844 protein-coding genes, 16 tRNA genes, 3 rRNA genes, 1 other RNA gene and 21 pseudogenes (2 of these 885 only partly in view) are annotated in these 911,975 nt (G+C 69.4%); 445 read left to right on the top strand and 440 right to left on the bottom strand.

Annotation, left to right across the window (positions count from 1 at the left end; all coding sequences use genetic code 11):
• The 3 genes from QE416_RS14490 to QE416_RS14480 form a co-directional block, all read left to right on the top strand.
• Positions 1–880, top strand: partial view of a PHB depolymerase family esterase gene (locus QE416_RS14490; RefSeq protein ID WP_307317201.1) — the 3' portion only. 32 nt of this gene lie to the left of the window's left edge; 880 of the gene's 912 nt are visible here — the last part of the coding sequence; the start codon falls outside the window, past its left edge; it ends in the stop codon at positions 878–880.
• 27 nt (positions 881–907) lie between these two features.
• Positions 908–1,090, top strand: coding sequence for a hypothetical protein (locus tag QE416_RS14485; RefSeq protein WP_307317199.1), 183 nt, complete (start codon positions 908–910; stop codon positions 1,088–1,090).
• 92 nt (positions 1,091–1,182) lie between these two features.
• Positions 1,183–1,605: a hypothetical protein gene (locus tag QE416_RS14480; protein ID WP_307317198.1), complete on the top strand. Its 423-nt coding sequence runs from the start codon at positions 1,183–1,185 to the stop codon at positions 1,603–1,605.
• A 15-nt stretch (positions 1,606–1,620) separates the two neighbouring features.
• Here QE416_RS14480 and QE416_RS14475 read toward each other — a convergent pair whose 3' ends face one another.
• Genes QE416_RS14475 through QE416_RS14465 form a run of 3 tightly spaced genes read right to left on the bottom strand, consistent with a single transcriptional unit; the run spans position 1,621 to position 4,489 of the window.
• A complete protein-coding gene (locus QE416_RS14475; protein ID WP_307317196.1) occupies positions 1,621–2,394 on the bottom strand; it encodes an ABC transporter ATP-binding protein in 774 nt (257 codons plus the stop codon).
• Positions 2,391–3,395, bottom strand: a complete 1,005-nt coding sequence (locus tag QE416_RS14470; RefSeq protein ID WP_307317962.1) for an iron ABC transporter permease — start codon at positions 3,393–3,395, stop codon at positions 2,391–2,393. Before QE416_RS14470 ends, QE416_RS14475 begins: the two co-directional genes overlap by 4 nt.
• Positions 3,396–3,442: 47 nt before the next feature.
• Positions 3,443–4,489, bottom strand: a complete 1,047-nt coding sequence (locus QE416_RS14465) for an ABC transporter substrate-binding protein (RefSeq protein ID WP_307317195.1) — start codon at positions 4,487–4,489, stop codon at positions 3,443–3,445.
• A 202-nt stretch (positions 4,490–4,691) separates the two neighbouring features.
• Here QE416_RS14465 and QE416_RS14460 point away from each other — a divergent pair, with 202 nt between their 5' ends.
• From QE416_RS14460 to QE416_RS14445, 4 genes are read left to right on the top strand one after another with little or no spacing between them, the layout of a single operon-like run.
• The gene (locus QE416_RS14460; RefSeq protein ID WP_210074589.1) at positions 4,692–5,477 is read left to right on the top strand and encodes a DeoR/GlpR family DNA-binding transcription regulator; all 786 of its coding nucleotides are present in this window, start codon (positions 4,692–4,694) and stop codon (positions 5,475–5,477) included.
• A complete protein-coding gene (locus QE416_RS14455) occupies positions 5,474–6,439 on the top strand; it encodes a 1-phosphofructokinase family hexose kinase (RefSeq protein ID WP_307317194.1) in 966 nt (321 codons plus the stop codon). Before QE416_RS14460 ends, QE416_RS14455 begins: the two co-directional genes overlap by 4 nt.
• Before the next feature lie 18 nt (positions 6,440–6,457).
• On the top strand, positions 6,458–8,524 hold the full coding sequence (locus QE416_RS14450; protein ID WP_307317192.1) for a fructose-specific PTS transporter subunit EIIC: 2,067 nt from the start codon (positions 6,458–6,460) through the stop codon (positions 8,522–8,524).
• Between the two features lie 27 nt (positions 8,525–8,551).
• Positions 8,552–8,821 (top strand): HPr family phosphocarrier protein, encoded by a 270-nt coding sequence (locus QE416_RS14445; protein ID WP_055836516.1) that lies wholly within the window; start codon positions 8,552–8,554, stop codon positions 8,819–8,821.
• 169 nt (positions 8,822–8,990) lie between these two features.
• Here the strand turns inward: QE416_RS14445 and QE416_RS14440 are convergent, their stop codons facing one another.
• Complete coding sequence (locus QE416_RS14440; RefSeq protein ID WP_307317188.1) at positions 8,991–9,629, bottom strand: MBL fold metallo-hydrolase; 639 nt, start codon at positions 9,627–9,629, stop codon at positions 8,991–8,993.
• A 187-nt stretch (positions 9,630–9,816) separates the two neighbouring features.
• On the opposite strand from QE416_RS14440, the gene QE416_RS14435 reads away from it, so the two are divergent.
• Positions 9,817–9,892 (top strand) — tRNA-Glu (locus tag QE416_RS14435).
• A gap of 160 nt (positions 9,893–10,052) precedes the next feature.
• Here QE416_RS14435 and QE416_RS14430 read toward each other — a convergent pair.
• Both QE416_RS14430 and QE416_RS14425 read right to left on the bottom strand, forming a co-directional pair.
• Positions 10,053–11,120, bottom strand: a complete 1,068-nt coding sequence (locus tag QE416_RS14430; RefSeq protein WP_307317186.1) for a DUF4349 domain-containing protein — start codon at positions 11,118–11,120, stop codon at positions 10,053–10,055.
• Positions 11,117–11,671: an RNA polymerase sigma factor gene (locus tag QE416_RS14425; protein WP_307317184.1), complete on the bottom strand. Its 555-nt coding sequence runs from the start codon at positions 11,669–11,671 to the stop codon at positions 11,117–11,119. The genes QE416_RS14430 and QE416_RS14425 overlap by 4 nt, the downstream gene beginning before the upstream one ends.
• Positions 11,672–11,848: 177 nt before the next feature.
• Here QE416_RS14425 and QE416_RS14420 point away from each other — a divergent pair, with 177 nt between their 5' ends.
• Entirely contained in the window at positions 11,849–12,916 is a 1,068-nt protein-coding gene (locus tag QE416_RS14420; RefSeq protein WP_307317961.1) for a TerC family protein, read from the top strand.
• Between the two features lie 13 nt (positions 12,917–12,929).
• Here QE416_RS14420 and QE416_RS14415 read toward each other — a convergent pair.
• A pseudogene (locus QE416_RS14415) lies at positions 12,930–14,244 on the bottom strand (LLM class flavin-dependent oxidoreductase).
• Positions 14,241–15,551, bottom strand: coding sequence for an O-acetylhomoserine aminocarboxypropyltransferase/cysteine synthase family protein (locus QE416_RS14410; protein WP_307317182.1), 1,311 nt, complete (start codon positions 15,549–15,551; stop codon positions 14,241–14,243). Before QE416_RS14410 ends, QE416_RS14415 begins: the two are co-directional and overlap by 4 nt.
• A 306-nt stretch (positions 15,552–15,857) precedes the next feature.
• Between QE416_RS14410 and leuC the strand changes: the two genes are divergently transcribed.
• The 6 genes from leuC to QE416_RS14380 all read left to right on the top strand — a co-directional run bounded on the left by leuC (position 15,858) and on the right by QE416_RS14380 (position 22,236).
• Complete coding sequence (leuC, locus tag QE416_RS14405) at positions 15,858–17,339, top strand: 3-isopropylmalate dehydratase large subunit (protein WP_267787082.1); 1,482 nt, start codon at positions 15,858–15,860, stop codon at positions 17,337–17,339.
• Position 17,340: 1 nt separating this feature from the next.
• Positions 17,341–17,937: a 3-isopropylmalate dehydratase small subunit gene (gene leuD, locus QE416_RS14400; protein WP_307317180.1), complete on the top strand. Its 597-nt coding sequence runs from the start codon at positions 17,341–17,343 to the stop codon at positions 17,935–17,937.
• Between the two features lie 62 nt (positions 17,938–17,999).
• Positions 18,000–19,373 (top strand): UDP-N-acetylglucosamine 1-carboxyvinyltransferase, encoded by a 1,374-nt coding sequence (gene murA / locus QE416_RS14395; protein ID WP_144785342.1) that lies wholly within the window; start codon positions 18,000–18,002, stop codon positions 19,371–19,373.
• Between the two features lie 5 nt (positions 19,374–19,378).
• Positions 19,379–20,119 carry a 1-acyl-sn-glycerol-3-phosphate acyltransferase gene (locus QE416_RS14390; protein ID WP_307317177.1) on the top strand — a complete coding sequence of 247 codons (741 nt, stop codon included), beginning with the start codon at positions 19,379–19,381 and terminating at the stop codon, positions 20,117–20,119.
• Positions 20,109–21,251 (top strand): NAD(P)H-dependent glycerol-3-phosphate dehydrogenase, encoded by a 1,143-nt coding sequence (locus QE416_RS14385; protein ID WP_210074611.1) that lies wholly within the window; start codon positions 20,109–20,111, stop codon positions 21,249–21,251. The genes QE416_RS14390 and QE416_RS14385 overlap by 11 nt, the downstream gene beginning before the upstream one ends.
• Complete coding sequence (locus tag QE416_RS14380) at positions 21,151–22,236, top strand: D-alanine--D-alanine ligase family protein (protein WP_210074613.1); 1,086 nt, start codon at positions 21,151–21,153, stop codon at positions 22,234–22,236. The genes QE416_RS14385 and QE416_RS14380 overlap by 101 nt, the downstream gene beginning before the upstream one ends.
• Before the next feature lie 109 nt (positions 22,237–22,345).
• On the opposite strand, the gene QE416_RS14375 is transcribed toward QE416_RS14380, so the two are convergent.
• The gene (locus QE416_RS14375) at positions 22,346–22,855 is read right to left on the bottom strand and encodes a DUF3515 family protein (protein ID WP_307317174.1); all 510 of its coding nucleotides are present in this window, start codon (positions 22,853–22,855) and stop codon (positions 22,346–22,348) included.
• A gap of 25 nt (positions 22,856–22,880) precedes the next feature.
• Between QE416_RS14375 and thiL the strand changes: the two genes are divergently transcribed.
• Positions 22,881–23,885: a thiamine-phosphate kinase gene (gene thiL, locus QE416_RS14370; protein WP_307317173.1), complete on the top strand. Its 1,005-nt coding sequence runs from the start codon at positions 22,881–22,883 to the stop codon at positions 23,883–23,885.
• A 3-nt stretch (positions 23,886–23,888) separates the two neighbouring features.
• Here thiL and QE416_RS14365 read toward each other — a convergent pair whose 3' ends face one another.
• Positions 23,889–24,455, bottom strand: a complete 567-nt coding sequence (locus tag QE416_RS14365; protein ID WP_307317172.1) for an RsmD family RNA methyltransferase — start codon at positions 24,453–24,455, stop codon at positions 23,889–23,891.
• 81 nt (positions 24,456–24,536) lie between these two features.
• Between QE416_RS14365 and QE416_RS14360 the strand changes: the two genes are divergently transcribed.
• The 9 genes from QE416_RS14360 (at position 24,537) to QE416_RS14320 (ending at position 32,784) form a co-directional block, all read left to right on the top strand.
• Positions 24,537–26,711: an ATP-dependent DNA helicase RecG gene (locus QE416_RS14360; protein WP_307317170.1), complete on the top strand. Its 2,175-nt coding sequence runs from the start codon at positions 24,537–24,539 to the stop codon at positions 26,709–26,711.
• A gap of 41 nt (positions 26,712–26,752) precedes the next feature.
• Positions 26,753–27,250: a pantetheine-phosphate adenylyltransferase gene (gene coaD / locus QE416_RS14355; protein ID WP_103208883.1), complete on the top strand. Its 498-nt coding sequence runs from the start codon at positions 26,753–26,755 to the stop codon at positions 27,248–27,250.
• Positions 27,251–27,480: 230 nt separating this feature from the next.
• A complete protein-coding gene (locus QE416_RS14350; protein WP_307317168.1) occupies positions 27,481–27,975 on the top strand; it encodes a DUF177 domain-containing protein in 495 nt (164 codons plus the stop codon).
• A 2-nt stretch (positions 27,976–27,977) separates the two neighbouring features.
• The gene (gene rpmF, locus QE416_RS14345) at positions 27,978–28,187 is read left to right on the top strand and encodes a 50S ribosomal protein L32 (protein WP_013586329.1); all 210 of its coding nucleotides are present in this window, start codon (positions 27,978–27,980) and stop codon (positions 28,185–28,187) included.
• Between the two features lie 10 nt (positions 28,188–28,197).
• Positions 28,198–28,890: a ribonuclease III gene (gene rnc / locus QE416_RS14340; protein WP_267787088.1), complete on the top strand. Its 693-nt coding sequence runs from the start codon at positions 28,198–28,200 to the stop codon at positions 28,888–28,890.
• Complete coding sequence (gene mutM, locus QE416_RS14335; RefSeq protein ID WP_307317166.1) at positions 28,883–29,773, top strand: bifunctional DNA-formamidopyrimidine glycosylase/DNA-(apurinic or apyrimidinic site) lyase; 891 nt, start codon at positions 28,883–28,885, stop codon at positions 29,771–29,773. The genes rnc and mutM overlap by 8 nt, the downstream gene beginning before the upstream one ends.
• 385 nt (positions 29,774–30,158) lie before the next feature.
• Entirely contained in the window at positions 30,159–31,979 is a 1,821-nt protein-coding gene (locus QE416_RS14330) for an alpha/beta hydrolase (protein ID WP_373458861.1), read from the top strand.
• Positions 31,980–32,077: 98 nt separating this feature from the next.
• Positions 32,078–32,503, top strand: a complete 426-nt coding sequence (locus QE416_RS14325; protein ID WP_307317161.1) for a hypothetical protein — start codon at positions 32,078–32,080, stop codon at positions 32,501–32,503.
• A complete protein-coding gene (locus QE416_RS14320; RefSeq protein ID WP_307317160.1) occupies positions 32,500–32,784 on the top strand; it encodes a WXG100 family type VII secretion target in 285 nt (94 codons plus the stop codon). Before QE416_RS14325 ends, QE416_RS14320 begins: the two co-directional genes overlap by 4 nt.
• A gap of 42 nt (positions 32,785–32,826) precedes the next feature.
• Here QE416_RS14320 and QE416_RS14315 read toward each other — a convergent pair whose 3' ends face one another.
• Together QE416_RS14315 and QE416_RS14310 are read right to left on the bottom strand one after the other, a co-directional pair.
• Positions 32,827–33,906: a GNAT family N-acetyltransferase gene (locus QE416_RS14315; protein WP_307317158.1), complete on the bottom strand. Its 1,080-nt coding sequence runs from the start codon at positions 33,904–33,906 to the stop codon at positions 32,827–32,829.
• A gap of 67 nt (positions 33,907–33,973) precedes the next feature.
• A complete protein-coding gene (locus tag QE416_RS14310; RefSeq protein WP_267787094.1) occupies positions 33,974–34,261 on the bottom strand; it encodes a hypothetical protein in 288 nt (95 codons plus the stop codon).
• Positions 34,262–34,715: 454 nt separating this feature from the next.
• Here QE416_RS14310 and smc point away from each other — a divergent pair, with 454 nt between their 5' ends.
• The 8 genes from smc to QE416_RS14270 all read left to right on the top strand — a co-directional run bounded on the left by smc (position 34,716) and on the right by QE416_RS14270 (position 44,263).
• Positions 34,716–38,267 carry a chromosome segregation protein SMC gene (smc, locus tag QE416_RS14305; protein ID WP_307317156.1) on the top strand — a complete coding sequence of 1,184 codons (3,552 nt, stop codon included), beginning with the start codon at positions 34,716–34,718 and terminating at the stop codon, positions 38,265–38,267.
• 4 nt (positions 38,268–38,271) lie between these two features.
• On the top strand, positions 38,272–39,144 hold the full coding sequence (gene ftsY, locus QE416_RS14300) for a signal recognition particle-docking protein FtsY (RefSeq protein ID WP_115917976.1): 873 nt from the start codon (positions 38,272–38,274) through the stop codon (positions 39,142–39,144).
• A gap of 69 nt (positions 39,145–39,213) precedes the next feature.
• The gene (locus tag QE416_RS14295) at positions 39,214–39,714 is read left to right on the top strand and encodes a DUF2004 domain-containing protein (RefSeq protein ID WP_103208919.1); all 501 of its coding nucleotides are present in this window, start codon (positions 39,214–39,216) and stop codon (positions 39,712–39,714) included.
• A gap of 4 nt (positions 39,715–39,718) precedes the next feature.
• Positions 39,719–40,147, top strand: coding sequence for an MSMEG_6728 family protein (locus tag QE416_RS14290; protein WP_307317153.1), 429 nt, complete (start codon positions 39,719–39,721; stop codon positions 40,145–40,147).
• A gap of 196 nt (positions 40,148–40,343) precedes the next feature.
• On the top strand, positions 40,344–41,387 hold the full coding sequence (locus QE416_RS14285; protein ID WP_307317152.1) for an iron-siderophore ABC transporter substrate-binding protein: 1,044 nt from the start codon (positions 40,344–40,346) through the stop codon (positions 41,385–41,387).
• The gene (locus QE416_RS14280) at positions 41,377–42,420 is read left to right on the top strand and encodes an iron ABC transporter permease (RefSeq protein ID WP_307317151.1); all 1,044 of its coding nucleotides are present in this window, start codon (positions 41,377–41,379) and stop codon (positions 42,418–42,420) included. Before QE416_RS14285 ends, QE416_RS14280 begins: the two co-directional genes overlap by 11 nt.
• Positions 42,417–43,448 (top strand): iron chelate uptake ABC transporter family permease subunit, encoded by a 1,032-nt coding sequence (locus QE416_RS14275; RefSeq protein WP_307317148.1) that lies wholly within the window; start codon positions 42,417–42,419, stop codon positions 43,446–43,448. The genes QE416_RS14280 and QE416_RS14275 overlap by 4 nt, the downstream gene beginning before the upstream one ends.
• The gene (locus tag QE416_RS14270) at positions 43,445–44,263 is read left to right on the top strand and encodes an ABC transporter ATP-binding protein (RefSeq protein WP_307317145.1); all 819 of its coding nucleotides are present in this window, start codon (positions 43,445–43,447) and stop codon (positions 44,261–44,263) included. Before QE416_RS14275 ends, QE416_RS14270 begins: the two co-directional genes overlap by 4 nt.
• A gap of 81 nt (positions 44,264–44,344) precedes the next feature.
• Here the strand turns inward: QE416_RS14270 and lipA are convergent, their stop codons facing one another.
• Entirely contained in the window at positions 44,345–45,379 is a 1,035-nt protein-coding gene (gene lipA / locus QE416_RS14265; RefSeq protein WP_307317142.1) for a lipoyl synthase, read from the bottom strand.
• Positions 45,376–46,014, bottom strand: a complete 639-nt coding sequence (gene lipB, locus QE416_RS14260; protein WP_307317139.1) for a lipoyl(octanoyl) transferase LipB — start codon at positions 46,012–46,014, stop codon at positions 45,376–45,378. Before lipB ends, lipA begins: the two co-directional genes overlap by 4 nt.
• A gap of 63 nt (positions 46,015–46,077) precedes the next feature.
• On the opposite strand from lipB, the gene QE416_RS14255 reads away from it, so the two are divergent.
• The gene (locus QE416_RS14255; protein ID WP_267787104.1) at positions 46,078–46,626 is read left to right on the top strand and encodes a TetR/AcrR family transcriptional regulator; all 549 of its coding nucleotides are present in this window, start codon (positions 46,078–46,080) and stop codon (positions 46,624–46,626) included.
• A gap of 52 nt (positions 46,627–46,678) precedes the next feature.
• On the top strand, positions 46,679–48,223 hold the full coding sequence (gene ffh, locus QE416_RS14250; RefSeq protein WP_307317137.1) for a signal recognition particle protein: 1,545 nt from the start codon (positions 46,679–46,681) through the stop codon (positions 48,221–48,223).
• Between the two features lie 32 nt (positions 48,224–48,255).
• Here the strand turns inward: ffh and QE416_RS14245 are convergent, their stop codons facing one another.
• Positions 48,256–48,981 carry an SGNH/GDSL hydrolase family protein gene (locus tag QE416_RS14245; protein WP_307317134.1) on the bottom strand — a complete coding sequence of 242 codons (726 nt, stop codon included), beginning with the start codon at positions 48,979–48,981 and terminating at the stop codon, positions 48,256–48,258.
• A 50-nt stretch (positions 48,982–49,031) separates the two neighbouring features.
• Positions 49,032–50,195, bottom strand: a complete 1,164-nt coding sequence (locus QE416_RS14240; RefSeq protein ID WP_307317132.1) for a glutamate--cysteine ligase — start codon at positions 50,193–50,195, stop codon at positions 49,032–49,034.
• A 224-nt stretch (positions 50,196–50,419) separates the two neighbouring features.
• Here QE416_RS14240 and rpsP point away from each other — a divergent pair, with 224 nt between their 5' ends.
• Genes rpsP through trmD form a run of 4 tightly spaced genes read left to right on the top strand, consistent with a single transcriptional unit; the run spans position 50,420 to position 52,407 of the window.
• Positions 50,420–50,833, top strand: a complete 414-nt coding sequence (gene rpsP, locus QE416_RS14235; RefSeq protein ID WP_307317129.1) for a 30S ribosomal protein S16 — start codon at positions 50,420–50,422, stop codon at positions 50,831–50,833.
• Between the two features lie 5 nt (positions 50,834–50,838).
• Positions 50,839–51,069: an RNA-binding protein gene (locus QE416_RS14230; RefSeq protein WP_094736438.1), complete on the top strand. Its 231-nt coding sequence runs from the start codon at positions 50,839–50,841 to the stop codon at positions 51,067–51,069.
• Positions 51,069–51,716, top strand: a complete 648-nt coding sequence (gene rimM / locus QE416_RS14225; RefSeq protein WP_307317124.1) for a ribosome maturation factor RimM — start codon at positions 51,069–51,071, stop codon at positions 51,714–51,716. The genes QE416_RS14230 and rimM overlap by 1 nt, the downstream gene beginning before the upstream one ends.
• Position 51,717: 1 nt before the next feature.
• Positions 51,718–52,407, top strand: coding sequence for a tRNA (guanosine(37)-N1)-methyltransferase TrmD (trmD, locus tag QE416_RS14220; RefSeq protein ID WP_210074679.1), 690 nt, complete (start codon positions 51,718–51,720; stop codon positions 52,405–52,407).
• 201 nt (positions 52,408–52,608) lie between these two features.
• Here the strand turns inward: trmD and map are convergent, their stop codons facing one another.
• Positions 52,609–53,391: a type I methionyl aminopeptidase gene (map, locus tag QE416_RS14215; protein ID WP_210074681.1), complete on the bottom strand. Its 783-nt coding sequence runs from the start codon at positions 53,389–53,391 to the stop codon at positions 52,609–52,611.
• A 118-nt stretch (positions 53,392–53,509) separates the two neighbouring features.
• Between map and QE416_RS14210 the strand changes: the two genes are divergently transcribed.
• From QE416_RS14210 to QE416_RS14165, 10 genes are all read left to right on the top strand, one after another.
• Positions 53,510–54,001 (top strand): MFS transporter permease, encoded by a 492-nt coding sequence (locus QE416_RS14210; protein ID WP_307317120.1) that lies wholly within the window; start codon positions 53,510–53,512, stop codon positions 53,999–54,001.
• 186 nt (positions 54,002–54,187) lie between these two features.
• On the top strand, positions 54,188–54,535 hold the full coding sequence (gene rplS / locus QE416_RS14205) for a 50S ribosomal protein L19 (RefSeq protein ID WP_267787110.1): 348 nt from the start codon (positions 54,188–54,190) through the stop codon (positions 54,533–54,535).
• A 144-nt stretch (positions 54,536–54,679) separates the two neighbouring features.
• Positions 54,680–55,429, top strand: coding sequence for a signal peptidase I (gene lepB / locus QE416_RS14200; protein WP_267787111.1), 750 nt, complete (start codon positions 54,680–54,682; stop codon positions 55,427–55,429).
• Positions 55,426–56,079 (top strand): ribonuclease HII, encoded by a 654-nt coding sequence (locus QE416_RS14195; protein ID WP_267787112.1) that lies wholly within the window; start codon positions 55,426–55,428, stop codon positions 56,077–56,079. Before lepB ends, QE416_RS14195 begins: the two co-directional genes overlap by 4 nt.
• 85 nt (positions 56,080–56,164) lie before the next feature.
• Positions 56,165–56,488: a DUF2469 family protein gene (locus QE416_RS14190; RefSeq protein ID WP_055836674.1), complete on the top strand. Its 324-nt coding sequence runs from the start codon at positions 56,165–56,167 to the stop codon at positions 56,486–56,488.
• A 92-nt stretch (positions 56,489–56,580) separates the two neighbouring features.
• A complete protein-coding gene (locus tag QE416_RS14185) occupies positions 56,581–56,943 on the top strand; it encodes a YraN family protein (RefSeq protein WP_307317119.1) in 363 nt (120 codons plus the stop codon).
• On the top strand, positions 56,940–58,463 hold the full coding sequence (locus QE416_RS14180; protein WP_307317117.1) for a YifB family Mg chelatase-like AAA ATPase: 1,524 nt from the start codon (positions 56,940–56,942) through the stop codon (positions 58,461–58,463). The genes QE416_RS14185 and QE416_RS14180 overlap by 4 nt, the downstream gene beginning before the upstream one ends.
• On the top strand, positions 58,460–59,617 hold the full coding sequence (dprA, locus tag QE416_RS14175) for a DNA-processing protein DprA (RefSeq protein ID WP_307317115.1): 1,158 nt from the start codon (positions 58,460–58,462) through the stop codon (positions 59,615–59,617). Before QE416_RS14180 ends, dprA begins: the two co-directional genes overlap by 4 nt.
• 56 nt (positions 59,618–59,673) lie before the next feature.
• Positions 59,674–60,663 (top strand): tyrosine recombinase XerC, encoded by a 990-nt coding sequence (locus QE416_RS14170; RefSeq protein WP_307317113.1) that lies wholly within the window; start codon positions 59,674–59,676, stop codon positions 60,661–60,663.
• 114 nt (positions 60,664–60,777) lie between these two features.
• Complete coding sequence (locus QE416_RS14165; RefSeq protein WP_307317111.1) at positions 60,778–61,395, top strand: DUF3060 domain-containing protein; 618 nt, start codon at positions 60,778–60,780, stop codon at positions 61,393–61,395.
• Positions 61,396–61,402: 7 nt separating this feature from the next.
• Here the strand turns inward: QE416_RS14165 and QE416_RS14160 are convergent, their stop codons facing one another.
• Positions 61,403–61,900, bottom strand: coding sequence for a murein hydrolase activator EnvC (locus tag QE416_RS14160; RefSeq protein ID WP_267787117.1), 498 nt, complete (start codon positions 61,898–61,900; stop codon positions 61,403–61,405).
• Positions 61,901–62,215: 315 nt separating this feature from the next.
• Here QE416_RS14160 and rpsB point away from each other — a divergent pair, with 315 nt between their 5' ends.
• From rpsB to QE416_RS14115, 9 genes are all read left to right on the top strand, one after another.
• On the top strand, positions 62,216–63,094 hold the full coding sequence (gene rpsB / locus QE416_RS14155) for a 30S ribosomal protein S2 (protein WP_210074704.1): 879 nt from the start codon (positions 62,216–62,218) through the stop codon (positions 63,092–63,094).
• Positions 63,095–63,248: 154 nt separating this feature from the next.
• On the top strand, positions 63,249–64,076 hold the full coding sequence (gene tsf / locus QE416_RS14150) for a translation elongation factor Ts (protein ID WP_103208967.1): 828 nt from the start codon (positions 63,249–63,251) through the stop codon (positions 64,074–64,076).
• Between the two features lie 144 nt (positions 64,077–64,220).
• Entirely contained in the window at positions 64,221–64,940 is a 720-nt protein-coding gene (gene pyrH / locus QE416_RS14145; protein ID WP_210074706.1) for a UMP kinase, read from the top strand.
• Between the two features lie 75 nt (positions 64,941–65,015).
• Complete coding sequence (gene frr / locus QE416_RS14140) at positions 65,016–65,570, top strand: ribosome recycling factor (protein ID WP_210074708.1); 555 nt, start codon at positions 65,016–65,018, stop codon at positions 65,568–65,570.
• A gap of 5 nt (positions 65,571–65,575) precedes the next feature.
• On the top strand, positions 65,576–66,628 hold the full coding sequence (locus QE416_RS14135; RefSeq protein ID WP_210074709.1) for a phosphatidate cytidylyltransferase: 1,053 nt from the start codon (positions 65,576–65,578) through the stop codon (positions 66,626–66,628).
• Positions 66,625–67,200, top strand: coding sequence for a DivIVA domain-containing protein (locus QE416_RS14130; RefSeq protein WP_210074711.1), 576 nt, complete (start codon positions 66,625–66,627; stop codon positions 67,198–67,200). The genes QE416_RS14135 and QE416_RS14130 overlap by 4 nt, the downstream gene beginning before the upstream one ends.
• 235 nt (positions 67,201–67,435) lie before the next feature.
• Positions 67,436–67,963 (top strand): transglycosylase SLT domain-containing protein, encoded by a 528-nt coding sequence (locus QE416_RS14125; protein ID WP_267787120.1) that lies wholly within the window; start codon positions 67,436–67,438, stop codon positions 67,961–67,963.
• A 9-nt stretch (positions 67,964–67,972) separates the two neighbouring features.
• The gene (locus QE416_RS14120) at positions 67,973–68,260 is read left to right on the top strand and encodes a hypothetical protein (protein WP_210074716.1); all 288 of its coding nucleotides are present in this window, start codon (positions 67,973–67,975) and stop codon (positions 68,258–68,260) included.
• Positions 68,260–68,982 (top strand): alpha/beta hydrolase, encoded by a 723-nt coding sequence (locus QE416_RS14115; RefSeq protein WP_210074718.1) that lies wholly within the window; start codon positions 68,260–68,262, stop codon positions 68,980–68,982. The genes QE416_RS14120 and QE416_RS14115 overlap by 1 nt, the downstream gene beginning before the upstream one ends.
• Before the next feature lie 3 nt (positions 68,983–68,985).
• Here QE416_RS14115 and QE416_RS14110 read toward each other — a convergent pair whose 3' ends face one another.
• Positions 68,986–70,062 (bottom strand): AI-2E family transporter, encoded by a 1,077-nt coding sequence (locus QE416_RS14110; protein ID WP_210075358.1) that lies wholly within the window; start codon positions 70,060–70,062, stop codon positions 68,986–68,988.
• A gap of 169 nt (positions 70,063–70,231) precedes the next feature.
• Between QE416_RS14110 and QE416_RS14105 the strand changes: the two genes are divergently transcribed.
• Positions 70,232–72,043, top strand: coding sequence for a glycosyl transferase (locus tag QE416_RS14105; protein ID WP_307317099.1), 1,812 nt, complete (start codon positions 70,232–70,234; stop codon positions 72,041–72,043).
• Positions 72,040–72,990 carry a tetratricopeptide repeat protein gene (locus QE416_RS14100; RefSeq protein WP_307317096.1) on the top strand — a complete coding sequence of 317 codons (951 nt, stop codon included), beginning with the start codon at positions 72,040–72,042 and terminating at the stop codon, positions 72,988–72,990. The genes QE416_RS14105 and QE416_RS14100 overlap by 4 nt, the downstream gene beginning before the upstream one ends.
• Positions 72,991–73,125: 135 nt before the next feature.
• On the opposite strand, the gene glgB is transcribed toward QE416_RS14100, so the two are convergent.
• From glgB to glgX, 3 genes and pseudogenes are all read right to left on the bottom strand, one after another.
• Entirely contained in the window at positions 73,126–75,264 is a 2,139-nt protein-coding gene (glgB, locus tag QE416_RS14095; protein ID WP_307317093.1) for a 1,4-alpha-glucan branching protein GlgB, read from the bottom strand.
• Complete coding sequence (locus QE416_RS14090; protein WP_307317960.1) at positions 75,261–77,228, bottom strand: alpha-1,4-glucan--maltose-1-phosphate maltosyltransferase; 1,968 nt, start codon at positions 77,226–77,228, stop codon at positions 75,261–75,263. The genes glgB and QE416_RS14090 overlap by 4 nt, the downstream gene beginning before the upstream one ends.
• A gap of 185 nt (positions 77,229–77,413) precedes the next feature.
• Positions 77,414–79,493, bottom strand: a pseudogene (gene glgX / locus QE416_RS14085) (glycogen debranching protein GlgX).
• Between the two features lie 46 nt (positions 79,494–79,539).
• Here glgX and QE416_RS14080 point away from each other — a divergent pair.
• The 3 genes from QE416_RS14080 to ligA all read left to right on the top strand — a co-directional run bounded on the left by QE416_RS14080 (position 79,540) and on the right by ligA (position 84,338).
• Complete coding sequence (locus tag QE416_RS14080; protein ID WP_267787124.1) at positions 79,540–80,724, top strand: cysteine desulfurase family protein; 1,185 nt, start codon at positions 79,540–79,542, stop codon at positions 80,722–80,724.
• Between the two features lie 9 nt (positions 80,725–80,733).
• Positions 80,734–81,831 (top strand): tRNA 2-thiouridine(34) synthase MnmA, encoded by a 1,098-nt coding sequence (mnmA, locus tag QE416_RS14075; RefSeq protein WP_210074731.1) that lies wholly within the window; start codon positions 80,734–80,736, stop codon positions 81,829–81,831.
• A 65-nt stretch (positions 81,832–81,896) separates the two neighbouring features.
• Positions 81,897–84,338, top strand: a complete 2,442-nt coding sequence (ligA, locus tag QE416_RS14070) for an NAD-dependent DNA ligase LigA (protein WP_307317089.1) — start codon at positions 81,897–81,899, stop codon at positions 84,336–84,338.
• Between the two features lie 59 nt (positions 84,339–84,397).
• On the opposite strand, the gene QE416_RS14065 is transcribed toward ligA, so the two are convergent.
• Both QE416_RS14065 and QE416_RS14060 read right to left on the bottom strand, forming a co-directional pair.
• Positions 84,398–84,898, bottom strand: a complete 501-nt coding sequence (locus QE416_RS14065; RefSeq protein ID WP_267787127.1) for a hypothetical protein — start codon at positions 84,896–84,898, stop codon at positions 84,398–84,400.
• Between the two features lie 132 nt (positions 84,899–85,030).
• Complete coding sequence (locus QE416_RS14060; protein ID WP_307317087.1) at positions 85,031–86,710, bottom strand: long-chain-fatty-acid--CoA ligase; 1,680 nt, start codon at positions 86,708–86,710, stop codon at positions 85,031–85,033.
• A 73-nt stretch (positions 86,711–86,783) separates the two neighbouring features.
• Here QE416_RS14060 and gatC point away from each other — a divergent pair, with 73 nt between their 5' ends.
• From gatC to QE416_RS14025, 7 genes are all read left to right on the top strand, one after another.
• Positions 86,784–87,083 carry an Asp-tRNA(Asn)/Glu-tRNA(Gln) amidotransferase subunit GatC gene (gene gatC / locus QE416_RS14055; protein ID WP_210074739.1) on the top strand — a complete coding sequence of 100 codons (300 nt, stop codon included), beginning with the start codon at positions 86,784–86,786 and terminating at the stop codon, positions 87,081–87,083.
• Positions 87,080–88,600, top strand: a complete 1,521-nt coding sequence (gene gatA / locus QE416_RS14050; RefSeq protein ID WP_307317083.1) for an Asp-tRNA(Asn)/Glu-tRNA(Gln) amidotransferase subunit GatA — start codon at positions 87,080–87,082, stop codon at positions 88,598–88,600. Before gatC ends, gatA begins: the two co-directional genes overlap by 4 nt.
• Positions 88,600–90,117 (top strand): Asp-tRNA(Asn)/Glu-tRNA(Gln) amidotransferase subunit GatB, encoded by a 1,518-nt coding sequence (gene gatB, locus QE416_RS14045; RefSeq protein ID WP_267787129.1) that lies wholly within the window; start codon positions 88,600–88,602, stop codon positions 90,115–90,117. Before gatA ends, gatB begins: the two co-directional genes overlap by 1 nt.
• A gap of 120 nt (positions 90,118–90,237) precedes the next feature.
• A complete protein-coding gene (gene dinB, locus QE416_RS14040; protein WP_307317078.1) occupies positions 90,238–91,494 on the top strand; it encodes a DNA polymerase IV in 1,257 nt (418 codons plus the stop codon).
• Positions 91,495–91,595: 101 nt separating this feature from the next.
• Positions 91,596–91,916 (top strand): hypothetical protein, encoded by a 321-nt coding sequence (locus tag QE416_RS14035; protein WP_246078284.1) that lies wholly within the window; start codon positions 91,596–91,598, stop codon positions 91,914–91,916.
• Positions 91,879–92,484, top strand: coding sequence for a hypothetical protein (locus QE416_RS14030; protein ID WP_307317074.1), 606 nt, complete (start codon positions 91,879–91,881; stop codon positions 92,482–92,484). The genes QE416_RS14035 and QE416_RS14030 overlap by 38 nt, the downstream gene beginning before the upstream one ends.
• A gap of 25 nt (positions 92,485–92,509) precedes the next feature.
• Positions 92,510–92,857: a hypothetical protein gene (locus QE416_RS14025; protein WP_307317072.1), complete on the top strand. Its 348-nt coding sequence runs from the start codon at positions 92,510–92,512 to the stop codon at positions 92,855–92,857.
• A gap of 120 nt (positions 92,858–92,977) precedes the next feature.
• On the opposite strand, the gene QE416_RS14020 is transcribed toward QE416_RS14025, so the two are convergent.
• From QE416_RS14020 to QE416_RS13995, 6 genes are all read right to left on the bottom strand, one after another.
• Positions 92,978–93,460 (bottom strand): DUF2017 family protein, encoded by a 483-nt coding sequence (locus QE416_RS14020; RefSeq protein ID WP_267787133.1) that lies wholly within the window; start codon positions 93,458–93,460, stop codon positions 92,978–92,980.
• Positions 93,457–93,756, bottom strand: coding sequence for an ATP-dependent Clp protease adapter ClpS (gene clpS / locus QE416_RS14015; RefSeq protein WP_373458860.1), 300 nt, complete (start codon positions 93,754–93,756; stop codon positions 93,457–93,459). The genes QE416_RS14020 and clpS overlap by 4 nt, the downstream gene beginning before the upstream one ends.
• A complete protein-coding gene (locus QE416_RS14010; RefSeq protein ID WP_307317958.1) occupies positions 93,756–94,097 on the bottom strand; it encodes a metallopeptidase family protein in 342 nt (113 codons plus the stop codon). Before QE416_RS14010 ends, clpS begins: the two co-directional genes overlap by 1 nt.
• Positions 94,098–94,274: 177 nt before the next feature.
• Positions 94,275–94,350: transfer RNA gene (locus QE416_RS14005), tRNA-His, on the bottom strand.
• 36 nt (positions 94,351–94,386) lie between these two features.
• Positions 94,387–95,013, bottom strand: a complete 627-nt coding sequence (gene orn, locus QE416_RS14000) for an oligoribonuclease (RefSeq protein ID WP_307317067.1) — start codon at positions 95,011–95,013, stop codon at positions 94,387–94,389.
• 35 nt (positions 95,014–95,048) lie between these two features.
• Positions 95,049–95,124: transfer RNA gene (locus tag QE416_RS13995), tRNA-Arg, on the bottom strand.
• Positions 95,125–95,225: 101 nt separating this feature from the next.
• Here QE416_RS13995 and QE416_RS13990 point away from each other — a divergent pair.
• The gene (locus QE416_RS13990; RefSeq protein ID WP_210074742.1) at positions 95,226–95,435 is read left to right on the top strand and encodes a methyltransferase; all 210 of its coding nucleotides are present in this window, start codon (positions 95,226–95,228) and stop codon (positions 95,433–95,435) included.
• 41 nt (positions 95,436–95,476) lie between these two features.
• Here QE416_RS13990 and QE416_RS13985 read toward each other — a convergent pair whose 3' ends face one another.
• On the bottom strand, positions 95,477–96,085 hold the full coding sequence (locus QE416_RS13985) for a YitT family protein (RefSeq protein WP_307317066.1): 609 nt from the start codon (positions 96,083–96,085) through the stop codon (positions 95,477–95,479).
• A gap of 61 nt (positions 96,086–96,146) precedes the next feature.
• On the opposite strand from QE416_RS13985, the gene QE416_RS13980 reads away from it, so the two are divergent.
• The gene (locus QE416_RS13980; RefSeq protein WP_210074746.1) at positions 96,147–97,565 is read left to right on the top strand and encodes a PLP-dependent aminotransferase family protein; all 1,419 of its coding nucleotides are present in this window, start codon (positions 96,147–96,149) and stop codon (positions 97,563–97,565) included.
• Positions 97,566–97,617: 52 nt separating this feature from the next.
• On the opposite strand, the gene QE416_RS13975 is transcribed toward QE416_RS13980, so the two are convergent.
• Positions 97,618–97,875, bottom strand: a complete 258-nt coding sequence (locus QE416_RS13975; RefSeq protein ID WP_210074748.1) for a hypothetical protein — start codon at positions 97,873–97,875, stop codon at positions 97,618–97,620.
• Positions 97,876–98,080: 205 nt separating this feature from the next.
• On the opposite strand from QE416_RS13975, the gene QE416_RS13970 reads away from it, so the two are divergent.
• From QE416_RS13970 to QE416_RS13955, 4 genes are all read left to right on the top strand, one after another.
• Positions 98,081–98,614: a single-stranded DNA-binding protein gene (locus tag QE416_RS13970; RefSeq protein WP_307317063.1), complete on the top strand. Its 534-nt coding sequence runs from the start codon at positions 98,081–98,083 to the stop codon at positions 98,612–98,614.
• A gap of 91 nt (positions 98,615–98,705) precedes the next feature.
• Positions 98,706–99,203: a hypothetical protein gene (locus tag QE416_RS13965; RefSeq protein ID WP_307317060.1), complete on the top strand. Its 498-nt coding sequence runs from the start codon at positions 98,706–98,708 to the stop codon at positions 99,201–99,203.
• A gap of 56 nt (positions 99,204–99,259) precedes the next feature.
• A complete protein-coding gene (ettA, locus tag QE416_RS13960; protein WP_210074755.1) occupies positions 99,260–100,939 on the top strand; it encodes an energy-dependent translational throttle protein EttA in 1,680 nt (559 codons plus the stop codon).
• Between the two features lie 10 nt (positions 100,940–100,949).
• Positions 100,950–101,477: a thioesterase family protein gene (locus QE416_RS13955; RefSeq protein ID WP_267787140.1), complete on the top strand. Its 528-nt coding sequence runs from the start codon at positions 100,950–100,952 to the stop codon at positions 101,475–101,477.
• 137 nt (positions 101,478–101,614) lie between these two features.
• Here QE416_RS13955 and QE416_RS13950 read toward each other — a convergent pair whose 3' ends face one another.
• A complete protein-coding gene (locus QE416_RS13950) occupies positions 101,615–102,484 on the bottom strand; it encodes an acyl-CoA thioesterase II (RefSeq protein WP_267787141.1) in 870 nt (289 codons plus the stop codon).
• A 53-nt stretch (positions 102,485–102,537) separates the two neighbouring features.
• Between QE416_RS13950 and QE416_RS13945 the strand changes: the two genes are divergently transcribed.
• Entirely contained in the window at positions 102,538–103,206 is a 669-nt protein-coding gene (locus tag QE416_RS13945; RefSeq protein ID WP_210074759.1) for a hypothetical protein, read from the top strand.
• Positions 103,207–103,377: 171 nt separating this feature from the next.
• Positions 103,378–104,214, top strand: coding sequence for a cation-transporting ATPase (locus QE416_RS13940; RefSeq protein WP_307317053.1), 837 nt, complete (start codon positions 103,378–103,380; stop codon positions 104,212–104,214).
• On the opposite strand, the gene QE416_RS13935 is transcribed toward QE416_RS13940, so the two are convergent.
• The 5 genes from QE416_RS13935 to pepN all read right to left on the bottom strand — a co-directional run bounded on the left by QE416_RS13935 (position 104,215) and on the right by pepN (position 110,362).
• On the bottom strand, positions 104,215–104,664 hold the full coding sequence (locus QE416_RS13935) for a globin (RefSeq protein WP_307317050.1): 450 nt from the start codon (positions 104,662–104,664) through the stop codon (positions 104,215–104,217).
• Positions 104,661–105,905: a mechanosensitive ion channel family protein gene (locus tag QE416_RS13930; RefSeq protein ID WP_267787144.1), complete on the bottom strand. Its 1,245-nt coding sequence runs from the start codon at positions 105,903–105,905 to the stop codon at positions 104,661–104,663. The genes QE416_RS13935 and QE416_RS13930 overlap by 4 nt, the downstream gene beginning before the upstream one ends.
• Positions 105,906–105,971: 66 nt before the next feature.
• Positions 105,972–106,772: an ABC transporter permease subunit gene (locus QE416_RS13925; RefSeq protein WP_267787145.1), complete on the bottom strand. Its 801-nt coding sequence runs from the start codon at positions 106,770–106,772 to the stop codon at positions 105,972–105,974.
• Positions 106,769–107,680, bottom strand: coding sequence for an ABC transporter ATP-binding protein (locus tag QE416_RS13920; protein ID WP_307317047.1), 912 nt, complete (start codon positions 107,678–107,680; stop codon positions 106,769–106,771). The genes QE416_RS13925 and QE416_RS13920 overlap by 4 nt, the downstream gene beginning before the upstream one ends.
• Positions 107,681–107,812: 132 nt before the next feature.
• On the bottom strand, positions 107,813–110,362 hold the full coding sequence (gene pepN / locus QE416_RS13915) for an aminopeptidase N (protein WP_307317042.1): 2,550 nt from the start codon (positions 110,360–110,362) through the stop codon (positions 107,813–107,815).
• A 126-nt stretch (positions 110,363–110,488) separates the two neighbouring features.
• Here pepN and QE416_RS13910 point away from each other — a divergent pair, with 126 nt between their 5' ends.
• The 5 genes from QE416_RS13910 to QE416_RS13890 all read left to right on the top strand — a co-directional run bounded on the left by QE416_RS13910 (position 110,489) and on the right by QE416_RS13890 (position 115,482).
• Positions 110,489–111,676 (top strand): ferrochelatase, encoded by a 1,188-nt coding sequence (locus tag QE416_RS13910; RefSeq protein ID WP_210074771.1) that lies wholly within the window; start codon positions 110,489–110,491, stop codon positions 111,674–111,676.
• 89 nt (positions 111,677–111,765) lie between these two features.
• Positions 111,766–112,308 carry a ribose-5-phosphate isomerase gene (locus QE416_RS13905; RefSeq protein WP_210074773.1) on the top strand — a complete coding sequence of 181 codons (543 nt, stop codon included), beginning with the start codon at positions 111,766–111,768 and terminating at the stop codon, positions 112,306–112,308.
• Positions 112,308–113,300, top strand: a complete 993-nt coding sequence (locus QE416_RS13900) for an Fpg/Nei family DNA glycosylase (protein WP_307317039.1) — start codon at positions 112,308–112,310, stop codon at positions 113,298–113,300. The genes QE416_RS13905 and QE416_RS13900 overlap by 1 nt, the downstream gene beginning before the upstream one ends.
• Before the next feature lie 65 nt (positions 113,301–113,365).
• Positions 113,366–113,992, top strand: coding sequence for an FMN-binding negative transcriptional regulator (locus QE416_RS13895; protein WP_307317036.1), 627 nt, complete (start codon positions 113,366–113,368; stop codon positions 113,990–113,992).
• Positions 113,989–115,482: an amidohydrolase gene (locus tag QE416_RS13890; RefSeq protein ID WP_307317034.1), complete on the top strand. Its 1,494-nt coding sequence runs from the start codon at positions 113,989–113,991 to the stop codon at positions 115,480–115,482. Before QE416_RS13895 ends, QE416_RS13890 begins: the two co-directional genes overlap by 4 nt.
• Before the next feature lie 127 nt (positions 115,483–115,609).
• On the opposite strand, the gene QE416_RS13885 is transcribed toward QE416_RS13890, so the two are convergent.
• Entirely contained in the window at positions 115,610–116,095 is a 486-nt protein-coding gene (locus tag QE416_RS13885; RefSeq protein WP_210074780.1) for a Dps family protein, read from the bottom strand.
• 352 nt (positions 116,096–116,447) lie between these two features.
• Between QE416_RS13885 and QE416_RS13880 the strand changes: the two genes are divergently transcribed.
• The gene (locus QE416_RS13880) at positions 116,448–117,017 is read left to right on the top strand and encodes a gamma carbonic anhydrase family protein (RefSeq protein ID WP_307317029.1); all 570 of its coding nucleotides are present in this window, start codon (positions 116,448–116,450) and stop codon (positions 117,015–117,017) included.
• Between the two features lie 37 nt (positions 117,018–117,054).
• A complete protein-coding gene (locus QE416_RS13875; RefSeq protein WP_267787151.1) occupies positions 117,055–117,414 on the top strand; it encodes a hypothetical protein in 360 nt (119 codons plus the stop codon).
• Positions 117,415–117,453: 39 nt separating this feature from the next.
• Here QE416_RS13875 and QE416_RS13870 read toward each other — a convergent pair.
• Positions 117,454–117,527 (bottom strand) — tRNA-Gly (locus QE416_RS13870).
• 193 nt (positions 117,528–117,720) lie between these two features.
• Here QE416_RS13870 and QE416_RS13865 point away from each other — a divergent pair.
• From QE416_RS13865 to QE416_RS13825, 9 genes and pseudogenes are all read left to right on the top strand, one after another.
• Positions 117,721–117,794 (top strand) — tRNA-Pro (locus tag QE416_RS13865).
• A 73-nt stretch (positions 117,795–117,867) separates the two neighbouring features.
• Positions 117,868–119,370 (top strand): trigger factor, encoded by a 1,503-nt coding sequence (gene tig / locus QE416_RS13860; RefSeq protein WP_210074785.1) that lies wholly within the window; start codon positions 117,868–117,870, stop codon positions 119,368–119,370.
• Positions 119,371–119,620: 250 nt separating this feature from the next.
• Complete coding sequence (locus QE416_RS13855) at positions 119,621–120,109, top strand: tetratricopeptide repeat protein (protein ID WP_307317025.1); 489 nt, start codon at positions 119,621–119,623, stop codon at positions 120,107–120,109.
• A gap of 77 nt (positions 120,110–120,186) precedes the next feature.
• Positions 120,187–120,774, top strand: coding sequence for an ATP-dependent Clp protease proteolytic subunit (locus tag QE416_RS13850; protein WP_174799692.1), 588 nt, complete (start codon positions 120,187–120,189; stop codon positions 120,772–120,774).
• Between the two features lie 23 nt (positions 120,775–120,797).
• A pseudogene (locus QE416_RS13845) lies at positions 120,798–121,461 on the top strand (ATP-dependent Clp protease proteolytic subunit).
• A 362-nt stretch (positions 121,462–121,823) separates the two neighbouring features.
• Positions 121,824–123,092 (top strand): ATP-dependent Clp protease ATP-binding subunit ClpX, encoded by a 1,269-nt coding sequence (gene clpX, locus QE416_RS13840; RefSeq protein ID WP_267787156.1) that lies wholly within the window; start codon positions 121,824–121,826, stop codon positions 123,090–123,092.
• 42 nt (positions 123,093–123,134) lie between these two features.
• Positions 123,135–123,485, top strand: coding sequence for a hypothetical protein (locus QE416_RS13835; protein WP_307317024.1), 351 nt, complete (start codon positions 123,135–123,137; stop codon positions 123,483–123,485).
• A gap of 11 nt (positions 123,486–123,496) precedes the next feature.
• Positions 123,497–124,060, top strand: coding sequence for a hypothetical protein (locus QE416_RS13830; RefSeq protein ID WP_307317022.1), 564 nt, complete (start codon positions 123,497–123,499; stop codon positions 124,058–124,060).
• 22 nt (positions 124,061–124,082) lie between these two features.
• Entirely contained in the window at positions 124,083–124,592 is a 510-nt protein-coding gene (locus QE416_RS13825) for a GNAT family N-acetyltransferase (RefSeq protein ID WP_307317020.1), read from the top strand.
• A 51-nt stretch (positions 124,593–124,643) separates the two neighbouring features.
• On the opposite strand, the gene QE416_RS13820 is transcribed toward QE416_RS13825, so the two are convergent.
• Positions 124,644–126,695 carry a M3 family metallopeptidase gene (locus QE416_RS13820; RefSeq protein WP_307317018.1) on the bottom strand — a complete coding sequence of 684 codons (2,052 nt, stop codon included), beginning with the start codon at positions 126,693–126,695 and terminating at the stop codon, positions 124,644–124,646.
• A 79-nt stretch (positions 126,696–126,774) separates the two neighbouring features.
• Between QE416_RS13820 and QE416_RS13815 the strand changes: the two genes are divergently transcribed.
• Together QE416_RS13815 and QE416_RS13810 are read left to right on the top strand one after the other, a co-directional pair.
• Positions 126,775–127,371 (top strand): helix-turn-helix domain-containing protein, encoded by a 597-nt coding sequence (locus QE416_RS13815; protein WP_267787161.1) that lies wholly within the window; start codon positions 126,775–126,777, stop codon positions 127,369–127,371.
• Complete coding sequence (locus QE416_RS13810; RefSeq protein ID WP_267787162.1) at positions 127,368–127,580, top strand: hypothetical protein; 213 nt, start codon at positions 127,368–127,370, stop codon at positions 127,578–127,580. Before QE416_RS13815 ends, QE416_RS13810 begins: the two co-directional genes overlap by 4 nt.
• 211 nt (positions 127,581–127,791) lie before the next feature.
• Here QE416_RS13810 and QE416_RS13805 read toward each other — a convergent pair whose 3' ends face one another.
• Both QE416_RS13805 and valS read right to left on the bottom strand, forming a co-directional pair.
• Positions 127,792–128,040, bottom strand: coding sequence for a hypothetical protein (locus tag QE416_RS13805; RefSeq protein WP_115918078.1), 249 nt, complete (start codon positions 128,038–128,040; stop codon positions 127,792–127,794).
• Complete coding sequence (gene valS / locus QE416_RS13800; protein WP_307317014.1) at positions 128,040–130,607, bottom strand: valine--tRNA ligase; 2,568 nt, start codon at positions 130,605–130,607, stop codon at positions 128,040–128,042. The genes QE416_RS13805 and valS overlap by 1 nt, the downstream gene beginning before the upstream one ends.
• A 717-nt stretch (positions 130,608–131,324) precedes the next feature.
• Here valS and QE416_RS13795 point away from each other — a divergent pair.
• The 9 genes from QE416_RS13795 to ndk all read left to right on the top strand — a co-directional run bounded on the left by QE416_RS13795 (position 131,325) and on the right by ndk (position 143,850).
• On the top strand, positions 131,325–132,164 hold the full coding sequence (locus tag QE416_RS13795; RefSeq protein ID WP_307317012.1) for an endonuclease domain-containing protein: 840 nt from the start codon (positions 131,325–131,327) through the stop codon (positions 132,162–132,164).
• Between the two features lie 600 nt (positions 132,165–132,764).
• Positions 132,765–134,378, top strand: a complete 1,614-nt coding sequence (locus tag QE416_RS13790) for an ABC transporter substrate-binding protein (RefSeq protein WP_307317010.1) — start codon at positions 132,765–132,767, stop codon at positions 134,376–134,378.
• 28 nt (positions 134,379–134,406) lie between these two features.
• The gene (locus tag QE416_RS13785) at positions 134,407–135,384 is read left to right on the top strand and encodes an ABC transporter permease (RefSeq protein ID WP_307317008.1); all 978 of its coding nucleotides are present in this window, start codon (positions 134,407–134,409) and stop codon (positions 135,382–135,384) included.
• Complete coding sequence (locus tag QE416_RS13780) at positions 135,381–136,223, top strand: ABC transporter permease (protein WP_307317006.1); 843 nt, start codon at positions 135,381–135,383, stop codon at positions 136,221–136,223. Before QE416_RS13785 ends, QE416_RS13780 begins: the two co-directional genes overlap by 4 nt.
• Positions 136,220–137,767 (top strand): ABC transporter ATP-binding protein, encoded by a 1,548-nt coding sequence (locus QE416_RS13775; RefSeq protein WP_307317004.1) that lies wholly within the window; start codon positions 136,220–136,222, stop codon positions 137,765–137,767. Before QE416_RS13780 ends, QE416_RS13775 begins: the two co-directional genes overlap by 4 nt.
• Positions 137,768–138,233: 466 nt before the next feature.
• Positions 138,234–141,671: an isoleucine--tRNA ligase gene (ileS, locus tag QE416_RS13770; protein ID WP_307317002.1), complete on the top strand. Its 3,438-nt coding sequence runs from the start codon at positions 138,234–138,236 to the stop codon at positions 141,669–141,671.
• On the top strand, positions 141,668–143,020 hold the full coding sequence (locus tag QE416_RS13765) for a folylpolyglutamate synthase/dihydrofolate synthase family protein (protein WP_307317000.1): 1,353 nt from the start codon (positions 141,668–141,670) through the stop codon (positions 143,018–143,020). Before ileS ends, QE416_RS13765 begins: the two co-directional genes overlap by 4 nt.
• On the top strand, positions 143,017–143,430 hold the full coding sequence (locus tag QE416_RS13760) for a DUF4233 domain-containing protein (RefSeq protein WP_307316998.1): 414 nt from the start codon (positions 143,017–143,019) through the stop codon (positions 143,428–143,430). The genes QE416_RS13765 and QE416_RS13760 overlap by 4 nt, the downstream gene beginning before the upstream one ends.
• 3 nt (positions 143,431–143,433) lie before the next feature.
• Positions 143,434–143,850: a nucleoside-diphosphate kinase gene (gene ndk / locus QE416_RS13755; protein WP_210074824.1), complete on the top strand. Its 417-nt coding sequence runs from the start codon at positions 143,434–143,436 to the stop codon at positions 143,848–143,850.
• A 242-nt stretch (positions 143,851–144,092) separates the two neighbouring features.
• Here the strand turns inward: ndk and QE416_RS13750 are convergent, their stop codons facing one another.
• Both QE416_RS13750 and QE416_RS13745 read right to left on the bottom strand, forming a co-directional pair.
• Positions 144,093–144,689, bottom strand: a complete 597-nt coding sequence (locus QE416_RS13750; protein ID WP_307316996.1) for a vitamin K epoxide reductase family protein — start codon at positions 144,687–144,689, stop codon at positions 144,093–144,095.
• A 145-nt stretch (positions 144,690–144,834) separates the two neighbouring features.
• Positions 144,835–145,242 carry a hypothetical protein gene (locus QE416_RS13745; protein WP_307316994.1) on the bottom strand — a complete coding sequence of 136 codons (408 nt, stop codon included), beginning with the start codon at positions 145,240–145,242 and terminating at the stop codon, positions 144,835–144,837.
• A 516-nt stretch (positions 145,243–145,758) separates the two neighbouring features.
• Between QE416_RS13745 and QE416_RS13740 the strand changes: the two genes are divergently transcribed.
• Positions 145,759–148,347 carry an Rne/Rng family ribonuclease gene (locus tag QE416_RS13740; protein WP_307316991.1) on the top strand — a complete coding sequence of 863 codons (2,589 nt, stop codon included), beginning with the start codon at positions 145,759–145,761 and terminating at the stop codon, positions 148,345–148,347.
• A gap of 71 nt (positions 148,348–148,418) precedes the next feature.
• On the opposite strand, the gene QE416_RS13735 is transcribed toward QE416_RS13740, so the two are convergent.
• Positions 148,419–148,694: a DUF4031 domain-containing protein gene (locus tag QE416_RS13735; protein WP_307316989.1), complete on the bottom strand. Its 276-nt coding sequence runs from the start codon at positions 148,692–148,694 to the stop codon at positions 148,419–148,421.
• Between the two features lie 214 nt (positions 148,695–148,908).
• Here QE416_RS13735 and rplU point away from each other — a divergent pair, with 214 nt between their 5' ends.
• The 10 genes from rplU (at position 148,909) to QE416_RS13685 (ending at position 156,911) form a co-directional block, all read left to right on the top strand.
• Complete coding sequence (gene rplU, locus QE416_RS13730) at positions 148,909–149,217, top strand: 50S ribosomal protein L21 (RefSeq protein ID WP_055836929.1); 309 nt, start codon at positions 148,909–148,911, stop codon at positions 149,215–149,217.
• Positions 149,218–149,235: 18 nt separating this feature from the next.
• Positions 149,236–149,496 carry a 50S ribosomal protein L27 gene (gene rpmA, locus QE416_RS13725; RefSeq protein ID WP_055836932.1) on the top strand — a complete coding sequence of 87 codons (261 nt, stop codon included), beginning with the start codon at positions 149,236–149,238 and terminating at the stop codon, positions 149,494–149,496.
• A gap of 93 nt (positions 149,497–149,589) precedes the next feature.
• A complete protein-coding gene (gene obgE / locus QE416_RS13720; RefSeq protein WP_307316987.1) occupies positions 149,590–151,134 on the top strand; it encodes a GTPase ObgE in 1,545 nt (514 codons plus the stop codon).
• On the top strand, positions 151,131–151,976 hold the full coding sequence (gene proB, locus QE416_RS13715; RefSeq protein WP_307316986.1) for a glutamate 5-kinase: 846 nt from the start codon (positions 151,131–151,133) through the stop codon (positions 151,974–151,976). The genes obgE and proB overlap by 4 nt, the downstream gene beginning before the upstream one ends.
• Complete coding sequence (locus QE416_RS13710) at positions 151,973–153,232, top strand: glutamate-5-semialdehyde dehydrogenase (RefSeq protein ID WP_307316984.1); 1,260 nt, start codon at positions 151,973–151,975, stop codon at positions 153,230–153,232. Before proB ends, QE416_RS13710 begins: the two co-directional genes overlap by 4 nt.
• Before the next feature lie 50 nt (positions 153,233–153,282).
• Positions 153,283–153,507 (top strand): hypothetical protein, encoded by a 225-nt coding sequence (locus QE416_RS13705; RefSeq protein WP_210074846.1) that lies wholly within the window; start codon positions 153,283–153,285, stop codon positions 153,505–153,507.
• Between the two features lie 10 nt (positions 153,508–153,517).
• Entirely contained in the window at positions 153,518–154,114 is a 597-nt protein-coding gene (gene nadD, locus QE416_RS13700; protein WP_210074848.1) for a nicotinate-nucleotide adenylyltransferase, read from the top strand.
• Positions 154,111–155,196 carry a hypothetical protein gene (locus tag QE416_RS13695; RefSeq protein WP_307316981.1) on the top strand — a complete coding sequence of 362 codons (1,086 nt, stop codon included), beginning with the start codon at positions 154,111–154,113 and terminating at the stop codon, positions 155,194–155,196. Before nadD ends, QE416_RS13695 begins: the two co-directional genes overlap by 4 nt.
• Positions 155,193–155,573, top strand: a complete 381-nt coding sequence (gene rsfS, locus QE416_RS13690; RefSeq protein WP_210074852.1) for a ribosome silencing factor — start codon at positions 155,193–155,195, stop codon at positions 155,571–155,573. Before QE416_RS13695 ends, rsfS begins: the two co-directional genes overlap by 4 nt.
• A 90-nt stretch (positions 155,574–155,663) precedes the next feature.
• Positions 155,664–156,911, top strand: coding sequence for an LCP family protein (locus QE416_RS13685; protein ID WP_307316979.1), 1,248 nt, complete (start codon positions 155,664–155,666; stop codon positions 156,909–156,911).
• A gap of 280 nt (positions 156,912–157,191) precedes the next feature.
• On the opposite strand, the gene QE416_RS13680 is transcribed toward QE416_RS13685, so the two are convergent.
• The 5 genes from QE416_RS13680 to QE416_RS13660 all read right to left on the bottom strand — a co-directional run bounded on the left by QE416_RS13680 (position 157,192) and on the right by QE416_RS13660 (position 160,811).
• Positions 157,192–157,264 (bottom strand) — tRNA-Ala (locus QE416_RS13680).
• 40 nt (positions 157,265–157,304) lie between these two features.
• A complete protein-coding gene (locus QE416_RS13675; protein WP_307316978.1) occupies positions 157,305–158,213 on the bottom strand; it encodes a 3-methyladenine DNA glycosylase in 909 nt (302 codons plus the stop codon).
• Positions 158,210–158,920: an SOS response-associated peptidase gene (locus QE416_RS13670; RefSeq protein WP_307316977.1), complete on the bottom strand. Its 711-nt coding sequence runs from the start codon at positions 158,918–158,920 to the stop codon at positions 158,210–158,212. Before QE416_RS13670 ends, QE416_RS13675 begins: the two co-directional genes overlap by 4 nt.
• Before the next feature lie 173 nt (positions 158,921–159,093).
• On the bottom strand, positions 159,094–160,125 hold the full coding sequence (locus QE416_RS13665) for an App1 family protein (protein WP_210074856.1): 1,032 nt from the start codon (positions 160,123–160,125) through the stop codon (positions 159,094–159,096).
• A 5-nt stretch (positions 160,126–160,130) separates the two neighbouring features.
• A complete protein-coding gene (locus QE416_RS13660) occupies positions 160,131–160,811 on the bottom strand; it encodes a DedA family protein (RefSeq protein WP_210074858.1) in 681 nt (226 codons plus the stop codon).
• A 42-nt stretch (positions 160,812–160,853) separates the two neighbouring features.
• Here QE416_RS13660 and QE416_RS13655 point away from each other — a divergent pair, with 42 nt between their 5' ends.
• Positions 160,854–162,092: an anthranilate synthase component I family protein gene (locus QE416_RS13655; protein WP_307316973.1), complete on the top strand. Its 1,239-nt coding sequence runs from the start codon at positions 160,854–160,856 to the stop codon at positions 162,090–162,092.
• A gap of 65 nt (positions 162,093–162,157) precedes the next feature.
• Complete coding sequence (leuS, locus tag QE416_RS13650; protein WP_307316972.1) at positions 162,158–164,731, top strand: leucine--tRNA ligase; 2,574 nt, start codon at positions 162,158–162,160, stop codon at positions 164,729–164,731.
• 86 nt (positions 164,732–164,817) lie between these two features.
• Here the strand turns inward: leuS and QE416_RS13645 are convergent, their stop codons facing one another.
• A complete protein-coding gene (locus tag QE416_RS13645; protein WP_307316971.1) occupies positions 164,818–165,315 on the bottom strand; it encodes a DUF2087 domain-containing protein in 498 nt (165 codons plus the stop codon).
• 107 nt (positions 165,316–165,422) lie between these two features.
• Here QE416_RS13645 and QE416_RS13640 point away from each other — a divergent pair, with 107 nt between their 5' ends.
• The 3 genes from QE416_RS13640 (at position 165,423) to holA (ending at position 169,522) form a co-directional block, all read left to right on the top strand.
• Positions 165,423–166,124 (top strand): helix-hairpin-helix domain-containing protein, encoded by a 702-nt coding sequence (locus QE416_RS13640; protein WP_307316970.1) that lies wholly within the window; start codon positions 165,423–165,425, stop codon positions 166,122–166,124.
• Positions 166,125–166,198: 74 nt separating this feature from the next.
• Complete coding sequence (locus QE416_RS13635; protein ID WP_307316968.1) at positions 166,199–168,475, top strand: ComEC/Rec2 family competence protein; 2,277 nt, start codon at positions 166,199–166,201, stop codon at positions 168,473–168,475.
• Between the two features lie 9 nt (positions 168,476–168,484).
• On the top strand, positions 168,485–169,522 hold the full coding sequence (holA, locus tag QE416_RS13630) for a DNA polymerase III subunit delta (protein WP_267787185.1): 1,038 nt from the start codon (positions 168,485–168,487) through the stop codon (positions 169,520–169,522).
• Positions 169,523–169,595: 73 nt separating this feature from the next.
• On the opposite strand, the gene QE416_RS13625 is transcribed toward holA, so the two are convergent.
• Positions 169,596–170,372, bottom strand: coding sequence for an alpha/beta fold hydrolase (locus QE416_RS13625; protein WP_307316966.1), 777 nt, complete (start codon positions 170,370–170,372; stop codon positions 169,596–169,598).
• Entirely contained in the window at positions 170,372–170,899 is a 528-nt protein-coding gene (locus tag QE416_RS13620) for a phenolic acid decarboxylase (protein ID WP_267787187.1), read from the bottom strand. The genes QE416_RS13625 and QE416_RS13620 overlap by 1 nt, the downstream gene beginning before the upstream one ends.
• Before the next feature lie 61 nt (positions 170,900–170,960).
• Between QE416_RS13620 and QE416_RS13615 the strand changes: the two genes are divergently transcribed.
• Positions 170,961–171,410 carry a MarR family winged helix-turn-helix transcriptional regulator gene (locus QE416_RS13615; RefSeq protein ID WP_267787188.1) on the top strand — a complete coding sequence of 150 codons (450 nt, stop codon included), beginning with the start codon at positions 170,961–170,963 and terminating at the stop codon, positions 171,408–171,410.
• A gap of 105 nt (positions 171,411–171,515) precedes the next feature.
• On the opposite strand, the gene rpsT is transcribed toward QE416_RS13615, so the two are convergent.
• A complete protein-coding gene (rpsT, locus tag QE416_RS13610; protein WP_210074874.1) occupies positions 171,516–171,776 on the bottom strand; it encodes a 30S ribosomal protein S20 in 261 nt (86 codons plus the stop codon).
• Between the two features lie 119 nt (positions 171,777–171,895).
• Positions 171,896–172,618, bottom strand: coding sequence for an alpha/beta fold hydrolase (locus tag QE416_RS13605; RefSeq protein ID WP_307316963.1), 723 nt, complete (start codon positions 172,616–172,618; stop codon positions 171,896–171,898).
• A gap of 212 nt (positions 172,619–172,830) precedes the next feature.
• Between QE416_RS13605 and lepA the strand changes: the two genes are divergently transcribed.
• The 15 genes from lepA (at position 172,831) to QE416_RS13530 (ending at position 187,633) form a co-directional block, all read left to right on the top strand.
• Positions 172,831–174,675 (top strand): translation elongation factor 4, encoded by a 1,845-nt coding sequence (gene lepA / locus QE416_RS13600; protein ID WP_210074878.1) that lies wholly within the window; start codon positions 172,831–172,833, stop codon positions 174,673–174,675.
• 25 nt (positions 174,676–174,700) lie between these two features.
• Positions 174,701–175,345, top strand: coding sequence for a DUF1990 family protein (locus tag QE416_RS13595; RefSeq protein ID WP_307316961.1), 645 nt, complete (start codon positions 174,701–174,703; stop codon positions 175,343–175,345).
• A complete protein-coding gene (hemW, locus tag QE416_RS13590; RefSeq protein ID WP_307316960.1) occupies positions 175,345–176,562 on the top strand; it encodes a radical SAM family heme chaperone HemW in 1,218 nt (405 codons plus the stop codon). Before QE416_RS13595 ends, hemW begins: the two co-directional genes overlap by 1 nt.
• A gap of 84 nt (positions 176,563–176,646) precedes the next feature.
• Positions 176,647–177,687: a heat-inducible transcriptional repressor HrcA gene (gene hrcA, locus QE416_RS13585; protein WP_267787192.1), complete on the top strand. Its 1,041-nt coding sequence runs from the start codon at positions 176,647–176,649 to the stop codon at positions 177,685–177,687.
• Between the two features lie 62 nt (positions 177,688–177,749).
• Positions 177,750–178,874: a molecular chaperone DnaJ gene (gene dnaJ / locus QE416_RS13580; protein WP_267787193.1), complete on the top strand. Its 1,125-nt coding sequence runs from the start codon at positions 177,750–177,752 to the stop codon at positions 178,872–178,874.
• Between the two features lie 2 nt (positions 178,875–178,876).
• The gene (locus QE416_RS13575) at positions 178,877–179,611 is read left to right on the top strand and encodes a 16S rRNA (uracil(1498)-N(3))-methyltransferase (protein ID WP_307316957.1); all 735 of its coding nucleotides are present in this window, start codon (positions 178,877–178,879) and stop codon (positions 179,609–179,611) included.
• A gap of 147 nt (positions 179,612–179,758) precedes the next feature.
• Positions 179,759–180,106, top strand: a complete 348-nt coding sequence (locus QE416_RS13570; RefSeq protein ID WP_307316954.1) for an HIT domain-containing protein — start codon at positions 179,759–179,761, stop codon at positions 180,104–180,106.
• Positions 180,107–180,155: 49 nt separating this feature from the next.
• The gene (locus QE416_RS13565) at positions 180,156–181,178 is read left to right on the top strand and encodes a PhoH family protein (protein ID WP_267789409.1); all 1,023 of its coding nucleotides are present in this window, start codon (positions 180,156–180,158) and stop codon (positions 181,176–181,178) included.
• Positions 181,175–181,642: an rRNA maturation RNase YbeY gene (gene ybeY, locus QE416_RS13560; RefSeq protein WP_210074894.1), complete on the top strand. Its 468-nt coding sequence runs from the start codon at positions 181,175–181,177 to the stop codon at positions 181,640–181,642. The genes QE416_RS13565 and ybeY overlap by 4 nt, the downstream gene beginning before the upstream one ends.
• Positions 181,639–182,949, top strand: a complete 1,311-nt coding sequence (locus tag QE416_RS13555; RefSeq protein ID WP_267787196.1) for a hemolysin family protein — start codon at positions 181,639–181,641, stop codon at positions 182,947–182,949. The genes ybeY and QE416_RS13555 overlap by 4 nt, the downstream gene beginning before the upstream one ends.
• Positions 182,946–183,839: a GTPase Era gene (era, locus tag QE416_RS13550; protein WP_307316951.1), complete on the top strand. Its 894-nt coding sequence runs from the start codon at positions 182,946–182,948 to the stop codon at positions 183,837–183,839. The genes QE416_RS13555 and era overlap by 4 nt, the downstream gene beginning before the upstream one ends.
• A 70-nt stretch (positions 183,840–183,909) precedes the next feature.
• Complete coding sequence (locus QE416_RS13545; RefSeq protein ID WP_307316950.1) at positions 183,910–184,857, top strand: NADP-dependent oxidoreductase; 948 nt, start codon at positions 183,910–183,912, stop codon at positions 184,855–184,857.
• Positions 184,858–184,901: 44 nt separating this feature from the next.
• Positions 184,902–185,447 carry a GNAT family N-acetyltransferase gene (locus QE416_RS13540; protein WP_307316949.1) on the top strand — a complete coding sequence of 182 codons (546 nt, stop codon included), beginning with the start codon at positions 184,902–184,904 and terminating at the stop codon, positions 185,445–185,447.
• Between the two features lie 138 nt (positions 185,448–185,585).
• Positions 185,586–187,346 (top strand): 2-isopropylmalate synthase, encoded by a 1,761-nt coding sequence (gene leuA / locus QE416_RS13535; protein WP_307316948.1) that lies wholly within the window; start codon positions 185,586–185,588, stop codon positions 187,344–187,346.
• A gap of 119 nt (positions 187,347–187,465) precedes the next feature.
• Positions 187,466–187,633, top strand: a complete 168-nt coding sequence (locus tag QE416_RS13530; protein ID WP_307316947.1) for a hypothetical protein — start codon at positions 187,466–187,468, stop codon at positions 187,631–187,633.
• Positions 187,634–187,654: 21 nt separating this feature from the next.
• Here the strand turns inward: QE416_RS13530 and QE416_RS13525 are convergent, their stop codons facing one another.
• On the bottom strand, positions 187,655–188,353 hold the full coding sequence (locus QE416_RS13525; protein ID WP_307316945.1) for an SDR family oxidoreductase: 699 nt from the start codon (positions 188,351–188,353) through the stop codon (positions 187,655–187,657).
• Positions 188,354–188,421: 68 nt separating this feature from the next.
• Between QE416_RS13525 and QE416_RS13520 the strand changes: the two genes are divergently transcribed.
• Positions 188,422–188,961 carry a TetR/AcrR family transcriptional regulator gene (locus tag QE416_RS13520; RefSeq protein WP_307316944.1) on the top strand — a complete coding sequence of 180 codons (540 nt, stop codon included), beginning with the start codon at positions 188,422–188,424 and terminating at the stop codon, positions 188,959–188,961.
• A gap of 46 nt (positions 188,962–189,007) precedes the next feature.
• Positions 189,008–189,790, top strand: a complete 783-nt coding sequence (locus tag QE416_RS13515) for an MOSC domain-containing protein (protein ID WP_307316943.1) — start codon at positions 189,008–189,010, stop codon at positions 189,788–189,790.
• Between the two features lie 21 nt (positions 189,791–189,811).
• Here QE416_RS13515 and QE416_RS13510 read toward each other — a convergent pair whose 3' ends face one another.
• The gene (locus tag QE416_RS13510) at positions 189,812–190,510 is read right to left on the bottom strand and encodes a trimeric intracellular cation channel family protein (protein WP_307316942.1); all 699 of its coding nucleotides are present in this window, start codon (positions 190,508–190,510) and stop codon (positions 189,812–189,814) included.
• 298 nt (positions 190,511–190,808) lie between these two features.
• Here QE416_RS13510 and QE416_RS13505 point away from each other — a divergent pair, with 298 nt between their 5' ends.
• The 9 genes from QE416_RS13505 to QE416_RS13465 all read left to right on the top strand — a co-directional run bounded on the left by QE416_RS13505 (position 190,809) and on the right by QE416_RS13465 (position 199,085).
• On the top strand, positions 190,809–191,384 hold the full coding sequence (locus QE416_RS13505; RefSeq protein WP_307316941.1) for a hypothetical protein: 576 nt from the start codon (positions 190,809–190,811) through the stop codon (positions 191,382–191,384).
• Positions 191,385–191,447: 63 nt separating this feature from the next.
• Positions 191,448–192,176, top strand: coding sequence for a DNA repair protein RecO (recO, locus tag QE416_RS13500; protein ID WP_307316940.1), 729 nt, complete (start codon positions 191,448–191,450; stop codon positions 192,174–192,176).
• A complete protein-coding gene (locus tag QE416_RS13495; protein ID WP_210074916.1) occupies positions 192,173–192,976 on the top strand; it encodes an isoprenyl transferase in 804 nt (267 codons plus the stop codon). Before recO ends, QE416_RS13495 begins: the two co-directional genes overlap by 4 nt.
• Positions 192,977–193,025: 49 nt before the next feature.
• Positions 193,026–193,709 (top strand): DsbA family protein, encoded by a 684-nt coding sequence (locus QE416_RS13490; RefSeq protein ID WP_210074917.1) that lies wholly within the window; start codon positions 193,026–193,028, stop codon positions 193,707–193,709.
• 91 nt (positions 193,710–193,800) lie between these two features.
• Positions 193,801–194,955, top strand: coding sequence for a tRNA dihydrouridine synthase DusB (gene dusB, locus QE416_RS13485; protein ID WP_267789410.1), 1,155 nt, complete (start codon positions 193,801–193,803; stop codon positions 194,953–194,955).
• Positions 194,945–196,279 (top strand): deoxyguanosinetriphosphate triphosphohydrolase, encoded by a 1,335-nt coding sequence (locus QE416_RS13480; RefSeq protein ID WP_267787208.1) that lies wholly within the window; start codon positions 194,945–194,947, stop codon positions 196,277–196,279. The genes dusB and QE416_RS13480 overlap by 11 nt, the downstream gene beginning before the upstream one ends.
• A complete protein-coding gene (gene dnaG, locus QE416_RS13475; protein WP_210074924.1) occupies positions 196,279–198,117 on the top strand; it encodes a DNA primase in 1,839 nt (612 codons plus the stop codon). Before QE416_RS13480 ends, dnaG begins: the two co-directional genes overlap by 1 nt.
• 56 nt (positions 198,118–198,173) lie before the next feature.
• Positions 198,174–198,947 carry an ATP-binding cassette domain-containing protein gene (locus tag QE416_RS13470; RefSeq protein ID WP_210074925.1) on the top strand — a complete coding sequence of 258 codons (774 nt, stop codon included), beginning with the start codon at positions 198,174–198,176 and terminating at the stop codon, positions 198,945–198,947.
• 62 nt (positions 198,948–199,009) lie between these two features.
• Positions 199,010–199,085 (top strand) — tRNA-Asn (locus tag QE416_RS13465).
• A 218-nt stretch (positions 199,086–199,303) separates the two neighbouring features.
• On the opposite strand, the gene QE416_RS13460 is transcribed toward QE416_RS13465, so the two are convergent.
• Positions 199,304–200,920 (bottom strand): serine/threonine-protein kinase, encoded by a 1,617-nt coding sequence (locus QE416_RS13460; protein WP_307316935.1) that lies wholly within the window; start codon positions 200,918–200,920, stop codon positions 199,304–199,306.
• A gap of 263 nt (positions 200,921–201,183) precedes the next feature.
• Between QE416_RS13460 and QE416_RS13455 the strand changes: the two genes are divergently transcribed.
• The 6 genes from QE416_RS13455 to QE416_RS13430 all read left to right on the top strand — a co-directional run bounded on the left by QE416_RS13455 (position 201,184) and on the right by QE416_RS13430 (position 207,585).
• A complete protein-coding gene (locus QE416_RS13455) occupies positions 201,184–203,520 on the top strand; it encodes an acyltransferase (protein WP_307316933.1) in 2,337 nt (778 codons plus the stop codon).
• A 44-nt stretch (positions 203,521–203,564) separates the two neighbouring features.
• Positions 203,565–204,497, top strand: a complete 933-nt coding sequence (gene glsA / locus QE416_RS13450) for a glutaminase A (protein ID WP_307316930.1) — start codon at positions 203,565–203,567, stop codon at positions 204,495–204,497.
• A gap of 55 nt (positions 204,498–204,552) precedes the next feature.
• A complete protein-coding gene (locus tag QE416_RS13445) occupies positions 204,553–205,170 on the top strand; it encodes an SRPBCC family protein (RefSeq protein ID WP_307316927.1) in 618 nt (205 codons plus the stop codon).
• Positions 205,167–205,835: a DUF4166 domain-containing protein gene (locus tag QE416_RS13440; RefSeq protein WP_307316925.1), complete on the top strand. Its 669-nt coding sequence runs from the start codon at positions 205,167–205,169 to the stop codon at positions 205,833–205,835. The genes QE416_RS13445 and QE416_RS13440 overlap by 4 nt, the downstream gene beginning before the upstream one ends.
• A 71-nt stretch (positions 205,836–205,906) precedes the next feature.
• Positions 205,907–206,281, top strand: a complete 375-nt coding sequence (locus tag QE416_RS13435) for a tRNA-dihydrouridine synthase (RefSeq protein WP_210074937.1) — start codon at positions 205,907–205,909, stop codon at positions 206,279–206,281.
• Positions 206,281–207,585 (top strand): glutathionylspermidine synthase family protein, encoded by a 1,305-nt coding sequence (locus tag QE416_RS13430; protein WP_307316921.1) that lies wholly within the window; start codon positions 206,281–206,283, stop codon positions 207,583–207,585. The genes QE416_RS13435 and QE416_RS13430 overlap by 1 nt, the downstream gene beginning before the upstream one ends.
• A 24-nt stretch (positions 207,586–207,609) precedes the next feature.
• Here QE416_RS13430 and def (QE416_RS13425) read toward each other — a convergent pair whose 3' ends face one another.
• Positions 207,610–208,176, bottom strand: coding sequence for a peptide deformylase (def, locus tag QE416_RS13425; protein WP_103209299.1), 567 nt, complete (start codon positions 208,174–208,176; stop codon positions 207,610–207,612).
• A gap of 41 nt (positions 208,177–208,217) precedes the next feature.
• On the opposite strand from def (QE416_RS13425), the gene QE416_RS13420 reads away from it, so the two are divergent.
• Positions 208,218–209,180: a DMT family transporter gene (locus tag QE416_RS13420; RefSeq protein ID WP_267787217.1), complete on the top strand. Its 963-nt coding sequence runs from the start codon at positions 208,218–208,220 to the stop codon at positions 209,178–209,180.
• 84 nt (positions 209,181–209,264) lie between these two features.
• On the opposite strand, the gene QE416_RS13415 is transcribed toward QE416_RS13420, so the two are convergent.
• The 8 genes from QE416_RS13415 to QE416_RS13385 form a co-directional block, all read right to left on the bottom strand.
• A complete protein-coding gene (locus tag QE416_RS13415) occupies positions 209,265–209,747 on the bottom strand; it encodes a hypothetical protein (RefSeq protein WP_307316918.1) in 483 nt (160 codons plus the stop codon).
• Between the two features lie 6 nt (positions 209,748–209,753).
• Positions 209,754–210,158, bottom strand: a complete 405-nt coding sequence (locus QE416_RS13410; RefSeq protein ID WP_307316915.1) for a hypothetical protein — start codon at positions 210,156–210,158, stop codon at positions 209,754–209,756.
• Positions 210,159–210,252: 94 nt separating this feature from the next.
• Positions 210,253–210,708 carry a hypothetical protein gene (locus tag QE416_RS13405; protein ID WP_307316912.1) on the bottom strand — a complete coding sequence of 152 codons (456 nt, stop codon included), beginning with the start codon at positions 210,706–210,708 and terminating at the stop codon, positions 210,253–210,255.
• 424 nt (positions 210,709–211,132) lie between these two features.
• A complete protein-coding gene (locus tag QE416_RS13400) occupies positions 211,133–211,585 on the bottom strand; it encodes a hypothetical protein (RefSeq protein ID WP_307316910.1) in 453 nt (150 codons plus the stop codon).
• Complete coding sequence (locus QE416_RS13395; RefSeq protein ID WP_307317955.1) at positions 211,582–211,857, bottom strand: WXG100 family type VII secretion target; 276 nt, start codon at positions 211,855–211,857, stop codon at positions 211,582–211,584. The genes QE416_RS13400 and QE416_RS13395 overlap by 4 nt, the downstream gene beginning before the upstream one ends.
• 23 nt (positions 211,858–211,880) lie before the next feature.
• Positions 211,881–212,246: a YbaB/EbfC family nucleoid-associated protein gene (locus QE416_RS16530; protein ID WP_373458859.1), complete on the bottom strand. Its 366-nt coding sequence runs from the start codon at positions 212,244–212,246 to the stop codon at positions 211,881–211,883.
• A gap of 4 nt (positions 212,247–212,250) precedes the next feature.
• On the bottom strand, positions 212,251–213,840 hold the full coding sequence (locus tag QE416_RS13390) for a hypothetical protein (protein ID WP_307316907.1): 1,590 nt from the start codon (positions 213,838–213,840) through the stop codon (positions 212,251–212,253).
• A complete protein-coding gene (locus QE416_RS13385; RefSeq protein ID WP_307316904.1) occupies positions 213,837–214,127 on the bottom strand; it encodes a hypothetical protein in 291 nt (96 codons plus the stop codon). The genes QE416_RS13390 and QE416_RS13385 overlap by 4 nt, the downstream gene beginning before the upstream one ends.
• A 135-nt stretch (positions 214,128–214,262) precedes the next feature.
• Here QE416_RS13385 and QE416_RS13380 point away from each other — a divergent pair.
• A tRNA-Ile gene (locus tag QE416_RS13380) sits at positions 214,263–214,336 on the top strand.
• 60 nt (positions 214,337–214,396) lie between these two features.
• On the opposite strand, the gene QE416_RS13375 is transcribed toward QE416_RS13380, so the two are convergent.
• The 7 genes from QE416_RS13375 to QE416_RS13345 all read right to left on the bottom strand — a co-directional run bounded on the left by QE416_RS13375 (position 214,397) and on the right by QE416_RS13345 (position 220,558).
• Positions 214,397–214,759, bottom strand: coding sequence for a hypothetical protein (locus tag QE416_RS13375; RefSeq protein WP_307316900.1), 363 nt, complete (start codon positions 214,757–214,759; stop codon positions 214,397–214,399).
• A 448-nt stretch (positions 214,760–215,207) separates the two neighbouring features.
• A complete protein-coding gene (locus QE416_RS13370; protein WP_307316897.1) occupies positions 215,208–216,026 on the bottom strand; it encodes an SDR family oxidoreductase in 819 nt (272 codons plus the stop codon).
• A gap of 145 nt (positions 216,027–216,171) precedes the next feature.
• Positions 216,172–217,194: a CNNM domain-containing protein gene (locus QE416_RS13365; RefSeq protein WP_307316894.1), complete on the bottom strand. Its 1,023-nt coding sequence runs from the start codon at positions 217,192–217,194 to the stop codon at positions 216,172–216,174.
• Positions 217,191–218,594: a hemolysin family protein gene (locus tag QE416_RS13360; protein WP_307316891.1), complete on the bottom strand. Its 1,404-nt coding sequence runs from the start codon at positions 218,592–218,594 to the stop codon at positions 217,191–217,193. The genes QE416_RS13365 and QE416_RS13360 overlap by 4 nt, the downstream gene beginning before the upstream one ends.
• Positions 218,595–218,763: 169 nt before the next feature.
• On the bottom strand, positions 218,764–219,519 hold the full coding sequence (locus QE416_RS13355; protein WP_307316888.1) for a hypothetical protein: 756 nt from the start codon (positions 219,517–219,519) through the stop codon (positions 218,764–218,766).
• Positions 219,516–219,950, bottom strand: coding sequence for a DUF6114 domain-containing protein (locus QE416_RS13350; protein ID WP_267787227.1), 435 nt, complete (start codon positions 219,948–219,950; stop codon positions 219,516–219,518). The genes QE416_RS13355 and QE416_RS13350 overlap by 4 nt, the downstream gene beginning before the upstream one ends.
• Positions 219,951–219,961: 11 nt before the next feature.
• Entirely contained in the window at positions 219,962–220,558 is a 597-nt protein-coding gene (locus QE416_RS13345) for a DUF6230 family protein (protein WP_210074971.1), read from the bottom strand.
• A gap of 111 nt (positions 220,559–220,669) precedes the next feature.
• On the opposite strand from QE416_RS13345, the gene QE416_RS13340 reads away from it, so the two are divergent.
• The gene (locus QE416_RS13340) at positions 220,670–221,287 is read left to right on the top strand and encodes a TetR/AcrR family transcriptional regulator (protein WP_267787228.1); all 618 of its coding nucleotides are present in this window, start codon (positions 220,670–220,672) and stop codon (positions 221,285–221,287) included.
• A gap of 135 nt (positions 221,288–221,422) precedes the next feature.
• Complete coding sequence (locus QE416_RS13335; RefSeq protein WP_210074975.1) at positions 221,423–221,758, top strand: ATP-dependent DNA ligase; 336 nt, start codon at positions 221,423–221,425, stop codon at positions 221,756–221,758.
• Positions 221,759–221,772: 14 nt separating this feature from the next.
• Here the strand turns inward: QE416_RS13335 and QE416_RS13330 are convergent, their stop codons facing one another.
• Both QE416_RS13330 and QE416_RS13325 read right to left on the bottom strand, forming a co-directional pair.
• Complete coding sequence (locus QE416_RS13330) at positions 221,773–223,200, bottom strand: HAMP domain-containing sensor histidine kinase (protein WP_307316882.1); 1,428 nt, start codon at positions 223,198–223,200, stop codon at positions 221,773–221,775.
• Positions 223,197–223,871, bottom strand: a complete 675-nt coding sequence (locus tag QE416_RS13325) for a response regulator transcription factor (RefSeq protein ID WP_267787230.1) — start codon at positions 223,869–223,871, stop codon at positions 223,197–223,199. Before QE416_RS13325 ends, QE416_RS13330 begins: the two co-directional genes overlap by 4 nt.
• A 145-nt stretch (positions 223,872–224,016) precedes the next feature.
• Between QE416_RS13325 and QE416_RS13320 the strand changes: the two genes are divergently transcribed.
• The 3 genes from QE416_RS13320 (at position 224,017) to QE416_RS13310 (ending at position 226,162) form a co-directional block, all read left to right on the top strand.
• Positions 224,017–224,553, top strand: a complete 537-nt coding sequence (locus QE416_RS13320) for a hypothetical protein (RefSeq protein WP_307316880.1) — start codon at positions 224,017–224,019, stop codon at positions 224,551–224,553.
• Between the two features lie 76 nt (positions 224,554–224,629).
• Entirely contained in the window at positions 224,630–225,499 is an 870-nt protein-coding gene (locus tag QE416_RS13315) for a hypothetical protein (RefSeq protein WP_307316878.1), read from the top strand.
• A 159-nt stretch (positions 225,500–225,658) separates the two neighbouring features.
• Positions 225,659–226,162, top strand: a complete 504-nt coding sequence (locus tag QE416_RS13310; RefSeq protein ID WP_210074985.1) for a DUF3145 domain-containing protein — start codon at positions 225,659–225,661, stop codon at positions 226,160–226,162.
• A gap of 155 nt (positions 226,163–226,317) precedes the next feature.
• Here the strand turns inward: QE416_RS13310 and QE416_RS13305 are convergent, their stop codons facing one another.
• From QE416_RS13305 to aceE, 6 genes are all read right to left on the bottom strand, one after another.
• Positions 226,318–227,556, bottom strand: a complete 1,239-nt coding sequence (locus QE416_RS13305) for a beta-ketoacyl synthase (RefSeq protein ID WP_210074987.1) — start codon at positions 227,554–227,556, stop codon at positions 226,318–226,320.
• Positions 227,557–227,624: 68 nt separating this feature from the next.
• On the bottom strand, positions 227,625–227,873 hold the full coding sequence (locus QE416_RS13300) for an acyl carrier protein (protein WP_022880558.1): 249 nt from the start codon (positions 227,871–227,873) through the stop codon (positions 227,625–227,627).
• Positions 227,874–227,941: 68 nt separating this feature from the next.
• Entirely contained in the window at positions 227,942–228,946 is a 1,005-nt protein-coding gene (locus tag QE416_RS13295; protein ID WP_267787234.1) for a beta-ketoacyl-ACP synthase III, read from the bottom strand.
• Complete coding sequence (locus QE416_RS13290) at positions 228,943–229,863, bottom strand: ACP S-malonyltransferase (RefSeq protein WP_307316874.1); 921 nt, start codon at positions 229,861–229,863, stop codon at positions 228,943–228,945. The genes QE416_RS13295 and QE416_RS13290 overlap by 4 nt, the downstream gene beginning before the upstream one ends.
• 82 nt (positions 229,864–229,945) lie before the next feature.
• Positions 229,946–231,166: a CdaR family transcriptional regulator gene (locus QE416_RS13285; RefSeq protein ID WP_267789411.1), complete on the bottom strand. Its 1,221-nt coding sequence runs from the start codon at positions 231,164–231,166 to the stop codon at positions 229,946–229,948.
• Positions 231,167–231,242: 76 nt separating this feature from the next.
• Complete coding sequence (gene aceE / locus QE416_RS13280) at positions 231,243–233,969, bottom strand: pyruvate dehydrogenase (acetyl-transferring), homodimeric type (protein WP_307316871.1); 2,727 nt, start codon at positions 233,967–233,969, stop codon at positions 231,243–231,245.
• Positions 233,970–234,220: 251 nt separating this feature from the next.
• Between aceE and QE416_RS13275 the strand changes: the two genes are divergently transcribed.
• Positions 234,221–234,916: a hypothetical protein gene (locus tag QE416_RS13275; protein ID WP_307316869.1), complete on the top strand. Its 696-nt coding sequence runs from the start codon at positions 234,221–234,223 to the stop codon at positions 234,914–234,916.
• Between the two features lie 3 nt (positions 234,917–234,919).
• On the opposite strand, the gene QE416_RS13270 is transcribed toward QE416_RS13275, so the two are convergent.
• Positions 234,920–234,992: transfer RNA gene (locus QE416_RS13270), tRNA-Val, on the bottom strand.
• 262 nt (positions 234,993–235,254) lie between these two features.
• Here QE416_RS13270 and QE416_RS13265 point away from each other — a divergent pair.
• The 5 genes from QE416_RS13265 (at position 235,255) to QE416_RS13245 (ending at position 239,639) form a co-directional block, all read left to right on the top strand.
• The gene (locus QE416_RS13265; RefSeq protein WP_307316867.1) at positions 235,255–235,983 is read left to right on the top strand and encodes a zinc ribbon domain-containing protein; all 729 of its coding nucleotides are present in this window, start codon (positions 235,255–235,257) and stop codon (positions 235,981–235,983) included.
• A 12-nt stretch (positions 235,984–235,995) separates the two neighbouring features.
• Positions 235,996–237,702 carry a bifunctional 3'-5' exonuclease/DNA polymerase gene (locus tag QE416_RS13260; RefSeq protein WP_267787238.1) on the top strand — a complete coding sequence of 569 codons (1,707 nt, stop codon included), beginning with the start codon at positions 235,996–235,998 and terminating at the stop codon, positions 237,700–237,702.
• A 23-nt stretch (positions 237,703–237,725) separates the two neighbouring features.
• Positions 237,726–238,748, top strand: coding sequence for a hypothetical protein (locus QE416_RS13255; RefSeq protein WP_307316864.1), 1,023 nt, complete (start codon positions 237,726–237,728; stop codon positions 238,746–238,748).
• 38 nt (positions 238,749–238,786) lie between these two features.
• Positions 238,787–239,153, top strand: an RNA gene (gene rnpB / locus QE416_RS13250) — RNase P RNA component class A.
• Positions 239,154–239,348: 195 nt separating this feature from the next.
• Positions 239,349–239,639: a hypothetical protein gene (locus QE416_RS13245; protein WP_267787240.1), complete on the top strand. Its 291-nt coding sequence runs from the start codon at positions 239,349–239,351 to the stop codon at positions 239,637–239,639.
• Positions 239,640–239,642: 3 nt separating this feature from the next.
• Here QE416_RS13245 and ppgK read toward each other — a convergent pair whose 3' ends face one another.
• Positions 239,643–240,428 carry a polyphosphate--glucose phosphotransferase gene (gene ppgK / locus QE416_RS13240; protein WP_210075004.1) on the bottom strand — a complete coding sequence of 262 codons (786 nt, stop codon included), beginning with the start codon at positions 240,426–240,428 and terminating at the stop codon, positions 239,643–239,645.
• Between the two features lie 96 nt (positions 240,429–240,524).
• On the opposite strand from ppgK, the gene QE416_RS13235 reads away from it, so the two are divergent.
• From QE416_RS13235 to QE416_RS13225, 3 genes are read left to right on the top strand one after another with little or no spacing between them, the layout of a single operon-like run.
• Positions 240,525–240,728 (top strand): SPOR domain-containing protein, encoded by a 204-nt coding sequence (locus QE416_RS13235; RefSeq protein WP_210075006.1) that lies wholly within the window; start codon positions 240,525–240,527, stop codon positions 240,726–240,728.
• 25 nt (positions 240,729–240,753) lie between these two features.
• Positions 240,754–242,094 (top strand): type I glutamate--ammonia ligase, encoded by a 1,341-nt coding sequence (gene glnA, locus QE416_RS13230; protein WP_210075378.1) that lies wholly within the window; start codon positions 240,754–240,756, stop codon positions 242,092–242,094.
• A 10-nt stretch (positions 242,095–242,104) separates the two neighbouring features.
• On the top strand, positions 242,105–245,095 hold the full coding sequence (locus QE416_RS13225) for a bifunctional [glutamine synthetase] adenylyltransferase/[glutamine synthetase]-adenylyl-L-tyrosine phosphorylase (RefSeq protein WP_267787241.1): 2,991 nt from the start codon (positions 242,105–242,107) through the stop codon (positions 245,093–245,095).
• 46 nt (positions 245,096–245,141) lie between these two features.
• Here the strand turns inward: QE416_RS13225 and QE416_RS13220 are convergent, their stop codons facing one another.
• Positions 245,142–246,842 carry a long-chain-fatty-acid--CoA ligase gene (locus QE416_RS13220; protein ID WP_307316858.1) on the bottom strand — a complete coding sequence of 567 codons (1,701 nt, stop codon included), beginning with the start codon at positions 246,840–246,842 and terminating at the stop codon, positions 245,142–245,144.
• Between the two features lie 67 nt (positions 246,843–246,909).
• On the opposite strand from QE416_RS13220, the gene QE416_RS13215 reads away from it, so the two are divergent.
• From QE416_RS13215 to QE416_RS13195, 5 genes are all read left to right on the top strand, one after another.
• Positions 246,910–247,773: a GNAT family N-acetyltransferase gene (locus tag QE416_RS13215; RefSeq protein WP_307316856.1), complete on the top strand. Its 864-nt coding sequence runs from the start codon at positions 246,910–246,912 to the stop codon at positions 247,771–247,773.
• The gene (locus QE416_RS13210) at positions 247,770–248,105 is read left to right on the top strand and encodes a hypothetical protein (RefSeq protein ID WP_307316855.1); all 336 of its coding nucleotides are present in this window, start codon (positions 247,770–247,772) and stop codon (positions 248,103–248,105) included. The genes QE416_RS13215 and QE416_RS13210 overlap by 4 nt, the downstream gene beginning before the upstream one ends.
• Before the next feature lie 27 nt (positions 248,106–248,132).
• Positions 248,133–248,444, top strand: a complete 312-nt coding sequence (locus tag QE416_RS13205; protein ID WP_307316853.1) for a DUF2277 domain-containing protein — start codon at positions 248,133–248,135, stop codon at positions 248,442–248,444.
• 304 nt (positions 248,445–248,748) lie between these two features.
• Positions 248,749–249,528, top strand: coding sequence for a hypothetical protein (locus tag QE416_RS13200; protein ID WP_307316850.1), 780 nt, complete (start codon positions 248,749–248,751; stop codon positions 249,526–249,528).
• A complete protein-coding gene (locus QE416_RS13195) occupies positions 249,525–250,328 on the top strand; it encodes an SGNH/GDSL hydrolase family protein (RefSeq protein WP_307316847.1) in 804 nt (267 codons plus the stop codon). Before QE416_RS13200 ends, QE416_RS13195 begins: the two co-directional genes overlap by 4 nt.
• A 74-nt stretch (positions 250,329–250,402) precedes the next feature.
• On the opposite strand, the gene QE416_RS13190 is transcribed toward QE416_RS13195, so the two are convergent.
• Positions 250,403–251,284: a M23 family metallopeptidase gene (locus QE416_RS13190; protein WP_307316846.1), complete on the bottom strand. Its 882-nt coding sequence runs from the start codon at positions 251,282–251,284 to the stop codon at positions 250,403–250,405.
• Positions 251,285–251,583: 299 nt separating this feature from the next.
• Here QE416_RS13190 and QE416_RS16525 point away from each other — a divergent pair, with 299 nt between their 5' ends.
• Positions 251,584–252,114 (top strand): hypothetical protein, encoded by a 531-nt coding sequence (locus QE416_RS16525; protein WP_373458858.1) that lies wholly within the window; start codon positions 251,584–251,586, stop codon positions 252,112–252,114.
• An 81-nt stretch (positions 252,115–252,195) separates the two neighbouring features.
• Here QE416_RS16525 and QE416_RS13185 read toward each other — a convergent pair whose 3' ends face one another.
• The 3 genes from QE416_RS13185 to glnA (QE416_RS13175) form a co-directional block, all read right to left on the bottom strand.
• Entirely contained in the window at positions 252,196–252,555 is a 360-nt protein-coding gene (locus QE416_RS13185) for a hypothetical protein (protein WP_307316845.1), read from the bottom strand.
• Positions 252,556–252,667: 112 nt separating this feature from the next.
• On the bottom strand, positions 252,668–253,030 hold the full coding sequence (locus QE416_RS13180; RefSeq protein ID WP_307316844.1) for a helix-turn-helix domain-containing protein: 363 nt from the start codon (positions 253,028–253,030) through the stop codon (positions 252,668–252,670).
• Between the two features lie 214 nt (positions 253,031–253,244).
• Complete coding sequence (gene glnA, locus QE416_RS13175; RefSeq protein WP_103209374.1) at positions 253,245–254,669, bottom strand: type I glutamate--ammonia ligase; 1,425 nt, start codon at positions 254,667–254,669, stop codon at positions 253,245–253,247.
• 133 nt (positions 254,670–254,802) lie between these two features.
• Here glnA (QE416_RS13175) and QE416_RS13170 point away from each other — a divergent pair, with 133 nt between their 5' ends.
• A complete protein-coding gene (locus QE416_RS13170) occupies positions 254,803–255,231 on the top strand; it encodes an RDD family protein (RefSeq protein ID WP_307316842.1) in 429 nt (142 codons plus the stop codon).
• Positions 255,232–255,287: 56 nt separating this feature from the next.
• Here the strand turns inward: QE416_RS13170 and QE416_RS13165 are convergent, their stop codons facing one another.
• The gene (locus tag QE416_RS13165) at positions 255,288–255,998 is read right to left on the bottom strand and encodes a DUF4191 domain-containing protein (protein ID WP_307316840.1); all 711 of its coding nucleotides are present in this window, start codon (positions 255,996–255,998) and stop codon (positions 255,288–255,290) included.
• Positions 255,999–256,115: 117 nt separating this feature from the next.
• Here QE416_RS13165 and QE416_RS13160 point away from each other — a divergent pair, with 117 nt between their 5' ends.
• Positions 256,116–257,123: a hypothetical protein gene (locus QE416_RS13160; protein ID WP_307316839.1), complete on the top strand. Its 1,008-nt coding sequence runs from the start codon at positions 256,116–256,118 to the stop codon at positions 257,121–257,123.
• Positions 257,124–257,140: 17 nt separating this feature from the next.
• Here the strand turns inward: QE416_RS13160 and sucB are convergent, their stop codons facing one another.
• From sucB to QE416_RS13145, 3 genes are read right to left on the bottom strand one after another with little or no spacing between them, the layout of a single operon-like run.
• On the bottom strand, positions 257,141–258,856 hold the full coding sequence (gene sucB / locus QE416_RS13155; protein WP_307316837.1) for a 2-oxoglutarate dehydrogenase, E2 component, dihydrolipoamide succinyltransferase: 1,716 nt from the start codon (positions 258,854–258,856) through the stop codon (positions 257,141–257,143).
• Positions 258,857–258,909: 53 nt separating this feature from the next.
• Complete coding sequence (gene lpdA, locus QE416_RS13150) at positions 258,910–260,283, bottom strand: dihydrolipoyl dehydrogenase (protein WP_307316835.1); 1,374 nt, start codon at positions 260,281–260,283, stop codon at positions 258,910–258,912.
• Positions 260,280–261,746 (bottom strand): leucyl aminopeptidase, encoded by a 1,467-nt coding sequence (locus tag QE416_RS13145; protein WP_267787250.1) that lies wholly within the window; start codon positions 261,744–261,746, stop codon positions 260,280–260,282. The genes lpdA (QE416_RS13150) and QE416_RS13145 overlap by 4 nt, the downstream gene beginning before the upstream one ends.
• 84 nt (positions 261,747–261,830) lie before the next feature.
• Here QE416_RS13145 and QE416_RS13140 point away from each other — a divergent pair, with 84 nt between their 5' ends.
• The 3 genes from QE416_RS13140 (at position 261,831) to QE416_RS13130 (ending at position 265,035) form a co-directional block, all read left to right on the top strand.
• Positions 261,831–262,757: a PAC2 family protein gene (locus tag QE416_RS13140; protein WP_210075029.1), complete on the top strand. Its 927-nt coding sequence runs from the start codon at positions 261,831–261,833 to the stop codon at positions 262,755–262,757.
• 260 nt (positions 262,758–263,017) lie between these two features.
• Entirely contained in the window at positions 263,018–264,340 is a 1,323-nt protein-coding gene (locus tag QE416_RS13135; RefSeq protein ID WP_210075030.1) for an RNA polymerase sigma factor, read from the top strand.
• Positions 264,337–265,035, top strand: a complete 699-nt coding sequence (locus tag QE416_RS13130; RefSeq protein ID WP_210075033.1) for a coenzyme F420-0:L-glutamate ligase — start codon at positions 264,337–264,339, stop codon at positions 265,033–265,035. Before QE416_RS13135 ends, QE416_RS13130 begins: the two co-directional genes overlap by 4 nt.
• Positions 265,036–265,209: 174 nt before the next feature.
• Here QE416_RS13130 and QE416_RS13125 read toward each other — a convergent pair whose 3' ends face one another.
• Positions 265,210–266,232: a sugar-transfer associated ATP-grasp domain-containing protein gene (locus QE416_RS13125; protein WP_307316832.1), complete on the bottom strand. Its 1,023-nt coding sequence runs from the start codon at positions 266,230–266,232 to the stop codon at positions 265,210–265,212.
• A gap of 44 nt (positions 266,233–266,276) precedes the next feature.
• Here QE416_RS13125 and QE416_RS13120 point away from each other — a divergent pair, with 44 nt between their 5' ends.
• Complete coding sequence (locus QE416_RS13120; RefSeq protein WP_307316830.1) at positions 266,277–266,927, top strand: alanine racemase C-terminal domain-containing protein; 651 nt, start codon at positions 266,277–266,279, stop codon at positions 266,925–266,927.
• Complete coding sequence (locus QE416_RS13115; protein ID WP_267787252.1) at positions 266,924–267,967, top strand: alanine racemase; 1,044 nt, start codon at positions 266,924–266,926, stop codon at positions 267,965–267,967. The genes QE416_RS13120 and QE416_RS13115 overlap by 4 nt, the downstream gene beginning before the upstream one ends.
• A 58-nt stretch (positions 267,968–268,025) precedes the next feature.
• Here QE416_RS13115 and QE416_RS13110 read toward each other — a convergent pair whose 3' ends face one another.
• Complete coding sequence (locus tag QE416_RS13110; RefSeq protein ID WP_115918381.1) at positions 268,026–268,247, bottom strand: hypothetical protein; 222 nt, start codon at positions 268,245–268,247, stop codon at positions 268,026–268,028.
• Between the two features lie 162 nt (positions 268,248–268,409).
• Between QE416_RS13110 and QE416_RS13105 the strand changes: the two are divergent.
• A pseudogene (locus QE416_RS13105) lies at positions 268,410–270,483 on the top strand (type IIA DNA topoisomerase subunit B).
• A 279-nt stretch (positions 270,484–270,762) separates the two neighbouring features.
• On the opposite strand, the gene QE416_RS13100 reads toward QE416_RS13105, so the two are convergent.
• A complete protein-coding gene (locus tag QE416_RS13100) occupies positions 270,763–273,228 on the bottom strand; it encodes a DNA topoisomerase (ATP-hydrolyzing) subunit A (protein WP_307316825.1) in 2,466 nt (821 codons plus the stop codon).
• A 71-nt stretch (positions 273,229–273,299) separates the two neighbouring features.
• Between QE416_RS13100 and QE416_RS13095 the strand changes: the two genes are divergently transcribed.
• A complete protein-coding gene (locus tag QE416_RS13095) occupies positions 273,300–274,427 on the top strand; it encodes an alkaline phosphatase family protein (RefSeq protein ID WP_307316823.1) in 1,128 nt (375 codons plus the stop codon).
• Positions 274,428–274,515: 88 nt separating this feature from the next.
• On the opposite strand, the gene sepH is transcribed toward QE416_RS13095, so the two are convergent.
• Positions 274,516–275,544 (bottom strand): septation protein SepH, encoded by a 1,029-nt coding sequence (gene sepH, locus QE416_RS13090; RefSeq protein WP_307316821.1) that lies wholly within the window; start codon positions 275,542–275,544, stop codon positions 274,516–274,518.
• A gap of 221 nt (positions 275,545–275,765) precedes the next feature.
• Here sepH and QE416_RS13085 point away from each other — a divergent pair, with 221 nt between their 5' ends.
• Positions 275,766–276,059: a DUF4193 domain-containing protein gene (locus tag QE416_RS13085; RefSeq protein WP_055837222.1), complete on the top strand. Its 294-nt coding sequence runs from the start codon at positions 275,766–275,768 to the stop codon at positions 276,057–276,059.
• Here the strand turns inward: QE416_RS13085 and QE416_RS13080 are convergent.
• A complete protein-coding gene (locus QE416_RS13080; RefSeq protein WP_210075047.1) occupies positions 276,034–276,525 on the bottom strand; it encodes a DUF3093 domain-containing protein in 492 nt (163 codons plus the stop codon). The two genes, QE416_RS13085 and QE416_RS13080, sit on opposite strands and share 26 nt — an antisense overlap.
• A 12-nt stretch (positions 276,526–276,537) precedes the next feature.
• Between QE416_RS13080 and dut the strand changes: the two genes are divergently transcribed.
• The 5 genes and pseudogenes from dut (at position 276,538) to dxs (ending at position 283,472) form a co-directional block, all read left to right on the top strand.
• Complete coding sequence (dut, locus tag QE416_RS13075; protein WP_307316819.1) at positions 276,538–276,993, top strand: dUTP diphosphatase; 456 nt, start codon at positions 276,538–276,540, stop codon at positions 276,991–276,993.
• The gene (locus tag QE416_RS13070; RefSeq protein ID WP_267787256.1) at positions 276,990–277,628 is read left to right on the top strand and encodes a DUF3710 domain-containing protein; all 639 of its coding nucleotides are present in this window, start codon (positions 276,990–276,992) and stop codon (positions 277,626–277,628) included. The genes dut and QE416_RS13070 overlap by 4 nt, the downstream gene beginning before the upstream one ends.
• Positions 277,625–278,380 (top strand): DUF3159 domain-containing protein, encoded by a 756-nt coding sequence (locus QE416_RS13065; protein WP_307316817.1) that lies wholly within the window; start codon positions 277,625–277,627, stop codon positions 278,378–278,380. The genes QE416_RS13070 and QE416_RS13065 overlap by 4 nt, the downstream gene beginning before the upstream one ends.
• Positions 278,381–278,513: 133 nt before the next feature.
• Positions 278,514–281,355: pseudogene (gene acnA, locus QE416_RS13060) on the top strand (aconitate hydratase AcnA).
• 167 nt (positions 281,356–281,522) lie between these two features.
• Positions 281,523–283,472: a 1-deoxy-D-xylulose-5-phosphate synthase gene (gene dxs, locus QE416_RS13055; RefSeq protein WP_307316815.1), complete on the top strand. Its 1,950-nt coding sequence runs from the start codon at positions 281,523–281,525 to the stop codon at positions 283,470–283,472.
• A 240-nt stretch (positions 283,473–283,712) separates the two neighbouring features.
• Here dxs and QE416_RS13050 read toward each other — a convergent pair whose 3' ends face one another.
• From QE416_RS13050 to QE416_RS13035, 4 genes are all read right to left on the bottom strand, one after another.
• The gene (locus QE416_RS13050) at positions 283,713–285,851 is read right to left on the bottom strand and encodes a 3-hydroxyacyl-CoA dehydrogenase NAD-binding domain-containing protein (protein ID WP_307316812.1); all 2,139 of its coding nucleotides are present in this window, start codon (positions 285,849–285,851) and stop codon (positions 283,713–283,715) included.
• On the bottom strand, positions 285,848–287,056 hold the full coding sequence (locus QE416_RS13045) for a thiolase family protein (RefSeq protein ID WP_210075059.1): 1,209 nt from the start codon (positions 287,054–287,056) through the stop codon (positions 285,848–285,850). The genes QE416_RS13050 and QE416_RS13045 overlap by 4 nt, the downstream gene beginning before the upstream one ends.
• A gap of 71 nt (positions 287,057–287,127) precedes the next feature.
• Positions 287,128–288,324, bottom strand: coding sequence for an HRDC domain-containing protein (locus tag QE416_RS13040; RefSeq protein ID WP_267787261.1), 1,197 nt, complete (start codon positions 288,322–288,324; stop codon positions 287,128–287,130).
• Entirely contained in the window at positions 288,317–288,907 is a 591-nt protein-coding gene (locus QE416_RS13035) for a DUF3000 domain-containing protein (RefSeq protein ID WP_210075064.1), read from the bottom strand. Before QE416_RS13035 ends, QE416_RS13040 begins: the two co-directional genes overlap by 8 nt.
• Before the next feature lie 25 nt (positions 288,908–288,932).
• Here QE416_RS13035 and QE416_RS13030 point away from each other — a divergent pair, with 25 nt between their 5' ends.
• A complete protein-coding gene (locus QE416_RS13030; protein WP_307316804.1) occupies positions 288,933–290,138 on the top strand; it encodes a S9 family peptidase in 1,206 nt (401 codons plus the stop codon).
• Between the two features lie 33 nt (positions 290,139–290,171).
• On the opposite strand, the gene QE416_RS13025 is transcribed toward QE416_RS13030, so the two are convergent.
• Complete coding sequence (locus tag QE416_RS13025; RefSeq protein WP_267787264.1) at positions 290,172–290,612, bottom strand: SufE family protein; 441 nt, start codon at positions 290,610–290,612, stop codon at positions 290,172–290,174.
• 34 nt (positions 290,613–290,646) lie between these two features.
• Complete coding sequence (locus tag QE416_RS13020; RefSeq protein ID WP_307316802.1) at positions 290,647–291,549, bottom strand: sulfurtransferase; 903 nt, start codon at positions 291,547–291,549, stop codon at positions 290,647–290,649.
• Positions 291,550–291,667: 118 nt separating this feature from the next.
• Between QE416_RS13020 and zapE the strand changes: the two genes are divergently transcribed.
• The 6 genes from zapE to QE416_RS12990 all read left to right on the top strand — a co-directional run bounded on the left by zapE (position 291,668) and on the right by QE416_RS12990 (position 296,810).
• The gene (zapE, locus tag QE416_RS13015; RefSeq protein WP_267787266.1) at positions 291,668–292,705 is read left to right on the top strand and encodes a cell division protein ZapE; all 1,038 of its coding nucleotides are present in this window, start codon (positions 291,668–291,670) and stop codon (positions 292,703–292,705) included.
• A gap of 165 nt (positions 292,706–292,870) precedes the next feature.
• Entirely contained in the window at positions 292,871–294,145 is a 1,275-nt protein-coding gene (locus tag QE416_RS13010) for an ammonium transporter (protein ID WP_267787267.1), read from the top strand.
• Between the two features lie 73 nt (positions 294,146–294,218).
• Complete coding sequence (locus QE416_RS13005) at positions 294,219–294,734, top strand: type II toxin-antitoxin system PemK/MazF family toxin (protein ID WP_267787268.1); 516 nt, start codon at positions 294,219–294,221, stop codon at positions 294,732–294,734.
• Between the two features lie 132 nt (positions 294,735–294,866).
• Positions 294,867–295,247: a hypothetical protein gene (locus tag QE416_RS13000; RefSeq protein WP_307316796.1), complete on the top strand. Its 381-nt coding sequence runs from the start codon at positions 294,867–294,869 to the stop codon at positions 295,245–295,247.
• Positions 295,237–295,557 carry a type VII secretion target gene (locus QE416_RS12995; RefSeq protein WP_210075081.1) on the top strand — a complete coding sequence of 107 codons (321 nt, stop codon included), beginning with the start codon at positions 295,237–295,239 and terminating at the stop codon, positions 295,555–295,557. The genes QE416_RS13000 and QE416_RS12995 overlap by 11 nt, the downstream gene beginning before the upstream one ends.
• The gene (locus QE416_RS12990; RefSeq protein ID WP_307316791.1) at positions 295,557–296,810 is read left to right on the top strand and encodes a hypothetical protein; all 1,254 of its coding nucleotides are present in this window, start codon (positions 295,557–295,559) and stop codon (positions 296,808–296,810) included. Before QE416_RS12995 ends, QE416_RS12990 begins: the two co-directional genes overlap by 1 nt.
• Before the next feature lie 205 nt (positions 296,811–297,015).
• Here the strand turns inward: QE416_RS12990 and QE416_RS12985 are convergent.
• Positions 297,016–297,088, bottom strand: a tRNA-Val gene (locus QE416_RS12985).
• Between the two features lie 152 nt (positions 297,089–297,240).
• Here QE416_RS12985 and QE416_RS12980 point away from each other — a divergent pair.
• The 6 genes from QE416_RS12980 to QE416_RS12955 all read left to right on the top strand — a co-directional run bounded on the left by QE416_RS12980 (position 297,241) and on the right by QE416_RS12955 (position 300,837).
• Positions 297,241–297,313 (top strand) — tRNA-Gly (locus QE416_RS12980).
• 66 nt (positions 297,314–297,379) lie between these two features.
• Positions 297,380–297,450: transfer RNA gene (locus tag QE416_RS12975), tRNA-Cys, on the top strand.
• A 27-nt stretch (positions 297,451–297,477) separates the two neighbouring features.
• Positions 297,478–297,552, top strand: a tRNA-Val gene (locus QE416_RS12970).
• 428 nt (positions 297,553–297,980) lie between these two features.
• Positions 297,981–299,849 carry a PPOX class F420-dependent oxidoreductase gene (locus QE416_RS12965; protein WP_307316787.1) on the top strand — a complete coding sequence of 623 codons (1,869 nt, stop codon included), beginning with the start codon at positions 297,981–297,983 and terminating at the stop codon, positions 299,847–299,849.
• Between the two features lie 171 nt (positions 299,850–300,020).
• Entirely contained in the window at positions 300,021–300,404 is a 384-nt protein-coding gene (locus QE416_RS12960; RefSeq protein WP_267787322.1) for an ATP-dependent DNA ligase, read from the top strand.
• A gap of 7 nt (positions 300,405–300,411) precedes the next feature.
• Positions 300,412–300,837 carry a TIGR03618 family F420-dependent PPOX class oxidoreductase gene (locus tag QE416_RS12955; protein ID WP_267787323.1) on the top strand — a complete coding sequence of 142 codons (426 nt, stop codon included), beginning with the start codon at positions 300,412–300,414 and terminating at the stop codon, positions 300,835–300,837.
• A gap of 4 nt (positions 300,838–300,841) precedes the next feature.
• On the opposite strand, the gene QE416_RS12950 is transcribed toward QE416_RS12955, so the two are convergent.
• Positions 300,842–301,993, bottom strand: coding sequence for an SLC13 family permease (locus tag QE416_RS12950; protein WP_267787324.1), 1,152 nt, complete (start codon positions 301,991–301,993; stop codon positions 300,842–300,844).
• 82 nt (positions 301,994–302,075) lie between these two features.
• Here QE416_RS12950 and thrS point away from each other — a divergent pair, with 82 nt between their 5' ends.
• Both thrS and QE416_RS12940 read left to right on the top strand, forming a co-directional pair.
• Positions 302,076–304,061, top strand: coding sequence for a threonine--tRNA ligase (gene thrS / locus QE416_RS12945; RefSeq protein WP_307316784.1), 1,986 nt, complete (start codon positions 302,076–302,078; stop codon positions 304,059–304,061).
• Positions 304,062–304,168: 107 nt separating this feature from the next.
• Complete coding sequence (locus QE416_RS12940) at positions 304,169–304,681, top strand: HIT domain-containing protein (RefSeq protein WP_307317952.1); 513 nt, start codon at positions 304,169–304,171, stop codon at positions 304,679–304,681.
• Between the two features lie 57 nt (positions 304,682–304,738).
• On the opposite strand, the gene QE416_RS12935 is transcribed toward QE416_RS12940, so the two are convergent.
• On the bottom strand, positions 304,739–305,719 hold the full coding sequence (locus QE416_RS12935; protein ID WP_307316782.1) for an RICIN domain-containing protein: 981 nt from the start codon (positions 305,717–305,719) through the stop codon (positions 304,739–304,741).
• 442 nt (positions 305,720–306,161) lie between these two features.
• Between QE416_RS12935 and QE416_RS12930 the strand changes: the two genes are divergently transcribed.
• Positions 306,162–306,821 (top strand): hypothetical protein, encoded by a 660-nt coding sequence (locus tag QE416_RS12930; protein ID WP_307316779.1) that lies wholly within the window; start codon positions 306,162–306,164, stop codon positions 306,819–306,821.
• Here the strand turns inward: QE416_RS12930 and pdxY are convergent.
• Entirely contained in the window at positions 306,776–307,627 is an 852-nt protein-coding gene (pdxY, locus tag QE416_RS12925; protein ID WP_210075097.1) for a pyridoxal kinase PdxY, read from the bottom strand. The genes QE416_RS12930 and pdxY overlap by 46 nt on opposite strands.
• Positions 307,624–308,964: an aminotransferase class I/II-fold pyridoxal phosphate-dependent enzyme gene (locus tag QE416_RS12920; protein WP_267787328.1), complete on the bottom strand. Its 1,341-nt coding sequence runs from the start codon at positions 308,962–308,964 to the stop codon at positions 307,624–307,626. The genes pdxY and QE416_RS12920 overlap by 4 nt, the downstream gene beginning before the upstream one ends.
• A 116-nt stretch (positions 308,965–309,080) precedes the next feature.
• Here QE416_RS12920 and pdxS point away from each other — a divergent pair, with 116 nt between their 5' ends.
• The 10 genes and pseudogenes from pdxS (at position 309,081) to QE416_RS12870 (ending at position 319,279) form a co-directional block, all read left to right on the top strand.
• The gene (gene pdxS, locus QE416_RS12915; protein WP_210075101.1) at positions 309,081–309,965 is read left to right on the top strand and encodes a pyridoxal 5'-phosphate synthase lyase subunit PdxS; all 885 of its coding nucleotides are present in this window, start codon (positions 309,081–309,083) and stop codon (positions 309,963–309,965) included.
• Positions 309,955–310,572 carry a pyridoxal 5'-phosphate synthase glutaminase subunit PdxT gene (pdxT, locus tag QE416_RS12910; RefSeq protein ID WP_267787329.1) on the top strand — a complete coding sequence of 206 codons (618 nt, stop codon included), beginning with the start codon at positions 309,955–309,957 and terminating at the stop codon, positions 310,570–310,572. Before pdxS ends, pdxT begins: the two co-directional genes overlap by 11 nt.
• Before the next feature lie 10 nt (positions 310,573–310,582).
• Complete coding sequence (locus QE416_RS12905) at positions 310,583–311,341, top strand: YebC/PmpR family DNA-binding transcriptional regulator (RefSeq protein WP_210075105.1); 759 nt, start codon at positions 310,583–310,585, stop codon at positions 311,339–311,341.
• Positions 311,342–311,389: 48 nt separating this feature from the next.
• Positions 311,390–311,992: a crossover junction endodeoxyribonuclease RuvC gene (ruvC, locus tag QE416_RS12900; RefSeq protein WP_267787330.1), complete on the top strand. Its 603-nt coding sequence runs from the start codon at positions 311,390–311,392 to the stop codon at positions 311,990–311,992.
• 9 nt (positions 311,993–312,001) lie between these two features.
• A complete protein-coding gene (gene ruvA / locus QE416_RS12895) occupies positions 312,002–312,622 on the top strand; it encodes a Holliday junction branch migration protein RuvA (protein WP_210112820.1) in 621 nt (206 codons plus the stop codon).
• Positions 312,615–313,661, top strand: coding sequence for a Holliday junction branch migration DNA helicase RuvB (ruvB, locus tag QE416_RS12890; RefSeq protein ID WP_103209489.1), 1,047 nt, complete (start codon positions 312,615–312,617; stop codon positions 313,659–313,661). The genes ruvA and ruvB overlap by 8 nt, the downstream gene beginning before the upstream one ends.
• An 80-nt stretch (positions 313,662–313,741) precedes the next feature.
• A complete protein-coding gene (gene yajC, locus QE416_RS12885; RefSeq protein WP_307316770.1) occupies positions 313,742–314,185 on the top strand; it encodes a preprotein translocase subunit YajC in 444 nt (147 codons plus the stop codon).
• Between the two features lie 47 nt (positions 314,186–314,232).
• Entirely contained in the window at positions 314,233–315,942 is a 1,710-nt protein-coding gene (gene secD / locus QE416_RS12880; RefSeq protein ID WP_210075115.1) for a protein translocase subunit SecD, read from the top strand.
• Positions 315,942–316,928 (top strand): protein translocase subunit SecF, encoded by a 987-nt coding sequence (gene secF, locus QE416_RS12875; RefSeq protein ID WP_210075118.1) that lies wholly within the window; start codon positions 315,942–315,944, stop codon positions 316,926–316,928. Before secD ends, secF begins: the two co-directional genes overlap by 1 nt.
• Before the next feature lie 100 nt (positions 316,929–317,028).
• Positions 317,029–319,279, top strand: a pseudogene (locus QE416_RS12870) (bifunctional (p)ppGpp synthetase/guanosine-3',5'-bis(diphosphate) 3'-pyrophosphohydrolase).
• Between the two features lie 8 nt (positions 319,280–319,287).
• Here the strand turns inward: QE416_RS12870 and QE416_RS12865 are convergent.
• The 3 genes from QE416_RS12865 to QE416_RS12855 form a co-directional block, all read right to left on the bottom strand.
• Positions 319,288–319,830 carry a hypothetical protein gene (locus tag QE416_RS12865; RefSeq protein WP_267787332.1) on the bottom strand — a complete coding sequence of 181 codons (543 nt, stop codon included), beginning with the start codon at positions 319,828–319,830 and terminating at the stop codon, positions 319,288–319,290.
• A 64-nt stretch (positions 319,831–319,894) separates the two neighbouring features.
• Positions 319,895–321,520, bottom strand: coding sequence for a DUF349 domain-containing protein (locus QE416_RS12860; protein ID WP_373458857.1), 1,626 nt, complete (start codon positions 321,518–321,520; stop codon positions 319,895–319,897).
• A gap of 132 nt (positions 321,521–321,652) precedes the next feature.
• Complete coding sequence (locus QE416_RS12855; RefSeq protein WP_307316762.1) at positions 321,653–321,970, bottom strand: dioxygenase; 318 nt, start codon at positions 321,968–321,970, stop codon at positions 321,653–321,655.
• Positions 321,971–322,051: 81 nt separating this feature from the next.
• On the opposite strand from QE416_RS12855, the gene QE416_RS12850 reads away from it, so the two are divergent.
• From QE416_RS12850 to QE416_RS12800, 11 genes are all read left to right on the top strand, one after another.
• Positions 322,052–323,473, top strand: a complete 1,422-nt coding sequence (locus QE416_RS12850; protein WP_307316760.1) for a replication-associated recombination protein A — start codon at positions 322,052–322,054, stop codon at positions 323,471–323,473.
• Between the two features lie 186 nt (positions 323,474–323,659).
• Entirely contained in the window at positions 323,660–324,289 is a 630-nt protein-coding gene (gene rpsD / locus QE416_RS12845; protein ID WP_056231683.1) for a 30S ribosomal protein S4, read from the top strand.
• A 154-nt stretch (positions 324,290–324,443) separates the two neighbouring features.
• Positions 324,444–324,878, top strand: a complete 435-nt coding sequence (locus QE416_RS12840) for a hypothetical protein (protein WP_307316756.1) — start codon at positions 324,444–324,446, stop codon at positions 324,876–324,878.
• Positions 324,879–324,940: 62 nt separating this feature from the next.
• A complete protein-coding gene (gene alaS, locus QE416_RS12835) occupies positions 324,941–327,610 on the top strand; it encodes an alanine--tRNA ligase (protein WP_307316754.1) in 2,670 nt (889 codons plus the stop codon).
• Entirely contained in the window at positions 327,607–328,080 is a 474-nt protein-coding gene (gene ruvX, locus QE416_RS12830; RefSeq protein ID WP_210075131.1) for a Holliday junction resolvase RuvX, read from the top strand. The genes alaS and ruvX overlap by 4 nt, the downstream gene beginning before the upstream one ends.
• A gap of 562 nt (positions 328,081–328,642) precedes the next feature.
• Positions 328,643–330,049, top strand: a complete 1,407-nt coding sequence (mltG, locus tag QE416_RS12825) for an endolytic transglycosylase MltG (RefSeq protein ID WP_307316749.1) — start codon at positions 328,643–328,645, stop codon at positions 330,047–330,049.
• Positions 330,043–330,882 (top strand): shikimate dehydrogenase, encoded by an 840-nt coding sequence (locus tag QE416_RS12820; RefSeq protein WP_307316746.1) that lies wholly within the window; start codon positions 330,043–330,045, stop codon positions 330,880–330,882. The genes mltG and QE416_RS12820 overlap by 7 nt, the downstream gene beginning before the upstream one ends.
• A 4-nt stretch (positions 330,883–330,886) precedes the next feature.
• Entirely contained in the window at positions 330,887–332,113 is a 1,227-nt protein-coding gene (gene aroC, locus QE416_RS12815) for a chorismate synthase (RefSeq protein WP_307316744.1), read from the top strand.
• Positions 332,100–332,642, top strand: a complete 543-nt coding sequence (locus QE416_RS12810; protein ID WP_307316741.1) for a shikimate kinase — start codon at positions 332,100–332,102, stop codon at positions 332,640–332,642. Before aroC ends, QE416_RS12810 begins: the two co-directional genes overlap by 14 nt.
• Positions 332,639–333,715 (top strand): 3-dehydroquinate synthase, encoded by a 1,077-nt coding sequence (gene aroB, locus QE416_RS12805; protein ID WP_267787341.1) that lies wholly within the window; start codon positions 332,639–332,641, stop codon positions 333,713–333,715. The genes QE416_RS12810 and aroB overlap by 4 nt, the downstream gene beginning before the upstream one ends.
• Positions 333,712–334,248: a GNAT family N-acetyltransferase gene (locus tag QE416_RS12800; protein ID WP_307316737.1), complete on the top strand. Its 537-nt coding sequence runs from the start codon at positions 333,712–333,714 to the stop codon at positions 334,246–334,248. The genes aroB and QE416_RS12800 overlap by 4 nt, the downstream gene beginning before the upstream one ends.
• A 239-nt stretch (positions 334,249–334,487) precedes the next feature.
• Here the strand turns inward: QE416_RS12800 and QE416_RS12795 are convergent, their stop codons facing one another.
• The 3 genes from QE416_RS12795 to QE416_RS12785 form a co-directional block, all read right to left on the bottom strand.
• Positions 334,488–335,807 (bottom strand): MFS transporter, encoded by a 1,320-nt coding sequence (locus QE416_RS12795; RefSeq protein ID WP_210075144.1) that lies wholly within the window; start codon positions 335,805–335,807, stop codon positions 334,488–334,490.
• 14 nt (positions 335,808–335,821) lie between these two features.
• On the bottom strand, positions 335,822–336,715 hold the full coding sequence (locus QE416_RS12790; protein ID WP_307316734.1) for a shikimate dehydrogenase: 894 nt from the start codon (positions 336,713–336,715) through the stop codon (positions 335,822–335,824).
• 145 nt (positions 336,716–336,860) lie between these two features.
• Positions 336,861–337,493, bottom strand: a complete 633-nt coding sequence (locus QE416_RS12785; RefSeq protein ID WP_210075148.1) for a TetR/AcrR family transcriptional regulator — start codon at positions 337,491–337,493, stop codon at positions 336,861–336,863.
• A 62-nt stretch (positions 337,494–337,555) separates the two neighbouring features.
• Between QE416_RS12785 and QE416_RS12780 the strand changes: the two genes are divergently transcribed.
• The 39 genes from QE416_RS12780 to QE416_RS12590 all read left to right on the top strand — a co-directional run bounded on the left by QE416_RS12780 (position 337,556) and on the right by QE416_RS12590 (position 381,644).
• Positions 337,556–339,373, top strand: a complete 1,818-nt coding sequence (locus QE416_RS12780) for a sugar phosphate isomerase/epimerase and 4-hydroxyphenylpyruvate domain-containing protein (protein WP_307316731.1) — start codon at positions 337,556–337,558, stop codon at positions 339,371–339,373.
• 13 nt (positions 339,374–339,386) lie between these two features.
• Positions 339,387–339,845: a type II 3-dehydroquinate dehydratase gene (locus QE416_RS12775; protein ID WP_307316729.1), complete on the top strand. Its 459-nt coding sequence runs from the start codon at positions 339,387–339,389 to the stop codon at positions 339,843–339,845.
• Positions 339,846–339,917: 72 nt separating this feature from the next.
• The gene (efp, locus tag QE416_RS12770) at positions 339,918–340,478 is read left to right on the top strand and encodes an elongation factor P (protein ID WP_056231743.1); all 561 of its coding nucleotides are present in this window, start codon (positions 339,918–339,920) and stop codon (positions 340,476–340,478) included.
• A 2-nt stretch (positions 340,479–340,480) separates the two neighbouring features.
• Entirely contained in the window at positions 340,481–340,891 is a 411-nt protein-coding gene (gene nusB / locus QE416_RS12765) for a transcription antitermination factor NusB (protein WP_307316727.1), read from the top strand.
• A 241-nt stretch (positions 340,892–341,132) separates the two neighbouring features.
• Positions 341,133–344,081, top strand: a complete 2,949-nt coding sequence (locus QE416_RS12760) for a DEAD/DEAH box helicase (protein ID WP_307316724.1) — start codon at positions 341,133–341,135, stop codon at positions 344,079–344,081.
• Positions 344,082–344,179: 98 nt separating this feature from the next.
• Positions 344,180–345,763, top strand: coding sequence for a Rieske 2Fe-2S domain-containing protein (locus QE416_RS12755; protein WP_307316722.1), 1,584 nt, complete (start codon positions 344,180–344,182; stop codon positions 345,761–345,763).
• A 3-nt stretch (positions 345,764–345,766) separates the two neighbouring features.
• Entirely contained in the window at positions 345,767–346,177 is a 411-nt protein-coding gene (locus QE416_RS12750; protein ID WP_307316719.1) for a VOC family protein, read from the top strand.
• Positions 346,178–346,395: 218 nt separating this feature from the next.
• The gene (gene pyrR / locus QE416_RS12745) at positions 346,396–346,926 is read left to right on the top strand and encodes a bifunctional pyr operon transcriptional regulator/uracil phosphoribosyltransferase PyrR (RefSeq protein ID WP_210075161.1); all 531 of its coding nucleotides are present in this window, start codon (positions 346,396–346,398) and stop codon (positions 346,924–346,926) included.
• Positions 346,923–347,891: an aspartate carbamoyltransferase catalytic subunit gene (locus QE416_RS12740; protein WP_307316717.1), complete on the top strand. Its 969-nt coding sequence runs from the start codon at positions 346,923–346,925 to the stop codon at positions 347,889–347,891. The genes pyrR and QE416_RS12740 overlap by 4 nt, the downstream gene beginning before the upstream one ends.
• The gene (locus QE416_RS12735) at positions 347,888–349,210 is read left to right on the top strand and encodes a dihydroorotase (protein WP_267787351.1); all 1,323 of its coding nucleotides are present in this window, start codon (positions 347,888–347,890) and stop codon (positions 349,208–349,210) included. Before QE416_RS12740 ends, QE416_RS12735 begins: the two co-directional genes overlap by 4 nt.
• The gene (locus tag QE416_RS12730; protein WP_307316715.1) at positions 349,207–349,710 is read left to right on the top strand and encodes a hypothetical protein; all 504 of its coding nucleotides are present in this window, start codon (positions 349,207–349,209) and stop codon (positions 349,708–349,710) included. The genes QE416_RS12735 and QE416_RS12730 overlap by 4 nt, the downstream gene beginning before the upstream one ends.
• On the top strand, positions 349,707–350,879 hold the full coding sequence (gene carA, locus QE416_RS12725) for a glutamine-hydrolyzing carbamoyl-phosphate synthase small subunit (protein WP_307316714.1): 1,173 nt from the start codon (positions 349,707–349,709) through the stop codon (positions 350,877–350,879). Before QE416_RS12730 ends, carA begins: the two co-directional genes overlap by 4 nt.
• Positions 350,872–354,159 (top strand): carbamoyl-phosphate synthase large subunit, encoded by a 3,288-nt coding sequence (gene carB / locus QE416_RS12720; protein WP_307316709.1) that lies wholly within the window; start codon positions 350,872–350,874, stop codon positions 354,157–354,159. The genes carA and carB overlap by 8 nt, the downstream gene beginning before the upstream one ends.
• Positions 354,156–355,016: an orotidine-5'-phosphate decarboxylase gene (gene pyrF / locus QE416_RS12715; protein WP_307316706.1), complete on the top strand. Its 861-nt coding sequence runs from the start codon at positions 354,156–354,158 to the stop codon at positions 355,014–355,016. Before carB ends, pyrF begins: the two co-directional genes overlap by 4 nt.
• A complete protein-coding gene (gene gmk / locus QE416_RS12710; RefSeq protein ID WP_307316703.1) occupies positions 355,009–355,914 on the top strand; it encodes a guanylate kinase in 906 nt (301 codons plus the stop codon). The genes pyrF and gmk overlap by 8 nt, the downstream gene beginning before the upstream one ends.
• 128 nt (positions 355,915–356,042) lie before the next feature.
• A complete protein-coding gene (locus tag QE416_RS12705; protein ID WP_267787357.1) occupies positions 356,043–356,870 on the top strand; it encodes an ABC transporter ATP-binding protein in 828 nt (275 codons plus the stop codon).
• The gene (locus QE416_RS12700) at positions 356,867–357,910 is read left to right on the top strand and encodes an aliphatic sulfonate ABC transporter substrate-binding protein (protein WP_307316698.1); all 1,044 of its coding nucleotides are present in this window, start codon (positions 356,867–356,869) and stop codon (positions 357,908–357,910) included. The genes QE416_RS12705 and QE416_RS12700 overlap by 4 nt, the downstream gene beginning before the upstream one ends.
• The gene (locus QE416_RS12695) at positions 357,907–358,761 is read left to right on the top strand and encodes an ABC transporter permease (protein ID WP_307316695.1); all 855 of its coding nucleotides are present in this window, start codon (positions 357,907–357,909) and stop codon (positions 358,759–358,761) included. Before QE416_RS12700 ends, QE416_RS12695 begins: the two co-directional genes overlap by 4 nt.
• A gap of 103 nt (positions 358,762–358,864) precedes the next feature.
• Positions 358,865–359,119, top strand: coding sequence for a DNA-directed RNA polymerase subunit omega (gene rpoZ, locus QE416_RS12690; protein WP_055837405.1), 255 nt, complete (start codon positions 358,865–358,867; stop codon positions 359,117–359,119).
• A gap of 116 nt (positions 359,120–359,235) precedes the next feature.
• A complete protein-coding gene (metK, locus tag QE416_RS12685; protein ID WP_307316693.1) occupies positions 359,236–360,429 on the top strand; it encodes a methionine adenosyltransferase in 1,194 nt (397 codons plus the stop codon).
• Positions 360,430–360,505: 76 nt separating this feature from the next.
• Positions 360,506–362,488 carry a primosomal protein N' gene (locus QE416_RS12680; protein WP_307316690.1) on the top strand — a complete coding sequence of 661 codons (1,983 nt, stop codon included), beginning with the start codon at positions 360,506–360,508 and terminating at the stop codon, positions 362,486–362,488.
• Between the two features lie 50 nt (positions 362,489–362,538).
• Entirely contained in the window at positions 362,539–363,456 is a 918-nt protein-coding gene (gene fmt, locus QE416_RS12675; protein WP_307316688.1) for a methionyl-tRNA formyltransferase, read from the top strand.
• Positions 363,453–364,823: a transcription antitermination factor NusB gene (locus tag QE416_RS12670; protein ID WP_210075187.1), complete on the top strand. Its 1,371-nt coding sequence runs from the start codon at positions 363,453–363,455 to the stop codon at positions 364,821–364,823. The genes fmt and QE416_RS12670 overlap by 4 nt, the downstream gene beginning before the upstream one ends.
• An 82-nt stretch (positions 364,824–364,905) precedes the next feature.
• Positions 364,906–365,577, top strand: a complete 672-nt coding sequence (rpe, locus tag QE416_RS12665; protein ID WP_210075188.1) for a ribulose-phosphate 3-epimerase — start codon at positions 364,906–364,908, stop codon at positions 365,575–365,577.
• A 384-nt stretch (positions 365,578–365,961) separates the two neighbouring features.
• Positions 365,962–366,225 carry a phosphoribosyl-ATP diphosphatase gene (locus tag QE416_RS12660; RefSeq protein ID WP_094732978.1) on the top strand — a complete coding sequence of 88 codons (264 nt, stop codon included), beginning with the start codon at positions 365,962–365,964 and terminating at the stop codon, positions 366,223–366,225.
• A gap of 46 nt (positions 366,226–366,271) precedes the next feature.
• On the top strand, positions 366,272–367,114 hold the full coding sequence (gene hisG, locus QE416_RS12655) for an ATP phosphoribosyltransferase (protein ID WP_210075190.1): 843 nt from the start codon (positions 366,272–366,274) through the stop codon (positions 367,112–367,114).
• Complete coding sequence (hisF, locus tag QE416_RS12650; protein WP_307316682.1) at positions 367,114–367,878, top strand: imidazole glycerol phosphate synthase subunit HisF; 765 nt, start codon at positions 367,114–367,116, stop codon at positions 367,876–367,878. The genes hisG and hisF overlap by 1 nt, the downstream gene beginning before the upstream one ends.
• Positions 367,875–368,213, top strand: a complete 339-nt coding sequence (hisI, locus tag QE416_RS12645) for a phosphoribosyl-AMP cyclohydrolase (RefSeq protein ID WP_307316680.1) — start codon at positions 367,875–367,877, stop codon at positions 368,211–368,213. The genes hisF and hisI overlap by 4 nt, the downstream gene beginning before the upstream one ends.
• Positions 368,213–368,800 carry a Trp biosynthesis-associated membrane protein gene (locus QE416_RS12640; protein ID WP_210075195.1) on the top strand — a complete coding sequence of 196 codons (588 nt, stop codon included), beginning with the start codon at positions 368,213–368,215 and terminating at the stop codon, positions 368,798–368,800. The genes hisI and QE416_RS12640 overlap by 1 nt, the downstream gene beginning before the upstream one ends.
• A gap of 241 nt (positions 368,801–369,041) precedes the next feature.
• Positions 369,042–369,272 (top strand): DUF6704 family protein, encoded by a 231-nt coding sequence (locus QE416_RS12635; RefSeq protein ID WP_103209588.1) that lies wholly within the window; start codon positions 369,042–369,044, stop codon positions 369,270–369,272.
• Positions 369,272–370,051: an indole-3-glycerol phosphate synthase TrpC gene (trpC, locus tag QE416_RS12630; protein ID WP_307316677.1), complete on the top strand. Its 780-nt coding sequence runs from the start codon at positions 369,272–369,274 to the stop codon at positions 370,049–370,051. The genes QE416_RS12635 and trpC overlap by 1 nt, the downstream gene beginning before the upstream one ends.
• On the top strand, positions 370,048–371,391 hold the full coding sequence (gene trpB / locus QE416_RS12625; protein ID WP_267787367.1) for a tryptophan synthase subunit beta: 1,344 nt from the start codon (positions 370,048–370,050) through the stop codon (positions 371,389–371,391). Before trpC ends, trpB begins: the two co-directional genes overlap by 4 nt.
• Positions 371,388–372,179: a tryptophan synthase subunit alpha gene (gene trpA, locus QE416_RS12620; protein ID WP_267787368.1), complete on the top strand. Its 792-nt coding sequence runs from the start codon at positions 371,388–371,390 to the stop codon at positions 372,177–372,179. The genes trpB and trpA overlap by 4 nt, the downstream gene beginning before the upstream one ends.
• A gap of 10 nt (positions 372,180–372,189) precedes the next feature.
• Positions 372,190–373,194, top strand: coding sequence for a prolipoprotein diacylglyceryl transferase (gene lgt / locus QE416_RS12615; RefSeq protein WP_267787369.1), 1,005 nt, complete (start codon positions 372,190–372,192; stop codon positions 373,192–373,194).
• 52 nt (positions 373,195–373,246) lie between these two features.
• Positions 373,247–377,824: a glutamate synthase large subunit gene (gltB, locus tag QE416_RS12610; protein ID WP_210075205.1), complete on the top strand. Its 4,578-nt coding sequence runs from the start codon at positions 373,247–373,249 to the stop codon at positions 377,822–377,824.
• Positions 377,817–379,283 (top strand): glutamate synthase subunit beta, encoded by a 1,467-nt coding sequence (locus tag QE416_RS12605; RefSeq protein WP_267787371.1) that lies wholly within the window; start codon positions 377,817–377,819, stop codon positions 379,281–379,283. The genes gltB and QE416_RS12605 overlap by 8 nt, the downstream gene beginning before the upstream one ends.
• Before the next feature lie 54 nt (positions 379,284–379,337).
• Entirely contained in the window at positions 379,338–380,783 is a 1,446-nt protein-coding gene (gene pyk / locus QE416_RS12600; RefSeq protein WP_210075209.1) for a pyruvate kinase, read from the top strand.
• An 89-nt stretch (positions 380,784–380,872) separates the two neighbouring features.
• Positions 380,873–380,953: transfer RNA gene (locus tag QE416_RS12595), tRNA-Leu, on the top strand.
• Between the two features lie 70 nt (positions 380,954–381,023).
• The gene (locus tag QE416_RS12590) at positions 381,024–381,644 is read left to right on the top strand and encodes an ANTAR domain-containing response regulator (RefSeq protein WP_115918621.1); all 621 of its coding nucleotides are present in this window, start codon (positions 381,024–381,026) and stop codon (positions 381,642–381,644) included.
• Positions 381,645–381,787: 143 nt separating this feature from the next.
• Here the strand turns inward: QE416_RS12590 and QE416_RS12585 are convergent, their stop codons facing one another.
• Positions 381,788–382,219 (bottom strand): hotdog fold thioesterase, encoded by a 432-nt coding sequence (locus QE416_RS12585; RefSeq protein WP_307316672.1) that lies wholly within the window; start codon positions 382,217–382,219, stop codon positions 381,788–381,790.
• A gap of 60 nt (positions 382,220–382,279) precedes the next feature.
• Here QE416_RS12585 and polA point away from each other — a divergent pair, with 60 nt between their 5' ends.
• From polA to QE416_RS12555, 6 genes are all read left to right on the top strand, one after another.
• Positions 382,280–384,916 carry a DNA polymerase I gene (polA, locus tag QE416_RS12580; RefSeq protein ID WP_307316671.1) on the top strand — a complete coding sequence of 879 codons (2,637 nt, stop codon included), beginning with the start codon at positions 382,280–382,282 and terminating at the stop codon, positions 384,914–384,916.
• A 183-nt stretch (positions 384,917–385,099) separates the two neighbouring features.
• Positions 385,100–386,776 (top strand): DUF885 domain-containing protein, encoded by a 1,677-nt coding sequence (locus QE416_RS12575; protein WP_307316669.1) that lies wholly within the window; start codon positions 385,100–385,102, stop codon positions 386,774–386,776.
• A gap of 98 nt (positions 386,777–386,874) precedes the next feature.
• Entirely contained in the window at positions 386,875–387,945 is a 1,071-nt protein-coding gene (locus QE416_RS12570; protein ID WP_307316668.1) for an LLM class flavin-dependent oxidoreductase, read from the top strand.
• Positions 387,942–389,276, top strand: coding sequence for an MFS transporter (locus QE416_RS12565; RefSeq protein ID WP_373458856.1), 1,335 nt, complete (start codon positions 387,942–387,944; stop codon positions 389,274–389,276). The genes QE416_RS12570 and QE416_RS12565 overlap by 4 nt, the downstream gene beginning before the upstream one ends.
• Positions 389,277–389,393: 117 nt before the next feature.
• A complete protein-coding gene (locus QE416_RS12560) occupies positions 389,394–390,158 on the top strand; it encodes an SGNH/GDSL hydrolase family protein (RefSeq protein WP_307316665.1) in 765 nt (254 codons plus the stop codon).
• A 101-nt stretch (positions 390,159–390,259) separates the two neighbouring features.
• Positions 390,260–390,766: a hypothetical protein gene (locus tag QE416_RS12555; RefSeq protein WP_307316664.1), complete on the top strand. Its 507-nt coding sequence runs from the start codon at positions 390,260–390,262 to the stop codon at positions 390,764–390,766.
• A gap of 19 nt (positions 390,767–390,785) precedes the next feature.
• Here the strand turns inward: QE416_RS12555 and QE416_RS12550 are convergent, their stop codons facing one another.
• Positions 390,786–391,445 carry a hypothetical protein gene (locus tag QE416_RS12550; protein WP_307316663.1) on the bottom strand — a complete coding sequence of 220 codons (660 nt, stop codon included), beginning with the start codon at positions 391,443–391,445 and terminating at the stop codon, positions 390,786–390,788.
• A gap of 76 nt (positions 391,446–391,521) precedes the next feature.
• On the opposite strand from QE416_RS12550, the gene QE416_RS12545 reads away from it, so the two are divergent.
• Together QE416_RS12545 and QE416_RS12540 are read left to right on the top strand one after the other, a co-directional pair.
• Positions 391,522–392,331, top strand: coding sequence for an SDR family oxidoreductase (locus QE416_RS12545; protein WP_307316661.1), 810 nt, complete (start codon positions 391,522–391,524; stop codon positions 392,329–392,331).
• A gap of 29 nt (positions 392,332–392,360) precedes the next feature.
• On the top strand, positions 392,361–392,816 hold the full coding sequence (locus QE416_RS12540) for a DUF6578 domain-containing protein (protein WP_307316659.1): 456 nt from the start codon (positions 392,361–392,363) through the stop codon (positions 392,814–392,816).
• A 98-nt stretch (positions 392,817–392,914) separates the two neighbouring features.
• Here the strand turns inward: QE416_RS12540 and QE416_RS12535 are convergent, their stop codons facing one another.
• Positions 392,915–393,460: an AAA family ATPase gene (locus QE416_RS12535; RefSeq protein ID WP_307316657.1), complete on the bottom strand. Its 546-nt coding sequence runs from the start codon at positions 393,458–393,460 to the stop codon at positions 392,915–392,917.
• An 804-nt stretch (positions 393,461–394,264) separates the two neighbouring features.
• On the opposite strand from QE416_RS12535, the gene QE416_RS12530 reads away from it, so the two are divergent.
• Positions 394,265–394,915, top strand: coding sequence for a recombinase family protein (locus QE416_RS12530; protein WP_307316656.1), 651 nt, complete (start codon positions 394,265–394,267; stop codon positions 394,913–394,915).
• A gap of 765 nt (positions 394,916–395,680) precedes the next feature.
• On the opposite strand, the pseudogene QE416_RS12525 reads toward QE416_RS12530, so the two are convergent.
• Positions 395,681–396,861: pseudogene (locus QE416_RS12525) on the bottom strand (IS3 family transposase).
• A gap of 492 nt (positions 396,862–397,353) precedes the next feature.
• On the opposite strand from QE416_RS12525, the gene QE416_RS12520 reads away from it, so the two are divergent.
• The 6 genes from QE416_RS12520 to QE416_RS16520 are packed head-to-tail and all read left to right on the top strand — an operon-like array spanning position 397,354 to position 403,274.
• On the top strand, positions 397,354–397,968 hold the full coding sequence (locus QE416_RS12520; protein ID WP_307316655.1) for a GNAT family N-acetyltransferase: 615 nt from the start codon (positions 397,354–397,356) through the stop codon (positions 397,966–397,968).
• Positions 397,895–398,875: an arginase family protein gene (locus QE416_RS12515; RefSeq protein WP_307316654.1), complete on the top strand. Its 981-nt coding sequence runs from the start codon at positions 397,895–397,897 to the stop codon at positions 398,873–398,875. The genes QE416_RS12520 and QE416_RS12515 overlap by 74 nt, the downstream gene beginning before the upstream one ends.
• Positions 398,869–400,500, top strand: a complete 1,632-nt coding sequence (locus QE416_RS12510; RefSeq protein ID WP_307316653.1) for a radical SAM protein — start codon at positions 398,869–398,871, stop codon at positions 400,498–400,500. Before QE416_RS12515 ends, QE416_RS12510 begins: the two co-directional genes overlap by 7 nt.
• The gene (locus QE416_RS12505) at positions 400,493–401,266 is read left to right on the top strand and encodes a hypothetical protein (protein WP_307316652.1); all 774 of its coding nucleotides are present in this window, start codon (positions 400,493–400,495) and stop codon (positions 401,264–401,266) included. Before QE416_RS12510 ends, QE416_RS12505 begins: the two co-directional genes overlap by 8 nt.
• Positions 401,224–402,573, top strand: coding sequence for an MFS transporter (locus QE416_RS12500; protein WP_307316651.1), 1,350 nt, complete (start codon positions 401,224–401,226; stop codon positions 402,571–402,573). The genes QE416_RS12505 and QE416_RS12500 overlap by 43 nt, the downstream gene beginning before the upstream one ends.
• Positions 402,570–403,274, top strand: coding sequence for an aldo/keto reductase (locus tag QE416_RS16520; RefSeq protein WP_373458855.1), 705 nt, complete (start codon positions 402,570–402,572; stop codon positions 403,272–403,274). Before QE416_RS12500 ends, QE416_RS16520 begins: the two co-directional genes overlap by 4 nt.
• Here the strand turns inward: QE416_RS16520 and QE416_RS12495 are convergent.
• Positions 403,246–404,031 carry a phytanoyl-CoA dioxygenase family protein gene (locus QE416_RS12495; protein WP_307316650.1) on the bottom strand — a complete coding sequence of 262 codons (786 nt, stop codon included), beginning with the start codon at positions 404,029–404,031 and terminating at the stop codon, positions 403,246–403,248. The genes QE416_RS16520 and QE416_RS12495 overlap by 29 nt on opposite strands.
• Before the next feature lie 105 nt (positions 404,032–404,136).
• Here QE416_RS12495 and QE416_RS12490 point away from each other — a divergent pair, with 105 nt between their 5' ends.
• Both QE416_RS12490 and QE416_RS12485 read left to right on the top strand, forming a co-directional pair.
• A complete protein-coding gene (locus tag QE416_RS12490) occupies positions 404,137–404,289 on the top strand; it encodes a hypothetical protein (RefSeq protein ID WP_307316648.1) in 153 nt (50 codons plus the stop codon).
• Between the two features lie 16 nt (positions 404,290–404,305).
• Positions 404,306–405,502, top strand: a complete 1,197-nt coding sequence (locus QE416_RS12485; protein WP_307316647.1) for a JmjC domain-containing protein — start codon at positions 404,306–404,308, stop codon at positions 405,500–405,502.
• A gap of 646 nt (positions 405,503–406,148) precedes the next feature.
• Here QE416_RS12485 and QE416_RS12480 read toward each other — a convergent pair.
• Positions 406,149–406,922 (bottom strand): dienelactone hydrolase family protein, encoded by a 774-nt coding sequence (locus QE416_RS12480; protein WP_307316645.1) that lies wholly within the window; start codon positions 406,920–406,922, stop codon positions 406,149–406,151.
• A gap of 77 nt (positions 406,923–406,999) precedes the next feature.
• Complete coding sequence (locus QE416_RS12475) at positions 407,000–407,623, bottom strand: class I SAM-dependent methyltransferase (protein ID WP_373458885.1); 624 nt, start codon at positions 407,621–407,623, stop codon at positions 407,000–407,002.
• Positions 407,624–407,790: 167 nt separating this feature from the next.
• Here QE416_RS12475 and QE416_RS12470 point away from each other — a divergent pair, with 167 nt between their 5' ends.
• Positions 407,791–408,720 carry an AEC family transporter gene (locus QE416_RS12470; protein ID WP_210075236.1) on the top strand — a complete coding sequence of 310 codons (930 nt, stop codon included), beginning with the start codon at positions 407,791–407,793 and terminating at the stop codon, positions 408,718–408,720.
• A gap of 72 nt (positions 408,721–408,792) precedes the next feature.
• A complete protein-coding gene (locus tag QE416_RS12465; protein WP_210075238.1) occupies positions 408,793–409,341 on the top strand; it encodes an HdeD family acid-resistance protein in 549 nt (182 codons plus the stop codon).
• Between the two features lie 49 nt (positions 409,342–409,390).
• Here QE416_RS12465 and QE416_RS12460 read toward each other — a convergent pair whose 3' ends face one another.
• A complete protein-coding gene (locus QE416_RS12460; RefSeq protein WP_307316643.1) occupies positions 409,391–411,361 on the bottom strand; it encodes a S9 family peptidase in 1,971 nt (656 codons plus the stop codon).
• A gap of 2 nt (positions 411,362–411,363) precedes the next feature.
• Positions 411,364–412,128 (bottom strand): SDR family oxidoreductase, encoded by a 765-nt coding sequence (locus QE416_RS12455; RefSeq protein ID WP_307316642.1) that lies wholly within the window; start codon positions 412,126–412,128, stop codon positions 411,364–411,366.
• 142 nt (positions 412,129–412,270) lie between these two features.
• On the opposite strand from QE416_RS12455, the gene QE416_RS12450 reads away from it, so the two are divergent.
• The 4 genes from QE416_RS12450 (at position 412,271) to QE416_RS12435 (ending at position 414,947) form a co-directional block, all read left to right on the top strand.
• A complete protein-coding gene (locus QE416_RS12450) occupies positions 412,271–412,747 on the top strand; it encodes an NfeD family protein (protein ID WP_210075244.1) in 477 nt (158 codons plus the stop codon).
• Positions 412,744–413,688, top strand: coding sequence for an SPFH domain-containing protein (locus QE416_RS12445; RefSeq protein WP_210075246.1), 945 nt, complete (start codon positions 412,744–412,746; stop codon positions 413,686–413,688). The genes QE416_RS12450 and QE416_RS12445 overlap by 4 nt, the downstream gene beginning before the upstream one ends.
• Complete coding sequence (locus QE416_RS12440; protein ID WP_307316638.1) at positions 413,685–414,482, top strand: glycerophosphodiester phosphodiesterase family protein; 798 nt, start codon at positions 413,685–413,687, stop codon at positions 414,480–414,482. The genes QE416_RS12445 and QE416_RS12440 overlap by 4 nt, the downstream gene beginning before the upstream one ends.
• Positions 414,483–414,575: 93 nt before the next feature.
• Positions 414,576–414,947 (top strand): RNA polymerase-binding protein RbpA, encoded by a 372-nt coding sequence (locus QE416_RS12435; RefSeq protein WP_150956331.1) that lies wholly within the window; start codon positions 414,576–414,578, stop codon positions 414,945–414,947.
• A gap of 15 nt (positions 414,948–414,962) precedes the next feature.
• Here QE416_RS12435 and lnt read toward each other — a convergent pair whose 3' ends face one another.
• The 9 genes from lnt to QE416_RS12390 form a co-directional block, all read right to left on the bottom strand.
• Positions 414,963–416,555, bottom strand: a complete 1,593-nt coding sequence (lnt, locus tag QE416_RS12430) for an apolipoprotein N-acyltransferase (protein ID WP_307316635.1) — start codon at positions 416,553–416,555, stop codon at positions 414,963–414,965.
• A complete protein-coding gene (locus QE416_RS12425; protein ID WP_307316633.1) occupies positions 416,552–419,035 on the bottom strand; it encodes an RNA helicase in 2,484 nt (827 codons plus the stop codon). The genes lnt and QE416_RS12425 overlap by 4 nt, the downstream gene beginning before the upstream one ends.
• A complete protein-coding gene (gene tatC, locus QE416_RS12420) occupies positions 419,032–419,793 on the bottom strand; it encodes a twin-arginine translocase subunit TatC (protein WP_307317948.1) in 762 nt (253 codons plus the stop codon). The genes QE416_RS12425 and tatC overlap by 4 nt, the downstream gene beginning before the upstream one ends.
• Before the next feature lie 63 nt (positions 419,794–419,856).
• Positions 419,857–420,108: a Sec-independent protein translocase subunit TatA gene (gene tatA / locus QE416_RS12415; protein ID WP_094733007.1), complete on the bottom strand. Its 252-nt coding sequence runs from the start codon at positions 420,106–420,108 to the stop codon at positions 419,857–419,859.
• An 88-nt stretch (positions 420,109–420,196) separates the two neighbouring features.
• A complete protein-coding gene (locus QE416_RS12410) occupies positions 420,197–421,171 on the bottom strand; it encodes a WYL domain-containing protein (protein WP_267787393.1) in 975 nt (324 codons plus the stop codon).
• The gene (locus QE416_RS12405) at positions 421,168–422,160 is read right to left on the bottom strand and encodes a YafY family protein (RefSeq protein WP_267787394.1); all 993 of its coding nucleotides are present in this window, start codon (positions 422,158–422,160) and stop codon (positions 421,168–421,170) included. The genes QE416_RS12410 and QE416_RS12405 overlap by 4 nt, the downstream gene beginning before the upstream one ends.
• 88 nt (positions 422,161–422,248) lie before the next feature.
• Positions 422,249–423,196: an FKBP-type peptidyl-prolyl cis-trans isomerase gene (locus QE416_RS12400; protein WP_307316630.1), complete on the bottom strand. Its 948-nt coding sequence runs from the start codon at positions 423,194–423,196 to the stop codon at positions 422,249–422,251.
• A gap of 9 nt (positions 423,197–423,205) precedes the next feature.
• Positions 423,206–424,225, bottom strand: coding sequence for a tRNA (adenine-N1)-methyltransferase (locus tag QE416_RS12395; RefSeq protein ID WP_267787396.1), 1,020 nt, complete (start codon positions 424,223–424,225; stop codon positions 423,206–423,208).
• The gene (locus tag QE416_RS12390) at positions 424,222–424,920 is read right to left on the bottom strand and encodes an HAD family phosphatase (RefSeq protein WP_210075265.1); all 699 of its coding nucleotides are present in this window, start codon (positions 424,918–424,920) and stop codon (positions 424,222–424,224) included. Before QE416_RS12390 ends, QE416_RS12395 begins: the two co-directional genes overlap by 4 nt.
• Positions 424,921–425,048: 128 nt before the next feature.
• On the opposite strand from QE416_RS12390, the gene QE416_RS12385 reads away from it, so the two are divergent.
• On the top strand, positions 425,049–425,915 hold the full coding sequence (locus tag QE416_RS12385; protein WP_307316625.1) for a PAC2 family protein: 867 nt from the start codon (positions 425,049–425,051) through the stop codon (positions 425,913–425,915).
• Positions 425,916–426,015: 100 nt separating this feature from the next.
• Here QE416_RS12385 and QE416_RS12380 read toward each other — a convergent pair whose 3' ends face one another.
• Entirely contained in the window at positions 426,016–426,861 is an 846-nt protein-coding gene (locus QE416_RS12380) for an undecaprenyl-diphosphate phosphatase (protein ID WP_210075269.1), read from the bottom strand.
• Between the two features lie 8 nt (positions 426,862–426,869).
• Complete coding sequence (locus tag QE416_RS12375; protein ID WP_307316620.1) at positions 426,870–428,171, bottom strand: M20/M25/M40 family metallo-hydrolase; 1,302 nt, start codon at positions 428,169–428,171, stop codon at positions 426,870–426,872.
• A gap of 142 nt (positions 428,172–428,313) precedes the next feature.
• On the opposite strand from QE416_RS12375, the gene QE416_RS12370 reads away from it, so the two are divergent.
• The 7 genes and pseudogenes from QE416_RS12370 to QE416_RS12340 all read left to right on the top strand — a co-directional run bounded on the left by QE416_RS12370 (position 428,314) and on the right by QE416_RS12340 (position 433,181).
• A tRNA-Leu gene (locus QE416_RS12370) sits at positions 428,314–428,399 on the top strand.
• 212 nt (positions 428,400–428,611) lie between these two features.
• A pseudogene (locus tag QE416_RS16515) lies at positions 428,612–429,109 on the top strand (metal ABC transporter substrate-binding protein); the annotation flags it as partial.
• Complete coding sequence (locus tag QE416_RS16510; protein ID WP_373458884.1) at positions 429,018–429,557, top strand: metal ABC transporter solute-binding protein, Zn/Mn family; 540 nt, start codon at positions 429,018–429,020, stop codon at positions 429,555–429,557. The pseudogene QE416_RS16515 and the gene QE416_RS16510, both read left to right, overlap by 92 nt.
• Positions 429,554–430,342 carry a metal ABC transporter ATP-binding protein gene (locus QE416_RS12355; RefSeq protein ID WP_307316613.1) on the top strand — a complete coding sequence of 263 codons (789 nt, stop codon included), beginning with the start codon at positions 429,554–429,556 and terminating at the stop codon, positions 430,340–430,342. Before QE416_RS16510 ends, QE416_RS12355 begins: the two co-directional genes overlap by 4 nt.
• Before the next feature lie 5 nt (positions 430,343–430,347).
• On the top strand, positions 430,348–431,208 hold the full coding sequence (locus tag QE416_RS12350) for a metal ABC transporter permease (RefSeq protein ID WP_307317946.1): 861 nt from the start codon (positions 430,348–430,350) through the stop codon (positions 431,206–431,208).
• Complete coding sequence (locus QE416_RS12345) at positions 431,208–432,020, top strand: metal ABC transporter permease (protein ID WP_307317944.1); 813 nt, start codon at positions 431,208–431,210, stop codon at positions 432,018–432,020. Before QE416_RS12350 ends, QE416_RS12345 begins: the two co-directional genes overlap by 1 nt.
• 114 nt (positions 432,021–432,134) lie before the next feature.
• Positions 432,135–433,181 (top strand): isopenicillin N synthase family oxygenase, encoded by a 1,047-nt coding sequence (locus QE416_RS12340; RefSeq protein WP_307316612.1) that lies wholly within the window; start codon positions 432,135–432,137, stop codon positions 433,179–433,181.
• A gap of 67 nt (positions 433,182–433,248) precedes the next feature.
• Here the strand turns inward: QE416_RS12340 and QE416_RS12335 are convergent, their stop codons facing one another.
• Positions 433,249–434,328: a VIT1/CCC1 family protein gene (locus QE416_RS12335; RefSeq protein WP_307316610.1), complete on the bottom strand. Its 1,080-nt coding sequence runs from the start codon at positions 434,326–434,328 to the stop codon at positions 433,249–433,251.
• A gap of 319 nt (positions 434,329–434,647) precedes the next feature.
• Positions 434,648–436,843, bottom strand: a complete 2,196-nt coding sequence (locus QE416_RS12330; protein ID WP_307316608.1) for a DEAD/DEAH box helicase family protein — start codon at positions 436,841–436,843, stop codon at positions 434,648–434,650.
• Positions 436,844–437,126: 283 nt separating this feature from the next.
• Between QE416_RS12330 and QE416_RS12325 the strand changes: the two genes are divergently transcribed.
• Positions 437,127–437,987: an SGNH/GDSL hydrolase family protein gene (locus tag QE416_RS12325; protein ID WP_307316607.1), complete on the top strand. Its 861-nt coding sequence runs from the start codon at positions 437,127–437,129 to the stop codon at positions 437,985–437,987.
• An 80-nt stretch (positions 437,988–438,067) separates the two neighbouring features.
• Here the strand turns inward: QE416_RS12325 and QE416_RS12320 are convergent, their stop codons facing one another.
• From QE416_RS12320 to QE416_RS12285, 8 genes and pseudogenes are all read right to left on the bottom strand, one after another.
• Entirely contained in the window at positions 438,068–441,208 is a 3,141-nt protein-coding gene (locus QE416_RS12320; RefSeq protein WP_307316604.1) for an amino acid adenylation domain-containing protein, read from the bottom strand.
• A 55-nt stretch (positions 441,209–441,263) separates the two neighbouring features.
• Positions 441,264–445,994: a condensation domain-containing protein gene (locus tag QE416_RS12315; protein WP_307316601.1), complete on the bottom strand. Its 4,731-nt coding sequence runs from the start codon at positions 445,992–445,994 to the stop codon at positions 441,264–441,266.
• Positions 445,987–449,364 (bottom strand): amino acid adenylation domain-containing protein, encoded by a 3,378-nt coding sequence (locus QE416_RS12310; protein ID WP_307316598.1) that lies wholly within the window; start codon positions 449,362–449,364, stop codon positions 445,987–445,989. Before QE416_RS12310 ends, QE416_RS12315 begins: the two co-directional genes overlap by 8 nt.
• Positions 449,365–449,372: 8 nt before the next feature.
• Positions 449,373–450,191 carry a 4'-phosphopantetheinyl transferase superfamily protein gene (locus QE416_RS12305; protein WP_307316597.1) on the bottom strand — a complete coding sequence of 273 codons (819 nt, stop codon included), beginning with the start codon at positions 450,189–450,191 and terminating at the stop codon, positions 449,373–449,375.
• Complete coding sequence (locus tag QE416_RS12300; protein ID WP_307316594.1) at positions 450,188–450,955, bottom strand: thioesterase II family protein; 768 nt, start codon at positions 450,953–450,955, stop codon at positions 450,188–450,190. The genes QE416_RS12305 and QE416_RS12300 overlap by 4 nt, the downstream gene beginning before the upstream one ends.
• The gene (locus QE416_RS12295; RefSeq protein WP_307316593.1) at positions 450,952–452,625 is read right to left on the bottom strand and encodes a (2,3-dihydroxybenzoyl)adenylate synthase; all 1,674 of its coding nucleotides are present in this window, start codon (positions 452,623–452,625) and stop codon (positions 450,952–450,954) included. Before QE416_RS12295 ends, QE416_RS12300 begins: the two co-directional genes overlap by 4 nt.
• 67 nt (positions 452,626–452,692) lie before the next feature.
• A pseudogene (locus QE416_RS12290) lies at positions 452,693–452,737 on the bottom strand (hypothetical protein); the annotation flags it as partial.
• Positions 452,738–452,812: 75 nt separating this feature from the next.
• Complete coding sequence (locus QE416_RS12285) at positions 452,813–453,826, bottom strand: ABC transporter substrate-binding protein (RefSeq protein ID WP_307316591.1); 1,014 nt, start codon at positions 453,824–453,826, stop codon at positions 452,813–452,815.
• A 148-nt stretch (positions 453,827–453,974) separates the two neighbouring features.
• On the opposite strand from QE416_RS12285, the gene QE416_RS12280 reads away from it, so the two are divergent.
• The gene (locus QE416_RS12280; protein ID WP_307316588.1) at positions 453,975–454,790 is read left to right on the top strand and encodes a siderophore-interacting protein; all 816 of its coding nucleotides are present in this window, start codon (positions 453,975–453,977) and stop codon (positions 454,788–454,790) included.
• Here QE416_RS12280 and QE416_RS12275 read toward each other — a convergent pair.
• From QE416_RS12275 to QE416_RS12255, 5 genes and pseudogenes are all read right to left on the bottom strand, one after another.
• Positions 454,721–456,157 carry an isochorismate synthase MenF gene (locus tag QE416_RS12275; protein ID WP_373458883.1) on the bottom strand — a complete coding sequence of 479 codons (1,437 nt, stop codon included), beginning with the start codon at positions 456,155–456,157 and terminating at the stop codon, positions 454,721–454,723. The genes QE416_RS12280 and QE416_RS12275 overlap by 70 nt on opposite strands.
• Positions 456,070–456,312, bottom strand: a pseudogene (locus QE416_RS16505) (hypothetical protein); the annotation flags it as partial. The pseudogene QE416_RS16505 and the gene QE416_RS12275, both read right to left, overlap by 88 nt.
• Positions 456,200–456,733, bottom strand: a pseudogene (locus QE416_RS12265) (SDR family NAD(P)-dependent oxidoreductase); the annotation flags it as partial. The pseudogenes QE416_RS12265 and QE416_RS16505, both read right to left, overlap by 113 nt.
• A complete protein-coding gene (locus tag QE416_RS12260; RefSeq protein ID WP_307316586.1) occupies positions 456,730–458,043 on the bottom strand; it encodes a lysine N(6)-hydroxylase/L-ornithine N(5)-oxygenase family protein in 1,314 nt (437 codons plus the stop codon). The pseudogene QE416_RS12265 and the gene QE416_RS12260, both read right to left, overlap by 4 nt.
• Positions 458,040–458,690 (bottom strand): isochorismatase family protein, encoded by a 651-nt coding sequence (locus QE416_RS12255; RefSeq protein ID WP_307316584.1) that lies wholly within the window; start codon positions 458,688–458,690, stop codon positions 458,040–458,042. Before QE416_RS12255 ends, QE416_RS12260 begins: the two co-directional genes overlap by 4 nt.
• Positions 458,691–458,852: 162 nt before the next feature.
• Between QE416_RS12255 and QE416_RS12250 the strand changes: the two genes are divergently transcribed.
• On the top strand, positions 458,853–459,893 hold the full coding sequence (locus tag QE416_RS12250) for an iron ABC transporter permease (protein ID WP_307316582.1): 1,041 nt from the start codon (positions 458,853–458,855) through the stop codon (positions 459,891–459,893).
• Between the two features lie 120 nt (positions 459,894–460,013).
• Complete coding sequence (locus tag QE416_RS12245) at positions 460,014–461,081, top strand: iron chelate uptake ABC transporter family permease subunit (protein ID WP_307316580.1); 1,068 nt, start codon at positions 460,014–460,016, stop codon at positions 461,079–461,081.
• A 201-nt stretch (positions 461,082–461,282) separates the two neighbouring features.
• Here the strand turns inward: QE416_RS12245 and QE416_RS12240 are convergent, their stop codons facing one another.
• Both QE416_RS12240 and QE416_RS12235 read right to left on the bottom strand, forming a co-directional pair.
• Positions 461,283–462,089 carry an RNA methyltransferase gene (locus tag QE416_RS12240; protein ID WP_307316577.1) on the bottom strand — a complete coding sequence of 269 codons (807 nt, stop codon included), beginning with the start codon at positions 462,087–462,089 and terminating at the stop codon, positions 461,283–461,285.
• 152 nt (positions 462,090–462,241) lie between these two features.
• The gene (locus QE416_RS12235; protein ID WP_307316574.1) at positions 462,242–463,444 is read right to left on the bottom strand and encodes an amidohydrolase family protein; all 1,203 of its coding nucleotides are present in this window, start codon (positions 463,442–463,444) and stop codon (positions 462,242–462,244) included.
• A gap of 118 nt (positions 463,445–463,562) precedes the next feature.
• Between QE416_RS12235 and QE416_RS12230 the strand changes: the two genes are divergently transcribed.
• Positions 463,563–464,411 carry a Sir2 family NAD-dependent protein deacetylase gene (locus QE416_RS12230; RefSeq protein WP_307316571.1) on the top strand — a complete coding sequence of 283 codons (849 nt, stop codon included), beginning with the start codon at positions 463,563–463,565 and terminating at the stop codon, positions 464,409–464,411.
• Positions 464,412–464,538: 127 nt separating this feature from the next.
• Here QE416_RS12230 and QE416_RS12225 read toward each other — a convergent pair whose 3' ends face one another.
• Complete coding sequence (locus QE416_RS12225) at positions 464,539–465,378, bottom strand: PaaX family transcriptional regulator C-terminal domain-containing protein (protein WP_267787421.1); 840 nt, start codon at positions 465,376–465,378, stop codon at positions 464,539–464,541.
• A gap of 108 nt (positions 465,379–465,486) precedes the next feature.
• Between QE416_RS12225 and QE416_RS12220 the strand changes: the two genes are divergently transcribed.
• The 3 genes from QE416_RS12220 to QE416_RS12210 are packed head-to-tail and all read left to right on the top strand — an operon-like array spanning position 465,487 to position 469,267.
• Complete coding sequence (locus QE416_RS12220) at positions 465,487–466,977, top strand: FAD-dependent monooxygenase (protein WP_307316567.1); 1,491 nt, start codon at positions 465,487–465,489, stop codon at positions 466,975–466,977.
• Complete coding sequence (locus QE416_RS12215) at positions 466,974–468,638, top strand: (2,3-dihydroxybenzoyl)adenylate synthase (protein ID WP_307316565.1); 1,665 nt, start codon at positions 466,974–466,976, stop codon at positions 468,636–468,638. Before QE416_RS12220 ends, QE416_RS12215 begins: the two co-directional genes overlap by 4 nt.
• Before the next feature lie 17 nt (positions 468,639–468,655).
• Positions 468,656–469,267 (top strand): flavin reductase family protein, encoded by a 612-nt coding sequence (locus tag QE416_RS12210; protein ID WP_307316563.1) that lies wholly within the window; start codon positions 468,656–468,658, stop codon positions 469,265–469,267.
• A gap of 336 nt (positions 469,268–469,603) precedes the next feature.
• Here QE416_RS12210 and QE416_RS12205 read toward each other — a convergent pair whose 3' ends face one another.
• From QE416_RS12205 to QE416_RS12195, 3 genes are all read right to left on the bottom strand, one after another.
• Positions 469,604–470,389 (bottom strand): maleylpyruvate isomerase family mycothiol-dependent enzyme, encoded by a 786-nt coding sequence (locus QE416_RS12205; RefSeq protein WP_307316559.1) that lies wholly within the window; start codon positions 470,387–470,389, stop codon positions 469,604–469,606.
• Entirely contained in the window at positions 470,386–471,210 is an 825-nt protein-coding gene (locus QE416_RS12200; protein ID WP_267787425.1) for a fumarylacetoacetate hydrolase family protein, read from the bottom strand. The genes QE416_RS12205 and QE416_RS12200 overlap by 4 nt, the downstream gene beginning before the upstream one ends.
• Positions 471,211–471,346: 136 nt before the next feature.
• A complete protein-coding gene (locus tag QE416_RS12195) occupies positions 471,347–472,447 on the bottom strand; it encodes a cupin domain-containing protein (RefSeq protein WP_267787426.1) in 1,101 nt (366 codons plus the stop codon).
• 202 nt (positions 472,448–472,649) lie between these two features.
• Here QE416_RS12195 and QE416_RS12190 point away from each other — a divergent pair, with 202 nt between their 5' ends.
• Both QE416_RS12190 and QE416_RS12185 read left to right on the top strand, forming a co-directional pair.
• Complete coding sequence (locus QE416_RS12190) at positions 472,650–473,462, top strand: alpha/beta fold hydrolase (RefSeq protein WP_267787427.1); 813 nt, start codon at positions 472,650–472,652, stop codon at positions 473,460–473,462.
• A gap of 183 nt (positions 473,463–473,645) precedes the next feature.
• Complete coding sequence (locus QE416_RS12185) at positions 473,646–474,233, top strand: histidine phosphatase family protein (RefSeq protein WP_267787428.1); 588 nt, start codon at positions 473,646–473,648, stop codon at positions 474,231–474,233.
• Between the two features lie 52 nt (positions 474,234–474,285).
• On the opposite strand, the gene QE416_RS12180 is transcribed toward QE416_RS12185, so the two are convergent.
• The 5 genes from QE416_RS12180 to QE416_RS12160 are packed head-to-tail and all read right to left on the bottom strand — an operon-like array spanning position 474,286 to position 480,926.
• Positions 474,286–475,128: a CoA ester lyase gene (locus QE416_RS12180; protein ID WP_307316552.1), complete on the bottom strand. Its 843-nt coding sequence runs from the start codon at positions 475,126–475,128 to the stop codon at positions 474,286–474,288.
• Complete coding sequence (locus tag QE416_RS12175; protein WP_307316551.1) at positions 475,125–475,592, bottom strand: MaoC family dehydratase; 468 nt, start codon at positions 475,590–475,592, stop codon at positions 475,125–475,127. Before QE416_RS12175 ends, QE416_RS12180 begins: the two co-directional genes overlap by 4 nt.
• Complete coding sequence (locus tag QE416_RS12170) at positions 475,589–476,764, bottom strand: acyl-CoA dehydrogenase family protein (protein WP_307316550.1); 1,176 nt, start codon at positions 476,762–476,764, stop codon at positions 475,589–475,591. The genes QE416_RS12175 and QE416_RS12170 overlap by 4 nt, the downstream gene beginning before the upstream one ends.
• Positions 476,761–479,331, bottom strand: a complete 2,571-nt coding sequence (locus QE416_RS12165) for a biotin carboxylase N-terminal domain-containing protein (protein WP_307316548.1) — start codon at positions 479,329–479,331, stop codon at positions 476,761–476,763. The genes QE416_RS12170 and QE416_RS12165 overlap by 4 nt, the downstream gene beginning before the upstream one ends.
• 5 nt (positions 479,332–479,336) lie before the next feature.
• The gene (locus tag QE416_RS12160) at positions 479,337–480,926 is read right to left on the bottom strand and encodes an acyl-CoA carboxylase subunit beta (RefSeq protein ID WP_307316545.1); all 1,590 of its coding nucleotides are present in this window, start codon (positions 480,924–480,926) and stop codon (positions 479,337–479,339) included.
• Between the two features lie 124 nt (positions 480,927–481,050).
• Here QE416_RS12160 and QE416_RS12155 point away from each other — a divergent pair, with 124 nt between their 5' ends.
• Entirely contained in the window at positions 481,051–481,797 is a 747-nt protein-coding gene (locus tag QE416_RS12155; protein ID WP_307317940.1) for a TetR/AcrR family transcriptional regulator, read from the top strand.
• A 506-nt stretch (positions 481,798–482,303) separates the two neighbouring features.
• Here QE416_RS12155 and QE416_RS12150 read toward each other — a convergent pair.
• The 3 genes from QE416_RS12150 to pdhA are packed head-to-tail and all read right to left on the bottom strand — an operon-like array spanning position 482,304 to position 486,131.
• Positions 482,304–483,920, bottom strand: a complete 1,617-nt coding sequence (locus tag QE416_RS12150) for a 2-oxo acid dehydrogenase subunit E2 (protein WP_307316543.1) — start codon at positions 483,918–483,920, stop codon at positions 482,304–482,306.
• The gene (locus tag QE416_RS12145) at positions 483,917–484,945 is read right to left on the bottom strand and encodes an alpha-ketoacid dehydrogenase subunit beta (protein WP_307316541.1); all 1,029 of its coding nucleotides are present in this window, start codon (positions 484,943–484,945) and stop codon (positions 483,917–483,919) included. Before QE416_RS12145 ends, QE416_RS12150 begins: the two co-directional genes overlap by 4 nt.
• A gap of 49 nt (positions 484,946–484,994) precedes the next feature.
• Entirely contained in the window at positions 484,995–486,131 is a 1,137-nt protein-coding gene (gene pdhA, locus QE416_RS12140; RefSeq protein WP_267787436.1) for a pyruvate dehydrogenase (acetyl-transferring) E1 component subunit alpha, read from the bottom strand.
• Between the two features lie 173 nt (positions 486,132–486,304).
• Here pdhA and QE416_RS12135 point away from each other — a divergent pair, with 173 nt between their 5' ends.
• Positions 486,305–486,778: an Lrp/AsnC family transcriptional regulator gene (locus tag QE416_RS12135; RefSeq protein ID WP_307316539.1), complete on the top strand. Its 474-nt coding sequence runs from the start codon at positions 486,305–486,307 to the stop codon at positions 486,776–486,778.
• Positions 486,779–486,824: 46 nt separating this feature from the next.
• Here QE416_RS12135 and QE416_RS12130 read toward each other — a convergent pair whose 3' ends face one another.
• A complete protein-coding gene (locus QE416_RS12130; RefSeq protein WP_210076577.1) occupies positions 486,825–487,817 on the bottom strand; it encodes a DMT family transporter in 993 nt (330 codons plus the stop codon).
• 71 nt (positions 487,818–487,888) lie between these two features.
• Here QE416_RS12130 and QE416_RS12125 point away from each other — a divergent pair, with 71 nt between their 5' ends.
• Entirely contained in the window at positions 487,889–488,449 is a 561-nt protein-coding gene (locus tag QE416_RS12125; RefSeq protein ID WP_210076578.1) for a CGNR zinc finger domain-containing protein, read from the top strand.
• 52 nt (positions 488,450–488,501) lie between these two features.
• Here QE416_RS12125 and QE416_RS12120 read toward each other — a convergent pair whose 3' ends face one another.
• Positions 488,502–489,374 (bottom strand): alpha/beta fold hydrolase, encoded by an 873-nt coding sequence (locus QE416_RS12120; RefSeq protein WP_307316532.1) that lies wholly within the window; start codon positions 489,372–489,374, stop codon positions 488,502–488,504.
• A gap of 110 nt (positions 489,375–489,484) precedes the next feature.
• Here QE416_RS12120 and QE416_RS12115 point away from each other — a divergent pair, with 110 nt between their 5' ends.
• From QE416_RS12115 to QE416_RS12100, 3 genes are all read left to right on the top strand, one after another.
• Positions 489,485–490,219 (top strand): exonuclease domain-containing protein, encoded by a 735-nt coding sequence (locus tag QE416_RS12115; protein WP_210076583.1) that lies wholly within the window; start codon positions 489,485–489,487, stop codon positions 490,217–490,219.
• A gap of 875 nt (positions 490,220–491,094) precedes the next feature.
• On the top strand, positions 491,095–492,033 hold the full coding sequence (locus QE416_RS12110) for a DUF222 domain-containing protein (protein ID WP_307316531.1): 939 nt from the start codon (positions 491,095–491,097) through the stop codon (positions 492,031–492,033).
• A 1,445-nt stretch (positions 492,034–493,478) separates the two neighbouring features.
• Positions 493,479–494,303 carry a carbon-nitrogen hydrolase family protein gene (locus QE416_RS12100; RefSeq protein ID WP_307316527.1) on the top strand — a complete coding sequence of 275 codons (825 nt, stop codon included), beginning with the start codon at positions 493,479–493,481 and terminating at the stop codon, positions 494,301–494,303.
• A 543-nt stretch (positions 494,304–494,846) separates the two neighbouring features.
• On the opposite strand, the gene QE416_RS12095 is transcribed toward QE416_RS12100, so the two are convergent.
• From QE416_RS12095 to glgA, 3 genes are all read right to left on the bottom strand, one after another.
• The gene (locus QE416_RS12095) at positions 494,847–495,098 is read right to left on the bottom strand and encodes a type B 50S ribosomal protein L31 (protein WP_013586710.1); all 252 of its coding nucleotides are present in this window, start codon (positions 495,096–495,098) and stop codon (positions 494,847–494,849) included.
• Between the two features lie 131 nt (positions 495,099–495,229).
• A complete protein-coding gene (locus QE416_RS12090; protein ID WP_210076589.1) occupies positions 495,230–496,012 on the bottom strand; it encodes an ABC transporter ATP-binding protein in 783 nt (260 codons plus the stop codon).
• A 236-nt stretch (positions 496,013–496,248) separates the two neighbouring features.
• On the bottom strand, positions 496,249–497,439 hold the full coding sequence (glgA, locus tag QE416_RS12085) for a glycogen synthase (RefSeq protein ID WP_267787441.1): 1,191 nt from the start codon (positions 497,437–497,439) through the stop codon (positions 496,249–496,251).
• Between the two features lie 76 nt (positions 497,440–497,515).
• Here glgA and glgC point away from each other — a divergent pair, with 76 nt between their 5' ends.
• On the top strand, positions 497,516–498,760 hold the full coding sequence (gene glgC, locus QE416_RS12080) for a glucose-1-phosphate adenylyltransferase (RefSeq protein WP_210076594.1): 1,245 nt from the start codon (positions 497,516–497,518) through the stop codon (positions 498,758–498,760).
• A gap of 183 nt (positions 498,761–498,943) precedes the next feature.
• Here glgC and QE416_RS12075 read toward each other — a convergent pair whose 3' ends face one another.
• On the bottom strand, positions 498,944–499,417 hold the full coding sequence (locus QE416_RS12075; RefSeq protein ID WP_210076596.1) for an S-ribosylhomocysteine lyase: 474 nt from the start codon (positions 499,415–499,417) through the stop codon (positions 498,944–498,946).
• A 167-nt stretch (positions 499,418–499,584) separates the two neighbouring features.
• Positions 499,585–500,064, bottom strand: coding sequence for an Lrp/AsnC family transcriptional regulator (locus QE416_RS12070; RefSeq protein ID WP_307316517.1), 480 nt, complete (start codon positions 500,062–500,064; stop codon positions 499,585–499,587).
• A 122-nt stretch (positions 500,065–500,186) separates the two neighbouring features.
• Here QE416_RS12070 and QE416_RS12065 point away from each other — a divergent pair, with 122 nt between their 5' ends.
• The 4 genes from QE416_RS12065 (at position 500,187) to QE416_RS12050 (ending at position 502,271) form a co-directional block, all read left to right on the top strand.
• Positions 500,187–500,738 (top strand): alpha/beta hydrolase, encoded by a 552-nt coding sequence (locus tag QE416_RS12065; RefSeq protein WP_307316514.1) that lies wholly within the window; start codon positions 500,187–500,189, stop codon positions 500,736–500,738.
• Between the two features lie 96 nt (positions 500,739–500,834).
• Positions 500,835–501,476, top strand: coding sequence for a phosphoserine phosphatase SerB (gene serB / locus QE416_RS12060; RefSeq protein ID WP_307316512.1), 642 nt, complete (start codon positions 500,835–500,837; stop codon positions 501,474–501,476).
• Positions 501,477–501,594: 118 nt separating this feature from the next.
• Positions 501,595–502,059 (top strand): alpha/beta fold hydrolase, encoded by a 465-nt coding sequence (locus tag QE416_RS12055; protein WP_307316510.1) that lies wholly within the window; start codon positions 501,595–501,597, stop codon positions 502,057–502,059.
• A 20-nt stretch (positions 502,060–502,079) separates the two neighbouring features.
• Positions 502,080–502,271, top strand: a complete 192-nt coding sequence (locus tag QE416_RS12050) for an alpha/beta fold hydrolase (protein WP_307316507.1) — start codon at positions 502,080–502,082, stop codon at positions 502,269–502,271.
• A gap of 75 nt (positions 502,272–502,346) precedes the next feature.
• On the opposite strand, the gene fabG is transcribed toward QE416_RS12050, so the two are convergent.
• Positions 502,347–503,057 carry a 3-oxoacyl-ACP reductase FabG gene (gene fabG / locus QE416_RS12045; protein ID WP_307316504.1) on the bottom strand — a complete coding sequence of 237 codons (711 nt, stop codon included), beginning with the start codon at positions 503,055–503,057 and terminating at the stop codon, positions 502,347–502,349.
• A gap of 134 nt (positions 503,058–503,191) precedes the next feature.
• On the opposite strand from fabG, the gene QE416_RS12040 reads away from it, so the two are divergent.
• The 4 genes from QE416_RS12040 (at position 503,192) to QE416_RS12025 (ending at position 505,535) form a co-directional block, all read left to right on the top strand.
• Entirely contained in the window at positions 503,192–503,866 is a 675-nt protein-coding gene (locus QE416_RS12040; RefSeq protein ID WP_307316501.1) for a DUF4190 domain-containing protein, read from the top strand.
• Between the two features lie 113 nt (positions 503,867–503,979).
• Positions 503,980–504,351, top strand: a complete 372-nt coding sequence (locus QE416_RS12035) for a DUF3099 domain-containing protein (RefSeq protein WP_307316498.1) — start codon at positions 503,980–503,982, stop codon at positions 504,349–504,351.
• Positions 504,348–504,554, top strand: a complete 207-nt coding sequence (locus QE416_RS12030; RefSeq protein WP_210076610.1) for a hypothetical protein — start codon at positions 504,348–504,350, stop codon at positions 504,552–504,554. Before QE416_RS12035 ends, QE416_RS12030 begins: the two co-directional genes overlap by 4 nt.
• A 78-nt stretch (positions 504,555–504,632) precedes the next feature.
• The gene (locus QE416_RS12025) at positions 504,633–505,535 is read left to right on the top strand and encodes an SURF1 family protein (protein ID WP_307316497.1); all 903 of its coding nucleotides are present in this window, start codon (positions 504,633–504,635) and stop codon (positions 505,533–505,535) included.
• A gap of 151 nt (positions 505,536–505,686) precedes the next feature.
• On the opposite strand, the gene QE416_RS12020 is transcribed toward QE416_RS12025, so the two are convergent.
• On the bottom strand, positions 505,687–507,285 hold the full coding sequence (locus tag QE416_RS12020) for an ABC-F family ATP-binding cassette domain-containing protein (RefSeq protein WP_210076612.1): 1,599 nt from the start codon (positions 507,283–507,285) through the stop codon (positions 505,687–505,689).
• Positions 507,286–507,549: 264 nt separating this feature from the next.
• Here QE416_RS12020 and QE416_RS12015 point away from each other — a divergent pair, with 264 nt between their 5' ends.
• The 4 genes from QE416_RS12015 to QE416_RS12000 are packed head-to-tail and all read left to right on the top strand — an operon-like array spanning position 507,550 to position 511,556.
• Positions 507,550–508,587: an iron-siderophore ABC transporter substrate-binding protein gene (locus QE416_RS12015; protein WP_210076614.1), complete on the top strand. Its 1,038-nt coding sequence runs from the start codon at positions 507,550–507,552 to the stop codon at positions 508,585–508,587.
• 25 nt (positions 508,588–508,612) lie between these two features.
• Positions 508,613–509,659, top strand: coding sequence for an iron ABC transporter permease (locus QE416_RS12010; protein WP_267787450.1), 1,047 nt, complete (start codon positions 508,613–508,615; stop codon positions 509,657–509,659).
• Positions 509,656–510,732 carry a FecCD family ABC transporter permease gene (locus tag QE416_RS12005; RefSeq protein WP_373458854.1) on the top strand — a complete coding sequence of 359 codons (1,077 nt, stop codon included), beginning with the start codon at positions 509,656–509,658 and terminating at the stop codon, positions 510,730–510,732. Before QE416_RS12010 ends, QE416_RS12005 begins: the two co-directional genes overlap by 4 nt.
• Positions 510,729–511,556 (top strand): ABC transporter ATP-binding protein, encoded by an 828-nt coding sequence (locus tag QE416_RS12000; RefSeq protein WP_267787451.1) that lies wholly within the window; start codon positions 510,729–510,731, stop codon positions 511,554–511,556. Before QE416_RS12005 ends, QE416_RS12000 begins: the two co-directional genes overlap by 4 nt.
• Before the next feature lie 67 nt (positions 511,557–511,623).
• Here QE416_RS12000 and QE416_RS11995 read toward each other — a convergent pair whose 3' ends face one another.
• From QE416_RS11995 to sufB, 7 genes are all read right to left on the bottom strand, one after another.
• Positions 511,624–512,553 (bottom strand): siderophore-interacting protein, encoded by a 930-nt coding sequence (locus QE416_RS11995; protein WP_307316489.1) that lies wholly within the window; start codon positions 512,551–512,553, stop codon positions 511,624–511,626.
• A gap of 69 nt (positions 512,554–512,622) precedes the next feature.
• Positions 512,623–513,786, bottom strand: coding sequence for a MalY/PatB family protein (locus QE416_RS11990; protein ID WP_267787453.1), 1,164 nt, complete (start codon positions 513,784–513,786; stop codon positions 512,623–512,625).
• 118 nt (positions 513,787–513,904) lie between these two features.
• On the bottom strand, positions 513,905–514,234 hold the full coding sequence (locus tag QE416_RS11985; RefSeq protein WP_056232125.1) for a metal-sulfur cluster assembly factor: 330 nt from the start codon (positions 514,232–514,234) through the stop codon (positions 513,905–513,907).
• 9 nt (positions 514,235–514,243) lie between these two features.
• Complete coding sequence (sufC, locus tag QE416_RS11980) at positions 514,244–515,014, bottom strand: Fe-S cluster assembly ATPase SufC (RefSeq protein ID WP_056232130.1); 771 nt, start codon at positions 515,012–515,014, stop codon at positions 514,244–514,246.
• Between the two features lie 41 nt (positions 515,015–515,055).
• Positions 515,056–515,385 (bottom strand): non-heme iron oxygenase ferredoxin subunit, encoded by a 330-nt coding sequence (locus QE416_RS11975; RefSeq protein ID WP_115918788.1) that lies wholly within the window; start codon positions 515,383–515,385, stop codon positions 515,056–515,058.
• On the bottom strand, positions 515,382–516,575 hold the full coding sequence (sufD, locus tag QE416_RS11970) for a Fe-S cluster assembly protein SufD (RefSeq protein WP_210076624.1): 1,194 nt from the start codon (positions 516,573–516,575) through the stop codon (positions 515,382–515,384). Before sufD ends, QE416_RS11975 begins: the two co-directional genes overlap by 4 nt.
• On the bottom strand, positions 516,576–517,994 hold the full coding sequence (gene sufB, locus QE416_RS11965; protein ID WP_094734162.1) for a Fe-S cluster assembly protein SufB: 1,419 nt from the start codon (positions 517,992–517,994) through the stop codon (positions 516,576–516,578).
• A gap of 249 nt (positions 517,995–518,243) precedes the next feature.
• Here sufB and QE416_RS11960 point away from each other — a divergent pair, with 249 nt between their 5' ends.
• The 3 genes from QE416_RS11960 to QE416_RS11950 all read left to right on the top strand — a co-directional run bounded on the left by QE416_RS11960 (position 518,244) and on the right by QE416_RS11950 (position 520,642).
• A complete protein-coding gene (locus QE416_RS11960) occupies positions 518,244–519,230 on the top strand; it encodes a heme A synthase (protein ID WP_307316482.1) in 987 nt (328 codons plus the stop codon).
• A gap of 280 nt (positions 519,231–519,510) precedes the next feature.
• Complete coding sequence (locus QE416_RS11955; protein ID WP_267787455.1) at positions 519,511–520,002, top strand: dinucleotide-utilizing enzyme; 492 nt, start codon at positions 519,511–519,513, stop codon at positions 520,000–520,002.
• An 85-nt stretch (positions 520,003–520,087) separates the two neighbouring features.
• On the top strand, positions 520,088–520,642 hold the full coding sequence (locus tag QE416_RS11950) for a GNAT family N-acetyltransferase (protein WP_307316481.1): 555 nt from the start codon (positions 520,088–520,090) through the stop codon (positions 520,640–520,642).
• Between the two features lie 97 nt (positions 520,643–520,739).
• On the opposite strand, the gene QE416_RS11945 is transcribed toward QE416_RS11950, so the two are convergent.
• Positions 520,740–521,666, bottom strand: coding sequence for a heme o synthase (locus tag QE416_RS11945; protein ID WP_267787457.1), 927 nt, complete (start codon positions 521,664–521,666; stop codon positions 520,740–520,742).
• A 229-nt stretch (positions 521,667–521,895) separates the two neighbouring features.
• Here QE416_RS11945 and tkt point away from each other — a divergent pair, with 229 nt between their 5' ends.
• From tkt to QE416_RS11910, 7 genes are all read left to right on the top strand, one after another.
• Complete coding sequence (tkt, locus tag QE416_RS11940) at positions 521,896–524,025, top strand: transketolase (RefSeq protein WP_307316478.1); 2,130 nt, start codon at positions 521,896–521,898, stop codon at positions 524,023–524,025.
• Between the two features lie 19 nt (positions 524,026–524,044).
• Positions 524,045–525,166 carry a transaldolase gene (tal, locus tag QE416_RS11935; RefSeq protein WP_307316477.1) on the top strand — a complete coding sequence of 374 codons (1,122 nt, stop codon included), beginning with the start codon at positions 524,045–524,047 and terminating at the stop codon, positions 525,164–525,166.
• Positions 525,163–526,788: a glucose-6-phosphate isomerase gene (locus QE416_RS11930; protein ID WP_307316475.1), complete on the top strand. Its 1,626-nt coding sequence runs from the start codon at positions 525,163–525,165 to the stop codon at positions 526,786–526,788. Before tal ends, QE416_RS11930 begins: the two co-directional genes overlap by 4 nt.
• A 2-nt stretch (positions 526,789–526,790) precedes the next feature.
• Positions 526,791–528,341: a glucose-6-phosphate dehydrogenase gene (gene zwf / locus QE416_RS11925; protein ID WP_210076639.1), complete on the top strand. Its 1,551-nt coding sequence runs from the start codon at positions 526,791–526,793 to the stop codon at positions 528,339–528,341.
• Complete coding sequence (locus QE416_RS11920) at positions 528,338–529,285, top strand: glucose-6-phosphate dehydrogenase assembly protein OpcA (protein ID WP_267787461.1); 948 nt, start codon at positions 528,338–528,340, stop codon at positions 529,283–529,285. Before zwf ends, QE416_RS11920 begins: the two co-directional genes overlap by 4 nt.
• Entirely contained in the window at positions 529,282–530,073 is a 792-nt protein-coding gene (gene pgl, locus QE416_RS11915; RefSeq protein WP_267787462.1) for a 6-phosphogluconolactonase, read from the top strand. Before QE416_RS11920 ends, pgl begins: the two co-directional genes overlap by 4 nt.
• Before the next feature lie 230 nt (positions 530,074–530,303).
• Entirely contained in the window at positions 530,304–532,829 is a 2,526-nt protein-coding gene (locus QE416_RS11910) for a LuxR C-terminal-related transcriptional regulator (RefSeq protein WP_307316472.1), read from the top strand.
• A 114-nt stretch (positions 532,830–532,943) separates the two neighbouring features.
• Here QE416_RS11910 and QE416_RS11905 read toward each other — a convergent pair whose 3' ends face one another.
• A complete protein-coding gene (locus QE416_RS11905; protein WP_307316471.1) occupies positions 532,944–534,224 on the bottom strand; it encodes a glycosyltransferase family 2 protein in 1,281 nt (426 codons plus the stop codon).
• 289 nt (positions 534,225–534,513) lie between these two features.
• Between QE416_RS11905 and QE416_RS11900 the strand changes: the two genes are divergently transcribed.
• The 5 genes from QE416_RS11900 (at position 534,514) to QE416_RS11880 (ending at position 541,001) form a co-directional block, all read left to right on the top strand.
• Positions 534,514–535,845, top strand: coding sequence for a nucleotide sugar dehydrogenase (locus tag QE416_RS11900; protein WP_307316468.1), 1,332 nt, complete (start codon positions 534,514–534,516; stop codon positions 535,843–535,845).
• Complete coding sequence (locus QE416_RS11895) at positions 535,842–536,906, top strand: NAD(P)-dependent oxidoreductase (RefSeq protein ID WP_307316466.1); 1,065 nt, start codon at positions 535,842–535,844, stop codon at positions 536,904–536,906. Before QE416_RS11900 ends, QE416_RS11895 begins: the two co-directional genes overlap by 4 nt.
• A complete protein-coding gene (gene glmS / locus QE416_RS11890; protein ID WP_307316463.1) occupies positions 536,906–538,720 on the top strand; it encodes a glutamine--fructose-6-phosphate transaminase (isomerizing) in 1,815 nt (604 codons plus the stop codon). The genes QE416_RS11895 and glmS overlap by 1 nt, the downstream gene beginning before the upstream one ends.
• Before the next feature lie 83 nt (positions 538,721–538,803).
• Entirely contained in the window at positions 538,804–540,255 is a 1,452-nt protein-coding gene (locus QE416_RS11885; protein ID WP_307316460.1) for a polysaccharide deacetylase family protein, read from the top strand.
• 35 nt (positions 540,256–540,290) lie between these two features.
• Positions 540,291–541,001 carry a hypothetical protein gene (locus tag QE416_RS11880; protein WP_307316456.1) on the top strand — a complete coding sequence of 237 codons (711 nt, stop codon included), beginning with the start codon at positions 540,291–540,293 and terminating at the stop codon, positions 540,999–541,001.
• Between the two features lie 70 nt (positions 541,002–541,071).
• Here QE416_RS11880 and QE416_RS11875 read toward each other — a convergent pair whose 3' ends face one another.
• From QE416_RS11875 to QE416_RS11825, 11 genes are all read right to left on the bottom strand, one after another.
• Positions 541,072–541,425 carry an RNA polymerase-binding protein RbpA gene (locus QE416_RS11875; protein ID WP_055955187.1) on the bottom strand — a complete coding sequence of 118 codons (354 nt, stop codon included), beginning with the start codon at positions 541,423–541,425 and terminating at the stop codon, positions 541,072–541,074.
• A 2-nt stretch (positions 541,426–541,427) separates the two neighbouring features.
• Positions 541,428–541,676: a preprotein translocase subunit SecG gene (gene secG / locus QE416_RS11870; RefSeq protein ID WP_056232190.1), complete on the bottom strand. Its 249-nt coding sequence runs from the start codon at positions 541,674–541,676 to the stop codon at positions 541,428–541,430.
• Between the two features lie 112 nt (positions 541,677–541,788).
• Positions 541,789–542,577, bottom strand: coding sequence for a triose-phosphate isomerase (gene tpiA / locus QE416_RS11865; RefSeq protein WP_210076656.1), 789 nt, complete (start codon positions 542,575–542,577; stop codon positions 541,789–541,791).
• Positions 542,568–543,782, bottom strand: a complete 1,215-nt coding sequence (gene pgk / locus QE416_RS11860; protein ID WP_307316453.1) for a phosphoglycerate kinase — start codon at positions 543,780–543,782, stop codon at positions 542,568–542,570. The genes tpiA and pgk overlap by 10 nt, the downstream gene beginning before the upstream one ends.
• 6 nt (positions 543,783–543,788) lie before the next feature.
• Positions 543,789–544,799 carry a type I glyceraldehyde-3-phosphate dehydrogenase gene (gap, locus tag QE416_RS11855; RefSeq protein ID WP_094734144.1) on the bottom strand — a complete coding sequence of 337 codons (1,011 nt, stop codon included), beginning with the start codon at positions 544,797–544,799 and terminating at the stop codon, positions 543,789–543,791.
• Between the two features lie 103 nt (positions 544,800–544,902).
• A complete protein-coding gene (locus QE416_RS11850) occupies positions 544,903–545,529 on the bottom strand; it encodes a superoxide dismutase (RefSeq protein WP_307317937.1) in 627 nt (208 codons plus the stop codon).
• A gap of 243 nt (positions 545,530–545,772) precedes the next feature.
• A complete protein-coding gene (whiA, locus tag QE416_RS11845) occupies positions 545,773–546,750 on the bottom strand; it encodes a DNA-binding protein WhiA (protein WP_267787470.1) in 978 nt (325 codons plus the stop codon).
• A 39-nt stretch (positions 546,751–546,789) separates the two neighbouring features.
• Complete coding sequence (gene rapZ, locus QE416_RS11840) at positions 546,790–547,671, bottom strand: RNase adapter RapZ (protein WP_267787471.1); 882 nt, start codon at positions 547,669–547,671, stop codon at positions 546,790–546,792.
• A gap of 31 nt (positions 547,672–547,702) precedes the next feature.
• Complete coding sequence (gene uvrC / locus QE416_RS11835; RefSeq protein ID WP_307316447.1) at positions 547,703–549,646, bottom strand: excinuclease ABC subunit UvrC; 1,944 nt, start codon at positions 549,644–549,646, stop codon at positions 547,703–547,705.
• A 2-nt stretch (positions 549,647–549,648) separates the two neighbouring features.
• Positions 549,649–552,618, bottom strand: a complete 2,970-nt coding sequence (uvrA, locus tag QE416_RS11830; RefSeq protein ID WP_307316445.1) for an excinuclease ABC subunit UvrA — start codon at positions 552,616–552,618, stop codon at positions 549,649–549,651.
• Between the two features lie 104 nt (positions 552,619–552,722).
• Entirely contained in the window at positions 552,723–553,151 is a 429-nt protein-coding gene (locus QE416_RS11825) for a MarR family winged helix-turn-helix transcriptional regulator (RefSeq protein ID WP_307316443.1), read from the bottom strand.
• Between the two features lie 30 nt (positions 553,152–553,181).
• Between QE416_RS11825 and QE416_RS11820 the strand changes: the two genes are divergently transcribed.
• Positions 553,182–553,424 (top strand): hypothetical protein, encoded by a 243-nt coding sequence (locus QE416_RS11820; protein ID WP_210076670.1) that lies wholly within the window; start codon positions 553,182–553,184, stop codon positions 553,422–553,424.
• Between the two features lie 196 nt (positions 553,425–553,620).
• Here the strand turns inward: QE416_RS11820 and uvrB are convergent, their stop codons facing one another.
• A complete protein-coding gene (uvrB, locus tag QE416_RS11815; RefSeq protein WP_210076672.1) occupies positions 553,621–555,690 on the bottom strand; it encodes an excinuclease ABC subunit UvrB in 2,070 nt (689 codons plus the stop codon).
• A gap of 80 nt (positions 555,691–555,770) precedes the next feature.
• Positions 555,771–556,373, bottom strand: coding sequence for a dephospho-CoA kinase (gene coaE, locus QE416_RS11810; protein WP_307316438.1), 603 nt, complete (start codon positions 556,371–556,373; stop codon positions 555,771–555,773).
• A 112-nt stretch (positions 556,374–556,485) separates the two neighbouring features.
• On the opposite strand from coaE, the gene QE416_RS11805 reads away from it, so the two are divergent.
• Entirely contained in the window at positions 556,486–556,860 is a 375-nt protein-coding gene (locus tag QE416_RS11805; protein ID WP_210076674.1) for a response regulator transcription factor, read from the top strand.
• A gap of 9 nt (positions 556,861–556,869) precedes the next feature.
• Here QE416_RS11805 and QE416_RS11800 read toward each other — a convergent pair whose 3' ends face one another.
• The 11 genes from QE416_RS11800 to rpsA all read right to left on the bottom strand — a co-directional run bounded on the left by QE416_RS11800 (position 556,870) and on the right by rpsA (position 572,510).
• Positions 556,870–558,027, bottom strand: a complete 1,158-nt coding sequence (locus QE416_RS11800; protein WP_307316433.1) for a diguanylate cyclase domain-containing protein — start codon at positions 558,025–558,027, stop codon at positions 556,870–556,872.
• Complete coding sequence (locus QE416_RS11795; RefSeq protein WP_307316430.1) at positions 558,024–559,643, bottom strand: cell wall metabolism sensor histidine kinase WalK; 1,620 nt, start codon at positions 559,641–559,643, stop codon at positions 558,024–558,026. The genes QE416_RS11800 and QE416_RS11795 overlap by 4 nt, the downstream gene beginning before the upstream one ends.
• A gap of 90 nt (positions 559,644–559,733) precedes the next feature.
• The gene (locus QE416_RS11790) at positions 559,734–560,408 is read right to left on the bottom strand and encodes a hypothetical protein (RefSeq protein WP_307316427.1); all 675 of its coding nucleotides are present in this window, start codon (positions 560,406–560,408) and stop codon (positions 559,734–559,736) included.
• Between the two features lie 151 nt (positions 560,409–560,559).
• The gene (locus QE416_RS11785) at positions 560,560–561,111 is read right to left on the bottom strand and encodes a GIY-YIG nuclease family protein (protein ID WP_307316426.1); all 552 of its coding nucleotides are present in this window, start codon (positions 561,109–561,111) and stop codon (positions 560,560–560,562) included.
• Positions 561,112–561,144: 33 nt separating this feature from the next.
• On the bottom strand, positions 561,145–563,418 hold the full coding sequence (gene treS, locus QE416_RS11780) for a maltose alpha-D-glucosyltransferase (RefSeq protein ID WP_373458882.1): 2,274 nt from the start codon (positions 563,416–563,418) through the stop codon (positions 561,145–561,147).
• 47 nt (positions 563,419–563,465) lie between these two features.
• On the bottom strand, positions 563,466–564,764 hold the full coding sequence (locus QE416_RS11775) for an MFS transporter (protein WP_307316424.1): 1,299 nt from the start codon (positions 564,762–564,764) through the stop codon (positions 563,466–563,468).
• Positions 564,765–564,916: 152 nt separating this feature from the next.
• Positions 564,917–565,033 (bottom strand): 5S ribosomal RNA (gene rrf, locus QE416_RS11770).
• Between the two features lie 102 nt (positions 565,034–565,135).
• A 23S ribosomal RNA gene (locus tag QE416_RS11765) occupies positions 565,136–568,245 on the bottom strand.
• 415 nt (positions 568,246–568,660) lie between these two features.
• Positions 568,661–570,182: ribosomal RNA gene (locus QE416_RS11760) — 16S ribosomal RNA — on the bottom strand.
• Together the 16S, 23S and 5S rRNA genes form the textbook arrangement of a ribosomal RNA operon.
• A 594-nt stretch (positions 570,183–570,776) precedes the next feature.
• Positions 570,777–570,950, bottom strand: a complete 174-nt coding sequence (locus QE416_RS11755) for a hypothetical protein (RefSeq protein ID WP_307316423.1) — start codon at positions 570,948–570,950, stop codon at positions 570,777–570,779.
• A 105-nt stretch (positions 570,951–571,055) separates the two neighbouring features.
• On the bottom strand, positions 571,056–572,510 hold the full coding sequence (gene rpsA / locus QE416_RS11750; RefSeq protein WP_058622362.1) for a 30S ribosomal protein S1: 1,455 nt from the start codon (positions 572,508–572,510) through the stop codon (positions 571,056–571,058).
• A 467-nt stretch (positions 572,511–572,977) separates the two neighbouring features.
• Here rpsA and QE416_RS11745 point away from each other — a divergent pair, with 467 nt between their 5' ends.
• Entirely contained in the window at positions 572,978–573,973 is a 996-nt protein-coding gene (locus tag QE416_RS11745; protein ID WP_307316420.1) for a lytic transglycosylase domain-containing protein, read from the top strand.
• Positions 573,974–573,977: 4 nt separating this feature from the next.
• Here QE416_RS11745 and QE416_RS11740 read toward each other — a convergent pair whose 3' ends face one another.
• From QE416_RS11740 to QE416_RS11705, 8 genes and pseudogenes are all read right to left on the bottom strand, one after another.
• Positions 573,978–576,998: a DEAD/DEAH box helicase family protein gene (locus tag QE416_RS11740; RefSeq protein ID WP_307316417.1), complete on the bottom strand. Its 3,021-nt coding sequence runs from the start codon at positions 576,996–576,998 to the stop codon at positions 573,978–573,980.
• 288 nt (positions 576,999–577,286) lie between these two features.
• Positions 577,287–578,984, bottom strand: coding sequence for an AarF/ABC1/UbiB kinase family protein (locus QE416_RS11735; RefSeq protein ID WP_307316415.1), 1,698 nt, complete (start codon positions 578,982–578,984; stop codon positions 577,287–577,289).
• Positions 578,985–579,036: 52 nt separating this feature from the next.
• Complete coding sequence (locus QE416_RS11730; RefSeq protein ID WP_307316413.1) at positions 579,037–579,615, bottom strand: PadR family transcriptional regulator; 579 nt, start codon at positions 579,613–579,615, stop codon at positions 579,037–579,039.
• Between the two features lie 90 nt (positions 579,616–579,705).
• Positions 579,706–580,680 (bottom strand): phospholipase, encoded by a 975-nt coding sequence (locus QE416_RS11725; protein WP_307316410.1) that lies wholly within the window; start codon positions 580,678–580,680, stop codon positions 579,706–579,708.
• Between the two features lie 310 nt (positions 580,681–580,990).
• A pseudogene (gene pgi / locus QE416_RS11720) lies at positions 580,991–582,671 on the bottom strand (glucose-6-phosphate isomerase).
• A gap of 63 nt (positions 582,672–582,734) precedes the next feature.
• Positions 582,735–583,460, bottom strand: a complete 726-nt coding sequence (locus QE416_RS11715) for a CoA pyrophosphatase (protein ID WP_307316407.1) — start codon at positions 583,458–583,460, stop codon at positions 582,735–582,737.
• 37 nt (positions 583,461–583,497) lie between these two features.
• Positions 583,498–584,157, bottom strand: coding sequence for a G5 domain-containing protein (locus QE416_RS11710; RefSeq protein WP_307316404.1), 660 nt, complete (start codon positions 584,155–584,157; stop codon positions 583,498–583,500).
• Between the two features lie 112 nt (positions 584,158–584,269).
• Positions 584,270–585,223, bottom strand: a complete 954-nt coding sequence (locus QE416_RS11705) for an intradiol ring-cleavage dioxygenase (protein WP_307316402.1) — start codon at positions 585,221–585,223, stop codon at positions 584,270–584,272.
• Positions 585,224–585,388: 165 nt separating this feature from the next.
• Between QE416_RS11705 and QE416_RS11700 the strand changes: the two genes are divergently transcribed.
• Complete coding sequence (locus QE416_RS11700) at positions 585,389–585,700, top strand: hypothetical protein (RefSeq protein WP_210076205.1); 312 nt, start codon at positions 585,389–585,391, stop codon at positions 585,698–585,700.
• Positions 585,701–585,717: 17 nt separating this feature from the next.
• Here the strand turns inward: QE416_RS11700 and QE416_RS11695 are convergent, their stop codons facing one another.
• The 3 genes from QE416_RS11695 to QE416_RS11685 form a co-directional block, all read right to left on the bottom strand.
• Positions 585,718–586,092 (bottom strand): VOC family protein, encoded by a 375-nt coding sequence (locus QE416_RS11695; RefSeq protein WP_307316400.1) that lies wholly within the window; start codon positions 586,090–586,092, stop codon positions 585,718–585,720.
• A gap of 97 nt (positions 586,093–586,189) precedes the next feature.
• Positions 586,190–586,885 carry a YafY family protein gene (locus tag QE416_RS11690; protein ID WP_307316398.1) on the bottom strand — a complete coding sequence of 232 codons (696 nt, stop codon included), beginning with the start codon at positions 586,883–586,885 and terminating at the stop codon, positions 586,190–586,192.
• 59 nt (positions 586,886–586,944) lie between these two features.
• Positions 586,945–587,772 (bottom strand): SDR family NAD(P)-dependent oxidoreductase, encoded by an 828-nt coding sequence (locus tag QE416_RS11685; protein ID WP_307316395.1) that lies wholly within the window; start codon positions 587,770–587,772, stop codon positions 586,945–586,947.
• A gap of 187 nt (positions 587,773–587,959) precedes the next feature.
• Between QE416_RS11685 and msrB the strand changes: the two genes are divergently transcribed.
• Together msrB and msrA are read left to right on the top strand one after the other, a co-directional pair.
• Entirely contained in the window at positions 587,960–588,418 is a 459-nt protein-coding gene (gene msrB / locus QE416_RS11680) for a peptide-methionine (R)-S-oxide reductase MsrB (RefSeq protein ID WP_144781908.1), read from the top strand.
• Positions 588,419–588,456: 38 nt separating this feature from the next.
• A complete protein-coding gene (gene msrA, locus QE416_RS11675) occupies positions 588,457–589,011 on the top strand; it encodes a peptide-methionine (S)-S-oxide reductase MsrA (RefSeq protein ID WP_210113123.1) in 555 nt (184 codons plus the stop codon).
• A 48-nt stretch (positions 589,012–589,059) separates the two neighbouring features.
• Here the strand turns inward: msrA and QE416_RS11670 are convergent, their stop codons facing one another.
• Genes QE416_RS11670 through QE416_RS11655 form a run of 4 tightly spaced genes read right to left on the bottom strand, consistent with a single transcriptional unit; the run spans position 589,060 to position 591,254 of the window.
• On the bottom strand, positions 589,060–589,587 hold the full coding sequence (locus QE416_RS11670; protein ID WP_307316391.1) for a GNAT family N-acetyltransferase: 528 nt from the start codon (positions 589,585–589,587) through the stop codon (positions 589,060–589,062).
• A complete protein-coding gene (locus QE416_RS11665) occupies positions 589,554–589,988 on the bottom strand; it encodes a hypothetical protein (protein ID WP_307316390.1) in 435 nt (144 codons plus the stop codon). Before QE416_RS11665 ends, QE416_RS11670 begins: the two co-directional genes overlap by 34 nt.
• Entirely contained in the window at positions 589,939–590,850 is a 912-nt protein-coding gene (locus tag QE416_RS11660; protein ID WP_307316386.1) for an FAD-dependent oxidoreductase, read from the bottom strand. Before QE416_RS11660 ends, QE416_RS11665 begins: the two co-directional genes overlap by 50 nt.
• On the bottom strand, positions 590,847–591,254 hold the full coding sequence (locus tag QE416_RS11655; protein WP_103210809.1) for an arsenate reductase ArsC: 408 nt from the start codon (positions 591,252–591,254) through the stop codon (positions 590,847–590,849). The genes QE416_RS11660 and QE416_RS11655 overlap by 4 nt, the downstream gene beginning before the upstream one ends.
• Positions 591,255–591,354: 100 nt before the next feature.
• On the opposite strand from QE416_RS11655, the gene QE416_RS11650 reads away from it, so the two are divergent.
• Together QE416_RS11650 and QE416_RS11645 are read left to right on the top strand one after the other, a co-directional pair.
• Positions 591,355–591,705: a helix-turn-helix transcriptional regulator gene (locus QE416_RS11650; RefSeq protein WP_210076218.1), complete on the top strand. Its 351-nt coding sequence runs from the start codon at positions 591,355–591,357 to the stop codon at positions 591,703–591,705.
• A 49-nt stretch (positions 591,706–591,754) separates the two neighbouring features.
• On the top strand, positions 591,755–592,990 hold the full coding sequence (locus QE416_RS11645; protein ID WP_307316383.1) for an NAD(P)/FAD-dependent oxidoreductase: 1,236 nt from the start codon (positions 591,755–591,757) through the stop codon (positions 592,988–592,990).
• Positions 592,991–593,183: 193 nt separating this feature from the next.
• On the opposite strand, the gene QE416_RS11640 is transcribed toward QE416_RS11645, so the two are convergent.
• From QE416_RS11640 to QE416_RS11630, 3 genes are read right to left on the bottom strand one after another with little or no spacing between them, the layout of a single operon-like run.
• Positions 593,184–593,681 carry a GNAT family N-acetyltransferase gene (locus QE416_RS11640; RefSeq protein WP_210113119.1) on the bottom strand — a complete coding sequence of 166 codons (498 nt, stop codon included), beginning with the start codon at positions 593,679–593,681 and terminating at the stop codon, positions 593,184–593,186.
• The gene (locus QE416_RS11635; RefSeq protein WP_307316379.1) at positions 593,678–594,631 is read right to left on the bottom strand and encodes a dipeptidase; all 954 of its coding nucleotides are present in this window, start codon (positions 594,629–594,631) and stop codon (positions 593,678–593,680) included. The genes QE416_RS11640 and QE416_RS11635 overlap by 4 nt, the downstream gene beginning before the upstream one ends.
• A gap of 1 nt (position 594,632) precedes the next feature.
• Positions 594,633–595,370, bottom strand: coding sequence for a sulfurtransferase (locus tag QE416_RS11630; protein ID WP_307316376.1), 738 nt, complete (start codon positions 595,368–595,370; stop codon positions 594,633–594,635).
• Positions 595,371–595,481: 111 nt separating this feature from the next.
• Between QE416_RS11630 and QE416_RS11625 the strand changes: the two genes are divergently transcribed.
• From QE416_RS11625 to QE416_RS11615, 3 genes are read left to right on the top strand one after another with little or no spacing between them, the layout of a single operon-like run.
• A complete protein-coding gene (locus QE416_RS11625) occupies positions 595,482–596,231 on the top strand; it encodes a glycosyltransferase family A protein (RefSeq protein WP_307316375.1) in 750 nt (249 codons plus the stop codon).
• Complete coding sequence (locus QE416_RS11620) at positions 596,228–597,061, top strand: endonuclease/exonuclease/phosphatase family protein (protein ID WP_307316373.1); 834 nt, start codon at positions 596,228–596,230, stop codon at positions 597,059–597,061. Before QE416_RS11625 ends, QE416_RS11620 begins: the two co-directional genes overlap by 4 nt.
• 8 nt (positions 597,062–597,069) lie before the next feature.
• Positions 597,070–597,645, top strand: coding sequence for a hypothetical protein (locus QE416_RS11615; protein ID WP_307316371.1), 576 nt, complete (start codon positions 597,070–597,072; stop codon positions 597,643–597,645).
• 171 nt (positions 597,646–597,816) lie between these two features.
• On the opposite strand, the gene QE416_RS11610 is transcribed toward QE416_RS11615, so the two are convergent.
• Positions 597,817–599,346, bottom strand: coding sequence for a catalase (locus tag QE416_RS11610; RefSeq protein ID WP_307316369.1), 1,530 nt, complete (start codon positions 599,344–599,346; stop codon positions 597,817–597,819).
• A gap of 182 nt (positions 599,347–599,528) precedes the next feature.
• On the opposite strand from QE416_RS11610, the gene QE416_RS11605 reads away from it, so the two are divergent.
• Positions 599,529–599,744 (top strand): DUF2945 domain-containing protein, encoded by a 216-nt coding sequence (locus QE416_RS11605; RefSeq protein ID WP_210076235.1) that lies wholly within the window; start codon positions 599,529–599,531, stop codon positions 599,742–599,744.
• An 84-nt stretch (positions 599,745–599,828) separates the two neighbouring features.
• Here the strand turns inward: QE416_RS11605 and QE416_RS11600 are convergent, their stop codons facing one another.
• A complete protein-coding gene (locus tag QE416_RS11600; RefSeq protein WP_307316366.1) occupies positions 599,829–601,292 on the bottom strand; it encodes a cryptochrome/photolyase family protein in 1,464 nt (487 codons plus the stop codon).
• Positions 601,289–601,444 carry a DUF2256 domain-containing protein gene (locus QE416_RS11595; RefSeq protein ID WP_307316363.1) on the bottom strand — a complete coding sequence of 52 codons (156 nt, stop codon included), beginning with the start codon at positions 601,442–601,444 and terminating at the stop codon, positions 601,289–601,291. The genes QE416_RS11600 and QE416_RS11595 overlap by 4 nt, the downstream gene beginning before the upstream one ends.
• 112 nt (positions 601,445–601,556) lie before the next feature.
• Between QE416_RS11595 and QE416_RS11590 the strand changes: the two genes are divergently transcribed.
• Entirely contained in the window at positions 601,557–601,688 is a 132-nt protein-coding gene (locus QE416_RS11590; protein WP_267786789.1) for a hypothetical protein, read from the top strand.
• A gap of 49 nt (positions 601,689–601,737) precedes the next feature.
• On the opposite strand, the gene QE416_RS11585 is transcribed toward QE416_RS11590, so the two are convergent.
• Both QE416_RS11585 and QE416_RS11580 read right to left on the bottom strand, forming a co-directional pair.
• Positions 601,738–602,229, bottom strand: a complete 492-nt coding sequence (locus QE416_RS11585; protein ID WP_210076239.1) for a pyridoxamine 5'-phosphate oxidase family protein — start codon at positions 602,227–602,229, stop codon at positions 601,738–601,740.
• A gap of 50 nt (positions 602,230–602,279) precedes the next feature.
• A complete protein-coding gene (locus QE416_RS11580; RefSeq protein ID WP_210076241.1) occupies positions 602,280–602,630 on the bottom strand; it encodes a biopolymer transporter Tol in 351 nt (116 codons plus the stop codon).
• 230 nt (positions 602,631–602,860) lie between these two features.
• Between QE416_RS11580 and QE416_RS11575 the strand changes: the two genes are divergently transcribed.
• The 3 genes from QE416_RS11575 (at position 602,861) to QE416_RS11565 (ending at position 604,699) form a co-directional block, all read left to right on the top strand.
• Positions 602,861–603,148, top strand: a complete 288-nt coding sequence (locus tag QE416_RS11575; protein ID WP_103210781.1) for a hypothetical protein — start codon at positions 602,861–602,863, stop codon at positions 603,146–603,148.
• A 12-nt stretch (positions 603,149–603,160) separates the two neighbouring features.
• Positions 603,161–603,364 (top strand): cold-shock protein, encoded by a 204-nt coding sequence (locus QE416_RS11570; RefSeq protein WP_013583139.1) that lies wholly within the window; start codon positions 603,161–603,163, stop codon positions 603,362–603,364.
• Between the two features lie 150 nt (positions 603,365–603,514).
• The gene (locus tag QE416_RS11565) at positions 603,515–604,699 is read left to right on the top strand and encodes a fatty acid desaturase (protein ID WP_373458853.1); all 1,185 of its coding nucleotides are present in this window, start codon (positions 603,515–603,517) and stop codon (positions 604,697–604,699) included.
• 47 nt (positions 604,700–604,746) lie between these two features.
• Here the strand turns inward: QE416_RS11565 and QE416_RS11560 are convergent, their stop codons facing one another.
• A complete protein-coding gene (locus tag QE416_RS11560; protein ID WP_307316355.1) occupies positions 604,747–605,352 on the bottom strand; it encodes a M15 family metallopeptidase in 606 nt (201 codons plus the stop codon).
• A 78-nt stretch (positions 605,353–605,430) separates the two neighbouring features.
• Positions 605,431–605,934 carry a metallophosphoesterase gene (locus QE416_RS11555; RefSeq protein WP_307316352.1) on the bottom strand — a complete coding sequence of 168 codons (504 nt, stop codon included), beginning with the start codon at positions 605,932–605,934 and terminating at the stop codon, positions 605,431–605,433.
• A 108-nt stretch (positions 605,935–606,042) separates the two neighbouring features.
• Here QE416_RS11555 and QE416_RS11550 point away from each other — a divergent pair, with 108 nt between their 5' ends.
• A complete protein-coding gene (locus QE416_RS11550; RefSeq protein WP_307316349.1) occupies positions 606,043–606,711 on the top strand; it encodes a response regulator transcription factor in 669 nt (222 codons plus the stop codon).
• Positions 606,704–607,780, top strand: coding sequence for a HAMP domain-containing sensor histidine kinase (locus QE416_RS11545; RefSeq protein WP_307316347.1), 1,077 nt, complete (start codon positions 606,704–606,706; stop codon positions 607,778–607,780). The genes QE416_RS11550 and QE416_RS11545 overlap by 8 nt, the downstream gene beginning before the upstream one ends.
• 8 nt (positions 607,781–607,788) lie before the next feature.
• On the opposite strand, the gene QE416_RS11540 is transcribed toward QE416_RS11545, so the two are convergent.
• On the bottom strand, positions 607,789–608,226 hold the full coding sequence (locus QE416_RS11540) for a VanZ family protein (protein ID WP_307316346.1): 438 nt from the start codon (positions 608,224–608,226) through the stop codon (positions 607,789–607,791).
• 111 nt (positions 608,227–608,337) lie between these two features.
• Between QE416_RS11540 and QE416_RS11535 the strand changes: the two genes are divergently transcribed.
• Positions 608,338–608,721 carry a DUF3054 domain-containing protein gene (locus tag QE416_RS11535; protein WP_267786774.1) on the top strand — a complete coding sequence of 128 codons (384 nt, stop codon included), beginning with the start codon at positions 608,338–608,340 and terminating at the stop codon, positions 608,719–608,721.
• An 84-nt stretch (positions 608,722–608,805) separates the two neighbouring features.
• On the opposite strand, the gene QE416_RS11530 is transcribed toward QE416_RS11535, so the two are convergent.
• On the bottom strand, positions 608,806–609,315 hold the full coding sequence (locus QE416_RS11530; RefSeq protein ID WP_267786773.1) for a glycine cleavage system protein R: 510 nt from the start codon (positions 609,313–609,315) through the stop codon (positions 608,806–608,808).
• Positions 609,316–609,376: 61 nt separating this feature from the next.
• On the opposite strand from QE416_RS11530, the gene QE416_RS11525 reads away from it, so the two are divergent.
• Together QE416_RS11525 and QE416_RS11520 are read left to right on the top strand one after the other, a co-directional pair.
• Positions 609,377–609,655, top strand: coding sequence for a DUF6412 domain-containing protein (locus QE416_RS11525; protein ID WP_267786772.1), 279 nt, complete (start codon positions 609,377–609,379; stop codon positions 609,653–609,655).
• Positions 609,656–609,774: 119 nt separating this feature from the next.
• Positions 609,775–610,506 (top strand): membrane protein insertase YidC, encoded by a 732-nt coding sequence (locus QE416_RS11520; RefSeq protein ID WP_307316339.1) that lies wholly within the window; start codon positions 609,775–609,777, stop codon positions 610,504–610,506.
• On the opposite strand, the gene QE416_RS11515 is transcribed toward QE416_RS11520, so the two are convergent.
• From QE416_RS11515 to QE416_RS11505, 3 genes are all read right to left on the bottom strand, one after another.
• On the bottom strand, positions 610,442–611,743 hold the full coding sequence (locus QE416_RS11515; RefSeq protein ID WP_307316337.1) for an MFS transporter: 1,302 nt from the start codon (positions 611,741–611,743) through the stop codon (positions 610,442–610,444). The genes QE416_RS11520 and QE416_RS11515 overlap by 65 nt on opposite strands.
• Positions 611,744–611,878: 135 nt before the next feature.
• Positions 611,879–612,094 (bottom strand): SCO4848 family membrane protein, encoded by a 216-nt coding sequence (locus QE416_RS11510; protein WP_210076263.1) that lies wholly within the window; start codon positions 612,092–612,094, stop codon positions 611,879–611,881.
• Between the two features lie 55 nt (positions 612,095–612,149).
• Positions 612,150–612,491, bottom strand: a complete 342-nt coding sequence (locus QE416_RS11505; RefSeq protein ID WP_307316335.1) for a TraR/DksA C4-type zinc finger protein — start codon at positions 612,489–612,491, stop codon at positions 612,150–612,152.
• A 52-nt stretch (positions 612,492–612,543) separates the two neighbouring features.
• On the opposite strand from QE416_RS11505, the gene QE416_RS11500 reads away from it, so the two are divergent.
• The gene (locus tag QE416_RS11500; RefSeq protein ID WP_307316333.1) at positions 612,544–612,906 is read left to right on the top strand and encodes a DUF2834 domain-containing protein; all 363 of its coding nucleotides are present in this window, start codon (positions 612,544–612,546) and stop codon (positions 612,904–612,906) included.
• 41 nt (positions 612,907–612,947) lie between these two features.
• On the opposite strand, the gene QE416_RS11495 is transcribed toward QE416_RS11500, so the two are convergent.
• Positions 612,948–613,808 carry an SDR family oxidoreductase gene (locus tag QE416_RS11495; protein ID WP_307316332.1) on the bottom strand — a complete coding sequence of 287 codons (861 nt, stop codon included), beginning with the start codon at positions 613,806–613,808 and terminating at the stop codon, positions 612,948–612,950.
• 93 nt (positions 613,809–613,901) lie between these two features.
• Here QE416_RS11495 and QE416_RS11490 point away from each other — a divergent pair, with 93 nt between their 5' ends.
• The 3 genes from QE416_RS11490 (at position 613,902) to QE416_RS11480 (ending at position 616,064) form a co-directional block, all read left to right on the top strand.
• Complete coding sequence (locus QE416_RS11490) at positions 613,902–614,270, top strand: helix-turn-helix domain-containing protein (RefSeq protein WP_307316329.1); 369 nt, start codon at positions 613,902–613,904, stop codon at positions 614,268–614,270.
• Between the two features lie 2 nt (positions 614,271–614,272).
• Complete coding sequence (locus QE416_RS11485) at positions 614,273–615,328, top strand: aromatic acid exporter family protein (RefSeq protein ID WP_307316327.1); 1,056 nt, start codon at positions 614,273–614,275, stop codon at positions 615,326–615,328.
• Positions 615,329–615,410: 82 nt separating this feature from the next.
• Positions 615,411–616,064, top strand: a complete 654-nt coding sequence (locus QE416_RS11480) for an LON peptidase substrate-binding domain-containing protein (protein ID WP_307316324.1) — start codon at positions 615,411–615,413, stop codon at positions 616,062–616,064.
• Between the two features lie 120 nt (positions 616,065–616,184).
• Here the strand turns inward: QE416_RS11480 and QE416_RS11475 are convergent, their stop codons facing one another.
• The 4 genes from QE416_RS11475 to QE416_RS11460 all read right to left on the bottom strand — a co-directional run bounded on the left by QE416_RS11475 (position 616,185) and on the right by QE416_RS11460 (position 618,507).
• Positions 616,185–616,961, bottom strand: coding sequence for an isocitrate lyase/phosphoenolpyruvate mutase family protein (locus QE416_RS11475; RefSeq protein WP_210076275.1), 777 nt, complete (start codon positions 616,959–616,961; stop codon positions 616,185–616,187).
• On the bottom strand, positions 616,958–617,632 hold the full coding sequence (locus tag QE416_RS11470; RefSeq protein WP_307316323.1) for an SDR family oxidoreductase: 675 nt from the start codon (positions 617,630–617,632) through the stop codon (positions 616,958–616,960). Before QE416_RS11470 ends, QE416_RS11475 begins: the two co-directional genes overlap by 4 nt.
• Before the next feature lies 1 nt (position 617,633).
• Positions 617,634–618,017, bottom strand: a complete 384-nt coding sequence (locus tag QE416_RS11465; RefSeq protein ID WP_210076279.1) for a PPOX class F420-dependent oxidoreductase — start codon at positions 618,015–618,017, stop codon at positions 617,634–617,636.
• A gap of 91 nt (positions 618,018–618,108) precedes the next feature.
• A complete protein-coding gene (locus tag QE416_RS11460; RefSeq protein ID WP_307316319.1) occupies positions 618,109–618,507 on the bottom strand; it encodes a YchJ family protein in 399 nt (132 codons plus the stop codon).
• A gap of 48 nt (positions 618,508–618,555) precedes the next feature.
• Between QE416_RS11460 and QE416_RS11455 the strand changes: the two genes are divergently transcribed.
• A complete protein-coding gene (locus QE416_RS11455; protein ID WP_307316316.1) occupies positions 618,556–619,467 on the top strand; it encodes a 5'-3' exonuclease in 912 nt (303 codons plus the stop codon).
• Positions 619,468–619,473: 6 nt separating this feature from the next.
• Here the strand turns inward: QE416_RS11455 and QE416_RS11450 are convergent, their stop codons facing one another.
• Positions 619,474–620,466 (bottom strand): PHP domain-containing protein, encoded by a 993-nt coding sequence (locus QE416_RS11450; RefSeq protein ID WP_307316313.1) that lies wholly within the window; start codon positions 620,464–620,466, stop codon positions 619,474–619,476.
• A 2-nt stretch (positions 620,467–620,468) separates the two neighbouring features.
• A complete protein-coding gene (gene trpD, locus QE416_RS11445) occupies positions 620,469–621,530 on the bottom strand; it encodes an anthranilate phosphoribosyltransferase (RefSeq protein WP_307316311.1) in 1,062 nt (353 codons plus the stop codon).
• A 132-nt stretch (positions 621,531–621,662) separates the two neighbouring features.
• Between trpD and QE416_RS11440 the strand changes: the two genes are divergently transcribed.
• The 6 genes and pseudogenes from QE416_RS11440 to QE416_RS11415 all read left to right on the top strand — a co-directional run bounded on the left by QE416_RS11440 (position 621,663) and on the right by QE416_RS11415 (position 627,687).
• Positions 621,663–622,334: a heme-copper oxidase subunit III gene (locus tag QE416_RS11440; protein WP_094733763.1), complete on the top strand. Its 672-nt coding sequence runs from the start codon at positions 621,663–621,665 to the stop codon at positions 622,332–622,334.
• Between the two features lie 16 nt (positions 622,335–622,350).
• The gene (locus tag QE416_RS11435) at positions 622,351–623,163 is read left to right on the top strand and encodes a c-type cytochrome (protein ID WP_210076288.1); all 813 of its coding nucleotides are present in this window, start codon (positions 622,351–622,353) and stop codon (positions 623,161–623,163) included.
• A 39-nt stretch (positions 623,164–623,202) separates the two neighbouring features.
• A pseudogene (locus QE416_RS11430) lies at positions 623,203–624,262 on the top strand (Rieske 2Fe-2S domain-containing protein).
• Positions 624,259–626,100 carry a cytochrome bc complex cytochrome b subunit gene (locus QE416_RS11425; RefSeq protein ID WP_373458852.1) on the top strand — a complete coding sequence of 614 codons (1,842 nt, stop codon included), beginning with the start codon at positions 624,259–624,261 and terminating at the stop codon, positions 626,098–626,100. The pseudogene QE416_RS11430 and the gene QE416_RS11425 overlap by 4 nt, the downstream one beginning before the upstream one ends.
• Before the next feature lie 191 nt (positions 626,101–626,291).
• The gene (locus QE416_RS11420) at positions 626,292–626,699 is read left to right on the top strand and encodes a rhodanese-like domain-containing protein (protein ID WP_307316309.1); all 408 of its coding nucleotides are present in this window, start codon (positions 626,292–626,294) and stop codon (positions 626,697–626,699) included.
• Positions 626,700–626,736: 37 nt separating this feature from the next.
• A complete protein-coding gene (locus tag QE416_RS11415; RefSeq protein ID WP_210076296.1) occupies positions 626,737–627,687 on the top strand; it encodes an alpha/beta fold hydrolase in 951 nt (316 codons plus the stop codon).
• Positions 627,688–627,737: 50 nt separating this feature from the next.
• Here QE416_RS11415 and QE416_RS11410 read toward each other — a convergent pair whose 3' ends face one another.
• The 6 genes from QE416_RS11410 to QE416_RS11385 all read right to left on the bottom strand — a co-directional run bounded on the left by QE416_RS11410 (position 627,738) and on the right by QE416_RS11385 (position 633,596).
• Positions 627,738–628,529 carry a PP2C family serine/threonine-protein phosphatase gene (locus QE416_RS11410; protein ID WP_307316305.1) on the bottom strand — a complete coding sequence of 264 codons (792 nt, stop codon included), beginning with the start codon at positions 628,527–628,529 and terminating at the stop codon, positions 627,738–627,740.
• Between the two features lie 4 nt (positions 628,530–628,533).
• Positions 628,534–628,950, bottom strand: a complete 417-nt coding sequence (locus QE416_RS11405) for a cytochrome c oxidase subunit 4 (RefSeq protein WP_210076301.1) — start codon at positions 628,948–628,950, stop codon at positions 628,534–628,536.
• 2 nt (positions 628,951–628,952) lie between these two features.
• Positions 628,953–630,716 carry a cytochrome c oxidase subunit I gene (ctaD, locus tag QE416_RS11400; protein ID WP_056227796.1) on the bottom strand — a complete coding sequence of 588 codons (1,764 nt, stop codon included), beginning with the start codon at positions 630,714–630,716 and terminating at the stop codon, positions 628,953–628,955.
• 2 nt (positions 630,717–630,718) lie between these two features.
• On the bottom strand, positions 630,719–631,600 hold the full coding sequence (coxB, locus tag QE416_RS11395; protein ID WP_210076303.1) for a cytochrome c oxidase subunit II: 882 nt from the start codon (positions 631,598–631,600) through the stop codon (positions 630,719–630,721).
• A gap of 164 nt (positions 631,601–631,764) precedes the next feature.
• A complete protein-coding gene (gene erpA / locus QE416_RS11390) occupies positions 631,765–632,130 on the bottom strand; it encodes an iron-sulfur cluster insertion protein ErpA (protein WP_210076305.1) in 366 nt (121 codons plus the stop codon).
• A gap of 71 nt (positions 632,131–632,201) precedes the next feature.
• Positions 632,202–633,596: a dipeptidase gene (locus tag QE416_RS11385; RefSeq protein WP_210076307.1), complete on the bottom strand. Its 1,395-nt coding sequence runs from the start codon at positions 633,594–633,596 to the stop codon at positions 632,202–632,204.
• 46 nt (positions 633,597–633,642) lie between these two features.
• Here QE416_RS11385 and QE416_RS11380 point away from each other — a divergent pair, with 46 nt between their 5' ends.
• Positions 633,643–634,215, top strand: coding sequence for a DUF3043 domain-containing protein (locus QE416_RS11380; protein ID WP_210076309.1), 573 nt, complete (start codon positions 633,643–633,645; stop codon positions 634,213–634,215).
• Positions 634,216–634,415: 200 nt separating this feature from the next.
• Here QE416_RS11380 and QE416_RS11375 read toward each other — a convergent pair whose 3' ends face one another.
• The 24 genes and pseudogenes from QE416_RS11375 to QE416_RS11255 form a co-directional block, all read right to left on the bottom strand.
• Positions 634,416–635,441, bottom strand: a complete 1,026-nt coding sequence (locus QE416_RS11375) for a quinone-dependent dihydroorotate dehydrogenase (RefSeq protein ID WP_307316293.1) — start codon at positions 635,439–635,441, stop codon at positions 634,416–634,418.
• A gap of 10 nt (positions 635,442–635,451) precedes the next feature.
• The gene (nrdR, locus tag QE416_RS11370; protein WP_267786745.1) at positions 635,452–635,943 is read right to left on the bottom strand and encodes a transcriptional regulator NrdR; all 492 of its coding nucleotides are present in this window, start codon (positions 635,941–635,943) and stop codon (positions 635,452–635,454) included.
• Between the two features lie 12 nt (positions 635,944–635,955).
• Entirely contained in the window at positions 635,956–637,257 is a 1,302-nt protein-coding gene (gene hisD / locus QE416_RS11365; RefSeq protein WP_307316289.1) for a histidinol dehydrogenase, read from the bottom strand.
• Between the two features lie 63 nt (positions 637,258–637,320).
• A complete protein-coding gene (locus QE416_RS11360) occupies positions 637,321–638,604 on the bottom strand; it encodes a hypothetical protein (protein WP_307316285.1) in 1,284 nt (427 codons plus the stop codon).
• Positions 638,605–638,699: 95 nt separating this feature from the next.
• Positions 638,700–642,164: a DNA polymerase III subunit alpha gene (dnaE, locus tag QE416_RS11355; RefSeq protein ID WP_373458881.1), complete on the bottom strand. Its 3,465-nt coding sequence runs from the start codon at positions 642,162–642,164 to the stop codon at positions 638,700–638,702.
• 190 nt (positions 642,165–642,354) lie between these two features.
• Positions 642,355–643,278 (bottom strand): RluA family pseudouridine synthase, encoded by a 924-nt coding sequence (locus QE416_RS11350; RefSeq protein WP_307316280.1) that lies wholly within the window; start codon positions 643,276–643,278, stop codon positions 642,355–642,357.
• A gap of 1 nt (position 643,279) precedes the next feature.
• Positions 643,280–643,864 (bottom strand): signal peptidase II, encoded by a 585-nt coding sequence (lspA, locus tag QE416_RS11345; RefSeq protein WP_307316278.1) that lies wholly within the window; start codon positions 643,862–643,864, stop codon positions 643,280–643,282.
• Between the two features lie 9 nt (positions 643,865–643,873).
• On the bottom strand, positions 643,874–644,482 hold the full coding sequence (locus QE416_RS11340; protein ID WP_307316275.1) for a DivIVA domain-containing protein: 609 nt from the start codon (positions 644,480–644,482) through the stop codon (positions 643,874–643,876).
• Between the two features lie 133 nt (positions 644,483–644,615).
• Positions 644,616–644,918, bottom strand: a complete 303-nt coding sequence (locus QE416_RS11335) for a YggT family protein (RefSeq protein WP_094733641.1) — start codon at positions 644,916–644,918, stop codon at positions 644,616–644,618.
• A 2-nt stretch (positions 644,919–644,920) separates the two neighbouring features.
• Positions 644,921–645,391 (bottom strand): cell division protein SepF, encoded by a 471-nt coding sequence (locus QE416_RS11330; RefSeq protein ID WP_307316271.1) that lies wholly within the window; start codon positions 645,389–645,391, stop codon positions 644,921–644,923.
• 31 nt (positions 645,392–645,422) lie between these two features.
• The gene (locus QE416_RS11325; RefSeq protein ID WP_094733639.1) at positions 645,423–646,109 is read right to left on the bottom strand and encodes a YggS family pyridoxal phosphate-dependent enzyme; all 687 of its coding nucleotides are present in this window, start codon (positions 646,107–646,109) and stop codon (positions 645,423–645,425) included.
• Positions 646,110–646,174: 65 nt separating this feature from the next.
• Positions 646,175–647,362, bottom strand: coding sequence for a cell division protein FtsZ (ftsZ, locus tag QE416_RS11320; RefSeq protein WP_074694330.1), 1,188 nt, complete (start codon positions 647,360–647,362; stop codon positions 646,175–646,177).
• 151 nt (positions 647,363–647,513) lie between these two features.
• Positions 647,514–648,446, bottom strand: a complete 933-nt coding sequence (locus QE416_RS11315) for an FtsQ-type POTRA domain-containing protein (protein ID WP_307316267.1) — start codon at positions 648,444–648,446, stop codon at positions 647,514–647,516.
• 2 nt (positions 648,447–648,448) lie between these two features.
• Entirely contained in the window at positions 648,449–649,855 is a 1,407-nt protein-coding gene (gene murC / locus QE416_RS11310; protein WP_267786737.1) for a UDP-N-acetylmuramate--L-alanine ligase, read from the bottom strand.
• A gap of 247 nt (positions 649,856–650,102) precedes the next feature.
• Positions 650,103–651,177: pseudogene (locus tag QE416_RS11305) on the bottom strand (glycosyltransferase).
• A gap of 47 nt (positions 651,178–651,224) precedes the next feature.
• Positions 651,225–652,479: pseudogene (ftsW, locus tag QE416_RS11300) on the bottom strand (putative lipid II flippase FtsW).
• A gap of 10 nt (positions 652,480–652,489) precedes the next feature.
• Positions 652,490–654,022: a UDP-N-acetylmuramoyl-L-alanine--D-glutamate ligase gene (murD, locus tag QE416_RS11290; protein WP_373458851.1), complete on the bottom strand. Its 1,533-nt coding sequence runs from the start codon at positions 654,020–654,022 to the stop codon at positions 652,490–652,492.
• The gene (mraY, locus tag QE416_RS11285; RefSeq protein WP_210076338.1) at positions 654,004–655,110 is read right to left on the bottom strand and encodes a phospho-N-acetylmuramoyl-pentapeptide-transferase; all 1,107 of its coding nucleotides are present in this window, start codon (positions 655,108–655,110) and stop codon (positions 654,004–654,006) included. Before mraY ends, murD begins: the two co-directional genes overlap by 19 nt.
• Positions 655,107–656,519, bottom strand: coding sequence for a UDP-N-acetylmuramoyl-tripeptide--D-alanyl-D-alanine ligase (gene murF / locus QE416_RS11280; protein WP_307316259.1), 1,413 nt, complete (start codon positions 656,517–656,519; stop codon positions 655,107–655,109). The genes mraY and murF overlap by 4 nt, the downstream gene beginning before the upstream one ends.
• Positions 656,520–656,581: 62 nt before the next feature.
• Positions 656,582–658,375, bottom strand: coding sequence for a penicillin-binding protein 2 (locus QE416_RS11275; RefSeq protein ID WP_307316256.1), 1,794 nt, complete (start codon positions 658,373–658,375; stop codon positions 656,582–656,584).
• Positions 658,376–658,380: 5 nt separating this feature from the next.
• The gene (locus QE416_RS11270) at positions 658,381–659,004 is read right to left on the bottom strand and encodes a hypothetical protein (RefSeq protein WP_307316253.1); all 624 of its coding nucleotides are present in this window, start codon (positions 659,002–659,004) and stop codon (positions 658,381–658,383) included.
• Entirely contained in the window at positions 659,001–659,954 is a 954-nt protein-coding gene (gene rsmH / locus QE416_RS11265; RefSeq protein ID WP_307316250.1) for a 16S rRNA (cytosine(1402)-N(4))-methyltransferase RsmH, read from the bottom strand. The genes QE416_RS11270 and rsmH overlap by 4 nt, the downstream gene beginning before the upstream one ends.
• Before the next feature lie 100 nt (positions 659,955–660,054).
• The gene (gene mraZ, locus QE416_RS11260) at positions 660,055–660,486 is read right to left on the bottom strand and encodes a division/cell wall cluster transcriptional repressor MraZ (RefSeq protein ID WP_056227713.1); all 432 of its coding nucleotides are present in this window, start codon (positions 660,484–660,486) and stop codon (positions 660,055–660,057) included.
• Between the two features lie 336 nt (positions 660,487–660,822).
• Complete coding sequence (locus QE416_RS11255) at positions 660,823–661,200, bottom strand: DUF3040 domain-containing protein (RefSeq protein WP_210076348.1); 378 nt, start codon at positions 661,198–661,200, stop codon at positions 660,823–660,825.
• Between the two features lie 64 nt (positions 661,201–661,264).
• Here QE416_RS11255 and QE416_RS11250 point away from each other — a divergent pair, with 64 nt between their 5' ends.
• A complete protein-coding gene (locus QE416_RS11250) occupies positions 661,265–662,356 on the top strand; it encodes a polyprenyl synthetase family protein (RefSeq protein ID WP_307316246.1) in 1,092 nt (363 codons plus the stop codon).
• Positions 662,357–662,368: 12 nt separating this feature from the next.
• Here the strand turns inward: QE416_RS11250 and QE416_RS11245 are convergent, their stop codons facing one another.
• Positions 662,369–662,713, bottom strand: a complete 345-nt coding sequence (locus QE416_RS11245) for an Rv2175c family DNA-binding protein (protein ID WP_324289885.1) — start codon at positions 662,711–662,713, stop codon at positions 662,369–662,371.
• Between the two features lie 147 nt (positions 662,714–662,860).
• Between QE416_RS11245 and QE416_RS11240 the strand changes: the two genes are divergently transcribed.
• Both QE416_RS11240 and pknB read left to right on the top strand, forming a co-directional pair.
• The gene (locus QE416_RS11240) at positions 662,861–663,853 is read left to right on the top strand and encodes a LysM domain-containing protein (RefSeq protein ID WP_307316242.1); all 993 of its coding nucleotides are present in this window, start codon (positions 662,861–662,863) and stop codon (positions 663,851–663,853) included.
• A 67-nt stretch (positions 663,854–663,920) separates the two neighbouring features.
• The gene (gene pknB, locus QE416_RS11235; RefSeq protein ID WP_307316239.1) at positions 663,921–665,873 is read left to right on the top strand and encodes a Stk1 family PASTA domain-containing Ser/Thr kinase; all 1,953 of its coding nucleotides are present in this window, start codon (positions 663,921–663,923) and stop codon (positions 665,871–665,873) included.
• 123 nt (positions 665,874–665,996) lie between these two features.
• Here pknB and QE416_RS11230 read toward each other — a convergent pair whose 3' ends face one another.
• The 3 genes and pseudogenes from QE416_RS11230 to QE416_RS11220 all read right to left on the bottom strand — a co-directional run bounded on the left by QE416_RS11230 (position 665,997) and on the right by QE416_RS11220 (position 668,996).
• Positions 665,997–667,334 carry a class II 3-deoxy-7-phosphoheptulonate synthase gene (locus QE416_RS11230; protein WP_210076356.1) on the bottom strand — a complete coding sequence of 446 codons (1,338 nt, stop codon included), beginning with the start codon at positions 667,332–667,334 and terminating at the stop codon, positions 665,997–665,999.
• Positions 667,335–667,343: 9 nt separating this feature from the next.
• A complete protein-coding gene (locus tag QE416_RS11225) occupies positions 667,344–668,057 on the bottom strand; it encodes a 1-acyl-sn-glycerol-3-phosphate acyltransferase (RefSeq protein ID WP_210076358.1) in 714 nt (237 codons plus the stop codon).
• A 2-nt stretch (positions 668,058–668,059) separates the two neighbouring features.
• Positions 668,060–668,996: pseudogene (locus QE416_RS11220) on the bottom strand (ROK family glucokinase).
• A 156-nt stretch (positions 668,997–669,152) separates the two neighbouring features.
• Between QE416_RS11220 and QE416_RS11215 the strand changes: the two are divergent.
• On the top strand, positions 669,153–670,979 hold the full coding sequence (locus QE416_RS11215) for a long-chain fatty acid--CoA ligase (RefSeq protein WP_267786724.1): 1,827 nt from the start codon (positions 669,153–669,155) through the stop codon (positions 670,977–670,979).
• Between the two features lie 684 nt (positions 670,980–671,663).
• Here the strand turns inward: QE416_RS11215 and def (QE416_RS11210) are convergent.
• Genes def (QE416_RS11210) through QE416_RS11200 form a run of 3 tightly spaced genes read right to left on the bottom strand, consistent with a single transcriptional unit; the run spans position 671,664 to position 678,059 of the window.
• Complete coding sequence (gene def / locus QE416_RS11210) at positions 671,664–672,155, bottom strand: peptide deformylase (protein ID WP_210076364.1); 492 nt, start codon at positions 672,153–672,155, stop codon at positions 671,664–671,666.
• Positions 672,152–674,605 (bottom strand): MinD/ParA family protein, encoded by a 2,454-nt coding sequence (locus QE416_RS11205; protein WP_307316233.1) that lies wholly within the window; start codon positions 674,603–674,605, stop codon positions 672,152–672,154. Before QE416_RS11205 ends, def (QE416_RS11210) begins: the two co-directional genes overlap by 4 nt.
• Before the next feature lie 46 nt (positions 674,606–674,651).
• The gene (locus QE416_RS11200; protein WP_307316231.1) at positions 674,652–678,059 is read right to left on the bottom strand and encodes a pyruvate carboxylase; all 3,408 of its coding nucleotides are present in this window, start codon (positions 678,057–678,059) and stop codon (positions 674,652–674,654) included.
• A 68-nt stretch (positions 678,060–678,127) separates the two neighbouring features.
• On the opposite strand from QE416_RS11200, the gene QE416_RS11195 reads away from it, so the two are divergent.
• Positions 678,128–678,940 carry a ParA family protein gene (locus QE416_RS11195; RefSeq protein WP_055835478.1) on the top strand — a complete coding sequence of 271 codons (813 nt, stop codon included), beginning with the start codon at positions 678,128–678,130 and terminating at the stop codon, positions 678,938–678,940.
• A gap of 217 nt (positions 678,941–679,157) precedes the next feature.
• Here QE416_RS11195 and QE416_RS11190 read toward each other — a convergent pair whose 3' ends face one another.
• From QE416_RS11190 to QE416_RS11180, 3 genes are all read right to left on the bottom strand, one after another.
• Positions 679,158–679,703, bottom strand: coding sequence for a MerR family transcriptional regulator (locus QE416_RS11190; RefSeq protein ID WP_210076368.1), 546 nt, complete (start codon positions 679,701–679,703; stop codon positions 679,158–679,160).
• Positions 679,704–679,798: 95 nt separating this feature from the next.
• A complete protein-coding gene (locus QE416_RS11185) occupies positions 679,799–680,485 on the bottom strand; it encodes a MerR family transcriptional regulator (RefSeq protein ID WP_210076370.1) in 687 nt (228 codons plus the stop codon).
• Entirely contained in the window at positions 680,485–680,973 is a 489-nt protein-coding gene (locus tag QE416_RS11180) for an FHA domain-containing protein (protein WP_210076372.1), read from the bottom strand. The genes QE416_RS11185 and QE416_RS11180 overlap by 1 nt, the downstream gene beginning before the upstream one ends.
• Positions 680,974–681,268: 295 nt before the next feature.
• Between QE416_RS11180 and QE416_RS11175 the strand changes: the two genes are divergently transcribed.
• Positions 681,269–681,910 carry a copper resistance CopC family protein gene (locus QE416_RS11175; RefSeq protein ID WP_307316222.1) on the top strand — a complete coding sequence of 214 codons (642 nt, stop codon included), beginning with the start codon at positions 681,269–681,271 and terminating at the stop codon, positions 681,908–681,910.
• Between the two features lie 9 nt (positions 681,911–681,919).
• A complete protein-coding gene (gene lpdA / locus QE416_RS11170; RefSeq protein WP_210076375.1) occupies positions 681,920–683,317 on the top strand; it encodes a dihydrolipoyl dehydrogenase in 1,398 nt (465 codons plus the stop codon).
• Positions 683,318–683,535: 218 nt separating this feature from the next.
• Here the strand turns inward: lpdA (QE416_RS11170) and QE416_RS11165 are convergent, their stop codons facing one another.
• Together QE416_RS11165 and QE416_RS11160 are read right to left on the bottom strand one after the other, a co-directional pair.
• Complete coding sequence (locus QE416_RS11165) at positions 683,536–684,180, bottom strand: CYTH domain-containing protein (protein ID WP_307316217.1); 645 nt, start codon at positions 684,178–684,180, stop codon at positions 683,536–683,538.
• On the bottom strand, positions 684,177–684,404 hold the full coding sequence (locus tag QE416_RS11160) for a response regulator (RefSeq protein WP_267786713.1): 228 nt from the start codon (positions 684,402–684,404) through the stop codon (positions 684,177–684,179). The genes QE416_RS11165 and QE416_RS11160 overlap by 4 nt, the downstream gene beginning before the upstream one ends.
• 68 nt (positions 684,405–684,472) lie before the next feature.
• Between QE416_RS11160 and QE416_RS11155 the strand changes: the two are divergent.
• Positions 684,473–685,229 (top strand): annotated as a pseudogene (locus tag QE416_RS11155) (glutamine amidotransferase).
• 10 nt (positions 685,230–685,239) lie between these two features.
• Here QE416_RS11155 and QE416_RS11150 read toward each other — a convergent pair.
• From QE416_RS11150 to mug, 6 genes are all read right to left on the bottom strand, one after another.
• On the bottom strand, positions 685,240–685,971 hold the full coding sequence (locus QE416_RS11150; protein ID WP_307316212.1) for an NAD(P)H-hydrate epimerase: 732 nt from the start codon (positions 685,969–685,971) through the stop codon (positions 685,240–685,242).
• Complete coding sequence (locus QE416_RS11145; RefSeq protein WP_307316206.1) at positions 685,964–687,034, bottom strand: YihY/virulence factor BrkB family protein; 1,071 nt, start codon at positions 687,032–687,034, stop codon at positions 685,964–685,966. Before QE416_RS11145 ends, QE416_RS11150 begins: the two co-directional genes overlap by 8 nt.
• Positions 687,035–687,101: 67 nt before the next feature.
• Positions 687,102–687,575, bottom strand: a complete 474-nt coding sequence (locus QE416_RS11140; protein WP_307316203.1) for an A24 family peptidase — start codon at positions 687,573–687,575, stop codon at positions 687,102–687,104.
• Between the two features lie 9 nt (positions 687,576–687,584).
• Positions 687,585–687,881 carry a DUF1905 domain-containing protein gene (locus tag QE416_RS11135; protein ID WP_307316200.1) on the bottom strand — a complete coding sequence of 99 codons (297 nt, stop codon included), beginning with the start codon at positions 687,879–687,881 and terminating at the stop codon, positions 687,585–687,587.
• 90 nt (positions 687,882–687,971) lie between these two features.
• Complete coding sequence (locus QE416_RS11130) at positions 687,972–688,370, bottom strand: DUF2809 domain-containing protein (protein ID WP_307316197.1); 399 nt, start codon at positions 688,368–688,370, stop codon at positions 687,972–687,974.
• Positions 688,371–688,411: 41 nt separating this feature from the next.
• Positions 688,412–688,978: a G/U mismatch-specific DNA glycosylase gene (gene mug / locus QE416_RS11125; RefSeq protein ID WP_307316194.1), complete on the bottom strand. Its 567-nt coding sequence runs from the start codon at positions 688,976–688,978 to the stop codon at positions 688,412–688,414.
• A gap of 57 nt (positions 688,979–689,035) precedes the next feature.
• On the opposite strand from mug, the gene QE416_RS11120 reads away from it, so the two are divergent.
• Positions 689,036–689,827 (top strand): alpha/beta fold hydrolase, encoded by a 792-nt coding sequence (locus tag QE416_RS11120; RefSeq protein WP_307316192.1) that lies wholly within the window; start codon positions 689,036–689,038, stop codon positions 689,825–689,827.
• Between the two features lie 339 nt (positions 689,828–690,166).
• On the opposite strand, the gene QE416_RS11115 is transcribed toward QE416_RS11120, so the two are convergent.
• Positions 690,167–692,164 carry a glycosyltransferase family 39 protein gene (locus tag QE416_RS11115; protein ID WP_307316189.1) on the bottom strand — a complete coding sequence of 666 codons (1,998 nt, stop codon included), beginning with the start codon at positions 692,162–692,164 and terminating at the stop codon, positions 690,167–690,169.
• Between the two features lie 91 nt (positions 692,165–692,255).
• The gene (locus QE416_RS11110; RefSeq protein WP_307317928.1) at positions 692,256–693,857 is read right to left on the bottom strand and encodes a cellulase family glycosylhydrolase; all 1,602 of its coding nucleotides are present in this window, start codon (positions 693,855–693,857) and stop codon (positions 692,256–692,258) included.
• Between the two features lie 223 nt (positions 693,858–694,080).
• Between QE416_RS11110 and QE416_RS11105 the strand changes: the two genes are divergently transcribed.
• From QE416_RS11105 to QE416_RS11090, 4 genes are all read left to right on the top strand, one after another.
• Positions 694,081–696,057 (top strand): glycosyltransferase family 39 protein, encoded by a 1,977-nt coding sequence (locus QE416_RS11105; protein ID WP_307316186.1) that lies wholly within the window; start codon positions 694,081–694,083, stop codon positions 696,055–696,057.
• Between the two features lie 117 nt (positions 696,058–696,174).
• Positions 696,175–697,650 (top strand): DUF3375 domain-containing protein, encoded by a 1,476-nt coding sequence (locus QE416_RS11100; RefSeq protein ID WP_307316184.1) that lies wholly within the window; start codon positions 696,175–696,177, stop codon positions 697,648–697,650.
• A complete protein-coding gene (locus QE416_RS11095) occupies positions 697,637–698,383 on the top strand; it encodes a DUF4194 domain-containing protein (RefSeq protein WP_373458850.1) in 747 nt (248 codons plus the stop codon). Before QE416_RS11100 ends, QE416_RS11095 begins: the two co-directional genes overlap by 14 nt.
• Positions 698,380–701,730, top strand: a complete 3,351-nt coding sequence (locus QE416_RS11090; RefSeq protein WP_307316178.1) for an ATP-binding protein — start codon at positions 698,380–698,382, stop codon at positions 701,728–701,730. Before QE416_RS11095 ends, QE416_RS11090 begins: the two co-directional genes overlap by 4 nt.
• 82 nt (positions 701,731–701,812) lie before the next feature.
• Here QE416_RS11090 and QE416_RS11085 read toward each other — a convergent pair whose 3' ends face one another.
• From QE416_RS11085 to QE416_RS11065, 5 genes are all read right to left on the bottom strand, one after another.
• Positions 701,813–702,592, bottom strand: coding sequence for a hypothetical protein (locus QE416_RS11085; protein ID WP_094733595.1), 780 nt, complete (start codon positions 702,590–702,592; stop codon positions 701,813–701,815).
• A gap of 2 nt (positions 702,593–702,594) precedes the next feature.
• Complete coding sequence (locus tag QE416_RS11080) at positions 702,595–703,764, bottom strand: WXG100 family type VII secretion target (RefSeq protein ID WP_307316174.1); 1,170 nt, start codon at positions 703,762–703,764, stop codon at positions 702,595–702,597.
• A complete protein-coding gene (locus QE416_RS11075) occupies positions 703,764–704,060 on the bottom strand; it encodes a hypothetical protein (RefSeq protein WP_307316171.1) in 297 nt (98 codons plus the stop codon). Before QE416_RS11075 ends, QE416_RS11080 begins: the two co-directional genes overlap by 1 nt.
• Positions 704,057–704,341, bottom strand: coding sequence for an SAV_915 family protein (locus QE416_RS11070; protein WP_094733755.1), 285 nt, complete (start codon positions 704,339–704,341; stop codon positions 704,057–704,059). Before QE416_RS11070 ends, QE416_RS11075 begins: the two co-directional genes overlap by 4 nt.
• A 214-nt stretch (positions 704,342–704,555) precedes the next feature.
• Positions 704,556–704,972 (bottom strand): hypothetical protein, encoded by a 417-nt coding sequence (locus tag QE416_RS11065; protein ID WP_307316168.1) that lies wholly within the window; start codon positions 704,970–704,972, stop codon positions 704,556–704,558.
• A gap of 19 nt (positions 704,973–704,991) precedes the next feature.
• Here QE416_RS11065 and QE416_RS11060 point away from each other — a divergent pair, with 19 nt between their 5' ends.
• The 10 genes from QE416_RS11060 (at position 704,992) to QE416_RS11015 (ending at position 713,188) form a co-directional block, all read left to right on the top strand.
• Positions 704,992–706,434 (top strand): PLP-dependent aminotransferase family protein, encoded by a 1,443-nt coding sequence (locus tag QE416_RS11060; RefSeq protein ID WP_307316166.1) that lies wholly within the window; start codon positions 704,992–704,994, stop codon positions 706,432–706,434.
• A 112-nt stretch (positions 706,435–706,546) separates the two neighbouring features.
• The gene (locus QE416_RS11055; protein WP_307316162.1) at positions 706,547–708,643 is read left to right on the top strand and encodes a Na+/H+ antiporter; all 2,097 of its coding nucleotides are present in this window, start codon (positions 706,547–706,549) and stop codon (positions 708,641–708,643) included.
• Positions 708,644–708,781: 138 nt separating this feature from the next.
• Complete coding sequence (locus tag QE416_RS11050) at positions 708,782–709,177, top strand: YbaB/EbfC family nucleoid-associated protein (RefSeq protein ID WP_267786691.1); 396 nt, start codon at positions 708,782–708,784, stop codon at positions 709,175–709,177.
• Entirely contained in the window at positions 709,174–709,491 is a 318-nt protein-coding gene (locus tag QE416_RS11045) for a hypothetical protein (RefSeq protein WP_267786690.1), read from the top strand. Before QE416_RS11050 ends, QE416_RS11045 begins: the two co-directional genes overlap by 4 nt.
• A complete protein-coding gene (locus tag QE416_RS11040) occupies positions 709,488–710,603 on the top strand; it encodes an HNH/ENDO VII family nuclease (RefSeq protein ID WP_307316157.1) in 1,116 nt (371 codons plus the stop codon). Before QE416_RS11045 ends, QE416_RS11040 begins: the two co-directional genes overlap by 4 nt.
• A complete protein-coding gene (locus QE416_RS11035; protein WP_307316155.1) occupies positions 710,603–711,127 on the top strand; it encodes a hypothetical protein in 525 nt (174 codons plus the stop codon). The genes QE416_RS11040 and QE416_RS11035 overlap by 1 nt, the downstream gene beginning before the upstream one ends.
• Positions 711,114–711,455, top strand: a complete 342-nt coding sequence (locus QE416_RS11030; protein WP_307316152.1) for a DUF2185 domain-containing protein — start codon at positions 711,114–711,116, stop codon at positions 711,453–711,455. The genes QE416_RS11035 and QE416_RS11030 overlap by 14 nt, the downstream gene beginning before the upstream one ends.
• A gap of 18 nt (positions 711,456–711,473) precedes the next feature.
• Positions 711,474–712,040, top strand: a complete 567-nt coding sequence (locus tag QE416_RS11025; RefSeq protein WP_307316150.1) for a GAD-like domain-containing protein — start codon at positions 711,474–711,476, stop codon at positions 712,038–712,040.
• A 74-nt stretch (positions 712,041–712,114) separates the two neighbouring features.
• On the top strand, positions 712,115–712,678 hold the full coding sequence (locus QE416_RS11020; RefSeq protein WP_307316148.1) for a GAD-like domain-containing protein: 564 nt from the start codon (positions 712,115–712,117) through the stop codon (positions 712,676–712,678).
• A 48-nt stretch (positions 712,679–712,726) separates the two neighbouring features.
• Positions 712,727–713,188: an NUDIX domain-containing protein gene (locus tag QE416_RS11015; RefSeq protein ID WP_307316146.1), complete on the top strand. Its 462-nt coding sequence runs from the start codon at positions 712,727–712,729 to the stop codon at positions 713,186–713,188.
• 29 nt (positions 713,189–713,217) lie between these two features.
• Here QE416_RS11015 and QE416_RS11010 read toward each other — a convergent pair whose 3' ends face one another.
• Positions 713,218–713,613, bottom strand: a complete 396-nt coding sequence (locus tag QE416_RS11010; RefSeq protein WP_307316143.1) for a ribonuclease inhibitor — start codon at positions 713,611–713,613, stop codon at positions 713,218–713,220.
• Complete coding sequence (locus tag QE416_RS11005) at positions 713,610–714,401, bottom strand: AraC family transcriptional regulator (RefSeq protein ID WP_307316141.1); 792 nt, start codon at positions 714,399–714,401, stop codon at positions 713,610–713,612. The genes QE416_RS11010 and QE416_RS11005 overlap by 4 nt, the downstream gene beginning before the upstream one ends.
• Positions 714,402–714,450: 49 nt before the next feature.
• Here QE416_RS11005 and QE416_RS11000 point away from each other — a divergent pair, with 49 nt between their 5' ends.
• Both QE416_RS11000 and QE416_RS10995 read left to right on the top strand, forming a co-directional pair.
• Positions 714,451–714,885 (top strand): DUF2000 domain-containing protein, encoded by a 435-nt coding sequence (locus QE416_RS11000; RefSeq protein WP_307316138.1) that lies wholly within the window; start codon positions 714,451–714,453, stop codon positions 714,883–714,885.
• Positions 714,886–715,368: 483 nt separating this feature from the next.
• On the top strand, positions 715,369–715,581 hold the full coding sequence (locus tag QE416_RS10995; RefSeq protein WP_307316135.1) for an alternative tryptophan synthase beta-subunit: 213 nt from the start codon (positions 715,369–715,371) through the stop codon (positions 715,579–715,581).
• Positions 715,582–716,029: 448 nt separating this feature from the next.
• Here QE416_RS10995 and QE416_RS10990 read toward each other — a convergent pair whose 3' ends face one another.
• Together QE416_RS10990 and QE416_RS10985 are read right to left on the bottom strand one after the other, a co-directional pair.
• Positions 716,030–716,695: a response regulator transcription factor gene (locus tag QE416_RS10990; protein ID WP_307316133.1), complete on the bottom strand. Its 666-nt coding sequence runs from the start codon at positions 716,693–716,695 to the stop codon at positions 716,030–716,032.
• The gene (locus QE416_RS10985) at positions 716,692–717,900 is read right to left on the bottom strand and encodes a sensor histidine kinase (RefSeq protein WP_307316131.1); all 1,209 of its coding nucleotides are present in this window, start codon (positions 717,898–717,900) and stop codon (positions 716,692–716,694) included. Before QE416_RS10985 ends, QE416_RS10990 begins: the two co-directional genes overlap by 4 nt.
• Positions 717,901–718,034: 134 nt before the next feature.
• Between QE416_RS10985 and QE416_RS10980 the strand changes: the two genes are divergently transcribed.
• The 3 genes from QE416_RS10980 to QE416_RS10970 all read left to right on the top strand — a co-directional run bounded on the left by QE416_RS10980 (position 718,035) and on the right by QE416_RS10970 (position 721,791).
• The gene (locus tag QE416_RS10980; protein WP_267786679.1) at positions 718,035–718,742 is read left to right on the top strand and encodes an ABC transporter ATP-binding protein; all 708 of its coding nucleotides are present in this window, start codon (positions 718,035–718,037) and stop codon (positions 718,740–718,742) included.
• Positions 718,739–720,031 carry an ABC transporter permease gene (locus QE416_RS10975; RefSeq protein ID WP_307316128.1) on the top strand — a complete coding sequence of 431 codons (1,293 nt, stop codon included), beginning with the start codon at positions 718,739–718,741 and terminating at the stop codon, positions 720,029–720,031. Before QE416_RS10980 ends, QE416_RS10975 begins: the two co-directional genes overlap by 4 nt.
• 92 nt (positions 720,032–720,123) lie before the next feature.
• Positions 720,124–721,791, top strand: coding sequence for an FAD-binding dehydrogenase (locus QE416_RS10970; RefSeq protein ID WP_307316126.1), 1,668 nt, complete (start codon positions 720,124–720,126; stop codon positions 721,789–721,791).
• Here the strand turns inward: QE416_RS10970 and QE416_RS10965 are convergent.
• Positions 721,748–722,632, bottom strand: a complete 885-nt coding sequence (locus QE416_RS10965; protein WP_307316124.1) for a LysR family transcriptional regulator — start codon at positions 722,630–722,632, stop codon at positions 721,748–721,750. The genes QE416_RS10970 and QE416_RS10965 overlap by 44 nt on opposite strands.
• Positions 722,633–722,819: 187 nt before the next feature.
• Here QE416_RS10965 and QE416_RS10960 point away from each other — a divergent pair, with 187 nt between their 5' ends.
• Positions 722,820–723,788 carry an NADP-dependent oxidoreductase gene (locus QE416_RS10960; RefSeq protein ID WP_307316122.1) on the top strand — a complete coding sequence of 323 codons (969 nt, stop codon included), beginning with the start codon at positions 722,820–722,822 and terminating at the stop codon, positions 723,786–723,788.
• Positions 723,789–723,791: 3 nt separating this feature from the next.
• Here QE416_RS10960 and QE416_RS10955 read toward each other — a convergent pair whose 3' ends face one another.
• From QE416_RS10955 to QE416_RS16500, 9 genes are all read right to left on the bottom strand, one after another.
• Positions 723,792–724,727 carry an alpha/beta fold hydrolase gene (locus QE416_RS10955; protein WP_307316120.1) on the bottom strand — a complete coding sequence of 312 codons (936 nt, stop codon included), beginning with the start codon at positions 724,725–724,727 and terminating at the stop codon, positions 723,792–723,794.
• Between the two features lie 155 nt (positions 724,728–724,882).
• Positions 724,883–725,962, bottom strand: coding sequence for an acyl-CoA desaturase (locus QE416_RS10950; RefSeq protein ID WP_267789386.1), 1,080 nt, complete (start codon positions 725,960–725,962; stop codon positions 724,883–724,885).
• Positions 725,963–726,201: 239 nt separating this feature from the next.
• Complete coding sequence (locus tag QE416_RS10945) at positions 726,202–726,447, bottom strand: hypothetical protein (protein WP_307316118.1); 246 nt, start codon at positions 726,445–726,447, stop codon at positions 726,202–726,204.
• Positions 726,448–726,717: 270 nt separating this feature from the next.
• Positions 726,718–726,882 carry a hypothetical protein gene (locus QE416_RS10940; protein WP_307316116.1) on the bottom strand — a complete coding sequence of 55 codons (165 nt, stop codon included), beginning with the start codon at positions 726,880–726,882 and terminating at the stop codon, positions 726,718–726,720.
• Between the two features lie 4 nt (positions 726,883–726,886).
• Positions 726,887–727,174: a hypothetical protein gene (locus QE416_RS10935; RefSeq protein ID WP_307316115.1), complete on the bottom strand. Its 288-nt coding sequence runs from the start codon at positions 727,172–727,174 to the stop codon at positions 726,887–726,889.
• Between the two features lie 223 nt (positions 727,175–727,397).
• Positions 727,398–728,438, bottom strand: a complete 1,041-nt coding sequence (locus QE416_RS10930) for a ComEC/Rec2 family competence protein (protein WP_307316112.1) — start codon at positions 728,436–728,438, stop codon at positions 727,398–727,400.
• Positions 728,439–729,104, bottom strand: coding sequence for a hypothetical protein (locus tag QE416_RS10925; RefSeq protein ID WP_307316110.1), 666 nt, complete (start codon positions 729,102–729,104; stop codon positions 728,439–728,441). It abuts the gene before it with no gap.
• Positions 729,091–731,184 carry a sensor histidine kinase gene (locus tag QE416_RS10920; protein WP_307316108.1) on the bottom strand — a complete coding sequence of 698 codons (2,094 nt, stop codon included), beginning with the start codon at positions 731,182–731,184 and terminating at the stop codon, positions 729,091–729,093. Before QE416_RS10920 ends, QE416_RS10925 begins: the two co-directional genes overlap by 14 nt.
• Positions 731,172–732,293, bottom strand: a complete 1,122-nt coding sequence (locus QE416_RS16500; RefSeq protein WP_373458880.1) for an N-6 DNA methylase — start codon at positions 732,291–732,293, stop codon at positions 731,172–731,174. The genes QE416_RS10920 and QE416_RS16500 overlap by 13 nt, the downstream gene beginning before the upstream one ends.
• Here QE416_RS16500 and QE416_RS10915 point away from each other — a divergent pair.
• Entirely contained in the window at positions 732,231–732,560 is a 330-nt protein-coding gene (locus QE416_RS10915; protein ID WP_307316106.1) for a hypothetical protein, read from the top strand. The genes QE416_RS16500 and QE416_RS10915 overlap by 63 nt on opposite strands.
• Here QE416_RS10915 and QE416_RS10910 read toward each other — a convergent pair.
• A tRNA-Pro gene (locus QE416_RS10910) sits at positions 732,552–732,625 on the bottom strand. The two genes, QE416_RS10915 and QE416_RS10910, sit on opposite strands and share 9 nt — an antisense overlap.
• Before the next feature lie 123 nt (positions 732,626–732,748).
• On the opposite strand from QE416_RS10910, the gene QE416_RS10905 reads away from it, so the two are divergent.
• On the top strand, positions 732,749–733,327 hold the full coding sequence (locus QE416_RS10905; RefSeq protein WP_307316104.1) for a GNAT family N-acetyltransferase: 579 nt from the start codon (positions 732,749–732,751) through the stop codon (positions 733,325–733,327).
• 42 nt (positions 733,328–733,369) lie between these two features.
• Positions 733,370–733,753, top strand: coding sequence for an RNA-binding S4 domain-containing protein (locus tag QE416_RS10900; protein ID WP_307316101.1), 384 nt, complete (start codon positions 733,370–733,372; stop codon positions 733,751–733,753).
• 787 nt (positions 733,754–734,540) lie between these two features.
• On the opposite strand, the gene QE416_RS10895 is transcribed toward QE416_RS10900, so the two are convergent.
• Entirely contained in the window at positions 734,541–735,443 is a 903-nt protein-coding gene (locus QE416_RS10895) for an NUDIX hydrolase (protein WP_267786667.1), read from the bottom strand.
• Between the two features lie 164 nt (positions 735,444–735,607).
• Here QE416_RS10895 and QE416_RS10890 point away from each other — a divergent pair, with 164 nt between their 5' ends.
• Positions 735,608–736,021 (top strand): GNAT family N-acetyltransferase, encoded by a 414-nt coding sequence (locus QE416_RS10890; protein WP_307316096.1) that lies wholly within the window; start codon positions 735,608–735,610, stop codon positions 736,019–736,021.
• A gap of 165 nt (positions 736,022–736,186) precedes the next feature.
• Here the strand turns inward: QE416_RS10890 and QE416_RS10885 are convergent, their stop codons facing one another.
• The 29 genes from QE416_RS10885 to infC form a co-directional block, all read right to left on the bottom strand.
• A complete protein-coding gene (locus tag QE416_RS10885; protein ID WP_307316093.1) occupies positions 736,187–736,624 on the bottom strand; it encodes a DUF805 domain-containing protein in 438 nt (145 codons plus the stop codon).
• Positions 736,625–736,951: 327 nt separating this feature from the next.
• Positions 736,952–738,475 (bottom strand): ribosome biogenesis GTPase Der, encoded by a 1,524-nt coding sequence (gene der, locus QE416_RS10880; protein WP_056227518.1) that lies wholly within the window; start codon positions 738,473–738,475, stop codon positions 736,952–736,954.
• The gene (gene cmk / locus QE416_RS10875; RefSeq protein ID WP_267786664.1) at positions 738,465–739,208 is read right to left on the bottom strand and encodes a (d)CMP kinase; all 744 of its coding nucleotides are present in this window, start codon (positions 739,206–739,208) and stop codon (positions 738,465–738,467) included. The genes der and cmk overlap by 11 nt, the downstream gene beginning before the upstream one ends.
• A complete protein-coding gene (locus QE416_RS10870; protein ID WP_267786662.1) occupies positions 739,201–740,334 on the bottom strand; it encodes a prephenate dehydrogenase in 1,134 nt (377 codons plus the stop codon). The genes cmk and QE416_RS10870 overlap by 8 nt, the downstream gene beginning before the upstream one ends.
• Before the next feature lie 52 nt (positions 740,335–740,386).
• Positions 740,387–741,172, bottom strand: a complete 786-nt coding sequence (locus QE416_RS10865; protein ID WP_267786661.1) for a pseudouridine synthase — start codon at positions 741,170–741,172, stop codon at positions 740,387–740,389.
• On the bottom strand, positions 741,169–741,795 hold the full coding sequence (scpB, locus tag QE416_RS10860) for an SMC-Scp complex subunit ScpB (RefSeq protein ID WP_267786660.1): 627 nt from the start codon (positions 741,793–741,795) through the stop codon (positions 741,169–741,171). The genes QE416_RS10865 and scpB overlap by 4 nt, the downstream gene beginning before the upstream one ends.
• Positions 741,785–742,657, bottom strand: a complete 873-nt coding sequence (locus QE416_RS10855) for a ScpA family protein (protein WP_373458849.1) — start codon at positions 742,655–742,657, stop codon at positions 741,785–741,787. Before QE416_RS10855 ends, scpB begins: the two co-directional genes overlap by 11 nt.
• Positions 742,641–743,543, bottom strand: coding sequence for a ParA family protein (locus tag QE416_RS10850; RefSeq protein WP_267786659.1), 903 nt, complete (start codon positions 743,541–743,543; stop codon positions 742,641–742,643). The genes QE416_RS10855 and QE416_RS10850 overlap by 17 nt, the downstream gene beginning before the upstream one ends.
• Positions 743,544–743,827: 284 nt before the next feature.
• Positions 743,828–744,637, bottom strand: a complete 810-nt coding sequence (locus tag QE416_RS10845; protein ID WP_307316084.1) for a DUF4184 family protein — start codon at positions 744,635–744,637, stop codon at positions 743,828–743,830.
• Between the two features lies 1 nt (position 744,638).
• Positions 744,639–745,952, bottom strand: a complete 1,314-nt coding sequence (gene tyrS / locus QE416_RS10840) for a tyrosine--tRNA ligase (RefSeq protein ID WP_267786657.1) — start codon at positions 745,950–745,952, stop codon at positions 744,639–744,641.
• Positions 745,953–746,136: 184 nt separating this feature from the next.
• The gene (locus QE416_RS10835) at positions 746,137–746,850 is read right to left on the bottom strand and encodes a hypothetical protein (protein ID WP_267786655.1); all 714 of its coding nucleotides are present in this window, start codon (positions 746,848–746,850) and stop codon (positions 746,137–746,139) included.
• Positions 746,847–747,494, bottom strand: a complete 648-nt coding sequence (locus QE416_RS10830) for a SatD family protein (protein ID WP_307316081.1) — start codon at positions 747,492–747,494, stop codon at positions 746,847–746,849. The genes QE416_RS10835 and QE416_RS10830 overlap by 4 nt, the downstream gene beginning before the upstream one ends.
• Positions 747,495–747,545: 51 nt before the next feature.
• Positions 747,546–748,976: an argininosuccinate lyase gene (gene argH / locus QE416_RS10825; protein ID WP_307316078.1), complete on the bottom strand. Its 1,431-nt coding sequence runs from the start codon at positions 748,974–748,976 to the stop codon at positions 747,546–747,548.
• A 191-nt stretch (positions 748,977–749,167) separates the two neighbouring features.
• Positions 749,168–750,217, bottom strand: coding sequence for a heparan-alpha-glucosaminide N-acetyltransferase domain-containing protein (locus tag QE416_RS10820; protein ID WP_307316076.1), 1,050 nt, complete (start codon positions 750,215–750,217; stop codon positions 749,168–749,170).
• 59 nt (positions 750,218–750,276) lie between these two features.
• Positions 750,277–751,200, bottom strand: coding sequence for an ornithine carbamoyltransferase (gene argF, locus QE416_RS10815; RefSeq protein WP_210071848.1), 924 nt, complete (start codon positions 751,198–751,200; stop codon positions 750,277–750,279).
• Positions 751,197–752,414 (bottom strand): acetylornithine transaminase, encoded by a 1,218-nt coding sequence (locus QE416_RS10810; protein WP_307316071.1) that lies wholly within the window; start codon positions 752,412–752,414, stop codon positions 751,197–751,199. The genes argF and QE416_RS10810 overlap by 4 nt, the downstream gene beginning before the upstream one ends.
• Positions 752,411–753,313, bottom strand: a complete 903-nt coding sequence (gene argB, locus QE416_RS10805) for an acetylglutamate kinase (protein WP_210071850.1) — start codon at positions 753,311–753,313, stop codon at positions 752,411–752,413. The genes QE416_RS10810 and argB overlap by 4 nt, the downstream gene beginning before the upstream one ends.
• A complete protein-coding gene (gene argJ, locus QE416_RS10800) occupies positions 753,310–754,467 on the bottom strand; it encodes a bifunctional glutamate N-acetyltransferase/amino-acid acetyltransferase ArgJ (RefSeq protein WP_307316067.1) in 1,158 nt (385 codons plus the stop codon). Before argJ ends, argB begins: the two co-directional genes overlap by 4 nt.
• Positions 754,464–755,513, bottom strand: coding sequence for an N-acetyl-gamma-glutamyl-phosphate reductase (gene argC, locus QE416_RS10795; RefSeq protein WP_307316064.1), 1,050 nt, complete (start codon positions 755,511–755,513; stop codon positions 754,464–754,466). Before argC ends, argJ begins: the two co-directional genes overlap by 4 nt.
• Before the next feature lie 502 nt (positions 755,514–756,015).
• Entirely contained in the window at positions 756,016–758,526 is a 2,511-nt protein-coding gene (gene pheT, locus QE416_RS10790; protein WP_267786648.1) for a phenylalanine--tRNA ligase subunit beta, read from the bottom strand.
• Complete coding sequence (gene pheS / locus QE416_RS10785) at positions 758,526–759,566, bottom strand: phenylalanine--tRNA ligase subunit alpha (RefSeq protein ID WP_267786647.1); 1,041 nt, start codon at positions 759,564–759,566, stop codon at positions 758,526–758,528. The genes pheT and pheS overlap by 1 nt, the downstream gene beginning before the upstream one ends.
• A gap of 83 nt (positions 759,567–759,649) precedes the next feature.
• Positions 759,650–760,567 carry an amino acid ABC transporter permease gene (locus QE416_RS10780; RefSeq protein ID WP_210071855.1) on the bottom strand — a complete coding sequence of 306 codons (918 nt, stop codon included), beginning with the start codon at positions 760,565–760,567 and terminating at the stop codon, positions 759,650–759,652.
• On the bottom strand, positions 760,564–761,214 hold the full coding sequence (locus tag QE416_RS10775) for an amino acid ABC transporter permease (RefSeq protein WP_267786646.1): 651 nt from the start codon (positions 761,212–761,214) through the stop codon (positions 760,564–760,566). Before QE416_RS10775 ends, QE416_RS10780 begins: the two co-directional genes overlap by 4 nt.
• Positions 761,215–761,292: 78 nt before the next feature.
• Complete coding sequence (locus QE416_RS10770; protein WP_307316057.1) at positions 761,293–762,213, bottom strand: glutamate ABC transporter substrate-binding protein; 921 nt, start codon at positions 762,211–762,213, stop codon at positions 761,293–761,295.
• A 132-nt stretch (positions 762,214–762,345) separates the two neighbouring features.
• Complete coding sequence (locus QE416_RS10765) at positions 762,346–763,104, bottom strand: amino acid ABC transporter ATP-binding protein (RefSeq protein WP_373458848.1); 759 nt, start codon at positions 763,102–763,104, stop codon at positions 762,346–762,348.
• Positions 763,105–763,179: 75 nt separating this feature from the next.
• A complete protein-coding gene (locus QE416_RS10760) occupies positions 763,180–763,977 on the bottom strand; it encodes an RNA methyltransferase (protein WP_210071858.1) in 798 nt (265 codons plus the stop codon).
• 112 nt (positions 763,978–764,089) lie between these two features.
• Positions 764,090–764,473: a 50S ribosomal protein L20 gene (gene rplT, locus QE416_RS10755; protein ID WP_056227445.1), complete on the bottom strand. Its 384-nt coding sequence runs from the start codon at positions 764,471–764,473 to the stop codon at positions 764,090–764,092.
• 29 nt (positions 764,474–764,502) lie between these two features.
• Positions 764,503–764,697, bottom strand: a complete 195-nt coding sequence (rpmI, locus tag QE416_RS10750) for a 50S ribosomal protein L35 (RefSeq protein WP_013583375.1) — start codon at positions 764,695–764,697, stop codon at positions 764,503–764,505.
• A 47-nt stretch (positions 764,698–764,744) separates the two neighbouring features.
• Positions 764,745–765,389: a translation initiation factor IF-3 gene (gene infC / locus QE416_RS10745; protein WP_144782047.1), complete on the bottom strand. Its 645-nt coding sequence runs from the start codon at positions 765,387–765,389 to the stop codon at positions 764,745–764,747.
• Positions 765,390–765,616: 227 nt separating this feature from the next.
• Between infC and QE416_RS10740 the strand changes: the two genes are divergently transcribed.
• Positions 765,617–766,042 carry a DUF1844 domain-containing protein gene (locus QE416_RS10740; protein ID WP_373458847.1) on the top strand — a complete coding sequence of 142 codons (426 nt, stop codon included), beginning with the start codon at positions 765,617–765,619 and terminating at the stop codon, positions 766,040–766,042.
• Between the two features lie 265 nt (positions 766,043–766,307).
• Here QE416_RS10740 and QE416_RS10735 read toward each other — a convergent pair whose 3' ends face one another.
• Genes QE416_RS10735 through QE416_RS10710 form a run of 6 tightly spaced genes read right to left on the bottom strand, consistent with a single transcriptional unit; the run spans position 766,308 to position 770,634 of the window.
• Positions 766,308–767,108: an SseB family protein gene (locus tag QE416_RS10735; protein ID WP_307316053.1), complete on the bottom strand. Its 801-nt coding sequence runs from the start codon at positions 767,106–767,108 to the stop codon at positions 766,308–766,310.
• Positions 767,092–767,838 (bottom strand): bifunctional 1-(5-phosphoribosyl)-5-((5-phosphoribosylamino)methylideneamino)imidazole-4-carboxamide isomerase/phosphoribosylanthranilate isomerase PriA, encoded by a 747-nt coding sequence (gene priA, locus QE416_RS10730; protein ID WP_210071861.1) that lies wholly within the window; start codon positions 767,836–767,838, stop codon positions 767,092–767,094. Before priA ends, QE416_RS10735 begins: the two co-directional genes overlap by 17 nt.
• Positions 767,839–767,884: 46 nt before the next feature.
• On the bottom strand, positions 767,885–768,535 hold the full coding sequence (gene hisH / locus QE416_RS10725) for an imidazole glycerol phosphate synthase subunit HisH (RefSeq protein WP_210071862.1): 651 nt from the start codon (positions 768,533–768,535) through the stop codon (positions 767,885–767,887).
• Positions 768,532–769,146 (bottom strand): imidazoleglycerol-phosphate dehydratase HisB, encoded by a 615-nt coding sequence (hisB, locus tag QE416_RS10720; RefSeq protein ID WP_210071863.1) that lies wholly within the window; start codon positions 769,144–769,146, stop codon positions 768,532–768,534. Before hisB ends, hisH begins: the two co-directional genes overlap by 4 nt.
• Positions 769,143–770,237: a histidinol-phosphate transaminase gene (locus QE416_RS10715; protein ID WP_267786642.1), complete on the bottom strand. Its 1,095-nt coding sequence runs from the start codon at positions 770,235–770,237 to the stop codon at positions 769,143–769,145. The genes hisB and QE416_RS10715 overlap by 4 nt, the downstream gene beginning before the upstream one ends.
• A 46-nt stretch (positions 770,238–770,283) precedes the next feature.
• Positions 770,284–770,634 (bottom strand): LysM peptidoglycan-binding domain-containing protein, encoded by a 351-nt coding sequence (locus QE416_RS10710; RefSeq protein ID WP_267786641.1) that lies wholly within the window; start codon positions 770,632–770,634, stop codon positions 770,284–770,286.
• Between the two features lie 258 nt (positions 770,635–770,892).
• Between QE416_RS10710 and lexA the strand changes: the two genes are divergently transcribed.
• Together lexA and QE416_RS10700 are read left to right on the top strand one after the other, a co-directional pair.
• Complete coding sequence (lexA, locus tag QE416_RS10705) at positions 770,893–771,582, top strand: transcriptional repressor LexA (protein WP_210071866.1); 690 nt, start codon at positions 770,893–770,895, stop codon at positions 771,580–771,582.
• Positions 771,583–771,679: 97 nt separating this feature from the next.
• On the top strand, positions 771,680–773,566 hold the full coding sequence (locus QE416_RS10700) for a prolyl oligopeptidase family serine peptidase (RefSeq protein ID WP_307316045.1): 1,887 nt from the start codon (positions 771,680–771,682) through the stop codon (positions 773,564–773,566).
• A gap of 134 nt (positions 773,567–773,700) precedes the next feature.
• Here QE416_RS10700 and hflX read toward each other — a convergent pair whose 3' ends face one another.
• Positions 773,701–775,218, bottom strand: a complete 1,518-nt coding sequence (gene hflX / locus QE416_RS10695) for a GTPase HflX (protein ID WP_210071868.1) — start codon at positions 775,216–775,218, stop codon at positions 773,701–773,703.
• 86 nt (positions 775,219–775,304) lie between these two features.
• On the opposite strand from hflX, the gene QE416_RS10690 reads away from it, so the two are divergent.
• On the top strand, positions 775,305–775,949 hold the full coding sequence (locus QE416_RS10690) for a class I SAM-dependent methyltransferase (protein ID WP_307316043.1): 645 nt from the start codon (positions 775,305–775,307) through the stop codon (positions 775,947–775,949).
• A gap of 130 nt (positions 775,950–776,079) precedes the next feature.
• Here QE416_RS10690 and dapF read toward each other — a convergent pair whose 3' ends face one another.
• From dapF to miaB, 4 genes are read right to left on the bottom strand one after another with little or no spacing between them, the layout of a single operon-like run.
• Entirely contained in the window at positions 776,080–776,934 is an 855-nt protein-coding gene (dapF, locus tag QE416_RS10685; protein WP_307316041.1) for a diaminopimelate epimerase, read from the bottom strand.
• A gap of 38 nt (positions 776,935–776,972) precedes the next feature.
• A complete protein-coding gene (locus tag QE416_RS10680; protein ID WP_307316038.1) occupies positions 776,973–777,422 on the bottom strand; it encodes a GNAT family acetyltransferase in 450 nt (149 codons plus the stop codon).
• A complete protein-coding gene (gene miaA, locus QE416_RS10675; protein WP_307316035.1) occupies positions 777,419–778,348 on the bottom strand; it encodes a tRNA (adenosine(37)-N6)-dimethylallyltransferase MiaA in 930 nt (309 codons plus the stop codon). The genes QE416_RS10680 and miaA overlap by 4 nt, the downstream gene beginning before the upstream one ends.
• On the bottom strand, positions 778,345–779,892 hold the full coding sequence (gene miaB, locus QE416_RS10670; RefSeq protein WP_307316031.1) for a tRNA (N6-isopentenyl adenosine(37)-C2)-methylthiotransferase MiaB: 1,548 nt from the start codon (positions 779,890–779,892) through the stop codon (positions 778,345–778,347). Before miaB ends, miaA begins: the two co-directional genes overlap by 4 nt.
• Before the next feature lie 197 nt (positions 779,893–780,089).
• Here miaB and QE416_RS10665 point away from each other — a divergent pair, with 197 nt between their 5' ends.
• The gene (locus QE416_RS10665; protein WP_307316029.1) at positions 780,090–782,645 is read left to right on the top strand and encodes a LuxR family transcriptional regulator; all 2,556 of its coding nucleotides are present in this window, start codon (positions 780,090–780,092) and stop codon (positions 782,643–782,645) included.
• A gap of 30 nt (positions 782,646–782,675) precedes the next feature.
• Here the strand turns inward: QE416_RS10665 and QE416_RS10660 are convergent, their stop codons facing one another.
• The 10 genes from QE416_RS10660 to dapA form a co-directional block, all read right to left on the bottom strand.
• A complete protein-coding gene (locus tag QE416_RS10660) occupies positions 782,676–783,557 on the bottom strand; it encodes a regulatory protein RecX (protein ID WP_307316026.1) in 882 nt (293 codons plus the stop codon).
• Positions 783,557–784,609 (bottom strand): recombinase RecA, encoded by a 1,053-nt coding sequence (gene recA / locus QE416_RS10655; RefSeq protein WP_210071875.1) that lies wholly within the window; start codon positions 784,607–784,609, stop codon positions 783,557–783,559. Before recA ends, QE416_RS10660 begins: the two co-directional genes overlap by 1 nt.
• Before the next feature lie 285 nt (positions 784,610–784,894).
• On the bottom strand, positions 784,895–785,119 hold the full coding sequence (locus QE416_RS10650; RefSeq protein WP_307316021.1) for a DUF3046 domain-containing protein: 225 nt from the start codon (positions 785,117–785,119) through the stop codon (positions 784,895–784,897).
• A 9-nt stretch (positions 785,120–785,128) separates the two neighbouring features.
• Positions 785,129–785,437: a helix-turn-helix domain-containing protein gene (locus QE416_RS10645; protein WP_055835145.1), complete on the bottom strand. Its 309-nt coding sequence runs from the start codon at positions 785,435–785,437 to the stop codon at positions 785,129–785,131.
• Positions 785,438–785,608: 171 nt separating this feature from the next.
• Positions 785,609–786,136, bottom strand: a complete 528-nt coding sequence (locus tag QE416_RS10640) for a CinA family protein (RefSeq protein WP_210071877.1) — start codon at positions 786,134–786,136, stop codon at positions 785,609–785,611.
• Positions 786,133–786,720, bottom strand: coding sequence for a CDP-diacylglycerol--glycerol-3-phosphate 3-phosphatidyltransferase (pgsA, locus tag QE416_RS10635; RefSeq protein ID WP_307316015.1), 588 nt, complete (start codon positions 786,718–786,720; stop codon positions 786,133–786,135). The genes QE416_RS10640 and pgsA overlap by 4 nt, the downstream gene beginning before the upstream one ends.
• Positions 786,720–789,449, bottom strand: coding sequence for a DNA translocase FtsK (locus tag QE416_RS10630; RefSeq protein ID WP_307316012.1), 2,730 nt, complete (start codon positions 789,447–789,449; stop codon positions 786,720–786,722). Before QE416_RS10630 ends, pgsA begins: the two co-directional genes overlap by 1 nt.
• A gap of 50 nt (positions 789,450–789,499) precedes the next feature.
• A complete protein-coding gene (locus QE416_RS10625; protein WP_267786630.1) occupies positions 789,500–789,991 on the bottom strand; it encodes a GNAT family N-acetyltransferase in 492 nt (163 codons plus the stop codon).
• Positions 789,992–790,069: 78 nt separating this feature from the next.
• A complete protein-coding gene (locus tag QE416_RS10620) occupies positions 790,070–791,746 on the bottom strand; it encodes a ribonuclease J (RefSeq protein WP_307316007.1) in 1,677 nt (558 codons plus the stop codon).
• Positions 791,747–791,822: 76 nt separating this feature from the next.
• Positions 791,823–792,800 (bottom strand): 4-hydroxy-tetrahydrodipicolinate synthase, encoded by a 978-nt coding sequence (dapA, locus tag QE416_RS10615; protein WP_307316005.1) that lies wholly within the window; start codon positions 792,798–792,800, stop codon positions 791,823–791,825.
• A gap of 96 nt (positions 792,801–792,896) precedes the next feature.
• Between dapA and QE416_RS10610 the strand changes: the two genes are divergently transcribed.
• Positions 792,897–793,433 carry an NUDIX domain-containing protein gene (locus tag QE416_RS10610; RefSeq protein WP_267786628.1) on the top strand — a complete coding sequence of 179 codons (537 nt, stop codon included), beginning with the start codon at positions 792,897–792,899 and terminating at the stop codon, positions 793,431–793,433.
• A gap of 19 nt (positions 793,434–793,452) precedes the next feature.
• On the opposite strand, the gene QE416_RS10605 is transcribed toward QE416_RS10610, so the two are convergent.
• The 3 genes and pseudogenes from QE416_RS10605 to QE416_RS10595 form a co-directional block, all read right to left on the bottom strand.
• The gene (locus tag QE416_RS10605; RefSeq protein ID WP_307316000.1) at positions 793,453–794,205 is read right to left on the bottom strand and encodes an SDR family oxidoreductase; all 753 of its coding nucleotides are present in this window, start codon (positions 794,203–794,205) and stop codon (positions 793,453–793,455) included.
• Position 794,206: 1 nt separating this feature from the next.
• A pseudogene (locus QE416_RS10600) lies at positions 794,207–794,708 on the bottom strand (dihydrofolate reductase).
• Positions 794,705–795,514 carry a thymidylate synthase gene (locus QE416_RS10595; protein WP_307315997.1) on the bottom strand — a complete coding sequence of 270 codons (810 nt, stop codon included), beginning with the start codon at positions 795,512–795,514 and terminating at the stop codon, positions 794,705–794,707. Before QE416_RS10595 ends, QE416_RS10600 begins: the two are co-directional and overlap by 4 nt.
• 150 nt (positions 795,515–795,664) lie before the next feature.
• On the opposite strand from QE416_RS10595, the gene QE416_RS10590 reads away from it, so the two are divergent.
• From QE416_RS10590 to QE416_RS10575, 4 genes and pseudogenes are all read left to right on the top strand, one after another.
• Positions 795,665–796,102, top strand: coding sequence for a thioredoxin family protein (locus tag QE416_RS10590; RefSeq protein ID WP_307315995.1), 438 nt, complete (start codon positions 795,665–795,667; stop codon positions 796,100–796,102).
• A complete protein-coding gene (locus tag QE416_RS10585) occupies positions 796,095–796,667 on the top strand; it encodes a DUF4395 domain-containing protein (RefSeq protein ID WP_307315992.1) in 573 nt (190 codons plus the stop codon). Before QE416_RS10590 ends, QE416_RS10585 begins: the two co-directional genes overlap by 8 nt.
• Positions 796,668–796,774: 107 nt before the next feature.
• Positions 796,775–797,200 carry an OsmC family peroxiredoxin gene (locus QE416_RS10580; RefSeq protein ID WP_103210405.1) on the top strand — a complete coding sequence of 142 codons (426 nt, stop codon included), beginning with the start codon at positions 796,775–796,777 and terminating at the stop codon, positions 797,198–797,200.
• Positions 797,193–798,114, top strand: a pseudogene (locus QE416_RS10575) (TIGR01777 family oxidoreductase). The gene QE416_RS10580 and the pseudogene QE416_RS10575 overlap by 8 nt, the downstream one beginning before the upstream one ends.
• Positions 798,115–798,168: 54 nt before the next feature.
• Here the strand turns inward: QE416_RS10575 and QE416_RS10570 are convergent.
• The 5 genes and pseudogenes from QE416_RS10570 to QE416_RS10550 all read right to left on the bottom strand — a co-directional run bounded on the left by QE416_RS10570 (position 798,169) and on the right by QE416_RS10550 (position 803,729).
• Positions 798,169–798,621 (bottom strand): hypothetical protein, encoded by a 453-nt coding sequence (locus tag QE416_RS10570; RefSeq protein WP_267786620.1) that lies wholly within the window; start codon positions 798,619–798,621, stop codon positions 798,169–798,171.
• Entirely contained in the window at positions 798,618–799,430 is an 813-nt protein-coding gene (gene dapB / locus QE416_RS10565; RefSeq protein WP_210071891.1) for a 4-hydroxy-tetrahydrodipicolinate reductase, read from the bottom strand. The genes QE416_RS10570 and dapB overlap by 4 nt, the downstream gene beginning before the upstream one ends.
• A gap of 64 nt (positions 799,431–799,494) precedes the next feature.
• A complete protein-coding gene (locus QE416_RS10560; protein WP_210071892.1) occupies positions 799,495–800,097 on the bottom strand; it encodes a histidine phosphatase family protein in 603 nt (200 codons plus the stop codon).
• Between the two features lie 78 nt (positions 800,098–800,175).
• On the bottom strand, positions 800,176–801,201 hold the full coding sequence (locus tag QE416_RS10555) for an aldo/keto reductase (protein WP_267786618.1): 1,026 nt from the start codon (positions 801,199–801,201) through the stop codon (positions 800,176–800,178).
• A 229-nt stretch (positions 801,202–801,430) separates the two neighbouring features.
• Positions 801,431–803,729, bottom strand: a pseudogene (locus tag QE416_RS10550) (polyribonucleotide nucleotidyltransferase).
• Between the two features lie 304 nt (positions 803,730–804,033).
• On the opposite strand from QE416_RS10550, the gene QE416_RS10545 reads away from it, so the two are divergent.
• Positions 804,034–805,290, top strand: coding sequence for a hypothetical protein (locus tag QE416_RS10545; RefSeq protein ID WP_307315985.1), 1,257 nt, complete (start codon positions 804,034–804,036; stop codon positions 805,288–805,290).
• Between the two features lie 99 nt (positions 805,291–805,389).
• Here the strand turns inward: QE416_RS10545 and QE416_RS10540 are convergent, their stop codons facing one another.
• Positions 805,390–807,357: a GDSL-type esterase/lipase family protein gene (locus tag QE416_RS10540; RefSeq protein ID WP_307315984.1), complete on the bottom strand. Its 1,968-nt coding sequence runs from the start codon at positions 807,355–807,357 to the stop codon at positions 805,390–805,392.
• A gap of 133 nt (positions 807,358–807,490) precedes the next feature.
• Between QE416_RS10540 and QE416_RS10535 the strand changes: the two genes are divergently transcribed.
• Entirely contained in the window at positions 807,491–808,102 is a 612-nt protein-coding gene (locus tag QE416_RS10535; RefSeq protein ID WP_307315983.1) for a DedA family protein, read from the top strand.
• Between the two features lie 87 nt (positions 808,103–808,189).
• On the opposite strand, the gene QE416_RS10530 is transcribed toward QE416_RS10535, so the two are convergent.
• The 3 genes from QE416_RS10530 to QE416_RS10520 are packed head-to-tail and all read right to left on the bottom strand — an operon-like array spanning position 808,190 to position 811,712.
• Positions 808,190–809,974, bottom strand: a complete 1,785-nt coding sequence (locus tag QE416_RS10530; protein WP_307315980.1) for a VWA domain-containing protein — start codon at positions 809,972–809,974, stop codon at positions 808,190–808,192.
• Positions 809,967–810,902 (bottom strand): ATP-binding protein, encoded by a 936-nt coding sequence (locus QE416_RS10525; RefSeq protein ID WP_267786610.1) that lies wholly within the window; start codon positions 810,900–810,902, stop codon positions 809,967–809,969. The genes QE416_RS10530 and QE416_RS10525 overlap by 8 nt, the downstream gene beginning before the upstream one ends.
• A gap of 48 nt (positions 810,903–810,950) precedes the next feature.
• Positions 810,951–811,712, bottom strand: coding sequence for a fructosamine kinase family protein (locus tag QE416_RS10520; RefSeq protein ID WP_307315976.1), 762 nt, complete (start codon positions 811,710–811,712; stop codon positions 810,951–810,953).
• A gap of 46 nt (positions 811,713–811,758) precedes the next feature.
• Here QE416_RS10520 and QE416_RS10515 point away from each other — a divergent pair, with 46 nt between their 5' ends.
• Entirely contained in the window at positions 811,759–812,541 is a 783-nt protein-coding gene (locus QE416_RS10515; RefSeq protein ID WP_307315972.1) for a DNA/RNA non-specific endonuclease, read from the top strand.
• Between the two features lie 12 nt (positions 812,542–812,553).
• On the opposite strand, the gene QE416_RS10510 is transcribed toward QE416_RS10515, so the two are convergent.
• The 6 genes from QE416_RS10510 to efeU all read right to left on the bottom strand — a co-directional run bounded on the left by QE416_RS10510 (position 812,554) and on the right by efeU (position 819,489).
• The gene (locus QE416_RS10510) at positions 812,554–813,156 is read right to left on the bottom strand and encodes a bifunctional 2-polyprenyl-6-hydroxyphenol methylase/3-demethylubiquinol 3-O-methyltransferase UbiG (RefSeq protein ID WP_307315969.1); all 603 of its coding nucleotides are present in this window, start codon (positions 813,154–813,156) and stop codon (positions 812,554–812,556) included.
• An 821-nt stretch (positions 813,157–813,977) separates the two neighbouring features.
• Positions 813,978–814,622, bottom strand: a complete 645-nt coding sequence (locus tag QE416_RS10505; protein WP_210072650.1) for a CE1759 family FMN reductase — start codon at positions 814,620–814,622, stop codon at positions 813,978–813,980.
• Position 814,623: 1 nt separating this feature from the next.
• A complete protein-coding gene (locus QE416_RS10500; RefSeq protein WP_307315965.1) occupies positions 814,624–815,853 on the bottom strand; it encodes an LLM class flavin-dependent oxidoreductase in 1,230 nt (409 codons plus the stop codon).
• Between the two features lie 116 nt (positions 815,854–815,969).
• Positions 815,970–817,259, bottom strand: a complete 1,290-nt coding sequence (efeB, locus tag QE416_RS10495; protein ID WP_210071905.1) for an iron uptake transporter deferrochelatase/peroxidase subunit — start codon at positions 817,257–817,259, stop codon at positions 815,970–815,972.
• Entirely contained in the window at positions 817,256–818,485 is a 1,230-nt protein-coding gene (efeO, locus tag QE416_RS10490) for an iron uptake system protein EfeO (RefSeq protein ID WP_307315961.1), read from the bottom strand. The genes efeB and efeO overlap by 4 nt, the downstream gene beginning before the upstream one ends.
• Before the next feature lie 62 nt (positions 818,486–818,547).
• The gene (efeU, locus tag QE416_RS10485) at positions 818,548–819,489 is read right to left on the bottom strand and encodes an iron uptake transporter permease EfeU (protein ID WP_307315958.1); all 942 of its coding nucleotides are present in this window, start codon (positions 819,487–819,489) and stop codon (positions 818,548–818,550) included.
• 216 nt (positions 819,490–819,705) lie between these two features.
• Between efeU and QE416_RS10480 the strand changes: the two genes are divergently transcribed.
• Positions 819,706–820,722 carry an isopenicillin N synthase family oxygenase gene (locus QE416_RS10480; protein WP_307315955.1) on the top strand — a complete coding sequence of 339 codons (1,017 nt, stop codon included), beginning with the start codon at positions 819,706–819,708 and terminating at the stop codon, positions 820,720–820,722.
• Between the two features lie 418 nt (positions 820,723–821,140).
• Here the strand turns inward: QE416_RS10480 and rpsO are convergent, their stop codons facing one another.
• Entirely contained in the window at positions 821,141–821,410 is a 270-nt protein-coding gene (gene rpsO / locus QE416_RS10475; RefSeq protein ID WP_056227311.1) for a 30S ribosomal protein S15, read from the bottom strand.
• Positions 821,411–821,578: 168 nt separating this feature from the next.
• Here rpsO and QE416_RS10470 point away from each other — a divergent pair, with 168 nt between their 5' ends.
• Positions 821,579–822,913 carry an MFS transporter gene (locus QE416_RS10470; RefSeq protein ID WP_307315951.1) on the top strand — a complete coding sequence of 445 codons (1,335 nt, stop codon included), beginning with the start codon at positions 821,579–821,581 and terminating at the stop codon, positions 822,911–822,913.
• A gap of 99 nt (positions 822,914–823,012) precedes the next feature.
• Positions 823,013–823,930: a DMT family transporter gene (locus QE416_RS10465; protein WP_307315947.1), complete on the top strand. Its 918-nt coding sequence runs from the start codon at positions 823,013–823,015 to the stop codon at positions 823,928–823,930.
• Between the two features lie 101 nt (positions 823,931–824,031).
• On the opposite strand, the gene QE416_RS10460 is transcribed toward QE416_RS10465, so the two are convergent.
• The 3 genes from QE416_RS10460 to QE416_RS10450 all read right to left on the bottom strand — a co-directional run bounded on the left by QE416_RS10460 (position 824,032) and on the right by QE416_RS10450 (position 826,441).
• Positions 824,032–824,592 carry a YceI family protein gene (locus QE416_RS10460; RefSeq protein WP_210071910.1) on the bottom strand — a complete coding sequence of 187 codons (561 nt, stop codon included), beginning with the start codon at positions 824,590–824,592 and terminating at the stop codon, positions 824,032–824,034.
• Positions 824,593–824,742: 150 nt separating this feature from the next.
• Positions 824,743–825,108, bottom strand: coding sequence for an FKBP-type peptidyl-prolyl cis-trans isomerase (locus tag QE416_RS10455; protein ID WP_013583439.1), 366 nt, complete (start codon positions 825,106–825,108; stop codon positions 824,743–824,745).
• Between the two features lie 172 nt (positions 825,109–825,280).
• Complete coding sequence (locus QE416_RS10450) at positions 825,281–826,441, bottom strand: PrsW family intramembrane metalloprotease (RefSeq protein ID WP_307315942.1); 1,161 nt, start codon at positions 826,439–826,441, stop codon at positions 825,281–825,283.
• An 83-nt stretch (positions 826,442–826,524) separates the two neighbouring features.
• Here QE416_RS10450 and QE416_RS10445 point away from each other — a divergent pair, with 83 nt between their 5' ends.
• Positions 826,525–827,391 (top strand): fumarylacetoacetate hydrolase family protein, encoded by an 867-nt coding sequence (locus tag QE416_RS10445; protein ID WP_267786599.1) that lies wholly within the window; start codon positions 826,525–826,527, stop codon positions 827,389–827,391.
• Positions 827,392–827,451: 60 nt separating this feature from the next.
• Here the strand turns inward: QE416_RS10445 and QE416_RS10440 are convergent, their stop codons facing one another.
• The 4 genes from QE416_RS10440 to QE416_RS10425 all read right to left on the bottom strand — a co-directional run bounded on the left by QE416_RS10440 (position 827,452) and on the right by QE416_RS10425 (position 831,591).
• Positions 827,452–828,915 carry an aspartate ammonia-lyase gene (locus QE416_RS10440; protein WP_210071913.1) on the bottom strand — a complete coding sequence of 488 codons (1,464 nt, stop codon included), beginning with the start codon at positions 828,913–828,915 and terminating at the stop codon, positions 827,452–827,454.
• 184 nt (positions 828,916–829,099) lie between these two features.
• On the bottom strand, positions 829,100–830,002 hold the full coding sequence (locus QE416_RS10435) for a phosphodiesterase (protein ID WP_267786598.1): 903 nt from the start codon (positions 830,000–830,002) through the stop codon (positions 829,100–829,102).
• 42 nt (positions 830,003–830,044) lie between these two features.
• Entirely contained in the window at positions 830,045–830,374 is a 330-nt protein-coding gene (locus QE416_RS10430) for a peptidase (protein ID WP_267786597.1), read from the bottom strand.
• Entirely contained in the window at positions 830,374–831,591 is a 1,218-nt protein-coding gene (locus QE416_RS10425) for an inorganic phosphate transporter (protein WP_267786596.1), read from the bottom strand. The genes QE416_RS10430 and QE416_RS10425 overlap by 1 nt, the downstream gene beginning before the upstream one ends.
• A 209-nt stretch (positions 831,592–831,800) precedes the next feature.
• Between QE416_RS10425 and QE416_RS10420 the strand changes: the two genes are divergently transcribed.
• The gene (locus QE416_RS10420; protein WP_307315937.1) at positions 831,801–833,915 is read left to right on the top strand and encodes a S9 family peptidase; all 2,115 of its coding nucleotides are present in this window, start codon (positions 831,801–831,803) and stop codon (positions 833,913–833,915) included.
• 262 nt (positions 833,916–834,177) lie between these two features.
• Positions 834,178–835,023, top strand: coding sequence for an endonuclease domain-containing protein (locus QE416_RS10415; protein WP_307315935.1), 846 nt, complete (start codon positions 834,178–834,180; stop codon positions 835,021–835,023).
• 367 nt (positions 835,024–835,390) lie between these two features.
• Here the strand turns inward: QE416_RS10415 and QE416_RS10410 are convergent, their stop codons facing one another.
• From QE416_RS10410 to QE416_RS10395, 4 genes are all read right to left on the bottom strand, one after another.
• On the bottom strand, positions 835,391–836,419 hold the full coding sequence (locus tag QE416_RS10410; RefSeq protein ID WP_141375580.1) for a 6-phosphofructokinase: 1,029 nt from the start codon (positions 836,417–836,419) through the stop codon (positions 835,391–835,393).
• 138 nt (positions 836,420–836,557) lie between these two features.
• Positions 836,558–837,622, bottom strand: a complete 1,065-nt coding sequence (locus QE416_RS10405; protein WP_307315932.1) for a hypothetical protein — start codon at positions 837,620–837,622, stop codon at positions 836,558–836,560.
• Between the two features lie 89 nt (positions 837,623–837,711).
• Positions 837,712–839,871 carry a DEAD/DEAH box helicase gene (locus tag QE416_RS10400; RefSeq protein WP_210071919.1) on the bottom strand — a complete coding sequence of 720 codons (2,160 nt, stop codon included), beginning with the start codon at positions 839,869–839,871 and terminating at the stop codon, positions 837,712–837,714.
• Positions 839,872–840,138: 267 nt separating this feature from the next.
• Positions 840,139–842,529 carry a cation-translocating P-type ATPase gene (locus QE416_RS10395; protein ID WP_307315930.1) on the bottom strand — a complete coding sequence of 797 codons (2,391 nt, stop codon included), beginning with the start codon at positions 842,527–842,529 and terminating at the stop codon, positions 840,139–840,141.
• Positions 842,530–842,648: 119 nt separating this feature from the next.
• Here QE416_RS10395 and QE416_RS10390 point away from each other — a divergent pair, with 119 nt between their 5' ends.
• The gene (locus QE416_RS10390; RefSeq protein WP_307315927.1) at positions 842,649–844,016 is read left to right on the top strand and encodes an MFS transporter; all 1,368 of its coding nucleotides are present in this window, start codon (positions 842,649–842,651) and stop codon (positions 844,014–844,016) included.
• Between the two features lie 99 nt (positions 844,017–844,115).
• On the opposite strand, the gene QE416_RS10385 is transcribed toward QE416_RS10390, so the two are convergent.
• From QE416_RS10385 to QE416_RS10365, 5 genes are read right to left on the bottom strand one after another with little or no spacing between them, the layout of a single operon-like run.
• Positions 844,116–845,060, bottom strand: coding sequence for a bifunctional riboflavin kinase/FAD synthetase (locus tag QE416_RS10385; RefSeq protein WP_210071922.1), 945 nt, complete (start codon positions 845,058–845,060; stop codon positions 844,116–844,118).
• A complete protein-coding gene (locus QE416_RS10380) occupies positions 845,057–845,476 on the bottom strand; it encodes a hypothetical protein (RefSeq protein ID WP_307315925.1) in 420 nt (139 codons plus the stop codon). The genes QE416_RS10385 and QE416_RS10380 overlap by 4 nt, the downstream gene beginning before the upstream one ends.
• A gap of 51 nt (positions 845,477–845,527) precedes the next feature.
• On the bottom strand, positions 845,528–845,896 hold the full coding sequence (locus tag QE416_RS10375; RefSeq protein WP_307315923.1) for a hypothetical protein: 369 nt from the start codon (positions 845,894–845,896) through the stop codon (positions 845,528–845,530).
• Entirely contained in the window at positions 845,893–846,777 is an 885-nt protein-coding gene (truB, locus tag QE416_RS10370) for a tRNA pseudouridine(55) synthase TruB (protein WP_307315920.1), read from the bottom strand. The genes QE416_RS10375 and truB overlap by 4 nt, the downstream gene beginning before the upstream one ends.
• A complete protein-coding gene (locus QE416_RS10365; protein WP_307315918.1) occupies positions 846,777–847,253 on the bottom strand; it encodes a hypothetical protein in 477 nt (158 codons plus the stop codon). Before QE416_RS10365 ends, truB begins: the two co-directional genes overlap by 1 nt.
• A gap of 186 nt (positions 847,254–847,439) precedes the next feature.
• Between QE416_RS10365 and QE416_RS10360 the strand changes: the two genes are divergently transcribed.
• Complete coding sequence (locus tag QE416_RS10360) at positions 847,440–848,318, top strand: A/G-specific adenine glycosylase (protein WP_307315917.1); 879 nt, start codon at positions 847,440–847,442, stop codon at positions 848,316–848,318.
• A 189-nt stretch (positions 848,319–848,507) separates the two neighbouring features.
• Here the strand turns inward: QE416_RS10360 and rbfA are convergent, their stop codons facing one another.
• The 4 genes from rbfA to nusA all read right to left on the bottom strand — a co-directional run bounded on the left by rbfA (position 848,508) and on the right by nusA (position 853,335).
• A complete protein-coding gene (gene rbfA, locus QE416_RS10355) occupies positions 848,508–848,987 on the bottom strand; it encodes a 30S ribosome-binding factor RbfA (protein ID WP_210071928.1) in 480 nt (159 codons plus the stop codon).
• Positions 848,988–849,158: 171 nt separating this feature from the next.
• A complete protein-coding gene (gene infB, locus QE416_RS10350) occupies positions 849,159–851,966 on the bottom strand; it encodes a translation initiation factor IF-2 (RefSeq protein WP_267786573.1) in 2,808 nt (935 codons plus the stop codon).
• Between the two features lie 93 nt (positions 851,967–852,059).
• Positions 852,060–852,311 carry a YlxR family protein gene (locus tag QE416_RS10345; protein ID WP_210071930.1) on the bottom strand — a complete coding sequence of 84 codons (252 nt, stop codon included), beginning with the start codon at positions 852,309–852,311 and terminating at the stop codon, positions 852,060–852,062.
• A gap of 34 nt (positions 852,312–852,345) precedes the next feature.
• Positions 852,346–853,335 carry a transcription termination factor NusA gene (gene nusA / locus QE416_RS10340; protein WP_267786572.1) on the bottom strand — a complete coding sequence of 330 codons (990 nt, stop codon included), beginning with the start codon at positions 853,333–853,335 and terminating at the stop codon, positions 852,346–852,348.
• Between the two features lie 286 nt (positions 853,336–853,621).
• On the opposite strand from nusA, the gene QE416_RS10335 reads away from it, so the two are divergent.
• On the top strand, positions 853,622–854,632 hold the full coding sequence (locus QE416_RS10335) for a LacI family DNA-binding transcriptional regulator (protein ID WP_307315911.1): 1,011 nt from the start codon (positions 853,622–853,624) through the stop codon (positions 854,630–854,632).
• A gap of 92 nt (positions 854,633–854,724) precedes the next feature.
• Here the strand turns inward: QE416_RS10335 and QE416_RS10330 are convergent, their stop codons facing one another.
• From QE416_RS10330 to QE416_RS10315, 4 genes are all read right to left on the bottom strand, one after another.
• A complete protein-coding gene (locus QE416_RS10330) occupies positions 854,725–856,740 on the bottom strand; it encodes a sucrose-specific PTS transporter subunit IIBC (RefSeq protein WP_307315908.1) in 2,016 nt (671 codons plus the stop codon).
• A 136-nt stretch (positions 856,741–856,876) separates the two neighbouring features.
• Entirely contained in the window at positions 856,877–858,340 is a 1,464-nt protein-coding gene (locus tag QE416_RS10325) for a GH32 C-terminal domain-containing protein (RefSeq protein WP_307315905.1), read from the bottom strand.
• Positions 858,341–858,420: 80 nt separating this feature from the next.
• The gene (locus tag QE416_RS10320) at positions 858,421–859,023 is read right to left on the bottom strand and encodes an HD domain-containing protein (RefSeq protein ID WP_307315902.1); all 603 of its coding nucleotides are present in this window, start codon (positions 859,021–859,023) and stop codon (positions 858,421–858,423) included.
• Between the two features lie 138 nt (positions 859,024–859,161).
• Positions 859,162–861,657, bottom strand: a complete 2,496-nt coding sequence (locus QE416_RS10315; protein WP_267786567.1) for a glycogen/starch/alpha-glucan phosphorylase — start codon at positions 861,655–861,657, stop codon at positions 859,162–859,164.
• A 178-nt stretch (positions 861,658–861,835) separates the two neighbouring features.
• Here QE416_RS10315 and QE416_RS10310 point away from each other — a divergent pair, with 178 nt between their 5' ends.
• Complete coding sequence (locus QE416_RS10310) at positions 861,836–862,645, top strand: DUF1206 domain-containing protein (protein ID WP_307315899.1); 810 nt, start codon at positions 861,836–861,838, stop codon at positions 862,643–862,645.
• A 9-nt stretch (positions 862,646–862,654) separates the two neighbouring features.
• Here the strand turns inward: QE416_RS10310 and QE416_RS10305 are convergent, their stop codons facing one another.
• The 6 genes from QE416_RS10305 to ispG form a co-directional block, all read right to left on the bottom strand.
• Entirely contained in the window at positions 862,655–863,476 is an 822-nt protein-coding gene (locus QE416_RS10305) for an aldo/keto reductase (RefSeq protein ID WP_307315897.1), read from the bottom strand.
• Positions 863,477–863,555: 79 nt separating this feature from the next.
• Positions 863,556–865,352: a proline--tRNA ligase gene (locus tag QE416_RS10300; protein WP_307315895.1), complete on the bottom strand. Its 1,797-nt coding sequence runs from the start codon at positions 865,350–865,352 to the stop codon at positions 863,556–863,558.
• 164 nt (positions 865,353–865,516) lie between these two features.
• Entirely contained in the window at positions 865,517–866,701 is a 1,185-nt protein-coding gene (locus tag QE416_RS10295) for a benzoate/H(+) symporter BenE family transporter (RefSeq protein WP_307315893.1), read from the bottom strand.
• A gap of 100 nt (positions 866,702–866,801) precedes the next feature.
• Positions 866,802–867,731, bottom strand: coding sequence for a L,D-transpeptidase (locus QE416_RS10290; RefSeq protein ID WP_307315888.1), 930 nt, complete (start codon positions 867,729–867,731; stop codon positions 866,802–866,804).
• Positions 867,728–869,485, bottom strand: a complete 1,758-nt coding sequence (locus QE416_RS10285; protein WP_307315884.1) for a phosphatase PAP2 family protein — start codon at positions 869,483–869,485, stop codon at positions 867,728–867,730. The genes QE416_RS10290 and QE416_RS10285 overlap by 4 nt, the downstream gene beginning before the upstream one ends.
• A 215-nt stretch (positions 869,486–869,700) precedes the next feature.
• Entirely contained in the window at positions 869,701–870,831 is a 1,131-nt protein-coding gene (ispG, locus tag QE416_RS10280; protein ID WP_056228466.1) for a flavodoxin-dependent (E)-4-hydroxy-3-methylbut-2-enyl-diphosphate synthase, read from the bottom strand.
• Positions 870,832–871,073: 242 nt separating this feature from the next.
• Between ispG and QE416_RS10275 the strand changes: the two genes are divergently transcribed.
• Positions 871,074–873,053, top strand: coding sequence for a chorismate-binding protein (locus tag QE416_RS10275; RefSeq protein ID WP_307315882.1), 1,980 nt, complete (start codon positions 871,074–871,076; stop codon positions 873,051–873,053).
• A 70-nt stretch (positions 873,054–873,123) separates the two neighbouring features.
• Here QE416_RS10275 and QE416_RS10270 read toward each other — a convergent pair whose 3' ends face one another.
• On the bottom strand, positions 873,124–874,440 hold the full coding sequence (locus tag QE416_RS10270; RefSeq protein WP_307315879.1) for an RIP metalloprotease: 1,317 nt from the start codon (positions 874,438–874,440) through the stop codon (positions 873,124–873,126).
• A gap of 87 nt (positions 874,441–874,527) precedes the next feature.
• Between QE416_RS10270 and QE416_RS10265 the strand changes: the two genes are divergently transcribed.
• Positions 874,528–876,192, top strand: coding sequence for a Mur ligase family protein (locus QE416_RS10265; protein WP_307315876.1), 1,665 nt, complete (start codon positions 874,528–874,530; stop codon positions 876,190–876,192).
• Positions 876,193–876,433: 241 nt separating this feature from the next.
• Here QE416_RS10265 and dxr read toward each other — a convergent pair whose 3' ends face one another.
• Both dxr and QE416_RS10255 read right to left on the bottom strand, forming a co-directional pair.
• A complete protein-coding gene (gene dxr, locus QE416_RS10260; protein ID WP_307315873.1) occupies positions 876,434–877,516 on the bottom strand; it encodes a 1-deoxy-D-xylulose-5-phosphate reductoisomerase in 1,083 nt (360 codons plus the stop codon).
• 13 nt (positions 877,517–877,529) lie between these two features.
• Positions 877,530–878,522, bottom strand: coding sequence for an FKBP-type peptidyl-prolyl cis-trans isomerase (locus tag QE416_RS10255; RefSeq protein WP_307315872.1), 993 nt, complete (start codon positions 878,520–878,522; stop codon positions 877,530–877,532).
• Between the two features lie 191 nt (positions 878,523–878,713).
• Between QE416_RS10255 and QE416_RS10250 the strand changes: the two genes are divergently transcribed.
• The 4 genes from QE416_RS10250 (at position 878,714) to dhaM (ending at position 881,873) form a co-directional block, all read left to right on the top strand.
• Positions 878,714–879,415 (top strand): 1-acyl-sn-glycerol-3-phosphate acyltransferase, encoded by a 702-nt coding sequence (locus QE416_RS10250; protein WP_267789383.1) that lies wholly within the window; start codon positions 878,714–878,716, stop codon positions 879,413–879,415.
• A 102-nt stretch (positions 879,416–879,517) separates the two neighbouring features.
• A complete protein-coding gene (gene dhaK / locus QE416_RS10245; protein WP_210071950.1) occupies positions 879,518–880,513 on the top strand; it encodes a dihydroxyacetone kinase subunit DhaK in 996 nt (331 codons plus the stop codon).
• Positions 880,510–881,145, top strand: a complete 636-nt coding sequence (gene dhaL, locus QE416_RS10240; protein WP_307315869.1) for a dihydroxyacetone kinase subunit DhaL — start codon at positions 880,510–880,512, stop codon at positions 881,143–881,145. Before dhaK ends, dhaL begins: the two co-directional genes overlap by 4 nt.
• Before the next feature lie 8 nt (positions 881,146–881,153).
• Complete coding sequence (gene dhaM, locus QE416_RS10235; RefSeq protein WP_307315866.1) at positions 881,154–881,873, top strand: dihydroxyacetone kinase phosphoryl donor subunit DhaM; 720 nt, start codon at positions 881,154–881,156, stop codon at positions 881,871–881,873.
• Positions 881,874–881,892: 19 nt separating this feature from the next.
• Here dhaM and QE416_RS10230 read toward each other — a convergent pair whose 3' ends face one another.
• On the bottom strand, positions 881,893–882,858 hold the full coding sequence (locus QE416_RS10230) for a sugar-binding transcriptional regulator (protein ID WP_210071953.1): 966 nt from the start codon (positions 882,856–882,858) through the stop codon (positions 881,893–881,895).
• Between the two features lie 112 nt (positions 882,859–882,970).
• Here QE416_RS10230 and QE416_RS10225 point away from each other — a divergent pair, with 112 nt between their 5' ends.
• From QE416_RS10225 to glpK, 3 genes are all read left to right on the top strand, one after another.
• A complete protein-coding gene (locus tag QE416_RS10225; RefSeq protein ID WP_307315861.1) occupies positions 882,971–884,689 on the top strand; it encodes a glycerol-3-phosphate dehydrogenase/oxidase in 1,719 nt (572 codons plus the stop codon).
• A 121-nt stretch (positions 884,690–884,810) separates the two neighbouring features.
• Positions 884,811–885,566: an MIP/aquaporin family protein gene (locus QE416_RS10220; protein WP_307315859.1), complete on the top strand. Its 756-nt coding sequence runs from the start codon at positions 884,811–884,813 to the stop codon at positions 885,564–885,566.
• An 84-nt stretch (positions 885,567–885,650) separates the two neighbouring features.
• Positions 885,651–887,162: a glycerol kinase GlpK gene (glpK, locus tag QE416_RS10215; protein WP_210071956.1), complete on the top strand. Its 1,512-nt coding sequence runs from the start codon at positions 885,651–885,653 to the stop codon at positions 887,160–887,162.
• Between the two features lie 152 nt (positions 887,163–887,314).
• Here glpK and QE416_RS10210 read toward each other — a convergent pair whose 3' ends face one another.
• Both QE416_RS10210 and QE416_RS10205 read right to left on the bottom strand, forming a co-directional pair.
• A complete protein-coding gene (locus QE416_RS10210) occupies positions 887,315–887,794 on the bottom strand; it encodes a hypothetical protein (RefSeq protein WP_210071957.1) in 480 nt (159 codons plus the stop codon).
• Between the two features lie 47 nt (positions 887,795–887,841).
• On the bottom strand, positions 887,842–888,312 hold the full coding sequence (locus QE416_RS10205; RefSeq protein ID WP_307315854.1) for an OsmC family protein: 471 nt from the start codon (positions 888,310–888,312) through the stop codon (positions 887,842–887,844).
• 137 nt (positions 888,313–888,449) lie between these two features.
• Between QE416_RS10205 and QE416_RS10200 the strand changes: the two genes are divergently transcribed.
• Positions 888,450–889,433 carry an asparaginase gene (locus tag QE416_RS10200; RefSeq protein WP_307315851.1) on the top strand — a complete coding sequence of 328 codons (984 nt, stop codon included), beginning with the start codon at positions 888,450–888,452 and terminating at the stop codon, positions 889,431–889,433.
• A gap of 36 nt (positions 889,434–889,469) precedes the next feature.
• Here the strand turns inward: QE416_RS10200 and QE416_RS10195 are convergent, their stop codons facing one another.
• The 17 genes from QE416_RS10195 to prmC form a co-directional block, all read right to left on the bottom strand.
• Complete coding sequence (locus tag QE416_RS10195) at positions 889,470–891,002, bottom strand: APC family permease (RefSeq protein WP_307315848.1); 1,533 nt, start codon at positions 891,000–891,002, stop codon at positions 889,470–889,472.
• A 43-nt stretch (positions 891,003–891,045) separates the two neighbouring features.
• The gene (locus QE416_RS10190; RefSeq protein WP_267786544.1) at positions 891,046–891,819 is read right to left on the bottom strand and encodes a PP2C family serine/threonine-protein phosphatase; all 774 of its coding nucleotides are present in this window, start codon (positions 891,817–891,819) and stop codon (positions 891,046–891,048) included.
• A gap of 115 nt (positions 891,820–891,934) precedes the next feature.
• A complete protein-coding gene (locus QE416_RS10185; protein ID WP_307315844.1) occupies positions 891,935–892,915 on the bottom strand; it encodes an aldo/keto reductase in 981 nt (326 codons plus the stop codon).
• A gap of 65 nt (positions 892,916–892,980) precedes the next feature.
• Entirely contained in the window at positions 892,981–893,643 is a 663-nt protein-coding gene (locus QE416_RS10180; protein ID WP_210071963.1) for a large exoprotein, read from the bottom strand.
• A 100-nt stretch (positions 893,644–893,743) separates the two neighbouring features.
• Positions 893,744–894,493 carry a YaaA family protein gene (locus tag QE416_RS10175; RefSeq protein WP_307315841.1) on the bottom strand — a complete coding sequence of 250 codons (750 nt, stop codon included), beginning with the start codon at positions 894,491–894,493 and terminating at the stop codon, positions 893,744–893,746.
• Positions 894,494–894,563: 70 nt separating this feature from the next.
• Positions 894,564–894,824: a F0F1 ATP synthase subunit epsilon gene (locus tag QE416_RS10170; protein ID WP_058597269.1), complete on the bottom strand. Its 261-nt coding sequence runs from the start codon at positions 894,822–894,824 to the stop codon at positions 894,564–894,566.
• A gap of 1 nt (position 894,825) precedes the next feature.
• The gene (gene atpD, locus QE416_RS10165) at positions 894,826–896,274 is read right to left on the bottom strand and encodes a F0F1 ATP synthase subunit beta (RefSeq protein WP_210071965.1); all 1,449 of its coding nucleotides are present in this window, start codon (positions 896,272–896,274) and stop codon (positions 894,826–894,828) included.
• Between the two features lie 22 nt (positions 896,275–896,296).
• The gene (locus tag QE416_RS10160; protein WP_210071966.1) at positions 896,297–897,196 is read right to left on the bottom strand and encodes a F0F1 ATP synthase subunit gamma; all 900 of its coding nucleotides are present in this window, start codon (positions 897,194–897,196) and stop codon (positions 896,297–896,299) included.
• Between the two features lie 24 nt (positions 897,197–897,220).
• Positions 897,221–898,852 (bottom strand): F0F1 ATP synthase subunit alpha, encoded by a 1,632-nt coding sequence (atpA, locus tag QE416_RS10155; RefSeq protein WP_103210257.1) that lies wholly within the window; start codon positions 898,850–898,852, stop codon positions 897,221–897,223.
• Positions 898,853–898,914: 62 nt separating this feature from the next.
• Positions 898,915–899,703: a F0F1 ATP synthase subunit delta gene (locus tag QE416_RS10150; RefSeq protein WP_210071967.1), complete on the bottom strand. Its 789-nt coding sequence runs from the start codon at positions 899,701–899,703 to the stop codon at positions 898,915–898,917.
• Positions 899,703–900,260 (bottom strand): F0F1 ATP synthase subunit B, encoded by a 558-nt coding sequence (locus QE416_RS10145; RefSeq protein WP_103210253.1) that lies wholly within the window; start codon positions 900,258–900,260, stop codon positions 899,703–899,705. The genes QE416_RS10150 and QE416_RS10145 overlap by 1 nt, the downstream gene beginning before the upstream one ends.
• 35 nt (positions 900,261–900,295) lie before the next feature.
• Positions 900,296–900,529: a F0F1 ATP synthase subunit C gene (gene atpE / locus QE416_RS10140; protein WP_043360904.1), complete on the bottom strand. Its 234-nt coding sequence runs from the start codon at positions 900,527–900,529 to the stop codon at positions 900,296–900,298.
• Between the two features lie 44 nt (positions 900,530–900,573).
• Complete coding sequence (atpB, locus tag QE416_RS10135; RefSeq protein ID WP_373458879.1) at positions 900,574–901,386, bottom strand: F0F1 ATP synthase subunit A; 813 nt, start codon at positions 901,384–901,386, stop codon at positions 900,574–900,576.
• A 213-nt stretch (positions 901,387–901,599) separates the two neighbouring features.
• Complete coding sequence (locus QE416_RS10130; protein ID WP_307315833.1) at positions 901,600–902,088, bottom strand: hypothetical protein; 489 nt, start codon at positions 902,086–902,088, stop codon at positions 901,600–901,602.
• On the bottom strand, positions 902,085–903,257 hold the full coding sequence (locus tag QE416_RS10125; RefSeq protein ID WP_115920134.1) for an MraY family glycosyltransferase: 1,173 nt from the start codon (positions 903,255–903,257) through the stop codon (positions 902,085–902,087). The genes QE416_RS10130 and QE416_RS10125 overlap by 4 nt, the downstream gene beginning before the upstream one ends.
• Positions 903,254–903,991: an L-threonylcarbamoyladenylate synthase gene (locus QE416_RS10120; protein WP_210071969.1), complete on the bottom strand. Its 738-nt coding sequence runs from the start codon at positions 903,989–903,991 to the stop codon at positions 903,254–903,256. Before QE416_RS10120 ends, QE416_RS10125 begins: the two co-directional genes overlap by 4 nt.
• Before the next feature lie 39 nt (positions 903,992–904,030).
• Positions 904,031–904,924: a peptide chain release factor N(5)-glutamine methyltransferase gene (gene prmC / locus QE416_RS10115; protein ID WP_307315825.1), complete on the bottom strand. Its 894-nt coding sequence runs from the start codon at positions 904,922–904,924 to the stop codon at positions 904,031–904,033.
• A gap of 99 nt (positions 904,925–905,023) precedes the next feature.
• On the opposite strand from prmC, the pseudogene cysK reads away from it, so the two are divergent.
• Positions 905,024–905,963: pseudogene (gene cysK / locus QE416_RS10110) on the top strand (cysteine synthase A).
• Position 905,964: 1 nt separating this feature from the next.
• On the top strand, positions 905,965–906,534 hold the full coding sequence (epsC, locus tag QE416_RS10105) for a serine O-acetyltransferase EpsC (protein WP_307315823.1): 570 nt from the start codon (positions 905,965–905,967) through the stop codon (positions 906,532–906,534).
• Positions 906,535–906,586: 52 nt separating this feature from the next.
• Here the strand turns inward: epsC and QE416_RS10100 are convergent, their stop codons facing one another.
• Positions 906,587–907,840: an acyl-CoA dehydrogenase family protein gene (locus QE416_RS10100; RefSeq protein WP_307315821.1), complete on the bottom strand. Its 1,254-nt coding sequence runs from the start codon at positions 907,838–907,840 to the stop codon at positions 906,587–906,589.
• A gap of 215 nt (positions 907,841–908,055) precedes the next feature.
• Here QE416_RS10100 and QE416_RS10095 point away from each other — a divergent pair, with 215 nt between their 5' ends.
• Together QE416_RS10095 and QE416_RS10090 are read left to right on the top strand one after the other, a co-directional pair.
• Positions 908,056–909,042: a helix-turn-helix domain-containing protein gene (locus QE416_RS10095; protein ID WP_307315816.1), complete on the top strand. Its 987-nt coding sequence runs from the start codon at positions 908,056–908,058 to the stop codon at positions 909,040–909,042.
• A gap of 158 nt (positions 909,043–909,200) precedes the next feature.
• Complete coding sequence (locus QE416_RS10090; protein WP_307315814.1) at positions 909,201–910,601, top strand: amidase; 1,401 nt, start codon at positions 909,201–909,203, stop codon at positions 910,599–910,601.
• A gap of 97 nt (positions 910,602–910,698) precedes the next feature.
• Here QE416_RS10090 and QE416_RS10085 read toward each other — a convergent pair whose 3' ends face one another.
• Both QE416_RS10085 and prfA read right to left on the bottom strand, forming a co-directional pair.
• Positions 910,699–911,292, bottom strand: a complete 594-nt coding sequence (locus QE416_RS10085; RefSeq protein ID WP_307315812.1) for a GrpB family protein — start codon at positions 911,290–911,292, stop codon at positions 910,699–910,701.
• Positions 911,293–911,301: 9 nt separating this feature from the next.
• On the bottom strand, positions 911,302–911,975 hold the 3' portion of the coding sequence (prfA, locus tag QE416_RS10080; protein WP_267789382.1) for a peptide chain release factor 1. The gene runs 403 nt beyond the window's last position; the window shows 674 of its 1,077 coding nt (coding positions 404–1,077); its start codon lies beyond the right edge, outside the window — the gene reads right to left on this strand; it ends in the stop codon at positions 911,302–911,304.

The raw sequence follows: 911,975 nt of genomic DNA, 5'->3' as shown, positions 1-911,975 counted from the left end.
GATGCTCGGCGGGCTCGCCCTCTCGGGATGCAGCGCGAGCCCCGCGGAGCCGGCGCCGGCGTCGGGCTGCGGTACGGTCCCGTCGCTCGAGTCGGGCACGAGCACACCGCTCGCAGTGACCGTCGACGGAGCACCCCGTACGTTCAGCATGTACGTCCCGGCGGCCACGACGAACACCTCACCCACACCCCTCATCCTCGCCTTCGCCGGATACCGTATGCCGACCGGCGAAGTGGAGCGACTCAGCGCTCTCGACGACAGCGGCGCGGTCGTCGTCTACCCCCAGCCGGCAGACACCGCGGCAGGAAGCGGCTGGCAGGGCGCGCCCTACTCCTCGGGCGCCGACGACGTCGCCTTCGTCTCTGCGCTGCTCGACGACGTGGAGTCCCGTCTCTGCATCGACCGCGAGCGCGTCTTCGCCGTCGGTATCTCGAACGGCGGCGGGTTCGTCTCTCTGCTGTCGTGCGCTCTCCCCGAGCGCATCGCCGCCTTCGCCGTGGTGGCGGGGGCGATCTACCCCGCGACCAATCCGCCCTGCCCGAGCGGACCCCCTGTCCCCGTGATCGCGTTCCACGGCACCGCCGACGAGGTCATCCCGTACGACGGCGGTACGCGCCACGATGCGACCGTCGCGCCGGTGTCGCTGTGGCTGTCGCAGCTGGCGATCCGCAACGGCTGCGCGTCCGACCCGCGCCCGGAGACCGTCGCCGCGGGAGTCGAGAGGCAGACCTGGACCGGATGCCGAGACCCCGGCGCTCTCGTGCACTACCGGATCGACGGGGGCGGACACGTCTGGCCCGGCGCGGCCGGTTCGGGCTCGACGGCGGTCTCGGCCACCACCCTGATCGAAACGTTCTTCACAGCCCACCCTCTGCCGTGAACCGCGGAGCGGGGAGAGGATAGACCCATGGGACTCTTCGTACAGCGACCCGAAGAACCGAGCGAGTGGGCGGGGCTTCCCGGCGAGCCCGCGCGGCCGAAGACCCGGGCGGAACTGCTGCCGGACGACGAGCATCCCGCGGCGGTGCCGGGGCTGCTCGACCTCGACAGCTCGGCGGTCACCTCGATCGAGATCCCGATCGGCGACTGAGTCGGCGCGCGTTCGGCGTCGTCAAAGACTTCGAGGGCTAGCATCCGATCGAGAGTCGCGATCCGCGTCTCCGTTCGCGAAAGAAGGTCTTCGTGAAGCGCTCCCTCGCTTTCCGGCTCGCCGCGGTCGTCGCCGCGGGCGTGGTGCTCGCAGGCTGCACGCCCGCGGCCTCCGACGCCCCGGCCGTGCCCGCGGCCGAGGCCCCGAGTCCCGCCGCCTCGGTGGACGATCAGGCCTTTGCGCCGACGGTCGCCTCGCCCGAAGACCTCGACGGCAAAGAGGCGACGGTGAAGATCGGCACCTCGCTCGTGGTCGCGGTGCCCGACGGCACCGAGGCAAAGTGGACCGGGTCGACGGGCGATGTCGCGATCGCCGACTTCTCGCCGGGAGGGCCGTCCGAGGGCTCGGTCTTCCGGCCCGGGTTCCTGCCCCACGCCGTCGGCAAGACTCCCGCCACCCTCACGGGCCCCGACGGTAAGACGATCCGCTTCACTCTCTCCGTCGTGGCGCCCTGAGCCCCAGAAGAGGGGTCAGGATGCCAGCGGCCCGTCGAACAGGATCGTGGAGCGTCCGGTCTCGGCATCCGGGATCACTCGCGCCTTCACCTCGTAGACGTCGGCGATGAGCGCCGGGGTGAGCACCTCGGCGGGAGCCCCCGCCGCCACGACGCGGCCGGCGCGGAGCACGAGCACGCTGTCGCAGTAGGTCGCGGCGAGATTGAGGTCGTGCAGCGCGATGATGCTCGTCACGGGAAGGGCGGCCACGAGGGCCAGGACGTCGAGCTGATGACGGATGTCGAGGTGGTTCGTGGGCTCGTCGAGCAGCAGTTCGCGGGGCTCCTGGGCGAGAGCGCGGGCGATCTGGGCGCGCTGGCGTTCGCCTCCCGAGAGGGTGTGCCAGAGGCGATCGGCCTTGTCGGTGAGGCCCACGCGCTCGAGCGCCGCATCGATCGCGTCCTCGTCGCCGGTGGTGGAGCCGCCCCATACCGGACGGTGCGGTGTGCGGCCGAGGCGCACGACGTCGCGCACGACGATGTCGGCGTCGGTCTCGGCGTGCTGCGTGACCACGGCGACGGATCGCGCCACCTCGCGGCGACGCCACTCGCCCAGCGGTCGATCGTCGAGCAGCACCTGGCCCGAGTCGGGGCGCGCGGCCCCCTGCAGCAGACGCAGCAGCGACGATTTGCCCGAGCCGTTCGGACCGAGAAGGCCCACGGTCGAGCCGGGTTCGGGGCGAAGCGACACGTCGTCGACGACCAGGGCACCGCCCCGCGTCCAGCGGACCTCGCGGGTTTCGAGCGTCATGCGCGGCTCCTCCGTCGAACGAGCAGGGCCACGAACACCGGGACGCCGACCAGCGCCGTTCCGACCCCCACCGGCAGGGGTGTGGGGGCGAAGAGCGTGCGGGTCGCGGCATCCACCCACACCATGAACACGGCGCCGACGACCACTGCGAGCGGAACGACGCGCACGTGACGCTGACCCACCATCAGCCGGACCGCGTGCGGTACGACGAGTCCCACGAAACCGACCGCGCCGACCACGCTGACGAGCGCGGCCGTCATCAGGGCCGTCACGATGAGCAGGCCGATGCGCGTACGAGCGACCGGGATGCCGAGCGAGGCGGCCACATCGTCGCCGAACGTGAAGGCATCGAGGGCGCGCGCGGCGAACAGGCACACGGCGCCGCCGACGACGACCACGACGGCGCAGAGCGCGACCTTGTCCCACCGCATGCCCTCGAGCGAGCCGAGGAGCCAGAACATCACCCCGCGCGTCTCGTCGCTGTCGGCCACGGCGAACACCACGAGCGAGGTCAGCGCCGAGAAGAATTGCGTGCTGGCGACACCGGCGAGGATCACGCCGGAGGTGCCGCCCGAGGTGAAGCGCGAGAGCAGCAGCACGAGGCCGAAGGCCACGAGAGCGCCGACGAAGGCCCCGCCCGAGAGGCCGAGCACTCCGCCGCCGATTCCGAGCACACCGATCACGACGGCACCGGTCGATGCTCCCGACGAGACCCCGAGCACGAACGGCTCGGCGAGGGGGTTGCGCAGCAGCGACTGCATGACGACACCGCACAGGGCGAGTCCTGCGCCTGCGCACGCCGCGACGAGGGCGCGGGGGAGGCGCTCCTCCCACACGATCGCGTTCTTGGCGGTTTTGACCGGGATGTCGGTCAGACCCAGGTGGTTCAGCAGCACGTCGCGCACGTTGACCAGTGACACGTCGGCCGGTCCCAGCGTGACGGCGACGCCGACGGAGATCACCAGCACCACGAGCCCGACGAGGGCGAGCACGATGCCCAGTCCCGCGGAGCCCCGACCGAGCCGGGCTCGCGAGACGACGCTCGCGCTCAGAGCGTGCTCCCGTTCTCGTCCCACCACGCGCGGATCTTGTCGAGTGCGTCGACGAAGCGGATCGAGGGGTTGAGCTCGGCGCCGTGCAACGCGATGTAGCGCTTGTTCTTCACGGCGGTCATGGTGCTCGTCAGGGGGTCGCTCTCGAGGAAGGCGATCTTGTCGGCGAGCCGGTCGCCCGGGAAGCGGTCGCGCTGCAGGTCGCCGAGGACGAGAACGTCGGGGTCGGCCGAGACCACGCTTTCCCAGCCCACCGCGGGCCAGTCGCCCGTCTGCGACGCGAACACGTTGGTCATCTTGGTGGTGGATGCCAGCAGCGCCGCGTTCGAGAAGCCTCCGGCCACGTACGGGGTCTTGGTGTCGGCGAACCAGAAGGCCACGGTGTGACCTTCGAAGTCGATGCCCTCGGTCGCCGCCGCGGCCCGCTGCTGCAGTGACTGGACCAGCGCTTCGCCACGGTCGGACACGTCGAAGATGCGCGCGAGGTCGCGGATCTCGCCGTAGAGCGTGTCGACCGTGAGGGGCGTGGTGCGCTTTCCTCCGGCGTTGATGCTCACGTCGCCGTCGCAGTCGGTGGGGGAGAGGTACGAGGCGATCCCGGTCTCGGCGAAGCGATCGCGCGTGGCGACGCCGCCCTGGGCGAAGTGGCGACCGAACGAGGCGGTCACGAAGTCGGGGTCGGTGCCGAGGACGACCTCGTATGAGGGGGCGTTGTCGGACAGACGGGGGACCGCCGCGTTCGCCTCGGCGAGCGAGTCGAGCACCGGGTCGGTCCAGGATGCCGTGCCGACCATCCGGTCCTGCAGGCCCAGCGACAGCAGGATCTCGGTGGAGTCCTGGTCCAGGGACACGACACGGCTGGGCGCCTTGTCGACCGTGATCTCGCGCCCGCAGTTCTGAAGCGTCAGCGGGTATGCGGTGGCGCCTTCTCCGGTCGAGGAGGCCGAGGCTTCGGGGACGACCTCCGAGGCACCGCACCCGGTCAGCAGGGTCACAGCGGTCAAGAGGACGAACGGGAAGGCGAGGGCGCGGGCGCGTGGCATCCGGGAGCTCCGTAGGGATCGTGGAACGAGCGGCCCGACGGTGGACCACGGGTAAGGATAGCCTCACTTGCTGCGCGGGCCGGACCGGTCTCTTCGTTCGTGTGGGAGTCCCATCGCCTGTGGCGTCGTGTGCGGTGTCGCGAATCTGTTGCCGTGTGTGGTTTCGTGTTGTATCGTGTGGGAATCTTCGAAGGGGATCCCCGTGTACGCAATGGAGCGCCAGCAGCTCATCGAGCGCGAACTGCGCGAGATCGGACGTGTCAGCGTCGTCGATCTCGCTCGCCGCTTCGACGTGACCACGGAGACCGTCCGCCGCGACCTCGACCGGCTCGAGGGGCTCGGTTCTCTCCGTCGCGTCCACGGCGGCGCGGTCGACATCGGTCGTGCCAGTACGGCGGAGTCCCCGCTCACCGAGCGTCGGGAGCGTCACCGAGACGCGAAGCGTGCCATCGCCGCCGAGGCCGTGGCCCTGCTCGGCTCCGACTTCCGCGGCTCGATCTTCCTCGACGCCGGTACCACGTCCGCAGCTGTCGCCTCGCTCCTGCCGTCCGCTCTCGGTGCGGGTATCAGCGCCGTCGAGGTCGTGACGCACTCGCTCGAGGCCGCGCACCTGCTCGCCGGCGAAGAACGCCTGTCGCTCACCACGATCGGCGGGCGCGTCCGAGGCGTCACCGCGGCCGCGGTCGGCGCCCACACGGTGCGCACCATCGGCCAGCTCCGCCCCGACATCGCGTTCGTAGGGACGAACGGTCTGAGCGTGGAGTTCGGCCTGAGCACCCCCGACCCTGACGAGGCCGCCGTCAAGGCGGCCATCATCCAGTCCGCCCGTCGCGTCGTTCTCGTCGCCGACGCGGCCAAGTTCGGCGAAGAACTGCTCGTGCGCTTCGCCCGACTCGACGAGCTCGACGTGCTCGTCACCGATGCCGCCCCTCCCGCGGCGCTTTCCGAGGCCCTCGAGGCCGCTGACATCGAGGTGCGCGTCGCATGATCGTCACTCTGACCGCCAACCCCTCCGCGGACCGCGCCATCGTGCTGTCCGAGGCCCTCCAGCCCGGTGAGCTGCAGCGCGCTGTGTCCTCGCGCGAAGACGCCGGAGGCAAAGGCGTGAACGTCGCCCGCGTGGTCTCGGCCGCCGGCGCACCCGCACGCGCGGTGGTGCCGGTCAATGCCCACGACCCGTATCGCATGCTCCTCGAAGACACCGGTATCGCGCTCGACGTGATCGAGGTGGCAGGCCGCGCCCGCGCCAACCTCACCATCACCGATCCCGCTGGTGAGACCACGAAGCTCAACCTCCCCGGCGCCGAGCTCTCGGCCGCCGAGGCCGAGGCCGTCGTCGCGGGAGTCGTCGCCGCCTCCGAAGGGGCCACCTGGCTGGTTCTGGCGGGGTCGCTGCCTCCCGGCGTCCCGACCTCCTTCTACGTGGATCTCATCACCGCCGTGCGTGCGCGGTGGGGGAGCGCCGCTCCGCTCATCGCGGTCGATGCCTCGGGTCCCGCCCTTGCCGCGGTCGTCGAGACCGCGCACCCCGACCTCATCAAGCCCAACCACGAAGAACTCGCCGAACTCCTCGGAGAAGACCCGGCATCCGACGACGATGTCCTGGCCGCGGCGTCGCGCCGGGCACAGTCGCTGGTTCCGGATCGTGTGGCATCCGCCCTCGTGACCCTCGGCGCCGACGGCGCCCTGCTGTTCACGGCCGAGGGAACCTGGCGCGGACGCGCCCCCAAGATTCAGGTCGCCAGCACCGTCGGCGCGGGCGACAGCTCGCTCGCCGGCTACTTGCTGGCCGACCTCGAAGGGGCTTCGGCCCCCGACCGTCTCGCGCGCAGCATCGCCTACGGAGCGGCCGCCGCCACTCTTCCGGGCACGCAGGCGCCGACCCCCGACGATCTGCCCGCGGGTGCGATCGCCGTCACCGAATTCCCCACCCCCATCGCAACATCCTGACCACGGAGGTCACTGACAATGTCCGACATCATCACTCCGGAGCTCGTCACCCTCGACGTGCCCCTGGGCACCGACAAGCAGTCGGTGATCCGCGCTCTGGCCGAGCGCGTCGTCGCGCAGGGCCGCGCGCGCAGTGCGCAAGAGCTGTTCGACGACGCCTGGGCCCGCGAGCAGAAGGACGAGACCGGCCTGCCCGGCGGCATCGGCATCCCGCACGCGCGCAGCGCCTCGGTCACCGAGCCCACCCTCGCCTTCGCGCGGCTGACCCCGGGCGTCGACTTCGGCGCCCCCGACGGCCCCGCCGACATCGTGTTCCTCATCGCGGCCCCCGAAGGTGCCGACGAGGCCCACCTCTCGGTGCTGTCGCAGCTCGCGCGCAGCCTCATGAACAACGACTTCATGTCGGGCCTGCGTTCGGCGCAGACGCCCACCGAGGCCGTCCGGATCATCACGGATGCCATCGCCCCGGCCGAGTCGCCGGTCGCGGCTGAAGCCCCCGCCGCCGCGGCGCCGGCCGCGACGCGCGCCGAGGCCCGTACGGCCGTGAAGACGAAGAAGATCGTCGCCGTCACCGCCTGCGCGACCGGCATCGCGCACACCTTCATGGCGGCCGACGCGCTCACCGCCGCCGGCGCCGAGACCGAGGGGGTAGAGCTCGTCGTCGAGCCCCAGGGCTCCAGTGGCTACAAGGCGCTCCCGCAGAGCGTCATCGACGATGCCGACGCCGTGATCTTCGCGGTCGACGTCGACGTGCGCGAGCCCCAGCGCTTCGCCGGCAAGCCCGTCGTCCGCGCGGGCGTCAAGCGCGGCATCGAGCAGCCGAAGCAGCTCATCGCCGAGGCCCTCGCCGCGAGCGAGAACCCGAACGCCGCACGCGTGCAGGGCGGTGCCGCCGCGGCATCCGCGTCCGATGCTCCCGTGGCGCAGCAGTCGGTGGGCCGTCGCATCCAGCGGTGGCTGCTCACCGGTGTCAGCTACATGATCCCGTTCGTCGCCGGCGGTGGTCTGCTCATCGCCCTCGGCTTCCTGCTCGGCGGCTACGAGGTCACCAAGAACGCGTCGAACGTCATCATCCAGAACTCGCTCTGGGACCTCCCGACCGAGGGCATCACCTCGTCGTTCGGCCCGGTGGGGCAGTACCTCGGTTCGGTCGCCTTCATGATCGGTGCGACCTCGATGGGCTTCATCGTGGCCGTTCTCGCGGGCTTCATCGCGTACGCCATCGCCGACCGCCCCGGTATCGCCCCCGGCTTCGTCGCGGGAGCCGTGGCCGTCCTCATGAACGCCGGCTTCATCGGCGGCATCATCGGCGGTCTGCTCGCGGGCTTCATCGCCTGGTGGCTCGGTCGCTTCGACGCCCCGCGGTGGCTGCGCGGTCTCATGCCCGTCGTGATTGTGCCGTTCCTGGGATCGATCTTCGCCTCGGGCCTGATGATCCTCTTCCTCGGCCGACCGATCGCCGCCCTCATGGCCGCCCTCACCGACGGTCTGACCTCGCTCGCCGCCAGCGGCGCAGGTGCCATCGTGCTCGGTGTCATCCTCGGTCTGATGATGTGCTTCGACCTCGGCGGCCCCGTCAACAAGGTCGCATACGTCTTCGCCACGACCGGCCTGGCCGCCGCGACCCAGACGAACACCACGCCGTACCTCATCATGGCCGCGGTCATGGCTGCCGGTATGGTCCCGCCGCTCGCGATGGCCCTCGCCTCGACGCTGCTCGCCCGCAAGAAGTTCACCCCGGTCGAGCGCGAGAACGGCGCGGCCGCGTGGCTGCTCGGCGCCTCGTTCATCTCCGAGGGCGCGATCCCGTTCGCCGCTGCCGACCCGCTGCGCGTCATCCCCGCCTCGATGGTGGGCGGTGCGATCACGGGTGGTCTGAGCATGCTGCTCTCGGTGCAGTCGTTCGCCCCTCACGGCGGGATCTTCGTCTTCTTCGCGATCAACCCCTTCTGGGGTTTCGCCCTCGCAATCGTGGCAGGTACCGTCGTGACTGCGCTGATCGTCGTCGCCCTCAAGGGCATCGGCCGCAGCACGCAGGACGCCGCCGTCGCCGAGGCTGCTCCCGCAGCCACGGTCGCCGCGTAACACCCCGTCGAATCGGAAGGATTCACCATGGCAGAACGTCAGGCCACCATCGCGAGCGCCTCGGGCCTCCACGCACGCCCCGCGAAGCTCTTCGTGCAGGCCGTGCAGGAGAAGAAGATCCCCGTCACGATCGCCGCCGAGGGCGGTGCCGACCTCAACGCCGGCAGCATCCTCTCGCTCATGGGCCTCGGTGCCGGTCACGGCACCGTTGTGACGCTGAAGGCCGAGGGCGACGGCGCCGAGCAGGCGCTCGACGAGCTCGTCGCCCTTCTCGAGACCGATCTCGACGCGCAGTAAGCGCTTCTTCGCAGAACACCGGATGCCGCGGGCCCAGGGCTCGTGGCATCCGGCGTTTCTGCGAGATCGAGGCGAACGAAACTCCTGAGAAGTCGACGACGGACGCTGACCTTCGAAGGTTCGGGACGCACTCCCGCGAACTTCTCAGGAGTTCGGCACGCCGTGGCCGTCAGACCTCGACGGAGTCGCCCGGCTTCAGGTCGACGAACGAGCCGCCGTTCTGCTCGACGGCCCAGGTGAGGCGTGCGTCGCCCATCTGCTTGCCGGCGACCGAGAGGGTCATGTCGTGGGTGGCGAAGACGCGCTCCGGCTTGACCGCGAGCACGTAGTCGATGGCGTCGCCGACCTTGAGCCACGGGGCGCCGACGGGGGCGGCGAGCAGCTGAACCTTCTTGTGCTTGGGAACCGCGAACGAGTCGCCCGGGTAGTACACCGCGTCGTTGACGAGGACGCCGACGTTGTCGACCACGGGAATCGAGGAGTGGATGACCTCGTGCTTCCCGCCGAAGAACTCCAGGTGGAAGGGCCCGAGGTCGAGGGTGTCGCCCGGGTGGACCACGGTGACATCGAAACCGGCCGCGGCGTCGCGCACCCCTTCGGGGCCGTAGATCGGCACGCCGGGGTGGGCCTTCTGCAGGCGCGTGAGGTGATCCGGCGTCCAGTGGTCGGCGTGCTCGTGGGTGATGACGATGCCGTCGAGGTTCGTCAGCTCTTCGAGGGGCGAGGTGAAGCTGCCCGGGTCGATCACGAGCGAGTGACCGGATTCGGCGAGGACGAGGGCGGCGTGTTCGTGCTTCGTGAGGCGCATGAGACGAGTCAACTCCTGCACGCCGGAGCGGGGCAAGCGCTGGCGCGGGGGGTGAACAGCGTCTAACGGCTCTTCCGTGCGAGGCCATCTCGCGGTACCGTGGCCGGACACGCCCGAGAAGTCGGTGGCTCGGCCTCGATTTTGCGTGGGCGTCAACTGTCATGCATACTTGAATGGTTGACGACGCGGCCCCATCGTATAGCGGCCTAGTACGCCGCCCTCTCACGGCGGTAACGCGGGTTCGAATCCCGCTGGGGTCACCAACACGAAAATGCCTCGACCGAATGGTCGGGGCATTTTTCGTTGCCCGGGACCAGCCGGTCGTCGCAGGGGAATCTGAAACGTCGAGCGGAATCGGATGCCGGGACTACCGGCACCCGATTCCGCTGCTTCGATCCGAAGTCGGTGCGGGCAGAGGGCGACTCAGTCCTCGCGGGCACGGCGACGGAGCCGACGCGCTCGACGCACGCTCCATGTCACCGCGAGGATCACCGCCGCGACCGCGATCCACGGGAGGAGGAACCCGAGGCCGATCACGATCCCGTTGACGGTGGTGACCAGGCCGTGCCATCCGGCGCCGAGCCCATCGCCGAAGCCCGCCGGGTCGGCGACGACGGCGGGGGAGCGCTCGACGAGTCGCACGCTGAGCGACGACATCGCGACCTGAGACGCGACCGACTGCAGCACCTGGCGGTCCGCGTCGAGCTGCGCCTGACGCTCGGCCAGAGCGGACTCCGCGGTGATGAGGTCGGACACCGATCCCGCCTGCGCCAACAGTTCCGTCAGACGCGCCACCGAGGCCTCACCGGCCGCGACGCGAGCGCGCAGATCGACGGTCTGCTCGGTGACGTCGGAGCGGCTGACGGTCGTCGCCGTGACCTCTCCGACCTGACGCAGCCCGTCCATGGTGCTCGTGAGGGCTGCGGCGGGCACGCGGACGGTGATCGAGCCCGACGACGCCGCCGGCGTCGACGCCGATCCCTCGTAGGGAACCGCACCGATCGTGCCGCCGAGCTGCGATGACTCGACGTATCCGCCGGCCCCGGTCGCCGCGGCGCCGACCTCGTCTATCGCCCTCGCGATGTCGTCGACCTCGACCGTGCTCGAGCCGGTGGCGACGATGTCGCGGGTCGCGGCGTCACGCGCCGCCGCATCACCCGAGGCCGCATCTGACGACGACGACCCCGCGGCGTCCTGGGCGGGAACGAGGGGAGCGATCGGCGCGCTCTCGTAACCGCCGGAGTACTGGTTCGTCAGGCCCTCGCCGCTGGCGCCCGCGATCGCCGAGTCGCTCGCGCCCGAGGTCGAGGCCAGCGACGGTCCGATGACCGCGGCGATCACGACGACGGCCGCGGCCGCTCCGACACCTGTCCACATTCCCCGGCGTCGCCGACGCGTGCGCTCGCGCTCGTCGGCGATCCGGCCGAAGACGGCGGTCTCTATGGCATCCATCCGCTCGTCGGGGAGCGGGGGAAGCGTGGGCGTGGTCATGGGGACTCCGTCTCGATCGCGGTGGCGCGCACCCGGGAGCGGATGCGGGAGAGGCGGTTGCGAACGGTGCCGTGCGAGACGCCCAGCGAGGCGGCTGCGGCCGCGTACCCGTAGCCCTCTGCGGCGCACAGCCGGAAGATCTCGCGATCGAGGTCGCTCAGCCGGTCGACGGCGGCGAGGATCGCTGCCACGGTCTGGGCCTGCACCACCTGAGCCTCGACGTCGACGACGGACGGGATCTCGTCGTCGAGCGCTGCGTGTGATCCGTGGCGACGGCGCGCCCTCAGACGGTTCTGCGCCTGCAAGCGGCAGACGGTCGCGAGCCAGGGCAGCAGGGACTCGCCCTCGAGCCGCAGCGACGGGATCTTCCGCCAGGCGACCACGAAGGTCTCCTGCACGACGTCCTCCGCGTCCGCGGCTTCGCCGACGAGCCCGAGGGCGATCCAGTAGACCGGCCGCGCGTATGCCCGGTACAGCTCGCGATACGCGACCTCCGACCCGCCGGCGGCGCGCGCCACGAGGGCCCTGTCGTCGATGACTCCGTGGGTCATGGCATCCGTTCCGCCCTCCGGGTGAGCCCCGGATAAGCACTCTCTCACTCAGGGGTGTCCGGGCGCGCCGGATCGTCTCACGGATGTACGCACGCAATGAGCTCTACGTGCACAAGCCCCTGTGCGAACGGGGCCGACGGATAAACTCGAGCGTTTCCCCCGATGAAAGGCCCCGCGATGGAGCTGCAGCTCGACCCCCTCTTCCAGACGATCACGCTCGTCGTGCTCGTGCTGATCCTGGTCGCTGACCTGCTGATCATCCTCAAGCGCCCGCACATCCCGGCGGCGAAGGAGTCGACGCTCTGGGTCGTGTTCTACGTGGCGCTCGCGTTGATCTTCGCGGGTGTTCTGTGGATCGTGGCCGGGGGCGAGGTCGCGGGGCAGTTCGTGGCGGGCTGGCTGACCGAGTACAGCCTGTCGATCGACAACCTCTTCGTGTTCGTGCTGATCATGGGACAGTTCGCGGTGCCGCGCCGGTACCAGCAGGAAGTGTTGATGGTGGGCATCATCATCGCGCTCATCCTGCGCGGCGCCTTCATCCTGGTCGGCGCGACCATCATCGAAAACTTCAGCCCGATCTTCTACCTCTTCGGCGCGTTCCTCGTCTACACGGCGATCCGGCAGGCGTTCCCGGGCGACGACCACGATGACGACTCGCAGAAAGAGAACCTCATCGTGCGGACGCTGCGTCGCGTGCTGCCGATGAGCGACTCGTACGACGGCAAGAAGGTCATCACTCGGGTCAGCGGCAAGAAGCTCTTCACCCCGATGATCATCGTGTTCGTCGCGATCGGCGTGACCGACCTGCTGTTCGCGATCGACTCGATCCCCGCGATCTTCGGCATCACGCAGAGCCCGTTCATCGTCTTCACCGCGAACCTCTTCGCGCTGATGGGGCTGCGCCAGCTCTACTTCCTGCTCGGTGACCTGCTCGACCGCCTGAAGTTCCTGCACTACGGGATCGCGTTCATCCTCGCGTTCATCGGCGTGAAGCTGATCCTGCACGCGATGCACGTCAACGAGCTGTCGTTCGTCAACGGAGGCGAGCCGATCGAGTGGGCTCCCGAGATCTCGACGTGGGTGTCGCTCGCAGTGATCGTGCTGTCGATGGCGGTCGCGACGATCGCGAGCCTCATCGCCGCGCGCCGAGAGCCCGCGTCCGTCGAGGGGCCCCAGGATGCCGCGGCCGATGTCGCCGACGAGAAGGGGACGCCGCCGACGGTGGAGCAGCCCGAGCGCGACTGACGCGCCCCGGGACCTAGAACGCGCGCAGGTTCGCCTGCAGGCCACCGTCGACGAACTCCTCGCGGAGGATGCCGCGCCGGCGGAGGATCGGCACGAGGTCGTCGAGCACACGGTGCACGGTGACCGGGTGCAGGTCGCCCCACAGCAGCACGCCGTCGTTGCCCCATTCCCCGAGTTCCTCAATGCGGTCAGCGAACTCGTCGGCTGTCCCCACGAAGCCGGATCCGTCACTCAAGCGTCCGAGCGCGCGCGTGCGCGCCCAGCAGCGTCCGCAGCGGAGCGTTCTCGTCGTGCTTTCCGACGAGCCGCTTGATGCTGCCCTCCGACAGGTGCTCGCCGAAGATCGACCGGTCGAGAGGCTTGTCGAGGTCGAGGCCGGTGAGATCGGTCTCGAGATCGCTCGACTGCTTGCGCGCGATGGCGACCAGCGCGTCCTCGGAGGGGTTGGCGGATGCCGCGACCAGGCGATCGGCTTCTTCCGGGGAAGACACGAGCACGGGCTGGATCGCGAAGAGGATCTTGATTTCGGACGCGGCGCGCCCCGCAGCCTCGGCTGCCGCGTGGATGCGTCCGCGATAGGCCCGGATGCTCTGCTCGTCGAGAGGCGCGAGGGCCAACTGTACGTCGGAGTTGTGTCCCGCGAACGACAGGCCGCGACCGGATCCGCCGGGGGAGACGATCGCGGGCGCGCCGTCGGTGAAGGGCACCGCGTTCAGCGGTCCGTCGAAGCCGAAGTGCTCACCCCGGTGCTGCACCGCCTCGAGCTTCGTACCGTCGGCGTAGATCCCCGTCTCTTCGTCAGCGACGAGGGCGCCCTCGCCCCAGCTGTCCCAGAGCTTCCGGATGCCGTCGAGCCACTCCTCGGCCCGGTCGTAGGCCGCGTCGTGCCCGAGCTGCGGCGCGGTCGAGAAGTGGCGCGCGCTGCCGGTGTCGGTCACGACGTTCAGGCCGAGACGGTGGCCGCTCAGGTGCTGCAGCGTCGCGAACTGCCGGGCGGCGGTGTACGGCAGGTAGGCGGCCGGGTTGACCGTCGGCACCACGCCCAGGTGCTGCGTCGCCGCGAACAGGTACGGCGCGAGCAGCAGCGGGTCGTGCTTGGGCCCGCCGAAGGCGTGACGCACCCGCAGGTCGATCGTGTCGGCGCTGCCGAGCGAGGGCGCGTCCTCGATGATCAGCAGGTCGAAGCCGGCCTGCTCGAGCGTCCGCGCCGAGTCCTGATAGAGCCCCGGCTCGCTCCAGCGGTGGTTCCAGCGCAGGTAGGGGTGGCCCCATCCGTGCGGACCGAAGCCGCGCGCGAGGAACCAGCCGAAGTGCTGCAGACGGCTCACAGCACGACCGTCTCGCGCTCGACGACGGGGACGCCCACGAGGGCCTGCTCGAGGTCGGCGAGCAGGTCATCGATGTCTTCGATGCCGATCGACAGCCGGATCGTGCCGGGGGACACCCCCGCGCGCCGGCGTTCCTCGACCGTCCGGGCCGAGTGCGAGGTGCTCTGCGGGTGCAGCACGAGCGAGCGGACGTCGCCGAGGTGGGTCATGTGCGTGATGAGCTCCACCGACTGCACGACGTGGCGCGCCGCCTCGAGGCCGCCGCGCAGGGTCACGGTGAACACCGACCCGGCGCCGCGCGTGAGGTAGCGCCGACCGAGGTCGAAGTCCGGGTGCGACTCGAGACCCACGTGGTCGACGCGCTCGACCTCGGGGCGCTGTTCGAGCCATCGGGCGACGGCCAGGGCGTTCTGCGACTGACGTTCCACGCGCAGGCTCAGCGTCTCGATGCCCTGACCGATGAGGAAGGCGTTCAACGGCGACGGCGAGGGACCGAACCGCGGCGCGGCACTCTCGCGGATGTAGGCCCCGCGGGCGCGGGCGCCGTGCCGCTCTGCGAAGCTCGCCCCGCCGAGGCGGTCGGTCTGCACGAGATGGGGGAAGAGATGACCGGATGCCGCGGCGTCGAAGCGACCGTCGTCGACGATCACCCCGCCGAGCACCGCACCCTGCCCCGCGAGGAACTTGCTCGCCGAGTGCACGACGACGGCGGCGCCGTGCTCGAGGGGACGCAGGAGATAGGGCGTGGTGAACGTGCTGTCGACGACGAGGGGGATGCCGCGCTCCCGCCCGATCGCCGAGACGGCGGCGATGTCGAGGACGTCGTTGCGGGCGTTCGAGAGCGTCTCGGCGAACAGAGCGCGCGTGCGGGGGGTGATGGCATCCCGCCACGCGGCGAGATCGCCCGTGGGCACGAACGTGGTCTCGATGCCGAGCCGCGCGAGGTTGTCGAGGAGCAGGCCGCGCGTGCCCTCGTAGATGTGCTCCGAGACGACGACGTGGTCGCCGGCCCCGGCCAGGGCCAGCAGGGCGACGGTGACGGCCGCTTGCCCGCTCGAGACGAGAACGGCCTGGTCGCCGCCCTCGAGGCAAGCGAGGCGCTCCTCGACGGCCTGGATCGTGGGGTTGCCGGTGCGCGTGTAACCGAAGCCGGTGCCGGTGCCGAAGTGTTCGGCCGAGGCGTCGAGACTGTCGAAGGTGAAGCCCGCCGTGAGGTAGATCGGCGTGGCCCGCGGCGAGGCGTGGGCGGTGGCCGAGCCCGCGTGCACCTGACGCGTCGAGAATCCGATGTCGGCGTTCGCGGCCATGGGTCACGCTCCGTTTCGCGGGGGCGGGGCGGGCTCGCGGGTCGGGCCCGTTCCCGAGGGGTGTTCGGGATCGGCCCAGGCTCGCACGGGGGAGTCGTCGGCGACGAAATGTGCGGCGCTCTGTTACGGGCGGCACCCACGTCGCGGACGCCGTGGCGCGGCCGGCACGGGTGAGCCCGGTGGTATCGTGACCGGGTGCGGATCGCTCGCCTCCTCCTTAGCGGCCGCGACGAGACCTTGTCCTAGGCCTTTCTCGTCGCGGAGTTCGTCGCGGGCCTCACACCCCTTCCGAGGAGAAACGCAAACATGAGCAGCACCCCGATCGATGGCATCCGGATCCCGGACCGCCCCCGCACCCTGGCCGAGAAGGTCTGGGACGACCACCTCGTGGTCAAGGGCGAGAACGGCCAGCCCGATCTGATCTACATCGACCTCCACCTCGTGCACGAGGTCACCAGCCCCCAGGCCTTCGACGGTCTGCGTGCCGAGGGGCGCCCCGTGCGGCGGCTCGATCTGACGATCGCCACCGAGGACCACAACACCCCGACGCTCGACATCGACAAGCCGATCGCCGACCTGACCAGCCGCACGCAGATCGACACCCTGCGCCGAAACGCCGAGGAGTTCGGCGTGCGCATCCACTCGCTCGGCGACAAAGAGCAGGGCATCGTCCACGTCGTGGGCCCGCAGCTCGGGCTCACCATGCCGGGCATCACCGTCGTATGCGGCGACTCGCACACCTCTACCCACGGTGCGTTCGGCGCGATGGCGTTCGGCATCGGCACGAGCGAGGTCGAGCACGTGCTCGCCACGCAGACACTGCCGCTGAAACCGTTCAAGACGATGGCGATCACCGTCGAGGGCGACCTCAAGCCCGGCGTCACCGCGAAAGACATCATCCTCGCGATCATCGCCAAGATCGGCGCCAACGGCGGGCAGGGCTACGTGCTCGAGTTCCGCGGCAGCGCCATCCGCTCCCTCTCGATGGAGGGACGCATGACGATGTGCAACATGTCGATCGAGGCCGGCGCACGAGCCGGCATGATTGCCCCCGATGAGACGACCTTCGCCTACGTCAAGGACAAGCCCCACGCCCCGCAGGGCCGGGACTGGGACGACGCGGTCGCCTACTGGCGCACGCTTCCCAGCGACGAGGGCGCCGTCTACGACGCCGAGGTCTTCCTCGACGCGAACGAGCTCGAGCCCTTCGTCACGTGGGGCACGAACCCGGGCCAGGGTGTCTCGCTGTCGGACGTCGTTCCGACGCCGTCCGAGATCGCCGACCCCAACGAGCGTGCCGCCGCCGAGCGCGCCCTCGAGTACATGGACCTTCAGGCCGGCACGCCGATGAAGGACATCCCCGTGGATGCCGTGTTCATGGGCTCGTGCACGAACAGCCGTATCGAGGACCTCCGTGCCTTCGCCTCCGTCATCCAGGGCCGCACCAAGGCCGAGAACGTCCGCGTCATGGTCGTTCCCGGATCGGCGCGCGTGCGCCTCGAGGCCGAGGCCGAAGGCCTCGACAAGGTCTTCGTCGACTTCGGTGCAGAGTGGCGCTTCGCCGGGTGCTCGATGTGCCTGGGCATGAACCCCGATCAGCTGGCTCCGGGGGAGCGCTGCGCGTCGACCTCCAACCGCAACTTCGAGGGCCGCCAGGGCAAGGGCGGGCGCACCCACCTCGTCTCGCCGCTGGTCGCGGCCGCGACCGCCGTGCGGGGAACCCTGTCCAGCCCCGCGGACCTCGATCCCGTCCGCACCGAGACCGTTTCGACCGGGGCGGAGGCCTGACATGGAGAAGTTCACCACGCACACCGGTGTCGCCGCACCGCTGAAGCGCTCGGCGGTCGACACCGACCAGATCATCCCGGCCGTCTTCCTCAAGCGCGTCACCAAGACCGGCTTCGACGACGCCCTGTTCGCCAACTGGCGCCAGGACCCGGACTTCGTCCTGAACCAGGACGCCTACCGCTCGGCATCCGTCCTCGTCGCCGGCCCTGACTTCGGGACGGGTTCGAGTCGCGAGCACGCCGTGTGGGCGCTGCGCGATTACGGCTTTCAGGTGGTGCTCAGCCCCAAGTTCGCCGACATCTTCCGCGGGAACTCGGGCAAGCAGGGCCTAGTCACGGGCGTGATCACCGAAGACGAGGTCGAGCAGATCTGGGCGGTGATCGAGGCGAATCCGGGCATCGAGATGACCGTGGACCTTACCGCGAAGACCGCCACGGTGGGCGACCTCCAAGTCTCGTTCGATATCGACGATTACACTAGGTGGCGGCTTCTCGAAGGGCTCGACGACATCGGGCTCACGCTGCGTGACGAAGACAAGATCACGCAGTTCGAGGCGCGCCGCGAGGCATGGCGGCCGCGGACCCTCCCGGTCCGCTGAGCCCGATCGACCCGATCGGGTCGATCTGCCGCCCCTCGTCCACGAAGTGAGGTCCACCCCCCATGAGCACACTCGTCACCGATTCCGGAGATCAGAATCCCGGACAGCCCGATTGGGAGGCGGCAGAGACCCTCTCGATTCGCGGCGGCCGACCGCTGCGGGGGACCGTCGAGGTCAAGGGCGCCAAGAACCTGGTGACCAAGGCCATGGTGGCGGCCCTGCTGGGCGAGACCACGAGCACGCTGCGCGACGTGCCGATGATCAGCGACGTGAAGGTCGTGCGTTCGCTCCTCGAGGTTCACGGTGTCACGGTGACCGAGGGTGACGAGGAGGGCACGCTGCACCTCGATCCCTCGGGCGCCGTCGCCGCGCACTTCGAAGAGATCGATGCGCACGCGGGTGCGTCGCGCATCCCGATCCTGTTCTGCGGGCCGCTGCTGCACCTGCTCGGCGAGGCTCTCATCCCCGATCTGGGCGGATGCCGCATCGGCGACCGTCCGATCAACTTCCACATGGACGCGTTGCGCGCCTTCGGCGCCGTCGTCGACAAGAGCTACGAGGGCATCCGCATCACGGCCCCCAACGGGTTGCACGGTGCCAACATCACGCTGCCGTACCCGAGCGTCGGGGCGACCGAGCAGGTGCTGCTCACCGCTGTGCGCGCGAAGGGTGTCACCGAGCTGCGTAACGCCGCGATCGAGCCCGAGATCATGGATCTCATCGCGGTGCTGCAGAAGATGGGCGCGATCATCTCGTACGAGCCCAACCGCGTCATCTTCATCGAGGGCGTCGACAAGCTCGTCGGCTACGACCACCGCGCGATCTTCGACCGCAACGAGGCCGCCTCCTGGGCGTGCGCGGCCCTGGCCACCGACGGCGAGATCTTCGCCAAGGGTGCCCGCCAGCAGGACATGCTGACCTTCCTCAACGTCTTCCGGAAGGCCGGCGGATGGTTCGACGTCCGAGAGGACGGCATCCTGTTCCGTCGCGGTGAGGCCCTCAAGCCCGTGATGGTCGAGACGGACGTGCACCCGGGCTTCATGACCGACTGGCAGCAGCCGCTCATCGTCGCCCTCACGCAGGCTCCTGGCACCTCCACCGTGCACGAAACCGTGTACGAGAACCGCCTGGGCTTCACCGAGGCGTTGAACAAGATGGGCGCCGACATCGTCGTGCACCCCAAGGGCATCTCGAGCCCCGACCGCCGCGTTCCCCGTCGCGACCTCGAGCAGGCGGCCGTCATCAACGGGCCGACGCCGCTTCACGGCGCCGACGTCGAGGTGCCCGACCTCCGTGGCGGCTACAGCTACGTGATCGCGGCTCTCGCGGCCGAGGGCGAATCGACGGTGCGCAACATCGGCATCATCCGTCGCGGGTACGAGAAGTTCCTCGAGAAGCTCACGGCTCTCGACGCCGACTTCGACGTCGTGGGCTGACGCCGGTGGCTTCGAACCCCGAGAAGAGCCGGCCGAGCGCCTTCTGGCCGCTCGCGGCGATCATCGTCCCCCTCACGGGACTCTTCGCCCGGATCGAGATCCGCGGTGCGGAGAACCTCCCGCGCGAGGGCGCCTACGTTCTCGCTCCGAACCATAACTCGGAGTTCGATCCCGTGATCGTGGCGGTCGCCGTCTGGCGACTCGGTCGCGCCCCGCGGTTCATGGCGAAAGAGAGTCTCTTCAAGGTCCCCGTGCTCGGCGCCGCGCTCCGCGCGACGGGGATGGTCCCCGTGCCCCGGGCTTCGACGAGCGCGAACCAGTCGATGAAGGCCGCCGAGCAGATCGCCCGCGACGGCCGCGGCGTCATCGTCTACGCCGAGGGCACCCTCACGCGCGACCCCGAGCTATGGCCCATGCGCGGCAAGACGGGCGCGGTGCGCCTCGCCCTCGCCGGCGACCTGCCGCTCATCCCCATGGCGCAGTGGGGCGTGCAGCAGATCCTCCCTCGGTACGGGAAGCTGAAGTTCCCCCGCCGCTCGCACGTGATCGTCGAGTTCGGGCCCGCCATGGACATGAGCGCCTACACGGCGACGCCCACGCAGCCGGCCACGCTGACGAAGGCGACCGACGCGATGATGAACGAGGTCACGGCGATGCTCTCCGGCATCCGGGGCCTGCCCGCCCCCGCGGAGCGCTGGAACCCGTCGCAGCACGGGCAGAACGAGACGGGCCGCCTTGAGCCGTAAGAGCGCCCTGCCCGTCGCGGGCCCGAAGGTCGCCGTCGTCGGCGCCGGAAGCTGGGGAACGACGTTCGGCAAGATCCTCGCCGACGGCGGCGCCTCCGTCGTCATGTGGGCGCGTCGTCCCGAGCTCGCGGCCGAGATCACCGAGTCCAAGCGCAACAGCAGGTACCTCCCGGGTATCAACCTGCCGCGCACGATGACCGCGACGACGGACCTGGCCCAGGCGCTGAACGGTGCGGAGCAGATCTACCTCTCGGTGCCCAGCCAGTCGCTGCGCGAGAACCTCGCCGCCATCAAGCCGCTCGTCGAGCACACCGACGTGCCGATCGTCTCGCTCATGAAAGGCGTCGAGAAATCGACCGGCCTGCGCATGAGCCAGGTCATCGAACAGGTTCTGCAGTGCGACCCCGCCCGCATCGCGGTGGCATCCGGTCCGAACCTCGCCCTCGAGATCGCGCGCGAGCAGCCGACCGCAGCCGTCATCAGCTCGCTCAGCCCCGAGACCGCCGAGGCCGTCGCCCGTCGCGCGCGCAACCGGTACTTCCGCTCGTTCGTGAACACCGACGTGATCGGCACCGAGTTCGGCGGGGTGCTGAAGAACCTCATCGCGGTGGCGATCGGCATCGTCGACGGCGTCGGGTACGGCGAGAACACGAAGGCGTCGATCATCACGCGCGGGCTCGTCGAGATGACCGACTTCGCGGTCGCGCAGGGCGCGCAGCCCGAGACGCTCCAGGGCCTGGCGGGCCTCGGCGACCTCATCGCGACGTGCCAGTCGCCGCTGAGCCGCAACAACACCGCGGGGCGCCTGCTCGGCCAGGGCTACGGCTACAAAGAGGTCGTCGCCCAGATGCAGCAGACCGCCGAGGGGCTGGCATCCGTGGCTCCCGTGCTCCAGCTCGCGAAGCAGGTCGGCGTCGACATGCCCATCGTGCAGCAGGTGAAGATGGTGCTCGACGGGACGATGGATCCGCGGGACATCGCACCGCACCTGACGACAGACGACGACCAGCCGCAGGGCGAGAGGACGCAGAATGACCAAACCGGTGGTGGTGGTGCTCTTCGGCGGGCGCTCCAGCGAGCATTCGATCAGTTCCGCCACGGCGGGCGGGGTGCTGCGGGCGATCGACCGTGACCGCTTCCGGGTGATCCCGGTCGGCATCACCCGTGACGGCGCCTTCGTCCTCGAAGACGACGACCCCGACAAGTTCGCGCTCATCCCCGACGCGCTGCCCGAGGTGCGCGACAACGGCACGCGCGTGCGTCTGCCCGACTCGACGCTGTCGCGGGAGTGGACCGTGACCGATGGCGGGGGCACGCGCTCGCTCGGAGACGTCGATGTCGTGCTGCCGATCCTGCACGGGCGGTTCGGCGAGGACGGCACGGTGCAGGGTCTGCTCGAGCTGCTCGGCATCCCGTACGCGGGCGGTGGTGTGCTCATGTCGGCGATCGGCATGAACAAGCACGTGACCAAGCAGGTGCTCCGCGCGGCGAACGTGCCGGTCGTGCCGTGGGTCGCCGTCACCCGCGCCGACCTCGCTCGCGACCGCGAGCTGTGGCAGCGCCGTATCCGCGCCCTCGACCTGCCTGTGTTCGTCAAGCCGAACGAGGCCGGATCCAGCGTGGGCGTGACGAAGGTCTCGCGCTGGGAGGACCTCGATGCCGCCTTCGACACCGCCTTCGCGGAAGACGGCCTCGTGCTCGTCGAGCAGGCGATCGTCGGTCGCGAGGTCGAGTGCGGTGTGTTGCCCGGGCGCGACGGCGGACCGGTACGCGTGAGCGTGGCCGGCGAGATCGTTGTGACGGGCCGGGAGTTCTACGATTTCGAGGCGAAGTATCTGGGAGCGGCGGGCGTCGACCTGGTGTGCCCTGCCGATCTGAGCGACGGCGAGTTGGCCGCGATGCAGCGGATCGCCGCACAGGCGTTCGAGGCGATCGGCGGGCAGGGCCTGGCACGCGTCGACTTCTTCTACACCGGCACCGAGTTCTACGTGAACGAGGTGAACACCATGCCCGGGTTCACCCCGATCTCGATGTTCCCCACGTGCTGGATCGCGTCGGGACTGTCGTACCCCGACCTCATCAGCGACCTGCTCGACGCAGCGCTCGAGAGGGCCTGAGCCGCCACCCGGCGTGCCCGGCAGGTCGGCCGGTAAAAACGCCGTCGCCGGGGTCGATCGCGTCGGCGTGGCGGGATGGTCCCGCCCTCGTGCTGCGTCTCCGCGCCTGTCAGGGCGTGGGCGTCGGAGTCGGCGACGCCGTCGCGTCGGATGCCGAGGTGCACACCGCCCCGGTCGCGGGCAGATACGAGCGGATGAGGGGCCCGAGAGCCTGCGCGACGTCGGCGCTGCTCGCGGCCGAGTAGTCGAGATAGATCTGGACGGCGGGGCTGCGGCCGAAGGTCGTGAGCGTATAGCGGTTCTCGGACGCCTGTGACTCGTCGACGAGCCAGTCCACGCCGTCGAACGCTCGGCATGGCAGGGTCGAGGGGCCCGGCGTCTCGAGACCGCAGGTCATGAGGATCGCCGAGGGATCCCCCCACGCTCCGGTCGACTGCGCGTCGGTCCACCGCCGCTCCTGGCCGGAGATCGTCTTCGGCAGGCGCGAGGTGATCTCGGCGCAGGCGGGGTTGTTCGCGTCCTTCGCCGGCTGCATCGCGACCGTGGTGCTGCACGCCGCGAGTCCCGGGAGGAGAGCTGCGGCGGCGAGGAGCGCGAGGAGGCGGGAGGAGCGGGGCACCCCTCCAGGCTAATAGCGTGGGGGAGTGACCGACGCCGAGACCACCCGTGCAACCACCGTGGGCGACCTGAGCGAGGGGCAGATCCTGCGCGGCATCCTGGATCGCCTTCCGCCCTCGACCGCGTCGGTCGGCCCCGGCGACGATGCCGCGGTGCTGGCCGTCCCCGACGGGCGGGTCGTGGCGACGACCGACACCCTCGTGCACGGCCCGGACTTCCGCCTGGCATGGTCGTCGCCGTTCGACCTCGGCTTCAAGTCGGCGGCGGTCAACCTGGCCGACGTGGCCGCGATGGGCGCGCGACCCATCGCCCTGCTCGTCGCTCTCGCGATGCCCGACGACACGCCGATCTCCTTCGTCCGCGGGTTCGCCGACGGTCTCGCCGCCGCGTGCGCGGAGCTCGCCCCCGACTGCGCGGTCGAGGGCGGAGACCTCACCGTGTCGGACACGCTGACGATCGCCGTGACCGCCCTCGGCAGTCTCGACGGCCGCGACCCCGTGCGTCGATCGGGGGCGCGTGTCGATGACGGCGTGTACGTGATCGGCGAGCTCGGCGAGGCCGCACGGGGGCTGGAGGTGCTGTTCGACAGGTTCACGGATGCCGCGGGCACCCCGGTCGCTGTCACGACCGAGGCCCGCGGGGCTCTCGACGCCGACGACGCGCGCGGACTGGCACGTCAACTGACGCCCCGCCCTCCGATCGCCGAAGCCCTTCGGGCGGCGGACGCGGGGGCCACCGCGATGATGGACATCTCGGACGGCCTGGTGCTCGACGCCACGCGCTTGGCGGACGCGTCGGGCGTGACGATCGCCCTGGACTCCGCGACCCTCGGTGCGGACCCCGGACGCTCTCTCGGAGGGGGAGAAGACCACGGGTTCCTCGTCACCTTCCCGATGGATGCCGACCCGCTCGGTCGCCGCGTGGGGACGGTCGTGACGCGCGGGGACCACGCGCTGACCGTCGACGGCCGGCCGTGGACAGGTCGCTCGGGGTGGGACCCCTACCGCGACTGGGATGCCGGACGCGGCTGAGACTCACGCGCCTCGCGGCCGACCCCACCACATGGTCGTGTCGCCGTAGGCGCGGTCGCGCTCGGCTTCCAAGCCCGCGGCGGCCCAGTCGGGGGCGGCCGAGCGCTTCGCGCGTTCCACGATGACCGTCGCATCGGCACTGAGCCGAGGGGCGAGAGCGACCAGGGCTCTGGTGAGGTCGTCGTCGGAGAGGTCGTAGGGCGGATCGAGGAAGACGAGATCCCACTCGAGGCCGGATGCCGTGAGAAACGTCGTGACACTCGCGCGGTGCACCCGAGCGGGGGCGGCGACGCCGGCGGTTCGAACCCGATCGGCGTTGCGACGGATCAGGGTTGCGGCGGGGGCCGAGAACTCGACGAGGTCGGCGGAGGCGGCGCCGCGGCTCAGGCTCTCCAGCCCCAGCGCCCCCGACCCCGCGTACAGGTCGGCCACGCGCGCGTCGTCGAGGAGCCCGGCGGACTCGAGAGAACCGAACAGCGACTCGCGGACGCGGTCGCTCGTGGGACGAGTGCCCTTGGGTGGGACGTCGAGGACGGTGCCTCCGGCGCGGCCCGAGATGATGCGCGTCACCTCTTCAGCCTAGAGTCCCCGGCGCCGCGGCCCGGTGCGCGCACGCGCGGCGATGTCCGAGGGCCTGCCTAGACTCGGATCATGCCCGGATTCTTGCTCGCCTCGCGTCTGGACGGCGCCATCGGGGGCAAGACGGCGACGGCATTCGACAAGGCTTTCGGCGTGAAGACGGTGGGCGAGCTCCTCGAGCACTATCCCCGTCGGTATGCGCGGCGAGGCGAACTCACCCCCATCGACTCGCTGCCGCTCGGTGAGCCGGTCACGATCGTCGCCGAGGTCGTCAGCGCGAACGAGCGCCGCATGCAGAACCGCCGCGGCTCGCTCCTCGAGGTCGTCATCAGCGACGGCGACGGACGCATGTCGCTGACGTTCTTCAATCAGCCGTGGCGCTTGAAAGACCTCACGCCGGGCCGCCGCGGCATCTTCTCGGGCAAAGTGGGCGAGTACCGCCGGCAGACGCAGCTGACGAACCCCGACTACGAGCTGTTCGACGACATCGCCGAAGCCCGTGCCGAGGCTGAGGTCACGGCGAAGCGGCCCATTCCGATCTATCCCGCGACGAGTTCGATCCCGAGCACTCTCGTGCAGAAGACGATCTCCCTCGTGCTCGACGGACTCGGAGAGATCGAGGATCCTCTGCCCGACGACGTGCGGTCGCGCAGACGACTTCTTCCCGCCCGGGCGGCGTTCGAGCAGATCCACCGTCCCGAGAGCGACGACGACATCCCTCCCGCGATCGCGACGCTGCGCATGCACGAGGCCTTCGTCCTGCAGACCGCGCTGCTCCAGCAGCGGCAGTTCGTGCGGGCACTGTCGGCGACGAAACGCCGCGCTGCGCCCGGCGGGCTCCTCGAACGCTTCGACGCGATCCTGCCGTTCGAGTTGACTCCGGACCAGCGGAGCGTCGGTGCGCAGCTCGCAGCCGACCTCGTCGCGGACTGGCCGATGAACCGTCTCGTGCAGGGTGAGGTCGGCTCGGGTAAGACGCTCGTGGCGCTGCGTGCCATGCTGCAGGTCGCCGAGTCCGGCGGTCAGTCCGCCCTCATCGCCCCCACCGAGGTGCTGGCCGGCCAGCACCTGCGCTCGATCGCCCGCATGTTGGGGCCCGAGCTCGCCCCCGAGATCATGCCGACGCTCCTCACCGGGCAGATGCCCGCTGCCGAACGGCGAAAGGCCGCGCTGCGCGTCGCGTCGGGTCAGGCGCGCATCGTCGTGGGGACCCACGCGCTGCTGAGCGCGACCACCACCTTCGCCGACTTGGGCTTCGTCGTCGTGGACGAGCAGCACCGCTTCGGCGTCGATCAGCGAGAGGCGCTCCGCTCCAAGGGCAGCTCCCCGCACACGCTCGTCCTCACCGCCACTCCGATTCCTCGTACGGTAGCGATGACGGTGTTCGGCGATCTCGACGTCTCGACCATCCGCACCATGCCGGCCGGGCGTGCCGGCATCCAGTCCTTCGTCGCGCCGCTGGCCGAGAAACCCGCGTGGTTCGCCCGCGTGTGGGATCGCGTCGCCGAAGAGGTCGCGCTGGGCCGCCAGGCCTTCGTCGTGTGCGCCGCCATCGACTCCGACCAGCTCACCGCCGACGAGAAGACCGACGAACCGGCCGACGCGCCCGCCGCCGCGGCCGAGGGCGCGCGCACGCGCTGGGGGGTCGTGCAGGTCGAGGCTCTCCTCTCGCGATTGCCGACGTTCACCGGCATCCGAGTGCAGATTCTGCACGGCAAGATGCCCTCCGACGAGAAGGACGCCGTCATGCAGGCCTTCGCGCGCGGCGACATCGACGTGCTGGTCGCCACCACCGTGATCGAGGTCGGTGTCGACGTGCCGAACGCCTCGACCATGGTGATCCTCGAAGCTGACCGCTTCGGCGTCTCGCAGCTGCATCAGCTGCGCGGGCGCGTCGGCCGGGGCGGCCTCCCGGGCCTGTGCCTGCTGGTGACCGAGGCCTCGCCCGGGACGTCGGCGCGCGCGCGCGTCGAGGCCGTCGCCGCAACGCTCGACGGCTTCGCCCTCGCCGAGGTCGACCTCGACTTGCGCGGAGAAGGCGACGTGCTCGGCGGTGCGCAGTCGGGTGCGCGCTCTTCGCTGCGCCTGCTGCGGGTCGTCACCGACGCCGATCTCATCACCGAGGCCCGCGCCGAGGGCGAGCGGATTCTCGCCGACGACCCGGCCCTGCTGCGGCATCCCGGTCTCGCCGCCGCTCTGGAACGCCGCGTGGGTGTCGAGGAGCGCGCCGCTCTGGCGAAGTCCTGACCGGCGAGCCGCTCTGAGGGCCGCGTCGGTAGGCTGACGGCATGGATCCCCGGATCGCCGTCGTTCCCGGCTCATTCGACCCGCCCACCCTCGGCCACCTCGACGTCATCCGTCGAGCGGCCGGCCTGTTCGATCAGCTGCATGTGCTCGTCGTCCACAACCCGGGCAAAGAAGCGATGCTCCCCATCGCCCAGCGGCAGAGTCTGCTCGAGCGGTCGATCGCCGAGGCGGGCGTCGAGGGCGATGTGATCGTCGCCGCGTGGAGCATGGGTCTGCTCGTCGACTACTGCACCGAGGTGGGGGCGAAGGTGCTGGTGAAGGGCATTCGCTCTCAGGTCGACGTGGCCTACGAGACGCCGATGGCTATCGTCAATCGCGATCTCGCGCACGTCGAGACGGTGTTCCTCCTGCCCGACCCCTCCCACGCGCTCGTCTCGAGCTCGCTCGTACGTCAGGTGGCCGGCCTCGGCGGCGACGTGTCGCCCTACGTCCCGCCCGCCGTCGCGCGCTTCCTCGACACCGGCGCCCGCGGCATCTGACCCGCGCCGTCCCCCCACGCAGAAACGCGATCCGCGCATAGAAACGCGCGCTCCTCGCGTTTGTGGGCGCTGAGAGCGTTTATGCGTGATGTGAGTGCTCAGAGTGCGGCGCCGGCGCGTCCGCCCGGCCCTTGCTCAGGGGCGCACGGGTAGCATTGACGACCGTGAGAACTCGCCGACCCGGACCCTTCCAGCTCCCCGTACGCGACATCGAGCGCCACCCGGGCGAGATGCGCGAACACACCCTCGACATCCCCGCCCCCGAGAAATGGGGTGAGGGCCTGCTCTCCGTCCCCGAGGCTGAGATGCTCGAACTCGATGTGCGTCTCGAATCCGTCCACGAGGGGATCCTCGTGTCGGGCACGGTGGACACCAGCGCCACGGGAGTGTGCGGACGCTGCCTCATCGACATCGTCGAGCCTGTCGAAGTCGAGTTCCAGGAACTTTTCGCGTATCCTGGGGACGAAGCGAGTGACTTCGACGTTCAAGACGACCACGTGGATCTTGAAAATCTGGTCCGGGATGCCATTGTCCTGTCGCTTCCGTTCCAGCCGGTGTGTCAGCCGGACTGCCCCGGGCTCGACCCGAACACGGGCGAGAGGCTGACGGAAAGCCCCGGCACCACGGAGCAGGAGCCTGTCGATCCTCGATGGGCTGCGCTCCAGCAGTACACCCCAGACGACGGCGATGCGCTCCGCGCCGCCCCCAAGACAGAGAAGAGCTAGTCATGGCAGGTAACCCCCCGAAGCGGAAGGTCTCCCGCTCGAACACCCGCTCGCGTCGTGCGCAGTGGAAGGCTGAAGCCCCCGCGCTGGTCAAGACCATCGAGAACGGCAAGGTCGTCTACAGCCGTCCCCACCAGGCGAAGGTCGTCACCGACTCGCAGGGCACCGAGCTCTTCCTCGAGTACAAGGGCCGCAAGGTCGCCGACGTCTGATCGGCGATTCGTGACGCGGAAGAACGTCGAGCGCACAGCGCTCACCGAGAAGCTCGGGGTCGAGATCGACCCCGAGCTTCTTTCTCTTGCTTTGACGCACCGCTCGTTCGCCTACGAGAACGGCGGCATCCCGCACAATGAGCGTCTCGAGTTCCTCGGCGACTCGGTGCTGGGCCAGGCGGTGACGGTCCGGCTGTTCACACGGCATCCCGACCTCGACGAAGGAAGCCTCGCGAAACGTCGCGCGAGCGTCGTGTCGACGGTGGCGTTGGCCGAGGTCGCCCGCACGATCGGTCTCGGCGACCACGTGCGACTGGGTCGGGGCGAGATCCTCACCGGTGGGCGCGACAAGGATTCGATCCTCGCCGACACCATGGAGGCCCTCATCGGGGCGACGTTCTTGTCAGCCGGCCCCGACGCGGCGACCGGCATGGTGCTTCGCCTGGTCGAACCGCTCTTAGCCGACCCGGAGCGCTACGGCGCGGCGATGGACCCGAAGACGAGCCTGCAAGAGATCGCTGCCCGCCTGGGGCTCGCGGCACCCGTGTACGTGGTTGAGGCCACCGGTCCCGACCACGACCGACGCTTCACCGCCACGGTCACGACGGGCGACGTCGTCACTACGGGCGTCGGATCGAGCAAGAAGCACGCCGAGATGGCAGCGGCGCTGACCGCGTGGCGCGAGCTCGACGCGCGTGCCTGAGCTTCCCGAGGTCGAGGTCGTCCGCGCCGGCCTCGAACCCGCCGTGTCCGGTGCACTCGTCGCCTCTGTCGACGTGCGCGACGAGCGGGCGCTGACCCGGCACACCGGGGGAGCGGCGCACTTCGAGGCGGAGCTGACCGGCCGGCGCATCGCGTCCGCCGTGCGGCGAGGCAAATTCCTCTGGATGCCGATGGCCGACGATGAGGCCATCGTCACCCATCTCGGGATGAGCGGCCAGATGCTCCTGCGTACCCCCGGGGCGCCGGAGGAGCGGCATGAGCGCATCCGCATCGAGCTGGAGCACCCGGTGCACGGGCCGCTTTCGGTCGTCTTCGCCGACCAGCGCACCTTCGGCTCTCTCGCCGTCGATCGGCTCGTCGATACTCCCGATGGTGCCGCGGGCGGTCGAGGCTCGGAGCTCGCCCGCGTGCCGACGCAGGTCGCGCACATCGGTCGAGATCCCCTCGACCCTGCTTTCGATGTCGCGCGATTCCGCGCGCGATTGACGCGGACCTCCTCGGGAATCAAGCGCGTGCTGCTGGATCAGACGGTGGCGAGCGGTATCGGCAACATCTACGCCGACGAGTCGCTGTGGGCCGCGCGTATCCACCCTGAGACCGCGGCATCCGATCTTCCGACGCGTGCTGTCAATCGGCTACTCGGCGAGGTGCAGGCGGTCCTCGAGAAGGCCCTTGCCGAGGGTGGGACCAGCTTCGACGCGCAATACGTGAACGTGAACGGTCAGGCCGGCTACTTCGCCCACTCGCTGAATGCCTATGGGCGTACAGGCCAGCCGTGTCCGCGGTGCGGGCGCCCCATCGTGCGGGTGTCGTTCATGAACCGGTCGAGCCACTTCTGCCCGCACTGCCAGAAGCGGCGCTGAAAGTAGCACGGGCCGCCCGCTTCTGAGCAGCTGAGTCGTCGGGTGATTTTTATCATCGTGCTCGTCGGTGGCGTTGCGTAATCGGTACAGTGTTGGCGATGAACGGCTGGTCAGTGGATCCGTAAGGGCTGCGTTTCGCGGCTTCGGTCGTCCGGTATGCCGTACAGATCACTGAGCCGGAGACGGCAACGGCGGCGACCGCACGTGTCGGCGATGCTGAGCTCGCCGCGGCGTTGTCGGCGTTCATGCAGGCTCTGACAGGTGGGTGGATGCAGCGGGTGTCCGCGACCGAGGGTGTGTGTCAGACGTTGGCGGCCTCGGCGACGTTGTATGAGACAGCCGATGAAGAAGGTGTTCGTGACGTGCGCCAGGCGGACCATTTCTGATGGCGGAACTGGGGCAGACCTCCGATCCGATGTCCTTGGTGCCGGGCTCGGTCGGAGGCGTCCAGGCGATTGTCGAGCTGTGCGCCCGGCGCTCGCGTGTCGCACGGCAGGCCGCCGAGACGGTGGGCAGGAAGAAGAACATCGACGACTGGGTGGGACAGTCCGCCGACGCCTACACCGCCCGCGTGACCCAGGTGGCGACCGCGTGGTCCGACGCTGACGAGGCGCTGGCCCGTGTCGGCGCCGCGATGCGCGCATACGCGTCGGCGTTGGCGGGGGCACAGGCGAGAGCTGCCACCGCGATCGAGGGTTGGGATTATGCGCGGTCCCTTCAACGCACGGAGCAGACGGCCGGTGCGGAGTCGCCGGGCTTCGTCGAGCCGTTCTCCGGCGCGTGGCCCCTCGTGTTCGCCGGGGGCGCCGACACGAGTCCGCCGCGCACGAGTGCGGAGGCGTTCGCAACGGCTGACAGCTGGCTTGCCGAGGGGAGGAGATGGGTGGCCGATGCGGCACGCACCGCAACCGCGGCTGTGGCTGCTGCGACCGCGGTGCTCCGTGCCGACAGCGGATCCGTGTGGGCGTCGGCGAGCGCAGCCCTCGGAAGCGGGCCGGTGACGCCGGCGACGGCGCTGTCGGTCCTGAAGTCGTTGCGCGGCGACGACCTCACGTCGCTGTTGTCGGCGCGTCCCGACCTCGCCGCTCTTCTCTCGCAGGCGTCGCCCGCCGATGTCGCGAGCTGGTGGTCGGGTCTCGACGGTGACCAGCAGGAAGCGCTGGTCCACGCTGCCCCCGCCGTCATCGGCAACCTCGGCGGAGTGGCCTACCGCGCGCGTGATGAGGCCAATCGCATCGTGCTCGACCAAGCGATCGAGGATGCCAAGCGCAGCCCCCTCGACAAGTCGGAGCAGATCGCGGCGCTAGAGGCGTTGAAGAAGTCGGCCCAGAGTCACACGTTGGTGTCGGTTGTGCTTGACGAACCTCCGCTCGCGCAGGTCGCCGTCGGCGACGTGGATGCCGCGAGGAATGTGTCGTTCATCGTGCCGGGGATGAACTCGAACGTGGCGGGTGACATGCAAACATACGTCAACGCCGCTGCCAAACTACAGTTGCAACAGCAGCTCGTAGGAGGCGGTGATCTAGGTGACTATGCGGTCATCGCTTGGCTTGGCTACCACCCGCCGATGAACGATATGCCGGTGGACGTGGCATTCAACGGGAAGGCCGAGGCGGGCGCACCCGCCCTAGCGAGGGACCTCACGTCGATGGCTGCTGTTCACGATGCGTCTGGCGTTCCTGCCTCGGTTTCGGTCATCGCCCACTCTTATGGCACCGATGTCGCTGCACTCGCGCTCACCGACGCTCACGCGGACCACGTCGTCTTGCTCGGCTCGGCCGGTGTAGACAATGAGGTAGATAACGTCGCGGACCTGAATGTGCCTCCCGGACAGGTGTTCGCATCTCAAGCCCGTCACGACGGCTGGGCGCCTGTCGGGCAGATCACCTCGTACGTCGTCCTAGACGGACGCGTCGACCCGACAGCGGCATCGTTCGGGGCGCGCGAGTTCTCCTCGGAAGCGGGCATCGCTCCCGGCGGCGAGACGCTGCGCGCGGTTGACAAACACGGACCGTTCGGCGACGGGTCGGAGACATTCAGCTACTTCGATGCGAACACGACCGCGCAGTTCAACACGGCGTTGGCAACGACGGGCCGCGGGAACGAGGTCATCGTCGACCGCCCGCTGACAGAATCAGACCTGATCGGGCCGCGTCAGTCGAGCGGATCGAATGAGTACCCGGTCGGGTGGAACGGCATTCGTTGACTATGAATAGACGCACTTACATCGCAGTCAGCGTGCTGCTCGTCGGCCTGCTCACCGCTTGCTCACCCGGTGGCGAACAGAACTCGAAGGGACCCGAGATGACCCCCGAAGCAGTCGAAGCGCAAATAACCGACCTCTATGAGGCCAGCGCAGCGGCGATCGCCCCGGACGGCTGGAAGGTGGACGCGTCATGGTTGTCGTGCTCGGATAACTCGACAGGAGACGGTGTGAACCTCCTGTTCGCGGCTTCTCGGTCGGCGCCGCTGCCTGGTGATCCCGCGGAACTCATTTCGCAGGCACAGATCGTGTGGCAGAAGCACGGCCACGACGTCACCATCGAACGGGATACCAACCTGACTCCGCCCAGGTGGATCCTCTCGGATCCGCCGTACCTCACCGGCACTCATCCAGACGGCAGTTACTACCTGCTCGACGTGAGCGAGAGTGCGGTGTACTTCCGTGCTTACAGTGCCTGCGTACCCGGCGACATCTTCGAACTCACGAGCCCCACGCCGACCCCATGACCCTCAGGTTCGATCCCCAGCGGCACGCGGAGACGATCGCCGCTTTGCGACGGGTGATCGCTGGCATCCAGGATCAGCTGGACGGCCTCGATCGGGAGGTCACCGCACTGCGTGGGCAGTGGTCGGGTGCCGCGCAGGCGGCGTACGAGCGTACTCACCGAGAATGGGCGGACTCCCTCGGTCGCTTGCATTCCGCGCTGGCTGATGCGACGGGAGCGGCGCAGCACGCCGGTGACCGTCTCACCCAGACCGAGGCAGATGTGACCGCACTGTGGTCATGACGCGAGAGGGGCACGGGACGCCAGACCCGTCCCCCTCTCGCGTCACAGCACCTTCTTCCACACTCCCTCGTACGAGATCGGCGTGAAGCCGATGGCTTCGTTGATCGAGAGCATGGGGCGGTTCTCTTCGGCGTTGTAGGTCAGCACGCGGGGCGACTCCGGTGCGACGTCGTGCCACGCGAGGAGTCCCGCGCACTTCACGAGCATGCCGAGTCGGTGGCCGCGGTGGGCCGCGACGACGAGGGTGTCTTCCTGGCTGGTGGCAGCGGTGCGGTCCTTGCCGATGACGAGTTCGTTGAAGGCCGCAAGTTCGCCGGTGTCGACGTGCTGGGCGGCGGTGACGAGCATGTGCCGTCCGGCGTCGGTGTAGCCGGCTTCGTAGCGGCGCACTCGACCGGCATCCCACACCTCCTCGTCGAACTCGAGGTCCGCCGAGGGGGCGTCGGTCACCATGCGCGACTTCATCCACGCGAACGCGTCCACGAACTCGTCGGGCGTGGGCAGAGTCCACTGCACGATCCGGTAGCCCGAGGCCGCCTGTTCGGCCTCAGCGAACAGTTCCTCTAGGCGCGGTCGTGCTCCGGCGAGATCCAGCGAGCTCACGCGCACGATCTGTTCGAGCGAGAATCCGGATGCCAGAAGAAACCGCGCCGCGTGATCCCGCGGGATCGAGCCGAATCCCGTCGGTGCGTCGAGGCGCGGTCCGTCCGCGGCGGGATGTTCGGCCCACGACTGCAGGACGATACGCCCGTGCTCTCGTGCGGTGTTCTCGATGAGGGCGTAGGCGGCACGACCGATGCCGTTGCCCCATGCGGAGCGGCGCAGTTCGATGAGCCAGAACCCGGTGCGGGCGCCCTCCTCCTGCGGGAAGTCGAGACCCACGCGCCCGACGACCTCGCCGTGGTGGACGGCGATCCATGCGAATCGCTTCATCTCAGGTCGGGGTTGGTAGAGCGGGAGGAGCTCGTCGGCGGGCATGAACGAATCGTCGTGCCCCGAGATCTCGGCATAGACCAGGTTGCGGAGGCGGACCATCTCGCGGAAGTCCGCGGCATCCGGATCGTCGATGTGGGCGGGGATGTGAAGCGGGCGCAGCTCGAGGCCGGCGGGGAAGAAAGTCATTCGAAGGTCTTTCGTCGGATGAGACGGGGGAGGGGTGGGGCCGGCCGAGAGGCCGACCCCACCGGGATCAGAACGGCGGGCGGCTGAACGCCGCGGCGCTCTGCCAGGCCCGCTCGCGGCGGTCCCGCTCGGCGGCCGCGTCGCGAGCTCGCAGGGCTTCGACCGCGCGGTGGTCGAGGGCGCGGGCCCGGTTGGCGTGCCGGTTGAGCAGCCAGAGCCCCAGACGCAGCGACAGGCGGTCGAGCAGACCCAGCGGCCGGTAGGCCGTCGTGTCGAACGTGATCGTGGAGGGAGTGGGAGGGGTGGAAGGCGCGGCCGAGGAGTGCTGCGGCGCGCGCGTGAACAGGGCGTTCATGCGGAAGCTCCGTAAAGAAGATCTGGCGAGGAGGAAGCGCGTCGAGCAGACAGCTCACGCGGGGGCGGACGCAGAGGGTCCGGGTGGCCGACGTCGAGGAGACGGGCTCACGGGAAGCGGAGACGACAAGGCGTCTCGACGCGACGAACTAGCCCTGACGAGGGGGCATGCCGACGGCGGTGGTCACTCCCGTGGCGTATGCGGAGAGCACGGGGACGGCGATGAAGCCGGTGGCGGTGAAGCCGGTCGTGGTGCGAATCATGGAAGTAACCTCCTTTCGACGTCGGTTGCGACCTCAGACGCTAGCGAAGGCTGTCAGCGAATGTCAAGCTTCCGCTCAGATTGGGGCGGGTGCCGGGCGCGTCGAACCGCGCCCACCGGCCCGCCGCCGCGGAATCCTGCGGTTTCTCGGATACCGTGAACACGCGGTTCGATCGAGCGGAGGGCGGGTGACATGCACCTGAAGAGCGTGACGCTCAAGGGCTTCAAGTCCTTCGCGCAGTCGACCACCTTCGCCCTCGAGCCGGGCGTGACATGCATCGTCGGACCGAACGGGTCGGGCAAGTCCAACGTCGTCGACGCCCTGGCCTGGGTGATGGGGGAGCAGGGGGCGAAGACCCTTCGCGGCGGCAAGATGGAGGACGTCATCTTCGCCGGCACCTCGACGCGGGGACCCCTGGGGCGGGCCGAGGTCCAGCTGACGATCGACAACGCCGACGGTGCTCTGCCGATCGACTACAGCGAGGTGACGATCAGTCGCACGCTGTTCCGCACCGGCGCGAGCGAGTACGCCATCAACGGGCAGACGTGCCGCCTGCTCGACGTGCAGGAGTTGCTGAGCGATTCGGGCCTCGGGCGCGAGATGCACGTGATCATCGGGCAGGGCCGCCTCGACACCGTGCTCCAGGCATCGGCGGAGGACCGTCGCGGGTTCATCGAGGAAGCCGCAGGAATCCTCAAGCATCGCCGACGCAAAGAGAAGACCGTCCGCAAGCTCGAGGCGATGGAGACGAACCTCACGCGCTTGAGCGATCTCGCCGGCGAACTGCGCCGGCAGCTCAAGCCGCTGGGCAAGCAGGCCGAGATCGCTCGAGAGGCAGCGACGATCGCCGCGGTGGTCCGGGACGCGAAAGCGCGCCTCTACGCCGACGAGCTCGTGCGTCTGCGCGCGGAACTCGCCGACGCCGCTCGAGCCGAGAGTGAGCGCCACACCGAGCGGCTGGGCCTGCAGGAGCAGTCGGAGGGGCTGCGCGGTCGGGTGGAGCGCCTCGAGAACGATCAGCGCTCCGACGCCGTCGACCGCGCGCGCGGTGTCGCCTTCGCGCTCGAGCAGGTGCAGGAGCGACTCCGGGGGCTCTACACACTGGCCGGCCAGCGCCTGACGCTCCTCGGCGACGACGAGACGGACGGGTCGGGCTTCGCCCCCACGGTGACACAGTCGATGATCGACGACGTCCGCGCCGAGATCGACGACATCGCCGCGGGTCTCGGAGAGGCTCAGGATGCCGCGGCAGAGGCGTCCCGAGCGGTGAGGCGTGCCCGCGCCGACCTCGACGCGCTCGACGTCGACATCGCTGCGCAGAGTGCGCTGGTGTCGGAACACGACATGAAGATCACGAGCCTGCGGGGAGCGGCGGATGCGGCGAGCTCGGCCCTTGCCGCCGTGCGTGCCGGTGTCGACCGGCAGCAGCGGGCGCTCGACGCCGCGCTGATCCGACGGGCGGAAGCCGAGCAAGCCGTCGCCGAGCTGGATCCCGACGTGGTCCCCGAGGCCTCGACGGCCGAGCACGCGGCCGCCTACGAGCGCGCTCAGCGCGACGCCAACGACGTCGAGGCGCGCGTGTCCGGCCTGCGTGAACGCCTACACACCGCCGAGCGTGAGCGCGACGCGCTCACCGCGCAGACCACCGCTCTCGGCCGCGCCCTGGATGTCCGCAACGCGGCCGCCGATCTGATCTCGGCCGGGGGTTCCGGCATCCGGGGTCTCGTCGGCGACGACCTGAAGGTCAGGGCCGGATACGAAGCGGCGGTGGCCGCGGTGCTCGGAACCCTCGCGGAAGGGTTGCTCGTCGACGACGCGGAAGCGGCGTTCACCGCGGCCCGCACGGCCGCCGAGGCCGACCTGGGTCTGGTCGAGATCGCTCTGGCCGACGCCCCCGGGCCGGGGGAGTCCCTCCCGGCGCTCGACGGTGCGGTGCTCGCAGCGGATGTCGTCACGGCCTCGCCCGGGGTGCTCGGCATCCTGGCTCGCGTCCTCATCGTCGAAGACCTCGACGCCGCGCGATCGGCGCAGTCGAGTCTGGCGGACGGGCTCACGGTCGTGACCCGCTCTGGCGAGGTCGTGACCGCGCGGACCGTTCGCGCCGGCTCGGGCTCGGGCCGGTCGCGCCTCGAACTCGCCGCCGAGCGCGACGCCGCCGTGGAACGGCTCGACGAGGTCGTCGTGATCGTGGATTCGCTGAGAGAAGCCCTCGCCGACGAACAACGCCTGCAGGTCGATGCGCGCCAGCGCACGAAAGACGCCCTTTCGACCCTTCGCGCGCATGACGCAGCCCTGGCCGCTCACGCGGAGAAGGTCAACCGCGTGACCGTGCGCCACGAAGCCGCGGTCGCCGAGTGCGACCGTCTGGTCGCGGGGCTCGCGCAGACCGAGAGCGCGGTCGCCGAGGCGGAGGACGCGGCACGTCGGGCCGACGATGCGCTGGCCCGGGCCCTCGACGCGCCACGCCCGCTCCTCGATGCCTCGGCGCGCGAAGGAATGGCGGCAGAGGTCGACGCCGCGCGCGAGACCGAGATGCGCGCCCGCCTCGACATCGAGACGCTGAAAGAGCGCGTCCGTGCCGGTGAGGCTCGCATCGTGCAGCTCGAGCAGCAACGTGAGCGCGAGCGAACCGCGGCCGCCGAGGCGGCACGCCGTGCGGTGCTTCGCCGTGCGCAGCGTGAGATCGCGGCGGAGGTCGCGGGCCACCTCCCGGCCCTGCTCGACTCGGTCGATCGCTCGGTCAGTCAGGCGCGCGTCGAGCTGGCGGCCGCGGAGTCCGCCCGTACGGCGATCACGGAGGAGCTCTCTCGTGCGCGAGCCGACGAGTCCCTCGTGCGAGAGCGTCTGGCACGGCTCACCGAAAGCGTGCACGGGCTCGAGCTGCAGATGCACGAGAAGAAGCTCCACGTGACCGGTCTTCTCGAGCGTGCTCAGTCCGAGCTCGCGTTGGACGAGCACATTCTCGTTTCGGAATACGGCCCCGACCAGCCCATCCCCACCGAGAACGCGGAGGAGGGCATGCCCTTCGAGCGCGCCGCTCAGAAGCGCCGGCTCCAGGATGCCGAGCGCAAGCTGTCGCAGCTCGGCCGGGTGAACCCGCTGGCCCTGGAGGAATTCGCCGCGCTCGAGCAGCGCCACGCCTTCCTCACCGAGCAGCTCGCCGACCTGCAGCAGACGCGCGCCGATCTGCAGACGATCATCGCCGACCTCGACGAGCGCATGCAGACGATCTTCGTCGCGGCCTTCGAAGACACGCGTGCGGCCTTCACGGAGATCTTCCCGATTCTCTTCCCGGGAGGGGCCGGCAGCATCTCTCTCACCGATCCCGAGCACCCGCTGGCCACCGGCATCGAGGTCGCGGTGCGTCCGGTCGGCAAGAAGATCGAGCGGCTCTCGCTGTTGTCGGGCGGAGAACGCTCGCTCGCGGCGGTGGCGTTCCTCACCTCGATCTTCACGGCGCGCCCGAGCCCGTTCTACATCCTCGACGAGGTGGAGGCGGCGCTCGACGACGCCAACCTGGGTCGTCTGCTCGGGGTCTTCGAGAAGCTCCGCGCGAGTAGCCAGCTCATCGTCATCACCCACCAGAAGCGCACCATGGAGATCGCCGACGCGCTCTACGGGGTGTCCATGCGTCAGGACGGGGTCTCGGCGGTCGTGGGCCAGAGGGTCGGCGATCGCGCGATCGCGCGAGCGACGCAGGACCCCGTCGCGAAGACCTCCGACGAAGCCGCCCCCGTAAGCTGAAGCAATGGCTGAGAACTCCTGGTCGCTGGGCCGCGCGCTGCGCGGGCTGTTCGTCAAGCCCACGATCGACGAGACCACGTGGGACGACCTCGAAACGGCGCTGCTGACGGCCGATTTCGGACCCGATGTGACCGAGCGTCTGGTCGATGAGCTCCGCGAGAAGGTCGAGCGCTTCCGTACGACCGACCCGCGTGATCTGCAGCGCATGCTCAAAGAGACCCTCGAGGAGCACTTCGCCAAGTTCGACACGACCCTTCGCCTCACCGAGCGTCCGGCGGTCGTGCTCGTCGTCGGTGTGAACGGTGTGGGCAAGACCACGACCATCGGAAAGTTCGCGAAGTTCCTGCAGCGCTACGGTCGCACCGTCACGGTGGGGGCCGCCGACACCTTCCGGGCCGCGGCGGTCGACCAGCTCGCGACCTGGGCCGAGCGTGGGGGAGCGACGATCGTGCGCCCACAGCACGAGGGCCAGGATCCGGCATCCGTGGCCTTCCAGACCGTCGCCCACGCGAAAGAGACCGGTACCGAGATCGTGCTCGTGGACACGGCGGGTCGACTTCATACCAAGGGTGGGCTCATGGACGAGCTCGGCAAGATCAAGCGCGTCATCGAGAAGCAGGCGCCGATCGCCGAGGTCCTCCTCGTCCTGGATGCCACCACGGGTCAGAACGGGCTGATGCAGGCGCAGGCATTCCTCGACAGCGCGGGGGTCACCGGCCTCGTGCTGACGAAGCTCGACGGTTCCGCAAAGGGCGGTTTCGTTCTCGCGGTGCAGGAGCGCACCGGCATCCCGGTCAAACTCCTCGGCCAGGGCGAGGGCATCAACGACCTTACGGGTTTCACCCCGCACGTGTTCGCGGCTTCTCTCGTCGACTGACCCATACCGCACACACCCACCCGGGCGGGTCGTCTTCCCCAACACCGGGCGGAATGCTTACATGGAGCCATGGCCATCGAGCACGACTTCTTCGGACTCCTCGAGTCGGGCCCGGACGGGTCGATCTTCTGGAGCGAGAACGTCGAGTTCGGCGATCAGAGCGTCACGGTCGATCTGACGGCCCCCGATCAGGACGACGTGTCGGCCGAGGCGCTCGACGTCGCGGCATCCATGGTCTCGTCGCTCGAGGCCATCGACCTCGCCGCGCGGAACGCCATGGTCAACGAACTCGATTCGCGCACCAGCGAGGTGACCGAGTACATCCTCCAGCAGCAGGCCACCCTGGGTGAAGAGCTCGAGGACCTGCTCACGGACGTCTCGGGTGACACGCACATCGACGTCATCAAGGCGCTGCAGCTGATGAGCATGACGATCCTCGCCGACGAGCACGGGGGAGCAGACCCCTTCGCGGTGCTGGAGTACGCTCTCGACCCCGACGCGACCGACGACGTCCTTCTGGTCAACCTGGCCTCCGACGGCAGCGTCCAGTCGGTCACGAGCGCCGACTGAGCGCGTGCAGACCTTTCTGCCGTATCCCTCGTTCGTCGACTCCGCCCGTGTGCTCGATCCGAAGCGCCTCGGTAAGCAGCGGGTCGAGACCTTCCAACTGCTGCGCGCGCTGACGGTTCCTGACCACGGCTGGCGCCACCATCTCGCGGCCAAGATGTGGGACGGTCACCTCCCCGCCCTTGTCTCGTACGGTCTGGTGATGACCGACGAGTGGATCTCGCAGGGGCGCGCGGACACCGTCCGCGAGAAGATCCGCGACTTCGCGCCCGAGGTGGACGGCCTCGAACAGGGCGATCTCGACCTGCCGCCGTGGATCGGGGACGAGGCATTCCACCTCGCCCACCGCTCCAACCTCATCCGCAAGGACGCCGAGTTCTACGTACCGCGCTTCGGCGACATACGCGACGACCTCCCGTATGTCTGGCCGGCCTGAGGCGACCCCGTCGTTCGCTGTTCTCCGGGGGCGATCGACGCGCGCGACGTCGAGCGGGTCGAAGGCCGTCTGAGCTTCGCAGCCTTGCGGGAGCCGCCGTCGGTGGTGCCGACGTGCGAACCACGCCCCACTCCACTAAGGTGAGGCTGTCCTAACCTCAAGCTGTCGAGGTTTTCCCGACCCTCGAAGGAGTCCCATGTCCGTGCGCTCGCGCCGTCGCACCCGTCTCATCGGAGCCGCCACCCTCATCATCACCGGCATGATCGCCCTGGCCGGCTGCGCGGGCACGACGTCGTCGTCGCCGGAGTCCGCCGCCCCGGCCGCCGCGGGGTTCCCGGTGACCATCGACTCCTCCCTCGGGCAGACCGTCATCGACGCCAAGCCCGAACGGGTCGCCACGTGGGGCTGGTCGTCTCAGGATGCCGCGCTCGCGCTCGGCGTGGTGCCGGTGGCCATGCCCGCGTTCGCCTACGGCGGTGTGGACGGCATCCTCCCCTGGGACAAGGACGCCATCGACGAGCTCGGCGGCCAGACCCCGCAGCTGCTCTCGGGCGGCGACAACGGCACGCCGAACGTGGAGGAGTTCGTCCAGGCCAAGCCGGACGTGATCCTCGCCCCCTACTCCGGACTGACCCAGGAGCAGTTCGACGAGCTCAGCAAGATCGCACCCGTGGTGGCATACCCCGACAAGCCGTGGGCCACGTCCTGGCAGGACCAGACGAAGATCATCGGTCAGGCCCTGGGGCTGTCCGACGAGGCCGATGCGCTCATCGCTCGGACGAACGACGAGATCACGACGCTGGCCGCGAAGTACCCCGCGCTGCAGGGCAAGACCTTCGTCTACGGCGCGAACAACCAGCCCGAGACGTTCAACGTCTTCCGCGCCGACGACCCGCGCGTGCAGCTGCTCACGCAGCTCGGCATGGCCGTCGCACCCAGCGTCGAGGCCAACGTGCCCGCTTCCGATGCGTCGAGCTACTTCTACAAGGTCAGCTTCGAAAACCTCGGATCGTTGAGCTCCGACGTGCTCGTCGCCTACTTCGGAACACAGGATGCCGCCGACGCCTTCGTCGCAGACCCCCTCGTCGCCGCGATGCCGCAGGTGAAGGAGGGGCGGTTCGCCCCCATCGTCGGAGAATCGTTCGTGATGGCCTCGAGCGCGCCCACCGCGTTGTCGATCCCGTGGATGCTCGACCAGTACGTTCCGCAGCTGGCCGCCGTCGCCGAGCGTGTCGGCTGAGGTCGCCCTCGCAGACGGCGCCGCGCGAGTCCTCCTCGCGCGCCGCCGTCTCGCCGCCACCGGGATCGTCATCGGCGCGCTCGTCCTCGTCACCGGTCTCGGTATCGCCGTCGGCTCGGCCGACATCCGGCCGGAGACGGTCTGGGCGGCGTTGACCCACTACGACCCCGCCAACGCCGAGCACATCGCCATCGTCGACAAGCGCGTTCCGCGCACGGTGGTCGGTCTGCTGGTCGGGGCGGCCCTCGGCGTCGCCGGCGCGATCGCCCAGGGGGTGACGCGCAACCCGTTGGCCGACCCCGGCATCCTGGGCATCAATCAGGGTGCCGCCCTCGCGGTGGTGGTCGCCATCACCGTGTTCGGCGCCGTCGGCTCGGCCCAGTACATGTGGTTCGCGTGGATCGGCGGCGCGCTGGCCGCGGCGGTCGTGTGGGCGGTGTCCTCCGGCGGTCGCGACGGGGCGACACCCGCCAAACTGGCACTCGCCGGTGCCGCACTCAGCGCCGCCCTGGCCGGCCTGGTCTCGGCGGTCCTCCTCGTTCGACAGGATGCGCTCGATGCGCTGCGCTTCTGGCAGGTCGGTGCACTCGCGGGGCGCGGCCTCGACGTACTATTCCCGGTGCTGCCGGTCCTGGTCGTCGCGCTGCTGGCGGGGCTCGCGTCCGGCCGGGTGTTGAACCTGTTCGCCCTCGGAGACGACACCGCCGCGGGTCTGGGCGTGCGCGTCCGTCGCGCGCGGCTGATGGCCGGGCTCATCGTCGTGGCCCTCGCGGGCGGGGCGACCGCTGTCGCCGGTCCCATCGCGTTCGTGGGGCTGGTCGTGCCGCATGTCGTCCGGCTGCTGGTGGGGGTCGACTATCGCTGGATCCTCGCGTACTCCGCACCGGTGGGAGCGGCGTTCCTCGTCGCAGCCGACGTGGTGGCGCGGGTCGTCGCTCGACCGGGTGAAGTGCAGGTCGGGGTCATCGTCGCGGTGGTCGGTGCTCCCGTGTTCATCGCACTCGTGCGTCGCATGAAGGCGGTGGGTCTGTGACCGCGGTGACGGCGCGCCTGCGACGCGCCGAGCGGCGCCGCGTCCTGGCGGTGGTCGCGGGCGCGGTGGGCGTGGTGGTCGCGCTGTCGGCGGTCGCGTTGTCTCTGGGCGCCGCGGCCCTCACCCCGGCCGAGGTGTGGAGTGCGCTCACCGGCACGGGCAGCCGCATCGCGACCTATGTGGTCTGGGAATTGCGCATGCCCCGCGCCGCGGCGGCGGTGATCGTGGGCGCCGCGCTCGGCCTTGCCGGTGCGGTCTTCCAGGTCGTGTTGCGCAATCCGCTGGCGAGTCCCGACGTGCTGGGGGTGACCGCGTCGGCCGGTGCGGTGGGGGTGTTCGCCGTGCTGATGCTCTCCGTGAGCGGTGTGACCCTGACCGTACTCGTCGTGATCGGCGGCATCGCGGCGGCAGTCCTGATCGGCGCTCTGGCCTGGCGACGCGGCATCCACGCTCTGCGACTGGTGCTCGTGGGCGTGGGTGTGGCCGCGCTGGCATCGGCCGTGACGGGGTACCTGCTCACGCTGTCCGATCTCCGCGACGTCAGCGTGGCCTACACCTGGCTGGTCGGCAATCTCAGCGGAGCGGCGTGGCCGGTGGTCGGCTCGACCGGGGTCATCGCTCTCATCGGGACGCTGGTGCTCACGCTGCAGCGGCGCGGGTTGCGGGCGCTTGAGCTCGACGACGCGAGTGCGACCGCCCTGGGCTTCCGCGTCGAACGCATGCGAGTCGGCGTGCTCGCCACCGCGGTGGTCCTCGCCGCCGTCGCCGTTTCGGCTGCCGGCCCGATCGGATTCGTCGCACTCGTGGCACCCCAGTTGGCACGCCGGATCGGAGGCACCGGCCCGCTCTCGCTCTGGGCCGCCGCGGCCGTGGGAGCGGCGCTGGTGAGCACGTCCGACCTGCTGGGGCAGTACGCGATACCGGGGGTGGACCTGCCCGTGGGGGTCGTGACCGGCATCGTCGGCGCCCCGTATCTCGTGTGGCTTCTGGCACGAGGAACCCGAACCCGTCCGGGAGGACTCACATGAACGACGACCCCGTCGACCTGCGTGCCGAGGGCGTCTTCCTCGCCTACGATGCGCGACCCGTGGTCGAAGACCTCACTCTCGCGATCCCCCCGGGACGCATCTCCGTCATCGTGGGCGCGAACGCCTGCGGCAAGTCCACCCTGCTGCGGGCGATGGCGCGCCTGATCACGCCCTCCGCGGGGACGGTTCTCCTCGACGGCGCCGACATCAGATCCCGGCCCACTGCCGAGGTCGCGCGACGGCTCGGTCTGCTGCCGCAGTCGCCGATAGCGCCCGAGGGCGTCACGGTGGCCGACCTGGTCGGTCGGGGGCGGTATCCCCACCAGAGCTGGTTGCGACGGCGCGCGAGCGGAGACGATGAGATCGTCGACACGGCGATGGCGACGACCGGAGTGCTGGATCTGGCCCCTCGATCGGTCGACTCGTTGTCGGGCGGGCAGCGGCAGCGCGTGTGGATAGCGATGGCGCTGGCGCAGCAGACCGACGTTCTGCTGCTCGACGAGCCGACCACGTACCTCGACGTGAGTCACCAGATCGAGGTGCTCGACCTGCTCGCCGAGCTCAATCGCGAGCGGGGCGTCACCATCGTCATGGTGCTGCACGAGCTCTCTCTCGCGTGTCGCTACGCCGATCACCTCATCGCGATGAGAGACGGCCGAATCGTGCGCGAGGGAGCACCGGAACGGATCGTCGACGTCGACCTCGTGCGCGAGGTCTTCGGGATCGAGTCCGTCGTCGTGACCGATCCCGCATCGGGCATGCCGCTGGTGTCGCCGATCAGCCGATACCGTCGGCAGCCTGCTCGGGGCGACTGATCCCGAGCTCCTTCGTCTGAGGCCGGCACGGAGCGGGACGATCGCCGGCGGCCCCCGCCGGCAACGCAGCCGCGTGAGAGCTCAGACCGCCTGAGCGAACCCGGCGTCGGCTGCCGCGATGTCTTTCGCCAGGTGCCCCAGGTGGGGCGGGATCTCCCGCCCCTTCGACACCATCGACTGCGCCCACAGGCGCCCGGCGCGGTACGACGAGCGCACGAGGGGACCGGCGAGAACACCGAGGAACCCGATGCGCTCGGCCTCTTCCTTGAACTCGACGAACTCGGCCGGCTTGACCCAGCGCTGCACCGGCAGGTGTCGCGGGGTCGGGCGCAGGTACTGGGTGATCGTGATGATGTCGGTGCCCGCGGAGCGCAGGTCTTCGAGGGCCTGGACGACCTCCTCCGGCTCCTCGCCCATGCCGAGGATGAGGTTCGACTTCGTGATGAGCCCCGCGTCTCGGGCAGCGGTGAGCACCCCGAGCGAGCGCTCGTAGCGGAAGGCGGGGCGGATCCGCTTGAAGATGCGGGGGACCGTCTCGACGTTGTGCGCGAACACCTCGGGACGCGACGAGAAGACCTCGTCGAGGTGGGAGGGGTTCCCCGAGAAGTCCGTCGCGAGGATCTCGACCCCGGTGCCCGGGTTCTCGGCGTGGATGCGGCGCACCGTCTCGGCGTGCAACCACGCGCCCTCGTCGGGCAGGTCGTCGCGAGCGACGCCGGTGACGGTCGCGTACCGCAGCTGCATGCGCGTGACGCTCTCCGCCACCCGACGCGGCTCGTCGCGGTCGTATTCGGCGGGTTTGCCGGTGTCGATCTGGCAGAAATCGCACCGGCGGGTGCACTGCGAGCCACCGATGAGGAAGGTCGCCTCGCGGTCCTCCCAGCATTCGAAGATGTTGGGGCAGCCGGCCTCCTGGCACACCGTGTGCAGCTCCTCGGTCTTCACGAGGCTCTGCAGGGCGGTGTACTCCGGGCCCATCCTGGCCTTGGTCTTGATCCACTCCGGCTTGCGTTCGATCGGCGTCTCGGCGTTGCGCACCTCGAGGCGCAGGAGCTTCCGCCCGTTCGGGGCGGTGGATGCCGGGACGTCGGCGTTCCCGGTCCCGCAGGCGCTCATGCGGCCACCGCCGCGTACTCGGCGCGGAACACGCGCTCGATCGTCGGAACGAGATCGGCGGGGGAGACATCGGCCCCCAGCACCTCGCTGACGGTGGTCACTCCGGCATCCGTGATCCCGCATGGCACGATGCGCCGGAAACCGGCGAGGGTGTTGTCGCAGTTGACGGCGAAGCCGTGCATCGTCACTCCTTTTTCGACGCGGACACCGATCGCCGCGACCTTGTCGATGCCGAGGGGGCGGCGAACCCAGACGCCGCTGCGGCCCTCGACGCGGAAACCGTCGACGCCGAGAGGGGCGAGGGCGGTGATGAGCAGAGCCTCGAGTCGGCGCACGTGCGCGACGACGTCGAGGGGTTCGGGCAGACGCACGATCGGGTAGCCCACGAGTTGCCCGGGGCCGTGCCAGGTGATCTTGCCCCCGCGATCGACGTCGACGACCGGCGTGCCGTCGTCGGGACGCTCGTGCGCCTCGGTGCGCTTGCCCGCCGTGTAGACGGCCTCGTGCTCGAGCAGCAGCAGGGTGTCGGTACGCGCTCCCGCCACGACGTCGGCGTGGATGCGACGCTGGTGCGCCCAGCCGTCGAGGTAGGGGACGTAGTGCGGGGCCAGGCCCACGTGGTGGATGTCGATCATCGATGGCTCCGATGTTGGATTGGGTCCAACAATACACTGCGGGTGCGCCCCTAGGCTGGGGTCGTGACCGCCGAGCCTCGAAGTGGACGACCGCGCGCATCGTCGCGCGAAGTGCTCTCGGAAGCGGCCTGCGAGCTGTTCCTCGAGCAGGGGTACGACGCCACGAGCGTGTCGGAGATCACCCGGCGCGCGGGCGTCAGCCGCTCGAGCTTCTTCAACTACTTCTCGGCGAAGAGCGATGTCCTGTGGTCGGGGTTCGACGAGCAATCCGCCCGCGCGACCGCTCTGCTCCACGACGGCGTGGACGTGACCGCGGCACTCACGGCGATCGGCGACGAGCTCGCCCCCGATGCCCTGGCGCTGGCCATCACCAATGCCGAGGCGATGGGCATCGCGAGCGAACTCGATCGCGAACGCGCTATCCGCCAGTTCCGGTTGCAGAGCGAGATCTCGGCGCGACTCGTGCGCGATGGCATCCCTCCTCTGCTCTCGCAGGTGCGCGCGGGGGCGCTGTCGGCGGCGGTGCTGGCAGCGGTGTGGGCGTGGGCGGACCGTACGGCCGCGGGCCGCTCGCTCGCCGAGACGCTCGCAGAAGCGCTCTCCGCGGCGTGAGAGCGCACGGCGGGCGGCGAACGCGCCCTGCCCCGCGTAAACTCGACTCATCATGGCGACTTTCGGCACCCTCTCCGACCGGCTCACAGAGACCTTCCGCAATCTCCGGAAGAAGGGCCAGCTCACGCCCGCCGACGTCGACGGGACGGTGCGCGAGATCCGCCGAGCCCTTCTCGACGCGGACGTCGCGCTGCCCGTGGTCAAGGAGTTCACCGCCGCCGTCCGCGAGCGCGCCCTCGGCGACGAGGTCAATCGCGCGCTGAACCCGGCACAGCAGGTCGTGCAGATCGTCAACGACGAACTCATCGGCATCCTGGGCGGCCAGCAGCGTCGTCTGCGGTTCGCGAAGAACCCGCCGACCGTCATCATGCTCGCCGGCCTCCAGGGCTCGGGTAAGACCACTTTCGCGGGCAAGCTCGCCAAGATGCTCGAGAAGGACGGCCACACCCCGCTCCTGGTTGCGTGCGACCTCCAGCGCCCCAACGCCGTCAATCAGCTCCAGGTCGTCGCCGAGCGCGCCGGAGCCGCCGTGTACGCGCCCGAGCCGGGCAACGGCGTCGGCGACCCGGTGAAGGTCGCCCGCGACGGCGTCGCCTACGCGACGCGTCAGCAGCACGACATCGTCATCATCGACACCGCCGGCCGCCTCGGCGTCGATGCCGAGCTGATGAAGCAGGCTTCCGACATCCGCACCGCGACGCAGCCCGACGAGGTGCTGTTCGTCATCGACGCCATGATCGGTCAGGATGCCGTGAACACGGCCAAGGCGTTCCAGGACGGCGTGGACTTCACCGGCGTGGTGCTGTCGAAGCTCGACGGTGACGCCCGAGGCGGTGCCGCGCTCTCGGTGGCCTCGGTGACCGGCCGCCCCATCATCTTCGCGTCCACGGGTGAGGGTCTCGACGACGTCGAGCCCTTCCACCCCGACCGCATGGCGTCGCGCATCCTCGACCTCGGTGACATCCTCACCCTGATCGAGCAGGCGCAGTCCGCTTTCGACGAGGCCGAGGCGATGAAGGTCGCCGAGAAGCTCGCGACAGAGACCTTCACCCTCGAGGACTTCCTCGAGCAGATGCAGCAGATGAAGAAGATGGGCTCCATGAAGAAGATGCTCGGGATGCTCCCGGGCATGGGAAACATGAAGCAACAGCTCGAGAACTTCGACGAGCGCGAGATCGACCGAACCGAGGCGATCATCCGCTCGATGACGGTCGCGGAGCGCCGGAACCCCAAGATGCTGAACGGCTCTCGGCGCCTGCGCATCGCGCGCGGTTCGGGTATGACGGTCACGGACGTCAACCAGCTCGTGCAGCGGTTCGAGCAGGCGGCGAAGATGATGAAGACGGTCGCGCGCGGAGGTGTGCCCAACATCCCCGGCATGGGTCCCGTCGGTGGAAAGCCCGGCGCCTCGTCGAAGCGAGGCAAGCAGCAGAAGGCCAAGGGCTCGCGTTCGGGCAACCCGGCCAAGCGCGCGGCCGAGAACGCCGGCATCGCGGCCTCTGCCCCGGCCACCGGCTCGGGCTTCGGACTGGGCGGTCAGGCGGCTCCGAGCGAGGCCGACCTCGCCGAGCTGCAGAAGATGCTCGGTCGCGGCTGACCCGTGTCGCCGGGGTCGGCCCGGCATCTGCGTCAGGGCAGGACGTCTGCGTCCTGCAAGGCCGACATGACAGTCTGCTCGATCGCACGCTGGCCCCGCGGGGTGGGGTGGACGTCGTCCTCCTGCATCCACTCGGGGTGACCGGCGAGGGGCTGGCCGACATCGATGAAGGTTCCCCCCACCTTGTCGACGGCGTCCTTGAGGGCGTCGGAGGTGACTTTCGTGTCGCCGGGGACCTCGGGGTCATCGTTCCAGATGGTGCTGAGGCCGACGATGCGCGCATCGGGAGCGGCCGCGCGCAACTGGTGCACGGTGTCCGCGGTGTCCGTGCGGATCTCGTCTTCGTCTTCCCAGAAGTCGTTGCTCGAGGACTCGACGATGAGCAGCTGCGGCTGAAGGGCGGCGACCGCGGGCATGAGGCCGGCATAGGTCGTGCCGCAATCGCCCTGGACGACGAAGCCCATGCCCGGGCAGGCCAGGTTCGTGAGCCAGACATGAGCTCGCCCGGCGAGAAGCGTCGGCCAGGCCTGCTGCGGCTCCAAGCCGAAGCCCGACATGAGGGAGTCTCCGAGGGTCACCACGCGCAGCGGCGTCGAGGAGGTCGACGAGGGCGAGGGACTGGCCTCGAGGATGGGCGCGGCGAACGTGGGGGCGGCTGCGGTCTGAGGAAGATCGGACGCGCAGCCGACGAGCGTCGCGAGGACGCCCGCGGAGAGGGCTGTCAGCGCGGCCACCCTGATCCGGCGTCCGAAGGTCATGACGCGATCCTAGGAGTGTCCACCTATGAACGAGCGCCGAGGTTGGCTCCCTAGACGCGCAGGGCCGCGAGATGCTCGCGCAGGGTAGGGCCTCCGCGGAACTCGCGAATGAGGTGCCGGACGACCTCGCGCAGATCGCCGTCGGCGGCCTGTGCCACCGCGATCTGCCGCGCTGAGCTGCCGCCCGTGGCCAGGATCGTCTCGAGACTCGCGAACTCCTTCGCGCACTTCAGCTCAAGAGCGATGTCGGCGAGGTCCTCCATGGTCTCGCGCAAGTGATCGACGACGGGGCGCTGCGTGCCCTCACGATCGACGATCACTCGCGCATCGAGGCCGTACCGGGCTGCGCGCCACTTGTTCTCGCGGGCGTACCAGGGCGGGATGCCGGGCAGCTCCCGCCCCTCGTCGAGCAACCGAGAGAAGTGCTCGACCAGCGTCTGCGCGAGAGAGGCGACCGCGGCCAGCTCCGGGAGGGTCGACATCCCATCGCAGGCGCGGATCTCGACGGTGCCCCACTTGGGCGCCGGTCGGATGTCCCAGCGCACTTCGCTGGCATCCGCCATCACCCCGGTGCGGACCATGTCGTCGAGGTAGCTCTCGAAGTCCCCCCAGGACTCCAGCTGCCAGGGGAGACCTGCGGTCGGTAGCTGCTGGAAGACGAGGGCGCGATTCGAGGCGTAGCCGGTGCGCTCGCCCGCCCAGAACGGACTGGACGCCGAAAGCGCCTGGAGGTGGGGGAGGTACACGGTCAACGCGTTGACGATCGGCACGACCTTCTCGACGTCGTCGATGCCGATGTGCACGTGGATGCCCCAGATCATCATGTTGCGCCCCCACCACTGGGTGCGTTCGATGAGGGAGTGGTACCGCGTCTTGTCGGTGACCTCTTGGTCGAACCACTGCGCGAAAGGGTGGCTGCCGGCGCACAGGAGCTCGACGCCGCGCGGCTCGGTCTCTTCGCGCACCGCGCAGATGGCGTCGGCGATGTCGTCGACGGCCTCGGCGACGGTGTGGCCGACGCCGCTGGTCACCTCGACGGTGTTGGTCAGCAGTTCGCCCGTGACGGTGAAGCGCTCGAGGGCGGTCTTCTCCTCGAGCTGGTCGAGGATCTCCGGTGCGCGCGGGACCAGGTCGCCCGTCTCGCGGTCGGCGAGCATGAGCTCCCACTCCAGACCCACGGACGAGCGTGTCGATGCAGCGAACGGCAGCCTCATGCGGCTCAGTCTGACACGGGGGTCGGATGCCGGGATCTTCCGCTACGCTCCGTGTCGCGGCGCGTCGCGTGTCACCGCGGGGTCCGGGGATCTGGCAGAATAGAGGGCTGGACCCGCCACTCGACCCTCTATCCAGTGTCGGTCCACCCTTTTGAGCTTCCGCCGGGTGTGCACCCCACTCTCCAGGCGTTCGGTTCGTTCCTTTTTCATCATTTGGAGTCATCGTGGCTGTCAAGATCCGTCTCAAGCGCCTCGGAAAGATCCGTGCGCCCTACTACCGCATCGTCGTCGCCGACTCGCGCACCAAGCGCGATGGTCGTGTCATCGAGGAGATCGGCAAGTACCACCCGACCGAGGAGCCCTCGTTCATCGAGGTCGACTCGGAGCGCGCGCAGTACTGGCTCTCCGTGGGCGCCCAGCCCACCGAGCAGGTTGCCGCCATCCTCAAGCTCACGGGCGACTGGGGCAAGTTCAAGGGCGACAAGAACGCCGTCTCGACCGTCAAGGTCCGCGAGCCCAAGGTCGCGTTCGAGGCGGATGCCTCGAAGAAGTCGGTCGTCAAGCCCAAGGCCGAGAAGAAGGCCGAAGCTCCCGCCGAGGCGCCCGCTGAGGACGCCGCCGAGACCTCGGCCGAGTAATTCCCGTGCTGTCTGCCGCGCTCGAACACGTCGTCAAGGGGATCGTCGATCACCCGGATGCCGTGACCATCCGTTCCAGCTCTTCGCCTCGCGGTGACGTGCTGGAGGTTCGCGTGCACCCCGACGACCGGGGTCGCGTGATCGGGCGCGGCGGACGCACCGCCAAAGCACTGCGCACGCTCGTGTCGGCTCTCGCCGACGGACGCCGTGTGCGCGTCGATGTCGCCGACGACTGATGGCGAACGGCGACATCGCGGGCGCTCAGCCCGCCAAGACCCAGCTCCGCGTCGGCCGCCTCGTCAAGGCCCACGGCCTGAAGGGTGCGTTCAAGCTCGAGCTGTACACCGACGATCCCGACGGCCGTTTCACGCCGGGGAGCACCTTCACCCTGCAGGTTCCCGAATCCTCGCCGTGGCACGGCCGAGAGCTGACGGTCCGTGAGTTCCGATGGATGAACTCGCACCCGGTCGCCTTCTTCGAGGGTGTCGACGACCGCAACGCGGCAGAAGAGCTCGTCAAGGCGATCCTCTGGATCGACCAGGACTCCGAGGCTGCCCCCGCTGAAGACGACGCCTGGTACGACCACCAGTTGGTCGGTCTGGATGTCGTGCGCGACGGGGCCGTCATCGGTCGGGTCGCGCGTGTCGACCACTTCCCGGCTCAGGACCTCCTCATCGTCCGCATGGTCGGCGAGGACCGCGAGGTGCTCGTCCCCTTCGTCGGCGCCATCGTGCCCGAGGTCGACATCGCCGGTGGCCGTGTCGTCGTCACGCCCCCCGTGGGATTGTTCGAGGAGCTCCCGGCCGAGGCCGGCGACGAGCCCGAGCCCGCCTCGGTGTCGGACGACTCCGACGACGAGAACACCGATACCTCCGAGGACTGACGTGCGCATCGACGTCGTCTCGATCTTCCCGACGATCTTCGACGCTCTCGAGGTCTCGCTGCTCGGCAAGGCCCGGCAGAGCGGGCTGCTCGACGTGCGCATCCGGGATCTGCGCGCGTACACGCACGACCGACACCGCACGGTCGACGACACCCCCTACGGTGGCGGTGCCGGCATGGTGATGAAACCCGAGCCCTGGGGCGAGGCCCTCGATGACGTGACGCGCGACGCCGAGTCTCGCCCTGTCATCATCTTCCCCTCGCCCGCGGGCGAACGGTTCACGCAGGCGACAGCCCGCGAGCTTTCCACCGCACCGCACCTCGTGTTCGGTTGCGGGCGATACGAAGGCATCGACGAGCGCGTCTTCGATTACGCGGCCGAGCTCGGTGACGTACGCCTGATATCGCTCGGCGACTACGTGCTGAACGGCGGTGAGGTCGCCGTCATGGCGATGGTCGAAGCGATCGGGCGCCTCATTCCCGGTGTCGTCGGCAACCCCGAGAGCCTGGTCGAGGAGTCGCACGAGGACGGCCTGCTCGAATACCCCTCGTTCACCAAGCCGGCCGCGTGGCGCGGGCGCGAGGTGCCTCCCGTGCTTCTCAGCGGCAACCACGGCGCTGTGGCTACCTGGCGGCGTGAGCAGCAGGTGCAGCGCACCCGCGAGCGTCGGCCCGACCTGCTCGCCGACTGACGCTCGTCGGCGCGACGCTCCGCGGCATGCGGGATCTGCGGCACTGTCTCACGTTCGCCGAGCCCCCGGGTCGGCGCGCTCTCGCATTCTCCGCGGTGCAGCCGGAGAAGAGCGAGCGGTTCTTCGGAGGTCCGCCGCCGCAGGACGGGCCGGACATGACGGATGCCGCGACCTCGAGGCCGCGGCATCCGGAGACGTTCTTCAGTCGACGCCGAGGAACGAGCGGTCGGTGAGCACGATCGGGCCCTCGGCCGTGATCGCCACCGTGTGCTCGGAGTGCGCGCCACGCGAGCCGTCGGCGCTGCGAAGCGTCCACCCGTCCGGGTCGGTGACGAGTTCATCGGTGGTCTGCAGGAACCAGGGCTCGAGGGCGAGGACGAGACCCGCGCGCAGGGGGTAGCCGCGTCCGGCCTTGCCGTCGTTGGCGACGTGGGGGTCGCCGTGCATGGTGCGGCCGACACCGTGACCGCCGAAGTCGAGGTTGATGCTGAGGTCGTCCGCGTGGGCGACGGAGGCGATCGCGGCGGAGATGTCGCCGATCTTGTGCCCCACGGTCGCCGCCTCGATCGCCGCGGCGAGAGCGCGCTGGGTCGTGTCGATGAGTGCGAGGTCCTCGTCGCGCGCGGTACCCACGACGAATGAGACGGCCGAGTCGGCGACCCAGCCGTCGACAGACGCGGCGAAGTCGAGCGACACGAGGTCGCCGTCTCGCAGCGTGTAGTCGTGGGGGAGCCCGTGCAGCACGGCGTCGTTGATCGAGGTGCAGAGCACCTTGCCGAAGGGGCTCGCGCCGAACGAGGGGTGGTAATCGATGTAGCACGACTCGGCCCCCGCCGAGCGGATCATCTCGTGCGCGCGACGGTCCAGCTGCAGGAGGTTCGTTCCCACCTTCGTCTCGGCACGCAGCGTGGCCAGCACCTCCGCGACGAAGCGTCCGGCGGGGCGCATCGCGTCGATCTCGGCCGGGGTGCGCAGTTCGATCATGGGTGGTTCCTCTCGCGTCGAACCTCCATTCTCCCCGATGCGCGAGGCGGCCGCCCGACCGGACGTCGCCATAGGTTTCTCAGAGGCGGAGCACATGATGGAGCCCTAGCATCGGGTCATGGCGCTGCGAAGACTGTTCCTCCACTGGCTGTTCCCGGCCGCTTTCGTTCTGCCGCTGTGGTTGTTCGTCGGGTGGATCGTGTTCTCCGGGGGCAGCGCTTGGGGGCTGTTGTGGCTCTTCGTCGCGGTGCCGGCCGTGTTCATCTCGCAGCTCGTGCTGTCGTTGCTGATCCGTGCGCGCGGCAGCGTGCGTGAGAATCGCGCGGTGTCGTGGCGGGATCTGGCCGGTCTCGGACTCTGGCACGTCGTGATCGTCGCCCTCGGTCTGTTCGACTCCCGCGTCTTCTTCCCTCTCCTCGTGCTGTCGATCGTGGGCGCGCTCGTGTTGTTCTGGTCGACGCTCGCGCAGCTGTGGAGCGAGGCGCGCGGCGCGATGACCGTGCTGCACACGCCCGACGGTACGGCCTACATCCCGCCCGCGCGCGAGCGTACGACCCGGCCGACGGATGCCGAGGTCATTGTCGTGACCGAGTCCCGTCGCGCCGAGTGACGCGCGACTCCCGGATCCCGTCAGGCGAATCGTTTTGGCTGGTCGGCCCCGGCGTGGCAGAATGGTCGATTGTGCCCTGACCGGCTCTGCCTCAGGGGAGTCAGCCGCTCTCGCGGCTTCGGGTACGCCTCACCTTTTCCCTCTTATCGTGCGATCGACCTGTGGCGGTCGCAGGAAGTGATGATCATGCAGATCCTCGACTCCGTCGACGCGGCTTCGCTCCGCTCCGACATCCCCACCTTCGGCCCCGGCGACACCGTCAAGGTCCACGTCAACATCACCGAAGGCAACCGCTCGCGTATCCAGGTGTTCCAGGGCGTCGTCATCGGCCGCTCGGGCGACGGCGTTCGCGAGACCTTCTGCGTCCGCAAGGTCAGCTTCCAGGTCGGCGTCGAGCGCACCTTCCCGGTCCACAGCCCCGTGATCGACCACATCGAGGTCGTCACGCGCGGTGACGTGCGTCGCGCCAAGCTGTACTACCTGCGCAGCCTGCGTGGCAAGAAGGCGAAGATCAAGGAGAAGCGCGACCGCTGAGTCCGCTCTCTCGAACGCCCCGTGGGTCTCACCCCCGGGGCGTTCGGCGTTCTCACGGCGAGGCCGGTCACGGGGCGGCTCCGCGATGTGCGACCCTGGTTCCTGCGGTTCGGTCGGTGTGCGTCGGACCCGGTGAAGGAACACATGAGCGATCAGACCGCCTCGACCTCGGATGCCGTGGCATCCCGCCCCGCCGGACGACGTCGACGCGGATGGGGAGCGTTCTTGCGCGACCTCCTCGTGATCGTGCTGATCGCGCTCGTGGTGTCGTTCCTCGTCAAGACGTTCGTCGTGCGCTCGTTCTACATCCCGTCGGCGTCGATGGAGAACACGCTGATGATCAAGGACCGGATCCTCGTGGACGAGTTGACTCCGCGTTTCGGTCAGTACTCGCGGGGTGACGTCGTCGTGTTCCGCGATCCGGGCGGGTGGCTGCCCCCGAGCCCCTCCGAGCAGCGGTCGCCGGTCGTCGAGGGCGCGGACTGGGTGCTCTCGCTCTTCGGCCTGTCCGCTCCCGACAGCGACGACCACCTCATCAAGCGGGTCATCGGCACCGCGGGCGACCACGTGGTCTGCTGCAATGCCCTGGGGCAGACGACCGTCAACGGCGTGCCCATCGACGAGAGCTACGTGCGTCTCGCCCCCGGCGCTACCGCCCCCGAGCCCGTTCCGTACGACATCACGGTGCCCGACGGTTCGCTCTGGGTGCTCGGCGACAACCGCAACAGCTCGCGCGATTCGCGCTTCAACCAGGACCAGCCGGGGCAGGGCTTCGTTCCCGTCGACAACGTCGTGGGTCGTGCCTTCCTCATCACCTGGCCGTTCACGCGCTTCGGTCTGATCGACTTCCATCACGAGGTGTTCGCGGGGGTTCCCGCGCCGGCGGCGAAGTGATCGAACCCACTCTCACCCTCGAGCGTCGCCTGCTCAAGGAGCACGCGATCGTCATCGCGTGCGACGAGGTCGGGCGCGGAGCCCTGGCGGGTCCCGTCGCGGTGGGGGCCGCGGTGATCGATCCGACGCGCTCGCGCAAGAGGGTGCCGCAGGGGCTGCGAGATTCCAAGCTCGTGCCCGAGGCGCGTCGCCCCGACGTCGCCGCGCGCGCGGCAGCCTTCGTGCAGCACAGCGCCGTCGGATGGGCGAGCTCGGTCGAGGTCGACGAGATCGGCATCATCCGGGCACTGGGGCTGGCCGCGGTCCGTGCCATCGCCGATCTACGCGCGCACGGCGTCGTGCCCGAACACGCCGTGGTGATCCTCGACGGCAACCACGACTACATCACGCCCGCGGGGGAGTCCGGTCTGACCGTGCGTCCGATCATCAAGGCCGACCGTGACTGCGCGAGCGCCGCCGCGGCATCCGTCATCGCCAAGGTCGCCCGCGACACGCTGATGACGGGCTTGCACGACGACCATCCGGCGTACGGGTGGGCTCGGAACAAGGGGTACGCGAGCCTCGACCATCGCGACGCGATCACCGCGTACGGCATGAGCGTGCACCACCGGCACTCCTGGGCGATCGCGGCCGCCCCGACGCTCTTCTGACTCTCGTGAACGTCGCCCGCGGGACTCGCCCGAGCGAGACCACCGTGCGGCCGGGATGACGGCGCCCGCCTAGGATGGAACAACCATGGATGACGACGTCTTCGAGGACTACGACCGCGAACTCGAGCTGGCCCTGTACCGCGAGTACCGCGATGTCGTGCGCCAATTCACCTATGTGATCGAGACCGAGCGCCGGTTCTATCTCGCGAACGACGTCAATGTCGTCCGCCGCGACACCGAGCACGACTTCTACTTCGAGATCTCGATGACGGACGTCTGGGTGTGGGACATCTACCGCGCCGACCGGTTCGTGAAGTCGGTGCGCGTGCTCACCTTCAAAGACGTCAACGTCGAGGAGCTCTCGCGCCACGACTTCCAGCTTCCGGACGAGCTCTCTCTCGACAACTGAGGCTCCTCCACAGAGGGGCGGTTCACGCCGCTGTCCCCGGATAGCCGTTCGCGTGCCGCGGGCCGGGTGAGACGGATGCCACGCTCTCGGGCATGGCAACGAAAGACGAGCTCGGCAGGGCCGGCGAAGACCGCGCCGCCGCGTACCTGACGGACGACGGCTACCGCATCCTCTCGCGCAACTGGCGGTGCGCTCACGGCGAGATCGATATCGTCGCGGTGCGCGGCGAGACGCTGGTGGTGGTCGAGGTCAAGACCCGGCGGACCGAGGACTACGGTCATCCCTTCGAGGCGATCGACGCCCGCAAGGCGCAGCGTCTGTGGCGCCTGGCGATGGCGTGGCTCGCGGCCCACCCGGACGAGGCGCGAGGCCGGCGGCTCCGGGTCGATGCGATCGGTCTGATCGGAGCCGATCCCGCGCACGCTCGCCTCGAGCACCTCGAGGACGCGCTGTGACCCTCGCGCGCACCTGGGCCGTCGCTCTGTCGGGGCTGCACGGAGACCTCGTCGAGGTCGAGGCCGACGTGTCGTCGCAGACCCCGGAGTTCTCGATCATCGGGCTCGCCGACAAGGCCCTGGGCGAGGCCGGACGGCGCGTGCGCGGCGCCTGCACGAACCGCGGTCTCGACCTGCCGAAGCGGCGGATCACCGTCAACCTCTCTCCGGCGAGCCTGCCCAAGCGCGGGTCGGGATTCGACGTGGCCATCGCCGTCGCCGCTCTCGCCACGTCGGTGCGGATGGACGCCGCACGCGTCGCAGAGACCGTGCACATCGGCGAGCTCGGGCTCGACGGCCGTCTCCGACCCGTCCCCGGAGTGCTGCCCGCGGTGGTCGCGGCACAGCGGGCGGGACACCGGCAGGTGGTGGTTCCGGCGGCGAACGCCGCGGAGGCCGGACTCATCGACGGCGTCGAGGTGTTCGCGGCCGGCTGCCTCGCCGAAGTGGTGAGGTGGCACGGCGGGAACAGCGATGCCGTCGACCTCGAGCCGGTCGCGGCACCGGCGACGGGCGTGGCGGAAGACGAGTGTCTCGAACTCGCCGACGTCGTGGGGCAGAGGGATGCGGTCGACGCGCTGGTGGTCGCCGCCGCGGGCGGGCATCACCTGTTGATGAGCGGACCCCCGGGTGCGGGGAAGACCATGCTGGCGCGACGGCTCCCCGGCATCCTGCCGCCCTTGGACGACGAGGCAGCGCTGTCGGTCGCTTCGATCCGCTCGTTGTCGGGCGAGGCTGTGACGCGTCTGTCGAGGACGCCTCCGTTCGAGAGCCCTCATCACGGGGCGACCGCTGCGGCGTTGATCGGCGGCGGATCGGGCGTCGTGCGACCGGGGGCCATCGCCCGCGCGAGTGAGGGGGTGCTGTTTCTCGACGAGGGCGGCGAGTTCCCGGCGTCCGTTCTCGACGCTCTCCGGCAGCCGCTCGAGAGCGGTGTGATCCAGGTGCACCGGTCCGGGGTCTCCGCGACGTATCCGGCGCGGTTCCAGCTCGTCGTGGCGACGAACCCCTGTCCCTGCGGTCAGTACGGGGTAGCGGGCGGTTCGTGCGAGTGCGCTCCGCAGGCGATCCGGCGATACACGCGGCGTCTCTCCGGCCCGCTTCTCGACCGCATCGACATCGACCTGCGGCTGCAACGTGTGTCGACCGCCCGTCACGAGGGCAGCGCGCGGTCGATGTCATCCGAGGAGGCACGCGCCATCGTGGCGAAGGCGCGTGCGCGCGCCGCGCAGAGATGGGCGCAGACGCCCTGGCGTCGAAACGCCGACGTCCCGGGGACGTGGCTGCGCGGACCCGCGGCTCCTCCGGCCGCTGTGCTGCGGCCCCTCGACACGGCCCTGCGTCGCGGTGCCCTGACCTTGCGCGGGTACGACCGGCTGCTGCGCGTTGCCTGGACGGTCGCCGATATCGCCGGTCACGACGCGCTGCGATCCGAAGACGTCGGTCGCGCTCTGTTTCTGCGCCGGGGAGCGGTCGCGTGACGGCGTTCGTCGTCGATCCCGGGGAGGCTCGCCGGGCGCTCGCGGGGCTCAGGGGGAGCGACGCGGGGGTCGAGGAGGCCTACGCCCGGGCCGTCTGGAGCGTCCTCGCCGAACCGGGCGACGGATCGGCGGGTGCGCTCATCGCGACGCACGGGGCAGTGGATGCCCTACGCGTCGCCACCGACACGCAGGACGCGCAGTTCCGGGCCGCGAGAGCGCGCTGGCTTCCGCGCTTGCAGCCGGAGGCCATCACCGCGGTGCTCGACGCCGCGCGTCGCGCGGGCGCCTCGCTCGTCGTGCCGGGGGATGACCGTTGGCCCACGCGGCTCGACGACCTCGGCGATCACGCGCCGGCGGCTCTCTGGCGTCGTGGGGGAGACGTGGCGAGCGATCGTCCCGCCGTCGCCCTGGTGGGGGCTCGGGCGTCCACGGCCTACGGCGAGGGCGTGGCGGCCGACCTCGCCGCGGAACTGTCGGCCGCCGGCGTCGTCGTCGTCTCGGGTGCGGCCTACGGGATCGACGGGGCGGCCCATCGCGCCGCGTTGTCGGCGGGGGGTAAGACGCTCGCCTTCCTCGCCGGGGGTGTGGACCGCGCTTATCCCCGCGGGCACGAGGGCCTGCTGTCGAGGATCGCAAGCGAGGGCGCGGTGTGGAGTGAGACGCCCTGCGGTGCGGCACCCACCAAGTGGAGGTTCCTCGCGCGGAACCGTCTGATCGCGGCGATAGCCGACGCGGTCGTGGTCGTCGAGGCCGGCTGGCGGAGCGGCTCGCTCAACACAGCCGCTCACGCGGCGAGCCTCGGCCGCGCGCTCGGTGCGGTACCCGGGCCCGTCACGAGCGCCGCCTCCGCGGGATGCCACCGGATCCTCCGCGAGTTCGGCGGGGTGTGCGTGACGTCGTCGGCGGACGTTCTTGAGATGATCGGGACGCACGTGCAGGAGCCGCAGAACCCGACGGAGCGGACGGACGAGACGACGAGGGTGTTCGACGCGCTCTCCCCGCGCACGGCTCGTTCGACGGTCGAGATCGCACGCCGGAGCGGGTTGTCGGTCGATGAAGCGGGCGTGCTCCTCGGCTTCGCCGAGCTCGAGGGCAGAGTCCGCCGCGATGACGACGGTCTCTGGACGGCGGCGCGCTCGCGGGGGGAGCGATGAACGAGATCTCGCGCGTCGTCGAACCATCGAGGGCGATCGGCGGGCAGTCTGGATGAATGCACCTGACGGAAGCCGTGGAGGGCTACCTGGCCCATCTGTCCGACGTGCGTCGGCTTTCCGTCGCGACGGTGCGGTCGTATCGGTCCGACCTCGCCCACCTCGCCTCGGCCCTGGGCGACCGAGTCCTGGCGGACGTCGATGTCGAAGACCTGCGTGAGTGGCAGTGGCAGGCCGCGAAATCAGGGCAGTCGAAGGCGACCGCGGCGCGTCGGGCGTCGACGGTCAGAGGGTTCTTCGCGTGGGCGGTCGAGGAGGAAATCGTCGCCTCTGATCCCTCGCAGCGGCTCGTGTCACCCAAACGCGGACGAACGCTTCCCGTGGTGGCCACGGCGGATGCGATGGAGCGCGTGCTCGCCGCCACCGCCGAGCACGCGGCCGGCGGAGATCCGGTCTGCCTCCGCGATCATGCCCTGCTCGAACTGCTGTACGGCTCCGGCGCTCGTGTGTCCGAGGTGTGCGCGCTGGACCTCGACGACGTCGATCACGAGCGACGGACCGTCCTGCTGCGAGGTAAGGGCGACAAGGACCGAGTGGTCCCGTTCGGGCTCCCCGCGGCTCGTGCGCTGGAGGCCTATCTCGTGCGAGCACGTCCGGCACTGCGGGCTCGTGCGTTGGAAGCCTCCACGACTCCCGATGCGGGGGGCGACGGTGCCGCGACGCGGGGCCCGAACGGTCGCGGAAAGGCGCGCGAGGTGGCCCCTGGCGCTGGTCGCGCCGTCTTCCTCGGCGCGAGAGGGGCCCGGCTCGGGCCGCGGGCCGTTCACACGCTCGTCACGAGGACGGTCGCGCCGAGCGTCGGCACGGAGGTGCTCGGCCCCCACGCCCTCCGCCACTCTGCGGCGACCCACCTGCTCGACGGCGGGGCGGATCTGCGCGCCGTGCAGGAGATCCTCGGCCACGCGAGCTTGGGCACGACCCAGATCTACACGCATGTCTCGGCCGAGCGTCTGCGCGAGGCCTACCGTCTCGCCCACCCCCGAGCCTGACAGACGGGGTCTCGCGCGGTGTCTTCCGCGTACTCGGCCCGCGCAGCTCGGCAGCGCGCTCGCGTCGACGGCGCCTCGCGTGCGCACGTGCGCCCCACCCCTTAGCGTGGACTCGTGGACCTTCACCGTCTAGCGCCCGCCGCGATCGGCGTGATCGGCCTCGCCGTCGCGCTCAGCGCCTGCAGCCTGACACCCGAGCCGGTCGAGACCCGTCTGCCTCCCGGACTCGCCGTCTCGAGCCCGCCGCCCGCTGCGGCGGTTCCGTCTCCGTCCGTCGTGACGGCGTCTCCCGTGCCGGCCCAGATCGGTGTCTCGACCAGTCCTCCCGGGGACGCTCCGGCTGGCGCGCTTTCGTGCGGCGACGGCGGCAGCCAGTCGGTGTCAGGGGCCGAGCAGACCGTCCGCATCGTCGGCACCTGCTCCGAACTCACCGTGTCGGGCTCCGCCCTCTCGGTCGACGCTTCGGCGGCATCCATCCGCACCCTCCGCATCTCAGGAGACCGCGCTCGAGTGGATGCCGCGGCGATCGACGTGCTCGTCCTCCAGGGCAACGACGGTTCTGTCCGCGCCGCCGGAGCCATCGGCAGCATCGATCTGAGCGGAGATCGCTCGACGGTCGACGCGGGAGGCGCGGTCTCGTCCGTCACCGTCCGCGGTCAGGACAACGTCATCCGCGCCACGGGGGGAGTGAGCGCACAGACGGTCGAGGGTCGGGGCAACCAGATCGGCTGAGCGCGGCTCAGCAGCATGGCAGGAGCACGGCCCGCGGTACCCCACCCAGCAGCCTCAGAGGGTTGACGTAGTCGCTCTGGAACCGGACGCCGAAGTGGACGGTGCCGGGCGTCGCGTGACCGCCCGCGGAGACCCTGCCCACGAGCGCTGCCCGCGCGACCGTGTCGCCCACGGCGAGCTCGGTGACGACCGGCTCGAAAGTCGTCACGAGCCCGCCCCCGTGGTCGATCGTGAGGATGTCGCGACCGGCGACCATCCCGACGAAGGCGATCCGTCCATCTGCGGGGGATCTAACCGCGTCGGCGCGCAGATCGATGCCGCGGTGCCCCGGACCGTACGCGTGCGCGGGGGCGACGAACGCTCGAGTCACCTGCGCGGGTGTCGCCGGCCACACCCATCCGAGATGGGCGAGCGGATCGGTTTCCGCGGCCTCTGCTCGTGGCGGTACGAGCACGACCGCGATCAGGACGACCAGGCCCAGAGAGCGAAGCAATGTCGAAAACATCCCGGAAGTCTTCCGCGCTCCGCGTTCCGGCCGCGGGCGGGGAGGTGCCACCGGGGAGAGTCCGCGCCCCGCACGCGGCTGGGGAGGAGCAGTCCTGTATGCTGGACCCTGCATCTCGCTCGTCGAGATGACTCCGCGTGCCCACAGCGCAACGCGACGCCCCTCGGGGTGGCGCACCGCGCGGCATCCACACCCCATGGTCCTCCGCTTCGGCGGTCGGCGGGTGTGCGCCGGGCACCAGGCTCGTCAGACGGACCGTCCGACGCGAACAACCACAACCACGGCGCGAAAGCGCCCAGAAACAGGAGTACGACCATGGCCGTCGTCACCATCCGCCAGCTGCTCGACAGCGGCGTTCACTTCGGACACCAGACCCGCCGGTGGAACCCGAAGGTGAAGCGCTTCATCCTGACCGAGCGCTCGGGCATCCACATCATCGACCTGCAGCAGTCGCTCGGGTACATCGACAAGGCGTACGAGTTCGTCAAGGAGACCGTCGCGCACGGCGGCACCATCCTCTTCGTCGGCACCAAGAAGCAGGCGCAGGAAGTCCTCGCCGAGCAGGCGACCCGCGTGGGCCAGCCCTACGTGAACCAGCGCTGGCTCGGTGGCCTCCTCACCAACTTCCAGACGGTGTCGAAGCGCCTCGCCCGCATGAAGGAGCTCGAGGAGCTCGACTACGAGAACCCGGCCGAGAGCGGCTTCACCAAGAAGGAGCTGCTGCTCAAGAAGCGCGAGCTCGACAAGCTGCACAAGTCGCTCGGTGGTATCCGCAACCTGCAGAAGACCCCGTCGGCCATCTGGGTCGTCGACGCCAAGCGCGAGCACCTCGCGGTCGACGAGGCCAAGAAGCTCGGCATCCCCGTGATCGGCATCCTCGACACGAACGCCGACCCCGACGAGTTCCAGTACCCGATCCCCGGTAACGACGACGCGATCCGCTCCGTGAGCCTGCTCACGCGCATCATCGCCGACGCCGCCGCCGAGGGCCTGATCCAGCGTCACCAGCCCGCCGGCGAGGAAGAGGCCGCCGAGCCCCTCGCCGAGTGGGAGCGCGAGCTTCTCGAGGCGCCCGCCGAGTCGACCGAGGCTCCCGCCGCCGAGTCGACCGAGGCGCCCGTCGCCGAGTCGGCCGAGGCTCCGGCCGCCGAGTCGACCGAGGCCGCCGACGCCGAGGCCACCGACAGCAAGTAAGCCGCGAGGCAATCCGTTCGTCTACGTGTGAACGGTGCGTCACCCTCACAGGCTACGATCCGGCGGGGGTCGTGACAGCTCCCTCTTCGCAGGGCAGCGGCACGGCCCCGCCGGGCTCACATCGAGAACGAAAACGACAAGGAGACGCCACACCATGGCAAACTTCACGATCGCCGACATCAAGGCGCTGCGCGAGCAGCTCGGCACGGGCATGGTCGACACGAAGAAGGCGCTCGAAGAGGCTGACGGCGACGTCGAGAAGGCCGTCGAGATCCTGCGCCTCAAGGGCGCCAAGGGCAACGCCAAGCGCGCCGACCGTTCGACCAGCGAGGGCCTCGTCGCCGCTCGCGAGAACGACGGTTCCGTGACGCTGCTCGAGCTCGCCTGCGAGACCGACTTCGTCGCCAAGAACGAGCGCTTCATCGCGCTGGCCGACAAGGTCGTCGACGCGGCCGCCGCCGCCGGTGCCGACTCGGTCGAGGCCGCCCTGGCCGCCGACGCCGACGGCAAGACCGTCGAGCAGCTCATCTCGGACGAGGCCGCGATCATCGGCGAGAAGGTCGAGCTCCGTCGCGTGCGCACCATCTCGGGCGACAAGTTCGAGGTCTACCTGCACAAGACCAGCAAGGACCTGCCCCCGCAGGTCGGCGTGGTCCTCGCCTACTCGGGCGACGACGCCGAGACCGCTCGCTCGATCGCGCAGCACATCTCGTTCGCGAACCCCTCGTACCTCACTCGCGACGCCGTGCCCGAGGCCGACGTCGAGAAGGAGCGCGAGATCGTCACCGAGATCTCCCGCAACGAGGGCAAGCCCGAGGCCGCGCTGCCGAAGATCGTCGAGGGACGCGTCAACGCGTTCTTCAAGCAGGTCTCGCTGCTCGACCAGGACTACGCGAAGGACAACAAGCTGTCCGTCGCCAAGGTCGCGTCCGACGCCGGTCTCACGCTGACCGACTTCGCCCGCTTCAAGGTCGGCGCGTAACCCTTAGACAGGCTCAGGGCCCGTCATGAGGCCCGGGATGCCACGGCATCCCGGGCCTTTTCCCTGCCCGCTACCCATATCGGTTCCGTCGTATCGGTCGCAGGTGCGGGGGGATAGTTTGTTCAAGACGAGAGGACATCACACGTGATCGATGAATCCACCAAGCGCCGCCGAGTTCTGCTGAAGCTGTCGGGGGAGGCGTTCGGCGGCGGCCAACTGGGCGTGAATCCCGACGTCGTGGGACAGATCGCCCGCGAGATCGCCGAGGCGGTGGACCGCGTCGACATCGCCATCGTCGTGGGCGGCGGGAACTTCTTCCGGGGTGCCGAGCTCAGCCAGCGCGGGATGGACCGCGGGCGCGCCGACTACATGGGCATGCTCGGCACGGTGATGAACTCCCTCGCACTGCAGGACTTCCTCGAGCAGGCCGGTGCCGCCACCCGCGTGCAGTCCGCCATCTCGATGACGCAGGTGGCGGAGCCCTACATCCCGCGCCGCGCGGTGCGTCACCTCGAGAAGGGCCGCGTCGTGATCTTCGGTGCGGGTGCGGGCCTTCCCTACTTCTCGACCGACACGGTCGCCGCCCAGCGCGCGTTGGAGATCGGCGCGACCGAGGTCCTCGTCGCCAAGAACGGCGTCGACGGCGTCTACACCGCCGACCCGAACGTGGATCCGGATGCGACCAAGCTCGACCACGTCACCTACGGTGATGCGCTGCAGAAGGGACTCAAGGTCGTGGACTCCACCGCGTTCAGCCTCTGCATGGACAACGGTATGGACATGCGCGTGTTCGGCATGGAGCCCGCGGGGAACGTCACGCGGGCCCTGCTCGGCGAGACGATCGGCACGCTCGTCACCGCATGACGCGCCGCGCGAGCCCGGGGAGCCGGGCTCGCGCGCGACTAGACTGATCAGTCAGTCCCAACGAATGGAGTCACCGTGATTTCCGATGTCCTCGCCGATGCCGGAGCGCGTATGGATCGCGCCGTGGAGGCCGCCAAGGAAGACTTCGCGACGGTCCGCACCGGGCGCGCGAACCCCCAGATGTTCCAGAAGGTGATGGTCGACTACTACGGGTCGCCCACCCCTCTCGCCCAGCTGGCTTCGCTGAACAACCCCGAGGCACGCACTCTCGTCATCAACCCGTACGACAAGTCGGCGTTGAAGGCCATCGAGCAGGCCATCCGCGACATGCCGAATCTCGGGGTCAACCCGACCAACGACGGCACGATCGTGCGCGTCACGATGCCCGAGCTCACCCAGGACCGCCGCAAAGAGTACGTGAAGATCGTGCGCGGCAAGGGCGAGGACGCCAAGGTGCAGGTGCGCAACCTCCGCCGCAAGGCCAAGGACGACCTCGACGCGCTGAAGAGCGACGTCGGAGAAGACGAACTCGTTCGCGCCGAGAAAGAGCTCGACGCGGTCACGCGCACGCACGTCGACCTGATCGACGAGGCGCTCAAGCGCAAAGAGGCAGAGCTCCTCGAGGTCTGACACCCATGCCCGACGCCCCCGAAATCGGCGAAGGCGAGCCGGTCCACCCGACCGCCTCGCCTCGCCGGCTCGATCCGGCGCGCCGTTCGCCGAACACGGGCGAGGGTGTGAACGCGATCGAGTCGCAGCTGCGCGCCATGCGATCGGATGCCGAGCAGCACATCGCCAACGCCCGTGCGGAGTTCGATCAGGCGAATGAGCGGCTCAAGCAGCGCACCGGCCGCGACCTCATCGTCGCGACCCTGATCGGTGTGGGCATCGGTGCGATCGTCGTCGCCTCGCTGATCTTCATCAAGTGGTTGTTCGTGCTGTTCGCCGCGGCCGCCATGGTGCTCGGCGTCCTGGAGTTCTCGCGGGCCCTGCAGGTGTCGGGTCGACGCGTCGATGTCGTTCCCCAGCTCGTCATGGGCTTCCTGCTGCTGCTCAGCGGATTCTTCCTCGGGCCATGGGTGCACTGGGTCGCGACCCTGGCGGCCGTCGTCGTGGTCATCGTGTGGCGGCTCACCGCGCAGATGTTCGCCTCCGACGGGCGCGCGCACATCGAGGTCATCGGCGACGTGCTGGTCGCGAGCTTCGTTCAGCTGTACGTGCCGTTCCTCACGAGCGTCGCGATGATCCTGCTCGCACAGCCTCGCGGCGAGTGGTGGGTGCTCGCGTTCCTGATCCTTGCGGTGGCTGCCGATACCGGGGCCTACGTCTCGGGCCTGACGTTCGGCCGGGGTGGGCGGCATCCGATGGCCCCTCGCATCAGTCCGAAGAAGACCTGGGAGGGCTTCGCCGGCGCGTGCGTCGCCGCTCTCCTCGCCGGTGCCCTGCTCGCTGCCTTCATGCTGCAGGTGCCGTGGTGGGCCGGGCTCATCTTCGGTGCCGTCGTACTCGCGACGGCGACAGTCGGCGATCTCGGCGAGTCGATGCTCAAGCGCGATCTGGGAATCAAGGACATGAGCTCGTGGCTCCCCGGTCACGGGGGAGTGCTCGACCGGCTCGATTCGATTCTTCCGTCGGCGACCGCTGCCCTCGTGATGTTCTATCTGCTCGCCCCGTTGGGAGTGTCATGACCGAGACGCCGATCCACGACACCGCGGCCGCGACTCCGTTCCCGACGACCTCGGGTCGCACCAAGGGGTACGAGAAGCGTGCCGTGGACGTGTTCCTGGCCCGTGCCCGTGAAGCCTTCGAGGCCGATGATCTGGGTGCGTTGCGTTCGTCCGAGGTGCGCGCCGCCGCGTTCCCGCTCGTCAAGGGCGGGTACCGGGTGGAAGTCGTCGACGCCGCCCTCGGCCGCGTCGAAGACGCCTTCGCCGCGCGCGAGCGCGAGTACGCCCTGTCTCGTCTCGGTGCCCGCGCCTGGGTCGCCGAAACCCGCGACACGGCGCAGGTGGTCCTTGACCGACTCCGTCGACCGCGCGGTTCGCGATTCGACCGTGTGGGTGTTCTCCGTTACGGCTACCGCGTGGACGAGGTCGACGTCGTCGCGGAGCGTGTCGCGCGCTATCTCGCCGCGGGTGATCCGGTGACGCCCGAGCAGGTCCGCTCCGTCGCCTTCCGGATGCAGCGGGGCGGGTATCGCGAGACGCAGGTCGATGCGGTGCTCGACGCGGTCGTCGAAGTAATGCTCGCTGTCGGATGACTCCCGCGCGTGGCATCCTCGCTCGGGCCTCGGTAGAATCGGGCGCACTGTGACTTCTGGTTCGGAACTTTCGCGCGCATCCGCCTCCCGTGCCGCCCGCCGGGGCACGTGGGTCGACGTGGTCCCGCCGACGCTCCCTCGTCGTTCCGGTCCGCGGTGGTCGCGCCGTCGTGGGGTGGTCGGTGTCTTCGGAGCCGCCGCCGCCGTTCTGTTCGTGGGAGCCTACGTGGGCCCCATGGGGGCCTCACTTCTGCCCGCGCAGGCCGAGGAGCCGCACACCGTCACGCTGTACGCCGAGGGGCTCGGCGATACGCAAGCCGTCTCGACCTCGGGAGAGAAGCAGGCTCCGCAGCTCGATCGCGCGAGCTACAACGTCTACGTGAAGCCCAAGCCGACCCCGACGCCCACCCCGGCTCCGTCGCGCTCGAAAGACGCGGGCTCGGGTTCGTCGTCTGGCAACTCCGGCCCCGTGCTGTATTCCGGCGGCGGGGCTCCCGCCGAGTGGATGGCCGCAGCCGGCATCTCCGAAGCCGACATGGGCTACGTCGACTACATCGTCAGTCGCGAGAGCGGCTGGAACCCGAACGCGACGAACCGGTCGTCGGGAGCGTGCGGCCTGGTCCAGGCCCTGCCGTGCAGCAAGGTCCCCGGCAACGGCTACGACCCGGTCGACAACCTGCGTTGGGGAACCGGTTACGCCACCGGTCGCTACGGCGGCTGGGCCGGCGCGTACGCGTTCTGGACCGCCAACCACTGGTGGTGAGCGGCATCCATGCCCCGCTCCCGTAAGAGACGCCCCGATTCGTCGCGCAGCGACGACTCTCTCGACCGTTTGATCGCGGGGTGGAAGCGCACCGAGGTCAAACGCGGCGGCGAGTGGACGGTGCAGCCGATCTCCGCTGCCCAGGCGGTCAAGGACTACCTGTGTCCGGGCTGCGGTCGCACCGTCGAGGCCGGAACCGCTCATCTGGTCGTCTGGCGCGCCGATGGCGTTCTCGGAGACGCTGCCGACCTCGCCGCCCGGCGTCATTGGCACACGCACTGTTGGAGGATCGCCTGATGGAGATTCGCGGACCCGTTCTGCTGCCCGCCCGCCGTGAGGAGGTCGAGCTGCGCACGGTCGACGAGCTGACCCTCGTGGGCGAACTCGCTCTTCCCGCCGATGGCGAGCCGGTCGCGACCCTCGTCACTCTGCATCCGCTGCCCACCGCGGGCGGATTCATGGACTCGCACATCCTGCGCAAGGCCGCTGGCCGGCTTCCGGCGCTTGCGAACCTCGCCGTGCTGCGGTTCAACACCCGCGGCACCACGTCTGCGCGGGGAACGAGCGAGGGCGCCTTCGACGGGGGCGCGAAGGAGTGCTTCGACGTGGCTGCGGCCGTCGACTTCGTGCGGGAGCGCGGTCTTCCGCGCCCCTGGCTCGTGGGGTGGTCGTTCGGCACCGAGCTCGCCCTGAAGTACGGACGCGATCACGACATCGAGGGCGTCATCCTGCTCTCACCCCCGCTGCACCGCGCGACGGCCGAGGAGGTCGGCGCCTGGGCGGGCGATGCACGCCGGATGGTCGTGCTGGTGCCCGAGTTCGACGACTACCTGCGTCCCGCCGAAGCCCGTGAGCGTTTCTCATCCGTTCCGGATGCCACCCTCATCGCAGTCGACGGCGGCAAGCATCTGTGGGTCGGCGAGACGCAGACGCGCCGCGTGCTGACCGAGATCGTCGCTGCGGTGAACCCCGACGCCCTGCCGTTGCCGACCGAGTGGGACGGCGAGCTCGGGGGCTGAGGATCAGCGCTCGTTCTGTCGCGGGATGATGACCTCGCGGTAGATGATGAGGATGCTCGCCGCCACCGGGATCGCGATGAGCGCGCCCAGCAGGTTCAGCAGCGCGCCGCCGGCCAGTGCCGAGATGACCACGACCGACCCCGGCACCGACACGGCGCGGTTCATGATGCGCGGGGAGATCACGTACGCCTCGATCTGCATGTAGACGAGGTAGTAGATCGCCGCGGCCACGATCGCCCAGGTGGGTGTACCGAGGCCGGGGATGAGGCAGGTCAGGACGATGATCGTCGAACCCGTGAGCGTGCCGACGAGGGGGATCAGCGAGAAGAAGAACGCGATCACCGCGAGGACGGCGGGGAAGGGGGCGTTGATGATGGACAGGAAGATCGCGCTCAGCACGCCGTTGATGACGCCGAGGCTGACCTGTCCCATGACGTAATAGCCGACGGAGTCGGTGATCTTCTCGGCCAACTCGATGAAACGAGCACGTTTCGACGCCGGAACCAGCTGATAGACGGCCGACTTCAGCGAGGGGGTGGATGCCGTGAAGTAGATCGTGAGGATCAGCACGATGAAGGCGCCGCCGAGGCCGGCCGCGACCGCGCCGCCGATGGTCAGCAGACTGTTGCCGATCATGGTGGAGATGCTTCCGACATCCAGCGTCGAGAACCAGTGCTGGATACCCGCCCAGACCTCGTCGATCTTGAGCCAGGGGAGCGTCTGCGACACCCAGGTCTGCACGTCGGTGACGATCTCGTTCCATCGGCCGGGCTGCAGCAACTGCTCGATCTGCGTGACGAGCTGGGCGATCTGGCTGACGATGATGGGCACGACCATGAAGATGATGCCGGCGAAGACGCCGAGCACCGCCAGGATCGTGACGAGCACGGCCGCCCAGCGGGGGAGCCCGCGACGCTCGAGGAACGAGACCACGGGGTCCAGGCCCAGGGAGAGGAACAGCGCCGTTCCGACGTACAGCAGGATCGTCGAGAGGTTCTGCACGCTTCCGATGAGCAGCAGGCCGACTCCCACGCCGAGGGTGGCGAGCAGAGCGACCCGGAAGGGGTTGTGGATCTTCATGCCGAACGACTCCCGCATCAGCCGGGCAGGTGCGCCCGTGTCGTCAGGATACTGAGCCGACAGCCGTCTGAGCGCGCGACGGGCCTTGCCGAGAACTTTCAGGCACCCTCGGATAGTCTGAAATGTCGATTCGGTGGCGCCCGAGCCACCGGTGGGGATGGTGTGAAGCGTGAGATTCGTCTGGGCCGTGGTGGCATTCGTCATCGCTGCGGCCATGATCGGTGCCGGTATCGCTCAAAGGACCGTGTTCCACGGACCCTCGGAGACCTCGGCGAACGTGCAGACCGAGGGATCGACGGCGTTCACGTTGATCGACGGAGCGGTGCTGAACAGCGTCCCGGGTGCTCAGACGCTACGCGTCCAGGGCGACGGCGCCGTGTTCGCTTCGTACGGGCGCACCGCCGATGTCAAGGCGTGGCTCGCCGACGTCGCCTACACCTCCGTCACGCTCGACGGCGAGGGAACGGTGCAGACCTCCGAGGTCGAGCCGACGGTGACACCCGCCTCCGGCGCCGCGACGACCGGACGCTCTCCCGTGGACTCCGATCTCTGGCTCGATGAGTTCGAGCAGACCGGGTCGCTGTCGACCACCCTTCAGCTCCCGAGCGACATGAGCGTCCTCGTCGCCTCCGACGGGACCGCCCCGGCGCCCGCGAACATCAGCCTCACCTGGCCGATCGACGATTCCACGCCGTGGGCCGGTCCCCTCATCGTCGGCGGTGGGATCGTCCTGTTGATCGGCCTGATTCTCTACCTGCTGGGCATCCGCCATGTGCGTCGCCAGCGTCGTCCGCGCCGCAAGGGCCTGCCGCTGCCCGTGACCGAGCCGATCTCGACGATCGGCGCGGATGGCGAGAGCAAGGGGGTCGTGACCCAGAGCCCCGGGCGCCGGGCAGGCGCGCGCGTACGCGGCGCCCTCGGTGGTCGTCGTGCGCTGGTGGCCGTGCCGGCTCTGGGCGTGTCGGTGGCCCTTCTCGCGGGCTGCTCCGCCGATGCCTGGCCGCAGCTCGCCGCGACGGATTCGCCGAGCCCCACACCCACGGTGATCGTCCCGGAGGGACAGTTCCCGCCCGCGGTGACCGAGGCTCAGGCCCAGCGCATCGTCTCGAAGGTCTCGTCGACCGTTGCCCAGGCGGACGCCTCGCTCGATGCGAACGTGGTCGCCGAGCGCCTCTCGGGTCCCGCCCTGGCCGAGCGCCAGACCAACTACAAGCTGCGCGCCGCGATCGCCGATCGTCCGGCTCTGCCCGCGATTCCCGCGGAGCCCGTGCAGATCGTCCTCCCGCAGACCACGGGAACGTGGCCCCGCACCCTGATGACGGTGGTGGAGTCGGCGGATGCCGCGACCCCGACGACCACGATCATGATGATGACGCAGCAGACGCCGTGGGAGGAGTACAAGGCCTCCTACGTCGGCAATCTCGAAGCCTCCACCAACCTCCCCGAGCTGGCGGCTCCGTATGTGGGCGCGACCCAGGTCCCGCCGGACTCCTCGTTCCTGGTGATGGCGCCCGAGAAGGTCGCCGCGGCCTACGCCGACGTCATCAACAACGGTCAGAACAGCGCTTCGTTCGCGAAGTTCGACACGGCCAACGATCTCCTGCTGTCCGCGATCCAGGACAACAAGACCAAGCGCACCGACGAGCTGAACCAGACCGGTGCGGGAACGGCGGAGATCAGCTTCTCGGCTTCGGCGGGAGCGGCTACTCCGATCGCGCTGGCCACGCTCGACACGGGTGCCATCGTCGCCGTCAACGTGTACGAGAGCGACACGGCGAAGCCCACGAACAAAGACGCCGTGATCAAGCTGGACAACAACCCCGCGGTCAAGGCCCTCACCGGTGTCGACCAGTCCGCGACAGGCTTCACCACGACATACTCCGACCAGGTCTTCTTCTACGTGCCCAGCCAGGGCTCCGATGACCAGATCCGCCTGCTCGGCTACCGATCCAGCCTCCTCGAAGCGAAGGTGTCCCCGTGAGCACTCCCGCCCCCGGTTCCGTGATGCGCGGTGCCGTCGACCTCTCGTCGCTGCGTAACCGTCCGCAGCCGCCCGCCGCTCCCGCAGCCGGCGCCCCCGCCGCGCCGGCGGACGCGGTCGGCGCCCTGCCGCTCGTGTTCGACGTGACGGACGAGACGTTCGGCGAGGTGCTCGAGCTCTCGCGCACCGTGCCGGTGGTCATCGATCTGTGGGCCGAGTGGTGCGGACCGTGCAAGCAGCTCAGCCCCGTCCTGGAGAAAGTCGTCACCGAGCTCGCCGGTCGTCTCGTGCTGGCCAAGGTCGACGTCGATGCGAACCCGCAGCTCGCGCAGGGCTTCCGGGCGCAGTCGATTCCGATGGTGCTCGCCCTCGTCGCCGGTCAACCGGTTCCCCTCTTCACCGGGGCCGTGCCCGAGCAGCAGGTGCGCGACGTGTTCGCCCAGCTCCTGCAACTCGCCGCCCAGCACGGTGTGACCGGCACCGTGCCGGTCGAGGGGAGCTCCGCCCCCGACGCCCCCGTTGCCGAGCCGGAGCTGCCCCCGCTGCATGCCGAGGCCTTCGCCGCCATCGAAGAGGGCGACTACGCGCGCGCGATCCGCGCCTACGAGCAGGCCCTCGCCGATAACCCCCGCGATGCCGATGCCCGCGCAGGTCTCGGACAGGTTCGCCTTCTCGATCGCGTCCAGGGTGCCGACCTCCAGGCGGCACGCGCTGCCGCGGCCGCGGATCCGAAGGGTCTCGAGGCACAGTTCCTCGTCGCAGACCTCGATGTCGTGGGCGGCCACGTCGACGACGCCTTCGGTCGCCTGCTCGACCTGTTCGCCGCTCTGCCGACCGACGAGCGCGCTCCGGTTCGCGAGCGCCTGCTCGACCTCTTCGGGCTCGTCGGAGACGACGACGCCCGCGTCATCCGCGCGCGCTCGCGTCTGGCGTCACTGCTCTTCTGACGCCGGACGGTTTACGGCCCCGCCCTCCCGCAGGAGGACGGGGCCGTTCGTCGTTCGCGAAAGTGCACACGTGAGAGACCCCCGGGTACCGGGACACGGCTTGCGGTCCAGTACCCGGGGTCTGTCGTGCCGGTGTCAGCTTCCCGCGCGGTGGTGGAGCCAGAGAACGCCGAGGGGCGGGAGGGTCAGGGTGGCGCTTCCGCGACCGTCCGTGTCGACGGCGCCGAAGTTTCCTTGACCCGAACCGCCGAACACTTCGGCATCGCTGTTGAGGATCTCGCTCCAGGTCCCCGATTCGGGCAGATCCAGCGGGAAATCGGTCAGCGGGACGCCCGAGAAGTTGCAGACGACCACGATGGTGTTGCCGTGATGATCGCGGCGCGCGAACGCGAGCACGTTCGCGTTCCACGCGGGAGCGCCGAGACGCGAGAACGCCGCACCGTCGTGATCGCGCGACCAGAGGGCCGCCTGGTCCTTATAGACGCGGTTCAGCTCGGCGACGAAGGAGTGCAGCTGCTTGTGAGAGGGCTGGTCGAGCATCCACCAATCGATGCTGCGGGACTCCGACCATTCCGACATCTGGCCGAACTCCTGGCCCATGAACAGCAGCTGCTTTCCGGGATGGCCCCACATGTAGGCCAGGAACGCGCGCATGTTGGCGAGCTTCTGCCAGTGGTCTCCCGGCATCCGGCCGAAGAGGCTGCCCTTGCCGTGCACGACCTCGTCGTGACTGATCGGCAGGACGAAGTTTTCGCTGAACGAGTACACGAAGGAGAATGACAGCTCGCCCTCGTGATGGGAGCGGTACATCGGGTCGCGCCCGATGTACTGCAACGAGTCGTTCATCCAGCCCATGTTCCACTTGAACCCGAAGCCGAGGCCCGCGTGAGAGGTGGGGGCGGTGACACCCGGGAAGCTGGTCGACTCCTCGGCTATCAGGGCGATGCCCGGGTAGCGCTTGTATGAAGTCGCGTTGACTTCCTGCAGGAAGCGGATGGCTTCGAGGTTCTCACGTCCACCGAACTGGTTGGGCGCCCATTCACCGTCGTTGCGGGAGTAGTCGAGGTAGAGCATGGAGGCCACGGCATCCACCCGCAGGCCGTCGACGTGAAACTCCTCGAACCAGTACAGCGCGTTGGCGACGAGGAAGTTGCGCACCTCGTTGCGGCCGTAGTCGAAGATGAGCGTTCCCCAGTCCTTGTGCTCTCCGCGACGGGGATCGGGGTGCTCGTACAGCGCCTCGCCGTCGAAGCGCGCGAGGGCGAAGTCGTCCTTGGGGAAGTGTCCGGGGACCCAGTCCATGATCACGCCGATACCGGCTCGGTGCAGGCGGTCGATCAGGTAGCGCAAGTCGTCGGGGGAGCCGAAACGGCTGGTGGGGGCGTAGTAGCCCGACACCTGGTAGCCCCACGATCCGCCGAAGGGGTGTTCGGCGAGGGGCAGGAACTCGACGTGGGTGAAACCCTGAGCACCCACGTAGTCGATGATCTCGTCGGCGGCCTCGCGGTACGACAGGCCCTGCTTCCACGAGCCGAGGTGGAGCTCGTAGATCGACATCGGCCGGTCGATGGGCGCGGTGCGCGAACGCTCCTTGATCCACTCGTCGTCGGCCCAGGCATATTCCGAATCGGTGACGACGGATGCCGTGGCGGGAGGAACCTCGGCGAGGCGCGCCATCGGGTCGGCCTTCTCGATCCACTGCCCCGCGCGGGTGAGGATCTCGAACTTGTAGCGGGTGCCGACGCCGATACCGGGGACGAAGACCTCCCAGACACCGCTGCCGCCCATCGAGCGCATGGCGTGTCCGGCCCCGTCCCAGCCGTTGAAGTCGCCGATCACACGCAGGGCGCGCGCATCGGGGGCCCAGACGGTGAAAGCGGTGCCGGCCGAACCGTCGAGCTCTCGCACGTGCGCACCCAGGACGCGCCAGAGCTCTTCGTGACGGCCCTCGGTGATGAGGTGCAGGTCGAGCTCGCCGAGGGAGGGCGCGTGGCGGTACCCGTCGTCGGACACGTGCTCGGAACCGTCGTAGGACGCACGCACCGTGTAGGCGCCGGGGTAGGTCTCGACGGGCGCCTCCCAGATGCCTCCGCGCACGTGCTCCAACGCAACCGCCGTACCGTCGGCGAGCTCGGCGACCACCTCGCGGGCGAGGGGGCGCCGCGAGCGGATGACCCACCCGGCGCCCGTCTCGTGCACACCCAGCACACTGTGCGGGTCGTGGTGGGCGCCGTGGGCGACGGCGTCCAGGATCTCGGGGGGAAGAGAGGTCATCGGTTCTCCTTGACGTGCAGGATGTGCACCGGCTCGACGAAGGCGTCGAGGCGCACGAAGTTGTGGTCGGCCCAGGTCCAGACCTGGCCCGTCACGAGGTCCTCGACCTCGTACGAGACGCCGGGTTCGATGCCGAACACGGTCGTGTCGAGGTGCACGGTGCTCTCGCGGGCGGAATGCCTATCGACGTTCGCGACGACGATGATCGTGTCGCTGGAACCGGTGGGGGAGAGTTCTGCGGCCAGGTGCTTGGAGTAGACGAGAATCGAGTCGTCGTCACTCCAGTGGATGTCGAGGTTGCGCAGCTGCAGCAGGGCCGGGTGTGCACGGCGCGCCGCGTTGAGCATCCGAATGTACGGGGCGAGCGAGTCGCCCGCGGCCTCGGCGCCGGCCCAGTCGCGGAACTTGTACTCGAACTTCTCGTTGTCGATGTTCTCTTCGGCACCCGGGCGCGCGACGTTCTCGAACAGCTCGTAGCCCGCGTACACCCCGTAGGTGGGCGCCGCCGTCGCGGCGATCGCGGCGCGGATCTTGTACGCCGGGCGTCCGCCGAACTGCAGGTACTCGGTGAGGATGTCGGGAGTGTTGACGAAGAGGTTGGGCCGCAGGAAGTCGGAGGTCTCGTGAGCGAGGCCGCCGAGGAACTCCTCGAGCTCCTCCTTCGTGTTGCGCCACGTGAAGTACGTGTAGCTCTGCTGGAACCCGGCCATCGCGAGTCCCTGCAGGGGGGCCGGGCGCGTGAACGCCTCGGCGAGGAACACCGCTCCGGGTTCCTCGGCGCTGACGGTGGCGATGAGCCACTCCCAGAACTGCAGGGGTTTGGTGTGGGGGTTGTCGACGCGGAAGATCGTGACGCCCTGCGCGATCCAATGGCGCACGATTCGCAGGACCTCTGCGCGGATCCCCTCAGGATCGTTGTCGAAGTTGATCGGGTAGATGTCCTGGTACTTCTTCGGCGGGTTCTCGGCGAACGCGATCGAGCCGTCGGGCAGCGTCGTGAACCACTCGGGGTGCTCCGTGACCCAGGGATGGTCGGGCGAGGCCTGGAGCGCCAGGTCGAGAGCGACCTCGATGTCGTTCTCACGGGCGGCCTGCACGAAGGCGCGGAAGTCGTCGAGCGTTCCGAGGTCGGGATGCACGGTGTCGTGCCCGCCCGCGGCGGCGCCGATCGCCCAGGGCGAGCCCGGGTCGCCCGGCTCGGTGACGAGGGTGTTGTTCGGGCCCTTGCGGTTGGTCTGTCCGATCGGGTGGATCGGCGGGAGGTAGAGGACGTCGAAGCCCATGTCGGCGACGGCCGGGAGTCGCTCGGCGGCGGTGCGGAAGGTGCCGCTGATCACACTGCCGTCCTCGGCGCGACGCGCACCCTCGGACCGGGGGAAGAATTCGTACCAGGCGCCGACGCCGGCGCGTTCGCGTTCCACGAGCAGCTCGGCATCCCGTCCGACCGATACCAGGCCCATCATCGGGCGCGCTTCGAAAAGCGACGCGATCTCGGGATCGCGGACGATCTGGAGGGCGGTGTCGTCGTGCACGTCCGGGTCGCGTAGCGCGCGGGCGGCGTCGTAGAGACGGTCTTTGTCGCTGGCCGGGCGCTTCTTCTCGCCGCGAGCACGGTCGAACAGCTGCGCGCCCATCTCGCGCATGAGCGCGACGTCGACGCCTGCCGCGATCTTGAGCTCGGCGGCGTGCTCCCAGGTGGCGAAGTCGTCGGCGAAGGACTCGAACCGGAACCGCCAGACTCCCTGCTCGAGGGGTGCCACGAGTGTCGACCAGCGGTCGAAGCCGTCGTTCAGCGGGCTCAGACGGTGCAGCGATTCGTCGCCCGACGGCGAGAACAGGCGCAGCTGCACGCCGATGCGGTCGTGGCCCTCGCGGAACGCCGTGACGGTGAACGGCACGGCCTCGCCCACGTACGCGGAAGGCCGGAAGCGGCCACCCGGAACGCTCGGATGCGGCAGCGCCATGGGGATGCGCGGGGTGACCACGCTGCGCGAGGTGGGCGTCGGCTTGACCGGACGCACGGGAATCGAGGCGGCGCTGCGCCAGGGCAGCTCGGGCGAGGAAGTCGTCGTGGTGGCCACGGTCCGAACCTATCGCGGGCCACCGACGTTGCCGTACGGTTTCGCTCGGCCTTGACAGCGGGCCCGGATCAGTCGACGCGGAACAGGCGCATGCTGGCCTCGGCGACGGGGACCACGTCTCCGGGAGCGAAACGCTCGGCCTGGTCGGACGGTCTCTCGTCTGCGCTCGACCACAGCGAGACGTACCGGGCTCCCTCGAGCTCGGGGAGGACGATCTCGGTGGCTGCCTCGGTGCCGTGGACGACGAGCAGCACGCGGTTGGGCTCCTCGTCCTCGGGCGTCGAGGTCGCCAGATACTGCAGCGTTCGGTGCGCGGGGGTCGTTCCAGCCGTCGATCGACATCGTCTCGCCGCGTTCGTCGAACCACTCCATGACGGATGCCGAGGGGATGACCTCGCCGAGCCGGGCGAATCGTCGCGGGCGCAGCGCGGGGTTCTCGCGCCGGAGCTGCGTGAGCCGCTGCGTGTGCGCGAAGAGATCGCGCTGCCACGGCGCCAGGTCCCACGAGAGCCAGGTGAGCGCGGAGTCGTGGCAGTAGGCGTTGTTGTTCCCGCGCTGCGTGCGCCCCATCTCGTCGCCCGCCGTGATCATGGGCACTCCCGCCGAGAGCAGCAGGGTGCCCATGAGGTTGCGCATGGCTTTGCGTCGGGTGGCGAGCACGCGCTCGTCGTCGGTGCGCCCTTCGGCGCCGTGGTTGAAGGACCGGTTCGTGTCGGCCCCGTCGCGATTCTGCTCGCCGTTGCCGAGGTTGTGCTTGACGTCGTACGACACGAGGTCACGCAGTGTGAAACCGTCGTGAGCGGTGACGAAATTGACGCTCGCGAGCGGGCCGCGCTCCTCGCTGAAGGTGTTGGACGACCCCGCGAGCCGCGTGGCGAAGCCTCCGATCCCGACGGGGGCGGTGGCGGCCCGACGTGCGTAGTCGATGTCGCTCAGCCAGAAGTTGCGGACTCGGTCGCGGTACCGATCGTTCCACTCGAGCCAGCCCTCGCCGAAGTTGCCGGTCTGCCAGCCGCCCATCCCGACGTCCCACGGTTCGGCGATCAGCTTGGTGCTCGCCAACCGGTCGTCGTCGCGGATCGCCTGGAGCAGGGGATGCTCGGGCGTGAACGAATGGTGCTCGTCGCGACCGAGGGTGACCGCCAGATCGAAGCGGAAGCCGTCGATCTGGACCTCTTCGCTCCAGTACCTCAACGAATCCAGGATCAGACGCGCGGCGGCGTCCGTCGAGGTGTTCACGGCGTTGCCGCAGCCGGTCTCGTCGATGTACGCGCCCTCGGCTGTCTGCCGGTAGTAGGCCCTGTTGTCGAGGCCGCGCAGGCTCGTGCGGGGGCCGCCGATGCCCTCTTCCGCCGTGTGGTTGTAGACGACGTCGAGAAGAACCTCCAGGCCCGCCTCGTGGAGGAGTTTCACCATGCCCTTGAACTCGCGCAGCACCGCTTCGGGCCCCTCGGCGCGGCTCGCCGCTGTGGCGTAGGGAGCGTGGGGGGTGAAGAAGTTCAGCGAGTTGTAGCCCCAGTAGTTCGACAGTCCGAGCTGCAGCAGTCGCGGCTCGGTGGCGAAGGCGTGCACCGGCAGCAGCTCGACGCTGGTCACGCCGAGGGAGAGCAGGTGGTCGATCATCGCGGGGTGCGCGAGACCCGCATACGTTCCGTGGAGGGCGGGCGGAATGAACGGATGCCGCTTGGTGAGGCCCTTCACATGACCCTCGTAGATGACCGTGCGGTCGAGGGGCACGCGCGGCTTGGCCGAGCTGCCCCAGTCGAAGGATCCGTCCACGACCACCGAGCGCCAATCGCCGTAGCTGCCCGACACGAGCCCGCGGGAGTACGGCTCGATGAGAAGCGACTGCGGGTTGAAGGTGTGTCCGGGCCCGTGCGGTCCGCCGACGCGGATCGCGTACCGGGCGCCGGGGCGGAGCAGGGCGGTGGTCGCCTCGAAGACGCCCTCGCCGACGGGGTCCATGGTGATCGTCTCGGTCGCCCAGTCGAGGTCGAGGTCGTCGAAGACGAGCAGCTGCATCGCGTCGGCCGACCCGGACCAGACGCGCAGCGTGCCGCCGTCGGGACCGAGGCGCACCCCCAGATCGTCGAGGGACGAACTGAGCAGGGCGGGGCGGGCGGGCAGGACAGTCTCGGGTCGGGACATGCGTCTTAGGCTAGTGAAAGGCGCGGGAGATGCGGGGAGGGTGAGGATGCGGGTTTACCTCGATCACGCGGCGACCACCCCTCTGCGCCCCGAAGCGCGCGAAGCGTGGCTCGCTGCCCACGACGTGCTCGGCAACCCCTCGTCGATCCACGCCGCGGGGCAGGACGCCCGGCGTCTCCTCGAAGACGCGCGCGAGAGCGTCGCCGCGGTCCTGGGGTGCCAGCCCATCGAGGTGGTCTTCACCTCGGGTGGCACCGAGTCCGCCAACCTCGCCCTGAAGGGCCTGTGGTGGTCGCGTCAGCCGGCGACGGACGCGATCGTGCTGCCCGACGGGGAGCACCACGCGACGCTGGACGCCGTGGGGTGGCTCGCTGCGACGCAGGACGCGCAGGTGCGCGCCGCGCCCCTCGATCCGCTCGGACGCATCGACGTCGAGGCGTTCTTGACCGTTCTGCCCGGTGCTGCCCTCGCCACCGCGCTCGTGGCGAGCAACGAGGTGGGAACGATCCAGGATGCCGCCGATCTGGCCTTGCGCGCGCACGAGGCCGGAGTGCCGCTGCACCTGGACGCCGTCTCGGCGCTCGGCCAGATCACGGTGGACTTCGCCGCGTGGCGCGGGGCGGGCACCGATTCCTCCGGGCTCGTCGCGATGTCGGTGTCGGCTCACAAGGTCGGCGGTCCGGTCGGCGTCGGTGCAGCGGTCGTCTCGCGACACGCCCGCCTCACGCCCCTCGTCCACGGCGGCGGGCAGCAGCGCAGCCTCCGTGCCGGCACCCAGGACGTCGCGGGAGCCGCCGCCTTCGCCGCCGCGATCACGGCGGCCGAGCACGAGCGCCGCGACGAGGCCGTGCGTCTCGAGGCCCTGCGGGATCGCCTGGTGGCCGGCATCCGCTCGTCCATCCCTTCGGCCCGACTGCTCGGGCATCCCACCGAGCGTCTCCCCGGTAATGCGCACGTGCTCTTCCCGGATGCCGCGGGCGAGACGCTGCTCTTCCTGCTCGACATGGAGCAGATCGCGGTGTCGACGGGGTCCGCGTGCCAGGCCGGGGTCGCGGAGCCCTCGCACGTGGTTCTGGCTCTCGGGCTGGACGATCGTGCGGCGCGCTCGGTTCTGCGATTCACGCTCGGCCGCACCTCGACGGACGCCGACGTCGACGCGGTGCTCTCCCGTCTGCCCGATGCGTACGCCCGGGCCGTCGCATCCGGCGCCCGTTCGGACCGACGTTCGTAGACTGGGACGATGCGAGTTCTGGCGGCGATGAGCGGTGGGGTCGACTCCGCGGTGGCTGCGGCCCGCGCGGTGGAGGCGGGTCACGACGTGGTCGGCGTACACCTGGCGCTGTCGCGCGCCGGGGGGACTCTCCGCGCCGGTAGCCGCGGCTGCTGCACGATCGAAGACGCCATGGACGCACGGCGTGCCGCCGACAAGCTCGGCATGCCCTTCTACGTCTGGGATTTCTCGGAGCGGTTCCGCGACGACGTGATCGATGACTTCGTGGCGGAGTACCGTGCCGGGCGCACCCCGAATCCCTGCATGCGCTGCAACGAGAAGATCAAGTTCGCCGCGCTTCTGGAGCGCGCGCTGGAGCTCGGCTTCGACGCCGTGTGCACGGGTCACTACGCCACGCTCGTCGATACGCCCGACGGGCGCGAGCTGCATCGGGCTTCCGACAACGCGAAGGACCAGTCCTACGTGCTGGGCGTGCTCACGGCCGAGCAGCTCGCTCACACCTACTTCCCGCTCGGTTCGACGCCCTCGAAGGCGCTCGTGCGCGCCGAGGCGGAGGAGCGCGGGCTGTCGGTGGCGCAGAAGCCCGACAGCCACGACATCTGCTTCATCCCCGACGGCGACACGCGCGGCTGGCTCGCCGACAAGGTCGGTGCCGAGCGCGGAGAGATCCTCGATCGCACAGGTGCGGTGGTCGGCACGCACGAGGGGGCGCACGCCTTCACGGTCGGTCAGCGTCGCGGCCTGCAACTGGGGGTTCCCGCGGCCGACGGCAAACCGCGATTCGTGCTCGAGGTCCGCCCGATCAACAACACGGTCGTGGTCGGCCCCAAGGAGGCGCTCGCGTGCTCCGAGATCGCGGGGGAGCGCTTCACCTGGGCGGGTCGGGCACCCTCGTCGACCTCTTTCGCGTGTCACGCGCAGATCCGCGCGCACGCCGATCCCGTCCCGGCGACGGCCGAGCTCGTCGACGGTGTGCTGACGGTGCGTCCCGAGACGCCGTTCGACGGTGTGGCGCCCGGGCAGACCGCGGTGCTCTACGACGGCACGCGCGTGCTCGGGCAGTTCACGATCGATCGGACGGTGTCGGCGGTTCCGGTCGAGGCGTGACCGGTGAGGGACTTGGTGGTGCAAGGCCCTCCGAGGATGTCGGAACCCCTCCCTAAGCTGGATGAGTGACCGAGCACGATCAGCTTCCCGACCTCACCCTCGATGAGGCACGCGCCGAGGCGGGCGAACTCACGCAGCGCATCGTCGGCGCGCGCGACGCCTACTACGGGCGCGATGCCGAGGTCGTCGACGACGCGACCTACGACGGGTGGATGCACCGGCTCGAGGCGCTCGAACGCCTTCACCCCGAGCTGCAGGGGCAGGACAGCCCCACTCTGTCGGTGGGCGCGGCCGAGGCCACCGATCTCGCGACGATCGAGCACGCCGAGCGCATGCTCAGCCTCGACAACGTCTTCTCTCCCGACGAGCTTCGCGACTGGGCCGTCAAGACCGAGGCCGCCGCGGGCCGAAAGGTGCACTGGCTGAGCGAGTTGAAGATCGACGGGCTCGCGATCAGCCTGCGTTACGAGAACGGGGTGCTCACCTCGGCCGCGACGCGCGGCGACGGGCGGGTGGGCGAGATCGTGACCGAGAACGCGCTGCGTCTGGCCGACATCCCGCGTGAGCTCTCGGGTGAGGGCCACCCCGCGATCGTCGAGGTGCGAGGCGAGGTCTTCATCCCCGTCGCGTCCTTCGAGGACCTCAATCGCCGGCAGGGCGAGCTCCGGGAGCGCGTGCTGGCCGAGGCGCGCGAGCGTGCGGCCGGTCGTCGCGGTGGACGCGCGTTCGACGAAGAGAAGGCCGAGATCGCCGCGGCGCGGCGGTTCCCCGCCTTCGCGAACCCTCGCAATGCGGCCAGCGGCGGTCTGCGTCAGCAGATCGACAAGAAGAGCGGCCTCGAGCTCGAGGCGGGGCTTGCGCGGATCGCCTCGCTCAAGCTTTACGTGCACGGCATCGGAGCCTGGCAGAACCCGCCCGTCGCAGCGCAGAGCGAGATCTACGACCTGCTGGCTTCCTGGGGCCTGCCCACCTCGCCGTACAGTCGCGTCGAGTCGTCGATCGACGGGGTACTCGCCTTCGTGGCGCACCACGGCGAGCACCGACACGACGTCGAGCACGAGATCGACGGAGTGGTCGTCAAGGTCGACGAGCTCGCGCTGCACGACGAGCTCGGGGCCACCAGCCGCGCACCGCGCTGGGCGATCGCCTACAAGTACCCGCCCGAGCAGGTGAACACGAAGCTCCTCGACATCGTCGTCTCGGTCGGACGCACCGGTCGTGCGACGCCCTTCGCGGTCATGGAACCCGCCAAGGTCGCCGGCAGCGTCGTCCGCCAGGCCACCCTGCACAACCAGGACGTGGTGAAGGTCAAGGGCGTGCTCATCGGCGACACGGTCGTGCTGCGCAAGGCCGGCGACGTCATCCCCGAGGTTCTGGGGCCCGTGGTCGAGCTGCGCGACGGCAGCGAACGCGCATTCGTCATGCCCGCGGACTGCCCCGAGTGCGGCACCCCCTTGCGACCGGCGAAAGAGGGCGACATCGACCTGCGGTGCCCGAACGCTCGTTCCTGCCCCGCCCAGGTGCGTGGACGTGTAGAGCACATCGGCTCGCGCGGAGCGCTCGACGTCGAAGCTCTCGGCGAGGTCACCGCGGCAGCGCTGACCCAACCCGAGGTCCCCGACCAGCCACCGCTCGACACCGAGGCGGGGCTGTTCGATCTGACCGTCGACGAGCTCGTGCCCATCGAGGTGATCGTGCGCGACTCCGAAACGGGCGAGCGCAAGGTCGACCCCGACACCGGCGAGCTCGTGCGTCGCCTGCCGTTCCAGAAGCTCTCGCCCGCGACGTACCCCCCGGGCACCGAAGACCTCGATCCTGCGGAGCGCCGTCGGCGCGGCATCCGCAAGGACTATCGCGAGGTTCGCCCCTCCGAGCAGGCGACGAAGCTGATCGCCGAGCTCGACAAGGCCAAGACCAAGGACCTCTGGCGACTGCTCGTCTCGCTGAACATCCGTCACGTCGGCCCCGTCGCGGCCCGCGCTCTGGCCCAGTGGTTCGGGTCCCTCGACGCCATCCGCGCGGCGTCGCGCGAAGAACTCGCCGCCGTCGAGGGCGTGGGGGGGATCATCGCGGACGCCGTGATCGATTGGTTCGAGGTCGACTGGCACCGCGAGATCGTCGAACGGTGGGCCGCGGCCGGGGTGCGCTTCTCGATCCCGGGTCACCCCGGGCCGGGGGCCGCGGAGGCCGCGGGCGGAGTGCTCTCGGGCGTGACCGTCGTGGCCACGGGCTCGCTCGAGGGTTATACCCGCGAGGGCGCGCAAGAGGCGATCCTGTCGGCGGGCGGAAAGGCCGCATCGAGCGTGTCGAAGAAGACCGACTTCGTCGCCGCGGGGCCGGGCGCCGGGTCGAAGCTCGCGAAGGCCGAAGAGCTGGGCGTGCGGATCCTCGATGCCGCGCAGTTCCGCATCCTCGTCGAGCAGGGACCCGCGGCCCTGGACGGCGCGACAGACGGGGTCGAGGCGGGCAGCTCCGAGCCAGACGAGCGCGCCGCGTCCGCAGGCTGAGAGGACGAGAGAGGGCGGGAGCCGAAGCCCCCGCCCTCTCTGCTCGGTCGTGTCCGGCGTCAGCCGGCGCAGGCCGTTGCAGCCTCGGTGAAGCTCGACTGCAGAGTGCTGATCTGGTCGCTCAGCCCGCTGGCCTTCGACGGGTCCGCGACGACGGTCTCGAGGTACGCGGCGTAGTTGCTGAGCGCACCGCTGGCCTTCTGCGCCGCGGGCGCGATCTCTTCGTTGGTGATCGACGAGAACTGGGTGCCGACGTCGGATGCGAGCTGCTTGAACGCCGTGAGCGTCGCCTGCGGGTCGGAACTGTCGACCGTGCTGCCCGCACCGCTGACCGCCTGGAACTGCTCGCGGACGATGTCGCAGGCCTCCGCCTTCGACTGGTCGCCCGCGGGAGCGGCGGGCGTTGCGGGCGCCGTGGTCTCTTGCGTGGTGGTGGTACCGCCGTCGTTCGAGCTGTTGTCGCTCGACTCGGCGGTGTTCGACGCGCCGCCCGAGCAGCCGGCGAGTAGGAGCAGCGCAGAGGCTGCGACGAGAGCGAACGGAGTGCGCTTGATGATCATGTGATTCCCCCCAAGGTCACACCCGGGCACGACACGGCCCGGATTCGCCCACCGTATCGACCCCGTGGCCGGCCATGCCAATTCGACCCCTGCCCTTGCGCGACGAGCTCGGGTGTAGCAGGGACCGGGTCCTCAGCCCTCGAGGAGCCTGTCGCGCACCTGGCGCCGGAGCACCTTGCCGATGAGGGAGCGGGGGAGTTCGTCGACCACGACGATCCGCTTCGGCACCTTGTACGGCGTCAGGATGCCGCGGGCGAACGCCCGCACCGCCTCGCCGTCGAACTCGCCCGGCGACGACGGCACCACCGCGGCGATGACCTCTTCGCCCGAGTGCTCGCTCGGCACGCCGACGACCGCGACATCCACGACAGAGGGGTGCTGACGCAGCACGTTCTCGACCTCGGTGGGGGCGACGTTGAAGCCGCCCGTGATGATGAGCTCCTTGATGCGGTCGACGATCCGGACGAACCCGCCGTCGTCGATCGTGACGATGTCTCCGGTGCGGAACCACCCGTCGACGAAGACCGCCTCGGTCTCTTCGGGTTTGCCGTAGTAGCCGGAGAAGACCTGCGGACCGCGCACGAGCAGTTCTCCGCGCTCGACGTCCGTGCGGGGATCGTCGGGGTCGACCACGCGGCACTCGGTGCCGGGAAGGGGCAGGCCGACGGTGCCCGCGACCCGGTTGTCGGCCACGGGGTTGGCCATGAGCACGGGGGAGCACTCGCTCAACCCGTAACCCTCGACGAGGAACCCGCCGGTGGCCTGCTCGAAGGGGACGACCAGGGAGTGCGGGAGCGCCATGGCCCCCGAGATCGCGACATCCGTGCCGGTGAGGGACACCCCCTTCTCGTTCGCGGCCGCGAGCAGGCGCTCGGCGATCGGTGGCACCAGCGGAAGGAACGTCGCGGGGTGCTTCTTCGTGACCTCGAGCACGAGGTCGGGGTCGAACTTCGGGAACAGCACGAGACGCGCGCCCATCGACATCGCGAAAGTCAGGCACAACGTCAGGCCGTAGGCGTGGAACATCGGCAGCACCGCGTAGACGACGCAGCCCTCGCCGCGCACGATCTGCGGTACCCAGGCCCGTGCTTGCGCGGCATTGGCGAGGAGGTTCGCGTGGGTGAGCATCGCCCCCTTGGGGGTCCCGGTCGTGCCGCTCGTGTACTGGATGATCGCCAGATCCGTCGAGCCCGGCCGAGGGTGCGTCTCGGGAAGGGGCTGGTGGCGTGTCAGGTCGGCCCAGCGGTCGGCATCCTGGATCTTCGTCGTCAGGGCGGCACGGGCCTCGCGTGCCCTGGCGATCGGCAGACGCAGGGCGAGTCGGGTGCGCAGCGGCATGGCGGTGGTCACATCGACCGAGACGAGCGTGTCGACCTTCAGATCTGCGGGAAATTCCTGCACGGTCGCGACGACCTTGCTCCACACGATGGCGTGCTTCGCGCCGTGATCCTCGAACTGCTTGCGGAGCTCCCGCGGCGTGTAGAGCGGATTGTGCTCGACCACGACCGCACCCAGTCGCAGCACGGCGTAGAACGCCACGATGTGCTGCGGGCAGTTCGGCAATACGAGGGCGACCGGATCCCCCGCCTTGACGCCGCGCTCTGCGAGAGCACTGGCGACGCGGGCGATCTGGTCGGACATCTCGGCGTAGGAGGTCTCACGGCCGAAGAACTGCAGGGCCGGGGCGTCGGGGTAATCCCGCACCGAGGCGTCGACGATGTCGACGAGCGACCCGCCCTGGGGCGCCAGGTCTTCGGGCACCCCCGCGGCATAGCTCGAGGTCCAGGGGCGCGGCGGATCGAAGCTCGTCACCCCGCCAGCCTATGGGCGCGTACGCGGCGGGGTCGAGGCGGGCGCGGCACCGCGCGCGAACTAGACTTGCCGGGTGTCTGAAATCACTCCTGATCTCGTGCGCCATCTCGGTGTGCTCGCCCGGATCCAGTTGAGCGACGAGGAGGTCCAGAGCCTCACCGGTCAGCTGGATGCCATCGTCGACAACATCGCAAAGGTGTCCGAGGTGGCGACCCCCGAGGTCGTCGCGACGAGCCACCCGATCCCGCTCGAGAACGTCTTCCGCCCCGACGTCGTGCAGCAGCAGCTCACGCGCGATCAGGTGCTGCAGAACGCCCCCGACCAGGCCGATGGCCGATTTCGCGTGACCGCGATCCTGGGAGAAGAGCAGTGACCGACCTCACCCGTCTGACAGCGGCCGATCTGGCCGCCAAGATCTCGTCGTCCGAGGTGTCGAGCGTCGAAGCGACGCAGGCTCACCTCGATCGCATCGCCGCCGTCGACGGCGACGTGCACGCCTTCCTGCACGTGAGCGATCACGCCCTCGAGGTGGCCGCCGACATCGACCGCCGTCGCGCGGCGGGCGAGCAGCTCCACGAGCTCGCGGGCGTCCCGCTCGCCGTCAAGGACGTGCTCGTGACCACTGACATGCCCTCCACGAGCGGGTCGAAGATCCTCGAGGGGTACATGTCGCCGTACGACGCGACCGTCGTCGCGCGCTCGCGCGCCGCCGGTCTCGTACCCCTCGGCAAGACGAACATGGACGAGTTCGCGATGGGCTCGTCCACCGAGTTCTCGGCCTATGGTCCCACCCGCAACCCCTGGGATCTCGACCGCATCCCCGGCGGCTCCGGCGGCGGGTCGGCTGCGGCCGTCGCCGCTTTCGAGGCGCCGCTGGCCCTCGGCTCCGACACCGGCGGCTCGATCCGCCAGCCGGCGCACGTCACGGGCACCGTGGGAGTGAAGCCGACCTACGGCGGCGTGAGCCGTTACGGCGCGATCGCCCTGGCATCCAGCCTCGATCAGGTGGGGCCCGTCACACGCACCGTGCTCGATGCGGGGCTTCTGCACGACGTCATCGGCGGGCACGACGCGAACGATTCGACCTCGCTCTCCGACGCGTGGCCGTCGTTCGCCGCCGCCGCCCGCGAGGGCGCGACCGGAGAGGTCCTCAAGGGCCTCAAGGTCGGCGTCATCCGCGAACTCGACGACCGCGGCTTCCAGAAGGGCGTCTCGGACTCGTTCCGCGCCTCGCTGGCCGCCATGGAGGCGCAGGGCGCCGAGATCGTCGAGATCAGCGCTCCGCACTTCGAGTACGGCGTCGCCGCGTATTACCTCATCCTCCCCGCCGAAGCCTCGAGCAACCTCGCGAAGTTCGACTCGGTGCGCTTCGGGATGCGGGTGAACCCGCAGGGGGCAGCCACCGTCGAGAACGTCATGGCGCTCACGCGAGACGCGGGCTTCGGCCCCGAGGTCAAGCGTCGCATCATCCTGGGCACCTACGCCCTGTCCGCGGGCTACTACGACGCCTACTACGGCAGCGCGCAGAAGGTCCGCACGCTCATCCAGCAGGACTTCGACGCCGCTTTCGCGCAGGTCGACGTGATCGCGACGCCGTCGGCACCGACCACGGCCTTCCGACTGGGCGAGAAGATCGACGACCCGCTGCAGATGTACCTGAACGACGTGACGACGATCCCCGCGAACCTCGCGGGAGTCCCCGGCATCTCGGTGCCGAGCGGTCTCGCCGCCGAAGACGGCCTGCCCGTCGGCATCCAGTTCCTCGCCCCCGCTCGCGAGGACGCGCGTCTGTACCGCGTCGGTGCGGCGCTCGAGGCGCTGCTCGTCGACCAATGGGGCGGACCGCTGCTCGACAAAGCCCCTTCCCTCACGAACGGAGCGCCGCTCTGATGGCGAAAGACGCACTCATGGACTTCGACGAGGCGCTCGAGATGTTCGAGCCCGTCCTCGGTTTCGAGGTGCACGTCGAGCTGAACACGGCCACGAAGATGTTCTCGGCCGCACCCAACCCCGCGAACGAGGCCAACCACGGTGCCGAGCCGAACACGCTCGTCGCGCCGGTCGACATGGGTCTTCCCGGGGCCCTTCCCGTGGTGAACGCCGAAGCGATCCGCTCGTCGATCAGCCTGGGCCTGGCGCTGGGGTGCTCTATCGCTGCGTCGAGCCGGTTCGCGCGGAAGAACTACTTCTATCCCGATCTCGGTAAGAACTATCAGATCTCCCAGTACGACGAGCCGATCGCCTTCGAGGGCTCGGTCGAGGTCGAACTCGAAGACGGCACCATCGTGACCGTGCCCATCGAGCGTGCGCACATGGAAGAAGACGCGGGCAAGCTGACCCACATGGGCGGCGCGACCGGTCGCATCCAGGGCGCCGAGTACTCGCTGGTCGACTACAACCGCGCGGGCGTCCCCCTCGTCGAGATCGTCACCAAGCCGATCTTCGGCGCCGAGCACGCCGCTCCCGCTCTGGCGAAGGCGTACGTCGCGACCATCCGCGACATCGTGCGCGGTCTGGGTATCTCCGAGGCCAAGCTCGAGCGCGGAAACCTCCGCTGCGACGCCAACGTCTCGTTGCGCCCCCGCGGCCAGGAGAAGTTGGGCACGCGTACCGAGACGAAGAACGTCAACTCAATGCGTTCGGTGGAGCGTGCGGTGCGCTACGAGATCCAGCGTCAGGCGGCGATCCTCGCCAAGGGCGGCACCATCACGCAAGAGACGCGTCACTGGCACGAGGACACGGGTCGCACCTCGCCGGGTCGTCCGAAGTCGGATGCCGACGACTACCGTTACTTCCCCGAGCCCGACCTGCTGCCGGTCGTGCCCGCTCCCGAGCTGATCGAGGAGCTGCGCGCCGCACTGCCGGAGCCACCGGCGGCACGTCGTCGTCGGCTCAAGGCCGAGTGGGGCTTCACCGACCTCGAGTTCCAGGACGTCGCCAACGGCGGACTGCTCGACGCGGTGGCCGACACGATCGCCGCGGGTGCTGCGCCGGCTTCTGCTCGCAAGTGGTGGACGGGGGAGATCACCCGCGTCGCCAACGCGCAGGAGCGCGACGCCGCCGATCTCGTATCGCCCGAGAACGTCGCCGCCCTGCAGAAGCTGATCGACGCCGGGACCCTCACCGACAAGCTGGCGCGCCAGGTGCTCGAGGGTGTCATCGCCGGCGAGGGCACCCCGCAGGAGGTCGTCGACGCCCGCGGTCTCGCCGTCGTCTCGGATGACGGAGCGCTCATCGCGGCGATCGACGATGCCCTGGCGGCTCAGCCCGACGTACTCGCGAAGATCCGTGACGGCAAGGTTCAGGCCGCCGGCGCCGTCATCGGCGCGGTCATGAAGGCGATGAAGGGCCAGGCCGACGCCGCGCGCGTGCGCGAGCTCGTCCTGGAGCGCGCCGCCGCGCAGTAGGACTCCGGATGCCACGACCTCGGCCGTCTCGTGCGGCTCGGGGTCGTGGCATCCGTCGTTCGCGGTGTTCCCTCTGCGGGCCCGGATCCGATGTCGGAGGTCCGGGAGAGAATGGATGCCATGGGACGAGGTGATGGGACGGGACGCATCGTCTCGCGCCCCGACGCCGACGACACGGGTGCGGGTATTCTGCACGTCGACATGGACGCGTTCTTCGCATCCGTCGCGGTTCTCGACGATCCGTCGCTCGCGGGGAAGCCGCTGATCATCGGCGGCTCCGAGGGGCGCGGTGTCGTCTCGAGCGCCTCGTACGAAGCGCGCCGATACGGCGTCAAGTCGGCGATGCCGGTGGCCATCGCGCTGCGACTGTGCCCGACGGCGATCGTCGTGAATCCGCCGTATCACCGGTACACAGAGATGTCGCGACAGGTCATGGGGATCTTCCACGACGTCACGCCGATGGTCGAGCCGCTCTCGATCGACGAGGCCTTTCTCGACGTCCGCGGCGCGAGACGACTCTGGGGGAGCCCCGGCACGATCGCCCGCGACCTTCGCGCGCGGGTGAAGGCCGAGACGGGGCTCACCTGCAGTATCGGTGTCGCCGCGACCAAACACGTCGCCAAGATGGCCTCGACGATCTCGAAGCCCGACGGACTGCTGGTCGTCGCGGCCGCCGACACCGAGGCGTTCCTTCGCCCTCGGTCGGTGCGGGCGCTGTGGGGCGTCGGGCCGAAGGCCGCCGAGGCACTCGAATCGCGCGGCATCCGTCTTGTCTCCGACGTCCTCGACACCCCGCGGCACGCGCTCGACCAGGTCCTCGGTGCGGCGATGGGGGAGCGGATCTGGCAACTCTCGCGCGGGATCGACGCTCGCGAGGTGCACACGGGCCGCACCGAGAAGAGCATCGGGCACGAAGAGACGTTCCACACCGACATCTCCGACACGCGCCTGTTGCACGTGGAGCTGCGACGGCTGGCCGATCGGGTCGGGGCGCGTCTTCGCGGGCAGCAGTATGAGGCGTCGACGATCTCGATCAAGGTGCGCTTCTCGGACTTCACGACCCTCAGCCGTTCGCGCACGCTGAAGGAGCCGACATCGGTCGGCCAGCGCATCGGCGACGCGGCGATCGAGCTCTTCGACGGGCTCGAGCGCCGGCAGGCCGTGCGCCTCGTCGGAGTCCGTGGAGAGAAGCTGAAGCCCGCGGTGATGGCTGCGACCCTGTGGGACGACGACGCCGAGTGGCGCCGCGTCGAAGGCGCCCTCGACGGTGCCACGGCGCGCTTCGGTCGGGGGGCGGTGACACGGGGATCGCTTCTGGGGCCGTCGCGCGGAGGGGGAGCGCTGCCGACGAATCCCCGCCCGTCGTACGATCACTGACCCGCCACCTGTCGTGGAGCGCTCCGTCGGCTTCTGGTGCACGGCCGGACGCCGTATGCAACGCCCTGGGCCGGTCGCCGGCGGGCCGCTACGGTGGGCTCATGCCCAACATCGCATTGGAACTCGGCAAGCAGGCCACGAGCTTCGGCGTCACCTCCGCCTATGGCGAGCAGCAGGACGTCGACGGTGTGCGCATCGTCCCCGTCGCCCTCGTCTGGGCCGGGTACGGCGGCGGCTCCGACGAGCAGGGGAACGGCGGGGGTGGCGGGGGCGGTTACACCCTTCCGCTCGGCGCCTACATCCGTCGTGGCGACGATCTGCGGTTCGACCCGAACCTCGTCTCGCTCTTGGCCGTCGGCATCCCGTTCGTGTGGGTAGCAGGCCGTGCCCTCAGCCGTGTCATCCGCGCTCTCAAGAAGTAGCGCAGACCCGGTCGACGACGCTCTCACGGCGGCCCTCGCGGCGGTGAGAGCGCATATCGTCGCGGTCGGGGCCGCGAATCCGGTCGTCGCCCTCGACGGCCGTAGCGGGGCGGGGAAGAGCTCTCTGGCCCGACGGCTCGTTGCGGCGTGGCCCGGGCGCGGGCGCGTGCAACTGGTCGCGCTCGACGATGTGTATCCCGGGTGGGACGGGCTCGCCGCGGGCGTCGAGTACGCACGGCAGAGGATCCTGTCGCCGCACGCTCGCGGTCTCGTCGGCGTGTGGGAGAGATGGGACTGGGAGACCGGCTCGCGCGCGGAGGCGTACGCCGTCGATCCTTCGTTGCCGCTCGTCGTGGAAGGGGCAGGACTCCTGACGCCCGAGGTCGCCCGCCTCGCCGACGTCTCGGTGTGGGTCGATGCGCCGCTCCCGTCGCGCAAGGCGCGCGCCCTCGGGCGAGATGGCGACACCTACCGTCCGCATTGGGCCCGGTGGGCCGCCCAGGAGGACCGCCACCTCGCAGCTCACGACCCGGCGGGCCTCGCCGACCTCGTCCTGTCCATTCCCTGATCATTGGTGGCGAGTGGGGATGCCGGTGAGCGGGAAGAGACGTCTGTGGTTCGCCGCGTTCGCGACGATCGTCGTGGTGGCGTCGATCACCTCTCGGGCGGTTTCAGAGCCGCCCCGCCCGCTCCAGCGCGAGGGGGACAGGTCCGCGGCCGCCTTCGCAGATGAGACGGTGCTCGATCACCTGCGCTCGTTGGTTCGGGTCTCGGACCATCCCTCTCGCGAGGCGGCGGCGTTCCTCGCCCGCGCCGCAACGGAGCTGGGGGACCTCTTCCCGTTCGATCTCGTGCTGCTGTCGCAGAAGGGCGATACCTTCGTGGTGGCTTCGTACCGCTTCGAGGAAGGTTCCGACCTGCTGGGGCTGAGGGGCGCCTAATGGGTTCGAGCGTGCCGGGAGTACGTCGTGGCGACGGATCGCGTCACGACGTCCGCCGTCGCCTGCCCGCCAGGGACACCGGAACGGCCCCGCGGGCGCGGCGACTGACGACCTATCGCGTCAGGCCCTGCCGAGGGCGCCGATGAGCCCGTCCAGCCGGTAGCCGATCCAGTCGTACACGCCGAACCGGGGATCATCCGAGTCGTGGTCGTCGTCGTTCTGGATGCCGAGACGGGTCGCCATGACCAGCCGCAGCGCCGAGAGGGTCCGCATCCAGGCGAGCGCCTCCGTTTCGCCGAGGGCCACGGCGATCGCCGCGTCCGGGTCGCTCTCGGGGTCGAGGTCGGCCCCGTCCAGACCGAGCGTGTGCAGCACCGTCGCGACGTCCTGGGATCGGCGCTCCAGGAGGTCCTCGCCCGTGAGGCGGCGGAACTCACGGCTCGCGTCGGCGTCGTCGGGGTAGGCGTCGGGAAGCAGACGCTCGATGGCGGGGTCGGCTTCGGAGCGGGAGTCCGCCAGGAGGTCGCGGAACTGTCCGACGATGCCGGCCAGGTGCAGGGCTTCGAGGCCGCTGATCTCCAGCACGACGATTCGCTCGTTCACGCGGGGTCCTTCCTGAGCGTGGCCCACAGGCCGAAGTCGTGCATCGCCTGCACGTGCGCTTCCATCACCTCGCGGGGGCCGCGAGCCACGACCGCGTGACCGTCGTGGTGAACCGCGAGCATGAGTCTGTTCGCGGTGGGGGCGTCGAACCCGAAGTACGTGCGGAAGATGTGCGTGACGTAGCTCATGAGGTTGACGGGGTCGTTCCACACGACCGTCTGCCACGACGCCGGCGGTGCGGCAGTGAGGCTCGTGTCGAGATCGACGTCGAGATCGGGAGTGGCCAGGCCCGCCATCACGCCCACCCCAGCTCGTGCAGGCGCTCGTCGTCGATGCCGTAGAAGTGTGCGATCTCGTGGACCAGAGTGGTGTGGATCTCATCGCGCAGCTGGGTCTCGTCGTCGCACGCGGCGAGGTGAGGCTCGCGGTAGACGATGATCCGGTCGGGGAGTTCGCCGACCCCGTACCTCTCGCGCTCGGTGAGTGCCCAGCCGTCGTACAGGCCGAGCAGATCGAGAGACCCGTCCTCCGGGCGGTCGCCGACGACGAAGATCACGTTGTCCAGACCGTCGACCATGTCGTCGGGCAGCTGGTCCAGCTCATCGATCACGAGCTTCTCGAACGACGGTGCGTCCATCTCGAGCGTCGGGCGCGCGTCGACATCGTCGTTCACGGCGGGCCTCCCGGGGTCTCGAGCCGTCTGAGGGATGCCGGCGGCTCGCCGTGGCATCCTTCGTCGATTCTACGGCGCGGGGGAGTGCGGGGTTCGGATGACGAAGGCCCGGCGAGCGATGCTCTGCCGGGCCTTCGGGAATGGGGTGGCTAACGGGACTTGAACCCGCGACCCCCGCGACCACAACGCGGTGCTCTACCGACTGAGCTATAGCCACCATGTGCATGCCGAAGCAGACAACTGAACGATTATGTCATACGTCCAGCGCAAACGACGACACGGCCGTGGCCGAGACGGCCTTGGCCTCTTCGCTCGTCGGACCCGGCTGCGGCACGAAGACCGCGGCACGGTAGTAGGCGAGTTCGCGGATCGATTCGCGAATGTCGGCCAGCGCGCGGTGCCCGCCGTTCTTCGCCGGGGCCTGGAAGTAGGCGCGCGGGTACCAGCGGCGCGACAACTCCTTGATGCTGGACACATCGACATTGCGGTAGTGCAGCCAGCGATCGACCCGCGGCATGTACTTCGCCAAGAACATGCGATCCGTGCCGATCGTGTTGCCCGCGAGGGGTGCTTTGCCCTCGACCGGTGCGAAGCGCTGGATGTACTCGAGGGTCTGGAACTCGGCATCCGCCAGGCTCACACCGTTCGGGATCTCGTCGAGAAGCCCGGAGGAGCGGTGCATCTCGGTGACGAACTCGCCCATGTTGGCGAGAGCGAAGTCGTCGGGCTTGATGACGATCTGGAACCCCGGGTCGAGCACGTTCAGCTCGAAATCGGTGATGACGACCGCGATCTCTACCAGCTCGTCGACGCCGAGGTCGAGGCCCGTCATCTCGCAGTCGATCCAGACGAGCCGGTCGTTCTCGGAGGCGTTTACCATTCCCACATCCTACTGAGGGGTTCCGACACCGGTTCTGGTCCCCCAGACACGATTCGAACGTGTGACCGGCGGATTAGAAGGCCGCTGCTCTATCCACTGAGCTACTGGGGGTCGAACCCAGGATATCGCCCGGTCCCGCCACGCCGCGCCAGCCCCTGGCGCGTCCGTCGGGGCGGCGGTACATTCCGGGCATCGAGAGCAAAGGAGCGCTCATGTCCGAGACGGCGACACGACGAATCTGGGTGGCCTACGGGCCCAACGGAGTCGTGGGCAAGATCCAGAAGGATGCAGACGGCTATCGCGTCCACATGGCGGGTAAAGACGCCCCGTTGGGGGTGTACCCCTCGATGGAGATCGCGAAGAACGCGGTGCACTCCCACCTGAAGCCCGGGAGCGAGCGGCCGGAGTTCCGCGAGCACTGAGGGCGGCCGGCCCGGTCGCGTAGGGCTTCTCCCGCGCTGAATCAGGCGTTCGCCGCGGCGCGCGGACGACTCACGGGCTGCGGCGTGGCGAAGAGGGGCAGAGCGAGGTGGACCAGCGGTCCGATGCCCAGGGCGAACACGACGGTACCGATTCCCACGGTGCCGCCGAGGAGCCACCCCAGAGTCAGCACGGATCCCTCGACGCCGAGCCGGCAGGCCCAGATAGGCCAGCCGAAGCGCAGGTTCATGCCCGTCATGAGCCCGTCTCTGGGGCCGGGTCCGAAGTGGGCTCCGATGTAGAGCCCGGATGCCACGGCCACCAGCACGACCCCGGCGACCAGCATGAGCGCCTGGAGCCAGAATGCGTCGGGGTGGGGGAGGAACCCCAGGGCCAGCTGAAGGCTCGTGCCCACCAGCAGGATGTTGGCCACGGTTCCGACACCCGGCTTCTGACGCAGCGGGATCCACAGGAGCAGGACGCCCACTCCGACGATGTTCGTGATCCAGCCGATCCCGATCCCGGTGACGCGGGAGAGGCCCTGCGCGAACACGGTCCAGGGGTCGACGCCCAGGCCGGCGGCGACGGTGACGGCACAGCCGAGGCCGTACAACACGAGTCCGACGAGGAGGCGGGCGATCCGAGAAGGCATGGACAGATCCAATCACGCGATTGGCTTTTGGCAAGGATGCCAATTCGACTATGGTGGCCGCATGGACTCGCGCGTATCGGCTAGGACGCTCGCCTCGTCTCTCGGCGGATGGCGAGGCAAGGGCCCGGCGTACGAGGCCCTCGCCGATGGGGTTCGCCTGCTCTGTCTGGACAACCGGCTCGCTCCCGCCACCGCGCTCCCCGCCGAGCGCGAGCTCGCCGCAGCGCTCGGGGTGAGCCGGACGACGGTGGCGGCCGCCTATCAGAGCCTTCGCGATACCGGGCACATCGAAAGCCTTCGCGGCAGCGGCAGCGTGACCCTGCCCCTGCGCCGCACCGACCCCGGCCGTCACGAGCTCGATGCCGAAACGATCGACCTGCAGCAGGCGAGCCCGGCGGCGTGGCCCGGTCTGCCGGGCGTCATGGCCGAGGTCGTTCAAGACGCCCCCGCGCTCGTCGCGCGGATCGGCTACGACGTCGTCGGCGATCTCGGGCTGCGCCAGGCGATCGCCGAGCACTATCGCGATCGGGGGTTCCCGACCTCGCCCGATCAGATCCTGGTGACCACGGGCGCTCAGAGCGCCATCCATCTGATTGCCTCGGTCCTGCTCCACCGGGCGGATCGGGTCATGATCGAGACTCCCACCTACCCGCACGCCGCCGAAGCCTTCCGCCGTGTCGGCGCCCGCCTCGTGGGGGTGCCCGTCTCGCCCGCTCAGGGGTGGGATCTGGAGCGAGCGGAGCAGACGTTCGCGCGAGCCCTGCCTTCGCTGGCCTATCTCATGCCGGATTTCCACAACCCGACCGGCAGGACGATGACCGCCGCGGAGACCGAGGCGTTTCTCATCGGCGCGCGTTCGGTCGGCACGCTCCTGGTGATCGACGAGACCACCGCCCAGCTGGACATCGACCGCGCAGTCGGCCCGGCGCCCTTCACGGACGATGAGCGCGTCATCCGTGTCGGATCCCTCGGCAAGACGGTGTGGGGCGGATTGCGTATCGGATGGGTACGCGCGGCGCCCGACATCGTGCGTCGACTGGCGAGTGGTCGCCCCGTGCACGATCTGGGCACCCCCGAGCTCGAACAGGCTGTCGCCGCCCGGCTGATTCCTCGTCTCGGTGAGATCGCGGCGCAGCGTGGGACGCTCCTGCGAGCCGGTCGCGACTGCCTCGTTCCAGAACTGCGGCGGGTGTTTCCCGAGTGGGACGTCCCCGACGTGCACGGCGGCGTGTCGCTGTGGGTGGGGATCGGCGAGCCGCTCAGCACTCCATTGGTCATGTCCGCGCGTGCGCGCGGACTGGCCTTGTCGGCGGGGTCGCGGTTCGCGGTCGAAGGGGGGCATGACCGACGATTGCGCGTCCCGTTCACCGCGGCTCCGTCGACCCTGCAGCGGGCTGTCGCTCTTCTGCGCGAGGCATGGGACGACGTCCGCGGGGGAGGCGCGATTCCCTCGCGCACAGACTTCGCGACCGTGGTGTGAGCCCCGATATGACTTCGCGCGAGGAGCTGCGTCCTGAACCCGGCCCCGGGCCTCAGCGCAGGTAACGGAGGCACTCGACAGCGTCTGCGGAGGACCAGAACTCTCCGAGGCGCCGGAAGCTTCCGGAAGCGGTGTGAAACCGCTCCGCGGCGTATCGCCAGCCCCCGTCGGCGGCGATCGCGCGGATGTGGCCGACCACGATGCCGCGCGGATCGGCGATGCGCCACAGGCCCGCGGCGACATGCGTCGCCGCTCCCCACCCGGCCGGACGCGGGGCCGGAGCGAGATCGTTCCACAGTGCCGTGCTCATGTGACGACGGTAGAACCAACCTCCGACATTGACCGGGGCGAGCGAGTGAGTGCCTCCTCCCCAGGTGAGAAACCGCCCGATCCCTCCACAAAGTTGCGGAACCGCCTCGAAGGACCGGCCCGGTCCGGTCATTCTGGGCCTGGCTCCGGCATCCGTCGGGCACACGGATGCCGGAGCGCACACCACGTCGAGAGGAACCACGAACATGAGCGATCACATCACCCTGGTGGGCAACATCGTCGGAGAACTGGAGCAGCGCTCCACGCGCGGGGGAGGTCCCATCGCCGCGTTCCGCCTCGCAGTCGGAGAGCGCAAGCTCGACCGCGAGCGGGGGGAATGGGTGGACGGTCACACGAACTACTACAACGTCTCCGCGTTCGGTGACCTGGGGGCACACGCACTGCACTCGCTCAGAAAGGGCCAGCGGGTCGTTCTGACCGGTCGCTTGCGTCTGCGCGAGTGGGAGAACGAGGTCAAACGCGGCATCAGCGCAGACGTGGTGGCCGACGCCATCGGCCATGATCTGCGCTGGGGCACTACGCGCTTCGAGAAGGCGGCCAAAGCGCCGGGATCCTCCGCCGCGACAGGGGATGAGGCGGCGGATCCGTCGGCGGAGGAGGCCTGGGCGATTCCCGGTGGAGCAGACGAGGGTGCACCCGGCCTCGAGATGGCCGGTGCGGGTGCGGCCCCGGCCGACGGCGGTTCGTCGTCGGAGGCGGGGTCGAGCGGTCCGTTCTGACGCGGGTCTTCGAGGCGGCGCGGGGCCGGGGCCACGCACGTCCGCGTGCGGCAGCCAGGAGCAGCGCGGGAGGGTACGTAGACTCGGTCGCGTGTCTCGCCTTCTCGGTCGTCCCCTCGCCGCCCTGACCCTCGTCGCGGTGCTGGGCCTCGCGGGCTGCACCGGCCAGTCGCCCACCCCCGGTCCCGTCGAGACGACGGAACCGTCCGCCTCCGTCGTCGACACGCCCTCTTCGACCCCCACGGCCGCCGCGACGCCGACGCTGGTCGCGGGGGGAACGGCGGCAGAGAACCTGCCGTTCTTCACGCAGGTCGTCCGCGGCGTCTGGTCGGGGCCGAACCAGGTCGCCGGACGCGCCTACATCGACGCCCTGGCGGCGGCGGGCTTCGACAAGGCAGCGATGCAGGTCACTGCCGACCAGACGACCGTCGACAACCCCGCGGAGAGCATCGAGTTCTCGGTCCGGCTCGGCGACCAGTGTCTCGTCGGCCAAGTCGGTCCCTCGATCGGCAACCCCGTCACCGCGGTGCTGCCGGGCCTGTCGTCCGGCGGGTGCCTGATCGGCCAGACGAGGGCGATCGACTGGTGACGCAGGGCTGACGGCACGTCAGCGGAATGTCCCATCGCCCCTAGACTGAGAGGGTTATGGCGGAATACATCTACTCCATGGTCCGCGCTCGCAAGTCTGTGGGCGACAAGCTGATTCTCGACGACGTCACGATGTCGTTCCTGCCCGGTGCCAAGATCGGCATGGTCGGACCGAACGGTGCGGGTAAGTCGACGATCCTGAAGATCATGGCCGGGCTCGACGTCCCGTCCAACGGAGAAGCGCGGCTCAGCCCGGGCTTCACCGTCGGGATCCTCATGCAGGAACCCGAGCTCGACGACACGAAGACCGTGCTGGAGAACATCCAGGACGGCGTGGCGATCAAGCCCAAGCTCGATCGTTTCAACGAGATCTCGGCTCTCATGGCCGATCCGGACGCCGACTTCGACGCGCTCCTCGCCGAGATGGGCACGCTGCAGGAAGAGATCGACGCCGCCGACGGCTGGGATCTCGACTCGCAGCTCGCCCAGGCGATGGACGCCCTACGCACCCCGCCGGCCGACGCCTCCGTCGTTCCGCTCTCCGGTGGAGAGCGTCGTCGTGTCGCGCTGGCGAAGCTCCTGCTGCAGAAGCCCGACCTGCTGCTTCTCGACGAGCCCACCAACCACCTGGACGCCGAGAGCGTGCTGTGGCTCGAGCAGCACTTGAAGGCCTACAAGGGCGCGGTCATCGCGATCACCCACGACCGGTACTTCCTCGACAACGTCGCGGAGTGGATCGCCGAGGTCGACCGTGGTCACCTGTACCCCTACGAAGGCAACTACTCGACGTATCTCGAGAAGAAGGGTCAGCGCCTCGAGGTCCAGGGCAAGAAGGACGCCAAACTCGCCAAGCGCCTCAAAGAGGAGCTGGAGTGGGTGCGCTCCAACGCCAAGGGCCGCCAGGTCAAGTCGAAGGCGCGCCTCGCTCGTTACGAAGAGATGGCGGCCGAGGCCGAGCGCACGCGCAAGTTGGACTTCGACGAGATCCAGATCCCCGCGGGTCCGCGTCTCGGCGGCATCGTCATCGACGCCAAGAAGCTCGAGAAGAGCTTCGGCGACCGCTCGCTCATCAGCAACCTCAGCTTCAACCTGCCCCCGAACGGCATCGTCGGTGTCATCGGCCCGAACGGTGTGGGAAAGACCACGCTCTTCAAGACGATCGTGGGTCTCGAGCCGCTCGACGGTGGTTCGCTCAAGATCGGCGAGACCGTCAAGATCAGCTACGTCGACCAGTCCCGCGCCGCGATCGACCCCGAGAAGACTCTGTGGGAGGTCGTCTCCGACGGACTCGACATCATCACCGTCGGCAAGACGGAGATCCCGTCGCGCGCCTACGTGTCGAAGTTCGGATTCAAGGGACCCGACCAGCAGAAGAAGGCCGGGGTGCTCTCCGGTGGTGAGCGCAACCGCCTGAACCTCGCCATGACGCTCAAGGAGGGCGGTAACCTGCTGCTCCTCGACGAGCCCACCAACGACCTCGATGTCGAAACCCTGAGCTCGCTCGAGAACGCCCTTCTCGAGTTCCCCGGTTGCGCCGTGGTCATCACGCACGACCGGTGGTTCCTCGACCGCATCGCCACGCACATCCTCGCCTACGAGGGCACCGAGGATCACCCCGACCAGTGGCACTGGTTCGAGGGAAACTTCGAGGCGTACGAGGCCAACAAGATCGAACGCCTCGGCGCCGACGCGGCCAATCCGTCGCGGTCCTCCTACCGCAAGCTCACGCGTGACTGACGATTCCGCCGTGAGCACTCCCGACGAGGGTCCGGCCGCTGCCGGGCCCTCGCGGGTGCACGTGCCGATCCACCTCCGGTGGGGCGATCTCGATGCGCTCGGGCATGTCAACAACACCTCGATGCTGAAGCTGCTCGAAGAGGCGCGCCTGCGCGCCTTCTGGTTCAGCGACGGCGAAGGCGAGCCCCTGCCGACGGCAGTGTTCGACATGGACGTGCTCGAGAGCGGCGGCGACCGGGCCACGCTGATCGCGCGTCAAGAGATCGAGTACCTGCGCCCCGTGCCCTACAGCCAGCGTCCCCTCGACGTGCGGATGTGGATCGGTGCGATGGGCGGCTCCAGCGCCGACATCTGCTACGAGGTCTACAGCCCCGTCGGAGACGCCGAGCGCGTTCTCTACGCCCGGGCCACCGCTGTGACGGTGCTCGTCGACACGGCGACCGGTCGGCCGACCCGCTGGACCGAGGCGGAGCGTGCGGCCTGGGCGCCGTACACCGGAGACCCGATCGAGTACCGCCGCCGTTCCTCACGCGGCTGACGTCGACATCGCCCCAGAGCTTTGAGCTCGCCCGCCGTTTCTCCATCGGCGATCTCCCGGTTCTCGGCGGGTGCGTCGCACCGCCGGCCTCGAGCCTCGCCTCGCGAACGGAGTCGCCGGGGTGCCGGCATCCGGGATCAGTCTCGCGGGACGCGCACCATGACCTCTTGCGCGACACTGGCCAACAGGGCGCCGTCACGCGTGTAGATCCTGCCCGTCGCGAGACCGCGGCCACCGCGGGCGTTGGGGGACTCCTGCACGTACAGCAACCAGTCGTCGACACGGCCGGGGCGGTGCCACCACATCGCGTGGTCCAGGCTCGCGACCTTGAGCCCGGGGGCGTTCCACGCCACGCCGTGCGCGCGCATGATCGACTCCTGGATCGTGAGGTCGCTCAGGTATGCGAGAGCGGCGCGGTGAACGGCCGGGTCGTCGGTGATCGCGCGACGCAGCTTCATCCAGACCGCCTGCCGCGGAACCTGCGGACCGTCCGCAGACGCATAAAGCGGCGAGGTCACGTGTCGGACATCGACGGGGCTCTCCGAGAAGATCCGTCGGCTGACCGGGTGCAGGGCGTCGACGTCGAGGACGGGGGCGTCCTCGGGCTGCGGGATGCCGCCGGGCATCGGCTCGAAGTGCTCGAGACCCGGGTCCTCGTCCTGGAAGGACGCGATCATCGAGAAGATGGGCACACCCGACTGGAACGCCTGGGTCCGCCGGGTCGAGAAGGAACGACCGTCGTGGATGCGATCGACCGAGAAGGTGATCCCGTCCGTCGGATCCCCGGGGCGAAGGAAGTAGCCGTGCATCGAGTGCACGGATCGCTCGGGCGGGAGGGTTCGCGAGGCGGCCACGACGGTCTGTGCGAGAACTTGTCCGCCATAGACGCGCCCGGTCGGCATGGGCTGCGACACCCCCGTGAAGATGTCTTCGGTCGTGCGCGCTCCCGCGTCGCGCAGGTCGAGCACGGCGAGCAGCGACGCCACGGGATCGATGGCCTCGGACACACTGACTCCCGTTCCGGCGCGATGAACCCGCACCGCTTGATAGTTTAGGGCGGGTGTCCGCGCGCCTGTTGTTCCCCGACCCGCAGGCGGCAGCCGACCTGCTCACTTTCGCCGCCCGAACGATCCGCCTCGGTGACGGCACCGTGCGACTGCGCGCCGACGGGGGAGTACTCGTCGCGACGGCCGCACCGCTCGCCCCGCGGGGGCTGCTCGATGCGACCCCGACGGTCCTGGGCCTTCGCGTGTCGGCCATCGACCCCGAGCTCGAATGCGACGTGGTCGTCGACGCCTCGGCCCTGCTTCCCGCTCCCGACGACGCCTCCGCCGTCGTGCTGCCCGAGACCGCGACGTCTCCCGCCTGGGCCGGCATCTCGCCCCCTCGCGGAGGGTGGGAACAGACGGATGCCGTCGACGCGGCCGTTCTGGCATCCCGAGCCCAGTACGGCGTCGCCGCCGTCGCCGACGCGCTCCCCGCCGACGCGGGTGAAGACGTCGTGCGGCTCGTGCGGGCTCAGGTGTGGGGTCAGCCCGACGACGCTCTCGGCGGACTGCCGCTGGGTACGGCCTTCGCGGCTTTCGCCCTGGGTTTCATCGCCGGGTCCGAAGAAGCCCCCGTGCGTCGCAGCGGCGCCTGGACGCGCGTGAGCCTCGCGCGTGGCCACGTGCTGGTGCGCGGGCCGGTGCGTTCCGGACTCACCGCCGTCCGCGCGACGGGCAGCTGATCCAGCAAGCGCACAGCTGGCGTCATTACGCTGAAGAACAGCAAGGGGAGTACTCCCGTCGCGGCGTATCCGTCATCACGAGTCCACGGTTGGATTCCGGGTACGTCGGTCCGTAAGGGCGGAGGAGACCTTGACGTCGCGGCCGCGTGCCGCCCGTCGAGAGGTTCCTCCATGGTCTCGTTCTCCCGTCTGTTCGATCTCGCTTCCAAGGCTGCGGGCAAGGCCTCGTCGTCGCAGCGCACGCCGGGCGCCGCCGGCGGCAAGGACTGGCGCGACATGGTGCGCTCGGCGGCTGACGCGGTCACGGGCGATCGCCGCACGAATCCCCCGCACGCGGCGGCGCCGAACGGCTATGCCCCGCCCGCGTCGCAGGGCCGTTACGCCCCGCCGGCCTCTTCTCGTACGTCATCCACGCTGTCGACCGAGGACCGCGCGGCAATCGCCCGTTACGACTACCTCGTGCGCACGGCCGACCCCGATCGGGTGGAGCAGATGCACCGTGAGGCCTTCGCCCGCCTCACCCCGGCGCAACGCGCGCTGGTGAAGGAGCGGATGGATGCCGATCTGGCTCCGCACGAGCGTCCGCGCACCGACGCCGCCGATGATCTCGCGCGCACCGCTGCTCGGGCGGAGGCCGCGCGGCCCGGACGCATGTCGGGGCTGTTGGCCAAGGCCGGGCGCGGTGGCCTCGTCGGTGCCGGCATCGTGGGGGCCGGGGGACTGCTGGCCGCGGTGGCCGGCGGCGCGGTCGTCAGCGCCGTCGCCGGCCCGCTGCTGGCTCAGGCCGGGCAGTTGGGCGTCGACTTCACGGGGCTCGCGGAGGGCGTCGACCTGGAGGCCATGGCATCCGGAGTCGATCTCACCTCGCTCGCGGAGGGCACGGGGATCGGCGAGTGGGCGGGAGGCGCACAGGACGCCGTCTCGGGAGCGGGTGAGCAGATCAGCGGCTTCGGTGAGGGGCTGTCCAACCTCGACATCCCCGGATTCGGAGACTTCCTCGGGCGGTGATCAGTCGATCGCGCGGACCGGGAGCCCGGTATCGGGTCGCCCGCCTTGCTGCGGGCCGATACCGCGTGACTCGAAGGTGTTGACCATCGCGTAGGCCGCCCGTTCGAGGTAGTCCCACAGGGGTGCTTCGAACGCGGGCGGCAGGGCGATCTCGTCGACGGCCGTGCGCATGTGCCGCAGCCACCGGTCGCGGGCGTCGGGGTCGACGTGGAAGGGCATATGGCGCATCCGCAGGCGCGGGTGCCCGCGCGTCTCACCGTAGGTGGTCGGGCCACCCCAGTACTGCGCGAGGAACAGGGTCAGCCGCTCGGCTGCAGGGCCGAGGTCCTCCTCGGGGTACATCGGCTTCAGTACCTCGTCCGAGGCGACCCCGCGGTAGAACGCATCGACCAATCGACGGAAGGTGTCCATGCCCCCGACCTGGTCGTAGAAGTTCACAGTCTCGGTCATGTCTGGTCCTTGTCGTCGGCGCGCACGGCCGGGGGCGTGGGCTTGGGCGTGTCGGCTCCGGGGGCGGGAGGCAGGTCCACTACGGCGGTGGGCGTGTCGTCGCGGACGGTCTTCTTCTTCACCTTGGATGTCGAAGTGTCCGCCGCATGATCCTCCACGATCTCGGACACGTCCAGCTTGCTGCGGCGGGGCCGCCAGATGGGCCGGCTCGCGCCGACGGTGACCTGGGTCTCCTTGGTCTTGGGCGGGTGTGCGCCGCGCACGCTCTGTGCGCCCTCGGCGCCTGTCAGAACGATCGAGTTCAGCTGCGGGAGGGCGATGCCCATCGCGTCGATCGCCTTCTTCAGACGCGCGCGCAGCTCTCGGGCCACGTCGTCCTTCGCGCTCGAGCGTGTCTTCATCACGAGCCGGATGACGAGGGCATCGCCGCTGATGGATTCGAGGCCCCAGATCTCGGGCTGCTCGATGATGCGCGAGCGCCACTTCGTCTCTTTCGCCATCGTCTTCGCCGCGGTGAGCATGGCCTTCTCGACGTCGTCGATATCGGCGTCCACGGGCACGGCGAGGTCGATGATGACGCGGGACCAGCCCTGCGACATGTTGCCGATGCGGGTGATCTCGCCGTTGCGGACGTACCAGAGCGTGCCGTTGACGTCGCGGACGTGGGTGATGCGGACGCTGACGAACTCGACGATGCCCGTCGCGAGTCCGAGATCGACGACGTCGCCGATGCCGATTTGGTCTTCGGCGACGATGAAGATCCCGTTGAGGACGTCTTTGACGATGTTCTGCGCGCCGAAGCCGAGACCGGCGCCGATCGCCGCGGTGAGCAGGGTCAGCGAGGCGAGGGCGTTCGGAGCGACGATGCTGGCGATCCAGACGAGGGCGACGATCACGAGGATGACGTTCACGATGTTCTGCAGGATCGTGCCGAGCGTGCGCGTGCGCTGCACGAGGCGCACCGCGTTGAGCGGAGAGCGATCGAGGGCTTGCGTGTCGTCCACACGCGCCTTGCTCTTGGCCCCGTTGACGATGCGATCGACCACGCGCCGAATGATCAGGCGAAGCAGCCAGGCACCCACGGCCACACCCACGATGATCCCGAGGATCTGCAGCAGCGTGCCGCCGAAGCTCAGCAGCTGGCCGCCGATCCAGCCCCACGTGTCCGGGTTGGCGAGATCGCTCGGCGACGTGATCGAGGGCGACGGGGTCGGTTCGGGGTTTTCGGCGAGAACGAACATCGGCTTCAGCCTAACGACGGATGCCTCGGCGCCGGCTGAGCGTCGAGGCATCCGTGTGGACGACGCTCAGGCGTCGCGCGAGCGCAGGGCGACCCACCCCAGCAGCAGCGGGCCCACGACCCAGCCGGCCATCGTGAGGGCGGGCTCGAGGAGGTCTTGGGCACCGGGCTGCGTGAGGGAGCCCGCCGCGCTGACCGGGAGGTACTTGCCGGCCTCGACGACCCACATCCAGTCCGGACCGGCGATCGAGAACAGGCTGAGCATGATCGGCAGGACGAAGAGCACCCCCACGGTCACGGCGATCGCGCCGGCGCCGCTACGCAGCAGGAATCCGAATCCGACGCCCATGAGGGTGAAGCAGGCCATCGACAGCACGCCGAGGGCCAGTGGGACGAGGGAATCGGCCGGGCGCGCCCAATCGATGCTGGTGCCCGACAGGGGAGCGGTGGCCGCGATCGCGACGGCGTAGATGACCACCGTGGTCCCCATCATGGTGAGAGCCACGACGATCGCCTTCGCCAGCAGCACGGCGCCCCGGCGCGGCTGGGCGGTGAGCGTCGACCGGATCATCCCGGTGGAGTACTCCCCGGTCACCACGATCGCGCCCAGGATGCCGGCGACGAGCATCGTGAACTGGGTGGGCGCCAGGATGACGTTGGTTGGCGCCATGCTCCCACCCATGCCGCTGGTGGCCAGGGCGATCAAGAGCGAGATGCCGACGGACAAGGCGGCCGTGACCCCGAGCGACCACCACGTCGAGCGCAGGGTGAGGATCTTGATCGCCTCGCTCCGGAGGAGGTGGGCGAAGCTCAGACGGTGTCCGGTGGTGTGGGTGGCCCGGCGGGGAGCGGCGGCGAGAGCGGTCATGCGATCTCCTTGGTCTTGTACTCGACGGAGTCGTCGGTGAGGGCGAGGTAGGCGTCTTCGAGAGATCCGACGCGCGGGCTGAGCTCGTAGAGGGGGATGCCGTGAGCTGCGGCGATGTCGCCGACGGTCTTGGGGGTGATCCCGGTGATCTGGGCCGCGCCCGGTTCGACGGCCGAGATGGTGGCATCCGGGATCTCGAGGGCGGTGACGAGCTCGCCCAGGCGAGGAGAGCGCACGAGCAGTGTGGTCGTGGTCCAGGTGCGCACGAGTTCGGGCAGGGGCGCGTCGGCGAGCACGCGGCCGCGACCGAGGACGATCACGTGATCCGCGGTCTGCGACATCTCGCTCATCAGGTGGCTCGACAGCAGCACCGTGCGACCCTCGGCGGCGAGGTGCCGCACGAACTGGCGCACCCAGCGCACTCCCTCGGGGTCGAGGCCGTTGACCGGCTCGTCGAGGATGAGCGTGTGCGGGTCGCCGAGCAGGGCCGCTGCGATCCCGAGCCGCTGGCCCATGCCGAGCGAGAATCCGCCTGCGCGCTTTCCGGCGACGGTGCCGATACCGGTGAGCTCGATGACCTCGTCGACGCGCTGCGCACCGATGCCGTGCGTGGCGGCCATCGCGCGAAGGTGGTTGCGCGCTGATCGGCCGGTGTGGACGGCCTTCGCATCCAGCAGCACGCCGACCTCGGTGAGGGGGGAGCGCAGCTGACGGTAGTCCTGGCCGCCCACGGTGACGCGTCCCGCGGTGGGGCGGTCGAGCCCCACGATCATGCGCATCGTCGTCGACTTACCCGCACCGTTCGGTCCGAGGAAGCCGGTCACCCGGCCCGGGGCCACCGTGAACGAGATGCCGTCGACGGCGGTCTTGTCGCCGTATCGCTTGGTGAGGTTCTCTGCAACGATCATGCCTCCACGCTATGAAGCACGCCTCAGCCACCGCGTCCCTCGAAAGGATGACTCGCGCCGTCGCGAGGATGATCCCGAGAACGACGAATGCCCCCTCCCCGGAGGGAGAGGGCATTCGATCGGGGCGGACGCTCAGGCTGCGTCGCGCTCCTGCACGGCCAGCGCGCGCTCGACACCGGCGAGGTTCTCACCGACGAGGCGACGCAGCGCGGGCGCGGCGTCGGCGTTCTGCGACAGCCATGCGCGCGTCGCGTCACGCAGAGCCGTGTTCGCCAGCGCGGCCGGGTACAGCCCCACGATCAGGTAGTTCGCGATCTGGTAGCTGCGCGACTCCCAGATGGGCAGCAGCATCGCGAAGTACGGCTCGACGAAATCGGCGAGCACATCGACCGTCGCCGGGTTCGTGAAGCCGGCAGCCGTAGAGCGAACGATCGTGTTGGGGGCGTCGGTGCGCTCGATGAGCGAGTCCCAGGCCTCCTGCTTCGCCGCGTGCGAGGGCAGCGACGCCTTGGCCATGGCCGCAAACTCGCCGCCCTTGGCGGTGTTGTCGGCGGCGCGGGCTTCGTCGATGTCAGCGGCGGTTGCGGCACCCGCGGAGGCGAGCGACACCAACAGCTGCCACGACAGGTCGGTGTCGATCTCGAGGCCCTCGAGCGTCGTGTCGCCCTCGCGCAGGGCCCGCACCGTCTCGGCGTGCGCCGGGGTGGTGGCGGCCGAGGCGAAGGCGGTGACGAACTGCAGCTGGCTGTCGCTGCCGGCCTCCGCCGCCTGCGCGAGTGCCCAGAGCCCGTCGGCGACGCGCTCGCGCGCGGCCTCGCGGGTCGTCGGGGCGACGTAGGAGTTGGCGGCGAGCTGCAGCTGACCGAGGGTCGTGCGCACGGTGGTCGACTCGGTCTCGGAGCCGATGTTCTGCAGGACGAGGTCGAGGTAGTCGGTCGCGGAGGACTCGGCATCCCGGGTCTGATCCCACGCCGCGCCCCAGACGAGCGAGCGTGCGAGGGGGTCGGAGATGTCCTTCAGGTGCGCGATGGCCGTGGCCAGCGAACGCTCGTCGAGGCGGATCTTCGCGTAGGCGAGGTCGTCATCGTTGAGCAGCACGAGATCGGGGCGACGGATGCCGCGCAGCTCCGCGACCTCGGTACGGTCCCCGTCGACGTCGATCTCGACCCGGTGCACGCGCTCGAGCGCCCCCGCGTCGTTCAGCGAGTAGAAACCGACTCCGAGGCGGTGCGGACGAATCGTCGGGTAGTCCGCCGGGGCGGTCTGCACGATGGCGAAACGCGTGATCGTGCCGTCGGGGCCCTCTTCGATGAGCGGGGCGAGGGTGTTGACGCCCGCCGTCTCGAGCCACTTCTTCGACCAGTCGCCCAGGTCGCGACCGCTGGTGGCCTCGAGCTCGACGAGCAGGTCGCCGACCTCGGTGTTGGACCACTGGTGCTTCTGGAAGTACGCGGCGACACCGGCGAAGAACTGCTCGATGCCCACCCACGCGGCGAGCTGCTTGAGAACCGAACCGCCCTTGGCGTACGTGATGCCGTCGAAGTTCACCTGCACGTCTTCGAGGTCGTTGATCTCGGCGACGACCGGGTGGGTCGAGGGCAGCTGGTCCTGACGGTAGGCCCAGGTCTTCTCCATCGCGTTGAAGGTCGTCCATGCGGCCTCCCACTCGGTGGCCTCGGCGGTGGCGATGGTGGACGCCCACTCGGCGAACGACTCGTTCAGCCAGAGGTCGTTCCACCACTTCATGGTGACCAGGTCGCCGAACCACATGTGCGCGAGCTCATGCAGGATCGTGACGACGCGGCGCTCCTTGACGGCGTCGGTCACCTTGCTGCGGAAGACGTAGGTCTCGGTGAAGGTCACCGCGCCCGCGTTCTCCATCGCGCCGGCATTGAACTCGGGCACGAAGAGCTGGTCGTACTTCGCGAAGGGGTAGGGGAAGCCGAACTTGTCCTCGAAGTAGGCGAATCCCTGACGGGTCTTCTCGAAGACGTAGTCGGCATCCAGGTACTGCCACAGGCTCTTGCGGGCGAACACGCCGAGCGGGATGACGCGGCCGTCGGCGCTGGTGAGCTCGCTGTAGGTGGCCTCATAGGGGCCGGCGACGAGGGCGGTGATGTACGAGGAGATGCGCGGGGTCGCGGGGAAGTCCCAGCGGGCGGTGTCGTCGGACACGGGGACCGGGTCGGGAGTCGGCGAGTTCGAGACGACCTTCCAGCGCGCGGGGGCGGTGACCGAGAAGGTGAACTCGGCCTTGAGGTCGGGCTGCTCGAACACCGTGTACATACGGCGCGAATCGGGCACCTCGAACTGCGAGTACAGATACACCTCGCCGTCGACGGGGTCGACGAAGCGGTGCAGGCCCTCACCGGTGTTGGTGTACTCGCAGTCGGCCTCGACGACGAGTTCGTTCTGCGCGGCGAGGTCGTCGAGCGCGATGCGAGAATCGGCGAACACCGTGGCGGGGTCGAGCGAACGGCCGTTGAGCGTCACCGAATGCACCGTGCGCGCGACGAGGTCGATGAAGGTCGACGACCCCTCGGTAGCGGCGAAGGACACGACGGTGCGGGAGGAAAACACCTCTTCACCGCGGGTGAGGTCGAGCTGCACATCGTAGGAGTGCGTGTCGACGATCGCGCGGCGCTCCTGCGCTTCGATGCGGGTGAGGTTCTCTCCTGGCACTGGCGTACTCCCGGGGATCTGGGTGGAATTGTCGCGGGTGACGCGGTTGACGTCGCTGACAACCGTATAAGCCTAGTAGCGAGATATCTCGCCTCGCGCTCGTCAGCCAGGTGGGAAGATGTGATCGTGAGCACGACCGACACGGACACCAGCCCTGACACCGTCCTTTACGCGTCGTCCGCCGCAGCGTCCGGACCCAAGTGGGTCGAGACGCCGGTGGCATACGACGGCATCCTCCTCGCCGGCTTCGGCGGGCCCGAGGGCCAAGACGACGTCATCCCGTTCCTGCGCAACGTCACGCGCGGGCGCGGCATCCCCGACGAGCGCCTCGAAGAGGTGGCACACCACTACCGGCACTTCGGCGGCGTGAGCCCGATCAACCAGCACAACCGCGAGCTGAAGGCCGCGCTCGAAGCCGAGATCGCCGAACGAGGCCTGGGTCTTCCGGTCTACTGGGGCAACCGCAACTGGGAGCCGTATCTCGAAGAGGCCGTGACAGAGGCAGCCGAGGCCGGAGACACGACTCTGCTGGCCATCGCGACGAGCGCCTACAGCTCGTTCTCGAGCTGCCGCCAGTACCGCGAGGACTACGCGCGCGTTCTCGAGGCGACCGGCCTCGGCGAGACGGTGACCATCGACAAGGTCCGCCAGTTCTTCGACCACCCCGGCTTCGTCACCACGTTCGTGCGTGGAGTGACGGATGCCGTTTCGGCGTACGTCGCCGACGGAATCGCGCCCGAGAAGATCCGTGTGCTGTTCTCGACGCACTCCATCCCCACCGCCGACGCGCAGCGTTCGGGCCCCCGCGACGTCGACTTCGGCGAGGGCGGGGCCTATGAGGCGCAGCACAAGGCCGTCGCCGCGTTCGTCATGGCCGAGGTGGCCGCCGCCGTCGCCGACGTCGAGTGGGAGCTCGTCTACCAGTCGCGCTCGGGCCCGCCCACGCAGCCCTGGCTCGAGCCCGACGTCAACGACGTCATCGCGGAGCTGCCCGGGCGCGGCGCCGAGGCCGTGGTGATCGTGCCGCTCGGCTTCGTCAGCGACCACATGGAGGTGCTCTGGGACCTCGACACCGAGGCCATGGAGGCGGCCGAAGAAGCCGGTATCCGCGCGGTGCGCACGCCGACTCCGGGCATCGACCCGGCGTACGTCTCGGGCTTGGTCGACCTCGTGGAAGAGCGGCTGAAGGGCACGCCGAAGTCCGAGCGACCGCACCTCACCGACCTCGGTCCCTGGTACGACGTCTGCCGCCCCGGATGCTGCGAGAACATCCGTGCCGGCTTCAAGCCCGTCGCCGCGGGGCTGCGCCCCTGACCATCCTCGACGCCGCCCGTTCCTTTTGAGGAGCGGGCGGCGTCGTCATGTCCGCCCGCGATGTCGGACCCTCTCAATAGACTTGCCGCATGCGTATCCACATCGGCACCGATCACGCCGGTCTCGAGTTCTCCACCCAGATCCAGCACCACCTCGCCGAGCAGGGCCACGAGGTCATCGACCACGGTCCGATCGAGTACGACGCTCTCGACGACTACCCCTCGTTCTGCATCCGCGCAGCTCAGGCGGTCGTCCGCGACCAGGCCGCGGGCGTCGACGCCCTCGGGGTCGTGTTCGGCGGTTCGGGCAACGGCGAGCAGATCGCCGCGAACAAGGTGCTCGGAGTGCGCGCCGCGCTGGTGTGGAACATCTCCACGGCAGAGCTCGCCCGCGAGCACAACGACGCCAACGTCATCTCGATCGGTGCGCGTCAGCACACCTTCGACGAGGCCGCGTCGTTCATCGACCGTTTCATCGCCACCCCCTTCTCGGGCGAAGAGCGCCACGCGCGCCGTATCGGCCAGCTCGCCGCCTACGAGCAGGACGGGGTGCTGTTGCCCGACCCTCGCGCCGGCGAGAAGCCGAACACGATGACCGACGCCAGCGACTCGTTCGACCCCGAGGCAGGCTGATGCCCGAAGGGCATTCCGTCCACCGCATCGCGCGTCAGTTCCAGCGCAACATCGTGGGCCGGACCGTCGCGGCATCCAGTCCTCAGGGGCGTTTCGTCGAGGGTGCTGCGGTGATCGACGGTCGCGAGGCGCTCGAGGTCCGCGCCGTGGCGAAGCAGATGTTCCTCCGGTTCGACGGCGACGTGTGGTTGCGCGTCCATCTCGGCATGTACGGCGCGTGGGACTTCTCGGGTGAGGTGGTCGTCGACGCCACGATCGCCTCGGCCAACGGCCGGATGGGCCACACGAATCAGCGCGGCACCGTGCTCGACGACGAGCCCATCTTGGATGCGGCGGGCGAGAACTCGCTGAGCTCGATCGGGGCCCCGCGGCGTACTCGCGTGCGCATGTCGGAGCAGACGACCGGGCTCGAAGAGCAGACGGAGTGGCCGCCGCCGGTCGTCGGCGCGGTGCGGCTGCGTCTGCTGACCGAGACGACCTGCGCCGACCTGCGCGGACCGACCGCGTGCGCGCTGCAGACGCCCGACGAGGTGGCGGCGACGATCGCCAAGCTCGGGCCCGATCCGCTCGTCGACGACCTCGCCGAGGGCGAGGAGCAGTTCACGGCGACCGTGCGCAAGAAGCCCACGGCCATCGGCCTGCTGCTCATGGATCAGTCCGTCGTCAGCGGGATCGGCAACGTCTACCGCGCCGAGTTGCTCTTCCGCGCACGGCAGAACCCGCACACCCCCGGTCGCGACGTGCCGGAGGAGGTCGTCCGAGGGCTGTGGCGCGATTGGGCCCGGCTTCTGCCGATCGGCGTCGAGACCGGTCAGATGATGACGATGGACGACCTCGACCCCGAGGCCTACCGTCGCGCGATGGCCCACCGCGACGACCGGCACTGGGTGTACCACCGGGCGGGGCTGCCCTGCCGGGTGTGCGGGACGACAGTGCTGATGGAGGAGGCCGCGGGGCGCAAGCTCTACTGGTGCCCGAACTGCCAGGCGTAGCCGCGTGGGCGTCCGAGTCGTTGAGCCTGTCGTAGCGCCGGCTCCCCGCGTTCTAGGCTGATCCGGTGCGTCAGAACCCGAGCTTCGCGATGACCGACGTCGGTGAGATCCGCCGTCTCATCGATCTCAACCCGTGGGTCACTCTCGTCAGCCAGGGCGAGGAGGGCCTCGTCGCCTCGCACTACGCCGTCATGCTCGACGAAGACCGCGACGACCTCACGATCGTGGGGCACGTCGGCAAGCCCGACGACGCGATCCTGGGTCTCGGCGCTCGTGAACTGCTCGTCGTGGTTCAGGGCCCGCACGGCTACATCACACCGCGCTGGTACGGCGAGGTGGCGGCCGTGCCCACGTGGAACTTCGTGTCGGCCCATCTCCGTGGCATCCCGGAACTTCTTTCTCCCGAAGAGAACCTGCGCGTCCTCGACAGACTGGTCGACCGATTCGAAGGTCACGGAGACGACGCCCGCGGCCTCTACACGCTGCCGAACGACGTCACGTTCGTCGAGCGCCTCGAGCGGGGCACGGTGGGATTCCGCCTCACTCCGACGCACGTGACGGCCAAGCGCAAGCTCAGCCAGAACCGCACGGTCGAGGTCGTCGAGACGATCATCGACGGTCTGACCGCCGAGGGGCGCCACGAGCTCGCCGACGAGATGCGGCGCGCCGCCGACGCCCGGGTCCGTCCGTGATCGGCGAGGAGGCGGGGTTCGTCCGTGCGGTGCGGGTGGTCGGCCCGGGGCGGGAGTTCCTGCCCACCACCGAACCGGTCGACATCGTCGTCGCGAATGGGCGCATCGCCGACATCGCCCCCACGGGAAACCTGCGGCCCACCGGCTTCGTCGTCGACGGCGAGGGCGGGTGGCTCCTCCCGGGGCTGTGGGACCACCACGTGCACGTGTTGCAATGGGCTCTCGCCGCCGACCGCATCGCCCTCGGCGAGGTGGCGAACGCGCGCGACGCCGCCGCGATCATGGCCCTCGCTCCCGAGACCGACGGGCGCCGCATCGGCACGGGCTTCCGCGACGGCCTCTGGCCCGATTCGCCGAGCCTCGACGTGCTGGATGCCACGACCGGTGGCGTCCCCACCTATCTGATCAACGCCGACGTGCACAGCGTGTGGATGAACACGGCGGCCTTCCGCCGCGAGGGCTTCGAGCTCGTGGCATCCGGGGTCGTCGTCGAAGAGGACGCGTTCGAGATCTCGCGGCGGCTCAATGCCGTCGCCCCCGAAGTGGCGGACGCGGCCGTCGAGCGGATGGCGCACGCGGCGGCGGCGCGGGGCGTCGTCGGCCTCGTCGACCTCGACATGACCTGGAATGACGAGCCGTGGCAGCGACGTTCCGCACGCGGTTTCGACGCGCTGAGGGTGTCGTACGGAACGTATCCGCAGGACCTCGACCGCGCCATCGCCGAAGGACTGCGCACCGGCGACCCGGTCCGCGGGTCGACGAACGGGCTCGTTCGCGTGGGACCGCTCAAGGCCATCACCGACGGCTCGCTGGGGACCCGAACCGCCGCTTGCGCTCACCACTATCCGGGCGAGGTCGGCAATCACGGCCTGCTCACGGTGCCGCCGGACGAGCTCGTCGAGATGATGACGCGCGCGACGGCCGCGGGGCTGGAGTGCGCGATCCACGCGATCGGTGATCTCGCCAACGCCCACGCCCTCGACGCCTACGCCCGCACCGGCGCGGTCGGCACGATCGAGCACGCCCAGCTCGTCGCGCACGCCGACATTCCGCGCTTCGCCCGTCTGGGAGTCGCCGCGAGCGTGCAGCCCGAACACGCGCTGGATGATCGGGACATGACGGATGCCATCTGGGCCGAGCAATCCGCCCAGCCCTACCCGCTCCGCGCCGTCGCCGACAGCGGCGCCAACCTGCGCTTCGGCTCCGACGCGCCGGTCGCGCCCCTCGATCCCTGGGCAGCCATGGCGTCGGCGGTCTTCCGCACGCGCGACGGTCGGGACGCCTGGCAGCCGCACCAGCGGGTCGACATCCACACCGCCATCGCGGCATCCACCGCCGGGGGTTCGACGGCCCCGGCGGAGATTTCACCCGGCGCGGTCGCAGACCTGGTCATCGTCGGCGCGGATCCGCTCACGGCCGACGAGCGGGGCCTTCGGTCGATGCCGGTGCGCGCGACGCTCCTGGCCGGACGCGTAACGCACGGCGTCTGAACTCTTCCGCGCGGGGCTACTCGTCGCCTTGGCGCGTTCGCCGACAGGAGCCGACTCTCGGCGGCTCCCGCGTGCGGAAACGACGAAGGGGGCGATGCCGAAGCACCGCCCCCTTCGCAGAGACGTCTTACGCGGCGAGGTGCGCGAAGAGGAACCAGCGGTCCTTGTCGAGACCGCGCTTGATCTCGATCGCGACGTCCTGGCTCGACATGTCGATCTCGTCGAGGCCCTCGATGGCGGTCTCGATGTCGACGAGCACGGCGTCGATGTCGGCGATCACCGCGCGGATGACGACGTCGGACTGCGCGAAGCCGGCGGGAACCTCGGTGGCCTTGGCCTTGGCGGCGACCGTCGACAGGCGCGAGTCGATGGGAAGCCCCAGGGCGACGATGCGCTCGGCGGCCAGGTCGGCCCAGTCCTGCGCGTGGGCGACCACCGAGTCGAGCAGCTCGTGCACGCCGATGAAGTTGGAGCCGCGGACGTGCCAGTGCGCCTGCTTGCCGTTGACGACGAGGGCCTCGAGGCCGATCACGACGGGGGAGAGGAACTGGGCGGTGCCGGCGGCCATGGTGGGGTCGACGGTGGTGGCGGCGGGGGTCTGAACGGTGCTCATTTTTTTGCTCCTTAGGCGACGTTCGAAGTCTCGATGGATGCAACGCTACTCACGTGAGAGCATTCCGCAAGCAAGATGAGGCTCGGCTAAATACCTGGTGAATAGGCAAACCTCACCTACTTTCAGCACTTCCCGCGAGGGGTGCCGCACCCGGTATCGATTCGCCCAAGCCGCGTCCGCACCGGCGTCGGCGGGCGCGCAGCACGTCCGAGCAACGACCGTCGGGATTCGCTCGCGCGGGGATTGCTCGCTTTCGCACGTCGCGCCCAGCGGGTTCGTGTCGAACCCGACCCCTCGGCGGGCCGCCACACCGTTCGTCCGCGCCGAGCCTCAGACGCGTTAGCCTCGGCCCATGCCGATCGCCTCCGATGCCGCTGTCCTGGCCCTTCCCGACGCTGCTCCGAGCCTTCACGACACGGCTTTCGTGGCATCCGGTGCGCGCATCATCGGGGCCGTGACACTGCAGGAGGGGGCAAGCGTCTGGTACAACGCCGTCGTGCGCGGCGATAGTGCGTCGATCACGGTCGGACCCCGCAGCAACCTGCAGGACAACGTGTCTGTTCATGTCGACCGCGGACGGCCGGTCACCATCGGGGCCGATGTCTCGGTGGGGCACAACGCCGTCGTGCACGGCTGCACCATCGGCGACGGCACGTTGATCGGGATGGGCAGCGTCGTGCTGTCGGGGGCCGAGATCGGACCCGGATGCCTCGTCGCCGGGGGAGCGGTGGTGCTGGAGGGCGCCGTCATCCCCGCGGGCTCACTGGTCGCGGGCGTCCCCGGCAAGGTGCGTCGCGCCCTGACCGACGAGGAGCGCGACGGCATCCTGCGGAATGCGCAGACCTACCTCGCCCACACCGCTCGCCACGCCTCGGCGACACCGACCCCGGATGCCGACACCCCGCCGACATCGGTCAGCTGAGCTGTCTCGCGGCGCGCGGTCGGCGTAATCTCGCCGAATGCAGATTACGTCTCTGGAACCGAACGAGATCTTCGTCTTCGGCTCGAACGCCGCGGGCGCTCACGGGGGCGGGGCAGCGCGTTTCGCCCTGGACCGCTTCGGCGCGGTGTGGGGGCAAAGTGAGGGGCTCCAAGGCCGGTCGTACGGCATCGACACGATGTCGGGGCTCGGCGTTCTGGAAGAGCAGGCCCGGCGCTTCTTGGCGTTCGCGCGGACGCATTCCGAACTGCGGTTCCTCGTGACCGAGGTCGGATGCGGGATTGCCGGCTATCGTCCGCAACAGGTGGCGGCCTTCTTCGCGGGTGCGGGCGCGAACGTCGTGCTGCCGGAATCGTTTCAGGCTGCGCTGAGGGCGTGAGGAGAAAATCGCAACGACGAATCTCTCGCTCGCGGAATGTGGAGGGGCTGACGAGAATCGAACTCGCATCATCTGTTTGGAAGACAGAGGCTTTACCACTAAGCTACAGCCCCGGATTTTCGCGGATCTTTCGACGAACCGCGAAGTCGGACGACACCAACTCTACGACACGTCGACGCTCCTCGCGAACGCGCGACGAGACATCCAGGCGTCCTGGATGGCAAGGGGGCCGGTGAAATCGGCGGAGCCAGGGCTATCGACTAGACTTTCAGCGGTCGTTTCGTCGGCGCGTGCCGCGCGCCGCCCCGGGGCGTAGCTCAGCTTGGTAGAGCGCCCGCTTTGGGAGCGGGAGGCCGCAGGTTCAAATCCTGTCGCCCCGACGTCACGGCCCCACAGACCACAGGCCTAGCCGGCCCCCGCGTGCGCGCGGGCCACACGAGGAGAACGAACCGCATGGTCAACAGCACCGTCGAGAAGCTCAGCCCCACCCGGGTCAAGCTGCACATCACGGTTTCGCCCGACGAGCTCAAGCCGAGCATCGCCCACGCCTACGAGCACATCGCCCGCGACGTGCAGATCCCCGGCTTCCGCAAGGGCAAGGTCCCCGCTCCGATCATCGACCAGCGCATGGGCCGCGGTGCCGTCATCGAGCACGCCGTCAACGAGGGTCTCGACGGGTTCTACCGCGAGGCCGTCGAGGCCAACGAGCTGCGAGTGATCGGTCGTCCCAACGCCGAGATCGTGGAGCTCCCCGAGCTCAAGGACTTCTCCGGCGACCTGATCGTCGACGTCGAGGTCGACGTGCGTCCCGAGTTCGACCTTCCCGCGTACGACTCGATCACGGTGACGGTCGACGCCGCCGAGGTCGACGAGGCCGGCATCGACGCCGAGCTCGACCGCCTGCGCGCGCGCTTCGGCACGCTCATCACGGTCGACCGCCCCGCCAAGACGGGTGACTTCGTCGAGCTCGACCTCGTCGCCACGATCGACGGCAACGAGATCGACCGTGCCGAGGGCGTGTCGTACGAGATCGGCTCCGGCGAGCTGCTCGAGGGCATCGACGAGGCCATCGAGTCGCTCACGGCAGACGAGCAGACCACGTTCCGCTCGAAGCTGGTCGGTGGCGAGCACGCCGGTGAAGAGGCCGAGGTCTCGGTCACCATCACCGCCGTCAAGGAGCGCGAGCTTCCCGAGGCCGATGACGACTTCGCGCAGATGGCGTCGGAGTTCGACACCATCGCCGAGCTCCGCGAGTCGCTGAGCGAGCGCGTCTCGCAGCAGTCCGTGTTCACGCAGGGCTCCGCCGCGCGCGACAAGTTCATCGAGGCTCTCCTCGAGGCCGTCGAGATCCCCGTGCCCCCGCAGCTCATCGAGGACGAGGTGCACCAGCACCTCGAGGGCGAGAACCGTCTCGAAGACGACGAGCACCGCGCCGAGGTCACCGAGGCGAGCGAGAAGCAGTTCCGCACGCAGATGGTCCTCGACAAGATCGCCGAAGACGCCAACGTCCAGGTGTCGCAGGACGAGCTGACGCAGTACCTCATCCAGTCGGCCGCGCAGTACAACATGGCGCCGCAGGACTTCGTCAACGCGCTGCAGCAGGGCAACCAGCTGCCCGCGCTCGTCGGTGAGGTCGCCCGCAACAAGGCCCTCGCGATCGCGCTCGGTAAGGTTTCGGTCGTCGACACCAACGGCAAGCCCGTCGACCTGACCGGCTTCGTCGCCGTCGAGGGTGAAGAGCCCGCCGAGGGCGACGACGACGCCGACGAGGCTCCCGCCGCCGAGGAAGCTCCCGCGAAGGCTCCCGCCAAGAAGCGCGCCCCCGCCAAGAAGAAGGCCGCCGAGCCCGCCGCCGACGAGGCTCCCGCCGCCGAGGAAGCGCCCGCCAAGGCTCCCGCCAAGAAGCGCGCGCCGGCCAAGAAGAAGGTCGCCGACGAGGCCGCAGACAGCGAGTAAGTCGAGACGAGGGGGCGGATGCCGTGGCATCCGCCCCCTTTTTTTGTTCCCGGCAGCCGCGCAGGCCGCTGCGGCGTGTCGAGTGTCCAGAACACCCGGACCATCGTCGAATCGGTCCGGGTGTTCTGGACAGTCGACGGCGTGTCGGATCGGTGGCGGAGCCTGGAGCACGTGAGTGTCCAGAACACCCGGACACGTTTCAGAAGTATCCGGGTGTTGTGGACACTCAACAGGAGAGAGAGCACGTGCGATGAACGACTGGCAGAGCCGAGTGGATGCCGTCTGGGCCGACGAGGCGCTCAGCCCCGAGGCCGTGATCGAACGCATCGACGCGCTGGCTGCCGAGCGGCCCGCGGATGACGCGGTCGCGCTGTTCGAGCGAGCCGGAGCGCGTGACTCCGCCGGCGTCGAGGACGAGGCCGAGCAGCTCTATCGTCGCGCCCTCGAGCTCGGACTCGATGACGAGCGCCGCACGCGCGCGACGATCCAGCTCGCGAGCACGATCCGCAACCTCGGCAAGACCGCGGAGGCACTCGCGATGCTCGAGGCCGAGTACGAGCGCGAGCCTCATGGACCGCTGCACGATGCGGCCGCCGCCTTCTACGCGCTCGCTCTCGTGTCGAATGCAGAGCCCGAGCGGGCGGCATCCGTCGCTCTGCAGGCCCTCGCCCCGCACCTTCCGCGCTATACCCGCTCCGTGACCGGATACGCGCGAGAAATCGCCGAAGAACCGCGCTGATCCGCCCGCGGCGAACACGGCATCCCGCCCTGGAACGCGCCGGTAGATTCATTTCAGATCACGGAAGAGGAGCACACATGCCCGAACCCCTTATGGCAACGAGCGTCTTCGACAGACTGCTCAAGGACCGCATCATCTGGCTCGGTTCCGAGGTGCGCGACGACAACGCCAACGAGATCTGCGCCAAGATTCTGCTGCTTGCCGCAGAAGACCCGCAGAAGGACATCTACCTCTACATCAACTCGCCCGGTGGTTCGATCACGGCCGGCATGGCGATCTACGACACCATGCAGTTCGTGCCGAACGACATCGTCACCGTCGGTATCGGCATGGCGGCCTCGATGGGTCAGCTTCTGCTCACCAGCGGCACCAAGGGCAAGCGCTACATCACGCCCAACGCCCGCGTGCTGCTGCACCAGCCGCACGGCGGGTTCGGCGGGACGTCCAGCGACATCCAGACGCAGGCGCAGCTCATCCTCGACATGAAGCGTCGCCTCGCCGAGATCACCGCGGCGCAGACCGGCAAGAGCGTCGAGCAGATCAACGCCGACGGAGACCGCGACCGCTGGTTCACCGCCCAGGAAGCTCTCGAGTACGGCTTCGTCGACCACATGCGCGAGCACGCCACCGACGTCACCGGCGGCGGCGGAACCGCAGCGGTCTGAGCCGAGAGGAAAAGGACACCGACATGAACATCCCCACTTTCGGCGGCACCGCAGCGCACATGCCTTCGAGCCGCTACGTCCTCCCTCAGTTCGAGGAGCGCACGGCTTACGGCTACAAGCGTCAGGACCCGTACAACAAGCTGTTCGAAGACCGCGTGATCTTCCTCGGCGTGCAGGTCGACGACGCGTCGGCCGACGACGTCATGGCGCAGCTTCTCGTGCTCGAGTCGCAGGACCCCGACCGCGACATCATCATGTACATCAACTCGCCCGGTGGCTCGTTCACGGCCATGACGGCGATCTACGACACGATGCAGTACGTCTCGCCGCAGATCCAGACCGTCGTGCTCGGACAGGCAGCCTCCGCGGCATCCGTGCTGCTGGCCGCGCGGCGCCCCCGGCAAGCGTCTCGCCCTGCCGAACGCCCGCATTCTGATCCACCAGCCCGCGATGGGCGAGGCCGGTCACGGACAGGCGTCCGACATCGAGATCCAGGCGCAGGAGATCCTCCGCATGCGCACCTGGCTCGAAGAGACCATGGCGCGCCACACCGGCCAGGACGTCGCGAAGGTCAACAAGGACATCGATCGCGACAAGATCCTCTCCGCCGCCGAGGCGATGGAGTACGGCATCGTCGACCAGGTGCTCACGACCCGCAAGCGCACCCCGGCGGCCCTCACCGCCTGACGCGCTCGCGCCACGATCAGCCCCGCAGACCCGTTTCGGTCTGCGGGGCTTCGTCGTGTGGGCGGGCGCTTCGTCGTGTGCGGCGGGCCCCACGGATCGCGAGACGGCACCTCGCCGACAACCCGACGACAAGCTGCGGCGGAGATGTCGGCATGATGCAGTTTCTGGGCCGTCGGGCACCGCGTCGAGGTGGCGATCGCAGAGGTTCCGGGAGCGCGAAGATCCGGTGGGTGACCGGATGCCGTATGTCCGCCGTCGGCGATCATGACGCCGCCGCGCGCGCGAATGCCCGTGGATCACCCGGGCTCGGGTTAGGCTCGGGTAACACACCGGCGGGGGCCGGGTGACGGGAGGAACCGGCCATGGCACGTATCGGTGAGAGCGCCGACCTGTTCAAGTGCTCCTTCTGCGGCAAGAGCCAGAAGCAGGTACAGCAACTGATCGCCGGTCCGGGCGTCTACATCTGCGACGAGTGCGTCGAGCTGTGCAACGAGATCATCGAAGAGCGCATGGCCGAGTCGTCGGCCGGCGAGGTCGCCGAGTTCGACCTGCCGAAGCCGCGCGAGATCTTCTCGTTCCTCGAGGAGTACGTCGTCGGTCAGGAGCCCGCCAAGCGCGCTCTCGCCGTCGCCGTTTACAACCACTACAAGCGCGTCCGCTCGCACGGCACTCTGCAGCCCGCCGAGGCCCGTGCCGAAGAGATCGACATCGCCAAGAGCAACATCCTGTTGCTCGGACCCACCGGCTGCGGTAAGACCTACCTCGCCCAGACGCTCGCGAAGCGTCTGAACGTGCCGTTCGCGGTGGCGGATGCCACGGCCCTCACCGAGGCCGGCTACGTCGGTGAAGACGTCGAGAACATCCTCCTCAAACTGCTGCAGGCCGCCGACTTCGACGTGAAGCGCGCCGAGACCGGCATCATCTACATCGACGAGGTGGACAAGATCGCCCGCAAGGCCGAGAACCCCTCGATCACGCGCGACGTCTCGGGAGAGGGCGTGCAGCAGGCGCTGCTGAAGATCCTCGAGGGAACCGTCGCGTCGGTGCCGCCGCAGGGCGGCCGCAAGCACCCGCACCAGGAGTTCATCCAGATCGACACGACGAACGTCTTGTTCATCGTCGCCGGGGCCTTCGCGGGCCTCGAGGAGATCATCTCGGCCCGCGTGGGCAAGCACGGCGTGGGCTTCGGCGCCCCGCTGCAGCGCAAGGAAGACGCGCCCGACCTCTTTAGCGAGGCGCTTCCCGAAGACCTGCACAAGTTCGGTCTGATCCCCGAGTTCATCGGTCGCCTGCCCGTCGTGGCATCCGTCTCGCCGCTCGACCAGGACGCGCTGATGGAGATCCTCACCGCGCCGCGCAACGCGCTGGTCAAGCAGTACCAGCGCATGTTCGAGCTCGACGGGGTGCAGCTCGAGTTCGAAGAGGATGCTCTCCGCGCCATCGCCGACCTCGCCGTCCTGCGGAAGACGGGTGCGCGCGGGTTGCGTGCGATCCTCGAAGACGTCCTGGGTCCGATCATGTTCGACGTGCCCTCGGCTGACGACATCGCCAAGGTCGTCATCACCCGTGCGGCCGTCGAGGATCGCGCGCAGCCCACCATCGTGCTGGCGCAGAAGCGACGGAGCGCGTAACTCAGCTTCGCTGACATTCGACCTACGGACCGGGGGGACCGAGTGGATGTCGATACCGACCAGCTTTCGCTTGCGCAGCAGGTCTTGGAGAGGCAAGCCGGGCACGGGCAGGGGATCGGGGAACATCTCGAAACGTATGCCCGCCTGAAGGCGGGAGAACTGGGGCTGATTCTGCAGCTGTTCCAGCCGATCAGCGATGGCATCGTCGACGTCGGAAAGCGCGTCGCCGACATGTCTTCGCAGGCCTTCGTTATCGGCACCGAGCGGATGGGCGAGACCATCGACGCCTACCGCGCGGTCGAGCAGTCTGCGCGCTTGGCCGATGTCGGCCGCGCGGCCGCTGACGCAGCCCGGGCGTACCGCGAGGCCGACGAGGCCGTGGGGCGGGCGTAGTCGCTGTGATCATGCGCGGATTCGGTGAAGACGCCCACGTCGGTCCCGTCCGGTGGAACGGACTGACGCGGGGCGGGGCGCGGATGTTGGTGCACGACGACCCCGCCTCGACGGTACGCCGCGCGACCGACGCGCTCATCGCGGCGGGATTCTCCGACGGGGGTGACACCTTCGCCACGGCGATCCGGGACAGCGGGTCGGAGTGGGTCGCCCGCGACGTCCGCCTCGGCGACATCGCAAAGTCCCGGAAGCGCGGAGTCGTCGAATTCTTCGCGGACGGAACGGGCTTCGACTTCTTCCCCCGGTTCTGGAGGGGGGCCACCCCCACCGTGGTCGTTGCGTGCGCACGACGGACGCCCGAGGGCGCCGAATTGATCGTCTACCCTCATTACTCGGTGCGCGGCGGCGCGGATCGCAACGATGCGGCCCCCCTCGTCCGTCGCGCGGTGGAAGGCCTTTCGAACGCGTACAGCGCATCGGGGGCGCTCATCTTCAGCGAGAAGCTGCTGTCCATCAAGAACGACGGCTCACCGGCATCCCAAGCCGTCGTGCGCGAGGTGCTCGGCTGGCGCTGACGCACGCGGCAGGATGGAGATCATGCTCTCCGACCTCGATCTCCCCGCGACGCTGACCACCCGCATCGGCGAGGTGACCGTCCGCCGGGCGAGGCCAGCCGATCTGCCCGCGTTGATGGCGCTCCTCGCCGACGACCCCATCAGCGCCGCGCGCGGGGACCGCGCCGACGCCGGAGACGAGGCGACCTACGACACGGCCCTGCGGAGCGTTTTGGACGCCCCGCTGAACGACCTGCTCGTCGTCGACGACGCCGGGGGAGTGCTGATCGGCACTCTCCAACTGACTCTCATTCCCGGCATGGCACGTCAGGGGGCTACCCGCCTACTCGTCGAGGCGGTTCGGGTGTCGTCGAGCCGGCGGTCGGGCGGCATCGGCAGCGCCGTGATGCGCTGGGTCATGGACGTGGCTGCTCCGGCGACCGGCGCCACCCTCGTGCAGCTGACCTCCGACGCCGCGCGCGTCGATGCCCACCGGTTCTACACGCGGCTCGGCTTCGTCGATTCGCACATCGGGTTCAAGTACGCGCTGTGACGAGATCGGGCCCGAGCGCACGACGCGCCCGGGCCCGAGGTTCGACCGGCCTCAGCCCGTGAGACCGCGACGCTCCAGCAGCGGCTGGATCTCGGCATCCCGACCCCGGAAATCCCGGTAGGCGGCGAGCGGATCGCCCGAACCGCCGACCCCCAGCAGGCGCCGGCGGAAGCGGTCGCCGTTGTCACGCGTGAGTCCGCCGTTCTCACGGAACCACTCCACGGTGTCGGCGTCGAGCACTTCGCTCCAGATGTACGAGTAGTAGCCGGCGCTGTAGCCGCCCGAAAACACGTGGGCGAAGTACGTCGAGGCGTAGCGGGTGGGCACGGCGGGGTTGTCGAGCCCGATGTCGCTGAGGGCCGCTGCCTCGAACGCCGCGACGTCGATGTCGGCCGAGGCCTCGTCGACGGAGAGAGCGTGCCACGCCTGGTCGATCCAGGATGCCGCGAGGTACTCGCTCGTGGCAAAGCCCTGGTTGAACGCCTCCGACGCGTGCAGCCGCTCGACGACGTCGGCCGGGAGGGGTTCTCCGGTGTCGATGTGGCGGGCATAGTGCGCGAGGACCTCGGGCCAGAGGATCCACATCTCGTTGACCTGGCTCGGGAACTCGACGAAGTCGCGGTACACGGCCGTACCCGCGAAGTGCGGGTAGGTCACGGTGGCGAACAGGCCGTGCAGGGCGTGCCCGAACTCGTGGAAGAGGGTGGTGACCTCATCCAGGGTCAGCAGTGTCGGGGTGCCCGGGGCGGGCTTGTTCACGTTCAGGTTGTTGACCACGACGGGGGCCGTGCCGCGGAGGGCCGACTGCGTGACGATCGAGTTCATCCAGGCGCCGCCGCGCTTGGTGTCGCGGGTGTACAGATCGAGCAGGAACAGCCCGAGCTCACCGCCGTCGGCGTTGTGCACCTCGAACACGCGGACGTCGGGGTGGTAGCCCTGCAGGTCGTGACGCTCGGTGATGCGGATGCCATAGAGCTGCTCGGCCGCGTAGAACACGCCGTCGCGCAGTACGCGCTCCACTTCGAACCAGGGGCGCAGGGCTGCGCGGTCGAGGTCGTAGCGCTTCGCGCGCACCTTCTCGGTGTAGAACGCCCAATCGTGCGCCTCGATCCGGATGCCGTCGGCATCGGCAATCGCCTGGAGCGCCTCCTGCTCGGAGCGGGCATTGGCGGCAGCGGGGGCGGCGAGTCGACGGAGCAGGTCGCGCACGGCATCCGGGGATCCCGCCGTCTGGTCGGCGAGGACCGCGGCAGCGTGCGAGGGATAGCCGAGCAGGGCCGCGCGCTCGGCTCTCAGGCGCACGATCTCGCGAAGCACCGGGCGGTTGTCGTGGTCGTTGCCGCGGATGGCCCGCGAGCGCGAGGCCTCGAGAAGGCGGCGGCGGCTCTCGCGATTCTTCAGCGAGGCGAGGAGCGGGTGGCCCGTGTAGAGCGTGAGGGTGACGACGTAGCGGCCGTCGAGCCCGCGGTCGGTGGCGGCCTGGGCGGCGGCCGAGAGCTCGCCGTCGCTGAGGCCGTCGAGTTCCGCTGCGGTGTCGAAGACGACGGCAAGGTCGTTGGTATCGGCGAGGAGGTTCTTCTCGAATGCGTTCGTCAGCACGGACAGGCGCTGGTTGAGGTCGGTCAGGCGCTGCTTCTGTTCGTCGTCGAGTCCGGCGCCGGCGAGCGACATCTCGCGATGGTGGCGCTCGACGAGGTAACGGCTCTCGTCGTCGAGGGCGAGAGCGTCGAGCTGCGCGTGCACGGCGGCGACGCGGGCGAAGAGCGCTGCGTCGAGCTGGATCGCATCGCTGTGAGCCGCCATCAGCGGGGCGAGCTCTTCTTCGACGGCCTGGATCTCTGCAGTGCCGTCGGCGGACGCGACGGTGTAGAACGCACGGGCGACGCGATCGAGCAGCTCGCCGCTTCGTTCGAGGGCGATCAGGGTGTTCTCGAAGGTGGGCGCGTCGGTCTGGGCGGTGATGGCGTCGACCTCGGTCCGCTGCGTCGCGAAGGCGGCGCGGAAAGCGGGGAGGTAATGCTCGACGGCGATGCTGCCGTAGGGCGGCAGGTCGTAGGGGAGCGAGGGCGGCGCGAGGAGGGGATTGTTCACGGCATCCGTCATCGCTCCAGCCTATGCGCCACCACCGCTCCTGTGCAGAGAAAGGGTTGCAAACAATCCCTTGCAAAGATATCTTTGCAGTATGACCGATCAGTCGTCTCCGCGCGCCGAACGGGTTCTGGACGCCGGGGCGCTCCGAGCTCTCGCCCACCCTCTCCGCGTGCGGCTGTACGACATCCTCAGCCAGTACGGCCCCCAGACGGCGAGCAGCCTCGCCGAACTCACGGGCGAGTCGACGGGATCCACGAGCTACCACCTGCGCGCCCTGGCCCAGCACGACCTCATACGCGAGGTCACCGACCGTGGAACCGCGCGCGAGCGATGGTGGGAACGCCCGGCCGGAATGGTGACGCTCACCAACCCCGACATGCAGAACACCCCCGCGGGTCGAACCGTGATGGAGGCGGTGCAGTCCGAAACCCTCACCCTTCGTCATCAGCAGTTGATGCATTTCGCCAATCACGGCTGGGATGAAGCGGAGGAGTGGCGGGATGCCGCGATCATCTCGACCGCGACCGCCCGGTTGACCGCGGAGCAGTCGCAGGACCTCGTCCGGCGGATCCACGCGCTCGTCGACGAAACCGTGGCCCGCTACCGCGACCAGACCGGCGACGGCGTGCGCCCCGTCACGATCCGCAACGACATCTTTCCGCTTCCGACCGAGAGGGGCTCCGCATGAGCGCCATCACGCAGACCATCGCCGTCTCCGCCCGGCCGACGCTCCTCGAAAACGCCCTCCTCGTGAGCGCCCAGGCCATGTCGACCGTCGCCGAGCGTCGCATTCGCCGGCGCATCTCCCGCGTCGAGGCCGAGCCGGCTCGTCGTGCCGGGATCGCGGCATCCCGGGCGATGTCGGGCGACGTCGCGCGGTACCTGCTGCCCCGGTAGGTCGATTTCGGCGCGCGGAACCTGAGGTCGAGCGCGCTCGGGGAGAAGGGTCTGCCGGTGGGGGATCACCCGAGCGGACTCGTCCTCCGCAGCCCGGCTCTGCTCCGCCCCGGAGCACTCGCCATCCGGACATGCCGTCGTCGGCACGAAAGCACGGAGCCCGTCGGCGCACAAATGCGTCGACGGGCTCTGTGTTCCGAGGCGGTCCTCGTCAGGCGAACTCGGCGTCGTCGTCGTAGCGCACGACGACCTCGCCCGCGGCGTCCTGGGTGACGATGACGCCGGTGTCGAGCTCGGCGACGGGACGCCCCTCGAGGAACGTCAGCGTCCACCGCGGGGCGGGGGCGCTGAGGCCGTCGGGGTTGAGCGCGGCCTCGACGGCGGCGATCTGCGCGTGCAGCGCCTCGGGCACAGCCTTCGGCGGCTGCTCGCGGGCGGTCCAGCGGGTTCCGAGTTGCATCAGGCCTCCTGGGGTGCGAACACGATGTCGGTCACGGTGGTGGTGTCGGCTTCGGCGAACGAGATCGTCTCGATCCGGCCCACGGCGCGCAGGTCGCCCTCGGCGAGGCGCAGCGCCTCGACGTGCGGCCCCGACACGGTGAGCGAGGCGACCTTCGTCTTCTGCGAGGCCTTCGCCTCGGTCTTGCCGCGACGGATGCCGATTAGCGCGGCGCTCACGGCGGTGAGCACCGCGGGATCACCCTCGATGCCGAGCGGCTCGGGCCACGCGGCGGTGTGCACCGAGCCCTGCTCGAACCAGGACCACACCTCTTCGGACGCGAACGACAGCACGGGCGCGAACAGGCGCACGAGCGTCGACAGGGCCGTGCGCAGCGCAAGCGCCGCCGAGGCCTGGCCCACGTCGGTCTGGTCGTATGCGCGCTCCTTGACGAGCTCGAGGTAGTCGTCGCAGAACGTCCAGAAGAACGACTCGGTGATCTCGAGCGCCCGCGCGTGGTCGTAGGCCTCGAACGCGGTTGTCGCGTCGCGCACCACGGCATCCAGGGTCGCGAGCATCGACGCGTCGAGCGCGTGCGTCACCTCGGCACCCTCGGGCACGGGGAACGACAGCACGAACTTCGCCGCGTTCAGCAGCTTGATCGCGAGGCGCCGTCCGATCTTCACCTGCGTGGGGTTCTGCGGGTCGAACGCCGCGTCGGTGCCCAAGCGGCTCGACGCCGACCAATAGCGCACGGCGTCGGAGCCGTGCTGCTTGAGAATGTCGGCGGGCGTGACGACGTTGCCCTTCGACTTCGACATCTTCTTGCGGTCGGGGTCGACGATGAACCCCGAGATGGCGGCATCCGACCACGGGCTCCGGTCGTCTTCGAGGGCGCTTCGCAGCATGGTCGAGAAGAGCCAGGTGCGGATGATGTCCTGGCCCTGCGGGCGCAGGTCGAACGGCGCGACGAGGTTCCACAGCTCCTCGTCGCGCTGCCAACCGCCCGCAAGCTGCGGGGTGAGCGACGACGTCGCCCACGTGTCGAGGATGTCGCGCTCGGGGTCGAAGCCGCCGGGGACGCCACGCTGATCCTCGGTGTAGCCCGGGGGAACGTCGGTCGTCGGATCGACGGGAAGCGCAGCCAGGTCGGGGGTGAGCACGCGCGAGTAGTCCCGCTCGCCGTTGTCGTCGAGCGCGTACCAGACCGGGATCGGCACGCCGAAGAAGCGCTGGCGCGACACGAGCCAGTCGCCGGTGAGACCGTTCGTCCAGTTCTCGAAGCGCACGCGCATGAAGTCCGGATGCCACGACATCCCGCGACCGAGAGAGATCAGGCGCTCGCGCAGCTCGGCGTCGCGCGCGCCGTTGCGGATGTACCACTGGCGCGTCGACACGATCTCGAGCGGCCGGTCGCCCTTCTCGAAGAACTTCACCGGGTGGGTGAAGGGCTTGGGATCGCCCTCCATGGCCCCGGACTCCTGCAGCAGCTCGACGATGCGCTTCTTGGCGCTGAACACGGTCTTCCCCGCGAGCTCGTCGTACGCCGCCTTCGCGGCATCCGTCACGATCACGTCGGGAGCCTCGGCGACGATCCGCCCGTCCTTGCCGATGATCGTGCGGTTCGGCAGGTCGAGCTCGCGCCACCAGATGATGTCGGTCACGTCGCCGAAGGTGCAGATCATGGCGATGCCCGATCCCTTGTCCTTCTGCGCGAGGGGGTGCGCGAGTACCGGCACCTCGACGTCGAACAGCGGGGTGCGCACGGTCGTGCCGAAAAGCGGCTGGTAGCGCTCGTCGTCGGGGTTCGCCACCAGAGCCACGCAGGCAGGCAGCAGCTCGGGGCGGGTGGTCTCGATGAACACGTCGCCCGAGCCGTCGGTCTTGGCGAAGCCCACCCGGTGGTAGGCCGCGGGCTGGTCGCGGTCCTCGAGCTCGGCCTGCGCGATCGCGGAGCGGAAGTCGACGTCCCACAGCGTCGGCGCCATCGACTGGTACGCCTCGCCGCGCTCGATGTTGCGCAGGAACGCCAGCTGGCTCGTGCGGATCGAGTCGTCGGAGATGGTGCGATAGGTCTGCGTCCAGTCGACGCTCAGGCCCAGTTCGCGGAAGAGCTCCTCGAACTGCTTCTCGTCCTCGATCGTGAGCTGCTCGCACAGCTCGATGAAGTTGCGGCGGCTGATGGGCACCTGATCGGCGGCCTTGCTGCTCTTGTTGTCGCCGCCTGCGAACGGCGGGGTGAAGTCGGCGTCGTAGGGGAGCGAGGGGTCGCAGCGCACGCCGTAGTAGTTCTGCACGCGGCGTTCGGTCGGCAGGCCGTTGTCGTCCCAGCCCATCGGGTAGAACACCGTCTTGCCGCGCATACGCTCGAAGCGCACCTTCACGTCGGTGTGCGTGAACGAGAACACGTGACCGATGTGGAGGCTTCCGGATGCCGTCGGCGGCGGGGTGTCCACGGAGTAGACCCCCTTACGACCGGCCTCGGCGGCGCGGATCCGGTCGAACACATAGGTGCCGCGCTCGTTCCACGCGGCGTCCCACTTCTGCTCGAGGCCTTCCAGGGCGGGCTTGTCGGGAATGGTGGCCATAGGGGTACTCCTCGAGCGATATGGGCGGCACTGTGTGAGCGTGCCTGATGGGTGCGGCATCCAGGATACCGGGGCGATGCGAGCCGCGCGGCCTCCCGCGGGCCCGTGTTCGGCGCTCTTTCGGTGCGTCGCGCAGATTCAGTCCATCGGGGCGGATGCCGACGGAAGTTGTGCGGATCGCTGAGGGTGCGTGGGGGTGGTGTGCGGGTGGTTGCGCAAGCTCGGCGATTCGCGCGTGTTCAGTGGCGGCAGGTGGACGCCGGCGGAGGTTGTGCGGATCGCTGAGGGTGCGTGGGGGTGGTGTGCGGGTGGTTGCGCAAGCTCGGCGATTCGCGCGGGTTCGGTGGCGGCAGGTGGACGCGGGCGGAGGTTGTGCGGATCGCTGAGGGTGGGTGGGGGTGGTGTGCGGGTGGTTGCACAAGCTCGGCGATTCGCGCATGTTCAGTGGCGGGAGGTGGACGCGGGCGGAGGCTGTGCAGATCACTGACGTTGCGCGATGCGCCGAGATCGTGCGCCCTTTCGCCGCGCCTGTCGCGTGACCTCAGCGATTCGCGCAAGCTCAGCCCGCACGGGCGCATCTCGACGGATTTTGCGCGAGTCACGGAGGCTGTGCGGACGCACGCGATCCACGGTCGCCATTCCTCCCCAGGGTGTTTTTCGTCCACAGGTTCGTCCGCGAAGGGTTTTCACCTCGCCGCGCGGGCGACCATGGCGCCTATGCACAACGACCCCGCTCACGCCGTCGCGACCCGAACCGCTGAACTCGGGGGAGTCGTTCGCCCATCCCGTCTCGTCCGCGAGGGGCACAGCCGGCACCGCATCTCCCAAGCGCTCGAGCGAGGACTCGTTCTGCGGGTCCGGCGAGACTGGATCGCCCTCCCCTCCGCCGATGCGCACCTGGTGTCCGCGGCGCGAACGGGCGTCGTACTGTCGTGCGTCACGGCCGCCGAGAGGCGTGGTCTGTGGATCGCCGCACGTCCGGACAAGCCTCACGTCGCATATCCCGGTCGGGGGCGAGTCGTCGGTCCTGCCGCCGTCGTGCACTGGCAGCGGGCCATCGTTCCACGTCACCCGGATCTGCTCGAAGACGACATCGAGAACATCCTGCTCACTGTCGCCTCATGTCAGCCGTACGAGTCCGCACGCGCGATCTGGGACTCCGCGCTGAACAAGAAGGCGGTGGATATCTCCCACCTGCGCCGTCTGCCCTGGACCGGCTCCGCCAGACACCTGGTTCGGGAGGCGTCCCCGTGGGCCGACTCCGGTCTCGAGACCTTCGTCATCGTCCGGCTGCGGTGGCTGGGCCTGCCGATCCGCCCTCAGACCTGGATCTCCGGCCATCGCGTCGACTTCCTCATCGGAGATCGACTCGTCCTCCAAGTCGACGGCGGGCACCACGTCGGGGCGCAGCGCGCCGAGGACATCCGACACGACGTCGAACTTATGCTGCTCGGTTATCACGTCATCCGGGTGGGATACGACCAGGTGATGAACCGCTGGCCTGAGGTGCAGGAGAAGATCATGCATGCCGTGGCGCAGGGGCTGCACAAGGCGTGAGCGGGCGGTCCGAGCTCGCGCTGGCTCAGCGAGTTGCGAACCCTCAGGCGGGAGATCCTCGAGGCACTGCAGAAGACCCGTGAGATGACGGGCGCGGTGGCCGTGCCGATCACGCACGGCCGCAGGCGATGGCCGACGGAGGCCGTGCGGGTCGCTGAGGTTGTGCGGGGACGGGAGCGAGATGCCCGGCGCGCGAAGTCAGCGAACCGCGCAGTTTCAGACAGCAGAGACGGATGCCGACGGAGGTTGTGCGGATCGCTGAGGTTGTGCGGGGACGGGAGCGAGATGCCCGGCGCGCGAAGTCGCCGAATCGTGCAACCTCAGACAGCAGAGACGGATGCCGACGGAGGTTGTGCGGATCGCTGAAGTTGTGCGGGGACGAGCGCGAGATGCCCGACGCGCAGAGTCATCGAATCGCGCAACCTCAAACAGCACAGACGGGTGCCGACGGAGGTCGTGCGGATCACTGAGGTTGTGCGACGCCGGATCCCATCGGTCCCCATCCGGCCGCTGCCGACGCACGCCCCGGCGACTTTCCGCACTCGGTCCAGGAACGCGGGTAAGCTGAAGCTTCCCCACCAAAGACTTCGAGGTTTCGTCATGCCTTCACAGCTCTCCCGCCGCGTGCTCTCGGCGGTCGCCGTCGCGGCCGTCGCCGCCCTCTCGCTCTCGGCGTGCGCGGGCACCGATCCCGCCGCCCAGGGAGACGGCGAGATCGTCTGGGCGATTGAGGGTGCGAACCTCTCGGCCGGCCACATGGACCCGCAGACCAGCCAGCTCGACGTGTCTGCCATGGTGCAGCGCGCCGTGCTCGACTCGCTGGTGTTCCAGGAGGCCGACGGCACGTTCTCGCCGTGGCTCGCCGAGTCGTGGGACGTCGAGGACGGAGGTGCGAGCTACCTGTTCCGCCTGCGTACCGACGTGACGTTCCACGACGGCACCGCGTTCGACGCGGCCGCGGTCAAGGCGAACTTCGATCGCATCGCCGACCCCGACACCGCCTCGGCTCAGGCCGCGAGCATGCTGGGCGGAGAGCTGTACGCCGGCACCGACGTGGTCGACGAGCACACCGTGCGCGTGCGCTTCACCCAGGCCTACGCGCCGTTCCTCCAGGCGGCGAGCACCGCGCTGCTCGGTTTCTATTCGCCGAAGGTGCTCGAAGACAAGGCCGATCAGCTCAAGGCCGGCGGACCCGGCGTGAACGTCGGCACCGGGCCCTTCGAGCTCACCGAGTATACGCCCGACCAGGACATCGTGTACACCCGCAACGACGACTACACCTGGGGCCCCGACGGCGGCGGCAAGCCGGCGTTCAAGACCCTCCGTGTCGACATCCTCCCCGAGGCTTCGGTGCGCCTCGGCGCGCTTTCGAGCGGCCAGGCCGACGTCGTAACCAACCTCCCCCCGAACCTCGTCGGTCAGGTGCCCTCCGACGACACGGTCGAGTCGATCGCCTACCCCGGTCTGCCGTACTCGGTGTTCCTTAACGAGAAGTACGGCGTCTTCGCCGACCAGAAGGTGCGTCAGGCGTTCTCGAAGGCGATCGACGTCGATTCCGCGGTGCAGGAGATCTTCTACGGCCAGTACCCGCGCGCGTGGAGCATCCTCGGGGCCACGACGCCCGGCTACGACGCGAGCCTTGAGAAGACGTGGCCGTTCGACCAGGCGGCCGCCAACTCCCTTCTCGACGAGGCGGGCTGGACGGGACGGGATGCCGACGGCATCCGCACGAAGAACGGTCAGCGTCTCACCGCGCGCTGGATCGCGTGGACGCCGGTGCCCGACGACCGCGCTGCGCTGGCGAATGCCGTCCAGAGCGACCTGAAGGCCGTCGGCTTCGACCTGCAGCGCGAGGTGCTCGAGCCCGGCGCCTACAACGAGCAGTACGGTCCCAAGACCTACGACGTCACCGACTGGGGCTTCTCAGGCGTCGACGCCGACCTGCTGCGCAGCCACCTCGCCACCGATGGATTCCAGAACGCCTCCCAGGTGAGCGATCCGGCGATGGATGCCCTTCTCGAGCAGGGCGCCTCGACGACCGATCCGGCTGCGCGCAACGCGATCTACGCGCAGGTGCAGCAGTGGAACGCGCAGCAGGCCGCGATCGTGCCGCTGTACAGCCCCGCATTGATCAGCGCCGTCACCCCGAAGGTTTCGGGTCTGGCCTTCGACCTCTACGGTCGTCCGCTGTTCGCGACGGCGTCCGTCGGCTGAGACGCCGAGATTCGGACACACTAGGCGGATGCCACGTTCTCGCTCCCGCGCCCTTCTGAGGCGTCTCGGCGGGATCGTGGCATCCGTCGTTCTCGTGCTGTGGGGCGCGGCGACGTTGGCGTTCGTGGCGTTTCGGATCATCCCGGGAGACCCCGTCGACGTCATGCTGGGCCCGCAGGCGCAGGTGAGCGAGACCGTGAAGGCGGGGATCCGGAGCGACCTCGGTCTGGATCGCCCCGTGTTCGAGCAATACGCCGCATTCCTCGGGCGACTCTCTCGCGGTGACCTGGGGGAGTCGTACCAACTGCGCCTTCCGGTGTCCGAGGTGATCGGCCGCCAGCTCGGGCCCACTTTGCAGCTATCGGCGCTCGCGCTCGTGATCGCCGCGCTGCTGGCACTGGCGACGGCGCTGCTCGTACGCGGACGCCGCGGGCGGGCCGTTGCCTCGGGCGTCGAGCTCGTCGTCCTGTCGTCACCGGTGTTCTGGACGGGGCTCGTGCTGCTGAGCGTCTTCTCGTTCCAGCTCGGGTGGTTCCCGGTGGCGGGAGGGCGGGATGCCGCATCCCTCGTGCTGCCGGCGGTGACCCTGGCCCTGCCGGTCGCGGCGCTGCTGTCGCAGGTGCTGCGCGACGGGATCGAGGCGGCCGAGCGCGAGCCGTTCCTGCTCACCGTGCGCGCCCGCGGTGCCGCTCGGCGACGAGAGACCCTGCACCACACGCTGCGTCACGCGGCGGTCGGGGCGGTCACGCTCGCCGCCTATCTCGTCGGATCCCTCCTCGGTGGCGCCGTGCTGGTCGAGACGGTGTTCGCGCGGCCCGGCATCGGCCGCGTGACGCTCGCGGCGATCACCGACCGCGATCTCCCCGTGATCACCGGCGTCATCCTGCTGAGCGCCCTCGTCTTCGTCGTGGTCAACACGGTCGTCGACCTGGTCGCGCCCCTCCTCGACCCGCGCCTGCGGTTCGCCGGTGCGGCGCTGCGCGTGCGGAGCGGAGTGCCCGCGTGAGCGCCGCACTCACCGAGACGCGTCGGGCACGGCCGGGCAGAGTCGTCGCCCTGACGATCGCGGGCGCGGTGCTCTCGCTCATCGCCGCTGCCGCCGTGGCGCCGAGTCTTCTCGCAACGCACGACCCGCTGCTGACCGACGTCCGCGCCACCCTCCAGTCGCCGAGCGCAGCCCACTGGTTCGGCACCGATCAGAGCGGTCGAGACGTGTACTCGCGTGTCGTCTACGGAGCCGGCCCCTCGGTGGGGATCGGTCTGCTCGCGACGGGACTCGCCCTGGTGGTCGGCCTGATCGCGGGGTCGCTCTCCGCCGTCGCCCCGCGCTGGATCGACACCGCCGCGATGCGGGTCGTGGACGTGCTGCTGGCGTTCCCCGAGTTCCTCGTCGCCCTCCTGGTGGTGGCGGTGCTGGGGCCGGGATCCGCGAACATCGCCGTGGCCGTGACGATCGCGGCCGTTCCCGTGTACATCCGACTGGCGCGGGCGCAGACCCGATCGCTCGCGGCGGCCGAGCACGTCGAGGCCGCGCGCATCATCGGCGTCCCCGCGGTCGTCGTACATGTGCGGCACGTCCTCCCCGGCGTTCTGGGTGCGGTGAGCGTGCTCGCCACGATCGGCATCGGCACGAGCATCCTCGCAGCGGCGGGCCTGAGCTTCCTCGGCCTCGGCCCCACCGAGCCCGCACCCGAATGGGGGCTCATGCTCTCGGCGGGCCGCAATCTGCTCCTGCAGGCTCCGTGGGTCGCGGTGTTCCCGGGCTTGGCCATCACCGCGACCGTCGTGAGCGTGAGCGTCATCGGCCGCATCCTGCGCGCGCGATCAGAGGAGCGGGGCGCATGAGCGGCGTCCGCGTGCGCGGCTTGCGCATCGGCGGCCCCGAGGGGGCGATCGTCCGCCACCTCGACCTCGACGTCGCTCCGGGGGAGTGCGTCGCAATCGTGGGCGAGTCGGGCGCGGGCAAGTCGCTGAGCGCGCGCGCCCTGCTGGGACTCGTTCCCGACGGCCTGTCATGGTCCGCAGACGAGCTCGAGATCGACGGTACCGCCGCTCGGTCGCTGACGGAGCGGCAGTGGCGGACTCTTCGGGGGCGGCGCATCGCCCTCGTGTCGCAGGACGCGCTCGTCTCGCTCGACCCCCTCCGCCGGATCGGCGCCGAGGTCGCCGAGCCGGTGCGCATCCACGAGCCCTCGGTGCGCGGTGGCGCGCTGGCGGCGCGCGTGCGCGACAGCCTCGAGCGTGTGTCGATGCCCGAGCCCGACGAGCGCGCGCGCCAGTACCCGCACGAGCTCTCGGGCGGACTGCGCCAACGCGCCCTGATCGCCTCGGCCCTGTCGGCGAGGCCCACCGTCCTGGTGGCCGACGAGCCCACCACGGCCCTGGATGCCACCGTCCAGGCCCGCGTGCTCGAGCTGATTCGCCGTATCGCCGACGACGGCGTCGCCGTGGTGTTCATCAGTCACGACCTCGGAGCCGTGGCGCGGGTGGCCAACCGGGTCGTCGTGATGCACGAGGGACGCGTCGTCGAGACCGGCGTCACCGCCGAGGTGCTGGCATCCCCTCGCGATCCCGTCACGCGAGAACTCGTCGCGGCGGTGTCTCACGAGCCGCTCGGGCGCACCCCGCGCACCGATGCTCCGCTGTTCACCGCCCACGGCGTGACCAAGCGCTTCGGCGAACGGGTCGCCGTCGACGATGTCTCGTTCGAGATCCGCCGCGGTCGTACTCTCGCGGTGGTGGGGGAGTCGGGATCGGGCAAGACGACGCTCGCTCGTCTCGCGGTCGGCGTGACCATCGCGGATGAGGGAACGCTCGCGTTCGACGATCGCCCCTGGACGCCCGAGGTGGCCCGCGGGGCGGATCGACGCCGGGTACAGCTCGTGCAACAGAACCCGTGGGGTGCCCTCGACCCCCGCTGGAGCGTCGGTCGCACACTGACCGAGGCCGTCGCTGCGGGTGGGGTGCCGCGTCCTGAGCGACGGCGCGCCGTCACCGACCTTCTCGAGGAGGTCGGACTGTCGCCGGCGTTCGTCCGTCGCCGGCCCGCGCAGCTCTCGGGCGGCCAACGTCAGCGGGTCGCCATCGCCCGAGCCCTCGCCGTGTCACCGGATCTGCTCGTGCTCGACGAGCCGGTGTCCGCCCTCGACGCCTCGGTGCGCGCGAAGATCCTCGAGCGTCTCCTCGCCCTGCAGCGCGAGCGCGACCTGGCCATGATCTTCGTCACCCACGACCTCGACGTCGTGGCCGCGATCGCCGACGACGTGATCGTGATGAAGGACGGACGCGTCGTCGACTCGGGCACGGTGTCCTGCGTCTTCGCCGCGCCGCGGCATCCGTTCACCCGGGAACTGCTGGCGGCCGCGGGTGTCCGCCCGCCGGGCGCCTGAGTCCGCGTTCGCCGGGTTGCGGCCCGAACGGAGGGTCGAGTGTCCAGAACACCCGGACGATATCGGCCCTACGTCCGGGTTTCTTGGACACTCGAGGGCAGTTCAGGTCGCGCAGGATGGAGAGGACGTTCGGAACGCTCGGCGCGGCGGGATCCGTGCGGGGGGGCGAGTGTCCAGAACACCCGGACGACACCGGCCCCGCGTCCGGGTTTCGTGGACACTCGATCGTCAGGCATCGACCGCACCGCGCTCCGCGGGGCTGGCGTAGACTGGGTGCACACGCATCGATCCGGCCATCACCGGGGAGCTCGCGGAAGAAACGGGTCCAGGCCCGGAGTAGAACCGCGCGGGGCAGGCCCGTCACAGCCGCAGTGAGAGCGGCGCCCTCGTGAGAGGGCGCAATGCAGGGTGGTACCGCGGTCCGAAGGGATCGTCCCGGCGAGCGAACCTCGACCCGCGGAGAGACATGACCTACCCTCGCCCCTCATCCTTCGGCCCGGCCGCCGACGCGTCGAACGCGACCCCGGATGCCACGACTCCGGCATCCGGCCAGAGCGCCGCGTCCACGGCCTCCGTCGTCCCGAGCCCGCGCTTTCCGGCGATCGAGAACGACACGCTCGCGTTCTGGAAGAGCGATGACACCTTCCGCGCGTCGATCGCCAACCGCGAGGGCGCCGAGGAATGGGTGTTCTACGACGGGCCGCCGTTCGCCAACGGCCTGCCGCACTACGGCCACCTGCTCACCGGTTACGCCAAGGACGTCTTCCCGCGCTTCCAGACCATGCGCGGCAAGAAGGTCGACCGCGTGTTCGGCTGGGACACCCACGGCCTGCCCGCCGAGCTCGAGGCGATGAAGCAGCTCGGGATCACCGAGAAAGACGAGATCGAGCGCATGGGGGTTTCGACCTTCAACGCCAAGGCCCGCGAGTCGGTGCTCGAGTACACGCGCGAGTGGCAGGACTACGTCACGCGCCAGGCCCGCTGGGTCGACTTCGAGCGCGGGTACAAGACGCTCGACACGACCTACATGGAGAGCGTGCTCTGGGCCTTCAAGACCCTGCACGACAAGGGACTCGCGTACGAGGGCTACCGCGTGCTGCCGTACTGCTGGCGCGATGAGACGCCCCTGTCGACGCACGAGCTGCGCATGGACGACGACGTCTACAAGATGCGGCAGGACCCCTCGGTCACCGTGACCTTCCCCCTCGTCGGGGCCAAGGCCGAGGCGATGGGCCTGACCGGCGTCCGCGCGCTCGCATGGACGACGACGCCGTGGACCCTGCCGACCAACCTCGCGCTGGCGGTGGGCCCCGGCATCCGTTATGCCGTCATCGAGGGCGGACCGAACGGCGCCGCCGACGTGCACCGTGCCCCCGACGGCACGCCCGACGAGGCGTTCGAGGCCGTCGCGCACCGCTACCTGCTGGCGGAAGACCTGCTGCCGAACTACGCCAAGGACCTCGGGTACGAGAGCGCGGATGCCGCCCGCGAGGCCGTGCAGACCACGATCCTGGGCGCCGAGCTCGAGGGCGTGTCGTACGACCGCCTCTTCGACTACTACGCCGACGCGTCGGTGTGGGGGACGCAGGATGCCTGGAAGATCCTCGTCGACGACTACGTCACCGTCAGCGACGGCACGGGCATCGTGCACCAGGCCCCCGCCTACGGTGAGGACGACAAGCGCCTCGCGGATGCCGCGGGCCTGCCGACGATCATCTCGCTCGACGACGGCGGCCGGTTCCTGTCGGCGGTGACCGACGTCGCGGGGGAGCTGTGGCTGGACGCCAACCGCCCACTCATCCGCCTGCTGAAGCAGGAGGGCCGGTTGCTCCGCGAGGCGTCGTACGAGCACTCGTACCCCCACTGCTGGCGCTGCCGGAACCCCCTCATCTACAAGGCCGTGTCGAGCTGGTTCGTGCGCGTGACCGACATCAAAGACGACCTGCTGGCCAACAACCAGCAGATCACCTGGGTGCCCGAGAACGTCAAGGAGGGCCAGTTCGGCAAGTGGCTCGAGGGCGCGCGCGACTGGTCGATCAGCCGCAACCGCTACTGGGGCTCGCCGATCCCGGTGTGGAAGAGCGACGACCCGAACTACCCGCGCGTCGATGTCTACGGCTCGCTCGCCGACATGGAGGCCGACTTCGGTCGCCTGCCGCTGAACGCCGACGGAGAGGTGGACCTGCACCGCCCCTACATCGACGACCTCACGCGCCCGAACCCCGACGACCCGACGGGGCAGTCGACGATGCGCCGTATCGAAGATGTGCTGGACGTCTGGTTCGACTCGGGCTCGATGCCGTTCGCGCAGGTGCACTACCCATTCGAGAACCACGAGTGGTTCGACGAGCACGCCCCGGCCGACTTCATCGTCGAGTACATCGGGCAGACCCGCGGCTGGTTCTACGTCATGCACGTGCTCTCGACCGCGCTGTTCGACCGCCCGGCGTACACCGGCGTCTCGTGCCACGGCATCGTGCTCGGCAACGACGGACAGAAGATGTCGAAGTCGCTGCGCAACTACCCCGACGTGCGCGAGGTCTTCGACCGCGACGGCTCGGACGCCATGCGGTGGTTCCTGATGTCTAGTTCGGTGCTGCGCGGTGGGAACCTCGTCGTGACCGAGGAGGGCATCCGCTCGGGCGTGCGCGAGTTCCTGTTGCCGCTGTGGAACGCGTGGTATTTCTTCGCCACGTACGCCAACGCGTCGGGCCCCGAGGGCTACACCGCCGAGTGGCGCACCGACTCCGCCGACGTGCTCGATCGGTACATCCTCGCGCTGACCGGCGATCTGGTGCGCGAGGTCGCCACCGACCTCGAGGGCCTCGATTCCACGACCGCCGCCGAGCGTCTGCGCGACTTCGCCGAGGTGCTGACCAACTGGTACATCCGCCGTTCGCGGGATCGCTTCTGGGTGGGCGCGACGGACGATCCGTCGAGCCGCGAGGCCTTCGACACGCTCTACACGGTGCTCGAGACCCTCACCCGCGTCGCAGCGCCCCTGCTGCCGCTCGTCACCGAGCGCGTGTGGCAGGGCCTCACCGGCGGGCGGAGCGTCCACCTGACCGACTGGCCCGACGCGTCTGCGTTCCCCGCGGCCGAAGACATCCGCACCGCGATGGACACGGTGCGCGAGGTCTCGAGCGTCGCCAACGCACTGCGCAAGCGCGAGGGCAAGCGCGTGCGTCTACCGCTCCCGCGTCTGACGGTGGTGACCCCGGATGCCTCGGGTCTGGCGCAGTTCGACGACATCCTCCGAGAAGAGCTCAACGTCAAGAGCGTCGAACAGGTCGCGCTGCGAGAGGGCACGGCGGCGGAGTACGGCATCACGCACCGTCTGTCGGTGAACGCCCGCGCCGCGGGGCCTCGCCTCGGCAAACAGGTGCAGCAGGCGATCAAGGCCGCTCGTGAGGGCGATTGGAGCGAGACCGACGGTCGGGTCGTCGCCGGAGGCATCGCGCTCGAGCCCTCCGAGTACGACCTCGTCGTCGAGACCGCGGGACGCCCCGAAGGCGAAGCGCTGGCGGTGCTGGCCGGCGGTGGTTTCGTGCTGCTCGACACCGTCACCACCCCGGAGCTCGAGGCCGAGGGCTTGGCCCGCGACATGATCCGCGGCATCCAGGACACCCGCAAGGCTGCGGGCTTCGACGTGAGCGATCGGATCTTCCTGTCACTGACCTTCGTCGACGGCGCTGACGCGCGAGCCGTCGCTCAGGCGTTCGACGTGGCCGGGGTGGCATCCGAGACTCTCGCCGAGAGTGTCGTTCTCGCCGGAGCAGAGGGGCGGCTCATCCAGCGCGGCAGCGCGCTGCCGGCCGAGTTCGAGACGCAGATCGCTGCCAAGACCTACGCGAACGTCGGCGCCGTCACTGTGGCCGTCGCGCGGATCGGAGCCCCCGCATGAGCGACCGCACCAGGGCCGACGCCGTCTACAGCGCGCTGCTCGAGCGGCAGGGCGAGCAGTGGGTGCAGCCCCGCGTCGAGCGCACGCGTCGCGTGCTCGAGCTGCTCGCCGACCCGCAGCGGACCTACCGGGTGGTCCACGTCACCGGTACGAACGGCAAGACCTCGACCAGCCGCATGATCGAGAGCCTGCTGCGAGCGATGGGTCTGCGCACGGGGCTGTTCACGAGCCCCCATCTGGAACGCTTCACGGAGCGCATCCTCATCGACGGCGAGCCCGTTTCGGATGCCGCGATCGCCGATGCGTGGGACGAGATCCAGCCGTTCGTCGAGATGGTGGACGCCGAACTGACCGCGGCCGAGGACGCGCCGCTGACGTTCTTCGAGCTGCTGACCGTGCTCGCGTTCGTCGCGTGCGCCGACGCGCCGATCGATGTGCTCGTGCTCGAGGTCGGTATGGGAGGGGAGTGGGACTCCACGAACACCGCCGACGGCGATGTCGCGGTCTTCGCGCCGATCGACATCGACCACACCGACCGTCTCGGCACCACCATCGCCGAGATCGCCACGGTGAAGGCCGGGATCATCAAGCCGGGAGCCGCGGTGGTGTCGGCTGCGCAGACCGAGGACGCACTCCGCGTCATCCGCGCGCGCGCCGCGAAAGAGGGGGCGACCGTGGCCGTGGCCGGCCACGAGTTCGACCTGGTGGGGCAGACCCTCGCCGTGGGCGGGCAGCAGCTCGACATCCGCGGGGTCGCCGGGACGTATCCCGAGGTCTACCTGCCGCTGTACGGAGCACACCAGGGCGCCAACGCGGCGCTCGCGGTCGCCGCCGTCGAGTCGCTGATCGGCGGTGGCACCCAGCCCCTCGCGGCCGACGTGATCGCCGACGGTCTCGGCAACGCCACCTCGCCCGGCCGCCTTCAGCTCATCGGTACCGCTCCGACCGTCTTCGTCGACGCCGCGCACAACCCGCACGGGGCGCGCGCTCTGGTCGCCGCCCTCGATGACTCGTTCGACATCGACGAGTGGGGCGCCGTGGTCGGCATCCTCGACGGCAAGGATGCCGCCGGCATCATGTCGGCCCTCGTCCCGGGGGTCTCCCGTGTGTTCGCCACGGCTCCCGCCAGCGACCGTGCGACCGATCCCGACGTGATCGCCGACGTCGCTGAGGCGGCGGACCTCCCGGTCACCGTGCACCCGACGCTGGAGGACGCCGCCGACGCCGCCCGCTCGTGGGCCGCCGAGTCCGACCGCCGCGCCGTCGTCATCGCCGGTTCCGTCGTGCTCGCAGGCGAGGCGCTGCGTCTCGCCGACCTCGAGGACTGGAAGGCCGGGTGGCAGGGATGAGCCCCCGCGAACCTCGCGCCCCGCGCCCCCGTCGTCAACGCGGCGCTCAGGAGTCTCTCGGCGCCGTCGTGCTCGGCTTCGAATCGATCATCGTCTTCCTCGGCGGCCTCGTGGTCTACGGCCTCAAGGTGCTGCCCTTCGGCATCGAGCCCTGGTGGGGGATCGTCGGCGGCGTCGTCATGGCTGTTGCGATGGTCGCCGTCTCGGGCTTGCTCCGCCACCGGTGGGCGCTGTTCGCGGGGTGGGGACTCCAGATCGTGCTGCTGCTCGGCGGCTTCCTCGTGCCGGCCCTGGCCGTCGTGGCTCTCATTTTCGGCGGGATGTGGGCGTATGCGACCATCAAGGGAGCAGCGCTCGATCGACAGAACGCCCGACGCGCCGCTTCCCCCGACCTCTCGAACGGAGAATGACCCATGGCTACCGAAGAGACCCTTGTCCTCGTCAAGCCCGACGGCGTCGCTCGCGGCCTCACCGGCGCGATCCTCGCCCGCATCGAGGCGAAGGGCTACGCCCTCGTCGACATCCGCCTCGTCGAGCCCGACCGTGAAACCCTGGCCCACCACTACGCCGAGCACGAGGGAAAGCCGTTCTACGAGCCGCTGCTCGAGTTCATGATGTCCGGCCCGTCGGTCGCCATCCGCCTCGCCGGAAACCGCGTCATCGAGGGCTTCCGCTCGCTCGCCGGAACGACCGACCCGACCACCGCCGCCCCCGGCACCATCCGCGGCGACTTCGGTCGAGACTGGGGCCTCAAGGTGCAGCAGAACCTCGTCCACGGGTCCGACAGCGTCGAGTCCGCCGAGCGCGAGCTCGCGATCTGGTTCGCCTGATCCCGGATGCCGTGAAGGCCGCCGCCCCGAGAGGGTGGCGGCCTTCGTCGTTCGGCGTCGAGGCGGCTGAGCCTGTCGAAACGCCCGGCCCTGATTCTCATCCGCACACGGGCGAGCCGGGGGAGCCTGTCAGGGTCTTCTGCGCTTTGGAGCGCTTCACCCGCCCCGTGACTCGCGCAACCTCAGCGGCATCCAGGTCTATCTGGCGGAGGTTCTGCGAATCTCGGAGGATCTGCGCCGACTCAGAGCTGCGAGAGCACGTCCAGGCGCACCTGCGCCAGCACCGCGACGACGGCGAACGCGACGATCGTCATGAGCGGCACCCACGCCATGAGCCTGTCGGCGAACTCTTGCACGCGCGGGCGCGGGATGACCCCCTCGCGCAGAACGTGCAGCGTGACGACGAAGAACGACGGGATCACCACGGACCACGTCACCATGCACCACGGGCACAGCGTCGCCAGCACGAAGAGGCTCTGCCCGATGAGCCAGATCACGAAGCACAGGGCGAAGACGAAGCCGAGCCAGAACAGGGCCCAGAACCACCGCGCGAAGCGCGCGCCAGCCAGCAGCGCCATACCGACCACGATGGGTGCGATCCACGCAGCGAGTCCGATGATCGGGTTAGGAAAGCCGAAGACGCTGCCCTGGGCCGACTGCAGATTCGTCGAGCACTGGACCAGCACACTGAAGTCACAGGATGCCGCGGCCCCCGGGTTCATGAGCTGGTGGAAGCGTTCCATGGTGAGCGAGAACGCCGCCCACCACCCCACGATCCCGGCGAAGATCAGCCAGATCGCGACCACGACCGGACGACGGGGGGTGACGGTTTCGCTCATGCGGCGATTCTCTCATCGCGCCGCTATGCGGTCGCCTCGAACAGGTTCACTCGTGTGTTGTGAAGACGCTGTGCGAGGCGTCTTGCCAGTGCGGCCTGTTTTTTCCGTACGCCACCGTCGATCTCGACGAGTTGATCTGCTGCGGTCATCGTCCCGCCCCCTCGGAGATCGTCCTCGCCTCATCCATGGTGATGCTCGTGTTGTCGTAACTGGGCGCTGCGCCCAGACGGGTGAGCGCCGACTTCACGTCGATCTTCTGGTTGTCGCTGTCCCGGAAGGCCACATCGAGAGACCTCATGTTCAGAACGCGCCCGTCGAATGCGACTCTGATCACGTCGCGCACGAAGTCCGGCGATGCCTTCGTCTTCTCGGCGGCCGGGAGGTCGACGGTTTCACCGACCGTAAGCGTCTCGGTGAACCCGTCCAGGCTGACGTCGGCGTAGGCGTCGGAGATCCCGAGACTGGCCGCTTTCAGCGCGGCGGGGATGTCGGTCTTGTACGAATCGTCGTGAGACGGCAGTTGGCTGCACCCGGCCGCAAGGCTGGCGGCCAACGCAAGGCCAACGACCGCAGCGATCCGCCCCCGACGCGTCGTGCCGTCAGCCCCAATCCGCGCGCCCCGGCGAGATCGGCGTCGCTGTAAGCGGTCGCGAGGTCGTCCCGAGCCGCCTCGTGCGACAGTTCTCTCGCTTTCGCCGTCTGGGCTTGCACACGTGCGCGTGCCTGCTCCGAAGCGGTGAGTGGGCCGTCGGACAAGGTCATGGTGGCCCCCTTCGCCGGAGCTTCGACCATATCGAGGCCCCGCTTCGTGCGAGAAGTCTCTGTGGATAAGTGCAGGCAACCGCGACGGTCGTGGGCGTTCCCGGCACTTCGTGCGATAATGAAGGCTGATGTGACCGCGGCCGCGCCGCAGGAACATCACCCAGAAGACTTCGGGCGATGACCGCCCTTCGCAGCACGAGCCGCAGGCCGGCTGCAGACCGAGTGAGTTCGCGGCCCCGCCGGGTGCGGCGCCGCATGAGATTTCGTCGGACGACGCGCGGTGTCGTCCGCCAGGGAGTACCCCGACATGGCCGATGTGACAGACGAACAGAATCCCGCCGACGAGACGGCGATCTCTCCCGAAACCGAGGCTCCTTCCTCCGACGCGACGCCCGCGGTCGACGAAGAAGAGGCAGCGGTCCAGGATGCCGAGGACGCCGCCGCCGACGACACCGAGGCGCCCGCGGTGCTGGACGTGGAGGACATCCCCGCGGCCGACGGTGACGAGGAGACCGCACAGGTCCCCGCCCCCGAGCAGCAGGCTGCCGAGCCCGTCCCCGCCGCGGAGATCGACGCACCGCCCGCGGACGCCGAGAGCTCGGCATCCGGTGCCGTCTCTGACGACTCCGCTCAGGCCGAGAAGACCACGGCGGAACCCGCAGCCGCTTCGGAGCAGCCCGAGGCCCCCGCCGCGCCCGAGAAACCCGGCCGCCCGACCGCCGTGTCTCTGGGCCTGCTCCCCGAGAACTTCGTGTCCGCCGTCTCGACGGCCCTGCACTTCTACGCTCCCGCCCTCCCTCCCGTCGTCATCCGCGACGACTTCGACGACCGCGACGACGAGGGCCCCTCCGAGCGCGTCTCGGCCAACGCTCGCCGCCGCAACCGCCGCCGCGGAGGACCCAACGACAACCGCGACGAGCCCCTCGAGTCCCCGGCCGCACCTCCCGTGCGCCAGCGCGCAGTCGAGGTCATCACCGAGCCGCAGCGCATCAAGGGTTCCACGCGTCTCGAGGCCAAGAAGCAGCGTCGTCGCGACGGTCGCGAAGCCGGTCGCCGACGCCCCGTCGTCACCGAGGCCGAGTTCCTCGCCCGTCGCGAGGCCGTCGACCGCGTGATGGTCGTGCGCTCGAAGGCCGGTCGTATCCAGATCGCCGTCCTCGAAGACAACGTGCTCGTGGAGCACTACGTCGCGCGCAATCAGGACGCCTCTCTCATCGGCAACGTGTACCTCGGTCGCGTTCAGAACGTGCTGCCCAGCATGGAGGCCGCCTTCGTCGACATCGGACGCGGCCGCAATGCCGTGCTCTACTCCGGCGAGGTCGATTGGGACGGCGTCGAGACCAACAACCAGCCCCGACGCATCGAGCTCGCGCTCAAGTCGGGCGACCGCGTCCTCGTGCAGGTCACGAAGGACCCGGTGGGTCACAAGGGTGCACGACTGACGAGCCAGATCTCGCTGCCCGGCCGTTACCTCGTCTACGTGCCCAACGGCACGATGAACGGCATCTCCCGCAAGCTCCCCGACACCGAGCGTGCGCGCCTGAAGAAGATCCTCAAAGAGGTGCTGCCCGAGTCCTCCGGCGTCATCGTGCGCACCGCGGCCGAGGGCGCCACCGAGGAGCAGCTGACCCTCGACGTGCAGCGCCTCACGTCGCAGTGGGAGCACGTGTCGAGCCAGGTCAAGACCATCCAGGCCCCCGCCCTGCTGCACTCCGAGCCCGATCTTCTGGTCAAGATCGTCCGCGATGTCTTCAACGAGGACTTCACGCGCATGCTCATCCAGGGCGACGAGGCATTGCAGACCATCTCCTCGTACCTGCAGGGCGTCGCCCCCGACCTGCTCGAGCGGGTCGAGAAGTACGAAGGCGAGCAGGATCCGTTCGACGCGTTCCGGGTCACCGAGCAGATCGAGAAGGCCCTCGACCGCAAGGTCTGGCTGCCCTCCGGCGGTTCGCTCGTGATCGACCGCACCGAGGCCATGACCGTCGTCGACGTCAACACCGGCAAATTCGTCGGCTCCGGCGGCAACCTCGAAGAGACCGTCACCAAGAACAACCTCGAAGCGGCCGAAGAGATCGTGCGCCAGCTGCGCCTGCGCGACATCGGCGGCATCATCGTGGTCGACTTCATCGACATGGTGCTCGAGTCCAACCGCGATCTCGTGCTGCGTCGTCTGATCGAATGCCTCAGCCGCGACCGCACGAAGCACCAGGTCGCCGAAGTCACTTCTCTCGGCCTCGTACAGATGACGCGGAAGAAGCTCGGCCTCGGCCTGCTCGAGACCTTCAGCGAGGCGTGCGAGGTGTGCGCCGGTCGCGGAGTCATCGTGCACCACGACCCCGTCGCGAAGCACCGCCCCGCAGGCTCCTCAAACGGCGGCGGCAACGGCAACGGCTCCTCGAACCGTCGCGGTCGAGGCTCCAACAACGGCTCCAACGGCTCCAACGGCTCCAACGGCAATGCGGCGTCCGGCGGCGGCAATGCGGCGCAGAACGGCGGCAACGGAAACGGCGGGGGAGCGGCGGCCCAGGCCGGCGGCACCCACGTGATCACCGAGGGCGTCAAGTCGGCTCTCGCGCAGATCGCGGCATCGACCGTCAAGCCCACCATCGACGACCCCTCGATCGTCGAGGCGGCGGTCGTGGCATCCGTCGAGGCCGTTCTCGATGCCAAGACCGAGGCCGCTGCCGAGGCTCCCGCGCCGGTTCGCGAGAAGCGGCCGCGCAAGAAGCGCGAGCCCAAGGCTCCGCGCACCGAGAAGGACGCCCTGCTCGAATCGGTCTTGGAGGCCCTGCCCGAACCCAAGGCTCCGGGACAGGGGCGCTCGCGCCGCCGCGTGACCACCGCCGCCCTGACCGGCACGCCGGTGAACGCGCAGCCGTCGTCCGAGTCCTGAGTTCGCTTCTGATCGCTTGAGGGGTCATCTTCTGTCGCGGAGCTCTGCTCGCGGCGGCCGAAGATGGCCCCTCACGGCTGAGGGCGCCGTTCCCGAGCCGTGATCCGCAGTCCCGAGGCTCGCAGGCGTCGCGCGAGCTCCTTGCCGCCCACATGCTCGGCCCCCGCGCGAACGAGGTCGGCGTGCCGCTCGTCGGGCACGTCGTAATGATCGAGGTCGAACGCTCGGGAGGGGATTCCGGCTGCCGCGGCGAAGGCGTGGAGCTCCTCGAGATCGCTGTCGCTGACCAAATGAGCCCACAGTCGTCCGTGCGCGGGCCACTGCGGGTCGTCGATCAGAATTGCCATCCCGCGATCCTACGGTCGACACGCGGGTCGAATGCTTTTGCCGGATGCCGCCGGGTGAGCTAAACTTGACCCTTGGTGCGTCGCGTCCACTCCTGATAAGAGCGTGACCCCGCGGGTTCTGCCCGCCGGATCGCACCGAGACTTGGGTCTTCAGACCCTCCCGACGTCATCAGACAACCGGAGCTCCGCGCTCCCGAACGAAAACAGGTGTGAAGTGGTTTACGCAGTTGTGCGCGCCGGCGGCCGCCAGGAGAAGGTCCAGGTCGGCACGGTCGTCGTGCTCGACCGCCAGAAGGCGAAGATCGGCGAGAGCATTCAGCTGCCCGCCGTCCTGTTCGTCGACGGCGACGCGGTCACGACCGACGCCGACAAGCTCGCGAAGGTCTCGGTCACGGCCGAGGTGCTCGGCGAGGAGCGCGGTCCGAAGATCGTGATCCAGAAGTTCAAGAACAAGACCGGCTACAAGAAGCGCCAGGGACACCGTCAGGACCTCACGCGCGTCAAGATCACCGGCATCAAGTAAGAGCCAGGAGACGCAGAGATGGCACACAAAAAGGGCGCAAGCTCCACCCGTAACGGTCGTGATTCCAACGCACAGCGCCTCGGCGTGAAGCGCTTCGGCGGCCAGGTCGTCCTCGCCGGCGAGATCATCGTCCGCCAGCGCGGCACGCACTTCCACCCCGGCGCCAACGTCGGCCGTGGCGGCGACGACACGCTGTTCGCCCTGGCACCCGGCGCCGTCCAGTTCGGCGCGAAGGGCGGCCGCAAGGTCGTCAACATCGTCACCGCAGCAGCGGAGTAATTCCCGCGCTTCGGCGCACGAGGGGGTGGGCGCTGCCCACCCCCTCTTCTTTTTTCGAGTCGGCTCGGCCGGCCACACCCGGAAGGACCCGCCATGGTCACCTTCGTCGACCGCGTGACCCTGCACCTGCGTGCGGGAAAGGGCGGCAACGGCTGCGTCTCGGTGCGCCGTGAGAAGTTCAAGCCGCTGGCCGGTCCCGACGGCGGCAACGGGGGCAGCGGCGGCGACGTCGTGCTCGTCGCCGACCCGCAGACGACCACCCTGCTCTCGTACCACCACTCGCCGCACCGCTCCGCGGGCAACGGCGGGTTCGGCATGGGCGACCACCGCTCCGGCGCCCTGGGCGAGGACCAGGAGCTCCCGGTGCCGCTCGGCACGGTCGTGAAGGATCTCGACGGCAACGTCCTCGTCGACATGCTCACCCCCGGCATGCGCTTCGTCGCGGCGCCGGGTGGACTCGGCGGTCTCGGCAACGCGGCACTCGCCTCTCCGAAACGCAAGGCCCCCGGCTTCGCTCTTCTCGGCACTCCCGGTTACGAGGGCGATGTCGTCCTCGAGCTCAAGACCGTCGCCGATGTGGCATTGGTCGGCTTCCCTTCGGCGGGCAAGTCGAGCCTGATCGCCGCGGTGTCGGCCGCGCGCCCCAAGATCGCCGACTACCCGTTCACGACGCTGCACCCGAACCTGGGCGTCGTGCAGGCGGGCGACGCCCGCTTCACGATCGCCGACGTCCCCGGCCTCATCGAGGGCGCGAGCGAGGGCAAGGGTCTGGGTCTGGAGTTCCTCCGTCACGTCGAGCGCTGCACGGCCCTCGTCCACGTGCTCGACTGCGCCACGCTCGACCCGGGCCGCGACCCGCTGAGCGACCTCGACATCATCCTGGCCGAGCTCGCCGCGTACCCGGTTCCCGACGGGCAGATCCCGCTGCTCGAGCGGCCCCAGATCATCGCGCTGAACAAGGTCGACGTCCCCGAGGCGCACGAGCTCGCCGACTTCGTGCGGCCCGACCTCGAGGCCCGCGGCTTCCGCGTGTTCGAGATCTCGACCGTCAGTCGCGCCGGGCTCCGCGAACTCACCTTCGCTCTCGGCGAGATCGTCGAGCAGCACCGTCTCGCCACGATCGATCAGGCTCCCGCCGAGCGCGTCGTCATCCGGCCACGCGGCGCGGAGAAGGACTTCACGATCAAGGTCGAGGGCGGCACCTACGGTCCCGTGTACCGCATCCTCGGCGACAAGCCGGTCAAGTGGGTCCAGCAGACCGATTTCCAGAACGAGGAGGCTGTGGGCTATCTCGCCGACCGCCTCGCACGCCTGGGCGTCGAGGACGGCCTGTTCCGTGCCGGCGCGGTCGCCGGTGCGACCGTCGTGATCGGTCCGGGCGACGGCATCGTCTTCGACTGGGAGCCCACTCTCACCTCGGCCGCCGAGCTCATGACGGCCCCGCGCGGCACCGACCCCCGTCTCGTGCAGAACTCGCGTCGGACCTCCTCCGAGCGTCGCGCCGAGTATCACGAGCGCATGGATGCCAAGGCCGACGCCCGAGCCGAGCTCGAGGCCGAACGCCGCGCGGCGCGTGCCGTGGGCATCTCTCCCGACGGTGATTCGTCCCCGCTCTCGCCCGAGGACGAGGACCGGTGACCGCGACGACGCGCGCCGGCATCCCCGGCGCCGCTCGCGTCGTGGTGAAGGTCGGTTCGTCGTCGATCAGCGGAGACGGCGCGCACCGCATCGACACGATCGTCGAGGCACTCTCGCGCGCTCACGGCGAGGGTACCGAGGTCGTCCTCGTGTCGTCGGGGGCGATCGCGACCGCTCTTCCGCTCCTCGACCTTCAGGGTCGCCCGAACGACCTCGCCACCCAGCAGGCCGCCGCGGCGGTCGGACAGAACGTCCTCATGTGGCGGTATCAGACCTCGCTCGACCGCTTCGGTCTGCTCGCGGGGCAGGTGCTGCTCACCGCGGGCGATCTCGAGAACGCCACCCACCGCTCGAACGCGCGCCGCGCCATGGAGCGGTTGCTGGGGCTCGGAATCCTGCCCATCGTCAACGAGAACGACACCGTGGCCACCCACGAGATCCGCTTCGGCGACAACGATCGGCTGGCCGCTCTCGTGGCGCAGCTGATCGGGGCGGACGTGCTCGTCCTGCTCAGCGACATCGAGACGCTCTTCACCCTCCCGCCCAGCGAGCCGGGTGCACGTCCCATCACCGACGTCGCCTGGGGCGACGACCTGTCGGACTTCGAGTTCGGCGCGGGCGTCGTCAACGGCGTGGGCACCGGGGGAGCGGCCACCAAGGCCTCCGCGGCCAAGCTCGCCTCGACCGCGGGCGTGGGCGTCCTCGTCACGAGCGCCGACCTTGTGGCATCCGCTCTCTCGGGGGAGTCGGTGGGCACCTGGTTCGCCCCCAACCCCGACCCCGTGACCCTGTCCACCGGTCCCGTGGGCGCCCTGACGCGCGCCGGTACACTGAGCGCATGACCGTGATCGCCGCCTCCGTGGACGAGCGCCTGCGTCTGGCCAAAGACGCGGCGCGCGAGATCGGACTCCTCGACTCCGCTCGCAAAAGCGCGCTCTTGCACGCGGTGGCCGACCTTCTCGAGGCGTCGTCCGCCGAGATCGTCGCCGCCAACGCCGAGGACCTCGAAAGAGGGCGGGAAGATCGCATCGGCGAGGCGCTCCTGGACCGCCTCCGTCTCGACGACACGCGCGTGTCGGCCCTCGCCGCCGCGGTTCGCGACGTGGCTGAGCTCCCCGACCCGGTCGGTCGCGTGCTCGACAGCCGGACCCTCCCCAACGGCCTCTCGCTCGAGAAGGTCGCCGTTCCCTTCGGCGTCGTCGGGTCCATCTACGAGGCCCGACCCAACGTCACCGTCGACATCGCCTCGCTCGCGCTGCGCTCCGGTAATGCCGTCGTGCTGCGCGGAGGGTCGGCTGCGCAGAGCAGCAACGCGACGCTCGTGCGCATCATGCGCGACGCGCTGGCGAGCCAAGGCGTGAGCCCCGAGGCCATCCAGAGCGTCGACGATTTCGGTCGCGACGGCGCGAAGGCCCTCATGAACGCCCGAGGCCTGGTCGACGTGCTCGTTCCGCGCGGCAGCGCCGGACTCATCGAGACCGTCGTCACCGAGTCCACCGTGCCCGTCATCGAGACCGGTGCAGGCGTCGTGCACGTCTACCTGGACGCGACCGCCCGCGACGACTGGGCCCGCGACATCGTGCTCAACGCGAAGACGCAGCGCCCGAGCGTGTGCAATGCCGTCGAGACGGTGCTCGTGCACCGTGCGGCGGCCGGTCGACTGCTGCCGGAGCTGCTGGCGTCCCTGGCCGACGCCGGCGTGACCGTGCACGGCGACGACGACACGCGTGCGCACGATGCGCGCGTCGTCGCGGCGACCGACGACGACTGGTCGCGCGAGTACGGCACCCTCGACCTCGCGGTCCGTGTCGTCGACGACCTCGACGAGGCGTTGGCGCACATCCGCCGGTACTCGACGCACCACACCGAGTCGATCATCACCGCCGACCCCGCGGCGGCCGACCGCTTTCTCGCCGAGGTCGACTCCGCGGTGGTGCTGGTGAACGCCTCGACGCGTTTCACCGACGGAGGCGAGTTCGGCTTCGGCGCCGAGGTCGGTATCTCCACGCAGAAACTCCACGCCCGCGGACCCATGGGCCTCGCCGAGCTGACGAGCACCAAGTGGCTCGGGCGCGGCGACGGCCAGGTACGCGCCTGACCGCCTAAAATGGGACGCGCGCCTCGCGCAGACCTCTGATCGGAGCACTGATGACTTTCGTCGCACTTCTGGCCCACGCCGCAGAAGAAGGCGCCCACCACGGCGGCAACGTCCAGGCCCAGACCTTCTGGTATGGCGCCGTGGCGTTCCTGGTTTTCGTCGCCCTGAGCCTCGTGACGCTGTCGTACCGCAACGTGTCGAACCGTCACGCGCACAAGGCGGCGGCGTACACCCAGAAGCACGGGACGCCCACCCCCGAGGCGCACGGCCACTGAGGCCCACCGTATGTCGGTGACGCGCGCCCCTCGTATCGGGGTCATGGGTGGGACGTTCGATCCCATCCATCACGGTCACCTGGTCGCTGCCAGCGAGGTCGCTCAATCGTTCGACCTCGACGAGGTCGTCTTCGTTCCGACGGGTCGCCCGTGGCAGAAGGACGACGTCACCGAGAGCGAGCACCGCTACCTCATGACGGTGATCGCCACGGCATCCAATCCGCAGTTCACCGTGAGTCGCGTCGACATCGATCGCGCGGGACCCACGTACACGATCGACACCCTGCGCGACCTGCAGGAGCAGCGCCCCGGTGCGGAGTTGTTCTTCATCACCGGCGCCGACGCGGTCGCCCAGATCCTCAGCTGGCGCAATCACCAGGAGCTGTGGGATCTCGCGCACTTCGTCGCCGTCTCGCGACCCGGCCACGTCCTCACCACCGAGGGCCTTCCCGCCGAGAACGTGAGCCAGCTGGAGATCCCCGCCCTGTCGATCTCGTCCACAGACTGCCGCGCCCGTGTGCGCCGGGGCCACCCCGTGTGGTACCTCGTGCCCGACGGCGTCGTGCAGTACATCGCGAAGCACCACCTCTACCGGAGCACAGCATGAGCACTCCCGAGAACCCCGAGACTCCCGCGCTGACCCGTCGTCAGCTGCGCGAGCTCCGCCAGACCGGCGCGACGCCCATCATCGTCCCGCAGCGCGAGGGCGAGACTCCGGATGCCGAAACCCCGGCCGCCGCGGCCGGAGCCCCCGAGTCGGTGGTCGTCGATCGCGTTCCCGAGCCCGCTGCGGCGCAGGAGCCCCCGGTCGAGCCATCCGCGGTCGAGGAGTCCTCCACCGAGACGGAGCAGGAGCATCAGCCCGCCGTCTCGGAAGAGCCGACGCCCGCCGCCACGCGCGATGAGCCCTTCGCCCCTGCCCTGCGCCCGGGCTCCTTCGACGGAGCTTTCGGCGACGGCGACTTCGGTGTCACCGGCCTGACCCGTCGTCAGGTGCGCGCGCAGGAGAAGATCCGGACCGCCGCGGTACCCGTGATCAGCTCCGACCTCCAGTCGTCGATGTCCCACCAGAGCGCCGCGCCGGAGCCGCAGGTCGAGGACGAGTCCGCCCAGCCCGCCATCTTCCGTCCGGCAGCGCCAGACGCCGCCGACGCTCCGACCGCCGCGGACGCCGGTCCCGGCGCCTCGGTGGTGAACCCCGCCCTCGGTTCCGAGCTGCTCGACGGGGCGACTCCCGAGGTCACGCTGCCCGACTCGTTCGACCAGCTCCTTTCGCGCAACACCGCCGCCAGCGGTGCGGTGTCGACCCCCAACGCGCTCATTCTGTCGCAGACCCCCGCCGGCGTTCCGCTGGTCGGCCCCGTCACCGCGACCGGCGAGGTCATGATCACCGGCACCTTCGAGCTGCCCGAGGGCCTGGGCTCGGTCGGACACGCACCCGGCACCACCGACGGCCGTGACGCCGACGCGGTGCTTCTCGACGGCGAGCTTCCGCCCGCCTCGTCACCCACCCCGATCGCTGCAAGTGCCGCGATCAGCACGGTCAAGCAGCCCGGCGAGATCATTCGTCCGCCGGCGCCCGAGAAGGGCAGCAAGCTCCTCATCGGGCTCATCATCACGACCGGTGCTCTCTTCCTGGCGGTGGCCGTTACTCTCGGCCTCGCCTTCACGACAGGAGTCTTCCGATGACAGCCACCGACAACGGTCGCGAGATGGCGCAGATCGCCGCCCTCGCCGCCGACGCGAAGGGCGGCGACGATATCGTCGCCCTCGACGTCTCCGAGCCGCTTCCGCTCGTCGACATCTTCCTCCTCGTCACCGGTCGCAACGAGCGCAACGTCGCCGCGATCGCCGACGAGATCGAAGAGAAGCTCCTCGAGCACGGGCACAAGCGCGTTCGTCGCGAGGGCCGACAGGAATCCCGCTGGGTCCTGCTCGACTTCGGAGACCTCGTCGTCCACGTCTTCCACGAGGAAGAGCGCGTCTACTACGGCCTGGAGCGCCTCTGGAAGGACTGCCCGGTCGTTCCGATCGAGCTTCCCACGCCGGCCCACGCCGCCGACTGACACCGATCGCGTCGACGCCCTCTGCCCGATGGCAGGGGGCGTTCTCGTTCGTACGCCGGATTCATAGACGCCAGAGCGCATGCTGGGTCGGTGTCACCGACCTCGCACCGCGTCCGCCGCAACCGTCGCCGGCTCCTGCTCATCGTCGCCGCCATCGTCACCACGGCCGTCGTCGGCACCGTGGCCTTCGTCGCCGTCAACCTCGTCGGGGCGGCCGATGGCATCCATCATTCCGATGCGGTCCTGCCGACCGCCGCACCGGGCATCGCCCAGGACGAGGGAGAGCAGAACATCCTCATCATGGGGCTCGACAGCCGCGTGGACGAGGACGGGAAGCCGTACCCGCAGGAGATCTACGACGCGATCCACGCGGAGGACGCCTCGGTCGGCGGGTACAACACGAACGTGCTGATGTACGTGCACATCCCCGCCGGTGGCGGACAAGCGGTCGCCGTCTCCATCCCACGCGACGACTACGTCGATTACGCGGGAGCCCCCGGGGGAACGAAGAAGGGCAAGATCAAGGAGGCCTACGGGCGGGCTTTCGCCGCCAAGAACGACGAGCTCCGCGCGGCGGGTGTGTCGGACGACGAGGCTTACCAGCAGGCCCGCGACTCCGCCCGTACCGAGGAGATGCAGACGGTATCGCAGTTCCTGGGCGGTGTGCCGATCGACCATTTCGTCGAAGTGACGATGGCAGCGTTCTACCGGGTCGCCCAGGCCGTGCAGCCGATCTCGGTGTGCCTCAACCACGCGACCGCCGATACGTACTCCGGTGCGAACTTCGCGGCGGGGGCGCAGCAGATCGACGCCTCACAGGCGATGGCCTTCGTGCGTCAGCGTCGCGACACGGAATACCGCAACGTCTTCCTCACCGACCTCGACCGCACGCGCCGCCAGCAGGCGTTCATGGTGTCGCTCGCACTCAAACTCCGCGATGCTCAGACGTTCACCGACTTCGGACGCCTGCAAGATCTTCTCGACACCGCGAAGCAATTCGTCGCCGTCGACAAGGGCTTCGATCTGCTCAGCCTCGCCTCGACCGCCCAGCGCCTCGCCGGGGGAGACGTCACGTTCCAGACTCTGCCGGTCGAGCGTTTCGGCACGATCGACGGCGAGAGCGTGAACATCGTCGACCAGAAAGCCATCGCGGCCCAGGTCAGCACCTTGCTGCACCCCGCCCCGGCTGCGACCCCGGACGCCGGGACGGATGCCGAAACCCCACCGAGCGACGCTCCCTCGGCGTCCGCGCCGGCGGCATCGCCCAGTCCGACGTCGTCTGTGTACACCGACTCGCAGCAGCCGATGCGCGCGGGGTCGGTGCCTTGCGTTAACTGAGGCGGTTTCCTCCTGCCGCTCGCCGTGCCGCTCGCCAGGTCGACGCCCGGGCGCGGCGGAGGCCGATCGGCGAGGTGTCTGCGAGGTTCGCGGAGGCCGGGTACGAGATGCGAGCGCCATCGGGCGCTGGCAGCGCTACACGCGAGCGGACCCGGGCGAATGACGGAAACCGGATGCTCACCGCTGACACCCGAGAGGGGTGCCGCGCGGTGAACGCGAGGCGGGTGAGCCCGACGGAAACGAAGAAGGCCTCCGCCGAAGCGGAGGCCTTCTTTCGAGGTGGACCTGAGGGGACTCGAACCCCTGACCCCCTGCATGCCATGCAGGTGCGCTACCAGCTGCGCCACAGGCCCGTTTTTTGTTTTCCGCCCCGTTTGAGGCAACTCCATGAGCTTACAACACAGATTGCGACGGCAAGAAATCGGTGCAGCCGGGCGTGTCGTCGGGGCCCGTCACGGCCGTGATGACGGCGCGTCTGAGTGCCTGACCGCGCTCGCTCAACCCACGCTGCCGGGCGACGTACTCCGCCTTTCCCTCGGGCGTCTCGATGGCCACCGGAACATAGCCCCAACCGGTGAGGTCGTAGGGGGAGGCCTGCATGTCGAGCGTGCGGATATCGCGCGCGAGCTCGAAGGCATCGAGCAACAGGGCACCGGGGACCAGCGGCCCGAGCTTCACCGCCCACTTGTAGACGTCCATGCCCGCGTGCAGACACCCCGGCTGCTCGCGCGCGACCTGGTCGTCGCGACGGAGCGGCGTGCGGTTGAGCGGTACGGCCTCGGGAGTGAAGAAACGGAAGGCGTCGAAGTGCGTGCACTTGAGGTCGTGAGCCTCGACCACCGCGTCGGTGCCGTCACGTCCGAGACGCAGCGGTACGGCGTGCCGCACCTCGTCAGCGCGATACGCCATCGCCCACTCGTGCAGCCCGAAGCACCCGAACTGCGCCGGCCGGTCGCGGGTCGCCCGCAGCAGGTTGACGACACCGCGGTACATCGAACCTCTCTCGGCGCGGAAGCGCGCTGCGTCCACCTCGACGCCGTCGCCCTCCGCCCGGTACCAGCGCCAGCCGGCCCGTTCGTCGGCCTGTTCGAGCAGGACGCCCGGACCCGGGTGCCATCGCCGCAGGATGGCAGGTTTGTAGGAGTAGTACGTGAAGAGGAAGTCCTCGACCGGATGCTTCTGTGCCCGGCTCGCACGAGCGCGGTGATCGGCGGTGAGCGCGTCGGCGCGGAGCGCGTGTGCCTCGGCGTCCGCCGTCCACCGTTCGCGCGTCAGGACCTCCCGGGTCGCGAGCAGGGTCACGCGACCGGCTCGATGAGTTCGGGGGAGTCATTGCGCACGTTTCCGACCGCGGACGACACCACGTGATCGTCGAGAGTCTCGACCATGTCGGGTGCTGCGTCGATAGCGGCATCGAGGACGTCTCCGACGTTCTCGGTCGTCGGGTCGAGCCAGGCATCGGCGAAGTCGGGATCCATGAACAGCGGCATGCGGTCGTGGATGGACCCCAGTCGCCCGATCGCGTCGCGCGTGAGGATCGTGCAGCTCAGTACCCATCGCGCCGGGTCGTCGGCGGCGAGGGCGGGATTCTTCCACCACTCGTAGAGGCCCGCGAAGAACAGCGGCGACCCGTCGGCGGGGTGGATGTAGTGGGGGGTCTTGCCCTCTTCGGTGGTCTTCCATTCGTAGTACCCGGATGCCGGGATCACGGCGCGCCGTTTGATGAGCGCATCGCGGAACATCGGCTTGTCCTCGACGTCTTCGCTACGGGCGTTGAATGCCCGCGCGCCGACCTTGACGTCTTTCGCCCAGCCGGGAACGAGGCCCCACCGCGCGACCTCGAGGCGACGCACCGGGGGCTCGCTCTTGATCGAGTCGAGCACGATGCCGATCTGGGCGGTGGGCGCGATGTTGTACGAGGGCTGCGGCAACTCGTCGGCCTGGACGTCGACGCGCAGCACCCCCACGAGCTCTGAGGCCACGTTGGCTACGACGAATCGACCGCACATGTTCCCACCGTACGCGTCCCCTCCGACATCGGATCACGCCGGGAGCGGCCGCGTACGACGTCGACGGTGCACCACGTCCGCCGCACGACACCGGATGCCGTCGACACCGGATGCCGTCGACGACGCGCACGCCAGCGGGGTACGCACGGCGCCGGGCGCCGCGGCATCCGGAATCAGGCGTCGTTCGAGATGACGCCCGTGCTGCGGAGGCGGTCAAGAAGACCCGCACCGTCGGACTCGGTCACCCACGGCACCTCGGCAGCCGAATGGTCGTCGACCACCGTGCGGCCACCGGCGAGAACAGCTTCGGCAGGGAGGAGTTTGCGGATCGCGACCGCGGCGACGTTCTGCGGGTGCTCGATGGCGAACCCTGTGTAGATGGCGTCGTCGTGCTGGCCGTCGTCGCCCACCAGCAGCCACTTCACCCGCGGGAACTCCGCGGCGAGGCGTCGAAGGTTCTGCTCCTTGTGCTCTCGGCCGCTGCGGAACCACCGATCGTGGGTGGGGCCCCAGTCGGTGAGGAGGAAGGACCCCGAGGGGAAGAGGTGGCGTCGCATGAAACGCGTCAGCGTCGGTGCGACGTTCCAGGCGCCGGTCGAGAGGTAGATCACCGGAGTGCCCGGGTGCTCTCGGGTGAGCCGTTCGAGCATGACGGCCATGCCGGGCACGGGCTGGCGTGCGTGCTCGTCGACGACGAAGGAGTTCCACGCGGCGAGCAGCGGTCGCGGCAGCAGCGTGACCATGACGGTGTCGTCGATGTCGCTGACCACGCCGAACCGCACGTCCGACCCCACGATGAACACGCGCGTCTCGGCGGGCTCGCTTCCCTCCACCGACATCGTGATGCTCTGCCAGCCGGGGGAGAGGGTCGCGGGCAGCTTCGCATCGATCACCCCGCCGCGGTCCGCGACGACGCGGTGCGTGACGCCGTCGATGACGATGTCGACCTGGCCGAAGCCGACGGGTACGGCCGCGAAGCTCCGCCACCCGCGAAGGCTGGCAAATTCCCCCGTCGAGGTGCGCTTGATCGGCGGGGCGATGAGCACCCTGCCGAGGACGCGGACCCACTCCTCGGTGCCGTACCCCGGAAAGCCGGTGACGGCGGGGCGCAGGCCGCGCGCGCGCGCTCGACGTTCGCGCCAGCGGTGGAAACGGCGCTCGAGTCGGGCGAACCAGAGCACTTTGGCGCGAGGGGAACGAGGCATCGCCCTCAGTCTTTCACGTCACCGTCCACCGGTTCGAGGGGGGTGGCCTCGTCGGCCAGGTGTCGGCGCTCCACACGCTCGATGACCTTCTTGCCGATGAAGACCAGCACGAGGAAGACGACGAGGATGCCGACGAAGACGTAGCCCGCGTAATGGATGCGGTCGGAGAGCTCGCGGTAGGTGCCCGCGGCCGATGCCGCGACCGTGACGTACAGACCGGCCCACACGATGCACGCGGGCGTCGTCCAGGCGAGGAAACGACGGTAGCTGTAGCCGCTCATGCCCACCGTCAGCGGCACCAGCGAGTGCAGCACGGGAAGGAACCGCGACAGGAAGATGGCGGGTCCGCCGCGACGGCGCAGGTACCGGTCCGCGCGCTCCCAGTTGCGTTCGCCGAGCTTCTGCCCGACACGCGAGGCGCGGATGCGTGGCCCGAAGTACCGGCCGAGCCAGAACCCGAGGCTCTCGCCGATCAGGGCCCCGACCACGATCGCCGCGGCCAGCACGACCCCTTCGATCGGGGAGGCGACCGCGGTTCCCGCGACGATCACCATGGTGTCACCCGGAACGATGAGCCCCACGAGCACGCTGGTCTCGAGGACCATGGCCACGCCCGCAACCACCGTGCGCAGCACCGGATCGACGTCGCGGACCAGGTCGAGCAGCGACGTGAGAATCTCGTTCACCTCCGTCAGCCTAGGCCCGCCGCCTCGCTCTAGCCTGGGAGCGTGCCTCGATCCGTTCCGCCGCTCACCCTGACGCGGTGGATCGACCCCGAGGCGGTGTTCCTGCACGTCTTCGCCGCCGCGGGCGACGCGTTCTGGCTCGACGCGGGCGCAACGGCCTCGACGGGCTGGAGTTGGATGGGCACGGGACGTCTCGACGAAGCTCCCGGGGGTCTGCACCGCCGCGCCGCGGGGCCCGGCGACGCGGTCGACGACGCCGGTGCGTTCCGCGGCGGCTGGGTCGGCTGGCGCTCGTACGAGGGCCGGGACGCCTGGCTGCGCGTGGACACCTTCCTCGCTTTCGACCACGCCCGGCGACGCGTGCACGTCTTCGGCGATGCCGACCTCGCCGACCGGGTCGCCGCCACGCCGGCGGCTGCGGCGGTGGATGCCGCAGCGGACCGGGGCACGGCATCCGCCCGCGTGAGTCCCGAGCGGTACGTCGAGCTCATCGAGGCGTGCCGCGATCGGATCCGCGAGGGCGATGCCTACCAGTTGTGTCTCACCACGCGTTTCACGGTTCCCGGCGAAGTCGACGCGGTCGACGTGTTCCGGCGGCTGCGGCAGGTCTCTGCCTCGCACCATGCGGGCTTGATCCGCATCGGCGATATGACGCTGGTGAGCGCTTCTCCCGAGCGCTTCCTCGAGGTGCGCGGTGGCCGCGTGCACACCCACCCCATCAAGGGCACGCGTCCCCGATCGACGGATCCCGCTCGCGATCGCGCCCTCGCCGACGAGCTGCAGGCCGATGCCAAGGAGCAGGCCGAGAACGTCATGATCGTCGACCTGATGCGCAACGATCTCTCGCGCGTCTGCGAACCGTCGACGGTCGGGGTGGACCGACTGCTCGAGGTCGAGACGTACCCGACCGTGCACCAATTGGTGAGCGAGGTGTCGGGTCGGCTCCTGCCCGGCACGACGATCGAAGAGGTGCTGGCCGCAGCGTTCCCCGCCGGCAGCATGACCGGTGCACCCAAGCGGTCCGCGATGCAGATCCTGCGCCGCCTCGAGGGGGCCGAGCGCAGTGTCTACTCGGGCGCCTTCGGGTGGATCGGCGACGACGGGGCGGCGGACCTCGCGATGGTCATCCGCAGCGTCGTCGTGGAGCGGGATGCCGCCTGGGTCGGCGCCGGGGGAGGCATCACGTGGCGCTCGGTCGCGGCATCCGAGGTCGCCGAGGTGGGGATCAAGGCGCGAGCGCCCCTCGCCGCTCTCGGTGCCCGGGTGCCGCCCGGGTGGTGACGGCGGGTCCGATAGCCTGGGAGTTGGTCCCCGCGGCCTCCCGACCTTCACGATTGGCTTCACCCGTGTCTCAGAACTCCGCACCAGACCCCCGCGAGGGGGGCTTCGACACCCACGCCATCCAGGCGAAGTGGCAGCAGGCTTGGGCCGAGAAAGACCCGTTCCGCGCCGGGGGCGACGACGACACGCGCCCCCGCAAGTACGTGCTCGCGATGTTCCCGTACCCCTCGGGCGACCTTCACATGGGTCACGCCGAGAACTACCTCTACTCAGACATCGTGGCGCGCTTCTGGCGCCACCGCGGTTACAACGTGCTCAACCCCATCGGGTGGGACTCGTTCGGCCTGCCCGCCGAGAACGCGGCGATCAAGCGAGGCGCCGACCCCGTCGAGTGGACCTACGCCAACATCGCCCAGCAGAAGGCGAGCCTGAAGGACTACGGCGTCTCGTTCGACTGGAGCCGTGTGCTGCACACGAGCGACCCCGAGTACTACCGCTGGAACCAGTGGCTGTTCCAGAAGCTCTACGACAAGGGCCTGGCGTACCGCAAGGACGCGCTGGTCAACTGGGACCCGGTGGATCAGACCGTGCTCGCCAACGAGCAGGTCCTTCCCGACGGCACGAGCGAGCGCAGCGGCGCCGTGGTGGTCAAGAAGAAGTTGACGCAGTGGTTCCTGCGCATCACCGACTACGCCGATCGCCTGCTCGACGACCTGAACCAGCTCGAGGGCTTCTGGCCGAGCAAGGTCATCCAGATGCAGCGCAACTGGATCGGCCGTTCGGTCGGCGCCGACATCGAGTTCGAGATCGAGGGGCGCGACGACAAGATCACGGTGTTCTCGACCCGCCCCGACACCCTGCACGGCGCGACGTTCTTCGTCGTGGCGCCCGAGTCCGACCTGGCGGCCGAGCTCGCGGCATCCGCCGATCAGGGTGTGCGCGAGACGTTCGACGCGTACCTGGCACAGGTGCAGCGCGCGACCGACATCGAGCGTCAGGCGACCGACCGCCCCAAGACCGGGGTGTTCCTCGGGCACTACGCGATCAACCCCATCAACGGCGAGAAGCTGCCGATCTGGGCCGCCGACTACGTGCTGGCCGACTACGGTCACGGCGCGGTCATGGCCGTGCCCGCGCACGACCAGCGCGACCTCGATTTCGCCCGCGCCTTCGACCTGCCCGTCAAGGTCGTCGTCGACACCACGGCGCCCATCACCGGGGCCATTCCCGTCATCGAACTCGACGACGAGGGTGTGCCGATCGACCCGCTCGGCGACGTCGACGACCTGGATCCGGTGAAGACCGGCATCGCGCTGACCGGTGACGGCCGCATGATGAACTCGGGGTCGCTGAACGGTCTGTCCAAGCGCCACGCGATCGCGCGCATGATCGAGGAGCTCGAGGCGAAGGGCGTCGGCCGCGCCGCCAAGACGTACCGCCTGCGCGACTGGCTGATCTCGCGTCAGCGCTACTGGGGCACGCCCATCCCGATGTTGCACGGCAAAGACGGGTCGATCACGCCCGTGCCCGCCGACCAGCTGCCGGTGACGCTGCCCTCGGTCGAGGGCCTCGACCTCAAGCCGAAGGGCACCTCCCCGCTGGGGGCGGCGACCGAATGGGTGCAGGTCACCGATCCCGAGACGGGCCAGACGCTTCTGCGCGACCCCGACACGATGGACACCTTCGTCGACAGCTCGTGGTACTACCTGCGCTTCCTGTCGCCGAACAGCGAGACCGAGGCGTTCTCGGGTCGTGAGGCCAATAAGTGGGGCCCCGTCGACTTCTACATCGGCGGCGTCGAGCACGCGATCCTGCACCTGCTGTACGCGCGCTTCATCACCAAGGCGCTGTTCGACATGGGGCTGGTGGAGTTCACCGAGCCGTTCTCGAGCCTCATCAACCAGGGCATGGTCATCCTCGACGGCACGAAGATGTCGAAGAGCAAGGGCAACCTGGTGCTGTTCCAGGAGGAGCTCGACGCCCACGGCGCCGATGCCCTACGCGTCGCGCTCGCCTTCGCGGGCCCCGTCGAAGACGACAAGGACTGGAACGACGTCTCGACGACGGGAGCGGCGAAGTTCCTCGCCCGTGCCCTGCGTATCGCCCACGACGTCGACAGCGAGACCGACGTGGTCTGGGCCGAGGGCGATGCCTCGCTCCGCCGTGTCACGCACCGACTGCTGGCCGATGCCGCGAACCTCGTCGAGCAGACGAAGTTCAACGTCGTCGTTGCCCGCCTGATGGAGCTGGTCAACGCCACCCGAAAGGCGATCGACGGGAAGGCCGGCGCGAGCGACCCCGCCGTCCGCGAGGCAGCCGAGGTCATCGCCATGACCCTCGACCTGTTCGCCCCGCACACCGCGGAAGAGATGTGGGCGACGCTCGGTTACGACGGCTTCGTGGGACTCACGACCTGGCGCCAGGCCGACCCGACGCTGCTCGTGGAAGACACGGTCACCGCGGTCGTGCAGATCGACGGCAAGGTGCGCGGCACGCTCGAGGTCTCGGCCAAGATCGGCGCCGAGGAGCTCGAGGCCCTCGCCCGCGGCGACGAGCGCATCGTCCGCGCCCTGGGCGATCGCGAGATCGTGCGCGCGGTGGTGCGTCCGCCGAAGGTGGTCAGCTTCTCGACGAAGTAGCTTCTCGTTCCGGATGCCACGTCCTCGACGCTCTGCGGAGTGCGAGGGCGTGGCATCCGGCGTTCTCGGGGGCGGTGTCGCGGGATTCAGCGAGGGCGGGAGTAGATCGTTCCGTCGCGGGCGCGATCGAGAAGCCCGGCGTCGACGAGGTAGCGACGCATGGCCGCGACGTCGTCGACGACCTCCGCGAGCCGGTCGTTGAGGGCTCTCTCGCTCAGCGTCTCGCCGGGCTGCATCATCCGCTCGGCGATACGCGCGAGAACCTCGTCGCGATCGCCGGCCCGGGATGGGTACGTCACGAGCCGACCGTTGACGAAGAAGCGGTTCGCACCTGTCGGGCGGGGCGGCGAGGGTGCGGCGGCGAGAGCCACACGGAAGACGTCGGGCTCCATGCGCCACCCCGCCCCGTCGGGCGAGATGAGGCCCGCCTCACGCAGGGAGTCGAGGACGCGCCTCCGCTTTCCGGGCGACAGCGCGTCCAGCGTCGGCTCGACGGATGTGTCGAGCACGATCCGCGCGTAGACCTCGCGCGCGCTGTCGTCGGCGAGGGCGGAGACCAGGGCGCGCCAGGCGTTCGGAGACATCGCTCCAGGGTATGCGCGGGTTCTGCACATCGGGCGATAGCAACCGCCTGTCCACGGAACGGCAGTTTCCGCCCGCGCGGCGGGGCCCGTCTGCCTAGCGTCGTCGCGTGACCGATACGCCCCTTCCCGAAACCGCGATGGCCTCGCGTGCCGTGGGCGATGCGTCCCCGCAGGCTGCAGCGGCACCGGGGGAGCGCGGGGCCGAACCTCCGTCGAACGGCGCCCTGCAGCCGCGCACCCGCCTGGGGATCGGCGCGGTCATCGTGCTGGTGCTCCTCGCGTTCGCCGTGACGATCTGCATCGGGATGCTGCGGGGTGCGACCGGCGCGGAGGTCATCGAGCCCACGGCATCGCCCTCTTCCTCCTCCCGGGCGATACCGGCGGCGACGGGGCTGTACGCCCACGTCGCGGGAGCGGTCCGTGAGCCGGGACTGTATCGCTTGGACGCCGGTGACCGGGTTGCCGATGCGATCGCCCGAGCCGGGGGCTTCGCCGAAGACGCGCAGCGCGACGGGGTGAACCTCGCCCGTCCCGTGGCCGACGGCGAGCAGATCGTCGTCCCCGTCGTCGGGGCCGAGACCGCCGCTCCCGCGTCGGGCGCGGGCGGCGACTCGAGCGGGCCGCTCGACCTCAACACCGCGACCCGCGACCAGCTCGACGAGCTTCCCCGCGTCGGACCGGCGATGGCCGACCGCATCCTCGCGTGGCGCGAGGCGAACGGTCGATTCACCAGCGTCGACGATCTGCTCTCCGTGCCGGGAATCGGCGAGAAGATGCTCGCCGGGCTGCGAGACCTGGTGCGCGTGTGAGGGGTCGCCCCGGGGCGCGCCGGCGCTCTCTCCGTGCGGTCTCCGTCGCCGCGGCGACCTGGATCACGGCCGGCGTGGCCACCCTGATCCCGGATGCCGCCCCGCTCACGGTGGCCCTCGTTCTGGCGGCCTGCGTGGCCACCGCGCTCCTCGCGTGGCGAGGCGTGGCGCTGCTGGCCGTCGTTGCCGTGGCTCTCGCGTGCGCGTCCGCGACCGCGGGGGCCGTTGCGTCCGTGGGTCCGACCCGTTCCCAGATCGCTGCGCTCGAAGCCGGCGGGGGGAGGCAACTCGCCCTCGCGGTGATCGTCACCGGACGCATCGATGGGTCGCCCGACGGCGGCGCGTGGTTCGACGCGGTCGCTTCGAGCGTCCGCGCGGGAAAGCTGAGCGTGACGGGCACGATCCCCACGCGCGTCCTCGTCGACGCGGAGGGGCGGGCCGCGCTGGCCGTCGCGAGCATGGGCAGCGAGGTCCGGCTGACAGGGAGAGCCGTCCCTTCCGACCCGGGGGAGCGAGCCGCGCTCGTCGTGCGGGCGACCTCGATCGAGTCCGCCTCGACTCCGACAGGGATGTGGGCGTTCTTCGAGGGGCTCCGCGACGGACTCGTCGCCTCGACGCGCGGCCTTCCGCAGCCGGGGGCGGGTCTTGTGCCGGGTCTCGCGGTGGGTGATACCTCGAGCCTCGACCCCGCCACCGAAGCCGCGATGAATGCGTCCTCGCTCTCGCACCTCACCGCGGTGTCGGGGGCGAACTGCGCGATCGTCGTCGGTGCGGCGTTCGCTCTCCTGGCGCTCTGCGGTGCCTCCCGCGTCGTGCGGGTGGTCGGCGCGATGCTCGTGCTCACGGCCTTCGTCACCCTCGTCACACCCGAGCCGAGTGTCGTCCGCGCCGCCGCGATGGCAGCGGTGGCCATGCTCGCGCTGGCGCTCGGGCGCCCCGCGATCGGTGTCGCGGTGCTTTCGCTCGCGGTGACGGTGCTGCTGGTGGTCGACCCGTGGCTCTCCCGGTCCCTCGGCTTCGCCCTCTCCGCCGCGGCCACCGGTGCCCTGCTCGTGCTCGCCCGACCGCTGGCCGGCGGCCTGGAGCGCTGGATGCCACGCGCCCTCGCGCTCGCCCTCGCCGTGCCCACCTCGGCCCAGCTCGTGTGCGGACCGCTGATCGTGCTCATCGACCCGCACGTCCCCCTGCTCGGCGTCGCGGCGAATCTCGTCGCCGACCCTGCCGCCGCTCCGGCGACGATCGCGGGGGCCCTGGCCTGCATCGCCCCGTTTCCTTGGCTTCGGGACGGACTGACGGCCCTCGCCTGGGTTCCGGCGGCGTGGATCGCCGCGGTCGCGCACACCACCGCGGCGGTGACGGCGCAGAACCTGCCGTGGCCCGACGGGCTCGCGGGGGCCGCGCTGCTGGCCGTGGTGGGTGCGGCCATCAGCGTCTGCGTCGTGCGACCCCGGCGGCTTCCCCGGATCACCGCGCTCTCCTCTGCCGCCGTCGCCGTCGTCCTCGGCCTCGTGCTGGGCCAGACGGCCGTGCGCACGGTCGCGGGCCCCCTGACCGTACCCAGCGCGTGGCAGGTCGCGATGTGCGATGTCGGTCAGGGCGACGCGACGCTGTGGCGATCAGGCGACGCCGTCGCTCTCGTGGACACCGGACCCGAGCCCGAAGCCCTGACGCGGTGCCTGCAGACGTTCGGGGTGGACCGTCTGGCTCTCGTCGTCCTCACGCACTTCGACCTCGACCACGTCGGCGGATCGTGGGCAGTCGTGGGCCGGGCCGATCTCGTCGTCCACGGCCCACCCGATGGCGCGGCCGACAAACGGTTGCTCGACCGGTTCGCCGCCGCGGGGGCGCGGATTCGACCCGCCGGGATCGGGCTGACGGGATCCGTCGGCACGACGCGGTGGCAGGTTCTCGGGCCGCCGCCGAACGCCGACCCCGGCAACGACGCGTCCGTCGCCCTCGATGTGGTCGGAACGGGCTTTCCCCGCACCGTCCTGCTCGGCGATCTCGGTGAGCAGGCGCAGTCCGCCCTCCGGCGCCGTATCGATGTTCCGCGCGTGCAGGTGGTGAAGGTCTCGCACCATGGCAGCGCCGACCAGGATGCGCTGCTCTACCGAGGCCTTCTCCCGAGGATCGGGCTCATCGGTGTGGGCGCCGACAACGACTACGGTCATCCGACCGCGAAGCTCCTCGGCATCCTGACGTCTCTCGGCACCACCGCCGCGCGCACCGATCGCGACGGAGCCCTGGCCGTCTGGCTCGACGGTGAGGGGCGGGTGACACTGTGGCGAGAGCGGGCGGCTGCGGATGTCGGGAGTCCCGCGTCGACCGGCGATGTCGGAACCGATCGGTAGGCTGGGGGAGTGACCCCGGCTCCCCGACGCTCCGCGCCTGCCAAGGCGAAGTCGGCCATTCCGCAGGTGTCGTGGCGGTCTCCCCAGCCCGCGCCCCTCGTCCTGGTCTCCGGCCCCGAAGAGGTCTGCGCCGAGCGCGCGATCGCGGGCATCCGATCGATGTTGAAGAGCGAAGACCCGAGCCTCGAGGTCACCGACATCCGCGCCGACGACTACGCCGCCGGCACCCTGCTCAGCGTCACGTCGCCCTCTCTGTTCGGCGAACCCCGCCTCGTGCGGGTCAGCGGCGTCGAGAAATGCAGCGACACCTTCCTCACCGAGGCGGTGTCGTACCTCGCCCACCCGCAAGAGGGTGCCACGGTCGTCCTTCGTCACACGGGAGCCAGCGTTCGCGGCAAGAAGCTGCTCGACGGCATCCGCGCCGGTCAGGGCAGCGGCATCGAGATCGCCTGCCCCGCGGTCAAGCGAGACTCGGATCGCTTCGACTTCGCGGTCGGCGAGTTCAAGGCCGCGCAGAAGCGCATCGCCCCGGTCGCCCTCCGCTCGCTCGTCTCCGCGTTCGCCGACGACCTCACCGAGCTCGCCGCCGCCTGCCAGCAGCTCATCTCCGACGTCCCCGGCGACATCGACGAGCGCACGGTCGAGCGCTACTACGGGGGGCGCGTCGAGACCTCGGCCTTCACCGTGGCCGACACCGCCATCGCCGGGCAGTACGGGCCCGCTCTTCTCGCGCTGCGGCACGCGCTGGCATCCGGAGCCGATCCCGTGCCCCTCGTCGCCGCCGTCGCCATGAAGCTGCGCACCATGGCCCGTGTCGCGGGAACCCGGGAGTCGTCGTCGATGCTCGCGCAGCGCCTCGGCATGAAGGACTGGCAGGTCGACCGTGCCCGCCGCGACCTCGTCGGGTGGACCGGCAACACGCTGGGCATGGCGATCCACGCCACCGCACGCGCCGACGCCGAGGTCAAGGGCGCATCGCGAGATCCCGTCTTCGCTCTCGAGCGCATGATCACGATCATCGCGACACGGGCACCCTACGGCGGCTGATCGGCCGTCTGTGCGTGCGGATCGCTCCGACCCCGCCGCAGCGCGCCTGTGCGACGCTACGGCGGGGTCGGAGTCAGGTCGCAGATGCTATCCGCGCATCGAGGATCTCGAGCAGACGCCGACGCCACGGAGTCGCCGACCACCCGTGGTCCGCGCCGTCCACGACGGTGAGCGACGCGCCCGGCAGCAGGTCCGCGTATCGCGTGCCGTACTCCACCGGCACGATCCTGTCCTGCGTTCCGTGTACGACATCCGCGGGACCGGTGTACTTCGCGACCGGGCCGTACACGTCGAGCCCCGTGGTCACCTCGTCGATGAACGCCATGCCCAGCGGCATCCCCCCGAAATCGAACCAGCCCTGTTCGCGAGCCGGTGCGAGGGGCTGGCCCTGAATGGCGTCGTGCACCGTGATGTCGTCGACGACGACGCCCGCCGGAGACCACAGCGTCAACGTGCGAATCAGCTCGGGCACGTGAGCTGCGGCGAGAGCGGACTCCACCGCGCCGAGGCTGTGCGCCACGACATCGACGGGCCCCTCGACGGCGAAGGCACGGATCATGCCGACCACCTGATGGACCTCGTCGCCGATCGTGATGTCGGCGAAGTCCCCGTCGCTCATGCCCTGGCCGAGCCGGCTGTAGCTGCGAACCACGGCGCCACGATCGACGAGGTGACGCGCCGTCTGCACGAACAGCTGGTGCCCGCCCGTCGCGTCGGCACTGAAGCCGTGAACCAAGAGCACTCGCGGCGCGTCGGCGGAGGCGCCGGCGACGGGCTCCCACTGCCATCCGCGCAGAGTGCGACCGCCGTGGGAGAGGCTGAGGGGCGTGAGTCGCGGGTCGGCGGCCATCAGTTCGTCCGCTCCGACCAGCCGGCGGGCAGGTCGCCGGGGGCGGTGTCGATCACGGTCTCGTCGTTCTCGCCGACGTGCTCGAAGAGCGTAATGTGGGCGAACTCCGGAACGACGTAGATCGGATAGGTGGGACCCTCGTCGCGGTAGCGCTGCATGTCGTCGAGGTGGTCGTTCTGGAAGAGCACGGTCTTATGCCCGTCGAGCTCGATCCAGCGCGGGAAGAAGATGGTGCCGTGCAGCACTCGAGACGCGGGCAGCACGTTCACGACGACGCTCGTACCCGTCGGCTCGTTCCACGAGACCTTGTAGACACCCGGCGCGAGAGCGACGAGGTCCACCGTCTGATCCTTCACCCAGCGACCGCCGACGTGGCCGCTGTGGATGCGGTAGTCGATCGTCGTGGCGTTCTTGGCGTACATCTCGTACTGCCAGCCGTTGGCGTAGGTGTAGATGAAGCGGTGGCCGACGATGCCGGAAAGATCCTGGGTCGGCTCGGGGTGGGCGACGGTGGTGGTGATATCCATGCGATGATTTTGTGACCAAATTAGTTTTCTGTCAAACACTTCGGGCTCGTACACTTGCCCCATGGCTGAGGGCACCTCGATCACCGCGCGACTGCTGAGCGACCGGCTCGGCCCCCTCCGCCGCGCCGTCTCGCGGGCCTCCCGGTCGTCCGCCGCTCTGCCCGACATCCCCGACGCGCAGATCGAGGTCATGCGCTGCCTTTCGACGACCGGCACCCGCACCCCGTCGGAGCTCGCCGACGCGCTCGGTCTCGCGCGCTCGACCGTCAGCAACCTGCTGTCGCAGATGGAGCGGAGCGAACTCGTCGAACGCCGTCTTGTCTCGGGAGACGGGCGCCGCACCCAGGTCGGGCTGACCCCCCTCGCCGCCGCGCGACTGCGCGCCTTCGACGACGCCGCGACCGCGGTGCTCGTCGCCGCGCTCCAGGATCTCCCCGACGGTGATGCCGCGGCCATCGCCGCAGCGCTCCCCGCACTCGAACGCCTGCACGACCGCGTCGTCGACCGGTGAGCCGACGCGGCCGATGCGGGCCCCCGGAGGTCGAGCCGGATCAGGTCGACGCATAGCAAAAGGCCCGCCCCGCGCAATGCGGAGCGGGCCTCGAGAATCGGCGACTCAGAGAGCGGCGACCGACTTCGCGATGGCCGACTTGCGGTTCGCGGCCTGGTTCTGGTGGATGACACCCTTGCTCACGGCCTTGTCGAGCTTCTTGGTCGCGGTGGCGAGCGCCTTGAGGGCGGCTTCCTTGTCACCGGCGACGACGGCCTCGTTGGTGCGACGCACGTGCGTGCGGAGTTCGCTCTTGACGGCCTTGTTGCGCTCGCGCGCCTTCTCGTTGGTCTTGTTGCGCTTGATCTGCGACTTGATGTTCGCCACGTCGAGGGTCTTTCGTTTGAGTGAGTATGGGATTGTGCCGGGCGAGCGGTAGAGGGGCGCTGCACCGGCGATCGTGGAGGTCGGGAAAAACCCCACACGCAAGCCAAGGACCGAGTCTATCAGGTCGCTGCCTCGATCGTGGTGAGCGCCACCTCCAACAGCGCGTTGAACACGCGGGGTCGCATCGCCGTGACGAGGTGCGTCGTGCGCGGGACCACGACGAGCTCCGCGTGGCGCGCGACGGCGAGGAACAACCTCTCGTTCATCCGCAGTTGGTCCCATTGCCCGTTCACGAACCACAGGGGCACGTCGATCCGGCGGAGGGATGCCAGCAGGTCGAGCGTCGAAAGCGACGCCAGGGCCGTGTCCTGCGCGTCGAAGGCGTACCCGCCGGCTCCGAAATCAGGCCGCGTCTCCGGAGGGAGCGTGCGATCGAGCACGCGGTTCGTCAGGCCCAGGCCGCGATCGGGGAGGCTGTCGAAGCGTCGCGTGAAGAACCGGTAGGCAGAGAGCCCGATTCCGCGGGGGATCGAGGTGCAAGACGCCGCCACCAACCCCGCCACCGGAGGCCGATCCTCGCTGCCGACGTAATCGATGCCCAGCAGCCCACCCATCGAGTGCCCCACCAGCAGCACGGGGCCGAGCGTCGCGGCATCCCGAACCGCGCCATCGATCGTCGCGAACGCCGCATCGAGCGAGAACACCTCACCCCGGCGCGTCCCGTGCCCGGGGAGGTCGACGGCGGTGACGGGCGTACCTCGGTCTCGCAGACAAGCAACCTGTGCGCGCCACATCGTCGAAGACGTGCGGATGCCGTGCACGAGCACGACCCGGACCGCCACGGCATCCATCGTAGAAGCGCGAGAACCGCCGGGCGCCCAGGCCCCGCTGCGTCGAGATCACGTAGCCTCGCCCAGATCACACGACGTACCGTGTGGCTCTGCCCAGATCACGTGATCTCGCGTCAGAAGCAGGGCGCCAGAAGCTCCGGATGCCGGAACCCTGAGCACCCGCGGACGGGGATGTCGGCGCACCACCGTAGAATCGACGGAACATGTCACCGCGCGCCCTGAAGCCCCTCGAGCCGTCTGCCACTCCGCCGGAGCAGATCCGCAACTTCTGCATCATCGCTCACATCGACCACGGCAAGTCGACGTTGGCCGACCGCATGCTGCAGATCACCGGCGTGGTCAGCGACCGCGATATGCGGGCGCAGTACCTCGACCGCATGGACATCGAGCGCGAGCGCGGCATCACGATCAAGTCGCAGGCCGTGCGTATGCCGTGGTCGACCACCGACGGCACCTTCGCCCTCAACATGATCGACACGCCCGGGCACGTCGACTTCACCTACGAGGTCAGTCGGTCTCTCGCCGCCTGCGAGGGCGCGATCCTGCTGGTCGACGCCGCTCAGGGCATCGAGGCTCAGACGCTGGCCAACCTGTACCTGGCGCTCGAGAACGACCTGACGATCATCCCGGTGCTGAACAAGATCGACCTGCCCGCGGCCGACCCCGACAAGTACGCCGCCGAGCTCGCCGGTCTCATCGGCGGCGACCCCGCCGACGTGCTGCGCGTCAGCGGGAAGACCGGCATGGGCGTCGAGGAGCTGCTCGACCTGATCGTCGAGAAGATCCCGGCCCCGGTCGGCAAGGCCGACGCCCCGGCACGCGCGATGATCTTCGACTCGGTCTACGACGCCTACCGCGGCGTCGTCACCTACGTGCGCATGATCGACGGTTCGCTGCAGCCGCGCGAACGACTGCAGATGATGTCGACCGGCGCGACGCACGAGGCCCTCGAGATCGGCGTGTCCAGCCCCGAGCCGGTGCCCACCAAGGGTCTCGGCGTCGGCGAGGTCGGTTACCTCATCACGGGCGTGAAGGACGTACGCCAGTCCAAGGTGGGCGACACGATCACGACGCACCGGAAGCCCGCCACCGATGCGCTCCCCGGCTACACCGATCCGAAGCCCATGGTCTTCTCGGGCATCTACCCGATCGACGGCAGCGACTACGCCGAGCTGCGCGAGGCGCTCGACAAGCTGAAGCTCTCCGACGCCTCGCTGCAGTACGAGCCCGAGACCTCCGTCGCTCTCGGCTTCGGCTTCCGCTGCGGATTCCTGGGCCTCCTGCACCTTGAGATCATCACCGAGCGTCTCTCGCGCGAGTTCGGGCTCGACCTGATCACCACCGCGCCGTCGGTGACGTACGAGGTCACCACCGACACCGGTGAGACCGTGTCGGTCACCAACCCCAGCGAGTACCCCGACGGGCGCGTCGCCTCGGTCTCGGAGCCGATCGTCAAGGTCGGCATCCTGCTTCCGAAGGATTACGTCGGCACCGTCATGGAGCTCTGCCAGACGCGCCGCGGCACCCTGCTCGGCATGGAGTACCTCAGCGAGGACCGCGTCGAGCTGCGCTACCACATGCCCCTCGGCGAGATCGTGTTCGACTTCTTCGACCATCTCAAGTCGCGCACCCAGGGTTACGCGAGCCTCGACTACGAACCGGCCGGTCAGCAGACCGCCGACCTGGTCAAGGTCGACATCCTGCTGCAGGGCGACAAGGTCGACGCGTTCAGCTCGATCGTGCACCGCGAGAAGGCCTATGCGTACGGCACGCTCATGGCCGAGCGCCTGCGCAAGCTCATCCCGCGCCAGCAGTTCGAGGTGCCCATCCAGGCCGCGATCGGTGCGCGCATCATCGCGCGCGAGACGATCCGCGCCATCCGCAAAGACGTCCTGGCCAAGTGCTATGGCGGTGACATCACCCGAAAGCGCAAGCTCCTCGAAAAGCAGAAAGAGGGCAAGAAGCGCATGAAGATGGTGGGCCGCGTCGAGGTTCCGCAGGAGGCGTTCATCGCCGCCCTGTCCGGCGACGTCGAGACCAAGAAGTAACGCACCACACCGAGAGGGGTGAACCATGCGCAGGCAGAACTTCACCGATGACACGGTCGACTACGCGGCTGTCGGCGCCACCCAGGCGCATGATCTGATGCAGTACCCGCCCGAGAACTCCGTTCCCGCAGAGGACGCGTGGCGTATCGGCAGCGGTGAGGAGCGCTTCGCCTCGGCGAGCGAGCTGCTGCTGTCGTGGGCTCCGCTGCGCAACGGCGAGCTGAGCATCAGCGATGTGCGCCCGGCATCGGGCGAGGGGTACTCGGGCGTCGGCTTCGACGCCGACGGCGCACCCGTCGCGCCCAGCAGCCTCGAGGCCGAGCAGCGTTTCGCCGCCGACGGCACGCCCTTCGTCAGCCCTGGGACGGGTGTCCGCCTGCATGGCAAGGTCGACGGTCACCGCGCCGACGCCGAGCTGCGCGTCATCTCGGTCTTCGAAGAACCGCGCCGCGTCGGGTTCATCCTCGGCACGGTCGGTCACTCGATCGTCAGCGGCGAAGAGCTGTTCGCGGTCGAGTGGCGCGACAACGACGAGGTCTGGCTCGTGGTCCGCGCGTTCGATCGCCCCACTGCTCCCACCTACCGCCTCTTCACCAGCCGCGTGCGCCGCCGCCGCAAGGCGCTGTTCGCCCGGTACCTGCGCGCCATCTCGCCGCTGTACGCGTCCTGATGGGCGGTCCCCTCCCGCTCGGAGACCCCGCCCCCGTCGACGGACACCTGCCGACCGACCTCGACATCGACCCGGCGGCCGATTTCGGCGTGTACCTGCACGTTCCCTTCTGCCGGGTGCGCTGCGGCTACTGCGATTTCAACACGTACACCGCGAGTGAGCTGCGCGGCGCCCGGCAAGACGATTTCGCCGACACGCTCGCCGCCGAAGTACGCCTGGCGGGGGGAGTGATGGATGCCGCGGGCGGCCGCCGCCCGGCATCCACCGTGTTCTTCGGAGGAGGCACGCCCACGCTTCTGCCGCCGGGGGATCTGGCGCGGATGCTCGCAGCGGTGCGCGACGAGTTCGGGATCGACGCCGCTGCCGAGGTCACCGTCGAGGCGAACCCCGACACGGTCGACGACGCCGTCGCGCGCACGCTCGCCGACGCCGGAGTCACCCGCCTGTCGATCGGCATGCAGTCGGCGCGACCGCACGTGCTCGCGGTCCTGGACCGCACGCACGACCCCCTGAACGTCGCCACCGCCGTGGCCGCAGCTCGCCGGGCCGGCCTCGACGTGTCGGTCGACCTCATCTACGGCGCGCCGGGGGAGTCGCTCGACGACTGGCGTGCGTCGCTCGAGGCAGCCATCGCACTCGAACCCGACCACATCTCGGCGTACGCGCTGATCGTCGAAGACGGCACGAAGCTCGCACGCCAGATCCGCTCGGGCGTCGTGTCCATGCCCGATGACGATGTGCAGGCCGACATGTACGAGCTGGCCGACGAGCTGCTCGGTGCCGCCGGGTTCGACTGGTACGAGGTGTCGAACTGGTCGCGGGGCGTCTCGCACCGCTCGCGGCACAACCTCGCCTACTGGCGCGGGAGCGACTGGTGGGGGTTCGGCCCCGGTGCGCACAGTCACGTCGGCGGCCTGCGCTGGTGGAACGTGAAGCACCCCGCGGCGTACGCGCAGCGCCTGGCCGCGCTCGAGTCTCCGGCCGCGGCGCGGGAACGTCCCGACGACACGGCGCGCCGACTCGAGTCGGTGCTGCTGCGCAGCCGTATCCGCGAGGGGCTGGCGGTCTCGGAGATCCTCGGCGAAGGGCGTAAGGCGGTCGCATCCCTCATCGCCGACGGCCTGATCGAGGGCCGGGATGCCGTGCGGGGACGCATCGTGCTGACCCTGCGCGGGCGCCTGCTGGCGGATGCCGTGGTGCGAGCGCTCACGGTCTGATCCGCGAGCCCCCGGCACCGTGTCGGACCGATCCCGTAGAATTGGCACTCCGCAGATGCGAGTGCCAGACGGGAGGAGCAGCTCATGGTGTCGGAACGAGGCCTCCAGGTGCTCCGCGCAATCGTCCAGGATTACGTCGATACGCGCGAACCCGTCGGCAGCAAGGCGATCGTCGACCGCCACGCGTTCGGGGTGTCGGCGGCGACCATTCGCAACGACATGGCATTGCTCGAGGACGAAGAGCTCATCGTCGCCCCGCATACCTCGTCGGGGCGCGTCCCCACCGACAAGGGCTACCGCGTCTTTGTCGATCACCTCGCAGAACTCCGCCCGCTCTCGGGCGCCCAGCGCAGCGCGATCACCTCGTTCCTCGACGAAGCGGGCGATCTCGACGACCTGCTCGCCCGCACCGTCCGCGCGCTCACGCAGCTGACCGGACAAGTCGCGATCGTGCAGTATCCCTCGTTCGCCCGTGCCAACGTGACCCACGTCGAGCTCGTCGCCCTCGGCGGACCGCGCGTGCTGGTGATCCTCGTCACCGACACCGGCCGGGTGTCGCAACGGATCGCTCTCGTGCCCGCCGAGCCGAGCGAGGCAGACATCGTGCAGCTGCGCGCCCGCGTGGGGGCGGTGCTGGTCGGACGCAGCGTCGCCGACAGCTCGCACCAGGTGCAGGCGGTGCTCGCCGACGGACCACGGCCCGGTGTCGCCCTCGACGCGATCTCCGACGCGGTGCTGCGCATCGTGGGCGAAGAGCTCGAGGAGTTCCGCCAGGACCGCCTCGTCATGGCCGGGGCCGCGACGCTCGCCCGGCGCGAGTCCGACTTCCGCGGCAGCATCTACCCGCTGCTCGAGGCCATCGAGGAGCAGGTGACGCTCCTGCGTCTGATGAGCGAGATGGTCGCCGACGAGAAGGGCCTGTCGGCCAGCATCGGCCGCGAGAACGAGCCCTTCGGTCTCGTCGAGGCCTCGGTGCTGGCCAGCCGCTACGACGGCTCGACGGGCGGAGCGCGTGTCGGCCTGCTGGGCCCTACCCGCATGGATTACTCCTCCAATCTCGCGGCGGTCCGAGCCGTCGCGCACTATCTGACCCGGATGCTCGAAGACGACGACACGTCTCGCTGACGCCGAACTCACCGAGCACCCCACCCGAGAACGACCCCGCGCAAGCGGACAGGAAGGCGATTGTGGCTGACCACTACGAGGTCCTCGGCGTCGAACGCGACGCCAGCCCCGAAGACATCAAGAAGGCGTATCGCCGTCTGGCGCGCCAGCTGCACCCCGATGTGAACCCCGGAGACGACGCCTCAGAGCGCTTCAAGCTCGTCACCCACGCCTACGACGTGCTGAGCGACCCGGAGCAGCGTCGCCGTTACGACATGGGGGGCGACCAGAGCCCCTTCGGCGGCGGGGGAGCGGCCGGCTTCGGAGGCTTCAGCGACATCTTCGAGACGTTCTTCGGTGGCGGCGGTCAGGGCGGCGGCGGCCGCGGACCCCGTCCGCGTTCGCGTCGTGAGCGCGGCCAAGATGCCCTCGTGCGCGTCACCCTCGACCTGGGCGACGTCGTCTTCGGCACCCACCGCGACCTCGAGGTCGACACCGCCGTCCTGTGCGAGACCTGCCAGGGAGCCTGCACGCAGCCCGGCACCAGTGAGGTCACCTGCGACATCTGCCACGGCTCCGGCCACGTGCAGCGCACGGTGCGCAGCCTGCTCGGCAACGTCGTCACCAGCGCTCCCTGCAGTGTCTGCCAGGGTCACGGCACGACCATTCCGTACCCGTGCGGCACCTGCCAGGGGCAGGGGCGCGTGCGCGCTCGGCGCACGGTGTCGGTCGACATCCCCGCCGGTGTCGAGTCGGGCCTGCGCCTGCAGCTGCCCGGCTCCGGCGAGGTCGGGCCCGCGGGCGGTCCCAACGGCGACCTCTATCTCGAGATCACCGTCGAGACGCACGAGTCCTTCAGCCGAGAGGGCGATGATCTGGTCGCAACCCTCGAGGTGTCGATGCCGGATGCCATCCTCGGCACGAACACCACGATCCAGTCCCTCGACGGCAGCGTCGACCTCGAGGTGCGACCGGGCGTGCAATCGGGAGATGTCCTGACCATCAAGGGCCGCGGGATCACGCCGCTGCGGGGGAGCCAACGAGGAGACCTCCGCGTCGGCGTGCACGTCGTCACCCCCACCCGCCTCGACCACAAGGAGCGCGCCCTCATCGAGGAGTTCGCGAAGCGCACGAAGGCCCCGAAGCCCCGCCTGGCCGAGCACCAGCAGGGCATGTTCAGCAAGTTCCGCGACCGCTTCCGGCACTGATCGTGGCACTGCACTTCGTCACCGACGACGCCGGTCCCGCCCGTCCGGGCGACACCGTCGAGCTCACCGGCGCCGAGGCGCACCACGCCTCGGCCGTCCGGCGCGTGCGCGTCGACGAGGCGGTGACGCTCGGCGACGGTCGCGGTGTGTGGCTGTCGGGCATCGTGACCGCGGCGACCCCGAAACAGGTCGACGTGCGCGTCACCGGGCGCGACGAGCTGCCCGAGCCCTCTCCGCGCTTCGTGCTCGTCCAGGCCCTCGCCAAGGGCGACCGCGACGAACTCGCCGTGCAGGCAGCCACCGAGCTCGGTGTCGACGCGATCGTGCCGTGGCAGGCAGCGCGAAGCGTCTCGCGCTGGGATTCGAAGGCCGAGAAGGGTCTCGCGCGCTGGCGCGCCATCGTCCGCGAAGCGGCGAAGCAGGCTCATCGTGCCTGGATACCCGAGGTCCGGGCGGTTGCGCGCACCGCCGACCTCGTCGAGGCTGCGGGCACCGCTGTGATCCTGGTGCTCGAGCCGTCGGCATCCGCTCGCCTCACCGAGGTGGCCGCGGAGGCGTCGGACGGCCGCGAGGTGCTGCTTGTCGTCGGCCCGGAGGGCGGGATCGCGCCCGAGGAGCTCTCAGCGCTCGTGGCGGCCGGCGCGCGGCTCGTGCGCCTCGGAGACACGGTGCTGCGGACATCGACCGCGGGGGCTGCGGCGATCTCGGTGCTGTCGGCGGCATACGGGCGCTGGTGACGGCGTTCCGTCTTTCCGCTCCGGCGCTCGCGGGGATCGAGGCCCGACGTCTCAGCCCCGATCTCCGGGCCGTGCCGGCGCCTCGGAGAGCGACGGATGCCGGAACCCCCGACCTGGGTGTCGGAGGCCGTCACTAGACTGGATGCTATGAGCGAACCGTCGATCTTCACGCGCATCCTGCGGGGCGAGATCCCCGCCGAGATCGTGGCCGAGACCGAGAACGCCTTCGCGATCCGCGACATCGCGCCTCAGGCGCCGGTGCACCTGCTCGTCATCCCCAAGACGCAGCAGTACTGCAACGTCGTCGAGCTGGCCGCGGGCGATCCCGACCTGCTCGCCGAGATCATCGGGCTCGCCCACTCGGTTGCCGCCGCGCACGCCGACGGCGACTTCCGCCTCATCTTCAACACCGGCGAGGGCGCCGGCCAGACCGTCTTCCATGTGCACGCCCACGTCCTCGCGGGTGGCCTGAACGAAAAGAGCTTGGGTGGCTGATTCCGCCGAAGAAACCGTCTCCGACCACATCCAGGTCGACGGCGTGGCCATGGTGCAGCTTCTCGGCCCGCAGGATCGCCTCCTCCGCGTGGTCGAGAAGGAACACCCCGACGTCGACGTGCACGTGCGCGGCAACGAGATCACCCTGTCGGGCGCACCCGGTGCGGTGCGCGCGGCCCGCGGCCTCGTCGACGAGCTGCTCAGCATGACCCGCTCGGGGCAGGGCCTCGACCCGTCCGACGTGTCGAGCTCGAACCGCATGCTCTCCGACGGCGGTCCCCGACCCTCCGAGGTGATGGGCGAGGCGATCCTCTCGTCGCGCGGCAAGACCATCCGTCCCAAGACCGCGGGCCAGAAAGAGTACGTCGACGCGATCGACGAGAACACCATCGTCTTCGGCATCGGCCCCGCCGGTACCGGCAAGACCTATCTGGCCATGGCCAAGGCCGTGCAGGCGCTGCAGCGCAAAGAAGTCAACCGCATCATCCTGACGCGGCCGGCCGTCGAGGCGGGGGAGCGGCTCGGGTTCCTCCCGGGCACGCTCACCGACAAGATCGACCCGTATCTTCGCCCGCTCTACGACGCGCTCAACGAGATGATGGACCCCGACATCGTCCCCAAGCTCATGGCGACCGGCACGATCGAGGTCGCGCCGCTGGCGTACATGCGCGGTCGCACGTTGAACGACTCCTTCGTCGTGCTCGACGAGGCGCAGAACACCACTCCCGAGCAGATGAAGATGTTCCTCACGCGCCTCGGCTTCGGCACGCGCATGGTCGTGACCGGCGACATCACGCAGGTCGATCTCCCGCAGGGCGCCTCGGGACTGCGACTCGTCACGCGCGTACTCGACGACATCGACGACATCCATTTCTCCCGCCTCACCAGCGACGACGTCGTGCGCCACAACCTCGTGGGCCGCATCGTCGACGCCTACAGCGAGTACGACGAGAAGCGCCTGGCCGCACGTCGCGAACGCGACGAGGCATCCGAATTCGCCACCCGTGCGGAGCGACGCGGCCCGAGCGCCGCCGGTCCCCGCGATCACCTCCCGAGACGAAACCGCTCATGACGATCGAGATCAACAACGAGTCCGACCACCAGATCGACGAGCAGGTCCTGCTGCGTCTGATGGAGTACAACCTCGCGGAGCTGCACGTCAGCGCCGACGCCGACGTGGCCATCGTGCTCGTCGACGAGGGCGCCATGGAATCCCTGCACGTGCAGTGGATGGACGAGCCCGGCCCCACCGATGTGCTCAGCTTTCCGATGGACGAGCTGCGTCCCGGTTCCGAAGACGCCCCCACGCCCGCGGGCTTGCTCGGCGACATCGTTCTCTGCCCGGCTGTGGCCGAAACCCAGGCCGTCGCTGCGAAGCACTCCACACAGGACGAGCTGATCCTGCTCACGACCCACGGGCTCCTGCACCTCCTCGGCTTCGACCACGCCGAGCCCGACGAGGAGCGCGAGATGTTCGGCCTGCAGCGCGAGCTCATCACCGGCTTCCAGGCCGTCGAGCGCCAGCGCCGCGCATGACCGAGGCCCTGCTCCTCGTCGCCGCGTTCCTCCTCGTCGCCTTCGGCGGCCTGATGGCGGCATTCGAGGCGGCGCTGGGCGTGACTTCGCGAGTCGACCTGATCGAGCTCGGGTCGGGCGGCCGCAACGCGCGGTCTCTGCGTCGCATCGGCGACGACACGAACGCCCACGTCACCGCCGTCTCCTTCATCCGCGTCCTCGCCGAGACGACCGCGGCTGTGCTGGTCGCCGCGGCCTTCATGCTCATCTTCGACAACATCCTGCTCGCGGTCCTCGCGGCGGCCGTGCTGATGACGGGTATCTCCTTCGTCGCCGTCGGCGCGAGTCCGCGTTCCGTCGGACGGCAGCACGCTCGCGGGCTGCTCCGTGGGGGAGCGCCGGTCATCCGCGGCATGCGCATCCTGCTCGGACCCCTCGCCCACGGCCTTGTCGCGGTGGGCAACCGCGTGACGCCCGGTGTCGCCCACTCGACCTCGTTCGCGTCCGAGGAGCAGCTGCTCAGCATCATCGACGAGGCCGCCGAGAACGAATTGATCGAGCAGGACGATCGCGAGCTCATCCACTCGGTCTTCGACTTCACCGACCGCTACGTGCGCGAAGTCATGGTCCCCCGCACCGACATGGTGAGCGTGGATGCCGCGGCCACCTCCCGCGAGGCACTCGCGCTGTTCCTCGAGAAGGGGGTCTCCCGCATCCCCCTCGCCGACGACGAGGCGGACGACGTCGTCGGCGTGCTGTACCTCAAGGACCTCGTCCAGTTCGGCTTCCGTGACGAGGCCGGTTGGCGCGATGCCCCGATTCGGCGCATCGCGCGTCCGGCCGTCTTCGTCCCCGAGTCGATGAAGGCAGAGACCCTTCTCCAGCAGATGAAGAAGGACGCCGTGCACGTCTGCCTCGTCGTCGACGAGTACGGCGGAGTCGCGGGCCTGGTGACCCTCGAAGACCTGATCGAAGAGCTCGTGGGCGAGATCGCCGACGAGTACGACGCCCCGTCCACCGAGATCGTCGAGCTGGGCGACGGCCGTTACCGCGTCAACGCGCGCCTCGGCCTCGACGAGGTCGGCGACCTGTTCGGTCTCGAACTCGACGACGAAGACGTGGATTCCATCGGCGGCCTTCTGGGCAAGGCCCTGGGCCGCATCCCACAGCCGGGCGCGACGGCCGAGCACTCCGGTCTCGTCATGACCGGGGGCGCCTCGCGCGGTCGCAACCGCGGTATCGCCACGGTGATCGTGGAGCGGGCTGAGACGATGGACGAAGAAGACGCCGAGGCAGAGCCCTCGCCGCGTGAGAGGAACGACAGATGACCGACACCCGATCCGGCTTCGTGACCTTCGTGGGCCGGCCGAACGTCGGCAAGTCCACGCTGACCAACGCCCTGGTGGGCGAGAAGGTCGCCATCACGAGCGACAAGCCGCAGACCACCCGCCGCGCCATCCGCGGCATCGTCAACCGTCCCGGCGGTCAGCTCGTGGTCGTCGACACTCCCGGCATCCATCGTCCTCGCACCCTTCTCGGTCAGCGTCTGAACGATCTCGTCGAACAGGTGCTCGGCGACGTCGACGTGATCGCGTTCTGCGCCCCCGCGACCGAGAAGGTCGGTCCCGGCGATCGCCGCATCGCCGAATCGCTCTCGGGTTACCCGCGCGCGAAGAAGGTGGCCCTCGTCACGAAGACAGATGCCGCGACGCGCGATCAGATCACCGAGCGACTCATCGAGGTCGACACGCTTCGCGAGGACTGGGCTGCGGTCATCCCGCTCTCAGCCGTCACGAACGACCAGCTCGACGTGCTGAGCGACGAGCTCCTCGCCCTCATGCCGGTCGGCCCCGCGCTGTACGCAGACGACGTGGTCACCGACGAGGCCCTCGAGGACCGCATCGCCGAGATCATCCGCGAGGCAGCCCTTCACGGCGTTCGCGACGAACTCCCGCACTCGATCGCGGTGACCGTGGACGACGTCGCTCCGCGCGAGGACAGCGACCTCACCGACGTCTGGGCGAACATCGTCGTCGAGCGCGACAGCCAGAAGGCGATCATCATCGGCAAGAAGGGTTCGCGCCTGGCCGACGTGGGAGCGCGCGCCCGCGCCGGCATCGAGCCGCTCGTCGGCGGTCGCGTCTATCTGTCCCTGCACGTCCGCGTCGCCAAGGAATGGCAGCGCGACCCGAAGCAGCTCGGTCGCCTCGGCTTCTGACCGCCCCTCTCCGAACCTGTCGTGCCCGGTCGCGGCTCGGCGGCGAACACCCGCAACGAAAGGCGTGACCATGGCGATGAGGTGGACGGCCCCGGCTCCGGGCCCGATCGACACGTGGAGCTTCGACGAGGTCGAGCTCGCGCCTCCCGGCCCGGGTGAAGTGAGCGTCCGGGTGCACGCGGCGGGTGTCAATCCCGCGGACGCCAAGCACGTCGCCACCGCGCGGCCCGGCGCCGAGTTCCCCGTGCCGATCGGCTATGAGCTGTCCGGCGAGGTGATCGCCGTCGGCCCCGATGCCCTCGGCGGCTCGGGCCCGCTTCACGTCGGCGATGAGGTCGTCGCTTTCCGCGTGCACGGCGCCTACGCCACCGAACTCACGGTCCCCGCGCGCGACGTCTTCGCAAAGCCGGCGAACCTCTCGCACCCCGAGGCCGCGAACCTCCTGCTCGCCGGCACCACCGCCGCCGAGATGATCCAGGTCACCCGTGTCGTCGAGGGCGACACCGTCCTGCTCCATGCCGCCTCCGGTGCGGTGGGCGTCAGCCTGCTCCAGCAGGCGCGCGAACTCGGTGTCCGAGTCATCGGGACGGTGGGGCCGGATGCCGAGGACTCGGCCGACCGCGTCCGTCGCTACGGCGGCATTCCGGTGGCCTACGGCGTCGGTCTGCGCGAGCGCGTCGAAGCGGCGGCAGAAGGCGCCCCCATCGCCGCAGCGTGGGACGCCGTCGGCACCGACGAGGCGTTCGACGTCTCCCTCGCCCTCGTCGCCGAGCGCGACCGCATCGTCACGATCGTCGACCCCGAGCGCGCGAAGAAGGACGGCGTGCTGTGGATCGCCGGTTCGCGCCCCGAGAGCGCCCGCTTCCGTGACATCGCCCGTGCCCGGGTGCTCGAGCTGGCGGCATCCGGTGATCTCGAGGTCCCCCTCGCTCGGACGTACCCCCTCACCGAGGCGGTCGAGGCCGTCGGTTTCGTCATGGACGGCCACCCCGGCGGGAAGGTCGCGCTGCTGCCGTGAGAGGGTCACCGTTCTCTCTGCTCCCGGCGCCGGAATCGCTCCAGGTGGATCGCCAGCGCGTGCGTCTGCGTCCGTTCGAGGAGAGCGACCTCGAGGCTATGGCGACCTACCGCGGCGACGCCGACGTCTGTCGCTTCTTGCCGTTCGAGCCGCAGTCGCCCGACGACATCCGCCGCCGCAACGGCCACCTCATGGGAGGGACCTCGCTCGAGGGCGAGCGCGGCGGCGTCATGCTCGTCATCGAGCACGACGGCACGGTGATCGGTGACCTCGTGCTCTTCCACCTCGACATCGAGGCAGGATCCGCCGAGATCGGGTGGGTCGTGAGCCCGGCGGCATCGGGTCGCGGTCTCGCTACCGAGGCGGTGCGCGCGCTCATCGACACGGCGTTCGAGGTCTATGGCCTCCGGCGTCTCGTCGCCCAGATCGACGCCGACAATGCGCGTTCCGTGGCGCTGGCCGAGCGCCTCGGCCTGCGTCGCGAGGCGCATTTCGTCGAGAACGAGTGGTTCAAGGGACGGTGGAGCGACCTGCTCGTCTACGCCGTTCTCGATCGCGAGTGGATGTCCGGGGACGCGAGCGGCGCGTGAGGGACTGCTACGATCGCTGCATGCGCTTCGGTGGCCAGCTTCTTCTTAGTTGCCGCGACGAGTCCTCGATCTAAGGGCCTTCCTCGTCGCGGAGATCGTCGTCGGCCCCACCGAACGAATCTAAAGAAGCGACACATCATGAAGAACACCCAGAAGCCCACGTCCGCTCCGGTACACAAGTACCGTCCGTTCCACGAGCAGATCGCGGTCGATCTGCCCGATCGCACCTGGCCGTCGAAGCGGATCGAGGTCGCCCCCCGCTGGTGCGCCGTCGATCTGCGTGACGGCAACCAGGCGCTCATCGACCCGATGAGCCCGGAGCGCAAGCGCGTGATGTTCGATCTGCTCGTGAAGATGGGGTACAAGGAGATCGAGGTCGGGTTCCCAAGCGCGAGCCAGACCGACTTCGATTTCGTGCGTCAGCTGATCGAAGAGGATCTGATCCCCGAGGACGTCACCATCCAGGTGCTGACCCAGGCGCGAGAGCACCTGATCGCCCGCACGTACGAGGCGATCGCCGGCGCCAAGCAGGCGATCGTGCACCTGTACAACTCCACGAGCGTCTTGCAGCGCGAGGTGGTGTTCCGCACCGACCAGCAGGGCATCGTCGACATCGCCCTTGAGGGCGCGCGGCTGTGCAAGCAGTACGAGAAGACCATCCCGCAGACCGAGGTCTTCTACGAGTACTCGCCCGAGAGCTACACCGGGACGGAGCTCGAGTTCGCGCTGCGCATCTGCAACGAGGTGCTCGAGGTCTTCGAGCCCACTCCCGAGCGCAAGGTCATCCTGAACCTGCCGGCCACGGTCGAGATGGCGACTCCCAACGTCTACGCCGACTCGATCGAGTGGATGTCGCGCCACCTGAACCACCGCGAGAACGTCATCCTGTCGCTGCACCCGCACAACGACCGAGGCACGGCCGTGGCCGCCGCGGAGCTGGGGTACCTGGCCGGCGCCGATCGCATCGAGGGCTGCCTGTTCGGCAACGGTGAGCGCACCGGCAACGTCGACCTCGTCGCCCTGGGCATCAACCTGTTGACGCAGGGCATCGACCCGCAGATCGACTTCAGCGACATCGACCAGGTCAAGCGCACCGTCGAGTACTGCAACCAGCTGCCCGTTCCCGAGCGCAGCCCCTGGGCCGGCGACCTGGTGTTCACCGCGTTCAGCGGATCGCATCAGGATGCCATCAAGAAGGGCTTCGAGGCGATGCAGGCCCGCGCGGACGCAGAGGGTAAGAGCGTCGACGACATCGAGTGGGCGGTTCCCTACCTGCCGATCGACCCGAAGGATCTGGGGCGCTCGTACGAGGCCGTCATCCGCGTCAACTCGCAGTCCGGCAAGGGCGGGGTCGCCTACCTGCTGAAGGCCGATCACGCGATCGACCTGCCCCGCAAGCTCCAGATCGAGTTCTCCGGCGTCGTGCAGGCCCGCACCGATGCCGAGGGCGGCGAGGTCTCCAGCAGCCAGATCTGGGACATCTTCACCGACGAGTACCTGCCGTCGACGGACGACGACCAGCGTTGGGGCCGCTTCGAACTGCTCTCGACCCGCTCGGCGAGCGACATGTCGGGGGATGTGCACCTCGACATCACGCTGCGCGACGGCGACTCGAGCCACCCCGCGTCGGCTGTGGGAAACGGTCCGGTCGCTGCCTTCCTCGAGATCGTGCGATCGCAGGGTTTCGAGGTGACGCTGTACGACTACGTCGAGCATGCTCTCAGCTCGGGCGGTGACGCGCAGGCCGCCGCCTACGTCGAACTGCAGGTCGACGACCAGCGGTTGTGGGGCGTCGGCATCGACGGAGACATCTCTACCGCCTCGCTCAAGGCGATCGTCTCGGGTGTCAATCGCGCGATCCGCACGCGGCAGTCGTCCGACGCCCTCGCCGGCGTCTGACTCCGGTCCGGCGCGAACGGCCGTGGCCTACGCCCACGGACACCACGAAAGCGTGCTGCGCTCTCACGCCGCACGCACCGTCGCCGACTCGGCGGCGTACCTCGCGCCTGGTGGGGAGGATGTGGGCCGACCGAGTGCTCGCCTCCGCCTTCGCGGGCCACGCGAAGAGGCTCGGACTCGCCGATGACGAGACGTTGCAGCGGATCTCCAACGCGTGGCGCGAATGGGCAGCCGATTCCGACGGGTGGATCCTCCTCCCGCACGGCGAGGTGCTCGCCCGCTCGTGAATTCACCCGCGTGCGGCCGTGTCACCACGGCACGGTCGCACCGTGGCGGTCCAGGTACTGCAGTCCCGGTGTCCCGTGCTGAGCCTCTATCGTGTCGACGAGCGGGGGAATGGCCTCGGCGATGTCGAGACCTGCACTCTCGCCGCCCATGTCGGTGCGGATCCAGCCGGGTGCCAGCAGGAGCAGCGTCTTCGGTTCGGCGGCGTGCCGCGCGGCGTAGCTCCGCATCAGCTGGTTCAGCGCCGCCTTCGACGCGCGGTAGACCTCGAAACCGCCGGAGGTGTTGTTCGCGACGCTGCCCTGGCCGGATGACATCACCGCGATGGTGCCCGTCTGAGGGACGAGGGCCGCGAGACGCTCCACGACACGCATGGTGCCCAGCGCGTTCGTCAACATGGTCCGCGTGAATGCGTCATCGGCGATGTCGGACGCCGGTTCGTCGACGGGTGCGAGAGAAATGCCTGCGACGACGAACAGCAGGTCGAACTGATCTCTCCCCAGCCGGTGCGCCAAAGCCGATATCTGCAGGGCATCGGTGACGTCGACATGCTTGACGGCGACCGGGAACCGCTCGGTCAGGGCGCGAAGCGCCTCGCTCTCGGCATCACGGACCGTCGCGACGACCTCGACGCCCCGACGGGCGTACTCCTCGACGAGGGCGAGGCCGAGTCCCCGCGAGGCTCCGACGATCAACGCCCGGCGAGTGTGTGCTTCTGTCATGGCATCCTCCGCTCAACAAGTGATGAGCGAAACAGTACGCCTTCGCTCAACGTTTGTAGAGTGGAGATATGGAACGCACAGGGACGCGAGCCGAGAAGCGCGCCGCAACAGCCGACCGCATCCTCGAGGCCGCGCGCGAGGAGTTCGCCGAACGGGGGCCGGCTGGCGCGACGATCCGCCGGATCGCCGGTCGTGCGGGAGTCGACCCGTCGCTCGTGATGCAGCACTACGGCTCGAAGAGCGCTCTGTTCGCTCTGGCGGTACGACCCGTCGCCGAGCTCGACGAGGCGGACGGCAAGGTGGGCGTCCATCTGGAGCAGGTGCTGCTCGCTCGGTTCCATAAGCTCGACGCCCCCACCCGCGTGCTGATGCGCTCGATGCTGAGCTCACCGGAGGCCGCGGATGCGATGAGCGCCTATCTCGACGAGCGAGCCTCGGCCCTCGCCGCGGGCGGCGATCGAGACCGGCACCAGCGAGCGGCGATCCTCGTCGCATCGATCATGGGCGTGACCATGGCGCGGCACTTCCTCGACGTCCCCGCTCTTCGCGACATCGACGCGGAAACGGCGGCGCGGATCCTCGGAGAGATGCTTCCGGGCGGTGACTGAGCTCCGCTCGGACGCGTTCCGCGACGTCGGATGCCAGGATGAACAGGTGATCCGCGTCGACGCTCTCTACCGCTATCCCGTCAAAGGCTTCACACCCGAGAGACGCGACACGCTCGTCATCCAAGACGACGGCCGCGTGCAGGGGGACCGCTCGCTCGTGTTCCGCTTCGCCGACGCCCTCGAGCCGGCGGACGCGACGTTCCCGAAGAGCCGCGGTCTCGCGCTGATGACGTTCCCCACGCTCGCACGGGTCGATCTGACCTTCGACGACGAGTCGCAGACGCTCCGGCTGCGGGTCGACGACATCGACGTCGAGGCCGATCTCAGTGAGAGCGGGCGCGCACGTCTGTCCGAGGCGGTGACGGCGTACCTGCGCACGACGAGCGACGCGAAGTTGCTGGAGGCCGACGGCATCCTGCCCCTCGGTCTTCTGGGCGACGGCCGCACGGCGCGCTTCCAGGACCGCCCGCGCGGTTTCGTCTCGCTCCACGGCGCGGCCTCGGTCGCCGCCCTGGATGCCACGGTCCCCGCGCCGGTGGACGATCGCCGCTTCCGCTCGAACATCGTCGTCAAGGGCACCGCCGCCTGGGCGGAGCTCGACTGGAACGCTCGCGTGCGCATCGGTGAGGTGGTGTTCGAGGTGCAGAAGCCGATCGAGCGGTGCGCGGCGATCACCGCGAACCCCGACACGGGTGTGCGCGATGCGCGCCTGCTCCGCGTGCTCACGTCCGAGTTCGGCCAGGACGAGCCGACCCTCGGCATCCTGCTGCTCCCCGTCGACGGCGACGGCACGATCCGCACGGGCGACGAGGTTGTCGTCGACGCGTGACGCACGGCCCCGGTTCGGCGCTCAGGGCGCGTCGTCGGATCGGATGATCGGGATGCCGGTGGTCTCGACCGCGACCTTGCGGCGGTAGAGCTTGCGCTGCTCGGGCAGGGAGAGGTCGAAGATCACCGCGAGCACGCGGATGACGGTCGTCACGATAAGGCCGATCACCGCCGCCAGCGGAAGCGGGACGCCGAACGCCGCGGTCGTGGCGAGCACGACGCAGCCGCCCCCGGCGGCCACCGCGTAGAGCGAGCCGACGTGCATGATCGCGACCGGCAGACCCATGAGCACATCTCGCAGCACGCTTCCGCCCGCCGCGGAGAGAACCCCCACGAACACGGCGGGCACCGCCGGCATCCCCAATGCCAGGGCCTTGGACGTGCCGAAGGCGCCGAACAGACCGATCACGACGGCATCGAGCATGATGATCGCGCGGTTCAGCCGTTGGAAGATCCCCGACAGGAGCATTCCCACGATCGACGCGAGGGTCGCGGTGATGAGGTACCAGTTGCTCTGGAGCGTCGCGGGGGTGAGCCCGAGCAGCAGATCACGGATGAGACCGCCGCCCATCCCGAGCAGGATGCCGATGATCGCCACACCCAGCAGATCGAGGCGTCGCTGGCCCTGGAACCCCGAGGCGAACAGCGCCCCCTGAACACCGCCGAGGGCGACGGCGGTGAGATCCGCCCACAGGGGGATGACGAAGACCGAGGGGTTCACGGCATCCATTCTCCGGGAGTGACGCGAGCGGAGCGGACAGGCGCGTCAGAGTCTGCCGAGTTCGGCACGCTGCGGTCGCCGCGCTGGCTCCTCGGCCGCGCTCAGCCGGGCGGGCGACGCGACCGGGACCGCTGAGGATGCTGCGATATCACCGCACGCGGGTGCGCGTCCAGCGGCCGCGCGCGAGCGGTCGGTGAGGTTTCATCGTGACAGGGGGCCGTTTCGTGCTGCCAAGAACGTCGAGGCGGTCACGAACCGCAGAAGAGGTGTGCAGATGCACTGGGGGGCGAATTCGAGCGTGGCCGTGGCCGCTCTCATCGCGGGAGTGATCACGACCGTCGTCACGGCGATCATCCGACGATCACCGTCGCGCGCGACGGCCCGGGCCACACGAGAGGGCGTGCTCTTCGTGGTCTCGACGCGGATGTGGCAGCGCGTGCTGATCCGCACGGTCGGCATCGCGGTGCTTTCGCTCGGAGTGATCCTGCTGCTCGCGGCCGTCTTCGTGCGCGACCCCGAGATCGGCATGGTGATCGCGGGGGCGGCGATGCTGGCGGGAGGAATTCTGTTCCTCCTCCTCGCCCGGGGCATGAAACGTATGCGTCTGGAGGTCACTCCCGACTCGGTGTGGTCGTTCGGGCTCGTGCGCGGCCCCCAGCAGGTGCCGATCGCGGAAGTCACCGCTCTGGCCCCGAACCCGGGCGATCGGTTCGGGGGGATCCTCGCGCTGACGGGGAGCAAGACCCGCTTCGGGGCGACGCGCCTCATGCTGGGGTATCCGCAGCTCATCGACTTCCTGCAGCAGAGCCGCCCCGACCTGCCCGTCCCCGACGGTTCCTGGCCTCTTCAGGGACGGCAGAGTCCCGCTCGCTGACCGCGGGCGGCGCGTCACGGCCCCGCGCGGCCTCTTCTCGGGGGCCCGGGCGGATAATGGACTGTGCCCACCTACCGCGACGAGGTCGTGGTCCTGCGTACCCACAAGCTCGGGGAGGCGGACCGCATCCTCACTCTGCTGAGCCGTCGCAACGGCAAGATCCGCGCGGTCGCGAAGGGCGTACGACGCACCTCCTCGAAGTTCGGGTCTCGGCTCGAGCCGTTCATGGTCGCCGATGTGCAGCTGTCGACGGGACGCAACCTCGACATCGTGCAGCAGGCCGAGTCGCTCGGGTCGTACGGGGCCGACATCGTCGCCGACTACGACCGCTACACCACCGCCAGCGCGATGGTCGAGACCGCCGACCGACTGAACGAGGCCGAGGCGACCCCGCAGCAGTATCTCCTGCTGGTCGGCGGCCTGCGCTCACTCGCCCGCGGAGAGCACGCCGAACGCAGCGTGCTCGACGCGTACCTGCTGCGCGCCATGGCTCTCTCCGGCTGGGCGCCGGGGTTGACCGAGTGCGCGCGCTGCGGCACGGTCGGCGATCACGACTACTTCCTGCCCCAGCTCGGGGGTGTCATCTGCTCCACCTGCGCCCCGGCGGGCTCGCCCCGCGTGGCGCGCGACACAGTCGACGTGCTCCGCGCTCTCATGGCGGGGGAGTGGGAGGTCGTCGACGCCGCCCCGGGCCGAACGACCGCGGCGGCCTCCGGTCTCGTGGCGGCCTACGCGCAGTTCCACCTCGAACGTGGCATCCGTTCCCTCTCGCACCTGGAGTCGCATCGATGACCCCCAAACCCTTCACGCACCGCGACGCCGTGCCGTACCGCCCCCTCGACTGGACCGGCGAGTATCCGCCGAGCTACCCCAAGGGGTCCGTCCCCGAGCACGTTGCGATCGTGATGGACGGCAACGGCCGCTGGGCCAATCGGCAGGGCCTCACGCGCGTCGAGGGGCACCGGGCGGGCGAGGCCGCTCTGCTCGACGTCGTCGCCGGCGCCATCCAGGCGGGGGTGAAGCACCTGTCGGTCTACGCCTTCTCTACCGAGAACTGGTCGCGTTCCCCCGACGAGGTGCGCTTTCTCATGGGCTTCAACCGCGAGGTGCTGCACCGTCGCCGCGACCAGCTGAACGAATGGGGGGTGCGGATCCGCTGGTCGGGCCGGAAGCCCCGCCTGTGGGGTTCGGTGATCAAGGAGCTCCAGCACGCGGAGCGGCTCACCGAGGGCAACTCGACCCTCACGCTCACGATGTGCGTCAACTACGGCGGACGCGTCGAGATCGTCGATGCCATGCGCCGTATCGGCGACGACATCGCGGCCGGAAAGCTCAAGCCGTCCGCGGTGACCGAGAAGCTCATCCGCAAGAACCTGTATCAGCCCGACATGCCCGACGTCGATCTGTTCGTGCGCTCGAGCGGCGAGCAACGCACCTCGAACTTCCTCCTGTGGGAGTCGGCGTACGCCGAGATGGTGTTCCTGGACACCCTCTGGCCCGACTTCCGTCGCACGCACCTGTGGGACGCGATCGGTCTGTACCTCTCGCGCGATCGCCGCTTCGGCGGGGCGGTGGACACCCCCACCGCGTGACGGATGCCGCGAACGGAATAGATCGACTCATCGAACGGTTGCACGCGATATGACGGATGCCATCAAGATCGACGTGTGGAGCGACATCGCCTGCCCCTGGTGCTATATCGGCAAGCGGAACCTCGAGAACGGCCTGGCCGCGACCGCGTCGGATGACGACGCCCCGGTCGTCGAGATCGAGTACCACTCGTTCGAGCTCTCGCCCGACACCCCCGAGGACTTCGACGGGGGAGAAGTCGATTACCTCTCGCAGCACAAAGGCATCTCTCCCGAATCGGCGCGCGAGATGCTCGACCGCGTGACCGGCGTCGCCGCCGACGCCGGCCTCGAGTACCGCTTCGACATCCTCAAGCACACGAACACCGTCAAGGCGCACGAGCTGTTGCACTTCGCCAAAGAGAACGGCCGCCAGCTGGAGCTGGCCGAGCTGCTCATGTCGGCGTACTTCCTCGAGGGTCGCCACGTCGGCCGCGACGACGATCTCGTCGCTCTCGCCGTCGAGGCCGGGCTCGATGAGGATGCCGCCCGCGAGGCCCTCGCATCGCAGCGCTACCGGCCCGCGGTCCGCGCCGACCAGGCTCAGGCGCAGCAGTACGGCATCACCGGCGTTCCCTTCTTCGTCATCGACGGCAAGTACGGCGTGAGCGGCGCTCAGCCCGTCGAGGCGTTCACGCAGATCGCCCGCCAGGTGTGGGGCGAGCGCCGCGAGGCAGCCGAGACCGCCGACGCGTGAGGCTCCTCCCCAGCGGTGCCCGTTCCCGGTTCATCGGGATCGGGCACCGCTGTCGTTATCCGTCTGGGAGAATGGTGCAGTGAACACGGCAATGGCTCCGACGCGGTCGCTCCGCATCGGCAACATCGAACTCGACGCTCCCGTCGTGCTCGCCCCGATGGCCGGCATCACGAACACGGCGTTTCGTCGCCTGTGTCGCGAATACGGTGCCGGGCTCTACGTGAGCGAGATGATCACGACACGCGCACTGGTGGAGCGCAACGACACCACCATGCGTCTGATCCGCCACCACGAGTCCGAGACCCCGCGGTCGATCCAGCTCTACGGCGTGGACCCCGCGACGGTCGAGACGGCCGTGAAGATGATCGTCGACGAGGACCACGCCGACCATGTCGACCTCAACTTCGGCTGCCCGGTGCCCAAGGTCACGCGCCGAGGCGGGGGAGCCGCTCTTCCCTGGAAGACGTCGCTCTTCCGCGAGATCGTGGAGCGCGCTGTGACCGCCGCGGGCGACATCCCGCTCACGATCAAGATGCGAAAGGGCATCGACGCCGACCACCTCACCTACCTCGAGGCCGGACGCATCGCCGAGGGCGCGGGAGTGGCGTCCATCGCGTTGCACGCCCGCACGGCATCCGAGTTCTACTCGGGCCACGCCGACTGGGCGGCGATCACCAAGCTCAAAGAGACGGTCACGAGCGTTCCCGTCCTCGGCAACGGCGACATCTGGTCGGCGGACGACGCCGTGCGCATGATGGACGAGACCGGCTGCGACGGCGTGGTCGTCGGTCGCGGCTGCCTCGGTCGGCCTTGGCTGTTCGGCGACCTCGCTCGCGCGCTCGGCGGCCCCGACGCGGCGCACGGCGACCCCGTCGACGCCACCCTGGGCTTCGTGGCCCGCGCTTTCCGCCGTCACGCCGAGTTGCTCGTGGAGTTCTTCGACGACGAGGGGCGCGGATGCCGTGACATCCGCAAGCACGTCGCCTGGTACTTCAAGGGGTACCCGGTCGGTGGAGAACTGCGCGCAGCCCTCGCGACCGCCTCGACCCTCGACGAGATCGACGAACTCCTCGCCACGATGGAGCTCGACGCGCCCTACCCCGGGGCCGCGGCCGAGGGACAGCGGGGTCGCGCCGGTACGCCCAAGCGCCCCGCCCTCCCCGACGGGTGGCTCGAGTCCCGCGAGATCGGTCACGAGGCCGGCCGCGAACTGGCCGCAGCGGAATTGCACCACAGTGGCGGGTGAGCTCTCGCCGGCGGTCGCTCGACCGGTCGGCTACGACGACGCCGATGCGGCACGCTTCCACGTCGAGAACCACCGATCCCAGCGCGATGACTTCGCGCGCGACCGCGCGCGCGTGCTGCACTCGGCGGCTCTTCGGCGTCTGGCCGCGAAGACGCAGGTGCTGAGCCCCGCAAGCCCCGCCGACTTCGCCCGCAACCGCCTCACGCATTCGCTCGAGGTCGCCCAGGTGGGCCGCGAATTGGCCACCGCCCTGCAGCTGTCGCCCGACGTCGTCGACACCGCCTGCCTGAGTCACGACCTGGGTCACCCGCCCTTCGGCCACAACGGAGAGCGCGCGCTCAACGACTGGGCGGCCGACATCGGCGGCTTCGAGGGCAACGCGCAGACGCTGCGCATCCTCACCCGCCTCGAGCCGAAGACCTTCGGCGCCGACGGCGAGCCCTTCGGCCTCAACCTCACCCGCTCGAGCCTCGACGCCACTTGCAAGTACCCGTGGACCATCGACGAGCCCGTCCCCGACCCGGGTGGGCGCCTCAAGTTCGGCGTCTACCCCGACGACGAGCCCGTCTTCCACTGGATGCGCGGGGGAGCCCCCGCCCGTCGGCGCTGCGTCGAGGCCGAGGTCATGGATCTCTCGGACGACATCGCCTACTCGGTGCACGACTTCGAAGACGCCGTGGTCAACCGCTACGTCGATCCCGCTCGTCTGGCATCCCGCGTCGGACGAGAAGGATTGCTCGACGCGATCCAGAGCTGGGTGGGCTACGACTTCGTGCGCGACGACCTCGCGGCGGGTCTCGAACGGCTCATGGCCATGCCCGAGTGGATCCACTCCTTCGACGGCACGCGTCCCGCGCTCGCGCGGCTCAAGAACCTCACCTCCGACCTCATCGGTCGCTTCGCCCGCGCCGCGACCGCGGCGACCCGCGAGGCGTATCCCGCCGATCAGCTGACCCGGTATCGCGCGCACGTCATCGTGCCCGCCGAGGTCGAGGTCGAGATGGCGGTGCTTAAGGGCATCATCGGCGCGACGGTCGTCTCGATCGACGGCCGCAAGGTGCTGTATCGCGAGCAGCGCCACGTGCTCAAGCGCTTGGCATCCGCTCTGTGGGAGAACCCGGGTGCGCTCGACGCCCTGCACGCGCCCGACTTCGCCGCGGCGGTGGACGACCAGGCCCGGCGTCGGGTGGTCGTCGACCAGGTCGCGAGCCTCACCGACCAGCTCGCGATCGCGTGGCACGGACGACTTGTCGGAGAAGTGGATGCCGCGGAGCTCGGCGTCTGGGCGCCCGGAGCGCGAAGCGCGCGAGGAGCGGATACCTGATGCCCCGCATCCGCCAGTCCGATGTCGAAGAGGTCAAAGCGCGGGTCAACATCGCCGACGTCGTCGGTGAGCGCGTCGCGCTGAAATCCGCCGGCGTCGGCTCGATGAAGGGACTGTGCCCGTTCCACGACGAGCGCAGCCCCAGCTTCCACGTGCGCCCGCAGGTCGGCTACTACCACTGCTTCGGCTGCGGCGAGTCGGGAGACGTGTACTCGTTCCTTCGGGCGATGGACCACGTGTCGTTCACCGAGGCCGTCGAGCGCATGGCGGCGCGCGTCGGCTACACCCTCCACTACGAAGACGGCGGCCCCGCCCCCGAGACCACGGGGCGCTCGCGGCTGTACGCGGCCAACGCCGCCGCGGCGGAGTACTTCCGCGCCCAGCTCATGACGCCCGAAGCAGACACGGGGCGGCGCTTCCTCGGCGATCGCGGCTTCGACGCCGGAGCCGCCGCGCACTTCGGAGTCGGCTACGCCCCGAAGGGCTGGTCGCACCTCATGGATCACCTGCTCGCGCAGAAGTTCACCCGCGACGAGCTGCTGCAGGCGGGGCTCGTGTCCCAGGGACAGCGCGGTGTCTACGACCGGTTCCGCGGTCGTCTCGTGTGGCCGATCCGCGACGTCACCGGACAGGTCATCGGCTTCGGCGCGCGCAAACTCTTCGACGACGACCAGGGGCCGAAGTACCTCAACACCCCCGAGACGCCGATCTACAAGAAGGCGCAGGTCCTCTACGGCCTCGACCTCGCCAAGCGCGACATCTCGCGCTCGCACCGGGTCGTGGTCGTCGAGGGGTACACCGACGTCATGGCGTGCCACCTCGCCGGCATCACCACGGCCATCGCGTCGTGCGGCACGGCTTTCGGCACGGACCACATCACGGTGCTGCGTCGGGTCATGGGCGACGACAGCTCTTCGGGCGAAGTGGTCTTCACCTTCGATCCCGATGCCGCGGGGCAGAAGGCGGCGCTGCGCGCTTTCGCAGACGAGAAGCGCTTCGCCGCGCAGACGTACGTCGCCGTCGCCCCCGAGGGCCTGGATCCATGCGACCTGCGCCTCCAGCGCGGCGACGGTGCGGTGCGGGCGCTCATGGAGAACAAGGCGCCGATGTTCGAGTTCGTCATCGACCAGCGCCTGAAGGATTTCGACCTCTCCAGTGTCGAGGGCCGTGCCGGTGCTCTCCGCGCGGCCGCCCCGATCGTCGCCGACATCCGCGATCCCGCCCTGCGTCCGGGGTACGTGCGGGTGCTCGCGCGCCGTCTCGGCCTCGACATGCCGGAGGTGCAGACGGCCGTCGAGCGTGCGGCTCGCGGTGCGGACCGCGCCGAGAAGCGTGAGACCCGCAAGGACTCCGAGCCCGCACCGATCGCGATCTCGGTCACGATGGCGTCTCTGCCCAACAACCGCGACGTCGCCCTCGAGCGCGGTGCGATGATGGCGTTCCTGCAGTACGGGCATCGCATCGAGCCCGATGTCTTCCTGCGAGCGCTCCAGACGCCGTTCACGCATCCCGCTCTCGAGGCTGTGCGCAGCTCTCTGGCATCCACCGATCTGTCGCAGCCCGGCTGGGCCGTCGCCGCCGTCGAAGCCGTGCGCGAGCCGTTCCGCTCGCTGGCTGCCGAGCTGCTGACCGCCGAATTCCCGGCGCGCACCGAAGAGGGAGCCGTCGCCTCGGCGAACGACCTCGCCCGGGGTCTGCTGGTGCGCGAACTCGAGCGCGAGAAGAACGAGCTGCTCCGCGGAATCCAGCGGGTGCCCGCCGATTCCGACGAGGGCAAGCGCCTGCGGTTCCGGCTGCGCGAGCTCGACGCCGACCGTCAGCGACTCATCGTCTCCTGAACGGGCACTGCCGCGCGCCGCTGGCATCCCTCGTACTCGTCAGGGAGGATGAGTCAATGCCCCGGACACTCGACACCGACGTCGCCCTTCGAGCCGATGACCTGTCCCTGGCGCGTAGCGGCGTGCGCGTGATCGACGGGATCACCTTCACCCTTCCCGCGGCGCGCACGATGGTCGTCCAGGGCGCGACGGGTTCGGGCAAGAGCTCGCTCGTCTCGCTGCTGGCCGGTCACCCCGACGACGGGCTCACGGTGGTCGGGGGAGACGCCCGCGTGCACGGCATCTCGGCTCGGCGTCCGGGGCGCGCCCGTCGCGAGTGGGTCTTTCACACCGGTTACCTGCCACAGGGGGCGGGTGCGGCGCTGCCCTCACGCTTGACCGTGCAGGACGTGATCGCCGAGCCGATCACCAGTCGCGACCGCAAGGTCAACACGCGGGCGCTCGCGGTGCGCGTAGCCACGCTCCTCGACGAGATGGAACTCCCGCTCGGCACGGCGCCGAAGTACCCCTACGAGCTAAGCGCGGGCATGCGTCAGCGCGTCGCTCTGGCGCGGGCTCTCGTCCTGGAGCCGCGGCTGTTCGTCGCCGACGACCTGTACGCCAACCTCGATCTCGAGGTGCGCGCGGCCGCGCGCGCGTCGATCACGCGCCGGCGCGACGAACGCGGAATGGCCTCGCTCATCGTGACGAACGACGCCGATGCCCCGAAAGACCTGGATGCCGATGTGCTCGTCCTGCACGCGGGCCACGCCGTGGGACTCGGTCATGGCGACCAGGCTGTGCAGTGGACGCCCGACGGCACGCCCGAGCGGCGGATTTCGGCGGGCTGATTTTTCCGCCGCCCCCGCGTGCTGTTAGTATCGTGGGGTTGCCCGCCGCAAGGTGAGCATGATCCTCGGTAGCTCAATTGGCAGAGCAATCGGCTGTTAACCGATAGGTTCTTGGTTCGAGTCCAAGCCGGGGAGCCAACCGAAGGCCCGACGCGTCAGCGTCGGGCCTTCGTCGTTCGCAAGCGTCGGGCCTTCGTCGTTCGCAGGCGGCGCGCAGCGGCAGATCCTTCTCGCTCACGACTGGTCGAGAGCTGGGCCGCCGAGCCGCACCGAGCCCGTGCCGCCACTCGGGGCATGCCTCGCACGCTCGTCCCGGTCGCTGCCCGCATGCACCGTCCGAGGTCCCGGACGGTCGGCTAACCCGACGGGGCTTCCCCGCTTTTGCCACTGCCCTGGCCCTTCCCCCCGCCCGGACCTTTGCCGTTCGCCGAGCCGTTGCCCTTGCCGGGGTCCGCGACCCCGGGAGTGGCCCCACCATCCGTCGGCTCCGGGGAGGGCGAGGCGCTCGGCATCGGCACGACGGATCCGCCGCCTCCGGGCACCGTCGCTCCGGGCTCCGGCTCGACGATCGCGAAACCGCCGCCGCCGGGGGCGTCCCCATCCGGCTGTGACGCCCCGCCCTCCGGTACTTTCGCAACGGGCGAGGCCGGGGCGGGCTGCACGGGCTGGGGTGCGACCGGAACGGGAGAGGGCGGTGGGGTCTCGGCATCCGTGCTCGAGACGGGCTCGACCGATGAGGGCGCGTTCTCCGCGACGAGAGGGGCCGACGTCGAGGACGGCGCGGGTGTGTCGATGCGGTCCGTGGCCGGGTCGGGCACCGCGCCCAGCGAGAACGCCATCACGTACCCGCCCACGAGGAGGGCGGCGCCGGCTGTGGCACCGAGCCAGAGCCGCCGGAACGACCGGCGTCGACGCGTCGATGGCACGAACGAGCTCCCGGATCCGGCTCCGACGGACGCCGCGGCGGCGACCGGGGCGGTCTCGTCGGTCTCCGTCGCACGCGCGACCCGGGCCGCCGGAGCCGGCCCGCCGTGAGCCGCCGCCGCTGACACGGGCACGGTCATCGCCGCGGTCGGCAGCACCCAAGACGCACGCGCCGCCGGTCCACCCGCCACTGCCACGGGCGTCTCGTCTACGAGCGCCTGCATCCGCTTCGCGACGCTCGCCGCGGTCGGCCGGTCGTCCGGGTGGAAGGCGGTCATCGACGTCAGCAGCGACTGCCACCGGCTGCCGTACGTCTCCGGGACCTCCGGCTGACGGGCCAGACGAGCAAGCAGCGTCTCCTGGAGCGTTCCGCCGCCGAAGGGATGGAGTCGGGTGAGAGCTTCGATGGCGAGCAACCCCAGCGCGTACACGTCCGACGCCGCGCGGGGAGGCTCGCCGCGCAATTGTTCCGGTGCGAGGTAGGCGGCCGTCCCGATGACCGTGCCGGGAGTGGTCAGGCGCGTCGCGCCGATCAGCCGGGCGACCCCGAAATCGGCGAGCACGGCTTCGACCGGGCGAGCCTCGCCCCGCACCGGGCGGAGCAGGACGTTCGACGGCTTGACGTCGCGGTGCACGATCCCGGCGTCGTGGACGACGGCGAGGGCGCCGGCGAGATCGACGACGATCCCCGCCACCTCGACCGTCGAGAGCGGCCCCTCTTCGATGCGTCGTTGCAGCGAGGGGCCGTTCACCAGCTCCATCACCAGGTAGACGTGGTCATCGCCGGTGAGCCGAGCGTCGTACAGGGTCACGAGCGAGGGATGATCGACCGTCGCGAGAGCGCGCGCCTCCGACATGCGGCGCAGAGGGTCGGGCTCATCACTCGCGTCCGCGTAGAAGATCTTCAACGCGACGTCTCGCGCGAGGACCTCATCGCGCGCGCGGAAGACACGCCCCATCCCGCCGGCACCGATCCTCTCGCGCAGGATGTAGCGCCCGCCCAGGATGTCGCCCGCATGGGGCATCGAGTGACCGAGCGCGTGACTCATCGCATCCTTCGAGCAGGACCGCCTGACGGCGAGAAGAGCGGATGCCGGGGCGCCTCCGCTGCGTCGCACACTATGCCCGCGCGGCCCCGCACGATCAGGGGTAGCGGCACCGCGGGGGGACCCGCATAATGCCCGCTCGGTTCGTGGTGCGCGCCTTCGTTCCCCGTCCCGCTCCACTGCGCCGCAGGGCCGCCCGCCGCGCCCGTGGGAGCGGTTCCACTAAGATCTCTCCGGCCGCCGACGCCGGCCCGAGAGGATCCGACGTGCCCGCACCCGCCTCTCGCGTGCGCCGCGATCTCCAGGGCCTCCGGGCGATCGCCGTCTTGGCGGTCGTTGCCACGCACCTCACGGGCTGGCCCCGGGGCGGCTTCGTCGGCGTCGACGTGTTCTTCGTCCTGTCGGGTTTCCTCGTCACCGGCATCCTGTTGTCCGACCTGGAGAACGAGGGGACGCTGCGGCTCGGGGCTTTCTTCGCACGCCGCGTGAAGCGCCTCCTGCCCGCCGCGCTCGCCGTCCTCGCGGCCGTGGTCGGGGCGGCATTCATGATCTTCTCGCCCGTACGAGCGGAAAGCATCCTCTTCGACGCCCTGTCCGCGGTGGGTCTCGTGTCGAACTGGCACTTCGGCCTCGCTGGTCGCGACTACTTCGCCGTCTCGGACGTCTCGCCGCTCCAGCACTTCTGGTCGCTCTCCGTCGAGGAGCAGTTCTCGGTGGCGTGGCCTTTCCTCGTGCTGCTCGCGGTCGCCACGCTGCCGGTCGCGGCGCGACGCGCGCGGCCGGGCCGCGTTGCCGTGGGCCTGCTCGCGGGAGCCGTCGTCGTGGCCTCCGGAGTCGCTGCCCTCCTCCAGACGCCCGCCGATCCGAGCCTGGCCTACTTCTCGACCGTGACACGAGCCGGTGAGCTCGCCACGGGTGCGGTGATCGCCGCCGCCGCTCCCGTGCTCGCGCGCATCCCGGCAGCCGCTCGCGGATCCCTCGCCTGGATCGGGGTGGCCGTGATCACGGCGGCGTTTTTCTTCATCGATCCCGGGGCGCCTTTCCCCGCGCCCGTCGCCGCGCTCCCCGTACTCGGCGCGGCGCTCGTGATCCGCGCAGGCATCGGCGGCGACCCGCGTCACCGCCACCTCTTCGTCCTCACCAACCCGCTCGCCGTGACGATCGGTGACCTCTCGTACTCGCTGTACCTCTGGCACCTGCCCGTGATCGTCTTCGCCGGAGTTCTGCTGGCTCCCGGACCGGCCGCGACAGCGATCACGGTCCTCGCCATGCTCGTCCTGACGGTCGCGACCTACCTCGGCATCGAGCAGCCGCTCCATCGCGCACCCTGGGCGACCCGCGGCCCCGTGGAACAGCCGAAACCCGCCGCACCCACCCCGTCGAAACCCGTACCCGCCGAGCGTCGGTCGAGCGCACTCGCCTCGCGACCCGCCGGGTACGTCCCCGGCAAGAGGTACTACCCCGGATCTCGCTCCACGAGCGCCGTTGTGCCCGAGCTAGCGGTGGCGACCGCTTCGGCACCCCGCCCGCCGGATGGAGACGAACGGATGCCGGTACCCCCGGCATCCATCGACGCCGGCACCGCACCCCCGTGGGCCGCTTGGCGCGCCCGCTTCGCCCCACGCGTGGCGATGGCCGGGGCCACGCTCGCCATCGGCGCCGGAGCGACGGCGCTCGCGGTGATGCTGGCGTACGGCGCTCCGACCCTCCCGGGACTACCGGCCGCGGTGCCTGCCCCGGTCGATGTCGCCGCCGAAGCCGGAGACGCGCTCAGTGTGTTGCAGGGCGAGCTCGCCGCCGCGAGCACCGCCACCTCGTGGCCCGAGCTGCACCCCTCCCTTGACGAGGCGCAGCGCGCTTCGTCGTCGGCGAACCGCGCTCACGACTGCTTCACCCCGGGCGTGCCCCTCGACGCCGGGCGGTGCACCTGGGGGTCCGCCGACGCCCCGCGGCACCTGTACCTCGTGGGCGACTCGAGCGCCATGGCGTACGCACCCGCCTTCGCAAAGCTCGCCGACGACAGCGGGGGAGCGTGGCGTGTGACCACGGTCGGGATGTACGGATGCCGCTTCACCGACGTTCTGGTCGAGAGCCGCGATCCGTCGGTCATGGCCGTGTGCGGGCAGCGCAAAGCCGACGTGGCGGCGATGGTCGGTGCCTCACCCGCCGACCTGCTCGTGGTGTCGAACGCGTTCACCCTGGGCCGCTCGGTCGACGGGCGGGATCTGGATGCCGGCGAGTTGGTCTCGGCCATCGCGTCCGAGGTCACGGGCTGGGCTCCCGCGGGCCACACGGTGTACTTGGCGCCCCCGCCGCACGGAGTCGATCTCGGGCGGTGCGTGTCGCCACTCACGGGCCCCTCGTCGTGTCTCGCGGGCATCGACGACGTGTGGATGCAGATGCAGACGGCGACCGAGGCCCACGCGGCGCTCACCGGCGACCTCGCGATCAGCGCTCTGCCCTTCAGCTGCTGGCAGGGCGTGTGTCCCGCCTTCGCGGGACACACGCCGGTGCGCTATGACGACACCCACATCACGCCCGCGTTCGCGGAACGGCTGGCCCCGATCCTGCGCGGCGCCCTCGCGGAACGGGGTCTGTACTGACGGGGACGGGCCCGAACCCCCGGCGAGCCTGCGAGGCTGGGGGAGTGACCTCGCCTCCCGCTGCCGCTTCGTACGACCTCGACGCCCTGCGGTCCCGCCTGCTGCCCGAACGCAGGGGGCGAATCGACGACAGCATCCCGCAGCTCGCCGACGCCCACCCCGACCTCTGCGCCCTCGCCCTCGCCCTCCCCGATGGTTCGGTGCACGCGAGCCGACAGGCCGATGTCTCGTTCAGCGTGCAGTCCGCGGTCAAGCCGTTCCTGTTTGCTCTGGCACTCGTCGACACCGAGGGTGCGGCCCTCGATCGCGTCGGCATCGAACCCACCGGCGAATCGTTCGACGCCATCAAGCTCGAGAGCGGCACGGGCCGACCGCCGAACCCCATGGTCAACGCCGGCGCACTGCTGACCGCCTCGCTCGTCGCCGGGTCGAGCGCCGAGGCGCGCAGCGCCCGCATCGCGCGGGGGCTCGCGGCGTTCGCGGGACGCGAGCTCGAGGTCGACGAAGACGTGGCCCACAACGAACACCTCCTCGGCGACCGTAATCACGCCCTGGCCCACCTGATGCGCGCGGAGGGCACCCTCGAGCCCTCGGCCGACGACGCGGTCGCCGTCTACGCCCGAGCCTGCGCGACGTTGGTGGATGCCGAGACCCTGGCCGTCATGGGGGCGACGCTCGCGCTCGGGGGGATCAATCCCCGGACGGGGGAACGGGTCGTGCCCGAGCGGGTCGCGCGAGACGTCATCTCGGTGATGGCGACCTGCGGGGTCTACGACGGCTCGGGCCGGTGGATGCGCGCGGTCGGCATTCCGGCCAAGTCGAGTGTCTCCGGCGCGATCGTGCTGTCCTCACCCGGCCGCCTCGGCGCGGCCGTGGTGAGTCCACCGCTCGACGAACAGGGCACGAGCGTCCGCGGCTGCCTCGCCAGCGAAGCCCTGAGTGAAGACCTCGCGCTTCATTGTTTCTCGTCGCCCTGACGACACCCGATGCAGCCTGTACGGTGCCTCCGCCCGATCGGCCTAGGCTGACGCCATGGGGGCACGGGGGATCTATGTCGCGACCACCATCCGCGCGACGCTCGACGAGGTCTGGACGGCGACGCAGGAGCCGTCGCAGCACGTGAGATGGGACGTCCGCTTCTCGCGGATCACACCCACGACGAGCACGGGGGAGGGCGCCGCGCGGTTCGTCTATGAACGACGGACGCCCGTGCGCACCGTCCGCGGTGACGGCATCAGCATCGGGGAGACGTCGCGACCCGATGGCACCCGCACCTCCGCGCTGCGCTTCACCACCCAGGACAGGCTGTCACCGCTTCGCGACGGTCGCGGCTATTGGCGCTACGAGCCGATCGACGGCGGCATCCGCTTCTCGACCGGATACGACTACGCGCCCGGCTGGGGTCCCCTCGACGTGGTCGTGCGCCCCCTGGTCGGCTGGGCGACCGCGTGGAGCTTCGACCGCCTGCGCATCTGGCTCGAAACCGGCGTCGAGCCGGAACGCTGGTCGATCCGGCACGCCATCGCCTTCTGGCGGAGGGACCGCCCCCGCGCCTCGCGCTGCGAGCGAATCCCCCCGCATCGACGACGTGCCCTCGACGACGCCCCCGCCACGCTTGCGACGCTGCCCGCACCGGGAGCGAATCGATGACGTCGATCTTCGCGCAGGCGATGGGCTCCGATTTCGACCGCCTGCACCCGATGATGCAGCGACGCTTCGGCGTCGGCCTCGACGAGGGCCAGGCGTGCGTCGGTCGCGGTGTCATGAGCGAGATCCGGCGCGGGCCCTGGTGGACCGTCCCGTTCCTCCAGATCGGCAAACTGCGGAACATCCTCGTGCCGACGGTGGGCGAGAACGTCCCCTTCACCATCTGGAACAGCCCGTACCTCGACCCTTTCGGCCGTGAGACGGTCACCTTCGTGCGGGAGTACGAGGTGAGAGGTCGGCCCGCCCGGTTCGACGCGACGATGATCCTGCACGACGGCCGCGTGATCGACTACCTCGGCACGCACCAGCATCTCGCGGTCGACCTCGATTTGAGCGTCGACGACGAGGGCGGCCTGCTCCTGCGGTCGGGGGAGCAGCGCTTCTACGAGGGACCGGTCGGGTTCCGCTTCCCCCAGCTCTTCAGCGGCCGGGCCACCCTCCGCGAACGCTTCGACGACGGCGACGGTCGTTTCCACGTCGACCTGCGCGTCGACAACGACCGTTTCGGCTTCCTCTTCGGCTACCGCGGAAGCTTCACCTGCGAGTGGATGCCGGCCTCCGACGCCCCGTCGCACGTCTTCCCCCGCCGACATGAATCCCGCGTCTGAAACCACCCGAACGAGGGTGTGAGAACATCGGCGCAGTGTCGCCGGATCGGCATTTCCGAAGGAGCCCCCCCATGCAGCCAGTCGTGCGTCGTCGCGCGTCGCGCACCGTCACCGTCGGCGTCGTCGCCGCCCTCGCCGCCACCCTCACCGGGTGCGGACAGGGGACGAACGTCTCGGACGACTACGCCCAGATCTGCCGAGACAACTCCACCGAGAAGCGCTTGCCCGACGACGACTGCAACAACCACGGCGGAAGCGCCCACTGGTACTACCTGCCGCTCGGCTCGAGCAGCCGAACGGTACCCGCCGTGGGGCAGCCGGCGACCGGCGGCTCCGACAGCATCCCCTCGGGGAAGACCGCTGCCCGCGGCATCTCGAGCGACGGCGACAGCGTCTCGCGCGGTGGTTTCGGCGGATCGGGATCCGACGGAAGCCACGGCAGCTGATGCGGCGCATCGAGTTCGACCCGCGCCCCGACTGGCAGCGCACCATCAAGCAGTCCGGCCTCATCTACTCGCACTCCGTCCGCGACGACGGGACGGCGGTGGAGTACTGGAACGACGGCGCTGCGTACGTCTTCACGCTCCCGGAGGTCGAAGAACTCGAGAAGCAAACCGAAGAGCTGCATCGCATGAGTCTCGAGGCGGCCAAGTACATGGCATCCGGTGCACTCGGTCACCTGGGGCTCAGCCCGAAAGCGTTCGAGCTCGCCCAGTGGTCGCTCGAGCAGAACGAACCCGACGTCTACGCCCGCTTCGACCTCGCCTACGCGGGCGACGGTTCACCCGCGAAGATGCTCGAGTACAACGGCGACACCCCCACCGGTCTGATCGAGGCGTCGGTCACCCAGTGGTTCTGGCTGCAGGATCGGATCAACAGCGGAGTCCTCCCTGCCGACACCGACCAGTGGAACGGCCTGCACGAGGCCCTGGTGGAGCGCTGGCGGACCCTGTTGCACCGCTCGTTGAACGAGGGGGAGGGCGGACGCCTCTTCGTCGCCCACTCGGATGCCGACACCTACGGCGAGGACTGGGACACCGTCGCCTACATGCGCGACGTCGCCGGAGAAGCCGGATGGGAGCACACCGGCATCGAGATGAAGGAGATCGGCTGGCACCACGGCGCGCGGCAGTTCGTCGGCGTTCCCGAGCTGTGGGGCTCCTCGCGCAGCATCGCGGCGCTTCCCGGCGACACCCCGGGCACGCAATACCCCGTCATCCGCAACCTCTTCAAGCTCTACCCCTGGGAAGACCTCGTCTCGGGAGAGGATCGCGTCGTCGGCGACCAGGAGTTCGGCGCGCTGCTCATTGCGGGTCGAGGACTCTTCGGCCGCTGGTACGAACCGGCGTGGAAGATGTTCCTCTCGAACAAGCTACTGCTCGTCGCCCTCTGGCGATTGTTCCCCGGCCACCCCAACCTGCTGCCGGCCTACGCCGACGGCCCGAACGGCATGACCGACTTCGTCGTCAAACCCGTCTTCGGTCGAGAAGGCGACGGCATCCAGGTGCATCGCCGTGACGGCAGCATCACTTCGAACGGCCAGGAGTACCGCCGCGAGGGCACAGGCCGTGAACGCGTGTGGCAGGAGTACCACGAGCTCCCCGATTTCCCCGGGAAGAACGGCAGCAACCACCCCGTGCTCGGCTCATGGGTGATCGACCAGGAAGCGTTCGGCGTCGGCATCCGCGAATCCGACGGACCGATCACGGACTACTTCTGTCGCTTCGCGCCGAACATCATCGAGAGCTGACGGCGCCGCCCCGCGGCTGGCCGTTCACGCGTCGATGTCGTCGACACCCGGCATCCACGAGATACCAGGCTTGCCCCACTTGCGCTTCTTCGCGATCTTCGCCGCCACCCGACCGTCTTCCTCGTCGAGACGATCCACATACAGGATGCCGTCGAGGTGATCGAACTCGTGCTGCAGGATGCGTGCGCGCCAACCCGTGACCTCGATACGAACCGCGTGGCCGTCGAGATCGGTGCCGGTGAGCAGTGCCGCTTCGGACCGGCGCAACGGAAAGCGCTCGCCGGGGAACGAGAGGCACCCCTCGCTCTCTTCGTCGGGGTCGGGGTAGCCGGGTTCCATCGGGCGAATCCACAGCTCGGGGTTGATCACGACGCCGCGCCAGGGCTGCCCCTCGTCGTCTTCGTACGTGTACGTGAAGATGCGCAGTCCCACCCCGACCTGCGGAGCCGCAAGGCCCACACCGGGAGCGGCGTCCATCGTCTCGAACATGTCGGCAACGAGGGTGCGCACCTCATCGGTGATCTCGTCGACGCGGGCAGCGGGAGCGTGCAGCACGGGATCACCCATGATGCGAATCGGGAGTACGGCCACGTCACCAGCCTATCCAGGGGGCGGCGGGCTATCGTCGGAGGGTGATCCCGCTCGATGCCACCCTCAGCGACGGAATCGACCAGCTCGTCGGTGTGTTCCGCGATCCCCGTATCCTCCTCGGCATCCCGCTGGCCCTGCTCGGTGCGGTGTTCATGTCGTTCGGAGCGCAGTATCAGCACCGCGGAGTGCAGAAGGTCGAGCGCCTCTCGGGCAAGACCACCGGTGGCCTCTCGCGCAAGCAGCTCACGTCCCTGTTGACGCGTCCCTCGTGGGTTGCGGGCACGGTCATGCTGGGCCTGGCGATCGTGTGCCAGCTCTCAGCGCTGTCGGTGGCCCCGCTGATCCTCGTGCAGCCGCTCGGGGCCATCGCACTCGTCATCACGACGGTGCTGAACGCGCGCGTCTCGGGGCAGAAGCCGACGCGGCAGTCGCTCATCGCGATCGCACTGTGCGTGGGCGGCATCTTCATCTTCGTGACGATCGCGGCGTTCTTCGCCACCGAGCACGTGGTCACCGAGCGCGAGCTGTGGATCATCCTCGGCATCCTGGCCGTCGTGGTGATCGTCTTCGGTGTGTTCTGGGTGCTCGTGCGTCGCCGGGCGCAGGCGCTGTTCTACATCATGGCCGCGGGTGTGATCTACGGCTTCGTCGCGACCCTGGCGAAGGTCGTCATCAGCCGCGCGCAGGCCGGCAACTTCGAGTGGCTGACGATGCTGTGCCTGGTGGCGCTGCTCGCCGCCGTCGCCGTGGGCGCCTACTTCGTGCAGACGGCGTACTCGGTCGGCCCGCCCGACCTCGTCATCGCGGGCCTCACCGTGATCGACCCGATCGTGGCCGTGTTGATCGGTCTTCTCGTCCTCGGCGAGGCGTCGACGGCCCCCGCATGGGCGCTCATCGGCTTCGTCATCGCCGGCGCGATCGCGACCTGGGGCGTGATCCAGTTGACCAAGCATCACCCTCAGGTGACGGCGGACGGGAAGCTGGCGAAGCCTCGGGTGCAGTGAGGGCGTTCGCTGGATGACTCCAGGGCAGTCCGTCATCGATGGAATCTCGCCGCAGACGACGACGGGCCATTCAGGCGCTCGAGGTCAGGGGGCGGCTAGCTTTTCCAACTGCGACCCGTTGAGAGTCATGAAGTCGCCGGAGACATTGTCGCCGAGACCCAGCTCTTCCGCAGCGTTGCTGAGGGAGACCTCGCGTCCCTCACTGTCATAAGCGGAATAGACCGCTGAACCTACGCGCAGGTCCCTTCCACCACGACCCACAATTTCGAGAATTCGATCGAGGTCCTCGGCAGAGATGGCGGAGTGGTGCAGCACGTCCTCGTCGAGCGTTACGGTGACGGACAGGCTGCCGGTAAAAGAAGCGGGAGGGGCGACGTCCGCGAGTAAAACCCCCACCTCACTGCTCTCGAGGGCAGCGGCGATTTTTGCAGCCCTCTCCGCGAGGGGCGGGCCAAAGCCGAAGCACGCCGAGAGACCGGTGACCATCGACGCGGCAAGCACCGGTATCGCGATGCGGTGGAGGTTGCGTGAGACCGTGCGTCTGGCGACAGAATGTGGGCGCGTCACCGACGGCTACTTCCTCAAGAAGGAGGTCAAATCCTCCGCCACCAGCGTCAGCGAGTCCTCGTTGAGGGAGTTTTGAAGCCCCAGCTCGGTCGCGGCATCGCGAAACGAGACATCGGCTCCTGCTTCGTCATCGGCGTAAAGGTAAAGGCTGGTCACCTTCATGTCGGCGGAGTTGTCCGCCGCCACCTCCAGGATGCTCGTCAGGGTGTTGGTCTTCACCTCGGCGCCGATGGGATCAAGACCCTCGGAAGACACCGTCACGCTGATCGTCAGGCCTCCCGCGAAGGAAGGCGTTCTGACCACCTCTGCCCTGTCGATGCCTGCTCCGGCGGACATCAGAGCCGCTGAGAGACGATCTGCAGAATCCCCGGCGCTCGGCCCGCCGGCACACGCCGTGAGGCCGATGAACAAGGCTAAAGCCACCAGAGCAGCGCTGGCCTTCCTCGTTCGGCCTGGTTCTGTGATGTCCGAGGCAACCGTGCGGAGCACTAGAGGTGAGGACCCATCACTGTTTCGCAAGAATCTCGAGGCGTTCGCCGGTGAGCGAAAGTGAACTCCCGTCGACAGCCTCAGCGATGCCGAGTTCGTCAGCCGCCTGCACCATGGAGACATGGATTCCCCCGTCGTCCTCGGCGTAAAAACCAACGCCGCCCACGTTCATCTGCTTGGCACTCTGCGCAACCATCCCCAGAATCGGGCCGAGAGTTTCGGCGAACACTGTGTATCCGGGCTGCACAACGTCTGGGTCTAAAACCACTGACACGGTGAGGTCGCCGGAGAAGGAAGTCAGATAGGTAGCCTCCGCACTACTCACACCGAGCTCCGATCTCTCCAGCTGGGTTGCAAGTTCGTCCGCACGTTGCTGCCCCGTTGGCCCACCTATGGAGCAACCGCTGAGTACCGCGGTGAGGATGAGGCCGGCCGCTGCCAACACCGCTTTCCGCTTGCCGGGGACCATCATGAGCCCAATGCCCGCGCGGCTGCCAGGTTGCAGGTGTCGCAGACCTCAGCAAGCCTACGAAGCGTGTCTGCATTCCGGCGCAACCGATCGATGCGACGAGTGGCTTCAGCCGACGCATTCTGACTCGAGGTGATGGCGGCGGCGGAAGCTTCCCTCTCTGCGCTGGCCTCGAGTGAAAAAACCACTCTGTGGACATCAGTCACTGTGCCGTCCAATTGGTCCGCCGGACTTGCAACCGAACGCCCTGGTCGAGAACCCCTCGCACGCGCACCTGCAATCGCCGTGACGTCATCCACCCCCGTTTGCACAGAAGTTCGCAGCTGGATGACGAACGGCGAGGATGAGCTCGCCTTCGCCTGTCGCGCTGCGGACGGACGCCGGTCACTCCTCACATCCTCGGTCCCCGCCTCGAAGTCGCCGAGGATCACCACGCCCTGATCTCTCGGAGGTCAGCCTGCACCAGGACGAGCGATTTGCCATCGACCGAGTCCGTCAAACCGAGTTCGTCCGCAGCTACCGCCAGCGAAACCTCCTTGCCTCCTGCGTCTTTCGCGAAGAGGTCCATGGATCCGAGTCGCATCTCCTGAGTCCCTCGACCAATGGCCGCGAGGATGGGCTTTAGTTTCGCGGCAGACAGCGCTCCGGACGCGACAACGGAATCGTCCAGAGTGATGCGCAGAACCATAGTGCTTGAGATCGACGTCGAATACTCAGCAGATGCCTCGCTCACGCCGAGGTCGCTCGATTCGAGCTCCAACACGAGTCGCTCAGCGCGCTCCTGGCCACTCGGCCCGGAAGCGATGCAACCGGCAAGGAGGAACGAGAAGGCTGCAACCAAAACCACAAGTGCGGTCGTGCGTGTGTAGGTGCGCATCATTCTCCCAGTGCCCGCGCGCCCGCCAGATCGCATGAGTCGTAGACCTCCGCGACATTGCGGATGGTCTTGGCGATCCCGTCTAGCTGATCCTTTCGCTGCGTCGTCTCGGCAATCACCCGTTCGGTAGCGGCCACAGCAGCATCAGAAGCCTCTCCGCTCGTGGTGGAGCGCAACGCATCCAAGCCCACCCCTAACTTCTTCAGGGTCTGATCCAACTCGACAGCCTGCGCCTCGAGGCTAGTTGCGTGGTCGAGCAGCGGTCCGATTTTCACGTCCAACCGAGGAGCCATCGCCCTCAGGCCTCCGCTCGGCCGTCTGAGCGCAGCTGCATGACGAGGGGCGATGAATCTCCAAAGAGGGAGGCCGCCCGCCGTGATGCAGCGTCGCGTGCAAATTGCTGAGCCTGCGCGATTGTCTCGACCAGTAGCACCTCGAGCGCCTGCGAGTCTCTGATTCGGGAAGCGAGCTTCACACGAATGATGGCCCCCTGTGCGTTCGCAGTCACCTCGCAATCGCCGACGGAGCTGCGGGCCGTTGACTCGATAGAGCGCAGCTCCTCGACATTACGACCAAGGGCATCTCGGGTTGCCCGGGCAGCCTCTATTTGAGACTCAAGGCGTGCTCTTGCGGCTTCGAGACGGATGTCAATGTCGTCTGTCACGATGTCATTCCCCAGTTCTAGCGACGTAAATCTGTTCGACTCGCCCGTTCAAGAAGGACCAGTCGTTCTTAAGGTCCCCTCCAGCGTCCAGATATCGTCCAAAATCGCGTTCGTAGTTGGCAGCGTTGTGCGTCTCATTCACGTCCGAAACACCATCCGGGTCGGGAAGCATGACCCAATCGACGTTGGATGGCACGCTCGCCGATACTCCAACCCCAGGTCCCCATGGCGTGCTTTCAACATGCGGATAAAGGTCAACGGGGGTCTTGTCTAGTTTGGCGACCGGATCTGAGAAGTGTTCCACTTGGAGAACTGGGACGTTCGAGGGGATGTCGAAATTGTCGATAGGAGCTCCATTTGTGACCACCCCCACCGTCCTGTAAGGGAGAGACGTGTCCGCTCCAAGATTCCCAGCCATGATGCCTCCCTGACTGAAACCCGACCACACAACATCGGAACCCGGCGGCACGCCCGCATCTGATAGCGCCTGCATGACCGCGCGCTCATACTGCGTTCGCAACACTGGATTGTCCATCAGCATCAACGCGATGTTGCTGTCGAGATCGTTCAAGGGACCAGCATCTCTGAATGTGTCGGTCCATTCGCCTCCACCGAGGACAGCTTTAAGCGCGCCCCAGTCTTGGGTCGACGGAAGGTTGACCAATGTGTATGTAGATCCATCTGGACGACGAACGGTCGATACGCTGATCGCCGTCGAGTCCGTCTGACCGATGCCATCAACGAGTCTGTTTCCAGCGAGGAGATCCCGTGGCGAGGTTATTTCCCCCTGGTCCATAAGCTTCTGATAGTCCTCGGGACTCGCTGCATCCTTTGGATCGAACTCGGTTACCCGTGGAGTGGACCGCAACATATCCCCGAGACCCGTTCCAAGCAAGTAGCCGAACACGCCCCCGCCGGTAGCAGCCGCGAGGCCCGGAAGCATCCGCCCGAGCAGATCCCTGAGAACGCTGGCACCATCTTCGACAATCGGGGCAAGCGCTTCGAGCAAATGAGCGAGTTGAGCGAGCGCCGTGAGAAGCTGCTCGATCAGATCCCGCGCCAACACGATGATGTCCCACGCCGCATCCGCGAACTCGCGAATGGCGTCGAGCTTGTCGAAAGGGTTGAGCGTGAAACTCGTCAGAGAGTCGGACAGACGCGCCAGGGCGTTCAGCAGGCCGCAGATCGCGTCGCGGCAGGCGGTAACGAGAGTCGACGCGAGGGCCAGCGCAGACGACGCGGCACCCGCCCAGTCCTGCACGTCCGTCAACACCCTCGAGACGTCTTCGTACCGCTGGCGAAGGGCCCGCACGGTCCGCCCATCGAGGTCGTCGAGAGCCCGCGCGGCGGACGCGAGGTCGAGCGTCAGGTCCGACACCGACGACTCGACCATGCGCCACTCCGACGAACGCATGGCGATAGCGCCCGGATCGCCCTGCAACTCGTCCATCCACTGGGGGAGCGGCTGCACGTAGGTGATCAGCCAACCGGCGAACCCGGGGATGCCATCGCACCCTCCACCCGAAGAACGCGACGCGCCCGCAGCCCATGACTCGCTGCGCAACTGCGCGGCAACGGCGGCAGCGCCGCTCACGACTCGAACTCCTGCATCACCGCGACGGCCTGTTCTTCGACCTCGTCGAACGACTCGCGTGCGACCTGCACACCCTTCTGCATCGTCGCAACGAGCTCTCGCGCACTCGACAGCAACTGCGCGGTGTTGCTCGCCAGACCGTTCGCGGCCCCGACGACGATTCCCGACGCCAGAACGCCGAACGCGGAGCCGGGGAGCGGTGCTCCGGCGGCGGACGCCGCGGCATCCAGCGAATCGCTCACGCGTCCCAGTGTCGACGCCTGTTCTGCCAGGACGTCGGTGTCCATGATGATGTGTGTTCTTCCCGCCACGGGGCCCCCGCTCGTGTCAGCTTTGCCAACACCATAGCGAAACCCTTCGCCGCTTCGCAGGGGAGCTCACCAACTGTGAATTACCGGATGCCGGTAGGCTCTAAGCCGCTGGGGGCGGTGGCCAAGCTGGTCAAGGCAGCGGGCTCATAACCCGACGATCGTGGGTTCAAGTCCCACCCGCCCTACGCGAGACCCCCGACAGGCATGGCCTGGTCGGGGGTCTTTTCTCTGTTCAAGTGGCCGACTCAGCCCACCATGTAGGGCCTGATCAGCAAGAACTGCGAGAAGAACAGGATCACCGTGGCCAGGATCACCCCGAGCGCGACATAGCCGCAGATGAGCCCCACGACCGCCATGGCGCGCCCCACCCCATAGCGCCGGGCTGTACCGAGTCCGAGGTGGGCGAGGACGACCGTCGCCACTGCAAGAGGGAAAGCCGTGAAGATCGCGACGATACCGACGTAGGGCAACGGCACGAAGGCGGCGTTCAGGACCGCGATGGGTCCGAGCACCACGGAGGCGATGGCGGTTCCGTTCGTCACCGCCGGGAGCGGGCGCGGCGGCGGAAGAAAAGGCGGCTGCTGCGGGGGCATGGCGGGCATCGTCATGCCCCGACCCTAGCGGGACGCGCCGCGACCACGAGCGGATGAACGCCGATGTCGGAGGCGCCCATTACCGTCACAGCCGTGGTAGAGAGAGTGCAGGCGTGGTGGGCCCGGAAACAGTGGTCGGAGGGCCGCGAGGTTCCTTACGCGGTCGGCCTATACCGAGAATCCTCCCGCGTTCCCGGCGACACCATCCGGATCTCAACGCAGACTTGCACTCGACCTGGTGCCGTCAGCCGCCAGAGGGCGAATGCCGTGCGGGTCGCGAGGCCGTTCTTCCAGCGCCTCGAGGTCGGGCCCGACGTCGTCCTCCCCGAGTTGCGTACCGAGCCTCGCGCGCCACGATCGGCGATCTCAGCGGTCCGGCGGCAACGGGGCACGGCCCGTGCACCGGGGCGCTCGACAGACACCCCACCGCACAAGCCGCACCCCCGAGGAGCGAGCGCCCGGCTTACGAGCCGTGCGCCTCCTCCGACACCGGCTGCCACTCGCGCCACGTCTGCAGACGCGACTCGTAGTCGCGCTCGGCGATGCCCAGGGGCGCCTTGCCGAAGAAGATACGCAGCGGCGGGTTCTCGGCATCCACCACCTTCAAGATCGCCGCGCGCGTCGCCTCGGGCTTTCCGGGGTCGGCAGCAGAGGGGCGCTTGGCCGCCTGCTCCCGCACTGCGGCGTAGGCGTCGATCTCGTCGCTGCGTTGAGCCGAGGGGCCCGACCAGTCGGTCGAGTAGCCGCCGGGCTCGATGAGGGTTACGTGGATGCCGAAGCCCGCGACCTCCTGAGAGAGTGACTGCGAGAGACCCTCGAGCGCCCACTTCGACGCGTGGTAGGCACCGACGGTGGGGAAGGCGCTGATGCCGCCGATGCTCGACACCTGGATGATGTGGCCCGAACCCTGCTTCCGCATGATCGGCAGCGCGGCCTGGGTGACCCAGAGCGCGCCGAAGAAGTTGGTCTCGAGCTGCGCCCGGACCTCGTCCTCGGTCAGCTCTTCCACCATGCCAAAGTGGCCATAGCCGGCGTTGTTGATGACGATGTCGAGCTGGCCGAACTTCTCGTGGGCCTTGGCCACGGCGTCTATATCGGCGGAACGGTCGGTCACATCGAGCTGGAGGGGAAGGAAGGAGTCGGGGTAGCTGTCGACCAGCGCCTTCACGTCGTCGAGGTTTCGAGCAGTGCCGGCGACGTTGTCACCGCGCTCCAAAGCCGCTTCGGCCCACTCGCGGCCGAAGCCCTTCGATGCGCCGGTGATGAACCACGTCTTGCTCATGAGTGTCCTCCGAGAGAGATAGGGGGTGAACGCGGGCGACGGTACGCCGCGGATTTCAGAATCTCCTCGGGTTGACACCCGACCACCGCACGGCAGGGTGAGAGCCCCGCCAGCAGTGAACGGACGGGGCTCTCGTGGCACCGGGTCAGCGGGCGGCAGGCGCCAGCTCTCCCGGCCCGGGCAGGATCTCCCGCAGCAGATCGTCGAGCGTCACGACGCCGATCAGGCGCTCGCCCTCCACGACCGTCGCCAGCTGGACACGACCGCGCCGCATGCGTGCCAGAGCGTCGTAAGCGGATGCCGCGGGCTCGAGCACCAGAGGGTCACGGGCGATCTCGAGCGCCGGCGTCCCGGGGTCGACGGCGAGCGTGTCCCGCACGTGCGCGACGCGCGAGGACGCTCCCGCCCCGACGAGGATTCGCAGGTGCGTCGACAAGGCGGCGACGGCCTGGATGTCGGCGACCGTGGCATCCGTCGGCACGCTCGTGGGGGAGCGGTCGGTGCGCACGATGTCACCCACCGTCAGAGTGCCCAGAGCGATCGCCTGAGCGATCGGCTCGGAGTACTGCTTCTCGAGGGTGCCCGCCTGGCGGGAATGTGCCACGAGCTCGCGAATGGTGTCGGCGTCCTGTCCGCCCGCGGCGGCCTTGTCGACCGGTTCGACACCCGACGCCTTCACGAGACGGTTCGCGATGTGATTGATCCACAGCAGGAACGGACGCAACGGCCAGGTGAGGGCGCGGGCCAGGATGCCGGTGGCCTTCGCCGCGGTTTCGGGGTGCGCGATCGCCCACGACTTCGGCGCCATCTCTCCGATCACGAGGTGAAGGAAGGTCACGACGATCAACGCGAGCATGAAGGCGATGATGTCGGCGAGAACGTACGGCAGACCCCACGTCTCGAACACGGGGGCCAGCGCGTAGTCGATCGCGGGCTTGGTGATGGCACCGAGCAAGAAGGTGCACGCCGTGATGCCGAGCTGCGCGAACGCCAGCATCACGGTGAGCTCGTTCACACCGCGCAGAGCCGCGCGCGCCGAGGCGCTCGTGGCGGCCTGCTCTTCGAGGCGGTGGCGACGAGCGGCGAGCAGGGCGAACTCGACGATGACGAAGAAGGCGCTGGCGACGATGAGCGCGGTTGTGATGATCGCGACGGTCCAGCCGTTCATCGGGCCACCTCCTCGTCGATCGCGGATGCTTCCACGGCGGGCTCGGAATCTCGATCCACCTCGTGCAGGCGGATCTTCAACTGGGAGGGCACGTGCCGGTCGACCTCGACGACCTCGACGGCGAGCCAGCGCTCGAGGTCGAGCCCCTGCACGGTCTCGGACGCGCGCTCGGGCAGATCGATCCGGATGACGCTGCCGACCGCCGGCAGATCCCCGTGGGTCTCGATGACGAGGCCGGCCACGGTCTCGACCTCGCTCTCGGCGAGGTCGTGGCCCAGCAGACGCTCGAGCTCGTCGAGGTGCAGGTCGCCGGGAACCGTCCAGGCATCGTCGCCGTCGGCCGAGACCTCGGCGACCTCGACGTCGTGCTCGTCGGACAGCTCTCCGATGACTTCCTCCGTCAGGTCTTCGATCGTCAGGATGCCGTCGAAGTTGCCGTACTCGTCGACCACGCACGCGAGTTCGTTGCGGGAGCGACGCATGCGGTCGAGGGCGACGGGGAGCAGCATCGAGGTCGGGATCACGACGGCGGCGCGCATGACGGATGCCACGGGGGCATCGTCGGCGGGCTGCTCGCGCAGCACGTCGATGAGTTCGATGACGCCGACGGGGGAGTACTCGTCGCCGATCACGGGGTAGCGGGTGTGACCGGTGGCCATGAGCGCGCGCACCTCGCCGACCGTGGTGTCGGGGGTGACCGAGTCGATCTGGGAACGCGGGATCATGGCGTGCTCGACGTCGCGCTGCGGGAAGTCGAGGATGCGGTCGATGATCATCGATAGGTCGTCGGGAAGGTCGCCACTGACGCGGGACTCTTCGATGATCGCCTCGAGGTCACGCGCGGTGGCGCTCTCGTCGACGTCTTCGAGGGGCTCGATGCGCAGCAGCCTCAGCAGCGCGTTGGCGGCGACGTCGAACACGGTGATGAGCCAGCCGAACAGCAGCAGGTAGATGCGGGTGGGCACCGCGAGGGCGCGGGCCAGAGGCTCCGGGCTGGCGATGGCGAGGTTCTTCGGGTACAGCTCGCCGAAGATCATCGTGACGACGGTGGCCAGCAGCAACGCGCCGATGGTGCCGATGAGGACCGAGACGGCCGGATCGATACCCACCCCTCCCAGGAGGGTGCCGAGCGACTCACCGATCAACGGCTCGGCGACGTAGCCGATCAGCAGTCCCGTGACGGTGATGCCCAGCTGGGCACCCGACAGCATGAACGAGGTGCGCTTGGTGATGGCGAGCACGCGCTTCGCCTGAGCGTCGCCCTTCTCGGCTTTCGCCGCGAGCCGCGAACGATCGACGGACATGTACGCGAACTCCTGCGCGACGAAGAAGCCGCAGGCGGCGATGATCGCCAGGGTCACGATGATCCCCAACAGAAGCGTCAGGGCCGCGGCCAGCATCAGATCTCACCCCCTCTCGGAAAGAGGGGGCTCGAAGATCGGCCCTCCTGGTCGGTGGAGGTGCGGTGATGGCTCACGGGTTTTCTCTCTCGTGGGTCGGTGATCACTGATCACGTCGACTGTATCGAGCAGCGTCCCGCTCAGGCTGGGGATTCGCCCGACCCTGAGCTCACCCCGGTTCGGTGATCTTCTGGTCGGTATTCGTGTAGACGATCGAATCGGCTGTGGTACCGACGAGCCCCAGGGTGAGGCGCGCCAGCCCGGGTGCGATGCCGTCGACCGGTGGGGGAGTATCGGCCCCGAGGGTGAGGGTCTTGCCGTCCGCGGTGGTGGCCGACAGCGAGTTCAGGTACACCGAGACGTGCCCTGACAACGTCATGCGGTCGGCGGTCGTGACGAGCGCTGGACCCGTCTCGCGGCGAACCGTGAGGGCGAAGCCCTCGATCGTGATCTCGTCCGCCGTCATCTTCAGCGCGGTGATACGAGTGCCGTCGGCCAGCGGCACCGTGACCACACTGATGAGGGGGATGCCGCGGAAGGACAGCGACTGGGCGCCCAGCTGTGCCGACGGCTGAGTGAACACCGGCGCGCGCTCGTCGGCGACGGCTGCCTGTGCGGGCGGCGTGGTCGAATCAGCGGAGGGGGCAGACGGCGCGGAGGTCGGGGAGTCCTCGGGCGTCGACGGCGTAGCGGGCGTCGAGGTGCCGGCACCGGGAAGCTTTGGCAGGCCCGGCACGGTGAGCCCGGGTGTCGGCGTCGGTGTCGACGTCGAGGAGGGCGCGGGTTCGCCGCACGGGAAGAGGATCGGAATGCACAACCGGGCAGGGCGAGGACCGTCGTCGGCCGAGGCCGCGGCTGCGCCGGTCGACCCGCCGAGCACCAGGATGGCAGCGGTGAGCGCAGCCGTAGCCCGGGCCCGCCTCATCGCTCGACCCCGGTGGCAGCGCTCTCCGCCTCCTCGACGGTCGGTGCCGAGGCTCGCGGCGCGGAGGCGGTCGGCGGCGCCCACGACACGGCCACGATCCCACCCACCGTGCTCACCAGCATCCCGAGCAGGAAGCCACCGAGATTGACGCCGACCAGGGAGTAGACCGCGACGGCGAGGGCGATGACACCGTAGAAGATGCGGTGTGCCGGCATCAGGACGAGCAGGATGCCGAGCAGCACCAGAACCACCGGAATCACCGTGGCCTGAAGACCCTCGATCCCGAGCTGGATGTGCAGTTGCCCGATGTCGAGCTGCCCGGAGAAGAACATCTCGACGCCGCCGAGTGCGACCAGGACGCCGCCCATGAGGGGACGGCTCCGCCGCCAGGTTCGAAAGCGCGCCGACGAGGAGAGGTCGGGGGAGGTCATGACGACTCCGATCAGAAGCAGGTCTTCGAGCCGTCGGTCAGCTCGAGCTTCATGCCGGTGAGGGTGAAGACCGAGGCCTGCGTGCTCCACGCGGTCTGCTTGAGATGTGCGATCGAGATGGTGTCGGCATCCTGAGCGAAGTCCCCCGGGGTGCCTTTGGCCGAGGTGTTGACCGTCGAGGCGTCCACGCCGATGCGGATGTTGCCGAACGAGGAGTCGCCCTGGAGGCCCGTCATGCCGATCTGCAGGTCGGAGGCGGATGCCGGGGCGCCGCCACCACCCGCGGTGATCAGGACGCCCACCTTGCCCAGGGGAGTGTCGCTGACGACCGACTGACAGAGGTCGGCGAGAGTGGCCGACCGGATGTTGGCGATCGCGACGTTGTGCTGGCCTCCGGCGGTGTCGCTGGTGACGCCAGCGTATTGCGAGAAGCCGGTGCCCTCCAGCTGCGAGGCGCTGATCTGGAACTGGCTGCCCGACACGGCGAAGGACACGGGCACCGCGCCCTGGGCGACACCGGTGAGAAGAAGGCTCGCGACGGCGGCGACGGGCACGGTCGCCAGGGCGACCCGGCCGGTGCGGGAGCGGGTCAGGTTACGGAACTTCATCGATCCTCCTGCGGAAAGCGAGCCCGGCGCCGTCGCCGAGCGAAGCCAGGCTACGCCGCATTGACAGAGTGTCAATAGTTGGAGACAGCATCGCTTCGTTAGAGTTCCCTCATGTCGAGCGACCGTCGCACGCGCCTCACGCCGGATCAGAGGCGCGCCCAGCTCGTCGCCTCGGGTGTCGCGTTTCTCGCCGAGAAGCCGCTCGACGACCTCACGATGGAAGTGCTCTCCGAGCGCGTCGGCGTCTCACGCGGCCTTGTCTTCCACTACTTCGGCTCGCGCCAGGGCCTGCACCGAGAGGTCGTGATCACGGCCGCGGCGGCGCTGCTGGAGGCGTCCGTCCCGCGGGAAGACCTCGACCCGCGGGAGCGGCTCGACGACACGCTCGCCCGCATCGTCGCCTTCGTTCGCGAGCATCGGGGCACCTTCTTCTCTCTCGTGCGCGGCGTCGCCTCCGGCGACCCGGAGGTGAGGAGCGAGGTCGATCGCGCTCGAGACGTGACCGCGGGCTGGGTGACCGACGGCTTCCTCGAACTCGGTTCCGGCGATTCCCCTCTGCTTCGAGTGGCCCTGCGCTCGTGGGTGAACTTCGCCGAAGAGGTGCTCGTCGAACTCGCTCTCGGCACCGAGATGCCGGCGGCGGAGATCGTCGCCTTCCTGTCGCGCTCGGCCTTCGGCGTGCTGGCGTCGGTGGTGGGAGAGCCCGCTGGGCCGACGCCACGGGCCTGATCGCCGCGGCAAATCCTCCGGCAATCCGCTCCCGCCCTCGCGACGAATGGCACAATAGAAGGGCCCCCATTGCTGCGCCCCAGCGCGGTCCCTTTGAAACACGGTTCGATTCGTCGAGCCAGAAAAGGATCTGTGATGGGACGTCTTATCTACCGTGATCGCGCGTCGTTCGACATCGACGACCGCATCCTCGCTCACCTCCGCATCGTCGTGATGAACAAGCTCCGCCGTAACGAGGGCTTCATGCTGCAACTGCCTGTCAACGAAGGCGTGCGACAGGCCAGCCTGTGGATCCACGCCTCGAACGCGCTCGTCATGCAGTTCTACGGCGGACGGGAGCCGGCGATCGATCGCGCGCTCGTCGATCAGATGATGCACGACGCCAGCGGCGCCGACGGGCTCACCCTGACCGCCGCGGGAATCGCCCCCGCGACCACGGCCCCGCACCGGCAGCCCATCGGCGGTCGATGACGGGGCTCAGGCCCTCACCCCTCGAGCGGTAGCGTCACCTCGAATCGCGCGCCGACCCCACCGTCGACGCATCTCACGTCGCCGCCGTGCGCTCGCGCGATCCCTCGCGCGATCGGCAATCCGAGACCGACCCCGCCGGATGCCGCCCGCGCGGCGTCCAAACGGACGAGACGCTCGAAGATGCGCTCGCGGTCGGCCGCCGGAACGCCCGGGCCGTCATCGGTGACGGACACCACCGCGGTCGCGCCGCGCACGGCGACAGCCACGGTCACGGTGCCGGTTCCCCCGGTTGCCCGCGCCGCGTTCTCGATGAGGTTCGACAACACCTGGGCGAGGCGGTCGGGGTCGGCGTGCACCGGCACCGCGGCATCCGGAGTCTGCGCGCGAAGGACGAGGGAGGGGTGTACGAGCGGGGCGCGGCCCACTTCGGCCTCGACGAGCGCCCGCAGGTCGAGATCCGTGCGCGAGAGCTCGAGACCGCGATCGACGCGGGCCATCGTCAGCAGGTCGTCGACGAGGCGTGAAGCCCGCGCCGCCTCGCGTGCCACGTGCGCGGCGAGCACCTCGCGCTCGGGTCCGTCGAGGTCGGCGCGCACGAGCGTGTCGGCGGCCGCCCGGATGCCGGCGACCGGCGTGCGCAACTCGTGCGCCGCGTCCGACAGGAACGCCCGCAGGCGCTGCTCGGCGTCCAGAGCGGCCCGCTCGGCGCCCACCACGTCGTCGAGCATGTCGTCGAGGGCGGTGGCGACGCGTCCGATCTCGGTATCGGAGCGGGTGGGGTGCAGACGCCGTTGGCGCTCCCCGGAGCCGATCGCGCGAGCGACGCTCGACACCTGATCGAGGGGCCTCAGGCTCCGTCGCACGACGAGGGTGACCGCGCCTGCCGCGAGCACGAGGACGCCGATCGACGACAGCGCCATGATCCATCGCACCTGAGCGAGCGTGTCGTCGACGCCCGCCACCGACGCCGTCAGGGTCAGACTCGAGCCGTCGCTGAGCGTCGAACGCAGCGTCACGAGCTCATCGTCGCCCGTGACCTCGGATGCGATGACGCTCACGTCGTTCGAGACCGTGGGCTGAGGGGTGGAACGGGCACCGGGACCGGCGCCGGGGCCTCCGGGTCCACCCGGTGGAGCTTCGCGCAACTGCTCGGGGCTGGGGCCGGCGACCACCGAGTCGCCCCCCGCGCTGTCGATGCGGACGGCGAGCCCCTGGTCGGACAATCGCTCGGCCAGGTCGGCGTCATCGACCGTTCCCACCAGGGAGGCGGCGGCCGCAGCGCGATCCCGTAAGCGCTCCTCGATCTGGCCGCGCAGGCGGGCCCCCAAGGCCACGTCGACGACGACGGCGAGCACGACCAGCAGCAGCGCCACCAGGGCCACCACCGCCACGATCGTCCGCCGGCGCAGCGATCCCGACTTCAGCGGGGGCGAGGGTCTCACCGTTCCTCGCTCAAGCGGTAGCCGAGGCCGCGCACGGTGTGGATCAGCCGCGGTCCACGCTGCTCCATCTTGCGGCGGAGCGCGCTCAGGTGCACCTCGACGAGATTGGGGTCGTAGTCCTCGTAACCCCAGACCTGGGTGAGGATCTGCGCCTTCGAGAGGGTTCGTCCGCGACTCTCGGCGAGCAGGTGCAGCAGCCGGAACTCCGTGGCCGTCAACTCGAGAGACACTCCACCGCGATGTGCCGTCGCGGCATCCGGATCGACCACCAGATCTCCCACCGACACGGTCTGCGGCAGCCTCCCGCGCCGCCGAAGAACCGCGCCGCTGCGCGCGACGAGCTCGGCCATCGTGAACGGCTTCACCACGTAGTCGTCGGCACCCTCCGCGAACCCCCGCAGGCGATCATCGACCTCGTCTCGCGCGGTCAGCATGATGACCGCCGTGTCGCCCGTGGCCCGCACGATCGGGAGCAACCGGATGCCGCTGGGCCCCGGCATCATCCAGTCGATGATCACGAGGTCGGGGCGGAACGACGCCAACCGGTCGGCGAGGTCCGTGCCGTCGGGCGCCGCCTCGGCGACGAAACCGTCGGCGCGCAGAGCCGTGGTGACGGCGACGCGGATCGTCTCGTCGTCGTCGAGGACGAGCACGCGGGCAGCGAGGGACATCGGAGCGACGATACGGTCACCGGCTGAACGGGACTTATGGCTTGCGTATGCGAACCGGGCGGGTGAGCCGGCTTCAGGTTCGCTTCAGTCCCGGCTCGAAGTCTGGTTCCAGAGCCGGTGACCGACACCGGACGGAAAGAGAACCATGAACGACGACAATCCCACCCTGCCGCTGCCGCGTCAGGAGGAGACCCCCGAACCCCGCCGCCGCTCCTGGCGCGGGCCGGCGCTCATCGCCGGCGCCGTGATCGTGGCCGCGGGCCTCACCGGCGGAACCGCAGCGCTCGCGGCGCAGAGCAACGGGACGGGCCCGCTGGCGGCCTCCTCGACCTCGGCCCCCAGCGCCGACGGCGGCTCGACGGGCCCCGGCACCAGCACTCCCGGGACGGCCCCCACCCCGGATGCCACGCCCTCGGCCCCCGCCGACGGCAGCACCCCGACGCCTCCCGCCGACGGCACCGCTCCTGCCGCCCCCGGCGGAGGAAAGGGACCGGGCGAATGCGGCCCCGGTGCGCCCAAGGGCGACGCCGCCAAGCCCGCGCCGCCCGCCGACGGCACGGCTCCCACTCCGCCCGCCGAGGGGGACAAGCCCACGCCGCCCGCACCCCCGGCCGACGGCACGGCTCCCACCCCGCCCGCCGAGGGCACCACGCCGACGCCGCCCGCCACGCCGGGCAGTTGAGCGCCACCCCGCGCTGACCGCGCGCCACGCCCTTCGCGTGCAGCGCGCGGTCAGCGCGGTGAGGCACGATCGACGGGTGGCGAGAACACGCAGGCGGCGCCGCCGCACGCCCCGGCAACGGCTCATCCGCCGACGGCGTCTGGTCTTCGGCGCCGTTGCCGCGGTGCTCGTCGGCCTGGTCGCCCTCGCGGTCGTCCCGCTCGTCTCGCTCACCACCGCGTGGAACACCGAGGCGCGTCGCGCGGCCATCGACCTCACGTCCTTCGACCCGGGCCATCTGATCGACGACGAGCAGTTCTACGACGGCGACGCGCTCACCGCTGATCAGATCCAGACCTTCCTCGACGATCAGGTGGGGGAGTGTCGCAACAGCGACTGTCTGTCCGTCCTGCGCTCCGAACTGCCGGCACGAGGACCGGTCGTCTCGGATGCCACGGGCCGCACGGTCTGCGAGGGCTACGACGGGGGAGAGCTCACGGCCGCCCAGATCATCGACCGCCTGCAGCGCGCGTGCGGCATCTCGGCGAAGGTGCTCCTGGTCACCCTGCAGAAGGAGCAGAGCCTCGTCTCGGGTCGCACCGCCCGGGCCCCCTCACCCGAACAACTCGGGGCGGCGATGGGCGCCCGATGCCCCGACACCGCCCCCTGCGACGCCGGGGCCGCCGGCTTCGGTGCACAGGTCGCCCAGGCCGCGACCGACCTGAAGTCCTACAGCGCTTCCGACTTCATGCGGCAACCGGGTACGCACTACCTCGCCTACTCGCCCGACCCCTCCTGCGGGGGTTCGGAGGTCACCATCGCGAACGCTGCCACCGCGGCCTTGTACAACTACACGCCTTATCAGCCGAACGCCGCGGCCCTGGCCGCGCGCTGGGGAGTCGGAGACTCCTGCTCGGCATACGGCAACCGCAACTTCGCGCTCTATTGGGCTCTCTGGTTCGGCTGAATCGACCCGTCGAGCACCACGGGTCGACGCGCGGGGCCCGTGGCGAAATCACAGTGTTGTGATTTCGTTATGCACGGGCGATAATGGCCGGACAACCGAACAATCGCCAACACTCCATCACAGGTCGTAGGGGAAGACGTACCTGACGAAGGAGAAACCATGGCGATCACGTCTTCGCGCGGAGTGATCCTGATCCACTCCGCGCCCCGCGCGTTGTGCCCCCACCTCGAGTGGGCGGTGGGACGCGCTCTCGGCCGCGCGGTCAACTTCGACTGGACCGAGCAGCCCGTTCTCACGGGCAGTCGTCGCGCGGAGTTCTACTGGGAAGGCCCCGTCGGCTCCGGTGCCGCCCTCGCGAGTGCGATCCGCGGCTGGGAGCACCTCCGTTTCGAGGTGAGCGAGGACCCCACGCCCCGCAGTGACGGCGGCCGCTGGATGCACACGCCGGGACTCGGCATCCACTTCGCTCAGACCGATTCCGCGGGCAACGTCGTCATTGCCGAGGACCGCGTGCGCTACGCGATGGAGGTCGCCGCGGGCGACGCTCTCGAATTGCAACGCGAGCTCGACGTCGCCCTGGGCTCCGCCTGGGACGAAGAGCTCGAGCCCTTCCGCCATGCCGGCGACGACCAGCAGATCGTCTGGCTGCACAAGGTGGGTTGAGACCGTCGGGCGGGGGAGGCGCCACTACCGGAGGTCGGTGACCACACCCGGCACCGGGACCGCGTATCCCTCGCCTGACAAGACGAGAGCCCCCTGGCATCCCCGATTGCAGTCGGGGGGATGCCAGGGGGCTCTCGCCGTGCGGAAGACCGCGCTCAGACCGAGGCGATGGCCACGACGGCGTTGTGACCGCCGAAGCCGAAGGAGTTGCTGATCGCGAGCTGGTCGCCGGCTCCGAGCTCGACGGCCGAGCCGGACAGGGCGAACGGGACCTCCGGGTCCTGCTCGGTCAGGTTGATCGTCGGCGGGGCGACGCGATTCTGAAGCGCCAGCACCGTGAAGATCGCCTCGAGGGCACCGGTTCCACCGAGCAGGTGACCGGTGGAGGCCTTGGTGGCCGACACCGGGATCTCGTCGACACGGGCGCCGAACACGGCGCGTAGAGCCTTGTACTCGTTCGGGTCGCCGACCGGGGTCGAGGTGGCGTGGGCGTTGATGTGGGTGACGTCGTCGACCGACGCGCCCGCCATCTCGAGCGCCATGTGCACGGCTCGTGCGGCGCCGTGACCCTCGGGATCGTTGGCGGTGATGTGATACGAATCCGCCGTGACGCCGCCGCCCACGATCGAGGCGTAGATCTTCGCGCCGCGGGCCTTCGCGTGTTCCTCGGTCTCGAGGATGAGGACACCGGCGCCCTCGCCCATGACGAAGCCGTCGCGGTCGATGCTGGCCGGGCGGGACGCCGTCTCGGGGGAGTCGTTGCGCTTGGAGAGCGCCTGCATCGACGCGAACGAGGCGATCGTGATGGGGTGGATCGCCGACTCGGTGCCACCGGCGATCACGACGTCGGCCAGGCCGTCGCGGATGTGCTGCACGGCGTTCACGATCGACTCGGTGCTCGAGGCACAGGCCGAGGCGACCGTGCGGGCGAACGCGCGGGCGTTGAAGTGCAGGGAGAGGTTGCCGGCGGCCGCGTTGGGCATGAGCATGGGCACCGTCATCGGCATGACGCGCCGCGGGCCCTTCTCGCGCAGGGTGTCCCACGCGTCGAGCAGCGTCCAGACGCCGCCGATACCGGTGGCGAAGTCGACACCGAGACGGTCTGGGTCGATGTCGGGGGAGCCGGCGTCTTCCCAGGCCTCTTTCGCCGCCACCATCGCGAGCTGCGACGAAGGGTCGAGGCGCTTGGCGACGGGGCGCTCGAGCACGGTCTCCGGGCGCACCAGGGCCTCGGCGGCGAAGGTGACGGGCAGGTTGTACTGCTCGACCCACTCGTGCTCGAGGGAACGGGCGCCGGAGGTTCCGGCGAGCAGGGCGGACCAGCTCTCGGGTGCCGTGCCGCCGATGGGCGAAGTGGCTCCGATGCCGGTGACGACGATGCGGGGTGTGCTCATGAGCGAGAAATCCTTGGTGCGGCCGACAGGTCGTGACCGGTGGGGGCCGGAGCCCCCACCGGGAGGTGTCAGGACTGGTTCGACGTGATGAAGGTCACGGCGTCGCCGACGGTCTTGAGGTTCTTGACCTCGTCGTCGGGAATGGTGACACCGAACTTCTCTTCGGCGTTGACCACGATCGTCATCATCGAGATGGAGTCGATGTCGAGGTCGTCGGTGAAGGACTTCTCGAGCGCGACCTCGTCGGCCGAAATGCCCGTCTCGTCGGTGATGAGCTCGGCAAGGCCGGCGAGAACCTCGTCGTTGGTGAATGCCATGATGTCTCCTGTTTCTTGGGGGCGGGGCCTGTCGGGCCCCGATCAGTCTAGAGTTCGACGGCGCTGCGTCAGGGCAGCACGACGACCTGCGCGCCGAACACCAGTCCGGCTCCGAAGCCGATCTGCAGCGCGAGGCCGCCGCTGAGCTCGGGGTGTTCCTCGAGCAGGCGGTGGGTGGCGAGGGGGATGGATGCCGCGGACGTGTTGCCCGTGGTCTCGATGTCGCGACCGATGACGACGGTCTCGGGCAGCCCGAGCTGCTTCGCGAACTCGTCGATGATGCGCATGTTCGCCTGGTGCGGCACGAACGCGGCGAGGTCGGCGGGCTCGATACCCGCGGCCTCGATGGCCTGGCGCGCGACCTTCACCATCTCCCAGACGGCCCAGCGGAAGACCGTGGGGCCCTCCTGACGCAGGGTCGGCCAGGCCGCGACGCCGTCGCGGAAGTCGGTCAGGGTGGCGTTCATGCCCACGGCATCCGCCTTCGAGCCGTCCGAGCCCCAGATGGTGGGGCCGATACCGGGGGTGTCGCTCGGGCCCACTACCACGGCGCCCGCGCCGTCGCCGAGCAGGAACGAGATGCTGCGATCGGTGGGATCGACGACGTCGCTGAGCTTCTCGGCGCCGACCACGACGACGTGCTTCGCGAGACCGGCCCGCACGAGCGCGTCGGCCTGACCGACTCCGTAGGCGAAGCCCGCGCACGCGGCGTTGAGGTCGTAGGCGGCGGCGGGGTTCGCACCGATCCGGTCGGCCACGATGGCCGAGGCGGACGGAGTCTGCTTGGGGTTGCTGATGGTCGCCACGATCACGGCGTCGATGTCTTCGGGCGCCACGCCCGACTTCTCGACCGCTTCGCGCGCGGCCGTGGTGGCCAGGTCGATGGCATCCGTCTCTTTGTTCGCGCGAACGCGCGTGACGATGCCGGTGCGCTGGCGGATCCACTCGTCGCTCGAGTCGATCGGGCCCACGAGGTCGTCGTTCGGCACGAAGTTCTCGCCGCGGGCGGCGCCGTACGAGTAGATGCGCGTGTGCGCGGGGCCCTGCAGCTGGCGGAGGGTGGGGGTGCTCATGCCTGTTCTTCTTTCAGCAGGGAGACGGCCGCGTCGAGGTCGTCGGGGGTCTTGACCGCGACGGTCGGGGTGCCGCGGAGGGCGCGCTTGGCGAGCCCGGTGAGGGCGCCGGCGGGGGACATCTCGATGATGCCGGTCACGCCGTGCTCGGCGAACGACAGCATGCAGCGGTCCCAGCGCACGGGGGAGGCGACCTGCGCGACGACGAGGTCGAGGGCGCGACGTCCCTCGGCGACGACGGAGCCGTCGGAGTTCGTCCAGAGCGTCGTGCTCGGGTCAGAGACTGCGACGTCGGCCGCGGCGGCGCGGAGGGTCTCGACGGCGGGCTCCATGAAACGGGTGTGAAACGCTCCCGCGACCTGCAGTGCGATGACGCGCGCACCGCGCGGCGCCTCGGAGGCGAGCTCTGCCAACGCCGAGAGTTCACCGGCCGCCACGATCTGTCCACCGCCGTTGTAGTTGGCCGGGGTGAGGCCGAGCACGTCCAGTCGCTCGAGCACGGACTGCTCGTCGCCGCCCACGACGGCGCTCATGCCGGTCTCGACGGCGGCGGCGGCCTCGGCCATCGCGCGGCCGCGGAGTCCGACCAGACGCAACGCGTCGTCCTCTGAGAGCACACCGGATGCCGCCAGTGCGGCGATCTCACCGACGGAGTGCCCCGCGACCCCGTGCACCGACGCGCCGGCGCGGTCGTTCAGCGCGGCCCACGACAGCAGGCTCGCCGCCACGATCAGCGGCTGCGCCACGCTCGTGTCGCGGATGCGATCGGCATCCCACTCGGTACCGGCGGCGATGAGATCGACGCCCGCCTGCTCGGAATAGGCGGCGAGACGATCACGCGCCCCGTCGAGTTCGAGCCAGGGCGAGAGGAACCCGGGGGTCTGAGAGCCCTGTCCGGGGAAGACGGCGATGATCACCGTTCCATCCTGTCAAGGATCGGGCACGCGCTTCTGGAGATATCGACACAGAAATACGGCGTGTCTTTGTGCGCGCCGTGCATCAACGCGCCAGAGGCGACCGTCGGCCCACCGGACTCCGGCGGCGCGTGGCATCCGTTCCGATCGATCCGAGGATGAGCGCGGTCTGCAGGATGAGCGCTTCTCGCGGACCTGTGGCATCCCACCCGATGACCTCCGACACGCGCTTGAGGCGGTACCGCACGGTGTTGGGATGCACGTACAGCTCGCGGGCCGTGGCCTCGAGCGAGCGGCCGTTGTCGAGGTAGCTCCACAGGGTCGCGACGAGATCGGCGCTGTGCGCGTGCAGGGGCTGATACACGCGGTCGACCAGGGTCTGCTTGGCCACGGCGTCGCCGGCGAGGGCGCGCTCGGGCAACAGGTCGTCGGCCTCGACCGGGCGCGGGGCGTGGCGCCAGGCACGGGCCACGGCGAAGCCGGCAAGGGCCGCACGAGCGCTCTGCCCCGCGTCGACCAGCGCGGGCACGGCGGGCCCGAGCACGAGATGCCCGGTGCCGAAGCCCGGCTCGAGGCGCCTCGCGATCTCGGGGAACGGCAGTTCGGCATTCTCTTCGCCGGCACGGGCGGGCAGGTCGGCCCGGCCGACCACGAGCACTAGGCGGGAACCCTGCACACCGATGAGCACGTCGACGCCGAGCTTGCGCGCGGTACGCCGTACCTGGTCGACGTCGAGCTGCGGGGGAGTCGTGCCCACCAGGACCGCGACTTCTCCGTGGCCGTGCCACCCGAGGGCGGCGATACGGCTGGGGAGTTCGTCGTCGGCCTCGCCGGTGAGGATCGAGTCTACGACGAGGGCTTCGAGACGCGCATCCCAGAGCCCCCGCGCCTCGGCGGCACGCGCGTACACGTCGGCGGCGGCGAAGGCGACCTCGCGCGAATACGACAGCATCGCCTCGCGCACCTTCTCGCTGCGACCGGCCACGCGCTCCTCCATGACCTCGACGGTCACGCGGACGAGCTGAAGTGTCTGCGTCAGGCTGACGCTGCGCAGCAGCTCACGGGGAGCGGCGGCAAAGATGTCCGCGGCGATGGCGGGAGTGGATGCCGGCTCCTCGAACCACTGCAGGAACGAGGTGATCCCCGCCTGGGCGACGAGCCCGACGGCTGATCGCCGAGCGGGGGGCATCTCGGCGTACCACGGCAGCGTCTCTTCGAGGCGCTGGATCGTCGCCGTGGCCAGATCGCCCGAGATACGCCGAAGCCAGGTGAGGGTGTCGGCCTTCTCCTGCGCGGCGGCGGCCACCGAGCCCGCAGACCGGTCGGGTCCGGCCCCGCCCGTGGAGGCGGAACCGGACCCGTCGGTGGTGCTCGTCACGTGATCAGGCCTCGCCGCCCGCGTTGCCGGTCGTTCCAGCGTTGACGTCGTGGAGACGGTACTTCTCGATCGCCTGTCCGACGACCGCGCGGTCGACCTTGCCCTCTTCGGCCAGCGCCTGCAGGGTGCGGACGACCATCGAAGGACCATCGATCTTGAAGAAGCGACGTGCGGCGGCACGGGTGTCCGAGAAGCCGAAGCCGTCGGCCCCGAGGGTCCAGTAGTTCTGCGGGACCCACTGACGGATCTGGTCCTGGACCGCGTGCATCCAGTCGCTGACCGCGATGACCGGACCCTGGGCTTCCTTCAGCTTGTCCGTGAGGTACGGCACGCGAGGCTCTTCCTCGGGGTGCAGGAAGTTGTGCTCGTCGGCGGCCAGGCCGTCGCGGCGCAGTTCGCTCCACGAGGTGACCGACCACACGTCGGCGACCACGCCCCAGTCGTCCTTCAGCAGACGCTGGGCCTCGAAAGCCCACGGCACGCCGACACCCGAGGCGAGCAGCTGCGCACGGGGGCCGTCGCCCTCGCCCGAGGAGATGTGGTGGATGCCGCGGACGATGCCATCGACGTCGACGCCCTCGGGCTCGGCCGGCTGCACGTACGGCTCGTTGTAGACCGTCATGTAGTACATGACGTTGGGGTCGGGGTGGTTCCCGCCGTACATCCGCTCGATACCCGAGCGCACGATGTGCGAGATCTCATAGCCGTAAGCCGGGTCGTACGACACCGTGGCCGGGTTGGTCGACGCGAGCAGCTGCGAGTGACCGTCGGCGTGCTGCAGGCCCTCACCGGTCAGGGTGGTGCGACCGGCGGTGGCGCCGATGATGAAACCGCGCGCCATCTGGTCGCCCGCGGCCCACTGGGCGTCACCCGTGCGCTGGAAGCCGAACATCGAGTAGAAGACGTACACCGGGATGAGCGGCTCGCCGTGGGTCGAGTACGCCGTGCCCGCCGCGGTGAACGCCGCGAGAGCGCCCGCCTCGTTGATGCCGACGTGCACGATCTGACCCTGCGGGCTCTCCTTGTACGCCAGCAGCAGCTCGCGGTCGACGGAGGTGTAGTGCTGGCCCTTGGGGTTGTAGATCTTCGCCGTCGGGAAGTACGCGTCCATACCGAACGTGCGAGCCTCGTCGGGGATGATCGGCACGATGCGGTGACCGAAGTCCTTGACCCGCAGCAGATCCTTCAGCAGACGCACGAACGCCATGGTCGTGGCGATCTCTTGCGTGCCCGAGCCCTTCTTGGGCAGCGCGTACGCGGCATCCCCCGGCAGTTCGAGACCGACGTGGGTGGTGCGACGCTCGGGAAGGAAACCGCCGAGCGCACGACGACGCTCGAGCATGTACTTGATCGTCTCGTCCTGCTCACCGGGGTTGTAGTACGGCGGCTGGTACGGGTTCTCGTCGAGCTGCGCGTCGGTGACGGGGATGTCCATCGCGTCGCGGAACGCCTTGAGGTCGTCGAGCGTCAGCTTCTTCATCTGGTGGGTCGCGTTGCGGCCCTCGAAGTGCGGACCGAGGCCGTAGCCCTTGATCGTCTTCGCCAGGATGACGGTGGGCTGGCCCTTGTGCTCCTTGGCCGCCTTGAAGGCCGCGTAGACCTTGCGGTAGTCGTGGCCACCGCGCTTGAGGCCCCAGACCTGCTCGTCGGTGTAGTCCTTGACGAGCTCGAGAGCGCGGGGGTCGCGACCGAAGAAGTTCTCGCGGACATACGCGCCGTTCTCGGCCTTGTAGGTCTGGTAGTCGCCGTCGGGCGTGCTGTTCATGAGGTTGAGCAGCGCGCCCTCGGTGTCGCGGGCGAGGAGGTCGTCCCACTCGCGGCCCCAGACGACCTTGATGACGTTCCAGCCGGCACCGCGGAAGAAGCTTTCGAGCTCCTGGATGATCTTGCCGTTACCGCGGACGGGGCCGTCGAGACGCTGGAGGTTGCAGTTGACGATGAAGGTCAGGTTGTCGAGACCCTCGTTCGCCGCGACCTGCAGCTGACCGCGGCTCTCGACCTCGTCCATCTCGCCGTCGCCGAGGTAGGCCCAGACGTGCGAGTCGCCGACGTCCTTGATGCCGCGGTTGGAGAGGTACTTGTTCGACATCGCCTGGTAGATCGCGTTGATCGGGCCGAGGCCCATCGACACGGTCGGGAACTGCCAGAACTCCGGCATGAGGCGCGGGTGCGGGTACGACGGGATGCCGTTGGGCGCCTGCGACTTCTCCTGACGGAAGCCGTCGAGCTGCGCCTCGGTCAGACGACCCTCGAGGTACGCGCGGGCGTAGGCGCCGGGGGAGGCGTGGCCCTGCACGAAGATCTGGTCGCCGCCCGACGGGTCGTCGAGACCGCGGAAGAAGTGGTTGAAGCCCACCTCGTACAGCGCGGCCGACGACGCGTAGGTCGAGATGTGGCCGCCGACGCCGATACCGGGACGCTGGGCGCGGTGCACGGTGACCGCGGCGTTCCAGCGGATCCACTTGCGGTAGCGCCGCTCGAGCTCCTCGTCCCCGGGGAACTCGGGCTCGTTCTTCTGCGAGATCGTGTTGATGTAGTCGGTGGTCGGAACCATCGGCACGTTCAGGTGGAGTTCTTTGGAGCCCTTCAGAAGGCTCAGCATGATCTCGCGAGCGCGAGCCGGACCCTTCGCCTGGACCAGCTGTCGCAGGGATTCCTGCCACTCCCCGGTCTCTTCCGGGTCGCTGTCCTGCGGCCCCTGCGAATACGGATCCTGGTCGTGAACAGTCACGGAAGACCTTTCGTCGTCTGGCAGGTCATGCCAGAGAATCGCCATACGAGTGCGGCAACCCTTGTCTGCTCCGCACAATCAACCAGCGTCCAGCCTAGCGAGTCGCGGCGACATCGGATGCGCCACGGCCGCGACGAACCGGCCCGCGCCGCGCAGACGCTTCGACGTCGAGACGAGCTCCGGCCTATCAAGACCGCCTGAAGCCACCGCGTCGGGCGAGGCGTGCGGGGGCGCGGGTCTAGCCTGACCGCGTGAGCACGCACGAGAGCGAAGGCTTCCGCACCAGACCGGAGCATCGCTGGCCGGTCCTGATCGCCCTGGCCGTCGGCACGGGCCTGTACGCGGTGCTCCCGAACGAGACGTCGGGCGTGCTCCGCTACGTCGTCGTCGGCGCCGGCGTGCTGTGCACGATCCCCATGGTGGTGACGAATCCCTCACGCCTGTCGCGCGAATCCGCCGTGGGCCGGGGCTTCGCTCTCGCCTTCACCGCCGTGCTGCTGCTGGCGAACCAGGTGGCGTTCTTCCTGCTTATCCAGCAGTTGCTGCGCGGAGAGGGAAGCGGCGCCGGAACCCTGCTCGGGGCTGCGCAGGTGTGGGCCATCAACGTCATCGGCTACGCCGTCGTCTACTGGGAGATGGATCGCGGCGGCCCGATCGCCCGCCGCCGGGACGCCCGTGACGAACTGCCGCCAGCGGACTTCCAGTTCCCCCAGGACTCGGATCGGGATGCCGTGAGCGAGGTGGCCCGCCGATCCTCCGACACCGAGGACTGGGCACCCGGGTACGTCGACTACCTGTACTTCTCGGCATCCAACGCTATGGCGTTCAGCCCCACCGACGTCATGCCGCTGAGCACGCGCGCGAAGCTCTTCATGATGGTGCAGGCGGTGTCGGGCTTCATCCTGCTCGCGCTCGTGATCTCGCGCAGCGTGAACATCCTGAACTGACGGTGGGCCCTGCCGGGATCGAACCGACGACATCCACGGTGTAAACGTGGCGCTCTACCAGCTGAGCTAAAGGCCCTGGATGCCTCGAGTCTAGCGTCCGCCCGGCTCCTGGCCCGCGCCACCGCCGCCGCGAGGTCACGTGAACCGGGCGAGGGCACGGGGCATGTCGTGCGTCCTCGCCCAGGTCGCGTGATCTGGTCCTCTCACGGTCGCGGCTCGTCGCCGAGGCCGCGCGATCTGGACCATAGGCAGCTTCGGCCCCGCGCACCACAGACCTCGCCCGGTGGCGCGGCGGTCGCGTACCGCCGATGTCGGAGCCCCGGGGTAGCGTGGAACCCGTGAATGCCGATCCCGCCGACCAGCGCAAACTGCTCGACCTCTCCGACCTCGACGCCCGCATCCGTCGTGACGAGAAGGTCTCGGCCAACCCGCCGCAGGCCGAGCGCGTGCGCGAGCTCCTCGCGCAGCGGGCGACGCTCACGCAAGAGCTGTCGACCCGCGCCAACGCGCGCGATGACATCACCGCCGAGCTGAAGCGTCTCGAGTCCGACGTGGCCGTCGTCGACGCCCGCATCGCGCGCGACACCGAGCGCCTCGCCGCCTCGTCGAACGCCAAGCAGGCGCAGGGCTTCGAGAGCGAGCTGGCCTCGCTCAAGCGGCGCAAGGGTGACCTCGAAGACTTGGAGATCGCGCTCATGGAACGCCTTGAGACCGCCGACGCCGCGGTCTCGGAGCAAGAGGCCCTCATCTCCGAGACAAATGCCCTGGGCACGCGGTTGAGCGCTGAGGCGAAAACCACCGTCTCCGATGCGACGACGCGCCTCGAGGGCGCCCGCCGCGATCGCGACGCGGTGGCCGCCTCGGTTCCCGCCGACCTGCTGGGACTGTACGAGCGTCTCGCCGCCCGTGGCAACGGAGCCGGGCTCCTTCGTGCCGGCGCCTGCGAGGCGTGCCGCATGGTGCTCCCGCCGAGCGATGTCGCCACGGTGCGCCGCGCCCAGACCGACGAGGTCGTGTTCTGTCCCGAGTGCGGCGCCATTCTCGTTCGCACCGAAGAGTCACGATGACCCGAGACGGCCGTGCCGTCTGACACGGTCGTCGTCGGCACCACCTCCGCCGGGCGGATCGCCCTGATCGATCTGGATTCAGAAGGCTTACCGACGCGCACGATCGAGATCGCCGCAAACGAGCTGGCCTCCGTCGTCTCGACGCGCGAAGCAGCGGGTGAGATCCGCTGGGTATGGGCGGATTCCGCCGCGCTGTACGCCCGACTCCTGGCGGCCGGCGTGCGGGTGGCGCGGGCCTGGGACCTGCGCCTGGTCCACGCCATCCTCCGCGACGCCTCCGCGGTCGTCGACGACCACGGCCTCCGCGCGGCCATGACCTGGGATGCCACCGCCTCGGCCCCCGCAGCCGGCGACACCCTCTTCGATCTCGGGGAGTCGGCATCCGGGGTTCCCGAGAGTGCAGACGCGGCCCTCGCCGAGTACCGGCGGCAGGGAGCGGCCATCGCATCGTCGACGAGTCCCGGGGCGCTGCGCCTGCTCTGCGCCGCAGAGTCGGCCGGGGCCCTCATCGCCGTCGAACTGCACGCGGCGGGCGTGCCGTGGAGCACCGCAGCGCACGAGAAGTTGCTTGAGAGCGAGCTCGGCCCGCGGCGAGGCGGCGGGCTTCCGGAAACCGTCGAGAAGACGGCAGCGGCCGTGCGCGCGGCCCTCAACGATCCCGCCGCCTCGCTGGATTCACAGCCGCGGCTGCTGCGGTCGCTGCACCGCGCGGGACTCCTCGTCCAATCCACGAGTCGGTGGGAGCTGGCAGAGCACGACCACCCGGTCGTCGCCCCGCTCGTCGCCTACAAGAAGCTCATGCGGCTCTACACCGCGAACGGCTGGGCGTGGCTCAACGAGTGGGTCAGCGACGGACGCTTCCGACCCGTCTACGTCCCCGCGGGGGTCGTGACGGGCCGCTGGGCATCGTCGGGCGGGGGAGCGTTGCAGATCCCGCGCAATCTCCGCACCGCGGTGCGTGCCGACCCGGGATGGACACTCGTCACCGCGGACGTCGCCCAGCTCGAACCGCGCGTCCTCGCCGCGATGGCGCGCGACACGGCCCTGGCCGAGGCGGCAGCCGGTCGCGATCTGTACGCCGGGATCGTCGAGCGCGGCGCGGTCGCCAGCCGCGCCGAGGCGAAGCTCGCGATGCTGGGCGCCATGTACGGCGCCACGACCGGGGAGAGCGGTCGACTCCTGCCACGCCTTCGTCGCACCTTCCCCCGGGCCATGCAGCTCGTCGACGAGGCCGCGCGCACCGGTGAAGAAGGTGGCGTCGTGCATACGTGGCTCGGCCGCACCTCGCCCCCGGCGGGGGAATCGTGGCGCGCTCTGCAGTCGATGGCGAGCGAGTCTTCGGCATCCGGGATCGACGAGAACCGGGCGCGCCGCTCCGCGCGCGACCGCGGACGCTTCACCCGCAACTTCGTCGTGCAAGGTACCGCGGCCGAGTGGGCGCTCGCGTGGCTCGCCGATCTCCGTGGGCGCCTGGCGGCGCTTCCGGCGACAGATGACGATGTGCCGGCCACGGCATCTGGCCCGGTGTTCTCGCGACGACCGCACCTGGCATTCTTCCTGCACGACGAGATCGTCGTGCACACCCCGATCGAGCACGCGGATGCCGTCGCCGAGGCGGTGCGCGAAGCGGCGACCGCCGCCGGGCGCCTCTTGTTCGGGACGTTCCCGATCGACTTCCCCCTGGACCTTCGCATCGGCGAAACGGCCGAGAAGGGCTGACGGGCGCTCGGTACGCTCGAAGGGTGATCGAGTTGCCGCCGTACCCCCGACGCGCCTCAAACGCCGAGGTGAGGGACGCCGATCCATTCGCCTATCGCCTCGCTGCGTCGGGCGCGGGGATCGTCGCCCTCGGATTCCTGCTCCTCGGCGGATGGGCACTCGTGCAGTTCGAGGTCATCAGAGCCCCGTGGCTTGATACGGTCGCGGGGCTGGTTGCTGTCGTCCTGCTGTGGGCGGGCGTCCTCGGGCTGGTGCTCGGGGCGGCACTCGTTGCCCATCCCGCCGACGTGCGGCGTGAAATTGCCCTGCACCGCTTCGCGCGCTCTGCGGGACTGTCGTACGCGCGGTTCGGCGCACCTCTCGAGATGGGCGGGGTCTTCTTCGCCGAGCGGGCCCCCGGAGCCGATCCCTCGTATGGCAGCACCTTCGAGCTGTACCGGCCACCCTTCGAAGATGCTCCGCTTCGCTTGGGCGTCGCCACGTTCCAGGGCGGCCGGGATGCCGCGCGCGGGCCGCGGCCCGCTTTTCGCTTCCTCGCTCTGCGGCTGCCCCGTCCGATGCCGCATATCATGATCGACTCCGTGCGTAACGGACGCCTCCGATCCGAGCTACCGAGCGTGCAACGGGTCTCCCTCGAGGGCGAGATGGACCGCCACTTCGCGGTCTACGCCCCTCCCGGCTACGCGCGTGACGCTCTGCAGGTCCTCACACCCGACGTGCTCGTCTGCCTCCTCGACCACGGACGTGACTGGGATGCCGAGATCGTCGATGATCTCCTCCTCGTGGCATCCACCCGATTCCGGCGGGGTCGGGATGAGACCGAGGTGCCCGCGCTCCTGCGCTTCGCCGCCCTCCTGGGCGCCGAAGTCCGTACGCAGGCCACGCCGTACACCGACCCGCGGGCATCGTCTCCGCGCACGCAAGTCGCCGCCGCAGGGCGGCGTCTGCAACGACGTTCCGTCTGCTGGGACGTCGCGATCCTGCTCGCGCTCGTCTTCGGCGTGCCCGCGGTCATCTTCGGTGGCATCCTCCTCGCCACTCGGTAATCGGTGAGGCCAGGCCGCCGTAGACTGGCCGATGCGAATGGGTCGGCTGGACGGTCGCGTCACGGGTTCGCCCGTGCCGAGGAACGTCCGGGCTCCACAGGGCAGGACGGTGGGTAACGCCCACCCGGAGCGATCCGCGAGACAGTGCCACAGAGAGCAGACCGCCTCGGCCCCTCGGGGCCGGGGTAAGGGTGAAAGGGTGGTGTAAGAGACCACCGGGGTCGTGGTGACACGACCCGCGAGGTAAACCTCGTCCGGAGCAAGGCCAGACAGGGGATGACGACGCGGCTCGCCGAGTCCCCGGGTAGGCCGCTGGAGCGGCACGGCAACGTGTCGCCGAGAGAGATGACCGTCCACGGGGTTTCGACCCCCGGACAGAACCCGGCGTATAGGCCGGCCCATTCGCGCTTTTCCACGCCGACTCGCCGTTCTCACCGACGTCACCGCAGACCTGGCCCGAACAGACGCCGCGCGAGGGACACGCGCGCCGGAGGGCCGTCGAGGCCGAGCTCGAGCGCAAGACCGTCGGCTCGTCGAACCGATGTCGAGTGTCGCACATATGTTCTACACTCGAGCACGGCCGGGAAAGGGGTCCGGCGCATGGGTACGAGGGTCAGCGACGAGATGGTCGCCCGGGTGCTGGCATCCATCGCCCCCTGCACGCTGCAGCCCGAGACGTGGGGGGCGCGAGCGATCGACTGGTATCCGCAGAAGCGCCCGGTGTGGGCATGGGTGACCTGGCCGAACCGCGCCGCGACCCGCGAGCCCGCCTGGGCGACGGGTGGCAACGACCGCGTCGTCATGCTCGAGGTGCCGTGCGAGGGCGGGCACTGGGCGCCCGTCGTGTGGCGGAACGCGGTCAGCGTCCGACGGATCGAGAACGCCGCGTGAGCGCTACTTGACCGCCGGCAGGGCCTCGGGCACCGGCACGGCGAGCGAGGCCGCACCGATGATGCCCGCGTTGTTACGGTGCTTCGCGGGCACGATCGGCGCGCGGAGCTTCAGCAGCGGCAGGAAGTTCTCGGAGTGCTTCGAGACCCCGCCGCCGACGACGATGAGGTCGGGGCTGAAGAGGAACTCGACGTAGTCGTAGTACCACTGCAGACGCTTCGCCCACTTCTCCCACGACAGCTCCTCGCGCTCCATCGCGGAGTAGGCCGCGAAGTGCTCGGCGTCCTTCTTGTGGCCGGCGCGCTGCAGGTGACCCAGCTCGCTGTTGGGCACGAGCACGCCGTCGTAGATCATCGCCGACCCGATTCCGGTGCCGAGCGTCGTGAGGATGACGAGACCGTCGACGCCCTTCGCCGCGCCGTAGCGGACCTCGGCGATGCCGGCGACGTCGGCGTCGTTGGCGAAGTGGATGTCGCGCGAGAGCCCGTGCTCGAAGAACTTCTCGGCCTCGAAGCCGATCCACGACTTCGACACGTTCGCGGCCGACAGGGTGCGGCCGCCCTTCACGATGGCCGGGAAAGCCACGCCCAGCGGCAGATCCGCGGGCGCTTCGAGGGTCTCGAGCACCTGGTGCACGGCCGCCAGCACGTCGGCAGGCTCCGCGCCCGCGGGGGTTGCGACCTTGACGCGGTCGCTGACGAGCTCCCCGGCATCCAGATCCACGATTCCGGCTTTGATGCCGGTTCCGCCGATGTCCACTCCGACCGCACGAGACGCATTCGTTGCCATACCCCTCAGCCTATCCAGCCGCACGGTCGGGATCAGTAGGATCGGGGGAGCACCGGCGGTTCGCGCCGAGACGCGAGATCCACGTGAGGAGCGATCGTGAGCGACGAAGACAAGAAGTACTGGTACAACCTCGAGACCGGCAAGGTCGAGCAGGGGTACGAGTCGCCCGCGGTGGATCGTGCCGGTCCCTTCGACACCGCCGAAGAAGCGGCCAACGCGCCGCAGCTCATGAAGGAGCGGTCGAAGCAGTGGGCCGAAGAAGACGCCCGCGACGACTGGGGCTCCGGCTCCGCCCGCTGAACGCCCACCGAAACGAGGGATGACGATGGACAAGCAGCGCGATTTCGTCTTGCGCACGATCGAGGAGCGGGGCGTCAAGTTCGTCCGCCTCTGGTTCACCGATGTGGTCGGCACGCTGAAGTCGGTGGCGATCGCCCCGGCTGAGGTCGAGGGCGCCTTCACCGAGGGGCTCGGCTTCGACGGCTCGGCGATCGAGGGGCTCACGCGCTCCTACGAGTCGGACCTGCTGGCGCACCCCGATCCCACGACCTTCCAGATCCTGCCGTGGCGCGGAGAGATCGACCCGACGGCGCGCATGTTCTGCGACATCACGACGCCCGACGGCCAGCCGGCCGTCGCCGACCCTCGCCACGTGCTCAAGCGGACGCTCGCGAAGGCGGCCGACGCCGGGTTCACGTTCTACACGCACCCCGAGATCGAGTTCTACCTGCTGAAGTCGTCGCAGCTCGGCGCGGACGGACGCCCGCAGCCCGTCGACTCGGCCGGATACTTCGACAACGTCCCCGGCGGCACGGCGCACGACTTCCGCCGCCGTTCGGTGCGCATGCTCGAAGACCTCGGCATCTCGGTCGAGTTCAGCCACCACGAGGGCGGTCCCGGTCAGAACGAGATCGACCTGCGGTATGCCGACGCGCTCACCACGGCCGACAACATCATGACCTTCCGCACGGTGGTGAAGGAGGTCGCGATCGAGCAGGGCGTGTACGCCACCTTCATGCCCAAGCCCATCAGCGGCCAGCCCGGCAGCGGCATGCACACGCACCTGTCGCTCTTCGAGGGCGACATGAACGCCTTCTACGAAGAGGGCGGGCAGTACCAGCTCTCGAAGGTCGGTCGCCACTTCATCGCGGGCCTGCTCCGCCACGCGAACGAGATCTCGGCCGTGACGAACCAGTTCGTCAACTCGTACAAGCGTCTGTGGGGCGGCGACGAGGCACCGAGCTTCATATGCTGGGGCCACAACAACCGCTCCGCTCTCGTGCGCGTGCCGCTGTACAAGCCCAACAAGGGCCAGTCGACCCGCGTCGAGTACCGCGCCCTCGACTCCGCCGCGAACCCCTACCTGTCGTACGCGCTCATGCTCGCGGCCGGACTCAAGGGCATCGAGCAGGAGTACGAGCTCCCCGCCGAGGCGGAGGACAACGTGTGGTCGCTCAGCGACACCGAGCGCCGTGCCCTCGGCTACGCGCCGCTTCCCGCGAGCCTCGACCACGCCCTCGAGTACCTCGAGGAGTCGGAGCTCGTCGCCGAGACGCTGGGCGAGACGGTCTTCAAGTACGTGCTGCTCAACAAGCGTCGCGAGTGGCAGCAGTACCGCGCCCAGGTGACGCCGTTCGAGCTCGCGAGCAACCTCGAAGCACTCTGACGGTCGTTCCATGACCTCGGGCGATCGCTCCACCGCGCTCACCGCCCTGGCTCGCACCGGCTTCTCGCGGCTCGCCGAAGCAGACTCCCTGCTCGGCGAGCTCGAGGAGTCGGTGGGGGTCGGACGGGCGGATGCCATGCAGCTCGCGCAGCGCGTGGCGGATCCCGACCGTGCCCTCCTGTCGATCCTGCAGGTCGCCCGCCGGGATCGTGACGCGGTTCGCGCGACGGCCGCCGACGCCGGCGCGTGGCGGGCCCTGTGGGATCTGGCCGGCGCCTCCGACGGGTTCGCCGAGTTCTACCTCCGCCACCCCGACGAGCTCGCCCACCTGTCGGGTGCCGGTCTGACGCTGCCGGACGAGCCCACCATGAGGGCCGAGCTCCTGGCATCCGTCGGCGATGTCGAGGGTTTCGCGTCGGATTCCTCGGATGCCGCGTGGGTCGCATTGCGCGTGCGCTATCGCCGCTTGCTGGCCCGGATCGCGGCGTACGACCTCGGCCAGGATGACCCGGCGGGGGCGATCCCCGTCGTTTCCTCCTCACTCGCCGATCTGGCGGGAGCCGCCCTCGAAGCCGCGCTGAGCGTGGCTCGGGCGCGGGTGTCCGGTGCCGGGCCGGGGTCCTTTCCGCGCGAACAGGTGGAGGCGACCCGGTTCGCCATCATCGCAATGGGCAAGACCGGCGCACGCGAGCTGAACTACGTCAGCGACGTCGACGTGATCTTCGTCGGGGGAACCGCCGACGAAGACGTGGTCTCCGAGGCGAGGGCGATCGATATCGGCACCCGCCTCGCCGTTCAGACGATGCGCGGCATCTCGGGACCCGAAATCGAGCCGCCCCTGTGGGAGGTCGACCCGAATCTGCGCCCCGAGGGCAAGCAGGGCGCGCTGGTGCGCAGCCTCGCCTCGCACGAGCAGTACTACGCCCGGTGGGCCAAGAGCTGGGAGTTCCAGGCGCTGCTGAAGGCCCGGGCCATCGCGGGGGACGCGACGCTCGGCGCTGAGTACGTCGCGGCGGTCCAACCGCTCGTCTGGCACAGCGCCGCGCGCGAGAACTTCGTCGAGGGCGTGCAGCGCATGCGCGAGCGCGTGACCGACCACATTCCCGCAGCCGAGGTCAACCGTCAGCTCAAGCTCGGCCCCGGCGGCATCCGTGACGTCGAGTTCACCGTGCAGCTGCTGCAGCTCGTGCATGGTCTCACCGACGAGCGCATCCGCCAGCGCGGAACGCTCGAGGCGCTCGACGCTCTCGTGGCCGAGGGCTACATCGGTCGCACCGAGGCCGAGGCCTTCGGCCGCGACTATCGTCTGCTGCGGCTGCTCGAGCACCGCCTTCAGCTCCGGGGTCTGCGCCGGACGGCCCTGCTGCCCGAGAAGGACGACGATCTTCGGGTGCTCGCACGAGCGTCCCGCCTGGCCGACTCGGCATCCGGAGTGCAGGCGGTGTGGGAGGGCATCAAACGCGAGGTGCGCGACATCCACGTGCGCCTGTTCTACCGCCCCCTGCTCTCGGCCGTCGCCGCCCTCCCCGAGGGGGAACGGACGCTCTCGACCGAGCAGGCGCGCGATCGGCTCGCCGCGATCGGCTTCCGCGACCCGGCCGGCGCGCTGCGCCACATCGCGGCGCTGACCAGTGGGCTCAGCCGCAAGGCCACCATCCAGCGGCACCTCATGCCGATCATGATCCGCTGGTTCGCCGACGGCGTCGACCCCGACTACGGTCTGCTCGTCTTCCGCCGCATCAGCGAGCGGCTCGGGAACACCCCGTGGTTCTTGCGCATGCTGCGCGACTCGGCGGGCGCTGCCGAGAGCCTCACACGCGTGTTGTCCGGCTCGAGGTACATCGGCGAGCTCATGGAGTGGATCCCCGAGTCGGTCGCCTGGCTCGACGACGACGCCCTGCTGCGTCCCCGCTCGGGCAAGGCCCTCGAAGAAGAGGCGCGAGCGATCCAGACGCGGTGGCAGAACATCGATGACGCGATGCGCTCGGTGCGCGCCCTCCGCCGCCGCGAGATGCTGCGCGTCGCGATGGCCGCGGTGCTCGGCACCGTGTCGCTGGAGGAACTCTCCGACGCTCTCACGACCATCACCGAGGTCACGATCCAGGCCACCCTGCGCGCCGTGCGCCGGGTCGTCGTGCCGCCCGAGGACGACGACCTCGACTTCGCGGTCATCGCGATGGGACGCTTCGGCGGCCGGGAGATCGGATTCGGTTCCGATGCCGACGTCATGTACGTCTACCGCGCGAACGGCGTCGACCCTCAGCGGGCGGGCCAACTCGCGCTCAAACTCGTCGCGGGCCTGCGCGAGCATTCGGAAGACCACCGCCTGCCGCTCGACCTGGACGCCGAGCTGCGCCCCGAGGGGCGTAGCGGTCCCCTGGCCCGCTCTCTCGATGCGTACGCCGAGTACTACCGGCGATGGTCGCTGTCGTGGGAGGCGCAGGCTTTGCTGCGCGCCCGTGGCGTGGCCGGCAGCGTGAAACTGATCGGGGCGTTCCTCGACCTCGCCGACGAGGTGCGTTACCCGGAGTCGGCCGACCCGAACGGCCTGCGCGAGATTCGCCGGATCAAGGCCCGTGTCGAGAACGAACGTCTGCCGCAGGGCGCCGACCCGGCGCGACACCTCAAGCTCGGCCCGGGCTCGATCAGCGACGTGGAATGGCTCGTGCAACTCCTGCAGTTGCAGCACGCTCGCGCGACCCCCGCGATGCGCACGACGTCTACCCTCGAGGCGCTCGAAGCGGCCGTCGATGCGGGTCACATCGAGAGCGACGCGGCCGACAAACTCGCAGCGGCGTGGCACCTGGCGAGCCGTCTGCGCTCCGCGAACACCCTGCTGTCGGGGCAGACGAGCAACGTCCTCCCCGTCGACCGCGCCAAACTCGACGGCATCGGCCGCATCCTCGAGTACGCGCCGCGCTCCGCGACGCAGGTCGAGGAAGACTACTTCGGCGCCACCCGCCGCGCCCGCCGCGTCTTCGACAAGCTCTTCTACGGCTGACGGCCGCGAGCGAAGGGATGCCGCGAGACCGCGGCATCCCTTCCTCTCATGCTTTGGACATCAGGCGTTCGCGGACCTCACGGCGCTGCACCTTGCCGATGAGCGAGCGGGGAAGGTCGTCGACGATGACGACTCGACGCGGAACCTTGTAGGCCGCGATTCGCGCCTTGCAGAAGTCACGGATGGCGTCGGGCTCGACATGCACACCCTCGCGCAGCACGATCGCCGCGGCGACGTCTTCTTGGCCGCTGGACTTCGGAAGGGCGACCACGGCTGCTCCCGCGATGTCGGGGTGCGAGGTGAGGACGTCTTCGACCTCGCTCGGCGAAACGTTGAAGCCGCCGGTGATGATGATCTCTTTCAGTCGGTCGACGATGGTGACGAATCCGTCGGGCGAGACCGTGGCGATATCGCCCGTCCGCAGCCAGCCGCCGTCGAGCAGCGTCGCCGCCGTGTCGGACGGACGGTTCCAGTACCCCTGGAAGACCTGCGGACCACGCAGCAACAGCTCGCCGGCCTCGCCCTGGGGCCGGTCGACGGTGGGGTCGTCGGGGTCCACGACGCGGATGTCGGTGCTGGGGAACGGCACGCCCACCGTTCCGGGTCGGCGCGACGGTCCGATCGGGTTGCCGAGGGCCACGGGCGAGGACTCGGTCATGCCGTAGCCTTCCACGAGCAACCCTCCGGTCGCGGCCTCCCAGCGATCGACGGTCGCGACGGGCAGGCTCATCGCGCCCGAGATCGCGAACCGCACGGTGCTCAGATCGACGGTGCCGCGTGCTGCGGCGCGCGCAAGCTGGTCGTAGATAGGAGGAACGGCCGGAAGGAACGTCGGCGGACTCTTCTTCGCCGCCGCCGACACCAGCTCGAGGTCGTACTTGGGAAACAACACGAGTTTCGCGCCGATGCTCATCGCGAATGTGAGGCAGAGCGTGAGTCCGTAGGCGTGGAAGAGCGGGAGCACGCCATAGAACGTCTCTTCACCGTCGCGCAGGCCGGGTACCCACGCGCGACCCTGCATCGCGTTCGCGCGGAGGTTGGAGTGCGTGAGGACCGCACCCTTAGGCGTACCTGTGGTGCCGCTGGTGTATTGCAACAGTGCGATGTCGTCGAGAACCGGCCCCGCGTGCTTACGCGAGAGCGTGCCATGCGTCAGCAGCTTCTCCCACGCGAGCGGCCGCTTCGAGCGCGGGGTGCTCGTGAGCTGCTCACGCGCGGCCTTCGCCCTCGCGATGGGCAGACGCAGCGCCAGGCGCTTGGCCAGGGGGAGTGCGGCCGTGATGTCGACGCTGACGATCTTCTCGAGAGCGAGGTCGGCGGGGAATTCCGCGACCGTATCAGCCAGCTTGTCCCAGACGATGGCGAACCGCGCGCCGTGGTCCTCGAACTGGTGGCGGAGCTCGCGCGGGGTGTAGATCGGGTTGTGCTCGATGACAATGGCACCGAGTCGGAGCGCAGCGTAGAAGGCGACCACGTGCTGCGGGGAGTTCGGAAGCACGAGAGCGACGCGGTCTCCGGCCCTCACGCCGAGGCGCCGTAGTCCCTCGGCAGCCCGGGAGACCTGCTCGCCGAGCTCGCGATAGGTGGTGGGCGCGCCGAAGAATTCGAGTGCGATCTTCTTGCCGAACTGGGCGACCGACGCGGCCAGCATTTCGGGGAGCGTCTGCGAGGGCTCGTCGATCTCGAGGGGGACACCCTCGGCGTAGGAGGCAGACCACGGACGCGACGCGTAGGGAGACTCGGGCATGCTCCCATCCTTGCGTGCCCCTCCGACATGGCGGCGGAGGTTGACCTGAAGGGATGCCGCGAAGTCGGTGACCTGGTTCGATGGGGGAGTGCACTTCCGACCGCTGGCCGACGATGACCTCGCCGTCCCTCCCTCATGGTGGGCTGATCGCTCACTCGCCCGCGACCGTTGGCGCGACGACGAGACCCGATCAGCGGTTGTCGTCGACGGGGGCGAGATCGTCGCCGCGGGAGCGATCTGGCTCTCGCGACTGCACGAAGATCGATTCTGGCTCGAGATTGTCGTGGACCCCGAACGACGCCGACGGGGCATCGGAACCGCGCTGACACAGCACCTGTCTACGCTGCGCTCGCGCGACCTGCCCTTCATGGCACGCGGCTACGTCGACGACGAGAGCATGCACTTCGCCGATGCGTTGGGGGCTCGCACAATCCAGACCGTCCCGCCGGCGCGCGCGAGTCTCGACGCACTGACGGAGCTGCGCACCCACCCCGGGGTGCAACCGCTCACCGGTGCCGACAGCTCGCGCATCGAGTCGGCGTACGCGGAGCTTTATCGCTGGACGCACGAAACCTGGAGCCCGGTGCGAGCCGGCTTCGAAACCTCTCTCGCCGAGGGTCTCTGGGACGAGCTGGACGTCGAGGCCTCGGCTCTCGCGGTCGACGAATCGGGCCGCATCCGAGCCCTCGCTCTCACCTTCCGCGACACCGACCCCGCGCTGATCGTCGCCGAGACGATCGCACGCAACGAGCCGGAAGGGGAGCACCTGGTCGAGGGGTGCATCCGCCGCGCGATGACGATCCTCGCCCATCGCGGTCTCACCATGGTCGATTTCGACGGACACGTGAGCGACCCGCACTTCCTCCCCGCCCTCTCGCGCCTGCGTCCTGCCGGGCGCTGGTTTCGCCTCGTCGAGATCCCGGCCCCGTGAGCCGGGCCGGAGACCGCTGGACGCGCGAGCTGGATCGGCAGTTACGCGCGCGCGGACGCACCTGGGCGGTGCTCCTGATCCTGGGTGCTGTCGTGTTCGGGTCGCTCCTCGGCGCGTACGTGCTCTCGATCCTCGCGGACCTCAGCGCCGGCAGCATCGACTGGGACGACGCGCTCGGCTCCGGCCGAAGGCACATCCCCGCCGGGGTCATGGTCTGGGTGGGCGGCCCGTTCGCCGTGCTCAGCCTCGTCTACGGCGCCGCTCTCACCGTGCGCCTGGTCCGCGCCTGGCGCGACATGTCCCGCGAGGAAAAGCAGCGCCCCTCACGGTGAGCGGTCGATCGGCCTAGCCTGTCGGGCATGTGCCGCAACATCGTTCCCCTGCACAATTTCACGCCCCCCGCGACGGATGCCGAGTGCCACGACGCAGCGCTGCAGTTCGTACGCAAGATCGTGGGGACGACGTCGCCGTCGCGGGCGAATACGGACGTCTTCGATCGCGCCGTGGACGAGATCGCGGCATCCGTCCGGCATCTGCTCGACGACCTCGTGACGAACGCCCCGCCGAAGGTGCGCGAGGTCGAGTCGGCGAAGCGTCAGGCCCGCTCCGCCGAGCGCTACGAGGCGATCCGCGTGTTCCAGGAGCAGACGCGCGCAGCGCGCGCGGACTGAGACGGGATGCCGCCACTCCTGGCATATCCCGGCGAACGACGACGCCCGCCCCCGCGAAACGGCGGGAACGGGCGTCGATGTGGATGATCGGGCGATCAGACCCCGAAGTACAGCTCGTACGAAACCGAAGATAACGGCAGACATTGCTCGTCACTGGGAGTGCCGTGATTACGCGGTTTCAGCGCTGTTCGTCACAGCCAGATGAGGTGGGCTGGCGGGACTTTTGCGGACTGTCCGCGGACCTTCGAACGACCAAGGCGTCGCGCGCCTCGATGGCGTCGCGCATCGGCGGGCTTGCTGTGAGGTGCACGCCATCTACCTCGCGACAATGGGTAAATCATGGACCGCCGGCACTGGTTTGGTGCACAACGAAAGGGAGGACACGCCTGTCACGACGGTGGTTGCCGCGCGGCAGGTGGATGTTAGCCAGGTAGCGGCGACGCAGGCCGATGTCGCGGTCAAGACCAGCAGGCGGTCACTGCCGCGGCCGATGCGGGGGGCGTTCGCGGGGGCAGCGGATTTCGACGCGGACCGTGCGGGGCAGTCGGCGTTCCAGGCGGGCCAGTCCGCGGTGACCGCGCTGGGCCACAAGAACGACGCGAAGGCCTCGGCGGATGCCTCGGCTGGCTCCGCTGCCGAAGCCGCAGCGACTCTCGTCAAAGACGTACCCGGTGGCGTTCCCACCCTGGACGGGAACGCCCGCGTACCGGATGTCCGGCTACCCGAACGGTTGTCTTCGGATGCTCTGAGCGTCACGATCGACGCGCGCTCGGGTGCTGACTTCTTCTCTCAATCACGAGCCGGGGGTACCCCGAGCGCTATCGCACCGCTTGCCACCCTGGATGTGCTGAACACCGCACTATCGCCGTGGCTTGCCGCGAACTACAGCACGGGTGACTTCTTCACTGTGGCGGTGCCAACGCCAATCATCGGCGTGACGCTGCCCATCGGTTACGGCCCGGTGGGCAATATCGAAGTCGCGGTGTTCACCTCGACTACCGACACCACACCTGCGTTGCCGCAGAACGCCTTGCGCACGTATCGCAAGGTCGCGACTACCGGGGTTTCGACGCGTCAACGTTGAGCATTCTGGGCCAGAGCCAAGCGATGATTCCGTTCCAGGACATCGTGACGCTCCCGCCGGGAGAGTACGCGGTCGCCGTATGGTGCTCCACGACGACGATCTCTCTCGTGCACAAGCTCAGCAACACGCTCAAGGGGCTACAGCTGGGAGCGGCGTCGATTTCGAGTAACGAGGGCATGCCGGAAACGTTCCAGAATGAGGTCGGCGGCGGGCGAACGGTCGCCCTCACGGTGCGCATTGCTGCACCGCCGACCCTTGGCGCAGCCCCATTCCTCGGTGACTCCATCACTCAGGGCGGCAACAACTGGATCCTGGCCGCGGTCGCGATGGCGGGAGCGCAGTTCACGCCCGTCAATCGAGGCGTCGGAGGCGAGACAACGGCTGGGCTTCGCGCCCGCGTGGACGCAGTAATCGCCGACGCCCCGTCGGTTACCTTCGTTTTCGGCGGCGCGAACGACCTCGGTCAGGGGGGCGCTCCCGCGACGACCATCGCGAACCTGAAGGCGATCCACGACGCGATCCTGAAGCAGACGGATGCACGCGTCATCGCAGCCACGGTGATGCCGCGCGGGTCGGTCGGCTCGGACTCCCCGGTGCCTGTCATGATCGCGAGCCGAGCCCAGATCAATGGGTGGCTGCACTCGCTGCGCCACCCTCGACTGACCCTCGTGGATTGGTCGCGTGCCATGTCCACAGGTGACGACGCAACGTACAACCCGCTGCTGTCCACCGACTATGTGCACCTCAACGCGCGAGGACAACGGCTGATGGCAACCTACGCCGCGAACGCCCTCCGCTGACCGCGCGGTAAAAAGCCCCCGGCTACCCCTTCACAGGGTGACCGGGGGCAGCTCGTCGTGCATGCCGCGGCGTTCTACACGCCGTATACGGCGCAGACGACGCTCCAATCGCCTTCACCAAGACCGAGAACGTCGGACGCGTTGGCAGGCGGCTCGGGGATGAGGTTCTCCGACGGGAGTCCCACCCTTCGCGTCTCGGAGTTGTACGCGCCGACGACACGTCGCCAAGCGTCGTACTCGCTCAGATTGGCGAACACGTGGCGTCCCGTTTGACCCCCGTTGCTCTGCCGGAACGATCCGCCGAAGATGGCGATTTCACCGCTTGACTGGCGTCGAATGTACATGATGTTCTCGCTTACTCCGCCGGATCGCGGGGCGGGGGCTGGGGCCGGGGTGTTGGACTGATAGTTGCTCAAGAATGCAAGAGGATCGACGTTTGAGCCGTTACGGAAGACTTCGAAATGGAGGTGGCGGGACAATCGGTTGGCACCGTATTGGGTGCCGCCCATGGTGCCTATTCGCTGTCCCGCCTGCACATGCGACCCTCGCGCGACTGATGGCGGCAAGGCAAAATGGGCGTAGAGCGTTTGCACGCCCTGCCCATGGTCGATTCGGACAAAGTTCCCCCAGCCGTGGCCATCGCCGGTGGTAGTGCCCCATTGGCCGCCCACGACTGTTCCGTCCATAACTGCGTGTATCGCCGCGCCCGAGTCTCCCTGGCTGTCGATACCCATATGCCGGCGACCGTTCTCCCGAGGGTCGAGATACTTCTGCCCGTCGCCGCCAAGATATCGCCACGGGTCTGTCGGGTAGAACATGCCGCCGGGCGTTTGGGCCAGGGCTGAGGCCGGAGTTGCCGAGAAGACGATTCCAGCCAAAACCGCGAGAGCGCCTGCCGACAATGCCTCACGTCGCCCAATGCCGCTGAGTGGACCTGAATTGTCAGCATCATTCACCACGCCACCATACCGACGTAGCGCGTGCGTCCGTGTGCATGTATACATTACCCGACGTTGGATACTCGAGAGCTGGAATGGGGCCGAGGCCACCGTCACGCTGCCCGTTGCGTGGCCGCTGTCGCAGCGTCATATCTTCGGCACGGAGAGCGACGACTGAAACTGCCGACAGTGTTGTTACCGGCGCGGGCAGTCTGGCGACTCAGGCGAGGCACAGCTGATGTCCCCCATTTGGCCGACTAGTGGCGGTTTCCAGCGGATCGATAGCATTCGACCAGCTCGCAATCAGCGCAGCGAACATGGGGGAGTGGATGAAGCAGAATGAGGACACTCGCGGACGCATCCGTCGAGTGGTGACCGGGATAAGTGTGGCCGCTGTGGTGTGCGGGGCGGCACTATTCGGCGGTGCAGTGCCAGCTCAGGCATACGACACGGGCACGTTTCGTGCCTGGTCCCACATCGAAAGCTATGGGTGGACAGACTGGAACGGTACCAAGTCGCTGGGCTTGCGCCTAGAAGCTGTACGCATCTATCAGAAGACGGACAAGACGCTTTGCGCGCGAGCTCACGTCGCCACCATCGGGTGGCAGGGGTGGCAGTGCACTTCCACGTCTAACCGGCAGATCGACATCGGGACGACCGGACGAGGAGTCGCGATCGAGGCGATTCAGATGTACACCCCCGGCCGTAACCTCCGCTTGAACGCCCACATTCAAAACATCGGAGATGTAACCGCGATGAGCGCAGGACCTGGGTACATTGTGCAAGTCGGGACAACCGGACGCGGACTTCGAATGGAGGAATTTTCCTTCTCGCCATACGACTGGTGACCTTTAACTGAACGACGCCCCCGGTGTCCCTCTTTGGAGGTGACACCGGGGGCCGTTTCGTCGTTGGCCGACTGCAAGCAGTTAGACGTTGGCCGCGTTCACTTCGTCGAAATCAAAGCCGACGTCACCGTGCTCCACCGTCGGGAGCAGCAGAGGCTTCCCAAAGACGCGAGCTGAAAGTGTTGAGACAGCCTCTCGCGCGTAGGGCAAAAGTGTCATCACGGCTACTTCGTCACCGAAGCCGCGGACCGTGGCCAAGTCGGCCGGAGCGCCTTCGTCCAGCGAATACTCCGCGGCAACGGCAGCCACAATCTCGCCCATGAACGGGTAGGCGGTAACGACCAAGCGGACACCGAAAGACGATTCGTCCGCGTAGCTTTGCAGCAGCATTCCTACGTCGACCATCTCCTGGTTCTCAACGCGCTGCTTATTCTCGTCCACCTGGCGAGCGGTGACCTCGTGGAAATCAATGCTTCGCAACGTTGACCGCGTGAAGAGATCCTTTATTCGAGCCAGCTCCTCGTCCGTGGCGGGTGCGGGGGGGCGTCCGCGCTCATGCGGTGAGCGTGAAGTCGGTGCGCTTTGACGGAGCGACCCAGACGGTCGCCCCCTTGTGCCCGCGGACGAACAGGGGAGCCTGCAGCGCTGCCCGAGTCGACATAGCGGAGGTGCTTGACCGCTCACCGTAGGAAATCACGCGATCAAGAGCGTCATCGCGCCGTACCTCGTGGGTCACGATGGCGCCCACCGCGTTCGCATAGCGGCGGCGCAGTGTGGAAAGCTGCGGATCTGCGTCGTACCGCTCAAGCTTCTGCACGGCCTGCTGGGTACGCCCCATGAGGTCCGCGACGTCATGCTGAGTGAATCCCGCCTCACGGCGGATCGCGACGGCCATGATGGGGTGCCAGGTATCCACGTGTGCCGGATCCTTCCTCCGGCCGAGGACATACGGTTACGACACATCACCGACAACGCCCTACGGCGAATCCGCCGCACCCCGGGGTCTACGCCGAGGATGGAGCACCATCCCCGTGGTGCGCTGCAACGCGATCCTCGTTAGCGCCCAGGTAACGACGCCGCCCGCCCCCGCGATACGGCGGAGACGGGCGTCGACGTGAATGATCGGGCGATCAGACCCCGAAGTACAGCTCGTACTCGAAGGGGTGCGGGCGCTGGGCGATCGGCTGGATCTCGTTCTCGATCTTGTACTCGATCCAGGTGTCGATGAGCTCCTGCGTGAAGACGCCACCGGCGAGCAGGAACTCGTGGTCGGCGCGCAGAGCCTCGAGCGAGTCGAGGAGCGAGTTCGGAACCTGCGGGATGTTCTTGGCCTCTTCGGCGGGGAGTTCGTAGAGGTCCTTGTCGACGGGTTCGTGCGGCTCGATGCGGTTCTTGATGCCGTCGATGCCGGCCATCAGCTGGGCCGCGAACGCCAGGTAAGGGTTGCCCGAGGCGTCGGGCGCACGGAACTCGATGCGCTTGGCCTTGGGGTTGGTGCCCGTGATCGGGATGCGGATGGCGGCGGAGCGGTTACCGGCCGAGTACACCAGGTTGACCGGCGCCTCGAAGCCCTTCACCAGACGGTGGTAGCTGTTGAGGGTCGGGTTGGTGAAGGCGAGGACGGCGGGCGCGTGCGCCAGCAGACCACCGATGTACCAGCGGGCGATGTCGGAGAGCCCGCCGTAGCCGGTCTCGTCGTAGAACAGCGGCTTGCCGTCGTTCCACAGCGACTGGTGGGTGTGCATGCCCGAGCCGTTGTCACCGAAGAGCGGCTTCGGCATGAAGGTCGCAACCTTGCCCCACTGCTCGCAGGTGTTCTTGACGATGTACTTGAACTTCAGGATGTCGTCGGCCGCGTGCAGCATCGTGTCGAAGCGGTAGTTGATCTCCTGCTGACCACCCGTGCCGACCTCGTGGTGCGAGCGCTCGAGTGCGAAGCCCGCCTCGATCAGCTTGAGGGTGATGTCGTCGCGGAGGTCCGCCGTCTTGTCGACGGGGGAGACGGGGAAGTAGCCGCCCTTGTACGGGGTCTTGTTGGCGAGGTTTCCGCCCTCTTCTTCGCGACCGGTGTTCCAGGCGCCTTCCTCGGAGTCGACCGAGTAGAAGCTCGAGTTCTGCTTCACTTCGTACCGCACGTCGTCGAAGATATAGAACTCGGCCTCGGGGGCGAAGAACGCGGTGTCGGCGATGCCGGTGGAGGCGAGGTACTTCTCGGCCTTCTTGGCGACCTGGCGCGGGTCCTTGCCGTAGATCTCACCGTTGCGCGGGTTGTAGATGTCGAAGATCATGACGAGGGTCTTGGCCTCGCGGAACTGGTCGACGTACGCCGTAGTCACGTCGGGGATCAGCTGCATGTCCGACTCGTGGATGTTCGCGAACCCGCGGATCGACGAGCCATCGAACAGCTGTCCGACGGTGAAGAACTCCTCGTCGACGGTCGAGGCGGGGATGTTGAAGTGCTGCTGCACACCAGGAAGATCCGTGAAACGGATGTCGAGGAACTTGACGTCCTCGTCCTGGATGAACTTGAGCACCTCGGACGAATCTTTGAACATGAAGACTCCAGAGGTAGAACATTCGGGATCATGCCGGCCTCGGCCAGCCTCCTCGACCCTACCCAGAACCGGTGTCCCGGTCATATCTCGCATGTTTCGGGGATGTTACGGGGCCCCGATTACGCTGGATGCCGTGAGCCTCCCCGCCGAGAACGAGTATCCGGGCCAGCGGCTCGGCCTTCCCCGCGAGGGTCGCGGCTCCATCGCCCGGCCGGGGCGCCGGATCGCGGCGCTGTTGATCGACGTCGCGAGCGCCGGTCTGATCGGATACGCGTTCTTCTCCGCCCCCGACCCTGTGACCGGCGTCCCGTTCGCGAACCCGATCGCGACGAACCTCATCTTCTTCGTCGTGCAGATCCTGTTCATCCCGCTCTTGGGCGGAAGCCCGGGGCACCGGATCATGGGGATGCGGCTCGAGCTGGCATCCGGGGGCTGGGTGGGCGTCTGGCGCCCGATCGTCCGTACCGTACTGCTGGCCGTGATCATCCCCGCGGTCGTGTGGGACGCCGATCAGCGTGGCCTGCACGACAAGGTGGTCGGCACGGTTCTCGTCCGCACCTGAACCCGACAGCACCGATGAGAAAGGCCCCCGCCACAGCGGGGGCCTTTCTCATCGAATCAACGGGGGCGCGGTGAGCGCATCTTGGTCGGGTCGACACCCTTCGGAATCGGCAGCGACGACAACCCCTGCGACACCGACGAGACGCGCTTGATGACGGCGGCCATCGTGGAGCGGTCGACCTTCTTCGGCAGCGCCTTGATGGTCGAGGCCAGCTTGGCGATCGGCACCTCCTCGTCGCCATGACCGACGTAGAGCACGGTGACCGGGACGCCCGCCGCGACACGCGTCACGCGGGAACGCTCCTCGCCGACGAGACGCGTCAGCCGGCTGCGGTTGCCCTCGCCGATGAGCACGACGCCACCGCGGCCGATGGCGCGGTAGACGGCCTCCTGCGTGCGGGGGTTGACGCCGATCGGCGCCTCCGAAGCCTGCCAGTTACGACCGAGAGACGACGACAGCACGTGCCCGGTCGCGCCGGGCATGCCGTCGATCTTCTTGTACATGGCCGTCGTCGAGAGACGTGTCATGGTGATCATCGAGGCCAGGATGCCGGCCAGCAGACCCGTCACACCCCAGAGGATGACGCTCCATGCGGCGAGCGGCGGGATGAGGAAGCCGACGAGCACGCCGAGGGCGATGCCCACCAGCACGATTCCGGCCAGCAGGAACGGCAGCCACCGGTACTCCTTCTGCGTGAAGGTGTACAGGGTTTTCAGCTGCGAGAAGAAGCCCGGACGCTTCTCGGGCGTGGTGGTGCGAGCGGCCATGAAACTGATTCTATCTTTGCCGCGAGACCTTCCTCCCCAGCGGACGGTTCCGCCGGATGGTCCCCGCTTCCGACTTTTCTCGACACGCGGTCGGAGCGGTTCCGCCACCATCGCGGGATGAGCAGCTCCACGGCATCCGTTCTCGCCGAACCGTTCGATGCGTACCTGCGGCGTCGCGCGCGCAGCACCGTCCCCCTCACCGCGGGGGAGGCGGTGACCGCGGCCGTCGGCCTCCTTCGCGGATGCCGCGGGGCAGCCGCCGCTCGAGAGGGAACGACGTGGTGGCTGACGGCGACCGGCTGCCCCGTGGCCGTGGACGACCCGGGCGGACAGGACGGCGTCGCCGCGACGGCGGAGAGCCTGGCGCACCTCGCCGAGATCGCCGCAGACCCGCCCACCCGCGACATCCTCGGTCGAGCACGAGAGAGCGTCCTGACCCGCCCTCCCCGGGATTGGGATGCCGTCGAAAGACGCCTCTTCTCGCACGCGGCGCCGCTGCCTCTCGTCCTCGGCCCGCTCATCCCGTCCGTCGAAGCCGCAGCGCCTTCACCCGAGCGCGAGGGTGCGGTGGCGCGTGTGCTCGAGTTGGTCGACGCCGATCTGGCCGAGGCGACGCGCAGCGCTCTCGAAGGCATCCGCGAGCGCTGGCGCACCTCACGGATGCTTCGACTCGCGACCGTCGGAGGGGGCCTCGCCGTGATCGCGGTCATCGGCTTCTCGCTCATTCCGGCGGAGCACAGCTCGGCGCCGGCCGCATCCGAACGGACGCTGATGGATCCCGCACCGACCTCCTCCACGCCGTGGCTGTCGGACCCGCCGCCGGTGGATGAAAGACGCCCGCTCTCCGATGACGTCGAAGAGATCGCGCGGAGGCTCTTCACGGACATCGCCGGATGCCGCGACGACAAGGCCTGCGCGTCGTCCTATGAGGAGAATTCGGTGTTCCCGCGGGAGCCTCTCCTCGCGGATGCCGCCGCGGGGGAGATCGAGGTGGTCGACGACTTCGGGGGAGTGACCGTCGTACGCGTCGACGCTGCAGGATCGACGCAGTACGTCACTCTCGTGCGGCAGAACGAGAGATGGCTGGTCCGCGCCGCCAGAACGGTCGCGGACCAGCCATCATGAGCTGGTGCTCGGCGGGATCAGATCCCGAGATCACCCTCGAACTGCGCCGCCTCGAGGCGAGCCTTGACCGTCCCGAGGAAACGGGCCGCGTCGGCGCCATCGATGATGCGGTGATCGTACGACAGCGCGAGGTACACGTACGAGCGCACCGCGATGGCGTCCTTTCCGTCGACCGAGACGATTCCCGGCTTCTTCACCACGGCGCCGAGGCCGAGGATCGCCGACTGGGGCAGGAACACGATGGGCGTGTCGAACAGCGCGCCGCGCGAACCGGTGTTGGTCAGCGTGAAGGTGCCACCGGCGAGCTCGTCGGGCTTCAGCTTGTTGTCGCGCGTGCGGGCAGCGAGGTCGGCGATCTCGCGCGCGAGCTGGGCGATGTTCTTGTCACCGGCGTCCTTGACCACCGGCGTCAGCAGGCCGCGCTCGGTGTCGACGGCGATCGAGACGTTCTCGTGAGCCGGGTAGACGATCTCGTCGCCCTCGACCGTGGAGTTGATGATCGGGTACGCCTTGAGGCCCTCGATGGCCGCGATCGCGAAGAACGGCAGGAACGAGAGCTTGTCGCCCGTCTTCTGCTGGAACTCGCCCTTCATGCGATCGCGCAGGGCGGCGAGCTTCGTCACGTCGACCTCGACGACAGTGGTCAGCTGGGCCGTGGCCTGCATCGATGCGACGGCGCGCTCGGCGATGACCTTGCGCAGACGCGACATCTTCTGCGTGGTGCCGCGAAGCGGCGAGACCTCGACGGGGGCGGCAGCGGCGGGAGCCGAAGCGGCGGGAGCCGCAGCCGGAGCCGACTTCGCGGCCTCGGCGGCCCTGAGGACGTCTTCCTTGCGAATGCGTCCACCGACGCCGCTGCCCTTGACCGAGGCCAGGTCGACGCCCTGCTGCTGAGCGAGGCGACGCACGAGCGGGGTCACGTAGGTGATGTCGTCGTTCGACGACGCGGCGGGAGCCTGCTCTACGGGCTTCTCGGCGGCGGGCGCGGGAGCCGCGGGCTTCTCTTCCGCGGCGGGGGCGGGCTGCTCGGCAGGCTTCTGCTCGGCCGCGGGCTGTTCCGCCGGCTTCTCCTCGGCGGCGGGCGCCGGGGCCTCGGGCTGAGCGGCCGGAGCCGCACCGCTGCCGATGCGCGCGAGAGCGGCACCGACGTTGACCGTCTCGTCCTCCTGCACGAGGATCTCCTGCAGCGTGCCGGCGACCGGCGAAGGGATCTCGGTGTCGACCTTGTCGGTCGAGATCTCGAGGAGGGGCTCGTCGACCGCGACGTCATCGCCGACGGCCTTCAGCCAACGGGTGACGGTGCCCTCGGTGACGCTCTCACCGAGCTCCGGGAGCTTCACCTCGGTCGAGTCGCCGGCGGCGGCCGGAGCCGGCTGCTCGGCGGGAGCCGCCTGCGCGGCCGGGGCGGACTCGGCGGGAGCGGCCTCTTCCGCGGGAGCGGACTCCTGCTCGGCGGGAGCCACCTGCGGGGCGTCGTCGGACGACGCGGCGCCCGAGCCGTCACCGATCTTCGCGAGGACCGCGCCGACCTCGACCGTCTCGTCTTCTTGGACCAGGATCTCCTCGATCACGCCCGAGATGGGCGAGGGGATCTCGGTGTCGACCTTGTCGGTCGAGATCTCCAGCAGACCCTCGTCCTCCTGGACGGTGTCACCGACCTGCTTGAGCCAGCGGGTGACCGTTCCCTCGGTGACGCTCTCGCCGAGAGCGGGGAGGACGACGGAAGTGCTCATGGGTATGTCTCCTTCGTACCGGATGCGGTACCTAGCTTAGTGACCGGTTGCGGTCAGAGTGCGTGCAGGGGCTTGCCCGCGAGGGCCAGGAAGGCCTCGCCGAGCGCCTCGCTCTGGGTGGGGTGTGCGTGGACGAACGGCGCGATGTCCTCGGGGTGGGCTTCCCAGCCCACCGCGAGTTGCGCTTCCGAGATCAATTCGCCGACGCGATCGCCCACCAGGTGGGCACCGACGACCGGCCCGTCGACACGCCGGACGATCTTCACGATGCCCGAGGTACCGATGATCTCGCTGCGGCCGTTTCCGGCCAGGTTGTATTCGTACGCCTTCACGGCATCGGATCCGTAACGATCCTGGGCCTGCGCCTCGGTCAGTCCGACGGACGCGACCTCGGGGTGGGAGTAGGCGACGCGGGGCACGTCGACATCGGGCACGAGCACGGGCGAAAGACCCGCGATCTCCTCCGCGACGAAGATGCCCTGCTGGAAGCCGCGGTGCGCGAGTTGCAGACCCGCCACGATGTCGCCCACGGCCCACACGTGGGCAGCGGCGGTGCGCAGACGCTCGTCGGTCTGGACGAAACCTCGGTCGAGCACGACCCCGGCCTCTTCGTAACCGAGCCCGGCGGTGACGGGACCTCGCCCGACCGCGACCAGGACGTAGTCGGCCACGAGTTCCGAACCGTCGTCGAGGGTCACCGTCACGGAGCCCGCGGTCTGCGCGAGGGAGGCGAAGCGTCGACCCAGCTGGAAAGCGATCCCGCGCTTGCGGAACGCCCGCTCGAGAGCCTTACTGGATGCCACGTCCTCCGCCGGCAGCAGATGCGGAAGCGCCTCGATGATCGTGACGTCCACGCCGAACGAACGCCAGACACTGGCGAACTCGACGCCGATCACGCCCCCGCCGAGAACGATCACGCGCTCGGGGATCACGTCGAGCTCGAGCGCCTGCTCGCTCGTCAGCACACGTCCACCGACATCGAGACCGGGCAGGCTGCGGCTGTACGAGCCGGTCGCGAGAATGACGTCGGTGCCGCGATAGACGTCGTCGCCGACGCGCACCGCGGGACCGGCCTCGAGGAAGCCCTCGCCGCGGACCACGCGGATGCCGCGGGCCGAGATCAACCCCTCGAGCCCTTTGAACTTCTTGGCGACGATGCCCTCGCGGTACGAGCGCACCCGCACCGGGTCGATGCCCGAGAAGGTCACGTCGACGCCGATATCGGCCGCGCCGCGCGCGGCGTCGGCGACCTCTCCGGCGTGCAGCAGCGCTTTGGTGGGGATGCAGCCGCGGTGCAGGCACGTTCCGCCGAGCTTGTCCTTCTCGACCAGCACCACATCTTTGCCCAGCTCGGCGAGGCGCAGAGCTGCGGCGTACCCGCCGCTTCCCCCGCCGAGCACGACGACGTCGGCGGTGTACTCGGTCACCGCGCGCCGTCCGTGGCCAGCATCTCGACGAGCGAGCGGACCGTTGCTCCCGTCACGCCCTTGTCGGTGTAGCCGAACGGCGCGGACTTGTTCATTCCCACTCCGGCGATGTCGAGGTGCACCCACGGGATGCGGGGGGCGTCGGCCTCCGCAGAGACGCGGCCGACGAAGTGACGGAGGAAGAGCCCGGCGAACAGCGAGCCGCCCGCGGGGTCTCCGATCTTCGCGTTCTGCAGGTCCGCGATGGGGGAGTCGAGGTCATCGACCATGTGGTCGGGCAGCGGCAGCTGCCAGGCGAGTTCTGCCGTGCGGGCCGATGCCGCGAGGTACTTCGCCACCGCGTCGTCGTCGCCCATCACGCCGGTGTGGCGGTTGCCGAGCGCCACGGTGATGGCGCCCGTCAGGGTGGCGACGTCGACGATGAGATCGGGGTTCTCGCGGCTGGCCGCAGCGAGGCCGTCGGCGAGCACCAGGCGCCCCTCGGCGTCGGTGTTCAGCACCTCGACCGTGGTGCCGTCGAGGGTGCGCAGCACGTCGCCCGGGCGCGTCGCACGGCCCGACGGCATGTTGTCGGCGATGCAGAGCCAGGCGCTGACGTGGACGGGCAACTGCATCTCGGCCGCGGCCTTGAGTACCGCCAGCACCGTCGCGGCGCCGCACATGTCGTATTTCATTCCGACCATCGATGCCGGCGGCTTCAGGGAGAGACCACCGGTGTCGAACGTGATGCCCTTGCCGACCAGAGCGACGTGGCGCTCGGCACCGGCGGGGGAGTAGTCGAGGCGCACCATGCGCGGCGGGCGATCCGACCCCTGACCCACGCCGAGGATGCCGCCGTAACCACCCTCGCGCAGGGCGGTCTCGTCGAGCACCTCGACCTCGACGGGGAGACCCTCGACGGCCTTGACGGCGGCGTCGGCGAAGTCGGACGGGCCGAGCCACTCGGCGGGCGTCGTGACGAGGTCCTTCACCAGTGCCACGGCTCCGGCGACGGCCGCGACCGCCGCGGCGTCGGCGTCAGCGGGCGCCTCCTCGGCGACGACGGTCACGCGCGTGGCGCGCACCTTCGCGGCCTTCTTCTTGTAGTCGGCGAAACGGTAACCGCCCAGGGCGGCGCCCTCGGCGATCGGGCGCCAGGCGGAGGAGGCGAGCGACTGCACGGCGATGTGCTCGAAGCCGGTCAGCTGACGAAGACCGGTGCCCGCGGCGTCGCGAAGCGCGGCCTCGGTGGGGTTCGCACCCGCACCTGCGACGGCGACCGGTGTCGCCACTCCCGGGACGTGAACCCGCTGGAACGATCCGGCGGCACCGGTGAAGCCGACCGCCGACAGAGCCGACCCGAGACCTTCCCAACCGTCGGGATCCGGGGATCCCTCCGAAAGGGTGGGAACTATCAGCAGGATCGCATCGGCGTCGGACTCGAGAGCGGGGGCGTGGGTGTACGCCACGGAGGGAAACGGCATGGCATCCATCCTAGGTTCGAGCGTGTTCGCTAGGAGCGGGACGCACCGCGACCGACGCATCCGGCACGCTCGTAGAGTGGAGACATGCGTTCCTCCGCCCCGCTGTACGACCGCGCCCCCGCGGCGCCACCCGTGCCGTCGGGCCTGCCGCTCGTGATCGCACTGACCGGTTTCACGGATGCCGGTGGGGCGGTGACCCGCCTGGTCGAGTACTTCCGCAACGACGTGCAGCCCAACGCCCTCTTCGTCTTCGACAACGACTCGCTTCTGGACTACCGCGCGCGTCGCCCGGCGATCACCTTCGTCGAAGACCACCTCACCGACTTCCGTCCGGCGCGCCTCGAGCTCTCGCTCGCGCACGACTCACTCGGACAGCCGTTCCTCCTTCTTGCGGGGTACGAGCCCGACTTCCTCTGGGAGGCGTTCGCCGAAACCGTTCTCGAGCTGTCGGCGGGTCTGCAGGTGTCGTCGATCACCTGGGTGCACGCCATCCCCATGCCGGTGCCGCACACGCGCCCCATCGGCACCACCGTCAGCGGGACGCGCCCCGATCTCGCCGAGGCGCACTCCGTCTGGCGTCCACACACGCAGGTCCCCTCGACCGCGGGCCATCTGCTCGAGTACCGCTTCGCGGAAGCCGGCGCCAAGGTCGCCGGTTTCGCGCTCCTCGTTCCGCACTATCTCGGTGATACCGAGTACCCCGCTGCGGCCCTCGCCGCCCTCGACAGCCTCACGGTCGCAACCGGTCTGGTGTTCGCAGGCGAAGTGCTCCGCGAAGAGAACCGCGAATTCCTCGGCAAGGTGACCGAGCAGGTCGAGGCGAGCGACGAGCTGACCCGCATGCTGGAGAACCTCGAGGAGCGCTACGACGCCTACATGGCGGGCTCCACGCAGGCCACCCCGATCATCCACACGGGCGATCTCCCCAGCGCCGACGAACTGGCCGCCGAGCTGGAGCGCTTCCTCGCCACCCGGCCCGGCGACGACGATCGCCGCGGCAAGCTCGGCTGAGATCGGTCCTGCATCGCACGTTCCCGGTTTCCCGAGAAGACGGCATCCGGGAATGCCTTCCTGCTCGCGGACGTTGTCTACGCATAGATCCCAGGCCCACGTCAAGTCCCGGTCCGGGAATGTGAGACAATGAAGAACCTGACCCGTTGTCAACCGGACCAGGAGCCCCCGCTCCTCGGTTCGGGACTTGACAAGGGTCTTACTAGTGTCCGAGAACGACCGGTGGCCGTGCAGCGTGCGTTCCCGGTGAAAGGCGAAACGTGGCAGACACGACAACCAAGACCCGCTCCCGGAGTGCGAAGGACACCGAACTCGAGAACTCCGAGGAGACCGTGACGGCGTCGAAGACGACGACCGCCAAGAAGGCCCCCGCGAAGAAGGCTCCGGCCAAGGCCAAGGCGGCCCCCGCCAAGGCGAAGACGAAGGCCAAGAAGGACGACGACCTCGAAGAAGACGAGGAAGACGTCGAAGTGGGCGATGTCGAGATCGACGACGCCGACGACAGCGACGACTCCGACGACGCGGCCAAGACAGACGCGAAGAAGTCCGACGACGACGACGAGGACGAGACCCCGGCGGCGCCCGCCGAGGCCCTCCCCACCGGCGCGATCGTCATCTCGTCGAGCGACGAGGACGACGTCCCCGTCTACTCCGCGCAGATCACGGGCGCGACCGCCGACCCGGTCAAGGACTACCTGAAGCAGATCGGCAAGGTTCCGCTGCTGAACGCGGCCGAAGAGGTCGAGCTCGCCATGCGCATCGAGGCGGGTCTGTTCGCCGAAGAGAAGCTGTCGAACATGACCGCGGCCGAAAAGACGAGCCAACTCGGACTCGATCTGCAGTGGGTCGCCCGTGACGGTCAGCGTGCCAAGAGCCACCTGCTCGGCGCCAACCTCCGCCTGGTCGTCTCGCTCGCCAAGCGCTACACCGGTCGCGGCATGCAGTTCCTCGACCTGATCCAGGAAGGCAACCTGGGCCTCATCCGTGCCGTCGAGAAGTTCGACTACACCAAGGGCTTCAAGTTCTCGACCTACGCCACCTGGTGGATCCGTCAGGCGATCACGCGTGCCATGGCCGACCAGGCCCGTACCATCCGTATCCCCGTGCACATGGTCGAGGTCATCAACAAGCTGGCTCGCGTTCAGCGCCAGATGCTGCAGGACCTCGGTCGCGAACCCACTCCGGAAGAACTGTCGCGCGAACTCGACATGACCCCCGAGAAGGTCATCGAGGTGCAGAAGTACGGCCGCGAGCCCATCTCCCTGCACACCCCTCTCGGCGAGGACGGCGACAGCGAGTTCGGTGACCTCATCGAGGACACCGAGGCCGTCGTCCCGGCCGACGCGGTGGGCTTCACCATGCTGCAGCGCCAGCTCGAGTCGCTCCTCGACTCGCTCAGCGAGCGCGAGGCGGGCGTGATCCGCATGCGCTTCGGCCTCGGCGACGGTCAGCCCAAGACCCTCGACCAGATCGGCGACACGTTCGGCGTCACGCGCGAGCGCATCCGTCAGATCGAGTCAAAGACGATGGCGAAGCTGCGTCACCCGAGCCGTTCGCAGTCGCTTCGGGACTACCTCGAATGAGCGCGGAGGCCAACGCCGGCAAGGCGCTCACCGTCACCGTCGAGGGCACCTCGTACGCTCGCATCCCGATCCGCACGCGGGTCGTCATGCCGGGTGACGACCTCGACGCCTTCATCCTCGAGTACGCGAAGGATGCCGTGCAGCCGGGCGACCTGCTGTTCGTCACCGAGAAGATCGTCGCCATCACGCAGGGTCGTTCGTTCAAACTCGACACCATCAAGCCCCGAAAGCTGGCTCTGTTCCTGTCGAAGTACGTCACTCGCACGCCGTACGGCATCGGTCTCGGCATGCCCGAGACCATGGAGATGGCCCTGCGCGAATGCGGAACGCCCCGCATCCTGTTCGCCGCCGCCGTCTCGGCCGTGACCAAGGCGATGGGTCGCAAGGGCGACTTCTACCGCATCGCCGGCGACAAGGCGCGCGCGATCGACGGCCCCACCAAGGGCACGATCCCGCCGTACAACCAGGCCGTCGTCCTCGGCCCTGAGCGTCCTCGCGAGGTCGCCGCGCGCCTGAAGTCGCTGCTCGGCGGTGACCTGCAGGTTGCCGTGGTCGACATCAACGACCTCGGTGGCAACATCCTCGGCTCCACGATGGACAAGGCCGGCGAGAAGCGTCTCGTCGCAATCCTGAAGGACAACCCGCTCGGCCAGGGACACGAGTCCACGCCGCTGGGTATCGTCCGCCATAGCTGACACCATCCGACGAGAAGGCCCGCTCCCGTTCCGGGGAGCGGGCCTTCTCGCTGTCCGGAGGCCGCGGGGCACGCGGCGAAGACGGCGACCGCCCCCGCGCGCCGGGCACCGGATCCAGGGCCCACGCGAGAGGCCCGCCCTCGACGCGGGAAGCGGGCCTTCGGACGCCCGGGGTCAGAACCCGATGGCGGCCTGGTAGCGCGGCTTGTGGCCGGTGCGGATTCCGGTGACGCTCGGCTTGTTCTCGTACACGCCGGCGCCCCAGTTGCCCTCGACGAGCACGGGTCCGTCGGGGCCGACGACGATGTCCCAGCCGACGTACTGCACCTGGGGCACGACGCGCGCGACCCGGTCGACGAACGCCTTCACGTCGTCGATCATCGGCAGCTGGAAGTCGGCGATGCGCGCTCCCGAGTCGGGGTGCAGCTCGTGCACGTGCCCGTGCGAGTCGTAGCCGGCGCCGAGGGCGTGGCCGTTCTCGTCGAGCATCGTGTAAAAGCCGCCGAAGGTCATCTGGTCGCTGACCGCTCCGCGGCCGAACTTCTGCGCCATCGCGAGGATGTGCGTCTTGTCTCCATCGAAGAAGGCCGTGACGCGCGTGGTGTTGACCGTGCCGGGGCAGACGGCCGCGAGGTCGTCGTGCTGGCGGATGACTTCTTCGACGAGGATCTCGCCGCGCTCGAGCAGCCCGCGGTGGAACTGCTCCCAGTCCTCGACCTCGGCCGCGTGGTAGCGGTGCACGCCGGTTCCGGCCTGACCGACCGGCTCCTTCGTGACGATGGTGCCGAGACGCTCGGTGAAGGCACGCAGCTCGTCGGCGTTGTCCGCGTTGACCACCATCCACTCGCGGCGGAGGAACTCGCTGAACGTGCGGTCGAACTCGACCTTGTCCTGGAAGAGGCCGCGGTAGTCGGGGTGGTCGTACTTCTGCGAGATCTGGTTCGACACCGGATGCGTCATATAGGTGGCGCGCTCGGCGGGGGTGAGGATCGCGAAGTCGTAGTCGATGTAGTCCTGGAAGCCGACGTTCTTCACACCCGCTTGGAACAGCATGTCGGCGACGACGAGCGGCAGGGCCTTGCCGTGCTGGGCCGAGGCTTCTTTGGCGCGTTCGACGACGGATCCGACGTCGATGCGGCGGGCGCGTCCGGCGAGGTAGCGAAGGCGCGTGACGGGGGAGAAACCCTGCTGAGGCATGTGGCTCCGGGGTCGGGGAAGGAGGACCCCGTTAGTCTAAAGGGGTGACCTCCACGCTCCCTGCCCGCTTGCCCGCGGCCGGGGGAGTGGCGCCCGTGGCGCTCGTCTCGGAGTCCGCCCTGCGTCAGAACGCCCCGCTCGCCCTCGCGGCCGGCACCGGCTCACGCGCCGACGACGTCTTCGCCGCCGATGCCTGGGGCCACGGCGCGGAGTGGGTGGCATCCGTGCTCTCGGATCTCGGGATGGATGCCGCACCCCTCGACGCCGCGGTCCTGTTCGGCCTGCCCGGCTCGCACGCTCGCCCCGTGCTGTCGCTGCGCGGTCGAGCGCTCGGGACCAAGCCCCTGCTGCGCGGCGAGGGTGTCTCGTACGGGTACACGCACCGAGCGCCCCTCGACACCACCGTCGCCCTGGTGACCGGCGGCTACGCCCAGGGCGTCGTGCGATCCCTGGGCAACGCGGTCTCGGTCTCGATCGACGGCCGACGTCATCTCATCGTCGGGCGCGTCGCCATGGACGTCTGCGTCGTCGACGTCGGAGACGCCGTCGTGCCGCGCGGCTCCGAGGTGGTCTTCTTCGGCGACCCTGCCGCGGGTCACCCCTCACTGCAGGAGTGGACGGATGCCACCGGCCTCACCCCAGCCGAGATCGTCGCCGTCGTGGGTGTCCGCGCTGATCGGAGGGTGACCGCGTGAGCGCCGTCTACCGCGTCGACCTCGACGCTCTCGCCCGGAATCTCCGCCGCGTGCGCGAGGCCGTCGCCCCCGCCACTGCCATGCTCGTCGTCAAGGACGACGCCTACGCCCACGGGCTCGAACCGATCGTGAGGCGTGCCGTCGAAGAGGGCGTTCGCTGGATCGGCGCCTTCGACGTGGTCACCGGAACCGAGGTCCGCCGCATCGCCGGATCCGACGTCCGCATCTTCGTGTGGCTCATCGGCGGGAGCGACGACCTCGCCGCGGGCGTCGATGCCGACCTCGACCTCGGTATCGGCGACGAAGCGCTGCTCGACGATCTCGCGGGTCTTCGCCTCGAGCGCCCCGCACGCGTGCACCTCAAGATCGACACGGGCCTGCACCGAAACGGGATCCGTCCCGAGCGGTGGAACGCCGCACTCGCGCAGACCGCCGCGCTGGTCGCCGACGGCCGCGCCGTGTTCGAGGGCATCTGGTCCCACATCTCGGAAGCCTCGGATGCCGATGACGACGACGCCCGTGCGGTGTTCTTGGCGGCGCGGGAGACCGCGCGCGCCGCAGGGCTCGATCCCCGCTTCTCCCATCTGGCCGCCAGTGCGGCAGGTTTCGCCCGGGGGGAGTTCCGGGAGGATCTGGTGCGCGTCGGGGCGTTCTCGTACGGCATCCGCCCCGCCGGCGGACCCAGCGAGGTCGAGCTGGGCATCGAGGCGATCAGCCGCCTCACCGCCACGGTGACCGCCGTCGACGCTGCGGGCGTCCACCTCGACGTCGGAAGCCTGCACGGGCTGCCGAGCGCCCTGGGCGGACGTTTCGACGCGCCCACGCCGGACGGGCCTCGCCGCGTCGAGGCCATCACCCCGACCGAGACGGTGCTCGCCCCGTGGGCGGGTGCCGCTCCCGGTGACGAGATCGTGCTGTTCGGCTCGGGCGCCCTCTACGGCGTCACCGACCTCGCCGAACTCATCGACACGATCGGCGAAGAGATCGCGTTGCGCGTGTCTCCCACCGTGCCGAGGTCCTATCTCACCGATCGAGCCTGACACGCGAAACGGGCCCCGACGCACAAGGTGCGCGGGGCCCGTTTTCGATGAGGCGGTCTTACTCGGCGGCGTTCAGTCGCGCCGTCTCGTCGTGCCATGAGGTGGCGACGCTGCGGAGCTTCTCTTCGTACTTGCGGCCGTGGTGCGCACAGAACAGCAGCTCGCTGCCGTTGACCGTCGCGGCGATGTACGCCTGTGCGCCGCAGGAGTCGCAGCGATCCGCCGCCGTCAGGCGGTGGTCGAGGACGGCTGACGCTTCGGGTGCAGTCGTGGTGGTCATGTCGGGTGCCCTCCTCAGGTGGTCGTGGGCGAGTCTCCATATACAACCACGCGGATGTTTCCCCTATGCCGCGGCTTGATCACATTTCGCTGTGCGCGTACGGTGACCCGACCCGCCTGTGTGTCTGGCAGTGGATGTCGGTGGCCCCGATTACGCTCAGAGATCGTGACGTCCGAGTACTCCGCCCATCATCTGCAGGTCCTCGAGGGCCTCGAAGCCGTGCGCAAGCGCCCGGGCATGTACATCGGGTCCACCGACTCCCGCGGTCTCATGCACTGCCTGTGGGAGATCATCGACAACTCCGTCGACGAAGCCCTCGGCGGACACGGCTCGCGCATCGACATCGTGCTGCACGCCGACGGCAGCGTCGAGGTGCGCGACCGCGCCCGCGGCATCCCGGTCGACGTCGAGCCCCGCACCGGCCTGACCGGTGTCGAGGTGGTCTTCACCAAGCTTCACGCGGGCGGCAAGTTCGGCGGCGGCTCGTACGCTGCCTCCGGCGGTCTGCACGGCGTCGGCGCCTCGGTCGTGAACGCGCTGTCCGAGCGACTCGACGTCGAGGTCGACCGCGGCGGCAAGACGTACGCGATGTCGTTCCACCGCGGCGAGCCCGGTCTGTTCGCCGGGGACACCCCCGACTCCACGTTCACGCCGTTCGAACGCAGCAGCGAGCTGCGCGTGATCGGCAAAGCGCCGCGCGGTGTCACCGGCACGCGCATCCGTTACTGGGCCGACCGACAGATCTTCACCAAGGACGCCGCCTTCGGCCTCGATGAACTCGTGCAGCGCGTGCGCCAGACCGCGTTCCTCGTGCCGGGACTCGAGATCGTCGTGCAGGACCAACGGGGCGAGGAGCGCGTCGAGACCAGCTACCGCTTCGACGGCGGGATCTCGGAGTTCGCGGAGTTCCTCGCACCCGACGCCGCCGTCACCGACACCTGGCGTCTCACCGGCACCGGTACCTTCACCGAGACCGTCCCCGTGCTGCAGCCCGGCGGATCGATGATCCCCACCGAGGTCGAGCGCGAGTGCGAGGTCGACATCGCGGTGCGCTGGGGCACCGGCTACGACACGACGACCCGCTCGTTCGTCAACATCATCGCCACCCCCAAGGGCGGCACGCACCAGCAGGGCTTCGAGCAGGGCCTGATGAAGGTGCTGCGTTCGCAGGTCGAGCAGAACGCCCGAAAGCTCAAGGTCGGCAACGACAAGATCGAGAAGGACGACCTGCTCGCCGGCCTCACCGCCGTCATGACCGTGCGCCTTCCCGAGCCGCAGTTCGAAGGCCAGACCAAAGAGATCCTCGGCACTCCCGCGGTTCGGCAGATCGTGGCATCCGTCGTTCAGAAAGAGCTGTCGGCCCGCTTCGCCTCGCCTAAGCGCGACGACAAGGCGCAGACCGCTCAGCGTGCTCGAGAAGATCGTCTCCGAGATGAAGGCGCGCATCTCGGCGCGCACCCACAAAGAGACCCAGCGTCGAAAGAATGCCCTCGAGTCCTCCTCGCTTCCCGCGAAACTCGTCGACTGCCGTTCCAACGACGTCAACGACTCCGAGCTGTTCATCGTCGAGGGCGACTCCGCCCTCGGCACGGCGAAGCTCGCCCGCAACAGCGAGTTCCAAGCGCTCCTGCCCATCCGCGGCAAGATCCTCAACACGCAGAAGGCCTCGATCAGCGACATGCTGTCGAACGCCGAGTGCGCCTCGATCATCCAGGTGATCGGCGCGGGCTCGGGTCGATCGTTCGATCTCGACGCGGCCCGCTACGGCAAGATCATCCTGATGAGCGACGCCGACGTGGACGGCGCGCACATCCGAACACTGCTGCTGACGTTGTTCTTCCGGTACATGCGCCCGCTCGTCGAGGAGGGCCGGGTCTTCGCCGCCGTACCACCGCTGCACCGCGTGATCGTCATGAACCCGGGCACCAAGCCCAACGAGACGATCTACACCTACAGCGAGCAGGAGCTCCACACCCTGCTCACCAAGCTCAAGCGCGGCAACAAGCGTTGGCAAGAGCCGGTGCAGCGGTACAAGGGCCTCGGCGAGATGGATGCCGATCAACTCGCGACAACGACCATGGATCGCGGCGGCCGCATGCTGCGCCGCGTTCGCGTGCAGGACATGGAGGCCGCGGCATCCGTCTTCGATCTGCTCATGGGCAGCGACGTCGCCCCGCGCCGCGAGTTCATCATCGACTCGAGCGACCGTCTCGCGCGCGAGCGCATCGACGTCTGACGCCCTTTTCGTCGGCGCCCCGCTCGGGTGCGCCTCTGTTCCGGACCGTCGGGCGGACTCGGGGCTCGACACGCCGCCCCTGCCCGCGCGCGCCACCGACGAACTCCGCACGACGGCACATCGCCACACCCAGAGAGGGCACTCCCACCGCAGGCCCGAAAGGTACCGTCGGGCGGACTCTCACCCCGACACGCCTCCCCAGCCACCCCTGCCCCGGCGAGCCACCGATCAACTCCGCACGACGGCACACAAGGCGAGCCGACGGGGGAGCAGCCGGGCTCAGCGGACGACGGTCCCGATCGCGCCGATGACGGCTTCGAGCGGCTGGCCCGAGGCGTCGCGCTTCGCGCCGGACTCGGGCAGGGCCCGCACCGAACCATCGGTGCCGACGGCGCGCGGATCGGAGCCGACCCAGGCGAGCACGAGGGCGTCCTCGCCGCGGAGCAGACGCTGCGCACGCACGCCACCGGTGGCGCGGCCCTTCGCGGGGAACTCGGTGAACGCCGACACCTTCGCGCTGCCCGCGTCGGTGCCCAGGAGCGCGGCAGACGAGCCGGCGACGGTGACCACGACGGCATCGAAGGCGGAGGCGCCCACCACGGCGAACGAGATCACGCGGGCGCCGTCGGAGAGACGGATGCCGGCCATACCTCCCGCGGACCGTCCCTGCGGTCGCACCGACGAGGCCTCGAAACGCAGCAGCTGCGCGTCGCTCGCGACGAAGACGAGCTCGGCGTTGTCGCCCGCGGGGGCGGCGCCGACGACGCGGTCGCCGTCGCGGAGCGAGATGATCTCGATCTCGTCCTTCGAGCCCAGCTCGGTCGCGGCGACGCGCTTGACCACCCCCTGCTCGGTGCCCAGGGCGATCGTGGGGGAGTCGACCAGCGGAACGAGGGCGACGACCTTCTCGCCCTTCGCCAGCGCCAGATACTGCTCCACCTTGGTTCCGGCGGCGACCTGCACCGAGTTGGCCGGCACCGAGGGAAGGTCGACGGGGGAGAAGCGCACGAGGCGCCCGGCCGAGGTGACCGCCGCGATGTCACCACGGGTGGTGGTGTCGACCGAGGAGCGGATCGCGTCGTGCTTGGACCGCCGCGCGGGCGGGACCACGCCGCCGGCGGGGGCGTCGGCCACGAGCTCGGCGCGGACCATGCGGCCGGTGGCCGAGAGATACACACGGCACGGTGCGTCCGCGATCTGCAGGTCCGCGGCGGCGGCGGCCTTCGCCGAACGGGGCTGCACGGGCCCGCCGTTGAGCAGCATGGTGCGCCGCGGGGTGCCGTGCGCCTCGGCCGCGGCATCGAGTTCTCTGGCCACCTGCTGGCGCAGCAGCGTCTCGCTCCCGAGCAGTTCGACGAGCTGGGCGATCTCGGCGTTCAACTGATCGCGCTCGGCCTCGAGCTCGATGCGCGAGAACTTCGTCAGCCGGCGCAGGCGCAGTTCGAGGATGTACTCGGCCTGCGGGTGCGAGAGGTCGAACACCTCCTGCAGCTTGGTGCGCGCCTGCTCGCCGTCGTCGGAGGAGCGGATGACCTGGATGACCTCGTCGATGTCGAGGATCGCGATGAGCAGACCCTCGACGAGGTGCAGACGCTCCCGTTTGCGGGCCAATCGGTACTCGCTGCGTCGCGTGACGACACGAATGCGATGACCGATGTAGACGCGCAGCATCTCGCGCAGACCGAGTGTCTGCGGCTGCCCGTCGACGAGCGCGACGTTGTTGATGCCGAACGAGTCCTCGAGCGGGGTCAGCCGGTACAACTGCTCGAGAACGGCTTTCGGGTCGAATCCGGTCTTGATCCCGATGACGAGGCGCAGACCGTTGTTGCGGTCGGTGAGGTCAGTGACGTCGGCGATGCCCGTGAGCTTCTTCGCCTGCACGGCGTCTTTGATCTTCTCGATCACGCGCTCGGGGCCGACGAGATACGGGAGCTCCGTGATCACGATGCCGGTGCGACGCGGACCGAGCGACTCGATCGACGCCTTCGCGCGCGTGCGGAACGTTCCGCGGCCGTTCGTGTAGGCATCTTTGATGCCGTCGAGGCCGACGATGATTCCGCCCGAGGGCAGGTCGGGGCCGGGGACGAACTCCATGAGCTCTTCGACCGTGGCCTCGGGGTGCTGCAGCAGGTGGATGGCTGCGGCGACGACCTCGATGAGGTTGTGCGGCGCCATGTTCGTGGCCATGCCGACCGCGATGCCCGTCGCCCCGTTCACGAGGAGGTTCGGGAACGCCGCCGGAAGAACCTCGGGCTGCTGGAACTGTCCGTCGTAGTTGGGGATGAAGTCGACGACGTCCTCGTCGAGGTTCTCGGTCAGCGCCAGCGCCGCTGCCGCCAAGCGCGCCTCGGTGTAACGCGGGGCGGCGGGCCCGTCGTCGAGCGAGCCGAAGTTGCCGTGGCCGTCGACGAGGGGAACCCGCAACGAGAAGTACTGCGCCAGCCGGACGAGAGCGTCGTAGATCGGCGCGTCGCCGTGGGGGTGCAGCTTTCCCATGACCTCGCCCACGACACGCGCACTCTTGACGTGGCCGCGGTCAGGCCGAAGGCCCATCTCCGCCATCTGGTAGAGGATGCGGCGCTGCACCGGCTTGAGTCCGTCGCGCGCATCGGGCAGGGCGCGCGAGTAGATGACCGAGTAGGCGTACTCGAGGAACGACCCCTGCATCTCGGTCGAGACATCGACGTCTTCGATGCGCTCGACGACGGACGAGTTCGAGGGAGAGGAGGAACGGGAATCGGGCATAGGTACGGCCTCGGGTCGGGCGGGCGTCGCGTCTCGACGGGGATCGGGACTCCTGTGGAAGACTGGGCCCGATGTCACTCAGCCTACCGGCGGACCCGCCGCGCTCTCGGAGCCTCACCGGTGTGGTGCCCCAGTCGATCGACGCCCTGAGGGGCGAGTCGGAGTGGTTCGCTCCCGCCCGCAGCGCCATCGTGATGCTCGTGGACGGGCTCGGCGCACACAACCTGGCGGCCCGGCGCGGCCACGCGCGGTTCCTGGGCTCGGTGGGCGGTCGCAAGGACGTCGCACGCACGGTGTTCCCCTCGACCACGGCCGCGGCGCTCACGAGCCTGCTGACCGGCGCGGAGCCCGGCAGCCACGGCATCGTGGGCTACCGCACCCGCATTCCCGGCACCGACATCGCGGCCAATCAGCTGCACGGGTGGGAGACCGACAGCCTCGACCCGCTCACCTGGCAGAGACGCACTCCGCTTTTCGCCCTGCGCGCCGACGCCGGGCTCCGCAGCTTCGTCGTCTCACGACCGAGCTATACCGGCACGGGCTTCACCGAGGCGACGCTGCGCGGGGCGGAGTTCGCCTCGTCCGACGACATCGACGAGCGCGTACGTCTGGCGGCCGATCTGGCCGCACGGCATCCGGGATCTCTGACCTACCTGTACGCCCCCGAGCTCGATACCGCGGGTCACCGGGACGGGTGGGAGTCCGACCGATGGACCGACGCCCTCGAGCGGGTGGATGCCGCGGCCCGCCGCCTCGCCGAGTCCATCGACCCGCGCACGGGCGTCGTCGTCACGGCCGATCACGGCATGGTCGACGTCCCCGCCCACAAGCACGTCCTGCTCCGAGAGGGGGACCCGTTGCTCGAGGGCGTCGCTCTCATCGGCGGCGAGCCCCGAATGCTCCACCTGTACACCCACGCGGGGCGAGCGGATGCCGTGGCCGCGCTGTGGCGGGAGACCGAGGCGGCACGGGCCTGGGTGCTCACGCGCGACGAGGCCATCGCGGCCGGCCTCTTCGGCGACGTCGACGCCGAGGTCCACCCGCGCATCGGGGACGTGCTCGTCGCCGCGCGCGGACGTTTCGCGTACTACGACGACCGCGAGCCCGACAAGCGCCCGCAGCGCATGGTGGGCCAGCACGGCTCGCTCACCGACGAAGAGCGCACGGTGCCGCTCCTCCGTCTGGGCGCGTTCGCCTGAGCACAGCAGGATGGCCGGGGGGCCGCATCCGTCTCGGGCGGACACGGGTCGGCTGACCGACGAACCGGCCGAGAAAGTCGATCCCTCGTCAGCTCTCGTCGGAGCGAGCGCCGAAGACGATCTCGTCCCACGACGGCATCGACGGGCGCCCCTTCGCGCGGCGACCGTTGTCGGCCTGGGGACGCTCGGGTTCACTCGGCGTCTCTTGGCTCTCGTCGACGTAGCCCGGCTCGACGGCGTCGAACAGGGCGACCGGCGGGCTCGAGGGACGCGGCTCCGGCTCGGCGACCTCGGAGGCACCGGGCAGCGGCTCGCGCTGACCCCGACGGCGACGGAGCGCCTCGAGCAGGTCGGCGGTCTCGGCCGAGGTGACGGGCGCATCGGGTGCACGCTTGATGGCGGCAGCCTGAACGGCGGTGGCGACGGGACCGGTGGCCTCCACACCCGGCTCGTCGTCGATGTCGATGCGCCGAGGCCCGAAGGCTCCGCTGTCGAAGCGGGAGTCGTCCTTCGAGACGTTGTCGAGGGCGCGAAGGCGGGGGATCAGTCCCTCGGGAAGCGAACCCTGGCGCGACAACTGGATGGCGTCCGAGTTCTGCGGCGAGAGGACGCTGCGACGCGGGTCGAAGCTCCAGCGCGCGTCGTGGTCGATGCCGTTGGCGGTGAACTCCAGCTTGACGGACCAGCCCGAGCTCTCTTTCCAGCTCGTCCAACGCTCCGCTGACGCACCGGCCTCGGCGAGCTTGGCACGCACGGCCGCCCCGAAGGTGATGGGGGAGTCGTGCTCGAGCGTGCCGCCCAGCAGCACCGGCACGGCGAGGGCTTGAGCCACGACGTGCTCGCGCTCGGCGAGGACGGGACCCTCGAAGCGTTCCACGTCTTCGACGCGGGCGTTCAGAAGCGTCGCCACCTCACGAGCCGACATGCCGGCGCGAATGTGCGCCTGAATTTCTCGGGGGCTCGGGCGCGGGGCACGGTCGTCGTCCTCACGGTCCCGACGCGCACGGCGCGCTTCAGCGCGCAGCACCTCATCGAGCGCGAGGGCGAAGCGCTCGCCCGCCTGCGTCGCCACGACGAGGACGTCATCTTCGGTTCCGATGACTTTGAGCTGTTCCATACGAAACACCCCTCCGATCTGCGGTCAGCGTTCATGCTGTCACGCGTGCCGCCCGCAACCGGGAATATCGCGGGCGCGCCGCGAGTTTCCCGTCAGGCCTGACACGCTCGCCCCTCTCGGAGCATTTGCTTATCGAGGACGGGTCATGCAAACTATGGCCGCCCGATCGGGCACCCGATGGGGCATAGCACCACGAAATCCGGAAGTAGAGACCTGCACGCATGGCAACCGATTACGACGCACCGCGCAAGACCGAGGACGACAGCGAGTCGATCGAGGCCCTCAAAGAGCGCGTGCCCGACAAGGCGTCGGGGTCGATCGACAACGAGGATGCCGATAACCCCTCGGGCTTCGAACTGCCCGGCGCCGACCTCTCCGACATCGAGCTCGATGTCGTCGTGCTTCCCGCTCAGGAAGACGAGTTCACCTGCATGAACTGCTTCCTCGTGAAGCACCGTTCCCAGATCGCCGAAGAGAGCGGCCCCGGCTTCATCTGCCTGGAGTGCGCAGCCTGACCTGAGCACGCTGGATCGCCGCGACCAGGCGATCCGGCGTGCGGGTGGACACCACCCACGACGGGGTCGGGTCGTCGGGATCGGTCACGGGAACCGTGACGATGCCGTCGATACCGCCGCGGATCACGTGCCAGGCCCGGTGGTCGAGACCACTCCCACGGGCGGTACGAGCCTCTTCGGCGACGACGCCGACGGGCGCACCCAGGAGGTCGACCGGGATGTGCGCGCGTCCCGCGCGCAGTTCACCGTCACGGATCTCGATCACGGGGGCGATCGCCAGCAGACCCGACACGATCCCCACCGACACCACGAGCCCGATGAACAGAGCCAGGGTCGTGTCGAGCGGCGAGAAGACGACCGCCGCCATCGGACCGCACACGGCTGCGGCGACCAGCGCCCACAGCGACGGGCTGAGACGCTCTCGATACTCGGCTGCGGTGCGGATGCCGCACCCCCTCTTCTGCATTACCCTCGTGGGGTGACCGAAACGGTGGACGTCCTCATTGTCGCATCCGAGCCTCCGGTCTTCGCCCACCCCGGCGACGCCGGAGCCGACCTGACCGCCGCCGAGGCGGTTCGACTGGAACCCGGGCGCCGCGCCCTCGTCTCGACGGGGGTGCGCATCGCGCTTCCCGAGGGGTATGCCGCGTTCGTCGTGCCGCGCAGCGGCCTGGCCGCCAAGCACGGCATCACGATCGTGAACGCGCCGGGGACGATCGACGCCGGTTACCGCGGCGAGATCAAGGTCGCCCTTTTGAACACCGACCTCGACGAGGCCTATGACATCGCGGTCGGAGACCGCATCGCCCAGCTCATCGTGATGCCCGTCCCGACCGTGCGCTTCGTCCCCGTCGACGACCTGCCCGACAGCGTGCGCGGTCAAGGCGGCTTCGGATCGAGCGGATACCAGACTCTGCAAGGGAGCACCCGATGACCGACGACGAGTCGCAGACCACGCCCGAGACCACCGAGGACGATCAGTCCGGCGCCGAGGCGGTGCCGGCGACCAAGAGCGCCCCGGTCGACCGCGAGAGCGCGGGCCCGTTCGACGAGGCCGAGGCCAACCCCGTGCGCCCCTACATCGACCTGGGCGGGATCAAGATCCTGCCGCGCGAGGGCCTGAACCTCCGCCTCGAGGTCGAGGAGCAGACCAAACGCATCGTGGCCGTCGGCCTCGACTACGCCGACTCGACCCTGCAGGTGCAGCCGTTCGCCGCTCCGCGCTCGAGCGGCCTGTGGGAAGAGACGCGCGACCAGATCCGCCAGCAGGTCAAGCAGCAGGGCGGCCGCGTCGAAGAGCGCGAGGGCCCCCTCGGTCCGGAGCTCCTCGCAGAGGTCCCCGTCGCCGCGGCGGACGGCGCGAGCAAGCGTCTCGCCCGGTTCGTGGGCGTCGACGGACCCCGCTGGTTCCTGCGCGGCGTCGTCGGGGGAGCGGCCACCAGTGACGTCGAGGCGGCCGCCGCTGTCGAAGACCTCTTCCGTTCGATCGTCGTGGTCCGCGGATCCTCGCCGATGCCGCCGCGCGATCTCATCCCGCTCCGGATGCCGTCGAGCCCCGGAACGGCATGAGCGACGATTCCACCCGCCCGGCGCGAGAAGACGACCGCGTCCCCCTCGACCCGCCCTCCGCGGCGGAAAGCGTGAGCGCGGCTCTCGGTAACGCCGCGCGTCGCGCAGGCCTCGACCCGGCCAAGCACAGCTCGACCGGCGCCGCCGTATGGTCGGCGATGGGCGGGGTGCGCGGCATCCTGGAATCCGTCCTGCCCTCGCTCGCGTTCGTCGTGCTGTTCACGATCACGATCGACCCCGAGACGCGCCAGGGAAACCTGTGGTTGAGCCTGGGCGTCTCAGTCGGGCTGGCCGTCGCCTTCACGCTCGCGAGACTCATCGCCAAGTCACCGCCGAGCGCTGCGATCGGCGGGCTGCTCGCGACGGCGGGAGCAGCCGTGCTGTCGCTGGTGACCGGGCGCGGTCAAGACAACTTCGTGCCGGGGTTCTTCACCAACGGCGCATACGGGACGGCGTTCCTGGTGTCGGCGCTGATCGGCTGGCCGCTGATCGGCCTGGTGGCGGGCTACCTGCTCGGCGAGGGCACCCGCTGGCGCGCCGATCGCCGTAAGCGCCGCGCCTACACGTGGCTCTCGATCGCGTGGGCGGCCCTGTTCGCCGCGCGTCTCGCGGTGCAGCTGCCGCTGTACTTCGCGGGAGACGTGACGGCGCTAGGGACGCTCAAGATCGTCATGGGCCTACCGTTGTTCGCGCCGATGCTGGCGGTGACGTGGCTCGTCGTCCGCGCCCTCCACCCTCGTCGAGAGTCCTGATATTATCTTGACATCAAGATAAATCCGCTGCCTCGAGCGGTTAGGTCGACCTTCCTGGAATCGACCTCTCCCCGCGGGGAAGATGGAGAAATGCGGGCCGACGCCTGCGCATTCGCCGACGAAGGAGACGATCGTGTCCACGGTTGACAGCTTCGGTGCCAAGAGCACCCTGACGGTCGGCAGCACCGACTACGAGATCTTCCGCATCGACACGGTCGCCGGTCACGAGAAGCTCCCGTTCAGCCTCAAGGTGCTGCTCGAGAACCTTCTGCGTACCGAGGACGGCGCCAACGTCACCAAGGAGCAGATCGAGGCGCTCGGCTCGTGGGACCCCACGGCCGAGCCCGACACCGAGATCCAGTTCACCCCGGCGCGCGTGGTCATGCAGGACTTCACCGGTGTGCCCTGCATCGTCGACCTCGCCACCATGCGCGAGGCCGTCACCGCTCTCGGCGGCGACCCGAACAAGATCAACCCGCTCTCGCCCGCCGAGATGGTCATCGACCACTCGGTCATCGCCGACCTGTTCGGTAGCGAGAACGCCCTCGAGCGCAACGTCGAGATCGAGTACGAGCGCAACGGCGAGCGGTACCAGTTCCTTCGCTGGGGCCAGTCGGCCTTCGACGACTTCAAGGTCGTCCCCCCGGGAACCGGCATCGTGCACCAGGTCAACATCGAGCACCTCGCCAAGGTCATCTACGACCGCTCCGTCGATGGCGTGCTGCGCGCGTACCCCGACACCTGTGTCGGCACCGACTCGCACACCACCATGGTCAACGGCCTGGGCGTTCTCGGTTGGGGCGTCGGCGGCATCGAAGCCGAGGCGGCCATGCTCGGCCAGCCCGTGTCGATGCTCATCCCGCGCGTCGTCGGCTTCAAGCTCAGCGGTGAGATCCCCGCGGGCGTGACCGCGACCGACGTCGTGCTCACCATCACCGACATGCTGCGCAAGCACGGCGTCGTCGGAAAGTTCGTGGAGTTCTACGGCGAGGGTGTGGCCTCGGTTCCGCTCGCCAACCGCGCCACCATCGGAAACATGAGCCCCGAGTTCGGCTCCACCGCCGCGATGTTCCCCATCGACGACGTCACGCTCGAGTACCTGCGTCTGACCGGTCGCGACGAGCAGACCGTCGCCCTGGTCGAGGCGTACGCCAAAGAGCAGAAGCTCTGGCACGACGCCGACCGCGAGCTGGCCTTCAGCGAGTACATGGAGCTCGACCTGTCGACGGTCGTCCCCTCGATCGCCGGCCCCAAGCGCCCGCAGGACCGCATCCTCCCTCTCCGAGGCGAAGTCGCAGTTCGAGAAGGACATCCTCAACTACGCCGGCGGCGCGACCTCGGACTCCGTCGTCGACCTCGAGGTCGACGGCACGTTCCCGGCCTCGGACCCCGGTTCGGTCCCCGGCCAAGAGCACGAGCACGTCACCGAGACCGAGGTGCTCGTCTCGTCGGGTCACCCCGCGAACGCCTCCAACCCGGTGCGCGTCACCACGCCGGAGGGCCAGTCGTACCTGCTCGACAATGGCGCGGTCACTCTGGCAGCCATCACCTCGTGCACGAACACCTCGAACCCCTCGGTCATGATCGCGGCCGGCCTCCTCGCCAAGAACGCCGTTGACAAGGGCCTCAAGCGCAAGCCCTGGGTCAAGACCACGCTCGGCCCGGGCTCGAAGGTCGTCACCGACTACTACGAGAAGTCCGGTCTCGACAAGGCACTCGAGGGCCTCGACTTCTACACCGTCGGGTACGGCTGCACGATCTGCATCGGCAACTCGGGTCCGCTCATCGAAGAGGTCTCCGAGGCCATCAACGAGAACGACCTCGCCGTCACGGCCGTCCTCTCGGGCAACCGCAACTTCGAGGGTCGCATCAGCCCCGATGTGAAGATGAACTACCTGGCCTCGCCGCCGCTGGTGGTCGCCTACGCCCTCGCCGGCTCGATGAACTTCGACTTCGAGACCGACGCCCTCGGCAAGGACCAGAACGGCGAAGACGTCTTCCTCAAGGACATCTGGCCCGCCCCCGACCAGGTGCAGACGATCATCGACGCATCGATCTCGCGCGAGCAGTTCATCCAGCAGTACGCCACCGTGTTCGAGGGCGACGAGCGTTGGAAGAACCTGCCCACCCCGACCGGCCCGGTCTTCGAGTGGGATGCCGACTCGACCTACGTGCGCAAGGCCCCCTACTTCGACGGCATGACCATGCAGCCGGATGCCGTGCGCGACATCACCGGTGCGCGCGTGATGGCGACGCTCGGCGACTCGGTCACCACCGACCACATCAGCCCGGCCGGAAACATCAAGGCGGGCACCCCCGCTGCGCAGTACCTCATGGAGCACGGCGTCGCGCAGAAGGACTTCAACTCGTACGGCTCGCGCCGTGGCAACCACGAAGTCATGATCCGCGGTACCTTCGCCAACATCCGCCTGAAGAACGAGCTCACCGCGGCCGTCAACGACGGCACCGTGGTCGAGGGTGGTTACACCCGCGACTTCACCCAGGAGGGCGGCCCGAAGTCTTACATCTTCGACGCGAGCCAGAACTACCAGCAGCAGGGCACCCCGCTGGTGATCTTCGGCGGCAAGGAGTACGGCTCCGGCTCTTCGCGTGACTGGGCGGCCAAGGGCACGAACCTGCTGGGCGTCAAGGCCGTCATCACCGAGAGCTTCGAGCGCATCCACCGCTCGAACCTCATCGGCATGGGCGTCGTTCCGCTGCAGTTCCCGGCCGGCGAGAGCTGGAAGTCGCTGGGCCTCGACGGCACCGAGATCGTCTCGATCGAGGGCCTCGAGCAGCTCAACGAGGGTGTGACGCCGAAGACGGTCAAGGTCACCGCCGAGCCGAGCGAGTTCTCGCCCGAGGGCAAGCAGACCGTGACGTTCGACGCCGTGGTCCGCATCGACACCCCCGGTGAGGCCGACTACTACCGCAACGGCGGAATCCTGCAGTACGTGCTGCGTTCGCTGGTCTGACCCGCAGGCGAAGTGCCCCGGAAGCCTCGCGCTTTCGGGGCACTTCGCTTTCCGCAGAGACCACGTGGACGCGATCCGCGCAAGCCGTTGCCGGGCCCGTTCACCCCTCGGAGACTAGAATCGACCCGTACGCGCGGACCCCGCGCGCATCGCACGAGAGGAGTCTTATGGCTCTCCTACCCGGCATTCACGGTCCCCGTGACCTCGACGGGCTGACCCCCGACCAGCTACGGCAGCTGGCCGCAGAAGTCCGCTCCTTCCTCATCGAGAACGTCTCCCGCACGGGCGGACACCTCGGACCCAACCTCGGCGTCGTCGAACTGACGATCGCTCTGCACAAGGTCTTCGACTCGCCGTCCGACCCGATCATCTTCGACACCGGGCACCAGTCCTACGTGCACAAGATGCTCACCGGGCGTCAGGACTTCACGGCCCTGCGTTCGCGCGGCGGCCTCGCGGGCTACCCGCAGCGCTCCGAGAGCGCTCACGATGTCGTCGAGTCGTCGCACGCCTCGAGCTCCCTCAGCTGGGCGGACGGCGTCTCGCGTGCCTTCAGTCGCACCGGTCGCCGCGACCGCCACGTCGTCGCCGTCGTCGGCGACGGCGCACTCACGGGCGGAATGACCTGGGAAGCACTGAACAACATCAGCGACGACAACGAGCGCAACCTCGTCATCGTCGTGAACGACAACGGTCGGTCCTACGCGCCGACCATCGGCGGCATGGCGCGCTACCTCAACCGTGTGCGCACGAACGACGCCTACCGCACGCTGCACCGCGGGTCCGACACGCTCTTCCGGCGCCTCGGCCCGGCTGCCCGCGCCGTCTATCGCGGCGTGCGCGGCGGCACCCACGGCTTCCTGTCGCGTTTCACCAACAACGAGGCGCTGTACAGCAACCTCGACATCAAATACCTCGGCCCCATCGACGGACACGACTTCGAGTCGCTCATCGAGACGCTCGAGCTCGCCAAGTCGTACGGTGCGCCCGTCATCGTCCACGCCATCACCGACAAGGGCAGCGGCTACGCGCCGGCGATGAGCGACGAGGCCGACCAGTTCCACGCCGTCGGCAAGATCGACCCCCTCACCGGTGAGGCTCTCGGCGCGGCCGGCGGTCTCCAGTGGACCGACGTGTTCGCCGAAGAACTGGTGAAGGTCGGAGCTGAGCGCGACGACGTCATCGCCATGACCGCCGCGATGCTGCGCCCGACCGGGCTGCAGAAGTTCGCCGAGCGCTTCCCCGAGCGGGTGTACGACGTGGGCATCGCGGAGCAGCACGCCGTGGCATCCGCCGCCGGTCTCGCCTTCGGCGGTCTGCACCCGGTCGTCGCGATCTACGCGACGTTCATGAATCGCGCGTTCGACCAGGTCATGATGGACGTCGCCCTGCACAAGGCCGGCGTCACCTTCGTGCTCGACCGCGCCGGGGTCACCGGTCCCGACGGCCCGAGCCATCACGGCATCTGGGATCTCGCGATGCTGCAGCTCGTTCCCGGCATCCGGATCGCGGCTCCTCGCGATGCCGCGCGGCTTCGCGAGGAGTTCCGCGAGGCCACGGCGATCGAGGATGCCCCCACGGTCGTGCGCTACCCCAAGGGCAAGGTCGACGACGACGTCGAGGCCATCGAACGCCTGCACGACGGCGTCGACGTCCTGAGCCGCGGCACGAGCGAAGACGTGCTGCTCGTCGGCATCGGTCCGATGGTGCACCTCGCCCTCGAGGTCGCGGAGCGCCTCAAGGCGCAGGGAATCGGGGCGACGGTGATCGACCCGCGCTGGGCGATCCCCGTGCAGCCCTCCGTCATCGAGCTCGCCCGCGCGCACCGCCTGGTGATCACGATCGAAGACGGCATCCGCGTCGGCGGCGTCGGCACGCGCGTGCGCCAGGTGCTGCGCGAAGCCGGGGTCGACACGGCCGTCGACGAGCTCGGGATCCCCGACGAGTTCATCGATCACGCCACGCGCGAGCAGATCCTCGAGGATGCCGGCCTCACCGCCGCCAAGATCGCCCACGATGTCGTGGCCCAGGTGCTCGGCACACGGATCCCCATGGCACGGCAGACGCCGACCGGCTCGATCCCCACGATCGAGGCATGGGAGAACTCGCGCCCCTGAGGCGATAGCACCATCGGGACCGGGCCGGGATGCCGTTATCCCGGCCCGGTCTTGCATCTCCGGCGTCCGTCCGACGGTCGCCAGAACAGGAGAGTGCATCGAGAACAGGACGGAACCGCCCGATTCGGCCTGTTCTCGTCGCACAGCCTGTTCTCGTGACGCGCCCCACCCTGCGTCACGAGAACACGAACGACGGCGGCGCCGCCCCCGAAGGGACGGCGCCGCTGTCGTGTCCCGGGCTCAGGCTCCGATGCCCCGAATCGGCGGGTGATGGAACGTGTCGCCGAAGGCACGCTCCGACGCCCCCTCGCGGTCGAGGTAGGGCGAGGCACCGCCATCGATGAACGGCCAACCGGCGCCGAGGATCAGGCACAGGTCGATGTCCTGCACCTCGGGGACCACACCCTCGTCGAGCATGATCCCGATCTCCTGAGCGAGGCCGTCCTGCACGCGGGCGAGGATCGTCTCGGGCGCGACCGGCGCCTTCCCGGTGACGAGCACCTTCTGCGCGGCCTTGGTCCAGCCGGTCACCCGACCGCCCTTGTCTTTCTCGACGACCTCGGGGAGCGCGGCGAGCTCGTGGAAGTTCTCGGACGAGAAGAACCGGTCGGGGAAGGCGTGCGCCATCGTGTCCTGCACGTGCGCGGCGACTTTCCACCCGACGAGGTCGATGAGTTGGAACGGCCCCATCGGCAGACCGAGAGGCGCGAAAGCCTTCTCCACGACGGCGATGGGCGTTCCCTCGTACACCGCCCTCGCCGCTTCGCCCATGACCTTCGCCAGCAGACGGTTCACGACGAAGCCGGGGGCGTCGGCGGTGAGCACTGCGTTCTTGCCAAGGCCCTTCGCCACGACGAACGCCGTCGAGAGGGCGGCGTCGCTGGTGGCATCCGTCTTCACGACCTCGATGAGCGGCATCACCGCGACGGGGTTGAAGAAGTGGAAGCCGACGAGCCGCTCGGGGTGCTGCAGCACCGAACCGATCTCGGCGACCGACAGCGACGAGGTGTTGGTCGCCAGAATGGCGTCTTCTGACACGATCTTCTCGATCGCCGAGAAGACGTCCTGCTTGACGCCGACCTCTTCGAACACGGCCTCGATGACGAAGTCGCAGTCCGCGAACTCCGAGCGGTCGGTCGTGCCGTGCACGAGCGCGCGCAGCTGGTTGGCCGTGTCGCCGTCCAGACGCCCCTTGGCCTCGAGCTTGCCGATCTCGTCGTGGATGGATGCCACGCCCTTGTCGACACGGCCCTGGTCCAGGTCGGTGATGATCACGGGCACGCGCAGCCTGCGCACGAACAGCAGCGCGAACTGCGAGGCCATGAGCCCCGCGCCGATGACGCCGACCTTCATGACCTTCTTCGCCAACGCCTTGTCGGGGGCTCCGACCGGACGCTTCGCGCGCTTCTGCACCAGGTCGAAGGCGTACATGGATGCCGCGAACTGATCGCCCGTGATGAGGTCGGTCAGTGCGTCGTCTTCGCGGGCGAAGCCCTCGGCCTTCGTGCCGCTCTTGGCCTTGTCGAGCAGGTCGAGCGCGACATAGGGGGAGCGGGGGACGGTACCGATCTTCGACTCGAGCATGCCGCGGGCCATCTTGATGGCGATGGGCCACTTCGTGAGGCGCTCGAGCTTGCCCGGCTCGTTCTTCCGCTCGACGCGGACCCGACCGGTCAGCACGCCATCCGCCCAGCGGAGCGAATCCTCGAGGTAGGAGGCGGCGGGGAAGATGGCGTCCATGATCCCGAGGTCGAATGCCTGCTGCGGCTTGAGCATGCGGTTCTGCTTGAGCGGGTTCGAGACGACGACCTCGAGCGCGTTCTCGATGCCGATCAGGTTCGGCAGCAGGTAGGCACCGCCCCAGCCGGGGATGAGGCCGAGGAACACCTCCGGCAACGCGACGGCTGCGGCTGAGGCGTCGACCGTGCGATACGTCGAGTTCAACGCGATCTCGAGACCGCCGCCAAGGGCGAGACCGTTCACGAAGGCGAACGAGGGCACGCCCAGCTCGGACAGTGAGCCGATGACCTGGTGGCCGCGCTGCGCGATGAGACGGGCGACGTCCTTCGAGGGCAGCCTGGCGACGTCGGACAGGTCGGCGCCGGCGGCGAGGATGTACTGCTTGCCGGTGATCGCGACGGCGTGGATCTCGCCCGCAGCGGCACGCTCCTGGAGCGTCTGGAGCGTGCGCCCGAGTTCGGCGAGCGTCCCCGGCCCCAGCGTGTTCGGCCGCGTGTGATCGCGACCGTTGTCGAGCGTGATCAGAGCCAGCACGTTGCCCGAGGGCAGTCGCACGTCGCGGACGGGGGAGTGGGTGACCACCTCATCGCCGGTCAAGGCGTCCAGAGGCGTGAAGTCGATCGCGGTGTAGTCGGTCACTTGCGCTTCTTCTTTCCGTCGAAGAACGGGTTCTCCCAGATGACCGAGCCGCCCTGGCCCAGGCCCACGCACATGGCGGTGAGGCCGTAACGGACGTCGGGACGCTCGGCGAACTGCGCGGCCAGCTGGATCATGAGACGGACTCCGGATGCCGCGAGCGGGTGGCCCAGGGCGATCGCACCGCCCCACGGGTTCACCCGGGGGTCGTCATCGGCGATGCCGAAGTGATCGAGCAACGAGATCACCTGGATGGCGAAGGCCTCGTTGAGCTCGAACAGACCGATGTCGTCGATCGTGAGTCCGGCTTTCTTCAGAGCCTTCTCGGTCGAGGGAATCGGTCCGATGCCCATGATCTCGGGCTCGACCCCCGCGAAGGCGAACGACACCATGCGCATCTTCGGCGCGAGACCGAACTCCTTCACGGCGTCGCTTCCGGCCAGCAGGCTGATCGTCGCACCGTCGGTGAGGGGCGACGAGGTGCCGGCGGTGACGCGACCGTGCGGACGGAACGGCGTCTTCAGCGTCGCGAGGCCCTCGAGCGTGGTCTCGGGCCGACGGCCCTCGTCCTCCGTCGCCAGGCCCCACGCACCGTCGGCGTCCTTGACCGCGACCGATACGAGGTCGGGCTGGATCTTGCCGGCGTCGTAGGCGGCCTGCACCTTGTGCTGGCTCGCGACGCCGAAGCGGTCGGCACGTTCTTTCGTGAGGTGCGGGAACCGGTCGTGGATGCGTTCCGCCGTCACGCCCATGTTGAGCGCACCCGGGTCGACGAGCTTCTCCGCGACGAAGCGGGGGTTGGGATCGACGTTGCCGCCGATGGGGTGTCGACCCATGTGCTCGACGCCGCCGGCGAGGGCGAGGTCGTACATGCCCACGCCGATCGACGCGCCCATGGTGGTGACGCTCGTCATGGCGCCGGCGCACATGCGCTCGACCGCCAGACCGGGCACGGTCATGGGCAGCCCGGCCAGGATCGCCGCAGTCCGCCCCAGGGTCAGTCCCTGATCACCGGTCTGCGACGTCGCCGCAATGGCAACGTCGTCGATCCGGTCCTTCGGCACGTCTGCGTTGCGCTCCATCAACCCGATGATCGCCTTGACCACGAGGTCGTCGGCGCGGGTGTTCCAGTACATGCCCTTTTCGCCGGCGCGCCCGAAGGGGGTACGCATTCCATCGACGAAGAAGACGTCCGTCATCTCGGCCACTCTGCCTCCAAAGTTTGGGATGACCCCAGCCTAGGAAGGCGAGATTGCTGCGCGGAATCGGTTGTCCGAACCTACGAATCGGTGGCGGAACCGTCGTCGTCGGTGTTGAGGGAAGCTACAAAGCTATCGGCGATCACCTGTGAGGTCTGGTCAATCTGCCAGGGGCGTGCGCCGAGCTCCGCGAGGGCTGCCCCGACAGAATCGGCGGTGAGCTCGGCCGGCGGCGCCCAGGCCAGACGGCGCAGGGTCTCGGGTGTGAGCAGATTCTCGGTCGGCATCCGCAGCTCTTCCGCCCGTGCCTCGACAGCCGGGCGGGCCTTCTTCAATCGGCGGTCGGCCTCGGGGTTGCGGTCCGCCCACGCGCGCGGCGGGGGGAGGGTGTCGCTGGGCACGCGATCGGCGGGCAGATCCGTCGATTCGCGACCGGCGACGATAGCGTTCCACCAGCGGTCCAGCTGGGTACGGCTGGCGCGACCGTTGAACTCTTTCACGCCCGCGAGCGCCTGCTTGCTCGCCGGGTCGGCAAGCACGGCCGCGACGAGGGCGCGATCGGGTACGAGTCGGCCGGGCGCGATGTCTTGCTCGCGGGCGTAGTCCTCGCGCGCCTGCCAGAGCGACCGGGCGACGGCCAGCGAGCGGCGACCGCGCACGCTGTGCAGCCCGCTCAACCGCCGCCACGGGTCGTCGCGCGGGGGCTTCGGCTCACGATCGAGAACGGCCTGGAACTCCTGGCGTGCGATCTCGGTCTTGTCCTGCTCGGTCAGCTCGGCGTCGAGCACGTCGCGCACGTCGATCAGGTGCTCGACATCGAGGGCCGCGTATTCGAGCCAGGATGCCGGCAGGGGGCGCGTCGACCAGTCGGCGGCGGAGTGGGCCTTGGCCAGCGTGATGCCCAACGTCTGCTCGACGACCGCCCCGAGACCGACGCGCTCGTGCCCGAGCAGGCGCGAGCCCAGCTCGGTGTCGAAGATACGCGGGGGCTCGAGCCCTCGTTCACGCAGCGACGGCAGGTCCTGGCTCGCGGCGTGGAACACCCATTCGACGTCGCCGATGGCGTCTTGAAGGGGCGAGAAGTCCTCGATCGTCGAGGGGTCGAAGAGGAACACCCCGGCCTCGCGGCGGAAGACCTGGATGAGGTAAGCGCGCTGCGAGTAGCGGAAGCCGGAGGCACGCTCGACGTCGACCGCGACGGGGCCGCTCCCCGCGTTCAGGGTCTCGCAGGCGGCGAGGAAGCCCGCGGCATCCTCGATGACGATGTACTCAACCACGCGTGGGCCTCCGGGCTCCGAGAACAGCGACGCCCTCCGACCCCGGGGGGAGGCCTGCGAGCATGCACACGAGCTCCGCCCACGCCTCGAGGTGCGGGCGGAAGGGACCGCGCGGCGACCACGACGCGCGAAGTTCGATCTGCGACCCCTCGCCCTGCGAGGCCAGGGCCCCGAAGCCGGTCGAGAGGGTCTTGGTGGCGGTGCCCGATTCCGAGTGGCGATCGGCACCGCGCGAGTCGAGCGCATCGATGAGCCACGACCAGGCGACCTCGGCCAGCAGGGGGTCCACGCCGATCTCAGGCTCGAGAGGCGCCTGCGCGAAACAGACGATGCGCCAGGCACCGCCCCACGGCTCGGGCTCCTCGGGGTCGTGCAGCAGGATGAACCGCCCGGTCCCGAAGGGCGAGTCGGTGGCGTGCTCTTCGGGCCGCACATCTCCCGCCAGAGCGAGAGAGAAGGGGGCCAAGCCGGAGGGCGACGGAATCTGCCGGACGACCAGATCGTCGCGGAAAGTCGTGTCGCGCACCTCTTCGACGGCTCGCGCGAAGGGGCTGTCGGCCTCCGCCGGGCGCTGGTCACTCACGGCCACAGACTAGAGTGAGGCCTCGATGAACGCTCCCAGGCGCGCCGCGGGTTCCCGCGCATCGCAGCGCTCGACCACCGGTGTGCGCGCCACCCTCGCGGCCCTCGGCATCGCCCTCGCCGCCTCCGCGACGACGCTGGGGGCGGTCTCGCTCCGCATGGCGCGCACGGTCGTCCGCCCCGCCGGGCGACGCCCCGACACGCGTATCGTGCGTCTCGACGCCGCGTCGCAGACGATCACCCTCGAGCGCACGCCCGACACGACGCTGCCCGGCCGATACGGTCTTTTCACCGTCGGCTCGGTGGACTATCTGCGACTCGGCTCGATCGTCGGAGAAGACGAGACCACCGTCACCCGCAAACTCCTCACGCATGTCCCCGCCGACGGCGATCTCGCCTCGGAGGCGGCCTTCAGCGGGTGGTACTTCGACAAGCCCGAAGACCTCATGCTCCCGTTCCAGGCGCTCGAGGTCGACGCCGGGGTCGGCTCGTGCCCCGCCTGGGAGTTCCCCGCCGAGGGCGACTCCGACGTCTGGGTCGTTCAGGTGCACGGGCGCGGAACGACGCGGTCCGAGGCCCTCCGCGCCGTCCCGGTCTTCCACACGCTCGGCATCTCGAGCCTCGTGGTGTCGTACCGCAACGACGGAGATGCCCCTCGCAGCCCCTCGGGCACGTACGCCCTGGGCGCGACCGAATGGCGCGACGTCGACGCCGCGATCGGCTACGCCCGCCGTCGGGGGGCGCGCCGCGTGCTGTTGATGGGGTGGTCGATGGGGGGAGCGTTGTCGCTCCAGGCCGCCCTCGAATCGCCCCACGCCGACGTCATCGCCGGTCTCGTCCTCGAGTCGCCCGTGGTGGACTGGCGCACGGTTCTCGACTTCCAGGGTCGCGCGATGCACCTGCCCACGCCCGTCATCGCGATGGCCGAACGCGTACTCGTCTCCACCTGGGGAGCGACCGCGCTGCGCAGCGGCGAACCCATCCCTCTCGATCGCCTCGACGTGGTGTCGAGGGCGGTCGAGCTCCGGCATCCCGTGCTCATTCTCCACAGCGACGACGACGGCTTCGTCCCCGCCGACGCCTCGCACGCTCTCGCGAAGGCGCGTCCCGACCTCGTCACGATGGAGACCTTCACGGTCGCCCGGCACACGAAGCTGTGGAACTACGACGAGACGCGGTGGACCACCGCGATCCAGGACTGGGTACGCGGGCAGGGCCTCTCTCGGGAGTGATTCCGGATGCCGGCCCCCGGCGACGCGTGCGGCTCAGGCGTCGCGCTTCGCGCGCACCTGACGCTTGGCGCGCATGAGCATGCCCGTCATGCCGGCGATGCGGAGCGGACTGACGGCGCGCGTGAGACCGATGCTCTGTGGGAAGTCGTCGGGCACGGCGAGGGCCTCCTCGGCGCTGAGACCGGTCAGCCCCTGCGCGAGGATGCTCGCGAAGCCGCGCGTGGTCGGCGCCTCGGCCGGAGCGGTGGCGTGCATCGCGACGCGGTCGTCGCCGTCGACCGTGACGATGATGAACACGGGGGACTGGCACTCCACCACGCGCTCGCGCAGCTCGGGGTGATCGGCCAGCTCCTCGGGAACCTCGGGCAGCTCCTGCGAGAACTCCAGCAGCAGCTGCAAGCGGTCGGGCTCGTCGAGCTCGAGGAACTCGTCGCGGATCTCGGCGAAGCGGGCGGGGAGATTGTTGTCGGACATCACCGTCATCCTCCCACGCCCGCGTCGAGCGGGGTCAGCGCGAGGGCACCTCGCCGGGCTCCGACCCCGAGACGATCGGCACGCGCACCGCGCTGCCCCACTCCGTCCACGACCCGTCGTAGTTGCGGACGTCGTCGAAGCCGAGCAGGTGCTTCAGCACGAACCACGTGTGGCTCGAGCGCTCACCGATGCGGCAGTAGGCCACGATCTTGTCGCCATCGGCGAGCCCCGCACCGTCGCGGTAGATGGCGTCGAGCTCCTCGCGCGACTTGAAACCGCCGTCCTCGGCGACGGCGTTGCCCCACGGCACGCTCTGGGCGCTCGGGATGTGGCCGGCGCGGAGCGCACCCTCTTCGGGGTAGGCAGGCGCGGTGGTGCGCTCGCCGGAGTACTCCTCGGGGGAGCGCACGTCGATGAGCGGATTGCCGAGGTGGGCGAGCACGTCGTCCTTGTAGGCGCGAAGCGCGGAGTCGTCGCGCTCGACGACGGGGTAGTCGGTGCGCTCGACGACCGTCTTGTCGGTGGTGATCGGGCGTCCCTCGGCGATCCACTTGTCGCGGCCGCCGTCGAGCAGACGCACGTCTTCGTGGCCGAACAGCGAGAACACCCACAGCGCGTACGCGGCCCACCAGTTGTTCTTGTCGCCGTAGATGACGACCGTGTCGTCGCGCGAGATGCCCTTGGCGCTCAGAAGCTCGGCGAAGCCCGCACCGTCGACGTAGTCGCGCACGACCGGGTCGTTCAGTTCGGTGTGCCAGTCGACCTTCACCGAGCCGGGGATGTGACCCGTCTCGTACAGCAGCACGTCTTCGTCGGACTCGACGACCACGAGGCCCGGCTGACCGAGGCGCTCTTCCAGCCACTCAGCCGTGACGAGTCGTCCGGGCTCGGCGTAGTCGGCGAACTTGGGGGAGGTGGTGTCGAACTCGACGGTCACGGGTACTCCTCGGTCAAGGCGATGGACGGTGCGGCATAGGGTGGACACCGCACCATCGACCCTAGATCCGCGGCATGGGGCACGCACCCTCCCCGTAAGACTTGGACACAGGACGGCCATGACCTCCACTCCCGCCACGACCGGCCTCATCCACCTGACCGAGCGCGAGCCCGCGGTATCGGGCGCCGACATGGTCAACGCCCTCGTGCCGCCGCCGCAGTTCGACGCCGCGACCTTCGAGTCGTACCGCGCCGACGACGCCTACCCCTCGCAGCAGGAGGCCAAGGTGCTGCTGCAGGAGTTTTCCGGAAAGCAGGCCGCCCCCGCGAAGAAGGGCGGCTTCTTCCGTCGCGCCGAGAAGGTCGCCCCCGTCAAGCCCGGTGTGTACCTCGACGGCGGCTTCGGTGTCGGAAAGACCCACCTCTTGGCCGCGATCTATCACGCGATGCCCGCTCGCCGGAAGTACTTCGGCTCCTTCATCGAGTACACCGCGCTGGTCGGCGTACTGGGCTATGCCAAGGCCGTCGAGCTCTTCCGCGGCTCAGATCTTCTCTGCATCGACGAGTTCGAACTCGACGACCCGGGCGACACGATGGTCATGACGCGCCTGCTCGGTGAGCTCGTGGCATCCGGAACCCGGCTCGCCGCCACCTCGAACACCCCGCCCAATGCCCTGGGCGAGGGGCGCTTCGCGGCCCAGGACTTCCTCCGCGAGATCCAGTCGATGGCCGACAGCTTCCGCACGATCCGCATCGACGGCACGGACTTCCGTCAGCGCGCGATCGACGGAGAAGCCAAGGTCCTGACCGACGAGGGTTATCGAGAGGCGATGGATGCCGCAGCCTCCGGCTCGGTGGTCGCCGACGACGCATTCCTGGACCTCGTCGACCACCTCGCTCGGGTTCACCCCTCACGCTTCATCCGGCTGATCGACGGGGTCGACGTGATCGGCCTGCGCGACGTGCAGGTGCTGCACGACCAGTCGGCGGCGCTGCGCCTGGTCGCTTTCGTCGATCGCGCCTACGACGCGCAGATTCCGATCCGGGCCACCGGCGTGCCGTTGAACACGGTGTTCAGCGAGGAGATGCTGGGCGGCGGGTACCGCAAGAAGTACCTGCGCGCGGTCTCGCGCCTCGTCGCGCTCACGCACTCCTGAGGCGAGTTCATCGCCGGTTCGCGGGCGCAGGAAACGCGATGTTTACCGGAGCGGCCCGGCTGTAACACCCCCGAAACACGGGGCGAACGGCGACGGAACCGGGGCTGTGGACACTGAGGGGACCCGACGCTTTACCTGCGTCCCTGCAGAGAGGTTCCCTCCGAGATGGATCAAGGCAACACCGCATTCATCCTGATAGCAGCCGCCCTCGTGCTGCTCATGACGCCAGGACTCGCATTCTTCTACGGCGGTCTCGTCAAGGCCAAGAGCGTCATCAGCATGATGATGATGAGCTTCGGCGCGATGGGCCTCATGGGCGTGCTGTGGGTGCTCTACGGCTACGCGATCGCGTTCCCCGCGACCGACGCCGGGGTCACCAACGCCCCGTGGCACATCGACGGCGCTGACTTCGGCCTCGCGAACGTTCTCACCACCCCCGAGGGCGCCGCGTACCCGCCACTCGCCTTCGTCGCCTTCCAGGCCACCTTCGCCATCATCACCGTCGCCCTCGTCTCGGGCGCGATCGCCGACCGCGCCAAGTTCGGCGCGTGGATGATCTTCGCCGGCATCTGGGCCACGGTCGTCTACTTCCCCGTCGCGAGCTGGGTCTTCAACTTCGGCCTCGCCGAGGACGGCTCCTTCAGTTACGGCGGCTGGATCACGCACGGTCTGCAGGACGTCTTCGGCGTCGGCGCGATCGACTTCGCCGGTGGTACCGCCGTGCACATCAACGCCGGTGCCGCGGCCCTCGCGCTCGCCCTCGTCCTCGGCAAGCGCGTCGGCTTCCAGAAGGGCGCCCACGTCCCGCACAACCCGCCGTTCGTCCTCCTCGGCGCGGGTCTGCTGTGGTTCGGCTGGTTCGGCTTCAACGCCGGCTCCGAGCTCGCGGCCGACAACACCGCCGCCCTGGCCTTCGTCAACACGATCGCCGCTCCCGCCGCAGCCCTGCTCGCATGGCTGATCGTCGAGAAGATCAAGGACGGCAAGCCCACGTCGGTCGGCGCCGCCTCCGGTGCCGTCGCCGGTCTCGTCGCGATCACCCCGGCCTGCGCGGCTCTCACGCCGATCTGGGCCATCGTGCTGGGCCTGCTCGCCGGTGCGGTCTGCGCCCTCGCCATCGAGCTCAAGTTCAAGCTCGGCTTCGACGACTCGCTCGACGTCGTCGGCATCCACCTCGTGGGTGGTCTGCTCGGTACGCTCTACCTCGGTATCTTCGCCAACACGAGCGGCCTCATCTACAGCGGCTCGTTCAACCAGCTCATCGTCCAGGCGATCGCCGCCCTCGCGGTCCTGGTCTACTCCTTCGTGCTGGCCTTCATCATCGGCTTCGCGATCGAGAAGACGATCGGCTTCCGCGTGAAGAACGAGGACGAGATCGCCGGTATCGACACCGTCGTGCACGGCGAAGAGGGCTACGTGCTCTCCGACGTCCGCGGCTGACACCCGCCTCACCCCGAACGGGGCGTCGCCGATTCGTCGGTGGCGCCCCGTTCGTCGTGCCTAGGGTGTGGGTATGGGAACCACGTCTCGTCTGCTGTCGGCCTTTCTCGGGATGTTCCGTTCCGCGCCGCCCACGCGTCGATCCACCCCGGCGCAGCCCACACCGCGTCAGAGCGCCCCTCGTGGCACGGAGACGGTCGAGATCGATCCCCCGAGGCGCTTGACCCTCTCGTACGCGCCGAAGCGCGACAACGCCCCCGACGGCGGAGAGATCGTCTGGACGTGGGTGCCGTACGAGGAGCGCGACGGGCGGGGCAAGGATCGCCCCGTCCTCGTCCTCGGGCGAGCGGATGCTACCCGCTCCTACGCGGTGAGGTTGACCAGCAAGCCGCACGACGGTGACCGGCAGTACCTGTCCCTCGGCACGGGGGAGTGGGATCCCCAGCGACGCCCCTCGTGGATCGACGTCGAGCAGGTGTATCTGGTGCACGACGCGGGTATGCGGCGCGAGGCCGCCGCACTCGACCGCAAGCGCTTCGATGCCGTCGCCGACGCTCTCGCGGCGCGCTACGGGTGGGCACGCTCCTGACGCGCATCCTTCGCCTGATCGCTTCACCCGCCGAGGAACGCTTCGTGAGACCCAGGTGAGATTCCTCTCATCTGACGGGGTTTTCGACGGATGAGCATTCGTTCTCGCGCGCGCTGTCGATAAATTTCTGCCGTGCCGTTGGATCCCGAAGAGTCGTTCGCGCAGGTGGAAGCCGATGTTCGTCGTGCCGAGCTGCGAGCCGCACAGATGCCGGCCTTCGAGGCCGCGGTCGACGGTGTTCGCGGTACGGGCCGCTCGCGCGGCAGGGACATCGTCGCGCAGGTGGACTCCGCGGGCCGCGTCGTCGACCTTCGACTGAGCGAAGCGGCTCTGGCGCGCGGAGCCCAGCGTCTCTCGACGGAGATCCTGTCGACCATCCGCCAGGCCGAGGCCGATGCGCGAGAGAGCACCCTGCGCGCAGTCGCCGACCTGCTGGGCGCCGACGACCCCATCGTCGCGCAGCTGCGCGACGCCGAATCCGCCTCACCCGAGAGGACTCTTCATGGCCGATGACATCGCCGTCGACTTCGATCGACTCCGACAGCACGCCGCTTTCGTCGACTCCCTCGTGGGCGACGTAGGGTCGGCTCTCTCCGTCCTCCGCGGCGGCAATCTCCTCCCCGAGGCGTTCGGTCTGCTGTGCGCCTTCCTCGTCCCCCCGGGACTCGCCCTGTCGGCGGCCGCGACCGGACTCCTCGGCGAAGACCAGTCGCTTCTGGTGCGCACCGCCGGCGAGCTCCGCCAGACCGCCGACCAGTGGGAGCAATTCGAGAGCGACACCATCGCGACCATCCGCTCGCTCGAGTCTGCGATGGGTGCCTGATGAGCACCGTCGTCGCGCCCGGCACCACTTTCTCCGGCAGCCGCGTCATCGAATCGGGCCGCGCTCTCTCCGAGGCCGTCAAGAGCGGCAATTGGCTCGATGGCGGCATGGCCTTCCTTGACACCCTCGGCGACGCGGCCGCGGCTCTCACCGACCCGATCGGCACGCTCACCGCCTGTGGCCTCGGGTGGGTCATGGAGCACCTCAAGCCGCTGAGCACCTGGCTCGACCAGCTTGCGGGAAGCGCGTCGAACGTCGCCTCCGTCGCATCGCAGTGGGTTTCCGCCGGGTCGTCGATGCGGCAGGCCGGTGCCGACCTCACCCGTCGCCTGAGCGATCTCGACGGCATGACCGGGGGCAGCATCACCGCCTACGTGCGCTTCGCCACCGATGCGGCTGCGCACCTCGGCGCTTCGGGGGAGTGGGCCGAGGCCGCCGCCAGCGGCCTGACCTCGGCCTCCACGCTCGTGACGAAGATGCAGGGGGTGGTCAAGTCGGCGATCTCGAAGGTCGTCGCGACGGCGATCGAGGCGATGGCCGTGGTCGCCGCCTCGTTCGGCCTCGGCATGGGGTACGCCATCGCGCGCGTGGTCATGAAGGTCAACGAGATGGTCAACAAGGTGGTTCGTCCCTTGCGCGCCGTTCTCGGCTCGGTGAAGGCCCTCACGGGTCTGGTTCAGCAGCTGCGGGGCGTCTTCGACCGCACCTCGACCACCACCGCGGCCGCTCTGCAGACGGGCGCACAGTCGATCCGGATCGATGCGGGAAGCGTCGTGGATGCGTCCGACGCCACGCGCTACGGCAACAGCGCCGCCCACGACCTGACGGTTCGTAACGAACGCGCGAACGGCGTCGTCTACCGCCCGTTCACGGTCTCGGGCGCGCACGCCTCGGGGGACTTCCACCTGAGCGGCGCGCAACCGCTCTCCGGCGCGCCCACGCCCGACGGCTCGGTCGTGGGACACGCTTCCCTCGGCGGGGCCGGCGGCGGTGGCTCTCTCGGCGGCATGTCGACGGTGGATGCCAGGGCGATGACCGGCGTCCCCGGCAGCGGCAGCGGACTCCTCATCGGGGGTACCGCCGGGGGAGCGGCCATGGCCGCGACGTCGATGACGTCGGCTCAGGGAACGGGACCCGGAGGCCTCCGCCCTCCGCTCACGGGAGCGGGCACCTCGCACGGCGCAGGAGCAGGGAGCCGGCAGAAGCTCGGCCAACGGCGCCGGGATCTGCGCGTGGTCATCGAAGACGACTGACGCGCCCCACGACGACGCCCCGGCGCTCGACCTCACGATGGTCGGGCGCCGGGGCGCGGCCATGAGTGCGGCCTACTGATCGCGCGAACACATCGAGGTGGTCTCGGATCGGCTCGCGGCACACGACCGGGACAACCGACCAGATGCTCAGCGCCGCACCGCCCGCGAAAACAGAAGACCCCCGGGAGAACCGGGGGTCTGACTGTGGGCGATGCCGGACTCGAACCGACGACCTCTTCCGTGTGAAGGAAGCGCGCTACCAACTGCGCCAATCGCCCTCATCCCGAACGGGACTCATCGATCGTACCGGATGCCGAGAGGTGCTTCGAACCAGTGCCGGGAGACACGCGCGGGGGGCGCCTCGTTTTGCACCCGCGCTGAGATCGGGTAATGTCTTACGAGTGCTCGGGGCAAGCCCCGGGAACGAAATGCGGATGTAGCGCAGTTGGTAGCGCACAACCTTGCCAAGGTTGGGGTCGCGAGTTCGAGTCTCGTCATCCGCTCGAGTGGAGGGATCTCCGTCTGGGAAACCGATGGAGCATCACGACACGTGGGTCGAACCACATCACGGTGGCGTGGCCGAGCGGCTAGGCACCGGCCTGCAAAGCCGTTTACACGGGTTCGAATCCCGTCGCCACCTCGCCTCACAATAGAACAGCCTGTATAGGCGCGATTGGCGCAGCGGTAGCGCGCTTCCCTGACACGGAAGAGGTCACTGGTTCGATCCCAGTATCGCGCACCACCTGAGAAGCCCCCGGTTCGCCGGGGGTTTCGTCGTTTCCGGGTGCGGCACAAGACCGGGCCGACGACGTGATTGCGACGTACCGTGCAGGATTATCGCGACGCTCTGGCCGACGACGTTCGCACGACTGTCGCGCAACGGCGCACTCATGCACGAGTCGGTAACCCGCACCTCGAGTTCGGGAGCTGCGCCGAGGGGAGCTCTACCGAGCCGGTCAGGCGGAGAGCCATCGGACCGAGTGGTCGTTCCCGCCGCCAGTAAGGGGGGCTGCGGAGTGCCTGGCGGCGGGAACAACACGAGACTACGTCGTGTCCACCATTTGGGGGACACGTTGGGTCGAGTCTTGTGGTGTCCTTGCGCTGATCTTGCGCTCGCTTTGCGCCGAGAACGTCGCGCGCACCGCGGGCGCATCGTCGAGGCTCAGTATCGTGACCTGGCACCCCGCGGCCCCGCCGCCGACGCCCGAACCGCCTCGCGGAACAGGAAGCGAGACCACCGTGAACAATGAAGCCCCCCTCTTCTCGACCCCGTCGGGTCCGATTCGCGGACGCCGTGAGGGCGCGGTTCTGCGCGCCAGCGGCATCCCCTATGCGCGCGCGAACCGCTTCGATCCCCCGGAACCGCTCGAGGACCGCCCCGCACATGACGTGTTCGACGCGATCGCCCCGTCTCCCGCCTCACCCCAGGCGCCCACCCCGCTGATCGATGCTCTCGGTGACCAGACAGGGGGGCTGCCGATCCGTGAGGACTGCCAGCACCTCTCCATCACCGTGCCCGCCGATCGGGGCACCGACGACGCACCTCTTCCGGTGATGGTGTGGATCCACGGTGGCGGGTACACGAGTGGGGCGGGTGACCTTCCGGTGTACGACCCCGCCGTCCTCGCGCACGAACAACGGGTCATCGTCGTGACGGTCACCTACCGCCTCGGCGTTCTGGGTTATCTCGGCGACGGCGCGGGACGGCCGGCGAACCTCGGTCTGCTCGACCAGCTGGCGGCCCTCGAATGGGTGCAGCGCAACATCGCGGGCTTCGGGGGAGACCCCGCGCGCGTGACGGCCTTCGGACAGTCCGCCGGCGGCGACGCGGTCCTGCACCTCATGGCGATCGATCGGGCCCGCGGGCTGTTCGCTCGAGCGATCGTTCAGAGCGCCCCGATGGGAACCATGGGCGCACGCGTCAAGCTCGCGGCGGCGATGAGTGCCGCATCCGCCGAACTCACACCCATCACGCCGGTGGGGGAGCTGGCACGCATTCAGGCGGCCGCCCTGCGGGTCTCGCGCGGCTTCGGGCGTTTCTCTCTCATGCCGTTCGCGCCTCAGCCGGGATTCACCCCGCTCCCTCCCGAGAAACAGATCCGCGAGAGGTGGCTCGAGCGCGCCCCCGGCATCCCTCTGCTCATCGGCGTGACGGCCGAAGAGACGCGGCTCTTCCTGCCGGGGATCTCGGTTCTCGACGGCCTTCGATCCCTCCCGCCGCTCTACGCGCTCGCCTCGATCGCGCTCGACACGGCCATGAACGCCATCGTCTACGGCCACCCCGCTCGTCGGCTCGCCCGTGACTATCGCCGTGCGGGCGGGACGGCGCTTCGTTACGTCTTCCGGTGGCGGGCGAATGACGTCTACCGCGCGTCCCACGCGATCGAGGTGCCCTTCGTCTTCGGCACGGAGTCGACCGGTGCGCATCTCCCCCCGTACGCGGGAGCAAGGCCCGATGAACTCGCCGCCGTCGGGAAGAGCGTTCGCGCGCTGTGGGGCAGCTTCGCACACGGACGGACGGGAGAGATGGCATCCGTCCCCGAGGTTCTCGATCTGTACGGGGATCGAGGCGGGCCGTCGGCGCAACCCACCCCGGCGGAGAGCGCCGCGCACTACGGTGACACCATGACCGTCCCCGATGCCCAGTGGCGCGAGCTCGCCGCCACGCCGTTCGTCTCTCTCGGTACCTACCGCCGCAACGGCGCCCTCGTGACCGTTCCCGTGTGGATCGCGCGCGACGGGGACGAGCTGGTCGTCACGAGCGAGCGTTCGACGGGCAAGGTCAAACGTCTGCGCAACGACTCCCGCATCACGCTGCAGCCCTGCAGCCGCATGGGGAAGGTCGAACCAGACGCCATCCGCGTCGAGGCCGCGGGGCGCATCGCCGGACCCGCCACCGACGACGCCCGCGCGAATGCCGCGCTCAACGGCAAATACGGGTTGCAGTACCGCGCCATCCTCGGCTTCGAGGCCTTCGCCAGGCGGATCCAGCGAAAGCCCGGTGACCGCGTCATCATCCGCATCTCGCGCGACGCCTGATCGGCGGCATCCGCTGCGCTATCCCGAACGCGCAGTCCACCGCAAGGGGTTTGCGCGAGAGAGGGTTTCGAGAGACCGTTCACACAGAGAGCGGTTGCCGGCCCCCGGATCCCGCGTTCCCCTTCTCGCCGAGAGGCGCAGGGCCGTGGGCGGCGGCGACGGGAGTGGAAAATGGGCAAATTCATCTACGACAGCAACATCAAGGTCGATTTCGAAGACCGGCTGCTGGCCCACCTGCAGGCGGTCATCATGGCCAAGGTCCGGCGAGGCGAGAGCTTCCCCTTCACGTGGAAAGACGACATCAGCACCGGCGGCGGACGCACCACGGTCTACATCCACCCGCACGTGTCGCTGGTGTTCAAGTTCCACGGCAGCCGCACGCCGCAGCTCAGCACGGCCTGGCTGCACGCGCTGACCTACAACGCCAACTCGGGTCGAGGGCTCTATGTCGTGACCGAGCCCGACGAGTTCGTTCCCCGCGAGAGCGTGCGGCGCGAAGAGATGGTGTTCAGCGAAGTTCCGAACGACCAAGCCCCCCACTCCATCCGCGGCTGAGCGGGGAATGGATGCCGAGCCCTCGGCGGTTACCTCCGGTATGAGCAATTGGGCCACCACCAAGCCGTACTTCGAGACCGATGCCGTGGCGCACCTGGCGACACTCATGCGCGACGGATCGCCCCACTCGATCCCGCTTTGGGTCGGGGTGGATGGCGAACGGCTCATGCTGTTCACCGAGGTCGACACCCTCAAGGACCGCAACCTGCAGCGCGACCCTCGCGTGGCCATCTCGGTCACGGCATCCGACAACAGCTACTCGATGGCGTTCGTGCGTGGCGTGGCCGTGGAACGGATCGACGGCGACGCCGCCCTGCCGTACGTCGATCGCATCGCACGGCTCTACACGGGCGAGGACTACGGTCTGCGCGAGGGACTGGCGGTCTGGTTCATCGAGCCCGGCAAGGCGTGGTCGCGTACCTACGAGGATTGACCGCTCACCACACGAGCGGCAGGACGCCCAGCAACAGGATCAGCGGCGCGATCACCGCGCCGAGCAGGACGAATCGGCTCCACCGCACCTCGACGCCCGCCGCGACGAGACGGTCGTGCCACAGCAGGGTCGCCAACGACGCCCAAGGCGTGACGATCGGACCGGCGTTCACACCGATCAGCAGCGCAGCCAGTCGCGCGGGAGAGCCCGCCACCGACTCGAGGGCCAGGTAGGCGGGCAGGTTGTTGATGCCGTTCGCCGCGAGGGCGCCGACACCCGCCACCTGCCAGAGCGACACGAGGTCGTCGCCCGAGCCGGCCAGCACCGCGGTGACCCGCCCGATCCCGAGGGCCTCGAGCGCCCCCACGGCCAGGAACAGCCCGCCGGCGAACACCAGCAGAGACCAGGGCACCAGACGGATGCCGAGGGCTCGCGGCGCGCGCCAGGCGAACGCGGCGATCAGGACGAGGGCCGCTCCCGTGGCCGGCATCCAGGGTTCGAGTCCGATGACCAGCAGGGGAAGCAGAGCGACGGTCACCACCGCCGAGACGCGTAGCAGGAGGCGATCCGAGACCTCGGGGGAGGCGGCATCCGGGTATGTCTTCGGCAGTCGGCGCAGGAACACGAGCGTCAGCACGATGACCGACACGGCGATGGCGATGAGCGCCGAGGGACCCAGCAGCGCGAGGAACGCGACGGGGTCGTGACCGCCGCCGAGCGCCTCGGATGCCAGCAGGTTGGTGAGGTTCGACACCGGCAGCACCAGCGAGGCGGTGTTGGCGAGCACGACGGTGACGAAGGCGAAGGGAAGCGGATCCAGTCGCCGCGCCACGGCCATGGCGACGACCACGGGAGTGAGCAGCACCGCGGTCGTGTCCAGCGACAGGAACGCCGTCGCCACCGTGGCGAGGGCCACGACCAGCACCCACAGCAAGGCGGTGCGCCCGCGAGCGATCCTCGCCAAGCGCGCGGCCACGACGTCGAACAACCCCGCCTTCGAGGCCAGTTCGGCGACGATCGTCACGGCGACGACGAAAAGCAGGATGGGCCAGACGCGGTCGGCGACGGCGAGGGCGGCGTCGGCGGGGAAGACGCCGGTGAGCAGCGCGATGAGCCCGAGCACCCAGAGCACGCCGCCGATGATGGCCAAAGTCACCGCTCCACTATGAGGCACGTCGCGTGCGGTCGAGACCACGCCCGCCCGGTAGCCTGGAAACGACCCCTTCAGGAGATGTTCTGTGACTGATTTCCCCGCCGATGGCTTCGCCCTCTTCCCCGACCGTTCGGTCGTCGCTCTGCGCGTCAACGGGGAGTTGAAAGACCTGGCCACGACCGTGACGGCCGATGACCGGGTGGAGCCGGTCACGGTCGACAGCGCCGACGGCCTGTCGATCCTGCGCCACTCGACCGCGCACGTGCTCGCTCAGGCCGTGCAGCGTGTCAAGCCCCAGGCGAACCTCGGCATCGGCCCTCCCGTCACCGACGGCTTCTACTACGACTTCCAGGTCGACGAGCCCTTCACTCCCGAGGACCTCAAGGTCATCAAGAAGGAGATGGAGCGCATCGTCCGCGAGAACCAGCGGTTCGTGCGCCGTGTCGTCAGCGACGACGAGGCCCGGGCGGAGTTGTCCGACGAACCGTTCAAGCTCGAGCTGATCGGGCTCAAGGGCGGCTCTGCCGAGGCGGCCGAGGGCGCGTCCGTCGAGGTCGGCGCCGGCGAGCTGACGATCTACGACAACGTCACCCGAGACGGCGAGACCGCCTGGAAAGACCTCTGCCGCGGCCCCCACGTTCCGGGCACCCGCCTCATCGGAAACGGTTGGGACCTCACGCGCATCGCCGGTGCCTACTGGCGCGGCAGCGAGAAGAACCCGCAACTGCAGCGCATCTACGGCACCGCGTGGCCCACCAAGGACGAACTGCGCGCCTACCAGCACCGTCTCGAAGAGGCCGCGAAGCGCGACCACCGCAAGCTCGGCAAAGAGCTCGACCTCTTCTCGTTCCCCGACGAGATCGGTCCGGGCTTGGCGGTGTTTCACCCCAAGGGCGGCATCATCCGCTACGAGATCGAGCGCTACATGCGCGAGCGCCTGCTCGCCAGCGGCTACGAGGTCGTCAACACCCCGCACATCACCAAGGGCGACCTGTTCATGACGAGCGGTCACCTGCAGTGGTACGCCGACGGCATGTACCCCCCGATGGTTCTCGACGAGGTCGTGGATGCCGACGGGCACGTGTCGCGCGAGGGCCAGGAGTACTACCTGAAGCCCATGAACTGCCCGTTCCACAACCTGGTCTTCCGTTCGCGCGGACGCAGCTACCGCGAGCTGCCTCTGCGCCTGAGCGAATTCGGGTCCGTCTACCGCTACGAGAAGAGCGGAACCCTCTCGGGTCTCACGCGCGTGCGCGGCATGACTCAGGACGACACGCACATCTACGTCACGGCCGAACAGGTCAAGGGCGAGCTGACCCACAGCCTCGACTTCGTGCTGCAGACCCTGCGCGACTACGGTCTCAACGACTTCTACCTCGAGCTGTCGACCAAGGAAGACGGCAACCCGAAGTTCATCGGCGACGACGCGCTCTGGACCGAGGCGACCGAGACCCTTCGCGAGGTCGCCGAGGCCTCCGGCCTCGAGCTCGTGCCCGACCCGGGCGGGGCGGCCTTCTACGGTCCCAAGATCTCGGTGCAGGCGCGCGACGCGATCGGACGCACCTGGCAGATGTCGACCATCCAGCTCGACTTCAACCAGCCCGAGCGCTTCGAGCTCGAGTACACCGGCCCCGACGGCGAGAAGCACCGCCCCGTCATGATCCACCGTGCCCTGTTCGGCTCGGTGGAGCGCTTCTTCGCCATCCTGCTCGAGCACTACGCCGGAGCCTTCCCGGTGTGGCTCGCGCCCGTGCAGGTCGTGGCCGTTCCCGTGGCCGCCGAGTACGGCGACTACCTCCAGGGCATCGTGGCCGACCTCAAGACCCGAGGCGTACGCGCCGAGGCCGATCACAGCGACGACCGCATGCAGAAGAAGATCCGCACGCACACCACGCAGAAGGTGCCGCTCATGCTGATCGCGGGGGAGCAGGACCGCGCGGGCGGCACGGTCTCGTTCCGCTTCCGCGACGGCACCCAGCTCAACGGCATCCCCGTCGACGAGGCTGTCGCGCGCATCACCGGGGCGATCTCGGCCCGGACACTCGTCAACACCGCCGAGGATCTCGCGTGACCACCGATCCGGATGCCGTCGCGGCGGACTCGTCGCCGGTAGCCGGCCCGACACCCGCCAGCGACGGGTCCGGATCGGTCACGACCGGCGCCGAACCCGTCGACGCCATGACGCTCACGGGCGTGCCCGACGAGTTCCAGCGCCTGTGGACTCCGCACCGCATGGCGTACATCTCGGCGGGCCGGGAGCCTATGGAGCAGAACTGCCCGTTCTGCGCCGCCCCCGACAAGTCCGACGAGGACGGTCTGATCGTCGCGCGCGGGAGGACCGCTTACGTGCTGCTGAACCTGTTCCCGTACAACTCGGGCCACCTGCTGGTGTGCCCGTACCGCCACATCGCGACGTACGACCAGGCCACCGACGAAGAGGTCGCCGAGATCGGCGCGCTCACGCAGCGCGGCATGCGGGTGCTCCGGGCGGTGTCGAACTGCGACGGCTTCAACCTGGGGATGAACCAGGGCGCGATCGCGGGAGCCGGCGTCGACGGGCACCTGCACCAGCACATCGTTCCCCGCTGGGCGTCGGACGCGAACTTCTTCCCGATCATCGCGAAGACGAAGGCGCTGCCCCAGCTGCTCGGCGACGTGCGCCGCACGGTCTCCGACGCCTGGGGAGAGTGAACACGGCGGTGCCGGTCCGCGGATCGTCTTCGCGAACCGGCACCGTCGTTTCAGGCGTTACAGACCGTCATGGTGCATCGCCTGGATGAGCCGCACGTTGCGGTCGAACGCGGTCTCACTGAACTCGTCCGAGTAGTTCAGCCCGTACGGCCACATGTGGCTGCCGCCGCAGTTGATCCGCGCGTCCGGACCATCCCACGACTTCAGCAGGGGTAGGGCGGAGGGCCAATCCTGCGCGTCGCATTTGGCCTGAAAGTGGCCGGCTGTGCCTACCCCGACGGTGTGCGAGATCTCGTGTAGCGCCGTCCCCTCGACCATGTAGGAACGATTGCTTCCGAAGCGGATGTCACCGTTGATGCTGGCCTCGGCCGTGGGGACGCCGGGTGCGTAGGAGACATTCAGGTGCCGCCAGGTGTTGTTGAACTTGTTGTACCGGGCAAGCGCACGGTCCATCGCGTCCCTGATGCGGGCGTAGGCATCGAGCTCATCGGCCGACGGGCTCGACGACTCGTAGAGGGTGTAGGTCATCTTCGACACGTTCGGGTCCGTAAGGCGCCAGCGCTGGACGCCGGTGCCGTCGCAGGTGACCTGCGACAGCAGCCCCCCGTCGGCAGGGGACGCGACACTCTGCAGGCAGAGGTTGTTGTACTTGTTGCGGATCTCGGTCCAGCCGCCTCCGACGTCGGTCAGCTGCCACTGCTGCACGTCGCCGCCCCAGCACGACCACTGACGCACCTCCGATCCGCTCGTGGTGGCGAAGTTGTAGTTGTCGAGGCAGAGGTTGCTGAACCTGTTCTTGATCTCGGCGTAGCCGTTTCCGAGATCGGTGATCGCCCAGAGCTGATTCTGGCCCTCGAGGCAGGTCCACTGGCGCACCTCGGCACCCGGCTGAGTATCGAAGGCGTAGTCGTCCATGCACAGGGTGTTCTGCTGATTGCGAATCTCTTGGTTCGTGCCCGTGCCGACCGGCGCGGTCGGTGCGGCCGAGGCGGGGGAGGCTGAGCCGAACACGGCGAGACAGAGGGCAAGGGATGTCAAGAGCGCGCTGCCCAGGCTCCATCCTCGACCTCTTGCTCGGGACGTCGTCGTCCGAGACATGTGAGTACCTTTCGTTGTGCCGGACCGCCACGAGGCGAGCCCGGGTGGGGCGGGGGAACGCCGCGCGCCGCAGGCGGGGAGTGCCGGCCGGAAGCGCACGACAGCGCGTCGTCGGGGAGGGGGTTGCCCGGCAGACCGCGACCCCTGACGGGATCTGCGGAGACGCGTTCTCGCGGGGCGTCGACTCCAGTGTTAACGCTCACATACCCGCTTGGGTGCGATCTTCTCGTCGCGAACCGGCCTCTGTCAAGGCGTCTTTGGACGTCATGCGTAACGCGTCGGACGAGAGCGCTCCCAGAACCTCGAGCGACCACGTATCGAGCAAACCGGGGTTATGCACAACCCCCGTCCGCGACGAGAGCGTTCCCGATAGCGTCACGGCATGAGCTCTCGGACTCGCCCTCTGGTTCTTTCCCTCACGCTCGCCGCCGTCCTCCTCGGGACGACAGCCTGCATCCCGCTGCCGAGCCCGCTCGGGCCCGACGGCGCCGCGGGGCGGCCGACCTCCGCTCCCGACGGCGCGCAGAGTCCGGTGCCCGAGGAGTCGACCACCGCCGATCCCGACGACGTGTCCGACGTCTTCGCGGAGCGGGAGGAGTACTTCCGCGAGCAGCAGCTTCCGATGGACGGTTCACCGCTGGTCGCGGTCACGCCCGCCCAGAAAGAATTCATCGCCGAGCAGCGGGCATACGTCGAGCAGCAGGGTTCGGCCTGGACGTCGGCCGACGAGAGCCTGGCACTGGCCCTCGCCGGAGACGCGTGCGAGACGGCGATCCTCAATCGCCATCAGGTCGATGCCTCGACCATGAACACACACGTCGCGACCTCCCCGCTGTTCGCCCAACTCATCCCGAGCGACCTCCAGGGCGCCGCGCGCGCACACAGGCCGAGAAGCCCATCGCGAGCGTCATGGTCTTCGGCGCGACCTTCATGTGCCCCGCCGACGGCGACGCTTGGGTCGCCGCGTATCGAGAGGTGTACGGCGGCTGAGCCGCGTCAGCGCACCTGGCGGACGGCGAACTGCAGACGGGGGTTCGCGTAGGCCTCCTGCGACTCGATGAGTCGCAGTTCGCGCGATCCGGATTCGAAGGTGTTCGAGAGCAGATCGAAGACACTCGACGCCGTGCGCGCCAGGGCGTCGGCCGCGTCGCCGCTGCGGCGGTAGTGGGCGGTGAAGAGCGCCGCCGTCACATCTCCGGAGCCGTTGGCCTTCATGGGGATGAGAGGCGTCTGCACGATCCACGCGCCGGCGTCGTCGACGACCATCATCTCGATGGTGTCGGCCTCTCGGTCGGGGCGTTCCACGCTCGTGACGAGGATCGTCCGCGGACCCCGCTCGCGCACGAGGTCGGCCGAGGCGAGGGTCGAGTCGATGCCGTCGGGCTCGGTGCCGGTGAGGAATCCGAGTTCGAACTGGTTCGGCGTCAGGATGTCGGCCACCGGCACGACACGCTCTCGCAACAGCTCGGGAATCGCGGGCGCCACGAAGCAGCCCGACTTGGCGTTGCCCATGACGGGGTCGCAGGCGTAGACGGCATCCGGATTCGCCCTCTTGACCCGCTCGACGACGTCGATGATGACGTCGGCGATGCCCTCGCCGCCCTGGTAACCCGAGAGGACCACGTCGATCTCGGGGAAAACGCCGCGCTCCTCGATACCGGTGAGCACGTCGGCGACGTCGGCGGGAGAGATGAGGGGTCCGCGCCAGGCGCCGTAGCCGGTGTGATTGGAGAAGTTGACCGTGTAGACGGGCAGAACCTCGACGCCGATGCGCTGGAGGGGGAAGACGGCGGCGGAATTGCCGACGTGCCCGAACGCGACGGCCGACTGGATCGAGAGAACCTTCATGCCTCGATCCTCCCACCTCGGACGCCTGGACGGAGTGCGCCCGCGGCGACGGCGAGGTCGTCGGCGAGGGCGGCGGCCGAGGCCTCGTCGAGGTCGTGCACCGTCAGGCGCAAGAAGGCGCCGGCGTGGTCGGGGGAGAGGAAGAACGGATCCCCCTCGCGTACCAGCCAGCCGCGGTGCATGAGCTCCTCGCGGACGGACGCGGCCGGAACCGGCAGCGGCACCCAGAGGTTGAGGCCGTCGCCCGGAGCCACCGGCAGTCCCCGTTCGGTGAGGGCTGCCGCGAACGCGGCGTTGCGCGCGGCGTAATGCTCGGCGGCCGCCTCGATGTCGGCTCGAACGGAATCGTCGGTGACGAGGGCGAGGGTCATGCGCTGCAGGATGTGGCTCACCCACGTCGTGCCCGGTGTGAGACGGACGGCGAGACCATCGGCCGTGTCGGGATCGGATGCCGTGACCGCGAGGCACGTGTCGGGCCCGAGGAACTTCGACATCGACCGGATGCGCGCCCACCGGCGTTGCGAGGGACCGATGACCGAGTGCAGGGGAGCACGCGACAAGAGCGAGAAGTGGTCGTCCTCGATCACCAGCACGTAGGGGTGCTCCGCGAGCACCTCCCGGAGGGCCGCGGCGCGCTCGGCGCTCAGGCTCGCCCCCGTGGGGTTGTGCGCACGGGGCGTACAGATCACGGCGCGAACGCCGGCCTCCAGGGCTGCGCGCAGTCCCTCTACGGTCATGCCCTCGGCATCCACCGCCACCGGCACCGCGCGATACCCGCCGGTGCGGACCGTGTGCAGCGCAGACAAGAAGCACGGGTCCTCCAGCGCCACGGCGTCGTCACGCTGCAGGGCCTGCGCGAGGAGGCGCTCGATCGCGTCGCTCGCGCCGCTGGTGACGGTGATCAGCAGATCGTCATGGGGCAGCTGGTCGGCCATCCAGCCGCGGGCCCAGGCCTCCAAGCCCGGGTCGATGACCGGCTCCCCGTAGAGCACCGGGCGCGTCGAGCGCGCCAGGGCCGCGGTGGGGTCGGGAATGAGCGCGGGGTCGGGGTTACCGGTACCCACGTCGCGCAGGACGGTATCGGGCGTGTAGCCCTCCTGAGCGACGGCGGTACGGTCGGCGACACGCGTGCCGCCGCGGCCTCGCGCCTCGACGAGCCCCGCCTGCGCAAGCTGGCGGTAGGCCGCGACGACCGTGTTCCGGTTCACGCCGAGGTCGGCGGCGACGGCCCGCACCGATGGGAGGAGCGTCCCCGGTGAGAGCTCGCCCCGCTCGATCCGCTCGCGCAGGTCGGCGGCGATGCCGGATGCCGATCGGCCGGTCATGTCGATGGTCATAGCCCCCCTGAGTCGAGACCAGCCTATGTCCTGCGCCATGCTACGGTTTGGCCTAAGCCAATTAGACGCGCCCCGAAGCGCGCATCTCGCGCCCCCGGGCGCCGAACGGAGTGGACATGACCGACACCGGAACCTCCCGCGTCAAGCGCGGACTCGCCGAGATGCTCAAGGGCGGCGTCATCATGGACGTCGTCACCGCTGACCAGGCGCGCATCGCCGAGGACGCCGGCGCCGTAGCCGTCATGGCGCTCGAGCGTGTGCCCGCCGACATCCGCGCCCAGGGCGGCGTGGCGCGCATGAGCGACCCCGACCTGATCGACGACATCATCGCTTCGGTGTCGATCCCGGTCATGGCCAAGGCCCGCATCGGCCACTTCGTCGAGGCGCAAATCCTTCAGGAGCTCGGCGTCGACTACATCGACGAATCCGAGGTGCTCTCGCCCGCCGACTACGTCAACCACATCGACAAGTACGACTTCACCGTGCCGTTCGTGTGCGGGGCGACCAACCTGGGCGAGGCGCTGCGCCGCATCACCGAGGGCGCGGCGATGATCCGCTCGAAGGGCGAGGCCGGCACCGGCGACGTGTCCGAGGCCACCAAGCACATCCGCACCATCCGCGGCGAGATCAACGCCCTGCGCGCCAAGACCAAGGACGAGCTGTACGTCGCCGCCAAGGAGCTGCAGGCACCCTACGACCTGGTGGCCGAGATCGCCGAGACCGGCGAGCTGCCCGTCGTGCTGTTCACGGCCGGGGGCGTGGCCACTCCCGCGGACGCTGCGATGATGATGCAGCTCGGCGCCGACGGCGTCTTCGTGGGCTCGGGCATCTTCAAGTCGGGCAACCCCGCCCAGCGCGCGGCGGCCATCGTGAAGGCCACGACCTTCCACGACGACCCCAAGATCGTGGCCGAGGCCTCGCGCGGACTCGGTGAGGCGATGGTCGGCATCAACGTCGCCGACCTCCCCGCCCCGCACCGCCTCGCCGAGCGTGGCTGGTAAACCCCGCGTCGGCGTTCTCGCACTCCAGGGAGACGTGCGAGAGCATCTCGCGGTCCTGACCGCCCTCGGCGCCGACGCACGCCCCGTGCGCCGGCCCGAGGAGCTCGCCGCCGTGGAAGGCCTCGTCCTTCCCGGCGGCGAGTCGAGCGTCATCGATAAGCTCGCGCGCGCCTTCGGCCTCTTCGACCCCATCCGCGAGGCGATCGCGGCCGGGATGCCGATGTACGGCACGTGCGCGGGACTCATCCTGCTCGCCGACCGCATCGACGGCGCCATCACCGGCCAGCGGACCTTCGGCGGAATCGACGCGCGCGTCGCCCGCAACGTCTTCGGCAGCCAGACCGCCTCGTTCGAGACGGACCTCGATGTCCCCGTCCTGGGTGATCCGCCGGTGCACGCCGTCTTCATCCGTGCGCCCGCGGTCGTCGAGTGGGGACCGGATGCCGAGCCCCTGGCATCCCTTCCCGATGGACGTGTCGTGGCGATCGAACAGGGCGCACTGCTGGGCACCGCGTTCCACCCCGAATCGACGGGGGAGACGCGCTTCCACCGCCGATTCCTGGACCACGTGTCCACCCGATACAGCACGCGCGCGCCCGCGCTCTAGACTGGAAGCCATGTCCGGACACTCCAAATGGGCCACGACCAAGCACAAGAAGGCGGTCATCGACTCCCGCCGCGCCAAGTCGTGGGCCAAGCTCATCAAGAACATCGAGGTCGCCGCGAAGCTCGGTGGAGCCGACCTCCAGGGCAACCCCACCCTCTTCGACGCCGTGCTCAAGGCCAAGAAGACCTCGGTCCCCAAAGACAACATCGACCGCGCGATCAAGCGCGGTGCCGGTATCGGCGGCGAAGCCGTCGAGTACACCTCGATCATGTACGAGGGCTACGGACCCAACGGGGTGGCCTTCCTCATCGAGTGTCTGACCGACAACAAGAACCGCGCCGCAGCCGAGGTGCGCACAGCCCTCAGCCGTAACGGCGGCACCCTCGCCGACCCGGGCAGCGTCGCCTACAACTTCAGCCGCAAGGGCGTCATCGTGGTCCCCTCCGAGGGCACCACCGAAGACGACGTCATGCTCGCGGTCCTCGAGGCCGGAGCCGAAGAGGTCGAGCCGCACGGCGAGGGCTTCGGCGTCATCACCGAGGCCTCCGACCTCGTGTCGGTGCGCAGTGCTCTGCAGGATGCCGGCATCGAGTACGACTCCGCCGACGTCGAGTTCGTCCCCTCCCTCAAGGTCGAGGTCGACGCCGACACCGCCCGCAAGGTGTTCCGCCTCATCGACGCTCTGGAAGACAGCGACGACGTGCAGAACGTCTACACCAACTTCGACATGACGGCCGAGGTCCAGGCCGAGCTCGAGAACGACGAGTAAGGGCGCGCCCTCTCCTCGGCACGGCCCCCGGCGCTTAGCGTGGGGGCCGTGTCTCGTTCCCTCCGCGTCCTCGGCATCGACCCCGGACTGACCCGCTGCGGCCTCGGCGTCGTCGACGTCTCGCCGAACCGCACGGCCTCCCTCGTGCACGTGGGCGTCGCGCGGTCCGCACCGACGGATCCGATCGAGAAGCGCCTCGCGGCGATCGCCGCCGGCATCCGCGAGGTGCTCGTCCGACACCAGCCGCACGTCGTCGCCGTCGAGCGCGTCTTCGCACAGAACAACCTGCACTCGGTGATGGGCACCGCCCAAGCCAGCGGCATCGCGTTGCTGCTCGCCGCCGAACACGGGCTCGCCGCCGCGACCCACACGCCCAGCGAGGTCAAGGCCGCGATCACCGGCTACGGCTCCGCCGACAAGCTGCAGGTGCAGACGATGGTGGCGCGGGTGCTGCGTCTCGACTCCCTTCCGCAGCCCGCGGATGCCGCCGATGCCCTGGCCATCGCCCTGTGCCACGCCTGGCGCGGGGGAGCCGCCGGAGCGTCGGGCGACGACACTCTGACACCCGCGCAGAAAGCGTGGCGGGATGCCGAGAAGAAGCGCACCCCGCCGACGCGTGTCGCTCGAACACATGTACGAACGGGCGCGTAAGCTGGTCCGATGATCTCCTCGCTGCACGGTACGGCGGCTCACGTCGCCGACGACTCGCTGGTCATCGTGGTGGGAGGTGTCGGCTTCTCCGTCGCGGTGACCGCCCAGCTGGCACGCACGGTGCACGTCGGCGACGACGTCCACCTGCACACCAACCTCATCGTGCGCGAGGACGCGCTGTCGCTCTACGGGTTCGAAGCCCGTGAAGAACTCACCGTCTTCACGCAACTGATCAGCGTCACCGGCGTCGGCCCGAAGTCCGCCCTCGGCGTGCTGTCGTCGCTCACCGTGCCGCAGATCGCCCAGGCCGTTGCCGACGACGACGACGCACCATTCCGCCGCGTCTCGGGCATCGGCCCCAAGACCGCGAAGCTCATCGTCGTGCAGCTGGCCGGCAAGCTGCAGGTCGCGCCGTCCGCGGCTCCCGCCGCCGCCTCGCCGCACGGCCAGGTGCCCGCGCAGGTCACGCAGGCGCTCGTGGGCCTGGGCTGGACGGAACGAACCGCGGCCGAGGCCGTGGCATCCGTCGCCGAATCCGCCTCCGAGGCCGACCGCGCCTCAGTCCAGTCGCTCCTCCGTCTCACTCTCGCACTGCTGGGTCCCGCCCGGAAGGAGAGCGTGAGTGGCTGACGTCCGCGACGCCGGAACGCCCGACGACGAGGTCGAACTCGCCATCGAAGGCGCCCTGCGCCCCACCTCGCTCGCCGAGTTCGTCGGTCAGCAGAAGGTGCGCGGCCAGTTGCAGCTGCTGCTCGACGCCGCCCGGATCCAGCAGCGCTCTCCCGATCACATCCTGCTCTCGGGTCCTCCGGGGCTCGGTAAGACCACCCTCGCGATGATCGTGGCCCACGAGAGCGGTCGGCCGCTGCGCCTGTCGAGCGGCCCCGCGATCCAGCACGCGGGCGACCTCGCCGCCCTGCTGTCGTCGCTCACGCCGGGGGAGGTGCTCTTCATCGACGAGATCCACCGCATGGCGCGCTCGGCGGAAGAGATGCTCTATCTCGCGATGGAGGACTTCCGCATCGACATCATGGTCGGAAAGGGAGCGGGCGCGACCAGCATCCCCCTCGACCTCGCTCCCTTCACCCTCGTGGGCGCCACGACACGCGCGGGCCTGCTGCCGAACCCGCTGCGCGACCGCTTCGGGTTCACCGCTCACCTCGAGTACTACGAGCCGGAAGAGCTGGAGCGGGTCGTCTCGCGCTCGGCATCCATGCTCGATGTCGGCCTGCCGGGCACCGCGCGTTCCGAGATCGCGCGCCGGTCGCGAGGAACTCCCCGTATCGCCAATCGCCTGCTCCGGCGCGTCCGGGATTACCTGGTCGTGAACGGCCCGTCGACCGGTACCGACGAGGGTCACGCCGACGTGCGCACGGTGGGCGCAGCCCTCGATCTCTACGACGTGGATGCCATCGGGCTCGACCGTCTCGACCGGGCCGTCCTCGACGCCCTCGTGCGCCGATTCCGCGGGGGACCGGTGGGGCTCAGCACCCTGGCCGTGGCCGTGGGAGAAGAGCCGGAGACCATCGAGTCGGTCGTCGAGCCGTACCTCGTGCGCATCGGATTCATGGGTCGGACCCCGCGCGGCCGCGTGGCGACTCCCGAGGCGTACGACCACCTCGGAGCACCCCATCCCGACGGCATGCTCCGGTTCAGCCGGGGGTCATGACCTATACTCGGCGGGGGATTCCCCGACCCACGCTAGGCAGTGCCGCACGGCGCGCCTGATCTGAAAGGTGCACCGCCTCCATGGACTCCAGTTTCCTCCTGCTCATCCTGTTCGCCGGGCTGCTCGTCTTCATGTTCCTGAGCTCCCGCCGGCGCATGAAGAAGCAGAAGGCCGAGCTCGAGCAGAAGGCTCGCGAGACGGTCCCCGGCGCCGAGGTCCTGCTGCAGGGCGGCCTCTACGGCACCATCGTCGAGTACGACGCCGAAGACCTCGACAAGCCCGCGCACGTCGAGATCGCCCCCGGCGTTGTCATCAAGGTGCACAGCCAGGCGATCCTGCGCATCGTCGACCCCGCCGCGGGCGCGGTGACCGAGGACGAGTACATCGAAGCCGAAGAGACCGAGGCCGAGTACGTCGCCGGTGTCGCCGATGGCGACATCACCTCGATCAGCGAGGACCAGCGCGCCGCCCGCCAGCACGCCGCCGACGCAGAGCGCGATGACAAGGACCGCCCCGCGGTCTGATCGCCCCTCCCGCCGTTTCGTTCACCGCCGCACAGAAAGCCGACTCCGTGGCGCCCTCGACTCCTGTCCGTCACGCCTGGCGCGTTTTGACCGGATTGCTCGCCATCACCGGCGTGCTCTTCGGCATCAACGCGCTGGGCGTGTACGTCTTCAACGCCAGTTCCTGGACCCCCGAGCTCGCGCTCGACCTCCAGGGCGGCACGCAGATCATCCTGCAAGCCCAGACCACCGACGGCGCCGCGCCCGACAGCGAACAGCTGGCTCAGGCCGTCACGATCATCCGCCAACGCGTCGACGCCTCGGGCGTGGGTGAAGCCGACGTGGCCACCGAGGGTGGCCGCAACATCGTCGTGCAGATCCCCGGCCAGGCCGATGAGGCCACGCGCCAGCGCATCCAGAGCTCGGCCCAGCTGCAGTTGCGTCCGGTGCTGTTCAGCGGCTCGCCGGCGACCTCGTTCGTGGGTCAGGACGGTGTCTCCACGCCGTACCCGACGCCCGACCCGAGCCTGCCGTCGACGCCGACCGCCTCGCCGACCAATGCGAGCGACCCGGCCTACATCACCCCGGCTCTGCAGGCGCAGTTCCTCGCGTACGACTGCGCGAACCCGCCGAGCAATCCCGCCCAGGCTCCGGCCGATCAGCCGATGATCACGTGCGGCACGAACGACGGGCAGAAGTACATCCTCGGCCCCGTCGAGCTCGACGGCACCGACATCTCCAACGCCACCAACGGCCAGGAGCAGAACACCGGCCAGTGGGCCGTCAACCTCGTCTTCAACGACCAGGGCACGCAGAAGTTCGCCGAGATCAGCCAGCGCCTCTACGGAGCCCAGCCGCCGCTGAACCAGTTCGCGTTCGTGCTCGACGGCTCCGTGCTGTCGGCACCGTCCATGAACGGCATCATCGTCGACGGTCGCCCCAGCATCACCGGCTCGTTCACGCAGGAGTCGTCGAAGGCCCTCGCCGACCAGCTGAAGTACGGCGCCCTGCCGCTGAGCTTCCAGGTGGTCAGCTCCGACACCGTGTCGGCGACGCTCGGTTCGCAGCAGTTGCAGGTCGGTTTCATCGCCGGTCTGATCGGACTCGGTCTCGTCGCGATCTACTCGCTCATCGTCTACCGCGCGCTCGGCACGGTCATCATCGCCTCGCTCGGCGTGATGGCGGTGCTGACGTATCTCGCGCTGTGCGTCCTGGCGTGGCGAGCGGGCTTCCGCCTCTCGCTCGCGGGTGTCGCCGGTCTGATCGTGACGATCGGCTTCACCGCCGACTCGTTCATCGTCTACTTCGAGAGAATCAGAGACGAATTGCGCGACGGCAAGTCGATCACCGCTGCCGTCGAAGACGGCTGGTCGCGCGCCAAGCGCACGATCTACATCTCGAAGTCGATCAACATCCTCGCGGCCGTCGTGCTGTACATCCTCGCGGATGCCACGGTGAAGGGCTTCGCGTTCACGCTCGGCCTCACGACCGCGATCGACATCTTGATCTTCATCCTGTTCACGCACCCCGTGATGCAGTTGCTCGCTCGCACCCGGTTCTTCGGCTCGGGCCATCCCCTCTCGGGGATGGACCCCAACGCCCTCGGCGCCGTGTACCGCGGTCGCGCGCAGTTCCGGGCTCCCGTGGTCGACGCCGGTCGGGTGAAGAAGTCCCGCGGCGAGGCGCAGCGTCGGCAGACGATCGCCGAACGCAAGCAGGCCGAACTGGCGGCCGCCAGCCGCGGTGATAGCCGCTCCACGAAGGAGGGAGACGACTGATGCGCTCCATGTCGCAGCTCGGTAACGACCTCTACTCGGGGAAGACGTCCTTCCCCTTCGTGCAGCGTCGTCGCCTGTGGTTCATCATCGCCGCGGTCCTCGTGATCGGCGCGGCCCTCGTTCCGCTGTTCCGCCCCGTGCAGTTCTCGATCGAGTTCACCGGCGGCTCGCAGTTCACGGTGTCCAACCCGTCGACGTTCGACCAGGCCCTGGCCACGCAGGCCGTGACCTCGGTCGTCCCGGATGCCGCGACGCGCGTCACCACGATCAGCGATCAGTCCGTGCGCGTGCAGACCGACCAGCTGGACAACGACCAGACGCAGGCGGTCTCGGCCGCCCTCGCGACGGCATACGACGTTCCCGCCTCGGAGATCACGAACTCGTTCATCGGACCCACCTGGGGCAACGACGTCACCCGACAGTCGCTCTGGGGTCTGTCGATCTTCCTCGCGCTGACCTTCCTGATCCTGGCGCTCTACTTCCGCACGTGGAAGATGTCGGTCGCCGCGATCATCGGTCTCGTCGACGTGCTCGTCATCACGATCGGTGTCTACGCCGTCTTCGGCTTCGAGATCTCGCCGGCCGCCGTCATCGGCTTCTTGACCATCCTCTCCTACGCCCTCTACGACACCACCGTCGTCTTCGACAAGGTGAGAGAGAACACCAGGGACGACGGCGAGATCTCCGGTCGCACGTTCGCGGAGTCGGTCAACCTCGCCGCCAACCAGACGCTGATCCGATCGATCAACACCACGGTGGTCGCGATCCTGCCCGTCGGCGCGATCCTCTTCATCGGTGTGCCGCTCGGCGCGCGCACACTCAGCGACATCTCGCTGTCGATCTTCGTCGGCACGATCGTCGCCGCGTATTCGACGCTCTTCGTCGCCGTCCCGATGTACGCCCTGCTGCGCGAGAAGGAGAAGCCGATCGCTCAGCGCGACGCACGTGTCGTGGCGGCTCGCGAGAAGGCGGGTGTCCCGGCCTGAGGCCGGGGCCCCGCCCCCGGGGTCTCACCCGCGGACCCCGCCTTGGACTCCTGTCTCGAGGCATAGACTTGATCGACTGGCCGTAAGGAAGGGGTGGCACATGGCTGAGACCACTTCCTCCGCGCCGCCGCCGTCTTCGCTCCGGCGTCTGGTCCCGCGCATCTTCTCGCGCGCCGCTCGCCGCGACGACGTCGACAAGCTGTTGCGCACGGTGCGTACGCACCACCCCCAAGGGTGACCTCGCGATCATCGAGCGGGCCTATGCCGTCGCCGACAAGGCGCACGACGGGCAGAAGCGCCAGAGTGGCGAGCCGTACATCACGCACCCGCTCGCCGTCGCGCAGATCCTCGCCGAACTCGGCTTGGGACCGAAGGCCATCGCCGCCGCTCTGCTGCACGACACCGTCGAAGACACGGGATACCCCCTCGACGAGCTCGCCGCCGACTTCGGCGACGAGGTCGCGATGCTCGTCGACGGCGTGACCAAGCTCGACAAGGTCAAGTACGGCGACAGCGCGCAGGCAGAGACCGTGCGGAAGATGATCGTGGCGATGTCGAAAGACATCCGCGTCCTGCTCATCAAGCTCGCCGATCGCCTGCACAACGCCCGGACCTGGGGCTTCGTGCCCCCGCACAAGGCCGCGAAGAAGGCCACCGAGACTCTCGAGATCTACGCGCCCCTCGCGCACCGCCTCGGTATCCAGGCGATCAAGAGCGAGCTCGAAGACCTCTCTTTCGCGGTGATGCATCCCAAGCTCTACGCCGAGATCGACAGCCTGGTCAAGCAGCGTACGCCGCAGCGCGAGCAGTACGTCCAGAACGTCATCGACGCCGTCGACGCCGATCTGCGCGAACTGCGCGTCCGCGGCCGCGTGATGGGACGCCCGAAGCAGCTCTACTCCGTGTACCAGAAGATGGTCGTTCGAGGTCGCGAGTTCGACGACATCTACGACCTCATCGGTATTCGCATCCTCGTCGGCACCGTCCGCGACTGCTACGCGGTGCTCGGCGCCATCCACGCGCGGTGGACGCCCCTGCCCGGGCGATTCAAGGACTACATCGCCACGCCGAAATTCAACCTGTACCAGTCGCTGCACACCACGGTGATCGGCCCGGGCGGACGCACGGTCGAGATCCAGATCCGCACGCACGAGATGCACCAGCAGGCGGAATTCGGTGTCGCCGCGCACTGGAAGTACAAGGAGCGGATGGCGGGCGGCAAAGCCGACGCCAAGGCCGTCGACGCCGACATGGCCTGGATCGCGCACATCTCGGACTGGCAGGCCGAGACCGCCGACCCGGGGGAGTTCCTCGACTCGCTGCGCTTCGAAATCGGCGCGAAAGAGGTCTACGTCTTCACGCCGAAGGGCCGTGTGGTCGGCCTGCCGACCGGCGCGACCCCGGTCGACTTCGCCTACGCCGTGCACACCGAGATCGGCCACCGCACCATGGGGGCCAAGGTCAACGGACGCCTGGTGCCGCTCGAATCGACGCTGCAGAGCGGTGACGTCGTCGAGGTCTTCACCTCCAAGAACCCCGACGCGGGTCCAAGCCAGGACTGGCTCGGCTTCGTCAAGAGCACCCGCGCGCGCAACAAGATCCGCGGGTGGTTCACCAAGGAACGTCGCGAAGAAGCCATCGAACAGGGCAAGGACTCCATCGCCCGTGCCATGCGCCGGCAGAACCTGCCACTGCAGCGGCTGATGAACCAGGACTCGTTCACCGAGGTCGCTCGCCTCTTCCACTACGAAGACGTCTCCGCCCTGTACGCCGCCGTCGGCGAGGGCCACGTCTCGACGCAGTCCGTGATCGAGAAGGTCACGGCGCTCGTCAACGTCGAAGAGACCAACACCGGGCCCATCGACATCCCCGTCGGTCGCAGCCGTGCCCCGCGCGGTGGCGATTCGGGCGTGCTCGTGCGCGGTGCCCCCGACATCCTCGTCAAGCTCGCCAAGTGCTGTACGCCGGTGCCGGGAGACGAGATCGTCGGTTTCGTCACGCGGGGGAGCGGCGTCTCGGTTCACCGCGGCGACTGCACCAACGTCAAGGCGCTGAAGGAAGAGCCCGACCGACTGATCGACGTGGAGTGGGCACCCACCACGAAGAGCGTCTTCCTCGTACAGATCCAGGTCGAGGCCCTCGACCGCTCGGGGCTCCTGAGCGATGTGACCCGTGTGCTGAGCGAGCATCACGTCAACATCCTGTCGGCCACCGTGTCGACCACGAACGACCGTCTGGCGCTCAGCAAGTTCGTGTTCGAGATGGGTGACACCGTGCACCTCGACCGCGTGCTCAACGCCGTACGACGCATCGACGCCGTTTACGACGTCTACCGCGTGACCTCCTCCTAGCCGCCGCATCAGCGTTCCGAGTCCGCGGTCGCGAGCAGCGCGATCCCTCTCCGTCCGTAGGGGAAGGTCGGATGCCGATCGAGCCACGCTCGCGCATCGCTTCTCGCTCGCGGATCGGACGCCGCCCACGCGACCGCCGCAGCGCGCTGATGCTCGTCGTCGGAGCGGGCGAGGTCGGCCAGCGTGCGTCCCGGTGTGCTGAGGTGTACGCCGGCGAGCGACGTCGTATCTGCCGGTGGCAGGCGCACGTCGTGATACACCGCACGGGTCCCGTCATGGGCCCGTGTCCGCCTCGTCACGACCCGCTGAAGGTGATGTCGCGTCGGCTCGGTCGGAATCCCTCCGTGCACCCACGCGGCGGTCAGGCGCACTCCCGCCCATCGCTCCCCGAGAAGGGGCAGCAGGCTACGGGCGCGCATCCACGCCGTCTCGACCGCGTCGGCGGGCATGAACCCCTCGCCGAGGGGCACCAGCAGCCCGTCGAGACACGCAGCGCTCAGTTCGCTCAACGCGAGACGCTCCCCGGGGAAGAACAGAAAGGGCGACACCATCCCGTCAGTGTGACGGGGCGGTGTCGCCCGTGACGGTCGGAACCGTCGACCTGTGGAGAACCGATCAGCCGCCGAGGGCGCGGAGCCAGGTACGGCGCGCTTCGAGAGCCTCCGATGCCTGAGCCGCGGCGCGCTTGTCGCCGCGCGACTCGGCCTCGGCGAGTTCGGCCTCGAGCTTGTCGATCGCGTCGGTCAGCTGGCGCGTCATGTCGTTGGCACGCGCCTTCTGCTCGGGGTCGTTCCGCTTCCAGTCGGCGTCCTCGCGGGTGCGCACACTCTGCTCGATCTTGCGGAGCTCGTCGTCGAGGACACGCTCCTTGTCGCGGGGGAAGATCCGGCCGATCTCGTCCCACTCGCGCTGGATGGCGGTGAGCTTCTGGCGGGCGGTCGCGAGGTTCTTCTCGTCGACGATGGGTGCGGCCTTCTCGAGCAGGGCACGCTTCTGCTCGATCTTCTCCTTCGAGGCCTCGGCGTCGGCGGACTCACGCTCGATGCGCGCTCCGTAGAGGGCATCTCCCGCAGCCTTGAAACGAGCCCAGAGCGCGTCGTCGACCTTGCGGCCGGCGCGGCCCGAGGCCTTCCACGCGTCGAGCAGGTCGCGGTATGCCCCGATGCCGTCCTCGCCACGCGGCGCGAGGGCCTCGGCGCGCTCGACGAGACGCGTCTTCGCCTCGCGGGCCGACTTGTGGACCTCGTCGAGCGAAGAGAAGAACTCGCGGCGGTGACGGTCGACCGTGGCGCGGGCGTCGCGGAACCGGCGCCAGAGCTGCTGAGCGGTCGACTTCGACAGACGGGGGCCGTTCTGCTGGTGAGCCTGCCACCGGTCGAACAGAGCCGTCATCTCGGCGGTCATCTGCTTCCACTGCACCGTCTGCGGGTCACGGGCGGCGAGGGCCTCGGCCTCTTCGACGATCGCGGTCCGCTCGCGCACAGCCTCTTCAGTGGCCTGCTTGGCGGCGACGGCCTCGGTCTCGCTCGCCTCGGCGAGCTCAGAGGTGAGGGCATCCACGCGAGCGATCAGGGCCGCGAGATCGCCCACCGCGGCCGCACCGTCGAGCTTGCCGCGAAGGGTCTTCGCCGTCGAACGGAGGTCGGATGCCGACGCCCCACCGCGACGATGACGCGTCTCGAGCAGGGTGACCTCGCCTGCGAGATCCGAGAATTTGCGCTGGTAGTAAGCGAGAGCTTCGGCGGGCGTGCCATCGGGGTACTGCCCCACGACGCGCCAGTCCTCACCCTCGCGGACCGAGACGGTGCCCTCTTCGTCGACGCGACCCCACGGCTGCGCGGTCGAAGTGGACGCGGTCTTTCCCGGGGGCGGTCCGGGGATGCGCGCGCCGGGCCGCGGAGCGGCGGGCTGCGCGGGCGCGGACGGGGTGCTGGGCGCCTCAGCCGCGTCGGAGGAGGCCTCGACCTCGGCGGTCGCACCGTCGTCGATCGCGTCATCGCCGGAGGGAGCATCGGCGGTGGACGCCGGCTCAGCGGCATCCGACGACTGTTCTGCGATCGGCACCTCACCCGCGGGAGCTTCATGCTCCTCGACGGGCGCGGCGGCCTCGTCGGAGGAGGCGCTCGGGGCCGAAGATGCATCGGCCTCCGCCTCGACCGAGGTCGTGGCGGTGGGATCGACCTCGACGGCGTTCTCGTCGTCGCGCGGGTCGGAGGTCTCGGGAGTGGGGACGGAAGTCACGGGTAGCACCTCATCGCGGCAGAACCGCCTGGGGGAGAAGGACCCTCCGAGCCTAGTACGCGCGACCCCGGGGTTACAGGATCGAGCCCTGCCGATCACCGCGCGGCGGTTCCCACCGCACGGCGCGAGAGGTCAAGGAGTGGTCGACTCCGACGGCACGGGAGCGGGGACCTCCGTCGGGGCGGGTGTCGCGGGGGTATCGGTCGACGAGGGTGCCGGGTCCGGTGCGCCCGGACCCGCGACGAAGTAGACGGTCTGTGCGCCGACCGCGCCGGCGATCAGGACGAGCCCGACCACGAGACCGATGAGATTGTCGCGTGTGCGGCGTCGCCCCTGACGCTCGTGGAGCTCGAGCCGCGCCTGATACGCGCGAGCACGCTCGCGCTGCTCTCGCGCCTGCCGGTCTTTTCCGCGCGCCGCCACATCGACCTCCTCCGCCCGTCCGGGCACGTCGATCCTACAAAGAGCCGTCCGGCGACCGGGTTCGCCGCTCGCGGACACGGTGTCGGAGGCCGCGGTTAGCCTGGAGTGGTGACCCCATCTTCCGCGCTCTTCCAGGGCCAGACACCGCTCGCGGTGCGCATGCGCCCCGTGAGCCTCGACGAGGTCGCCGGCCAGGGGCATCTGTTGCGACCCGGGTCCCCGCTGGTCACGCTCGCGACGACCGACTCCTCGGCATCCGTCACCGCCGCCTCGGTGATCCTGTGGGGCCCGCCCGGAACGGGCAAGACCACGCTCGCCCAGGCGATCGCGCGGTCGTCGGGGCGCCGCTTCGTCGAGCTCTCAGCGATCACGGCGGGTGTGAAAGACGTGCGCGAGGTCATGCAAGAAGCGCTCACGCAGCGCGACCTCTACGGGCAGTCGACGATCCTCTTCCTCGACGAGATCCACCGCTTCACGAAGGCCCAGCAGGACGCCCTGCTGCCGGGGGTCGAGAACGGGTGGGTCGTGCTCATCGCCGCGACCACCGAGAACCCCTCGTTCTCGGTCATCTCGCCGTTGCTGTCGCGTTCTCTCCTGCTCACCCTCCGTCCCCTCGGCGACGACGACCTGGGCGCCCTCGTGGACCGAGCCGTGACCGACCCGCGCGGTCTGGCCGGCCGCGTCGTGCTCGAGGACGACGCTCGCGCCGCCCTGGTGCGCCTGGCATCCGGAGACGCCCGTCGCGCTCTCACCGCCCTCGAAGCCGCGGCCTCGGTCGCGGGCGACGACGGCGTCGCCCCCGCGCCGGCACCCGGCGGAGACGACGATGAAGACGAAGACGACGAAGACGACGAGCAGGATCCGGGACCGTTCGTCGACGACGGGGGAGAGCTCCCCGTGATCACCGCCGACCACATCGCCCAGGCCGTGGACCGCGCTCTGCTGCGTTACGACCGCCAGGGCGACGAGCACTACGACGTGATCAGCGCCTTCATCAAGTCGGTGCGAGGTTCGGATCCGGATGCCGCGATCCACTACCTCGCGCGGATGATCGAGGCGGGGGAGGATCCCCGTTTCATCGCGCGGCGCCTGGTGATCTCCGCCGCGGAAGACATCGGCATGGCCGATCCGCAGGCGCTGCAGATCGCCGTCGCGGCGGCGGACGCCGTCGCCTTCATCGGCATGCCCGAGGGCCGCATCCCCCTCGCCGAAGCGACGGTGTACCTCGCGACGACCGCCAAGTCGAACGCCGCCTACAACGCCATCAATGCCGCGATCGCCGACGTACGCGCCGGTGGTTTCGGACGCGTGCCGATGCACCTCCGCGACGCGCACTACCCGGGCGCCAAGCGCCTGGGACACGGCAAGGGGTACAAGTACGCGCACGACAGCGAGATCGGCATCGTGGCGCAGCAGTACCTGCCCGACGAACTCCGGGGCAAGCGCTACTACGAGCCCACGAATCACGGCACCGAGCGCGACGTCTCCGCGCGCCTGGAGAAGATCCGACGCATCCTCGACGGGAAGTGAGCGTGCAGAGGGCACGCGCGGGTGGCTCTGATAGCATGAACCGGCTCGAAACAGGGTTTTCGGGCATCCCCTCCTTCCTGTGATCACCTTCCGGTGCGCCCCGGCGTGCGCTTCGGAGCGGGCGGAAGGGGGCGATACGCCCGTGAGCCGTGAAAGGCGCGGCCACGTCATCGGAAGGAGAACTTCGTGACCACGAAGTCTCAGGACCGCCGCAAGGTGCGTCTGTCGCGCGCCCTCGGCGTCGCACTCACCCCCAAGGCCGCCCGCTACCTCGAGAAGCGTCCCTACGCTCCCGGCGAGCACGGTCGCACCAAGCGCAAGGCCGACAGCGACTACGCCGTCCGTCTCCGCGAGAAGCAGCGTCTGCGCGAGCAGTACGGCATCCGCGAGAAGCAGCTGCGCATCGCGTTCAACGAGGCCCGCCGCACCGACGGCCTGACCGGTGAGAACCTGGTCGAGCTGCTCGAGATGCGTCTGGACGCCCTCGTCGTGCGCTCGGGCTTCGCCCGCACCACCGCGCAGGCTCGCCAGCTCGTCGTGCACCGCCACATCATGGTCGACGGCCAGCTCGTGGACCGCCCGTCGTTCCGCGTGAAGCCGGGTCAGCTGATCCACGTCAAGACCAAGAGCGAGGGTCTCGAGCCCTTCCAGGTCGCCGCCGCCGGTGGGCACGCCGAAGTGCTGCCCCCCGTCCCGGGCTACCTCGAGGTCGACCTCTCGACGCTGCAGGCGAAGCTCGTTCGTCGCCCCAAGCGCGCCGAGGTGCCCGTCACGTGTGACGTGCAGCTCGTCGTCGAGTACTACGCCGCCCGCTGACCTCAGCGAGCACAGAAGGGCGCCGGGTTCTCCCGGCGCCCTTTCTGGTTCTCGGATCGCGCTTGCGCGCGCCCCATCGCCGATTCCGACCCGATCTCCGGGGAGCGGCCTGAGACTGCCCGCGTCGCGGCGGGACTCGCCGAGGGGCGTGCGCGTGTTCGAGCCTCGCGCCGCCGCACGAGCCGGTCGCGACCTCGGCGACCGAGTCCGCGGCATCCGACCGGCGGACGCGCGCTCCGCGGGGGCCCTCGCCTACGATGGGGGAATGCCGCGACCGCGGCGTCGTATCGAGGAAGAAGTGGTGATCGTGAGAAGCCTCGTCTGGTTCGCGTTGGGCATCGTCGGCGGTTTCGTCGCCGCCCACCTCGTCAACAAGGACCCCCGCGGGCAGGAGGTGCTCGCGCAGCTCGACTCCCGCATCGGCGAGTTCACCGACCGTATGAGCGACGCCTACCACGCGCAGGAGACCCGCCTCTCCGAGATCATCGACGACGCGAAGAGCGTCGCGTCCTCGGCGGTCGAGAAGCCCGCCGACGCCGTCGACGACGCCGCCCGCGCCGCCGAGAAGGCCGTTTCCCCCTCCGACTGACCCCCTCCGGCCTCCCGCCCCCACCCGTGGGGCGGATCCGCATGCGTACGGAAAGACCCGCCATGAAAACCGCCGAGATCGCCCAGCGCTTCCTCGACTTCTTCGAGAAGAAGAACCACACGATCGTCCCCTCGGCCTCGCTCGTCACCGACGACCCGGCCCTGCTGTTCACCGTGGCGGGCATGGTGCCCTTCATCCCGTATCTGAGCGGGGTCGTTCCGCCGCCCTATCCGCGCGCTGCCGACGTACAGAAGTGCATTCGCACCAACGACATCGAAGAAGTCGGCAAGACCCCGCGTCACGGCACCTTCTTCCAGATGCTCGGCAACTGGTCGTTCGGCGACTACTTCAAGGAAGACGCGATCCGCTTCGCCTGGGAGCTGCTGACGGCCCCCGAGTCGGAGGGCGGCCTCGCGTTCGATCCGAAGGACCTCTGGGTCACGGTCTACGAGGAGGACGACGAAGCCCGCGACCTCTGGCTCGAGCTCAGCTCTCTGCCCGACGAGCGCATCCAGCGCCTGGGCAAGGACACGAACTACTGGTCGACCGGTCTGCCCGGCCCCGCCGGTCCCTGCTCGGAGATCTTCTTCGACCGCGGTCCCGAGTACGGCATCGACGGAGGCCCCGCCACCGACGACGACCGCTACGTCGAGATCTGGAACCTCGTGTTCATGCAGTACGAGATCACCAACGTGCGCTCGAAGTACGACTTCGACATCGTCGGGGAGCTGCCCGCGAAGAACATCGACACCGGCATGGGCCTGGAGCGCATCGCGTTCATCAAGCAGGGCGTCGACAACATGTACGAGACCGACCAGGTGCGCCCCGTGCTGGACCTGGCCGCCAAGCTCGCGGGCAAGTCGTACGGCCAGGAGTCGCACGACGACGACGTGCGCCTGCGCATCGTCGCCGACCACGTGCGCTCATCCCTCATGCTGCTCGCCGACGGCGTCACCCCCTCGAACGAGGGCCGCGGCTACATCCTGCGCCGCATCATGCGTCGCGCGATCCGCTCGATGCGCCTCCTCGGCGTCGACGGCCCCACGTTCCCCGAGCTGTTCGCCGCCTCACGCGACGCGATGAAAGAGTCCTACCCCGAGGTCGAGGCCGATTACGCGCGCCTCTCGGCGTACGCGATCGCCGAGGAGCAGACGTTCCTCCGCACGCTCGCGGCCGGATCCGCGATCCTCGACCAGTCGGTCGTCGAGGCCAAGAACGGCGGCGGCACCACGCTGTCGGGTTCCGAGGCGTTCCTGCTGCACGACACCTACGGCTTCCCGATCGACCTCACGCTCGAGATCGCCGAAGAGGCCGGGCTGTCCGTCGACCGCGGCGCCTTCGACCAGCTCATGCTCGAGCAGCGCACGCGCGCCAAGGCCGACGCACGCGCCCGCAAGGGCACGATCGCCGACCAGAGCGCCTACCGCGAGTTCCGCGCCCACGGCGAGACCGTCTTCACCGGCTACACCGAGATGCAGACGGAATCGCGGGTTCTCGGCATCCTGATCCAGGGGGTCGGAACCGACCGTGCGGCCGAGGGCCAGATCGCCGAGGTGATCCTCGCCGAGACCGCCCTGTACGCCGAGTCGGGTGGCCAGGTCGCCGACAAGGGCGTCATCGTCGGTCCCGGCTACGAGCTCGAGGTGCTCGACGTGCAGCGTCCCGTTCCGGGTCTCGTCAGCCACACCGTCGAGGTGACGACCGGTGAGGTCTCGGTCGGCGCCCCCGCCACGACCGTCGTCGACGCGCTCAACCGCCACGCCGCCCAGCAGGCGCACACCGCGACTCACCTGGTGCACGCGGCGATCCGCGACACCCTCGGCAAGACGGCGACGCAGACCGGTTCGCTCAATCGCGCGGGTTACATGCGCTTCGACTTCAGCTGGGGCTCCGCGCTGTCGCCCGAGACCCGCACCGAGATCGAGGACATCGCCAACAACGCGGTGCGCGACAACCTCGAGGTCACCACGCGCGTGATGTCGCTCGACGAGGCGAAAGCCGCGGGCGCCATGGCGCTGTTCGGCGAGAAGTACGGCGACACCGTGCGCATGGTCGACATCGGCGGCCCATGGTCGCGTGAGCTGTGCGGTGGAACGCACGTGTCTCGTAGCGCCGAGATCGGCCTGGTCAACCTCGTGGGCGAGCAGTCGGTCGGCGCGTCGAACCGCCGCGTGGAAGCCCTCGTGGGCCTCGACGCCTTCCGCGACCTCGCCGCCGAGCGCGCGATCGTCTCTCAGCTCAGCTCAAGCCTGAAGACGCCGCGCGAGCAGCTGCCCACCCGCATCGCCGAGTTGGCCGCGAGCCTCAAGGCCGCCGAGAAGAAGATCGCGGCGTTCGAGGCGCAGGCCCTCACCGGTCGCCTGCCCCAGCTGGTGGAGTCGGCCGTCGCCGTCGGCACCGTGCGGGTGGTCGCACAGAGCCTGGGGGAGGGCGCCTCGGCAGACGACGTGCGCTCGCTCGCGCTGCAGGTGCGCGACCGCCTGGGCAGCGCCCCCGCGGTCGTCGCTCTCGCGAGCACTACCGGCGGCCGCGCCACGGTGGTCGTCGTCACCAACGACTCCGCGCGCGAACGGGGGCTCGCCGCGGGCGCCCTCGCCAAGGCGGCGGCCGGTGTGCTCGGCGGCGGTGGCGGAGGTCGTCCCGACGTCGCCCAGGGCGGCGGAACGGATGCCGCGGCCCTGCCGCAGGCGCTCGAGGGAATCGTCTCGGACGTGAGGACGACGATCGCGTGACGTCGTTTCGTCGCGGCATCCGATTCGGGATCGACGTCGGGCGCGCGCGCGTCGGCGTGGCGCGGTCAGACCCGGACGGGGTGCTCGCCGTTCCCGTCGAGACGGTGCCTCGAAAGGGCGAGCCGATTCGCCGCATCGCGGCTCTGGCGGCCGAGTACGAGGCATTCGAGATCCTGGTGGGGCTGCCGCTGAACCTGCGCGGTGAAGACACGCCGTCGACGACCGACGCCCGTGCCTTCGCCGCGGCGCTCGCCGCGGCTCTGCCGATGCCCGTCCGCCTGGTCGATGAACGCCTGAGCACCGTCTCGGCGCACAGTGTTCTGCGCGAAGCAGGGCGTTCTCAGCGGGATTCTCGTAGCATTGTGGACCAAGTCGCCGCCGTGGTGCTTCTGCAGCAGGCGATCGATGTGGAGCGACAGTCCGGCGAGCCGGCCGGACCCGCCGTAACACCGGGACAGGAGCCCGCCTGACATGCCCGAGAACCAGCACCCCGAAAACGATCCGTTCGCGGATCTTTACGGACGTCTGCCCGACCCGCGCACCGGTACGCGCTCCTCTCGCCTCCCCGGCGGCGAGGATGCCGCTCCGCCGTCGCGCCGGGCCGCCCGCGAGGCCCGACGCGCGGCGACCGAGGCCACGCCGACCATGTCCGCGGAGCAGGCGGCCGAAGGCGCGTCCACCGCACCCGCCGATCGCGGGGCCGAAGCCACGGCCACACCGCGAGTCGCGGACGCGCAGCCGCCGCTGGAGCCGGCCGCTCCCGCCGAACATCCGACAGCCTTCCCCGCCGAGCCGTCGGGTGCTTCGCGCCCCGGCTCGACGCCCGCGCCTCGTTCCGCAGCCGAGCAGGCGGCAGGGAGGGAGTCTGCGCCCGCGCGACGCACCGATTCCCCTTCGCCGCAGACCCCGCGAGCCGCCGCTTCCGCTGGCGGCCGCGACGAGGCGGCGCCGGGGCCGCGCCGCAGCGGTGCTCCCGCCGCGGCCTCCGCGACGGCGCCGGAATCGGCGGTCTCAGACCGTGCCGCACGCGCTGTGCGAGATCAGGCACCTCGCACAACCTCCGCGCAGAGCACTCCCTCCCCGCCCTCCGGCGCCGCGCAGCCCGCCCGTGACACCCAGTCCGCCGCCTGGCAGGCCGCCGCCCGCCGCGCGGACGCTCCCCGTTCCGGATCCGAGTCTCGCCGCAACGAGCCGTCGCGCGACCGCGAACCCGCCCTCGTCGGAGCCGGCGCAGGAACGACGGCCGCAGCCTCCGCCACGCCTCGCAGCACGGCATCCGGATCTCTCGAAGACCTCTTCACCGGTGAGACCACCACGCAGCAGATCGGCTGGGCACCGCAGAAGCCTCCAAAGCGGCGACGTGGTGGGGGTCGCTGGATCGCCCTCGCCATCGTGTTGATCCTCGTCGGCGGTGTCGCCGGCGGTGGCTTCGCGCTGTGGAACACCTACGGCGAACGTATCCAGGCGTTCCTCGGCAACGGCGAGCCGCTCGAGTACGAAGCCGGACAGGCGACCGGCGAAGCACGCGTCACGATCGTGTCGGGTGACACGGGCCAGTCCGTTTCGCCGAAGCTCTTCGAGGCGGGCGTGACGAAGGCGACCAACTCGCTCTACAAGTACATGGTCGACAACGCGGTGGGGTTCACGTTCCAGCCCGGCGTCTACAAGCTGCAGCAGCAGATGACCTCGGAGGCGGTGATCGCCGCGCTCCGCGACCCGGCCAACCGTCTCGACAACTCGGTGCAGCTGCGCGAGGGGCTCACCCTGACGCAGTCGCTGGACATCATCTCGGAGCAGGCCGGCATCGCGCGCGCCGATCTCGATGCCGCGGTCGCGACCCCCTCGACCTATGGGGTCTCCGCCTCGACCCTCGAGGGCTGGATCTTCCCCGCGACCTACGATTTCGACGACGGAGTCACCGCCCCACAGGTCATCGATCGAATGGTCAAGCGCACGATCGAGTCGCTCGACAAGGCCGGCGTGGCGCCGAACGATCGAGAGCGCATCCTCACCATCGCCTCGATCATCGAACGCGAAGCCCGCAGCAGCGAGGACTTCTACAAGGTCTCACGCGTGATCGAGAACCGTCTGCAACCCGACAACACCGAGACGCACGGTCTGCTGCAGATGGACTCCACGGCGCAGTACGGCGCAAACGAGCTCGACGCCGGAGCCTCGTCGTCGAGCGCGAACGCCCTCAACAGCGACAATCCCTACAACACCTACAAGTATCCCGGGCTCCCCGTCGGGCCGATCGCCAACGCCGGAGACCTCGCGATCGACGCCGCGATGCACCCCGTCGACGGCCCCTGGTACTACTTCACGACGGTGAACCTGTCGACGGGGGAGACGGTGTTCTCGACCACCTACGCCGACCAAGAGAAGGCGGTCGCGCAGTTCCAGCAGTGGTGCCGCGAGAACCCGAACGGCGGATGCTAACCGGACCTCGCCGCCGTCTGGCCGTCTGGGGCGACCCGATCGCGCATTCGCGGTCGCCCCGGCTGCACGCGGCGGCGTACGGCACGCTCGGCCTCGACTGGGACTACGGGCGCCGACGGGTGGACGAGGCGAACTTCGCCGCCGCGGTGGAAGAACTGGATGCCGCCTGGCGCGGCCTCTCGCTCACCATGCCGCTCAAGCACGCGGCCGCTCGCGCCGCCGTCTCGCTCGACGACGACGCGCGGCTGACCGGCGCCGTCAACACCTTCCTGCTGGCCGAGGGCGGCCCCCGCGGTTTCAACACCGACGTGGGCGGCCTGGCCCGTGCCCTCGACGAGATCGGCGTGCGTGAGCCCGGGGCGATCCGCGTGCTCGGCGCCGGAGCCACAGCGACCTCCGCGGTGGTCGCCGCCGCCCGTGCAGGAGCCGGTCTCATCGAGGTCCGCGCGCGGCGGCCCGAGGCGGCCGCCCCCCTCGGCGCCCTCGCCGACCCCCTGGGGGTCGTCGTTCGCGTCGTCGCCCTCGACGACCCCGAGCTGTCGCCGGCGGACGCCACCATCGCGGCTCTGCCCGGGGGCACCGATCTCGGCGGCGTCGCCGACGATCTGGCATCCGTCTCCGGTCCGCTCGTCGACGTCGTCTACGGCGGCTGGCCGACCCCGCTCGCTCAGGCGTGGGCACGCGCGGGCGGCGAGGCGCACGACGGTCTCGCGATGCTGCTGCACCAGGCTCTGCTGCAGGTGCGCGTCTTCGTCGAGGGAGACCCCGAGATCGCCCTCGAACGCGAGACCGAGGTGCTGGCCGCAATGCGCACCGCGCTCGTGGGAGACTAGGACCATGCTTCGCGTTCTCACCGCCGGCGAGTCCCACGGCCCCGAGCTGATCGCCCTCATGGAAGGGATGCCGGCCGGCGTCCCCATCTCTTCGGCGCAGATCCGCGCAGAACTGGCGCGCCGTCGCCTGGGATACGGTCGCGGTTCGCGCATGAAGTTCGAAGAGGACGAGCTGTCGCTGTCCACCGGCATCGTGCACGGCTTCACGATCGGAAGCCCCATCGCCCTGCGCATCGGCAACACCGAGTGGCCGAAGTGGACCGAGGTGATGAGCCCCGAGCCCGTCGAGCTGTCCGACCGCTCGCGCGGCCGCGGCGCCGCTCTCACGCGCCCCCGTCCCGGCCACGCCGACCTCGTCGGCATGCAGAAGTACGGCTTCGACGAAGCCCGGCCCATCCTCGAGCGCGCCTCGGCCCGCGAGACGGCCGCGCGCGTCGCCCTGGGTGCCGTCGCCCGCTCGTTCCTCAACGAGCTCGGCATCCGACTGGTCAGCCACACCCTCTCGATCGGCCCCGTGCGCGTCCCCGACGACGCGGAGTTCCCCACGCCCGACGACGTCGACCGCCTCGACGCCGATCCGCTGCGCTGCTTCCACGCCGAGACGAGCGCGGCCATGGTCGCCGAGGTCGACGACGCCAAGAAGACCGGCGATACCCTCGGCGGTGTCGTCGAGGTGCTCGCCTACGGCCTTCCGCCGGGGCTCGGCTCCCACGTGCAGTGGGATCGTCGACTGGATGCCAAGCTCGCTCAGGCGCTGATGAGCATCCAGGCGATCAAGGGGGTGGAAGTCGGCGACGGCTTCCTCACCACCACCCGCCGTGGATCGCAGGCACACGATGAGCTGTTCGCCACGGGCGACGGGATCACGCGGTCGTCCGACCGCGCGGGCGGCACCGAGGGCGGCATGTCCACGGGCACCGTGCTGCGCGTGCGTGCCGGGATGAAGCCGATCGCGACGATCCCCAAGGCCCTCCGCACGGTCGATGTGGCCACCGGCGACACCGCCGCCGCCCACCACCAGCGCTCCGACGTCTGCGCGGTTCCGGCGGCCGGTGTCGTGGCCGAAGCCATGGTCGCGATCACCCTCGCCGACGCGGTGCTCGAGAAGTTCGGCGGCGACAACATCATCGAGACCCGCCGCAACGTCGAGACGTACCTCGCGAACCTCCCCGAGACGCTGCGCACGACCGACGCGTCCGACGCGGCGCTGCTCGCGCATGACCTCGCCTGAGCAGCCGACCGCGGTTTCGGCCGTCGTGCTCATCGGTCCGATGGGCGCGGGGAAGACCAGCGTCGGGCGCCGCGTGGCGCGAGCGCTGGGCACGCCCTTCACCGACACCGACAAGCTCGTCGTCCGCGACCACGGCCCGATCCCGGCGCTGTTCGTCGCCCACGGCGAGCCGTACTTCCGCGCCCTCGAGCGCGAGGCGGTCGTCGAGGCCCTGGCCCGCGGCGGAGTGGTCGCGCTCGGCGGGGGAGCGGTCCTCGACCCGCTGACGCGCGCGCGCCTGCGCGATCACCGTGTCGTGCTGCTGACCGTGGCGCCGCACGTCGTGGCATCCCGGATCCACGGCGACGAACGGCCGTTGCTCGGCGGAGAAGACCCCGTCGCTCGCTGGCAGCGCATCTTCGAAGAACGGCGGCCCGTGTACGAGCAGACCGCCGACATCGCTTTCGACACCTCGTCCGGCCCGCTCGCACGGGTCGTCGACGACATCGTGGCCTGGGCACGCCGTGTGCCGGCCGGAGAGACGGTATGACCGACACCACCACCATCAGCGTCGCCGGCGAGCCCGGCTACGACATCACGATCGGACGGGGCCTTCTCGCCTCGCTCGGCGAGGCACTGCCCGCGGGGGCTCAGAAGGTGCTGGTGGTCCACCCGCCGACGCTCGCGAAGCAGGCCGAAGAGCTTCGCGCCCAGCTCGTGGGCGATCGTCAGGTGCTGCTCGCCGAGATCCCGGATGCCGAGGCCGGAAAGCGCGTCGAGGTTGCGGCGTTCTGCTGGCAGGTCATGGGGCAGGCCGACTTCACCCGCACCGACGTCGTCGTAGGGTTCGGCGGCGGCGCGGTGACCGACCTCGCCGGTTTCGTCGCCGCGACCTGGCTGCGCGGCGTCGCTCTCGTGCAGGTGCCCACGACGGTGCTGGGGATGGTCGATGCCGCCGTGGGCGGCAAGACCGGCATCAACACCGCCGAGGGCAAGAACCTCGTCGGGGCATTCTGGCCGCCGGTCGCCGTGGTGTGCGACCTCGACCTGCTCGACACGCTCTCGAAGAACGAAGCGACCGCCGGATTCGCCGAGGTGGTCAAGGCGGGCTTCATCTGGCATCCGGAGATCCTCGATCTCATCGAGGCCGACCCGGAGGGGATCGTGAACCCCCGCGGAGACGGCTTCCGTCGCTGCGTCGAGCTCGCGATCGACATGAAGGCGCGCGTGGTCGGCGAGGACCTGCGAGAGGCCGGACTGCGCGAGGTGCTCAACTACGGGCACACGCTGGGACACGCGATCGAGCACGCCGAGCGGTACCGCTGGCGTCACGGCGCGGCGATCTCGGTCGGCATGGTGTTCGCCGCCGAGCTGTCGCGGCTCGCGGGGCGCCTCTCGGATGACGTGGCTCAGCGCCACCGCACGGTGCTGGAGTCTCTCGGGCTTCCGACGACGTATCGAGCGGGGGCGTTCCAGACCCTGAAGGCGACCATGCAGCGCGATAAGAAGAGTCGGGGCAGCATGTTGCGCTTCATCGTGCTCGACGACCTCGCGCGTCCCACCGTGCTGCAGGCGCCCGACGAATCGCTGCTCTTCGCGGCGTACCAGGAGGTCGGTGCGTGAGCATCGCCGTGCGCCGCGTGCGCGCGGATGAGGGTGCCCGCGTGCGCGAGCTCCGACTGCGCGCGGTCGGCGACCCGGTGGCATCCATCGCCTTCCTGACCACCCGCGAGGAGGAGCTCGAGCGCGACTCGGCCTTCTGGGACAAACGCGCGGCGAGCGGTGCCGCGGGGCAGGCCGCGGCGATGTTCGTGGCCGAAGACGGCGACGCGTGGGTCGGATCGGTGACCGTGCTGGTGCGCCGTGCGGGCGATGTCGACCACACGGCGCGGCGGCTGAGCACGGGGCGCGCCGACATCGTCGGCGTGTACGTCGCCCCCGAGGCGCGGGGGAGCGGAGCGATCGACGCTCTTCTCGACGCCGCCGCGCGCTGGAGCGCCGAACAGGGCTTCGAGACGCTGTCACTCGACGTGCACGTCGACAATGCCCGCGCTCAGGCCGTGTACCGGCGCACGGGATTCGAGCCGACCGGCGAGACGTTCACGGGGCCGATCGGCGCCGAACTCGCGATGAGCCGGTCGCTGCGCACGCTCTGACGCGCACGCCGCTGCGCGGACGTCCGCACGCAGGTCGGATTCCCGCGCCGAAATCGGAACACCCCGCCCGCTTTTTCGAACCCGTTGCGAGTCTCCGGATCGATGAGGCGCGCGAGTGCCGAGGCGGTGGCATCCGGTCCTGATTCCCTCGCGAACCCGACGTCGAGCGCGGTCTTTCGAGATCACCCGTGCGCGCGAAAGCCCCGCCTTCCGGAGAGGACGGGGCTTTCGCGAGCCGATCAGACCGTCGCGGGGGCGCGGCGCTCAGCGGCGAGGCCGAGCTGATCGGTCGGGACGTCCTTCGTCTCGCGGGCGGTGAGGGCGCTCACCGAGGCGATCACGGCGATGACGGCGGTGAAGACGCTGATGACGACCCAGCCGCCGGCCGATCCGCCGCCGAGGGCGGCGACGATGCTCGGGGCGAAACCGGCCATGAGGAAGCCGAGCTGGGTGCCGATCGCCATGCCCGAGAAGCGGACGCGGACGCTGAACATCTCGCCGTAGAACGAGGGCCACACGGCGTTGGCCGCCGCGTATCCGCACGAGAACGTGAGGATCGCCAGACCGAAGGTGACGAGGTTGTTCCCGGCGCCCATCGACAGCATGTAGAACGGCATGAACGCCGCCGACGACAGCGCGCCGTAGATGAAGACGGGCTTGCGTCCGATGCGGTCGGCGAGCGTGCCGAACAGCGGCTGCGTGAACAGCGCGACGACGTTGGCCACGACGACGAGCCACAGGGTGACGCTCGCGTCGAGGCCCTCTTCCTTGCCGTAGGCGATCGCGAGGGTGCCGAACACGGTCGAGACCGCGGCGATGAACGCGCAGCAGATCACCCGGAGCACGTCGCGCCAGTGGTTCTTCAGCAGCGGCACCAGCGGCATGCGGGCGATCTGGCCGTCGGCCTTGGCCTGCTCGAACTCGGGCGTCTCGTGCAGGCTCCGTCGGATGAAGAACGCCACGACCACGACGACGGCGCTCAGCCAGAACGGCACGCGCCAGCCCCACGAGAACTTGATGTCATCGGGCAGAGCGACCACCGGGATGAAGATCAACGCGGCGAGGATCTGTCCGCCCTGGGTGCCGGTCAGCGTCCACGAGGTGAAGAACGAGCGACGCGAATCCGGGGCGTGCTCGAGGGTGAGAGACGACGCTCCCGCCTGCTCGCCGGCGGCCGAGAGCCCTTGGGCGAGACGGCAGAGCACCAGCAGCACCGGGGCGAACCAGCCGATCTGCGCGAAGCCGGGGAGGCAGCCGATGACGAAGGTCGACAGCCCCATGAGCAGCAAGGTGAACATCAGCACCTTCTGGCGTCCGATGCGATCCCCGAAGTGGCCGAGGATGACGGCGCCGAAGGGCCGGGCGATGTACGCGAAACCGAAAGTCGCGAACGACATCACGAGTGCGGCCTGATCGCCCGAGGGGAAGAACACCGTGGGGAAGATGAGGGCGGCGGCGGAACCGAACAGGAAGAAGTCGTAGTACTCCACGGCGCTCCCCATGAAGCTGGCGGTGGCCGCCCTCACGGGAGTCTTCCGCGTCGTTGCGGTGGTGGTCATGGACGAATGCTCCTTTAGCGGGCGAGGGCCGGGTCGACAGGGGTGTCGGCGGCCACGAGGTCGAGGAAGTGGGCGCTCATGCGGTCGGGATCGGGTCGCGTCCCGGTGATGAGGGCGAATGCGTCGACGGCCTGGTGGACCGCCATGCGTCCGCCGCTGAGGGTGCGGCATCCGCGCTCGCGTGCGGCGACGAGCAGCTCGGTGTCGAGCGGACGGTACACGATGTCGGCGACCCACAGCTCAGGGCGCAGCAGCCCGGCATCGAGCGGAAGGCCGGGGTGCTCGGCCATGCCGACCGGCGTGCAGTGCACGAGCCCGTCGGCGTCGGCGAGCACCGCGGGAAGATCGGCGACAGAGGCCGTCTCGACGACGGCGAGAGGATGACGCCGGCCCAGGTCGTCCGCGAGAGCCGTCGCGCGAGCGGGGTCGAGGTCGACGATGCTCAGACGCGCGGTTCCGAGACGTAACAGGGCGTCGGCGACCGCCGAGCCGGCCCCTCCGGCGCCGAGCTGGACGACGTGCCGGGTGCCGGCATCGGGGAGTCCGTCACCGAACGCCGCGGCGAAGCCCGTCGTATCGGTGTTGTAGCCCACTCGGCCGGCGGGTGTGAACAGCACCGTGTTGACGGCGCCGAGAGCGGCGGCGACCGGATCGACGCGGTCGAGATGGGCGAGCACGCTCTGCTTGCAGGGGTGCGTGACGTTGACGGCGTCGTACCCGAGGCGCTCGGCCCAGGCGAGCACGTCGCCGATGCGGTCGGGGTCGATCCCGAGGGCGGTGAGGTCGAGAGGGCGGTACACGTAGGTGAGCCCGAGAGCGCGAGCCTCGGCCATGTGCATCGGCGGCGTCAGCGAGGGCAGGACCCCCGTGCCGATGAGGCCGACGAGATACGGGTGAGCGTCGTTCACGGTACTCCTTCGTGTCCGCGACGCGGTTATGTACTAACCGGTACGTTCAGAGGAAACCATGCCTCGCAATCGGTGTCAACGATCGATTCCCGATGCCGCAGCTGCTCGCCGCCGTCGGCGCCCGGGGCGAAAGACCCCGACCACCTCAGCGCGAGGACGCCGTCAGCCACCCGACCACGACGTCGCCGATGACCGCGCGCAGGTGCGTCCGTCGGTCGGGGGAGGCGAGGTCGACATCGAAGAGGTGCCCGAAGGTGTACTGGTTCGCGACCTGGAACACGCAGTACGAGCTAATTACGAGGTGCACGTCGATCGCGTCGACGTCGGCGCGGAAGATCCCCGCCGCGCGACCGCGCTCGAGGATCTCGTCGAGCAGCCCCTTCGCGGGCTGCGACAGGGTCCGCAGGCCCTCGATCTGGCGGATGAAGGCCCCGCGGTGGATGTTCTCGATAGCGACGAGACGGATGAAGGCGTCGTGGCCGACGTGGTGGTCGTAGGTGAGTTCGGCGAGGGCGCGAATGGCATCCACCGGGTCGGCGTGGTCGACGTCGATCGCGCGCTCGGCCTCGCGGATGCCGCGGTACGCCTCTTCGAGAACGGCTCGATACAGGCCGTCCTTGCTGCCGAAGTAGTAATAGATCATGCGCTTGGTGGTGCGCGTGCGGGCCGCGATCTCATCGACGCGAGCACCCGAGTAACCGTCTTCGGCGAACACCTCGGTCGCCACGGCCAGCAGCTCGGAGCGGGTGCGCTCGGCGTCTCGACGTGCCTCGGCCATGGCCCCAACCTAGTGGACGGGGGAGTGGACCCCGTTTGTACTAACTGGTACATTCGGCCGCCATGAGGACCTCGATGGCGACCGTCTGCATCAGCGGCACCCTGGCCGACAAGCTCCACGCGTGCGCCGATGCCGGCTTCGACGGCGTCGAGATCTTCGAGCCCGACCTGCTCGCCGCCCCGGAGAGCCCCGAAGAGATCGCCGCCCTCGCCGGCAGGTTGGGCCTCGCTCTCGACCTGTACCAGCCGATGCGCGACGTCGAGGGAGTCGATGAGCCGGCCTTCGCCGCGGTCCTCCGCCGGGCGGAGGCGAAGTTCCGCCTCATGAACCGCCTCGGAATCGACCTCGTGCTGTGCTGCAGCAACGTCGCGACCGCGACGATCGACGACGACGCCGTCTCGGCCGCGCAGTTGCGGCGACTCGGCGATCTCGCCCGGGGCTACGGCATCCGGATCGCCTTCGAGGCTCTCGCGTGGGGGCGCTTCGTCGACGACTACCGCCGCGCGTGGCGCATCGTCGAGCTTGCCGACCACCCCGCCGTGGGGGTCTGCCTGGACTCGTTCCACATCCTCTCGCGCGGGCACGATCCCGCGGCCATCGCCGACATCCCGCCCGAGAAGATCTTCTTCGTCCAGCTCGCCGATGCCCCGCGGCTGAGCATGGACGTGCTCTCGTGGAGTCGGCACCACCGCCTGTTCCCGGGCGAGGGCGACTTCGACCTGGTCGATTTCACCGCGCGCATCGTCACGGCCGGATACACCGGTCCGTGGTCGCTAGAGGTGTTCAACGACACCTTCCGTCAGACCGACGCGCGCCGCACGGCCCGCCACGCGCGCCGTTCGCTGCGCTGGCTCGAAGACGCCGTGTCGAGGGTGCTCCCGGATGCCATGGACCGCGACGACCTGTCGATGCTCCCCGACTCCGCGGCTCCCTCGGGAGTCGACTTCGTCGAGATCAAGGCGGAGGACACCTCGGCCGTCGAGGAGCTTCTCGGTCAGCTCGGGTTCACCTCGCGTGGACGCCACCGTACGAAGCCGGTGACGCTGTGGACCGCCGGCAACGCCCGCCTCGTGCTCAACGAGCAGCACGCGCGCGGCTGGGAGCCACGGCTGGCCGCGGTGGGCCTCGAGGTCGACGACGCCGAGGCGGTGGACCTGCGCATGGACGAGCTGCACGTGCCGCGCGCCTACCGCCGCACCTACGCGAGCGAAGAACGCCTCGACGGCGCCGTCGCCCCGGACGGCACCGAGGTCTACTGGGCTCAGGCCGCCGACGAGGGCGAGCCCGCCTGGGTCGCCGAGTTCGAGCACGGCGAGCCCGAGCGTGCCAGTGCCGTGGTGGGCGTCGACCATGTGAGCCTGTCGCAGCCCTGGCAGGCCATCGAGGAAGCGACGCTGTTCTACACCGCCGGCTTCGCCCTGCGCGTCGACAGCAGCACCGAGGTGCCGGGACCCCAGGGCCTGGTCGCCAGCCGCGTGCTCGGCGCCCCCGGCGGTGGGGTGCGACTTCCCCTCAACGTCGCCCCTCCGATCCTGGCCGGCGAGCGTGCCGGCGCCGCCCTGCCCCAGCACGTCGCGTTCGCGTGCAGCGACGTACGGGCCCTCGCCCGGTCCGCCCGTGAACGGGGCTTCGTCCCGCTGGCGATGCCGCGCAACTACTACGACGACCTCGCGGCGCGTTTCGAGATGACGGATGCCGCTGTCGATGAGCTGCGCGAGCTGCATCTGGGCTACGACCGCGACCACGCGGGGGAGTACCTGCACTTCTACACGCGCACGATCGGGGAGGTCTTCCTCGAGTTCGTCGAGCGCGTCGACGGGTACACGGGCTACGGCGCGGGCACGGCCCCCGTGCGGCTCAGCGCCCAGGGGCGGCGCTGATAGCGTGCGAGGCATGACCACCCCCCGCCGTCTCCTGCTCGTCAACGGCCCGAACCTCAATCTGCTCGGGACGCGCCAACCCGAGATCTACGGCCGCGAGACCCTCGCCGACGTGGAGCGCGTGACGATGGAGGCCGCCGACGAGCACGGACTGGAGGTCCGCGCCGTCCAGAGCAATCACGAGGGGGTGCTGATCGATGCGATCCACGCCGCGCGTCTGGACTGCGCCGGGATCGTGATCAACGCCGGAGGGCTGACGCACACCTCGGTCGCGCTGCGGGATGCGCTGGCATCCGTCGCCCTTCCCGTCGCCGAGGTGCACATCTCGAACATCAGGGAGCGCGAGAGCTTCCGCCACTTCTCCTACATCGAAGACGTCGCCGTGGTGCACGTCATCGGCGAAGGAGTGCCCGGCTACGCCCGCGCCGTCGACCTCCTGGTCGAGGTCCTCTCGGGGCGGGCCGACGGCTGACGGCGGGGATCGCGTAGACTCTGACGTCGGGCTCTCGCCCACTTCGACTCACGAAACGGAATATCGGCACTCATGGCATCCACTGCAGACATCAAGAACGGCGTCGTCCTGAACATCGACGGTCAGCTCTGGAGCGTCGTGGAGTTCCAGCACGTCAAGCCCGGAAAGGGCGGCGCGTTCGTCCGCACGAAGCTGAAGAACGTCATGAGCGGCAAGGTCGTCGACAAGACCTTCAACGCCGGCGCCAAGATCGAGACCGAGAACGTCGACCGCCGCGACTTCACGTACCTCTACAACGACGGCGACGGCTTCGTCTTCATGGACGTCGCCGACTACGACCAGATCACGGTCGGTGCCGCCACGGTCGGCGACGCCGCCAACTTCCTGCTCGAGAACCAGCAGGTCCAGATCGCGCTCAACAACGGCAACCCCCTGTACGTCGAGATGCCGCCGTCCGTCATCCTCGAGGTCACGTACACCGAGCCCGGCCTGCAGGGCGACCGCTCGTCGGCCGGCACCAAGCCCGCCACCGTCGAGACCGGCTACGAGATGCAGGTTCCCCTGTTCCTCGAGACCGGCACCAAGATCAAGGTCGACACTCGCACCGGCGAGTACCTCGGCCGCATCAGCTGACGTTGAGCGCCCGTACCAAGGCGCGCAAGCGCGCCCTCGACATCCTCTTCCAGGCCGACGTGCGCGGCGAGGAGCTGTCGATCATGCTGGCCACCGAGGCCAAGCGCGCGGCAAACGAACCCGCTCGCGAGTCTTCGTGGCTCTATGCCCGCGACATCGTGGACGGCGTGATCGACAACCGCGACGCGATCGACGAGCAGATCACCACCTTCTCGAAGGATTGGTCGCTGCAGCGCATGCCCGCCGTCGACCGTGCGCTGCTGCGCATGGGCGCGTGGGAGATCCTCTACAACGACGAGGTGCCCACGGCCGTCGCGATCGACGAGGCCGTCGAGCTCGCCAAGGAGTTCTCGACCGACGACTCCGGCTCGTTCGTGCACGGCGTTCTGGCGCGGATCGCGCGATCGTCCTGACCCCTTCCGACGTGTTCCGACGCGGCCCCGACCTCCCGTCGGCGGCCGCGTCGCGTCGTTTCGACTCGCGGGGCGGCACCGTTTCGCCTGCCGCGGCCCCCACCCCACGCATAAACGCTCTGCGCGCGCATAAACGCGAGGACACCGCGTTTTTGCGCGCGGATCGCGTTTATGCGTGGGGAGAGGTCGCCGGGGGCGACGTTCCGGCCGCGATGTCGGAGGTCCGCGGAAGGATCGTGCCGTGACCTCGTGGCGCGAGCTTGTCCCCGAGGGCGCGCGGACCGCGTTCGAGCCGCTCGCCCTCGGGGTCGAGCTGCGCCAGCGTGAGGCCTACGACCCGTCGCGCTGGGAGGCGCGAGCGGTGGTGCCCGTCACGCCGCGATCGCTGGCGAAACGGCAGGACGACCTGCAGCTGGTCGCCCGCCCCCTCGTGCGTGGGTCACGAGACGCGTGGATCCGCGCGGATGCCACGTGGGATGCCGTCCGGCGGTCCTCCGGCCGGTTCGACCCCGCACACGTGAGGTGGTTCGCCGAGCTCCACGCCCTGGCGCAGGCCCTGCGCACGGCGGGTCCCTTCGCCCCGTCGGGAGACACCGTGGCGCTCGACGCCATCGACTCGCCGCTGCTGTGGCCGCACCTCGCGGCGGCGGAGGGGCTCGGCATCCCTCTCGTTCCGATGCACGCGCAGCAGCGTGTGCGACTCGCCCGTGAAGCGACAGCCCGTGTGGCCCTCGACGCGGTGGGTCAGGGAGCACTGCGCGTGTCGGCGGCCCTCGAGCTCGACGGGCGGTCGACGGATGCCGCGCACGCCCGCGCCATCGGTGACTCGGGGCTGTTCGCCTATGCGATCGACGTCGACCCGGTGCCGATCGTGCTGGCCGCCGTCGATCTGCCCGCACCGCTGCCGTCGCTGCTCGGGGCGCCGCCGGTCGATGTGCCGCCGTCCGAGGCCGCCGAGTTCGTGGCGGAGGTCTATCCCCGACTCGCTCGGCGCGCGCCCCTGTCGGTGGGGGCGGGGGTTCCGGCCCCTCCGCCGGCACGCCCGACCCTCGAGGTGGCGGTCGGCTACGAGGACGATGTCGTGACCTACCGGCTCACCTGGGCGTATCCCGGCGGTCTCCGTGTCGCCTACGGCTCAGACGCAGACGACGGCGAACGCGAGGTACGCGCCGAGGCACAGATCGGTGAGCGGTTCGAAACGGCGTGGGCGGCGGCAACCGACCTGCCGATCGCGGCGAGCGCGATCCTGCGCGATGCCGATGCCGCCGTCTTCGCGACGCGCGTGCTGCCCGCCGTCGATGTGCTCGACGAGGTGCGGGTGCGCACGACCGGCACCGCCCCGGCGTTCCGCGAGCTGCGGGGAGACCCGTCGCTGCGCATCACCGCGGTGGAGTCCCTCGACCGCGATTGGTTCGACCTGGGGATCGTCGTGACCATCGAGGGACGCACGATCCCGTTCGGGATGCTGTTCTCGGCCCTGTCGCGGGGGCGGACGCGCATCAAGCTCTCGGACGGCGCCTGGTTCTCTCTCGCGCACCCTGCGCTGCAGCGTCTGCGGGAGCTGCTGGAAGAGGCTGCGTCTCTCGACGAGTGGGAGACCGGCCCGCGTCTGCCTCGGACCCATCTCGCACTCTGGGCGGAGTTCGAGGACCTCGCCGATCAGTCCGAGGCCGCCGTCGAATGGCGTGCGCTGGCGCGGGCTCTGCGCGACATCACCGAGGTACCGGTGGTGCCGACGCCGATCGGGTTCCGTGCCGAGCTACGGCCGTACCAGCGCGAGGGGCTGTCGTGGCTCGCTCTGCTGCACGCGCACCGGCTGGGCGGCATCCTGGCCGATGACATGGGTCTCGGTAAGACGCTGCAGCTGCTCGCCCTGGTGGCGCACACGCGCGCCCTCGGCGAGCACCGTCCCTGGCTCGTGGTCGCCCCCACGTCGGTGCTGCCCACTTGGCGCGACGAAGCGGCACGTTTCGCTCCCGACCTGCGGGTCGCCGTCGTCGAAGCCACCTCGGTGCGTCGCGCGCAGACGATCTCCGAGATCGCCGCGGGAGTCGACATCGTGGTCGCCCCCTACGGGGTCGTGCGGACGGATGCCGAAGAGTTCGGCGTGCCGCACTGGGCGGGCGTCGTGCTCGACGAGGCCCAGTTCGTGAAGAACCCCGCGACGCGGATCCATCGGGCGATCGCCTCCCTCACCACCGACGCGGTGTTCGCCGCAACGGGCACACCGATCGAGAACGGTCTCGACGACCTCTGGGCCCTGCTGGCTCTCACCGCTCCGGGACTGTTCCCCTCGATCCGTCAGTTCCGCGACGACTACACGCGGGCGATCGAACAGCTCCCCACGGACGCCCCGACCGCGATCTCGGCCGCGGCGGCGAGCGTGAACCGCGAGAACACGCTCGAACGCCTGCGTCGGCGGGTGCGGCCGTTCCTGCTGCGCCGCACGAAGGATGTCGTGGCATCCGATCTGCCTCCCAAGCAGGAGCAGGAGATCGCCGTCCCCCTCGGCCCCGCCCATCAGGAGCTCTACGACCGGGTCCTGCAGCGCGAGCGGCAGAAGGTGCTGGGTCTTCTCGACGATCTCGATCGGCAGCGTTTCATCGTGTTCCGTTCGCTCACGCTCCTGCGCATGCTCGCGCTGGCCCCGGGGCTGGTCGACGAGCGCGACGCGCACCTCGGGTCGGCGAAGCTCGACGTCCTGCTCGAGCGACTCGTCGAGGTCGCCGCCGAGGGGCACCGTGCCCTGGTGTTCAGTCAGTTCACGTCGTTCCTCGACCTCGCCGCCGAGAGATTGGATGCCGCGGGTCTGTCGTACGCGCACCTCGACGGCTCCACCACCCGGCGCGGGGACGTGATCGACGGGTTCCGCGGGGGAGACACCCCGGTGTTCCTCATCAGTCTCAAAGCGGGTGGGTTCGGTCTGACCCTCACCGAGGCCGAGTACGTGTTCGTTCTCGACCCGTGGTGGAACCCCGCCGCGGAGTCGCAGGCCATCGACCGCGCGCACCGCATCGGGCAGACGAAGAGCGTGTTCGTCTACCGGCTGATCGCCGCGGGCACGGTGGAAGAGAAGGTGCGGGCCCTGCAGCAGCGCAAGGCTGCGCTGTTCGACGCGGTGATCGACGACGACGATGCGTTCGCGGCGTCGTTGGACGCCGACGACATCCGGGGGCTGCTGGGGCCGTGAGCGCCGAGGCGGGACTTCGCCGACCCGCCCGCTCTCCCCGAACCCGTTCAGCCGCCCCCGCGTAGACTCTTCTGGTTCGCCAACGACACAGGAGCGGCATGAAGATCACCGGCCTCGGCCACGCGGGAATGTTCATCGAGACGCGCGGCGGCAGCATCATCTGCGACCCCGTCATCGGCCCGAGCTTCTTCGGCTCGTGGTTCCCCTTCCCCGACAACCGCGCCCTCGACTGGGAGCGTTTCGGCAAGGCGGACTTCCTGTACATCTCTCACCGCCACCGCGATCACTTCGATCCGGCGATGCTGGAACGCTACGTGTCGAAGGACATCAAGGTGCTCCTGCCCGAGTACCCGACCGACGACCTCGAGCAGGATCTCGTCGCGCTCGGCTACACGAACCTCATCCGCACCGAGGCCGGCGTGCCCCTGCAGTTCGGTGACCTGAAGCTCATGGTGACGCCGCTGCGCGCCCCCTCCGACGGTCCGATCGGCGACTCGTCGCTGTCGCTCGACGACGGCACCGCGTCGATCCTCAACCAGAACGACTCGCACCCGCTCGACCTCGACAAGCTGTTCGACTTCGGCAAGCCCGACGCGTACTTCACGCAGGTCTCCGGCGCGATCTGGTGGCCCATGGTCTACGACCTGCCCCAGGACGCGAAGCAGAACTTCGCGCAGCTCAAGCGCGACGCGCAGAACAAGCGCGCGATGTACTACATCGACAAGGTGGACGCCGAGCATGTGTTCCCGATGGCCGGTCCGCCGATGTTCCTGCGCGAGGAGCTGTTCCGCTACAACGGCACGGGCCTCGAGAACGACTCGATCTTCACCGACCAGCGGGAGTTCCTCGCGCACATGAAGGAGCAGCGCCCCGACCAGAAGGGCTACCTGTTCCTCCCGGGGACCGAGGTCGAGGTGCAGGGGTCGGACGTCACCGTCACCCAGACGCTGTACACGGATGCCGAGATCGAGCGTGTCTTCGGTGACAAGTGGAACTACCTGGCCGAGCAGCGCGACAGCCGTCAGGCAGAGGTGCGGGCCGAGGAGGCCACTCGCGCGGAGGTCATCCCCCCGGCGGAGATGCTCGCCGCGATCAAGGAGTGGTGGGAGCCGCTGCTGCGTCGTGCCCGCACGATCCGCAACGGTGTCGGTGGCATGGTGCGCTTCCGCATCGGCGAGCTCGACATGGTCGTGGACTTCCCCAAGGCGAAGGTCCGGGAGTACGCGGGTGAAGAGTGCATCTACTGGTACACGATCCCCGCCGACCTCGTGTCGACGAACATCCGGGATCACGAGATCGACTGGTCGAACTCGATCTTCCTGTCGATGCAGTTCGAGGTGGGTCGTTCGGGCAAGTTCAACGAGTTCCTCACGACGTTCCTCAAGTGCCTGTCGCGCGACCGCATCGAGTACGTCGAGAACTGGTACGCCGAGCAGTCGGATCAGACCGAGGATGCCGAGATCGACGGGTGGACCGTTCAGCGCCGCTGTCCGCACCTGCGCGCGGACCTCACCAAGACCGGCAAGATCGAGAACGGCGTGCTGACGTGCTCGCTGCACGACTGGAAGTGGGACCTGGCCAGCGGTCGCTGCTTGACCACGACGGGTCACCCGATCCGCTCCACGCCCAGCGGCGAGCGCGCCGAGGCCGAGCGGGCTGCCGCCGAAGTCGCCGCTGGCTGACCCGTGCCGGGGTTCCATCACGTCGAGGTCTGGGTCGCCGACCCGGTCGTGGCGCGCGCGGACTGGGGGTGGTTGCTCGACCAGCTCGGATTCAAGCGCAGCGCCGAGTGGACCGAGGGGGAGTCGTGGGCCGCGGGGGAGTCCTACCTCACCCTCACCACGTCGCCCAATCTGTCCCGTCCCGATCACGACCGTCGCGCCCCGGGTGTGAACCACCTGGCATTCCGCGGGGGTTCTCGAGCGCGCGTCGACGAGATCATGGCGTCCTGCTCGGATCACGGTTGGCGGCCCCTCTACCAAGAGCGCTATCCGTTCGCCGGCGGTCCGGCCCACTACGCCGGATGGATGGAGAACTCCGCCGGCTTCAAAGCCGAGATCGTCGCCGACGAGGACGAGACCGCGACCCTCGACTGACTCGTCCTGCGAAGGGGGCGCCAGCCGAATGACATGGCACGCTTCTCGCCGGATGCGCGGGTGCGGCCGACGGCGACGGGGTCGCCGAGCTACCCCGCTGATACGGACCCCCGCCGCACAGCTTCTCTCCGCGGCATCCGGCCAGCCCACCCGCTAGACTGGCCGAGAACCACAGCAACCTTTAACCCCGTCCCGTGAGGCGGAGAAGGGAGCGGCGGATGAATACGCGCACCGTCATGCACGATGCCGATATCGCCCGCGCTTTGACGCGCATATCGCACGAGATCCTGGAGTCCAACAAAGGACCGGAGGGACTCGTCCTCCTCGGCATTCCGACCCGCGGCGTCACGCTCGCGAATCGGATCGGCCCTCTCGTCAGCGAGTTCGGCGGTGCTCCCGTCGCGGTCGGCTCCCTCGACGTGACGATGTACCGCGACGATCTGCACCGCAATCCCACGCGGTCCCCGCGGAAGACCGAGATCCCCGCCGGGGGCATCGACGGCAAGACGGTCGTGCTGATCGACGACGTGCTGTTCTCGGGCCGCAGCATCCGTGCCGCCCTCGACGCTCTGCAGGACATCGGCCGCCCCGCCGCCGTGCGCCTTGCGACGCTGATCGACCGCGGTCACCGCGAACTGCCGATCCGCCCCGACTTCGTGGGCAAGAACCTCCCCAGCGCCCGTGACGAGCGCGTGAACGTGCGCCTCGCCGAGATCGACGGCGTCGAGGAGGTGACGATCGAATCATGAGGCACCTCCTCGACACGCAGCGCCTCGGGCGCGATGACGCCCTGCAGATCCTCGACGTCGCCGAAGACATGGCCGACACCCAGCGTCGCGAGGTCAAGAAGCTTCCGACCCTGCGCGGAAAGACCGTCGTCAACCTCTTCTTCGAGGACTCCACGCGCACGCGCATCTCGTTCGAGGCCGCCGCCAAGCGCCTCTCCGCCGACGTCATCAACTTCTCGGCGAAGGGCTCGAGCGTCAGCAAGGGCGAGTCGCTCCAGGACACCGCGCAGACCCTTCAGGCGATGGGGGCGGATGCCGTGGTCATCCGCCACGGAGCCTCCGGCGCTCCTCGGACCCTCGCGACCTCCGGCTGGATCAGCGCGGGCGTGGTGAACGCCGGCGACGGCACGCACGAGCACCCGACCCAGGCCCTGCTGGACGCGTTCACGATCCGCAAGCGCCTGTTCGGCGACGACAGCCGCGGCCGCGACCTCAGCGGCATCCGGGTGACGATCGTCGGCGACGTGCTGCACTCGCGCGTCGCGCGCTCGAACGTCTGGCTGCTGCACACCCTGGGCGCCCAGGTCACCCTTGTCGCCCCGCCCACGCTCGTGCCGCAGGACGTCAGCGGGTGGCCCGTGGAGATCGACTACGACCTCGATCATGCGATCGCGGCGGCTCCGGACGCCCTCATGATGCTCCGCATCCAGCTCGAGAGAATGAGTGCCGCGTATTTCCCGACTGAACGGGAGTATTCCCGCCGGTACGGTCTCGACGCGCGGCGTTTGCAGGCTCTGCCGGACGGTAGCATTGTCCTGCACCCCGGTCCGATGAACCGGGGTCTGGAGATCTCCGCCGAAGCCGCCGATTCGCCTCGTTCGACGGTGCTCGAGCAGGTCACGAACGGTGTCTCCGTGCGGATGGCCGTTCTCTACCTGCTTCTGGCGGGCGAACGGCCCCACACCGAGAAAGAGGACCTCCGATGAGCCACGCCACCCCCCAGACGCTTCTGGTGCGCGGCGCGCGCATCGAGGGCCACGATGCCACCGATCTCCTCGTGCGCGACGGGGTCGTCGCCGAGACCGGTTCCGGTCTGTCGCACGCGGGCGCCACGGTCGTCGACGCCGACGGGCTCATCGCCCTGCCCGGTCTGGTCGATCTGCACGTGCACCTTCGCGAACCGGGGTACGAGGCGTCCGAGACGATCCTGACCGGCTCCCGGGCGGCCGCCGCCGGTGGCTTCACCACCGTCTTCGCCATGCCCAACACCTCGCCCGTGGCCGACACCGCGGGCGTGGTCGAGCAGGAGCTCGCCCTCGGCGAGGCCGCCGGCTATGTGCACGTGCAGCCGATCGGCGCCGTGACCGTGGGACAGAAGGGCGAACGTCTCGCCGAGCTCGGCGCGATGGCCGATTCGCGCGCTCGCGTCCGCGTCTTCAGCGACGACGGGTTCTGCGTCTTCGACCCGCTCATCATGCGTCGCGCGCTGGAGTACGTGAAGGCGTTCGACGGCGTCATCGCCCAGCACGCCCAGGACCCCCGCCTGACCGAGGGCGCCCAGATGAACGAGGGCGCCGTCTCGGCCGAGCTCGGTCTCGCCGGCTGGCCCGCGGTCGCCGAGGAATCGATCATCGCCCGCGACGTCCTGCTGGCCGAGCACGTGGGCTCGCGCCTGCACGTGTGCCACCTCAGCACCGCGGGTTCGGTCGACATCATTCGCTGGGCCAAGAAGCGGGGCGTCAACGTCACCGCCGAGGTCACCCCGCATCACCTGCTGCTGACCGACGAGCTCGTGCGCGACTACGACGCCCGCTTCAAGGTCAACCCGCCGCTGCGCCGCGAAGAGGACGTCCTCGCGGTGCGCGAGGGCCTGGCCGACGGCACGATCGACATCGTGGCCACCGACCACGCTCCGCACCCCACCGAGGCGAAGGCCTGCGAGTGGGCGGCGGCGGCCAACGGCATGGTCGGGCTCGAGAGCGCCCTGCGGGTCGTCCATCAGGCGATGGTCGAGACGGGCCTGATGACCTGGGCCGACGTCGCCCGGGTGATGTCGGCGACCCCGGCGCGCATCGGTCGCCTCGACGGCCACGGCACGCCCGTGGCCGAGGGACAGCCCGCCACCTTCACGCTCTACGACCCGCGCCCCTCGCGTGCGTTCGGACTCGACGATCTCGCGGGACGCAGCACGAATTCGCCCTACCTCGGCCGGGAGCTACCCGGAGAGGTGCGCTGGACCGTGCGTGCCGGCATCCCGACCGTCGCCGACGGTGCCGTGCTCGACGCCCCCGGAGCGCTCTCGTGAGCCGCGAGGGCGCCCTGCTCGTCATGGTCGGCGTGGCCGTCGTCCTGCTCGCCCTGCTCGCGTGGGCCTGGGTACGACGAACGCGGCGCGATGCGCGCTACTCCGCCCCGGTGGGGGAGCTGCCCGAAGGCTCCGTCGAGACGGCGGTGTTCTCGGGGCTCTACGTCGCCACGACCCGGCACGACGAGCCGCTCGAGCGGCTCGCCATCAAGGGTCTCGGCTTCCGCTCCCGCCTCGACGTCACCGTCACCACGGCCGGCGTCGCGCTCGACCTCCGAGGCCAGCCGCGCATCGTGCTCGACCGCGACCGCCTGGTGGATGCCGCTCAAGCCACCGTCGCCATCGACCGCGTGGTCGAGCGCGACGGCCTGACGCGCGTCAGCTGGCGCATCGACGACGAGACCGTCGTCGACACCTACCTCCGACCCCAGGATGCCTCGGCGAAAGCCCTCGCCGACGCCATCCGTCCCCTCATCACCACGACAGGAAGCGACGCATGACCGCCCTGATCAGTTCCTCGCGCCTCACGCGAGACCCCGCCGTCCTCGTGCTCGAAGACGGCACCCGCTACACCGGCCGTGCCTACGGCGCACGCGGCGAGACCCTCGGCGAGGTCGTCTTCGCCACCGGCATGACCGGCTATCAAGAGACCATCACCGACCCCTCGTACGCGGGTCAGATCGTCCTGCAGACCGCGCCCCACATCGGCAACACCGGCGTGAACGAGGAAGACCCCGAGTCGCGTCGCATCTGGGTCGCCGGCTACGTCGTGCGCGACCCCTCGCGCATGGTGTCGAACTGGCGCGCCGACCGTTCGCTCGACGACGCCCTCGTCGAGGACGGGATCGTCGGCATCGCGGGCATCGACACCCGCGCCGTCACCCGTCGCATCCGTTCCTCGGGCAGCATGCGCGGCGGCGTCTTCTCGGGCGAGGCGGCGAACCTCGCGCCCGACGAGCAGCTGCGCCGCGTGCTCGAGGCCCCGGGCATGGCGGGCCGCAACCTCTCGGCCGAGGTCTCGGTCAGCGAGGTCGAGGTCACCCCAGCCACGGCCGAGCGCATCGGCAACCTCGCGGTGCTCGACCTGGGCGTCAAGCAGTCCACGATCGTGAACCTCGCCGCCCGCGGCTTCGACGTGCACGTCTTCCCGCAGTCCGCCACGATCGACGACATCCGCGCGATCGAGCCCGTCGCGGCGTTCTACTCGAACGGCCCCGGCGACCCCGCGGCATCCGATCAGCACGTCGAGCTGCTCCGCGCCGTCCTCGGCGACGGCCTGCCCTTCTTCGGGATCTGCTTCGGCAACCAGCTGCTGGGCCGCGCCCTCGGCTTCGGCACCTACAAGCTGCCCTTCGGGCACCGCGGCATCAACCAGCCCGTTCTCGACAAGACCACCGGTCGCGTCGAGATCACCTCGCAGAACCACGGCTTCGCCGTCGACGCCCCGCTCGACCAGGTCGTCGACAGCCCGAACGGCTTCGGCCGCGTCGAGGTGAGCCACATCGGCCTCAACGACAACGTCGTCGAGGGGCTACGCGCCCTCGACATCCCCGCGTTCAGCGTCCAGTACCACCCCGAGGCGGCCTCGGGCCCGCACGACGCCAACTACCTGTTCGACCGCTTCCGCGAGATGGTTCTCGCGACGATGGAGACCAAGAAGAATGCCTAAGCGCGACGACATCAACTCCGTCCTCGTCATCGGCTCCGGCCCGATCGTCATCGGTCAGGCCTGCGAGTTCGACTACTCGGGCACCCAGGCGTGCCGCGTGCTCCGCGAAGAGGGGGTGCGCGTCATCCTCGTCAACTCCAACCCCGCGACGATCATGACTGACCCCGACTTCGCCGACGCGACCTACATCGAGCCGATCACCCCCGAGGTCATCGAGTCGATCATCGCCAAAGAGAAGCCGGATGCCGTTCTCCCCACGCTCGGCGGCCAGACGGCGCTGAACGCGGCGATCCAGCTCCACAAGCGCGGCATCCTCGAGAAGTACGACGTCGAGCTCATCGGCGCCGACTTCGACGCGATCAACCGCGGTGAGGACCGCCAGATCTTCAAGGAGCTCGTCATCGAGGCGGGCGCCGACGTGGCGGCATCCGTCATCTGCCACTCCATGGACGAACTCCTCGCCGGTGCCGAGAAGCTGGGCTACCCGCTGGTCGTCCGCCCCTCCTTCACGATGGGCGGCCTGGGCTCGGGCTTCGCCTACGACGAGGCCGACCTCCGCCGCATCGGCGGCGCGGGCCTGCACGACTCGCCCACCAACGAGGTGCTCCTCGAAGAGTCGATCCTCGGGTGGAAAGAGTACGAGCTCGAGCTCATGCGCGACACCGCCGACAACACGGTGGTCGTCTGCTCGATCGAGAACGTCGATCCGGTCGGCGTCCACACCGGCGACTCGATCACCGTGGCGCCCGCCCTCACGCTGACCGACCGCGAGTTCCAGCGCCTGCGCGACATCGGCATCGACATCATCCGCGCCGTGGGCGTCGACACCGGCGGCTGCAACATCCAGTTCGCCGTCGACCCCGCGACCGGCCGCATCATCGTGATCGAGATGAACCCGCGCGTCTCGCGCTCCTCGGCGCTCGCGTCGAAGGCGACGGGCTTCCCGATCGCGAAGATCGCCGCCAAGCTCGCGATCGGCTACCGTCTCGACGAGATCCCCAACGACATCACCAAGGTCACGCCGGCGAGCTTCGAGCCCACGCTCGACTACGTCGTGGTGAAGGTGCCGCGCTTCAACTTCGAGAAGTTCCCGGCCGCCGACACCACCCTCACCACCACCATGAAGTCGGTGGGCGAGGCCATGGCGATCGGCCGCAACTACACCACGGCGCTGCAGAAGGCCCTGCGCTCTCTCGAGAAGCGCGGGTCGAGCTTCCACTGGGGCGAGGAGTCGCGCTCGGTCGACGAGCTGCTCGAGGTCTCGAAGACGCCGACCGACGGCCGCATCGTCGTCCTGCAGCAGGCGCTGCGCAAGGGCGCGACGGCGGAGCAGGCCTTCGAGGCGACCAAGATCGATCCGTGGTTCATCGATCAGATGGTCCTCATCAACGAGGTCGCGGACTTCATCGGCGAGGCATCGGAGCTGGATGCCGAGACTCTCCGCACGGCGAAAGAGCACGGTTTCAGCGACGCCCAGATCGCCGAGATCCGCGGGATCGACGAGGCCGCGGTGCGCGAGAGCCGTTACACGCTCGACGTGCGCCCGGTCTACAAGACCGTCGACACGTGCGCGGGGGAGTTCCCGGCGCTCACGCCGTACCACTACTCCTCGTACGACGCCGAGACTGAGGTCACCCCCTCCGACCGCACCAAGGTCGTCATCATCGGCTCGGGCCCCAACCGCATCGGTCAGGGCGTCGAGTTCGACTACTCCTGCGTGCACGCGTCGTTCGCTCTGTCGGCTGCCGGGTACGAGACCGTCATGGTCAACTGCAACCCCGAGACGGTCTCGACCGACTACGACACCTCCGACCGCCTGTACTTCGAGCCGTTGACGCTCGAGGACGTGCTCGAGGTGCTGCATGCCGAGTCCCAGTCGGGTCGGATCCTCGGCGTCGTGTGTCAGCTCGGCGGTCAGACGCCGCTGGGCCTGGCCAAGGGGATCGAGGCCGCCGGCTACACGATCCTCGGCACCAGCCCCGAGGCGATCGACCTCGCCGAGGAGCGCGAGCTGTTCTCGCGCCTGCTCGACGAGGCCGGTCTCGTCGCCCCGCGCAACGGAACGGCGATCGATGTCGAGGGCGCGGTCACCGTGGCCGAGGAGATCGGCTACCCCGTGCTGGTTCGCCCGAGCTTCGTGCTCGGCGGTCGCGGCATGGAGATCGTGTACTCCACCGAGGCGCTGCGCGACTACTTCGTGCGCGTCGCCGACCAGGCGATCATCGGCCCCGGGCTCCCGCTGCTCGTGGACCGTTTCCTCGACGACGCGATCGAGCTCGACGTCGACGCGTTGTACGACGGCACCGACCTGTACATCGGCGGCGTCATGGAGCACCTCGAAGAGGCCGGCATCCACTCCGGTGACTCCTCGTGCACGCTTCCGCCGGTCTCGCTCGGTCGCACAGAGGTCGACCGCGTCCGCGAGGCGACCCTCGCGATCGCGAAGGGCGTCGGCGTCCGCGGTCTGCTGAACGTGCAGTTCGCGATCTCGGCGGGAGTCCTCTACGTCATCGAAGCGAACCCCCGCGCCAGCCGCACCGTGCCCTTCGTGTCGAAGGCCCTGGGCATCCCGCTCGCGAAGGCCGCCAGCCGGATCATGGTCGGCAACACCATCGCCGAGCTCGTCGCCGAGGGGCTGCTCCCCGAGCAGGACGGCTCGCGCGTGCCGCTCGACGCCCCCGTCGCCGTCAAGGAGGCCGTGCTGCCGTTCAAGCGGTTCCGCACCGCCGACGGTCACACCGTCGACTCGGTCCTCGGACCCGAGATGCGCTCCACCGGTGAGGTCATGGGCATCGACCGCGACTTCCCGACGGCGTTCGCGAAGTCGCAGGAAGCCGCGTACGGCGGTATGCCGACCTCCGGTACCGTCTTCATCTCGGTCGCCGACGCCGACAAGCGCGCCGTCATCCTGCCCGCCCACCGCCTGCAGGAGCTCGGCTTCGAGCTCATGGCGACCGAGGGCACCGCCGAGATCCTGGCCCGCAACGGCATCCGGGTCAAGGTCGTCGAGAAGTACTCCGAGACGCAGGGGTCCGACCAGCAGAACGTGGTCGACCTGATCAACGCCGGCGAGATCGACATGATCGTCAACACGCCCTCGGGCGGCACGGCCCGTGCCGACGGGTACGAGATCCGCGCAGCCGCGGTGGCCGCCGACAAGGCCCTGTTCACCACGATGGCCGTGCTCGGCGCCGCGGTGAGCGCCCTGGGCGCGATGAAGGACGGCTTCGGAGTGCGCAGCCTTCAGGAGTACGCCGTGGATCGCGCGGGGCGTCTGTGAGCGACACCTTCGGACAGCGGCTCAGCGCCGCCCTCGACCTGCACGGCTCCCTGTGCGTCGGCATCGACCCCCACGCCGCGCTGCTGTCGGCGTGGGGGCTGGATGCCACGGCCGAGGGCGCGCGCGAGTTCGGCCTGCGAGTGGTCGAGGCCGCGCGCGGGCGGGTCGGCGTGGTCAAGCCGCAGGTGGCGTTCTTCGAGCGCTACGGCTCCCGCGGTTTCGCCGCACTGGAGGACGTAATGGCGGGCGCCCGCGACGCCGGGCTCCTGGTGATCGCCGACGCCAAGCGCGGTGACATCGGTACGACCATGGAGGGCTACGCCCACGCGTGGCTCGAACCCGGCTCGCCCCTCGCGGCGGATGCCGTGACCCTGTCGCCGTACATGGGTGCCGACTCGTTGCGCGACACGCTATCGCTCGCGGTGCACCACGGAAAGGGCGCGTTCGTGCTGACCGCGACGAGCAACCCCGAGGCGCGTGCGCTGCAGAGCGCGATCGTCGACGACGCGCAAGCCGTGGGCGATCACGAGCATGTCGCCGCGCGCGTGGCGCACGACGTCAACCAGGCCAACATCGGCGCACCCGGGGCCCTGGGTCCCGTGGGAGTCGTCGTCGGAGCCACGGTGGACCGCACCGCTTTCGGCCTCGGAGACGTGGCTCTGGCGGGCATGCCGATCCTCGCCCCGGGTTTCGGCGCGCAGGGGGCAGCCCCTGCCGATCTGCGCCGCCTCTTCGGTTACGTCGCGAAGGCCGTCGTGGCCAACGAGAGCCGAAGCATCCTCGCGGTCGGACCCGACCGTCTCGCCACCCGCATCGATGAGCGCGCCGCGCTCTACCGGGAGTCCCTGCATGGCTGAAACCCGTCGCCCACCCGAGGTAGACCGCGCCGCCGCCTCGCGCCGCGCCGTCGAGGCCCGTCGCGAGCGCGCCGCGCTCAAGCGCGACGTGTCGACGCGCGTCATCTCGCCGCAGGAGCTGCTGCGCCGGGGACTCGCCGACCCGCTCTCCGCGGCCGGTGCGATGCGCGTGACGGAGTTCCTCACGGCGATCCCCGCGATCGGCGAGAGCAAGCGCGACCGCATCCTCGCCTCGCTCTCGATCTCGCCGGTGAAACGCCTCGGCGGCCTCGGCACGCGCCAGCGCGACGCCCTGCGGCAGTACCTCGACACGCGCTGGCCCGAGCCCGGGCCGCGTGAGGGCCGCAGTCGTCTCATCGTGCTCGCCGGACCCACCGCGGTCGGCAAGGGCACGGTCGCCGCCCACATCAAGCAGAACTACCCCGAGATCCACCTCTCGGTCTCGGCCACCACCCGTGCGCCGCGCCCGGGCGAGGTCGAGGGCGAGCACTATTACTTCGTCGACGACGCCGAGTTCGACCGTCTGGTCGCCTCGGGCGAGTTGCTGGAGTGGGCCGTCGTGCACAACAAGAACCGCTATGGCACTCCGCGCGCACCCATCGAGCGGGTGCTCGCCGACGGCGGCACCGCCCTGCTCGAGATCGATCTGCAGGGTGCCCGTCAGGTGCGCGCCGCCGATCCTTCGGCGACCCTGGTCTTCCTGCTGCCGCCGAGCTGGGACGAGCTCGTCCAGCGTCTGGTCGGGCGCGGGACCGAGGATGCCGAGGAGCGTGCCCGACGATTGCGCACGGCGCGTGTCGAACTCGCGGCCCAGAACGAGTTCGACTACCGCGTCGTGAACGAGAACGTCGACTCGGCCGCTGCGGAGGTCGTCGCCCTGGCGGCGGCACAGCGCTGAGCGGTCACCGGCGCGCACCGTCGGTCGACGGCGGGATGGACTCCCGCGACCTCGCTGCCGGTCCCCGCGAGGTTGCGCCACGTTACACCTGACTCGGCGGACGACGGCGATGCCGCCAGGGTGGGGGCATGCCCCTTGCCGTTCGTCCTCCCGCTGTCGGTCGTAGCGCCGCGCCCCGCGGAACCGTCTCGCTCCGAGGCGTCGAGCGCACCTTCGGCGCGACGCGCACCGTGCTGCGCGGCATCCAGCTCGATCTGGCGCCCGCCGAGATCGTCACCGTCATCGGTCCATCGGGTTGCGGCAAGTCGACGCTCCTGCGCCTCCTCGGCGGGTTGGACAGCCCCACCGCCGGCCGCATCACCGTGGACGGCACGGCCGTGCGCGCCACCGATGCCCGCACAGCGATGGCGTTCCAGGAGCCGCGCCTGCTGCCCTGGCGCACCCTCGCCCAGAACGTCGCGCTCGGGCTCCCGCGCAGCACCGACCGGCGCTCCGGAACGGCCCGCGTGGCCGAGCTGCTCGACCTCGTCGGGCTCGAGGCCGCTGCGGCGCACCGTCCGCGCGAGGTCTCCGGAGGAATGGCGCAGCGTGCCTCGCTCGCGCGAGCGCTCGCCCGCGACCCCGAGGTCCTGCTGCTCGACGAGCCGTTCGGCGCCCTCGACGCCCTCACCCGGCTGCGTATGCAGGACCTGCTGCTCGAGATCCACGCATCCCGCCCCACCACCATCGTGCTCGTCACGCACGACGTGGAAGAGGCGCTGTACCTCGCCGACCGGGTCGTGCTCCTGCGTGCGCTCGGCGACGACGATGCCGCGTCGTCCGTCTCGCGCGTGATCGAGGTACCGGGCGCCCGTCCTCGCGATCGCGCCGACCACACCCTGACCGCCCTGCGCGTCGAACTCCTGAACGGGCTCGGCGTGCACACTGTCCATCACTCTCGCCAGGAGACCCCATGAGCCCCCTGTCCCGCCGCCTCGTCCCCGCCACCGCGATCGCGGGGGCGCTCGTCCTCGTGCTCACCGGATGCCTCGCCGGCGAGAACGCTCCCTCCTCGGCCGGAGCAGGCGGTGCCTCCGCGGCGGGGGAGTGGTCGACCGACACCGTGACCTTGGACTTCGCCACCTACAACCCGCTCAGCCTGATCGTGCGCGACCAGGGACTCGTCGAGAAGGCCCTCGGCGACGCGGTGACGGTCGAATGGGTGCAGTCGGCCGGCTCGAACAAGGCCAACGAGTTCCTGCGAGCGGGATCCATCGACGTCGGCTCCACCGCGGGGTCGGCTGCCCTGCTGGCCCGAGCCAACGGATCGCCCATCAAGGTCATCGACATCTACTCCCAGCCCGAATGGTCGGCCCTGGTCGTCTCCGCCGACAGCGACATCACCTCGGTCGCCGACCTCGCCGGCACGTCGATAGCTGCGACGCCGGGTACGGATCCGTACTTCTTCCTCCTGCAGGCGCTCGAGACCGCCGGACTCGGGCTCGACGACGTGCAGCTGCAGAACCTGCAGCATGCCGACGGTCGCGCGGCCCTGGCCGCCGGTTCGGTCGACGCCTGGGCGGGATTGGACCCGATCATGGCCGCCGCGGAGGCTGAGTCGGGCGCGAAGCTGCTGTATCGCAACGTCGATTTCAACTCCTATGGTTTCCTCAACGCGACCGAGGACTTCATCGACAACCATCCCGACGTCGCACAGGTGGTCGTCGACGCATACGAGCAGGCCCGCACGTGGGCACTCGAGAACCCCGACGAGACCGCAGCGCTGCTGGCGGAGGCCGCCGGCATCGATCCGGCGGTGGCCACCACCGTCATCGGCGAACGCTCGAACCTCGATGTGAGCGGTATCCCCGGCGACGATCAGCTCGCGGTGCTGCGTGTGATCGCCCCCGTGCTCGTCCAGTCCGATGCCGTGCAGGGTGGTGACCAGGCCGTACAGAGGGCCCTCGAGTCGATCGTGCACGACGACTTCGCCCGCTCCGCGACGGGCGATCGATGACCGCCGGCGCCAGCCGCTTCGCGGTCGAGGCGCGGACGGGGCGCACCGGGGTCGCAGACCAGGGGGGAGTCACCGTGGCGGCGACGCGCTCGTTCTGGTCGCGACCGGCTGTGCACGTGGTCGGGGGACTCGTCATCCCCGTCCTGCTTCTCGCGGTCTGGCAGATCACCACCTCGGTCGGGCTCGTGCCGGTGTACCGGCTGCCCCCGCCAGCGTCCGTCGTCACCGCCGCCGTCGGTCTGGCGGAGTCCGGGGAGTTGTGGCGTCATATCACCATCTCGGTGCAGCGGGTGCTGGTCGGCTTCACCGTGGGTTCGCTCGTCGGGCTGGCGGTCGCGGCCCTGGTGGGCCTCACCCGTGCGGGGGACGTGCTGTTGAGCCCCACTCTCGCCGCCATCCGTGCGATCCCCTCACTCGCTCTCGTTCCGCTCCTGCTGCTGTGGATGGGGATCGGCGAGGATTCGAAGGTCACCCTCATCGCCGTCGGCGCCTTCTTCCCGATCTTCACGACCGTGGCCGGCACCCTGCGTCACGTCGACGCGCAGCTCGTCGAGATGGGGCGCTCCTTCAGCCTGCGCGGCTGGGAGTTGTTCCGCGCGGTGCAGCTGCCGGCCGTCGTGCCCTCCCTCGTCTCGGGACTGCGGCTGGCGATGGCGCAGTCCTGGCTCTTCCTGGTCGCTTCCGAGCTCATCGCCGCGTCGATGGGCCTCGGATTCCTCCTGACGCTGTCGCAGCAGAACGGCCGCGTCGACCGCATCCTGCTGACCATCGCGCTGCTGGCGGTTCTGGGGGCGCTGTCCAACGCCATCCTCAGCGTGATCGAGAAGCGTCTGCTGCGCCGCTGGACGTGACGGCGGTCCCGACGCGATATTGCAGCCCGGCGCGGTAGACTGATCGAATGCTTCGGCGCTCCCGGCGCCGCATCCACCTCATCCGCCGTACCAGGAGGTTCCCATGGCCGGACGTGACAAGGGCATTATCGACCCGCCCATCGACGCTCTGCTCGACAAGGTCGACTCGAAGTACCAGCTCGTCATCTACGCGTCCAAGCGCGCGCGTCAGATCAACGACTACTACTCCGACCTGCACGAGGGAAACCTCTTCGACAACGTGGGCCCGCTCGTGGACTCCACCGTCGAGGACAAGCCCCTGACGATCGCTCTGCACGAGATCCACGAAGACAAGCTGCGCCTGCGCGCTGCGGAGTGATCCCCAGCCTGCGCACTCTCGTGATCTGTTCACAGATGTGACGATGCCCCGGGCGGCCGATCGCCGCCCGGGGCATACTTGTGCCCATCCCCGCCCCACACTTCTCCGGAGTCGCCTTGACCGACCTGCGCCTTTTCACGTCCGAGTCCGTCACCGAGGGTCACCCCGACAAGATCTGCGATCAGATCTCCGACAGCATCCTCGATGCCATCCTCACCGAGGACCCCACCGGTCGCGTGGCCGTCGAGACGCTCGTGACGACCGGCCTCGTGCACGTGGCCGGCGAGGTGTCCACGAGCGCCTACGTCGAAATCCCGGCGATCGTTCGCGACGTGGTCAACCGCATCGGGTACACCTCGAGCGACACCGGCTTCGACGGTGAGTCGTGCGGCGTCTCCGTCTCGATCGGGGCGCAGTCGTCCGACATCGCCGCGGGCGTCAACAAGGCGTTCGAGCAGCGCGAGCGCGGCTCCGTCGACCCGCGTGACCTCCAGGGTGCCGGCGATCAGGGCATCATGTTCGGCTTCGCCACCAACGAAACCCCCCAGCTCATGCCGATGGCCGCCTGGACCGCCCACCGCATCGCCGAACGTCTGGCATCCGTCCGCAAGGACGGATCGCTGCCGTTCCTGCGCCCCGACGGCAAGACGCAGGTCACCCTCGGCTACGACGGCCTCGTGCCCCGCACGGTCGACTCCGTCGTGCTGTCGACCCAGCACCACCCCGACATCTCGCAAGAAGACCTGCGCGCCGAGGTGCAGGCCGCGGTCATCGACCCCGTGCTCGCCGAGACCGGCCTCGAACTGCCCGACGTGAAGTACTACATCAACCCCGCCGGTCCGTTCGTCATCGGCGGCCCGAAGGGCGATGCAGGCCTCACGGGCCGCAAGATCATCATCGACACCTACGGCGGCGCGTCGCGCCACGGCGGAGGCGCCTTCAGCGGCAAGGACCCGTCGAAGGTCGACCGCTCGGCGGCGTACGCCATGCGATGGGTCGCGAAGAACGCGGTCGCCGCGGGTCTCGCCGACCGGCTCGAGGTGCAGGTCGCCTACGCGATCGGCAAGGCCAACCCCGTGGGCCTGTACGTGGAGTCGTTCGGCACCGCGCACGTCGCCGACGAGGCCATCGTGCGCGCGATCCGCGAGGTGTTCGATCTGCGTCCGGCCGCGATCGTCGACCAGCTCGACCTGCTGCGGCCGATCTACGCGCGAACCGCGACGTACGGTCACTTCGGCCGAGAACTGCCCGACTTCACGTGGGAACGCACCGACCGCGTCGACGAGCTGCGTACCGCCGCCGGACTCTGACGGTGACCGGGGGAGTGCGCTCCGCCCGCCCACAGGTCTTCCCGCGCGACGGCGTTCACGGCGGGGGAGTCTCCTCGTGAGCGAGCGTCGCGTGGCGCGCGTGCAGCTGGAGTCGCCCGTGCCGCAGCTCGACCGGCTGTTCGACTACGCCGTCCCTCATCCGCTGGTCGCCGACATCGCCCCGGGCGTCCGGGTCAAGGTGCCGTTGCGCTCGGCGGGGCGGATGATGGACGCCTTCGTCATCGAGGTGGTGGCCGACGACGGCTCGGAAAGACCGCTGTCAGCGGTCGAGGCGGTCGTCTCGCCCATGCCGGTGCTGCCCGAGCGGCTCTACACGCTGGCAAGGCGGGTGGCCGATCGTGCGGCGGGGTCGGTGAGCGACGTGCTGCGCCTCGCGGTGCCCAAACGCATGGTCCGCGCCGAGAAGGCGTGGGCTGCCGCCCCCGCACCCACCCCGCCCGAGGTCGTTCCCGCCGCCCTCGAGCGCGCCACGGCGACCCTCGCTCCGTACGCGGGCCTGGCCGCAGCCCTCGACGCGGGGGAGCGGATCGCCCTCGACGCGCCTCCCCATCCGCACGCCGAACTGCCGCGCGGAGCCTGGGCCGACCTCCTCGCGTCCGCCGCGGTGCACACCCTCGCCCGCGGGCGCAGCGCCGTGCTCGTGGTCCCCGACTACCGCGACCAGGCGCAGCTGATGGCGGCGCTGGGCGAACTCGTGAGCCCGGATGCCATCGTCCGCGACGACTCCGACCAGTCCGGCCCGGCTCGCTATGCGCAGTACCTCCGCACCCTCGCTCCGGTGCCGTGCATCGTCGTCGGCCGCCGTTCGGGCGTCTACGCCCCCGCGCACGACACCGCTCTCGTGGCGATCTGGGACGACGGCGACACGCTTCTCGCCGAGCCCCTCGCCCCCGGTGTCCACGCGCGCGATGCGGCCCTCGTGCGCCAGGAGATCGAGGGCTCGGCCCTGCTGTTCGCCGGGCACACCCGCACCACCGACGTCCAGCGGCTGGTCGACGTCGGATACGTCCGCGACATCCCGCAGACGCGCAGGCCGAGCCCGCGCGTGGTGCTCAGCGCGACGCGAGAGGGAGAACAGCGGCAGTCGCGCGTTCCGTCGTCGGCGTTCGCCGCCGCCCGCGAGGCTCTGCAGCACGGTCCGGTGCTCGTGCAGGTCGCTCGTCCCGGGTACGCGCCCTCTCTCGTGTGCGCCGATTGCCGGCGCCCCGCGCGCTGTCAGCACTGCGCGGGCCCCCTGCGCGCGGCCCGGCCCGGCGCGACTCCCGTGTGCGCCTGGTGCGGCCGCAGCGCCCACGCCTGGGCGTGCGGACACTGCGGCTCGACCAAGCTGCGCATGGCCTCCTCGGGCAGCGAGCGCACCGCCGACGAGCTCGGCCGCGCTTTCCCGAACACGCGCGTGATCGTCGCCGACGGCGCCCACCCGGTGGCCGAGGTCGACGCCGCCCCCGCTCTGGTGATCGCCACGCGCGGCGCGGAGCCCCTCGCTCGCGGAGGCTATCGCGCCGTCATCCTGCTCGACGGCGACCGGATGCTGCAGAACGAGGCCCTGCGCATCGCCGAGCACTGTCTGCGCTGGTGGTCGAATGCCGCGGCCCTCGCCGCCCCCGGCGCTCCGGTGCACCTCGTGGGAGTCGCCGGCCCCGTCGCCCGGGCCCTCGCCACCTGGACCCAGCCCGCCTACGCCCGCGCCGAACTGCTCGAGCGGCTTCCCCTGCGCATGCCCCCGGCCGTGCGCGTGGCCAGCGTCGACGGACATGCCCGGAGCGTCGACGTGCTGCTCGAGTCGCTGCGTGAGAGCGTGCCCGACCTCGACGCTCTCGCGATCCTGGGCCCGGTCGACACCTCCGCCGACCCCGACACCTCGACCTCGCGCGCCCTCGTGCGCTTCGACTACGCCCACGGTCGCGCCGTGGCCGATGCGCTGCGCGCGGGGGTCATCGCCGATGCCCTCCGGGCGCGCAAGTCGCGCAAGGATCGCGGCCCCAAGCCGCGCAGTACGCTCAGAGTCCGCCTCGACATCCCCGAGCCCGACCTCTGAGCGGCGGCACCCCACCCCGTCCGTCCGTTCCCGAGAGTCTGAGGAGACCCATGCGCCTCGTCTTCGCCGGCACACCCGCCGTCGCCGTCCCGTCGCTGCGAGCCCTGGCATCCGGCCCGCACGAGATCGCGGCTGTCGTCACCCGCAGCGACGCCCCGCTCGGGCGCAAGCGCGTCCTCACGCCGTCACCGGTCGCGCAGGCGGCCGCCGAGCTCGGCATCCCGATCATCAAGGCCGACCGGCTCGACGCCGACGTCACCGAACGCATCACCGCCCTCGACGCCCAGCTGGGTGTGATCGTGGCCTATGGCGGTCTCGTTCGCGAACCGCTGCTGTCGACCCCCGCGCACGGGTGGATCAACCTGCACTTCTCCCTGCTGCCTCGCTGGCGCGGCGCGGCCCCCGTGCAGCGCGCCCTCATGGCCGGTGACACGGCGACGGGAGCGAGCGTCTTCCAGCTGGTGGCCGCGCTCGACGCCGGAGACGTGTTCGCCGAAGAGCGCTACGACATCCCTGCCGGGGCCACTTCGGCCGACCTGCTCGACTCCCTCGCCGAGATCGGCGCCCCCCTGCTCGCGCGTGTCGTCGACGGTATCGCCGACGGCTCCGCGGTCGCCGTTCCACAGCAGGGCGACCCCACCCTGGCCCCCAAGCTCACGCTCGAAGACGGCGCCCTCGACCTGACGCGGGATGCCGAGAGCCTCCTGCACCAGATCGCCGGAGTCACCCCCGAGCCCGGCGCGCACACCACGCTCGAGGGGGCGCGCTTCAAGGTGCTGCGCGCGACTCCCGCCGAGGCCCCGCCGCTGCCGCCCGGCCGGGTCGTGGCATCCGGAAAAGACGTTCTGGTCGGCACCGGGACCACTCCTCTCCGCCTCGAGACGGTCCAGCCGTCCGGCAAGGGCGCGATGCCCGCCGGTGACTGGTTCCGGGGCCTGCGTTCGAGCGAACCGGTGCTGGGCGCATGAGCGTGCAGGGAGCACGCGCCGTCGCCTTCGAGGTGCTGCGGGCAGTGTCGGGGGACGAGGCCTACGCCAACCTCCTGCTGCCGCACGCGATCGCTCGACAGCGGCTGGATGCCAAGGACGCCGGACTCGCGACCGAGCTGACCTACGGAACCCTCCGTCGACGCGGAACGTACGACGCGATCATCGCGGTGGCCGCCGACCGCACGGTCGACCGCATCGACCCCGCGGTCCTCGACGCCCTGCGCCTCGGTGTGCACCAGCTGCTCTCGACCCGCGTGGCCTCCCACGCCGCGGTGAACGAATCGGTCGAGCTCGCCCGCCGTCACGGCGGCGGCAAGGGGGCTGCGGGCTTCGCGAATGCGGTCCTGCGCCGCGTCTCGCGCGACAACCCCGGAGAGTGGATGCAGCGCATCGCCGCCGGCGCCCGCAGCGACGACGAACGCATCGGCCTGACCACCTCGCATCCCGTATGGATCGTGCGGGCGCTGCGCCGCGCGTTGACCGCCGAGGGCCGCGCCGACGAGCTCGAGGGACTGCTCGAAGCCGACAACGTCGCCCCGCGCGTCGCGATGATCGCCCTGCCGGGCCTCGCCGAGGTACCCGAAGACGCGACCGCCACGAGATTCGCTCCGACCGCCTTCACCACGCGCGGGGGAGACCCCGAAGGCCTCATCCGTTCCTCGCACGGCCGTATCCGCGTGCAGGACGAAGGCTCGCAGCTCGCAGCGCTGGCCCTCAGCCGAGCGCTGCCGGTTCGGGAGGGGGAGCGGTGGCTCGACCTGTGCGCGGGCCCCGGCGGCAAGACGGCGCTGCTCGCGGCCGAGGCGCTGGCGCACGGCGCGCACCTCGACGCCAACGAGATCGCGCCGGCCCGAGCGGGACTGGTGCGCCAGGCCGTGGCATCCGTCCCCCTCGAGGTCGAGGTGAGCGAAGAGGACGGGCGCGTTCGCGCGGCCCGGATGCCGGGGGAGTACGACCGCATCCTCGTCGACGCCCCGTGCACGGGGATCGGCGCGCTGCGTCGTCGTCCCGAGGCCCGGTGGCGCAAGACCCCCGCCGACGTGCCGGATCTCACCGCCCTGCAGCAGGAGCTCGTGCTCGCGGCGTTCGAGGCACTCAAGCCCGGCGGGGTGGTGGCGTACGTCACGTGCTCGCCGCACCTCGCCGAGACCTCGGGGGTGCTCGCCGAGGTCAAGCGCGCGCTCGGCGAGGCCGCCGAAGAGCTCGATGCCCGCGCCGTGGTGCGTTCGATCGCGCAGGACGAGATCGATCTGCCCGAGCAGGCCGACGGGTCGCTCCGCGCGCAGCTGTGGCCCCACCGCCACGGCACCGACGCGATGTCGATCGCCCTGCTCCGAAAGCGCTGACTCCGACTTCCCGCGCGTGCGTCGCCGGGACCCGCTGCCGCGCGCCCGCCGGGAGCGACAGCCGCGCACCCATAATGGTCGGGTGCCTACCGACGCCCCGCGCATCAACCCGAGCATCCTCGCCGCCGACTTCGTGAACATGGAGGCCGAGCTCGCGCGCATCGCGGGTGCCGATTTCGTGCACGTCGACGTGATGGACAACCACTTCGTGCCGAACCTCACCTTCGGTCCCCAGATGGTCGGCCGCATCCAGGAGACCAGCCCCGTCCCACTCGACGTTCATCTCATGATCGACGACCCCGACCGTTGGGCACCGGACTACGCCGAGCTCGGGGCCGCTTCCGTGACCTTCCACCTCGAGGCCGCGGCATCCCCGATCGCCCTCGCCCGCCGGCTGCGTTCGATCGGTGCTCGCGCCGGTGTGGCGGTCAAACCCGGCACGCCCGTCGAGAACCTCTTCGAGTCGCTGAACGAGTTCGACCAGATCCTCGTCATGACCGTCGAGCCCGGCTTCGGCGGCCAGTCGTTCATGCCCGAGACCATGCCCAAGCTCCGCGCCCTCGCCGATGAAGCGAAGCGCCGCGGCTCGAGCGTGTGGCTGCAGGTCGACGGTGGCATCGGCGAGTCGACCATCGCGCAGGCGGCCGAGGCGGGGGCCGACACCTTCGTCGCCGGTTCCGCTGTCTTCGGCGCCGATGACCCCGACCGCGCGATCCAGTCCCTCCGCGCCACTGCCGCCCGCCACCGCCACTGACGGTCGCGCCCGCTCGGTCCGCCGGCTCCGGGCCAGGCCGCATCTCACGCATAAACGCTCTGCGCGCGTGAAAACGCGTTCTCCCCGCGTTTATGCGCGCGCAGAGCGTTTATGCGCGCCCAGGAGCCCGCTCCGGCCGCATCCGGCACCGGCCCGCGCCCAGCGCCCACGCCCCACGCCGACCCACCGCACGCGCCCCGCACGCCGCGCCGCGCGGCGACCCGCCGCCCGCTTCACGCACGCAGAAACACGATCCACGCGCACAAACACGCGCTCCCCGCGTTTATGCGCGCGCAGAGCGTTTATGCGTGCGAGCACCGGGATGCCGGGACCCCGACGCCCCAGCGGACAGCCCCACCCCCGCCGACCCGATACCCTGGACAGGTGAAGACCTTCGACGACCTGTTCGCGGAACTCAGCGCCAAGGCCGTCGAGCGACCCGAGGGGTCGGGCACCGTCGCGCAACTCGACGCCGGCGTGCACGCGATCGGCAAGAAGATCGTCGAAGAGGCCGCCGAGGTGTGGATGGCCGCCGAGTACGAGTCCGACGAGGCCGCGGCCGAGGAGATCTCGCAGCTGCTCTACCACCTGCAGACGCTCATGCTCGCGAAGGGCCTGTCGCTCGAGGACGTCTACCGACATCTCTGAGCCACGCCCCGCCTCCCACAGCTCACCCCACACGAAAGCCCCCGTCATGCTGCGAATCGCCGTGCCGAACAAGGGGTCGCTCGCCGAGACCGCCGCCGAGATGCTCTCGGAGGCCGGATACACCGGACGACGCGACTCGAAAGACCTGTACACCGTCGACCCCGCCAACGAGGTCGAGTTCTTCTACCTCCGCCCGCGTGACATCGCCACCTACGTCGGCTCCGGAGCGCTCGACGTCGGCATCACGGGCCGCGACCTGCTGCTCGACGCCCGCATGCCCGGCGCGCGCGAGGTCGAGTCGCTCGGCTTCGCCGGCTCCACCTTCCGCTTCGCCGGTCGTCCCGGTCGCTTCACCGACGTCCAGGACCTCGAGGGTCTCCGCGTCGCCACGGCCTACCCCGGGCTGGTCGATGCGTTCCTCGATGAGCGCGGCATCGCCGTCGACATCGTCCCGCTCGATGGAGCCGTCGAGTCGGCCGTCCAGCTCGGTGTCGCGGATGCCGTGGCCGACGTCGTCTCGACCGGAACGACGCTGCGTCAGGCGGGGCTCGAGATCTTCGGGCCGGTGCTCCTCGAGAGCGACGCCGTCCTCATCTCGGGTCCGAACGAGGTCGAGGGCACCGAGACGCTGCTGCGTCGCCTGCGCGGCGTGTTGGCCGCGCGCAAGTACGTCCTCGTCGACTACGACCTTCCCGCGAACCTCGTCGACCAGGCCATCGCCGTCGCTCCCGGCCTCGAGTCCCCGACGATCTCGCCGCTGCGCGACCCCGAGTGGGTCGCCGTGCGCGTGATGAGCCCGCGCCGCGACGTGAACCGCGTCATGGACGAGCTCTATGCGATCGGCGCACGCGCGATCCTCGTCACCGAGATCCTCGCCGCGAGGCTCTGATGACCCTCGCGCGTCGCGTCATCCCGTGCCTCGACGTCGCGGGCGGCCGCGTCGTGAAGGGCGTGAACTTCCTCGACCTGCGCGACATGGGCGACCCGGTCGAGCTCGCGAAGCTCTACTTCGACCAGGGTGCCGACGAGGTCACCTTCCTCGACGTCACCGCCACGGTCGACGAGCGATCGACGACGTACGATGTCGTCCGCCGCACCGCCGAACAGGTCTTCATCCCGTTGACGGTCGGCGGGGGAGTGCGCTCTGCCGATGACGTCGCGCGGCTCTTGGCGGTCGGCGCCGACAAGATCGGCCTGAACTCCGCCGCGATCGCGCGCCCCGACCTGGTCGGCGAGATCGCCGACCGCTTCGGCGCGCAGGTGATCGTGCTCTCGCTCGATGTGAAGCGCTCGGCATCCACCCCCTCGGGTTTCGTGGTGACCACCCACGGCGGCCGCACCGAGACGACCCTCGACGCCCTCGAATGGGCGCGCGAGGCCGTCGAGCGCGGTGCCGGCGAGCTGCTCGTCAACTCGATCGACGCAGACGGCACCAAGCAGGGCTTCGACCTCGAACTCGTCCGCCTCATGCGCCAGGTCGCGGCGGTGCCGGTCATCGCCTCGGGCGGCGCCGGGGCCCTGGAGCACTTCGCCCCGGCGGTGCAGGCCGGCGCCGACGCCGTGCTCGCGGCATCCGTCTTCCACTCCGGTCAGTTGAGCGTCGGACAGGTCAAGGACGCCATGGCGGCCGAAGGGATCGAGGTGCGCCGATGAGCGTCGACCGCGTGAAGTACGACGCCGACGGCCTGGTCGCCGCGGTGATCCAGCAGTTCGACTCCCGCGAGGTGCTGATGGTCGGGTGGATGGATGCCGAAGCCCTGAACCGCACGCTCACCACCGGCCGCGTGACGTTCTGGTCGCGCTCGCGCCAGGAGTACTGGCGCAAGGGCGACACCTCGGGCCACATCCAGCTGGTCAAGGGCGCGCGCCTCGACTGCGACGGCGACACCCTGCTCATCGAGGTCGACCAGATCGGCGCCGCGTGCCACACGGGCGATCACACCTGCTTCGACGCCGACGACCTGCACCCGGTCGCGGGGGAGCGCTGATGCGTCGCGCCCGTTCCTCGGCGGTGCTGGCGATGCTCCTGGCCGGAGCCATCTGCGTGATCGCCTCGACGCAGACCTGGATCGACGTCACCCTCGACGACGGCGCCCAGCAGACCCTGGCCGTCCCGGGGGCCGAAGCGCTGCCGGTCCTCACGCCGCTGAGCCTCGCCGCTCTCGCCCTGGGCGCCGCCCTCTCGATCGTCGGGCCCGTGCTGCGCTACGTCTTCGGCGCACTCGGCGTGCTGATCGCGGTCTTCCTCGGCGTCGGCACCGCGCAGATCCTCTTCGCGACCCCGGTCTCGGCGACAGCGGCGACCGTCACCGATGCGACGGGTATCTCGGGAACGGACGCCGTGGCCTCCCTCGTCTCGAGCTTGGCGCTGACACCGTGGCCGACGGTGACGCTGCTCGCGCAGATCGTTCTGCTCGCGGCATCCCTGTTCACCCTCGTCACCGCGCGCCGCTGGGCGTCGGGGGCGAGCCGCAAGTACCGCACCGCGACCGAGGCGGGGGCCGAGACCGGCCGCCCGCACGACGCGATCGACTCGTGGGACGACCTCTCGCGCGGCGACGACCCGACCGCCTGAGGTTCCGCACGCTCCCGGCTCCCGCCGGGGTCGCCGACACCCGGGCGTCCCGTGTCCCTCGGTCCCGGGACCCCTCACGACGAACACCTGCCTGACGGCGCCGTTCCGCTCGCGCAGGCGTCTGCCCGGCAGAACCACGAGACGTCGCGACATCGAGACGTCGGCGCGGGGACCGCACCCGCGTTTCGGTAGACTGATCGGACGCTTTCCCCCGCGCTCGCGCGCGACTGTAAGGAGCCCCATGAGCAACCCCATCGGCGACCCCGGCCACGGACACTCGCCCGCCGCCTGGACGGCCGTGATCATCATGCTCGTCGCTTTCACGCTCGGCACGCTGTTCTTCTGGCTCGACATGCCCGTCCTGGTATGGGCCTCGGTGGGTCTGCTCCTGGTCGGCGCGATCGTCGGCTGGGCCATGACCAAGGCCGGCTACGGCGCGAACGGCGCGAAGTCCAACCCGAAGGCTCACTGATGGCACTGGCCGATCTCACGGCCGGGGCGGTAGAAGACGCCGAGGAACGCGCCCAGTCGCGCCCCCTCGCCGAGGTCGAGCGCGATGCTCTCGCACAGACGCCTGCGCGCGATGCGCTGGCGATGCTCGCCCCCGCCGACCGCGTGAAGATCATCGCCGAGGTCAAGCGCGCGAGCCCGTCCCGCGGCGATCTCGCGGCGATTCCCGACCCCGCTCGCCAGGCCCGCCTGTACGAAGAGGGCGGGGCGTCCGCGATATCGGTTCTCACCGAGCGTCGCAAGTTCAAGGGCAGTCTCGCCGACCTCGAGGCCGTGCGATCGGCCGTGAGCGTCCCCGTGCTGCGCAAGGACTTCATCGCGACGCCCTACCAGGTGCTCGAGGCGCGCGCGTCCGGCGCCGACCTCGTGCTGTTGATCGTGGCGGCCCTCGAGCAGAAGACGCTCGCCGAGCTCTACGGCCTGGTCACCGACCTGGGCATGACCGCGCTGGTCGAGACGCACTCCGCCGACGAACTCCAGCGTGCGTCCGAGCTGGGCGCCAAGCTCATCGGCGTCAACGCCCGCAACCTCTCCACTTTCGAGCTCGACCGCGATCTGTTCGGCTCTCTCGCCGATCGTTTCCCGGCCGATGCGATCAAGATCGCCGAGTCCGCGGTCCTCGCTCCCGCCGACGTCGCGCACTACCGTGCTGCGGGTGCCGATGTCGTGCTCGTGGGCGAGGCTCTCGTGACCGGCGACCCGGTCGCCACGCTCCGTGCGTTCCTCCAGGAGACGACATGACCACCGCTCCCACCCAGAATCTTCGCGGTCAGAAGGGGCCGTTCTTCGGCGACTTCGGCGGCCGGTACATGCCCGAGTCGCTGATCGCGGCGATCGACGAGCTGACCGCGGTCTACGAGTCGGCCATGGCCGATCCCGAGTTCCACGCCGAGTTGCGCGCTCTGCTGCACGACTATGCGGGCCGTCCGTCGGTGCTCACCGAGGTACCGCGTTTCGCCGAGCACGCCGGCGGCGCACGCGTCTTCCTCAAGCGCGAAGACCTCAATCACACCGGCTCGCACAAGATCAACAACGTGCTGGGGCAGGCGCTGCTCACCAAACGTCTCGGCAAGACCCGTGTGATCGCCGAGACCGGCGCCGGCCAGCACGGTGTCGCCACCGCGACGGCCGCCGCCCTGTTCGGCCTCGAGTGCGTCGTCTACATGGGCGAGGTCGACACCGAGCGCCAGGCTCTCAACGTCGCGCGCATGCGTCTTCTCGGCGCCGAGGTCATCCCCGTCACGACCGGGTCGCGCACCCTCAAGGACGCGATCAACGAGGCGTACCGCGACTGGGTCGCCTCGGTCGAGACGACCAACTACATCTTCGGCACGGCCGCCGGCCCCCACCCCTTCCCGGCGATGGTCCGTGACTTCCAGAAGATCATCGGCGAAGAGACCCGCGCCGAGTTCCTCGAGCGCCTCGGCCGTCTCCCCGACGCCGTCTTCGCGTGCGTCGGCGGCGGCTCGAACGCGATCGGCATGTTCGATGCGTTCCTCGACGACGAGGGCGTCGCCCTCTACGGAGTGGAGGCCGCCGGCGACGGCGTCGACACCCCCCAGCACGCCGCCTCCATCGAGCGCGGTCGTCCCGGCGTGCTGCACGGCGCGCGCACCTATGTGCTGCAGGACGAAGACGGCCAGACCATCGAGTCCCACTCGATCTCGGCCGGACTCGACTACCCGGGCGTGGGTCCCGAGCACGCGTGGCTCGCCGACATCGGCCGCGCGCAGTACATCCCCGCCACAGACGACGAGGCCATGCAGGCCCTGCGCCTGCTCTCTCGCACCGAGGGCATCATCCCGGCGATCGAGTCGGCCCACGCCCTGGCCGGCGCTCTCCGCGTCGGTCGCGAGCTGGGCCCGGATGCCGTGATCGCCATCAACCTCTCGGGGCGCGGCGACAAGGACATGGACACCGCCGCCCGCTACTTCGACCTGTACGACGCCGAGCACGCTCCGCCGTCGCCCGAGGGCGCCCCGCAGACGCGCGCGGCAGAGGCCGTGGCATCCGCTCCCGGCTCTCCCGTCGGCGTCACCACCGCACCCGATGCCGCGAGCGGTGCCGGGGTCGAGCTGTGACCTCGCGCGTCTCCGCGGCGATCGAGGCCGCCCACGCCGAAGGGCGCGGCGCTTTCGTCGGGTACCTCCCCGCTGGGTACCCCGACGTCGCCTCGAGCGTCGAAGCGATCGTCGCCCTCGCGCAAGCAGGTGCCGACGTCATCGAGCTCGGACCTCCCTACAGCGATCCGGTGATGGACGGTCTGGTGATCCAGGAGGCCACGCAGACGGCGCTCGCCAACGGGTTCCGCATGCGCGATCTCTTCACGATCATCCGGGAGGTCACCGCGCGCACCGACGTGCCGATCCTCGTCATGACCTACTGGAACCTCGTCGAGCAGTATGGCGTCGACCGCTACGCCGACGAACTCGTCGCGGCCGGCGGGGCGGGGCTCATCACGCCCGACATCACCCCCGACGCCGCAGCTGTCTGGATCGCCGCGAGCGAGCGCTCGGGCCTCGACCGGATCTTCCTCGCCGCCCCCACCTCGTCGGACGAGCGTCTGAAGATGATCGTGGAGGCATCGACGGGCTTCGTGTACACGGTGTCCACCATGGGCATCACGGGGGAGCGGGCGCAGCTCGATGCCGCGGCCCGCGGGCTCGTGGAGCGCCTGCGATCCTTCGGCGCGAAGCACGCGTGCGTGGGCATCGGCATCTCGAACGCCGAGCAGGTCGCCGGTGTCGTCGAGTACGCCGACGGAGCGATCGTGGGCACCGCGCTGGTCAAGGCGCTCCGCGACGGCGGCGTCGAGGGTCTGTCGACCCTCGCGCGCGAGCTGTCTGCGGGCACCGCGCGGCGCGCCTAGACTCGAACCCATGACGTTCGCCCTCTCGAGCGCCGCCTCCGGCGTGCTCGCCAGCATCCCGAGCCCGACCATCTCGTACGTCGACCTCGGTCCGCTCCGCATCCACTTCTATGCCCTGTGCATCGTCGCGGGCATCATCGTCGCGGTCTTCCTGACCAACGCGCGCCTGACGCGTCGGGGTGCCGAGAAGTGGGTCGTCATCGACATCTGCCTGCTGGCGGTTCCGCTCGCGATCGTCGTCGCACGCATCTACCACGTGGCCACGCACGCCGGTTTCTACTTCGGCCCCGGCTCCAACCCGTGGAACATCACGCAGCCGGGCTCCGTCTGGGCCATCTGGGAGGGCGGCATCGCCATCTACGGCGCCCTCATCGGCGGTGCGATCGGCGCCATCATCGGATGCCGATGGACCGGCATCCGCTTTTGGACCTTCGCCGACGCGCTGGCTCCCGGCCTGATCATCGCCCAGGCCATGGGCCGCTTCGGCAACTGGTTCAACCAGGAGCTCTTCGGCCAGCCCACCGACCTCCCGTGGGGCCTCGAGATCGCCGCGGGCAACCCGGCCATCCCCGTCGGACTGCCATCGGGCACGCTTTTCCAGCCGACTTTCGCGTACGAGGTCATCTGGAACCTGCTCGGCGCCGCGGTGATCCTGTACGTCGGGAAGCGCTTCACCCTGCAGTGGGGAAAGCAGTTCGCGATCTACCTCGTCTGGTACTCCGCGGGCCGTATCGTCTGGGAATCCATCCGCGTCGACCCGAGCGACATCATCCTGGGCCTGCGTACCAACGTGTGGGCGGCCATCTTCGGCGTCATCCTCGGCATCGTCATCTTCGCCGTGCAGTCGCGTCGTCACCACGGCTACGAGCCGTCGCCGTACGTGCCCGGGCGCGAATCGAAGGCTTCGGGGGCTGTAGACTCAGGCGACCCCTCTGACTTCGTCGACGTGAGCGAGCCGCCCGCGACGAGCGACACCGTCGGCACCAGCGCCACAAGCAGCCCCGCCACGAACTAATTTCCTGGGCCGACGTCGTCCCATTCGAAGCATCAACGTGAGGACGGTTGATATGGCTTCCAGCCTGCGTTCCGACACCGTCGGAGGCGCATTCCCCGCCCGCCAGGGAATGTACGACCCGTCGTTCGAGAAAGACGCCTGTGGCCTCGCCATGGTCGCCACTCTCCGCGGCGAAGCCGGACACGACATCATCGATCTGGCGCTGACGGCGCTGCGCAACCTCGAGCACCGCGGTGCCATCGGTTCCGACGCGGGCACCGGTGACGGTGCCGGCATCCTGACCCAGATGCCCGACGCGTTCCTGCGCGCGGTCGTCGGCTTCGACCTGCCGCCGGTGGGGGAGTACGCCGCCGGAATGGTGTTCCTGCCGCTCGGCCACGACGAGCGCGCCGCGATGAAGGCGGGGATCGAAGAGATCGCGCGCCACGAGAACCTCGAGGTGCTGGGCTGGCGCGAGGTGCCGGTCGAGCACGAGAACCTCGGCAAGCTCGCCTACGAGGCCCGCCCGGCATTCGAGCAGCTCTTCGTCTCACGCCCCGCCACGGGCGACCAGCCGGCGCTCTCGGGCATCGCGCTCGACCGTCGGGTGTACCGCCTGCGCAAGCGCGCGCGGCACGAGCTCGAGGCGTACTTCGTCTCGCTGTCGAGTCGGACGCTCGGCTACAAGGGCATGGTCACCACGCTCCAGCTCGAGCCGTTCTACCCCGACCTGCAGGACGAGCGCTTCGCATCCGAGCTCGCGGTCGTGCACTCGCGGTACTCGACCAACACCTTCCCGTCGTGGCCGCTCGCGCAGCCGCTGCGCATGCTCGCGCACAACGGCGAGATCAACACCGTCAAGGGCAACCGCAACTGGATGCGGGCTCGCCAGTCGCAGCTCGAGTCCGAGTTGATCGGCGACGTGCGCCCGCTGCTGCCCATCTGCACCGAGGGCGCCAGCGACTCGGCATCCTTCGACGAGGTCCTCGAGCTGCTGACCCTCACCGGCCGCAGCCTGCCCCACGCGATCATGATGATGGTCCCCGAGGCGTACGAGAAGCAGGCGACGATCGACCCCGCCCTGCGCGCCTTCTACGACTTCCACTCCATGCAGATGGAGCCCTGGGACGGACCCGCCGCCCTCATCTTCACCGACGGCACCCTCGTCGGTGCGACCCTCGACCGCAACGGCCTGCGTCCGGGGCGCTGGACCGAGACCACCGACGGCCTTGTCGTCATCGGCTCGGAGACCGGCGTGCTCGACTTCGCGCCGGAGCGCATCAAGCGCCGCGGACGCCTCCAGCCCGGTCGCATGTTCCTCGTGGACACCGCCCAGCGCCGCATCGTCGACGACGAGGAGATCAAGTCCGACCTCGCCGCCCTCCACCCGTGGGGCGAGTGGGTCGACAAGGGTCGGGTGAAGCTCAGCGAGCTGCCCGAGCGCGAGCACATCGTGCACCCCATCGCCTCGATCACGCGTCGACAGCGCACCTTCGGCTACACCGAAGAAGAAGTGCGCATCCTGCTGACGCCGATGGGCCAGGGGGGTGCCGAACCTCTCGGCGCGATGGGCAGCGACGCCCCCGTCGCGGTGCTCAGCGACCGCCCGCGCCTGCTGTTCGACTACTTCTCGCAGCAGTTCGCGCAGGTCACCAACCCGCCGCTGGACTCGATCCGAGAAGAGGTCGTGACCTCGCTGTCGTTGGGTCTCGGCCCCGAGCGCAACCTCCTCGACTGGGGTCCCGAGCACACCCGCACGGTGACGCTCGACTTCCCCGTGATCGACAACGACGAGCTGGCCAAGATCCAGCACATCGACACGGCCCTGCCGGGGCGGTCGTCGGTGACGATCCGCGGCCTGTACCGCGTCGAGGCCGGGCACAAGGGGCTGCAGAAGCGCCTCACGCAGATGTGCACCGAGGTCGACCAGGCCATCGAGGACGGCGCCGAGTTCATCGTGCTCAGCGATCGCGACTCGAACAAGGATCTGGCGCCGATCCCGTCGCTGCTCATGCTCGCGGCCGTCCACCACCACCTCATCCGCAAAGAGACGCGCATGAAGGTGGGTCTCGTGGTCGAGGCCGGCGACGTGCGCGAGGTGCACCACGTGGCGACCCTCATCGGCTACGGCGCGTCGGCGGTCAACCCGTACCTGGCGATGGAGACCGTCGAGTACCTCGTGCGTGCCGGATTCATCACGAACGTCACCCCCGAGAAGGCCGTCAAGAACCTGATCTACGCGCTCGGCAAGGGCGTGCTGAAGATCATGTCGAAGATGGGCATCTCGACGGTGTCGTCGTACGCGGGAGCCCAGGTGTTCGAGGCCGTGGGCCTGTCGCGCGACTTCATCGACGCCTACTTCACCGGCACCGAGACCAAGCTCGGCGGTGTGGGCCTCGACGTCATCGCGGCCGAGAACGCCGCACGCCACGAGTACGCCTACCCGCAGGACGCGGCGGCGCGGGCGCACGAGCGGCTGTGGACCGGTGGCGAGTACCAGTGGCGCCGCGACGGGGCCCCGCACCTGTTCAACCCCGACACGGTGTTCCGTCTGCAGCACGCCACGCGCGAGCGCCGGTACGACATCTTCCGCGAGTACACGCAGCTGATCGACGACCAGGCGCACGAGCTCAAGACCCTCCGCGGTCTCTTCGGGCTGCGCACCGGCACCCGCCCCGCGGTGCCCATCGACGAGGTCGAGCCGGTCTCGGCCATCGTCAAGCGCTTCTCGACCGGTGCCATGAGCTACGGCTCGATCTCGAAAGAGGCGCACGAGGTGCTCGCCGTCGCGATGAACCGCATCGGCGGCAAGTCGAACACCGGCGAGGGCGGAGAAGACGTCGACCGTCTGCTCGACCCCGAGCGCCGCAGCGCCATCAAGCAGGTGGCATCCGGTCGCTTCGGAGTGACGAGCCTGTACCTCACCAAGGCCGACGACATCCAGATCAAGCTCGCGCAGGGCGCCAAGCCCGGCGAGGGAGGTCAGCTGCCGCCGACCAAGGTGTACCCGTGGGTGGCGCGCACGCGTCACGCGACCGCCGGCGTCGGGCTCATCTCGCCGCCGCCGCACCACGACATCTACTCGATCGAAGACCTCAAGCAGCTCATCTTCGACCTCAAGCGCGCCAACCCCTCGGCTCGCATCCACACGAAGCTCGTCAGCCAGTCGGGCATCGGTGCGGTCGCGGCGGGTGTCGCCAAGGCGCTGAGCGACGTCATCCTGGTCTCGGGCCAGGACGGCGGCACGGGCGCGAGCCCGATGAACTCGCTCAAGCACGCGGGCACCCCGTGGGAACTGGGCCTGGCCGAGACGCAGCAGACGCTCATGCTCAACGGCATGCGCGACCGCGTGGTCGTGCAGGTCGACGGGCAGATGAAGACCGGGCGAGACGTCATCATCGGCGCGCTGCTCGGCGCCGAGGAGTTCGGCTTCGCCACCGCCCCGCTCGTCGTCTCGGGCTGCATCATGATGCGCGTGTGCCACCTCGACACCTGCCCCGTGGGCGTCGCGACGCAGAACCCGGTGCTGCGCGAACGCTTCACCGGCAAGGCCGAGTACGTCATCAACTTCATGGAGTTCATCGCCCAGGAGGTACGCGAGTACCTCGCCGCGATGGGCTTCCGCTCGATCGACGAGATCGTGGGACGTTCGGAGCTGCTGGATGCCAATGAGGCGATCCAGCATTGGAAGGCTCGGGGCCTCAACCTGTCGCCGATCCTCGAAGGACCCCGCTTCGCCGAGGACGAGCCGCGCCGCCACGCCCGCAACCAGGACCACGAGCTCGAGGACCACTTCGACGTACAGCTCATCGAGCGCGCGCAGGACGTGATCGCCAACGGCGGTCAGCTCACGATCGACCTGCCGATCCGCAACACCGCTCGCGCGGTGGGGACCATGCTCGGCCACCACGTCACCAAGGCGCGGGGCGAGCACGGTCTGCCGGAGAACTCGATCGACGTGCGTCTGACGGGCTCGGCCGGGCAGTCGTTCGGCGCGTTCATGCCCGCCGGCATCACGCTGCGCCTGGAGGGCGACTCGAACGACTACGTCGGCAAGGGCCTGTCGGGAGGAACGATCGTCGTCCGCCCGCCCCGTGGCTCGACGTTCGCGGCCTCCGAGAACGTCATCGCCGGAAACGTCATCGGCTACGGCGCCACGCAGGGGCAGATGTTCCTGAACGGCGTCGTCGGCGAGCGGTTCCTCGTCCGCAACTCGGGTGCCACCGCGGTCGTCGAGGGCGTGGGCGACCACGCGCTCGAGTACATGACCGGCGGCCTCGCCGTGATCCTCGGCGCCACGGGTCGTAACCTCGGCGCCGGAATGTCGGGCGGCCAGGCCTACGTCTACAAGCTCGACCGTGATCTGGTGAACCGCGAGGCCATGGCATCCGGTGAGCTCGAGCTCGGTTCCCTCGGATCGGGGGATGCCGAGATCCTCCGCGACCTGCTCGAGAAGCACGTCGCAGAGACCGATTCCACGCTGGCCCGTCGTCTGCTCGACGACTTCGAGGCCGAGGTGGACAACTTCGTCCGGGTGCTGCCGCGCGATTACGCCGCTGTGCTGCAGACCCGCCAGGAGGCGGTCACCGAGGGGCTCGACCCCGACGGCGACGTCGTCTGGAAGCGCATTCTGGAGGTGACGGGTGGCTGACCCGAAGGGCTTTCTCAAGGTCACGGAGCGCGAGCTCCCTCAGCGCCGGCCGGTGCCGGTGCGCATCATGGACTGGAAAGAGGTGTACGAGCCGGGTGATTCGGCCGTCATCAAGCGCCAGGCCGGTCGGTGCATGGACTGCGGCATCCCGTTCTGTCACAAGGGCTGTCCGCTCGGGAACCTGATCCCCGAGTGGAACGACCTCACGTGGCGCGGCGAGGGCCGCGCGGCGATCGAGCGCCTGCACGCGACGAACAACTTCCCGGAGTTCACCGGTCGCCTGTGCCCCGCGCCGTGCGAGAGCTCGTGCGTGCTCGGCATCAATCAGCCGGCCGTGACGATCAAGCAGGTCGAGGTCTCGATCATCGACGAGGCGTTCGGCAACGGCTGGGTCGAGCCCGAGCCGCCCGAGCGCCTGACCGGCAAGACGGTCGCCGTCGTGGGCTCCGGCCCCGCCGGCCTCGCCGCCGCCCAGCAGCTCACGCGCGCCGGTCACACCGTTGCGGTGTTCGAGCGCGACGACCGCATCGGCGGTCTGCTGCGCTACGGGATCCCCGACTTCAAGATGGAGAAGCGCCACCTCGAGCTGCGCCTTCGCCAGATGCAGGCCGAGGGCACGCGCTTCCGCGCCGGCGTCGAGATCGGCAAGGACGTGTCGTGGAGCGACCTGCGGGCCCGCTACGACGCCGTCGTGGTGGCGACCGGCTCCACCGTGCCGCGCGACCTGGCGATCCCGGGCCGCGACCTCGACGGGGTGCACTACGCCATGGAATACCTCGTCGAGGGCAACAAGGCCGTCGCGGGCGATCAGGTGCCGCACCAGATCACGGCGGAGGGCAAGCACGTCGTCGTCATCGGCGGCGGCGACACCGGAGCCGACTGCATCGGCACGGCGCACCGTCAGGGCGCGTTGAGCGTGACCAACCTCGCGATCGGCAAGCAGCCCCCGTCCGAGCGCCCGGCCGAGCAGCCCTGGCCGATGATGCCGAACCTCTTCGAGATGGCATCCGCTCACGAAGAGGGCGGAGAGCGTTCCTTCCTCGCCTCGACCGTGGAGTTCCTCGGCAACGCCGCGGGAGAGGTGCGCGCCCTGCGCGTGGCCGAGACCGAGTACGTCGACGGACGACGCGTGCCCAAGAGCGGCACCGAACGCGAGATCCCGGCCGACCTGGTGCTCATCGCGATGGGCTTCACCGGCCCGGAGCGCGAGCACCTCGAGAGCCAGCTCGGCACGCAGTTCACGAACCGCGGCAACGTGGAACGCGACGCGACCTACGCCACCACCACCCCGGGAGTGTTCGTCGCCGGCGACGCCGGTCGCGGACAGTCCCTGATCGTGTGGGCCATCGCCGAAGGCCGCGCGGCCGCCGCCGAGGTCGACACGTTCCTCATGGGCGAGACGGTGCTACCCGCACCGGTGCGCCCGACCGATGTCGCCATCGGCCTCCTGCCCGCCTAAGCTGGCAAGGGCCGATCGGCCACTTCCCGAAAATTTCACGGAGCTTGAAACCGGATGAGACGCGCCAAGATCGTCGCAACACTCGGGCCCGCCACGTCGTCGTATGAGATGGTTCGCGCCATCATCGACGCCGGCGTCGATGTCGCCCGCCTGAACCTGAGCCACGGAGACTACTCCGTGCACGACGCCAACTTCGCCAATGTGCGCAAGGCGGCGGAAGACGCCGGACGCCCGGTCGCCGCCCTGGTCGACCTGCAGGGCCCGAAGATCCGTCTCGGCAAGTTCGAGAACGGCCCTCACGACCTGCTTCCCGGCGACATCTTCAAGATCACCATCGAGGACATCCTCGGCACCAAGGAGATCGTCGGCACCACGTTCAAGGGCCTGCCCCAGGACGTCCGCCCCGGCGACTTCCTGCTCATCGACGACGGCAAGGTCCGCGTCGAGGTCGTCGAGACCGACGGCACCGTCGTCACCACCAAGGTCATCGTCGGCGGCCCCGTGTCCAACAACAAGGGCATCAACCTGCCCGGCGTGGCCGTGAACGTCCCCGCCCTGAGCGAGAAGGACGAGGCGGACCTCCGCTGGGGCCTGAACGCCGGCGCCGACCTCATCGCCCTCTCGTTCGTCCGCGATGCGAAAGACATCGAGCGCGTGCACGAGATCATGGCCGAAGAGGGACGCTACGTGCCCGTCATCGCCAAGATCGAGAAGCCGCAGGCGGTCGACAACCTCGAAGAGATCATCGACGCGTTCGACGGCATCATGGTCGCCCGCGGCGACCTCGGCGTCGAGCTGCCGCTCGAGGCCGTGCCGATCGTGCAGAAGCGCGCGGTCGAGCTGGCCCGCCGCATGGCGAAGCCCGTCATCGTCGCGACGCAGATGCTCGAGTCGATGATCACCAGCCCGGTTCCCACGCGCGCCGAGACCAGCGACGTCGCCAACGCCGTCCTCGACGGCGCGGACGCGGTCATGCTCTCGGGTGAGACCAGCGTGGGCGACTACCCGGTCGTGGTCGTCGAGACCATGGCCCGCATCGTCGCCTCGACCGAGGAGCACGGCCTGGAGCGCATCGCACCCCTGACCAACAAGCCCCGCACGCAGGGTGGCGCCATCACCCTCGCCGCCGTCGAGGTCGCCGACTTCGTCGAGGCGAAGTTCCTCTGCGTCTTCACCGAGTCGGGAGACTCGGCGCGTCGCATGTCGCGCCTGCGCTCGACCATCCCGATGATCGCGTTCACGCCCGAGCCCGGCATCCGCCGTCGTCTCGCGCTGACGTGGGGTGTGCGTTCGACCCTGGTCGAGCACGTGTCGCACACCGACAAGATGTTCCTGCAGGTCGACGACTATCTCCTGAGCCACAAGCTGGCCGAGGTGGGAGACAAGGTCGTCGTGATCTCGGGTTCCCCTCCCGGAATCGCTGGCTCGACGAACGACCTGCGCGTGCACCGCGTCGGCGACGCCGTCCACGGCGCGGCCCCGGTCTACAAAGAGGTTTGACCCTCGAAGGCGCGCGCCGGGTCCGCCCGGCGCGCGCCTTCGCGTTCCCACCCCGGCGTCCACGCCGGTAAGTTGGGTACGCAACACCTGCCGGTGTGGCGGAATGGCAGACGCGGGGCACTCAAAATGCTCTGTCGAAAGACGTGTGGGTTCGAGTCCCACCACCGGTACCCGAGACAGCACCCGAGCGATCGGGCTGTGATCCGGGGCTTCACGCCCCACCAGACTTAGGATGGTTCCGTGACTGATCAAGAAGCCGTTCCGGCCAACGCTCCGGCCGCCCCCCGACGCGTCGTGGTCGCGGAAGACGAGTCGCTCATCCGCCTCGACATCGTCGAGATCCTTCGCGACAACGGCTTCGACGTCGTGGGCGAGGCCGGCGACGGCGAGACCGCCGTCCAGCTCGCCACCGAGCTTCGTCCCGATCTCGTGATCATGGACGTCAAGATGCCGCAGCTCGACGGGATCAGCGCCGCCGAGAAGCTCAGCAAGAACCACATCGCCCCCGTCGTGCTCCTCACCGCTTTCAGCCAGAAGGAGCTCGTCGAGCGCGCCAGCGAGGCCGGCGCCCTGGCGTACGTCGTGAAGCCGTTCACGCCGAACGACCTGCTCCCCGCGATCGAGATCGCCCTCGCTCGCTACGAGCAGATCATCACGCTCGAGGCCGAGGTCGCCGATATGGTCGAGCGCTTCGAGACCCGTAAGCTCGTGGACCGCGCGAAGGGCCTGCTCAACGAGAAGATGGGGCTGAGCGAGCCCGAGGCTTTCCGCTGGATCCAGAAGGCGTCGATGGACCGCCGCCTCACCATGCAGGACGTCGCCAAGGCGATCATCGAGCAGCTGGCCCCCAAGAAGGCCTAGTCAGAATCCTCCGTCAAATGGATGCCGCTTCGGTGGCATCCATTTTTCGTTTCGACGTGTACCGGGTGGGGCCGGGATTGTCGGGTCCACCGTGACATCGCGTTCGATGCGAACCCTTCGACGAGCTCGAGGGCTTCGCGGCGTCAGGGACGCGGGGCGTCCTTGATCATGTTGGTGATGCGGATCGTCGAGCAGCGGCGGCCCTGCTCGTCGGAGACGGCGATCTCGTGCACGGTGAGCGAGCGGCCGAGGTGGACCGGCGTGCACACGCCCGTCACGATCCCCGATGTCGCCGAACGGGTGTGCGTGGCATTGATGTCGATGCCGACGGCGAGTTTGCCCGCCCCGGCGTACAGATTCGCGGCCATGGAGCCGAGCGACTCGCCCAGCACCACGTAGGCGCCGCCGTGCAGCAGGCCGACCGGCTGCGTGTTGCCCTCGACCGGCATGGTGGCGACGCTTCGCTCGACCGAGAACTCGACCCACTCGATGCCCATCTTCTCGGCCAGGGCGCCCATTCCGCGCTCCTTCGCCCAGTCGAGGCCGGAAGTCGTGTCGGGGGTCGTGGAGGTCATCATCGCCTTCGATCGGGCCGGGGCCGGGGGAGTGTCCGTGGTTCTCGTTACGCTGGAGGGGTGACGGATGCCGAAAAGCCTACTCTCCTCGTCGTCGACGGCCATTCGCTGGCGTATCGGGCGTTCTACGCCCTGCCGGTCGACAACTTCTCGACGAAGGACGGCCAGCACACCAACGGCATCTACGGCTTCCTGTCGATGTTCGTCAACCTCGTCAAGGCCGAGAAACCCACGCACCTCGCCGTGGCGTTCGACACCTCGCGCCAGTCGTTCCGCACCCGCGAGTACGCCGAGTACAAGGCGAATCGCAGCGAGTCGCCCGCCGAGTTCAAGGGCCAGATCCCTCTCCTGCAGGACTGCCTGCGTGCGATGGGCGTGCCGGTGCTCGCGAAAGAAGACTTCGAGGCCGACGACATCCTCGCGACCCTCGCCACACAGGGTGAGGAACAGGGCTTCGAGGTGCTCGTGTGCTCGGGCGACCGCGACACGATCCAGCTGGTCACCGACGACGTGACGCTGCTCTACCCGAACGTGCAGGGCGTCTCGCAGCTCAAGCGGTACGACACCGCCGCCGTGATCGAGAAGTACGGCCTGCCGCCCGCGCAGTACCCCGAGATCGCGGCGCTGGTCGGCGAGACCAGCGACAACCTGCCGGGTGTGCCCAAGGTCGGCGAGAAGACCGCGGTCAAGTGGCTGACGCAGTGGGGCTCGCTCGACGCGCTTCTCGACAACGCCGACAAGATCACCGGTGTGGTGGGCGGTAATCTGCGAGAGCACATCGACGGCGTGCGCCGCAACCGCACCCTCAACCGTCTGCTGCGCGACGTCGAGCTGCCCGTCGGCCCGCGAGACCTCAAGATGCACCCGCTCGACGCCCAGGCGGTGCGCGACATCTTCGCGCGCCTCGAGTTCCGCACCCTGCTGCCGCGCGTGTTCGACGCGCTCGGCGTCGACGCCGGCGAGGGAGAGGAACAGCGCCCCACCGCGACCGCTCCGGCCCCCGCGCGTCTCGACGCCGAGGCCCTGGCAGCCTGGGCCGCCGCGGCCGAGGGCCCGGTCGGCGTCACTGTCACGCTCGAGGGCTCGCAGCCCACCGCGATCGGTCTCGCCTCGGCCGACGCCGCGGTCGAGACCGAGTGGACGGATGCCGTGGGCGACGCGCTCGCGTCGTGGCTGGCATCCGATGCCCCCAAGGTGTTCGCCGATGCGAAGCCGCAGATCAAGGCGCTGGCCCGCCGTGGCCTGACCGTCGGCGCTCTCGCGTTCGACGTCGTGCTCGCGGGGTGGCTCGTGCGGCCGAGCTTCCCCGACAAGACCCTCGGCGACCTCGTGGAGCGCGTGCTCGACGAGAAGCTCCCCGTGGCGGATCCCACCCAGCTCGTCCCCGAGACCGAGGGGGCGACCCCCGGGCAGCTGTCGTGGTTCGCCCGCCGGGTGGCCGAGGCCCAGCGGGCCGAGCTCCCCGGCCGCGTCGCCGAGGTGCTGGACGACATCGAGCTGCCCACGCTCACGGCCCTGGCCGACATGGAGCTCGCCGGCGTCGCCGTCTCGCACGAGAAGCTGTCGAGCTTCTCGAGCGAGCTGGCCGCCCGCGCCGACGCCCTGGCGCGCGACGCCTACGCAGCGATCGGTCATGAGGTCAACCTCGGCTCGCCGAAGCAGCTGCAAGAGGTGCTGTTCGACGAGCTGCAGCTGCCGAAGACCCGCAAGACGAAGAGCGGGTACACGACGGATGCCGCGGCCCTCGCCGACCTGCAAGAGAGCGCCGACCACCCCTTCCTCGACCTGCTGCTGCGCCACCGTGAGGCGACCAAGCTGAAGCAGATCATCGACGCCCTCGACGCCGCGACCGGTGCGGACGGCCGCATTCACACCACCTACGTGCAGACCGGCAGCCAGACCGGGCGTCTGTCGAGCACCGACCCGAACCTGCAGAACATCCCGATCCGCACCGAAGAGAGCCGGCGCATCCGCGCCGCGTTCGAAGTCGGCGAGGGCTACGAGACGCTGCTCACGGCCGACTACTCGCAGATCGAGATGCGCATCATGGCGCACCTCTCCGGCGACCCGGGGCTCATCGAGGCGTTCAACTCCGGTGAGGACCTCCACCGCTTCGTCGGCGCGCGCGTCTTCGGCGTCGAACCCGAAGACGTCACCCCGGCGATGCGCACCAAGGTCAAGGCGATGTCGTACGGCCTCGTCTACGGGCTCTCGGCGTTCGGGCTGTCGAAGCAGCTGCGCATCGAGCAGTCCGAAGCCAAGAAGCTCATGCTCGAGTACTTCGCCCGCTTCGGCGCGGTGCGCGATTACCTGCGGGGCTCGGTCGAGCAGGCGCGGCAGGACGGCTACACCGAGACCATCTTCGGTCGGCGCCGCCCGTTCCCCGACCTCACGAGCATGAACCGCGTCCTTCGCGAGAACGCCGAGCGCGCGGCTCTCAACGCCCCCATCCAGGGCAGTGCCGCCGACATCATGAAGGTCGCCCTGTTCCGCATCCGCGACGAGCTCGCGGCCGCGGGCCTGCGTTCGCGCGTGCTGCTGCAGATCCATGACGAGCTCGTCGTCGAGGTGGCGGCGGGGGAGTGGGATGCCGTCGAGCAGATCGTCCGCGCACGCATGGCCGACGCGGCCGACCTCTCCGTGCCGCTCGACGTGCAGATCGGCCGCGGCGGCGACTGGGACGAAGCGGGGCACTAGCGGCTCCGGCCACCCGCGAACCTGTGGCCCGTCGAACCGGCTGACCGGAGGAGATCCCGAGACCGGGAGCACCCACGGTGGCCACAGGCTCCTCCGTTCCCGGATCTCCGCCCGTCAGCTCACTCCGCACCGCTGCGCACGGGGGGACGTGCGGACCGGTCCCAGCTTCCCTAGGCTCGGAGGATGACTGACGCACAACGCACCCCCACGCCGATCGACACGATCGCCGACGCGTGGGTCGACACCCTGGCCGAGCGTAAACCGACTCGCGCGACCTACATCGGGCGTTTCGAGCACAACGGACGCTTCGGCGACTACAGCCCCCAGGGTGCCGAGGCCCTCATCGCCGACGCCCGCGCGAGCAAAGCGGCCCTCGACGGCGCCGACGCAGTCGATGCGATCGACACCGTCACCAAGATGGACCTGGGCCGCGAGCTCGCGCTGATGATCGAGCAGCACGAGGCGAAGACGCACCTGCGCGACCTGAACGTCATCGAGTCTCCCGCGCAGGACATCCGCTCGACCTTCGACCTCATGCCGACGGCGACCGTCGACGATTGGTCGACCATCTCGGCGCGACTCAAGGCCCTGCCGGGCGCGATCGACGGCTACATCTCGACCCTTCGTCAGGGCATCAGCGAGGGCATCGTTCCCGCTCGCCGCCAGGTGACCGAGGTGGTCACGCAGATCGCCCGCTACACCTCCGACACGGGGTTCTTCGCCGAGTTCGTGGGCGAGGCTGCTCCCGACGAGGGCCAGCTGCCGGCATCCCTCGCTCGAGACCTCTCGACCCACGCCAACGCCGCACGCGTCGCGTACGACTCGCTGGCGTCGTTCCTGTCGTCGGAGCTCGCTCCCGTGGCGGGCGAGACCGACGCGGTCGGGCGCGAGATGTACGCGCTGCACTCCCGGCACTTCCTGGGCGCCGAGATCGACCTCGACGAGACCTACGAGTGGGGCGTCGAGGAACTCGCGCGCATGGTCGCCGAGCAGGAGGCCATCGCGAACGAGATCCTGCCCGGCGCCAGCGTCGAAGAGGCGGTGGCCTTCCTCGAGAAGGACGAGTCGCGCAAGCTCCGCGGCACGAAGGCCCTGCAGGAATGGATGCAGCGAACGAGCGACAAGGCCGTCGAGGAACTCGGTCGCACGCACTTCGACATCGCCGAACCCATCCGCAACCTCGAGTGCATGATCGCGCCCACGAATGAGGGCGGGATCTACTACACCGGCCCGACCGACGACTTCTCGCGACCGGGACGCATGTGGTGGTCGGTTCCCGAGGGCGTCGACACGTTCGACACCTGGCGCGAGCTGACCACGGTCTACCACGAGGGCGTTCCCGGGCACCACCTCCAGATCGCGCAGGCCGTGTACAACCGCGCCCAGCTCAACTCGTGGCGGCGCCTTCTCGCGGGCACGAGCGGCCACGCCGAGGGCTGGGCGCTCTATGCCGAGCGCCTCATGGAGCAGCTGGGCTACCTCGACGATCCCGCCGATCGCCTCGGCATGCTCGACGGGCAGCGCATGCGCGCCGCCCGCGTGGTGCTCGACATCGGCGTGCACCTGCAGAAGCCGCGCCTGGACGGCACCGGCGTGTGGGACCACGACTACGCTCTGGCGTTCATGATGAAGAACGTGAACATGAGCGAGGAGTTCGTGCGCTTCGAGGTGAACCGCTACCTCGGCTGGCCCGGACAGGCGCCGTCGTACAAGGTCGGTCAGCGCATCTGGGAGCAGGTGCGCGACGAAGAGGAGCAACGCCGCGGTTCCGACTTCTCGATGAAGCAGTTCCACACGCGCGCGCTGGACATCGGCGGGGTCGGTCTCGACACGCTGCGCGCAGCGCTGGCATCCGCCTGATCTCCCCGAGGGGCGTCGCCGAGTCGGCGCCCCTCGGCGATGCGGGGGAATACCCCGTCGTCGCGTAAAGTTCATTCATCCGAATGCAAGGAGACCCCATGGACGCCCGTTCCCTCGAGCTCGGCCTCGACACCTTCGGAGACATCTCGCGCGCCCCCGACGGGTCGCTGCTGTCCGATGCACAGACCATCCGAAACGTCGTGGACCAGGCCGTTCTGGCCGACGAGGTCGGTCTGTCGTTCTTCGGAGTGGGCGAGCACCACCGCAAGGACTTCGCGGTCACCAGCCCCGAGATCGTCCTGGCCGCGGCCGCCGCGCGGACGAAGAACATCCACCTCGGCACCGCGGTGACCGTTCTCTCGAGCGACGACCCCGTGCGCGTGTACGAGCGCTTCGCCACCCTGGATGCGATCTCGAACGGACGCGCCGAGGTCATCCTCGGGCGGGGATCGTTCATCGAGTCGTTCCCCCTCTTCGGCTACGACCTCGCCGATTACGAGCAGCTGTTCGAAGAGAAGCTGGAGCTGTTCTCGCACCTGCTGACCGAGAAGCCCGTCACCTGGTCGGGTCGCACGCGCGCCGCGCTCCAGGATGCCGATGTGTACCCCAAGACCGAGACGGGTCTGACCGCGTGGGTCGGCGTCGGCGGCTCACCGGAGTCGGTCGTGCGCACGGCCCGCTACGGCTACGGTCTCGTGCTCGCCATCATCGGCGGCTCGGCTGCCCGCTTCCGCCCCTACGCCGATCTGTATCGCCGTTCGCTGGCAGAGCTCGGCAAACCCCAGATGCCGATCTCGGTGCACTCGCCCGGCCACGTCGCCGAGACCGACGAGCAGGCGTGGGACGAGGCTTTCGAGGGCGTCGCGGAGCTCAACAACACCATCGGCCGCGAACGCGGCTGGCCCGAGTACAACCGCATGCGCTTCCAGCACGACGTGGGCCCCGAGGGGTCGCTGTACGTCGGTTCGCCCGAGACCGTCGCCCGCAAGATCGCCGCGACCGTGCGGGCACTGGGCAACTCACGCTTCCAGATGAAGATCGCGAGCGGGTCCATCTCGCACGACCGGCTCCTGTCGAGCATCGAGTTGTACGGCACCAAGGTGCGTCCTCTCGTCGAAGAGATGCTCGCCGACACCCCCGCGTCGGCCGACGCCCCCGGCATCCGGTGACCACGACCACCGACACCATTCGGGTGTCCGAACGTCTCGACGCACTGCCGTTCACCCGTCGTCACGGGCGGATCCTGGGCGGGTCGGGTCTGGGGTGGGCCCTGGATGCCATGGACGTGGGCCTCATCTCGTTCGTCATCGCGGCTCTCAGCGTGCAGTGGCAGCTGGCGCCGACGCAGGCGTCGTGGATCGCGTCGGCGGGCTTCGCCGGTATGGCGATCGGGGCGAGCGTCGGCGGGTTGCTGGCCGACCGGTTCGGGCGCCGGTACGTCTTCGCGCTGACCCTGCTGGTCTACGGTGTGGCGACCGGTGCGAGTGCGCTGGTGGGCGGCCTGGCAGCGCTCCTCGTGCTCCGCTTCGTCGTCGGTCTCGGGCTCGGGGCCGAGCTGCCGGTGGCCTCGACGTACGTCAGCGAGTTCGCGCCCGCGCGTATGCGGGGCCGGCTCATCGTCTTCCTGGAGGCGTTCTGGGCCGTCGGGTGGACCGCAGCCGCCCTGATCGGCTACCTCGTCGTCCCGTCGTCCGCCGACGGCTGGCGCTGGGCCTTCGCGCTCGGTGCGATCCCCGCGGTGTACGCCCTGATCGTGCGGTGGGGTCTGCCCGAGTCGCCGCGCTGGCTGGCTTCGCGCGGACGCAACGCCGAGGCGATCGTCATCGTGCGCGATCTGGAGGCCGCGGCCGGTCGCATCGCCCTCGAGGCCTCGACCGAGGGGGTCGCGCCCTCCGCTCCAGCCCCGCGCCCGCGCGTGAGCGCGCTCTGGGCGCCGGCCCTTCGCGCCCGAACGGCGGCCCTATGGGTGCTGTGGTTCTGCGTGAACTTCTCGTACTACGGGGCGTTCATCTGGATTCCGACCATCCTGGTCGCCCAGGGGTACGACCTCGTGCGTTCGTTCGGATTCACCCTCGTCATCACGCTCGCGCAGCTGCCCGGTTACGCGGTCGCCGCCTGGCTCATCGAGGTCTGGGGGCGGCGCGCGACACTCGCGGCTTTCCTCGCCGGTTCCGCCGTGGCCGCGGTGCTCTTCGGCACCGCGACCGGTGAGGTCGCGGTGATCGCCGCGGGCATGGCGCTGTCGTTCTTCAACCTCGGCGCCTGGGGCGCACTCTATGCCGCGACCCCCGAGACGTACCCCACGCCGCTGCGCGCCACCGGCTCCGGCTGGGCCGCGGGCGTCGGGCGAATCGCGTCGATTCTCGCGCCGCTCGCCGTGCCGCCGTTGCTCGGACTCGGGGGCGCCCCGCTACTGTTCATCGTGTTCGCGGCGTTCTTCGCGGTGGCCGTGGTGGCGGCACTGTTCCTGCGCGAGCAGCGCGGGCGGGCTCTCGCCTAGATCACCCCGAGGCGTCGCGGAGGTGTTCGCCGCTCGGGCCTCCGGCCGCACGACGGGACGCGTCCCGGAGGGCACCCCGCTGCCTGCGACCGCATCGCGCCCGCGTAGGCTCGAGCCATGGCATCCGTCCGCTACGTCGCGATCGGCGACTCGTTCACCGAAGGCGTCGGCGACGAACTGCCCGACGGCACCGTCCGGGGCTGGGCCGATCTGGCGGCGCAGGGATGGGCGGATGCCGCGGGGGAGCCGATCGAATACGCGAACCTCGCGATCCGCGGCAGGCTCATCGAGCCGATCGTCGCTCAACAGCTCGAGCCCGCGCTGGCGCTGAAGCCGACGCACCTGTCGTTCAACGGCGGCGGCAACGACATGCTGCGTCCGCGGACGGGCATCGACCGCATCGTCGACCTCTTCGACCACGTCGTGCGCCGCTGCGATGAAGAGGGCGTGAAGCTCATCGTGCTGTCGAGCGCGAACCCCACGGCCGGGCTTCCGCTGGGTGCGCTCATCGAAGCCCGCGGCGACCGCCTCTCGCGCGCCGTCGAGAAGCGCCTCGAAGCCCGACCCGACGTGATCACGGCGTACAACTGGTTCGACCGCGAGCTCGCGGGCGGGGAGTTCTGGTCGGTCGACCGGCTGCACATGAACGCGCGCGGTCATCACCGGGTCGCCGCGCGCGTGATCGAGTCGGTCGGCCTCACCCCGCCCACGGAGTGGTGGAACCTGCGCGAGATCCCCGAGGCCCAGCGTCTGAAGGGCACCGCCTATTACCGCGAGCACGTCGGCCCCTGGGTCCGCCGGCGTCTTACGGGCACCTCGTCGGGCGACAACCGTCAGGCGAAGTTCGGCGGCGGGTGGGTGGAGCTGACGCCGGGGGATTGAGCGACGTCGTCCTCGGATCGCCGGGTCTCGGCATCCGCTGATCTCTGCGCACATGCCCTCGTCGAGATGTGCCCCCTGCGAGACTTGCGCGGGGGGAACATATGAAGAGAACCGTTTTTGCGCTCATCGTCGCTGTCGCGACCGTCGCCACCGCCACGAGCTGCGCGGCGCATGCCGCAGGCGCATCGGGGCCGACACCGACCGAGAGCATCACTGCGTCGTACGCATGCCCCACGATGGAGGGGGTACAGCTGCCGCCGGAGTGCGCTCCCTACGATCCGGATGCGGCGATGGCGGCGAACGAGCGGTATCGCGACCGGATGAGCATCGACGACGACGCGCGCGCGGCCGCCGAGGATGTCTCGGCCGATATCGTCGCTGTGCTGCGGACGGCAGCCAAAGAGAAGGAGCTGTCGGCCGAGGAGGTCGCCACGCTGCTCGACGAGGGGGGAGCGCTGTCGCCGCAGGTGCGCGCCGAGGCGAACAGCGTGCTTTTCGCGGCGACCGGGCCGCAGGGCGGCTGCCTTTTCGGAGAGGTGTCCGGCACCTCCGTCTCGGTCGAGATCGGCGGCTACATCCTCGACGGTGGGTGCCTACCTGCGCAGTGAGCGGGAGACCGTGGCGGCGTCAGCCCCTCAGCGACCGCGGCACTCCGCGGTCAGCGAGTCCGCAGGACTCGTGCGTCAACTCGACGATCACGGGGAGATCGAAAGACGGGTTACCGTCGGGGACCGCTTCGACACGGTATGTATCGCCGTCCACATCAACCCGATAGTCCCCGGCGGCGAAGGGGTTCTCGCCGCCGCGCCGAGAGCCGCTGTCCACCTTGGTAGCCAGCAGACCGTCCGTCCGGAGGACATCCACCGTCGTGTGTCGCCACGGCGTGCTCTCGCGGACGACGTATCCCGTCGCACACCCGTTCGCGTTGAGCGGCACCACCGAGCTCTCCGAGAACAGGGCCACCAGAATCGCCGCGGGGATGATCGCGCAGAAGGCGAGGAAGCGTAGCGGGAGGAAGAGCACCAACCACCACCGCGGTGCCGGTATCGCGCAGACAAGCGCGAAGAAGGCGACGACGGACGCCATCCACGCTGCGACGACGATCTTGCCCGCATCCCATGACCCCACGAGCAACTCGGTCTTGCCGTCGCCCTGCCGGGAGAGAGCCCCCACGCCGGTGATGATCGCGATGGCTAACGCCAGCAGCGTGGCAGCGACGAGGATGACGAGCCCTCGCCACGGGCGGGCGGATTGCTGTCGAACCGGTGAGGCGAGGACGTCGGTCACCCGACCCACCCTGGCAGCGGTCCCTGGACAACCCCCGCACACCGAACCCATGGGATCCGAGGCGCATGATGAGACCATGACTCTCGCACTCGTCACCGGAACCACCAGCGGCATCGGCCTGCACACCGCGATCCAGCTCGCCCAGCGGGGGGTGACGGTCATCGCCACGGTCCGCGACACCGCGCGCGCCGACGCCCTGCGCTCCGCGGCATCCGAGGCGGGTGTCGAGCTCGACATCCGGGCCCTGGATGTGACGGATGCCGAGGCCGCCCGCGCCCTGATCGAGGCCACGGGTCCCGTAGATATCCTCGTGAACAACGCCGGGCGCGGCGCCGTGGGCACGCTCGAGCAGGTGAGCGACGACGAGCTGCAGGAGCAGCTCGAGACGAACTACCTGTCGGTCGCGCGTCTGACTCGTCTCGTCCTCCCCGGAATGCGTGAACGCGGGAGCGGGCGCATCGTGACCGTGACGAGCGTCGGGGGAGCGGTGGGGCAACCGTTCTCCGACGCGTACTGCGGCGCGAAGTTCGCCGTCGAGGGTCTCATGCAGTCGCTCGCCCCGGTGGTCGCCCCCTTCGGAGTCGATGTGTCGATCGTCGAACCGGCCGCCGTCGCCTCGTCCTTCGTCGCCTCGGTGCATCGCGCCGCCCCCGGCCCGTACGCGGAACTGCAGCAGGCGTACCTCGACCGCGCGGCGACCTCGTTCGCATCGGCGCAGTCGGCGGAGGACGCCGCGAAGACCGTCGTCGAGGCCGCCACCACCTCGGCCCCGCGGTTCCGCTGGCAGACCTCGGATGCCGCGACCCAGTTCGCCGGCCTGTCGCTGGGCGACCTCGACGGTTCGCGCGTGCTGGGCGTGACGGCAGGGTGGGTGCGGAGTGACTGAGCGACACCCCTGCCCTGAGCGTGGGCAGTATGACGCGCGTCTGGCTGGATTCGACGGAGTGGGACTGTTGCGGTGACCCGTTTACCCTGAGTGACGAAGTGGACTTCGTCGTTCATAGACAGACACCTTCCGACGAGTTCGTCCGAGACCTAGGCGCCGAGCTTGCCATGACGGTCGGTGCCTTGGAGGCGCGGCGTCGCCAGGCCACCACGAACGATCGCGTCCAGGGCCGCGTCACGGGCATCCAGATCGTCCTGCAAGACACCGTGACGCGTTCGAGTCCCCGTCGTCCCGGGTACGGTGCCCCGCGGGATGACGTGAATCCCGTGGACGTGGGCCTCCCGCCGTTCTCACGCGGCGACCGCGGAAGCGCGGTCTTCCTCGGGTTGCGCCCATCACGATGGATGAGTGTGTCCAAGCCCGTGCCGCACGCGGTCGAGCTGATTCCCACCGATGCGGTTCCGGGTGAGCGGCACGAGTCGTAAGGTTCAGTCTCCGTTGACGACCCCGACGGGCCCGAGCCCGGTGAACAGCGGGTATGCGTGCGCAGAGGGTGGCTCGTCGACGTCGACAAGGCGAAACGCTAAGACGTCGCGCCAGCGGGTTCCCACCCGCACACGGCATCCGTCAACTCCGCCACCGTGCAGCGGCTGTCGAGATGGAGCACCGGCTTGCCGATCGCCGCGAGCCATGTGTCGTGCTCGACACGGTTACGGCCGTCGAAGGTGGGGTCGTCGTATCCCTCCGCCCACGTTCTGAAGACGCGCCAGGCCTCGTCGTCGTGCGGCTGACCTCTGCGGCGGATGACCTCGCGCTCTTCGAGCCGACGCAGGCGTTCCGTGGGGTCCAGGGTGAGGAAGACGATCGCGTCGCACTCGGCGACGACCGACTCGCCCCACCCGAGCATCGACCCGGAAAGCACCCAGGCGGGGCGCGACACGAAGATCTCGCGCATCAGCGCGACCCTTTGCATCTCGTCCCTCTTCCGGAGGAACGGGGGAGTGGTCGGCATCCAGAAGTAGTCGTCCGCATCGGCGTGCGGAACCGCCCACCGCGCGGCCAGCGCGTGACCCAGCGTGGTCGTTCCGCTGCCGCTCGCACCGAGGATGTGCACTCGGGAAAGGCCCATGTTCGCGGATCGCGTCAAGGCCGGATGCCGTCGACGTACGCCCCGTCGACGCGCGGGGCGCCGCCGGCGATCGCCGAGGTCGATGCCGACGCGAGCGCGATCGTCATGGTGCTGCTCATTCCGGTTTCCACCCTTCGTCGCGTTCGACGCCAGCCCGAGCGGCCTAGGGGAGGTCCGCGGAGCGGCATCAACTCATCAGACTTTAATCAAGACACCTCGCGAGCACACGCGTGCCTGCCATAGAGTTATCGGGCGATAACAACATTCTCGAAAGCGAGGATCGCGATGACCCGCAACCAGATCTTCACCCGCCGGCGCGCGGCCAGCCGGGCAACGACCGCGCTCGCCACCTGCCTCGCTATGGGTCAAGTGACTGCTTGCGGGGGGTCGACAACCGACGATACTCACGCAATGTGCGAAGCCAGTTGCCTGTCAGCTCGTAAGCGACGCGGCCGGGGAAGTACAGCATCACCAGGACCAGCCCGAGTAAGGCCGCGAGGCCAAACGACTCGATCGTGCCATTCCTCCTTCAGCTGACCCCACCCTATTTGCCCAGTTGAATGTGTTCTGTCAGCTCATCAACGAGCTTCGGCGGACGCGTGGGAGTCGCGAGCTGGCCCGAACCTTTAATCCCGATGTGTCCGTTTACGGATCGGCTGGTGAGACTCCCCGCCCACGGCTGCGCTCCGCACCTTCCCGCCGTTCCGGTGTCTCATATAGGGTGACCGTAGTTAGTCTCACTGACGGCGTCCTATGTGAAACAAGGGGTGACATGGTTGATGATCGCAAGCGGGGAGTGACCCGGTGTCGGTGGTCCGAGGAATGAAGATCGGGTACTCGCGGGTGTCGACCACCGGGCAGGACGTCGGCGCTCAGCACGCGTTTCTGATCAGTGCCGGCGTCGCCCCGGGGCGGATCTACACCGACGTCGGTTTCACCGGCAAGAACATCTCACGCGTGGGGCTGCACCAGGCCCTCGCCGCGGTTCGCGAGGGTGACACCCTCGTGGTGCCGAAGATGGATCGGTTCGCCCGCAACCTCGAAGAGACGTTGCGCCTGGTGCGCGACCTCACCGACCGCGGCGTCATCTTCCAGATGGGGCACACGGTCTACGACCCGCGCGACCCGTGGTCGAAGCTGTTCCTCGCCTTCCTCGCCGCGATCGCGGAGGCCGAGGGCGGGTGGATCAGCCTCCGCACGCAGGAGGCCATGGCGCGGCCGGCGGTGCGGGCCAAGCTCAAAGGCCGGCAGCCGTCCATCTCAGCGAAGGCCGACGCGGCCATCTCACGGATGCTCGACGAGGGGGAGCAGTCGCCCGCTGATATCGCGAGTACCTTTCGGATCTCACGGGCGAGCGTTTACCGCGCAGCCGAGCGCCACCGCAAACGCCACTCGTCCATCCCGACGTCCACGGACGCTGACGATAGCCGAGTCGACAACCACGAAGGCGAGTAGTCGACGACGGTGCGACGGGTACCCCGGGGCGTAGTACTCGGCGTTCGCGCAGGCGTTGTCGACATGAGAACAACGTCGCTCGAGTAGCGCTGTTCGCCAATGTCGTACCCCCCGAGTACCGTGCTGCTTAGCGGTTCCCCGGGTACCGTAGAAACAGAAACCGCCCCCGGCATGAGCCGAGAGCGGTTCCCGTGGCCCTGAGCAGTGCGCGCACTGCGACAGAGGTCGCCTCCACCAGTGGCCCCCCGTCCCAGCAAAAGATGTGGGGGCCATTGGCTTGCTCCCAGTCTAGGGAGGGGTTCCGACATCGCCCCGGGGTGTTGGGCGCCACCGGCACCCTCGCACACCCAATACCCACGTCACCCTGCCTGACGTCCTCCACTGTTCTGACCGGATTTGCGCTGTCGCACGGGCTAGTTTCAGGCGGCGAAATCTCACCTCGTGGAGGTCGTCGACGACAGCGCGGCCGGCGCCGCTGCGGCTCATTCGCCGTCGACGCTGGCAGGATGTGGCGTGGGCAGCATTCGAGCAGGGGGAGCGTGAATGATGGCTGGTCTTGTTGACACCTGTGGTGTGACATCGGCGCCGACGTCGACGAGCCTCTTACCCCCGGCTTGGTCGACCTTTGTTCCCGACACCATCGGGGCGGTCATGACCGGACTTGCTGTAGGCGCTGTCATCGTCCTATACGAGCGGAACCTCGATCAACGGCGAGAATCTCGCAGTATCACGGGCGTGAGGGAACGAACTGGTGACAGGTTCGGTTTAGGCCGCGAGTGTGAGCGGCTCGGCCAGCTTCGCTTCGAACTCGATCGGGGTCAACCCGCCGAGGGTGTCCTGGGCTCGCTGGCGGTGGTACTTCCGCTCGATCCAGACCACGATGGCCAGCCGTAGTTCCTGCCTGGTCGTCCACCGCTGCTGGTTGAGCACGTTGGTCTGTAGGAGCGACCAGAACGACTCCATGGCCGCGTTGTCCCCGGCCGCGCCGAATCGGCCCATGGATCCGACCATGTCGTGACGGCGCAGCTCGCGGGCCATGGCTCGGCTGCGAAATTGGCTACCCCTGTCGGCGTGCAGGATGCACCCGGCGACCTCACCGCGGCGGGCGCCGGCGTTACGGAGCGCGTCGACGGCGAGCTTCGCGGTCATCCGATCCGAGATCGAGTACCCGACGATCCGGTTGGAGAACACGTCCTTGATCGCGCAGCAGTACAGCTTGCCCTCGGTGGTGGTGCGGTGCTCGGTGATGTCGGTCAGCCAGACCCGGTTCGGTGCGTCGGCGCGGAACACGCGCTGCACGTGATCGTCGAACACAGGCGGACCGGCCTTCTTGCCCTTCCCGCGTCGGCGGCGTTGCGCGGAGGAGAGGATCCCGGCCTGCGAACACAGCTTCCACGCCGTCCGCCGGCTCATCCGCCAACCCGCTCTGCGGGCCTCGTTGGCCAGGTACCGGTAGCCGAAGGTCGGGTCGTCGTGGTGAGCGTTGTGCAGCGCGTTGATCCGATACGCGCGGACGATGTCGGCGTCACGGATCGGGTCGCCTTTCCACCGGTAGTAGGGCTGGCGGGCGAGCTTGAGAACCCGGCACGACACCGTCACGGGGATCCCCGCATCGGCGAGCTCAGCAACGAGCGGGTACGTCATTTTGGGGAGCCACCGAGGCGCAGGTTCGCCTGCGACAGATACGCCGCCGCACGGCGGAGGACCTCGTTCTCCTGCTCGAGGAGCCGGATCCGCTTCTTCAGCTCCCGCGCCTCAGCGGCATCGGCGGCGGTTTGTCCGGGCCGGTTGCCCTCTTCGACATCGGCCTGGCGGAGCCAGTTCTGCAGCGTTGCTTCGCTGATCCCGAAGTCCGTCGCAACCTGCTTGATAGTGACGCCGCTCTCGCGGCTACGAGCGACCGCGACAACGTCCTCGCGGAACTCTCTGGGATAAGGACCGGGCATGATGACATCCTCCCCGCCAGCGCCTCCCGGCACTAACGATCAATTGTCACCGATCCGTTCCTCACGCCCAGATGCGCGCAACCGCACGGCTGATGAAGGCCGAGGGGGCGTCGTCCAAGCAGGTGGCCCGGTTGCTTGCAGAGCACGCCCTTGCCCGGGCCGGCAGATCTCGCTGATGGGGAAGCGCCGCTCTACAGCGATGGGGGCGCCGGCGGGGCGACATATGACCGACAGCCGGCGCGGATGCATCCGCGATGTCTTCCGCTTGCCCTCAAGCGCAGCAGGAAAGCTATCGAGCTGCTAGTCCCCGGTGCGCGTCATGGCCACAATCACACTCACCGTGACCGTCGACATCACTGTCACCGACGAACTCGGACACAGCTTTACCTTCTACGCCGACCGGGCACTCTACGTCCTCACCCAGGCCCTCCAGTCTGGATGGTCGGCAGCTCTTTCCTATCGCATCTCAGCGCTCTCGACTAAGCTTTCGACATGCCCCTCCGCCTCGCGAGAATAGACTTGGACCACGATTCGGACGACCTCATCGATTTTCTCTCGACCGAGGTATTCCCGTTTCACGTAGTAGAAAAACCTACCAGAACGCAGGCTAAGGCTAGGATTGAAAGCGGGACATTCGCTTCGCCAGACAATCTAGCTTACTGGATCGTCTACGCGAACGAAAAAGTCGGATACATAAATTTCCACGACATGACCGACAACGCTCCTATGTTCGACCTGCGGCTCGCTGAACGCACGCGTGGTAACGGTTACGGCGAAGAAGCGTTGCGGGCGGGGGACAACAATCGTCTTTTCCGACTACCCTCTGATAAATCGCATCGAGGGCAATACGCGCTCAGACAATATTGCCATGCAGAAGGTTTTTCTCCGATGCGGTTACGTGAAGGAGGCGCACTATCGACAAGGATGGTCGGTGGAAGGCGAAGATCCGAAGGATTCAGTAGCGTACGCTATTATTCGGAGCGATTGGAAATCAGGCAAGGTGACGCCCGTGCAATGGGGTGTTTGAATACACATGGACAACCAAGCGATGCAATCACAAGATCCTATCCTGGACGGCGTGATGGGACTACCCGCGTTAGACGCTAATACCGTAAGAGATGCTTATGGGTGGGCTGACGCCGTCATTGTCGGCATTCCCTGGGATGGCGGGACCACCGGTCTCCCGGGGCAGCGACATGGACCAGAACTAATCCGCAAATTTGGACCGAAGCCCGGCTTCGAAGTTACCGCGGATGGCCGATTAACCGGGCTGCGGGTTCCCGACACGGGGCGCCTATTGATTGGCGGAAAGCGCGTCTTCGACATCGGCGATCTAGGCGGGGTTCCACTCGATCCGCGGCTACCGCGTCAGGTGTATTTCGACGCCATCCGTGACACGGCCACACGCGCGTCTGAAGTATCAGGGATGCCAGTATTCATCGGGGGTGATCACAGCATCACCGCGCCCATCGTCCACGGACTGGCTGAAAACCTGCAGAACAAGGTGCGATTAATATGCTTCGACGCACACTGCGACACGGCTCCCGCGCAAGATCGTATAACGAACTTTGCCGATCTGACTCACGCCAATTTTCTTTCATACTTGGATCAAGCGGGGTGCTGTTCGAACGCGGACATTGTTGGAGTTCGAGCTCCGTTACAGGATAAGTTCTTCCCTTTGCCCGAGATCGTGAATTGCTTCCCGTCTACTTCTCAATTGCTGGATCGCGACCCATCTGAACCTGTCTATTTATCTATCGATGTGGACATCCTTTCTCCTGAAACGTTTCCGGCGACGGGCCATCCCGAAGCCGGGGGGCCCTCGCTTGAGGCCTTTCTGACGGACCTTCGCGCCGTATGTGCCAAATTCAACGTGGTCGGCGCAGACATCGTGGAAACTACGTATAGCGACATTTGGAATGAAAATTCCGCCCGTAATGTAAACGCAATAATTCTCACCCTACTCGACGCCGCACTGACCGCAGATGTAAAGACGGAGAAGGCCCAATGCTGACGGAAGCGCAAAAGGAGATCATTGAACGTGTTGATCGTCCGAATTGGGGCGGATATGTGGCAAAGAATCCTGGAGAGGATTCCGTTTCTATTCGTAAAGTCGGGGACCGTCTCCTAGTCTTTAGAGCGCTTGACGTAGATGCCCCGGGGGGCGGCGTCTTCGTTTACTTCCCGGCGTCTGGGAAAACAATCGAGCTGACTCGACGGCAAGTGACGGCTCTTCAAGTCGATGAACCGATCTCCGACGATCAACTCGACGGCCTCTTTCCTGGGTTGAAGATCGAGACGATACCGGCTTCTGGATGGGTGTTGCCGAATGTTCCCGTGGATTCGCCAACAGAAAACCTCCGCTCCCGCACTCTTGTCCTCAACCCCACCGAACAATGTAACATCCGCTGCACTTACTGCTATTACGGCGGCGCTTATGAGGGAACGCGCAACCATCAGACGCTCGAGCCCTCAGCCGATGACCTCGAAACGGCAATACGAGAATTTCTCGTGGACGAGAAGCGCGTGATAGATAGCCAGCAGGCGATCTACTTCTTCGGCGGCGAGCCCCTCCTTGGTTTCAAAAAAATGGAACAGGCCATGGCGGTCATTAATGAACGCCGACGCGAGGTTGGGACAGAATTTCCAAAGTTGATCCTCCAGGTCAACACCAATGGCATGTTGCTGAATGACAAGATCATGCAATTCCTTGTGGACAACGACATCTACATGAATGTATCTATCGATGGACCGAACCATGATTTGTATCGGATAGATAGGCGCGGCAAGGGTACGCATGACCGCGTCCGTGCGAAGATCGAATGGGTCGCCGACAGGTGGCCGGATTATTTTGCCCGCAGAGTAGCCATCATATGCGTCCTCTCTCAGCCACTGGACACGCGCAAGATGTATCAATACTTTGCGGAGTGGGATGTGGCGCAGAGGGCGCTAGCGTGGGATTTTGATCTTGTACTTCCAGGTGGGTCCGGGTCGTATGACGAGTTCCAACAGCTGTTCGATGAGCAGGACAAAATCTGGGATTTGTTTGTCTCCGCGCATATCAATGAGCGGACTGATCGGGAGCGGTCGTTTCGCTTCCACTATGCATTCAGCCACGGATTTTTGCATCGTTCGTTCCATCGGGCCCTAAACCAGAAACAAAAAATTGAGGATCCGGCGCGCGTTGACAACCTGTTGGGAGTGCAGCTTGTACCGGGATCCGAGTATCTCGTGCTCGGAGCGGACGGGACCTACTACACTTCGTACGAGTATCAGGCTGCCGAATTTGCCACAGGTACGGTCGCAACGGGTGTCGACTACTCCATCGGAATGGAACAGTTGTCGAGCTTTGCTGATGGGGCGCAAACGTCATCATGCAGCAGCTGCTGGGCCGTGCGTATGTGTACTGTTAACTTCCCCGAGGCGCCTTTCGCTCGAACGGATTCTTCTACTAAGACTGAGCAAAAGGCGGCCGCGAAAGTCGCTCGTTGCCGTAGCGAGCGGACTAATCTCCGAAAGGCTCTTGAGGCGGTTCAGGAGATCGAGATGCGATTTGGGGCAGACCGTCTTGACGAGCACCGCGAAGACTGGGTTCAGCAGAAGGAGCTCGGTCCGTCGATTGAAGGTTTCAATGAATGAGATTACCGTTGACTCGGCTGGCCTCGAAGCCGCGGTGACCACGGCTGCGCGTAGCACTTCGCCGTACGTCGTGAAACTCGGTCGCAACGATCCGCTCCGAGATGCCTTCGGACGACACGCTCTCGAGAAGTTTGCAAACGTCGGTGTCGTCGCCGAGAAGGGCGATCCGTCTCGGCTCCAGGGAGATTGGTCCGGAACCCTTGGAACGCTGTTGGACGTGATGCACCTGAGATCCGCACATCCCCTGTACATGAAGCACGTCACTCTCGCCGACATTTCACCGGATTTGGTTTCAGAAGTCCCGGGAGTCCTGAGACGCCTCAATTGGATGGCCGCGCTGCCAGCGGATATGCGCCCAAACTGGTATTGGCTCATGATTGGTCAGGAAGGCAGCAGTACCCCGCGGCATGTTGACACTATGGCGAGCGCAGCTTGGAACTACTTGGTCGAGGGAACGAAAGTCTGGAAATTTGCGCCCCCTCTGCATGCGCTGCGAGAAGGCCGAATTCCTATCATGCCTGCCCCATCGGATGATTCGAAAGATTATGAATTCGAATACACGCAGCAGCCCGGGGATTTACTTTTCACCCCCAGCGCCTGGGTGCACGCGGTTCATAACGAGACTGCCACCATCGCCGTCACCGGAAACTACCTGGGTGAATCTAATATTATGTTCGCCGCGCGGTACTTCGACGCCACGAATGAGAACGCGAATGCGGCGTTGTGTCGAGATGTGGCGCGTGGATTTGGAGTGACGGAATATTGAGCGGCACCGCCCAGAATACGCTTCGACTGCGTGGGGTCCGACCTTTCCTTGTCAGTTCCTTCACTGCGAATACTGGAACCGAGATTAGCGGGATCATAATACCGCTCGTAGCCATCACTGTGCTCGAAGCCAGTAATGCGTGGGTGGCGACCATTGAAGCTGTGGCCGCAATTGTGATGCTGGTGATTGCTCTGCCAATCGGCTTAATTGTCGATCGTCAAAACCGGCGCCGCCTGCTGATCAGTTCGTATCTTCTCGGCGCGTTCCTAATCGCCTTAATCCCCGTCCTGTGGTTTTTCGGTGCTCTGACAGTAGTTTGGCTCCTGGTAGCGGCAGTTGCGTTACAGGTTCTCGGTGTGCTGAGCGACCTCGTGACCGATACAGTGGTGCCATCGTTGGTGCCAAATGGACAGATGGACAAGGTCAATGGCATCTATGCATCTTCCAGATCCGTTGCTGAGGTGGGAGGGGCTGGCCTGGGCGGAGCCCTCATAAGTGCATTTGGTCTTTTTGCTGGCCTACTGATCAACGCGGCAACGTTTCTGTTCTCGGCTCTACTCGCGTTTCGGCTACCGCCCGAAAAGTTCGAGGGGGTTCAGGCCGAGAATGAAACTGCTGTCAAGCCGACAAAGGATATCAAGTCTCGGGCAAAACAGATTGCAGCCGACGTAGGAGCCGGGTTTACTTTCTATCTGCAAAAACCACGTCTGCGTCTCATCTTGGCGTCCAGCGTTACGTCCAATGTCTTCTCGACCGTGGCAGGTACGGTGGAGTTCCTATATCTCATCCGTGTGCTCGAGGTCCCCGCCTGGGGGGTCGGAGTTGCGGTTGGCGTCACAGCTGTGGGCGGGATCCTTGGCGGTCTATGCAACTCATTTTTTGTTCGACTGTTCGGTTCGGTCAGAGTCATGCTGGTGACGCAGCTGGTCCTAAACGTCCCCATCCTTCTGTTGCCGCTTGCCTTCCCGGGTATCGGTGTCGTGTACTACTTGGCCGGGTGGTTCTTTTATTCATTCAGCTCGGTTATTTACGCATCGGCGGTGATTACCTACCGCCAGCGCGTTGTTCCGCTGAACATGCTCGGACGCGTGGGTGCGGCGAGTCGCTGGATAAATTCTCTGGCTATCGCCGGAGCCGCTATCGTGACAGCTGCCACACTCACTTCTGTCGAAATATGGCCAGTTGTCCTTGTGTCAAGTGTTGGAATCTACGCATCCGGGTTCTGGCTCCTCAATCGACACTTCTGGCAAAATTCGCCTGAAGATACAGAATTGAGCTTGCGGCGCGGCGGGGAAAGTTCGAGGTGATCGTCCCTCCTATTGGGTTCGGGACGTGGGGACTGCGCTCGAACGCGGTGGATCTAGTGTGTAGTGCAGTCGATCTCGGATATAGATTCATCGACACGGCGTCCGCCTACGTAAATGAGCGCGACGTTGGAGTCGGAATCAAACAAAGCTCAATCGACCGATCCGACATAACCGTTTGTTCGAAGTTTCCAGTAGAGTTCTGCGGCCGGGAGAACGACGTTCTGGCGTTTAGCCTGCGCAGCCTAAATATCGAGTATCTCGATCTATGGTTGCTCCATGGTGACCTACCGGACGCTCAGTTCGCTCATTCGTGGCCTCTCATGATCAAGGCAAAAGAGCGAGGTCTCGTCAGAGAGATTGGCGTCTGCAACTTGTCGCTTGAGCGATTAGAATGGATGCGGCAAATTTTTGGCGGCTACCCGGCTTTTCATCAAACGGCATTCCCCGTTGATGTTCGGATTAGCGCCTTCGCGAGGTGGCACCGAAGCAGATCAATTCAACCCATAGCGCATAGTGTTCTCAAGCGGCCGAACCTGGCCGTCCTGGGCGATGATCGAGGACGTATGGAAAGAGTGGTAGGTGCTTTCGTTTCGTCGCAAACATCATTTCTGATCGGAAGTTCAGACCCGGGTCACATCCATCAGAACCTGCTGTTGACTCGTCAGGCTTCGATCAGGCACGCCAGTCTGCGAGACCAGTGAGTGACCACCCGGGCCGAGCGACGGGCATATCGCTTAGTGCGAGATCAAGGTTTGACTCGGGAACCCGCCGGTTGCCGGCGGAGCGGTACTCGAAAGCGAGAACCCCGGATTCCGCGCTTCCCTGATTCCACCCTCCTCGGTGAATCACGGTGGGAGAGAGGAACACGACGGTACCGGCCGGGGCCACGATTGGGTGGCCTGCGGCCTCGAAGTCGGCGTCGTTGAGAGTTCCGGCTAGGTAATCGTCCATGCTCAACGGTACGTGTCTTGGAACCACCCAAGTGGCTCCGGACTCCTCATCCATGTCGGTCAAGTAAACCAAGGCGGTTATGGCCTCGGTGGTATCGAAGTAGTCCCCGACCGCATCGATGTGCCAAGGGGGGGCCATTTTCAGTCCGGGAGGTCTCATCCGCAGAAAGCTCATGTCGAGGTCCAACGCTGGTCCTAGCAGTCGGCTCATCACCTCTACTAGCTTGTGGTCTGCTGCGAGCGAGATCCACTCATCGCCCGCGAGGACACAGTTCACGACATGGTGCACGGCGAAGGGGTTGGAGGGGAAACGTTCCCAATCCGGCTGCTGGAGCGCTCGCTGGATCACCATGCGGGGATGAATCGGCGGGTCTACGGCGATGACCACGCGATGTACCATCTCGCGCAGACGATCAACTTCTCGCTCATCGAACAGTTGCAGGGCGATGTAGCCGTCTGTGCCGTAGCTGGCCTGAGCATCCGCGCTGACATGCTGAATTCGTCCCACCAGTTCTCTCCGTACGGTTGCCGTATGGTCGTTGTCTCCCTAGAGTAGCCCTCAGGGGAACCCCCTGCACCATACGGATTATTGAGACGGAGCTTCGCTATGTCCATGAGCACGATGCCCACTGACCTGAACGACTTTCCGGAGCTGACTGTTGAAGTCTCGCCGATTGTGGAGCGCTCGCGCGCCACTTTCGCGAAGACGCACAACCGTCCGGCCATTGTCGAGTTTACAAAGCTGTTCTCGGAGTCCTCGAAGTAAAGCGAGGCTCCCTGGCATGCTTGACGCAGGTGTTGACGGGCGTCCCCAGATGTGGGGGCGCCCGTTTTCGCATACGGGTAATCGTATTCTGGAGTCTTTAGGCCCTGACTTTCGGGCGAACATGAGTCGAGAGATAATTCTCAACCGTGCCTCAGAAGATTTTGTAAATGATCTATTCGGCTGGTCGGACTTAAATAGTCTGTTGGACCGTAGATCTGTTATGCCGGCTGAGTTGCAGCTCTCTCAGAACGGTGAAGTTTTGAGTAGAGAATTGTATGCTGATGCAGCGGGCTCGCTTGATCTGTTTCGCCTTAAGCAGGAAGTGCGTGGCGGCGCGAGCATCATTCTGGATGGTCTCGACCGCGTGAGTGATCGAGTTCGCGAGGTGACCACCGCGATCATGCAGATGACAGGTGAAACTGCGTCTTGCAATATGTTCGTCACGTTCCACAGCTCGCAGGCATTCCACAGCCATTTCGACGAGGTTGACACGATCATTGTGCAGCTCGAGGGTTCCAAACACTGGCAGGTACACGGCCCTGGCGAACCCGATCCCTTGCCTGAGCATGGCGATAGCGACCCGCGAAATTGCCCCGAGGGGGCTCTGCTTGACACTGTGCTCAAGCCCGGGGACGTACTCCACGTTCCGCGAGGCTGGTGGCACACGGTTCGAGGCGCCGGGGATAAGAGCATCCACCTCACCTTCGCTTTTACGCGCAAGACTGGGCTGGATTATATCCGTTGGTTGGCATGGAAAAGCATCGCGGATCCGAGGGTGCGCCAGAGTCTCGACCGTTGGGGATCAGAATCGAGTCGACAGTCGCAAACACTCGACGTGTTGCGTGCTTTCAGCGAGATTGCATCAAAGTTCAGCGTCGATGACTTCTTCGAGGAGGAGCGTGCGGCCGTGGACGGGTGGCAAGCCAGTAGCTTCCCATGGAGTGTGACAGAGGACGGTCTGGCCGGGTCTGTTTCAGTTCGTCTGCTCGCCGTTTTCAAGCCGGTGTTGTCGCGGAACGAAAGCTCCGTCTTTTTCACGTTCGCGGGCGAGAAGGTTACCCTGCCTCTAGCGTATACTCCTGCCGTTGAATTCATATGGCGGAACGAATCGGCGACGGTGACGGAAATCGCGGAAGGCTCACGCATGCCGCAAACTGCGGTGGCAAATCTGGTGAAAAATCTAGAGAGAATTGGGCTTCTAAAATTGAGTTGAGATGAATGTGTATCCTAGCCCGTCCATGGTGAGCGGCGGGCTCGCTGCCGATCAGTGTGAGAATCTCTCGCGAGGCAGTGGTTCCGCTGTGAGTAGCGACGGGAACGGTGACCGATTCCGTCGTTGGTTGTCTTTCCTTGGGTGAGGCGCAGGGGAAGGTGCATGTACCTCCCGTTCGTCAGCGGCGAGTCCACGCTAGTGCCGTTGACTTGTCAAGTGTTGGACTTACTGGACCGTTGGGCTGATCACGCGGTCGATGCGTTACGCGCTGTATCTCGCGCTCCAAGTGGACGGCGGGCGCGGGGGCGCTCTCATCTAGTGACCTACGGTGAGCGTGTGCGTTAACTGACATAATGTGAATTATCGGCGTTAGCGCATCGCGCCACCGGCCGTCCCGCACGGACGCATAAACGCTCTCAGCGCTCAGAAACGCGAGCACAGACCGTTTCTCGTCGCGAATCGCGTTTATGCCTGTGGATCACGCCCGGCGACGCGGCCGAACCGCAGCGGGGACCCGAAATCGACCACGACGCCGCGTCCAGCCGACGGCGCGGAGACGGCGTCCATAAACGCTTCCGACGCGCATGAACACGAGCACAGCGCGTTTCTGGGCGCAGATCGCGTTTATGCCTGAGCCGGCCAGCCCTCAGCCGAGAACTTCCGCCAGGAACGCCTTCATCGCATCCCAACTCCGCCGCTCCGCGACCGCCTGGAACTGCGCGCCGTGCTCAGGCGCGTTGGCATCCGGAAGCGTGAACGCGTGCATGGCATTGGCGTATGTGACCACCTGCCAGTCCACTGACGGCGCGGTGCGCAGGTCATTCTCGAATGCCAGCAGGGCTTCGTCGGGGGCGACGGGGTCGGCGGCCCCGTGGAGGACGAGCAGCTTCGCGGTGATTCGTTCCGCCTCGCCCGCCGGTCCGGTCAGCAATCCGCCGTGGAAACTCACCACCGCATCGACGGCGGCGCCCGTGCGGGCGAGCTCGAGCACGGACGAACCACCGAAGCAGTAGCCGATCGCCGCGGTGCGCTGCGAGTCGACCGAGGGTTGCGAGATCATCTGGTCGAACGCCTCGGTCATCCGCTTACGCCACAGCGGCCGGTCTTGATAGAACCCTCCGGCGACAGCCGCGGCCTCTTCCGCCGACGGGCGCACGTCCGCGCCGTACACATCCGCCGCGAAGCCCGTGTAGCCGAGGCGAGCGAGCATGTCGCAGCGCATGCGCACGTAGTCGGTCACTCCGAGCCAGTCGTGGACGACGAGGACTCCCGGGTGCCGCTCCTCCCCTGCCGGTCGAGCGAGGTATCCGCGGTAGTCGACCCCGTCGACGCGGTAATCGACATCGAACGATTCGATGCCGGATGCCGGGACGGGTTCGCGATCGAGGATGCCGGAGAGGGCGGCGGAGTACATGGTCATGCGGTTCTCCAGGGGGTGAGGAATCGTGTCGTTCGGAGACTAAACCCCCGACGCCGGAGACAGCCGGGTCTTGCCCCTCAGCGCCGACAGACGAAGAACAGCCGCCGCGCGTCGTCTGAAATCGGCTGATCTCGCCCACCGCTCGCCTCGACCCGTGCAAAGCCGGCGTCTGCCAGCATCGCCCGCACCTCGGACAGAGCCACGGCGTACTCGGCGATCCTGTCTTCGACGACCGTGCCCTCGCGCTCGATCCGCACGTGCCAGTCGAAGCGGTCGTCACCGACGGCGTGAATGCGCATCGACACCGTCGTCCCGTCGGCCTCGGTAGTGTGCTCCTCGCCGGCATCCATCCTCAAACGACCGAGGGTGTTCATGTCGAACAGGAACACCCCGTCGTCCGCCAGGTGCGCCGCGGCCGTGGCGAAGACCGAGGGCCAATCGCTGCCGGGCAGGTGATTAATCGTGTCGTACACACACGCGACCACGTCGAACGTGCGCCCCAGCGCCAAGGCCCGGATGTCCGCGGCGATCAGCTCGGCATCCACGCCCTTCTCGCGGGCGATCTCGAGCATCTCGGGAGAGATGTCGACGCCCGCCTTCGTCCACTCCGCGGGCAGCAGCTCGAGGACGGCGCCGGTGCCGCATCCGAGCTCGAGCAGCGAACCCGGCACGACCCCCGATTCCCCCACACGCCGTTCGATCCATCCCGCGAAGGCCTCGGCCGCCCCGCCTCTGGACGGTGTCGTAGAAGGGTGCGAACTCGGAATACATGGGCCTCATCCCACCACGACGTCACGGACGGGACCAAGACCCCCGCTACGCTCGAAGCGATGACTCCCCCAGCCGCCCCCGTGCCAGCCCCCGGCGCATGAGCGGCGTCTTCACCGGATTCGCCGTCGTCGGACTCGCTGTCGTCGTCGGCTACGTCATCGCCCGCATCGACCTGCTGGGCCCGCACGCGCGACACGTGCTCAGCCGCCTGACGTTCTTCGTCCTCTCGCCGTTCCTGCTGTTCACGGTGCTCGCGAAAGCCGACGTCGCGACGTTGTTCTCGGCGCTGCTTCCGGTGTCGATGATCACCGCCGCCGTCATCATCGGCATCTACGCCCTCGTCTCGGCCCTGATCCTGCGGCGCCGTGTCGGCGAGACGGTGATCGGCGCGCTGTCGGCGGGCCAGGTCAACAGCAACAACATCGGCATCCCGATCTCGCTCTACATGCTCGGGAACGCGGCCTACTCGGCCCCGGTGATCCTGTTCCAGTTGCTGATCCTCATGCCGATCGCCCTCTCCATCCTGGATGCCGCGACCTCGGGCTCGCGAAATCTCGGGCGCCTTCTGCTGCAGACGGCGAAGAACCCCATGCTCATCGGCTCGGCTCTCGGTGTGCTGGTGGCCCTGCTCGACATCGATCTGCCGCCCATCGTCTTCGACCCCCTGCACCTCATCGCGGGTGCCTGCGTGCCGGTGCTGCTGATGTCGTACGGCATGTCGCTGTACGGCCAGCGCGTGCTGACCGAGCCGGGGAGGCGTGTCGACGTCGTGATCGCCTCGGCGCTCAAACTCCTCGCGATGCCGGCGTTGGCGTGGCTCGTCGCGACGCTGTTCGCCCTGCCCGCCGACCAGGTGTTCATCGTCGTCGTGCTCGCGGCTCTCCCGACGGCGCAGAACGTCTTCAACTTCGCGCAGCGCTACGGAGTCGGCGAGATCCTGTCGCGGGACGTCGTCTTCATCTCCACCCTCGGCTGCCTGCCGGTGCTGTTCACCGTGGCGCTCCTGCTCGAGCACTCCCCCGCGTAGCCCCGGTCGCGCTCGTCAACCCTCGGGTCTAGGGTGAGACCTGTTCTCAGCTTTCACTCAGAAAGGCTCGTCATGTCGCCCTCCACGACCAGTCCCGCCGTCGGCGCCGTCCGCACTGCGCTCGGCGTCAGCGGAGTCCTCTCGCTCGTCATCGGTCTGCTCATCCTCATCTGGCCCGGCCGCACCGCCGAGGTCGCCGTCGGCATCATCTCGGTCTACGTGATCATCGCTGGCCTGGTGAACATCGGCATCGGACTGTTCTGGCGCTCCGGTTGGGCGCGTGTCGGCTATCTCGTGCTCGGCGTGCTCTTCATCGTCGCGGGCATCTTCTCGTTCGCGAACCTGTCTGCCACGACCGCGTGGTTCGGGGTGTTCATCGGCACCCTGGTCGGCATCCTGTGGATCATCGAGGGTGTCGTCTCGCTCACGACCGCCGGTCACGCCTCGAAGGCGCGAGCCTGGACGATCTTCTTCGCGATCGTCAGCATCGTCGCCGGGATCGTGCTGCTGTTCTCGCCCCTGCTGGGCGCGGTGACGCTGTTCCTGCTGATCGGCATCTCGCTGGTGATCCTCGGTGGCTTCCAGATCGTTCGCGCGATCCAGTTCGGCAAGGCCGTCTGACCTTCATCGACGAGGGGCCCGGATGCCGTGGCATTCGGGCCCTTCTCCATCACCGCACCGGCAGGTAGCGGCTCCACCAGTCGAGAACCGCTTCGAAGCGCTGCACGCGGTGCTGCGGGCGACCGGCGCGGGTGAGCTCGTGGTCTTCGCCGGGGAAGACCAGCATCTCGGCCTCGACGCCGTTGCGCTTGAGGGCCGCGTAGTAGCGCGTGGCCTGCTCGAGCGGGCAGCGGTAGTCGAGCTCGGAGTGCAGCACGAGCGTGGGTGTCTCGACCTGGTCGACCACGGCCATGGGGCTCTGCGCGGCGACCAGAAGCGGATCGGTGCCGACGTACTCGTCGCCGAAGAACGAGCCGATATCGCTCGACCCGGGGAAAGCCGTGGGGTCGAGAAAACCGCGCTCCACGATCGCACCCGTGAAGCGATGATCGTGAGCGATGATCCAGGCGGTCATGTACCCGCCATACGACCCGCCCATCACGCCGACCCGTTGCGCGTCGAGCCGCGGGTCTGCCGTGACGATGCCGTCGAAGAAGTCCATGACGTCGAAGTAGTCGAGCGTGCCCATGCGGCGGCGGATCGACCGGCCGTGCGCGCGGCCGTACCCGGCACTCCCCCGCGGGTTGCTGTACACCACGGCGTAGCCGGCGTCGACGAGCACCTGCGTCTCGTCGAACAGGTGCACGCCGTAGGAGGCGTACGGGCCGCCGTGGATCTGCAGGATGACGGGGAACGGTCCCTCGCCTTCGGGCACCGCGACCCAGCCGTGCACGGGGTACCCGTCTCGGCCGGCGACCTCGTGCTCGACCGGAACGACGATGCCCGCCGCCCGCGCGGCGGCGCCGAACGTCGTGAGGGCTCGCACCTCGGGCCCGTCGATGACGACGAGCTCGCCGAAGGATTCGGGAGAGGCGACGGATGCCACGACCCGGCCCCGCGCCACCGCGTGCCCCGACACCTCGAGGTCACCGCCGAGCACCTGCTCGACCCGCCCCTCGCGCGATACGCGCAACAGACGCAACCGGCCGCGCGTGCGGTCCTGCACGAGGACGTCGTGGCCGTCGAAGGAGAGGTGACTGCCGACCTCACCGAGGTCGATCGTCTCGGGGTCGGTGAGCAGGCGGGGGCCGTCGACGTCGAGCACGAAGAGCGCGACACCGGGCGCGACGAAGTCGGTGCCCTCGTCGCCCACGTCGTTCGCGAGCGCGAAGACGGCGCCGTCGGGTGCGACGTCGACCGTCGCCACGGAGAGGTTCTCGGTCGACCCCAGCACCTCGCGCTGCTCGCCGCTGTCGGCGGAGATCGCCACGATCCGGTCGCGCAGGTCGCGGCGAGCGGTCTCGATCACGTCGGGCACGCTCAGCAGTTCGGCGCCGTCGATGGTCCAGACCACGCCGCTCCAACTCGTCTCACCGTGGGTGAGCTGCACGGCGGGCTCGGGCACGACACGCTTCTGGGAGGCCTCCAGACCGGGGGCCGGCTCATAGAACGGCTCCGCATCGGTGGCGGGTGCGTCCACGACGAACACCTGGGCGGGCCGATCGAGGTAGCCGAGACCGTTCGCGTGCCAGCGGATGCCGGTGATCCGGCGGGGCGGTTCGGCTGCGGCATCCCGACCCTCGACGGTGCCGTACCGCCCGGGTTCGAGAACGCGCGCGGTGAAGCCGAGACGCGCGCCGTCGGGCGACCACGCCAGGTCGGTCACTCCCCCGGGCTGGTCGGTGACCTGCACGGGCTCGCCGCCGTGCGCGGCGACGACGAACACCTGGGCTCGGCCCTTCGCGTCGGAGCGGAGGAACGCGACGGTGCTGTCGTCGGGCGAGAGGCGGGGCGCGCGGTCCGCCACCCCGCGTGTGATGCGCCGCGAGGAGCCGGCCGGCAGGTCGACCCGCCACAGCTGGCCGACGGCCCGATCGGCGTCGAGGTCGGGGCGCGAAGTCGCGAAGACCGCGAACGCACCCGTGGCGGCGATCGCGGGCCGACCGACCCCGATCAGCGTCTGGATGTCGGTCGGCCGCACGGTCACTCGCCTCCGAACGAACCCGTGTCTCCGACGAGTCGGGTGTTGTCGGCGGGAACCGGGTCGACGGCTGCGCGGGCGACCTCGGCGGCGAACTCCGAGACGTTGTACAGCTTGCCCGCGTCCTCGCGGCGGGCAGAGATCGCGCCGGGGTTGGCGCGCTCGAGCAGGGTCGCCGTGATGGTGCCCTCGATCATGTCGCCCGAGACGACCGTGAAGCCGATGCCGCGCTCCTGCAGGGCGGGGATCTTCTCGCGCAGGGCGTCTTCGCCGGCGCGCTTGGACAGGGCGACCGGCTCGTACTCGGGCATGGTCGGGGTGGTGCGGATGAAGTGAGCCTGGTGGCTGGTGACGAAGACCACGCGGGCGTCGTCCTTCAGTAGGGGCAGGGCCGTCTCGAGCACGTTGACCTGGGCGTCACGGTTGAGCAGCAGAGCGTAGTCCTCGGCCATACCCGACTCCATGCCGCCTGAGGCGTTGAGAACCAGGATGTCGAGACCGCCGAAGGTGCGCTCGACCTCGTCGAACATCGCCGTGACCGACTCGGGATCGGTCAGATCCGCTCCGACGACGAGAGCCTCGATGCCGAGCTCGCGCAGCTGCGTGGCGAGCTTCTCGGCGCGGGGCGCCTTGTTGCGGAAGTTGATGACGACATTCGCGCCGGCCTCGGCGAAATAGCGGACGGTGTCGGCGCCGATGCCGCGCGACGAGCCGGTGACGAGGGCGGTCTTGCCGCTCAGCGAGCCGGACGGGAGGGTCTGGGACACGGGAGTTCTCCTGACGATTCGGGATCAGCCACCAGCCTATCGACCGGGATGCCGTGCCCCGGCGGCGTCGACTCCTGTGGGGACGTCGAGAACCGGCCCGGGTGTCGGCAGCCGGTGCTACGTTCAGGCGAGGAGGCACGAAATGGACGTTCTCTCCACCCTCGAGACCTGGGCCTGGATCGGTTGGATCCTGCTCATCCTCGTCTTGCTCGTGTGCGAGATGCTCACGGGCGAACTCACGTTCCTCATGGTGTCGGCGGGAAGCCTCGTGGGGCTCGTCTCCGATCTGTGGGGTGCACCGCTCTGGCTGCAGATCATCGCGGCCGCCGTGGCTTCCGTGGCGCTGCTGCTGTTCGTACGCCCGCCATTGGTGCAACGGCTGCACCGCGGCTCCGATCCCCGACCGTCGAATGTCGAGGCGTTGCTGGGACTCGAGGGACTCGTCCTCTCGCGGATGTCCGCGTCGGTTCCGGGGCAGGTCAAGCTCTCCAACGGCGACGTGTGGACCGCACGCGCCGACACCGACACACGGATCGACCCCGCCACGCGCATCGAGGTCGTCCGCATCGACGGCGCCACCGCCGTCGTCCGCGCGCGCAGCCAGGAGGCGACGTCATGAACGAGCTAGTTCCCCTGATAATCGGTTGGGTCGTCGCGGCGGTGGTGACCATCTTCGTCGTCGTCGTACTGTTCCGCGCGATCCGCATCATCCCGCAGGCGCGCGCAGGGGTGGTCGAGAGGCTCGGCCGGTACCACAAGACCCTGTTGCCCGGTCTCAACCTCGTCGTGCCCCTGGTCGACCGCGTGCGACCGCTCATCGACATGCGCGAGCAGGTCGTGTCGTTCCCGCCGCAGCCGGTCATCACCGAGGACAACCTCGTGGTCTCGATCGACACCGTCGTGTACTTCCAGGTCACCGATGCGCGGGCAGCGACCTATGAGATCGCCAACTATCTCGGCGCCGTCGAGCAGCTCACCACCACGACACTGCGCAACGTCGTGGGCGGACTCAACCTCGAGCAGGCCCTGACCAGCCGTGACAACATCAACGGGCAGCTCCGTGTGGTCCTCGACGAGGCCACCGGCAAGTGGGGCATCCGGGTGGGTCGCGTCGAGCTGAAAGCGATCGATCCTCCCCTCTCGATCCAGGACTCGATGGAGAAGCAGATGAGGGCCGAACGCGACCGCCGCGCCGCGATCCTCACGGCCGAGGGGTCGAAGCAGTCCCAGATCCTCGAAGCCGAGGGGCGTCGCCAGGCCTCGATCCTCGAGGCCGAGGGCGACCAGCAGGCCGCGGTCCTGCGCGCCCAGGGTGAGGCCCAGGCGATCCAGTCCGTCTTCGCGGCCATCCACGAGGGCCGGCCCGACGACAAGCTCCTCGCCTACCAGTACCTGCAGATGCTCCCGAAGATCAGCGACAGCGCTTCCAGCAAGCTGTGGATCATCCCGAGCGAGTTCACCGAGGCGCTGAAAGGGATCTCCGGAGCATTCGCCCCGAAGAGCGCGGGCGAGGACTCCCCCACCCTCACGCCCGGATCGAGCGGTCCCGCACCCCGATGACACGGCATCCCTACCTCTCTCGCTCCTCGCCGCGCGTGCTCGCCCATCGCGGTCTGGTGACACCGGATGCCGCCGCCCAGGGCGTGGTCGAGAACTCCTTCGCCGCGGTGGCGGAGGCGCACGCGGCCGGGGCCGAGTACGTCGAGTCGGACTGCCACCTCACCGCCGACGGCGAGGTCGTGCTGTTCCACGACGACGACCTGAAGCGAGTTGCCGGCGATCCGCGGGCGATCGCCGATGTGCGCCTACGCGAGATCGAGGAGCTGATGGCCGAGCGGGGAGGTCTCGTCACCCTCGCTCAGGCCCTCGAGGCGTTCCCCGAGGTGCGTTTCAATCTCGATGTGAAGGCCGCGGCCGCAGCCCGAGAGGTCGGTCGGCTCGTCGCCCCTCACGTCGAGCGCGTGCTGGTCACCAGCTTCTCCGATGAGCGACGCCTCGACGCGCTCGCCGCCGCGCACGAGGCGGGAGCTGCGATGCGCCCGGCCACCTCCCCCGGGTCCGGCACGATCGCTCGGCTCCTCGCCGCGCGCGCCCTCCGTCAGACGCGACGCGTCCGCGCCCTGCTCGAGAGCGTCGACGCCCTGCAGATCCCCGAACGGCAGGGGCCCATCCGCGTCGTCTCGCCCGGCCTGATCCGCGACGCGCACGCGGCCGGTGTCGAGGTGCACGTGTGGACCGTCAACGACGAGATCGACATGTCGCGTCTGCTCGACCTCGGCGTCGACGGCCTCGTGACCGACCGCGCGAACGCCGCCCTCGCGGTGGTGAACGAATGGGGAACGACGCCTGTCTGAGCATCCACTGTGAAACTCGTCAGGACGCGCACAGTTCGAATAAAGCGCACAGGTGCGAACGTTATACATGGGGACCGACGAGAGGACCACAAAATGGCAGACCGCAGTCTCCGCGGCATCCGACTCGGCGCCCAAAGCCTCCAGAGCGAAGACGGCGTCGTGTTCCACGACCGTGCACAACACACCTACTCCTGCAGCACCTGCGGACGCGACACCGTCCTGACCTTCGCGGCTGACGCCGAAGTGCCCGACGCCTGGGAGTGCCGCACCTGCGGTGCCGAGGCTCTCCTGCGCATCGGCGAGGGCACGGCAACCGTCGACCACAGCGCCGACAAGGCCGCCCGCACGCACTGGGACATGCTCCTGGAGCGTCGCACGATCCCCGAGCTCGAGGAGCTCCTCGAAGAGCGCCTCGCTTTCGTCCGCGCTCGTCGCGGCGCCGGGAACGAGAAGCTCAGCGCCTGACGCTGACCCGCCGATTCAGACGCCGGCCCCTTCGGGGGTCGGCGTCTTCTTCGTAGCCCGCGAGCGGATGGCCAGGACGAGCCCGGCGGCGATCAGCCCCGCGAGGCTCCCCCACCCGAGAACGATCTTCACGGCCGGCCCGATCACGACGGCCGGGGTCAGTCCGGTGCGAAGCGGCACGTCGGTGAGCATGTGTCCCGCGGTGTCCGGCGGCAGGGAGTCGAGCGTCGAGCCGTCGGGCGCGATGACCTGGCTGGTGCCCACCGTCGACAGGTTCACCACCGCGCGGCCGGTCTCGATCGCGCGCATCTGCGCGAAGGCCAGCTGTTGGAGGTTCTCGTCGGTGCCGCGGAAATCGGCGTTGTTCGTCTGGAACATGTAGACCTCGGCGCCCTCGTTCGCGCCGTCCCAGACGACGTCGTCGTAGATGACGTCGAAGCAGATCGCGAGCCCGACACCGACCCCGTCGAGATCGATCAGCGGCGGGGCCGTTCCGGGAGTGTACTCACGGCCGATGAGCCCGATCAGATCGGGGGCGAAGGGTTCCCAGAACGCGCGATCGGGAACGTACTCCCCGAACGGCACGGGATGCCGCTTGTCATAGGTCGACCCCTCCTGCCCGGAAGCCGTCCACAGCAATGAGGAGTTGAACAGCTCCGAGCCGCGCTCGGTGACCGCCGAGACCAGCAGGGGCGCATCCATGCGCCGCGAGAGCTCCGCGAGCGTCGCCGCCGTCGCCGGGTTCGAGGTGGGGTCGGAGTCGACACCGCCCTCGGGCCACAGCAGCACGTCCATCTTCTGTCCGAACAGCGGAGCGGATGCCGCGAGTTGCGCGTTCAGCACGGCGTTGCGCGAGCGCTGGTCGAAGTACCCCGCCGGACCGTTGCCCTGCACTGCACCGACGCGGATCGAGCCCGCGTCGGTGGTGGGGAATGCCGGGAGGGCCAACAGCACCACCAGCACCAGCGCCGCGGGGAGGGCGCCGGCGACGCGGCGCACGCGCCCGCCGCGCACGAACTCGATCGCCATCGCGCAGAACAGCACGACCAGGAACGACAACCCCGACATGCCCACCCACGACGCGACCTCGGCGAAGGGGCTGTTGACCTGCGAGACGCCGATCCGCCCCCAGGGGAAGCCGCCGTAAGGCCACGAACCCACGATCTGTTCGCGCAGGGTCCAGAGGGCGGCCACCAGCGCCGGAAGCAGCAGGAGCCGTCCCACACGCCCCGGTGCGACACGGGGCAGCCAGCGATACGCCAGCGCGATCGGTGCCGCCAGAACGGCCGTCAGCAACGCCTCGAGGACGAACAGGGCCGCCCACGGGATGGGCCCGAGGTAGCGGGCGGTGAAGAGCAGGTTCACCGAGAAGAACGCCACCCCGAAGAGGAATCCGATCAGAACGGCCGACCAGAACCGGCGACCGATGAGGGTGACGAGCGCGAGCGCGACGGCGGGGAACGCCATCGGCCACCAGGCGAGGGCGGGAAAGGCGGTGACCAGCAGCAGCCCCGCCACCACGGCGAGGGGCGCGGCGAACGCGAGGCGTAGCGGTGGCGCGGGGGCTGCGGCCGGCGCTGCATCGACGGCCACGGACGAACGGCTCATGCCGAGGTGTAGGCCACGATGCCGCGGCGAACGGAATCGAGCGCGGTGCGAGCGGTCTTGGCGAGCTTGGGCTCGGCGACGAGCGAGATCTGGTCGAGCAGGTCGATGGTCTGCTTCGCCCAGCGGACGAAATCGCCCGCGGCCATGTCCGCGAGCGTCAGCACGCTATCGAGGGGCAGACCTTTCGCCCACGCGTGCATGGCAGGGGCAAGCCCGGAAGCGGGCGGCTCGGAGCCGGGCAGACGGTGGTCGCGCTCGAGGTCGTCGAGTTGCTGCCACAGGGTCTGCGTGGTGTCCATAGCCTCGCGGAAGGCACCCCGCGGCAGCCCCCGCTCACCCGGGCCCGCCTCGTCTCGACGCGGTTCGTAGACCAGGCAGCACGCGAGCGCTGCCAGAGAGGGGGCGTCGAGTCCCTGCCACAGGCCCTGCCGCAGCGATTCGGCCACCAGCAGGTCCCGCTCGCCGTAGATGCGCCGCATCGTGCGGCCGGCCGGTGTGAGCACGGTTGCGCCGTCTTCCTCGATCGCCACGTACTCGAGGGTCGCGAGCACCTCGACCACGCGGTCGAAGACGCGCGCGACGGTGCCCGTGCGCTGGTCGATCTGATGGCGGGTCTTGTCGGTGGTGCGCTTGAGCTTCCAGTACCGCTCCGCCCAGCGCGCGTGCGACTCGCGATCGGGGCACGAATTGCAGGGATGCCGCTGCATCCGCTTGCGCAGCGACTGGATCTGCTGCTGTCGCTCGTCGCGCAGACGGCGGGGCGCCGTGGCATCGCGTCTGTTGATCTTCTCGAGGTCGCTGAGCTCGCGGCGGATCGTGGAGTACTCGCGGAAGTCGCCGCGATCGCACGTCATGGCCTTCTCGTAGCCGTCGAGCGACTCCTCGGCCTCTTTCACCTGACGGGCGAGGCCGACGACCGAGCGATCGGCCTGGAACTGCGCGAACGACGACTCGAGGATCTCGCGGGCGCGGGCGCGGCCGAACTGATCGATGAGATTGACGGCCATGTTGTACGTGGGCCGGAAACTCGAGTTGAGCGGATACGTGCGCCGCGAGGCGAGGGCGGCGACCGATTGCGGATCGAGTCCCTCGGTGAACTGCACGACAGCGTGACCCTCGACGTCGATCCCGCGACGACCGGCGCGACCGGTCAACTGGGTGTACTCGCCCGAGGTGATGGCGACGCGCGCCTCACCGTTGAATTTCTCGAGCTTCTCGAGCACGACCGTGCGCGCGGGCATGTTGATGCCCAGGGCGAGGGTCTCGGTTGCGAAGACCACCTTGACGAGCTTGCGGCGGAACAGTTCTTCGACGACCTCTTTGAACGCCGGGAGCAACCCCGCGTGATGCGAAGCCATACCCCGCTCGAGATTGTCGCGCCACTCCCAGAAGTGCAGCACGGCGAGGTCTTCGTCTTTGAGGGTGAAAGTCAGTTCGTCGACGATCTGGCGGATCTCGACGCGCTCCTCGGCCGAGGTCAGGCGCACGTTCGCTCGGCGCAACTGCTGCACGGCGGCATCGCACCCGGCGCGGCTGAAGATGAAGAAGATCGCCGGGAGCAGGTGGTTTCGCTGCAGCAACTCGACGACCTCGGGGCGGTCGATGCGCTCGATGCGCGGCCCCTGCTGCGCGCGCAGCGGCTTGTGTCCGCCGCGACGCTGGTGAGCGTGCCGCGGGCCGCCCGCATGCCGCTGGGAGCGGTACTCCTGCGCGCGACGGTTGTTCTCGTACCCGCCGGCGTTTCCGCCGCGGATGCGCAACAGCTCCTGGTTCACCTGCGCCGTGGCGACCCCCGCACGATCGTCGAACAGGGGCAGCAGATCGCCCCGGACCAGGACATGCTGTTCCAGGGGCACCGGCCGGGTCTCGGACACGATCACCTCGGTGTCGCCGCGCACGGTGTCGAGCCAGTCGCCGAACTCCTCGGCATTCGACACCGTCGCCGACAGCGACACGAGCTTGACCGACGGAGGGAGGTGGATGATGACCTCTTCCCACACCGCCCCGCGGAAGCGGTCGGCGAGGTAGTGCACCTCGTCCATCACGACGAAGCGCAGGCCGCGGAGGGCCGGCGAGTCGGCGTAGAGCATGTTGCGCAGCACCTCGGTCGTCATCACGACGATGCGCGCCGAGGCGTTGATGTTCGTGTCGCCCGTGAGCAGGCCGACCTCGTCGTCGCCGTAGACCTCTTGCAGCTCGTGGAACTTCTGGTTCGACAGCGCCTTGATCGGGGTCGTGTAGAACGCCTTGTCACCGGGCTCGAGCATGGCGAGATGGATCGCGAACTCTCCGACGATCGTCTTTCCTGCACCCGTGGGGGCGGCCACCAGGACGCTGCGGCCGTCCTCGAGGGCATGGCATCCGGCGATCTGGAAGTCGTCGAGCTCGAAACGCTGCATCTCGGCGAAGTCCGCCGTGTGCGGGTGCGTGGAACGGGCGGCGGCTCGAGCGAATCGCTCGGCCGGACTGGGCGAGCTCACGCGATGGGCCCCGACGGCATCTCGGACGCCGCGAGTCGGCGGGCCTTACGCCGGTCGAACAGCATCGACACCCCGGCCGCCGCGAAGAACAGCAAGGTCAGGATGCCGGCCAGCATCAGCATGCTGATGATGTCGGCCGCGGGGGTCGCGAGAGCCGAGAACAGGGTCGCGATGAGGATCGCCACGCGCCACCCCTTGAGGATCGCCTTGCCGCTCATGATGCCCGCGACATTCAGGGCGACCAGGAACACCGGCAGCACGAACGCGACGCCCACCACGATCATCAGCTTGAAGACGAAATCGTAGTAATCGGTGGCGTTGTAGAAGTTGACGCCGCCCTCGGGGGTGAAGCCCCACATCAGCTCGATCACGTGCGGGACGATCAGCAGGCCGACCCAGCAGCCGACGAAGAAGAGCGGCACGGCGGATGCCACGAACCCGACCGTGTACCGGATCTCTTTGCGCGTGAGCCCGGGCATGATGAACGCCCAGATCTGCCACAGCCACACCGGCGCCGACAGGAAGATGCCGATCGAGAAGGCGATGCGCATGCGCAGATCGAAAGCCGAGGTCACCGAGGTGAAGTTCAGCGCCGAGAAGTCGTCACCGCGGCGCTCGGCGATCACGCGGATCGGCTCGGTGATGAGGTGGATGATCGGATCGGTGATGATGAAGGCCACCACCATGCCGACAACGAGCGCGAGCGCCGCGATCATCAGACGCTTGCGCAGCTCGACCAGGTGCGCCCCGATCGACATGCGCTTGTCGCGCCGCGGCCCTTCGGGCACGTCGATCCGCGGCGGTCCTGCCGTCGCCACGGGTTAGACGGTGGGGTCGGTCGACCTGCGCGGCTCGGGAGCGACGGTCGGCGTAGTGCCGACGTCGGTGGCGCGCGGGGCTTCGGATGCGGCAGCGACCTCGTCGTCGCGCTTCATCTCCTTCATCTCACTCTTGAACACTCGTGCCGACTGACCCATGCTCTTCGCGAGAGCGGGGAGCTTGGCGGCACCGAACAGAAGAAGGATGACAGCGAGAACGATCAACAGGTGCCATCCGGTCAAACCCTGGAACATGGGGACTCCTCGTCTCGTTCGGGCGGTGCTTCAGTCTAACCCGGGCGCTGGGAGCGTGCTCCGCCGCGCGGGAACCCGGCGGAATCGGTCAGGATTCGGGCGTGTACTGCGCGAGTCCGGCAGCCGCCCAGGCAGCGGCCGCGCGCCGCGCCCCCGCGGGCTCCAGCAACTCGACCTCTCCCCCACGACGCGCCGCGAGCCGCTTGAGGCTCTGCTCATCCGCCAGCCGGAGGGAGGCGACGGCCAGAGCATCGTCTGCTCCCTCGATCTCGGCGCGCTCGAGGTAGTCGGACAACAGGGGCGCCACCGCTCGGGGGAAGCGGAAGCGTGCGACGACCTCGTCATCGGTGGGTGCGAAGAGCTCGGGCACCGGGTCGGCGCCGTGCACGGCCGCGATGTCGGTGACGCACGCGTCGCTGACGCGGTCGAGATGGAAGGTGCGTACGGCCTGTCGCAGGTGATCCCAGCCCTGCAGGTACCACTGCCCGTTCGCGATGTGCACCTTGATCGGGTCGACCGTTCGGGTGATGGGGTCGGCACCGGGGGCGTGATAGGTGAAGGTCACGGCGACGCGCGAGCGCAGGGCCTCGTCGACCACGTCGCGCACGCCGTCGACGGGACCCGGGGCGACGATGACGGCGGCCGGAGCGGTCGCGGCGCCCCGCGCGAGCTTCGACAGGAGCTCGGTGACGAGCTCGCTATCCCCGAAGCCCGGCAGACTCCGCGCCAGCTGAAGGCCTGCCAGCAGCGCCGCCGCCTCACGTGCGGTCAGGCGCGGAGATCGCTCCAGACCCACGGTGTTCGTGATGGCGATCACATCGTCGCGATCCAGCAGATCCCAGTCGATGTCGAACAGGTCGTGGGGAAGCTGCCAGTACCCCCGCTCGCCGGGCAGACCGATCACGGTCAGACGCTCGACCATCGCGCGCATCTGGTCGGGGGCGACCTCGAACTCCGCCGCGGCCTCGGCGACCGAGACCTCGCCCTTGCCCAGGAGGTAGGGGACGAGCTGCAGCAGGAGCGCGGCGCGGTCGAGAGCGGCGACGGGACGGTCGGTGCTCACGCGGCACCCCCGTGGAGAGCGAGCGTCGCCTCGAGCCGGCGGATGACCTCGGAGCGCAGGTCCGCGGGCTCGACGACGCGCACCTCGGGGCCGTACGAGGCGAGCTCGTCGGCGAAGACGTGCAGGTCCACGTACGGGACGTAGATGCCCTGGGGCGCCGCTTGGGCGCGGCGGTCGAGCCGCAGCGCCGCCTCGGTGCCGGGGTGCACTTCCAGCAGAGCGCGTTGACGGGCGGCGACGGCGCGCAGGCCGTCGAGCGCGCGCTCCCCCGCGCCCTCGCGCTGTTCGGCGGGGAAGCTCTTGCGCGTGGCCGCCACCTCGCCGACGATCCGCGAGAGAAGGAAGGTGCGATCCGCGTCGACGTTGAGGTCGTAGCCGTAGACATGCCACCGTGCCTCGTACTCGACGAGCGCGAGGGGCTGCACGCGTCGCTCTCGCGGCCGTGCTTCTCCGGGTCGAAGGTAGGCGAAGGTCACGACACGGCATTGCTCGATCGCCCGCTGGAGGGCGGCGAACGAGGCGTCGCGCACGCGGATGCGCGGGGCATAGCCGATGATCGGCTCGTCGACGGGGATGCCGAGGGCCCGGATCTTGCGCAGTCCGCTGCGCGCGTCGGCGGACAGCGACTCGCTCCCCCAGACGCCCCCCGCGATGTTCAGCAATGCGACCTCGGCGGGGCTGAACGTGATGTCCTCGGGAAGCGCGTACTCGGCGGTCGGCACGCGGTAGCGCGCTTCGCGAAGGTCGTCGGGGTCCGCGCGATTGCCGATCGTCTCGATCGGCACGCCGAGGCCGCGCAGGCTCTCTTTGTCGCGCTCGAACATTTTCTCGAGTGCGTCTTTCGACGCGCCCGCTTCGAGCTGTTCGCGGTAGCCGGCCACTGACGACAAGATGGTGTCCTTCGTCAGCCCCTGCTCGGTCGCCATGAGGGCGACGACGAGGTTCACCAGACGTTCCTCGGGAGCGCTGCGGGACACGGTGGCGGGCACCCGCCCATCCTAGGCGTCGAGCGCGGAGCGGGTGCAGAACAGTGCGTTCCGCGACCGCCCGAGAGAACCCCGGGTCAGCGGATGCCGATCAGCTGACGGTCCCGAGTACGTCGATGACGTAGACGAGAGCCGCATTGGCGGGAGCCTTGAGGATCTGCTGATCCTGCGCGGTCTGATCGGCCGGGACGACGACGAGCACCTGCGAACCGACGGTCTGTCCCTCAAGTGCCGAGGCGAGGGCCGGCGGCAACTGCGACACGGTCGCCTGCCCGGGCGCGCCGTTCTTCCACGTCGAGGCGAAGGTGGTGGTCGCGCCCCACGCGACGCCCTGGACGTGGATGACGACCGACGAGTCGGCGGCCAGCACGTCGCCGTCGCCCTTCTTGATGGTCTGCGAACGCACCTGCGTGGGCGCGTCACCGGCGGGCATGACCACACCGGGAGTGCCGTCGGGAGCCCGCACGACCGAGGGCATGCCCGAGTCGGCGTTGTACTGGTCGGCGCCGTCGGCCGCGGGGAGGAAGACCTTGCGCACATCGAAGACGAAGACCGCGCCGTCGCCCTCGTTGACGCCGAGAGCCTGAGCACCCTGGGTACCCAGCTCGGAGCCGGGGATGGCCACGGCGACGCGCGACCCCTCGGCCACGCAGTGCAGCAACGGCGCGATCGCGGGGATCGCCTGCGTCAGGCGCGGCAGGGGCGTCGCCGACTTCACGTCGGCGGCGTAGGTCGTCGCGACCAGCTGCGAGCCGGTGGCGGCGTCGAACACCGTCACGTCGACGAGCGAGAGCTGGTCGTCGCTCGTGATGCGCTGCCCGTCGCCCTGGATGAGCGTCTGCGTACCGGCGGTCTCGGGGATGAAGGGCGAGCGCACCGACACGGTGGGCGCGGTGCCGAAGTCGCCGCTGGCCTCGACCACCGAGGCGATCGCACTGTCGGTGGGCGTCGGGCACGACGAAGAGGCGGATGCCGAGCATCCGACGAGGCCGAATCCGGCCAGGGCGGTCACGGCCACGAGAGCGGGGAGTCTACGCACCGGAACAGTTTAGGCGGTCGAGCCGGGCTCCTCCGACGAGGCGCCCGCGACGGACTGCCGGACCCCCTCGGCGGACTTCTGCGCCTCGCGCACACGCTTGCGGAGATTCTTGTCGGTGATCTGACGATCCCCCACGGCCCCGGGGGTCCACAGCTCCACGTCTTCGTCGCCGTAGCTCGACTTCGACGCTCGGCGCTTGACCTCGGGAGGAATCGCGCCGGGCGCCAGGCGGCGCGCGGTGATGAGGAAGCCCGTGTGCGCCACCATACGGTGGTCGGGGCGGACCGCGAGGCCCTCGACGTGCCACCCGCGGACCATGGTCTCGCTGGCATCCGGCTCGGTGAACAGCCCGGTCGCGCGGATGTACTCGGCCACGCGGCTGAGCTGGGTGGCGGTGGCGATGTAGCAGAGCACGACACCGCCCGGGGTCAGGGCGTCGGCCGCGGCGTCGATGCACTCCCACGGCGCGAGCATGTCGAGCACGATGCGGTCGACGGAGGCGGGGGCCACGGCATCCGGAAGGCTCTCGACCAGATCGCCGACGACGACCTCCCAGGTCGCGGGCAGCTCGCCGTGGAACGTCTCGACGTTGGCGCGGGCGACCTCGGCGAACTCCTCACGGCGCTCGAACGAGAGCAGCCGACCCGCCGGGCCGATCGCGCGCAGCAGCCACAGCGACAACGCACCCGACCCGACGCCGGCTTCGACGACGGTGGCGCCGGGGAAGATGTCGGCCTGCGCGAGGATCTGCGCGGCGTCCTTCGGGTAGACGATCGCGGCGCCGCGCGGCATGGACATGACGAAGTCGCGCAGCAGGGGGCGGACGGCCAGGTACTCGTGGCCGGAGCTGTTGGTCACCACGCTGCCGTCGGGCTGGCCGACGAGGAGCTCGTGCTTGAGCACGCCGTTGTGGGTGTGCAGCTCGCCTGCCTCGCGCAGGGTGATCGTGTGCATCCGCCCCTTGGGGCCGGTCAGCTGCACCCGGTCGCCGACCCGGAAGGGGCCGCTCAGGTGGGGGGTCTCGCTCATCGGGTGGCTCGTGTCTCTTCGGCGTGGGTCGGGGTGTGTGCGGCGTGGAGCGCCCGCAGGTGGGAGGTCGTGCGCCCCTCGAGGCTCGGCCACAGCGCGTGGGCGCCGACCCCCTCGAGCGGCACCATCAGCGGCACGCCGAGGGCGACGGCTCCGCTGGCGATCGCGGAGCGCAGTCCGTTCGGGGAGTCCTCGATCGCGACGGTGTCACCGATGTGGACGCCGAGGGCCGCGGCGGCCTGGAGATAGGGGTCGGGGTAGGGCTTGGGACGCTCGACGTCGTCGCCGGCCACCACGAGGTCGAATGCCGGGAAGTCGATGAGGTCGACCACCGACAGCGCCATGCGACGCATCGACATCGTCACCAGCGCCGTCTTGACGCCCTCGGAACGCAGGTCGGCGAGCAGCTCGCGAGCGCCCGGGCGGAACGGCACGCCGGTCACGGCGAGCTGTCGCTGCACCTCGTCGGTGAGGTACGAGATGATCTCGTCGACACCCCACGGCACGCCCGCGTTCTGGAGCAACCGCGCGGAGTCCTCGAGAGCGAGACCGACCATGCCGAGAGCCTGCTCGTGCGACCACGTGCCACCGAACCGCTCCACGAGCGGGGTCTCCGCGGCCATCCAGTACGGCTCGGTGTCGACGAGCGTGCCGTCCATGTCCCAGAGGACGGCGGCGGGAGCGGGGGAAGTCATCGTTCCATCCTATTGAGAGCGCGACTCCCGCCCGTCCGGCCCGCTGGGCCCGGCGTGGGCGGGACCGGCTCGGTCCGTGCGGGTGCGCCTATCCTGGAAGCCAGCCCCGACGGGGCAGAGGAGGTTGCGTGGACGCACTGGGTCGCCGGATCATCGTCGCCGCGTTCGACGGGTGGAACGATGCCGGAGAAGCCGCGTCGGCGGCAGCGGCGATGCTGCGAGCCGACGTCGAGTACGAGGTCGTCCACACGGTCGACCCCGAACTGTACTTCGACTACCAGTACACGCGCCCGCAGGTCGGATTGGACGCCGAGGGGCGTCGCACCCTGAGCTGGCCCGAGGCCACGCTGCTGCGTCCCGTCGAACGCTCCGACGACGCCGAGATCTGGCTCCTCGTGGGCGTCGAGCCCGCCCGCGCCTGGCAGGCGTTCGCCGCCGAGTTCATCGACGTCGCCCTGCGCGAGGACGTCTCGGGCTTCGTCGCGCTCGGCTCGATGATGTCCGATGTACCCCACACGCGCCCCATCTCGGTGTTCGCCGGCAGCGACAACGAGGCCGTGCGCCAGTGCCTGTCGCTCGAGCGGAGCCTGTACGAGGGGCCGGTCGGCATCCTGAGCGCCATCGGTCACGTCTCGGAGACCGTGGGCATCCCGACCGCGAGCCTGTGGGCGAGCGTGCCGCACTACGTCGCCGGGCACACGCCCTCGCCCAAGGCCACCCTGGCCCTGCTCGAGAAGCTCGAGTCGATCACGGGCATCGCCGTTCCGCGGGGAGACCTCGAAAACGAGTCGCGCCTGTGGGAGGCGTCGATCGATGCGGCTGCGGCCGACGACGAGGAGATGAGCGAGTACATCCGCCAGCTCGAGCAGACGCGTGACACGTGGGACTCCCCCGAGGCGTCCGGAGACGCCATCGCCCAGGAGTTCGAGCGCTACCTGCGCCGCGGCGGCGAAGGCCCCACCAAGCCCGGCCGCGACGACCCGCCCCGCCGCTGAGCACGAGTCGGTCGCCGATCGCGCGACGCACTCTCGCCCTCATCCGACATGACGAAGGCGCCGCCCCCGAGCGGGACGGCGCCTTCGCGGCATCCGGGACTCAGCCGGTGATGGCGGAGTACGCCGGCAGCACACCGAGCGTCAGCAGCACCATGATCAGCACGCCGAGAGCGACGCGATAGATCACGAACGGCAGGAAGCTGCCGCGCTTGAGGTACTGCATGAGGAAGGCGATCACGAGGTAGCCGACGACGAACGCGATGACGGTCGCCAGCGCGGTCTCACCCAGGGTGTACGGGCCGGTGCCCTCGTCGAAGCTCTTGTACAACTCGAAGAACCCGCTGGCGAAGACCGCCGGCACCGCGAGGAGGAACGAGTACTCCGCGGCGGCGGTGCGCTTGTAGCCGAGGGCGCGGCCGAGGGTCGTGGTCGCCCCCGAGCGAGAGACGCCGGGGACGAGAGCGAGGGCCTGCGCGACACCGAACGCGATACCGTGCGGGTAGGTCAGGTCGTCGAGCTCGCGACGACGCTTTCCGTAGTGGTCGGCGAGACCGAGCAGGATGCCGAAGACGATGAGCACCACCGCGGTGATCCACAGGCTCCGGAAGTTGTCGCGGATGAGACTCTGCAACAGCACGCCGAGCAGCGCGATCGGCAGCGTGCCGATGATGACCAACCAGCCCATGCGGGCGTCGGGGTCGGTGCGGGGCACCTTGCCGGTGAGCGAGCCGAACCATCGAGAGATGACCCGGACGATCTTCTTGCGGAAGTAGATGAGCACCGCGAGCTCGGTGCCGATCTGGGTGATGGCGGTGAACGTCGCGCCGGGGTCGGTCTTCGACGGGAGGAACTCCCCCACGATGCGCAGGTGGGCACTCGAGGAGATGGGGAGGAACTCGGTGAGGCCCTGGACGAGCCCGAGGACGATGACCTCGAAGATATGCATGCGGTCCTTCAGTACGTGCGGATGAGGTCGGCGAGGACTCGCTGACCGAACTGGAGCGCGTCGACGGGGACGCGCTCGTCGACCCCGTGGAACATCCCGGTGAAGTCGAGATTGGCGGGAAGGCGCAGCGGTGCGAATCCGTAACCGGCGATGCCGAGGCCGGCGAGGGCCTTGTTGTCGGTGCCGCCGCCCATGAGATACGGCACGACCGGCACGCCGGGATCGTGCCGACCGAGCTGTGCGATCATCGCGTCGACGATGTCCCCCGAGAAGGGCACCTCGAGGCCGATGTCCTGGTGGACGATCTCGATCTCGACGTCGGGTCCGACGATCCGGCGGATGTCGGCGAGAGCCGCGTCTTCGGTACCGGGGAGCACGCGCACGTCGATGAGCGCTTCGGCACGGTCGGGGATGACGTTGTGCTTGTAGCCGGCGGTGAGGCCGGTCGGATTCGTCGTCGTGCGCAGGGTGGAACGGATGAAGCTGGATGCCGCGCCGGTGCGCAGGGCGAGAGCGTCGGGGTCGCCCGCGTCGTCGCCGGTGATCTCGGCCAGGCCCTCGAGCAACTGCCTGGTGGTGTCGGTGAGGCGGATCGGCCACTCGGTGCGGCCGAGGGCCGCGACGGCCTCGGCGAGCCTCGTCACGGCGTTGTCGGGGTGCAGGCCGCTGCCGTGGCCCGCGCGACCGCGCGCGACGAGCTTGATCCAGACGAGGGCCTTCTCGCCGACCTGGAGCAGGTACGCGCGGCGGTCGCCCACCGCGATCGAGTATCCGCCCACCTCGCTGATGGCCTCGGTCGCGCCGGCGAACCACTCGGGACGGTTCTTCACCACGAGTGCCGAGCCCTCGACGCCGCCGTTCTCCTCGTCGGCGAAGAAGGTCACGATGATGTCGCGTTCGGGCTGCTCCCCCGCGCGCAGCACGTCGGCGACGGCGGTGAGGATCATGGCATCCATGTCCTTCATGTCGACGGCACCGCGCCCCCAGAGCACGCCGTCGCGGATCTCGCCCGCGAAGGGGTCGACGCTCCAGTCGGCTGCGACCGCCGGCACCACGTCGAGGTGGCCGTGCAGGATCAGGGCGGGCTTGTGGGGGTTGCGTCCGGGAATGCGGGCGCAGACGTTCGTGCGACGCGCGATGGGCTCGTAGTACTCGACCGGGAGGCCGAGGGCCTCGAGGTATGCGCCGACGTACTCGGCCGCTTCGCGCTCGCCCTCGGCACGGCCTCCGCCGTAGTTCGAGGTATCGAACCGGATCAGGTCGCGCGCGACGCGGGCGACCTCGGGGACGTCGGTTTCGAGCTCGGGCATGCGCACTACGGTACCGGGGGCGAGCATGCTCCCCCGCCCCCGCGTCGCCGTGAGACGCGCCCGGGGGGCGGCATCGATTCGAGGCGGCGTCGGGAGCATGGTAATGTCGTTCTTCGTTGCGAAAGCAGCAAATCACCCAGATGCGCGGGTGGCGGAATAGGTAGACGCGCTAGCTTGAGGTGCTAGTGCCCTTTAACGGGCGTGGGGGTTCAAGTCCCCCCTCGCGCACAACACAGAAGGCCCCGGATTCGTCCGGGGCCTTCGTGGTTTTCCGGCATCCCGGTTCCCGAGTGCCCTGGGCGCGCGCCTCGGAGCTCGCGCGCGATCCATACAGCGAACCAATAGCCGTCGCCTTTTCACGGCATAGCCTCCCTCCCTACGGTGCCTCGTGATAACGGTTCTCATTCCCTGGAACCGATCGCCGAAGGGACCCGACCTCCATGAAAACCACGCGCACCGTCGTCACCGCCGCCGCTTCCGTCTCTCTGCTGACACTCGTTCTCGCCGGGTGCGCCACCGGCGCGTCGGCGCCGACTCCCGACGCCACGGCCGACTCCGGCCCGAAGGTCGCCGTGGTCGCCGCCGAGAACGAGTACGCCGACGTCGTGCAGCAGATCGGGGGTGACCGGGTCGATGTGTCGGCGATCCTCAGCGACCCCAACACCGATCCGCACACGTTCGAGGCGAGCGCGAGCGTGGCGAAGGAGATCGCCGGGGCGCAGCTCATCGTGCAGAACGGCCTCGGATACGACGATTTCATGTCCGATCTCGAGAAGGCCTCCCCCGACAGCAGCCGCTCGGTGATCGTGGCGCAGGACGTGCTCGGCCTGCCCGACAGCACCGACAATCCGCACCTCTGGTACGACCCGAAGACGATGCCCGCGGTCGCCACCGCCGTGGCCGACAAGCTCAGCGAGCTCGATCCGGCGAGCGCCGACGCATTCCACGCGAACCTCGCCACCTTCATCGCCTCGCTGTCCGGACTGGACCGACGCGCTCTCGAGCTTCGCCCGGAACCACCCCCGGACGCCCGTCGCGGTGACCGAGCCCGTCGCGGATTACATGCTCGAGGCCGCGGATGCCGACGTCAAGACGCCCTGGAACCTGCAGGCCGCGATCATGAACGACACGGACCCGTCGGCGCAGGACACCGCGACGCAGGACGCCCTGTTCACCGGCAAGCAGGTGAAGGTGTTCCTCTACAACCAGCAGGTCACCGACGACACGACCGACAAATACCTCCAGCTCGCCAAGGACAACGGCATCCCGGTCGTGGGCGTGTACGAGACGATGCCGGCGAACTACCACTACCAGGACTGGATGCTGGCCGAGGTGAAGGCGCTCGAGACGGCCGTCACCCAGGGCACCTCCACCGAGCACCTGTGAGCGAGGCGCCTCCGCTCCGGGATCCCGACGTCGTCCTTCGGGCGCGCGGGATCTCGGTGCGCTTCGCGGGCACGGCGGTGCTCGACGACGTCGACCTCGACGTGCCGGCGGGAGCGATCGTCGGTCTCATCGGAGCGAACGGTGCGGGCAAGACCACGCTGCTGCGCGTGCTGCTCGGCATCCTGCGGCCCCAGGAGGGACAGATCCAGCGTCCGACTCGACGCGCGGGGGTCGGGTACGTCCCGCAGAAGATCGCTCTCGACCCGCAGGCGCCCCTGCGCGCTCGCGATGTCGTGATGCTGGGTCTCGACGGGGCGCGGCTCGGCATCCCTCTGGGTCGCCGTCGCCTGCGCGGTGCGGTCGAGGACGCTCTGGCGCAGGTGGGCGCATCGGGTCTCGCCGACGCTCGGGTGGGCGAGCTCTCGGGCGGACAGCAGCAGAGGGTCCTCCTCGCGCACGCGATCGTGAGCCGGCCGGCCCTGCTCCTTCTGGACGAGCCGCTCGCGAGCCTTGACCCGGTCAGCGCGCGAGACGTGGTCGCCCTCCTGGACGACCTGCGACGGCACTCGAATGTGTCGATCGTCGTCACGGCGCACGACCTGACCCTGCTGCTCCCTGTGCTCGACCGCGTCGCCTACCTCGCGGGCGGGCGGGCGGCGGTGGGGACTCCTGCCGAGGTCGTGCGCGACGACGTGCTGAGCGCGTTGTACCGCGCCCCGATGCGGGTGATCGAGACGGCGGGGCGCACCTTCGTCGTCGCCGACGACGGCGGGACCCCCTCGTGAGCGCGATGCTCTCGGCGTTCTTCGCGAGCTCTACGGTGCAGACGGCCCTCGTGGTCGGAACCCTCGTCGCGGTGGTGTCGAGCGTCGTCGGGATGTTCGCGATCACGCGCGGTCAATCCTTCGCCGGTCATGCGCTCGCCGATCTGGGGGCGGTCGGAGGGTCGGGGGCATTCCTTCTCGGCGTGAGTCAGCTGTGGGGGTTCGTCGTGGCCGGGGTGATCTCGGCCGTCGCGATGGAGGCGATCGGCACCCGGCGGCTGGAAGGGCGCGATGTGGCCACCGGCGTCGTCTTCGGGGCGGGTACGGGGCTGACCGCTCTGTTCCTCACCCTCGACACCCTCATCGGCGGGTCGAGCAACGCCGCGATCTCGGTCCTCTTCGGCTCGCTGTTCTCGATCGACACGCGCCTGGTGCCCGTCATCGTCGCCCTGGGCGGCCTCGCTCTCGCCATCGTCGCCGCGATCTGGCGGTGGGTGACCCTCGAGACCCTCGACCACGATCTGGCCACCGCGCGCGGAGTCCCCTCGCGAACGGCGAGCACGCTCTTCCTCGTCGCCCTCGCCCTGGCCGTGCAGTTGTCGTCCCTGTCGATCGGGGCGATCCTCTCGACCGCGCTGTTGATCGGACCCGCCGCGACCGCGCTGCTGTTCACGCGGCGTCTCGGCACGGCGGCGTTGCTCGCCGCGGTCATCGCGGTGGTCGAGGTGTGGCTCGGGTGCCTGGTGGCGTTTGCGAGCTTCGACTGGTTCGGGGGCAGCAGCTGGCCCGTCAGCTTCACGATCGTCGCCGCGGTGTTCCTCACCTATGTCGGGGCGCGTTCCGTCCGGGCCCTGCGCCCGCCCGTGCGTCGGACGGCGGCGGCGTGATGTTCGCGCCGTACCTCATGACCGCCTGGGCGGGAGGGACGATCGTGGCGGTGGTCGCCGGGGTCGTCGGCTTCTTCGTCGTGCTGCGCGGCAACGCCTTCTTCGCACACGCGGTGCCGCATGGCGCGTTCGCCGGCGCCGCGGGGGCCGTCCTCATCGGAGTCAATCCGCTGCTCGGCCTCGGCGTCTTCGCCGCGGGCGGGGCCGTGGGGATCGTGATCCTCGGCCGCCGCGCACGGCACGACGTCGTCACGGCCCTCACCCTCGTGACGATGCTCGCCCTCGGCGCCCTGTTTCTCAGCCGCTCCCGCGAGTACTCGGCGCAGGTGTTCACCCTGTTGTTCGGCCAGATCCTCGGGGTGTCCCCCGATCAGCTGACCACGATGGGCCTGCTCGCGGTCGGCTGTCTCGCCCTCGTCGCGCTCATCGCGCGGCCGCTGCTGTTGGCATCCGTCTCGCCGTCCCTCGCCGCCGCACGCGGAATACCCGTCACGGGAGTAAACCTGGTCTTCGCTCTCGTGATCGCCGCGGCGACGACGGTGAGCGTGCCGATGGTGGGCGCCTTGCTGATGTTCGCTCTGCTCATCGGCCCCCCGGCCGCGGCGCAGGTGCTCGCGCGGACGCCCGGCCGCGGGATAGCCCTCTCGGTCGCCCTCACGCTCGGCACGGTGTGGGCGTCGATCGCGCTGGCCGTGACGACCGACCTCCCAATCGGTTTCTTCGCCACGGCGATCGGGGCGCTGCTGTACGCGGGGTCCCGGGCGACGGCACGCGGGCGCCGGCGTCGGCGGCATGCATTCCGGATGCCGTGACCCGGCGTCGGGATCGTCGACGACGCCCCCGTGCCGCCGGGTGTTTCCGCACCGTCGCGCCGTGCGTGACGGTGCGGAAAAACCCGCGTGACATCGGCCGCCTAGCGTCGGGTCATGCCCGCGTTCTCTGTGCCGATGATCGACATCTCCGCCTGGGTGGGCCCCGGCTCCCCCGATGCTCGAGCCGCGGTGGTCGCCGCGGTCGACCACGCGTGTCGCACCGTGGGCTTCATGCAGGTGGTGGGTCATGGCATCCCGGATGCCGTGATCTCGGAGCTCACGGAGGGTCTCGACGAATTCTTCGCCCTGCCGTTGGAGGCCAAGAAGGCCTACGTGCGGCCCGCGGCCGAGAATCGCGGGTACAGCCCGCCCAAGAGCGAGTCCCTGAGCTACAGCCTCGGCGTCGATCCGGTGACGCGGATGAACGACTTCTTCGAGGCGTTCAACGTGGGGACCTCGGCCGCCGAGTACTCGGGCAGCACGGCGACCGCGGAGGACTACGCGGAGAACACCTGGCCCGCCGAGACGCGCGTCTTCGAGCCGGCCGTCCGCGATTACTACGGAGAGGCGCGGCGTGTCGCACAGACTCTGACGCGGATCTTCGCGGCGGCACTTCGGGTGCCCGACGACTTCTTCGACGACGTCACCGATCACTCCATCGACGTGCTGCGCATGAACAACTACGCCCTCCCGCCGGGCTCGATCGAGCTCGGAGCGGAGTTGACCGGCATGGGTGAGCACACCGACTTCGGTCTCGTCACCGTGCTCTGGGCGGACCAGGTCGCGGGACTCCAGGTTCTCGGCCAGGACGGCTCGTGGAACGACGTCTCGCCGGCCCGGGGCGCCCTGCTCGTCAACCTGGGTGATGTCGCGGCCCGCCTGACGAACGACCGGTGGATGTCGACCCTGCATCGGGTGAAGCCGCCGGTCATCGACGGCACGATCGAACGTCGACGCTCGGCGGCGTTCTTTCACGACGGCAACGCGGATGCCGTGATCGCCCCGCTGCCCCACTTCGTCTCGGCCGAGGCCCCGGCGCTGTACGAGCCGGTGACGGTGCGCGAGCACATCGCCGCCAAGCTCGCCGGCTCGCGGGCGGGCCGCAAGAACCTCGGCGCAGCGCGCGAGGCCGCGCGGGTGACGGCGGCGAGCCGGGGCTGATCGCGAACGACGACCGGCCCGGCCGGGCCCCCACCGGCGCTGCCCGAGGGCAGCGCCTCTCGCCGCGTCAGCCCGCCGACACGCCGAACAGCAGACCCAGCACGTAGGTGACAGCGGCCGCGCCGAAACCGATCGCGAGCTGGCGGAGTCCGCGCTTGATCGGCGAGGCGCCCGAGAGCAGACCGACCATGGCGCCGGTGCCGATCAGCGCGATTCCGACGAGGCCCAGGGCGAGTGCCACGGCCGGGAAGCCGGCCATGCCGAAGATCCACGGCAGCACCGGGATGATCGCGCCCGAGGCGAAGAACAGGAAGCTCGAAAGGGCCGCTCCCCAGGCGCTTCCGACGACCTCGTGCGACGACTCGCCCGGGGCGGCTGCGGCGGGTGCGCTCCCGGCCTGCGCGGCGGTGACGACCTCGCGGGCCTTGTCGAGAGCGGCGTCGGGGTCCATTCCGCGCGTGCGGTAGACGAGCGCGAGCTCGTTGGCATCCAGGTCGAGATGGGGAAGAGCGGAGTCGGCGAAGTCACTCTCCTCGGTGGCTTTGAGAAGCTCGCGCTGCGACCGCACCGAGACGAACTCCCCCGCGCCCATCGACAGGGCGCCGGCGAGCAGGCCCGCGATGCCGCTGAAGAGCACGAAGCTGGGGGCCACCCCGGTCGCCCCGACGCCCATCACCAGGGCGAGGTTCGACACGAGGCCGTCGTTCGCGCCGAAGACGGCGGCGCGGAAGGTCCCCGAGAGGCGTCGGCGCCCGCGGGCGGCCAGACCGCGGACGACTTCGTGGTGCACGCGTTCGTCGGCGGCCATCGCGGGGGTCGCGTAGGGCTCGTCGGCGTAGGGCGAGCGGGCCTCGGCGTTCTGGGCGAGGGCGAGGACGAAGATCGAGCCGAAGCGGCGGGCCATCCACGTCAAGAGGCGGGTGCCGATGCCCGGTGCGGGCAGGCGCTTGGGCGCTTCGCCGAGGAGATCGACCCAGTGCTGCTCGTGGCGGCCCTCGGCCTCGGCGAGGGCGAGCAGGATGTCGCGTTCCTCTCCGGTGCGGCGCGAGGCGAGCTCGCGGTACACGCGCGCCTCGGCGCGTTCGTCGACGAGATAACACGCCCAGCGGCGGCGATCGCGGGCGGTGGGTGTGGCGGGGGTCGTCACGGGTGCTCCTTCGGGTCGTCCCCCACCGTAGTGAGGGCGATTCACGCCCTCGGGCGCGTCGGCCCACACTGACAGCATTTCGGCCCCCCGAAGCCCGGAAAGACGCGGATGCCGAGTGCTCGGTGCCAGCATTTCGGGGTCGCGAAAAGCGGGGTCGCGATGGCGCGGCCGGGCGACGGAGGCGGTGGCCAGGCGCACCGCTCGGGCGGGGGCGTCGGGACCGCGGTGGCCTCGAAACCACGCCTCGCTGACTCGTCGGTTGCAGCTCGTCGCCGGCGCGTCGGCGAGATGCCCTCTCGCGACGGAGAACGCGCCCGGGTCAGGAGTGCACGCGCTTGCGCAGAAGATCGATGCGCGCCTGCAGCTGCGCGACCGTCGCGTGCGAGACCGCGGGGCCCCCGCAGATGCGGCGGAGCTCGGCGTGCACCAGGCCGTGCGGCTCGCCGCTCTGGCGGGCGTAGAGACCGACCATCGTGTTGAGCAGCTGGCGCTGCTCTTTGAGGGTGCGGTGGAGGGGCGCCGGGAGCCCGCCGTCGTCGACCGAGGGCGGCTCGACACCGCTCTCCTTCTCGGTCGCCTCGCGGGTGGAGCGGTGGCGTGACTGCCGCGTGGCGCGCGACATGAGCACCTCGTGCACCTGTTCGGGTTCGAGAAGACCCGGGATGCCGAGGAACTCCTCCTCCTCGATGGTTCCGGGAACCGCGAGCTGACCGAACTCCTGCCCGTCGAACATCACGCGATCGAAGTGCGCGAGGGATCCGAGCGCCTGGTACTCGAATTCCTGCTCGAGCGCGTCGGAGGCTTTGTCCTCGCGCTCGGCGGCATCCATCATGTCTTCTTCGGCGTTCCACTGGTCTTCCGCGTCGCTGTCGCGATCGAGGGCGTGCTCGCGCTGCGCCTCCATCTCGCCGGCGAGAGCGAGCAGCTGCGGGACGTTGGGAAGGAACACGCTCGCGGTCTCACCGCGACGGCGCGCACGGACGAAACGCCCGATGGCCTGCGCGAAGAACAGCGGAGTCGAAGCGCTGGTGGCGTACACGCCGACGGCGAGGCGCGGGACGTCGACCCCCTCGGACACCATGCGGACGGCGACCATCCAGCGGCTCGTGCCCTTCGAGAACGTCTCGATCCGCCCCGAGGCCTCGGCTTCGTCCGAGAGGACAATGGTGACCTTCTCGCCGCTGATGTCTTCGAGGATGGCGGCGTAGGCGCGTGCGGCGGTCTGGTCGGTCGCGATGACCAGGCCCCCGGCATCCGGGACCGTCTCGCGCACCTCGGTGAGGCGCCGATCCGCGGATCGGAGGACCGCGGGGATCCAATCGCCGTTCGGATCGAGCGCGGTGCGCCAGGCCTGCGAGGTGATGTCCTTGGTGTTGTCCTGCCCGAGCTGGGCCTCCATCTCTTCGCCGGCCTTCGTGCGCCAACGCATCTGCCCCGCGTAGACGAGGAAGAAGACGGGCCGCACGACGCCGTCCTCGAGAGCGCGCCGGTACCCGTAGGCGTAGTCGGTGCGTGAGAGGCGGATGCCCTTCGCGTTCGGGTGGTACTCCACGAACGGAATGGGCGCGGTGTCGCTGCGGAACGGCGTTCCCGACAGCAGCAGTCGGCGAGTCGCGCGGTTGTAGGCCTCGCGCAGGGCGTCGCCCCAGCTCAGCGCATCTCCACCGTGATGCACCTCGTCGAGGATGACGAGGGTTCTGGCATCCATCGTCAGACGCTGATGCACCTCGGCCTTCACCGCGACCTGGGCGTAGGTGACCGCGACGCCGTGATACTGCCGCGAGGGCGTGGCGTGACGGTTCGAGAAGAACGGATCGAGACGGATGCCGACACGCGCGGCCGCCTCGGCCCACTGGGTCTTGAGGTGCTCGGTGGGGGCCACGACGACGATGCGGTCGACGACGCGGCGACGCATGAGCTCGGAGGCGAGGCGCAGGGCGAAGGTCGTCTTACCGGCGCCGGGGGTGGCCGCGGCGAGGAAATCGCGCGGGCCCTTGCCCTCGCCGTCGGGTCCGTCGAGGCCGAAGTAGAGGTCGAGCGCCTCGGCCTGCCAGGCGCGCAGGCGCTGCGCCGTTCCCCAGGGGGCGCGCTGCGGGAACGAGGGCGACAGGTGCTCGGCGGCGAACGAGCCGAAGTGGGGTTCGACGCCGTCGGCCGTCGCGGCGTCGAGAGGCAACGGCGCCTCGCCGGGGAGGGGGTGGTCGGCGACGGGCGCGGTGGCGTGGGTGGGGGCGGCGGGGGCGTCCGCGGAGGCGGGCGCGGCGGAGCTGACGGCCGCGGGGCTGGGGCTGGCGACCGGGCGGGGACTGGCCGCGGGGCCCGGACTCGCGATGGGACCCGGGGACGCCACGCGCCCAGGACTCGCGATCGGACCCTGAGACGCCGCGGGACCCGGACTCGCGATCGGACCCGGGGACGCCACGGGGCCGGGGCTGGCGATGCGCGTCGAGGGCACGGCATCCGGGTCTGCGGGGGTGTGCGGGAGGTTCGGGGTGCGGGCTTCTTCTTCCAGCATCGAACCTCCGTCCCGTGTGTGCGCGAACATCCACGATAGGCGAAGCGGATCGGTCGTGGCGGCGGCCGGTGAGTCGTTCCGCCGTCTCACCGTCGATAAACGCTCTCCGCACGCAGAAACGCTCTCTCCGCGCGTTTTCGCGCGGACATCGCGTTTATGCGTCGAGGACACGGCACGTCGGGCGTGTCTGCCATCGGGGCGTCTCGACGAGTGGCGGGGCAGGCCGCACCGGAGCCTGGAGCGATGTCGGAGGCCGGGGTTAGCCTGGGGGTCGGAGGTTTCGATGACACTCGATCCGCACTCGCCCCGCACCTCGCCCTCGCCCGACAACCCCGGTCCGCACCCCTGGCGCCGGTACGTCGCCCTGGGCGATTCGTTCACCGAAGGCATCGGCGACCCGCTGCCCGACGGCGGCCATCGGGGGTGGGCCGACCGCGTCGCCGAGGTCCTCGCCTCGGCGGTCGACGACTTCGCCTACGCCAACCTCGCCGTGCGCGGCAAGCTCATCGGGCAGATCGTGGCCGACCAGATCGAGCCCGCGCTCGCGCTCAAGCCCGACCTCATCACGTTCTCGGCGGGCGGCAACGACGTCATCCGTCCCGGGACCGATCCGGATGCCGTGGCCCAGCAGTTCGAAGATGCCGTCATCCGCCTGCGTCGCGACAACGCCACCGTCGTCGTGTTCACCGGCATCGATACCGAGTTCACGCCCGTGTTCCGCGGCATTCGCGGCAAGGTCGCGATCTACAACGAGAACATCCGCGCGATCGCCGACGCCCACGACTGCGTCGTCGCCGACCAGTGGGGACTGAAAGAGGTGCAGGACATGCGCTTCTTCGACGACGACCGGCTTCACTACAACGCTCTCGGCCACCACGAGGTGGCGCGCATGGTGCTGCGGGCGTTGAACGTGCCCAACGACCTGCAGCCGATGCAGCCCGAGGCCCTGAACGCCACCACGTGGCGTGCCGCGCGCGAGAAAGACCTCGTGTGGGCGCGGTCGTACCTCGTGCCGTGGGTGCTGCGGCGTCTGCGGCATCAGTCGTCGGGCGACCACATCCAGGCCAAGCGTCCCGAGCCGCTGCCCGTCATCACGCTGGCGCCGGGGCGGGATGCCACGGCCTCGGGCGAGACGCGGGTCTGACCGCCGTGTCGGTCGAGGCCCTCGTCCCCGGAGTCCGCGCACGCGTATGAGCCGCCCCGCGACCCACCCCCGCCGCCCGCTCACGCGAACGCCGGGGCGCCCTCCACCGCCCCCGCGAGCTCTGCGAGCGTGCGGTGACTCAGCACGTCGGCGATCGTCACGGAGACCCCGCGCGCGGCGAGGGCGTGGGTGAACGAGACGAGGTCGATGCTGTCCATTCCGGCGTCGAGGAGGTCGTCGTCGCGGTCGACCGGGTGACCGAGCACGGCCTCGGCGGCCTCAGCGAGAACGGCCTCCGCGAGAGCCACCTCCGCGAGATCGGCGCGCGCAGAGGTGGTCTCAGCGAGAACGCCCCCCGCAGAGACGACGACGGCGGGCTCCAGCGCCTGCAGCGCGCGCGCGTCGAGCTTGCCGTTCGGCGTCAGCGGCAGCGCCTCGACCAGTACCGCGTCGGCGGGGACCATGTACCCCGGCAGCACCGCGGCGAGCTGCGTGCGGAAGGAGGCGGCATCCATGAATCGGGGGAAGGGACCCGGCTCGTCGGTGACGAGGAAGGCCCGCAGCACGGTCCCGCGCCCGCGGGGCCGCGGGAGCACCGCGGCCTCGCGCACCCCGCCGAGGCTGCGCACTGCCGTCGCGACCTCGCCGAGTTCGATGCGGTGACCGCGGATCTTGACCTGGTCGTCGGAGCGGCCGAGGTACGCGAGTCGTCCGTCGGGTCGCACGCGGACCAGGTCGGCGGTGCGGTACATGCGTCCGCCGTGCCGGAAGGGGTCGGCGACGAACCGCTCGGCGGTGAGGGCTGCGCGCGCCGCGTACCCGCGCGCGAGCTGCGGGCCGGCGAGGTAGAGCTCGCCGACGGCTCCCACGGGTGTGGGCCGCAGCCGCCGGTCGAGGACGTACGCGCGCATCCCGGCGACCGGTCGACCCAGCACGACCTCGTCGGTCTCGCTCATCACCGCCGACACGGCGTCGACGGTCGTCTCGGTGGGTCCGTAGAAGTTCATCGCGCGCACCGGCGAATCCCCCAGCGTGCGCCACGCCTCGACACCGACCGCCTCTCCCCCGAGTCCCAGCACGCGCAAGCGCTCGTGCACCGGGCTGTCGGCCGGCAGGCACCCGAAAAGCGTGGGCGACAGCTCGATCATCGTGATGCCGCGGCCCAGGATCTCGGCCTCGAGGCTGACCGGATCGCGCATCGTGTCGGCGTCGAGCAGCTCCACCCGGTGTCCCGAGAACAGGGCCAGCAATGGCTGCCACGACGCGTCGAACCCGAACGACCACGCGTGCCCGACGGTGAGCGACCCCGGTGCGGCGCCGGAGTACGCACGCTCGGCGTGGTCGGCGTGGAGGGCCACGATGCCGCGGTGCGTGGCGACGACGCCCTTGGGCTCCCCCGTCGACCCGGAGGTGAAGATCATGTACAGCGCGTCGTCGGGGTGCACGTCGACGACGGGCGGGGCGGCGTCCGCGGGCTCGACCTTCGGCACGTCGTGCCACGGCGAGACGCCGATCACCGCTCGAGGGCCGGACAGGCGGCGGATCGCGTCGAGGCGACCGGCGGGTAGCGTCGGGTCGAGGTACACCGCGCACGCACCGGCCCGGGCGATGCCGAACAGCGCCTCGACCACCTCGATCGAGCGCGGCAGGGCGATGCCGACCACGTCTCCCCCGCCGATCCCCGCGGCGGCGAGTCCGGCGGCGAGGCGGGCCGCGCGATCGTCGAGCTCGCGGTAGGTCCAGGCGCGGGTGCCGTCGGCGAGGGCGATGGCGTCGGGGCCGGAGGCCACGGCCTCGGCGAACAGGTCGGGAACGGTGCGGCGGTCTTCGAGCGGGGCGCCCCGGTCGTCCGCCGCGCTCGGGTCGCGGCGAGAGGCGGCGGCATCCATCCCCGCGGTGAGATCGCTGTCGCGCTCGACTCCACGCGCGTCGCCGGCCAGCCGCGCCCACGCCGCGCGGTCCACGTCCCGTTCGGCCCGGATGCCGTCGACCGGCGCGGCGGGTCGGGCGATGATCTCGTCCAGCGCGGCCTGCCACAGATCGGCGAGCCCCGACGCGGAGTGCCCGACGAGTTGCTCGGCGCGCACCTCGACATCGACGACGAACCGACCCTCGATCACCGCGGGGGCGACGACGAGCGGGTAGTGCGTGAGGCTGTGCGCTTCGGCGTGGCGGACAGCGGCATCCGGAGCGAAACCGGTGCCGTCGTGACGCGAGACGGGCGCGTTCTGGAAGACGAGCAGGGTGTCGAAGAGCGACCCGGCGCCGGCGGTGCGGGCGATCGCGCGCAGCCCGGGGTGGGCGTGTGCGACGTCGAGGGCGAAGTCGTGCTGCAGCCGCTCGAGCACGGCGGCCACGGGAGCGTCGTCGAGGCCGATACGCACCGGCACGGTCGTGATGAACAGCCCCACCATGCTCTCGCTGCCGACGAGCTCGGGGTCGCGGCCCGACACGGTGGTGCCGAAGACGACGTCGTCGCGGTCGGTCAGGCGCGACAGCATCACGGCGGTGGCGAGCTGGGCGAGCGTGTTCAGGGTCACGTCGTGGCTGCGGGCGAACGACAGGAGGCGATCGGTGTCGGATGCCGACCACCCCCGCCGCTCGATCGTGGCGGCGCCGAAGCGGCCGTCGCCGGGCTCGGTCGCACGGTCGGCCAGCTGCAACGGGACGAAGCCGGCGCCGAGACGCGCGCGCCAGTGGTCGAGCGCTGCGGTCATGTCTTTCTGCTGCAGGTGGAGCACCTGATCGCGGAAGGGGCGCACCGCGGGGAGCGCGGCGTCTGCGTAGGCACGCTGGATCTCGTCGATCACGATGCCGAACGACCACCCGTCGAGTGCGATGTGGTGCCCGGTGAGCACGACCTCGTCGCCCGCGTCGGCATGGACGAGGGTCACGCGCAGCAGCGGACCGGTGCGCACGTCGAACCCGCGCCCGCGTTCCTCGTCGGCGATCGTCACGCCGTCGCCGGAGCGTTCTTCGACGGGGATCGTCCCCCGCGCGGGAATGACGTGGACCGGGTGCGGCAGTCCCTCGTCGACGAAGCGCCCGAGCACGACCGGGTGACGCGCAGCGACCGTGTCGACGGCGGAGCGCAAGCGAGCGGCATCCACTCGCCCGTCGAGTTCGAGACGCACCTGGATGACGTACGCGTCGTCGGTCTCGGCGGCCAGGGCCAGCAGCCCGCGCTGCAGCGGGGTGGCCTGAAGGACGTCGGCGATCATCGGCAATCTCCTGTCGAGGCGGGACGCGGGGCACGCGGGGTCACGACGCCCGCGATCATCGGGGGTCCCCCACCAGAGCGGCGAGGAGTTCGGGGCTGAGCCCGGAGGCCGACAGCGGGGTGCTCTCGGTCGCGGTCGCGGCGGTCTCGGCGGGCCGGAGCGCACGCGCGAGCTCGACGAGCACCGGGTGCGCGAACACCTGGCGCGGGGCGGCGGCGAGACCGCGCTCCCGGAGGCGCGCGACGAACGCGATCGATGAGATGCTGTCGCCGCCGAGGGCGAAGAACGACGCCTCGGGCGAGGGATCGGGGATGCCGAGCGCCTCGGCCGCGCACGCGAGGACCGCGTTCAGGGTGTCGATGTCGGGATCGGTTCCCGCGCCCGCGGCGGCGGGAACGGAACCCGCCGCAGCCCCCGCCCCGGAACCGCGGACGGGTTCGGCATCCGGAGCACTCGACTCGGTCGGCCGCGCCTCGCCGCGCGGGATCGGGAGGTCGGCGAGGGTCGCGGTTTCGTCGGAGTCGGCCAGCGCGCCGATGACGGCCAGCAGCCGTTCGGCGAGACGGGCGACCGTGCGCGAGTCGAACAGCGCGGTGCGGAACGCGATTCCGCCGCGCAAGCCCTCGGCGTCGTCGATGAACTCGAACGACAACTCGAACTTCGCGTGCGTGCGCTCGGGCTCGGCGATCTCGTAGGCGATCTCGCCGCCCGGGTGCGGGAGCGTGCCGCGCAGCTCTCCCCCGCTGTGCAGCTGCACCATCGTCGTGGCGAGGGGGCTCAGGCCGGTCGAGCGGTCGGGACCGACCGCGAGCACGACGTTCTCGAACGGCACCGTCTCGTGCTCGAGCGCGTCGACGAGGGTCTCGCGCGCCGAGACCACGAGAGCGTCGAGCGACGTGTCGGCCGAAACCCGATGCCGCAGCACGACCGTGTTGGCGAGCATGCCCACCATTTCGGACGTGCGCTCGTCGCGGCCCGCCACGGGAACGGCGACGAGGACGTCGTCGCTCTCGCCGAGGCGGGCGATCGTGGCGACGACCGCGGCCTCGAGCACCACGAACAGGCTCGAGCGGGTGCGCCGGGCGACGCCGCGCAAGCCCGCGGCGGCTCCGGCGGCGATCGTGAACGCGTGCCACCCGCCGTCGGCCGGGGCGAGGGGATCGGGCGCGCGATCGGCGGCGAGGGGCAGCCCCGCGGGCGCGTCGGCGAGCCGCGCGCGCCAGAACGCCAGGGACGCGTCTGTGTCGGCGCGTTCCGTGACCAGGTCGAGCGGCGAGGGCGCGGGGGTCGACCATGCCGGCGCGCGCCCGGCGGCGCGCGCGTCGTAGGCGGTGGCGAGATCGCGCAACAGGATGCCGGTGGACCACTCGTCGGCGACGAGATGGTGCAGCAGCAGACCCAGCGACCGACCGTCGTCAGTGTGCACCGCGCGCACCCCGATCTCACGGTCGAGGTCGAAGCCGCGACGGAGGTCCTCGGCATCCGTCGACCACCAGGCGAGGTCGTCGAGCCGGTGCGTCGGCACCACGCGCTGCCGGGGGGTGCCGTCGACGACATCCACCAGGACGCGCAGCCCCTCGTGGCGCACGAGCACGTCGCGGACGGCTGCCCGGAGCGCGGCGGGATCGGGAGCACTGGTGAAGCGCAGCACGTACGGGATGGCGTAGCCGAGACCGCCGTCGTCGAAGCGGTCGAGGAACCAGATGCCGCGCTGCTGCGGGAGCAGCGCAACCGCGTCGGCGCGCGTGGCCGCACCGGACTCCTCCGTTTCGGCGGAACGCGGCGTACCGGGGGGGGCGGGAGCGTCGGCGCGGGCGGCCCCCGATCTCGCCGTCACGGGCTCACCCGCCACCGCACCGAGCGCCCGCGCGGTGGGGTGGGCGAAGAAGTCGCCGATGCGCAGGCCGTCGATACCGCGCGCGCGAAGGGTGGCGATGACGCGGGTGGCCAGCAAGGAGTGTCCGCCGGCGTCGAAGAAGTCGTCGTCGGGACCCAGGTCGAAAGCTTCCAGGGCACCGCGGAACGCCTCGAGCACGGCATCCGCCCGCTCGCTGAGCTCGGCGTCTGCAGACACCGTCGCGGTGCGTACCGGGGCCGAGGCGTCGACGACCCCCGTCGCGACAGATGCCGGTCGCAGCAGCAGGACGTCGCGCAGCAGACGCCCGGCGGGCTCGTCCCCCTCCGCGGTCGCGAGGGCCTCGACGGCCGTGCACAGCGCGTCGAGCACCGTGCGCGCCGCCGTCTCGGAGACGTCGGACGACCACGTCACCTCCACCGCGGGCGTCGTACCTTCGCGGAGGGCGATGGTGATCCCCGGCTCGGTCGCCAGCGGCGGCAGCTCGATCTCGCGGGCCGCGGCGCCGCCGATGCGGGCGGAGCCGAGCACGTCGCCGACGCCGACGAGCAAGAACCCGGCGCGCTCGCGCAGCGCGGGCTGCGTGCGGCGGATCAGCTCGATGGGAACGACGCCCCCGGCCGTCGCCGTGCGCACCGCCTCGACGGTGCGGGCGGTCAACGACGCCACCGTGTCGTCGCCGCGCACCCCGAGCCGCAGCGGCACGAGATTGCCTCGCGCGCCCACGGCGTGCGCTCCCATGCCCTCGACGTCGAGGACGGGCAGGTCGATGACGCCATCGGTGCGCCCCGTGGCCGCCGTCAGCACCGCCGCCGCGGCCACCGCGAGCGTGTGCAGTCCACCGGCTCCGGTGCGGGCGCCCGCCTCGGCGAGCCGCGGCAGCTCGGCGCGCAGGCGCCGGATGCCGTGCGCCTCGGCCCCGACCGGTGTCGGCTCCGCCATAGAGCGACGCCAGGCCGCGGGGAGCGTCAGCGGCACCGCGCCGTCGAGCACCGCACGCCACCGCTCGAGCACGGGTGCACTGCCCGTCCCCCGCAGCCAGCGCACCTTCTCGGCGGCGAAGCGCCGGTAGGCGCCCCGATCGATGGCGGGGGCGTCGCCGTCGTAATGAGCGCTCAGCCGGGCGAAGAACGGATGCCAGGAGGCATCGTCGAGGGCGATGTGGTGCCCCACGATCCCGAGCACGAGTCCGGGTCGACGGGCGTCGTCCACGCCGGTGTGGGCCTCCCCGGAGGTTCCTCCTCCGGTGGCGCCCGCAGCAGTGCCCCGACCGCGGGTGTCCCCGGAGCCGGTGTCGATGAGCGAGACACGCAGCGGAGCCTCGGTGGCGAGGTCGAAGGCCACGCGCGCGCGGCCCACGACGTACGCGCGCACCTCGTCGGGGGCGAGCGCGATCCGCTCGACGTGGACCGCGTCGGCGGACAGCTCCCGCGGGCGTACGCCGCCCTCCACGGCATCCCAGACGGTGCGCAGTGCCGGGAAGTCCTCGATCGTGCGGCGCAGCGCCGTGGCGAGCCGATCGGCGTCGACGTCGCCGTCGAACCGCACGGCGAGGGCGACGGCGCCCGTCGCCGCGTACGGGTCGAGTTCGTGCAGGAGCCACATACGCTCCTCCGAGGGCGAGGCGACCACTTCGTCGACCGATGCCGGAGCGGCAGCGGTGGCGATCCCCCGCGCTTTCAGCAGGGCGTCCATGCGGGCGCGCTTCGCGCCGCTCAAGAGCGACGACGCGCGCACGGCGGGCCGCGGACGACCCACTGCGTCGAGGCGCCGGGACACGGCATCCAGGATCTCGCCCGCCGTCTCGAGCGCGAGGGCGTCGACGGCGACGTCGGCGGTGAGCACGAGGGCACCGTCGCTCTCACCGAGTCGGATGTCGAGCACGACCTGGGGCGTCGCCGTCCATGAGGCGACCGGGGCGGGGGTAGCGGGCCAGGCGAGGCCGTTGGTGACGACGACCGGGCAGGCGACCGCCGTGCGGTCGCGTCGGGCCAGAGCGGTGGCGACCGCGGGGCCGTCGGGTCCGTCGAGGCGAGCGAACAGCTCGGCCTGCAGCACCCGGGCGCTGCTGACGGCGTCGGCCGGATCGGCTCCGGCGCCCACGACGACGAAGCCGGCGAACGGCCCCACCGGCGCATCTTCGCCGCCCCCCGCGGTCGGCACCGACAGCCGCACCGGGCCACCGGATCGCGCGGCGAGCTCGTCGCCGATCGCACCCGCGGCGACGGAGTGCGCCGACAGGCCCGCCGCTCCGCCTGCGAGCACCGCTCGCCGCCAGATCGCCGCGTCGACGACCCGAGAGGTCCGCTCGGTGCGGATCGGTCCCAGGCCGTCGAGGGCCGCGCGCCAGGGCAGACGGGGAGCCGCGGGCAGGTCGTCGGCCGCGCGCTGCGCCCGGTCGGCGTCGGCGCCCGCAGGGAACGCGCGCAGAGCGTCGAGCAGCCCCGTCGGTGCGGGCGGCAGGGAGAGCGTCGGGTCGGCCAGCAGACGCCGAGCCTCGGAGATGACGCGTGCGAGGCCCTGCCCGTCGAGGGCGAGCGCGTCGGAGCACAGCACCACCGCGTCGCGGTCGTCGCGGCGCACGTGCACGACCTCGACCAGCGCGTCGAGGGGCCGAGGTGCGGTCCGCAGCTCCGCCAGCAGATCGACGAAGGCGTCGTCGCCGCGTCCGTGCAGGTCGACCACCCGCAGCACGTCCGCCTCGGGCGCGACGCTCTGCGTTCCCGCCGCCGCGTCGATCCGCAGTCGCAGCGCCTCGTGACGGGCGACCAGGGATGCCACGACCTCGCGTAGCCGATCGGCATCGACGTCGCTCTCCCAGACGCGCACGTCGAGCATCCCGGTCGCCCCGAGGGGAGCCGCGCCGTCGCGCGCGGCGAGGTACGCCCGCTGCAGCGGGGTGAGGGGTGCGGAGTTTCCGTGCTCAGACATCGGCGCCCTCCGTCACGAGCTCGACGAGCAGTTCGGCGACGACGTGCACGTCGTCGCCGCCGCGATCGGCGAGCACGGCGGCGAGCCGGCGAGGCGTGCGCGCCTCGAACAGCTCGGCGACCGTGAGGTCGCTCACCCGCAGCTCGTCGCGCAGGGCTGCGACGCACGCGACGGCGCGCACCGAGTCGCCGCCGATGCGGAAGAAGTCGTCGTCGGCGCTCAGATCGGCCGTTCCGACCACCTCGGCCATGACCAGGGCCACGGCGCGCTCGAGCGGCGTCTCGTCGGACGCGGCCGCCGTGGGCATCGCCGCGCGCGCGGCCCCCTCGGCCAGAGCGGCGCGGTCGATCTTGCCGTTGACGGTCAGCGGCAGGCGGTCCACGAGCACGATGACCTCGGGCAGCATGTACGCCGGCAGGCGTTCCGCGAAAGCGGCGCGGATGCCCCGCTCGTCGACGACCGCGCCGGCTCGGCGCGCCACGGTGACCGCGAGCACTCCCGACCGCACGGGCAGCAGCGACGCGATCGCGCGATCGACGCCGGGCACGCCGTCGAGAGCGCGCTCGATCTCGCCCAGCTCGATACGGTATCCGCGCAGCTGGATCTGGTGGTCGCGGCGCCCGTGGAACTCGATCACCCCGTCGGGGCGGTAGCTCGCCAGATCGCCGGTGCGATACCACCGCACCCCCTCGTGCAGGACGAAGCGGTCGCTGGTGCGCTCGGGGTCGCGGCGGTAGCCGCGCGCCACGCCCGCTCCCCCGATCCACAGCTCGCCGACGACGTGTTCGGGGCAGTCCTCGCCGCGCTCGTTGACGACGCGGCAGCGGACGCCCGCCATCGGAACGCCGTACGGGACGACGGCCTCGGGGTGGTCGGCATCCGGTTCGTGAACGGTCGAGTGGATCGCCGTCTCGGTCGTGCCGCCGAGTCCGGCGAAGCGCACGCCGGGCACGCGCGCAGCGAAGGCCGCGGCTGTCGAGCCGGGTACCCAGTCGCCCCCGGTGATCACGGTGCGAACGCTCGCGAGCTGATCGTCGGATGCCGCATCCAGCAGCATCCGCAGCAGGGCGGGCGCCGCGTTGACCACCGTGACACCGTGCCGCTCGATGAGCTCGGCCCACGCGAAAGCGTCGCCCGTGTCGGAGGCCTCGGGCATGACCACCGAGCCGTCGAGGGCGAGCGGGGCGAACAGGTCGTACACCGACAGGTCGAACTGCAGCGACGACAGCGCGATCGTGCGCTCGTCTCCGGTGAGGCCGAAGTGCGCGGCGATCGCGTCGATCGTCGCCGCCGCCGCGGAGTGCGGCACCTCGACGCCCTTCGGCTCGCCCGTCGACCCCGAGGTGAACAGGACGTAGGCGATCGCCGACGGCTCGACCGGCACGGGGGCGGCGAGGGGGACGGAATCCCCCGCAACCGCGAGCACCGGCACGTCGACGCCCTCGGCCGCGCCCACGAGCGCCTGGGCGCCGGAGCGCGCGAGGATGCGGTCGCGGCGGGCGGCGGGATCGTCGACGTTGATCGGCACGTAGGCCGCCCCCGCCGCGAGCACGCCGAGCACCGCGATCGCCTGGTCGACGCCCTTGGGCAGGCGCACCGCGACCGTGTCGCCCGCGCGGACGCCGATCGCGGCGAGACGCGCCGCGAGGGTGAGGGCCTTCTCCGCGAGCTCGCCGGCGGTGAGGGTGCCGCGCGCGGAGCGGACGACGATGCCGTCGGGGTGCGAGCGGGCGCGGGTGAAGAACGCGTCGTGCAGGGTGCGGGCGGCGGGTGCGGGCACGTCGTGCGCGGTGCGCCGCTCGAGCTGCCCCGCCGGGAGGGGAACGGCGCCGTCGCCGTGGTCGATCACGGCGTCGACGAGGTCGATGAACGCGCGGAACATGTCGGCGATCACTCCGGGCGGGAAGGCGTCGCGGCGCACGTCCCAGTTGACGAGCATCCCCTCGGCGACGTCCACCACCTGCGCGTCGAGCTCGACCTGCGGTCCCTGCGAGATGATCCACGACGGCGTGCCGAACACGCCGAGCACCCGCTCCGAGAACAGCCGGCCGAGGTTGAGGCCCGAGGTGAACACGATCGGGGCGAGCACGGGTTCGCCGGCTGCACGGCCGAGGTCGCGCAGCACATCGAGCCCGCCGTACGCGGCGTGGTCGACGGCCGCGTGCAACTGGCTCTGCAGCCGCCGGGCGCGCTCGGCGAACGACTCCGGAGCGGTGTGGTCGACGGCCAGGAGCACCGAGTTGGTGAAGTCGCCGACGAGGTCATCGACGTCGGGCACGACGGGCGCGCGCGTGAAGAGCGGCACGTTCAGGAGGAACCGCTGCTGGGTCGACCAGCGCGCCACGACCTCGGCGAAGGCGGTGGCGAGCACGACCGACGGCGTCACCCCGAGGCTCCGGGCGCGCGCGGCGAGGGCGTCGGCTCGGTCGTGGTCGAAGGTCTCGGCGAGGCGGACGCTCGCGTGCGGGTCGGGCCGGTCGCCCTCCGCCCGCGCCGGGAGCGCCGGGGCACCGGGGAACGTCGGCACCCGCTCGGCCCACCAGGCCCGGTCGCGCTCGCGGGCCGCGGGGTCGCCCTCGACGGCGAGGTATTCGCGGTAGCCGGGGTGGGCGGGAACGCCGAGCACGGCATCGTCGTCGTAGGCGCGAGCGAGGTCTTCGAGGATGCGACGGTAGCTCTGCGCGTCGGCGGCGAGCATGTCGACGTCGACGTGCAGCCGCGTGCGCCCGGCGGGCAAGAGGGTCAGGGCCACCTGGACGACCTGGCCGTCGACCACGTCGAGCATCTGGTGCGATCGTTCGTCGCGCAGACGCTCCAGCTCGCGAGCGACCCCGGCGTCGTCGAGGTCACGCAGGTCGTCGACCCGCACCGTCGACGACACCGCTCCCGCGGGAACGATCCACTGCATCGCGTCGTCGGTGAAGGCCGCGCGCAGCATCGGGTGGCGTGTGACGAGCGCCGTCACCGCGCGCGAGAGACGGCCGGGGTCGATGCCGTGGCCGTCGAATTCGACGTAGAGGTGCGCGGCGACCCCGCCCAGCCGATGCTGCGTCTGCCGGCCGCTCCAGTAGGCGTGCTGCATGGGCGCGAGCGCGAAGCGGGGGTCGTCGTGCACGGCGGCGCGTGCCACCTCGCGCGAGACGGGTGCGCCGGCCCCGGCGAGAAGGCGCTCCCACGCGGCGACGGTCGGGGTGGCGGCCAGCGCGCCGAAGCCCACCTCGGCGCCTTCGGCCCGCCATCGCTCGACGAGGCGGATGATGGCGAGCGAGTGCAGTCCGTGCATGAGCAGGTCGTCGTCGGGCTCGATCTCGTGCGCGGCGATGCCCACCTGGGCGGCGATCTCGGCGGTGATGCGGGTGCGGTCGAACACGGTTCTCCTCAGACTCCAACGGGAACGGAAAGACGGATGCCGACGCCCTCGGCGCCGACGTTCGCGGGGGCGCCCGCGAAAGGGGCAAGACGGATGCCGATGCCCTCGGCGCCGGGAACGAGGTCACCGGCGTCGACGGCCTCGGAAAAGAACGGGAGCATGCCGACGCCCGCGGGGACCGCCGCGTGGCGCCCGGTGTGGGCGCGCACCGCCCGGGCGCCGCGCGGGGCTTCGTCGCGCACGGCGAGGGCGCCCGGCAGTCCCCCGACATCGAGGTCGACGAGCTCCAGCCGAGCCGCGGGGTCGAGAGCACACGTCACGACGGCCGGCGCCGCGTCGGCGGGGGCGAGGGTGAGGGCCTCGGGCTCGGCGACGAGGCCGGTGCCGAGGCACTTCACGACCGCTTCGCGGCGCACCCACGCCCGCGCGAGCGTCGCCGCGTCCCAGCCGCTCCGCGGACGTTCGCGGACGGGGAGGTAGTCGGCGACGGCGTCGTTCGCCGCACCGATCCCCGCCTCGACGTCCACGCCCACGTCGCCCTCGGGTCGGTACGCCACGAGCACCACGCCGCCGGAGTGGGCGATCGAGATCCCCCCGGCGGCATCCGGAGTCGACGGCATGCCGGCGCGCGGGTCACCCGGCGGGCGTACGTCGATCGTCACGTCGGCGGGGCCCCTGCCGGTGGCCGCGGCGACGAGCGCCCGCGCGAGCACGCGGCCGGTGGTGAACTCGGCCGCGCGAGCCGGGCGCATCGCCCTCAGACGCTCGCGCTCGCGGTCGCTCAGCCACGGGTGCCCCGGTGCGAGCACGCGGGCGGCGACGATCACGCGCCCACCGCCGTGCGGATGCGCGACAGCAGCAGCTCGGGGTGGTCGAGGAGGGCGAAGTGTCTTCCCTCCAGCACGAGCGTTCCGTGATCGATCGCGCCGGCCTGCAGTAACGGCATCCACCCGCGGACCGCGACGGGACCGGCGACGGGGTCGTCCCGCCCGGCGACGGTGAGCAGTCCCCCGGCGCGCAACGGACCGCGCTCGGCGTCGGCGGCTGCGCCCGGGCGGTCGAACTCGGCCGCGGCGGTGAGGTCACCGCGAAGGGCCCGGATCGCGAGCGTCAGGAACGGCTCGTCGCCGAGCAGCACCTCGGGGGTGCCGCCCAGACGACGCAGCCACGCGCGCCACGCCTCGCGGTCGTCGTCGGCGGGGAGGCGTCCGCCGCGTCGTCGTCCCGGTGCGGGGCGACCCGACAGCACGAGGAGATCGACCGGGATCAGGGCCGACAGCGCCGCCGCGAGCGACGCGCCGAAGCTGTGCCCGAGCAGCACCGTGGGGATGCCGTCGGACGTCAGCTGTCCGAGCACGCCCGCGAACGCCGCGACGAACTCCGGGTACGAGGTGAGCGGCTCCTCGGCGATGCGGGTCTCGTGGCCGGGGTACTGCAGGGCGACGATGTGCGGCGGGTCGGCGAGACCGGCGCCGAGGCGCGCGTAGGCACCGGCCGATCCGCCCGCGTGCGGCAGGCACACGAGCCGCCACGCGGCGTCGGCTGAACCGCTCACTCGCGCGATCGCGCCGAGGTCGATCGTGCGGGTCACCGTGCGGCCCTCTCGGGCGTACGCTGGCGCACCTTGCTCACCTTGCCCACGCCCGTGGTCGGAAACGCCGCGACGAACTCGATCGTGTCGGGCAGCTTGAAACGCGCCACGCCCCGATCCGCGAGGAACCGGCGCAGCTCGATCGCCCGCGGGGCGCGGTCGAGGTCGCGACGCGGGATGACATAGGCGGCGATGCGCTCGCCGAGGGTGTCGTCGGGCACGCCCACGACCGACACGTCGTGCACGACGGGGTGGCCGAGCAGGAGGTTCTCCAGCTCTTCGGGCGCGACCTTCTCGCCGCCGCGGTTGATCTGGTCCTTCGCGCGCCCCACGACGCGGACGTACCCCCGCTCGTCGACCGAGACGAGATCGCCCGTGCGGTAGAAGCCGTCGGCCGTGAAAGAGGCGCGGTTGACCGCTTCGTCGGCGAGGTACGCGCGGATCGTGTACGGCCCGCGCGTCAGCAGATGCCCCGGTGTTCCCGTCGGCACCGGCTGATCGTGATCGTCGACGACGCGTACCTCGTCGTCGGCCGAGATCGGTCGCCCCTGGGTGGTGACGATCGTCTCCTCGTCGTCGTCGAGGCGCGTGTAGTTGACGAGACCCTCGGCCATGCCGAACACCTGCTGCAGCGTGCACCCCAGCTCGGGTCGAACCCGCCGGGCGACGGCCTCGCTGAGCTTCGCCCCGCCCACCTGGATCGTGCGCAGCGACCGCAGTCGCTCGCCGTGCGCGGCATCGAGCCAGGCGATCAGCAGCGGCGGCACGAGCGCGACGGTGGTCACGCCATGCCGCTCGATGAGGGGGAAGGCGATGTCGGGGCTCGGCGCGGGACACATGACCACCGATGCGCCGACGGCGATCGCGCCCAGGATGCCGGGTGAGCTCATCGTGAAGTTGTGGGACGCGGGTAGGGCGACGAGCATCACGCTGTTCTCGTCGAGTCCGCAGATCACGGCGCTCTCGCGTACGGAGTAGAGGTAGTCGTCGTGCGTGCGTGGGATGAGCTTCGGCCCGCCCGTGGTCCCACCCGACAGCTGCAGGAAGGCGATGGCATCCGGTCGCGACGGGCTCTCGCGGCGCTCGGCGGGCGCGGGGGCGTCGAGATCAGCGGATGCCACGAGCAGCACGCGCACGCCCGCGGGAGCGCCGCGTCGGGCGATGTCGGCGTAGTCGGCGTCGGCGGGACGACCGAGGGTGAGGATCGCGCGCGCGGCCGAGCGGGTCGCGACGTCGGCGAGCTCGTGCTCGCGGTGGGCGGGGAGCGCGAAGACGGGCAGCGCCCCGACGAGGGCGAGCGCGAACACCGCGACGGGGTGCTCGGCGACGTTCGGCAGGAAGAGCACGATCCGATCCCCCGGGCGGATGCCGTCGGCAGCGAGCCGCTCGGCGAGGGCCCGTGCGGCGCGGTCGAGTCCGCGGTAGTCGAGCACGCGATCGCCGTCGATCACCGCGGGGCGCGCGCCGTGGCGCGCGACGGTCTGCTCGAGCAGCCCGGTGAAGGTCTGACCGATCCAGTACCCGCGTGCGCGATACGCGACGGCGACGTCGTCGGGGTACGGGCGCACAGCGCGCAGGGCGTGCTCCACGCGCAGCGACGCCGGGCGCAGGTCGGTCCAGGCGTCGTCGACGACGCGCAGCGCGTCGGGGCGCGGCAGCGGCTCGGTCACGGGGGTCCACCCGGCTGGCAGGGGCGGGTCCCACCGGCCAGAGCGAGTGCTGGCCCTCGTCGTTGACCAGCACGTGGAAACGGGCGTCGGGGTCGTCGAAGGGATTCGGCATCGGGGGGGGAACCTTTGTGTGGAAAGCGAGGAGGGAAGGGTCGTGGCGGGCGCGGGGCCCGCCACGACCGGTGCGTCAGGAGCCCGTGATCGCGCTGAGCGCGTACGAGGCGTTCAGCGGCGACGGGTTGCGCAGCGCCGCGATCTGCACCATCGACAGGTCGACGAGGTGACCGTCCTTGACGGCCGTGAGCGTCGGGAAGACGGCGCTGCTCTGCCACGCGGTCTTGACGTCGGGGCTGAGGAAGGCGACGTACATGCGGTCGGCATCTGCCTTGTCGACGGTCTCGAACGACAGGCCCGCGGCTCCCGAGCCGTCATCGAGCGCGGGAAGGGCGGCCGCGGTCGGGCTGAACGTCATGCCCAGGGCGTCGAAGGCGCGGACGCTGCCGTCTTCGGCGTCGTTGACGACCTTGAGGGCGTTGGGCGTGGCGAGCGAGAGCGTGTAGGTGAGCCCCTTCAGCTCGGGGTGGCTCTCCCCCGCCTCGGCGAACGTGGCCGTGTCGGCGTCGATGAGCGGCTGCACGGCATCGGTCTTGCCGAGCGCCTCGGCGATGAGCGGCGCCTCGACCTTCCAGTCGAGGTGGTGGATGTTCTTCGCGCTCGGGCCCACGACCGGAGCGATGGCCGAGAGGCCGGCGTAGTTGGCTTCGAGGTCGACGTACGAGGTCGCGACGATCAGGTCGGGGTGCAGCGCCGCGATGGCCTCGAGGTCGAGGGGCGCGCGGTCGGCCCCGGCGGCGGCGGTCTGGATGAGCGCGGGGGTCGTGGTGAGCTTCGGGGCGAGCCACGGAGCGATGCCGGATTTGTCGAACGGGAACGCGGAGGTCGCGACGGGCTCGACGCCCAGCGCCGTGACGATGTCGGCCTCCATCCAGCCGAGGGTCACCACGCGCTCCGGGGCCGCGGGGATGGTCGCTTCGCCGTAGGCGTGGTCGACCGTGACGGGGAACCCGCCCGAGGTGGCTGCGGGCGTGCTGCCGGCATCGGGCGTGCCCGTGGCGCAGCCCGACAGCAGCGCAACGCTGACCGCGAGAGCGGCGGCCGCGGCGGCCGCTCGGGCCGGACGGAGGAAGCGGGCGAGAGACATGGAACTCCTTACGGGTGGTGAGCTGTGGAGGGGGCGGGATGCCGCAGGTCGGCGAGCACGCCCCGACATAGGTTAGCCTAACCTAACCATCTGTGACGCCCGCTTCTCGTGGCGTCGAGGAAACCGGCCGCCCACCGAGAGGATCCCCATGAGCCGCAGCCTGCGCCTGACCGAGAACCAGCGCGACGTGATCGCCCACCCGGCCCATGCGCACGGGCTCGCGGACGAGATCTCTCTCGTGCGGGATGCCGCGGAGATCTCGCCGATCGTCACGCGCGTGACGATCGATCTGGGCGGCACGCCCGACGCGGCGGAGTGGGCGAAGCCGAACACGGCGATCCGCATCGAGGTCCCCGCGCTCGACGACGACACCGCGCTCGTGTCGCGCGTGTACACCGTCCGCCGCTTCGAGGCGCCGCGCACGATCGAGGTCGACGTCGTGCGGCACGGTCACCGCACCCCGATGACGGCGTGGCTCGCCGGCATCCGCCCCGGTGACAGCGTGCGCGTGATCGGTCCGCGCACGCACCTGCTGCCCGCCCACGACGGGCGCCCGATCGAGCTCGTCGCCGACGACTCCGCGCTTGCGGCCGTAGCCTCGATCCTCGCGGCGTGGCCCGCGGGCAGCCGCGGACGCGTCCGCACGACGAGCCGAGACGACGTGGTGCTGGCGCAGCTGCCGCCCGCGCCCGACGTGTCGGTCGAGCGCATCGCCGATGTCGACGCCGTCGAGGCCCCGGTCGGCGCCGTGCTGTGGGCCGCCGGGGAACGCGACGCCATGCGGGCGCTGCGCGCGCGGTGCCTCGCCGCCGGCATGGACAAGGCCGACCTGCGCGTCTTCAGCTACTGGAAGCAGGGCGTGAGCAACAGCGTCATCGACGCCAAGCGCCTCGATCACTTCGCCGCGCTCCTGAAGGCGACCGGCTCGACCGACGGCGCCGACGACTTCGACATCGACATCTGAGACACCGGTGTCCGAGCCCCCGGCTCCGAAGATGCGGGCGCCGAAGCCCCCCGCACCGCAGACACCGACATCTGAGCCACCGGCTCCGCGGCCCCGAGCGCGCGCAGAAGGGTGCGGAACTTCGCGCCCGTCTCCTCGATCTCGCGCTCGGGCTCGGAGTCGGCCACGATCCCCGCGCCCGCGAAGAGCCGGATCGTGCGTCCGGCGATCTCGGCGCTGCGGATGCCGAGGGCCCACTCCCCGTCGCCCGCGGCGTCGGTCCAGCCGACGGGCCCCGCGAACGGTCCGCGCGGGACCGGCTCGAGCGCCTCGATCGCCGCGACCGCGTCCGCCGTGGGCACCCCGCCGACGGCCGGGGTAGGATGAAGGGCGAGAGCCAGCTCGGCGGAGGTGACCGTCGGGTCGTCGAGCACACCCTCGATCGTCGTCCCGAGGTGCCACATCGTCGGCGTCGCGACGACGTCGGGGCGATCGGGCACGCGTAGGCTGCGGCAGAACGGGCCGAGGGCGGCCGCGATCGCGTCGACGACGAAGCGGTGCTCGCCGAGGTCTTTCGTCGAGGTGGCCAGAGCCGCGGCCCGCGCCCGATCGACCTCGGGATCGGCGCTGCGCGGCAGGGAGCCCGCGAGCGGGACGCTGCGCACCGCCGTTCCCACCCGGCGGATCAACAGTTCGGGGCTCGCGCCGAAGAATACGCACGGCTCGGCGGTGGTACCGAGGTCGAAGGCGAAGCCGAACGCGGTCGGGTTCGCGTCGAACAGCGCCTGTACGAGAGCGGCGCGCGGCACGTCGGGCGGAAGATCGGCGACGAGGGTGCGCGCGAGCACGACCTTTTCGAGCCGCCCTGCGCGCAGGGCGTCGAGCGCCTCGTCGACGAGCGCGCCGAAGACGTGCGCCTCCGGCTCGGGCACGAAGCGCAGACCGACGTCGCGCGGCGCGGTGGCGGCCACGGCGGTGCGCGCCTGCACACCCTCGCGCAGCGTGTCGGTCGTCGCGACGCGTGCCGGAACGATGAGGTGCGCGTCGCGTGAGGGGTCGAAGCCGAGCGAACCCAGCACGAGGGGCACCCCGTCGTCGTGAGCGGCCGCGATGCGCTGCAGCACCGGGCCCGTGGCATCCGCTCGCCGACGCCCGAAGGCGACGACCGTCCGCTTGCTGCCGCGGTAGATCGCCGAGGCGCCACCGGGGAGGGGGGCGAGGGCGCTCATGCTCCGAGCCCCGCTCCCCCGTCGACCGTGAGCGTCTGCATCGTCACGTGCCGGGCGTCGTCCGACACCAGGAATCCGACCACCCGGGCGATGTCCACCGGGTCGGCGATCCGCCCCAGCGGGATGCCGAGCCGGAACGCCTCGGCGTCTCCCGGCCACCACACTGTCGCGACCGGCGCCGGTGATCGCGTGGAAGTCGCGCTGCATCGCGGTGTCGGTGGATCCGGGAGCGACGATGTTGCACCGGATGCCGAGAGCCGACGCCTCGAGTCCGAGGGTGCGCACGAGGGCGTTCGCGGCTGCCTTCGAGGCACCGTAGGCGGCCATGCCCGCGCGCGGGATCGCCGCGGCGTTGGAGGTGACGGCGACGAACGATCCACCGCCCGCCTCGACCAGGTGCGGCATCGCCGCGCGCGCGAGGGCGAGCACGCCCCCGGCGTTGACGCGGACGAGATCGAGCAGGTCGTCGATCGAGGTCTCCAGCGCGGATGCCACGTGGAACACGCCCGCCACGCTCACGGCTCCCACGAGCGGACCGAGCCGGTCGCGGGCCTCGGCGACGGCCTCCCCCAGGGCGGCCTCGTCGGTGACGTCGGCGACCAGCGGGATCACGCCTTCGACGATCTCGGGCCGTGCGCGATCGATCGCCGCGACCGAGAGACCCCGGGCAGCCAGATCGGCGACGACCGCGCGACCGATGCCGCCCGCCGCTCCCGTGACGACGACCGCGCTCATGAGACGCCGTTTCCGACGAGGGCGTCGGCGAGCGCATCCCGGTGACCGAGGGTCGCCGCGCGTCGTGCGTCGAGCGAGTCCGCGATCTCGCCGGCGCGCACCGCGACCGCCGACAGCAGCGACGACGTGAGACCGTGCGAGTGCTCGGTGCCGCCCTGCAGATACACGGCGGGCGCGAACGCGTCGTCGGTGCGCAGGCGATAGTCGCGTTCGACGATCACCCGGCCCTGCTCGTCGCGCGCGAATCGCGAGGCGAGCGCTGGCAGAAGGTCGTCGACCGAGACGGGCTCGTAGCCGGTGGCGAACACGACGGCGTCGACCTCGATCTCGCGGGTCGTGCCGCGCGACTCGTCGCGGATGGTCAGGGCGACCCCGTCGGGGCCGTCGACGACGCGTTCGACGCAGCTGACGTTCTCGATGTGCAGCCGCCGACTGCCCTGCACCAGCTCGGAGTACTCCCGGCGGTACAGCTCCTCGATGAGGTCGAGATCGACGACGGAGTAGTTCGTGTTGGCGTGCACGCGCAGCAGTCGCTCGCGGATGTCGGCGGGGGCGCCGTGGAACTCATCGATCGTCGCCGGGTCGAAGATGCGGTTGGCGTAGGGGCTGTCGTCGGCGGGCGCGAACCCGAAGCGCCCGAAGATCGCGTGCACCGCGGCATCCGGATACCCGGCGTGCAGATACTCGACGATCTCGGCCGCGCTCTGGCCGGCTCCCACGACCGCGAACCGACGATGGGCGGATGCCGGGAGCGCGGCGAGCGCGGACAGGAACGCGTCGGAGTGCCAGACGCGCGGAGAGGGCTCGACGCCGCGGGGCAGGCGCGGGCGCAGGCCCGCTCCGACGACCACGCTGTCGGCCTCGACGCTCTCGCGGACGCCGTCGCGCACGATGTCGACGGCGAGGAGGTCGACCCGGTCGCCTTCGCCCACGGGGCGCACCTCGATCACCTCGGTGCCGTAGTCGCATACGGGGGCGAGGCGCGCGGCGGCCCATTGCAGGTAGTCGTGGAATTCGAGGCGGGTGGGGAACGACGTCTTCAGGTTGATGTAGTCGATCAGGCGCCCCTGCTCGTGCAGGTAGTTGACGAAGCTGAAGGAGCTCCGCGGGTCGCGGAGGGTCACGAGGTCTTTGAGGTGGTTGACCTGCAGCGTCGCGCCGGGCAGCAGCATGTCGCGGTGCCATCCGAAGCACTCCTGGCGCTCGAAGAACCGCATCCGGCCGGTGTCGCCGCGTTCCTCGAGCGCGATGGCGAGGGCGAGGTTGGAGGGACCGAAGCCGATGCCGACGGCGTCGTAGCGCGCGGTCATCGGGGAACCGCCGCCACGGCGCCGGCGAGCGCCCGCGACGCCTGGTCGGCGGTGGTGACGACGCCGCAGCGGCGGGCGACGTACGACAGCGCCATCTCGTGGTCGTCCCGCGAGAAGTCGGCGACGGCGTCGGCGACGAGGAACGCCTGCCGGTCGCCCATGAACGCGCTCGCCGCGGTCATGAGGCACCCGATGTGCGCGTACACGCCGGTGATGATGATCTGGTCGCGGCCGAGGTCGGCGAGCAGGTCTTCGAGGCCCGAGCGGACGAACGCGTCGTACCGCCACTTGGTGAGGCGGTGGTCGTGCGCGCGCGGTTCGAGTTCGGCGACGATGCGCTCGCCGTCGCCGCTCGGCACGCCGGCGCCCCAGAGGTCGAGCTGCAGCCCGCGTTCGATCGGTGACTGCCCGCCGGGCTGGGCCGTATAGACGACGGGAACGCCCGCGGCGTCGGCGACCTCGCGCAGGCTCTGGATCGCCGCGACCGCGGGGGCGAAGGGCTCGGCGCCGCGCACGAACGCGCCGGCGAAGTGCTCCTGCATGTCGTGCACGAGCAGCACGCTGCGCTCCGGATCGATGCGCCAGTCCAGCGTCGACGCGGGGATCTCGGTCGGCGCGGTGTAGGGCCGGATGCGGGGAAGAGCCATGGGCACCCTCTCGTCTCGGGTCGGCTGCGGTCGGTGCAGCTGGGGGGACGGCCCTCCGATCGGGGGCCGGGGCGGCTCGTCGATGCGAGCCAGCGCCCGAGTAAGTAAAGTTAGGCTAACCAAACTTTGTCAAGCATGCCCCGGTCGAGAGGACCCCGCGACATGACGCTCTTCCGCGTGCCCGAACGACGGGACGTCGGGATGCCGCGCCTGCAGCGCCGACGCCGGGCGGCGATCCCGCTGCTCGGCGCGATGCTGCTCGTCGCCGTGGCACTGAGCCTGGCTCTGGGGGGGCGGGAGATCTCCTTCACGTCCCTGATGGACGCCGTCTTCTCGCCGAGCACCTCCGACCAATCCGCCGTGGTGTGGGGACTCCGTGCGCCGCGCACCGCGGTCGGAATCCTCGCCGGGGCTGGTTTCGCCGTCGCGGGAGCCCTCATCCAGGCCGTCTCTCGCAACCCGCTCGCCGAGCCCGGGATCGTCGGGGTGAGCGCCGGCGCCGGTTTCGCCGTCACGGTCGCCGCCGCGGCGTGGGGCGTCGCCTCGCCCTCCGCCGTGGCGGGCGTGGCCTTCGCGGGAGCACTGGTCACCACGGCCGTCGTCCTGGCGATCGGGCGCACCGGCCGCCCGGGCGGTTCGGCGCGCATGCTGCTGGCCGGGGTCGCGATCGCGGCGATCCTCGGCGGCCTGTCGACGGGCATCGCCCTACGCGACACCTCGGCCTTCACCGCCGTGCGCAACTGGGCGCTCGGCTCGATCGTGGCGACGGGCTACGACCAGGCGCAGGTCATGGGCCTCGTCATCGCGGCCGGGGTGGTGCTGGCGTTCGCGTGCGCCCCGGGGCTCAACGCTCTCGCCCTCGGCGACGAACTCGCCACCTCGCTCGGCACCCGCGCGGCGTGGGTCCGCGGCGCCGGCGTCGTCGCGATCGCCCTGACCGCCGGTGGGGCGACGGCTCTGACAGGCGGGATCGTCTTCCTGGGCCTCATGGTGCCGCACGCGATGCGCTTGATCGTCGGCCCCGACCAGCGGTGGATCCTGGCGACATCGCTGCTGGCCGGACCCGCGCTCGTGCTCGTCGCCGACGTCATCGGACGTCTCGTCGCCGCACCCGGGGAGATCCCCGTGGGCGTGGTCGTCGCGGTCGTCGGGGCGCCGGTGCTCATCGCGATGGTCCGCCGCCGGGAGGTGAGCGGACTGTGAACGCGATCGCCACGCCGCCCCCCATCATGACGCTCCCCCGCCGGGAGGTGAGCGGACTGTGAACGCGGTCGCCGCGACGCCCCCCATCATGACGCTCCGCCGTCGGGAGGTGAGCGGACTGTGACGCTCGCTCCCCCGCCGTCCTCACGCGAGGGCGAGCCGACCGCCGCCCCCGCCGCACGGCATCCCGCCATCCGGCCCCGCGGCGCACGGCGCCGTGTCGTGGTGGTCACGACCGCGCTGTTCCTCGCCGCCGTCGTGCTCGCGGTCCTGTCCCTGACGCTCGGGAAGTACCCCATCGCTCCCGACCGCCTCCTCGCCGTGGTCCTGGGCACCGGCAGCGACTTCGAGCGACTCGTGCTCGTCGAGTGGCGTCTGCCGACGGCGATCGCCGCGGTCGTGTTCGGCGCCGCCCTGGGACTCGCGGGCGCGATCGTCCAGCGCCTCACCCGCAACCCCCTCGGCTCCCCCGACCTCGTCGGCATCGACGTGGGCGCCTTCACGGGCGTGGCGATCGCGATGATCCTGCTCGGCGCCAAGGGCTTCTGGTCGGTAGCCGCCGCGGCGTCCCTCGGCGGTCTGCTCACGGCCGCGCTCGTGACGGTGCTCGCGTATCGGGGCGGGCTGTCGACGTTCCGCCTCATCGTCGTCGGCATCGCGGTGGCCGCGGCGCTCGGGTCCGTCAACGCCTACCTCCTTACCCGCGCCGACGTGGGCGACGCGATGTCGGTCGGTCTCTGGGGCGCAGGCTCGCTCGACCGGGTGTCGTGGCAGAGCCTCGGGCCGAGCATGGTGATCCTCGTGCTCGTCGGCGCCGCCGCGCTGCTCACCACCCGGTCGCTGCGCAGCCTCGATCTCGGCGACGACGTCGCCACCGCTCACGGCGTCGCGGTCGTGCGTTTGCGTCTGACGCTGATCGCTCTCGCCGTCGTCTTGACCGCGGTCGTGACCGCCGACACCGGTCCGCTCGCGTTCGTCGCACTCGCGGCTCCCCACGTCGCCCGGCGCCTCGCTCCCGGCACGGGGCTCATCCCGGCGATCGGCGCCGGAGCGTTCCTCCTCGCCTCCGCGCAGCTCGTCGCGCTCGTGCTGGGTCTCGCGGGTATCGCTGCTCCCGTGGGTCTGGTCACCCTCTCGCTCGGCGGCGCGTACCTGCTGACGCTGCTCGTCGGTGTGCGGCGGCGGTGACTGGCGGGACGACGGGTCGAGACGCCGCCCTGTGCGTGCGCGCGTGCACCGACGCTCTCGGCGCACGGCCGGAGCTGCTCGACGACCGAGGCCACGACCCGTGGACGGGCGCAGCCCGCGGCGTTTCGTCGGGCGGTCACGCCGTGGTTGACCGACCTCCCGCGGAGACGGCGGCCCGCGGAGTCGGCCGCCGCGTCTCGTTCAGCGCCGCCCGCGCCCCAGCTCCCACAGGGCCACCGCGCTCGCCGCGGCGACGTTGAGAGAGTCCACTCCCCCGGCCATCGGGATCGTCACCACGGTGTCGGCCGCGTCCAGCGCGCGGCGTGAAAGCCCGTCGCCCTCGGCCCCCATCAGCAGGGCGACGCGCTCGTGCCCCGCCGCCGAGAAGTCGTCGAGGGTGACCGCGTCGTCCGACAGCGCGAGGGCCGCGAGATGCAGCCCCGCATCGCGCAGCAGGGGGGCGGCCTCCGACCATTCGGGCAGTCGCGTCCACGGCACCTGGAACACCGTCCCCATGCTCACGCGCACACTCCGGCGGTACAGGGGGTCGGCGCAGCGGGGCGTGACGAGCACGGCATCCGCACCGAGTGCCGCCGCCGAACGGAAAGCCGCCCCGATATTCGTATGGTCGACGATGTCCTCGAGCACGACGACGAGCCGCGCGTCTCTCACGACCTCTTCGACGGATGCCAGCGCCGGACGATGCATGGACGCCAAGAGCCCCCGGTGCACCGTGTACCCCGTGATCCGCTCCGCCGTCTCGGACGAGACGACGTAGATCTCGGCATCCTCTCCGACGAGGGCGAGGGCGTCGGCGAGGAACTTGTCCTGCACGAGCACGGAGCGCGGACGGTGCCCCGCGCGGAGGGCGCGGTCGAGCACCTTCGAGGACTCGGCGATGTAGAGCCCGCCCGCGGGCTCGGTCACCCGGCGCAGCGACACATCGGTGAGGTCGCGGTAGTCGGCGAGGCGCGGGTCGTCGGCGGAGTCGAGAGGGATGACGGGCATCGTCCCATCGTGCCAGCCGAGCCGCACTCCGGCCGCGCCCGCCCCCGCCGAGTGTCCACGACACACCGCGACCCCGCGGGCCGTGGCGGCGTGTCGTGGAAACCCGACCGGCGAGCAGGCCTCGACGCGGGATGGACGCTACCGCGCGCGCCTCACGCGACGTGCAGCACACTCCCGCCCGCGACGACGAGCATCCGCTCGGGCACGCGCACCAGAGCGTCGAGCGGGTTCTCGGCCTCGACGAGCACGATGTCGGCGCGCGCGCCCTCGACGAGGTCGTGCACCTCGCGCCCCACGGCCCAGGCGCCCGCGCTGGTCGCCAGCCGCATCACGCGCAGCAGGTCCTCATCGCGCGCGAGGCCCGCCGCGCGGGCGTACTGCCACGCGATGCCCAGGGTGTCACCGGTGCCGTAGGGGCTCCACAGATCCCGGATGCCGTCCGTGCCGAACGCGAAGCGCACGCCGGCCGCGTCGAGCTCGGCGAGGGGCAGCTGCGGCACGCGGAGCGGGGCGACCGTGGTCATCGTGACCCCGACCTCGGCCATGGCCGCGAGCAGGTCGCGGCGACGCGCCGGGTCGAGCTGCGCGACGGCGAAGCCGTGGGCGACGTTCACGCGGCCCGCGAGCCCGAGACGCGCGGCGCGGTCCACGAGCAGCTCGATCTGGAACGCGCCGAGCTCGGCGGGGTCGTGCAGGTGGATGTCGATTCCCGCGCCCGTGTCGGCGGCGAGCTCGGCGATCGCGTCGATCTGCCCCACCGGGTCGCGGTCGATGGTGGCGGGGTCCAGCCCGCCGATCCACTCGACGCTCGGGCGGGTCGCTGCCTCGCGCAGAAGGTCGAGGACACCGGGGCGACGGAGGATTCCGTCCTGCGGGAAGGCGACGATGCGCACGTCGAGCGCCCCCTGATAGGCGGCGGCGGCTTCGTCGACCGCGTCGATGCCGCGCAGGCCGAGCTCGGCGTCGACGTCGACGTGGGTGCGGATCGCGGTGGTGCCGTGGCGGACGAGCTCGCGCAGCACGTACGCGGAGCGCTCGAGAGAGGGGATGCCGAGGCGATCGCGCTCGGCGCGTTCGTGCCGGATGCGCCCCTCGGTGCTCCCCTCACCGCCGTAGGACTGCCAGGGCAGTCCCCACCACGACTTGTCGAGGTGGGCGTGGGCGTTCACGAGGCCCGGCAGCGCCAGCAGACCCCGTCCATCGAACTCGCGCACCCCGATCGGGGCGGTCCCGGCGGGGGTGATCGCGGTGATGACCCCGTCGGCCATCGCGATGTCGACGGGATCGCCACCCCAGGGCCGCACACGGCGGAGGCAGGTGATCTCGAGCATGGCGGGTGGGGGGAGAGCGCTCATCCCTCCAGTATCGACGCCACAGGCCCGCGGCCACCGGGGGTGTGCCCGCTGCACCGCGTCCGGTACGCGCGGACCGGACGCGGTGCCCCGCCGTAGACTCGACGACACGGAGGTGTGCATGACCGACACGACGGAGGAGACCGAGTTCTCGGCATCCATCGATCGCGCCGTCGACGTGCTCGCGGGCCGCAAGATCGCCGTGTTGACGGGCGCGGGCGTGTCGACCGACTCGGGGATCCCCGACTACCGGGGCAAGGGTGCACCCACGCGCACGCCCATGACGGCGCAGCAGTTCCTCTCGAGCGCCGACGCCCGTCGCCGCTACTGGGTGGGCAGCCACCTGGGCTGGAAGGTGTTCGCGGCCGCGCAGCCGAACGACGGCCATCGCGCCCTCGCCGATCTCGAGTCCGCGGGAGTCGCCAACGGCGTCGTCACCCAGAACGTCGACGGTCTGCACGTGCGCGCGGGCAGCGGCCGGGTGGTCGAGCTGCACGGCACGATGCGCCGGGTCGGCTGCCTCCAGTGCGGGCAGGTGTTCGACCGCCGCGATCTGGCCGAGCGCGTCGAAGCCGACAACCCCTGGATCACGCTGCCCGAGAACGTCGAGCTCGGCCCCGACGGCGACGTGACCCCGGCTTCGGCCGACGGGTTCGTCGTCCCGGTGTGCTCGGTGTGCGAGGGCACGCTCAAGCCCGACGTCGTGTTCTTCGGCGAATACATCCCGGTCGAGAAGTTCCGCGAGGCCGAGCAGCTCGTCCACGCGAGCGAGGCTCTGGTCATCGCCGGTTCGTCGCTCGTGGTCAACTCCGGCATCCGACTGGTCGAGCGGGCGCGGCGCAGGCGCCTCCCGGTGGTCATCGTCAACCGCGGCGAGACCCGCGCCGACCAGCGCGCGGCGGTCAAGATCGACGGCGGCACGACGCACGTGCTGCGCGCTCTCGCCGACCGACTGCCGGCCCTGCTCTGAGACCCGGCTCCTCTCGCGCGGCGAACTGCCAGGCGAACGGCGACGCTGTGATCGCGCGACGACTCCGCGGCCGCATGCGCCCGCGGGGAGGGGCGGCCCGCGCCATCCGGTGCCGCGCCCACCGCCGTCACCGCTCCCGCGTGAAGCCCACCACTCCGCCGTCGAGGAACGCCCGGTGCGCCCCGCGCACGGTCATGCCGGTGAGACGCTCGATCGCGGAGGTCGCCCCGGGGCGCAGCTCGTCGTGGCGTCGCACGAAGACCTCGTGGGCGCGGGGGGCGTTCCACCCCGCGGGCAGCAGGTCGGCCGGCAAGTCGGGATCGGTGAAGGGGAAGCGGCGGTAGTCGTCGGTGAGGCGCACGCGGGCCACCAGGGCATCGTCGTCGGTCCCGCCGTCGGCCGGGCTGTCGTGCCGCGCCACGAACGTGCCGTACAGCGCGTCGAGCGCGTCGAGGTCCCACCCGCGCGCGGCGATCGATCGGTCGTGGTCGAGGTCGCCGCTGCGGCTGAGGAACACGTCGGAGCTCACGCCGTTGGTCTCCATCAGGTCGCGCGCTGCGGCCATGCGGTCGCCGGGTGCGACCCAGATCGCGGGCTGCAGCTGCCCGAAGCCCAGCCAGGTGAGCTGTTTGCGCACCTCGTCGCGGGCCGAGCGGTCGCCCGCGCGCGTCGCGATGAGCGTCCACTGGCCGCCCCACTCGCCCGACACGTGACGGAAGATGCGTTCGCGTCCCTCGTCGAGCAGCTGCCAGGCCTTGGGCGAGAGCACGTAGGTGGTCAAACGACCGTCACGGCGGGTCTCGAACCATCCCTCGGCCCGCAGGCGCGACATCACCACGCGGGTGGTGGCCGGTTCGACCTCGAAGAGCTGGAGCACGTCGCTGAGTCCGCGCAGCGGAGCCTCCCCGTCGCCGCAGTAGCGGAAGTAGTCCCCGAAGAGCGTGAAGACGAGAGAGCGGGGGCGCATGCGAGAACGTTACCCGACCATCATGTAACGAAGCTATGGCGCAGAACGCGTTTATGTTGCATACTCGTTGCGTCGTGACGGTTCGACATTCTCAGCGAGGAGGCTGACATGCGTATCGCAATCATCGGAGGCGGCCCGGGCGGGCTGCTCTTCGCCGCCCTGGCCGCGCGGAACATCCCCGGGGCTCACGTCGACCTGTTCGAGCGCAATCGCGCCGACGAGGCCTTCGGCTTCGGCGTCGTCTTCTCGAACGCGACGCAGAGCGGGGTGGATGCCGCCGACTCGGCGCTGCGCGAGACCCTCGACGCGTCGGGGGTGCGGTGGGACGCCATCCGCGTCACCGCGAAGGGCGAGACCATGACCTTCGCCGGCAACGGCATGGGCGCCGTGCTGCGCAAGGATCTGCTCGCCGCCCTCCAGCAGCGGGCCGTCGCCGCCGGGGCGCATCTGCACTTCTCCGCCCCGCGATGCATCGACGAACTCGGCGACTACGACGTGATCGTGGCCGTCGACGGAGCGAACTCGCAGACGCGCGCCGCGATCGGCGACGACACCCTGGGGGTGACGTACGAGACGGCCGCGGCGAAGTTCATCTGGTTCGCCACCGACGCCCCCTTCGAGGGCCTCACGTTCCTGCACACCCACGCCGAGGGTCTTCCCGACGACGTCGCCGGCGTCTTCGCGGCGCACGCCTATCCGATCGGCGGCGGCCTGTCGACCTTCATCGTCGAGACCGACGAAGACACCTGGCGCGCCGCCGGTCTCGACGCCTTCGCCCCCACCACTCCCCCGGGCCCGAGCGACGAGCACAGCCAGCACCGGCTCGAGCAGATCTTCGCCCCCCTCATCGGCGGCGCGCGCCTGATCGGCAACAACTCCCGGTGGGGCAACTTCCGCACCATCCGCGCGCGCAGCTGGCACCGCGGCAACGTCGCGCTGCTCGGTGACGCCGTGCACACCGCGCACTTCTCGGTGGGCAGCGGCACGAAGATGTCGCTCGAAGACGCCATCGCCCTCGCCGACGCTCTCGCGGCGCACCCCGACGACGTCGAGGCCGCGTTCCTCGCGTACGAGGGCGTGCGACAGCCGCAGGTCGCCCGCATTCAGGGCGCGGCGCGGCCGAGCCTGTCCTGGTGGGAGAACTTCGGGACGTACTTCCACGCGTTCGAGCCCTGGCAGTTCGGTTTCCACTTCTTCTCGCGCGCCCTTCCCGCGGCCAAGATCGCGCGCCGCGACCCGGATGCCGTGGACCGTGCCCTGCGACAGTGGCAGAACAGGCACGGCGCCCCGCCCCTCGAGTCGGCGGTGACGGGGCTCCTCGACAGACGTGTGCTCGACCGCGACCAGCTGCCCCCGGTCGTCACGGTCGCTGCGGGCGACGGGATCCGTCCCGACGACGCCGTGCGCGAGGCCCTCGCCGGTCACGCCGACGCGTCGGCGGTGCTCGTCACGGGCGGCAGCGCGCTCGATCGCCAGCTCACCGCCGAGGCCGCCCGCCTGCGACACGGCGTGGCGGCGATCATCGACGAGCCCGAATGCGACGAGGATCGCGCCATGACCCTTGTGCTCTCGGGCCGCGCGGATGCGGTGCTGCGATGAAGACGCGCGAGGGGACGACGCCCTGGCCCGCCGACATCGCCGCGCGGTACCGCGCCGAGGGGCTGTGGCAGGGCCGCACGCTCGGTGACGCGTTCGCCGAAGCCGCGCACGTGCACGCCGACCGCGTCGCTCTCGTCGACGACGAGGTCTCCCTGACCTACACCGAGCTGCACGACAGGGTCGAGGCGTGCGCGGCGCGCCTGATCGAGCTGGGCCTCGCCCCCGACGATCGCGTCGTCGTGCAGCTGCCGAACCACTGGACGTTCGTCGTTCTGACGGTCGCGTGCCTGCGGGCCGGGATCGTGCCGGTCATGGCGCTGCCCGCCCACCGCGAGCACGAGTTGCGGCACCTGGTCTCGGCATCCGAGGCCGTCGCGCTCGTCACTCCCGACGCCCTGCGCGACTTCGATCACCTGGCGCTCGCCCGCGCTCTACGGGCGTCGAGCCCGACCGTGCGGCACCTGATCGTGCTGAGCGACGATGACGACGCTCCCGACGCCGTCAGCCTCAGGGCCCTGTGCGCACCGTCCGACGACTCGATCCGCGGTCGGGCGCTTCCGAGGCCGGATGCCGCCGACGTCGCCGTGTTCCTGCTCTCGGGCGGCACGACGGGCCTTCCCAAGCTCATCGCCCGCACGCACGACGACTACCTCTGCAACATCGTCCTGACCTCGCCGCCCTCGGCGGTCGATCGCGACACGGTATACCTCGCGACGCTGCCCATGGGACACAACTTCCCGCTCGCGTGCCCCGGCATCCTGGGCACCCTGCTCGCCGGCGGCGCTGTCGTGCCGTTGGTTTCTCCGCGGCCCGAGCGCGCGTTCGCGGCCATCGAGCGGCACGGGGTCACCCACACCGCCGCGGTGCCCGCGGTGGTCGCCTCGTGGCTCGATCACGCCGGCGCCGTGGGGTTCGACGCGCTCGGGAGCCTCCGCGTGCTGCAGGTGGGCGGAGCGCGCCTCGCCGACGAACTGGCCGAGCGCGTCGTGAAGGGGCTGCCGGGCACGCTGCAGCAGGTGTTCGGCATGGCCGAGGGGCTCATCAACGTCACGCGGCTCGACGATCCGGTCGAGGTCGTCGTCGGTACGCAGGGGCGTCCCGTGTCGCCCCTCGACGAGCTCCGCGTGGTCGACGAGACGAGCGGGCTCGACGTCGCCCCGGGCGCACCCGGCGTGCTGCTCACCCGAGGCCCCTACACGCCGCGCGGGTACTACGACGCTCCGGAGACGAACGCGCGCTCCTTCACCCCCGACGGCTTCTACATCACCGGCGACATCGTGCGCCGGCGTCCGGACGGGAACCTCGTCGTCGAGGGACGCAGTAAAGACATGATCAACCGCGGCGGCGAGAACATCTCGGCCGAAGAGGTCGAGAATCTCGCCTACGCCCTGGCGGGGGTGCGCCTCGCCGCGGCGGTGGCCATGCCGCACGACACCCTGGGTGAGACGGTGTGCCTGTTCGCCGTGCTGTCCGACGGACACGACCTCGATCTCGGCGCGGTGAGAGCGCACTTCGATGCCTGTGGCGTCGCGGCGTTCAAACGCCCCGACCACCTCGTGACGGTGACCGAGCTGCCGTTGACGAAGGTCGGCAAGATCGACAAGAAGGCCCTGCGCGAACGTCTCGTCGCCGAGCGGTCCGCCGAGCTCACCGCATCCTGAACCGGAAGGAGCGTTCGATGTTCATCGACGCCGCGGGGCTCTCCCCCGCCGACACGTACCGTCTGCTCGTCGGATCGGTCGTGCCCCGCCCGATCGCGTGGGTGACGAGCGGGCGGGAGCCCGTGAACCTCGCCCCGTTCAGTTCGTTCACCTGGGTGAGCCAGCATCCCGCGATGCTGGGCTTCACCGTCAACAAGCGCCCGAACGGCCGCAAAGACACCGTGCGCAACATCGAGGAGCAGGGCGAGTTCGTGGTGAACATCGCCGACGAGGCGATGCTCGAAGCGCTGCACGCGAGTTCGGAATGGATGCCGCCGGAGGTCGGCGAGGCCGACCGCCTGGGTCTCGCACTCGCGGAGTCGCGCGTCATCGGCATCCCGGGCCTGGCCGACGCCCCCGTGCGCATGGAGTGCCGATACCACTCCACGACCGCGTTCAGCCCGACGGGCGGCGAGTTCGTCGTCGGTACGGTGGTCGCCTGGTCGATCCGCGACGACGTCGTGCGGCTCGGCTCCACCGGTGCGGCCAGCATCGACACCGAACTGCTGCGGCCGATCGGCCGTCTCGCCGGCCCGCGCTACACCCCGCTCGGCGAGGTGGTCGAGCTGCCGCCGGTTCCGGGCGGGTGAATTACTCCACGCGTGAGACCCCATGGGGTCTGCACGGGGGCCGTGCGAGACGTCGACTCACCCAGGTTTGGGAGCGGAGCGCATCGGCGTCGGACGACCTGAGGTGTCCGAGATCGAGAACGGCGATCTCGAGAACACGAAGGTCCGCACGATCCGGGGATACCCGAGGCCGACGGCGGCAGCTTCGTCATCGAGTGCGTCACGGGCGACGCCCGGGCGCATGGTTCGGCGTGGGCCCCGCGCGTGCCGTCCCGCAGTTCCGCTCGGGTGACATCCGCATGCCAGTCGCGTCGCCCGACGCGGAGCACCTCCGCGCGCGGTCGCGACGGAGCGCCCTCAGAACCAGCGTGCGATCGCCGGCAGCTCCCCACCGCCCACGACCCGCAGCCGCCGCGCACCGCGGCCGGCGAGCCAGCGCGCGAGGTCGGCCGCGGCGCCCTCGACCACGGGGCCGCCCTCGCCGTACTCCCCCGGTGCGGCGTCTCGGTCGGTGGCCCGCAGCACCACCGCGCCGGGCTCGCTGCGGCGCGTCCAGACACGCAGGACGTCGGCGACGATCCCGTCGACCATCTCGGGCGGGAAGTCGAGGAACGAGCCGCCGTTGTCGAGGTCGACCGCGTGCACCCACACTTCCTTGGCCCGCATCCACGCCGTCTCGCGCGCGGGCACCGTGCGTCCCTGCGCGGTGACGACCTCGGCATCCCACTGCGCATCGGTGAGATCACGCCACTCGACGTCGAGGTGCACGGCGGCGTGGTCGACGAGGTGGCGCAGCGCCCGGGTCGGCAGGGTCGCGCCGAGCACGATCTCGTCCCACCGCTGCGTGTCGGAGGCGTACATGCGGTTCTCCACGCCCGTCCGCGCCCATTCGACGAGTCGGGCGACGGCGCGGGCGTTGTAGCCGACATGCGCCACGAGGTGACGACGCGTCCATCCGGGCAGCAGGCTCGGCGCGTCGAGGTCGGCGTCGTCGAGCTGCATGAGCCGCCGGGCGAAGTACGCGGTGCCCCGGCGCGCGAGATCGAGGTGCGCGTGCGGGGCGGCGTCGGCGTCGTAGCGCGCGCCCGCCCCCTGGCGCTCGCGCAGGGCGAGCTGCTCGGGGCTCAGCGGGGCGCCGCTCACGGCTCTTCCGGGACGAATCGGTTGGTCAACGTCCCGATCCCGTCGATCGTGACCTCGACCACGCTTCCGGATGCCAGATACTCGCGGGGTTCGCGGGCGTGCCCGACGCCGCCGGGGGTTCCGGTGAGGATGACGTCACCGGGGCGCAGGGTCGTGATGGTCGAGACGTAGCGCACGAGGTCGACGGGGCCGTGGACGAGGTCGTGGATGTCGCCGACCTGCTTCTGCACGCCGTCGACGGTCGTGGTCATCCGGGCGTCGGAGGGGATCTCCTCGGGGGTGGCGAGCACCGGCCCGAGCGGCGTCGAGCGCTCCCAGGTCTTGCCCTGCAGCCACTCGCGGGTGCGGAATTGCCAATCGCGCATCGAGACGTCGTTCGCGATGGTGTAGCCGGCGATCGCGTCTTCGGCCTCCTCGTCCGACGCACGGCGCACGGTGGCGCCGATGACGACCGCGAGCTCGCCCTCCCAGTCGACCTCGGGGCTCTCCGGCGGCAAGGCGATCTCTTCACCGGCCGCGGCGAGGGTGTCGGCGAACTTCGCGAACAGCACCGGATACTCGGGCAGCTCGCGCTTCATCTCCAGGATGTGGGCGCGGTAGTTCAGGCCGACGCACACGATCTTGCTCGGTGCCACGATCACGGGCGCATAGCGCACGGCATCCAGCGCGATCACCGCCCCCTCCAGCGACGCCACCGCCGAAGGAGTCCCGGCGCGCAGCACGGCTCCGACGTCGGCGAACCCCTCCAGCACGACAGCGCGATCGCCCTCGACACGGGCGGCGGCGGTGTCACCGTTCCACAGGATGGTGCAGAGCTTCATGGGCGGTTCCCCTCGACGACTCCGGCATACGGAGCGATCACACCGAGGGCCGGGAGAGTTGTGCGGAGCGTCATCGAAGCCTCCCCTCGTCGCGGGCCGTTCGCCCGGTGTGAATCGGAGGGATTTCTGCGGGGGGTCATCGGTCGGTCTCCTCTTCGAACTCGCGGTACAGCCCCAGCCCCTCGAAGATCGGGGTGTCGCTGAAATGGAACAGGTCCAGGCGCGTTTCGGCCTGCACGCGGAAGCGGCACCAGCTGGGCACGACGAAGATGTCGCCGTGCTCGACGGTGTGCTCGGTGTCGCCGAGCAGGACCCGGCCGGCGCCGTCGAACACCTGGTAGACGTTTGAGCCGACCTCCTGTCGCACCGGCGTCGAGGCCCCCTCGCGCAGGCGGTGAAACTGCGCGCGGATGGTGGGCATGACGTCTCCCCCGGTGGTGGGGTTCGCGAAGCGCACGGCGGCGTGACCGGGACCGACGGTGGCCGGCATCCCCTCGCTCTCGAGCAGCAGCTGGTCGGTCAGGGCGGCGTCGGTGTGCTCCCAGCGGTAGGCGCCGATCGGGCTCGATACGGTGCGACGCAGGCCGGCCAGCGGCAAGAGGCCCGGATGCGCCCACAGGCGTTCCGAGCGGGAGTAGTTGGGGGTCGCCTCGTCGGTGACCCGCTCGGAACCGAACTCGAAGAACCCCGAGTCCATCTGGTAGGCGAAGGGGATGTCGAGGCCGTCGATCCACGTCATCGACTCGTCGGTCTCGTTGTGGTGCCCGTGGAAATGCCAGCCCGGGGTGAGCAGGAAGTCGCCGCGGCTCATCCGCACCGGATCGCCGTTGACGACGGTCCAGACGCCCTCGCCGGAGGTCACGAAGCGGAAGGCGTTCTGCGAATGCCGGTGCTCGGGCGCCGTTTCGCGGGGGCCGAGTTGCTGGATCGCCGCCCACAGCGTCGGCGAGATGTAGGCGCGTCCGCCCATTCCGGGGTTGGCCAGACCGATCGCACGGCGCTCTCCGCCGCGCCCGACGGGCACGAGGTCGCCGGCGCGCTCGGCCAGGGGCTGCAGGGCGCTCCACCGCCAGACCCACGGCAGGGCCTTGGGCTGCGGGGTCTGCGGCATGAGGTCGTCGAGCTGCGTCCACAGGGGAATGAGGTGCTGCTCGTCGAATCCTCGGTACAGAGCGCGCAGTTCGGGGGTGTCCTCGGGCTGCATCGCGTTCTCGACCGGGGTGATGGTCTCGCTCATCGGTCCTCCTCGACGTCGGCGTGGTTCCAGGTTGCATTACTTTGCTTCGTTGCGCAACGCACTTTTGTCACACGTTTCGACGAGGCGAGACATTTCCCTTGCGCAAGACGCGAATTTGTTACACCATGTCGCCACGGGATGCCGCGGCACGGTGCCACGGTCCCGGTGAGAGCATCGACGCCGATCTGCAAGGAGGCAGAGCATGTCCGAACTCGAGCACCACTCGACCACTTCGTCCGATGGCACTCCCATCTCGTACTTCCGACGTGGCCGGGGACCCGCGCTCGTCGTGACGCACGGGAGCATCGCGACGAAGGAGCAGTGGATCCCCGTCAGCGAAGCGCTCGCCGAGCACGTCACGCTCTACGTGTACGACCGACGCGGCCGCGGCGGCACCGGGGATGCCGACGACTATTCCCTCGCCCACGAGGTCGCCGACATCGCCGCGATGAGGGAGGTCGCCGGCCACGGAGCCCACCTCCTGGGTCACTCGTTCGGCGCCCTCGCCACCCTCGCCTACGCGCGCGAGCACGGCCTCGGCGGCGGCACCCTCCTCGCCTACGAGCCTCCGCTCGCCGTGCAGGGGCCCGTCGCGGGCGACCGCCTCGCCGGATACCGAGAACTCGTGGATGCCGGTGACCTCGACGCCGCCCTCGAGTACGCGCTGGTGAACTTCGTGCGCGTGCCCGCCGAGGCGATCCCGTTCATCCGCGAGACACCGCTGTGGGGCGCCAGCGTGCCCCTGACCCCCACGTGGGTGCGCGAGCTCGCCGAGATCGACGCCCTCGGCAGCGACCTCGCGCCCTACGCGGAGATCGACGACCCCACCCACCTCATCGCGGGCACGGCGACCACGTCATTTCTGTATCAGTCCGCTCACGATCTGGCGAACATCATCCCCGGCGCGGGCATCACCGACATCCAGGGCGCCGACCACTTCGCGCATCTCGCCGATCCGCGAGGCTTCACCCGCGTCGTGGTCGACGCGCTCGATACCGCCGCGGTCGTTCGGTAACCCCCGCCCCCGGACCGGCCCCCGGCGCGCGCCCCGACCGCGCCGGGGGCCCCACGAGTCTGGACGGTTCCGCCGTCCGACGGAGCGCTCGGGCGCCCGGAGCCTCCGCACGCGGTGCGAGGGAGCGGGCGGCGGGGTACAGGCGGCGGGATGCGCACCCCACCCCCGGGTTAGGCTCGAACGGTGACCATCCTGACTCTGGTGCGACATGGCGAGACCGCGTGGAACTACGAGGGGCGGATCCAGGGCTCGACCGACATCCCCCTGAACGACACCGGTCGTCTGCAGGCGCGGGGCATCGCCGACACGCTCGCCGCCGAGTACGCGGGGCGCGACGTCATCGTCGTGTCGAGCGACCTGGGTCGTGCTGCCGAGACCGCCGACATCATCGCCGCGGCCCTGGGCACCACCGTGTCGCGCCGTTTGCCCGGATTGCAGGAGCGCTCGTACGGCGACGCCGAGGGGATGGACGCCCCGACCTTCTACCGGACCTACGGCCCGTGGCACGCGGCCGACGTCCCCGGCGCCGAGACCTGGCCGGTGGTGCGCGAGCGCGCCCTCGCCGCGATCGCCGAGGCCGTGGCATCCGCTCCCGCGGGCGTCGACGTGATCGCCGTCGCCCACGGCGCACTCATCCGCGAGGTCATCATGTTCGCCACCGACGGGGAGTTTCCCCGCGAGGGCGAGCGCCTGCCGAACTGCTCGGCGACGACGTTCCGCCTCGAAGGCGACCGCTGGGAGATGCTGGCGTACGCCGGCGTCGCGAGCTGAGATCCCCGTCTCCGCACAGACCCGGCGTCACGTGAGAACCTGAGGGATCTCCTCACTCCCCCGCGCGCGCCACCACCGACCGCGCGTGCCGCAGGATCGGCTCGTCGATCATGCGTCCCTCGTAACGGAACACGCCCCGCTCCCCCTGTGCCGCGTCGAGGACGCCCCGCGCCCACGAGATGAGATCGGCGCTCGGGGCGTATGCCTCGCGGATCGTCGCGACCTGCCCCGGGTGGATGCACGCCGTGGCGGCGAACCCGGAGGCAGCGGCATCCTGAGCCTCCTCGGTGAGCCCCTCCAGGTCGGCGATGTCGACGTGCACGGCGTCGATGGCCCGCTTGTCGAACGCCCCCGCGGCCAGCAGCACGCGCGCCCGCGCGACGCGTGCGACGTCGCGGTAGCCCCCGTCGTCACGACGGCTCGAGGTACCGCCGAGGCTGGCGACGAGGTCTTCCGCACCCCACATCAGCGCCACGACCTGTGGGAGCGCCGCGAGCTGCTCGGCGTTGACGATCCCTCGCGCGGTCTCGCACAGAGCGATCACCTCGAACCCGCCCGTGGGATCGAGGGATGCCGGCGTCTCGGCCTTCGCGACCATCACGCGCCGCACGCGCGTGAGCGCCAGCGCCTCGAGGTCGAGCGCGAAGTCCGGTGTCTCCGGTGCGTTCACCCGCACGATCACGCGCTCGGGGTCGGGATCGGCGGCGATCATCGCCTCGCGCGCCGATGCCTTCGCCTCTGCGGACACGGCATCCTCGAGGTCGAGGATCGCGGCATCCGCCCGCTCGAGGGCCTTCGGCAGCCGTTCGGGGCGATCGGCCGGAACGAACAACAACGCGGGTCCGAGGACGAACGCGCGTGCTGCTGCGCGGGCGTCGGAGTGAATCCCGCTCATGCCCGCCCCTCGCTCGCCCAGACCAGCACCGTGCGGGTGGCGGTGGCCACGACCTCGTCGTTCTGCGAGCGCCCGGTGTGCGCCATGACGACCACGCCCTGCCCCTGGCGGGAGGCGGAGGGCCGCACCGACACGATCTCGGTCTCGGCGGCCAGGGTGTCGCCGACGAACAGCGGCGCGGGAAAGCTCACGTCGGTCAGCCCCAGCTGCGCCACGAGCGTGCCCTGCGTCAGCTGCGCGACGGAGAGGCCGACGAGGGTCGACAGCGTCCACATCGAGTTGACCAGGGGACGACCGAAAGGCTGGGTCGCCGCATAGGCGGAATCGAGATGCAGCGCCTGCGCGTTCATCGTCAGGGTCGTGAACAGGACGTTGTCGGCATCCGTCACGGTGCGCCCGGGGCGGTGCGCGTACCTCTCGCCGACGATGAACTCCTCCAAATACAGGCCGCGCTGCTCGATCATGCGGCAACGGTACCCGCGAGCCCCAGCGCGCGCGAGATCACCATGAGCTGCACCTCGGTGGTGCCCTCTCCGATCTCGAGGATCTTCGAGTCGCGGTAGTGCCGCGCCACGGGGTACTCGTTGATGAATCCGTTGCCGCCGAACACCTGTGTCGCATCCCGCGCGTTCGCCATCGCGGCGTCGCTCGCGGTCATCTTCGCCACGGCTGCATCGACCGTGAAGGGCTTGCCGGCGTCGCACAGCCGCGCGGCGTGCACCCACGCCAGGCGCGCGGTGTGGACGCGGGCGTGCATGCGCGCGAGCAGGAACTGCATGCTCTGGCGCGTCGACAGCCGCTCGCCGAAGACGGTGCGGCTGCGGGCGTAGTCGACGGCGGCCTCGAGGCACCCCTCCGCGGCCCCCGTGGCGAGCGCCGCGATCGCGACGCGGCCTTCGTCGAGCGTGCGCAGGAAGTTCTTGAACCCGTGCCCGCGCTCGCCGAGCAGGTTGGCCTCGGGCACGCGCACGCCGTCGAAGGTCAGCGGGTGGGTGTCGGAGGCGTTCCAGCCGACCTTGTCGTACGCGGGGCCGACGGTGAAGCCGGGCGTGCCGTTGGGCACGATGATCGTCGAGATCTCGGAGCGCTCGCCCGTGCGGCCGGTGACGGCGGTGACGGTGACGAACCGGGTGATGTCGGTGCCGGAGTTGGTGATGAACTGCTTCGACCCGTCGATCACCCACTCGCCGCCCTCGAGCGTCGCGGTGGTGCGGGTGGCCCCGGCGTCGCTGCCCGCCTCGGCCTCGGTGAGTCCGAATCCGGCGAGGGCACGACCCGCGACGAGGTCGGGCAGGTACCGGGCCTTCTGATCCTCGGTGCCGTAGCGGTAGATGGGCATGGCGCCCAGCCCCACGCCCGCCTCGAGGGTGATCGCCATCGACTGATCGACGCGCGCGATACCCTCGATCGCGACGCAGAGGCTCGCGTAGTCGCCGCCCTGTCCGCCGACCTCCTCGGGGAAGGGCAGCCCGAACAGCCCGAGCTCGCCCATCTGCTCGACCAGGTCGAGGGGCAGCTCGTGCGCACGGTCGGCTTCGTACGAGCGCGGCGCGATGACCTCGTCGGCGAACTCGCGCACCATCGCGCTCAGTTCGCGCTCGTCGTCGGTGAAAGCCTGCTGGCTGTCGATGCTCACGGGAAGGTCTCCTTGTGGGAAGGGATGGTGGCGGATGCCGGGATCGGGGCGGATGCCGGGACGGGGGCGGATGCCGGGACGGGGGCGGATGCCGGGCTGCCGGCGGATGCCGGGCTGCCGGCGTGATCGCGGGGCCCGGGGACGCCCGGGCGCACCACGTCGGCGCGCACATCCTCCGCGATTCGCACATCCTCAGCCCCACCCGCCGCGCCCACGACGGAGGTTGCGCGAATCACTGAAGTCCTGCTCGCGACGCCGGCGCGATCCTGGGGGTCGGGGACACCCGGGCGCACCACGTCGGCGCGCACATCCTCAGCGATCCGCACATCCTCAGCCCCACCCGCCGCCCCCGCAACGGAGGTTGCGCGAATCACTGAGGTTCTGCTCGCGACGCCGGCGCGGTCGTGAGGGTCGGGGACACCCGGGCGCACCACGTCGGCGCGCATGTCCTCGGCGACGCCAGCGTGATCGCGGGGCCCGGGGACATCCGGGGGCACCACGTCGGCGCGCACATCCTCCGCGATCCGCACATCCTCAGCCCCACCCGCCGCCCCCACGACGGAGGTTGCGCGAATCGCTGAAGTCCTGCGCGCGACGCCGGCGGATGCCGAGGCTCCGGCGTGACCGTCGGGCTCGGAGACCGCGGGGGTCACCGTCGCGACGACCGCGTCGCGGGCGACCTGCGCGCCCGTCGCCGTGCGCAGCCGCACGATGCCGGCGTGTGGTGCGGTGACCGTGTGCTCCATCTTCATGGCCTCGATCGTGACGAGCCGGGCACCGGCCTCGACGGCGTCGGCGTCGGCGACGTGCACCGCGACCACGGTGCCCGGAAGGGGGGCGACGAGGTCGGGCGCCACGACCCCGGGGCCGCGGCCCGCGGCGGTTCGGCGACGCACGGCGGCGGCCCGGCGCGAGACGAGACGCAGGCGGTGCGCGACGCCGTCGGCGTGCACCCAGTACTCGACCGGACCGCCCGTCACACGGGCATCGACCTCGGCCGGGCTGACCAGGTGCACACGGCCGCCGTCGTCCTCGAGCGCCAGCGTCCGAACGGGCGTCGCTCCCCCGGCACGCCAGGCTCCGACGCGATGCCACACCGAGCCGTCGCCCGGGGTCTCGGCATCCGCCCTCGCCCGCTCGGCCACCGCGGCCAACGCGGTCGGCGACGGTTCCGGGGCCGCGGGGGTCCCCCGCCGGTCCAGCAGCCCGGTGTCGAGATCCCCCGCGCGCACGGCGGCGTCGGCCAACAGCGCCCGCAGGTCGGCGATGTTCGTGTCGACGCCGAGCACGACCGTCTCGGCCAGCGCCGCGTCGAGGCGGGCGATCGCGCTCTCGCGATCGGGGCCGTGCGCGATGACCTTGGCGATCATCGGGTCGTACAGCGAGCTGACGATGCTTCCCGTCTCGACGGCGCTGTCGACGCGAGCGGATCCCGGATGCCACAGACTCACGGTCCCGGTCGCGGGCAGGTAGCCGCGCGAGGGCGTCTCGGCGTACACGCGCGCCTCGATCGCGTGTCCCTCGAGGCGGATCTCGGGCAGATCCAGCGCGAAGCCCGCCGCGACCCGCAGTTGCTGCTCGACGATGTCGATGCCGGTGACCATCTCGGTCACGGGGTGCTCGACCTGCAGGCGCGTGTTCATCTCGATGAAGAACGGCTCGTCGAGTCGGTCGCCCGCGACCAGGAATTCGACGGTGCCGGCGCCGAGGTAGCCGACGCTCCGCGCCGCGGCGACGGCCGCCTCCCCCAGACGCGCGCGTGTCACGGGGTCGACCACGGGCGACGGCGCCTCCTCGATCACCTTCTGGTGCCGCCGCTGCAGGGTGCACTCGCGCTCGCCGAGCGAGAGGGTGGTGCCGTGCGCGTCGGCGAGCACCTGCACCTCGATGTGGCGGGGGCGCTCGAGCAGGCGCTCGAGCAGCAGGGTGTCGTCGCCGAAGGCCGCGGCGGCGACCCGGCGGGCGGTCGCGAGGGCGTCGGCGAGGTCGGCGGGGCCCGTCGCGATCGTCATGCCCTTGCCGCCCCCGCCGGCGGAGGGCTTCACGAGCAGCGGGTATCCGACCCGGTCGGCCTCGGCGGCGATCTCGTCGTCGCTCAGCCCTTTTGCGGAGAAGCCCGGCACGGTCGGCACGTCGTGCGCCGCGACGTGCTCCTTCGCGCGGATTTTGTCGCCCATCACCTCGAGCGCCTCGACTCCCGGGCCGACGAACACGATCCCGGCCGCGGCGCACGCGCGCGCGAAACCGGCGTTCTCGCTGAGAAAGCCGTAGCCCGGGTGCACGGCCTCCGCGCCCGAGGCCACCGCGGCGGCCACCACCGCGTCGACGTCGAGATACGACGGCACGCGCACGGCGCGGTCGGCCTCACGGGCGTGGGGGGCGTCGGCATCCGCATCGGTGAAGACCGCGACCGAGCGGATGCCGAGACGCCGCAGCGTCCGGAACACCCGGCGCGCGATCTCGCCGCGGTTGGCGACGAGAACGGACGCGAACATCCGGGGCGCGTCGGCACCGGAGCGCGGGGTCGACGTCACGACCGACGCCGGCGGGCTGGAGATCTCGGTCATCTCGCTCACATCCGGAAGAGCCCGAAGCCTCGGTCTGCCAGCGGCACCCGGCTGACGACATCGAGGGCGAGCCCGAGCATCGTGCGGGTGTCGGCGGGGTCGATCACGCCGTCGTCCCAGAGCCGGGCGGTGGCGTAGTAGGGGCTGCCCTGCTCTTCGTAGCGTTCGCGGATGGGCTGCTGGAACGCCTGGTCGTCGGCATCCGTCCACTCCTGACCGCGCGCGGCGCGCTGCTCGCGCGTGACGGTCGAGAGGACGGAGGCCGCCTGCGCCCCGCCCATGACCGAGATGCGGCTCGACGGCCAGGTCCAGAGGAATCTCGGGTCGTACGCGCGCCCGCACATCGCGTAGTTGCCGGCGCCGTACGAGCCGCCCACGAGCACCGTGAGCTTGGGGACGCGGGTGGAGGCGACGGCGGTGACCATCTTGGCGCCGTCTTTCGCGATCCCGCCGGCCTCGGCATCGCGCCCCACCATGAACCCGGTGATGTTCTGGAGGAAGAGCAGGGGGATGCCGCGCTGATCGGCGAGCTCGATGAAGTGCGCGGCCTTGAGGGCGGACTCGCTGAAGAGCACGCCGTCGTTGGCGATGACGGCGACGGGGTGTCCGTGCAGGCGAGCGAAGGTCGTGATGACGCTCTCGCCATAGAGCGCCTTGAACTCGTGCAGGGAATCGGCGTCGACGAGGGTGTCGATGATCGCGCGCATGTCGACGGGCTGCGAGACGTCGGCGGGGACGATGTCGTAGAGCTCTTCGGGGGCGCGTGCCGGGGGCGCTTGTTCGACCACGTCCCATACCGGGGCGGCCGTCGGCGGCAGAGTGGCGACGATGTCCCGCACGATCTCGAGCGCGTGCTCGTCGTCGTCGGCGAGGTGGTCGACCACCCCCGAGCGGCGGGCGTGCAGATCACCGCCGCCGAGCTGTTCGGCGGTGACGTCTTCACCGATCGCGGCCTTGACCAGGGGCGGTCCGCCCAGGAACACCGTGCCCTGGCCGCGCACGATGACGCTCTCGTCGCTCATCGCGGGGACGTAGGCGCCGCCCGCGGTGCACGAGCCCATGACGGCGGCGATCTGCGGGATGCCGAGGGCCGACAGCTGCGCCTGATTGCGGAAGATGCGGCCGAAGTGATCGCGGTCGGGGAACACCTCGTCCTGCATCGGCAGGAAGGCCCCGCCCGAGTCGACGAGGTAGACGCAGGGCAGGCGGTTCTCGCGGGCGATGTCCTGCGCGCGCAGGTGCTTCTTCACCGTGAGCGGGAAGTAGGCTCCGCCTTTCACGGTCGCGTCGTTCGCGAGCACCATGACGTGGCGCCCGTGCACGAGCCCGATCCCCGCGACAACGCCGGCTCCGGGCGCCTCGCCGTCGTAGAGGCCGTGGGCCGCGAGCGGGGCGACCTCGAGAAAGGGGCTGCCCTCGTCGAGGAGCCGGTCGATGCGCTCGCGCGCGAGGAGTTTGCCGCGGCCCGTGTGCCGTTCGCGCGCGGTGTCCGAGCCGCCGCGGGCTGCGCGGGCCAGGATCGCGCGGAGCTCTTCGACGAGGCCGCGTTGGGTCGGCGCGGGTGCGGCGGTGTCGATGACCGGTGCTGTGCTCATGGCGGCTCCGTCTCGGTGCCGCATCGTCGACGGCACCGTCGTTCCCGTCGGGGTCGTTCCCGCGGGGTGGGGTTTCAGTTAATGTTGGCTAACTGAAATGCCAGGCTAACCCGAGCGGATGCCGATGACAAGAGCGAACGAGGGTCCCCCGGCGATCGCAGGTACGCCACGAGCCGACGCGGCGACTCCCCCCGCCCCCGCGGGCACGGCGCGCGACCGCGCCAAGGCCGACCGCCGCGCGGCCCTGCTCGCCGCCGCGGCCCGCCTCTTCGCCGAACGCGGCTTCGACGGCGTCACCCTCGGCGACATCGGCGAAGCGGCGGGGGTGAGCGGCCCCGCCGTGTACCGGCACGTCTCCAGCAAGCAGGCGCTGCTCGGCGCGATCCTGGTCGACGTCAGCGAGCGGTTGCTGCGGGGCGGACGTGCGGTCGGACACGATCCCCAGACACCCGACGACCGTCTCGCGCGACGCAGCCCCGACACACCCGCCCCGGCGTTCGAGAACCCCGGTCACGGGGCCGCCCCCCGCACGACGGACGGCCCGGGCGGCGTCCTCGAAGCCCTGGTCGACTTCCACGTCACGTTCGCGCTCGCCGAGGCCGACGTGATCCGCGTGCAGGATCGCGACCTCGACCGCCTTTCCCCCGACGACCGTCGCGCCGTCCGCGACTTACAGAACGCGTACGTCGCCGTCTGGACGGCTGCTCTCGCCGCGCGAAATCCGGATGCCGAGTCCCCGGCCGAGCGCCGCGTGCGCGCCCTCGCGTGCTTCGGCTTGATCAACTCCACGCCGCACAGCGTGCGGGGCGTGCCCGCGTCACGCGTCCGCCCCACCCTGACCCGCATGGCTCTGGCGGCGCTGACGGCGTGAGCGGCGGCATCCGCCCGCCCCTTCACCGCCGTGAGTGTCCAAGAAACCCGGACGCCCCCGACATCGCGCCCGGGTGTTTTGGACACTCAACGGGAACACGCACCCACACCCGCGGGCGAGTGTCCGAGAAACCCGGACGCCCCCGACATCGCAGCCGCGTGTTCTGGACACTCAACGGAAACGCACGCCGACACCCCCGGGCGAGTGTCCACGAAACGCCGCGCGCCAGGCGGGGCTTACGGCATGCCCTGGACACTCGATGCGCCTGCCCCGCCCGGGGCGTCTCACCTCGCCGACCGGGCTCGAGCGTCCACAACACCCGGACGCCCCCGGCACGGCGCCCGGGTGTTCTGGACACTCAACAGGAACACGCACCCGCACCCCCGGGCGAGTGTTCACGAAACGCCGCGCACCGGGCGGAGCTCGCGGCATGCCCTGAACACTCAGCCAGGCGTCACCCCGGCTCCCGCTGCCCGCGGGCACGAACCGGGGCCCGCGCCACCGGCTCAGCGCAGCAGCATCGCCCGCCCAGGCTCGCGAAGCACTCCGGCGACGTCGGTGAGGAAGCGCGCGGCCTCGGCCCCGTCGACCAGCCGGTGGTCGAACGAGAGGCTGAGCGTGAGCACATCGCGCAGCGCGATCTCGCCGTGGTGCTCCCAGGGGGTGCGCCGCAGGGCGCCGACGGCGAGGATTCCGGCCTCGCCCGGGTTGAGGATCGGGGTTCCGGCATCCACTCCGAACACACCCACGTTGGTGATCGAGAAGGTTCCGCCGGTCATCGCGGCGGGGGCGGTGCGCCCGGCGCGGGCGGTGGCGGCGAGTTCGGCGATCGTGTCGGCCAGGTCGACGAGGTCGAGACGGTCCGCGTCGGCGATCACCGGAACCACCAGTCCCCGGTCGGTCGCGGCGGCGATCCCCAGGTTCACGTAGTGGTGCTCGACGATCTCTCCGGCCGCCCCGTCCCACTTCGCATTCAGTGCGGGAGTCCGCCCGAGGGCGAGGCACACCGCCTTCGCCACGATCGCGAGCAGCCCGATTCTGTGCCCGTCCAGAGCACGGTCGGTTCTGAGGGATGCCAGCAGCTCGGTCGTCGCGGTCGCATCCAGCGTGAGGAAGGTCGTCGCGTGCGGGGCGGTGAACGCGCTCTGCACCATCGCCGCCGCCGTGTGCTTGCGCACCCCGCGGATCGGCGTGCGTGTGACCCGGTCTCCCGGCAAGGGGGGAACGCTCGCGTGAGGCACCGCGGCATCCGGCGGCGACACCGCGGCACGGGCGAGGTACTCCTCGACGTGCGCTCGTGTGACCATCTCGCCCGGATGCGCAGCCGCGACGAGCACCAGGTCGACCCCGTGATCCTTCGCGAACTTGCGCACCGGAGGCGTGGACCGCGGACGCTCGACCGGGAGGTCGATCGGACCCGTCCGCACGATGTCGTGCGGGGCCGCCTCGCGTACGGCGTGGTCGGTGTCGAGCGTGACGGTTCCGGCCCCGCGCGCGCGGCGGCGCGGGCGGGTGCCCGAGCTCGGCGCGGCGCCGTAACCGACGAGGTTGGGCGTCGCCCGTTCTCCCTCTCCCGCACCCGGGGCCGCCGTGCGGATGTCGGCGGCGACACGCCGTTCGGCAGGGTCCGATAGCGGCGTGTCGCCGCCCGACTCCGCAGGACGGTCGGCCGATCCACCCGCGGACCGCGACGAACCCGTCGTCTGACCCTCGGTCCGTGCCGCGACACCCTGCCCCGCGGTAGCCTGCCCCGCAGGCACCTGTCCCGCGACGGCCTGCCCCGCGGGCATCTGCCCCGCGACAGCCTGGCCCGCGACCGCCTGCCCCGCGACCGCCTGCCCCTCGACCGCCTGCCCCGCGGGCGCCGAGGTGCCGGCATCCGCCCCCTCGACGGCGAACGACACGAGGGGCGAGCCGACCTCGACCGTGTCTCCGGCCGCGGCGTGCAGACCCTGCACGGTGCCCGCGTAGGGCGAGGGGATCTCGACGATGGCCTTGGCCGTCTCGACCTCGGCGATGGTCTGGTTGAGGGCGACGGTGTCGCCCTCCGACACGTGCCACTGCACGATCTCGGCTTCGGGAAGACCCTCGCCGAGATCGGGGAGGCGGAACTCCGCGATCATCGAACTCCCCCTCCGCTCGTCTCGACGGCGCTCCCGTGCGCCCCGCGCTCCCGCACCCGGTCCACCGCGTGCAGGATCCGATCCAGATCCGGCACGTGGTGCTTCTCGAGCTTCGAGGGCGGATACGGGATGTCGTGCCCGGTCACACGCTGCGGCGGCGCCTCGAGGTAGTGGAAGCACTGCTCGGTGATGCTCGCGACGAGCTCGGCCCCCACCCCCGCCTCGCGGGCCGCCTCATGGGTGACCACGACCCGACCGGTTTTGCGGACGGATGCCGCGACCGTGTTCATGTCGATCGGCGAGAGCGAGCGCAGGTCGATGACCTCGAGCGAGATCCCCTCGTCCTCCGCGGCGAGCGCGGCGTCGAGAGCCGTGCGCACCTGGGCGCCGTAGGTGACGATCGTCGCGTCGGTGCCCTCGCGGGCGACGCGGGCGAGGTGCATCGGCGGAGCGTCGGCGAGGTCGACATCCAGATCGACCTCGCCCTTGGAGTGGTACAGACGCTTGGGCTCGAAGAAGATGACCGGGTCGTCGGAGGCGATCGCCTGCCGCAGCATGACGTACGCGTCCTGCGGGTTCGACGCCGCGACCACGCGCAGCCCGGCGGTATGCACGAAGTACGCCTCGGGCGACTCGGAGTGATGCTCGGCGGCTCCCACTCCCCCGGCCCACGGGATGCGGATCACCAGCGGCATCCGGATCCGGCCGTTGCTGCGGTAGTGGAGCTTGGCGACCTGGCAGACGATCTGATCGAACGCCGGGTAGACGAAGCCGTCGAACTGGATCTCGACGACGGGGCGGTAGCCGCGCAGGGCGAGGCCGACCGCGGTTCCGACGATCCCGGCTTCGGCGAGCGGGGTGTCGACCACGCGGTGCGCGCCGAAACGCTGCTGCAGGCCGTCGGTCACGCGGAAGACGCCGCCGAGCTTGCCGATGTCCTCGCCCATGAGCAGGACTTTCTCATCGCCGTCCAGAGCGCGGGACAGGCCCGCGTTGATGGCGGAACCGAGGGTGAGGGAAGTCATCGCGACGCCTCCGTGCTTCCTGTCGCCGTACCGGTCGTGGTGGACATCGTCATCGCGAACCCTCCCCTTCGAAGCCGGCCATGTACTCGACGTACTCCGCCCTCTGCCGCGCGAGCCCGGCGTGGGGTTCCGCATACACGTGGTCGAACATCGTCTCGGGTGCGCGCGTCGTCGCCCCGATGCACGCCGCGCGCACCTCGGCGGCGAGCGCGTCGGCGGCACGGGCGACCTCGGCCATGCCGGAATCGTCCAGCATCCCCTCGGCGCGCAGGTACGCCTCGAGCCGCGCGATGGGGTCGCGCTGCGCCCACTCCTCGACCTCGGCGGCATCGCGGTAGCGGGTGGGGTCGTCGCTGGTGGTGTGCGGTCCCATGCGGTAGGTCACGGCCTCGATGAACGAGGGACCCTCACCGCGTCGAGCGCGATCGAGGGCCCACCGCATCGCGGCCACGCAGGCGAGGGCGTCGTTGCCGTCGATCCGGAGGCTCGGGATGCCGAACCCCGGCGCCCGACCCGCGATGGGGTACTTCGCCTGGACGGTGACGGGTTCGCTGATCGCCCACTGATTGTTCGAGCAGACGAAGACGACGGGGGCGCGGAACGACGAGGCGAAGACCATCGCTTCGTTGACGTCGCCCTGGCTGGTCGCCCCATCGCCGTAGTACGCGACCGCGACGTCGGAGGAGCCGTCGCGCTGAGCGCCCATCGCCCAGCCGGTGGCGTGCAGCGACTGCGCGCCGATGATGATCTGGGGAGGAGCGGCGTTGATCGACGTGTGGTCGTAGGCCGAGTGCTCCTCGCCGCGCCACGCGAGCACGTAGTCGGCGGGCTTGGCGCCACGCCCGAGCAGCACGCCGTGCTCGCGATAGCTGGGGAAGACGAAGTCGCCGGGGGCGAGGGCGTGGGCCGTGCCCACCTGGGTGGCCTCCTGTCCGCGGCACGGTGCCCACAGCGCCAGCTGGCCCTGACGCTGCAGGGCGACGCCCTCGGCATCCAGTCTGCGGGTGAGGACCATGTCGCGGTGCAGGGCGCGCAGCTCGTGCGGCGAGAGGTCGGCGACCCAGGGGTCGAGGGTGTCGTCGGCGATCCGGGAGCCGTCGGGCTCGAGAAGGCGGAGCACGTCCTCGGGGGCGTCGTGATCGTCGGCGCTTCCCGCAGAAGAGCCTCGCGTCTGGGTGTACGTCATCGTCATCCCTCCGTGCTGCCCGGGCTCCTCGTGAGAGCGGGGGCGTATGGATGCCGGCAGCACCGCCGACGAGGCCGACCGTACGCGCGGAACGCACCCCGCTCAAGACCTCGCCGTCACATTGAGCATCGTGCCCACCGCGAACGACCTTCGCGCTGCTAATGTTTCGCACCATGAGCAAGCTCGACGCGGTCGACCTCGACCTCCTCCGCGCCCTGTCCGCCGATCCGCGCGCCACCGTCGTCGCCCTCGCCGAGAAACTCGGGCTCTCCCGCAACACCGTCCAGGCGCGCATGAGCCGCCTGGAACGCGGGGGTGTCTTCCTGTCGTACGAACGCACGCTGTCGGCGGGAGCCCTCGGCTTCCCGATCGAGGCGTTCCTGCAGGTGACCGTCCGTCAGGCCGAGCTGCCGGTGATCCGCGCCGAGCTCGCCAAGGTTCCCGAGGTCCTGCAGGCGCACGGGCTGAGCGGGCAGGTCGATCTGCTCGTGCGGGTCGCGTGCCGCGACACCCAGCACCTGTTCGACACCGACGCCCGCATCCTCGCGATCGAGGGCGTCGAGCGCACCGAGACGTCTCTCGTCATGGGCGAGGTCATCGGCTACCGCGTGGGCCCGTTGATGCAGCTGGCGCGCGACGAGATCTAGCGTCGGCGCCGGGGGTCGCCGATCTCACGGCGCCGAAACCCTCCGTCTACGGCGCCGGGATCACCGGGATGCTCGCCGTCTCGGTCTTCTGCTCGGTCGGGCTCCCGGCATCCATCCGCACGAGAACCACGCCCACGAGGATCAGCGCTCCGCCCGCGAACTGGACCGGCGCCGGTGTCTCACCGAGCAGCAGCCACGCGAACCCCAGCGCGAACAGCACCTCGCTGAGCCCCACGAAAGAGGCCAGCCGCGCGCCGATGAGCGGCACCGCGATGACCCCGAGCGCGTAACCGACGGTGGTCGCGACACCGCCCACCCACAGCAGGGGCAGGATGCCGGGAAGCTCGAGCCCCGCGAGAGACACGGTGATCGAGGGTGCCGCGAAGGGCAGCACTCCGGTGAGCACCAGCACCCCCATGAGCAGTGCCCCGGTGAGCAGGCCGCCGGCGGCGAGAGCCAGGGGCGGGAGGTCGTCGCCCGCGCGCCCGGCGATGACGAAGTACGCCGCCGCGCACACCGCGGCGCACAGCGCGAAGAGCGTGCCGAGCAGGTCGAACCGTGCACCGCTGATGTCGACGACGAGCACGAGACCGGCCATCGCCACGACGGACCCGATCAGCACGGCCCTCGACGGCGAGCGGCGGGTGCGCACCCACACGGCGATGACGATGAGCACCGGCGCGATGTACTGGATGAGCAGGGCGACGGCCACCGGCATCCGCTGCATCGCGGCGAAGTAGAACAGCTGGCATCCGGCGACGGCGGTCAGACCGAACGACACGATCAGCAGCCCGTGCCGGCGCAGGAACCCGGGCTGCCGGCGCACCGCGCGCACGAGCGCGGGCGAGAGCAGCAGCGCCGCGAGCCCCATGCGCACCAGGAGCACCGCTCCCAGCGACCAGCCGCCGTCGAGCAGGGGTTTGACGAACGGCCCGCTGGAGGAGAACGCCAAGGCCGAGGCCACGGCGATCGCGAGGCCGGTGACGGCGGTGGAGCCGCGGTGGGTGGGACGCGGGAGGGTCACGGAGGACGTGGTCATGCGGGCCTGCTGTCACGAGTGAAGGGGGTTTACACTCGTGACAGTACGGCCTCTACCTGTCAGGAGTCAACGTGGTCTTCATCCGTGACACCGAACTCGTGCTGCGCGCCGCCGTCGAGCTCGTCAACACCCTGCCCCACACGGAGGTCAGCGGCGTCGACACCCTCGTCGACGCCTCCGACCTCGAGGCCTTCACCGGCCGCCACGGCTACACCGGCTCGCGCACGCGCGACGCCCGCGAGCTCGCCGACGTCCGCGGCATCCGGCCCCGCATCCTGGAGCTGTGGAGCGCGGATCGCGACGCGGCAGCCCCCCTCGTCAACGCGATGCTCGCCGACGGGCGGGCGCTCCCCCAGCTCGTGCGTCACGACGGCCTCGACTGGCACATCCACGCGAGCGACCCGGCGGATCCGCTGGCCACGCGCATCCTCGTCGAGACGGCGCTCGCCTTCGTCGACGTCATCCGCGCCGACGAGTACGACCGCGTGCGCGTGTGCGACGCCGACGACTGCAACGGCGTGTACGTCGACTTCTCCAAGAACGGATCGAAGCGGTACTGCGACGCGGGCAACTGCGGCAACCGTATGAACGTCAACGCCTATCGCAAGCGCAAGGCGCACGCGCCCTCCTGACCGGACGCGGTCTCGCACTCGGCCCGATTCCGGGGCCGAGCGCTCCGCGCGACTACTCCACGAACTCCCGGATCGCGGATGCCGCCGCCTCCGGCGTCTCGTAGTGGATCAGGTGCCCGACCTCGGGGATCTCCACGAGCCGCGCATCGGGGAACAACGTCGCCAGGTGACGCTCGGCCTCGATCGGAGTGATGTCGTCCTTCTCGGCCGCGATGAGAAGCGTCGGCTGCGCGATGCGCGGGGCGAACTCGCGCACGTCGTGCGAGACGCTCGTCACGAAGGCCTCGTGCAGCACGTCGCGGTCGGCGAAGCGCGAGAAGTACTCGTCGTGCTGCTCGTGCACGAAACGGCGCAGGTCGGGGTCGCGCGTCTTGGCCATGGCGTTGCTCATCACGCGCACGATGAGGCCGTTGCGCAGCAGCGCGTCGCCGAGCACGCGCGGAAGCCTCGCCCCGGCCAGGTAGTAGAACACGGCGAGACGAGTCAGAATGCCTCGCGGCCCCTCGAGGGCTGGGGCCCCGATGGGGTTCACGAGAATGAGCTTCGGCGTCGACAACCCGCCCGCCACCGCCGCGGACGCCACGATCGAGCCGAACGAGTGGCCGAGCACGACGGCATCCGGAGCGACCTGCTCGACGAACGCCCGCAGCCACGCTGCGTAGGTGTCGAGATCGTGGGGGCGACCGACGAACGGCGCGGTCTCGCCGAACCCGGGAAGATCGGGAGAGATGACCCGGATGCCGGGAAGATGCGCCACGACCGGATCGAGCCCGTGGTGCTCACCGCGGAAGCCGTGCACCGCCACGATCGTCGTTCCGGCGTCGTCGTCGCCGTACACCCAGTACGCCGTGGTCCCCCCGAGAACCCGCGCCTCGCGCCGCGCGACGGGGATCTGGGCGAGGCGTTCGGCGTAGGGGTTCGGCATGCGTCGAGTCTACGAGGGGGGATACACGACTCTGATCGAGCGCTCTTCGTCATCCACCCCGCTCTGCGCGCCTCGACGGTGATGTCGGAGCTCCCCTCTACCGTGAGCGCATGACCACGTGGCAGGCCGAGCCGCTCCCCCTCTTCCAGACGCCCGAGTGGGCGCGCCTCGTCGGCGTGTTCGACCTGGAGACCACGGGGATCGATGTCGAGAACGATCGCATCGTCACCGCGCACGTGGGTGTACTCGACGCCGAAGGCAACGTCGTCGACGCGCGCGACTGGCTCGCCGACCCCGGCGTCGAGATCCCGGCGGGAGCCGCGGCCATCCACGGCATCTCCACCGATCGCGCCCGCGCCGACGGTGCTCCGGCGCCGCGCGTGGTGGCCGAGGTCGTCGAGGCTCTCGGGTCGCTGTTCGCCGCCGGCATCCCGGTCGTCGCCTACAACGCGCCCTTCGACTTCTCGATGCTGAAGAACGAAGCCGTGCGTCATGGCGTGACCCCGATCGCCGCCCCCTCCCCCGTCATCGACCCCCTCGTGGTCGACAAGACCTTCGACCGGTACCGCCGCGGCAAGCGCACGCTCTCGGTCGTCGCCGAGCACTACCGTGTGCCGCTCGAATCCGCCCACGAGGCCTGCGCCGACGCGGTCGCTGCGGGGCGACTCGCCCTGGCGCTCGCCGAGAAGTTCGGGCCGTGGCTCCCCTCGACCCTCGACGAGCTCCATACCCGCCAGATCGCCTGGGCCCGCGCGCAAGCCGAGAGCCTCACGGAGTACTTCGTGAAGATCGGCCGGCTGGATGCCACCGCTCCCGCGATCGACGGGGCTTGGCCGATCCGCTGACGCCCGGACGACCGGTCTCGGGCTCCCGGCATCCGACAGCATCGAATCTCACCGGGCGCCCGGGCGCCTTCCCGGCACGGCGATCGAGTGTGCGACCTGATCGCCCTACCCGCTGAACACCCCATCCGCACGAGCCCGACACCATCGAGCTGCACCTGAGCCGACCTCTTCGCTTGGTCGAAAAGCACACTCATACGAGCCGGCGCGACGATCCGAGCCCGAACCCCTCTCCGATTCCGGCGCGAAACACGACTCGCGCGAGCGGACCACACGACCGAAACCCGAACCCCGTTTCCTCACCGGTCGAAGCTCCGCCCCCACCACCGGCCACCACGACACACACCCGACCTCCGATCCCGCCCCGGTCGAAACACCACCCACCCGACCCCGACACCGCGACCCGGACCTGCTCTCGCCCCCGTCCCGGTGCACGACACCGCCCCCCACACCACGACACGAGCCTGAACCCAGGTCCCACCCCGGTCAGGAGCAAGACCCGACGCCCCGATCCGAGCCTGCTCTCACCCCCGTCCCGGTGCACAACACCGCCCCCACGATCCGAACCTGCTCTCACCCCATTCCCGGCCCCAACACCGCCCCCACCGCCTCGACACCAACCTGACCCCAGGTGCCGCCCCGGTCAGGAGCAAGGCCCGACGCCCGGTCCAGGCCTGCTCCTCCCCCTCTCCTAGGCGAAGAGGTCACGAGCGCGGCCACTGAGGAGCAGCGTTGAGGGAGTTCCGCGACCACCCCTGCTCTACCCCTGCACTCGCCGGCCTTCACCGGACTCGCGTGCGAGGTCGCCCTTGAGACTCGGATTCACCAAGTGAATGCGACCCCGACCCAATGTCGGAGGTCGGCGATACCGTTCTCCCATGACCCGCATCGCACGCTCCGAAGACCGGCCGACGCCGGTGTTCCGAGAGTGCGACGGCGCGCCCTGGCCCAGCGACGACGAGCTCGAGCTCGAAGCCGCATGGGCTGCTTTTCGCGAGAGCGGCGATGTTCAATGGTCGACGGGCGACGAGGCCCCGTCGGCGAACCCTGTGTCTCCCTCTCTCGCCCGCAGCGCGCCGCTGCGGGTGCCGCACACTCTTCATGCCCCCGACGGTGCCGCGACCTGGGAGTGGGAGTGGGACGACGTCATCGACCCGTCCGGCAGCGAAGCCGCAGGGGTCTCCGACATCGACGCGCGATTGGGGCACCTCGAGTGCGTCGTCAGGGATCGGCAGCGTGCGACCGCCGACGAGTACCGTCTGATCCTGGCGATCCTCGACGATGCCGCCTTCGACCCCACACCGTGGGTCGGACCCGACCCCACGGTGGATCGCGCCTGGAGTGATTCCCGAGGCCGCACGCCCGGCGCCGTGCGGCGCGACCGCGTCGACCTCGCGGAACGCGCCGCTGTCGCCGAGATCGCGGTGCGCCTGCATCTGTCCGAACAGACGGTCCGGACGAGGGCCGCTCACGCGCGGACGCTGGCCGTCGGTTGCCCAATGCTGTGGACCGCCTTCGGTGAGGGGCGCTTTTCCGAGAAGCACGCCGTCGACGCGGCCCGGATGGCTTCGACCCTCCCCGCCGGCGACGCCGACGCCTTTCGGCGCTTCGACGACGAAGCGTGCGCGCAGGCGCTGGCCCTGCCCCCGGCGAAGTTCGCCGTGGCGGCCCGCGCCATTCGCGAGCGCGTCCACGCCGAGTCCATCGAGACCCGTCACCGTCGGGCTGCAGAGGAGCGCGGCGTGTGGATGAGAGCCGAGCTCGACGGCATGCTTCGCTGCACGCGCTTCTCCCCGCTGACCGCGCTCGCGCCGTGATGTCGCGCCTCGACCAGGCAGCTCGGCACCTGCGCGCTGCGCCCGACGAAGAGCGCACACTCGCGCAACTGCGAGCAGACGCCCTCGCGGACCTGGTGACGATGACGGACGACCCGGTGCCCGCATCGATGGACCCGACCCCGGCTGACGGCACCGTCGGCCCCTCCCCTCAAGCGGTCGATGGTGCAGGCCCGAGGCCTCATTCACCGGGCGAAGCGCTACGCGCGCCCTACCCACCCGACATACGGCACGCCGAGCCCCGCGGATCATCCAGCGCTCACGAAACCGGAGCCCCGCGACCCGCACCCGCACCCTCACCCGACGCACCCCATGATTCACCTACCGCCCCGCGCACCTTCCGAGCCGCGCCTTCAGCGACCGTCGTCGTCACGATCCCCGCGCTCACCCTCCTGGGTCACAGCAGCGAGCCCGCAACGCTCGAGGGGTACGGGCCGATCGATCTCGACACGGCGCGGCGCTTGGCCAGCACCGCGACCTCATGGATCCGACTCCTCACCCATCCGGTGACCGGCGCCCCGCTCATACTCGACCGCAAGACGTACCGGATTCCCGTCGCCCTCCGCCGGTGGCTCGGTGTCACCTCGCCCACCTGCGTCTTCCCCGGGTGCGGTCGCGCTGCACGCGAGTGCGACATCGATCACCGCACCGCGTGGGCCGACGGCGGAACCACCGATGATGACAACCTCGACCCCAAATGCCGCCATCACCATCGCCTGCGCCACGAGAGCCGCTGGGATATCGACCACGGGGCCGGCGGCGACAGCGCCTGGACCTCTCCCCTCGGTGGGAGATACGGGACAGATCCACCGCCGTTCTAGGAACGACGTGGCGAGACCGCCGCGATGAGACCGGACCGCGAGCTCGGTTCGCCCTGCACCGACGCACGCGCTGTTCCACACCGGCAGTCGCGTTGCCTTGGACCCGGCCCTCCCGTGGCCCTCTCCTCCCGCACCGCTTCCCCCTGACTGAACCCCGATCCTGCCCTTCCTGCGCCCGCACCGCGCGGCCGCTCCCGCAAACCCGGCCCGGACCCCGACCCCGCCCGATCTTTGGGCCGCGCCGCGCACCTGCTGGCATCGCCTGCACTGGTCCAGGCTCCGACTCGACCCCGGGTCTCGCTGCGCCCGCGCCGCTGCCCCGATTCCGAGTCCGGCCCCGACCCCAACCCGGGCTCACCGCCGGGCCGCTGCCCGATCTCGAATCCGCCCCCAACCCCTGCACACTTCCGCACCGCGCCGCGCACCCGCCGCCGTCGCCTGCCCCTGCTCGAGGCCCCGACCCAGCCCTGGGCCTCCCCCTTGACCGCACCGCGCTACCGCTGCCCCGATCCCAGACCCGACACCAACACCGATCCACTTCCGCGCCCTGCCCGCCCCGCCACCGCCGACCGCAACGACGCGCCCCTGACCTGTCAAACTGCTCTCGTGACCGCCCGCATTGCCACCGTCCAGGCCGAGGCCGTCCCCGCCGCCGTCGAGGTCAACGTCGCGCGCGCCGCGCGGTTCGTCATCGAAAGCGACGCGGCCGGAGCAGACGTCGTCCTCTTTCCCGAGGCGTTCCTCACCGGCTACGACGAGACCGTTTTCGCCGGTGCGCTGCCGAGCATCGCGGACCGCGCGTGGCTCGCCCCGCTGCAGGAGGCTGTCGACGAGACGGGCGTCGCCGCCGTAGTGAATACCGCGCTCCAGGCGGGCGATCGACGAACGCTGACCGACCTCCTGTTCACCCCCGGCCAACCGCCCTACCCCGCGTACTCCAAGCAACACCTCCACTCGCCCGAGCGCGCCTTCTTCACCTCCGGCGCGCGTGGATACTCGTTCCGAATCCGCGACGTCGAGTTCGCCTTATCGGTCTGTTATGACGCGAACTTTCCCGAGCATGCCGCCGCGGCTGCGGCTGCCGGCGCCACCGTCTATCTCAACAGCGGCGCATATTTTCCGGGCGGTGGCCGCCGCCGCGATCTTCACCTGGCCGCACGTGCGCTCGACAACGGCATCTACGTCGTCTACAGCGGTCTCGTCGGCGTTCCGAGCGACTTCATCGGCGGCTCGGCCATCTTCGACCCGCTGGGACGCCGCATCGCGGCCGTCGGCGAACGCGAAGGGCTGGCCATCGCCGACATCGACCCCGCTGTCGTGGAAGACGTCCGTCGCGACCAGCGCATGTGGGCGGACCGCCGAGACGACCTGGGCGCCTTCGAGCGATCCGGCGAACTCCGGTCACAAGCCGGTCGCGCAGCACCGGCCTGAAACGGCTGAGCGAATCTCCCCCCACCACCCGGCCGTCCCGCCAGACCCTCTACCCGCGCGGCGACCCCGCGCCACGAGGCACGCGCAACGCCGGCCCGAACCAGTCCGGCGAACCTCCCCCACCACCCGGCCGTCCCGCCCGTCCCTCAACCCGCGCGGCGAACCCACGCCACGAGCCGCTCCCGCAACACCGGCCCGAACCAGCCCGGCGAACGTCCGCCACCACCCGCCCGTCCCTCAACCCGCACGGCGACCCCGCGCCACGAGCCGACAGCACCGCACAACCGAAGACATTCCGCCGAGCCCTCTCACCACCCCGCAGCGGTACGCGACTCAGAGGTCATCGCCGCCCCACGAAGTTCACCGGGTTTCTCAGGGTCCACAGCTCGGCGGCGGTTGCAGCGCCCGTCCGCGTCAGGCGAATACCGCAGAACAATCCGCTCACGCGCAGGAAAACGAACGTGCTTCAACGCGCTCCCCGTGTAACGCGAAAGCCCCCCATCCCGAAGGACGAGGGGCTTTCGCTGCGAGAACCGCTGCGGATCAACGACCGCCGAAGTTCTTGAAGCGCTGGTTGAACTTCTCGACGCGACCGGCCGAGTCCATGATGCGCTGCTTGCCCGTGTAGAACGGGTGCGAAGCCGACGAGATCTCCACGTCGATGACGGGGTACTCCACGCCGTCGAGCTCGATCGTCTTGTCGCTGGACACGGTCGAACGGGTGAGGAACGTGTCGCCCGAACCGAGGTCGCGGAACACGACGGCCTTGTACGTGGGGTGGATGTCAGTCTTCATGGGAGGTCCTTTGAGAAGTGGTGTCCTGGATTCTGCCAGGACGTCAAAGTCTGCGGCGCCGATGGCACCAACGGAAGAGTCTACCAGGCCCAGCTCCGGGCCGCGGCCCCGTGATTCGAGCGCCGATCGGATCAGGAGGCGCGAGCCGCCCAGCGCCCGGCTTCGTGCGTGAGCGTGATGTCGAGCCCGAACGTCTTGGAGAGGTTCTCGGCCGTCAGCGCCTCGTCGAGGGGCCCGGATGCCACGACCTCACCGTCACGCAGAAGAAGAACGTGCGTGAACCCGACGGGGATCTCCTCGACGTGGTGCGTCACCATGACCATCGCGGGCGTGGTGGGAGCCTGTGCGTAACCGGACAGCAGAGCCAGCAGTTCTTCGCGCGCTCCGAGGTCGAGGCTGGCCGTCGGCTCGTCGAGCAGCAACAGCTCGGGGTCGGTCATGACCGCGCGGGCGATCTGCACGCGCTTCTGCTCGCCGTCGCTCAGGGTGCCGAAGGTGCGGTCGGCGAGGTGGTCGAGTTTCCACTCGGCCAGCACGCGCAGTGCGCGACGCTCGTCGATGTCGTCGTAGTCCTCGCGCCAGCGACCGACGACTGAGAAGGCCGCCGTGAGCACGACGTCGAGCACCGTCTCTTCCGGCGGCACGCGACGCGCCATCGCCGACGACGCGAACCCGATGCGCGGGCGGAGCTCGAACACGTCGGTGCGCCCCAGACGCTCGCCGAGGATCGTCACCGAACCCGACGTGGGGTGCAGCAGCGTGTCGGCGAGCTGGAGGACCGTCGTCTTCCCCGCACCGTTCGGGCCGAGGACGACCCAGCGCTGGTCATCCGACACCGTCCAGTCGAGGTGGGACACGATGTCCCGCGCGTTCCGGCGGACGACGACGTCGGAGAACTCGAGAACCTGGGGCATGCCTCCAGCCTACTGTCCGAGCCGGAGAGAATCGGATGCCACGCGGCCCCTGTGGACAGCGGGCCACGGCCAGCGCAGGACCCGGGCGCACAGCACCACCACGCCCCCGACGACCACCGCGAGCTCCCTCCCCGCAACCGCCGCGCACAGCACCACCGCGCCTAGACGACCGCCCGGAACTCCCTCCCCGCAACCGCCGCGCACAACGCCACCGCGCCCCCGACGAGCACCGCGAGTTACTTTCCCGCAACCTCCGCGTACAGCGCCGCAGTGGTCTCCGCGATCGCCGCCCAGCTGAAGTCATCGACCGCGCGCTGGCGTCCGGCGCGTCCGTAGGCCCGGGCCTTCTCGGCATCCATCGACACCTCCGTCAGCACACGGGCGAGGTCGTCGACGAAACGCTCGGGATCCACGGGCGTTCCCGTGCCGTCCTGCACCTGGTCGATCGGCACGAGGCGGCCGGTCACGCCGTCCACGACGACCTCCGGAATACCGCCCGTCGCCGTTCCCACCACCGCGGCACCGCACGCCATGGCCTCGAGGTTCACGATGCCCAGGGGCTCGTACACCGAGGGGCACACGAACGTGGTCGCGGCCGTGAGAATGGCGCACAGCTCGTGGCGCGGCAGCAGTCGCTCGATCCAGACGACCCCGTCGCGGGTGGCCTGCAGTCCCCGCACGAGCTCCTGGACCTCGGCCATGATCTGCGGGGTGTCGGGAGCTCCCGCGCACAGGATCACCTGCACCTCGGGCGGAAGCTGCTCCGCCGCACGCAGCAGATACGGCAGGCCCTTCTGACGGGTGATGCGACCGACGAACACGACCGACGGACGTGCGGGGTCGATTCCCTGCGACCGCAGGAAGTCGTCGTCCGACACCGGATGCCATGACTCGGTGTCGATGCCGTTGTAGATGACCCGCACCTTGTCGGGGTCGAGCGAGGGGTAGCTGCGCAAAATGTCGTCGCGCATGCCCGAGCTGACCGCGACGACCGCCGCAGCGCCCTCGTACGCGGTCTTCTCGATGTAGCTCGACACCGCGTAGCCGCCACCGAGTTGTTCGGCCTTCCACGGGCGGAGCGGTTCGAGGCTGTGAGCGGTGACGACATGCGGGATGCCGTGGAGAAGCGACGCCAGGTGACCCGCGAAGTTCGCGTACCAGGTGTGGGAGTGCACGACGTCGGCGCCCGCGATGTCGGACACGATCGCCAGATCGGTGCCGAGCGTCTGGATGGCCCCGTTAGCCGACGCCAGCTCGGCGGGCACGCCGTACGAGGTCGTGTCCGCCTCCTCGCGCGACGCGCCGAACGCGCGCACCTGCACCTCGGTGCCCTCGGCGCGCAGCGCCTTCACGAGTTCGGTGGCGTGGACCCCGGCTCCGCCGTAGATCTCCGGCGGGTACTCCTTGGTCACGATGTCGACGCGCATGAGACGAACCGTAGTACAGGCAGAGACGCGCCGTGAACGTGTTCCCGCTCGCTTCCCTGAGCCCTAGGGTGGTGCCATGCCTGCAGCGCCGAAGGTCTTCGGAATCATCCTCGCCGGCGGCGAGGGAAAGCGACTCATGCCCCTGACGGCGGACCGCGCCAAACCCGCCGTCCCCTTCGGCGGCCAGTACCGCCTGATCGACTTCGCGATATCGAACCTGATCAATTCGGGACTGCGTCAGCTCGTCGTGCTGACGCAGTACAAGTCGCACAGCCTCGACCGCCACATCTCGCAGACGTGGCGCATGTCGCCGATGCTCGGCGCGTACGTCGCCTCTGTCCCGGCCCAGCAGCGACTCGGTAAGCGATGGTTCTCGGGCTCAGCCGACGCGATCCTGCAGTCGATGAACCTGATCCGCGACGAGAAGCCCGACATCGTCGTCGTCATCGGCGCCGACCACGTGTACCGCATGGACTTCAAGCAGATGCTCGACGCCCACATCGCCTCCGACGCGCGGGCGACGGTCGCCGGCATCCGTCAACCGATCTCGCTCGCGAACCAGTTCGGCGTGATCGACACCGACCCCACCGACCCGACGAAGATCCGCGCCTTCCTCGAGAAGCCGCAGAACCCCGAGGGACTGGCCGATGCCCCCCACGAGGTGCTCGCCTCGATGGGCAACTACATCTTCGACACCGACGCCCTGGTCGAAGCCGTCGCCCACGACGGGGAGCTGCCGACCTCGGCGCACGACATGGGCGGCGATATCGTGCCCTACTTCGTCAATCGCGGTGAGGCCGCCGTCTACGACTTCAACCGCAACGACGTGCCCGGCTCCACCCCGCGCGATCAGTCGTACTGGCGTGACGTCGGCACGATCGAGTCGTTCTACGACGCGCACATGGACCTGATCTCGACCCTGCCCGTGTTCAACCTCTACAACAACGACTGGCCGATCTACTCGCAGACCTTCAACGCCCCGCCGGCGAAGTTCGTGCGCGACTCCGTCGGACGCATCGGCAACGCGATCGACTCGATCGTGTCTCTCGGTTCCGTGCTCTCGGGCACGCACCTCGAGCGCAGCGTCGTCGGCCCGTGGGCCCTCGCCGGGGGCGGCTCGACGATCACCGATTCGGTGCTCTTCGACAGCGTGCAGGTCGGCGCGGGCGCGCGGATCCACCGTGCGATCCTCGACAAGAACGTCGTCCTCGAGCCCGGCGCGACCATCGGCGTCGACCGCGAGCGCGACCTCGCCCGCGGATTCACCGTGACCGAGACGGGCATCACCGTCGTCGGCAAGGACGTGCACGTCCACGCCTAGCGATCGAGACGGCTCCGGATGCCGCACGGCTCCGGGTGCAGAAGAGGGGCGGTGACCGAGCTGGTCACCGCCCCTCTCTCGTCGGGAGAGCGATCTTCTCACCATCGCGCCCGAGGCCGTCGCACGGGATGGGCGCCTGCGACGCGGGCCGGGTGAGACGCGCTCGCGCGGAGAGGCCCTCTCTCAGACCCCCACGCGCTCGAACGCGTCGCGCGAGATGCCCTTGGCGAGAACGGCTTTCGACCACTCCTTCGCCGTGTGCAGGCTGTGGTCGCGGTAATTGCCGCAGCTGAAAGCGTCGGTGCCGGGGACGTCGTCCCACTCCACGTCCTCGGCGATCGCGCGCAGCGAGTCGGAGATCGCGTCGACGAGGGCCGCGACCTCGGGCTCGCCCCACATGATCACGTGGAAGCCGGTGCGGCAGCCGAACGGCGAGATGTCGATCAGACCGTCGATGCGATCGCGCACGAGGCTGGCGAGAAGGTGCTCGATGGTGTGGAGCCCGGCGGTGGGGATCTCCTGCTCGTTCGGCTGCACGAGACGCAGGTCGAAGTTCGAGATGACATCGCCGCGCGGACCCGACTCGGTACCGATGAGGCGCACGTACGGCGCCAGCACGGCGGTGTGATCCAGGGTGAAGCTTTCGACGTCGGCCATGGGGAGGTCCCTTCGGAGGAAGCGGGGGGGTACCGGACGAGCCTACGCGGGGGCGTCGCACGATGACCCCGCGTGACGCCGCGGGAGGCGTGCGGCGGCATCTGCCCGGGAAAAGCGGGGGACGCCGGAACAGCCTCGGCGGACACCGCGCGACGACCCCGCGACTGTCACGGCCGCGTCGAGCTGGTGGCCATCGAGTTGTCGACGTCCGCCGGCATGAGGGGCTTGGAAGGGTACTCGCGCAAGACGAGCGCGGTGGTGACCGGGCCGTAGCGCGCCAGGGAGTCGACGATCCTCTCCAGTCGAGCCGCGTCGGCGCAATGGACGTCGAAGATGAGGCAGTCCTCTCCGGTCACGCGGAGCGTCGACGCGATCTCGTTCGTCTCCGAAGCGAGCTGCAGGGCGGGGCCGAGCTGCGCGTGCGTCGTGCGCAAGCGGACGACGGCCCGGATGTTCAGACCCACCGTGCTCGCGTGAACGATAGCGCGGTAGCCGGAGATGACCCCTGCTTTCTCGAGGCGTGAGATGCGCGCGCTGGCAGCGGGTTGCGACAAGCCGACCCGGCGGCCGACCTCCGCACCGGTGAGCCGTCCGTCGTGCTGGAGCAGCTCGAGGATCCGGCGGTCGACTCGGTCCAATGGTTCCATCGTCTTTCGCTCCCCCTCCTTAGGGATCGCTTGCTGAGCGTGCGCGTTCGCGATGATCCCATCATGCTCGATCGCGGAGCCTCGTCTCAGGCTCCCACGAGCGAGAGAAGCAGAGGTGGAACGTGGTGGGATACGTGATCGTCCCGGGAATCGGCGGGTCGGACGATTCGCATTGGCAGACTCTGTGGGAGCAGCAGTGGGGCAGCGAAACCGCCGTCCGTATCGAGCCAGGGTCGTGGTCTCAGCCGGACCTCCAGGACTGGGTCGGGGCGATCGCGCGAGCGGTCGAGGTCGTGCAGTCGCGCGATGGGGATGTCGTGCTGATCGCGCACAGTCTCGGATGCTGGGCGGCATCGGAGTGGTTGCAGCAGGCGAGCCACGGGCATGCCCGAGGAGCGCTCCTCGTCGCACCGCCGGACCCGACGGGTGAGGCGTTCCCCGCCGACGCCGCCCCGACCTTCCTGAGTGTTGCCGCACGTCCGCTGCCCTGCCCGAGTGTGGTCGTGGTCAGCACGAACGACCCGTATTGCGATCTGAAGGTGGCCCAGGAGCTCGCAGGGAGCTGGGGCAGTGATCTGGAGGTGGCCGGCGCACTCGGACACCTGAACTCCGCCAGTGGTCTCGGCGGGTGGCCCGCGGGTCGGGAGATGCTCGACCGCATGGCGTCCCTGTGACCTGTAGCTGGGTTGCCGGCCCGGCACCGCAGCACAGCAAGCGGAACAGTCGGGCATGGACGGAAGCGCGTTCCTCGAACCGCTAGCGTGGAGCGCGTGCCTGCGACCGCCCGTTTCCTCGTCGTCCTCGATGCCGATTCCACGCTGATCCGCAACGAGGTCATCGAGCTCCTCGCCGACGAGGCCGGCCGGGGTGCCGAGGTGGCCGCCGCCACCGAAGCCGCGATGCGCGGCGAGGTCGACTTCGCCACGAGCCTGCGCTCGCGGGTGCACGCACTGGCGGGCGTACCCACCGAGGCGTTCGAGCGGGCGATCGCGCGCATCGACCCCACCCCGGGCGTGCGCGAGCTGATCGCCGCCGTGCACGAGCGCGGCGGGGTCGTCGGCGTCGTGTCGGGCGGGTTCCACGAGGTTCTCGACACCGTGGCTCCCGGCCTGGGCGTCGACCTCTGGCGCGCGAACCGGCTCGTGGCCGTCGACGGAGCTCTCACGGGAGAGGTCGACGGAGACATCGTGGATGCCACGGCCAAGGCCGACACGCTCCGTCGCTGGGCCGCCGAGCTCGGTGTTCCCCTCCCCCTCACCTTCGCGATCGGAGATGGCGCGAACGACCTCGAGATGATGGCGACCGCGGGACTCGGTCTCGCGTTCAACGCCAAGCCCGCCGTGCGCGAGCGCGCGGATCTCGTGGTCGGCCCCGTCGACCTCGCGCAGGTCGTCGCCCTCCTCCCCCGCTGACGGGGCGCCCCGGGCTGACGACCGCCTCGGACTCTCCCCCCGGCGGCGGCCTGCCGCCCCACCGAGCCGACGCGACGGTCCCCTTCCCGATGTCGGAGGCCCGTTCTACCCTCGCCGCATGGACGTCATCTTGGTTCCCGGTCTCTGGCTCGACGCGTCGTCGTGGGACGACATCACCCCCGCCCTCGAGGCGGCCGACCATCGTCCGCATCCGTTGACTCTGCCTGGACCAGCCGTGGGCGATCTGGTCGTCGACGACTGGGTCGATGCGGTCGTCGCAGAGATCGACCGCATCGGTGGCCGGGTGATCCTCGTCGGGCACTCCGGTGGCGGCAACGTCGTCTGGGGTGCGGCCGACCGCCGGCCGGACCAGGTCGCGCGCGTCATCCTCGTCGACACGATCGTGCCGCATCCGGGCGCGATGATCTCCGAATTCCCATCGGGGACGGTGTCGTGCACTTCCCCGGGTGGGACTTCTTCGACGAAGACGACGTCGCCGACCTCGACCCACAGACGCGAGAGCGCACCGCGCAGCAGGTCGTCGATGTGCCCGGCCGCGTTCCGAGCTCGCGGATCACCCTGAGCGACGAGCGGCGATTCACCGTGCCCGTGACGATCCTGTCGGGGCAGCTCGATGCAGAAGCCCTCCCGCGGGTGCTCGCCGAGTGGGGTGCGTACGCCGAAGAGGTCGACCGCCTCGACAGTCTCGAGGTCGTGCGGCTCGGCTCCGGCCACTGGCCGCAGTTCTCGCAGCCCCAGCGGTTCGCCGAGAAGCTGGTCGCCGCGGTGCGGTGAGAAACCGGGCCCGATCGATAGGGCGATGGTGTCGCGCCGGGCCTTCGGGTTCTGGGGTGAGCCGGACTCCCGGCGTCAGTGCCCCATGCCGAGGCCGCCGTCGACCGGAATCACGGCACCCGAGATGTACGCGGCGTCGTCACCGGCGAGCCACGTGACGACTCCGGCGACCTCGTCGGGAGAGGCGAAACGTCCGGCGGGGATGTTCTTCTTGTACTCGGACTGGGTGTCGGCGGGAAGCTCGGCCGTCATGTCGGTCTCGATGAAGCCCGGTGCCACGACGTTCGCCGTGATCCCGCGACCGCCGAGTTCCCGCGTGAGCGAGCGGGCGAAGCCGACGAGCGCGCTCTTGGAGGCGGCGTAGTTGATCTGACCGGCCGAACCGTACAGACCGACGACGCTCGAGATGAGGATGACACGACCCCAGCGCGCCTTGAGCATGCCCTTGGAAGCGCGCTTGACCACGCGGAAGGCGCCACCGAGGTTGGTGTTGACGACGCTGTCGAAGTCGTCCTCGCTCATGCGGAGCAACAGGGTGTCCTTCGTCACACCGGCGTTCGCTACGACCACTGCGATCGGGCCGAGCTCGGCTTCCACCTGGGTTAAGGCGGCGTCCACGGCGGCGGCGTCGGTCACGTCGGCGCGCACGGTCAGGGTTCCCTCGGGGCCCTCACCGGAGCGGGCGGTCACGGCGACCTTCCATCCCTCGGCGACGAAACGCTCGGCGATGGCTCGACCGATGCCCCGGTTTCCTCCGGTGACGACGACGACGCGGTCCTGGGACATGGTGAGACTCCTGCGCTTGCGGTGACGGAACCGCCCTAGCCTACCGAGGCGACTCCCCCGCCTCGCCCGCCGAGGTTTGACACGGGGTCTGCGCCGCTGGAACGCTGGAGGAACGCGCGACGAAAGGGGCTCCCGTGAGCGACGACCGCACCACCGACCCGCAGCATCCCGAGCACATCGGGTCCGACAACGCGAACGGCGGCGACCAGCCGTCGTCGCCGTACGCTCCGCAGAGCGACACGCCCCCGGCTCCCCCGTACGAGGCAGCGGGGACGTCGGCGTCCGCGGCACCTTCCGGCGCTCCGGCGGACACCGCTACGCCCTACGGAACCCCGACGCCGGAAGCCCCGGCATCCCACACACCCGCGCCCGAGGCCCCCGCCTACGGCGCACCCGCGCCCGAGGCCGGTGCAGCCTACGGCGCGCCCGCCTACGGCGCACCGGCGTACGGGCAGCCCACGACCTCGACCTACGGACAGCCCGCGTACGGCGCCCCGAACGCGGCGTACGGCTACGGCGGCGGCTACGCCGCCCCCGCGCGCACCAACGTCCTGGCGATCGTGTCGCTGGTGGCATCCCTCGTCGGCTTCGTGCTCATCCTCCCGGTGGTGGGATCGATCGCCGGTGTCATCATGGGGCACATCTCGCTCAAGCAGATCAAGGAGCGGGGCGAGCGCGGCCGCGGAATGGCGCTTGCGGGTGTCATCATCGGCTACGTGACGCTCCTGTTCGTCATCCTCTTCATCATCGGGATCTCGATCCTCATCGCCGGCAGCGCCGGTTCCAGCGGCTCGCGCTACGGCGCCTGACGGTCGCGATCAAGCCGCCGGGCGCTCAGGCGCCCGGCGGCTTGTCACGATGTCGAAGAGTCGGCCCGAGAGCGCACCCCGTGTCATCCCCACGGGCGTACCCTGATACCACTGTGAAGACATCGCACACCGCTCAGTCCGCGACGTCGCTCCCCAAGGCACCGAGGGAGGACGCCGATTCCCGTTTCACCAAGTACATGGTGATGATGGGGATCCGCATCGCGTGCTTCATCGCGATGGCCGTCATCACTCCCTACGGCTGGTACACCTTCGTGTTCGCGGCCGGAGCGATCTTCCTGCCCTATCTCGCCGTCATCGTCGCCAACGTCGGCGCCGACCAAGGCTCCACCGAGGCGATCAACCCGGAGCGCGCCATCGAAGCTCCCTCGGCCGTCCCCGCTCCCGCAGCCGCTGCCGAGGGCCCGCTGGTCATCCGTATCGCCGAGACCCCGCGCCTCGACCCTCCGCGCGACGACCGCTCGTGAGCGACGAGCCCGCCGAATGCTCGCGGGCCGGATGCCGAGAAGCCGCCGTCTGGGCGATCCACTGGCGCAACCCGCGCATCCACGCGGCCGACCGCCGCAAGACCTGGGTCGCCTGCGACGAGCACGTCGCCTATCTGCGCGAGTTCCTCAGCGCCCGCGACTTCCCCGTCGAGGTCGCCGCCCTCTCGAGCGATCGCGCGTGAACGCCCTGCCGTCGGACGTACCCTGGAAGGCGTGGTCTGTTCGGTCGAGATGAACGTGCGCATCGAGAGGTGCCCGCGATGAGCGCGCGTGAGATGCCCGCGGCCGGGCGCTGGGCGATCTACGTCGGTATCGCGATCCTCTTCGCGATCGCCTGCGGGTTCCTCTCGAACTGGCAGTTCTCGCGCAACGCCGAGCGCAGCGAGCAACTGCAGCTCGTCGCCGACAACTACGACGCGACCCCGGTCCCCCTCGCGGAGTTGCTCGCCCCCGGCGCCGAGATGAAACCGGGAGACGAGTGGCGTCCCGTGCGCATGCAGGGGCAGTACGTCGCCGACGAGCAGCTGCTGGTCCGCAACCGCGCGCACGGGGGCTCGGCGGCCTTCGAACAGCTCGTGCCGTTCCGACTCGACGACGGCCGCACGTTCCTCGTGGACCGCGGTTGGCTCCCCCCGGGCAACCAGCAGTCGGAACCCGACGACATCCCCGCGCCGCCCTCCGGCGACGTGACCGTCGAGGTCCGTCTGCGCCCCGAAGAGGCCGCCCCGACCTCGGGTCGCACCGCCGAGGCGGGTCAGGTACCCACCATTAATCTCGGACTCGTGGAGGAGCAGGCCGGCCCCATCGAGCAGGGCGCGTACGGCCTGCTCATGTCGGAATCCCCCGCTCCCGCGACCGCCCCCGCCCCGGTCGATCCACCGAGCAACGACCCCGGACCGTACCTCTCGTACGCGGTGCAGTGGATCCTCTTCGCCGTGATGGGCTTCGGTTTCATCACCTACGTGATCATCAACGAGCGCAAGCTCCGCCGCGAAGAGGACGAAGACGAGGACGACGAGGACGCGCTGATCGAACCCCTCCCCTCGCCCGAGAAGCCCTCCGGTGAGCGCCGTCGCGTCGACCCGGTCGCCCTGCACCGCTCGCGCAAACGTCCGAAGGACCGCGACGCCGACGATGAGGACGCCCTGCTCGACGCCCGCTGAGCGCGGGACGGACGGATTTCCAGGCACCCCACAGACGCGTTTCGTCCACCAGCGTCTCGCCGACATCGAAGACGATCGCCCTGACATCTTCAGGAATCTCTTGACGGGTCACTCGGCGATGGTGCCACGCACCACGGCCCTTCGCGACCCGCTACGCCAGTGTGATCAGATCCGCGTAGTCGCGACCCCAGATGTCCTCGACACCGTCGGGCAGGATCAGCACGCGCTCGGGGTTCAGCGCCTCGACGGCGCCCTCGTCGTGCGAGACGAGCACGACGGCGCCCTCGTAGTGCGACAGCGCGCCGAGGATCTCCTCGCGCGAGGCGGGGTCGAGGTTGTTCGTGGGCTCGTCGAGCAACAGCATGTTGGCCGACGAGACGACGAGCGTGGCGAGCGACAGGCGCGTCTTCTCGCCACCCGAGAGGACCCCGGCGGGCTTCAACACGTCGTCGCCGACGAAAAGGAACGATCCCAGCACCTTGCGGGCCTCGGTCGCGGTGATGTGCGGGGCCGACGACATCATGTTTTCGAGCACCGAGCGGTTCACGTCGAGATTCTCGTGCTCCTGGGCGTAGTAGCCGATCTTCAGGCCGTGCCCGGGCTCGAGCTGACCGGTGTCGGGCTGGTCGACTCCGGCGAGAATACGCAGCAGCGTGGTCTTTCCCGCACCGTTCAACCCGAGGATGACCACGCGCGAACCGCGGTCGATGGCGAGGTCGACATCGGTGAAGATCTCGAGCGACCCGTATGACTTCGACAGACCGGAAGCCATGAGCGGCGTCTTGCCGCAGGGCGCGGGCTTGGGGAACCGCAGCTTCGCGACACGCTCTTCGGCACGCACCTCGTCGAGGCCCGAGAGCATCTTCTCGGCGCGCGCGACCATCTGGTGCGCGGCTGCGGCCTTCGAGGCCTTGGCGCCGAAGCGTGCGGCCTGCAGCTGCAGCGCCGTGGCCTTCTTCTCGACGTTGACGCGCTCCTTCTTGCGACGCTCCTCGTCGGCCACCCGCTGGCGCAGGTAGTTCTTCCAGTTCATGTTGTAGACGTCGATGACCTGGCGATTGGCATCCAGGTAGAAGACGCGGTTGACGGTCTCGCCGACGAGCTCGACGTCGTGCGAGATCACGATGAGCCCGCCCTTGTAGCCCTTGAGGAATTCGCGCAGCCACACGACGCTGTCGGCGTCGAGGTGGTTGGTCGGCTCGTCGAGGATCATCGTCTGCGCGTCGGAGAAGAGGATGCGCGCGAGCTCGATACGGCGACGCTGACCACCCGAGAGGGTCTTCAGCGGTTGATCGAGGATGCGGTCGGGAAGCGAGAGGTTGTGGGCGATGGATGCCGCCTCGGCCTCGGCCGCGTATCCGCCGGCCGCCTCGAAGCGCTCGGTGAAGTTCGCGTACTTCTTCATGGCCTTCGCGGCGACGGCGGGGTCGTCGTCACCCATGGCCATCGACGCCTCGTGCATGCCGAGGGCGAGCGAGCCCAGGCCGCGGGCGTCGAGGATGCGGGTGCGCGCCAGCATCTCGGGGTCGCCCGAGCGCGGGTCCTGCGGCAGGTAACCGAGTTCACCCGAGCGGTCCACGCCGCCGTTGGCGGGCAGCAGGTCTCCGGCGAGCACCTTGGTCAGCGTCGTCTTGCCGGCGCCATTACGCCCGACGAGGCCGATCTTGTCGCCGTCGGAGACGCGGAACGCCACGTCGGACATGAGCACGCGGGCACCCACGCGGATCTCGAGGTCGTGCACGGCGAGCACAGCGAACGTCCGTTCTTCGGGGATGGGGAGTGGCCGACATGGCCAGCCACCCAGTATAAGACGCACCCCTGCATGCCCGCCGACAGCCCGCTATCTCGTCGTGGACGGGTTACCGACGTGGCGCAGCGGACACGTCGGAACGGCGGTCGAGGTTACCTCGATACCGAGACGAATCCCCCGGTCCATCACCCTCTGAGTTTGCGTTCTCACCCGATCCCTGAACTAACCTAAGCCTATCCTTACTTAATACGCAGGAGGCTCTTCGTGTCCCGATTCCGCGCTCTGGCGGCCCTCGCCGTCGGTACCGCCCTCGTCCTCACCGGCTGCGCCGGTACCTCAGCCGCGCCGGGTGGCCAGGAAGGTTCGTCGACGTCGGCATCGGGTTCCTTCCCCGTCACAATCGACCACGCCTTCGGCGAGACCACGATCGAGGCGGAGCCGCAGCGCGTCGTCACCGTCAGCTGGGGCAACCAGGAGGCGGCGCTCGCCCTCGGCGTCGTCCCGGTCGCCATGCCCAAGGTCACCTGGGGCGACGAAGACGGCGACGGCCTGCTGCCTTGGGTCAAGGACAAGCTCGACGAGCTCGGCGCGCAGACACCCACGCTCATGGATGAGACCGACGGTTTCGACTACGAGGCGATCGCCGACGCCAAGCCCGACGTGATCCTCGGCGCCTACTCCGGCATGACGCAGGAGCAGTACGACACGCTGAGCAAGATCGCCCCCGTCGTGGCGTTCCCCGAGATCGCGTGGGGCACCTCCTGGCAGCAGATGACGCTGGCGGATGCCAAAGCCCTCGGCCGCGAAGAGCAGGCGGAGCAGCTGATCGGCGACCTCGAGAAGCACGTGACCGACGAGTCGGCGAAGTACCCCGCCCTCGCCGGCAAGAAGACGCTGTTCACCTCGCTCGACCCGACCGACCTGAGCACCGTCGGCTTCTACTCGCTCAAGGACCCCCGCGCGCTGTACCTCTCCGAGCTCGGTATGACCCCCTCGTCGGCCGTCGAGACCGCGAGCAAGGACAGCGAGACGTTCTGGTTCACGCAGAGCACCGAGAACATCGAGTCCTTCGCCGACGTCGACGTCATCGTCGGTTACGGAACCCCGGCGCTCCTGACCCAGTTGCAGGCCGACCCGCTGTGGTCGCGCATCCCCGCCATCAAGAGCGGTGCCGTCGCGCTGCTCACCGACAACACCTCGATCGCCGCGGCGGGCAACCCCAGCCCGCTGTCGATCGGCACCTCGTACGGCGACGACTTCATCGGCCTCGTGGGCGCGGCGGCCGACAAGGCCGGCAAGTGATCGCGTTCTCCCCCGCACCGGCGCGATGACTCGTCTCGCCCCGGCATCGACCGCCCCCGTCGACGCAGATCCGCGTCGACGGGGGCGGCGACGCGTGCTCTGGGTCGTCCTGTTCGCCGCGGCCCTGGCCGTCGTCGCCGTGCTCTCCGTGACGTTCGGAGCCCGTGACGTCGCACCCGCCGACATCTGGGCCGGCCTCACCGGCTCGACCGACACCGCGTCGGCCGCCGCGGTCGGCAAGCGCGTCCCGCGCACCATCCTCGCCATGCTCGTCGGTGCCGCCCTCGCCGTGGCCGGGGCCGTACTCCAGGGCGCCACGCGCAACCCTCTCGCCGACCCGCAGATCCTCGGGATCAACGGCGGTGCGTCGCTCGCGATCGTCTCGGGCATCGCGTTCTTCGGCCTCAGCTCGGCATCCGGCTACATCTGGACCGGCATGATCGGCGCGGCCGCGGCCGCCGTCTTCGTCTACGCGATCGGGTCGCTCGGTCGAGGCGGACCCACGCCCCTGCGCCTGGCTCTCGCCGGAGCCGTCACCGCCGTCGCGTTCAGCTCGCTGATCAGCGCTATTCTGCTCCCCCGCATCAACGTCATGAACGTCTTCCGCTTCTGGCAGATCGGCGGCGTGGGAGGCGCCACCCCCGACACGATCCTGCAGGTACTGCCCTTCCTTCTGGTGGGCCTCCTCGTCTGCCTCGCGAGCGCGTCGGCCCTGAACACCCTCGCTCTCGGCGACGAGCTCGCCGCGGGTCTCGGCGCTCGCGTCCGTACGGCGCGCCTCGTCGCCTCGGCAGGGGCGGTCATCCTGTGCGGCGCCGCGACGGCCGTGGCCGGTCCGATCGGCTTCGTCGGTCTCGTCGTCCCGCACATCTGCCGCCTGCTCGTGGGGGTCGACCACCGCTGGCTTCTCCCCGTCTCGGCCGCAGGCGGGGGCATCCTGCTCACCGTGTCCGACATCGTGGGTCGCGTCATCGCCCGCCCCGAAGAGATCGAGGTCGGCATCGTGACCGCGCTGATCGGCGCCCCCTTCTTCATCGCCCTCGTTCGTCGCCAGAAGATGAGGGCCCTGTGAGCACGCACACCTCCCCACGGGTGGCCACCGCGAGCGTCGTGCCCGATGCCCTGGCATCCGTCGTCGCCGGCCGCCGCCGTCGCCGTCACCGCTGGACGCTCGTCACGGTCGTCCTCGCGATCGCGGTCGTCGTCGCCTTCGCCCTGTCGCTCATGATCGGCCAGACCTTCTACACCCCCGCCGAGGTATGGGGCGTGCTGAGCGGACAACGGGTGGCCGGCGCCTCGTTCACGGTCGGCGAACTGCGCCTTCCCCGCGCGCTGACCGGCCTTCTCACGGGACTCTGCTTCGGCATGGGCGGTGTCGTCTTCCAGTCGATGCTGCGTAACGCCCTCGCCAGCCCCGACGTGATCGGCATCAACACCGGTGCGAGCGCCGCGGCTGTCTTCGGAATCGTCGTGCTGGGGTGGGGCGAGACCGCCGTCTCGGTCGTCGCGATGGCCGCGGCCCTCGCCGTCGCCCTGTCGATCTACCTCCTCGCCTACCGCAAGGGCGGGTCCGGTGCGCGGCTGATCCTCATCGGCATCGGCGTCGCCGCGATGTGCCAGGCGGTCGTGTCCTACGTGATCTCTCGCGCCGCCGAGTGGGACCTTCCCGCCGCGATGCGCTGGATCACCGGAAACCTCAACGACGCCACGTGGGACCGCGCCCTCCCGGTCGCCGGAGCCGTCGTCATCCTCGGACCGATCCTGCTCGCCCTGTCCGGCCGCCTCGAGATCCTGCGGATGGGCGACGACACCGCCGCCGCCGTCGGGCTCCCCGTCGAGCGCACGCGCCTGCTGCTCATCGTGGCGGCCGTGGGCCTGCTGGCCTTCGGCACCGCCGCGGCCGGTCCCATCGCCTTCGTGTCCTTCTTGGCGGGCCCCATCGCCGTACGCCTGCTCGGCCCCGTCGGCTCTCCCGTGCTCCCCGCCGGTCTCCTCGGCGCCCTGCTGGTGCTCGTGGCCGATTTCTGCGCCCAGTACGCGTTCGGAACGCGTCTGCCCGTGGGCGTCATCACCGGCGTGCTGGGCGCGCCGTATCTCATCTACCTGCTCGTTCGCAGCAGCCGAACCGGAGGAACCACGCTATGACCGTCGAGCGCTCCCTGGTAGCCGAGGGCGTCACCCTCGGCTACGGAGACCGGACCATCGTCCACTCTCTCGACCTGGAGATCCCGCCGGGCAAGGTCACGACCATCGTCGGCGCGAACGCGTGCGGCAAGTCGACGCTGCTCAAGGCCATGGCGCGCCTGCTCGCGCCCTCCGCGGGGCAGGTGCTGCTCGACGGCAAGTCCATCCACCGCCAGCCCACCAAGCAGGTCGCGCGAGTGCTGGGGCTCCTCCCCCAGTCGCCGATCGCCCCCGACGGCATCGCCGTGTCCGACCTCGTCAGCCGCGGCCGCCACCCCCACCAGGGCGCGCTGTCGCGCTGGACGAGCGCCGACGACGCCGCGGTGGCACGCGCCCTCGACGCCACCGACGTCGCGCACCTCGCCGACCGCCCCGTCGACGAACTCAGCGGCGGCCAGCGCCAGCGCGTGTGGATCGCGATGGCCCTCGCTCAGGAGACCGACGTCCTGCTCCTCGACGAGCCGACGACGTTCCTCGACATCAGCCACCAGATCGACGTCCTCGACCTGCTCGCCGACCTCAATCGCGACCGCGGAACCACGGTGGCCATGGTGCTCCACGACCTCAACCTCGCCGCCCGTTACGCCGACCACCTCGTGGCCATGGCGCAGGGCGAGGTCATCGCCGCCGGAGACCCCGCCGAGGTCCTCACCGAAGAGACCGTGCGCCGCGTCTTCGGCCTCGACAGCCGCGTCGTACCCGACCCGCTGACCGGGCGGCCCATGGTCATCCCGATCGGTCGGCACCACACGGTGGCCGAGCCGGAGCAGGCGCAGACGGCCTGACGCTCCGAGAGCGAGACAAGCCCCGGCCTCGGCCGGGGCTTGTCTCGTGGGGCGTGGAACCTGCCGCTTACGCCGTGCGCTCGACCTGACCCGCGCGCCAGTACCCCATGAACGCCACACGCCCGCGGTCGACGCCGCAGCCGGAGACGAGCATGCGGCGCAGCAGCTTGACCGTCGACGATTCGCCCGCGATCCAGGCGTAGAACTCCCCCTCGGCGTCGGCCGGACTGTCCCACAGCAGCTCGACGTCGAGGTCGATGTCTTCGAGCACCTGCGGGCGGGGCGCGGCCGCCCGCGCCAGAACGTCACCGGATGCCGCGGTCCAGGCCTCCACGGCCTCGATCAACGCCTCGCCGTGGGGCCGTTCGCCACGCGGAAGCCAGGTGACGCGCGCATCGCCGCTTCGCACCGGAAGGGCGTCGTCGACATCGGGCACCTCGATGAACGCGTCGACCTCGAGACCCGGCTCGAGACCCTCGAGCACAGCGCAGATCGCCGGAGCGGCGGTCTCGTCGCCGGCCAGCACGATGCGACGAGCCGTACCGGGATGGAAGTCGATCCCCTGCGCCGACTCGGGGCTGCGCGCGTCGGGCCCGACGACCACGAGCTGGTCGCCGACGGTCGCGGCCTCGGCCCACGAACCCGCGGGGCCGGCGTCGTGGTGCACGACGAAGTCGATGTCGAGCTCGCGCGCCTCGGGGTCGATCCGGCGCACGGTGTAGGTACGGAACGGCATCCGCTGCTCGTCGGGAAGGTCGCGCCAGCGGATGTACCACTCGCCGTTGGCGATGGCGTCCGGGTCCTCCTGTCCGATGTCGCAGACGGTGCCGTCCCGACCGGGCAGGACCAGCTTGACGCGCTGGTCGCGACGGTCGGTGCCGAAGACGTCGAAGTCGGGCGATGTGAACGTCACGCGCACGAAGTGCGGCGAGAGTCGCCGCGCTTCCTTCACCACGGCGACGTACGGGCGGTAGGCGGGACGCGTGGCAGTGATCACGAGATAAGGATACCCTTACCTTGTCTCGAATGCCACGCCGCTGCCTCGACGACGAGGTACCCCGCCGGGCTACCCGCGATCGACGAGTCCCCCGATGCGCTCTATCGCCTCGCGCAGCACCTCGGGCGCGCAGCCGACGTTGATGCGCACGTGCCCCACGCCCTCGACACCGAAGAGCGGCCCGTGATGCAGGGCCACCTGGGCCTCGCGACGGATGAACGGAGCGGGGTTGTCGCCCCAGCCGTACGCCGAGACGTCGACCCACGCGAGGAACCCCGCCTCGGGAACGCGATAGCGCGCGAGCGGCAGATGCTCGGCGAGCAGGTCGGCGAGCAGCCGGCGATTGGAATCCAGGGCCACGAGCAGCGACGCGAGCCACTCGTCGCTGTCGACGGAGAACGCCGCACGATTCGCGATGACGCCGAACAGCCCCGCTCGCCACTCCACCTCCCACGGGAGCCCGCGGACGACGGCGGCGGTGTCCTCCGCCCCCGTCACGATGACCGCGCACTTGAGGCCGGCGAGGTTGTACGTCTTGCTCGCGCTCGTCACGGTGTAGCCGACCGCGGCGGCATCGTCGCCGGCATCCAGGAAGGGGGTGAACACCGCCGGGGCGTGAGTGAGCGGCGCGTGGATCTCGTCGCTGACCACGCTGGCGCCGTAACGCCGGGCCAGACGCGCGAGGGCCGCGAGCGACTCACGTGAGTGCACGGTTCCGGTCGGGTTGTGCGGGTTGCACAGCAGCACGGCACGCGCGCCCCCGGCCAGCGCCCGCTCGATGCCATCGAGATCCAGACTCCACCGTTCGCCGTCGTCCACCAGCGGGACGCGCTCGACCACGGCCCCCGCCTCCTCGACGGTGTCGTAGAACGGCGGATACACCGGCGGCGTCACGACCACCCGGTCGCCGGGCGAGGTCACCGCGCGCAGCACCTCGACGACGCCCATCATCACGTCGCCCGTCCAGCGGATGCGCGCCGCATCCGGCCGCCACCCCCACTGCCGCTCGGCGAAGTCGGCGAAGTCGAGATCGATGCCCGGTCGCGGCGGGGTGTACCCCGTGTCACCGATCTCGACGGCCCGGTGCAGAGCGTTCGTGATGGCCGGCGCGAGCGGAAAATCGGTCTCGGCCACGAACATCGGGATCACGTCATCGTCGTAGGAACGCCATTTCGTGCTGCTGCGCTGGCGCAGAAGTTCGAGCGGCAGGGCCTGCAACGGGAGAACGCTCATGCGAAAAGCCTAACGAGAGCCCCGGATGCCGAGCATCCGGCGCGTCAGAGGAGGACACACGGCGCGCAAGGAACCACGAACGCCCACCCCCGGAGGGATGGGCGTCCATGAGAGGGTCTCAGATCGCGAAACCGAGGGCGCGCATCATGTCGCGGCCGTCGTCGGTGATCCGTTCGGGGCCCCACGGCGGCATCCACACCCAGTTGATGCGGAAGCGTTCCACGACGTTGTCGAGGGCCTGGGCCGTCTGCTCTTCGAGCACGTCGGTCAGCGGGCAGCCGGCCGAGGTGAGGGTCATGTGGATGACGAGCGCGTCGTTCTCGTCATCCCACGCGAGATCGTAGATGAGGCCGAGGTCGACGACGTTGATCCCCAGTTCGGGGTCCATGACGTCTTTGAGAGCCTCGGTGACCTCGTCGTACTTCTCGGGAGCGAGGGTTGCGGTCATGCAACGATCCTACGCGTCGATCGGCGTACCGGCCTCGAGGAAGCGGTCGTAACCCTCTTCTTCGAGTCGGTCGGCGAGCTCGGGCCCGCCCTCTTCGACGATGCGGCCCTTGACGACCACGTGCACGAAGTCGGGGCGGATGTAGCGCAGGATTCGCGTGTAGTGGGTGATGAGCAGCACACCGAGATCGGTCTGCTCCTTCGCGCGGTTCACACCCTCGGACACGATCTTCAGCGCGTCGACGTCGAGACCCGAGTCGGTCTCGTCGAGCACGGCGATCTTCGGCTTGAGAAGCTCGAGCTGGAGGATCTCGTGGCGCTTCTTCTCGCCGCCCGAGAAGCCCTCGTTCACATTGCGGGAGGCAAACTTCGGGTCCATGCGGAGGTTCTCCATGGCGCCCTTGACGTCCTTGGTCCACGAGCGGATCGCCGGGGCCTCGCCGTCGATGGCCGTCTTGGCGGTGCGCAGGAAGTTCGTGACGGTGACGCCGGGGATCTCGACCGGGTACTGCATCGCCAGGAAGAGACCCGCGCGAGCGCGCTCGTCGACGCTCATCTCGAGGACGTCCTCGCCGTCGAGCGTGATGGAGCCGCTCGTGACGGTGTACTTGGGGTGACCGGCGATCGTGTACGCCAGGGTCGACTTGCCCGAGCCGTTGGGGCCCATGATCGCGTGGGTCTCACCGGTGCGCATGGTCAGCGTCACGCCGTTGAGGATCGGGGTCGTACCGTTCTCCGTCTCGACCGTCACGTGGAGGTCGCGGATCTCGAGGACAGACATGGTGTTCCTTACTCGTAAATTCTGGGGGTCGTGGGCGCGGCTCAGGCCGTCGCCTTGGTGACGGACGGATCGATGAGCACGTCGTCTCCGTCGATCACGACCTCGTACACGGGAACCGGCTCGTAGGCCGGGAGGTTCAGCGGGCGACCGGTCTTCAGCGAGAACGCCGAGCCGTGGGCCCAGCACTCCAGGGTCTCTCCCTCGACGAAGCCGTCGGAGAGCGAGATGTCGCCGTGCGTGCACACGTCGCCGATCGCGTGGACATCGCCGTTGCCGTCGAGGACGACGGCGATCGCGACACCGTCGATCTCGACGCGGTGCGCCTCGTCTTGCGTGAGGTCGCTGAGGGCGCACGCGCGGGAGGCGCTCACGCCGGGGCTCCCGCGGCCAGCTCGTGCTCGATGGCCTCGATGAGCTCGATCTCGAGCTCGGGGATGCCGATGCGCTGCACGATCTCGCTGAGGAAGCCGAGCACGACGAGGCGGCGAGCCTCGTCTTCTGCGATGCCGCGCGCCTGCAGGTAGAACAGCTGCTCGTCGTCGAAACGCCCCGTGGCGCTGGCGTGGCCGGCACCCTGGATGTCGCCCGTCTCGATCTCAAGGTTCGGGATCGAGTCGGCGCGAGCACCGTCGGTGAGAACGAGGTTGCGGTTGGCCTCGTAGGAGTCGGTGCCCGTGGCATCCGGTCCGATGAGGACATCGCCGATCCACACGCTGCGCGCGCTCTCGCCCTGCAGGGCGCCCTTGTACAGCACGTCGCCGACCGTGTGCGGTCCCTTGTGATGCAGGTAGACCTGCGACTCGAGGTGCTGACCGGCGTCGGCGAACGACAGGCCGTACAGGCGTCCCTCGGCGCCGGGTCCCGACAGCTCCACCGAGGGGTTCACGCGCACGACGCCGCCGCCGAAGCTCACCACGACGTGCGTGAGCTTGGCGTCGCGGTCGACACGAGCCTGGTGGGATGCCGCGTGCACGGCGTCGTCGTTCCAGCGCTGTACCGAGACGACGGTGAGATCGGCGCCGTCGCGCACGATGATCTCGACGTTCTGCGCGTGGTTCGCGGTGCCCTCGTGACGCAGCACCACGGTGCCGCGCGAGTTCGGCTGCGCCTCGATCACGACGTGGGCGTGCGCGAGGCCGCCCGTGCCGGTCAGGCGGACGACGACGGGCTCGTCGAGCTCGACGTTCGCGGGGATACGCAGCAGCGGCGCCTCGGCCTCGTGCTGCCAGGCGAGGGCGGCGGTGAGGTCTTCCGGACGGAAGTGCTCGCCGCGCGGAGCCTCACCGGCGGCCAGCCGCAGCTGCTCGACGGCGGCGGGGGCGCTCACCTCGACCGAGACGACGCCCGAGGGGCCCGCCTCGTCGACGAAGAGCGGCGCGAGCCGGGCGATGGGCGTCAGCTTCCAGTTGACCTCGCGGCCTGTGGGCACGCCGAAGTCAGCCGGATCGAACGAGGTCGGTCGCTCGGAGCGCGTCTGCACCGGAACGACGGATGCCACGAGTGCGGCGGGGTCGATATGCCCCTCCGCGGCGGCTGCGGGGGTCTGAGTCGCAGTCGTCATTTAGCCTACGGATCCTTCCATGCCCATCTCGATGAGCTTGTTGAGCTCGAGCGCGTATTCCATCGGCAGCTCGCGAGCGATCGGCTCGATGAAGCCGCGCACGATCATGGCCATAGCCTCGTCTTCGGGCATACCGCGCGACTGCAGGTAGAACAGCTGCTCTTCGCTGACCTTGGAGACCGTGGCCTCGTGGCCGAGCTGCACGTCGTCGACGCGGATGTCGATCGCGGGGTAGGTGTCGCTGCGCGAGATCGTGTCGACCAGCAGGGCGTCGCAACGCACCGTGTTCGCGGAGTGGTGCGCATTGGCATCCACTCGGACCTCACCGCGGTAGCCCGCCCGACCGCCACCGCGGGCGATCGACTTCGAGACGATCGACGACTGCGTGTAGGGCGCCATGTGGATCATCTTCGCGCCGGCGTCCTGGTGCTGACCGGGACCGGCGAAGGCGACCGAGAGGGTCTCGCCCTTGGCGTGCTCACCCATGAGGTAGATGGAGGGGTACTTCATCGTGACCTTGGAGCCGATGTTGCCGTCGACCCACTCCATGGTCGCGCCCTCGTGCGCGATGGCGCGCTTGGTGACGAGGTTGTAGACGTTGTTCGACCAGTTCTGGATCGTCGTGTAGCGAACGCGGGCGTTCTTCTTCACGATGATCTCGACCACGGCGGAGTGCAGCGAGTCGCTCTTGTAGATGGGAGCGGTGCAGCCCTCGATGTAGTGGACGTAGCTGTCCTCGTCGGCGATGATCAGCGTCCGCTCGAACTGACCCATGTTCTCGGTGTTGATGCGGAAGTACGCCTGAAGGGGGATCTCGACGTGCACGCCCTTGGGGACGTAGACGAAGGAGCCGCCCGACCAGACCGCCGTGTTCAGAGCGGCGAACTTGTTGTCTCCGGCCGGGATGACGGTGCCGAAATACTCCTCGAAGAATTCGGGGTGCTCGCGCAGAGCGGTGTCGGTGTCCATGAAGATGACACCCTGCTGCTCGAGGTCCTCGCGGATCTGGTGGTAGACCACCTCGGACTCGTACTGCGCGGCGACGCCGGCGACGAGGCGCTGACGCTCGGCCTCGGGGATACCGAGCTTCTCGTAGGTGTTGCGGATCTCTTCCGGAAGGTCTTCCCAGGTCTGCGCCTGCTTCTCGGTCGAGCGCACGAAGTACTTGATGTTGTCGAAGTCGATCTCCGACAGGTCTGCACCCCAGGTGGGCATGGGCTTGCGGCCGAAGAGCTGGTAGCCCTTCAGGCGCGTCTTCAGCATCCACTCGGGCTCGGACTTGAGGGCGGAGATCCCGCGCACCACGTCCTCGTTGATCCCGCGCTGCGCGATCGCGCCGGCGGCATCGGTGTCGTGCCAGCCGAACTCGTATTGCCCCAGGCTTTCGAGCTCGGGTCGGTCGATGAGTACATCGGACATGGTGATCACTCTCCTTCTCGGGCCACAACGGTGTCATCCGCCCCGGCATTCCGGACTCCGGTCGAAGTCTCAGGAAGGTCGCTGGTGGGCCCGCTCGAAGGCGCTGGCTGCGCGCCTAGACTGTCGTGGGTGCGGAACGCGTGAGCGCTGCACCCGGACCCTTTGATTCTACAGGCAACACCCGCTCTCGGCATGGCAGGCCCACTCTCCCGACGGCCAGGAGCACTTCGACGCCAGGAAGCCGTACGCATGCCCTCCGCCTCGTCCCCCACCGCCTCCACCCGCGACTCCGGCGCTCTGCGCCGCCTGATCGGATGGCTCCCCACCGACGTCGACCGTCGCGTGCGCGTTTTCGCCTGGTTGTCGTTCGTCGCCGAGGTGCTCATCATCGGCACCGGGGGCGCCGTGCGCCTCACCGGCTCGGGCCTCGGCTGCCCGACCTGGCCCAAGTGCACGCCCGACTCGCTCGTGAACACGCAGGAGATGGGCATCCACGGTGTCATCGAGTTCGGCAACCGGACGCTGACCGGGCTGGTCGGAATCCTCGCCATCGCCGTGGTGGTGCTCGTCTGGCGCATGCGGCACGAGCGCCGCGTGCTGTTCGTGCTCGCGCTCGTCGTGCTCGTGGGGATCGTTGCCCAGGCCGTCGTCGGCGGCATCACGGTGCTCACCGGCCTCAACCCCTTCATCGTCGGCTTCCACTACGTCGCCTCGGTGTCCCTGGTGGCGGTGTGCGCCGCCTTCCTCGTGCGGATGAACCAGCCCGCCGGCCCTCGCCTGCTCGCGGCCCCCCGCTGGTTCGCCGGCCTGGTCCACGCGACGACGGGCGTCCTCGCGCTCACGATCGTCTTCGGCGTGCTCACCACCGGCGCGGGCCCCCACTCGGGTGACGCCTCCGCCGGGCGCAACGGATTCGACGCCGAGGTGCTCGAGCACGTGCACTCGTGGCCCGGGTACGCGCTGTTCGCGCTGACGCTCGTCGTGGTCGTCGCGGCGTGGCGTCTGCGCCTGCCGGTGCGCCGCTGGGCGATCGCCCTGCTCGCCGTCGAACTCGTTCAGATCGCCGTCGGTCTCTACCAGGCACGCAACGGTCTGCCCGAGTTCGCGGTCGGTACCCATATGGTGCTCGCGGCCCTGACCGCCGCCACCATGACCGTCGTAGTGCTGCGCCTGAAGCAGCCCGCGACCGCGGGCCGCCAGGATGCCGTACGCGAGACGGCAGCCGCCCGCGGCTGACGCGGGGCCGGGGTCCGCGCCGAGACGCGCTCCCGCCGACGGTCCGCTTCGCCGCCGGCCGGCATCCGCTCGGCGCCGCGATGTCCACCTCCGCATGACCTCAGGGCGCGGGTCGGACCCCCTTATACGCTCATAGGCGTTTCATCGGCGACCCCTACACAGCACACCGGCGCATGGGTCATGGTCGAACATGGCACTTTCGTGTCCACCGTCCCGTCGTCCCCCGCTTCGGGACCCGCCGCCCGACACCCCCCTGTCGGAACGACAAGGAGTACTCCCCATGAAGACCCGTCCCCGCCTGGTGACCAGCATCCCGTTCTGGGTGCTCGTCGTCGCATCCCTGGCCGCCATCGCCGGCGGACTCGCGATCGTCCTGAACGGGATCGACGCGATGGAGCAGGTGCTCAACGATCCGAACGCCACCGTCGTGCAGGTCTACGTCGGCCAGTCGTGGGTCGTCGTCGGCGCCGCCGTCCTCGGCGCGGGTGCGATCGGCATCGTCGCGGTCCTCGCCCTCGCCGCCGCCACCGCGCTCACCCACCGTCCCGACGTCGCTATCGAGACCATCGACTGGAGCAGCGACGACGAGACCGTCGCCGAGGACTCCGCTCCCGTCTCCCCGTTCGCGCCCGCCACGACCGCCACGCCCCTCGCGGTGGAGGATGCCGACGTCGAGACGCCGTCGACCGCGACCGCTCCCCCGCAGGCCGCAGCTGCTGCTCGCCACGACGAGCCCCGGCTCGACGCCGGAGACGACGCCACGCGTCGCTGATCCCGCGCCTCGAAGCGCCCGCTCCCGATGGGGGCGGGCGCTTTTCGCGTCTCCGGAGGACGGGTCGAATGCGTACCGTGGAGGGATGTTCACACTGCGCACGACCCGGGAGGTCGACTGGCCAGAGGTGCGGTCGTTCCGCATCGAGAACGCCACGGACAACCCCGTGTCGTGGACCGCGACCGTCGAAGAGACGCTGCTCATCCCCGACGACGGTTGGAAGATGCGCGCACGCCGAGGCGAACAACCAAACACGACGAGCCTGGCCGCCATAGCCGACGAGACGGGTCGGTGGCTCGGGATGATGTGCGCGCAGCTCGGCGATGCGCACGGTCCGGAACCCGTCCTCACGGGCGTGTATGTGACCCCGGACGCGCGCGGGCGTGAGAACGGCGTCACCGACGCCCTGCTCGCCGCGGTCCTGGGCTGGGCCGCCACACGCGGAACGACCCTCCGGCTCTGGGTGGCCGAGCGCGCCGCCCCGGCCCGGAAGTACTACACCCGAAACGGGTTCGTCACGACCGGGCGCACCCAGGAGCTCCGGGTCCTCGGCCGCCGTTCGCTCCCCGAGGACGGCGGCCTCGTGGAGATGAGCCGCTCCCTCATCGCCGACGCACCCCGCGCGGACGCCGACCGCTGATCGCCACCGCGCCGGCTCGCTCGGACACGCCGGGAACCGGCATCCGGAACGAGAAAGCGCCCGCCCCGAGAACGGGACGGGCGCTTTCTGGAATCGGTCAGAACGGAAGCAGCGGGTCGACCGCGATCGCGACGAACAACAGGGTGAGGTAGGTGATGGAGGCGTGGAACACGCGCATCGGCCGGGGCTCTCCGCCGCGCACGGCACGGGAGTACAGCCGGTGGGACTCGTAGATGAACCACCCGCCGAACACGAGCGCCGAGACCGTGTAGACCAGGCCCATCGGCGCGACGGGGATGAGCAGCAGCGAGCACGCGACGGTGGCCCACGCGTAGAGGATGACCTGCAGGCCGACCTGCGAACCACTGCGCGTCGCGCCGAGCATGGGTACGTCGACCTCGTCGTACTGGGCGGCGTACTTCATCGACAGCGGCCAGTAGTGCGGGGGCGTCCACAGGAACACCAGGGCGAAGAGGATGAAGGGCGTCCACGAGAGCGAGCCCGTCACCGCCGACCAGCCGATGAGCACCGGGAAGCACCCCGCAATGCCGCCCCACACGATGTTCTGCTCGGTGCGGCGCTTGAGGATCATCGTGTAGATCACGACGTAGAAGAAGATCGCTGCGGCCGACAGACCCGCCGCGAGGACGTTGGTGAAGGCCCACAGCCAGATCGTCGAGACCGCCGCGAGCGTCCACGCGAAGACCAGCGCACCGCGCGGCGAGACCTCTCCCGTCACGAGCGGGCGGTTGACCGTGCGCTGCATGTGGGCGTCGATGTCGCGATCGAGGTACATGTTGAACGCCGCCGCCGACCCCGCGCTGAGCGAACCGCCGATGACGGTGGCGAGGATCAGCCACAGGTTGGGAAGGCCACCCTGCGCCAGGATCATCACCGGCACGGTGGTCACCAACAGAAGCTCGAGGACGCGGGGCTTGGTCAGAGCGACGTAGGCCCGGAGGGTGCGTCCGACGGAGCGGCGATCGGTCGTCGCAATGACGTGCGACGTCGTCGAGATGTCCATCGTCCCCCGGGGTAGCGCGAATAGAACCCTCACGATTCTATGCCATCCCCACCACACGACCGGCCGCCTGTCGACCCCCGTCACGCACCGCGACCTGCACCGGCGTTCTCGCTATGCTGACGGAGAACGCGCGCCCCGCGCCGACACCCCACCCCTCTCCCACTCCTACGGTGGTGAGTGCGGCGTCGGAAGTGAACCCGGGCGCTCAGTATCGAGAAAGGCGACCCAGTTGTCGGACTTCGAATGGGATGACATCGATCGGCGCGCGGTGGACACCGCTCGCGTTCTCGCGGCGGATGCCGTGGAGAAGGTGGGCAACGGCCACCCCGGAACCGCGATGTCGCTCGCTCCCGCGGCCTACCTGCTCTACCAGCGCGTCATGCGCCACGATCCCGCCGACACCCACTGGCCGGGTCGCGATCGCTTCATCCTGTCGGTCGGACACTCCTCGCTGACGCAGTACGTGCAGCTGTACCTCGGCGGCTTCGGTCTCGAGAAGAAGGACCTCGAGGCGCTGCGCACCTGGGGCTCGCTGACCCCCGGCCACCCCGAGTACGGTCACACCGACGGCGTCGAGATCACCACGGGTCCCCTCGGCCAGGGACTCGCGTCCTCGGTCGGCTTCGCCTACGCGGCGCGCTACGAGCGCGGTCTGTTCGACCCCGAGTCCCCCGCCGGCGAGAGCCCCTTCGACCACTACGTCTACGTCATCGCCGGTGATGGCGACCTCCAGGAGGGCGTGACCAGCGAGGCCTCCTCGCTCGCCGGCCATCAGGAGCTCGGCAACCTCATCGCCATCTACGACTCGAACCAGATCTCGATCGAGGACGACACCAACGTCGCCTTCACCGAGGACGTCCAGAAGCGCTACGAGGCGTACGGCTGGCACGTGCAGACGGTCGACTGGAAGAAGACCGGCGAGTACGTCGAGGACGTCGCCGAACTCCACGCGGCGATCGAGCGCGCCCAGGGCGAGACGAGCAAGCCCTCGCTCATCATCCTCAAGACGATCATCGGTTGGCCCTCGCCCGGCAAGCAGAACTCCGGCAAGATCCACGGCTCCGCCCTCGGCGCCGATGAGCTCAAGGCGACGAAGGAGGTGCTCGGTTTCGATCCCGAGCAGCACTTCGCCGTCGACGACGACGTCATCGCCCACACGCGCAAGCTGGTCGAGCGGGGCGAGGCCGAGAAGGCCGCCTGGCAGCAGAAGTTCGACGCCTGGGCCGAGGCCCACCCCGAGCGCAAGCAGCTGTGGGACCGCCTGCAGGCGCGCGAGCTCCCCGAGGGCATCGCCGACGCGCTCCCCGCCTTCGAAGCGGGCAAGGACGTCTCGACCCGCGCCGCCAGCGGCACGGTCATCAACGCCCTGGCCGCCGAGCTCCCCGAGCTCTGGGGCGGTTCGGCCGATCTCGCCGAGTCCAACCTGACGACGATCAAGGATGCCAAGTCCTTCATCCCCTCGTCGTGGTCGACGCACGAGTGGTCGGGCGACCCCTACGGCCGCGTGCTGCACTTCGGCATCCGCGAGCACGCGATGGGCGCAATCCTCAACGGCATCGTGCTCCACGGCCCCACGCGTCCCTTCGGCGGCACGTTCCTCATCTTCAGCGACTACATGCGCCCGCCGGTGCGTCTGGCCGCCCTGATGAACATCCCGACGATCTTCGTCTGGACGCACGACTCCGTCGCCCTCGGCGAGGACGGCCCCACCCACCAGCCGATCGAGCAGATCGCCACGCTCCGTGCCATCCCGAACTTCGCCCTCGTGCGTCCGGCGGATGCCAACGAGACGAGCGTGGTCTGGCTCGAGATGCTGCGCCGCACCGCCGGCCCCGCCGGTATCGCCCTGACCCGCCAGAACATCCCCGTCTTCGCCCGCGGCGAGGGCGCGGCATCCGGTGACGAGTTCGCCTCCGCCGAAGGCGCGGTCAAGGGTGCGTACGTCCTGGCCGAGGCCAAGAACGGCGAGCCCGACGTGATCCTCATCGCGACCGGCTCCGAGGTGCAGCTGGCCGTCGAGGCGCGAGAGACGCTCGCGGCCGAGGGCGTGCACGCCCGCGTCGTGTCGGCCCCCTCGCTCGAGTGGTTCGCCGAGCAGGACGAGGCGTACCGCGAGTCGGTGCTGCCCTCGTCGGTCAAGGCACGCGTGTCGGTCGAGGCAGGCTCCGCCCTTAGCTGGGCGGGCATCGTCGGCGATGCCGGTCGCTCGGTCGCGATCGACCACTTCGGTGCGTCGGCCGACTACAAGACCCTTTTCCAGAAGTTCGGCATCACGACGGAGCACGTCGTCGAGGCCGCCCGCGAGTCGCTTGCTGCCGCGGGAGCGGCAGCCGGACAGACGTCCGCAACGCAGAAGTAATCAGAGGAGAACCAGAACAATGAGCACTCCCACCGCAGATCTCTCCGCCGCAGGCGTCAGCCTCTGGCTCGACGACCTGTCGCGTCAGCGCATCCAGTCCGGCAACCTCGCCGAGCTCATCGAGAAGCGCGACGTCTCGGGCGTCACCACCAACCCGACGATCTTCGCCGGCGCGCTGTCGAAGGGCGAGGCGTACGAGGGCCAGGTCAAAGAGCTCGCCGCCCAGGGCGCCAGCGTCGACGAGGCGATCTTCTCGATCACCACCGACGACGTGCGCGACGCGTGCGACATCTTCCTCCCGGTCTTCGAGGCCACCAACGGCGTCGACGGTCGCGTCTCGATCGAGGTCTCCCCCGACCTCGCGCACGACACCGAGGGCACCGTCGCTCAGGCGAAGGACCTCTCGGCCCGCGTCGACCGCAAGAACGTCCTCATCAAGATCCCCGCGACCAAGGCCGGCCTGCCCGCCATCACCGAGGTCATCGGCGCCGGCATCTCGGTCAACGTCACGCTCATCTTCAGCCTCGAGCGCTACGAAGAGGTCATCGACGCGTACCTCGCGGGCGTCGAGAAGGCGCGCGACGCCGGTCACGACATCGCGAACCTGCAGTCCGTCGCGTCGTTCTTCGTCTCGCGGGTCGACACCGAGATCGACAAGCGTCTCGCCGCGATCGGCACCGACGAGGCCGCCGACCTCAAGGGCAAGGCCGGCATCGCCAACGCGCGCCTGGCCTACGAGCTCTTCGAGAAGAAGTTCGCCGAGCCCCGCGCCAAGGAGCTCCTGGATGCCGGTGCCACGGTGCAGCGTCCGCTGTGGGCCTCGACCGGGGTCAAGGACCCGGCTCTGCCCGACACGCTCTACGTGACCGAGCTCGTCGCCCCCGGCACCGTGAACACGATGCCCGAGAAGACGCTCGAGGCCACGTTCGACCACGGCGTCATCACCGGCGACACCGTCACCGGCGCGTACTCCGACGCGCACGAGGTCTTCGACCGCCTCGCCGCGGCAGGCGTCGACGTCACCGACGCCACCCAGGTGCTCGAGGACGAGGGCGTCGAGAAGTTCATCGCCTCCTGGCACGAGCTGCAGGACACCGTGAAGACCGCACTGCAGGCCGGAAGCGCCCAGGCCGCGCAGTGACTCTCGCCGTCAAGGTCACCGGCCACGTCAAGTCGGTCGTCGACGCGGAGTTGCCGGGCCTGACGGGCTCGCTCATCGCGTCGGGCATCACCGCGGGCGACGCCTCCCTGTGGGGCGCCGCCGCGGAGGACGAGGCCTCGCGTCGGCTCGGGTGGGTGCGGGCGGTCTCCGTCTCGCGCCCGCTCGTGCCCGAGATCACGGCCCTGCGCGACGAGCTCGTCGCGCAGGGCGTGACCCGTGTCGTCCTGGCGGGGATGGGCGGATCCTCGCTCGCCCCCGAGGTCATCGCGCAGTCAGCGGGCGTACCTCTCGTCATCCTCGACTCGACCGCTCCGGGCCAGGTGCTGGCTGCGATCGACGGCGATGCCGAGTCCGGTGGCCTCGAGAAGACCGTGCTGGTGGTCTCGAGCAAGTCGGGCTCCACGATCGAGACCGATTCCGCCAAGCGCGCCTTCGAGGCCGCCTTCCGCGATCTCGGCATCGACCCCACCGGTCGCATCGTGGTGGTCACCGACCCCGGCTCCCCGCTCGAGCAGTCGGCTCGCGCCGACGGCTACCGCGTCTTCACCGCCGACCCCACCGTGGGTGGGCGCTACTCGGCACTGACGGCGTTTGGACTCGTCCCCACGGGCCTCGCGGGCGTCGACATCGAGGATCTCCTCGACGAGGCGGATGCCACGTTGCTCGAGGTCGCGATCGACTCGCCCGAGAACCCGGCACTCGTGCTGGCGGCAGCCATCGCCGGAGGCGGCGACCTGCGCCGCGACAAGCTCGGACTGGTCACCGACGGCAGCCACATCATCGGCCTCCCCGATTGGATCGAGCAGCTGGTGGCCGAGTCGACGGGTAAGAACGGCACCGGCATCCTGCCCGTCGTCCTGCTCCCCGTGTCGCCCGAGCTCGAGACGAAACCCGACGACCTCCAGGTCGTGCGATTCGTCGACGACGCCGAGGCGTTCCACCTGTTCGAGCGGCACACCGGCGAAGTGCTCATGAGCGGTTCGCTCGGCGCGCAGTTCGTCGTGTGGGAGTACGCCACCGCGATCGCCGGTCGGCTGCTCGGGATCGACCCCTTCGATCAGCCCGACGTCGAGTCGGCCAAGACCGCGACGCGCGGTCTGCTCGACGCGCAACCCGCCCCCACCGCCCCGGCCTTCGTCGATGGCGGAGTAGAGGTGCGCGTCTCCGACCCGGCCCTGGCGGCCAGCGGAACGGTCGCCGGTGTGCTCGCGGCGCTGTGGCAGACGGTACCCGCGGACGGCTACGTGAGCGTTCAGGCGTACGTGAACCGACTCGACCTCGCCCAGCTTGCGGGACTGCGCGAACTCGTGGCCGCCGATTCCGGTCGCCCCACGACGTTCGGGTGGGGACCGCGGTTCCTGCACTCCACCGGGCAGTACCACAAGGGAGGACCCGCGACCGGCGTCTTCCTGCAGATCCTCGAACGCACCGATGTCGACCTCGAAATCCCCGGTCGACCGTTCACGTTCGGACAACTCATCCAGGCACAGGCCGCGGGAGACGCGAGTGTGTTGGCGGAGGGCCACGGCCGTCCCGTCGTCACGCTGACGCTGACCGACCCGCAGGTCGAGGTCCTCTCACTCTTCGAGGCGGCACAGTAAGCATGGTCGTAGAGATCACTCCGGGTCACAATCCGTTGCGCGATCCCGAGGATCGTCGCTTGAGCCGAATTGCGGGGCCCAGCGCCCTCGTGATCTTCGGCGTCACCGGCGACCTCTCGCGCAAGAAACTCATGCCGGCGGTCTACGACCTCGCCAACCGCGGGCTGTTGCCCCCGGGCTTCGCGCTCGTGGGGTTCGCACGCCGCGACTGGGAGGACCAGGACTTCGCGAAGGTCGTCTACGAGTCGGTCAAGAAGTACGCCCGCACGGAGTTCCGCGAGGAGACGTGGAAAGAACTCCTCGAGGGCATCCGCTTCGTCCAGGGCGAGTTCGACGACCCCGAAGCCTTCCAGCGCCTGCGTGCGACGGTCGACAAGCTCGACACCGAGCGCGGCACGATGGGCAACCACGCCTACTACCTCTCGATCCCGCCGAAGGCCTTCCCGCTGGTGACCACCCAGCTCAAGGCATCGGGGCTCGTCGGAGACGAGTCCGACGGCGTCAACGGGTGGCGTCGCGTGGTCATCGAGAAGCCGTTCGGCCACGATCTCGCTTCCGCTCGCGAGCTGAACGAGGTCGTCGAGAGCGCCTTCCCCGCCGACTCGATCTTCCGCATCGACCACTACCTCGGCAAAGAGACGGTGCAGAACATCCTCGCGCTGCGTTTCGCCAACGAGCTGTACGAGCCGATCTGGAATCGCAACTACGTCGATCACGTGCAGATCACCATGGCGGAGGACATCGGTGTCGGCGGCCGAGCCGGCTACTACGACGGCATCGGTGCAGCCCGTGACGTCATCCAAAACCACCTGCTCCAGCTCCTGGCCCTCACCGCGATGGAAGAGCCCATCAGCTTCAACGCCGCGGATCTGCGTGCCGAGAAGGAGAAGGTGCTCGCCGCGGTCCGCGTGCCCGAGAACCTCGCCGAGGCCACCGCTCGCGGTCAGTACGCCGGCGGGTGGCAGGGCGGGGAGCAGGTGCTCGGCTTCCTCGAGGAAGACGGCATGAATCCCGAGTCGGTCACCGAGACGTACGCGGCGATCAAGCTCGAGATCAACACGCGCCGCTGGTCGGGCGTGCCCTTCTACGTCCGCAGCGGCAAACGCCTGGGCCGCCGCGTGACCGAGGTTGCCGTCGTGTTCAAGCGCGCGCCGCAGCAGCTGTTCTCGCAGAGCCAGACGCAGGAGCTGGGGCAGAACGCCCTCGTCATCCGTGTTCAGCCCGACGAGGGTGTGACGATCCGTTTCGGCTCGAAGGTCCCCGGCGACGGCACCCAGGTGCGCGACGTCACGATGGACTTCGGCTACGGGCACGCTTTCACCGAGGCGAGCCCCGAGGCCTACGAGCGCCTCATCCTCGACGTGCTGCTCGGAGACCCGCCGCTGTTCCCCCGTCACGAAGAGGTGGAGCTCAGCTGGAAGATCCTCGACCCGATCGAGGAGTTCTGGGCCGCCCAGGGCGGTCCGCTCGAACAGTATTCGCCCGGTTCGTGGGGTCCGGCTTCCGCCGACGAACTCCTCGCCCGCGACGGCCGCACCTGGAGACGCCCGTGATCATCGATCTTCCCGACACCACTGTCAGCGCCATCTCGAAGAAGCTCGTGAGCGTGCGCGAAGAGGGCGGCGCCGTGGCCCTCGGCCGCGTGCTGACGCTCATCATCGTCACGCACCACGGTGCCGAAGAAGAGGTCATCGAGGCCGCGAACGACGCGTCGCGCGAGCACCCGATGCGCGTCATCGCCGTCCTGTTCGGCGACGGCGATGTCGAGCCGCGTCTCGACGCGCAGATCCGCGTGGGCGGCGACGCCGGGGCGAGCGAGGTCGTGGTGCTCCGTGCCCACGGCGCCGCGGGCTCCAACGCCGAGAGTCTCGTGACCGGTCTGCTGCTCCCCGACGCGCCGGTCGTCGCGTGGTGGCCAGCCGACGCTCCCGACGATCCATCGCATTCCGCGATCGGTCGGATCGCCCAGCGTCGCATCACCGACGCGTCCTCTCAGGCGGATCCCGCCGCGTGGGTCGCGCACCTCGGCGAGCACTACGCCCCCGGCGACACCGACTTCGCATGGACCCGCGTGACGCGCTGGCGCGAGCAGTTGGCCGCGGTCCTCGACCAGCCGCCCTACGAGCCGGTCACCGCGATCGAGGTCCGCGGCGCCGCCGACTCCCCCTCCACCGCCCTGCTGGCGGCGTGGCTGGGAATGAAGCTCGAAGCCCCCGTCGACTACGCGTACCTGCCCGCGGACGAGTGGTCGAGCGGCATCAAGTCGGTCCGTCTGACGCGGGCAAGCGGCGACACCCTTCTCGAGCGCCCGGAGTCCGGTGTCGCGGTGCTGACCCAGCCGGGTCAGCCCACGCACGACCTGGCATTCCCCCGGCGCACGCTCCGCGAGTGCCTCGCCGAGGAGCTCCGCCGCCTCGACCCCGACCTGCTCTACGGTCGCGTCATCACCGAGGGGCACGACCTTCTGCTCGCAGCGAGCGAGCGGAACGCGTCATGACCGACAACGGCTCGGCCAAACAGGTCATCATCAAGCCGGATGCCGAGACCCTGGCATCCTACGTCGCCACCCGTTTCGTGAACCGCATCGTCAAGCGCGTCGCCGAGGGCAAGCGCATGCACGTGTGCCTGACCGGCGGGACGATGGGCGGAGCGGTGCTGCGCACGGCCGCGCGCGACGAGCGCATCGGGCAGATCGACTGGTCGCTGGTGCACTTCTGGTTCGGCGACGAGCGGTTCGTTCCGCGCGACTCCGACGATCGCAACGAGAAGCAGGCGCGCGAGGCGTTCCTGGACCACCTCGACATCCCGGCCGAGAACATCCACACCGTGGCCTCGAGCGAAGACGGACTCGACCTCGATGCGGCGGCCATCGCCTACGCCGACGAGCTGGCGCAATTCGCGCCGTCCGATCGCAGCGAAACCGGTCCGTGGCCCGCGTTCGACATCTGCTTCCTCGGTGTCGGTCCCGACGCGCACATCGCCTCGCTGTTTCCGGATCGCCCCGAGATCTCGGTGGTCGATCGAGCCACCGTGCCGGTGCGCAACTCCCCCAAGCCGCCGAGCGAGCGTGTGTCGCTGACGCGACCGGTGATCAATTCGTCCAAGCGCGTGTGGATGGTCGTGGCGGGTGCCGACAAGGCCGCTGCTCTGGGCCTCGCCCTCGCCGGCGCCAGCTATCAGAGCGTGCCGGCGGCCGGAGCCAAGGGACGCCGCCGCACGGCGTTCTTCGTCGACGAGGTCGCGGCCGACCAGGTTCCGCCGCAGCTCATCGACCGCGAGTACTGAGACTCGCGAGAACGAGCGCTGCCGCCTGCGTCGCGCCTGTCGAGACCGGATGCCACACGGCATCCGGTCTCGGTCGTTACGCACTCGTAAGCCTGCCGGGGTCCCCGCCCATTGTCTTCGACCCATCGCGGTCTTACTCTTCTCGTGGGGGGCATCCTTGACCACTCGACGGGGCTCGATCCGCAAGGGTCGATCAGCGACGAGCGGCCGACGCAGCAGGGAGCGTTCGGATGCCATTTTTCGGTCGAGACCGAGAAAAGCAGGTCACAGACAAAGACGTCGCGGCGCACAACGGCTCGGCGAGATTGTTGTTCGGAGAGCCCGGAATCGGCAAGACGCGCCTCGCGTGGGCTATCGCCGAGCGGCACGAGACGGTCGTCGTGTCGGCGAGCCCGAGTGAGCGCATGTGGCCGTACTCGGGGCTGTCGGCCGCTGCCGCGGCTCTCGGCGGCGCACGGGGAGCCGCCATCGACGGTCTGCTGGCTCGAGGTCGCGACTGGCCGGAGCACCTGTTCGCCGAGGAGCTGAACCGGACTCTGCATCTGGTCCACGACGAACCCGCCGTCCTCGTCATCGACGACCTCGATGAGATGGACAATGCGAGCATCGTCGTGCTGTCCTTCGTGTTCGCCCGCCTGCACGGGACGGGACTCACCGTCCTCGCCACCGCCCGCGAGTCCGGCGGCCGCCACGACTTCACGGGTATGGCGCATACGCGGATCCGGCGGCTGTCGTTCGACGAGTCCGTCGACCTCGCCCGGTCGGTCCTCGGATCGAGCACCGCCGCGGCCGTCCTCTACACGATCGCGGAGTTCACGGCGGGCCACCCGGGCACGATCGTCCGTGTGCGGCTGACGCCTCGAGAGGCCGCCGGCGACCAGCCCCTTCCCCTCCCCCTGCGCCTGGCAGACGACCGCGCACGTCGTTGCAGGGAAGGGCGTACCGCCGATGACCCGCGAGTGACCTCGCTGCTCGATCTGCTGGCGGTCGGCCCCGTCTTCAGCTATGACAGGTTGGAACTCGTCGCCGAGGAGCGCGGCGTCGACCTCGAGGCGCTCATCGACGACGGTCTCGTCTCGGTGCACGACGAGCTGGCCCGCATCGCCGACCCTGCCCGCCGGCTGAGCCACCACGCGGCGCTGTCGACGGAAGAACGTCGTCGACTCCATGTCCGAGCGGCGCAGGAGCACGAGAGCGCACACCCGGCCACCTACCTGTGGCACACCAGCTTCATCCAGCCCGAGGCGGACCGCGAGGGACTGCTCGTCGCGGCCGTCGAGCTCGCCCGCGGCGGCGATCACCCCGAGGCGATCGAGTTCGCGGAGAGAGCGCTGGCCGGCGCGATCTCTCCCGAGGTGCGCTGCCGCCACCTCATCGACCTCGGCGAGGCCTTGGTGCTGCACGGTCAAGACGTGCAGGGGCGGCACTACCTGAACCGAGCCGGGCACGCGGCCCAGCCGGATCTTCGCGCTCGGGCGGCTCTCGCTCGGCTTCGCGCCACGGCGGCGATCGAGCACATGATCGACGAGGCCGCCATCGCCGTCGCGGTCGATGCCGACGACGGCCGCACCGCCGAGCACGTCCTGTGCGAAAGCGCCCTCCTGCATCTCTGGCACGGCGAACTCGAGCGAGCCCGGGAGCTGATCGCCACGGCGATCGAGCGCGGTGTCGCCACGACCGAGACCGCTCTGGTGGCGAGATTGCTGGAAGAGCTGGGGACCGACACCCTCTCGGACCTGACGATCGACACCGGCGTCGCCACGGCGTCGGCGGACGCCGAGCTGCCGATCGAGCTGGAGTTGCTTCAGTTGAGAGCCGGAGTCATGCGCGAGGAGTACGCCGCGGTGCGCCGCCGGATCCGAGGGCTGCTTGAGCGTACCCCCCGCTTGGCGCCGATCTGGCGCGACCACCTCTTGTGCCTGCTCGTCACGAACGAGGTTCGCGGAGGCGACCCCCTCGGAGCACACGAGGCCGTCGCCGCGTGGCGGCGGGAATGGGTCGACGGTCGCACCGTCGACGTCGCGACGATTCTCGTGCTGGCCTCGGCCGCGGCTCTCGACCCGCTCGACCCGCAGGCCGGCGCTCTGGTGCGGCAGGGACGCGAACTGTGCCGGAGAGCAGGGACCCCGACTCTTCTTCCGTGGTTCGCCGTGATCGAGGGGCAGACGGCCCTGGCAGAGGGCCGCTATGACGACGCCGTCGTATCGCTGCAAGCCGGGCGGGACGCGGTCGAAGCCGACGACCCGGCTCTGCTGCGCGCCGACGCCGACCTGATCGAGGCGCTCTGGCTCAGCGGACGGCCGGCGCAGGCCCAGCAGGAGCTGCACGGGCTCGAACGCGCGGCCCAACGTTCCCCGCGCCGCTGGACGACGCTGGCCCTCGCGCGGTCGCGAGCGATCTGCGCCTCGGATCGCGACGCCGTCGGTGCGTTCCGCGAGGCCGAGGCGATCTACCGCACCGACGATGCGCCGCTCGAGCGCCGCCGTCTCGCGCGCGCTCGCGAGCGCTGCGTCACCGTCCACGAACGCGTCCTCCTGCGCCCCGTGCCCCGCGCCGAGACGCGCAATCGGTCCCTCACCGCCCAAGAGCGCGATGTCGTCGCTCTGGTCGAGAAGGGCCTGCGCAACCGCGAGATCGCGGCATCCCTCTTCCTCTCCCTCCGCACCGTCGAGCTGCGGCTCACCGGGATCTACCGCAAGCTCGGGGTCAGTTCGCGCGCCCATCTCATCGCCACGCTGCACAACGCCGCGAGCTGACGAGAGGGCAGCCGAACACTCACGGCCCCGCGCGAGGCGAGGAAACGCGGCTCGCCCGACGGGGTACGCGGCCCCTTCGACGACCGCCGAAGACGAGGGGGAACCCCGCGCCGCTCACGCCACAGATTCCCGGGCGGGCCGTATCGCGCGCCGATCGGGGCTGCGCCACCGGCCGTCCGAGGGACGCCCCAGGGCGGCCCCGAGTGCGCGCAGGCACTGCACCGCGTCCCAGACGCGCATGAGGGGGAACAGCAGCATCCACGCACGGGGACGCACGCGCGAGATCGCGCACGCGAACGCCGTCATCACGGCATCCACGACGAAGAATCCCAGCGCGATGGGCCCCACCGGGAACGCGGCCGATACCCATGCCGACACCTGCCCCGCCTCGCCGGAGAGCAGGGGGGCCGTCACCAGCGCCGCCGTTGTCACGAGCAGGACGGGCAGGATGGCTGTCAGCACGACGCTGGACACCACGGTCTCGAGCGCGAAGACGCCCACCGTCGCCGAGAAGAGCCCCGGCCGCACACCGTGGCGACGTACCGTCTGCCAGAACCCCAGGCTCCACCGCCGCACCTGCGCTGTGTAGTCGCGGAAGACGGCCGGATCCTGCGTCTCGGCGATCGCGCACTCGGGATGGAAGGCGATGCGTCCGAGCCGCTTCGCGTGCACCTCGAACGTCATGTTGAAGTCCTCGATCGACAGGCCCGGAGCATCGATGTCGATACGGTCGAGCACGTCGGTGCGGTACAGACTCGCAAACCCCGGCACGATCGCCACGACGTCCGCGGCGCGGGCGGCTTGACCGAACTTGTGCAGGTACTGCGTGCAGACGTAGGTGCGCTCACGATAGGCCGTGAGGAAGCGTCCCATGCGGGTGGTCGGTGCGTCGGCTGCGGTCGTGGCGCACCCGGCCACGGCGACCACACCGTCATCGGTGAACAGGGGCAGAGCCGTCTGAAGGTAGTCCGGCCGGGGCCGGGAGTCGGCGTCGAGCAGCAGAAGGAGGGGGAAGCGCGACGGGATGCCGAATCGCTCGAGCCCCGCGCGGATGGCACCGGCCTTCCCACGGTTGGGCGTGAGGTCCCACGCGGTCGCCCCCTCGGTACGCGCGCGCTCCACCGTCGCATCGCTCGAACCGTCGGACACCACGAACACGTTGCGCGCGGGCACCAGGCGGCACGCGGCCGCGACGGCGTCGGCGATGACGAGCTCCTCGTTGTGCGCCGCGATCAACACGGCCACCTCGTCTCGGCGGTAGTACATCGACGGCGAGAGCAGGGCGTGCTGCTGCCGACCCTCGGCCAGCAGGCGGCAGATCGCGGCGAGCCCCCACACCAGGGTCGACACGCCGATCGTGCACACGGCGACGATGACGACGGCGGCGGGGGTCATGGCACTCCTCTTCGGGTGAGGCGTTCGTGCCGACGGTACGCCGTGCCGAGGCCGAAGACGACCGCAACCGCCCGCACAGCGACATGCGGTTTCCCGCACTCCGCGGTGCGGTCGGCGGCAACCCGCATGATGCGGCCGGCGATCTTGACCGTCGCCGGAGCCGCGCCCCAGTGTGATTCCCGGAGCAGCGTCGATACCCGACGGACGCCGTCCCATCACCCGAATTCCTCCGAGGGGGCGCCTCATCTCCCCCGAGCCGTCCCCTCGGACCCTGCCTTGGAGGATGAACATGTCCACTCTCGACATCCGGGCCGACGTGGTCACCACGCCGCCGCCCTCTGCTCCCGCCCCGACGCGGACGTTCGACTTCGACGTCGCCATCGTGGGGCTGGGATACGTGGGGCTCCCGACGGCGCTCGCCTACCACGCCAGCGGCTCCCGAGTGATCGCCCTCGATGTCTCCACCCGGCGCCTGCGCACCATCGCCGCTCGAGGCGCCGACCTGATCGGATCCGATCGGGAACGTCTCGAGACGGCCCTGCGCGCACCCGCCGGATTCCGGCTCACCAGCGACCCCTCGGAGCTCAGTCGCGCCGCCGCGATCGTCGTGTGCGTGCCGACGCCCGTGGATCATCAGCAGGTACCGGATCTCACCGCGCTCCGGGCGGCGTGCGCCACCGTCGTCGCCGCCGTCCGGCCCGGGCAGCTCGTCATGCTCACCTCGACCACCTACGTCGGGTGCACACACGATCTGGTCGAGATGCCGCTTCGGGAGCGTGGGATGCAGGTCGGCCGCGACGTGTTCGTGACCTTTAGCGCCGAGCGCATCGACCCCGGCAACATCGGGTTCGCCCAAGAGATCGTCCCCCGCGTCGTCGGTGGAGCCACCCCGCAATGCGAAGAGGAGGGCGCTCGGCTCCTCGCCCGTTACGCCGCGCGGGTGCACCGGGTGTCGAGCCTGGCCACCGCCGAGATGACGAAGCTGCTCGAGAACACCTTTCGCGCCGTCAACATCGCCCTAGCCAACGAATTCGCCGACATCTGCGGTGCTCTCGACGTCCGTATCACCGAGGTCATCGAGGCCGCGAGCACCAAGCCCTACGGATTCATGGCGTTCTACCCGGGCCCGGGGGTCGGGGGCCACTGCATCCCGTGCGACCCGCACTACCTGCTGTGGCAGCTCAAGGCCCTCCACGTCGACGCCGGCGTGATCACCGAGGCGATGACCCGCATCGCCGCCCGCCCCCTCCGGGTCGTCGACCGCATCCGCGACGTCCTGGGTCGCGCGGGCAAGGGAACCCTCGGCGCCCGCATCCTCATCGTCGGCGTCACCTACAAGCCCGACGTCGCCGATCTCCGCGAGTCTCCCGCCCTGGAGATCATCGACCACCTCATCGACGCCGGCGCAGAAGTGCAGTACGTCGACACGCACGCACCGCACATCCACCTCGCCTCGGGGCGGGAACGCGACTCGCTCGCCGACCCCGCGGACTTCCATCCCGACGTCGTGCTCGTGCACACGCGCCACCATGACAGCGACCTCGGCTGGCTCGACGGCGAAGCCGTGGTCGTCGACGGCACCTACCGCAGCGCCGACATCGCGGGGCGGGTGCTCCTGTGAGCGGCGTGCCGGTCTATCCGGGCTCCGCGCACTCGCACACGCGCACGCTGGTCACCGGCGGCGCCGGCTTCATCGGGAGCCACCTCGTCGAGCATCTGCTCGCTCTCGGCGACGAGGTCGTCGTCCTCGACGATCTCTCCACCGGCTCAGCCCGCAATCTCGCGGGCGTCGCCGACAACCCGCGCCTCGAGATGATCCACGGCTCGATCCTCAACACCAAGACGGTGGGCTCGGCGATGCGGGGCTGCGACCGCGTGTTCCACCTGGCCGCGGCGGTGGGGGTCAAGCTCATCGTCGAGCAGCCGCTGCGGGGACTGCGCATCAACATCCACGGCACCGAGAACGTGCTGACCGCCGCCATCGAGCAGCAGGCCTCGGTGCTGATGGTGTCGACGAGCGAGGTGTACGGCAAGAACACCGCCGACCGCCTACGCGAGGACTCCGATCGCGTGCTCGGCGACCCGCTGCTCTCACGCTGGACGTACGCCGGGGCGAAGGGGATCGACGAGGCGTTCGCGAAAGCGTACTGCGACCAGGAGGGCCTGGACGTCTCGATCGTGCGCCTGTTCAATACCGTCGGCCCCCGCCAGACCGGACGCTACGGCATGGTGCTGCCGAATCTCGTGGGCCAAGCCCTGCGCGGCCAGCCGCTCACCGTCTTCGGCGACGGGCAGCAGACGCGCTGCTTCTCGGCGGTCGAAGACGTGGTTCCCGCAATGGTCGCCATCGAGAGAGATCCGCGCGCCCGCGGCCAGGCCTACAACCTCGGCGGCGCCCGCGAGATCTCGATCTCGGCGCTGGCGGAGGAGATCATCCGCACCCTGGACAGTCGCAGCACGATCCAGCTGGTTCCCTACGAGCAGGCGTATGCGCCGGGGTTCGAGGACATGCGCCGCCGGGTGCCCGACAACGCCAAAGCGCACGACCTCGTGGGCTACGAGCCGCAGACCTCGCTGACCTCGACCATCATGCGCGTCGCCGCCGATCTGCTCTCGCGCGAACGACTCGGTTCGGATGCCATGCCGTTGGCCGGTGCCGGCTCCTTTCGGGGGGTTCTCTGATGTGCGGGATCACCGCCTACCGCGGACCATCCTCAGCCGCATCGTGCGCGCGAAGCGCCCTCGAACGCCTGGAGTATCGGGGCTACGATTCCGCGGGCATCGCCGCCCGGCACCTCGATGGCACGACGCTGCACGTGCGCACGCTCGACGGCGTGGCCTCCCTGACCGACGCGGTGCATTCGGATGAGTCGGGGACGGATGCCACGACCGCGGCGATCGGCCACACGCGCTGGGCCACGCACGGCGAGGTGAGCCGACGCAATGCCCATCCGATCGAGGACTGCAGCGGCCGGCTCTTCGTGGTGCACAACGGGATCATCGACAACGCCGATCTGCTGCGCGCGCATCTCGTCGCCGGCGGACACCGCTTCGCCACCGACGTGGACACCGAGGTGATCGTGCACCTCGTCGAGCAGGCCCTGCGCCCGGGGGTCGGTCTCGGTGACGCCCTCGCCGACGCGGCCCGGCACCTCGAGGGGTCCTGGGCTGTCGTCGCCCTCGACGCGCGCACGGGAGCCCTCGCGGGCACCGCGCACGGCTCTCCCCTCATCTTCGCCGAGGGTGAGGAGGGGGTGTACTTCGCGAGCGACGTCGGCGCGATCACACCCGTGGTGGAGGCGTTCCGCGTGCTGGAGGACGACGACGTCGTCGAGGTCGATGCCGAGGGGATGCGCTGGCACCGTTCCGGCGGCAGCTGCCGTCCGCGGGGGCTGTGGCCGGTGCCCCAGACGGCCTATCTCGCCAGCAAGGGGCGCCACCGCGACCACATGGGCAACGAGATAGACGAGCAGCCCGCTGTAGCTCGCCGGGTGCTGGAGGTGCTCACCCCGGGTATCGCCGACGGGTTGCTCTGGCGCGGGATGGGCCTGGCCCCGCTCGACGAGATCGACCGCGTCACCGTCCTCGGTTGCGGGACCTCGCTGCACGCGGGGCGGGCCGTCGCGCAGGTCTTCTCGCGTCTGGGCGGTCTTCCCACCCGGACCCTCGTCGCGAGCGAGGCGGCGCACGAGGTCTGGGAGCCGCGGACCCTCGTGATCGCGCTCAGCCAGTCCGGGGAGACGGCCGACGTGTTGAGGGCCCTCGACGGGCTGCCCGAGGGTGCCGCCACGGTGCTGGCACTGACGAACAACCCCTCCTCGACGCTCGCGCGACGCGCCGACGCGACGCTGGACTGCCTCGCCGGCCCCGAGATCGGCGTCGCGGCGACGAAGACCTTCGTCGCGCAGGTGCTCACGGGGGCGTGCCTCGCCCTATCGGGGCTCTCCGTGTCGTCGCGAACCGACGCGATCGCGCTCGAGAGCGACCTGCGGGCGATGGCCGCGACCCCCGACGCGCTCTCGGCGGCGCTGGACACCTGGCGGGAGCCGGCCGCGAAGATGGCCGGCGAGTTCGTCGACGCGCCCGGCTTCCTCTTCCTGGGGAGGGGCTCCGGCCTCGTCTACGCGGCCGAGGGCGCCCTCAAGCTCAAGGAGCTGTCGTATCGCTGGGCCGAGCACCAACCGGCGGGAGAGCTCAAGCACGGCCCGCTCGCCCTGGTGGACACCGGCACCCCCGTGTTCGTCGTCGACAACGGCGATCCTCGACTCGATGTCGACATCGCCGAGATCCTCGCCCGCGGGGGGCGTGTGCTGCGCGTCGGTGAGAGGGTGCTGAACGTCGGCGGTCTGCCCATGCACCTGCCGCGGACCGGTCCCTCGTGGGGGCCGCTCGAAACGGTGGTACCCCTGCAGATGTTCGCGCGAGAACTCGCGCTGCGGCTGCGTCGCGACGTCGACAAGCCTCGCAATCTCGCCAAGTCAGTGACGGTCTCATGACCGATCGCGCCCCCGACGAACTCACGTCCGACGACGCCCCGGTCCGTCGACGGACGACCCCTCTCACCCGAAAGGACTCCCCCATGATCCAACGACACGCCGCCCCCGGGCGGCGACGGATTCGGGCCCTGGCGGTGCTCGCCGCCGTCGCCGTGGGAACGGGCGGGCTCATCGCCACCTCGCCCCCGGCATCGGCGCCGGCGCAGGCCGCGACCCGCACGATCGTCAGCCTCACTTTCGACGACGCCAACTCCGACCAGCTCAATGCTCTCCCCTCCCTGCAGGCCAACGGCATGAAGGGGACGTTCTACGTCAACTCCGGCTTCATCGGCGCCGCGGGGCACATGACCCGAACCGATCTGACGAACCTGAAGAACGCGGGCCATGAGCTCGGCGGCCACACCGTCAACCACCCCGACCTCGCGCAGGTGAGCATCGACGAGGCCACCCGGCAGATCTGCACCGACCGCAAGAACCTCACGTCGTGGGGGTTCGCGGTCCGCAGCTTCGCGTACCCGTTCGCATCCGCTGACGCCGCGGTCGAGAAGGCGGTGGCCAACTGCGGATACAACAGCGCACGACTTCTCGGCGACATCCGCAGCCGCTTCGGGTGCCCCGAATGCGCCTACGCGGAGTCCACCCGACCCGCCGACAAGTACGCACTGAAAGCCCTCGATCAAGTCGACGCCACCTGGACGCTCGACGATCTCAAGGCCGGGGTCACCAACGCCGAGAAGAACGGCGGTGGTTGGGTGCCGTACACCTTCCACGACATCTGCGACGACGCCTGCAGCGACCTCGCGGTGACCACGTCGCTCTTCGGACAGTTCACCGCGTGGCTGAAGACCCGCCAGTCGGCCGGCACGGTGGTCAAGACCGTCGGCGAGGTCATCGGCGGCGCCACCAAGCCGGTGGTCGACGGCCCCTCGGTGCCCGCGGTGACAGGGTCCGCCAACGGCATCGTCAACCCGAGCATGGAGACCGGTGCCCCCGACTGCTGGATGAGGGGCGGATACGGCGACAACTCACCCGCCTTCAGCACGGGGTCTCCCGCCCATACGGGCAACATCTCGAGCGCTATCGCGATGTCGAACTACGTCGACGGAGACGCCAAGTTGCTGCCGCAGTTCGACCTCGGGCAGTGCTCCCCCACCGTGACGCCCGGCACGTCGTACACGCTTCGCGAGTGGTATCAGTCGAGCGGAGTGACGCAGTTCGCCGTCTATCTCCGTTCCACGAGCGGCTCGTGGTCGTACTGGACCTCCAGCCCCTGGTTCGGCTCGGCGTCGGACTGGACGCAGGCCGATTGGACGACCGCGGCCATCCCGGCAGGGTACAGCGGCATCAGCTTCGCGCTGACGATCTTCGGCAACGGCACCCTCCGAGCCGACGACCTGCAGCTCTACGACAGCGCCGGTGCCCCGCCCCTGGCTCCCGCCACCGTGACCGCTCCCTCGTTCGCCCCGATGACCGCGACACCCCCTCAGGGACCGGTGGAGAAGGTCCACCCCACCGAAAGCGACATCAGCGAGTGACGCGAGCGTTGCGGCCGACGGCGGCGATCACCCTCGTGGTGGTTGCCGCCGTCGGCCTGTCGGCGTGCGCCCCGCACGCGGCTCCTCGACCCGACACGGGGTATGCGTGGCACACCGACGTCGTCGCCACCACGTTCTGGGTCGGCGAGGTGTTCGATCCGAACACCTCCGACGGCACTCAGCGCATCTCGACCTACGACTCCGACTGGCTGGGCTCGTACGGCGGCTGCGACGGGATCGTCGTCGGCGACGACTGCCGGACCGAGCCCCGCACCCCCGGATCGGGCTACTTCCCCACCGCGATGACACCCCGCGAGAACCCGTTCTACCTCGATCTTCCCTTCGACGACGTCAATGACGACACGGCCTTCGCCACGCGGGGAGAGGTCATCCCCTGGGCGAGCGAGCCCGCCTACGCGGCCGTCGTCGACGAGCGCTCCGCGAGCCTCATGAAGAACCGCTGGGTCGTCCTCCGCAAAGACGGACGCATCTGCTACGGCCAGATCGAAGACGCCGGCCCCGGCGAGTACCACGACGCCGCGTACGTCTTCGGCTCCGACGACCAGCGCCCCGCCAACGCGCGCTACAACGGCGCCGGGCTCGACGTATCCCCGGCTCTCAACGGCTGCCTGGGCTTCAGCGACCTGAACGGCCAAGACGACCGCGTCGACTGGTCCTTCGTCGACGAGGAGAACGTCCCCTCCGGCCCCTGGACGACGATCGTGACGGACTCCCCCGTCCGCTGAGCGGACCGCGCACATGCAGAAGGGCCGGATGCCATGGCATCCGGCCCTCGTGTCGTGCGCGCTCGGGGACTTACTGTCCGCGACGCTCGCGCAGCTGCTGCAGCGCGTCGTCGAGCAGCGAGGCGGCTTCTTCGTCGCTGCGGCGCTCCTTCACGTACGCGAGGTGCGTCTTGTAGGGCTCTGCCTTGGCCAGGGCCGGCGGGTTGGCCTTGTCGCGACCGGCAGGAAGACCGGAGTGCGGGGAGTCGATGGTCTCGGGGATCTCGTCGTCGGGAATACCCGCGGCGAAGTAGCGCACCGTCTCGTTGCCGAGCGCATCCCAATACGACACGGCGACGCGGTCGGCGTGGAAGCCGTGATCCTGTTCGCCCATGGGGCCCGCGCCGACACGCGAGCCGCGGATGGCATTGCCTCCAGTGGCCATGATCAGATCTCCGCGAACTTGGTCAGCAGACCGAGACCGACGATGGTGACGAACCACACCAGCGCGAGCACGATCGTGAAACGGTTGAGGTTGCGCTCGGCCAGGCCCGACGAACCGAGGGCGGAACTCATCCCGCCGCCGAACATGTCGGACAGACCGCCGCCGCGACCCTTGTGGAGAAGGATGAGCAGGGTCAACAGGAGGCTGGTGATACCCAGGAGCACCTGCAGGACGAACTCGAGAATCTGCACAGTCGAAAGCCTTTCGTAGCGATCGGTTCGACCGCACAAGCGTCAAGTATACGGGGACGCGTCCCAGACGCACGGATGCCCGCGGCGTAACGCCGCGGGCATCCGGTCAGCGTCAGACGCCGACGTGCTTCTGGAACCGGACGATGGCGGCGAACTCATCGACGACGAGGCTCGCACCGCCCACCAGGGCGCCGTCCACGTCGGGCTCGCGCATGAAGCCGGCGATGTTGCCGGACTTCACCGAGCCGCCGTACAGCACACGGGTGCGAGCGGCCGCATCGGCGCCGAGCTTGTCGGCCACGACCGCGCGGAGCTTGGCGCAGACCTCCTGGGCCTGGTCGGGCGTCGCCGCCTGACCGGAGCCGATGGCCCACACCGGCTCGTACGCCACGACGATGTCGGCATCCGCCGCGACACCTTCGAGGGCGACCTCGAGCTGACCGACGGGAACGGCGCTCGCGCCGAACTTCTCGAGGTCCTCCGAGGTCTCACCGACGCAGATCACCGGAGCGAGGCCGTGGCGGAGGGCCGCCTGGGTCTTCGCTGCGACGACCTCGTCGGTCTCGTTGTGGAACTGGCGACGCTCGGAGTGCCCGATGATCACGTACTTCGCGTCGAGCTTGGCCAGGAACTGGCCCGAGATCTCGCCCGTGTACGCACCGGAGTCGTGCGCGGACAGGTCCTGACCGCCGAGGGCGAAGTCGATCTTGTCGGCGTCGAGCAACGTCTGCACGGTGCGCAGGTCGGTGAACGGCGGGAAGACCGCGACCTCGACGCTTCCTGTCTCGTGCTTGGCCTCCTTCAGCGTCCAATGCAGCTTCTGGACGAACGCGACCGCCTGCAGGTGGTCGAGGTTCATCTTCCAGTTGCCGGCGATGAGAGGGGTTCTGGTCACTGCCATCCGAGGACCTCCAGTCCGGGGAGCTTCTTGCCTTCGAGGAATTCCAGGCTCGCGCCGCCACCGGTGGAGATGTGGCCGAAGGCGTCGTCCGTGAAACCGAGCTGACGCACGGCCGCGGCGGAGTCGCCGCCGCCGACGACGCTGAGGCCGTCGACCTCGGTGAGCGCCTGGGCGACGGTCTTCGTTCCGGCTTCGAACGCCTTCATCTCGAACACGCCCATCGGGCCGTTCCAGAAGACGGTGCGCGAGCCGCGGATGGCGTCGGCGAAGATCTCCGCCGTGCGGGGTCCGATGTCGAGACCGAGCCCCGAGGCACCGAAAGCGGTGTTCTCGAGGGAGTCGGCGTCGGCGACCACGTGTTCGGCATCCGCCGAGAAGGACGCGGCGACGACCGCGTCGACGGGGAGCACGATCTCGACGCCGCGCTCCTTCGCCGTGGCGAGGTAGCCCTTGACGGTGTCGATCTGGTCCTTCTCGAGCAGGCTCGAGCCGACCTTGTGGCCCTCGGCGACGAGGAAAGTGAACATCATGCCGCCGCCGACGAGGAGCTTGTCCACGCGAGGGAGCAGGTGCTCGATCACGCCGAGCTTGTCGCTGACCTTCGAGCCGCCGAGCACGACCGTGTAGGGACGCTCCGGGTTCTCGGTGAGACGGTCGAGGACCTCGAGCTCTTTCTGGATCAGAAGGCCCGCGGCGGAGGGCACCAGCTGGGCGAGGTCGTAGACGCTCGCCTGCTTGCGATGCACGACACCGAAACCGTCCGACACGAGAGCGTCGCCGAGACGGGCGAGCTCCCGCGCGAAGGCCTGGCGCTCGGCCTCGTCCTTGGAGGTCTCGCCGGGGTTGAAGCGGAGGTTCTCGATGACGGCGACCTCGCCGTTCTCCAGCGAGGAGACGGCATCCTGAGCGGATTCCCCCACCGTGTCGCGCGCGAACGCGACCGGCTGACCGAGCAGCTCGGACAGACGCTGCGCGACGGGCTCGAGAGAGAACTTCGGATCGGGTGCCCCGTCGGGGCGGCCGAGGTGCGAGCACACGACCACACGCGCGCCGGCGTTGATCAGTGCGTTGAGGGTCGGCAGCGACGCGCGCACGCGGCCATCGTCCGTGATGATCCCGTCCTTGAGAGGAACGTTGAGATCACAACGGACGATGACGCGCGTGCCGGCCAGCGACCCCAGCGAATCGAGGGTGCGCAGAGCCATGAAGGGTTACAGGCGCTCGGCGACGTACTCGGTCAGGTCGACGAGACGGTTGGAGTAGCCCCACTCGTTGTCGTACCACGACGAGACCTTGACGAGGTTGCCGCTGACGTTGGTCAGCTCCGCGTCGAAGATCGAGGAGTGCGGGTTGCCCTGGATGTCGCTCGAGACGATCGGGTCTTCGGTGTACTGGAGGATGCCGTTCAGGCGACCCTCGGCAGCAGCCTTCTTGTAGACCTCGTTGACCTGGTCGACCGTCAGACCCTCGGTGGGCGTGACGATCGTGAGGTCGACGATCGAACCGGTGGGAACCGGAACGCGGTACGACGAGCCGCTGAGCTTGCCGTTCAGCTCGGGCAGGACCAGGCCGATGGCCTTGGCGGCACCGGTCGAGGCGGGGACGATGTTGATGGCCGCGCCGCGTGCACGACGAAGGTCGCTGTGCGGGCCGTCCTGCAGGTTCTGGTCGGCCGTGTAGGCGTGAGCGGTCATCATGAAACCGCGCTCGATGCCGAAGGCCTCGTTGAAGACCTGGGCGAGGGGTGCCAGGCAGTTCGTCGTGCACGAGGCGTTCGAGATGATGACGTCGGTCTCGGGGTTGTAGGTCTCTTCGTTCACGCCCATGACGATCGTGGCGTCGTCGCCCGTGGCGGGAGCCGAGATGAGGACCTTCTTGGCACCACCGGTGATGTGCTTCTTGGCGTCCTCCGCCTTGGTGAAGCGGCCGGTGGACTCGATGACGATGTCGACGCCGAGCTCGCCCCAGGGCAGGTTGGCCGGGTCGCGCTCTTCGAAGACCTTGATGGTCTTGTCGCCGACGGTGATGGAGTCAGCGGTGTACGAGACGTCCTCGGTCAGCACGCCGCCGACGGAGTCGTACTTGAGGAGGTGCGCCAGCGACTTGTTGTCGGTGAGGTCGTTCACCGCCACGATTTCGAGGTCGGCACCCTGCGCGAGAGCCGCGCGGAGGTAGTTGCGTCCGATACGGCCGAAGCCGTTGATTCCGATCTTGACGGTCACGGAATATCTCCTGAATCAGTTGTGCGCGAGAAGCGCGTGATTGCGATGTTCGCTGGCGGACAACGGCGTCCCGGTGGGGTGTCCCACCGGGACGCCGCACCGTTTACGACAGTACCAGCAGACCCGAGGTCTTCTCCCGGGCGGCCGCGAAGCGATTCTGAGCGTCGTCCCAGTTGGCGATGTTCCAGAAGGCCTTCACGTAGTCCGCGCGGACGTTCTTGTAGTCGAGGTAGTAGGCGTGCTCCCAGACGTCGAGCAGGAGGATCGGAACGGTCCCCGCCACGATCTGGCCCTGCTGGTCGAAGAACTGCTGGATGACGAGGTTCTCACCGATGGAGTCCCAGAACAGACCCGCCCAGCCCGAGCCCTGCACACCGAGGGCCGCAGCGGTGAACTGCGCGCGGAACGCGTCGAACGAACCGAACTGGTCGTCGATCGCGGACTCGAGGTCGCCGGTGGGCTTGTCGCCCCCGTTGGGCGAGAGGTTGGTCCAGAAGATCGAGTGGTTCGTGTGACCGCCGAGGTTGAAGGCGAGGTCCTTCTGCAGGCGGTTGATGTTGGCGAAATCGCCCTTCTCGCGCGCTTCGGCGAGGAGGTCGAGAGTGGTGTTGGCGCCGTTGACGTAGGTCTGGTGGTGCTTGCTGTGGTGCAGCTCCATGATGGTCGCACTGATGTGCGGCTCCAGCGCCGAGTAGTCGTAGGGCAGTTCGGGCAGCGTGTACTTCGCCATGATCTCAACTTCCGAATCGGGCGCCGCCGAGACCTCTGCGCCGAAACGACGTGCCGAGGAACCGAGCAGCGAGGGTGACGATTTCATCCTACTGAGGGGTAACCACGGCGCACCGGGGTTGCTTCCCCGAATGACGGAAGATAGGCGCCCGGGCGCGTCGTACGACGCTGTTCGGGATGCCGGCGACCCGCGCATCGCGGCCGCTGCGAAGGAACCGGTCCCCTGCGGCAGCGCTCTGCGGGCTCAGCCCTCGGCGCCGACCGGCACAGCGGCTTCGGTGCCGGGAATGCCTTCGACCTCGGCCTTCTTGTCAGCCATCGCGAGAAGGCGGCGGATGCGGCCGGCGACGGCGTCCTTGGTGAGGGGCGGATCGGCGTGGTGGCCGAGCTCGTCGAGGCTCGCGTCCCGGTGGGCGAGACGCAGCTCACCCGCCTGCTGCAGGTGCGCCGGCACCTCGTCGCCGAGGATCTCGAGCGCGCGCTCCACACGGGCGCACGCGGCGACGGCAGCCTGCGCCGAGCGGCGGAGATTGGCGTCGTCGAAGTTCACGAGGCGGTTGACGCCCGCGCGCACCTCGCGGCGCTGACGCATCTGATCCCACTCCCCTGCGGTGCGACGAGCGCCCATCTCGTAGAGGGCTCCGCGGATCGCTTCGCCGTCGCGCACGACGACGCGCGGGACACCTCGAACCTCGCGGGCCTTGGCGGGGATGCCGATGCGGTGGCCCGCGCCCACGAGGGCCATGGCCGCCTCGGACGAGGGGCACGAGATCTCGAGGGCCGCTGATCGGCCCGGGTCGCTGAGGGAACCCGCCGCGAGGAAGGCCCCGCGCCAGATGGCGCTGAGATCGGGTCGCGAGCCGGTGGTGAGCTTGTTCGGCAGCCCGCGCACCGGGCGACGACGCTGGTCGAGGAGACCGGTCTGACGGGCCAGGGTCTCACCGGCCTCGATCACACGCACGGCGTAGAGGCCGCCCGCGCGTCCTCCCGAGCCCTGCACGTGGTGCAGCTCGGGGCGCACGCCGTAGAGCTCCATGAGGTCGCGGGCCACGCGACGCGCGAGGATGTCGGAGTCGAGCTCGGCCTCCACCGCGACGCGGTTGGCGATGGAGTGCAAGCCACCGGAGAAGCGCAGGAGGGCCGTGAGCTCGGCGACGCGCGCGGTCGGGCGCGGGTCGCGAACGGTGATGAGTTCGGCCTTCACGTCGGCGGTCAGCGGCACGGTTCTCCTCGGGTGGGGCGGCGGGGACGACGGTACAGCCTACTCGCGACCGAGGTCGCGGTGAGCCACGCGGACGGCCACCCCGGGCACATCGGACAGACGTGCAGCCAACTCACGGGCCATCACCACCGAACGGTGTTTACCGCCCGTGCAGCCCACCGCCACGACGGAATGCCGCTTGTTCTCGCGCTGATACCCCTCCATCACGGGGCGCAGCGCCGCCGCGTAGGCGTCGAGGAACTCCGATGCGCCCTCTTGAGCCAGCACGTATTCCCGCACGCGGGGGTCTTCGCCGGTGAGGGCTCTCAGGTCGTCGTTCCAGAACGGATTCGGTAGGAACCGCATGTCGGCCACGAGATCGACGTCGGGCGGCAGACCGTACTTGAAGCCGAAGCTCATGAGCGTGACGGTGTGCCGCGCTGCTCCCTCGTCGCCGAAGAGCGACACCGTCCGCAGGGACAGTTGGTGCACGTTCAACGCCGAGGTGTCGATCACGACGTCGGCCGCCTCGCGCACGGGGGCCAGTCGCTCGCGCTCGCGATGGATCCCATCGAGGATCGTGCCGTCATGCTGCAGAGGGTGCGGTCGGCGCACGGCTTCGAACCGCCTCACGAGCGCCGCGTCACTGGCATCCAGGAACACCACCCGCACCTGACGGTTCGCCTGCAGGGTCCGCATCGCCTCGGGCAGGTCGCCGAAGAGCGACCGGCCGCGCACATCCACCACCACTGCCACCCGCGGAACGGCTCCGCCGGCGAGCTCGGTGAGCTCGAGCAAGGGGCGCAGCATGCGCGGCGGGAGGTTGTCGACCACGTACCAGTCGAGGTCTTCGAGGGCGTTGGCGACCGTGGATCGCCCGGCACCCGACATGCCGGTGACGATCAGCACCTCTCCTGGCTCGTCGTTGCGTGCCGGTTCCATGGGCGATCGCCTCCCGTCGTGTGGTCCCAGCCTACCCAGCAAGATGCGCGTGGATGGCCGCGGCCAGGGTCGGGCCGATGCCCGGCAGCGCCGTGATCTCCTCCGCGGTGGCGTTCTTGAGCGCCGAGACCGAACCGAAGTGCCGCAGAAGCGCCTTGATGCGGGTGTCGCCGAGACCCGGCACCTCCGCGAGCACGCTCGTGATGTCTCGTTTCCGGCGCTTGCGCTGATGCACGATCGCGAACCGGTGGGCCTCGTCGCGCAGGCGCTGCAGCAGGTACAACGCCTCCGAGGTGCGAGGCAGGATGACCGGGTACTCCTCCCCCGGCAGCCAGACCTCCTCCAGACGCTTGGCGATGCCGCACAACGCGATCTCCTCGTGCCCCGCATCGGCGAGGGCACGCGCTGCGGCGGCGACCTGCGGCTGACCGCCGTCGACCACGAGCAGCTGGGGCCGGTAGGCGAAACGCGGACGCTTTCGCGCGGTCACGACCTCGCCGTCGGCCGTGGCCTCTTCGGAGTCAGGGGCGGCCACGATCGCGCCGTCGATCGTTTCGGGTTCGATCTCGTCGGGGCGGTCGAGGTACGCGAGGCGCCGGCTGAGCACCTGGTACATCGAGTCGGTGTCGTCCGTCGTCTCGGCGACCCCGAAGGAACGGTACTGGTCCTTGCGAGGAAGACCGTCTTCGAAGACCACCATGGATGCCACGACGTTGGTGCCCGAGAGGTGCGAGATGTCGAAGCACTCGATGCGGAGCGGCGCCTCGGTCATTCCGAGCGCCTCTTGAAGGTCAGTGAGGGCCTGCGACCGCGCGACGTAGTCGCTGGTGCGGCGGGTCTTGTGAAGCATCAGCGCCTGCTGCGCGTTGAGCGTCGCGGTCTTCAGCAGGTCGGCCTTCCGGCCGCGCTGGGCGACCTGCAGGGTCACCGGGCGGCCGCGGCGTTCGCGCAGCCAATCCTCGAGCTGTTCGGCGTCGTCGGGAAGCTCGGGGACGAGCACCTGCCGCGGGATGTCGCTCGCGTCGGCATCGCCGTAGGTGCGCTGGAGCACCTGATCGACGAGGTCGGCGCCGGAGATGTCGATCTCTTTCTCGATGGTCGTCGCCCGCACGCCGCGCACACGCCCACCCCGGACGACGAAGTGCTGGACGGTGGCGGCGAGTTCGTCCTCCGCGATTCCGAAGAGATCGGCATCCGTGTCCGAAGCGAGCACCAACGCGCTCTTGCCGAGCACCGCGTCGATGGCCTGCAGGCGGTCTCGGTAGTGGGCCGCCGACTCGTAATCCATCGCGGCGGACGCCTCTTTCATGCGGGCGGTGAGCTCGCGCGTGAACCGCTGGTCACCGCCGGACATGAAGGCGATGAAATCGTTCACGACGGCACGGTGCTCCTCGATCGTCACCTTCATCGAGCACGGCCCGCCGCACCGGCCGATCTGGCCGGGGAAGCAGGGCCGACCGGATGCCATCGCCTTCTTGTATGAGGAATCGCTGCACGTGCGGATCGGGAAGACCTTGATCATCAGGTCGATCGTGTCGTGCACCGCCCACACCTTCGGGTACGGCCCGAAGTATTTGGCCCCTCGGATCTTGGGGTTGCGCGTGACGATGACGCGCGGGGCCTCATCGGCGAGGGTGATCGCCATGTACGGATACGACTTGTCGTCGCGGTAGCGGACGTTGAAGGGCGGATCGAACTCCTTGATCCACATGAACTCCAACTGCAGGGAGTCGATGTCGCTCGGAACGACCGTCCATTCGACGCTCGCCGCCGTCGTCACCATGCGCCGCGTGCGCTCGTGCAGGGAATGCAGCGGAGCGAAATAGTTCGACAGGCGGGCGCGGAGGTTCTTGGCTTTGCCGACGTACAGCACGCGCCCCTCGGCATCCCGGAACCGGTAGACCCCCGGGTTCGTGGGGATCTCGCCGGCTTTGGGACGATACGAGAGGTGCGATACCCGTTCTCGTGGTGCCACGCTCAGCCCGCCGCGCTCACGAGCTCTCGCTCGGCGTCGCCGCTCTCGACCGTAGCGATGTTGCGCTGCGCGCCGGTCCGGCCGGTCTCGAGAAGCTCCGCCAGGAAAGAGCCGGTGTGGCTGCCCTCGACCTTCGCGACCTGCTCGGGCGTTCCGGTGGCCACGATCGTGCCGCCGCCGGCGCCACCTTCGGGCCCGAGGTCGATGACCCAGTCGGAGCTCTTGATGACGTCGAGGTTGTGCTCGATCACGATGACGGTGTTGCCCTTGTCGACGAGACCGTTCAGCACCTTGAGCAGCAGCGAGACATCCTCGAAGTGCAGACCCGTGGTGGGCTCGTCGAGAACATAGATCGAACGGCCGTTGCTGCGGCGCTGCAGCTCGGTAGCGAGCTTGACGCGCTGCGCCTCGCCCCCCGACAGCGTCGTCGCCGACTGACCCAGGCGTACGTACCCGAGACCGACGTCGACGAGGGTCTTGAGGTATCGGTGGATCGCCTGAATGGGCTCGAAGAACTCCGCGGCCTCCGAGATCGGCATCTCGAGCACCTCGGCGATGTTCTTCCCCTTGTAGTGCACCGAGAGGGTGTCGCGGTTGTACCGCTTGCCGTGGCATACCTCGCAGTCGACGTAGACGTCGGGGAGGAAGTTCATCTCGATCTTGAGCGTGCCGTCGCCCGAACACGCCTCGCAGCGCCCGCCCTTGACGTTGAAGCTGAAGCGCCCGGCCTGGTAGCCGCGCACCTTCGCCTCGGGCGTCTCGGCGAACAGGCTGCGGATGCGGTCGAAGACCCCGGTGTAGGTCGCCGGGTTCGAGCGCGGGGTGCGCCCGATCGGCGCCTGATCGACGTGCACGACCTTGTCGAGGTTGTCGAGACCGGTCACGCGCGTGTGCTTGCCCGGAACGCGACGCGCACCGTTCAGCTTCGAGGCGAGGACTTCGTACAGGATGCCGTTCACCAGCGTCGACTTGCCCGAACCGCTCACGCCGGTCACCGCCGTCAGCACCCCCAGGGGGAAGTCGGCCGTGACGTTCTGCAGGTTGTTCTCGCGCGCGCCGACCACCGTGACCTGACGCTTCTTGTCGATCTTGCGGCGCTTCTTCGGCGCCTCGATCGATCGGCGGCCGGAGAGGTAGGCACCCGTCAGGGAGTTCTCGTCGGTCAGCAGGCCGGAGAGCGGACCGGAGTGCACGACATTGCCGCCGTCGACGCCGGCGCGGGGCCCGATGTCGACGACCCAGTCGGCCGCGTGGATGGTCTCTTCGTCGTGCTCGACCACGATGAGCGTGTTGCCGAGGTCGCGCAGAGTCTCGAGCGTCTGGATGAGGCGGCGGTTGTCGCGCTGATGCAGACCGATCGAGGGCTCATCGAGCACGTAGAGCACGCCGGTCAGCCCCGACCCGATCTGTGTGGCGAGGCGAATGCGCTGCGCTTCTCCGCCCGAGAGCGTGCCGGCCGCGCGGCCGAGGCTCAGATAGTTCAGGCCCACCTGCAGCAGGAAGTCGAGTCGCGCGCGGATCTCACGCAACACCGCCGCGGCGATCGTGGCCTCGCGGTCGGTCAGCGTCAGCTGCGAGAAGAACTCCCGCGCATCGGCAAGGCTCATGCGCGAGGCCGCCGCGATCGAGGTGCCGTCGACGAGCACCGCGAGAACCTCGGGCTTGAGCCGATCGCCGTCGCACACCGCGCAAGGCACCTCGCGGAGGTACTCCGACCAGCGCTGGCGCTGGGTGTCGGACTCGGCCTGCAGGTACTGACGCTCGATGTAGGGCACGACGCCCTCGAAGCCCGACGAGTACCGCATCTCGCGGCCGTAGCGGTTCTTCCACTTGACCGTGACCTTGTAGTTCTCACCGCGGAGCACCGCCTGCTGCACGTCGTGCGAGAGGTCCTTCCACGGCGTGTCGAGCGAGAACTCCAGATCGCGCGCGAGCCCCTCGAGAAGCCGCTCGTAGTACTGGAAGAGTCCCTTGCCCTGGGTCGTCCACGGCAGGATCGCGCCGTCGCGGATGGAGAGCTCCTCGTCGCCCAGCATGAGGTCGACGTCGACCGACATGCGCGTTCCGAGGCCGGAGCAGACGGGGCACGCACCGAAGGGCGCGTTGAACGAGAACGTGCGCGGTTCGATCTCGGTGAGCTGCAGCGGGTGCCCGTTGGGGCACGCCAGCTTCTCCGAAAACGACTGCCAGGCGTCGTCGCCCTCCTCGTCGACGTAATTGACCTGCATGATGCCGCCGGCGAGCCCCATCGCCGTCTCGACGGAGTCGGTCACGCGGCTGAGGTTGTCTCCGGATGCCACGAGTCGGTCGACGACGACCGCGATATCGTGCTTGTAGCTCTTCTTCAGCGTCGGGGGCTCGGCCAGCTGCACGAGCTCGCCATCGACCACCGCACGGGCGTAGCCCTTCGCGCTGAGCTCCTTGAAGAGGTCGACGAACTCCCCCTTCTTCTGAGTGACCACGGGGGCGACGATCTGGTAGCGCGTGCGCTCGGGGAGCTCCATAAGCTGGTCGGCAATCTGCTGGACCGTCTGCCGCTGGATGCGCGCTCCGCAGTCGGGGCAGTGGGGCACGCCGACGCGCGCCCAGAGCAGACGCATGTAGTCGTGGATCTCGGTGATCGTGCCGACCGTCGAGCGGGGGTTGCGGTTGGTCGACTTCTGGTCGATGGAGACCGCGGGACTCAGCCCCTCGATGAAGTCGACGTCGGGACGGTCGACCTGCCCGAGGAACTGTCGCGCGTACGCGCTGAGCGACTCGACATAGCGGCGCTGGCCCTCCGCGAAGATGGTGTCGAAGGCGAGACTCGACTTTCCCGAGCCCGACAGACCGGTGAAGACGACGAGGGAATCACGCGGGATGTCGAGGTCGACGTTCTTCAGGTTGTGGACGCGTGCGCCCCGGACACTCAGCTTTCCACTGGTACCGGAATTCGCGGACGGCGAGGGAGAGGCGACAGGAACGATGGGCACCTGTTAAGTCTAGGTCGGACCTCCGACATCGGCCCCGGGTTCGCCCCGGGCGCACGGATGTGCGAGAGTGCGGCACGCGTCGCGCCGCAGGCCCGCCGTGCGGCTCAGCCCTTCGACGGCCCGGCGAAAGGAGCGAGCCCGTCGCGAAGCGCTGCGAGAGCGTCCGCGTCGACGCCGACCCGCGCCATGATCTTGCCCGGCACCTCGAGGGCTGCAGCCCGCAGCGCTCGACCTTCGTCGGTGAGGTCGATGTCGAGCACGCGCTCGTCGTCGCTGCGGCGCGCGCGAGCGACCCTCCCCTGCGCCTCGAGGCGCTTGACCAGCGGCGACAGGGTGGCAGGCTCCATCGCGAGTTCCGCGGCCAGGGCGCCGAGCGAGCGAGGCGCCTGATCCCACAGCGCCAGCATCACCAGGTACTGCGGGTGCGTCAGACCGAGCGGCTCCAGCACGGGTCGGTAGATCGACACGACGTTGCGGGCCGCCGTGACCAGGGCAAAACAGACCTGGTTCTCAAGCTTGAGCGGGTCGTCCACGCGCCCTCCTCCCAATTAGTTAGTACACTAATGATCATGACACAAAAGGATGCCGACCGACCGCCCCTGCGCGAGCGTGTCCGCGAGGCCGGCGGTTGGTACCAGTACCTCAACACGCGTCTCATCCGCGTCGCCGGTCCCGCGTCCGTCGGCCCCTACGAGACCACTCCGGAGCCCGTCCGGACGGGACGCCCCTGTCCGCTGTGCGGGCACGCGATGACGGAGCATTCCGTCGACCGCTCGGGGCCGAAGCCGTTGCTGCACTGCCCGTGACGCACGGACGGCGCGCCCACCATTACGCCGGCGACGAAGGACGCCACCTCCCCGGCGATCGAAGCCGCATGAGCATTCCATCCGAGCGCGCACGGAGGGCGATCGCGCGCCCGGTGTCGCCGACGCCTCCGACGCCCAGAGTGACGAGCGTGACGCGCCGGCGCACGACGAGTTCCGCGTGTCAGAACCTGCGGGCTCAGGCGTGACCGGCGCGCTCCATGGCGCGCAGCTCTTTCTTCATGTCCTGAACCTCGTCACGTAGGCGTCCGGCGAGCTCGAATTTCAGCTCGGCTGCGGCCGCGAGCATCTGCTGGGTGAGATCCGCGATCGTGGACTCGAGCTGATCCGCGCCCTCCGCCGCGATGCCGGTGCGCCGTAGGGACGGGGTCGGCGATTTCCCCTTCCCGGACTTGTCGTTGCGCGACAGCAGGTTCTTGGTGTCGGACGCCTCTCGGTTGAGCACCTCGGTGATGTCGGCGATCTTCTTGCGCAGCGGCTGCGGGTCGATCCCGTGCTCGGTGTTGTAGGCGATCTGCTTCTCGCGACGGCGCTCGGTCTCTTCGATCGCCTTGCTCATCGAGTCGGTCATCTTGTCGGCGTACATGTGCACCTGACCCGAGACGTTTCGGGCCGCGCGACCGATCGTCTGGATGAGCGACGTGCCGCTGCGGAGGAAGCCCTCTTTGTCGGCGTCGAGGATCGCTACCAGCGACACCTCGGGAAGGTCGAGACCCTCGCGAAGGAGATTGATACCCACGAGGACGTCGTAGACACCGGCGCGCAACTCGGTCAACAGCTCGACGCGGCGAAGCGTATCGACGTCGGAGTGCAGGTAGCGCACGCGCACCCCGTGCTCTCCGAGGAAGTCGGTGAGCTCCTCGGCCATCTTCTTCGTGAGCGTCGTCACCAGTACGCGCTCATCGCGCTCCACACGCAGACGGATCTCTTCGAGCAAGTCGTCGATCTGCCCCTTCGAGGGCTTCACGATGATCTCGGGATCGACGAGACCGGTCGGGCGGATGATCTGCTCCACCACCCCGTCGGCGATGCCCATCTCGTAGCGGCCGGGCGTCGCCGACAGGTACACCGTCTGACCGACGCGCTCCTTGAACTCGTCCCAGCGGAGCGGGCGGTTGTCCATCGCGCTCGGCAGGCGGAATCCATGCTCCACCAGGGTGCGCTTACGGGATGCGTCGCCCTCGTACATCGCGCCGATCTGCGGCACGGTCACGTGCGACTCGTCGATGACGAGCAGGAAATCATCGGGGAAGAAGTCGAGGAGCGTGTGCGGCGGATCCCCCGGCATGCGACCGTCCATGTGACGCGAGTAGTTCTCGATACCCGAGCAGAAACCGAGCTGCTGGAGCATCTCGAGGTCGAAGGTCGTGCGCATCCTCAGACGCTGCGCCTCGAGGAGCTTGCCCTGGGACTCGAACTCTTTGAGGCGCTCCTCCAGTTCATGCTCGATCGTGCCGATCGCGCGTTGCACCGTCTCGGTTCCCGCGACGTAGTGCGACGCGGGGAAGATCGGCACGGAGTCCATCTTCTCGATCACGTCCCCGGTCAGCGGGTGCAGGAGGTACAACGCCTCGATCTCGTCGCCGAACATCTCGATGCGGATCGCGTACTCCTCGTACACCGGGATGATCTCGATCGTGTCACCGCGCACGCGGAAGTTGCCGCGCGAGAAATCGACGTCGTTGCGGTTGTACTGCATCGAGATGAACTTGCGGATGAGGGCGTCACGGTCGTAGCGCTCACCCACCTGCAGGGCGACCATGGCGCGCAGGTACTCCTCGGGCGCACCGAGGCCGTAGATGCACGAGACCGTCGAGACCACCACGACATCTCGGCGCGAGAGCAACGAGTTCGTCGTCGAGTGGCGCAGGCGCTCGACCTCCGCGTTGATCGAGCTGTCCTTCTCGATGAAGGTGTCCGTCTGCGGGACGTACGCCTCGGGCTGGTAGTAGTCGTAGTACGAGACGAAGTACTCGACGGCATTGTTCGGCATGAGTTCGCGGAACTCGTTCGCCAGTTGCGCCGCGAGCGTCTTGTTGTGCGCCAGCACCAGCGTCGGCCGCTGCACCTGTTCGACGAGCCAAGCTGTCGTCGCCGATTTTCCGGTACCGGTCGCACCCAGCAGCACGACGTCGGTCTCACCCGCGTTGATGCGCCCCGCGAGCTCGGCGATCGCCTGTGGCTGATCACCGGAGGGGGTGTACTCGCTGATGACCTCGAAGGGGCGGACGGAGCGCGTGGCCTGCATGCTTCCAGCGTAGGCGGGGCCTCCGACATCGGGGGCGGGTTGCGTTCGCCGTGCGCGAGCGCTCGACCTCTGTGCGCCGGTCAGGCCCCTCGGTTCCAGCGTTCCCAGAGCTCGTCGACCTGCCGACGGGTGGCATCCAGGTCCATCGACGTGTCGATGACGACGTCGGCCAGCGCGAGCCGATCCTCCTCGCTCGCCTGCGAGCCGATGCGGGCACGCGCCTCGGCGTCGGTGAGGCCGCGGCTCTCGACGAGACGTCGCACGCGAAGCTCCGCGGGGCAGTGCGCCACCACGACGAGGTCCCAGGAGTCGGCGCCGCGGGCCTCGGCGAGCAGCGGCACGTCGTACACGATCACCGCGGCCGGGTCGGCGGCGCGGGCTTCGGCGAACCGGCGCTCCGACTCGATCCGCACCGCCGGGTGCACCAGAGCGTTCAAACGCGCGAGCCGATCGGGGTGCCCGAACACGAGAGACCCGAGCGCGGGCCGATCGAGAGAGCCGTCCGGGCGCAGCACCCCCGCACCGAACTCCCCCGCGATCTCCTCGAGCACGGCGGATCCGGGAGCCTGCACTTCCCGCACGATGGCGTCCGCGTCGACGACGACGGCTCCACGGTCGGCGAGAAGGGCGGCGATGGTGGACTTGCCGGAGGCGATCCCGCCCGTCAACGCGAGAAGAGGCACTCGACGAGGATGCCACATCCGCACGTCCTTCCACCGGGGAGGCGTGCCGCCGCCCCGTCGTCTAAAATCCCCCCAGGCCGCTCGCCCGAATCGGCCCGACGAAAGCTCCGCCATGACCGCATTGCACACCACGGTGGTGATAGAGGACGACCTCGACATCCGCCTCCTCGTGACGGCGGTGCTCGAGAGCGCCGGATACGTCGTCCACGCGGCAGCCACGGGCCTCGACGGTATCGAACTCGTCCGCCGACACGACCCGATCGTGACGACGCTCGACGTGAGCATGCCGGGCATAGACGGCTTCGAGACCGCTCGCCGCATCCGTACCTTCAGCGACACCCGCATCCTCATGGTGAGCGCGAGAGCGGACGAGGACGAACAGCGGGCGGGGCGCGAGGCCGGTGCCGACGATTACCTCACCAAGCCGTTCCGTCCCCGCGAACTCCGTCAGCGAGTTGCCGAGCTCGCCCAGTCGGCACGGGGCTGAGTCCCGCTCTCACGCGAGACCGAACGCCTGCTCCCCCGTCGCCGCGGCACGGGCGGCGGCCTCGTCGGCGCGGCTCGTGAGCGCTTGCGCACGGTAGCCGTGATCTGCGGCCAATGCCACTCCGACGCCTACCACCGGTACGACGGCTGCGCCCAGTCGCGCGAGATCCGCGACAACCCGTTCGTGCAAGACGCGAGCGGCGCGACGGACATCTGTCGTCGGCGTCGTCGTGAACGCGACCGCGAGGCCGGCGGCATCCGTCTCCCCCACCAACGCCATCGTCGGCGCATGCCGCCGCACTGCGGCGCGCACCTCGAGAGCCAGGCGTTCGGCGTCGTCGGGGCCGAAGGCCACCGCGACGCGCTTGAGATCGTCGATGCGGATGCCGATCACGCACACCCCCTCGCCGGCGGCCTGTGCGCGAGTGCAGACGATGGCGAGAGTGGCCTCGAAGGATTCGCGAAACAGCACGCCGTTGGTATCGACCGCGAGTCGTCGTGTCTCCGCCGTTCCGCGAAGGGCCGACTCATTCGCCCGGAGCACCGAGGTCACCACGACCGCCGCGATCAGAAGCGAGATCGTGAGGAACGCCGAGACGCGCGTATCGAAGACGTTGCGGAACAGATCACTGTCGGGTCCGAGCCACAGGAACACCACGACACGCGCGAGGAACCACACCGTTTCGATCGCGAGCACCGCGGTCAGGCCCGAGGAACTCCATCGCCGGCCGATGGCCGCGCGTCGCGTCTCGATCGCTCCGGTGGCCGCGAACACGGCATTGCCCAAAAAGAAGGGCACTGCCCCCGCCCACGAGCCGCCTTCGGGACCCGCGACGAGAGCCGAGACGACCACGACGATCACCGTCGCGCTGAGAAAGAGCGCCGGGCGGCGCACAGGTCGCCCGTTGAAGGCGACGCAGCCCAGCCAGATGAAACCCGTCGCCGCGACGAACGCGCCGTTGCCCACCGCGACCGCGAAGTACACGTCGGGCAGGAGCAGCCACGCCAGGTAGCACGTCGCCGAGAACGTGCCGGACAGGTAGGCGCTCGCCCACAGACGCCCGGGCAGCCCGTCCTTGAGCATGAGCGTGTCGAGCAGGTACATCACCGTCGAGGCGACAATGACCAGCGTCGCCGCCGCCTGCAGGGTGAGGACGTCGAAGTTCACGGGGTCTCCCTCGGTTGGCGGGGTAGCCGGACGATGAAGGTCGCACCTTCACCCGCCGCCGTATTCACGGTGATCTCGCCCCCGTGGGCGCGGACGAGGTCACGGCTGATGGCCAGCCCCAGGCCGCTGCCGTGGGTCGAGGATTTGCGTACGGCATCGCCCCGGAAGAAGCGCTCGAACAAGCGCCCCTGCTCGCTCGCGCTGATCCCCGGCCCGTCGTCGGAGATCGTCACCGTCACCGAGTGCGGATCGTCGTCGACCGACACGAGGACCGAACCCCCGCGCGGGTTGTACTTGACGGCATTCGACATCAGATTGTCGATGACCTGGCGAACGCGACGTCCGTCCACCAGAGCCTGCGCGGGCGGGAGCGTGCCCGTCTCGATCCGGATGCCTTGGTCATGCGCCCGCGGAGCGATCGACTCGATCGCCGAGCGGACGATGGCGGAGACGTCGGTGGGGCGGAGGTCGAGTTCGACGCCGAAGCCCTCGCGTGAGGTGGACGACACCGCGAGGATGTCTGCGACGAGCTCGAGCAACCGCGAGGCGTTGCGCTCGGCGACCTCCAATCGGTCACGCGTGCCGAGGTCGAGGGTCTCGTCGTCGAGAGCGAGCTCGAGGTAACCGATGATCGAGGTCAGCGGCGTGCGCAACTCGTGCGAGACACTCGCCACGAGGTCCTCGCGCGCGCGGCGCGCCTGCTCCTCCACGGTGACGTCCCGAGACACCACCACCCCACCGACCTCCCCGCTATCGCTCTCGGGCAGACGTCGCGAGGTGACGCTGAGGGCACGGCGGTCCTCACCGGGTGAGCCGTACCAGACCACCTCCGCCTCGAAGGCCTCGCCCGATCGCGCGCGGGCCAGCGGCGCGGCATCGGGGGCGATCGCCGTGGAGCCGTCGGCGGCGAACACGGCGATCTCGCGTCCGAAGGCGTCGGTGCTGTTCAGCAGGAGCCCGTGGGCGGTGTTGGTGACCGAGAACTCCCCCGAGGGAGTGATGCGCGTCACGCCGAAGTCGACGGCATCCAGGACTTCAGTCACCAGGTCTTCCTGGCGCCGGGCGCGATCGAGAGCGCGACGCAGCTCAGCCGATTGCTTCTCGAGCAGGACGCGTTGAGCGCGACCGCGGCGCGCGGTGAGAGCGGCCATCGATGCGAGCGCCGTGACCGTGAACGGCAGGACCAACGTCGACGACGAGAACCGCTGCAGGTCATCCGTCACGAGCTGATGGACCATGACGACCGAAACCGTCAGCGAGACGGCGATGATCCCGCGAAGGCCGAACACCGTCCCGATCCAGATCGCGGGGAAGGTCCACAGCAGGCCGAGACCCGACATCGGAGCGCTCTCGCGCATCGCAGCGATCGCCACGACGTCGACGATGGGGAGCAGCCCGACCACCCACCTCGGCATCCCCTGCCACGGAACCAGGACGGCCGCGATCGCCCCCGCGAAGACGAGGGCGGTGCCCGCGAAGAACAGCGACGCGTGGACGACCTGCCCGACCGCGATCGACACGACCACACCCAGGAGGGTCGCCGCAGCGAGCAACGTCTGACTCGCCATGATGCTGCGGCGCAGACCGTAGCGCTCGCTCGAGGTCGGGGGCGCCATGGCCTCGACGATAGCGTTTCGCTCACGTCGGGCACCGTCAGAGCACCGCGGCACGCCGTTCAGCGAGTGTTTACGCCCCGACCCACGGGGTCAGAAGCCGAAATCGCCCCCGAAATCCCCACCGAGATCGCCTCCGCCGGCGTCCATCGCCCCCGGGTCGGCGCCTCCGGGATCGGACATCGCGGGGTCGGGCTGCGCATCCGCCGCCGCACCGTCGGCGTAGCCCGCGTCGTACCCCGGATCGAACATCGCCCCGACGAGAGCCGAGCCGACGACGTATCCGCCGATGGTTCCGAGCATCGACGCCCCGAGCATGGAGCCGAATCCCGGGCCGTTCGAGAACCCCCGTCCCCCGAAAGTGCGCTCCATGAAGCCGGGCTGCGAGTATTCGGCGCGCGTGGCCGCACGGGCCAGGGTGGCGGGGTCGTCACTCGCGGGACGCTCCGCGGGAGCCAGCCCCGACGACAATTCGGCGAGAACCTGCTGACGCTGCCCCTGGGTCAAGCGGCCGAAAGCCTCGGCGTGCACCTGCTCGACGGTCTCGGGCGGAGCCGTGCGCAAGAGGTACCGGTAGCGCTCGATGGTCTGACGGTCGTCTTCGGATCCGGATGCCGCGGGCCCCGGCGCCGCAGCCTGCGCCGGCGGAGGTGCGTACCGGCCGCCCGCCTCGCGGGATCCGCTCACCGGAACGTGCGGCGCCGGAACCTCGGGGGTGCGCCGCGACGTTTCGTCGCCAGAGCCGAACAGTCGGTCGAACAGTCCCATGGTGTCGCCTCTCGAGTCGTGTCCCCGAACCCTACGGCCCGGCGCTCAGAAGCTCCTGGGTCTTGCGCGCTGCATGCACGGCGTTCCGGTGAGCTGTCCGGAGCGGCAGCCGAGACGGCACCATCGAGAGAGTCCGAACCCCCGGGACCCCTCATCCGCTCCGTGCGATCGCCGCGCTTGTCCAGCGGGCGTAGAGGGCCCACGGGTCGTCGACGCCCGCGGCCAGCCCGGTCACGTGCGCATCGAGTGCCGGGCTCCGGCGGAACCACTCGGTCCTGCCGAAGCGCTCCTCGGCGAAGAGGGCATGGCGGCGGCGCTCCAGCGAACGGTCCCCCGGCTCGAAAGCGAGAAGCTCGTCGTGCCAGATCGCCGAGAGCCGTTGACGGGGGCTCGCGGTGGTGCCGATCTTGATGCGGTCCTCGAACCTCAGGTAGTAGACCACGTCCACTCGTGGGGGTGGGAGTTCGTCGTCGACGGCTTCCCCATGCCGCCACTCGCACACCGCGCACAGCCATCCGCTCGGCCATCGCACGCCCAGGCGCGACCCGCAGAGCCGACAGGGCGACGGCAGAACATCGGTCACCCCCTCGGTCGAAGTCGCCCAGTCTGCGCTGACGGCCAGGTGCCACGCGCACAGGCTCACCGGCGCAAGAGGCTCGGACGGCTCGCGACACTCCGGCACGAGGCAGTCGGGGGTGGACATGCCCTCACGCTATGCCCGACCCCCGACATCGCTTCAGTCCTCGATGACCGGAGGCTCCAGCACGAGGAACAGACCGGCGTAGGGACCGAGCTCGAGCGAGAAGCTCTGCAGCTCGTCCACGCGGCCGACGGCTTCACCCGTCGCCGCGTCGATCGCCGTGCTCTGGGGAACGAGCCACTCGGAGCGTACGGTGCCCTCGATCGTCTCGCCCGAGAAGTTCAGCACCGTGATCTGCAGCGGGGCCGCCTGGTCTCGCCGATCGCCCCCGTCGAGACGGTGAACCATCACGAGCATGCTCGGGTGACCGACCTGTGGGATGTCGACCTGCGAGGCGATGGCGATGCCGTGGTCGCCGCGGATCCGCAGGATCTCCTTCAGCCCTGACAGGAAGGACTCTGGGTCCTCCTGCTGCCGTCCGAGCGAGCCGTACAGCGAACGCGCGCGCGGCACGCCCGACATCGACGACGACGCCTCGGGCGCCACATCGAGCAGGTCGTGCGCTCCGCGCTCGATCCAGCGGGTGTCGCCCGTCGAGATGAGGTGCCGCACATCGTCGGCGGGAAGCGTGAGCGAACCGGTGAGATCCCACCCGGACAACGCGAAGACGCCCGGCTGCCACGAGTTGTACTTCGCCAGCAGCAGGTGCGCGTCGCGGATCGCCGGGATGTCCTCGTCGGAGATGTCGTCGAGGGTCGCCTTTCCCTGCGTGGCGGCGATGAGGGAAGCCGAGGTGCACGCGATCCCGTTCTGCGTGAAGACGAGATTGTAGTCGGCCTCGACCGTGAGCTTCTCGGTCAGCTCGGCGCGCACCATCTCGGCGATCTCGCCGCCGGTGTGCTCCTCGTGGCGGAAGGGGTAGACGGTGTCGCGGTGCGTCGTCGCCCAGTGCACGAGCTCGTAGGTCAACTCGTCGTGATTCTGCATGCCGTGCACGAGCTGCACGGGCTCGACGCCGGTCTCGAGGGCCGTGGTCAGCGCAAGACGCAGGAACTCGGTGTTCGCCGTGGCGAGAGCGTGGTGATAGCCGGGCCGCGTCACGAAGTCGTACGACAGGTCGGCGCCGACCGCACTGGTGTCGCGGATGTCCTCCATCGTCAGGTTCAGCTCCTGGAAGGTGAAACCGCCCACCTTGCGCACCATACCGGCGATGATGTGGTTCGCCGCATGGGAGAGCGGATGGCCCTCCGACCACGCCGGCAGACCCTCCGCGCTCTTCTCGACCCCGAGGAAACCGTTGGCATCGAGGCGAAGCGCGCTCGTGCCGAGGTCGCCGAGCGAGTGCAGCGCGTCTCCGATCACGAGCCGCATCCCCGCGAACGTCGGGTCCAGCCAGTTGATGGACGGCTGCCCCTCTTTGAAGTAGTGCAGGTACACCCAGCGCCGTTCGAGACCATCGGTACCGACGACCGGTGCCGTGGTGCTCCAGTTCGTCTCCTTGACGCCGGGGGTGTAGAAGATGACGCGCTGCAGCTCACCGATGATGTAGCCGCGTGCGCTCAGCTCTCGTTCGGTGTCGGCGTCGAGGTTCACGGAGTCGCGACCCGCGGGTACCTCGGGCAGGAGATCCCAATCCTCGCGCGGGATCTCGACCATGTGGTAGATCCCGGGATAGTCCTTGTAGGCCATCTCGGCGAGGCGGAAGTCCGCCCCCTTGCCGGTGTGACCGGGGACGATGTCGTCGATCACGCTGCCGCCGTGGGACTCCGCGACATCCGCGACGCGACGGAAGGCGTTCTCGTCGCCGAACTCGGGGTCGATCTGCGTGCTGATCCGGTCGAAGTGACCGTCGACGCTCGGGGTCTCCTGCCATCCCGTGATGCCGCCGGCGCGCTTCACGGGCCCGGTGTGGATGCCGTTGATCCCCACCCACTCGAAGGCCTCCCACAGTGCCTCGTCTCCGAGTGCCTCCAGGAATGACTCCCCCGGCCGTGTGATCAGCGAGATCGGATAGGCCGTGAACCAGACGTCGGTGGATTCGATCGCGCGACGGGCGTCAGGGCGCGCATAGGGGTTCCGCCACATGGACGGCTGGCCAGAGAGTTGCCGGCTCAGGACGTCGGCGTCTTTCAGCATCGACTGACGCACGAGCCACTCGACGTATGACGGGTTACCGCCGTTCGCATTGCGAGGATCGGTCAGGAAACGGCGTAGCGTCCCGCCGCGGAACTGATCACGCGGGCGGAGTCGACGCGGTCGCGCCGGATAGCGCTGCTCGTCGTAGCTGATCTCCGTCGAGTTCTCGATCGCGTCTTCCGCGTCGCCCGGACTTCCCTCGCCCTGACCCGCGTCGACCATCTCGTCATCCATCGCAGCGCGCTCATCGGCGTCTTCCACTCCGACCTCCCTCACGTCATCTACGACGCTAGTCTCTCCCGCCGACATCGTCCCGGGCCATTGACCTCGACCCGCCGAACATCGATGGATACGCCGACAGGTCTCATCGAGGGCGAGCAGGAGCCGAGCGCAGAGCCAACATGGCGACCCCGAACGCGAGGACGCACATCCCGAGCACCAGTGATGAGAAAACCACCCACCCCCGCCGACGCGAACACCAGCCCGAGCAGCCATCCGAACAGGCTCGAGCCACCGTAGTAGCCCAGGTAGTACAGCGAGGACGCTTGGGCGCGCGCTTGCGGATCTGCCGCCACCGGCGTCCATCCCGACGCCACCGCGTGCGCCGCGAAGAAGCCCGCGGTGAACGCGAGAAGCCCCGCGATCACGGCTACGACCGACGGGATAGACATCGCGACGACGCCGACCGCCATCACCCCGATGCTCCCCAGAAGCACCGGCAGACGCCCATACCGCACGGCGAGGGCCCCTGCACGAGGAGACGACACCGTGCCTGCCAGGTACGCGAGGAACAACAGGGTCACCACGGCCGGCGCCAGAGAGAAAGGCGGCTCGGCGAGGTGAAATCCCAGGTAGTTGTAGACCGCGACGAAAGCGCCCATCAACAAGAACGCCTGGGCGTACAGCGCCAGCTGCACGGGTGAGCGCAGGTTGAGCGCGAGGCGGCGCCGCACCGTGGGACCCCTCACGGTTCGCGCGCGCCCGGGCACGAAACCCCGCGCCGGGGGCACCAACGCCAGGAACACGGCCGCGGCCACCGCGCAGAGGAACACCACGGATGCCACCCCCCACCGCCACCCGGCGAACTCGGCGACGAAGCCCGAAGCGACGCGGCCCGACAGGCCTCCCACGGTGGTGCCGGCGATGTAGGAACCGGCGGCAGCCGCCACGAAACGCGGCGAGACCTCTTCGCTCAGATATGCCAGAGCGACAGCGGGCACCGCACCGAGTGCCACGCCTTCCAGCAGCCGCAGCGCCAGCAGCAAGCTGAGATCGTGAGCGAACGGTGTGACGGCGCCGAGCAGCGTGGCGGCGATGACACCGATCGCCATCGCCGGAACCCGACCGATCCGGTCGGCCACCAGCGACCACGGGATGACCGCCGCAGCCAACCCGAGAGTGGAAGCCGACACGGTCGAGGCGGCGCCCGCCGGCCCCGATGCCACATCGACGGCGATCGCGGGAAGCACGGCCTGCGTTGCGTAGAGCTGCGCGAACGTGGCGACACCGCCGAAGAAGAGACCGATCAGGAGACGCCGGTACTCGCGGCTCCCGGGCAGGTGTCCCGAAAAGCCGCTCACGTCATCGACCCTATCGATCCCGCGGTGGGTGTGGTGATGCGTCGGTGGGTGCTTCCCTACGGAAGAACGCGCCGACGCGGTACCGCACCCGAAAGTGCCCGTAAATGCGAAATGGCCACCCAACGTTGGGTGGCCATTTCGACTGAAAAGAAGTCCGGCGGTGTCCTACTCTCCCACAGGGTCCCCCCTGCAGTACCATCGGCGCTGAGAGGCTTAGCTTCCGGGTTCGGAATGTAACCGGGCGTTTCCCTCTCGCTATGGCCGCCGAAACACTATTGATGTTTCACAAACCAACAACGACATGATCATTGTTGAGTTCCCGACCGTACATCGAGAACCACTCAGTGGACGCAAGCACCAAAAACAGGTGTGTTATCAAGTCATCGGCTTATTAGTACCGGTCAGCTTCACGTATTACTACGCTTCCACATCCGGCCTATCAACCCAGTAGTCTGGCTGGGAGCCTCTCACCATAAAGGTATGGAAGTCTCATCTTGAGGCCGGCTTCCCGCTTAGATGCTTTCAGCGGTTATCCATCCCGAACGTAGCTAATCAGCGGTGCTCCTGGCGGAACAACTGACACACCAGAGGTTCGTCCAACCCGGTCCTCTCGTACTAGGGTCAGATCCTCTCAAACTTCCTACGCGCGCAGCGGATAGGGACCGAACTGTCTCACGACGTTCTAAACCCAGCTCGCGTACCGCTTTAATGGGCGAACAGCCCAACCCTTGGGACCTACTCCAGCCCCAGGATGCGACGAGCCGACATCGAGGTGCCAAACCATGCCGTCGATATGGACTCTTGGGCAAGATCAGCCTGTTATCCCCGAGGTACCTTTTATCCGTTGAGCGACAGCGCTTCCACAAGCCACTGCCGGATCACTAGTCCCGACTTTCGTCCCTGCTCGACCTGTCAGTCTCACAGTCAAGCTCCCTTGTGCACTTACACTCGCCACCTGATTGCCAACCAGGTTGAGGGAACCTTTGGGCGCCTCCGTTACATTTTGGGAGGCAACCGCCCCAGTTAAACTACCAACCAGGCACTGTCCCTGAACCGGATCACGGTCCTAAGTTAGATATCCAGAGTGACCAGAGTGGTATTTCAACAATGACTCCACACTCACTGGCGTGAATGCTTCACCGTCTCCCACCTATCCTACACAAGCCACACCGAACACCAATACCAAGCTGTAGTAAAGGTCACGGGGTCTTTCCGTCCTGCTGCGCGTAACGAGCATCTTTACTCGTAATGCAATTTCGCCGAGTTCGCGGTTGAGACAGTTGGGAAGTCGTTACGCCATTCGTGCAGGTCGGAACTTACCCGACAAGGAATTTCGCTACCTTAGGATGGTTATAGTTACCACCGCCGTTTACTGGGGCTTAAATTCTCAGCTTCGCCTTACGGCTAACCGGTCCTCTTAACCTTCCAGCACCGGGCAGGCGTCAGTCCGTATACATCGTCTTGCGACTTGGCACGGACCTGTGTTTTTAGTAAACAGTCGCTACCCACTAGTCTCTGCGGCCACCACACCCTTTCGGAGCAAGTCCTAATAAGTGGATGGCCCCCCTTCTCCCGAAGTTACGGGGGCATTTTGCCGAGTTCCTTAACCACGATTCTCTCGATCTCCTTGGTATTCTCTACCTGACCACCTGAGTCGGTTTGGGGTACGGGCGGCTAGAACCTCGCGTCGATGCTTTTCTTGGCAGCATAGGATCACCCACTTTTTATCCGCATCGTGTCTCAGCCTCATGACTCCCGGATTTGCCTAAGAGTCGGCCTACGCACTTGCACCAGGACTACCATCGCCTGGCTTGGGCTACCTTCCTGCGTCACACCTGTTAATACGCTAGCCGCACCAGCATGGGGTCGAGCGTTCACACACACCCGCCTCACCCCGAAGGGATCCGCTAAAGCGTGAGCTAGGACTCTTAGCACCACTGGATTGACTGGGGCGGTTCTTCGCCGGTACGGGAATATCAACCCGTTGTCCATCGACTACGCCTGTCGGCCTCGCCTTAGGTCCCGACTTACCCAGGGAAGATTAGCTTGACCCTGGAACCCTTGGTCTTTCGGAGGACGTGTTTCTCACACGTCTTTCGCTACTCATGCCTGCATTCTCACTCGTGTAGCGTCCACGGCTGGGTCACCCCGCCGCTTCACTCGCCACACGACGCTCTCCTACCCATCAACACGGCTGGACCACGAAGGCCTACCAAAAATGTCAATGCCACAACTTCGGTGGCGTGCTTGAGCCCCGTTACATTGTCGGCGCGGAATCACTTGACCAGTGAGCTATTACGCACTCTTTCAAGGGTGGCTGCTTCTAAGCCAACCTCCTGGTTGTCAAAGCAACTCCACATCCTTTCCCACTTAGCACGCGCTTAGGGACCTTAGTTGGTGGTCTGGGTTGTTTCCCTCTCGACTATGAAGCTTATCCCCCACAGTCTCACTGCTGCGCTCTCACTTACCGGCATTCGGAGTTTGGCTGACGTCAGTAACCTTGTAGGGCCCATCGGCCATCCAGTAGCTCTACCTCCGGCAAGAAACACGCAACGCTGCACCTAAATGCATTTCGGAGAGAACCAGCTATCACGAAGTTTGATTGGCCTTTCACCCCTATCCACAGCTCATCCCCTCAGTTTTCAACCTAAGTGGGTTCGGTCCTCCACGACGTCTTACCGTCGCTTCAACCTGGCCATGGATAGATCACTTCGCTTCGGGTCTAGGACACGCGACTGAATCGCCCTATTCAGACTCGCTTTCGCTACGGCTACCCCACTCGGGTTAACCTCGCCACGTATCGCTAACTCGCAGGCTCATTCTTCAAAAGGCACGCTGTCACCCCTACTAAGGAGGCTCCAACGGTTTGTAAGCAAACGGTTTCAGGTACTATTTCACTCCCCTCCCGGGGTACTTTTCACCTTTCCCTCACGGTACTTGTCCGCTATCGGTCATCTGGGAGTATTTAGGCTTATCAGGTGGTCCTGACAGATTCACACGGGATTTCTCGGGCCCCGTGCTACTTGGGATACTTCTCACGCCAAGAACAGGTATTTCGACTACGGGGTTCGCACCCTCTATGACCGGCCATTCAAAACCGTTCGTCTATACCCTCTTGTCACGTCGATCATTCGGCAGAACAATCAGAAAAGTCCCGCAACCCCCAACATGCAACGCCTGCCGGCTATCACACACGCTAGGTTTAGCCTCTTCCGGTTTCGCTCGCCACTACTTACGGAATCGCTTTTGCTTTCTCTTCCTGTGGGTACTGAGATGTTTCACTTCCCCACGTTCCCTCTACCCGCCCTATATATTCAGGCGGGAGTCACCAGGTACGCACGCGCCCTGGCGGGGTTTCCCCATTCGGACATCCTCGGATCAAAACTCGCTTATCAGTTCCCCGAGGCTTATCGCAGATTGCTACGTCCTTCTTCGGCTCCAGATGCCAAGGCATCCACCGTTTGCTCTTAAAGACTTGAAATCACATGAGTTGAATCGTCAAAAAATTGACTAATGATCTTTAAGATCATCTTCACGACACAACCAAAAAGTCATGTCGAAGATGCTCGCGTCCACTGTGTAGTTCTCAAAGTACGGGCGGTACCCACCCCACACGCCACAACCGTGACAGCAGGGAAGGCCCACGAGGAACAGCCACCAACCACACCAGCCTTCCGACTAGCGCAACCAGCGCCCGGCCCCTCAGGACCCAACAGCGTGCATGTACCCACCCCTCCAACCCGAACCGTTCCCACAGCAAGCTGCGTACTAGACCCGAACCATCGGCATGAGCACCCCATCAAATGTTCCACCCATGAGCTACCAGCAACACACATTCGGTGCTGAACTGGCGCCTGGACACTCGAACCGAAACCCGAGTGCCAGATGCTCCTTAGAAAGGAGGTGATCCAGCCGCACCTTCCGGTACGGCTACCTTGTTACGACTTAGTCCTAATTACCGATCCCACCTTCGACGGCTCCCTCCACAAGGGTTAGGCCACCGGCTTCAGGTGTTACCGACTTTCATGACTTGACGGGCGGTGTGTACAAGACCCGGGAACGTATTCACCGCAGCGTTGCTGATCTGCGATTACTAGCGACTCCGACTTCATGAGGTCGAGTTGCAGACCTCAATCCGAACTGGGACCGGCTTTTTGGGATTCGCTCCACCTCACGGTATTGCAGCCCTTTGTACCGGCCATTGTAGCATGCGTGAAGCCCAAGACATAAGGGGCATGATGATTTGACGTCATCCCCACCTTCCTCCGAGTTGACCCCGGCAGTATCCCATGAGTTCCCACCATTACGTGCTGGCAACATAGAACGAGGGTTGCGCTCGTTGCGGGACTTAACCCAACATCTCACGACACGAGCTGACGACAACCATGCACCACCTGTTTACGAGTGTCCAAAGAGTTGACCATTTCTGGCCCGTTCTCGTATATGTCAAGCCTTGGTAAGGTTCTTCGCGTTGCATCGAATTAATCCGCATGCTCCGCCGCTTGTGCGGGTCCCCGTCAATTCCTTTGAGTTTTAGCCTTGCGGCCGTACTCCCCAGGCGGGGAACTTAATGCGTTAGCTGCGTCACGGAAACCGTGGAATGGTCCCCACAACTAGTTCCCAACGTTTACGGGGTGGACTACCAGGGTATCTAAGCCTGTTTGCTCCCCACCCTTTCGCTCCTCAGCGTCAGTTACGGCCCAGAGATCTGCCTTCGCCATCGGTGTTCCTCCTGATATCTGCGCATTCCACCGCTACACCAGGAATTCCAATCTCCCCTACCGCACTCTAGTCTGCCCGTACCCACTGCAGGCCCGAGGTTGAGCCTCGGGATTTCACAGCAGACGCGACAAACCGCCTACGAGCTCTTTACGCCCAATAATTCCGGATAACGCTTGCGCCCTACGTATTACCGCGGCTGCTGGCACGTAGTTAGCCGGCGCTTTTTCTGCAGGTACCGTCACTTACGCTTCTTCCCTGCTAAAAGAGGTTTACAACCCGAAGGCCGTCATCCCTCACGCGGCGTTGCTGCATCAGGCTTCCGCCCATTGTGCAATATTCCCCACTGCTGCCTCCCGTAGGAGTCTGGGCCGTGTCTCAGTCCCAGTGTGGCCGGTCACCCTCTCAGGCCGGCTACCCGTCGACGCCTTGGTGAGCCATTACCTCACCAACAAGCTGATAGGCCGCGAGCCCATCCCAGACCGAAAAATCTTTCCAAACACGACCATGCGATCACGTCTCATATCCAGTATTAGACGCCGTTTCCAGCGCTTATCCCAGAGTCCAGGGCAGGTTGCTCACGTGTTACTCACCCGTTCGCCACTGATCCACCAAGCAAGCTTGGCTTCACCGTTCGACTTGCATGTGTTAAGCACGCCGCCAGCGTTCATCCTGAGCCAGGATCAAACTCTCCGTAAAAAAGAAATGCATACAACCACCGGGAAAACGACAGTCATAGCGAGTTTGAAACTGACCAAAGAGAAAACATCAAAACTGACGAATTCATATGCCAACCCCCGGAAGGGCTGGTCTTTGATCCAAAGGAATTTCTCGCAATCCAACAAAAGTCAGACCGACGAGGAATAAATTGGCATTTGACAAGTGCACGCTGTTGAGTTCTCAAGGAACGGACGCACCCACAGAAACAGTCTCTCGACCTGCCCGTGAGGCAATTCACTACCTATTCGATCATTCAAACCTTAAGGTACTCACCGTGGGACCTATGAAAGATCAACGTCGTGAAACCCGGTCGAAGACCAAAACCAAAACCCTACACCGAAACGATGAGGTTCTGGACAGTCCGCCACTTGAGACGAAGCGGGGCCTTCCGGCCTCTCCGCTCTCCCCTGTGGGGCGAACAGGTAATAAGTTACGCGGGAACGACCGACCCGTCGAATCCGGGCACATCTCGGGCGTGTCGCCGGACCGCAGGCGCAGAATCCTGCGGAAACGTCGACGGCCCGGCGCGACCTTCCAGGTCGTCCGGGCCGAACCGCGGGAACGGTATGACGGTCAGGCGACGAGCGTCCATGTCGACGACGAGGTCATGGCATCCGCGTGTCCCCCGGTGAACTCGATCCCGCCGAAGAACATCGCGCCGATGACCAGAGCGAAGACGAACGCGATCGACAGGAAGAGCACGGCCACGCCGGCGAGGGTGATCAGGAGCGGAAGTCGAGAAGCCATGTCTTTATCCTGCCCTGATCCCCCGCTCGTTCACCAGGGCTTGCGCCCGGAAACGACCGAAGGCCGGCACCTCCGAGGAGGTACCGGCCTTCAGTGCGGGACGGATCAGCGACCGGAGAGCTTCTCGCGAAGCGCAGCCAGCGACTCGTCGTCGGCGAGGGTGCCCTGGGCGGGCGACTCGGACGAGAAGGATCCACCGAACGAACCGGTGTCCGTCGGGTTGGCTGCCTCGGCCTCGAGGGCCTTGGCGACGGCAGCCTTGTGAGCCTCCCAGCGACCCTGGGCAGCGGCGTACTCCTGCTCCCATGCTTCGCGCTGAGTGTCGAAGCCCTCGAGCCACGCACCCGACTCGGGGTCGAAGCCCTCGGGGTACTTGTACTCGCCACGCTCGTCGTACTCGGTGGCCATGCCGTACAGCGCCGGGTCGAACTCGGTGCCGTTGGGGTCGACCGACTCGTTGGCCTGCTTCAGCGACAGCGAGATGCGGCGACGCTCGAGATCGATGTCGATGATCTTGACGAAGACCTCTTCGCCGACCGACACGACCTGCTCGGCGAGCTCGACGTGCTTACCCGACAGCTCGGAGATGTGCACGAGGCCCTCGATGCCGTCGGCCACGCGAACGAACGCACCGAACGGAACGAGCTTGGTGACCTTGCCCGGAGCGATCTGGCCGATCGCGTGGGTACGGGCGAACACCTGCCACGGGTCTTCCTGCGTCGCCTTGAGCGAGAGCGACACGCGCTCGCGGTCGAGGTCGACCTCGAGGATCTCGACGGTGACCTCCTGGCCCACCTCGACGACCTCGGAGGCGTGCTCGATGTGCTTCCAGGAGAGCTCGGAGACGTGGACGAGACCGTCGACGCCACCCAGGTCGACGAACGCACCGAAGTTGACGATCGACGAGACCGTGCCCTTGCGGACCTGGCCCTTGTGGAGGTTGTTGAGGAACGTGGTGCGCGACTCGGACTGCGTCTGCTCGAGCAGGGCGCGGCGCGAAAGCACTACGTTGTTGCGGTTCTTGTCGAGCTCGAGGATCTTGGCCTCGATCTCCTGGCCGAGGTACGGCGTGAGGTCGCGGACGCGGCGCAGCTCGATGAGCGAGGCCGGGAGGAAGCCACGGAGGCCGATGTCGACGATGAGGCCACCCTTGACGACCTCGATCACCGAACCGGTGACAACACCGTCGTTCTCCTTGATCTTCTCGACGTCGCCCCACGCACGCTCGTACTGCGCGCGCTTCTTGGACAGGATGAGGCGGCCTTCCTTGTCCTCCTTCTGGAGAACGAGGGCCTCGACGTGATCGCCGACGTTGACGACCTCGTTGGGGTCGACGTCGTGCTTGATCGAGAGCTCGCGGGAGGGGATGACGCCCTCGGTCTTGTAACCGACGTCGAGGAGGACCTCGTCGCGGTCGATCTTCACCACGGTGCCTTCGATGAGGTCGCCGTCGTTGAAGAACTTGAGCGTCTTCTCGACCGCGGCCAGGAAGTCTTCGGCCGAGCCGATGTCGTTGATCGCGACCTGCTTGATAGCCGGGGCGGTCGTTGCGGTAGTCATGTAGTGGGTTGTCCTAGTTGGGTGTGGTGTCGGGCTCCGACTCCTGTACCCGTCGGTCCGAAGACCGGGGGCCGTCGGGCTGGGGCCGCCCGAGGGCGAACTCCAACCACGAGTCGAAGCGAAGCGGATTGTTTGTGCGATGCCACGGGCCCGCCAGACAGACGAACCCAGATGTGACACCCCAGTCTAACGCACCGGGCCTGGCGCGTGGTCGCGGGCTCCGCGCACCCGCCGTCGGGCACGTCGTACGGGGACACCCGACCCTGGCGACGGTGACGGACGGAGCCTGAGGCACCGGGAGCTTCGGGCGAGCGATTCGCCTCGGATCGGCGCTTTTGTCTGGCCGGTTTGAGGCGGTCCGCCCAGGTGGCATCCAGAAACACGTGCCAGGCTCCCCGTCTTGTGCCCGCTGAACGCGGGTCGGACGGTGACACCCGCACCGTCCTCCCTCACGTGAAACCGGTTTTATGCGCTCTGACTCGACGCCCCCCACCAATCGTCGTGACCGCCGCCTCGCCGCCCGCCGCACTCGTCGTCGCCCCGTGACGACGGTGGGCACGCTCGTGCTCGGCGTCGTCGCGGCTGCGGCTCTCACCGGCACCGCGCCGGCTGCCACGGCTTCCCCCGCAGACCTGTCCACGGCGACGTTCTCTCTCGCCTCCTCGATCACTCCCACGGTCCTCGCCGCCAGTCCCGGCCCCGAGAAGACCCAGGCGAAGACCGCCGAAACCGCGGCCTCGACCTCGATCCAGGCTGCCGCCGCCGTGCAGAAGGACATCGCGGCATCCGGTCTCGACATCGGCCAGCCGGCCACGGTCGACACCACCGCTCTGCAGCACGCGACGGATCGCCTGGAGGCGGCGTCCGCGCTTCCCGAGACCTTCCTTCCCGCCCTCGCACACGACGTCACCGCGGCCTCCGCCTCGGTCGACCAGCGCGTGGCGGAGCTGCGCGGCGGCCTCGACGCCGCCGTCGCCAAGAAGGCCGAAGAAGAGGCCGCCGAGAAGGCACGACAGGAGGCCGAGGCCGCTGCTGCCGCGAAGGCCGCCGCAGACAAGGCGGCCGCGGAGAAGGCGGAGTCGTCGTCGGGCTCCAACAGCGGTGGAGGCGGCGGATCGTCGGCCCCCATTCCCACAGGCGGCGGATCGGGCGACAACAGCGTCGCGGGTGCTCAGGCCGCTGCTCGCGACATGCTCGCCAGCCGCGGCTGGGGCGACGACCAGATGTCGTGCCTCGTGTCGCTGTGGAACAAGGAGTCGGGCTGGAACTACAAGGCCTACAACTCCGGTAGCGGCGCCTATGGCATCCCGCAGGCTCTCCCCGGCAGCAAGATGTCGTCCGCCGGTGCCGACTGGCAGACCAACGCCGCCACCCAGGTGTCGTGGGGCCTCGGGTACATCTCGGGCCGCTACGGCACGCCGTGCGGCGCGTGGGGCCACTCGCAGTCGACCGGCTGGTACTGAGCCCTCAGCTCCACCGCATCATCGAGCGCGCCGCTCCGGAGAACCCTCCGGTGCGGCGCGCTTCTGCGAGCAGCGAGAGGTTCTCGGGACCGTTGAGCTCGTGCAGGACGGCCGGTCCCACGTGCACCTGCCACGCGCCGTGAAAGCGGAGAGCGTCCGCCCGACGACGACCGATCTCGAAAGGCACGGCGACGAACTGCCGGGACCGGGAGCGTCCCGCGCGCTCGAGGACGCCGCGCACCCACCACGGCCCTCCGCCGCGATCGACCTCCAGCACGAAGCGCGGCGCCCGGATCGGACCGCACAGCTCCTCCAGTGCGATCGCGAACGTCCTCTGATCGGCGAGGCTCGCATGCGCCATCCTGATCTCCGCGCGGGTGGCGTCGGCATCCCTCCGCTCTCCCTCCCACATCGCAACGGCGAGCGGAGACCGGACGCGCCCGCTCTCGGACAACGCCGTCCACACCACATGCGCCATGTTGCGCAGCGTCGCCGCGGCGTCCCGAGCCTGCCGACGCGTCCGACGCCACGCGGAGAACAGGGGCACGGCCACGACGGCCCCGGTCAGGGCGCTGGCTCCCCCCACCGCGACTCCCGCGACCGGGGGTAGGAAGAACGACAGCGCGATCAGCGCCGCCGGCGCTCCCGCCGATACTCCGAGCCATCCGCCGAGGGCACGCTCGGCCGTCACCGACGTCGAGAAGACCGGCGTGCGGGCCGGGCGCTCGACCACCGCGGAGAGCTCCTCGCGATCGTCGTACGGGGAGCCGATGCGCCAGGCGGATCGCGTCTCGTTCCGCGGCGGAACCGAGGTCAGGGCGTCGACACGCTCCAGCGACGCACCGGGGGCCTTCTCGAGCACCTCGTCGAGCGCACGACGACGTTCGTGCCCCAGCGCCGCCGGCAGCCCGCGGACGATGCGGTCGGGGTGGTCGGCGTCGAGTCCCCACAGGCCGGCGTGCTTGCGACGGAGGCGGGCGGCATCCGGTTGCGCGTCGAGGGGCGAGTCGGGCGGCAGAAGCGCCGAGACCGTCCAGTTGTGGGCGACCTTCTCGGGCCAGCTCGGATCGCGTCGCAGCGTACGGCCCCGCAACTGCTGCGTCGCTGACGCCGTCGCCACCGCCGTGAGGTCGACCAGGGTGTTCACCGCCGGGCAGTCCCAGCCCTCGCCGAACAGACCGCGCGTGCCCACGACCACCTCGAGCGAGCCGTCGGCGAGCAGCCGGGAGACGGCGCCGACCACACCCGACCCCGTGGTCCCCCGCACCTCGAGGACGGCCACATCGTCGGGGCAGGGCTCCCCCGTCACCGGGACGCCGAGCTCGCGCGTGAGCGCCGGAAGCAGCGTGTCCGCGTGACGGACGGCGACGCGCACCGTCGAGGACGTGACGAGGATCGCGCGCAGCGCCGAGGTAACGGCATCCGTCGCCACGATCGAGAACGTGCGGACGGCGCCGGCCGAGCCCAGCAGCCCCCCGTGGACGTTGCCGTGGGTGACGTAGTCGGTCACGACGAGGGCGCGGAGGCGGTCGCCGAGCTCGGTGCGCTCGCGGGCGAGGATGTCGCACGCTCCCCTGTCCTTCGAGAGGGAGGACGCGAGGACCGTGTCGATCGGGTCGCGGGTGCGCCGCACCCCGCGGTCGGTCAGGGCGAAGCCGAAATCGGCGAGCAGGCGGCGCAGCCGGCGCCAATCGTCGGCGCGCGCGGGGTCGGGGAGCACCCGGTCCAGGGCATATCGACCCAGCAGGCGCAGCGTCTCCTCGGTCGTGGGCGCACGTCGCGCCACGGCGGGAAGACGAGCGGCGAGCGGGTCGTCGGGCGCGACGACGGAGAACATCGCCGCGGCGGCCTCGGCACCGGCGAAGTCGACGGCGAAGGCCGCCGAGAGAGCGGCATCGACCGCGGCATCGGGGTCGGACGACTCGACGGCGGGCGGCGGGGGCTCGATCTCCGCACCGTCGACCGCGCTCCTCCCCGCGGGATCGACCGGGGCCGGGGCCGGGGCCGAGACTCCCTCGACGGGCGGTTCGAGGGGATCCGCGGGGGCGGAAGGGGCCGGCGGCTGGAGCACCGCGCGGAGGAAATCTCTCCCGGCGCCCACCGCGAAGGTCGTCCGCAGCGCCTCGGCGAGAGCTTCGGCGTGGGCGGAGAGGAACGCCCTCTCCTCACCCGTCGGTTCGACCACGTGGACGAGGTCGCGGTACGGCGCGAGATCGCCCTCGCGCACGACGGCCGGCACGGGAACCTCGAGATCGACCTCGCCCAGCAACGAGACGTAGTTCTCGTATTCGTTCGCATCCTCGGGCGAAGGAAGTGTGGCCGTGAGCCCGATCACGAGCGGCTCCCGACCCACCGCGCGCGACCGCGCGACGAGCGCCGCGACCACCAGCGCCCAGTGATCGAGGAGGTGGTGGCACTCGTCGAGGACGATGGTCTCGACCCCCGCCTCGACCAGGCGCTCCAACAGCTCGCGCGATCGCGGGTGCAGAGCGGCCGTGAGCGCGGCGGCATCCTGTCTCGCCAGAGTGCGCCGAAGAGCGCGGGAACGAGAGCGGATGCCACGGCCGTACGCCGCGGCATTGCTCTGGCTGAGCGCCTCGAGCCATTCCTCGGCCTGGTCGGGAGTGCGATCGTCGGCGATCAGCTCGTCGACCCAGCGGGCGTGCGCCAGGGCCGCGAAGGGTTCGCTGGAGTCGACCACGCTGATCGCCTGGTACGTCAGGGCGGTGAGGTCGGCGGGGCGGTCGGGGTCGTCCGACACGGCGGCGTCATCGTTCGCCAGCACGCGGGCAGCGCCCACCCACTGCGCCCGGATGGCCGTCGTGGGTGCGAAGACCACGGTGCGGCGCCCCCGGCGTGCGGCGAGGAGGAGCCCGAGCAGAGTCTTCCCGGCACCCGGCGGAGCGACGAGGTGCAGCGGCTTCCCCGCGTCGACGTCGACTCGGTCGAGCGCGGCGCGCTGATAGGCCCGGAGCGTTCCGTCGAATCGCCACGCCGACAGGGGACGGCGTGAATCGGTCGACACCGCGCCAGTCTAGGGAGGGGCCCCCGGCGGGCGGGCGGACCGACACCCGTCGGAGAGGACGACCCGTGGACCTTCGGTGGCTCGACGCCGCCGACGACGACGTGCGGCGGGGGCTGCCGATCACCCCGCCACGGGTGGTGGGCGAACGTGCGGGTGGTCTCGTCGTTCATGGTCGGAACGGCGGTCTCCGGCATCCCGGTGTTCTTCGGCGTCGTCACGCTTCTGGGCATGTTCGACGGGCGCTGAGCCGGTCGACATCCTTCGCCGTCCCACGCGGCTCCGACCCCGTCAGGCGCCGTTGCGTCGAGCGACCCACCCGGCCAGCAGGGCGTGCGAGAGCGGCGCGATCGACACGACCATGAGGATCGTCCCCAGCACCGCCTGCTCGGACTGCAGCAGCACGCCGCCGATGAGCAGGCCCGTGAACAGCACCGACGACACCACCCGGCGCACCATGCGCTCGAGATCGCGCATGCGCCGTTCGATGCGCGGAGTCTGCACCGAGACCGATCCGTCTTCGAACCGCGAGATGAGGTTATCGGCGCGACGCGGGAGGCGCGCGGTCACCGCAGCGACCGCTCCGACCTCGCGGACGAACGCCTGCGCGGTGTTGCCGCTCTCTTCGCGGATGAGGCGCTGGGCGTAGGGCTCGACGGCATCCCAGATGTTGAAGGCCGGATCGAGGGCGCTGCACATGCCGCTCGTGAGCGACATCGCGCGCACGATCAGCAAGAAGTTCTCGGGCAACTGGAACGGCAGCGACCGCACGACGTCGCCGAACTCGATTGCGAAAGAGCGGAACTCGCGCGGATCGACCTCTTGCAGTTCGGCGAAGCCCATGCCACCGAAGCGTGAGAAGAGCTGCGTCATCGCCCGCTCGAGTTGGATCGTGTCGGCCGAGGGCAGCAGGACGCCCACATCGCGGATGCCGTCGACCAGGCCCTTGCCGTCACGGGAGGCGGCCGCGATGAGCACTCGGCGGAGCCCACGGCGCAGGCTCGGCGGGACTTCTCCCATCATGCCGAAGTCGATGAAAGTGAACCGCCAAGCCGGGGTGCCGGCATCCGTCGTCCCGGCAAGGGGGGTGACGAAGACGTTGCCGGGATGCGGGTCGGCGTGGAAGAAGCCGTCGTCGAAGAGCTGGTCGAACATGACCTGCGCGAAACGTGCGGCCACCTCGGCCGGATCGATGCCCGCGGCGCGCAGTGCATCGACGTCGTTGATCTTGATCGCCGTGACGTCCTGCAGGGTCAGGACGCGGCGGGTCGTGCGCTCCCACACGACCTCGGGGACAGCGACACCGCCCTCTCCCCCGAAGTCGGCGGCGAAGCGCTCGGAGTTCGCGGCCTCGTGGAGGTAGTCGATCTCTTCGAGGCTCGTGACGGCGAACTCCTCGACGAGCGAGGGCATGTCGACACGGTCGCGCACCAGGGCGACCTTGCTGAGCCACACGCCGACCTTGCGCAGGGCGCGCAGGTCGACATCGACGATGCGGTCGATGCCGGGGCGCTGGATCTTCAGGACCACGGCGCTCAGGCCGGTCTCTGCGGCGAGATCCTCCGTCAGCACGGCGCGGTGCGCCTGACCCAGCGACGCTGCGGCGAGAGGCCGTTCGTCGACGCTCGCGAAGGCGCGCTCCAAAGGCATGCCGAGTTCTTGTTCTGCGCGGGCGCGCATCTGCGCGAACGGGACCGCGGGCACTTCGTCTTGAAGGCCCTCCAGCTGCTTCGTGATGGAGGGCGGCAGGACGTCGAGGCGCGACGACATGAACTGGCCGACCTTGATCATCAGACCGCCCAGGTCGACCGCCAGCACGTGGAAGCGCTGAGCGATGCGTTCGAGCCGCCGGGTGCGGCCCCGGGCGGAGATCCACCCGAGACCGAACCGCGGCAGAAAGAGCTCGAACCACCATGCCTGCACCAGATAGCGCGCCGCGAAACGGGTGATCCGCCGGTAGCGGGCTTTCATGAGGGCGTCGTCGGTCATCGGTTCTCCTGGATGCCGACGGGCGTGGAGCCCCCGTCGAGCGGGCGTGACCTCAACCCTGGGCGAGGATGGAGTAGAGCTTACGGCGGGCCTCGTCGAGGATCTCGACGGCTTGCGCCACCTGCTCTTTGTCGCCCGTGCGTGCGACCTGGGCCGCGGCCTGGGCCAGCTCGACGCCCGCCTTGGGGAGCGCCGTCATGCGCCCGCCGTCACGCGAACCGGCCGACTCCCACGGGGCGGTGCGCTCGGTGGTCTCGTCGCCGGCGGCGGCACGGCCTTCGGCGGTGAGCGAATAGGTCTTGCGGCCGCTTGATTCCTCGGCCTCCACGAGACCCTCGTCGGTCAGCAACTGCAGCGTGGGGTAGACCGAGCCCGGGCTCGGCTTCCAGGACCCACCGCTGCGATCCTCGATCTCGCGGATGATCTGGTACCCGTGCATGGGCTGCTCGAGCAGCAACGACAGAACCGCAGAGCGCACGTCGCCCTTGTTCATGCGGGGCGTGGAACCGGTCTTCTGCTCGAACTGCGTGCGCAACTGCTCGAGACCCTCGAGGATGTTGGACATCGGCCAGCCGGGGGTGTTGTTGCCACCGCGTCCGCCGAACGCGTCTCCCAGGAATGAACCACTCATGACGACCTCCTTCGCGCGGACCCGATCTGGGCCAGCGATACATAACGATATATCGCTGAGCGCGATCAAGGGTCGTCTTCGAGGGGATTCTCAGTACCAGTTCATCGCCTGCGAGTGACCCCAGGCGCTGCACGGGGCACCGTAACCGCGGGAGATGTAATCGAGACCCCAGGCGATCTGGGTGGCGGCGTTGGTCTTCCAGTCGGCGCCGAACGTCGCCATCTTGCTGCCGGGGAGCGCCTGCGGGATGCCCGTGGCACCGCCGTCGTTGTTGTAGGCCTGGTAGTTCCAGCCGGACTCCTTGGTCCACAGCGACGACAGGCAGGAGAACTGATCGCTCCCCCACCCGTACTTCTCGGAGGCGAGCTGGGCCGCGTACGCCTTCGCGCCCTCGGTGGTGTTGACGCGTGCCAGCGCGGCCGCGGCGTCGGCCTGACGCTGAGCTTCTGCGGCAGCGGCGGCCTCGGCCTCGCGCTGAGCCTCGGCGGCGGCGTCGGCGGCGGCCTTGTCGGCCTTGGCCTGATCGAGGCTCCCACTGACCTCCGCCACGCGAGCGTTGACGCGCTCCGTCTCGGCCTGGGCGTTCTCGCTCAGGGCGGGCACGAGCAGCACGGGGAGCAGATCTCGCGAGTTGAGGCGGTCCACGGCATCCTGCAGCGCGCTCGTGTCGATGGACGCGTCGCCGATCGAGAGCGGGAGACCGGTCGCGGCGACATCGGACTGCACGGTGCTCGCGCTCGAGAGCGCCGTCTGCGCTCCGTCGAGGGCGGCGCTCGCCCCGGTGCTGACGGCGTCCAGGGTGGGCGCCGTCGAGACGGGCACCGACGTGCTGGGAGCGGAGAACGAGGACGCCGACGCGTCGGGGAGCGACAGGGGCGCGGCCATCGCGAGACCGGTCGTGGCGACCATGCCGAAGGCGAGACCGGCACAGGTCGCCGCCGTGACGAGGGTGCGCCGGGCGCGGTTGACGTGGGTGAGCTTTATATCGGAACGCAGCAAGGGAGATCTTTCGTCGAGGGCGCGCTCGTCGGGATCGAGCACGCTGTCGCGCCGTCGGGTCGGCACGGGCCCCGAGTGTGGGTGCTGGTTCTGGACGTTATCTTTTCGTTACCTGGAAGACCGGTGGGAGCGTAGGGGCCGGGCCGCGGTGGGACACGTCGCCTTCGACCGCGATTCCACGCGACATCCGCGCGAGTCGGAAAGCAGCAGAATTGCGCCTCTCACCAGGTGATTCGAGGAAAACACGCGCGCTACGACGCCACAACATCGACGGAGCGTCGCGCCCGGGTCGACGAGAGGCCGACCCGACGAGGAAAACTTCTCGCCGAATCGGCCTCTTTGCGAAGGCTCTCGCCCACGCAGAGCGTTTTGCGGACTAGCCGCGGTGGGCCCGGTAGTAGTCGAGGAGCGCTCGGGTCGAGGAGTCCTGCGCGGCCAGGGCCTCGTCGTCGCCCTCGATCGCGGGGGCGATCTGGAGGGCGAGCTGCTTGCCGAGTTCGACACCCCATTGGTCGAAGGAGTTGATGCCCCAAGATCGTGCCCTGCGTGAAGGTGATGTGCTCGTAGAGCGCGATCAGTTGTCCGAGCACGGAGGGGGTGAGGGAAGGAGCGAAGATCGAGGTCGTCGGGCGGTTGCCCGGGAACGTGCGCGCTGCGACGAGTGCTCCCTTGGTTCCCTCTGCCTCCACCTCTTCGGCGGTCTTGCCGAACGCCAGCGCCTTCGTCTGCGCGAGGAAGTTCGCCAGGAAGAGACCGTGCACGTCGCGACCGTCATCGGCACGGGGGTAGGCCGGGTTCACGAAGGCGATGAAATCCGCGGGGATGAGCCGCGTTCCCTGGTGGATGAGCTGGTAGAAGGCGTGCTGGCCGTTCGTGCCGGGCTCGCCCCAGAACACCTCGCCGGTGTCCGTGGTGACGGGCGTGCCATCCCACCGGACGGACTTGCCGTTGGACTCCATCGTGAGCTGCTGCAGGTACGCCGCGAAGCGGTGCAGCTGCTGCGCGTAGGGCAGCACCGCATGCGACTGCGCGCCCAGGAAGTTCGTGTACCAGACGTTCAGGAGTCCCATGAGGACGGGCACGTTCTGCTCGATCGGGGTGGATGCCACGTGCTCGTCGACCGTGTGGAAACCGGCGAGCAACTCGCGGAAGACGTCGGGACCGAGGGCGACCGCGAGCGACAGCCCGATCGCGGAATCCACGGAGTAGCGTCCCCCCACCCAGTCCCAGAACCCGAAGGCGTTGGCGGTGTCGATGCCGAACGCCGACACCTTGTCGAGGGCGGTGGAGACCGCGACGAAATGGTGGGCCACGGCGTCGGTGCGCGCGGCATCGGAATCGTCGATCGCGCCCTTCTCGGCGAGCTGTGCCCAGAGCCAGTCGCGCGCGAGGCGGGCGTTGGTGAGGGTCTCGAGGGTGGTGAACGTCTTCGACGCGACGACGAAGAGTGTCGTCTCGGGGTCGAGGTCTGCGGTCTTCTGCGCGATGTCGGTGGGGTCGATGTTCGACACGAACCGCGCGTGGATACCGGCGTCGGCGTAGGGAAGGAGAGCCTCGTAGACCATGACCGGTCCGAGGTCGCTGCCACCGATGCCGATGTTGACCACGGTCGTCACCTTCTTACCGGTGACCCCGCGCCATTCGCCCGAGCGCACGCGGTCGGCGAAAGAACTCAGGCGGTCGAGGACCTCGTGCACGTCGTGGTCGATCTGCTGGCCGTCGACCACGAGGGCGGGCTCGGCGCCGGCGGGACGACGCAGAGCGGTGTGCAGCACGGCGCGGTCCTCGCTGGTGTTGAGATGCGCGCCGCGGAGCATGTCGGCGAAACGCCCGCGCACACCGGTCTCGTCGGCGAGCGCGACGAGGGCGTCGAGGATCTCCGGGGTGACGAGGTTCTTCGACAGGTCGACGTGGAGATCGCCGACCGTGCGGGTGAGGTCGCGAGTGCGGTCGGCGTCGGAGGCGAACCAGCCGCGCAGATCGGGGGTGAAGCCCTCGCGCAGGGCGCTGAGGCGGGACCAGGCGGAGGTGGTGGTGGGGTCGATAGGCGCAGTCACGGGTTCCACGCTAGCGACCCGCGTCCTTCGCCACGCCGCGGATGACGAAGTACACCGGAAGGGCTACGGGCGACGCACGCCCGAGGAACGTCCTCCGCCGCCGGCGATCGCCTCGGGCAGCGCGATCACTCTCGAGCGATCCCACGGCTCCGTCCACTCGAGGAGATCGAAGAGGCCGTCGAGCAGCATCGCCGTAAACCCCCAGACCGTCTGCAGGCCGCGGGCCGTCTGCAGTGAGAAGGCGGGCCCGCGCCACTCCCGTCCGTCACGCCGGACGACGGTCACCCCACGACGCGCGGGGTCGAGCAGGTCGGCCACGGGGGCTCGGAAGACCGCGGCGGACTCCGCTTCGTCGACGGCGCGGACCGGCGTCGGTCGGACCCACCAGCCGATGACCGGGGTCACCTCGTGCCGAGAGAACGCCAGCGGCACCGGATCGAGCGTCCCCAGCACCTCGACGCCGTGCGGATCGAGCCCGGTCTCCTCGCGGGCTTCACGGAGCGCCGCTGCCACGGCATCCCGATCTCCGGGATCCACCCGACCACCGGGAAAGGCGACCTGACCGGGGTGGGCGCGCAGGGTGCTCGCCCGCGCCAACAGGAGGACGTCGAGATCGCTGGGCACGTTCACCGCCTCGCGAGAGCTCGGGATGCCGTCGAGGACCCCGAACAGGATGAGCACCGCCGCGGCGCGGGCCTCACCCTCGACCGGGACCGCCCGCAGGGCCGGCGAGACGTCGCCGAGCCCCCGGGCGAGGAGGTCTCCGAGTTGGGCGCGGGGAGACGGCATGGATCGAGGCTAGCCGCGGCCTCTGCTCAGCGGGTTCTTAGCGCGACCCGTTGCAGGCGAAGCCGTCACCGTCGCCATCGAGCTTGTAGACGTCGGCACCGATGACCCGGGCGACGCCGTCGAAGTAGGACGGGCCGTTGCCCTTCCCACCCGCGCAGTCGACGTCGGAATCGATGGGCACGCACGCGTCGGCGTAGTTGGGGTCACAGCCCTCGCCGCCGGATGCCGCTTCGACCGGCGCGGGCGGAGGGGGTGCGACGTACGTTCCTCGCGATGTGACCTCCGCGACCGGCGCGCGACCGACGGATTCGCTGAGCAGAACGCGCTCGGACTCGACCCCGTCGATCGTCGTCACGCGGTACACCGAGACCTTCTCGCCATCGACGCCCGCCGTCGACACGCGTGACTCTCCCGACGGCAGGGAACCGTCGTCCACCGTCGTCCGTTCGAAGGGCAGGGCGGACGTGACGGTCTGCTCCGACACCGCGACGACGGGTGTCGGCGACGGCGTCTCGGTGGGCGACGACGCCACGAGGCGTCGCGCGTCGCCGGTGGCCGCCGGCTCGGCGGATGAGACGGAAGAAGAGCATCCCGCCGCGAGCAGCACGGTCACGACGACCGCCGTCACCCCCAGGGCGACGTGCCGGGGTCGGTGGGCGCGCAGGCGCGCAGAGATTCGATCGTTCGCAACGGTCATCGTGGTGTTCCCCCCAGAACAGGAGCGCGGCGTCTTCGCCATGCTGATGCTCAGCAGACCAGATCGGAGGCGCCGAGGCAACCACGACTTTCACGCGCCAGCCGCGTCAGGGTCAGCGGCCGCCGGGCATCGCCCCCGCGGCCGCCGTCGTCGTGGTGTCGACGCGAACCGTGAGGGCGACCGTCCACCCCGTGGCGTTGTCTCCGGTCGTCGTGGCGAGTTCGAGCACTCCCCCGTCGTCGCCGAAGACGTTGTCGCTCTCGAGGGAGACGCGGGAGAGGTTGGATGCCGAGGAGGTGTAGGCCGCGTCGGCGTAGACGACGTCGCAGGTCGCGGCGGGCAGGGCCACCTGCGACGTCGCGATGGCGTTGGCGGCGTCGGTGATGGCATCCGCGTTCGGATACACCTCGAAGTGGATGTGGGGCCAACGCCCGTCGCAACAGGCGGGGAAGATCGAGGTGAAGGAGACGACGCCGTCGGCGCCGACGACCTGAACCCCCCGCAGGTAGGTCTCGTTCTGGATGCCGGACGAGTACATGGAGTATCTTCCCTCGGCGTCGCAGTGCCAGACGTACACCGCGGCCCCGGCGAGGGGGACGTCGCCGTTCGCCTTGTCGAGGATGGTGAGGTCGAGCGTCATGGGCACGCCCGCCGCGGTCGCCCCGCCGTCCAGGCTCGAGCGCAGGTCGCTGCGCACGACCCCTGACCTTTCGAGGATGTCGGCGCCGTTCGAGCCGTCACCCGGGTAGGGGCCCGCCGTCTCTTGCGGGATCTCCCCCGCGGGCAGCGCGACAGCCGGTGCGGTCGTCGAGGTGCTCGGGGACGGCGCGCTCAGGGCGGTCGCGCTGGGGCTCGCGGTGGCCGCGGTGCCGGTGGGCGCGCACGCCGCGAGGGTCGCCGTTCCCGCTCCAACGGCGAACAGTCCCAGGAGACGACGGCGGGATACAAGCGTGCGGATGTCGAAGGGCGCACCCTGGTCGACGACCGGCTCGTCGGCGCGGTCGAGCAAGCGGCCCTCGTAGGCGGGACCTTCCGGGGTCATCTGGGTGTCGGGGATGCGGCTCATGGTCGGTTCTCCAAGGTCGAGGCGGGCGTTCCCCCGAGGATGGCGAACGCGGCCTGCCCCCGCCCTCACCGATCCTGTGCGCCGCCTGTGACATGGCATCCCCCGTCGGAAAGACCCGCCCCTCATCGGACACGCGCGTGTGAGGATGAGGAAGGGAGGTGCGCGATGACCGGAGTGCTGCACGCGGTGACCCTCGTCGTGAACATGCCGATCACCAAGATCGACGCGCTCGACGCAATCGCCTTCGCCGCCGACGGCGGGGTCGAAGATGCGGGCACCGCCCGCCCCCGCGTCTGGCTCGCCCCGCACGCGTGGGCCGAAGTGGAGATCCCGAAGTTCGCGGATCCCCCGCCGTTCGCCATCGACATCTACTCCGACGTCTCGGGGCAGATCGCGTGGGCGCAGGCCCGGCGTCTGCACGACGCTCTCGAGCGCTTCGGTTGGAACGTCTCGCCGCCGCGGGCGGGCGTGCGGTAGGCGGGGCCGACTCGCGGCTAGCTTGCCGTGGGCGTACTGAAGAGGTTCACGACGTTGCCGTCGGGGTCGCGGACGAGTGCGGACCGGTTGCCCCACGGCATCGTGGTCGGTTCGAGAACGACATCGTCACCGGTCCGTCGCAGTCTCGCGAACTCGGCGTCGACGTCGGCGACTTCGAACTCGATGAGCACGGATCGATTCGTCGCGGGGACCACAGCACCGCCGAGCATCGCGACGGTGGCGCTGCTCGCGATCGCGAGGTTCACGCCGGAGCCGCGGAACTGCGCGAAGACGGGGGCGGGGCGTTCGGCCGACCGGCCGGTGACCCGCTCGTAGAAGGCGACGAGAGCGTCGAGGTCGTCGGTGACGATACGGATGGAGGCAAACGGCATGGCGTTCCTTCGATGGGGTCGACGAGATGAGAGCACCAGCCTCGCGGAGCCTCGCGACACCGTCCTGTCGGTGTTTCGCGAAATCCTCCGACGAGTTTCAGCCCTCGACCACCGACCGCAAGCGCCCGTAGGTGATCGCGAGGTCCGCGGCACGCAGGGCTCGTTGCGGGGGTCGCTCTCGCGTCACCTCGATCGACAGCATCCGGTCTCCTCGAAACGCCCGTACCCCGTCGCGCAGGCGGCACCACGCGATGAGGTACCACTGCCCGTCTTTGCCGATCGATCCCAACGGTTCGACGTCTCGGGTGGATTCTGCGCCGCTGGCGTCCTGGTATCGAAGGCGAACGACACGGTCCGCGCGCAGGGCCGCGGCGAACTCGGACGGTACGACAGCGTCATCCTCACTCTCGAGCAGATGCACGCGCGAAGCGAGCGCGCTGGCACGCGTCGCATCTTCTTCGGGCATGACCGCCAGCAGCTTGCGCATCGCCGTCCGGGCGGAATGCCGGAACGGACTGTGGCGAAGGGTGCCGAGCCCGATCAGCACCGAGAGGGCCTCGTCGAGGGTGAACCCCGCCGGTCCCAGCGTCGCCGACGCGTCGATCACGTACCCGCCGGTGCGGCCCGGCTCCGCCCAGATGGGCAGCCCCGACTGCTGCAGCGCTGCGAGGTCTCTTTCGATGGTCCGAACCGATACCTCGAACCTCTCCGCGAGACGGCGAGCGCTTCGCGGCCGCGGCGAGACGGCCCGAAGCTCCTCCACGAGGCCGTAGAGGCGATCGGTACGATTCACTGCCCCATCATGCGTCACGTCTCCCGCGGGACGACAATGCGGGCGGGTGATCGCGGGGATCAGCCGTCGAGACCCACCAGCACCTCGCTGCGCTCCCACAGCTGCCGAGCGAGAACGGGGTCGTCCGCCAAGCGGCTGGTCTTCGCCTGTTTGTTGTTGGAGTAGAAGCCGCCGGGTGCCCAGTCCACGCCGGGCTTACCGAGGGCGAGCCACGTCAGACGCGCACCGCCGACCGACGTCGAGGTCATCAGACGTTGGGCGAGCGGACCGCCGTAGAGGAACTTCCACGGCCCATCGCTGGTGGAGCCGAAGTTCGAGGCGATGACGCCCGGATGAAAGGCCACCGCCGACAGCCCCGCATCGCCGAAGCGACGGTTCAGCTCCTTCGTGAACAGTACGTTCGCGAGCTTCGCGTTGCCGTAGGCCGCGGTCGAGGAGTACCGGTGCTCGCCCTGCAGGTCGTCGACGTCGAACCGCGGGAACAGCTTCGCCGCGGCGCTCGAGGTCTGGATCACCGACGCCCGCGACTCCACGAGCCGCTCGCGCAGAAGATTCGTGAGCAGGAACGGCGCGAGGTGGTTCACCTGGAAGGTCATCTCGTACCCGTCTTTGGTGAGCGTGCGCTGCCCGAACACCCCGCCGGCGTTGTTCGCGAGGACGTCGATGCGCGGATAGCGCTCGAGGAGGGATGCCGCGAGCTCGCGCACCTGAGACAGCTCGCTGAAGTCCGCGACGAACGACTCCACCCCGAGCGTCCGAGCCACTCGCGCGGTCTTCTCGGGGTTGCGCCCCACCACGACCACCTCTTCGCCGAGCTGGGCGAGCTGTTTCGCGGACGCGGCGCCGATGCCGTCGCTGGCTCCGGTGATGACGATCGTGCGGGTCATGCGTACCTCCTGGTCGATGGCGCCACGTTAATGCGGGCACCGATGAGAACCGCGGGGCTTGCCCTCGGCATCCGGCGTCGATGAGAACTCACAGCCCGCTCCCAGCCCCGCGGGACCAAAATCGGCGGGCCTCGCGTTCTTACCCATGACGCTCGACACAGGGCGTCATGACGAAGGGATACGCACCGTGAGCACGGAGTACCGGAAGACGTCGGAGGCGCTCAGCCGCCTCACCGACCGCCAGTTCGCCGTCACGCAGGACGACGCGACCGAACCGCCGTTCCGCAACGAGTACTGGGACAACCACGAGGACGGCATCTACGTCGATGTCGTATCGGGACAGCCGCTGTTCTCCTCGACCGACAAGTTCGAAAGCGGCTCGGGCTGGCCGAGCTTCACCAAGCCCATCGACGACGCCGCCGTCGTGAACAAGACCGACCGATCGCTCTGGATGACCCGTACCGAGGTGCGCTCCGCCGGCGCCGACAGCCACCTCGGGCACCTGTTCGACGACGGCCCCCGCGACGCCGGTGGACTGAGATACTGCATGAACTCGGCGGCGATGCGCTTCGTGCCCGTCAGCGAGCTCGAGGCGCAGGGCTACGGCGCGTACCTTCCCCTGTTCCGCGAGAGCCGGGCCTCATGAATCTCTTCCCCTTCCGCAACCGCAAAAGGAGCATCATCATGACCAGCGGACCTTCCGACACCGGCGAGATCACCCGTCGTCCCGGCACCGAGACCGCCGTCCTCGCGGGCGGCTGCTTCTGGGGGGTCGAGGACCTCATCCGTCGCCAGCCCGGTGTGCTCGACACGCGCGTCGGCTACACCGGAGGTCAGAACGACCACGCGACCTACCGCAACCACCCCGGTCACGCCGAGGCCGTCGAGATCGTGTTCGACCCGACGCAGACGTCGTACCGCGACATCCTGGCGTTCTTCTTCCAGATCCACGATCCGTCGACCCTGAACCGTCAGGGCAACGACGTCGGCACGAGCTACCGCTCGGCGATCTTCCCGCTCTCGCCCGAGCAGGAGAAGGTCGCGCGCGACACGATCGCCGACGTCGACGCGTCGGGCATCTGGCCCGCCAAGGCCGTCACCACGATCGAGCCCGAGGCGCCCTTCTGGGAGGCCGAGCCCGAGCACCAGGACTACCTGATCCGCATCCCGAACGGGTACACGTGCCACTTCGTACGTCCCGGTTGGGTGCTGCCCAAGCGCGAGCAAGCCTCCGCGTAAGCGACGAGCGAGGGCCCGGATGCCATGGCATCCGGGCCCTCTGTCGTGTCACGTGAATGCTCGGCTGCGTCTCTCGATCAGCACGGTGTCGCGCCACATGCCGGCAGCGTCGCGGCCGATGCGCTCGCGAACCCCGACGGTGCGGAAACCGTGGCGCGCGTGCAGGGCGAGCGAGGCGTGATTGTCGGCGAAGATCGACGACTGGATCGTCCAGACACCGGCGGCCTCCGTCGAGGCGATGAGAGCCTCGAGCAGCAGGTGACCGATCCCCCGACCGCGGGCGTCGGCCTCGACGTAGACCGAGTGCTCCACGACCCCGCGGTAGACGGGGCGTGCCGACACGGCGGACACGGCCGCCCACCCGACGACCCGGTCGTCGACGACCGCGACGAGGCGATGCGCGACCAGCTTGCCCTCGTCGAACTCGCCCCACGTCGCCGGGGGCGCCGTCTCGAACGTCGCGTGGCCGGTCGCGATGCCCTCCGCGTAGATGCGGTGGACCTCCGGCCAATCGTCCGCGGCGAGCGGGCGCAGCGACGCGCTCACACGCAGCAGGACCCCGCGTCGGTCGTGCACACGCCCGTCTCGGGCAGCACGAGATCGACCTGCCGTGCCGCCACCCGGTCGCCGGCGAGTTCCGCCGCGATCGAGCGCACCTGCTCGTATCCGGTGAGCAGCAGGAAGGTGGGCGCCCGCCCGTACGACTTCATGCCCGCGAGGAAGAAGTCGGGCTCGGGGTGCGTCAGTTCGGCGACCCCGTGCGGCGGCACGGAGCCGCACGAGTGCAGGTTCGGGTCGATCAGCGGGGCGAGCGCCCGCGGTGCCTCGACGATCTCGTCGAGCCCCACGCGGATCTCGCGCAGCATCGTCAGGTCGGGACGGAATCCCGTGGCGTTGACGATCACGTCGACCTCGAGGGCGAACGCCTCACCCGCGCGGCGGCCGCTGACGCGCACGCCGTCGTCGCACAGCCGCACGTCGTCGATCTCGAACGAGGCGATCTGCTCGACACGGCCATCGGCCACCAGGTCGTGGACCGCCGTGCCGAGGCGTCCGCGCGCGGCGAGGTCGTCGGCGGCGTCGGCGGCCAGGCGTGCGGTGCCGTCGTTGCGCACCGCCCACGACACACGCGTCGGCCGGATCCTCCTCGGCGAGAGCGGCGAGGGCGATGAGGGTGTTCGCCGCCGAGTGCCCCGCACCGACGACGAGCACGCGCCGACCGGCGAAGCGGTCGCGGTCGCGTCCGCGCACATCGGGGAGCGCCGTCGTCACGCGATCACCGAGGTCGTCGTGCGCGAGACCCGACGACAGCAGCGACCGCGGCGAGCTCGTGGTGCCCGAGGTGTCGATGACGGCGCGAGCTGTGGCATCCGTCGTCTGCTCGGCCGTGCGCAGTCGCAGCACGAAAGGAGTGGCCGCCCGACCCACCGACCGCGTGCGGTCCATGCCCTGGCGGGCCACGGCCTCGACGCGCGTGCCGTACCGGATGACGGATGCCAGGGCGGCGGTGCGCGCGAGGGGTTCGAGGTAGCCGTCGACCAGCTCGTCTCCGGTGGGGAGTCCCTCGGCATCCGGGGCGGTCCACCCCTCGGCCTCGAGCAGGCGACGCGCGGCGGCGTCGACGACGTAGCGCCATGGCGAGAAGAGACGGGTGTGCCCCCACGCGCGAACGGCCGCGCCGGCGGTGTCGCCCGCTTCGAAGACCACGACCGGCAGCCCGCGTTCGATGAGGTGCGCGGCGGCAGCCAGGCCGACGGGGCCGGCGCCGATGATCGCGACGGGCAGACCCGCGCGGCGATCGGCCTCGAGCCGCGGCGGGACCGTGAGGGTCAGGCTCATGCGTCGACCCCAAGCTCGCGCAGCAGCGTGGTCACCCGCGCCTTGATGTCGTCGCGGATGGGGCGTACCTCGTCGAGACCCTTGCCGGCCGGGTCGGTCAGCTCCCAGTCCTCGTAGCGCTTGCCGGGAAAGATCGGGCACGCGTCTCCGCAGCCCATCGTGATGACGGCGTCGGAGGCACGCACGTCGTCGGTGAGCAGCAGCTGCGGCACCTCGGAGCTGATGTCGATCCCCTCTTCGGCCATCGCGGCCACCGCCATCGGGTTGAGAGCGTCGCCGGGAGCGCTGCCACCCGAGAGCACGCGTACGCGGTCGCCGCCCAGGGTGCGGGCGTAGCCGGCGGCCATCTGCGAGCGGCCGGCGTTGTGCACGCAGACGAAGAGGATCGTGGCGGTGTCGGACATGGCGCTTCCTTCGGGTCGGGTCGAACGGGAACAGCATGACCCAACACATCGACGTTCGTCAATATTGACGTTCATCGATGTGAGGGCGATGATAGATGCAATGACCTCCCCCATCGCCCTGCCCCTGCTCGACGCCGGCTGCTGCGTCTCGTCGAGCGACGCGGCGATGGCGCCGGCCGAAGCGGAGACGCTGGCGAAGACGCTCAAGGCGCTCGCCGATCCGGCGCGGCTGCGGATCGTGTCGATCATCGCCGCGCAAGACGCCGGCGCCACGTGCGCGTGCGACCTGCAGGAACCCCTCGGCCTCTCGCAGCCCACGGTCTCGCACCACACGAAGGTGCTGGTGGATGCCGGCATCCTGACCCGCGAGAAGCGCGGCACCTGGGCGTACTTCTCGCTCGTGCCGGGCGCTCTCGACAGCGTCGCCGCGGCCATCGCGCCCCGTCGCTGACGCCCGCAACCCCCGCTTCCTCTCGCCTTCGCCTGCTTAGGCTCGCGGCATGAGCGAGTACGACGTCGTCGTGGTGGGAGCAGGGCTTGCGGGACTCCGCGCCGCGACCCGCCTGGCCGAGGCCGGGCTCGACGTCGTGGTCCTCGAGGCGAACGACGCGGTCGGCGGGCGCGAGCGCACCGACATCGTCGACGGGTTCCGCCTCGACCTCGGCTTCCACGTGCTGAACCCGGCGTACCCGGCCGTTCGGCGCTGGGTCGACATCGACGCCCTCGCGCTCCGACGCTTTCCGGTCGCCGTCGGCGTGCGGCTCGACGACCGGGTCGCGCGGTTGGCCCATCCGCTGCGGCATCCGTCATCTCTCCCGACGACTCTCGCGAGCGGGCTCGTCCACCCCGCCGATGTCGCCGCGCTCGCACGATGGGTCGGCCCCACCCTGCTGTTGGCGCGCGCCGCGAAGAGGGGCCGCGACTTCTCGCTCGACGAGGGCTGGGACCGGGCCGGGCTTCGCGGGCCCCTTCGCGAGGCGGTGCTCGAGCCCTTTCTCGCCGGGGTGATCGCCGACGACCGGCAGGAGACCTCCGACGCCTTCGTACGCCTGCTCATCCGCAGCTTCGCGCTCGGGCATCCCGGCGTTCCCGCCGCGGGGATCGGCGCCCTTCCCGCGCAGCTCGCCGACACCGCGCGGCGTGCGGGTGTCGGCATCCGCCTCTCGCACCGCGTCGTGTCGACCCGGCGGCGCACGCGCGGCTGGCACCTCGGGGTGGAGGGCCGGGATGCCGTGACCGCCCGCAGCGTCGTGGTCGCGAGCGGCCTGGATCACGCCCTCGATGCCCCGCACCCCCGCACGCGGGGCCTGCAGACGTGGTGGTTCGCCGCCGACGAGGCCCCCTCGGACGATGCCGCGCTACGCGTGGACGGCCGTCGCCGCGGGCCGATCGTCAACACCGCGGTCATGACCAACACCGCCCCCACGTACGCCCCGCGCGGACAGCACCTCATCCAGGCCACGTGCGTGATGCCGTCGGCCGCCACCGAGAACGACGTGCGGCGTCAGCTCGGCGAGGTGTGGGAGGCCGACGCCCGGCCGTGGCGCCTGCTGCGCCGCGACGACATCACCCACGCGCTCCCCGTGCAGGACCCGCCGCTGCACCTGCGCCGCCGCGTGCGGCTCGACGATGGCCGATACCTCGCCGGCGACCACCGCGACACCGCTTCGATCCAGGGCGCTCTGGTGTCGGGGCAGCGCGCCGCCGAGGCGGTGCTGCGAGACCTCGCGCGGTGAATTCGCGCGGCCACCCGGCGCGATGCGCGAGACGTCGCGCGCCACCTCCATCGCGAGACGGCATCTCGCTGACAGCTCCGCTGCAACCTGACGCGGGTTTGTCAGCGAGATGCTTTCGGTGCCCCGCCGCCCGCGCACCGCGCGCTGCTCGGTCCGCGCCGCGACCCGGGAATGCACGGGCGCAGAACCCGAGCTACCCCCGCGCCGCCAACGCCGCCAGCGCGTCGCCGGTCACCCGGCGGGTCGTCCACTCGTCCATCGCCTCGGCGCCGAGCGCGCGGTAGAAGCCGATCGCGGGCTCGTTCCAGTCGAGCACGGTCCATTCCAGACGCGAGTAGCCCTTCTCGAGGCACTCCGCGGCGAGCGCGGCCAAGAGGGCGACGCCGTAGCCGTTCGACCGGTACGGCTCGTGGACGTACAGGTCCTCGAGCCAGATGCCGTGGCGACCGGTCCACGTCGAGTAGGTGAGGAACCAGATCGCGATGGCCCGGATCTCCCCCTCCCTCTCGACGACGAAGGCGAATGCGCGGGCGTCATCGCCGAACAGCGTGTCGGCGATCATCTCGGCGGTGTTGTCGACGGCATCCGGTTCGCGTTCGTAGTCGGCGAGAGCCTGGATGCACGCGAGGATTCCCTCTTCGTCTCCCGCACGAGCGGGGCGCAGCACGGCGCCGTCTTTCAGGTGGGTCATGTCAGGGGCTCCCAGCTCTCGGCCGCGACGCGGCGGAAGTTCCCGCCGAGCACGGCGGCGACGTCGGTGTCTTTCCATCCTCGCGCGGCGAGCGCCGAGCCGAGGAGCACGAAGGTCTCGGGCGGCATCCACTCCATCGGCCCCCACCGGGTGTAGCTCGCATCGTAGAGCTCGGGCATGCGGACCACCTCGTCGCGGAAGGTCTCCCAGTCGAACGAGAAGTCGGTGCTGACGCCCACGTGCTCGATACCGACGAGCTCGACCGCGTACTCGAGGTGGCGGATCATCGCCTCGAGGGTCGGGGTGTTCGGCCCCAAGAAGATGCCCACGCCGGTGATGCCCACCACTCCCCCGGTGGCTGCCGCCGCGCGCGCCTGGTCGTCGGTGATGTTGCGGGGGTGCTCCCACACGGCGCGCATGTTCGAGTGGCTGAACACGACCGGGCGGGTCGACGCGGCGCACATGTCGAAGGTCGTGCGGGCGCCGACGTGCGAGCCGTCGGGAACCATGCCGCGCCTGTTCATCTCGGCGACGAGATCGCGGCCCCACGCGGTGAGTCCGTCGTCGACCGCGTCGAGGCACCCGCCGCCGGCGCGATTGGCATGGTTGTAGGTCGGGCCGAGGGTGCGCACTCCCCGGGCGACGAGGGTGGCCACGGCATCCAGGTCGCCCCCGAGGGGGCCGCTGTCTTCGAGGTCGAAGGCCACGGCTGTGTCGCCCCGGGCCGAGACCCGGTCGATGTCGGCCACGGTGGCGGCCAGCTCCAACCCGTCGATCGCGTCCACCTGCGCGCGGAAGGAGCGAAGGAGGGATGCCGTGAGCTCGGGCGTGTGCGGGGCGTAGCCGACGTTGATCGAGACGTAGCCTCCCCCGGCCCCGCGGTAGCGCCGCAGGTCGCCGAGGTCGGCGGACTCGACGAGCTCGACGCAGGCGTGCTGGTCCCAGAGCACGTCAGGCTCCGACCCGGGCGGAGAGAGCGGGGTCGAGGGCCTCGCGCTCATCGAAGACGAAGCAGTCGCCGTTCCAGTGCGCCGCGCCCTGGGCCTCGAACCACCCGAGGATCCCGCCCTCGAGCTGGTAGGCCTCGAGCCCCTCGGCACGCAGATGCAGCGCGGCCTTCTCGCAGCGGATCCCGCCGGTGCAGAAGCTCACCACGGTCTTGCCCTCGAGCTCGTCGCGGTGCGAGTCCGCGGCATCCGGGAACTGGGTGAAGCGGTCGATGCGCCAGTCCTTCGCACCGGCGAACGTGCCGTAGTCGACCTCGAACGCGTTGCGCGTGTCGACGAGCACGACCTCGCGACCCTCGTCGTCGGCGCCCCGGTCGAGCCAGCGGCGCAGGGTGGCGGGGGTGACGACGGGAGCCCTTCCGTCCTGCGGGCGGACCTCCGGCCGGTCCATGCGGATGATCTCGCGCTTGACCTTCACGAGGAGCTTGCCGAAGGGCACCTCGTCCGACCAGCTCTCTTTGGCTCTCAGGGCCGCGAACCGCTCGTCGCAGCGCACCTCGTCGAGGAACCCGCGCACCGCGTCGCCATCGCCCGCGAGGAACATATTGATGCCCTCCTCCGCCAGCAGGATCGTTCCGCGCAGCCCCGCCTCGCTCGCGCGCTCGCGAAGGACCGTGCGCAGGGACGCCGGATGATCGATGCGCGTGAACAGATACGCCGAGACGTTGAGGACGGATGCCATGGCATCCACGATACGAAAGGTGCGCGCTGTCGGCCGACGGCGCGGTCGTCAAGCCGGGAGGCTCCGATCGCGCATCGCCTAGCGTGGAAGCACTCGTCCCCGGGAGGAAGCGTGCCTCAAGGCCCCGTTGCGTCGGCCGTCACCGTCTCCGTCGTCATTCCGTGCCGCGACGACGGCGCCCACCTGTGGCGCTGCCTGCGCGCCCTCGCCGCGCAGACGCTCGCGCCGGACGAGGTCGTCGTCGTCGACAACGCCTCGACCGACGACAGCGCCGACATCGCCCGAACCGCGGGCGCGCGGGTGGTGTTCTGCGGCGAGCGCGGGATCCCCGCCGCGGCCGCGGCGGGCTACGACGCGGCGCGGGGCGAGCTCATCCTGCGCCTGGATGCCGACAGCATCCCCACCCCGACGTGGGTGGAGAGCATGGTCGAGGCGCTGAGGGACACGACAGTGGATGCCGTGACCGGCGGCGCCGTGTTCCACGACGGTCCCGCGCGAGGACGAGTGGCGATGGCGCGGCTCTTCCTCGGCACCTACGCCACCTTCGCCACCCCGGCCCTGGGTCACACGCCGCTGTGGGGATCGAACATGGCGTTCCGCCGTCGCGCGTGGGAGGACGTGCGCGGCGAGGTGCACCTCGACCCCGAGCTGCACGACGATCTCGACCTCGCCTATCACCTCGGCCGGCGGCACCGGATCGCGCGGGTGTCGGGCGCGCACATGCGGGTCTCGTCGCGCACGGTCGAACCCCGCCGCTTCGCGCGATGCTTCCGCCGCGGCGCGGGCACGGTGTTCGCGCACTGGCCCGCCGACATCCCCCCGGCCCGGTGGATGCGTCTGGGCATGCGGGGGCGCTCGTGACCGGCATCCTGTTCCCGAACGTCGAGCCGCCCGAGCTGCATGTGATGAGCTTCAACATCCGCCGCCGCTTCGACCGGATCACGTGGCCGCCCGCCGACCGGTGGCCGATGCGCAAAGAACGCCTGCGCACCTTCTTGAGCGCCAACAAGCCGCACCTGCTGGGCACGCAGGAAGCTATGCCCGATCAGGCGCGGTGGGTGCAGGGCGCGCTCGGCTCGGACTACGGACGGATCGGCCTCGGGCGGGGGCCGCGCCGCGACGGCGAGGGCACCCCGCTGTTCTACGACCGCGAGCGCATCGAGGTCGAGGATTGGCAGCAGGTCGCCCTGTCCGATACGCCCGAGGTGCCCGCCTCGACCGGGTGGGGGAACACGATCCCGCGCATCGCGGTCATCGCGCAGCTGCGCGACCGCGCCACCGGCTCCCGGTTCACCTTCGTCAACACGCACTTCGACGCGTTCTCGCGCCGGGCCCGGCGCCGATCGGCGACCTGGCTGCACGAGCTCGTCGCCCGACGCAAGCACCCGTTGCTGTTCACGGCCGACGTGAACGCGCACGTGCGCTCGAGCGAGCTCGCGGACATGTTCGCCGACGGCCTGCTCGTCGACACGTGGTCGTACGCCCCCGCCCGCCGCACCGCGGAGTGGGGCACCTTCAACAACTACGCGGCGCCCAGGATCGGCGCACGACGCATCGACGCCCTGCTGGCGACCCCCGACGTGGGAGTGAGGGCGGTGGGCATCGACCCGCGCCCGACGGGCACGCAGTGGCCGAGCGACCACCTTCCGGTGCAGGCCGTGGTGCGCATCCATCCCCCGGGGACGCCGTGATCCCGGCGATGTACGCGAACCTGAAGCGTCCGCCGCGAAGCCTCACCGACTGGCTGTCCGACGCCGTGCGGGCCCTGGCGATCGTCGTCGTCCTCGCGTCGTCGTTCACCCTGCCGTTCACGGACTTCGCCGTGCTGTCCATGTCGTTGCCCGCCGTCATGCTCTCGCGGATGATCGGTCTGCGGTCAGGGCTCGACCTCATCGCGTGCGTCACGGTGTTCGTGGCCGCGGGCAGCAACGTCATCGATCTGTACCGCACCTGGACGGGTTGGGACCTGGTGGTGCACGTGGTGTGCACCGGGGTTCTCGCCGCGATCGCTCTCGTGCTCCTCGACGACGCGGGCGTGATCGGGTCGACCGGCCGCCGCCGCACGCCGATCGTCGTCGCGACGATCGCGGGCCTCGCGCTCAGCGCCGTCTGGGAGATGGTCGAGTGGTTCGGCTACCGCTTCATCACCGACGCGATCTTCGTCACCTACGACGACACCATCGGCGACATGATGGCCGGCGGCGCGGGCGCGCTGATCGCCGGCGTCTTGGCATCGCGGCTGCCGCTGACCCGAGCGGATCGCGCCGCGCTGTGAGGACGCACTCCGACGCGAGACGGCGTCACGAGGACGACCGAGGCGTGTGAGCGACGTACCGCCGGTGAGAGGCGGCTTCGGCACGATATCGCCGCGTCGGAGCCGGCCCCCGCGCCGGACGAGAAGACCGGCGGCCCCCCGAAGGAGGCCGCCGGTCCGGTCTGTCGACGCTCAGATGCGACCCGCAACGTCCCGTCCGACGAGGTCGCCGTCGGGGTTGGGCTCGCTGAGCTGCTCGCCCGGAGCGGTCGATCCCTCGAGTGGCGGGAGTCCGGCCTCGACGCGGGCGCCGAGCTCGGCATCGACGTTCTTCCAGTACTGCACGGCGCGATCGCGCACCTCGGCGCGGGTCACACCGCCGACGTGCCCGGTGATCGTCTCGACCAGGCGGTCGCGCTCCTCGGCCGACATGACCTCGCGCACGAGCGTTCCCGCCTGACCCCAGTCGTCATCCTCGGGGTGGAGGGTCGCCGCCGAGCGCACGAGCTCGCCGTCGCTCTGCCAGCCGCCGTCGCCCGCGCGGCGCGGGTCGGCCGCAGGGCCGCCGACCGAGTTGGGGGCGTAGACGGGCACCTCGGGCGGGTTGTACTCGTAGCGCATGGCGCCTTCCTTCGAGTACGAGTGCACCTCGGTGTGCGGCCGGTTCACCGGCAGCTGCTGGTAGTTCGTGCCCACGCGATAGCGGTGCGCATCGGCGTAGCTGAAGATGCGCGCCTGCAGCATCTTGTCGGGGCTGCCGTCGATGCCGGGTACGAAGTTCGACGGCTCGAAGGCCGCCTGCTCGATCTCGGCGAAGTAGTTGCCCGGATTGCGGTTCAGCTCCATCGTGCCGACCTCGATCTCGGGGTAGTCGCTGTGCGGCCACACCTTGGTCAGATCGAAGGGGTTGAAGCGGTAGGTCTTCGCATCCTCGTACGGCATGATCTGCACCTTGAGCGTCCACGTGGGGAACTCGTTCCGCTCGATCGCGGCGTAGAGATCGCGGATGTGGAAGTCGGCGTCCTGCCCCGCGATCTGATCGGCTTCGTCCTGCGTGAGCGTCTTGTGGCCGAGGTCGGTGTGGAAGTGGTACTTCACCCAGAACCGCTCGCCCTCGGCATTGATCCACTGGTACGTGTGCGACCCGTAGCCGTTCATGTGGCGCCAGGATGCCGGGATCCCGCGGTCGCCCATCAGCCAGGTGACCTGGTGCGCGCTCTCGGGAGAGAGCGTCCAGAAGTCCCACTGCATGGTGTTGTCGCGCAGGTGGCTGCCGGGCAGACGCTTCTGCGAGCGGATGAAGTCGGGGAACTTGATGCCGTCCTTCACGAAGAAGACCGGGGTGTTGTTGCCGACGAGGTCGTAGTTGCCCTCGGTCGTGTAGAACTTCAGCGAGAACCCCCGCGGGTCGCGCCAGGTGTCGGGGCTGCCCTGCTCGCCGGCGACCGACGAGAAACGCGCGAGCATCTCTGTCTCGACGCCCGGCTGGAACAGCGCCGCGCGCGTGAAGGCCGACACGTCACCGGTCGTGCGGAACGTGCCGAACGCCCCACCGCCCTTGGCATGTACGACACGCTCGGGAACGCGCTCGCGGTTGAACTGCGCCAGCTTCTCGATCAGATAGTGGTCGGTGAGAGCGATCGAGCCGTCGGCTCCGACGCTCTGGGAGTGCTCGTCGCTGGCGACGGGGGCTCCGTTGTTGGCGGTGGTCGGCTCGGTCATGGCTCTCCTCACGTCGTGGGCCGAAGACGAAAGGCCCACCTCCACGGTAGGCGGGGCCTCCGACATCGCGGAGGCATTGCGCAATGGGTCTCGACCACGTAGGGCTCCTGAGGCTGTCAATCCCCCGCTGAGCAGTGTCCCGCCTCGACAGCATGGCGGGACCGAACGAGAGGAACGAGCACATGTCGAAGGATCTGTCGAAGGGCGACCGCGTCAGCTGGGACACCCCGCAGGGGAAGACCCAGGGCAAGGTCGTGGAGAAGAAGACGAAGGACTTCCAGCACGACGGCCAGAAGTTCACGGCATCCGACGACGAACCGGCCTACATCGTGGAATCGGAGAAGTCCGGCTCGAAGGCCGCGCACAAGGGTTCGGCACTGAACAAGCTGAAGAGCTGAGCGAGCGCGTCGCGTGCCGAACTCCTGAATCCACGCGTCTGCGCCGCGATACAGCGGTCGCAGACCTGGCCCACCACCGGTATCTCAGGAGTTCGGCCCGCCGCCGTCCGCCTCGCGGGCGTCCCGCCGCTTGCGCATCTGCGCCAGGGCCAGCCCGAGCCTGTGGTTGCCGGCCAGCACGTCCTCGTGCCGCTCCAGGAACTCCCAGTAGGCGTCCGTGAAGACCGAGTCCTTGGCGTCCTGAGCCGACGGCCACCACGAGCCCATCTTCTGCAGGTAGGCCCCGCCCGAGACGTACGGCTTCGTCGCGACGAACCCGCCGTCGGCGAACTGGCTCATCCCCATCACGTTGGGGACCATCACCCAGTCGTAGGCGTCGACGAACAGAGCGAGGAACCACGCGTTCACCTGCCGCGGCGCGTACCCCTGCAGCAGCAACCAGTTGCCCAGCACCATGAGCCGCTCGATGTGGTGCGCGTAGCCCCAGCGGTGCACCCGTTCGAGCACCGTGCGCACGGGGATCGGCAGGTCCCGCGGCATCCGTTCTGCCGTGTACCAGTACTTCTCGATGCGCTTCTCGAGGTGCAGCGCGTTGACGTGCTCGAGCTTCGGGTGGGCTCGGTACATGCCGCGCATGTACTCGCGCCACCCGATCACCTGACGGAGAAAGCCCTCGACGGATGCCAGGGGGGCATCGGTCCGTGTGGCGGCGGCGACCACTTCTTCTACGGTGAGCAGACCGATGTTCAGCATCGGCGAGATGATCGCGTGGAAGAGGAAGGGCTCGTCGGCCTTCATCGCGTCTTCGTACCGACCGAAGTCGTGGAGGCGCTCGGCGACGAAGACATCGAGCCAGTCGCGGGAGTCCTCGGGGGTGACCGGCAGCCAGAACTCCTCCGCCTTCCCCGGGTGGTCGGGGAACAGTTCGTCGACCTCGGCGATGACCGCTCGTGTGATGTCGTCGTGGTCGAGCTGCGGCAGGGGCGGGATCTTCACGCCCTTCTTCGGCAGCGCTTTGCGGTTGTCGGCGTCGAAGTTCCACCGGCGACCGGCGGGCTTGCCCCCGTCCATCAGAATGCCGGTACGCCGACGCTGCCAGTGGTAGAAGTCCTCCATGAGCGGCGTCGGGTGCTCGGCGAACCACCGGTCGACGTCGTCTTCGGGGGTGAGGAACAGGGCGTCCGAGAGGACGTCGGTGTCGACGTCGTGATCCGCGCAGATGCGGGCGATGCGAGCGTCCACCGGGCGGTTCGGGTCGCTCATCCAGGTCAGCTCGGTGACCCGGTGCTTCTGCAGCAGGCGCTCGAGACCGGCCTTGAAGGTGAGGTCGTCGTCGAGGGTGATCCGCCGAACGATACGTCCCTCGGCCTCGAGTCGGGCAGCCGTGTGACGCATCGCCGAGATCAGCAGCACGATCTTGTGACGGTGATACGGAAGCTTCGCGAAACGCGGTGCCGACTCGATGAAGAAGAACTCCTGCACCTCGTCGTCGTCGTACGCCGGGTGCTCGGCGAACTGCTGCGTCGCGAGGATCAGCGCGGCCTTCACGCGCGCCGCCTCTGCTTCGCGGCGTTCGCCCGGCAGCCGCGCGAGCAGTACAGCACCTGGTCCCACTGGTCACGGCCGCGCCACCGTTTGCGATCGGTGAACGGGCGTCCGCAGTAGGCGCAGGGCTTGGAGCGCACCTCGGGTCGTGACATGCCGTCATCGTCGCAAAGCGCACCCGCGGCATCCGGGGGCTTGCGCTCGCACGCCGACCCGGTTTGCGCAAGGCCCGCGCGGCGGCGGGCCCGGACGTGGTCCGCTAGCGACATGGACACCGCACCGGAGCGCACGAACGACACCGCCGACGACCCCGACGAGCTCGAGACGGCCGACGCCCCCTCGATCCCCGACACGACCGACGACGGCGACGCCCCGGTCGACAATCCCTCGGGCGGCTGACGCACGAGGAGCCCCGCACCTGTCCGGCGCGGGGCTCCTCGATGGGTCCTCAGTCGGTGAGGTCGAACTTCTCGTTCTCGCCGCCCTTCGGGCGCTGGCCCGTCACCTTCGAGGTGACCAGGGCGATCGCCGTCGCGAGACGTCCCCCCGCGCTACCCCAGTACTCGCCGGTCAGCGCGGACACCTTCAGCAGCGTCACCCCCGGCGACTCGGGGCCGTCGGGGAACCATGCCTCGACGCTCGTCGACCACAGCTCCTTGAGCTTGGCGAGGTCGTCGATCACCTCGGCCTCGCCCGCCAGCGACAGCCAGGTTCCGTCGGTGCTGAACGACAGACCCACCTTCGGTTCGCGGCGCACGTGCTGGACGGCCGAGGCGTGCGTGCCGACGATGAACCAGAGGTCGCCATCGGACTCGCGCTCCTGCACCGTCAGCGGGTGCGCGTGCAGAGCACCGTCCTCGGCGCGGGTGGTGACCATGGCGAAGCGGAACTTCTTCAGCAGTTCGTTGAGCGTTTCGAGCTCGGACGCGGTGGTGGACATGAGACTCCTTCGGTTCGATCCTTCAGCGAATCGCGCGAGATGACGCCGCGCTATGCGTTGACGTCGGCCGCACCGTCTGCTCTGTCGGTGGCCGCCAGCGCATCGAGAGCTTCCAGCGCGTCGCGGGCGCGGCGCACACGCGCGTCGACCTCGTCGTCCCACCAGCGCGGTCCCCGCTCCCCCAGGCCGCGTTTGGCGATTCCCACGCGCTCGCGCGCGGCGGCGACGGCGTCGTCATCGCCGGTCCCCTTCGCCGTGCGCACCGCGGATCGCGCCCGCCCGAGATGCGAGCGCAGACGCACGGCCAGGTCCTCGGGGAGCCGCGGATCGGTCCGTCGCCATCGTCTGCCGTCGATCACGAGCCAACGCTCGTCGTCGGTGGTTTCGTCCGCGGATGCCATGACCCCAGTGCACCCTTCAGACAGGGGTCGCGAAATCTCCCCGGCACAGAGGGGACATCCGTGCTAGCCTCGTCAGTATTCGTTCTGGGACTTGCTTCATCGACGCCCGCCTCATCGCTGAGATGCCGGGCGCACGGCGCCGAGCCGTTTCCGACAGCAATCCCCCCTCTCACCATCGCGTGCCTCGCTCGACGGCTTCGGTCCTCGCCTCGCACTCGCGGAAAGTTCTTGTGTCTCTGCTTCACCCCTCGCCGCTATCGTGGCGCCAGGCCGATCTCGACGTGTACGTCGCGACGGTCGGATCCGACTACGCCGGTTTCGTCGGCGCGGGAACCTCGGGCTTCGAAGCCCAGGGCCCCCTCGGCGAAAATCTCGGTGTCCACACGTCCGTCGACGCGGCTCAGGCCGCCGTCGACGGGCACCGCGTACGCGCCACCACCACGGTGACGCGGCGTCCCCGTCCGCTCCGCACTCGTCGGAGCGGCGCCCACGGCCGCATTGCGGCCCAACATGAATAAAGGAAGAACACGATGGCCACTGGCACCGTGAAATGGTTCAACTCCGAAAAGGGCTACGGCTTCATTGCTCCCGACGACGGCTCCGCCGACCTGTTCGCGCACTTCAGCGCGATCCAGGGCAACGGCTTCAAGGAGCTCACGGAAGCACAGAAGGTCGAATTCGACGCTGAGCAGGGCCCCAAGGGCATGCAGGCGGCGAACATCCGCCCCCTCTAAGCTCCGCTTACCTCGAGAGCCGGGTTCGTCGCCATCGCGACGACCCGGCTTTCGTCGGTTTCCGGCACGTTTTCGCTCGCTGGGTTTCGGTTTCCCGAGAGCCCGCTGAGCATCGCGACGTATTCCGAGTCGCCCATACGGCCAGCCGTAGTGTGGGCCTCAGCGCGGAGTAGCCGCTCCGCCGTCCACCCCGGTCCTTCCCGATCCGAGGAGCAGAACATAGCCTCCACCGTCGTCGAGTCCCGTCTCGGCCCCGTTCGTCAGACCTACTCCGGTACCACCGAATTCCCCCCGATCACCAAGGCCTACACAGAGCTGTCTCAGGTCGTCCGTGAGAGCGGACTGCTCGTTCGCACGCCGGTGTTCTACTCCGTCGTCGCCGGCGCCATCGTGCTCGGCTTCGCCGGGTGCGTGACCGGCTTCATCCTCCTCGGCGACAGCTGGTTCCAGCTGATCGTCGCAGCGGTCCTCGGCATCCTGTTCACCCAGGTCGCATTCCTCGCCCACGAGGCCGCACACCGTCAGATCTTCGCCTCGGGCCCAGCCAACGACCGCCTGGGCCTGCTCATCGGCAACGGCATCGTGGGCATGAGCCGTTCGTGGTGGGCATCGAAGCACACACGACACCACGCCAACCCGAACCGGGTGGACAAAGACCCCGACATTGAGATCGACACGATCTCTTTCCTCGACGTCGACGCCGCCAAGGCCCGCGGCATCCAGCGCTGGATCACCCGGCGTCAGGGCTACCTGTTCTTCCCGCTGCTGGCTTTCGAAGGCATCAACCTGTACGTCCTGGCCTTCCGACACCTTTTCTCGCGCGGCGAGGTCAAGGGGCGCTGGGTCGAGATCGCCCTGCTGACGCTGCGGCACGCGCTCTTCGTCGCGCCGATCTTCATCTTCTTGCCGGTCGGTCTCGCCTTCGCGTTCTTCGGCGTCTCGGTCGCGGTGTTCGGCATCTACATGGGAGCGTCCTTCGCCCCCAACCACAAGGGCATGCCGATCATCGCGCCCGGCGCGAAGCTCGACTTCTTCAGCAAGCAGGTGCGCACCTCGCGCAACATCTCCGGCGGCTGGTGGGCCACGTGGCTCATGGGTGGTCTGAACTACCAGATCGAGCACCACCTGTTCCCGAACATGCCGCGAACGCACCTCAGCAAGGCCCGTGTCATCGTGCGCGAACACTGCGCCACCCTGAACGTGCCCTACGTCGAGACCACGCTGTTGCAGTCGTACGGCATCGTCATCGCGTACCTCAACCGGGTCGGCCTCGCCGCCCGCGACCCCTTCGACTGCCCGCTGACCTCTCCGACGCGTCAGCTCAACGTCGAGTAGGCATCCCGATGACGGCGCCGTCCCCTCCGGGGCGGCGCCGTCGTCGTTCACCCGCGCGCGTCCGCCATCGGCGCGGGGCATTCTCCTCCGGCGTCTGTCGCCCTCTCGAAGTGCCACCGCTCGTTGGCGTAGGTCTGGCACAGACCCCACTCGCGTCCGTGATCGATGATCCACAGCTGCGCGTCGAGCGAGCCGATGTCGACGGCGTGACCGGTGACGTGGCTCGACCCCTCGGGCGAGGCGACGTACTGTCGCGCGATCGCTTCGGAGCCGTAGGTGCGGATCGCATCCCCCAGCAGCCACCGCTGGTAGTCGGCGCTGCGCCACCCGCTGGTGACGTCGAAGACGATCCCGTCGACCTCAGCGGCCCGCTGGGCCGCGCGCAGAGCATCGCGCAGCTCACCATCGAGCCCGGTCATCGCGGGGTGCTGATCGTCGTAGACCGTCAGCGGCGCCTCGGCGGGGATCATCCCCTCGGCCTCGGTCGGCGAGAACGGCGCGTGCGCGCTCAGCCCCACCGACAACGACGACGCCGTGGTCATCGCGAGCACTGCCGCGACCGCGGTGAGGACGACGGCGAGACCGACCGCGACCGCGACGAATGCGATACGGCCGCGAGAGGGGGATCGAGTGCGGGATGCCGAAGATGCCATGCCCCCATTCGAGCCGGGCCCGCGTTGCCGGGCCGTATGGCGGGGACCATACGACGGCGATACGCCAGAGTCGATAGCTCAGTCGCGTGAGACCTCGTGCAGCACCACGTCGCGGATCTCGCCGGCAGAGAGGGTCGCGGTCATGAGGGTGCACGCGGGCTGACGGCGGCGGTCGGTGGGCGAGCCCGGGTTGAGAAGGCGAAGGCCGTTCGGGGTGACGGTATCCCACGGGATGTGGCTGTGCCCGAACACGAGCAGGTCGGCGTCGGGGAATGCGGCATCCATCCGCTTCTCGCGCCCGAGCGACGCCCCGGTCTCGTGCACGACGGCGACCCGCACCCCGTCGATCTCGGCGCGCGCGATCTCGGGCAGCCGCGAACGCAGGTCGTCGCCGTCGTTGTTGCCCCACACCCCCAGCACGGGGCCGAGCGTCTCGAGTTCGTCGAGCACGCTTGCGCTCACCCAGTCACCCGCGTGCACGATGAGATCGACGCCGGATGCCGCTTCGCGCACCGCCGCGGGAAGCACGCGCGCCCTTCGGGGAACGTGCGTATCGGCCACGAGGAGCAGTCGGGTCGCCATGCCCCCACGCTATCGAGGCCGAGGTTCTCGGGGGGCGGGAACGACTCCCGCTCCGGGCTCCGGCTCGCGCATACGTCGGCGATACGCCCCCGCACCTACGATGACGGGATGCGCGTGCTGATCGTCGAGGACGAACCCTTCCTCGCCGAGGCCATCCGCGACGGCCTCCGCCTCGAGGCGATCGCGGCCGACATCGCCGGCGACGGCGACGCGGCCCTCGAGGTCCTCGGCTACACCGCCTACGACGTGGTGGTGCTCGATCGCGACATCCCCGGTCCGAACGGCGACGAGATCGCGCGCTACCTGAGCGCGCAGCCCGCCGCTCCGCGCGTGCTCATGCTCACGGCCGCAGACCGGCTCGACGACAAGGCCAGCGGCTTCGAGAGCGGTGCCGACGACTACCTGACGAAACCGTTCGTTCTGCGCGAGCTGGTGATGCGCCTGCACGCCCTCGCCCGTCGTCCCGCGGCCTCGCTCCCGCCGGTGCTCGAGCAGCACGGCATCCGCCTCGACCCCTTCCGCCGCGAGGTCTATCGCGACGGGCGCTACGTCTCGCTGACCCGCAAGCAGTTCGCGGTGCTCCAGGTCCTCATGGGCGCCGGCGGCGGCGTGGTCAGCGCCGAGGACCTGCTCGAGCGCGCATGGGACGAGAACGCGGATCCGTTCACCAATGCCGTGCGCATCACGATCTCGACGCTGCGCAAACGCCTGGGCGAGCCGTGGCTCATCCAGACGGTCGCGGGCGTCGGCTACCGCATGGGTCCGGTCGATGCGTGAGCGTGCCCCCGGGCTCTCGATACGACTCAAGCTCACCCTGAGCTACGCGGGCTTCGTCGTGATCGTGGGGATCGCTGTCTTCGTGGTGGGGTTCCTCGTGCTGCGCTTCCTTCCCGAGGGTAACCTGTACTCCCAGAGCGGTCTGTTTACGCCGGGTCGCGGCGACCTCACCGAGGTCTTCGTCCGCTACGCGTGGTACGCCGTGCTCGCGCTGGCGGTCCTCGGCCTCGCCGGCGGCTGGATCGTGTCGGGGATCATGCTGCGTCCGCTGCACCGGATCGCGGATGCCGCCCGCGCGGCGCGGGACGGCGACCTCGCGCACCGCGTCGAGTTGCCGGGGCGTCGTGACGAGCTGACGGACCTCGCCGACACCTTCGACGCGATGCTCGCGCGGGTCGAAGAGACCCTGGACGAGCAGAGGCGCTTCGCCGCGAATGCCTCTCACGAGCTTCGAACACCGCACGCCACGATGCGAACGCTGCTCGAAGTGGCCCGGGTCAATCCCGCCGGCGTAGACGTGGACCAGCTGCTCCACCGCCTCGAGCTCACGAACGAGCGCGCGATCCGTCTGATCGAGGCGATGCTCGCCTTGGCCCGGTCGACACGCGAGGACGCGCTCTCGCTCGAACCGACGGGAGTCGACGATCTCGTCGCGACCGTGGTGGCGGAGGCCGGGGGCGACGACCGGGGTCTCGACCTGGCGATACTCGGCGCCTCGGGCGGGGTGGCGCGGATCGACGAGACGCTCGTGCACCAGGCCGTGACGAACCTGGTCCGCAACGCGCTCGTGCACAACGTGGCGGGCGGCTGGGTGCGCGTCGCGGTGAGCGGCGAGGTCGACGAGGTGGTCGTCGACGTCGTCAACAGCGGCGACATGCTCTCGCACGAGCTCGTCGCCACGCTCCCCGAACCTTTCGTGCGCGCGGTCGGCCGTACGCGCGGGCGCGCCGACGGCACGGGCCTCGGACTCGCGATCGTCGCCTCGATCGCTCGCGCGCACCGTGGCCGGCTCGAGCTGTGGCCCCGCGACGGCGGCGGTCTCCACGCCCGCCTCCGGCTGCCCCGCTGACGACGAGCTCAGCGTCGAGCCGCGTGCCCGCCCCGGGCGGCAGCCCTCATCGCGACGACGAGGACCGTCCCGATCGCGGCGCCGATCGTGTTCGACAGGACATCCTCGGCATCCGGAACCCGACCGGGGATCCCCGCCTGCAGCGTCTCGACCGCGAGCGAGACGAGAGCGCACAGCAGAACGGATGCCGGCGACCACCGCAACGGCAGAAGCAGCGCGAGCGCCGCCCCGAGGGGGACGAAGAACGCGATGTTGAGGGCGACGTCGGCGCCCGCGCCGAACATCAGCGCGCGCCACGACGACGGAAGGTGATCGAGGGCGTCGAGGACGACGGTGCGGGCCGGCCACGCGATCGCGCGGGGCGCGAGGGTGAGCACCCCCACCGCCGCGAGCACGGCCCCCGCCGACAGCACGCGAGCGGGAGTGAAGACGGGACGATCGGACACGCGGACCTCCAGGATCGGGAGATCCCATCCCAGCCTGCGAGGTGTTGCCCCGATGTCTCGGCCCCGGGATACGCGGACGATACGCCCGCGGTGCGGCGGGACAATGGGAACGTGTCCTCTTCGCGCCGTTTCCCCGTGCTCGCCCTCGTCATCGACCTCGTCCTCGTCGTCGTCTTCGCCGCGATCGGGCGGGCGACCCACGACGGCGACGTGCTGGGCCCCGCCGGTTCGGGACTCGCCACCACCGCCTGGCCGTTCGTGGTGGCGTTGCTGGTCGGCTGGCTCGTGACGCGCGCCTGGCGTCGACCCGCCGCCATCGCGAAGACGGGACTGCCCGTGTGGGCGATCACCGTCGCGCTGGGCATGGTGCTTCGCGCGCTCAGCGGTCAAGGGGTCGCGGTGGCGTTCGTCGTCGTCGCCACGATCACCCTCGCCGTCATGTTGCTGGGGTGGCGCGGGATCGCCCGCCTCGCATCGCGGTCGCGACGGGCGTGAGGCCGGGTCCGGGTCGTCCCCGGAGCGAGAGCGGTGGACGACCGGCGCCCCGCTGCCGGTGACGGCGGGTCGTGAGCCGGCCGGTCAGTCCGCGAGGGTCACGTCGACCTGGATCTCGGTCGCGAGACGCTCGAGCTGTGCGACGAGGTCGTCGACGGCGACGTCGGCCGCCACCGTCGCAGTGATGGAGGCCTCGAACAGGCGTCCGCCCGCCATCGCGGCATCCGTGGTCTGCGTCGACATGCGCTCGATACTCGCCCCGTGGGCGCCGAGCGCGGCCGACAGCTCGCGCACGATGCCGGGGCGGTCGTTGCCGACGACGTCGAAGGTGACCGTGCGGCCCGTGGTCTCGGCCGACCCCGCTCCCGCGTGGACGGTCACGGTGAGCGTGCCCGCGAGACCTTCGAGCGCGGCGCGCACGGCATCGGCGCGGTCGGAGGCCACCGAGACCTCGATGATCCCGGCGAACGCGCCGGCGAGTTCGGCGAGCTCGCTGTTCTCCCAGTTGCCGCCGTGGGCGTCGACGATGTCGGCGACCGCGGACACGAGGCCCGCGCGATCGTCGCCGACGACGGTGAGGACGAGGGTGGTCATGGCGACAGCGTAGCGACACGCGCGCTGCTACCGTGGATGTTCAACCACAGGGGGTGAGCACGTGATCGCATCGCTGATCGCCGCCCTCAACCTGCTCCTGGCCACCGCCGAGCTGGCGCTGACCCCCGGCGGCGGCGCACCCCTGCTGGCGGTGGCCCTCGCCGCGGCCGTCGTGCTGACCGCGGTCGTCGTGCTCGTCGTCGCTCCGGCCCTCGTCGCCGCCACGCCGCCTCCGTCCGCGCGTCCGATCGACCCCTCGGCATCCCTCGCCCAGAGCGATCCCGACGCCGCGGGTCATCCTCGGCCCCGAGCTCCGGGGTTCGCGGCCCGCGTCGCGTAGCCAGCTGCCCCATCGCCTGACGACGGTCCGCAGCGAGGCCGCGACGCCGGTCGCTCGCGTGGTCTCCGCGCGCTGGGCGACCGATCAGTCCGTGATCGCTCGCTCTGATGGGATGCCCCGTGGACCTCTTCGCCTTTCCGCCCCTCGCACTGCTGCTCGACCTGACTACTCGCGCCCTCCTCGCCCTCACGTCGTTCTTCGACCCCCTTTCCGGCGGTCTCTCCGCCGCCCTCGCCGTCGTCGTCGTGACGCTCGCCGTGAGGGTCCTGTTGATCCCCGTGGGAGTGTCGCAGGCGCGCGCCGAGCAGACGCGTGCACGCCTCGCCCCGCGACTTCGTGTGCTGCAGGAGCGGTGGCGTAAGGATCCCGAGCGTCTCCAGCGCGAGACGATGCAGCTGTACCGCGACGAAGGCGCCTCCCCCTTCGCGGGCTGCCTTCCCGTGCTGGCCCAGGCACCCGTCGTCGGACTGCTCTACGCGGTGTTCCTGCACCCGCAGGTCGGCGGACACGTCAACACGCTGCTCGAGCACGACGTCTTCGGCGTTCCGCTCGGCCGGAGCCTCGTCGGAGCCCTGTCGGCGGGGACGACGGATGCCGGCACCCTCGCCGTCTTCGGGGTGCTCGTCGCCGTGATCGCCGGGGTGGCCGAACTCACACGTCGACTCCTGCGACCCTCGGTCGATCCGTCGGCGCCCGCGTGGACGACGGGGATGCTCGGCGTCCTGCCGTTCACGACGGCCGTGGTCGCGCTGTTCGCCCCCCTCGCGGCGGGGCTCTATCTCACCGTCACGACCGCGTGGACGTTGGTCCAGCGCCTGCTGCTGCGGCGGCGCTACCCGCTGCCGCGTTGAGTCCCGCCGCGGCGAACGCCCGGTCCCACCTCGGTGCGGCCGAGGCGTTCACCGCCGCCATGGCGAGCACGAGAAGGGCCGCCCCCGCGGGCAGGAGCATCGCGGTGGAGACGGAGACGTTCTCGGCCACCGCCCCGGTCACGGCTGACGACAGCGCCTGCGCGAGGGTCAGGGCCGAGGCGAGGATGGTCATCGTCGAGGCCGTGCGGCCGCGCGGTGCGCGGTGTCCGGCAAGGCTGAAGAGCGTGACGAGCGCCGGGCCGACGCCGATGCCCATGAGGCACAGCACCAGGGTGACGGTCGTCACGGATCCACCGACCGTATAGGCCCCGGCGGACGCGGTCAGCACACTGGCGAACAGCACGAGGCGCCAGCGCAGCGGGAAACGCTCGGGCACGAGGGCGACGGCGAGCGCCAGTACCGCCGACCCCACACCCATCACCCCGTACAGCAGCGCGCCCGCCTCGGGCGCCCCCTGTGCCTCCATGAACGCCGTCAGCGAGGTGAGGGTCGAGCCGAAGAACAGCCCGACGCCGAACACGGCGGCCACGAGCACGAGCATGCGCGGATGCAGCACCTCGCGCAGCGGCGCCATCGCGGTGCGCTCCGAGCGTTCGGGCACGGCGCGGCCGGTGGGGTGGAGGGCGAAGGCGGTCACGAAGACGAAGCTGAGGATCGAGGCCCCGACGATGGGAGCCCAGGCAGCGACCAAGGCCGCCAGCACACCGACCACGAAGGGACCGATGACGAACGCCGTCTCATCGGCCGCCGACTCGTAGGCCATGGCCCGGGAGAACGTGCGGTCCCGCCGCTCGGGGTGCACCCGCAGACCGATCAGCGCCATCACACGGCTGCGCGACATGGCCGCGGTCTGCGGGCCGGTCATGCCGATCACCGCGGCTGCTCCCAGCAGCAGGGCGTCCGACGTCGCGTACTCCACCACGAGGGGGAAGATCGCCAGCAGGATGCCGTTGGCCAGGCCCACCGGCACGAGCACCCGCCGCTGCCCGTAGCGGTCGGCGAGATCGCCGAGCACGGGACCGGCGACCACGACGCCGAGACCCACCGCCGCGGACGTCAACCCGCCGAGGGCCACGGACCCGCGCGACGCGACGACGAGGGCGAGGACGCCGACGGTCATCATCGCGAACGGCAGCCGAGCCACGAAAGCGATCGGGAAGTACCAGAAGCCGGTGTGATGGACGAGGGGCCGATGGTCGACGGCGGGCGCTGTCATGACGCGGGTCTCCAGGGAGGGGGCGATGGAACGTGCCGCCTTGCCGGACCGGTAGGTAGTTGCACAGAGTGCGGCGGGGGGATCCCGCGTTCCCATGCTACCGCGGGCACCTCCCGGGCACCTGGGTGCGCGAGATCAGCCGACGAGGGCGGCGACCGCGGCGATGACCGAGGCCGCAGCCAGCACGAGGGCGAGCCCGATCAGCACCGCGTGCACGATGAGGAACGGCGTGGCCTTGCCCGCGGCGTTCTTGGCGCGAGGGTCTTTCGCCACGCGCACGAAGAAACGCGGCCAGACGACGACGTTGAAGACGGCGTTGGCGAACAGCAGCGCGATGAGGACGGGTTCCATGCTTCGAGCCTAGGCGCCGCGCCTCACCTGACACGTCGACCGCCGCCGCCGCGGATCAGGACGCGCACGAGATGCAGCGCCGCGCGAAGGGCAGCACCTCGAGACGAGCGTCGGCGATCGGCCGCCCGCAGTTCTCGCACACGCCGAAGGTGCCGGAAGCCACCCGCTGGCGCGCCGCGGCGATCTCGCCGTGCTCCGCTTCGGCGCCCCGCCGCAAGGCATCGACCTGGGCCCACTCCCCCGACAACGTCGAGCCCTCGGGATCGTGCTCGTCGTCGGCGGTCGCGTCGGCGCGATCGTGACGCAGGCTCGCCTCGTCGTCGAGCAAGCGCGACAGACGGTGCTCCACCTCGCGCTCGCGTTCGTCGAGCATGCGCGTCGCGGTCCTGGCATCCATGCTTCGACGCTAGCCCTCACCACCGACACCGAGGCTGCGGAAAGATCTGTCTATGACCGCACTCCGACGACACTGGACCCCCACCGCCGTGGCCTTCCTCGTGCTGGCCCTGGCCGGCCTCGCGGGCACCTGGACCTTCAACGCCTTCGCGATCGTGCAGATGCGCGACTTCATCGGCGACCTCGTCTCGAGCGGGCCGGCGGTCTCGTCGATCACTGTCGATCTGCTGGTCGTGGCGGTCGCGGGGAGCATATTCATCATCGTCGAGGGGCGACGACTCGGCATGCGCTTCACCTGGCTCTACGTGGTGCTCTCGGGGGTGACCGCTTTCGCGTTCACCTTCCCCCTGTTCCTCGCGATGCGCCAGCGCCGGATCACCGCCCTCGCGGCCCCGGGCCCGGCACGCCCGTCGTGAGGCGCGTCGGACCCCGGGCCAGCTGCCGCGGTGCCCGACGCTCAGCGAGCGGCGAGACCCTCGCGCAGGCCATCGATCAGCGGCGTGGTGGGACGCCCGATGATGCGCGAGAGCGAACCGTCGGTCTTCTCCAGTGCGCCGCGAGCGATCGCGTCGTCGATCCCCGCCACGAACGCCGCCGTGCCGGCATCCAGTCCCGCCGCTTTCAGACCCTCCGTCAGCTGCTCGACCGAGACGCGCGTGTAGCTCACCGGACGGCCGAGCACCTCCGTCGCGGCTGCGGCGAGTTCGTCGTAGGTCCACGCGACGTCGCCGCCGACCTCGATCGTGCGGTCGGCGAGGTCGTCGGTGGTGAGGGCGATGGCCGCCGCCTCGGCGTAGTCGCGACGACTCGCGCTGGCGACGCGCGCGTCACCCGTTGCAGCGACGATCTCGCCGGTGTCCGCCGCGCGGGAGACCGCGTCGAGGTAGTTCTCCGTGTACCAGTTGTGGCGGAGGATGGTGGCGCTGACGCCCGCCGCGGCGATCGCCTGCTCGGTTGCCTTGTGATCGGCCCCGAGGGCGTAGTCAATCTCGTCGACGCGGGGGGCGCTGGTGTAGACGAGGCGCTCGACACCGGCGGCGCGGACGGCGTCGATGACGTTGCGGTGGCCCGCGACGCGATCGGCGTCGGTGCCGGAGATGAGCAGAACGCGGGTCACGCCCTCGAGGGCGGGGGCGATCGTCTCGGGGCGCGCGTAATCGAGCTCGGCGACGGCGATGCCGCGGGCGGCGAGGTCGTCGACCTTGGCGGGGGTGCGCACACCGGCGACGATGTCGGAGGCCGCGATGCCGCGCTCGAGCAGAGCGTCGACGACGAGGCGCCCGAGGTGGCCGGAGGCGGCGGTGACGAGGAGGGTCATGATGGAATCCTTTCGGTGGGTTCGTCGGGCTCAACGCCCCGTGGCTCGTCACATTCCGGAATGCCGGTACCCACTTTCTGGTTAGGTACTTACATGAGCGTCAGTCTCGCGTCGATGCGCGCCGAACACCCCGGACTTTTCGCCGACGGGTGCCCCACACGCACGGTCCTCGATCACGTCATGGGCAAATGGGGGGTCCTGGTGCTGCTCGCCCTCACGGACGGCACGCAGCGCTGGGGAGCCCTCCGGCGCAACATCGAGGGCATCAGCGAGAAGATGCTCGCGAGCACGCTGAAGACGCTGGAGGCCGACGGCCTCGTCCTCCGCACGGCCTATCCCGAGGTTCCGCCCCGCGTCGAGTACGGCCTCACCGACCGCGGGCGCGGCCTCATGACGCACGTCATTCCCCTCATGGGATGGGTCGCCGAGAACGCGACCGACATCGTCGGACGACGGGAGTGAGGGTGCGCGTCCCCTCCGCCCGCGCCATGCGCGACAGCCTCACCTTCCGCGCCCCGCGGCGCGTGCCGCTGCTGCAGGTCGCCAAGTCGGCCATCGCGATCGTGGCCGCATGGCTGCTGGCCGGCTGGCTCGTCCAGGGCCCGCCCCCGATCTTCGCCGCCATCGCCGCACTGCTGGTGGTCCAGCCGAGCATCAACCAGTCCTTCACGAGGGCGGTCGAGCGCAGCGTCGGGGTGATCGTCGGCGTGCTCATCGCGGCCCTGCTCGGCCTCGTGTTCGGCTCGCACCCGTGGGTCGCGTTGCTCTCGGCGGGAGTGGCCCTGCTGGTCGCATGGGCGGCGCGCATCTCCGCCGGAGCGACGAACCAGATCGCGATCAGCGCCCTGCTGGTGCTCGCCCTCGGCACGGCGACCCCGAACTACGCCCTCGACCGCGTCCTCGAGACGCTGATCGGCGCGGCCATCGGCATCGTCGTCAACGCCGTGCTCGTTCCCCCCGTCCTCGTCCCCACCGCGCGCACGAAGGTCGACATCCTCGGTCGCGAGCTCGCGGCGGCACTGGAGCGTCTCGCAGACGCCCTCGAGACGCCGCAGACGTCGGCCTCTGCCGAGGGGCTCCTGCTCGAAGCGCGCCTCCTGCGTCCGGTTCGGGATGCCGCGGCCGACGCGATCCGCGACGGTGCCGACTCGCTGGCGCTGAACCCCCGGAGCGGTCGGCACCGCACCGCCCTCGCGGAGATGGATGCGCTCGTCGAGCGCTTCAGCCCCGTCGTCACGCAGACGATCGGCATGACGCGCGCCGTCTACGACGGCTACGAGCCGACGATCGTCGACGAACCGGCCGTCCGTGCGATCGCCGAGCAGCTGCACCGGGCCGCACACGACGTACGGCTGGCGTTCGCCCTCGACGCGGGTCCCGAGCGCGTCGTCGAGGAAGAGCCGGCCCTCACCCGCCCCCTGCAGATCCGCACGCCGTCGACCGCGCACTGGGTGCTCGTGGGCTCTCTGCTCATGGACCTGCACCGCATCCACGAGACGCTGCGCGACGACCAGGACTGAGAGCGCACGGCCGAGCTGGGAACTCGCTCGCTGATCGCGCTCCCCCGGCCCCGCGTCCGCCCGCCCCTGATTGACTGAGCGCATGGGTACCGCGATGTTCCCCCTCGGGGCCGTCCTCTTCCCGCACACGCCCCTCGCGCTGCGGATCTTCGAGGAGCGCTATCTGGTCATGCTCGGGCGCCTGCTCGACGAGACGGATCCCGCCTTCGGCGTCGTCCTCATCGAGCGCGGCAGCGAGACCGGCGGAGGCGACCAGCGCTTCCCTCTCGGGACGATGGCACAGCTGAGCCAGGTCGTGCCGCAGGCCGGACAGATGCAGATCGTCGCTCTCGGAACCGAACGCTTCGAGATCGTCGAGTGGCTCGACGACGACCCCTACCCGCGGGCAGACGTGCGCGCGCTCCCCGATCTCGAGTGGAACGACGCCCTGCTCCCCCTGCTCGAAGAGGCCGAGAGGATCGTCCGTCGTGTCCTGGGCCGCGCCCAGATGTTCGGCGGCACGCGGTGGGATCCCGAGGTGGAGTTGGCCGAGGAACCGCTCCCCCGCGCCTGGCAGGTTGCAGCGATCGCCCCGCTCGGCGAGCTCGACCAGATGGAGCTGCTGCGGTCGGCGACCCTCGGCGGGTTGCTGCGCGCGACGATCGACCTCACGCTCGCGGCCGAGCCGCTGCTCGGCGACCCCGTCCCCGACGGCGTGATCGTCGTCGACGACGAGGGCCCGAGCGACGCGGACTGAAACGCACCGCCGCCCGCCACCGCGGGCGGGCAATGCCGGGGCACCGCATCGCGTCAGCGCCGGCGTCCCGACCAGGAGCCGGCCGGGACGCCGCGCCGAGGAGCGGCGTCCCGGCTCTCGTCAGTTGAGTTCGCGCACCGACGAGGGGATGACCCCGTCGCCGTAGAGATCGATCGCGAGATCCTGCAGCGAGGTCAGCGCGACACGCTGAGTGAGCGGACCGTACGAGATCCGGGCGACACCGAGCTTCTCGTACTCGCCGGCCGAGAGCGCCCCGGGGAAGCCGATGACGCTCAGACGCTGCTCTCCCAGACCCTCGACCAGCCGACGGGTCGTCTCCGCGTCCAGAAGACCGGGGACGAACACCGAGGTCGCTCCGGCATCGAGGAAGGCGCGTCCGCGCTTCACGGCATCCGCGATCTTCTCGTCGAGCGGGCGATCGCCGCCCTTGACGAACACGTCGGTGCGCGCGTTGAGCACGAAGGGCACGCCCTCGGCCTCCCCCGCCGCGATGACGGCCTCGACCGCTGCCACCGCCTCGTCGAACGGCTTGACCCGGTCCTCGACGTTGGCGCCGACGATACCGACGCCGATCGCGCGGCGCGTCGTCTCGCCGGGGTTGCCGAAGCCGGCGTCGAGGTCGGCGGTCACCGGCACATCCACCGCCGCGACGATGCGTCCCACCATGTCGAGCATGACCTCGAGCGGGATGTTCTCGCCGTCCTCGTAACCGAAGGTGGCGGCGATCGAGTGTCCGGCCGTGGCCAGGGCCTTGGTCTCGGGCAGGGCGGCGACCGCACGGGCCGAGACGACGTCCCAGATGTTCACGACCCGCAGGATCTCGGGCGCCGTGTGCAGCTTCGCGAAGGCCTCGGCCTTCTCGCTCAGAGCGTTCATGCCTGTTCTCCGTTCGTGCGACCGGCATCGGCCACGATGGCCTCGGCGATCGGGGTCTGCCCGGCGCCGAAGCGGATGAAGCGCCCCACCGTGGCGGGCTGGAGGAGTACGGCCGCCGCGACGGCCGCGACGTCGGCTCGCGACACCTCGGCCTTGCCCTGCGGCGCCGTGGTGATGCGACCCGTGGGCTCGTCCGTGGTGAGCGTCCCGGGGCCGAGGATCGTCCAGTCCAGATCGCTGGCGCGCAGGTGGTCGTCGGCCGCGAGCTTCGCGTCCGCGTAAGCGAAGAACGCGTCGTCGGGGTCGATGCCGTGGTCGGGCGTCGAGCCGATCCACGAGACCATGACGAAACGTCGAACGCCGGCCTTGGCAGCCGCGTCGATCGCTCGTTGCGCGGCATCGCGGTCGACCGCGTACGTGCGCTCGGCGCTGCCGCCGCCCGCTCCCGCCGACCAGACCACGGCATCCGCTCCCGAGAAGGCCTCGACCATCTCGCCCACATCGGCCTTCTCGACATCAAGCACGAGCGGCGTGGCGCCCGCGCTTTCGATGTCGGACGACTGCTCCGCCGCGCGGATGACCGACGTCGCCTCGTCTCCACGGTCGGCGAGCAGCCGAGCCAGATGGAGGGCCACCTTGCCGTGCCCTCCCACGATCACGATGCGTTCCATGTCACTGTCCTCCTACTTTGTCGATCGACATCTTCAGGATCACTCGATCCGCGCTGTCCGGCGGAGCCGCCTGCTCGGCGTTGCCGTAGCGCTGCCCGAGGCGCACGTAGAACGCCCCTGTCGGGTCGGGCTCGGCCGCGATCAGACGCCCGCGCACCTCGACATAGCGATACGGGCGTTCGGGATCGAACACCATCAGGCTCATCGAGGGGTTGCGCTGCAGGTTGCGGAACTTCTGCCGCGTCGAGGTGTGGGTGAAGAGCAGGTGCTCCCCGTCGAACTCGAACCACATCGGATTGACCTGCACCGTGCCGTCGGGGCGAACGGTACCGAGGCTGCCGTAGTTCGGGTTCTCGAGGAGGTCGCGGTGTTCGTCGGGGATCATCCGTGTCCTTTCGCCGAGGATCCTGGACCGACCCTACGCACCACCCCCGACATGCCCCGCGGGCTTGACGACCCCCGCGAGCGGCTCCGTGTCAGTCGACGTCGCCGTCCACGTAGACCCAGCGCCCGCCGCGCCGCGCGAACCGGCTGCGTTCGCGCAACTCGCCACGCTCACGGCCATGCCGCCAGGCGGCGCGGAAGGTCACGGTCGCGGCATCGCCGTCCTCGGAGGCATCCTCGATCACGAGCGCTATCCACTCCGTGCCGTCGTCGACGACGATGTCGTCGGGGCGGGTGCGCGGATGCCATGACCTGGCCAGATGCCCCGCGTCGCCGACCGCGAACGCGGTGTAGCGCGAACGCATCAACCGTTCCGCGCTCGGGGCGACCGCGCCGTCCAGGATCGGTCCGCAGCACTCGCCGAACGGAGCGCGACCGCACGGGCACGCGGCATCCGGTGCCGGACGATACGAGGCGGAGCCGAAGGACATCCGGCCACTCTAGGTCAGCGGGCCACCCCGCGTGCCAGGATCGAGGGCGTGACCGATCGCCTCATGCTCCTCGACACCGCCTCGCTCTATTTCCGCGCGTTCTACGGGGTACCCGACAAGGTCAAGGCGGCCGACGGCTCGTCGGTGAACGCCGTGCGGGGCCTGCTCGACATGATCGCGAAGCTGGTCACGACGTACGAGCCCTCGCGGCTCGTCGCCTGCTGGGACGACGACTGGCGCCCCGCGTGGCGCGTCGACCTCCTGCCGAGCTACAAGGCCCACCGCGTGGTCGAAGCCGTTCCGGCCGGACCCGACGTCGAGGAGGTGCCCGACCCCCTCGAGGCGCAGATCCCCCTCATCCGCGAGGCATTGGCCGTGCTCGGCATCCCGGTGGTGGGGGCGGCCGAGCACGAGGCCGACGACGTCATCGGGGTCCTCGCCACGCGCGCCGACGTCCCGGTCGACGTCGTCACCGGCGACCGCGACCTCTTCCAACTGGTCGACGACGATCGCGGCATCCGGATCGTCTACACCGCTCGAGGGATGAGCAATCTCGAACTCGTCGACGACGCGGCCGTCTTCGCCAAGTACGGCGTCCACGCCAAGCAGTACGCCGACTTCGCGGTGCTGCGCGGCGACCCCTCCGACGGGCTGCCCGGCGTTTCGGGCATCGGCGAGAAGTCCGCGGCGGCGCTGCTCGCCGCGTGCGGCGACCTCGACGGCATCCGCGCGGGGGTCCTCGAGGGCACCGCGGGAACACCCGCCCAGCGCGCGAAGATCGCCGCCGCCGCGGACTACCTCGAGGTCGCCCCGACCGTGGTGCGCGTCGCGCGCGAGCTCGACCTCGAGCCCTTCGACGACCGCCTCGGCCCCGTGGACCGGTCCGCCGCCGAAGAACTCGCCGAGCGCTGGAACCTCGGATCGTCGATGACGAGGGCGCTCGCCGCCCTCCCCGCCTGAGCGGGCTCAGCGACCGCGCTCGAGCCAGGCGCGCAAGCGCTCGAGCGGCCAGGTCGTGACGATCCGGTCGACGGGCACCTGCAGAGCCTCGGCGCGCGCGGCACCGAAGTCCAGCAGCGACAGCTGACCGGGAGCGTGCGCGTCCGAATCGATCGCGAAGAGGCATCCCGCCTCGATCGCCAGAGCCAGCAGGTCGTCCGGAGGATCCTGTCGCTCGGGTCGCGAATTGATCTCCACCGCCACACCCGAGGCCGCCGCCGCTGCGAAGACCTCGCGCGCGTCGAACTCCGATCGAGGTCGCGTCCCCCGCGCTCCCTCCACGAGCCGGCCGGTCACATGCCCGAGCACGTCGACCCGCGGGTCGCTCGCCGCCGCGACGAGCCGTTTCGTCATCGGCCCGCGCTCCATGCGCAGTTTCGAATGAACGGATGCCACCACCACATCGAGCGCGCGCAGCAGCTCGTCCTCCTGGTCGAGGGCTCCGTCGTCGAGGATGTCGACCTCGATACCGCTGAGGAGCGTGAACCCGTCGCCCCGATGACCACGGACGATGTCCATCTGCGCGCGGAGCCGCTCGGGCGAGAGTCCGTTCGCGACGGTGAGTCGCGGAGAGTGATCGGTGAGGGCGAGGTACTCGTGACCGAGTCCGCGCGCCGCGTCGACCATGGCCTCGATCGGCGTCAGTCCGTCGGACCACTCGCTGTGGCTGTGCAGGTCGCCTCTCAGCTGCGCCCGCAGCTCGGAGCCTCCCACCGGCGCCGATTCGGCGCGCAGCTTCGCCAGGCGCTCGGGCACCTGGCCCGCGAGCGCCTGCTGGATGACCGAGAAGGTGGACTCGCCGATGCCCGCACGACGACGCAACGCAGGATCGCGCAGTTGCACGTCGCTCAAGCCCGCGATCGCGGCAGCCGCCGTGCGGAAGGCCTTCGACTTGTACCGCGAGGATCGCTCCCGCTCGAGCAGGTACGCGATCTCCGTGAGCGCGTCGAGCGGGTCCACGGCTACTCCGCCAGCGTTCTCGACGCCTCGACCCAGTCGTCGAGCTTCGCGGAGGCGCGGCCGTCGTCGATCGCGGCCGCGGCATCGGCCATGGCCTCGGCCAGTCGCTCCAGGATCGGACGCTGCACCTGCGCGGCATCCTGGAACAGTCGGAACGACACCAGACCCGCCGCGGCGTTCAGCAGCACGATGTCGCGCACGGCACCCTGGTCGCCGCCGAGCACGCGCCGCACCACGGCGGCGTTGTGGTCGGGAGACCCGCCCAGCAGGTCGTCCATGTCGGCGAGCGGGATGCCGAGATCGCGCGGATCCAGGTCGTGCTCGTGGACGTCACCGCGGCTGATCTCCCACACCCGGCTGTGCCCGGTGGTGGTCAGCTCGTCGAGACCGTCGTCGCCACGGAACACCAGGGCGGTCGCTCCGCGCGTGCGGAAGACGCCCGTGATGAGCGGCACGCGGTCGAGGTGCGCGACGCCCACCGCATTGGCCTCGGCGCGCGCGGGGTTGCAGAGCGGGCCGAGGAAGTTGAACACCGTCGGCACGCCGAGCTCCGACCGGGTGGCCGCTGCGTGGCGGAAGCCCGGGTGGAAGGCCGAGGCGAAGGCGAAGGTGATGCCCGTGCGGTCCAGGATCTCGGCGACCTTCTCGGGCGACAACGTCAACCCGATCCCCAGAGACGACAACACGTCCGAAGACCCCGAGGCCGAGCTCGCGGCACGGTTGCCGTGCTTGACGACGGGGACTCCGGATGCCGCGGCCACGACAGCCGCCATGGTCGAGATGTTCACGGTGCCGTAGCGGTCGCCGCCCGTGCCGACGATGTCGAGGACATCGGCGCGGACCGGGAGGGGCACCGCGGCTTCGAGGATCGCGTCGCGGAAGCCGACGATCTCCTCGACCGTCTCGCCCTTGGCCCGCAGCGCCATGAGGAACCCGCCGAGTTGAGAGGGCGTCGCCTCCCCCGCCATGACCTTGCGCATGGCCCAGGTGGACTCCGACACGCTGAGGTCGTCGCCGGCCAGCAACGACGAGAGGAGATCGGGCCAGGTGAAACGTTCCGCCATGCCATGATCCTTCCACACGCGTGTCGCGCGACAGCGCTCCGCACCCGCCGACGAAACAGCCTCCGTACCGGGGATTACTTGGAGATTCTGAGGCTTCCCTAAGTCTCGACGATGGAATATCGCAGGGTAGGGATGGGAATATCGGGCTCTCGGATCGCGCATAATGGAACGGTGACGACCTCAGCGACGTATTCCCAGGCTGTGCGTGCCGTGAAGCGGCCCGACCCGGTCGCCGTGGGCACCATCGTGTGGCTGGGCAGCGAGGTCATGTTCTTCGCCGGCCTGTTCGCGATCTACTTCACCCTCCGCAGCACGTCGGCCTCTCTGTGGGCCGAAGAGACGCAGCTGCTGAACGTTCCCTTCGCGACCGTCAACACGATCATCCTCGTGCTGTCTTCGGTCACCTGCCAGATGGGCGTCTTCGCCGCGGAGCGGTACCAGCCGTACCGCACCGGCAAGGCCACCGGCTTCCTGAAGTGGGGAATGGTGGAGTGGTTCTACCTCACCTTCATCCTCGGCGCGGTCTTCGTGTCGGGTCAGGTGTGGGAGTACGCGACCCTGGTAGCCGAAGGCATGCCCATCAGCGCCAACCCCTACGCCTCGGCCTTCTACATCACCACCGGCTTCCACGCCCTGCACGTGACGGGTGGCCTCATCGCCTTCCTGCTCGTGATCGGCCGTGCGTACGCCGTGAAGAACTTCGGTCGGAAAGAGATGACCACCTCGATCGTCGTGTCGTACTACTGGCACTTCGTCGACGTCGTCTGGATCGCCCTGTTCTTCGTCATCTACTTCCTCAAGTAAGAGAGCAGTACTCCACATGGCACGCGAGAAGAAGACTCGTCGGGCGTCCGGGCGTCGTAGCCCCCTGGCCGCCGCCGCGCTCATCGGCATCGGACTCCTCCTGACCGGAGGCGTCTACGCCGGCGCATCGGCCGCGATGGCCGCCACCTCCAGCACCCCCACGAGCGAGGCGAACTCGGCGTCGGCGGTCGAAGAAGGGCAGAAGCTCTTCCAGGCCAACTGCGCCACGTGCCATGGTCTCGACCTGCAGGGCAGCCAGCAGGGCCCGTCGCTCTTCGGCGTCGGCGAGCTCTCGGTGCACTTCCAGGTGTCGACCGGTCGTATGCCGTTGCAGGCCCAGGGTCCGCAGGCTCCGGTCAAGCCCGTGCAGTTCACCGAGGAGCAGGTCAACGCGATCGCCGCGTACGTCCAGTCATCGGCCCCCGGCCCGAGCTACCCCACCGAAGACCTGGTCGACGGTCAGGGCGACCTGTCGCACGGCGCAGAGCTCTTCCGCATCAACTGCGCCATGTGTCACAACGTGGCCGGCGCCGGTGGCGCGCTCACCGAGGGCAAGTACGCCCCCGACCTGCACACCACCACCCCGGTCAACATCTACGCGGCCATGGTCACCGGCCCGCAGAACATGCCGGTGTTCAACGACCTGAACCTCACCCCCGAAGACAAGCGCGACGTCATCTCCTACCTGATGTACCTGCAGAAGAGCGACTCGCCCGGTGGCTACGCCCTCGGTTCGCTCGGCCCGGTCTCGGAGGGTCTGTTCATCTGGATCTTCGGTATCGGGGCGCTCATCGCCCTGACCGTGTGGATCACGGCGAAGTCCAACTGACCGTCGTCTTCGACATTACGTAAACGCACGAGGAGCACCATGGCACACGAGGACGACGCACTCGAGCACGAGAGGGCTTCCTGGAAGCCCACCTCGGGGCTCGCCGTCGCGGTTCCCGACGCCGTACAGAACCCCGGCCTTCCCGGCCACCGTCAGCGCATGACCGACCAGGACCCGCAGGCGATGAAGCGTGCGGTTCGCACGGTCTACACCCTGTTCTACTTCTCGGTCGCGGCGAGCATCTGGGCGAGCATCGCCTACATGATCTTCCCGATCGAGTCGGGCGCGCTGATCGACATCCGGTACAACAACCTCTTCATCGGACTCGGCATCGCCTTCGCGCTGCTGGCGATCGGCATCGGCACCATTCACTGGGGCAAGTCGGTCATGTCCGACAAGGAGTACATCGAGGACCGTCACGCCACCCGTGGCCGTGACGAGGTCCGCGAGGGTGCGATCAATGTCTTCGCCGAGGCCGACAAGGACTCGGGGTTCGGACGTCGTGAGATCATTCGCAACTCGATGTTCGCCGCCCTGGCTGCCTCGGTCATCCCGGGTATCACGCTGTTCCGAGGCTTGGCGCCGCAGGACCAGGACCCGGTGAAGCTCCTCAGCCACACCATGTGGAAAGAGGGCATGCGCCTGACGCACGACCCCTCGGGTCGTCCGATCCGCGCGGCGGACGTGACCTTGGGGTCCGCCTTCCACGTGATCCCCGAGGAACTCGCGGGCCTGGGCCACGACGAGGGCTACCTCGAAGAGAAGGCCAAGGCGATCGTTCTGCTCATGCGCATGCAGCCTGAGCAGCTCAACCCCGAGACCAACAACCTGGACTGGTCGTACGACGGCATCATCGCGTACTCGAAGGTCTGCACCCACGTCGGTTGCCCCGTCGCGCTCTACGAGCAGCAGACCCACCACCTCCTGTGCCCCTGCCACCAGTCGCAGTTCGACGTCGCCAACGGTGCGGCCGTCATCTTCGGCCCCGGCCGCCCGTCCCCTGCCGCAGCTCCCCATCACCGTCGATGCCGAGGGTTACCTCGTCGCGCAGAGTGACTTCCACGAGCCCGTCGGCCCCAGCTTCTGGGAGCGCTCATGAGCATCGGTACCCATCCCACCGAGAACGTCACCACCGAACCCGCGGTGCACGCGGGTCCCCCCGCGACGAGCGGGCGCGACGGCAAGCCGCTCGGCGGCCGCTTCGTCGGCTCGGTCGCGAACTACATGGACGAGCGCACGAGTATGTCGGGCATCGTCAAGGAGCTCGGCCGCAAGGTCTTCCCCGACCACTGGTCGTTCATGCTCGGCGAGATCGCTCTGTGGAGCTTCGTCGTCGTGCTGCTCTCCGGCACCTTCCTGACGTTCTTCTTCCAGGCTTCGATGGTCGAGACGCACTACAACGGTGCGTACGAGCCCATGCGCGGTATCGCGATGTCCGCCGCCATGGAGTCGGCTCTGCACATCTCGTTCGATCTGCGCGGCGGCCTGCTCGTTCGCCAGATCCACCACTGGGCGGCGCTCGTGTTCGTCGCCGGTATCGGCGTGCACATGCTCCGCGTGTTCTTCACGGGCGCGTTCCGCAAGCCCCGCGAGCTCAACTGGGTCGTCGGCTTCATCCTGTTCATCCTCGCGATGGCCGAGGGCTTCACCGGATACTCGCTCCCTGACGATCTGCTCTCCGGCAACGGCCTGCGCATCATCGACGGCATGATCAAGGGTCTGCCGATCATCGGCACGTGGACGTCGTTCCTGCTCTTCGGTGGCGAGTTCCCCGGTACCGCGATCGTCGGACGCCTCTACACGCTGCACATCCTGCTGCTGCCGGCGATCCTCGTGGCGCTCCTCGCGGTGCACCTCATGCTGATGATCATCAACAAGCACACCCAGTTCGCCGGCCCCGCCCGCACGAACAGCAACGTCGTGGGCTACCCGATGCTCCCGGTCTACGCCTCCAAGATGGGTGGCTTCTTCTTCATCACGTTCGGTGTGATCGTGCTGATCGCTGCTCTCGTGACCATCAACCCCATCTGGAACTACGGTCCGTACGACCCCTCCCCGGTCTCCGCGGGAACGCAGCCCGACTGGTACATCGGCTTCGCCGACGGCATGCTCCGTCTGATCCCGCCGCACCTCGAGTTCGTGCTCTGGGACCACACCTTCTCGTGGAACATCATCATCCCCGTCGGCGTGCTGGGGCTGTTCATCGTCCTGGTTCTCGTGTACCCCTTCATCGAGGCCTGGGTGACCGGAGACAAGCGCGAGCACCACATCGCCCAGCGTCCGCGCAACGCCGCGACGCGCACCGCGATCGGCGCCGCCGGCGTGACGTTCTACGCCGTGATGTGGGCGGCTGCGTCGTCCGACATCATCGCCACGCACTTCCACCTCACGATGGAAGGTGTCATCCACGTCCTGCAGGCCCTGCTGATCCTGGGTCCGATCCTCGCCTACTTCATCGCGAAGCGCGTCTGCATCGCGCTGCAGAAGAAGGACCGCGAGATCGCGCTGCACGGCTATGAGTCCGGTCGCATCGTCCGTCTCCCCGGTGGCGAGTACATCGAGGTCCACCAGCCCGTCGACGAGTACGAGCGCTGGAAGCTGATCGACAACGAGACCTACGAGCCGCTGGTCGTGCGTCCCAACGCCAAGGGTGAGATCCCCTGGTACGAGAACGTCCGCGGTTCCGTGTCGCGCTGGTTCTTCGAGGATCGTCTCGCTCCCCTCACGCAGGCCGAGCTCGACGCCGCGGTGGCTCACCAGCACCACGAACTCGACCACATCGATCACGAAGAGGCCGACGAGATCGCTGGCGCCAACGCTCGTGCCGACGAGGATGGTCGCCCCCGTAACGCGGTGGGTGAGCGTACCGAGGTCGAGATCCCGGCTCCCAAGGGTCTCGAAGAGCGCAACCGCCCGGAGGGCGACAAGAGCGAGTGATCGCCTCCCCCAAGAACCCCGGTGCTTCGGCACCGGGGTTCTTGCGTTCTCCCCGCCGTGCCTCACGTCCGCGAGAGACACGTAGCCCGAGCCACACCTCCATCGACGCCGAGAGGGTCTGGCAGGCAGGCACCGCGGAATGGCATCCGTGCTCCTCCCCCGGCGTGACGCGCTCCCCTAACGTGGGAGACATGACCGACGCTCAGGATTACTTCTCGCGCCGCCTCGCCTTCGAGACCGACCCCAGCGACGTGTACGCGGCCCAGAAGAACGGCGACCGCTTTGTGCTCGTCGACGTGCGCGGCGACGAGGCCTGGGCGCAGGGACGCATCACGGGCGCCGTTCACATGCCGTATCGAGACATCGACGATCGCGCACCTCTCGAGATCGCGCTCGATACCCCCGTCGTGGTGTACTGCTGGAGCCCCGGCTGCAACGCCGGGCAGAAGGGCGCCCTCGCCTTCGCCCGCCTCGGCTACGAGGTCCGCGAGATGATCGGCGGCTACGAGTACTGGGTACGTGAGGGTCAGCCCTTCGAGAACGACCGGGGTCCCTGCGAGCGGGTCTTCGACCCGACGGTCATGGTCGTCCGCTCCTGACCTCGAACACGACACAGGATGCCGTTAGGCTGCCGGGATGCAGCATCCCCCTCTGGAACCGTTCGACTCCGGGTTCGTGGAAAGGCCGGACGGCGCCCGGCTGTATTGGGAGACCTCCGGTAATCCGCGAGGGCGACCAGCGCTCTATCTGCATGGCGGACCCGGCGGGAATCTCGGCAAGGGCGGGTACCGACGCCGGTTCGACCCCGCCCTTCATCTGATCGTCGGGATCGATCAGCGCGGTTGCGGGCGGAGCGAGCCCTGGGCGATGGACGACCTCTCCAGCCTGCAGCATCAGACCATGGACGACCTCCTCGCCGATATCGAGGCGGTGCGGGTGCATCTCGGCATCGACCGCTGGCTCTTGCACGGAGTGTCGTGGGGATCCACCCTGGCGCTCGCGTACGCCCTCGAGCATCCCGATCGCGTCACGGAGATCGTCAACTTCGCCGTCACGACCGGAGGGCGATGGGAGATCGATTGGATCACCGACGGCATCGCTCCGGTGTTCCCCGAGGCGTATGAGCGCCTCCGTTCGCTCCTGCGCGCGGATGAGCGCACGATCGAGGGCTACGCACGGCTCTTGACCCAGGGCGATCCCCATATGCGCCAAGTGGCCGCCGACCAGTGGGACGAGTGGGAGGCCACCCACATGTCCCTGGGCCCGCTCTCCACCCCGGGTCCGCTGCACGACGACGAGCGGCACAGACGAAACTTCGCCACCCTGGTCTCGCACTACTGGGCGCGCGACTGCTTCCTCACCGGTGACGCGGCCATCCTCGCCCGTGCGGAACAGCTCGCCGGCATCCCCGGGGTCCTCGTCCACGGACGGCGAGACATCAGCGGGCCGGCATTGACGGCGTGGAGACTGCACCGCGCCTGGCCAGGATCCCGCCTAGAGATCGTCGAAGAGGACGGCCACGGTGGACCGCGGAGCGCGGAACTCTCTCAAGAAGCGATGGACGCGTTCGCCCGGGCATCGCGATGAACGCCGATCGACGAGACCGAGCCTGACCGGACTCTTCGTTGCCGGACGCGTCAGGCTGTTTCGACGTCCTCGGCGAACCAACGCGCCGCAGAACCGCAGAACACCGGGTCGCCGCCCACCGTCTGATCGTCGTCGACGACATCGCAGACGACGACGGTCACGTTATCGCGCGTGCCGGCCTCGAGCGCGAGCGCCACAGCTGCGGCGGCGGCAGATCGTGGGTCCGGCACCTCGCCGACGAGGCGGGCGACATCCGCCTCGGGGACGTAGTCGGTCAGGCCGTCGCTGCAGAGCACCCAGCGGTCGCCGGTCACCGGCGGACGCTCGGCGACGGAGACGACGTCTCCCTCTGCGCCCCCGAGCGAAGCGGTGATGATGTTGCGCCGCGGGTGTGCCTGTGCGGCCTCGGGAGGGATGATCCCGTGGTCGACGAGCGCCTGAACATACGAATCATCACGCGTCTCGCGCGTGAACTCGCCGTCGCGGAGCAGGTACGCCCGCGAGTCACCGGTGTGCGCGAGCAGCAGCTCGCCGCTCACACTGAGGAAGATACCCGTGAACGTCGTCGCCATGCCCTGCAGCGCAGGGTCACGCTCGACGTGGGCGCGGATGTCCCAGTTCGCTTCGCGGATGCGCACGAGCAAGCCGTCCGCATCCATCCCGCCGCCGCGCGTGGCGACGAGGCGATGAAGGAGCGCAGCAGACGCGAGGTCTCCAGAAGGCCCTCCTCCGACGCCATCTGCCACCGCCGCACCCCAGGACGCCGCAAAAGCGGCGTCCTGGTTGGTGGGACGGTGGGAGCCGGCGTCGGAGACGGCGGCCGCATTCAGCCGAATGGGCACGGGATCAGCGCGCGAAGTACCCGCGGTAGTACTCGTACACCCAGCCGACGATGGCGATGACGAAGATCGCGAATCCGACGGGGACGAGCCAGCTTCCGACGGCAAGACCGATCACCGCGATCGCCGCGGAGGCAGCGAGAACGATGGGCCACCACGACCACGGGCTGAACTCGCCCATCTCGGGGTCACCGTCGTCGATGTCCGCAGTGAGGGTGTCCTCGGGAAGATCACCGCGCTGCGCCTTCATGACGCGCGAGATGTAGAAAGCGATCATCGACGACATCAGTCCGAGGAAGACGAGCGCGACGCTGCCCACCCACTCGACTCCACCGTGCTGGAGAAGACTCCAGACGGTGTAGACGGCGGCGATCAGGAAGCCGAAGACGGCCAGGAGCCACCAGAGTCCAACGTTGGTACGCATTCTTACTTGACCTCTCCAGCCGCAGAGTCGACCACGGGCGCCTCGGGCGCGTCCTTCGCGGGGCCCACGCCGACCGGGATGCCGGCCTCGGGGTGGTTCAGATCGAAGGCGGGACGCTCACTGCGGATACGCGGGATCGAGGTGAAGTTGTGACGCGGCGGGGGGCACGAGGTGGCCCACTCGAGCGAGGCACCGTAGCCCCACGGGTCGTCGACCGTCACGCGCGGCGCCTTGCGGGCGGTGATCCAGACGTTCAGGAGGAACGGGATCATCGACGCGCCGAGGATCATCGACCCGACGGTCGAGAGCTGGTTCTCCCACGTCCATCCATCAGCGGCCGCGTAGTCGGCGTAGCGACGGACCATGCCGTCGACACCCAGCCAGTGCTGGATGAGGAAGGTCATGTGGAAGCCGATGAACAGCATCCAGAAGTGAACCATGCCCAGACGCTCGTTGAGCATCTTGCCCGTCCACTTCGGCCACCAGAAGTAGAACCCGGCGAACATCGCGAACACCACGGTGCCGAACACGACGTAGTGGAAGTGAGCCACCACGAAGTACGAGTCGGACAGGTGGAAGTCGAGCGGGGGCGACGCGAGGATGACGCCGGTCAGACCACCGAAGACGAACGACACGAGGAAGCCGAGGGCGAAGACCATGGGCGTCTCGAAGGTGACCGAGCCGCGCCAGAGCGTTCCGATCCAGTTGAAGATCTTCACGCCGGTCGGGACCGCGATCAGCATCGTCATGAGGGCGAAGAACGGCAGCAGCACACCGCCGGTGACGTACATGTGGTGCGCCCACACCGCGACCGACAGGGCCGCGATCGCGATGGTCGCGTACACGAGGGTCTTGTACCCGAAGATCGGCTTGCGGCTGAAGACCGGGAAGATCTCGGAAACGATGCCGAAGAACGGCAGCGCGATGATGTACACCTCGGGGTGTCCGAAGAACCAGAAGAGGTGCTGCCAGAGGAGCACTCCGCCGTTCTCGGGGCTGTAGATGTGGGCGCCGAGCACGCGGTCGGCGGCGGCGGCGAAGATGGCCGCGGCCAGCACGGGGAACGCAAGCAGGATCAGGATGCTGGTGATCAGCGTGTTCCACGAGAAGATCGGCATGCGCCACATCGTCATACCGGGGGCACGCATCGTGAGCACGGTGGTGATGAAGTTGACCGCACCGAGGATCGTGCCGAAACCGCTGATGCCGAGACCGAGCATCCAGAGGTTGCCGCCGACGCCCGGCGAGAAGCTGGCGTTGGCGAGTGGCTGGTAGGCGAACCAGCCGAAGCCGGCCGCGCCCTGCGGGGTGAGGAAGCCGGAGACGGCGATGGTCGACCCGAACAGGAACAGCCAGAACGCGAACGCGTTCAGACGGGGGAACGCCACGTCGGGGGCGCCGATCTGCAACGGCAGCAGCGCGTTCGCGAAGCCCGCGAACAACGGCGTCGCGAACATGAGCAGCATGATCGTGCCGTGCATGGTGAAGAGCTGGTTGTACTGCTCTTTGGTCGGGATGATCTGCATGCCCGGCTCGAACAGCTCGGCGCGGATGATCAGCGCCATGACACCACCGAGCATGAAGAACATGACGGAGGCGATCAGGTACATGTACCCGATGGTCTTGTGGTCGGTGGAGGTGATCCACTTGACGACCAGGTTGCCCTTCTGCTCGACACGCGTGGTGCTGAGCAGTGCGGCTTGACGCGGCGGGAGAGTCGTCGGCCGCGAGGGGCCCGTCCCCTGGAGCGGAAGCGTCGTGGCCATGATCACTCGTTCCCTTCGGTACCGGCCGTCGTCAGGTTCTGCAGACGCGACAGGTCGCTGATGTCGCCCACGTCGCCGGCACGGCGCAGCGAGTCGAGGTAGGTGTTGTACTCGTCTTCGCTGACGACCTTGACGTTGAAGAGCATGGCGGAGTGGTACTCGCCGCAGAGCTCCGCGCACTTGCCCTCGTACGTGCCTTCACGGGTGGGCGTGAACGACCACTCGTTGTCGCGACCGATGTACATGTCTTTCTTGTAGAGGAAGTCGATGATCCAGAACGAGTGGATGACGTCGCGCGAGCGGAGGTCGATCTTCACGGTCTTGTTCACCGGCAGGTACAGCGTCGGGACGTCCTGGAGGTCGTACCCGTCGGACGTGGCCTTGGCCTGGACGCCCATGGAGTACACGGCGTCGGAGTTGTCTTCCTTCGTGCCGTTGTACTGGAAGTCCCACGCCCACTGCTTGCCATAGGCGGTGATCGAGACGTCAGGGTTCTCGTACTGCGTCTCGAGCGTGTTCTGGTCGCGCGCCGTGAAGGCGAAGAAGCCCACCACCAGAATGAGCGGCACGACCGTGTAGAAGATCTCGACCGGCATGTTGTAGCGCAGCTGCACCGGCAGACCGGACTGACCCTTGCGACGGCGGTACGCGATGACCGACCACAGCATGAGGCCCCAGGTGATCACACCCACGGCGAGGAGGACGATCCACGAGTTGACCCAGAGCCCTGCGACCATGTCGGTGTGGTTCGTGGCGGCCGGGCCGTCATCGACGAAGCCAGGCAAGAAGCCGTGGAGCTGGGTGGTGGTGCAGCCGGAGAGGGCCGCGACGGATGCGATTCCGAGGGGAAGCGCTGCCCAGCGAAGGCGACGTTTGGAGGGCACAATGCACCTTTCCGGGTCGTGGATGTTGCTCTGACAGTCTAGAGCAACCTCTCACCGTTCTCAGGCCATTCGTCCAGTGCCGAGACATCGAGAACCCCCGGTTTCCGCGGTGTGATCCGGGATTCCGGGGGCTCTCGATTCAGCGCCGGAGACCGGCGTCGGGGTCAGTGGAAACTGTCTCCACAGGCGCAGGAACCCTGCGCGTTGGGGTTGTCGATCGTGAAGCCCTGCTCCGAGATCGTGTCCTTGAAGTCGATGTTGGCGCCGTCGAGGTACGGAACGCTCATGTCGTCGACGATGACCTCGACGCCGTCGAAGTCGACGACCTTGTCTCCGTCGAGGTAACGCTCGTCGAAATACAGCTGGTATATGAGGCCGGAGCAGCCGCCGGGCTGGACGGCGACGCGCAGACGCAGGTCGTCGCGGCCCTCCTGCGAGAGCAGGCTCTTCACCTTGTCGGAAGCGGCCGCGGTCAGGCCGACGCCGTGCTCGCGGGTGTCGGCGGAGGACGACAGTGTGGTGTCGGTCATGGCGATGCCCTTCGGTTGTTCGGTCGCGGGGACGGGACGAGTCTACGCCCGTCCCGCCCGCGCGGCCTCGATCAGTGCGAGCGCGCGTTTAGACGCGCGAGCAACAGCGCCTCGGAGACCAACGCGTTGCGGAAGGTCTCGAGGTGCAGCGACTCGTTCGGACTGTGCGCCCGGGCGTGGGGATCTTCCACGCCCGTCACGAGGATCTGCGCCTCCGGGAACTCGCGGACGAGGTCGGAGATGAACGGGATCGACCCGCCGATGCCGACGTCGACGGAGTCGACCCCGTATCCGTCGGCGAACGACGCCCGCGCCTCTTCCACGGCCCACCCGCTCGTGTCGACGAGGAACGAGTCACCGCAGTCGACGTCGCTGAATTCCAACTGCGCTCCGAACGGGGCGTGGGCGCGCAGATGCGCCTCGACCGCGGCGAAGGCCTCTCGGGCGTCCTGCCCGGGGGCCACGCGCGCGCTGATGACCACACTCGTCTGCGGAGAGAGGGTGTTGGATGCCGCCTCGACCGGGGTGGCATCCCAACCGGTGATCGTGATCGACGGCTTGTTCCAGATGCGACTGAGGATCGAATCGCGTCCGATCGGGCTCACCCCTTCGAGCAGGCCGGATTCGGCGCGGAGCGCGGACTCGTCGTAGGCGGGCGTCTCGGCGTCGCGCACGGCGAGGCCGTCGACCGCGACGGCGCCGTCGTCGTCCCACAGGGTCGCGAGCAGCTTGACCGCGGCGAGCATGGCATCCGGAACCGCCCCGCCCATCATCCCGGAGTGCGACGCGTGTTCGAGAGTGCGCACGGTCAGGGTGAAGCGGGCGTTGCCGCGCAGGGAGACGGTCAGACCGGGGGTGCGCTCGTCCCAGTTGCCGGAGTCGGCGACGACGATCACGTCGGAGCGGAGGACCTCGGCGTTGTCGGCGAGGAACTGCCCGAAGGAGCGCGAGCCGTACTCCTCCTCGCCCTCGATGAAGACGGCGATGCCGAGGTCGAGGTCGTCGCCGAGAACCTCGGAGACGGCCCGGATGGCGCCGACGTGGGCCATGACGCCGGCCTTGTCGTCGGCAGCGCCGCGACCGTAGAGTCGCCCGTCGCGGACGGTGGGCTCGAACGGCGGCGAATCCCAGAGCGCCTCGTCTCCGGGGGGCTGCACGTCGTGGTGGGCGTAGAGCAGCACCGTGGGGCGACCGTTTCGGGCCGCGCGCGTGGCGAGAACGGCGGGCTGACCGAACTCCTCGGTTCCGGGGATCGCGGCGCGCTTCACCTCGACGGAATCGAAGACGCCGGTGCCCTCGAGGAGGGCGGCCACGGCGTCTGCGCTCTTCACGAGCGCTGACTGGTCGAAGGCCGGCCATGCGATCGAGGGGATGCGTACGAGGGAGCCGAGATCGGCGAGGGCGGAGGGGATGCCGGCGTCCGCTGCTTTTTGCACAGCGTCCTGCCGGGACAGGTCGAGGGTCATGCGGGTAATCTTAAATCTCCCGATCAGCGAAGCACCGAGGTTTCCCGTGGCCAAGTCCCCCGCACCCGCCCCCAACGACACTCCCGTCGAGCCGACGGAGCTCGGTTCGGGCAAGGGCCGCGCGACGCCGTCGCGCGCCGAGCAGGAGGCCGCCCGCAAGCGTCCGCTCGTGCCCGACACCAAAGAGGCCAAGGCCCGCGCCCGCGCCGAGCTCGCCGCTCAGCGCGAGAAGGCGCGCATCGGAATGGCCGCCGGTGAGGAGAAATACCTCCCCGTGCGCGACCGCGGTCCGCAGCGTCGCTTCGCCCGCGATTTCGTCGACGCCGGGTGGCACCTCGGTGAGGGCGTCATGCCCTTCATGATCCTCGTGATCGTGGCGACCCTGATCCCCGTCTCGTTCTTCCAGTACTGGTCGTTCGTGGCGCTGTGGATCTTCATCCTCTTCGTCGTCGGCGACATGATCATCACGTCGATCCGCATCAAGAAGGCCGCCAAGGAGAAGTTCGGCGAGAGCCGGCTCGAGAAGGGCCTCGGCTGGTACGCCGCTATGCGCACCGTCCAGATGCGCTTCATGCGCCTCCCCAAGGCGCAGGTCAAGCGCGGTCAGTACCCCGTCTGACCCCGGTTTCCACGAAACGGCGCGCCTTCGGGCGCGCCGTTTCTGCGTTGCGGGCCCATCACCCCGTTTCGGCGTTGAGTGTCCAAGACACGCCGCTCGAGAACGTCTGGGCACGGCGTGTTCTGGACACTCGACACGCGTGCCGGCGCCTGCGGGCGGGGTCAGCGACGGGGCGCGAGAGTGGGAGACGCGTGCGCGGGTCAGCGGGTGCGGGCGAGACCGCGGTTGATCTGGCGGGCCCACAGCGGGCCGCGATAGAGGAATCCGGTGTACCCCTGCACGAGGGTCGCACCGGCGTCGAGGCGCTCGCGCACGTCGGCAGCGGTCTCCACTCCCCCGGCCGAGATCACGACGAACTCCGCCGGGACGACCTCGCGGACGAGCCGGAGCACGTCGACGGCACGCTTCTTCAACGGCGCGCCCGACAGCCCACCGGCGCCCATCGCCTCCACCCTCGCGGCATCCGTGCTCAGACCGGTTCGCGCGATCGTCGTGTTCGTGGCGATGATGCCGGCGAGCCCCGAATCGACGGCGAGGCGCGCGATGTCCTGCACCTCCGCGTCGTCGAGATCCGGGGCGATCTTCACGAGCAGGGGCGTATCGCCCGCGGCATCCCGCACCTCGGTCAGGAGCGGACGCAGCGTCTCGACGGCCTGCAGACCCCGCAGACCGGGAGTGTTGGGAGAGGAGACGTTGACGACGAGGTAGTCGGCGAGAGGGGCGAGCAGTCGCGCGCTGCGGACGTAGTCGGTCGTGGCGTCCTCGACGGCGACCACGCGGCTCTTGCCGATGTTGACGCCGATGATCGGGCGCCGACGCGAACGACGCACGCGGCGCAGTTTCGCCGCGGCCGCGGCCGCACCGTCGTTGTTGAACCCCATGCGGTTGATGACCGCGCGGTCGGCGACCAGGCGGAACAGACGGGGTTTCGGGTTGCCCGGCTGCGGGAGCGCGGTGATGGTCCCCACCTCGACGTGTCCGAACCCGAGGGCTCCGAGGCCACTGACCATCGTGACGTTCTTGTCGAAGCCCGCGGCGACGCCGAAAGGCGAGTCGAACACGAGGCCGAGCGCCTCGACCTTCTGCGCGGGCACGGGCGCGGTGAAGCGACGGACGAGGGATGCCACCTGCCGCACCCCCGCAGCACGGATCACGACCGCGCCGAGATGGTGAGCGACCTCGGGGTCGAGGCGGGTGAGGACCGTACGGAAGAGAAGGGGATACATCCCCGCCAGGTTACTGGACCGGGTCGTCCTCGCCGATCCGTGCCGTCGAGCGCTCGGCGTGGTCGGCCCGCAGCTGAGCGATCGCGACGTCGAAGTCGTCGAGCGAGTCGAACGCCTGATAGACGCTCGCGAAGCGCAAGTAAGCGACCTCGTCGAGCTCGCGCAGCGGACCGAGGATCGACAGACCGATCTCGTTCGCCTCGATCTGCGACGACCCGGTCTGACGGATGTTCTCTTCGACCTGCTGAGCGAGCACCGCCAGGTCGGCATCGGTCACCGGCCGCCCCTGGCACGCCTTGCGGACGCCCGACATGACCTTCTCCCGGCTGAAGGGCTCCACGACACCGGAGCGCTTGATGACGTTGAGGCTGGCGGTTTCCACCGTCGAGAAACGCCCGCCGCACTTGGGACACTGGCGACGTCGACGGATGCTGAGGCCATCGTCGCTCGTGCGCGAGTCGATGACGCGAGAGTCCGGGTTCCGGCAGAAGGGGCAGTGCATGACGCCGCCAGACTACGCGTCGAAGCGCGCGGTCACGGCCTCGCCGTGCGCGGGCAGCGCCTCGGCGTCGGCGAGGGTCACGATGGCATCGCGCACCCGCGCGAGGGCGTCGCGGTCGTACTCGACGACCTGCTGAGGCCGTAGGAACGTCGCCGCCGACAGACCGGCGCCGTAGCGTGCCTGTCCCCCGGTGGGCAGCACGTGGTTACTGCCCGCGAGATAGTCGCCGAGGCTGACCGGGGTGTAGGGGCCGACGAACACGGCACCCGCGTTGACGAAGTCCTCGGGCCGCGGGTCGGAGAGGTGCAGCTCGAGATGCTCGGGCGCGTAGGCATTGCTGAACGCGGTGGCCTGGGCGAGGTCGTCGACCAGCACGACGGCCGACTGCGGGCCGTGGAAGGCCGCGGTGACGCGCTCGCTGTGGCGGGTGGCGGCGACGCGGCCAGGCAGAGCCGCGAGCACGGCCTCGGCCAGGTCGGCGGAGGCGGTGACCAGCACGGCGGAGGCCTGCTCGTCGTGCTCGGCCTGGCTGACCAGGTCGGCGGCGACGAGGGAGGGGACGGCGCTGTCGTCGGCGACCACGAGGATCTCGGTCGCTCCGGCCTCGGAGTCCGTTCCGACCCGACCCGCGACGGCGCGCTTGGCGGACGCCACGAAGTTGTTGCCGGGGCCGGTCACCACATCGACCGGGTCGAGCCCGATCTCGCCGACGCCGTGGGCGAAGGCGCCGATCGCTCCCGCGCCGCCCATGGCGTAGACCTCGGTGACGCCTAGAAGCTTGGCGGCGGCGAGGATGACCGGGTGCACGCGTCCGCCGAACGCGGCCTGCGGCGGAGAGGCAAGGGCCACCTCGCGCACTCCCGCCACCTGTGCGGGAACGACGTTCATCACGACGCTCGAAGGATAGACGGCCTTGCCACCCGGGACGTACAGACCCACGCGGCGCACCGGCTGCCACCGCTGGGTCACGCGTGCACCCTCGCCGAGCTCGGTGACGACGGGGGCAGGCACCTGGGCCGCGGACGCGGTGCGCACGCGCGCGATGGCCTCGTCGAGAGCGGCACGGATGCCGGGATCCAGATCGCGCAGGGCTTCGTCGAGGTGGTCGGCTGGCACGCGCAGGGCGTGATCGCTCACCCGGTCGAAACGCGCGGCCTGCTCGCGAAGAGCTTCTTCGCCGCGCCGGGCGACGTCGTCGACCAGCCGGGCGGCGGTGGCGAGGGCCTCGTCGCGGGCGGCGTCGGCTCGCGGGACGACGGCGAGAAGCTCGGCCGGCGAGAGCACGCGGCCGCGGAGATCGATCGTGCGAAGCATGTGTTCCAGGCTACCGGCGCCTGCGAGCCGCCTCGCGCGGGGCGGGCGGCTCGCAGGCTCTGTTCAGCCGCGTGTGACGCCGGAGACGTCGTGCAGGTAGCCGATGCGGCCGTCGTCGTGGCGGACGACGAAGGTCTCGCCGCGGTCCTCGATCACGAGCGCCCACGCCGTGGGACCGATGTGGAAGATCGGTGTGCCGTAGTCGTCTACGATCTCGCGCTGCTCGGGAGCAAGCGCCCAGAACGCCTGCGCGTGCGGGTGGTCTTCGTGAGCGGTGCGCTGCTGGGAGGTGGGCTCGTCGCCCGAGGGGGCCTCCCAGCGCGAGTGATCCTCGCGGTCGTTCGCGCGATCGTCGTCATCGGCCCGCAGCGGAGCGAACACATCGGTGTCGTTGGCATCGGCATGGGCGGGGAACACGCTGGTCGCCGGTGCCGGGTCGTGCGAGAGATCGGTCGAGCCGGTGTAGCTGCCCGGGACGGAGACGTCCGCCCCGGCCTCGGCGCCCGAGTCGGCGGCCGGCACGGGGGTCGCCGTCTGCTCCGCCGCTTTCGGGGTACGCGGGTTACGCGGGCGCGCCACGACCGGACGGATCGGACGCGCGTTGCGGTGAGCCGGGATCTCTTCTCGACCACGGAAATCGGCCGAGAAGGGCGGGATCAGCGGCGCGAACACGGTGAGGACGACGCCCGCCAGCAGGAGGACGGCCTCGACCCAGATCACCCAGGAGCGCGTCCAGACTTCATTCGAACCGAAGACCGCGACCGTGTCCCACACCCACGCGATCCACACCAGGGCCGAGACGGTGAAGGCGACGGAGGCGAACTGGTCGATGCCGAGCGAGCCGACGCGCCGGATGCCCTGGGGCGACAGGCGCCGGAGCACGATGAGGCCGACCGCGACGGTGGGAAGGGCGATGGACGGGATCCACCACAGACCCGAGAGCCAGACGTTGGCACCACCGACGAGGACCCCGGAGCCCGATTCGAGGATGTTGGTGCGGAAGAACGAGACGAAGAACGCCACGACCCAGATGCCGAGGAGCGCGACCTCGCGAACGGAGAACGGACCGACGCCGTAGTTGGGGCGGTCGGCACCTCCGTCGACCTGCGAGTGAGTGCCGGTGCGGGCGTTCGCGTGCGCCGCGGCGGGTACGGACCCGCCGCGGGATCCGGCGTCGAGAGCGCCGGTGTCGTGGCCTCCCGTGTCGGTCAGATCTGCGACGTCGCCATCGGAGCCCCGTCGACGTGCGCCGGTCGGCTGGTAGGGCGCGCGATCCTCGGTGCGGGATGGGTCGAGTGCGTCGGGGTCGGTGGGCGTGAAGCCGTCGTGGGGGGTCGGATCGGTCACGGTGGTCCTTTCGGAGGGCGGCAAGCGCCCGGTCATCCTAACCAGGGGGTCCCCAGCATCCGCTGGGGTTGCAACTCTTTACGGAGGTGCGTCGATCAGCCGAGGCAGTTCGGGCCGAGGAGGCCCTTAAGCTCGCCGAACAGGTCGGCGGTCACGCGGACGGGCATCGGCACCTCGAACACTTTGGCGGTGCCGCCTTTGTGCAGCTTGAGGACGACCTCGGTCGAACCGGAATGCCGGCGCAGCATCTGCGCGAGCTCGCCGACGAGAGCCTCGTTCGCGCGCTGCTCCGGAACGACGAGGGTGAGCCCGCCCGCATCGTCGAGACCCTCGAGGTCGGGAGCGAAGGCGCTCTGCGCGTGCAGGTTCAGCCCGTCGTCGCGGCGCGAGACCCGACCACGCACCACGAGGATGGAGTCTCCCTGCAGGATCGGCGCGAACTCCGCGTAGGTCTTGCCCATGAACATCACGGTCACCTCGCCGTTGAAGTCCTCGACGGTGACCATGCCGTAAGGGTTGCCGCTCTGCTTCGCGACGCGGTGCTGGACACTCGTCAGCAGGCCCGCCACGGTGACCTGATCGCCGTCCTGGACGTCCTCGGAGGCGAGGAGATCGTGGATCGACGTCGAGGCGTGCTTGGCGAGGGGCACCTCGAGACCGGCCAACGGGTGGTCGGACACGTAGAGCCCGAGCATCTCGCGCTCGAAGGCGAGTTTGTCCTTCTTGGTCCACTCGGGACGCTCGGGGACCTTCTCGACCTGCTGCGGTTCGTCCCACAGAGAGTCGAAGTCGAAACCCACCTCGCCGTTCGCCTCGCGACGCTTGTCGAGCACGGCCCCCTCGCACGCGTCCTCGTGGATCTCGACGAGGGCGCGGCGGGTCGACCCTAGCGAGTCGAAGGCGCCGGCCTTGATGAGCGATTCCACCGTGCGCTTGTTCGCCACGTGCAACGGGACCTTCGACAGGAAGTCGTGGAACGACGTGTACTTGGCATCTTGTCTGGCCGAGACGATCCCGTCGACGACGTTCGTTCCGACGTTGCGGACAGCTCCGAGGCCGAAGCGGATGTCCTCGCCGACGGCCGCGAAGAAGCGGATCGACTCGTTGACGTCGGGCGGCAGCACCTTGATCCCCATGCGACGGCACTCGTTGAGGTAGACCGCCATCTTGTCCTTCGAGTCCCCGACGCTCGTGAGCAGAGCGGCCATGTACTCGGCGGGGTAGTGCGCCTTGAGGTAGGCGGTCCAGTACGACACGAGACCGTAGGCGGCGGTGTGCGCCTTGTTGAAGGCGTAGTCCGCGAACGACTCGAGCACCTTCCACAGCGTCTGCTGCGCGACCTCGCCGAAACCGCGCTCGGTCATGCCGCCGAAGAACGTCTCTTTCTGCTTGTCGAGCTCGCTCTTCTTCTTCTTGCCCATCGCGCGACGCAGCAGGTCGGCCTGGCCGAGGGTGTAGCCGGCGACACGCTGGGCGACGGCCATCACCTGCTCCTGGTAGACGATCAGGCCGTACGTGGTGTCGAGGATGTCCGCCAGCGGTTCTTCGAGCTCGGGGTGGATGGGCTCGATCTCTTGCTGCTTGTTCTTGCGCAGCGCGTAGTTGATGTGCGAGTTCACGCCCATGGGGCCCGGGCGGTACAGCGCGAGCACCGCCGAGATGTCCTCGAAGTTGTCGGGGCGCATGAGACGCAGAAGCGAACGCATCGGCCCGCCATCGAGCTGGAACACACCGAGCGTGTCCCCGCGGGCGAGGAGCTCGTACGAGGCGGGGTCGTCGAGCTCGAGGTCCTCGAGCACGAGGGGGTGACCGCGGTTGGCTTCGATGTTGTCGAGGGCGTCGTTGATGATCGTGAGGTTTCGAAGCCCCAGGAAGTCCATCTTGATCAGGCCGAGCGACTCGCACGCCGGGTAGTCGAACTGCGTGACGATCTGGCCGTCCTGCTCGCGGCGCATGATCGGGATGATGTCGATCAGCGGCTCGCTCGACATGATGACACCGGCCGCGTGCACGCCCCACTGGCGCTTCAGGTTCTCGAGCCCCAGAGCGGTGTCGAAGACCGTCTTGGCCTCGGCATCGGTCTCGATGAGGGTGCGGAACTCGCTCGCCTCTTTGTACCGGGGATGCTCGGGGTTGAACATGCCGTCGAGCGGCATGTCCTTGCCCATCACGGCCGGGGGCATGGCCTTGGTGAGGCGGTCTCCCATGCTGAAGGGGAATCCGAGCACGCGACCGGCGTCCTTCAGCGCCTGCTTGGCCTTGATCGTGCCGTAGGTCACGATCTGGGCGACGCGCTCGTCGCCGTACTTCTCGGTGACGTACTGGATGACCTCGCCGCGGCGACGGTCGTCGAAGTCGACGTCGAAGTCGGGCATCGAGACGCGGTCGGGGTTGAGGAAGCGCTCGAAGATGAGGCCGTGCTGCAGCGGATCGAGGTCGGTGATCTTCATCGCGTACGCGACCATCGAGCCGGCACCGGAACCACGGCCGGGACCGACGCGGATCCCGTGGTCCTTCGCCCAGTTGATGAAGTCGGCGACGACGAGGAAGTATCCGGGGAACCCCATCTGGAGGATGACGTCGGTCTCGTACTCGGCCTGCTTGCGCACGGCATCCGGGATGCCGCCGGGGTATCGGTCGTGCAGCCCGTTCTCGACCTCTTTGATCATCCAGCTGCCCTCGGTCTCGCCGTCGGGCACGGGGAAGCGCGGCATGTAGTTGGCCGAGGTGTCGAACTCGACGTCGCAGCGCTCGGCGATGAGCAGCGTGTTGTCGCACGCCTCGGGGTGATCGCGGAACACCTGACGCATCTCGGCGGGCGACTTGACGTAGTAGCCGTCACCGTCGAACTTGAAGCGCTTCGGATCATCGAGCGTCGAGCCCGACTGCACGCAGAGCAGCGCGGCGTGGCTCGTCGCGTCGTGCTGGTGCGTGTAGTGCAGGTCGTTGGTTCCCAGGAGCGGGATGCCGAGATCTTTCGACAGCTTCAGCAGGTCGCCCATGACGCGGCGCTCGATCGAGAGGCCGTGGTCCATGATCTCGGCGAAGTAGTTCTCTTTGCCGAAGATGTCCTGGAACTCGGCGGCCGCGGCCCGGGCGGCTTCGTACTGACCGAGGCGCAGGCGCGTCTGCACCTCGCCGGACGGGCAGCCGGTGGTGGCGATGAGGCCCTTGCTGTAGGTCTGCAGCAGCTCTCGGTCCATGCGGGGCTTGAAGTAGTAGCCCTCCATGCTCGCCTTGGACGACAGCCGGAAGAGGTTGTGCATGCCCTGCGTCGTCTCCGACAGCAGTGTCATGTGCGTGTAGGCACCCGAACCCGAGACGTCGTCGCTCTGCTGTTCGGGCGTGCCCCAGCGCACGCGCGTCTTGTCGGAACGGTGAGTGCCGGGGGTGACGTAGGCCTCGATGCCGATGATCGGCTTGATGCCCGCGTCTTTCGCGGTCTTGTAGAACTCGAAGGCCGCGAAGGTGTTCCCGTGGTCGGTGACGGCGATGGCCGGCATGCCCTGTTTGACGGCCTCTTGGACCATCGGGCCGATGCGGGCCGCACCGTCGAGCATCGAATACTCGCTGTGCACGTGAAGGTGAACGAAGGAGTCTGCTGCCACGGGTCGAGTCTACGTTCGGCCCCCGACATCGATCACGGAAGTTCGCAGCCGGCGCTCAGTTCGACGCGCTCCCCCGGGCGCGTCGCCGGGGTCCCGGCATCCGGTCCGTCCGTCTGCGCCCAGGGAGCGTGCCGATCGTCGGTCAGGCCCCGTCGCCGAGCAGCTCGAGGGCGTGCGCGAGATCCGCGGGGTACGGGGACTCGAACTCCACCCGCTCCCCCGAGCCGGGGTGCGTGAAGGCAAGTCGATGCGCGTGCAGCCACTGGCGTGTAAGACCGAGGCGGGCCGACAGCGTGGGGTCGGCGCCGTACAGGGGGTCGCCGGCGCAAGGGTGGCGGTGGGCCGCCATGTGGACGCGGATCTGGTGCGTGCGTCCGGTCTCGAGATGGATCTCGAGGAGGGAAGCGCGCGGGAACGCCTCGATCGTCTCGTAGTGCGTCACGGAGTCTTTGCCGTCCGGCGTCACGGCGAACTTCCACGAATGATTCGGATGCCGGCCGATCGGCGCGTCGATGGTGCCGGAGAGCGGGTCGGGGTGGCCCTGCACGACCGCGTGGTAGATCTTGTCGACCTCGCGCTCCTTGAAAGCGCTCTTGAGCAGCGTGTAGGCACGCTCGGTCTTGGCGACCACCATGAGTCCGCTCGTTCCGGCGTCGAGGCGGTGTACGACACCGCGCCGCTCGGCCGGTCCGCTCGTGGCGATGCGGAAGCCCGCCGCGGCGAGGGCGCCGAGCACGGTTGGTCCGTCCCACCCCACGGAGGGGTGGGCTGCGACACCGGCGGGCTTGTCGACCACGACGATGTCGTCGTCGTCATGCACGATGCCGAGGTCGGGGACCTCGACCGGCACGATCTCGGGCTCTCGCCTGGGCTCCCACTCGACGCTCAGCCAGGTGCCGGCGCGCAGGCGGTCGGAACGGCCGGCCACCCGGCCGTCGATGCTCACGCCACCGGCGTCGGCCACCTCGGCCGCGAACGTGCGCGAGAAGCCGAGCATCTTCGCCAGGCCCTGGTCGATGCGCGTCCCGTCGAGCCCGTCGGGGACGGGCAGGCTCCGCGACTCCATGTCAGCGAGCGCCCGGATCGGCGGGGGCTTCGACGTCGCCCTCGGCGGCATCCGCCGCCGTGCTCGAGGCCTTGGTCTCGCGGGTCCCGTCGAGCTTGAGGCCGAAGAGCACGAGGACGGCCACCGAGATCATCATGGTGACGATGAACATGTCGGCGACGTTGTAGATCGCGGGCATCATCCAGGGCGTCGAGATGAAGTCGACGACGTGACCCACGGGGAACCCGGGCTCTCGCACCAAGCGGTCGGTGAGGTTACCGAGCACACCGCCCAGAAGCAGTCCCAGCACGATGGCCCAGAGACGGGAACGGACACGACGAACGCCCAGATAGACGATCACGCACGCGACCACCGCCAGAGCGATCGTGAAGATCCATGTGACGCTTTCGCCGAGCGAGAACGCCGCACCGGGGTTACGGACGAGATAGAACTGCAGGAAGTCACCGATGATCGGGACCACGCGCTCCGAGGGGAGGCTGGCGATCGCGGCGTTCTTCGCAAACTGGTCGGCGGCCAGCACCAGCACCGCGAGAATCGCGATGGTGATGCCGGCCGCCGCCGTACGCAAAGGAGGTCGACTGCGCAAAGAGTCGGCCTACAGACCGATCGCCGACACCGGCGTCGAGCCCGAGGACGTCGCGGTGGTGTCGAGGTCACGGAGCTGACCCTCGATGTACGAGCGCAGCTGCGAGCGGTAGTCGCGCTCGAAGTTGCGCAGCTCGGTGATGCGACCCTCGAGCGTGGTGCGCTCCTTCTCGAGACGGGCGCGCTCTTCGCGGCCCTTCTGCTCGGCCTCGGCGACGATGGATGCCGCCTGAGCCTGCGCCTCACCGATGAGCTGGTCGCGCTGGGCCTTGCCCTCCGCGACGTGCTCGTCGTGCAGGCGCTGCGCCAGCTCGATGATGCCGGCGCTCTGGGCGGCGGGCTCGACGTCGTTCGACGGCGCGGAGGCGACGGGGGCCGGAGCGGGCGTCTCGGCGACGACCGGCTCTTCGACCTTGGGGGCCTCGGCGGCGGCCGGGGTGGCCTCGCCGGACTCGTACGCCGCGAGCTTGGTCTTCAGCTCTTCGTTCTCGGCGATCGTCTTGCGCCACTCGACGACGATCTCGTCGAGGAAGTCGTCGACCTCATCGGGGTCGAAGCCCTCCTTGAAGCGGACGTGCTGGAACTGCTTGGTGACGACGTCATCGGGGGTCAGTGCCATGGTGTTTCCTCTTTCGAGAGCTCTGATGTCGGAACTGTGGGGGTGTCGCACCGGGGCGTACCGCTTCGGAACAGCATAGCCGCCGCCCTCCACCGGTGTCGAAGATCACCGGTGAAGAAGCGGCGGCGAAGAGTCACACGGCCGCGAGGGACCGCGTCACACTCAGAAGCATGAAGCAGACGAACATCACGATCGCGAAACCGAAATCGATCGCGATCCCCCCGATGCGCAGGGGTGGGATAAAGCGACGGATCAGCTTGATGGGCGGGTCCGTCACGGTGTAAACGATCTCTGCCAACACCAGCGTGACGCCGCGTGGACGCCATTCACGGTTGAACATCGGGATGTACTCGAGCACGAGGCGCGCGAGCAGGAGCACGATGAAGATGAACAGGATCGCGCTGAGAATGGAGCCGACGAGGCTCAGAACGGCCACTGTTACTGGGACGCGAAGGGCGCAGCTTCAGGGTCGGCCTGCGCGATCGCACCATCGCCGGACACGGCGATGTTCTCGGGCGAGAGCAGGAAGACCTTGCTCGTGACCCGCTCGATGCGACCGTACAGCCCGAGCGAGAGACCGCTCGCGAAGTCGATCAGGCGGCGCGCGTCGGCGTCGCTCATCTGCGACAGGTTGATGATGACCGGGATTCCCTCGCGGAAGTTCTCGGCGATCGTCTGCGCATCGCGGTACTGCTTGGGGTGCACCGTGAGGATCTCGCTCACGGGTCCGGCCGCGGGCTGGCGCACCACGGCGGGACGGTGCAGGGGGGTCACCGGCGCGGACTTCTCGAGGGGAGCGGCAGCGGTGGGCTGCTTGCGCGCGATGGGCTGCGGCGCGGTCTCCTCGTAGGTCTCTTCCTCGTCGGCGAGGCCCAGGTACACCATCGTCTTCTTGAGGGGGTTCGACATCGCATCCTCCGTTCGCTCGTCTGGTCCGAGGCTAGTCGCGCGGGGGCCTCGGGCCCGTGATTGCGGAGCCGATCCGCAGGTGTGTCGCGCCCATTGCGATCGCTTCGGGGAAATCTCCGGTCATCCCGGCCGAGATCCACCGCGCGTCGGCGACGACCGAGCGCACCGCGTCGGCGCAGCGGTGCAGTCGCTCGAAGGCGCGGGCGGGTTCTTCGTCGAGAGGAGCGACCGCCATCACCCCCCGGAGGCGCAGCGTCGACAGGCCCGCGACGTGGGCGGCCAGCTCTTCGACGGCCTCGGGTGCGACTCCCCCACGCCCCGGGTCGTCGGTGAGGTTCACTTGCACGAGCACGTCGAGCAGATCACCGTCGACACCGGCGGCGTGCAGCGCGTCGGCGATCCGCGATCGGTCGACCGAGTGCACGGCATCCGCCCCCGCCCGCACCGCGCGGGCCTTGTTCGTCTGCGCCTGACCGATGAAGTGCCAGACGAGGTCGGGGACCTCCTCGAGCTCGGCCCGCTTGGCGGTGAGCTCCTGCTGGCGGTTCTCGCCCACGTGCCGGACGCCGAGGGCGTGCAGATCGGCGACGAGGGATGCCGGGTGGAACTTCGTGACGACGATGCGGGTGATCTCACCGGGGTCGCGGTTCGCGCTACGCGCGGCGTCGCGGATGCGCGCGTCGACGTCGGCGAGGCGGTCGGCCAGGGCGGTGTCCATGCTGCTCCTTCGACGACGAGAGCGGGCCCGGTGGAGACCGGACCCGCTCGTCGTACCGTTCGCTCTTACTTCAGGAAGTCGGGCACGTCGAGGTCGTCGTCGGCGTAGCCGCCGTCGTACGAGGTCTCGGGCACGCGGGCGGTCACCGGCGCAGGCTCAGGGCGACGCTCGGGAGCGCGCTCCGTCGCGGCCTTCTGCTCTTCGGCCGCGTCGAGGTCGCGAGCGACGTCGTCGGCCGGGATGACGGGCACGACGGGCGCCGAGACGGGACGCTGGGCGCCGACCGCGTCGATGCGCAGCGACGGCTCGCCGCCGTCGAAGCCGGCAGCGATGACGGTGACGCGCACCTCGTCGCCGAGCGTGTCGTCGATGACGGTTCCGAAGATGATGTTGGCCTCGGGGTGCGCGGCCTCTTTCACCAGCTGGGCGGCGTCGTTGATCTCGAAGATGCCGAGGTTCGAACCACCCTGGATCGACAGCAGCACACCGTGAGCGCCCTCGATCGAGGCCTCGAGCAGGGGCGATTCGACGGCGAGCTCCGCGGCCTTGATGGCGCGGTCGGCGCCGCGGGAGGAGCCGATGCCCATGAGGGCGGAGCCGGCTCCCTGCATGACCGACTTCACGTCGGCGAAGTCGAGGTTGATGAGACCCGGGGTCGTGATCAGGTCGGTGATGCCCTGCACACCGGCGAGCAGCACCTGGTCGGCGGTCGCGAACGCCTCGATCATCGAGATGCCGCGGTCGCTGATCTCGAGCAGGCGATCGTTGGGGACGACGATGAGGGTGTCGACCTCTTCTTTCAGGCGCTGCACACCGCCCTCGGCCTGGCTCTGACGACGGCGGCCTTCGAACGAGAAGGGCTTGGTCACGACACCGATGGTCAGTGCGCCGATCGACTTCGCGATCTTCGCGACCACGGGAGCACCACCGGTGCCCGTGCCGCCGCCCTCGCCCGCGGTGACGAACACCATGTCGGCGCCGCGCAGCGCCTCTTCGATCTCCTCGGCGTGGTCCTCGGCGGCGCGTCGCCCAACCTCGGGGTCGGCGCCGGCACCGAGGCCGCGCGTCAGCTCACGACCGACGTCGAGCTTGACGTCGGCGTCGCTCATCAGCAGCGCCTGGGCGTCGGTGTTGATCGCGATGAACTCCACGCCACGAAGGCCGAGCTCGATCATGCGGTTGACGGCGTTGACGCCGCCCCCGCCCACACCGACGACCTTGATCACGGCGAGGTAGTTCTGGTTGTGGCTCATGCCGGCCTCCGTTTGTCCCCGAACCCGAAACTTTAAACCTCATGTTGAGGGTTAAAGAATTGCCCGGTATGCAATTCCTTAGCTCGAACGTAGGCGGCGGATGAGACCCCGCCCGCCCGACACGCGGCGTGTCGGATTATCGCCTCGAAGATCAGCGGACGACGCCCGCCTCGGGCGAGGTCACGTCGTATTCCTTCGCCCGATCCGGAGGGCTCTTCTGCATGAGACGGTCGAGGACGACGGCCTTCTCGGCGGAGCGGTCGGCGCTGCCCCACACGACCTTCGACCCCGACGCCCCGAGCGTCAGCGTCACGTCGTCGGGCGTCGAGGCCGACACCGCGGTGACCTGCGACCGCACGGCATCCGGAAGGGAGCGCACCACGCGTCCCGCGGCCCGGAAGGCGGCCGAGGCGGTGCCACCGGTGATGTCGAGCACGGGCTGACCGGCGGGCGCGTCGGGGGTGGTCGATAGCGCGACGCCGGCGGCATCCACCACCGTGAAACCCGCCGCGGACTGCATCGCGCCGATCGGGGTGCGCTCCACGATGCGCACGACGAGATCGTGCGGCGGACGCGCCTCGAGCGTGTACGACTCCACGAGGGGGAAGCGCACCAGGGCCGCCTTGACGGCGCTGTCGTCGACCATCGCCAGGGGAACACCCAGCTGATTGCCCAGGGCGGCGGAGACGGCTGCCGGGTCGAGCTGCGAGGTTCCGACCACGTCGACCTTCTCGACCGCGAACAGAGGGCTGTACGCCACACCCGCCGTGCCGAGCGCCATGACGAGGAACGCCGAGATCACCCCGATCCACACGCGCCTCCGACGCCGCTGGCGCACGGTGAACCGCCGCACCTCGGCCGAGAGCGCCCGGCGCCGGGCCCGGGAGGCGCGCCACACGTCGCGCAGACCCGCTCCCTGGGCATCCGACTCCCCCGCACCCGAGCCGGCATCGCGCGACCGATCCAGAGGCGTGAGGGCCGTGGTGTCGTCGACCGAGGCCGGACGCCGCGTCGCCGCGGAGCGGTGAGGCGTGGAGCGGCGCGCGGACTCCGGCGTCGACGGCAGGGGCGAGGGCCGCTTCACGCTCAGACCGCCGCGGCCTCGGTGCGGGACAGCGCCTCGAGCACCTGCGGGATGATCTGGTACACGTTGCCGCAGCCCAGGGTGATGACGTAGTCGCCGGGGCGGGCGATCCCGGCCGTGTAGTCGGCCGCCGCCTGCCAGTCGGGCACGTAGTGCACGTGGGTCGGATCGGCGAAGGCGCCGCTGACGAGTTCGCCGGTCACGCCGGGCACCGGGTCTTCGCGCGCGCCGTAGACGTCGAGCATGACCGTGTGGTCGGCGTGGGTCTCGAGCACCTCGGCGAATTCGCGGTACATCTCTTGCGTGCGCGAGTAGGTGTGCGGCTGCTGGATCGCGATGATGCGTCCCTCGCCGACGACCGTGCGCGCGGCCGAGAGCGCGGCGGCGACCTCGGTGGGATGATGCGCGTAGTCGTCGTAGACGCTGACACCCTGCTGCACGCCGTGCAGCTCGAAACGGCGGACCGTGCCGCCGAAACCCTCGACGGCGCGCGCGGCCTCGACGAGAGAGTGGCCGAGCACGCGGAGCACGGCGACCGCACCGGCGGCGTTGACGGCGTTGTGGGCCCCGGGGACACGCAAGCGCACCTCGACGCTCTCGCCGTCGGCGGTGAGCGTGAAAGCGACGGGACCGTCGGTCCGGATGCCGCTGAGACGCACGTCTGCCGCCGCATCCTCGCCGAAGGTCACGACGTTCGCGTGCGTGATGCGCTCGCGCACCGACCGAGCGCCGGCGTCGTCGGACGAGATCACCACGGCCTCACGCGCGGCATCCGCGAACCGGGCGAAGGCCGCGTCGAAGGCGTCGCGCGAGCCGTAATGGTCGAGGTGGTCGGGGTCGACGTTGGTGATGAGGGCGACGGAGGTGTCGTACAGCTCGAAGGTGCCGTCGGACTCGTCGGCCTCGATGACGACGAGGTCGTCGCTCCCCGTGCCGCTCGAGGCTCCGAGGTCGGCGATCACGCCGCCGTTGACGAACGTGGGGTCGACGTCGAGCGCGCGCAGGGCCGTGACGATCATGCCCGTCGAGGTGGTCTTGCCGTGAGCACCGGCCACCGAGACCAGGCGGCGCCCGCCGATGAGCCAGTGCAATGCCTGGGAGCGGTGGATGACGTGCAGCCCGCGTTCCTTGGCCGTGACGAACTCGGGGTTCTCGGGCCAGATCGCTCCGGTGTGCACGACCGTGTCGGCGTCCCCCAGGTGCGCGGCGTCGTGACCGACGTGGACGACCGCACCGCGTGCGGCGAGATCCCGCAGAGCGGCACTGTCGGAGCGGTCGGAGCCGGAGACCCGGATCCCGCGGTCGAGGAACATGCGCGCGAGTCCCGACATGCCCGAACCGCCCACTCCGATGAAGTGGGCGGAGGAGATCGTCTCGGGGATGGGGAGGCTCAGGTCGGGTCTGATCATGGCGCTTGCGAGTTTACGTCGCCGATCCTGAGCGAAGGTCTCGGCGCGCTGGGGAGGCGGGGCGGTCGAGGCCGGACGTCGGCGGCGGACCGTCGGACAGACCCGGGCGGGCCGGATGCCCGCGGCGGGCCGTCAGGCGGAGTTCTCGGACGACACACCGACCGCACACACCCCGAACCGGCATGTCGCCGACGAACTCCGCGCAACGACACCGGCGGAGAGTGACGCCGGCGGCGGGGCGGAGGGGTCAGCCGCCGAGCGCCTCATCGATGAGGGCGATGACGTTCTCGGTTTCCCGTGCGGATGCCGGTGCGCGCGGCGGCGTCGCGCATCGCGGCGCGGCGATCCTCGTCGCGCAGCAGCGGCACGATGTCGGCGCGCACGCGCTCGGGCGAGAAGTCGGCGTCGGGGATGAGCAGTGCGGCGCCCGCGCGGACGGAGGCTCCGGCGTTGAGGCTCTGCTCGCCGTTGCCGACCGCGTAGGGCACGTACACCGCCGGGATGCCGAGGGCATTGATCTCGCTGACAGTCGCGGCGCCAGAACGGGAGACGACGAGATCGGCGAGGGCGAAGGCGAGATCCATGCGGTCGACGTAGCGGACGACGGCGTAGCCGGCAACGCCCGGGTCGGGCAGATCGGAGTTCTGCCCCGTGACGTGCAGCAGCTGCCAGCCCGCGTCGAGGACGTCGCGCCACGCTCCGCCGAATGCGGTGTTCAGGCGCAGGGCGCCGAGCGACCCGCCGAAGACCAGGAGCGTGGGGCGCGCGGCGTCGAGTCCGAAATGCGCAGCCGCCTCGGCACGGCGTGATGGGGCGTCGAGCTCGACGATCTCTCGGCGCAACGGCATCCCGACCTCGCGCGCTCCGCGTAGCGGCGTGCCCTCGAAGGCCACCCCGACGCCCGCCGCGCCACGGGCGCCCAGCACGTTGGCCAGGCCGGGCCGGGCGTTGGCCTCGTGCACAACGAACGGCACGCGTTCGCGCCGAGCCGCCACGTAGGCAGGCGCAGCGGCGTACCCGCCGAACCCGATGACGACGTCCACTCCGCGCGAGCGGATGAGGCGGCGAACGTGGGCGACCGCGCGCAGGAACCGCACGGGGAACGCCGCGGCTGCCCCGTTCGGTCGGCGCGGGAAGGGGACCTTGGCGACGGTGAGCAACTCGTAGCCGCGCAGCGGGACCAGACGGGACTCGAGGCCCTCGCGCGTACCGAGGACGAGGACATCGGCGGCGCCGTCGCGCGCACGAAGGCCGTCGGCGACCGCGAGCAGGGGGTTCACGTGTCCGGCGGTGCCGCCGCCGGCGAGGAGGTAAGTCGTCACTGTTCGACCCTAACCACGTCGAGCGCGGCCGAGAGGCGAGCGCGCGCTCAGCCGCGCGGACGGCGGGCGGATGCCGCGGCCCGGCGCGCCGTGCGCGGGGGCGCCTCGCTCACCGCGCGGCGATCCGGCAGGGTCCGTGCGCAGGACAGCAAGACGCCGCACCCGATCAGCACCGACAGCAGCGATGTCCCCCCCTGGGACATGAACGGCAGCGGCACACCCAGCACGGGGAACACGCGCAGCACCACCGCGACGTTGATCATGGCCTGGCCGACGATCCAGATCGTGATGCCGCCCGCGACGATGCGCACGAAGGGGTCGTCGGTGCGGCGGATGATGTGGAAAGCGCCGACGGCGAAGAGGCCGAAGAGGAGGAGGACCACGACGCAGCCGATGAGTCCGAGTTCCTCGCCCACGATCGCGAAGATGTAGTCGTTCGCCGCGGCCGGAAGCCAGTCGTACTTCTCGGCGGAGTTGCCGAGGCCGACACCGAAGATCCCGCCGGCGGCGAGACCCCAGATCCCGTGCAGCGGCTGATAGCAGTCGCCGAGGTAGTTGGCGATGCAGTCCTGATCGAGGAAGCTCATGATGCGGCGCATGCGGTCGGCGCTCGTGATGGCGAACAGGGCGATGGCACCGACGGCCGCGAGGGCCGGCAGCACGAAGATGCGCAGCTTCACGCCCGAGAAGAACAGAGCCCCCAGCAGGACGAGCACGAGGATCATCGTCGTCCCCAGGTCCTTGCCGCCCATGACGGTGGCCACGACGAGAGCGAAGACCGGAACGATCGGGATGAACACGTGCCGCCAGTCCCCCAGCAGCGTCTGCTTGCGGTACAGGACGTAACCGAGCCACAGCGCGAGAGCCAGCTTGAGGAACTCCGCCGGCTGAGCCTGGATGCCCGCGAGATTGATCCAGTTGCGGTTACCGTTCGCCGAGATACCCAGGGGGGTGAACACGAGCAGCTGGAAACAGGGTCGCGAGGATCAGCGCGGGCCACGCCATGCGCTTCCAGAATCGCAGGGGCGCTCGGCTGAGGACGAACATCAGCGGGACGCCGATGACGGCGAAGACGCCCTGCTTGATCACGTGCTCGAAGGGGTTCTGCGCGCCGTCGAGAGCGGAGGTCGCCGACAGCACCATCACGAGACCGAAACCGGTCAGCAGGAGCGCGGCGGAGGTGATGAGCAGGAACTCGCTCGGCACGGGCCGGAACGCCCGGCCCAGGGAGACACGGGCGGCGAGCCCGGTGCGTTCGGGTTCGTCGGGTGTGCGCCGCGGAGGAGGTGCCGTCGTGGTCACGCGAGTCCCCTCAGTCGTGCGGTCGAGAATCTCCGTCGTGGCCCGCGATCCACACCTGCACCGCTTCGGCGAAACGGTCGCCGCGGTCGGAGTAGGACGCGAACTGATCGAAGGATGCCGCCGCGGGAGCCAGGAGAACGGTGTCTCCATCCCGGGCCACACCCGCCGCCAGTTCGACGACCCGGGCCATGACGTCTTCAGTCTCGGCGTGGTCGACCTCGAACAGCGGCACCGTCGGGGCGTGTCGCTCGAACGCCGTCACGATCTCGTCGCGCTCGGTGCCGATCACGACGACCGCTCGCACCGACGCGCCACGAGCACGGACGAGGTCGCTGAGGTCGACACCCTTGAGCAGTCCCCCGACCACCCAGACGGCGCCGGGATAGGCCGCGAGCGACGAGGCCGCCGCGTGGGGGTTCGTCGCCTTGGAATCGTCGACCCAGGTCACCCCCCGGTGGACTCCGACGACCTGGATGCGGTGCGGGTCGAGGCGGAAGCGCTCGAGCGTGTCGTGGATGTGCGCGGGGCTCGCGCCGAGGGAGCGCGCGAGCGCCGAGGCGGCGAGGATGTTGGCGACCATGTGGGGGGCCGCGAGCCCCCGCTCGGCGAGGTCGGCCACCGTCGTGAGTTCGAGAGCGGAGGTGGCACGTTCCTCGAGGAACGCCCGATCGACCAGGATGCCGTCGACCACGCCCAGGTCGCTGGGGCCGGGGACACCGAGGTCGAAGCCGATGGCACGAGCGCCCTCGATCACCTCGGCATCCTCGACCATCTCGCGGGTGGCGACGTCCGCCTTGTTGTAGACGCAGGCCACCCGCGTACGAGCGTAGACGCCGGCTTTCGCCGACCGGTACGCGTCAGCACCGCCGTGCCACTCGAGGTGGTCGTCCGCGAGGTTGAGGCACACCGAGGAGTGCGGCGACAGCGCGTCGGAGCCGGTCTGCAGGTTCAGGTACCAGAGCTGGTGGCTCGAGAGCTCGACGACGAAGACGTCGAAGCCGCTCGGGTCGCGCACCGCGTCGAGCACGGGGGTTCCGATGTTGCCCACCGGAACCGCCCGCTGGCCCGCGGTCATGAGCATCTCGGCGGTGAGGCGCGTCGTGGTGGTCTTGCCGTTCGTGCCGGTGATCAGCACCCAGTCGGCGGGGCGCCCGTCGGCCCGCACGACCTTGTCGCGCACGCGCCACGCGAGTTCGACGTCGCCCCACAGCGCGATGCCCCGCTCCCGCGTCCACGCGATCACCGGGTGGTGCGGGGGGAAGCCCGGGGATGCCACGACCACCTCGGGTGCGAAGTCGGCCATCTCGGCGGGCACGGTCTCGAGCGGGCCCTCGTGCAGATTCACGCCCAGCACCGGGAGGAGGCGGGAGTACTCGGCATCCGCCCGCTCGGTCACCACGAGCACCTCGGCGCCGAGCTCGGCGAGGGTGTCGGCGACGGAGAAACCGGTCACCGAGAGACCGAGGACGACGACGCGCAGCCCCTTCCAGTCGGCGTGCCAGCTGGTGAGGGTGGAGAGGTCGGTCATACGCGTGACAGCCATTCGACGTAGAAGAATCCGATGCCCGAGACGGCCAGGAGCCCGGCGATGATCCACATGCGCACGACGATGGTGACCTCGGGCCACCCGCGCATCTCGAGGTGGTGGTGCAGCGGGCTCATGAGGAAGAGGCGCTTGCCCCGGGTGACCTTGAAGTAGGCCCGCTGCAGGATGACCGAGCCCGACGCGATCACGTAGACGCCCGCGATGAGGATGAGCAGGAGCTCGGTGCGGGTGAAGATCGCCAGGGCGGCGATCACGCCGCCGATCGCCATCGAGCCGCAGTCGCCCATGAAGACCTTCGCCTTGGGGGCGTTCCACCAGAGGAAGCCGACGAGGGCTCCCACGAACGAGGCACCGACGATGGCGAGGTCGAAGGGGTCGCGTACGGCGTAACACCCGGCCTGCACGGTGGGGTCGAGCACGTCGGCGCAGACCTGCTTGTTCTGCCAGAAGGCCATGAGGCTGTACGCGCCGACCACGAAGATGCCCGAGCCCGCGGCGAGGCCGTCGAGACCGTCGGCGACGTTGACCGAGTTGGAGGTCGCGGTTCCGATGAGCGAGATCCACGCGAGGTAGAGCAGCCATCCGAGGATCGGCCCGAGCGCGAAGAACGACAGCAGCTGGATGTCGCGGAACACGGAGACGTAGCCCGAGGCGGCGGTCTGTCCGACCGTGTTCGGGAAGTTCAACGCCACGATCGCGAAGGGCACGACCACGATCACCTGACCGGCGATCTTGCGCCAGCCGGAGAGTCCGAGGCTGCGCTGCTGGCGGATCTTCATGTAGTCGTCGATGAAACCGACCACACCGAAGCCGAGCATGAGCCACAGCACGAGCAGGCCCGAGACCGTGGGCGGGTTGTTACCGGCGTACGAACCGATGAAGTACCCGACCATCGTTCCGAGGATGAAGATCGTGCCACCCATGGTGGGAGTGCCGCGCTTGGCCCCGTGCGAGGGGTTGTGCACGTTCTCGGGGGTGCGGATGACCTGGCCCCAGCCCCACTTGCGGAACCACCGGAGGAAGACCGGGGTGAGAAAGAGGGTGAAGGCGAGCGAGATCGCAGCCGACGTCAGAAGTGATCTCACGCGAACAAGTCTCCCAGACGGTCGCCGAGGTGCCGGAGCCCCGCCGAGTTCGACGACTTCACCAGCACGCGATCACCGTCGCGCAGTTCGGTCGAGAGGTAGTCGTAGGCCGCATCGGCGTCGGCGAAGAAGACGGCCTCGCCGTCCCAGGAGCCCTGGGCGATGGCCTCGAGGTACATGCGGCGCGCCTCGGGTCCGATCACGACGATGCGCTGGATGCGCAGGCGCACGGCCAGCAGTCCCACGCGGTCGTGCTCCTCGTCGGCGTACTCGCCCAGCTCGCTCATCGCGCCCAGGACGGCGACCGTTCGCTCCTCGGGACCGGTGATCTGGGCGAGGGTGCGAAGGGCGGCGGCCATGGAGTCGGGGCTGGCGTTGTACGCGTCGTTGATGATGCGCACGCGATCGGAACCCAGCGGCTGCATCCGCCAGCGCTCGGCGATCTCGACGGTCTCGAGACGGGCGATCGCGTGGGCTGCGGGCACGCCGAGCGCGGTGGCGGCGGCGAGGGCCGCGAGAGCGTTCATGACGTGGTGCTCACCGAGCACGCGCAGGGTGAGGGTGAAGGGTTCTCCGTCGATCACCAGATCGGCGCGGGTCCCGGATGCCGAGACCTCCACGTCGACGGCGCGCACCTCGGCCCGCTCGCCCCGACCGAACCACCGCACGTCCTGCCCGCGCTCGCGCGCGATCGGCTCCATCGCGGCCACACGCGGATCGTCGGCATTGAGGACGGCGAGGCCGCCTTCGCGGGTGGCCTTCACCAACTCGCTCTTGGCATGAAACGTCGACTCGATGCCGCCGAACCCGCCGGCGTGCGCCATGCCGACCATCAGCACGACTCCGATGTCGGGGGTGACCAGACCCGCGAGGTGCGCGATGGCGCCCGGGGCGCTGGCTCCGAACTCGCTCACGAGGTAGCGCGTGTTCTCGGTGACGCGCAGCATCGTCAGCGGGGCGCCGACCTCGTTGTTGAACGAGGCGCGCGGTGACACCGTCTCTCCCTCGTCCTCGAGGATGCGCGCGAGGAGGTTCTTCGTGGTCGTCTTGCCATTCGACCCCGTGATGCCGACGATCTTGAGCGCGCCCGTCTCGCGGACTCGAGCCACCACGTCCCGAGCCAGGTCGCCGAGGGCGGCCACGGCATCCGGGACGACGACCTGGCTCACCGCGTCGTCGAGCTCGCGTTCGACGATCGCGAGGGCCGCGCCCCGCTCGACGGCCGTGCCGACGAAGAGGTGGCCGTCGGTGGTCTCACCGGGCTTGGCGACGAAGATGCCGCCGAACTCGATCAGGCGCGAGTCGGTGTCGACGAGCCCCGAGACGAGGGTGTCGGCAGTGTCGTCGCCGCGGACGACGAGGCGCCCGCCGAGCACGTCGGCGAGGTGGGAGAGGCTGAGGGAGATCATTGCTGTGGGACGCCCTTTCCGGTCGCATTCGTTACCGAGACGAGACCGACGTGGGCCCTTTCTCAGCCGAACTTGGGCAGTTCGGGGGTCGTGGTTCCGGACGGGATCACCCGGTAGGACTTGAGAACCTGGGTGAGGGCCTTCTGGAACGCGGGGGCGGTGGCCGCCGACGATTTTACCGTCCGCGGCTCGTCCAGGTTGACCGCGACGACGTACTGGGGGTCGTCGGCGGGGGCGAAACCGATCATCGTGGTGAAGTACGCGTCGGGCTTGTAGGCACCCGTGTTCTCGTCGACTTTCTCACCCGTACCGGTCTTGATCGCGATGCGGTAGCCGGGAATGGCGATCTTGGAGGCGAGCTCGCCCTGCGTGGCGACGTTCTCGAGCATCAGCGAGACCTCCTTCGCCGTGTCGGTCGAGATGACCTGGGTGCCCTCGGTCGAGGGGACGTCGGTGACGGTGCCGTCGGCCGCGGTGCAGCCCTCGACGATCGACAGCGGCTTCTTCACGCCGCCGTTGGCGATGGTCTGGTACGCGCCCACGAGCTGGGGCACGGTGACCGACAGGCCCTGACCGAAAGCCGTGTTGAAGAAGGTCTGCTTGTCCCAGTCCTGGACGGGGTGCAGGATGCCGCCCGACTCACCCGGGAAGTCGATCGCGCTCGTCGTTCCCATGCCGAACTTCTGCAGGTAGTCGAAGCGCGTCTGCGCGGGGATCATCTCGGCGAACTTGGAGATACCCACGTTCGAGGAGTCGATGAGGACGCCGGTGGGGGTGTAGACGTTCGGGCCGTGCGAGAACGCGTCGGAGACGCGCGCGTCGCCGTCCAGCACCTCGCGCCCCGAGGCCGTGACCGTCGTCTGCGGCGTGTACGAGCCGCTGTCCAGGCCGATCGCCGTCGTGAGGGCCTTGAACGTCGAGCCGGGCTCGAACGGGCTCGAGAACGCACGGCTGCCGCGGTCCTCGGGGGCCGTGGCGGTGGGGTCGTTGGGGTCGACCGTCGGGTACTCGGCGAGGGCCCGGATCTTGCCCGTCTTGGCCTCGACCACGGTGATGGTGCCGCGCAACGACCCGGTGTTCTGCACCTGCTCGGCGATGAGCTGTTGCAGGTACCACTGCAGGTCGCGGTCGATCGTGAGCTTGAGGGTGCCGCCGTCGACGGCGGGCTGAGTGACGACCTCGGTGCCCGGGAGCACCACGCCGTCGCGGCTCTGCTGGAAGACGACCTTGCCGTTGGTCGAGGCGAGGCAATCGTTGTCGGCCGCCTCGAGGCCGGCGAGGGCCTGACCGTCGCTGCCGACGAAGCCCAGCAGGTTCCCCGCCACCGCCCCGTCGGGATACATACGACCGGCCTGCGGCGGGAAGCTGAGGAACGGCAGCCCCAGGGCCACGAGGGCTCGGTACTGCTCGGTCGAGACGTTCTTCGCGATCATCGCGTAACGCGACTCGGGGTTGTCGGCCACGGCATCCTGGACGATCTTCTGCACGTCGGCGGCGTCCTGGCCGGTGACACCGGCGATCTGGGCCGCCAGGTCGGGCCAGGCCGTCGTGGTCTCGTTGCCGTCGTCGTCGCGCGTGGTCACGCCCTTCGCGGCGAGCATCGGGTCGATCTGCACGTCGTAGCGATTCACGCTGGTGGCCAGGGGCACCCCGTTGTCGTCGACGATCGATCCGCGCGAGGCGTACTCGATGCGGGAGTTCTGCAGACCCATCGAGAGCGAGTCGTCCACGTGGTCTCGGGCGTTGACGACCTGGATGTCGACCAGGCGGACGACGAAGGCGATGATCACGATCAGGACGACCGCGAGGGCGACGACGGTGCGACGCCGCGGGGAACGGGAGGTTGTCGTCGTCATGGCTCTCATCGTGTCGCGGGAGTCGGCAGACCGTCGCTGATCGGCGGGGGTGTCGCGGATTGGGCGCTCGGGGCGGCGGCCTCGGTCGGCGCGGGCGATCCGGGTGCCGCGGGCGCGGGAGTGGCCGTGCCGTTCTCGGTCGTGGATGCCGCCGGGTCGGTCACGAGCGGGACACCCGAGATCAGGGCGTTGCCGACCGAGCCGCGGCCCTTGGCGTCCACCGAGGAGGCGGTGTCGGCGGGCTTGTCGGAGCCGATCACGGCACCGTCGCTGAGGCGCAGGTACGTCGGCGACTCGTCGATGACCATGCCGAGCGCTGCGGCGTTGGCCGCGAGGTACTGCGGCGAGCTGAGTCCCGCGCTCTCGTCGGAGAGGATCTGCTTCTGGTAGGTCAGATCGCGCTGCTGCTGGGTGAGCGACGAGATCTCGAAGGAGCTCTGGGTCGTCAGGATGCCGAGCCCCATCTGTACCAGCACGATCGCCAGCGCGCCGAGCACGGCGATGACGCCGAACAGGCGCCGCGGGGCCCGACGACGCGCGGTCGCGGGCACGACGGTGAGCCGGCGCTCGCGAACGGGCGTCGGAAAGTCGGGCAGGAAGGCCGCATCGATGGCCTGGGGTGCACTCATGCGTCCTCCTGGATTCTCTCGGCCGCGCGCAGACGCACGGGGGTGGCGCGGGGATTGACCGCGCGCTCTTCGTCGCCCGCCAGCTCCGCGCCGCGAACGAGGAGCCGGAACTTCGGCGCGTGCTCGGGCAGCTCCACGGGCAGTCCGCGCGGAGCCGTGGACGTCGACGCGTCGGCGAAGACGCGCTTGACCAACCGGTCCTCGAGCGACTGATACGACAGCACGACGATGCGCCCGCCGACACCGAGCACGCTCAGCGCGGCCGGGATCGTTCGCTCGAGCACCGACAGTTCGGCGTTGACCTCGATGCGCAGGGCCTGGAAGACGCGTTTGGCCGGGTGACGCTCGCGCAGCACCGCAGCGGGAGTGGCCGCCTGCAGGACATCGACCACCTGGCCGGAGCGCTCGAGCGGCGCCTCGGCGCGGGCGGCGATGATCGCGCGGGCGTAGCGACCGGCGAGCTTCTCTTCGCCGTAGCGCTCGAAGATGCGGCGCAGATCACCCTCGCCGTAGGTCGCCAGCACCTCCGCGGCCGTCACGCCGGTGGTCTGGTCCATGCGCATGTCGAGCGGCGCGTCCTGGGCGTAGGCGAAGCCGCGGTCGGCGACGTCGAGCTGGAGCGACGACACACCGAGGTCGAACAGGATGCCGTCGACCTGGGCGACACCGGCAGAGGCCACGGCCTCGGCGATCCCGTCGTAGACGGTGTGCACCAGGGTCACGCGGTCGCCGAAACGCGCGAGACGCTCCCCCGCGATGCGAAGGGCGTCGGTGTCGCGGTCGAGGCCGATGAGACGGGTCTCGGAGAAGCGTTCGAGGAACGCCTCGGAGTGGCCGCCCATACCGAGCGTTCCGTCGACGAACACCGAGCCGGGCTTGTGGAGCGCAGGGCCCAGCAGCTCGGCGCAGCGCTCGAGCAGGACGGGGGTGTGGATGTCGCGGATGTCCATGATGTGTCGGGCGGAACCTTCGGACTCTGATCCCCATCCGCGTCGACCTGGCGCCGGGGAAGTGCGTCAGGGCGAGCGGCTGGGCATCACAGCCGAAGGGTCAGAAGAGTCCCGGGATCACCTCCTGTTCCATCTCGGCGTACGTTTCTTCGTTGCTCTCCGCGTAGGAGTTCCACGCCTCGGCGTCCCAGATCTCGGCGTGTGCTCCGACGCCGGTGACGACGAGTTCGCGACCGAGCCCCGCGTAGGTACGCAAGGCGGGCGGGACGGTGATGCGGTTCTGACTGTCGGGCTTCTCGGCGCTGGCCCCCGAGAGGAACATGCGCAGGAAGTCGCGGGCCTGCTTGTTGCTGAGCGGGGCCTCGCGGATCCGCTCGTGCACGCGCTCGAACTCCTCGGTGCTGAACACGTAGAGGCAGCGGTCCTGCCCGCGCGTGATCACCACTCCGGCGCCGAGATCGTCACGGAACTTCGCCGGCAGGATGACCCGACCCTTGTCGTCGAGCTTGGGTGTGTGCGTTCCGAGCAGCATTCGGGCGTCCACCCCCTTCGTCCGGCCTGCGAAGTTTCCCCCACTTTACTCCACCGCCCTCCACTTTGCTATCAAATTCCGGGGCTTCTGCGCGGAAGCACAGCCGTGTACTGTGATCGACCGCCCCGACGGATCGCGCCGGACTCCGCGTGTTTCCGCCGCCGAACCGCGAGAATCACCCCCGAAGACAGCTCGAGTGGAGGAAAAGGGAGCGATTCGAGGCCTTATCTCGCCCCTCTCCCCCTCCACGGCGCCATTCCGTCGCGGACAGGACCCCCGGGCGCACGAAAAAGCACCGGCTCCGAAGAGCCGGTGCTGAAGAAGTGGGTGTCGGGCTTAGGGTCCGTCGTGGCGGCGGTCCCAGCGTTCGTTCATTCGATCCATGAACGACGAACCGGAGGCGCGAGCCGGTCGGGGCTTCGCGGCGGGTGCTGCCTGAGCGGCGCCGCGCGTCGGGGTGACGGCGAAGACGACCCCGCCGACCATGAGGAGGAATCCGACGACGCCCACGGCGATGCCGACGAAACCGGTGTTGAACCCGATCGACACGCCCGCGACGAGAGCGCCGAGACCGGCCAGCACGAGGATGGAACCGAGGACGATGTTGCGGTAGCTGAGGGCACGACTGGGGGCAGACACCACATCGGTGTCGTTGCTCATGAGATGGCGCTCCATCTCGTCCAGTAGACGCTGCTCCTGCTCTGACAGTGGCATGCATCCCCCTTTGTTGTTCGTTGTGGACGATTCTACGCGCGGCGTGGATCACTAGGCTAGGCCCGTGGCGACCTCCCCGGAACCGATCGAAGCTGTTTCCCAGCGACTCGACAAGTTCCTCTCCGAACAGCTATCGTACGCCTCTGCACTGGGCCCGGAGGCGGAGGCGTTCACCCGATCGGGGGCTTCCGCCCTCCAGGGAGGAAAGCGTCTGCGGGCCCGCTTCTGCCTCGCCGGGTGGAGTTCGGTTCGCACGCTCGAAGACCCGCCCTCCTCCTCATTCGACGAGTCCGCGCTGGCCGTGGCCACCTCCCTCGAGATCTTCCACGCCGCCGCCCTCGTCCACGACGACCTCGTCGACAACAGCGACACGCGTCGCGGTCAGCCCGCGGCCCACCGCGCGTTGCAGAAAGCGCATCAGGATGCCGACTGGGCCGGCGACTCCGACGCGTTCGGTCGATCCGGAGCGATTCTCCTCGGCGACCTGCTGGTCGCGTGGAGCGACGATCTGCTCGAGGAGGGCCTGAAGGGCCACCGCCATGCCGCCCCGACCCGTCGCGCCTACGCGCGGATGCGCCGCGACGTGACGATCGGCCAGTTCCTCGACGTCGCCGAGGAGTCCGCCTACACCGTCTACCCCGACGATGCCCATGCGGAGCGGGCGCTGCGCATCGCCTCGTACAAGTCGGCGCGCTACAGCATCCAGCAGCCCCTCCAGATCGGCGCGGCTCTCGCCGGCGCCGACGAGGCGCAGCTCGACGCCCTCGGGCGCTTCGGTCACGACGTCGGCATGGCGTTCCAGCTGCGCGACGACGTGCTGGGGGTCTTCGGCGACAGCGCGGTCACCGGAAAGCCGGTCGGTGACGACCTGCGCGAGGGAAAGCGCACGGTGCTGGTCGCCTACGCCCGTGAGAGTCTGTCACCTCAGCGACGCGAGGGCTTCGACGCCCTCCTGGGCGACCCCGCCCTGGATGGGGCGCAGATCGCGGCGCTGCAGCAGACGATCCTCGACACGAGAGCGCTCGAACGCACGGAGGACCTGATCGCCGACTACTCGCGGCGAGCCGATCTCGCTCTCGCCGACGCCGAGGTCGACACGGCCGCACTCGAGGACCTCCGCGCTCTCGCGCGTGCCGCCACCGAACGAACGGCCTGAGGCCGGAACGTCTCAGGCGAGGGTCGCGGCGACTCGGCGGACCTCGCTCTTGCGCCCGGCGAGCAGAGCCTCGATGGGTGCCATGCCGATGCTCTCTTCCGGAGTCAGGAGCCAATCGATGGTCTCGTCGGCGTCGAACCCGGCATCGTGCAGAACGATGATCGTGCCGCGCAGCGACGCCAGCGGGCGCCCGTCCACGATGAAGACCGCCGGCACCTTGAACACGCCTTCGCGGCGCGAGCCGACGAGGTAATGCTCGTCGAACAGGCGGCGGACGCGGCCGAGCGACTCGTCGAGCATCTCGACCAGGTCGGGAATGGTCAGCCACGCGGTCTCGTAACGGGAAGTCTCACTCACTCGCCCATCCTCTCATTTCCGCCGCCCCGGACTGCCCCGCGGTCCATCTGCACACGAGTCACATGCGTCACAACCGTCACTTTCGTTGACATCAGCCCCGAGGCATGCCAGCGTGTCGGGCAGTCGAACGAACGGAATCCCCCCACCATGCGACGACTCACGCTGTCCCCCCTGCCCTCGCGACGCCGCGCGGTCGCCATCTGGCCGGCCGCTGTGGCCGGCTCGATCGCCCTGACCCTCGCCGCCGAGCACGCCGCTCACGCCGCGCCCCCCGAGCCTGCCCTCACGGTCCTGCCGCCCGCCCCCCGCGGTATCGGGGTGCCGGCACTCGCGGCCGTCACCGCCCCCACCACCTACACCGTCAAGTCAGGCGACACGGTGTGGGGCATCGCTCGGGCTCATGGTCTCGACACCGCGGCGGTCCTGGCGGCCAACGGCCTGACACCCGACAGCCTCATCCGACCCGGCCAGGTTCTCGCACTCACCCCCGCGGCGACGCCCGCTCCCCCGGCTCCCGCCGCTCCCGAAGCCGCACCCCGGTCGCACGAGGTCCGCCCGGGCGACACCGTCTCGGCCATCGCCCGCGCCAACGGCGTCTCGCTCGACGCCGTGCTCAGCGCGAACGCCCTCACGCGCGCCTCGATCATCTACCCGGGCGACGTGTTGCAGATCCCGTCGGGATCCCCCGCACCCGCACCCGCACCCGCGGCCGTGGCCCCCGCCACCGCCCCCGGACTGGATGCCGAGCAGTCCGAGAACGCACGCCTGATCATCCGCATCGGGCGAGAACTCGGCGTCTCGGATCGCGGAATACTCATCGCCCTGGGCACCGCGATGCAGGAGTCGTGGCTGCGCAACCTCGATTGGGGCGACCGCGACTCGCTCGGCCTGTTCCAGCAGCGCCCCAGCACCGGCTGGGGCACCCCGGATCAGATCCTCGACCGAGAGCGGTCCACCCGCGTGTTCTACGGCGGAGCGGCCGACCCCAACGGCTCCGCGACCCGCGGCCTGCTCGACATCCCCGGGTGGGACCAGCTGTCGTACGCCGACGCCGCTCAGGCCGTGCAGATCTCGGCCTACCCGGACCGGTACGCCCAGTGGGAGCAACCCGCCACCACGTGGCTCTCCGTTCTCGGCTGATCTTCTCGTCCGAGGTGAGGGTGAGCCGCTCCCCGGCCTCACAGGGGGCGCTCCGTAGACTCGACCTGTGAGCACGAGTCAGCAGGCAGACCCGCTGATCGGCCGTCTCGTCGACGGCCGATACCGGGTCCGCGCGCGTATCGCGCGCGGCGGGATGGCGACCGTGTACGTGGCGACCGACCTGCGCCTCGAGCGCCGCGTCGCGCTGAAGGTCATGCACGGCCACCTCAGCGACGACACCGTGTTCCAGAGCCGCTTCATCCAGGAGGCCCGCTCGGCCGCCCGCCTGAGCGACCCGCACGTCGTGAACGTGTTCGACCAGGGCCAGGACGGCGAGATGGCCTACCTGGTGATGGAATACCTCCCGGGCATCACCCTGCGCGAGCTGCTGCGCGAGCATCGGCGCCTCACGATCGATCAGACCCTCACGATCATGGATGCCATCCTGTCGGGGCTCGCGGCAGCGCACCGGGCCGGGATCGTCCACCGCGACGTCAAGCCCGAGAACGTACTGCTCGCCGAGGACGGCCGCATCAAGATCGGCGACTTCGGTCTGGCGCGCGCGACGACCGCGAACACCGCGAGCGGCGCCCAGCTCATGGGCACGATCGCGTACCTGGCGCCCGAACTCGTCACCCGCGGCACCGCGGACGCCCGCAGCGACATCTACTCGCTCGGAATCATGCTCTACGAGATGCTCGTCGGCGAGCAGCCCTACAAGGGCGAGCAGCCGATGCAGATCGCCTATCAGCACGCCACCGACTCCGTCCCGCGCCCCAGCGCCAAGAATCCCGGCGTTCCGGAGCAACTCGACGAGCTCGTGCTGTGGTCGACCGAGCGCGAGCCGGGCGATCGCCCCCTCGACGCCGGTGCGATGCTCGAGCGGCTGCGTGCGATCGAGAAAGAGCTCGGCCTCGCCCCCCAGGTCGCTCGCGCCGTGTCGGTGGGCACGACGGGCCCGGCCTCCGCAGCGGAGTCCCGCGAGCTGACCAAGGTCCTTCCCCAGACGGCATCCCTCCCCTCCGCCACCATCGATGAACCCGACAACGCCGCGCGCCTGCGCACCCGCACGCGTCGACGCACGGCGCGCGGGGCCTGGCTCCTCGTGCTCGTGCTGCTGCTGGCCGGCGGCGCCGGATTCACCGGCTGGTACTTCGGATCGGGGCCGGGCTCGCTCGTCGCCGTCCCCGACGTCTCGGGGCGGAGCTTCGCCGACGCCCAAGCCCTGTTGACGCAGCAGCAGCTGCAGGCGCAGGCGCAAGAGGTCACGGATCGAGAGATCCCCTCCGGCACGACGGTGGGGTCCGACCCCGCCCCCGGCGAACGGCTCGACAAAGAGACCGTCGTCACCGTCTTCGTCTCGATCGGACCGGCGACCCACCAGATCCCGGCCCTCGCCGGCAAGAGCGCGGACGAGGTGCGCGCAATCCTCGAGCAGGCCTTCGTCGGCGTCGCGGGCGACCCCGAGCGCCAGTTCGCCGACCCCGCCGACGGAACGGTCCTGGGCGCCTCGGTCATCCCCCGCTCGGGCGGCGACGCGATCGACTGCACGCAGGGCTGCACCGTCTACGAGGGTGACGCGGCCTCGCTCGTCGTCTCTCTCGGCCCGATCCCCGACGTCACCGGAGACTCGCGCTCGCAAGCCCAGCGCGCCCTCGACGGCGTCGGGCTGAAGTCCTCGGTGACCGAGGAGTACAGCAACTCCGTGGCATCCGGCAACGTCATCTCCATGGGCCAGCGCGACGGCGGCGGCAACTGGCGCCCCGGTGACACGGTTCCCCTGCGCGTGTCGATCGGGCCGAAGCCCGTCGAGATCCCCGGCAACGTGGTGGGGATGTCGATCCGGGATGCCGTGAAGACCCTCGAAGCGCTCGGATTCCAGGTCAACGCGGGTATCGACGACGGCACCCTGCCCCTCGGCTTCAAGTACTGGGACATCTACAAGGTTCGCGCCACGAACCCCAAGGCCGGGACGACCGCTCCGCAGGGATCGACGATCACGCTGACGCCGACGTTGTAGGCATCGCCGCCGAAGAGATCGTCGAGCCGCTCGCTGCGATCACCTTCGCGTCCTGACCGCGACCTCACGAACGACGACGCCCCCGACCTGAAGGCCGGGGGCGTCGTCTGATTCACGAGAGAGTCAGCGCTTCTCGAGCTCCTCGGCCACGAGGAAGGCCAGCTCGAGGCTCTGGCGGTGGTTCAGACGCGGGTCGCACAGGCTCTCGTAACGCGTAGCGAGAGTCGCCTCGTCGATCTGCTCCGAGCCGCCCAGGCACTCGGTGACATCGTCGCCGGTGAGCTCGACGTGGATGCCGCCGGGGTGCGTGCCCACCGAGCGGTGCGCCTCGAAGAAGCCGCGCACCTCGTCCACGACGTCGTCGAACCGGCGCGTCTTGTAGCCGGTGGGGGTGGTGATGCCATTGCCGTGCATCGGGTCGGTGACCCAGAGCGGGGTGGCGCCCGAGTCGCGGACGGCCTCGAGCAACGGCGGCAGGGCGTCGCGGATCTTGCCCGACCCCATGCGGGTGATGAAGGTCAAGCGACCCGGCTCGCGCTCGGGGTCGAGCTTGTCGATCAGCGCCAGCGCGGTGTCGGTCGTCGTGGTGGGGCCGAGCTTGACACCGATGGGGTTGCGGATCTTCGAGAAGTAGTCGACGTGAGCGCCGTCGAGCTCGCGGGTGCGCTCGCCGATCCACTGGAAATGCGACGAGGTGTTGTACGGCTGGCCCGTGCGCGAGTCGATGCGCGTCATGGGGCGCTCGTAGTCCATGAGCAGGCCCTCGTGGCCGGTGTAGAACTCGACACGGGTGAGCTCGTCGAAGTCCGCCCCGGCGGCCTCCATGAACTTGATGGCCCGGTCGATCTCGGTCGCCATGCTCTCGTAGGCCTGATTGGCCGGGGTGCTCGCGAAACCCTTGTTCCAGCTGTGCACCTCACGGAGGTCGGCGAAGCCGCCCTGCGTGAAGGCGCGGATGAGGTTCAGGGTCGACACGGCCGTGTGGTAGCCCTTGAGCAGACGCGCGGGGTCGGCCTTGCGCGACTCCTCGGTGAAGTCGTAACCGTTCACGATGTCGCCGCGGTAGGCCGGCAGCGTCACGTCACCACGCGTCTCGACATCGCTCGAGCGCGGCTTGGCGAACTGACCCGCCATGCGGCCCATCTTGACCACGGGCATAGAGGCGCCATAGGTCAGGACGACGGCCATCTGGAGCACCGTCTTGATGCGGTTGCGGATCTGCTCGGCGGTGGCACCGGCGAAGGTCTCGGCGCAGTCACCGCCCTGCAGGAGGAAGGCCTGGCCGGCGGCGGCACGAGCGAGGCGCTCGCGCAGGTTGTCGACCTCACCGGCGAAGACCAGGGGCGGGAGGGTCGAGAGTTCTGCGGATGCCGCGGCCACAGCGGCCTCGTCATACCACTGCGGCTGCTGCTTGATGGGCAGGGTTCGCCAGTGGTCGAGGTCGTGGAGCTGCTGATTCACCCCTGAAGTCTAGTGGCGGGAGACCGGCGCCTTCGCCGCCCGTGACGTGGCGAGACGGTCCTTCACGGTCGAGGCGTAGACGTCTTCGTACCGCTGCTCGCCGAGACGCTGGAGCGCCACCATGATCTCGTCGGTGACGGAACGCAACACGTAGCGGTCGCCCTCCATCCCCTCGAAGCGCGAGAAGTCGAGGGGCTCGCCGATCACGATGCCGACACGCCCCACGCGGGGCAGGCGCTGACCGATCGGCATGACGGCGCCGGTGTCGACCATGACCACCGGCACGACCGGGACGCGCGCCTCGAGAGCCATCCGTGCGATGCCCGTGCGCCCGCGGTACAACGTGCCATCCGGGCTGCGCGTTCCCTCGGGGTAGATGCCGAGCAGCTCGCCACGCCCCAGCACCCCCAGGCCCGTGTTGAGAGAGGCCTCGGAGGCCTTGCCGCCCGACCGGTCGATGGGCAGCTGGCCCGTCGCGGTGAAGAACATGCGAGTGGCCCAGCCCTTGAGACCCTTGCCCGTGAAGTAGTCGCTCTTGGCGAGGAACGCCATCCGGCGGTCGATCATGAGCGGCAGGAAGATCGAGTCGGAGAACGACAGGTGGTTGCTGGCCAGGATCGCCGCGCCGTCGGCGGGGATGTTGCGCCGGCCCACCATCCACGGGCGGAACACGGCCTTGATCACCGGCCCGATTACCACGTACTTCATGAGCCAGTAGAACATCGTCAGCGCTCCTTCCCGGCGAGGTCCGCGACCCCGATGAGACCGGCGTCGTTGCCCAGACGTGCGATCGCGAACTCGGCGACCGGACGTTCACCGTACCCCGGGAGCGAGGTCTCGTACGCGAGCTTCACGGGCTCGAGCAGGTCGGCGCCGAGCTGGGCCACTCCCCCGCCGATCACGAAGACCTCGGGGTCGAGCACCGCCTGGAAGCCGCCGCACGCCTCGCCCAGGGCCGTGGCGACACGGCGGAGGGCCTCGATCGCCCCCGGATCGCCGGCGAGGACCAGGCGCGAGACGGCGGGGCCGGGGATCGCGCCCCGCTCCTCGCGCACGGCGGCGAGAGCCGCGCCGATGCCGCCCTCGTCGGCGATGGCGTTGGCCTCGCGCTGCAGTGCGCGTCCCGAGGCGTACTGCTCGAGGCATCCGTTCTGCCCGCACCCGCAGGGGTGACCGCCGCGCACGAAGCGCATGTGGCCGAGTTCGGCGCCGATGCCGTGCCCACCGCGGAAGAGCTCCCCGTCGGTGACGACGGCACCGCCGACGCCGGTGCCCATCGTGAGCATGACCATGTCGCGCACGCCCCGCCCCGCCACCGAAGCGGTACTCGCCCCAGCCCGCGGCGTTCGCGTCGTTCTCGATCGTGACGGGGGCGTCGAGACGCTGCTCGAGACGCGCGCGGAGGGGCTCGTCACGCCAGTCGATGTTCGGCGCGTAGATGACGGTGCTGCGGTCGCGGCTGATGAAGCCGGCGGCGGCCACGCCGATCGCGTGGATCTCGTGGGCGCGGCGCAGATGATCGGCCATGTCGACCACGGCGTCCACGAGGGCCGCGGGGTCGATGGGAGTGTCGACACGAAGCTTCTCGACGATGGTGCCGTCGTCGTCGACGACGCCCCCCGCGATCTTCGTTCCTCCGATGTCGATGCCGACGTTGCGCACCGCGCTCCCTTCCGGGCCCACCGTGCGGCTCGGCCCGGAGCAGTCTAGCCACCCGGTGCAACCGACGATGATGCCGTGCACTCCCCGGGGCGAGCACGTCGATGCGGATAGACTCGTCCCACAGCTCGACGTTCTTCCGGTGCCAAAGGAGTTGCCGTGATCCAGTTCGATCAACCCGCCCTCATCCCCGCAGACCCCGACGCCAACGCGTCCGACCTGCTCGCCGACCGCGTCCGCGCCACCCCCGACCGGCCGCTGTTCGCGGTGCCCGACCGAGACGGATGGCGAGACGTCACCGCCGTCGAGTTCGAACGGCAGGTCATCGCCCTCGCGAAAGGCTTCGTCGCCGCCGGCATCCAGCCCGGCGAGAAGGTGGGGTTCATCGCCCGCACCACCTACGACTGGACCCTGATCGACTTCGCGCTGTTCTACGCCGGCGCCATCATGGTCCCGGTCTACGAGACCAGCTCGCCGTCGCAGATCTCGTGGATCCTGTCGGATTCCGGTGCGATCGCCGTGGTCCTGGAGTCCACGGAACACGCCGAACGTCTCGACGAGGTCCGCAGCGACCTCCCCCTCGTCCGCGAGGTCTGGGCGATGCACTCGGGAGCCCTCGACGCGCTCGTCTCGGGCGGCACGCACATCACCGACGAAGAGATCGAGCGCCGCCGCCACCTGGCGAAGGCCTCCGACGTCGCCACCCTCATCTACACCTCGGGCTCCACCGGCCGTCCGAAGGGCTGCGTGCTCGTCCACAGCAACTTCGTCGAGCTGGCGCGCAACTCCGCCAAGTCGCTGCACGAGGTCGTCGAGACCCCTGGCGCTTCGACCCTGCTGTTCATCACGACGGCGCACGTGTTCGCGCGTTTCATCTCGCTGCTCAACGTGCACGCGGGCGTGAAGACAGGACATCAGCCCGATACGAAACAGCTCCTCCCGGCGCTCGGCAGCTTCCGCCCCACCTTCCTCCTCGCGGTCCCCCGCGTGTTCGAGAAGGTCTACAACTCCGCCGAGCAGAAGGCCGAGGCCGGCGGCAAGGGCAGGATCTTCCGCGCCGCCGCCGACGCCGCGATCGAGCACTCCCAGCGCCTGCAGGACGGAAAGTCGATTCCCCTGCTGCTCAAGATCAAGTTCGCGCTCTTCGACAAGCTGGTCTACTCCAAGCTGCGGGATGCCATGGGTGGCAACATCGTCTATGCGGTGTCGGGATCGGCCCCTCTCGGCCCCCGCCTGGGTCACTTCTTCCGCAGCCTCGGCGTCGTGATCCTCGAGGGCTACGGCCTCACCGAGACCACCGCCCCGGCCACGGTGAACCTCGCCACGAAGTCGAAGATCGGCACCGTCGGTCCCGTTCTGCCGGGTGTCGGCATCCGTCTCGCCGATGACGGCGAGATCCAGGTGCGCGGTATCAACGTGTTCCGCGAGTACTGGCAGAACCCCGAGGCGACGGCCGACGCCTTCGACGGCGAATGGTTCAAGACCGGCGACATCGGCGCCTTCGACAGCGACGGATTCCTCGCCATCACGGGCCGCAAGAAAGAGATCATCGTCACCGCGGGCGGCAAGAACGTCGCTCCCGCCGCTCTCGAGGACCCGATCCGTGCGAACCCGATCGTCGGTCAGGTCGTGGTCGTGGGCGACCACAAACCGTTCATCGCGGCCCTGGTCACGCTCGACACCGAGATGCTCCCGACCTGGCTGGCCAATAACGGCCTGCCCGCCGACATGCCGCTCGCCGAGGCGGCCGAGAACGACAAGGTGCGCGCCGAGGTGCAGGGCGCGATCGACCGCGCCAACACGCGGGTCTCGCGCGCGGAGTCGATCCGCAAGTTCACGATCCTGCCCACCGAGTGGACCGAGGCCAGCGGGCACCTGACGCCGAAGATGAGCATCAAGCGCAACGTCATCGTCGCCGACTTCGCCGACGCCATCGAGGACATCTACGCCGTGCCGGTGAACACGACCAACGTGTCGCTCCCCTGAGACGCGCGACGACGACGGCCCGGTCCCCCCGAGGGGCCGGGCCGTCGCGTATCCCGTCTCACGACGTCAGCGACCCGCACAACCTCAGCCCGGCGCCCCGGAAACCCACGGAGGTTGCGCAAATCGCGGAGAGTACGCCGACGCCGGCCACACCTCGGCGACCCGCACAACCTCAGCGATCCGCACAACCTCAGCCCGGCACACAGGAAACCCACGGAGGTTACGCAAATCGCCGAACGTACGCCGACGCCGGCTACACCTCGGCGACCCGCACAACCTCAGCGACCCGCACAACCTCAGCCCAGCGCGCCGGAAACCCACGGAGGTTACGCAAATCGCCGAGGATACGCCGACGCCAGCCGCACCTCGGCGCCCCGCACAACCTTAGCGATCCGCACAACCTCAGCCCGGCGCCCCGGAAACCCACGGAAGTCACGCAAATCGCCGAGGATACGCCGACGCCGGCCACACCTCGGCGACCCGCACAACCTCAGCGACCCGCACAACCTCAGCCCGCCGCACCGGAAACCCACGGAAGTTGCGCAAATCGCCGAGGATACGCCGACGCCAGCCGCACCTCAGCGACTCGCACAACCTCGGCGATCCGCACGACTACGGCTCGACATGGCCGAGAACGACGGAGGTTGCGCGAATCCCGGGGGAAGCGCGTGACCCGGCTCCGAATCAGAACCAGTCGCTCTCGCGCACCTGGCGCATCGCCTCGCGACGCGTCTCGGCGGACAGGCGCGAGAGGTACAGCATGCCGTCGAGGTGATCGGTCTCGTGCTGCAGGGCCTGGGCGAGCAGCCCCTCGCCCTCGAGCACGACCTCGTTGCCGTCGAGGTCCATTCCGACGACCTTGGCCCACGGATAACGCAGCGCATCGTGCCAGAGACCCGGCACCGAGAGGCACCCCTCCCCCACCGGCTCCGGCTCTCCGCGCGTCTCGACGAGCACGGGGTTGAGCACGTAGCCGATGTCGCCATCGATGTTGTAGCTGAAAGCGCGCAGACCCACGCCGATCTGCGGCGCCGCGACCCCCGCGCGCCCGGGCAGCTCGACCGTGTCGATCAGGTCTTGGACGAGGGCACGGATGCCGTCGTCGATCTGCTCGATGGGCGCACTGGGCGCGCGCAGGACGGGGTCGCCGAACAGGCGGATCGGGCGGACGCTCATGCCGCGACCGCCGGGGCACGCAGGCCCTCGACGACGGCGGCGGCGAGCTCGCGCGCGGCCTGTCGGGTCGAGGGCTGCAGGTCGCGGAAGGTGATGGCGCTGCCCGCGGCGATACGTGCGTCGTAGGGCATGCGGATCACGGTGCGCACACGCGAGCGGAAGTGCGCCTCGAGCTCGCTCTCGCGCACCAGCGGCGTGCCGGGGCGGGAGTTGTTCAGCACGACGACCGCATCGCGGACGCGCGCCGCGTAGCCGTTGGTCTCGAGCCACGTGAGCGTCTCGGACGCGAGGCGCGCCTCGTCGACCGACAGGCCCGCCACGATGACCAGGGTGTCGGCCAGTTCGAGTGTCGCGCCCATGACCGAATGCACGATCCCCGTGCCCGTGTCGGTGAGGACGATCGAGTAGTAGTGCGCGGCGACGTCGGCGACCTGGCGGTAGTCGTCGTCGCTGAAGGCCTCGGACACCCGCGGATCGGAATCGGATGCCAGCACGTCGAGGCGCGTGGCGTCGCGAGCGACGATCGACGAGACGTCGTTGTAGCCGACCATCTCGTCGTGCGAACGGACGAGGTCGCGGACCGTGCGTCCGTTCGGACGGCCGACGCGGTCTGCGAGCGTCCCGCGATCGGGATTGGCGTCGACCGCGATGATGCGGTCGTCGCGCGCGTCGGCGAGGGCCATGCCCAGGAGCGAGGTGACGGTGGTCTTGCCCACACCGCCCTTGCGCGAGAGCACCGGCACGAACCGCGCGCCGCCCGCGAGAGGCGTAGCGATCCGGCGGTCGAGATCCTTGCGCTGACGGGCGCGACGACCGTCGCCGAGGTTGATGCGGTGACGCGAGACCGAGTACACCAGCTGCTGCCAGAGGCCCTCGGGCTCGGGACGCGCGATCTGACGCGGATCGAGCAGACGGTCGGCGGTGAGCAGGTCGGAGCTTTCGCGCGCGTCGTCGATCTGACCGATGCGCTTCGAGGTCAGTGTGACCTCCGGAGCGGGCGTGCGCACGCGCTCCAGCGCGCGGGCGCGATCGACGCGGGCGGCCTCGTCGGCGGCACGGGCGGCATCATCGGCCTGGTGGGCGCTGCGGCGCGTGAGCGGAATCGTTCCGATGACGCCCGTCGCGGCGCGCTCTGCGCGCGTGGTCGGCGCCGCTGCGGGGGCGACGACTGTCTGAGGCTCCGCCCCGGCAGAGTCGGCTTCGATCTCGACCTCGGCGGTAGCCGGCGGTGCGGGCTGCGACTCGGCGGTGACCGGCGGGAGGGGCGCGTCGACGGACTGTCGGGTGGGCTCGGGTGTATCTGCCACGGTCTCGGTCTCCTCGACCTCTGCGTCGTCTGCGTCGTCGGCGTCGTCTGCGTCGTCGTCGTCGTCGAAGGGTACGGTCGCGGCGAGCTCGGTCTCCTCGACAGCGACCTCTTCCGGCTCCGCGGGTGCGGGCACCGCGTCGTGCGGCCTCGCTTCTTCCGAGTCAATCTCCTCGGTGTCGCCGTGCTCAGGCTCGCCGACGGCCGCGGGGACCCACGGCGCGTGCGTGAGCGGCTCCGAGGTGTCCGCCGACACGTCGGACTCGACGTGCGTCTCGGGCTCGCGTTCATCGGCCGGTGCGTGGTCCGGCTCGAGGTCTTCCCCACCCCGGGACGCCGCATCCAGGGCTCCCCCCGTCTCGGCGGCATCGGCTTCGGTCACGAGGGCATCGACGATCTCGGCATCGGCAAGGTCTTCGGCCCGCGGGTCGGACGCGGCTGCCCCGGCCAGGTCGTCTTGCGCCTGGTCGATTGGCGAGAGCAGGTCCTCACCCGGGAGGGCGTCAGCGGCGGTCGGGGCGTCGACGTCATCGTCCTCGTCGACGCCCACGGGCTCGTCGCCGGAGGCAAGCTCCTCGGCCTCTTCCGACGAGAAGGTCTCGCCCGAGCGGTCCTGGTCTTCGTCGATCTCGCGCGATTGCGCGGACGGCTCCGCCGCGGCATCCGCTGCGGTCTCGTCACCGACTCTTTCCGCGACGGCCGGGGGCTCGGCATCCGGCATCTCGTGCTCCGAGGCGTCGCGGGGCGACTCGTCGACGATCTCCGCATCGTGCACGTCGTCGTCGGAGAGCGGCTCCGTCGTTGCGTCCGTGTCATGCGGCTCGAGGATGATGTCGCCGGTCGGGAGCTGCTCGACGTGCGGGTCGTGCACGATCTCGGCGTGGTCGTCGATGCCGGCGGGTACGGCGGAGGGAACGCGCGGGGCGTCGAGGGCGGCGAGATCGGCCTCGTCGAGGGGGATCTCGTCTTCGATCACATCGTCATCGAGGTCGTCGTCGTCGCTGGCCACGGGCAGGTCGACATTGACCTGAGCGATGTGCCCGCCGAGGATCGTGATGCTGGCCGTGTCGAGATTCCCGCTCTCCTCGAGCACGCCGTGCTCGGCGTTCTCGTCGGGGTTCGCGTCGGTGCGGTCGGGGGTCACTGCAGTCTCCAAACGGGAAGAGGGCGCGAAAGCGCCCCCTTCTAGGTTACTGCGCTTGGCGGATTACCAGCAAAAGATCTCCTGCTTCCACCTGTTGTGTGGTACCGATGGCGACACGTTCGACCACGCCGTCGACGGTCGCGGTGATGGCCGCTTCCATCTTCATCGCCTCGATCGAGGCCACGGCCTGACCGGCCGAGACGCGGTCCCCCGCCGTCACCTTCATCGTCACGACGCCCGAGAACGGCGCTGCCATCTGCCCGGGTTTCGAGGTGTCGGCCTTCTCGGCCTGGCGGGCTTCGACGTCGATCGAACGATCGCGCACGAAGACCGGGCGCAGCTGGCCGTTCAACGTCGTCATCACCGTGCGCATGCCCTTGTCGTCGGCCTCGCCGACGGCCTCGAGCCCCACGAACAACTGCACACCCCGTTCGATCTCGACGGTGTGCTCTCCGCCGGACTGAAGACCGTAGAGATAATCGGCCGTATCGAGCACGCTGAGATCGCCGTACGTCTCGCGGGTCTGCTCGAAGGTGCGTGTCGGGCCGGGGAAGAGCAGCCGGTTCAGACGCGCGCGTCTCTCGGAGGACTCCCCCGCCAGGGCGGCCTGGTCGTCGTCGGTGAGCGGCGTCGTGCCGGTCTTGGCATCCCGCCCGGCGAGAACCTTCGAACGGAAGGGCTCGGGCCATCCGCCCGGCAGGTCGCCGAGCTCGCCCGCCATGAACGAGACGACCGAGTCGGGCACGTCGTACTTCTCGGGGTGCTGCTCGAAATCGTCGGGGTCGGCCCTGACGGCGGCGAGGTGCAGGGCGAGGTCGCCCACGACCTTCGAAGAGGGTGTGACCTTCGGCACGCGGCCGAGGATGCGGTTCGCCGCGGCGTACATGTCCTCGATGAGCTCGAAGTCGTCGGCGAGCCCGAGCGCGATCGCCTGCTGGCGCAGGTTCGACAGCTGCCCGCCCGGGATCTCGTGCCGGTACACGCGTCCGGTAGGACCGGCCAGTCCCGATTCGAACGGACGGTACAGGTGACGCACCGCCTCCCAGTACGGTTCGAGGTCGCTCACGGCCGCGAGGTCGAGACCGGTGTCGCGATCGGTGTGCGCGAGGGCCGCGACCAAGGCCGACAGGGACGGCTGGCTGGTGGTTCCCGCCATGGGTGCCGACGCCGCGTCCACGGCATCCGCTCCCGCAGCCGACGCGGCCAACAGGGTCGCGAGCTGTCCGCCCGCGGTGTCGTGGGTGTGCACGTGGACCGGCAGGTCGAACCTCTCGCGCAGAGCCGAGACGAGCTTGGCCGCGGCCGTGGGGCGGAGCAGCCCCGCCATGTCCTTGATCGCGAGCACGTGCGCGCCCGCATCGACGATCTGCTCGGCCAGACGGAGATAGTAGTCCAGCGTGTAGAGGTCCTCGGCGGGATCAAGAAGGTCGCCGGTGTAGCAGACGGCCACCTCGGCGACGGCGGTGCCAGTGCGCAGAACCGCGTCGATCGCCGGGCGCATCTGAGACACGTCGTTGAGCGCATCGAAGATGCGGAAGATGTCGACCCCGGATGCCGCGGCCTCGGCCACGAACGCATCGGTGACCTCCGTGGGGTACGGGGTGTAGCCGACGGTGTTGCGGCCGCGCAGGAGCATCTGGATGGCGACATTCGGCAGGGCCTCGCGGAGAGCGTCGAGGCGCTCCCACGGGTCTTCGCCGAGGAAGCGAAGGGCGACGTCGTAGGTCGCCCCGCCCCAGGCTTCGACGGAGAGGAGTCCGGGCGTCAGGCGTGCGACGTAGGGGGCGACACGCGCGAGGTCACGGGTACGCACGCGCGTGGCGAGCAGCGACTGGTGCGCGTCGCGGAACGTCGTCTCGGTGACCGCGAGAGCGGTCTGCTCGCGCAGCGCCTTCGCGAAGCCGGCGGGTCCGAGCTCCCGCAGACGCTGGCGCGAGCCGCCGGGCGCCGAGGCGGCCAGATCGAGCGTGGGAAGCTTCGCGCCCGGATCGATCGAGAGCGGGTTCTCACCGTTGGGGCGGTTGACGGTGGTGTCGACCAGCCACGAGAGGATCTTCGTTCCGCGGTCCTTCGACTCGCGGCCCTTCAACAGCTCGGGGCGTTCGTCGATGAACGAGGTGCTCAGGTCGCCCGCGACGAAGGCGGGGTCGTCGAGCACGGCCTGCAGGAACGGGATGTTCGTGGAGACACCTCGGATGCGGAACTCGGCGAGGGCCCGACGGGCGCGCGACACGGCGGCCTCGAAGTCGCGGCCGCGACACGTGAGCTTCGACAGCATCGAGTCGAAGTGCGGGCTCACCTGCGAACCGGCCGCTGTCGTGCCTCCGTCGAGACGGATGCCGGCCCCACCGGGCGACCGGTAGGTCGTGATCTTCCCGGTGTCGGGGCGGAATCCCTGGGTGGGGTCCTCGGTGGTGATGCGGCACTGCAACGCCGCGCCGCGCAGGCGGATGTCCTCTTGCTGGAGATGCAGGTCGGAGAGGGTGGCTCCGGCAGCGATGCGCATCTGCGACTGCACGAGGTCGACGTCGGTCACTTCTTCGGTGACCGTGTGCTCGACCTGGATGCGCGGGTTCATCTCGATGAAGACGACCTCGCCGGTGCGCGGGCCCGCGGTCTCCAGCAGGAACTCCACCGTTCCCGCGTTCTGATAGCCGATCGAGCGCGCGAACGCGACGGCGTAGCGATGCAGGTCGTCGCGGACCGACGGGTCGAGGTTCGGCGCGGGCGCGATCTCGATGACCTTCTGGTGGCGCCGCTGCACCGAGCAGTCGCGCTCGAACAGGTGCACGGTCTCTCCCGCGGCATCCGCGAGGATCTGCACCTCGACGTGACGCGGACGCTGGACAGCCTGCTCGAGGAACATGCGCGGGTCGCCGAAAGCGCTCTGCGCCTCGCGCATGGCCTCGGCCAGGGCCGGGGCGAGCTCGCCCTTCGATTCCACGCGGCGCATGCCGCGCCCGCCCCCGCCGGCGACGGCCTTCGCGAACACGGGGAACCCGATGTCGTCGGCCTGAGCGAGCAGTTCGTCGATGTCGTCCGACGCCGGGGTGGAGCGCAGCACCGGAACGCCCGCCGAGATCGCGTGCTCCTTCGCCGTGACCTTGTTGCCGGCCATCGCGAGCACTTCGGCGGGAGGACCGATGAAGGTGATGCCGTGAGCGGCCGCCTTCTCGGCGAGCTCCGGGTTCTCGGACAGGAAGCCGTAGCCCGGGTAGATGGCATCCGCCCCGCATTCGCGGGCGACGCGGATGATCTCGTCGACGTCGAGGTAGGCGCGGACCGGGTGGCCGCGCTCACCGATCTGGTAGGCCTCGTCGGCCTTCAGGCGGTGGAGCGAGGCACGATCTTCGTACGGATAGACCGCGACGGTGCGGGCGCCGACCTCGTATGCCGCGCGGAAGGCGCGGATCGCGATCTCCCCGCGATTGGCGACCAGGATCTTCGAGAACATGCGCACCTCACGTCAAGCTGGCGGAGCTGAATGTGCTCACAGCCTAGGGGACGGTAACGTGGACTCTCGTGCACGTACTCTCCGTCAGCTCTCTCAAAGGCGGGGTCGGCAAGACGACCGTGACACTCGGGCTGGCTTCCGCAGCCTTCGCACGTGGCGTTCGCACTCTCGTCGTCGACCTCGACCCTCAGTCCGACGTGTCGACCGGGATGGACATCCAAGTCGCCGGTCGGCTCAACATCGCCGATGTCCTGGCCAACCCCAAAGAGAAGGTCGTCCGACAGGCGATCACCTCCAGCGGGTGGGCGAAGGTTCATCCGGGCACGATCGACGTGCTCATCGGCAGCCCCTCGGCCATCAACTTCGACGGTCCGCATCCCAGTGTCCGCGACGTCTGGAAGCTCGAAGAGGCTCTGGCGACCATCGAGGCCGACTACGACCTGGTGCTGATCGACTGCGCGCCGTCGCTGAACGCCCTCACGCGCACCGCGTGGGCCGCGAGCGACCGCGTCGTCGTGGTCACCGAGCCGGGCCTGTTCTCCGTCGCCGCAGCCGACCGTGCCCTGCGCGCGATCGAGGAGATCCGCCGTGGACTCTCGCCGCGCCTGCAGCCGCTCGGCGTCGTGGTCAACCGCGTCCGCCCGCAGTCGATCGAGCACCAGTTCCGCATCAAGGAACTCCGCGACATGTTCGGCCCCCTGGTCCTCAACCCGCAGCTGCCCGAGCGCACCTCGCTCCAGCAGGCGCAGGGCGCGGCCAAGCCGCTGCACGTGTGGCCCGGCGACTCCGCTCAGGAGCTCGCTGCCGACTTCGACGCGTTGCTCGACCGGATCGTGCGCACCGGCCGTATCCCCGTCGAGAACGAGGCACCCCAGGCCTGACCGCAGTCCTGTCCGACGCCGCCCCGCTGCCTCGCAGTCGGGCGGCGTCCGTCATTACGGCGCTCCGCGAGACCCCTGAGCACATCGAGGGGCCGAGATCCGTGCCGGCATCGGCGCTGTCGACGCACCCGCCGCTCCCCTACTGGTCGTCGGCCGAGAGGAGTCGGAGCACGACGCATTGCCGGATGCCGTGGCATCCGACGAGAAACGGGCGTGTCTACGCGGTGCGGGCGGCGCGGCGCGCGGCGAGTTCGTCGACGGCCTCGGGGGTCGCCTTTTCGAAATCGACCAACGTCGACTCGACCTCGCGGAGGACCTTGCCCACGGCGATGCCGAAAACGCCCTGTCCGCGGCTGACCAGGTCGATGACCTCGTCGTTCGAGGTGCAGAGATACACCGATGCTCCGTCGCTCATGAGCGTGGTGCCGGCGAGGTCGCGGATGCCCGCGGCGCGGAGCTGGTCGACCGCCGTGCGGATCTGCTGCAGCGAGATGCCCGTGTCGAGAAGGCGCTTCACGAGCTTGAGGACGAGGATGTCGCGGAAACCGTATAGGCGCTGCGATCCCGAGCCGCTCGCTCCGCGAACCGTCGGAACGACGAGCTCGGTCCGAGCCCAGTAGTCGAGCTGGCGGTAGGTGATGCCGGCGGCGCGTGCCGCGACGGCTCCGCGGTAACCGGTGTCGTCGTCCATCTCGGGCAGACCGTCGGTGAAGAGGAGATCAGCGGCGAACCGAGGTTCACCGAGTGCGTCGCCAGCGTTCATGCTCGCGTCCTCCTCATCGGTTCGTTTCCTCCACGCTAGATGAGCGGAGGTCCCCCGGCAATGACATCCGCTCCGAGGGCTGCGGCGTGTCGCGATCAGGACAGGATTCGCTCGAGAGCGTCTCGCACGAACATCGTGCGCACCTCGTCGAGACGGGCCGCGAGCTCGGGTGCGAGCTCACTCGCACGAGCCCGAGAAGGCGCGTCGGGACGACGCAGCAGAGCCGACAACGCGGACTCCACCAGTGAGACCTCGCGCTCGGCGCTCTGGCGGAGCGAGCGGATGTGACGCGGCTCGATGCCGTGGCGATCGAGCGCGACGAGAGCCCGCAGCAGAGTGACGGCCTGCTCGGAATACGTGTCGGCACCGGCGATCACCCCCGTGCTGACCGCGTCGTTCAGCAGCTGGGGACGCGCGCCTGCGGCGGACAGGAGTTCTTCGCGACGATAGCGGCGCGGAGCGCTCGTCATCGACGGGATCGATGTGGGCGGCGCCGGGTTGCGGCCCGCGTCGAGGTCGGCGAGGTAATCGCGGATGACCACGAGCGGAAGGTAGTGATCGCGCTGCAGAGTGAGCGCGAGGCGCAGGCGCTCGAGGTCGGCGGGCGAGAACTTGCGGTACCCCGACTCGGTGCGGGTCGGCGACACGATGCCCTGCACCTCGAGAAAGCGGAGCTTGCTCGAGGTGAGCGCGGGGAAGTCGGGGGTCAGACGCGCGAGCACCTGGCCGATGCTGAGCAGCCCCGCAGCCGTCTGTCGACTACGGGAGGGGGCTGCCGCCATCAGCGCTCTGCCGCGGGCAGGTCGACCGGCGAGCCGAAGAAGTTCAAGCGGAACTTGCCGATGCGCACCTCGGCGCCGTTGACGAGAGCCGAGCGATCGACCCGCTCGCCGTTGACGTAGCTGCCGTTCAGCGAACGCTGGTCGACGATCTCGAACGAACTGCCGGAACGCAGGATCTCGGCGTGACGGCGTGACACGGTCACGTCGTCGAAGAAGAGGTCGGCCTCGGGGTGACGGCCGACGGTGGTCACGTCGGTGTCGAGCAGGTATCGGGCGCCGGTGGTCGGACCGGAGCGCACGATGAGCAGGGCCGCCCCCGAGGGGAGGGCCTCGATCGCCTCGAGCTCGGCCTCGGTGAGATCGGCACCGAAGGGCACGAACGACAGGTCGGCGTCGTGGGTCTGGGTCGTGTCGTGCGACGCGCCGGCTGCTGCGGCGTCGGCCGCGCGCCGGATCTCGTCTCGCTCGAATCGGCTGGTCTCGTCCACGGCTTCTCCTTCATATTCACCATAACCGATCGGTCGCCAACGGCGGGGTCGACCGACTTCGAGCAGGTCATGGTGAGGCGTGATGTGTCTGTATTCGCCGAAACCGGGACACCGCGGTTTGGGGGATGCGGAGGCGGCCGACGAGACACTCGAACCTATCGACCCGGACCTACCCCTGTCGAGTCCGCATCACCCGCTGTCGGCGCGCCGTCTTCACCCCGGACCGCTACGCAGGACGCCGAGACCCTGCGCATGCCCCCCGTCCGGCCGCTTTCACCCTGGTTAGGGTCGGAGAATGACTTCCTCCGAGACGCCTCGCCGCCGCACTGTTCCCGCTGTCCTCGCCGCAGGCCTGCTGGCCGCCGCCGCACTTCTCGTGCCGGCACTGCCGGCCGCGGCCCACGACGAACTCGTCTCTACCGACCCCGCGGCCGGCGCGACGCTGGAGTCGCTCCCCTCCCAGATCACCCTGTCGTACAGCGCCGACATCCTCACCGACGCGGGAGCGACCGTGATCGAGGTCACCGACTCCGCCGGAGCCTCCCTCGCCAACGGCGCCCCGACCGTCTCGGGAACCGAGGTGACGCAGGCCCTGGCGGGGCCGGCATCCGGGACCGTCACCGTGAAGTGGCGGGTCGTCTCGAGCGACGGGCACCCCATCGACGGCGACTTCGCCTTCGCGGTCCCCTCGGCCGCTCCCACCCCCACCGCGACCGCGACCCCCACCGCGTCGGCGAGCCCCGCGGCGACCGAGAGCGCCGCACCCTCGGCGACGTCGGAGGCCACTCCGCTGCCCGCCGAGGACAGCTCCGGCGCCTCGCCCCTGCCCTGGATCCTGCTCGCGATCCTGCTCGTGATCGTGGCGGGCGTCCTCGTCTACGTCCTCGCCTCGCGCGCGGGCCGCAAGACCGCCGGCGGCGACACCACCGGGCGATAGGCTGGAACCATGCCTCATTACGATCTGGTCATTCTTGGTGCGGGTCCCGGCGGGTACGTCGCCGCCGTCCGCGGCGCACAGCTCGGACTGTCGGTCGCGATCGTCGAAGAGAAGTACTGGGGCGGTGTGTGCCTCAACGTGGGCTGCATCCCCTCCAAGGCGCTGCTTCGCAACGCCGACCTCGCGCACACCTTCCACGCGAAGGCCGACCTGTTCGGCATCTCAGGGGACGTCACCTTCGACTTCGGCAAGGCGTTCGACCGCTCGCGGTCGGTGGCCGCGGGCCACGTCAAGGGCATCCACTACCTGATGAAGAAGAACAAGGTCACCGAGTACGAAGGCCGCGGCTTCTTCGCCGACGACCACACCCTCGACGTGACGCTGACCGACGGGTCGAAGGAGCAGGTCACCTTCGACAACGTCATCATCGCCACCGGCTCCACCGTGCGCCTGCTCCCCGGCGTCAGCCTCTCCGAGAACGTCGTGACGTACGAGGAGCAGATCCTGACCCGCGAGCTCCCCGAGTCCATCGTCATCGTCGGCGCCGGGGCCATCGGCATGGAGTTCGCCTACGTCATGACGAACTACGGCGTGAAGGTCACGATCATCGAGTTCCTCGACCGTGCGCTGCCCAACGAAGACGCCGAGGTCTCGAAAGAGATCCAGAAGCAGTACAAGGGCTACGGCGTCGACATCCTCACCTCCACGAAGGTCGACTCCGTCACCGACCACGGAGACAAGGTCACCGTCGCCTACACCGCGAAGGACGGCTCGACCGGGTCGATCGACGCCGACCGCGTGCTGATGTCGATCGGCTTCGCCCCCAAGGTCGACGGCTTCGGTCTCGAGAACACCGGCGTGAAGCTTACCGAGCGCGGTGCGATCGACATCGACGACCACATGCGCACCAACGTGCCGCACATCTACTCGATCGGCGACGTCACCGCCAAGCTGCAGCTGGCCCACGTGGCCGAGGCGCAGGGCGTCGTGGCCGCCGAGACCATCGCCGGTGCCGAGACCCAGACCCTCGGCGACTACCGCAACATGCCGCGCGCCACCTTCTGCAACCCGCAGGTCGCCTCGTTCGGCCTCACCGAGCAGCAGGCCCGCGACGCCGGTCACGACATCAAGGTCGCGAAGTTCCCCTTCTCGGCCAACGGCAAGGCCAACGGCCTGGGCGAGCCCGTCGGCTTCGTCAAGCTCGTCGCCGACGCCGAGACGCTCGAGCTCATCGGCGGTCACCTCATCGGCCCCGACGTGTCGGAGCTGCTGCCCGAGTTGACCCTCGCCCAGAAGTGGGACCTCACCGCCCTCGAGGCGGCCCGCAACGTGCACACCCACCCGACGCTGTCGGAGGGTCTGCAGGAGGCCTTCCACGGTCTGACGGGACACATGATCAACCTCTGATCGTGTGACGCACGAAGGCCCGCCCGGTTCGCCCGGGCGGGCCTTCGTCGTCCCCGCGGGCGACCTCGGCGCGAACGCGAAACGGCACTCCGCCGACGGTCGGTCGCACGTGGCGACCGTGTCGTCGGCGGAGTGCCGTATCTCTTCGCGCGGGCGGAGAGGTCAGTGCCCGAGAGCGCGAGCGGAGAGGTCGGTGCCCGAGAGCGCGGGCGGAGAGGTCAGTGCCCGAGAGCGCGAGCGAGCTTGGACCCGGATGCCGCGTGGCGGCCCCCCGCAGCGAACACCGCCGCGTCGACCGCGGCGAAGAACGCCGCACGCGCGTCGTCGTCGGTCGGCGCGGCAGGACCGAGTTCGACCTCCCACTCGCGCCAGACGGACTCTACGCCGCGGCGCTCGTCGCGGGCGTGGACACGGTCGTCGACGAATTCGGCGACCTCGTTCCCGACCGCGTCGAGCAAGGAGTAGGCGGTGCGATGGTTGCGCACCCGCGCGAGGGGGGTGAACGGAGGCGCGGCGACCGAGGCGACGGCATCCTGAATCGCTTCGGGCACCACCGGGTCGGCGTCGGGGTCGATGTCCCCCTCGAGCGGCCACTGCCTCTCGGTGCGACCAGCACCCTCGAGGGGACCCTTGATGTGCCAGCCCTCGTCGGGCCCTCCGGTGCGGCGGCGGACAGCGATCCCCGCGCGAGCGAGGTCGGCGTCGGCCGTATCGAGGTAGCGTGCGTCCAGGTCACGCGGCTCGGGTTCTCCGACCCGTGTCACGCCCGGGAGGGCCGCCCAGTCGGGAAGAGGCGTCTCATCGTCGACGTCGTACTTCGACTCGATCTCGACGTTCGACGACCCGCTCGGGGCTGCGCTCAATCGTCGCGGCCGTCGGCGTCGGGGTTGATGTCCTCGGTCTCCTCCGAGAAGACGAAGACGGCCTCGGTCGGCCCGTCGGACTCGCCCTGGTTCGCCAGGCCGCCATCGCGGCGGTAGACGAGCTGGCCCTCGCTGTAGGGCATGATCAGCGTGTCGTCGGACTCGTTCTCGAGCGGGAGCACCTGCCCGTCGAGCGGGCCTCCGGTCAGTCGTGCAATAGCCATGACGCCAGCGTAGACCGCGGCACCGACACCGCCCGGTGCCTTGACAGCGCTCACCTACAATCGCTGGAGTGACCTCGACCGACCTCCCCGGCGACCGCCCCTTCGTGCTGCTCGCCACGCGCGCCGAAGACCGCCCGGCCGACGAGGAGTACGCGCTGTTCCTGCGATTCACGCGGCTGCCTCCCGAGCGGCTGCTGCGTGTGCGGCTCGAGCGGGACTCGATGCCCGCCTTCGACCTCGACGCCGGTGTCGGGGATCCTCGTCGGCGGCAGTCCTTTCAACGCGTCCGACCCGCCCGAGCGCAAATCCGCCGTCCAACGGCGCGTCGAGGCCGAGATGGCCGCCCTGGTGGACGAGGTCGTCACCCGGGACGTCCCCTTCCTCGGCGCCTGCTACGGGGTCGGCACCCTAGGGACGCACCTGGGGGCACCCATCGACGGGACGTTCGCGGAGCCCATCAGCGTCGTCGACATCTCCCTCACCCCCGAGGGACGCGACGATCCTCTCGCAAAGGGACTGCCCGCGACCTTCCCCGCGTTCGTCGGGCACAAAGAGGCCATCAGCGCGCTCCCGCCATCGGCGACCCTTCTCGCGTCGTCACCGACGTGCCCCGTGCAGATGTTCCGTGTGAAGCAGAACGTGTACGCGACGCAGTTCCACCCCGAGCTCGACCTCGACGGCATCGTCACGCGCATCCACGCCTACGCCTCGTACGGCTACTTCGCGGCGGACGAACTCGACCTGACCCTCGCCGCCGTCCGCCGCGCGCCCGTGACGGCTCCCTCACTCATGCTGCGGACCTTCGTCGAGCGCTACGCCCGCTGAACCCCTCTCGTCAGGAGCGGTCGCGGGGAGTCACCCGCACGACCTGGACGGGAGCGGTCACCGCGGGATGCGCGAGCCGGAGATAGGGTTCGAGCCCCAGGTCGACCAGGTGCACGAGTCCGGACAGCTCCGGACCCCGTCCACGGACCAGGCCCGCCTTGAGGGCCCCGAAGGTGACCGTGACGTCGGCGGCGAGCACGGCGGCATCCGCCGTCCCGTCATCGGGATCGAGGCCGCTGGGGAGGTCGACCGCGACGACGAACGGTTGCTCCCGAAGGCCGCGGACGCCTTCGACGAGAGCGCGCGCTCCCCCGCGCAGGCGCCGGTCCGCCAGACGACCGATGCCGAGGATGCCGTCGAGCACGAGCGCGTACTCGGCCAGCTCACCGCGGACCTCCGACGCCGACCGCACGCGCGCTCCCGCGGCGACCGCGGCATCGAGCGCCGCCCGGTGCACGCGATCGCGCACGAGCACCAGGTCGACGCGCTCGGCGACGGCGCCGAGCTCGGCCGCGGCGTACAGGGCGTCTCCCCCGTTGTCGCCCGCGCCCACGAGGACGAGAACTCTTCCGGGGCGCGCGACGAGCTGCTGCGCGACGATGTCGGCCAGGGCCGCGGCGGCCCAGCGCATGAGCGGCCGCCCCTCCGCCAGCAGAGGCTTCTCGGCGGCACGGACGGCGTCGGCGCTGTACGCGGCGACGCGTTCCCCCGAGGCCAGCAGCCCGCTCGCGGACTCACTCATCGGGGGACCCCGCGCGAGCCTCGGCGCGATCCTCGCGAGCGGCCGCCGCAGGGTCGTTCTTCGCGAGGTTCTCGCGCTCCTTCGTCTCTGCGGCGCGGGCGGCGTCGAGCTCACCGGTCGCAGCCCGCACCGCCTTCTCGGCTCGGCGGACGCGGAACTGGATCATGGTCGACGCGCCGTACTTCGCGCGGACGCGGTCGTGGTCCTCTTCGGTGGCGACGGTGATGTACGCGCCCGCGATGAGGATGACCTGGCTGGAGAGGTTCAGCCACAGCAGCAGAGCGATGAGCGAGGCGAACGTCGCGAGCAGCGGGTTGTTGCCCGCTCCGCCGACGAACAACCCCGACAACTGCTGCAGGACGACGAGTCCCACACCGCCGAGAAGGGCACCCCGTAGGAGCGTGGGTCGGCGCGTCTTCACGCCCGAGAGGGCGGCGAAGGCCACGGCCACGGCGGCCGTGTCGAGCAGCAGGACGACGAGCGTCGAGACCAGCCAGGTCAACACCGCGGAGATCCAGGAGTCGGCGGAGATGCCCAGCAGCTCCCGCACGAACGTCAGCCCGGCGGTGGCGAGGAAGGTCACGACGGCCGCGCCGACGAGAGCGACGCCGATGCCGATCGCGACGGCGAGGTTGCGCACGATGACGAGGATGGGGAGCGTGTCGTCGGTGGCGACGCCGGCGATCTGTCGAAGGGCCGAGCGCAGCGAGCCGATGGCGCCGATCGCTGCGCCGAGCAGACCGATGGTGCCGATGACTCCCGCGACCGTGAACTCCGGCGGGGCTTTGATATCGCTGACCTGTAGCAGTCCGTCTTGCCCGACGAGGCCTGGAACGACGCTATTCACCGAACGTTCGAGAGCTTGAAGACCCTCCGGGTTGCCGGAGAGCCAGATCGCCGCGAACGAGAACCCGATGAGCACCGCAGCGAACAGGCTGAACAGGGTGCGATAGGTCACGCTGTCGGCGAGCATGGGGCCGCGCGCCCCCGAATAGACGAGGAACGCGCGCACGAGACGGAGCCGCAGCGCCCACGCCGTGACACGACGGATGAGGTCAGCCATGCGCTCAGGGTATCGACGCGGCGGGGCGTGCCCCACGGGCTTGACCGCGGAGGTGCGCAGCGACAGGTCAGCCCGACGGCATCCCCTCTCCCGGCCCGCCCACCAGACGCAGCCACGCGCCCGAGAGGAGCCAGGGGCCGTACGCGAGCTGCGTGCGCCGTCCACCCGCGAGCAGAACACCGGTGGCGGCGACGCCGCCGAGAACAACAGCGAAGAGCAGGCCGGATGCCACGGCCTCGGGCCCGTACCATCCCAGCGGCGCCCCGACGAAGGCGGCGAGCTTGACGTCTCCTCCGCCGAACGCACCGGGACGCGACAGGTGCAGCGCGAGAGCGACGACGAACGCCGCCGCCGAACCCCCGACGACGCCGAGCGCGCGCCCCGGTTCACCGGTGCGCAGGGCTTCGGCCGTCAGCAGCGCCGCGACCACGAGCAGCGCCGGAAGCACAACCGCATCGGGCAGCCGGTGGGTGCGGACGTCGACCACGGCGAGCGCGATGCTCGCCACGGCGAACACTCCGGCGGCCAGTGCGATCAGCATCGGCACGGCTCAGGCGTCGATCACGAAGAGGTCGACGCGCACGACCGACCCGGGGTCGATGGCTTCGGCGTCGCGCACCGCGCGCTTGAGGGGCAGGACGTAGACGCCCCCGGCCTGCGGGAAGATCGAGGTACGGAAGGTCGTGGCGCCGATCGTGGCGTCGACCCGCACCCCGCCGAAACCGCGCCGATACGTCTGCGTCTCGCGGATCTCGGCGCTGAGCTCGGGCGGCAGCGCGACGAAGTACCAGTCGCTGTCGCTGCGCGCCTCCCACCGGAAGACGTCGCCCTCGAACCGCACTCTCATCGCCGCTCCCCTCCGTCGTGCGAGGTGGTCACGATACCGGTGAGCGGCTGACGGCGGGCCGCGTCATCCCCTGGGGAGGAACGTCGACGCTCATCGTCGCGGTTCGCGCCTCGGCGAGCGTCCGACGGCGACATCCGCGCCGACGGCGACGATCGCCGCGCACACGTAGACGACGATGTCGCGTGCGTCGAACCCGGTGCCGAGCACGAGCGCGATGGGACGGAACCGTTCCGCGAGGTCGACGGGGATTCCCGTGGCCTGGAAGAGTTCCACGGCCACGCTCCATCCCCCGGCGATCAGGCCGACGACGAACGGGCGCAGGCGCGGGAGCACCATCACGAGCGCGGCGTAGACCGCGACCGTGTAGAGCGCGTCGCCGGCGATATCGGTCGCGGTGTTCGAGGGCAGCACGAGGTGGACGACGAGCCCGGCGGCGACGACCGCGGCCAGTGCGAGCAGTGCGGTCGTGCGGCGTCGAGTGGGCGGCATCCTGCCATCGTGACACCTTCCGCCGCGGCGTGAGACGCGCGTCAGCGGATGACCCCCGCGGCCCGCGCCGGGTCGGCGTACGCGCGAGCGAGTGAGTCGACGGTGTCGTGGGCGTTCAGCCCGCTGGGGTTGGGCAGCACCCAGGTCGGGACGTCCGCGATCGACTCCTCCTGTCGCCCCGCGGCCGCGCGGGGCCGCTGGAAGCCCTGGCGGTAGGCGGTGAGCCCGACGACCGCGACGGCCTGAGGCTGCCACCCGGCGACCCGCTCGACGAGCGACGCCGCACCCGCCCGGAGTTCCTCCCGTGACAGCTCATCGGCCCGCGCGGTCGCTCGCGCGACGAGGTTCGACACGCCGACTCCCGCGTCGAAGATCATGCGGCGGTCCTCGTCGCCGAGCGGCTCGGAGTAGGCGGGCAGACGCGGAAGGATCCCCGCCCTCACCAGCGCCGGCCAGAAGCGGTTGCCCGGGCGTGCGAACGGGGTCCCGGTCGCCGCGGTCCAGAGGCCCGGGTTGATGCCGACGAACAGCAATCGCACGCCCGGCTCGACGAGGTCGGGCCTCGTGGCATCCCGATAGGACTCGAGTTCGGCGCGCGTATACCCCATGAGACCACTATGACCACTACGCGGTGCGGGCCGGCGCGCTCTGCCAGGATCGGAGGAATGGATGCCGTTCCCGCCCTGACCGAGGTCCCTCCCGCGCAGTTCGTCATCGTCGGCGACAACGTGCGCCTCGCGACCTACTCGTGGGGCGACGTCGAGGCAGATCCCGTCCTGTGCGTCCACGGCTTCGGTTCGAGCACCCGCGACAACTGGGTCAACACCGGGTGGGTGCGCGACCTGCTCCGCGCCGGTTACCGCGTGATCGCGGTGGATCAGCGCGGTCACGGCGCCAGCGAGAAACCGCACGACGCCGCGTCGTACACCATGCCCACGCTCGTCAGCGACCTCGTCGCCGTGCTCGACACGTACCTCCTCGATCAGGTGCGCTACCTCGGCTACTCCCTCGGCGGGCGGGTCGGCTGGCAGCTCGCCGTCGACGCCCCCGAACACGTGGAGCGCGCGGTTCTGGGCGGCATCCCGGACGGTCGTCCTCTCGCGCGGCTGCAGGTCGACCAGGCTCGGGCGTTCCTCGACCACGGTGAACCCGTTCAGGATGCCACGACCCAGCGTTACGTCTCGCTCGCCGAACGCGTGCCGGGCAACGACCTGCGTGCGCTCGTCGCGATTGCAGAGGGGATGCGCCTGGGCGAGACCGATCCCGACCCCTCGTCGCCCCCGCAGCAGCCCGTGCTCATCGCCACGGGAACGGAAGACCCCATCCACGACCAGTCGAAGCACCTGGCGGGGCTCCTCCCCCAGGGTGAGTTCGCCGACATCCCGGGCCGTCACCACGTGAATGCTCCCGGCGCTCGGGCGTTCCGCGAAGCGGGCATGGAGTTCCTGGGGCGCTGAGCCGCGAGCCGCGGTGCGCAGAGTTGCCGCGGCGCCGCCCCGACGGCATCCCGCGTTCTCCCGCGGGGTGTGCCGCTCCCGCTCCCGCTCCCGCTCCCGCTCCCGCTCCCGCTCCCGTTCCCGCTCCCGCTCCCGCTCCCGCTCCCGCTCGTTGAGTGTCCAGAAAACCCGGAGAGATCTCGAATTCGTCCGGATGTTTTGGACACTCGACGTACCCGGGCTGAACGTGCGCGAGATGCATGGGCGGCGAGTGCCCTCCGTCGAGTGTCCAAAACACGCCGCACGGGCGTCCCGGGACCCGGCGTGTCGTGGACACACTCAACCGGGAAAAGCGCCGTCTCAACCGCAGTCGTAGACCGTAGAGGGGGCCGAACTGTCGGCCGCGCAGTGCTGCGTCACCCAGGTGCGGATCTGCGACGACGCGGTGGTCGTGGCCGCGGCGGCCATCGACGTGCCCCCGCCGCGCTGGTCGCCGCCGACGACGTATCGCACCTGGCCCGAGTCGACCATGGCGGTGAAGGCCTGCAGGGTCGGCACATCGTCGGTGCCGTTGAAGCCGCCGATCGGCAGGAACGAGCCGCCGTCCGAGGCGATGATCAACTGCGCCGCCGACTGCGCCCCGAAGGTCGCGGCCAGATACGTGGATCCCGTGCCGCGGGCCTGCAGCCACGAGACGAGAGCGTCGCTGTTCTCGCCGCCACCGGCGCCGAAGCCTGCGCCGCCGGTCGGTGCTCCGCCCGCTCCCCCGCGCGCGTGCCCCGAGGCCGAGCCGCCGGGCGCCGTCGCAGGGCCGGATCCCTGCCCGAACCCCTGCCCCGGCGTTCCTCCTCCCCCGTGTGCGGCGCCGAGTCCCTGGCTGCCGCGTCCGCCGGTCGGCATTCCGCCGGCGAAATCTCCGCCGCCGAAGCCCCGGCCACCGAAACCCGAGGTCTCCGATACCCCTCCCGCGACGGGATTGATCGAGTTGGGGTGGGCGACGGTGACCGCCGACCAGACGGCCGGGGTCAGCAGCAGCCCGATCATCAGCGCGACGGTGGTGACCGGACGCCCACGGTGGCGTGTCGACAGCAGCACGATTGCAATCACGGCGGCGATGGCCTGAGCGATCGAGACGGGCACGCTGTATCCGCCGGTCGAGATGCCGATGCCGAGAGCCGTCGCCCCCGCGGAGGCGACGATCGCGATCTGCGGCCACACCCTGCCCGCGCGATGAGCCACGGCGAGCGCGGTACCGATGGCGAGGGCGAGGGGTATCGCGAGCGATGCCGTGTAGAACTGGTGCATTCCCGCGACGGCGGAGAACATCGCGGCGAAGGTGGCGAGCCACACGGTCAGCAGCACCGTGAGCGGTCGCGAGAAGCGCAGCACCCGCAGGACGACGAGAGCGACGACGGCGGCCGGAACGAGCCACGCCACCTGCCCCGCGAGCTGGGCGTTGAACAGGCGCAGCACCCCGGGCTCACCCGAGAACGGAGGGGTGAACGACTCGTACGCACCGCTGTCGGCGGTCGCCGAGAACCGGCCCAGGCCGTTGTAGCCGAACACCATCTCCCACGGGTTGTTCGTGAGTGTGCTGCCGATATAGGGCCGGCTTCCCGCGGGGATGAGCGACACGATCGCGACCCACCACAGCGAGGCCGCGAGGCTCACCGCACCCGCGAGCGCGAGGTGACCGATGCGTCGAGACCACGACTGCCGGGTACACAGGTACGCGGCGGCCAGTGCCGGCCAGACCGCCCAGGCCTCGAGCTCGTAGAACTGGAACGACAGGCCGATCAGGGCGCCCGCGGCAATGAGCCACCCGAGACTGCGCGCCTGAACGGCGCGCACCGCCGCCCAGGCCGTCAGCGACAGACCGAGCACGAAGAACGTCTCGGGCTGGTTCGAGCGCGCGACCGCGACCAGGATGGGCGTCACGGCCACCACCGCGCCGGCGATCAGCCCGGCGCGCTCCCCCGCCACGCGTCGTGCGGCGAAGGCGGCGACGAGTGCCGCGGCGACCGCCGCGAACGCGTTCGGCAGGATCACCGCCCACGCCGAGTACCCGAAGGCGCGCACGAACAGGGCGGGAATCCAGAACGACCCGGGGATCTTGTCGAGCGTCACGGTGCCGGCGGGGTCGACGGCGCCGAAGAAGAAGTTCGACCAGGACCGGCTCATCGACAGGGCGATCGAGGCGTAGTACTCGCTCGGAGCCCCCGCCCACACCTGCCACCCCGTGAGGGCGAGCGCGACGAGTCCGACGGCGGCGAGGCCGACGGTCCAGCGTCGAGGTCGACGCAGACCCGACGTCAGCGGAAGCGTCGGGGTGGGAACGGGAGGAGATGCAGCGGCCACCGGCGCATCGTAGGCAGCGCTTCCCCCATCGCAGCCCTGGGTACCCTATGCGCCAGCGATGGATGCGAGGTCGTCCCCTCGCAGGAGGACCTCAGGATGCCGTGACGATGAGCTTCGGAGCGGACGGTGCCCGCGTGGCCGCCGCCTGCAGGCCCACCCGCACGCTCTGACCGGGAGCGAGCGCAGCCGCCCAGGCGCTTCCGGTGCACGTGACACGGCCCGCGGCCACGGAGCAGCTCATGCCCCACGCGTTCGACACAGCGGTGGTGCCGGGGGCGTCGAAGGATACGGACCACTTCTTCACCGGCCCGGTGGCGGTCACCGTGAGCTCGGCGACGTATCCCTCGCCCCAGGTGCTCTGCGGAACCCAGGTAGCGGTGATGCCGGCCGCCGCGCTCGCACCCGGCTTCGGCGTGGGTGCAGGGGTGGGCGACGCGGTGGGCGACGGGCTGGGAGCCGCCGGTTTGGGAGACGCCGTCGGCTTCGGCGTGGCCGTCGGCGCGGGGTTCGGCTGCGGCGCCGGCGAGGCCACCGGTGTCAGGATCGGCGCGAGAGCGGCGAGTTTGGCCTTCTGCGGCGTGCGCCAGTCGTCGGCGACGAGCCCACCGGTGTCGCCGCTGTTCGGGTTGAACGACCAGTACGCGTAGCTGATCTTCGTCTTCGCGAGGTATCCCACGAGCGTGTCGAGCCAGGCACGGTCGCTCGCCGTCTCGAGCTTCGTGCCGAACTCTCCGAGCAGCACGGGAGCGATGTTCCCCCGCACGAGGTAACCCCAGTTGGCATCCCACACCGCTTCGAGATTGGCGGGATAACCGGATGCCGAGAACCAGGGCTGCGCGTAGACGCTCGCCGGGTAGTCGTGCGGCGAGTAGACCACGCGGTTCTTCACCTCGAGAGCGACCGGTGCGGCGCCCGCGTCTTTCAGGCCGCCGCCCCACCACGTGCTCGATCCGTCGTTCTGGCGTTCGACGCCCTCGACGATGATCAGCAGGTTCGGGTTCACCGCCAGCACCGCATTGCCGGCGCGGGTGGCCGCCGCGCGCCAGTCGCGCGCGGGGTCGCCGCAGTTCCAGCAGGCCGACCCGTGAGGTTCGTTGTGCAGATCGACGCCGATGACGGCGGACTCGTTCTTGTAGCGAGCGGCAAGCATCTTCCAGTCGTCGATCCACCGCTGTTCGCTGTACTGCGCGGTGTACCAGAGCTCGCTCTGGGCCGCGGAATCAGGACGGTGCCGATCGAGGATCACCGAGAGACCGTGCGCCTTGGCCCGCGCGATCACGGTGTCCATGAGCTGCAGGGGGGTGAGCGAGACCAGTCCCGGGTTGGCGTTCGCATTGATCGAGTTCGACGTCTTGGCGGCGAGGCACTCGTTCGAGAAGGGGAGGCGGATGGCGTTGAACCCCATCCCCGCGATTGCGGCGAGGCCGTCGTCGAGGGGAATCGACCACAGCCCGTGCGGGGCGCAGTTCGAGGTCTCCATGCCGAACCACGCGGCCGCCTTGATGGTGAACGGTGCACCGGATGCCGTCACGATCGTCGCCCCCCTCGTCGAGAGCCAGCCCGGAAGAGTCGTCGTGGCAGACGCGGGAGAGGCGATCGCCCCCGCGGCGACGAGGATTGCGCCCGCGACGATAGCCGCAGCGCGCCGCAGCGCACGACGCGTGAACGAGCGGTTCTTGCGCCAAACGGACATCGGCACCTCCGCGATCATCGTAGGGGGCGCGAGCGCTGCGGCGGAGCGGATTCGGCGATCTTTTCGGCGCGGCGACGCCGCCCGCCGCGGTCGTCTCGGAAGGCGGTCCTCGGTGCGTGCCCCAGGACGATCGCACGCGCGGTTCTCGCCGGTCGTGTCACCCACAGCGGCGGCATAGCCGATTGATACCCGCTCCCGTTCTCACCGAGGGAATCTGTGCGTCGTGACCTCTCCCGTCCCTCTCGCGCGCTGGTGGCGCGAACCCCGGTGGGCACGGATCGCGCTGACGCTGATCGTCGCGGGTTTCGTCGTGCTGACCTGCTGGAACCTCTCGCGCGGCGGTGACTTCTCCTTCTACGAGGCATCGGCCCGATCGATGTCGCAGTCGTGGCACGCGCTCTTCTTCGGGGCCTTCGATCCGGATGCCACGGTCACCCTCGACAAGCTCAGCGGCTTCGCCGTGCCCCAGGCGCTCAGCATCCGTCTCTTCGGGATGTCGATCTCGGCCATCGCCCTCCCCCAGGTGATCGAGGGTGTCGTCACCGTCGTCGCGTGCGCGGTGCTGGCCCTCCGCTGGGGAGGACGCGGCGCCGGGCTGCTCGCCGCCGCCGCGGCGGCCTCGACCCCGATCTTCGTGTCGATGTTCGCCCACCCGATGGAAGACGGGCTGCTCACGATGGCCCTCGCCGTCGCCCTGGTGTGGTGGCAGCGCGCGGTGCTCACCGCGAGATGGTGGCCCCTGGTACTGTGCGCGGTGTTCATCGGCGTGGGCTTCCAGGCGAAGATGATGGCCGCGTGGTTCGTCCTTCCCGCCCTCGTGGCGGGCACCCTGATCGCGACCCCGGGATGGCGCCGTGGTCTCGTTCGCGCCGGAGCCGTCACGGGCGCCGCGCTCGCGGCATCCGTCGCCTGGATCACCGTCGTCGCCATCGTTCCCGCCGACGCGCGCCCCTATATCGACGGGTCGACGACGAACGACGTCTTCGCGATGGTCTTCGGATACAACGGCCTCGACCGCTTCGTGCCCGGAGCGGTCCCGGGCTCGGTGGGCGCCTCGAGCTCCACGGGCGGGCTCGGCGCGACCCTCGCCGCCCTCGGCCATGCGCTCACGACGCCCGCCCCCTCCGGCTCGGGAGGCTCCCCCACCCTCACAAAACTGCTGGAGCTGCCGCTCGTGAGCCAGATCGGCTGGCTGTACCCGGCGGCGCTCGCCGGTATCGCCCTGGGCCTCTGGCGGTATCTGCCCCGACGCGGCCGCCCACGCACGCCGCTGAGCACGGCCCGTCTGCCGCTCGTCGTCGTCGCCGCGGTGTGGTTCGCGACTGCCGCGGCCGTCCTCTCCTTCACCCACGTGCCGCACACGGCGTACGTCGCTGCCCTCGGCGTCCCGATGGTTCTGCTCGTCGCCGTCGCCTGGGTCGAGGGGGTACGGCTGCTTCGTGCGCCCCTCAGACGGTGGCGGCTCGCGCTGCCGGCCGTCGTCGTGGTGCAGGCCGCCTGGTGGGTCGCGCTCATCGGCCAGTCGCGTCTGCCCGCGGTGCTGCTGGTCCCCGCGATCGCGATCGGTGCGCTCGGGCTCGCGGTGGGCGTGACCGCCGCCCTGGCATCACCCGGTTCGCTCCCCCGTCTCGGCCGTGCCGCCCCGGCCGCTCTGGCCGTCGCCCTGATCTGCCTGCCCGTGGCGACCAGCCTCCAAGTGCTCGACGACGCGCGAGACGGCAGCGGAGGCGACGCCTACGTCGGCGTCACCGCGCGGGGTGGCCACCCCGACGAGACGTTCACGGTCTCGTCCCCTTCGATCTGGGGCGGAACCCCGCAGATGAGCCCCGCGGTCGCGCAGATCGCCGAGGCTGCCCGGCAACACGGGGGCGGCGAGAACGGCACCCCGCTCTTCGTGACCGACTCGTGGGCCCTGTCGTCGCAGGTGATCGACGCCACCGGGGCGAGCGTCTTGACCGACGGGGGCTACAGCGGACACGTACCCGTGTTCACGACGGACGACCTCGAGCAGATGGTCCAGACGGGTCACGCGCGGGTGTTCGTCGTGGCATCCGGTGCTCCCGAGGGCGACCCGGTGAGACGCGTGGCGACCGGCCCCGGCTGCCACGAGGTGAAGGAATGGGACTTCAGCCAGTCGAAGGAGGGCGGCGAGATCAACAAGGTCACCGGAGCCACTCTCTATCAATGCACGGATGGGTGAACGGCTGCGGCCGGGCCGCCTCGCGTGCACGCCGCCGGAACAGGCGGACGAACGGCGCGGTCTCGCCCCGACAGGTCGCGCCGTGGCGCTCACTGCGCCGCCGGTAGACTTCAGCCAGTGAGCAGCACCCGAACCGAAGCCGCGTACCTGCGCTCGGTGACGGCGTTCAAGAACCCGACCCTCGACCTGCTGCACGGACGCTTCGCGCCGTTCGTCGTCGCGGTGCTGTCGATCGTCTTCACCCCCGACCGCCCCGCCGTCGCGGTCGCCGACGCCCACGTCGAGGTCGCCGAGGCGATCGAGGAGCTGCGGGCCGCGGGCATCGACACCGACGACGACCGGCGGATCCCCGCGGGTTCCGCTCGAGAGATCTGCCGCGGGTGGGTGCGCGTGGGGTGGCTCGGTCTGCAGATCGAAGACGACGTCGAGGTGTACCGGCTCTCGGCGCACGCGGTCGGCGCCCTCGAGATCGCCGGTCGCGCCGGCGGCGGGCGCGCGCGCGTCTCGCGCTCTCGCGTGCGGACCCTGCTCGATGCCGTCGACCGGCTCGCGCGCGACGCCGAGAGCGACCCCGCCCGTCGCCGCGAGGCGCTGCTCGAAGAGAGAGCGGCCCTGGACGCCGAGATCGCCGCCCTCGACGAGGGGATCGTCGAACCTCTCGACGACGATCATCTGCTCGAAGAGGCCGAGAACGTCATCCACCTCGCGCGAGAACTCCCCGCCGACTTCTCGCGCGTGGCCGAGTCGATCGCCGCGATGCAGCGCGACGTGGTCGCCGAGCTGCGTCGCGACGTGCGCCCCACCGGCGAGGTGCTGCGCGAATACCTCGAGCGTGGGCGCCAGGTGATGCAGGCCACCCCCGAGGGCCGCGCATTCCAGGGCGCGCTGCGTCTGATCGGCGACCCCGAGAACATCGACGACCTCACCGACCAGCTGCACGCGGTGCTCGCCCAGCCCTTCTCGCGTCTCATGACGCCCGAGCAGCGCGGCGAGCTCGACGCGATCGCGCGCCGCGTCGAGGCCGGCGTACAGGAGGTGCTCACCGCCCAGCGGCGGGCCTCGCACGTCATCACCGCGCAGGTGCGCACCCACGACCCCATCCGCGACCGCCAGGTCGACGATCTGCTGCGCGCGGTCATGGCGGGCCTGCACCGCTGGAGCCAGACCCGGTCCCCCGGCCGCGTCGAGCCCGTGCGGACTCTCCCCCTCGCCGACATCGGGCATCTGCGCCGGTCTCTCAGCGACGTGCGTCCTCCCGGGGCGCCGGAGCCCCTGGCATCCGGAGACGAGGACGTCGAGTTCGTCGACGCTGACACGCGCGCGTGGGGCGGGCCGCACTACCCCGAGCTCGAGGCCTACGTCGCCGCCCTCGGCGAGGGCTTCGACCTCGCGACCGCGTTCGCCGCGGCCGGGGCCGACACCCGGCGTCCGGTCGACCTCGTGGGCCTGCTCGAGATCGTCCACCGCGGCGGCCTGATCGAGACCGACGACGTCTCGATCGTCGAGGCCGTCCGCCCCGACGGCACGACCCGTCGCTTCGCCTTCGGGGCGGTCACCGCCTCCCGCACGACAGAAACGGATGCCGATGACTGACATCGCCCCGTCCGCCCCCGACACGGACACCCCCGCGTTCATCTCGCCCGTCGCGATGGAGAACGATCCCGACGCGCTGTTCGCCGGGGACCGCGGCATCCTGGACGCCGACGTGCGGCGCGTGCTGGTGCGCATCCTGCAGCGGCGCTTCCTCGTCGCCGAGAACTCCCCCGCCGAGTGGAAGCTGCTGCTCGAGCACCAGCAGATGATCGAGTCCCGCCTGAACGATCTGTTCGTGCGGCTCGTCGTCGACCACGCGCGCGGGGTCGCCTACAAGGAACAGGTGCGCAGCGACGACGTCGACGTGCCGATCCTGCTCAAGGACGAGGCGTACTCTCGCGCCGAGACGCTCGTGCTCGTCTATCTGCGGACCGTGTTCCAGCGCGAGACGACCGCCGGCACCGCCTCGGCCCGCGTCGACGTCGAAGAGGTCGAGCAGACCGTGCTCACCTACTTCAGCGAAACGGACGGCACGCGCGCGAGCCAGCAGCGGGCCGTCCGCACCGCCATCGCCCGTCTCGATCGGGAGGGCATCATCGAGGAGGAGTCCGAGGGGCGCTACCGCATCGGCCCGCTCATCGAGATCGTGCTCAGCGCCGAGGTCCTCCGCGAGCTCCAGCGCTGGCTGGAAGAGCAGATCCCGGATGCCGGCACCCCGGCGGCGATCCTCGACGAGGCGGATGCCGACACCGAGGTCGTGGCGTCCGGCGAATTCGAGGAGGAGAGCGCATGACGATGCTCGAGACGCTGTTCGGGCTGATCCCCGCGGCATCGCGTGGGCAGCAGTGGGTCGCCGAAGACCTCCAGCTCATCAACTGGGGCGGGTACGACGGCACGCACCGTGTGCGCTTCGCGCCGACCGCGACGCTGCTGTGCGGCGGGTCGGGCTCGGGCAAGTCGACGCTCATGGACGCCTACGTGGCGCTCATGATGCCGCACACCACCCCCTTCAACGGCGCGTCGAACGGCGCGGTCGTGGGGCGCCCGCGCGGGCAGGAGCAACGCAACATCCTCTCGTACGGCCGCGGCAAGCTCGACGAGTCGCGCACCGACGAGGGCACCAAGGTGCGGGTGCTGCGCGGCGACGGCGTCGACACGTGGACCGCGATCGCCATGACGTGGGCCGATCACGACGGCGCCCGGTTCACCGCGGTGCGCGCCTGGTACATCCCGGCGGCAGCGCGCACGCTCGACGACGCCGTCAAGGTGCGCGCAACCGTGCACGGCGCGTTCGACCTGCGCCAGCTCGAGCGGGCGGCGCAGAGCCACCTCTCCGACTCCGCGGTACGGGCCACGGGCCTCGACACCCTCGCGACCGACCGCGAGTTCTCGGCGCGGCTGCACGCGGTGCTCGGCATCGGGGCGGCGGGCGCGGGAACGAAAGCCATGAGCCTTCTCGCGCGCATCCAGGCCGGGCAGCAGATCACCACCGTCGACGACCTGTACAAGCGCATGGTGCTCGAGGAGCCCGAGACGCTCGTCGTCGCCGACGCCGTCGTCACGCACTTCGACGGGCTCGAGTCGACGCGTACGCGCATGCTCGAAGCCCGCCAGCAGGTGCGTGCGCTGCAGCCCATCCGCGGGATGAAGACGCGCATCGACGACGCCGCCGAGCGCTTGCGCCTGATCGACGCGCTCGGCCGTCTGGGCGACCCCGACTCGCGCGCCTCGCTCTGGCGCGCCCAGCGCCGGGTCGATCTGCTCGAAGCGGTCGAGGCCGAGCTGCGCGAGCGCACCCACGCCACCGACGCGCTCGTACGCGAACGCCAGTCCCTCGCCGATGCGGCGGAGGCCGAGCGCGAGGGACTCGGCGACGTGCTGCGCGCAGCCGGCGGCGACCGGCTCGACGCCGCCCAACGCGAGCTCCGGAACCTCGAGAGGCGCCTCGCCGGCATGCAGCGCGACCGCGAGCGGTTCGAGGCGGCGCTGTCGGTGCTGTCGGTCGAGGTCGCCACCGAGAAGCAGTTCGCCGCCCTCGTCGCCGAGGCGCGTCGAACCCTCGCCGACGCGGATGCCAAGAGCGCGGTGCGCGACGCGTTCGTCGCCGCCAGCAGCCGGCACACCGATCTGCGCCAGCAGCTCGCCGCCCTCGAGACCGAGCACCGGCGCACGCAGACCCGCGACGACAACATCCCACAGCGTCTGCACGAAGCCCGCGAAGCTCTCGCGGAGGCCGCGGGACTCACCGCCGCCGAGCTGCCCTTCGTCGCCGAGCTCGTCGACGTGCGCACCGAGTTCGAGCCGTGGCGCGGGGCGTTCACCCTCGCCCTGGGCGGATTCGCGACGACGCTGCTCGTCGACGCCGCGCACCTGGCATCCTTCCGCTCCGCGATCGACGGCGTGCGCCTCGGCGAGCGGCTGCGCTTCGAGGGCGTTCCCACCGACCTGCCCGAGCGCGGCGGGCTCGACCCCGCGACCCTTCCCGGGCGCCTCGAGTTCCGCCGCTCCCCCTTCACCGGGTGGCTGCAGGACCGGCTCGAGCAGCAGTTCGCCTTCGTGTGCGTCGATTCCGTATCGGAGCTGTCGCAGCACCGCATGGCCCTGACCATCTCGGGACAGACGAGCCAGGGCGCACGCGGCGCTCACGGCGGGTCGGCGCGTCAGAGCATCCTGGGGTTCTCGTCGCGCGTGCGCCTCACCGAGCTCGGCGAGCAGATCGTCACCGTGCGCCGCGACCTCGCCACCGCCAAGACCGCGGTCGATGAGGCCGCCGCCGCCCTCGACGCCTTCGACGCCCGGCGCGGTGCCCTCGAGAAGATCGCCGATCTGTCGTGGGACCAGGTGGACGTGGCATCCGTTCAACGCGAACTCGACCGCTGGAACGAGACCGTGGTCGACATCACCGCGGGCAACCCCCGCATCGCCGAGCTGCAGGAGCAGATCTCGGGCGCGAAGGCCCGCGTGGCGCGCCTTCGCGAGGAGATCGGCGGAGCCAAGACCGAGCAGCAGGCGCTGGCCGCGCGCTGGGCCGAGATCACCGACGACGTGGATGCCGCGCAGATCCTGCTCGAACGGGCCGAAGACCTCGAGATGACGCTCACCCCCGATGAGGTCGCCTACCTCGACGGGCTGTTCGTGGCGCCCTCCGGCGACGACCTCTCGCCGTCGCAGCGGCTCGCGCGCTTCGACGCGGCCCTCGAGTCCGCGTCGAAGCGCCTGCTCGAGGAACAGCGGAGCGCGCAAGAGACGTGGAGCGACCAACGCGAGAGCCTCCGCCGCACGATGACCGCGTTCACCGACCGGTGGCCGAGCCCCAACCTGCTCGCCGACCCCGACGACTCGCTCGGCGACTTCGAGCGGATCCTCGCCGACCTCGAGGCCAGCGGCCTGCACGAGCTCGAAGCGGAGTGGCGCGACTCGCTGCTACGCCTGTCGGGCAACGACCTCACCAGCCTCGACTCCGCTCTCACCCGGGCCCTGCGCGAGATCCGCGAACGCATCGCGCCGATCAACGACATCATGCAGGATCTGCCGTTCTACGACGACGAGCACCGGCTGCAGATCGTGCCGCGCGAGAGCCAGTCCGAGGTGCGCAAGCGCTTCCGCCGGGAGCTCCGCGACGTGCGGGCCGCGATCGACGCCGCCTCATCCGATGAGGAGCGCGAAGCCGTGTACGGGCGGATGGCGCGGCTCATCGGCCGCATCCGGCCGACCGCACCCGACTTCGCCGACCTCGTCGACGTGCGTAACCACGTGCGGGTCAGCGCCGAGCGCTTCCGCGCCGACACCGGCGAGCACGTCGCCCTCTACGACCACATCGGCGAGAAGTCGGGAGGCGAGTCGCAGGAGCTCATCGCCTTCATCGTCGGCGCCGCTCTGCGGTATCAGCTCGGGGATGCCGGTGCCGAACGGCCGCGGTATGCCCCGGTGTTCCTCGACGAGGCGCTCATCAAGGCCGACGCCCACTTCACCAAGCGCGCGATCGGCGCGTGGCGCGGCCTCGGCTTCCAGCTCGTCATCGGGGCGCCGAACGACAAGTACAGCGCGATCGAACCGCACGTCGACGTCGAGTACGACATCCTCAAGGACACGCGCGGGCGCTCGTGGGCGAAGGCGAAGGTGGGGCTGCCGGCGCAGTGAGCGCCGCGCCTCGCGCTGGTGGCGGTGCGGGGGCTTGCGAGGTCCGCACTCGCGGCATCGCGGGATTCCTGCGCGCCGTCGGTCAGCGCTCGAGAGCGCGAAGAGAGTCGTCCACTCGGCGAAGGATCATGGGACCCTTCTCGCTCAACTGCGAACGAGCCGCAGGGTCGTCGCGGAAGTACCGGACCACAGTGGCGACCTGATTGGGGTCTGAGCCGAGCGCGAGCATCGGTGCCTCCACGCGCGGGCCCGCGCCCGTCGCGATGAGGTGAAGCTTGGCGACCGGCCCCGAACCGACCCCGACCTCGGCGAGCTCATCCCACGACCAGTTCACTCGACCGCGGCCCCGGATGCCTGTGAGACCTTCCTGCGCCAGACGCAGACCGGCGGGCTCGCGCAGACGCAGAGCACTCACGACGATTACGCCGACGCCGAAGAGGCCCAGGGCATAGGGCGCGCGAGTCAGGAGGAACGACGGCATGGTGGCCAGGTTCCCGGCATCCACCACGATCTGGGCGATCGCGGGAAGAAGGAGCAGCGCTCCCAGCACGAAGGGCACCGCGGTCGCCGCCGGAGCCGGACGGAACCAGATCCCGGATGCTGAGGCGTCCACGCGCAGCAGACGTTCCTGAATCGTTCCGAAGAGCACGTTCAGACATATCGCGGCCCCGAGGATGGTCACGGTGAGAGCGCCCATGACGAGGCGGAGCCCGAGTCGGTCGTCGGCGGCGACCATCAGAACGGGGAGGACGGCGAACAGGGCGATGACGACGACGAGCCACGACGGGCGTCGACCATTCGGGAACACGGGGACGCGGGGCTCGGTGGACGGGAGTCTCGGCGACGACGTATTGATGGCCACTGTCAGTTCGCTCCTACGTATGGCCGTGACCGGGGAGACGGGGGCACGTACCCCTCCAGCCGCGGCGGGCTACCGGTGAAGAAGTCGTCGATGCTCTCGCGCGACTCGAGGGGGACGGCGGCCTCCCAGAGCCACCTGGCCCCGGCACCGACGGCCAGACCACCGAGCACGGTGCCGCCGATGACCCAGCCGACCGGGTTGCTGCCCAACGCAGCCGCCGCGGCACCGCCGACCGCAGCGCCTCCAGCGCCTCCGGCCACGCCCCCGGCGATCTCTGCGACGCCCGAGCTGAGGGACCCACCGTCGGCGACGTCCGCGGCGAGGGAGACGACGTCGATGACGTCACCCGCGACGGGGAGAACACGCGTCACCCGCGAAACTCGACCTATCTGCTCTGCCAGCTCTTCTATCCCTGCGCGCATCCCGTGCGGATCCGCTGCCTCAGCCGCCGCACGGAGAGCAGGGTTACCGGAGCGCAGCTGATCGCGGAACGTCTCGGCCGCCGACTGCAGAGCGTCGTGATCCTTACGCCAGGTGCTCAGGGTCTGATCGTAAAAACTCTCGTATCCGTCGAGCACCGACGTCGCGAGCGACTCGTTCCCCTTTGCGGCAAGGGCGGAAACCGTGCCCGCGAGCTTCTGAAGTGTGTCCACCCGGGCGACAAGAGGAGCCATGTGCTCAGCGACCCACTCGTCCAGTTCTCCGATCATCGTGCCGATCTGAGTACCGAGGTCGTTGTAGCTCGCAACCAGCGAGATGTATTTGTCATATGCCTCGAGATCGGCGGAGGGCGCACCGGGACCGGGGCAGTAGGAGAGCGAGGTCGTCGGAGGGAGAACGTTGGTACCGATGACCTCGAGCCCCACGGAGTCCGCTTGAGAGCGCAGCGTCGCCACATCATCCTGGGCTCGCTCCAATCGCGCGGCGTACGCGCGGAAAACCTCTACCGCATCCCCGAGATAACCCCGCACCTCGTCCGCGCGACTGCGGATGTCGCCGACCGCGGACCTCCACGCATGACCCGCTTCGCCCGTCCAGTAGGAGTTCGAGTCGCTCCAGAGGGAGGTGAGTTCGAGGTCGGCACCCGTGTACGCCTCCTTGACGCGATCGAGCCAGTCGGCAGTCGCGCGCACACTCGCCGGGTCGCCGGGAATTCTCGCATCGATCGGCATCAGTCTTGGAGCCCCTCCTCGAGTTGCGAGATCTCGCTCTGGATCTGCTCTTCGGTCGCTCGTACGTCGTCGAGGACGCTGTCGGTCACGGCACCCACGAGGCGCACCGCGCCGGCGTACTCGTTCGCCGCTTCCGCGGCGGCGACAGCGATGAAGCCGATGAGCGCGGAGGCGGCCCCGCCGTCCGCGGCCCCGGGAAGGGAAGCCAACGCATCATCGACACGATCCACCTCGTCGACGACGAGACCCATCCGGCGCGTCATGTTCTCTCGGTCGACATAGATGGGGTCACTCATCCGAGCCGCCCTCCCCGACGAGAATGTGGTGGCACATCGATGTCGAAGGCGACGACATCGAAGGGCTGGACCTGCCGGATCCGATCGAGCTGCGACGTCATCAACAGCATCCAGGGCTGTTCATGACCACATGCGTCGGCAAGCCTGTCGAGTGCGGTGTAGGCGAGCAGTCCACGCCGACCATCGGCGAGCTTCTGGACGACCGCGAGCTGGCCCTGACCGTCGGGATCATCCACGAGGGGAAGGTACAGGGCCGGCGGAACGAGGATCTCTTTGCGCATCGTGTCTTTCAGACTTCCGCCCAGTGACATCCTCGCCCCCCACGTCGAGTTCGTCCGACGAGACTAGTAGGACCCCGTGTCCGCGTCCAGCCGGTCAAGGGCGAGGCGCCGCGACACCATCGCCCACCGACCGCGCGCTCGCTTCCCTTCGGTGCGCGCCGCCCTGTCAGGATGCCTCGCACTCGCCGCCGCGTCGCCGTCCCCTCACGCTGTATTACGCAGCCGGCGCCGCGGGAGCGGGTATCGCCGGCACGGCCCTCGCCATCAGGGGCTGGGCCGCCGCCACGATCGTCGCGACGGACGCGACGGCGAGCGGGGCACTGCTCTCGCGATCGCCGCGACGGTGGACGGCGGCGACGGTTAGCTCGGCCAGTCGTCGTCGTCCCACTGCGGGCTCCTCCGACACCCGCACCGCGACCTCCCGCACGAGTGAGACCGTGCTGGACGGCGATCCGGCCGCGCGCGGCGACCCGGCACCCAGCGCCGAGAGCACGGCATCCAGAAGCTCCGCCAGCCCCTCCTCGTGACAGCGCGCGTCCTCGGCGCCGATCCACGCGAGCAGCTCGCCAATGGTCCAATCGAGGGCTAGTGGACTGAGAACGAACGATTCGGCTGATTCACGATGGGTCATTGGTCCAGAATCGGGGGCTATGACCCTCGTCGACAGAGCCACTTCCGCCCTGGTGGACCACCGGACGGCTGTCGTCTCGGCCGAAGCCCTCGCCGCGCGGCTCGGACGCTGGGCGACGACCGACACGACCCTGTCCGCCAGTCTCGCCGACGGCATCGCCCGCCTCGTCCGTGAGGGAGAACTGCGCGGTGGAGACCGCCTCCCCTCGGAACGCGCCCTCGCCGCGACCGTCGCCGTCTCGCGCGGCACGGTCGTCAGCGCGTACGCGCGGTTGTACGAGGACGGCATCCTGGACCGCCGGCAAGGCAGCGGGACGCGGATCGCGGGGGCGGCGCCCACCGCCGCGCGCTCACGGGCCGGGCGCGGCGAGGCCCTCTACGCATCGCTGTCGTCGAACATCGATCTGCTGCGCGCGGTACCGGCAATCGCGCCGCGCGCCGTCGAGATCGTGCACCGTCACCGACCGGTGCTCGACGCCACCACCGCCGAGGCCGACCCCGCGGGCCTGCCCGCCCTGCGCGAACTGATCGCCCAGACCGTGACCAACGACGGAACGCCCACCACGCCCGCACAGATCCTCGTCACGCACGGCGGCCAGCAGGCGCTCAGCCTCCTCGTGGAAGAGCTCGTCTCCCCCGGCGACACCGTGCTCACCGAGAACGTCAGCTGGCCCGGACTCACGGACGCGGTGCGCCGCCGCGGCGGCCTGGTGCACGGCATCCGCCTGACCGCCGACGGGATCGACGTCGCAGAGCTCGAGGCAGCCATCGTCGTGCGCCGCCCCGTGCTCATCGCCTTGAACCCGCACAATCACAATCCGACCGGCATCCAGACCCACCCGCTCGTCCGACAGCGGATCGCCGATCTCGCGGCCGAGCACGGCATCACCGTGGTGGAGGATCGCGTGCTCGCGCACCTGTCCTTCGACGGCGTCACTCCCCCCTCGCTCGCGGCCCTGCGGCCGGACGCGCCGATCATCGCCGTCGAGTCGCTGTCGAAGTGGGCCTGGGAGGGTCTGCGGGTGGGGTGGGTGCGCGCCGATCCAGTACTCGTGAGGCGCTTACGGGGCCTCCGCCAGACGACGGATCTGTCGACGAGCGTGCCCGCCCAACTGCTCGCGCTCGATCTGCTCGCCGAGGCGCCCGCACTGCGACGGGATGCCGTCGTGACGCACCGCGAGGCCGCCCTGCGCGCCGGTGCCCTCCTGACGTCGCACCTGCCCGACTGGGAGTGGCGACCCCCGCGCGGTGGCCTCTGCATCTGGGCCCGGATGCCGGTGGGCTCGGCCGCGGCGTTCGCGCGGCACGCTGCGGCTTTCGGCGTCTCGGTCGCCGGGTCGGCCGCGTTCTCGTCCGACATCGACACCGACGATCGGATTCGTGTGCCGATCACCTCGCCCCTGCTCGATGAGGGACTGCGGCGACTCGCCGACGCGTGGGAGGGATATCGAGATCGCGACTGAAGACGACGCGCGCACGGGGATGTCGGCCCTCCCACCCCGCGGCTGACGCCGCTCGGGAATTCTCCGCACGCTCTCTACGCTGTGTCCAGGGGCACGACGAAGGGCGGCAGGCATGCAGGGACTCGAGATCACGGTTCTGCTGGGCCTCGCGATGCTCGTGGGCACGGTCCTTGCACCGCGACTGCGCGTGGCCACACCGCTCGTGCTGCTCGTCATCGGCCTCGCCCTGGGCTTCATCCCGGAGCTCCGTCAGATCGAGCTCCCGCCCGAGACCGTGCTGCTGCTCTTCCTGCCCGTCATGCTGTTCCGCGAGGCGTGGACGACCTCTCTGAGGTCGGTGCGCCGGTCGCTGCGCTACATCATCCCCATGAGCACGCTTCTCGTCGTGGCATCCGCTTTCGCCGTCGCCGGGGTCGCGACCTGGATGGGGGTGCCGTGGGAAGCAGCCCTCGTGCTCGGTGCCGCAGTCGCTCCGCCCGACGCGACGGCCGTCGCAGCGCTCGGACGACTATTGCCCGCCAAGACCTTCATGAAGCTCAAGGCCGAGAGCCTCACCAACGACGGCACCGCGCTCGTTCTCTACGCGATCGCCGTCGCCCTGCTGCTCGGTGACCAGATCACGCCGCTGCAGATCACCGGCATGGTGCTGCTGTCGTACCTCGGTGGCGCGGCGGCCGGTGTCGCGGTGGCGGCCGCCGCCTTCTTCGCCCTGCGCCGCATGCAGTCGACGCTCACGATCAACCTCACGATGGTGCTCGTCCCGTTCGTGTCGTTCCTCATCGCCGAACTCGTCGAGGCCTCGGGGGTGCTCGCCGTGGTGTTCGCCGGCCTCATCATGGCGTGGGTGTCGCCGCGCATCACCACCGCGATGTCGCGACGAGCGGCGGATGCCACGTGGCCCTTCGGCGTCTACCTGCTCAACGGTGCGCTCTTCGTGCTGATCGGGCTCGAGGTGCAACTCGTGCTGCACGAGATCTCGGGGTCGGAGATCGGTCTGCTGCTCCTGGTCACCGTTGCGGCGTGGGTCGCTCTCTTCGTCGTGCGGTACCTGTTCCAATGGCTCTTCTCGCCGTTCTCGCGACCCGCCGCCGGGTCATCGCGGTCGCTGAGGCATCGATCTCGCGTGGTGAGTACGGTGGCGGGATTCCGCGGCGCCGTATCGCTCGCGATCGCCCTGTCGGTGCCGGTTACCACGGCCGAGGGCGCACCCGTGGCCGGTCGCGACGCCATCGTGTTCGTCACGGCGGGCGTGATCGTGCTCACCCTGCTCGTCCAGGGTCCCCTGCTGCCCGCCGTGATCCGGTGGGCGAAGCTTCCGAACGACGACGCCGCGATCGAGGAGTACGAGCTCGCCGAGCGCGCGATCTCGGGTGCCGCCCTCGCGGCCCTCGACGACCTGGCGACCGAGCACGGCATCAGCGATCGCGTGCGCGACCGTGCGCGACGCGAAGGCTACGAGCGTCTCGAGCTGGCGAACGCCCGCGCGATCGCGCGGCAACGCGCGATCGAAGAACGCGACCTCGCCGAGCTCGACGCGTCGCTCGGCGATGACCCGTCATCGACGGGGCCAGTACCGCCGGATGGTCCCGAAGCCGAGCGTCGCCGCGCGGGCGCCGACAGCACGGCGGACAGCCCCGAGGAGGCAGCGGCCTTCACCGGCCCCCTGCAGATGATCGCCGTGAGCGACGACATCGACGTCACCCAGCGCTCTCCCCCTGCTTCGCCACAAGGAGGCGCAGCGACTGCGGCTGGCGGTGCTGGACCGCAAGCGCGAGGTGCTGCTGCGACTGCGCCGCGAGGGCACCATCGACGACCTCGTCGCGCGGAAGATCCTCGCGGGCCTCGACCTCGAAGAGATCCGCACGCGGGGGCTCGAGAAGGCGAGCGAGTAGGGGGATCGGCGGGATGTCCCGCGTCGTCATCAGCCCCCGACGGGACGGAGCACGTCTGCTGCGCGGTTGAGCGCCGCCTCTCCCCCAGTCTCGAGCACACCGCGCTCTTCGGGATGGTCGCGGAAGAAACGGACGATCGCCGCTACCTGATGGGGATCGGCGCCGAGGTAGCGCATCGAACACGTGACCGGCACGTACCCGTCGACCATCGTGAGCGACAGCGTCGCGGGCGGCCCGGCGACGGTGACCTCGCCCACCAGGTCCCACGGCCAGTCGACGTCGCCGCGCGCGCGGGTGCCCTGCAGGCCGTCGTCTGAGCCAGGCGCTCGCACGCGGATGAGACGATTCTCATCCTGTTCGACGGCGTTCCGACCTACCCTCGTCTGTGGATAAGTGACGATTGCCGCGCGTTGTGGAGGAACGTCTGCCGCGAGTGGCCGGGGTGGGGGCGCAGCGTGTACGGATCACCGGAAGAGACGCTCGCGCGGATCGAAGAAGATACGCGTCGAGCGCAGGAACGCGGCGAGAAGCTGCCCGCGCTGCAGGCCGCGATCGCCGATGTGCGAGCGAAGGCCGTGGCACGCACCCGGGACATCTCAGTCGAGGTGGACGCGGCGGGGGTCGTGCGCGACCTCGAGATCGCGGACGCGGCGCTGGACCGCGGGGGCCGACGCGTCAGCGCCGAGGTGATGGAGCTGATCGCGAAGGCGACGAAGAACGCCCGCGTTCGCACCCTAGAGGTGACCACCGAGATCATGGGCGAATCCGACCCCATCGTCGGCGTCGTGGCCGCGGAGCTCATTCCCGACCAGGAAGACGACGGAGTGACGCGCCGAGGAGGGCTGCGATGAGCCAGCAGATCCGGATGGATGCGGACATTCTGCTGCAGCACGCCTCGCGCGTGCAGCAGCTGGCCTCGGATGCTGCCGAGGCCGCATCGGCGATTCAGAGCGTCAACCTCGGCGGAGGGGCGTTCGGCGTTCTCTGCGCCTGGATCGTTCCCCCTGTCGGAATGGTGTCGGGGGCGGTCTCTCAGCACATCAACGGCGCGGAGGGCGTACTCGAACGCACGGGGCAGGAGTTACGCGCAGTCGTCACCGACTTCGACACGTTCGAAGAGACCGTCATTCAGGTGACGAAGCACCTCGAGGGAGGCCTTGGATGAGCAACTCGCTCGTGGCGGCTCCCGTGGATACGACATCCGCGTTCTCGGGCGCCTTCCTCGTCACCGATGGGCAGGCTCTGGCCGATGCCATCCAGAGCGGCAACTGGGTCGAGGGAGGGATCGCGGGATTCTCGGCCGCGATGAACACCGTCGCCGCCGTGATGGACCCCATCGGCACGCTGATCGCTAACGGCCTGGGGTGGCTGCTCGACCACATCGAGCCGCTCAAGGGATGGCTGAACGATCTCACGGGGAACGCGGCCGAAGTCCAGGCATTCGCCGCGACCTGGAGCAACGTGGGCGCCCGGATGAGCGAGCTCGGCGTCACCGCGCAGAACCGGCTCGCTGACCTCGACGGGCTATCGGGTGAGACCATCACCGCGTACACGGCGCACGTGCAGGGGCTGTCGCAGCACCTCACGACCTCGGGCCAATGGGCGGGGGCGATCTCGACGGGCTTGTCGATGGCGTCGTCGCTCGTGCAGATGACCCATGATCTCGTCCGAGACGCCATCAGTCAGATCGTCGGCATGGCGATCTCCGCCGCCATCACCGCCGTCGCGACAGTCGGTCTCGCGACGCCCGTGATCGCGGCGCAGGTCGGCTCGCGGGTCTCCGCACTCGTCCCGCGCATCAGCAAGACCATCACCACCGTCGTGAACGCCTTCACGAAGCTCCGCGGGCTCGTCGACGAGCTGAGCGGCATGGCGGGCAAGTCGTTGCAGTTCCTGACGAAGTGGGCCGGGGGCGGCAAAGGCTCCTCGACAGTCGAGCACGTCATTGAGAGGGTTGCCGACACTCGCCCTTATCTGAAGCCGGGATCGCGCCCGTCCTTCCGGAAGGGTGTGGTGGAAGAGGTATGGGAACGCGCGAAGTCCTTTGACGGGCACGTCTACGACCCGAACACGGGTGCACGCATCGATTGGACTCCGGGGCAACCACGAAAGGGCGTGTGGGACATGGGTCACATCCCCCAGGAGAAGTACCATGACATGTGGGTGGAGTATGTCGAGGGCAAGATGACTCCCGCCGAATTCCGGGATTGGTACAATACGCCCGAGAATTATCGACCAGAATTGCCGGCGAATAACAGAGGTCACAAGTTCGAGTAATGGATATATTTCTTACTGCCCATTTGAAATCAGTGGACGATTTTTTCGCGAAGTTCACACCTGGCGATGCCCAGGCGGTCGACGCGAAAGGACGCGGTCTCTTGCTTATGTCCCTGCAGAATAAAGACCTGCCCAGTCGATACACTGTGAGTAACTTCCTCCTGGATCACGGCGCCCCCGTCAACACCTCCGGCAATGGAGGGGCGACGGCCCTCCATGTCCTCTTCGGTCAGGTTTCGCACGACGTGACCGAGGATGCGCACCTCGCGCGGCGTCTTATCGACGCCGGCGCGGACGTGAACGCTCGTGACGACAACGGGCGGTTGCCGTTTTTAGAAGTTCTCAACATGAAATACAGCGACGATGATCTGAAACCGATTTACGACCTCTGGTTTGAACAGCCGCATGCCGACTTCACAACGGTTTCGGATCATGGAGTCTCACCCATCACATTTGCTAAGAAACTCCCTTTCCGCGGCGCCGTTGTCGCACGAATGGAGAAGTATGTCAATGAGCGTTCCTGAATTCATCCGCGAGTCGGGAGCGTCGATAGCGTCCCGGCGGGTCCTCGACGGCAGCGCGCTCCTCAAGTGGGCCGTACGCGAGGCTCCTTCAAACCCGTCCGACAACGGGTGGCGCTTCTTCTCGGAGATCGACGACGAGTCGTATTTGGATGATCCTTCGAACCTCGAGGTGGCGTCGTTCAACAGAGTCGCGGCCATCGAGCCGGCCGTGATCCCCCTTCTCAACCTGCCGGTGGGCACGGACTTGGCAATCATCCGCGACCAGGGCAGGATCCGGTTCTTCGACAACGAAACGGGACGCGAAGTATCTGCGTCCGACCTCGGCTGACAGCCGGAGCGTCCTGAGGTGTCAGTCGAGTTGTTCCGCGACTTCGTCCCCGTCGCTCCTGCTTCGTCAGAGGTGATTCTCCGGTACCAAGACGTTGTGGAGCCCGCTCTCGTCGAGCTATGGGAAAAGCAGGGATTCGGGCTCGCAGCCAACGGCTTCCTGCGGGTTGTCGACCCGGGTTACTACTCCTCCATGATCCAAGAATTCCTTCCCCGCCCCGACATGATTCCTGTCCTCGCGACAGCACTGGGCGACGTGGTCGTCTTCTTCGACGGCTCGTACCGTGTGTTGCAGTTCCGGTATGCCCGCGCGACCGGTGGTGTGGGATCGAGCCTGGATATGATCGGACTGTTCGCGGCCCAGGAGAGCTGGCTCAACAGATTCATGGCCTACACCCCGTATGCCGAGGCAGCTGAGAAGTACGGTGCCTTGAACTCGCCCGCAGAGTTTGATGACATCTACGCCTACAGACTGCCCCTACCCGCGGGAGGAGTCGAGGGGGTCGAGCACTTGAGGCGTTCCCGCATTTTCGAGGACATCGCACTCACGACGCAGCTCGCCGGGATGATCCCGTTTGTTGGATAAGCCCGCTCATCGGGCACTGTTATGGCCCCAGCATCTGACGAAAGTACACTCAACGGCCGCGCGATTGGGCAGTCATGACATTCCGACCATTTGAAGATTTCGTGCCCGTCGCCCCGGTCCCGGCAGCTACGATCCAGAAGTATTCGGGGGCCCTCGAGGAAGCGGTTTTGGAGATGTGGCAACTCCACGGACTCGGAATAGCGGCGAATGGATTCTTGAAGATCATCGACCCCGAGGTCTACAAAGAGATGATCGGCGAGTATCTGCCGCGACCCAATATGGTTCCGCTGTTCGCAACCGGTCTCGGGGATATCGTGGTGGCTGAGGCGGGAAACTACCGAATACTGCAATTTCGGCGTGCCCGCATTTCGGGGATGAGCTCGAGTATCCGCCACCTCGGACTCAAGATCACCAGTGCCGACTGGCGTCAGGAGATCTACGACTCCGCTCCTTACGACGAAGCGGCGTCCACATACGGCCCGCTGACGGCGCGCGCAGACTTCGACGACATCTACGCGTACGAGCTCCCCTTACCCGCAGGCGGCGTGGAAAGCGCTCAGTCTGTCACCCGCGCCCGGATCTTCGAGCACATCGCCCTCACCACACAGCTCGCCGGTCCGATCCCTTTCGCTGGCTGAGGTCATGAAGAAGATCTCGTCAGCTGGCGCGAGCGAAAGGGGGACGACATGCCTCACGACACGTCATTCATCCGTGTGAAAGCCATGCTCGTCATCCCCCACCCGAGCATCCCCGCCCATCTCGTGAGCGCCCACGCCCCGACCCTCGAAAACCCGCGAGGCTTCCATCGTCTGATCGGCGGCAGCGTCGAATTCGGCGAAACGCATCGCGAGGCGATCATTCGCGAGGTGAGGGAAGAGCTCGGCGCGCGCATCACCGACCTGACCTACCGCGACACGGTCGAGAACTTCTTCCGCTACGACGGCGAGAGGGGTCATGAGATCATCGCGCTCTACTCCGGCGGACTCGACCCCACGCCCGGAGAGGACGGCGGCAGCCTCACCGAGTCCGACGGTTCCGTGGTGCCGGTGGCCTGGCGACCGATCGATGCGGCGACGGATGCCGTTCCTCTCTACCCCGCGGCCGCGGAGCGTCTGATTCGATCCGTCCTCACCCGCACAGCGCGGTGAGCCTCGCCCTCGCGACCCCGCGCGCCGACTCAATCGAGCACGAGCTCGATGTTCCCGTGATCCCGGAACACCCGCACCACCAGCTCGAAGTACGTCTCGCCCGCGCCCGCCTCGAGCGCATCGAGGGCGCGTTGGGCGGTCGCCACGGAATACACCTCCGGCCGAGCGAGCTTCGCGCGGTAATACTCGCGCGTGGCCTCCACCCCCAACGCTTTTCGAGCGACGTCCGAGCGTTTCCACACCACCCGCACCGGCTCGGCCCCGTCGAGCACCCCGAACCCGCCGTACAGCAGGTCGTCGAGGGCATCTAGGCTCTCCCCCAGCGTCCAGTCCTCGTCGGGCATGAACACGCGGTTCAGTTCGATGTACAAAGACGGGATGCCGTGGACCGCCGCACCGTCGATCTCGATGGTGCGCCGGGTCATGGCATCCCTCGTCCGGAGCCGGCGAAGACCGCCGGAGTGACGCCCAACACCCGGCGGAAGTGACGCGTGAGGTGGGCCTGATCGTGAAAGCCCGTGCGGGCGGCGACCTCGGCGGGCCGGCCACCGTCGACGAGCATGCGTCGCGCGGCGTCGATCCGACGCGTCACGAGGTAACGGTGCGGGGCGATGCCGTAGGTCTGCGAGAACACGCGCACCAGGTGGCTGGGGTGGGCGTGCAGTTCACGGGCGGCGTCGGCGAGGGTGAACGACTCCCCCCACCGGTCGTCGAGGAACGAGCGCAAGCGCCTCGCCAACGGGACGTCGGCGAACACCGCCGTCTCAGACCCCGCGTGCGACAGCACGGCCTCGCGTACGGCGATCAGCCATTGCTCGGCGGCGAGTTCGTCTCCGGGATGCCGGAGTGCCGCGTGGATTCTCTGCGCTGCGGCCACCGCCGAGTCGCGGGCGAGGGTCGGCCGTCGCGCGATGCGAGCCGCCGTCGCCTCCGACAACCAGTCGCCCGAGAGGTACAGCACGCGCTTGCGGTACCCCTCACCCGCGCGCGCCGAACGCCCGTCGTGCGGGATGCCCGGCGGCAGGAGCGTGACCGCTGCGGGCACCGCCTGATGCGCCGCGCCGTCGAGACCGTACGACACGGCCCCGCGGTCGACCAGCATGACCGCCCAGTCGTCGTGCGTGTGCACGGGGTAGGCGTGGTCGAGATCGGCGTGGTACGTCTCGCGCAGGAACGGCACCTCCGGGTGCCAAGCCCGCACGCGATCGACCATGCAAGAAACGTACAAGACGCCCCCGACACCGCGGGCAGAAGCTGGATCCATGACTGATCTGACCGACCCACCCCGCTTCGACTCGAAGGTGGTCGTGGTGCTCACAACCGGCCTCGCGGCCTGGCAGGAACTCAACGTGACGGCCTTCCTGATGTCGGGCATCGCCACCAGCGCCGACGACCTCGTCGGGGAGCCCTACCGCGACGCCGACGGCACGACCTACCTGCCGATGCTCCGTCAGCCGGTCATCGTGCTCACGGCCGATGGCGACGCCCTTTCCCGAGCACGGGCCAAGGCCGCCGCACGCGACGACGTCGCCCTGGCGATCTACACCCGCGAGCTCTTCGGGACGTCGCACGACGTCGCCAACCGCGCCGCGGTCGCCGCCGTTCCGGCATCCGATCTCGATCTGGTCGGCATCGCCGTGCGCGGTCCGCGCAACGTCGTCGACCGGGTGGTCAAGGGGGCGACGTTCCACGAGTGAGCGAACGACGAAGGGCCGGACGCCCACGGCATCCGGCCCTCTCGTAGGAACCTCGCTCGGAGATTCCGGACGACTAGTTACCGCCGTTGATCACCGACAGGTACGACCCGAAGGGGCGCGAGGTGTCGAGATCGGCGAAGTCGTCGGCAAGGCCCTCGTGAGGCGTGTTCTCGTTCTTCATGGATCAAGTGTCCGCGAGAGGCCGTCGCCACGGAGGGCGCTTGACAAGCGACCAATATTTCGCCTAGCTAACTACTCATCCCTCTAGAGATTGGATGTGCCGCTCCAGGTAACCGACGTCGTCGACCGCGGCCAGGGCGAACAGGATCACGATGCGCGCGGTGGTCATAGCGACATTGTCGGGGGGCGCTTCGGCTCCGATCGTGACCGACCGGGTTACGCCGGAAAACCGGCAGATGACGGGTGCAAGACATTTGGGATGAGTGCGATTCACGGGCGCTACGGTTCCCTCAGGAGGCATCCATGACTCGACCCCGCACGGTGACCCACACCTACACGCTGGCGGGCGGATGGCAGAAAGCGCATCACGCGCCCTTGACGGCAGAACTCGCCGAGAATCTGCGCCGCTCCGGCGTGACCATGGTCCGCGCGCGTCGAGGCATGTTCGACAGCCGCGAGATCTCGCTTCGCGACTACCCACCGCGGCGAGCGGAAGCGCCCGTCGTCCCGCGCTGAGAACCGGCAGCGAGCGGACGGAGGCGGCCGACCGCCGGGGCCTGCATCCCGAACCTCGACGCGAAGATCACCCGGCCCCGGCGAGTGAGTGCGCGCATGATCCGCGCACGGGCCTCCGGGTCAGTGCGCCTCGCTGCGGACGCGCGGCTGCTCCCCGTCGAATCTCGCTCGAGAGATGGAGTCCGGGTCCCAAGAACCCCCCTCGAATCGACACTCGGAGAACGTCGCCGCACCGAAATCGGACTGCGTGACGACCGTGTGCCGGAACCGGCAGTCGATGAATGTCGCTTGCCGCCATTGCTGTCCCGTGAATCGCGCACCCACGGAACACCGCACCGCGACCCCCGCTCGTCGTCGATCGATCCGGTAGCTCTCCCGTTTCCACCGCTGGCGAAGTTCACCGATCTGTTTCGCCGTGATCACCACCACACGATCATAGGAGCGAGAATCATCCGCGACCGGGACGGAGCAGCCCGCTCTCGTATGCCGCGATCACCAGTTGCGCGCGATCGTGGGCCCGGAGCTTGAGCATCGTGTTCTTCACGTGCGACTTCGCCGTGTGCGGAGAGATGAACAGCTGGGCGGCGATCTCGTCGTTCGAGTGCCCGCGCGCGATGAGCAGCAAGACCTCGCGCTCGCGATCGGTCAATGCCTCGAGCGACGGGGGCGCACCCACCGGCGCGGGAGCCGCGCGCACCCAGGTCTCGATCATCGCGCGCGTGGCCGTCGGAGAGAGCAGGGCTCCCCCCTCGTGCACCGCTCGCACCGCCCGCACGATGTCGTCGGGCTCGGCGCCCTTGCCGATGAACCCGCTCGCCCCGGCCCGCAGAGCCGAAACGACGTACTCGTCCTCCTCGAAGGTGGTCAGGATGAGCACCCGGGTGTCGGTGAGGGCCGGGTCGGCGCAGATCACCGCGGTGGCGTCGATGCCGTCCATCCGCGGCATCCGGATGTCGCACACGACCACATCGGGTCGGAGGTGCCGGGCGAGCGCGACAGCAGTCTCGCCGTCGGCGGCCTCGCCCACGACCGTGATCCCGTCGGCTGCGTCGAGCAGATCGCGAACGGCGGAGCGGATGAGCGACTGATCGTCGACGACGATGACGGTGGTCACGGGGCGGTCTCCGATCGAGCGGCGGCGGGGAGGGGAAGACGCGCGGCCAGCCGGTAGCCGCCGGGGGCGAGGCCGGCGTCGAGCTCGCCGCGCACGGCGTCGACGCGCTCGCGCAGGCCGAGGAGACCGAACCCCGATGTCGGCGGTGCGTCCTCGGAGTCGGGCATGCGATCCAGGGGGTTCGTGACGACGACTTCGAGAACGTCCCCGTCGCGGCGCATCAGGACGTGCGCGCGGCGCGTGCTGCCGTGCTTCATCGCGTTCGTGAGGCCCTCCTGCACGACGCGATAGGCCACGATGCCGATCCCGATCGGGATGCCGGGGGCCTCGGCATCCGTTCCGATCTCGTCGCGCACCACGACGTCCCACCCCGCCACGCGCACCGACTCGACCACCTCGGGAACGCGTGCGAGCCCGGGCTGCTCGAGGGCCACGGCCTCGTCGGGGGTGCGGAGCACGCTGAGCATCCCGCCGATCTCGCCGAGCACGTCGCGCGAGGTGGTGCGGATGGTGGCGAGCGCCTCACGTGCCTTCTCGGGGCGCGTCTCAAGCGACGACGACGCGACGCCGGCGTTGAGGCTGATCACCGAGATGCGGTGCGCGACCGCGTCGTGCAGGTCGCGAGCGATGCGCAGGCGCTCCTCGGTGACGCGCCGACGGGCCTCGGCCTCACGGGTCTCTTCGGCCCGTCGTGCCCGCTCCTCCACCGCTTCGACGTACGCGCGTCGCGATCGGGATGCGTCGCCGACCGCCCCCGCGAGGGCGAGGGCGAGGGCCACCTGAAGAAAACGCGTGTCTATGCCGGTGACGAGCGTGATGGCGATGCTCACCCCCGCCACGACCACCACGGCCACGAGACCGGCCGGGACCGACACCCGCCGGGTCGTGCGCTGGGCGACGGCGTACATCGAGACGATCAGCGCGAGGGTCGCACCGGGCGAGAGGGTTCCCAGGCTCAACGCCCCCAGGTACAGCGCCGCGCACGCGGCGAGCGCGACCCGAGGACGCACGCGCCGCAGCGGCAGCACCGCGGCCGGAAGCAGCACCAGGACGAGGGCGAGGGTGTTCGCCGGACGCATCTCGGCGACGGGGATGGGCGCGAACGCGGGCCCGACGATGAGGAAGGCGAAGCCGAGGTCGACGAGCCACGGACGCGCCGCCCGCATCGCGCGACGCGCGGGCATCGTGGATCCGGGGGCGCTCACCCGACCAGTCTGTCCCCTCCCTCCCCTCCCGGCGATCGCCCCGGCGGGTCATTGCCGAATACCCCCGTGGGGGGGGAGGCGTCCTCCCCGGCGGCGGGACGCGGCATCCGGGGTCCGAGCGCGAGGGTGAGGTCATGGCATCCGATCCTGCTCCCCCACTCCTCTCGGTCACCGATCTGCACAAGTCGTACGGCCGAGGTTCCGCCCGCTTCGACGCGCTGCGCGGGGTGACCCTCGACATCCATCGCGGCGAGAGCATCGCCATCCTCGGCAAGAGCGGCTCGGGCAAGTCCACGCTCATGCACCTCTTGGCGCTGATGGACGCACCTACGCGCGGCACCGTACGCCTCGACGGAGTGGATGCCACGACCCTGCGCGGACGCCGGCTGAACCGCACGCGCAACAAGACCTTCGGTTTCGTGTTCCAGCAGTTCTTCCTGACGCCGACCGCGTCGGTGTTCGACAACGTCGTGCTGCCGCTGAAGATCGCCGGGGTGGGACGCGCCGAGCGCAAGCGTCGAGGGCTGGCCGCCCTGGCCGAGCTCGACATGGGCGACAAGGCCCGCAACAAGGCCACCGCTCTGTCGGGCGGACAGAAGCAGCGCGCGGTGATCGCGCGGGCGCTCGTGAACGACCCGCAGGTGATCTTCGCCGACGAGCCCACCGGCAACCTCGACTCGGCGACCGGAGCGGTCGTGGAGGACATCCTCTTCCGCCTCAATCGCGAGCACGGCATCACCCTGATCGTCGTGACGCACGACGAAGACCTGGCGGCGCGGTGCGACCGCCGCGTGCAGATCCGCGACGGCCTGATCGTCGCCGAAGAGCGGAGCGCGGCATGAAAATCCTCGACCTCGTCGGCACCGCCGTCGCCAACACCTCCCGCTCGAAGACCCGCACGATCCTGACGGTGCTGGCGATCTTCGTCGGCGCCTTCACCCTCACCATCACCAACGGGCTCGGAACCGGCATCAACGCTTTCATCGACAGCACCGTGAGCGCGATGGGCGCCTCGGACGCGCTGACCGTGACGAAAACGAGCACCGACGCCGCGGCATCCACGGGTCCTCAGAAATACGATCCGGATGCCATCTCGTCGGGGCGTCAGGCGGGCCCTCCGGGTACCTCGACCGAGGTCACGGCGCTCACCGACGACGACGTCGCGGCGATCGGGGCGCTCCCGGGCATCTCTCACGTGGAGCCGGTGAGATCTGTGACGATCGACTACGTTCAGGCGGCGGGCGGGGATCCGTACGTCGCACGGGCCGGGAGCCTCGTGGCGGGACAGACGCCGCAGCTGGGAGCGGGGGCAGCGCCCGACGACGGTTCCGAGACGTTGGAGGTCGCCCTCCCCGACGCCCTGGTGGCGCCGATGGGCTTCGCCGACGCCGAAGCGGCCGTGGGTGCCACCGTGACCATCGCGGTCACCGATCCGGTGCGCACGCAACACACGGTCGAGGCGACGGTGACCGGGGTGACCGAGGAGGCCTTCGGCAGCACCACGACGCTGAGGACGAACGCCGCGCTCGAGAATGCACTGTCGGCCGCGCAGAACACCGGCGTCCCCGCCGACCAGCTCGACCGGTACGCCTCGGCAAGCGCGACGATGGCAGCGGGCGCGAACGTGACCGACGTGAAGGCCGCGCTCACCGACGCCGGCTACACCGGCACGACGGTCGCCGATCAGCTGGGCACCTTCGAAGCGGTGATCAACGGGATCGTGCTGGTCCTGAACGCCTTCGCGATCATCGCGCTGCTGGCCGCGAGCTTCGGCATCGTCAACACCCTGCTCATGTCGGTGCAGGAACGCACGCGCGAGATCGGCCTGATGAAGGCGATGGGCATGGGGAGCGGACGCGTGTTCACGCTCTTCAGCCTCGAGGCGATCTTCATCGGTCTGCTGGGCAGTGCGCTCGGCGCGGTCGTGGCGATCGGGGTGGGGACGGCGGTCAGCGCCCAACTCGCGACGAGCCTGTTCAGCGACCTACCCGGCCTGCAGCTCATCGCCTTCGATCCGGTGTCGATCGTCGTGACGACGCTGGCGGTGATGGGGATCGCTTTCCTCGCCGGAACATTGCCGGCGGCGCGTGCCGCGCGCGCCGACCCGGTCGAGTCGCTGCGATACGAGTGAGACGAGGGCCGGTGCGCGGGGACTCCCCGCACCGGCCCTCGACGCGTCGACCGGCGTAGCGTGGGTCCCGCCACTCGACGCCGAGGGAGAACATGGACGCCGACGTCATCATCATCGGAGCAGGGCTCGCGGGCCTCGTCGCCAGCAATGAGCTCGTAGGTGCGGGAAAGCGCGTGATCATCGTCGAGCAGGAGAACGCCGCCAACCTGGGCGGGCAGGCGTTCTGGTCGTTCGGCGGGATCTTCCTCGTCGACTCCCCCATGCAACGCCGTCTCGGGGTCAAGGACTCGTTCGAGCTCGCCTGGCAGGACTGGCAGGGCTCCGCCGGCTGGGACCGCCTGGACGGCGCGCACCCCGAGGACGAATGGGCGCAGAAGTGGGGGCGGGCGTACGTCGAGTTCGCCGCCAGCGAGAAGCGCGCGTGGCTGCAACAGCAGGGCGTGAGGTTCACCCCCGTCGTCGGCTGGGCGGAACGCGGGTCGCTCAGCGCCGGGGGCCACGGCAACTCCGTTCCCCGCTTCCACGTGCCGTGGGGAACGGGCACCGGGATCTCGGAACCCTTCGCCGAAAAAGCGAGAAAGGCGGATGCCGTCGACCTGCGGTTCCGCCACCGGGTCGACGAACTGGTCTTCACCGACGGCGCCGTGACGGGCGTGCGCGGCGCGATCCTCACCCCCGACGATTCCCCGCGCGGGGTGTCGTCGTCACATGAGGTGGTCGGCGAGTTCGAGCTCTCGGCGCAGGCCGTCGTCATCGCCTCGGGCGGTATCGGCGGCGACCACGAGCGGGTGCGCCACTGGTGGCCCGCTCGCCTCGGCACTCCCCCGCGCACGATGGTCACCGGCGTCCCCGCGCACGTCGACGGACGCATGCTCGACATCGCCGCCGACCAGGGCGTACGCCTGGTGAACCGCGATCGCATGTGGCACTACACCGAGGGGCTGCAGAACTGGAACCCCGTGTGGCCGGGTCACGGCATCCGGATCCTGCCCGGTCCCTCCTCGATGTGGCTCGACGCGCGCGGTCGCCGGTTGCCCCTCCCGGGGCTGCCCGGGTACGACACCCTCGGCACGCTGAAGATCCTGCGCTCGACGCCCGACCTCGTCGACTACGACTACTCGTGGTTCGTGCTCGATCAGACGATCATCAAGAAGGAGTTCGCGCTGTCGGGGTCAGAGCAGAACCCCGACATCACCAACCGCGACCTGGCTCTGCTGCTGCGCACGCGGCTCGGGCGTGCCGCTCCCGGCCCGGTCGAGGACTTCAAGCGGGAGGGAGCCGACTTCGTCGTCGCCGACACCCTGGCGGAGCTCGTGCGCGGCATGAACGCCCTCACCGGAGACGATCTCCTCGACGAGGACTCGATCCGCCGGCAGCTCGAGGCGCGTGACCGCGAGGTCGTGAACCCGTACTCGAAAGACGCTCAGACCATTGGCATCCAGAACAGCCGACGCTTCCGCGGCGACCGCCTGTTCCGCACGGTCCCCGCCCACGCGATCCTCGACCCCCGCCACGGCCCGCTCATCGCCGTGCGGCTCTGGATCGTCACGCGCAAGACACTCGGCGGCATCCAGACCGACCTCGACGGCCGCGCCCTGAACGGATCCGGGATGCCGATCCCCGGGCTCTACGCGGCCGGCGAGGCCGCGGGCTTCGGCGGCGGCGGCGCCCACGGGTACAACGCACTCGAGGGGACCTTCCTCGGCGGGTGCCTGTTCACCGGGCGGACGGTGGGGAGGGCGTTGGCGGGGCGTCTGTGAGCCGGAGTTCACCGACCGCCTCCTGCGTCATCGCGCGCAGCCAGAGCGATGCCGGATCGGCTTCGACCCGCTCGTGCCACCGTTGCTGCACGGTGGCCTTCGGCAGGTCGACGGGAACCTCGTGCACGCGCAAGGGCACCCCGCGCTCGGTCAGGTGCCGGGCGAGCACCGAGGGGATGAGGCACAGCACGTCGTCCTCGAGCGCCATCAGCGCACCGACCGCGTAGGTCGGGACCACAGCGACGACGCGCCGGCTCCGCCCCCGCGCTTCCAGGGCCTCATCGAGCGGACCGCGGTCGAGTCCGCGGCGCGATGCCGAGACGTGCGGCACCGCGCACAGCTCGTCGAGATCGAGCCGCGGCATCCGTCCGATTCTCGATGCCGCCGAGACCACGGCGACGAAGGTGTCGGCGAAGAGGACGGATGCTCGCACGTCGGGCGGACCGGGATCGACGACGCCCACGTCGAGATCGAGGGTGCCATCGCGTAGGAGTTCGACCGTCTTGGACTGCTGCGCCATGAACCGCAGCTGGACGTGCGGGGCACGGGTGGCGACCAGACGCGTGAGCCGCGGCGCGAGCACGGGCGACAGGGCGTCGTTGATGCGGATCGAGAACGTTCGGTGCCACGCGGACGGGTCGTCGGCGGCGGGACGCCGGAGGCGTTCGATCTCCTCGAGGAGAGACCGTACGCGCGGCGCCGTCCGCAGCGCGAACGGGGTGGGAACCATGCCGCGGCCCGCGCGCACGAGCAGCGGGTCGTTCATCGTCTGACGCAGACGCCCCAGCGCCCGGCTGGTCGCGGGCACGGAGAGATGCAGACGCTCCGCGGCCAGCGACACGCTGCCCGTCTGCAGGGAGCGCGTCGAGTGCGCGCAGGAGATTGAGGTCCATCTGTTCGATCGCCACCTTCATCATTGTGTCTGACGCAATGACGGTTTGCATATGTTGCGCTTTCTGAAACCCAATTCCCCGGGCGACGATGGATCGGGCGCGAGATCGAGCCGCCCCCTGATCCCGGAGGTCCCCATGTCCAGAGTCATCCGCCCCCGCGCCTTCGGCGGTCCCGAGGTCCTCGAGGTGGTCGAGATCGACACCCCCGAGCCCGGCCCCGACGAGGTCGTCGTGCGCGTGCGCGCTGCCGGTGTGAACCCGCTCGACTGGAAGCTCTACAGCGGAGCCTTCCACGACGTGGACGACGACGAGAAAGAGGAGGCCGGACTGACCGAGACGCTTCCGGCGCTCGGCATGGATGCCGCGGGAACGGTCATCGCGGTCGGCTCGAGCGTCGAGGGCACCGCGGTGGGCGACGATGTCATCGTCTATCCCGCGCACGCGGCGTATGCGGATCACGTCGTCGCACCCGTGGCATCCCTCATTCCCAAACCCGCCGCGCTGGGCTGGGCGGAGGCCGGGTCGCTCATGCTCGCGGGCCTCACCGCCGCCCACACCCTCGCGGCGACCGGGCTCGTCGCACGAGAGACCGTGCTCGTCCACGGCGGCGCGGGCGGAGTCGGACTCATGGCCGTGCAACTCGCGAGGCAGCTCGGCGCGCGGGTGATCGCCACCGCCTCAGCCCGTCATCACGAGCTGCTGCGCGAACTCGGCGCGATCCCCGTCGAGTACGGTGCGGGACTCGCCGATCGAGTGCGCGGCGTCGCGCCGGACGGAATCGACGCCGCGATCGACACCGTCGGCACCGACGAAGCGCTCGACGTCTCGCTCGCGCTCGTCGCGGATCCCGCCCGCATCGCCTCGATCACGGGCTCGGACCGACGCCACGGCACCGGCATCAAGCTCCTCGGCTATGGACCGGGTCAGGATGCCGGCACCGCCTACCGACTCTCGTTCCGGGAACGCCTCGCCGAGCTCGCGGCGAGCGGCCAGGTGCGTGTGGTCGTCGCGAAGACGTTCCCCCTGTCCGACGCCGCGGCAGCGCACGCGTTCGGGCAGGCGGGGACGGGGACGGGAACGGGAAAGATCGTTCTCGTGCCCTGAGCCTCAGCCGCCGACGAAGCGGCGCGTACCCTCGGCGATCTCGCGCGAGAGCGTGTGGTGCAGGTAGTGCTCGCCCGCCATCGGCACCATCTCGCCCCGGTCGACGGATGCCGCCTGGGCGCGGTGAAGGTCGACCCATCCCTCGACGTCATCGTCGGCCTCGCGCACGAACAGCAGCACCGGGAGGTCGGCGGGGAAGCGTCGACCGCTCGCGTCGGAGACGTTCGTCGATGCGTGGGCCATCTCGTCGAGCACGGTCGGCGCCGCGGAGTTCGCGTTCGTGAGCAGACGCATCTGCTCCCTCTCGTTCGCGCCGTAGGGCAGTCCCTCGTACGGGTCGGGGGCGAGCGCTCGAAGGGCGCGGGTGAGGCCGAGAGTGTTCAAGAGGGCGAGGGAGTCGGTCGCGATCGGTTCGTCACCGCCGGGTTGGTCCGGCACGCTGCTGTCGATGCCGACGAACGCCGTCACCTCATCGCGATACGCCTCGACGTAGGTCAGCGCGTAGATGCCCGAGATCGAGTGCCCCATGAGCGCGTAGCGGTCGACGCCGAGGTACTCCAGCGCCGTGTGCACCTCGCTCGTGATGTTCGCGGCCGTGCGCGGTACGTCGGTCTGATCGCTCAGCCCGGTTCCGAACGGCTCGACGGCGACGACGCGGTACGTGTCGTCGAGCTGGTCGATGAGCGGGGCGAAGTCGAGGCCGGGTGCCGCGGTGCCCAGGCCCGGCAGCAGCACGATGGTCTCCGCGTGGTCACCGCTCACGACGACGTTCATCGAACGACCCCCCACGGGAACCCGCTGGCCGTACGGGGTGATCTCCGCGGCCTCGGCGCGGGTGGCCACGGCGTTGACGGCGGCCGTGGTGGCCAGCGTCGCCGCGAGGACGCCGACGATCACGACGGGTGGGAACAGGAGGGCGAGGCGGGTGGATTTCTTCACGGGGATCCTTCGGGTCGAGGTTCCTCCAGTCGACCAGCGGACCCCCGTGGGCGGGAGAGCCGTCGGTCACCACTCGCGGTGACATTTGTCACCGAAACCACGACAGAGGGCCCCGCGCGATGCGGGGCCCTCTGGGATGGATGGTCGTGCGGGCGTCAGGCCCGCGCGGCCGCCGAAGTCATGGGGCACTCGAACGGGTCGCGAGCGGCGAGCCCCACCTGGTTCAGGTAACGGATGACGATGCCGTACGACTCGAACAAGGTGGTCTCGACGTAGGGGACGTTGAGCGTCTGGCTGTGCTCCTTGACGATCGCACGGGCCTTGCTGAGGTGCGGGCGCGGCATGTTCGGGAACAGGTGGTGCTCGATCTGGTAGTTCAGACCGCCCATGAGCCACGTGGCCCACCACCCGCCGGTGATGTTGCGCGAGGTACGCACCTGCTTGCTGAAGAAGTCGAGCTTCGCATCGGGAGCGATGACGGCCATGCCCTTGTGGTTCGGCGCGAACGAGGCACCCATGTACAGACCGAACACGGCGAGCTGCACGCCGACGAAGGCGAAGGCCATGCCGAGCGGCAGGAAGACGAACACCGGAGCCACGAAGACCGCGAAGCGCAGGGCGATGAGGCCGAGCTCCGTCCAGCGACCCTTGACCGGCTCCTTCGAGAGCAGGTGGCGCAGACCGATGAAGTGGAGGTTGGCGCCCTCGAGCGTGAGCAGGGGGAAGAACGCCCACCCCTGGCGCTGGGTGATCCAGCGCTGCAGGCCGCGCGCCTTGGCGGCGTCGACCTCGATGAACGAGATCGTGTCGATCTCGATGTCGGGGTCTTTGCCCACGCGGTTGGGGTTGGCGTGGTGGCGGGTGTGCTTCGAGGTCCACCAGGACAGGCTCATGCCGACGACACCGGCCGCGAGCCACAGCGCGAGGCGGTCGTTGGCTTTACCCGAGGAGAAGATCTGCTTGTGCGCGGCCTCGTGGGCGAGGAACGCCACCTGGGTGAACAGGATGCCGAGGGCCGCGGCGATCAGCAACTGGAACCAGCTGTCGCCGAGCAGGACGAAGCCGGTAATCGCCCCGCCGAACCCGAGGGCGAGGACGGTGCCGACCAGGGCGTAGAACCGGCGGGCGCGAACGAGCAGGCCCGTCTCTCGGACGACCTGCGACAACTCCGTGTAGGCCTTGGCCATGGGCGGGAACTCCGTCGTTCCCTTGTAGGTCTGACGGATCGGTCCCATCCGGGACTCGATGACGGGTGCAGCCAATGCGTGCTCCTCGGTGGGGGTGACCGAAGTCTCGAAGCCGGGGGCAGATGCCGACGACTTGTTGGCCACGCTACGGGGGGCGTATGCGCGCAGGCGTATACGGCGACGCCGTGATCCCCGGAATTCCGCATGTTCCGGGTCGATGGCGATGGCGTTGCCCAGGCGATTGCCAGGCTGGGTCCGCGTGGGGTCGTATCCCGGGGTGGTGACGGTCAGTCACGCGGGACGTATGCAGTCACGCTCGGCGAGAGCTGACGGGCGTCGACTTGGGTGAGAACGATGTTGTTCATCTTGGCCGAGTCGGGCTGCCCAATGACTGCCCACGTGTCTTCGCTCGCCTGGACCGTGACATCGGCGGCCTCGCATTGAACCGTCGTCTCATTGCCGCCGGTGTTCGTCTGCACGACGGCCAGGCACGCTTCGTCGGGTTGATCGGGCTGGCGACCGATGTAGATCACGCTGTCGTCCAGGAACGCGACATAGCGAACAGTGTCGGCATCCAGCGACCCTATGGCCTCGGGAATGGGAAAGGTGCCTTCGTCCGAGTTGGCGTATCGCAGCTCTGCGATGTCCCCGGCGGTGCGCAGCGCGGGGAGAGTATCCCGATGACGATCCCTGCCAGCAGGCCCAGATCAAGTGCAGCGGCGGTGACGATTGCCACGCATCGTCTGCTCGGACCGCGCCCGGTCGCCGCACTGGTTGGCCCTTCGGCGGGATCGGGATCGTGCTCACGTTCCGCCGGCGCATGCGCGCGGTCCGCCGTCCGCGCGAGATTCGAGCTCATGCAGCCGCTCGACGTGCTCGTCGGTAAACGACCGCTGCGCGCCCGAACTCCGGCCGTAGGCACGCGCTCGCAGCAGCGTCAGTTCCTCATGTTCGGCGGCAGTAAGCATGCCTTCACTCTGCCCCGCCGGCTCGCGCTTCAATCCGAGGGCCGGCCAGCCAGAAACGTCGCCCCAGCAGCGCGTGATTCCGCTGCCACAGGGCCTCCTTCGCCTCGTGACGCGAGCGCCCGGCGCCATCGTCGTTGAGAAGGTCGACGGCGACCTCGGCGAGGATTGCGGTGCTGAGGATGAGGTCGGCCGCGACGACGGCCTGCCCTTCATCGCACGGCTGTCGTGATGCGCGGATGGCCGCCGCGGGAGTGCCGAAGCGCTCTCGAACGGCCGCACGCTCCTCGGGCATCGTGACCCAGAAGGTTGTCCTGCTGCCTCGGCCTGATCGATCCCGTTGATCAGGAACAACGGAGCATCACTGTCTGCTCGCAGTTTTCGACTGAAATCAGCGCGGAGAAGTCGGGATTACCGAGTCGGGACGACGACCGCCCGCCCACTCTGGTTTCGACCTGCAAAACCTGTGAAGCTGCGTACGAGAGACCTCGTAGACAACGGCCGACCGGTAAAAATCGCTAAACCAGGACGCTCAGTTTCGCTTTCGCACCCTGCCCACAAATAGCGCCCGGAACGCTCTGAGCGAGAAAATTGAGGTGCTGCCTCCGGTTTAGTGGCGCGCCAATTCCGTTCCCCAACGTTAGTCGTGCGCTGCCCTGACAGGAGGCCCCCCTCAACCATCCCGCCGAATATGGTGTAGCTCGCTCAACTCGCTCTACGGGATTTTTGGCGCAAGACTCGGCAAGTTGAGTGCAGCTGACAGCCACGGCAGCATTCGTACTTCGAATCGCATCTACGACCTCACGTCGCGGATTATTGAACTTGCGGCGCCCATTCGACACAAACACGACTTCCGGGTTCACCCGGGCCACCAGCTGCGAAACTGCCGCGGCTGTCTCAGATCGCGAACCCATTAGACCACCGTGGTGCGGCAACACAAGATGCCGTGACTGCAGACGGTCGCCGTATTTTGACCCCACGAGAAGCTCAAACCCAAGATGGTCAAGATCGCCCATCACCAGAAGGACCGATTCATCCTCAACCACCAGTTGCACGACGACACTGACAGAATTGCTGCTAATCGCACGACCATCCCTGGTAGAACTTCCAGCTCCGAGTTGCCTAAGCACAAGACCTGGAGCGAAGACGTGCACCGCGACGCCCGCCTGTGGATCCAAGTCGACAACTAAACCGTCGTACGCGTTTTCGTAGGCGACAGTTCGGCCGGCGTCCTGCAAGTCGGCTAATTGGTATATCAAATTCTTCCACAACTGGGATTGTTTCGCCGAATCACCATTCCAGATGATGCGCCCCACAGAAAGATCTTTTTGAGCCAAAATCGCCGAAAGGCCGCCAATATGATCCGCATCAGCATGCGAAATGATCACATTTGAAATTTGAGTTATTTGCTCGCGACGCAAGTACTCAAGCACCGCACCGCCCGGACCGGCATCGATCAGCGTTACCGTGGAACCGCACCGTATTGCTACGCAGCTCCCATGGCCGACGTCGACGATATCAACGACGGGGCCGTCTTCTAGAACATTCACCCGAGGCACTCAGGAAGTTTCCCATCCAGTCAGGTACAAATCGTTGTTGTCTTCCGCACCCAGATTGGCCGTAGCGTAACATTGAAATTCATCGCCCCGCTTGGATGCCTCCGCGATTCGCTGTCGCACTGGTGGAGGTATATCACTCGCTCGCAAGGCAACAATCTCTTCACTCCACCCCGGTACCCGAGCATTTGCAACGTTATCCTCTTCCGCAAACTCAACAAAATGAACCAGCGCGCGCCAGGGCCGACGCATTGGCGTAAATTCATCGTTGAATTCCCGCTGAACCAGCTCAAGGCCCTCCATCAAGGAGTCCTGATCCAAATCATCGGGACGCATCACTACCGGAATCCAGCGACGCAACACGCGAAATTTGGCTACATTCGCCTTGTCGAACTGGGTACAAAGTATAGCGGGAAATTTGGCCTTGTACCAACGGGACACAAGAGTCGCGCCGTCAAAATTCGCGTAATTTCCGGGACTAAGGTGATAGTCACTAACCGCCGCATCAGCCACGCGCGGCTGCACCAGGAATTCATCAATATTGCCTAGTGCAGTATCGCGAATAACGGGCTCTCGTTCAGCGGCCTCGATGGGAAAGGTCAACGTCTCCCGCACACCAGCGTTGTCGTCTACAACGAGAATCCGATCTATTCTTTCAAGCTGAGACATGATCTACCCCCAAGATGTTGAACCGAACCTTGAATGATGCACCGCCAAGAGGTCCGTGCGCGATAGCTTCAGCCGAACCCCCCAAATCTGCAAGTGTGTCGCGAACGATCGTGAGCCCCAGGCCCGTTCCACCCTGACGCTGAGTCTGACCGGGCAACCAGATGTCACGCAACGAAATGCCTTCGATTCCCGGACCGTTGTCAGACACTTCAAGCTCGCACACATCATCGAGTACGCGACTGACGATCGAAATTTTCCTGTCACGGGTCTCACTGCGCTCGAACGCAGAGACGCTATTATTCATTAGGTTTGTGATGATCGATTCCACGGCAGCTTCCGAACCGCGAAGATACGGGTCAAGGCCCCCAGGCAGGTTCAGTTCGAGGCTAACTTTCCTGCCCTGGAGGAAGGGATCATATATTTCGACCACGTTGCGAACAACCCGATGAATAGAAACTTTGCCGACGCGCCTTTTTTCTTCACTAACGAGGTCCAACGTTGCAGCCGAGAGCACGTTTAATGAACTTACCGAGTCAGAAATTCGCCCTAGCTGCTTTTCGTAAACGGACTTGTAAGATTCCGGGGAGTCTTTCGCAAGCTTTTTCTTAATAGTGTTGGTGACGATGCTTATTATCTTTAGGGGATTACCGTTAGACTCATGTGCGAAAGTCGCTGCGGTGATCCCAGCGGTACTGAGCGTCCTATACAGTTGCAACTCTCGACGGAGGGTTTCCGTTTCGCGATCTCTCGCCTTGTCGTACTTCTCGAACGCCGTCGTGAGCTCGCGCTTGGCCTGCCCATCAGGGACGCTAGCGATCTTCTCTTGTAGTGCACGACTTTCGGAACTGGCCTCATGTTTTGCCGACTCTCGCTCACGTTGCCTTCGCGCCTCTGCAACCTGTTGACGCCGCCGCGCCATCCACTCGAGAGAGTCATGCGAGAAACGTGTTAGCTCTGCGAAGACGTCAGACTCAATGAAACCAGATCGGTCGGTCTTCTGAATCAGGTTTCCATCCAGGTCCTCAACCAACAGCCGTCCGATGGATGTGTTAGTGCTGGGACGATTTTCTGGGCTTTGCGCGCGACGCAAGTTGACATCGAGCCAGTCGTTTCCCGGATTTCCGTAGGGTGCAACCCGCAAACCGTTCACATACACGTGAACACCGCCGAAGTTTGTCAACCAATCTTTCACCGCCGACAATTGAACATTTCGGCCGGTAAACGTACCCTGGTTGAGGATGAAAACCCAGAAATCCAGGGTCGCGTCCGGCGCCGAGTAGGTTTGCGACCCCTTTTGCGCGATTGCCTCATCGTCGGAGCGCCAGAGAACTCGATTTTGCCAGTCCGATACCTCTACAGACGCCCTGCCGCTGCGCAATACGGCACGTAGGTGATATTCCGCCTGGTCAAAGTATCGGTTGTTTACCTGCGCGGCAAGATCCGCAAATTCCGACGAGTGCAGCACTGGAGAGAATCCGTCTGGTTGATCGCCGAACGGGTCCGCAAGGAGCACTAAGGCGCGGGCCAGATTCCTCGCAGCGATTCGACCGATACCGTCGCGAAGCCGAGATAGCTCGATTCGTGTTCCGGTTTTCGCGTCCTTCGCCGCAGCTGAGGAACTGATCTCCACGTTGACTTCATCTACGGTTTTGGCTCGATCGAATGTGTCCCAGTCGAGGGTAACCTCATAGGTACTGCCGTCACCTGGGCTAGAAATTAACCGTGCTTTATGTCCGAGTCTCAAAGCGGCGAGCCGCCCCAGTCCTTTGTTCCCCGCCGGAACGCGGTCCAGTCGAGCAGTCCTTCGACTGGTGACTTTGCGGGACTCCCCGAGAACAAGCCAACCGGATTTAATATCCTCCGCCGACATTCCGTCGCCATTGTCCTCAATCACAACGGTACCGGGCCGGTCCTTGCCGTCGAGCCATACGTGACATTCCGTCGCGTCTGCATCGTACGCATTTTTAACGAGCTCAAGTAGGCCCTGGTCGATGTTTGGGTTTAGCTCCTCGCCGAGGCGTCGCAGGATGCTAGGCGCGAATCTGAGCCGGCTATCAATTTTGCCATCTACTCCTGCCACGGAATCTCCTTCAAGGCGCCTACTGTCAGGTGACGACACCGTATTCGAGCTTCAAGAAATTCTGTTGTTTTCTTACTCGTTAGTACCGCGATCAATTCGTCGCACGTTACACCTTCGCGCGGCTCGACGATTAGCAAGTGGTTTTCAATTGCGACCGCGCCCGTCCTTCGCCAGGGTCGTGCTCGAACTCGAGGGACTTCCCCAGGTCGGGAGGTGCGGTTCACTAGGACGAAAGGACCTTGCTCGCGCCGACCCGAGTATCGACGCTCCATCGACTCACCGGAAGACAGTGAGCGTGCGGTTACGAAAGGCAGCAGGGGACCATCCGCCGGATCGCGGTGCGGAACGACAGGCCCGACACGAATATTGGCGAAGTCACCCAACGTGGCTCCAGAAGAGGGAGGTATCCACTCCACCTCGGCGCAATTGCTTCCCACTTCAAGATCGAGAAGGAATACATGCACATCGGTCTGGTCGTCGAAAATCTCGCCGATACGAACTCGAACGCCTGCTGACAGACTCGCTATGTAATCTCGCCAGGCTGAGTATCGGGTTCCGGACCGGAGAACGTCCGGCAAGACGGCAAGCAGCCGTGACCCGGGGCGCATCGACTCGACGGCTCGCGCCACGAACACAGCAGCCGCATTCACGTTTCCAGAGGCCCACGCGACAGGCACCTCTGTCGACACGAAGGGCGGGTTGAGAACCACATGAGTGGCGTCGGCTACCGAGGATGAGTCTTCTAAGAAGTCAACGGCTTCGCTCTCGACCCACACAGACCGTTTGGGATCCCGCTGCCGTAGTCTCGCAGCCGCAACCCGGCTGAAGCTAGCGTCGACATCGCATGCGCGGAACGTGACCTGAGCTGTGTCGTTCGCGAGAACCGAGTCGAACGCGGGCAAAAGAAGATCACCGCCTCCGCAAGCGGGGTCAACGACTATGGCCCCTGCCGCCAGCTTCGGGATTGCCTGCTCCCATAGCCTTGCGGCCACATCCGAACTGGTGAAGAAGGTTCCACGTCTGCGCCTCTCGTCGCGAGGAACGAGGTGTCGCAGTACGTCGTAAGGGCTTGCGTCTTCACCGACAGCGTTAGCCAGCGCGTGCGGCATCGCGTCACCCTTTTCGAGCAACCTCGAGTAATCGTCGAAGCTTACGTCTGCGAGCGTCACCTAAAAGCTCCGAACCGATCGTCGTTGCAGATCTGCGCGGCCGGGGCCCGCAAGCCGGTCTTGATCACATGCCCAGCGTATGACACGAGCGTAGCGGCGGAGCAGAAGGCGGCACACTCTCTGAAGCGCAGCGACTGCGGCTGTGTGCAGCTTTATCACAAAGAGCCCGGTGAGAAAATTCTCACCGGGCTCTCACTGTCGGGATGACAGGATTTGAACCTGCGACCCCTTGACCCCCAGTCAAGTGCGCTACCAAGCTGCGCCACATCCCGTTACCCGCGAGCGGGCAACTCCCCTATATTAGCCCCTCGCCGACTCCCCCGCGAACCAACGGCCACCCCGGGCGTGTGCGCACTCCCTTGTCGATGTCGGAACCCCTCGCTACGGTCTCGGGCATGACGATCGAGATCCTCCCCGCCACCGGCGACCGCTTCGACGACGCCGAGACGGCGCTCGACAGCGGAGACGGTCCCGGCTGCCAGTGCCAATGGTGGCTGCTCACGAACGCCGAGTTCCAGAAGACTTCGCGCGACGACCTCACCTCGCGATTTCACGCCGAGATGCACGGCGATCGTGCTCCCGGACTCATCGCCTACGTCGACGGTGAGCCCGCGGGCTGGGTACGCGTCGGTCCCCGCATCGACCAGGCGCGCCTCCTGCGCACACGCGACGTCACGACCGCGACGCACGAGCCCCTCGACGCCGACGACGTCTGGTCGATCTCGTGCTTCGTCGTTCGCACGACCCACCGCGGTCAAGGCCTGATGAAGAGGCTCCTGGATGCCGCGGTCTCCACCGCCCGCGAGGCCGACGCCCGCGTCATCGAGGCGTATCCCCTCGACACCACCGTCACGAGGCGCTCCGCCAACCAGCTGTATCGCGGCACCGTGTCGATGTTCGAGAAGGCGGGCTTCGACATCGTCGATCGCCCCAAGCCCGATCGCGCCCTCGTCTCGCTGAGCCTGCGCGAGTGAGAGCCCGTCCTACGATGGAGGTTCGCCGACGAAAGACCTGACATGACGGATGCCACGACCACCGCGCGAGTCGACGCGTGGCTCTGGGCGGTGCGCGTCTACAAGACCCGGTCTGCGGCGACCACCGCGTGCCGCGCGGGACACGTTCGGGTCAACGGCGAACGCGCCAAGGCGGCGCAGCCCGTGCGCCCGGGCGATGAGCTGCGGGTGCGGATCCAGGGTTTCGACCGGATCCTCGTCGTGAAGAAGACGATCGCGAAGCGTGTCGGCGCGGCCCTCGTCGCGGAGTCGGTGGACGACCGCACTCCCCCGCCGCCCTCGAAAGAGAGCATGCCGTTCGTTCCGGTGCGCGATCGCGGCGCCGGTCGCCCCACCAAGCGCGACCGCCGCGACATCGAGAAGCTCCGCGGCCGCGATCCCAACTGACCGCGCGTCACAGCCTCGGCAATCCGCAGAACCTCAGCCGACCCCCGGCCCCGCCAACTGACCTTGTGCGAATCTCAGCCCCTGAGCACGCCCCGCCCCGCGCAACCTCCACAATTCGCACAACCTCAGCCGACCCCCGGCCCCGCCGGCTGACCTCGCGCGCATCTCAAACCTCGTGCACCCGCCGCCCCGCACATCCCGGCACAACCCCCACACCCCAGCCGAACCGCGCCCCCGCCAACTGACATTGCGCGAATTTCAGATTTAGCGCGACCGGCGCGACACCGAGAAACTCCGCGGCCGCGACCCCGACTGACCGGCGCGTCACAACCTCGGTAACCCGCACAACCCCAGCCAAGCAGCGACCCCCGCACCTGATCGTGCGCGAATCTCAAACCTTGTGCACGCGCCGCCTCAGCACGCCCCGCACATCCTCGGCAATCCGCAGAACCTCAGCCAAGCAGCACCCCCGCCAACTGACATTGCGCGAATCTCAAACCTCGCGCACCCGCCGCCCCGCACAACCTCGGCAATCCACACAACCTCAGCCGACCCCCGGCCCCGCCAACTGACCTGGTGCGAATCTCAGACCCTGGACAGGCGCCGCCCCGCACGCTCGCACAACCTCCGCAATCCACACAACCTCAGCCGACCCCCGGCCCCGCCAACTGACCTTGCGCGAATCGCTGACCGAGCGACACCGCCGACCGAGCGACACCGCCGACCGAGCGACACCGCTGACCCCTCGCCGCACGCACGACGTCGGGGCGGTGACGCCCCGCAGCCGTCAGTCCAGCTGATCCAACAACCAGCGCGCACCGCGCACGCTCGCCCCGAGCTCCTCGACGCGCGCCGACAGCTCGCGGTCGCTCGTCACGACGACCACCGGGCGGCACGCCCCCGCGACCTCGCGCACGACCGCGACGATCTCGTCGTCGCCCTCGCCCGGCGCGTGCCGCACCTCGACCGGGGGTGCCACCGGCTCGGCAGACCGCGCCTGGCCCTCCAGCACCGCCGTGACCACCGGGAACCAGCGCGTCGCGGACAGCCCGAGCGCCTCGGCATCCACTCCCCGCTCCGCCAGCCGCGAGAGCTTCGTAACCAAACGGGTCGCGGCACCGGCGCGATCCTTCCACCACCCGTCGGGAACCGAACCCATGACGTTGGCCACGTCGACGACGATCGCCGGCCGCGCGGTGAGCGCTTGGCGCAGGGCCGGCCACGAGGCGGCGAAGCCGGGGTGCAGCGGCAGGGAATCGACGTCGTCGACGGCGACCCACTTCAGGGCGACGCTCTCGGGATCGCTGATCACGGGCTCGAACGGGGTCGTCACATCGGCGACGAGAGTCGAATACGACCAGATGCCGAGGTCGAGAACGCTCTCGAAGCGCGCACTCACGGCATCCGCCGGCACTCCCGCCTCTTCGCCCGATTCGCGCAGGGCGCCGTCTCGAGCGGATTCGCCCTCGTGCCGCGCGCCACCCGGCAGGGCCCACGTGTTGCCGAAGTGGCTCCACGAGACGCGATGCTGCAGCAGCACTCCGCGCTCGGGGTCGAGGGCGAGCAGCCCCGCGGCGCCGAAACGACCCCAGTACTTCTCGCCCGTGGGCGCGACGACCCAGGCATCGCCCGGGTCGCGAGGCCCGTGCGGGCGTCGCGGCTCGCCGGGGGCGGGGGGCTCGATCGTCATCGTCTCCAGCCTGGCACACACAGGACCGACGGTCCCCGCCGAGCGTCACGAGACGCCATGAGATCACCCGCGCCAACGCACATACCGCGCCGAGAAGCGCGATACGACCGCCACCCCTCGGCCGCGGGGAAGTCCGACTCGCCTGGAGTTGCCACAATCGTCGGATGGAGTATGAATTCGACGACAACCCCGAACGGGTCGACCGCGACGCGGTCTGGCAGTGGCTGAGCACCGAGGCGTACTGGGGGCGCTGGCGCACCCGAACCGACGTCGAGGCCCAGCTCGACAGCGCGTGGCGCGTCGTCGCCGCCTATCGCCGCGACACGGGCGAGCTGGTCGGCTTCGCGCGGGCGATCTCCGACGGCGTCGGGTTCGCCTACCTGGCCGACGTGTTCGTCCTCGACGGGCACCGCGGCCACGGCCTTGGCAAGGGCCTGGTCTCGCTCATGATCGATGAGGGCCCCGGCCCCCACTTCCGATGGACGCTCTTCACCAGCGACGCGCACGGCCTCTACCGTCAGTTCGGTTTCGCCGAGCCCGACCAGACGGCTCTCGTCCGCCCCGCGGCGCCCCTCTGAAACACCGGATGCCGGCTCCCCCGCCGACGCCGCATCCCGCTGACACGTCGGTCAGCGCCCGTCATCCCCCACCGCCGAGGCCCGCGCGCGAGTGGAGCGACGGGGCCACGGCATCCGGAACGACGAGCGCCCGACCCATCGGGCCGGGGCGCTCGCTCGGATGTCTCAGGCGTCGAAGCGCGCGCCCTCCGGCCGCGGCCCCTGGAGCGTGAAGACGAAGAGAACCAGGACGCCGATGAGCGGCACCACCCCGATGAACATCCAGAAGCCGCTGCGACCGGTGTCGTGCAGGCGCCGCACGAGCACCGCGAACGTCGGGACGATGGTTGCGAGGGCCCACACGAGCCAGATCGCCCCGAGGATCACCCCGAGCGGTCCGGTGACGGTCGTCGAGCCATCGGCTTCGATGCGGATGCCATCGGTCAGCGTGGGCAGCGCATTCAGCACCGTGCCCACGACGGCGGCGGTCAGCACCCACCACCAGTACTCGCTGCGGCTCGCGCGCCCACGGAAGGTGGCGTACTTCGCGAAGACGCGGCGGACCGCAGCGCCCAGCGGCGCGCCGTAATACGGCTGGTCGAGCGGCGGGACGGCGGCGGTCATGGGGTCTCCCGGCGTCAGTAGAGGGCGGATGCCACGGCGTCGCCGTCGCGAGAGCACTGTATCGACCACCCGATCCGGCCCGACCCCGCTTGCGCTCGTGCCCGTCCGTGCCTCGCGGCATCCACCGCGCGCGAGACGACATCTCGCTGACACACCCGCGTCAGCCTGCAACCGACTCGTCAGCGAGTTGCAGTCTCGCGCGAAATCCGGGCCCGCAGACCCCTCGCACGCACGCCGCCGCCGCGCCGCCGTGCGCGCGAGGCACACGCCCCAGCACGCGAAAGCGCCCCGACCCCCACGTGGGGATCGGGGCGCTCGCTGCGCGACTCAGCGCTGGCGCTTCTCGCGAATACGCATGTTGAGCACGATCGGCGTGCCCTCGAAGCCGTAGATCTCGCGCAGGCGCCGCTGGATGAACCGGCGGTAGCCCGGGTCGAGGAATCCGGTCGTGAACAGCACGAATGTCGGCGGACGCGTCGCCGCCTGCGTGCCGAACAGGATGCGCGGCTGCTTGCCACCGCGCAGCGGGTGCGGGTGCTCGGCGACGAGCTCCGAGAGGAAGGCGTTGAACTTCCCGGTCGGAATGCGGGTGTCCCACGACTCGAGCGCCTGTTCGAGGGCCGGCACGAGCTTGTCGAGGTGACGACCGGTGCGGGCCGAGATGTTCACGCGCGGGGCCCACGCGACGTGCGCGAGGTCCTGCTCGATCTCGCGCTCGAGGTAGCGGCGACGGTCCTGGTTCTCCATGTCGTCGTCGTTGAGGCGATCCCACTTGTTGAACGCCAGCACGAGCGCGCGACCCGACTCGAGCACGAGGTCGATGATGTTGAGGTCCTGCACGCTGATCGGCTGCGAGACGTCGATCACGACGACCGCGACCTCGGACTTCTCCAGGGCGGTCGAGGTGCGCAACGACGCGTAGAAGTCGGCGCCCTGCGACAGGTGCACGCGGCGACGGATGCCGGCGGTGTCGACGAGCGTCCAGAGCTTGCCACCGAGCTCCACGACCTCGTCGACCGGGTCGCGGGTGGTGCCGGCGAGCTCGTTGACGACGACGCGCTCTTCGCCGGCGGCCTTGTTGAGCAGCGACGACTTGCCGACGTTCGGGCGGCCGAGGATCGCCACGCGGCGGGGTCCGCCGATCTCGTACTTGGCGACCGCCGACACGTCGGGCAGCACCTTCATGATCTCGTCGAGCAGGTCGGCCACACCGCGGCCGTGGATCGCCGAGACGGGGTGCGGCTCGCCGAGTCCGAGGTTCCACAGCGCGGCGGCCTCGGGCTCGTGGCGGGCGTCATCGACCTTGTTGGCGATGAGGAAGACCGGCTTGCCGCTCTTGCGCAGCAGCTTCACGACGTGCTCGTCGGTCGAGGTCGCACCCACCGTGGCATCCACCACGAAGAGGACGATGTCGGCCAGGTCGATCGCGACCTCGGCTTGCGCGGCGACCGAGCGGTCGATGCCCTTCGCGTCGGGCTCCCAGCCACCGGTGTCGACCAGCGAGAAGCGCCGGTCGAGCCACTCGGCCTTATAGGTCACGCGGTCGCGGGTGACACCGGGGGTGTCTTCCACCACGGCCTCGCGGCGACCGAGGATGCGGTTCACCAGCGCCGACTTGCCGACGTTCGGGCGACCGACGATCGCGACCACCGGCAGCGCCGGCAGGAACTCGATCGCTCCCTCACCCGAGGCGAGACCGGCGAGCAGCGCCGCGTCCTCCTCGTCGAGGTCGAAGTCCTCGAGGCCCGCGCGCAACGCTTCGGCCCGCTGTTCGGCGAGCACCTCGTCGAGCTGCTCCATCTTCTCGGCGAGCTGGTCGGGCCCGCCCTCGTACTCGTCTTCAACGCCCATCGCGGGCTCCCATCGTGGAGTCGACGACGCTCAGCACGGCGTCGACGGTCTGTTCGAAATCAAGGTGGGTCGAATCGACGACCTGCACGCCGGGGGCGGCGGTGAGGAAGTCGACGACCGTGGAATCAGCGGCGTCGCGCTGGTGGAGGGCTGCGGCGACCTTCGCGGCATCCTGATCCGTCAGCTCCGCACTGCGGCGCGCGGCGCGCACCTCGGGAGCGGCGGTGAGGAGGATGCGCACGGGGGCGTCGGGGAACACGACCGTGGTGATGTCGCGGCCTTCGACCACGACGCCCGGAAGAGCAGCGGATGCCACGAGCCGGCGGAACAGCTCGTTCACCGCGTGGCGCACCGCGGGAACGCGGGCCACGCCGCTCACGGCATCGGTCACGCGGGGTTCGCGGATGGCGGCGGTGACGTCGGTGCCGCCGACGCGTACCCAGCGATCGGTCGGGTCGAGCGAGATCGCGTAGTCGAAGTCGCCGAAGACCTCGAGCACCGCCGTCGCATCGGAGGTGTCGGCCTCGTGCGCGAGGGCGTGCCAGGCGAGGGCGCGGTAGGCGGCACCGGTGTCGAGGAAGCCGTATTCGAGACGGGTGGCGGCGGCCTTGGACACGCTGGACTTGCCGCTGCCGGCGGGGCCGTCGATCGCGATGACGGCGGGGGCGGATGCCGAACCCTCGGCGGGCGCGGCGAGACCGGGCCGGAAGAGCGCGGAGGTGGAATCAGTCATGGGTGGTGCTCGCAATCCGCCAACCGCGCTGCTGGAGGCCGTCGACGGCGCGGCGGACCGCGTCGGGGACGACGCTGATCTCGGCCAGGCCGAACGGGGCTCCGGGCGAGTGCTCGAGGCGTAGGTCTTCGACGTTGACGTCGAGGTCGCCGAGCTCGCCGAACAGGCGCCCCAGCTGGCCGGAGGTGTCGTCGACCATGACGACGAAGGTATCGAAACGGCGATTCTGGCCGTGCTTGCCCGGCAGGCGCTCCACGCCCTCGTTGCCGCGGCGAATGGTGTCGGCGACCGCGCGACGTGCACCGGGCACCTCGGGATCGCGCAGGGCCCCGGCGACAGCGGTGAGGTCGGCGGCGAGCTGATCGAGCACCTCGACGACGGGCGCCGCGTTCGCCCCGAGGATCTGCACCCACAGTTCCGGAGCGGAGGCCGCGATGCGCGTCGTGTCGCGCACGCCCTGACCCGCGAGACGCAGCGAACCGTCGGGGGCCTCGACGAAGCGCCCGGCGAGAAGGCTCGCCACGAGCTGCGGAACGTGCGACATGAGCGCGACGGACTCGTCGTGCTCCTCCGGCGTCATCTCGATCAGGGTCGCGCCGAGATCGAGAGCGAGGCCCTCGACCAGGGAGAGATCGTGCGCGGAGGTCTCGCCGTCGCGGCAGACCACCCACGGGCGCCCCACGAAGATGTCGGCGCGGGCCGAGATGGCTCCGCCGCGCTCACGACCGGCCATGGGGTGCGAGCCGATGTAGTGGGTGAGGTCGACGCCACGTTCACGCAGCGTGCGCAGCGGCTCGAGCTTCACGCTCGCGACGTCGGTGACCACGGCATCCGGGAATGTCTCGAGCTCGCGCTGCACGACGTCGGCCGTGACATCGGGCGGAACAGCCACCACGATCAGCGAGGGCCTGTCGTCGGGTCGTTCGGCCCGACCGGCACCGTAGTCGATGGCGAGCCGCAGCTGCGACGGCGACGCGTCGACGAGCACGACGTCGACACCGCGGGCGGTGAGCGCGTGGCCGATGCTGGCTCCCAGCAGCCCCGAGCCGACGATGCGGACGGTGCCGCTCGTACGGGTCGCCAAAGACCCGGCCGCGCGCGCGGACGTTCCGTTGACTTCGCTCATCGGGTCTCCTGCCCTGGGCGGCGCCGCTGGCACCGCGAAGCGCCCGAGAGGCTCACTCCGCCGGATCGGCCGGAGCGCTGTCGTCCTGGCGGGACAGCGTGAGCAGGGCACCGCGTTCTACTGTAGTCAACTCGCGGGCCTTGCCCACCGGGAGAGTTCCCAGGTGGAGCGGTCCGAACTGCCGCCGGACCAACTCGATGACCGGGTGACCGACCGCAGCCATCATGCGGCGGACGATCCGGTTCTTGCCCGAATGCAGGGTCAGCTCGACCAGGCTCTCGCCGCGGGAGGCGTCGAGCAGGCGCGCCTTGTCGGCGACGATCCGCCCGTCTTCGAGGTCGACGCCCTTGATGAGGCGTTGGATCGTCTGGGGCAGCACCTGCCCCTCGACCTTGGCGATGTACACCTTGGTCACCCCGAACGAGGGGTGCGCGAGCACGTGCGCGAGGTCGCCGTCGTTGGTGAGGACGAGAAGACCGCTCGTGTCGGCATCCAGTCGTCCGACGTTGTAGAGGCGCTCCTCCCAGTCCTTCGTGTACTGGCGCAGATCGGGGCGGCCGCGGTCGTCGCTCATAGAGCTGACGACGCCGGTGGGCTTGTTGAGGATGACGTAGCGCTTGGACTCGTCGAGCTGGATGGCCGTACCGTCCACGTCGACGAGGTCGGTCTCGGGGTGGATGCGGCGGCCGAGCTCGGTGACGACGACGCCGTTCACTCGCACGCGTCCCTCGACGATCATCTGCTCGGCGACGCGGCGCGAGGCCACTCCCCTGTTCGCCAGCACCTTCTGCAGGCGGATGCCGTCCTCGCTCGCGGCTCCCGTCGAATCGTCGCTCATTTCAATACCTCTCCGTCGAATCCGTCCGAGCCGTCGTCGAGCAACGGCGAGATGTGCGGCAGCTCGTCGAGCGAGTTGATGCCGAGGTTGACCAGCAACTGGTCGGTCGTTCCGTAGTGGATCGCGCCCGTGTCGGAGTCGGTGAAGACCTCCGTGATGAGTCCGCGCGACAGCAGCGTGCGCACCACGGAGTCCACGTTCACCGCGCGGATGGATGCCACCTGCCCGCGCGTGACGGGCTGCTTGTACGCGATGACGGCCAGGGTCTCGAGCGCCGCCTGAGACAGGCGCGAGGGCGCCTGGGTGTTCACGAACTCGCCGACGACGTCGTCGTACTCTTCGCGTACGTAGAGGCGCCAGCCGCCGCCGACCTCGCGCAGCTCGAAGCCGCGGACCGGTCCCCCGGTCTGGCCGTCGTAGTCGGCGACGAGCGCCTCGACGGCCTGGCGGACGGCCGGGACGGGCGCACCCACGGCGGCGGCGAGGCTGACGAGGCTCTGCGGCTCGTCGAGGACCAGCAGGATCGCCTCGAGGCGACGGGCGACGGATGCCGGATCGCTCGGGCGCGGGGCCGGAGCGGCGTCGGTGAGCTGTGGCGACGGGAACGTGGCGTCATCGGTCATAGTCGGCTCCCAGGGCGGCGAGGTTCTCTTCCGACCACCGCTCGGCGGTCCAGCGGAGCGTCAGCTCCCCCAGCGGTTCGAGCTGCTCGAACGACAGTGCCGCGTGGCGGTACAGCTCGAGGATCGACAGGAACCGAGCGACGACGACCCCGGTCTCGGTGACGCCGGCGACGAGGTCGCGGAAGTTCAGTGTTCCCGCCGATCGCAGCAGGGTCACCACGATCGCGGCCTGCTCGCGGATGCTCACGAGGGGCGCGTGCAGGTGGTCGAGACCCACCGTGGGGATCTGCTTGGGCGCGAAGGCGACGACGGCCAGCGCGGCGAAATCGTCGGCGCTGAGGGTCCACTTCAGCTCGGGCACCGCGCTGCGGTACTTCTCATCGAGTCGCACGTTGCGCGTGTGCCGCTTGTCCTCGCGCTGCAGGCACCGGGCGAACCACGCCGACACCTCCTTGAAGGCGCGGTACTGCAGCAGGCGCGCGAACAGCAGGTCGCGAGCTTCGAGGAGCGCCACCGACTCGGCATCGACCAGCTCCCCCTGCGGGAGGAGGCCGGCGATCTTCATGTCGAGGAGGGTCGCGGCGACGACGAGGAACTCGGAGGCCTCGTCGAGATCGCTCTCCGGGCCCATCTCGCGCAGGTACGCGATGAACTCGTCGGTCACGCGGCTCAGTGCGACCTCGGTGATGTCGAGCTCGGCGCGCGAGATGAGGGTGAGCAGCAGGTCGAAGGGTCCGTCGAAAACGGGGAGGGTGACACGGAAGCCGGGGGCGTCGGGGGTTCCAGACCCGTCGACGGCCTCGAGGACCGATGGCACCGCGAGGCCGGTGCCGGCGGGGGCGTCGTCAGGCGACGGCGCCACGGGCGACCAGCTCCCGCGCCAACCGCAGGTAGGCCTGGGCGGCTGCGTGCTCGGGAGCGAACTCGGTGATCGGCATGCCCGAGACCGAGGCATCCGGGAACTTCACCGTGCGACCGATGACCGTCTCGAGCACGTCGTCGCCGAAGGCCTCGACCACGCGCTCGAGCACCTCGCGCGAGTGGAGCGTGCGGGGGTCGTACATCGTGGCGAGGACGCCGTCGAGCTCGATCGCCGGGTTGAGGCGATCGCGCACCTTGTCGATGGTCTCCACGAGCAGGGCGACACCGCGGAGGGCGAAGAACTCGCACTCGAGCGGGATCAGCACGCCGTGCGCGGCGGTCAGGGCGTTGACGGTCAGCAGACCGAGCGAGGGCTGGCAGTCGATGAGGATGACGTCGTAGTCCGCCGCGACCTTGCGCAGCACCCGGGCGAGGATCGTCTCGCGCGCGACCTCGTTGACGAGGTGCACCTCGGCGGCCGAGAGGTCGATGTTCGCGGGGAGGATGTCGAGACCGTCGACGCGCGTCGAGACGATGACCTCGCGGGGGTCGCGCTTGGTGTCGAGCAGCAGGTCGTAGATGGTCGGCACATCGTGCGTCTGGATGCCCAGGCCCGCCGACAGCGCGCCCTGTGGGTCGAAGTCGATCGCGAGAACACGACGGCCGTATCCCGCGAGCGAGGCCGCCAGGTTGATCGTGGTCGTCGTCTTGCCGACGCCGCCCTTCTGGTTGCAGAGGGCGATGATGCGGGCCGGGCCGTGGCTGTCGAGCGGCTTGGGGGTGGGGAACCCCTGGTAGGGGCGACCGGTGGGTCCGAGGATGACCTCGTCTGCGCCCGTCTTCTGGCCCTTTGTGCTCGCCGACACCGAGTCTCCCGCCTTCGTCATAACGTCCCCGAGTCTAGCCGCCGCCCGCCGCCGAGCCCGTGTGACCCGCGGGTGGTCGCTGCCTCGGCACACGGCATCCTTCCGCCCCGCACAACCTCATTGATTCGCACGACCTCAGCGCGAGAGGACCACGTCCCGCTGACTCTGCGCGAATCACCGACCTCGTGCGCGCCGCCCCGGCCCGCGGTCCCCGCACCTGTCGAAGGACCGCAACCCGTCGCACAACCTCCGTGATTCGTACACCCTCCGCGCGAAAGGCCCGCATCCCGCTGACTCTGCGCGAATCACTGACCGTGCACCGAAGCCCGCTTCGCGTCGACCGCCCGCGCGCGCCGCACCTGCACGACCACCGCCAGCGCGAGCGTCAGCGCCGCCCAGGCCGCGGCGACCTTCGTCAGCACGCCGTAGATGAGGTGCGTGGGCGTGTAGTCCGCGCCGAACCCGCCCTGCACCGCGAGCGCGACGAGCGCGGCACCGACTAGCGCGACCGGGAGCGAGAGCCACCACGCCGCGCGGGCGGCATCCGGGATCACCCTCCGCACCGGGTGCGGCGCGTGCCGCGACAGCCACACGAGAGCGAAGATGGCGAGCACGAGCAGGCCGAACGCGCTCGACGCATGCTGCAGCCACTTCGCGCCCGTGAACATCCCCCACTGCCCCGAGAGCGCCGGGAACAGTTGCTCCCCCACCCGGCCTTCGTGCGTGAACAGGTCCCACGCGATGTGCGAGACGACGCCCAGCGCGAGCGAGACGACGAGCCACAGGATGCCGACGACTCCCCCGCCCACGCTCTCGCGCAGCGCCGTGCGGGCACCGGCATCCCACTCCGCCGGCAGGCGCTCCGCGACCGCGCGCGGCAGCAGCTCCCGGCTCGCCGGTCGCAGCACGCACCGCCACACGAGCAGGAGCACGAACGCCACCACGACGGTGATCGGCACCCACGCGAAATCGTGCGTGAGTCCGTAGCCGGGCCACATCCCGCGAACGAAGAGCGGCAGGTCCGGAGTCATCGCCCCGATCGCGATCGCCGCCGGAACCAGCCGCGTGCGCAGGAAGGGCAGCGCGACGACGGCGTGGCTCGGTGTGAACGGCATGTCAGCTCAGGAACAGCCCCGCGAGCGTCTTCTTGCCGCGGCGGAGCACCGAGACACCGCCGGGGAGCGTGCCCTCGACGACCGCCTCGTCGCTCGTGACCTTCTCGCCGTCGAGCGAGACACCGCCCTGCGAGATCGCTCGTCGCGCTTCGCTGAGGCTCGCGCACAGCCCCGTGGCGGTGAGCGCTTCGACGACGGTGGATCCGGCGGCGACGGTCGCGTGGGGCAGTTCCTCGAGCGCACTGCGCAGCACGGCGGCGTCGAGCACGGTCATATCGCCCTGCCCGAACAGCGCCTCGGTCGCGGCGATGACGGCCTCGGTCGCCTCGACGCCGTGCACGGTCGTCAGCACCTCACGAGCGAGACGCTTCTGCGCCGCACGACGGAACGGCTCCGCCTCGACGAGGGTCTCGTACTCCTCGATCTCGGCGCGCGTGAGGAACGTGAACACCCTGAGGCGCTCGATCACGTCGCGGTCGTCGGTGTTGAGCCAGAACTGGTACATGACCCACGGACTGCACATCTCGGCATCGAGCCAGATGGCGTTGCCCTCGCTCTTGCCGAACTTCGTGCCGTCGCTGTTGGTGATCAGCGGCGTGCCGATGGCGTGAACCGAGCCCCCTTCGACGCGGCGAACGAGATCGGTGCCGCTGGTGAGGTTGCCCCACTGGTCGCTGCCGCCGGTCTGCAGGATGCAGCCGTACTGGCGGAACAGCTCGAGGTAGTCCATGCCCTGAAGGATCTGGTAGCTGAACTCGGTGTAGCTGATTCCGGCCTCGGAGTTCAGGCGCGCGCTGACCGCGTCTTTCTTCAGCATCGTGCCGACGCGGAAGTGCTTGCCGATCTCGCGGAGGAAGTCGATGGCGCTGAGCGGCGCCGTCCAGTCGAGATTGTTGACGATGCGCGCGGCGTTCTCGCCCTCGAAGCTGAGGTAGCGCTCGACCTGATCCCGGAGTTTGCCGACCCACTCGGCCACCGTCTCGGGCGTATTCAGGGTGCGCTCGGCCGTCGGGCGAGGATCGCCGATCAGGCCCGTCGACCCGCCGACGAGCCCGAGTGGGCGGTGCCCGGCGAGCTGCAACCGGCGCATGGTGAGCAGCTGCACGAGGTTGCCCAGGTGCAGGCTCGGGGCGGTCGGGTCGAAGCCGCAGTAGAACGTGATGGGGTCGCCACCGAGGAGCTCGCGCAGCTCGCCCTCATCGGTCGAGACGTGCACCAGACCGCGATACACCAGCTCGTCCCAGACGTTGTCGAAGGTCGGGTCGTTGGCGGGGGCGAGGGCGCTCACGGGCGCCGCATCGGTGGAGGCAGACACCGGTTTAGGCTATCAGCGGGGGTGTCCGAGTCCGGATGCCATCGCCCGGGCGCTCAGCGGGGTCGCCGCGGAGACTGGCCGGCGGCGGGCGGCTCAGCGAAAAGAAGCAGCGTCCTCGAAGCCGTCTCCCCCGGTGATGACCATCGACCGTGTCGACCTCAGTCGGTGTCCCTCGCGCGACGCGTCAGTGCGCGTGCACGCCCCACCACACGAGGAATGCGACCGCGAGCGAGGTGACCCAGCTCACGAGGCTGCCGATGAGGAAGTACTCGGCGCGGTCTCCGTCGTCGCGGTCGCGCGAGATCTCGGGGAATCGCACGATTCCCTTCGCCGCGAGCACCGCGGCGAGCAGCGTGTACGCCCCGGTCAGCGTCAGCACGAACACGAGGATGCGCTCGAGCGGCCCGATGAGTCGACCGCCTCTGAGGGTCGGCACCGCGTCGCGCTCGGGATCGGCCGCGCGCCCGCCCATCTCGGACCGCAACGCGATGCGCACCACCGCGTTGCCCGACTCCAGCAGGAACACCAGCGAGCCGATGACGAGGACGGCGACGTCGATCGACGCCGACGCCCCCGGCCGATAGGCGGCCCACGCCTCGCCGAGCAGGCCCGGCCGCTCGCGCCCCGGCGCGATGACCACGCACGCCGCGGCGGCGAGCGCGAGCAGGGCGACCGGCCACAGCCCCGCTCGAGCGGGACCGTCTTCGGGCACGACCCACGTCCAGATAGCGGCAACGGCGACGGCGAGGAGCCCGGCGATCACGGCATCCAGTCCCGCCGAAACGACGACGAGAGCGAGGGATGCCACGGCGAAGGCGAGCCAGCGCCGCGTGCGGATCATCTGACGGATGAGGTCGACCGCGCCCACCGCGAGCAGCAGGAGGCCGGCGGCGATCATGAGCGCACCCGCGCGGTGAGAGCCGCGAAGCCCTCGACGAGAGCGGCGGAGCCGGCGGCGGAGAGCGCCTGTGATACCGCGGACTGGCTGATGCCCTCGGTGTCGGCGAGTTCGCGCTGAGAGCGTCCGACGCAGCGTCCGTAGGTCAACCGACGCGATCGCTCGCTCATGGCCGACACGAGCTGGTCGCGGCTCAGGGCGTAGGCGCGGGCCAGCGCGATGGTCTCGGTCATGCTGGCATCCTGCCCCTCGGCGAGAACGATCCAGGTGCGCGCGAGCGGCGCGGCGCGGGTCTGCAGCCGTTCGATGTGGTCGATGGCCTCTCGAGCGGCCCACCATGCCGGGCCCTCGGGGACGGTGCGGTCGGCGAGCTCGATCGGTCGCACCTCCCCCACGCCCACACCGAAACGGCAGTCGACGTCGTCGGGCAGGGCCAGGCGCAGCAGCAGGAGCGAGGCGAGCGCACCGGAGAGGTCGTCGTACTCGCCTTGCAGCTCGTCGCCCACGACGGGCGCGAGGGGCGCCACGGCGACGGGTAGATCATGCTGAACCGTGCGCACCGACTCGACGATGGCCCGCTGCGCGCCGGCGCGATCGTCGAGTCGCCGGGAGGCGATGATGTCGGCGATCACAGCGACGGTCATGCGATAAGTCTAACGCTTATTATCTCGTCTTGATAAGCGAATAGCTGATACTCAGGCGATGAGCGAGCGAGACGCCGCCTGCGCCCGGGCCACCAGCTCTTCGCGCTGTTCGCGCACGCGCTCGGGAGCAGTACCGCCGACGCCCGTCCGGCTCGACACGGACCCCTCGATCGTCAGCACCTCGCGCACCCGCGGGGTGAGCTGGGGCGACACCGAGGCGAGCAGAGCGTCGTCGGCGTCTTCGAGTCCGATCTCGCGCTCCTCACACGCCCGCACCAGGGCCCCCGAGATCTCGTGCGCGTCGCGGAAGGCCACCCCCTGACGCACCAGCCATTCGGCGACGTCGGTCGCGAGCGAGAAGCCCTGCGGGGCGAGCTCGGCCATGCGATCGGTGTGGAAGCGGAGCGTGGCGATCATGCCCGAGAACGCGGGCAGAACGAGCTCGAGGGTGCGCACCGAGTCGAAGACGGGCTCTTTGTCTTCCTGCAGGTCGCGGTTGTACGCCAACGGCAGGCCCTTGAGCGTCGCCATCAGCCCCGACAGGTTGCCGATCAGGCGGCCGGCCTTGCCGCGCGCGAGTTCGGCGATGTCGGGGTTCTTCTTCTGCGGCATGATGCTCGAGCCGGTCGAGTAGGAGTCGTCGAGGGTGACGAAGCCGAACTCGCGGGTGTTCCAGAGGATCACGTCTTCGGCGAGGCGCGAGAGGTCGACGCCGATCATCGCGGTGATGAAGGCGAACTCGGCGACCACGTCGCGCGAGGCGGTGCCGTCGAGGGAGTTTTCGGCCGGACGGGCGAGACCGAGGCGGTCGGCCACCAGCTGGGGGTCGAGGCCGAGGGTCGCCCCGGCGAGCGCACCGCCGCCATACGGCGAGACCGAGGCGCGCACTGACCAGTCGCGCAGGCGCTCGAGGCCGCGGACGAGAGCCCAGCCGTACGCCTGCAGGTGGTGGGCGAGGAGCACGGGCTGCGCGTGCTGCAGGTGGGTGCGACCGGGCATGATCGCGCCCTCGTGCGCCTCGGCCTGAGCGACCAGGGCGTCGATGAGGCGGAGGAGCTCACGCGTGATGGTGCGCGAGTGATCGATCAGGTACAGCCGCACGAGAGTGGCGATCTGGTCGTTTCGGCTGCGACCCGCGCGGAGCTTGCCGCCGAGAGCCGGGCCCACGGTCTCGATGAGCACGCGCTCGAGAGCCCCGTGCACGTCTTCGTCGCCGGGTGCGGCGAGCAAGGAGCCGTCCTGCACGCGGGCCGCGAGCTCGTCGAGGCCGTCGTGCATGGACTGCGCCTCGCCGGCCGTGAGATACCCCGCCGCCTCGAGAGCGGCGGCGTGGGCGTGCGAACCCTGGATGTCGTAGAGCGCGAGATCCCAGTCGAAGTGGGTCGAGCGGCTCAGCGCCGCCAGTTCGGGAGACGGTCCGCCCGAGAAACGGGCTCCCCACAGGGCGCCCTCGTTCGTCGATTGACCGGTCTCGCTGCTCATGGCGTCCAGCCTACCGAGGGCCACCGACGCCGCCGTCGGCGCGCGGCCCGAACCGGTGACGCTCCCCGTGCCACACTCCGGAGAAATCGCGCCCGCCGGCACCGACCACGCCAGAAACCGGCCCCCGGCGCACATTCCTCCGGAGTTCCGCACACCCCGCGCCGCGCACCCCCGAGGCCAGGCCCCCGGCGTCAGCGGTGAGGTGTGACCGGCGGCCGGGTATCCCGTCCGACGATTAGACGCACGACGGCGTCGACGAACATCTCGAGGGGACCCCGGCCGATCGTCAACACCCATGCCGTGCAGCCCACAATGAGCCCGAGCGTCAGGGGGACGAACAGCCCCGCCTCGCGGATGCCGACGAGGTCGGACGTGTCGCCCAGCAGGGCGGAGGCGACGATGGCCCAGACGACGAGTTGCAGCACGTATGCGGTCAGCGGCATCGACCCGACGGCGCGCAGCGGCACCGCGACCCAGCGCAGCGGCGTGCGGCACAGCAGCAGGCACGCCCCGATCGTCAACAGCGCGAAGCCGCCGGAACCGATGACCTCCCACAGTCCCGAAGAGTGGTCTTCGGCGGTCAGCACCGCCGCGAGATACGGATCCCCCGCCGCCACCGGGGCCGTGGCGATCGCGAAACCGTACCCGGCGAGCGCGAGCGAGGCGCCCGCCATGGCGAGCAGCGCCTGATCCGTGACGTTGCGCAGGTCGAGTCGGCCCACGCCCATGCCCGCCAGCAGGAACGCGATCCACACGGTGAACGGGTACGCCCACCCCACGGCTGCCTCGAGCTCGGCTCCCGCCGGACCCGCCCAGATCGGCGCTGCGTCGAGGAACGGCTGGATCCACGGCATGACGATCGCGAGCGCGCCGGCGGTCAGGAACAGATTCCGCGCACGCATGCCCAGAAACGGCAACGCCAGCACGAACAGCAGCGCGTACGCCGGGAGGATGACGTAGACGGGCACTCCCGTCATCACCAACGACAGGCCGATCACCCAGAGCAGGGCTCCGCGCAACGCCAGCCGGGCGGCCGCGCGGGGTCGTCGCTGCGGGGCGAGCGGCCGCGGTCCACCGGTGACGAGGGCGATCGAGACCCCCGCGAGCACCGCGAAGAGGATCGACGAACGACCGTTCACGACGGTGACCCACGTGCTCGGATCCGGTGTGAGGGTGCGCTCGGTGTCGAGCAGGTGCGCGGCGAGCATGCCCAGGACGGCCAGCCCGCGCGCGAGGTCCACGCCTACCAGCCGGCCCGGTCCGTCGAAACGGGACCAGGCGCGGCCGAGCGGCGAAGAGGTCACTGCTGACGCAGAAGCCACACCAGGAGCGCCTTCTGGGCGTGCAGGCGGTTCTCGGCCTCGTCCCAGACGACGCTCTGCGGCCCGTCGATGACCTCGGCGTCGACCTCGTAGCCGCGGTCGGCGGGCAGGCAGTGGATGAAGATCGCGTCGTCGTCGGCGCGCGCCATGAGCTCGCCGGTGACCTTGAAGCCGCCCAGGTCGCGGATGCGTGCGATCTTCTCCTCCTCTTTGCCCATCGAGACCCACGTGTCCGTGACGACGACGTCGGCTCCGGATGCCGCGGCCTCGGGGTCGGCGAGCAGGGTGATCGACCCGCCGGTCTCGGCGGCGATGCGCTCGGCGTCGGCGATCACGTCGGCGCGCGGCGCGTAGTCGGCCGGGGCCGCGACACGCACGTGCATGCCGGCGGTGACTCCCGCGAGGACGTACGAGTGGGCCATGTTGCTCTGACCGTCACCGAAGAACGACAGGGTCAGGCCCTTCAGCTCGCCCTTGTGCTCGCGGATCGTGAGCAGGTCCGCCAGCAGCTGGCACGGGTGGAAGTCGTCGCTGAGCGCGTTCACCACGGGAACGCGCGTCCCGCGCGCCATCTCTTCGAGACCCGCCTGCGCGTAGGTGCGCCACACGATCGCGGCGACCTGGCGCTCGAGCACGCGCGCGGTGTCGGAGGGGGTCTCCTTGCCGCCGAGCTGGCTGTTCGCGGTCGAGATGATCAGCGGGGAACCGCCGAGGTCGGCGATCCCGACCGCGAACGACACACGCGTGCGGGTCGACGACTTGTCGAAGATCACGGCGACGGTCTGAGGACCCTCGAGCGGCTTCTGCGCCCAGCGGTCCTTCTTCAGCTCGATCGCGAGGTCGAGGATCTCGGCCTGCTCGGCCGGGGTCAGGTCGTCGTCACGCAGCAGGTGGCGGGTCACGCGGGGGCTCCTTCGAGGATCAGGGCATCGGAGACGGTGGCCAGCGCGGCACCGAAGAGGTCGAGGAACGCCGAGACCTCGGCATCCTGGATCGTCAGGGGCGGCGCGATGCGGATCGAGTCGTCGTTCGCGGCGTTGACCACCAGGCCGTGCTGCTGGGCGGCGGCCACCACGGCCTTGGCGACGGGGCTGTTGAGCCCGATGCCGAGGAGCAGACCGCGACCGCGCACGCCCGAGACGAGCGGGGAGCCGAGGGCGGCGATCCCCTCGCGCAGCTGGATCTCGCGGCGGGCGGCGTTCTCGACCAGTCCCGCCGACTCGATCTCTTCGAGCACGGCCCCGCCGACCGCGGTGCCCAGGGCGTTGCCGCCGAAGGTCGAGCCGTGCGTGCCGGGGAAGAAGAGGTCGCTGGCCGCGCCGAAGGTGATGAGCGCGCCGATCGGGAAGCCGCCGCCGATGCCCTTGGCGACCGTGATCGCGTCGGGGACGATCCCGGCGTGCTGGAAGCCGAACCAGGCGCCCGTGCGACCGGCACCGGTCTGGATCTCGTCGACGATCAGCAGGGCCCCGTGGCGCGCGGTGATCTCGCGCGCAGCCTGAAGGTAGCCCTCGGGCAGCTCGACGACCCCGGCCTCGCCCTGGATGGGCTCGACGAGCAGCGCCGCCACGCGCTCGTCCATCGCGGTCTCGAGAGCGTCGATGGTGGCGTCGATGTGCTCGACGCCCGGCACCATCGGCAGGAAATCGGCCTGCAACGCGGGCTTGCCGGTGAGGGCGAGGGCACCCATCGTGCGGCCGTGGAAGCCGCCCTTGAGGGTCAGGATCCGGGTGCGGTCGGTACCGCGACCGTGCAGGCGCGCGAGTTTGAGAGCGGCCTCGTTGGCCTCGGCACCCGAGTTGCCAAAGTACACACGGCCCGACTCGCCCGTGCCCGCGAGACGCTTCAGGCGCGCGGCCATCGCCAACTGCGGGGGCGTGGCGAAGTAGTTCGACACGTGCGCGAGCGTGGCCGCCTGATCGGTGATCGCCTTCACGAACACGGGGTGCGCGTGGCCCAGGGCGTTCACGGCGATGCCCGCGAGGAAGTCGAGGTACTTGGTGCCCTCGCTGTCCCAGACGTACGCGCCTTCTCCGCGCACGAACAGCGCCATGCGGTCGCCGAAGCTGCGGACCAGGTCGCGTCCGGCGTCGTCCTGCCAGGTTGCGGTGGTCATGCGACCACCTCCGTTCCGATTCCCTTGCTGGTGAACAATTCGACGAGCACCGAGTGCGGCACGCGTCCGTCGATGATGGCCGCGGTGGGCACTCCCCCGTCGACGGCGTCGAGACACGCCTGCATCTTTGGGATCATCCCCGACTCGAGCTTCGGGAGCATCGCGCGCAGCTCCGTCGAGGTTAGGTGCGACACCAACGAGTCACGGTTCGGCCAATCGGCGTAGAGCCCGGGGACGTCGGTGAGCACGACGAGCTTCTTGGCGTTGAGGGCCGTCGCGAGCGCCGCTGCCGCGGCATCCGCATTCACGTTCAACGAGGTGCCGGGGTTGTCGAGGTCGGGCGCGATGCTCGACACGATCGGCACGCGGCCGGCGGCCAGGTGGTCGAGGACCGGCTGCGGGTCGACCGTGACGACATCGCCGACACGACCGAGATCGTGCTCGACACCGTCGACGACGACGCCGCGACGGCGGCCGCCGAAGAGTCCCGCATCTTCGCCGCTCAGGCCGGTGGCCAGGGGGCCGTGGGCGTTGACCTTCGCCACCAGCTGCGGGTTGATCTGCCCGGTCAGCACCATGCGGACCACGCTGATCGCCTCGGTCGAGGTCACGCGGTAACCGCCGCGGAACTCGCTCGGGATGTCGAGGCGGTCGAGCATCGACGAGATCTGCGGGCCGCCGCCGTGCACGACGACGGGCTTGACGCCGACGTAGCGGAGGTAGGCGATGTCGGCGGCGAAAGCGTTCTGCAGCTCGTCGCTGACCATGGCGTTCCCGCCGTACTTCACCACCACCACCTGGTCGCGGTACTTGCGCACCCAGGGCAGCGACTCGACGAGCGTGACCGCCCGTTCGCTCGCCTGGGCGGGATCGGTGTCTTGGAGATCGACGTGGGTCATGAGGAGTAAGCGCTGTTCTCGTGGACGTAGTCGTGCGTGAGGTCGTTGGTGCGGATCGTCGCCGTCGCCACGCCGACGCGCAGGTCGATGACGAGGTCGGTGGCGCGCGGGGTGAGGTCGACGTCTTCGCGGGGGCGGTCGGGGCCGCCGGCGGTGCACACGCGCACCCCGTTCATCCATACGTCCACGTCGTACGGGTCGAAGGCCGCGTCGGTCGTGCCGATCGCGGCGAGCACGCGGCCCCAGTTGGGGTCGTTGCCGAAGATCGCCGCCTTGAACAGATTGTTCCGAGCGACCGAGCGACCGACCTCGACGGCATCGTCCTCGCTCGCGGCGTTCACGACCTCGATCGTGATGTCGTGGCTGGAGCCCTCGGCATCGCCCTGCAGTTGCGCGGCCAGATCGTCGCACACCGCGGCGAGCGCGGCGGCGAACTCATCGGCATCCACGCGGATGCCACTGGCTCCGCTGGCGAGGAGCGTGACCTGGTCATTGGTCGACATGCACCCGTCGGAGTCGAGGCGGTCGAAGCTGACCCGCGTCGCAGAGCGAAGGGCCGCGTCGGCCTCGGCGGCGTCGAGCACGGCGTCGGTCGTGAGAACGACGAGCATGGTCGCCAGGCCCGGGGCGAGCATGCCGGCACCCTTCGCCATCCCGCCGATCGACCATCCCTCACCGGCGTGGACCGCGCGCTTGGGCCGGGAGTCGGTGGTCATGATCGCCAGCGACGCGTCTTCTCCGCCCTCGGCGGACAGAGCGGCCACGCCCTCGTCGACGCCCCGCAGAACCTTGGCCCGGAACGCCTCGTCCCCCGTGCCGATGAGGCCGGTGGAGCACACCACCACATCGCCCGCCCCGACACCGAGGAGCTCGGCGGCACGCTCAGCGGTTTGATGAGTGGTCTGGAAGCCGAACGAACCGGTGAAACAGTTGGCACCGCCGGAGTTCAGGACGACCGCCTCGATCGTGCCGTCCTTGACGACCTGCTCCGACCAGAGGATCGGGTTGGCCTTGGCGCGGTTCGACGTGAAGACGGCGGCACCCACCTTGAGCGGGCCGCGGTTGACCACGAGGGCGACGTCGCGCGCGCCGGTCGATTTCAGGCCGACCGCCACACCGGCGGCCTCGAATCCTGCGGGGGCGGTCACGCTCACGGGGCGACTCCGTTCAGGGGAAGGGCGGTGGTCTCGGCGAGACCCAGCGCCAGGTTCATGGACTGGATGGCAGCGCCGGCGGTGCCCTTGACGAGATTGTCGACCGCCGCGACGACCGTCACCCGGTTCGCCGCGCGATCGATCGCGATTCCCATCGATGCGATGTTGGCGCCGAGCACGTCGGCCGTCCGCGGGAAGACGCCCTGGGGAAGCAGCTCGACGAAGGGCTCGCCTGCGTAAGCCGTCTCCCAGGCGCCGCGGATCTCGGCATCCGTCACTCCCTCCCGGATCGGAGCGGACGAGGTGGCGAGGATGCCGCGCGACATCGGAACCAGAACGGGAGTGAAAGAGAGCCGTACGCCGTCGCTCGGCGCTCCGGCTGCCACCAGCGCCTGGCGGATCTCGGGAATGTGACGGTGCGTACCGCCAACGGCATATGGGTTGGCGGAGCCGAGGATCTCACTCGCGAGGAGGTTCGTCTTGGCCGACTTCCCGGCACCACTGGGACCCACGGCGAGCACCGACACGATGTCGAAAGGATCGATGACTCCGGCGGCGACACCGGGAGCGAGGGAGAGAGCGACGGTGGAGGCGTTGCAGCCGGGAGCGGCGATACGCGCGGCCCCGCGGAGGTTCTCGCGCTGCTTTCCCCCCGCGACGGGCAGTTCGGGGACGCCGTAGGCCCACGGGTCGGGGTGAGCCCCGCCGTAGAACGCCGCCCAGTCCTCCGCCGAGGTGAGGCGGTGGTCGGCACCCGCATCGATCACGAGCGGGGTCTCGGCCAGGGCGTCGGTGTACTGCGCGGACTGCCCGTGCGGCAGGGCGAGGAACACCACGTCGTGCCCGGCGAGCACCTCGGGAGTCGTCGGTTTCAGCTCGAGGTGCGCGAGGGAACGCAGGTGCGGCTGGTGGGCGACGAGGGGCTGCCCCGCGCTGGAGTGCGCGGTGACGGTGCGGATCTCGACGTCGGGATGAGAGGCCAGGAGGCGGAGGATCTCGCCGCCCGCATAGCCGGAAGCGCCGGAGACGGCGACCGAGAGGGTCATGTATCCACCTTACGAGTCGGGGCTGGTGCTGAAATCAGCGTGAACCGGGGCGGCGACGCCCGTACGCCCGACCGAAGGCGGGTTACGAGGTCGCCGAGAATCGGCGCGCGACCCGACGTCGACGCTCGCCACCGGTGCTCACGAAGAGCTCCTCGGTGCGCACGGTGATCGACGACATGTGGCGAGGGTATCCGCAGCGCAGGGATGGGGGCAAATCGAGCCTCCCGCCGGCCGGTGACGATCGATGCGAGCACGAACTGAGATGCCCGCCCCCCTTTGTCCCCCAAATGGGGGACAAACAACCGGTATGATGAAGTACCTGCCCTCATCGCCGGGCGCTTCCGGCAGCCCCCCTTACCGGCGGTGAGGGCAGGCCCACCGTGCGCGATCGCGTCCGAGCGTGTGACGCACACCACGCCGTCGACGAGAGAATCCGCCGACGGCGGGAACGCCGAAGCGCCGCACGGCCTGAGCCGGCGACGCTCCAGAACGCGTGGAATGCTCAGTCGCGAATCGCGGCGCCGAAACGCTCGGCGGCCACGGCGACACCGGCGAGCTTCGCCTCGGTCGCCTCGGCTGCGGTGAGCGTGCGGTCCTCGGCCCGGAAGCGCAGGGCGAAGGTCAGGCTCTTCGTTCCCTCGGCCAGACCCGGGCCGCGGTAGTCGTCGACGAGCCGAGCGCCTTCGAGAAGCGGAGCCCCGCCCTCGAGAAGCGCGGCACGCACCGCGCCGGCGGCGACGTCGGTCGAAATGGTCAACGACACGTCCTGAGTCGCGGCCGGGAAGCTCGAGAGGGATGCCGCGACCACGCGCGCGTGAGCGAGCTCGAGCATCGCGTCGAGGTCGAGCTCGGCCACGAGAACGCGACCGGGCAGGTCGGCGGCGGCAGCGACCGCGGGCAGCAGCTCGCCGACGTAGCCGATGTCGGTCCCCGCGGCGAGCACGCGAGCCGTGCGACCCGGGTGCAGGGCTGCACGCTGCGCCTGCACCAGCTCGATGTCGAGACCCGCGGCGGCGGTGAGTACGCGCACGGCGTCGACGGCGGCGGCGAGGTCCGCTGCCACCGCGGCCTGGCCGGGCTGCTTGGCCACGGTGTGTCCCGTCAGCAGCACGGCGATATGGCGACGCTGCGGCGGAATCGATGCGTCGAGGGCCGTGAGCGTCGCGGCGTCCGGTCGCACGGCCAGCGGCGGCACCGACGGGGTGCCGTACTGCACGCCGGGCTTCGGCAGGAACACCGTGCCGGTCTCGAACAGCGCGAGATCCACGATGCCGCGTGAGACGTTGCGGTGCGCGACCTGCAGCAGAGCCGGGACGAGGGAGCGGCGCAGGAACGGCGCCAGGCCGTCGAGCGGGTTCGCGAGCTTCACGCTCGGCAGCCGGTCGCCTGACGGCGAGCCGTGCAGGGCGTTCTGCTCTTCGGTGGTGAACGGGAACGACGGCGTCTCGACGAAGCCGGCCGAGGCCAGAGCGTTCGCCACGCGACGGCGCCCCTGCTGAGCGGAGGTGAGGCCGCGACCCGACGGGGGCGTCGGGAGCACGGACGGGATGCGGTCGTAACCCTCGATGCGCGCGACCTCTTCGGCCAACGTCCACTTGTCGCCGAGGTCGTGACGCCAGGACGGTGCGGTCACGGACCAGCCGCCGTCGCGCTCGTCGACCGTGCAGCCGATGAGGCGCAGGGCCGAGACGATCTCGTCGTCGGTGTACTCGACGCCGATCAGACCGGGCACGAAGCCCGACGGAAGCGTGATGGCCTCGCGACGGTAGGTCGAACCGAGCGAGGCGCCCAGCTCGGTGTCGAGCGTGCCGCCGGCCAGCTCGACCATCAGCGTGGCGACGCGCTCCGCCGCCACGTACGGGACGAGCGGGTCGACGCCGCGCTCGAAACGGCGCGAGGCCTCGGAGGGCAGCTTGTGTCGACGCGCGGTGCGGGCGATCGATACCTGGTCGAAGGTGGCGGCCTCGATGAGCACGTTGCGCGTGGCGTCGCTCATCTCGGTGAGCCCGCCGCCCATGACGCCGGCGAGACCGATCGGCCCCGACTCATCGGTGATCAGCAGGTCTTCGGCGTGGAGCGAACGAACCTGGCCGTCGAGGGTCTCGAGCTTCTCGCCCTGCTCCGCGCGGCGCACCGTGATGCCGCCCCGCAGACGGTCGAGGTCGTAGCCGTGGATCGGCTGGCCGAGCTCGAGCATGACGTAGTTCGTGATGTCGATGAGCACCCCGAGGGAGCGGATTCCGGCGAGCGACAGGCGCGTGATCATCCACGGCGGCGTCGGACGCGAGGGGTCGACGTCTCGCACGATCCGCGCCACGAACTCGGTCGCGCCGTGGCGTCCGCGAATGGGTGCCTGATCGGCGACCGTGACCGGGAAACCGGAGGGCGTGCGCGCTGCAGCCTCATCGTGCCCGAGGCCCGGATCGCGGAAGTCCGCCCCGGTCGCGTGCGAGTACTCGCGGGCGACACCGCGCAGCGACAGGGCGTAGCCGCGGTCGGGGGTGACGTTGATCTCGACCGCGAGATCGTCGAGACCGAGGAGCGCGATGGCATCCGTTCCGACCGGCGCATCGATCCCGAGATCGACCAGGCGCAGGATGCCGCCGTGCTCGCTGCCGAGCCCCAGCTCTTTCGCCGAGGCGATCATGCCGTCGGACACGTGGCCGTAGGTCTTGCGGGCGGCGATCGGGAAGGGACCGGGCAGAACCGAGCCGGGCAGGGTCACCACGACCTTGTCGCCCTCGAAGAAGTTGCCCGCACCGCAGACGATGCCGCGCACTCCCCCGTGCTCGGCGCCGACGTCGACCTGGCACCAGCGGATGGTCTTGCCGTTGGACTGCGGCTCGGGAGTGAATTCCTTCACCTCTCCGACCACGATCGGGCCGGACAGTTCGAAGCGGTGCACGTCCTCTTCTTCGAAGCCGACCGACACCAGAGCCGCGAGGACGTCGTCGGGCGTGGCCTCGGCGGGCACGTCGACGTACTCGCGCAACCAGGAGAGCGGGACGCGCATCAGACCACCATTCCGAACTGCTCGCTGAAGCGCACATCGCCCTCGGCCATGTCGCGCATGTCTTGCACGTCGCTGCGGAACATGAGCGTGCGCTCGATGCCCATGCCGAAGGCGAAGCCCGAGTACTCCTCGGGGTCGATGCCTGCGGCCCGAAGGACGTTGGGGTTGACCATCCCGCACCCGCCCCACTCGATCCAGCGCGCCCCGCCCTTGAAGGTGGGGTGCCACAGATCGAGCTCGGCACTCGGCTCGGTGAACGGGAAGAAGTTCGCGCGGAAGCGCGTCTTGGCCTCGGGCCCGAACAGCACGCGCGCAGCGTGATCGAGCGTGCCCTTGAGGTGCGCCATCGTGATGTTCTTGTCGATGACAAGACCCTCGAACTGCGTGAACACCGGCAGGTGCGTCGCATCGAACTCGTCGGTGCGGTAGACCCGGCCCGGGCACAGCACGTAGATCGGCAGGTCGCGCTCGAGCATCGACCGCACCTGCACGGGGCTGGTGTGGGTGCGCAGCACCAGGTGGCGCGCGACCGGGTCGACGAAGAACGTGTCCTGCATCTGACGCGCGGGGTGGTCGACGTCGAAGTTCAGCGCATCGAAGTTGAACCACTCGTGCTCGAGCTCGGGGCCCTCGGCGATCTCCCATCCCATGCCGACGAAGATGTCCGACACCTGCTCCTGGAGGAGCGAGATCGGATGCCGGGCCCCGACGCGTGCGCGCTGCGGAAGGGCGGTGACGTCGATGCGCTCGGCCTCGAGCTGGGCGGCGGTCTCGGCTTCGGCCAGCTCGCTCTCTCGAGCGGCGAGCGCCTGGTTCACCTGACCGCGCGCCTGCCCGACGAGCTTGCCGAAGGCGGCCTTGTGCTCGGGGGCGACATTGCGCATCTGGGCGTTCAGCTGCGCGAGAGAGGACTGCTCCCCCGTGTGCGCGGAACGGGCGGACTTCAGCTCGGCCGTGGTCGCGGCTGCGGCGATGGCGGCAAGCGCGTCATCGACCGCGGAGGCGACGGCCTCAGGGGTGATCTCGGGTGCGTCGGACACGAGATGAGAGTCTACCGACGGGCGGGGACACTGCCCCGCCCGTCGGTCGGTCACATCGTCACTCGGAGTGTCTGCCGAGAGCGTCAGGCGGGAGAACCCGGGTCGTGCTTCCCGAGACCGCGCTGAGCGACGATCAGCTCGGTGTCGGTGCCGGTCTGCCCCGCCGGCTCGGCGGGGGCGACGTTGCCGCCCTTCGGCGACCGGCGCAGACCGATCTCGACGCGGTGCGCGGTGTACGACAGGGCGAGGCACATCGCGACGTAGATGACGCTGGCGACCATCGCGGCGGGAATCAGCGGCGACCCGTACTCGCCATTCGATCCCAGCAGACGTGCGAAGTACAGGAGTTCGGGGTAGGTGATGATGAAGCCGAGGGCGGTGTCCTTCAACGTCACCACGAGCTGGGCGATGATCACGGGCAGCATGGCGCGGATCGCCTGCGGAAGCAGGATCAGGCGCATCACGCCGGCCTTGCGCAGCCCCACGGCGTACCCGGCCTCGCTCTGGCCGCGCGGCAGCGCCTCGACGCCCGCGCGGATGACCTCGGACAGGACCGAGCCGTTGTAGAGGATCAGCGCGATGACGACGGCCCAGTACGACGACATCTTGATACCGACGACGGGCAGGCCGTAGTACAGCAACAGCATGAAGACGAGGACGGGGACGGCGCGGAGCAGTTCGACGACCCACCCGACCGGAAGGCGCACCCAGCGGTGGTCGGACATGCGGCCGATGGCGAGGATGAATCCGAGGACGAGCGCGCCGACGGCCGCGACGGCGAACGCCGCGAGAGTCGCCAGCGTCGCCTGACCGAATCGCTCCCAGATCGCGCTGTAGCTGAAGACGTTCCACTTCGCCGCCGAGAACTGGCCGGTGTCGATGAAGCGCCACACGACGAAGCCGATGACGGCGGCGACGAAGACGAGCGTGATCACGCCGAGGATGCGGTTGCGCAGCTGCGCGCGGGGACCCGGCACGTCATAGAGGACGGAGGAACTCATCGGGCGACCTTCCACTTCTTCTCGGCGGCGTTCTGCAGCCCAGCGAGCAGCAGGACGAGGATGACGAAGACCGCCATCACGAGGAGGATGGTGACGAGCTGGTTCTCGCCGTTCTCACTCATCGTCGCTCGGATGTTTCCGAGGTTGACCACCGAGAATCCGGCGGCGACGGTGGTGTTCTTGAGCAGGGCGATGAAGACGCTCATCATCGGCGGGATGACCGAGCGGGTCGCCTGGGGCAGCACGACGAGCGTCATGACCTGGCCGAAACCGAGGCCGAGCGCGCGAGCCGCCTCCGCCTGGCCGACGGGGACGGTGTTGATGCCGGCGCGCAGGGTCTCGGCCACATAGGTCGCGGTGTAGATGCCGAGGCCGCACACGGCCAGCGTCAAGAAGCTGCCGCGCGGGACGTCGATCAGCAGCGGGACGCAGAACGCGAAGAAGAACAGCACCAGCGTGAGCGGGGTGTTGCGGATCCAGTTCACGTAGACCGCGCCGACCGCGCGCGCGATGGGCACGGGCGACACGCGCATGGCGGCCACGATGAAGCCGAGCACGAGCGCGATCAGGCCGCCGCCCAAGAAGAGCACGACCGTCCCCCAGAGCGCCTGCGCCCACAGGTCGGGGTAGTCGAAGATCTGGTTCACCGTTCGCTGTCCGTTTCTCTCTCGTCGTCCTCGTCGGGCGGTGCGGACGGCGCGGTGTGCGCCGCCCGCACCGGGAGATCAGCTGACGGGGTCGACCGCCGGCTGCTCGCCCTTGACGCCCGAGGCGCCGAGGTTCTTCTCGAAGATGGCCTCCCAGGTGGAACCGCCATCGGTGAACATGGTGTTCACGAACTCCTGGAAGGCGGTGTCGCCCTTGGCGATGCCGACGCCGTAGCGCTCCTCGCTGAAGGGCTCGCCCGCGATCTTGAGGTTGTCGGGGTCCTGCGCGGCGTAGCCGAGGAGGATGGCCTCGTCGGTGGTCACCGCGTCGACCTCGCCGTTCTTCAGCTTCTCGACGCACTGCGAGTAGGTGTCGAACTCGACGACCTTGGCCGGCGTCTGCTCGCGGATCCGCTGGATCGGCGTCGAGCCGGTCACCGAGCACACGGTGGTCTCGGCCGTGAGCGAGTCCTTGCCCGTGATGGTGTCGTTGTCGGCGGCCACGAGCAGGCCCTGACCGGTCAGGAAGTAGGGACCGGCGAAGGAGATCTGGTCCTTGCGCTTGTCGGTGATCGAGTAGGTCCCGACGTAGTAGTCGATGTCGCCGTTGATGATGGCCTGCTCGCGGTTCGCCGAGGCGATGGCCTTGTACTCCACCTTCGAGGTGTCGGCCGGGTCGTACCCGAGGGACGCGGCGATCCAGCGCGCGACGTCGACGTCGAAGCCCTTGCGCTCGCCCGTCACGGGGTCGAGGTAGCCGAGGCCGGGCTGGTCTTCCTTCACGCCGACCACGATCTTGCCGGCCGAGGTGATCTTCTCGAACGTGGGGCTGCCGTCGATCTTCACGTCGGTGGCGACCGCGCCGTAGACGGGGGCGTCGGAGCCGCTGCCGCCGTCGGAACCGGGTGCTGCGCCCGGGGTGCCGTTGTTGCAGGCCGTCAGGGCCAGCAGGCCGGCGGCGACGATGCTCGCGCCGGCGAGAAAACGAGTTTTACGCATGTGATGTCTCCTTGGTTACGTGTGCTGTGCGGATAGGGGTCGTCAGTGACGGCGCGCGAGATCGACCGGGGGGAACGGTGCGTATGCGGTCGGCGGAAGAACCTCCTCGTTCATCGCCGTCAGGGGAAAGCCTCAGTGCGTGATGAGCTTCGAGAGGAAGTCCTTGGCACGGTCGGACTCGGGGCGGGTGAAGAACTGCTCGGGCGTCGCCTGCTCGACGATCTGCCCGTCGGCCATGAACACCACGCGGTTCGCGGCCTTGCGCGCGAAGCCCATCTCGTGGGTGACGACGATCATCGTCATGCCGTCCTTGGCGAGGCCGACCATGACGTCGAGCACCTCGTTGATCATCTCGGGGTCGAGAGCCGAAGTCGGCTCGTCGAAGAGCATGACCTTGGGCTTCATCGCCAGCGCACGGGCCATCGCCACACGCTGCTGCTGTCCACCCGAGAGCTGGGCGGGGAGCTTGTCGGCCTGGTGGCCCACGCCCACGCGATCGAGAAGCGCACGCGCCTCTTTCTCGGCATCCGCCTTCTTCATCTTGCGGACCTTGATGGGCCCGAGCGTGACGTTCTCGAGGATCGTCAGGTGTGCGAAGAGGTTGAACGACTGGAACACCATGCCGACGTCGGCACGCAGTTCGGCCAGGCCCTTCCCCTCTTTGGGAAGCTCCTTACCGTCGATCGTGATCGAACCGCTCGTGATGGTCTCGAGACGGTTGATGGTGCGGCACAGCGTCGACTTGCCGGAACCCGACGGGCCGATGACGACGACGACCTCGCCGCGGTCGACGGTGAGGTCGATGTCTTTCAGAGCCTGGAACTGCCCATAATGCTTCTGGACGTCGGAGACGACGACCAAGGGCTCGGTCTTCGGGGGAACGGATGCCATGTCCTCACCCTATGAGGATGCTGGGCGCCCGACCACATTCCTGCGCACGCCTTAACCGTTCTGTAACAGCAGGGGTCAGCGTGCTCGCTGCGCGAAAGCCGTCTCGTAGAGGCAGACGCTCGCCGCGGTGGCCAGGTTGAGGGACTCGGCGCGACCGTAGATCGGCAGGCGCAGAGCGAGGTCCGCCTGAGCCAGGGCGGACTCGTCGAGACCGCGGGCCTCATTACCGAACAGCCAGGCCGTCGGCTCCGACAGAAGCTCTCGGGATGCCAAGAAATCGGTGCCCTCGACATCGGCGGCGACGATGCGCAACCCCGCCTCGTGAGCGCGGGCGACGACGTCCGCCAGCTCGAGATCGACCGCGATCGGCAGGTGGAAGAGCGAGCCGGTGGTCGAGCGTACGACCTTGGGGTTGTAAGGGTCGACGGTCCGGCCGGTCAGGATCACGGCGTCGGCTCCCGCGGCATCCGCGGCTCGGATGATCGTGCCCAGATTGCCGGGATCACGCACTTCCTCGCAGATCGCGACCAGGCGAGGCTCCCCCGCCAGGATGTCCTTCAGCGCGGTGGGCGCCTGCCTCGCCACCGCGACGATCCCCTGCGGCGTGACGGTGTCGGCCATGGCGTCCAGAACCGCTTCGGTGGTGACCTGCAGGTCGACACCCGCCTGCTCGGCGGCATCGCGCACGTCGGTGTGCTTGTCGAGAGCGGCAGATGTCGCGTACACCTCGAGCACGGTCTCGGGCGCCCAGGCGAGCGCCTCGCGAGCGGCTTGCGGACCTTCGAGCAGGAACAGGCCTGTCTCCTGGCGGGCAGCGCGCTTGCTGAGCTTCGCCACGGCGCGCACCCGGGGCGAACGGGGGTTCTCGAGCACGACCCCAGTGTATGGCGCAGACGGAATGCTTTCCCCACGCCGCGCGAACGACTCGCGGGAACGACGAAACGGGCGCCCTCCGAAGAGGACGCCCGTTTCGAGAAGACGTGTCTTACGCGGTCTTCGCAGCGTTGACGTCGGTCGGCAGCGCGGCCTTCGCGGTCGCGACGAGCGACGCGAACACGGCGGGCTCGTTCACGGCGAGCTCGGCGAGCATGCGACGGTCGACCTGCACACCCGCGAGGCCGAGGCCCTGGATGAAGCGGTTGTACGTCATGCCGTTCGCGCGCGAAGCGGCGTTGATGCGCTGGATCCACAGACGACGGAAGTCGCCCTTGCGCTTGCGACGGTCACGGTACGCGTAGACCAGGGAGTGGGTGACCTGCTCCTTGGCCTTGCGGTACAGGCGCGAACGCTGACCGCGGTAACCGGACGCGCGCTCCAGGATGACGCGACGCTTCTTGTGGGCGTTTACTGCCCGCTTGACTCTAGCCATTTCTCATTCTTCCTAACGTGCGTCGGCGCTCAGAGGCCGAGGAGCTTCTTGGCGACCTTGGAGTCACCCTTGGCCAGGACCTGCTCCTGGTTGAGGCGACGGGTGCGCTTGGAGGCCTTGCCCTCGAGGTTGTGGCGCATGCCGGCCTGCTGCTTCATGAGCTTGCCGCTACCGGTGAGCTTGAAGCGCTTCTTGGCGCCCGAGTGGGTCTTCTGCTTCGGCATCTGTCTTCCTTCGTTGGGGTTCCCGCCGGAGCGGGAGTCGGGGAGCTTTACTCGGCGGACGCCGGAGCAGCTTCGTCTGTGGGTGCCGAGTCGCCTCGAGCGGCGCTACGCGCGGCTTCACGGTTCGCCGTGCGCTGCGCGTTCTGCTCGGTCTTGACCTCGGACTTGTTCTTGTGAGGGGCGACCACCATCACCATGTTGCGGCCGTCGATCGTGGGGTTCGACTCGACCGTGCCGAACTCGGCGACGTCTTCGGCGAACTTGCGGAGCAGACGGACACCCTGCTCGGGACGCGACTGCTCGCGACCACGGAACAAGATCATGGCCTTCACCTTGTCGCCCGCCTGGAGGAAGCCCTCGGCGCGCTTGAGCTTGGTGATGTAGTCGTGAGCCTCGATCTTCAGACGGAACCGGACCTCTTTGAGGACGGTGTTCGCCTGGTTACGACGCGTCTCTTTGGCCTTCTGAGCGGCCTCGTACTTGAACTTGCCGTAGTCCATGATCTTGACCACGGGCGGCTTCGAGCTCGGCGCGACCTCGACCAAGTCGAGGTCCGCTTCCTGGGCCAGGCGCAGCGCAGCTTCGATTCGGACGATGCCGACCTGCTCGCCGTTGGGTCCGACGAGACGGACCTCCGGGACTCGGATGCGCTCGTTGGTGCGGGGATCGCTGATGCGGAACTCCTCTTTCATACGGGTGGTGGCCGCCGCGATCCATCGGAATCGCGGGCGAAGAGGAGAGACACGCCACCCGGCACGGTGCTTTCGGCACCGGCTTCTGCACCCAGGCAACCCCGTGGGAAACGGAGCGGAGTGCGGGAACCCGGTAGCCTGGAGCGGCAAGCGCGGGTGGGATGTGATCCTCTTTCGTACGGAGTGAAACACTCCGAAGCCCGCCATAGTCTAGCAGAGAGATTCACGTGGACACGATCCCCTCCGACCAGCCCGCCCACGACCAGGGCACACACCGCCACGGAGCCGAAGACGAGCGCCTCGCCCGCTGGGAGGAGCAGGAGCGTGCAGCCTCTTCCGCCACGCGTGACATCGCCGATGTCCCCGCCGTCGAGGTCATCACCACCGCCGCGGTCCACCTCATGAGCGCCGCCGCGGTCAAGACCGGACTCGCCGACGACCCCGGCCAGCAGCTCGACCTCGACGAAGCCCGCAAGCTCATCAACGCCCTCGCCGGCCTCATCACCGCCGGAGCTCCCGAGATCAGCGACATGCACGCCCGCTCCCTGCGCGATGGCCTGCGGTCGCTGCAGTTGGCTTTCCGCGAGGCGTCGACGATCCAGGACCCGATCGGCAAGGGCCCGGGCGAGAAGTGGACGGGGCCCGTCACGTAAGTCTGTCGTTCTGGGGTACCGGGCTTCGTGATGCCCCCTTCCCAAGGCAAGAGTGGGGCCCCTTCCCCGATTGCCCGGGGAAGGGGGCATCACTGCGCCCTGTGCCGCAGGCCACCTCTTCCGTGACATCCGCGGGGTATGGGAGCGGGCGACGCCCCGGCTGCTGTCACGAGCACAGGGGATGTCACGAGGACAGGGGTCCGGACGCCGGGGTGGCCTGTTCTCGACGCACCGTCCTGTTCTGGTGACGAGCGGAACGCCCCCGTCAGGACTCGGTGCTGCGGTGGAGCTTGACCGTCAGGGAGTCGACGAGGACAGCGATCCGATCGTCCGCCGACCAGCGTCGCGCCAGACGCGCCAGCGTGGCATCCAGTTCCTCCTGCTCGAGGCCGGACATGAGCTGCAGGTGCACGACGAGTTCAGGCCCGCGCAGACGCCCGGTCGGGTCTCCCGACTCGACGGCGAGATCGAGGACGGCCAGCTCTCCGGCGATGCTCTCGTGAAGCCCGGTGAAGATCGAGGGCGAGGTGTGCGCGGGCTCCCAGGGCTCGCCCTGAGCGATCGCCCACACGGCCGGACGGCGGATGACGAACTCCGTCTCTGACGCGGGATCGACGACGATGAGTTCGGTGTCCTCCGATGCCGCCGCCAGCGCCGTGCGCCGTCCGTCGGCGGGCACCGGCCGTGCGGTGGCATCCCACGTCTGCAGAGCCGTCACCGAGGTGAAGACCGGGAGCACTTTGCGACCGTCGGGCGCGGCTACCGTCACGATCGACAGTTCCTGGGTCTTGTCGACATTGAGGCCGTGCGCTCCGATGCCGTGGTCGCCCTTCTCCGCCACCAACGGAATGAGCAAGCGCGCGTCGCGATACGCGTCGACGACGGAGCGGGCATCGCCCTCGCCCGCGCGGAACGCCAGGAGAGCCGCCAGCAGCGCCGGATCGGCGGATCCGTCGTCCCCCGAGTGGGGGTTGGCCGAGAAGCTCCGGCCCTCCCACGGGACGCCTGCGGAATCCGCGTGGGCGCCGCGGGCGTGGCCGTGCGGATCGTCAGTGTCCGGCGACATCCAGCGCCTCGGCCAGGGTGAACTGGCCCGCGTAGAGCGCCTTGCCGACGATCGCGCCCTCGACACCGAGCGGGACGAGCTCGCGCAGGGCCGCGATGTCGTCAAGGCTCGAGACGCCGCCCGAGGCGACGATCGGCTTGGGGGTGCGCTGCGTCATCTCGCGCAGCAGCTCGATGTTGGGGCCGCGGAGAGTGCCGTCCTTCGTGACGTCGGTGACGACGTATCGGCTGCAACCGGCGTCTTCGAGGCGCTCGAGCACCGTCCACAGGTCGCCGCCGTCGCGGGTCCAGCCGCGCGCGGCGAGGGTCGTGCCCCGCACGTCGAGACCGACCGCGATCGCCTCGCCGTAGCGGTTGATGACGTCGGCGGCCCACTCGGGGTTCTCGAGGGCCGCGGTGCCGAGGTTGATACGGCTCGCGCCGCTCTCGAGAGCCGCCTCGAGGGAACGGTCGTCGCGGATGCCGCCGGACAGCTCGACCTGCACGCCCTTGACCTGCTTGATCACTTTGCGCATGACGCTGGCGTTGCTGCCGCGACCGAAGGCGGCGTCGAGGTCCACGAGGTGGATCCACTGAGCGCCCTGCCGGGCGAAGTCCGCGGCGGCATCGACGGGGTCGCCGTAGCTGGTCTCTGTACCGGCCTCACCCTGGGTCAGACGGACGGCCTTGCCGTCGGCGACGTCGACCGCGGGAAGCAGCACAAGTTCGGGCGTGGACGCGAAATCGTTCATGGCTCCTCGCACCCTTCGGCGCATCTCGCCGAGCCGGGGCACGAGGTCACACAGTAGTCGTGCGCAGCCCGTCGATCCAATTGGCGAGCAGACGGATGCCGGCTTCGCCCGACTTCTCCGGGTGGAACTGGGTGGCCGACAGGGGGCCGTTCTCGACGGCCGCCAGGAATGGCGCCCCGTACGTGCACCAGGTCAGAACGGGTTGGGGGAACGGCGGGGCGACCTCGAGCGACCAGTCCTGCGCCGCGTACGAGTGCACGAAGTAGAACCGCTCCTTCTCGAGGCCGTCGAACAGGCGTGACCCGTCACCGGGTGCCACGGTGTTCCAGCCCATGTGCGGGAGCACCGGCGCCTCGAGCTCCGCGACGGTTCCGGGCCACTCCCCCAGGCCGGGGGTGTCGGCGCCGCGCTCGATACCGCGCGCGAACATGACCTGCATGCCCACGCAGATACCCAGGACGGGGCGACCGCCCGCCAGACGACGATCGATGATCTCGCCGCCCCGGCTGTCGTTCAACGCGCCCATGACCGCACCGAACGCGCCGACGCCGGGGACCAGCAGCCCGTCGGCGTCGAGCAGCAGAGAACGGTCGGAAGTCAGCCGCGCGTCGGCGCCCGCCTCGATGAGCGCCTTGACCGCGGAGTGGACGTTGCCCGAACCGTAATCGAAGACGGCGACGACGGGTCTCCGCGTCACAATGCGCCCTTGGTGCTCGGGATGCCGTCGACGAGGGGGTCGAGAGCCTTGGCCTGGCGGAAGGCACGCGCGAGCGCCTTGTACTCGGCTTCGGCGATGTGGTGCGGGTCGCGCCCACCCAGAACACGGACGTGGACGGTCAGTCCGGCGTGGATGGAGAGCGCCTCGAACGAGTGACGCACGAGCGACCCGGTGAAGTGACCGCCGATGAGGTGGTGCTCGAAGCCCGTGGGCTCGCCGGTGTGCACGAGGTAGGGACGACCGCTGATGTCGACCACGGCCTGCGCGAGGGCCTCGTCGAGCGGCACGAGAGCGTCGCCGTAGCGCGCGATACCGGACTTGTCGCCGAGCGCCTGACGGATGGCCTGTCCGAGCACGATCGAGGTGTCTTCGACCGTGTGGTGGGCGTCGATGTGGGTGTCACCCGTGGAGCGGACGCGCAGGTCGGTCAGGGAGTGCTTCGCGAACGCGGTGAGCATGTGGTCGAAGAACGGCACGGTCGTCGAGATGTCGCTGACGCCTCGACCGTCGAGGTCGAGCTCGAGCTCGACGCGGGACTCGCTCGTCTCCCGGGTGATCGAAGCGGTACGGGGCGAGGCGGGGCCGGTCATGATCGCGATCCTACCGAGGCGAGCGCGTCGAGGAATGCGGTGGTCTCGTCGGCCGTTCCCGCGGTCACGCGGAGGTGGTGGGCGATGCCGACGTCTCGAATCAGGACACCCCGGTCGTAAAGCGCCTTCCAGGTGGCTGCCGGGTCGTCGACACCGCCGAACAGGACGAAGTTGGTCCACGACTCGTGGGCCGTATAGCCCAGCGCCGACACCGTCGCAGAGATGCGGTCGCGTTGCGCCACGATGTCGTCGACCATCGACAGCATCGTCTCGGCGTGGCCGAGAGCCGCGGTCGCCGCCGCCTGCGTGAGAGCACTCAGGTGGTACGGAAGACGGACCAGGCGGAGAGCGTCGACCAGCGCGGGGTCGGCCGCGAGGTAGCCCACCCGGGCGCCGGCGAAGGCGAAGGCCTTGCTCATAGTGCGCGAGACGACCAGCCGCGGGCGGTCGGGGAGCAGAGAAACCGCCGACGGCTCATCCCGCGGGGCGAACTCTTCGTACGCCTCGTCGACGATCACGATGCCGTCGGTGGCGTCGTACACCGCCTCCACCACGTCGAGGCGCAGAGGCGTTCCCGTCGGGTTGTTCGGCGCACAGAGGAAGACGACGTCGGGCCGCTGCTCGCGCACCTGCGCCGCAGCTGACGCGGGCGAGAGGGTGAAGTCGTGCTCCCGTTCCCCGGTGACCCAGCGCGCACCCGTGGCGCGCGTGAGGATCGGGTACATGGAATAGGTGGGAGCGAAGCCCATCGCCGTACGGCCGGGGCCACCGAAGGCCTGCAAGATGTGCTGGAGCACTTCGTTCGAGCCGTTGGCCGCCCAGATCTGTTCGGGGTTCAGGCCGTGCCCGAGGTATCCCGCAAAGGCCTCGCGCAGTCCGGTGAACTCGCGGTCGGGGTACCGGTTGACGTCCCGAAGCGCCCGAGCGACGGCGTCCAGGATGTCGTCAGCCACCTCGGACGGAACAGGATGCGTGTTCTCGTTCACGTTGAGCGCCACGGGCAGTGCAGCCTGCGGGGCTCCGTACGGGGTCATACCCCGCAGATCGTCGCGAAGAGGAAGGTCGTCGAGGCGTACGGTCACCTCACCCATCGTAGGCGTCGAGCGGAGTCGAGGCGCACGAGCCGCGACCCGTCGTTCAGGCCGCGGGGGCGTACTCGGCGGGGATCGCGATGCGCTGACCCGCTGACACCGAGCCGCCGGGCAGAGCGTTGAGGCGCGTGATCTCTGCCACCACGTCGCGCGGGTCGGCGGAGGGGGCCACGTCTTCGGCGATCGACCACAGGGTCTCGCCGCTCATGACGGTGATCTCGGTGAACGAACCGGCGGGAGCGCCGGCGTCGCCGGAGGCGAGGGCGGATCCGCCACCGACGATCGCCACGGAGAGCACGGCGACGATCGGGAGGGAAACGAGGAACGCCACGACACGACGGCCACGCGCGGTGATGCGCAGGCGAGTGGACGGGGCGGTGAGGGCGATGCTGCTCATGATGTGCTCCTTGGTGGGGAGAGATTCGCACCCCACCCTCGGCCGGGAGGGCGGTGGTGCGAATCTGTATTCCGAATCTATATTCGAACCTGTTCGAGTGTCAAGACCTCGTGTATCGCAGACGAATCGAACGCGACACGCGTGGGCCTCCGTGTCAATCGGGTCGTCGACCGGATACGGTTTCGACACGGAGACCTCATCACCAACCTCCGACATTCGAATTTCCGCCGTGGTTTGCGCGGCGCGAGGGGAGCACAGATGACCGACGCGACGACCGCCGCCGGCCGCGAACGGCCGCAGACCCGGCGGCGCAAGAATCTCAGCGACAAGCAGCTGGCGATCCTCGAAGTGATCCAGCGATCCATCGCGCGGCACGGGTATCCGCCGAGCATGCGCGAGATCGGCGACGCGGTCGGGCTCAAGTCGCTCTCAAGCGTCACCCACCAGCTCAACCAGCTGGAGCTCAGCGGCTACCTTCGCCGCGACCCCGGCAAGACGCGCGCGATGGAGGTGCTCATCGACCTCCCCGGCGCCGCCGCGGAGAACCCCGCCGACGCCGCTCCCGCCCTCGGCGACGCCGCCCTGGTGCCCCTCGTCGGTCGTATCGCAGCCGGCGTGCCCATCACGGCCGACCAGCAGGTCGAGGAGATCTTCCCCCTCCCGCGCCAGCTCGTCGGCAAGGGGGAACTGTTCATGCTCAAGGTCTCGGGCGAGTCGATGATCGACGCGGCCATCTGCGACGGCGACTGGGTCGTCATCCGGTCGCAGGCCACGGCCGAGAACGGCGAGATCGTCGCCGCCATGCTCGACGGCGAGGCGACGGTCAAGACCTTCCGTCGGCGCGACGGCCACACGTGGCTGCTCCCCCGCAACAGCGCGTTCGAGCCGATCCTCGGCGACGAGGCCGTCGTCCTCGGTCGTGTCGTCGCGGTGCTGCGTACCGTCTGAGCCCGACGACTCGAGGCCGGATGCGAACCCAAAGGTGGCATCCGGCCTCTTCCGTTCCACGCGGGTGGATGTCGTAGGCCCTGCCTAGGCTGGGGTCATGGCTGACACCCTCCCCTACGGTTCCTGGCCCTCCCCGATCACGCCCGAGTCCGTCGCGCAGGCGTCACCGCGCGTCGACGGGGCTCGGCTCGTGGGCGACGAGATCTGGTGGGGCGAGTCCCTCCCCCACGAAGCCGGTCGTGTCGCGGTGAAGCGTCGCCGGGCCGACCGCTCCGTAGAGACGGTTCTCCCCGCACCCGCCAACGCCCGCTCCGCCGTCCACGAGTACGGCGGCGGCGCGTGGACCGCGTCCGACGATGGCGAGCTGTACTACGTCGAGAAGACCGACCAACGCGTGTGGGCGCTTCGCCCGGGCGGGACCGCGCGACCCCTCACTCCCGCCGACGACGCCGTACGCCACGGCGGCCTCCGCTGGGAGCACGGGGTGCTCCTCGCCGTCCGCGAGACACACGGTGCGTCCCGCGTGCCGCGCCGCGAGATCGTGCGCATCCCGCTCGACGGCGCGACGGAGGTGCTCGCCGAGGGCAGCGACTTCCTCGCGCAGCCCGCCCTCTCCCCCGACGGCCGTCGTCTGGCCTGGATCGTGTGGAACCACCCCGACATGCCGTGGGACGCCACGACCCTCCGTGTCGCCGACCTCGAAACGGGGGTCATCCTCGACGTGGCCGGCGGGGAACGACGCGCACCGCTGCAGCCCGTCTGGATCGCGGACGACGAGCTGCTCTACGCCGACGACCCCGAGGGTCGCTGGAACCTCTTCCGCCGTCCTCTCGATGGCGACGCCCAGCCCCTCGCCCCGGCCGATGCCGACACCGGCGGAGGCCTGTGGGTGCTCGGCACCCGCTGGTTCGGCGCAGCCGCCGACGGACGCGTCGTCGCGGTCCGCACGAACGGGGCAGACGAGATCGTCGAGATCGCCCCCAGCGGCGTGCGCCCGATCGACGTGCCCGTCGTCGCGGGGGCCGCGATCGACGACGTCCGAGGCTCGCGCGTCCTCGTCTCGGGGTCCGATGCCCGCGGACGCTCGGGGCTCTGGCTCGTCGACCTCGACTCCGGCGCGGTGGAACTCGTCACCGGCGGTTCCGGCTCGTGGGGAGACGAATGGATGCCGGCAGCCCGCGCCCTGTCCACCGACGGACCCCATGGCCCGGTGCACGCCTTCGCCTACGCCCCCACCAACCCCGGCGTCGCGCCGGCCGCGGGCGAGCGCCCGCCCTACGTCGTCCTCGTCCACGGCGGACCCACCTCGCACGTGGGCCCCGCCCCCTCGGCGAAGACGGCGTTCTTCACCAGTCGCGGTATCGGCGTCCTCGACGTCAACTACGGCGGCTCGACCGGGTACGGCCGCGCGTACCGAGACCGGCTGAGGGGCCAGTGGGGCGTGGTCGACGTCGACGACGTGGCGGCCGCCGCATCCGCCCTCGCCGAGGCGGGGCTCGCCGACCCTGATCGTCTCGCCATCGCGGGTGGCTCGGCGGGCGGCTGGACGGTGCTGGCTGCCGTGACCCGCACCGACGTGTTCTCGGCCGGCATCTCGCGCTACGGCGTCGGAGACGCCCGGGCCCTGGCGGAGGACACGCACGACTTCGAGGCCCGCTACCTCGATGGCCTCATCGGGCCCCTGCCCGAGGCCGAGGCGGTGTACCTCGAGCGCTCGCCCCTGGGGCGCCCGGAGCTCTTCCGTGTACCCCTGCTCATCCTGCAGGGCTCGGAAGACCGGGTGGTCCCGCCGTCGCAGGCCGAGGCCATCCGCGATGCTCTGACCGCACACGGCGTGCCGCACGCCTACGTCCGCTACGAGGGCGAGGGCCACGGGTTCCGACGGTCCGAGACGGTGATCGACTCGCTCGAGCGCGAACTCGGCTTCCTCGGCGCGGTGTTCGGCTTCGAGACACCGGGCACTCCGGCGCTCGAGCTCGGCTGAGTCCGCGCGGGACGCAACGGACGCAGACGACGCTGCACGCGGAGCGGCCCCGCGTCCGAGAGGACCCACCGCTCCCCCCGGGAGAGGCGACGGGCCCCGCGCCTACGCGCAGGGGCCCGTGACGCCGCCTCGGGTCAGGCTCCGAATGCCGCAAGCTCCGCCGCGAGACGAGCGCCCACGTGCGCGTGCAGGAACGTTCCGCTCTCGCGGTGCTCCTGCGCCACGATGAGTCCGCTCTCGTGGACGGCTGAGACGAGGTCGCCACGGTCGTAGGGAACGACCGCCTGCACCTCGACCGCCGGCAGCGGAAGGGCGTCCTCGATCGCGGCGCGGAGCTCGTCGATGCCCTCACCCGTCCGCGAGGAGACGAACTTCGCGTTCGGCGCGAGCCCCCGCAGCACGAGGCGGTCGTCTTCGCCGACGAGGTCGGCCTTGTTGAAGACGACGATCTCCTGACCGAAGTTCGCATCGACGTCGCCCATCACGTCGCGCACCGTCATGAGCTGTGCGGCCGGGTCGGGGTGCGAGGCATCGACGACGTGCAAGATGACGTCGGCGTCGCCGACCTCCTCGAGCGTGGACCGGAACGCCTCGACGAGCTGGTGCGGGAGGTTCCGCACGAAACCGACCGTGTCGGTCAGCGTGTACACGCGGCCGTCGCTCGTCTCGGAGCGGCGGACCGTGGCATCCAGCGTCGCGAACAGGGCGTTCTCGACCAGGACACCGGCGCTCGTGAGGCGGTTCAGCAGGCTCGACTTACCGGCGTTCGTGTACCCGGCGATGGCCACCGACGGGATGGTGTGCCGCTTTCGCTCGGCGCGCTTGGCCTCGCGAGCGGGAGCGAAGTCGCGCAGCTGCTTGCGCAGCAGCGCCATCTTCGTGCGGATGCGGCGGCGGTCGAGCTCGATCTTCGTCTCACCGGGTCCGCGTGAGCCCATACCGGCACCGCCGGCGCCGACCTGTCCACCGGCCTGACGCGACATCGAGTCACCCCACCCGCGCAGACGCGGGAGCAGGTACTCGAGCTGCGCGAGCTCGACCTGAGCCTTACCCTCGCGGCTCTTGGCGTGCTGACTGAAGATGTCGAGGATCACCGTCGTGCGGTCGATCACTTTGACCTTGACGACGTCTTCGAGGGCGCGCCGCTGGCTCGGGGCGAGCTCCGTGTCGGCGATCACGGTGTCGGCACCGACGGCGGCGACGATGTCGCGCAGCTCCGCCGCCTTGCCGCGTCCGACATAGGTCGCCGGGTCCGGATGCGGCCGGCGCTGCAGCACACCGTCGAGCACCACGGCACCGGCCGTCTCTGCCAGAGCCGACAGCTCGCGCAGGGAGTTCTCGGCATCCGCCTGCTCGCCCTGAGGGTGCACGCCGACGAGCACGACGTTCTCGAGGCGCAGCTGCCGGTACTCGACCTCGGTGACATCTTCGAGCTCTGTGGACAGACCTGCGACGCGGCGCAGCGCCGCACGTTCCTCGCGGTCCCACTGATCGCCGTCGGAGTCGCCGCCGTAGGCCGTGGTGACGTCCTGGAGCGCTTGAGCGGCGCCGAAGACCCGGACCCCGCGGTGCGCTTCGGCGCGCGAGAGCACGCGGTCCACCGGATCCACCGGAGACGCGTCGGTGCTCGGGGGTGTGGTCTGTTCGGTCATGGGTTCCTTCCGTTCGCGGTGTTCCCGCGTGTTCTGGCACTTTATCCGTCCCCGCGGTGCGGCGGACGGTCGGATATCCTGGCGTGATGGGGAGCGAGCACTACTTCAGCGCGTCGCCGTCGAGTCCCGAGCAGCTCCGCCACCTCCGCGTGACGCTGGCCGGTCGAGAGCTCGAGGTGGTCACGGCCGGCGGCGTCTTCAGTCCCGACCATGTGGATGCCGGCACATCGGTGCTGCTCGCGAACACCCCGCCCCCTCCCGCCGGCGGGCACTTCCTCGACCTGGGGTGCGGGTGGGGTCCGATCTCGCTGTCTCTGGCGCTCGCCTCACCGCACGCGACCGTCTGGGCGGTCGACGTCAACGAGCGTGCTCTCGATCTCGTGAGACGCAACGCCGATTCGCTCGGCCTCGACAACCTCAACGCCGTTCGGCCCGAGGATGTTCCCGACGACGTCTCGTTCCGCACCATCCGATCCAACCCGCCGATCCGCGTCGGCAAGTCCGAGCTGCACGGCATGCTGCGGCACTGGATCCCGCGCCTCTCGGAGCGCAGCGACGGCTGGTTCGTCGTGCAGCGCAACCTGGGCTCCGATTCGCTGCAGCGCTGGCTGGCCGCGACCTTCCCCGACGGCTACGGCGTGCAGCGCGCCGCCACCGGCCGGGGCTTCCGTGTGCTGCGCGTCCGCAAGCACGGCTCGCCGCCGAGCGAGCTCATCGACGTCGTCTCCTGACGGCGCGGCGATCCGCCTCACCGAGACCGGATGCCAAGATCGCGCCTCTCACGCGAGACCACCCGACCGCACGAGGCTCGGTCGTATCCCCTCGTGCCCATCGCGCCTGCCCAGGACAGGGCGGCGCGCCTCAGGCCAGCGCGACCTCGCCCGTGAAGACCAGCGACGCGGGACCCGACAGGTAGACGCGACCCTCGGCCACGCGCACACCCAGCGTGCCGCCCGGGGTATCGACCACCCAGGAGTCGGGTGCGGCCGCCCCGGCCCAGTGGCGCACGGCCAGAGCCGCCGCGGCCACGCCCGTACCGCAGCTCAGCGTCTCGCCCACACCGCGCTCGAACACGCGCAAGCGGATCGCCCCGACCCCGTCGCGCACGAGCGGGTCGGCGGGGACGACGAACTCGACGTTCGCGCCGTGAAAGGGCGCCGGGTCAAGCACCGGCTGGTAGGCGAGATCGAGACCCTCGAGTTCGGCGTCCGACGAAAGGGCGACCACGACGTGCGGATTGCCCACGTCGATACCCACCCCCGGTCGCGCGACCGGCAGACCCTTGGCGCGCACGAGGGTCTCATCGCCCTCGATCGCGTAGACGCCCAGGTCGACCTCGTAGCCGCGGTCGCTGCGTGTCAAGGTCTTCACTCCCGCGCGTGTGCCGATGCGCAGGCCCCCGTCGAGCGAGGCGAGACCGGTGTCGCTCAGGTAGCGCGCGAACACGCGGGTTCCGTTGCCGCACATCTCCGCCTTCGATCCGTCGGCGTTGCGGTAGTCCATGAACCACTCGACACCCGCGGCAGCGGCATCCGCCCCCTCGTCGATCGCGGCGCACCGCACCACGCGCAACAGGCCGTCGGCCCCGATACCGAAGTGACGATCGCAGAGCACGGCGATCTGCGCGTCCGAGAGGTCGAGTTCGCCATCGGGGTCGGCCACCACCACGAAGTCGTTGCCGGTGCCGTGGCCCTTGGTGAACGCGAGAGTCGCCATGCGCCCAGTCTAGGGAGGGGGCGCCGTCCGTTCGTCGCTCAGACCGAGGGCGACGGCCCGCCCGGCCCGTCGACGACGAGCCGCTTGCCGGTCGCCCACGTGTCGAAAGGCTCGTAGCCGAGCGCGTCGTAGAAGCCGCGTGCGCCGGCGTTGTCAGGACGCACCATGAGCTGCACCTTGGGGCAGCCCATCGACTCGAGCAGCCGCTCCGCCTCGGCGACGAGGATGCGGCCGATCCCGCGCCCGCGGTGTGAGGCCGCGGCCGCGAGGTAGTACAGCCAGCCACGGTGGCCGTCGTAGCCGGCCATCACACTGCCGACGACCCGGCCGTCGTCGACGGCCACGAGGAAGAGCTCGGGCTGGACAGCGAGCTTGCGGCGGATATCGGCGCGCGGATCGTTCCAGGGCCGCGTGAGACCCGCCTCTTCCCAGAGCGCCACGACGACGTCCTCGTCCGTCGGCGCGAACGCACGGATGTCGATCGTCACGGTTCCTCCCCCGGTCGGGATGCCAGGTGGCCGGCATCCACCGCCCGCGCATCCACCCACCGGGCCGTGTCGTACCGCCGGAACCACGACACCTGGCGACGCGCGTAACGCCGCGTGAGCGCCTGGGTCTCGGCGACGGCCTCGTCGCGGGTCAGCTCGCCCCGCAACTGCCCGAGGGCCTGCGCGTAGCCGATAGCCCGCCCCGCGGTCGCGCCGCGCTCGAGGCCCTGCGCGCGCAGCTGCGCGACCTCGTCGACGAGCCCGTCCGCCCACATGCGCTCGACGCGCGCGTCGAGCAGCGGAACGAGCTCCTCGCGGTCGAGGGCGGTGGCCACGATCCGGGTGTCCGGATGCCAGAACTCCGGCGCCTCGGGAAGGGCACCGCCGTGCGTCTCGCTACCCTGCGCCAGTACCTCGAGGGCGCGGACGACCCGGCGGCCGTTGCGCGGATCGATGCGCTCGGCGGCCGCGGGGTCGGCCTCACGGAGACGAGCGAACAGCACACCCGCACCGTGTCGCTCGAGCTCGTCCTCGAGTTCAGCGCGCAGCTTCTCGTCGCGCGGCGGGAAGCGGAAGTCCCACAGCACGCTCGAGACGTACAGTCCCGAGCCGCCGACGAGGATCACGTCAGCTCCCCGCCGGTGGATCTCGCGGATCGCGGTGCGCGCGGCATCCTGATACCAAGCCACCGCGGCCTCGTCGGTGACCGCAAGGGCGTCGAAAAGATGATGCGGGATGCCACGACGCTCGGACTCGGGGAGTTTGGCGGTGCCGATGTCCATGCCGCGATACAGCTGCATCGCGTCGGCGTTGACGATCTCGACCGGCCGACCGCCGGCTGCCAGAGCCTCGGCGAGATCGAGCGAGAGCCCGGTCTTGCCCGTGCCCGTCGCACCGACGACGGCCCACAGGACCGGCGCGGTCACACGCCGACGCGGAGGGTGGGAAGGCCCAGCGACACCGCGCGCGGGGTACCGCTCTCGCCCGCCGGCGCCGGGATGCCGCAGGACTCGGCCTGCGACCGATCCCACGCGTCGCCCGCGCGCGTCCGGCGAATGCGCAGCGGTGCTCCGTCGGGCGCATCGGCGAGCAGATGGAAGGGCGCCGCGTGCGTCACCGTGACGGACACCACGTCGCCAGGGCGCGGGAGCGGCGAGCCCCCCGGCAGCTCGAAGTGCACCAGGCGGTTGTCTTCGGCTCGGCCGGTGAGACGGTGGGTCGAGGCGTCCTTCTTGCCCTCGCCGGCAGAGACGAGCACCTCGAGCGTGCGGCCGAGCTGCTTCTGGTTCTCTTCGGCGGCGATGCGGTCCTGCAGCGCGAGCAGACGCTCATAACGCTCCTGCACGACCGCCTTCGGCACCTGATCGGCCATGGTGGCCGCGGGAGTGCCCTCGCGGATGGAGTACTGGAACGTGAAGGCGCTCGAGAAGCGCGCGGCCTCGACGACTCGAAGCGTCTCTTGGAAGTCCTCCTCGGTCTCACCGGGGAAGCCGACGATGATGTCGGTCGTGATGGCCGCGTTCGGGATGCGCTCACGTACACGGTCCAGAATGCCGAGGAACTTCTCGCTGCGGTACGACCGGCGCATCGCCTTGAGGATGCGGTCCGAGCCCGACTGCAACGGCATGTGCAGCTGCGGCATGACCGCGGGGGTCTCTGCCATCGCCGCGATCACGTCGTCGGTGAAGGCAGCCGGGTGAGGACTCGTGAAGCGGATGCGCTCGAGGCCCTCGATCTCGCCCGCCGCCCGCAGGAGCTTGCCGAACGCCAGACGGTCGCCGAACTCCACGCCGTAGGAGTTGACGTTCTGCCCCAGCAGGGTGACCTCGATGGCGCCATCGTCCACGAGCAGGCGGATCTCGTTCAGGATGTCGCCGGGGCGGCGGTCCTTCTCTTTGCCGCGCAGGCTCGGCACGATGCAGAACGTGCAGGTGTTGTTGCAGCCCACCGAGATCGACACCCACCCGCTGTGAACGGAATCGCGCTTCGTCGGCAGCGTCGACGGGAAGATCTCGAGCGACTCCAGGATCTCGAGCTCGGCTTCGCCGTTGTGACGGGCGCGTTCGAGCATGCCGGGGAGCGAGCCCATGTTGTGCGTACCGAACACCACGTCGACCCAGGGGGCCTTCTGCTGAACCGCGTCCTTGTCCATCTGGGCGAGGCAGCCGCCGACGGCGATCTGCATCCCGGCGTGCGCGTCCTTGCGTGATTTGAGGTGGCCCAGCGTTCCGTAGAGCTTGCCGGCGGCGTTGTCGCGCACCGCGCAGGTGTTGATCACCACGACGTCGGCTTCCGTGCCGGCATCCGCTCGGACATACCCGGCGCTCTCGAGCGAGCCCGAGAGCCGCTCCGAATCGTGCACGTTCATCTGGCAGCCGAACGTACGGACTTCGTAGGTGCGCGGACCGTCGACGCCGTGAGCGGCGATGGACGGCGCGATCAGCGTCGGGGTCGAGACAGGGGTGGTCATGATGCGAGCAAGTCTAAACGCCGCCCCTGCGACGGACGTCTGATCGTCCGCACTCGTCCTCCCGCGGCGGACGCACCGATCGGCGCTTATCGGGTCAAAGGATGCGCAATCGGAATGATGCCGCGCGCTCCTCCTCGGTACGTTGGGGACACGTCAACGTCCGCGAGGTCTGCGGGCGGTCTCCGGGGGGAGAAATCATGGGGGAAGACCGTTCGACGAGGTGGTCGAGGGGGCTGGTCGGAACGGACCGGGATGCCGCGGCGCTGGCGCAGCGAGCGCGGAGCGGAACGTCGCTGATCCTGGCGGGACCGCGTGGGAGCGGACGCAGCTACCTTCTGCGCGCCGTCGCCGCTGAGCTGGAACGGGACGACGCCCTGGCTGTCGATCTGCGCACCTCCCCTGCGCTCACCCGCGTCGACTTCGGAGCGATCGACGCTTCCGGACACGCTGGGCTCCGCAGCCTCGCGGACCGCAGCGCCACCACTGTCGTCGAGGGAGTGGTGGTCGTCGACGACGTCGACTTGCTCGATGCGGCGTCGGCGCGAGCTCTCGCTCGGGGCATCGCCGCCAACCGCGTGATCGCAGTGATCGGGCTGCGGACGGCGCGTGCTGGATCGACCGGTCTCCCCGACGACGTGGGCGTCGTCCGCCGAACCGTTCTCGACCTCTGGCTCGATGGATTCGCGCACCGGATCGACCTCGCCGACCTCGGCAACGACGACGCCCTCGACATGATCGACCTCTTCCCGGGAGCCGACGTTCTCGACAGCTCCACCCGTGCCGGGATCGTCTGGCGGGCCGATCGGTCCCGGACCCTTCTTCGACACCTCATCGTCGAGGCGATCGATGCCGCCCGAGCCGGACGTGACCCGCTGAGAGAGCTGCAGACAGTGGATCCACGCAGTCGGCTCGCCATCGCCGTGTCCGAACACGTCGCCGACTTCTTACCGGAGGATCTCGCGTGCCTCGCCGCGGTGCGGCGACTGCCTCACCTCGAGCTCGCGGTCGCCGCGCGACTGCTCGATGCCGAGAGGATTCAGGCTCTCGTCGCGAGGGGTCTCCTGCACGCCGATGCTTCCGCCGATCGCCGCCTCACTGCGAACGATCTCATCGCCCAGCAGGCGCAGAGGCAGCTCGGTGCGGCTCGTGTCGACGAGGTGGTGGAGTCGGCGGGACATCGCATGCTGAGGGAATCGGCTGAGTGGTGGAGTCCGGCTGTCGCCATCTCGGTCGCGGAGCGCTGGCACCGGCAGGGGAGCTCCTCGTCAGGCGAGGCAGACTGCTCCCCCGCACTGCGCGCCCGTGTCGCGCTCGACGCTGCTCGAGAGGCCAACGACCGAGGTGACACCGCACGCGCGGCGGCGTACGCCGCTCGGGGCCTACGGGCGATGGAGGATCCCGAACTCCGACGGGAGGCGCATCTCGCCGCCGATCGGCCGGACCCGATGCCGGGGCCCGCCGAGATGACGAGTACCGACACACGGCGACGTGACGCGCGGTCCCGCGCGACACGACCTCCCCGCGGCACGACCGGCCACCGCGTCGCGGCGTCGACGCTCGCCGATGAGCGCGTCGACGTTCTGCTGCAAGACGCCGTTCATGCAGCCGCCGACATGGACTGGGCCCGGGCGGTGACCGAGACCGAGAACGCGCTCGCGGAGACCTCCGCGTCCCCGGCGGCTCGACTACGCGCCCTCGTCGCCGCGGGATCCGCACTGACGTTCCGGGGAGATTGGCGTCAAGCCCAGAAGCACTTCCGATCGATCGAGCGTGTCCTCGACGCCCGTCGATGCCCGGAGGGCATAGGGGTGCGCGACCGCCTGATGGCTCTGCTCACCATGCTCGCCTGCCATCAGATCGCCGGCGCCGACGGCACGGCAATGCGCAAGCGACTCGAGGACGAGACGAGCATCGCCGTCCGAGAGGGGGAATCGGCGGACCTCTCGGTCGCCGGCGCCGCCTGCGCGATCGCATTCGCGTGCGTCGGCCGTCCCGAGGCATCGCAACGGGAACTCGCCTCTGCGCTTTCGCGGGAGTCGACGATGGTGCCTCCCTTGCACGCGGCCATGATCGAGCTCGCCGTGGCTGACGAGCTCGCCATGGCGGGCCGCACGAGGCAGGCTCGGGCGATCCTGAACAGCCTGCGAACGCAACCCGTGCCACTGTTGGTGCGCAGCCGACTGTATGTGGAGACGACCATTCTCACGGCGGAGGGACGGATCAACGGAGCGCGGCGAACCGCCCGGGCCGCGGCCGACCTCTCGTGCGGGCGCTCCACCGCCGCGCTTCGCATTCGAGACCTGTTCCGGCTGGTGACCCTCGGAGAGGCCGAGGAGGGGGAGATCGACGAGCTCGTGCAGCTCGCCGCCACCACCGACCTTCCCCTCGCCTCCGCGGCCGTGCGCCGAGCGACGGCGCGCACCAGCGTGGAAGCGCGATCTCCGGTCGACGAGCTCCGACTCCACGACCTGTGGTCCGCCCCCGACACACCCGCGTCCCGCACCGCCGTCGTCGCTGCGCGCAGCACCTCGCGAGACACACCGACCGAGGCGATCGACGACCTCACGGCGCGCGAGCGCGAGATCGCGCTCCTGGCCGACGAGGGTCTGAGCAATCGCGAGATCGCTCAGCGCCTGTTCCTGTCGATCCGGACGGTCGAGTCGCACGTCTACCAAGCGCGGATGAAGGTGGGAGCACCCTCGCGGCGGGAACTCGGCCGTTTCGTGGCAGCGGCGTCCGGCGCCGGTAGCTGAGAGGCGGCGTCGACCACGGAAGGCTCGGCGTCAGCGATCGGGCGTGAACCTCACACCCGAAGCGGGACGCGAGAACGACCGGGTCCGCCCGATCCCCGCCTCATCGAGAGCTGATCGCGCGGCCGTGAGAGCGACCGACGACGGGTACCCGCGTCGCGACAGCTGACCGGCGAGGCGTCGGAGAGCCGCGTCGTAGTCCTTGCCCTCGACTCCTCGCACCTTCGACCGAGCGAAATCGAGTGCGCGTTCGGCGTCGTCGTCGGGGAGGGCGGCGAGGACGGCCTCGGCGACCTCCCTGGGAATGCCGCGCTTGCGTAGGGTCTCGGCGACGGCGCGTCGCCCCTCGCCTTTGCGCTCGACCGCCGACATCGCCAGTTGCTCCGCGAATGCGACGTCATCGAGGTACCCGAGGTCGACGAAGTGGTCGACGAGTTCGTCCGCGGTCGAGTCATCGGCACCCTCGACGCCGCGCACGACGGTCCGGGCCTCAGACAGCGACAAGGATCGCGAGCGAAGCTTGCGCAGGAGAACCGCTTCCGCCCGCTCACGGACCTCTGCCCGCTCCGGGAGAGACTCGTCGTCACCGGTGTCGTCACCGACGACGGAGAGTCGGGGACGCCCCGCGATAGGGGCGACCGCCCCTTTCACACCGGGCATTCCGGTCGAGTCGTCCGCGATGGCCTCGTCTCGGCGCGAGGGGTGGTCGCCGCCCGGCCGGACACCCGCCCCGAAGAGAGGGATGACCGGAGCAAGATCGGTATCGTCCACGGCTCGAAGCTCACGGCGCGTCGGAGACTCGTCGAGTCCGCCCCAGTCCTTCTTGCTTCCCCGTTCACGGCTGTCACCGAGACTCCGGTCGTCGCCCACTTCCTCGGACGGGCGACGACCGGAGCCCCGCGTGTCGTCGGTCATCAGGCCGGGCGCCGTGCGGCCAGCTCGTCGTCTGCCGGCGCAGCAACGGCGGGAGCGCCTCCGATGCCCATCTTGGTCTTGATCTTCGTCTCGATCTCTTCCGCGATGTCGGGGTTCTTGATGAGGAAGTTGCGCGCGTTCTCTTTCCCCTGACCGAGCTGCTCACCCTCGTAGGTGTACCAAGCGCCCGACTTCTTGACGATGGCGTGCTCGACGCCGAAGTCGATGAGGCTTCCCTCACGCGAGATACCGACGCCGTACAGGATGTCGAATTCCGCCTGCTTGAAAGGCGGGGCCATCTTGTTCTTCACGACCTTGACGCGCGTACGGTTGCCCACCGCCTCGGTGCCGTCCTTCAGCGTCTCGATGCGACGGATGTCCAGTCGCACCGACGCGTAGAACTTGAGCGCCTTTCCACCGGCCGTGGTTTCCGGCGAACCGAAGAAGACACCGATCTTCTCGCGCAGCTGATTGATGAAGATCGCGGTGGTCTTCGTGGTGTTCAGTCCACCGGTGAGCTTACGGAGGGCCTGCGACATGAGGCGGGCCTGGAGACCGACGTGCGAGTCACCCATCTCACCCTTGATCTCGGCCTCGGGAACGAGTGCGGCGACCGAGTCGATGACGACGAGGTCGATCGCGCCGGAACGGATCAGCATGTCGGCGATCTCGAGCGCCTGCTCGCCCGTATCGGGCTGGGAGACGAGGAGGGCGTCGATGTCGACACCGAGCTTCTTCGCGTACTCGGGGTCGAGTGCATGCTCGGCATCGATGAAGGCGGCGATTCCGCCGGCACGCTGCGCATTCGCGATCGCGTGAAGCGTCAGCGTGGTCTTTCCCGAGGACTCCGGGCCGTAGATCTCGATGATGCGGCCACGAGGGAGCCCACCGATACCGAGAGCGACGTCGAGAGCGACGGAGCCGGTGGGGATGGTCTCGATGGGCGCTCGATCGTCGCTGCCCAGTCGCATGACCGAGCCCTTTCCGAACTGACGGTCGATCTGAGCCAGCGCGGACTCGAGGGCCTTTTCGCGCTCTGCAGGTGAGGGCATGACGTCTTCTTTCTTCTCGCGTTCCGGTCGCCTATAGGCTGTCGCGCCTCCCACCGACGGTGGGTTCACCCGACAAGGCGTTCAGAGTGTCGTTCGACATCTCTCACGTTAGAGAGGGCCTCCGACATTGGCTTCGGAGAACCCCCCGGCCGTGGACAGACGAGGAACAAACCCTGGTGTGAAGGAGCCTACGCCGGTTTCGAACGTAGATTCGAGGACACGCCGAAAGAACGGTGTCGACAGCCGAAAGCCTCGGCGGCACGCCGTCGGACGCACGAAGACGCTTCAGGAGCGCCGCGGCTCCAACCGACCCACTCCGTAACGACGGGTGGCGGGAACGTCCGTCTCTTCGCACAGTGCAAGCCAGACGTCTCGCGGGTCGACGCCCGCCGCGAGAGCGTCGACGCTGGTGCGCCCGCCCACCGACGACAACACGAGATCGGTCAACAGCGAACCCCCGCGCGCGCCGAACTCGTCACGGACGGCGCGATCGAACGCGCTACGACGCACGAGCGTCGCTCAGCGGAGCGAGAGCTCGGGCTCGACGGAGGCGACGAGCTCGTCGGGCACCACGTCGGGGAAGGTCTGCAAGCCCTCGAGCACCGAGAGCCGGTCGCCGACTTCGCGCATGATGGTCGAGATGGGAACGTCGAGGGCTTCCGCGACCGAGGCGAGGATCTCGCTCGACGCTTCCTTCTGACCGCGCTCCACCTCGCTGAGGTAACCGAGGGCGACGCTCGCGCGGCTGGCGACCTGGCGGAGGGTACGACCCTTCTGCTGGCGGAGGTCACGCAGGACTTCGCCGATCTCTTGACGAACCAGGATCATGTTGGGGCCCTCCTCACTGCTGATTCCGTCGCCGCCCTCCGTGGACGGCTGTGAAACACCTTCTGTGGTCACCCTAATGCTGTGCGCTGTGCACCGGATGGGAATCGCTACACGAAACCGGGATATGCGATGATTTGTTCCCGTTTTCGTCGACCGGGTACGCCGACGTCTTCACAAGGCCGCCAGCGCCCGCCGAATCGCCAGGTGGGCCGTCTCACGGCGGATGCGCTCACGGTCGCCGGCGATGACCAGGGAGTCGACCCGCGTGCCCAACGGCGTCGACACGGCGATGTGCACCGTGCCGACCGGCTGCCCATCCTGCTCTTCGGGGCCCGCGACGCCCGTCGTGGCGATCCCGACGTCGGTGGGCACGCCGTCTCGACCCAAGACGTCGCGCACGCCGCGGGCCATCTGACGCGCCACGCGCGGGTGCACAGCCCCGTGCGCCTCCAGCAGCGTCTGGTCAACGCCGAGCAGACCGTGCTTCAGGTCGGTCGCGTACGCGACCACTCCCCCGCGCACCGTGCGCGAGGCGCCGGGGATGTCGACGAGCGAAGACACCACGAGTCCACCGGTCAAAGACTCCGCCACGCCGATCGTCCACCCCAGCTCGACGAGGCGCTCCAAGAGGACGGCAGCGCTTTCACGAGGTGTCCGGACGAGGGTCTCGTCGAGGTCGTCGGGAACGCCGTCGATCACCGTGCCGCTCGCTTCTTCCGCGCCGCCCGTACCTCGGTCACGACGTAGTCGAGTCCGGAAGCGATCGTGAGGACGACCGCGATCGTCATCGTGATGACGCCCGCCCACCAGACGGTGGCCTGCCACGCACCCGCACTCGACACCGACGCGAACGGGATCAGAGCGATCGAGAGAGCGATGGCTTGGAAGACCGTCTTGAGTTTGCCCATCCATGCCGCCGCCAGCACGTGATCGCTCACGACGAGGAAGCGGTAGACGGTGATGCCGATCTCGCGCACGAGCACCACGATGGTGACCCACCAGGGAAGCTCACCCAGGATCGACAGTCCCACGAAGGCGAGTCCCGTCAGGGCCTTGTCGGCGATGGGGTCCAGGAGCTTTCCGAGGTCGCTGACGATGTCGTACCTGCGGGCGATGTAACCGTCGATGCCGTCGGTGGCGATGGCCACGATGAACAGCACGGCGGCTGCCCAGCGGAGGCCGCCGTCGGCGCCCGCGTCGACGAGAAGGAGCCAGAGGAAGACCGGCGCGCAGACGATGCGCGCGATGGTGATCGCGTTGGGCAGCTGCGGGTGCACGGCCATCAGTCGCGACCCGTCAGCTGCCAGGCGTCCTCGGAGCCCTCGTCGTCGTCGGCGTTCACCACGGGCAGACCCTCGAACTGCGCCTCGATGGGATCGGAGCCGTACCGGTCGTCGGCGCCGGGTGCGGGGGCTGCCGGAGCGTCATCGCCTCGAAGACGCGCGAGCACCGCGGGGAGTTGTTCGTTGGTCACCATCACGTCGCGCGCCTTCGACCCCTCGGACGGTCCGACGATCTCGCGGGATTCCAGGAGGTCCATGAGACGACCCGCCTTCGCGAAACCGACGCGGAGCTTGCGCTGCAGCATCGAGGTCGAGCCGAACTGGGTCGACACCACGAGCTCGGCGGCGGCGAGCAGCAGCTCGAGATCGTCGCCGATATCGGCGTCGATCTCTTTCTTCTCGGCGGCGGCCTGCACGTCGGAGCGGTACTCGGGCCGCGCCTGCTGAGTGACGTGCGCGACGACCTTCTCGATCTCCTGCTCGCTCACCCACGCGCCCTGCACGCGAAGAGCCTTGGAGGCTCCCATCGGCAGGAAGAGACCGTCTCCCTGCCCGATGAGGCGGTCGGCACCGGGCTGGTCGAGGATGACGCGGGAGTCGGTGACGCTGGTCACCGCGAATGCCAGGCGTGAGGGGACGTTCGCCTTGATCAGCCCCGTCACGACGTCGACCGATGGACGTTGGGTGGCGAGGACGAGGTGGATTCCGCTCGCGCGGGCGAGCTGGGTGATGCGCACGATCGAGTCTTCCACGTCACGCGGGGCGACCATCATGAGATCGGCGAGCTCGTCGACGACGACCAGCAAGTAGGGATACGGCTTCAGCACCCGCTCGCTGCCGGCCGGCAGCGTGATCTCTCCCGCGACCACGGCGCGGTTGAAGTCGTCGATGTGGCGGAAGCCGAACGACGCGAGGTCGTCGTACCGCATGTCCATCTCTTTCACGACCCACTGCAGCGCCTCGGCCGCTTTCTTGGGGTTCGTGATGATGGGGGTGATGAGGTGCGGCACGCCGGCGTACGACGTCAGCTCGACGCGCTTCGGGTCGATCAGCACCATGCGCACGTCGGAGGGTTTGGCGCGCATCAGCAGGCTCGTGATCATGGAGTTCACGAAGCTCGACTTACCCGAGCCGGTGGAACCGGCCACCAGAAGGTGAGGCATCTTCGCGAGATTGGCGACGACGAACCCGCCGCCGACGTCCTTTCCTACGCCGATGGTCATCGGGTGCGTGGACGAGGTCGCGGCATCCGAGCGGAGGATGTCGCCGAGGGTCACGATCTCACGGTCGGCGTTGGGGATTTCGACACCGATCGCGCTCTTGCCCGGGATGGGCGCGAGAATGCGCACCTCGTTGGAGGCGACGGCGTAGGCGATGTTGTTGGTCAACGCGGTGATGCGCTCGACCTTGACCCCCGGACCGACCTCGATCTCGTATTGGGTCACTGTCGGGCCGCGCGAGAACCCGGTCACGCGCGCGTCGACCTTGAACTGCTCCATGACGCTCTCGATCGCCGCGACCACGGCGTCGTTCGCCGCCGAGCGCGCCTTCGGCGGCGTCCCGGCGGCGAGGGCGGTGACCGCGGGAAGGCGGTATTTCGCCGCGGGGGGCGCACCGGCGTGGTCTCCGCCGAGACCCGAGATCCCGGGGAGATCGTCGTCGGGTGCGTGTTCGAGGGGCGAATCGTCGTGCAGACCACGACCCGCCGCGGCACCCGCCAGAGCCGTGGCGTCGAACACCTCGGTCAAGGCGTCGGGCGTCGGGGGCAGGGGCGGCGGCGTCGGACGGGTCGTCGGCTCGGGCTCGACCACGGCGGATTCGAAGCCGCCCTGCGTCGTTCCGGGCGACAGCAGCTCGGTCAGGTCGTTCGACCCGAGGGAGCCGTCGGTCTCTTCTTCACGACCCGTCTTGTTTCGCCGCCACCACGGCAGCGACTTCTCGCCCGATTCCTCGTCGGAGTCACCCGCGGGCAACACCTGGGTCGCGGCAGTCTCGTCGCGTTCGGCACGCTCGGCCCCGAACATCCAGGCGTACAGGTCGCCCAGGCGGCGTCCGATGCGATTCGGCGGGGTCTTGGTGAGGATGAGGATGCTCAACACCGCGAGCACGGAAAGAGCGATGTACGCCCCGACGTTCTGAAGCACGAGCGCGAGCGGCTCTCCGACGATCCAGCCCGCGAGCCCGCCGGCAGGACTCAGCGCCGGCAGACCACCGATGTTCGGTGCGGGGCGACCCCCCGCGACGTGGCAGAACCCCGCAACCGTCACGACGAACAGGGCGAAACCGATTCCCACGCGGCCGTTGTCGTGCACCGAGGCCGGGTGGCGGAACAGCCAGCCCGCCAGGAGGATCAGCAGAACCGGCAGAACGAAGGCGACCCGGCCCACCAGTCCGCCGAAGCTGTACGCGCTGATCAGCGCAGCGGCATCCGTCCCGATGAAGAACCACTCGACCACCGCACCGAGAGCCGCGAGCACGACGAGGAAGAACGGGAAGCCGTCGCGTCGCTGATCGCGCTCGAGGTTCTCGGGGCCGAAGGCGCGGAACATGCCGCCCACGCCGTGCGCGACCGCCATCCACGCGCGGGCCGCCGCAGCAAGCTTTTCGGGCTCGTCGACGTAGCGCTTGGGCGCCGGGGCTGCGCGCTTCGACGCGGGCGGCGTGGACTTCGCGCGCGACGACCCCTTGGCGGGAGCGCGGCCGCCGGACGGTGACGAGGTACGAGGCATTCCTCCACGGTAGGCCGACCCTCCGACATTCGGGCGTACCGACGCGGACTTCAGCCCAGGCGCTTGACCATGACGTCGCGCCCCATGCCCTTCCGCACGACGGCGAAGCCCTCCGACCGGTACAGGGAGAGCGCGTAGTTGTCACGCTCGACGCTCAAGCTGATGCGCGCGAATCCTTGCACGCGGGCGTGATCGACCAGGCGCTGCAGCAGTGCACGACCGGTGCCGTGCGCGCGCCAGACGGGGCGCACGCCGATGATGAGCTCGGGCACCCCCGTGCCGACCCACCCGAAGCCGGGTTCGTCGCGGGGAAGCATGCGGTACCACGCCGCCCCGACGGGCTCGCCGCTCGGCGACTCGGCGACGAACCCCGAGTCGCCTGGGCGCATCCACCCCGCGATGTAGCGGCGGTACTCCGGGCTGCTGACGATCTCGTGACGCGGCCGCGAGACACCCGCGCGCCACGTCGCGGCCTCGACCGTCATATCGGCGAGGAAGGCGCCGTCGGAGGCGAGCGCGGCACGGATCGGGAGACCGGGCATGCCCGAATGATAGCGAGCGCGCGCGGGGAGCGGGAACGACGAAGCGCCGCGGGCGAACCCGCGGCGCTTCGATGAGAATCAGGCCTCGATGACCATCGGCACGATCATGGGCCGCCGACGCAGCGACTGGTTGACCCAGCGACCGATCGTGCGACGGACGACCTGCGACAGAGCGTGGTTGTCGCGCACCCCCGACTTCGCGGCCTCCGCGAGGGCCGCGGCAATCTTCGGCTTGACGCTGTCGAACACCTTGTCGGCCTCGGCGAAGCCGCGCGCGTGGATCTCCGGACCGGAGATGACGCTGCCGGTCGCGGAATCGACGACGACGATCACCGAGATGAAGCCCTCCTCACCCAGGATGCGACGATCCTTCAGATCGGCATCCGTGATCTCGCCCACCGACGAGCCGTCGACGTAGACGAAACCGATGTCGACCTGACCGACGACCTCGGCGACGCCGGCGCGCAGGTCGACGACCGTGCCATTCTCACCGAGGATCGTGTTCTTCTCGGGAATGCCGGTCTCCCGTGCGAGCTTCGCATTCGCCATGAGGTGGCGGTACTCGCCGTGCACGGGAAGCACGTTCTTGGGCTTGAGGATGTTGTAGCAGTAGAGCAGCTCGCCGGCGGCAGCGTGGCCCGAGACGTGCACCTTGGCGTTGCCCTTGTGCACGACGGTCGCCCCGAGCTTGGTCAGCCCGTCGATCACACGGTAGATCGCGTTCTCGTTCCCGGGGATCTGACTGGATGCCAGGATGATCGTGTCGCCCTCGCCCGGCTCGATCGCGTGGTCGAGGTTGGCCATGCGACTGAGCACGGCCATCGGCTCGCCCTGCGAACCGGTCGACATGTAGACGATCTTGTCGTCGGGCAGGTCGCGCGCCTTCTTGTAGTCGATCAGCACGCCATCGGGGACGTTCAAGTAGCCCAGATCGGCGGCGATGCCCATGTTGCGCACCATGCTGCGGCCGAGCAGCGCCACCCGACGACCGTTGGCGTGGGCGGCATCCAGCACCTGCTGCACGCGGTGCACGTGACTGGAGAAGCTCGCCACGACGACGCGACGCGGCGCGCGGGCGATGACCTGGTCGAGCACGGGGCCGATGCCCCGCTCCGTGGGGGTGAACCCGGGGACGTCGGCGTTGGTGGAGTCCACGAGGAAGAGGTCGACGCCCTCCTCGCCCAGGCGGGCGAAGGCGCGCAGGTCGGTGATCCGGCCGTCGAGCGGCAGCTGGTCCATCTTGAAGTCGCCGGTGGCCAGCACGAGGCCGGCGGGCGTGCGGATCGCGACGGCGAGCGCGTCGGGGATGGAGTGGTTCACGGCGATGAACTCGAGATCGAACGGGCCGACCTTCTCGTGCTGACCCTCCGTGACCGTCAGCGTATACGGGCGGATGCGGTGCTCTTTGAGCTTCGCCTCGATGAGCGCGAGCGTCAGGCCCGAGCCGATGAGGGGGATGTCGCCCTTGAGCTTGAGGAGGTAGGGAACGGCGCCGATGTGGTCTTCGTGACCGTGGGTGAGAACGACACCGACGATGTCGTCGAGGCGGTGCTTGATGGGCTCGAAGTCGGGCAGGATCAGGTCGACGCCGGGCTGGTGCTCCTCGGGGAAGAGCACGCCGCAGTCGACGACGAGCAGCTTGCCGTCGTACTCGAAGACAGTCATGTTGCGGCCGACTTCGCCGAGACCGCCGAGCGGGATGACGCGGAGGGTACCCGCGGCGAGCGCGGGCGGGTCGAACGGGGTAGTGGGCATATGAGCCTCCTCGGACACCGCCTCGCGGCATCCCTTCGTGTGGCGTCCCTGGCCGCGGTTCGGCGGACGCCGATGCTTATCTCGTGGTGCCGTGCACCTTCGGCAGGGCACCGCCGGCGGCCGCGTTGCGGTCGGGGCGGAAGTTGGAGAAGTCGGCGCCGGCCACGTCCTTCACGAGGGCCAGCTCGTCTTCGATGACGGCGGCTTCCCACTCCTCCGGCCCGACGAGGGGCAGGCGGACGCGCGGGCTGCCGATGCGGCCGAGGCCGTGGAGGATGTACTTCGCCGCGACCGTGCCGGGCACGTGCGTCATGACGGCGCGGACCAACGGCTCGAGACTCTTGTGCGCAGCCGTGGCCGAGGCCAGATCGCCCGCGTTCACGGCGTCCACGATCGTGCGGTAGGGCGTCGCGGTGATGTTCGCCGTCACACCGATGAGGCCGGAAGCCCCGATCGACAGGTGCGGCAGCACGTTGGCGTCGTCTCCCGAGAAGTACATGAGGTCGGTCTGGTTCAGCACGCGGCTGACCTCGCTGAAATCGCCCTTGGCGTCCTTGATGGCGAGGATGTTCGGGTGCTTGGCGAGACGCAGGATCGTCTCGTACTTGATGGGCACACCGGTTCGACCGGGAATGTCGTAGAGGATCACCGGCAGGTCCGTCGCGTCCGCGACGAGACGGAAGTGCGTCAGGATGCCGGCCTGGGTCGGCTTGTTGTAGTACGGCGTGACGATCATGATGCCGTCGGCGCCGGCCTTCTCGCTCGCCTTGTAGAGCTCGATCGCGTGCGCGGTCTCGTTCGACCCGCCGCCCGTGATGATCTTGGCGCGACCGGCCGAGACGCTCTTTCCGACCTCGACGAGACGCAGCTTCTCGGGGTCCGTGAGGGTCGAGGTCTCACCCGTGGTGCCGGTGACGACGATGCCGTCGGCTCCGGCGGTGATGACGTCGTCGATGTGCTTCTCGGCGGCGGGCCAATCGACTTCGCCGTCGGCGGTCATCGGGGTGATGAGCGCGACGAGCACCTGACCGAAGGGATTGCCGGAGTGCGTCATGGGTCCAGGTTATCGGTTCACGGCGTTCCACCCTCGGCGTCGCCCGCAGCTCGGGTGAACAATGCGTGACAGCGACCGCGTCCTAGGGTGGGCGTCATGGCCTGGACCACCCGCTCATCGCGCACCGTCTACGAGAATCGCTGGATCCACGTGCGTGAGGACGAGGTGACCGGCCCCCACGGCGACGGGATCTACGGCGTCGTGCGGATGCAGCACCCCGCGGTGTTCGTCGTGGCCCTCGACGAGCGGGAGCGCGTGTGCTTCGTCGAGCTCGAGCGCTACACGACCGGGCGCTCCCTCGAGGTTCCCGCGGGCGGCTCCGACGGGGAGGATCCCCTCGAGGCCGCCAAGCGCGAACTGCTCGAGGAGACCGGGGTCACGGCATCCGAGTGGAGCTCGCTGGGCCGGATGAATGCGCTCAACGGCATCGCAGACGCTCCCGAGTACGTGTTCCTCGCGCGGGGGCTGACGACGACGGATGCCACGGCCTCGCAGCACGAGGAGGGCATCGACGCCGTGCGGTGGATCCCCTTCGCCGAGACGCTCGATCTCATCGCGAGCGGGGAGGTGTCGGACGGCGAGACGATCGGCGCTCTCGCCCTGGCGGGAATCCGGCTGGGCCGTTTCCGCTGAGCCCGTGCGGGGGCGCGGTTCAGCGTCCGCGCGAGGCGGCGCGCACGACCATGGCGTCGGGAAGCAGGCGCGAGGCGGCGACGAGCACCCTGTACCGCCACGACGGCACCGACACCGAACGACCGCGAGCGGCGTCGCGCAGGCCCTCGCGGACCACGTGCTCGGCGTCGAGCCACATGCCCGCAGGTACGCCCTCTCGGCCGGGCGGCAGGCCGAGGCGCTCGTGGAAGTTGGTGTGCACGAACCCGGGGCACACCGCGGTCACGCTCACACCGCGCGGGGCGTAGACGACGTTCGCCCAGCGGCTGAACGAGATGAGCCAGCCCTTCACCGCACCGTACGTGCCGCGCGGGACGAACCCGGCCACCGATGCGACGTTGACGATGCGGCCGCTCCCCCGCTCGAGCATGGCGGGCAGGGAAACGTGCATCAGCCTCATCGCGGCTTCGACGTGCAGGCGGAGATGCCGCACCTCGAGGTCGACGGAGTTCTCTTCGAAGGCGAGATCGAGGCCGAAGCCGGCGTTGTTGACGAGCACATCGACGCCCTCGGCCAGGCGTCTCTCGACCACGGCGAGCGCTTCGCCGTCGAGGAGGTCGGCGCCGAGCACCTCGACTTCGACGCCCCATCTCGCTCGCACATCGTCCGCGACCCGATCCAGCGCCGCGCCGTCGCGGGCGACGAGGACCAGATCGGCACCGCGGGCGGCCAGCTGACGGGCGAACTCCGCGCCCAGGCCCGAGCTGGCGCCGGTGATGAGGGCGACGGCCACCTCAGCGCGTCCCTCGGCGATAGGTCTCGAAGCGATACCGGATGCCGCTTACGGAGGTGTGCCACCCCTCGACGGGATCGGCGGCCTCGAGCGTCCAGCCGTCGATCGAGGGGGCGAAAGTGTCGCCGTCCACCTCGACGTCGAGGCGTGTTATTTCGAGGACGTCGGCGCGGTGGATCGCCTCGGCGTAGAGCCGGCCTCCCCCCATCACCCAGACGTCCTCGCCCTCTGCCCGCGCGAGAGCGTCATCGAGCGAGGATGCCCTCTCGGCGCCCTCGGCGGTCCATCCCTCGGAGCCCGACACGACGAGATTCCGGCGCCCGGGGAGGGGGCGGAACCGCGGCGGGAGCGACTCCCATGTGCGCCGGCCCATGATGACGTCGGATGACCCGGTCACCGCGCGGAAGTGCGCGAGGTCCTCGGGCACGTGCCAGGGCATTCCCTCCGTCGGCGCCGATGACGCCTCCGTGCGCCTGCGCCCACACGAGCCCGACCGCGGTCATACCGCGACGGCTCCGCGGATCGCGGGGTGGTGCTGGTAGTCCTCGACGACGATGTCGTCGAAGGAGTAGTCGAAGATCGACTCCGGCCGGCGGGCGAAGCGGAGCGTCGGGTAGGGGTAGGGCTCGCGCGAGAGTTGCTCGCGGACCTGCTCTCGGTGGTTGTCGTAGACGTGGCAGTCGCCACCGGTCCAGACGAACTCGCCGGGCTCGAGGCCCGTCTGCTGCGCGACCATGAGCGTCAGGAGCGCGTACGAGGCGATGTTGAACGGCACGCCGAGGAACATGTCGGCGCTGCGCTGGTAGAGCTGGCACGACAGCTTGCCGTCGGCGACATAGAACTGGAACAGGGCGTGACACGGTGCGAGCGCCATGTCCGGGATGTCGGCGGGGTTCCAGGCCGACACGATCAGCCGACGCGAGTCGGGGTCGCGACGGATCTGCTCCACGACCTGCGAGATCTGGTCGATCGTCCCGCCGTCGGCCGTGGGCCACGAGCGCCACTGGACACCGTAGACGGGCCCGAGCTCGCCATCGTCATCGGCCCACTCGTCCCAGATGGTGACGCCGTTGTCTTTCAACCACGACACGTTCGATTCGCCGCGCAGGAACCACAGCAGCTCGTACACGATCGACTTCAGGTGCACGCGCTTGGTCGTGATGAGCGGGAAGCCCTCGGCGAGGTCGAAGCGGATCTGACGCCCGAACACGCTCGTGGTGCCCGTCCCGGTGCGGTCGGACTTGTGCACGCCCGTTTCGAGAACGTCGCGGAGCAGGTCTTCGTAGGGCGTCGGGATGTCGGCGGTCACGGCCCTCACGATACCCGCGAAGCGGTCCCACCAGAACGTGGGAAGGGGGCTCGGTGCATGGCCGCGGGGAGCGCACCGCTGGGGAGGAGGCTCCGTCACGGGAGGACTCATCGGCCCTCGTCGCGCACACGCGCATTAGCGTTGACCGTCGTGGACGTGACCTTCGCTCTTCTCGCGGTCGGCGCGCTGGTCGTGCTGACGACGCTCGTCGGTGTCGTGTTCCGCCGACGACAGGGGCGCGCGCGGACCGTCGACTCGGCCGAGGCGGTCGATCCCGGCCTGCTCGGCGCGGACCGCCTGGGCCCGGAGGCGACCCTGGTGCAGTTCAGCACCGAGATCTGCTCGCGCTGCCCCGGGGTGCGCCGCATCCTCACGCAGGTCGCCGACTCCCGTGAGGGCGTCCACTACATCGACGTCGACCTGACCCATCGTCCCGATCTCGCTCAGCAGTTCCACGTCCTGCAAACCCCCACCACCCTCGTGCTCGATCGACGCGGAGCCATCCGCACCCGTTTCGGCGGGACTCTCGAACGCGCCGCGGTCGAGAACGAGTTGACCCGACTGCAGAAGGAGCCCACCCGTGCCTGACCCCTCGCGCATCGACGCCCGCGGCCCGCGCTTCGCGGCATCCATCACCGCCGCCCTGCTCCTGGAGGCGACGGCACTCGCCCTGGTCGGTATCTCGACGCGGCGCGGGGGTCTCGGGTGGGTGGCCTACCAGCCCGCGGCCGATGCCACCTTCCGCCCCGACGCCTGGACCGTTCAACAGGTCTCGTTCCAGGACCGCGTCGCCGACCCCGGCTTCGTTCTGCTGCTCGTCATCGCGCTGCTGTTCGTGTGGGGGGTCGCCTGGCCCCGCACGGCGCCCTGGGGCGTCGTGTATCGCCGGCTGGTGCAGCCACGGCTCGCACCGCCGACCGAGTTCGAAGACCCCCGTCCGCCCCGCTTCGCCCAGGGCGTGGGGCTGTTCGTCACCGCCGCGGGTCTGCTCCTGCACCTCGTCGGAGTGCCGTGGGCGCTGCCGATCGCGGCGGCGATGGCGTTCGTTGCAGCGTTCCTCAACGCCGTCTTCGGGCTGTGCCTCGGATGCCAGCTCTACCTCGTACTGCAGCGCGCGGGACTCATCGGTCGCCGCGGTCCCGCCGCAGCCTGAGCGTCTTCGAGCAGAGCCCTGTCAAGACCCGCCCGGGGGCCGAAGCTCTCACTAGGCTGGCCGCGTCGCGGTCGCCCCTGACCGCGCCGAGACAACGGAGGTTCCCCATGGCCGTCACGAGCGAAGCCACCACCGCCTGGAAGGGCAGCCTGTTCGAGGGATCGGGTGAGGTCACCTTCACCTCGTCTGGAATCGGCACGTTCGACGTGAACTGGAAGGCGCGCAGCGAAGGATCGGGCTCGGTCACCACGCCCGAAGAGCTGCTCGCGGGTGCGCACTCGTCGTGCTTCAGCATGGCGCTGTCGAACGCACTGGCCGAGAACGGCACCCCGCCCGAGTCGGTCGACGCCACGGCGTCGATCACCTTCAAGCCCGGCACCGGCATCACCGGCAGCCACCTCAACGTCAACGCCGTCGTCCCCGGACTCGACGACGAGACGTTCCAGAAGATCGCCGCCGACGCGAAGGCCAACTGCCCCGTGTCGCAGGCGCTCACCGGCATCGACATCACCCTCGAGGCGACGCTTGCCTGAGACTCCGGCCCGACGCGTCGTCCTCGCCGGCGCGTCGGGCCTCATCGGCTCGGCGCTGCTCGACTCGCTGCGCGGCGACGGCGTCGAGGTCACCTCGCTCGTGCGCCACGAGCCGACGGCGCCCCACGAGGTGCAGTGGCTGCAGGACGCCGCACCCCTCGACCCCGACGTGCTCGCCGGGGCCGACGCGGTGGTGTGTCTGAACGGGGCGTCCATCGGGCACTTCCCCTGGACGGCCTCGTACAAGAGCACCCTGCTGTGGTCGCGCATCACGCCGACCCGTACGCTGGCCGCGGCCGTGCGCGCGCTCGGTGCCGACGCCCCCGCACTCGTGAACGCCAGCGCCACCGGCTTCTACGGATCGCAGCCGGGAGCCGTGCTGACCGAGACCTCGAAGCGCGGCTCCGGTCTGCTGGCCGACATCTGCGTCGACTGGGAGCACGCCCGCCCGCGCCGCCGGCGACTCGGCCCGCGTGGCGATGCTGCGCACCGCTCCCGTCGTGCACGAGCAGGGCGTGCTCAAGCCCCTGCTGCTTCTGACCAAGCTCGGCATCTCGGGCCCCATCGGGCGCGGGACCCAGGTCTGGCCCTGGATCTCGCTCGACGACGAGGTACGGGCCATCCGCCACGTCATCGACGCCGACGTGTCGGGACCGGTCAACCTCACCGGGCCGGTGCGCGCGACGGCGAACGACCTCGGGTTCGCTCTGGCTCGCCGCATGAACCGTCCCTACCTCGTACGCGCGCCGATCTGGGGCGTCAAGCTCGCCCTCGGGTCCGACGCGACGCAGGCCCTGCTCACCTCGGATGCCGACGTTCGTCCCGCCGTCCTCGAAGACAGCGGATTCGTGTTCACGCATCGCACGGTCGAAGAGGCCGTCGCCTCGGCCGTTCCCGCGCGCGACGCGGCCTGAACGCGCGGGGACGACCGACGCCACGCCGGTCGCCCCCGCGGCGCTGGCTCGTGTTCAGGCCGTCCGGCGCTCCGCCGTCTCCAGGCGGATCGCCGTGCGGATCGCGTCTCGCGCGCGACGACGATCTCCCGCCGCGTCGTACGCGAGCCCCAATCGGTAGCGAGCGCGCCAATCGCCGGGGTGCTCCTCGACGTCGGCGCGGTAGCGCGGAAACAGCGCGTCGCCGTCCTCGCGCTCGATGCGGCCGCTGGGACGTACGGGAAGGTCTTCGTCGGGCAGCCCGCCCTCGGCCTCCAGTCGCTCGCCCAATCGCTGTGCACGCACGCCGAACCACAGCTCCCGACCGATCGCCCAGATGGCCAGGGCCGGAAGGACGAGCAGCGCCACGCCCATCACGACGCCGACGGTCTCGCCGCTCGAGAGCAGCACGATGGCCCGCTGCCCCGCCAGCACGACGTACATCAGCAGAAGCACCGTCATGACGGCGACCGCGACGCGGACTCTCATGCGCTGGTGACGCCCGCCACCTGGCCCGACACGTCGCCGTCGGCGATGGGGGCCTCGGGCGGCAGGGGTCGCACGCGTACCCCGATGTCGATGAAGCTGTCGAGGCCCACGTGCACCCCGCGCGCGTCGCGGGCGGCGGCGAGGGCGATCCGGATGCCGGGAGCGTACGCCCTGGCCGGCTCGATCGTGTCGTGGACGATGGTGAGCGACTCCCCCGCACCCGAGAGAATCGTCTCCTGCCGAGCGACGACGCCCGGACGGCGGAGCGAGTGGATGGGGACCGATGCGACACGCTGGCCACGGGCTCGCTGATCGACGTGCGGCGATTCGACGGGTCCGACATCGGCCCGCGCCGCTGCGATCAGCTCGGCCGTGCGCACGGCGGTACCGCTGGGTGAGTCGATCTTGGTCTCGTGGTGCGCCTCGATGATCTCGATCGAGGGGAAGAACGGCGCCGCGGCCGCGGCGAGGGCACTGCCGATCACCGAGCCGAGGGAGAAGTTCGGGATGAAGACGGCGCCCGTGCCACTGGCATCCACGAGGGAACGAACCAAGGCGATGCGCTCGTTCGACCAGCCCGAGGTGCCCACCAGCACATTGATGCCGCGTTCGACGGCCGCGCGGACGACGTCGATCGACACCGCGGGCGTGGTGGCGTCGATGACGAGGTCGGCGCCGTCGATCTCGCTGAGCGGAGAGGCCGAGGTGAGCACCGCCGTCACCTCGTAGCCGTCCTCGGCGTCGACGACCGCGCGGATCACTCCGCCCAGCTTTCCGGTTCCCCCCACGATGGCCACACGCGTCGTCATGCGTCCAGCCTAGGCGCGAGCACCCGGCGTCGCGGCGTTATCCACGGACGCGCCGCGGACGAACTCAGACGGGAAGCGGGTCGACCAGGCCGGTGCGCAGCTCCACCGGCAGGTGCGCCAAGTCGTTGTGGGAGAGCAGCGTCCAGGGGCGCCCCTTCTTCTGCGCGATGACCGTCAGGCCGCAGTAGGCCTGGTTGATCGTCATCCAGCGCCAGTCGGGCGCCTGCAGAACCTCGCGAACGAACCACGAGATGACGAAGTTGTGCGTGATGACGAGCTCGTGCACCTCGCCCGCCTTGCGGGCGAGGAACTCGGCGGTGGCGTCGGCCATCTGGGCGCGACCGGCGTCGATCTCGGCCTCGCTCACCGAACCGAAGAAGGGCTCGAACACCGAGGGCGTCTCGGGCGTCATCCCGGTGGGGATGCAGTCGAACAGCAGCGCCGAGGACTCGGGCGTGACCGCGGGCAGGCGGTCGGCGACCGCGCGGGCGGTCTGCGCCGCACGCTCGAGAGGCGAGTGCCAGACAGCGTCGAGAGGGAGGCCCGAGAGGCGGTCGGCCAGCAGAGCGGCCTGCCGCTGCCCTCTCGGAGACAGGGGGCCGTCGGTCAGACCGTGTTCGGCATCCTGGTGCTCGCCATGGCGCACCAGGTAGATGTAGTGCGTCACGTCAGCTCACTTCGTCGTCGATCTGCCGTCCCCCGGCCCTCTCGACAAGCCTACGTCACACCCCCGACACCGGGCCGGTCACTCCGCGGCTCGGGCGATATCCGACAGGTGCGCGCGGCTCAGGCGCACGCCCACGGCGCGCATGCACTCCACGACGTGGCGCGGGGCGAAAGCGTTGACGATCGGCGCCGTCACGATCTTCTGCGCGAGCAGCCAGGCGACGGCGACAGCGGCATCCGGGAGTCCGAGCTCTTCGCCCACCGCGTCGAGGGCGCGCAGAACGCGCGAGCCACGACGGTTCAGGTGCGCCGCCACCTGCGTGCCGCGCACCGACTGCGAGGACTGGCCGCGGGTGCGCGTCTCGCCGGCGAGGAAGCCGTGGGCGAGCGGGTGCGAGGGGGTCACGGCCATGTTCTGGGCCGAGGCGATGAGGCGCACGTCGCCCTCGAACTCGGACCGGCGCAGCACGTTGTAGGGGACGTCGAGTACCGCGATGCGCGGGTACCCGGCGGAGGACAGGATGCGGGCCTCGACGAGCTGCGCGGCGGTATAGCCGTGCGCACCGATCGCGCGGACCTTGCCCGACTCCACGAGCCACTCGCTGGTGGCCAGGGTGTCCTCGAGCAGGGCTCGGTCGCCGCGGGCGGCGTCGAGCGAGAGCACGTCGATGCGGTCGGTGCCCAGGCGCGTGAGCGAGGCCTCGACGGCGCGGACGAGATTGACGGAGTCCAAGCCCGGGTTGTCGGGGTGGCCGCCGATGCGGACCGTCAGCACCGTGTCGTCGCGCATGCGGCGGGTGCGGAGCCACTCGCCGATGATGAACTCGCTGCGACCGGCGGCGTAGCTGTCGGCCGTATGCAGCGCGTTGCCGCCGAGCTCGGCGTACGCGTCGAGGATCTCGTGGCTCGAGCGGGCGTCGACGTTCCAGCCGAACTCTCCCCCGCCGAGGAACAGGGGGAAGACGTCGAACCCCGTCTCGCCGAGAGGCACGCGCACGTGAGAGCCGAGGCCGGGGCCCTGCAGGGTGATCGGCGACGAGGGGTGCGCAGCACGATCCCGACGCAGGCGCGGCGAGGCCGTCTCATCGACGCCCGAGCCGCTCATGGTGAGGTCCTCTCCCCGCGATGCCGGATGACGGTACGGAACCACCCGTATCACCACGCCCCCCGACGTACTACGAGGCTAGGCCTTCCCCGAGACCGGCCAGCCCATTGCCCCGCCGTGGCGATAAACATTGCGTAACGCTTACGCGGCGATCGTCACACCCGCCCCACGGGCCACACGACGGATGCCCGCCCCGCGAGAGCGGGACGGGCATCCGGTGATCAGAGGATCAGCCTTCGGCGGGAGCCTCGGGACCCTGGCTCGCGGCGGCCGAGCTCTCCGTGTCGGCGGGCTCGGGCGTGGTGGCCTCCTCGTCGAGCACGGGCTCGAGCGACAGCTTGCCGCGGTCGTCGATCTTCGTGATGCGCACGAGGATCTTGCGACCGACCGAGAGCACGTCTTCGACGTTCTCGACGCGCTTGCCGCCGGCGAGCTTGCGGACCTCGCTGACGTGCAGCAGGCCGTCCTTGCCGGGAAGCAGCGAGACGAACGCGCCGAAGGTCGCGATCTTGACGACGGTTCCGAGGAACTGCTCGCCCACCTCGGGGTTGGTCGGGTTGGCGATGGCGTTCACCTGGGCACGGGCGGCCTCGGCCGAGGGGCCGTCGGTCGCGCCGATGTAGACGGTGCCGTCGTCCTCGATCGAGATCTGTGCGCCGGTCTCGTCCTGGATGGAGTTGATCGTCTTGCCCTTGGGCCCGATGAGCTCACCGATCTTGTCGACCGGGATCTGGACGCTGATGACGCGGGGCGCGGTGGGCGCCATCTCGTCGGGGGCGTCGATCGCCGAGTTCAGGACGTTGAGGATCGTCAGACGAGCCTCCTTGGCCTGGGTGAGCGCGGCCGCGAGCACCGACGACGGGATGCCGTCGAGCTTGGTGTCGAGCTGGATCGCGGTGATGAACTCGCTCGTTCCGGCGACCTTGAAGTCCATGTCGCCGAGAGCGTCTTCTGCGCCGAGGATGTCGGTCAGGGCGGCGTAGCGCGTCTGTCCGTCGACCTCGTCGGTGACCAGGCCCATGGCGATACCGGCGACGGGGGCGCGAAGGGGCACACCCGCGTTCAGCAGCGACAGGGTCGAGGCGCACACCGAGCCCATCGACGTCGAACCGTTGGAGCCGAGAGCCTCGGACACCTGACGGATCGCGTAGGGGAACTCCTCGCGGCTGGGGAGCACGGGAACGAGAGCACGCTCGGCCAGGAAGCCGTGGCCGATCTCGCGACGCTTCGGGCTGCCCACGCGACCGGTCTCACCGGTCGAGTACGGCGGGAAGTTGTAGTGGTGCAGGTAACGCTTGCTCGTGATGGGCGAGAGCGAGTCGATCTGCTGCTCCATCTTGAGCATGTTCAGCGTGGTGACGCCCAGGATCTGGGTCTCACCGCGCTGGAAGATCGCCGAACCGTGCACGCGCGGGATGACCTGCACCTCGGCGTCGAGCGGGCGGATGTCGGCGAGGCCACGGCCGTCCATGCGCACGCCCTCGGCGAGGATGCGACCGCGGACGATGGTCTTGGTGACCGACTTGTACGCGGCGTTGAACTCCAGGGTTGCGACGGCGGGCAGCTCGCCCGACTCGACGGCGGCGAGGAGCTGCTCCTTGACGGAGGTCTTGACCTCGTCGTCGGCGTTCTGACGCTCCTGCTTGTCGGCGATCTGGTAGACGGGCACCAGACGGTCGTAGGCACGGCCGGCGACGAAGTCGTAGGTCTCCTGGCTGTATGCCGGGAAGACGGGGAACGACTGGATCTCCTTGGCCGCGGTACGGGCGACCTCGTTCTGCGCGTCGACCAGCTGACGCAGGAAGGGCTTGGCAGCCTCGAGGCCCTCGGCCACGACCTGCTCGTTCGGCTTGGTGGCGCCGCCCTTGATCATGTTCCAGCTGCCCTCGGTGGCTTCGGCCTCCACCATCATGATGGCGACGTCGCCGTCGTCGAGCACGCGGCCTGGCGACGATGAGGTCGAAGACGGCGTCTTCGAGCTGCGTGACGGTCGGGAAAGCGACCCACTGGTCGGCGTTCTCGCCCTGGCCGGGGATGAGCGCGAGACGCACACCGGCGATGGGACCCGAGAACGGCAGACCCGAGATCTGGGTCGACAGCGAGGCGGCGTTGATCGCGAGGGCGTCGTAGAACTCCCCGGGAGCGATCGAGAGCACGGTGACGACGATCTGGACCTCGTTGCGGAGGCCGTCGACGAACGACGGGCGCAGCGGCCGGTCGATGAGGCGGCACACGAGGATGGCCTCGGTCGAGGGGCGACCCTCGCGGCGGAAGAACGAGCCGGGGATCTTGCCGGCGGCGTAAGAGCGCTCTTCGACGTCGACGGTCAGCGGGAAGAAGTCGAATCCTTCACGCGGGTGCTTGCCGGCGCTGGTGGCCGACAGGAGCATCGTCTCTTCGTCGAGGTAGGCGGCGACAGCGCCCTGAGCCTGCTGAGCGAGGCGTCCGGTCTCGAACCGGACGGTACGGGTGCCGAAACGGCCGTTGTCGAGAACGGCTTCAGCGGCGGTAATTTCTGGACCTTCCAAGAGGTCCCTCCTTCTTTGTTTAGGCTCGCCGCCCCGTGTGGGCGACGAGCTGACATGCGAAGGAGCAGGAACAGGCAGAAAGGGCGCGCCGACGAATCGGCCCGGAAATCCCGGCGACTGGCCACCAGTAGACGACCACCCGGCGATCCGACGGGGAGTCCACCACAGGGGACCAGCGTCTGCCGGCCTGCTCCGTGAGCTCATATGTAGTTGAGCCGATGCCAAGGCGGCATCCTGCCCCACCCTATCAGCGACCACCGTTCGGGGGTGGGCAGCACACGGGATCGTGCTCTAGCGTGACCTCATGGGCCTCATTCGTCGCATGAGTCACACGCTTCTCGCGTGCGTCGTCGTCGGCGCGGCCCTCGTGCCCTCTCCCGCCTCGGCGGGCGTCCGCACCGGCCATGCCCTCGCCGTCGTCGACGACAGCGCCGTGGCCCAGGTGAAGCAGGAATTGGATGCCGCGGAGGCCGATGCCGCAGCCGCGTCGCACCGTGCCGTCGATGCGTCGGCCGTCGCCGAGCAGACGCGCCTTCAGGCGGAACGGACCGCGGCGCGCGCGGCGGAGCTGACCGCGCAGAGCGCCTCGGCCGATGCCGCGGAGACCTCCAGTGCCGCCGCCGCGGGAGCGAGTGCCGCGCGGTTGTACCGAACCGTGGGCGGTGGCCCCCTCGTGGCGCAGCTCCTGACGGACGCCGATCCCGATTCGCTGCTCGAGCGGCTCGGCATCCTGGATCGTGTGTCCGAGGTCACGGCACGCACCGCGGGCCGGGCCCGCAGCGCGGCCGACGTCGCCACCTCTCTGCGCGAGCAAGCCGAGCAGGCCCGCGACGAAGCCGCGCGCCTGGCCGACGACGCGCGGACCACCGCCGCGACCGCGCAGAGCGACGCCGAGGCCGAGGCCGAGACCGTGCGGGCGGCGCAGGCACGCCTCGATGATCTGTACGCCCAGCTCGCGGCGTTGCGGGCGACCACCGCCGCGCAGGAACGCGCGGCGCGCGAGCAGGAGAAGGTGCAACGCGACGCGCAGCAGCCCGGCGGGTCGGCGGGAGGACCGGTGGCGGCTACCGGCGGCGGATCGGGCTCCGGCGGCGGGTCGACGGGTGGGTCCGGCGGGTCGAGCTCGTCCGGCGGCTCGGGCTCCGGCGGTTCGAGCTCCGGCGGTTCGGGGTCGAGCGGCGGGTCGGGCTCCGGCGGCTCGAGCCCGGGCGGCGGGTCCGGCGGCGGGTCGACCGCCCCGGCGGGGCCGGTCATGAGCCCCGGCGAAGCGCGCTCCGCGGCCCGCGGCGCGATCGGTCGCTACGGCTGGGGCGACGACCAGTTCTCGTGCCTCGTCTCGCTGTGGAACCGCGAGTCGAGCTGGCGGGTCGACGCCTACAACAGCGGCAGCGGCGCCTACGGCATCCCCCAGGCGCTCCCCGGCGACAAGATGGCCGCCTTCGGCCTGGACTGGCGCACGAACGCGAACACCCAGATCTCCTGGGGCCTGTCGTACATCAGCTCGCGATACGGATCCCCCTGCGGGGCGTGGGATCACTCTCAGCGCACCGGCTGGTACTGACGATCCGGGTCGAGCCCGCGCGAAACGCGAGAGAGCACACCAGCTCAGCGCGCATCGTCGTGCGACGTCGAGCCAATCGTGAGATCCCGAACGGAGGGCTCACACCGCGTCGGCGCGCTGGCGATCGCCGCGGGTCGGCAGCTCGACGAGGCCGGTGTGCTTGGCGACGATCCCGTCTCCCGCGGTGCGCCCGCGCAGGCGCCGCCACACCCACGGCAGCGCGTCGCGTGTGAGCCAGGTCCCTCGCGACCGCTCGGCGTCGTCGGCGTGCAGAGCCTCGTCGAGTCCGAGCAGCGCTCGCGCATCCGGCACGCCCAGCGCCTCCGCCGCCCGGTAGGCGACGAGGCGGTGCCCGGCCGAGCTGAGGTGCACGAGGTCGTCGGCCCACATCGACGCCTCACCGATCTCGCCCACCGCCTCGAGATCGAGCAGAATGGCGCCCTGCTCGGCGGCGATGCGGCGCACGTGCACGTTGTACGCGGCGAAACGCCGGGCGAAGATGCGCGCCGCGGGCCGGCGCGGGAGGAACGTCGTGACCAGCAGAACGTCGGCACCGCTGCGGCGGACCGCCCGCACCGCCGACTCGACCTCGGCCACCAGGGCCGGCAGCACCGGGGCGGGGCCGACGAGGTCGTTCGCCCCGATGAGGATTGACACGAGATCGGGTTTCAGCTCGAGCGCGGCCGGGATCTGCTCGTCGATGAGGTGTCGCACCCGCCGGCTGCGCACGGCGAGGTTCGCGTAGCGGAACGGCCCCTGATCCGTGGTGCCCGCGAGCAGTTCGGCGAGGCGGTCCGCCCACCCGCGGAACTGACCCGACGGCATGCGCGACGCGTCGCACAGACCCTCCGTGAGCGAATCGCCCAGGGCCACGAAGCGCGTCCACCGCCCTCGGGTTCGGGATGCCGTCGTGCCCGCCGGTCGTGGGCTCGTACGCCGCAGCAGACTGTCGTCGACGCGGCGCAGAGCCACGGCGTCGCGGTAGTGCTCGATCAGTGCCCCGGTCAGGGCCGACCATGTCCGCCCCTCGACCGAGTCGCGCGCCGCACGGGCGAAGGCGCGGCGCTTCGACTCGTCGCCGATGAGGTCCGCGACCCGGGTGCGCAGATCGTCGAGGTCGCCGGGCTTGTACAACCACCCGTCCACGCTCGAGCGCACGAGATCCAGCGGCCCGCCCACGCCGGTGGCGACCACCGGGACACCGCTCGAGAGCGCCTCCTGGATCGTCTGGCCGAACGTCTCGCTCTCGCCTGGATGCACGAACACGTCGAAGCCCGCGAGGGTCGATGCGAGCTCGGTGCCATCCAGGTGGCCCGTGAACACGGCATCCGGTATCGCCCTCTCCAGCGCCGGACGCGACGGTCCGTCCCCCACGATCACCAGGCGCGTATCGGGCAGGTCGGCAAGGGCGCGCAGGTCGTCGACCTGCTTTTCGGGGGCGAGGCGCCCGACATAGCCGATGATGCGCTCGCCGTTCGGCGCGATCCGCGCTCGCCACGCGTCGTCGCGGTGCTCGGGGGCGAAGCGCACGGCATCCACTCCCCTGCCCCACCGGCGGATGCGGTCGACGCCCAGCTCTTCGAGCTGGCGGGTCGAGGCCGACGACGGGGCGAGCGTCAGGGTCGCGCGGCGGTGCAGGCGCGAGACGTGGCCCGCGACGAGTGCCGTGGCGTGCGGGAGGCCGTACTTCTGGGAGTAGGCGACGACGTCGGTCTGATAGACGGCAACCGAGGGGATCTTGAGCGCGTCGGCCGCGGCGAGCCCCTGCCAGCCCAGCACGAAAGGGGATGCCAGATGCACGACGTCGGGATCGAAGTCGCGCAGCAGCGCGCCCAGGCGCGCCGCACGGGCGAACACCACGCGCACCTCGGGATAGGAGGGTAGCGGCACCGAGCGCAGCAGCTCGGTGCGGGCTCCGTGCAGGTCGGCGGTGACGTCGCCGGACTTGGGGGCGATGACCAGCGTCTCGTGCCCCGCCTCGGCGAGATGGCGCAGAACGTGGAGAACGGAACCGGTGACCCCGTTCATGTGCGGCAGGAAGGATTCGGCCAGCAGCGCGACTCTCACGTGACCAGGGTGGAGCGCATCCGCCTCCCGTGGGAGCGCGGAGGGGCCGACGTTCGCGATGTTCACCGGATGCTCCGCTCGGCGTCACCGCCGCGTCGGCGGGGCGTCTCGATCGGCGGCGGAGAGTGACGGAATGGACGGAGTCGACGCCTGGCTGCAGGCGATCGCGGCGAGCCCCTGGGCTCTACTCGGCATGGCTGCCCTCGTGTTCGCCGACGCGTTCCTGGTCGTCGTGCCGGGAGAGGCTGCGGTGACGGCATTCGGGGCGCTGGCCGTGTCGCACGGGACGCCGCCGTTGGCCGGGGTCATCGTCGTCGCGGGGCTCGCCGCCTTCGCGGGAGACGCCTGTTGCTACCTCGTGGGACGCACCGTCGGCGTCGAACGCTGGGCGTGGATGCGCGGACCCCGCGTGCGCGCGGCGCTCGAGTGGGCCCGAGCGCGCCTCGAGCGCAACGCCGCCGTGGTGCTGTTCACGGCGCGCTTCGTGCCCTTCGCCCGGCTCGCCGTCAACCTTGCTGCGGGCGCCGCGCGGGTGAATCCGGTGCGCTACCTCGGCGTCGCGGCGCTGGCGGCCCTGGCGTGGGCGGCGTACCAGGCGGTGGTCGGCGCGGTCGTGGCCGCGGTCGTCCCGGGCGGACCGGTGGTCGCGGTCATCGTGTCGATCGTCGTGGCGGTCGGGATCGGCGTGGGCATCGATCTCGTGCTGGCGCGGCGCGCGCGTCGCCGGTCGAGCGCGGAGGCGTGACGGCCGCGCCGGTGGGCGCGGATGCTCGGCGGGCGGGCGGACGGACCGGGACGAGGGAGGCACGCCCCACCCCGAACCCCTCGGCGTTCAGTCCGAGGAGACCGTGACGCCCGCGGCACGGAACGGGGCGAGCGTGCGTTCCAGCGGCGCCCACCCCCGCGGATCGAGCGGCACGAACACGGTGCGCGCGGCGCGCGCCGTCGCGCGATCGAGCTGGGCACGAAGATCGGCCGTCGCGGTCGACGGGTCTGCGCGCCCGACGAGGTCGACCGTCGCTTGACCATCGCTGACGATCACGAGGCGGCAGCGCTCGCGCGGCGCGTCTCCGAACTGCTCCAGAGCGCATCTGACGGCATCCGCGAGGGGCGTGCCGCCACCGCCCTGGGCGCTCGCGCGCTGAAGGGTCGCACGAGCGCGGGACGTGCGGGCGGTGCGCTGCTGCACCACACGCGAGAAGGATCCGGCCGCGAGCACGATGCTCACATCGCCCCGGTCCCGGTAGACGTGCGCGAGGGCGGCGTCCGCGACGCGGCGCGCGTGCGCGGCTCCGGCCGTTCCCATCGACGATGAGCCGTCGACCACGATCACCGTGTGCGATGCCGTGGGCTCGTTCCGCAGACGCCCGCGCAGGTCGTCGCGAGCGAGGGCGAGCTCACCCGTCGCGCCGGTCGTCGCGTGCCGGCGCAGAGCGCGTTGCAGCGTGGGGAGGATCGCGATGCGCCCGCCCGCCCTCTCCGGGGCGACGATGCGACCGGGCCGGCCCCGACCGCTACCTGCCCGCATCGCACCGCGACGGGCGCTCCGCCCCGCCCGCACCGTCGCTCGAACGACGGTGTCGCTCCGGGTGGGGTCGGCGAGCGCGACGGCACGGGCGGAGGGGTTCTCGCCGGGCTCGTGGGTCGCCACACCGGCTTCGGGCGCCCCGTCGGCCGATGCGGTGGCCGGCGCGGCGGCGGACGTCGGGGCACGCGGGTCGCCCGCCTCGCGGGGGCTCTCCCCGCCGTCATCGGCCGAGGGCTCCGCGGCGCAGACCTGCTCCGCCGCCTCGTCGGTCGCCGGATCCGCGTCCGCCGACGTGTCCTCTCCCCCACTGCCGGCCTCGGGCGCGGCGGCTTCACCCCCATCCGCGGACTGCTCCTCGCCCCCGCTCCCTTCCACCGCCGTCTCGTCCTCGCCGTCGGCGCTGTCGTCCCCCTCCGCGCCCACCGCCCACTCACCGGGCGGCTCAGCGGCATCCGTCCCGTTCGGCACCTCCGACGCGCCGTCCGTCCCTTCGACGTCGCCGTCGCCGCTCGCCCGCACCGCCCGCCCGTGGGGGACGGCGATCATCGCGCGCACGAGGGCGACGGGGTCGCCTTTCCATCCCTCCGAGACGAGGGTGGATGCCAGGACGCAGGCCGCGACGTCGATCGCTCCGTCGTGCACACCGTGCGTCGCCAGCACCCTGACGACACGACGCCACAGTCCCGCTTCATCCTCGCCCGCCGGCCTCCGCCCCGGCGCCACCCGTCCACCCACGTCGACGACGACGGTGCAGAGGCGGCGCACCGTGCGGGGCAGCGTCGTCCCCTCGGGGCACAGCGCGAGGACCCGGGCGGTCTTCGGGGGCGGCTCGTCCGCATCCGCTCGCCGAACGACCCGGGAGGCCTGCGGACGCACAGAGCGGAAGACCTGCTCGGCGCGCTGGGCGTCACCCGTCAGCGCGAGACCGAACGGGGCACCGGAGCGCCACGCCTCGATCACCGCGTGAGCAGCGGGCGCGAGAGGGATGTCTCCCGCGATCTCCGCTCGGAGCTCTGCCACCCCACCGTCGGCACGCGAGCCGGTCGCGGCGACGGGGCGATCGGGTGGTGCGACGCGCGTCTCAGGCAACGCGCCGCCCCAGCACCGCGGTCGCGGCGACCCGCACGCGGGCGGCGGCGACCGATACCGGCTCGAGGGCGGTGCGCGGCGTGCGGTGCTGCAGAGCGGGAACCGCCACGGCGGCGAGGTCGTGGACGGTGACCGCGGGGCGTCCCGCGAGCGCCGCGGCCGCCCGGGCGGCTCGCACGAGGACGAGCTCCGCGCGGTGCCCCACCGCTCCCGCGTCGACGCAGAGGCGGACGGCGGCCTCGAGCAGGTCGTCTTCGAGGTCGACGTCGGCGCACCGGTCACGAGCGAGGCGGATCCGCGCGGCGAGGCGTTCCTCCCGCTCGGCCCACTCCGCGAGGAACCCGTGCGGATCGCGCTCGAACGCCAAGCGTCGGCGCACGATCTCCCACCTCTGCTCGACGTCGCGGATCGTCGCGACCGGCGTCGACAGTCCGAAGCGGTCCTCCAACTGGGGGCGCAGCTCACCCTCTTCGGGATTGCCGCTGCCCACGAGCACGAACCGCGCGGGGTGCGTGTGACTCATACCGTCGCGCTCGACGGTGTTCACCCCCGAGGCGGCGACGTCGAGCAGCAGGTCGACGAGGTAGTCGTCGAGCAGGTTGACCTCGTCGATGTACAGGATGCCGCCGTGCGCCGCCGCGAGCAGGCCCGGTGCGTAGGCGACCTCACCGCGGAGCGCCCGGTCGATGTCGAGCGATCCGAGCACGCGGTCTTCGCTCGCGCCGAGCGGCAGATCGACGACCGGCATGTCGAGATCCTCACGCGCGAGCAGCTGAGCGAGCCCGCGCACGGTCGTCGACTTCCCCGTTCCGCGGTCGCCCAGCGCCAGCACGCCTCCCACTGCCGGATCGACGGCGCACAGCGTGAGAGCGTGTCGCAGATCGTCCTGACCGACGACGGCGGTGAAAGGGAAGACGGGTGAGGTCATGGCATCCATCATATTGAGAATGTTTCTCAATAAGTGGAACCTCGCGCCTCACACCAATGCGAGCGTGCGCTCCGCGGCGCTGACGAGCGCCCGCCCGTACGAGGGGCCGTGGCCCGCCGCGTGCACCGCGAGCGGATGCAGCTGATGGAGCGGCACACGGGCTCGCCATCCCTCCCGCAGGGGGTGTGCGTTGTCGTACGCGGCGAGGATGTCGTCGAGGAACGGGCACCCGAACAGCTCCAGCATCGCGAGGTCGGTCTCGCGATGCCCGCCGTGCGCCGCGGGGTCGATGAGCACCACGCCCTCCGCAGCCCAGAGCACGTTGCCCGCCCACAGGTCGCCATGCAGACGGGCAGGCGGCTCGTCGTCGTCGAAGGCGCCGTCGGCGATCAGGGCGCACGCCCGTCGGACGATTTCGGCACCGGATGCCGACAGGTTGCCCGCCGCGACCGCGATGGGCACGAACGGCTCGACGCGCTGAGCCGCGTAGAACGCGCCCCACGCGGATTCGGGACGCGCGGGTTGCGAGCGCCGACCGATGAAGATGTCCCCCTCCCATCCGGGCGGCGGTGAGCCGAAGGCATCGGCCCCGGCCGCATGGGTCGCGGCAAGCGCCGCCCCGAAGTCCGCCGCGGCCGCGCGAGTCGGCGCGGCCTCCGCGATGCGCTCGAGAGCGATCCGGTCCTCGCCGACGGCGACGACCCGCGCGAGGCGCGCTCCCCCGGCCGCCGCGAGCCATCGCAGCCCCGCAGCTTCGGCGGCGAAAAATCCGGCGGGCGCGTCGACGCGGGTCTTCACGAGCTGTTCCATCGCCCCAGTCTGTCGCGATGTCGGAGGTCACCGGCACGATGGAGGCATGAGCGACGGCTACGACCCGGACTTCCTCGGCATCCCCCTCCCGCTTCCCGCGCCCGCCGCGGCGACCACGCGGCTCGACTATCCGAGATTCTCGGTGCTGCTCGACGAACGGCGCCGATTCGCGGCGGTCACCGGCGTCGTGATCGACGGCGCGACCCTGCGCGAGCAACCGCGGACGGGCGAGTGGCGTCTCGACCCGCGCGTGCCCGACGACGCGCAGGCAGGGCCCGAGGTCTACAGCAGCAACGACCTCGACCGCGGTCACCTGGTGCGCCGCCGCGACCCCGGCTGGGGCTCCGCGGCCGAAGCTCGGGATGCCACCGAGGCCACGTTCTTCTACACGAACGCCGCCCCGCAAGCGGCCGGGTTCAACCAGTCGAAAGCACTGTGGCTCGGGCTCGAAGACCACGTCCTGGCCTACGCCGAGACCACCGATCAGCGGCTGGCGGTGTTCACGGCACCGGTGCTCGACGACGACGATCCACCGTACCGCGGCATCCGGGTGCCACTGCGGTTCTGGAAGATCGCGGCGTGGCGGCAGGGCGAGACGCTGGCCGCGGCCGGATTCGTGCTCGATCAGACCTCGCTCGTCGACACACGCCAGGGGCTGACGGTGCCGCCGCTCGGCGCGTTCCGCACGTTCCAGGCGCCGATCGCCGACATCGCGGCGGAGGCGGGCGTCGACGTCGGCGCCCTGGCCGCGGCCGACACGTTCGTCCGGCGCGGGCTGCGGCCGGTCGCGGCGCGGGAGTTGCGGAGCGTGCAGGAGATCGAGCTGTGAGGTCCGCGGTCGTCAGCCCACCCGCTCCGCGTGCAGCAACGTGTCGATCGCGGCGGAGCCGTGTCCGCCACGCAGCTCGGCATCCGCGGTCGTCCGGGTGATCCGCTCGCAGCGCTCGATGCGGAACCGGTCGTCGAGCGCACCGCGCAGCAGCTCCGGGGTGTACAGGATCGCGGGGTCAGACGGACCGTGACCACCCGCCGCGATGTTCTCGACGTCGTGGCCAATCACGACGAGCGTTCCCCCGGGCGCGACCCATTCCGCGATCCGCGCGACCGCGGCCGCGCTGTCGGGCAGGTGCAGGTAGCACGACACGACGAGGTCGACGGGTGTCGACGGCTCCCACTCGTGCACATCGGCATGGGTCCAGGTGACAGCGTCGCCGCCGGGTCGCGCCGCGGCGAGCGCGAGCCCCGCCGCCGAGAAGTCGATCCCGATGCAGCCCCAACCGCGTGCGGCGAGCCAGACGGCGGTACGTCCGTCGCCCGTCGCGACGTCGATGGCCGTTCCGGGACGAAGCGCGGAGACGATCTCGCGCACCACGGCGGGAGGCTCTGCGGCCCACACACCCCCGGCGGAAGCGCGGTATCGCTCGTCCCACTGCGTGGCATCCATTCGGGCTCCCTCTCCTCGACCCACCCTAGGCCGCGCGCGTCGCCCACCCGCGCCGGCCCAGCGCTCGGCACAACCTCAGCGATTCGCACATCCTCAGCCCCGACATCGCGATCGCGGCGGAGGATACGCAGATCACTGAGACAGTGCCTCCGACGCGGCGCCCGAGCCGCACGCACGACGGAGGATACGCAGATCTCTGAGACAGTGCCCCCGACGCGGCGCCCACGCCGCACGCACGACGGAGGATACGCAGATCACCGAGACAGTGCCCCCGACGCGGCGCCCACGCCGCACGCACGACGGAGGATACGCAGATCACCGAGACAGTGCCCCCGACGCGGCGCCCACGCCGCACGCACGACGGAGGATACGCAGATCACCGAGACAGTGCCCCCGACGCGGCGCCCACGCCGCACGCACGACGGAGGATACGCAGATCACCGAGACAGCGCCCCCGACGCGGCGCCCACGCCGCACGCACGACGGAGGATACGCAGATCACCGAGACAGTGCCCCCGACGCGGCGCCCACGCCGCACGCACGACGGAGGATACGCAGATCACCGAGACAGCGCCCCCGACGCGGCGCCCACGCCGCACGCACGACGGAGGATACGCAGATCACCGAGACAGTGCCCCCGACGCGGCGCCCACGCCGCACGCACGACGGAGGATACGCAGATCACCGAGACAGCGCCCCCGACGCGGCGCCCACGCCGCACGCACGACGGAGGATACGCAGATCACCGAGACAGCGCCTCGCACGCCGCACGCACGACGAAGCCCCGCCGCTCACGGGAGCGACGGGGCTTCGCCACGGGATCACTCCCCCGACAGACCACCCAGTAGGTGGCCGAACGACCGGCCCTCGCCGAGATACGACGAGGGGTCGAACGGATCGGCGTCGCGTACCGGCTCGCGGGCGGCGATGGCGTCCGCGAACTCCCGCGCACCGCGGTCGACGCGGGAGCCGAGCGGGGCCACCTCGTCGGCGTTCGCCCCCCAGTCACTCGAGGCGGCGAACACGCCGGTCGGCACGGGGTTGGCGTGCAGGTAGGTGAACAACGGGCGGATCGCGTAGTCGATCGCGAGGGAGTGCCGGGCGGTGCCGGCGTTCGCGCCGATCAGCACGGGCGTTCCGCTGAGAGCCTGGGGGTCGAGCACGTCGATGAACGACTTGAACAGCCCCGAGTAGCTCGTCGAGAAGATCGGCGTGACGGCGATGATGCCGTCGGCCGAAACGACCGTGTTGATCATCTGCTCGAGCGCCGGTGGCGCGAAGCCGGTGAGCAGGTTGTCGGTCAGGTCGTGGGCGTAGTCGCGCAGCTCGAATACGTCGCTCGTGGCGTCGATACCGCGCTCGCGGAGCTCGGCAAGGGCTGCGTGAGAGAGACGGTCGCCGAGCATGCGCGTCGACGAGGGCGTCGAGAGCCCCGCGGTGATGACCGCGATGCGGCGAGCGGCCATATCAGGCACCGACCTTCGTCGCGGCGGCACCGAACGCGCTGCCCGCGCGGGCGGCATCCTGGTATGGGCTGCCCGCGGTCAGGTTGTCTCCGCGGTTCGCGGCGGGAATGGCCTGGCGCGGGGCCGCACCGGCGTAGATCTTCTCGACCTGGTTGGCGTGCGTCGGTGCGTCGGGCACCTCGGCCGGGCGGTTCACCTGCAGTTCCTTGCGCAGCACCGGCACGACCTCGGAACCGAGGATGTCGAGCTGCTCGAGCACGGTCTTGGTGGGAAGACCCGCGTGGTCGATCAGGAAGAGCTGACGCTGGTAGTCGCCGAACGTCTCGCGCATCGCGGCGTAGCGGTCGATGATCTGCTGGGGCGAGCCGACGGTCAGCGGGGTCATCTCGCTGAAGTCCTCGAGGCTCGGGCCGTGGCCGTAGACCGGCGCGTTGTCGAAGTAGGGGCGGAACTCGCGCACCGCGTCCTGCGAGTTGGCGCGCATGAACACCTGGCCGCCGAGGCCGACGATCGCCTGCTGGGGTGTGCCGTGACCGTAGTGGGCGAAGCGTTCGCGGTAGAGCGTGATGAGGCGCTGGTAGTGCTCCTTGGGCCAGAAGATGTTGTTCGCGAAGAAGCCGTTGCCGTAGTACGCCGCCTGCTCGGCGATCTCGGGAGTACGGATCGAGCCGTGCCACACGAACGGGGGCACGCCGTCGAGCGGACGCGGGGTCGAGGTGAAGCCCTGCAGCGGGGTGCGGAACTTGCCCTCCCAGTCGACAACGTCCTCACGCCACAGCTTGTGCAGCAGGTCGTAGTTCTCGATGGTGAGGGGCAGCCCCTGACGGATGTCCTTGCCGAACCACGGGTAGACCGGGCCGGTGTTCCCGCGACCGAGCATGAGGTCGGCGCGACCGCCCGACACGTGCTGCAGCATCGCGAAGTCTTCGGCGATCTTCACCGGGTCGTTGGTGGTGATGAGCGTCGTCGAGGTCGTGAGGATGAGGCGCTCGGTCTGAGCCGCGATGTAGGCGAGCGTCGTCGTGGGCGACGACGACCAGAACGGCGGATTGTGGTGCTCGCCGAGGGCGAAGACGTCGAGGCCGACCTCTTCGGTGTGCTTGGCGATCGTGAGGGTGTCCTTGATGCGCTGAGCTTCGCTCGGCGTCTTGCCGGTCGTCGGGTCCTGGGTGATGTCGCTCACCGTCATGACACCGAACTGCATTCCGGGCCAGCTGCTCGTCTCACTCATGATGCGCCTCCTATTTGTATGCATCTGAATATACATGGTGAAACGTCTCGCGCCGATCTTTATTCCGCGAGCGGAAACGTCGAGCGGACCCTCGCAACCCGGCGGAGCACTCGGCGTCAGGAGCCGAGCAGCCCCGCCCCCACCGACGCCCCCGCGGCCGGAGCGGGAGGCACCGCCCACAGCCCCGAACCGACGTGGCGAACGTACTCGTTCATGGCATCCGTCGACAGAGCCTTCTGCACGGTGATGTAGCGCTGCGGGCTCTTCTGGAACGACAGGAAGAACAGCCCCGCATTCAGCCGCCCGAGGTCGGTCGTGCCGTCGACGAAGTTGTAGCCGCGGCGCAGGAGGCGGATGCCGCCGTTCATGTCCGGGTGCGCCAGCCGCACGTGACTGCGAGGGTCGATGGCCGGGGTTCCCGTCGAACCCATCGCCGCGAAGTCCGGCTCCGTGAACTCGTCTCCGCCCGACAGCGGCGCGCCCTTCGCCTTGTCGCGCCCGATCACGCGATCCTGCTCGGCCAGGCGCGTGCGGTCCCACGTCTCGATGAGCATCGAGATGCGACGCGCGACGAGGTACGACCCGCCCGCGAGCCACGCCGGGCCCTCGGATGCCGATACCCACACATTCTCGTCGAGGGCGGCCGCGTCGTCGGCGAGGATGTTGGCCGTTCCGTCCTTGAAGCCGAAGAGGTTTCGGGGAGTCGACTGCTCCGACGTGGTCTTCGACGTGCGACCGAATCCGAGCTGCGACCAGCGGATCGTGGCGCGCCCGAAGGCGATGCGGCTGAGATTGCGGATCGCGTGGACGGCCACCTGGGGGTCGTCGGCGCAGGCCTGGATGCAGAGGTCGCCGTCGGATCGCAGCGGGTCGAGGTCGTCGCCGAGGAAGGCCGGGAGTCGCTCGAGCCCGTCGGGTCGCTGACCTTCCAGGCCGAAGCGCGCATCGAACAGTGAGGGGCCGAAGCCGAAGGTGATCGTGAGGTTGCTCGCGGGAAGCCCGAGAGCCTCCCCCGTGTCGTCCGGCGGCGCCTCGGGAGATCCACCGACGGCTCCCGTGGCGGTGACCTCGAGCCCCTGCATCATGCGAGTGGCGGCGTAGGTCCAGTCCGACAGCAGCTCGGCGAGGTCGTCGCGGGTCGTGCGCGCCATCATGTCGTACGCCGCGAAGTGCAGGTGCTCCTGCACGGGCGTGGTGATCCCCGGCTGGTGGATGCCGGTCGGCGCCGCCGCGGCATCCATCACCGCCCGCTGCTGCTCGCGGCCGTACGCCGCCCCACCCACGAGTCCTGCGCCCGCGCCCACCACGAGCCCCGTGGCGCCGGCACCGAGGGCGAGGCCCATCAGTCCGCGGCGCGACAGGCCCGTGGCATCCGGCGCCTGCTGTTCTTCCTCGGTCACGCTCACTCCAGGATCGTCACCGTGAGCTGCGACAGCGGCTCGGCGAGGGCGTTGATGAGGTCGGTGAGCTGACGCTTGTCGGCCTCGGTGATCTGGCTGTAGGGGACGAAGCCGGCGTCGAGCGAGCCGTACTTGGCCAGCGCCGCCTCGAGGTCGGCGTAGCCGCCGTCGATGCGCGAGACCAGCGCGGTGCCCTTGTCGCCCTTCGAGTCGGCGAAATCGCGCACGAGCGAGAACGCCATCTTCGAACCCTCGACGTTCGCCGCGAAGTCGTTGAGATCGGTACCCGACCACCAGTCCTCTTCGCCGCTGATCTTGCCGGTGGCGACCTCGTCGAGCAGCGAGATCGCGCCGTTCGAGATGCCCGCCACCCCCTGCGTGGTCAGCGCCTGGGTGAACGCGTCGGAGTGGACGTAGTCGTACAGCTCCTGCGTGTCGGCGACGAGCTTGTCTGCGTGGGTCGCCCGCTCGGCCGGGGTCGAGGGAGCCCAGTTCTTCCACGCCGGGGTCTCGCCATCCGCGTTGAGCGCGTCCTTCGCGGGCACCCACAGGTCCTTCTCGATGCGGTGGAACCCGGTCCACTCGAGCCCCTCGGCCACGGCGTCGACCTCGCGGTAGTCGATGCGCGGGTCGAGGTCGCCCAGCGCTTCGGCGATCGGCTCGATGCGCTCGTAGAACGCCCGCACGCGCGGGAACTGCTCGCGCGCGGAAGCGTCGTCGCCCGATTCGTACGCGGCCGTGAAAGCCTTGACCGCGGGGATCAGCTGGCCGACCTGATCCTTCACGAACGCCGCGTAGAGGTCGACGGCCTGCTGCTTCTGCTCGGCATCCGGTCCGGTGACGGCCACCGCGTCGCCCGTGACGGAGAAGCTCGCCCGACCCACTCCGTCGCCGACCATCCCCGGCTTGCAGAGGGTGAAGTAGTCACCGGGCTGCGCGACGACCGTGAGGTTGCGCGAGGCGCCGGGGGCGATGTTCTCGACCTCGCCGACGATACGCAGACCATCGGATGCCAACAGGTAGAACTCCGTGACCTGATCGCTCTTGTTGCTGACGTCGAAAGCGACGGTGCCGCTGGGCGCGCTGGCCGACGACACCGCGCACCCGTCGTCGGTCGAGGTGACCGAGAGGGCTCCGGAGGCCGAGGCGTCGGACTTGGCGACGCAGCCGGAAAGGACGAGGGCGGCCGCGCCGGCCACGGCCGTGGCCGCGAGGAGGCGAGTCGAGTTCATGATGCTCCGTTCGGAAGGAGGGGTGGATGCCGCGGCGTCGGGCACGCGAGCGGCGTCGGGGGCTACGGGGCGGCGGTCGCCGCGTCGGGGGTCGGGGCGGGGGCGGGCGCGGCCTTGGCGGCTCCACGCGATCGGCGGTTGGCGCGGACGCCCCGCACGAAGAGGGGCACGACGACCGCTACGTAGGCGATCCACGCGAGAACCTGCAGCCAGGTCATCTGCGGCATGAAGCCGACCGTGGCCTGCAGCAGCGCGGCCAGAGGACCACCGGGGGCGATCGCCCCGGAGACGTCGAACGCCCAGCCGAAGGGGAAGCCCGCCCAGCCGGTCGCGACCGAACCCGTCGCTGCATCGACCGGGGCGCCGGCGCCGAAGGGACCGGGGAGCGCCCCGGCCTCCTGCAGGTCGTGGAAGGCGTAGGCGAGCACGCCCGCGGCCACCACGACGAGGAATCCGCCGGTCCACGTGAAGAAACGCGAGAGGTCGAGGCGCAGCATGCCGCGGGCGATGAGCCAGCCGAGCACGACGGCCGCGGCGAGACCGAGGAGAGCCCCGACGAGCGCCGTCGGGGCGTCGCCGAACGACTGGACCATGGACCACAGCAACAGCGTCGTCTCGACGCCCTCGCGCGCAACGGAGACGAACCCGATCGCGACGAGCGCCCAGACGCCGCCTCGCAGAGCCCTGTCGACACCCCCCTCGAGGCCGGCCTTGAGCGTGCGGCCGGCGCGCTGCATCCAGAAGATCATCCACGTCACCATGGCCACCGCCAGCAGCGAGAGGCCGCCGCCGAGCAGCTCCTGCGCCTCGAACGTGAGCATGTACGCACCGAAAGTGAACACCGCACCGATGGCGAGGGCGAGGGCGACGGCGAGACCGACACCCGCCCACAGGCGCGGCAGGGCGTCGCGCCGGTCGAGGCGCGTGAGGTAGGCGACGAGGATGCCGACGACGAGAGCGGCTTCGAGGCCTTCGCGAAGGCCGATGAGGAAGGTGGCGAGCACGGGCGGGTGTTCCGACTTTCGATTCTCGGGTGGGAGCCGCGGCGCTGCGGGTAGGTAAGGGAAGCCTCACCTGACCAGTACACATTACGCAATCCCCTGCCCCTCCGCACCCCGCCGGTCGGCGGGGATCGGCCCATTTCACCCGGCTCATCGATGTCGTCGGTAACCGTCGGCAACATTTCGGCGCGCACCGCAGAGACGACCTAACCTCGACGCATGTCCGACCTGAACCTCCCCGTGCTCGACCTGTCGCTCCTCGACCAGGGCCCGGATGCCGCCGCCCGCTTCCGCGAAGAGCTGCGCGCCGCGACCCACGACGTCGGCTTCTTCTACCTCACCGGCACCGGCGTGAGCCCCGACCTGGAGGCGCGCCTGCTCCAGGCGGCCACGGACTTCTTCGCGCTTCCCGAGGCCGAGAAGCTCTCGATCGAGAACGTCACGAGCCCGCACTTCCGCGGCTACACCCGCGTCGGCGGCGAGCGCACCCAGGGTCGCGTTGACTGGCGCGAACAGATCGACATCGGCCCCGAGCGCGACGCGATCGATGACCCCGACGGTCCGGGATACAACCGGCTCATCGGCCCGAACCTGTGGCCGTCGGCGCAGCCCGAGCTGAAAGACGTCGTCACCGAGTGGCACGACCACCTCACCGGCGTCGCCCGCAAGCTGCTGCGCGCGTGGGCGCTCGCCCTCGGCGCAGAGGAGCAGTACTTCGACCGCCACTTCGGCGACCCGCAGACCCTGATCAAGATCGTCCGCTACCCCGGCAAGGACGACCCGACGCCCCAGCAGGGTGTCGGTGCCCACAAGGACTCCGGCGTCCTCACCCTGCTCTGGGTCGAGCCCGGCAAGGGCGGCCTGCAGGTCGAGCGCGAGGGAGAGTGGGTCGATGCTCCCCCGGTCTCGGGCGCTTTCGTCGTCAACATCGGAGAGCTGCTCGAGTACGCCACGCAGGGGTACCTGCGCGCGACGAACCACCGCGTGATCTCGCCGCGGTTCCCCGACGAGCGCATCTCGGTGCCGTTCTTCTTCAACCCCGCCCTGGATGCGCGTCTGCCGATCATCGAGTTGCCGGCCGAGCTCGCCGCCGAGGCCCGCGGCGTCGAGGACGACCCCACGAACCCCATCCACGCCACCTACGGCGAGAACGCCCTCAAGTCACGACTGCGCGCCCACCCCGATGTGGCGGAGCGCTGGCACTCCGACCTGCTCGCCGCGCGCACGGCATCCTGACCCGTCCACCGCGTGGCCGCGGGTCGCTACCGCTCGCGTGGCCGCGGGTCGCAGGGCCACGCGGCCGCAGGGCCGCAGGACCCCAGGGCCACAGGGCCACAGGGCCACAGGGCCACAGGGCCACAGGGCCACAGGGCCACAGGGCCACAGGGCCACAGGGCCACAGGGCCACAGGGCCACAGGGCCACAGCTCCGCGCATAAACACCGTCGGCGCCCATAAACGCGTGCACATCGCGTTTATGGGCGCCGACCGCGTTTATGCGTGCGACCCGGTGCACGTGGCCGCACGACGCCGACGCATCGTGACGCGACGACGAGCACACGCCGCGAGGGCACGGCATCCGGGAATGACGAAGGCCGCCCCACACCGTGGGGCGGCCTTCCAAGAATGTTTTGCGCGATAGAACGCTGGTGCGATTAGCGACGCAGACCGAGACGCTCGATGAGCGAGCGGTAACGGTTGATGTCGACGTCCTGCAGGTAACCCAGCAGGCGGCGGCGCTGACCGACGAGCAGGAAGAGCCCACGGCGCGAGTGGTGGTCGTGCTTGTGGGTCTTGAGGTGCTCGGTGAGGTCCTTGATGCGCTGCGTCATCATCGCGACCTGCACCTCGGGGGATCCGGTGTCACCGGGGTGCGTCGCGTACTCTTCGATGATCGCCTTCTTGACGTCTGCTTCGAGTGCCATAGATGGGATCCCCTTCCTTCTCATTGCGCGGCGCCCGTCACACGATGTGCGAGCTCTCTTTATCCGCGGCCGATCGAACGGCAACCGCATGAGTCTACCAGCATCGGGATGCCGACACCGCACCGGTCCGCGGCGTCCGGTGTCGGAGGGCTGGCGTAGCCTCGATCCGTGAGTCAGACCGATCCCGCCGCTCCCCCGCGCCGAGGCGCGCTCGGTGCGTTCATCGATCTGCGTCCCCTCACGACCTCTCCGGCATTCGCACGGCTGTGGGTCGGGTCGACGCTCGCCGGACTCGGCGGCCAGCTGACGGTCGTCGCCGTCATGCTCCACGTGTTCGAACTCACCCAGAGCACTCTCGCGGTGTCGATGATCGCGGTCGCGGGGCTGCTCCCCATGATCGCGGCCGGGCTCTACGGCGGCATGCTCGCCGACGCCTTCGACCGGCGTACCGTCGCGCTGCTCGCCGCGGTGGTCACGTTCGCGTCGACGGCGTTGCTCGCCGTGCTCGCGTGGACGGGGCTCGAGACCGTGGCATGGCTCTTCGCCCTCAGCGTGATCAACTCCGCCGCGAACTCGATCGTCATGGCCACCAAATCGGCGATCACCCCGCGCCTCATCCCCCGCGATCTGCTGCCCGCCGCTGCGGCTCTGCAGGGCGTCACCGTGGGAGTCATGGTCATGGCGGGTCCGGCTCTGGCGGGTGTCCTCGTGGCGGTCGCGGGCTACGCCTGGACGTATTCGCTCGACGTGCTGCTGATGACCTCTTTGTTCCTCGGCCTGTGGTCACTGCCCAAGCTCCGCCCCGAGGGCGAGATCGTGCGCCCGGGGCTGGAGTCGTTCCGCGACGGCGTGCGTTTCCTGCGCCGCGCACCCAACATCCGCCTGCAGTACATCCTCGACATCATCGCGATGACCTTCGGCCAACCGGTCGCCCTGTTCCCCGCGATCGGCGCGGTGCTGCTCAGTGGTGGCGCGATCACCACCGGAATCCTCACCGCGGCGGTCGCCGCGGGCGCCTTCTTCTCGAGCCTGTTCTCGGGCCCGGTCGGCCGGGTGCGCCGGCAGGGGCTCGGCATCGAGCGTGCGATCCAGGTCTACGGTCTGTCCATCGGCCTCTTCGGGCTGGTGCTGCTCGCCGCCACCCTCGGGTGGCTGCGTCCCGCTCTCGTCGACGAGACCCTCGCCGCGGTCGCCCTCACCGCCCTTGCCGCGGTCGTGCTGGCGGTGTCGGGAGCCGCCGACAATGTCAGCGCGATCTACCGGTCGACCATGATGCAGGCGGCGGTTCCGGATGCCATGCGCGGTCGCCTGCAGGGCATCTTCATCGTCGTGGTGGCCGGTGGCCCCCGCGTCGGCGCCCTGTACGCCGGCACTCTGGCGACCCTCGCCGCCCTGTGGGTTCCACCCCTGTTCGGCGGGATCCTGATCCTGGCCCTCGTCGGAACGCTGGTGCGCCTCTCGCCGCGCTTCCGCCACTACGACGCCCTCGACCCCCAGCCCTGACCGGGCGCGAGGCGCAGCGACTGCCGACCGTCGGCGGATTACGGACGTCGCATCGGCGGAGCCCACTCGATGTCGCACCTCGGCCCTAGGGTCGGGATCGTGGCATCCACTTCTGCTCCCTCGCCCGTCTCGATCGCGGTGCAGTTCGTGCTCACCGGCGTCGTGTGGGGGTCGAGCTTCCTCTTCATCGCCGTGGCCCTGACCGGCATGACCCCGGCGCAGGTCGCCGGCGGGCGCCTGCTGTTCGGCGCCCTCGCCCTCGCGGCGATCGTGGCGATCCGCCGCGAGCGCCTTCCCCGCAGTCGACGCGTCTGGGGGCACCTGAGCGTGCTGTCGCTGAGCTTCTGCGTCGTTCCGTTCCTGCTGTTCGCGTGGGCCGAGCAGCACGTGTCGTCCGGCCTGGCGAGCATCTTCAACGCGACGACGCCGATCATGACCGCGATCATGGCGTGGGCGGTGTTCCGCGTCGAGAGCCTCAAGGTCGGCCAGCTGGTCGGCATCGCCGTGGGTATCGCGGGCGTGGTGGTGATCATCGCGCCGGGCGCCGCGGCCGATGTGGGCGACAGCACGATCGCGCAGATCGCTCTCCTGGGCGCGACGGCCTGCTACGGCTTCAGCCTCGCGTACATGCGCCGCTTCCTCGGCGACACCGGCCTCTCGGGCATCGCGTTCGCGTTTGGCTACATCGGCCCGGCGGCGGCGTTCATGGTGCTGCTCTCACCGTTCATCCTCGCCGAGCCGATGCAGCTGACCCTGCCGGTCGTCGGGAGCATCGTCGCCCTCGGGGTCCTCGGCACGGGCATCGCCTACGTCTGGAACCAGAACACGCTCCGCGCCTGGGGGCCCACCCGCGCCTCGACCGTGACGTACATCACGCCGGTGGTGGGGGTGGCTCTCGGCATCCTGGTGCTCGGTGAGCGCATCTCGTGGAACGAGCCCGTGGGCGCGGCGGTCGTGTTCGTGGGCATCCTCCTCGTCCAGCAGCGGATCCGCCTCTCGGGTCGAACCCGCTCCTGACGCTCCGCGAGAATTACCCCGCGGGAACGACGATGGCCCCGGATGCCGAGCACCCGGGGCCTTCGCGATGTTTCAGGTCCGCAGCGCGAGCTGCGGCGAGATCACGCCTGGAGCGCGAGCTGCAGGTCGAGCTCGATGGTGACGTCCTTGCCGACGAGCACGCCGCCGGTCTCGAGGGCGGCGTTCCAGGTGAGACCGAAGTCTTCGCGGTTGACGACCGTCTTCGCGGTGGCGCCGGCCTTGTAGTTGCCCCACGGGTCGGTGCCGAAGCCGCCGAAGTCGAGCGCGAAGGTGGCGGGCTTGCTGATGCCGCGGATGGTCAGGTTGCCGTCGACGAGGAAGTCGCCGTCCTCGACGCGAACGCCGGTGGAGCGGAAGTCCATCGTCGGGTAGGTCTCGACGTCGAAGAACTCGGCGGAGCGGAGGTGCTGGTCGCGGCCCTCGTCCTTGGTGTCGACCGAGGTGACGTCGACGGAGGCCTCGACGGTGGCCTCGAGGGGGTTCTCGGGAGCGACGATCGTGGCGCTCTTCATGCCGAAGGTGCCGCGGACCTTCGAGATCATCATGTGGCGCACCGAGAAGGTGACCTCGCTGTGCGACGGGTCGAGGACCCAGGTGCCCGCTTTGTAGCCGGGGATGTCGAGGGCGGTGGTGTCAGTCATGTCACTCCTAAAGGTCTGGGGAGCCGCATCGGCGTCCTGCCGGGGGTCAACTCCCATTCATACGAATGTATTCCACGATCGAGCGAAATAACGAACCCGAGGAGGCCGACGCCCCCTCGGGTTCGTGAACGTTCCGTGAAGAACGCCCGATCAACCGACCTTCAGCAGGTCGATGATGAAGATGAGGGTCTTGCCGCCCAGGAAGTGCCCACCGGCGGGTCCGTAGGCCAGGTGCGGCGGGATCACGAGCTCGCGGCGTCCGCCGACCTTCATGCCCGGGATACCGTCCTGCCACCCCTGGATCAGGCCTCGGAGCGGGAACTGGATGCTCTCGCCGCGACCCCAGGAGGAGTCGAACTCTTCACCCGACTCGTACTCGACACCGGCGTAGTGCACGGTGACCGTGTCGCCGGGCTTGGCCTCGTCGCCGTCGCCGACGATGATGTCGCGGATGACGAGGTCGGAGGGGGCGGGGCCGCTGGGAGCGTCGAACTCCGGCTTGGTGCGATCAGTCATGTCTCCATCCAAGCACGGCGAGCGCGCCCGCGAAGCCCCTGGACACGGAGCCGAGAAAAGACTCAGCGCCCGGTGCCGCGGCGATGCCTGCGTGTCTACCGGGCGCTGAGTTGGCCTACATCGATGGTGCCCCTGCCCCTCGACGGTGTCAAGACCCCGCCGCGGTGCCGGGTCAGGGGCCCAGGAGCGTCGCCCGCGCGGCCGTCGTCCGTTCGAGCAGATACCGCTCGGTGGCCGGGGCGTGCGGGTCGCGACCCGACAGGGTGCGCTGCCGCGCGGCGGCGAGAGCCGTGGCATCCGCGATGAAGCCCTTCATCACCGCCGAGCGGTCTCCGGGCAGCGTGCGCGACCAGGCCAGGGCCGAACGCCGCCCCGGGGCGGTGGCGAGCATGTCGACCTCTTGGGGGGTGAACCATCCCGCCGCGGCGTACTCGCCCAGCCGCGCACGGGTCAATCGCGACTCCTCGCGGCGGAGGGCCAGGATGCCGAGGATGAACAACACGAACAGCGGCACCTGCAGCGCGGCGTACAGCTCGAAGAAGTCGAAGAAGGTGGCGGAGCCGTTCCACAGGGCGTGCAGCACGATCGCACCGATGACTCCGGGGACCGCGTAACGCAGTGCCGCGCCGGTGCGCAGCCCCCGGCGCGCGGCCAGCCCGAAGGCGAACCCGGTGAGGCTCGTGAACATCACGTGAGCGAACGGCGAGAGCACGGCGCGCAGGAAGAACGTGCTCGCGACCTGCCCCGGGCCTCCCTCGAGGTAGCTGATGGCGAAGTACTGCACGTTCTCGGTGAGGGCGAAGCCGGCTCCGATGAGCGCACCGTAGACGATGCCGTCGACCGGGCCGTCGAACGCGCGGCGAGCGAGAGAGAAGACGAGGAGCACGCCCAGGCCCTTCGCGAGCTCTTCGACGATCGGCGCCTGGATGACGCTGCTGAATGCCGGCGGCTGCGAACCGACGACCAGCGTGACGACGAGGTCGACGCCGAGCGCGAGCGTGACCGAGGCGATGGCGCCCCAGGCGACGGCGAAGACCAGCAGGCGACGCGGCTCGGGCTCCCACCGATCGATGTAGCGCACGGCGAACCACACGATCACGAAGGGGATCGTGGCGAGCACGAGGCCGATGAACGACGCGGCGGTGCCGAGGAATCCGGTGAAGTAGCGGACCAACAGCGCGAGCAGCGGCACCAGGAGCACCGCCACGATCCACAGCGCCACGCCACCCCGGCGCGAGCGAGGCGGGGCTGCCGAGACGGCCGCCTGCGGAGCCGTCGAGATGCGGGGCGCATCGGCCGATCCGGGCTGCGACAGCGGCGAGGGATAGGTCATGCGCACAGCCTAGAGGCGGCCTCGGACACGGCATCCGGGGCTTGCGGACTCCCCCACCGGGCCCGGGCCGGTAGCGTGGAGGCATGCGTTTCGCCCACGTCCGTGCACAGGAGGGGGCGGAAGCCCCCCGTCTCGTCAGCGTCCAGGGCGAGGAGTTCTCGTTCGTGGACGAGTTCTTCGCCGGTGCCCCGAGCACCCTCGAGCAGCTGATCGCCGGCGGCGACGAGCTGCTGGGGCGCGTTCGCGATGCCGCGGCCGGCGCTTCGCGGCATCCGCTCTCCGGCATCCGATACGCCTCCGCGGTGCTCGCGCCGCCCTCGATCCTCGCGGTCGGGCTCAACTACGCGGCCCACTCGGGAGAGCTCGGACTCAAGACCGATGCCGGCCCCACCGTCTTCGTCCTCTGGCCGAACTCCCTCACCGCCCACGGCGAGACCACCTCGTGGCCGCGTTCGCTCAGCGAGGCCGTCGACTACGAGGCGGAGCTCGGCGTCATCATCGGCCGTCCGGGTCGTGACATCGCCGAGGAGGACGCCCTCGACCATGTCTGGGGGTACACGGTCGTCAACGACGTGACGGCGCGCAACATCCAGTTCTCCGAGGCGCAGTGGTCGCGCTGCAAGTCGTTCGACGGGTTCACCCCGACCGGCCCGTTCGTCGTGACCGCCGACGAGATCCCCGATCCGCAGGACCTCCACATCTGGACCGTCGTCGACGGGCACACGGTGCAGGATGCCAGCACCGGCCAGATGGTGCGCTCGGTGGCGACCCTCATCAACAAGCTGTCGGAGTCGGTGACCCTCCTGCCCGGCACCCTCATCTCCACCGGTAGTCCCGGGGGCGCCGGCTACTCTCGCGACCCGCAGATCTTCCTGCGCGACCGTTCGACCGTGACCGTCGGCATCGACGGCATCGGCGAGCTGACCACGCACTGCCGCATCCTCGGCTGACGTCGGGACGAACAGAAGGGCCGGGACGAACGCGTCCCGGCCCTTCGCTGTTCGCGGGGCTCAGCCCTCGACGACGCTGTCCGCCGCACGCACGATCGGAATCGCGGCCGTGACGGCCTGCAGGCCCGAGAGGCGCGCGGGCGAGATCTGCTTGAGCACCTCATCGCGCGTCATCAGCCCGGCCTCGACGACCAGGTCGGCGACGTTGCGGTGCGTGAGCAGCGCCGTCTTGGCCAGGGCCGCGGCGGCGGCGTAGCCGATGAACGGAGTGAGGGCGGTCACGACGCCGACGGAGGAGCCGACCATCGCGCCGAGCCGCTCGCGATTGGCCGTGATGCCGTCGACGCAGTTGACGCGAAGGGTCCACATGGCCTGACGCATCCAGGTGATCGACTGGTAGATGGAGTGGGCTATGACCGGCTCGAAGGCGTTGAGCTGCAGCTGACCGCTTTCGACGGCCATCGTCACCGTCATGTCGGCACCGACCACCGAGAAGGCGACCTGGTTCACGACCTCGGGGATGACCGGGTTGACCTTGCCGGGCATGATGCTCGAGCCCGCCTGGCGCGCGGGGAGGTTGATCTCGCCCAGGCCCGCCTGGGGACCGCTCGAGAGCAGGCGAAGATCGTTGCAGATCTTCGATAGCTTCACGGCGTTGCGCTTGAGCGACGACGAGAACGACATGAAGGCGCCCGTGTCGCTCGTGGACTCGACGAGGTCGGTCGCCGTCTCGAGGTCGAGGCCGGTGATCTCGCGCAGGTGCCGCAGCACCGCTCCCCCGTACCCCGCGTGGGCGGTGATGCCGGTGCCGATGGCGGTCGCGCCCATGTTGATCTCGTAGAGCAGGTAGGCGTTCTCGGTGAGGCGGCTGTAGTCCTCGCCGAGGGTCGTGGCGAAGCCGTGGAACTCCTGTCCGAGCGTCATCGGCACGGCATCCTGCAGCTGCGTACGCCCCACCTTCAGCACGTCATGGAACTCCTCGGACTTCGACAGGAACGACTGCCGCAGGAGCTTGAGCTCCTCGAGCAGGCTCTGAAGCGTGAGGGCGAGGCCGATCTTGATCGCCGTCGGATACACGTCATTGGTCGACTGACTGCGGTTCGTGTCGTCGATCGGCGAGAGGAAGGCGTAGTCGCCCTTCTCACGTCCCGCAAGCTCCAGGGCGATGTTGGTGATCACCTCGTTGGCGTTCATGTTGGTCGAGGTGCCGGCCCCGCCCTGGATGACGCCGACGGTGAACTCGTCGTGGAACTCACCGTCGATCACGCGCTGAGCGGCACGGTCGATGAGGTCGGCCTTGTCGTGATCGAGCACGCCGATCTCGCGGTTGGCGCGCGCCGACGCCTGTTTGACCATCGCGAGGGCGCGCACGAGGTCGGGATAGACCGAGATGGGACGCTTGGCGATCGGGAAGTTCTCGAGCGCTCGAGCCGTGTGGATCCCCCAATACGCGTCGGCGGGGATCTCGAGGGATCCGAGGGAGTCGGTCTCGGTACGGGTGCGCGTCATTGCGTCCAAAGCCATGTGGGAGTCCTCGTGGGTGTCATGGTGAAGAGGGGATGCCACGAGCCTAACGAGCACCGCTACCCGGGCCAGTGGACACGGCGGCCGGTCGACGGATCTGCGCGCTCCGTAGTGTCTATTGCCGCCGCGCGCGCCCGGCCGGGCCTCAGACCGGGCAGGCGGACGCGGGGCCGGGCTCTGCCGCTCAGGACCGTTTTCGCGAGAACGCCTCGAGACGCTCGTCGGGGCTGAGCGCCGCCATGCGCGCCGTCCACTCCGGGGTGAACAATCCCGACGCCTCGACGTCGACCACGGGGACGACGGCGTGGGTGATCGTTTCGTCCCAGACGTGCACGAGGTGGAACGATCGCCCGGCATCCATACCGTTGACCGCGTCCGCGGGGCGCGCGAGATCCATCGTGTAGCAGGAGGCCGATGCGACGCTCACGGGAACGCCGGCGAAGGTGCCCGAGGTCGAGTAGTGCAGGTGCCCCGCCAGGATCGCCCGCACGTCGCTCCCGGCGATGGCCGCGGCGAGGCCCGGCTGGTCCCGCAGCTCGAGGATGTCGAAGAAGGGGATGTGCGTGGGCAGCGGCGGGTGGTGGAGCGCCAGGATCGTGCCCAGCGGAGCCGGCTCGGCGAGTTCGGCGCGCAGCCAGTCGAGTTGCGCGGCGTCGAGATCGCCGTGGTGCCAGCCGGGGACGCTCGAGTCGAGCGCGATGAGCCGCAGGCCGTCGAGATCCCAGACCCCCGTCACGGGTTGCTGCGTCGGCTCGGCGTCGAGGAGCCCTTCACGAAGGGCGGGGCGCTCGTCGTGGTTCCCGGCGACCCACACCACCGGTGCGCCCAGGCGCGAGGCCCACGGCTCGACCGCGTCGCGCAGCGCACGATAGGCCTCGGGCTCGCCGAGGTCGGTGAGGTCGCCCGTGAACACCACCGCATCCGGCCGCACCCCGGTCGCCTCGGCGGCCTCGAGCGTCCGGCGAAGGTGCAGCGCGGTGTCGTATCGGTCGCCGAGCAGACGATCGCCACCCAGCAGGTGTGTGTCGCTGAGGTGAAGGATCACGCGCGCCGCGGGCGCGTGTTGACCGAACTGCACGGATGCCATGTCTTCAGCCTACGAGGGGGCTCCGACATCGCGTCCGAGGTCTCAGTGACGCAAGAGGATCAGCAGCAGAGCACCGAGCACGGCTGCCGCGCACACCGCGAAGCAGAGGTACGCGCCGATCAACGACACGCGCTTCTGCGCGTCGCTCAGCGGGTTCTTCTTGGCCGCTTTGGCCACCGCCTTCTCGGCGCGGCGCTTCTGCTTGTCGGTGAGCACCGTGATGGCATCCGTGAACTCCGCCGGGGACACCAGCGGCGGGCGGCCACCGCGCACGAGCAGGCGCAGGCCGACCGAGTAGAACGTCACGACGATCGAGGCGCCGACGATCGCGGCGACGAAGACGTGGAGGAAGGCTTCCCAGTTGATCAGCATCAGGCGTCTCTCCCGACCTTGTCGCGCTCGAGACGGCGCTGACGACGCGTGGGTCCGGGCTTGCGGGGCACGTTGACCGCGGCCCCCGAGTCGGCGACCTCGCTCATCGCGTTGGCCGAGGTGACCGAGTCGCGCCGCGAGCGAAGGAACAGCCCCATGATGATGACGACGGCGATGACGGCGTCGACGGCGACCCCCCAGCCGCCCAGCCACACGACGATCAAAGCCGCGGCAGCTCCCACCGCACCGGCGGCGGGCAGGGTGAGGACCCAGCCGATCATGATGCGGCCCACGGTGTTCCAGCGCACGGTCGAGCCGCGGCGTCCGAGGCCCGAGCCGATGACCGAGCCCGAGGCAACCTGCGTCGTCGACAGGGCGAAGCCGAGGGCGCTGGATGCCAAGATCGTGGCGGCCGTGGAGGTCTCGGCCGAGAACCCCTGGGCGGGCTTCACGTCGGTGAGGCCCTTGCCGAGCGTGCGGATGATGCGCCAGCCGCCCATGTAGGTCCCGAGGGCGATCGTCAGCGCGCACGCGAAGACGACCCAGAGCTGCGGGTCCGGGTTCGACGTCGACTGCCAGCCCACCGTGATGAGGGCGAGCGTGATGACACCCATCGTCTTCTGGGCGTCGTTCGTGCCGTGCGCCAGGGCGACCAGCGACGAGGTGAAGATCTGGCCCCAGCGGAAGCCGTCGCGACCATCGGCCTTCATGTCGTAACGGCGGGTGATGCCGTACGCGATCTTGGTCACGGCGAAGGCGATGATCCCGGCCGTGAGAGGCGCGATGAGCGCCGGCAGGATGACCTTGCTCAACACCACGCCGGTGTCGATCGCCGAGGCACCCACGCCCACGAGCGTCGCGCCGATCAGGCCGCCGAACAGAGCGTGCGACGAGCTCGAGGGAAGTCCCAGAAGCCACGTGAGCATGTTCCACGTGATCGCGCCGATGAGGCCGGCGAAGATGATCGGCGGGAAGATGTCGGGACTCAGCTGGTCCTCGCGGATCATCCCGCCCGAGATGGTCTTGGCGACCTCGGTCGACAGGAACGCGCCCACCAGGTTGAGGCTGGCGGCCAGCAGGACGGCGACCTTCGGCTTCAGCGCACCGGTGGCGATGGGGGTGGCCATCGCGTTCGCGGTGTCGTGGAATCCGTTGGTGAAATCGAAGAACAGTGCCAGCGCGATGACCAGCACGATGATGAGGGCTGCGCTCTCCACCGTTCGCTTTCCGTGAGAAGGAAGAGGGGATGCCGACGGGATCGGCGCGACGAACGAAGAGTTCACCTGGAGTTCGACACCCGTTCACCGGGGTCGCCTCGACATCCTTTCACCGAGGACCGCGACGGTCAAACTTGCGCAGCGTCGAGGCGCCGGCATCCTGAGCATTCTCGCGGACCGATCACGCACGGGCGCACTAGCGTGGGACGGTGACCGATCTCGACCCGAAGCTCACCCCGCCCGTCGCCGACCGCCGCCCTGTCGCGCGAACCCACCACGGCGACACGTTCGACGATCCCTACGAGTGGTTGCGCGCCAAGGACGATGCCGAGGTTCTCGCGCACCTCGAAGCCGAGAACGCCTACACGGGTGAGCGCACCGCGCACCTCGCCCCCCTTCGCGACACGGTCTTCGGTGAGATCAAGGGCCGCACGCTCGAGACCGACCTGTCGGTGCCCGCGCGCCGGGGCGATTGGTGGTACTACGGTCGCACGGTCGCCGGGGCCCAGTACGGCATCCAATGCCGCGCCCCCCTCGACTCCCCCGACGACTGGACGCCGCCTACCCTCTCGCCCGACTCCCCCGTCCCCGGCGAGCAGGTGCTGTTCGACGGCAACGTCGAGGCCGAAGGCACCGAGTTCTTCTCGCTCGGCAGCTTCGAGGTCTCGAACGACGGCACGCGCATGCTCTACGGCATCGACGTCGCGGGCGACGAGCGCTACACCGTTCGCGTGCGCGACCTCACCACCGGCGAGACGCTCGCCGACGAGATCCCCGGCACCTTCTCGGGTGCGACGTTCTCGCCCGACGGGCGCTTCATCGTCTACACCACCGTCGACGACGCCTGGCGGCCCGACACCGTGTGGCTGCACGAGATCGGAACGCCCGTCGGCGACGACGCGAAGCTCTTCCACGAGCCCGACGATCGGTACTGGATCGGCGCCGACTTCACCCGCAGCGACCGCTTCCTCGTGATCGAGATGGGCTCGTCGATCACGAGCGAGGAGTGGATCCTCGATGCCGATGACCTCCGCGGCGAACCCCGCGTGGTGTGGCCGCGCCGCGAGGGCGTCGAGTACTCCTCCTCGCACGCCGTGGTCGACGGTGAGGACGTGCTGTACATCCTGCACAACGACGGCGCTCTCGATTTCGAGCTCGTGCGGGTCTCGGCATCCGATCCTCAGGGTCCGCGCGAGACGGTGATCGCGCACCGCACCGGCCACCGTCTGCTGGGCGTCGACACCTTCCGCGACTGGGGCGTGGTCGGCTACCGGCGCGACGGCCTCGCACGCCTGGGCATGCTGTCGTACGCCGACGGCGCCGTGACCGAGATCGGGTTCGACGAGCCGCTGTACAGTGTCGGCACCGGCGGCAACCCCGAATACGCACCCCCGGTGCTGCGCCTCGGCTACGGCTCGTTCGTCACCCCCGGCACCGTGTACGACTACGTCGTCGAGACCGGCGAACTGCTGCTGCGCAAGCGCCAGCCCGTGCTGGGCGGGTTCGACCCCGCAGACTACGGGCAGGCGCGCGTCTGGGCCCCCGCCGAGGACGGCACCCAGGTGCCCGTATCGCTCGTGTGGAAGCGCTCGTTCGGCGACCCCGGTTCGTCGCCCCGACCGGTGCACCTATACGGCTACGGATCGTACGAACACTCGATCGAGCCCGGCTTCTCGGTGCCGCGCCTGTCGCTGCTCGACCGAGGCGTCGTCTTCGCGGTCGCCCACGTGCGCGGCGGCGGCGAGATGGGCCGTCAGTGGTACGAAGACGGCAAGATGCGGGCCAAGCGCAACACCTTCACCGACTTCGTCGCCGCGGCGCGTCACCTCGTGGATGCCGGGTACACCACCCCCGACCGGATCGTCGCCGAAGGCGGAAGCGCCGGGGGCCTGCTCATGGGCGCCGTGGCGAACCTCGCGCCCGAGATGTTCGCCGGTGTGCTGGCCGACGTGCCCTTCGTCGATGCGCTGACGACGATCCTCGACCCCTCGCTCCCCCTCACCGTCATCGAGTGGGACGAGTGGGGCGACCCGCTGCACGATGCGGACGTCTACGCCTACATGAAGTCGTACTCGCCGTACGAGAACGTGCGCGAGGGCGTCGAGTACCCCCGCATCCTCGCGGTCACCTCGCTCAACGACACCCGCGTGATGTACGTCGAGCCCGCGAAGTGGGTCGCGCGCCTGCGCGAAGTCGGTGCCGACGCGCTGCTGAAGTGCGAGATGGTCGCCGGTCACGGCGGCGTCAGCGGCCGCTACAACGCCTGGCGCGAGCGCGCCTTCGAGATCGCGTGGTTGCTCGACGTGCTGGGCCTGGCGGAGTAAGCCCGACCCGCGTCTCGAACGCCCCGTCGCCTCGCGCGGCGGGGCGTTCGGCGTCTGGATTCCGCGGCGTTGCGTCATGAGAACAGGGGAAGTCACGAGAACAGGGCGAATCGGCCGGTTTCGCCCTGTTCTCGTCGCATCTCCTGTTCTCGTGACGAGCGCGCTGCTCCGACACTCGTCCCCAGGCCGCTCCTCCTCCGAACCATCCCCATTTCGTAGAAGCAGGGGACGACTGGCGTCTTCCGGCCGCGAGTCTGGTGCGATGGAACCCAGCCTGGTCGCATGGTTGACGGCACGCGGCGGCGTCGCGCACACGACCTCGGCTGCGGCTGCCGGCTTCGGCCCACGGGCGATCGCGGCGGCGGTGGCGACGTCGGAGGTGGAACGCATCCGGCGTTCCTGGATCGTCACGCCCGACTGTCCCTCGAGCCGGAAGAGAGCGGCATCCGTCAGCGGTCGGTCGACGTGCGTGAGCGCGGCTCACGACATGGGCCTGTGGACACCGCAGAGCGAAGACGTGCACGTGTGGGTGCCCGCCACGGCCTCGCGCCTCGACGACGCACGTCTGCGACTGCATCGCGCCACTGCACCCATACCCCTGATACGCACCGATCCCCTCGAGCCCATCGTCAACGTGCTGTTCCACGTCGCTCGCTGCCTTCCTCCCGTCGACGGTCTCACCGTGTGGGAATCCGCACTTCGGTCGAAGAACGTGGATGCCGACACCCTGGCGGCGGTGGGTTGGCGCTCGACCCGCGCCTCGAGGTTCGCGCACGTCGCCACGTTCCTCTCCGACTCGGGCCTCGAGACGCACTTCCGCGAGCTGATGCTCGCGATCGGCGTCCGCCTTCGGCAGCAGGTATGGGTCGACGGGCACCCGGTCGACGCCGTGATCGGCGAGCGCCTGGCGATTCAGATAGATGGGTTCGCTTTCCACAGCTCACCGACGGACCGGCGCCGCGACCTCCGCCAGGACGCCCGGCTGGTGCTGCGCGGGTACACGGTCCTCCGCTTCGACTACGTGCAGATCCTGTTCGAGCCCGCCTATGTGATCGACACCGTGCGCCTCGCGATGGCGCAGGGACGCCACCTCTGCCCGTCCCGCTGAGTCGTTCCGCCCGGTCCGCCCCCCCCTGCGTCACCAGAACAGGGCACGCCACGAGAACAGGAGTAAATCGCCCCGATTCCCCTGTTCCGGGCGCACCGCCCTGTTCTCGTAACGGCCCGGAGGAAGCGCATGCGTCAGGCCGACCCGCCCACCGAATCGATACCGCGGCCCTTCCACGTCACGAGAACAGGGGATGCCACGAGAACAGGAGGAAACCGCCCCGATTCCCCTGTTCCGGGCGCACCGCCCTGTTCTCGTGTTAATCCGGAGGAGGCACCCCGCCCGCCCGACCCCACAGCGCAACACCCCCCTACAGCGCGACGCCCCACCCCGCACGAGGCGGGACGGGGCGTCGACGCACCGAAGCTCAGCCGAAGAGGGCTGCGGCCTCTTCGTAGCGGTACAGGGGCACGCTGTTGAGCTCGCCGAGGGCGTCGGCGAAGGGGACGCGCACGATGTCGGTGCCGCGCATCGCCACCATCTGGCCCCACGCGCCTTCGTGGAGAGCGTCGGCGGCGTGCAGACCCAGGCGCGTGGCGAGGACGCGGTCGAAGCCCGAGGGCGAACCGCCGCGCTGGATGTGTCCGAGCACGGTGGAACGGGTCTCGATGCCGGTGAGGCGCTCGATCTCGGGCGCGAGCAGCTCGCCGATGCCGCCCAGGCGGGGACGGTTGAAGGCATCGAGGCCCTTGTCGCTGAAGGCCTCGTCCATGCCCGTGAGCTTGAAGCCCTCCGACACGACGACCAGGGGCGCGCGACCGCGGTCGTGCGCGCGGGTGACCTGCTCGACGATCTCGTCGATCGACATCGGCACCTCGGGGATGCAGATCACGTGGGCACCCGCGGCGATACCCGCGTGCAGGGCGATCCAGCCGACGTGACGGCCCATGACCTCGGCCACCATGCAGCGCTGGTGCGAGTCACCGGTCGTTCGGAGGCGGTCCATGGCATCCGTTGCGATGTTGACGGCCGTGTCGAAACCGAACGAGTAGTCGGTGGCGCGGAGGTCGTTGTCGATCGTCTTGGGGACGCCGAGCACGTTGATGCCGTCCTTCGACAGACGGTCGGCCGCGGCCAGCGTGCCTTCGCCGCCGATGGCCAGGATGCCGTCGAGCCGGTGCCCGTACATGGTCTTGGAGATGTTCTCGGCGCCGCCGCGTGCCCCCTCGTAGGGGTTGGTGCGGCTCGTGCCGAGGATGGTGCCGCCGACCTTGGACAGGCCCTTCACCTCATGACGCGTGAGCGGGAAGAAGTCGCCGTCGACCACGCCGCGCCAGCCGTCGCGGATGCCGACGAACTCGATGTCGTAGTTCGTCGTGCCCTTGAGCACGACGCCACGGATGACCGCGTTCAGCCCGGGGCAGTCGCCGCCGCTGGTCAGGATGCCGATCTTCATGGGCAGAGTCCTCTGGTGCTGTGGTTCGGGTGAAGGGGTCGGCGCCGTTGCCGTCTTCGACCCTATCGCCGCGGGCGGGACTGCTGCCACACGGTGACGGACGGGCGGTGGTCCCTCGGCCGACCCCGCAGGCCGCTCCTACGCCCGCCGCCATCGCCCATCACTCGCGCCGCGATCGACCGACCACGTCTCCTCCGAGCGGGAGGGGACGACCGTGTCGAACCAGAACGTCTCATCGGGGCCCCACCCCGCGAGCAGACTCGCGCCGCCGTCTCCGAGGTCGACGACGCGTCCCGCGGTGGTCAGGTATCCGGCGACCGTCAGGTGGACGCCGACGGCTTCGTCCGCGACAGCCGCCCAGTCCGGCTGAACCCAGTCGCCCACACGGCCCGTGGTCATCTCCCAGACGTAGCGGCGGGAGGCGGTGACGACCAGCGGATGCCGACGGCATAGTCGCGCCCATGCCTCGGGGCCGTCGATCTCGATGACCTCCCCCTCGGGGACCCGCACGGGCTGGACGCGGGCCGTCTCCCAGCCGAACGAGTCCTCGACGAGAGTCAGTCCGAGGGGCTCTCCCCCACGGCGCGCACGGGTCGAGCGAGGAAGATCCTGCGGCGGTGTCGACCACCACACCCCGGAGACGTCCTGTCCGGCGTACTCCGTCGCGAACTGCGTCTCTTCGGCCTCCATCGAAGCGCGCCACCGCGAGAGCCGGGCGCGCAGAGGCTCCTCGGACGACCTCTTCGATTCCCAGAAGACACAGGCCTGGGCAGCGCGCGCGACCGGCTCCGTCCACCAGCTGATCGACGGGTCACGGCTGACCGACTCGGCCACGGGCTCGAGCGCGGCGAGGACCTCCTCCGTCGTCACCAGGACGTCCTCTCCCGACGGCGGCTGCCAGTAGGCGGCGAGGTCGACCGCCACCGCCAAGGCGGTATCGAGCACGGCCGGGTCGATGTGCGGTCGCACCGCGCCGAGCGCGATGGCGGCCTCGGCAGGGCTCACCTCGGGCTCGACGAAGGAGGTCGCATCGCCCGCGAAGGCGATGACGGTGCCTCGGTGCTCGTCGAACGGTCGCGCGGCCCACGACACCGCCCACGCGGCCCTCTGCACCGCCGGACCGTCCCCCTGGGCGAGAAGCACTTCGAGGCACAGCCGTCGTCCTCGGGGTCCGGCCAGCAGCGCGGAGGGGTCCAGGGTCATGTCCCCGACGTTAGTTGCCGGCCGTCGCACCGGCCACGCACGAACGCCCCGACGCCGTAGCGACCGGGGCGTTCGAGGGGAGAACCGGATCAGGCCGCGCCGAGCGCCTGACGCAGCAGATGCATGAGCGCCGACAGCTGAACCGAATCGCTCGAGCCGGGCTCGATCGCCTGGCCGTCGAGGGCGCGGGCCGCGAGGCCTTCCTTCGAGTCGATGAGCTCGGCGATCTTGGTGTCGATCGTGTGTGCGGCGATGATGCGCCACGCGGTCACGGGCTCCTCCTGACCGATACGGTGCACGCGGTCGATCGCCTGGGTCTGCTCGGCGGCGGTCCACGACAGCTCGGCGAGCACGACGTTGGACGCGGCCTGCATGTTCAGGCCGACACCGGCGGCCGTCAGCGAACACACCGCGATGCCGACGTCGGGGTCGCCGTTGAAGGCGTCGATCGCGGCCTGGCGCGCGGTCGAGGTCTGCTCCCCGCGCACCGAGACGGCCTTGAGGCCGGAGGCCTTGAAGTGGGCCTCCGCGGCATCCATCACGTCGATGTGCTTGGCGAAGAAGACGACCTTGCCGACGGAGCGCTGCAGTTGCACGGCGTAGTCGGCGGCGAGGTGCGCCTTGGCCTGACCGATGCGGCGGACCATCGTGAAGACGTTCTCGCTCCCCGAGCCTGCGGCCTTGGATTCCTCGAGCTCGCCGTGGGCGACGAGACGCACGATGTCCTCGTCGATCTCGCCGGCGGCGGAGCCCCGGTCGCCGCGCGCCTCGATGATGCGGCGGTACTTCGCCGCGAGACGGGCGCCGAGTTCGCGCTCGGCCTGGCGGATCGAGCGGCCGAACTCGTCGTCGAGCTCGACCGGTAGGTCGGCCACGAGCTTGTCGGGCAGGTCGGCGGCGACGTCCTTCTTCTTGCGCCGCACGATGCCCATCGAGATCACGGCCTCGCGCGCCTCGGGGTAGAACGCCTTGTCCGCGGGCGTCAGACCCGTGGCATCCAGCTTCTCCATGAGCTCGGGACCGGGCTTCTCGCCGTTCGTCCAGCCGAGGAAGCGCCAGATCGCGTCGAAGTCCTCGACGTCGTTGATCAGCGGGGTACCGGTCAGCGCCAGCAGGAGCGGGTCGCGGGTCTGCTGACGGACACGGGATGCCAGGGCCAGCACGTTCTGCGAGCGCTGCGACGTGAGGTTCTTGATGAAGTGCGCCTCGTCGACGACGATGCCCTTCAGCCCGATCGACGACAGCCATGAGAGGTGTCGGTCGAGGATCTCGTAGTTGACGATGAAGATGTCGGCGAAGGCGTCGATGTCGGCGCCGCCGCCCGAGATGACGGTGGCGCGCCGCTGGGGCGTCCATCGCTGCACCTCGCGGGCCCAGTTCATCTTCACGACGTTGGGCACGACGACCAGCAGCGGGTACGCGTCAGCGACGGATGCCGCGAGCACCGACTCCGCGGTCTTGCCGAGGCCCGGCTCATCGGCCAGCAGGAACGAGCGGTGGCCGGTGCGGACGGCCTCGAGGAACCGCGACTGGTGCGGCATGACCTCGAGCCCGCGCGGCGAGAGACGGTCGAACTCGGGGACGGGCGGCAGCTCCATGCTCGCGGCCGACCCGCCTGCGCCGGTCTCGAACGCCTTGTACAGCGGTCCCATGAGTTCCCAGCCGTCGAGGCGACGACGGGGGGCGTCCCCGGTCGAGCGGGGAGTGAGGTCGGGTGCGAGGAAGGGGTTCGCCATCTGGCGCGCCTCGATCGAGGCGGGGATGACCTGCTTCTCGGCGAGCGCCGCGGGAACGACCGGGGCGACCTTCGGCGTGTTGTCGGTGATAATGAGCTCGTCGGGCGGCAGCTCGGCACCCGATTCGAGCAGCCAGTCGCGGCGCATACGACGGGCGACCGGCGAGGTGGCCTGGTCGACCTCGAGCAGCTGGATCAGCGAGGTGTCGCGGGCGGCGGTCTTCGCGAGGATCGTCGCGACCCCGTCGAGGCGCTTGAGCAGCTCGGCGCGTGCGGCGTCGGTGATCTCGGTGTCGGCCTTGACCCGGGCGCGCTCCTCGCGGACGAGGAAGGCGATCACCTGGAACTTGACGCGGTTGGTGGGCCCGAGCTTTCCGCGCTGCGCCTTCGCCTCGATCTCGCGCACCTTGCGGGCGAGGATCGGGATGACGGGTGCTTCGTCGTCGCGTCGGGATGACGTGGTCTTCCTGCGTCGTTGGCTCGAGCCTCGGGACGCGGTTGCCGTAGTCGGCATGCTCCTCCTGAGCGTGTCGTCCGGATGACAATCCGGAGCGTCCGGCGAATGCCGGTGGATCAGTGACCCCGGGGATTCGTCGCTCGAACCGCCGCCGAAGAAGCGGTGTCGGCGACCCGCAACGCGTCTATGCCGAAACGGCTCGCGAGGACAGCGGAGATCGGGGTCGAGATCATTCTAGCGGCCGGAAGCCGCTTTCCGCGTGAGGCGGAGGAATTCGTCGCCGCCCAGGACGCTGAGTGAGGATCCTCCGCACCTCACCGGGTCTCACGCCGCGCGGCGCAGCCTCAGGCTGTTCAGCACGACGAACACGCTCGAGAACGCCATCGCGGCCCCGGCCAGCATCGGGTTCAACAGGCCCAGCGCCGCGAGCGGCAGCGCGGCGACGTTGTACGCGAACGCCCAGAAGAGGTTGCCGCGGATGATCCGCATCGTGCGCCGGCTGAGGGCGAGGGCGGTGACGATGCCCCGCGGGTCGTCGCGCATGAGAGCCACGTCGCTCGCGTGCAGCGCGGCATCCGTCCCTCCGCCCATCGCGATACCCAGATCGGCGGATGCCAGGGCCGCGGCGTCGTTGACTCCGTCGCCGACCATCGCGACGGTGCGTCCCTGGGCGCGTAGGGCCGTGATCTCGTCGACCTTCCCTTCGGGTAGGACCCCCGCGCGTACGCGTTCGATGCCCAGTGCATCGGCGACGGCACGGGCCACGTGCTCGTTGTCGCCGGTGAGGAGCACGGGCTCCAGGCCCATGGCCTTCAACTGCGCGACCGCTCGGGCGCTCTCGGGGCGGACCGTGTCGGCCACCTCGATGACGACTCGGGCGTGCGGGGCACCGTCGGGACCGGCCCACCCGGCCACCACGACGGTGCCGCGCCGTTCCCCCGCCTCGACGGCGTCGGCGAGCGCCGCGGGCAGCTGCGCGCCGAGGTCCGCGGCGAGCGCCGGACGACCGGCGAACACCCGTACGCCGTCCACGGTCGCGGTGACCCCGCGGCCGGGCAGGGCCTCGAGGTCGGTGGCGACCGGCCCCTCGCCCGCGGCGGCGACGATCGCGTGGGCGATGGGGTGCTCCGCCCCGCGTTCGACGGCGGCGACGCGCCGCAGGGCGTCGGAGGCATCCTGAGCATCGGCGGTTGTGACGCGCGCGACGCTCATCCGGCCCGAGGTGAGAGTGCCCGTCTTGTCGAGCACGACCGTGTCGATGCGCTCCGCGGACTCGAGTGCCGCGGGTCCGGTCACGAGGATGCCGAGCTGCGCTCCGCGACCGGTGCCGACGAGGATCGCGATCGGGGTCGCAAGTCCCAGGGCGCAGGGGCAGGCGATGATGAGCACCGCGACGGCCGCGGTGAAGCCGGCGGCCACGGGCTGCCCGGCGACGAGCCACGCGACGAGGGTCAGGGCGGCGAGCGCGATGACGACGGGCACGAAGACGCCGGAGATTCGGTCGGCGAGCCGCTGCACGCGACTCTTGCCGAGCTGGGCGTCCTCGACGAGGCGGGCGATACGGGCCAGGCGGGTCTGCTCCCCCACTCCCGTCGCGCGGACGACCAGTCGCCCGCCCGAGGCGATCGTGCCGCCGGTGACGGTGTCCCCGGGGCCGACGTCGACGGGCAGCGCTTCTCCGGTCAGCATGCTCTCGTCGATCGAGGCACGCCCTTCGAGCACCTCCCCATCGGTGGCGACCGTGGCGCCCGGCCGCACGACGAAGGCATCGCCCACCGAGAGCCGGTCGATGTCGATGCGTCGTCCGTCGGCGAGTTCCGCCTCGCGAGCGCCGAGGTCGAGCAGGGCGCGCAGCGCCGCGCCGGCCCGCCGGGTGGATCGCTGCTCGATGACGCGCCCGAGCAGGAGGAACACCGTCACCGCGGCCGCGACCTCGAAGTAGACGACGGAGGTCGCGTCGTGCACCGGGCCGAAGAGCATGACCTCATGCCGGATGCCGATCCGCCCGGCCGTTCCGAAGACGAGCGCCCACACGCTCCACAGGTAGGCGGCGAAGGTGCTCAGGGTGATGAGGGTGTCCATGGTCGCCGCGCCGTGGCGCGCGTTGCGCAGCGTCGCACGATGGAAGGGCCAGCCGCCCCAGAGCACGATCGGTGTCGTGAGAACGAGCGAGACCCACTGCCAGCCCGGGAACTGCCACGCCGGGATCATCCCGAGGGCGACCACCGGCACGGCGAGGGCGAGCGAGACCCACAGACGGACGCGCAACGGGGTGGAGCCGGGCGCGTCGCCGGTGTCGTGGACGTGGCCGGCGTGGTCCGCAGCCACGTCGAGCGCGTGGCCGGTCGCCGCATCGATCTCGCCGCCGGGCGCGGGAACGGCGACGGCATCGGGCGCCGAGGTGCCGGCATCCGCTCGCTCGCCCGTGGGGGTCGGCAGAGGGGCGGATGCCGCCACACCCGCCGCCGGCCGAGAGGCGGGGCGCGGACGGACGGTGGCGTCGTATCCGGCGGAGCGGACGGCGTCGACGAGGGCAGCGGGGTCGAGGTCGGCGGGGTAGCGCACCCGCGCGGTCTCGGTCGCCAGGTTCACCGCGGCCTCGACGCCCTCGACGCGGCCGAGCTTCTTCTCGACGCGGGCGACGCAGCTCGCGCAGGTCATGCCTTCGATATCGAGCACGGCCTCCGCGGTCGGTGCTTCGGTGCTCTCGGCCATGGCTCCTCCTCCGGTCACTCCGTTCTCAACACGATACCCCCTGGGGGTATTCCCGGGGCCGGATCCCGTCCGGGCCGCCCACCCGCCCGCGCCGGCCCGCGCGACCCTACGCTGGAGTCATGGCCGACACGATGACAAGCGAGCAGCGGGTCGTCCTGGCGGTTGCCGTTCTGGCGTCGTTCGTGTCGTTCCTCGACGGGACCGTGGTCAACGTCGCTCTCCCCGCGATCGCGGGCGAACTCGGCGGCGGCCTGTCGACGCAGCAGTGGGTCGTGGACGCCTATCTCGTGACCCTCGGGGCATTCATTCTCGTCGCGGGTTCGCTGAGCGATGTGCTGGGGCGCGTCGTCGTGCTGCGGATCGGCCTCATCGGCTTCGGCATCACCTCTCTCGCGATCGCCGCAGCCCCCACGGCCGAGTTCCTCATCGTCGCCCGAGCGCTGCAGGGCATCGCCGGCGCGCTCCTGGTCCCGAGCTCGCTGGCCCTGATCACATCGACGTTCCGCGGACCCGCGCAGGCCCGCGCGATCGGCATCTGGACCGGCGCGACCACCGTCGCCATGCTCGCCGGCCCTCTCATCGGCGGCATCTTCGTCGACACGCTCTCGTGGCGCCTGGTGTTCCTCGTGAACGTCCTGCCCATCGCGGTGACCCTGTGGTTGCTCGCCCGCCTCGGGCACCGCGACCACCGTCGTCCCGGCGCGCGCGTCGACATCCTCGGGGCCGTGCTGTGCGCCCTGGGACTCGGCGGCATCGTCTTCGCCCTCATCGAACAGCCGAACCTCGGGTGGGCCTCGCCGGTGATCTGGGTGCCCGGGGTCATCGGCATCCTGTCGTTCGCGGGTTTTCTCGTGCGCCAACGCACGGCGCGCGACCCGATGATGCCGCTCGACCTGTTCCGCTCGCGCAACTTCTGGGCGGGAAATCTCACCACCGTCTTCGTCTACGCAGCCCTGTCGCTCAACGGCTTCGTCCTGAGCGTGTACCTGCAGCAGGGCGCGGGGCTGCCGGCCACCCTCGCGGGACTCGCATCGCTGCCGAGCACGGTGCTGATGATCCTGCTCAGCTCACGGATGGGCGCGCTCGCGGGGCGTTTCGGACCGCGCCTGTTCATGACGCTCGGCCCGATCGTGATGGCCGTGGGCGCCCTCCTGCTGCTGAACGTCGGCGGCGACTTCGCCTACGTCACGCAGGTGCTGCCCGGAGTGATCGTGTGGGGCCTGGGCCTGACCGCCACGGTGTCCCCCCTCACGGCGGCCGTGCTCGGCGCGATCGACACCGAACGATCGGGCATCGCCTCGGCCGTCAACAACGCCGTCTCGCGCGTAGCGGGACTCCTCGCGATCGCCGCGGTGTCGGCGGTCGTGGGCGGCTCGCTCGATCTCGACGGCTTCCACCGCGCTGCCGTCTTCACCGCGGCGCTGATGATGCTCGGGGCTGCGGCGTCGTTCCTCGGCATCCGGAATCGGTTGCCCCGGCAGGACTGAGCGACGGACCCGGGCGTCACGCGCACCCGGAGCGGTGTAGCGGTGCCCGAGCGGCCCCGAGGCCACGGACGACGCCGCGAAACCGCGCCCTCTCCGCGCTCAGCGCAGAATGGCCCGCGCCCGCTCCACGTCGTCGGCCATCTGCACCAGGAGGGCGTCGATGCCGTCGAAGGCCGTCATCTCGCGCACCCGCTCGACGAAACGCACCTCGACATGATGGCCGTACAGGTCGAGGCCGGTCTCATCGATCACGTACGCCTCGACCTGGCGTGCGTGCACGTCGTCGAACGTGGGATTGGTGCCGACGCTGATCGCGGCCGGGTAGCTGATGCGCCGCGCGCCGTCGACGTCGACGAGCCAGCCGGCGTAGACACCGTCAGCGGGGACGAAGCCCTCGAGTTCGGGCGAGAGGTTCGCGGTGGGGTAGCCGAGCTCGCGGCCGCGCTTGAGTCCGTGCACGACTTCGCCCCACACCGAGGGCGCACGACCGAGCAGGCGCGCAGCCGTGGCGACGTCGCCGACCGACAGCGCCTCGCGTATCCAGGTGGACGACACCCGCCGATCGGCGTGCACCGCGCGCACATCCTCCACCACGTCGACGCGGAACCCGTGCTCGGCGCCCATACGCGTCAGCAGGTCGGGGTCGCCCTCTCCCCCGGCGCCGAACCGGAAGTCACGGCCCACGAGCACCGTTCGCGCCTGCAGCGCCTCCACGAGCACCCGCAGCGCGAAGTCGTGGGCGGGGATGGCCGCCAGCTCCTCGTCGAAGGTCAGCAACAGGGTGGCATCCACCCCGGCCCGCTCGAGCAGCTCGAGCTTCTGGTGCGGTCCGATCACATCGGGCGGACATTTCTCGGGGCGCAGCACGCTCAACGGGTTGCGGTCGAAGGTCACCGCGACCACGCGCGCTCCGTCGGACGCGTCGATGCGCGCCCGGTCGATCACGGCGCGGTGCCCGGCGTGGACGCCGTCGAACTTGCCGATCGCCACCACCGAGGGACCGAAGTTCTTCGGCACCTCCGCGGGCTCGCGGAACACGATCACCGGGTCGCCCGACGATGACGCATGAGCCACCACAGTCCGAGGAAGGGCAGCACGAGGGGGATGAACAGGTATCCGTATCCGTAGACCGACCACACCGTCGGGTGCTGGAACAGCTCGGGGAGCACGAGACTCAGGGTTCCCACGACGAGGACACCCACCAGCTCGAAACCGATGGCGATCCACGCGATGCGGTACCAGGTCGGTCGCGCCGAGAAGACGAGCGCGAGGGTGGCGAGGATGTACACGACCGCGGCGAGGGCCGACAGCGAGTACGCGAGCGGGGCGTCGTCGAACTCGCGAACGATCTGCACGAAGGAGCGGCCGGTGGCGGCGAGCGCCATGATGCCGTAGACGACGACGAGGACACGGCCGATGCCGGTCATCCCCCGGGAGCGGGTGGGAGTGGTGGATGCCATGACCTGTCGATTCTAGTTCGCCCGCGGCCGCGGCGAGCGGTGCGGCCCGCGTCAGGCCAGCTGTACGGTCCAGATGATGTGCATGCGCCAGACCATGACGGCCACGGCGAGGGCCGCGACGCCCATGATGACGGTGCTCCAGCGGCTGCGTTCGATGAGCGCCCACGCGGCTCCCGCGACTGGCACGAGGGCGGCCGAGACGAGATAGGTCCAGAACTCGAGCAGGCTCCCCGACGGGGGGTTGCCGGCGAACGGCGAGATGATCGCCACCACGATCTGCACGATGAGCAGCAGTTCGATGAGCGCGAGGGATCCGACCGTGACGTCTCCGGGGCGGCGTCCGACGAGCCCCGCCGTGATCGCGACGAAGCCCGCGAGGACGGCGATCCCCACCTGCACGAGCGTGAACCACAGGATCATCGGGCGGCCTCCTCGGGCATGTTCATGGCGCTCTTGAGCTGCGTCCCCCGCTTCTCGACGATGCCGACGAGGCGACCGTCGGGGTCGATCGCGGCGGCGAGGGCGCCCGTCAGGCGTCCTCCCCCGTCGATGCGTTTGCCGTGACGCAGATCGCGCGCTTCGTCCGCCCCCACCGCGAGGGCGCCCACGACGACGGCGGCCGCGGTGGCCGGCTCGACGAGGGCGTCTTCGGCGATATCGTCGACGGATGCCGCGCCGGAGACGTCGAAGGCACCGATGCGGGTGCGCCGAAGGGCCGTCAGATGCCCGCCCACGCCCAGCGAGCGACCCAGGTCGCGGGCCAGGGCTCGGATGTACGTACCGCTCGTGCAGTCGACGACGACGTCGAGTTCGATCGTCGTGTCGCCCCGACGGGTCTCGCGCACATGGAAGCGCGAGACGGTGACGCGCCGAGCCTTCAGCTCGACCTCTTCGCCCGCGCGGGCGAGGTCGTAGGCGCGGCGCCCGTCGACCTTGATGGCCGACACCGTGCTCGGCACCTGGTCGATCTCGCCCGTCAGCTCGGCGATACCCTCGAGGATCTGCGCCTCGGTCACGGCGGACGCGTCCGCACGGGCGGTCTCGGTCCCGTCGGCGTCGTCGCTGTCGGTCTCGACCCCCAGGAGGATCGTCGCCTCGTACGTCTTGTCGGCGCCGACGATGTACGTGAGCAACCGTGTCGCCCCCTCGACGCCGAGGACGAGAAGTCCGGTTGCCATCGGGTCGAGCGTGCCGGCATGGCCGATCTTGCGGGTGCCGAGCGCCCGGCGGGCCCGCGACACCACGTCATGGCTGGTGATGCCCCCGGGTTTGTCGACCAGGAGGATGCCGGGGCGGACCATCAGCAGAAGTCTCCGAACACCTGGACGGGGTGCGAGGGGTCGGAGTTCTCGACGATGACCGAGGCGACGACGCGCGGCCGCGCGGTGTGTACGTACTGCTTCTGCGCGTCGGGCAGCTCGGGGCGCGGCTGTCCGACGGGCGGGTTGGACTCGAGCCACACCGACCAGTTCCACAGTCCTCGCCGCGCCGGGGTCTGGAGGAACACGCCGTCGACCACGAGCACTGCGTCGCCCTCGCCCGCGCGGAAGGGCGCCACGACGCCGTCGCGCACGTCGGCTGCCTCGTCCGAGACGCTCGCCCGGTGCACGGCCGTGCCATCCTCGGCCACCGCGGACGCGAAGCCCTCCGCGAAAGCGCGCGCCGCCTCGGCATCCAGCCCCTCGATGGCCACCACGACGCGGCCCGCGCGGTTGTTCTGCCGCATGAGGTCGCGCAAGCTGCGCTGAAGGGTCTCGACGGGGTTCTCGCTGGACATGCCTCCAGCCTACGGTCGACCACCGACACTCGACCGCGCTCTCCGCCCCGCAACGGCTGCGCCGCGCCGCCCCGAACCACGCGGAAACGCGACGCGCGCACAGAAACACGCTCTGCTCGCGTTTACGGGCGCGGAGGGCGTTTATGCGTGCCGAAGGACCGGGTTCTGCGACCGTAGGCTGGAGGGATGCCAGATCTCGCCACCCCGCTCATCGCGTGGTACCGCGACGCGGCGCGCGACCTCCCCTGGCGCCGCCCGGGGTTCGGCGCGTGGGGCACGCTGGTCAGCGAGTTCATGCTGCAGCAGACCCCGGTCACGCGAGTCATCCCGCATCTCGAAGCGTGGCTGGAGCGCTGGCCGACCCCGGCGGACCTGGCCGCCTCTCCCCCGTCCGAGGCGGTGACGCAGTGGGCCAACCTCGGCTACCCGCGGCGCGCGCTGTGGCTGCATCGGGCGGCGGTCGAGATCCGCGACCGGCACGACGGGGTCGTCCCCCGCGATGTCGAGGCGCTCCTCGCCCTCACCGGGATCGGCGATTACACCGCCCGCGCGGTAGCGGTCTTCGCCTACGGCGACCGCCACCCGGTCGTCGACACGAACACGAGGCGCGTCCTCGCCCGCGCGGTCGAGGGCGTGGCGCAGCCCGGTCCTCCGCACCGCCGGGATCTCGAGCGGATGGATGCCGAGCTCCCCCACGACATGATCGATGCGGCGATCGTGAACGCCGCCGCCATGGAGCTCGGCGCGATCGTCTGCACGGCCCGCTCGCCGAAGTGCGACCTCTGCCCGCTCGCCGCGCAGTGCGCCTGGCGGGCCGCAGGCTACCCCGCCTCCGAAGACCGCCGCCGTCGGCAGGCGAAGTACGAGGGGAGCGACCGCCAGGCGCGCGGAGCCGTGCTGAAGGTGCTGCGCGATGCGGCCCCCTCCTCGGTGCCGCTGTTCGCGGTGCTCCCCGACTGGCCCGACACCGCACAGCGCGACCGTGCCATCGACTCGCTCATCGCCGACGGCCTCGCCGAAGCGGTCGACGACGTCCTGCGTCTGCCCGGTCACTCGGCATCCTGAATCCGCCCCGGGGCACTCCGCCCCGGTGCACTCCGTGCCGGACGCGACGCTCCGGCGACACCGTCGTCGCGGCGCGGATCGAGCCCTTCGCCACCGCCGGACGGTGCGGTCCTCAACAGACAGCCTCCCCGGAACGACGAAGGCCGGACACGACCCCTCGGGGTGGTGTCCGGCCGTGTGCTTCGAAGCTCAGGCGCGAGGCGCGTCTTCGACGTCGACGTCGTCTTCGCTGTCGTCGTCGTCCTCTTCGTCTTCGCGCGGCTTGACGTACGGATCGGCGTCTCCCGCGTAGGCGGCCGAGGCGGCGAGACCCGCGACCGACTCGTCACGCTCGCGCGCTTCGCGCAGCAGCGCCGAGATATGGTCGGCGTTCTCGGGGATTCCATCGAGGATGAACTCCAGTGACGGGGTGAGCCGCGTGTTGAGGTTCTTGCCGACCTCGCTGCGGAGCATGCCGGTCGCCGACTTCAGCGCGGCGGCGGTGTCGGCGCGATGCGCCTCGTCGCCCATGACGGTGTAGAACACCGACGCGTGCTGGAGATCACCCGTGACCCGCACGTCGGTGATGGTGACGAACCCAAGCCGCGGGTCGCGCAGCCCCTTCTCGAGACGCTCGGCGAGCACCACGCGGATCCGGTCCGCCACTCGCGCCTGTCGTTCCCCTGCCACGTCAATTCCTATCTCTCACTAAGCCAGACGTCACACGCCAGATGCCGAAGCATAGGCGAAGGACGGAGGTTTCGTGGGTCTGCGGGAGCATCGGGGTAGGGGCCCCGCTCTGCCCCCGCAGACCCACGAAACCGGAGGCCGTAGCCGGTAGCTACGACCTCCGGTGTGTGATCAGCCTCGCGGCTTCTCGACCATTTCGGTGGTCTCGATCTCGTCACCGATCTGGATGTCGTTGAACTTGCCCAGACCGATACCGGCCTCGAAGTCCGTACGCACCTCGGTGACGTCGTCCTTGAAGCGACGCAGCGACTCGATCGCCAGGCCGTCCGCCAGCACGACACCATCGCGGATGACGCGAGCCTTGGCGTTGCGCGTGATCGTTCCCGATCGCACGATGACACCGGCGATGTTGCCGAACTTCGAGGAGCGGAACACCTCGCGGATCTCGGCGACACCCGACTGCACCTCTTCGAACTCCGGCTTGAGCAGGCCCTTGAGCGACTGCTCGACGTCGTCGATCGCGTTGTAGATGACCGAGTAGAACCGCACGTCGACACCCTCGCGGGCGGCACGCTCGCGGGCCTTCGTGTCGGGACGGACGTTGAAGCCGATCACGATCGCGTTGTCGATCGTGGCCAGGTTGATGTCCGACTCGGTGATCGCACCCACACCGCGGTGGATGATGCGCAGCTGGACGCTGTCGTCGACCTCGATCTTGAGCAGCGATTCCTCGAGCGCCTCGACGGCACCCGACACGTCACCCTTGATGATGAGGTTGAGCGACTCGACCTTGCCCTCTTCGAGAGCACGGGTGAAGTCCTCGAGCGAGATGCGCTTGCGGGCCTTGGCCAGCTGGGCGTTGCGCTCGGCGGCTTCACGCTTCTCGGCGATCTGACGCGCGGTGCGGTCTTCCTCGGTGACGATGAACACGTCGCCGGCGCGGGGCACGGAGTTCAGACCCTGCACCGAGACGGGACGCGACGGGTAGGCCTCTTCGACCGCTTCGCCGTTCTCGTCCATCATCGCGCGGACACGGCCGTAAGCCGTTCCCGCGACGATCGCGTCGCCGACGCGGAGGGTTCCGGACTGGATGAGCACCGTGGCGACCGAACCGCGACCCTTGTCGAGCTTCGCTTCGATCGCGACACCGCGGGCCGCCTTGTTCGGGTTGGCCGTCAGGTCGAGACCGGCGTCGGCGGTGAGCAGGACCGCATCCAGGAGGGCCTGGATGTTGAGGTTCTGTCGAGCCGACACGTCGACGAACATGACGTCTCCGCCGTACTCCTCGGCGACAAGGCCGTACTCGGTGAGCTGCTGGCGGACCTTGGCCGGGTTGGCGTCGGGCTTGTCGACCTTGTTGACCGCGACCACGATCGGCACGTTCGCCGCCTGGGCGTGGTTCAACGCCTCGACCGTCTGGGGCATGATGCCGTCGTCGGCCGCGACCACGAGGATCGCGATGTCGGTCACCTGCGCTCCTCGAGCACGCATGGCGGTAAACGCCTCGTGACCCGGGGTGTCGATGAAGGTGATCGCGCGCTCGATGCCCTCGTGCTCGGTCCAGATCTGGTACGCACCGATGTGCTGCGTGATGCCGCCGGCCTCGCCCGCGACCACGTTGGTCTGGCGGATGGCGTCGAGGAGTCTCGTCTTACCGTGGTCGACGTGACCCATGACGGTGACCACGGGAGGACGGATCTCGAGATCGTCCTCGCTCTCGGCCTCGAGCTCGGCATCGAGGTCGAGACCGAAGCCCTCGAGGAGCTCCTTGTCTTCGTCCTCGGGCGAGACCATCTGGATCTTGTAGCCGAGCTCGGCACCGAGCACCTCGAAGGTGGCCTCGTCGAGCGACTCGGTCGCGGTGGCCATCTCGCCCAGGTTGAACAGGATGGTCACGAGCGTGCCGGGCTGGACGGTGTAGCCGCGCAGGGCCTCGAGCTTGTCCGCGAAGTCGGCGATGGATGCGCCGCGGCGCAGGCGGATGATCTCGCCGTTGCCCTTCGAGACGTTGACGCCGCCGACGACCGGCGCCGACCGCATCTCGAATTCCTGCCGCTTCGCCCGACGCGACTTACGCTGCTTGGACTTGCCGCCACCCTTACCGAAGGCACCCGCGGTACCACCGCCGGGACCACGGCCACGGCCGCCACCACCACCGGGACGACCGGCGAAACCACCGGCCGGAGCGCCGCCACCGGGGCGCTGGAAACCGCCACCGGCGCCGCCGGGACGACCGGGACCGCCGGGACGCTGCTGGAACGGAGCGCCGGGACGACCGCCGCCACCGGGACGACCGGCACCGCCGGGGCGCGGGGCACCGGGACGCGGGGCGCCGGGACGCGGAGCCTGGGGACGCGGGATGTTGCCGGGGGTCGGGCGCTGGCCCATGCCCTGCGCCGAAGCGAAGGGGTTGTTACCCGGACGGGGGCCCGCGGGACGCTGGCCCATGCCCTGCGAGGAGGCGAAGGGGTTGTTGCCCGGACGCGCTCCACCCGGACGCGGGGGCGCGCTCGGGCCGGGCTTGGGGGCACCGGCGCCGGGGGCGGCGGCACCGGGGGTCGGCGCACCGGACGTCGACGCCGAAGCGGCGGGCTTGGCTGCCGGGGCCTCGGCCGCTGCGGGAGCGGCCTTCTCGGGGGCAGCGGTCTCGGGGACCGGGCTCGCCGCGGGAGCGGCGGGGGCCGCGGGCTTGGCGGGGCCGGGGGTCGGGCCCGAGGGACGGGCACCGGGGGTCGCCGCAGGACGCGCGGGGCCCGGACGGGCGCCGGGGCGCGCCGCGGGCGCGGCGGGCGATCCACCGGCGGCCGGCGCCGAAGAGCCCTCGGCCGCGAGGGCGGCGCGGAGCTTACGGGCCACCGGGGGCTCGATGGTGGATGAGGGGCTCTTGACGAATTCGCCGAGCTCCTTCAGCTTCGCAAGCGCGACCTTGCTGTCGACGCCGAGCTCGGAAGCGATCTCGTGCACGCGTGGTTTTGCCACAATTCTCCTGTCTGAGGGCCTACCCCGGACAGGGCAGACCGCTAGTTGCGGACGGGTCTCATTTCGAGCCGTTCACTTCGTGTCCATAGCCGTTCAGCCTTTTCGCTGGAGGTGTGATTCGAAGGTCTGCGTGTCAAGCGGGCCTGACACACGCAATGCTCGTACGAAGGCGCGACGCGTAAGAGCTTTTCTCACGCATGCGTCCGTCTCGTGCACCCACGCTCCCCGACCCGGAAGGACCGCTCGTTCGTCTGCGACGAGGACCGATCCGTCGGTGACCACTCGCAGAAGCGAGGATCGGGGGGCGCGTGCGCGGCATCCGACGCACGTTCGTACGGGTTCCACTCTACACCTCGTGATCGTGGGGACGATCGGACCCTCAGTTGTCTTCGAGGATGCTGTCGGGCTGGATGTCGATCTTGGCGCCGGTGAGCTTCGCGGCCAGGCGGGCGTTCTGGCCCTCCTTGCCGATCGCCAGCGACAGCTGGTAGTCCGGCACGAGGGCGCGCACGGCCTTGGTCGTGGCATCCAGGACGAAGGACGAGGTGACCTTGGCCGGCGACAGCGCGTTCGCGACGAAGCGCGGAAGCTCGGCGTCGTAGTCGATGATGTCGATCTTCTCGCCCGAGAGCTCCTCGGTCACGGCGCGCACGCGACGGCCGAGTTCGCCGATGCAGGCACCCTTGGCGTTGACCGTCGGGTCGGTCGCCTGCACGGCGATCTTCGAACGGTGGCCGGCTTCGCGAGCGAGCGAGACGATCTCGACCAGGCCCGCGGCGATCTCGGGGACCTCGAGGGCGAAGAGCTTTCGGACCAGGCCCGGGTGCGTGCGCGAGACGGTGATCTGCGGACCCTTGTTGCCCTTGGAGACGCTCGTGACGTAGACGCGCAGTCGCGAGCCGTGCGCGTAGGTCTCGCCGGGCACCTGCTCTTCGGGCGGGAGGATGGCCTCGACGGTGCCGAGGTCGACGTGCACCATGCGCGGGTTGGGACCCTGCTGGACGACACCGGCGACGATGTCGCCCTCTTTGCCCTTGAACTCCCCCAGCACGGCGTCGTCGGCGATGTCGCGCAGACGCTGGCTGATGACCTGCTTGGCAGCGAAGGCCGCGATGCGACCGAAGTCGTCGGGAGCCTGCTCCTCTTCGCCGATGACGGCCCCCTCGTCGTCGGTCACGGGCGTGAAGATGCCCACGTGACCGGTCTTGCGATCGAGGGAGGCACGAGCGCCCGTCGGGATCTCGCCGCTGGGCGAGATGTGCTTGGCGTAGGCGGTCAGGATCGCCTGCTCGATGATGCGCGCGAGTTCATCGAAGGGGATCTCCTTCTCGCGTTCGATCGTCTTCAGAAGTGCGAGATCGATGTCCACAAGGGCCCTCCGTTATTCAGCTCTCGTCGACGCGACCGGCGCCGACAACCCCCCTACGATACCCGGGATGCCGCGAGCATTGCGACCGTCGCAGGATCACGGCCGTCGTCGCACAGCCGTTTCCCGGCCGGGCGGACGTTCGAGCACGTGCAGAACTCTGGAACACGGCGACCGGACCACGCGAAGACGCGGCCTGCCGGCACGCCGACCGACCAGGGCGAAGCGTGCTGCTGGGTAGGCTCGACGGGACCCGACCGCTGCGGCGGGTCCGGGCCGAGGAGGGCATGTGGCACGACCGACTCTTAGCGATGTCGCGGCTCGAGCCGGGGTTTCGGTGACGACCGTCTCGCGGGTCCTCAACGATCGCGGCTACCTCAGCGACCGGGTGCGTGGCGATGTGCGCCGCGCGATCGAGGAGCTCGGCTACCGGCCCAACGAAGTCGCCCGCTCGCTGCTCGGCCGGGGCACGCACGTCGTCGGGCTGATCGTGCCCACGGTGGCCGATCCGTTCTTCGGTGAGTTCGCCGCCGCCGTCGAGGCAGGGCTCGCCGATCGCGGCTACCGCACCCTGCTGTGCGACAGCCTGCGTAGCGTCGAGCGCGAGACGGCGTCGCTGGAATTACTCCTCGCCCACCAGGTGGCCGGCGTCATCACCTCCACCCACAACGACGGCGTGGACCTCTATCGCACGGCGGGGCTGCCGATCGTGGCTCTGGACCGGAGCCTCGGACAGGGGATCCCCGACGTCCGCAGCGACAACGTGGCCGGCGCCGCCCTGGCCACGGAGACGCTCGTGGATGCCGGCTACCGCCGCATCCTCTTCGTGAGCCCGCGTGACGACGTCCGCTCCGCTCGACGGTCGGGCCATCGCGAGGTCATGGCCGCACGGGGACTCCCCGAGTCGGTGCTGGCCTACGGGTTCAGCTCGAGCCTGGACGAACGGCGCGCCCTCATCGAGGAGACCCTCGACGGGGGCGAGTACGACGCGGCGTTCTGCACCGACGACGTCAGTGCCCTGATGGCGGTGGAATGGGCGCGATCCCGCGCAATCCCCGTCCCGACGGAATTCGGGGTCATCGGGTACGACGGCTCCGCGACCGTGCGACACCTCGCCCCGACCTTGACCACCGTGCTCCAGCCGATCGAGCAGTTGGCAGCCGAGTGCGTGCGACTCCTGCTTCGGCGCATCGACGAGCCCGCGGCCGATCTCCCGGCGGAGACGGTGCTTCCTGTGTCGCTGCGCCGCGGATCGACGGTGCGCGGGTACGACGCCCCTGCGGACCGACCGGCCCGGTGAGTCTGCCGCGCGGGTGAGGCGGCGACTCCCGCCGTCCGATCCCGCGAGCGCCCGCGGGGGTTCGCCGTCCCCGCGGGCTCGCACTTCTCGGCTCAGGCCGTGGGGGCCTCCACCGCGCCGCGGAGCACCTGGAACACGGGGGTGCCGGCCTCGACGTCGGCCGAGGTGATGACCGCGTCGACCTCGAAGTCGTCGGAGTTGGTGACGACGATCGGAGTCGTGACGTCGTACCCGGCCGCGCGGACGGCGGACCAATCGACGCGGGCGAGCGGGGTGCCGACCTCGACGCGCTCCCCTGCGGCGACGAGGGCAGTGAAGTGGGCGCCCTTCAGGTTGACGGTGTCGATGCCGATGTGGACGAGGACCTCGACGCCGTCGTCGGTCGTGATGCCGTAGGCGTGACCCGTCGGGAAGACCGCGGTGAGCACTCCGGCCACCGGGGCGGTGACATCACCGTCGCTGGGCAGCACCGCGGCGCCGCCGCCGAGCACGCCGCCGGAGAACATCGGGTCGGGGACCTCGGAGAGCGGGATCAGGCGGCCGCGGACGGGCGAGACGATGTCCAGACGGACAGCGTCGGCATCGGATGCCGCGGCGGCGGCCACGGTGTCGGTGGCGACCTCCGCGACGTCGGACGTCGAGGTGTCGGCATCCGTCGGCTCATCCAGCGGGGCGACGCCCTCCGTCGGGTCCAGCGGCTTACCGCGGGCGATGCGCCAGCGACCGTAGACGAGGGTGGCGACGAAGGCCAGAACGAAGCTGATGAGCGCGCACAGCGCGAACTGCGGGATCGAGGACGGCTGGATGGACACGAATCCGATGACGCCGGCCGCACCGAGGGAGATGGCCTTCACGCCGAGGGCGCTGATGAAACCGCCGGCGACGGCTGCGGCTCCCATTCCGATGAAGAAGGGGAACTGCAGGCGCAGGTTCACGCCGAAGATCGCCGGCTCCGTGATGCCGAGCAGGGCGGAGGTGCTCGACGCGCCCGCCATCGCGCGCAGCTTGGACCCGCGCCGGACCAGGAAGAACACCGCGAGGCACGCCGCTCCCTGCGCGATGTTCGCCATCGCCGCGATCGCGAACATGAACGACCCGCCCTGGGCGATCAGGCTCAGTTCGACCGCGGGGAAGCTCTGGTGAAGGCCCGTGACGACGATGGGCGAGTAGACGAGGCCGAAGAGCGCACCGCCGAGGAAGCCGAAGCTCTCGTACACCCACGACAGCCCGAACGTGATGGCATCGCTCACCCACCGCATGGCCGGGCCGACCGCGACGAAGGTCGCGACCCCGACCACGAGGAGCGAGATCATGGGGGTGAAGAGGAAGTCGAAGGTTCCCTTCAGCACGCGTCGGAGCAGCTTCTCGCACACCGACAGCAGATACACCACGGCGAGGACCGGGATGACGGTGCCCTGGTAGCCGGCCTGGGCGACGTCCATGCCGAGGATGTTCCAGTAGGTCATCGTGCCGTCGGCCATGGCCTCCGACACGGCGTACCCGTTGACCAGCGAGGGCATGACCATCGCGGCACCGAGCGCCGCGGACAGGAAGGGGTTGGCCCCGAAACGCTGACCGGCCGAGAAGGCGACGAGCACCGGGAGGAAGGCGAACGCCGCGGAGGCGAGCAGGTTGATGAGGGCGGCGGGGTCCGCCAGCCACGGGAGGGTCGTCGTGACCGCCTCGGGTCCGAACAGGCCAGGCGCAGTGAGCACGTTGTTGAGCGCCATCAGCAGACCGCCGGCGATCAAGGCGGGAAGCACGGGCACGAAGATGTCGGAGAGCATCTTGATGAAGCGCACCACGACGTTGCCGCTCTGGCCGGCGACCTGCTTGACCTCGTCTTTGGTGGCGGCGCGCACCCCCGAGAGCGCCACCAGTTCGTCATAGACCTTGTCGACGTCACCGGGTCCGATGATGATCTGGAACTGCCCTCCCGCCTCGAACGTCCCCTTCACATTCGGGTCGGCGTCGAGCGCGGACTGGTCGATGCGCGTCTTGTCGACGGTGACGATGCGCAACCGCGTCGCGCAGTGCGCGGCTGCCTGGATGTTCTCGGACCCGCCGAGAGCGGTGAGAACGGAGCGGGCGACAACATCGTGCTGCATCGGGAGTCCTGGAAGTCGGAGACAGGGTGAGAGGCCGAGTGACAATGCTGTCAAACGTTTGACACAGTATGCCGCGCGAATGCACCACAGCAAAAACCGCTTTCCCACCCGAGCAGACGTCGGCGGATGACGGGGGTCAGGGGCTGTAGGGCGACGACTCTCCCGATAGAACCGCCACCTCACCGCCGCGCGCGCTCAACGACACCGAGACGGGTCCCTCGGCGAAGAACGTCCGGGCGGTGAAGGCCGTCGTGCCGTCGACGATGATCTCGACGATCGAGCGGTCCACGAGCAGCTCGATGACTCGCTCGTGGGCCCCGGGTGCGGGCAGCGCGACCTCACGACGTGCACCGCCGACGCGGTAACGGGTGGCCGAGCGATCGACCGTGAGCGAGGTCGCATCCAGATCGACGGTCACCGGGGATGCCTCGGGACCGATGAGGATCCGCGCCGATGCACCGGTGTCGACGCGCAGACGCAGGCTCGTCCAGCTCGCGGATGCGTCGCCCGGAGCGAGAAGACCCACGCTCTCGCCGTCGCTCAGCGTCGCCGCGGGCACCGCGGTCGTCGCACCGAAGTCGGCGCGGGCCGGGGCGAGACGCTGGTGCAGCACACCGCCGCGCAGGGTCAGGCTGCGGGGTGCCGAGAGCGTGTGCACCCAGCCGTGCGCCCGCGAGGGCTGATCGTCTTGGGCGGGCATGCCCGCCCAGGCCAGCAGGAGTGCGTCGTCGGCATCGCCGCGGGCCGCGAAGACCTGCGGGGCGTAGAACTCGAACCCCGCGTCGAGCAGACGGAACCCTCCCGTGTCGCGCAGACGCGAACCGTCGAGGTGACCGACCACGTACCCGCAGACGTCGGCGACACCGAACGGATTCACGTCCGCGTCCGTCGCCCCCTGCGGACACAGCACGAGCACGTCGTGCTCGACGCCGGTCTCGAGGTCGGTGAGACGGAAGATGTTCGGGCACTCCCACATGTACCCCGCGGATGCCGCATCCAGCCCCTCGACCGTCAGCTCGCCGTCGAAGCGCCACGGGCCTTCGGCATCCGGCGCAGAGTAGAGCAACACCGCTCCGCTCTCATCGTCGCGCTGCGCGCCGAGGCACATCCGCAGACGGCCCCCCTCGGTGCCGTAGACCATCGGGTCGCGGAAGTGCGCCGTGTAGCCCGCCGGGCGGTCCGCATCTGGGAGGAAAGGACCGGCGGGGTCCTTTTCGAAAGCGACGAAGTCGTCGGTGTGGACCCGCACCTGGTGAGCCTCACGCGTGCCGTCCGGGTTCTTCACGTTCCCCGTGTACAGGAGGTCCGCTCCGGCCCCCGCCGGAACCGCGGAACCCGAATAGCATCCGTCGCGGTCGTACGCGGCGTCCGGTTCGAAGGCCATGCCGTGGTGGGTCCATCGAAGGAGATCGCGGGAGGTCGCGTGGCCCCACCCGATGCCGCGTTCCGGAAAGGCCGGACCCCACTGGTAGAACGCGTGCGCCACGCCGTCGACCACGATGAGACCGTTCGGATCGTTGATCCGCCCGTACGGGGACGCCAGATGGAAGAGGGGGGCGTCGGGATCGGACAGGGTACGCGCGTGGCGCTCGATATCCATAGCGCCAGCCTATTCGGCTCGCGTGAGCGGTCATGTCGGCCTCCCCCGCCCACCCCGGGCGAAGGCCGCATCGTGACGGGTCAGTACCGCTCGAGCGGGTTGGCCGCGAGCTTTCGCACCACTCCCCCGTCGACGAGCCGCCGGGCGGCGGTGTCGGGCTTGCGCGCGGCCTGGTCGGTGACGCACGCGCCGAACTCCGCTGCGAGAGAGCTACGGGGATACACCGCGAGCACCTCACGGACGAACTCTGCGGGCAGCGCGTCGGGACGAGCGCCGGAGATGTCGAGCGCGGTCGCCGTCTCGAGCAGGTAGCCCTCGGCATCCAGATCGGGGTCGACGCTCGGCCAGTTGTGGCGCACGATGACGTCGAGGACGCGTTCGCGTCGTTCGCGGTCCCACCCCGCGCCGGCGGTCAGAGCGACGCCGACGTGGCCGCCCGCGTGCTCGTACGACAGGGTGTGGTTGTCGAACTCGGTCACCGTGCCGATGTCGTGCAGGACGGCTGCGACGTAGAGCAGCTCGTGGTCGATGCCCGCGACCCCGTCGACCAGCGCGAAAGCCTCTGCCCACAGCCACGAGCGCAGGGCGTGCGCGGTGATCGCCGGTGACTGGTACTCCCGCGCCAGGGCGAGGGCACCGCGCGCGGCGAAGCCATCGGGCACGGGGAAGTCTGCGAGCTGCACGGGGCCTCCGGGGTTTGGATCCCTCCACCCTCGCAAGATCCCGCTCCGCGCGGCAGTGCCGCCACGGTCACCCGCCGACGTCTTCCTGCCAGAGCGCTCCGGATGCCGCGGCCTCGAGGTCGCGGCATCCGGAAGCGATCACTGCACCGGGGTGGCGTGCCAGATGCGATCGAGGTAGTCGCGCATCGCGCGGTCGGACGAGAAATAGCCGCTGCGCGCGACGTTGAGGATGGCCGAGCGCACCCAGCCGTCCTGGTCTGCGTAGGCGGCGTCGACGCGGTCCTGGGCGTCGAGGTACGCCGAGAAGTCGGCGAGCGCCATGAACCGGTCTTCGTACAGCAGGTTCGACACGAGCGGTTCGAAGACCGTGCGGTCGCCGCCCGAGAACGCGCCCGAGGCGATCAGGTCGATCGCGCTGCGCAGGCGCTCGTCCTTCTGGTAGAAGTCGGCGGGGCGGTAACCCTCGGCCCACAGGGCCTCGACCTCGGGCTCGCTCATTCCGAACAGGAAGAAGTTGTCGTCGCCGACGAGCCCCCGGATCTCGACGTTCGCTCCGTCGTCGGTACCGATGGTGAGGGCACCGTTCAGGGCGAGCTTCATGTTGCCCGTTCCCGAGGCCTCCTTGCCGGCGAGAGAGATCTGCTCCGACAGGTCGGCGGCGGGGATGATGCTCTCGGCGAGGGTGACGTTGTAGTTCGCCGGGTAGAGCACCTTGAGCTTGCCCTGCACGCGCTCGTCGGCGCTGACGACCTCACCGACGGCGTTGATGAGGTGGATGATGCGCTTGGCCATGCCGTAGCCGGGGGCGGCCTTCGCTCCGAACAGGAACGTCCGCGCCTGTACGTCGGCGACGTCGAGGCGGCCCGACACGATGCCCTCGTAGGTGCTGACGATGTGCAGCACCTTCAGCGTCTGACGCTTGTACTCGTGCAGACGCTTGATCATGACGTCGAGCATGTGACCGTCGTCGAGGGCGGCCTCCCCGCGGGCTTCGAGCACGCGGCTGAGGCGACGCTTGTTCGACGCCTTCACCGCGGCGAACCGCTCGCGGAAGTCCGCGTCGTCGGCCAGGGCCTCGAGTCCCCGGAGTCGCTCGAGGTCGACCGTCCAGCCAGCGCCGAGGGCCTCGGTGATGAGCGCCGAGAGGTCGGGGTTCGCCAGGCGCAGGAAGCGACGGGGCGTGACGCCGTTGGTGACGTTCGTGAACTTGTCGGGCCACATGGCGGCGAAGTCTTTCAGCACGTTGTCGCGCAGCAGCTGCGAGTGCAGTTCGGCGACGCCGTTGACCTTCGAGCCGGCCACCGTGGCCAGGTAGGCCATGCGCACCGAGCGGTAGGGGTGCTCGCCGATGATCGACATGCTGCGGATGAGCATCTCGTCGTCGCCGAAGCGCTCTCGCACCTCGAGCAGGAACTCGTCGTTGATGCGGTAGATGATCTCGAGGTGGCGGGGCAGCAGGCGACCGAGCAGGTCAACCGACCAGACCTCGAGTGCTTCGGGCAGCAGGGTGTGGCACGTGTACGCGAAGCACTTCTGAGTGATGGCCCACGCGGCATCCCACTCGAGATGCTTCTCGTCGACGAGGACGCGCATCAGCTCGGGCACCCCGATGACCGGGTGCGTGTCGTTGAGCTGGAAGATCACGCGCTCGGGCAGACGCTCCAGGTCGAAGTCCTCGGGCAGGACGTTCTCGATGAAGTCGGCGATGGATGCCGCGACGAAGAAGTACTGCTGCTGCAGGCGGAGTTCCTTGCCCTGGGGCGTGGAGTCCTCGGGGTAGAGCACCTTCGAGATGTTCTCGGCGAAGGTCTGCGCGCGCACCGACTCGACGTAGTCGCCGGAGTTGAAGGTGTGCAGGTCGAACGCGTTCGTCGCCACCGCGCGCCACAGGCGCAGGGTGTTCACGCGACCGTTGTGGTAGCCCGGGACCATCATGTTGTACGGCACCGCGAGGACGTTCCACTCGGGTACCCAGCGGGTGCGCTCGACACCCTCGTCGTCGTAGGTTTCGGTGGTGCCGGCGAACGAGATGGTCTGCGCGGCCTCGGGGTGGGCGAAATCCCAGGGCGACCCCATGCGCAGCCAGGCGTCGGGCTGCTCGATCTGCTGACCATCGGCGAAGGTCTGACGGAAGATGCCGTACTCGTAGCGGATGCCGTAGCCGATGGTGGGCACGCTCATGGTGGCGAGCGAGTCGATGAAGCAGGCGGCGAGGCGCCCGAGGCCGCCGTTGCCGAGCCCTGGTTCGATCTCGACCTGGCGGAGGTCGTCGATGTCGATGCCGCACTGCGCGAGGGCCTCGGTGGCGATGTCGGTCAGACGCGCCGCGAGGAGGTTGTTGTCGAGCTGCCGGCCCAGCAGGTACTCGGCCGAGAGGTAGCAGACGGTCTTCGCCTGCTGCGTCTTCTGCTGTGCCCGATCGTCGAACCATCGCGCCATGAGGTAGTCGCGCACCGTGTAGGCGAGGGCGAGGTACTGGTCGTTCACGTCGGAGGTCGACAGGGTCACGCCCTGGTCGAAATTCAGGTTCTGGAGGAACTGTTTCGCGAAGCCGTCGACGGACGCCGCGGGGGCGACGACGGGCGCGATGGCGAGCGGGTGGGTGGGGCGCAGCTCTGGGGTGTTCTCGGGCACCTTCCGACCGTAATCAGAACCGCCCCCTCCCGCCAATGGGGCAACGGCACCGACACACGATCTTCACCCGTTCGCCGCACACTTATCGACCCGAGAAGCCGCACGAGTTGAACGGATGCCGGACCCCGGGCGCGCACCCGGATTGTCGCTCGCCCAGGAATCGGCATACGGTTCCGTGGTGCCCTCCTCCGCCCGCAGCGCCGCCCGCGAGGCCGAGGCCAACCCGGCATTCCGTGTCATCGCCCGCGCCGGGTACGCGGCCAACGGCATCCTGCATCTCCTGATCGGCGGGCTGGTGATCGCGGTCGGTTTCGGAGCGCGAGAGGACAGCGATCAGACCGGCGCGTTTCGCGCCCTCGCCGCCGTACCCCTGGGTGCGGCCACGCTGTGGGCCCTCGCGATCGGCCTCGTCACCCTGGGTGCATGGCACCTCCTGCAGGCTTTCGCACCTCGACGCCTCACGGTGTGGCGCCGCATCGGGCGGATCGCGACCGAGGCGCCGCAGGGCCTGATCTTCGTCGCCGTCGGCCTGGTGTCGGCATCCGTCGCCCTCGGTGCCCGTCCGCACGCCGAACAGGCGGCCGAGAGTCTCAGCGAGGCCGTGCTGACGTGGCCCGTCGGCGGGTTCGTGCTCGGGGCCGTGGGCCTCGCGGTCGCCAGTGTCGGCATCGGGTTCGTCTGGATGGGACTGCGTCGGTCGTTCCACTCGAAGGTGCGCACGCCCGACGGCCCCGCCGGCTTCGCGCTCAGCGCGCTCGGAGTCGTCGGCTTCGCGGCAAAGGGCGTGGCGCTCATCGTCGTGGGCGTCCTCGTGGTCGTCGCCGCCATCACCGTCGAGCCCGACACCGCGGGCGGTCTGGACGGGGCGACCTCGGCCGTCGTCGCTCTTCCGGCCGGCCCCGTTCTGGCGTCGCTCGTCGGCCTCGGGTTCCTCGCCTACGGAGCGTTCACGGTGTTCCGTGCCCGGTACGCCCGCCTCGACGCCTGACCCGACGACTCAGTCGAGATCGGGATTGCGACCGGTCCGCTCCCCCGTGTCGAGGGTCGCGATGGCCTCGTGGTCGTCGGCGTCGAGCACGAAGTCGAAGACGTCGCCGTTCTCGCGGATGCGGTCGAGCGACACCGACTTGGGGAACACGACGAGGCCGCGATCGAGGTGCCAGCGCACGACCACCTGGGCCGGAGTCTTGCCGTAGCGCTCGGCGATGCGCGCGAGCTCGGGCTCGTCGAGCAGGCCGCCGCGTGCAAGCGGTGCCCACGATTCGGTGACGATCTCGTGCGCGGCGTGCCAGTCGACGAGCTCGTCCTGCGGGAAGCGCGGGTGCAGCTCGACCTGGTTCACGGCGGGGAGGACGCCCGTCTCCTCGCGCAGACGCTCGAGGTGCGGCACGGAGAAGTTGCTGACGCCGATCGAGGTGGCGCGCCCCTCCTCCTGCAGGCGCTGCAGAGCCCGCCACGTGTCGACGTAGCGATCGGCGCTGGGAATGGGCCAGTGGATGAGGTACAGGTCGACACGGTCGACGCCGAGCTTGGCCGCACTGGTGTCGAAGGCGCGGAGCGTCTCGTCGAAACCCTGGTCGTCGTTCCAGACCTTGGTGGTGACGAAGACGTCGTCGCGATTCAGGCCCGAGGCGCGCAGTCCCTCGCCCACCTCGGCCTCGTTGCCGTAGAGCGCCGCGGTGTCGATGTGGCGGTAGCCCATGGCGAGGGCGCCTTCGACGAGACCGGCGGTCGCGTCGGCGGGCACCTTATAGGTTCCGACACCCAGCTGGGGAATGGTGGAACCGTCGGACAGGGACAGACGGGGAGCCGAGATCATGGCATCCACGCTACCGATCCCGGCGTCGCGTACGGTCGGCGTGCCCTCCGAAAACCGGGGAGGCGCCGGGGAGGAGGGGTCAGCGCGTCAGCGCGGCCACGGCGTCGTCGACCGACACCGTCTCACGCTCGCCCGTGCGGCGGTCCCAGAGCTCGACCTGGCCCTCGGCCGCGCCGCGACCGACGATGAGGATGCGCGGGATGCCGACGAGCTCGGCGTCGCCGAACTTCACGCCGGGCGACACCTTGGGGCGGTCGTCGTACAGCACGTCGAGGCCCGCGGCCTCGAGCTGGTCGGAGACGGATGCCGCGAGCTCGAACGCCACCGCGTCGCGGCCGGTGGCCACCACGTGCACGTCGAACGGGGCGACCGACGACGGCCAGATGAGGCCCTTGGCGTCGTTGTTGAGCTCGGCGATGATCGCGAGGATGCGGGTCACCCCGATGCCGTACGAGCCCATGGTGACGGTGGCGAGCTTGCCGTTCTCATCCAGCACCTTCAGGCCCAGGGCCTCGGCATACTTGCGACCCAGCTGGAAGACGTGGCCGATCTCCATGCCGCGAGCGAGCTCCACGGGGCCGGAGCCGTCGGGGGCGGGGTCGCCCTCTCGCACGGTCGAGACCTCGACGAAGCCGTCGCCGACGAAATCGCGGCCGGCGACGAGCGAGTGCACGTGCTTCTGGTCGATGTTGGCGCCGGTGATCCACGCCGTGCCGTCGACGACGCGGGGGTCGAGGTAGTAGCGGATCTTCGTCGCCGACTCCTCACCCAGCACCGCGCCGGTGGGCGACCAGGGGCCGATGTAGCCCTTCACCAGCAGCGGGTTCTTCGCGAAGTCCGCCTCGGTGGCCGCCTCGACCTCGGCCGGAGCGAAGGCGACCTCGACGCGCTTGTCGTCGACGTCGCGGTCCCCCGGGAGGCCGACGACGACGAGCTCGCGCGTGCCGTCGAGGTGCGTGAGGGCGAGCACGACGTTCTTCAGCGTGTGCGCCGCGGTCCACTGGTTCGCCTCTGCCGTGGCGGGACCGGCGATCCCGGGAGCCGGGGCGTCGAGGTGCGCGTTCGAGTGGTCGACGAGGGTCGCGATCGTCGGGGTGTCCGGCGAGTCGAAGACGACCGGCTCGGGCTGACCCTCGATGGGGAGGGCATCGGGGACGACGGTGGTGAACGCCTCGACGTTGGCCGCGTAACCGCCGGCCGAGCGCACGAAGGTGTCCTCGCCGATCGGCGTCGGGTGGAGGAACTCCTCCGACTTCGAGCCGCCCATCGCCCCCGCATCGGCCGCCACGATAACGTACTCGAGCCCCAGGCGGGTGAAGATGCGCTCGTACGCGTCGCGCTGAGCCTGGTACGAGGCGTCGAGCCCGGCATCCGTCGCGTCGAATGAGTACGCGTCCTTCATCGTGAACTCGCGACCGCGCAGGAGACCGGCACGGGGACGAGCCTCGTCGCGGTACTTGTCCTGGATCTGGTAGATCGTCAGGGGCAGGTCCTTGTACGACGAGTACAGATCCTTCACCAGCAGGGTGAACATCTCCTCGTGCGTCGGCGCGAGCAGATAATCGGCACCCTTGCGGTCCTGCAGGCGGAACAGCGCGTCGCCGTACTCCTCCCAGCGGCCGGTGACCTCGTAGGGCTCACGCGGCAGCAGCGCCGGGAAGTGCACCTCGAAGGCACCCGCGTTCGCCATCTCCTCGCGGACGATCGCCTCGATCTTGGCCTTGACCCTCAGGCCGAGCGGCAGCCACGCGAAGACGCCCGGGGCGTTGCGACGGATGTAGCCGGCGCGCACGAGCAGGCGGTGGCTCGTGACCTCGGCATCCGAGGGATCTTCGCGAAGCGTGCGGAGGAAATAGTTCGACAGACGGGTGACCACGAGAGTCGAGTCTAGGGCGCGGTGGTGGGAGGGGCGGATGCCGGGGTGCCCTCGCCATCGCCATTGCGGTCGCGGCGAGGCGGAGGCCACCCTCGGATCGATCAGCTGCGCCTCGGTCACGTCGTCTCGAGCGAGCCGATGGCGCGCAGATCCGGGCCCGGGAGTCAGATCGACCGGCGCCCTACGTGCAGCACCGCGCGTACGACGAGACCCGCGACCAAGGCCCAGAACGCGGCGCTCACACCGAACACCGCGATCCCGGACGCCGCGACGAGGAACGTGACCACCGCGGGCACTCGCTCACCGGGGTCGTCGATCGCCTGCTGGATCGCCGACCCGAAGGCGCCGAACAGCGCCACGCCCGCGACCGCCGGGATGACGCCCGCCGGGGCCAGCAGCACGATCGCGGCGAACGCCGCGGACAGGGCGCCGAGGACGAGATAGGTGCCCCCGGCCGACACCCCCGCGACCCACCGCTTCTTCGGGTCGGGGTGCGCATCGGGTCCCGCGGCGATCGCCGCGCTGATCGCGCCGAGGTTCATCGCGTGCCCGCCGAACCCGGCCGCGGCGGCCGAGCCGAGCCCGGTGACGAGCATCGCGGGGCGCCACGGGATCGTGTAGCCGAGGCTGCGCATGACGGCGACCCCGGGCACGTTCTGCGACGCCATCGTCACCACGAACAGCGGCACCGCGATGCCCACGACCGCACCGACCGTGAGAGAGGGGGCCGTGAACTCCAGGCGCGGCAGCAGGGTCGCGGCATCCGCGTCCACTCCCGTACGGGCCAGCTCCACCCCGACCACCGCGATCGCGGCGACGAAGGCGAGCGGTACGGACCAGCGGGGAAGGAATCGGGATGCCACGAGCCACACCAACAGCACGGGAGCCACACCCCACGGGTCGTTCACGAGGCCGGCGAACGGCGCCACGCACAGCGGCAGCAGGACACCGGCGAGCATCGCCTGCGCGATCGAGGCCGGGATCCGCGCGATGAGCGCGCCGAGCGGGGGGAACAGCGCCGTGCAGAGGATCAGCGCGGCGGAGACGAGGAAGCCGCCGATCACCGCCGGCCACCCGCCGTCGATGGCGCCGGTGGACGCCAACAGGGCGGCGCCGGGGGTCGACCAGGCGACGGTGATCGGTATGCGGTAACGCCCCGCGAGCACGATGCAGCCGATGCCGATGACGAGCGTGATCGCGAGCAGGCCGCTGGCCGCCTGGGCGGGAGTCGCCCCCACGGCACGCAGGCCCGTGAGCACGACGGCGAAGGTGCTGGTGAATCCGACGAGGGCGGTGACGACCCCGGCGACGAGCGGTCGGGCGAGCGAGGGCGGCGAGGTGTCGACCATAGGCCCCCGAGGCTACCGGATGCGCAGAGGCCCGCCGCGACCGGGTGCCCCCGGGGCCTACGGCGCTCCCGGGGCGGTCACCCCGCGGGCGCGGTGGGCGTCAGCGCAGCACGACGAGCGTGCCGAGAGGAAGTGCGGCGAGCGCCGCGACCGTGTCGGCACCGATCCGCACGCAGCCGTGCGAGATCGCCCCGTCGCGCTCGTCCGCGTAGTGGATGCCGATGAGTCCCCCGTCGTGACCGCCGAAGGGCTCGTCGGCGGCGGCCGAGTGCAGCGAGGTCAGGTGGATCGGCTGGTCGCCGGTCCCTTGCGACGGGTCGACGTAGCGCGCCTCGAGGTACCCGACCACGCCGGTCGGCGTGGGCGTGCCGTCGGCACCGACGGCGGCGGGGAACGTCGCCTGCACGGTGCCGTCGAGGGCGACGATCGACACGGACCGCTGCGCCACCGACACCTCGACGCGAGACGTCGGGCCGGTCGTCTTCGCCAACGACGCCAGCGGGGCCCAGGCCGCGGTCTGCGCCGCCGCGGGCTGACCCGCCGGCGCAGCCGACGGGAGCGTGCGGCGGGCGGGCGTCAGCACGAGCGCCCACGACCCCTCGATGCGGACCACGACCACGGGAGTGGCCTCTCCTAAGAAGTCGCGCGCGGCCAGACGCGCGATGGGACCGCCGCTGCCGCCCGCGCGTCCCGTGCCGTCGGCATCGCCGAAGAGGGGCAGGTCGGATGCCGTCGAGTACACGTCGGCGTGCGCGGGCACGGCCGTGTCGGCGACGAGGAGCCCGCCGATCACCGCGTCGTAGCGCGCCTCCGGCAACGCCGACAGTGCGCCGGCGTCGACCGCGGGCACCGGGCGAGGCGACGCGGCGGTCGCGGGCGTCGGGGAGGACGAGGGCGTGGGATCGGCTGCCGGGGCCGAGGGGGCGGCGGGAGCCAGCGCCCACGCGGCGATCACCGCGACGACGGCCGCAGCCGCCGTCGCGGTGATCGTGACGAGCGCCAGGCGCCGACGAGCGGGGCTCGTCGTCATCCGCTCACCAGGGGCAGGCGCACGCCGGTGACCGCGACCGCGAGCGGTCCCGCAACGACGGCGCCCGTGGCATCCAGGAGCGTGATCGTGTGCGCACCGGCCGGGGTCGAGGCGGGGATCGTGACGGTCGTGGCGAAGGCGCCGTTCGCATCGGCGGCGATGGTCGCGATCGTCACCGGGTCGCTGTGCAGCTGCACCGTGAGCGGCTGACCGGCGGCGAAACCCGAGCCCGCGATCTGCAGCTGGCCACCGGCGGCGACGGTCGTGCCGTTCGGAGCGGTCAGCGCGCGCGTCGTGCTCGTCGAGCCGCTCGGGGCGGGGAGCACCTGGGCCGCGCCGCCGACGCCGAGCACCGTGACGGTGGCGTCGGCGTTGACCTGCACCTTGGCCGACATCGCCGCGGCGAGGTTGAGACGCTGCCACGAGCCGTTGCCGCCGGACGTCTGATCGAGCGGGTAGCCCGAGTCGATCTGGGTCTGCGCGAGGATCGACGTGCGCTGCGCGTCGGTCAGCTGCGGGAACGCGGTCAGCAGCAGGTTCGACGCGCCCGCCGGCACGGCCGCCGGCTGACCAGCGGTGCCCGTGCGAGCGAAGCCGTAGGTGAGGCGTTCGGTGTACACCGACACGGCCGAGGCGCGGTCGGTGACCTTCTGCGCCGTTCCGCCGGGCATGGCCTTCCCGCCGTAGGGGTCGTTCTGGTAGGGCGTCTCGGCGGCGATGCACGCGGCGAGGGTGCTTCCGCACTGCTGCTGCAGGTACGTCATCAGCTCTTGACGGGCGGGCTGCAGCACGCCGGTGCGGTAGGCGTCGTCCGACCAGCGGGCGGCGAGAGCGGCCTCGCCGTCGATGCGGCCGCCGACGATGTCGAGCGGGTAATGCACACCGAGCACGATGCGGTTGTTGCCGTTCTCGGACGCCCGCGCGAGCACCTCGGGCCCCAGTTCGGGCACGAGGGTCGCGAGGGTGATACCGGCCTGATAGGCGGTGGTCGTGTGACCGGACGGGAACGAGCCACCCTTGCAGATGCCCGGCCGACCGTACGCGGCGTCGAGGGGCACATCGTTGGGCGAGAACTGGTGCGTGGTGTCGGTGACCGGTGCGACACGGCTGATGAGCAGGTTGCCGTTCGCGTCGGCCCATGCCGTTCCCTGGCGCATGGCCTTCAGCGACGAGGCGTTGTTCACGCTGGGCGCGCAGGAGGCGTTGTCGCCCGAGACGGCCGTCGCGTTCGGATCGGTCATGACGAAGGGGCGCGCGTAGCTGAACGTGTTCTTCGCCGTGCTCGTCGACACGTAGGCGCCCGACGATCCGTTCGAGCTGTGGATGAGGGCCTGCGTCAGCGGCAGGGCGCCCGAGTTGAGACCGTTGACGTAGATCGCGCCGAGCGACGAGCCGAGACCTCCCGAGACGGTGAAGGACTGGTCGTAGGCGGTCTTGGCGTTGTTGTTGTACTCGGAGTCCTGCAGAGCGCGGAACTGCTGCGCGGCGGTGGCATTGTTGTTGATCCACACCGTCAGCCGGTCGTTGTAGGCCAGCACCGTCGGGTTCACCACCGTGCCGCTGAAGTCGCCCTGACCGCTGGGCGTCCAGAAGTCGCGGTAGCCGCTGAGCAGCGCGACGAGATCGGGCTTGGCGCTGTCGCTGGGGTAGCTCGCCGCGTTCGCCGAGAGCGGCGCCGCGGTGCCGGCGACGACGAGCGCGCCGGCGATGGCGATGCGCCACGCCGTGCGGAGCCTGTGGGTGCGTGATTCCATGCGTGATGCGCCGCGGGGTGCGCGGCGTCTCCTCTCCGACCGTCCGATGGGATCGGCCGCGACGCGTCGCCGCGACCGGATCAGACGGTAGGCCCGCTCCGTGAGCATCGGTGGTTCGCCCGCCGCCGAGATGTCGAACGGCCGGTGTCACCCACGTGAACGAATGCTGTGGGGAGGCGATGAGAGCCCGGTGGGCCAGCGACGACGCGCGAGGCTCAGGCCGTGATGACCTGCGCGGTGCCGGTGGCGGCGTCGGGGCCCATCTCGGCGGCGAGGCGGTTGGCCTCGGCGATGAGCGTCGCGACGATCTCGCTCTCGGGAACGGTCTTGACGACCTCGCCCTTGACGAAGATCTGGCCCTTGCCGTTGCCGGATGCCACACCCAGGTCGGCGTCGCGCGCTTCGCCGGGTCCGTTGACGACGCAGCCCATGACGGCGACGCGCAGCGGCACGGTCATGTCCTTGAGGCCCTCGGTGACGTCGTCGGCGAGGGTGTAGACGTCGACCTGCGCACGGCCGCACGAGGGGCACGAGACGATCTCGAGCTTGCGCTCGCGCAGGTTCAGCGACTGCAGGATCTGATGGCCGACCTTGACCTCTTCGGCGGGGGGCGCCGACAGCGAGACGCGGATGGTGTCGCCGATGCCCTCCGACAGCAGGATGCCGAACGCCGTGGCGCTCTTGATCGTGCCCTGGAACGCGGGGCCGGCCTCCGTGACGCCGAGGTGCAGGGGCCAGTCGCCCCGTTCGGCAAGCAGGCGGTACGCCTTGACCATGACGATCGGGTCATTGTGCTTGACCGAGATCTTGAAGTCGTGGAAGTCGTGCTCCTCGAACAGCGAGGCTTCCCACACGGCGCTCTCGACGAGCGCCTCGGGGGTGGCCTTGCCGTACTTCTCGAGCAGGCGGCGGTCGAGCGAACCCGCGTTGACGCCGATGCGCAGCGAGACGCCCGCATCCTTGGCGGCCTTGGCGATCGCGCCGACCTGGTCGTCGAACTTGCGGATGTTGCCCGGGTTCACGCGCACCGCGCCGCAGCCGGCGTCGATCGCCTGGAACACGTACTTCGGCTGGAAGTGGATGTCGGCGATGACCGGGATCTGGCTCTTCTTCGCGATGATGTGGAGCACGTCGGCGTCGTCTTGCGACGGCACGGCCACGCGCACGATCTCGCAGCCGGACGCCGTCAGCTCGGCGATCTGCTGCAGGGTGGCGTTGATGTTGGTCGTGGGCGTCGTGGTCATCGACTGGACGCTCACCGGGGCGTCGCCGCCCACGAGGACCTTGCCCACGCGGATCTGGCGGGTCTTGCGACGGGGCGCGAGGGTCTCCGGCACGCGGGGCATTCCGAGGTTCACAGCAGGCACGCGATCAGCCTACGCCGCCCGCACCGCACGGTGCCTGAACCGGCGCCGAAAGGCTGCTGTGGTAGGTTCGGCGCCATGCGCGCTCACACATCCTGGTGGCACACCGTTTAGGCGGTGCGCACGCATGCAACAGACCGCCCTCCCCCTGGGGAATCCGGGCGGTCTTCGTGTTTTCGGCGGCCGCATCGGACCTCGTTCAGCACAGACGGAAAGACTTCTCGATGACCGGGCTCGACCCCTCCTCCCCTTTCACGGACCTCGCCGCAGGCTCCGCCCCTTTCGCCCTCATCGCCCGTGACGGGGCGACCGTCGAGGTCCTCACGGGAGACGTGGTCGACGTGGACCTCCTCGCCGACATCCCCCTGACGGATGCCGAGGGCCGCGCCCGCGAGGTGCTCGCCCTCGTTCCCTACCGCCAGGTGCGCGAGCGCGGCTTCGTCTGCCACGACGACGGGGCACCGCTGCGCTGCCTGGTGATCGACGACCGTGTCTCCGTGCCGCGGGCGGAGGCCCTGGCATCCCTCCCCTCCTCGCCCGTGCCCCTTGCCGACGCCGGCTTCGACATCACCGACGAGGACTACGCCGCCATCGTGCGCCGCGTCATCGCGGACGAGATCGGTCGCGGCGAGGGTGCGAACTTCGTGATCCGTCGCGACTTCGTCGCCGGCGTCGACGTCGACCCGCGCATCGCCGCGCTCACGTGGTTCCGGGCTCTTCTCGAGCACGAGAAGGGCGCGTACTGGACCTTCGCCGTCGTCACGGCCGATCACATCGCGGTGGGAGCGAGCCCCGAGGCGCACGTGAGCGCCAAGGACGGCATCGTCACGATGAACCCCATCTCGGGCACCTTCCGCCACCCGGCGGGCGGGGCGACGTCCGAGACGCTCGCCGAGTTCCTGCGCTCGACCAAAGAGACCGAGGAGCTCTTCATGGTCGTCGACGAGGAGCTCAAGATGATGAGCGCCGTCTGCAGCGACGGTGGCCGCATCACCGGCCCGCACCTCAAAGAGATGTCGCGCCTCACGCACACCGAGTACATGCTGCGCGGCTCGAGCGATCTCGACCCGCGCGACATCCTCCGCGAGACGATGTTCGCCCCCACGGTCACCGGCTCCCCCATGCAGAACGCCTGCACCGTGATCGCCCGGCACGAGACCGTTCCGCGCGGCTATTACTCCGGCGTCGCGGCCCTCTTCACCCCGAACGGCTCGACCGAGGGGCCCACGCACGACCTCGACGCGCCGATCCTCATCCGCACGGCCTATCTGGTCGACGGGCGCCTGCGCGTTCCGGTCGGGGCCACGCTCGTGCGCCACTCCGATCCCGACGGCGAGGTGGGCGAGACCCACGGCAAGGCCGCCGGTGTGCTCGGCGCGATCGGCGCGGTCCCTCGAAGCGTGCCCGTCGCTCCCGAGGGGGCGGATGCCGATGCCCCCGCCGCCCCGCAACGACCGCTCGCCGAGGATCCCGCGATCGCCGAACTGCTGGCATCGCGCAACGATCGCCTGGCGCCCTTCTGGATGAACCCGCAGGACCCCGACGGATCGGGCCCTTTCGCGGGCCGCACGGCGCTCGTGGTGGATGCCGAGGACCGCTTCACGACGATGCTCGCGCACCAGCTGCGGCACCTAGGACTCGGCACCCGCATCGTGCACTGGTCGCAGGCGTCGGACGACGAGGTCGATGCCGCCGACCTCGTGATCTCGGGCCCCGGCCCCGGTGACCCGCGCGACGACAGCCCGCGCATGTCCGCGATGCGCCACGTCGTCTCCCGCCGCCTCTTCCGCCACGCTCCGCTTCTCGCGGTCTGCCTGAGCCACCAGATCCTCGCCGACCAGCTCGGCATCGATCTCGCCCCTCTCGCGCAGCCGCACCAAGGCCTGCAGAAGAGCGTCGACGTCTTCGGCGAGGACGCCTCGATCGGGTTCTACAACACGTTCACGGCGCGCGTGGCGCCGGGCACGACCGAGCGCGGGATCGTTGTCGAGTCGATCACCGTGCGCGGGGAGTCGACGGGGGCTCCCCTCCCCGTCCCGGAGGGTCGCATCGAGATCCCGGCCGAGGTCGCGGCCGACCCCGAGACCGGCGACGTCTACGCCCTCCGCGGCCCCGCGTTCGCGAGCGTGCAGGGGCACCTCGAGTCGATCCTGTCGCGCGACGGCATGCGGACCCTCGAACGCCTGATCGCGCACGCGCTCTGACCCGCGGCCTCTCGGCGGGCTCACGCCCTTCCCACGGGGAGGGTGTGAGCCTGTCGCCCCCCGGGCGCGGCTAGAGCAGCTGCACCGGGTTGAAGATGTCGGCGAGGAACAGCACCCCGCCCGTCGCCACGAGCAGGATCACGACGACGAAGGTCACCGGAACGAGCTTCGTGGCATCCACGGGACGAGCGACCTTGCCGCGCAGACGCGCGATCTGTCGCTTGATGCCGTCCCACAGTGCCACGACGACGTGACCGCCGTCGAGCGGGAGAAGCGGGATGAGGTTGAAGACGAACAGGGCGATGTTCAGGCCGCCCAGCAGCGTGATCATCGTCTGCACGCGGTCGAGGATCGGCGCGTCGACCGCGGCGATGTCGCCGGCGAGACGGCCGGCGCCGACCACGCTCATGGGGCTGTTCGCGTCGCGCGGCTGGCCGCTGAGGGTGTCGACGGCCACGTCGTAGATGCGCACGGGGAACTGCGACACGATCTGCGCGACCGAGCCGATGTACTGCCCCGTCGCCGCAAGGCTCGTCCCGATCGGTTGGCGAACCAGGGCGCTCTGCGGGCTGATGCCCGCGAATCCGACGGTCTGATACTCGGTGGCGCCCGCGGCGTCGACCACGGGACGACCGTTCGCGTCGGTGACCGCACGGTCGGTCGTCGCGGGCGTGAACTCCACGGTGCGCTGCGTGCCGTCGCGGTCGATGACGACCGAGAGCTGCTTACCGGGTGAGCGCTGAATGATCGCGGCGGCCTCGGCGAAGGTCGAGACGGGGGTGCCGTCGATCGAGACGAACTCGTCACCGGGTTGGATGCCGGCGGCGGCCGCCGGAGCGACGGGATCGCTGGGGGTGCAGTCGGTGCGCCCCTCGCTCGCGGGGATGACGCACTGCGAGACCGAGGCGACGGTGGTGGTGCCCTGCTGGATGCCGATGCCGCTCAGCGCGATCGTGAAGAGCACCACCGCGAGCACGAGGTTCATGATCGGGCCGCCGAGCATGACGATGATGCGCTTGTAGACGGGCAGTTTGTAGAAGACCCGATCGTCGGCGGCGATCAGGGTCTCGGCGTTCGCGTCGCGGGCGTCCTGGACCATCGTCGCGAAGAAGCGCGAGCGCTTGGTTCCGGGCTTGGCGTCCTCGGGTGCGGGCGGGTACATGCCGGCCATCGAGATGAAGCCGCCGAGCGGCAGCACCTTCAGGCCGTACTCCGTCTCGCCGATCCGCTTCGACCAGAGGGTCGGTCCGAAACCGATCATGTACTGGCCGACGCGCACGCCGAAGAGCTTGGCGGGCAGGAGATGCCCGACCTCGTGCAGCGCGATCGAGACGGCCAGGCCGAGCACGAGCACGATGACGCCGATGAGGAACGCGATCGCAGTCACCCGCCGACGATACCGCCGCGCGCCTTTGAACCGCCCGTGCAGCCTCGATGCGGTGTCTGTGCGACGCCGGATGAGACAATGGATCCGATGTCCTCCGCCGCCCCCTCGAACCTGCCGCCCGTCCTCCGCCCGGAGAACCCGCCGCGCCGCGACCTCGCCGAACTCGCCCGACGCTACGGCGTCCGCACCGTGGGCGACATCGACGGCACCACCCTCACCGGCATCACGCTGGCCACCGCCGATCTCCGCGCCGGCGAGGCTTTCGTCGCCATCCGCGGGGTGAACCGGCACGGGGCGGAGTTCGCCCCCATCGCCGCCGAGCGTGGCGCCGTCGCGGTCATCACCGACGACGCGGGGGCGGAGATCGCCGGCCCGGCGGGTCTTCCGATCGTGGTCGTCGACGACCCCCGCGCGCTCCTCGGCGATCTGTCGGCGTGGGTCTACGGAACCGGGCCCGACGACGCGCTCCCCCAGTTGCTGGCGACCACGGGCACCAACGGAAAGACGAGCGTCTCGCACCTGCTCGAGGGGATCCTCGGTCAGCTCGGCGTCGTCACCGGCTTGTCCTCGACCGCCGAGCGGCACATCGCGGGCGAGGTCATCGTCTCGCGCCTGACCACTCCGGAAGCCTCCGAGTTCCATGCCCTCCTCGCCCTCATGCGCGAGCGCGGCGTGCAGGCGGTCGCGGTCGAGGTGAGCGCGCAGGCTCTCACCCGCCACCGGGTCGACGGTCTCGTCTTCGATGTCGCGGGCTTCACGAACCTCACCCACGACCACCTCGACGACTACGCCGACATGCGCGAGTACTTCGAGGCGAAGCTCCCCCTGTTCCGCCCCGACCGCGCGCGTCGCGGCGTCGTCTGCCTCGACTCGGCGTCCGGCGCCGAGATCGCCGCGCGCGCCGAGATCCCCGTCGTCACCATCGCCACCCCGGCGATCAGCGAGAACGCGGCCGCTGCGGCATCCGCCGACTGGACCGTCGAGATCGTCGACGAGCGCCAGGAAGGCACCGAGTTCACCCTCAGCGACGGCAAGGGCCGTTCCCTCACCACCGTCGTTCCCGTCATCGGTCGGCATATGGCCGCCAACGCGGGCCTCGCCATCGTCATGCTGCTCGAGACCGGATACACCTGGGAGCACCTCTACAGCACCCTCGACGGCTCGCACATCGAGGCTTCGCTGCCCGGTCGTACCCAGCTCGTCTCGGGCACCGAGGGTCCCGCGGTCTACGTGGACTTCGGCCACTCCCCCGACGCGTTCGAGAAGACCCTCGCCGCGGTCCGGAGGGTGACCCCCGGCAAGGTCGTCATGGTGTTCGGCGCCGACGGCGACCGCGACGCCACCAAACGTCACGACATGGGCCGCACGGCCGTCGAAGGCAGTGACATCCTCGTCGTCACCGACCACCACCCCCGTCACGAGAACCCGGACACCATCCGCGAGGTGCTCGTCGAGGGGGCGCGACGCGCTCGGCCCGACGCCGAGATCCTCGAATTCACCCCGCCCGAGCGCGCGATCCTCGAGGCCGTGAAGCTGGTCGACGACGGCGACGCGATCCTGTGGGCCGGTCCCGGTCACCAGGACTACCGGGACATCCGCGGCGTGCGCACCCCGTACTCGGCGCGCGAGCTGTCGCGTCGTGCGCTGCGCGCAGCCGGCTGGCCCGTGCCCGACCCGCAGTGGCCCGTGCCGTACCCGGCCGACAGCACTCCGTCGTCGGACCCCGAGCGCCCGGTCGACTTCCCCGCCTGACGCCCGGGCGAGCGCGTGCGAGTCATCGCGCTCCAGCGCTGCATCGATCCGGTCTCGCGCAGCCGTGAGCCGCAGGCGCGGCAAGGTCGTGCGGGAGTCGTGCGGTCAGCGCCCGCCGTCTGAGGCGCATGACCCCGCGACCTCGACGCTCAGCGCGATCCTCAGGCCGACCGCGGCGCAGCGCCCGCCCCGGTAGCAGCCGCCGCTCCGGGTTCAGCGCGCCGGGTTCAGCGCGCCGGGTTCAGCGCGCCGCGATGATCTCGTCGGCGGTGCGCCGTGCCCAGGCCTCGGCTTCGGCGAGCGACTCGCGCGTGAGCTTCGTCGGCGGCTCGTGGCGGTCCACCACGCGCTCGATCAGCTCGACGATCTCGAGGAAGCTCAGCCGACCCTCGTGGAACGCGTCGACGGCCTGCTCGTTGGCCGCGTTGAACACGGCGGGATAGGTGGCGCCCGCGCGTCCGACCTTCTTGGCCAGGGCCACCGATCCGAACGCCTTCTCGTCGAGCGGCTCGAAGGTCCACTGCGAGGCGCGCGTCCAATCGAGCGGAACGCCCACGCCGGCGATGCGATGCGGCCAGTCGAGGCCGAGCGAGATCGGCAGACTCATGTCGGGCGGCGACGCCTGCGCGATGGTCGAGCCGTCGACGAACTCGACCATCGAGTGCACGATCGACTGCGGGTGCACGGTCACCGCGATCCGGTCGTACGGCACGTCGAAGAGCAGGTGCGCCTCGATCACCTCGAGGCCCTTGTTGACGAGAGTGGCGGAGTTCGTCGTGACCACACGGCCCATGTCCCACGTGGGGTGAGCGAGGGCTTCCGCGGGGGTGACGTTCTGCAGCTCGTCGCGCGAGCGTCCGCGGAAGGGGCCTCCGGATGCCGTGAGCACGAGCCGGCGCACTTCACCGTCGTGACCGGAGCGCAGCGCCTGGGCGATCGCGGAGTGCTCGGAGTCCACCGGGACGATCTGCCCCTCGGCGGCGAGCGCGGTGACGAGCTCGCCGCCGACGATCAACGACTCTTTGTTGGCGAGGGCGAGGGTGCGCCCCGCCTCGAGGGCGGCGATGGTGGGACCGAGTCCGACCGACCCGGTGATGCCGTTGAGCACCACGTCGGCCTCGACGTCGCGCACGAGCTGCTCGGCCTCGACGGCACCGAGGGCGGTGTGCTCGACGCCGAAGGCCAGGGCCTGCGCCTCGACGCCGGCACGGTCGGTGCCGGCGGCGAGACCGACGACCTCGAAGCGATCGGCGTTGTCGGCGATGACGTCGAGCGCCTGCGTGCCGATCGAACCGGTGGAACCGAGGATGAGGACGCGGCGCATGCCCTCAGCCTAGTTAGCCCGCCATGTTGGCGTGCTGCACGCCCAGGATGTCGACGACGAAGAACAGGGTCGAGTTGGCCGGGATGTCGCCCTGCGCCTTGTCGCCGTAGCCCGCGGCGGGCGGGATGACGACGACGACCTGCGAGCCGACGGTCTGCCCCTCGAGGGCCTGCCGGAAGCCGTCGACGACCTGGTCGGTCTGGAACTGCGCCGGAGTGCCGCGCTGCCAGCTCGAGTCGAAGACCTGCCCGCTGTCGTAGAGGGCGCCGGTGTACTGCACGATGACCTGGTCACCGGCGTTGACCGTTTCGCCCGCTCCCTGGCGCAGGTTCTCGATGCGCACGTCGGTGGGAGCCGGAGCGGTGGGCTTGGGCAGCATCTGCTTGCCGTCGGCGTCGGTCGTGGTCGTGGGGGCGCCGTTGTCGTCGAAAGCCACCGCCGGCATGCCGTCGACGGGGGCGACCTCGGTGCCCTCGGCGCGGGTCGGCAGCTCCGAGATGGCGTCGGCGACCATGACGAAGGCGGGTGAGCCCTCACCGAGCGTGCCGGCGGGGAACGACGAGACGGTGCGCGACCCGATCGGCGCGCACTCGAGAGCGGCCCCGAAGATCTGCTGCGAAGAGACGAGCGTGTCCATGCCGCTCGGCTCGGTGTCGAGGGTCTGGAGCTGAACGGCGCCCGAGGCGGTGTCGATCAGCGTGAAGTTGGCCTTGAGGACATCGCCCGCCTTGACCTGCTGGCCCGTGCCCTCGACGAGGGTCGTGCGCTGCAGGGCGGTGGGGTTGTACCCGTCGGGCAGAGTCACGGTGACCTTGCTCTGGAAATCGCCCGAGACGACGAGACCGTCGGGAGCGGGCGCGTCGGCGAGCGCGCTCTGGCACTGCCCCGCGTCCGCCGACCCGCTCGCGTCGGGCGTCGACGTCTCGTCGGGCGAACCGGAGCACCCGGCCAGCAACAGGGCAGCGACGGCAGCGACGGACAGGGAAGCGATCGGGCGGAAGCGCACGGGTGACCTCTCGAGGAAAGACAGAGAACCCTCATCTTGGCGCATCCGGCTTTGCCGCGGCTGAGAGGCCGGTGCGCGCGCGTTCGCGCGTACGCGCGCGCACCATGCACGCCCGGGCATGCGGCGGCGAGTAACCTCGTCGAGTGAGTTCCGACCTGCCCGCCGAGACCCCCGCGACCGTGCCGGAACAGATGGGCGCGACCTACCGCCTCGGACGCCTGCTGATCGCTCCCCTGGCGCGCGCCGTCTATCGACCGCGCATCGAGGGGCGAGAGAACGTCCCCCGGACCGGTCCCGTGATCTTCGCGAGCAATCATCTGTCGTTCATCGACTCGATCGCCATCCCGGTCGCCGCTCCGCGCCCCGTGCACTTCATGGCGAAGTCCGCGTACTTCGAGAAATGGGCGTCGCGCCAGTTCTTCACCGCGATCGGTGCGATACCCGTCGAGCGCGGCGCCGGCCAGAAGGCCCTCGACGCCCTCGACCAGCAGCGAGCGCTTCTCGACGACGGCCGGGCCGTCGCTCTCTACCCCGAGGGCACGCGCTCCCTCGACGGCCGCCTCTACAAGGGCCGCACCGGGGTCGCCTTCCTCGCCCTGCAGACCGGCGCCCCGGTCGTCCCGGTCGGTCTTATCGGCACCGACAAGGTCATGCCCGTCGGTGCGAAGATCCCGACGACCAAGGAGCGCATCACGGTGCGTTTCGGCACGCCCCTCGACCTCTCCCCGCACGGTGCCGCCTCCTCGGGCCGCGCGCGTCGCGGTGCCACCGACGAGATCATGGCCGCGATCCACGCTCTGAGCGAGCAGGAGCTCGCGAACGCCTACAACGAGGCACCCGCGCAGAACCCGATCGAGCGCATCAGGCAGGTACTGCCGCACGAGCGCCTCTGAGACGCGGTCTCTCACCGGCTTTTCCTCCTTGACGTGACGGCCCCCCGCGAGCAGGGTCGAAACCGACGGCCCGAACCGTCGTCGCCACAACGAGGAGGCACCGTGAAGAAGTTCGTCAACGACCCCGCCGACGTGTTGGCGGAGGCCCTCCGCGGCATCCGAGCAGCTCATCCGAACGTCCGAGTGGATGCCGAGAATCGCGTCATTCTGCGGGCGGAGCCGACACGCGCGGGCAAAGTGGCGCTCGTGTCGGGCGGCGGATCCGGGCACGAGCCCCTGCACGGCGGTTTCGTCGGTCTCGGCATGCTCGACGCCGCGGCGGCCGGCGAGGTGTTCACCTCCCCCACCCCCGACCAGGTGCTCGCCGCGACGCAGGCGGTCGATTCGGGTGCGGGCGTGCTGCACATCGTGAAGAACTACACCGGCGACGTGCTGAACTTCGAGATGGCGGCGGAACTCGCCGAGGCCTCGGGCGTGCAGGTCGAGTCCGTCGTGGTCGCCGACGACGTCGCCGTCACCGACTCCACCTGGACCGCGGGCCGCCGCGGCACCGGCACCACCGTGATCCTCGAGAAGGTCGTCGGCGCCCTCGCGGAGGAGGGAGCCGACCTCGCCTCCGTCGCCGATCTCGCCCGCCGCGTCTCGTCCGCCGGCCGCTCGATGGGCGTTGCCCTGACGAGCTGCACCGTCCCCGCGGCGGGCCGACCCACCTTCGAGCTCCCCGACGACGAGATGGAGGTCGGCGTCGGCATCCACGGCGAACCCGGCCGTTCGCGCGTGAAGCTGGCATCCGCTCGAGAGATCGCGAAGCTCATGGTCGATCCGATCGTCCACGACTTCGGCGAGCCCGTCGGGCCGGCGATCGTGCTGCTGTCGGGCCTCGGCGGCACCCCGCTGATCGAGCAGTATCTGCTCTACGGCGAGGTCGCACCGCTGCTCGCCGCGGCCGGCGTCGACATCCAGCGCGTGCTGATCGGCGACTACATCACGAGCCTCGACATGGCCGGGGCGTCGTTGACCGTCGTCAAGGCCGACGAAGAGATGCTCCGCCTGTGGGACGCCCCCGTCGTGACCCCCGGTCTGCGGTGGGGCGCATGAGCGGCTCCGTCTCGACCGACGATCTGGTGGCATGGATCCGCGCGTTCCACGAGGCCGTGCAGCAGCAGAAAGACGAACTCACCCGCCTCGACTCCGAGATCGGCGACGCCGATCACGGCTCGAACATGGCGCGAGGTCTCGACGCGGTGGTCGCCAAGCTCGACCCCGTCCCGGCGAATCCGGCCGATCTGTTCAAGACCGTCGGCATGACCCTCGTCTCGACGGTCGGCGGTGCCAGCGGCCCGCTCTACGGCACGTTCTTCCTCCGCATGGGCCCCGCCCTCGCCGCAGGGGGACAGATCGATGCCGATGCCCTGGGCGCCGCCCTGCGCGCCGGCGTCGACGGGGTCGTCGCCCGCGGGAAGGCCGAGCTCGGCGACAAGACCATGATTGACGCCCTCTCGCCCGCCGTCGACGCCTGGGATACCGCAGCCCACGAGGGCCCCGCCACGGCCGCCCGGGCCGCCGCCGAGGCCGCGGCCCGGGGGCGCGACGCCACTGAGCCGCTCGTCGCCCGCAAGGGTCGCGCGAGCTATCTCGGCGAACGAAGCGCGGGGCACCTCGACCCCGGCGCGACGTCCGCGACCCTGCTCCTGCAGGCGCTGAGCGACACCCTGGCGGCCGCCGAGTGATCGGTCTCGTGGCCGTCTCGCACTCCCGCGCTCTCGCCGAGGCCGCCGTGCACCTCGCCCTGCAGATGGGAGGCGAGACACCGCCGACGGTTCGCGTCGCCGCAGGCGGTCCCGACGACGATCTCGGAACGGATGCCGTGGCCATCGCCGCGGCCATCGACGAGGCCGACTCCGGAGACGGGGTCCTCGTGCTGATGGACCTCGGCTCTGCGATCCTCAGCGCCGAGACGGCTCTGGAGTTCGTCGCTGCACCCGAGCGCGTCCGTTTGAGTCCCGCCCCCTTCGTGGAGGGACTCGTCGCCGCCGTGGTGACCGCCGCGGGTGGGGGCGACCTCGAGACCGTGGCCCGCGAGTGCGCCACCGCCGCCGCCGCGAAGGCACGGCAGCTGGGCGCCGACGCCGAGGGGGCGGCATCCGGTGTCGGGGATACGGGAGTCGCCCCGCCCGGAGAGGCGCTCTCGTTCGAAGCCGTCGTCACCAACCCCTCCGGGCTGCACGCACGACCGGCCGCCGCCTTCGTCAAGGCCGCTTCGCGGCACGATGCCGACGTGCGCATCGCCGACCTCGAGACCGGTGCCGACGAAGTATCGGGGCGGAGCCTGCTCGCGCTGATGGCGCTGGGGATCCGTCAGGGATCACGCGTGCGGGTGCGCGCGTCGGGCCCCGAGGCCGAGGCGGCGCTGACGGAACTCCGGGCGCTCGTCGACGACGGGTTCGGCGAGCGGTGAGCGCTCGGCGCGACCTGCGTCAGCGCGTGACGCTCAGCAGACGCCGCGCGAGCGACTCCTCGACGACCAGTTCGGTCACGAGGTCCGCAGCGAGCGCTCCACGCAGTCCGTCGAGCTTGGACAGGCTCGACACGACGCAGAAACGACGGGGGATGCGCCGGACCGTGTCGAGATCGGGGCCGCTGGAGCGGGCGTTGAGCTCGGGGATGTCACTCGAGCCGTCCGCGCGGTAGAAAACGGTCGCGCAGTCGCCGACCACGCCCTCGCGCTCGATGACCGCGCGGTCGCGCTCGTCGAAGTAGTCGCCGCTGTACACGTGCGAGGGCACGTCGGCATGGGGCGAGCCGAGGCCGAAGACGAACAACCCGACGCGCTGCTGGATCTCCAGCACGGAACGCACCGACCGCTCCCGCCACATCGCCTGCTTCGTGTGCGGGTCGTCGAACAGCGCGGGCACCGGGAATTGGTGCACCGACGACGACCACGCGGCGCCGAGCTTGGACAGGATCTCCCCCGCGTAGGGGATGCCGGAGGTGCGGACGTTCGCCGCGCCATTCATCTGGACGATGTGGGTATCGTGCACGTCTTTCTGCGGGACGTGACGCGCGACGGCGGAAAGAGTGGAACCCCAGGCGACGCCCACCGTCATCGACGATTCGACGCGCTCGGCGAGGATGCGCGCCGCGGTCAGCGCCGTGCGCTCGAGACGCTCGGCCTCCGAGGTGCGCGCGGGGGTGGGCACGACGTGCGCCGTGATGCCGAAGCGGTCCGCGATCCGCTGAGCCATCTGACCCCGGGCGTCGTCGGGCGGGCTGATGGAGATGGTGACCAGACCCACGTCGCGGGCATGCTGCAACAGGCGCGACACGGACGAACGCGAGACCCGCATCTCGTGCGCGATGGCATCCATCGTGAGGTCCTGCATGTAGTAGAGCTGCGCCGCGCGCAGGGCGTCGCGGGAGCGCTCCTCTGCTTGCGTCACCACCGTCGGAATACCTTCATGAACACTATTCTGCACGTTTGTTCAAGGGGCTTGCAACAACGTGCAGACAGGCGCATTGTGATCGTCGTACCAACAACGAAAGGTCGCAGTCGACATGTCGTCCCCCGCAACTCCGCTCCGCGCCGACGTCCAGGCGCTCCGCAACGCCGAAGACCTCGACGTCCTCATCATCGGTGGGGGCATCAACGGCCTCGCCACTCTCCGCGACCTCGCCCTCCAGGGCGTCAGCGTCGCGCTCGTCGAGCGGGGCGACTTCGTCTCCGGCGCCTCCTCAGCCTCCAGCCACATGGTCCACGGCGGCATCCGCTACCTCGAGAACGGCGAGTTCCGTCTCGTGAAAGAAGCGGTGACCGAGCGCAACGACCTGCTCAAGACGGCCCCCCACTACGTCAAGCCGCTCGAGACGACGATCCCGATCTACAAGACGTTCTCCGGCATCCTGTCGGCGCCCTTCCGTCTCCTCGTGACGCACGGTCGCGGCAAGCCCAACGAGCGCGGCGCCCTGCTGATCAAGGTCGGCCTGATCATGTACGACACCTTCTCGCGCGACGGCGGCTCGGTTCCGCGCCACAAGTTCCTCGGCAAGAAGAAGTCGCTGACGGAGCTGCCGAAGCTCAACCCCGACCTCGCCTACACGGCCACGTACTTCGACGCGTCGATGCACGACCCCGAGCGCATCGCCCTCGACGTCCTGCGCGACGGCATCGAGGCGGGCGCCGGCCGCACTCAGGCCGTCAACTACGTTTCGGCCGTGGGCGCGGACGCGAACGGGGTCCGCGTGCGCGACGAGGTCTCGGGCGAGGAATTCAGCGTCAAGGCGAAGGTGATCCTCAACACGGCCGGCCCCTGGACCGACCTCGCGAACTCCGCCATGGGTCTCGACACGACGTTCATGGGCGGGACCAAGGGCTCGCACATCGTCCTCGACAACCCCGAGCTGCTCGCCGCAACCGGTGGCCGTGAGATCTTCTTCGAGCACTCCGACGGCCGCATCGTGCTGATCTACCCCCTCAAGGACCGCGTTCTCGTCGGCACCACCGACATCGACGCCGACCCCGCGAAGCCCGTCGTGTGCACCGACGACGAGATCGAGTACTTCTTCGACCTCATCGGTCACGTGTTCCCGAGCATCGGCGTGGACCGTTCGCAGATCGTCTACACGTTCTCGGGCATCCGCCCGCTCCCCCGCCACGACGACACCGCTCCCGGCTTCGTCTCGCGCGATTACCGGATCGTCGAGGACGAGATCGCGGGCGTTCCGGCCATGAGCCTGGTCGGGGGAAAGTGGACCACCTTCCGCGCTCTCGCCGAGCACCTCAGCATGAAGACGCTGCAGAAGTTGCGTCGTCCGCACCGCGTCAGCACCCAGGGCCTGCCGATCGGCGGCGGCGCGGGCTTCCCCACCACCCCCGAGCAGCGTCGTCGCTGGATCGCCGCACGCACGAATGCGCACTCGGCCGCGCTCGTCGAGGCCATGCTCGAGCGCTACGGCACCCGTGCCGACGCCGTCCTGGCCGCCCTCCCCGCCGAGCCCACGCCCGTTCCCGACGCTGCCGGGTACTACCGCGAGGAGCTCGCCTTCATCGCGAAGAACGAGCAGGTCGTGCACCTGATCGACGTGCTGCTGCGCCGCACGCACCTGGCCTTCGTCGGCGGCATGAGCGAGCGCACGCTGCAGGAGGTCGCCGAGGCGGTCGCCGAGCCCCTCGGTTGGGACGCGACCCGTGTCGAGGAAGAAGTGGCTCGAACGACGGAGATTCTGCGCTCCGCCCACCGTGTCGACCTGGCACAGGCCGGGGTGGCCCGAATCTGAGAGAACGTGCGGGCGTGCCACCTGTTGCACGCCCGCACGTGAGCCGTAGGTTCGGAGCACCGAGCCGCACTACCACCCGAGCCGAAGGTGTCCGGGTGACGAAAGAAAGGTCGATGACGACATGCAAGAAGTGAACCTGGGGCTGTACTTCCTCTCCGAGGTCGTAGGCACCGCCATGCTCATCCTGTTGGGCTGCGGCGTGGTCGCCAATGTGGCCCTCGCCAAGACCAAGGGCAACGCCGGCGGCACCCTGATGGTCAACTGGGGATGGGGCCTGGCGGTCTTCGCCGGTGTCATCGTCTCCGCATACTCCGGCGCCCAGCTGAACCCCGCCGTCTCGATCGGCCTCCTGGTCGCCGGCAAGATCTCCTTCGTCCAGTTCCTCGTAGCCGTCGCCGCGCAGATGGTCGGTGCCATCATCGGCGCCGTCCTGGCCTGGGCCTCGTACAAGCAGCACTTCGACGACGAGCCCGACCCCGCCGCCAAGCTCGGCGTCTTCTCGACCGGTCCCGCCATCCGCTCGTACGGCTTCAACTTCCTCACCGAGGTCATCGCCACCTTCGTCCTGGTGTTCGTGATCTTCGGCTTCGGCGACTACGGCGTGGCCGACATCGGCGTCCCGGGCGGCATCGGCGGCCTCGCGGCCGTCCCCGTGGCCCTGCTCGTCGTCGGTATCGGCGCCTCCCTCGGCGGCCCGACCGGTTACGCGATCAACCCGGCCCGTGACCTCGGCCCCCGCGTCGCCCACGCCCTCCTCCCCATCAAGGGCAAGGGTTCGAGCGACTGGGGCTACGCGTGGGTTCCGGTCGCCGGCCCCCTCGTCGGTGGTCTGCTCGCGGGTCTGCTGGCCCCGGTGCTCCTGAGCCTCGGCAAGTAGTCACCCTCGCGGAACGTCTCCCGACGCCCCTCCCCTCATCTCATCCTCTTCACCCGTAACAGACACTGACAAAGGAGTCCATCCATGGCCGACTACGTCCTCGCCATCGACCAGGGCACGACCTCGACGCGCGCGATGATCTTCGACAAGTCCGGGAGCGTCGTCTCCGTCGGACAGAAGGAGCACGAGCAGATCTTCCCGCGCGCGGGATGGGTCGAGCATGACCCCGCCGAGATCTGGCGCAACACCCAGGAGGTGATCGGCCTGGCCCTCAGCCGCGCCGACATCACCCGCCACGACATCGCCGCCGTCGGCATCACCAACCAGCGCGAGACCGCGGTCGTGTGGGACAAGAACACGGGCAAGCCCGTGTACAACGCGATCGTCTGGCAGGACACGCGCACGCAGTCGATCGTCGACCGCCTCGCGGACGGCGACCCCGAGCGTTACAAGAGCATCGTGGGCCTGCCGCTGGCGACCTACTTCTCGGGGACCAAGATCGTGTGGATCCTCGAGAACGTCGACGGAGCGCGTGAGAAGGCCGAAGCCGGCGACCTGCTGTTCGGCACGACCGACAGCTGGGTGCTGTGGAACCTCACCGGCGGTATCGACGGCGGCGTTCACGCCACCGACGTCACCAACGCCAGCCGCACGCTCTTCATGGACCTCGAGACGCTCTCGTGGCGCGAGGACATCCTCGCGGACTTCGGCGTCCCCGTCTCGATGCTCCCCGAGATCCGCTCCTCCTCCGAGGTCTACGGCACCGTCGAGTCTTCGTCGCTGCTGCGCGAAACCCCGATCGCGGGCATCTTGGGCGACCAGCAGGCGGCGACCTTCGGCCAGGCGGCCTTCGACCCGGGCGAGAGCAAGAACACCTACGGAACGGGTAACTTCCTCATCTTCCAGACGGGCGAAGAGATCGTCCACTCCAAGAACGGCCTGCTGACGACGCTCGGGTACAAGCTGGGCGACCAGCCCGCGCGCTACGCTCTCGAGGGCTCGATCGCCGTGACCGGCTCGCTCATCCAGTGGCTGCGCGACCAGCTCGGCATCATCTCCTCGGCCCCCGAGGTCGAGAAGCTCGCCGAGAGCGTCGACGACAACGGCGGCGTGTACTTCGTGCCGGCGTTCTCGGGCCTGTTCGCACCGTACTGGCGTCCCGACGCACGCGGCGCGATCGTGGGTATGACCCGCTACGTCAACCGCGGTCACATCGCCCGCGCGGCCCTCGAGGCCACCGCCTTCCAGTCGCGCGAGGTCCTCGACGCGGTCAACGCCGACTCCGGCGTCGACCTGGCCGAGCTCAAGGTCGACGGCGGCATGACCGCCAACGACGCCCTGATGCAGTTCCAGGCCGACATCCTCGGCGTGCCGGTCGTACGTCCGGTCGTCGCCGAGACCACCGCCCTCGGGGCCGCCTACGCCGCGGGCCTCGCCGTGGGCTTCTGGGACAACCTCGACGACCTGCGCGCCAACTGGCAGGAAGACAAGCGCTGGGAGCCGAACATGGACGACGGCGAGCGCGAGCGCGAACTGCGCCTGTGGAAGAAGGCCGTCACCAAGTCGATGGACTGGATCGACGACGACGTGCGCTGATCCCGCCCCTCCCCCACGACGGAACCCCGTCGGCCTCGAGCCGGCGGGGTTCCGTCGTTCGCGTGCCCTTTCGCACGGAGGCGAGGCCGCTGAGCATGGGGGGCGTCACCCTCTCGAGACGCCGGGTGTGCGGCGTCCGGATGCCGCGACCCTCAACGCTGCGGCTTGGGATACGCCGCACGTACGGCGTCGGAGAGCAGGTAGTCCGAGACGCCGATGAGCAGGATCGCGAAGAGGATCTGCTCGGTCACGACCCAGAAGGGATAGAGACCGGGGATTGCCGCCAGCACGAGGGCGACGATGGGGAAGATGCGGCTGAACAGCTGCAGGCGGCGGAACGCCCAGTACCACCCGGCGCGGGCGCGCCAGAGGAAGTAGAACAGGGTCGTGGTGATCGCGAGCACCACGAGGCACCGCATCCACACCGCGAAACCGACGTCTTCGCCGTTCAGGGTCATGACGAAGGCGACCGCGACCGTCGCGACACCCAGCACGAAGCCCACGACCAGCAGCAACGTGATCGCCCGGAAGGCGCGGTGCACCTTCGGATCGGCGGAGACGGAGACGCGGTGATCGGCCTGGCGCCCGCCGGCGATCCGGTCGAGGCGGCGCAGGGCGGGTTCGAGCTGCATGCGCTCACTGTACGACGCCGGGCCGCGCCTCCCGCGACGCGCGGCGCTCAGCCCGCGGTGACCTCGGGCTCGTGTCGCACGGGGAAGTTCACCGAGTTGGCGATGAAGCACCACTCACGCGCCTGCCGGTGAGCGGCCAGCGCGGCCTCGACCATCGACTCCTCGGCGACGCGCACGCGGGGGCGAAGGACGACCTCGGTGAAGGCTCCCCCGCTGTTGCCGTCCTCCTGCATCGTCCCCGAAGCATCGTCCTCGTAGGCGGTGACGACGACACCGGTCGTGACGCACGCGTGCAGATACGACAGCAGATGGCACTCGCTCAGCGCCGCGATGAGCAGCTCCTCGGGGTTCCACTTGGCCGGGTCGCCCCGGAAGGGCTTGTCGGCGGATGCCGCGATCGCGGGCTTGCCGTCGACCTCGAGGGTCACGGCACGCTCATAGTCGCGATACCCGCTCGTGCCCGTTCCCAGATCGCCGGTCCAGGTCGAGCGCAGGCGGTAGTGATGCTCTCCGTTCATGCCCCCAGTCTGCCCCGTCCGCGCGGCAGGAGACGCCGGGGAACGTCGTCCGGCGATCCCTGGGAGCGACGATTCCCGGCCGCTCGCGCGATCTGGCCGCCCCCGTGGAAGAGGGGCCGGCCGGATACGATGGAGGGATGCCCGCAACACCTCCCGCCTCCGTCGAACTCGCCGTCGTGGACCGCAACGGCTTCGTCGAATCCCGTCACTACGGCGTCGCCGTGGTCCTCGCGCCCGACGGGACCGAGAAGCTCTCCCTCGGCGAGGCGGGCGCCCTGTTCCTCCCCCGCTCGAGCATGAAACCGCTCCAGGCCCTGGCGTGTCTGTCGGGCGGAGCCGAGCTGGCCGACGAGCGTCTCGCGATCTCGATGGCGAGCCACGCGGGCACCGAGCGTCACGCCGAGGTGGCCCGCGGCATCCTGCAGGCCGCCGGCCTCACCGAGGACGACCTGGGCTGCCCCGCCGCGTGGCCCACCGACACCGCTTCGCGTGACGAGATGGTGCGCGACCACGCCTCCCCCTCGCCGTTGCGCATGAACTGCTCGGGCAAGCACGCCGCGATGCTCGTGACGTGCGTGGCCAACGGCTGGAGCACGGGCGATTACCTCGACCCGCAGCACCCGCTCCAGGCGCACATCCGCGAGGTCATCGAGCGTCTCGTGGGTGAGCGTATGACGACGACCGCGATCGACGGCTGCGGCGCTCCCGTCTACGCCATGAGCCTCGTCGGGCTCGCTCGAGCCATCCAGCGCATCGCGACGTCGTCGGAGCGCTCCCCCTTCGCGCTGCACCGCAGCGCCGGCACCCTCGTGCGCGCGGTGAAAGAGAACCCGTGGACGATCGACGGCCCCGGTCGCCCCGACACGGTGGTCATCGAGCGACTCGGCGTGTTCTCGAAGATGGGCGCCGAGGGTGTGCAGGTCATGACCGCACCCGACGGCACCACGGTCGCTCTGAAGATGCTCGACGGCTCCAACCGCGCCGGACACGTCGTCGCCCTGCGGCTGCTCGAACGCGTCGGTGCCCTCACCTCGCAGGAGGTCGCCGACACCGTCGCGCAGCTTTCGCTGTCGGTGCTGGGCGGCGGCCACGAGGTCGGCTCCATCCGCTCCGCCGTCTGACCCGATCTCGTCCTGCGCGACGCGGGACGCTTCGAGTCAGATACCTCCGTCGACCGAGCGCGGGTGCGCGATCGGCTCGTCCGGCACGAGCACCTCGGTTTCGCGATTGAGGCTCTCGCCCCGGAAGAACGGCTTGGCCGCCGGGAACACGAACCAGAGCATCATCAGGACGACGCCGAGCGCGAGCGCACCGATTCCGACCACGAAGGTGCCCCCGATGCCCAGCAGCACGGTGTTGCCGTACTCGGGGTCGTACATGTCGATCGCCGACTGCACGAAGGCGTAGGTCAGCATGAGGGCTCCGAGCAGGGGCAGGATGCCGCGATAGACGAGGCTCTTCGCCGAGGAGAACAGCTGGCGGCGGTAGTACCAGACGCAGGCGTAGCCGGTCATGGCGTAGTAGAAGGCGATGGCGAGGCCGAGCGACAGGATCGAGTCCTGCAGGATGTTGTCGCTGATGAGCGTCATGCCCACGTAGTAGACGCTGGCGACGATCCCCATCACGAGGGTCGAGAACGACGGTGTGCGGTACCGGGGGTGCACCGTCTGGAAACGATGCGGCAGCGCCTTGTAGGCGGCCATGGCGAGCGTTCCGCGCGCCGTCGGGAGGATGGTGGTCTGCGTGGACGACACCGCCGAGATGAGCACGGCGACGACGAGGACCCATCCGAACGGACCGAACAGATCGTCCTTGAGGGCGAGGAACACGTCGTCGGCGTTCGCGGGGTTGGCCAGGCCCGCCCCGTCTTCTCCGACCCCGGCGTACATCATCGCCGCGACGGTGACCGTGACGTACGTGCCGAGCAGGATGACGGTCGTGAGCAATGCCGCGCGCCCGGGGATGCGCTGGGGGTCCTTGGTCTCTTCGTTGAGCGCCAGGCAGGTGTCCCAGCCCCAGTAGATGAAGAGGGCGAGCAGAACCGCCTCGGTGAACCCGCTCCAGTCCGTGAAACCGAACGGGTTGAACCATGCGAGGTCGAAAGGCGTGGGGTTCGGCGCGGTGCCGTCGAAGAACTTCCACAGCGCCAGCACCACGAACAGCGCGAGCACGACGTACTGCACCGCGAGCAGGATGTTCTGGATCCGCTCGCCGATCTCGACACCGCGGTAGCTGATGAAGGTCATCGCCGCGATGAACGCGACGCCGGTGGCGGTGACGAGCGGCACGTTCTGGGCGAGAGAGCCGTCACCGACGAGGGACCAGAGGTAGACACCCGCGATCTGCGAGAGATTGGCGAGCACGACGATCCCGGCGACCGCGACGCCCCAGCCGCCCATCCACCCGGCCCACGGACCGAAGGCCTTCGTGCTCCAGGTGAACGTGGTCCCGCAATCGGGCACCTCGTTGTTGAGCTCGCGATAGGCGAAGGCGATGAACAGCATCGGGATGAACGCGAGGACGAAAGCGATCGGCGCCGAAGCCCCCACCGCGAGGACGACGAATCCGAGGGTGGCGACGAGGGAATACACCGGAGCGGTGGATGCCAGACCGATCACGGTCGAGCCCCAGAGGCCGAGGGTGCCGGCGGCCAGGCCTTTGCCGGCCGTCCGTTCGGGTGCGGAGGTCATACGCCGAACGTAGAATCCGCGGGTCTCCGCGGTCAAGATGAATTTATGCGGGGCGACGGATGACGTCGAGCACGACGATCGAGATGTTGTCGCGCCCACCGTTCTCGAGCGCTGCCGCCATCATCGCGTCGACGGCCGCGGCCGGGTCGGCGTTCGCCTCGAGGAAATGACGGATGCCGAAGTCGGTGAGCTCCTTGGTCAAACCGTCGGAGCAGATGACGAAGCGGTCACCGTCGAGCACGTCGAGGCGAAGATAGTCGGGCTTGACGCTGTCGCTCGGGCCGACGGCCCGCGTGATGACGTTGCCGTAGGGGTGATTCTCCGCCTCTTCGGGACTGAGGCGTCCCGCCGCGATGAGCTCTTGGACCACCGAGTGATCGGTCGTCACCTGGACGATCTCGCCGTCGCGCAGAAGATACACGCGCGAGTCGCCGATGTTCAGGGTCACCCAGTGGGGTTCGTCCGTCTGGGTCTCGAGGTATACGCCCGTGAGGGTGGTGCCGGTGCCCTCGTCGGTCGTCTCCGGGTGGGCCACGATGTCCTTGACCGCGCGGGACAGGGCCTTCTCGATGTTCTTGGTCGAGACGGGACCGGTCGCGACGACGGCGCGGAGACGTTCGACGGTGCTCGCGCTGGCGATCTCTCCGCCCAGGTGTCCGCCCATACCGTCGGCCACCACGAACAGCGGGTAGTCGGCCAAGACCGCATCTTGATTGACCTCGCGGCGACGTCCGACCTCGGTGCTCGCTGCCCACGACAGCTCGAGGACGGTTTCGCCGAGCGAGACGGTGCGCGTGTGGGTGGTCACCTCGGGCACGAACGATCCTCCGGTTGGCCGACTGCGCCGGCGAAACCGCACGGCCCTGTCATCTTAGTCGACGCTCGCCCCCGATCCGCGGACGCGCCGCACGTGCGCCTGACCTCCGCGTCGATCACCCCGCGGCAGGATCCGCGGGGAGGGGCAGGATGCCGTCGAGCTCGACGAGGTCCTCCCCGCTCGGCGTCCACGCGGTAGCCGCGGCGGCGTTCGCTCGGACCTGCTCGGGACTCGTCGCTCCGGCGATCACGCTCGAGACGACGGGCTTGGACAGGAACCAGGCGAAGGTCGCCTCGAGCATGCTGATGCCGCGCGCGTCGCAGAACGCCTGGTAGCGCTCGAGCGCGTCCCACGGCGCCTCACTCCACAGATGCCGCCTCTGGCGCATGATGCGACTGTCCTCCGGCCCGCCGTCACGCGTGAACTTGCCGGTGAGCAGTCCGTTGTGCAGGGGGAAGAAGGGCAGGAGCCCCAGGCCGTAGCGCTCAGCCGCGGGAATGACCTCACGCTCTGCGGCGCGCGCGAGCAGGCTGTACTGATTCTGGGTCGAGACGAAACGCACCCCCCGCGCCGCGTGGTCGGCCTCGGCGATCTGCCACCCCGCGAAGTTCGAGTGGCCGACGTAACGGACCTTGCCCTCGCGAACCAAGTCGCTCAGAGCGTCGAGCGTCTCATCGATCGGGGTCGACGGATCGGGCGTGTGCAGCTGGTAGAGATCGATCCAGTCCGTCCGCAGGCGACGCAGCGAGGCTTCGACGGCGCGGCGCACATGCGTGCGGGACCCCTTCGCCCCTCCCGAGATCGCCGGCGCGAAGTCGGAGTGCCCGAACTTCGTCGCGAGGACGACCTGGTCGCGTCGTCCCTCGAGAGCCTCCCCCAGCAGGCTCTCGGACAGACCGAACTCGCGTCCGTACATGTCGGCGGTGTCGAGGAAGGTCACCCCCGCCCCGATGGCGGCGTCGAGTACCGCCCGCGTGCCCTCGATCGTCTCGGTCGCCGTGCCGGCGCGCCCGAAGTTGTTGCAGCCGAGGCCTACCGCGGATACGCGGAGTCCGGAACGGCCTACGCCGCGGAGGGGAAGAACGGGGGACGTCATCCCTCCACGCTATCGCCGCGTACGACGAAGGGCTCCCCGTCGTGACGAGGAGCCCTTCGATGACGTCAGACCTGGGGGCCTGCCGGCGGAGCCGGAGGCGGCGGGGTCGTACCCGTGGCCGGCGGGTTGTACGGCTGCTGCGCCGGGGGCGCGCCGTAGCCGGGGCCGGCGTATCCGCCACCGTTGCCGGCGACGGGCTGACTCGGCTGAACGGGGATGCCGTTCCACACCGTCTTGTCGGCGAGGAAGGAGTTGGCCCACGGCGCGGGAGCGATCGCGGGGTTCCATCGATTGTTGCTGAAGGCGATGATCGCGAGCCAGATGAGCGCGCCGATACCGGGGATCAACCACAGCAGGAGCAGCGGCCAGTCCTTACCGAGCTTGAGGCCGATGCGGTACGAGTACATGACCGCGACCGCAAGGATCGCGAGGCTGAAGATCGGGCCGATGACCGGGATGTTCGAGAGCACGCTCGAGGCGACCGCGACGATCAGGACCACCCACGGCGAGACATCGCCGAGCTTGGCGGCGATGAGGCCGTTGTATACGGGCACCCAGGCGCGCCACTTGCCCTGCACACCGGCCTTCTCGAAGATCTTCATGTAGAGGAACGACGAGATCACGTATGCCGCGACAGCGAGGATGAAGAGGATCGGGATCAGGACGAGCAAGACTGCTGCGAGAGCGGCGGCACCGCTCCCGTCGTCGTAGTAGTAGGAGTCACTCATGCGAGTTCCTTTCCAAGCGAGTGCGCGGGAAGCATCCATGCGCCCCCCGCGTCTCACATGCTAGCGATCCTGAGACTTTCCTGACAGGGGCGCGCGAGACTTATACAATCAGCGCCACCTCGCCGGGTGCGCCGGCGCGGAGCGTCCACCCCGCGCCCTCCGCCCATTCATGAAGGTCGTCGATGGTCTCGATCCGCGCTCGTTGCACGGCCAGCGCCCGGACCAGCTCCCCCTTCGCGTGTTTGTTGAAGTGGTTGAGGGCGCGCGCCGCGCCGCCGGAGTCCTCGCTCATCACGCGGACGTACACCGCCGCCACCCCGGCGGGAAGGGGACCGAGCGCGGCGTACGCCTCCGAGCGCAGGTCGAGGACGAAGTCCGGCCGAAGCTCTGCCCACGCCTGGCTCACGGCGTCTGCCCAGATGCGTCGCAGCGCCGGAGTGCCCGGCAGCGATGTGCCCGCCGCGAGACGATAGGCCGGGATGCCATCGAGAGCTCCGACCGGTCCGAACGGCGCGGACTGGATCATCACGTGGTCGCCGAGCCAGGCACGCGCCGCGGCGTCGAGGCCGGCGGCATCCAGGGCATCGAAGAGGACCCCGGTGTAGCGATCGATCGCCGGCATGGTCGGCGCGGTACGCAGGGCCGCGTTGTCGCCGATCTCGTGCCGACGCTTCGCGCTGATCTTGAGTACCCGCGCGGCTTCTTCCTCATCGGAGGAGAGAGCGACCAGCGCATCGACGACGGTCTTGCGCGCACCGCTCAACGAGGGCAGGGGCAGCCCCGCGAGATCGAGAGGGAGGCCGTCGCCGCCCGGTCGCTTGGTCTCGGACGGGGGAAGAAGGACGAGCATGGGTTCTCCGCAGACAGACGACGCGCGCCGCCCGGAATCGGGCGACGCGCGTCGAGGGAAAGAGACGGTGTCAGGAGACGAGTGCCGCGTTTCCGGCGACGATCGTGAGTTCGTCGTTCGCCATCGACAGGAAGCCGTCCTCGGCGTTGGCGAGGATCTTCGAGCCGTCGGTACGGGTGATGCGCACCTCGCCCTGGGCGAGGATCGCGAGAACCGGCTCATGACCCTGCATGAAACCGATCTCACCCTCGACGGTCTTGGCCACGACGAGCGAGGCCTCCCCCGTCCACACCTCGGCGTCGGCCGACACCAGGCTCACGCGCAACGACATGTCAGCCGTTCTCCTTCTGGATCTGCGCCCACTTGGCCTCGACGTCGGAGATGCCACCGACGTTGAAGAACGCCTGCTCGGCAACGTGGTCGAACTCACCCTTGACGATCGCGTCGAACGACTCGATGGTCTCCTTGATCGGGACCGTGGAGCCCTCGACACCGGTGAATTTCTTGGCCATGTAGGTGTTCTGCGAGAGGAACTGCTGGATACGACGCGCACGCGACACGACGATCTTGTCCTCTTCCGAGAGCTCGTCGACACCGAGGATGGCGATGATCTCCTGCAGTTCCTTGTTCTTCTGGAGGATCTGCTTCACCGAGGTGGCCACGCGGTAGTGGTCGGCACCGATGTAGCGCGGGTCGAGGATGCGGCTCGTGGAGGTGAGCGGGTCGATGGCCGGGTAGAGACCCTTCGACGCGATCTCACGCGACAGCTCGGTGGTCGCGTCGAGGTGAGCGAAGGTGGTCGCCGGAGCCGGGTCGGTGTAGTCGTCGGCGGGGACGTAGATCGCCTGCAGCGAGGTGATCGAGTGGCCGCGCGTGGAGGTGATGCGCTCCTGGAGCACGCCCATCTCGTCGGCGAGGTTCGGCTGGTAACCCACGGCCGAGGGCATGCGGCCGAGCAGCGTCGAGACCTCGGAACCGGCCTGCGTGAAGCGGAAGATGTTGTCGATGAACAGCAGCACGTCCTGCTTCTGGACGTCACGGAAGTACTCAGCCATCGTCAGGGCCGACAGCGCGACGCGCAGACGCGTTCCCGGCGGCTCGTCCATCTGACCGAACACGAGGGCGGTCTTGTCGAAGACACCGGCCTCTTCCATCTCGCCGATGAGGTCGTTGCCCTCACGGGTACGCTCACCGACACCGGCGAACACCGAGACACCACCGTGGTCCTGCGCGACGCGCTGGATCATCTCCTGGATCAGGACGGTCTTGCCGACGCCGGCGCCACCGAAGAGGCCGATCTTTCCACCCTGCACGTACGGGGTGAGGAGGTCGATCGACTTGATGCCGGTCTCGAACATCTCGGTCTTGGACTCGAGCTGGTCGAAGCTGGGCGCCTTGCGGTGGATGCCCCAACGCTCGGTGATCTCGACCTGCTCACCGGGAGCGGCGTTGAGCACCTCACCGGTGACATCGAAGACCTTGCCCTTGGTGACGTCTCCGACGGGCACCGAGATGGGGCCGCGGGTGTCACGCACTTCCTGACCGCGGACGATGCCGTCGGTGGGCTTGAGGGCGATGGCGCGCACGAGGTCGTCACCGAGGTGCTGAGCGACCTCGAGGGTGATCTCGGTCGACTCGTCACCGATGGTGATCGTGGTCTTCAGCGCGTTGTAGATCTCGGGGATCGCGTCATGCGGGAACTCGATGTCGACGACCGGGCCGGTGACGCGCGCGACGCGTCCGACGACGGCCGCGTCGGTCTTCTCGGCGGTGAGGCTCATGGCTTCTTCTCTCCTTGGGAACTTACTTGCCGGATGCCAGAGCATCGGCGCCGCCGACGATCTCGGCGATCTGCTGCGTGATCTCCGCCTGACGCGCGTTGTTGCGCAGGCGGGTGTAGTCGGTGATGAGCTTGTCGGCGTTGTCGCTGGCCGACTTCATGGCCTTCTGCGTCGCGGCGTGCTTGGCGGCCGACGACTGGAGGAGGGCGTTGAAGATTCGGCTCTGGACGTAGACCGGCAGAAGCGCATCGAGCACGGTCTCGGCGTCCGGCTCGAACTCGTAGAGCGGGTAGATCTCGGCCTGACCCGGGGCCTCGTCGGCCTCTAGCACCTCGAGCGGAAGCAGGCGCACCGACTCGGGCGACTGCGTCATCATGCTGACGAAGCGGTTGTACACGAGGTGGATCTCGTCGACACCCTCGTTGTCGCCACCAGCGCGATACGCCTGGAGAACGGCATCCGAGATTTCCTCCGCGGTGGAGAACTGCGGGGTGTCGGTGTCACCGACCCACTGCGCGGCGCTCGCCATGCGGCGGAACTGGAAGTAGCCGACGGCCTTGCGACCCACCAGGTAGAACACCACGTCCTTGCCCTGCGAACGCAGGAGCTCGGCCAGCTCGAGAGCCTCGCGAAGGATCTGCGAGTTGAACGCTCCCGCCAGGCCTCGGTCGGAGGTGAACACGACCAGGGCCGAACGGCGGATGTTCTCGCGCTCGGTCGTCAGCGGGTGGTCGACGGAGGAGTGCGTGGCCACCGCGGAGACGGCGCTCGTGACGGCCCGCGCGAAGGGCGATGCCGCGCGCACACGCGCCATCGCCTTCTGGATGCGCGAAGCCGCGATGAGCTCCATCGCCTTCGTGATCTTCTTGGTCGTCTGAGCAGAAGAGATCTTCTGCTTGTAGACCCGCAGTTGTGCGCCCATGATTCCGTTCTCGTGTCGTCGCTATCAGCGACGGCCCTTGACGATCCGCTCCTGGTTGACGTCTTCCGCCTCGGCAGCGTCGACCTTCTCGGCGCCGACGACGCCCTGGTCCTTGCCGGGCTGGAATTCCTTCGCGAATGCGTCGATCTTCTGCTCGAGCTCCGCGAGCGTGTCGTCACCGAGCACGTTGGTCTCACGCAGGGTGTCGAGCACCGTCGAGTTGCGGCGGAGGTAGTCCAGCAGCTCGCGCTCGAAGCGCAGGACGTCGGACACCTCGACGGTGTCGAGCTTGCCGTTCGTTCCGGCCCAGATCGAGACGACCTGCTCCTCGACGGGGTACGGCGAGTACTGCGGCTGCTTGAGCAGCTCGGTCAGACGCGCACCGCGGGCGAGCTGACGACGTGAAGCCGCGTCGAGGTCGCTGGCGAACATCGCGAAGGCCTCGAGCGAGCGGTACTGCGCGAGCTCGAGCTTCAGGGTTCCCGACACCTTCTTGATCGACTTGACCTGAGCGTCACCGCCCACTCGCGAGACCGAGATACCCACGTCGACAGCGGGACGCTGGTTGGCGTTGAAGAGGTCGGACTGCAGGAAGATCTGGCCGTCGGTGATGGAGATCACGTTGGTCGGGATGTACGCCGAGACGTCGTTCGCCTTCGTCTCGATGATGGGCAGACCCGTCATCGAACCGGCACCGAGCTCGTCGGAGAGCTTCGCGCAGCGCTCGAGCAGACGCGAGTGCAGGTAGAAGACGTCGCCGGGGTAAGCCTCGCGGCCCGGCGGGCGGCGGAGCAGCAGCGAAACGGCACGGTAGGCCTCGGCCTGCTTCGACAGGTCATCGAAGATGATCAGCACGTGCTTGCCGCCGTACATCCAGTGCTGGCCGATGGCCGAGCCGGTGTAGGGGGCGAGGTACTTGAAGCCGGCGGGGTCGGACGCCGGGGCGGCGACGATGGTGGTGTACTCCATCGCGCCCGCCTCCTCGAGGGCGCCCTTCACCGAAGCGATGGTCGAGCCCTTCTGGCCGATCGCGACGTAGATGCAACGCACCTGCTTGTTGACGTCGCCGGACTCCCAGTTGGCCCGCTGGTTGATGATCGTGTCGATCGCGATCGCCGTCTTACCGGTCTGGCGGTCGCCGATGATGAGCTGACGCTGGCCACGACCGACGGGGATCATGGCGTCGATCGCCTTGATGCCGGTCTGCAGCGGCTCGTGGACGCTCTTGCGCTGCATGACGCCGGGAGCCTGGAGCTCGAGCGCGCGACGCCCCTCGGTCGCGATCTCGCCGAGACCGTCGATCGGGTTGCCGAGCGGGTCGACGACGCGGCCCAGGTAGCCGTCACCGACACCCACCGAGAGGACCTCACCGGTGCGAGTGACGCTCTGGCCTTCTTCGATGCCGGCGAAGTCGCCGAGGACGACCACACCGATCTCGTTCTCGTCGAGGTTCTGAGCGAGGCCCAGCGTGCCGTCCGCGAAGCGGATGAGCTCGTTGGCCATGACGCCCGGAAGGCCCTCGACGTGCGCGATGCCGTCGGCCGCGTCGACGACGGCGCCGACCTCGGTCGCCGCGGCGCCGGTGGGCTCGTAGGCGTTGACGAAGTCCTTCAGCGCGTCACGAATGACGTCGGGGCTGATAGAGAGATCTGCCATTGTCTTCCTTCGTTCGTGGGGCACTCGGCCCCCAGATCCACGCCCATTCGGGCGGAAAGTCTTTAGCCTGCGATCCGCTGGCGGAGGTCAGCGAGACGTGCGGACACGCTCGCGTCGATGACGTCGTCCGCGACCTGCACGCGCAGACCGCCGACCACCGTCGGGTCGATCACGGTGTTCAGCGTGACCGCTGAACCGTAACGTGCGCTGAGAGCGTTCTGCAGACGAGTCTGCTGTTCGGCGCTGAGGGGGGCTGCGGCGTACACGGTGGCGACGATCCGCGCGCGCTGGTCGGCGACGATGCGCTCGGCCCGGCGAAGCAGGGCGCGTACGCGGCGGCCGCGGGCGTGCTGCACCAGCGACGACACGATGAGTGCGGTGCCGGTGCTCGCGCGGCCGTCGAGAAGGGTCGAGACGAGCGACCCCTTCGCCGAGGCCCCGCCGAGGCGCCCACCGAGAGCGAGCTCGAGCTCGCCGTTGCTCGCGACGGTGCGCGAGAAGGCGAACAGCTCCGACTCGATGTCCGCCGACTCGGCGACCGAGGTCGCCTGGATCGCCAGCTCTTCGAGACCCTCGACGAACTGCCCGGCGTTCGACCAGCGCTGCTGGGCAGCGCTGGAGAGCAGGGCGACCGTGGCGGGACGGTAGGTGGAGCCGAAGACGGCCGAGACCAGCCCCGCGCGAGCGGGGGCCGGCACCGACGAGTCGGACAGCGCGCCGCTCAACTGCGACGATCCGCTCACGGCACCGACGGCCGCGAACAGCTCGCGCGCGACGTCGAGATCGACGCCCGACGTGGAGGCCAGGGCCTCCGTCGTCGCGGTCCGCGCCTGAGTGGTCGCGCTGCCCATTACTTGGCCGCCTTCTCGGACGCCTCGAGCTCGGCGAGGAAGCGGTCGACCACGGCGTTCGCACGCGCGTCGTCGGACAGGGTCTCACCGATCACGTTGCCGGCCAGGTCGACCGCGAGGGTACCGACCTCGGAGCGCAGCTGCACGAGGGTCGCCTGACGCTCCGCCTCGATCTGCGCGTGAGCGGACGCGGTGATGCGAGCGGCATCGGCTGCCGCGGTCTCGCGCGCCTCGGCGACGATCTTGCGACCGTCCTGGGTGGCGGACTCGCGGATCTCACCGGCTTCGCGGCGCGCCTCGGCGAGCTGAGCCGTGTACTGCTCGAGGGCGGCCTCGGCCTGACGCTGGGCCTCGTCGGCCTTCGCGATGTTGCCCTCGATGGCAGCACTGCGCTCGTCGAGCAGCTTCGCCATGCGCGGCAGAGCGACGCGCCACACCACGAAGATGATGACGACGAAGCACACCGCCGACCAGATGATGTCGTAGACCGCAGGAAGCAGCGGGTTGTGCGCTTCCCCCGCGGGCTCCGCGGCGAGAGTGACAAGAGCGTTCAGCATCCTGTCTCCTTACAGTGAATCGAGAGCGGCCGGGATCAAGTGAAGATGAAGCCGGTCGCGATACCGATGAAGGCGAGCGCCTCGGTGAAGGCGATACCGATGAACATCAGGACCTGCAGGCGGCCCGCGAGCTCGGGCTGACGGGCGACGCCCTCGATCGTCTTGCCGACGACGATGCCCACGCCGATGGCGGGGCCGATGGCGGCGAGACCGTAGCCGATCGTGGCGACGTTACCGGTGACCTGGGCGAGAACCGTAGTTGCGTCCACGGGTTTTTTCCTTTCGTTGGGTGGCTCGGCGTGCGCCGGGCCGCTCAGTGCTCTTCTGCGACCGCGAGCTGGATGTAGACCGCGGTGAGGATCGCGAAGACGTACGCCTGGAGGAAGGCGACGAAGATTTCGAACAGGGTGAAGGCGAAGCCGAAGGCCAGCGAACCGGCGCCGAGAGCCGTCCACCATCCGCTGAGCCCCACGACGAAGAACTGCGTCGCCGAGAAGAACAGGACCAGCATGAGGTGACCGACGACCATGTTCATCAGCAGACGCAGCGTCAGGGTGACGGGCCGGATGATGAAGGTGGAGAGGAACTCGAGCGGGACGATGACGATGTACAGCGGCCACGGGACGCCCGAGGGCAGCAGCGCGTTCTTGAAGAAGCCGGCGGGGCTCTTCTTGATGCCTGCGTAGATGAAGGTGACGTAGGCCACGATCGCGAGCAGCATCGGAACGGCGATGACGCTGGTGCCGGCGATGTTCAGGAACGGGATGACACCCGTGATGTTCATGAACAGCACCATGAAGAAGATGGTGGTGAGGATCGGCAGGAAGCGCTTGCCGTCCTTGCGTCCGAGGATGTCCTCGGCGATGTTGACGCGGACGAAGTCCAAGCCCATCTCGGCGACGCTCTGGAAGCGGCCGGGGACGACCTTCATGCGGCGAGTGCCGAGCACGAGGAAGAGAACGAGGGCCAGCGTCGCCAGCATCTGCGTGAGGTTGATACGCGTGATCGCGAAGATCGTGCCCTCGAACAGCACCGCATCCGGGAAGAACTCCGAGATGGACGGCGGGTGGAACTCGGCACCCGCGGACGCGAAGTTCGTGATCAGGGTCGCAGCTTGAGTAGTCAGCGCTGGCTCCAGCTTCGGGGCATCGGTGTGAACCGTTGCGACGATGGTCGGTGATTGTTACCCGAAGTGCGAGCCTGGAGAAGAGTTCCAATCGCGGGTGGGTACTACGGCAACCCTATCAAACTCCCGGCGGATCCATGAGTCCGAGTGCCGTGATCGTCTCGCCGACGGACTAATGGGCCTCGACGTGCCGCCTCATGAGATACGGGGGTCTCAGGATCGGCGATCACCCGCGTCGGGGTCGGTGGGCAGGGTCACGTCGCTCACGCTCGGGATACGCATGCGCAGCAACACGACCACGTCGACGGCGAGCGAGGCGATGACGCTGACGACGAGCGCCACGTAGAACACGACCGGGTCGACCCACCCCTGTCCGCGCAGCACCACGATCGCCACGATGAACAGGATGAGCTTCAGCAGCCACCCGCCCAGGACGATTCCGAAGAAGATCGGCACGTAGAGGGCATCTCCGAACCAGCGGTTCGCCACGAGGATGCTGATGGCCGTCACCGCGAGGAAGATCGCGCTGACCGCGACGCCCGACAGGGCGCTGCCGAGGCCTCCCCCGCCCCCGACGAGGAAGCCCACGACAGCCCCGAGCACGAGCAGCACCGCCGTCACGATGCCACCCCATACCAGGGCGGTGCGCAGCACCGGGGTACTGGAGAGAGGGCGACGAGGGGCGGGCGAAACACTGCTCATGAGGGGGACTCCGGTCGGGTGGGTCGGGGTCGGCGGGACAACCGCAGACGGTGCTGGGAGGGCAGGAGCGTGAGGACGGCGCAAGCGGCGACACCGGTCACGCCGAAGGCGATGCCGATCGCGTAGTCGCCGGGCCAGCCCTGCTGGGTGCCGATGTACATCAGCAGGAACGCGAGGCTCACCACGGCGGTCCAGCTGTAGAAGATGAGGACCGCGTCGCGGTCGGTGTGCCCCATGTCGAGCATGCGGTGGTGAAGGTGCTTGCGGTCCGGCGAGAAGGGCGATCTGCCCGCCCACTGCCGCCGAGCGACCGCGAGCCCGAAGTCGAGCAGGGGCAGCAGCACGATGACCACGGGCAACAGGATCGGGATGAAGGCACCGAGCAGCTGCGAACGGCCGATCTTCTCGGGATCGAGCACCGCGGGGTCGAGCTGACCGGTGATCGCGACGGCGGAGCTCGCCATGAGCAGCCCCAGCATGAGCGCGCCCGCGTCGCCCATGAAGAGCTTCGCCGGGGTCCAGTTCATCGGGAGGAAGCCCAGGCACGCCCCCACGAGCACCGCCGCGATGAAGGACGCGAGGTTGAAGTAGGTGCTCGCTCCGGTATCGCGCACGAGGAGGTACGAGTACGCGAAGAAGACGCCGTTGGCGATCAGGCAGACGCCCGCCACGAGACCGTTCAGCCCGTCGATGAAGTTCACGGCGTTCATGACGACGACCATCGCGAACACGGTCAGCAGGAAGCTCACCCAGCTCGATCCCACCGTGAGTGCGCCGATCGGCAACGACAGGATCTGCAGCTGACCGAACCAGGCGATGATGCCGGCCGCCACGAACTGCGCCCCGAGCTTGATCATCCAGTCGAGATCCCACAGGTCGTCTGCGACGCCGACGAGCACGATGAGCAGCACCGCCCCAAGCAGAGAGAGCACCGGGACGGGGTCGATCCAGAAGATCGCGAAGTAGGGGTTCCTGCTCGAGAGCGCGAAGGCGGCGACCACGCCGAGGAACATCGCGACACCACCGAGGCGCGGGGTGGGCGTCTTGTGCACATCGCGGTCGCGGATGCCGGGGTACAGCTTGAACCGCAGAGCGAGCTTCCACACCACCCACGACAGCGCGAGCGTGACCGCCGCCGTGAACAGGATGGTGAGGAGGTATTGGGTCACGGACCCGGCGCCTCGGCATCCGGGGTCGTTGCGGAGGGTGTCGCGAGGGGGTCCACGACCTCGTCGACGGGGTCCGGCTCGAGGAGGTCGCCCACCACCGCGCGCAGACGGTCGCGCGAGATCGCGCCCTCGCGCAGCACGCGGATCTGCGGTTCCGCTCCCCCGACGAGTGTCGTGGCATCGATGATCGTCGAGGCGACGCCCGTCTCGCTGACGCCGGCGTCGAGGTAGGCCGCCACACTGTCGCCGAGCATGTCACGAGCGGAGTCGATGTCGACCGCCGCTGCTCGACCCGTGAGGTTCGCGCTCGACACCGCGAGCGGTCCGGTCTCTTCGAGCAGTTCGAGCGTCATCTTCTGCGCGGGCATGCGCACCGCGACCGTGCCGTGCGTGTCACCGAGGTCCCACGAGAGCGAGGGCTGGGCGGGAAGCACGATCGTCAGCCCTCCCGGCCAGAACTCGCGAACGAGATCGTCGACGGCGGGAGGGATCTCGGCGACGAGGGCCCGCAGCGTCCCGACTCCGGGAACGAGGACGGGCGGCGGCTGCTGGCGTCCGCGGCCCTTCGCCTCGAGCAGGCCCGCGACGGCACGCGCGTTGAAGGCGTCCGCGGCGATTCCGTAGACGGTGTCGGTGGGGAGCACGACGAGCTCGCCGCGGCCGATCGCTTGACGCGCGTGGCGCATTCCGGACAGCAGCTGCGATTCGTCACGGCAGTCGTAGACGGGTGACATAACGCGCGTCAGTCTAGTCGCGCGCCGCCCTCCGCGTGGTCACGGACGGGTGGCGGTGGTGGCGCGATCCCTGCTCGTCAGATCGCGGTGGGTCGCGGCCGAGCGCCAGCCGTCGGCGACGAGGATGTCGCGGATGGCCTCGCCCTGCCACTCGCCGTGCTCGATGACGATCATCGCCCCGGGGTGACCGAGCCGGAGTCCGACGCGGCTGAGATGGCGCACGGCATCCAGTCCGTCCGGTCCCCCGTACAGCGCCGCCGGCGGGTCGTAGAGACGCACCTCGGGATCACGCGGGATCGCGTCGTCGGGAACGTAAGGAGGGTTGGATGCCACGACCGACACGGTTCCGTCGAGCTCGCGGAACGCGTCGGCGAGGTCGACGAAGGCGAGTGTGACGTTGTCGGCACCGACGCGGGCCACGTTCTGCTTCGTCCAGACGAACGCATCAACCGAGTTCTCGGCGGCGAAGACACGGGCGTGGGGCACCTCGGTGGCCATCGCGAGCGCGATCGCGCCGCTGCCGGTTCCGAGATCGACCGCGATCGGCGCCTCGGATGCCGCAGAGCGCAGCGCGTCGATCGCGAGCTGGGCCACCATCTCCGTCTCGGGGCGCGGGACGAACACGCCCGGTCCCACCGCCAGCTCCAGGGAACGGAACGGCGCGAGACCGGTGAGGTGCTGCAGGGGCTCACGGGCCGCACGGCGGTCGAGCAGAGGGGCGAGGGCGCGCGCGGCGGGCTCCGGCATCCGGTCTCCGCGGATGGCGGCGGCCTGCACCCCGCCGCGGGAGGAGTCGAGCACATGGGCGACGAGGAGTTCGGCGTCGACCTGCGGATCAGGTACTCCCGCCGCGTGCAGTCGCTGCGCGGCGGAGCGCAGGACATCGGCGACCGAAAGGGCCGTGGGGACGGGGAGCGGGACGGTCTCTGGCATGACGGGAGCCCAGCCTAGTCGCGCGGCGTCACACGGGCCGGCGGTGTCGGAAGGCTCGCCTAAAATGATCGCGTCCCGACCGACGGCGAAAGGCGAGCCATGCCCGGCATCCACTCCGACATCACCTCTGCATTCGGCGACACGCCGCTCGTGCGGCTGAACCGCGTCGCCGAAGGCGCGGGCGGCCAGATCCTCGCCAAGCTCGAGTTCTACAACCCCGCCTCGAGCGTCAAGGACCGCCTCGGCATCGCCATCATCGACGCGGCCGAAGCCTCGGGCGAGCTCAAGCCCGGCGGCACGATCGTCGAGTCGACGAGCGGCAATACCGGCATCGCACTCGCCATGGTGGGCGCCGCACGCGGGTACAAGGTCATCCTCACGATGCCGGCCTCGATGTCGAAGGAACGCCGCATCCTGCTCAAGGCCTTCGGCGCCGAGCTCGTACTCACCGATCCCACCAAGGGCATGTCGCACGCCGTGGACGAGGCCAAGCGCATCGTCGCCGAGACGCCGGGCGCCGTCTGGGCCCGCCAGTTCGAGAACGAGGCGAACCCCGCGATCCACCGCAAGACCACGGCCGAAGAGATCCTGCGCGACACCGAGGGCAAGGTCGACTACTTCGTCGCCGGAATCGGCACCGGCGGCACCATCACCGGCGTCGGCCAGGTGCTCAAGGAGCGCGTGCCCGGGGTCAAGGTCGTCGCCGTCGAGCCCCGCCGACTCCCCCGTGCTCACCAAGGGCCACCCCGGTCCCCACAAGATCCAGGGCATCGGCCCCAACTTCGTGCCCGCGATCCTCGACCGCGACATCATCGACGAGGTGATCGACGTCGAGTTCGACGACGCGATCCGCCTGGCCCGTGAGACGGCTGCGAAAGACGGCATCCTGGTCGGCATGTCGTCGGGTGCGGCGATCTGGGCGGCCCTCGAGGTCGCGCGGCGCCCCGAGGCGGCGGGCAAGAACATCGTCGTCATCATCCCCTCCTACGGCGAGCGGTACCTCTCGACGGCGCTCTACGAGCACCTGCGCGAAGACTGACGTGGGGGTCCTCTCCCGCATCCGCGAAGACATCTCCTCGGCCAAGCTCCGCGATCCCGCGGCGCGCGGCGGCCTCGAGATCGCGCTGCTGTACCCGGGGCTTCACGCCGTGTGGGCGTACCGCATCGCGAACCGGCTCTGGCGACGGGGTCTGCGCTTCCCGGCGCGGGCCCTGTCGCAGGTGACCCGGTGGCTCACCGGGATCGAGATCCACCCCGGCGCCGCGATCGGTCGACGCTTCTTCATCGATCACGGCATGGGTGTCGTGGTCGGCGAGACGGCCGAGGTCGGCGACGACGTGATGCTGTACCACGGCGTCACCCTGGGCGGTCGTCAGCGCGAGGGCGGCAAACGCCACCCGACCCTGCACGACGGGGTCGCGGTCGGCGCCGGGGCGAAGATCCTCGGGCCGATCACGATCGGCGCCCGCAGCGCCGTCGGCGCCAACGCCGTCGTGACCGCGGATGCCCCGGCCGACAGCGTGCTCGTCGGCGTCCCCGCCAAAGCGCGTCAACGCCGTGCCGGCGAGGACACCCGCGCGGTGCTGACGACGCCCGAGTACTGGATCTGAACACCCCCGTGCGGGTCCGCCATCGCCGCGTTCCCGCACGGGGGTGGGTCGGTCAGACCGACAGGCGGTTCTCCGCCGCGGCCAGGTGGTCGTAGCCCGGGGTGCGCAGCATCTCATGCAGGTGGCGGCGTCGCACGCCCATGTTGCCGCCGTCGTAGATCGGCAGGCACAGCACGTCCTGCATGATGCCGCCGAGCGGTACGCGGTCGCCGTAGGAGTCCACCCCGACGAGGCGCATCGCGTCATAGACCGTCTGCACGGCGAGCTCGGAGTTGTAGATCTTCGACATGTTCGACAGCTCGCGGTCGAGGCCCCCGGTCTTGTCGAAGTGGTCGGCGGCCTTCCAGGCGAAGTACCGGCCGACCTCGATCCGCGTCTTGATGTCGGCGAGCATGTATCCGGCGTTCTGGTGGTCGATGACCGGCACACTGCCCGAGCGCTTCTCGGTCGAGACGAAGTCGTACGCGATCTCGAAGGCACGGCGCATCTTGCCGACCGCCGCCGCGGCGATGCTGGAGCACGTCCACGAGAACGATCCCTTCGTCAGCGCCATCCCGTCACCGGGCGCACCGATGAGGTTCTCCACGGGCACGCGGACGTCGACGAAGTCCACGTACGGCGAGTTCGTGGCGAGGTGGCCCATCGTGTCGATGATGCCCGAGAAGGTGACACCGGGCGTGCCCTTCTCGACGACGATGATCGCGAGCGACTCGGCCGGGGGCTTGGTCTCGTCGATGCGGCAGACGACGCTGATGATGTCGGCGCCCTCGTCGTCCCAGCCCGAGGCGTTGGTCGTGTACGCCTTCCGCCCGTTGATGACCCACTCGTCACCGTCGCGGACGGCGAAGGTCTGCACGCCGTACTTCGGGTCGGGGTGATCGAAGTTGGCGCCTCCCGCCGCCTCCGTGAACGCGATCGCCGCGAGAGCGGGGCTGCCGTCGACGAAGGGCGCGAGGAAGCGTTCCTTCTGCTCGGGCGTGCCCGCCGTGATGATCGGGAAGGTGCCGAGACCGGTACCGAGGACGATGGTCGGGGTGTTGATCTCGACGCGCGCGAGCTCCTCGCACGCGAGGGCGAACTGCAGGTTGCTGAAGCGGTGCCCGCCGTTCTCGACCGGGATGAGTCCCTTGACGAATCCGGCATCCACCATCTGCTGGTAGAAGGGCTTCAGGGCGCGGAACCGGTCGAGCGGGTCGGGAATCGGCGCGATGACGTCGGGAACCTGGCTGAGCACGGTCTCGGCGAACTCCCGCGCTTGCAGGCGCAGACCGAGCTGCTCTTCGGAGAGGGTGAAGTCGATGGCCACGGATGAGCTCCTGTCTCGTCGGATGAGGTGTGGGTAGCGTCGCAGCGCCGCGGACCGCGGGAATTGGACGCGCGTGCACGACGGCGAGGACGACAGTGCACGCGATGCAGCGGTGAGCACTTCGTTACCGGGATGACACGCGACGCGGCGTCCCGGGTAACAGCACGTTGCTCTGCTGAGTTCGTCGACATGCGCGGGCCGCCGAGGAGGAACCGATGAATCGATGGGACACTCGCGAGCGACCGCCGCGAGAACAGTTCGCGTACTGGCGCGAAGTCGTGTGCGCCGCCTTCACACCGCTCAGCCCCGCGGCGCGCGACGCGCGCGACGACTGGTCCCGCGTGGGTCTGGAGGGCCGGGTCGAGAGCAGGCCGTTCGGCCACACCACCGGTGCCGAGATCGCGACGTGCGCACAGGTCATCCACCACGGCCCCGACGAGGTGCGCCGCGTCGAGGACGAGGTCGTCTTCGTCAACCTCATGCTCGACGGACGCTGCGTCGTCTCGCAGGACGGCCGACGCAGCATGTCGGGTCCGGGGACGTTCTCGATCGTGGATGCCACCCGCTCGTTCACGCTGGACTACCTCGACCCGTGGCGGACGGTGTCGTTCCGCGTGCCGGCTCACGACATCCCCGACGTCCTGCGAGCGGATGCCACGGCACGCACGTTCTCCGCCGCGACCGGGCTCGGCGCAGTCATCGCCGACACCCTGCGCTCCTCGTGGGAGCAGGCGTCGAGAATGACCGACAGCGAAGCGGATGCCGTGGGGGTCGCCGTCGCGTCTCTGAGCCGGGCCCTCACGCATTCCGCGACGACCGAATCCCTCGGCGACGAACGGGGCGGCGACGAGGCGCTGCGTCGCAGCATCGAGCGCCACCTCGAGCGCCACATCCGGTTCGTGGACACGTCGCCGACAGCCATCGCTCGACACTTCGCCGTCTCGGTGCGAAAGCTCCACCAGCTGTACGAGGACGCTCCCCTCACGTTCGGCCAGACCGTCATGCGCGTGCGGGTGCGGGAGTGCGCCGACGACCTGCGCGCGGAGCGCGGGCGGATGACGATGACGCAACTCGCCGCCAAGTGGGGCTTCAGCGACCTGTCGCACCTGCACCGGGCCTTCCGCCACCACCTCGGGCAGACGCCCCGCGAGATCCTGGAGCACCTCGACGACGACAGCGCCCTGTGGGAGCGCGCCGGGTAGCCGTCCTGCGCTGGGGTGTCCGTGCAGCCTCGCGAGGCGGATCGCGCCGGGTAGCTGTCGCAGCCTCGTGAGGCACGTCGCAGCGCGTGGACGTGGGTCGCGGCGGTCCGTGGCGTTTGTGAGAGACGCGCTGCTCGACGCCGTCGTAGGCTCGAGACATGACGCGCCTGCACGACCTGTCGCTCGTCGCGCAGGTCGGAGGCCTCGCCGACGGCACGCTCGACCCGCGCGAGCTCACGGCCCACTATCTCGACCGCATCTCCCGGTTGTCCGACCTGGGCGCATTCGCCGAGGTGACCCCCGATGCCGCGCTGCGCCGCGCCGCCACCCTCGATCGGGCCGCGACCGGTCCCCTGTGGGGCGTGCCGCTCGCCGACAAGGACCTCGTCGCCCGCGCCGGTGTCCCCACCCGCTACGGCTCACGAGCCCGCGCGCACCTCGTGCCCACGGCATCCGATCCCCTTGCCGAAGCACTGGATGCCGCGGGGGCGGTCAACGTGGGAAAGACGAGCACGTCGGAGTTCGGGCTCACCGGCTTCACCGAGCCGCTCATCCACGCGCCGGCGCGGGATCCGTGGCGCCTCACGGCCGGGGCGGGCGGATCCAGTGGTGGGGCCGCCGTCGCCGTCGCGGCGGGGCTCTTGCCGGCGGCCGTCGGCTCGGATGGCGGTGGGTCGATCCGCATCCCCTCGGCGACCGTGGGTGTCGTCGGACTCAAACCGTCGCGGGGGCGGCTACCGATCGGATCCGGCTTCGACTCCCCGGACGGCCTGTCGGTGACCGGACCGATCGCCCGCTCGGCAGAGGACGCCGGGCTGCTGCTCGACGCGCTCGTCGGCCTCGCGCCGTTCACGTACGCCACGGCGGCGCCCGGCACGGGGCCGTTCGTCGAGGCCGCCCGGCGTCCACCGGGAGCGTTGCGCGTGGGGATCACGACCGTGTCGCCGTGGGACGACGACGAGGACATCGTGCTCGACGCCGACGCCCGCACCGCTTTCGACACCGCCGCCGCCTGGCTCAGCGACGCCGGACATGCCGTGGCGGATGCCGACTGGCATCCCTTCGGCTACGCGTCGCTGTTCCACGTGCTGTGGAGAGCGAGCGCAGCGCGGATCCCGTTGAGCGACGACGACATGATGCTCGTCGAGCCGTTGACGGCGTGGCTCGTCCGCGAGGGACGCCGACTGTCCGCGCTGGACCTGCTCGGCGGTCTGGCCTCGGCGCGCGCGTTCGAACGCCGCACGATCGCCGACTTCGCCGCTTTCGACGCGGTGCTCACTCCCGCGCTGGCGCAGCGGCCGCAACCCGTGGGGGCTTACGCCGGACATGGCCCCGAGCGGACGTTCGCGATGCAGGTGGAGTACGCGCCGTATTCGAGCTTCGTCAACGTCGCCGGGCTACCCGCGCTGACGGTGCCGCTGACCAGGGACGCCACCGGCCACCCCGTGTCCATCCAGCTCGTCGGGCGTCCGGGCGGCGAGGCGACGCTGCTGTCGCTCGCCGCGCAGCTCGAGCGGCGCCGTGGCCCTCTCCCCCACCCGCCCGCCTGGGACGACTGACCCCCATCAGTGCACAGCGCAGGAGATCCGCCCGCGCCGCGCTCTGCGGACGGGTCACGGCCGTGGATCCTGTGTCGCGGTCCCGGAATGGCGCCCGTCAGGGCAACAGGCCCGCCGCCGCGAAGGCGCGGACGTAGATCTCGCGGATCACGCCCTCTTTGCGGGCGTTGTACTCACTCATCAAGCCGTCGGCCGCGACCTCGCGTTTGACCGCGGCATACCGCTGTCGACCGGCCTCGTCTGCGCGCAACCAGTCGCGGAAGATGCGGTGCCGCGCCGCCTCGGGACTGTCGGGCGGCCACACGTGCAGGTTGGCGGCCGGCTCCGCCGAGACCAGGCAGCGGTGCCCCAGCCACCACGGCTCGCGCACGCGCAGCACGAATCCGAGCGCCTCGAGGGCAGGGACGAAGGCGTCCTCGTCGTCGGTATCGGCGACCGTCAGGTCGATGTCGATGATCGGCTTGGCTGCCAGCCCCGGCACCGACGTCGAGCCGATGTGTTCGATCGCGAGGACGCGGTCACCCAGCGCACCGACGATGCGGGAGCGGAGCACCTCGAAGATCTCGGGCCACGCGGCATCCGGATCCACGATCTCGATCTGCCGGACCTGCTCGGCGGGACCGACCCACGGCGAGAGCCCGGGCGGGGGCGGGGTGTCGTCGAACGACACGATCTGAGCGGCGGTGGGCACCACCCGAGCTTAGGAGTCGGCGAGGGCCGCGAGCCGCGCTTCTTCGTCGGCCGTGATGGCCGACTCGATGATCGGGCCGAGGGCGCCGTCCATCACCTGGTCGAGGTTGTACGCCTTGTACCCGGTGCGGTGATCGGCGATGCGGTTCTCGGGGAAGTTGTAGGTGCGGATGCGCTCGGAGCGATCCATGCCGCGGATCTGCGACTTGCGCGCATCGGCGGCGACGGCGTCGCGCTCCTCCTGCTGCTTGGCGAGAAGGCGGGCGCGCAGCACGCGCATGCCGGCCTCGCGGTTCTGCAGCTGCGACTTCTCGTTCTGCATCGACACGACGATCCCGGTGGGAACGTGGGTGATGCGCACGGCGGAGTCGGTCGTGTTGACGGACTGACCACCGGGGCCCGACGAGCGGAAGACGTCGATCTTCAGGTCGTTGGGGTCGATCGCGACCTCTTCGGGCTCGTCGACCTCGGGGAAGACGAGCACGCCCGTGGTGGAAGTGTGGATGCGCCCCTGCGACTCGGTGGCCGGCACGCGCTGCACGCGGTGCACGCCGCCCTCGTACTTCAGGTGCGCCCACACTCCCTGGGCCGGGTCGCTCGAGGACCCCTTGATCGCGACCTGCACGTCCTTGTAGCCGCCGAGGTCGGACTCCGTGCGCTCGAGGAGCTCGGTCTTCCAGCCCA

Origin of the sequence: Microbacterium sp. SORGH_AS_0421 (genome assembly GCF_030818635.1) — a bacterium.
GTDB lineage: Bacteria > Actinomycetota > Actinomycetes > Actinomycetales > Microbacteriaceae > Microbacterium.
This window is presented reverse-complemented; position numbering and strand designations above follow the sequence as displayed.

Excerpts from the sequence above, each read along its gene's own strand:
- lepA (WP_210074878.1), top strand. The coding sequence starts at position 172,831 with ATGTCACCGCGCGCCCTGAAGCCCCTCGAGCCGTCTGCCACTCCGCCG.
- rpsB (WP_210074704.1), top strand. The coding sequence starts at position 62,216 with ATGGCCGTCGTCACCATCCGCCAGCTGCTCGACAGCGGCGTTCACTTC.
- tatA (WP_094733007.1), bottom strand. The coding sequence starts at position 420,108 with ATGTTCCAGGGTTTGACCGGATGGCACCTGTTGATCGTTCTCGCTGTC.
- QE416_RS10890 (WP_307316096.1), top strand. The coding sequence starts at position 735,608 with ATGGAGTATGAATTCGACGACAACCCCGAACGGGTCGACCGCGACGCG.
- QE416_RS13645 (WP_307316971.1), bottom strand. The coding sequence starts at position 165,315 with ATGTCTCCGAACGCCTGGCGCGCCCTGGTCTCCGCCCTCGCCGACGAC.
- QE416_RS10250 (WP_267789383.1), top strand. The coding sequence starts at position 878,714 with ATGGGCGCGACCTACCGCCTCGGACGCCTGCTGATCGCTCCCCTGGCG.
- QE416_RS12210 (WP_307316563.1), top strand. The coding sequence starts at position 468,656 with ATGTTCATCGACGCCGCGGGGCTCTCCCCCGCCGACACGTACCGTCTG.
- era (WP_307316951.1), top strand. The coding sequence starts at position 182,946 with ATGACCGACACCCGATCCGGCTTCGTGACCTTCGTGGGCCGGCCGAAC.
- uvrB (WP_210076672.1), bottom strand. The coding sequence starts at position 555,690 with ATGCAGGCCACGCGCTCCGTCCGCCCCTTCGAGGTCATCAGCGAGTAC.
- QE416_RS12110 (WP_307316531.1), top strand. The coding sequence starts at position 491,095 with ATGACCCGCATCGCACGCTCCGAAGACCGGCCGACGCCGGTGTTCCGA.
- obgE (WP_307316987.1), top strand. The coding sequence starts at position 149,590 with ATGGTCACCTTCGTCGACCGCGTGACCCTGCACCTGCGTGCGGGAAAG.
- gmk (WP_307316703.1), top strand. The coding sequence starts at position 355,009 with ATGGCTGAAACCCGTCGCCCACCCGAGGTAGACCGCGCCGCCGCCTCG.
- QE416_RS13435 (WP_210074937.1), top strand. The coding sequence starts at position 205,907 with ATGCAGCCAGTCGTGCGTCGTCGCGCGTCGCGCACCGTCACCGTCGGC.
- valS (WP_307317014.1), bottom strand. The coding sequence starts at position 130,607 with ATGGCCACCATTCCCGACAAGCCCGCCCTGGAAGGCCTCGAGCAGAAG.
- QE416_RS12795 (WP_210075144.1), bottom strand. The coding sequence starts at position 335,807 with ATGACCACCACCGCAACGACGCGGAAGACTCCCGTGAGGGCGGCCACC.
- leuC (WP_267787082.1), top strand. The coding sequence starts at position 15,858 with ATGAGCAGCACCCCGATCGATGGCATCCGGATCCCGGACCGCCCCCGC.
- QE416_RS12215 (WP_307316565.1), top strand. The coding sequence starts at position 466,974 with ATGAAGACGCGCGAGGGGACGACGCCCTGGCCCGCCGACATCGCCGCG.
- mraZ (WP_056227713.1), bottom strand. The coding sequence starts at position 660,486 with ATGCTGCTCGGAACGCACACACCCAAGCTCGACGACAAGGGTCGGGTC.
- coaD (WP_103208883.1), top strand. The coding sequence starts at position 26,753 with ATGGATCCCCGGATCGCCGTCGTTCCCGGCTCATTCGACCCGCCCACC.
- ftsY (WP_115917976.1), top strand. The coding sequence starts at position 38,272 with ATGGCTGAGAACTCCTGGTCGCTGGGCCGCGCGCTGCGCGGGCTGTTC.
- QE416_RS11150 (WP_307316212.1), bottom strand. The coding sequence starts at position 685,971 with ATGAGTGAGTCCGCGAGCGGGCTGCTGGCCTCGGGGGAACGCGTCGCC.
- QE416_RS12130 (WP_210076577.1), bottom strand. The coding sequence starts at position 487,817 with ATGACCACGTCCTCCGTGACCCTCCCGCGTCCCACCCACCGCGGCTCC.
- sufB (WP_094734162.1), bottom strand. The coding sequence starts at position 517,994 with ATGTCCGATGTACTCATCGACCGACCCGAGCTCGAAAGCCTGGGGCAA.
- tal (WP_307316477.1), top strand. The coding sequence starts at position 524,045 with ATGAGCACTCCCACCGCAGATCTCTCCGCCGCAGGCGTCAGCCTCTGG.
- QE416_RS12960 (WP_267787322.1), top strand. The coding sequence starts at position 300,021 with ATGGGCAAATTCATCTACGACAGCAACATCAAGGTCGATTTCGAAGAC.
- rpsO (WP_056227311.1), bottom strand. The coding sequence starts at position 821,410 with ATGGCACTCGAAGCAGACGTCAAGAAGGCGATCATCGAAGAGTACGCG.
- rplS (WP_267787110.1), top strand. The coding sequence starts at position 54,188 with ATGCAGATCCTCGACTCCGTCGACGCGGCTTCGCTCCGCTCCGACATC.
- gatB (WP_267787129.1), top strand. The coding sequence starts at position 88,600 with ATGGCGAAAGACGCACTCATGGACTTCGACGAGGCGCTCGAGATGTTC.
- dnaE (WP_373458881.1), bottom strand. The coding sequence starts at position 642,164 with ATGCTCGACGGTGCGGCCCGCATCGGCCCGATGGTCCAAGAGGCCGTC.
- gltB (WP_210075205.1), top strand. The coding sequence starts at position 373,247 with ATGGCTTCCAGCCTGCGTTCCGACACCGTCGGAGGCGCATTCCCCGCC.
- QE416_RS11805 (WP_210076674.1), top strand. The coding sequence starts at position 556,486 with ATGACCGCATTGCACACCACGGTGGTGATAGAGGACGACCTCGACATC.
- QE416_RS11340 (WP_307316275.1), bottom strand. The coding sequence starts at position 644,482 with ATGGCACTGACCCCCGATGACGTCGTCACCAAGCAGTTCCAGCACGTC.
- QE416_RS11685 (WP_307316395.1), bottom strand. The coding sequence starts at position 587,772 with ATGACCCGCACGATCGTCATCACCGGAGCCAGCGACGGCATCGGCGCC.
- QE416_RS13325 (WP_267787230.1), bottom strand. The coding sequence starts at position 223,871 with ATGTCCCTCGCTGCCCGCGTGCTCGTCCTCGACGACGACGAGACGATC.
- dnaG (WP_210074924.1), top strand. The coding sequence starts at position 196,279 with ATGCCCCGCATCCGCCAGTCCGATGTCGAAGAGGTCAAAGCGCGGGTC.
- QE416_RS11745 (WP_307316420.1), top strand. The coding sequence starts at position 572,978 with ATGCGCTCTGACTCGACGCCCCCCACCAATCGTCGTGACCGCCGCCTC.
- QE416_RS12585 (WP_307316672.1), bottom strand. The coding sequence starts at position 382,219 with ATGACCTCCACGACCCCCGACACGACTTCCGGCCTCGACTGGGCGAAG.
- QE416_RS11645 (WP_307316383.1), top strand. The coding sequence starts at position 591,755 with ATGAGCGAGTACGACGTCGTCGTGGTGGGAGCAGGGCTTGCGGGACTC.
- QE416_RS10180 (WP_210071963.1), bottom strand. The coding sequence starts at position 893,643 with ATGAGTGACTCCTACTACTACGACGACGGGAGCGGTGCCGCCGCTCTC.
- cmk (WP_267786664.1), bottom strand. The coding sequence starts at position 739,208 with ATGACTGATTCCACCTCCGCGCTCTTCCGGCCCGGTCTCGCCGCGCCC.
- efp (WP_056231743.1), top strand. The coding sequence starts at position 339,918 with ATGGCATCCACTGCAGACATCAAGAACGGCGTCGTCCTGAACATCGAC.
- QE416_RS10660 (WP_307316026.1), bottom strand. The coding sequence starts at position 783,557 with ATGACCGACGACACGCGGGGCTCCGGTCGTCGCCCGTCCGAGGAAGTG.
- pheT (WP_267786648.1), bottom strand. The coding sequence starts at position 758,526 with ATGCGCGTCCCGCTCTCCTGGTTGCGCGAGTACGTCGACGTGCCCGCC.
- QE416_RS13245 (WP_267787240.1), top strand. The coding sequence starts at position 239,349 with ATGGGTACGAGGGTCAGCGACGAGATGGTCGCCCGGGTGCTGGCATCC.
- QE416_RS13940 (WP_307317053.1), top strand. The coding sequence starts at position 103,378 with ATGGTCTCGTTCTCCCGTCTGTTCGATCTCGCTTCCAAGGCTGCGGGC.
- QE416_RS13665 (WP_210074856.1), bottom strand. The coding sequence starts at position 160,125 with ATGCCTCGTTCCCCTCGCGCCAAAGTGCTCTGGTTCGCCCGACTCGAG.
- QE416_RS11030 (WP_307316152.1), top strand. The coding sequence starts at position 711,114 with ATGAGCGTTCCTGAATTCATCCGCGAGTCGGGAGCGTCGATAGCGTCC.
- QE416_RS11460 (WP_307316319.1), bottom strand. The coding sequence starts at position 618,507 with ATGTCCTTCGGCTCCGCCTCGTATCGTCCGGCACCGGATGCCGCGTGC.
- QE416_RS14320 (WP_307317160.1), top strand. The coding sequence starts at position 32,500 with ATGACCCTCAGGTTCGATCCCCAGCGGCACGCGGAGACGATCGCCGCT.
- QE416_RS12635 (WP_103209588.1), top strand. The coding sequence starts at position 369,042 with ATGAGCAACCCCATCGGCGACCCCGGCCACGGACACTCGCCCGCCGCC.
- QE416_RS11910 (WP_307316472.1), top strand. The coding sequence starts at position 530,304 with ATGCCATTTTTCGGTCGAGACCGAGAAAAGCAGGTCACAGACAAAGAC.
- QE416_RS14245 (WP_307317134.1), bottom strand. The coding sequence starts at position 48,981 with ATGACCTTCGGACGCCGGATCAGGGTGGCCGCGCTGACAGCCCTCTCC.
- QE416_RS12440 (WP_307316638.1), top strand. The coding sequence starts at position 413,685 with ATGACACGGCATCCCTACCTCTCTCGCTCCTCGCCGCGCGTGCTCGCC.
- QE416_RS10665 (WP_307316029.1), top strand. The coding sequence starts at position 780,090 with ATGGGGGAAGACCGTTCGACGAGGTGGTCGAGGGGGCTGGTCGGAACG.
- tpiA (WP_210076656.1), bottom strand. The coding sequence starts at position 542,577 with ATGGCAGTGACCAGAACCCCTCTCATCGCCGGCAACTGGAAGATGAAC.
- QE416_RS13345 (WP_210074971.1), bottom strand. The coding sequence starts at position 220,558 with ATGAAGTTCCGTAACCTGACCCGCTCCCGCACCGGCCGGGTCGCCCTG.
- QE416_RS11905 (WP_307316471.1), bottom strand. The coding sequence starts at position 534,224 with ATGACCCCCGCCGCCGTCGTCATCGTCGCCGTGTGCACGATCGGCGTG.
- QE416_RS13100 (WP_307316825.1), bottom strand. The coding sequence starts at position 273,228 with ATGCCCGATTCCCGTTCCTCCTCTCCCTCGAACTCGTCCGTCGTCGAG.
- QE416_RS10535 (WP_307315983.1), top strand. The coding sequence starts at position 807,491 with ATGGACGGAGTCGACGCCTGGCTGCAGGCGATCGCGGCGAGCCCCTGG.
- def (WP_210076364.1), bottom strand. The coding sequence starts at position 672,155 with ATGAGCGTCCGCCCGATCCGCCTGTTCGGCGACCCCGTCCTGCGCGCG.
- QE416_RS11070 (WP_094733755.1), bottom strand. The coding sequence starts at position 704,341 with ATGCGCAAAGAGATCCTCGTTCCGCCGGCCCTGTACCTTCCCCTCGTG.
- glnA (WP_103209374.1), bottom strand. The coding sequence starts at position 254,669 with ATGTTCAAAGATTCGTCCGAGGTGCTCAAGTTCATCCAGGACGAGGAC.
- QE416_RS14445 (WP_055836516.1), top strand. The coding sequence starts at position 8,552 with ATGGCAGAACGTCAGGCCACCATCGCGAGCGCCTCGGGCCTCCACGCA.
- QE416_RS10440 (WP_210071913.1), bottom strand. The coding sequence starts at position 828,915 with ATGGCTTTGGACGCAATGACGCGCACCCGTACCGAGACCGACTCCCTC.
- pyk (WP_210075209.1), top strand. The coding sequence starts at position 379,338 with ATGAGACGCGCCAAGATCGTCGCAACACTCGGGCCCGCCACGTCGTCG.
- QE416_RS13375 (WP_307316900.1), bottom strand. The coding sequence starts at position 214,759 with ATGACGATGCCCGCCATGCCCCCGCAGCAGCCGCCTTTTCTTCCGCCG.
- QE416_RS12190 (WP_267787427.1), top strand. The coding sequence starts at position 472,650 with ATGTCCGAACTCGAGCACCACTCGACCACTTCGTCCGATGGCACTCCC.
- nadD (WP_210074848.1), top strand. The coding sequence starts at position 153,518 with ATGTCGGTGACGCGCGCCCCTCGTATCGGGGTCATGGGTGGGACGTTC.
- QE416_RS10995 (WP_307316135.1), top strand. The coding sequence starts at position 715,369 with ATGACTCGACCCCGCACGGTGACCCACACCTACACGCTGGCGGGCGGA.
- QE416_RS11730 (WP_307316413.1), bottom strand. The coding sequence starts at position 579,615 with ATGAGTGGTTCATTCCTGGGAGACGCGTTCGGCGGACGCGGTGGCAAC.
- QE416_RS10380 (WP_307315925.1), bottom strand. The coding sequence starts at position 845,476 with ATGGCATCCACCACTCCCACCCGCTCCCGGGGGATGACCGGCATCGGC.
- QE416_RS12145 (WP_307316541.1), bottom strand. The coding sequence starts at position 484,945 with ATGACTTCCCTCACCCTCGGTTCCGCCATCAACGCGGGCCTGTCCCGC.
- QE416_RS14270 (WP_307317145.1), top strand. The coding sequence starts at position 43,445 with ATGAACGACGACCCCGTCGACCTGCGTGCCGAGGGCGTCTTCCTCGCC.
- QE416_RS12555 (WP_307316664.1), top strand. The coding sequence starts at position 390,260 with ATGAAGAGAACCGTTTTTGCGCTCATCGTCGCTGTCGCGACCGTCGCC.
- QE416_RS13850 (WP_174799692.1), top strand. The coding sequence starts at position 120,187 with ATGCCCGAACCCCTTATGGCAACGAGCGTCTTCGACAGACTGCTCAAG.
- QE416_RS13125 (WP_307316832.1), bottom strand. The coding sequence starts at position 266,232 with ATGCCTCAGCAGGGTTTCTCCCCCGTCACGCGCCTTCGCTACCTCGCC.
- hisD (WP_307316289.1), bottom strand. The coding sequence starts at position 637,257 with ATGCTTCGCACGATCGATCTCCGCGGCCGCGTGCTCTCGCCGGCCGAG.
- rpoZ (WP_055837405.1), top strand. The coding sequence starts at position 358,865 with ATGGCCGGACGTGACAAGGGCATTATCGACCCGCCCATCGACGCTCTG.
- QE416_RS13595 (WP_307316961.1), top strand. The coding sequence starts at position 174,701 with ATGCGCAGGCAGAACTTCACCGATGACACGGTCGACTACGCGGCTGTC.
- murF (WP_307316259.1), bottom strand. The coding sequence starts at position 656,519 with ATGATCTCCCTCAGCCTCTCCCACCTCGCCGACGTGCTCGGCGGGCGC.
- QE416_RS10225 (WP_307315861.1), top strand. The coding sequence starts at position 882,971 with ATGTCGTCCCCCGCAACTCCGCTCCGCGCCGACGTCCAGGCGCTCCGC.
- QE416_RS11055 (WP_307316162.1), top strand. The coding sequence starts at position 706,547 with ATGCAGGGACTCGAGATCACGGTTCTGCTGGGCCTCGCGATGCTCGTG.
- QE416_RS11570 (WP_013583139.1), top strand. The coding sequence starts at position 603,161 with ATGGCCACTGGCACCGTGAAATGGTTCAACTCCGAAAAGGGCTACGGC.
- carA (WP_307316714.1), top strand. The coding sequence starts at position 349,707 with ATGACCGCCCTGATCAGTTCCTCGCGCCTCACGCGAGACCCCGCCGTC.
- QE416_RS10570 (WP_267786620.1), bottom strand. The coding sequence starts at position 798,621 with ATGAGAGTCCGCGTCGCGGTCGCCGTCATGACGGTGCTTCTGCTGATG.
- hflX (WP_210071868.1), bottom strand. The coding sequence starts at position 775,218 with ATGACCGAACAGACCACACCCCCGAGCACCGACGCGTCTCCGGTGGAT.
- lipA (WP_307317142.1), bottom strand. The coding sequence starts at position 45,379 with ATGAGCGCCTGCGGGACCGGGAACGCCGACGTCCCGGCATCCACCGCC.
- QE416_RS14450 (WP_307317192.1), top strand. The coding sequence starts at position 6,458 with ATGTCCGACATCATCACTCCGGAGCTCGTCACCCTCGACGTGCCCCTG.
- QE416_RS11255 (WP_210076348.1), bottom strand. The coding sequence starts at position 661,200 with ATGCCACTGTCAGAGCAGGAGCAGCGTCTACTGGACGAGATGGAGCGC.
- QE416_RS14130 (WP_210074711.1), top strand. The coding sequence starts at position 66,625 with ATGACCGAGACGCCGATCCACGACACCGCGGCCGCGACTCCGTTCCCG.
- hemW (WP_307316960.1), top strand. The coding sequence starts at position 175,345 with ATGGGCGGTCCCCTCCCGCTCGGAGACCCCGCCCCCGTCGACGGACAC.
- QE416_RS14125 (WP_267787120.1), top strand. The coding sequence starts at position 67,436 with ATGGGGGCCTCACTTCTGCCCGCGCAGGCCGAGGAGCCGCACACCGTC.
- treS (WP_373458882.1), bottom strand. The coding sequence starts at position 563,418 with ATGGATGACGAGATGGTCGACGCGGGTCAGGGCGAGGGAAGTCCGGGC.
- QE416_RS11985 (WP_056232125.1), bottom strand. The coding sequence starts at position 514,234 with ATGACCGCAACCCTCGCTCCCGAGAAGTACGACGAGGTCACCGAGGCT.
- QE416_RS10430 (WP_267786597.1), bottom strand. The coding sequence starts at position 830,374 with ATGCTGATCAACTGGGAAGCCTTCCTCCACGTCTTCGTCGCCGCGATC.
- QE416_RS11490 (WP_307316329.1), top strand. The coding sequence starts at position 613,902 with ATGAGCGTCAGTCTCGCGTCGATGCGCGCCGAACACCCCGGACTTTTC.
- QE416_RS10690 (WP_307316043.1), top strand. The coding sequence starts at position 775,305 with ATGGGGAGCGAGCACTACTTCAGCGCGTCGCCGTCGAGTCCCGAGCAG.
- QE416_RS11420 (WP_307316309.1), top strand. The coding sequence starts at position 626,292 with ATGACCGACGCTCAGGATTACTTCTCGCGCCGCCTCGCCTTCGAGACC.
- QE416_RS10455 (WP_013583439.1), bottom strand. The coding sequence starts at position 825,108 with ATGACTGATCGCACCAAGCCGGAGTTCGACGCTCCCAGCGGCCCCGCC.
- QE416_RS13025 (WP_267787264.1), bottom strand. The coding sequence starts at position 290,612 with ATGTCCGACAACAATCTCCCCGCCCGCTTCGCCGAGATCCGCGACGAG.
- QE416_RS12160 (WP_307316545.1), bottom strand. The coding sequence starts at position 480,926 with ATGAGCACAGCACCGGTCATCGACACCGCCGCACCCGCGCCGACCCAA.
- QE416_RS12200 (WP_267787425.1), bottom strand. The coding sequence starts at position 471,210 with ATGAAGCTCTGCACCATCCTGTGGAACGGTGACACCGCCGCCGCCCGT.
- sufD (WP_210076624.1), bottom strand. The coding sequence starts at position 516,575 with ATGACGACTGCGACTCAGACCCCCGCAGCCGCCGCGGAGGGGCATATC.
- hisB (WP_210071863.1), bottom strand. The coding sequence starts at position 769,146 with ATGACCGGCCCCGCCTCGCCCCGTACCGCTTCGATCACCCGGGAGACG.
- QE416_RS12345 (WP_307317944.1), top strand. The coding sequence starts at position 431,208 with ATGTTCGCGCCGTACCTCATGACCGCCTGGGCGGGAGGGACGATCGTG.
- QE416_RS13900 (WP_307317039.1), top strand. The coding sequence starts at position 112,308 with ATGCCCGAAGGGCATTCCGTCCACCGCATCGCGCGTCAGTTCCAGCGC.
- QE416_RS11480 (WP_307316324.1), top strand. The coding sequence starts at position 615,411 with ATGGGTACCGCGATGTTCCCCCTCGGGGCCGTCCTCTTCCCGCACACG.
- lipB (WP_307317139.1), bottom strand. The coding sequence starts at position 46,014 with ATGATCGACATCCACCACGTGGGCCTGGCCCCGCACTACGTCCCCTAC.
- QE416_RS10210 (WP_210071957.1), bottom strand. The coding sequence starts at position 887,794 with ATGCAGCTCGAACCCGCCCTGCGCCGCCTCGACCGGATCGCCGGCGGG.
- glpK (WP_210071956.1), top strand. The coding sequence starts at position 885,651 with ATGGCCGACTACGTCCTCGCCATCGACCAGGGCACGACCTCGACGCGC.
- QE416_RS12755 (WP_307316722.1), top strand. The coding sequence starts at position 344,180 with ATGAAGATCACCGGCCTCGGCCACGCGGGAATGTTCATCGAGACGCGC.
- argH (WP_307316078.1), bottom strand. The coding sequence starts at position 748,976 with ATGAGCAGCGAGACCGGTCAATCGACGAACGAGGGCGCCCTGTGGGGA.
- QE416_RS13080 (WP_210075047.1), bottom strand. The coding sequence starts at position 276,525 with ATGCAGAAGAGGGGGTGCGGCATCCGCACCGCAGCCGAGTATCGAGAG.
- rpmI (WP_013583375.1), bottom strand. The coding sequence starts at position 764,697 with ATGCCGAAGCAGAAGACCCACTCGGGCGCCAAGAAGCGCTTCAAGCTC.
- QE416_RS10295 (WP_307315893.1), bottom strand. The coding sequence starts at position 866,701 with ATGGTCGACACCTCGCCGCCCTCGCTCGCCCGACCGCTCGTCGCCGGG.
- QE416_RS11640 (WP_210113119.1), bottom strand. The coding sequence starts at position 593,681 with ATGACCCACCTGAAAGACGGCGCCGTGCTGCGCCCCGCTCGTGCGGGA.
- QE416_RS14115 (WP_210074718.1), top strand. The coding sequence starts at position 68,260 with ATGGAGATTCGCGGACCCGTTCTGCTGCCCGCCCGCCGTGAGGAGGTC.
- QE416_RS14080 (WP_267787124.1), top strand. The coding sequence starts at position 79,540 with ATGCGGGTTTACCTCGATCACGCGGCGACCACCCCTCTGCGCCCCGAA.
- aroC (WP_307316744.1), top strand. The coding sequence starts at position 330,887 with ATGCTTCGCGTTCTCACCGCCGGCGAGTCCCACGGCCCCGAGCTGATC.
- QE416_RS10095 (WP_307315816.1), top strand. The coding sequence starts at position 908,056 with ATGAATCGATGGGACACTCGCGAGCGACCGCCGCGAGAACAGTTCGCG.
- QE416_RS13620 (WP_267787187.1), bottom strand. The coding sequence starts at position 170,899 with ATGGATATCACCACCACCGTCGCCCACCCCGAGCCGACCCAGGATCTT.
- QE416_RS12485 (WP_307316647.1), top strand. The coding sequence starts at position 404,306 with ATGCTTGACGCAGGTGTTGACGGGCGTCCCCAGATGTGGGGGCGCCCG.
- ileS (WP_307317002.1), top strand. The coding sequence starts at position 138,234 with ATGACCTACCCTCGCCCCTCATCCTTCGGCCCGGCCGCCGACGCGTCG.
- QE416_RS10435 (WP_267786598.1), bottom strand. The coding sequence starts at position 830,002 with ATGGCATCCGTGCAGTTCGGTCAACACGCGCCCGCGGCGCGCGTGATC.
- clpX (WP_267787156.1), top strand. The coding sequence starts at position 121,824 with ATGGCACGTATCGGTGAGAGCGCCGACCTGTTCAAGTGCTCCTTCTGC.
- ybeY (WP_210074894.1), top strand. The coding sequence starts at position 181,175 with ATGACGATCGAGATCAACAACGAGTCCGACCACCAGATCGACGAGCAG.
- QE416_RS11160 (WP_267786713.1), bottom strand. The coding sequence starts at position 684,404 with ATGGCTATTGCACGACTGACCGGAGGCCCGCTCGACGGGCAGGTGCTC.
- QE416_RS14065 (WP_267787127.1), bottom strand. The coding sequence starts at position 84,898 with ATGATCATCAAGCGCACTCCGTTCGCTCTCGTCGCAGCCTCTGCGCTG.
- sucB (WP_307316837.1), bottom strand. The coding sequence starts at position 258,856 with ATGAGCACTTCCGTCGTCCTCCCCGCTCTCGGCGAGAGCGTCACCGAG.
- QE416_RS10710 (WP_267786641.1), bottom strand. The coding sequence starts at position 770,634 with ATGAGCAGCATCGCCCTCACCGCCCCGTCCACTCGCCTGCGCATCACC.
- QE416_RS13355 (WP_307316888.1), bottom strand. The coding sequence starts at position 219,519 with ATGAGGCGGGCCCGGGCTACGGCTGCGCTCACCGCTGCCATCCTGGTG.
- QE416_RS13555 (WP_267787196.1), top strand. The coding sequence starts at position 181,639 with ATGACCGAGGCCCTGCTCCTCGTCGCCGCGTTCCTCCTCGTCGCCTTC.
- QE416_RS11040 (WP_307316157.1), top strand. The coding sequence starts at position 709,488 with ATGAGCAACTCGCTCGTGGCGGCTCCCGTGGATACGACATCCGCGTTC.
- QE416_RS11950 (WP_307316481.1), top strand. The coding sequence starts at position 520,088 with ATGTTCACACTGCGCACGACCCGGGAGGTCGACTGGCCAGAGGTGCGG.
- QE416_RS12930 (WP_307316779.1), top strand. The coding sequence starts at position 306,162 with ATGAGCTCTCGGACTCGCCCTCTGGTTCTTTCCCTCACGCTCGCCGCC.
- QE416_RS10630 (WP_307316012.1), bottom strand. The coding sequence starts at position 789,449 with ATGCCTCGTACCTCGTCACCGTCCGGCGGCCGCGCTCCCGCCAAGGGG.
- scpB (WP_267786660.1), bottom strand. The coding sequence starts at position 741,795 with ATGACCGATGACGCCACGTTCCCGTCGCCACAGCTCACCGACGCCGCT.
- QE416_RS11120 (WP_307316192.1), top strand. The coding sequence starts at position 689,036 with ATGGATGCCGTTCCCGCCCTGACCGAGGTCCCTCCCGCGCAGTTCGTC.
- QE416_RS13740 (WP_307316991.1), top strand. The coding sequence starts at position 145,759 with ATGGCCGATGTGACAGACGAACAGAATCCCGCCGACGAGACGGCGATC.
- QE416_RS11000 (WP_307316138.1), top strand. The coding sequence starts at position 714,451 with ATGACTGATCTGACCGACCCACCCCGCTTCGACTCGAAGGTGGTCGTG.
- QE416_RS10835 (WP_267786655.1), bottom strand. The coding sequence starts at position 746,850 with ATGATCGCCGCCGGCCTCCTGCTGCTCGCGGTGGGCGCGGTCGACCTC.
- QE416_RS14190 (WP_055836674.1), top strand. The coding sequence starts at position 56,165 with ATGGATGACGACGTCTTCGAGGACTACGACCGCGAACTCGAGCTGGCC.
- QE416_RS12375 (WP_307316620.1), bottom strand. The coding sequence starts at position 428,171 with ATGCCCGAGCTCGAAACCGACGTCCCCGAGGTCGCCCGCGTCGCGCGC.
- QE416_RS12865 (WP_267787332.1), bottom strand. The coding sequence starts at position 319,830 with ATGGTGTCGCCCTTTCTGTTCTTCCCCGGGGAGCGTCTCGCGTTGAGC.
- QE416_RS11135 (WP_307316200.1), bottom strand. The coding sequence starts at position 687,881 with ATGAGAGTGCGGTTCGAGGGCGACGTCTTCCGGTGGGAGGCGCGCAGC.
- QE416_RS12735 (WP_267787351.1), top strand. The coding sequence starts at position 347,888 with ATGAGCCACGCCACCCCCCAGACGCTTCTGGTGCGCGGCGCGCGCATC.
- QE416_RS11010 (WP_307316143.1), bottom strand. The coding sequence starts at position 713,613 with ATGACCCGGCGCACCATCGAGATCGACGGTGCGGCGGTCCACGGCATC.
- QE416_RS11580 (WP_210076241.1), bottom strand. The coding sequence starts at position 602,630 with ATGGCATCCGCGGACGAAACCACCGACGACGAGCGTTGGCTCGTGATC.
- QE416_RS12240 (WP_307316577.1), bottom strand. The coding sequence starts at position 462,089 with ATGCCCGTCATCCCTCTCGACTCCGCCGACGACCCGCGCCTCGCCGAC.
- yajC (WP_307316770.1), top strand. The coding sequence starts at position 313,742 with ATGGACTCCAGTTTCCTCCTGCTCATCCTGTTCGCCGGGCTGCTCGTC.
- QE416_RS11200 (WP_307316231.1), bottom strand. The coding sequence starts at position 678,059 with ATGTTCTCGAAGATCCTGGTCGCCAATCGCGGGGAGATCGCGATCCGC.
- murA (WP_144785342.1), top strand. The coding sequence starts at position 18,000 with ATGAGCACACTCGTCACCGATTCCGGAGATCAGAATCCCGGACAGCCC.
- clpS (WP_373458860.1), bottom strand. The coding sequence starts at position 93,756 with ATGGCGGGCCTGGCCACTCCCGATCTCGACGTCGATCTCGACACGAGC.
- QE416_RS11885 (WP_307316460.1), top strand. The coding sequence starts at position 538,804 with ATGATCCAACGACACGCCGCCCCCGGGCGGCGACGGATTCGGGCCCTG.
- QE416_RS11785 (WP_307316426.1), bottom strand. The coding sequence starts at position 561,111 with ATGTCCACCCCCGACTGCCTCGTGCCGGAGTGTCGCGAGCCGTCCGAG.
- QE416_RS13140 (WP_210075029.1), top strand. The coding sequence starts at position 261,831 with ATGCGTTCCTCCGCCCCGCTGTACGACCGCGCCCCCGCGGCGCCACCC.
- QE416_RS13930 (WP_267787144.1), bottom strand. The coding sequence starts at position 105,905 with ATGTTCGTTCTCGCCGAAAACCCCGAACCGACCCCGTCGCCCTCGATC.
- QE416_RS11555 (WP_307316352.1), bottom strand. The coding sequence starts at position 605,934 with ATGGCGACCCGACTGCTCCTCGTGGCCGATACGCACGTTCCCCGAAGG.
- QE416_RS10360 (WP_307315917.1), top strand. The coding sequence starts at position 847,440 with ATGCCAGATCTCGCCACCCCGCTCATCGCGTGGTACCGCGACGCGGCG.
- QE416_RS11145 (WP_307316206.1), bottom strand. The coding sequence starts at position 687,034 with ATGGCTGACCTCATCCGTCGTGTCACGGCGTGGGCGCTGCGGCTCCGT.
- QE416_RS12260 (WP_307316586.1), bottom strand. The coding sequence starts at position 458,043 with ATGACCGCGCGCTACGACGCCGTCGGCATCGGCTTCGGTCCCTCCAAC.
- recA (WP_210071875.1), bottom strand. The coding sequence starts at position 784,609 with ATGCCCTCACCTGCAGAGCGCGAAAAGGCCCTCGAGTCCGCGCTGGCT.
- QE416_RS10395 (WP_307315930.1), bottom strand. The coding sequence starts at position 842,529 with ATGGCCGAGAGCACCGAAGCACCGACCGCGGAGGCCGTGCTCGATATC.
- QE416_RS11385 (WP_210076307.1), bottom strand. The coding sequence starts at position 633,596 with ATGACCCTCGACCTGTCCCGGCAGGACGCTGTGCAAAAAGCAGCGGAC.
- QE416_RS10400 (WP_210071919.1), bottom strand. The coding sequence starts at position 839,871 with ATGCCGACTACGGCAACCGCGTCCCGAGGCTCGAGCCAACGACGCAGG.
- QE416_RS11820 (WP_210076670.1), top strand. The coding sequence starts at position 553,182 with ATGATCATGACACAAAAGGATGCCGACCGACCGCCCCTGCGCGAGCGT.
- QE416_RS11945 (WP_267787457.1), bottom strand. The coding sequence starts at position 521,666 with ATGGACATCTCGACGACGTCGCACGTCATTGCGACGACCGATCGCCGC.
- QE416_RS10325 (WP_307315905.1), bottom strand. The coding sequence starts at position 858,340 with ATGGATATCGAGCGCCACGCGCGTACCCTGTCCGATCCCGACGCCCCC.
- dapA (WP_307316005.1), bottom strand. The coding sequence starts at position 792,800 with ATGACGCACTCCGGCAATCCCTTCGGTCAGGTGCTCGTCGCGCTCATC.
- QE416_RS14090 (WP_307317960.1), bottom strand. The coding sequence starts at position 77,228 with ATGGCGCTGCCGCATCCGAGCGTTCCGGGTGGCCGCTTCCGGCCTTCC.
- QE416_RS13005 (WP_267787268.1), top strand. The coding sequence starts at position 294,219 with ATGGGAACCACGTCTCGTCTGCTGTCGGCCTTTCTCGGGATGTTCCGT.
- QE416_RS13085 (WP_055837222.1), top strand. The coding sequence starts at position 275,766 with ATGGCAACCGATTACGACGCACCGCGCAAGACCGAGGACGACAGCGAG.
- QE416_RS12135 (WP_307316539.1), top strand. The coding sequence starts at position 486,305 with ATGAGCAAGCTCGACGCGGTCGACCTCGACCTCCTCCGCGCCCTGTCC.
- QE416_RS10275 (WP_307315882.1), top strand. The coding sequence starts at position 871,074 with ATGACCGGGCTCGACCCCTCCTCCCCTTTCACGGACCTCGCCGCAGGC.
- QE416_RS10290 (WP_307315888.1), bottom strand. The coding sequence starts at position 867,731 with ATGACGACGAGCCCCGCTCGTCGGCGCCTGGCGCTCGTCACGATCACC.
- QE416_RS14285 (WP_307317152.1), top strand. The coding sequence starts at position 40,344 with ATGTCCGTGCGCTCGCGCCGTCGCACCCGTCTCATCGGAGCCGCCACC.
- QE416_RS13810 (WP_267787162.1), top strand. The coding sequence starts at position 127,368 with ATGAGCGCCATCACGCAGACCATCGCCGTCTCCGCCCGGCCGACGCTC.
- dxr (WP_307315873.1), bottom strand. The coding sequence starts at position 877,516 with ATGCGCCGCGTCCTCATCCTCGGTTCCACCGGTTCGATCGGCACGCAG.
- trpB (WP_267787367.1), top strand. The coding sequence starts at position 370,048 with ATGACCACCGCTCCCACCCAGAATCTTCGCGGTCAGAAGGGGCCGTTC.
- QE416_RS10810 (WP_307316071.1), bottom strand. The coding sequence starts at position 752,414 with ATGACCACCGCAACCTGGCAGGACGACGCCGGACGCGACCTGGTCCGC.
- pdxS (WP_210075101.1), top strand. The coding sequence starts at position 309,081 with ATGACCGACACCGGAACCTCCCGCGTCAAGCGCGGACTCGCCGAGATG.
- QE416_RS12000 (WP_267787451.1), top strand. The coding sequence starts at position 510,729 with ATGACCGTCGAGCGCTCCCTGGTAGCCGAGGGCGTCACCCTCGGCTAC.
- QE416_RS13975 (WP_210074748.1), bottom strand. The coding sequence starts at position 97,875 with ATGAGCACGGCACTGTGGAACGATCTCGCTCCGGCCCCGCGTCCGGCC.
- QE416_RS11015 (WP_307316146.1), top strand. The coding sequence starts at position 712,727 with ATGCCTCACGACACGTCATTCATCCGTGTGAAAGCCATGCTCGTCATC.
- QE416_RS11020 (WP_307316148.1), top strand. The coding sequence starts at position 712,115 with ATGACATTCCGACCATTTGAAGATTTCGTGCCCGTCGCCCCGGTCCCG.
- prmC (WP_307315825.1), bottom strand. The coding sequence starts at position 904,924 with ATGCCAGAGACCGTCCCGCTCCCCGTCCCCACGGCCCTTTCGGTCGCC.
- pgsA (WP_307316015.1), bottom strand. The coding sequence starts at position 786,720 with ATGGCCGTGCACCCGCAGCTGCCCAACGCGATCACCATCGCGCGCATC.
- QE416_RS11060 (WP_307316166.1), top strand. The coding sequence starts at position 704,992 with ATGACCCTCGTCGACAGAGCCACTTCCGCCCTGGTGGACCACCGGACG.
- QE416_RS11350 (WP_307316280.1), bottom strand. The coding sequence starts at position 643,278 with ATGGAGTCGCGGAGCCTGCCCGTCCCCGACGGGCTCGACGGGACGCGC.
- QE416_RS11175 (WP_307316222.1), top strand. The coding sequence starts at position 681,269 with ATGACTTCCTCCGAGACGCCTCGCCGCCGCACTGTTCCCGCTGTCCTC.
- QE416_RS14455 (WP_307317194.1), top strand. The coding sequence starts at position 5,474 with ATGATCGTCACTCTGACCGCCAACCCCTCCGCGGACCGCGCCATCGTG.
- priA (WP_210071861.1), bottom strand. The coding sequence starts at position 767,838 with ATGAACGATTTCGCGTCCACGCCCGAACTTGTGCTGCTTCCCGCGGTC.
- QE416_RS13905 (WP_210074773.1), top strand. The coding sequence starts at position 111,766 with ATGCGTATCCACATCGGCACCGATCACGCCGGTCTCGAGTTCTCCACC.
- ffh (WP_307317137.1), top strand. The coding sequence starts at position 46,679 with ATGGCGACTTTCGGCACCCTCTCCGACCGGCTCACAGAGACCTTCCGC.
- QE416_RS12350 (WP_307317946.1), top strand. The coding sequence starts at position 430,348 with ATGCTCTCGGCGTTCTTCGCGAGCTCTACGGTGCAGACGGCCCTCGTG.
- lepB (WP_267787111.1), top strand. The coding sequence starts at position 54,680 with ATGAGCGATCAGACCGCCTCGACCTCGGATGCCGTGGCATCCCGCCCC.
- rsmH (WP_307316250.1), bottom strand. The coding sequence starts at position 659,954 with ATGGACATCCGCGACATCCACACCCCCGTCCTGCTCGAGCGCTGCGCC.
- QE416_RS13935 (WP_307317050.1), bottom strand. The coding sequence starts at position 104,664 with ATGACCGAGACTGTGAACTTCTACGACCAGGTCGGGGGCATGGACACC.
- QE416_RS11850 (WP_307317937.1), bottom strand. The coding sequence starts at position 545,529 with ATGGCGAAGTACACGCTGCCCGAACTGCCCTACGACTACTCGGCGCTG.
- tig (WP_210074785.1), top strand. The coding sequence starts at position 117,868 with ATGGTCAACAGCACCGTCGAGAAGCTCAGCCCCACCCGGGTCAAGCTG.
- QE416_RS11505 (WP_307316335.1), bottom strand. The coding sequence starts at position 612,491 with ATGGATGCCAGGACCGCGACGCGCATGCTCGACGAACGCGAGCGCGAG.
- QE416_RS13070 (WP_267787256.1), top strand. The coding sequence starts at position 276,990 with ATGACCGACGACGAGTCGCAGACCACGCCCGAGACCACCGAGGACGAT.
- QE416_RS13295 (WP_267787234.1), bottom strand. The coding sequence starts at position 228,946 with ATGAGCACCCCCACCCTCCGCCAGCTGCAGGGCCCCGCGCACACGCGC.
- QE416_RS13735 (WP_307316989.1), bottom strand. The coding sequence starts at position 148,694 with ATGGCAATTCTGATCGACGACCCGCAGTGGCCCGCGCACGGACGACTG.
- QE416_RS10610 (WP_267786628.1), top strand. The coding sequence starts at position 792,897 with ATGGCCTGGACCACCCGCTCATCGCGCACCGTCTACGAGAATCGCTGG.
- QE416_RS14315 (WP_307317158.1), bottom strand. The coding sequence starts at position 33,906 with ATGACTTTCTTCCCCGCCGGCCTCGAGCTGCGCCCGCTTCACATCCCC.
- dhaL (WP_307315869.1), top strand. The coding sequence starts at position 880,510 with ATGAGCGGCTCCGTCTCGACCGACGATCTGGTGGCATGGATCCGCGCG.
- dapB (WP_210071891.1), bottom strand. The coding sequence starts at position 799,430 with ATGACGACGCGTGTGGCCATCGTGGGGGGAACCGGAAAGCTGGGCGGA.
- QE416_RS10715 (WP_267786642.1), bottom strand. The coding sequence starts at position 770,237 with ATGGGTGAGGTGACCGTACGCCTCGACGACCTTCCTCTTCGCGACGAT.
- QE416_RS11330 (WP_307316271.1), bottom strand. The coding sequence starts at position 645,391 with ATGTCGAACCCCCTCAAGAAGACGATGGTGTACCTGGGCCTCGCCGAC.
- QE416_RS13405 (WP_307316912.1), bottom strand. The coding sequence starts at position 210,708 with ATGATGGTCCCCGGCAAGCGGAAAGCGGTGTTGGCAGCGGCCGGCCTC.
- QE416_RS12010 (WP_267787450.1), top strand. The coding sequence starts at position 508,613 with ATGACTCGTCTCGCCCCGGCATCGACCGCCCCCGTCGACGCAGATCCG.
- rpmF (WP_013586329.1), top strand. The coding sequence starts at position 27,978 with ATGGCAGGTAACCCCCCGAAGCGGAAGGTCTCCCGCTCGAACACCCGC.
- QE416_RS11610 (WP_307316369.1), bottom strand. The coding sequence starts at position 599,346 with ATGACCGAGCCGACCACCGCCAACAACGGAGCCCCCGTCGCCAGCGAC.
- QE416_RS12535 (WP_307316657.1), bottom strand. The coding sequence starts at position 393,460 with ATGGGCCTTTCCCGAGTGCACATCCTCGGTGCGAGCGGCAGCGGAACG.
- QE416_RS12445 (WP_210075246.1), top strand. The coding sequence starts at position 412,744 with ATGAACGAGCTAGTTCCCCTGATAATCGGTTGGGTCGTCGCGGCGGTG.
- QE416_RS13530 (WP_307316947.1), top strand. The coding sequence starts at position 187,466 with ATGTGGGCCGACCGAGTGCTCGCCTCCGCCTTCGCGGGCCACGCGAAG.
- QE416_RS14120 (WP_210074716.1), top strand. The coding sequence starts at position 67,973 with ATGCCCCGCTCCCGTAAGAGACGCCCCGATTCGTCGCGCAGCGACGAC.
- aroB (WP_267787341.1), top strand. The coding sequence starts at position 332,639 with ATGACCGACACCACCACCATCAGCGTCGCCGGCGAGCCCGGCTACGAC.
- hisG (WP_210075190.1), top strand. The coding sequence starts at position 366,272 with ATGCTGCGAATCGCCGTGCCGAACAAGGGGTCGCTCGCCGAGACCGCC.
- QE416_RS10480 (WP_307315955.1), top strand. The coding sequence starts at position 819,706 with ATGTCCGACCTGAACCTCCCCGTGCTCGACCTGTCGCTCCTCGACCAG.
- QE416_RS11795 (WP_307316430.1), bottom strand. The coding sequence starts at position 559,643 with ATGGCGCCCCCGACCTCGAGCGAGCGCTACGGTCTGCGCCGCAGCATC.
- QE416_RS12095 (WP_013586710.1), bottom strand. The coding sequence starts at position 495,098 with ATGAAGACTGACATCCACCCCACGTACAAGGCCGTCGTGTTCCGCGAC.
- QE416_RS14380 (WP_210074613.1), top strand. The coding sequence starts at position 21,151 with ATGACCAAACCGGTGGTGGTGGTGCTCTTCGGCGGGCGCTCCAGCGAG.
- QE416_RS13360 (WP_307316891.1), bottom strand. The coding sequence starts at position 218,594 with ATGCTGGCCGCGGCCCTGACGCTTCTGTTGGGGATCATCGTGACCCTG.
- QE416_RS12705 (WP_267787357.1), top strand. The coding sequence starts at position 356,043 with ATGCCCCTTGCCGTTCGTCCTCCCGCTGTCGGTCGTAGCGCCGCGCCC.
- QE416_RS11375 (WP_307316293.1), bottom strand. The coding sequence starts at position 635,441 with ATGTATCCCCTTCTCTTCCGTACGGTCCTCACCCGCCTCGACCCCGAG.
- QE416_RS10850 (WP_267786659.1), bottom strand. The coding sequence starts at position 743,543 with ATGACGAAGGCGGGAGACTCGGTGTCGGCGAGCACAAAGGGCCAGAAG.
- QE416_RS10500 (WP_307315965.1), bottom strand. The coding sequence starts at position 815,853 with ATGAGTGAGACGAGCAGCTGGCCCGGAATGCAGTTCGGTGTCATGACG.
- atpD (WP_210071965.1), bottom strand. The coding sequence starts at position 896,274 with ATGAGCCTCACCGCCGAGAAGACCGACGCGGCCGTCGTCGGACGCGTC.
- QE416_RS10185 (WP_307315844.1), bottom strand. The coding sequence starts at position 892,915 with ATGACGTCCCCCGTTCTTCCCCTCCGCGGCGTAGGCCGTTCCGGACTC.
- QE416_RS14310 (WP_267787094.1), bottom strand. The coding sequence starts at position 34,261 with ATGAACGCCCTGTTCACGCGCGCGCCGCAGCACTCCTCGGCCGCGCCT.
- QE416_RS11595 (WP_307316363.1), bottom strand. The coding sequence starts at position 601,444 with ATGTCACGACCCGAGGTGCGCTCCAAGCCCTGCGCCTACTGCGGACGC.
- QE416_RS10170 (WP_058597269.1), bottom strand. The coding sequence starts at position 894,824 with ATGTCGTTGCGCGTGAGCCTGGTGTCGGCCGACGCCGAGGTGTGGACG.
- QE416_RS13790 (WP_307317010.1), top strand. The coding sequence starts at position 132,765 with ATGCCTTCACAGCTCTCCCGCCGCGTGCTCTCGGCGGTCGCCGTCGCG.
- QE416_RS12395 (WP_267787396.1), bottom strand. The coding sequence starts at position 424,225 with ATGAGCGAGACCCCCCACCTGAGCGGCCCCTTCCGGGTCGGCGACCGG.
- rpmA (WP_055836932.1), top strand. The coding sequence starts at position 149,236 with ATGGCACACAAAAAGGGCGCAAGCTCCACCCGTAACGGTCGTGATTCC.
- QE416_RS13830 (WP_307317022.1), top strand. The coding sequence starts at position 123,497 with ATGCGCGGATTCGGTGAAGACGCCCACGTCGGTCCCGTCCGGTGGAAC.
- infC (WP_144782047.1), bottom strand. The coding sequence starts at position 765,389 with ATGAAAGAGGAGTTCCGCATCAGCGATCCCCGCACCAACGAGCGCATC.
- QE416_RS11715 (WP_307316407.1), bottom strand. The coding sequence starts at position 583,460 with ATGCCGTCTCCCCGCGCCCAACTCGGAGACCTCCTCGCCCGGGGGCTC.
- map (WP_210074681.1), bottom strand. The coding sequence starts at position 53,391 with ATGATCGAACTGCGCACCCCGGCCGAGATCGACGCGATGCGCCCCGCC.
- ruvA (WP_210112820.1), top strand. The coding sequence starts at position 312,002 with ATGATCTCCTCGCTGCACGGTACGGCGGCTCACGTCGCCGACGACTCG.
- QE416_RS11035 (WP_307316155.1), top strand. The coding sequence starts at position 710,603 with ATGGATATATTTCTTACTGCCCATTTGAAATCAGTGGACGATTTTTTC.
- QE416_RS11615 (WP_307316371.1), top strand. The coding sequence starts at position 597,070 with ATGTACGCGAACCTGAAGCGTCCGCCGCGAAGCCTCACCGACTGGCTG.
- alaS (WP_307316754.1), top strand. The coding sequence starts at position 324,941 with ATGAAAACCGCCGAGATCGCCCAGCGCTTCCTCGACTTCTTCGAGAAG.
- QE416_RS13825 (WP_307317020.1), top strand. The coding sequence starts at position 124,083 with ATGCTCTCCGACCTCGATCTCCCCGCGACGCTGACCACCCGCATCGGC.
- msrA (WP_210113123.1), top strand. The coding sequence starts at position 588,457 with ATGACCAGCGGACCTTCCGACACCGGCGAGATCACCCGTCGTCCCGGC.
- QE416_RS10150 (WP_210071967.1), bottom strand. The coding sequence starts at position 899,703 with ATGGGCAGCGCGACCACTCAGGCGCGGACCGCGACGACGGAGGCCCTG.
- QE416_RS10845 (WP_307316084.1), bottom strand. The coding sequence starts at position 744,637 with ATGCCGTTCACACCGAGCCACGCCGTCGTCGCGCTGCCCTTCCTGCGC.
- QE416_RS13350 (WP_267787227.1), bottom strand. The coding sequence starts at position 219,950 with ATGACCTCCCCCGACCTCTCCTCGTCGGCGCGCTTTCGAACCTGGCGG.
- QE416_RS13400 (WP_307316910.1), bottom strand. The coding sequence starts at position 211,585 with ATGATGCGCACCTACACACGCACGACCGCACTTGTGGTTTTGGTTGCA.
- QE416_RS10375 (WP_307315923.1), bottom strand. The coding sequence starts at position 845,896 with ATGATCCTGTGGTTCACGCTCGTGCAGGTGGGGATCGCCGTCCTCGCG.
- QE416_RS10580 (WP_103210405.1), top strand. The coding sequence starts at position 796,775 with ATGGCCGTCACGAGCGAAGCCACCACCGCCTGGAAGGGCAGCCTGTTC.
- QE416_RS11755 (WP_307316423.1), bottom strand. The coding sequence starts at position 570,950 with ATGGCTTCTCGACTTCCGCTCCTGATCACCCTCGCCGGCGTGGCCGTG.
- QE416_RS12195 (WP_267787426.1), bottom strand. The coding sequence starts at position 472,447 with ATGAGCGAGACCATCACCCCGGTCGAGAACGCGATGCAGCCCGAGGAC.
- orn (WP_307317067.1), bottom strand. The coding sequence starts at position 95,013 with ATGGTAAACGCCTCCGAGAACGACCGGCTCGTCTGGATCGACTGCGAG.
- dxs (WP_307316815.1), top strand. The coding sequence starts at position 281,523 with ATGGCTCTCCTACCCGGCATTCACGGTCCCCGTGACCTCGACGGGCTG.
- murC (WP_267786737.1), bottom strand. The coding sequence starts at position 649,855 with ATGATCAGACCCGACCTGAGCCTCCCCATCCCCGAGACGATCTCCTCC.
- QE416_RS11470 (WP_307316323.1), bottom strand. The coding sequence starts at position 617,632 with ATGGAACGCATCGTGATCGTGGGAGGGCACGGCAAGGTGGCCCTCCAT.
- QE416_RS12570 (WP_307316668.1), top strand. The coding sequence starts at position 386,875 with ATGGACGCCCGTTCCCTCGAGCTCGGCCTCGACACCTTCGGAGACATC.
- rimM (WP_307317124.1), top strand. The coding sequence starts at position 51,069 with ATGGCGAACGGCGACATCGCGGGCGCTCAGCCCGCCAAGACCCAGCTC.
- QE416_RS11270 (WP_307316253.1), bottom strand. The coding sequence starts at position 659,004 with ATGAGTGCACCCCAGGCCATCGATGCGGCCTTCCTGCCCGACTTTCCG.
- QE416_RS11585 (WP_210076239.1), bottom strand. The coding sequence starts at position 602,229 with ATGTCCACCACCGCGTCCGAGCTCGAAACGCTCAACGAACTGCTGAAG.
- QE416_RS10770 (WP_307316057.1), bottom strand. The coding sequence starts at position 762,213 with ATGCGTAAAACTCGTTTTCTCGCCGGCGCGAGCATCGTCGCCGCCGGC.
- glnA (WP_210075378.1), top strand. The coding sequence starts at position 240,754 with ATGGACAAGCAGCGCGATTTCGTCTTGCGCACGATCGAGGAGCGGGGC.
- QE416_RS11225 (WP_210076358.1), bottom strand. The coding sequence starts at position 668,057 with ATGTTCTACTGGCTCATGAAGTACGTGGTAATCGGGCCGGTGATCAAG.
- QE416_RS12175 (WP_307316551.1), bottom strand. The coding sequence starts at position 475,592 with ATGATCGAGCAGCGCGGCCTGTATTTGGAGGAGTTCATCGTCGGCGAG.
- QE416_RS13565 (WP_267789409.1), top strand. The coding sequence starts at position 180,156 with ATGGTGCAGCTTCTCGGCCCGCAGGATCGCCTCCTCCGCGTGGTCGAG.
- QE416_RS10520 (WP_307315976.1), bottom strand. The coding sequence starts at position 811,712 with ATGGAACAGCTCGTGAAGACCCGCGTCGACGCGCCCGCCGGATTTTTC.
- QE416_RS13335 (WP_210074975.1), top strand. The coding sequence starts at position 221,423 with ATGGGACGTCTTATCTACCGTGATCGCGCGTCGTTCGACATCGACGAC.
- QE416_RS11990 (WP_267787453.1), bottom strand. The coding sequence starts at position 513,786 with ATGAGCGTTCTCCCGTTGCAGGCCCTGCCGCTCGAACTTCTGCGCCAG.
- QE416_RS11590 (WP_267786789.1), top strand. The coding sequence starts at position 601,557 with ATGGACACCGCACCGGAGCGCACGAACGACACCGCCGACGACCCCGAC.
- QE416_RS12640 (WP_210075195.1), top strand. The coding sequence starts at position 368,213 with ATGCGTCGCGCCCGTTCCTCGGCGGTGCTGGCGATGCTCCTGGCCGGA.
- QE416_RS11545 (WP_307316347.1), top strand. The coding sequence starts at position 606,704 with ATGCGTGAGCGTGCCCCCGGGCTCTCGATACGACTCAAGCTCACCCTG.
- QE416_RS10200 (WP_307315851.1), top strand. The coding sequence starts at position 888,450 with ATGCCCGCAACACCTCCCGCCTCCGTCGAACTCGCCGTCGTGGACCGC.
- QE416_RS10460 (WP_210071910.1), bottom strand. The coding sequence starts at position 824,592 with ATGACTGACACCACCGCCCTCGACATCCCCGGCTACAAAGCGGGCACC.
- secF (WP_210075118.1), top strand. The coding sequence starts at position 315,942 with ATGCGCTCCATGTCGCAGCTCGGTAACGACCTCTACTCGGGGAAGACG.
- QE416_RS11275 (WP_307316256.1), bottom strand. The coding sequence starts at position 658,375 with ATGACGACGACAACCTCCCGTTCCCCGCGGCGTCGCACCGTCGTCGCC.
- QE416_RS11735 (WP_307316415.1), bottom strand. The coding sequence starts at position 578,984 with ATGACCGACGACGCCCTCATGAAAGCCCGCTACCGGCGGATCACCCGT.
- QE416_RS10545 (WP_307315985.1), top strand. The coding sequence starts at position 804,034 with ATGGGCCTCATTCGTCGCATGAGTCACACGCTTCTCGCGTGCGTCGTC.
- QE416_RS12465 (WP_210075238.1), top strand. The coding sequence starts at position 408,793 with ATGTCGCCCTCCACGACCAGTCCCGCCGTCGGCGCCGTCCGCACTGCG.
- QE416_RS12520 (WP_307316655.1), top strand. The coding sequence starts at position 397,354 with ATGCCCCTCCGCCTCGCGAGAATAGACTTGGACCACGATTCGGACGAC.
- QE416_RS13875 (WP_267787151.1), top strand. The coding sequence starts at position 117,055 with ATGCAGATTACGTCTCTGGAACCGAACGAGATCTTCGTCTTCGGCTCG.
- QE416_RS13095 (WP_307316823.1), top strand. The coding sequence starts at position 273,300 with ATGTCACTCAGCCTACCGGCGGACCCGCCGCGCTCTCGGAGCCTCACC.
- hisF (WP_307316682.1), top strand. The coding sequence starts at position 367,114 with ATGACCCTCGCGCGTCGCGTCATCCCGTGCCTCGACGTCGCGGGCGGC.
- QE416_RS10885 (WP_307316093.1), bottom strand. The coding sequence starts at position 736,624 with ATGACCGCCGCCGTCCCGCCGCTCGACCAGCCGTATTACGGCGCGCCG.
- QE416_RS12325 (WP_307316607.1), top strand. The coding sequence starts at position 437,127 with ATGACACTCGATCCGCACTCGCCCCGCACCTCGCCCTCGCCCGACAAC.
- QE416_RS11185 (WP_210076370.1), bottom strand. The coding sequence starts at position 680,485 with ATGGCGGCAGCCCCCTCCCGTAGTCGACAGACGGCTGCGGGGCTGCTC.
- QE416_RS10525 (WP_267786610.1), bottom strand. The coding sequence starts at position 810,902 with ATGACCTCACCCGTCTTCCCTTTCACCGCCGTCGTCGGTCAGGACGAT.
- QE416_RS12740 (WP_307316717.1), top strand. The coding sequence starts at position 346,923 with ATGAGGCACCTCCTCGACACGCAGCGCCTCGGGCGCGATGACGCCCTG.
- hisI (WP_307316680.1), top strand. The coding sequence starts at position 367,875 with ATGAGCGTCGACCGCGTGAAGTACGACGCCGACGGCCTGGTCGCCGCG.
- sepH (WP_307316821.1), bottom strand. The coding sequence starts at position 275,544 with ATGGAACAGCTCAAAGTCATCGGAACCGAAGATGACGTCCTCGTCGTG.
- QE416_RS10960 (WP_307316122.1), top strand. The coding sequence starts at position 722,820 with ATGTCCAGAGTCATCCGCCCCCGCGCCTTCGGCGGTCCCGAGGTCCTC.
- QE416_RS12940 (WP_307317952.1), top strand. The coding sequence starts at position 304,169 with ATGACGCTCACGGGCGTGCCCGACGAGTTCCAGCGCCTGTGGACTCCG.
- QE416_RS12995 (WP_210075081.1), top strand. The coding sequence starts at position 295,237 with ATGGCCGATGACATCGCCGTCGACTTCGATCGACTCCGACAGCACGCC.
- glmS (WP_307316463.1), top strand. The coding sequence starts at position 536,906 with ATGTGCGGGATCACCGCCTACCGCGGACCATCCTCAGCCGCATCGTGC.
- rpsA (WP_058622362.1), bottom strand. The coding sequence starts at position 572,510 with ATGACTACCGCAACGACCGCCCCGGCTATCAAGCAGGTCGCGATCAAC.
- QE416_RS12470 (WP_210075236.1), top strand. The coding sequence starts at position 407,791 with ATGAGCGGCGTCTTCACCGGATTCGCCGTCGTCGGACTCGCTGTCGTC.
- zwf (WP_210076639.1), top strand. The coding sequence starts at position 526,791 with ATGGTCGTAGAGATCACTCCGGGTCACAATCCGTTGCGCGATCCCGAG.
- QE416_RS11710 (WP_307316404.1), bottom strand. The coding sequence starts at position 584,157 with ATGACCGTTGCGAACGATCGAATCTCTGCGCGCCTGCGCGCCCACCGA.
- QE416_RS13855 (WP_307317025.1), top strand. The coding sequence starts at position 119,621 with ATGAACGACTGGCAGAGCCGAGTGGATGCCGTCTGGGCCGACGAGGCG.
- QE416_RS11660 (WP_307316386.1), bottom strand. The coding sequence starts at position 590,850 with ATGAGCCTGACCCTCACGGTCCCGCCGCGGCTCGAGGCCGATCGCCGC.
- QE416_RS11790 (WP_307316427.1), bottom strand. The coding sequence starts at position 560,408 with ATGGGACTGTTCGACCGACTGTTCGGCTCTGGCGACGAAACGTCGCGG.
- QE416_RS10700 (WP_307316045.1), top strand. The coding sequence starts at position 771,680 with ATGGCTGACACCCTCCCCTACGGTTCCTGGCCCTCCCCGATCACGCCC.
- pgl (WP_267787462.1), top strand. The coding sequence starts at position 529,282 with ATGACCGACAACGGCTCGGCCAAACAGGTCATCATCAAGCCGGATGCC.
- QE416_RS13570 (WP_307316954.1), top strand. The coding sequence starts at position 179,759 with ATGAGCGAACCGTCGATCTTCACGCGCATCCTGCGGGGCGAGATCCCC.
- QE416_RS12165 (WP_307316548.1), bottom strand. The coding sequence starts at position 479,331 with ATGACCGAGATCTCCAGCCCGCCGGCGTCGGTCGTGACGTCGACCCCG.
- hrcA (WP_267787192.1), top strand. The coding sequence starts at position 176,647 with ATGGTGTCGGAACGAGGCCTCCAGGTGCTCCGCGCAATCGTCCAGGAT.
- lexA (WP_210071866.1), top strand. The coding sequence starts at position 770,893 with ATGACCGACGCGACGACCGCCGCCGGCCGCGAACGGCCGCAGACCCGG.
- QE416_RS12330 (WP_307316608.1), bottom strand. The coding sequence starts at position 436,843 with ATGCTGGAAGAAGAAGCCCGCACCCCGAACCTCCCGCACACCCCCGCA.
- QE416_RS10415 (WP_307315935.1), top strand. The coding sequence starts at position 834,178 with ATGGAACCCAGCCTGGTCGCATGGTTGACGGCACGCGGCGGCGTCGCG.
- QE416_RS11630 (WP_307316376.1), bottom strand. The coding sequence starts at position 595,370 with ATGGCATCCGTCCTCAACGTCTCGGCGTATCTGTTCACGCGCATCGAT.
- QE416_RS12320 (WP_307316604.1), bottom strand. The coding sequence starts at position 441,208 with ATGATCGCCGACGTCCTTCAGGCCACCCCGCTGCAGCGCGGGCTGCTG.
- QE416_RS10830 (WP_307316081.1), bottom strand. The coding sequence starts at position 747,494 with ATGACCGTCGCTGTGATCGCCGACATCATCGCCTCCCGGCGACTCGAC.
- QE416_RS11140 (WP_307316203.1), bottom strand. The coding sequence starts at position 687,575 with ATGCTGATCGCACTGGCCGCCGGAGTGTTCGCCGTGGCGAGCATCGCG.
- QE416_RS12090 (WP_210076589.1), bottom strand. The coding sequence starts at position 496,012 with ATGCCCCAGGTTCTCGAGTTCTCCGACGTCGTCGTCCGCCGGAACGCG.
- pdxY (WP_210075097.1), bottom strand. The coding sequence starts at position 307,627 with ATGAAGGTTCTCTCGATCCAGTCGGCCGTCGCGTTCGGGCACGTCGGC.
- QE416_RS13820 (WP_307317018.1), bottom strand. The coding sequence starts at position 126,695 with ATGACGGATGCCGTGAACAATCCCCTCCTCGCGCCGCCCTCGCTCCCC.
- pyrR (WP_210075161.1), top strand. The coding sequence starts at position 346,396 with ATGAATACGCGCACCGTCATGCACGATGCCGATATCGCCCGCGCTTTG.
- QE416_RS12695 (WP_307316695.1), top strand. The coding sequence starts at position 357,907 with ATGACCGCCGGCGCCAGCCGCTTCGCGGTCGAGGCGCGGACGGGGCGC.
- QE416_RS11075 (WP_307316171.1), bottom strand. The coding sequence starts at position 704,060 with ATGAGTGACCCCATCTATGTCGACCGAGAGAACATGACGCGCCGGATG.
- QE416_RS13365 (WP_307316894.1), bottom strand. The coding sequence starts at position 217,194 with ATGAACGGCTGGACCGTCGCGATCATCACAACCGCGCTCATCGTCGCC.
- QE416_RS14410 (WP_307317182.1), bottom strand. The coding sequence starts at position 15,551 with ATGGCCGCGAACGCCGACATCGGATTCTCGACGCGTCAGGTGCACGCG.
- lpdA (WP_210076375.1), top strand. The coding sequence starts at position 681,920 with ATGCCTCATTACGATCTGGTCATTCTTGGTGCGGGTCCCGGCGGGTAC.
- QE416_RS13990 (WP_210074742.1), top strand. The coding sequence starts at position 95,226 with ATGTCCGAGACGGCGACACGACGAATCTGGGTGGCCTACGGGCCCAAC.
- carB (WP_307316709.1), top strand. The coding sequence starts at position 350,872 with ATGCCTAAGCGCGACGACATCAACTCCGTCCTCGTCATCGGCTCCGGC.
- QE416_RS12055 (WP_307316510.1), top strand. The coding sequence starts at position 501,595 with ATGGACGTCATCTTGGTTCCCGGTCTCTGGCTCGACGCGTCGTCGTGG.
- QE416_RS12315 (WP_307316601.1), bottom strand. The coding sequence starts at position 445,994 with ATGTCTGAGCACGGAAACTCCGCACCCCTCACCCCGCTGCAGCGGGCG.
- QE416_RS13470 (WP_210074925.1), top strand. The coding sequence starts at position 198,174 with ATGCCCCGGACACTCGACACCGACGTCGCCCTTCGAGCCGATGACCTG.
- QE416_RS12505 (WP_307316652.1), top strand. The coding sequence starts at position 400,493 with ATGAATGAGATTACCGTTGACTCGGCTGGCCTCGAAGCCGCGGTGACC.
- QE416_RS12115 (WP_210076583.1), top strand. The coding sequence starts at position 489,485 with ATGACCACGTGGCAGGCCGAGCCGCTCCCCCTCTTCCAGACGCCCGAG.
- QE416_RS10865 (WP_267786661.1), bottom strand. The coding sequence starts at position 741,172 with ATGAGCGACGATTCGACGGGAGCCGCGAGCGAGGACGGCATCCGCCTG.
- QE416_RS14430 (WP_307317186.1), bottom strand. The coding sequence starts at position 11,120 with ATGACCACGCCCACGCTTCCCCCGCTCCCCGACGAGCGGATGGATGCC.
- ndk (WP_210074824.1), top strand. The coding sequence starts at position 143,434 with ATGGCTACCGAAGAGACCCTTGTCCTCGTCAAGCCCGACGGCGTCGCT.
- QE416_RS13695 (WP_307316981.1), top strand. The coding sequence starts at position 154,111 with ATGAGCACTCCCGAGAACCCCGAGACTCCCGCGCTGACCCGTCGTCAG.
- QE416_RS14110 (WP_210075358.1), bottom strand. The coding sequence starts at position 70,062 with ATGAAGATCCACAACCCCTTCCGGGTCGCTCTGCTCGCCACCCTCGGC.
- QE416_RS11605 (WP_210076235.1), top strand. The coding sequence starts at position 599,529 with ATGTCGAAGGATCTGTCGAAGGGCGACCGCGTCAGCTGGGACACCCCG.
- QE416_RS10780 (WP_210071855.1), bottom strand. The coding sequence starts at position 760,567 with ATGAGTTCCTCCGTCCTCTATGACGTGCCGGGTCCCCGCGCGCAGCTG.
- QE416_RS12540 (WP_307316659.1), top strand. The coding sequence starts at position 392,361 with ATGACGCGCGTCTGGCTGGATTCGACGGAGTGGGACTGTTGCGGTGAC.
- QE416_RS10625 (WP_267786630.1), bottom strand. The coding sequence starts at position 789,991 with ATGCCCGGTCTCCCGATCCGTGCCGCGCTCGCCTCCGACGGCGCCTTC.
- QE416_RS12235 (WP_307316574.1), bottom strand. The coding sequence starts at position 463,444 with ATGAGCGCTCTCCCCCCACCCGCCATGCTCGAGATCACCTGCCTCCGC.
- QE416_RS10735 (WP_307316053.1), bottom strand. The coding sequence starts at position 767,108 with ATGTCGCCGGACACTGACGATCCGCACGGCCACGCCCGCGGCGCCCAC.
- QE416_RS13010 (WP_267787267.1), top strand. The coding sequence starts at position 292,871 with ATGGATCAAGGCAACACCGCATTCATCCTGATAGCAGCCGCCCTCGTG.
- QE416_RS12070 (WP_307316517.1), bottom strand. The coding sequence starts at position 500,064 with ATGGAACCATTGGACCGAGTCGACCGCCGGATCCTCGAGCTGCTCCAG.
- QE416_RS11425 (WP_373458852.1), top strand. The coding sequence starts at position 624,259 with ATGAGCATCGGTACCCATCCCACCGAGAACGTCACCACCGAACCCGCG.
- QE416_RS13880 (WP_307317029.1), top strand. The coding sequence starts at position 116,448 with ATGCCGATCGCCTCCGATGCCGCTGTCCTGGCCCTTCCCGACGCTGCT.
- QE416_RS11415 (WP_210076296.1), top strand. The coding sequence starts at position 626,737 with ATGCAGCATCCCCCTCTGGAACCGTTCGACTCCGGGTTCGTGGAAAGG.
- QE416_RS12515 (WP_307316654.1), top strand. The coding sequence starts at position 397,895 with ATGGACAACCAAGCGATGCAATCACAAGATCCTATCCTGGACGGCGTG.
- dinB (WP_307317078.1), top strand. The coding sequence starts at position 90,238 with ATGGGACGAGGTGATGGGACGGGACGCATCGTCTCGCGCCCCGACGCC.
- pgk (WP_307316453.1), bottom strand. The coding sequence starts at position 543,782 with ATGGCTCTGCGCACCCTCGATTCGCTGGGGTCGCTGGCCGGCACGCGC.
- QE416_RS13615 (WP_267787188.1), top strand. The coding sequence starts at position 170,961 with ATGGCTGAGGGCACCTCGATCACCGCGCGACTGCTGAGCGACCGGCTC.
- QE416_RS13340 (WP_267787228.1), top strand. The coding sequence starts at position 220,670 with ATGTCGAGCGACCGTCGCACGCGCCTCACGCCGGATCAGAGGCGCGCC.
- QE416_RS13385 (WP_307316904.1), bottom strand. The coding sequence starts at position 214,127 with ATGGACACCGACGTCCTGGCAGAACAGGCGTCGACACTGGGACGCGTG.
- QE416_RS13490 (WP_210074917.1), top strand. The coding sequence starts at position 193,026 with ATGACGGATGCCATCAAGATCGACGTGTGGAGCGACATCGCCTGCCCC.
- QE416_RS10195 (WP_307315848.1), bottom strand. The coding sequence starts at position 891,002 with ATGACCTCCGCACCCGAACGGACGGCCGGCAAAGGCCTGGCCGCCGGC.
- QE416_RS12220 (WP_307316567.1), top strand. The coding sequence starts at position 465,487 with ATGCGTATCGCAATCATCGGAGGCGGCCCGGGCGGGCTGCTCTTCGCC.
- QE416_RS11435 (WP_210076288.1), top strand. The coding sequence starts at position 622,351 with ATGGCACGCGAGAAGAAGACTCGTCGGGCGTCCGGGCGTCGTAGCCCC.
- QE416_RS12785 (WP_210075148.1), bottom strand. The coding sequence starts at position 337,493 with ATGGCCGAGGCACGTCGAGACGCCGAGCGCACCCGCTCCGAGCTGCTG.
- QE416_RS12150 (WP_307316543.1), bottom strand. The coding sequence starts at position 483,920 with ATGATCGCGGAGTTCCGCCTCCCCGATCTCGGCGAGGGTCTTCCCGAA.
- QE416_RS12340 (WP_307316612.1), top strand. The coding sequence starts at position 432,135 with ATGCCCGCGTTCTCTGTGCCGATGATCGACATCTCCGCCTGGGTGGGC.
- QE416_RS14475 (WP_307317196.1), bottom strand. The coding sequence starts at position 2,394 with ATGACGCTCGAAACCCGCGAGGTCCGCTGGACGCGGGGCGGTGCCCTG.
- QE416_RS16525 (WP_373458858.1), top strand. The coding sequence starts at position 251,584 with ATGGGGGAGTGGATGAAGCAGAATGAGGACACTCGCGGACGCATCCGT.
- miaB (WP_307316031.1), bottom strand. The coding sequence starts at position 779,892 with ATGACCACCCCTGTCTCGACCCCGACGCTGATCGCGCCGTCCATCGCC.
- QE416_RS11700 (WP_210076205.1), top strand. The coding sequence starts at position 585,389 with ATGACCGGAGTGCTGCACGCGGTGACCCTCGTCGTGAACATGCCGATC.
- trpC (WP_307316677.1), top strand. The coding sequence starts at position 369,272 with ATGGCACTGGCCGATCTCACGGCCGGGGCGGTAGAAGACGCCGAGGAA.
- QE416_RS13030 (WP_307316804.1), top strand. The coding sequence starts at position 288,933 with ATGAACGCTCCCAGGCGCGCCGCGGGTTCCCGCGCATCGCAGCGCTCG.
- glgA (WP_267787441.1), bottom strand. The coding sequence starts at position 497,439 with ATGCGCGTCGACATCGTGACCAAGGAGTACCCGCCGGAGATCTACGGC.
- QE416_RS13495 (WP_210074916.1), top strand. The coding sequence starts at position 192,173 with ATGACCCCCAAACCCTTCACGCACCGCGACGCCGTGCCGTACCGCCCC.
- QE416_RS14135 (WP_210074709.1), top strand. The coding sequence starts at position 65,576 with ATGCCCGACGCCCCCGAAATCGGCGAAGGCGAGCCGGTCCACCCGACC.
- QE416_RS10120 (WP_210071969.1), bottom strand. The coding sequence starts at position 903,991 with ATGTCACCCGTCTACGACTGCCGTGACGAATCGCAGCTGCTGTCCGGA.
- QE416_RS10870 (WP_267786662.1), bottom strand. The coding sequence starts at position 740,334 with ATGAGCGAAGTCAACGGAACGTCCGCGCGCGCGGCCGGGTCTTTGGCG.
- QE416_RS13305 (WP_210074987.1), bottom strand. The coding sequence starts at position 227,556 with ATGAGCACACCCCGCATCGTCGTCACCGGCATCGGAGCCACTTCGCCC.
- QE416_RS10505 (WP_210072650.1), bottom strand. The coding sequence starts at position 814,622 with ATGGCCGCTCGCCGCATCGCGGTCATCACCGCGGGGCTCTCGACGCCC.
- QE416_RS13320 (WP_307316880.1), top strand. The coding sequence starts at position 224,017 with ATGAACGACGACAATCCCACCCTGCCGCTGCCGCGTCAGGAGGAGACC.
- QE416_RS13445 (WP_307316927.1), top strand. The coding sequence starts at position 204,553 with ATGGGGGCACGGGGGATCTATGTCGCGACCACCATCCGCGCGACGCTC.
- QE416_RS10450 (WP_307315942.1), bottom strand. The coding sequence starts at position 826,441 with ATGACCTATCCCTCGCCGCTGTCGCAGCCCGGATCGGCCGATGCGCCC.
- QE416_RS14425 (WP_307317184.1), bottom strand. The coding sequence starts at position 11,671 with ATGACCCACGGAGTCATCGACGACAGGGCCCTCGTGGCGCGCGCCGCC.
- QE416_RS14210 (WP_307317120.1), top strand. The coding sequence starts at position 53,510 with ATGGCGCTGCGAAGACTGTTCCTCCACTGGCTGTTCCCGGCCGCTTTC.
- QE416_RS10900 (WP_307316101.1), top strand. The coding sequence starts at position 733,370 with ATGACGGATGCCACGACCACCGCGCGAGTCGACGCGTGGCTCTGGGCG.
- QE416_RS14160 (WP_267787117.1), bottom strand. The coding sequence starts at position 61,900 with ATGTTTTCGACATTGCTTCGCTCTCTGGGCCTGGTCGTCCTGATCGCG.
- QE416_RS13925 (WP_267787145.1), bottom strand. The coding sequence starts at position 106,772 with ATGACCGCTCTCGCCGCCGCTCCCCGCCGGGCCACCCACACCACCGGA.
- QE416_RS13760 (WP_307316998.1), top strand. The coding sequence starts at position 143,017 with ATGAGCCCCCGCGAACCTCGCGCCCCGCGCCCCCGTCGTCAACGCGGC.
- QE416_RS14010 (WP_307317958.1), bottom strand. The coding sequence starts at position 94,097 with ATGGACGCACCGTCGTTCGAGAAGCTCGTGATCGATGAGCTGGACCAG.
- QE416_RS12775 (WP_307316729.1), top strand. The coding sequence starts at position 339,387 with ATGACCACCCCCCGCCGTCTCCTGCTCGTCAACGGCCCGAACCTCAAT.
- leuD (WP_307317180.1), top strand. The coding sequence starts at position 17,341 with ATGGAGAAGTTCACCACGCACACCGGTGTCGCCGCACCGCTGAAGCGC.
- QE416_RS12075 (WP_210076596.1), bottom strand. The coding sequence starts at position 499,417 with ATGGCCGACGTCGAAAGCTTCACCCTGGATCACACCGCCGTGCTGGCG.
- argB (WP_210071850.1), bottom strand. The coding sequence starts at position 753,313 with ATGACCCACGTCGATCTCCAAGACACCGATCCCGCCCAGGCGAGCGAA.
- ispG (WP_056228466.1), bottom strand. The coding sequence starts at position 870,831 with ATGCCCCGCGTGCCGGAGACCCTCGCGCCCCGTCGCAAGACCCGCCAG.
- QE416_RS14420 (WP_307317961.1), top strand. The coding sequence starts at position 11,849 with ATGGAGCTGCAGCTCGACCCCCTCTTCCAGACGATCACGCTCGTCGTG.
- QE416_RS11955 (WP_267787455.1), top strand. The coding sequence starts at position 519,511 with ATGAAGACCCGTCCCCGCCTGGTGACCAGCATCCCGTTCTGGGTGCTC.
- QE416_RS12810 (WP_307316741.1), top strand. The coding sequence starts at position 332,100 with ATGACCTCGCCTGAGCAGCCGACCGCGGTTTCGGCCGTCGTGCTCATC.
- QE416_RS10975 (WP_307316128.1), top strand. The coding sequence starts at position 718,739 with ATGAAAATCCTCGACCTCGTCGGCACCGCCGTCGCCAACACCTCCCGC.
- QE416_RS13430 (WP_307316921.1), top strand. The coding sequence starts at position 206,281 with ATGCGGCGCATCGAGTTCGACCCGCGCCCCGACTGGCAGCGCACCATC.
- QE416_RS11650 (WP_210076218.1), top strand. The coding sequence starts at position 591,355 with ATGACCTCCCCCATCGCCCTGCCCCTGCTCGACGCCGGCTGCTGCGTC.
- lgt (WP_267787369.1), top strand. The coding sequence starts at position 372,190 with ATGACGTTCGCCCTCTCGAGCGCCGCCTCCGGCGTGCTCGCCAGCATC.
- QE416_RS11465 (WP_210076279.1), bottom strand. The coding sequence starts at position 618,017 with ATGATCCCCGACGAACACCGCGACCTCCTCGAGAACCCGAACTACGGC.
- QE416_RS12380 (WP_210075269.1), bottom strand. The coding sequence starts at position 426,861 with ATGCATATCTTCGAGGTCATCGTCCTCGGGCTCGTCCAGGGCCTCACC.
- QE416_RS10265 (WP_307315876.1), top strand. The coding sequence starts at position 874,528 with ATGTCCTCCGCCGCCCCCTCGAACCTGCCGCCCGTCCTCCGCCCGGAG.
- QE416_RS12450 (WP_210075244.1), top strand. The coding sequence starts at position 412,271 with ATGGACGTTCTCTCCACCCTCGAGACCTGGGCCTGGATCGGTTGGATC.
- QE416_RS10445 (WP_267786599.1), top strand. The coding sequence starts at position 826,525 with ATGCGTTTCGCCCACGTCCGTGCACAGGAGGGGGCGGAAGCCCCCCGT.
- QE416_RS11695 (WP_307316400.1), bottom strand. The coding sequence starts at position 586,092 with ATGCCGTTTGCCTCCATCCGTATCGTCACCGACGACCTCGACGCTCTC.
- QE416_RS10410 (WP_141375580.1), bottom strand. The coding sequence starts at position 836,419 with ATGAAGATCGGCATCCTGACCAGCGGCGGCGACTGCCCCGGGCTGAAC.
- QE416_RS11095 (WP_373458850.1), top strand. The coding sequence starts at position 697,637 with ATGCCGATGACTGACATCGCCCCGTCCGCCCCCGACACGGACACCCCC.
- QE416_RS13165 (WP_307316840.1), bottom strand. The coding sequence starts at position 255,998 with ATGGCCGCTCGCACCACCACGCCCGAGAAGCGTCCGGGCTTCTTCTCG.
- QE416_RS13705 (WP_210074846.1), top strand. The coding sequence starts at position 153,283 with ATGACTTTCGTCGCACTTCTGGCCCACGCCGCAGAAGAAGGCGCCCAC.
- QE416_RS11190 (WP_210076368.1), bottom strand. The coding sequence starts at position 679,703 with ATGAACGCTGGCGACGCACTCGGTGAACCTCGGTTCGCCGCTGATCTC.
- QE416_RS10390 (WP_307315927.1), top strand. The coding sequence starts at position 842,649 with ATGGCCGACACGATGACAAGCGAGCAGCGGGTCGTCCTGGCGGTTGCC.
- QE416_RS11080 (WP_307316174.1), bottom strand. The coding sequence starts at position 703,764 with ATGCCGATCGATGCGAGAATTCCCGGCGACCCGGCGAGTGTGCGCGCG.
- pdhA (WP_267787436.1), bottom strand. The coding sequence starts at position 486,131 with ATGACGTACACCCAGACGCGAGGCTCTTCTGCGGGAAGCGCCGACGAT.
- QE416_RS14330 (WP_373458861.1), top strand. The coding sequence starts at position 30,159 with ATGGCGGAACTGGGGCAGACCTCCGATCCGATGTCCTTGGTGCCGGGC.
- QE416_RS11240 (WP_307316242.1), top strand. The coding sequence starts at position 662,861 with ATGCGACGACTCACGCTGTCCCCCCTGCCCTCGCGACGCCGCGCGGTC.
- glgC (WP_210076594.1), top strand. The coding sequence starts at position 497,516 with ATGCCTGCAGCGCCGAAGGTCTTCGGAATCATCCTCGCCGGCGGCGAG.
- QE416_RS11530 (WP_267786773.1), bottom strand. The coding sequence starts at position 609,315 with ATGACCACCCTCGTCCTCACCGTCGTCGGCGACGATCGCGCGGGCCTC.
- QE416_RS12905 (WP_210075105.1), top strand. The coding sequence starts at position 310,583 with ATGTCCGGACACTCCAAATGGGCCACGACCAAGCACAAGAAGGCGGTC.
- fmt (WP_307316688.1), top strand. The coding sequence starts at position 362,539 with ATGCGCCTCGTCTTCGCCGGCACACCCGCCGTCGCCGTCCCGTCGCTG.
- QE416_RS11005 (WP_307316141.1), bottom strand. The coding sequence starts at position 714,401 with ATGGTCGATCGCGTGCGGGCTTGGCACCCGGAGGTGCCGTTCCTGCGC.
- QE416_RS13775 (WP_307317004.1), top strand. The coding sequence starts at position 136,220 with ATGAGCGGCGTCCGCGTGCGCGGCTTGCGCATCGGCGGCCCCGAGGGG.
- QE416_RS10205 (WP_307315854.1), bottom strand. The coding sequence starts at position 888,312 with ATGAACGGAGAGCATCACTACCGCCTGCGCTCGACCTGGACCGGCGAT.
- tsf (WP_103208967.1), top strand. The coding sequence starts at position 63,249 with ATGGCAAACTTCACGATCGCCGACATCAAGGCGCTGCGCGAGCAGCTC.
- sufC (WP_056232130.1), bottom strand. The coding sequence starts at position 515,014 with ATGTCTGTCCTCGAGATCCGCGACCTCCACGTGACGGTCGAGACGGAG.
- QE416_RS12180 (WP_307316552.1), bottom strand. The coding sequence starts at position 475,128 with ATGAGCGGGATTCACTCCGACGCCCGCGCAGCAGCACGCGCGTTCGTC.
- rapZ (WP_267787471.1), bottom strand. The coding sequence starts at position 547,671 with ATGGAACCGGCACGCAACGACGAGCCAGGAGAGGTGCTGATCGTCACC.
- QE416_RS13970 (WP_307317063.1), top strand. The coding sequence starts at position 98,081 with ATGAGCGATCACATCACCCTGGTGGGCAACATCGTCGGAGAACTGGAG.
- QE416_RS13765 (WP_307317000.1), top strand. The coding sequence starts at position 141,668 with ATGAGCGACCGCACCAGGGCCGACGCCGTCTACAGCGCGCTGCTCGAG.
- QE416_RS12920 (WP_267787328.1), bottom strand. The coding sequence starts at position 308,964 with ATGACCATCGACATGACCGGCCGATCGGCATCCGGCATCGCCGCCGAC.
- QE416_RS12250 (WP_307316582.1), top strand. The coding sequence starts at position 458,853 with ATGACGCTCTTCCGCGTGCCCGAACGACGGGACGTCGGGATGCCGCGC.
- QE416_RS10555 (WP_267786618.1), bottom strand. The coding sequence starts at position 801,201 with ATGAGCGGCTCGGGCGTCGATGAGACGGCCTCGCCGCGCCTGCGTCGG.
- QE416_RS13885 (WP_210074780.1), bottom strand. The coding sequence starts at position 116,095 with ATGAGCACCGTTCAGACCCCCGCCGCCACCACCGTCGACCCCACCATG.
- mug (WP_307316194.1), bottom strand. The coding sequence starts at position 688,978 with ATGGGGTATACGCGCGCCGAACTCGAGTCCTATCGGGATGCCACGAGG.
- QE416_RS13805 (WP_115918078.1), bottom strand. The coding sequence starts at position 128,040 with ATGCAACTCGGAACCCGCTGGACCGCCCGCGAGCAGCCGCCGAAGGCT.
- QE416_RS10970 (WP_307316126.1), top strand. The coding sequence starts at position 720,124 with ATGGACGCCGACGTCATCATCATCGGAGCAGGGCTCGCGGGCCTCGTC.
- QE416_RS10925 (WP_307316110.1), bottom strand. The coding sequence starts at position 729,104 with ATGTCTCAGCTTGAAAGAATAGATCGGATTCTCGTTGTAGACGACAAC.
- atpA (WP_103210257.1), bottom strand. The coding sequence starts at position 898,852 with ATGGCAGATCTCTCTATCAGCCCCGACGTCATTCGTGACGCGCTGAAG.
- QE416_RS12955 (WP_267787323.1), top strand. The coding sequence starts at position 300,412 with ATGGATGCCGAGCCCTCGGCGGTTACCTCCGGTATGAGCAATTGGGCC.
- rsfS (WP_210074852.1), top strand. The coding sequence starts at position 155,193 with ATGACAGCCACCGACAACGGTCGCGAGATGGCGCAGATCGCCGCCCTC.
- QE416_RS10365 (WP_307315918.1), bottom strand. The coding sequence starts at position 847,253 with ATGTCCAGCGAGAACCCCGTCGAGACCCTTCAGCGCAGCTTGCGCGAC.
- QE416_RS13750 (WP_307316996.1), bottom strand. The coding sequence starts at position 144,689 with ATGAGCGAAACCGTCACCCCCCGTCGTCCGGTCGTGGTCGCGATCTGG.
- QE416_RS12780 (WP_307316731.1), top strand. The coding sequence starts at position 337,556 with ATGAGGACCTCGATGGCGACCGTCTGCATCAGCGGCACCCTGGCCGAC.
- QE416_RS14170 (WP_307317113.1), top strand. The coding sequence starts at position 59,674 with ATGCACCTGACGGAAGCCGTGGAGGGCTACCTGGCCCATCTGTCCGAC.
- QE416_RS10405 (WP_307315932.1), bottom strand. The coding sequence starts at position 837,622 with ATGACCCTGGACCCCTCCGCGCTGCTGGCCGGACCCCGAGGACGACGG.
- QE416_RS13920 (WP_307317047.1), bottom strand. The coding sequence starts at position 107,680 with ATGATCGTTGCAGAGAACCTCACCAAGCGATACGGCGACAAGACCGCC.
- QE416_RS10645 (WP_055835145.1), bottom strand. The coding sequence starts at position 785,437 with ATGATCCTGGTTCGTCAAGAGATCGGCGAAGTCCTGCGTGACCTCCGC.
- QE416_RS10090 (WP_307315814.1), top strand. The coding sequence starts at position 909,201 with ATGACGCGCCTGCACGACCTGTCGCTCGTCGCGCAGGTCGGAGGCCTC.
- argC (WP_307316064.1), bottom strand. The coding sequence starts at position 755,513 with ATGACCCTCTCGGTCGCCGTCTCCGGCGCTTCCGGCTATGCGGGCGGC.
- QE416_RS13710 (WP_307316984.1), top strand. The coding sequence starts at position 151,973 with ATGACCGTGATCGCCGCCTCCGTGGACGAGCGCCTGCGTCTGGCCAAA.
- QE416_RS13815 (WP_267787161.1), top strand. The coding sequence starts at position 126,775 with ATGACCGATCAGTCGTCTCCGCGCGCCGAACGGGTTCTGGACGCCGGG.
- QE416_RS11875 (WP_055955187.1), bottom strand. The coding sequence starts at position 541,425 with ATGGCCACTGGAGGCAATGCCATCCGCGGCTCGCGTGTCGGCGCGGGC.
- QE416_RS12155 (WP_307317940.1), top strand. The coding sequence starts at position 481,051 with ATGACAAGAGCGAACGAGGGTCCCCCGGCGATCGCAGGTACGCCACGA.
- QE416_RS12490 (WP_307316648.1), top strand. The coding sequence starts at position 404,137 with ATGAGCACGATGCCCACTGACCTGAACGACTTTCCGGAGCTGACTGTT.
- QE416_RS13670 (WP_307316977.1), bottom strand. The coding sequence starts at position 158,920 with ATGTGCGGTCGATTCGTCGTAGCCAACGTGGCCTCAGAGCTCGTGGGG.
- QE416_RS11405 (WP_210076301.1), bottom strand. The coding sequence starts at position 628,950 with ATGCGTACCAACGTTGGACTCTGGTGGCTCCTGGCCGTCTTCGGCTTC.
- QE416_RS10765 (WP_373458848.1), bottom strand. The coding sequence starts at position 763,104 with ATGGCATCCGTTCCCCCGAAGACCGAGCCCTTGGTCGTCGTCTCCGAC.
- QE416_RS13110 (WP_115918381.1), bottom strand. The coding sequence starts at position 268,247 with ATGACCACCACGACTGCACCCGAAGCGTCAGCCGTCCTCGACCACCGC.
- glgB (WP_307317093.1), bottom strand. The coding sequence starts at position 75,264 with ATGACCTCTCTTCCCCCCGAGATCCTGGACGCCGTCGCCCACGGCGCC.
- QE416_RS12225 (WP_267787421.1), bottom strand. The coding sequence starts at position 465,378 with ATGCGCCCCCGCTCTCTCGTCTTCACGCTCTTCGGGGACTACTTCCGC.
- QE416_RS14360 (WP_307317170.1), top strand. The coding sequence starts at position 24,537 with ATGCCCGGATTCTTGCTCGCCTCGCGTCTGGACGGCGCCATCGGGGGC.
- QE416_RS11550 (WP_307316349.1), top strand. The coding sequence starts at position 606,043 with ATGCGCGTGCTGATCGTCGAGGACGAACCCTTCCTCGCCGAGGCCATC.
- QE416_RS10175 (WP_307315841.1), bottom strand. The coding sequence starts at position 894,493 with ATGCTCGTCCTTCTTCCCCCGTCCGAGACCAAGCGACCGGGCGGCGAC.
- QE416_RS14240 (WP_307317132.1), bottom strand. The coding sequence starts at position 50,195 with ATGAGGCTGCCGTTCGCTGCATCGACACGCTCGTCCGTGGGTCTGGAG.
- QE416_RS14465 (WP_307317195.1), bottom strand. The coding sequence starts at position 4,489 with ATGCCACGCGCCCGCGCCCTCGCCTTCCCGTTCGTCCTCTTGACCGCT.
- QE416_RS10145 (WP_103210253.1), bottom strand. The coding sequence starts at position 900,260 with ATGCTGAACGCTCTTGTCACTCTCGCCGCGGAGCCCGCGGGGGAAGCG.
- QE416_RS13795 (WP_307317012.1), top strand. The coding sequence starts at position 131,325 with ATGCACAACGACCCCGCTCACGCCGTCGCGACCCGAACCGCTGAACTC.
- erpA (WP_210076305.1), bottom strand. The coding sequence starts at position 632,130 with ATGACCGACACCACACTGTCGTCCTCCGCCGACACCCGCGAGCACGGC.
- smc (WP_307317156.1), top strand. The coding sequence starts at position 34,716 with ATGCACCTGAAGAGCGTGACGCTCAAGGGCTTCAAGTCCTTCGCGCAG.
- QE416_RS10950 (WP_267789386.1), bottom strand. The coding sequence starts at position 725,962 with ATGGGACCGATCCGTCAGACCTACAAGGGAACGACGGAGTTCCCGCCC.
- QE416_RS11560 (WP_307316355.1), bottom strand. The coding sequence starts at position 605,352 with ATGGCATCTTCGGCATCCCGCACTCGATCCCCCTCTCGCGGCCGTATC.
- QE416_RS10980 (WP_267786679.1), top strand. The coding sequence starts at position 718,035 with ATGGCATCCGATCCTGCTCCCCCACTCCTCTCGGTCACCGATCTGCAC.
- QE416_RS12480 (WP_307316645.1), bottom strand. The coding sequence starts at position 406,922 with ATGACCATGTACTCCGCCGCCCTCTCCGGCATCCTCGATCGCGAACCC.
- QE416_RS11515 (WP_307316337.1), bottom strand. The coding sequence starts at position 611,743 with ATGACAGCGCCCGCCGTCGACCATCGGCCCCTCGTCCATCACACCGGC.
- QE416_RS12510 (WP_307316653.1), top strand. The coding sequence starts at position 398,869 with ATGCTGACGGAAGCGCAAAAGGAGATCATTGAACGTGTTGATCGTCCG.
- QE416_RS10895 (WP_267786667.1), bottom strand. The coding sequence starts at position 735,443 with ATGACGATCGAGCCCCCCGCCCCCGGCGAGCCGCGACGCCCGCACGGG.
- murD (WP_373458851.1), bottom strand. The coding sequence starts at position 654,022 with ATGGCTGTCACGCGTATGACCGACCTCTCCACCCTCACCAGCTGGCAC.
- ftsZ (WP_074694330.1), bottom strand. The coding sequence starts at position 647,362 with ATGAGCCACAACCAGAACTACCTCGCCGTGATCAAGGTCGTCGGTGTG.
- truB (WP_307315920.1), bottom strand. The coding sequence starts at position 846,777 with ATGGTCCGCCCCGGCATCCTCCTGGTCGACAAACCCGGGGGCATCACC.
- ctaD (WP_056227796.1), bottom strand. The coding sequence starts at position 630,716 with ATGGCCACGACGCTTCCGCTCCAGGGGACGGGCCCCTCGCGGCCGACG.
- QE416_RS11495 (WP_307316332.1), bottom strand. The coding sequence starts at position 613,808 with ATGACCCTCCTCGTCACCGCCGCCTCCGGCCACCTCGGGCGCCTCGTC.
- QE416_RS11960 (WP_307316482.1), top strand. The coding sequence starts at position 518,244 with ATGCCCTCCGCCTCGTCCCCCACCGCCTCCACCCGCGACTCCGGCGCT.
- tatC (WP_307317948.1), bottom strand. The coding sequence starts at position 419,793 with ATGTCGATCGGGGCGCACCTGGTCGAGCTGCGCAAGCGTCTGATGATC.
- QE416_RS12390 (WP_210075265.1), bottom strand. The coding sequence starts at position 424,920 with ATGACTTCCCCCGCTCCCGCCGCCGTCCTCTGGGACATGGACGGCACG.
- QE416_RS10510 (WP_307315969.1), bottom strand. The coding sequence starts at position 813,156 with ATGGATGCCACGCAGTGGGACGAGCGATACCGCGCTTCCGCCGGGGGT.
- QE416_RS14295 (WP_103208919.1), top strand. The coding sequence starts at position 39,214 with ATGGCCATCGAGCACGACTTCTTCGGACTCCTCGAGTCGGGCCCGGAC.
- QE416_RS13205 (WP_307316853.1), top strand. The coding sequence starts at position 248,133 with ATGTGCCGCAACATCGTTCCCCTGCACAATTTCACGCCCCCCGCGACG.
- leuA (WP_307316948.1), top strand. The coding sequence starts at position 185,586 with ATGAAGAACACCCAGAAGCCCACGTCCGCTCCGGTACACAAGTACCGT.
- QE416_RS11325 (WP_094733639.1), bottom strand. The coding sequence starts at position 646,109 with ATGGACACCGCCCTGGCCGACCGCCTCGCCGACGTCGACGCGCGCATC.
- QE416_RS11510 (WP_210076263.1), bottom strand. The coding sequence starts at position 612,094 with ATGGAACCCGTCCTCATCGCGCTGCTGTTCGCCAACGCCGTCTTCAAC.
- QE416_RS12120 (WP_307316532.1), bottom strand. The coding sequence starts at position 489,374 with ATGCCGAACCCCTACGCCGAACGCCTCGCCCAGATCCCCGTCGCGCGG.
- QE416_RS13160 (WP_307316839.1), top strand. The coding sequence starts at position 256,116 with ATGAGCAGCTCCACGGCATCCGTTCTCGCCGAACCGTTCGATGCGTAC.
- QE416_RS11705 (WP_307316402.1), bottom strand. The coding sequence starts at position 585,223 with ATGAGCCGCATCCCCGACACCCAGATGACCCCGGAAGGTCCCGCCTAC.
- mnmA (WP_210074731.1), top strand. The coding sequence starts at position 80,734 with ATGCGAGTTCTGGCGGCGATGAGCGGTGGGGTCGACTCCGCGGTGGCT.
- QE416_RS12435 (WP_150956331.1), top strand. The coding sequence starts at position 414,576 with ATGGCAGACCGCAGTCTCCGCGGCATCCGACTCGGCGCCCAAAGCCTC.
- QE416_RS13370 (WP_307316897.1), bottom strand. The coding sequence starts at position 216,026 with ATGAGCAAGACGTGGTTCATCACCGGCGCATCGAAGGGCTTCGGCCGC.
- QE416_RS13145 (WP_267787250.1), bottom strand. The coding sequence starts at position 261,746 with ATGCCGTTTCCCTCCGTGGCGTACACCCACGCCCCCGCTCTCGAGTCC.
- der (WP_056227518.1), bottom strand. The coding sequence starts at position 738,475 with ATGGGCGTTGAAGACGAGTACGAGGGCGGGCCCGACCAGCTCGCCGAG.
- QE416_RS10905 (WP_307316104.1), top strand. The coding sequence starts at position 732,749 with ATGACGATCGAGATCCTCCCCGCCACCGGCGACCGCTTCGACGACGCC.
- dusB (WP_267789410.1), top strand. The coding sequence starts at position 193,801 with ATGGCTCCGACGCGGTCGCTCCGCATCGGCAACATCGAACTCGACGCT.
- QE416_RS10220 (WP_307315859.1), top strand. The coding sequence starts at position 884,811 with ATGCAAGAAGTGAACCTGGGGCTGTACTTCCTCTCCGAGGTCGTAGGC.
- QE416_RS13980 (WP_210074746.1), top strand. The coding sequence starts at position 96,147 with ATGGACTCGCGCGTATCGGCTAGGACGCTCGCCTCGTCTCTCGGCGGA.
- QE416_RS11655 (WP_103210809.1), bottom strand. The coding sequence starts at position 591,254 with ATGTCCGACACCGCCACGATCCTCTTCGTCTGCGTGCACAACGCCGGC.
- QE416_RS11065 (WP_307316168.1), bottom strand. The coding sequence starts at position 704,972 with ATGACCCATCGTGAATCAGCCGAATCGTTCGTTCTCAGTCCACTAGCC.
- QE416_RS12700 (WP_307316698.1), top strand. The coding sequence starts at position 356,867 with ATGAGCCCCCTGTCCCGCCGCCTCGTCCCCGCCACCGCGATCGCGGGG.
- ppgK (WP_210075004.1), bottom strand. The coding sequence starts at position 240,428 with ATGGCAACGAATGCGTCTCGTGCGGTCGGAGTGGACATCGGCGGAACC.
- QE416_RS10515 (WP_307315972.1), top strand. The coding sequence starts at position 811,759 with ATGAGCGACGGCTACGACCCGGACTTCCTCGGCATCCCCCTCCCGCTT.
- lnt (WP_307316635.1), bottom strand. The coding sequence starts at position 416,555 with ATGAGCCGTTCGTCCGTGGCCGTCGATGCAGCGCCGGCCGCAGCCCCC.
- QE416_RS12575 (WP_307316669.1), top strand. The coding sequence starts at position 385,100 with ATGACTGACGCACAACGCACCCCCACGCCGATCGACACGATCGCCGAC.
- QE416_RS10285 (WP_307315884.1), bottom strand. The coding sequence starts at position 869,485 with ATGGAATCACGCACCCACAGGCTCCGCACGGCGTGGCGCATCGCCATC.
- trpD (WP_307316311.1), bottom strand. The coding sequence starts at position 621,530 with ATGGCGGAACGTTTCACCTGGCCCGATCTCCTCTCGTCGTTGCTGGCC.
- efeO (WP_307315961.1), bottom strand. The coding sequence starts at position 818,485 with ATGAACTCGACTCGCCTCCTCGCGGCCACGGCCGTGGCCGGCGCGGCC.
- QE416_RS13440 (WP_307316925.1), top strand. The coding sequence starts at position 205,167 with ATGACGTCGATCTTCGCGCAGGCGATGGGCTCCGATTTCGACCGCCTG.
- QE416_RS14035 (WP_246078284.1), top strand. The coding sequence starts at position 91,596 with ATGCCCAACATCGCATTGGAACTCGGCAAGCAGGCCACGAGCTTCGGC.
- QE416_RS12230 (WP_307316571.1), top strand. The coding sequence starts at position 463,563 with ATGACCGACACGACGGAGGAGACCGAGTTCTCGGCATCCATCGATCGC.
- QE416_RS13300 (WP_022880558.1), bottom strand. The coding sequence starts at position 227,873 with ATGGCATTCACCAACGACGAGGTTCTCGCCGGCCTTGCCGAGCTCATC.
- QE416_RS13225 (WP_267787241.1), top strand. The coding sequence starts at position 242,105 with ATGACCTCGGGCGATCGCTCCACCGCGCTCACCGCCCTGGCTCGCACC.
- QE416_RS16500 (WP_373458880.1), bottom strand. The coding sequence starts at position 732,293 with ATGCCGCACGCGCTGGCTAACGCTGTCGGTGAAGACGCAAGCCCTTAC.
- QE416_RS13785 (WP_307317008.1), top strand. The coding sequence starts at position 134,407 with ATGCCACGTTCTCGCTCCCGCGCCCTTCTGAGGCGTCTCGGCGGGATC.
- QE416_RS11500 (WP_307316333.1), top strand. The coding sequence starts at position 612,544 with ATGACCGCACTCCGACGACACTGGACCCCCACCGCCGTGGCCTTCCTC.
- QE416_RS12670 (WP_210075187.1), top strand. The coding sequence starts at position 363,453 with ATGAGCGTGCAGGGAGCACGCGCCGTCGCCTTCGAGGTGCTGCGGGCA.
- QE416_RS11090 (WP_307316178.1), top strand. The coding sequence starts at position 698,380 with ATGACGATGCTCGAGACGCTGTTCGGGCTGATCCCCGCGGCATCGCGT.
- QE416_RS13460 (WP_307316935.1), bottom strand. The coding sequence starts at position 200,920 with ATGAGTCACGCGCTCGGTCACTCGATGCCCCATGCGGGCGACATCCTG.
- ettA (WP_210074755.1), top strand. The coding sequence starts at position 99,260 with ATGGCGGAATACATCTACTCCATGGTCCGCGCTCGCAAGTCTGTGGGC.
- QE416_RS12545 (WP_307316661.1), top strand. The coding sequence starts at position 391,522 with ATGACTCTCGCACTCGTCACCGGAACCACCAGCGGCATCGGCCTGCAC.
- QE416_RS11110 (WP_307317928.1), bottom strand. The coding sequence starts at position 693,857 with ATGTCCGTTTGGCGCAAGAACCGCTCGTTCACGCGTCGTGCGCTGCGG.
- QE416_RS13130 (WP_210075033.1), top strand. The coding sequence starts at position 264,337 with ATGAGCGCGGAGGCCAACGCCGGCAAGGCGCTCACCGTCACCGTCGAG.
- QE416_RS13220 (WP_307316858.1), bottom strand. The coding sequence starts at position 246,842 with ATGCCCGAGTCTCCCTACGCGTCGCGTCCGTGGTCTGCCTCCTACGCC.
- QE416_RS13985 (WP_307317066.1), bottom strand. The coding sequence starts at position 96,085 with ATGCCTTCTCGGATCGCCCGCCTCCTCGTCGGACTCGTGTTGTACGGC.
- QE416_RS13525 (WP_307316945.1), bottom strand. The coding sequence starts at position 188,353 with ATGACAGAAGCACACACTCGCCGGGCGTTGATCGTCGGAGCCTCGCGG.
- QE416_RS13625 (WP_307316966.1), bottom strand. The coding sequence starts at position 170,372 with ATGGCCGCCGACCCGCGACTCACGCCCCTCAGCCTCTCCCACGGCGGT.
- QE416_RS10940 (WP_307316116.1), bottom strand. The coding sequence starts at position 726,882 with ATGCTTACTGCCGCCGAACATGAGGAACTGACGCTGCTGCGAGCGCGT.
- rplT (WP_056227445.1), bottom strand. The coding sequence starts at position 764,473 with ATGGCTAGAGTCAAGCGGGCAGTAAACGCCCACAAGAAGCGTCGCGTC.
- QE416_RS12280 (WP_307316588.1), top strand. The coding sequence starts at position 453,975 with ATGAGCCGCAGCCTGCGCCTGACCGAGAACCAGCGCGACGTGATCGCC.
- QE416_RS11440 (WP_094733763.1), top strand. The coding sequence starts at position 621,663 with ATGGGAATATCGGGCTCTCGGATCGCGCATAATGGAACGGTGACGACC.
- QE416_RS14185 (WP_307317119.1), top strand. The coding sequence starts at position 56,581 with ATGGCAACGAAAGACGAGCTCGGCAGGGCCGGCGAAGACCGCGCCGCC.
- QE416_RS12255 (WP_307316584.1), bottom strand. The coding sequence starts at position 458,690 with ATGGCTCTTCCCCGCATCCGGCCCTACACCGCGCCGACCGAGATCCCC.
- QE416_RS11045 (WP_267786690.1), top strand. The coding sequence starts at position 709,174 with ATGAGCCAGCAGATCCGGATGGATGCGGACATTCTGCTGCAGCACGCC.
- QE416_RS10330 (WP_307315908.1), bottom strand. The coding sequence starts at position 856,740 with ATGCAGCACGATGTTGTCGCCCGCTCCGTTCTCACCGCTCTCGGCGGG.
- QE416_RS12285 (WP_307316591.1), bottom strand. The coding sequence starts at position 453,826 with ATGTCTCTCGCCCGCTTCCTCCGTCCGGCCCGAGCGGCCGCCGCGGCC.
- QE416_RS11475 (WP_210076275.1), bottom strand. The coding sequence starts at position 616,961 with ATGAACGCTCTGAGCGAGAAGGCCGAGGCCTTCGCGAAGCTGCACACG.
- QE416_RS10935 (WP_307316115.1), bottom strand. The coding sequence starts at position 727,174 with ATGCCCGAGGAGCGTGCGGCCGTTCGAGAGCGCTTCGGCACTCCCGCG.
- QE416_RS10305 (WP_307315897.1), bottom strand. The coding sequence starts at position 863,476 with ATGATCTCGGCTCCCCGTCTGTCCCTGTCCGACGGTTCCACCATTCCC.
- QE416_RS12560 (WP_307316665.1), top strand. The coding sequence starts at position 389,394 with ATGGCATCCGTCCGCTACGTCGCGATCGGCGACTCGTTCACCGAAGGC.
- nrdR (WP_267786745.1), bottom strand. The coding sequence starts at position 635,943 with ATGCACTGCCCCTTCTGCCGGAACCCGGACTCTCGCGTCATCGACTCG.
- QE416_RS12820 (WP_307316746.1), top strand. The coding sequence starts at position 330,043 with ATGCTAACCGGACCTCGCCGCCGTCTGGCCGTCTGGGGCGACCCGATC.
- QE416_RS14485 (WP_307317199.1), top strand. The coding sequence starts at position 908 with ATGGGACTCTTCGTACAGCGACCCGAAGAACCGAGCGAGTGGGCGGGG.
- QE416_RS10620 (WP_307316007.1), bottom strand. The coding sequence starts at position 791,746 with ATGCCCACTACCCCGTTCGACCCGCCCGCGCTCGCCGCGGGTACCCTC.
- fabG (WP_307316504.1), bottom strand. The coding sequence starts at position 503,057 with ATGTCCCAGGACCGCGTCGTCGTCGTCACCGGAGGAAACCGGGGCATC.
- QE416_RS13310 (WP_210074985.1), top strand. The coding sequence starts at position 225,659 with ATGGCGATCACGTCTTCGCGCGGAGTGATCCTGATCCACTCCGCGCCC.
- dapF (WP_307316041.1), bottom strand. The coding sequence starts at position 776,934 with ATGGCGACTCTCGCGTTCACCAAGGGCCACGGCACCGGCAACGACTTC.
- QE416_RS14440 (WP_307317188.1), bottom strand. The coding sequence starts at position 9,629 with ATGCGCCTCACGAAGCACGAACACGCCGCCCTCGTCCTCGCCGAATCC.
- QE416_RS11130 (WP_307316197.1), bottom strand. The coding sequence starts at position 688,370 with ATGCCGCCCACTCGACGCCGCACGACCGCACTGCTCGCACTGGCCGCG.
- QE416_RS10130 (WP_307315833.1), bottom strand. The coding sequence starts at position 902,088 with ATGAGCAGTGTTTCGCCCGCCCCTCGTCGCCCTCTCTCCAGTACCCCG.
- QE416_RS12025 (WP_307316497.1), top strand. The coding sequence starts at position 504,633 with ATGAGCGCGCGTGAGATGCCCGCGGCCGGGCGCTGGGCGATCTACGTC.
- QE416_RS13520 (WP_307316944.1), top strand. The coding sequence starts at position 188,422 with ATGGAACGCACAGGGACGCGAGCCGAGAAGCGCGCCGCAACAGCCGAC.
- QE416_RS13545 (WP_307316950.1), top strand. The coding sequence starts at position 183,910 with ATGGCGATGAGGTGGACGGCCCCGGCTCCGGGCCCGATCGACACGTGG.
- QE416_RS14325 (WP_307317161.1), top strand. The coding sequence starts at position 32,078 with ATGACCCCCGAAGCAGTCGAAGCGCAAATAACCGACCTCTATGAGGCC.
- QE416_RS11900 (WP_307316468.1), top strand. The coding sequence starts at position 534,514 with ATGTCCACTCTCGACATCCGGGCCGACGTGGTCACCACGCCGCCGCCC.
- zapE (WP_267787266.1), top strand. The coding sequence starts at position 291,668 with ATGACCTCCACTCCCGCCACGACCGGCCTCATCCACCTGACCGAGCGC.
- QE416_RS10160 (WP_210071966.1), bottom strand. The coding sequence starts at position 897,196 with ATGGGCGCACAACTGCGGGTCTACAAGCAGAAGATCTCTTCTGCTCAG.
- QE416_RS13065 (WP_307316817.1), top strand. The coding sequence starts at position 277,625 with ATGAGCGACGATTCCACCCGCCCGGCGCGAGAAGACGACCGCGTCCCC.
- QE416_RS12990 (WP_307316791.1), top strand. The coding sequence starts at position 295,557 with ATGAGCACCGTCGTCGCGCCCGGCACCACTTTCTCCGGCAGCCGCGTC.
- QE416_RS14350 (WP_307317168.1), top strand. The coding sequence starts at position 27,481 with ATGCGCGAACACACCCTCGACATCCCCGCCCCCGAGAAATGGGGTGAG.